Origin of the sequence: Faecalibacillus intestinalis, from assembly GCF_015097455.1 — a bacterium.
GTDB lineage: Bacteria > Bacillota_I > Bacilli_A > Erysipelotrichales > Coprobacillaceae > Faecalibacillus > Faecalibacillus intestinalis.
This window is the reverse complement of record NZ_AP024085.1, coordinates 1,095,759-2,018,504: the sequence shown is the minus strand read 5'-3', so window position 1 is coordinate 2,018,504 and position 922,746 is coordinate 1,095,759. Positions and strand designations below refer to the sequence as shown.

Annotated in this window: 987 protein-coding genes, 17 tRNA genes, 3 rRNA genes, 2 other RNA genes, 12 pseudogenes, 6 riboswitches and 6 other annotated features (2 of these 1033 running past the window's edge); of the genes and pseudogenes, 555 read left to right on the top strand and 466 right to left on the bottom strand. The window is 29.7% G+C overall.

The features are described 5' to 3' along the window. The 10 genes from Fi14EGH31_RS10850 to trpA all read left to right on the top strand — a co-directional run. Positions 1-1,636 carry the final stretch of a discoidin domain-containing protein gene (locus Fi14EGH31_RS10850; protein WP_158560064.1) on the top strand. Its footprint begins 3,233 nt before the window's first position, so the window shows 1,636 of its 4,869 coding nt (coding positions 3,234-4,869); its start codon lies beyond the left edge, outside the window; the stop codon is at positions 1,634-1,636. A 253-nt stretch (positions 1,637-1,889) separates the two neighbouring features. Continuing rightward, a complete protein-coding gene (locus Fi14EGH31_RS10845) occupies positions 1,890-7,517 on the top strand; it encodes a beta-N-acetylglucosaminidase domain-containing protein (protein WP_200764801.1) in 5,628 nt (1,875 codons plus the stop codon). A gap of 125 nt (positions 7,518-7,642) precedes the next feature. Beyond that, on the top strand, positions 7,643-9,109 hold the full coding sequence (gene malQ / locus Fi14EGH31_RS10840; protein WP_022001869.1) for a 4-alpha-glucanotransferase: 1,467 nt from the start codon (positions 7,643-7,645) through the stop codon (positions 9,107-9,109). 879 nt (positions 9,110-9,988) lie between these two features. Then, positions 9,989-11,461, top strand: a complete 1,473-nt coding sequence (locus tag Fi14EGH31_RS10835) for an anthranilate synthase component I family protein (RefSeq protein WP_200764800.1) — start codon at positions 9,989-9,991, stop codon at positions 11,459-11,461. Beyond that, positions 11,445-12,023, top strand: coding sequence for an anthranilate synthase component II (locus Fi14EGH31_RS10830; protein WP_118573242.1), 579 nt, complete (start codon positions 11,445-11,447; stop codon positions 12,021-12,023). Before Fi14EGH31_RS10835 ends, Fi14EGH31_RS10830 begins: the two co-directional genes overlap by 17 nt. Next, positions 12,016-13,023, top strand: coding sequence for an anthranilate phosphoribosyltransferase (trpD, locus tag Fi14EGH31_RS10825; protein ID WP_117346552.1), 1,008 nt, complete (start codon positions 12,016-12,018; stop codon positions 13,021-13,023). Before Fi14EGH31_RS10830 ends, trpD begins: the two co-directional genes overlap by 8 nt. An 11-nt stretch (positions 13,024-13,034) precedes the next feature. Continuing rightward, positions 13,035-13,826, top strand: coding sequence for an indole-3-glycerol phosphate synthase TrpC (gene trpC, locus Fi14EGH31_RS10820; protein ID WP_117864806.1), 792 nt, complete (start codon positions 13,035-13,037; stop codon positions 13,824-13,826). Beyond that, positions 13,813-14,454: a phosphoribosylanthranilate isomerase gene (locus Fi14EGH31_RS10815; RefSeq protein ID WP_117787479.1), complete on the top strand. Its 642-nt coding sequence runs from the start codon at positions 13,813-13,815 to the stop codon at positions 14,452-14,454. Before trpC ends, Fi14EGH31_RS10815 begins: the two co-directional genes overlap by 14 nt. Next, positions 14,396-15,577, top strand: coding sequence for a tryptophan synthase subunit beta (trpB, locus tag Fi14EGH31_RS10810; RefSeq protein ID WP_117787481.1), 1,182 nt, complete (start codon positions 14,396-14,398; stop codon positions 15,575-15,577). Before Fi14EGH31_RS10815 ends, trpB begins: the two co-directional genes overlap by 59 nt. Beyond that, positions 15,570-16,343 carry a tryptophan synthase subunit alpha gene (gene trpA / locus Fi14EGH31_RS10805; RefSeq protein WP_117828426.1) on the top strand — a complete coding sequence of 258 codons (774 nt, stop codon included), beginning with the start codon at positions 15,570-15,572 and terminating at the stop codon, positions 16,341-16,343. Before trpB ends, trpA begins: the two co-directional genes overlap by 8 nt. Positions 16,344-16,548: 205 nt before the next feature. On the opposite strand, the gene Fi14EGH31_RS10800 is transcribed toward trpA, so the two are convergent. Continuing rightward, positions 16,549-17,094, bottom strand: coding sequence for a TetR/AcrR family transcriptional regulator (locus Fi14EGH31_RS10800; protein ID WP_117346557.1), 546 nt, complete (start codon positions 17,092-17,094; stop codon positions 16,549-16,551). A 147-nt stretch (positions 17,095-17,241) separates the two neighbouring features. On the opposite strand from Fi14EGH31_RS10800, the gene Fi14EGH31_RS10795 reads away from it, so the two are divergent. The 5 genes from Fi14EGH31_RS10795 (at position 17,242) to Fi14EGH31_RS10775 (ending at position 22,507) form a co-directional block, all read left to right on the top strand. Continuing rightward, positions 17,242-19,173 carry an NAD(P)/FAD-dependent oxidoreductase gene (locus Fi14EGH31_RS10795; protein ID WP_117828427.1) on the top strand — a complete coding sequence of 644 codons (1,932 nt, stop codon included), beginning with the start codon at positions 17,242-17,244 and terminating at the stop codon, positions 19,171-19,173. A 290-nt stretch (positions 19,174-19,463) separates the two neighbouring features. Then, positions 19,464-19,910, top strand: coding sequence for a stage V sporulation protein AC (gene spoVAC, locus Fi14EGH31_RS10790; RefSeq protein WP_227408274.1), 447 nt, complete (start codon positions 19,464-19,466; stop codon positions 19,908-19,910). Beyond that, on the top strand, positions 19,888-20,892 hold the full coding sequence (locus Fi14EGH31_RS10785) for a stage V sporulation protein AD (protein WP_117346560.1): 1,005 nt from the start codon (positions 19,888-19,890) through the stop codon (positions 20,890-20,892). The genes spoVAC and Fi14EGH31_RS10785 overlap by 23 nt, the downstream gene beginning before the upstream one ends. Beyond that, positions 20,889-21,239: a stage V sporulation protein AE gene (gene spoVAE, locus Fi14EGH31_RS10780; protein WP_022001853.1), complete on the top strand. Its 351-nt coding sequence runs from the start codon at positions 20,889-20,891 to the stop codon at positions 21,237-21,239. Before Fi14EGH31_RS10785 ends, spoVAE begins: the two co-directional genes overlap by 4 nt. Beyond that, positions 21,236-22,507, top strand: a complete 1,272-nt coding sequence (locus tag Fi14EGH31_RS10775) for a spore germination protein (protein ID WP_022001852.1) — start codon at positions 21,236-21,238, stop codon at positions 22,505-22,507. Before spoVAE ends, Fi14EGH31_RS10775 begins: the two co-directional genes overlap by 4 nt. 86 nt (positions 22,508-22,593) lie before the next feature. Here the strand turns inward: Fi14EGH31_RS10775 and Fi14EGH31_RS10770 are convergent, their stop codons facing one another. Beyond that, positions 22,594-23,415, bottom strand: a complete 822-nt coding sequence (locus Fi14EGH31_RS10770) for a hypothetical protein (protein WP_117346562.1) — start codon at positions 23,413-23,415, stop codon at positions 22,594-22,596. Positions 23,416-23,508: 93 nt separating this feature from the next. On the opposite strand from Fi14EGH31_RS10770, the gene Fi14EGH31_RS10765 reads away from it, so the two are divergent. The 24 genes from Fi14EGH31_RS10765 to Fi14EGH31_RS10650 all read left to right on the top strand — a co-directional run bounded on the left by Fi14EGH31_RS10765 (position 23,509) and on the right by Fi14EGH31_RS10650 (position 41,513). Continuing rightward, positions 23,509-24,237, top strand: coding sequence for a segregation and condensation protein A (locus Fi14EGH31_RS10765; RefSeq protein ID WP_107029521.1), 729 nt, complete (start codon positions 23,509-23,511; stop codon positions 24,235-24,237). Further along, positions 24,237-24,815, top strand: coding sequence for an SMC-Scp complex subunit ScpB (scpB, locus tag Fi14EGH31_RS10760; RefSeq protein ID WP_117782368.1), 579 nt, complete (start codon positions 24,237-24,239; stop codon positions 24,813-24,815). Before Fi14EGH31_RS10765 ends, scpB begins: the two co-directional genes overlap by 1 nt. Then, a complete protein-coding gene (locus tag Fi14EGH31_RS10755) occupies positions 24,802-25,317 on the top strand; it encodes a DUF5662 family protein (protein ID WP_022001848.1) in 516 nt (171 codons plus the stop codon). The genes scpB and Fi14EGH31_RS10755 overlap by 14 nt, the downstream gene beginning before the upstream one ends. A gap of 71 nt (positions 25,318-25,388) precedes the next feature. Next, entirely contained in the window at positions 25,389-26,276 is an 888-nt protein-coding gene (locus Fi14EGH31_RS10750; RefSeq protein WP_022001847.1) for a LysR family transcriptional regulator, read from the top strand. A 131-nt stretch (positions 26,277-26,407) separates the two neighbouring features. Beyond that, positions 26,408-27,625 (top strand): iron-containing alcohol dehydrogenase, encoded by a 1,218-nt coding sequence (locus tag Fi14EGH31_RS10745; RefSeq protein WP_022001846.1) that lies wholly within the window; start codon positions 26,408-26,410, stop codon positions 27,623-27,625. 145 nt (positions 27,626-27,770) lie between these two features. Then, positions 27,771-27,944 (top strand): hypothetical protein, encoded by a 174-nt coding sequence (locus Fi14EGH31_RS10740; RefSeq protein WP_167389338.1) that lies wholly within the window; start codon positions 27,771-27,773, stop codon positions 27,942-27,944. 58 nt (positions 27,945-28,002) lie between these two features. Then, positions 28,003-29,355: an MATE family efflux transporter gene (locus tag Fi14EGH31_RS10735; RefSeq protein WP_200764799.1), complete on the top strand. Its 1,353-nt coding sequence runs from the start codon at positions 28,003-28,005 to the stop codon at positions 29,353-29,355. 11 nt (positions 29,356-29,366) lie between these two features. Beyond that, positions 29,367-29,786 carry a PPC domain-containing DNA-binding protein gene (locus Fi14EGH31_RS10730; RefSeq protein WP_022001844.1) on the top strand — a complete coding sequence of 140 codons (420 nt, stop codon included), beginning with the start codon at positions 29,367-29,369 and terminating at the stop codon, positions 29,784-29,786. A gap of 11 nt (positions 29,787-29,797) precedes the next feature. Beyond that, a complete protein-coding gene (locus Fi14EGH31_RS10725) occupies positions 29,798-30,718 on the top strand; it encodes an aldo/keto reductase (protein WP_032090605.1) in 921 nt (306 codons plus the stop codon). A gap of 95 nt (positions 30,719-30,813) precedes the next feature. After that, positions 30,814-31,959, top strand: coding sequence for a DUF2812 domain-containing protein (locus tag Fi14EGH31_RS10720; RefSeq protein ID WP_200764798.1), 1,146 nt, complete (start codon positions 30,814-30,816; stop codon positions 31,957-31,959). A gap of 155 nt (positions 31,960-32,114) precedes the next feature. Then, a complete protein-coding gene (locus Fi14EGH31_RS10715) occupies positions 32,115-32,507 on the top strand; it encodes a hypothetical protein (RefSeq protein WP_022001841.1) in 393 nt (130 codons plus the stop codon). A 79-nt stretch (positions 32,508-32,586) separates the two neighbouring features. Next, positions 32,587-32,868 (top strand): hypothetical protein, encoded by a 282-nt coding sequence (locus Fi14EGH31_RS10710; protein ID WP_022001839.1) that lies wholly within the window; start codon positions 32,587-32,589, stop codon positions 32,866-32,868. 78 nt (positions 32,869-32,946) lie between these two features. Then, a complete protein-coding gene (locus Fi14EGH31_RS10705; RefSeq protein ID WP_117782371.1) occupies positions 32,947-33,864 on the top strand; it encodes a calcium/sodium antiporter in 918 nt (305 codons plus the stop codon). Between the two features lie 37 nt (positions 33,865-33,901). Further along, a complete protein-coding gene (locus tag Fi14EGH31_RS10700; protein ID WP_022001837.1) occupies positions 33,902-34,900 on the top strand; it encodes a D-alanyl-D-alanine carboxypeptidase family protein in 999 nt (332 codons plus the stop codon). Beyond that, on the top strand, positions 34,893-35,447 hold the full coding sequence (locus tag Fi14EGH31_RS10695; RefSeq protein WP_200764797.1) for a hypothetical protein: 555 nt from the start codon (positions 34,893-34,895) through the stop codon (positions 35,445-35,447). Before Fi14EGH31_RS10700 ends, Fi14EGH31_RS10695 begins: the two co-directional genes overlap by 8 nt. Further along, the gene (locus Fi14EGH31_RS10690) at positions 35,440-35,943 is read left to right on the top strand and encodes a hypothetical protein (RefSeq protein ID WP_022001835.1); all 504 of its coding nucleotides are present in this window, start codon (positions 35,440-35,442) and stop codon (positions 35,941-35,943) included. The genes Fi14EGH31_RS10695 and Fi14EGH31_RS10690 overlap by 8 nt, the downstream gene beginning before the upstream one ends. Before the next feature lie 35 nt (positions 35,944-35,978). Further along, positions 35,979-37,451 carry a stage IV sporulation protein A gene (gene spoIVA / locus Fi14EGH31_RS10685; protein ID WP_022001834.1) on the top strand — a complete coding sequence of 491 codons (1,473 nt, stop codon included), beginning with the start codon at positions 35,979-35,981 and terminating at the stop codon, positions 37,449-37,451. Between the two features lie 90 nt (positions 37,452-37,541). Then, complete coding sequence (locus Fi14EGH31_RS10680; RefSeq protein ID WP_022001833.1) at positions 37,542-37,814, top strand: HU family DNA-binding protein; 273 nt, start codon at positions 37,542-37,544, stop codon at positions 37,812-37,814. 59 nt (positions 37,815-37,873) lie between these two features. Continuing rightward, positions 37,874-38,587, top strand: a complete 714-nt coding sequence (locus tag Fi14EGH31_RS10675; protein WP_022001832.1) for a zinc metallopeptidase — start codon at positions 37,874-37,876, stop codon at positions 38,585-38,587. A gap of 62 nt (positions 38,588-38,649) precedes the next feature. Then, positions 38,650-39,132, top strand: a complete 483-nt coding sequence (locus tag Fi14EGH31_RS10670; RefSeq protein WP_022001831.1) for a hypothetical protein — start codon at positions 38,650-38,652, stop codon at positions 39,130-39,132. A 6-nt stretch (positions 39,133-39,138) separates the two neighbouring features. Next, entirely contained in the window at positions 39,139-39,726 is a 588-nt protein-coding gene (locus tag Fi14EGH31_RS10665) for a DnaD domain-containing protein (protein WP_022001830.1), read from the top strand. Beyond that, the gene (gene nth, locus Fi14EGH31_RS10660) at positions 39,719-40,360 is read left to right on the top strand and encodes an endonuclease III (RefSeq protein ID WP_022001829.1); all 642 of its coding nucleotides are present in this window, start codon (positions 39,719-39,721) and stop codon (positions 40,358-40,360) included. The genes Fi14EGH31_RS10665 and nth overlap by 8 nt, the downstream gene beginning before the upstream one ends. 2 nt (positions 40,361-40,362) lie before the next feature. Next, on the top strand, positions 40,363-41,001 hold the full coding sequence (locus tag Fi14EGH31_RS10655; protein WP_107030628.1) for a lactate utilization protein: 639 nt from the start codon (positions 40,363-40,365) through the stop codon (positions 40,999-41,001). An 11-nt stretch (positions 41,002-41,012) separates the two neighbouring features. Next, the gene (locus Fi14EGH31_RS10650; protein WP_022001827.1) at positions 41,013-41,513 is read left to right on the top strand and encodes a hypothetical protein; all 501 of its coding nucleotides are present in this window, start codon (positions 41,013-41,015) and stop codon (positions 41,511-41,513) included. Positions 41,514-41,542: 29 nt separating this feature from the next. On the opposite strand, the gene Fi14EGH31_RS10645 is transcribed toward Fi14EGH31_RS10650, so the two are convergent. The 5 genes from Fi14EGH31_RS10645 to recU form a co-directional block, all read right to left on the bottom strand. Beyond that, complete coding sequence (locus tag Fi14EGH31_RS10645; RefSeq protein WP_200764796.1) at positions 41,543-42,994, bottom strand: C69 family dipeptidase; 1,452 nt, start codon at positions 42,992-42,994, stop codon at positions 41,543-41,545. A 55-nt stretch (positions 42,995-43,049) separates the two neighbouring features. Next, positions 43,050-44,651: a GGDEF domain-containing protein gene (locus Fi14EGH31_RS10640; protein WP_117867576.1), complete on the bottom strand. Its 1,602-nt coding sequence runs from the start codon at positions 44,649-44,651 to the stop codon at positions 43,050-43,052. Between the two features lie 77 nt (positions 44,652-44,728). Beyond that, the gene (locus Fi14EGH31_RS10635; RefSeq protein ID WP_117867577.1) at positions 44,729-47,386 is read right to left on the bottom strand and encodes a transglycosylase domain-containing protein; all 2,658 of its coding nucleotides are present in this window, start codon (positions 47,384-47,386) and stop codon (positions 44,729-44,731) included. Between the two features lie 93 nt (positions 47,387-47,479). Next, entirely contained in the window at positions 47,480-49,747 is a 2,268-nt protein-coding gene (locus Fi14EGH31_RS10630) for a transglycosylase domain-containing protein (protein WP_022001823.1), read from the bottom strand. Next, positions 49,744-50,331, bottom strand: a complete 588-nt coding sequence (recU, locus tag Fi14EGH31_RS10625) for a Holliday junction resolvase RecU (protein WP_022001822.1) — start codon at positions 50,329-50,331, stop codon at positions 49,744-49,746. The genes Fi14EGH31_RS10630 and recU overlap by 4 nt, the downstream gene beginning before the upstream one ends. 139 nt (positions 50,332-50,470) lie before the next feature. On the opposite strand from recU, the gene Fi14EGH31_RS10620 reads away from it, so the two are divergent. The 11 genes from Fi14EGH31_RS10620 to Fi14EGH31_RS10570 all read left to right on the top strand — a co-directional run bounded on the left by Fi14EGH31_RS10620 (position 50,471) and on the right by Fi14EGH31_RS10570 (position 60,920). After that, positions 50,471-50,803: a DivIVA domain-containing protein gene (locus tag Fi14EGH31_RS10620; protein ID WP_022001821.1), complete on the top strand. Its 333-nt coding sequence runs from the start codon at positions 50,471-50,473 to the stop codon at positions 50,801-50,803. Between the two features lie 2 nt (positions 50,804-50,805). Beyond that, positions 50,806-51,130: RNase P RNA component class B (gene rnpB, locus Fi14EGH31_RS10615), an RNA gene on the top strand. A 57-nt stretch (positions 51,131-51,187) separates the two neighbouring features. After that, a complete protein-coding gene (locus Fi14EGH31_RS10610) occupies positions 51,188-52,591 on the top strand; it encodes a TrkH family potassium uptake protein (RefSeq protein WP_022001820.1) in 1,404 nt (467 codons plus the stop codon). Positions 52,592-52,595: 4 nt separating this feature from the next. After that, positions 52,596-53,255, top strand: coding sequence for a potassium channel family protein (locus tag Fi14EGH31_RS10605; protein ID WP_022001819.1), 660 nt, complete (start codon positions 52,596-52,598; stop codon positions 53,253-53,255). Positions 53,256-53,264: 9 nt separating this feature from the next. Continuing rightward, the gene (locus Fi14EGH31_RS10600) at positions 53,265-53,804 is read left to right on the top strand and encodes a TetR/AcrR family transcriptional regulator C-terminal domain-containing protein (protein ID WP_022001818.1); all 540 of its coding nucleotides are present in this window, start codon (positions 53,265-53,267) and stop codon (positions 53,802-53,804) included. A gap of 40 nt (positions 53,805-53,844) precedes the next feature. Then, positions 53,845-54,912 (top strand): GGDEF domain-containing protein, encoded by a 1,068-nt coding sequence (locus tag Fi14EGH31_RS10595; RefSeq protein WP_022001817.1) that lies wholly within the window; start codon positions 53,845-53,847, stop codon positions 54,910-54,912. A gap of 125 nt (positions 54,913-55,037) precedes the next feature. Further along, a complete protein-coding gene (locus Fi14EGH31_RS10590; RefSeq protein WP_200764795.1) occupies positions 55,038-55,484 on the top strand; it encodes a hypothetical protein in 447 nt (148 codons plus the stop codon). Positions 55,485-55,588: 104 nt separating this feature from the next. Beyond that, positions 55,589-56,929 carry a dicarboxylate/amino acid:cation symporter gene (locus Fi14EGH31_RS10585; protein ID WP_022001815.1) on the top strand — a complete coding sequence of 447 codons (1,341 nt, stop codon included), beginning with the start codon at positions 55,589-55,591 and terminating at the stop codon, positions 56,927-56,929. A gap of 95 nt (positions 56,930-57,024) precedes the next feature. Further along, the gene (locus Fi14EGH31_RS10580) at positions 57,025-57,318 is read left to right on the top strand and encodes a hypothetical protein (RefSeq protein ID WP_117787508.1); all 294 of its coding nucleotides are present in this window, start codon (positions 57,025-57,027) and stop codon (positions 57,316-57,318) included. A 497-nt stretch (positions 57,319-57,815) separates the two neighbouring features. Further along, positions 57,816-59,453, top strand: a complete 1,638-nt coding sequence (locus Fi14EGH31_RS10575) for a SulP family inorganic anion transporter (protein WP_200764794.1) — start codon at positions 57,816-57,818, stop codon at positions 59,451-59,453. Between the two features lie 132 nt (positions 59,454-59,585). Further along, a complete protein-coding gene (locus tag Fi14EGH31_RS10570) occupies positions 59,586-60,920 on the top strand; it encodes an MATE family efflux transporter (protein ID WP_117787512.1) in 1,335 nt (444 codons plus the stop codon). Between the two features lie 225 nt (positions 60,921-61,145). Here the strand turns inward: Fi14EGH31_RS10570 and Fi14EGH31_RS10565 are convergent, their stop codons facing one another. Next, complete coding sequence (locus Fi14EGH31_RS10565; RefSeq protein ID WP_200764793.1) at positions 61,146-61,817, bottom strand: type II secretion system protein; 672 nt, start codon at positions 61,815-61,817, stop codon at positions 61,146-61,148. A gap of 225 nt (positions 61,818-62,042) precedes the next feature. On the opposite strand from Fi14EGH31_RS10565, the gene Fi14EGH31_RS10560 reads away from it, so the two are divergent. Further along, on the top strand, positions 62,043-63,227 hold the full coding sequence (locus tag Fi14EGH31_RS10560) for a DNA/RNA non-specific endonuclease (RefSeq protein ID WP_200764792.1): 1,185 nt from the start codon (positions 62,043-62,045) through the stop codon (positions 63,225-63,227). 27 nt (positions 63,228-63,254) lie between these two features. On the opposite strand, the gene Fi14EGH31_RS10555 is transcribed toward Fi14EGH31_RS10560, so the two are convergent. Further along, positions 63,255-63,698: a dUTP diphosphatase gene (locus Fi14EGH31_RS10555; RefSeq protein WP_022002981.1), complete on the bottom strand. Its 444-nt coding sequence runs from the start codon at positions 63,696-63,698 to the stop codon at positions 63,255-63,257. Between the two features lie 106 nt (positions 63,699-63,804). Between Fi14EGH31_RS10555 and rfbD the strand changes: the two genes are divergently transcribed. From rfbD to Fi14EGH31_RS10535, 4 genes are all read left to right on the top strand, one after another. Beyond that, positions 63,805-64,662, top strand: a complete 858-nt coding sequence (rfbD, locus tag Fi14EGH31_RS10550) for a dTDP-4-dehydrorhamnose reductase (RefSeq protein WP_117346610.1) — start codon at positions 63,805-63,807, stop codon at positions 64,660-64,662. After that, on the top strand, positions 64,652-65,923 hold the full coding sequence (locus tag Fi14EGH31_RS10545; RefSeq protein WP_022002979.1) for a dicarboxylate/amino acid:cation symporter: 1,272 nt from the start codon (positions 64,652-64,654) through the stop codon (positions 65,921-65,923). The genes rfbD and Fi14EGH31_RS10545 overlap by 11 nt, the downstream gene beginning before the upstream one ends. A gap of 84 nt (positions 65,924-66,007) precedes the next feature. Beyond that, on the top strand, positions 66,008-66,982 hold the full coding sequence (locus Fi14EGH31_RS10540; RefSeq protein ID WP_117346611.1) for an ROK family protein: 975 nt from the start codon (positions 66,008-66,010) through the stop codon (positions 66,980-66,982). Continuing rightward, a complete protein-coding gene (locus Fi14EGH31_RS10535; protein ID WP_117828449.1) occupies positions 66,975-67,871 on the top strand; it encodes a PHP domain-containing protein in 897 nt (298 codons plus the stop codon). The genes Fi14EGH31_RS10540 and Fi14EGH31_RS10535 overlap by 8 nt, the downstream gene beginning before the upstream one ends. Position 67,872: 1 nt before the next feature. Here Fi14EGH31_RS10535 and Fi14EGH31_RS10530 read toward each other — a convergent pair whose 3' ends face one another. Next, positions 67,873-68,721 (bottom strand): patatin-like phospholipase family protein, encoded by an 849-nt coding sequence (locus tag Fi14EGH31_RS10530; protein WP_117828450.1) that lies wholly within the window; start codon positions 68,719-68,721, stop codon positions 67,873-67,875. A 107-nt stretch (positions 68,722-68,828) separates the two neighbouring features. Between Fi14EGH31_RS10530 and pulA the strand changes: the two genes are divergently transcribed. The 3 genes from pulA to mfd are packed head-to-tail and all read left to right on the top strand — an operon-like array spanning position 68,829 to position 74,905. After that, a complete protein-coding gene (gene pulA, locus Fi14EGH31_RS10525) occupies positions 68,829-70,910 on the top strand; it encodes a type I pullulanase (RefSeq protein ID WP_200764791.1) in 2,082 nt (693 codons plus the stop codon). 3 nt (positions 70,911-70,913) lie between these two features. Continuing rightward, positions 70,914-71,468 carry an aminoacyl-tRNA hydrolase gene (pth, locus tag Fi14EGH31_RS10520; RefSeq protein ID WP_022002974.1) on the top strand — a complete coding sequence of 185 codons (555 nt, stop codon included), beginning with the start codon at positions 70,914-70,916 and terminating at the stop codon, positions 71,466-71,468. A gap of 8 nt (positions 71,469-71,476) precedes the next feature. Then, on the top strand, positions 71,477-74,905 hold the full coding sequence (gene mfd, locus Fi14EGH31_RS10515) for a transcription-repair coupling factor (protein ID WP_200764790.1): 3,429 nt from the start codon (positions 71,477-71,479) through the stop codon (positions 74,903-74,905). A 96-nt stretch (positions 74,906-75,001) separates the two neighbouring features. Here the strand turns inward: mfd and Fi14EGH31_RS10510 are convergent, their stop codons facing one another. Both Fi14EGH31_RS10510 and Fi14EGH31_RS10505 read right to left on the bottom strand, forming a co-directional pair. Beyond that, positions 75,002-75,754, bottom strand: coding sequence for an Rpn family recombination-promoting nuclease/putative transposase (locus Fi14EGH31_RS10510; protein WP_107028870.1), 753 nt, complete (start codon positions 75,752-75,754; stop codon positions 75,002-75,004). A gap of 125 nt (positions 75,755-75,879) precedes the next feature. Beyond that, positions 75,880-76,479, bottom strand: a complete 600-nt coding sequence (locus Fi14EGH31_RS10505; RefSeq protein WP_022002969.1) for a YigZ family protein — start codon at positions 76,477-76,479, stop codon at positions 75,880-75,882. 86 nt (positions 76,480-76,565) lie between these two features. Here Fi14EGH31_RS10505 and Fi14EGH31_RS10500 point away from each other — a divergent pair, with 86 nt between their 5' ends. The 40 genes and pseudogenes from Fi14EGH31_RS10500 (at position 76,566) to pyk (ending at position 114,657) form a co-directional block, all read left to right on the top strand. Then, positions 76,566-77,432, top strand: coding sequence for a DegV family protein (locus tag Fi14EGH31_RS10500; protein ID WP_200764789.1), 867 nt, complete (start codon positions 76,566-76,568; stop codon positions 77,430-77,432). Between the two features lie 13 nt (positions 77,433-77,445). Then, a complete protein-coding gene (locus tag Fi14EGH31_RS10495; RefSeq protein WP_022002967.1) occupies positions 77,446-77,916 on the top strand; it encodes a MarR family winged helix-turn-helix transcriptional regulator in 471 nt (156 codons plus the stop codon). 103 nt (positions 77,917-78,019) lie between these two features. Further along, the gene (locus Fi14EGH31_RS10490; RefSeq protein WP_022002966.1) at positions 78,020-78,211 is read left to right on the top strand and encodes a YabP/YqfC family sporulation protein; all 192 of its coding nucleotides are present in this window, start codon (positions 78,020-78,022) and stop codon (positions 78,209-78,211) included. After that, a complete protein-coding gene (locus tag Fi14EGH31_RS10485) occupies positions 78,208-79,116 on the top strand; it encodes a sporulation protein YqfD (protein ID WP_117574989.1) in 909 nt (302 codons plus the stop codon). Before Fi14EGH31_RS10490 ends, Fi14EGH31_RS10485 begins: the two co-directional genes overlap by 4 nt. Further along, positions 79,113-80,066, top strand: a complete 954-nt coding sequence (locus Fi14EGH31_RS10480) for a PhoH family protein (protein WP_022002964.1) — start codon at positions 79,113-79,115, stop codon at positions 80,064-80,066. Before Fi14EGH31_RS10485 ends, Fi14EGH31_RS10480 begins: the two co-directional genes overlap by 4 nt. Continuing rightward, the gene (locus Fi14EGH31_RS10475) at positions 80,059-80,733 is read left to right on the top strand and encodes a response regulator transcription factor (RefSeq protein WP_022002963.1); all 675 of its coding nucleotides are present in this window, start codon (positions 80,059-80,061) and stop codon (positions 80,731-80,733) included. Before Fi14EGH31_RS10480 ends, Fi14EGH31_RS10475 begins: the two co-directional genes overlap by 8 nt. Continuing rightward, on the top strand, positions 80,726-81,979 hold the full coding sequence (locus tag Fi14EGH31_RS10470; RefSeq protein WP_022002962.1) for a sensor histidine kinase: 1,254 nt from the start codon (positions 80,726-80,728) through the stop codon (positions 81,977-81,979). Before Fi14EGH31_RS10475 ends, Fi14EGH31_RS10470 begins: the two co-directional genes overlap by 8 nt. Before the next feature lie 45 nt (positions 81,980-82,024). After that, on the top strand, positions 82,025-83,233 hold the full coding sequence (locus tag Fi14EGH31_RS10465; RefSeq protein ID WP_234697777.1) for a S1C family serine protease: 1,209 nt from the start codon (positions 82,025-82,027) through the stop codon (positions 83,231-83,233). A 61-nt stretch (positions 83,234-83,294) separates the two neighbouring features. Beyond that, complete coding sequence (gene murI, locus Fi14EGH31_RS10460) at positions 83,295-84,062, top strand: glutamate racemase (RefSeq protein ID WP_200764787.1); 768 nt, start codon at positions 83,295-83,297, stop codon at positions 84,060-84,062. Position 84,063: 1 nt separating this feature from the next. Further along, on the top strand, positions 84,064-84,840 hold the full coding sequence (locus tag Fi14EGH31_RS10455; protein WP_117782394.1) for a Cof-type HAD-IIB family hydrolase: 777 nt from the start codon (positions 84,064-84,066) through the stop codon (positions 84,838-84,840). A gap of 38 nt (positions 84,841-84,878) precedes the next feature. Beyond that, positions 84,879-84,995: riboswitch (FMN riboswitch) on the top strand. Between the two features lie 79 nt (positions 84,996-85,074). Beyond that, entirely contained in the window at positions 85,075-85,716 is a 642-nt protein-coding gene (locus Fi14EGH31_RS10450) for an ECF transporter S component (protein ID WP_118346488.1), read from the top strand. A gap of 12 nt (positions 85,717-85,728) precedes the next feature. Continuing rightward, positions 85,729-86,184, top strand: coding sequence for a pyridoxamine 5'-phosphate oxidase family protein (locus Fi14EGH31_RS10445; protein ID WP_022002957.1), 456 nt, complete (start codon positions 85,729-85,731; stop codon positions 86,182-86,184). A 54-nt stretch (positions 86,185-86,238) separates the two neighbouring features. After that, a riboswitch (FMN riboswitch) is annotated at positions 86,239-86,353 on the top strand. Positions 86,354-86,423: 70 nt separating this feature from the next. Continuing rightward, positions 86,424-87,083 carry an ECF transporter S component gene (locus Fi14EGH31_RS10440; protein ID WP_117787134.1) on the top strand — a complete coding sequence of 220 codons (660 nt, stop codon included), beginning with the start codon at positions 86,424-86,426 and terminating at the stop codon, positions 87,081-87,083. Between the two features lie 58 nt (positions 87,084-87,141). Beyond that, positions 87,142-87,882, top strand: coding sequence for a hypothetical protein (locus Fi14EGH31_RS10435; protein ID WP_117787136.1), 741 nt, complete (start codon positions 87,142-87,144; stop codon positions 87,880-87,882). 39 nt (positions 87,883-87,921) lie between these two features. After that, positions 87,922-88,590, top strand: a complete 669-nt coding sequence (gene cmk / locus Fi14EGH31_RS10430) for a (d)CMP kinase (protein ID WP_022002954.1) — start codon at positions 87,922-87,924, stop codon at positions 88,588-88,590. 1 nt (position 88,591) lies between these two features. Further along, a complete protein-coding gene (gene der / locus Fi14EGH31_RS10425; RefSeq protein ID WP_022002953.1) occupies positions 88,592-89,896 on the top strand; it encodes a ribosome biogenesis GTPase Der in 1,305 nt (434 codons plus the stop codon). Between the two features lie 53 nt (positions 89,897-89,949). Beyond that, a complete protein-coding gene (locus tag Fi14EGH31_RS10420; protein ID WP_200764786.1) occupies positions 89,950-90,192 on the top strand; it encodes a stage VI sporulation protein F in 243 nt (80 codons plus the stop codon). 146 nt (positions 90,193-90,338) lie between these two features. Beyond that, positions 90,339-90,839 (top strand): YceD family protein, encoded by a 501-nt coding sequence (locus Fi14EGH31_RS10415; RefSeq protein WP_022002951.1) that lies wholly within the window; start codon positions 90,339-90,341, stop codon positions 90,837-90,839. A gap of 12 nt (positions 90,840-90,851) precedes the next feature. Next, positions 90,852-91,019 (top strand): 50S ribosomal protein L32, encoded by a 168-nt coding sequence (gene rpmF / locus Fi14EGH31_RS10410; RefSeq protein ID WP_022002950.1) that lies wholly within the window; start codon positions 90,852-90,854, stop codon positions 91,017-91,019. A gap of 175 nt (positions 91,020-91,194) precedes the next feature. Further along, complete coding sequence (gene mraZ, locus Fi14EGH31_RS10405; RefSeq protein ID WP_318025947.1) at positions 91,195-91,620, top strand: division/cell wall cluster transcriptional repressor MraZ; 426 nt, start codon at positions 91,195-91,197, stop codon at positions 91,618-91,620. Between the two features lie 11 nt (positions 91,621-91,631). Beyond that, positions 91,632-92,567, top strand: coding sequence for a 16S rRNA (cytosine(1402)-N(4))-methyltransferase RsmH (rsmH, locus tag Fi14EGH31_RS10400; RefSeq protein WP_107028886.1), 936 nt, complete (start codon positions 91,632-91,634; stop codon positions 92,565-92,567). Then, positions 92,564-92,851 (top strand): hypothetical protein, encoded by a 288-nt coding sequence (locus Fi14EGH31_RS10395; protein ID WP_022002947.1) that lies wholly within the window; start codon positions 92,564-92,566, stop codon positions 92,849-92,851. Before rsmH ends, Fi14EGH31_RS10395 begins: the two co-directional genes overlap by 4 nt. Further along, positions 92,851-95,001 carry a peptidoglycan D,D-transpeptidase FtsI family protein gene (locus Fi14EGH31_RS10390; RefSeq protein ID WP_200764785.1) on the top strand — a complete coding sequence of 717 codons (2,151 nt, stop codon included), beginning with the start codon at positions 92,851-92,853 and terminating at the stop codon, positions 94,999-95,001. The genes Fi14EGH31_RS10395 and Fi14EGH31_RS10390 overlap by 1 nt, the downstream gene beginning before the upstream one ends. 48 nt (positions 95,002-95,049) lie before the next feature. Next, positions 95,050-96,954, top strand: coding sequence for a penicillin-binding transpeptidase domain-containing protein (locus tag Fi14EGH31_RS10385; protein ID WP_200764784.1), 1,905 nt, complete (start codon positions 95,050-95,052; stop codon positions 96,952-96,954). Between the two features lie 141 nt (positions 96,955-97,095). Then, on the top strand, positions 97,096-97,620 hold the full coding sequence (locus Fi14EGH31_RS10380) for a hypothetical protein (protein WP_200764783.1): 525 nt from the start codon (positions 97,096-97,098) through the stop codon (positions 97,618-97,620). 15 nt (positions 97,621-97,635) lie between these two features. Next, positions 97,636-97,766, top strand: a pseudogene (locus Fi14EGH31_RS10375) (transposase); the annotation flags it as partial. Positions 97,767-97,947: 181 nt separating this feature from the next. Beyond that, positions 97,948-98,268, top strand: a complete 321-nt coding sequence (locus tag Fi14EGH31_RS10370) for a PadR family transcriptional regulator (RefSeq protein WP_022002942.1) — start codon at positions 97,948-97,950, stop codon at positions 98,266-98,268. Further along, positions 98,258-99,538 (top strand): DUF2812 domain-containing protein, encoded by a 1,281-nt coding sequence (locus tag Fi14EGH31_RS10365; RefSeq protein ID WP_200764782.1) that lies wholly within the window; start codon positions 98,258-98,260, stop codon positions 99,536-99,538. The genes Fi14EGH31_RS10370 and Fi14EGH31_RS10365 overlap by 11 nt, the downstream gene beginning before the upstream one ends. A gap of 96 nt (positions 99,539-99,634) precedes the next feature. Then, positions 99,635-100,906, top strand: coding sequence for a hemolysin family protein (locus Fi14EGH31_RS10360; RefSeq protein ID WP_230311039.1), 1,272 nt, complete (start codon positions 99,635-99,637; stop codon positions 100,904-100,906). 28 nt (positions 100,907-100,934) lie between these two features. After that, complete coding sequence (locus Fi14EGH31_RS10355) at positions 100,935-102,242, top strand: TRAM domain-containing protein (protein WP_107028890.1); 1,308 nt, start codon at positions 100,935-100,937, stop codon at positions 102,240-102,242. Positions 102,243-102,257: 15 nt separating this feature from the next. Next, on the top strand, positions 102,258-102,503 hold the full coding sequence (locus Fi14EGH31_RS10350; protein ID WP_022002938.1) for a TIGR03905 family TSCPD domain-containing protein: 246 nt from the start codon (positions 102,258-102,260) through the stop codon (positions 102,501-102,503). Positions 102,504-102,546: 43 nt separating this feature from the next. Next, positions 102,547-102,852, top strand: a complete 306-nt coding sequence (locus Fi14EGH31_RS10345) for a hypothetical protein (protein ID WP_022002937.1) — start codon at positions 102,547-102,549, stop codon at positions 102,850-102,852. Positions 102,853-102,905: 53 nt separating this feature from the next. After that, positions 102,906-105,971, top strand: a complete 3,066-nt coding sequence (gene dnaE, locus Fi14EGH31_RS10340; RefSeq protein WP_200764781.1) for a DNA polymerase III subunit alpha — start codon at positions 102,906-102,908, stop codon at positions 105,969-105,971. 1 nt (position 105,972) lies between these two features. Further along, positions 105,973-108,585: a DNA polymerase I gene (gene polA, locus Fi14EGH31_RS10335; protein WP_117825215.1), complete on the top strand. Its 2,613-nt coding sequence runs from the start codon at positions 105,973-105,975 to the stop codon at positions 108,583-108,585. 8 nt (positions 108,586-108,593) lie between these two features. Continuing rightward, a complete protein-coding gene (gene mutM / locus Fi14EGH31_RS10330; RefSeq protein WP_117346633.1) occupies positions 108,594-109,403 on the top strand; it encodes a DNA-formamidopyrimidine glycosylase in 810 nt (269 codons plus the stop codon). Next, the gene (gene coaE, locus Fi14EGH31_RS10325) at positions 109,400-109,996 is read left to right on the top strand and encodes a dephospho-CoA kinase (RefSeq protein WP_117347849.1); all 597 of its coding nucleotides are present in this window, start codon (positions 109,400-109,402) and stop codon (positions 109,994-109,996) included. Before mutM ends, coaE begins: the two co-directional genes overlap by 4 nt. After that, a complete protein-coding gene (locus Fi14EGH31_RS10320) occupies positions 109,974-111,227 on the top strand; it encodes a DnaD domain protein (RefSeq protein ID WP_117787153.1) in 1,254 nt (417 codons plus the stop codon). Before coaE ends, Fi14EGH31_RS10320 begins: the two co-directional genes overlap by 23 nt. Positions 111,228-111,238: 11 nt before the next feature. Then, positions 111,239-112,126 carry an ATP-binding protein gene (locus tag Fi14EGH31_RS10315; protein WP_117480214.1) on the top strand — a complete coding sequence of 296 codons (888 nt, stop codon included), beginning with the start codon at positions 111,239-111,241 and terminating at the stop codon, positions 112,124-112,126. Between the two features lie 98 nt (positions 112,127-112,224). After that, on the top strand, positions 112,225-113,184 hold the full coding sequence (pfkA, locus tag Fi14EGH31_RS10310) for a 6-phosphofructokinase (RefSeq protein WP_022002930.1): 960 nt from the start codon (positions 112,225-112,227) through the stop codon (positions 113,182-113,184). A 39-nt stretch (positions 113,185-113,223) separates the two neighbouring features. Then, entirely contained in the window at positions 113,224-114,657 is a 1,434-nt protein-coding gene (pyk, locus tag Fi14EGH31_RS10305; RefSeq protein WP_022002929.1) for a pyruvate kinase, read from the top strand. Positions 114,658-114,706: 49 nt separating this feature from the next. Here pyk and Fi14EGH31_RS10300 read toward each other — a convergent pair whose 3' ends face one another. Beyond that, positions 114,707-115,330 carry a LexA family protein gene (locus tag Fi14EGH31_RS10300; protein WP_022002928.1) on the bottom strand — a complete coding sequence of 208 codons (624 nt, stop codon included), beginning with the start codon at positions 115,328-115,330 and terminating at the stop codon, positions 114,707-114,709. A gap of 378 nt (positions 115,331-115,708) precedes the next feature. Here Fi14EGH31_RS10300 and Fi14EGH31_RS10295 point away from each other — a divergent pair, with 378 nt between their 5' ends. After that, positions 115,709-116,572 carry a DegV family protein gene (locus Fi14EGH31_RS10295; RefSeq protein WP_022002926.1) on the top strand — a complete coding sequence of 288 codons (864 nt, stop codon included), beginning with the start codon at positions 115,709-115,711 and terminating at the stop codon, positions 116,570-116,572. Positions 116,573-116,605: 33 nt separating this feature from the next. Here the strand turns inward: Fi14EGH31_RS10295 and Fi14EGH31_RS10290 are convergent, their stop codons facing one another. Continuing rightward, positions 116,606-117,199, bottom strand: a complete 594-nt coding sequence (locus tag Fi14EGH31_RS10290; RefSeq protein WP_022002925.1) for a cytidylate kinase-like family protein — start codon at positions 117,197-117,199, stop codon at positions 116,606-116,608. A 102-nt stretch (positions 117,200-117,301) separates the two neighbouring features. On the opposite strand from Fi14EGH31_RS10290, the gene Fi14EGH31_RS10285 reads away from it, so the two are divergent. After that, on the top strand, positions 117,302-118,591 hold the full coding sequence (locus tag Fi14EGH31_RS10285) for an alpha-amylase family glycosyl hydrolase (RefSeq protein WP_200764780.1): 1,290 nt from the start codon (positions 117,302-117,304) through the stop codon (positions 118,589-118,591). 22 nt (positions 118,592-118,613) lie between these two features. Here Fi14EGH31_RS10285 and def read toward each other — a convergent pair whose 3' ends face one another. Both def and Fi14EGH31_RS10275 read right to left on the bottom strand, forming a co-directional pair. After that, positions 118,614-119,183, bottom strand: coding sequence for a peptide deformylase (gene def, locus Fi14EGH31_RS10280; RefSeq protein ID WP_200764779.1), 570 nt, complete (start codon positions 119,181-119,183; stop codon positions 118,614-118,616). 53 nt (positions 119,184-119,236) lie between these two features. Then, positions 119,237-119,425, bottom strand: a complete 189-nt coding sequence (locus tag Fi14EGH31_RS10275) for a hypothetical protein (protein WP_022002922.1) — start codon at positions 119,423-119,425, stop codon at positions 119,237-119,239. Between the two features lie 124 nt (positions 119,426-119,549). Between Fi14EGH31_RS10275 and Fi14EGH31_RS10270 the strand changes: the two genes are divergently transcribed. The 14 genes from Fi14EGH31_RS10270 (at position 119,550) to Fi14EGH31_RS10205 (ending at position 130,621) form a co-directional block, all read left to right on the top strand. After that, on the top strand, positions 119,550-119,810 hold the full coding sequence (locus Fi14EGH31_RS10270; RefSeq protein WP_107028896.1) for a UPF0223 family protein: 261 nt from the start codon (positions 119,550-119,552) through the stop codon (positions 119,808-119,810). Next, positions 119,810-121,036: an FtsW/RodA/SpoVE family cell cycle protein gene (locus Fi14EGH31_RS10265; protein ID WP_022002920.1), complete on the top strand. Its 1,227-nt coding sequence runs from the start codon at positions 119,810-119,812 to the stop codon at positions 121,034-121,036. Before Fi14EGH31_RS10270 ends, Fi14EGH31_RS10265 begins: the two co-directional genes overlap by 1 nt. 29 nt (positions 121,037-121,065) lie before the next feature. Next, positions 121,066-121,353, top strand: a complete 288-nt coding sequence (ylbD, locus tag Fi14EGH31_RS10260; RefSeq protein ID WP_022002919.1) for a spore coat protein YlbD — start codon at positions 121,066-121,068, stop codon at positions 121,351-121,353. Further along, the gene (locus Fi14EGH31_RS10255; protein WP_022002918.1) at positions 121,353-121,532 is read left to right on the top strand and encodes a YlbE-like family protein; all 180 of its coding nucleotides are present in this window, start codon (positions 121,353-121,355) and stop codon (positions 121,530-121,532) included. The genes ylbD and Fi14EGH31_RS10255 overlap by 1 nt, the downstream gene beginning before the upstream one ends. Then, positions 121,529-121,876: a YlbF family regulator gene (locus Fi14EGH31_RS10250; protein WP_022002917.1), complete on the top strand. Its 348-nt coding sequence runs from the start codon at positions 121,529-121,531 to the stop codon at positions 121,874-121,876. The genes Fi14EGH31_RS10255 and Fi14EGH31_RS10250 overlap by 4 nt, the downstream gene beginning before the upstream one ends. Continuing rightward, the gene (rsmD, locus tag Fi14EGH31_RS10245; protein WP_200764778.1) at positions 121,873-122,421 is read left to right on the top strand and encodes a 16S rRNA (guanine(966)-N(2))-methyltransferase RsmD; all 549 of its coding nucleotides are present in this window, start codon (positions 121,873-121,875) and stop codon (positions 122,419-122,421) included. The genes Fi14EGH31_RS10250 and rsmD overlap by 4 nt, the downstream gene beginning before the upstream one ends. Before the next feature lie 3 nt (positions 122,422-122,424). Next, complete coding sequence (coaD, locus tag Fi14EGH31_RS10240; protein ID WP_022002915.1) at positions 122,425-122,910, top strand: pantetheine-phosphate adenylyltransferase; 486 nt, start codon at positions 122,425-122,427, stop codon at positions 122,908-122,910. An 86-nt stretch (positions 122,911-122,996) separates the two neighbouring features. Then, the gene (locus Fi14EGH31_RS10235; protein WP_022002914.1) at positions 122,997-123,680 is read left to right on the top strand and encodes a LytR/AlgR family response regulator transcription factor; all 684 of its coding nucleotides are present in this window, start codon (positions 122,997-122,999) and stop codon (positions 123,678-123,680) included. Between the two features lie 91 nt (positions 123,681-123,771). After that, on the top strand, positions 123,772-124,887 hold the full coding sequence (locus tag Fi14EGH31_RS10230) for a DEAD/DEAH box helicase (RefSeq protein WP_117346638.1): 1,116 nt from the start codon (positions 123,772-123,774) through the stop codon (positions 124,885-124,887). Further along, positions 124,836-125,465, top strand: coding sequence for a ComF family protein (locus tag Fi14EGH31_RS10225; protein WP_022002912.1), 630 nt, complete (start codon positions 124,836-124,838; stop codon positions 125,463-125,465). The genes Fi14EGH31_RS10230 and Fi14EGH31_RS10225 overlap by 52 nt, the downstream gene beginning before the upstream one ends. A gap of 241 nt (positions 125,466-125,706) precedes the next feature. Continuing rightward, complete coding sequence (locus Fi14EGH31_RS10220) at positions 125,707-125,904, top strand: cold-shock protein (protein ID WP_032090560.1); 198 nt, start codon at positions 125,707-125,709, stop codon at positions 125,902-125,904. 112 nt (positions 125,905-126,016) lie between these two features. Next, the gene (gene secA, locus Fi14EGH31_RS10215; protein WP_117480219.1) at positions 126,017-128,650 is read left to right on the top strand and encodes a preprotein translocase subunit SecA; all 2,634 of its coding nucleotides are present in this window, start codon (positions 126,017-126,019) and stop codon (positions 128,648-128,650) included. Next, entirely contained in the window at positions 128,650-129,768 is a 1,119-nt protein-coding gene (prfB, locus tag Fi14EGH31_RS10210) for a peptide chain release factor 2 (RefSeq protein ID WP_022002909.1), read from the top strand. The genes secA and prfB overlap by 1 nt, the downstream gene beginning before the upstream one ends. After that, positions 129,758-130,621, top strand: a complete 864-nt coding sequence (locus tag Fi14EGH31_RS10205; RefSeq protein WP_022002908.1) for a YitT family protein — start codon at positions 129,758-129,760, stop codon at positions 130,619-130,621. Before prfB ends, Fi14EGH31_RS10205 begins: the two co-directional genes overlap by 11 nt. A gap of 9 nt (positions 130,622-130,630) precedes the next feature. Here the strand turns inward: Fi14EGH31_RS10205 and Fi14EGH31_RS10200 are convergent, their stop codons facing one another. Beyond that, complete coding sequence (locus Fi14EGH31_RS10200; protein WP_022002907.1) at positions 130,631-131,068, bottom strand: hypothetical protein; 438 nt, start codon at positions 131,066-131,068, stop codon at positions 130,631-130,633. 112 nt (positions 131,069-131,180) lie between these two features. Here Fi14EGH31_RS10200 and ftsE point away from each other — a divergent pair, with 112 nt between their 5' ends. The 5 genes from ftsE to Fi14EGH31_RS10175 all read left to right on the top strand — a co-directional run bounded on the left by ftsE (position 131,181) and on the right by Fi14EGH31_RS10175 (position 135,186). Further along, the gene (ftsE, locus tag Fi14EGH31_RS10195) at positions 131,181-131,864 is read left to right on the top strand and encodes a cell division ATP-binding protein FtsE (protein ID WP_022002906.1); all 684 of its coding nucleotides are present in this window, start codon (positions 131,181-131,183) and stop codon (positions 131,862-131,864) included. Further along, entirely contained in the window at positions 131,864-132,775 is a 912-nt protein-coding gene (gene ftsX / locus Fi14EGH31_RS10190) for a permease-like cell division protein FtsX (RefSeq protein ID WP_107028899.1), read from the top strand. Before ftsE ends, ftsX begins: the two co-directional genes overlap by 1 nt. A gap of 75 nt (positions 132,776-132,850) precedes the next feature. Beyond that, positions 132,851-134,095: a deoxyguanosinetriphosphate triphosphohydrolase family protein gene (locus tag Fi14EGH31_RS10185; RefSeq protein WP_107028900.1), complete on the top strand. Its 1,245-nt coding sequence runs from the start codon at positions 132,851-132,853 to the stop codon at positions 134,093-134,095. A gap of 14 nt (positions 134,096-134,109) precedes the next feature. Then, positions 134,110-135,054, top strand: a complete 945-nt coding sequence (metA, locus tag Fi14EGH31_RS10180; RefSeq protein ID WP_200764777.1) for a homoserine O-acetyltransferase MetA — start codon at positions 134,110-134,112, stop codon at positions 135,052-135,054. Between the two features lie 47 nt (positions 135,055-135,101). Next, positions 135,102-135,186: transfer RNA gene (locus tag Fi14EGH31_RS10175), tRNA-Leu, on the top strand. Between the two features lie 61 nt (positions 135,187-135,247). Here the strand turns inward: Fi14EGH31_RS10175 and pepV are convergent. Next, a complete protein-coding gene (gene pepV, locus Fi14EGH31_RS10170; protein ID WP_200764776.1) occupies positions 135,248-136,615 on the bottom strand; it encodes a dipeptidase PepV in 1,368 nt (455 codons plus the stop codon). Positions 136,616-136,716: 101 nt separating this feature from the next. Here pepV and Fi14EGH31_RS10165 point away from each other — a divergent pair, with 101 nt between their 5' ends. From Fi14EGH31_RS10165 to Fi14EGH31_RS10145, 5 genes are all read left to right on the top strand, one after another. Next, positions 136,717-137,127, top strand: coding sequence for an NUDIX hydrolase (locus tag Fi14EGH31_RS10165; protein ID WP_022002901.1), 411 nt, complete (start codon positions 136,717-136,719; stop codon positions 137,125-137,127). Positions 137,128-137,137: 10 nt separating this feature from the next. Next, complete coding sequence (locus Fi14EGH31_RS10160) at positions 137,138-139,276, top strand: Tex family protein (RefSeq protein WP_200764775.1); 2,139 nt, start codon at positions 137,138-137,140, stop codon at positions 139,274-139,276. 8 nt (positions 139,277-139,284) lie between these two features. Continuing rightward, positions 139,285-139,956 carry a YiiX/YebB-like N1pC/P60 family cysteine hydrolase gene (locus Fi14EGH31_RS10155; protein ID WP_117346644.1) on the top strand — a complete coding sequence of 224 codons (672 nt, stop codon included), beginning with the start codon at positions 139,285-139,287 and terminating at the stop codon, positions 139,954-139,956. 69 nt (positions 139,957-140,025) lie between these two features. Beyond that, on the top strand, positions 140,026-140,235 hold the full coding sequence (locus Fi14EGH31_RS10150) for a cold-shock protein (RefSeq protein ID WP_200764774.1): 210 nt from the start codon (positions 140,026-140,028) through the stop codon (positions 140,233-140,235). A gap of 39 nt (positions 140,236-140,274) precedes the next feature. Next, entirely contained in the window at positions 140,275-141,132 is an 858-nt protein-coding gene (locus tag Fi14EGH31_RS10145) for a DMT family transporter (RefSeq protein ID WP_117480224.1), read from the top strand. Here Fi14EGH31_RS10145 and Fi14EGH31_RS10140 read toward each other — a convergent pair. From Fi14EGH31_RS10140 to Fi14EGH31_RS10125, 4 genes are all read right to left on the bottom strand, one after another. After that, the gene (locus Fi14EGH31_RS10140) at positions 141,129-142,259 is read right to left on the bottom strand and encodes a glycerate kinase family protein (RefSeq protein WP_200764773.1); all 1,131 of its coding nucleotides are present in this window, start codon (positions 142,257-142,259) and stop codon (positions 141,129-141,131) included. The two genes, Fi14EGH31_RS10145 and Fi14EGH31_RS10140, sit on opposite strands and share 4 nt — an antisense overlap. Before the next feature lie 9 nt (positions 142,260-142,268). Next, the gene (locus Fi14EGH31_RS10135; RefSeq protein ID WP_200764772.1) at positions 142,269-145,865 is read right to left on the bottom strand and encodes a UvrD-helicase domain-containing protein; all 3,597 of its coding nucleotides are present in this window, start codon (positions 145,863-145,865) and stop codon (positions 142,269-142,271) included. Next, positions 145,852-148,635 carry a PD-(D/E)XK nuclease family protein gene (locus Fi14EGH31_RS10130; RefSeq protein ID WP_200764771.1) on the bottom strand — a complete coding sequence of 928 codons (2,784 nt, stop codon included), beginning with the start codon at positions 148,633-148,635 and terminating at the stop codon, positions 145,852-145,854. The genes Fi14EGH31_RS10135 and Fi14EGH31_RS10130 overlap by 14 nt, the downstream gene beginning before the upstream one ends. Before the next feature lie 108 nt (positions 148,636-148,743). Next, positions 148,744-150,648 (bottom strand): NAD(+) synthase, encoded by a 1,905-nt coding sequence (locus tag Fi14EGH31_RS10125; RefSeq protein ID WP_117849611.1) that lies wholly within the window; start codon positions 150,646-150,648, stop codon positions 148,744-148,746. 103 nt (positions 150,649-150,751) lie between these two features. Between Fi14EGH31_RS10125 and Fi14EGH31_RS10120 the strand changes: the two genes are divergently transcribed. From Fi14EGH31_RS10120 to Fi14EGH31_RS10105, 4 genes are all read left to right on the top strand, one after another. Beyond that, positions 150,752-151,537, top strand: a complete 786-nt coding sequence (locus Fi14EGH31_RS10120) for a ZIP family metal transporter (RefSeq protein WP_022002892.1) — start codon at positions 150,752-150,754, stop codon at positions 151,535-151,537. A 12-nt stretch (positions 151,538-151,549) separates the two neighbouring features. Further along, positions 151,550-151,765, top strand: a complete 216-nt coding sequence (locus tag Fi14EGH31_RS10115; protein ID WP_022002891.1) for a hypothetical protein — start codon at positions 151,550-151,552, stop codon at positions 151,763-151,765. 86 nt (positions 151,766-151,851) lie between these two features. Beyond that, positions 151,852-152,814 carry a helix-turn-helix domain-containing protein gene (locus Fi14EGH31_RS10110; protein WP_117782425.1) on the top strand — a complete coding sequence of 321 codons (963 nt, stop codon included), beginning with the start codon at positions 151,852-151,854 and terminating at the stop codon, positions 152,812-152,814. A 1-nt stretch (position 152,815) separates the two neighbouring features. After that, the gene (locus tag Fi14EGH31_RS10105) at positions 152,816-153,400 is read left to right on the top strand and encodes a methyltransferase family protein (protein ID WP_022002889.1); all 585 of its coding nucleotides are present in this window, start codon (positions 152,816-152,818) and stop codon (positions 153,398-153,400) included. Here the strand turns inward: Fi14EGH31_RS10105 and Fi14EGH31_RS15390 are convergent. The 3 genes from Fi14EGH31_RS15390 to Fi14EGH31_RS10090 form a co-directional block, all read right to left on the bottom strand. After that, positions 153,393-153,755: a GNAT family N-acetyltransferase gene (locus Fi14EGH31_RS15390; RefSeq protein ID WP_234697861.1), complete on the bottom strand. Its 363-nt coding sequence runs from the start codon at positions 153,753-153,755 to the stop codon at positions 153,393-153,395. The two genes, Fi14EGH31_RS10105 and Fi14EGH31_RS15390, sit on opposite strands and share 8 nt — an antisense overlap. 232 nt (positions 153,756-153,987) lie before the next feature. Next, the gene (locus Fi14EGH31_RS10095; RefSeq protein WP_022002888.1) at positions 153,988-155,349 is read right to left on the bottom strand and encodes an MATE family efflux transporter; all 1,362 of its coding nucleotides are present in this window, start codon (positions 155,347-155,349) and stop codon (positions 153,988-153,990) included. Continuing rightward, positions 155,333-155,776 carry a MarR family winged helix-turn-helix transcriptional regulator gene (locus Fi14EGH31_RS10090; RefSeq protein ID WP_022002887.1) on the bottom strand — a complete coding sequence of 148 codons (444 nt, stop codon included), beginning with the start codon at positions 155,774-155,776 and terminating at the stop codon, positions 155,333-155,335. The genes Fi14EGH31_RS10095 and Fi14EGH31_RS10090 overlap by 17 nt, the downstream gene beginning before the upstream one ends. A 95-nt stretch (positions 155,777-155,871) precedes the next feature. Between Fi14EGH31_RS10090 and Fi14EGH31_RS10085 the strand changes: the two genes are divergently transcribed. Further along, positions 155,872-156,606 carry a Tim44 domain-containing protein gene (locus tag Fi14EGH31_RS10085; RefSeq protein ID WP_022002886.1) on the top strand — a complete coding sequence of 245 codons (735 nt, stop codon included), beginning with the start codon at positions 155,872-155,874 and terminating at the stop codon, positions 156,604-156,606. A gap of 1 nt (position 156,607) precedes the next feature. Here Fi14EGH31_RS10085 and Fi14EGH31_RS10080 read toward each other — a convergent pair whose 3' ends face one another. Next, positions 156,608-157,123, bottom strand: a complete 516-nt coding sequence (locus tag Fi14EGH31_RS10080; RefSeq protein ID WP_022002885.1) for a hypothetical protein — start codon at positions 157,121-157,123, stop codon at positions 156,608-156,610. 103 nt (positions 157,124-157,226) lie between these two features. Here Fi14EGH31_RS10080 and Fi14EGH31_RS10075 point away from each other — a divergent pair, with 103 nt between their 5' ends. Then, entirely contained in the window at positions 157,227-157,988 is a 762-nt protein-coding gene (locus tag Fi14EGH31_RS10075) for a formate/nitrite transporter family protein (protein WP_022002884.1), read from the top strand. 7 nt (positions 157,989-157,995) lie between these two features. Here Fi14EGH31_RS10075 and chbG read toward each other — a convergent pair whose 3' ends face one another. After that, the gene (gene chbG, locus Fi14EGH31_RS10070; protein WP_200764770.1) at positions 157,996-158,724 is read right to left on the bottom strand and encodes a chitin disaccharide deacetylase; all 729 of its coding nucleotides are present in this window, start codon (positions 158,722-158,724) and stop codon (positions 157,996-157,998) included. Positions 158,725-158,813: 89 nt separating this feature from the next. On the opposite strand from chbG, the gene rdgB reads away from it, so the two are divergent. Genes rdgB through Fi14EGH31_RS10055 form a run of 3 tightly spaced genes read left to right on the top strand, consistent with a single transcriptional unit; the run spans position 158,814 to position 160,575 of the window. Then, entirely contained in the window at positions 158,814-159,398 is a 585-nt protein-coding gene (gene rdgB, locus Fi14EGH31_RS10065; protein WP_022002882.1) for an RdgB/HAM1 family non-canonical purine NTP pyrophosphatase, read from the top strand. A gap of 12 nt (positions 159,399-159,410) precedes the next feature. Beyond that, positions 159,411-159,920 (top strand): tRNA (cytidine(34)-2'-O)-methyltransferase, encoded by a 510-nt coding sequence (locus Fi14EGH31_RS10060; protein ID WP_117346654.1) that lies wholly within the window; start codon positions 159,411-159,413, stop codon positions 159,918-159,920. Further along, the gene (locus Fi14EGH31_RS10055; RefSeq protein WP_022002880.1) at positions 159,910-160,575 is read left to right on the top strand and encodes a TIGR01906 family membrane protein; all 666 of its coding nucleotides are present in this window, start codon (positions 159,910-159,912) and stop codon (positions 160,573-160,575) included. The genes Fi14EGH31_RS10060 and Fi14EGH31_RS10055 overlap by 11 nt, the downstream gene beginning before the upstream one ends. Here the strand turns inward: Fi14EGH31_RS10055 and Fi14EGH31_RS10050 are convergent. Beyond that, entirely contained in the window at positions 160,544-161,215 is a 672-nt protein-coding gene (locus tag Fi14EGH31_RS10050; RefSeq protein ID WP_022002879.1) for a restriction endonuclease, read from the bottom strand. The two genes, Fi14EGH31_RS10055 and Fi14EGH31_RS10050, sit on opposite strands and share 32 nt — an antisense overlap. A gap of 39 nt (positions 161,216-161,254) precedes the next feature. On the opposite strand from Fi14EGH31_RS10050, the gene Fi14EGH31_RS10045 reads away from it, so the two are divergent. Beyond that, positions 161,255-161,857 (top strand): biosynthetic peptidoglycan transglycosylase, encoded by a 603-nt coding sequence (locus Fi14EGH31_RS10045; RefSeq protein WP_022002878.1) that lies wholly within the window; start codon positions 161,255-161,257, stop codon positions 161,855-161,857. 10 nt (positions 161,858-161,867) lie between these two features. Here Fi14EGH31_RS10045 and Fi14EGH31_RS10040 read toward each other — a convergent pair whose 3' ends face one another. Together Fi14EGH31_RS10040 and Fi14EGH31_RS10035 are read right to left on the bottom strand one after the other, a co-directional pair. After that, a complete protein-coding gene (locus Fi14EGH31_RS10040) occupies positions 161,868-162,266 on the bottom strand; it encodes a Fur family transcriptional regulator (protein WP_022002877.1) in 399 nt (132 codons plus the stop codon). A 55-nt stretch (positions 162,267-162,321) separates the two neighbouring features. Beyond that, positions 162,322-163,230: a hypothetical protein gene (locus Fi14EGH31_RS10035; RefSeq protein ID WP_022002876.1), complete on the bottom strand. Its 909-nt coding sequence runs from the start codon at positions 163,228-163,230 to the stop codon at positions 162,322-162,324. 40 nt (positions 163,231-163,270) lie between these two features. Between Fi14EGH31_RS10035 and hflX the strand changes: the two genes are divergently transcribed. Then, the gene (gene hflX / locus Fi14EGH31_RS10030) at positions 163,271-164,476 is read left to right on the top strand and encodes a GTPase HflX (RefSeq protein WP_117346655.1); all 1,206 of its coding nucleotides are present in this window, start codon (positions 163,271-163,273) and stop codon (positions 164,474-164,476) included. Positions 164,477-164,496: 20 nt separating this feature from the next. Here hflX and Fi14EGH31_RS10025 read toward each other — a convergent pair whose 3' ends face one another. Then, positions 164,497-165,981, bottom strand: coding sequence for a DUF1846 domain-containing protein (locus Fi14EGH31_RS10025; protein ID WP_117575046.1), 1,485 nt, complete (start codon positions 165,979-165,981; stop codon positions 164,497-164,499). Between the two features lie 129 nt (positions 165,982-166,110). On the opposite strand from Fi14EGH31_RS10025, the gene argF reads away from it, so the two are divergent. The 3 genes from argF to Fi14EGH31_RS10010 all read left to right on the top strand — a co-directional run bounded on the left by argF (position 166,111) and on the right by Fi14EGH31_RS10010 (position 168,740). Then, positions 166,111-167,103, top strand: a complete 993-nt coding sequence (gene argF, locus Fi14EGH31_RS10020; RefSeq protein ID WP_200764769.1) for an ornithine carbamoyltransferase — start codon at positions 166,111-166,113, stop codon at positions 167,101-167,103. Between the two features lie 73 nt (positions 167,104-167,176). After that, positions 167,177-167,935, top strand: coding sequence for a metallophosphoesterase (locus tag Fi14EGH31_RS10015; RefSeq protein ID WP_117864021.1), 759 nt, complete (start codon positions 167,177-167,179; stop codon positions 167,933-167,935). Next, positions 167,928-168,740, top strand: a complete 813-nt coding sequence (locus Fi14EGH31_RS10010) for a MurR/RpiR family transcriptional regulator (RefSeq protein WP_117864019.1) — start codon at positions 167,928-167,930, stop codon at positions 168,738-168,740. The genes Fi14EGH31_RS10015 and Fi14EGH31_RS10010 overlap by 8 nt, the downstream gene beginning before the upstream one ends. Before the next feature lie 21 nt (positions 168,741-168,761). Here the strand turns inward: Fi14EGH31_RS10010 and argH are convergent, their stop codons facing one another. Both argH and Fi14EGH31_RS10000 read right to left on the bottom strand, forming a co-directional pair. Beyond that, positions 168,762-170,138, bottom strand: a complete 1,377-nt coding sequence (gene argH / locus Fi14EGH31_RS10005; RefSeq protein WP_118743800.1) for an argininosuccinate lyase — start codon at positions 170,136-170,138, stop codon at positions 168,762-168,764. A 39-nt stretch (positions 170,139-170,177) separates the two neighbouring features. Next, positions 170,178-171,389 carry an argininosuccinate synthase gene (locus Fi14EGH31_RS10000; protein ID WP_200764768.1) on the bottom strand — a complete coding sequence of 404 codons (1,212 nt, stop codon included), beginning with the start codon at positions 171,387-171,389 and terminating at the stop codon, positions 170,178-170,180. A gap of 184 nt (positions 171,390-171,573) precedes the next feature. Further along, positions 171,574-171,783: a binding site (T-box leader), on the top strand. 44 nt (positions 171,784-171,827) lie between these two features. Here Fi14EGH31_RS10000 and argC point away from each other — a divergent pair. The 3 genes from argC to argB are packed head-to-tail and all read left to right on the top strand — an operon-like array spanning position 171,828 to position 174,985. Beyond that, positions 171,828-172,865 (top strand): N-acetyl-gamma-glutamyl-phosphate reductase, encoded by a 1,038-nt coding sequence (gene argC, locus Fi14EGH31_RS09995; protein WP_117575055.1) that lies wholly within the window; start codon positions 171,828-171,830, stop codon positions 172,863-172,865. 12 nt (positions 172,866-172,877) lie between these two features. Next, on the top strand, positions 172,878-174,101 hold the full coding sequence (gene argJ / locus Fi14EGH31_RS09990) for a bifunctional ornithine acetyltransferase/N-acetylglutamate synthase (RefSeq protein WP_200764767.1): 1,224 nt from the start codon (positions 172,878-172,880) through the stop codon (positions 174,099-174,101). A gap of 11 nt (positions 174,102-174,112) precedes the next feature. Then, complete coding sequence (gene argB / locus Fi14EGH31_RS09985; protein ID WP_107028925.1) at positions 174,113-174,985, top strand: acetylglutamate kinase; 873 nt, start codon at positions 174,113-174,115, stop codon at positions 174,983-174,985. A 16-nt stretch (positions 174,986-175,001) separates the two neighbouring features. Here argB and Fi14EGH31_RS09980 read toward each other — a convergent pair whose 3' ends face one another. The 3 genes from Fi14EGH31_RS09980 to Fi14EGH31_RS09970 all read right to left on the bottom strand — a co-directional run bounded on the left by Fi14EGH31_RS09980 (position 175,002) and on the right by Fi14EGH31_RS09970 (position 178,560). Then, the gene (locus Fi14EGH31_RS09980) at positions 175,002-175,808 is read right to left on the bottom strand and encodes a metallophosphoesterase (protein ID WP_117575059.1); all 807 of its coding nucleotides are present in this window, start codon (positions 175,806-175,808) and stop codon (positions 175,002-175,004) included. Further along, complete coding sequence (gene rnjA, locus Fi14EGH31_RS09975) at positions 175,808-177,580, bottom strand: ribonuclease J1 (protein WP_200764766.1); 1,773 nt, start codon at positions 177,578-177,580, stop codon at positions 175,808-175,810. Before rnjA ends, Fi14EGH31_RS09980 begins: the two co-directional genes overlap by 1 nt. A gap of 122 nt (positions 177,581-177,702) precedes the next feature. Next, entirely contained in the window at positions 177,703-178,560 is an 858-nt protein-coding gene (locus tag Fi14EGH31_RS09970; protein WP_032090472.1) for a DegV family protein, read from the bottom strand. A gap of 126 nt (positions 178,561-178,686) precedes the next feature. Here Fi14EGH31_RS09970 and trxA point away from each other — a divergent pair, with 126 nt between their 5' ends. The 3 genes from trxA (at position 178,687) to Fi14EGH31_RS09955 (ending at position 181,160) form a co-directional block, all read left to right on the top strand. After that, positions 178,687-178,992, top strand: a complete 306-nt coding sequence (trxA, locus tag Fi14EGH31_RS09965; protein ID WP_107028928.1) for a thioredoxin — start codon at positions 178,687-178,689, stop codon at positions 178,990-178,992. Positions 178,993-179,017: 25 nt separating this feature from the next. Further along, positions 179,018-179,617, top strand: coding sequence for an HAD family hydrolase (locus Fi14EGH31_RS09960; RefSeq protein ID WP_022002861.1), 600 nt, complete (start codon positions 179,018-179,020; stop codon positions 179,615-179,617). 103 nt (positions 179,618-179,720) lie between these two features. Then, positions 179,721-181,160 (top strand): L,D-transpeptidase family protein, encoded by a 1,440-nt coding sequence (locus tag Fi14EGH31_RS09955; RefSeq protein WP_117828900.1) that lies wholly within the window; start codon positions 179,721-179,723, stop codon positions 181,158-181,160. Positions 181,161-181,203: 43 nt separating this feature from the next. On the opposite strand, the gene Fi14EGH31_RS09950 is transcribed toward Fi14EGH31_RS09955, so the two are convergent. Beyond that, positions 181,204-181,404 (bottom strand): cold-shock protein, encoded by a 201-nt coding sequence (locus Fi14EGH31_RS09950; RefSeq protein ID WP_117346669.1) that lies wholly within the window; start codon positions 181,402-181,404, stop codon positions 181,204-181,206. 222 nt (positions 181,405-181,626) lie between these two features. Between Fi14EGH31_RS09950 and Fi14EGH31_RS09945 the strand changes: the two genes are divergently transcribed. Beyond that, on the top strand, positions 181,627-181,968 hold the full coding sequence (locus Fi14EGH31_RS09945; protein WP_107028930.1) for a phenylpyruvate tautomerase MIF-related protein: 342 nt from the start codon (positions 181,627-181,629) through the stop codon (positions 181,966-181,968). 23 nt (positions 181,969-181,991) lie between these two features. Here the strand turns inward: Fi14EGH31_RS09945 and Fi14EGH31_RS09940 are convergent, their stop codons facing one another. Together Fi14EGH31_RS09940 and Fi14EGH31_RS09935 are read right to left on the bottom strand one after the other, a co-directional pair. Beyond that, the gene (locus tag Fi14EGH31_RS09940; RefSeq protein WP_117787209.1) at positions 181,992-182,819 is read right to left on the bottom strand and encodes an alpha/beta hydrolase; all 828 of its coding nucleotides are present in this window, start codon (positions 182,817-182,819) and stop codon (positions 181,992-181,994) included. A 2-nt stretch (positions 182,820-182,821) separates the two neighbouring features. Further along, positions 182,822-183,589, bottom strand: coding sequence for a class I SAM-dependent methyltransferase (locus Fi14EGH31_RS09935; protein WP_107028932.1), 768 nt, complete (start codon positions 183,587-183,589; stop codon positions 182,822-182,824). A gap of 128 nt (positions 183,590-183,717) precedes the next feature. Here Fi14EGH31_RS09935 and Fi14EGH31_RS09930 point away from each other — a divergent pair. The 15 genes from Fi14EGH31_RS09930 (at position 183,718) to Fi14EGH31_RS09860 (ending at position 197,242) form a co-directional block, all read left to right on the top strand. Beyond that, positions 183,718-183,793, top strand: a tRNA-His gene (locus Fi14EGH31_RS09930). Between the two features lie 28 nt (positions 183,794-183,821). Further along, a tRNA-His gene (locus Fi14EGH31_RS09925) sits at positions 183,822-183,897 on the top strand. 52 nt (positions 183,898-183,949) lie between these two features. Then, positions 183,950-184,411, top strand: a complete 462-nt coding sequence (locus Fi14EGH31_RS09920; protein WP_158548268.1) for a GNAT family N-acetyltransferase — start codon at positions 183,950-183,952, stop codon at positions 184,409-184,411. 77 nt (positions 184,412-184,488) lie between these two features. Continuing rightward, positions 184,489-184,881 carry a hypothetical protein gene (locus tag Fi14EGH31_RS09915; RefSeq protein ID WP_048923348.1) on the top strand — a complete coding sequence of 131 codons (393 nt, stop codon included), beginning with the start codon at positions 184,489-184,491 and terminating at the stop codon, positions 184,879-184,881. Between the two features lie 70 nt (positions 184,882-184,951). Next, positions 184,952-185,617, top strand: coding sequence for a response regulator transcription factor (locus tag Fi14EGH31_RS09910; RefSeq protein WP_200764765.1), 666 nt, complete (start codon positions 184,952-184,954; stop codon positions 185,615-185,617). Further along, entirely contained in the window at positions 185,605-186,558 is a 954-nt protein-coding gene (locus tag Fi14EGH31_RS09905; protein WP_200764764.1) for a sensor histidine kinase, read from the top strand. The genes Fi14EGH31_RS09910 and Fi14EGH31_RS09905 overlap by 13 nt, the downstream gene beginning before the upstream one ends. Positions 186,559-186,612: 54 nt before the next feature. After that, positions 186,613-188,916, top strand: coding sequence for an ABC transporter permease (locus Fi14EGH31_RS09900; RefSeq protein WP_200764763.1), 2,304 nt, complete (start codon positions 186,613-186,615; stop codon positions 188,914-188,916). A gap of 1 nt (position 188,917) precedes the next feature. After that, complete coding sequence (locus Fi14EGH31_RS09895) at positions 188,918-189,601, top strand: ABC transporter ATP-binding protein (RefSeq protein ID WP_195932558.1); 684 nt, start codon at positions 188,918-188,920, stop codon at positions 189,599-189,601. Between the two features lie 179 nt (positions 189,602-189,780). Further along, a complete protein-coding gene (locus tag Fi14EGH31_RS09890) occupies positions 189,781-189,951 on the top strand; it encodes a hypothetical protein (RefSeq protein WP_022002849.1) in 171 nt (56 codons plus the stop codon). Between the two features lie 4 nt (positions 189,952-189,955). Beyond that, positions 189,956-190,336 (top strand): cupin domain-containing protein, encoded by a 381-nt coding sequence (locus tag Fi14EGH31_RS09885; protein WP_107028937.1) that lies wholly within the window; start codon positions 189,956-189,958, stop codon positions 190,334-190,336. Positions 190,337-190,646: 310 nt separating this feature from the next. After that, the gene (locus Fi14EGH31_RS09880; protein WP_200764762.1) at positions 190,647-193,232 is read left to right on the top strand and encodes a PRD domain-containing protein; all 2,586 of its coding nucleotides are present in this window, start codon (positions 190,647-190,649) and stop codon (positions 193,230-193,232) included. Continuing rightward, entirely contained in the window at positions 193,229-193,537 is a 309-nt protein-coding gene (locus Fi14EGH31_RS09875; RefSeq protein ID WP_048923341.1) for a PTS lactose/cellobiose transporter subunit IIA, read from the top strand. Before Fi14EGH31_RS09880 ends, Fi14EGH31_RS09875 begins: the two co-directional genes overlap by 4 nt. 11 nt (positions 193,538-193,548) lie before the next feature. Then, positions 193,549-195,186 carry a PTS lactose transporter subunit IIBC gene (locus Fi14EGH31_RS09870; RefSeq protein ID WP_107028939.1) on the top strand — a complete coding sequence of 546 codons (1,638 nt, stop codon included), beginning with the start codon at positions 193,549-193,551 and terminating at the stop codon, positions 195,184-195,186. After that, positions 195,186-196,592: a 6-phospho-beta-galactosidase gene (lacG, locus tag Fi14EGH31_RS09865; RefSeq protein WP_195932560.1), complete on the top strand. Its 1,407-nt coding sequence runs from the start codon at positions 195,186-195,188 to the stop codon at positions 196,590-196,592. Before Fi14EGH31_RS09870 ends, lacG begins: the two co-directional genes overlap by 1 nt. Then, positions 196,592-197,242 (top strand): HAD family hydrolase, encoded by a 651-nt coding sequence (locus Fi14EGH31_RS09860; RefSeq protein WP_139939692.1) that lies wholly within the window; start codon positions 196,592-196,594, stop codon positions 197,240-197,242. Before lacG ends, Fi14EGH31_RS09860 begins: the two co-directional genes overlap by 1 nt. A gap of 215 nt (positions 197,243-197,457) precedes the next feature. Here the strand turns inward: Fi14EGH31_RS09860 and galE are convergent, their stop codons facing one another. After that, a complete protein-coding gene (gene galE / locus Fi14EGH31_RS09855) occupies positions 197,458-198,435 on the bottom strand; it encodes a UDP-glucose 4-epimerase GalE (protein ID WP_200764761.1) in 978 nt (325 codons plus the stop codon). 150 nt (positions 198,436-198,585) lie between these two features. Here galE and Fi14EGH31_RS09850 point away from each other — a divergent pair, with 150 nt between their 5' ends. From Fi14EGH31_RS09850 to Fi14EGH31_RS09840, 3 genes are read left to right on the top strand one after another with little or no spacing between them, the layout of a single operon-like run. Next, entirely contained in the window at positions 198,586-200,076 is a 1,491-nt protein-coding gene (locus Fi14EGH31_RS09850) for a UDP-glucose--hexose-1-phosphate uridylyltransferase (protein WP_200764760.1), read from the top strand. Further along, positions 200,076-201,350, top strand: coding sequence for a galactokinase (locus tag Fi14EGH31_RS09845; protein ID WP_022002846.1), 1,275 nt, complete (start codon positions 200,076-200,078; stop codon positions 201,348-201,350). The genes Fi14EGH31_RS09850 and Fi14EGH31_RS09845 overlap by 1 nt, the downstream gene beginning before the upstream one ends. Before the next feature lies 1 nt (position 201,351). Continuing rightward, positions 201,352-202,368: an aldose epimerase family protein gene (locus Fi14EGH31_RS09840; protein ID WP_022002845.1), complete on the top strand. Its 1,017-nt coding sequence runs from the start codon at positions 201,352-201,354 to the stop codon at positions 202,366-202,368. 18 nt (positions 202,369-202,386) lie between these two features. On the opposite strand, the gene Fi14EGH31_RS09835 is transcribed toward Fi14EGH31_RS09840, so the two are convergent. Beyond that, positions 202,387-203,367 carry a LacI family DNA-binding transcriptional regulator gene (locus Fi14EGH31_RS09835; RefSeq protein ID WP_200764759.1) on the bottom strand — a complete coding sequence of 327 codons (981 nt, stop codon included), beginning with the start codon at positions 203,365-203,367 and terminating at the stop codon, positions 202,387-202,389. Between the two features lie 128 nt (positions 203,368-203,495). On the opposite strand from Fi14EGH31_RS09835, the gene Fi14EGH31_RS09830 reads away from it, so the two are divergent. From Fi14EGH31_RS09830 to yqeK, 3 genes are read left to right on the top strand one after another with little or no spacing between them, the layout of a single operon-like run. Then, on the top strand, positions 203,496-206,363 hold the full coding sequence (locus tag Fi14EGH31_RS09830; protein ID WP_200764758.1) for an insulinase family protein: 2,868 nt from the start codon (positions 203,496-203,498) through the stop codon (positions 206,361-206,363). Between the two features lie 14 nt (positions 206,364-206,377). Next, positions 206,378-207,121: an alpha/beta hydrolase gene (locus tag Fi14EGH31_RS09825; protein WP_117825158.1), complete on the top strand. Its 744-nt coding sequence runs from the start codon at positions 206,378-206,380 to the stop codon at positions 207,119-207,121. 1 nt (position 207,122) lies between these two features. Further along, positions 207,123-207,527: a bis(5'-nucleosyl)-tetraphosphatase (symmetrical) YqeK gene (gene yqeK / locus Fi14EGH31_RS09820; protein ID WP_234697776.1), complete on the top strand. Its 405-nt coding sequence runs from the start codon at positions 207,123-207,125 to the stop codon at positions 207,525-207,527. A gap of 204 nt (positions 207,528-207,731) precedes the next feature. Here yqeK and Fi14EGH31_RS09815 read toward each other — a convergent pair whose 3' ends face one another. Continuing rightward, positions 207,732-208,163 (bottom strand): NUDIX hydrolase, encoded by a 432-nt coding sequence (locus Fi14EGH31_RS09815; RefSeq protein WP_117825156.1) that lies wholly within the window; start codon positions 208,161-208,163, stop codon positions 207,732-207,734. Between the two features lie 107 nt (positions 208,164-208,270). Between Fi14EGH31_RS09815 and Fi14EGH31_RS09810 the strand changes: the two genes are divergently transcribed. From Fi14EGH31_RS09810 to Fi14EGH31_RS09780, 8 genes are all read left to right on the top strand, one after another. Continuing rightward, a complete protein-coding gene (locus tag Fi14EGH31_RS09810) occupies positions 208,271-208,891 on the top strand; it encodes an NUDIX hydrolase N-terminal domain-containing protein (RefSeq protein ID WP_200764757.1) in 621 nt (206 codons plus the stop codon). 12 nt (positions 208,892-208,903) lie between these two features. Beyond that, entirely contained in the window at positions 208,904-209,206 is a 303-nt protein-coding gene (locus Fi14EGH31_RS09805; protein WP_106986921.1) for a hypothetical protein, read from the top strand. 20 nt (positions 209,207-209,226) lie between these two features. After that, entirely contained in the window at positions 209,227-209,826 is a 600-nt protein-coding gene (locus tag Fi14EGH31_RS09800; protein ID WP_158546464.1) for a metalloprotease family protein, read from the top strand. Next, entirely contained in the window at positions 209,823-210,224 is a 402-nt protein-coding gene (locus Fi14EGH31_RS09795) for a PH domain-containing protein (RefSeq protein WP_117480266.1), read from the top strand. Before Fi14EGH31_RS09800 ends, Fi14EGH31_RS09795 begins: the two co-directional genes overlap by 4 nt. Before the next feature lie 21 nt (positions 210,225-210,245). Next, positions 210,246-210,587 (top strand): M24 family metallopeptidase, encoded by a 342-nt coding sequence (locus Fi14EGH31_RS15385; RefSeq protein ID WP_234697775.1) that lies wholly within the window; start codon positions 210,246-210,248, stop codon positions 210,585-210,587. Between the two features lie 36 nt (positions 210,588-210,623). Continuing rightward, entirely contained in the window at positions 210,624-210,776 is a 153-nt protein-coding gene (locus Fi14EGH31_RS15380; protein ID WP_234697774.1) for a hypothetical protein, read from the top strand. A gap of 378 nt (positions 210,777-211,154) precedes the next feature. After that, complete coding sequence (locus Fi14EGH31_RS09785) at positions 211,155-213,281, top strand: ABC transporter ATP-binding protein/permease (RefSeq protein ID WP_117825152.1); 2,127 nt, start codon at positions 211,155-211,157, stop codon at positions 213,279-213,281. 94 nt (positions 213,282-213,375) lie between these two features. Continuing rightward, entirely contained in the window at positions 213,376-214,605 is a 1,230-nt protein-coding gene (locus tag Fi14EGH31_RS09780) for an acyltransferase family protein (RefSeq protein ID WP_117825150.1), read from the top strand. Between the two features lie 14 nt (positions 214,606-214,619). Here the strand turns inward: Fi14EGH31_RS09780 and Fi14EGH31_RS09775 are convergent, their stop codons facing one another. Both Fi14EGH31_RS09775 and Fi14EGH31_RS09770 read right to left on the bottom strand, forming a co-directional pair. Then, complete coding sequence (locus tag Fi14EGH31_RS09775) at positions 214,620-215,609, bottom strand: hypothetical protein (protein WP_200764756.1); 990 nt, start codon at positions 215,607-215,609, stop codon at positions 214,620-214,622. Between the two features lie 164 nt (positions 215,610-215,773). After that, the gene (locus tag Fi14EGH31_RS09770; protein ID WP_200764755.1) at positions 215,774-216,475 is read right to left on the bottom strand and encodes a LytR/AlgR family response regulator transcription factor; all 702 of its coding nucleotides are present in this window, start codon (positions 216,473-216,475) and stop codon (positions 215,774-215,776) included. Between the two features lie 138 nt (positions 216,476-216,613). On the opposite strand from Fi14EGH31_RS09770, the gene Fi14EGH31_RS09765 reads away from it, so the two are divergent. The 18 genes from Fi14EGH31_RS09765 (at position 216,614) to Fi14EGH31_RS09680 (ending at position 233,113) form a co-directional block, all read left to right on the top strand. Beyond that, complete coding sequence (locus Fi14EGH31_RS09765) at positions 216,614-217,171, top strand: Sir2 family NAD-dependent protein deacetylase (RefSeq protein WP_139939661.1); 558 nt, start codon at positions 216,614-216,616, stop codon at positions 217,169-217,171. Positions 217,172-217,211: 40 nt separating this feature from the next. Continuing rightward, positions 217,212-217,505, top strand: a complete 294-nt coding sequence (locus Fi14EGH31_RS09760; protein ID WP_200764754.1) for a DUF3784 domain-containing protein — start codon at positions 217,212-217,214, stop codon at positions 217,503-217,505. Positions 217,506-217,556: 51 nt separating this feature from the next. Next, on the top strand, positions 217,557-218,012 hold the full coding sequence (locus Fi14EGH31_RS09755) for a hypothetical protein (protein ID WP_107028958.1): 456 nt from the start codon (positions 217,557-217,559) through the stop codon (positions 218,010-218,012). 16 nt (positions 218,013-218,028) lie between these two features. Next, the gene (locus tag Fi14EGH31_RS09750) at positions 218,029-218,928 is read left to right on the top strand and encodes a hypothetical protein (protein ID WP_199589563.1); all 900 of its coding nucleotides are present in this window, start codon (positions 218,029-218,031) and stop codon (positions 218,926-218,928) included. A gap of 64 nt (positions 218,929-218,992) precedes the next feature. Further along, positions 218,993-219,265 carry a GNAT family N-acetyltransferase gene (locus Fi14EGH31_RS09745; RefSeq protein WP_200764753.1) on the top strand — a complete coding sequence of 91 codons (273 nt, stop codon included), beginning with the start codon at positions 218,993-218,995 and terminating at the stop codon, positions 219,263-219,265. A 126-nt stretch (positions 219,266-219,391) separates the two neighbouring features. Continuing rightward, positions 219,392-219,571 carry a 30S ribosomal protein S21 gene (rpsU, locus tag Fi14EGH31_RS09740; RefSeq protein ID WP_022002829.1) on the top strand — a complete coding sequence of 60 codons (180 nt, stop codon included), beginning with the start codon at positions 219,392-219,394 and terminating at the stop codon, positions 219,569-219,571. 120 nt (positions 219,572-219,691) lie between these two features. Beyond that, a complete protein-coding gene (locus tag Fi14EGH31_RS09735; RefSeq protein ID WP_032090439.1) occupies positions 219,692-220,954 on the top strand; it encodes a dihydroorotase in 1,263 nt (420 codons plus the stop codon). Positions 220,955-220,963: 9 nt separating this feature from the next. Next, a complete protein-coding gene (locus Fi14EGH31_RS09730) occupies positions 220,964-221,716 on the top strand; it encodes a dihydroorotate dehydrogenase electron transfer subunit (RefSeq protein WP_032090438.1) in 753 nt (250 codons plus the stop codon). After that, entirely contained in the window at positions 221,709-222,623 is a 915-nt protein-coding gene (locus Fi14EGH31_RS09725; RefSeq protein ID WP_107028960.1) for a dihydroorotate dehydrogenase, read from the top strand. Before Fi14EGH31_RS09730 ends, Fi14EGH31_RS09725 begins: the two co-directional genes overlap by 8 nt. Before the next feature lie 73 nt (positions 222,624-222,696). After that, positions 222,697-224,847 carry an ATP-dependent helicase gene (locus Fi14EGH31_RS09720; protein WP_118346584.1) on the top strand — a complete coding sequence of 717 codons (2,151 nt, stop codon included), beginning with the start codon at positions 222,697-222,699 and terminating at the stop codon, positions 224,845-224,847. A gap of 70 nt (positions 224,848-224,917) precedes the next feature. Then, positions 224,918-226,912 (top strand): NAD-dependent DNA ligase LigA, encoded by a 1,995-nt coding sequence (gene ligA / locus Fi14EGH31_RS09715; RefSeq protein ID WP_200764752.1) that lies wholly within the window; start codon positions 224,918-224,920, stop codon positions 226,910-226,912. Between the two features lie 36 nt (positions 226,913-226,948). Further along, the gene (locus tag Fi14EGH31_RS09710) at positions 226,949-227,995 is read left to right on the top strand and encodes a CamS family sex pheromone protein (protein WP_107028963.1); all 1,047 of its coding nucleotides are present in this window, start codon (positions 226,949-226,951) and stop codon (positions 227,993-227,995) included. Positions 227,996-228,036: 41 nt separating this feature from the next. Further along, positions 228,037-228,765, top strand: coding sequence for a hypothetical protein (locus Fi14EGH31_RS09705; protein ID WP_052010904.1), 729 nt, complete (start codon positions 228,037-228,039; stop codon positions 228,763-228,765). Between the two features lie 31 nt (positions 228,766-228,796). Then, positions 228,797-230,158, top strand: a complete 1,362-nt coding sequence (gene rlmD, locus Fi14EGH31_RS09700; RefSeq protein WP_200764751.1) for a 23S rRNA (uracil(1939)-C(5))-methyltransferase RlmD — start codon at positions 228,797-228,799, stop codon at positions 230,156-230,158. Positions 230,159-230,282: 124 nt separating this feature from the next. After that, a complete protein-coding gene (locus Fi14EGH31_RS09695; RefSeq protein ID WP_200764750.1) occupies positions 230,283-230,756 on the top strand; it encodes a nucleotidyltransferase family protein in 474 nt (157 codons plus the stop codon). Positions 230,757-230,987: 231 nt separating this feature from the next. Then, on the top strand, positions 230,988-231,605 hold the full coding sequence (locus tag Fi14EGH31_RS09690; protein ID WP_118306459.1) for a flavodoxin family protein: 618 nt from the start codon (positions 230,988-230,990) through the stop codon (positions 231,603-231,605). Between the two features lies 1 nt (position 231,606). Continuing rightward, on the top strand, positions 231,607-232,413 hold the full coding sequence (locus tag Fi14EGH31_RS09685) for an HAD family hydrolase (protein WP_118473247.1): 807 nt from the start codon (positions 231,607-231,609) through the stop codon (positions 232,411-232,413). 1 nt (position 232,414) lies between these two features. Further along, positions 232,415-233,113 carry a pseudouridine synthase gene (locus Fi14EGH31_RS09680; protein WP_227408293.1) on the top strand — a complete coding sequence of 233 codons (699 nt, stop codon included), beginning with the start codon at positions 232,415-232,417 and terminating at the stop codon, positions 233,111-233,113. Positions 233,114-233,118: 5 nt separating this feature from the next. On the opposite strand, the gene Fi14EGH31_RS09675 is transcribed toward Fi14EGH31_RS09680, so the two are convergent. Then, positions 233,119-234,303 (bottom strand): MFS transporter, encoded by a 1,185-nt coding sequence (locus Fi14EGH31_RS09675; RefSeq protein ID WP_200764749.1) that lies wholly within the window; start codon positions 234,301-234,303, stop codon positions 233,119-233,121. A gap of 135 nt (positions 234,304-234,438) precedes the next feature. Here Fi14EGH31_RS09675 and Fi14EGH31_RS09670 point away from each other — a divergent pair, with 135 nt between their 5' ends. From Fi14EGH31_RS09670 to Fi14EGH31_RS09635, 8 genes are all read left to right on the top strand, one after another. Beyond that, positions 234,439-235,230 carry an SDR family NAD(P)-dependent oxidoreductase gene (locus Fi14EGH31_RS09670; protein ID WP_200764748.1) on the top strand — a complete coding sequence of 264 codons (792 nt, stop codon included), beginning with the start codon at positions 234,439-234,441 and terminating at the stop codon, positions 235,228-235,230. Between the two features lie 87 nt (positions 235,231-235,317). Then, a complete protein-coding gene (locus Fi14EGH31_RS09665) occupies positions 235,318-236,559 on the top strand; it encodes an aminotransferase class I/II-fold pyridoxal phosphate-dependent enzyme (protein WP_234697773.1) in 1,242 nt (413 codons plus the stop codon). A 22-nt stretch (positions 236,560-236,581) separates the two neighbouring features. Continuing rightward, a complete protein-coding gene (locus tag Fi14EGH31_RS09660; RefSeq protein ID WP_118469614.1) occupies positions 236,582-236,851 on the top strand; it encodes an acylphosphatase in 270 nt (89 codons plus the stop codon). 9 nt (positions 236,852-236,860) lie between these two features. Next, the gene (locus tag Fi14EGH31_RS09655) at positions 236,861-237,838 is read left to right on the top strand and encodes an asparaginase (RefSeq protein WP_200764747.1); all 978 of its coding nucleotides are present in this window, start codon (positions 236,861-236,863) and stop codon (positions 237,836-237,838) included. Positions 237,839-238,133: 295 nt separating this feature from the next. Continuing rightward, entirely contained in the window at positions 238,134-238,484 is a 351-nt protein-coding gene (locus Fi14EGH31_RS09650; RefSeq protein ID WP_022002811.1) for a MazG nucleotide pyrophosphohydrolase domain-containing protein, read from the top strand. After that, positions 238,472-238,960, top strand: coding sequence for a hypothetical protein (locus tag Fi14EGH31_RS09645; RefSeq protein ID WP_117574801.1), 489 nt, complete (start codon positions 238,472-238,474; stop codon positions 238,958-238,960). Before Fi14EGH31_RS09650 ends, Fi14EGH31_RS09645 begins: the two co-directional genes overlap by 13 nt. Positions 238,961-239,021: 61 nt before the next feature. After that, positions 239,022-239,912, top strand: coding sequence for an NAD-dependent epimerase/dehydratase family protein (locus tag Fi14EGH31_RS09640; RefSeq protein WP_200764746.1), 891 nt, complete (start codon positions 239,022-239,024; stop codon positions 239,910-239,912). Positions 239,913-240,076: 164 nt separating this feature from the next. Next, positions 240,077-240,790: a hypothetical protein gene (locus Fi14EGH31_RS09635; protein WP_200764745.1), complete on the top strand. Its 714-nt coding sequence runs from the start codon at positions 240,077-240,079 to the stop codon at positions 240,788-240,790. Positions 240,791-240,874: 84 nt separating this feature from the next. Here Fi14EGH31_RS09635 and Fi14EGH31_RS09630 read toward each other — a convergent pair whose 3' ends face one another. Next, positions 240,875-242,305: an alpha-amylase gene (locus tag Fi14EGH31_RS09630; protein ID WP_200764744.1), complete on the bottom strand. Its 1,431-nt coding sequence runs from the start codon at positions 242,303-242,305 to the stop codon at positions 240,875-240,877. Between the two features lie 91 nt (positions 242,306-242,396). Here Fi14EGH31_RS09630 and Fi14EGH31_RS09625 point away from each other — a divergent pair, with 91 nt between their 5' ends. The 4 genes from Fi14EGH31_RS09625 to Fi14EGH31_RS09610 all read left to right on the top strand — a co-directional run bounded on the left by Fi14EGH31_RS09625 (position 242,397) and on the right by Fi14EGH31_RS09610 (position 246,330). Then, positions 242,397-243,695: an ATP-binding protein gene (locus tag Fi14EGH31_RS09625; protein WP_200764743.1), complete on the top strand. Its 1,299-nt coding sequence runs from the start codon at positions 242,397-242,399 to the stop codon at positions 243,693-243,695. Between the two features lie 2 nt (positions 243,696-243,697). Next, positions 243,698-244,207: a nitroreductase family protein gene (locus tag Fi14EGH31_RS09620; RefSeq protein ID WP_200764742.1), complete on the top strand. Its 510-nt coding sequence runs from the start codon at positions 243,698-243,700 to the stop codon at positions 244,205-244,207. 9 nt (positions 244,208-244,216) lie between these two features. Continuing rightward, a complete protein-coding gene (locus tag Fi14EGH31_RS09615) occupies positions 244,217-244,903 on the top strand; it encodes a Bax inhibitor-1/YccA family protein (protein ID WP_118306465.1) in 687 nt (228 codons plus the stop codon). Between the two features lie 62 nt (positions 244,904-244,965). Further along, positions 244,966-246,330 carry an MATE family efflux transporter gene (locus Fi14EGH31_RS09610; RefSeq protein ID WP_200764741.1) on the top strand — a complete coding sequence of 455 codons (1,365 nt, stop codon included), beginning with the start codon at positions 244,966-244,968 and terminating at the stop codon, positions 246,328-246,330. 177 nt (positions 246,331-246,507) lie between these two features. On the opposite strand, the gene Fi14EGH31_RS09605 is transcribed toward Fi14EGH31_RS09610, so the two are convergent. The 4 genes from Fi14EGH31_RS09605 to Fi14EGH31_RS09590 all read right to left on the bottom strand — a co-directional run bounded on the left by Fi14EGH31_RS09605 (position 246,508) and on the right by Fi14EGH31_RS09590 (position 250,920). Then, positions 246,508-248,421 (bottom strand): ABC transporter permease, encoded by a 1,914-nt coding sequence (locus Fi14EGH31_RS09605; RefSeq protein WP_200764740.1) that lies wholly within the window; start codon positions 248,419-248,421, stop codon positions 246,508-246,510. A 1-nt stretch (position 248,422) separates the two neighbouring features. Continuing rightward, entirely contained in the window at positions 248,423-249,181 is a 759-nt protein-coding gene (locus Fi14EGH31_RS09600) for an ABC transporter ATP-binding protein (RefSeq protein ID WP_117849712.1), read from the bottom strand. Positions 249,182-249,283: 102 nt separating this feature from the next. After that, positions 249,284-250,255 carry a sensor histidine kinase gene (locus Fi14EGH31_RS09595; RefSeq protein ID WP_022002799.1) on the bottom strand — a complete coding sequence of 324 codons (972 nt, stop codon included), beginning with the start codon at positions 250,253-250,255 and terminating at the stop codon, positions 249,284-249,286. Next, the gene (locus Fi14EGH31_RS09590; protein ID WP_022002798.1) at positions 250,237-250,920 is read right to left on the bottom strand and encodes a response regulator transcription factor; all 684 of its coding nucleotides are present in this window, start codon (positions 250,918-250,920) and stop codon (positions 250,237-250,239) included. Before Fi14EGH31_RS09590 ends, Fi14EGH31_RS09595 begins: the two co-directional genes overlap by 19 nt. A 100-nt stretch (positions 250,921-251,020) precedes the next feature. On the opposite strand from Fi14EGH31_RS09590, the gene Fi14EGH31_RS09585 reads away from it, so the two are divergent. The 5 genes from Fi14EGH31_RS09585 to Fi14EGH31_RS09565 all read left to right on the top strand — a co-directional run bounded on the left by Fi14EGH31_RS09585 (position 251,021) and on the right by Fi14EGH31_RS09565 (position 256,431). Further along, positions 251,021-251,350 (top strand): cupin domain-containing protein, encoded by a 330-nt coding sequence (locus tag Fi14EGH31_RS09585; protein WP_200764739.1) that lies wholly within the window; start codon positions 251,021-251,023, stop codon positions 251,348-251,350. A gap of 69 nt (positions 251,351-251,419) precedes the next feature. Further along, positions 251,420-252,814 (top strand): ROK family protein, encoded by a 1,395-nt coding sequence (locus Fi14EGH31_RS09580; protein WP_158561394.1) that lies wholly within the window; start codon positions 251,420-251,422, stop codon positions 252,812-252,814. Between the two features lie 106 nt (positions 252,815-252,920). Then, positions 252,921-253,826: a quinolinate synthase NadA gene (gene nadA / locus Fi14EGH31_RS09575; RefSeq protein ID WP_117849713.1), complete on the top strand. Its 906-nt coding sequence runs from the start codon at positions 252,921-252,923 to the stop codon at positions 253,824-253,826. Positions 253,827-253,835: 9 nt separating this feature from the next. Further along, positions 253,836-255,863, top strand: coding sequence for an L-aspartate oxidase (locus Fi14EGH31_RS09570; protein WP_200764738.1), 2,028 nt, complete (start codon positions 253,836-253,838; stop codon positions 255,861-255,863). A gap of 22 nt (positions 255,864-255,885) precedes the next feature. Next, positions 255,886-256,431: a transcription repressor NadR gene (locus Fi14EGH31_RS09565; RefSeq protein WP_032090410.1), complete on the top strand. Its 546-nt coding sequence runs from the start codon at positions 255,886-255,888 to the stop codon at positions 256,429-256,431. Between the two features lie 53 nt (positions 256,432-256,484). On the opposite strand, the gene Fi14EGH31_RS15715 is transcribed toward Fi14EGH31_RS09565, so the two are convergent. Beyond that, complete coding sequence (locus Fi14EGH31_RS15715; protein ID WP_022002792.1) at positions 256,485-256,727, bottom strand: IS3 family transposase; 243 nt, start codon at positions 256,725-256,727, stop codon at positions 256,485-256,487. A gap of 102 nt (positions 256,728-256,829) precedes the next feature. Between Fi14EGH31_RS15715 and Fi14EGH31_RS09555 the strand changes: the two genes are divergently transcribed. Continuing rightward, positions 256,830-257,378, top strand: a complete 549-nt coding sequence (locus Fi14EGH31_RS09555; protein ID WP_199596390.1) for a D-glycero-alpha-D-manno-heptose-1,7-bisphosphate 7-phosphatase — start codon at positions 256,830-256,832, stop codon at positions 257,376-257,378. Between the two features lie 5 nt (positions 257,379-257,383). Here the strand turns inward: Fi14EGH31_RS09555 and Fi14EGH31_RS09550 are convergent, their stop codons facing one another. The 3 genes from Fi14EGH31_RS09550 to Fi14EGH31_RS09540 all read right to left on the bottom strand — a co-directional run bounded on the left by Fi14EGH31_RS09550 (position 257,384) and on the right by Fi14EGH31_RS09540 (position 259,651). Beyond that, entirely contained in the window at positions 257,384-258,244 is an 861-nt protein-coding gene (locus Fi14EGH31_RS09550) for a Cof-type HAD-IIB family hydrolase (protein ID WP_200764737.1), read from the bottom strand. A 75-nt stretch (positions 258,245-258,319) separates the two neighbouring features. Beyond that, the gene (locus tag Fi14EGH31_RS09545; RefSeq protein ID WP_117787279.1) at positions 258,320-258,952 is read right to left on the bottom strand and encodes a ribonuclease HIII; all 633 of its coding nucleotides are present in this window, start codon (positions 258,950-258,952) and stop codon (positions 258,320-258,322) included. A gap of 48 nt (positions 258,953-259,000) precedes the next feature. Further along, positions 259,001-259,651: a Crp/Fnr family transcriptional regulator gene (locus Fi14EGH31_RS09540; RefSeq protein ID WP_107029065.1), complete on the bottom strand. Its 651-nt coding sequence runs from the start codon at positions 259,649-259,651 to the stop codon at positions 259,001-259,003. A gap of 84 nt (positions 259,652-259,735) precedes the next feature. Between Fi14EGH31_RS09540 and Fi14EGH31_RS09535 the strand changes: the two genes are divergently transcribed. From Fi14EGH31_RS09535 to Fi14EGH31_RS09515, 5 genes are all read left to right on the top strand, one after another. After that, positions 259,736-260,581, top strand: a complete 846-nt coding sequence (locus Fi14EGH31_RS09535) for a YitT family protein (RefSeq protein WP_022002787.1) — start codon at positions 259,736-259,738, stop codon at positions 260,579-260,581. 70 nt (positions 260,582-260,651) lie between these two features. Further along, positions 260,652-261,233: a GNAT family N-acetyltransferase gene (locus tag Fi14EGH31_RS09530; RefSeq protein ID WP_117480311.1), complete on the top strand. Its 582-nt coding sequence runs from the start codon at positions 260,652-260,654 to the stop codon at positions 261,231-261,233. A gap of 3 nt (positions 261,234-261,236) precedes the next feature. Then, on the top strand, positions 261,237-261,773 hold the full coding sequence (locus Fi14EGH31_RS09525; RefSeq protein WP_200764736.1) for a prolyl-tRNA synthetase associated domain-containing protein: 537 nt from the start codon (positions 261,237-261,239) through the stop codon (positions 261,771-261,773). Next, on the top strand, positions 261,766-262,323 hold the full coding sequence (locus Fi14EGH31_RS09520; protein WP_200764735.1) for a hypothetical protein: 558 nt from the start codon (positions 261,766-261,768) through the stop codon (positions 262,321-262,323). The genes Fi14EGH31_RS09525 and Fi14EGH31_RS09520 overlap by 8 nt, the downstream gene beginning before the upstream one ends. Next, a complete protein-coding gene (locus Fi14EGH31_RS09515) occupies positions 262,313-263,038 on the top strand; it encodes a hypothetical protein (protein ID WP_107029000.1) in 726 nt (241 codons plus the stop codon). Before Fi14EGH31_RS09520 ends, Fi14EGH31_RS09515 begins: the two co-directional genes overlap by 11 nt. A 1-nt stretch (position 263,039) precedes the next feature. Here Fi14EGH31_RS09515 and dnaK read toward each other — a convergent pair whose 3' ends face one another. The 4 genes from dnaK to Fi14EGH31_RS09495 are packed head-to-tail and all read right to left on the bottom strand — an operon-like array spanning position 263,040 to position 266,661. Beyond that, the gene (dnaK, locus tag Fi14EGH31_RS09510; RefSeq protein WP_118346623.1) at positions 263,040-264,800 is read right to left on the bottom strand and encodes a molecular chaperone DnaK; all 1,761 of its coding nucleotides are present in this window, start codon (positions 264,798-264,800) and stop codon (positions 263,040-263,042) included. Positions 264,801-264,812: 12 nt separating this feature from the next. Then, entirely contained in the window at positions 264,813-265,436 is a 624-nt protein-coding gene (locus Fi14EGH31_RS09505; protein ID WP_022002781.1) for a J domain-containing protein, read from the bottom strand. Further along, complete coding sequence (locus Fi14EGH31_RS09500; RefSeq protein WP_022002780.1) at positions 265,433-266,266, bottom strand: DUF5685 family protein; 834 nt, start codon at positions 266,264-266,266, stop codon at positions 265,433-265,435. The genes Fi14EGH31_RS09505 and Fi14EGH31_RS09500 overlap by 4 nt, the downstream gene beginning before the upstream one ends. Positions 266,267-266,268: 2 nt before the next feature. Further along, positions 266,269-266,661 carry a hypothetical protein gene (locus Fi14EGH31_RS09495; protein WP_022002779.1) on the bottom strand — a complete coding sequence of 131 codons (393 nt, stop codon included), beginning with the start codon at positions 266,659-266,661 and terminating at the stop codon, positions 266,269-266,271. A gap of 215 nt (positions 266,662-266,876) precedes the next feature. On the opposite strand from Fi14EGH31_RS09495, the gene Fi14EGH31_RS09490 reads away from it, so the two are divergent. From Fi14EGH31_RS09490 to Fi14EGH31_RS09405, 18 genes are all read left to right on the top strand, one after another. Next, positions 266,877-268,436 carry a vWA domain-containing protein gene (locus Fi14EGH31_RS09490; protein WP_117813128.1) on the top strand — a complete coding sequence of 520 codons (1,560 nt, stop codon included), beginning with the start codon at positions 266,877-266,879 and terminating at the stop codon, positions 268,434-268,436. A gap of 157 nt (positions 268,437-268,593) precedes the next feature. Continuing rightward, the gene (locus Fi14EGH31_RS09485) at positions 268,594-270,213 is read left to right on the top strand and encodes a hypothetical protein (protein ID WP_117813126.1); all 1,620 of its coding nucleotides are present in this window, start codon (positions 268,594-268,596) and stop codon (positions 270,211-270,213) included. 45 nt (positions 270,214-270,258) lie between these two features. Further along, positions 270,259-272,010, top strand: a complete 1,752-nt coding sequence (locus Fi14EGH31_RS09480; RefSeq protein WP_117787291.1) for an ABC-F family ATP-binding cassette domain-containing protein — start codon at positions 270,259-270,261, stop codon at positions 272,008-272,010. 56 nt (positions 272,011-272,066) lie between these two features. Continuing rightward, complete coding sequence (locus Fi14EGH31_RS09475) at positions 272,067-272,960, top strand: DUF7916 family protein (protein WP_022002775.1); 894 nt, start codon at positions 272,067-272,069, stop codon at positions 272,958-272,960. A gap of 285 nt (positions 272,961-273,245) precedes the next feature. Then, complete coding sequence (locus Fi14EGH31_RS09470) at positions 273,246-273,812, top strand: DUF6037 family protein (RefSeq protein ID WP_022002774.1); 567 nt, start codon at positions 273,246-273,248, stop codon at positions 273,810-273,812. A 241-nt stretch (positions 273,813-274,053) separates the two neighbouring features. Then, positions 274,054-274,812 (top strand): GGDEF domain-containing protein, encoded by a 759-nt coding sequence (locus Fi14EGH31_RS09465; RefSeq protein ID WP_158562020.1) that lies wholly within the window; start codon positions 274,054-274,056, stop codon positions 274,810-274,812. A 323-nt stretch (positions 274,813-275,135) separates the two neighbouring features. Then, positions 275,136-275,453: a hypothetical protein gene (locus Fi14EGH31_RS09460; protein ID WP_200764734.1), complete on the top strand. Its 318-nt coding sequence runs from the start codon at positions 275,136-275,138 to the stop codon at positions 275,451-275,453. Positions 275,454-275,557: 104 nt separating this feature from the next. Further along, positions 275,558-276,472, top strand: coding sequence for an N-acetyltransferase (locus tag Fi14EGH31_RS09455; RefSeq protein ID WP_022002770.1), 915 nt, complete (start codon positions 275,558-275,560; stop codon positions 276,470-276,472). A gap of 146 nt (positions 276,473-276,618) precedes the next feature. Further along, the gene (locus Fi14EGH31_RS09450; RefSeq protein WP_117787297.1) at positions 276,619-277,326 is read left to right on the top strand and encodes a hypothetical protein; all 708 of its coding nucleotides are present in this window, start codon (positions 276,619-276,621) and stop codon (positions 277,324-277,326) included. Between the two features lie 294 nt (positions 277,327-277,620). Next, positions 277,621-278,157 carry a hypothetical protein gene (locus Fi14EGH31_RS09445; RefSeq protein ID WP_117825051.1) on the top strand — a complete coding sequence of 179 codons (537 nt, stop codon included), beginning with the start codon at positions 277,621-277,623 and terminating at the stop codon, positions 278,155-278,157. Between the two features lie 62 nt (positions 278,158-278,219). Next, entirely contained in the window at positions 278,220-278,399 is a 180-nt protein-coding gene (locus tag Fi14EGH31_RS09440; RefSeq protein WP_117787299.1) for a hypothetical protein, read from the top strand. Positions 278,400-278,454: 55 nt separating this feature from the next. After that, the gene (locus tag Fi14EGH31_RS09435; protein WP_022002765.1) at positions 278,455-279,315 is read left to right on the top strand and encodes a diacylglycerol/lipid kinase family protein; all 861 of its coding nucleotides are present in this window, start codon (positions 278,455-278,457) and stop codon (positions 279,313-279,315) included. Positions 279,316-279,325: 10 nt separating this feature from the next. After that, complete coding sequence (locus tag Fi14EGH31_RS09430; RefSeq protein WP_200764733.1) at positions 279,326-280,699, top strand: UDP-N-acetylmuramoyl-L-alanyl-D-glutamate--2,6-diaminopimelate ligase; 1,374 nt, start codon at positions 279,326-279,328, stop codon at positions 280,697-280,699. Continuing rightward, positions 280,692-281,492: a Cof-type HAD-IIB family hydrolase gene (locus Fi14EGH31_RS09425; RefSeq protein ID WP_117346739.1), complete on the top strand. Its 801-nt coding sequence runs from the start codon at positions 280,692-280,694 to the stop codon at positions 281,490-281,492. The genes Fi14EGH31_RS09430 and Fi14EGH31_RS09425 overlap by 8 nt, the downstream gene beginning before the upstream one ends. Next, positions 281,489-281,773: a ParB N-terminal domain-containing protein gene (locus tag Fi14EGH31_RS09420; protein WP_117346740.1), complete on the top strand. Its 285-nt coding sequence runs from the start codon at positions 281,489-281,491 to the stop codon at positions 281,771-281,773. The genes Fi14EGH31_RS09425 and Fi14EGH31_RS09420 overlap by 4 nt, the downstream gene beginning before the upstream one ends. 74 nt (positions 281,774-281,847) lie before the next feature. Further along, complete coding sequence (locus Fi14EGH31_RS09415) at positions 281,848-283,176, top strand: MATE family efflux transporter (protein WP_117346741.1); 1,329 nt, start codon at positions 281,848-281,850, stop codon at positions 283,174-283,176. Between the two features lie 9 nt (positions 283,177-283,185). Further along, a complete protein-coding gene (gene pepD / locus Fi14EGH31_RS09410; RefSeq protein ID WP_117346742.1) occupies positions 283,186-284,598 on the top strand; it encodes a beta-Ala-His dipeptidase in 1,413 nt (470 codons plus the stop codon). Between the two features lies 1 nt (position 284,599). Further along, the gene (locus Fi14EGH31_RS09405; protein WP_200764732.1) at positions 284,600-285,169 is read left to right on the top strand and encodes a 3'-5' exonuclease; all 570 of its coding nucleotides are present in this window, start codon (positions 284,600-284,602) and stop codon (positions 285,167-285,169) included. A gap of 11 nt (positions 285,170-285,180) precedes the next feature. On the opposite strand, the gene Fi14EGH31_RS09400 is transcribed toward Fi14EGH31_RS09405, so the two are convergent. The 4 genes from Fi14EGH31_RS09400 to Fi14EGH31_RS09385 form a co-directional block, all read right to left on the bottom strand. After that, positions 285,181-287,529: a homocysteine S-methyltransferase family protein gene (locus Fi14EGH31_RS09400; RefSeq protein ID WP_200764731.1), complete on the bottom strand. Its 2,349-nt coding sequence runs from the start codon at positions 287,527-287,529 to the stop codon at positions 285,181-285,183. Then, the gene (locus Fi14EGH31_RS09395; protein WP_117787308.1) at positions 287,511-288,158 is read right to left on the bottom strand and encodes a vitamin B12 dependent methionine synthase; all 648 of its coding nucleotides are present in this window, start codon (positions 288,156-288,158) and stop codon (positions 287,511-287,513) included. The genes Fi14EGH31_RS09400 and Fi14EGH31_RS09395 overlap by 19 nt, the downstream gene beginning before the upstream one ends. Beyond that, positions 288,139-289,026 carry a methylenetetrahydrofolate reductase [NAD(P)H] gene (gene metF / locus Fi14EGH31_RS09390; RefSeq protein ID WP_200764730.1) on the bottom strand — a complete coding sequence of 296 codons (888 nt, stop codon included), beginning with the start codon at positions 289,024-289,026 and terminating at the stop codon, positions 288,139-288,141. The genes Fi14EGH31_RS09395 and metF overlap by 20 nt, the downstream gene beginning before the upstream one ends. An 86-nt stretch (positions 289,027-289,112) precedes the next feature. Then, positions 289,113-289,655 carry a DUF1836 domain-containing protein gene (locus tag Fi14EGH31_RS09385; protein ID WP_117346744.1) on the bottom strand — a complete coding sequence of 181 codons (543 nt, stop codon included), beginning with the start codon at positions 289,653-289,655 and terminating at the stop codon, positions 289,113-289,115. 141 nt (positions 289,656-289,796) lie between these two features. On the opposite strand from Fi14EGH31_RS09385, the gene lspA reads away from it, so the two are divergent. Genes lspA through Fi14EGH31_RS09370 form a run of 3 tightly spaced genes read left to right on the top strand, consistent with a single transcriptional unit; the run spans position 289,797 to position 291,646 of the window. After that, positions 289,797-290,297, top strand: a complete 501-nt coding sequence (lspA, locus tag Fi14EGH31_RS09380) for a signal peptidase II (RefSeq protein WP_107029019.1) — start codon at positions 289,797-289,799, stop codon at positions 290,295-290,297. Beyond that, the gene (locus Fi14EGH31_RS09375; RefSeq protein ID WP_117346745.1) at positions 290,272-291,177 is read left to right on the top strand and encodes an RluA family pseudouridine synthase; all 906 of its coding nucleotides are present in this window, start codon (positions 290,272-290,274) and stop codon (positions 291,175-291,177) included. Before lspA ends, Fi14EGH31_RS09375 begins: the two co-directional genes overlap by 26 nt. 1 nt (position 291,178) lies before the next feature. Next, the gene (locus Fi14EGH31_RS09370; protein WP_022002752.1) at positions 291,179-291,646 is read left to right on the top strand and encodes a deoxycytidylate deaminase; all 468 of its coding nucleotides are present in this window, start codon (positions 291,179-291,181) and stop codon (positions 291,644-291,646) included. A gap of 26 nt (positions 291,647-291,672) precedes the next feature. Here Fi14EGH31_RS09370 and rnhC read toward each other — a convergent pair whose 3' ends face one another. Then, on the bottom strand, positions 291,673-292,431 hold the full coding sequence (rnhC, locus tag Fi14EGH31_RS09365) for a ribonuclease HIII (protein WP_022002751.1): 759 nt from the start codon (positions 292,429-292,431) through the stop codon (positions 291,673-291,675). Positions 292,432-292,530: 99 nt separating this feature from the next. On the opposite strand from rnhC, the gene Fi14EGH31_RS09360 reads away from it, so the two are divergent. The 9 genes from Fi14EGH31_RS09360 to mgtE (Fi14EGH31_RS09320) all read left to right on the top strand — a co-directional run bounded on the left by Fi14EGH31_RS09360 (position 292,531) and on the right by mgtE (Fi14EGH31_RS09320) (position 303,189). Then, positions 292,531-293,301 (top strand): CvpA family protein, encoded by a 771-nt coding sequence (locus Fi14EGH31_RS09360; protein WP_022002750.1) that lies wholly within the window; start codon positions 292,531-292,533, stop codon positions 293,299-293,301. Positions 293,302-293,303: 2 nt separating this feature from the next. After that, complete coding sequence (locus Fi14EGH31_RS09355; RefSeq protein ID WP_118346631.1) at positions 293,304-295,607, top strand: endonuclease MutS2; 2,304 nt, start codon at positions 293,304-293,306, stop codon at positions 295,605-295,607. After that, the gene (gene uvrC, locus Fi14EGH31_RS09350) at positions 295,607-297,370 is read left to right on the top strand and encodes an excinuclease ABC subunit UvrC (protein WP_032090380.1); all 1,764 of its coding nucleotides are present in this window, start codon (positions 295,607-295,609) and stop codon (positions 297,368-297,370) included. Before Fi14EGH31_RS09355 ends, uvrC begins: the two co-directional genes overlap by 1 nt. A gap of 36 nt (positions 297,371-297,406) precedes the next feature. Beyond that, complete coding sequence (locus Fi14EGH31_RS09345) at positions 297,407-297,610, top strand: helix-turn-helix domain-containing protein (RefSeq protein WP_022002747.1); 204 nt, start codon at positions 297,407-297,409, stop codon at positions 297,608-297,610. A 53-nt stretch (positions 297,611-297,663) separates the two neighbouring features. Further along, on the top strand, positions 297,664-298,800 hold the full coding sequence (locus tag Fi14EGH31_RS09340; protein ID WP_158569574.1) for a D-alanyl-D-alanine carboxypeptidase family protein: 1,137 nt from the start codon (positions 297,664-297,666) through the stop codon (positions 298,798-298,800). A 34-nt stretch (positions 298,801-298,834) separates the two neighbouring features. Beyond that, complete coding sequence (locus Fi14EGH31_RS09335) at positions 298,835-298,993, top strand: hypothetical protein (protein ID WP_200764729.1); 159 nt, start codon at positions 298,835-298,837, stop codon at positions 298,991-298,993. A 47-nt stretch (positions 298,994-299,040) separates the two neighbouring features. Further along, positions 299,041-299,204: riboswitch (M-box (ykoK) riboswitch) on the top strand. A 101-nt stretch (positions 299,205-299,305) separates the two neighbouring features. Then, positions 299,306-300,637 carry a magnesium transporter gene (gene mgtE, locus Fi14EGH31_RS09330; RefSeq protein WP_118346635.1) on the top strand — a complete coding sequence of 444 codons (1,332 nt, stop codon included), beginning with the start codon at positions 299,306-299,308 and terminating at the stop codon, positions 300,635-300,637. Between the two features lie 42 nt (positions 300,638-300,679). Next, positions 300,680-301,627, top strand: a complete 948-nt coding sequence (locus Fi14EGH31_RS09325; protein WP_117480332.1) for a ketopantoate reductase family protein — start codon at positions 300,680-300,682, stop codon at positions 301,625-301,627. A gap of 218 nt (positions 301,628-301,845) precedes the next feature. Then, positions 301,846-303,189: a magnesium transporter gene (mgtE, locus tag Fi14EGH31_RS09320; protein WP_117480333.1), complete on the top strand. Its 1,344-nt coding sequence runs from the start codon at positions 301,846-301,848 to the stop codon at positions 303,187-303,189. Positions 303,190-303,222: 33 nt separating this feature from the next. On the opposite strand, the gene Fi14EGH31_RS09315 is transcribed toward mgtE (Fi14EGH31_RS09320), so the two are convergent. After that, positions 303,223-304,074, bottom strand: coding sequence for a Cof-type HAD-IIB family hydrolase (locus Fi14EGH31_RS09315; protein WP_022002741.1), 852 nt, complete (start codon positions 304,072-304,074; stop codon positions 303,223-303,225). Positions 304,075-304,198: 124 nt separating this feature from the next. Between Fi14EGH31_RS09315 and Fi14EGH31_RS09310 the strand changes: the two genes are divergently transcribed. Further along, positions 304,199-305,545, top strand: coding sequence for an MATE family efflux transporter (locus Fi14EGH31_RS09310; RefSeq protein ID WP_117480335.1), 1,347 nt, complete (start codon positions 304,199-304,201; stop codon positions 305,543-305,545). Here the strand turns inward: Fi14EGH31_RS09310 and Fi14EGH31_RS09305 are convergent. Together Fi14EGH31_RS09305 and Fi14EGH31_RS09300 are read right to left on the bottom strand one after the other, a co-directional pair. Beyond that, positions 305,542-306,471 carry a 4-hydroxy-3-methylbut-2-enyl diphosphate reductase gene (locus tag Fi14EGH31_RS09305; RefSeq protein ID WP_022002739.1) on the bottom strand — a complete coding sequence of 310 codons (930 nt, stop codon included), beginning with the start codon at positions 306,469-306,471 and terminating at the stop codon, positions 305,542-305,544. The genes Fi14EGH31_RS09310 and Fi14EGH31_RS09305 overlap by 4 nt on opposite strands. Before the next feature lie 21 nt (positions 306,472-306,492). After that, complete coding sequence (locus Fi14EGH31_RS09300; protein ID WP_118346639.1) at positions 306,493-306,795, bottom strand: hypothetical protein; 303 nt, start codon at positions 306,793-306,795, stop codon at positions 306,493-306,495. A gap of 138 nt (positions 306,796-306,933) precedes the next feature. On the opposite strand from Fi14EGH31_RS09300, the gene Fi14EGH31_RS09295 reads away from it, so the two are divergent. Beyond that, positions 306,934-307,344: a PTS sugar transporter subunit IIB gene (locus tag Fi14EGH31_RS09295; protein WP_107029032.1), complete on the top strand. Its 411-nt coding sequence runs from the start codon at positions 306,934-306,936 to the stop codon at positions 307,342-307,344. Here the strand turns inward: Fi14EGH31_RS09295 and Fi14EGH31_RS09290 are convergent. Continuing rightward, positions 307,336-308,262, bottom strand: coding sequence for a DUF1848 domain-containing protein (locus Fi14EGH31_RS09290; protein ID WP_200764728.1), 927 nt, complete (start codon positions 308,260-308,262; stop codon positions 307,336-307,338). The two genes, Fi14EGH31_RS09295 and Fi14EGH31_RS09290, sit on opposite strands and share 9 nt — an antisense overlap. A 119-nt stretch (positions 308,263-308,381) precedes the next feature. Here Fi14EGH31_RS09290 and Fi14EGH31_RS09285 point away from each other — a divergent pair, with 119 nt between their 5' ends. Next, a complete protein-coding gene (locus Fi14EGH31_RS09285) occupies positions 308,382-309,761 on the top strand; it encodes a DEAD/DEAH box helicase (RefSeq protein WP_117574840.1) in 1,380 nt (459 codons plus the stop codon). Next, on the top strand, positions 309,748-310,611 hold the full coding sequence (locus tag Fi14EGH31_RS09280; RefSeq protein WP_107029034.1) for a deoxyribonuclease IV: 864 nt from the start codon (positions 309,748-309,750) through the stop codon (positions 310,609-310,611). The genes Fi14EGH31_RS09285 and Fi14EGH31_RS09280 overlap by 14 nt, the downstream gene beginning before the upstream one ends. 271 nt (positions 310,612-310,882) lie before the next feature. Here the strand turns inward: Fi14EGH31_RS09280 and ispG are convergent, their stop codons facing one another. The 3 genes from ispG to rpsT form a co-directional block, all read right to left on the bottom strand. Beyond that, positions 310,883-311,941 (bottom strand): flavodoxin-dependent (E)-4-hydroxy-3-methylbut-2-enyl-diphosphate synthase, encoded by a 1,059-nt coding sequence (ispG, locus tag Fi14EGH31_RS09275; protein WP_107029036.1) that lies wholly within the window; start codon positions 311,939-311,941, stop codon positions 310,883-310,885. Positions 311,942-311,966: 25 nt separating this feature from the next. Then, positions 311,967-313,736 (bottom strand): oligoendopeptidase F, encoded by a 1,770-nt coding sequence (pepF, locus tag Fi14EGH31_RS09270; protein ID WP_200764727.1) that lies wholly within the window; start codon positions 313,734-313,736, stop codon positions 311,967-311,969. Positions 313,737-313,857: 121 nt separating this feature from the next. After that, complete coding sequence (gene rpsT, locus Fi14EGH31_RS09265) at positions 313,858-314,118, bottom strand: 30S ribosomal protein S20 (protein ID WP_022002730.1); 261 nt, start codon at positions 314,116-314,118, stop codon at positions 313,858-313,860. 113 nt (positions 314,119-314,231) lie between these two features. On the opposite strand from rpsT, the gene gpr reads away from it, so the two are divergent. The 4 genes from gpr to fmt are packed head-to-tail and all read left to right on the top strand — an operon-like array spanning position 314,232 to position 317,191. Continuing rightward, positions 314,232-315,185, top strand: coding sequence for a GPR endopeptidase (gene gpr, locus Fi14EGH31_RS09260; protein WP_117787322.1), 954 nt, complete (start codon positions 314,232-314,234; stop codon positions 315,183-315,185). Between the two features lie 39 nt (positions 315,186-315,224). Beyond that, positions 315,225-315,941, top strand: coding sequence for a stage II sporulation protein P (gene spoIIP / locus Fi14EGH31_RS09255; protein ID WP_022002728.1), 717 nt, complete (start codon positions 315,225-315,227; stop codon positions 315,939-315,941). Then, on the top strand, positions 315,938-316,222 hold the full coding sequence (locus Fi14EGH31_RS09250) for a hypothetical protein (protein WP_022002727.1): 285 nt from the start codon (positions 315,938-315,940) through the stop codon (positions 316,220-316,222). The genes spoIIP and Fi14EGH31_RS09250 overlap by 4 nt, the downstream gene beginning before the upstream one ends. Positions 316,223-316,237: 15 nt before the next feature. Next, positions 316,238-317,191, top strand: coding sequence for a methionyl-tRNA formyltransferase (gene fmt, locus Fi14EGH31_RS09245; protein ID WP_022002726.1), 954 nt, complete (start codon positions 316,238-316,240; stop codon positions 317,189-317,191). 10 nt (positions 317,192-317,201) lie between these two features. On the opposite strand, the gene Fi14EGH31_RS09240 is transcribed toward fmt, so the two are convergent. Then, the gene (locus Fi14EGH31_RS09240; protein ID WP_117346759.1) at positions 317,202-318,167 is read right to left on the bottom strand and encodes a D-2-hydroxyacid dehydrogenase; all 966 of its coding nucleotides are present in this window, start codon (positions 318,165-318,167) and stop codon (positions 317,202-317,204) included. A gap of 166 nt (positions 318,168-318,333) precedes the next feature. Here Fi14EGH31_RS09240 and Fi14EGH31_RS09235 point away from each other — a divergent pair, with 166 nt between their 5' ends. From Fi14EGH31_RS09235 to Fi14EGH31_RS09215, 5 genes are read left to right on the top strand one after another with little or no spacing between them, the layout of a single operon-like run. After that, positions 318,334-319,635, top strand: a complete 1,302-nt coding sequence (locus Fi14EGH31_RS09235) for a pyrimidine-nucleoside phosphorylase (RefSeq protein ID WP_118346644.1) — start codon at positions 318,334-318,336, stop codon at positions 319,633-319,635. An 11-nt stretch (positions 319,636-319,646) separates the two neighbouring features. Further along, a complete protein-coding gene (locus Fi14EGH31_RS09230) occupies positions 319,647-320,486 on the top strand; it encodes a Cof-type HAD-IIB family hydrolase (RefSeq protein WP_195932606.1) in 840 nt (279 codons plus the stop codon). A gap of 6 nt (positions 320,487-320,492) precedes the next feature. Next, the gene (locus Fi14EGH31_RS09225) at positions 320,493-321,248 is read left to right on the top strand and encodes a MurR/RpiR family transcriptional regulator (RefSeq protein ID WP_118346648.1); all 756 of its coding nucleotides are present in this window, start codon (positions 320,493-320,495) and stop codon (positions 321,246-321,248) included. Between the two features lie 11 nt (positions 321,249-321,259). Beyond that, positions 321,260-322,024, top strand: coding sequence for a MurR/RpiR family transcriptional regulator (locus Fi14EGH31_RS09220; RefSeq protein ID WP_022002721.1), 765 nt, complete (start codon positions 321,260-321,262; stop codon positions 322,022-322,024). After that, positions 322,005-322,565, top strand: coding sequence for an NUDIX hydrolase (locus Fi14EGH31_RS09215; RefSeq protein WP_107029045.1), 561 nt, complete (start codon positions 322,005-322,007; stop codon positions 322,563-322,565). The genes Fi14EGH31_RS09220 and Fi14EGH31_RS09215 overlap by 20 nt, the downstream gene beginning before the upstream one ends. Here Fi14EGH31_RS09215 and bilS read toward each other — a convergent pair. Genes bilS through Fi14EGH31_RS09195 form a run of 4 tightly spaced genes read right to left on the bottom strand, consistent with a single transcriptional unit; the run spans position 322,555 to position 325,669 of the window. Continuing rightward, positions 322,555-322,992: a flavodoxin family protein BilS gene (gene bilS, locus Fi14EGH31_RS09210; RefSeq protein WP_022002719.1), complete on the bottom strand. Its 438-nt coding sequence runs from the start codon at positions 322,990-322,992 to the stop codon at positions 322,555-322,557. The two genes, Fi14EGH31_RS09215 and bilS, sit on opposite strands and share 11 nt — an antisense overlap. A gap of 3 nt (positions 322,993-322,995) precedes the next feature. Beyond that, on the bottom strand, positions 322,996-323,331 hold the full coding sequence (locus Fi14EGH31_RS09205; protein ID WP_107029047.1) for a P-II family nitrogen regulator: 336 nt from the start codon (positions 323,329-323,331) through the stop codon (positions 322,996-322,998). Positions 323,332-323,383: 52 nt separating this feature from the next. Continuing rightward, entirely contained in the window at positions 323,384-324,277 is an 894-nt protein-coding gene (locus tag Fi14EGH31_RS09200; RefSeq protein ID WP_022002717.1) for an ROK family protein, read from the bottom strand. A gap of 48 nt (positions 324,278-324,325) precedes the next feature. Continuing rightward, positions 324,326-325,669, bottom strand: coding sequence for an FAD-dependent oxidoreductase (locus tag Fi14EGH31_RS09195; RefSeq protein WP_022002716.1), 1,344 nt, complete (start codon positions 325,667-325,669; stop codon positions 324,326-324,328). Positions 325,670-325,771: 102 nt separating this feature from the next. On the opposite strand from Fi14EGH31_RS09195, the gene Fi14EGH31_RS09190 reads away from it, so the two are divergent. From Fi14EGH31_RS09190 to Fi14EGH31_RS09115, 16 genes are all read left to right on the top strand, one after another. Further along, positions 325,772-326,302 (top strand): LOG family protein, encoded by a 531-nt coding sequence (locus Fi14EGH31_RS09190; RefSeq protein WP_022002715.1) that lies wholly within the window; start codon positions 325,772-325,774, stop codon positions 326,300-326,302. Between the two features lie 85 nt (positions 326,303-326,387). Beyond that, on the top strand, positions 326,388-327,122 hold the full coding sequence (locus Fi14EGH31_RS09185) for an HAD-IIB family hydrolase (RefSeq protein ID WP_117863916.1): 735 nt from the start codon (positions 326,388-326,390) through the stop codon (positions 327,120-327,122). Then, entirely contained in the window at positions 327,122-327,916 is a 795-nt protein-coding gene (locus Fi14EGH31_RS09180; protein ID WP_200764726.1) for a MurR/RpiR family transcriptional regulator, read from the top strand. Before Fi14EGH31_RS09185 ends, Fi14EGH31_RS09180 begins: the two co-directional genes overlap by 1 nt. A 118-nt stretch (positions 327,917-328,034) precedes the next feature. Next, a complete protein-coding gene (locus Fi14EGH31_RS09175) occupies positions 328,035-328,487 on the top strand; it encodes a heme-binding protein (protein ID WP_118346650.1) in 453 nt (150 codons plus the stop codon). Continuing rightward, a complete protein-coding gene (locus Fi14EGH31_RS09170; RefSeq protein WP_107029052.1) occupies positions 328,468-329,202 on the top strand; it encodes an HAD-IIB family hydrolase in 735 nt (244 codons plus the stop codon). The genes Fi14EGH31_RS09175 and Fi14EGH31_RS09170 overlap by 20 nt, the downstream gene beginning before the upstream one ends. Continuing rightward, on the top strand, positions 329,199-330,119 hold the full coding sequence (locus tag Fi14EGH31_RS09165; RefSeq protein ID WP_118346654.1) for a Gfo/Idh/MocA family protein: 921 nt from the start codon (positions 329,199-329,201) through the stop codon (positions 330,117-330,119). The genes Fi14EGH31_RS09170 and Fi14EGH31_RS09165 overlap by 4 nt, the downstream gene beginning before the upstream one ends. Next, positions 330,119-331,096: a Gfo/Idh/MocA family protein gene (locus Fi14EGH31_RS09160; protein WP_117574853.1), complete on the top strand. Its 978-nt coding sequence runs from the start codon at positions 330,119-330,121 to the stop codon at positions 331,094-331,096. Before Fi14EGH31_RS09165 ends, Fi14EGH31_RS09160 begins: the two co-directional genes overlap by 1 nt. After that, positions 331,086-332,117: a Gfo/Idh/MocA family oxidoreductase gene (locus Fi14EGH31_RS09155; protein WP_200765387.1), complete on the top strand. Its 1,032-nt coding sequence runs from the start codon at positions 331,086-331,088 to the stop codon at positions 332,115-332,117. Before Fi14EGH31_RS09160 ends, Fi14EGH31_RS09155 begins: the two co-directional genes overlap by 11 nt. Before the next feature lies 1 nt (position 332,118). Next, the gene (locus Fi14EGH31_RS09150; RefSeq protein WP_118346656.1) at positions 332,119-332,892 is read left to right on the top strand and encodes an HAD-IIB family hydrolase; all 774 of its coding nucleotides are present in this window, start codon (positions 332,119-332,121) and stop codon (positions 332,890-332,892) included. Between the two features lie 133 nt (positions 332,893-333,025). Next, on the top strand, positions 333,026-334,177 hold the full coding sequence (locus tag Fi14EGH31_RS09145) for a hypothetical protein (protein WP_118346657.1): 1,152 nt from the start codon (positions 333,026-333,028) through the stop codon (positions 334,175-334,177). Positions 334,178-334,364: 187 nt separating this feature from the next. Beyond that, positions 334,365-334,811 (top strand): DUF6568 family protein, encoded by a 447-nt coding sequence (locus Fi14EGH31_RS09140; RefSeq protein WP_118346659.1) that lies wholly within the window; start codon positions 334,365-334,367, stop codon positions 334,809-334,811. A gap of 12 nt (positions 334,812-334,823) precedes the next feature. After that, entirely contained in the window at positions 334,824-336,104 is a 1,281-nt protein-coding gene (locus Fi14EGH31_RS09135; RefSeq protein ID WP_118346661.1) for an FtsX-like permease family protein, read from the top strand. Further along, positions 336,085-336,834 (top strand): ABC transporter ATP-binding protein, encoded by a 750-nt coding sequence (locus tag Fi14EGH31_RS09130; RefSeq protein WP_118346663.1) that lies wholly within the window; start codon positions 336,085-336,087, stop codon positions 336,832-336,834. The genes Fi14EGH31_RS09135 and Fi14EGH31_RS09130 overlap by 20 nt, the downstream gene beginning before the upstream one ends. A gap of 198 nt (positions 336,835-337,032) precedes the next feature. After that, positions 337,033-337,836 (top strand): Rpn family recombination-promoting nuclease/putative transposase, encoded by an 804-nt coding sequence (locus Fi14EGH31_RS09125; protein WP_158569576.1) that lies wholly within the window; start codon positions 337,033-337,035, stop codon positions 337,834-337,836. Between the two features lie 354 nt (positions 337,837-338,190). Beyond that, complete coding sequence (locus Fi14EGH31_RS09120; RefSeq protein WP_117346774.1) at positions 338,191-339,597, top strand: ROK family protein; 1,407 nt, start codon at positions 338,191-338,193, stop codon at positions 339,595-339,597. Between the two features lie 4 nt (positions 339,598-339,601). After that, entirely contained in the window at positions 339,602-340,201 is a 600-nt protein-coding gene (locus Fi14EGH31_RS09115) for an MBL fold metallo-hydrolase (RefSeq protein WP_117826472.1), read from the top strand. Here the strand turns inward: Fi14EGH31_RS09115 and Fi14EGH31_RS09110 are convergent. After that, positions 340,198-341,391, bottom strand: a complete 1,194-nt coding sequence (locus Fi14EGH31_RS09110; protein ID WP_234697772.1) for an MFS transporter — start codon at positions 341,389-341,391, stop codon at positions 340,198-340,200. The two genes, Fi14EGH31_RS09115 and Fi14EGH31_RS09110, sit on opposite strands and share 4 nt — an antisense overlap. Positions 341,392-341,560: 169 nt before the next feature. Here Fi14EGH31_RS09110 and Fi14EGH31_RS09105 point away from each other — a divergent pair, with 169 nt between their 5' ends. From Fi14EGH31_RS09105 to Fi14EGH31_RS09075, 7 genes and pseudogenes are all read left to right on the top strand, one after another. Beyond that, positions 341,561-342,637 (top strand): M24 family metallopeptidase, encoded by a 1,077-nt coding sequence (locus Fi14EGH31_RS09105; RefSeq protein ID WP_200764724.1) that lies wholly within the window; start codon positions 341,561-341,563, stop codon positions 342,635-342,637. Between the two features lie 493 nt (positions 342,638-343,130). After that, positions 343,131-344,300: an MFS transporter gene (locus tag Fi14EGH31_RS09100; protein WP_022000883.1), complete on the top strand. Its 1,170-nt coding sequence runs from the start codon at positions 343,131-343,133 to the stop codon at positions 344,298-344,300. A gap of 176 nt (positions 344,301-344,476) precedes the next feature. Beyond that, positions 344,477-345,046 (top strand): manganese efflux pump MntP, encoded by a 570-nt coding sequence (locus tag Fi14EGH31_RS09095; RefSeq protein WP_118346673.1) that lies wholly within the window; start codon positions 344,477-344,479, stop codon positions 345,044-345,046. Between the two features lie 13 nt (positions 345,047-345,059). After that, positions 345,060-346,004: a calcium/sodium antiporter gene (locus Fi14EGH31_RS09090; RefSeq protein ID WP_022000881.1), complete on the top strand. Its 945-nt coding sequence runs from the start codon at positions 345,060-345,062 to the stop codon at positions 346,002-346,004. Positions 346,005-346,078: 74 nt separating this feature from the next. Next, positions 346,079-346,918: a Cof-type HAD-IIB family hydrolase gene (locus Fi14EGH31_RS09085; protein ID WP_022000880.1), complete on the top strand. Its 840-nt coding sequence runs from the start codon at positions 346,079-346,081 to the stop codon at positions 346,916-346,918. Continuing rightward, a pseudogene (locus Fi14EGH31_RS09080) lies at positions 346,906-347,619 on the top strand (DUF554 domain-containing protein). Before Fi14EGH31_RS09085 ends, Fi14EGH31_RS09080 begins: the two are co-directional and overlap by 13 nt. A 73-nt stretch (positions 347,620-347,692) precedes the next feature. Next, the gene (locus Fi14EGH31_RS09075) at positions 347,693-349,015 is read left to right on the top strand and encodes an NCS2 family permease (RefSeq protein WP_022000877.1); all 1,323 of its coding nucleotides are present in this window, start codon (positions 347,693-347,695) and stop codon (positions 349,013-349,015) included. 102 nt (positions 349,016-349,117) lie between these two features. On the opposite strand, the gene Fi14EGH31_RS09070 is transcribed toward Fi14EGH31_RS09075, so the two are convergent. Next, positions 349,118-349,336 carry a hypothetical protein gene (locus Fi14EGH31_RS09070; protein WP_022000876.1) on the bottom strand — a complete coding sequence of 73 codons (219 nt, stop codon included), beginning with the start codon at positions 349,334-349,336 and terminating at the stop codon, positions 349,118-349,120. 194 nt (positions 349,337-349,530) lie between these two features. Here Fi14EGH31_RS09070 and tnpA (Fi14EGH31_RS09065) point away from each other — a divergent pair, with 194 nt between their 5' ends. From tnpA (Fi14EGH31_RS09065) to Fi14EGH31_RS09055, 3 genes are all read left to right on the top strand, one after another. Then, positions 349,531-349,923: an IS200/IS605 family transposase gene (gene tnpA / locus Fi14EGH31_RS09065; protein WP_396132905.1), complete on the top strand. Its 393-nt coding sequence runs from the start codon at positions 349,531-349,533 to the stop codon at positions 349,921-349,923. 9 nt (positions 349,924-349,932) lie between these two features. Further along, on the top strand, positions 349,933-351,015 hold the full coding sequence (locus Fi14EGH31_RS09060) for an RNA-guided endonuclease InsQ/TnpB family protein (protein WP_200764723.1): 1,083 nt from the start codon (positions 349,933-349,935) through the stop codon (positions 351,013-351,015). 177 nt (positions 351,016-351,192) lie between these two features. Beyond that, entirely contained in the window at positions 351,193-351,456 is a 264-nt protein-coding gene (locus Fi14EGH31_RS09055; RefSeq protein WP_022000924.1) for a hypothetical protein, read from the top strand. Between the two features lie 45 nt (positions 351,457-351,501). On the opposite strand, the gene Fi14EGH31_RS09050 is transcribed toward Fi14EGH31_RS09055, so the two are convergent. Continuing rightward, on the bottom strand, positions 351,502-352,803 hold the full coding sequence (locus tag Fi14EGH31_RS09050) for a fused HPr family phosphocarrier protein/2-hydroxyacid dehydrogenase (protein WP_022000923.1): 1,302 nt from the start codon (positions 352,801-352,803) through the stop codon (positions 351,502-351,504). 137 nt (positions 352,804-352,940) lie between these two features. Here Fi14EGH31_RS09050 and Fi14EGH31_RS09045 point away from each other — a divergent pair, with 137 nt between their 5' ends. From Fi14EGH31_RS09045 to rpsO, 12 genes are all read left to right on the top strand, one after another. After that, positions 352,941-354,506, top strand: a complete 1,566-nt coding sequence (locus Fi14EGH31_RS09045) for an L-lactate permease (protein WP_107030332.1) — start codon at positions 352,941-352,943, stop codon at positions 354,504-354,506. 207 nt (positions 354,507-354,713) lie between these two features. Beyond that, positions 354,714-356,138 carry an extracellular solute-binding protein gene (locus Fi14EGH31_RS09040; protein WP_200764722.1) on the top strand — a complete coding sequence of 475 codons (1,425 nt, stop codon included), beginning with the start codon at positions 354,714-354,716 and terminating at the stop codon, positions 356,136-356,138. Between the two features lie 15 nt (positions 356,139-356,153). Then, on the top strand, positions 356,154-359,114 hold the full coding sequence (locus Fi14EGH31_RS09035) for a bifunctional diguanylate cyclase/phosphodiesterase (protein WP_200764721.1): 2,961 nt from the start codon (positions 356,154-356,156) through the stop codon (positions 359,112-359,114). 131 nt (positions 359,115-359,245) lie between these two features. Further along, the gene (locus Fi14EGH31_RS09030; protein ID WP_200764720.1) at positions 359,246-359,617 is read left to right on the top strand and encodes an HD-GYP domain-containing protein; all 372 of its coding nucleotides are present in this window, start codon (positions 359,246-359,248) and stop codon (positions 359,615-359,617) included. Between the two features lie 138 nt (positions 359,618-359,755). Further along, positions 359,756-360,898 carry a D-alanyl-D-alanine carboxypeptidase family protein gene (locus tag Fi14EGH31_RS09025; protein WP_022000918.1) on the top strand — a complete coding sequence of 381 codons (1,143 nt, stop codon included), beginning with the start codon at positions 359,756-359,758 and terminating at the stop codon, positions 360,896-360,898. Positions 360,899-360,986: 88 nt separating this feature from the next. After that, a complete protein-coding gene (locus tag Fi14EGH31_RS09020) occupies positions 360,987-361,310 on the top strand; it encodes an STAS domain-containing protein (RefSeq protein WP_022000917.1) in 324 nt (107 codons plus the stop codon). Then, positions 361,307-361,732, top strand: a complete 426-nt coding sequence (gene spoIIAB, locus Fi14EGH31_RS09015) for an anti-sigma F factor (protein ID WP_022000916.1) — start codon at positions 361,307-361,309, stop codon at positions 361,730-361,732. Before Fi14EGH31_RS09020 ends, spoIIAB begins: the two co-directional genes overlap by 4 nt. Further along, positions 361,725-362,450, top strand: a complete 726-nt coding sequence (locus tag Fi14EGH31_RS09010; protein WP_022000915.1) for a SigB/SigF/SigG family RNA polymerase sigma factor — start codon at positions 361,725-361,727, stop codon at positions 362,448-362,450. Before spoIIAB ends, Fi14EGH31_RS09010 begins: the two co-directional genes overlap by 8 nt. A 26-nt stretch (positions 362,451-362,476) precedes the next feature. Then, entirely contained in the window at positions 362,477-362,983 is a 507-nt protein-coding gene (lepB, locus tag Fi14EGH31_RS09005; RefSeq protein WP_022000914.1) for a signal peptidase I, read from the top strand. A 200-nt stretch (positions 362,984-363,183) separates the two neighbouring features. Continuing rightward, entirely contained in the window at positions 363,184-364,941 is a 1,758-nt protein-coding gene (locus tag Fi14EGH31_RS09000; RefSeq protein WP_200764719.1) for a phosphoenolpyruvate carboxykinase, read from the top strand. A gap of 27 nt (positions 364,942-364,968) precedes the next feature. Next, entirely contained in the window at positions 364,969-365,982 is a 1,014-nt protein-coding gene (locus tag Fi14EGH31_RS08995) for an AI-2E family transporter (RefSeq protein ID WP_117788786.1), read from the top strand. Between the two features lie 110 nt (positions 365,983-366,092). Continuing rightward, positions 366,093-366,359, top strand: coding sequence for a 30S ribosomal protein S15 (gene rpsO, locus Fi14EGH31_RS08990; protein ID WP_022000911.1), 267 nt, complete (start codon positions 366,093-366,095; stop codon positions 366,357-366,359). A gap of 85 nt (positions 366,360-366,444) precedes the next feature. Here the strand turns inward: rpsO and glmS are convergent, their stop codons facing one another. After that, positions 366,445-368,268, bottom strand: a complete 1,824-nt coding sequence (gene glmS / locus Fi14EGH31_RS08985; RefSeq protein WP_022000910.1) for a glutamine--fructose-6-phosphate transaminase (isomerizing) — start codon at positions 368,266-368,268, stop codon at positions 366,445-366,447. A 306-nt stretch (positions 368,269-368,574) separates the two neighbouring features. On the opposite strand from glmS, the gene Fi14EGH31_RS08980 reads away from it, so the two are divergent. Then, on the top strand, positions 368,575-369,132 hold the full coding sequence (locus Fi14EGH31_RS08980; RefSeq protein ID WP_227351855.1) for a hypothetical protein: 558 nt from the start codon (positions 368,575-368,577) through the stop codon (positions 369,130-369,132). A gap of 30 nt (positions 369,133-369,162) precedes the next feature. Here Fi14EGH31_RS08980 and Fi14EGH31_RS08975 read toward each other — a convergent pair whose 3' ends face one another. Beyond that, positions 369,163-370,353 (bottom strand): acetate/propionate family kinase, encoded by a 1,191-nt coding sequence (locus Fi14EGH31_RS08975; protein ID WP_022000908.1) that lies wholly within the window; start codon positions 370,351-370,353, stop codon positions 369,163-369,165. Positions 370,354-370,452: 99 nt separating this feature from the next. Further along, a riboswitch (TPP riboswitch) is annotated at positions 370,453-370,553 on the top strand. A 56-nt stretch (positions 370,554-370,609) separates the two neighbouring features. Here Fi14EGH31_RS08975 and Fi14EGH31_RS08970 point away from each other — a divergent pair. The 51 genes from Fi14EGH31_RS08970 (at position 370,610) to Fi14EGH31_RS08720 (ending at position 416,542) form a co-directional block, all read left to right on the top strand. After that, complete coding sequence (locus tag Fi14EGH31_RS08970) at positions 370,610-371,125, top strand: energy-coupled thiamine transporter ThiT (RefSeq protein ID WP_022000907.1); 516 nt, start codon at positions 370,610-370,612, stop codon at positions 371,123-371,125. A 79-nt stretch (positions 371,126-371,204) separates the two neighbouring features. Further along, positions 371,205-371,762, top strand: coding sequence for a DUF402 domain-containing protein (locus Fi14EGH31_RS08965; protein WP_022000906.1), 558 nt, complete (start codon positions 371,205-371,207; stop codon positions 371,760-371,762). Next, a complete protein-coding gene (gene tsaE / locus Fi14EGH31_RS08960) occupies positions 371,737-372,207 on the top strand; it encodes a tRNA (adenosine(37)-N6)-threonylcarbamoyltransferase complex ATPase subunit type 1 TsaE (protein ID WP_022000905.1) in 471 nt (156 codons plus the stop codon). Before Fi14EGH31_RS08965 ends, tsaE begins: the two co-directional genes overlap by 26 nt. Further along, positions 372,185-372,790, top strand: a complete 606-nt coding sequence (tsaB, locus tag Fi14EGH31_RS08955; RefSeq protein WP_200764718.1) for a tRNA (adenosine(37)-N6)-threonylcarbamoyltransferase complex dimerization subunit type 1 TsaB — start codon at positions 372,185-372,187, stop codon at positions 372,788-372,790. The genes tsaE and tsaB overlap by 23 nt, the downstream gene beginning before the upstream one ends. Then, entirely contained in the window at positions 372,781-373,221 is a 441-nt protein-coding gene (gene rimI, locus Fi14EGH31_RS08950; RefSeq protein WP_022000903.1) for a ribosomal protein S18-alanine N-acetyltransferase, read from the top strand. Before tsaB ends, rimI begins: the two co-directional genes overlap by 10 nt. 2 nt (positions 373,222-373,223) lie before the next feature. Beyond that, positions 373,224-374,246 carry a tRNA (adenosine(37)-N6)-threonylcarbamoyltransferase complex transferase subunit TsaD gene (gene tsaD / locus Fi14EGH31_RS08945; RefSeq protein ID WP_117346804.1) on the top strand — a complete coding sequence of 341 codons (1,023 nt, stop codon included), beginning with the start codon at positions 373,224-373,226 and terminating at the stop codon, positions 374,244-374,246. A 1-nt stretch (position 374,247) separates the two neighbouring features. Then, positions 374,248-374,880: a redox-sensing transcriptional repressor Rex gene (locus Fi14EGH31_RS08940; RefSeq protein WP_117575618.1), complete on the top strand. Its 633-nt coding sequence runs from the start codon at positions 374,248-374,250 to the stop codon at positions 374,878-374,880. 10 nt (positions 374,881-374,890) lie between these two features. Continuing rightward, positions 374,891-376,273, top strand: coding sequence for an asparagine--tRNA ligase (gene asnS / locus Fi14EGH31_RS08935; protein ID WP_117575620.1), 1,383 nt, complete (start codon positions 374,891-374,893; stop codon positions 376,271-376,273). 52 nt (positions 376,274-376,325) lie between these two features. Further along, entirely contained in the window at positions 376,326-377,792 is a 1,467-nt protein-coding gene (locus Fi14EGH31_RS08930; protein WP_022000899.1) for a metallophosphoesterase family protein, read from the top strand. Further along, on the top strand, positions 377,776-379,158 hold the full coding sequence (locus tag Fi14EGH31_RS08925) for a D-2-hydroxyacid dehydrogenase (protein WP_118473805.1): 1,383 nt from the start codon (positions 377,776-377,778) through the stop codon (positions 379,156-379,158). Before Fi14EGH31_RS08930 ends, Fi14EGH31_RS08925 begins: the two co-directional genes overlap by 17 nt. A 65-nt stretch (positions 379,159-379,223) precedes the next feature. Beyond that, the gene (locus Fi14EGH31_RS08920; protein WP_022000897.1) at positions 379,224-380,807 is read left to right on the top strand and encodes a DEAD/DEAH box helicase; all 1,584 of its coding nucleotides are present in this window, start codon (positions 379,224-379,226) and stop codon (positions 380,805-380,807) included. Between the two features lie 152 nt (positions 380,808-380,959). Then, positions 380,960-383,593, top strand: coding sequence for a pyruvate, phosphate dikinase (gene ppdK / locus Fi14EGH31_RS08915; protein WP_022000896.1), 2,634 nt, complete (start codon positions 380,960-380,962; stop codon positions 383,591-383,593). 104 nt (positions 383,594-383,697) lie between these two features. Next, complete coding sequence (locus Fi14EGH31_RS08910; RefSeq protein ID WP_200764717.1) at positions 383,698-384,597, top strand: alpha/beta hydrolase; 900 nt, start codon at positions 383,698-383,700, stop codon at positions 384,595-384,597. A 215-nt stretch (positions 384,598-384,812) separates the two neighbouring features. Then, positions 384,813-384,932 (top strand): cupin domain-containing protein, encoded by a 120-nt coding sequence (locus Fi14EGH31_RS15370; RefSeq protein ID WP_022000894.1) that lies wholly within the window; start codon positions 384,813-384,815, stop codon positions 384,930-384,932. A gap of 107 nt (positions 384,933-385,039) precedes the next feature. Next, entirely contained in the window at positions 385,040-386,047 is a 1,008-nt protein-coding gene (locus tag Fi14EGH31_RS08900) for a DNA-processing protein DprA (RefSeq protein WP_022000893.1), read from the top strand. Then, the gene (locus Fi14EGH31_RS08895; RefSeq protein ID WP_107030322.1) at positions 386,031-386,645 is read left to right on the top strand and encodes a rhomboid family intramembrane serine protease; all 615 of its coding nucleotides are present in this window, start codon (positions 386,031-386,033) and stop codon (positions 386,643-386,645) included. Before Fi14EGH31_RS08900 ends, Fi14EGH31_RS08895 begins: the two co-directional genes overlap by 17 nt. A gap of 10 nt (positions 386,646-386,655) precedes the next feature. Next, positions 386,656-387,111 (top strand): MFS transporter, encoded by a 456-nt coding sequence (locus Fi14EGH31_RS08890; protein ID WP_022000891.1) that lies wholly within the window; start codon positions 386,656-386,658, stop codon positions 387,109-387,111. Positions 387,112-387,233: 122 nt separating this feature from the next. After that, positions 387,234-390,743, top strand: a complete 3,510-nt coding sequence (gene nifJ / locus Fi14EGH31_RS08885) for a pyruvate:ferredoxin (flavodoxin) oxidoreductase (RefSeq protein WP_200764716.1) — start codon at positions 387,234-387,236, stop codon at positions 390,741-390,743. Positions 390,744-391,128: 385 nt separating this feature from the next. After that, a 16S ribosomal RNA gene (locus tag Fi14EGH31_RS08880) occupies positions 391,129-392,653 on the top strand. A 215-nt stretch (positions 392,654-392,868) separates the two neighbouring features. Beyond that, positions 392,869-395,771 (top strand): 23S ribosomal RNA (locus tag Fi14EGH31_RS08875). A 74-nt stretch (positions 395,772-395,845) separates the two neighbouring features. Then, a 5S ribosomal RNA gene (rrf, locus tag Fi14EGH31_RS08870) occupies positions 395,846-395,953 on the top strand. Together the 16S, 23S and 5S rRNA genes form the textbook arrangement of a ribosomal RNA operon. A gap of 157 nt (positions 395,954-396,110) precedes the next feature. Beyond that, entirely contained in the window at positions 396,111-397,115 is a 1,005-nt protein-coding gene (locus tag Fi14EGH31_RS08865) for a glycosyltransferase family 4 protein (RefSeq protein ID WP_117576082.1), read from the top strand. Between the two features lie 11 nt (positions 397,116-397,126). Continuing rightward, on the top strand, positions 397,127-398,239 hold the full coding sequence (locus Fi14EGH31_RS08860; RefSeq protein ID WP_107030292.1) for a lysylphosphatidylglycerol synthase transmembrane domain-containing protein: 1,113 nt from the start codon (positions 397,127-397,129) through the stop codon (positions 398,237-398,239). A gap of 9 nt (positions 398,240-398,248) precedes the next feature. Then, positions 398,249-400,243 (top strand): glycosyltransferase, encoded by a 1,995-nt coding sequence (locus Fi14EGH31_RS08855; protein ID WP_118348040.1) that lies wholly within the window; start codon positions 398,249-398,251, stop codon positions 400,241-400,243. Beyond that, positions 400,236-401,186, top strand: a complete 951-nt coding sequence (locus tag Fi14EGH31_RS08850; protein ID WP_117346812.1) for a 3'-5' exoribonuclease YhaM family protein — start codon at positions 400,236-400,238, stop codon at positions 401,184-401,186. The genes Fi14EGH31_RS08855 and Fi14EGH31_RS08850 overlap by 8 nt, the downstream gene beginning before the upstream one ends. Before the next feature lie 123 nt (positions 401,187-401,309). After that, entirely contained in the window at positions 401,310-401,615 is a 306-nt protein-coding gene (locus tag Fi14EGH31_RS08845) for a PTS sugar transporter subunit IIB (RefSeq protein WP_022002012.1), read from the top strand. A gap of 52 nt (positions 401,616-401,667) precedes the next feature. After that, complete coding sequence (locus Fi14EGH31_RS08840; protein WP_117481954.1) at positions 401,668-402,579, top strand: AEC family transporter; 912 nt, start codon at positions 401,668-401,670, stop codon at positions 402,577-402,579. An 8-nt stretch (positions 402,580-402,587) separates the two neighbouring features. Further along, positions 402,588-404,600, top strand: coding sequence for an ATP-dependent DNA helicase RecG (gene recG / locus Fi14EGH31_RS08835; protein ID WP_117576080.1), 2,013 nt, complete (start codon positions 402,588-402,590; stop codon positions 404,598-404,600). A 29-nt stretch (positions 404,601-404,629) separates the two neighbouring features. Next, on the top strand, positions 404,630-405,619 hold the full coding sequence (plsX, locus tag Fi14EGH31_RS08830; protein WP_032090209.1) for a phosphate acyltransferase PlsX: 990 nt from the start codon (positions 404,630-404,632) through the stop codon (positions 405,617-405,619). Next, complete coding sequence (gene rnc / locus Fi14EGH31_RS08825) at positions 405,606-406,280, top strand: ribonuclease III (protein ID WP_032090281.1); 675 nt, start codon at positions 405,606-405,608, stop codon at positions 406,278-406,280. Before plsX ends, rnc begins: the two co-directional genes overlap by 14 nt. Positions 406,281-406,355: 75 nt before the next feature. Then, the gene (locus Fi14EGH31_RS08820) at positions 406,356-406,610 is read left to right on the top strand and encodes a LysM peptidoglycan-binding domain-containing protein (RefSeq protein WP_022002017.1); all 255 of its coding nucleotides are present in this window, start codon (positions 406,356-406,358) and stop codon (positions 406,608-406,610) included. A 65-nt stretch (positions 406,611-406,675) separates the two neighbouring features. After that, on the top strand, positions 406,676-408,136 hold the full coding sequence (locus tag Fi14EGH31_RS08815; protein WP_107030287.1) for a nicotinate phosphoribosyltransferase: 1,461 nt from the start codon (positions 406,676-406,678) through the stop codon (positions 408,134-408,136). A gap of 2 nt (positions 408,137-408,138) precedes the next feature. Then, positions 408,139-408,531, top strand: a complete 393-nt coding sequence (locus tag Fi14EGH31_RS08810) for a hypothetical protein (protein WP_022002019.1) — start codon at positions 408,139-408,141, stop codon at positions 408,529-408,531. Beyond that, the gene (locus Fi14EGH31_RS08805) at positions 408,519-409,082 is read left to right on the top strand and encodes a hypothetical protein (protein WP_117576079.1); all 564 of its coding nucleotides are present in this window, start codon (positions 408,519-408,521) and stop codon (positions 409,080-409,082) included. The genes Fi14EGH31_RS08810 and Fi14EGH31_RS08805 overlap by 13 nt, the downstream gene beginning before the upstream one ends. A 2-nt stretch (positions 409,083-409,084) precedes the next feature. Continuing rightward, entirely contained in the window at positions 409,085-409,918 is an 834-nt protein-coding gene (locus Fi14EGH31_RS08800; RefSeq protein WP_117346816.1) for a prephenate dehydrogenase, read from the top strand. A 143-nt stretch (positions 409,919-410,061) separates the two neighbouring features. Continuing rightward, positions 410,062-410,595, top strand: a complete 534-nt coding sequence (locus tag Fi14EGH31_RS08795) for a helix-turn-helix domain-containing protein (RefSeq protein WP_022002022.1) — start codon at positions 410,062-410,064, stop codon at positions 410,593-410,595. Positions 410,596-410,610: 15 nt separating this feature from the next. Continuing rightward, complete coding sequence (locus tag Fi14EGH31_RS08790) at positions 410,611-412,188, top strand: ABC transporter ATP-binding protein (protein WP_200764715.1); 1,578 nt, start codon at positions 410,611-410,613, stop codon at positions 412,186-412,188. Next, positions 412,189-413,034, top strand: coding sequence for an ABC transporter permease (locus Fi14EGH31_RS08785; RefSeq protein ID WP_117576078.1), 846 nt, complete (start codon positions 412,189-412,191; stop codon positions 413,032-413,034). It abuts the gene before it with no gap. After that, positions 413,031-414,929, top strand: coding sequence for an extracellular solute-binding protein (locus Fi14EGH31_RS08780; protein ID WP_117346819.1), 1,899 nt, complete (start codon positions 413,031-413,033; stop codon positions 414,927-414,929). Before Fi14EGH31_RS08785 ends, Fi14EGH31_RS08780 begins: the two co-directional genes overlap by 4 nt. A 195-nt stretch (positions 414,930-415,124) precedes the next feature. Beyond that, positions 415,125-415,199 (top strand) — tRNA-Cys (locus Fi14EGH31_RS08775). A 9-nt stretch (positions 415,200-415,208) separates the two neighbouring features. Beyond that, a tRNA-Leu gene (locus Fi14EGH31_RS08770) sits at positions 415,209-415,297 on the top strand. Positions 415,298-415,304: 7 nt separating this feature from the next. Beyond that, positions 415,305-415,381, top strand: a tRNA-Arg gene (locus tag Fi14EGH31_RS08765). Between the two features lie 6 nt (positions 415,382-415,387). Further along, a tRNA-Pro gene (locus Fi14EGH31_RS08760) sits at positions 415,388-415,464 on the top strand. 12 nt (positions 415,465-415,476) lie between these two features. Next, a tRNA-Ala gene (locus Fi14EGH31_RS08755) sits at positions 415,477-415,552 on the top strand. A gap of 23 nt (positions 415,553-415,575) precedes the next feature. Further along, positions 415,576-415,652, top strand: a tRNA-Met gene (locus Fi14EGH31_RS08750). A gap of 34 nt (positions 415,653-415,686) precedes the next feature. Then, positions 415,687-415,763, top strand: a tRNA-Ile gene (locus tag Fi14EGH31_RS08745). A gap of 10 nt (positions 415,764-415,773) precedes the next feature. Further along, a tRNA-Ser gene (locus Fi14EGH31_RS08740) sits at positions 415,774-415,866 on the top strand. A 21-nt stretch (positions 415,867-415,887) separates the two neighbouring features. After that, positions 415,888-415,964: transfer RNA gene (locus Fi14EGH31_RS08735), tRNA-Met, on the top strand. Between the two features lie 4 nt (positions 415,965-415,968). Continuing rightward, positions 415,969-416,045 (top strand) — tRNA-Asp (locus Fi14EGH31_RS08730). Between the two features lie 6 nt (positions 416,046-416,051). Beyond that, positions 416,052-416,127: transfer RNA gene (locus tag Fi14EGH31_RS08725), tRNA-Phe, on the top strand. Between the two features lie 28 nt (positions 416,128-416,155). After that, entirely contained in the window at positions 416,156-416,542 is a 387-nt protein-coding gene (locus Fi14EGH31_RS08720) for a hypothetical protein (protein WP_107030281.1), read from the top strand. Between the two features lie 24 nt (positions 416,543-416,566). On the opposite strand, the gene gdhA is transcribed toward Fi14EGH31_RS08720, so the two are convergent. Further along, positions 416,567-417,910: an NADP-specific glutamate dehydrogenase gene (gene gdhA, locus Fi14EGH31_RS08715; protein ID WP_032090200.1), complete on the bottom strand. Its 1,344-nt coding sequence runs from the start codon at positions 417,908-417,910 to the stop codon at positions 416,567-416,569. A 445-nt stretch (positions 417,911-418,355) separates the two neighbouring features. On the opposite strand from gdhA, the gene Fi14EGH31_RS08710 reads away from it, so the two are divergent. The 19 genes and pseudogenes from Fi14EGH31_RS08710 (at position 418,356) to Fi14EGH31_RS08615 (ending at position 434,340) form a co-directional block, all read left to right on the top strand. Further along, positions 418,356-419,321 (top strand): ATP phosphoribosyltransferase regulatory subunit, encoded by a 966-nt coding sequence (locus Fi14EGH31_RS08710; protein ID WP_117480995.1) that lies wholly within the window; start codon positions 418,356-418,358, stop codon positions 419,319-419,321. A 1-nt stretch (position 419,322) separates the two neighbouring features. Then, positions 419,323-419,952: an ATP phosphoribosyltransferase gene (gene hisG / locus Fi14EGH31_RS08705; RefSeq protein ID WP_022001730.1), complete on the top strand. Its 630-nt coding sequence runs from the start codon at positions 419,323-419,325 to the stop codon at positions 419,950-419,952. A gap of 1 nt (position 419,953) precedes the next feature. Beyond that, positions 419,954-421,252, top strand: coding sequence for a histidinol dehydrogenase (hisD, locus tag Fi14EGH31_RS08700; protein WP_200764714.1), 1,299 nt, complete (start codon positions 419,954-419,956; stop codon positions 421,250-421,252). Between the two features lie 2 nt (positions 421,253-421,254). Further along, positions 421,255-421,842, top strand: a complete 588-nt coding sequence (gene hisB / locus Fi14EGH31_RS08695) for an imidazoleglycerol-phosphate dehydratase HisB (protein ID WP_022001728.1) — start codon at positions 421,255-421,257, stop codon at positions 421,840-421,842. Beyond that, on the top strand, positions 421,843-422,451 hold the full coding sequence (hisH, locus tag Fi14EGH31_RS08690) for an imidazole glycerol phosphate synthase subunit HisH (protein ID WP_118347848.1): 609 nt from the start codon (positions 421,843-421,845) through the stop codon (positions 422,449-422,451). Next, positions 422,445-423,170: a 1-(5-phosphoribosyl)-5-[(5-phosphoribosylamino)methylideneamino]imidazole-4-carboxamide isomerase gene (hisA, locus tag Fi14EGH31_RS08685; RefSeq protein ID WP_117480990.1), complete on the top strand. Its 726-nt coding sequence runs from the start codon at positions 422,445-422,447 to the stop codon at positions 423,168-423,170. Before hisH ends, hisA begins: the two co-directional genes overlap by 7 nt. Continuing rightward, the gene (gene hisF, locus Fi14EGH31_RS08680) at positions 423,152-423,919 is read left to right on the top strand and encodes an imidazole glycerol phosphate synthase subunit HisF (RefSeq protein ID WP_139939523.1); all 768 of its coding nucleotides are present in this window, start codon (positions 423,152-423,154) and stop codon (positions 423,917-423,919) included. Before hisA ends, hisF begins: the two co-directional genes overlap by 19 nt. Further along, on the top strand, positions 423,919-424,557 hold the full coding sequence (hisIE, locus tag Fi14EGH31_RS08675) for a bifunctional phosphoribosyl-AMP cyclohydrolase/phosphoribosyl-ATP diphosphatase HisIE (RefSeq protein ID WP_032090192.1): 639 nt from the start codon (positions 423,919-423,921) through the stop codon (positions 424,555-424,557). The genes hisF and hisIE overlap by 1 nt, the downstream gene beginning before the upstream one ends. Positions 424,558-424,649: 92 nt before the next feature. Further along, positions 424,650-426,134: a family 1 glycosylhydrolase gene (locus Fi14EGH31_RS08670; protein ID WP_200764713.1), complete on the top strand. Its 1,485-nt coding sequence runs from the start codon at positions 424,650-424,652 to the stop codon at positions 426,132-426,134. Between the two features lie 81 nt (positions 426,135-426,215). Further along, positions 426,216-427,001: a histidinol-phosphatase HisJ family protein gene (locus Fi14EGH31_RS08665; protein ID WP_139939521.1), complete on the top strand. Its 786-nt coding sequence runs from the start codon at positions 426,216-426,218 to the stop codon at positions 426,999-427,001. 58 nt (positions 427,002-427,059) lie between these two features. Then, positions 427,060-427,401 carry a hypothetical protein gene (locus Fi14EGH31_RS08660; RefSeq protein WP_022001721.1) on the top strand — a complete coding sequence of 114 codons (342 nt, stop codon included), beginning with the start codon at positions 427,060-427,062 and terminating at the stop codon, positions 427,399-427,401. Then, the gene (locus Fi14EGH31_RS08655) at positions 427,398-428,564 is read left to right on the top strand and encodes a cation diffusion facilitator family transporter (protein WP_117870774.1); all 1,167 of its coding nucleotides are present in this window, start codon (positions 427,398-427,400) and stop codon (positions 428,562-428,564) included. The genes Fi14EGH31_RS08660 and Fi14EGH31_RS08655 overlap by 4 nt, the downstream gene beginning before the upstream one ends. A gap of 76 nt (positions 428,565-428,640) precedes the next feature. After that, positions 428,641-428,835: a hypothetical protein gene (locus tag Fi14EGH31_RS08650; protein ID WP_022001719.1), complete on the top strand. Its 195-nt coding sequence runs from the start codon at positions 428,641-428,643 to the stop codon at positions 428,833-428,835. Continuing rightward, positions 428,754-429,646: pseudogene (locus Fi14EGH31_RS08640) on the top strand (MupG family TIM beta-alpha barrel fold protein). The gene Fi14EGH31_RS08650 and the pseudogene Fi14EGH31_RS08640 overlap by 82 nt, the downstream one beginning before the upstream one ends. Continuing rightward, positions 429,646-429,807, top strand: a complete 162-nt coding sequence (locus tag Fi14EGH31_RS15710) for a phospho-sugar glycosidase domain-containing protein (RefSeq protein WP_117480936.1) — start codon at positions 429,646-429,648, stop codon at positions 429,805-429,807. Before Fi14EGH31_RS08640 ends, Fi14EGH31_RS15710 begins: the two are co-directional and overlap by 1 nt. A 78-nt stretch (positions 429,808-429,885) precedes the next feature. Then, a complete protein-coding gene (gene rho / locus Fi14EGH31_RS08630) occupies positions 429,886-431,058 on the top strand; it encodes a transcription termination factor Rho (protein WP_107030269.1) in 1,173 nt (390 codons plus the stop codon). Positions 431,059-431,087: 29 nt separating this feature from the next. Then, entirely contained in the window at positions 431,088-432,197 is a 1,110-nt protein-coding gene (locus Fi14EGH31_RS08625; RefSeq protein WP_107030268.1) for a metallophosphoesterase, read from the top strand. Between the two features lie 75 nt (positions 432,198-432,272). After that, the gene (locus Fi14EGH31_RS08620; protein ID WP_200764712.1) at positions 432,273-433,175 is read left to right on the top strand and encodes a LysR family transcriptional regulator; all 903 of its coding nucleotides are present in this window, start codon (positions 432,273-432,275) and stop codon (positions 433,173-433,175) included. Beyond that, the gene (locus Fi14EGH31_RS08615) at positions 433,165-434,340 is read left to right on the top strand and encodes a polysaccharide deacetylase family protein (RefSeq protein WP_117788777.1); all 1,176 of its coding nucleotides are present in this window, start codon (positions 433,165-433,167) and stop codon (positions 434,338-434,340) included. The genes Fi14EGH31_RS08620 and Fi14EGH31_RS08615 overlap by 11 nt, the downstream gene beginning before the upstream one ends. A 12-nt stretch (positions 434,341-434,352) precedes the next feature. On the opposite strand, the gene Fi14EGH31_RS08610 is transcribed toward Fi14EGH31_RS08615, so the two are convergent. Continuing rightward, positions 434,353-434,631, bottom strand: a complete 279-nt coding sequence (locus Fi14EGH31_RS08610) for a hypothetical protein (RefSeq protein ID WP_107030265.1) — start codon at positions 434,629-434,631, stop codon at positions 434,353-434,355. Between the two features lie 137 nt (positions 434,632-434,768). Continuing rightward, positions 434,769-435,001, top strand: a binding site (T-box leader). A 60-nt stretch (positions 435,002-435,061) separates the two neighbouring features. On the opposite strand from Fi14EGH31_RS08610, the gene Fi14EGH31_RS08605 reads away from it, so the two are divergent. Next, positions 435,062-436,762, top strand: a complete 1,701-nt coding sequence (locus tag Fi14EGH31_RS08605) for a carbon starvation CstA family protein (protein WP_117575893.1) — start codon at positions 435,062-435,064, stop codon at positions 436,760-436,762. 114 nt (positions 436,763-436,876) lie between these two features. Here Fi14EGH31_RS08605 and Fi14EGH31_RS08600 read toward each other — a convergent pair whose 3' ends face one another. Continuing rightward, positions 436,877-437,428 (bottom strand): TetR/AcrR family transcriptional regulator, encoded by a 552-nt coding sequence (locus Fi14EGH31_RS08600; protein ID WP_117346828.1) that lies wholly within the window; start codon positions 437,426-437,428, stop codon positions 436,877-436,879. Between the two features lie 130 nt (positions 437,429-437,558). Here Fi14EGH31_RS08600 and Fi14EGH31_RS08595 point away from each other — a divergent pair, with 130 nt between their 5' ends. The 5 genes from Fi14EGH31_RS08595 to Fi14EGH31_RS08575 all read left to right on the top strand — a co-directional run bounded on the left by Fi14EGH31_RS08595 (position 437,559) and on the right by Fi14EGH31_RS08575 (position 445,020). Further along, a complete protein-coding gene (locus Fi14EGH31_RS08595) occupies positions 437,559-439,499 on the top strand; it encodes an NAD(P)/FAD-dependent oxidoreductase (protein ID WP_200764711.1) in 1,941 nt (646 codons plus the stop codon). A gap of 73 nt (positions 439,500-439,572) precedes the next feature. Continuing rightward, positions 439,573-440,763, top strand: coding sequence for a pyridoxal phosphate-dependent aminotransferase (locus Fi14EGH31_RS08590; RefSeq protein ID WP_022001709.1), 1,191 nt, complete (start codon positions 439,573-439,575; stop codon positions 440,761-440,763). A gap of 67 nt (positions 440,764-440,830) precedes the next feature. Then, on the top strand, positions 440,831-441,436 hold the full coding sequence (locus Fi14EGH31_RS08585) for a TetR/AcrR family transcriptional regulator (RefSeq protein ID WP_022001708.1): 606 nt from the start codon (positions 440,831-440,833) through the stop codon (positions 441,434-441,436). A gap of 63 nt (positions 441,437-441,499) precedes the next feature. Further along, the gene (locus tag Fi14EGH31_RS08580) at positions 441,500-443,287 is read left to right on the top strand and encodes an ABC transporter ATP-binding protein (protein ID WP_200764710.1); all 1,788 of its coding nucleotides are present in this window, start codon (positions 441,500-441,502) and stop codon (positions 443,285-443,287) included. Continuing rightward, positions 443,287-445,020 (top strand): ABC transporter ATP-binding protein, encoded by a 1,734-nt coding sequence (locus tag Fi14EGH31_RS08575; protein WP_200764709.1) that lies wholly within the window; start codon positions 443,287-443,289, stop codon positions 445,018-445,020. Before Fi14EGH31_RS08580 ends, Fi14EGH31_RS08575 begins: the two co-directional genes overlap by 1 nt. Before the next feature lie 4 nt (positions 445,021-445,024). On the opposite strand, the gene Fi14EGH31_RS08570 is transcribed toward Fi14EGH31_RS08575, so the two are convergent. Next, on the bottom strand, positions 445,025-445,204 hold the full coding sequence (locus tag Fi14EGH31_RS08570; RefSeq protein ID WP_147322944.1) for a hypothetical protein: 180 nt from the start codon (positions 445,202-445,204) through the stop codon (positions 445,025-445,027). A 56-nt stretch (positions 445,205-445,260) separates the two neighbouring features. On the opposite strand from Fi14EGH31_RS08570, the gene Fi14EGH31_RS08565 reads away from it, so the two are divergent. From Fi14EGH31_RS08565 to Fi14EGH31_RS08545, 5 genes are all read left to right on the top strand, one after another. Then, positions 445,261-445,731: a nucleotidyltransferase family protein gene (locus Fi14EGH31_RS08565; RefSeq protein WP_117346832.1), complete on the top strand. Its 471-nt coding sequence runs from the start codon at positions 445,261-445,263 to the stop codon at positions 445,729-445,731. Further along, complete coding sequence (locus Fi14EGH31_RS08560) at positions 445,703-445,924, top strand: DUF6718 family protein (protein WP_022001704.1); 222 nt, start codon at positions 445,703-445,705, stop codon at positions 445,922-445,924. The genes Fi14EGH31_RS08565 and Fi14EGH31_RS08560 overlap by 29 nt, the downstream gene beginning before the upstream one ends. Before the next feature lie 96 nt (positions 445,925-446,020). Continuing rightward, positions 446,021-446,158: a TetR/AcrR family transcriptional regulator gene (locus tag Fi14EGH31_RS08555; protein ID WP_200764708.1), complete on the top strand. Its 138-nt coding sequence runs from the start codon at positions 446,021-446,023 to the stop codon at positions 446,156-446,158. 24 nt (positions 446,159-446,182) lie between these two features. Next, a complete protein-coding gene (locus Fi14EGH31_RS08550) occupies positions 446,183-446,584 on the top strand; it encodes a TetR-like C-terminal domain-containing protein (protein WP_199676975.1) in 402 nt (133 codons plus the stop codon). 88 nt (positions 446,585-446,672) lie between these two features. Beyond that, positions 446,673-448,607: an oleate hydratase gene (locus Fi14EGH31_RS08545; protein ID WP_234697771.1), complete on the top strand. Its 1,935-nt coding sequence runs from the start codon at positions 446,673-446,675 to the stop codon at positions 448,605-448,607. Positions 448,608-448,749: 142 nt separating this feature from the next. On the opposite strand, the gene Fi14EGH31_RS08540 is transcribed toward Fi14EGH31_RS08545, so the two are convergent. Both Fi14EGH31_RS08540 and Fi14EGH31_RS08535 read right to left on the bottom strand, forming a co-directional pair. Further along, positions 448,750-449,748: a GGGtGRT protein gene (locus Fi14EGH31_RS08540; RefSeq protein WP_022001700.1), complete on the bottom strand. Its 999-nt coding sequence runs from the start codon at positions 449,746-449,748 to the stop codon at positions 448,750-448,752. Positions 449,749-449,765: 17 nt separating this feature from the next. After that, positions 449,766-450,458 carry an iron-sulfur cluster assembly scaffold protein gene (locus tag Fi14EGH31_RS08535; protein WP_022001699.1) on the bottom strand — a complete coding sequence of 231 codons (693 nt, stop codon included), beginning with the start codon at positions 450,456-450,458 and terminating at the stop codon, positions 449,766-449,768. 396 nt (positions 450,459-450,854) lie between these two features. Here Fi14EGH31_RS08535 and eno point away from each other — a divergent pair, with 396 nt between their 5' ends. From eno to Fi14EGH31_RS08490, 9 genes are all read left to right on the top strand, one after another. Then, complete coding sequence (gene eno / locus Fi14EGH31_RS08530; protein ID WP_022001698.1) at positions 450,855-452,144, top strand: phosphopyruvate hydratase; 1,290 nt, start codon at positions 450,855-450,857, stop codon at positions 452,142-452,144. Positions 452,145-452,402: 258 nt separating this feature from the next. Then, positions 452,403-453,140, top strand: coding sequence for an IS1 family transposase (locus Fi14EGH31_RS08525; protein ID WP_118347874.1), 738 nt, complete (start codon positions 452,403-452,405; stop codon positions 453,138-453,140). Between the two features lie 667 nt (positions 453,141-453,807). Beyond that, complete coding sequence (locus tag Fi14EGH31_RS08520; protein WP_200764707.1) at positions 453,808-455,112, top strand: PTS sugar transporter subunit IIC; 1,305 nt, start codon at positions 453,808-453,810, stop codon at positions 455,110-455,112. Positions 455,113-455,188: 76 nt separating this feature from the next. Next, positions 455,189-456,067: a MurR/RpiR family transcriptional regulator gene (locus tag Fi14EGH31_RS08515; RefSeq protein ID WP_200764706.1), complete on the top strand. Its 879-nt coding sequence runs from the start codon at positions 455,189-455,191 to the stop codon at positions 456,065-456,067. A gap of 149 nt (positions 456,068-456,216) precedes the next feature. Then, complete coding sequence (gene manA, locus Fi14EGH31_RS08510) at positions 456,217-457,005, top strand: mannose-6-phosphate isomerase, class I (protein WP_234697857.1); 789 nt, start codon at positions 456,217-456,219, stop codon at positions 457,003-457,005. Positions 457,006-457,096: 91 nt separating this feature from the next. After that, a complete protein-coding gene (locus Fi14EGH31_RS08505) occupies positions 457,097-457,816 on the top strand; it encodes a putative ABC transporter permease (protein WP_022001442.1) in 720 nt (239 codons plus the stop codon). Between the two features lie 9 nt (positions 457,817-457,825). Next, positions 457,826-458,374: a GNAT family N-acetyltransferase gene (locus Fi14EGH31_RS08500; protein ID WP_117782044.1), complete on the top strand. Its 549-nt coding sequence runs from the start codon at positions 457,826-457,828 to the stop codon at positions 458,372-458,374. Between the two features lie 60 nt (positions 458,375-458,434). Beyond that, on the top strand, positions 458,435-459,847 hold the full coding sequence (locus Fi14EGH31_RS08495; RefSeq protein ID WP_117782045.1) for a glycoside hydrolase family 1 protein: 1,413 nt from the start codon (positions 458,435-458,437) through the stop codon (positions 459,845-459,847). Between the two features lie 71 nt (positions 459,848-459,918). Further along, a complete protein-coding gene (locus tag Fi14EGH31_RS08490; protein ID WP_117782046.1) occupies positions 459,919-460,590 on the top strand; it encodes a GTP pyrophosphokinase in 672 nt (223 codons plus the stop codon). A gap of 33 nt (positions 460,591-460,623) precedes the next feature. Here the strand turns inward: Fi14EGH31_RS08490 and Fi14EGH31_RS08485 are convergent, their stop codons facing one another. Further along, complete coding sequence (locus Fi14EGH31_RS08485; RefSeq protein ID WP_117782047.1) at positions 460,624-461,961, bottom strand: MATE family efflux transporter; 1,338 nt, start codon at positions 461,959-461,961, stop codon at positions 460,624-460,626. Positions 461,962-462,075: 114 nt separating this feature from the next. On the opposite strand from Fi14EGH31_RS08485, the gene Fi14EGH31_RS08480 reads away from it, so the two are divergent. Further along, positions 462,076-462,984: a LysR family transcriptional regulator gene (locus Fi14EGH31_RS08480; protein ID WP_200764705.1), complete on the top strand. Its 909-nt coding sequence runs from the start codon at positions 462,076-462,078 to the stop codon at positions 462,982-462,984. Between the two features lie 9 nt (positions 462,985-462,993). Here Fi14EGH31_RS08480 and Fi14EGH31_RS08475 read toward each other — a convergent pair whose 3' ends face one another. Next, positions 462,994-463,443 (bottom strand): GNAT family N-acetyltransferase, encoded by a 450-nt coding sequence (locus tag Fi14EGH31_RS08475; RefSeq protein WP_107029500.1) that lies wholly within the window; start codon positions 463,441-463,443, stop codon positions 462,994-462,996. 68 nt (positions 463,444-463,511) lie between these two features. Between Fi14EGH31_RS08475 and Fi14EGH31_RS08470 the strand changes: the two genes are divergently transcribed. The 51 genes from Fi14EGH31_RS08470 (at position 463,512) to Fi14EGH31_RS08220 (ending at position 515,630) form a co-directional block, all read left to right on the top strand. After that, a complete protein-coding gene (locus Fi14EGH31_RS08470; protein WP_230308058.1) occupies positions 463,512-464,600 on the top strand; it encodes a CapA family protein in 1,089 nt (362 codons plus the stop codon). A 10-nt stretch (positions 464,601-464,610) separates the two neighbouring features. Then, positions 464,611-465,150 carry a nitroreductase family protein gene (locus Fi14EGH31_RS08465; protein WP_117346842.1) on the top strand — a complete coding sequence of 180 codons (540 nt, stop codon included), beginning with the start codon at positions 464,611-464,613 and terminating at the stop codon, positions 465,148-465,150. 125 nt (positions 465,151-465,275) lie between these two features. Next, complete coding sequence (locus Fi14EGH31_RS08460; RefSeq protein WP_200764704.1) at positions 465,276-466,148, top strand: class I SAM-dependent methyltransferase; 873 nt, start codon at positions 465,276-465,278, stop codon at positions 466,146-466,148. Positions 466,149-466,185: 37 nt separating this feature from the next. Beyond that, positions 466,186-466,800 (top strand): HAD family hydrolase, encoded by a 615-nt coding sequence (locus tag Fi14EGH31_RS08455; RefSeq protein ID WP_200764703.1) that lies wholly within the window; start codon positions 466,186-466,188, stop codon positions 466,798-466,800. A 99-nt stretch (positions 466,801-466,899) separates the two neighbouring features. Continuing rightward, positions 466,900-466,981: riboswitch (ZMP/ZTP riboswitch) on the top strand. A gap of 126 nt (positions 466,982-467,107) precedes the next feature. Next, a complete protein-coding gene (locus Fi14EGH31_RS08450; RefSeq protein WP_200764702.1) occupies positions 467,108-468,778 on the top strand; it encodes a formate--tetrahydrofolate ligase in 1,671 nt (556 codons plus the stop codon). A 13-nt stretch (positions 468,779-468,791) separates the two neighbouring features. Then, positions 468,792-469,280, top strand: coding sequence for a 5-(carboxyamino)imidazole ribonucleotide mutase (gene purE / locus Fi14EGH31_RS08445; RefSeq protein WP_022001457.1), 489 nt, complete (start codon positions 468,792-468,794; stop codon positions 469,278-469,280). Positions 469,281-469,293: 13 nt separating this feature from the next. Further along, the gene (gene purC / locus Fi14EGH31_RS08440; protein ID WP_022001458.1) at positions 469,294-469,998 is read left to right on the top strand and encodes a phosphoribosylaminoimidazolesuccinocarboxamide synthase; all 705 of its coding nucleotides are present in this window, start codon (positions 469,294-469,296) and stop codon (positions 469,996-469,998) included. A gap of 15 nt (positions 469,999-470,013) precedes the next feature. After that, positions 470,014-471,039, top strand: coding sequence for a phosphoribosylformylglycinamidine cyclo-ligase (gene purM / locus Fi14EGH31_RS08435; RefSeq protein WP_117828561.1), 1,026 nt, complete (start codon positions 470,014-470,016; stop codon positions 471,037-471,039). Further along, positions 471,033-471,626, top strand: coding sequence for a phosphoribosylglycinamide formyltransferase (gene purN, locus Fi14EGH31_RS08430; protein ID WP_117810805.1), 594 nt, complete (start codon positions 471,033-471,035; stop codon positions 471,624-471,626). Before purM ends, purN begins: the two co-directional genes overlap by 7 nt. After that, positions 471,627-473,150, top strand: a complete 1,524-nt coding sequence (gene purH / locus Fi14EGH31_RS08425; protein ID WP_200764701.1) for a bifunctional phosphoribosylaminoimidazolecarboxamide formyltransferase/IMP cyclohydrolase — start codon at positions 471,627-471,629, stop codon at positions 473,148-473,150. It abuts the gene before it with no gap. 9 nt (positions 473,151-473,159) lie between these two features. Beyond that, positions 473,160-474,413 carry a phosphoribosylamine--glycine ligase gene (gene purD, locus Fi14EGH31_RS08420; RefSeq protein ID WP_107029483.1) on the top strand — a complete coding sequence of 418 codons (1,254 nt, stop codon included), beginning with the start codon at positions 473,160-473,162 and terminating at the stop codon, positions 474,411-474,413. Positions 474,414-474,424: 11 nt separating this feature from the next. Next, positions 474,425-478,180 carry a phosphoribosylformylglycinamidine synthase gene (locus Fi14EGH31_RS08415; RefSeq protein ID WP_117792133.1) on the top strand — a complete coding sequence of 1,252 codons (3,756 nt, stop codon included), beginning with the start codon at positions 474,425-474,427 and terminating at the stop codon, positions 478,178-478,180. 1 nt (position 478,181) lies between these two features. Next, the gene (gene purB, locus Fi14EGH31_RS08410) at positions 478,182-479,561 is read left to right on the top strand and encodes an adenylosuccinate lyase (RefSeq protein WP_200764700.1); all 1,380 of its coding nucleotides are present in this window, start codon (positions 478,182-478,184) and stop codon (positions 479,559-479,561) included. Next, positions 479,561-479,818, top strand: coding sequence for a hypothetical protein (locus Fi14EGH31_RS08405; RefSeq protein ID WP_117346856.1), 258 nt, complete (start codon positions 479,561-479,563; stop codon positions 479,816-479,818). The genes purB and Fi14EGH31_RS08405 overlap by 1 nt, the downstream gene beginning before the upstream one ends. A 93-nt stretch (positions 479,819-479,911) precedes the next feature. After that, positions 479,912-480,098, top strand: a binding site (T-box leader). Between the two features lie 33 nt (positions 480,099-480,131). Continuing rightward, positions 480,132-481,415 carry a histidine--tRNA ligase gene (gene hisS, locus Fi14EGH31_RS08400; protein ID WP_022001466.1) on the top strand — a complete coding sequence of 428 codons (1,284 nt, stop codon included), beginning with the start codon at positions 480,132-480,134 and terminating at the stop codon, positions 481,413-481,415. Next, a complete protein-coding gene (gene aspS, locus Fi14EGH31_RS08395) occupies positions 481,408-483,159 on the top strand; it encodes an aspartate--tRNA ligase (protein WP_200764699.1) in 1,752 nt (583 codons plus the stop codon). Before hisS ends, aspS begins: the two co-directional genes overlap by 8 nt. Continuing rightward, a complete protein-coding gene (locus Fi14EGH31_RS08390; RefSeq protein WP_022001468.1) occupies positions 483,152-484,219 on the top strand; it encodes a M24 family metallopeptidase in 1,068 nt (355 codons plus the stop codon). The genes aspS and Fi14EGH31_RS08390 overlap by 8 nt, the downstream gene beginning before the upstream one ends. A 146-nt stretch (positions 484,220-484,365) precedes the next feature. After that, the gene (locus tag Fi14EGH31_RS08385; protein WP_022001469.1) at positions 484,366-484,701 is read left to right on the top strand and encodes a type II toxin-antitoxin system PemK/MazF family toxin; all 336 of its coding nucleotides are present in this window, start codon (positions 484,366-484,368) and stop codon (positions 484,699-484,701) included. A gap of 110 nt (positions 484,702-484,811) precedes the next feature. Then, complete coding sequence (locus tag Fi14EGH31_RS08380) at positions 484,812-486,122, top strand: UDP-N-acetylmuramate--L-alanine ligase (protein ID WP_032090134.1); 1,311 nt, start codon at positions 484,812-484,814, stop codon at positions 486,120-486,122. 47 nt (positions 486,123-486,169) lie between these two features. Continuing rightward, positions 486,170-486,457 carry a DUF948 domain-containing protein gene (locus Fi14EGH31_RS08375; RefSeq protein ID WP_022001471.1) on the top strand — a complete coding sequence of 96 codons (288 nt, stop codon included), beginning with the start codon at positions 486,170-486,172 and terminating at the stop codon, positions 486,455-486,457. A 14-nt stretch (positions 486,458-486,471) separates the two neighbouring features. Further along, positions 486,472-486,948 (top strand): YtxH domain-containing protein, encoded by a 477-nt coding sequence (locus tag Fi14EGH31_RS08370; protein WP_022001472.1) that lies wholly within the window; start codon positions 486,472-486,474, stop codon positions 486,946-486,948. After that, positions 486,948-487,952: a LacI family DNA-binding transcriptional regulator gene (locus Fi14EGH31_RS08365; protein ID WP_022001473.1), complete on the top strand. Its 1,005-nt coding sequence runs from the start codon at positions 486,948-486,950 to the stop codon at positions 487,950-487,952. The genes Fi14EGH31_RS08370 and Fi14EGH31_RS08365 overlap by 1 nt, the downstream gene beginning before the upstream one ends. Before the next feature lie 62 nt (positions 487,953-488,014). Further along, positions 488,015-488,212: a binding site (T-box leader), on the top strand. Between the two features lie 31 nt (positions 488,213-488,243). After that, on the top strand, positions 488,244-489,476 hold the full coding sequence (gene tyrS, locus Fi14EGH31_RS08360) for a tyrosine--tRNA ligase (protein ID WP_022001474.1): 1,233 nt from the start codon (positions 488,244-488,246) through the stop codon (positions 489,474-489,476). Positions 489,477-489,538: 62 nt separating this feature from the next. Continuing rightward, positions 489,539-490,336 carry a YihY/virulence factor BrkB family protein gene (locus tag Fi14EGH31_RS08355; RefSeq protein WP_107029477.1) on the top strand — a complete coding sequence of 266 codons (798 nt, stop codon included), beginning with the start codon at positions 489,539-489,541 and terminating at the stop codon, positions 490,334-490,336. A gap of 12 nt (positions 490,337-490,348) precedes the next feature. Further along, positions 490,349-490,624 carry a helix-turn-helix domain-containing protein gene (locus tag Fi14EGH31_RS08350; RefSeq protein ID WP_022001476.1) on the top strand — a complete coding sequence of 92 codons (276 nt, stop codon included), beginning with the start codon at positions 490,349-490,351 and terminating at the stop codon, positions 490,622-490,624. After that, entirely contained in the window at positions 490,624-490,881 is a 258-nt protein-coding gene (locus Fi14EGH31_RS08345; RefSeq protein WP_022001477.1) for a DUF1294 domain-containing protein, read from the top strand. Before Fi14EGH31_RS08350 ends, Fi14EGH31_RS08345 begins: the two co-directional genes overlap by 1 nt. A gap of 100 nt (positions 490,882-490,981) precedes the next feature. Beyond that, complete coding sequence (locus tag Fi14EGH31_RS08340; RefSeq protein WP_022001478.1) at positions 490,982-491,839, top strand: YitT family protein; 858 nt, start codon at positions 490,982-490,984, stop codon at positions 491,837-491,839. Then, a complete protein-coding gene (locus Fi14EGH31_RS08335; RefSeq protein ID WP_158577613.1) occupies positions 491,829-492,362 on the top strand; it encodes a 2'-5' RNA ligase family protein in 534 nt (177 codons plus the stop codon). Before Fi14EGH31_RS08340 ends, Fi14EGH31_RS08335 begins: the two co-directional genes overlap by 11 nt. Before the next feature lie 88 nt (positions 492,363-492,450). After that, the gene (locus Fi14EGH31_RS08330) at positions 492,451-493,776 is read left to right on the top strand and encodes an MATE family efflux transporter (protein ID WP_022001480.1); all 1,326 of its coding nucleotides are present in this window, start codon (positions 492,451-492,453) and stop codon (positions 493,774-493,776) included. Positions 493,777-493,826: 50 nt separating this feature from the next. Further along, on the top strand, positions 493,827-494,405 hold the full coding sequence (locus Fi14EGH31_RS08325; protein ID WP_022001481.1) for a TetR/AcrR family transcriptional regulator C-terminal domain-containing protein: 579 nt from the start codon (positions 493,827-493,829) through the stop codon (positions 494,403-494,405). 91 nt (positions 494,406-494,496) lie between these two features. Continuing rightward, positions 494,497-495,072, top strand: a complete 576-nt coding sequence (locus tag Fi14EGH31_RS08320) for a histidine phosphatase family protein (RefSeq protein ID WP_022001482.1) — start codon at positions 494,497-494,499, stop codon at positions 495,070-495,072. A gap of 8 nt (positions 495,073-495,080) precedes the next feature. After that, positions 495,081-496,070 carry an aldo/keto reductase gene (locus tag Fi14EGH31_RS08315; RefSeq protein WP_022001483.1) on the top strand — a complete coding sequence of 330 codons (990 nt, stop codon included), beginning with the start codon at positions 495,081-495,083 and terminating at the stop codon, positions 496,068-496,070. A gap of 76 nt (positions 496,071-496,146) precedes the next feature. After that, entirely contained in the window at positions 496,147-497,082 is a 936-nt protein-coding gene (locus Fi14EGH31_RS08310) for a carbohydrate kinase family protein (RefSeq protein WP_200764698.1), read from the top strand. Between the two features lie 79 nt (positions 497,083-497,161). Continuing rightward, the gene (locus tag Fi14EGH31_RS08305; RefSeq protein ID WP_117480376.1) at positions 497,162-498,649 is read left to right on the top strand and encodes a L,D-transpeptidase family protein; all 1,488 of its coding nucleotides are present in this window, start codon (positions 497,162-497,164) and stop codon (positions 498,647-498,649) included. 117 nt (positions 498,650-498,766) lie between these two features. Next, positions 498,767-499,180 (top strand): Fur family transcriptional regulator, encoded by a 414-nt coding sequence (locus Fi14EGH31_RS08300; protein WP_022001486.1) that lies wholly within the window; start codon positions 498,767-498,769, stop codon positions 499,178-499,180. Then, positions 499,177-500,133: a metal ABC transporter substrate-binding protein gene (locus Fi14EGH31_RS08295; RefSeq protein ID WP_227351762.1), complete on the top strand. Its 957-nt coding sequence runs from the start codon at positions 499,177-499,179 to the stop codon at positions 500,131-500,133. The genes Fi14EGH31_RS08300 and Fi14EGH31_RS08295 overlap by 4 nt, the downstream gene beginning before the upstream one ends. Before the next feature lie 14 nt (positions 500,134-500,147). Continuing rightward, the gene (locus Fi14EGH31_RS08290) at positions 500,148-500,837 is read left to right on the top strand and encodes a metal ABC transporter ATP-binding protein (protein WP_022001488.1); all 690 of its coding nucleotides are present in this window, start codon (positions 500,148-500,150) and stop codon (positions 500,835-500,837) included. Beyond that, complete coding sequence (locus Fi14EGH31_RS08285; RefSeq protein WP_022001489.1) at positions 500,830-501,669, top strand: metal ABC transporter permease; 840 nt, start codon at positions 500,830-500,832, stop codon at positions 501,667-501,669. The genes Fi14EGH31_RS08290 and Fi14EGH31_RS08285 overlap by 8 nt, the downstream gene beginning before the upstream one ends. Before the next feature lie 64 nt (positions 501,670-501,733). Next, positions 501,734-502,576 carry a tRNA pseudouridine(55) synthase TruB gene (gene truB, locus Fi14EGH31_RS08280; RefSeq protein ID WP_022001490.1) on the top strand — a complete coding sequence of 281 codons (843 nt, stop codon included), beginning with the start codon at positions 501,734-501,736 and terminating at the stop codon, positions 502,574-502,576. Next, positions 502,576-503,484: a riboflavin biosynthesis protein RibF gene (ribF, locus tag Fi14EGH31_RS08275; protein ID WP_227351761.1), complete on the top strand. Its 909-nt coding sequence runs from the start codon at positions 502,576-502,578 to the stop codon at positions 503,482-503,484. The genes truB and ribF overlap by 1 nt, the downstream gene beginning before the upstream one ends. 40 nt (positions 503,485-503,524) lie before the next feature. Next, positions 503,525-504,358 (top strand): DMT family transporter, encoded by an 834-nt coding sequence (locus Fi14EGH31_RS08270; protein ID WP_200764697.1) that lies wholly within the window; start codon positions 503,525-503,527, stop codon positions 504,356-504,358. Positions 504,359-504,425: 67 nt separating this feature from the next. Continuing rightward, positions 504,426-506,168: a septation ring formation regulator EzrA gene (locus tag Fi14EGH31_RS08265; protein WP_022001493.1), complete on the top strand. Its 1,743-nt coding sequence runs from the start codon at positions 504,426-504,428 to the stop codon at positions 506,166-506,168. A 63-nt stretch (positions 506,169-506,231) separates the two neighbouring features. Then, complete coding sequence (locus tag Fi14EGH31_RS08260) at positions 506,232-507,365, top strand: cysteine desulfurase family protein (RefSeq protein ID WP_117787875.1); 1,134 nt, start codon at positions 506,232-506,234, stop codon at positions 507,363-507,365. Positions 507,366-507,368: 3 nt separating this feature from the next. After that, entirely contained in the window at positions 507,369-508,565 is a 1,197-nt protein-coding gene (gene thiI / locus Fi14EGH31_RS08255; RefSeq protein ID WP_107029464.1) for a tRNA uracil 4-sulfurtransferase ThiI, read from the top strand. A 59-nt stretch (positions 508,566-508,624) separates the two neighbouring features. Beyond that, on the top strand, positions 508,625-508,837 hold the full coding sequence (locus Fi14EGH31_RS08250; protein ID WP_022001496.1) for an alpha/beta-type small acid-soluble spore protein: 213 nt from the start codon (positions 508,625-508,627) through the stop codon (positions 508,835-508,837). 150 nt (positions 508,838-508,987) lie between these two features. Further along, positions 508,988-510,187: an acetate/propionate family kinase gene (locus Fi14EGH31_RS08245; RefSeq protein WP_107029463.1), complete on the top strand. Its 1,200-nt coding sequence runs from the start codon at positions 508,988-508,990 to the stop codon at positions 510,185-510,187. A 61-nt stretch (positions 510,188-510,248) separates the two neighbouring features. Next, positions 510,249-511,181, top strand: coding sequence for a DHH family phosphoesterase (locus Fi14EGH31_RS08240; protein WP_022001498.1), 933 nt, complete (start codon positions 510,249-510,251; stop codon positions 511,179-511,181). Next, on the top strand, positions 511,174-512,823 hold the full coding sequence (locus Fi14EGH31_RS08235; RefSeq protein WP_022001499.1) for a CPBP family intramembrane glutamic endopeptidase: 1,650 nt from the start codon (positions 511,174-511,176) through the stop codon (positions 512,821-512,823). The genes Fi14EGH31_RS08240 and Fi14EGH31_RS08235 overlap by 8 nt, the downstream gene beginning before the upstream one ends. A 139-nt stretch (positions 512,824-512,962) precedes the next feature. Further along, entirely contained in the window at positions 512,963-514,189 is a 1,227-nt protein-coding gene (gene pnuC / locus Fi14EGH31_RS08230) for a nicotinamide riboside transporter PnuC (RefSeq protein ID WP_022001500.1), read from the top strand. Between the two features lie 119 nt (positions 514,190-514,308). Then, positions 514,309-514,866 carry an elongation factor P gene (gene efp, locus Fi14EGH31_RS08225; RefSeq protein WP_022001501.1) on the top strand — a complete coding sequence of 186 codons (558 nt, stop codon included), beginning with the start codon at positions 514,309-514,311 and terminating at the stop codon, positions 514,864-514,866. A 17-nt stretch (positions 514,867-514,883) separates the two neighbouring features. Then, entirely contained in the window at positions 514,884-515,630 is a 747-nt protein-coding gene (locus Fi14EGH31_RS08220) for an SDR family NAD(P)-dependent oxidoreductase (protein WP_022001502.1), read from the top strand. A 39-nt stretch (positions 515,631-515,669) separates the two neighbouring features. Here Fi14EGH31_RS08220 and Fi14EGH31_RS08215 read toward each other — a convergent pair whose 3' ends face one another. Next, a complete protein-coding gene (locus Fi14EGH31_RS08215) occupies positions 515,670-516,923 on the bottom strand; it encodes a methionine gamma-lyase family protein (RefSeq protein WP_200764696.1) in 1,254 nt (417 codons plus the stop codon). A gap of 149 nt (positions 516,924-517,072) precedes the next feature. Here Fi14EGH31_RS08215 and Fi14EGH31_RS08210 point away from each other — a divergent pair, with 149 nt between their 5' ends. The 48 genes from Fi14EGH31_RS08210 to Fi14EGH31_RS07975 all read left to right on the top strand — a co-directional run bounded on the left by Fi14EGH31_RS08210 (position 517,073) and on the right by Fi14EGH31_RS07975 (position 561,323). Continuing rightward, positions 517,073-517,744 (top strand): response regulator transcription factor, encoded by a 672-nt coding sequence (locus Fi14EGH31_RS08210; RefSeq protein WP_022001504.1) that lies wholly within the window; start codon positions 517,073-517,075, stop codon positions 517,742-517,744. Beyond that, the gene (locus tag Fi14EGH31_RS08205; RefSeq protein WP_117813387.1) at positions 517,745-519,118 is read left to right on the top strand and encodes a HAMP domain-containing sensor histidine kinase; all 1,374 of its coding nucleotides are present in this window, start codon (positions 517,745-517,747) and stop codon (positions 519,116-519,118) included. It abuts the gene before it with no gap. 10 nt (positions 519,119-519,128) lie between these two features. Next, positions 519,129-519,701: a xanthine phosphoribosyltransferase gene (locus tag Fi14EGH31_RS08200; RefSeq protein WP_032090105.1), complete on the top strand. Its 573-nt coding sequence runs from the start codon at positions 519,129-519,131 to the stop codon at positions 519,699-519,701. 17 nt (positions 519,702-519,718) lie between these two features. Then, positions 519,719-522,679 (top strand): chromosome segregation protein SMC, encoded by a 2,961-nt coding sequence (locus Fi14EGH31_RS08195; protein ID WP_200764695.1) that lies wholly within the window; start codon positions 519,719-519,721, stop codon positions 522,677-522,679. Continuing rightward, complete coding sequence (ftsY, locus tag Fi14EGH31_RS08190) at positions 522,680-523,666, top strand: signal recognition particle-docking protein FtsY (RefSeq protein ID WP_032090103.1); 987 nt, start codon at positions 522,680-522,682, stop codon at positions 523,664-523,666. Further along, positions 523,666-523,995, top strand: a complete 330-nt coding sequence (gene ylxM, locus Fi14EGH31_RS08185) for a YlxM family DNA-binding protein (protein ID WP_022001509.1) — start codon at positions 523,666-523,668, stop codon at positions 523,993-523,995. The genes ftsY and ylxM overlap by 1 nt, the downstream gene beginning before the upstream one ends. 9 nt (positions 523,996-524,004) lie before the next feature. Beyond that, positions 524,005-525,393: a signal recognition particle protein gene (gene ffh / locus Fi14EGH31_RS08180; protein ID WP_022001510.1), complete on the top strand. Its 1,389-nt coding sequence runs from the start codon at positions 524,005-524,007 to the stop codon at positions 525,391-525,393. An 86-nt stretch (positions 525,394-525,479) separates the two neighbouring features. Next, the gene (gene rpsP, locus Fi14EGH31_RS08175; RefSeq protein WP_022001511.1) at positions 525,480-525,752 is read left to right on the top strand and encodes a 30S ribosomal protein S16; all 273 of its coding nucleotides are present in this window, start codon (positions 525,480-525,482) and stop codon (positions 525,750-525,752) included. 2 nt (positions 525,753-525,754) lie between these two features. After that, a complete protein-coding gene (locus Fi14EGH31_RS08170; protein ID WP_022001512.1) occupies positions 525,755-526,003 on the top strand; it encodes a KH domain-containing protein in 249 nt (82 codons plus the stop codon). A 35-nt stretch (positions 526,004-526,038) separates the two neighbouring features. Then, positions 526,039-526,539 (top strand): ribosome maturation factor RimM, encoded by a 501-nt coding sequence (gene rimM, locus Fi14EGH31_RS08165; RefSeq protein ID WP_022001513.1) that lies wholly within the window; start codon positions 526,039-526,041, stop codon positions 526,537-526,539. Next, positions 526,529-527,248 (top strand): tRNA (guanosine(37)-N1)-methyltransferase TrmD, encoded by a 720-nt coding sequence (gene trmD, locus Fi14EGH31_RS08160; protein ID WP_022001514.1) that lies wholly within the window; start codon positions 526,529-526,531, stop codon positions 527,246-527,248. Before rimM ends, trmD begins: the two co-directional genes overlap by 11 nt. A gap of 105 nt (positions 527,249-527,353) precedes the next feature. Next, the gene (rplS, locus tag Fi14EGH31_RS08155; protein WP_022001515.1) at positions 527,354-527,704 is read left to right on the top strand and encodes a 50S ribosomal protein L19; all 351 of its coding nucleotides are present in this window, start codon (positions 527,354-527,356) and stop codon (positions 527,702-527,704) included. Between the two features lie 82 nt (positions 527,705-527,786). Continuing rightward, entirely contained in the window at positions 527,787-528,332 is a 546-nt protein-coding gene (gene lepB / locus Fi14EGH31_RS08150; protein ID WP_022001516.1) for a signal peptidase I, read from the top strand. Between the two features lies 1 nt (position 528,333). Further along, a complete protein-coding gene (ylqF, locus tag Fi14EGH31_RS08145) occupies positions 528,334-529,191 on the top strand; it encodes a ribosome biogenesis GTPase YlqF (RefSeq protein ID WP_032090100.1) in 858 nt (285 codons plus the stop codon). Next, positions 529,184-529,813: a ribonuclease HII gene (locus Fi14EGH31_RS08140; RefSeq protein ID WP_107029457.1), complete on the top strand. Its 630-nt coding sequence runs from the start codon at positions 529,184-529,186 to the stop codon at positions 529,811-529,813. Before ylqF ends, Fi14EGH31_RS08140 begins: the two co-directional genes overlap by 8 nt. Before the next feature lie 68 nt (positions 529,814-529,881). Next, positions 529,882-530,634 (top strand): DNA-processing protein DprA, encoded by a 753-nt coding sequence (gene dprA / locus Fi14EGH31_RS08135; RefSeq protein ID WP_107029456.1) that lies wholly within the window; start codon positions 529,882-529,884, stop codon positions 530,632-530,634. A 65-nt stretch (positions 530,635-530,699) separates the two neighbouring features. Further along, the gene (topA, locus tag Fi14EGH31_RS08130) at positions 530,700-532,775 is read left to right on the top strand and encodes a type I DNA topoisomerase (protein WP_022001520.1); all 2,076 of its coding nucleotides are present in this window, start codon (positions 530,700-530,702) and stop codon (positions 532,773-532,775) included. 34 nt (positions 532,776-532,809) lie between these two features. Continuing rightward, positions 532,810-534,111, top strand: coding sequence for a methylenetetrahydrofolate--tRNA-(uracil(54)-C(5))-methyltransferase (FADH(2)-oxidizing) TrmFO (gene trmFO / locus Fi14EGH31_RS08125; RefSeq protein WP_022001521.1), 1,302 nt, complete (start codon positions 532,810-532,812; stop codon positions 534,109-534,111). Beyond that, positions 534,101-535,000: a tyrosine recombinase XerC gene (xerC, locus tag Fi14EGH31_RS08120; RefSeq protein WP_117864330.1), complete on the top strand. Its 900-nt coding sequence runs from the start codon at positions 534,101-534,103 to the stop codon at positions 534,998-535,000. Before trmFO ends, xerC begins: the two co-directional genes overlap by 11 nt. Before the next feature lie 144 nt (positions 535,001-535,144). Next, the gene (rpsB, locus tag Fi14EGH31_RS08115; RefSeq protein WP_022001523.1) at positions 535,145-535,978 is read left to right on the top strand and encodes a 30S ribosomal protein S2; all 834 of its coding nucleotides are present in this window, start codon (positions 535,145-535,147) and stop codon (positions 535,976-535,978) included. Positions 535,979-536,065: 87 nt separating this feature from the next. Continuing rightward, positions 536,066-536,947: a translation elongation factor Ts gene (tsf, locus tag Fi14EGH31_RS08110; RefSeq protein WP_022001524.1), complete on the top strand. Its 882-nt coding sequence runs from the start codon at positions 536,066-536,068 to the stop codon at positions 536,945-536,947. Between the two features lie 51 nt (positions 536,948-536,998). Beyond that, on the top strand, positions 536,999-537,715 hold the full coding sequence (gene pyrH / locus Fi14EGH31_RS08105; protein ID WP_022001525.1) for a UMP kinase: 717 nt from the start codon (positions 536,999-537,001) through the stop codon (positions 537,713-537,715). Between the two features lies 1 nt (position 537,716). Beyond that, a complete protein-coding gene (frr, locus tag Fi14EGH31_RS08100; protein WP_022001526.1) occupies positions 537,717-538,262 on the top strand; it encodes a ribosome recycling factor in 546 nt (181 codons plus the stop codon). Positions 538,263-538,343: 81 nt separating this feature from the next. Then, a complete protein-coding gene (locus tag Fi14EGH31_RS08095) occupies positions 538,344-539,081 on the top strand; it encodes an isoprenyl transferase (protein WP_118473451.1) in 738 nt (245 codons plus the stop codon). Continuing rightward, positions 539,081-539,863 (top strand): phosphatidate cytidylyltransferase, encoded by a 783-nt coding sequence (locus Fi14EGH31_RS08090; RefSeq protein WP_022001528.1) that lies wholly within the window; start codon positions 539,081-539,083, stop codon positions 539,861-539,863. Before Fi14EGH31_RS08095 ends, Fi14EGH31_RS08090 begins: the two co-directional genes overlap by 1 nt. Positions 539,864-539,866: 3 nt before the next feature. Continuing rightward, positions 539,867-541,030 carry a 1-deoxy-D-xylulose-5-phosphate reductoisomerase gene (locus tag Fi14EGH31_RS08085; protein ID WP_117825560.1) on the top strand — a complete coding sequence of 388 codons (1,164 nt, stop codon included), beginning with the start codon at positions 539,867-539,869 and terminating at the stop codon, positions 541,028-541,030. Further along, positions 541,015-542,094, top strand: a complete 1,080-nt coding sequence (locus Fi14EGH31_RS08080; RefSeq protein WP_117864326.1) for a M50 family metallopeptidase — start codon at positions 541,015-541,017, stop codon at positions 542,092-542,094. Before Fi14EGH31_RS08085 ends, Fi14EGH31_RS08080 begins: the two co-directional genes overlap by 16 nt. A gap of 56 nt (positions 542,095-542,150) precedes the next feature. Then, positions 542,151-546,467 carry a PolC-type DNA polymerase III gene (locus tag Fi14EGH31_RS08075; RefSeq protein ID WP_200764694.1) on the top strand — a complete coding sequence of 1,439 codons (4,317 nt, stop codon included), beginning with the start codon at positions 542,151-542,153 and terminating at the stop codon, positions 546,465-546,467. Positions 546,468-546,566: 99 nt separating this feature from the next. Next, a complete protein-coding gene (locus tag Fi14EGH31_RS08070; RefSeq protein WP_117346887.1) occupies positions 546,567-547,034 on the top strand; it encodes a ribosome maturation factor RimP in 468 nt (155 codons plus the stop codon). Between the two features lie 33 nt (positions 547,035-547,067). Next, positions 547,068-548,363, top strand: a complete 1,296-nt coding sequence (gene nusA / locus Fi14EGH31_RS08065) for a transcription termination factor NusA (RefSeq protein WP_117347859.1) — start codon at positions 547,068-547,070, stop codon at positions 548,361-548,363. Between the two features lie 11 nt (positions 548,364-548,374). Next, on the top strand, positions 548,375-548,632 hold the full coding sequence (gene rnpM / locus Fi14EGH31_RS08060) for an RNase P modulator RnpM (RefSeq protein WP_022001534.1): 258 nt from the start codon (positions 548,375-548,377) through the stop codon (positions 548,630-548,632). After that, on the top strand, positions 548,625-548,927 hold the full coding sequence (locus Fi14EGH31_RS08055; RefSeq protein ID WP_022001535.1) for a L7Ae/L30e/S12e/Gadd45 family ribosomal protein: 303 nt from the start codon (positions 548,625-548,627) through the stop codon (positions 548,925-548,927). The genes rnpM and Fi14EGH31_RS08055 overlap by 8 nt, the downstream gene beginning before the upstream one ends. A gap of 4 nt (positions 548,928-548,931) precedes the next feature. Further along, entirely contained in the window at positions 548,932-550,776 is a 1,845-nt protein-coding gene (gene infB / locus Fi14EGH31_RS08050) for a translation initiation factor IF-2 (protein WP_117782085.1), read from the top strand. A gap of 12 nt (positions 550,777-550,788) precedes the next feature. After that, positions 550,789-551,133 carry a 30S ribosome-binding factor RbfA gene (gene rbfA, locus Fi14EGH31_RS08045; RefSeq protein WP_022001537.1) on the top strand — a complete coding sequence of 115 codons (345 nt, stop codon included), beginning with the start codon at positions 550,789-550,791 and terminating at the stop codon, positions 551,131-551,133. Positions 551,134-551,201: 68 nt separating this feature from the next. Next, the gene (locus Fi14EGH31_RS08040) at positions 551,202-552,080 is read left to right on the top strand and encodes an aldose 1-epimerase family protein (RefSeq protein WP_022001538.1); all 879 of its coding nucleotides are present in this window, start codon (positions 551,202-551,204) and stop codon (positions 552,078-552,080) included. Next, a complete protein-coding gene (locus tag Fi14EGH31_RS08035; protein ID WP_022001539.1) occupies positions 552,080-552,298 on the top strand; it encodes a sporulation protein Cse60 in 219 nt (72 codons plus the stop codon). Before Fi14EGH31_RS08040 ends, Fi14EGH31_RS08035 begins: the two co-directional genes overlap by 1 nt. Positions 552,299-552,362: 64 nt before the next feature. Continuing rightward, positions 552,363-552,515, top strand: coding sequence for a DUF1540 domain-containing protein (locus Fi14EGH31_RS08030; RefSeq protein WP_022001540.1), 153 nt, complete (start codon positions 552,363-552,365; stop codon positions 552,513-552,515). Between the two features lie 61 nt (positions 552,516-552,576). Next, positions 552,577-553,065, top strand: a complete 489-nt coding sequence (locus Fi14EGH31_RS08025) for a hypothetical protein (protein ID WP_107029449.1) — start codon at positions 552,577-552,579, stop codon at positions 553,063-553,065. Further along, the gene (locus tag Fi14EGH31_RS08020; protein WP_081918920.1) at positions 553,049-553,765 is read left to right on the top strand and encodes a pseudouridine synthase; all 717 of its coding nucleotides are present in this window, start codon (positions 553,049-553,051) and stop codon (positions 553,763-553,765) included. Before Fi14EGH31_RS08025 ends, Fi14EGH31_RS08020 begins: the two co-directional genes overlap by 17 nt. Positions 553,766-553,798: 33 nt before the next feature. Further along, positions 553,799-554,446: a tRNA (guanosine(46)-N7)-methyltransferase TrmB gene (gene trmB, locus Fi14EGH31_RS08015; protein WP_022001543.1), complete on the top strand. Its 648-nt coding sequence runs from the start codon at positions 553,799-553,801 to the stop codon at positions 554,444-554,446. A 4-nt stretch (positions 554,447-554,450) separates the two neighbouring features. Next, positions 554,451-554,771: a thioredoxin family protein gene (locus Fi14EGH31_RS08010; RefSeq protein ID WP_022001544.1), complete on the top strand. Its 321-nt coding sequence runs from the start codon at positions 554,451-554,453 to the stop codon at positions 554,769-554,771. A gap of 24 nt (positions 554,772-554,795) precedes the next feature. Continuing rightward, positions 554,796-555,527 (top strand): hypothetical protein, encoded by a 732-nt coding sequence (locus tag Fi14EGH31_RS08005; protein ID WP_022001545.1) that lies wholly within the window; start codon positions 554,796-554,798, stop codon positions 555,525-555,527. A 2-nt stretch (positions 555,528-555,529) separates the two neighbouring features. Continuing rightward, the gene (gene acpS / locus Fi14EGH31_RS08000; RefSeq protein WP_022001546.1) at positions 555,530-555,862 is read left to right on the top strand and encodes a holo-ACP synthase; all 333 of its coding nucleotides are present in this window, start codon (positions 555,530-555,532) and stop codon (positions 555,860-555,862) included. 151 nt (positions 555,863-556,013) lie between these two features. After that, the gene (locus Fi14EGH31_RS07995) at positions 556,014-556,319 is read left to right on the top strand and encodes a single stranded DNA-binding domain-containing protein (RefSeq protein WP_022001547.1); all 306 of its coding nucleotides are present in this window, start codon (positions 556,014-556,016) and stop codon (positions 556,317-556,319) included. A gap of 64 nt (positions 556,320-556,383) precedes the next feature. Beyond that, positions 556,384-558,192, top strand: a complete 1,809-nt coding sequence (gene lepA / locus Fi14EGH31_RS07990) for a translation elongation factor 4 (protein WP_032090078.1) — start codon at positions 556,384-556,386, stop codon at positions 558,190-558,192. Between the two features lie 122 nt (positions 558,193-558,314). Next, entirely contained in the window at positions 558,315-560,450 is a 2,136-nt protein-coding gene (locus Fi14EGH31_RS07985; protein WP_107029447.1) for a penicillin-binding transpeptidase domain-containing protein, read from the top strand. Between the two features lie 72 nt (positions 560,451-560,522). Further along, on the top strand, positions 560,523-560,672 hold the full coding sequence (gene rpmG / locus Fi14EGH31_RS07980; protein WP_022001550.1) for a 50S ribosomal protein L33: 150 nt from the start codon (positions 560,523-560,525) through the stop codon (positions 560,670-560,672). A 33-nt stretch (positions 560,673-560,705) separates the two neighbouring features. Further along, on the top strand, positions 560,706-561,323 hold the full coding sequence (locus tag Fi14EGH31_RS07975) for an MBL fold metallo-hydrolase (protein WP_022001551.1): 618 nt from the start codon (positions 560,706-560,708) through the stop codon (positions 561,321-561,323). Between the two features lie 9 nt (positions 561,324-561,332). Here Fi14EGH31_RS07975 and Fi14EGH31_RS07970 read toward each other — a convergent pair whose 3' ends face one another. The 7 genes from Fi14EGH31_RS07970 to Fi14EGH31_RS07940 are packed head-to-tail and all read right to left on the bottom strand — an operon-like array spanning position 561,333 to position 564,958. After that, positions 561,333-561,704, bottom strand: coding sequence for a hypothetical protein (locus Fi14EGH31_RS07970; protein WP_200764693.1), 372 nt, complete (start codon positions 561,702-561,704; stop codon positions 561,333-561,335). After that, positions 561,685-562,095 (bottom strand): prepilin-type N-terminal cleavage/methylation domain-containing protein, encoded by a 411-nt coding sequence (locus Fi14EGH31_RS07965; RefSeq protein ID WP_022001553.1) that lies wholly within the window; start codon positions 562,093-562,095, stop codon positions 561,685-561,687. Before Fi14EGH31_RS07965 ends, Fi14EGH31_RS07970 begins: the two co-directional genes overlap by 20 nt. Then, a complete protein-coding gene (locus Fi14EGH31_RS07960; RefSeq protein ID WP_022001554.1) occupies positions 562,071-562,295 on the bottom strand; it encodes a type II secretion system protein in 225 nt (74 codons plus the stop codon). Before Fi14EGH31_RS07960 ends, Fi14EGH31_RS07965 begins: the two co-directional genes overlap by 25 nt. Further along, entirely contained in the window at positions 562,282-562,689 is a 408-nt protein-coding gene (gene comGD, locus Fi14EGH31_RS07955) for a competence type IV pilus minor pilin ComGD (RefSeq protein WP_032090072.1), read from the bottom strand. The genes Fi14EGH31_RS07960 and comGD overlap by 14 nt, the downstream gene beginning before the upstream one ends. Continuing rightward, positions 562,676-562,987, bottom strand: coding sequence for a competence type IV pilus major pilin ComGC (gene comGC / locus Fi14EGH31_RS07950; protein ID WP_022001556.1), 312 nt, complete (start codon positions 562,985-562,987; stop codon positions 562,676-562,678). The genes comGD and comGC overlap by 14 nt, the downstream gene beginning before the upstream one ends. A gap of 20 nt (positions 562,988-563,007) precedes the next feature. Next, complete coding sequence (locus Fi14EGH31_RS07945; RefSeq protein WP_117574664.1) at positions 563,008-564,009, bottom strand: type II secretion system F family protein; 1,002 nt, start codon at positions 564,007-564,009, stop codon at positions 563,008-563,010. Then, on the bottom strand, positions 563,999-564,958 hold the full coding sequence (locus Fi14EGH31_RS07940) for an ATPase, T2SS/T4P/T4SS family (protein WP_107029445.1): 960 nt from the start codon (positions 564,956-564,958) through the stop codon (positions 563,999-564,001). The genes Fi14EGH31_RS07945 and Fi14EGH31_RS07940 overlap by 11 nt, the downstream gene beginning before the upstream one ends. 174 nt (positions 564,959-565,132) lie before the next feature. Here Fi14EGH31_RS07940 and efp (Fi14EGH31_RS07935) point away from each other — a divergent pair, with 174 nt between their 5' ends. The 15 genes and pseudogenes from efp (Fi14EGH31_RS07935) (at position 565,133) to Fi14EGH31_RS07865 (ending at position 579,848) form a co-directional block, all read left to right on the top strand. Beyond that, positions 565,133-565,690, top strand: coding sequence for an elongation factor P (gene efp / locus Fi14EGH31_RS07935; RefSeq protein ID WP_022001559.1), 558 nt, complete (start codon positions 565,133-565,135; stop codon positions 565,688-565,690). 73 nt (positions 565,691-565,763) lie between these two features. Further along, the gene (locus Fi14EGH31_RS07930; RefSeq protein ID WP_158546477.1) at positions 565,764-566,222 is read left to right on the top strand and encodes a SpoIIIAH-like family protein; all 459 of its coding nucleotides are present in this window, start codon (positions 565,764-565,766) and stop codon (positions 566,220-566,222) included. A 71-nt stretch (positions 566,223-566,293) separates the two neighbouring features. Beyond that, entirely contained in the window at positions 566,294-566,608 is a 315-nt protein-coding gene (locus tag Fi14EGH31_RS07925; RefSeq protein ID WP_022001561.1) for an Asp23/Gls24 family envelope stress response protein, read from the top strand. Positions 566,609-566,702: 94 nt separating this feature from the next. Continuing rightward, complete coding sequence (gene nusB / locus Fi14EGH31_RS07920; protein WP_107029442.1) at positions 566,703-567,101, top strand: transcription antitermination factor NusB; 399 nt, start codon at positions 566,703-566,705, stop codon at positions 567,099-567,101. Beyond that, positions 567,094-568,419, top strand: a complete 1,326-nt coding sequence (gene xseA / locus Fi14EGH31_RS07915; RefSeq protein ID WP_117480452.1) for an exodeoxyribonuclease VII large subunit — start codon at positions 567,094-567,096, stop codon at positions 568,417-568,419. The genes nusB and xseA overlap by 8 nt, the downstream gene beginning before the upstream one ends. Positions 568,420-568,424: 5 nt before the next feature. After that, complete coding sequence (gene xseB, locus Fi14EGH31_RS07910; protein WP_117574665.1) at positions 568,425-568,652, top strand: exodeoxyribonuclease VII small subunit; 228 nt, start codon at positions 568,425-568,427, stop codon at positions 568,650-568,652. After that, a complete protein-coding gene (locus Fi14EGH31_RS07905) occupies positions 568,645-569,493 on the top strand; it encodes a polyprenyl synthetase family protein (protein WP_200764692.1) in 849 nt (282 codons plus the stop codon). Before xseB ends, Fi14EGH31_RS07905 begins: the two co-directional genes overlap by 8 nt. Beyond that, positions 569,494-571,377, top strand: a complete 1,884-nt coding sequence (dxs, locus tag Fi14EGH31_RS07900; RefSeq protein ID WP_117574666.1) for a 1-deoxy-D-xylulose-5-phosphate synthase — start codon at positions 569,494-569,496, stop codon at positions 571,375-571,377. After that, the gene (locus Fi14EGH31_RS07895; protein WP_022001567.1) at positions 571,358-572,158 is read left to right on the top strand and encodes a TlyA family RNA methyltransferase; all 801 of its coding nucleotides are present in this window, start codon (positions 571,358-571,360) and stop codon (positions 572,156-572,158) included. Before dxs ends, Fi14EGH31_RS07895 begins: the two co-directional genes overlap by 20 nt. Positions 572,159-572,173: 15 nt before the next feature. Further along, complete coding sequence (gene recN, locus Fi14EGH31_RS07890) at positions 572,174-573,820, top strand: DNA repair protein RecN (RefSeq protein ID WP_118346798.1); 1,647 nt, start codon at positions 572,174-572,176, stop codon at positions 573,818-573,820. Between the two features lie 57 nt (positions 573,821-573,877). Next, entirely contained in the window at positions 573,878-574,846 is a 969-nt protein-coding gene (locus Fi14EGH31_RS07885; protein WP_107029437.1) for a SpoIVB peptidase S55 domain-containing protein, read from the top strand. Positions 574,847-575,110: 264 nt separating this feature from the next. After that, positions 575,111-575,880: pseudogene (gene spo0A, locus Fi14EGH31_RS15630) on the top strand (sporulation transcription factor Spo0A). 41 nt (positions 575,881-575,921) lie between these two features. Then, complete coding sequence (locus tag Fi14EGH31_RS07875) at positions 575,922-577,118, top strand: DNA polymerase IV (RefSeq protein ID WP_118346730.1); 1,197 nt, start codon at positions 575,922-575,924, stop codon at positions 577,116-577,118. A 635-nt stretch (positions 577,119-577,753) separates the two neighbouring features. Further along, positions 577,754-578,677 (top strand): site-specific tyrosine recombinase/integron integrase, encoded by a 924-nt coding sequence (gene xerA / locus Fi14EGH31_RS07870; protein ID WP_022001573.1) that lies wholly within the window; start codon positions 577,754-577,756, stop codon positions 578,675-578,677. After that, positions 578,667-579,848, top strand: coding sequence for a phosphopentomutase (locus Fi14EGH31_RS07865; protein ID WP_117864312.1), 1,182 nt, complete (start codon positions 578,667-578,669; stop codon positions 579,846-579,848). The genes xerA and Fi14EGH31_RS07865 overlap by 11 nt, the downstream gene beginning before the upstream one ends. Positions 579,849-580,439: 591 nt before the next feature. Here the strand turns inward: Fi14EGH31_RS07865 and Fi14EGH31_RS07860 are convergent. From Fi14EGH31_RS07860 to Fi14EGH31_RS07835, 6 genes are all read right to left on the bottom strand, one after another. Continuing rightward, positions 580,440-580,754 carry a PTS sugar transporter subunit IIB gene (locus tag Fi14EGH31_RS07860; RefSeq protein ID WP_117864310.1) on the bottom strand — a complete coding sequence of 105 codons (315 nt, stop codon included), beginning with the start codon at positions 580,752-580,754 and terminating at the stop codon, positions 580,440-580,442. Positions 580,755-581,247: 493 nt separating this feature from the next. Beyond that, positions 581,248-582,663 (bottom strand): amidophosphoribosyltransferase, encoded by a 1,416-nt coding sequence (gene purF, locus Fi14EGH31_RS07855; protein WP_200764691.1) that lies wholly within the window; start codon positions 582,661-582,663, stop codon positions 581,248-581,250. A gap of 84 nt (positions 582,664-582,747) precedes the next feature. Further along, a complete protein-coding gene (locus Fi14EGH31_RS07850) occupies positions 582,748-584,112 on the bottom strand; it encodes a PFL family protein (RefSeq protein ID WP_022000843.1) in 1,365 nt (454 codons plus the stop codon). Between the two features lie 11 nt (positions 584,113-584,123). Next, on the bottom strand, positions 584,124-584,396 hold the full coding sequence (locus Fi14EGH31_RS07845) for an ACT domain-containing protein (RefSeq protein WP_200765351.1): 273 nt from the start codon (positions 584,394-584,396) through the stop codon (positions 584,124-584,126). 98 nt (positions 584,397-584,494) lie between these two features. Next, positions 584,495-584,809, bottom strand: a complete 315-nt coding sequence (locus Fi14EGH31_RS07840) for a PTS sugar transporter subunit IIB (protein WP_234697840.1) — start codon at positions 584,807-584,809, stop codon at positions 584,495-584,497. Between the two features lie 66 nt (positions 584,810-584,875). Then, the gene (locus Fi14EGH31_RS07835; protein WP_200765350.1) at positions 584,876-585,193 is read right to left on the bottom strand and encodes a PTS sugar transporter subunit IIB; all 318 of its coding nucleotides are present in this window, start codon (positions 585,191-585,193) and stop codon (positions 584,876-584,878) included. Between the two features lie 154 nt (positions 585,194-585,347). On the opposite strand from Fi14EGH31_RS07835, the gene Fi14EGH31_RS07830 reads away from it, so the two are divergent. Continuing rightward, entirely contained in the window at positions 585,348-585,893 is a 546-nt protein-coding gene (locus Fi14EGH31_RS07830; RefSeq protein ID WP_117788736.1) for a metallophosphoesterase family protein, read from the top strand. A gap of 2 nt (positions 585,894-585,895) precedes the next feature. Here the strand turns inward: Fi14EGH31_RS07830 and Fi14EGH31_RS07825 are convergent, their stop codons facing one another. The 8 genes from Fi14EGH31_RS07825 to yqeH form a co-directional block, all read right to left on the bottom strand. Then, entirely contained in the window at positions 585,896-586,231 is a 336-nt protein-coding gene (locus tag Fi14EGH31_RS07825) for a helix-turn-helix domain-containing protein (protein WP_022001265.1), read from the bottom strand. A gap of 104 nt (positions 586,232-586,335) precedes the next feature. Beyond that, positions 586,336-588,639 carry a peptidase U32 family protein gene (locus Fi14EGH31_RS07820; protein ID WP_117346906.1) on the bottom strand — a complete coding sequence of 768 codons (2,304 nt, stop codon included), beginning with the start codon at positions 588,637-588,639 and terminating at the stop codon, positions 586,336-586,338. An 11-nt stretch (positions 588,640-588,650) separates the two neighbouring features. Then, positions 588,651-589,337 (bottom strand): 5'-methylthioadenosine/adenosylhomocysteine nucleosidase, encoded by a 687-nt coding sequence (locus tag Fi14EGH31_RS07815; RefSeq protein ID WP_022001267.1) that lies wholly within the window; start codon positions 589,335-589,337, stop codon positions 588,651-588,653. 4 nt (positions 589,338-589,341) lie between these two features. Next, on the bottom strand, positions 589,342-590,055 hold the full coding sequence (locus Fi14EGH31_RS07810; RefSeq protein WP_200765349.1) for a class I SAM-dependent DNA methyltransferase: 714 nt from the start codon (positions 590,053-590,055) through the stop codon (positions 589,342-589,344). Next, positions 590,055-590,396, bottom strand: a complete 342-nt coding sequence (gene rsfS / locus Fi14EGH31_RS07805) for a ribosome silencing factor (protein ID WP_022001269.1) — start codon at positions 590,394-590,396, stop codon at positions 590,055-590,057. The genes Fi14EGH31_RS07810 and rsfS overlap by 1 nt, the downstream gene beginning before the upstream one ends. Further along, the gene (locus tag Fi14EGH31_RS07800) at positions 590,389-591,486 is read right to left on the bottom strand and encodes a nicotinate-nucleotide adenylyltransferase (RefSeq protein WP_118721758.1); all 1,098 of its coding nucleotides are present in this window, start codon (positions 591,484-591,486) and stop codon (positions 590,389-590,391) included. The genes rsfS and Fi14EGH31_RS07800 overlap by 8 nt, the downstream gene beginning before the upstream one ends. Further along, complete coding sequence (gene yhbY / locus Fi14EGH31_RS07795; protein ID WP_022001271.1) at positions 591,483-591,770, bottom strand: ribosome assembly RNA-binding protein YhbY; 288 nt, start codon at positions 591,768-591,770, stop codon at positions 591,483-591,485. Before yhbY ends, Fi14EGH31_RS07800 begins: the two co-directional genes overlap by 4 nt. Positions 591,771-591,783: 13 nt before the next feature. Further along, the gene (gene yqeH / locus Fi14EGH31_RS07790) at positions 591,784-592,878 is read right to left on the bottom strand and encodes a ribosome biogenesis GTPase YqeH (RefSeq protein ID WP_200765348.1); all 1,095 of its coding nucleotides are present in this window, start codon (positions 592,876-592,878) and stop codon (positions 591,784-591,786) included. 135 nt (positions 592,879-593,013) lie between these two features. Here yqeH and sigK point away from each other — a divergent pair, with 135 nt between their 5' ends. After that, positions 593,014-593,703 carry an RNA polymerase sporulation sigma factor SigK gene (gene sigK, locus Fi14EGH31_RS07785; RefSeq protein WP_200765382.1) on the top strand — a complete coding sequence of 230 codons (690 nt, stop codon included), beginning with the start codon at positions 593,014-593,016 and terminating at the stop codon, positions 593,701-593,703. A gap of 15 nt (positions 593,704-593,718) precedes the next feature. On the opposite strand, the gene parC is transcribed toward sigK, so the two are convergent. Next, positions 593,719-596,337, bottom strand: coding sequence for a DNA topoisomerase IV subunit A (gene parC / locus Fi14EGH31_RS07780; RefSeq protein WP_200765347.1), 2,619 nt, complete (start codon positions 596,335-596,337; stop codon positions 593,719-593,721). A gap of 9 nt (positions 596,338-596,346) precedes the next feature. Then, the gene (gene parE, locus Fi14EGH31_RS07775; protein ID WP_022001275.1) at positions 596,347-598,272 is read right to left on the bottom strand and encodes a DNA topoisomerase IV subunit B; all 1,926 of its coding nucleotides are present in this window, start codon (positions 598,270-598,272) and stop codon (positions 596,347-596,349) included. A 110-nt stretch (positions 598,273-598,382) separates the two neighbouring features. Between parE and plsY the strand changes: the two genes are divergently transcribed. Then, complete coding sequence (plsY, locus tag Fi14EGH31_RS07770) at positions 598,383-598,982, top strand: glycerol-3-phosphate 1-O-acyltransferase PlsY (protein ID WP_107029430.1); 600 nt, start codon at positions 598,383-598,385, stop codon at positions 598,980-598,982. Between the two features lie 35 nt (positions 598,983-599,017). Here plsY and Fi14EGH31_RS07765 read toward each other — a convergent pair whose 3' ends face one another. From Fi14EGH31_RS07765 to Fi14EGH31_RS07680, 18 genes are all read right to left on the bottom strand, one after another. Then, positions 599,018-599,647 (bottom strand): histidine phosphatase family protein, encoded by a 630-nt coding sequence (locus tag Fi14EGH31_RS07765; RefSeq protein WP_117480409.1) that lies wholly within the window; start codon positions 599,645-599,647, stop codon positions 599,018-599,020. A 24-nt stretch (positions 599,648-599,671) separates the two neighbouring features. Then, positions 599,672-599,872, bottom strand: a complete 201-nt coding sequence (locus Fi14EGH31_RS07760) for a YneF family protein (protein WP_022001278.1) — start codon at positions 599,870-599,872, stop codon at positions 599,672-599,674. Between the two features lie 14 nt (positions 599,873-599,886). Next, positions 599,887-600,249 (bottom strand): sporulation inhibitor of replication protein SirA, encoded by a 363-nt coding sequence (locus Fi14EGH31_RS07755; RefSeq protein ID WP_022001279.1) that lies wholly within the window; start codon positions 600,247-600,249, stop codon positions 599,887-599,889. A gap of 67 nt (positions 600,250-600,316) precedes the next feature. Continuing rightward, on the bottom strand, positions 600,317-602,296 hold the full coding sequence (tkt, locus tag Fi14EGH31_RS07750) for a transketolase (RefSeq protein ID WP_200765346.1): 1,980 nt from the start codon (positions 602,294-602,296) through the stop codon (positions 600,317-600,319). Between the two features lie 83 nt (positions 602,297-602,379). After that, on the bottom strand, positions 602,380-602,610 hold the full coding sequence (locus Fi14EGH31_RS07745) for a DUF896 domain-containing protein (protein WP_022001281.1): 231 nt from the start codon (positions 602,608-602,610) through the stop codon (positions 602,380-602,382). A gap of 19 nt (positions 602,611-602,629) precedes the next feature. Next, a non-coding RNA gene (ssrS, locus tag Fi14EGH31_RS07740) (6S RNA) lies at positions 602,630-602,789 on the bottom strand. Between the two features lie 36 nt (positions 602,790-602,825). After that, positions 602,826-604,109 (bottom strand): EF-P 5-aminopentanol modification-associated protein YfmH, encoded by a 1,284-nt coding sequence (yfmH, locus tag Fi14EGH31_RS07735; protein WP_117864301.1) that lies wholly within the window; start codon positions 604,107-604,109, stop codon positions 602,826-602,828. Next, on the bottom strand, positions 604,109-605,371 hold the full coding sequence (yfmF, locus tag Fi14EGH31_RS07730; RefSeq protein ID WP_195932903.1) for an EF-P 5-aminopentanol modification-associated protein YfmF: 1,263 nt from the start codon (positions 605,369-605,371) through the stop codon (positions 604,109-604,111). The genes yfmH and yfmF overlap by 1 nt, the downstream gene beginning before the upstream one ends. A gap of 90 nt (positions 605,372-605,461) precedes the next feature. Then, positions 605,462-606,427 carry an ABC transporter permease gene (locus Fi14EGH31_RS07725; RefSeq protein WP_200765345.1) on the bottom strand — a complete coding sequence of 322 codons (966 nt, stop codon included), beginning with the start codon at positions 606,425-606,427 and terminating at the stop codon, positions 605,462-605,464. Beyond that, the gene (locus Fi14EGH31_RS07720; RefSeq protein WP_117864297.1) at positions 606,427-607,518 is read right to left on the bottom strand and encodes an ABC transporter permease; all 1,092 of its coding nucleotides are present in this window, start codon (positions 607,516-607,518) and stop codon (positions 606,427-606,429) included. Before Fi14EGH31_RS07720 ends, Fi14EGH31_RS07725 begins: the two co-directional genes overlap by 1 nt. Then, positions 607,508-609,040 (bottom strand): ABC transporter ATP-binding protein, encoded by a 1,533-nt coding sequence (locus Fi14EGH31_RS07715; RefSeq protein ID WP_022001286.1) that lies wholly within the window; start codon positions 609,038-609,040, stop codon positions 607,508-607,510. Before Fi14EGH31_RS07715 ends, Fi14EGH31_RS07720 begins: the two co-directional genes overlap by 11 nt. A 121-nt stretch (positions 609,041-609,161) precedes the next feature. Continuing rightward, positions 609,162-610,223 carry a BMP family lipoprotein gene (locus tag Fi14EGH31_RS07710; RefSeq protein WP_022001287.1) on the bottom strand — a complete coding sequence of 354 codons (1,062 nt, stop codon included), beginning with the start codon at positions 610,221-610,223 and terminating at the stop codon, positions 609,162-609,164. Between the two features lie 96 nt (positions 610,224-610,319). Next, positions 610,320-612,596: an FtsK/SpoIIIE family DNA translocase gene (locus tag Fi14EGH31_RS07705; RefSeq protein ID WP_200765344.1), complete on the bottom strand. Its 2,277-nt coding sequence runs from the start codon at positions 612,594-612,596 to the stop codon at positions 610,320-610,322. Positions 612,597-612,657: 61 nt separating this feature from the next. Continuing rightward, entirely contained in the window at positions 612,658-614,352 is a 1,695-nt protein-coding gene (locus Fi14EGH31_RS07700) for a ribonuclease J (RefSeq protein WP_117346913.1), read from the bottom strand. A gap of 79 nt (positions 614,353-614,431) precedes the next feature. Next, positions 614,432-615,019 (bottom strand): dipicolinate synthase subunit B, encoded by a 588-nt coding sequence (locus Fi14EGH31_RS07695; protein ID WP_200765343.1) that lies wholly within the window; start codon positions 615,017-615,019, stop codon positions 614,432-614,434. After that, positions 615,012-615,638, bottom strand: coding sequence for a hypothetical protein (locus Fi14EGH31_RS07690; protein WP_117346914.1), 627 nt, complete (start codon positions 615,636-615,638; stop codon positions 615,012-615,014). The genes Fi14EGH31_RS07695 and Fi14EGH31_RS07690 overlap by 8 nt, the downstream gene beginning before the upstream one ends. A gap of 45 nt (positions 615,639-615,683) precedes the next feature. Then, positions 615,684-616,010 carry a hypothetical protein gene (locus tag Fi14EGH31_RS07685; protein WP_117782175.1) on the bottom strand — a complete coding sequence of 109 codons (327 nt, stop codon included), beginning with the start codon at positions 616,008-616,010 and terminating at the stop codon, positions 615,684-615,686. A 540-nt stretch (positions 616,011-616,550) separates the two neighbouring features. After that, on the bottom strand, positions 616,551-617,117 hold the full coding sequence (locus tag Fi14EGH31_RS07680) for a DJ-1 family glyoxalase III (RefSeq protein ID WP_032090029.1): 567 nt from the start codon (positions 617,115-617,117) through the stop codon (positions 616,551-616,553). Positions 617,118-617,247: 130 nt separating this feature from the next. On the opposite strand from Fi14EGH31_RS07680, the gene coaBC reads away from it, so the two are divergent. Then, positions 617,248-618,426, top strand: coding sequence for a bifunctional phosphopantothenoylcysteine decarboxylase/phosphopantothenate--cysteine ligase CoaBC (coaBC, locus tag Fi14EGH31_RS07675; RefSeq protein WP_200765342.1), 1,179 nt, complete (start codon positions 617,248-617,250; stop codon positions 618,424-618,426). A 2-nt stretch (positions 618,427-618,428) separates the two neighbouring features. Beyond that, positions 618,429-619,199 (top strand): type III pantothenate kinase, encoded by a 771-nt coding sequence (locus Fi14EGH31_RS07670; protein ID WP_200765341.1) that lies wholly within the window; start codon positions 618,429-618,431, stop codon positions 619,197-619,199. On the opposite strand, the gene Fi14EGH31_RS07665 is transcribed toward Fi14EGH31_RS07670, so the two are convergent. Genes Fi14EGH31_RS07665 through Fi14EGH31_RS07655 form a run of 3 tightly spaced genes read right to left on the bottom strand, consistent with a single transcriptional unit; the run spans position 619,196 to position 622,673 of the window. Beyond that, positions 619,196-619,891, bottom strand: a complete 696-nt coding sequence (locus Fi14EGH31_RS07665) for a DUF421 domain-containing protein (protein ID WP_195946364.1) — start codon at positions 619,889-619,891, stop codon at positions 619,196-619,198. The genes Fi14EGH31_RS07670 and Fi14EGH31_RS07665 overlap by 4 nt on opposite strands. A gap of 48 nt (positions 619,892-619,939) precedes the next feature. Then, positions 619,940-622,333 (bottom strand): heavy metal translocating P-type ATPase, encoded by a 2,394-nt coding sequence (locus Fi14EGH31_RS07660; RefSeq protein ID WP_200765340.1) that lies wholly within the window; start codon positions 622,331-622,333, stop codon positions 619,940-619,942. 1 nt (position 622,334) lies between these two features. Then, positions 622,335-622,673 carry an ArsR/SmtB family transcription factor gene (locus Fi14EGH31_RS07655; protein WP_022001299.1) on the bottom strand — a complete coding sequence of 113 codons (339 nt, stop codon included), beginning with the start codon at positions 622,671-622,673 and terminating at the stop codon, positions 622,335-622,337. A gap of 106 nt (positions 622,674-622,779) precedes the next feature. On the opposite strand from Fi14EGH31_RS07655, the gene Fi14EGH31_RS07650 reads away from it, so the two are divergent. Then, a complete protein-coding gene (locus tag Fi14EGH31_RS07650; protein WP_117792897.1) occupies positions 622,780-623,307 on the top strand; it encodes a cysteine hydrolase family protein in 528 nt (175 codons plus the stop codon). Positions 623,308-623,418: 111 nt separating this feature from the next. Further along, positions 623,419-624,447: a branched-chain amino acid aminotransferase gene (locus Fi14EGH31_RS07645; RefSeq protein ID WP_107029420.1), complete on the top strand. Its 1,029-nt coding sequence runs from the start codon at positions 623,419-623,421 to the stop codon at positions 624,445-624,447. 76 nt (positions 624,448-624,523) lie between these two features. On the opposite strand, the gene Fi14EGH31_RS07640 is transcribed toward Fi14EGH31_RS07645, so the two are convergent. Continuing rightward, positions 624,524-625,858, bottom strand: coding sequence for a citrate synthase (locus tag Fi14EGH31_RS07640; protein WP_107029419.1), 1,335 nt, complete (start codon positions 625,856-625,858; stop codon positions 624,524-624,526). 139 nt (positions 625,859-625,997) lie between these two features. Here Fi14EGH31_RS07640 and Fi14EGH31_RS07635 point away from each other — a divergent pair, with 139 nt between their 5' ends. After that, positions 625,998-628,343, top strand: coding sequence for an HAD-IC family P-type ATPase (locus Fi14EGH31_RS07635; protein WP_118346714.1), 2,346 nt, complete (start codon positions 625,998-626,000; stop codon positions 628,341-628,343). Positions 628,344-628,365: 22 nt separating this feature from the next. Here Fi14EGH31_RS07635 and Fi14EGH31_RS07630 read toward each other — a convergent pair whose 3' ends face one another. Beyond that, positions 628,366-629,133 (bottom strand): HD domain-containing protein, encoded by a 768-nt coding sequence (locus tag Fi14EGH31_RS07630; RefSeq protein ID WP_117480419.1) that lies wholly within the window; start codon positions 629,131-629,133, stop codon positions 628,366-628,368. A gap of 54 nt (positions 629,134-629,187) precedes the next feature. Between Fi14EGH31_RS07630 and Fi14EGH31_RS07625 the strand changes: the two genes are divergently transcribed. Both Fi14EGH31_RS07625 and Fi14EGH31_RS07620 read left to right on the top strand, forming a co-directional pair. After that, positions 629,188-629,628 carry a GAF domain-containing protein gene (locus tag Fi14EGH31_RS07625; RefSeq protein ID WP_200765339.1) on the top strand — a complete coding sequence of 147 codons (441 nt, stop codon included), beginning with the start codon at positions 629,188-629,190 and terminating at the stop codon, positions 629,626-629,628. A gap of 32 nt (positions 629,629-629,660) precedes the next feature. After that, positions 629,661-630,821 carry a polysaccharide deacetylase gene (locus tag Fi14EGH31_RS07620; protein ID WP_117782182.1) on the top strand — a complete coding sequence of 387 codons (1,161 nt, stop codon included), beginning with the start codon at positions 629,661-629,663 and terminating at the stop codon, positions 630,819-630,821. Positions 630,822-630,835: 14 nt separating this feature from the next. Here Fi14EGH31_RS07620 and Fi14EGH31_RS07615 read toward each other — a convergent pair whose 3' ends face one another. From Fi14EGH31_RS07615 to Fi14EGH31_RS15350, 40 genes and pseudogenes are all read right to left on the bottom strand, one after another. Beyond that, on the bottom strand, positions 630,836-633,358 hold the full coding sequence (locus Fi14EGH31_RS07615; protein ID WP_117782183.1) for a translation factor GTPase family protein: 2,523 nt from the start codon (positions 633,356-633,358) through the stop codon (positions 630,836-630,838). A 16-nt stretch (positions 633,359-633,374) separates the two neighbouring features. After that, entirely contained in the window at positions 633,375-634,082 is a 708-nt protein-coding gene (locus Fi14EGH31_RS07610; protein ID WP_200765338.1) for a tRNA threonylcarbamoyladenosine dehydratase, read from the bottom strand. Between the two features lie 51 nt (positions 634,083-634,133). After that, positions 634,134-635,534: a 6-phospho-beta-glucosidase gene (locus Fi14EGH31_RS07605; protein WP_022002501.1), complete on the bottom strand. Its 1,401-nt coding sequence runs from the start codon at positions 635,532-635,534 to the stop codon at positions 634,134-634,136. A gap of 98 nt (positions 635,535-635,632) precedes the next feature. Continuing rightward, on the bottom strand, positions 635,633-636,295 hold the full coding sequence (locus Fi14EGH31_RS07600) for an adenylate kinase (RefSeq protein ID WP_107029409.1): 663 nt from the start codon (positions 636,293-636,295) through the stop codon (positions 635,633-635,635). A 123-nt stretch (positions 636,296-636,418) separates the two neighbouring features. Continuing rightward, a complete protein-coding gene (locus Fi14EGH31_RS07595) occupies positions 636,419-638,386 on the bottom strand; it encodes a HAMP domain-containing sensor histidine kinase (protein ID WP_200765337.1) in 1,968 nt (655 codons plus the stop codon). Then, positions 638,383-639,051, bottom strand: a complete 669-nt coding sequence (locus tag Fi14EGH31_RS07590; protein ID WP_117828968.1) for a response regulator transcription factor — start codon at positions 639,049-639,051, stop codon at positions 638,383-638,385. The genes Fi14EGH31_RS07595 and Fi14EGH31_RS07590 overlap by 4 nt, the downstream gene beginning before the upstream one ends. Positions 639,052-639,117: 66 nt before the next feature. Further along, entirely contained in the window at positions 639,118-639,543 is a 426-nt protein-coding gene (locus tag Fi14EGH31_RS07585) for a GNAT family N-acetyltransferase (RefSeq protein WP_117787540.1), read from the bottom strand. Then, positions 639,536-640,129: a nucleotidyltransferase family protein gene (locus Fi14EGH31_RS07580; protein ID WP_200765336.1), complete on the bottom strand. Its 594-nt coding sequence runs from the start codon at positions 640,127-640,129 to the stop codon at positions 639,536-639,538. Before Fi14EGH31_RS07580 ends, Fi14EGH31_RS07585 begins: the two co-directional genes overlap by 8 nt. After that, on the bottom strand, positions 640,129-642,411 hold the full coding sequence (locus Fi14EGH31_RS07575) for a xanthine dehydrogenase family protein molybdopterin-binding subunit (protein WP_200765335.1): 2,283 nt from the start codon (positions 642,409-642,411) through the stop codon (positions 640,129-640,131). The genes Fi14EGH31_RS07580 and Fi14EGH31_RS07575 overlap by 1 nt, the downstream gene beginning before the upstream one ends. Continuing rightward, entirely contained in the window at positions 642,411-642,878 is a 468-nt protein-coding gene (locus tag Fi14EGH31_RS07570; protein WP_107029404.1) for a (2Fe-2S)-binding protein, read from the bottom strand. The genes Fi14EGH31_RS07575 and Fi14EGH31_RS07570 overlap by 1 nt, the downstream gene beginning before the upstream one ends. Then, on the bottom strand, positions 642,868-643,665 hold the full coding sequence (locus Fi14EGH31_RS07565; protein WP_200765334.1) for an FAD binding domain-containing protein: 798 nt from the start codon (positions 643,663-643,665) through the stop codon (positions 642,868-642,870). The genes Fi14EGH31_RS07570 and Fi14EGH31_RS07565 overlap by 11 nt, the downstream gene beginning before the upstream one ends. A 13-nt stretch (positions 643,666-643,678) precedes the next feature. Further along, positions 643,679-645,073: a uracil-xanthine permease family protein gene (locus tag Fi14EGH31_RS07560; protein ID WP_117792768.1), complete on the bottom strand. Its 1,395-nt coding sequence runs from the start codon at positions 645,071-645,073 to the stop codon at positions 643,679-643,681. Positions 645,074-645,186: 113 nt separating this feature from the next. Next, positions 645,187-646,572 carry a selenium cofactor biosynthesis protein YqeC gene (gene yqeC, locus Fi14EGH31_RS07555; protein ID WP_200765333.1) on the bottom strand — a complete coding sequence of 462 codons (1,386 nt, stop codon included), beginning with the start codon at positions 646,570-646,572 and terminating at the stop codon, positions 645,187-645,189. After that, positions 646,562-647,686: an aminotransferase class V-fold PLP-dependent enzyme gene (locus Fi14EGH31_RS07550; RefSeq protein WP_200765332.1), complete on the bottom strand. Its 1,125-nt coding sequence runs from the start codon at positions 647,684-647,686 to the stop codon at positions 646,562-646,564. The genes yqeC and Fi14EGH31_RS07550 overlap by 11 nt, the downstream gene beginning before the upstream one ends. Beyond that, entirely contained in the window at positions 647,673-648,482 is an 810-nt protein-coding gene (gene yqeB / locus Fi14EGH31_RS07545) for a selenium-dependent molybdenum cofactor biosynthesis protein YqeB (protein ID WP_117864543.1), read from the bottom strand. The genes Fi14EGH31_RS07550 and yqeB overlap by 14 nt, the downstream gene beginning before the upstream one ends. Positions 648,483-648,489: 7 nt before the next feature. Then, positions 648,490-649,059, bottom strand: a complete 570-nt coding sequence (gene yedF, locus Fi14EGH31_RS07540) for a sulfurtransferase-like selenium metabolism protein YedF (RefSeq protein ID WP_200765331.1) — start codon at positions 649,057-649,059, stop codon at positions 648,490-648,492. 9 nt (positions 649,060-649,068) lie between these two features. Beyond that, entirely contained in the window at positions 649,069-650,088 is a 1,020-nt protein-coding gene (selD, locus tag Fi14EGH31_RS07535) for a selenide, water dikinase SelD (RefSeq protein WP_200765330.1), read from the bottom strand. Next, positions 650,089-650,319, bottom strand: a complete 231-nt coding sequence (locus tag Fi14EGH31_RS07530; protein WP_200765329.1) for a DUF3343 domain-containing protein — start codon at positions 650,317-650,319, stop codon at positions 650,089-650,091. It abuts the gene before it with no gap. Next, entirely contained in the window at positions 650,312-650,662 is a 351-nt protein-coding gene (locus tag Fi14EGH31_RS07525) for a winged helix-turn-helix domain-containing protein (protein WP_200765328.1), read from the bottom strand. Before Fi14EGH31_RS07525 ends, Fi14EGH31_RS07530 begins: the two co-directional genes overlap by 8 nt. A gap of 2 nt (positions 650,663-650,664) precedes the next feature. After that, complete coding sequence (locus tag Fi14EGH31_RS07520) at positions 650,665-651,681, bottom strand: molybdopterin-binding protein (protein ID WP_117832179.1); 1,017 nt, start codon at positions 651,679-651,681, stop codon at positions 650,665-650,667. 1 nt (position 651,682) lies between these two features. Next, positions 651,683-652,462, bottom strand: a complete 780-nt coding sequence (modA, locus tag Fi14EGH31_RS07515; RefSeq protein ID WP_117832177.1) for a molybdate ABC transporter substrate-binding protein — start codon at positions 652,460-652,462, stop codon at positions 651,683-651,685. Then, complete coding sequence (locus tag Fi14EGH31_RS07510; RefSeq protein ID WP_117832175.1) at positions 652,459-653,106, bottom strand: ATP-binding cassette domain-containing protein; 648 nt, start codon at positions 653,104-653,106, stop codon at positions 652,459-652,461. The genes modA and Fi14EGH31_RS07510 overlap by 4 nt, the downstream gene beginning before the upstream one ends. Then, positions 653,107-653,802, bottom strand: coding sequence for a molybdate ABC transporter permease subunit (modB, locus tag Fi14EGH31_RS07505; protein ID WP_233541235.1), 696 nt, complete (start codon positions 653,800-653,802; stop codon positions 653,107-653,109). Then, positions 653,777-654,718, bottom strand: a complete 942-nt coding sequence (locus Fi14EGH31_RS07500; protein WP_022002522.1) for an MOSC domain-containing protein — start codon at positions 654,716-654,718, stop codon at positions 653,777-653,779. Before Fi14EGH31_RS07500 ends, modB begins: the two co-directional genes overlap by 26 nt. After that, positions 654,703-655,182, bottom strand: coding sequence for a cyclic pyranopterin monophosphate synthase MoaC (gene moaC / locus Fi14EGH31_RS07495; protein ID WP_107029392.1), 480 nt, complete (start codon positions 655,180-655,182; stop codon positions 654,703-654,705). The genes Fi14EGH31_RS07500 and moaC overlap by 16 nt, the downstream gene beginning before the upstream one ends. Before the next feature lies 1 nt (position 655,183). Continuing rightward, on the bottom strand, positions 655,184-656,119 hold the full coding sequence (locus Fi14EGH31_RS07490; RefSeq protein WP_022002524.1) for a GTP 3',8-cyclase MoaA: 936 nt from the start codon (positions 656,117-656,119) through the stop codon (positions 655,184-655,186). Positions 656,120-656,249: 130 nt separating this feature from the next. Further along, positions 656,250-656,894 carry a pyroglutamyl-peptidase I gene (pcp, locus tag Fi14EGH31_RS07485; RefSeq protein ID WP_022002525.1) on the bottom strand — a complete coding sequence of 215 codons (645 nt, stop codon included), beginning with the start codon at positions 656,892-656,894 and terminating at the stop codon, positions 656,250-656,252. An 11-nt stretch (positions 656,895-656,905) separates the two neighbouring features. After that, the gene (locus Fi14EGH31_RS07480; protein ID WP_107029391.1) at positions 656,906-657,844 is read right to left on the bottom strand and encodes a DUF979 domain-containing protein; all 939 of its coding nucleotides are present in this window, start codon (positions 657,842-657,844) and stop codon (positions 656,906-656,908) included. 1 nt (position 657,845) lies between these two features. Next, positions 657,846-658,556, bottom strand: coding sequence for a DUF969 domain-containing protein (locus tag Fi14EGH31_RS07475; RefSeq protein ID WP_107029390.1), 711 nt, complete (start codon positions 658,554-658,556; stop codon positions 657,846-657,848). A gap of 368 nt (positions 658,557-658,924) precedes the next feature. Beyond that, positions 658,925-660,118 carry a Wadjet anti-phage system protein JetD domain-containing protein gene (locus Fi14EGH31_RS07470; RefSeq protein WP_162297487.1) on the bottom strand — a complete coding sequence of 398 codons (1,194 nt, stop codon included), beginning with the start codon at positions 660,116-660,118 and terminating at the stop codon, positions 658,925-658,927. Next, complete coding sequence (locus tag Fi14EGH31_RS07465; RefSeq protein ID WP_200765327.1) at positions 660,111-663,347, bottom strand: ATP-binding protein; 3,237 nt, start codon at positions 663,345-663,347, stop codon at positions 660,111-660,113. The genes Fi14EGH31_RS07470 and Fi14EGH31_RS07465 overlap by 8 nt, the downstream gene beginning before the upstream one ends. After that, the gene (locus tag Fi14EGH31_RS07460; protein ID WP_022002533.1) at positions 663,316-663,954 is read right to left on the bottom strand and encodes a DUF4194 domain-containing protein; all 639 of its coding nucleotides are present in this window, start codon (positions 663,952-663,954) and stop codon (positions 663,316-663,318) included. The genes Fi14EGH31_RS07465 and Fi14EGH31_RS07460 overlap by 32 nt, the downstream gene beginning before the upstream one ends. Further along, positions 663,947-665,299 carry a Wadjet anti-phage system protein JetA family protein gene (locus Fi14EGH31_RS07455; protein ID WP_200765326.1) on the bottom strand — a complete coding sequence of 451 codons (1,353 nt, stop codon included), beginning with the start codon at positions 665,297-665,299 and terminating at the stop codon, positions 663,947-663,949. Before Fi14EGH31_RS07455 ends, Fi14EGH31_RS07460 begins: the two co-directional genes overlap by 8 nt. A 118-nt stretch (positions 665,300-665,417) precedes the next feature. Beyond that, positions 665,418-665,645 (bottom strand): annotated as a pseudogene (locus Fi14EGH31_RS15355) (kinase to dihydroxyacetone kinase). Between the two features lie 11 nt (positions 665,646-665,656). Beyond that, complete coding sequence (locus Fi14EGH31_RS07450; RefSeq protein WP_022002535.1) at positions 665,657-666,958, bottom strand: amidohydrolase; 1,302 nt, start codon at positions 666,956-666,958, stop codon at positions 665,657-665,659. Positions 666,959-667,027: 69 nt separating this feature from the next. Next, the gene (locus Fi14EGH31_RS07445) at positions 667,028-668,002 is read right to left on the bottom strand and encodes a sensor domain-containing diguanylate cyclase (protein ID WP_107029385.1); all 975 of its coding nucleotides are present in this window, start codon (positions 668,000-668,002) and stop codon (positions 667,028-667,030) included. A 68-nt stretch (positions 668,003-668,070) separates the two neighbouring features. Beyond that, positions 668,071-669,258: a chloride channel protein gene (locus Fi14EGH31_RS07440; RefSeq protein ID WP_200765325.1), complete on the bottom strand. Its 1,188-nt coding sequence runs from the start codon at positions 669,256-669,258 to the stop codon at positions 668,071-668,073. Between the two features lie 34 nt (positions 669,259-669,292). After that, positions 669,293-669,365: riboswitch (Fluoride riboswitch) on the bottom strand. A gap of 31 nt (positions 669,366-669,396) precedes the next feature. After that, entirely contained in the window at positions 669,397-670,239 is an 843-nt protein-coding gene (locus tag Fi14EGH31_RS07435; protein ID WP_107029384.1) for a spermidine synthase, read from the bottom strand. Positions 670,240-670,256: 17 nt separating this feature from the next. Further along, entirely contained in the window at positions 670,257-670,688 is a 432-nt protein-coding gene (locus Fi14EGH31_RS07430) for a hypothetical protein (RefSeq protein WP_048923777.1), read from the bottom strand. Between the two features lie 402 nt (positions 670,689-671,090). Continuing rightward, positions 671,091-672,194 (bottom strand): annotated as a pseudogene (locus Fi14EGH31_RS15350) (NADH:flavin oxidoreductase). A gap of 152 nt (positions 672,195-672,346) precedes the next feature. Here Fi14EGH31_RS15350 and Fi14EGH31_RS07410 point away from each other — a divergent pair. Continuing rightward, complete coding sequence (locus Fi14EGH31_RS07410) at positions 672,347-673,306, top strand: HNH endonuclease domain-containing protein (RefSeq protein ID WP_200765322.1); 960 nt, start codon at positions 672,347-672,349, stop codon at positions 673,304-673,306. Positions 673,307-673,366: 60 nt separating this feature from the next. Here the strand turns inward: Fi14EGH31_RS07410 and Fi14EGH31_RS07405 are convergent, their stop codons facing one another. The 3 genes from Fi14EGH31_RS07405 to Fi14EGH31_RS07395 form a co-directional block, all read right to left on the bottom strand. Next, complete coding sequence (locus Fi14EGH31_RS07405) at positions 673,367-676,108, bottom strand: AAA domain-containing protein (protein WP_200765321.1); 2,742 nt, start codon at positions 676,106-676,108, stop codon at positions 673,367-673,369. Positions 676,109-676,335: 227 nt separating this feature from the next. After that, positions 676,336-676,995, bottom strand: coding sequence for an SIMPL domain-containing protein (locus tag Fi14EGH31_RS07400; protein ID WP_200765320.1), 660 nt, complete (start codon positions 676,993-676,995; stop codon positions 676,336-676,338). Between the two features lie 12 nt (positions 676,996-677,007). Beyond that, the gene (locus tag Fi14EGH31_RS07395) at positions 677,008-677,880 is read right to left on the bottom strand and encodes a hypothetical protein (protein WP_200765319.1); all 873 of its coding nucleotides are present in this window, start codon (positions 677,878-677,880) and stop codon (positions 677,008-677,010) included. Between the two features lie 115 nt (positions 677,881-677,995). Between Fi14EGH31_RS07395 and Fi14EGH31_RS07390 the strand changes: the two genes are divergently transcribed. The 3 genes from Fi14EGH31_RS07390 (at position 677,996) to Fi14EGH31_RS07385 (ending at position 679,929) form a co-directional block, all read left to right on the top strand. Continuing rightward, complete coding sequence (locus Fi14EGH31_RS07390) at positions 677,996-678,901, top strand: WYL domain-containing protein (RefSeq protein WP_200765318.1); 906 nt, start codon at positions 677,996-677,998, stop codon at positions 678,899-678,901. Positions 678,902-679,179: 278 nt separating this feature from the next. Continuing rightward, on the top strand, positions 679,180-679,314 hold the full coding sequence (locus tag Fi14EGH31_RS15590; protein WP_256185001.1) for a hypothetical protein: 135 nt from the start codon (positions 679,180-679,182) through the stop codon (positions 679,312-679,314). Positions 679,315-679,479: 165 nt separating this feature from the next. After that, positions 679,480-679,929, top strand: coding sequence for a hypothetical protein (locus tag Fi14EGH31_RS07385; RefSeq protein ID WP_199676924.1), 450 nt, complete (start codon positions 679,480-679,482; stop codon positions 679,927-679,929). 139 nt (positions 679,930-680,068) lie between these two features. On the opposite strand, the gene Fi14EGH31_RS07380 is transcribed toward Fi14EGH31_RS07385, so the two are convergent. The 36 genes from Fi14EGH31_RS07380 to Fi14EGH31_RS07205 form a co-directional block, all read right to left on the bottom strand. Then, positions 680,069-680,257 carry a hypothetical protein gene (locus Fi14EGH31_RS07380; RefSeq protein WP_117574547.1) on the bottom strand — a complete coding sequence of 63 codons (189 nt, stop codon included), beginning with the start codon at positions 680,255-680,257 and terminating at the stop codon, positions 680,069-680,071. A 1-nt stretch (position 680,258) separates the two neighbouring features. Continuing rightward, positions 680,259-681,239, bottom strand: coding sequence for a peptidoglycan recognition protein family protein (locus Fi14EGH31_RS07375; protein WP_199676925.1), 981 nt, complete (start codon positions 681,237-681,239; stop codon positions 680,259-680,261). A gap of 37 nt (positions 681,240-681,276) precedes the next feature. Next, positions 681,277-681,522, bottom strand: coding sequence for a hypothetical protein (locus Fi14EGH31_RS07370; protein WP_118721768.1), 246 nt, complete (start codon positions 681,520-681,522; stop codon positions 681,277-681,279). Between the two features lie 12 nt (positions 681,523-681,534). After that, complete coding sequence (locus Fi14EGH31_RS07365; RefSeq protein ID WP_118721769.1) at positions 681,535-681,759, bottom strand: holin; 225 nt, start codon at positions 681,757-681,759, stop codon at positions 681,535-681,537. A 24-nt stretch (positions 681,760-681,783) separates the two neighbouring features. After that, positions 681,784-682,158: a hypothetical protein gene (locus Fi14EGH31_RS07360; RefSeq protein WP_200765317.1), complete on the bottom strand. Its 375-nt coding sequence runs from the start codon at positions 682,156-682,158 to the stop codon at positions 681,784-681,786. Between the two features lie 62 nt (positions 682,159-682,220). Further along, the gene (locus tag Fi14EGH31_RS07355; protein ID WP_117870760.1) at positions 682,221-682,466 is read right to left on the bottom strand and encodes a hypothetical protein; all 246 of its coding nucleotides are present in this window, start codon (positions 682,464-682,466) and stop codon (positions 682,221-682,223) included. A 20-nt stretch (positions 682,467-682,486) separates the two neighbouring features. After that, entirely contained in the window at positions 682,487-683,110 is a 624-nt protein-coding gene (locus Fi14EGH31_RS07350) for a hypothetical protein (RefSeq protein ID WP_118721771.1), read from the bottom strand. Between the two features lie 29 nt (positions 683,111-683,139). Continuing rightward, positions 683,140-683,718 carry a hypothetical protein gene (locus Fi14EGH31_RS07345; protein WP_117574538.1) on the bottom strand — a complete coding sequence of 193 codons (579 nt, stop codon included), beginning with the start codon at positions 683,716-683,718 and terminating at the stop codon, positions 683,140-683,142. A gap of 3 nt (positions 683,719-683,721) precedes the next feature. Further along, the gene (locus Fi14EGH31_RS07340) at positions 683,722-684,234 is read right to left on the bottom strand and encodes a hypothetical protein (RefSeq protein WP_117574537.1); all 513 of its coding nucleotides are present in this window, start codon (positions 684,232-684,234) and stop codon (positions 683,722-683,724) included. Then, complete coding sequence (locus Fi14EGH31_RS07335; protein WP_158548234.1) at positions 684,235-685,149, bottom strand: Gp37-like protein; 915 nt, start codon at positions 685,147-685,149, stop codon at positions 684,235-684,237. It abuts the gene before it with no gap. A 143-nt stretch (positions 685,150-685,292) separates the two neighbouring features. After that, the gene (locus tag Fi14EGH31_RS07330; RefSeq protein WP_200765316.1) at positions 685,293-686,120 is read right to left on the bottom strand and encodes a phage tail family protein; all 828 of its coding nucleotides are present in this window, start codon (positions 686,118-686,120) and stop codon (positions 685,293-685,295) included. A gap of 12 nt (positions 686,121-686,132) precedes the next feature. Continuing rightward, a complete protein-coding gene (locus Fi14EGH31_RS07325) occupies positions 686,133-688,952 on the bottom strand; it encodes a phage tail tape measure protein (protein ID WP_200765315.1) in 2,820 nt (939 codons plus the stop codon). Between the two features lie 19 nt (positions 688,953-688,971). Next, positions 688,972-689,571 carry a Gp15 family bacteriophage protein gene (locus Fi14EGH31_RS07320; protein ID WP_118721775.1) on the bottom strand — a complete coding sequence of 200 codons (600 nt, stop codon included), beginning with the start codon at positions 689,569-689,571 and terminating at the stop codon, positions 688,972-688,974. Then, positions 689,498-689,995: a hypothetical protein gene (locus Fi14EGH31_RS07315; protein WP_118721776.1), complete on the bottom strand. Its 498-nt coding sequence runs from the start codon at positions 689,993-689,995 to the stop codon at positions 689,498-689,500. Before Fi14EGH31_RS07315 ends, Fi14EGH31_RS07320 begins: the two co-directional genes overlap by 74 nt. Before the next feature lie 27 nt (positions 689,996-690,022). After that, positions 690,023-690,592: a hypothetical protein gene (locus tag Fi14EGH31_RS07310; protein ID WP_118721777.1), complete on the bottom strand. Its 570-nt coding sequence runs from the start codon at positions 690,590-690,592 to the stop codon at positions 690,023-690,025. After that, positions 690,592-691,074, bottom strand: coding sequence for a hypothetical protein (locus Fi14EGH31_RS07305; protein WP_200765314.1), 483 nt, complete (start codon positions 691,072-691,074; stop codon positions 690,592-690,594). Before Fi14EGH31_RS07305 ends, Fi14EGH31_RS07310 begins: the two co-directional genes overlap by 1 nt. Next, a complete protein-coding gene (locus Fi14EGH31_RS07300) occupies positions 691,064-691,426 on the bottom strand; it encodes a minor capsid protein (protein ID WP_117782137.1) in 363 nt (120 codons plus the stop codon). Before Fi14EGH31_RS07300 ends, Fi14EGH31_RS07305 begins: the two co-directional genes overlap by 11 nt. Continuing rightward, positions 691,423-691,821, bottom strand: coding sequence for a hypothetical protein (locus Fi14EGH31_RS07295; protein WP_117782136.1), 399 nt, complete (start codon positions 691,819-691,821; stop codon positions 691,423-691,425). Before Fi14EGH31_RS07295 ends, Fi14EGH31_RS07300 begins: the two co-directional genes overlap by 4 nt. Beyond that, a complete protein-coding gene (locus Fi14EGH31_RS07290; RefSeq protein WP_117574527.1) occupies positions 691,814-692,218 on the bottom strand; it encodes a hypothetical protein in 405 nt (134 codons plus the stop codon). Before Fi14EGH31_RS07290 ends, Fi14EGH31_RS07295 begins: the two co-directional genes overlap by 8 nt. Position 692,219: 1 nt before the next feature. After that, positions 692,220-692,531, bottom strand: coding sequence for a hypothetical protein (locus tag Fi14EGH31_RS07285; RefSeq protein ID WP_117574526.1), 312 nt, complete (start codon positions 692,529-692,531; stop codon positions 692,220-692,222). 18 nt (positions 692,532-692,549) lie between these two features. Further along, positions 692,550-693,440, bottom strand: coding sequence for a capsid protein (locus tag Fi14EGH31_RS07280; RefSeq protein ID WP_118721779.1), 891 nt, complete (start codon positions 693,438-693,440; stop codon positions 692,550-692,552). Between the two features lie 21 nt (positions 693,441-693,461). Next, the gene (locus Fi14EGH31_RS07275; protein ID WP_117782134.1) at positions 693,462-694,070 is read right to left on the bottom strand and encodes a phage scaffolding protein; all 609 of its coding nucleotides are present in this window, start codon (positions 694,068-694,070) and stop codon (positions 693,462-693,464) included. A gap of 145 nt (positions 694,071-694,215) precedes the next feature. Further along, on the bottom strand, positions 694,216-694,434 hold the full coding sequence (locus tag Fi14EGH31_RS07270) for a hypothetical protein (protein ID WP_200765313.1): 219 nt from the start codon (positions 694,432-694,434) through the stop codon (positions 694,216-694,218). A gap of 79 nt (positions 694,435-694,513) precedes the next feature. Further along, positions 694,514-695,239, bottom strand: a complete 726-nt coding sequence (locus tag Fi14EGH31_RS07265) for a Rha family transcriptional regulator (RefSeq protein ID WP_200765312.1) — start codon at positions 695,237-695,239, stop codon at positions 694,514-694,516. Continuing rightward, positions 695,227-695,715, bottom strand: coding sequence for a BRO-N domain-containing protein (locus tag Fi14EGH31_RS07260; RefSeq protein ID WP_200765311.1), 489 nt, complete (start codon positions 695,713-695,715; stop codon positions 695,227-695,229). The genes Fi14EGH31_RS07265 and Fi14EGH31_RS07260 overlap by 13 nt, the downstream gene beginning before the upstream one ends. Beyond that, positions 695,693-695,980, bottom strand: coding sequence for a hypothetical protein (locus tag Fi14EGH31_RS07255; RefSeq protein WP_118744031.1), 288 nt, complete (start codon positions 695,978-695,980; stop codon positions 695,693-695,695). The genes Fi14EGH31_RS07260 and Fi14EGH31_RS07255 overlap by 23 nt, the downstream gene beginning before the upstream one ends. A gap of 107 nt (positions 695,981-696,087) precedes the next feature. Further along, positions 696,088-696,261: a hypothetical protein gene (locus Fi14EGH31_RS07250; protein ID WP_199691152.1), complete on the bottom strand. Its 174-nt coding sequence runs from the start codon at positions 696,259-696,261 to the stop codon at positions 696,088-696,090. 224 nt (positions 696,262-696,485) lie between these two features. Next, the gene (locus tag Fi14EGH31_RS07245; protein ID WP_118744030.1) at positions 696,486-696,671 is read right to left on the bottom strand and encodes a hypothetical protein; all 186 of its coding nucleotides are present in this window, start codon (positions 696,669-696,671) and stop codon (positions 696,486-696,488) included. A 1-nt stretch (position 696,672) separates the two neighbouring features. Next, positions 696,673-696,978: a hypothetical protein gene (locus Fi14EGH31_RS07240; protein WP_117574519.1), complete on the bottom strand. Its 306-nt coding sequence runs from the start codon at positions 696,976-696,978 to the stop codon at positions 696,673-696,675. A 12-nt stretch (positions 696,979-696,990) separates the two neighbouring features. Then, positions 696,991-697,467: a DUF2829 domain-containing protein gene (locus Fi14EGH31_RS07235; protein ID WP_200765307.1), complete on the bottom strand. Its 477-nt coding sequence runs from the start codon at positions 697,465-697,467 to the stop codon at positions 696,991-696,993. A 13-nt stretch (positions 697,468-697,480) separates the two neighbouring features. Then, on the bottom strand, positions 697,481-697,666 hold the full coding sequence (locus Fi14EGH31_RS07230; RefSeq protein ID WP_200765310.1) for a DUF6275 family protein: 186 nt from the start codon (positions 697,664-697,666) through the stop codon (positions 697,481-697,483). Next, complete coding sequence (locus Fi14EGH31_RS07225; RefSeq protein WP_200765309.1) at positions 697,659-697,931, bottom strand: hypothetical protein; 273 nt, start codon at positions 697,929-697,931, stop codon at positions 697,659-697,661. The genes Fi14EGH31_RS07230 and Fi14EGH31_RS07225 overlap by 8 nt, the downstream gene beginning before the upstream one ends. 79 nt (positions 697,932-698,010) lie before the next feature. Then, positions 698,011-698,745: an ORF6C domain-containing protein gene (locus tag Fi14EGH31_RS07220; protein WP_200765308.1), complete on the bottom strand. Its 735-nt coding sequence runs from the start codon at positions 698,743-698,745 to the stop codon at positions 698,011-698,013. Then, entirely contained in the window at positions 698,723-699,010 is a 288-nt protein-coding gene (locus Fi14EGH31_RS07215) for a hypothetical protein (RefSeq protein ID WP_117574521.1), read from the bottom strand. The genes Fi14EGH31_RS07220 and Fi14EGH31_RS07215 overlap by 23 nt, the downstream gene beginning before the upstream one ends. A gap of 116 nt (positions 699,011-699,126) precedes the next feature. Continuing rightward, positions 699,127-699,303: a hypothetical protein gene (locus Fi14EGH31_RS07210; RefSeq protein ID WP_195947280.1), complete on the bottom strand. Its 177-nt coding sequence runs from the start codon at positions 699,301-699,303 to the stop codon at positions 699,127-699,129. A 171-nt stretch (positions 699,304-699,474) separates the two neighbouring features. Continuing rightward, a complete protein-coding gene (locus Fi14EGH31_RS07205) occupies positions 699,475-699,618 on the bottom strand; it encodes a hypothetical protein (protein ID WP_195947278.1) in 144 nt (47 codons plus the stop codon). Positions 699,619-699,753: 135 nt separating this feature from the next. On the opposite strand from Fi14EGH31_RS07205, the gene Fi14EGH31_RS07200 reads away from it, so the two are divergent. Then, entirely contained in the window at positions 699,754-700,284 is a 531-nt protein-coding gene (locus Fi14EGH31_RS07200; RefSeq protein ID WP_117574520.1) for a helix-turn-helix domain-containing protein, read from the top strand. 164 nt (positions 700,285-700,448) lie between these two features. Here the strand turns inward: Fi14EGH31_RS07200 and Fi14EGH31_RS07195 are convergent, their stop codons facing one another. The 36 genes from Fi14EGH31_RS07195 to Fi14EGH31_RS07020 all read right to left on the bottom strand — a co-directional run bounded on the left by Fi14EGH31_RS07195 (position 700,449) and on the right by Fi14EGH31_RS07020 (position 719,564). Next, complete coding sequence (locus Fi14EGH31_RS07195; RefSeq protein ID WP_118744030.1) at positions 700,449-700,634, bottom strand: hypothetical protein; 186 nt, start codon at positions 700,632-700,634, stop codon at positions 700,449-700,451. 1 nt (position 700,635) lies between these two features. Next, positions 700,636-700,941 carry a hypothetical protein gene (locus tag Fi14EGH31_RS07190; RefSeq protein ID WP_117574519.1) on the bottom strand — a complete coding sequence of 102 codons (306 nt, stop codon included), beginning with the start codon at positions 700,939-700,941 and terminating at the stop codon, positions 700,636-700,638. Between the two features lie 12 nt (positions 700,942-700,953). Continuing rightward, complete coding sequence (locus Fi14EGH31_RS07185) at positions 700,954-701,430, bottom strand: DUF2829 domain-containing protein (RefSeq protein ID WP_200765307.1); 477 nt, start codon at positions 701,428-701,430, stop codon at positions 700,954-700,956. Positions 701,431-701,443: 13 nt separating this feature from the next. Next, positions 701,444-701,692, bottom strand: a complete 249-nt coding sequence (locus Fi14EGH31_RS07180; protein WP_117574517.1) for a DUF6275 family protein — start codon at positions 701,690-701,692, stop codon at positions 701,444-701,446. A gap of 17 nt (positions 701,693-701,709) precedes the next feature. Continuing rightward, positions 701,710-701,856: a hypothetical protein gene (locus tag Fi14EGH31_RS07175; RefSeq protein ID WP_158548231.1), complete on the bottom strand. Its 147-nt coding sequence runs from the start codon at positions 701,854-701,856 to the stop codon at positions 701,710-701,712. Positions 701,857-701,911: 55 nt separating this feature from the next. Continuing rightward, positions 701,912-702,073, bottom strand: coding sequence for a hypothetical protein (locus Fi14EGH31_RS07170; protein WP_158548230.1), 162 nt, complete (start codon positions 702,071-702,073; stop codon positions 701,912-701,914). Position 702,074: 1 nt separating this feature from the next. Next, on the bottom strand, positions 702,075-703,793 hold the full coding sequence (locus tag Fi14EGH31_RS07165; RefSeq protein ID WP_200765306.1) for a phage minor capsid protein: 1,719 nt from the start codon (positions 703,791-703,793) through the stop codon (positions 702,075-702,077). Further along, positions 703,783-705,207 (bottom strand): phage portal protein, encoded by a 1,425-nt coding sequence (locus Fi14EGH31_RS07160; protein WP_200765305.1) that lies wholly within the window; start codon positions 705,205-705,207, stop codon positions 703,783-703,785. Before Fi14EGH31_RS07160 ends, Fi14EGH31_RS07165 begins: the two co-directional genes overlap by 11 nt. Positions 705,208-705,251: 44 nt before the next feature. Further along, the gene (locus tag Fi14EGH31_RS07155) at positions 705,252-706,631 is read right to left on the bottom strand and encodes a PBSX family phage terminase large subunit (RefSeq protein WP_234697839.1); all 1,380 of its coding nucleotides are present in this window, start codon (positions 706,629-706,631) and stop codon (positions 705,252-705,254) included. Beyond that, positions 706,615-707,256 (bottom strand): terminase small subunit, encoded by a 642-nt coding sequence (locus tag Fi14EGH31_RS07150; protein WP_200765304.1) that lies wholly within the window; start codon positions 707,254-707,256, stop codon positions 706,615-706,617. The genes Fi14EGH31_RS07155 and Fi14EGH31_RS07150 overlap by 17 nt, the downstream gene beginning before the upstream one ends. Before the next feature lie 882 nt (positions 707,257-708,138). Then, on the bottom strand, positions 708,139-708,636 hold the full coding sequence (locus tag Fi14EGH31_RS07145) for a hypothetical protein (protein ID WP_117828506.1): 498 nt from the start codon (positions 708,634-708,636) through the stop codon (positions 708,139-708,141). Positions 708,637-708,760: 124 nt separating this feature from the next. Next, on the bottom strand, positions 708,761-708,952 hold the full coding sequence (locus Fi14EGH31_RS07140) for a hypothetical protein (RefSeq protein WP_117574510.1): 192 nt from the start codon (positions 708,950-708,952) through the stop codon (positions 708,761-708,763). A 5-nt stretch (positions 708,953-708,957) separates the two neighbouring features. After that, complete coding sequence (locus tag Fi14EGH31_RS07135) at positions 708,958-709,290, bottom strand: hypothetical protein (RefSeq protein ID WP_117782118.1); 333 nt, start codon at positions 709,288-709,290, stop codon at positions 708,958-708,960. A 10-nt stretch (positions 709,291-709,300) separates the two neighbouring features. Continuing rightward, positions 709,301-709,690 (bottom strand): beta-sandwich lipoprotein, encoded by a 390-nt coding sequence (locus Fi14EGH31_RS07130; protein ID WP_200765303.1) that lies wholly within the window; start codon positions 709,688-709,690, stop codon positions 709,301-709,303. Further along, entirely contained in the window at positions 709,691-709,870 is a 180-nt protein-coding gene (locus Fi14EGH31_RS07125) for a hypothetical protein (protein WP_117574507.1), read from the bottom strand. Further along, positions 709,863-710,264, bottom strand: coding sequence for a hypothetical protein (locus tag Fi14EGH31_RS07120; protein ID WP_117828508.1), 402 nt, complete (start codon positions 710,262-710,264; stop codon positions 709,863-709,865). The genes Fi14EGH31_RS07125 and Fi14EGH31_RS07120 overlap by 8 nt, the downstream gene beginning before the upstream one ends. After that, a complete protein-coding gene (locus Fi14EGH31_RS07115; protein WP_117828509.1) occupies positions 710,246-710,428 on the bottom strand; it encodes a hypothetical protein in 183 nt (60 codons plus the stop codon). The genes Fi14EGH31_RS07120 and Fi14EGH31_RS07115 overlap by 19 nt, the downstream gene beginning before the upstream one ends. Continuing rightward, positions 710,421-710,672 (bottom strand): hypothetical protein, encoded by a 252-nt coding sequence (locus Fi14EGH31_RS07110; protein WP_117828510.1) that lies wholly within the window; start codon positions 710,670-710,672, stop codon positions 710,421-710,423. The genes Fi14EGH31_RS07115 and Fi14EGH31_RS07110 overlap by 8 nt, the downstream gene beginning before the upstream one ends. Positions 710,673-710,675: 3 nt before the next feature. After that, complete coding sequence (locus Fi14EGH31_RS07105; protein WP_117828511.1) at positions 710,676-711,035, bottom strand: hypothetical protein; 360 nt, start codon at positions 711,033-711,035, stop codon at positions 710,676-710,678. Next, positions 711,025-711,309, bottom strand: a complete 285-nt coding sequence (locus Fi14EGH31_RS07100; RefSeq protein WP_118536163.1) for a hypothetical protein — start codon at positions 711,307-711,309, stop codon at positions 711,025-711,027. Before Fi14EGH31_RS07100 ends, Fi14EGH31_RS07105 begins: the two co-directional genes overlap by 11 nt. Positions 711,310-711,365: 56 nt before the next feature. Then, positions 711,366-711,572 (bottom strand): hypothetical protein, encoded by a 207-nt coding sequence (locus tag Fi14EGH31_RS07095; RefSeq protein ID WP_117828513.1) that lies wholly within the window; start codon positions 711,570-711,572, stop codon positions 711,366-711,368. Between the two features lie 85 nt (positions 711,573-711,657). Beyond that, entirely contained in the window at positions 711,658-711,933 is a 276-nt protein-coding gene (locus Fi14EGH31_RS07090; protein ID WP_117828514.1) for a hypothetical protein, read from the bottom strand. Beyond that, entirely contained in the window at positions 711,933-712,193 is a 261-nt protein-coding gene (locus tag Fi14EGH31_RS07085) for a DUF3850 domain-containing protein (RefSeq protein WP_200765302.1), read from the bottom strand. The genes Fi14EGH31_RS07090 and Fi14EGH31_RS07085 overlap by 1 nt, the downstream gene beginning before the upstream one ends. Before the next feature lie 6 nt (positions 712,194-712,199). Further along, positions 712,200-712,445, bottom strand: coding sequence for a hypothetical protein (locus Fi14EGH31_RS07080; RefSeq protein ID WP_117828516.1), 246 nt, complete (start codon positions 712,443-712,445; stop codon positions 712,200-712,202). A 4-nt stretch (positions 712,446-712,449) separates the two neighbouring features. Next, positions 712,450-712,818 carry a hypothetical protein gene (locus tag Fi14EGH31_RS07075; protein ID WP_117828517.1) on the bottom strand — a complete coding sequence of 123 codons (369 nt, stop codon included), beginning with the start codon at positions 712,816-712,818 and terminating at the stop codon, positions 712,450-712,452. Further along, positions 712,805-713,419, bottom strand: coding sequence for a hypothetical protein (locus Fi14EGH31_RS07070; RefSeq protein WP_117828518.1), 615 nt, complete (start codon positions 713,417-713,419; stop codon positions 712,805-712,807). Before Fi14EGH31_RS07070 ends, Fi14EGH31_RS07075 begins: the two co-directional genes overlap by 14 nt. After that, positions 713,419-714,255 carry a hypothetical protein gene (locus Fi14EGH31_RS07065; protein WP_200765301.1) on the bottom strand — a complete coding sequence of 279 codons (837 nt, stop codon included), beginning with the start codon at positions 714,253-714,255 and terminating at the stop codon, positions 713,419-713,421. The genes Fi14EGH31_RS07070 and Fi14EGH31_RS07065 overlap by 1 nt, the downstream gene beginning before the upstream one ends. After that, positions 714,221-714,895, bottom strand: a complete 675-nt coding sequence (locus Fi14EGH31_RS07060; protein WP_117828520.1) for a ThiF family adenylyltransferase — start codon at positions 714,893-714,895, stop codon at positions 714,221-714,223. Before Fi14EGH31_RS07060 ends, Fi14EGH31_RS07065 begins: the two co-directional genes overlap by 35 nt. Positions 714,896-714,904: 9 nt before the next feature. Then, positions 714,905-715,333 carry a hypothetical protein gene (locus Fi14EGH31_RS07055; RefSeq protein ID WP_117828521.1) on the bottom strand — a complete coding sequence of 143 codons (429 nt, stop codon included), beginning with the start codon at positions 715,331-715,333 and terminating at the stop codon, positions 714,905-714,907. A gap of 16 nt (positions 715,334-715,349) precedes the next feature. Then, positions 715,350-715,856: a RusA family crossover junction endodeoxyribonuclease gene (locus Fi14EGH31_RS07050; protein WP_200765300.1), complete on the bottom strand. Its 507-nt coding sequence runs from the start codon at positions 715,854-715,856 to the stop codon at positions 715,350-715,352. Continuing rightward, positions 715,831-716,619, bottom strand: a complete 789-nt coding sequence (locus tag Fi14EGH31_RS07045; protein WP_200765299.1) for a hypothetical protein — start codon at positions 716,617-716,619, stop codon at positions 715,831-715,833. Before Fi14EGH31_RS07045 ends, Fi14EGH31_RS07050 begins: the two co-directional genes overlap by 26 nt. A gap of 142 nt (positions 716,620-716,761) precedes the next feature. Next, complete coding sequence (locus Fi14EGH31_RS07040; RefSeq protein ID WP_200765298.1) at positions 716,762-717,226, bottom strand: single-stranded DNA-binding protein; 465 nt, start codon at positions 717,224-717,226, stop codon at positions 716,762-716,764. Continuing rightward, positions 717,198-717,713 (bottom strand): replicative helicase loader/inhibitor, encoded by a 516-nt coding sequence (locus Fi14EGH31_RS07035; protein WP_200765297.1) that lies wholly within the window; start codon positions 717,711-717,713, stop codon positions 717,198-717,200. The genes Fi14EGH31_RS07040 and Fi14EGH31_RS07035 overlap by 29 nt, the downstream gene beginning before the upstream one ends. A gap of 247 nt (positions 717,714-717,960) precedes the next feature. After that, a complete protein-coding gene (locus Fi14EGH31_RS07030; protein ID WP_200765296.1) occupies positions 717,961-718,275 on the bottom strand; it encodes a hypothetical protein in 315 nt (104 codons plus the stop codon). Between the two features lie 12 nt (positions 718,276-718,287). Next, complete coding sequence (locus Fi14EGH31_RS07025) at positions 718,288-718,563, bottom strand: hypothetical protein (protein ID WP_200765295.1); 276 nt, start codon at positions 718,561-718,563, stop codon at positions 718,288-718,290. 11 nt (positions 718,564-718,574) lie between these two features. Then, positions 718,575-719,564 (bottom strand): recombinase RecT, encoded by a 990-nt coding sequence (locus tag Fi14EGH31_RS07020; protein WP_200765294.1) that lies wholly within the window; start codon positions 719,562-719,564, stop codon positions 718,575-718,577. A gap of 57 nt (positions 719,565-719,621) precedes the next feature. Here Fi14EGH31_RS07020 and Fi14EGH31_RS07015 point away from each other — a divergent pair, with 57 nt between their 5' ends. Then, positions 719,622-719,942 (top strand): hypothetical protein, encoded by a 321-nt coding sequence (locus Fi14EGH31_RS07015; RefSeq protein ID WP_117782108.1) that lies wholly within the window; start codon positions 719,622-719,624, stop codon positions 719,940-719,942. Here Fi14EGH31_RS07015 and Fi14EGH31_RS07010 read toward each other — a convergent pair. The 13 genes from Fi14EGH31_RS07010 to Fi14EGH31_RS06955 form a co-directional block, all read right to left on the bottom strand. After that, positions 719,932-720,123, bottom strand: coding sequence for a hypothetical protein (locus Fi14EGH31_RS07010; RefSeq protein WP_195932835.1), 192 nt, complete (start codon positions 720,121-720,123; stop codon positions 719,932-719,934). The two genes, Fi14EGH31_RS07015 and Fi14EGH31_RS07010, sit on opposite strands and share 11 nt — an antisense overlap. Positions 720,124-720,144: 21 nt before the next feature. Further along, positions 720,145-721,656, bottom strand: a complete 1,512-nt coding sequence (locus tag Fi14EGH31_RS07005; RefSeq protein ID WP_200765293.1) for a DUF1351 domain-containing protein — start codon at positions 721,654-721,656, stop codon at positions 720,145-720,147. A 17-nt stretch (positions 721,657-721,673) separates the two neighbouring features. Continuing rightward, positions 721,674-722,387: a phage antirepressor KilAC domain-containing protein gene (locus Fi14EGH31_RS07000; RefSeq protein WP_200765292.1), complete on the bottom strand. Its 714-nt coding sequence runs from the start codon at positions 722,385-722,387 to the stop codon at positions 721,674-721,676. Between the two features lie 14 nt (positions 722,388-722,401). Beyond that, complete coding sequence (locus tag Fi14EGH31_RS06995; RefSeq protein WP_200765291.1) at positions 722,402-723,118, bottom strand: lambda-exonuclease family protein; 717 nt, start codon at positions 723,116-723,118, stop codon at positions 722,402-722,404. After that, positions 723,099-723,266: a hypothetical protein gene (locus Fi14EGH31_RS15345; RefSeq protein WP_234697838.1), complete on the bottom strand. Its 168-nt coding sequence runs from the start codon at positions 723,264-723,266 to the stop codon at positions 723,099-723,101. Before Fi14EGH31_RS15345 ends, Fi14EGH31_RS06995 begins: the two co-directional genes overlap by 20 nt. Then, entirely contained in the window at positions 723,232-723,606 is a 375-nt protein-coding gene (locus tag Fi14EGH31_RS06990; RefSeq protein ID WP_200765290.1) for a hypothetical protein, read from the bottom strand. Before Fi14EGH31_RS06990 ends, Fi14EGH31_RS15345 begins: the two co-directional genes overlap by 35 nt. A 3-nt stretch (positions 723,607-723,609) precedes the next feature. Then, a complete protein-coding gene (locus tag Fi14EGH31_RS15340; protein WP_267905661.1) occupies positions 723,610-723,783 on the bottom strand; it encodes a 3D domain-containing protein in 174 nt (57 codons plus the stop codon). A 99-nt stretch (positions 723,784-723,882) separates the two neighbouring features. Further along, complete coding sequence (locus Fi14EGH31_RS06980; RefSeq protein WP_200765289.1) at positions 723,883-724,137, bottom strand: hypothetical protein; 255 nt, start codon at positions 724,135-724,137, stop codon at positions 723,883-723,885. A gap of 162 nt (positions 724,138-724,299) precedes the next feature. Continuing rightward, entirely contained in the window at positions 724,300-724,692 is a 393-nt protein-coding gene (locus tag Fi14EGH31_RS06975; RefSeq protein ID WP_200765288.1) for a hypothetical protein, read from the bottom strand. Between the two features lie 173 nt (positions 724,693-724,865). Next, positions 724,866-725,105, bottom strand: coding sequence for a MerR family transcriptional regulator (locus tag Fi14EGH31_RS06970; RefSeq protein WP_117574476.1), 240 nt, complete (start codon positions 725,103-725,105; stop codon positions 724,866-724,868). A 390-nt stretch (positions 725,106-725,495) separates the two neighbouring features. Next, on the bottom strand, positions 725,496-725,687 hold the full coding sequence (locus tag Fi14EGH31_RS06965) for a helix-turn-helix transcriptional regulator (protein WP_117828535.1): 192 nt from the start codon (positions 725,685-725,687) through the stop codon (positions 725,496-725,498). Between the two features lie 15 nt (positions 725,688-725,702). Then, on the bottom strand, positions 725,703-725,858 hold the full coding sequence (locus Fi14EGH31_RS06960) for a hypothetical protein (RefSeq protein WP_158548226.1): 156 nt from the start codon (positions 725,856-725,858) through the stop codon (positions 725,703-725,705). A 125-nt stretch (positions 725,859-725,983) separates the two neighbouring features. Continuing rightward, positions 725,984-726,181 (bottom strand): helix-turn-helix transcriptional regulator, encoded by a 198-nt coding sequence (locus Fi14EGH31_RS06955; protein ID WP_158576636.1) that lies wholly within the window; start codon positions 726,179-726,181, stop codon positions 725,984-725,986. Between the two features lie 145 nt (positions 726,182-726,326). On the opposite strand from Fi14EGH31_RS06955, the gene Fi14EGH31_RS06950 reads away from it, so the two are divergent. The 6 genes from Fi14EGH31_RS06950 to Fi14EGH31_RS06925 all read left to right on the top strand — a co-directional run bounded on the left by Fi14EGH31_RS06950 (position 726,327) and on the right by Fi14EGH31_RS06925 (position 730,715). Next, the gene (locus Fi14EGH31_RS06950; RefSeq protein WP_118744083.1) at positions 726,327-726,752 is read left to right on the top strand and encodes a helix-turn-helix domain-containing protein; all 426 of its coding nucleotides are present in this window, start codon (positions 726,327-726,329) and stop codon (positions 726,750-726,752) included. Continuing rightward, positions 726,752-727,693: a helix-turn-helix transcriptional regulator gene (locus Fi14EGH31_RS06945; protein ID WP_234697855.1), complete on the top strand. Its 942-nt coding sequence runs from the start codon at positions 726,752-726,754 to the stop codon at positions 727,691-727,693. Before Fi14EGH31_RS06950 ends, Fi14EGH31_RS06945 begins: the two co-directional genes overlap by 1 nt. 22 nt (positions 727,694-727,715) lie before the next feature. Continuing rightward, a complete protein-coding gene (locus Fi14EGH31_RS06940; protein WP_200765286.1) occupies positions 727,716-728,156 on the top strand; it encodes an ImmA/IrrE family metallo-endopeptidase in 441 nt (146 codons plus the stop codon). A 2-nt stretch (positions 728,157-728,158) separates the two neighbouring features. Continuing rightward, positions 728,159-729,196: a DUF4236 domain-containing protein gene (locus Fi14EGH31_RS06935; RefSeq protein WP_195932824.1), complete on the top strand. Its 1,038-nt coding sequence runs from the start codon at positions 728,159-728,161 to the stop codon at positions 729,194-729,196. Between the two features lie 131 nt (positions 729,197-729,327). Further along, on the top strand, positions 729,328-729,891 hold the full coding sequence (locus Fi14EGH31_RS06930) for a hypothetical protein (protein ID WP_118721823.1): 564 nt from the start codon (positions 729,328-729,330) through the stop codon (positions 729,889-729,891). 29 nt (positions 729,892-729,920) lie between these two features. After that, entirely contained in the window at positions 729,921-730,715 is a 795-nt protein-coding gene (locus Fi14EGH31_RS06925; protein ID WP_200765285.1) for a DUF4393 domain-containing protein, read from the top strand. A 134-nt stretch (positions 730,716-730,849) separates the two neighbouring features. On the opposite strand, the gene Fi14EGH31_RS06920 is transcribed toward Fi14EGH31_RS06925, so the two are convergent. Then, complete coding sequence (locus Fi14EGH31_RS06920; RefSeq protein ID WP_200765284.1) at positions 730,850-731,002, bottom strand: hypothetical protein; 153 nt, start codon at positions 731,000-731,002, stop codon at positions 730,850-730,852. An 85-nt stretch (positions 731,003-731,087) separates the two neighbouring features. Here Fi14EGH31_RS06920 and Fi14EGH31_RS06915 point away from each other — a divergent pair, with 85 nt between their 5' ends. From Fi14EGH31_RS06915 to Fi14EGH31_RS06905, 3 genes are all read left to right on the top strand, one after another. Beyond that, the gene (locus tag Fi14EGH31_RS06915) at positions 731,088-731,543 is read left to right on the top strand and encodes a hypothetical protein (RefSeq protein ID WP_200765283.1); all 456 of its coding nucleotides are present in this window, start codon (positions 731,088-731,090) and stop codon (positions 731,541-731,543) included. A gap of 1 nt (position 731,544) precedes the next feature. Next, entirely contained in the window at positions 731,545-731,736 is a 192-nt protein-coding gene (locus tag Fi14EGH31_RS06910; protein ID WP_200765282.1) for a hypothetical protein, read from the top strand. 65 nt (positions 731,737-731,801) lie between these two features. After that, positions 731,802-732,908 carry a site-specific integrase gene (locus tag Fi14EGH31_RS06905; protein ID WP_200765281.1) on the top strand — a complete coding sequence of 369 codons (1,107 nt, stop codon included), beginning with the start codon at positions 731,802-731,804 and terminating at the stop codon, positions 732,906-732,908. A gap of 288 nt (positions 732,909-733,196) precedes the next feature. On the opposite strand, the gene Fi14EGH31_RS15585 is transcribed toward Fi14EGH31_RS06905, so the two are convergent. The 24 genes from Fi14EGH31_RS15585 to Fi14EGH31_RS06795 form a co-directional block, all read right to left on the bottom strand. Continuing rightward, on the bottom strand, positions 733,197-733,325 hold the full coding sequence (locus Fi14EGH31_RS15585; RefSeq protein ID WP_267905649.1) for a hypothetical protein: 129 nt from the start codon (positions 733,323-733,325) through the stop codon (positions 733,197-733,199). A 5-nt stretch (positions 733,326-733,330) separates the two neighbouring features. Then, the gene (locus Fi14EGH31_RS06900; protein WP_117871542.1) at positions 733,331-734,677 is read right to left on the bottom strand and encodes an MATE family efflux transporter; all 1,347 of its coding nucleotides are present in this window, start codon (positions 734,675-734,677) and stop codon (positions 733,331-733,333) included. After that, positions 734,677-735,120, bottom strand: coding sequence for a MarR family winged helix-turn-helix transcriptional regulator (locus tag Fi14EGH31_RS06895; RefSeq protein ID WP_200765280.1), 444 nt, complete (start codon positions 735,118-735,120; stop codon positions 734,677-734,679). The genes Fi14EGH31_RS06900 and Fi14EGH31_RS06895 overlap by 1 nt, the downstream gene beginning before the upstream one ends. Positions 735,121-735,678: 558 nt before the next feature. Continuing rightward, the gene (locus Fi14EGH31_RS06890) at positions 735,679-735,921 is read right to left on the bottom strand and encodes a DUF3781 domain-containing protein (protein ID WP_107029367.1); all 243 of its coding nucleotides are present in this window, start codon (positions 735,919-735,921) and stop codon (positions 735,679-735,681) included. Between the two features lie 142 nt (positions 735,922-736,063). Next, positions 736,064-737,209 carry an ABC transporter permease gene (locus Fi14EGH31_RS06885; protein WP_118347171.1) on the bottom strand — a complete coding sequence of 382 codons (1,146 nt, stop codon included), beginning with the start codon at positions 737,207-737,209 and terminating at the stop codon, positions 736,064-736,066. Then, on the bottom strand, positions 737,196-738,074 hold the full coding sequence (locus Fi14EGH31_RS06880; protein WP_234697854.1) for an ABC transporter permease: 879 nt from the start codon (positions 738,072-738,074) through the stop codon (positions 737,196-737,198). Before Fi14EGH31_RS06880 ends, Fi14EGH31_RS06885 begins: the two co-directional genes overlap by 14 nt. A gap of 38 nt (positions 738,075-738,112) precedes the next feature. Continuing rightward, positions 738,113-738,376: a hypothetical protein gene (locus Fi14EGH31_RS06875; protein ID WP_200765279.1), complete on the bottom strand. Its 264-nt coding sequence runs from the start codon at positions 738,374-738,376 to the stop codon at positions 738,113-738,115. Then, a complete protein-coding gene (locus Fi14EGH31_RS06870; RefSeq protein WP_022001592.1) occupies positions 738,376-739,140 on the bottom strand; it encodes an ABC transporter ATP-binding protein in 765 nt (254 codons plus the stop codon). The genes Fi14EGH31_RS06875 and Fi14EGH31_RS06870 overlap by 1 nt, the downstream gene beginning before the upstream one ends. Beyond that, positions 739,137-739,757 carry a TetR/AcrR family transcriptional regulator gene (locus tag Fi14EGH31_RS06865; RefSeq protein ID WP_107029364.1) on the bottom strand — a complete coding sequence of 207 codons (621 nt, stop codon included), beginning with the start codon at positions 739,755-739,757 and terminating at the stop codon, positions 739,137-739,139. Before Fi14EGH31_RS06865 ends, Fi14EGH31_RS06870 begins: the two co-directional genes overlap by 4 nt. A 99-nt stretch (positions 739,758-739,856) precedes the next feature. Further along, positions 739,857-740,585 (bottom strand): ABC transporter ATP-binding protein, encoded by a 729-nt coding sequence (locus Fi14EGH31_RS06860; protein WP_158560045.1) that lies wholly within the window; start codon positions 740,583-740,585, stop codon positions 739,857-739,859. Between the two features lie 13 nt (positions 740,586-740,598). Then, positions 740,599-741,330 carry an ABC transporter ATP-binding protein gene (locus Fi14EGH31_RS06855; protein ID WP_022001589.1) on the bottom strand — a complete coding sequence of 244 codons (732 nt, stop codon included), beginning with the start codon at positions 741,328-741,330 and terminating at the stop codon, positions 740,599-740,601. Continuing rightward, positions 741,327-742,844: an ABC transporter substrate-binding protein gene (locus tag Fi14EGH31_RS06850; protein WP_107029362.1), complete on the bottom strand. Its 1,518-nt coding sequence runs from the start codon at positions 742,842-742,844 to the stop codon at positions 741,327-741,329. Before Fi14EGH31_RS06850 ends, Fi14EGH31_RS06855 begins: the two co-directional genes overlap by 4 nt. After that, positions 742,841-743,653 (bottom strand): ABC transporter permease, encoded by an 813-nt coding sequence (locus tag Fi14EGH31_RS06845; RefSeq protein WP_022001587.1) that lies wholly within the window; start codon positions 743,651-743,653, stop codon positions 742,841-742,843. The genes Fi14EGH31_RS06850 and Fi14EGH31_RS06845 overlap by 4 nt, the downstream gene beginning before the upstream one ends. Beyond that, positions 743,631-744,569 (bottom strand): ABC transporter permease, encoded by a 939-nt coding sequence (locus Fi14EGH31_RS06840; protein WP_117787610.1) that lies wholly within the window; start codon positions 744,567-744,569, stop codon positions 743,631-743,633. Before Fi14EGH31_RS06840 ends, Fi14EGH31_RS06845 begins: the two co-directional genes overlap by 23 nt. Then, positions 744,569-745,276: a class I SAM-dependent methyltransferase gene (locus tag Fi14EGH31_RS06835; protein ID WP_147339015.1), complete on the bottom strand. Its 708-nt coding sequence runs from the start codon at positions 745,274-745,276 to the stop codon at positions 744,569-744,571. Before Fi14EGH31_RS06835 ends, Fi14EGH31_RS06840 begins: the two co-directional genes overlap by 1 nt. Positions 745,277-745,286: 10 nt before the next feature. After that, positions 745,287-745,685, bottom strand: coding sequence for a nickel pincer cofactor biosynthesis protein LarC2 (gene larC2, locus Fi14EGH31_RS15705; RefSeq protein WP_022001584.1), 399 nt, complete (start codon positions 745,683-745,685; stop codon positions 745,287-745,289). Between the two features lie 2 nt (positions 745,686-745,687). Next, complete coding sequence (gene larC / locus Fi14EGH31_RS15700) at positions 745,688-746,482, bottom strand: nickel pincer cofactor biosynthesis protein LarC (protein WP_267905648.1); 795 nt, start codon at positions 746,480-746,482, stop codon at positions 745,688-745,690. Further along, positions 746,482-747,228, bottom strand: coding sequence for a nickel pincer cofactor biosynthesis protein LarB (gene larB, locus Fi14EGH31_RS06825; RefSeq protein WP_227359135.1), 747 nt, complete (start codon positions 747,226-747,228; stop codon positions 746,482-746,484). The genes larC and larB overlap by 1 nt, the downstream gene beginning before the upstream one ends. After that, positions 747,191-747,994, bottom strand: a complete 804-nt coding sequence (gene larE / locus Fi14EGH31_RS06820; RefSeq protein WP_200765278.1) for an ATP-dependent sacrificial sulfur transferase LarE — start codon at positions 747,992-747,994, stop codon at positions 747,191-747,193. Before larE ends, larB begins: the two co-directional genes overlap by 38 nt. Before the next feature lie 152 nt (positions 747,995-748,146). Next, positions 748,147-748,554 (bottom strand): DUF3842 family protein, encoded by a 408-nt coding sequence (locus tag Fi14EGH31_RS06815; protein WP_022001580.1) that lies wholly within the window; start codon positions 748,552-748,554, stop codon positions 748,147-748,149. 288 nt (positions 748,555-748,842) lie between these two features. Beyond that, positions 748,843-748,998, bottom strand: coding sequence for a hypothetical protein (locus Fi14EGH31_RS06810; protein WP_155522446.1), 156 nt, complete (start codon positions 748,996-748,998; stop codon positions 748,843-748,845). Positions 748,999-749,046: 48 nt separating this feature from the next. After that, complete coding sequence (locus Fi14EGH31_RS06805; RefSeq protein ID WP_155522445.1) at positions 749,047-749,184, bottom strand: hypothetical protein; 138 nt, start codon at positions 749,182-749,184, stop codon at positions 749,047-749,049. Positions 749,185-749,456: 272 nt separating this feature from the next. Beyond that, positions 749,457-750,581, bottom strand: a complete 1,125-nt coding sequence (locus Fi14EGH31_RS06800) for an aldo/keto reductase (RefSeq protein ID WP_200765277.1) — start codon at positions 750,579-750,581, stop codon at positions 749,457-749,459. A gap of 139 nt (positions 750,582-750,720) precedes the next feature. Continuing rightward, complete coding sequence (locus Fi14EGH31_RS06795) at positions 750,721-751,590, bottom strand: DUF362 domain-containing protein (protein WP_200765276.1); 870 nt, start codon at positions 751,588-751,590, stop codon at positions 750,721-750,723. A 172-nt stretch (positions 751,591-751,762) separates the two neighbouring features. Here Fi14EGH31_RS06795 and Fi14EGH31_RS06790 point away from each other — a divergent pair, with 172 nt between their 5' ends. Beyond that, entirely contained in the window at positions 751,763-752,659 is an 897-nt protein-coding gene (locus Fi14EGH31_RS06790; protein ID WP_234697837.1) for an aldo/keto reductase, read from the top strand. On the opposite strand, the gene Fi14EGH31_RS06785 is transcribed toward Fi14EGH31_RS06790, so the two are convergent. The 6 genes and pseudogenes from Fi14EGH31_RS06785 to Fi14EGH31_RS15695 all read right to left on the bottom strand — a co-directional run. After that, positions 752,639-752,836, bottom strand: coding sequence for a DUF6019 family protein (locus tag Fi14EGH31_RS06785; protein ID WP_004613229.1), 198 nt, complete (start codon positions 752,834-752,836; stop codon positions 752,639-752,641). The two genes, Fi14EGH31_RS06790 and Fi14EGH31_RS06785, sit on opposite strands and share 21 nt — an antisense overlap. A 48-nt stretch (positions 752,837-752,884) precedes the next feature. Next, positions 752,885-753,106: pseudogene (locus tag Fi14EGH31_RS06780) on the bottom strand (GNAT family N-acetyltransferase); the annotation flags it as partial. An 83-nt stretch (positions 753,107-753,189) separates the two neighbouring features. Next, entirely contained in the window at positions 753,190-753,684 is a 495-nt protein-coding gene (locus Fi14EGH31_RS06775; RefSeq protein ID WP_008981870.1) for an HD domain-containing protein, read from the bottom strand. Positions 753,685-754,064: 380 nt separating this feature from the next. Then, positions 754,065-754,574: a GNAT family N-acetyltransferase gene (locus Fi14EGH31_RS06765; protein WP_117346988.1), complete on the bottom strand. Its 510-nt coding sequence runs from the start codon at positions 754,572-754,574 to the stop codon at positions 754,065-754,067. 59 nt (positions 754,575-754,633) lie between these two features. Beyond that, positions 754,634-755,314 (bottom strand): annotated as a pseudogene (locus tag Fi14EGH31_RS06760) (class I SAM-dependent methyltransferase); the annotation flags it as partial. Between the two features lie 324 nt (positions 755,315-755,638). Further along, a pseudogene (locus Fi14EGH31_RS15695) lies at positions 755,639-755,983 on the bottom strand (GNAT family N-acetyltransferase); the annotation flags it as partial. Positions 755,984-756,365: 382 nt separating this feature from the next. On the opposite strand from Fi14EGH31_RS15695, the gene Fi14EGH31_RS06745 reads away from it, so the two are divergent. Then, positions 756,366-756,830 carry an ImmA/IrrE family metallo-endopeptidase gene (locus tag Fi14EGH31_RS06745; protein WP_107029356.1) on the top strand — a complete coding sequence of 155 codons (465 nt, stop codon included), beginning with the start codon at positions 756,366-756,368 and terminating at the stop codon, positions 756,828-756,830. A gap of 177 nt (positions 756,831-757,007) precedes the next feature. Here Fi14EGH31_RS06745 and Fi14EGH31_RS06740 read toward each other — a convergent pair whose 3' ends face one another. From Fi14EGH31_RS06740 to Fi14EGH31_RS06705, 8 genes and pseudogenes are all read right to left on the bottom strand, one after another. After that, positions 757,008-757,580 (bottom strand): CDP-alcohol phosphatidyltransferase family protein, encoded by a 573-nt coding sequence (locus Fi14EGH31_RS06740; protein ID WP_200765275.1) that lies wholly within the window; start codon positions 757,578-757,580, stop codon positions 757,008-757,010. Positions 757,581-757,586: 6 nt separating this feature from the next. Further along, positions 757,587-758,633: an FUSC family protein gene (locus tag Fi14EGH31_RS06735; protein ID WP_117480908.1), complete on the bottom strand. Its 1,047-nt coding sequence runs from the start codon at positions 758,631-758,633 to the stop codon at positions 757,587-757,589. Between the two features lie 33 nt (positions 758,634-758,666). Beyond that, positions 758,667-759,710 (bottom strand): HAMP domain-containing sensor histidine kinase, encoded by a 1,044-nt coding sequence (locus Fi14EGH31_RS06730; protein ID WP_200765274.1) that lies wholly within the window; start codon positions 759,708-759,710, stop codon positions 758,667-758,669. After that, complete coding sequence (locus Fi14EGH31_RS06725) at positions 759,710-760,381, bottom strand: response regulator transcription factor (RefSeq protein WP_455550744.1); 672 nt, start codon at positions 760,379-760,381, stop codon at positions 759,710-759,712. Before Fi14EGH31_RS06725 ends, Fi14EGH31_RS06730 begins: the two co-directional genes overlap by 1 nt. A gap of 17 nt (positions 760,382-760,398) precedes the next feature. After that, positions 760,399-761,832 (bottom strand): annotated as a pseudogene (locus Fi14EGH31_RS06720) (phospholipase D-like domain-containing protein). 83 nt (positions 761,833-761,915) lie between these two features. Beyond that, positions 761,916-762,209: pseudogene (locus tag Fi14EGH31_RS06715) on the bottom strand (phospholipase D-like domain-containing protein); the annotation flags it as partial. A gap of 17 nt (positions 762,210-762,226) precedes the next feature. Further along, positions 762,227-762,508, bottom strand: a complete 282-nt coding sequence (locus tag Fi14EGH31_RS06710) for a ParB N-terminal domain-containing protein (RefSeq protein ID WP_230308158.1) — start codon at positions 762,506-762,508, stop codon at positions 762,227-762,229. A gap of 311 nt (positions 762,509-762,819) precedes the next feature. Next, positions 762,820-763,014, bottom strand: a pseudogene (locus Fi14EGH31_RS06705) (transposase domain-containing protein); the annotation flags it as partial. On the opposite strand from Fi14EGH31_RS06705, the gene Fi14EGH31_RS06700 reads away from it, so the two are divergent. After that, complete coding sequence (locus Fi14EGH31_RS06700) at positions 762,992-763,174, top strand: transposase domain-containing protein (RefSeq protein ID WP_321194286.1); 183 nt, start codon at positions 762,992-762,994, stop codon at positions 763,172-763,174. The pseudogene Fi14EGH31_RS06705 and the gene Fi14EGH31_RS06700 sit on opposite strands and share 23 nt — an antisense overlap. A 137-nt stretch (positions 763,175-763,311) precedes the next feature. Here Fi14EGH31_RS06700 and Fi14EGH31_RS06695 read toward each other — a convergent pair whose 3' ends face one another. The 19 genes from Fi14EGH31_RS06695 to Fi14EGH31_RS06605 form a co-directional block, all read right to left on the bottom strand. Then, positions 763,312-764,040: an isopeptide-forming domain-containing protein gene (locus tag Fi14EGH31_RS06695; RefSeq protein WP_117480906.1), complete on the bottom strand. Its 729-nt coding sequence runs from the start codon at positions 764,038-764,040 to the stop codon at positions 763,312-763,314. 1 nt (position 764,041) lies between these two features. Continuing rightward, complete coding sequence (locus Fi14EGH31_RS06690) at positions 764,042-764,869, bottom strand: class C sortase (protein WP_117480905.1); 828 nt, start codon at positions 764,867-764,869, stop codon at positions 764,042-764,044. 39 nt (positions 764,870-764,908) lie between these two features. Next, positions 764,909-766,327 carry a SpaH/EbpB family LPXTG-anchored major pilin gene (locus tag Fi14EGH31_RS06685; RefSeq protein WP_117574454.1) on the bottom strand — a complete coding sequence of 473 codons (1,419 nt, stop codon included), beginning with the start codon at positions 766,325-766,327 and terminating at the stop codon, positions 764,909-764,911. 12 nt (positions 766,328-766,339) lie between these two features. Further along, on the bottom strand, positions 766,340-772,264 hold the full coding sequence (locus Fi14EGH31_RS06680; protein WP_200765273.1) for a Cna B-type domain-containing protein: 5,925 nt from the start codon (positions 772,262-772,264) through the stop codon (positions 766,340-766,342). A 17-nt stretch (positions 772,265-772,281) separates the two neighbouring features. Further along, on the bottom strand, positions 772,282-774,081 hold the full coding sequence (locus Fi14EGH31_RS06675) for a hypothetical protein (RefSeq protein ID WP_200765272.1): 1,800 nt from the start codon (positions 774,079-774,081) through the stop codon (positions 772,282-772,284). A gap of 303 nt (positions 774,082-774,384) precedes the next feature. After that, complete coding sequence (locus Fi14EGH31_RS06670) at positions 774,385-775,794, bottom strand: Rrf2 family transcriptional regulator (RefSeq protein WP_200765271.1); 1,410 nt, start codon at positions 775,792-775,794, stop codon at positions 774,385-774,387. A gap of 372 nt (positions 775,795-776,166) precedes the next feature. Then, a complete protein-coding gene (locus tag Fi14EGH31_RS06665; protein ID WP_200765270.1) occupies positions 776,167-777,813 on the bottom strand; it encodes a helix-turn-helix domain-containing protein in 1,647 nt (548 codons plus the stop codon). Between the two features lie 442 nt (positions 777,814-778,255). After that, positions 778,256-778,828, bottom strand: coding sequence for a sugar ABC transporter substrate-binding protein (locus tag Fi14EGH31_RS06660; RefSeq protein ID WP_117480896.1), 573 nt, complete (start codon positions 778,826-778,828; stop codon positions 778,256-778,258). Beyond that, positions 778,825-779,268: a LacI family DNA-binding transcriptional regulator gene (locus Fi14EGH31_RS06655; RefSeq protein WP_022001896.1), complete on the bottom strand. Its 444-nt coding sequence runs from the start codon at positions 779,266-779,268 to the stop codon at positions 778,825-778,827. Before Fi14EGH31_RS06655 ends, Fi14EGH31_RS06660 begins: the two co-directional genes overlap by 4 nt. A gap of 267 nt (positions 779,269-779,535) precedes the next feature. Beyond that, the gene (locus Fi14EGH31_RS06650) at positions 779,536-780,249 is read right to left on the bottom strand and encodes a metalloprotease family protein (RefSeq protein ID WP_129923499.1); all 714 of its coding nucleotides are present in this window, start codon (positions 780,247-780,249) and stop codon (positions 779,536-779,538) included. Beyond that, a complete protein-coding gene (locus Fi14EGH31_RS06645) occupies positions 780,230-781,168 on the bottom strand; it encodes a radical SAM protein (protein ID WP_129923498.1) in 939 nt (312 codons plus the stop codon). The genes Fi14EGH31_RS06650 and Fi14EGH31_RS06645 overlap by 20 nt, the downstream gene beginning before the upstream one ends. Then, entirely contained in the window at positions 781,158-781,880 is a 723-nt protein-coding gene (locus tag Fi14EGH31_RS06640) for a hypothetical protein (RefSeq protein ID WP_131222952.1), read from the bottom strand. The genes Fi14EGH31_RS06645 and Fi14EGH31_RS06640 overlap by 11 nt, the downstream gene beginning before the upstream one ends. Positions 781,881-781,888: 8 nt before the next feature. Beyond that, positions 781,889-782,518, bottom strand: a complete 630-nt coding sequence (locus tag Fi14EGH31_RS06635; protein ID WP_129923496.1) for an ATP-binding cassette domain-containing protein — start codon at positions 782,516-782,518, stop codon at positions 781,889-781,891. Between the two features lie 93 nt (positions 782,519-782,611). Then, positions 782,612-782,761 carry a YydF family exported signaling peptide gene (locus tag Fi14EGH31_RS06630; protein ID WP_129923495.1) on the bottom strand — a complete coding sequence of 50 codons (150 nt, stop codon included), beginning with the start codon at positions 782,759-782,761 and terminating at the stop codon, positions 782,612-782,614. 116 nt (positions 782,762-782,877) lie between these two features. After that, positions 782,878-784,308, bottom strand: a complete 1,431-nt coding sequence (locus Fi14EGH31_RS06625) for a MobA/MobL family protein (protein WP_129923494.1) — start codon at positions 784,306-784,308, stop codon at positions 782,878-782,880. Positions 784,309-784,493: 185 nt separating this feature from the next. Continuing rightward, positions 784,494-784,754 carry a hypothetical protein gene (locus Fi14EGH31_RS06620; protein ID WP_144136857.1) on the bottom strand — a complete coding sequence of 87 codons (261 nt, stop codon included), beginning with the start codon at positions 784,752-784,754 and terminating at the stop codon, positions 784,494-784,496. 169 nt (positions 784,755-784,923) lie between these two features. Beyond that, positions 784,924-786,300 (bottom strand): DNA primase family protein, encoded by a 1,377-nt coding sequence (locus Fi14EGH31_RS06615; RefSeq protein WP_197739423.1) that lies wholly within the window; start codon positions 786,298-786,300, stop codon positions 784,924-784,926. After that, positions 786,257-786,871, bottom strand: a complete 615-nt coding sequence (locus Fi14EGH31_RS06610; protein ID WP_144136858.1) for a CHC2 zinc finger domain-containing protein — start codon at positions 786,869-786,871, stop codon at positions 786,257-786,259. The genes Fi14EGH31_RS06615 and Fi14EGH31_RS06610 overlap by 44 nt, the downstream gene beginning before the upstream one ends. Continuing rightward, positions 786,868-787,062 carry a helix-turn-helix domain-containing protein gene (locus tag Fi14EGH31_RS06605; RefSeq protein WP_016225774.1) on the bottom strand — a complete coding sequence of 65 codons (195 nt, stop codon included), beginning with the start codon at positions 787,060-787,062 and terminating at the stop codon, positions 786,868-786,870. The genes Fi14EGH31_RS06610 and Fi14EGH31_RS06605 overlap by 4 nt, the downstream gene beginning before the upstream one ends. A 213-nt stretch (positions 787,063-787,275) precedes the next feature. Between Fi14EGH31_RS06605 and Fi14EGH31_RS06600 the strand changes: the two genes are divergently transcribed. Together Fi14EGH31_RS06600 and Fi14EGH31_RS06595 are read left to right on the top strand one after the other, a co-directional pair. Further along, positions 787,276-787,860: a helix-turn-helix domain-containing protein gene (locus Fi14EGH31_RS06600; protein WP_144136859.1), complete on the top strand. Its 585-nt coding sequence runs from the start codon at positions 787,276-787,278 to the stop codon at positions 787,858-787,860. A 46-nt stretch (positions 787,861-787,906) separates the two neighbouring features. After that, positions 787,907-789,025 carry a site-specific integrase gene (locus tag Fi14EGH31_RS06595; protein ID WP_287486239.1) on the top strand — a complete coding sequence of 373 codons (1,119 nt, stop codon included), beginning with the start codon at positions 787,907-787,909 and terminating at the stop codon, positions 789,023-789,025. Positions 789,026-789,086: 61 nt separating this feature from the next. On the opposite strand, the gene guaA is transcribed toward Fi14EGH31_RS06595, so the two are convergent. Together guaA and Fi14EGH31_RS06585 are read right to left on the bottom strand one after the other, a co-directional pair. Further along, complete coding sequence (gene guaA, locus Fi14EGH31_RS06590) at positions 789,087-790,634, bottom strand: glutamine-hydrolyzing GMP synthase (RefSeq protein ID WP_200765269.1); 1,548 nt, start codon at positions 790,632-790,634, stop codon at positions 789,087-789,089. Between the two features lie 15 nt (positions 790,635-790,649). Continuing rightward, positions 790,650-791,927 carry an adenylosuccinate synthase gene (locus Fi14EGH31_RS06585; RefSeq protein WP_117347006.1) on the bottom strand — a complete coding sequence of 426 codons (1,278 nt, stop codon included), beginning with the start codon at positions 791,925-791,927 and terminating at the stop codon, positions 790,650-790,652. A gap of 110 nt (positions 791,928-792,037) precedes the next feature. Between Fi14EGH31_RS06585 and Fi14EGH31_RS06580 the strand changes: the two genes are divergently transcribed. Continuing rightward, entirely contained in the window at positions 792,038-792,919 is an 882-nt protein-coding gene (locus Fi14EGH31_RS06580) for a LysR family transcriptional regulator (RefSeq protein WP_107029338.1), read from the top strand. Here the strand turns inward: Fi14EGH31_RS06580 and Fi14EGH31_RS06575 are convergent. From Fi14EGH31_RS06575 to proB, 8 genes are all read right to left on the bottom strand, one after another. Continuing rightward, positions 792,882-793,922 (bottom strand): molybdopterin-binding protein, encoded by a 1,041-nt coding sequence (locus Fi14EGH31_RS06575; RefSeq protein ID WP_200765268.1) that lies wholly within the window; start codon positions 793,920-793,922, stop codon positions 792,882-792,884. The genes Fi14EGH31_RS06580 and Fi14EGH31_RS06575 overlap by 38 nt on opposite strands. Positions 793,923-793,961: 39 nt before the next feature. After that, positions 793,962-794,420 (bottom strand): COG2426 family protein, encoded by a 459-nt coding sequence (locus Fi14EGH31_RS06570; RefSeq protein WP_022001761.1) that lies wholly within the window; start codon positions 794,418-794,420, stop codon positions 793,962-793,964. Positions 794,421-794,480: 60 nt separating this feature from the next. Further along, positions 794,481-795,197, bottom strand: coding sequence for a GntR family transcriptional regulator (locus tag Fi14EGH31_RS06565; RefSeq protein ID WP_200765267.1), 717 nt, complete (start codon positions 795,195-795,197; stop codon positions 794,481-794,483). Between the two features lie 76 nt (positions 795,198-795,273). Continuing rightward, positions 795,274-797,124 (bottom strand): ABC transporter ATP-binding protein, encoded by a 1,851-nt coding sequence (locus Fi14EGH31_RS06560; protein WP_200765266.1) that lies wholly within the window; start codon positions 797,122-797,124, stop codon positions 795,274-795,276. Continuing rightward, positions 797,117-799,339, bottom strand: a complete 2,223-nt coding sequence (locus Fi14EGH31_RS06555) for an ABC transporter ATP-binding protein (RefSeq protein WP_200765265.1) — start codon at positions 799,337-799,339, stop codon at positions 797,117-797,119. Before Fi14EGH31_RS06555 ends, Fi14EGH31_RS06560 begins: the two co-directional genes overlap by 8 nt. Continuing rightward, a complete protein-coding gene (locus Fi14EGH31_RS06550; protein ID WP_158546503.1) occupies positions 799,326-799,790 on the bottom strand; it encodes a MarR family winged helix-turn-helix transcriptional regulator in 465 nt (154 codons plus the stop codon). Before Fi14EGH31_RS06550 ends, Fi14EGH31_RS06555 begins: the two co-directional genes overlap by 14 nt. 103 nt (positions 799,791-799,893) lie before the next feature. Continuing rightward, a complete protein-coding gene (locus tag Fi14EGH31_RS06545; protein ID WP_234697836.1) occupies positions 799,894-801,123 on the bottom strand; it encodes a glutamate-5-semialdehyde dehydrogenase in 1,230 nt (409 codons plus the stop codon). 4 nt (positions 801,124-801,127) lie between these two features. Next, positions 801,128-802,249 (bottom strand): glutamate 5-kinase, encoded by a 1,122-nt coding sequence (gene proB, locus Fi14EGH31_RS06540; RefSeq protein WP_117480888.1) that lies wholly within the window; start codon positions 802,247-802,249, stop codon positions 801,128-801,130. Between the two features lie 169 nt (positions 802,250-802,418). Between proB and asnA the strand changes: the two genes are divergently transcribed. Further along, a complete protein-coding gene (gene asnA / locus Fi14EGH31_RS06535; protein ID WP_107029331.1) occupies positions 802,419-803,426 on the top strand; it encodes an aspartate--ammonia ligase in 1,008 nt (335 codons plus the stop codon). A 346-nt stretch (positions 803,427-803,772) separates the two neighbouring features. Here the strand turns inward: asnA and Fi14EGH31_RS06530 are convergent, their stop codons facing one another. From Fi14EGH31_RS06530 to Fi14EGH31_RS06515, 4 genes are read right to left on the bottom strand one after another with little or no spacing between them, the layout of a single operon-like run. Beyond that, positions 803,773-806,001: a RelA/SpoT family protein gene (locus Fi14EGH31_RS06530; RefSeq protein ID WP_022001753.1), complete on the bottom strand. Its 2,229-nt coding sequence runs from the start codon at positions 805,999-806,001 to the stop codon at positions 803,773-803,775. A 45-nt stretch (positions 806,002-806,046) separates the two neighbouring features. Next, positions 806,047-806,565 (bottom strand): adenine phosphoribosyltransferase, encoded by a 519-nt coding sequence (locus Fi14EGH31_RS06525; RefSeq protein ID WP_022001752.1) that lies wholly within the window; start codon positions 806,563-806,565, stop codon positions 806,047-806,049. A gap of 51 nt (positions 806,566-806,616) precedes the next feature. Then, complete coding sequence (recJ, locus tag Fi14EGH31_RS06520; RefSeq protein WP_022001751.1) at positions 806,617-808,245, bottom strand: single-stranded-DNA-specific exonuclease RecJ; 1,629 nt, start codon at positions 808,243-808,245, stop codon at positions 806,617-806,619. Positions 808,246-808,279: 34 nt separating this feature from the next. Continuing rightward, positions 808,280-808,570 (bottom strand): post-transcriptional regulator, encoded by a 291-nt coding sequence (locus Fi14EGH31_RS06515; protein WP_022001750.1) that lies wholly within the window; start codon positions 808,568-808,570, stop codon positions 808,280-808,282. Between the two features lie 60 nt (positions 808,571-808,630). On the opposite strand from Fi14EGH31_RS06515, the gene Fi14EGH31_RS06510 reads away from it, so the two are divergent. Beyond that, positions 808,631-809,932, top strand: a complete 1,302-nt coding sequence (locus Fi14EGH31_RS06510; RefSeq protein ID WP_022001749.1) for an oligosaccharide flippase family protein — start codon at positions 808,631-808,633, stop codon at positions 809,930-809,932. On the opposite strand, the gene Fi14EGH31_RS06505 is transcribed toward Fi14EGH31_RS06510, so the two are convergent. The 7 genes from Fi14EGH31_RS06505 to Fi14EGH31_RS06475 form a co-directional block, all read right to left on the bottom strand. Next, positions 809,924-811,036 carry an aminotransferase class I/II-fold pyridoxal phosphate-dependent enzyme gene (locus Fi14EGH31_RS06505; RefSeq protein ID WP_022001748.1) on the bottom strand — a complete coding sequence of 371 codons (1,113 nt, stop codon included), beginning with the start codon at positions 811,034-811,036 and terminating at the stop codon, positions 809,924-809,926. The genes Fi14EGH31_RS06510 and Fi14EGH31_RS06505 overlap by 9 nt on opposite strands. Continuing rightward, positions 811,036-811,761, bottom strand: coding sequence for an amino acid ABC transporter ATP-binding protein (locus Fi14EGH31_RS06500; protein ID WP_022001747.1), 726 nt, complete (start codon positions 811,759-811,761; stop codon positions 811,036-811,038). Before Fi14EGH31_RS06500 ends, Fi14EGH31_RS06505 begins: the two co-directional genes overlap by 1 nt. Further along, a complete protein-coding gene (locus Fi14EGH31_RS06495) occupies positions 811,754-812,437 on the bottom strand; it encodes an amino acid ABC transporter permease (RefSeq protein WP_022001746.1) in 684 nt (227 codons plus the stop codon). Before Fi14EGH31_RS06495 ends, Fi14EGH31_RS06500 begins: the two co-directional genes overlap by 8 nt. Positions 812,438-812,462: 25 nt before the next feature. Next, complete coding sequence (locus Fi14EGH31_RS06490; protein WP_117825716.1) at positions 812,463-813,227, bottom strand: transporter substrate-binding domain-containing protein; 765 nt, start codon at positions 813,225-813,227, stop codon at positions 812,463-812,465. A gap of 47 nt (positions 813,228-813,274) precedes the next feature. Next, positions 813,275-813,479 (bottom strand) — a binding site (T-box leader). Between the two features lie 50 nt (positions 813,480-813,529). Next, positions 813,530-813,784 carry a hypothetical protein gene (locus tag Fi14EGH31_RS06485; RefSeq protein WP_107029327.1) on the bottom strand — a complete coding sequence of 85 codons (255 nt, stop codon included), beginning with the start codon at positions 813,782-813,784 and terminating at the stop codon, positions 813,530-813,532. Between the two features lie 33 nt (positions 813,785-813,817). Further along, complete coding sequence (locus Fi14EGH31_RS06480; protein WP_117574436.1) at positions 813,818-814,582, bottom strand: HAD-IIB family hydrolase; 765 nt, start codon at positions 814,580-814,582, stop codon at positions 813,818-813,820. A 1-nt stretch (position 814,583) separates the two neighbouring features. Beyond that, entirely contained in the window at positions 814,584-816,323 is a 1,740-nt protein-coding gene (locus tag Fi14EGH31_RS06475; RefSeq protein ID WP_117787676.1) for an ABC transporter ATP-binding protein, read from the bottom strand. A 94-nt stretch (positions 816,324-816,417) separates the two neighbouring features. Here Fi14EGH31_RS06475 and Fi14EGH31_RS06470 point away from each other — a divergent pair, with 94 nt between their 5' ends. The 3 genes from Fi14EGH31_RS06470 to Fi14EGH31_RS06460 all read left to right on the top strand — a co-directional run bounded on the left by Fi14EGH31_RS06470 (position 816,418) and on the right by Fi14EGH31_RS06460 (position 820,177). Further along, positions 816,418-817,365: a Na/Pi cotransporter family protein gene (locus Fi14EGH31_RS06470; protein ID WP_200765264.1), complete on the top strand. Its 948-nt coding sequence runs from the start codon at positions 816,418-816,420 to the stop codon at positions 817,363-817,365. Positions 817,366-817,444: 79 nt separating this feature from the next. Then, positions 817,445-819,118 carry a Na/Pi cotransporter family protein gene (locus Fi14EGH31_RS06465; protein ID WP_107029323.1) on the top strand — a complete coding sequence of 558 codons (1,674 nt, stop codon included), beginning with the start codon at positions 817,445-817,447 and terminating at the stop codon, positions 819,116-819,118. A gap of 54 nt (positions 819,119-819,172) precedes the next feature. Next, positions 819,173-820,177 carry a DUF2812 domain-containing protein gene (locus tag Fi14EGH31_RS06460; protein ID WP_139939217.1) on the top strand — a complete coding sequence of 335 codons (1,005 nt, stop codon included), beginning with the start codon at positions 819,173-819,175 and terminating at the stop codon, positions 820,175-820,177. Positions 820,178-820,205: 28 nt separating this feature from the next. Here Fi14EGH31_RS06460 and Fi14EGH31_RS06455 read toward each other — a convergent pair whose 3' ends face one another. From Fi14EGH31_RS06455 to Fi14EGH31_RS06425, 7 genes are all read right to left on the bottom strand, one after another. Beyond that, positions 820,206-820,472, bottom strand: a complete 267-nt coding sequence (locus Fi14EGH31_RS06455) for a hypothetical protein (protein WP_022001738.1) — start codon at positions 820,470-820,472, stop codon at positions 820,206-820,208. Continuing rightward, positions 820,472-821,008: a nitroreductase family protein gene (locus Fi14EGH31_RS06450; RefSeq protein WP_107029321.1), complete on the bottom strand. Its 537-nt coding sequence runs from the start codon at positions 821,006-821,008 to the stop codon at positions 820,472-820,474. The genes Fi14EGH31_RS06455 and Fi14EGH31_RS06450 overlap by 1 nt, the downstream gene beginning before the upstream one ends. Before the next feature lie 53 nt (positions 821,009-821,061). Then, positions 821,062-822,951: a molecular chaperone HtpG gene (gene htpG, locus Fi14EGH31_RS06445; protein ID WP_118306247.1), complete on the bottom strand. Its 1,890-nt coding sequence runs from the start codon at positions 822,949-822,951 to the stop codon at positions 821,062-821,064. A 119-nt stretch (positions 822,952-823,070) separates the two neighbouring features. Next, positions 823,071-823,544, bottom strand: a complete 474-nt coding sequence (locus Fi14EGH31_RS06440; RefSeq protein ID WP_022001735.1) for an LURP-one-related/scramblase family protein — start codon at positions 823,542-823,544, stop codon at positions 823,071-823,073. A gap of 556 nt (positions 823,545-824,100) precedes the next feature. Next, on the bottom strand, positions 824,101-824,610 hold the full coding sequence (locus Fi14EGH31_RS06435; protein WP_117347027.1) for a nitroreductase family protein: 510 nt from the start codon (positions 824,608-824,610) through the stop codon (positions 824,101-824,103). A gap of 358 nt (positions 824,611-824,968) precedes the next feature. After that, a complete protein-coding gene (locus Fi14EGH31_RS06430) occupies positions 824,969-825,886 on the bottom strand; it encodes an Rpn family recombination-promoting nuclease/putative transposase (protein WP_200765263.1) in 918 nt (305 codons plus the stop codon). A gap of 260 nt (positions 825,887-826,146) precedes the next feature. Continuing rightward, positions 826,147-827,559 carry a glycoside hydrolase family 1 protein gene (locus Fi14EGH31_RS06425; RefSeq protein ID WP_032091338.1) on the bottom strand — a complete coding sequence of 471 codons (1,413 nt, stop codon included), beginning with the start codon at positions 827,557-827,559 and terminating at the stop codon, positions 826,147-826,149. Between the two features lie 158 nt (positions 827,560-827,717). On the opposite strand from Fi14EGH31_RS06425, the gene Fi14EGH31_RS06420 reads away from it, so the two are divergent. Together Fi14EGH31_RS06420 and Fi14EGH31_RS06415 are read left to right on the top strand one after the other, a co-directional pair. Next, the gene (locus Fi14EGH31_RS06420) at positions 827,718-828,602 is read left to right on the top strand and encodes a MurR/RpiR family transcriptional regulator (RefSeq protein ID WP_200765262.1); all 885 of its coding nucleotides are present in this window, start codon (positions 827,718-827,720) and stop codon (positions 828,600-828,602) included. An 85-nt stretch (positions 828,603-828,687) separates the two neighbouring features. Then, complete coding sequence (locus Fi14EGH31_RS06415) at positions 828,688-829,074, top strand: transposase zinc-binding domain-containing protein (protein WP_158576618.1); 387 nt, start codon at positions 828,688-828,690, stop codon at positions 829,072-829,074. Here Fi14EGH31_RS06415 and Fi14EGH31_RS06410 read toward each other — a convergent pair. From Fi14EGH31_RS06410 to Fi14EGH31_RS06400, 3 genes are all read right to left on the bottom strand, one after another. Beyond that, the gene (locus Fi14EGH31_RS06410; RefSeq protein WP_117864968.1) at positions 829,065-829,556 is read right to left on the bottom strand and encodes an AAA family ATPase; all 492 of its coding nucleotides are present in this window, start codon (positions 829,554-829,556) and stop codon (positions 829,065-829,067) included. The genes Fi14EGH31_RS06415 and Fi14EGH31_RS06410 overlap by 10 nt on opposite strands. Positions 829,557-829,669: 113 nt before the next feature. Then, entirely contained in the window at positions 829,670-830,788 is a 1,119-nt protein-coding gene (locus tag Fi14EGH31_RS06405) for a 6-phosphofructokinase (RefSeq protein ID WP_117782276.1), read from the bottom strand. 93 nt (positions 830,789-830,881) lie between these two features. Then, complete coding sequence (locus Fi14EGH31_RS06400; RefSeq protein ID WP_117829411.1) at positions 830,882-831,748, bottom strand: SDR family oxidoreductase; 867 nt, start codon at positions 831,746-831,748, stop codon at positions 830,882-830,884. A 112-nt stretch (positions 831,749-831,860) separates the two neighbouring features. Here Fi14EGH31_RS06400 and Fi14EGH31_RS06395 point away from each other — a divergent pair, with 112 nt between their 5' ends. Further along, positions 831,861-832,403 (top strand): TetR/AcrR family transcriptional regulator, encoded by a 543-nt coding sequence (locus Fi14EGH31_RS06395; protein WP_022001107.1) that lies wholly within the window; start codon positions 831,861-831,863, stop codon positions 832,401-832,403. Between the two features lie 32 nt (positions 832,404-832,435). Here Fi14EGH31_RS06395 and Fi14EGH31_RS06390 read toward each other — a convergent pair whose 3' ends face one another. The 9 genes from Fi14EGH31_RS06390 to pnp all read right to left on the bottom strand — a co-directional run bounded on the left by Fi14EGH31_RS06390 (position 832,436) and on the right by pnp (position 838,997). Continuing rightward, on the bottom strand, positions 832,436-832,951 hold the full coding sequence (locus Fi14EGH31_RS06390) for an LptM family lipoprotein (protein ID WP_022001108.1): 516 nt from the start codon (positions 832,949-832,951) through the stop codon (positions 832,436-832,438). Beyond that, on the bottom strand, positions 832,948-833,310 hold the full coding sequence (locus Fi14EGH31_RS06385; protein WP_022001109.1) for a hypothetical protein: 363 nt from the start codon (positions 833,308-833,310) through the stop codon (positions 832,948-832,950). The genes Fi14EGH31_RS06390 and Fi14EGH31_RS06385 overlap by 4 nt, the downstream gene beginning before the upstream one ends. A gap of 24 nt (positions 833,311-833,334) precedes the next feature. Then, positions 833,335-833,544 carry a hypothetical protein gene (locus Fi14EGH31_RS06380; RefSeq protein ID WP_022001110.1) on the bottom strand — a complete coding sequence of 70 codons (210 nt, stop codon included), beginning with the start codon at positions 833,542-833,544 and terminating at the stop codon, positions 833,335-833,337. A gap of 81 nt (positions 833,545-833,625) precedes the next feature. After that, the gene (locus Fi14EGH31_RS06375; RefSeq protein ID WP_200765261.1) at positions 833,626-834,672 is read right to left on the bottom strand and encodes a serine/threonine protein kinase; all 1,047 of its coding nucleotides are present in this window, start codon (positions 834,670-834,672) and stop codon (positions 833,626-833,628) included. A gap of 86 nt (positions 834,673-834,758) precedes the next feature. Continuing rightward, on the bottom strand, positions 834,759-835,631 hold the full coding sequence (locus Fi14EGH31_RS06370; protein WP_234697853.1) for an RNA-guided endonuclease InsQ/TnpB family protein: 873 nt from the start codon (positions 835,629-835,631) through the stop codon (positions 834,759-834,761). Beyond that, a complete protein-coding gene (locus Fi14EGH31_RS06365; protein ID WP_158562946.1) occupies positions 835,628-835,771 on the bottom strand; it encodes a hypothetical protein in 144 nt (47 codons plus the stop codon). Before Fi14EGH31_RS06365 ends, Fi14EGH31_RS06370 begins: the two co-directional genes overlap by 4 nt. A 9-nt stretch (positions 835,772-835,780) precedes the next feature. Further along, positions 835,781-836,173: an IS200/IS605 family transposase gene (gene tnpA / locus Fi14EGH31_RS06360; protein WP_396132905.1), complete on the bottom strand. Its 393-nt coding sequence runs from the start codon at positions 836,171-836,173 to the stop codon at positions 835,781-835,783. A gap of 138 nt (positions 836,174-836,311) precedes the next feature. Continuing rightward, a complete protein-coding gene (locus Fi14EGH31_RS06355; RefSeq protein ID WP_117575681.1) occupies positions 836,312-836,866 on the bottom strand; it encodes a Maf family protein in 555 nt (184 codons plus the stop codon). Continuing rightward, positions 836,856-838,997 (bottom strand): polyribonucleotide nucleotidyltransferase, encoded by a 2,142-nt coding sequence (gene pnp, locus Fi14EGH31_RS06350; protein WP_118473287.1) that lies wholly within the window; start codon positions 838,995-838,997, stop codon positions 836,856-836,858. Before pnp ends, Fi14EGH31_RS06355 begins: the two co-directional genes overlap by 11 nt. Before the next feature lie 111 nt (positions 838,998-839,108). On the opposite strand from pnp, the gene Fi14EGH31_RS06345 reads away from it, so the two are divergent. Beyond that, a complete protein-coding gene (locus Fi14EGH31_RS06345) occupies positions 839,109-840,362 on the top strand; it encodes a hypothetical protein (RefSeq protein ID WP_117832448.1) in 1,254 nt (417 codons plus the stop codon). 48 nt (positions 840,363-840,410) lie between these two features. Next, entirely contained in the window at positions 840,411-841,190 is a 780-nt protein-coding gene (locus Fi14EGH31_RS06340) for a ZIP family metal transporter (protein ID WP_107029303.1), read from the top strand. On the opposite strand, the gene Fi14EGH31_RS06335 is transcribed toward Fi14EGH31_RS06340, so the two are convergent. Continuing rightward, entirely contained in the window at positions 841,191-841,817 is a 627-nt protein-coding gene (locus tag Fi14EGH31_RS06335; RefSeq protein ID WP_022001122.1) for a DUF421 domain-containing protein, read from the bottom strand. 54 nt (positions 841,818-841,871) lie between these two features. Here Fi14EGH31_RS06335 and Fi14EGH31_RS06330 point away from each other — a divergent pair, with 54 nt between their 5' ends. Continuing rightward, positions 841,872-842,222 carry a hypothetical protein gene (locus tag Fi14EGH31_RS06330; protein ID WP_032091361.1) on the top strand — a complete coding sequence of 117 codons (351 nt, stop codon included), beginning with the start codon at positions 841,872-841,874 and terminating at the stop codon, positions 842,220-842,222. Between the two features lie 9 nt (positions 842,223-842,231). Here the strand turns inward: Fi14EGH31_RS06330 and greA are convergent, their stop codons facing one another. From greA to Fi14EGH31_RS06250, 16 genes are all read right to left on the bottom strand, one after another. After that, positions 842,232-842,717, bottom strand: a complete 486-nt coding sequence (gene greA, locus Fi14EGH31_RS06325; protein WP_022001124.1) for a transcription elongation factor GreA — start codon at positions 842,715-842,717, stop codon at positions 842,232-842,234. Between the two features lie 59 nt (positions 842,718-842,776). After that, a complete protein-coding gene (locus tag Fi14EGH31_RS06320; protein ID WP_117575675.1) occupies positions 842,777-843,238 on the bottom strand; it encodes a DUF4234 domain-containing protein in 462 nt (153 codons plus the stop codon). A gap of 3 nt (positions 843,239-843,241) precedes the next feature. Then, positions 843,242-843,871 carry a uridine kinase gene (gene udk / locus Fi14EGH31_RS06315; RefSeq protein WP_022001126.1) on the bottom strand — a complete coding sequence of 210 codons (630 nt, stop codon included), beginning with the start codon at positions 843,869-843,871 and terminating at the stop codon, positions 843,242-843,244. Next, entirely contained in the window at positions 843,861-845,114 is a 1,254-nt protein-coding gene (locus Fi14EGH31_RS06310; protein ID WP_200765259.1) for a peptidase U32 family protein, read from the bottom strand. Before Fi14EGH31_RS06310 ends, udk begins: the two co-directional genes overlap by 11 nt. Further along, a complete protein-coding gene (locus tag Fi14EGH31_RS06305) occupies positions 845,101-846,033 on the bottom strand; it encodes a peptidase U32 family protein (RefSeq protein ID WP_022001128.1) in 933 nt (310 codons plus the stop codon). Before Fi14EGH31_RS06305 ends, Fi14EGH31_RS06310 begins: the two co-directional genes overlap by 14 nt. A gap of 5 nt (positions 846,034-846,038) precedes the next feature. Next, complete coding sequence (locus Fi14EGH31_RS06300; RefSeq protein ID WP_117481448.1) at positions 846,039-846,629, bottom strand: O-methyltransferase; 591 nt, start codon at positions 846,627-846,629, stop codon at positions 846,039-846,041. A gap of 1 nt (position 846,630) precedes the next feature. Further along, on the bottom strand, positions 846,631-847,701 hold the full coding sequence (mltG, locus tag Fi14EGH31_RS06295) for an endolytic transglycosylase MltG (RefSeq protein ID WP_117481450.1): 1,071 nt from the start codon (positions 847,699-847,701) through the stop codon (positions 846,631-846,633). Positions 847,702-847,778: 77 nt separating this feature from the next. After that, a complete protein-coding gene (locus Fi14EGH31_RS06290) occupies positions 847,779-848,882 on the bottom strand; it encodes a lactonase family protein (RefSeq protein ID WP_200765258.1) in 1,104 nt (367 codons plus the stop codon). 83 nt (positions 848,883-848,965) lie between these two features. Then, positions 848,966-849,259 (bottom strand): DUF1292 domain-containing protein, encoded by a 294-nt coding sequence (locus tag Fi14EGH31_RS06285; RefSeq protein WP_052011100.1) that lies wholly within the window; start codon positions 849,257-849,259, stop codon positions 848,966-848,968. Between the two features lie 3 nt (positions 849,260-849,262). Next, complete coding sequence (gene ruvX / locus Fi14EGH31_RS06280) at positions 849,263-849,682, bottom strand: Holliday junction resolvase RuvX (protein ID WP_022001133.1); 420 nt, start codon at positions 849,680-849,682, stop codon at positions 849,263-849,265. Further along, positions 849,682-849,936, bottom strand: a complete 255-nt coding sequence (locus Fi14EGH31_RS06275) for an IreB family regulatory phosphoprotein (RefSeq protein WP_022001134.1) — start codon at positions 849,934-849,936, stop codon at positions 849,682-849,684. Before Fi14EGH31_RS06275 ends, ruvX begins: the two co-directional genes overlap by 1 nt. A gap of 51 nt (positions 849,937-849,987) precedes the next feature. Next, entirely contained in the window at positions 849,988-852,594 is a 2,607-nt protein-coding gene (alaS, locus tag Fi14EGH31_RS06270; protein ID WP_200765257.1) for an alanine--tRNA ligase, read from the bottom strand. A 40-nt stretch (positions 852,595-852,634) separates the two neighbouring features. After that, positions 852,635-852,829: a binding site (T-box leader), on the bottom strand. 186 nt (positions 852,830-853,015) lie between these two features. Next, a complete protein-coding gene (gene recD2, locus Fi14EGH31_RS06265; protein WP_107029295.1) occupies positions 853,016-855,265 on the bottom strand; it encodes an SF1B family DNA helicase RecD2 in 2,250 nt (749 codons plus the stop codon). Next, positions 855,265-856,398 carry a tRNA 2-thiouridine(34) synthase MnmA gene (gene mnmA / locus Fi14EGH31_RS06260; RefSeq protein WP_118473284.1) on the bottom strand — a complete coding sequence of 378 codons (1,134 nt, stop codon included), beginning with the start codon at positions 856,396-856,398 and terminating at the stop codon, positions 855,265-855,267. The genes recD2 and mnmA overlap by 1 nt, the downstream gene beginning before the upstream one ends. A 91-nt stretch (positions 856,399-856,489) precedes the next feature. Further along, positions 856,490-857,407: an ROK family protein gene (locus Fi14EGH31_RS06255; RefSeq protein WP_022001139.1), complete on the bottom strand. Its 918-nt coding sequence runs from the start codon at positions 857,405-857,407 to the stop codon at positions 856,490-856,492. Positions 857,408-857,455: 48 nt separating this feature from the next. After that, positions 857,456-858,436: an RluA family pseudouridine synthase gene (locus Fi14EGH31_RS06250; protein WP_117347115.1), complete on the bottom strand. Its 981-nt coding sequence runs from the start codon at positions 858,434-858,436 to the stop codon at positions 857,456-857,458. A 253-nt stretch (positions 858,437-858,689) separates the two neighbouring features. On the opposite strand from Fi14EGH31_RS06250, the gene Fi14EGH31_RS06245 reads away from it, so the two are divergent. Further along, positions 858,690-859,223 carry an NUDIX hydrolase gene (locus tag Fi14EGH31_RS06245; RefSeq protein WP_117347116.1) on the top strand — a complete coding sequence of 178 codons (534 nt, stop codon included), beginning with the start codon at positions 858,690-858,692 and terminating at the stop codon, positions 859,221-859,223. Between the two features lie 31 nt (positions 859,224-859,254). Here Fi14EGH31_RS06245 and Fi14EGH31_RS06240 read toward each other — a convergent pair. The 3 genes from Fi14EGH31_RS06240 to Fi14EGH31_RS06230 all read right to left on the bottom strand — a co-directional run bounded on the left by Fi14EGH31_RS06240 (position 859,255) and on the right by Fi14EGH31_RS06230 (position 860,986). Continuing rightward, positions 859,255-859,331: transfer RNA gene (locus tag Fi14EGH31_RS06240), tRNA-Asp, on the bottom strand. Between the two features lie 8 nt (positions 859,332-859,339). Continuing rightward, positions 859,340-859,430, bottom strand: a tRNA-Ser gene (locus Fi14EGH31_RS06235). A gap of 74 nt (positions 859,431-859,504) precedes the next feature. Next, complete coding sequence (locus Fi14EGH31_RS06230) at positions 859,505-860,986, bottom strand: HAD hydrolase-like protein (protein ID WP_117832433.1); 1,482 nt, start codon at positions 860,984-860,986, stop codon at positions 859,505-859,507. Between the two features lie 744 nt (positions 860,987-861,730). On the opposite strand from Fi14EGH31_RS06230, the gene Fi14EGH31_RS06225 reads away from it, so the two are divergent. Genes Fi14EGH31_RS06225 through Fi14EGH31_RS06215 form a run of 3 tightly spaced genes read left to right on the top strand, consistent with a single transcriptional unit; the run spans position 861,731 to position 862,954 of the window. Next, entirely contained in the window at positions 861,731-862,162 is a 432-nt protein-coding gene (locus tag Fi14EGH31_RS06225; RefSeq protein WP_118470855.1) for a hypothetical protein, read from the top strand. Between the two features lie 17 nt (positions 862,163-862,179). Next, positions 862,180-862,488 carry a hypothetical protein gene (locus tag Fi14EGH31_RS06220; protein WP_118470853.1) on the top strand — a complete coding sequence of 103 codons (309 nt, stop codon included), beginning with the start codon at positions 862,180-862,182 and terminating at the stop codon, positions 862,486-862,488. A gap of 10 nt (positions 862,489-862,498) precedes the next feature. Next, on the top strand, positions 862,499-862,954 hold the full coding sequence (locus tag Fi14EGH31_RS06215; RefSeq protein ID WP_118470851.1) for a hypothetical protein: 456 nt from the start codon (positions 862,499-862,501) through the stop codon (positions 862,952-862,954). A 140-nt stretch (positions 862,955-863,094) separates the two neighbouring features. Here the strand turns inward: Fi14EGH31_RS06215 and Fi14EGH31_RS06210 are convergent, their stop codons facing one another. From Fi14EGH31_RS06210 to Fi14EGH31_RS05915, 60 genes are all read right to left on the bottom strand, one after another. Beyond that, positions 863,095-863,283 carry a hypothetical protein gene (locus Fi14EGH31_RS06210; protein WP_200765256.1) on the bottom strand — a complete coding sequence of 63 codons (189 nt, stop codon included), beginning with the start codon at positions 863,281-863,283 and terminating at the stop codon, positions 863,095-863,097. Position 863,284: 1 nt separating this feature from the next. Beyond that, positions 863,285-864,265 (bottom strand): peptidoglycan recognition protein family protein, encoded by a 981-nt coding sequence (locus Fi14EGH31_RS06205; protein ID WP_200765255.1) that lies wholly within the window; start codon positions 864,263-864,265, stop codon positions 863,285-863,287. Between the two features lie 40 nt (positions 864,266-864,305). Further along, on the bottom strand, positions 864,306-864,665 hold the full coding sequence (locus tag Fi14EGH31_RS06200; protein ID WP_118470848.1) for a hypothetical protein: 360 nt from the start codon (positions 864,663-864,665) through the stop codon (positions 864,306-864,308). A 2-nt stretch (positions 864,666-864,667) separates the two neighbouring features. Next, positions 864,668-864,889 carry a holin gene (locus tag Fi14EGH31_RS06195; RefSeq protein ID WP_233545819.1) on the bottom strand — a complete coding sequence of 74 codons (222 nt, stop codon included), beginning with the start codon at positions 864,887-864,889 and terminating at the stop codon, positions 864,668-864,670. A 69-nt stretch (positions 864,890-864,958) separates the two neighbouring features. Next, positions 864,959-865,333 carry a hypothetical protein gene (locus tag Fi14EGH31_RS06190; RefSeq protein WP_118632657.1) on the bottom strand — a complete coding sequence of 125 codons (375 nt, stop codon included), beginning with the start codon at positions 865,331-865,333 and terminating at the stop codon, positions 864,959-864,961. 20 nt (positions 865,334-865,353) lie between these two features. Next, a complete protein-coding gene (locus tag Fi14EGH31_RS06185) occupies positions 865,354-865,707 on the bottom strand; it encodes a hypothetical protein (protein WP_118470844.1) in 354 nt (117 codons plus the stop codon). Positions 865,708-865,733: 26 nt separating this feature from the next. Further along, positions 865,734-866,066: a hypothetical protein gene (locus Fi14EGH31_RS06180; RefSeq protein ID WP_118632656.1), complete on the bottom strand. Its 333-nt coding sequence runs from the start codon at positions 866,064-866,066 to the stop codon at positions 865,734-865,736. A 201-nt stretch (positions 866,067-866,267) separates the two neighbouring features. Beyond that, entirely contained in the window at positions 866,268-866,642 is a 375-nt protein-coding gene (locus Fi14EGH31_RS06175) for a hypothetical protein (RefSeq protein ID WP_200765254.1), read from the bottom strand. A 189-nt stretch (positions 866,643-866,831) separates the two neighbouring features. Continuing rightward, complete coding sequence (locus Fi14EGH31_RS06170) at positions 866,832-867,008, bottom strand: hypothetical protein (protein ID WP_195947079.1); 177 nt, start codon at positions 867,006-867,008, stop codon at positions 866,832-866,834. Then, the gene (locus tag Fi14EGH31_RS06165) at positions 867,001-867,162 is read right to left on the bottom strand and encodes a C2 domain-containing protein (RefSeq protein ID WP_158562954.1); all 162 of its coding nucleotides are present in this window, start codon (positions 867,160-867,162) and stop codon (positions 867,001-867,003) included. The genes Fi14EGH31_RS06170 and Fi14EGH31_RS06165 overlap by 8 nt, the downstream gene beginning before the upstream one ends. Further along, positions 867,162-867,437 carry a hypothetical protein gene (locus tag Fi14EGH31_RS06160; RefSeq protein ID WP_117347039.1) on the bottom strand — a complete coding sequence of 92 codons (276 nt, stop codon included), beginning with the start codon at positions 867,435-867,437 and terminating at the stop codon, positions 867,162-867,164. Before Fi14EGH31_RS06160 ends, Fi14EGH31_RS06165 begins: the two co-directional genes overlap by 1 nt. Further along, a complete protein-coding gene (locus Fi14EGH31_RS06155) occupies positions 867,425-867,712 on the bottom strand; it encodes a PF13754 domain-containing protein (RefSeq protein WP_117347040.1) in 288 nt (95 codons plus the stop codon). The genes Fi14EGH31_RS06160 and Fi14EGH31_RS06155 overlap by 13 nt, the downstream gene beginning before the upstream one ends. A 2-nt stretch (positions 867,713-867,714) precedes the next feature. Next, positions 867,715-868,608 (bottom strand): Ig-like domain-containing protein, encoded by an 894-nt coding sequence (locus Fi14EGH31_RS06150; protein WP_200765253.1) that lies wholly within the window; start codon positions 868,606-868,608, stop codon positions 867,715-867,717. A gap of 27 nt (positions 868,609-868,635) precedes the next feature. Continuing rightward, positions 868,636-869,136 carry a hypothetical protein gene (locus tag Fi14EGH31_RS06145; RefSeq protein ID WP_195947083.1) on the bottom strand — a complete coding sequence of 167 codons (501 nt, stop codon included), beginning with the start codon at positions 869,134-869,136 and terminating at the stop codon, positions 868,636-868,638. Position 869,137: 1 nt separating this feature from the next. Then, on the bottom strand, positions 869,138-870,214 hold the full coding sequence (locus Fi14EGH31_RS06140; RefSeq protein WP_195947085.1) for a Gp37-like protein: 1,077 nt from the start codon (positions 870,212-870,214) through the stop codon (positions 869,138-869,140). Further along, positions 870,205-871,038: a hypothetical protein gene (locus Fi14EGH31_RS06135; RefSeq protein WP_200765252.1), complete on the bottom strand. Its 834-nt coding sequence runs from the start codon at positions 871,036-871,038 to the stop codon at positions 870,205-870,207. The genes Fi14EGH31_RS06140 and Fi14EGH31_RS06135 overlap by 10 nt, the downstream gene beginning before the upstream one ends. Continuing rightward, a complete protein-coding gene (locus Fi14EGH31_RS06130; RefSeq protein ID WP_200765251.1) occupies positions 871,038-873,638 on the bottom strand; it encodes a phage tail tape measure protein in 2,601 nt (866 codons plus the stop codon). The genes Fi14EGH31_RS06135 and Fi14EGH31_RS06130 overlap by 1 nt, the downstream gene beginning before the upstream one ends. Before the next feature lie 132 nt (positions 873,639-873,770). Further along, positions 873,771-874,163, bottom strand: a complete 393-nt coding sequence (locus tag Fi14EGH31_RS06125; protein ID WP_118632650.1) for a hypothetical protein — start codon at positions 874,161-874,163, stop codon at positions 873,771-873,773. A gap of 2 nt (positions 874,164-874,165) precedes the next feature. After that, entirely contained in the window at positions 874,166-874,795 is a 630-nt protein-coding gene (locus tag Fi14EGH31_RS06120; protein ID WP_200765250.1) for a major tail protein, read from the bottom strand. 18 nt (positions 874,796-874,813) lie between these two features. Continuing rightward, on the bottom strand, positions 874,814-875,176 hold the full coding sequence (locus tag Fi14EGH31_RS06115) for an HK97-gp10 family putative phage morphogenesis protein (RefSeq protein ID WP_200765249.1): 363 nt from the start codon (positions 875,174-875,176) through the stop codon (positions 874,814-874,816). After that, complete coding sequence (locus tag Fi14EGH31_RS06110) at positions 875,169-875,516, bottom strand: hypothetical protein (protein ID WP_200765248.1); 348 nt, start codon at positions 875,514-875,516, stop codon at positions 875,169-875,171. Before Fi14EGH31_RS06110 ends, Fi14EGH31_RS06115 begins: the two co-directional genes overlap by 8 nt. After that, positions 875,482-875,844 (bottom strand): hypothetical protein, encoded by a 363-nt coding sequence (locus Fi14EGH31_RS06105; protein WP_200765247.1) that lies wholly within the window; start codon positions 875,842-875,844, stop codon positions 875,482-875,484. Before Fi14EGH31_RS06105 ends, Fi14EGH31_RS06110 begins: the two co-directional genes overlap by 35 nt. A 10-nt stretch (positions 875,845-875,854) precedes the next feature. Further along, positions 875,855-876,151, bottom strand: a complete 297-nt coding sequence (locus Fi14EGH31_RS06100; protein WP_117347051.1) for a hypothetical protein — start codon at positions 876,149-876,151, stop codon at positions 875,855-875,857. An 8-nt stretch (positions 876,152-876,159) separates the two neighbouring features. Next, entirely contained in the window at positions 876,160-877,338 is a 1,179-nt protein-coding gene (locus Fi14EGH31_RS06095; protein ID WP_267905660.1) for a phage major capsid protein, read from the bottom strand. After that, on the bottom strand, positions 877,335-878,054 hold the full coding sequence (locus Fi14EGH31_RS06090; protein ID WP_117347053.1) for a head maturation protease, ClpP-related: 720 nt from the start codon (positions 878,052-878,054) through the stop codon (positions 877,335-877,337). Before Fi14EGH31_RS06090 ends, Fi14EGH31_RS06095 begins: the two co-directional genes overlap by 4 nt. After that, on the bottom strand, positions 878,054-879,202 hold the full coding sequence (locus Fi14EGH31_RS06085) for a phage portal protein (protein WP_200765245.1): 1,149 nt from the start codon (positions 879,200-879,202) through the stop codon (positions 878,054-878,056). The genes Fi14EGH31_RS06090 and Fi14EGH31_RS06085 overlap by 1 nt, the downstream gene beginning before the upstream one ends. 21 nt (positions 879,203-879,223) lie before the next feature. Continuing rightward, positions 879,224-880,888 (bottom strand): terminase large subunit domain-containing protein, encoded by a 1,665-nt coding sequence (locus tag Fi14EGH31_RS06080; protein WP_234697835.1) that lies wholly within the window; start codon positions 880,886-880,888, stop codon positions 879,224-879,226. Next, on the bottom strand, positions 880,885-881,229 hold the full coding sequence (locus tag Fi14EGH31_RS06075; protein WP_234697834.1) for a P27 family phage terminase small subunit: 345 nt from the start codon (positions 881,227-881,229) through the stop codon (positions 880,885-880,887). The genes Fi14EGH31_RS06080 and Fi14EGH31_RS06075 overlap by 4 nt, the downstream gene beginning before the upstream one ends. A 105-nt stretch (positions 881,230-881,334) precedes the next feature. Next, a complete protein-coding gene (locus Fi14EGH31_RS06070; RefSeq protein ID WP_117347056.1) occupies positions 881,335-881,694 on the bottom strand; it encodes an HNH endonuclease in 360 nt (119 codons plus the stop codon). Then, positions 881,648-881,899, bottom strand: a complete 252-nt coding sequence (locus Fi14EGH31_RS06065; RefSeq protein WP_117347057.1) for a hypothetical protein — start codon at positions 881,897-881,899, stop codon at positions 881,648-881,650. The genes Fi14EGH31_RS06070 and Fi14EGH31_RS06065 overlap by 47 nt, the downstream gene beginning before the upstream one ends. A gap of 144 nt (positions 881,900-882,043) precedes the next feature. Beyond that, entirely contained in the window at positions 882,044-882,502 is a 459-nt protein-coding gene (locus Fi14EGH31_RS06060; protein ID WP_117347058.1) for a hypothetical protein, read from the bottom strand. An 18-nt stretch (positions 882,503-882,520) separates the two neighbouring features. Continuing rightward, a complete protein-coding gene (locus Fi14EGH31_RS06055) occupies positions 882,521-882,949 on the bottom strand; it encodes a hypothetical protein (protein WP_117813434.1) in 429 nt (142 codons plus the stop codon). A gap of 11 nt (positions 882,950-882,960) precedes the next feature. Then, positions 882,961-883,323 (bottom strand): type II toxin-antitoxin system PemK/MazF family toxin, encoded by a 363-nt coding sequence (locus Fi14EGH31_RS06050; protein ID WP_117813436.1) that lies wholly within the window; start codon positions 883,321-883,323, stop codon positions 882,961-882,963. Between the two features lie 2 nt (positions 883,324-883,325). Next, positions 883,326-883,661: a hypothetical protein gene (locus Fi14EGH31_RS06045; protein ID WP_117813438.1), complete on the bottom strand. Its 336-nt coding sequence runs from the start codon at positions 883,659-883,661 to the stop codon at positions 883,326-883,328. After that, on the bottom strand, positions 883,645-883,944 hold the full coding sequence (locus Fi14EGH31_RS06040; RefSeq protein ID WP_117813440.1) for an SH2 domain-containing protein: 300 nt from the start codon (positions 883,942-883,944) through the stop codon (positions 883,645-883,647). Before Fi14EGH31_RS06040 ends, Fi14EGH31_RS06045 begins: the two co-directional genes overlap by 17 nt. Then, positions 883,941-884,135 (bottom strand): hypothetical protein, encoded by a 195-nt coding sequence (locus Fi14EGH31_RS06035; protein ID WP_117813442.1) that lies wholly within the window; start codon positions 884,133-884,135, stop codon positions 883,941-883,943. Before Fi14EGH31_RS06035 ends, Fi14EGH31_RS06040 begins: the two co-directional genes overlap by 4 nt. After that, on the bottom strand, positions 884,128-884,340 hold the full coding sequence (locus Fi14EGH31_RS06030; RefSeq protein WP_117813444.1) for a hypothetical protein: 213 nt from the start codon (positions 884,338-884,340) through the stop codon (positions 884,128-884,130). Before Fi14EGH31_RS06030 ends, Fi14EGH31_RS06035 begins: the two co-directional genes overlap by 8 nt. Further along, positions 884,324-884,563, bottom strand: a complete 240-nt coding sequence (locus tag Fi14EGH31_RS06025) for a hypothetical protein (RefSeq protein WP_117813446.1) — start codon at positions 884,561-884,563, stop codon at positions 884,324-884,326. The genes Fi14EGH31_RS06030 and Fi14EGH31_RS06025 overlap by 17 nt, the downstream gene beginning before the upstream one ends. 2 nt (positions 884,564-884,565) lie before the next feature. After that, positions 884,566-885,069 carry a dUTP diphosphatase gene (locus tag Fi14EGH31_RS06020; protein ID WP_117813448.1) on the bottom strand — a complete coding sequence of 168 codons (504 nt, stop codon included), beginning with the start codon at positions 885,067-885,069 and terminating at the stop codon, positions 884,566-884,568. Position 885,070: 1 nt separating this feature from the next. Then, positions 885,071-885,298: a hypothetical protein gene (locus Fi14EGH31_RS06015; protein ID WP_200765244.1), complete on the bottom strand. Its 228-nt coding sequence runs from the start codon at positions 885,296-885,298 to the stop codon at positions 885,071-885,073. A 15-nt stretch (positions 885,299-885,313) separates the two neighbouring features. Further along, positions 885,314-885,496: a hypothetical protein gene (locus tag Fi14EGH31_RS06010; RefSeq protein ID WP_117813452.1), complete on the bottom strand. Its 183-nt coding sequence runs from the start codon at positions 885,494-885,496 to the stop codon at positions 885,314-885,316. Between the two features lie 124 nt (positions 885,497-885,620). Then, positions 885,621-885,932, bottom strand: coding sequence for a hypothetical protein (locus Fi14EGH31_RS06005; protein WP_117814262.1), 312 nt, complete (start codon positions 885,930-885,932; stop codon positions 885,621-885,623). Positions 885,933-885,997: 65 nt separating this feature from the next. Then, entirely contained in the window at positions 885,998-886,228 is a 231-nt protein-coding gene (locus tag Fi14EGH31_RS06000) for a nucleoside triphosphate pyrophosphohydrolase family protein (protein ID WP_117814260.1), read from the bottom strand. Further along, positions 886,200-886,445 carry a hypothetical protein gene (locus Fi14EGH31_RS05995; protein ID WP_117814258.1) on the bottom strand — a complete coding sequence of 82 codons (246 nt, stop codon included), beginning with the start codon at positions 886,443-886,445 and terminating at the stop codon, positions 886,200-886,202. The genes Fi14EGH31_RS06000 and Fi14EGH31_RS05995 overlap by 29 nt, the downstream gene beginning before the upstream one ends. After that, positions 886,442-886,627: a hypothetical protein gene (locus Fi14EGH31_RS05990; RefSeq protein ID WP_117814256.1), complete on the bottom strand. Its 186-nt coding sequence runs from the start codon at positions 886,625-886,627 to the stop codon at positions 886,442-886,444. Before Fi14EGH31_RS05990 ends, Fi14EGH31_RS05995 begins: the two co-directional genes overlap by 4 nt. Continuing rightward, positions 886,617-886,934, bottom strand: coding sequence for an immunoglobulin domain-containing family protein (locus tag Fi14EGH31_RS05985; RefSeq protein WP_195947095.1), 318 nt, complete (start codon positions 886,932-886,934; stop codon positions 886,617-886,619). The genes Fi14EGH31_RS05990 and Fi14EGH31_RS05985 overlap by 11 nt, the downstream gene beginning before the upstream one ends. A gap of 267 nt (positions 886,935-887,201) precedes the next feature. After that, entirely contained in the window at positions 887,202-887,969 is a 768-nt protein-coding gene (locus tag Fi14EGH31_RS05980; protein WP_200765243.1) for a DNA methyltransferase, read from the bottom strand. Continuing rightward, on the bottom strand, positions 887,966-889,342 hold the full coding sequence (locus Fi14EGH31_RS05975) for a helicase-related protein (RefSeq protein WP_117814252.1): 1,377 nt from the start codon (positions 889,340-889,342) through the stop codon (positions 887,966-887,968). Before Fi14EGH31_RS05975 ends, Fi14EGH31_RS05980 begins: the two co-directional genes overlap by 4 nt. A gap of 10 nt (positions 889,343-889,352) precedes the next feature. Then, entirely contained in the window at positions 889,353-890,804 is a 1,452-nt protein-coding gene (locus tag Fi14EGH31_RS05970; protein ID WP_200765242.1) for a PcfJ domain-containing protein, read from the bottom strand. Next, the gene (locus Fi14EGH31_RS05965; protein ID WP_200765241.1) at positions 890,801-891,280 is read right to left on the bottom strand and encodes a Cas9 inhibitor AcrIIA9 family protein; all 480 of its coding nucleotides are present in this window, start codon (positions 891,278-891,280) and stop codon (positions 890,801-890,803) included. The genes Fi14EGH31_RS05970 and Fi14EGH31_RS05965 overlap by 4 nt, the downstream gene beginning before the upstream one ends. Then, the gene (locus Fi14EGH31_RS05960) at positions 891,252-891,623 is read right to left on the bottom strand and encodes a DUF7666 domain-containing protein (RefSeq protein WP_117814246.1); all 372 of its coding nucleotides are present in this window, start codon (positions 891,621-891,623) and stop codon (positions 891,252-891,254) included. Before Fi14EGH31_RS05960 ends, Fi14EGH31_RS05965 begins: the two co-directional genes overlap by 29 nt. 284 nt (positions 891,624-891,907) lie before the next feature. After that, complete coding sequence (locus tag Fi14EGH31_RS05955; protein ID WP_117347082.1) at positions 891,908-892,219, bottom strand: hypothetical protein; 312 nt, start codon at positions 892,217-892,219, stop codon at positions 891,908-891,910. A gap of 15 nt (positions 892,220-892,234) precedes the next feature. Further along, positions 892,235-892,489, bottom strand: coding sequence for a hypothetical protein (locus Fi14EGH31_RS05950; RefSeq protein WP_117347083.1), 255 nt, complete (start codon positions 892,487-892,489; stop codon positions 892,235-892,237). After that, a complete protein-coding gene (locus Fi14EGH31_RS05945; protein ID WP_200765240.1) occupies positions 892,467-893,375 on the bottom strand; it encodes a tyrosine-type recombinase/integrase in 909 nt (302 codons plus the stop codon). Before Fi14EGH31_RS05945 ends, Fi14EGH31_RS05950 begins: the two co-directional genes overlap by 23 nt. A gap of 1 nt (position 893,376) precedes the next feature. Then, on the bottom strand, positions 893,377-894,282 hold the full coding sequence (locus tag Fi14EGH31_RS05940; protein WP_118470297.1) for a rolling circle replication-associated protein: 906 nt from the start codon (positions 894,280-894,282) through the stop codon (positions 893,377-893,379). Between the two features lie 139 nt (positions 894,283-894,421). Beyond that, complete coding sequence (locus Fi14EGH31_RS05935) at positions 894,422-894,757, bottom strand: hypothetical protein (protein ID WP_118470298.1); 336 nt, start codon at positions 894,755-894,757, stop codon at positions 894,422-894,424. Between the two features lie 379 nt (positions 894,758-895,136). Further along, entirely contained in the window at positions 895,137-895,307 is a 171-nt protein-coding gene (locus tag Fi14EGH31_RS05930) for a cell division protein FtsL (protein ID WP_200765239.1), read from the bottom strand. 225 nt (positions 895,308-895,532) lie between these two features. Continuing rightward, positions 895,533-895,775, bottom strand: a complete 243-nt coding sequence (locus tag Fi14EGH31_RS05925; RefSeq protein ID WP_118470300.1) for a hypothetical protein — start codon at positions 895,773-895,775, stop codon at positions 895,533-895,535. 1 nt (position 895,776) lies between these two features. Next, positions 895,777-895,995: a hypothetical protein gene (locus Fi14EGH31_RS05920; protein ID WP_118470301.1), complete on the bottom strand. Its 219-nt coding sequence runs from the start codon at positions 895,993-895,995 to the stop codon at positions 895,777-895,779. Positions 895,996-896,044: 49 nt separating this feature from the next. Beyond that, entirely contained in the window at positions 896,045-896,263 is a 219-nt protein-coding gene (locus Fi14EGH31_RS05915) for a DUF739 family protein (RefSeq protein ID WP_118470302.1), read from the bottom strand. Between the two features lie 154 nt (positions 896,264-896,417). Here Fi14EGH31_RS05915 and Fi14EGH31_RS05910 point away from each other — a divergent pair, with 154 nt between their 5' ends. The 3 genes from Fi14EGH31_RS05910 to Fi14EGH31_RS05900 all read left to right on the top strand — a co-directional run bounded on the left by Fi14EGH31_RS05910 (position 896,418) and on the right by Fi14EGH31_RS05900 (position 899,252). Beyond that, the gene (locus Fi14EGH31_RS05910; RefSeq protein WP_158570195.1) at positions 896,418-897,011 is read left to right on the top strand and encodes a helix-turn-helix domain-containing protein; all 594 of its coding nucleotides are present in this window, start codon (positions 896,418-896,420) and stop codon (positions 897,009-897,011) included. Positions 897,012-897,047: 36 nt separating this feature from the next. Further along, a complete protein-coding gene (locus Fi14EGH31_RS05905; RefSeq protein ID WP_230308162.1) occupies positions 897,048-897,938 on the top strand; it encodes an exonuclease domain-containing protein in 891 nt (296 codons plus the stop codon). Positions 897,939-898,109: 171 nt separating this feature from the next. Beyond that, positions 898,110-899,252, top strand: coding sequence for a tyrosine-type recombinase/integrase (locus Fi14EGH31_RS05900; protein WP_118470304.1), 1,143 nt, complete (start codon positions 898,110-898,112; stop codon positions 899,250-899,252). Positions 899,253-899,396: 144 nt separating this feature from the next. Here Fi14EGH31_RS05900 and Fi14EGH31_RS05895 read toward each other — a convergent pair. Then, positions 899,397-899,472, bottom strand: a tRNA-Lys gene (locus tag Fi14EGH31_RS05895). Between the two features lie 58 nt (positions 899,473-899,530). Continuing rightward, on the bottom strand, positions 899,531-899,788 hold the full coding sequence (locus tag Fi14EGH31_RS05890) for a hypothetical protein (protein WP_022001143.1): 258 nt from the start codon (positions 899,786-899,788) through the stop codon (positions 899,531-899,533). Positions 899,789-899,888: 100 nt separating this feature from the next. Between Fi14EGH31_RS05890 and Fi14EGH31_RS05885 the strand changes: the two genes are divergently transcribed. Together Fi14EGH31_RS05885 and Fi14EGH31_RS15330 are read left to right on the top strand one after the other, a co-directional pair. After that, positions 899,889-900,086 carry a helix-turn-helix domain-containing protein gene (locus tag Fi14EGH31_RS05885; protein ID WP_022001144.1) on the top strand — a complete coding sequence of 66 codons (198 nt, stop codon included), beginning with the start codon at positions 899,889-899,891 and terminating at the stop codon, positions 900,084-900,086. A gap of 75 nt (positions 900,087-900,161) precedes the next feature. Next, positions 900,162-900,878 carry a peptidoglycan recognition protein family protein gene (locus Fi14EGH31_RS15330; protein ID WP_117575664.1) on the top strand — a complete coding sequence of 239 codons (717 nt, stop codon included), beginning with the start codon at positions 900,162-900,164 and terminating at the stop codon, positions 900,876-900,878. A 20-nt stretch (positions 900,879-900,898) separates the two neighbouring features. Here Fi14EGH31_RS15330 and Fi14EGH31_RS05875 read toward each other — a convergent pair whose 3' ends face one another. Genes Fi14EGH31_RS05875 through Fi14EGH31_RS05865 form a run of 3 tightly spaced genes read right to left on the bottom strand, consistent with a single transcriptional unit; the run spans position 900,899 to position 902,911 of the window. Further along, positions 900,899-901,633 carry a CPBP family intramembrane glutamic endopeptidase gene (locus tag Fi14EGH31_RS05875; protein ID WP_200765238.1) on the bottom strand — a complete coding sequence of 245 codons (735 nt, stop codon included), beginning with the start codon at positions 901,631-901,633 and terminating at the stop codon, positions 900,899-900,901. Positions 901,634-901,647: 14 nt separating this feature from the next. Further along, the gene (locus Fi14EGH31_RS05870) at positions 901,648-902,523 is read right to left on the bottom strand and encodes a DUF975 family protein (RefSeq protein WP_200765237.1); all 876 of its coding nucleotides are present in this window, start codon (positions 902,521-902,523) and stop codon (positions 901,648-901,650) included. A 52-nt stretch (positions 902,524-902,575) separates the two neighbouring features. Beyond that, positions 902,576-902,911 carry a type II toxin-antitoxin system PemK/MazF family toxin gene (locus tag Fi14EGH31_RS05865; protein WP_022001148.1) on the bottom strand — a complete coding sequence of 112 codons (336 nt, stop codon included), beginning with the start codon at positions 902,909-902,911 and terminating at the stop codon, positions 902,576-902,578. A gap of 115 nt (positions 902,912-903,026) precedes the next feature. Here Fi14EGH31_RS05865 and Fi14EGH31_RS05860 point away from each other — a divergent pair, with 115 nt between their 5' ends. Further along, on the top strand, positions 903,027-903,677 hold the full coding sequence (locus Fi14EGH31_RS05860) for an HAD family hydrolase (protein WP_022001149.1): 651 nt from the start codon (positions 903,027-903,029) through the stop codon (positions 903,675-903,677). On the opposite strand, the gene Fi14EGH31_RS05855 is transcribed toward Fi14EGH31_RS05860, so the two are convergent. The 20 genes from Fi14EGH31_RS05855 to Fi14EGH31_RS05760 form a co-directional block, all read right to left on the bottom strand. Then, entirely contained in the window at positions 903,678-904,778 is a 1,101-nt protein-coding gene (locus Fi14EGH31_RS05855; protein ID WP_117864850.1) for a CDP-glycerol glycerophosphotransferase family protein, read from the bottom strand. It lies immediately after the preceding gene. Between the two features lie 8 nt (positions 904,779-904,786). After that, complete coding sequence (locus Fi14EGH31_RS05850; RefSeq protein WP_200765236.1) at positions 904,787-905,965, bottom strand: CDP-glycerol glycerophosphotransferase family protein; 1,179 nt, start codon at positions 905,963-905,965, stop codon at positions 904,787-904,789. A 37-nt stretch (positions 905,966-906,002) separates the two neighbouring features. Continuing rightward, entirely contained in the window at positions 906,003-908,234 is a 2,232-nt protein-coding gene (locus tag Fi14EGH31_RS05845) for a bifunctional glycosyltransferase family 2 protein/CDP-glycerol:glycerophosphate glycerophosphotransferase (protein WP_117872261.1), read from the bottom strand. Positions 908,235-908,248: 14 nt separating this feature from the next. Further along, a complete protein-coding gene (gene tagD / locus Fi14EGH31_RS05840; RefSeq protein ID WP_022001153.1) occupies positions 908,249-908,641 on the bottom strand; it encodes a glycerol-3-phosphate cytidylyltransferase in 393 nt (130 codons plus the stop codon). A 10-nt stretch (positions 908,642-908,651) separates the two neighbouring features. Beyond that, positions 908,652-909,479, bottom strand: a complete 828-nt coding sequence (locus tag Fi14EGH31_RS05835) for an ABC transporter ATP-binding protein (RefSeq protein ID WP_117782295.1) — start codon at positions 909,477-909,479, stop codon at positions 908,652-908,654. Positions 909,480-909,488: 9 nt separating this feature from the next. Beyond that, complete coding sequence (locus Fi14EGH31_RS05830) at positions 909,489-910,307, bottom strand: ABC transporter permease (protein WP_117782296.1); 819 nt, start codon at positions 910,305-910,307, stop codon at positions 909,489-909,491. Positions 910,308-910,422: 115 nt separating this feature from the next. Beyond that, positions 910,423-911,055, bottom strand: coding sequence for an orotate phosphoribosyltransferase (gene pyrE, locus Fi14EGH31_RS05825; RefSeq protein WP_107029281.1), 633 nt, complete (start codon positions 911,053-911,055; stop codon positions 910,423-910,425). 2 nt (positions 911,056-911,057) lie between these two features. Beyond that, positions 911,058-911,768 (bottom strand): orotidine-5'-phosphate decarboxylase, encoded by a 711-nt coding sequence (gene pyrF, locus Fi14EGH31_RS05820; RefSeq protein ID WP_022001157.1) that lies wholly within the window; start codon positions 911,766-911,768, stop codon positions 911,058-911,060. A gap of 61 nt (positions 911,769-911,829) precedes the next feature. Further along, a complete protein-coding gene (locus tag Fi14EGH31_RS05815) occupies positions 911,830-912,180 on the bottom strand; it encodes a DUF3783 domain-containing protein (protein WP_022001158.1) in 351 nt (116 codons plus the stop codon). A 49-nt stretch (positions 912,181-912,229) separates the two neighbouring features. After that, on the bottom strand, positions 912,230-912,835 hold the full coding sequence (gene rpsD / locus Fi14EGH31_RS05810; RefSeq protein WP_022001159.1) for a 30S ribosomal protein S4: 606 nt from the start codon (positions 912,833-912,835) through the stop codon (positions 912,230-912,232). Between the two features lie 222 nt (positions 912,836-913,057). Next, the gene (locus tag Fi14EGH31_RS05805) at positions 913,058-913,699 is read right to left on the bottom strand and encodes a GyrI-like domain-containing protein (protein ID WP_117867762.1); all 642 of its coding nucleotides are present in this window, start codon (positions 913,697-913,699) and stop codon (positions 913,058-913,060) included. A gap of 12 nt (positions 913,700-913,711) precedes the next feature. Next, the gene (locus Fi14EGH31_RS05800; protein ID WP_200765235.1) at positions 913,712-914,503 is read right to left on the bottom strand and encodes a MerR family transcriptional regulator; all 792 of its coding nucleotides are present in this window, start codon (positions 914,501-914,503) and stop codon (positions 913,712-913,714) included. A gap of 113 nt (positions 914,504-914,616) precedes the next feature. Further along, positions 914,617-915,402: an HAD-IIB family hydrolase gene (locus Fi14EGH31_RS05795; RefSeq protein WP_200765234.1), complete on the bottom strand. Its 786-nt coding sequence runs from the start codon at positions 915,400-915,402 to the stop codon at positions 914,617-914,619. Positions 915,403-915,412: 10 nt separating this feature from the next. Continuing rightward, the gene (locus Fi14EGH31_RS05790; protein ID WP_117782317.1) at positions 915,413-916,693 is read right to left on the bottom strand and encodes an amidohydrolase family protein; all 1,281 of its coding nucleotides are present in this window, start codon (positions 916,691-916,693) and stop codon (positions 915,413-915,415) included. A 74-nt stretch (positions 916,694-916,767) separates the two neighbouring features. Next, positions 916,768-917,568, bottom strand: coding sequence for an SDR family NAD(P)-dependent oxidoreductase (locus Fi14EGH31_RS05785; RefSeq protein WP_032091392.1), 801 nt, complete (start codon positions 917,566-917,568; stop codon positions 916,768-916,770). A 93-nt stretch (positions 917,569-917,661) separates the two neighbouring features. Next, entirely contained in the window at positions 917,662-917,976 is a 315-nt protein-coding gene (locus Fi14EGH31_RS05780) for a branched-chain amino acid transporter permease (protein ID WP_117782300.1), read from the bottom strand. Further along, on the bottom strand, positions 917,969-918,643 hold the full coding sequence (locus Fi14EGH31_RS05775; protein WP_200765233.1) for an AzlC family ABC transporter permease: 675 nt from the start codon (positions 918,641-918,643) through the stop codon (positions 917,969-917,971). Before Fi14EGH31_RS05775 ends, Fi14EGH31_RS05780 begins: the two co-directional genes overlap by 8 nt. After that, positions 918,633-919,457: a tRNA lysidine(34) synthetase gene (locus Fi14EGH31_RS05770; protein WP_117782302.1), complete on the bottom strand. Its 825-nt coding sequence runs from the start codon at positions 919,455-919,457 to the stop codon at positions 918,633-918,635. Before Fi14EGH31_RS05770 ends, Fi14EGH31_RS05775 begins: the two co-directional genes overlap by 11 nt. After that, positions 919,444-920,577 carry a cysteine desulfurase family protein gene (locus Fi14EGH31_RS05765; protein WP_195946641.1) on the bottom strand — a complete coding sequence of 378 codons (1,134 nt, stop codon included), beginning with the start codon at positions 920,575-920,577 and terminating at the stop codon, positions 919,444-919,446. Before Fi14EGH31_RS05765 ends, Fi14EGH31_RS05770 begins: the two co-directional genes overlap by 14 nt. 77 nt (positions 920,578-920,654) lie before the next feature. Beyond that, on the bottom strand, positions 920,655-922,127 hold the full coding sequence (locus Fi14EGH31_RS05760; protein ID WP_195946639.1) for a glycoside hydrolase family 1 protein: 1,473 nt from the start codon (positions 922,125-922,127) through the stop codon (positions 920,655-920,657). A gap of 142 nt (positions 922,128-922,269) precedes the next feature. Here Fi14EGH31_RS05760 and Fi14EGH31_RS05755 point away from each other — a divergent pair, with 142 nt between their 5' ends. After that, positions 922,270-922,746, top strand: the 5' portion of a protein-coding gene (locus Fi14EGH31_RS05755) for a MurR/RpiR family transcriptional regulator (protein WP_117782304.1). Its footprint extends 273 nt past the window's final position; the window shows 477 of its 750 coding nt (coding positions 1-477); the start codon lies at positions 922,270-922,272; its stop codon lies off the right edge, out of view.

Sequence of the window (922,746 nt, the reverse complement as noted above, 5' to 3'; positions counted from 1 at the left end):
AGGTACACAAAAAACATATGCTTCAACAATGGAATTGGATTATTTAGTAACAAGTGCAAGTTATATAGCAGATGAATCACAAAATAAACAATTACAAGAAAAAATAAAAGAAGCAAAAGTAATTTTAAAAGAATATGATCCAAATGAACAAACAATTTCAACTCTTACAGATGAAATTAAAGAATTAGTAAATGGAATTGATTACAAAAAAGCAAATTATACAAGAGTAGATCACTATTTAAATTCAATTCCAAAAGATTTATCGATTTATACAGAAGATTCTGTTAAAAACTTACAATTTGTTATTGATATGATTCAAAGAGAATTACCTAAATCAATGCAAGATACAGTCGATCAATATGAAGTAGAACTTACAAAAGCACTTACTAAACTACAATTAAAATCACAAGTTAATGTAAATTACATTGATAACAGCAAACTTACAGCAACTGCTTCATCTTATCAACATGATGGATCAGATCCTAAAAATGTATTAGATGATAATCCATCAACAATGTGGCATACAGATTGGAATTTATCAACACCTCATTGGATTGCTTTTGAAAATAAAGAAGAAATGAGTGTCAATGGTTTAACATATGTTCCTCGTCAAACTGGTAAAAATGGAAATGTTACAAAATATCGTATTGAAACAAGTGATGATGGTATTAATTGGAAAACAGTTAAAGAAGGTAATTTATCAAGTGATTCATCTACAAAAGTCATTGAATTTGATACAGTAAAAACAAAACATCTTCGTTTATACTACGTAGAAGCTGTTAATAATAACGGAAGTGCTGCAGAAATTAAATTACATCGTGCAGATATACCGGCAGATGTTGATGGTTTAAAAGATGTTATCAATAAAGCTAAAGCTATGGAAGATATTGGATATTTATCTACTTCATGGAATCATTTACAGGATACAATTAAAGCTGCTGAAGGTTTAGTCAATGCAGAAAATCCTGACGCTAATGAAATTGAAATTATGAAACGTCAATTAACAGATGCAATGGTAAAACTTGTATTATCTGTTGATAATGAACAATTAAAATCATTCGTTGATGATTTATCAAATCTTGAACAAAAAGATTATACAAAGGATTCATGGAAACAATTCCAAACTGTTCTTAAAGAAGCACAGGATGTTATAAGTAATCATGATGCAACAAAAGATGAAATCAATGATATGTATCAAAAATTATTAGATGCTTATAATGGACTTGTTACACTTAATGATAAATCTGGATTAACTGATTTGATTAGTAAAGCTGATCAACTTCAAGAAAAAGATTATACAAAAGATTCATGGAAACAACTGGTAGAAGCATTAACTCAAGCAAAAGAAGTATCTGCTAAAGAAGATGCTACAAAAGAAGAAATCAACGAAGCTATTTTTAATCTAGAAAAAACTATGAATGCTCTTAAAAAAGTAGATTCATCTACTAAAGATGATAATACTTCAAAAGGAAATACTTCATCTAAAGATAATCAAGTAATTACTTCTACTACTAAAAATGACAAAAAACAATCTTCAACTGCTAAAACAGGTGATGAAACAAATATTATTTTATTTGTATTAATGGCTTTCATGTCATGGTTAGGTATTAAAAAAGTAAAAAAAGAAGAATTATAAAAATAGATACCACTATTAAGTAGTGGTATTTATTTTGTCTAGACAAATTTATTGTAAGCCCTTGCATAGACAAAGAGTGTATGTTACAATACAGGATGTAAATACGGATTGTTACTTTAAGTAGGCAAGACCAAATAACTTACATTTTTTTAGTGTATCTTATTTGGTCTTTATTTTTTGGTTTGTATTTGCAAATTAAGATTACATTATTCATTTAAGGGAGCAGTAATGTAAATAAGAAAGGAAGAAGAATATGAAAGAAAAGGTAAAGAGAATTGTTTCTCTAGCACTTGCATTTTTAATGTCAATTGGATGTATTCACTCTTATCCAATCGTCAGTGCTTTGGAAAATGATTATGAAGTCTATCCAAATCCTCATATGATGGATTATCAAGATGGTTCATTTGATATGACATCTACTGTCAATGTTGTCTATGAAGATGGTATTGATGAATATACAAAGGATAGAATGAATGAAGTATTAGCTATTAAAAATATAAAAGCAAGTACTTCTGAAGAAGTAAAAGAAGGCCAAACAAACATTTTAGTAGGTATTAAAGATTCAAATCAATATGTTGATCAATATGTTGGTGAACATTATTCAGTAAAAACAACCCAATTATTTGATCAATTAGATTCATACTTATTAAAAGTTGATAATGGAACAATTACAGTATTAGGTAAAGATACAGATGCGGCTTTTTATGGTCTTACAAGTTTGTATCATATCTTTAAACAATTAGACGGAACAAATATCCGTAATTTTACAATAGAAGATTATGCTAATGTTGCTAGTCGTGGATTTATTGAAGGTTATTATGGAAATCCATGGTCAACTGAGGATCGTAAGAAATTAATGGAATGGGGAGGATACTACAAGTTGAATTCTTATTTCTATGCTCCTAAAGATGATCCTAAACATAACTCTAAATGGCGTGAACTTTATACAGATGAAGAAATTGAAACAAAAATCAAACCTCTTGCTGAAGCAGGAAATAAATCAAAATGTCGTTTTGTATTTGCATTACATCCATATATGTATAATGCCATCAGGTATAATAGTGAAGAAAACTATCAAGCAGACTTAAAAGTATTACAAGCTAAATTTGAACAAGTTATTAAAGCAGGTGTTCGTCAAATTGCTATTTTAGCAGATGATGCTGGAAATGTTGGTGGTGCTAACTATACAAAAACATTAACTGATATGACAGCATGGTTAAAAGAAATGCAAAAAACATATCCTGATTTAAAATTAACATTACCATTCTGTACACAAGAATATATGTATAATGGTGAAAGTTATTATCAAAATTTCCCAGCAAATATTCAAATCGTTATGACTGGTGGTAGAGTATGGGGAGAAGTAACTGATAACTTTACCACAACTTTTACAAATAAAGTTGGACGTGGACCATATATGTGGATTAACTGGCCTTGTACAGATAACTCTAAAAAACACTTAATTATGGGTGGCTATACAACATTTTTACACCCTGGTGTAGATCCAAATAAGATTCAAGGAATCGTTTTAAATCCAATGCAACAATCTGAGCCAAGTAAAGTTGCAATTTTTGGGAATGCATGTTACTCATGGAATATTTGGCAAAGTGAAGAAGAAGCTCAAAAATGCTGGAATGCTTCATTTAAATATGTCGATCATAATAGCGCTATTGAAACGCAAGCATCTACTGCTTTAAGAGAACTTTCAAAACATATGATCAATCAAAATATGGATGGTCGTGTAACAGCATTACAAGAATCAGTAGATTTAAAAGATCGTTTAACAAGCTTCAAAGAAGCTCTTACAAATGGAACAACAATCAGTGATGAACAATTTGAAGATTTGATCAATGAATTTACAATCTTAAAAAATGCTAGTGCTACATATAGAGCACAAGCAGGTGATACAAGAATAAAAGATCAAATTGTATATTGGTTAAACTGTTGGGATGATACAGCAGATGCAGCAATAAATTATCTTAAAGCTGTTAAAGCTGTACAAGATGAAGAAGCTAATGATAAGATTTGGGATCTATATACTACTGGACAGGCTGCTTTTGAAAAATCAAAAACATATGGATTCAATTATGTTGATCATTTAGAATATGCAGAAGTAGGAGTACAACATATCGTACCATTTATTAAAGCAATGGATTCTTATTTAGGAGATATTGCTTCTACAATTGTAAATCCAAATAAACAAGTTACTAAATTTATTACAAATCGTAATGATAGTCCAACAGGTAATATTGATAATGTATTCGATAATAAAGCCAATACTGAAATTGTTTATAAAACACCAAATACAATTAGTAAAGGAACTTATGTAGGCGTTAGTTATTCAAAAGCAATTGATATTGATAGAGTGACTTTTAGATTAGGAACAAATTCAAATTCAAAAGATACTTTTTCTAAAGCTAAAGTGCAATATACAACAGATGGTAAAAAATGGATTGATTTAGATAATCAAGAATATACTTTACCAAATGATGTAGCTTTAACTGACTTAAATTTAAAAGGGGTTAAAGGTATTCGCATGGTTGCTACTGAAGATAAAGCGAATACTTGGTTAGGTATTAGAGATATTGCTGTTAATGCAGATGAAACAGTAACTGAAGAAGATCCAGGTACATTATCTGTTGATAAATTGACACTTAAAGGTGGTTCTTTAAATAATTTATTAGATGACAGTAATGCTACTTATGCTCATTTTGCTGAAAGTCCTTATAAAGGTGGAGAAATTAAAGATTATTTACCAGTTGATGCAAGTATTACATTAACTTTCAAAAAAGCAAAAACATTAGGTACAATTTATTTTGGACAAGATGCAGGAACAGATAAATCAACAAAATATGCCATTGAATATACGACGGATGGTCAAACATGGAAAGTATTAAAAGAATATAATGGTGATGCTTCTGTTGAATTAGATGTATCAAGTCAAAATATTAAAGCAAAAGCAGTTCGTATTAGAAACTTAAAATTAAATTTAAAAAGTAATACAGCAGGATATTGGTGGAAAGTCAATACATTTAAAATGGCTGATCCAGGACAAATCAATGCAACATTTATGTATACAGATACATGGGGAATTTATCGAGGAACAGTAGCTAATTTAACAGATGGTGATAGTTCAACAGCATTAGATTTTAGTACCTCAGGTGATAGAACAAGAAAAGGTGATTATATTGGTTGGGATTTAGGTAAAGAAACAGCTATTGGTAAAATTCATGCAGTTATCGGTGGAGACCGCAGTGCAGGAGATAAATGGGAAAAATATAGTTTACAATACTCTAATGACAACCAAGACTGGACTACTTATAAAACATATCAAGGTTTAGCTAGTGGAAAAGATACAATTGATGAAAATTTCTATGGTTTAAAAGCACGTTATGTTCGTTTAGTGAATGAAGAAGAAAGAGCTGTATGGGTTATTTTCTCTGAATTTACAGTAAATGCATATAATCCAGATGAGGATTTCAATAATGCTAATGTTTATACAAATACAGATTATAGATTAGCTTCACAAAGTGAAGAAGCACTTACAGAATTGATCTATAATCAAGAAATTACTTTAGAAAAAGGTCAATACGTTGGTGTTGATTTATCAAGAATCAAAGATTTAAGTACATTCAATATTGATTATGAAAATGGTCAAGGAACAACTTTACAAGTTTCAAAAAATGGTGTTGAATGGACAACTGTAACAGGTCAAGAAAAAGAACTTCCAGATGGAAGATATGTAAGATTAATTAATAAAACAGACAAAGCTATTAAATTGACAATTAATCATTTTGAAGTACATTCAAATGAAATTACAGCACCATATTTATATAAGGCAACTATGAATATTAATCCTTCATGGGGTGTTGGTGAAGATACTAGAAATAATGGTGCTGCTTTTGATGGTAATATCGATTCAACAACAGAATTTGGTGATTTTCCACAAAAAGGACAATATATTATTTATGATTTAGGACAAGAAAGAACAATTTCTAAAATTCAAATGTATTGCCAAGATAGTGCAGTTAACTATATTAGAGATGCTGATATTTTAGTATCAGATGATTTAGAAAACTGGACAAAAGTTGTAACTATTGGAGATGGTAATGAAAATACAAATGATGCTGGGGTTAAATGTATTGATTCAGATGCGGGTTATAAAGCATCAAGCACATATCCAAATAAAGTCTATGTAGAAGGAACTGCTAATAATATTAAAGCACGTTACTTAAAGATCTTAATGACAGCAACAAATAATAATAGAGCTGTTGTTTTCAATGAAATTGTTATCAATGATGGAGAATATGTACCAGTTTCAAATGATCCAACATATACTTCTTCAACTGTAGAAGCAAATGGATTTATTCCTCAATATATGTTTGATGGAGATTTATCTACAGCTTATAGACCAGGTTCTAAAGAAGCTGGAAGCATTACTTATACATTATCAAGTGATTTAGATGTTAAGAAAATGCATATTATTCAAAAAGGTGAAATTTCAAATGCAAGAGTATCTGTTCTTGTAGATGGTGAAAATGGAAAGAAATGGGTTCAAGTTGGAACTCTTAAAAAATCATTAAATGAATTCTATATGCCTGAAGGAAACGTTTATGAATTAAAGATTGAATGGGATGAAAATAAAATTCCAACAATTTCAGAAGTTATTATGTTAAATGATGATGAATATGCTTCAACAGCAGCTAATGATTTACAAAGTTATATTGATTCTTTAGATGTTAAAGAAAATAAATATACAGCAGATTCTTATAAAGAATTTGAAAAGGCATTAAAACAAGCTCAAAAAGTTTTAGATAAACAAGCTGGTGAATTAGATGCTATTACAAATGCAAAAGCTGAATTAGAAGATGCTTATGCAAATCTTGTTAAACGTGGAGATATTCAAAGTGTTAAAGATGAACTTGATACAATTAACAAGTTAAAAGAAAAAGATTATACAAGTGAAACATGGGCTATTTTACAAGCTCAAGTGAAACTTGCTCAAGAATTCATTAAAAAGGATGAAGCAACAATTACTGAAAAAGAAGTTATTAATATGGTAGATGCTTTACAAAAAGCAAAAGCTCAATTAGTAACAAAAGTATCAGTAAGTAAAAAAGAGTTAAAAGATTATATTACATCAAATGAATTAGATAAGTTAGATACAAATAAATATTTAACATCTACTGCTGATTCATTTAAAGAAGCATTAAAGAATGCACAAACATTAATCGAAAAAGAAGATGCAACAAAAGAACAATTAGATGAAGCTTTAAAACAATTACAAGATGCAAGAACACAATTAGTTTTAAAAGCAACAGATGATGAAGTAAATGCATTAAAAGCATTAATGGATCAATATCAAGAAAAAGATTATACAGCATCATCATGGAAGAAATTTGAAAAAGTTTACAATGATGTTAAAGCTGCTTTAGAAAATGAAAACACAAGTGATGATGTTCAAGCATTAACTAATACTTTAAAAGAAGCTGCTCAAAAACTTGTTAAACGTGGTAATTTAGATGGTATCCATGGTTTATTAGATCAAATTAAACAATTAGATAGTAAAAAATATACAGAAGCATCTTATTCTAAACTAATAGATGTTGTTACTGAAATTTCTAAGAAGTTAGAAAATTCATCAGAAATGACACAAGAAGAAGTCGATGCCCTTGTAAGTGAATTACAAAACGCTATTAATGCATTAGAAAAAGCACCAACAGTCACTACAGATACAAATGAACCTGCTCATAAACCTCAAGTTGTAACAAATAACAAAGTGAAAACAGGTGATTCAACATCTGTATGGACATTTGCAACATTTGCATTAATGGCAGCAATCGTTTATGTATCTTTAAGAAAAAGAACAAAAGAAGACTAAAATAAAAGGTTTCTATTTTCAAGATTAAGAAAATAGAACCTTTTCATTTTAAAATCAAAAAAAGATAGCGTTTTCATAAGCGGAGACGCTTTTTTTATGGTATATTTAAAGAAGAGGTGAAAATCATGAAATTAAAAGCACTTGATCAAAGACAAGCTGGTATTTTGTTACCGTTATTTAGTTTACCAGGAAAACATGGAATAGGGGATTTAGGAAAAGAAGCTTATGAATTTGTTGACTTATCTGCTCAAGCAGGTTTTTCTATTTGGCAAATTTTACCATTAAATCCATCAAGCTCTGGGAATTCACCCTATACTCCTTATTCATCTTTTGCTGGTGATGAAATATATATTTCTTTAGAACTTTTAAAAGATTGGCATTTGTTAGATGAAGTTCCTAACTATTTACAAGATTTAAAAAGAGTTGATTATAAACGCGTACGTTTATTTAAAAATCGTTATTTAAGAAAAGCTTATCAAGTTTTCTTAAAAGATAAAGAATTAGAGAAAGAATATCGTACTTTTGTTAAAGGAACATTTTGGCTAAAAAAATATGCGCGTTTTATGGCTTTAAATAAAGCAAACGAAGGTTTACCTTGGGTAGATTGGAATGATGAAGATCAAAATATTAAAGGAAGTAATGAAGGATTAGAAGCAGAAATTGATTATATTCAATTTCTTCAATATATTTTTGTTAAACAATTTAATTTATTAAAAATACATGCACATCAAAAAGGAATATCTATCATGGGAGATTTACCTTTATATGTAGGTGATGATTCTGCGGATGTTTATGAGTATCGTAAATGTTTTCAATTAGATGATAAATTTTATCCTAAATTCGTATCTGGAGCATCACCTGATTATTTTTCAAAAGATGGCCAACTATGGGGACATCCTCTATATGATTGGGATTATTTAAAGAAAACAAGATATAATTTTTGGATTAAAAGATTAAAATGGAATAATGAAATTTTTGATATTTTAAGAGTTGATCATTTTAGGGCTTTTGATACATATTGGTCAGTTCCTTATGGAAGTGCTACAGCAAGAGAAGGAAAATGGATAGAAGGACCAAGTTATCATTTTTTAGATTCAGTTTATAAACAATTGCCTAAACTTAATATGATTGTTGAAGACTTAGGAGAATTACGTCCACAAATACATGAACTGAGAGATCATTATGATTTATTGGGAATGAAAGTTATGCAATTCTCCTTTGGAGAAGATGAAAGAAAAGTTAAATATAAAATTCCTCAACATTGTGTTGTTTATACAGGAACACATGATAATGCTACTCTTAAACAATGGTATGAAGAATTAGATGATAAAGAAAGAATGAAAGAAATTATGAAGGGTCTAGGATATACAGGAGAAAATCTTGTGGAAGATATGCTTGCATATACACTTGAATGTGATGCGGTGATTTCTATTGTTCCTTTACAAGATCTACTTGGCTATGGCAAAGAAGCTCGTATTAATTTACCAGGGACAGTAGGTCCACATAACTGGTCTTATAAACTTACTTCATTTGATGATTATCAAAATCAAATACAAATAATTCAAAAAATGTTAAAGAAAGCTAAAAGATAAATACCATACTTATTATTTATATATCCTAAAAAACCGTGATAAAAGCGGTTTTTTTTTAATGTTAGGAGATGTAATCGCTTTTATTTATTAAATTATGACAATAAAATTGATTTTTAAAAAGAAAAAAATATAATAAGTTTCGTAGACAAGTCATGAACAGGTTTTTCTTCCTTAAATATTTTTTGACAACAACATTCTAAATTTGTACATAGACTTGAAGTTAAGACCGAATGGTCTTTTTTTATTTCTATATGAAATAATTGTAGAAATAAATACCATACTTATTATTTATATATCCTAAAAAATAGCGATAAAAGCTACTTTTTTTAATTTTTCAACAATGTAATCGCTTTTATTCGATGAATTTAATTTAATAAATTGATTTTTGTTTATAAAAAAATATAATTGTTTTCGTAAACAAGTCATGGACAGGTTTTTCTTCCTTAAATATTTTTTTGACAACAACATTCTAAATTTGTACATCGACTTGAAGTGTAAGACCAATCGGTCTTTTTCTTTTTATATAAATGTATAAAAAATAAAACATTACCTATTCGTGTTGACTTTATTTTTAAAACCGATTTATAATACACACAACAAGTGAAACCGATGAAGTGGATATAAAAATAGAACGTGCACTTATAGAGAGTTTGGATGGTGGAAGCAAACAGAACGCAGTCTATTAAATGGACCACTGAGGGCAAAAGGAAAGGCATTAGCTGAGTATTCTTTGACGTAAGGCTTACGTAAGTAGCCATAGATGTGATAGCATCTAGTAAAGTGCATGAGTGTATCATGAATCAAGGTGGCACCGCGGATATAACCGTCCTTGAAAGTTTAACTTTCAAGACGGTTTTTTTAATTATTAGGGGGAATTATATGTATTATCCAAGTTTAGAAATGTTAGAAAAATTAGATCTAAAATCTTATGATTTAGTTCCAATAAAAAAAGAAATCTATAGTGATATGATTACACCTATAGAATTAATGAGAAAATTAAAACAATATTCTAAACATGTTTATATGTTAGAAAGTCATGAAGATAAGACAAAATGGGGAAGATATACCTTTATAGGTTTTGATCCTAAAAGCGAAATTACTTGTTATAACAAGATGATGAAAGTGGATGATAAGATTTTTAAAGTGACACATCCCAAAGAATATATTAGAAAAGTTTTAAATGAACATCGTAGTTTAAAATTAGAGGGTTTTCCTACTTTTACAGGAGGCTTAGTTGGTTATTTTAGTTTTGATTATTTTAAATATAGCGAACCTTCAATTATTAAAAACCAAAAAGATAATGGTTTCAATGATGTTGATTTAATGTTATTTGATAAAGTTATTTGTTTTGATCATTTTAAGCAAAAGTTGATTTTAATTGTTAATATTGGAACAAATGATTTACAAAAGAATTATAAAGAAGGAATCAAAGAATTAGATGAATTAGATTATATTATTAGAAAACATGTTAAAACACTTGTTCAACCATTAAAATTATTAGAAGATTTTAAACCAGTTCTCTCTAAAAAAGAATATTGTCAAATGGTTGAAAAAGGTATTGATTATATTAAAGAAGGTGATATCTTCCAAGTTGTTTTATCAAATAGACTTTATGCAAAAGCAACAGGTTCATTATTTGATAGCTATCGTGTTTTAAGAACAACGAATCCATCACCTTATATGTTCTATTTTGCAAGTGATAATATTGAAGTAGCTGGAGCTTCTCCAGAAACTTTAATTAAATTGGAGGGAACAAAGTTAACAACTTTTCCAATTGCTGGAACGAGAAAAAGAGGAAAAGATGAGCAAGAAGATCAACAATTAATAGATGATTTATTAAAAGATGAAAAAGAATTAGCTGAACATAATATGCTCGTTGATTTAGGAAGAAATGATTTAGGAAAAATTTCTAAATTCAATAGTGTACATGTGGTATCTTATATGGATATCTTAAAGTTTTTAAAAGTTATCCATATAGCAAGTATTGTTAACAGTGAAATTAAAGAAGAATATGATGCTTTAGATGCAGTTGATGCTTTACTTCCTGCAGGTACTTTATCAGGAGCACCAAAGATCAGGGCATGTCAAATTATTAATCAATTAGAACAAAATAAAAGAGGTATTTATGGAGGAGCGATTGGTTATTTAGATTTTACAGGAAATATGGATCTATGTATTGGTATTCGTTTAGCTTATAAAAGAAATAATGAAATTTCTATTTGTAGTGGTGCAGGAATTGTTTATGACAGTGTTCCTGAAAATGAATATCAAGAATGTTTAAATAAAGCAGGTGCGGTTGTTGAAGCAATCAAGATTGCAGATGGAGGTATTGATTATGATTCTACTCATTGATAATTATGATAGTTTTGCTTATAACCTTTATCAATTGATAGGTTCAATCGATGAAGATATCAAGGTTATAAGAAATGATGAAATGACAGTTGAAGAAATAGAAGAACTTCAGCCATCATGTATTATTATTTCACCAGGTCCAGGGAAACCAAGTGAAGCGGGTATTATTGAAGAAGTTGTTCAAAAATGTTATACGAAATATCCTATTTTGGGAGTTTGTTTAGGGCATCAAGCAATTGTTGAAGCTTTTGGAGGAACAGTAAGTTATGCTCAAAGCGTCATGCATGGAAAGTCTTCGATAATTAAAGTAGATACTACAAATCCAATTTTTAAGGGAATCGAGGAAAAGACAGCAGTGGCTAGATATCATAGCTTAGCTGCTAAAAAAGAAAATTTACCAGAATGTTTGAAGATTATAGGGGAAAGCGATGATGGTGAAATCATGGCAATCAGTCATAAAAACTATCCTGTTTATGGGTTACAGTTTCATCCAGAGTCGATTTTAACAAAAGAAGGTAAAAAAATAGTTGAAAATTTTTTAAAGGAGATACAAAATGATTAGGGGAGCAATTATTAAATTATCAAAAAAAGAAGATTTAACATATCAAGAAGCTTATGAATGTATGAATGAGATCATGGATGATCAAGCTTCTGATATTCAAAAGGCTGCTTATTTAACAGCACTTTCATTAAAAGGTGAAACAATTGATGAAATAACTGCAAGTGCTAAAGGAATGAGAGAACATTGTGTGAAGTTATTGAATGATCAAGATGTTCTTGAAATTGTAGGAACTGGAGGAGATGGATCAAATTCTTTCAATATTTCTACAACTTCATCTATTGTGATTGCTAGTGGTGGTGTTAAAGTTGCTAAGCATGGAAATCGTGCAGCAAGTTCAAAAAGTGGCGCAGCAGATTGTTTAGAAGCTCTTGGAGTGGATATTACAATCAATGAAAAAAGAAGTAAAGAATTATTAAACGATATTAATATTTGTTTCTTATTTGCTCAAAACTATCATTTAGCGATGAAATATGTTGCACCAGTAAGAAAAGAATTAGGTATTCGTACAGTCTTTAATATTTTAGGACCACTTACTAATCCAGCAGGAGCGACTTATCAAGTCATGGGAGTTTATGACGAATCATTAGTTGAACCACTTGCTCAAGTTTTAAGTAATTTAGGGGTTAAAAGAGCTATGGTGGTTTATGGAAGAGATGGTTTAGATGAAATCTCAGCATCTAATGAAACTTTTGTTTGTGAAATTAATGAGAATCAATTTAAAACATATACAATTTCACCTGAACAATTTGGTTTACAAAGATGTTTAAAAGATGAACTTGTTGGAGGAACTCCAAAAGAAAACGCTCAAATTACACGAGATGTTTTAAATGGTAAACAAGGTGGATCTAGAACAGCTGTCTTAATGAATGCGGGGGCAGGTTTATATATTGGTGGTAAAGTTGATTCTTTACAAGCAGGAATTGATTTAGCAGCAGAGTTGATTGATAGTGGAAAGGCAAATGAAAAACTAGAAGAGTTTATAAAAGAATCAAACAAATAGGAGCGTATATTATGATTTTAGAAGATATTGTTGAAAGTACAAAAGAACGTGTTGAAACAAATAAAAAACGTCATTCAATTTATGAATTAAAAGAAAAAGCCTTTGCAATGCCTATTGACCAAAGTTTTCCTTTTAAAAAAGCTTTAGAAAAAGAAGGTATGTCTTATATTTTAGAAGTTAAAAGACATTCTCCATCAAAAGGACAAATTGTTTCTACTTTTGATTTTAAAGCAATTGCGAAAGAATATGAAATGATTGGAGCAGATGCTATTTCAGTAGTAACTGAACCTGATTATTTTAAAGGGGATGATGATTTTTTAAGAGAAATCAAACGTATTGTGAAAATTCCTGTTTTAAGAAAAGATTTTGTTGTAGATGAATATATGGTTTATGAATCTAAAATCTTAGGAGCAGATGCAATTTTATTAATTGCAGGTGTTTTAGATGAAATTACATTAATGCGTTGTGTTAATTTAGCGCATAATTTAGGTATGTCAGCAATTGTTGAAACACACAGTTCAATGCAAGTAAAAAAAGCATTGCGTGTAGGCGCTAAAATTATTGGTGTAAATAACAGAGATTTAAGAGATTTCAGTGTTGATTTAAATACAACATTAAAATTAAGAGATATGGTCGATGATGATGTTATCTTTGTCTCTGAAAGTGGTATTAAAACAAGAGAAGATATTGAATTATTAGAAAAACATCATGTAAATGCTGTCTTAATTGGTGAAGCTATGATGAAAAGCCATGATAAAAGACATACATTAGAAGTTTTAAAAGGTATTGATGAAGAAGATTAAAATTTGTGGTTTAAAAAGAAGCGAAGATGTTGATTATGTAAATACATATCAACCTGATTATGTTGGCTTTGTTTTTGCGGGGAAAAAAAGAAAGATTACTTATGATCAGGCAAAAGAATTAAAAAAAGATCTTTTATCTTCGATTCAAGTTGTAGGTGTTTTTGTAAATGAGGATATTTCTTTTGTTGAAAAATTAGTTAAAAATGATGTTATTGATCTTGTACAATTGCATGGTCAAGAAACAAATGAATATATAAAGATTTTAAAACAAAAAATAGATGTTCCAATTATTAAAGCAATTCAAATTAAAAATGATGATTCTTTCAATGTAGACTATGACGTTGATTATTATCTTTTCGATCATGGTTCTGGAGGAACTGGGGAAAGTTTTGATTGGTCTATGTTGAAAGAAGTCAATAAACCTGTATTTTTGGCAGGGGGAATCAATCTTTCTAATATTGATGAAGCATTAAAAATGAATGTTTATGGATTAGATGTTTCAAGTGGTGTTGAAACAGATGGTTTTAAAGATAGGGAAAAAATTAAGGAAATCGTAAGGAGAGTTAGAAATGAAGGGGAGATATGGAATACATGGGGGACAGTATATCCCAGAGACTTTAATGAGTGAAATTCATAAAATTGAAGAGGCTTATGAATTTTATAAAAATGATCAAGCATTTAATGATGAACTTAATACATTATTAAAAGAATATGCTGGTAGACCATCTTTATTATATTATGCGAAAAAGATGACAGAAGATTTAGGTGGCGCTAAAATCTATTTAAAAAGAGAAGATTTAAACCATACAGGTTCTCATAAAATCAACAATGTATTAGGACAAGCTTTAGTGGCTAAAAAAATGGGAAAAACAAGAATTATTGCTGAAACTGGTGCTGGGCAACATGGTGTAGCTACAGCCACAGCAGCAGCCTTGCTTGGACTTGAATGTGAAATTTTTATGGGAAAAGAAGATACAGATCGTCAAGCTTTAAATGTTTATCGTATGGAACTTTTAGGAGCTAAAGTACATCCTGTAACTACAGGGACAATGACTTTAAAAGATGCGGTCAATGAAGCAATGAGAGAATGGACAAAACGTGTGGATGATACGATGTATGTTTTAGGTTCTGTGATGGGACCTCATCCATTTCCAATGATGGTGAGAGATTTCCAAAGTGTGATTTCTAAAGAAGCAAGAGAACAAATTCTTGAATATGAAGGTAAACTTCCTACAGCTGTGATGGCTTGTGTTGGTGGTGGAAGTAATGCGATGGGAATGTTCTATAATTTTATCAATGATAAAGATATAAAACTTATTGGTTGTGAAGCCGCTGGTAAAGGTGTCGATACAGCTTTAACAGCAGCAACAATTGCGACAGGATCATTAGGTGTCTTCCATGGAATGAAATCTTACTTCTGTCAAGATAAATACGGTCAAATTGCACCTGTTTATTCTATTTCAGCCGGTTTAGATTACCCAGGTATTGGACCTGAACATGCTTATTTACATGATACAAAACGTGCACAATATGTACCAGTTACAGATGATGAAGCAGTGGATGCTTTTGAATACATTGCAAAAACTGAAGGTATTATTTGTGCCATTGAAAGTGCACATGCGATTGCACATGCAATCAAAATAGCACCAACTATGAAAAAAGATGATATTTTAATTGTCTGTCTTTCAGGTAGAGGAGATAAGGATGTTGCAGCGATTGCAAGATATAGGGGGAAAGAAATCTATGAATAGAATATATAAAGCTTTTGAAAATAAAAAAGCCTTCATTGGTTTTTTAACAGCAGGAGATCCTGTAATAGATAAAACAGTAGACTATATTTTAGATATGGAAGAAGCAGGGGCTAGTTTGATTGAAATTGGTATTCCCTTTTCTGATCCAATTGCTGAAGGACCAACCATTCAAGAAGCTAATGTACGTGCTTTAAAAAATAAAGTAACAACAGATGATGTTTTTGAAATGGTTAAAAAAGTAAGAGAAAAAAGTGATATTCCTTTATGTTTTATGACTTATTTAAATGTTGTTTTCCATTACGGTTATGATGAATTCTTTAAAAAATGTCAAGAAGTTGGCATTGATGGTATTATTCTTCCAGATTTACCTTATGAAGAAAGCCAAGAAGTCAAAGATGTTTGTTATAATTATGATGTTACTTTAATTTCAATGATTGCCCCAACAAGTAAAGATCGTGTTGAAATGATTGCAAAAGAAGCAAAAGGGTTTATCTATCTTGTATCGTCAATGGGTGTTACCGGTACAAGAGATAATACTTCATTTGCTAATAATCTTGAAGAAATTATTGGACATATTCGTCAAGTAACAAATACACCAGTAGCTATTGGTTTTGGAATTAATAAACCAGAACAAGTAAAAGAGTTTAAACAATATGCTGATGGTGTTATTGTAGGTAGCGCAATTGTTAATATTATTAAAGAACATGGAAATCATGCAGATCTACCTTTAAAAGAATATATCCAATCACTTACTGAACAATTATAAATACAGGTTAACCAAACCTGTATTTTTTTGTATCTTATTATCGAATATCGATATAAATAGTGGATTTATTTATCGATTATCAATAATCTTGTTTTGACCTTTTGTATTTAATTTAAATATAACTAGGTAAAAAAGAAAGTGCAGGTTTGACTTGCACTTTTGAGTTAGTAATTAATTTGAGTAACAAAATAATGTTCTTATAAATTTAGATTATCCAATTTCTTAAACAATCTGTTGATTTTTTAGCTATTTGCTCAACAGACCATGGTCTATTTTCTTTAATCCACCATTCTAATAATCCAATGCTGATTGAAACATAATAATGTGTTTCAAAACTTAACTCTATATTAGAAAAATTATTTATAGATTTTAGTTTTTCTTGAAATGATTGTTTTGAAATGGTTTCTAAATCTTGATGGAATGGAGTTGTTCTATCAATTAATAAAAGATAAATGTTATCAAAATGTTCATCAAGTTGGGCATAAGCATTGTAGAATAATCGATAAATTTCTTCGTCTGAACTATTAAAATCAAGTTTTTTTTCTAATAATATAAAAGCTTCTAATTGTTTATATAAATACTTTTGAAACCAATCATATTTATCAATAAAATAATTATAAAAGGTAACGCGATTAATATCTGCTGTTTTACTTACTTCATTGATTGTAATTTTATCAAAGCTTTTCTTTTTTAAAAGTTGAATAAAAGCATTATCTATAGATTTAATTGTTTTTTTTGTTCTTCGATCCATTTTTTTACACTTTCTAAAATATGTAGTATAAGCTACATATTCATTTTTTTGATGATTGAATGATAATAAATTCACATGTAAATTAATTATAGGATGTTGAAATTAAAAAAGCAATAAATGTTTTTAGGAAAAAGGAGGAGCTTATAAATGAAACATAATAAATATCCAAAATTATTTGAAAAAGGTTATATAGGAAATCTTAAAGTAAAAAATAGAATTATTCGTAATTCTATGGGAACTTATTTAGCAGATGGGAATATGTATGTAGGAGATCGCACTATTAAAGCAGGTGCAGAAGCCGCTAGTGGTGGTGCAGGTGTTGTTTTTATGGACAACTGTACAATTAAAGAAATGTATCATATGGGACTTTGTGCAGCAAATGATACTTACATTCCTGGATTAAGCATGTTAGCAGAAGCGATTAAAGATCATGGGGCACTTGCTGGAATGCAACTATCACATCCAGGACGTGATACAGGATTTGTCGGTGGGACAGAAGTCGTAGCTGCTTCAAGTGTGACATTTGAACCATGGTATGAAGCTGGAGCTGCACTTCCTAAACCATTAACTATTGATGAAATTCATGATTTGGTTGATAAATATGGACAAGCCGCATTAAGATGTAAGAAAGCTGGTTTTGATTTAGTTGAAGTGCATGGTGCAGGAGGATGTTTACCAACAAATTTCTTATCACCAAATGATAATCAAAGGAATGATATGTATGGGGGATCTTTACATAATCGTATGAGATTCTTAGTTGAAATTGTTAGAAGTATTAAGAAATACTGTGGAAATAATTATCCTATTTCTATTAAACTTTCAATTGATGATTGCGAACCTAATGGTATTAGAGTAGAAGAAACTGTTGAAGTTGCTAAAGTTTTAGAAAAAGAAGGCGTTAGTATGTTAAATCTTATGATGGGAACACATGCTGTTGTTTACCCTTCAACTGGTTTTTATGATATTAATATTTATTTAAGTCAAGCAAAACAAATAAAAGATGCTGTTCAAATTCCTTGTATGGTTGGTTTAGGTGTACAAACTGCATCATTAGCTGAAAGCATATTAGAAAGTGGACAAGGTGATTTTATTGCTTTAGCTAAACAAGAAATTGCGGATTGTAATTGGCCAAATAAAGTTAAAAATAATCAAGAAGATGATATTAGACCATGTATCAAATGTCTTGTTGGATGTACAGATAATGGTATTATTGGACATCATCCGATTCGTTGTGCAGTAAATCCTACAGTTTATAAATACTATGAAGATAAATATCCACAAGCTAAAGTAGTTAAAAATGTTGCTGTTATTGGCGCTGGACCAGCTGGTATGGAAGCAGCTTTAACATTAGTAAAAAGAGGACATAAAGTTACTGTTTATGAAAAACGTAAAATAGGTGGAACACTTCATGAAGCAAGTAGTGCAGATTATAAAAAAGATATAAAACTATTTATTAATTATTATGAAAAACAAGCACAAAAATATCATTTGAATATTATTCAAGAAGAAGCTACTTATGATACTATTGTAAATGGTGGTTATGATGCTTGTATTATAGCTACCGGAGGAAAACCTAGAACATTAGATGTAAATGGATTAGAAACTGGAAAAGTGACTTATGCTTTAAATTATTTAAATGGTGAAGTAAAATTTGATGGTGAAAATGCCCTTGTTATTGGTGGAGGAATTACAGGAGCAGAAGTTGCAGTAGAACTTGCTAAAGAAGGTAAAAAAGTAACTATTATAGAAGTAATGGATCAATTCTTAGCGTTACCATCAGCTGTTATTCCAGCTTATCAAATGGCTGTAGAACAAGCTGGAGTTAAAGTGATTACAGGACATCGTTTAGATTATGTTGATCATGATCAAGCAATTATTGTAGATCGTTTTGGAAATAAAAAAGAATTGAAAGCTGATGGTGGTATTGTGATTAGCGCTGGATTTATGCCACAATTAGAACTTCAAGAAAAACTTGAAGAAGAAACAGATATTGAAGTTTATACTGTTGGTGATGCTAAAAAAGTAAGACAAATCATTGATGCTACTCATGAAGGATATGCTGTAGCAAGAATGATTTAAAATAAATTTTATATTTTGAAAAAGTCCTAATCAAGGACTTTTTTTGTATATTTATTTATTTTTTAAATAAGTTATATATATTTATATAGTTTTAAATTCTCTTTTTCTAATAAAGTATTGTGTTTTCTAACATTTTTAAATATTCTGATGATAAAAAATATTTAAACTCATATTATTTTGAAAATAAATATTTAATTCGAAATATAATAGATAGAAAAATTGTATGTTTTTTTAAAGTGTTTTTTGTTTATATTCATTATTTTTGTCTATCCTTAAAATATGGAGGTAAAATGATGAATATTAAAAGATATAATGAAATTGCGGATAAGAATAAACCTCAAAAACAAGTATTAAAGCATATATTAAGTGCTTTTTTAGTTGGAGGAATAATTGGAATGATTGGAGAATTCTTTTTAAATCTTTACCAAAAATTATTCTCTTTTAGTGAAAAAGAAGCAACCCCTATTATGCTTATTACCCTTATACTCATTGCAGCTATTTTAACAGGATTAGGTCTTTATGATCGTTTAGGAAACTTTGCTGGTGCTGGGTCTTTTATTCCTATTACAGGGTTTTCTAATGCAATGACTTCTAGTGCTTTAGAAGCAAGAACTGAAGGTTTAGTAACAGGTATAGGTGCTAATATTTTTAAATTAGGTGGTGCAGTAATTACTTTTGGAATAGTTGCATCATTTATTGTAGGAGGACTTAGATATGTCATCAGCTATTTTTGGTAATAGTTTTGTTTTTGAAAATGTCTATATTCAAAGTGTTGGTACAACAGCAGGAATTGTTGAACATCAAGGACCTTTAGGACATTATTTTGATAAGCATTATCCTGATCATTATCATCATCAAAAAAGTTATGAACAGGCAGAGATAGAGATGTTGAAAGATGCTATTTTGCTTTGTTTAAAAAAAGGAAAAGTCAAAAAAGAAGACATTGATTTGTATTTTGGTGGAGATTTAAATAATCAAATTACAGCCTGTTATTATTATGCAAGTCATTTATATAAACCATTTATAGGCTTATATAGTGCTTGTAGTACGATTGGACTAGCCATCGCTAATGCAAGTATAATGATAGAAAATCATAATATTCAAAATGCGATTGCTTGCACTGTTTCTCATAATGCAACTGCGGAAAGACAGTTTAGATATCCTATTGAATATGGTATTCAAAGAAAAGAAACCATGACTTTTACTGCTACAGGAAGTTGTGCGGTTTATTTATCTTGTAAGGTTAGTAAAGTAAAAATAGAATCTATTACTTTAGGAAAAGTGATTGATTATGATCAATATGATGCCAATGACATGGGACGAGCAATGGCTCCAGCAGCCTTAGATACGTATTTACAACATATGAAAGATTTAAAAAGAGATGGTACTTATTATGATTTGATTTTAACAGGAGATCTTTCCAATTATGGAAAAAAGATTATGAAAGATTTATTAAAAGAAGAAAATCAAAAATATAATGAATATGATGATTGTGGATGTCTTTTATATGATGTTACCCAAAATGTTTATCAAGGTGGAAGTGGACCGGTTTGTAATGCTTTAGTAAGTTTTGGATATATTTATCAAATGATTTTAAAAGGTAAATATAAAAGAGTATTGGTTCTAGCAACAGGAGCATTGTTAAATCCAGTAATGACAAATCAAAAATTATCTATTCCTTGTGTTTGTCATGGTTATGTATTGGAGGGTGTTTCATGAATTATTTATTATCATTTTTATTTTGTGGTTTTGTTTGTGTTATAGCACAATTAATCTACGAATATACAAAATTAACACCGGGGCATATTACTTGTAGTTTTGTTGTCCTTGGAGCACTATTAGATTTATTTCATATTTATGATCGTTTAATTAAAATATTTCATGCAGGAGCAATGCTTCCTATTACAAGCTTTGGACATTCACTAATGCATGGCGCTATGGCAATGACAAAAGAATATGGTGTTTTTGGATTGGCTATGGGGATGTTTGATTTAACAGCAGCCGGAATTGCTTCAGCTATTTTATTTGCTTTTTTAGTCGCAATCTTTTTTAAACCAAAATCGTGAATAATAATTCATTTGATATCAATGTTAGAACACTTGATTTTCATAATCGAAAAATAGAAATCAATTATGTTTCAAGTCTCTGTTCTGATGAATTAATTGCTTATTTAGTTGAAGGAATTACGAATGCTAAAGGAAAAACATTAAAAGATTGCTTAAATAATGGTGATGTCCAAGAAGAAATAGATGCTACCAAATATAAATATGCCATGCTTACAGGATGTGCTATTGTAAAAGATTTAGAAAAACAAAAAGTCTATGTTTTAGATACTCGTCATTTTCCTTCTCGTTCTATTGATGAACCTGATACAGAAAAAACAGTAAGAGGAAGTAAAGATGGTTTTAATGAAAATTTATTAAATTGTGCTGGATTAATTAGAAGACGTATTCGTACATTAGATTTAGTAATGGAAAAAGTAACGGTAGGAAAAACAAATAAATTGGATATTTGTTTATGTTATCTGCAAAGTAAAATAGACAAAACAATGTTAAAAAGTATTAAAGAAAGATTACAAGAAATTAAAAATGAAGATTTAATTATGACAGATCGAGCTTTAGAAGAACTGATCTTTGATCAAGGTTATAATCCTTTTCCACTTGTAAGATATAGCGAACGGCCAGATGTTGTGTCAACACATATTTATCATGGCTATCTTGCCATCATTTGTGATACTTCAAGTTCGGTTATGATGTTGCCCACAACTCTATTTGAAATTTTAGAACACGTAGAAGAACATCGCCAAACACCTATTATTGGAACTTTTATTCGTTTAATTCGTTTTAGTGCCGTTTTTCTTTCTATCTATTTAGTTCCTTTATGGATGCTGATTAAAAATCAAGGAAGTATCAGTTTTAAAACACTCTTTTCTATTATTTTGGTAGAACTGGCTGTAGAACTTTTAAGAATTGCGACTATTCATACGCCTGATTCTATTTCAAATACGATGGGGATGATTGCTGCAGTTTTATTAGGTGAATTTGCGATTGAACTGGGTTTCTTTTCAGGTGAGATATTGTTATTTGTATCTATAGGAAATGTTTGTGGTTTTGCAACTCCTAATTATGAACTCTCACTAACGAATAAATATGTAAAAATCTTTATGATTCTATTTTCAGGGTTATTTGGCTGGTTAGGTTTTATTGCGTATCAGGTTATTTTATATATGTATTTAATATCATTAAAACCTTTTGGTTTTTCTTATCTTTATCCGTTGATTCCTTTTAATGGAAAAGATTTACTTCAATTCATTATTAGAAAACCTAAGAAGTAGTGTATAAATTGTACATAAATCTTTTAAAATATATGTACGATTTATACATTTTTTATAAAACAAAAAAACAGAAGTTATCTCCCGTTTTAAAATAATGTAAATAAAATAAAACTACATGTAGCAATAGCAACAGCTGGTGGATCAATATGTGTTCCACAATCTGTGTTAAGCACCATGCCAAAAATCAACCCAATAAAATGAGCAATGACTCCAAAAATAACAGCAATCAAAATATTACCTGTTTGTGCCATGGCATAACCTACAACAAGAGTTGTATGGTGTGTAGCAGGAAAAGCAGGATCACTTAAAGCAAAGATAAGTGTTAAAGCACTAATTGAAAAACCAATTGTATAAAGACCTGTTTCTTTAGCAAAATAAGCCATGACAGTTGAAACTGCAATTCCTATAAGTAATTGGAATAACCAAAAAGAATTAGGTGCTGTTTCTAAAAAATCTAAATTCTTTTGATTATATGTATTTTCTCTATTAAATAAACTTCTACCTAAAACACCTACTAAAATAACAGAGACTGCTCCAGTATCTACCGGAAATGAAAAATAATTTTCAAAGGCAAAAATCAAATAACCTAAAACACCACCGATAGCGCCTACGAGTAAAACCTTTGGATCATTGGTAAAAGCAAGTGATCTAGAAGTTTCAACACCTCTTATGTTATGTTTTGTTCCTGCATAGGCAGTTGCAAGTCCTGCAGCGTTAAAGATAATACATGGTAAAAATAAATTATTTGATAAAGCTTCATTTAAAAATGTGGTATCAACACCAACATGTTCTAATAAAAATATAAGGAGACCGATAAAACCTGTACAAATAAAGGTTTGTGTTCCACCAATTAGTGCTCCTAAAATTCCTGCAAAAAAAGCTAAAATAATAGATAATAATGAAAACATTTTATAACCCCTTTCAGGCGTATTATATAGGAAATAATCAACATAATAAATACAAAATATAAATTTATGTTATAATACCTAAGAGGTGAAACAATGGAATATCAAGTTATATTAGATGATTTTCAAGGTCCTTTAGATTTATTGTTACATTTAATTAAAGAAAAAGAGATGGATCTACAAACACTTGAACTATCAGTTATTACAGATCAATATTTACAATATATACATATGATGGAATCATCACAACTTGAAGTGATGTCTGAATATTTAGTCATGGCTGCACAGCTTATTGAAATGAAAAGTAAAATGCTTTTACCTAAAGAAAAAGTACAAATTGAAGATGAGTATCAAGAAGATCCAAGAGAAGCACTCATTAGAAGACTTATTGAATATAAAAGATATAAAGATGTTTTAGACGAGATTCAAGAAAAATATGAAAAAAGACAATCTATGTTGATTAAACCCTCTCATAATATGGAAGAATATGTCATTGATACTTCAACAATGATTCCAGAGGGGTTAGAAGTATATGATTTAATGAAGGCTATGCAAAAAATGTATCAAAGAAAAATGTTATCACGACCATTAGATACACATATTTCTAAAAAAGATATTTCCATTGAACAAAGAAGTGATCAAATTAGAAATTATTTCAAAGTAAGAGTTAATAAAAGGGTAAAATTAGATGAATTATTTGATAGAGGGGATCGCTATTATTTTATCGTGACATTTTTATCGATTTTAGTTTTAGCTAATGATAAAGAAGTTGAAATTATCCAAGAAGGATTGTTTGATGATATTTATGTAGAGGGGAAAGAGTAATGGAAGATTATAATAATATTATAGAAGGTATCCTTTATCTAAAAGGTGATGAAGGTATTGATATAAAAGAATTATCACTGATTTTAGAAATTTCTAAAAAAGAAGCTGTGGAAGCTATGGATCATTTTATAGAAGCTTATTCAAAAAGAGGCTTTGATGGCCTACAAGTTGTTGATTTTGGTGGTAAATATAAACTTGCAACGAATCCTCAATATTTTCCTTATTATCAAAAAATGGTAGAACAATCAAAAACAACACTTTCTCAAGCAGCTTTAGAAACACTCGCTATTATTGCTTATAATCAACCAATTACTCGTGCTAAAGTTGAAGATATTAGAGGAGTTGGTTGTGATGGCATGATTAGAAAACTCATTGCTAAAGCACTTATTAAAGAAGTAGGCAGAGAAGAAAGTCCAGGACTTCCTATTTTATATGGGGTAACGAATGAATTCATGGATGCTTTTTCACTGGCTTCTTTAGATGAACTTCCTGAATTAGGGGATATTGTAGAAACTGAAAGTGATGAAGATATATTTACGACAAGATATCAAGAAGGTGATTTAAGTGAAACTGATTAATCATTTGAAAACAATTAATAAACATAAATACTATGTGACAATGCTTTGTTTTAAATGTGGTTTATATAAACAAGGATTACTACATGATTTATCAAAATATTCGCCAACTGAACTAAAAACAGGCGCTAAATATTGGGTAGGGACGCGTTCACCTAATTCAATTGAAAGAGAAACGATTGGTTATTCTACTGCCTGGTTACACCATAAAGGAAGAAATAAACATCATTGGGAATATTGGGTTGATTTTTCAAGAGAAGGGGTTGTTCCTGCCAAAATGCCTACAAGGTATGTTGTGGAAATGTTTTGTGATCGAGTAGCAGCAACAATGGTTTACCGTGGAGAAAATTTTGATGTATCGGCTCCTTTAGATTATTATAATAAGACACATGGTTATTATGTCATTCATCAAGAAACAGATGCAATGATTAAAGATATGTTAGTTCATTTATCTAAAAGTAATTTAGAAGAAACAATTGATTATATTAAAGAAACTTATTTATAAATTCTATGTTTTGCATAGAATTTTTTTATAGAAATGATATAATAGCTATATTATATTTAAGGAGCTTGAAGATGAATTTTTTACATTTAAAATATTTAATAGAAGTTGAAAAATATGAATCTATTTCTAAAGCAGCACAGCATCTCTATATTAATCAACCACGTTTATCTAAAATTATTAAAGAAATAGAAGAAGAAGCTAATATAAAAATCTTTGAAAGACATAATAAAGGGGTTGTTCCAACAACTAAAGGAAGAGAATTTTTATCACAGGCTAAAAAAATTGTTCAAGAAGTAGATTATTTAAAAAATATGTATCAGGATGATCCTCATAAATTGAATTTAGATATTTGTGTCCCTCGTTCAAGTTACATCTCAGAAGCTTTTATTGAATATTTAAAAATGGATAATAATATGAAAAAGAAATTGAATCTAAATTATCGAGAAACGAATTCATTTGATACGATTCAAAATGTTTATGATGGAGAAAATAATTTAGGAATTGTACGTTTTCCTTTAAGAGATCAAGATTATTATTTCAATATTTTAAATTTAAAAGAATTGACTTATGAAAAACTATTTACTTTTGATTATCAAATACTTATTTCAAAAGATAATCCTCTTAAAGACAAAGATATCTATATGAAAGATTTAAAGAAACAAATTGAATTAAAACATGGAGATATTCATATTCAAGAAGATCATCATAATCATAAGCATATGAACATTTATGAAAGAGGAATACAATTTGAACTTTTAAATGAGATTCCAGAAACTTATATGTGGGTTGCCCCAATGCCTAAAAAGCTTTTAAAACAAAATGATTTTGTTTTAAAAGCATGTAAAGATAAGAAAATACCATATGTTGATTATTTAATTTATCGAAAAGGATATGTTTTATCAAAAGAAGATCAAAATTTTATAGAATGTTTGAAAAATGTAATCGAACAAGTGAAGTGAAAAAATGCACATGTAATGTGAAAAAAATAACTTGATATATAAAAAAAGGCATATCACTATGCCTTTTTAGTATCTAACCAAAAATAAATGTAAGTGCTATCATTAGAGATAGGAAAAGAGGAGAATAAGTTATGCAAAGATTTACATTACCTAGAGATTTATATCATGGAAAAGGTGCTTTAGAAGCCCTTAAAACATTAGAAGGAAAAAAAGCTATTGTATGTGTTGGTGGAGGATCAATGAAACGTAATGGTTTTTTAGATCGTGCTGTTAACTATTTACAAGAAGCTGGAATGGAAGTTAAATTATTTGAAGGTATTGAACCAGATCCATCAGTTGAAACTGTTATGAAAGGTGCAGCTGTTATGGAAGAATTTAATCCAGATTGGATTGTTGCCATGGGTGGAGGTTCACCAATTGATGCAGCAAAAGCTATGTGGATTAAATATGAATATCCAGATATCACATTTGAAGATATGTGCAAAGTATTTGGTATTCCAAAATTACGTAAAAAAGCCCATTTCTGTGCTATCCCATCTACTAGTGGTACAGCAACAGAAGTTACTGCTTTCTCAATTATTACAGACTATAATAAAGGAATTAAATATCCTATCGCTGACTTTGAAATTACACCAGATGTTGCTATCGTTGATCCTGATTTAGCTGAAACAATGCCAGTTAAATTAGTTGCTCATACTGGTATGGATGCAATGACTCATGCTATTGAAGCATATGTTTCTACAGCAAACTGTAATTATACAGATCCACTTGCTATTCATGCAATTGAATTAATTCAAGCTAACTTAGTAAAATCATATAATGGAGATATGGCAGCAAGAGATACAATGCATGATGCTCAATGTTTAGCTGGTCAATCATTCTCTAACGCTTTATTAGGTATCGTTCACTCAATGGCACATAAAACAGGTGCTGCTTTCGTTGATCAAGGTGGACATATTATTCATGGTGCAGCTAATGCAATGTATTTACCAAAAGTTATTGCTTTCAACGCAAAAGATCCAACAGCTAAAAAACGTTATGGTGTCATCGCTGATTACATGCATTTAGGTGGAGCAGATGATGATGAAAAAGTTGCTTTATTAATTAAATATTTAAGAGGTATGAATGATGAATTAAATATTCCTCATGGAATCAATAAATATGGTGCAGACGGTATGCCAGCTGAAACTGGATTTGTTCCAGAAGATATTTTCTTAGCACGTGTTGATGAAATTGCTGATAATGCAATTGCTGATGCATGTACAGGATCAAACCCACGTATTCCAAACCATGATGAAATGGTTGCTTTATTAAAAGCTTGCTACTATGATACAGAAGTAGATTTCTAATAGAATAAATGAGGTCCTAAATAAAGGACCTCTTTTTTTATGTGTATATACTATAAATACGTTTTTTAGGTGTTTAATACATACTTATGAAAACAATATTTCTTTTATTTATCTATAATAAAGATAGATAAAGGGGGTAGCTATTATGAAGTATGCAATATTAGATGGAAAATTAACTCATATTTCTAAAGTGAAAAAAGGAACAATTGCCAGAGTTTTTGGATACAGTGATGATTTAGTAATAGCTGTAGGTGGTAGGGAAAGAAAATATTGGAAATATTTAGATGTGAAACGTACAAGAATGTATCAAGGATTATAGGAATAACATTGTTTATTCCTTTTTTTGTATGTATAATAGAATTATTGGAGGTTATAGGATGAAATATGGAAATGAGATAAAAAATATATGTCATCTTGCATGGCCTGCTATTATTCAAGAAGCAATGAATACGGTAGTAACTTATGTAGATACAGGGATGGTTGGTTCTATGGGAGCAACAGCTTCTGCAGCAGTTGGTTTAACATCTACTGTTACTTGGCTGTTAGGAAGTATTTCGGTTGCCTTTGGAGTAGGTGTCTTAGCCGTATGTGCTCAGTCAGATGGCGCTAAAGATTATAAAAAAGTACAGATTGTGGGTCAACAAGCCTTATTTATTTCTTTTATTATAGGATTGATAACAACTATTATTAGTATCATAATTGCTCCATTTTTACCTGGTTGGCTCAATGGTGCCAAAGAAATAAGGCATGATGCTTTTTTATATTTTTTAATTGTATCAGCACCATTTATATTTAGAACATTTATTATTATTCTCTCTTCAACTTTAAGAGCTGTTAAAGATATGAAAACACCAATGATGATCAATGTTTATATGAATATAATCAATATCGTTTTAAATTTCTTTTTAATTTATCCGACAAGAAAGATATTTGGGATAACTGTTTATGGAGCTGGTTTATCCGTAGCCGGAGCAGCGATAGCTTCAGCTATTTCTTATATTGTTGGAGGAATTTTGATTTTTAGACATTATTATCAAAATAAAATCTTTGATTTTAAACATACAGGATTTCATTTTCATAAACCAGTATGTTTAGAATGTTTAAAAATTTCTATTCCTGTTGTTATGGAAAGAAGTGTTATTTGTTTAGGACATGTTACTTTTGCTTCGTTGATTGCTAAATTAGGAGTTGTTTCTTTGGCAACACATTCGATAGCAATTCAAGCAGAACAAGCGTTTTATGCACCGGGGTATGGTTTCCAATCAGCAGCAAGTACACTTGTAGGAAATGCTGTTGGTGAAAAAGATGAATCTAAAGTTAAAAGAATGACGTATCTTACATGTGCAATTACTTTAAGTATCATGGTTATTGCTGGTGTTTTATTATTCATAAATGCTCAAAATATTATGTCGATTTTTACTCCTGATCAAAAAGTTATCGCTTTAGGAACTAGGGTATTAAGGATTGTTTCTATTAGTGAACCAATCTATGGTATCTTGATTATTTTAGAAGGAACTTTTAATGGAATGGGGGATACCAAAGCACCATTTGTATTTTCTTTGATTACGATGTGGGGAATAAGGATTTTTGGTTCAATGCTCATGATCAATGTCTTTTCATTTGGACTTGAAAGTGTTTGGATTATGATGGTTTTAGATAATGTTTCTAGATGTTTATTATTATCAACACGTTTTTTGAAAGGAGAATGGAAATATCGGGTTTATCAATAGGAGGAAAGAAAATGAAATATAAAAAATTTGAAAATACAATTATCGCAAGAATTGATAAGGGTGAAGATATTGTTGAACAAGTTAAAAATATTGCTTTAAAAGAAAATATCAAACTTGCAAGTATTCAAGCTTTAGGTGCAATTAATGATTTTACAGTTGGTGTTTTTAAAACAAAGGAAAAGAAATATTATGCTAATGAATTTAAAGGTGATTATGAAATTGTATCTCTTACGGGAACTATTAATACAATGAATGGTGAATATTATAGTCATATGCATCTATCTGCTGGAAATGATCAAGGAGAAGTTTTTGGTGGTCATTTAAATAAAGCAATTGTTTCAGCAACATGTGAAATGGTTATTCAAGTCATCAATGGACAAGTAGATCGTTACTTTGATGAAGAAATTGGTTTAAATTTATTAAAATTATAAAGGAGCTAACTATGGAATATTTAACATTACCACAAACGGATTTAAAGGTATCAAAGATTGCTTTAGGATGTATGAGAATTGCTGATAAAAGCATTGAAGAAGTGGAAGAACTTGTCAAAACTGCTCTAGAATCAGGAATTAATTTTTTTGATCATGCAGATATTTATGGTGGAGGAAAATCAGAAGAATTATTTGGTGAAGTATTAAAAAGACATCCTGAATATAGAAAACAGATGATTATTCAAACAAAGTGTGGTATTGTTCCTGGAAAAAGATATGATTTTTCTAAGGAACATATCTTAAAATGTGTCAATGAATCATTAGAAAGATTACATACAGATTATGTAGATATTCTTTTGCTTCATAGACCAGATGCTTTATGTGATCCTCAAGAAGTTGCTGAAACTTTTAATGAGTTATATGAAGCTGGAAAAGTTCATTATTTTGGTGTTTCTAACCACACACCTTTACAAATAGAATTATTAAAGAAATATTTAAAATATCCAATTATTATTAATCAATTACAATTATCAATCGTTCATTCAGTAATGATTGATTCAGGATTAAATATGAATATGAAAGAAGCATTTGCACAAGATAAAGATGGTGGTGTTTTAGATTATTGTCGTTTAAATGATATTACGATCCAACCATGGAGTTCAATCCAAGCTTCTTGGGCGGAAGGAACTTTTATTGATCATCCAAATTATCAAAAATTAAATGATGTTATGCAACAATTAGCTCATAAATATCAAGTAACTAAACCAGCAATAGCGATTGCTTGGTTACTTCGTCATCCTGCACATATGCAACCAATCGTAGGGACAACATCCTCTCAACATTTAAAAGAAACAATTAAAGCATGTGATTTTACGCTTACAAGACAAGAATGGTATGATCTCTATCTTGCAAGTGAAAAACCACTACCATAGAAAGTTGCTTAGGCAACTTTTTATATACTTTATAATAAAAATAATATTTATTGAATAAATATAATATATTGATATAATAAAGATGGGTGATGTTTATGAAATATAAAAGAATATCTACAAAAGATTATTTAGTAAATGAAGATCAATTTATTGAATTATTAGAAAATAAAGCTTTAGAAGGTTGGTTTTTAAGAAATATAAGTCTAAATTTTTTAACATTTGAAAAAAGAACACCACAAAGAAAGCATTATAAAATATATTATAAACAAATAAATAAAGATATAAAAGAAGCAGGATGCTGTATTATTGTTAATTATTTTGGGTTACAAGTAGTAGAAGTTGAAGATCTTTTTGCTCAACCTTTAAAACAAGATGTAGGTGATAAAAAAGAAATCTTATCAACGATCTATAATTTTACAACTCATTATTTTTTAATGATCATGGCCATTGTTTTATTAATTGCTTATCAACCTTTTAAAATACATGGGTTGCCAAGTTTACCTTATTTGACTTTTTATTTTGGTACTTATTTATTTTATACTGCTGTAAGTCTTATAAGCCTCTCTTTGTTCTTTTTTGGCTTATGTAATCTATCACATTTAAAAAAAGTAATGAAAAATAAGCCCTTTTATTTAGAAAATATTTTTAATACTTTATCTAAAATAAATCTTTATGTTGGGATTATTTTGATTTTATTAGATTTATTAAAACAAAATGGTTTCAAATCATTTCTGATTTTACTTGTTTCTTGGCTAATTGGTTATCTTGGACATCTTTATAAAGAAAAACATCAAAAATCTAATGCGATTGTTTATCTTTGTGTTATTGCTACAATTGCTTTAAGTTTGTATGACCATCCAGCAGATGACGATCCTTATAGCGCTATTGAACCTGTCCAAAGCTTACAACAACCTTATAGCTATGAAGATGGTGGAATGTTATATCAAGGATATTCTATTGAAGGGGATCATGGAATAATGGAAGGCTATTATAAAGGATTTACGGCAGCTATTTCAAAAGGTATTTTTGAATATCAAGTAGAAAATATTTTTAAAAATAAAATAGCTTATAAAAAAATTATTCAGCAATATCCTCTGATAACTCAAAAAGATAGTGACTTATGTTTTAAATATAAACAAAAATATGTTGTATTAAAGGGTCAAGAAGTTTTTTACATCAATAACAAAGAAGGATTACCGCTTTCTAAATATATTAAATATTATCAACGATTAAAGGTCTAAGAATTACTTAGATCTTTTTTTATATTAAAATAATAAAAATAATATTGATATACAAATAATATAATAATATAATAAAAGTAAGGAAAAGATAAATTACATCTCTAGGCAAATAAAGTATTTATTAGAATATATGTAGAAAGGAATGTGAGATTTATATGAAGATAATAGATAAAGTATGGGTCTTTGATTATTTAATGGAAATTTTCATGATCATGACCATGGTTTGTGGTCAAAGCTTACTTACAAATTCTTTAAATCCTTTAGGATATATTAGTATTCATATTAGTTTTATTATTTATTGTTTATTTTATTTTTTACCTATTTTATATTTTATTGCCTTATGGAATAGTGATGTCATAGATTATCGAAAAAATATAATTCTACTTATTATCTTATTTATCTTTAATAAATTATTTCATGGAAATCAAGTTCAACTTTCTTTTCCATTACCTGCTATAGATTTTTATGTAGTTATTTGTTTAATTATAACGATAGTATTTTATATAAGGAGAAAAAATGGTGAAAGTAAAACTTATTTTAAGTCTTGATCAATTAGAAAAAGCATATAAGGAATATAAAAAAGCCTTTTGTTTTTCTGGGTTATTCTTTGGTATTCATTAAGAAATAATGGAAGATAAAGATTTTGAAAAATATTTATATTTTTCAAGTGATAAAGTTGAATGTTGTGATATAGAAAAACATAAGCTTTTTGAAATAGACAATGAAGATTTTTATGAAGTTGATCTATCTTTAAAACAAAAGGTAGTTTGTATGTTAGTAACAACAAGAAATCAACAATATTTTTTTGAATGTAAACAAGATGCACGTTTTTTACAAATAATTGATCTTTTTGAACAAAAGAAAATAAGATATATAGATAGAAATCATTTTATTTCAATCAAGCGATAATCATTGAAAGAAGGGAAATTTACCCTTCTTTTTCATTTAATGAATAAATCTTAATAGAATGAAAACAGGAGGGATAAAATGATTTATTCGCTTATTGTACTAACAGCAGGCTTTTTTGTTTTAGTGAAAGGAGCAGATTGGTTTGTAGACGGAGCATCTTCACTAGCAAGTATTTTTCATGTTTCTCAATTAGTTATTGGATTGACGATTTGTGCGATGGGAACCAGTTTGCCAGAGGCAGCTGTTTCATTAGTAGCAGGGTTAAATGGAAATTCAGGAATTACCATTGGGAATGTTGTTGGAAGTAATATTTTAAATATTTTGATTGTTTTAGGAATGAGCGCTTTGATTACAAAAATAAAGATTGAAAAATCAACATTGTTCATTGAAATTCCTTATATGTTGCTTTCAAGTCTTGTTTTACTTGTTATGGGAAAAAGTCAACAAGTTGTATCGTTTCAAGAAGGACTTATTTTAATAGGTATGTTTATCATTTATTTACTTTATTTGTTTTGGTTGTCACAAAAAGAAAGTGAGGAGGAAGTCTCTTCACAATACTCTTTTATAGGATGTGTGTTGTTGATTGGTTTAGGCATCTTTTTTGTCATGATTGGTAGTCAACTGGTTGTTAAAGCAGCCACTCAAATAGCTTATTGGTTACATTTTTCTCAAAGATTCATCGGTTTAACGATTGTTGCTTTTGGAACATCATTGCCTGAATTAGTAACCTCTTTACAGGCAGCTAGAAAAGATCATGCGGGTATTGCGATTGGAAATATTGTCGGAAGTAATATTTTTAATATTTTATTTATTGCTGGAGGTGTTTCTTTAATTTGTCCAGTACCTTTTGAAAGTAAATTTATTATAGATATGTTTGTAGCTATAGGAAGTGGTTGTTTATTATGGCTTTTAACGATTTATCGACATGAATTAAATAGAATAGGTGGTCTTTTGATGTTACTTTCCTATGTAGTGTATTTAATCTATTTGTGTTAAATGGAAAGAAGAAACATAGAATGATATAGGTGATATAATGAAATTATTGATTAGTTTTTTGATGATTTTTCAAATGATTTGTACCAATGTCGAGTTTTATGGAAAGAGTTATATTGTATATGATAGTTTAAATCAATATGTTGTAGAAGGCAGAAATATAGATTATTTACAAAGTGTTGCTTCAATTTCTAAAATTATGACTGCCATCGTTGTTATTGAAAATAGTCGCTTAGATAAAAAGATTACGGTTGATGAAACGATTAATAAAGCTTATGGGAGTTGTGTCTATATACATATAAAAGATCGAATTACGATTCAAGATCTTTTATATGGTTTAATGCTTCGAAGTGGGAATGACTGTGCTTTAATGCTGGCTAAAAGTGTTGGTGGAAGTGTTGAACGTTTTGTGGAAATGATGAATGAAAAAGCTAGAGATATAGGAATGAAACAGACACATTTTTCTAATCCTTCAGGTTTAGATGAAGAAGATGAAGGAAATTTATCAACAGTTAAAGAAATGGCGATACTTTATCGTTATTGTTGCCAAAATCCTCTTTTTAATCAAATTGTTAAAACAAAAGAGTATAAAAGACTAGATGGAAAAGGTTATTGGCATAATAAAAATCGTCTTTTAAAAGAATATCCTTATTGTGTTGGTGGTAAAACAGGTTATACCAAAAAAGCCAAAAGAACATTGATTACACGAGCTATAAAAAAACAAGTTGATTTAATTATTGTTACTTTTAATTGTGGAAATGATTTTGAGTTTCATCAAAAAAAGTATGAGGAATGTTTTAAAAATTATGAAAAACTTGTGTTGTTTGATAAAGGGGTTAGAAATATTAAAGGAAACTGGTACTTGTTTGAAAATGATTTGTTGATGTCAAAAGAAAAGGATGAAAGTGTAAGTTATTTGATTCATAATGAAGAAATGTTTATTTATAGAAATCAAACGTATATTAAAAAAATTAAATTAAAGAGATATCGGTTTAGAGATTTTTATTTAATGATCTTAAAGGATCTAGTTTATGAATAAGATTTTTCATTATGGGATTATTCTTTTTATTATTGTTGGTTTGATTTTTAATAAACAAGAAGCCATGTTAAAAGCTCTTTTACAAACACCTTTTGATGTCTTTGAACTTTGTAAAACACTTATTTTAAGTATTTGTTTATGGAATGGTTTATTAAAAATAATTCAGGCTTCAAATATGATGAATCATTTAAATTTTCTATTTAAACCACTATTACGTTGGATCTATGGACGATGTATTCAAGATGAACAAATCTATCAATCACTATCTTCAAATTTGATTGCTAATCTATTAGGACTTGGAACACTTGCTACAATGAGTGGTTTACAAGCAATTTCTAAATTAAAAGAAAAGAATTATCCTCTTCAAATAAAAATACTAGTAGTAATCAATACGGCAGGCTTTTCTATTTTACCAACTACCATGATGACAATTAGACAAAATTATCATAGTCAAAATATTTTAGCTTTTTATCCTTATAGTTTATTTATTGGTTTTTCAATTACAATTATAGGAATTGTTATTATTAAGGTGATTGAACATGTCTAATTTAATTCTACTTATTATTTTATGGAGTTTTTTAGAATGTGCTTATAAAAAAATACCTATTTATGAAGAATTTATTACAGGAGTCAAAGAAGGAATGCGTTATTTAATGATTCTTTTTCCTTCTATAATGCTTCTTACTTTATGGGTCAATCTTTTTTTAAGTAGTGGTTTTATCTCTTTAATAGGTACTTTCTTTATTCGATTTTTTTCAATTCCCCTTGATTTATTATTAATGGCTTTTACAAGACCAATAAGTAGTCAAACTTCTCTTATTATTTTAAAAAGAATTTATGATCATTATGGAATAGATCATCTTTATAGTTTAATGGGATCTATTTTACAAACAGGAAGTGATACAACTTTATATGTTGTTTCTTTATATTATGGAAGTATTCATTTAAAGAAGTATAGCTATACATTATGGTTAGGCTTTTTCTTAGATTTTCTTTCATTTGTTTTTATGCTTTGTTTTTATTATTTAGGAATGATTTCGTAAGTTTTTAATATATTGGAATAAAAGGAGTTATGATAATGGAAACGAAACAAATTCTTAAAGATATTGGTAAAAGATGTCAAGGTGATATTTATTTAGGAATCGTTGGACCTGTAAGAAGTGGGAAATCGACTTTTATTAAAAGATTTATGGAAATGGCGGTTATTCCTTATATTGAAGATCCTGATGTAAAGATAAGAACGATCGATGAACTTCCACAATCAGGAAAAGGCAAAATGATTATGACTGTAGAACCTAAGTTTATACCGAATCAAGCCGTTAAGATAGATTTACAAGATGATTTTAAAATCAATGTACGTTTAGTTGATTGTGTAGGATATGTGATTGAAGGGGCAAGTGGTTATCAAGATGACAGTGGGATACGTCTTGTTAAAACACCATGGTATAATGAAAGTATACCTTTTGATCAAGCAGCTAAAATTGGAACAAAAAAGGTTATTCAAGATCATTCAACGATTGGAATCGTTGTTACTAGTGATGGTAGTTTTCTAGATATTGATGAACAAAGTTATCACAGTGCAACAAAAGAAATCATTCAAGAGTTGCAAGATATAGGGAAACCATTTATTGTGATTGTCAATAGTAAAGATCCTTCAAGTTCAAAGTGTCAAAATGTTGTTGAAAGTTATCAAAAAGAATACGATGTACCAATCATTGCTATTGATACAACCAACATGTTAGAAACTCAAATCGTGCATCTTTTACAAGAAGCACTTAATGAATTTGGAATTCATGAAGTGAAAATTGAAGTTCCACGTTATATTGCAATGTTAAATCAAAAACATTGGTTAAAACAAACATTAGATGAAGCACTAAAAAATTCATTAGTAGAAATCAAAAAAATAAAAGATGTCAAACATCTTACAGAAGGTATTGAATCGTATGACTTTGTTAAAAGAGCTTATTTAAAAAGTGTCGATACATCTCATTCTTCAGCGACGATTCGCATTGAAGAAAGAAATGGTTTATATGATGAATTACTAACAAATATTGTTGGTTATGAAGTAGATCGTTCTTCTATTCTTGCCTTGTTACAAGAATTGATGACTATCAAGGATGAATATGATGGTATTTCGAATGCCCTTAGTATGGTAAGACAAACAGGTTATGGTTATGCGATTCCTCGTTTAGAAGAAATAGAATTATCAAAACCAGAAATTATTAAACAAGGTTCTAGATATGGAATGAAGTTAAAAAGTAAAGCAGCAACCACTTATATGATTAAAATTGATATTGAAAGTACATTTGAACCAATTATTGGTTCAAAGCAACAAGCGGAAAGCTTTATTGATTATTTAAATCATAATGGAAATGATAAGGAAGCTATTTTTTCATGTGATGTTTTTGGTAGAAAATTAGGTGATTTAATAGAAGAGGGGATGTATTATAAATTGAATATGATCCCAGAAAACGCAAGTTTAAAAATACATGATATATTGTCAAAAATTGTAAATAAAGGTAAATCAAATGTGATCGCAATTGTTTTATAATTTTTTAAAAAAGTTCTTTAAAAATCTCTTGAAACAACGTTTTTTAGATGCTATACTAACCTAGTATTTTTATTATTGCGGGGTGTGAAAATGAATAAGAAAGAATTAGTTGAATCAGTTTCAATAGAACGTAATTTAACAAAAAAAGAAGCAGAACTACTTGTAGATACTGTGTTTAATACGATTACTAGAAGCGTTGTTGAAGGAGATAAGGTACTTATTTCTGGATTTGGTACTTTTAAAGTCAATGATCGCAAAGCTAGAAAAGGAATTTCTCCTAAAACTCAAGAAGAAATGATTATTCCTGCTAGTAAAACAGTGACATTTAAACCTAGTAACAGATTAAAAGATGCTATGAATTAAGCATCTTTTTCATTTTCTGTTCATAATAGAAGTGTAAACTATAAATTGAGGTGAATAAAATGTTTAATTATTACTATTATACAAATTCTTATTATATGTTAGGGAATATACTTGTTCTAGTTGGTGTTGCTTTGATGGCACTTGCACAAATGAAAGTTTCAAGTGCTTATAATAAATATTCAAAGGTTCAAAATAGCAGACATTTAACGGGCTATGATGTAGCGCGAGAAATTCTTGATCAACATGGTTTGTCTTCTGTTCAAATCTTTGAAGTTCAAGGACGTTTAAGTGATCACTATAATCCAAGTAATCAAACATTACATCTATCTCGTGATATTTATCATGGGACAAGTATTGCTTCACTTGCGGTAGCTGCTCACGAATGTGGACATGCACTTCAACATCAAGAAGGTTATAGACCATTGACATTTAGAAATGCTATCGTTCCTGTATGTAACTTTTCTTATAATTTAGGATGGGTTGCCATTATGATTGGTCTTTTTATGGGAAGAACATCTATTGCTTGGATTGGTGTTTTACTTACAAGCTTAATGTTATTATTTCAAATTGTTACCCTTCCAGTTGAATTTGATGCATCTTCTAGAGCTTTGAGTATTTTAAATGATCGTTATTTAGTTCAAGATGAATATTTTGGAGCTAAAAAAATGTTAACAGCTGCAGCGCTAACCTATGTTGCAGGAATGTTATCGACCCTTCTTTCATTACTTAGAATTGTCTTAGTTGTTTTAGGAAATGATCGAGGAAGAGACTAAGCCAAAAGGCTTTTTCTTTTTGTTTAAAAAGGTTATAATAAGGTGGCATGGAGGAATAATGTATGAAAGCTTTTTTTAGAAAACATCGTTTTAAAATCGTGTTAACATTTTTAGTTATTGTTTTTGTATATATATGTTTTTACATGCTTTGGGTACATGTTCCTTACACAAAGCATAAAAATGATTTAGTAAGTATACAAGAAGAAATATGTAGTCAATATCATTATGACTATGATGACTATTTTAATGCTTATCAAAATAAGAAAATAAATTATATTGTTAAAGTAAAAAATAAAAAGAAAACAATGTATGTTGTATGTAATAAAAAATTAAAAAAGGTGGATACTTTTGAAGGTGAAACTATTTCTAAAAAAGAAGTGAAGAATGCTTTTGTTCAAAAATATCAAGTAAATCCAACAAAAGTAGAGATAGGATATGAAAATGATCAATTTGTTTATTGTTTAACTTATAAAGGAAAGGATACTTTATTATATGCGTTTTATTCTTTAGATAATGGAGAATTTTTGAAAGCATATAAATTATAAAAAGATATGATTAAATATTTAAAAGATTTAGAATGTATAAATTTAGAAAGATTATTACTTTTAAGAGGGAAAGAACTCTCTTTGACAGATGAAGAATGTCATATATTACTATTGATTGATACTTTTGTTACGTTGCATAAAAAAATGATTACACCTTCATTATTATTAAAATATTCATCACTTACTCCTCATGAAATGGATCATATTTTAGATTCTCTTTTAAAGAAAAAATGGATTTTTAATAAAAATGGAGCGATATGTTTAAATCATTTTGAAGAAAAACTTTTAGAAAACAAAGAAGCTCCAGTAGAAGAAAAAATGAATATGATTGATGTTTTTGAAGAACAATTTGGTAGACCATTAACACCGATGGAATTTGATAGTATTAAAGAGTGGGTTCAAAGCGGTTATAGTGAAGAAATGATTTTAAAAGCTTTAAAAGAAGCTGTTAAAAGTCAAGTTTTAACTTTAAGATATATTGAAGGTATTTTAATTAATTGGGCTCAAAATGGAGTTAAAGAAAGATATATTGATGAAAAACCACAAGAAAGAAAAGTAAAAGAAAGTCATTATCATTGGTGGGAAGATGAATAAAGAAAAAACAAACAAAGTATTAGATTACTTTGAAGAACTCTTTCCTGATGCTCATTGTGAACTCAATCATCAAAATGTCTTTGAACTTTTAGTAGCTGTCATGCTTTCAGCACAAACAACTGATAAAAAAGTCAATCAAGTGACGGCTTCACTTTTTAAAAAGTATCCTACTGTTGAATCTTTTGCTTTAGCATCTCTAGAAGATTTACAAGATGATATTAAAATAATTGGACTTTATAGAAATAAAGCTAAAAATTTAAAGAAAATGGCACAGGTTTTGCTTGAAGAATACAATGGTGAAGTGCCAAAAACAAGAAAAGAATTAGAAAGTTTACCAGGAGTAGGTAGAAAAACAACGAATGTTGTTTTATCTGTTGGTTTTGATGAACCTGCATTTGCTGTAGATACGCATGTTGAACGGATTTCTAAAAGATTAGGTTTTGCTAAAAAAGATGATACAGTAAATGATGTTGAAAGAAAGGTTTGTCGTTCTATTCCTAGAGATAGATGGAATAAAGCACATCATCAGTTCATATTTTTTGGTAGATATTTTTGTAAAGCACAAAATCCAAATTGTAAAGAATGTCATTTATATGATATGTGTAAAGATAAAATAAAAGAATCGAAAAGATAACTATGGATCAAAATATTCAAAAAATATTAGAAATAAAAAATAAAAAAATGCAAAAAGCATTTAATCAAAATCATATTGAATTACTTTTTTTAGATAACAAACAAGAATTATTAAATTATTTAGATTCTTTACTTAAAGATGATCAAACAGTAGGTGTTGGTGGTTCAATGACTTTATTTGAAACAGGAGTTATTAATTATTTAAGAAATAAACCTGTTCGTTTTTTAGATCGTTATCAAGAAGGTCTTTCTAGAGATGAAATTGAAGATGTTTTTCATCAATCATTACTCGCTGATGTTTATTTAACAAGTTCAAATGCAATCGATAGAAATGGAAATCTTTATAATATTGATGGAAATGGAAATCGAGTAGCAGCAATGATTTATGGTCCTAAAAAAGTGATTGTGATTGTTGGCATGAATAAGATTTTTGATGATGAAGATTCAGCTATTCAACATATTAAAAACATATCATGTCCAGCTAATGCATTACGTTTACATAAGAACACACCATGTGTTCAAGTTGGAAAATGCGTAGATTGTCAAAGTGACGATCGTATATGTAGTGCTTATGTGAAGATTGCAAGGCAACCGTTAAGTAGAATGACGGTGCTTGTTATAAATGAAGAATTAGGATATTAGGAGGTAATACTATGTTTGAAAAAGTAAATATTCAAGATTTAAAGTTTAATCCTTTTGATGAAATTAGTAATCATTGGGTACTTATTTCAGCTAAAAAAGATGGAGTTGTTAATACAATGACAGCAAGTTGGGGACAACTTGGACATTTATGGGGTAAAAATGTAATGACTGTTTATATTCGACCTCAAAGATATACGAAAGAATTTGTAGATGCCGGAGATTATTTTACTGTTACTTTATTTGATGGTTATAAAAAGGAATTAGGTGTTTTAGGTTCTAAATCTGGTAGAGATGGCGATAAAATTGCTGAAGTTTCTTTTGATATAGAGGAAGTAGAAAATCAACCAACTTTTAAACAAGGTAAAATGGTTTTTGTATGTAAGAAAATTTATAGTGATATGATTGATCCTAAACAATTTATTGATTCATCTTTAGATGAAAGATGGTATCCACAAAAAGATTATCATCAAAGATATATTGGTGAAATTATTGCTGTTTATGAAAATAAATAAGAGTTAAAAGAGGTTCGAATGAACCTCTTTTATGCGTCTGAACGTTCAAATTTATTTTTCATTGAAAGACTTAATTCGTTTAAAACAAGTGAAATTGTTTTATTTGTTTCTTCTTTTAACATATCAGCTATTTCTTGATTGGCTTGATGTTTAAGTTGAAGTTGTTTGTTTAAATCGTTTTCTTTTTGTAAAAGTTCATCATAGGTGTTTATTAAGTGATGCCCTTTAGCCATAACATTTTTTTGATAACGTTCAATATGAATAGATGATTTTTTATAAGAAGCATCTGCCATAGCAGCAATTAAACGACTTGACCAATAGAAATTATCTGTAGAAACAGTATCTGTTGTATTAGATAAATAATCTGGTGTTTCACTGATACTTCCATAGAAAGGAACCAATGCGTTAAAGACATTTGATGCATAGGCAATCCATTCAATTGCTTGGAAAGACTTAGGTACATCATTCCTTAATTGAATAACTGATAAAAAGTCATTACGATTAATTCCTATAGGACGGTACATTCCTTTTTTTGATAAATCTCCATATGTTTTATAAGGGTCAAAATCAGTTCCTTGGAAATGTAAAGATAAAACATATTTAACATCTTCTACTGTAATTTTCTTTTCTGGTACTTGTGACCATGGAATATCATCATCAAATGGTTGATGATTAAATGTATGTGGATTAAAATATCTTTCAATATCATAAGCACGTGGTGTATTGTAAATATGATCAGAATCATCATGACTTCCAAATGTGTCACGAGCATTAAATTTAGAATTTAAAGAAAGATCTAGATAATATTTTTCTATGAATTCTTTCATATCTGAAGAACACATATGATTTTTCTTGGAAGTAAGTGCATCTTCTAAATCAAAATTATCAATACCAAATTGATTAGGCATTGCTACATAATGATCATCAGGAACTCTTTTAGCCATCCAATGATGCCCACCAATTGTTTCTAACCACCATATTTCATTTTGATCTTGAAAAGCAATTCCATTCATTTCATAGGTACCATATTTCTCTAATAGTTGACCTAATCTTTCAACACCTTCACGGGCACTATGAATATAAGGTAAAACAATATAAACAATATCTTCTTCTCCAATTCCACCAGGAATATTGTTTTCTTGATCATATTCTACTAATGGATCAGCCCCTAATACTCTTGGATTTGAGGTAATTGTTTCTGTTGCTGTCATCGCAATATTTTCTTCATTAATACCGCTGGCAGCCCAAATTCCTTTTCCTTTAACCGCATTAGGCATTGCTGTATAAGACATAGGATGATCTGGTAAATCAATTTCTAAATGTGAAATAACTGTTTTATATTTTCTTTTTTGTTCTTTTGAAGAAATGACAATAAATTTTTTAGGTGTAAAACCATTAGCTCCAGAATCATCATTTCTAGCAATCATTGTAGAACCATCATAGGATGCATTTTTTCCTACTAATAATGTTGTACAAGACATAAAATTCCCCCTTTATGTTTTTATATTATAATACAAAAAAAGGGAAATGCATCCCTTATAATTGATATTTAATGGTAAATTGACTTCTACCATTTCTTTTAGAATGATAAAGAGCCTCATCAGCTTCTTTAAAAGCTTCATCAAAAGTTAATGATGTATTAAATGCATAAATACCCATACTCATAGAAAAACGAAGACGATTATGAGATAAAGTAATTTCATCTAAATGATTCATTAATTCTTTACATAAATAATTTAAATCATTTTGAATATTTTTCACAAAGATAACAAATTCATCTCCACCCATTCTAATTACAATATCATCTTGATTTGTATAAAACAATAAATACTTAGCTAGTGAAATTAATAATTCATTTCCTGATAAATGACCATAAGTATCATTAACTTCTTTAAAATGATCAATATCTAAAACAATTAAAGCATTTTTTTGACCAGGATGATGCTTAATATATTCATTAACAATATATTTTCCAGCTTCTAAATTATATAAATGAGTAAGAGAATCTCTTTGAGCTCTTTGTTTTAAAGTATTTTGTTCATGCCAACGATGAGTAATATCTGAAGCTGTTGCTAGTATGATTTCAGGTTCATCATTTGAATTATAAATAGTAGTAGCATCTAATGATTTAACATAATAATCTTTTGAATTTCTTTGATGTTCTCTAAAAATAATTGGTCCTTTACTTTTTTGAGTAAATAAATCAACTATTTTTTGTTTATCTTCTTCAAAGACAGTAGACTTTGAAGAAGTAACATAATCTAAATAATGATCATAAATTCTTTTTTTAGATTGATCTAAAATATCAATAATCATGCGATCTTCATGAATATGATATTCTAATATAGAAATAGAATTATCTTTTAATGCCATTTGATATTTTTCTTTTTCAATTAATGAATTTAATTCTCTATTTTTAATAGACGTAATATCACTTATACAACTTTGAACACGCACATCTTTTTGTAAATTAAAAATAAATTGTCCTTGATCATAAACCCATAAATAACTATGATCTTTTCTTCTAATACGATACTCTAATTGATGTCTTTCAAGAGAAGAAATATCTTTTGAAAGTGTTTCAATGACATGATAAACATCATTTTTATGAATACAATTAATCCACTGATTTTGTACATCGTTTAAAAATTCTTCTTTACTATGATATAAAAGTAGATTTAATAAATGGTCATTTACATCGATAATTGTTAGATTTTTATCTAATTTAAAAGAACATATAGGTAATGAAAAAGATTCTTCTTTTTCATGAGATATGTTATTTCCTATAGAAGTATGAAGAAGTTCTATTTGATTATTTTTAAGTACAATACTATAAAAATATTGAGTTGTTGCTTGATATTCTTCCATATGAAGAATAAAACTACCTTCAATTACACATACTGAATCATTTTGATAAATAATATTTGTATTAAATTCATTAATAAAGAATGTAAATTGATTAGATTTGTATTGCTTTAAATGATTAATAATATCATCATATGTTAATATACCTTCTGTATTTAAACCCATGGCTTTGATATTTTTAGATAAATAGGGTAGTAATTGTTCAATATCTTGATTATTAAAAATCATTTCTAGAATATTTTTTGTATATGTTTCATAATTTTCAATAGCCATTTTCTTTTTCCTCACTACCTTATTATAACATTATCTAAAATAAAAACCATTCATTTGTTTAAATGAATGGTTTTTCGTTAAGATACTGTAAAATGAATGGTTTTTTCAACAGATGCTGAACCATTAGATTCTAAGAATTTAATAGAATATGAACGTCCATGACTTAAATTAGAAAATGTAGCGCTATGATGATTAACAGATGAAAGTACATTTCCATTTTGATCATATAAAGCAATTGTCACACTATGACCTTGACCTTGAACTGAAATGGTTGCTTGAATAGAGGTTGATGAAATGGTTGCCCCATCATTTATTTGACCACTATCACAAGAAAGTGATGCATTTACTGTTGATAAATTAATAGATAAATCTTTTTCTATTTGATTAGATGTACGTTCTGGTGCTCTTTCATAACTATAGAAACCAATTACTTTTACATTTTGATTGACTGTATAGTTTAGGGTTCCACTTGAAGTAGAGAAGTTTTCTCGATGAAGCTCTTGACCATTTTGATCTTGAACGACAACTGTATAAACAACTTTACCAAATGTTTTCGTTGCATCATTAGCATTTTCATCAGTAACGGCGTTTTCAGGATTATATGGAGCAAAGTTAAAGGTAATACTTTGACCACTTAAACTTACATCAAATGAAGAAAGTTCAGCTAAATTAAAGACATCACTATCAACGCTTTGAGTAGGGGCAGTTCCTTTTTTAAACCAAGCTTGAATAATCATATCTTCGCTCATTCCTTCACTTGGTGAAACATATGGATAAATACCTTTGACCATTGCTGCTTGTTCAACATCATCTGGTTGATCAGGATAAGATTTTTGACTTCCTTTACTTTGCAAATGATTTAAAAGTGTTTGAACAACTTTACCAGGATAAGCTTTATATTGACTCGTTGTTTTACCTTTATCAATACCTTCTTTACCAAATCCCATCCATACAGAACAGATATAGTCAGATGTATAAGCTGACATCCATAAATCACGGCTTTTACCTGCCATTCCATTTTTAGCCGTACTAGCCCAGTTAGAAGTACCTGTTTTAGCACCTACATTTTCAATACCACTGACATACGCATAATTACCACTACCATTTTTAGTATAATCTAGCATGACTTGTCTTACCATAAAAGCACTGGCTTTTGAATAAGCACTTTGTTTAGCATTGTTTTGAATTTCTTCATCTATATTAAATGTTTCACCTGTTTGGACAACTTCAACATAATTGATTGTATGACTTTCAGTATATAAGCCATTATTAGAAATAGTAGCGTAAGCTCCTGCCATTTCAAGTGGGGAAATACCATAAGACCAACCACCAATGGCACTTGCTAGACCAATATTTTCTTTATTCATTGAAATACCAATAGATTCCATCGCTTCTTGGATTTTATCACTACCAATTTTTTGTTGAACTTCATCAAATGTTTTAATAGCTGGTATATTCCATGAATTTTCAAGAGCGTTTTCAACTGTTACTAAGCCATGGAACTGACGATCCCAGTTTTTAAATTTACCATTATAGTAATCATCATCATTAATTGAATGTCCTGTAGACCAATCAAGATTTTCAAAAGCAAGTCCATAATCCAAAAATGGTTTTACAGATGAACCAGGTTGTTGTTTTTGTGTAGCATAATTATAATTACCAAAGTTATAATTACGTCCACCAATGACAGCGACAATACGACCATCTTGGCTTGATTGAACAGCACCACCCATGCGCATATCTTCATCACTATAATCATATTTTTCACCATTACCAATAGCAGCAGCAAGTGCTTGGGTTTCACTATTACAATATGTATAGATATTCATTTGTGTTTTTAAAGGATCTAATCCTGTTCTTTTCTTTACTTCATCTGTTACGATATCTACATAAGCTGCATTAACGGAACTGTTTGTAATTTTAGATGAGCATAACATGTTTTCAACCTTCACATTTTTGGCGTCATCACATTCTTTTTGAGTGATATAACCATGCTTCACCATAAGATTTAAAATTGTATTACGTCTTTCCGTAGCGTTATTTAAACAATAATAAGGATCATAGTTGTATGGTGAATTTAAACTTCCTGCAAGCATAGCTGCTTCTGGTAGGGTCAATTCACTAACATCTTTATCAAAATAATAACGAGAAGCAGAAGAAATACCAATTGAACGTGTACTTCTACCAAAATAGATCTTATTTAAATAAAGTGTTAAAATTTCCTCTTTACTTAAAGCTTTATCCGCTTGGATAGCAAGAATAATTTCACTAAACTTTCTCGTATATGTTTTTTCAGCATTAGGGAAGTAAGCTTTTTTAATCAATTGTTGGGTGATTGTAGAACCTCCACCTCTAATACCTCCGGCTACTAAATTAGACATAGCTGCTTTAGCAATACGTGGTAAGTCAAAACCATTATGTTCAAAGAAACGAGAATCTTCAGCAGCAACAACAGCATCAACAAGAACTTGTGGAAGATCTTCATAGGTGATATTTTCTCTTGTTCCATTTTCTTCACTACCATAAGTATAAAGAACTTGTCCTTGATCATCGTACATCACACTTGCACCGGATGATAAAAGTTTCTTTGCATCAAAGGTTTCTGTATCTTTATAGACACCATAGGCTAGAACACTCACACCACCAATTAAAGCAACTAAGATACATATAGTAAGAGCGATAAATACTTTCTTTTTATTTATTTTCTTTTGAGTTTTATTTTTTTTCGAAGACATAAGATACCTCCATATTTTTCTTATACAAGTATACCTTATTTTGTATATTAAAAGCAAATTTTAGCCAAAAATAAAAGCCAACATTGTTGACTTTTATTGATTCGTATTTGGATTTGGTTGACTACTTTCACCACTTGAGCTACTACTATTACCACCAGAAGAACCACCGCTTGTATTACCTCCAGTAGTACCACTAGAAGTACCACTATTATCTGTTGAGGTTCCATTATTAGAAGAACCATTATTTTCAGTATTTGTATTTGAATTGTTGTTTTGATTATTTGAATTGTTATTAGTTTCAGAAGATTGATTTTCATTTGTATTGGTTTGATTTTCTTCTGTTTGTGTTTCTTCAGTTGTTTCTTCGCTTATTGCAGCATGTCCTTCATGCTTAGTTCCTTTTTTATAATAATCATCTCCATCTTTTACAACAGTAGAAGGTTGTGAAGGATATGATTTATCTCCTTTTTTACTTTGTAGATGCTTTAATAAAGTTTGTACTACTTTACCAGGATAAGCTTTATAACGACTGGTTGTTTTTCCTTTTTCAATACCTTCTTGACCAAATCCCATCCATACAGAACAAATATAATTAGAATTATAAGCAGTCATCCATAAATCACGACTCTTACCAGCCATGCCTTTTTTAGCACTGCTGCCCCAGTTAGAAGTACCTGTTTTAGCACCGACATTAGAAAGACCAGATAAGTATGCATAGTTACCACTACCATTTTTAGTATAATCTAACATCACTTGTCTTACCATATAAGCACTAGCTTTGGAATAGTCACTTTGTTTAGCATTGTTTTGAATTTCTTTATCAATCTCATATCTTTCACCAGTTTGAACAACTTCAATATAATTGATTGTATGACTTTCAGTATATAAGCCATTATTAGAAATCGTTGCATAGGCACTTGCCATTTCAACTGGAGAAATTCCTTTATTCCATCCACCAATAGCATAAGATAAATTGGTTACATTACTTTCACTGGACATATCAATACCAATTGATTCCATTGCGGAAGTAACGCCTGATTTACCGATTTCTTTAGTCACTTCTTCATAAGTTTTAATGGCTGGGATATTCCAAGAATTTTCTAGAGCACTTGTAAGTGTAACAGTTCCATGGAATTTTCTATCCCAGTTTTTAGGAGTAAATTTACCTTTAGAATAAGGTGTATCCTCTAATGTTTTACCAGTACACCAATCTAAGTTTTCAAAAGCTAAACCATAATCTAAAAACGGTTTTACAGAAGAACCGGGTTGTTGCTTACTTGTTGCATAGCTGTAATTTCCAAAGTTATAATTACGACCACCAATAACAGCGACGATACGACCATCTTGACTTGATTGAACAGATCCACCCATACGCATATCTTCATCACTATAACTATATTTTTCACCATTACCTAAAGCACTCGCAAGTGTTTGAGTATCAACATCACAATAAGTATAGATATTCATTTGGGTTTTTAAAGGATCAAGTTTTGTTCTTTTTTTAACTTCAGCTGTTACCATATCAACATAAGCAGCAAGTGTGTTATTATTGGTTGTAGGTGAAGCACAAAGTGTATTTTCAATCTTTGTATTAACTGCTTCGTCATATTCACTTTGAGTAATATAACCATGTTTAACCATGAGTTTTAAAATAGTATTACGTCTTTTTGTAGCGTTATTTAAACAATAATAAGGATCATAGTTATAAGGTGAATTTAAGCTACCTGCAAGCATGGCTGCTTCTGGAAGTGTTAATTCACTTACATCCTTATTAAAATAATATTTTGTAGCAGCAGCAATCCCAATTGAGCTTGTACTTCTACCAAAATAAATCTTATTTAAATAAAGAGTTAAGATTTCTTCTTTACTTAAAGCTTTATCTGCTTGAATAGCAAGAATAATTTCACTAAATTTACGTGAGTAAGTTCTTTGAGCATCAGGGAAATATGTTTTCTTGATTAACTGTTGAGTAATGGTAGAACCACCACCTGTAATATCTCCCGCTTTTAAGTTAGATAATGCCGCTTTAACAATACGTGGTAAATCAAAACCATTATGTTCAAAGAAACGAGAATCTTCAGCAGCTACAATGGCATCTACTAAAACTTGTGGTAAGTCATCATAGGTCACATTTTTTCGTGTACCGTTTTCTTGACTACCATAAGTGTACATAATATCACCATTACTGTCATACATGACACTTGCTCCAGAGGATAACAGTTTTTTAGAATCAAAAGTAGCTGTATCCTTATATACACTATAACCAAATATACATGCAAAAACTAAGATTAAACAAAGAATAAGCATTGTTACTACTTGAATGATTTTTTTTGAATTTAATTTTTTTGTTTGTCTTTTCATTTAAATACCTCACAATAATATTGATCAATAATTTCTAAATAATGAAGACGAGGAAGAAATCCTTGCCTTATCAAATGACCTTTTTCTTTTATTGTTTCATAACGAAGGGATTTACGATCGTTTTTTCTATATGCTTCTACCATAAAAGAAGCATCTAAGAGATAAACTTCATTCACTTTTGTAAAGGCGATAATTAAAAAAGCAATTCCTCCATGATGAATGACTTTATCGAGATGATTAATTTGATGTAAAGAAATGTTCGTAAAGGGAAAAGATAATGTTTTTGTTTCTTTTGCTTCAAAATCAATATATTTTCCTTTATAAATACCATTATAATCTGTTGTTGAAGGGGTTCTAAAATAAGCTTCTACTATTTTTGCTGAACTTCTTTCTGGATAAGAAACCTTGACAATTTGAATAGGGGTAGGTTTTTTATGAATAACTGCAATATCATGTGATAAATAATATTCATTTGTTAAGTTAATATCTTCTTCTAAGTTCATTCCACGGTGAGCAGTATTATGTTTACCTTCAATCATAGATGTATAATGATTATTTTTTTTCTTATTTGGATAATTAACCATAGAAACTCCTTTTTATTTGCATATATATGGGTATTATAACACATATTTTTTTTGTGATAACAACTCTTTGATAAGAAATCATATTTTATCTTGAAAAAAGGAAATAAATTGGTACAATGAGGTAAAGGAGTTGAAAAGCATGGAATATAAAGTCGTATTAAGTCCAAAAAAAATTGTCAGTAAAGAATTTAAAGTTGATTTTAAAGGGTACAATGCGGATGAGGTTGATCACTTCTTGGATCAAGTTGTAAAAGATTATGAAGCTTTTGCTGGACTATTGAATAATTCTTATGATAGAATAGAACAGCTTGAAAGACGTCTTGCTGATCAAAAAGCTATGATAGCTCGATTAGAAAGAGAAAAAGCTTTACAAGATGATAACTTAAGAGCATTAGAAGATAATGTTTCTTCCAATGTAGATATCTTAAAAAGATTATCATTATTAGAAAAAGCAGTATTTCAAAATAAATAACAAATGACAGATAATCGCTGCTTCATTGAAGTAGAGGAAAGTCCAGGCTGCCACAATCTGCGATGATTGTAGTGTTTGTGCCTCACGAATCAATAAGTGAGGGTAGTGTAAACTAACGACAGAAGGAAAACCTAAGGGCAACTATGGTAGAACTTCATAAATGGCTCCACAGAGACAATTCCATAGGAAACTATGGCTGAAAAGAGGAAAGCTCCGCAAGGCAGAAACCCAAATTTGGTAGGGGAACCTTTAAAACGGAATTGAACGGGATAGAGGACGTGTAAACGTAGATAAATGATTATCTAATACAGAACTTGGCTTATTATCATTTGTTTTAAATTGGCATGGAAACATGTCTTTTTTTAATAGAACTGAGGGGAAAATATGCAAAGAAAAACACTTCATAAACAATATAAAAAACTAGGTATATCAGCAGTTAGAAGAATTGGCTTTAGCTTTTTTGCGGTTATTTTAATAGGATCGATTTTATTAAGTTTACCAATGAGTCATACCATTCATTCAACAAGTAGTTATTTAGATCATCTATTTGTTGCAACTTCAGCAACCTGTGTAACAGGCTTAGTGACTCATGTAACAGCTAGTGAATATACGCTTTTTGGACAAATAGTCATTATTTTATTGATTCAAATAGGTGGGTTAGGATTTTTAACACTGATGTCGATGTTCTTTGTTCTTTTAAAAAGAAAACTAACCTACGCTAATAAGATTGTCATGCAGGAAGCTTTAAATAGAAATTCATTAAATGAAACAGGTATTTATATTAAAAGAGTTATTAAATATACAGTTTGTTTTGAACTTATTGGAGCAATTTGTCTTGCTTTTGTTTTTATTCCACAATTTGGAATCCTTAAAGGAATTTATTATAGTTTATTTCATGCAATTTCAGCATTTTGTAATGCTGGATTTGATATTTTAGGAAATAATTCAATGGTTCCTTATGTAGGCAATGTTTGGATCAATTTAGTTATTTGTGGTTTGATTATTGCTGGTGGTTTAGGTTTTGTTGTGTGGATCGATTTACGTTTATCTTTGATTCATTATAGAGAACATTTTAAGTATTTTAAAATGAAAAGGTATTTAGAATCTTTATCTTTACATACAAAGATTGCATTGATTTCTACATTTGTTTTAATTTTTGGAGGAATGACCGTTATTTTCATATTAGAATTTCAAAATCCGCTAACATTAAAATCTTTACCATTTTCACAAAAGATACTCGCAAGTTTTTTTCAATCAGTAACACTTAGAACAGCTGGATTTGCGACAGTAGATATGGCTTCTTTACATCAAGCAACGAAGTTTTTTATGTCTATTATTATGTTTATCGGTGGTTCTCCTGCAGGAACTGCTGGTGGTGTTAAAACGGTAACTTTTGTTATTGGATTGTTATACGTCCGTGCATTAATGCGTGGTGATGAAAATATTCATGTTTTTAAAAGAACAATTGATGATCAAATTGTTAAAAGAGCATTAACAATTATGTTGATTAGTTTTGCGATTGCTTTAACAGGTTTATTTATTTTATCAATAAGTGAGCAGGCAGATTTTATTGATCTACTTTTTGAAGTTTTTTCTGCTTTTGCGACAGTAGGATTAACAGCGGGTCTTACACCAACACTGACATTTGTTGGAAAAATTGTTATAATTATTTTGATGTATATAGGACGTATTGGTCCTATTACGATGGTTTTGATTTTTGTAAGAAAATATAACGCTAAGAAAGGAAAAGATGTGAACTATATAAAAGAACATATCTTAATAGGATAATGAGATGGAAAAACAATTTGTTGTATTAGGGCTTGGAATTTTTGGCTCTACACTTGTAAAGACACTTTCTCAATATGGTAGAGAAGTCATTGCAATTGATAAAAATCCTGAAAATGTACAAAGAGTGGCTGATTTTGCGACAAAAGCAGTTATTGGTGATGTCACAGATTTTCAATTTTTATCAGATTTAGGATTAGATGATATGGATGTAGGAATTGTTGCTATTGGAGATCGATTAGAAGATAGTATTTTAGCTACAATGAATCTAAAAGAACTGGGAGTACCTTATGTTATTGTTAAAGCTAAAAACAAACGTTTTAAAGTTGTTTTAGAAAAAATAGGTGCTGATTATGTTGTCCGTCCTGAAAAAGAAATGGGAGAAAAAGTAGCAAGAACATTACTTCGAAAAAATATTAAAGATTTAATTGAATTAGATGAAGAAAATTGTATTGTTGAAATGAAAGTACCTCAAGCATGGGTAGGAAAAACATTATCACAACTAGATTTAAGAAAACTTTATAGTATCAATGTTTTAGGTAAACGAAATCCTCATACACATAAGTTAGAAGTTCCTGTAGATCCTAATTTAGAAATAGAATTAAATGATACTTTCCTTGTTTTAGCACAAACTGATGAAATAGAAAAATATGATTATTTATTATAGAGGTCTATTATGAAAAACGAAGAAACTTTATTTTTGTTTGCTAAAGCAATCAAAAGCTTAATAAAAAAACAGCCTTTAGATAAAATTACTGTAACAGATATTGTTTCAACAGCAGGAAAAACCAGACAAACATTTTATCGACATTTTCAAGATAAATATGATTTAGTTAATTGGTATTTTGAAAAATTAGTTTTAAAATCATTTGAAGAAATGAATCAAGGTGGTACTTTACAAGAAGCCTTAAATTTAAAGTTTGCTTTTATTGAACAAGAACATGCCTTCTTTAAAGAAGCTTTTAAATCTAATGATTATAATAATCTTATTCATTATGATTTTTGTTGTATTTATGATTTTTATAAAGAATATATACATAAAAATACAGGAAAAACATTATCTTCTGATATAGATTTTTTACTTAAAATGTATTGTAGAGGTTCTGTAGATATGACTGTAGAATGGGTTTTAAATGATATGCCTATTTCTAAAGAAGATATTGTTACTTATCTAATAGAAGCTATACCTGATAAACTAAAAGAATGTATGATGTAAATAGATAAGATAAAATTGTTTAAGAGAAGAGATAAACCGGATGAAGTTAAAACGAAGTAAAAATAAAATGATTGAAAGATTTTTACAAGGTTTTTTAATTATAATTTTAGTAATTTTGACTATTTTTATGATGAATGATGTTAATAAGATACAAGGAAATGCAAGAGTTATTAACTATGCAGGCATTATTCGAGGAGCGACACAAAGAGAAATTAAGTTAGAAATATCAGGTAATAAGAATAATAGTTTAATAAGGTATTTAGATAATATTTTTGATGGTTTGATGGATGGCGGAGGAAAATATCAACTCACAAAGTTAAATGATCAAAAATATCAAAAGAAATTAGTTGAATTGAATAAATCATGGATTTCTTTAAAAGAAGAAATTCAAAAAGTAAGAGAAGACGGTTATGAAAATACAAATATTATTGAAATGAGTGAGAATTATTTTTATCTTGCTGATGAAACAGTAAGTGCTGCTGAAGAGTATTCTCAATATTGTGCTTCTCAACTTGATATGATTGAAAAAGGACTTATTGTTACTTGTACATTAATAATTTGTATCATTATCAGAGAGTCTATTTCTGCGGTTGTTCTCATGAAAAAGAATAAAGAACTTAATAAGTTAGCTTATATTGATTTACATACAGGACTTCCAAATAGAAGTCGTGTGGAAGAACTTTTAATAGAATATCATCAATTTGAAAAGCCAACAGCAATGATTATTTTTGATTTAAATGATTTAAAAGAAGTAAATGATACATTAGGTCATATTGCTGGAGATACACTTATTATGAATTTTGCTCATATTATAAGAACATCTATTCCAGAAAAGTATTTTGTAGGAAGATATGGTGGAGATGAGTTTATTGCTTTATTAAATGATGTAAGTGAAGATGAAGTGAAATCTATTATTAAAAAGGTTCAAGATGAAGCAAATCGTTATAATGAATTAAGTAAACAAATATATATTGAATTTGCTTATGGATATGCACTTTCTATTAATTATCAAGAAGCTAATTTAAAAGTATTATTGAATCAAGCAGATAAAAATATGTATGAATGTAAAACACGTATGAAACAAGCTAAACAAAACTTGAAAAAGTAGGTTCAAAATGAACCTATTTTTTTGTAAATAACTTTTGAAACAAAAAGATAGGTGAAGTATGTTATAAATCAAGTGTAGTAAAAATAAATAAAAAAAGAAAGAGGAATAGTATTATTCATAGTGGAATGACAAGTGATACAGCAGCTAGAACACTGCTTAGAGATAATGAAGTATTTGCTTCTTTATTCAATACAGTGTTCTTTGATGGAGAAGAAGTCATAGATTATAAAACGTTAGTCTCTTATGAAAATGATCAATTGGTATTAATAGATCATCAAGATATTAAAAGAAGAAGAGATATTGTAAAAAAAGCAAGATGGGATGAGTTAGCTCGCTATGATGATATGAAAAAAGAGTTAGATGCTCAACTTGCTGAAGCAAAGATGAAAGCAGCAGTAGAAGCTGAAATAAAAGCTAAAGCTGAATTTGTATTAAAGCTTTTCAAAAGCAAATATTTAAATGAAGAAACAAAATGGCTTGAAGATCTTACCGAATATCAATATGCTCAAATATTTAAGAAGTTAATAGAAGATGCTAGTCTAGAAGAAATAAAGAAAATAATAGGTGATTAAAGTACGAGAAATCGTATTTTTTTTATATATTTAATAAAAGGGATTGTTTTTTATGAAAAATCATGTATAATATTGGCAATTTGGGGATTTTTAGGAGGATAATTATGAAACAAAGTAATGGAAAGCAATTAGCAAAAAAAATGCTGATTGCATTAGTGTGTGGTTTAATTGCTGGATTTGGATGCATTATATTTAGAGAGCATTTAAATTCAAGTGGTCAAGGAGAATTATGGAAAACAATTAATAATATCTTATTTCAAGATATTACAGCAGAAGGTGCAACAAGTGCGATTGGTATTTTCTATATAATCGGTCAGTTATTTGTAAATGCATTACAATTAATTATTGTACCAATGGTATTTGTTTCTATTACACTTGCGATTTGTACAATTACCGATACAAAGAAATTAGGAAGAATATCTTCTAAGACAATTTTAACTTTCTTTACAACAACAGTTTGCGCTTTAATTTTTGCAGGGGTTGTAAGTACTGTTGTTTATCATTTAGGTTTATTTAATGCTGTTGATGCAGGAAAGATTACTGTTCAACAAGGAACAGCAGGTTCTAATCCATTAAATATTATTGTATCAATTATACCTAATAATTTTATTAGTGCTTTTACAACAAATGGTAATGTACTTGCTATTGTCTTTTTAGCAGTTGTAACAGGTTTATCAATGAATGCTTTAGAAGAACAAACTAAAACATTGAAAAAAGTATTTGAAGAAGTATCTAAAATTATTAGTTTATTTTTAACATTTGTTATTAATAAGTTTGCTCCATTTGCAATCTTTTGTTTACTAACAAGAACTTTTGCTATTTATGGAATTGATTCATTAAAACCAGCATTAGCTTATGTTGTTACCGTTATTATTGCTTTATTTGTTTATTTATTTGTTGCTTATCCAATTTATTTAATGACAATGGCTAGAGTAAATCCTAAACCATTTATGAAAAAAGCTGCAAAAGTTGCCTTATTTGGATTTTCAACATCATCATCTGCAGCTTCACTTCCATTAAATAGAAAAACAACAGTAGAAGAATTAGGAGTTCATGATCAAATAGCATCCTTTGTTTTACCATTAGGTATGACAGTAAATATGGATGGTACAGCCATTATGCAAGTTATTGCTGCAATGTTTGTAGCAGTAAGTTCAGGATATAAAGTAACATTTATGTCTATGGCGATTATCGCTATTTTAGCTTTAATTGCTTCTATTGGAACACCAGCTGCACCAGGAGCAGGTGCTATTATTCTCTTTACAATTCTAACAGGAATGGGTTATACAAATGATGCAGCATTACTTGCTTATTCATTAATTCTAGCAATCAATAGACCAATTGAAATGTTAGTCACTTCACTCAATGTTACAGGAGATGCCGCTACTTCAGTGATTGTTGCTAAAAAAGAAAATATGTTAGATGAAGAAATTTATCATAGCTAATAAAGAATGATTACGAAACACTGTTTCGTAATTTTTTTTTACTTTTTTAAAGAAAAAAGGTAAAAAAATAACGATATATAATAGGAGACAAAATCATGGATGCTCTAATAAAAGATACACTTAGTCAGCATAAAATTATGTTGGATCAAAATTGTAAATTGATGATCAGTCATGAAGAAATGTTATCAAAAATCATCAAAGAGTTTGTTGAAGAAACAAAACATTTAAGTATTGAAGAGATTATCGAAATTGTACAAGATGAGCATCGTTTTCAAAGATTAAATAATGAAAATACGATACCAGGATATGGAACAGGCAGGTTTGATTTCTTTGGATGTATTGATTTACCACAATTAGATCATACTATCAAAAGAATTTATTTAAAGTAGAAATACAAAATGATGCCTATCCAAAATATTCTCTCATAACAAGAGGAGATGCATATTTATCAAGAATACAGACAACACATTGGGGAAAGGAACATGATGATCAAAACTATGATGGAATGGAAAAGGTCTATTTAATATGGATACTACCATAAGCAGCAAAAAAAAGAGATGGATAAGTGAGTATTTGTAAAATAGATGAAAAAAAGCATCTAGAAAAAGAATATTTAAATAAAGGAATTTGAATTGGCGTTGAAAAAGGAACACAAAATGAAAGAATTAAAAATATAAGAAAACTAATGATAAAGCTAAAAATGACATTTAAAGAAGCAATTCAGTTTTTAGATATACTTAAAGATGAAGTAAAAGAGATAGAAAAATATTTTAAATCATAATGTTTATAAGGATAATGGTTCAACATCGTCCTTTTTATATCGATAAATTCTTAACAAATGTTCTTTAAATGTGTATAATGACACGGGGTAAAAAAGGGGGATTTTATGTTTAAAGATTATATAAGAGACTTGAAAAATGAGTTTAAAAGTTATAACATGCAAACTCTTTTACAAGATATCTTAGCAGGTTTAACAGTAGCTGCTGTTGCTTTACCACTTGCCTTAGCGTTTGGTGTAAGTAGTGGTGCTGATGCAGGTGCTGGGTTAATTACAGCAATTATTGCTGGTCTAGTGATTGGTGTTTTATCGGGGGCAAGTTACCAAATCTCTGGACCAACAGGTGCAATGTCAGCTATTTTAATTGGGCTTTCAACAACATATGGTTTACAAGGTGTCTTCATCGCAAGCTTTTTATCTGGATGTATGTTGATTATTGCTTCATTATTTAAATTTGGAAAAATTGTTTCTTTTATTCCAACAAGTGTTATTACAGGATTTACAAGTGGGATTGCGATTATTATCGCATTAGGACAAATCGATAATTTCTTTGGAACAACTTCTGTTGGTTCAAGTGCTTTAGAAAAACTATTTTCATATTTAAAATTAGGTTTTCCTGTATCACTTCCAACTGTTTTCTTTGGAATTTTAGTGGTTGTGATCATGCTTGTTTGGCCTAAAAAATGGGGAGAATATTGTCCTTCCTCACTAGCTGGAATTATCATTGCTTTAATTTGTCAATTATGTATGAATTTACCAGTTCATGAAGTTGGTACAATTCCAAGTACTTTATTTCCAGAAGCAAGATTATCTTTTTCTTCACTTCAACTTGGAACAATTACACAATTAATGTTACCTGCTTTAAGTATTGCTGCACTTGGAATGATTGAATCACTTTTATGTGGAGCAAGTGCTGGTAAAATGAAAAATGAAAAATTAAATGCTGATCGTGAATTAATGGCACAGGGTATTGGAAATATGTTGATTCCATTATTTGGTGGCGTTCCTGCTACAGCTGCAATTGCTAGAACATCTGTAGCTATTAAAGCAGGTGGAAAAACAAGATTAGTCAGTGTTTTTCATTCAGTTGTTATTTTAATTTCAATGTTTTTACTTGGATCTTTAATGTCGCGTATTCCATTATCTGCACTAGCGGGTGTTTTAATGGTTACTGCTTGGCGTATGAATGATTGGCAAGAAATAAAAACATTATTTCATAATAAAGTTAAAACAAATATTTCACAATATTTAATTACAATGTGTGCGACTGTTGTTTTTGATTTAACTGTTGCGATTGGTATTGGAGTCATGGTTTCAATTATTTTATTTGTTTTAAATAATTCTCATTTACATATAGAAGTACGTGATATTGATAAAGATCGTGTAGGAAAAGATTTAAAACATCATCATCAAAAAACAAGAATTATGTATTTAAGTGGTCCTATTTTCTTTGGAACACAAGAACAAATGATACATGTTTTAGATGAATTAGATGATTCATTAGAAGCTATTGTTTTTTCAATGAGAGGTGTTCCTTCTATTGATGATTCAGGGATTCATGAATTCTTTGATATCGTTGATCGTTTAAAAGTACAAAACTGTATCATTAAATTCAGTGGTGTTCAAGAAGAAGTGATGATTCAATTTAAACGTAATCATTTTGATGAATATGTTGGTAAAGAAAGTTTCTGTTGGGATGCTATTATGGCTTTAGAGGCTTTGGATCAAGAATTAATTTCTGCTTAAAACAATTGACAAAGATAAAGATATTTATTAATATAGACATGCAAATTGAATATTGCTTAGGTAAGCTATAGATTTCTCTATTTCTGATCATAAATAGACATCTATAGCTTTTTTTATGGAAAGGAGACTTATATGGAAAATAGAAACCCAATGGAATACAAGCCTGTATTTCCTTTATTAATGTCAATGGCGATTCCGCCAATGATTTCAATGTTGATTCAATCATTATACAATATTATAGATAGTATCTTTGTTTCTCAACTTGGAGAAGAAGCTTTAACAGCAGTATCATTGATTTTCCCTTTACAAAATTTATCATTAGCTATTTCTTGTGGAATAGGGATTGCGATGAATGCCTTTATTGCAAGACATTTAGGAGCTAAAGATGATAATAAGGCATCTTATTATGCAACTCAAGGAATTGTGATGTCACTTGCACATTCTTTATTATTTTTAATTATTGGTTTATTTTTTATTCGACCATTTTTAAATATGTTTACAACAAATCAAAATGTAATTAACTATGGAATGCAATATGGAATGATTGTTGTCTCATTAGTTATTGGCCAATTTATTCATCTAGCTATTGAAAAGATGTTTCAAGCAACTGGAAACATGATGATGCCCATGATCATGCAAATCTTTGGAGCTGTTATTAATATTATTTTAGATCCAATCTTGATTTTTGGCTATTTTGGATTACCTGCTTTTGGTGTTGCTGGAGCAGCTATTGCGACAGTAATTGGTCAATTTTCAGCAGCTTCTTTAGCATTTGTCTTATTTAAAAAATACAATACACATCTTCATATTTCATTTAAGAAATTCAGAGTAGATTTTCATGTTATTTCTCAACTTTATAGTATAGCTATTCCTTCAAGTGTGATGATGTGCTTACCATCTGTTCTTGTTTCTTTATTAAATGGTATACTTTCATCTATTTCACAAAGTGCAGTTGCTTTCTTCGGGGTTTATTATAAGTTACAAACATTTATTTATATGCCAACATCAGGAATTGTACAAGGAATGAGACCTTTAATGAGTTATAATTATGGAGCTAAGTTAAAAGAAAGAATGCATCAAATTTTAAAAGTATCTGGTTTGGTCATTGCTGCTATTTTAGGAGCAGGAACATTATTATTCTTTATAGTTCCAAATGTTTTACTTTCTTTATTTAATGCAAGTAGTGGCATGTTAGAAATAGGAGAAACAGGGCTTAGAATTTTATCTTTAAGTTTTATTGTTTCATCTTTTGGAGTTTTAATGTCAGGTGTTTTTGAAGCTCTAGGTTTAGGAAAATATTCTTTAATAGTTTCTTTACTTAGACAATTATTGATTACAGTACCATTAGCATACATTTTATTAAATATCATGGGGATTGAAGGTATTTGGTTATCATTTGTTATTGCTGAAGCAATTGCAAGTATTGTAGCTTATATCTTATATCGTAAAAAATTTAAAACCATATAAAAAAGAGGCTGTTACGAAATTAAATAATTAATTTCATACAGCCTTTTCTTTTGTAAAATAAAAATATATTAAAATTATTTTACTATAAGAAGCAATTGTTTCTAATTACAATAATTCCTCAAACGTTATCGTTGAAAAATTAATTAGTAGGAAATAAATATCATTGGTAAGATATCAATATCCTATTTTTAGTTAGAAATTATAACAAAAAAATTATTTTTTATATTATTTCTTTTCTATTGATTTTATTGATTTACCACCTTTAACACAATTTAATTTTCCATTATAAATAGTAACCATATAATTATCTCTCGCAAAATTTATAGCTTCTACCTTACCTTGTTGGTTATAGAATATATTAATAGCAAATCCATTGAATTTACTAGGCTTATAATCGTTAAGGGATTGACCGTTGAGGCAGTCAGTTTGTACTTTGTATTTATAAATAGCTGAATTTTTATTTTCACTTTGTAAAAAATGTAATACATTTTTTACAATTTCTTTATCGATATATGATGCGCCAGAATAGCTATCACTAAGATACTTGTCAGGCTCTTTTTGTCCATAACTCATTAAAGAATCAGACACTCTTCCAACTGGATTTGTTGTTGTTTTTTTATAAGGAAAATCTGCAGGTAATGTGTAGTTATATTTAAAAATTGATTGTTTTTTAAATTCATCTTCATCTGTTGCATAGCATTTTGTAGCAGCAATTTGCGCTGCTTCATAAATACCATGTGCTTCTTGTATAATACCTGCTTTTTTTGCTTCATCTACAACATATCCTAAAACGGATGGAATAGCCACAGCAGCTAAAATTGCAAGAATGACAAGAACAACTATTATTTCAACAAGTGTAAAACCATGTTTGTTTTTAATTTTTTTAGTATCTATCATTTTTTCTCCCAATTTTCTATTTAAATGAGGTAATATCTCTATTAATATTTTAATACGTTAATCCTTATTTAGCAATGATTAAAGTAGATTGCCATAATACTTTTTGTATATGATTCTATTTTTATATTATTATCCTATAAAACCTTGAAATAGGTTTCTATTTAAAAAAATAGAAAAGAAAAAATATAAATTTATGATATACTTGTACTCCAAGGAGGAACTATGATGAAAAAACTCTATTTATTATTACTTTCATTATTGATGACATTTACTTTAACAGGATGTAATCAACAAGTAGAAAAAGCATCTTCTAAGCAAAGTGTAATACTTTCTTTAGAACAAACAAGTAGCCAGGATGTAGATGTTTATGTTGATCAAGATCAAATTGATACTTTAAAAAGTCAAGGTGCAGGAACTTATGAGTTAAAGTTAACTAAAGGAAATCATGAGTTAAAAGTTGTACAAGATGGTGAAGAAACTCAAAAATCGTTTTATGTAGACTCTAAAGAAACCTTACATTATCAAATTACAAATATAGAAAACCAATTACAAATAGAAACAGATCAGGTTTCTTTTGATGAAAATAATGTTCAAGATATTTTAAATCAAATAGAAGAATATAGTGGACAACCATATATTGAAATCAATAACAATACTCCTACTTTTAAAGAAAATGAATATACTACAAAAACATATATTCAATTAAATGATTTAGATGAATATGGACGTACTCAAAAAGATCAAGCTTGTTTAGGTCCCGAAACACTTCCAACAAATAAAAGGGAATCTATTGGAATGGTTAAACCGTCCGGATGGAAAACACAAAGATATGATGATTTGATTTCTACAAAATATTTATATAATCGTTGTCATCAAATTGGTTTTGCTTTAAGTGGTTTAAATGCTGAAGAAAGAAATTTAATGACGGGAACACGTTATTTTAATGTTACAGGTATGTTGCCTTTTGAAGAAGAGGTTAGAGATTATATTAAAAATACGAATCATCATGTTTTATATGAAGCTATTCCTGTATATAAAGAAGATGAATTAGTAGCAAGAGGTTTGATCTTACAAGCAGCTTCTATTGAAGATGAAACGATTCGTTTCTGTGTTTATATTTATAATGTACAACCGGGTGTTACTATTGATTATCAAAATGGAACTTCAAGAAAAGCCAAAGAAGGAGAACCAACTTATGGCATCAAAGAAGCAAAAGATCCATTTGGTTATCATAATAAGTCAAGTAATAAAAGTAAAAAGTATGTTATTAATATAAAAAATAAAAAATATCATGATCCAAATTGTTCAAGTGTTTCAAAAATGAGCGAACAAAATAAAGAAGTAGTTACTTCAACTTCAAAAAAATTACAACAACAAGGATATACTCCTTGTGGTATCTGTCAAAAATAAAAAAGTGAGATGTTTCCATCTCACAAATTAAATATGATCAATAATTTCATCTAAATCAATACCTAATTGAAATCCTAAAGAGAAATAGTCATCAATTGTATTTTGGTAATCTTGACTAGAATAAGTTGATGAAACATTCATCATTGATTGATAAATTTTTAAAAATAAGTCTTCTAAAGATAAACGATTAGGAATTTCAGTATGATTTTTAATAGTATCAATTCTTAATTCATAACCAATAGACATTAACATTTTTAAACCATCTAAATAATGTTCTAATAGTTCATCGTGATGAATAGCTTCTTCTTTTTCCCAAAAGATAAAACATCTTGAATCCTGACAAACTTCTCCTAAATCATGTAAGAAAGATAATGTTTTTTGCTTAAGTCGAGCGACATTTAAAATTTCATTTTTGTTTACTTGTAATTCTTTATTTACGTAAACTTGATACATTTTAGATAAATCATTCATAAAAATCACCTCAATACTATTATATCACGAAATATGAACTAGGTTTGAATTTGACATCAAATAATCCTCTAGATATAATATTCAAGATTTAAAGGAGGATGAAATTATGCGAAAAATTTGGATATGCGGTGCTAAAGGACAAATTGGACAAGCAATCAATGAAATTATTGATAAACTTGAATTCAAAGTTCTTGATACTGACATAGACGATTTGGATATTACAGACACAGATGAGGTCTTACGTTTTGGGGAAATGAATAGACCAGATATTATTATTAACTGTGCAGGACTTACAAATATAGAGGAATGTGAAAATGATATTTCTAAAGCTTATAAAGTTAATGCTTTAGGTGCTAGAAATTTATCTATTATTGCTAGAAAATTAGAAGCTAAATTGGTTCATATTTCTACAGATGATGTTTTTGATGGGAAAAGTGATCAACCTTATAATGAGTTTGATCAAACAAGACCACAAACAGCTTATGGTAAATCTAAATTAGCTGGAGAACAATATGTTAAAGAATTTACTTATAAGCATTTTATTATTAGAAGTACATGGGTCTATGGTTTGGGAAATAATTTTATTAATGATTTATTAGAAAAAGTAAATAAAGGTGAAACTCTAGCAATTGCCTCTGATCAATTTGGATCACCTACAAGTGCTAAAGAACTTGCACGTTTTATTTTACATTTAATTGATACAAATGAATATGGAACATATCATGCGACAAATACAGGGGTATGTAGTCGATATGAATTCGCTCATGAGATTTTAAAACTTACAGGAAAAGAAGCTCAAATGAAGGCAGTACCTACTCATTTATCTGATTTTTCTAAAGTTAGACCAGCTTATTGTGTCTTAGATAATTTTATTATGTCAATGACTCCAGTTTATACTTTTCCTTCATGGAAAGAATCTTTAAAAGAATATTTTAAAGAAAGGGGTTTATATAATGAAAAATAAAAAGAAGTTAGGTTTAACAACTTTGATTTTTATAGCACTTATTGCAGGTGCAATTACCGGAATTATTATTAATTATTGTATTCCTAGTAATAAAATCGTTGATGATTTTATTGTTAGTGGTTTATTTTATGTTGTAGGACAAGGATTTATACGTTTAATGCGTATGTTAGTTGTACCACTTGTCTTTTGTTCAATTGTTTGTGGAAGTATGGCAGTAGGAGATACTAAAAAATTAGGAGCTGTAGGACTTAAAACAATGCTTTTTTATCTATGTACGACAGCACTTGCCGTTGTTGTTGCTTTATGTATCGCTAATGTTATTAATCCAGGTATTGGTTTAGATATGTCAGCAATTAAAATCACCTCAAAAGTAACAGAGTCAACACAAGCAACAAGTGTGACAGAAACATTGTTAAATATTATTCCAACAAATATTTTTGAATCACTTGCAAATGGAACAATGTTACAAATTATCTTGTTTGCGCTTATTTTAGGTGTTATTCTTGCAAATATGTCAGATCGTGTAGATATTGTTAAAAACTTCTTTAGTCAATTTAATGATATTATGATGGAAATGACAATGGTTGTTATGAAGTTAGCACCAATAGGTGTTTTCTGTTTGATTTCTAAAACATTTGCAGAAATAGGCTTTGATGTTTTCATCCCATTATTAAAATATATGTTCTGTGTATTGCTTGCATTAGGAGTTCAATGTTTTGGGGTTTATATGTCAATGTTAAAGATTTTTTCAGGATTAAATCCTATTATCTTTATTAAAAACTTTTTCCCAGTAATGGCTTTTGCTTTTTCAACATCAACATCCAATGCAACAATTCCAATGAATATTGATACTTTAGCTGAAAAAATGGGTGTCTCTAAAAAGATCTCATCCTTTACAATTCCATTAGGAGCAACAATCAATATGGATGGAACATCCATTATGCAAGGTGTTGCGGTTGTCTTTACAGCTCAAGCCTTTGGAATTCATCTATCTATGATGGATTATGCAACAGTTATTGGAACAGCAACGCTTGCTTCAATAGGAACAGCAGGGGTACCAAGTGTTGGATTAATTACACTTACCATGGTCTTTAATTCCGTTGGCTTACCAGTAGAAGGAATTGCTTTAATTATGGGAATTGACCGTATCTTAGATATGACAAGAACAGCTGTTAATATTACTGGAGATGCAGTATGTACAACAGTTGTTGCTTCAATGAATAAAGCAGTTGATCGAGATATTTATTATGGTAGAAAATAAGGAATGATCGAAAGGTCATTCTTTTTTTATACTTTTTGTGCTATAATAACTTTCGACAAAAGTTGATGAAAGTTAGGTGATAGAGTGTCAAAAGTAAATGATTTAAAACAAGAAAACGAAATAAAAATAAGAGAATGCCTTTATGATGGACAAATTTGGACAAAAAATGACTTAGCGTATAAAACAAGTCTTTCATTGGCGACAACTACTAATATTTTACAAGAAATGTTGAAAAATCATGAAATTGAATATGTAAGTGATTCTAAGTCAACGGGTGGTAGAAAGTCTAAAGAATATCAGTTATATAAGGATTATAAGCATCTGTTAAAGATAGTTTTAAAGAAGAATAAGAAGAATTATGAATTTATTTTTGAAATCATAGATTTATATGATCAAATTGTTTATCAAAAAAATTATTCTTCTTTAAAAGGAACAGTTGAAGAGTTTTTAAAGATGTTAAAAGAGGTATTAAAGAAAGATCAAGAAATCGTTGTCATTTGTTTATCACTGCCAGGGGTTTGTGATCAGGGAATGATTGATTTGTGTGATTTTGAAGATTTTCAAAATAAAAATATATTAGAAATTTTAAAAAAAGAAATTAAACAAAGAATAATCATTGAAAATGATGTCAATTGTGCCAGCATTGGTTTTTATCATCAATATCCACACTATCAAAATAGTGCGTTTATTTATCAACCTGCGATTGATTATGTAGGCTGTGGTATGATCATTCAAGGGAAACTCTACAATGGTTTTAGTCATTTTGCGGGAGAACTTCGATGTTTACCTTTTTATGATCATTTACAACAAGAGCGTTTATTAAAAGATGATCCCCAAGAATTATTAGAAAAACAGATTGCTACTTTATGTTGTGTCTTAAATCCAGCAGCTATTGGTATTTGTAGTGATGTTTTAAAAGACATACAAATATCTTTACCAACGATTCCTTTAAAACATCAACCTCAAATAATTAAAATTAATCAACTATATAAATTAATTAAAGAAGGACTTTTTCAAATAGGAAAGAATCAAATGATAGGAGGGATGAATAATGAATAAAAGTTATATTGATTTACATATGCATAGTTTATACAGCGATGATGGAGAATTTACACCTGGTCAACTCGTAGAAATGTGTCATGAAGCAGGGGTGAAAATTATGGCAATTGCTGATCATAATTGGGTCAAAGCCATTGATGAAGCTAAAAAGAAAGCAGAAGAATTAAAGATAAAATATATTCCTGCTATTGAAATTGATTGTACTTATAAAGAAATCAATTTACATGTTTTAGGCTATGGGATCGATTATACAAACCCAGCATTTAATCAATTGGGAGAAGATATTTTAAAACAAGAACTCAACTGTAGTTTAAAAAAATTAGAACTTACCAATCAATTAGGTTTTGATTTAAAAAAAGAACAATTAGATGCCTTAAGTAGTAATGGGGTTTATACTGGAGAAATGTTTGGTGAAGCTTTGTTAAAGGATGAAAGATATGTAGATCATGAACTTTTAAAACCTTATCGAAGTGGCGGAAGTCGTAGTGATAATCCCTATGTTAATTTCTATTGGGATTATTATGTTCAAGGAAAACCTTGTTATACAGAAGTTATTTTTCCTTCATTAGAAAAAATAATTCAATTAATTAATGATCATGGGGGAGTGGCTGTATTAGCACATCCGGGAAATAATTTAAAAGGAAAGTTTGACATTTTCGATGAAATGGTAGAAAAAGGACTTCAAGGAGTTGAATGCTTTTCAAGCTATCATAACCTTGAAACCAATGATTATTTTTATCAAAAAGCTAAAGAGCTAGATTTATTATTTACTTGTGGAAGTGATTTTCATGGTAAAACGAAACCAGCAATTCATCTAGGTGAAAATGGATGTGTTTCACCAGATGAAATTAAAGAACTTTTAATTAAATATCAATTAATAAGAGGCTAATTTAGCCTCTTAAGTATTTTTTTAAGTTTTCTAATTGGTTATTACAATCACATACACCTAAGTCATACATTTGTTGAATGACTTCTTTGTCTTTTTCAAGTCGTCCAATAGGGATGAGTTGACTAGGTCTTAAAACAAAAATCTTCTTTTCTTTTTCTAATTTTGTAATCAAATCTAAAGACGCATTATAATTTAAATAACGATTATTTAAAGTTTCTACAAAATGAGGATATTGATGATAAAAGAGTTTATTAAGATGTTTATTGGATGGCTTTTTACGATAATCTAAGGGTCTTGTTAAAACGACAATGATTTTATCAACACACATCTCTAACATTTTTTTAATAGGAATACTATCACTACAGCCACCATCTAAATATTCATGACCATTGACTTGAATGATATGAGATACAAAAGGCATTGAACCTGATGCTCTTAAATATTCAACTTGATCATAATTATCTAAAGTATCCAACAACTTATATTCTGCTTTTCCTGTTTGCAAATTTGTCACAACAGCATAAAAATCAACAGGAGATTCTTGATAACTTTGATAATCAATTGGATCTAAATCATCAATCAGTTTTTCAAAACAAAATTCTTCATTCATGACATTTCCTGTTTTTAAAAAAGAATAAACACCCATATAATCTTTATTTCCAGCGTAAGCTTTATTATATCTCAAAACACGTCCTATTTGTTTTGATTTATAATTCATTCCAAATAAAGCTCCTGCTGAAACACCAATAATTGTATCAACATCAATCTTTTCTTTTAAAAATGTATCGATGACACCCGCTGTGTATAAACCACGCATAGCGCCACCTTCTAATACTAAACCAACTTTCATTTATATCACCGAGGGTATTATATCATAAAATTTGAACATCAAAGCAAAAAAGAAGATGTTTGAATAAAATATATATTTTGCGTATAATACGATTAGGTGATTAGAAAATGGAAAAAGGCAAAATACGTATGCTCGCCAATTTAATAGAGCTAAATAAAATAGAAGTAAAACTTTCAAAAAAATATTATAGGGGAATTTCTCCAAAATTTTATTTGAGAGATTTAAATAAAGAAACACTTGTAGAAATTCCTGTTGCTGAAACATGTGAAGATGATATTTGTGTTAAATATTATTTTAAAAATGTTCATATTGATTTAACGCATCATTATGAGATGGTAGATAATTATGGTTTAAGTGCTATTTTACAATATGTAAGACTTTCTGAATTGGATGATTTTGATGAATTATTTTATTATGATGGGAAATTAGGACCTCTTTATCAAAAAGAAAAGACAACTTTCAAAGTATGGGCTCCTACGGCTTTAGAAGTCATGGTTAAAGTAGGAAATGAAGCTTATCAAATGGAAAGAAAAGAAAAAGGGGTTTTTGAAGTAACGATTCAAGGAGATTTGGATAATCAAGAATATAATTATTTGATTCGTCATCATAAAAGTTTTCATGAAACATTAGATCTTTATGCTTATGCTTCTAATGCTAATAGTAATAGTAATATTGTCATTGATGTTGATAAAATCAATGAACCACTTTATTTAGAAAACTTACCACATATGAAAAGAAAAACAGAAGCGATCATTTATGAATTAAGTGTTCGTGATTTTACTATGTCTAAAACAATTAACGCAACACATCCAGGAACTTTTATGTCTTTAGTAGAAAGTGGTTTAGTTACACCACAAGGTAATAAAGCAGGGTTTGATTATCTTGTAGATTTAGGTGTCACTCATGTTCAAATCATGCCAATGTATGATTTTGCGACAGTAGATGAACTTCATCCTACAGTGATGTATAACTGGGGTTATGATCCAATTCAATACAATGTTCCTGAAGGAAGTTATGCTTTAGATCCTCAAGATGGTTATTCGCGAGTTAAAGAATGTCGTCATATGGTTTCAACATTTCATCAAAAAGGTTTAAGAGTGGTGATGGATGTTGTTTATAATCATATGTATGATTATTATACAAGTGCATTTGAAAGAACAGTACCGGGGTATTATTTTAGAAAGAATCAATATGGAGAAATGTCTAATGGTTCTTGGTGTGGGAATGATTTAGAATCAAGACATCAAATGGTAAGACGATATATTAAAGATATGTGTTTGCGTTGGCAAAAACTTTATGGAGTAGATGGTTTTAGATTTGATTTAATGGGTATTATTGATATTGAAACCTTAAATCAAGTTTATGATCAAGCTTCAAAAATAGATGATAGTTTTATTATGTATGGCGAAGGATGGAATATGCCTACAGCTATGGATGATCATGAAAAAGGAATGCAAGATAATCATCGTAAGATGTTAAATATTGGCTTCTTTAATGATTATTATCGTGAAACTTTAAAGGGTGGTAGTGGAGATTCTGCTTTAAAGGATAAAGGTTATTTTGCGGGGAATATGTATAATTGTGAAATTGGTGGTGAATGTATGAAAAATACAAATCGCTACAGCTATGTTGATCAAAGTATTAATTATGTTGAATGCCATGATAATGCGACAACATTTGATAAATTTGCAATTAGTAATGGAGATGAACCACTTGAAACCCGTAAGAAAAGACAATTGATGTTGAATGTTGCGCTTATTTTATCACAAGGAATTCCTTTTATTCATTGTGGTCAAGAGTTCTATCGTAGTAAAGATGGACTTGGAAATACGTATAATACATTAGATCATATTAATGCAGTCAATTGGTCTTTAGTTGATGAAAATCAAGAGGATATTGAAACTCTTAAACAAATGATTCAACTTAGAAAAGAAAATGGTGGATTTAAGTATGAAACAATTCAAGAAGTAAATGAATATGTAGGTACAAATCATTTTGATTATCGTATTTTAAGATATTGTGTGAAACAAAATAAAGGAAAATATCAAGAGATTGTTGCATATTTTAATCCTTCGTATTATGATTTTGAAATAAATGATATGGATGAATATGAAGTGATTTATAATGATCATGAATCACACACATATTTAGCTCCTATTTCGATGAAAATATTTGGATTAAAGAGGTAAAAAATGAAATTAATTATTGGTTTAGGTAATCCTGGGAAAGAATATGAAAATACAAGACATAATACAGGATTTATGGTATTAGATCGTTTAAGTGAAAAATTAAATATTGAAATGACACAAAACAAATTTAAAGGACTTTATGGAAAAAGTAAATATAAAGGTGAAGATGTGATTTTATTAAAACCACAAACTTATATGAATTTATCTGGAGAATCTGTTAGACAAGTCATGGATTTCTTTAAAATCAATCAAGAAGATATCTTAGTTATTTATGATGATTTAGATATGCCAGTAGGGAAGCTTCGTTTAAGACAAAGTGGTAGTGCTGGTGGTCATAATGGTATTAAAAATATTATCTTGCATACTGGAAGTCAAAATTTTAATCGTATTCGTGTAGGTATTGATCGTAGTAAATATATAAAAGTTGTTGATTATGTTTTATCACGTTTTACAAAAGATGAACAAGATGCTATCAATCAAGGAATTGAAAATGCCAGTGATGCAGTCGTTGATTATTTGGATCATGGATTTAACCATGCAATGAATCGTTTTAATTAGAGGCACATATGAAAAAGATACTACATTTATTAAAAGATAATAAAGCATTTAATGCTTTATTGAATAAACAAAATATCGTTGTCAATTCTTCTAACAGCGAAGCGCTACTGATTGCTAGCGCATTTTTGACTTCAAAAAAAGATATGCTGATTGTTAAATCAAATCAATATGAAGCTAATCTTCTTTATAAACAAGTTTCACAAATGATTGATGAAGCTCTTTATTTTCCTGTAGATGAATCTTATCGTATTGAAAGTTTAGCTGCTTCAGGAGAATTATTAGGACAAAGATTAGGAACGATGTATCAACTTACACGACCTGGTCCACATCTTTTGATTAGTCATGGTCATAGTGTGATGCGATATGTTCCAACTGTTGATGTTTTTAAGAAAAACTGTATGACTTTAAAAGTAGGAGATCATATTGATGTTTATGATTTACAAAGATTTTTAGTGCAAGCAGGTTATATGCATACAACACGTGTTGATCAACCTTTCTATTTTTCTAAACGTGGGGGAGTCGTTGATATTTTTTCAATGCAATATGACCATCCTATTCGTATCGATTTCTTTGATGATGAAATTGATTATATTAAATTTTTTGATGAAAAAACACAAAGAACGATTGAAAAAGTGGATGAAATTGAAATTATTCCAGCTACCGATCTTCTTTATTTAGATCAAGAAGTAGGTTCAGTTGTTACACAAATCAAAGATTCTTTTGAAGAACAATATCAAAAGATGGATGATTTATTTAAAGATGATTTTGAAGAAAAAATCATGATCGATATTGAAAACTTAAAAGCACATGCTACAGATAGTAGTCAATATGCGTATTATCATCTCTTTAAAAATGTGACGAGTATTAAAGATTATTTAGATGATCCAATTACTATTTTATGTCAAGAAGAAGATATTCATTTTCAAATCAAAAACTATATTTCAGAAAACTTCTATTATTATCAAGAATTAAGCCAAAGTGGACGCTTTTTAAAAGATAATCAACTTTATCAAGACTTTGATAGCATTATTAAAGATAACTATCAAGCCATTAATACCTTTACAACAAATAAAGATGATGTTGTCTTTTTAAGTCACGATGTGATGTTTAATCGAGATGATGAAAAACGTGTCATCCAACAAATCAATGATTATTTAAAGAATAGTCAAATTTTAATTTCTCTAGAAAATAAACATCAACTTCAATTGATGGTGGAACTTTTTGATCGTCATGAAATGAAATATACACTTGTAGGAATTGATGAAGTAATTTATCCAGGTATTAATCTTTATGTAGGAAAACTTGCATCAGGATTGGAACTTATTGAAGAAAAAGTAGTTATTTTAACAGCCCATGAATTATTTGGAGAAGTCAATGTTTCTAAAACAAAATATTTTAGATTTAAAGATGCTAAAACATTACGTAACTTCCAAGAATTAAATGTTGGTGATTATGTTGTTCATGATAGCTATGGAATAGGGCAATATTTAGGAATTAAAACACTTGATGTTAAAGGATATCATAAAGATTATTTATATGTGGCTTATGCTGGAGATGATACGCTTTATATTCCAGTTGAACAATTTAAAATGATTCGTAAGTATGCAAGTGCTGATGGTAAAGTACCAATGATCCATGCTCTTGGAAGTAGCAAATGGACAAAAGCTAAACAAAAGGCTAAAAATAAAATTGATGATATTGCTGATCGATTAATAGAATTATATGCTAAAAGAATGTCTTCACCAGGGTTTGCTTTTTCTAAGGATAATGAATTACAAATCGATTTTGAAAATCAATTTGGTTATGCTTTAACTGCTGATCAACAAAGAAGTGTTGATGAGATTAAATTGGATATGGAAAAACCTCAACCAATGGATCGCCTTTTATGTGGAGATGTTGGTTTTGGTAAAACCGAAGTGGCCTTACGTGGTGCTTTTAAAGCAATTTTAGATCATAAACAAGTAGCTTTTCTTTGTCCAACAACTATTTTATCAATGCAACATTTTAAAACAGCCACCGAACGTTTTAAAAATTTCCCTGTAGAAATTGCTTTACTCAATCGTTTTACTTCATCTAAAGAAAAGAAACGTATTTTAAAAGAAGTTAAAGAAGGTAAAATTGATTTATTAATAGGAACACATCGTATTTTATCAAAAGATGTCGCGTTTAATGATTTAGGGTTACTTGTTATCGATGAAGAACAACGTTTTGGTGTTAAACAAAAAGAAAAAATCAAAGAATACCGTGAAACCATTGATGTTCTTTCTCTTTCAGCTACACCAATTCCTCGTACATTACAAATGTCTTTAATGGGAATTAGAGGATTATCGAAAATCGATACACCACCTAAAAATAGATTACCTGTACAAACTTATGTTGTTGAAAAAAATAATACGTTAATTAAACAAGTTATTGAAAGAGAACTCGCTAGGGATGGACAAGTTTTCTATCTTTATAATCGAACAGATCAAATCGCTAATGTCGCTTATAAAATCTCTTCTACTGTTCCTAATGCAAAAGTAGCTATAGGACATGGTCAAATGGATAAAAATGAACTAGAAGATGTTATGCTTCGTTTTATGAATAAAGAATTTAATGTTCTTATTTGTACAACAATTATTGAAACAGGAATTGATATTCCTAATGCTAATACGATGATTGTTGAAGATGCTGATAAATTTGGTTTAGCCCAACTTTATCAAATTAGAGGACGTGTAGGTCGTAGTGAAAGAGGCGCTTATGCTTATCTTCTTTATAAAAAGGATAAGTCTATTCAAGATGATGCATTAAAACGTTTAAAAGCGATTAAAGAATTTACTGAACTTGGTAGTGGTTATAAAATTGCCATGCGTGATTTATCAATTCGTGGTTCAGGAGATATTCTTGGGGGTAAACAAGCTGGGTTTATTGATGATATTGGTTTTGAAATGTATATGAAAATCTTACAAGATGCCATCAATGTAAGAATGCATAAAGATGAAAAGCCTGAAGAAGAGGTTAAAAACTTAAATGTGAGTGTAGATGGTTATATTCCTGATGACTATGTAGAAAGTGATTATGAAAAACTTGAATTGTATCAAAGTTTAGATAAAGCAAAAACAATGAGTGAACTTAATAGTTTAAAAGCGGAATTTGATGATTATTATGGAAATTTACCGGAAGCTATTTTAACATTGATTGAAAAGAGAAAACTTGAAATTCTTTCACATTATTCTATTATTGAAGATATTAAAGATTCTGGTAAACAACTAGAAATTATCTTTTCACCAAACGCTTTTGAAACAATTTCAGGTGATAAATTATTCTTGCTTGCTAATCAACTTTTTACAAAGCCAGCCTTTAAATCTTTAGATAATAAAATAACAATTAAAATCAATAAACATGATCAATGGCTTAATCGTTTAAATGAGTTTATTGAAACGTTATCAAAAAAATAAACGAAAGAAAAGTACGACAAAACCGTACTTTTCTTTTTTATAAAAAAAGCAAGCCAAATAAAATGCCTTGCTTTTTCTTGTTTATATATTAACTTATTAATTAATGATTTTTAAAACGTCATCTTCGTTTGTGATATCAAAAATTGAAAGTGTTAATGTATTGAGTTTTTCTATTGAGCTATTTTGTATCGCTTGTTCGAGTTGATTTGATACATTTCCTAATTTTACTTTCAATAATGATAATACAGTTTTCTTTTCTCGTTTTTCACCTTCTTTTCTTCCTTCATTTCTAAATCCTTCTGCCATTCTTTCCATTCCTTCACACATATCGATTTCATCTCCTTCTGGTAAATCTCTAATTAAATCTAAACTTCCTGTAATGATGGCTGCATAAATAAAGTTATCTCTATTCATCTTTATTCTTCGGTGTAATCCTTCAAAGTTTCCTTTATACATCTCTTGGATAGCTTCTATAAAATATCTTGTTTGTTCATCTTTGATCTTACTGGTATCTATTTCTTTGACATCAACAAATATAAATTTCCATTCATTTATATACGCTTTTAATTCTTCTGGTATATCAAAGTAATCATTTAATTCTAAAGGGGTATTCCATTTCTTATCTCCTGTATAGAACACAAAACTTCCTACTGGATGGACTTCTTTTTTACTTTCAACTTGATTGATATAAGTTGTCGCATCATAGTTGAGTATGCGAAAGATCATATTTTTATCAAAAGTGCTTTGGTGTTCAATTCCGATAATCACATAATCTCCATGGATACCTGCTTTTCTTACGACATCCCGATATCTTTTGATCTCTGTTGGATCATCTACATTTCCTATCAAGGTCGACAGATCATTTTAGCTTTCCTTTTTCCTTCTTTCAATGGACGGATAGTCCAATGAATAATTGTTTCTTATACAATAAAGGCCTGTCAACAAATTATTTTGTCAACAGGCTAAATACATATTTATTTTACAGGAACATATTCTTTTTTTATAAATTCTTTACTGTAACGATTACTTGTTAAATCTTGAATTGTATCAAAGAAAGATAAATCATCAATATAAAGACGATAAGTGACTTGTTCATCGTATTCTTTATTTATACAATCAATGTCATTTACTTTTAATAGATGCTCAAATTTTTTAGTAAAACTATAATCAAGAGAAACATCATAGACATCGATTAAATGTTTTTCAACAATATTAGCTTCTTTTAAAGCATCAGCCACAGCTTGACTATAGGCGCGTGTTAAACCTCCAGCCCCTAATTTAATGCCTCCAAAATATCTTGTAACAATTGCAATAATATTACTGAGTTCTTGTTTTTTTAAAACATTGAGCATTGGAAGACCTGCAGTACCTGATGGTTCTCCATCATCATTGGCTCTTTCTTTTGTACCTACAAGATAGGCAACACAATTATGTGTAGCATCTTCATATTTTTCTTTATAATAATCAATAGTTTCATTGATTTTTTCTTCATCATTTAAAGGAATGAGCGTACAAATAAACTCTGATTTTTTAATGACTAATGTGTGTTCAGTTATTTCCTCAATAGATTTCATTTTTTCACCTTCCGACTTTTATGATAACATAAAACTTTAAAAATAATCCATAATTTGTTATATTATATGAGGAAGAGGTGGAGAGTATGGAAAAAATTGCTATATTAGCGGATAGTGGATGTCAAATTCCTGTAGGCTCAAGAGAAAATGAAGGAATATTTATTGCACCACTAACAATCACTATGGAAGGTAAAAGTTATTTAGATGATATTGAAATTCATAGTATAGATGTTTTTGAACGTATGGAAAAAGACGATATTATGGTGATGACTTCTCAACCATCAACAGGTTCACTGCAAGAAGCAGTTCAAAAAATCAAAGATCAAGGATATAGTCATGTTATTGGTTTACCTATCGCTACAGGACTTTCTTCAACCATGAATGGAATGAAGCTTGCGTGTGATATGTTAGAAATGCCAGTAACATTAGTGGATACAAAAGGAACAGCAAGTAATCAAAAATATCTTGTAGAAGTAGCAGCAAAACTTGCTCATGAGGGAAAATCACCAGAAGAAATAAAAGATATTCTAGAAAAACTTGTAGAAGATTCAGCAACGATTATTATGGTTCCTAATTTAGAGCATTTAAAAAGGGGAGGACGTATTACTCCTGCTGTTGCAGCGTTAGCTGGACTTTTAAAAATTGTACCAATTATGAAATTAAACTATAGTTTAGGTGGTAAAATTGATAGTTTTGGTAAAGTAAGAACAGCTAAAAAAGCAAATTTAAAAATTATTGATCACATGGTCAATGAATGTAAGGTTAACAATAAGAATTATGTTTTTGCAATCGAACATGTTTTAAGTGAAGATCTAGCATTAGAAATGAAACAAAAATTGATTGAACAAATTGGAGAATGTGAAATACTTGTAAGAGAATTACCAGCTGTGGTTGGAGCTCATATGGGTATTGGTGGTATTGGTTATCAATATATTAGAAAATACGAAGAGTAATAAGGAGAAAAAGATGATACAAAGAGTAGATACGATAGAAACAGTTGTTGATGTTTTTAATATTGCGATGGATATACAGGAATTATATTTAAAACAAGGACCTTTTAAACAACTTTCGATGTCTGAAATGCATGTTTTAGAAGCTGTTGATAAAGAATCAAGTCCCTCAATGTCAGCTGTTGCAAATCATTTGAATGTAACACTTGGAACTCTTACGACAGCTGTTAAAAAAATTGTAGAAAAAGGTTTTCTTATTAAAGAAAAATCTACTCAAGATCAACGTATTTATTACTTAAGATTAACAAATCAAGGAAAAGAAGCTTTGAAAGTTCATGAACAATTTCATCATGAATTAGACTCTATTTATAGAAATCGTATTCCTGATGAAAGAGTAGAATGGGTTTTTTCAACATTAAGTGATATTTATAAAGATCTCGTTGTTTATCGAAATGAATTATTAAGAAGAAAAGATCAAAATAAGTAAAGTCAACATTACAAGTTGACTTTTTTGATGTTATAAAAAGATTGGATCATAAAATTCTATACATAATGAAAAGGAAATATCATAGCTTATAATAGGTGATAGAATGCTTTGTATACAAAAAAATAGAATTTTAATTAAACATTATCAGTTGATTATTACATTAGAATCAACGATTTTTGAATGTAAAATGAATCAACAAATTATTTCAATAAAAGGAAAAAATATTGAAATACGTTACTATAGTCAAGATGAAATTATGTTAATGGGTGAGTTTACATCAATTATATTTTCATGAATTTAGGCTATGATTATATTGTTATTGAAACAAATGATATTGTTTCATTTTTAAAAGAAACCAAAAAACATCAGCTCACACTTTTTCATTTACATCAACTTGATGCATTACGTTATTCATTTTACGTTCCTATTTATCAAAGATATATCACATCTTCTATGCATTTACCCATTCAAAAAAGTATAGGCCTACTTCATTATTTATTTCTTATCTTTAAATTTCCACAAATCATTTTTACACTCGCTTTTATAAGCACACTTTTTATTTTACCACATTATATTTATGACTATAAAATAACAGGCTCTCTTTCTATCGTGAACAATCAACTTCAAAAAGACTTCAATAAACAAATACAAATGATGCATCCTAAATTGACTTATCCTCAAATCAATAAACTTTATGATCATTTAAAAAGAAAATATCAAAGCGAAATTGATTATTTAAATGTTTATCAAAAGGGAAGTGTTTTACATGTTGAATATACACCCGCTAGTCATAATCAAAAGACGGTCTTAAAATATCAAGATTATATCGCTAAAAAAGATGGGATTATTCGTCAATTGGATGTCAAACAAGGAAATGTTTTAGTTAAAGTGAATCAGTATGTAAAAAAAGGAGATGTTTTGATTTCACATCAAATTGAAGATACGAAACAACAAATAAAAATGATTCCCACTTTAGGAAGTGTAGAAGCTTATACTTATCAATATATAGAGGCTTCATCATCAAATGTTAAAGATAAAGATATATTTGCGTATTTGCTTTTTAAAATAAGAAGTCAATTACCAAAGGATGTAAAAATTGACAGGGAAAAAGTACTATCATATGATATAATAGAGAAGAAATATGTATTAAAGATGCAATATGTTTTTATAGAGAATATTGCAATTAGGGAGGATTCATGAAAGAAATTGTTAAGTTAGAAGCTTATAACATTGAACAACTTGTTAATTTATCTGGAGTAAAAGATGAAAATTTAGAAGTTTTAGAAGATCATTTTCAAGTTGAAATTTCTTTAAGAGGAGATGAAATGTCAATTGTTGGAAGTCAACAACAAATTGAAAAAACTAAAAAAGTCATTTATTCTTTGTTAAAACTGATTGTTTCAGGGGTTTCTATTTCAAGAAGAGATGTTATCTATGCTCAAAAGCTTGTAGAAAAAGATAAGTTGGATCAATTATCTGAACTTTATCATATAAAAATAGCTAGAACATATAATGGAAAACTTATTTATCCTAAAACATTAGGACAAAAGAGTTATTATTATGCTTTAAAAAATAACGATGTGGTTTTTGGGATAGGACCTGCGGGAACAGGAAAAACTTATTTAGCTGTTGTTTTTGCAGTAGCAGCTTTAAAAAATAATGAAGTAAAAAAAATAATTTTAACAAGACCAGCTGTTGAGGCAGGAGAAAATTTGGGATTTTTACCAGGAGATTTAAAAGAAAAAGTAGATCCTTATTTACGCCCTTTATATGATGCTTTATACGATATGTTAGGTGTTGAACAAACTGAAAAGCTTATGGAAAAAGGTGTTATTGAAATTGCACCTCTTGCTTATATGAGAGGTCGTACTTTAGAAGATGCTTATGTTATTTTAGATGAAGCGCAAAATACAACAGATAATCAAATGAAAATGTTTTTAACACGTTTAGGATTCAGATCAAAAATGATTGTAACAGGAGATATTTCACAAATCGATTTACCAAGAAATACAACTTCTGGACTTATTCGTGCATTAGATATTTTAGAAGGGGTTAAAGGGATTTCATTTATTCATTTATCAGCGATGGATGTCGTAAGACACCCTGTTGTTCAAAGAATAATAGAAAGATACGATGGGAATAATGAATAATATATTATTAATTGAAGATGATATGTCCATCAATAAGATACTTGCCTATGAACTTAGAAAAAAAGGTTATTTAGTAGATAGTTTATATGATGGAAAAGAGGCTGTTTCGAAGATTTTAGAAAATGATTATGATCTTGTTTTGATTGATTGGATGCTTCCATATAAAGATGGTGTCTCTATTATTAAAGAAGTAAGACAAAATGATTATGTTAAACCACTTATTTTATTAACGGCACGCAGTGAACAAGAAGATATTATTAAAGGATTAGAAGCAGGGGCAGATGATTATTTAACAAAACCATTTCAATCAGCAGTTTTAATAGCGCGAATTGAAGCTCATTTAAGAAGACATCATAAACATTTTTTAGATGAAATTAAATTTGAAGATGTTATGATGAATACTAAAAATCGAGAAGTGACAATTGATGATCATGTTATTGTTCTAACAAAAGTAGAATATGATTTATTAAAAATGTTTATGGAACATCCTAAAGAAGCTGTTTCTCGAGAAACTTTATTACAGTCTATATGGGGATTTCAATATGATGGAGATACACGTATTGTTGATGTTCATGTTTTTAAATTAAAAGGAAAGTTAAAAGAAAGTCGAGTTTCTTTTAAATCTGTAAGGGGAGTTGGATATAAGTTGGTGAAAAAAGATGACTAAAAGTTATTTGAAAGTTGTATTGATGGGAGTTGTTACTTTATTACTTTGTTATTTTAATAAGGCTTACAGTCTTTATATTATGCTTCTTTTTATCTTTGTATGTGCAATCAATGCTTATCAATTAGAAAGTCATTATCAACGAATGGGACGTTTTTTTCAAAGAGAAAAGGATAATGAAATAAAGGAAGTAGAAATTGAAAATAAATATCATGAAAAGATATTAAGTCAATTGATTCGATCAATGAATTTACCGATGTTATTTATTGATAAAGAAGGGAAAATAGCTTTTACCAATCAAAGTTTTAGAAAAGGCTTTGAAATACCACATTTAAAAGGAAGATATTATAAAGATATATTTGTAGGTGAGATGCTTGATTTAGTAGATCAATGCTATGTTTTTGAAAGACCATTATCGTCGGTTGTAAAAATACAGTCAAGATATTATCAAGTAGAATCTTCACCTGTTTTTTCTGATAAAGAACATCTTATTTTTGATGGAACGATTGTTTTATTTACAGACGTTTCTAAAATGAAAGAAATTGAAGATATGCAAAAACAATTTTTATCAGATGTTTCTCATGAACTTAAAACACCGATGTCAGCTATTATTGGAAGTGTAGAAATATTAAAAAGGGATGGTTTAGATTCACCAGAAATATTTCAAGAGTTTATGGATATCTTGTTGAAAGAAAGTTATCGTATGCAAAATATCATTAATGATATTTTAGAATTATCACGATTAGATCAAACAAGAGTTAAATTGGATTTTAAAGAATTAGATGTCAAAGCTGTTGTCAAAGAAAGTATTGATTTATTTGAGCCAATGGCTAAAGAAAAACATATTTCTCTTATTTATCATAATAAAATAGAAAAACCTGTTATTTTAGATTATTCAACGGTTAAAACAATTTTAAGTAATTTTATTTCTAATGCAATTAAATACTCTAATGATGGTGTTATTACAATTAAAACTAAAAAAGAAAATAATATGTTTGTTTTAAGTGTACAAGATGAAGGAATGGGTATACCTAAAAATAAGCTGAATTATATTTATGATCGTTTTTATCAAGTAGATAAATCAAGAAGTTCAAAGATATCAACGGGACTTGGTTTAAGTATTGTTAAAAAAATCGTCGAATTGAATCAAGGAACGATCGATGTTGAAAGTACTTTAGGGCTAGGTTCGACTTTTACTGTCAAGTTGCCTATAAATCCCAAAGTTTCCCACAATGAGGATATAATTTAGACATATTTATTATTTATGATAATAGCATCAAAAGGAGGAAATATTATGAACGAAGATAATAAAAATAATTTTATATTAGTTGATGAAGATAAACCTAAAGAAAAGAAATGGAAAAAAATAGTAAAAATTTTATTAGTAGTTGCTATTGTCTGTTCCTTTGCAATGAATGGCTATGTTTTTTATAATATGATGTCATCATCGAGTGATAGTACAACGACCGTTACAAATAAAGGAACTGTAAAACAAGTCAATTATGATGTTAAAACAGATACAACAAGTGTTGTAGAAAAAGCGAGTGATAGTGTTGTAGGAGTTGTTGTTTATAAAAATACAACAAATAATGCTTTTGGATTTGGTGATAATTCAAGTTCTTCGAGTGAAACACAATCTGGAAGTGGTAGTGGGGTCGTTTATGATCAAACTGGTAAATATACCTATATTATTACGAACCACCATGTTATTGATGGTGCAAACAAAGTACAAGTTGTATTTTCAAATAATGAATATGTAGATGCAGAAGTTGTAGGTAGTGATGAATATAGTGATGTCGCTATTTTAAGATGTCAACCAAGCTTTGATGTAAGTGTTATTGATTTAGGAGATTCTAATTTACTAGATAAAGGAGAAACAGTTTTAGCGATTGGTTCACCATTAGGAATTCAATATTCAGGAACTGTTACTCAAGGTATTGTTTCAGCAACAGATCGTACAGTTTCTGTTGATTTAAATGATGATAAAGTTGATGATTGGGATATGAATGTTATCCAAACAGATGCAGCTATCAATCCAGGTAATAGTGGTGGAGCGCTTGTTAATATGAAAGGTGAACTTGTAGGTATTACGAACATGAAGTTCTCTGATGAAAGCGTTGAAGGTATGGGATTTGCGATTCCTATTAATGATGTTATGACAGTTGCAGAACAAATTCGTACAAATGGTAAAGTATCTCATCCAGTTATCGGTATTTCAGGTGTTTCTTTAAATGATTATTCTTCATATGAACTTCAAAGATATGGTGTTAAAGTATCTGTTGATGAAGGTATCTATGTTGTTAAACTAACAAGTGATGGTGCTGCAAGTAAAGCTGGAATCCAACAAGGTGATGTTATTGTTAAATTAGATGGTAAAGATATTACTACTTATAAATCGTTCTTAACAGCACTTTACTCGCATAAAGCAGGAGATAAAGTAAAAGTTGTTGTTAATCGTAGTGGCACAGAAAAAACAATTGAAGTTACGCTTCAAGAAAAATAGATATTGCTTAACGCAATATCTTTTTTTATAATTAATGTAGAATGATTGAAAGAGGAATTATATGAAAATAGGTATTTTTGATTCAGGAATAGGTGGCTTATCAGTATTATATGAAGCAATGCAACTTTTATCTCATGAACAATTTATATATTATGCTGATGAAAAACATGTTCCTTATGGGGAAAAAACAAGAGAAGAGATCATTGGCTATGTAGATGAAATTATTCAATTTATGATTGATCATGATTGTAAGGCCATTGTCATTGCTTGTAATACAGCAACCAGTGCAGCAGTTGCTTTAATGAGAAAAAAATATGATATTCCTATCATTGGAATGGAACCTGCAGTAAAAAAAGCAGTTGATTTATATGGAAATCAAAAGGTATTGGTGTGTGCGACACCAATTACAGTTAAAGGTAAAAAGATGTTGGACTTGGTAGAAAGAGTTGATAAAGATCATTTAGTTGATTTGGTTGCTTTACCAAAACTTGTCCGCTTTGCTGAAAAACAAGAGTTTAATAGTGATGAAGTACTTGCTTATTTAAAAGAGGCACTTTCGAAATTTGATTTTAAAGAGTATGGTTCTCTTGTTTTAGGATGTACACATTTTAATTATTTTAAAGATAGTTTTCATCAATTATTACCGCATGTCCATTTATTAGATGGTAATAGAGGAACAATTAATTATTTAATGAAAAATATTGAATTAGAAAATTTGGAAAGTTCTGTTGAATATTATTATTCTGCTAAAAGAGTAAGCGGTGAAGAATTAAAACGTATTGAACGCTATTTAGAACGCTTAAAAAATATGAAAGATATAGGTATATAATATGGTAAAAGCAATTTTTTTTGATATCGATGGAACACTTGTTAGTTTTAAAAATCATCAGATTCCTAAATCTACATTTGATGCTTTATATAAGTTAAAAGAAAAGGGAATCAAGCTTTTTATAGCAACAGGAAGAGGAAAAGATGGATTAGATGTTTTAAATGATTTTCCTTTTGATGGTTATATTACGTTAAATGGACAATATTGTTATACAAATAATCAAATTATTTATTCAAATACAATCAAAAAAGAAGATCTACAAGCTTTATTAGATTATTTAAAAGATCATCAAGTTCCTTGTGGCTTTACAGAAGAAAATACAAAATACTTCAACTATCGTGATGAGCGTGTTGATGCAATTCACGCTATTACTCATAATGATGATCATCCTGCAGGAGATTGTAGTCATGTCATTGATAAACATATTTATCAAATTATGTGTTTTGTAGATGAAAATGAAGAAAAAGAAATCTTAAGTCATATGCCCCATTGTATTTCAGCAAGATGGCATCCAACTTTTTGTGATATTTCACCAATAGGTGGAACAAAACAATTAGGAATTGATAAATTTTTAGAATATTATGGTCTTGATTTAAAAGATACGATGGCTTTTGGTGATGGGGGAAATGACATGCAAATGTTAAAGCATGTAAATACTGCTATAGCAATGGGAAATGCGGGAGATGAGTTAAAAAGCATTGCTGATTTTGTGACAAAAGATGTGGATGATGAAGGTATTGCCTATGCATTAAAACATTATGGTTTGATAGACCTTTAAAAATAAGAAAAATTATTATATAATAAAGAAGCAATAAAATAATACTTCAGGGCAGAGCGAAATTCTCTACTGGCGGTAAACTCCGCGAGCCAAAGATGGCCGAACTGGTGAAATTCCAGTAGCAACAGTTATAGTCTGGATGAAAGAAGTGTTTTTTGTAATACTTTTTATATACAAAAACGTACCTAGAAGATTATTTTAGGTGCGTTTTCTTTGTTAAAGGAGGTATATAAAATGAGTACAAAGAAAATAACAACAGTAGGGATGCTTTGTGCCATGGCAATGATCGTTAATGTATTTATTTCATTTCCAATTGTTCCAGCGGTATCTTTTTTAAGGTATGATCCCAAGGATATTTTAATTGTTATTGGGGGATTTATTTATGGACCAATGACATCATTATTAATGAGTTTTATTTGTTCGATTTTTGAAATCATGTTAAAGGGAGGCAATATTTTAGATGTCTTGATGAATATGGTTTCAACGTGTTCTTTTGCTTGTATGGCTGCTTTTGTATATAAAAAAGTACATAATCAAAAAGGAGCTGTTTTAGGACTTGTTCTAGGTGTTACGTGTACAACAATATCTATGCTTATTTGGAATTATATCATTACACCTATTTATTATGGAATGCCAAGAAGTGCTATTGTACCAATGTTGCTTCCAGGAATATTACCTTTTAATTTAATTAAAGCAACGATGAATGCTGCCATTGTCTTTTTCTTATATAAACCAGTGGTTCAAATATTAAGAAGAAGTCATTTAGTGGAGAAATCTGATCGACAAGGAAGTGTTTATAAAGGTTATGTCTTTGTCGTAGGTGTTGTTTTAGTGACAATGATTTTGTTTGTTTTAGGATATCAAGGAATTATATAGGGAGGAAATAAGATGGAATTTTTAGAAGCTAAAGAAATCATGAAACAAAAAATGGGAGATTGGAAAATTATGGCACTTGCCAGTTGCGAGGATAATTATCCGATGGTGAGAAATGTCAGTTGTCTTTTTTATAATGATAAAATCTATTTTAAGACAGATAAGAACTTTAGAAAGACACAGCAGTTGTTTAAAAATAATCGTGTCGCAATGTGTTTTAATGGAACACAAGTTGAAGGGATTGCTGTTAATAAAGGATTGGTCGTTGATGAACCAGGAAGAGTTTTTGAAAAGAAATATAAAGAGTATTTATGGCAAAGTTATAATGCTTATTCTCACGTTGATAGTGAAATTTTAATAGAAGTGACTCCTGAGTTTGTGGAAATTTGGGATGAAGATGAAGATCGAAAGGCTTTTCAATTGTTTATTGATTTTAAAAAGAAAACAGTTGAATATAAACCTTACGATTAAAGAAATCATATGATTTGATTTCTTTTTTTTGAAGTGCTAATATATATAAGAAAAGAAAGTCTTCAGGGCAGGGTGAAATTCCCGACCGGTGGTGATAGTCCACGAGCAGATGCAGAAAAGGTGCAATTCCTTTACCGATAGTGAGAGTCTAGATGGAAGAAAGACATTTTTTTAGATAATGTTTTTAGTCATGGAGATTAGTATTTTCATGATATTTTTTATTTTAAAGGAGAATTATTATGGAAAGTACTAAGACACAAAAAATGGTTTTAGCAGCAATGCTGGCTGCACTTGGGATGATTTTAAATCTCATTGAGATTCCTTATCCCTTTGCTCCTTGGTTAAATCTTGATTTATCAGAAATTGTTGTTCTTGTAGCAATTTCTACTTTAGGATTTATACCAGCGTTGTTTGTCTGTATTTGTAAATTTGTTGTTTCTATTTTGTTTAAAGGACCTGTAGGACCAATAGCTATTGGGCAAATTGCAGCATTGATTGCATCGTTATCAATTTGTGTAACATATTCATTGCTTGCTCAAAAAATTGATCCAGAAAAGAATTTAAAGAATTATTTTTTAGATATGGTTTTAACGATGCTTGTTTTTGCTTTTATTATGTTTGTTATCAATTATTTCTTTGTGACACCTACTTATTTAATGCAAAAACCGACATGGTATACACAAATGCCTTTTACTGTAGATATTCAGGCATTTAATCAACAATATGGTTCAAATATTTCAATTCCGAAATTTTTATCTTTTTTATCACCTTATGGACAAGCTATTTTTATTATTTATTTTCCTTTTAATTTTATTAAAGGAATTATTACAGGAATTGTTTATTATCTTGTAAGACCGGTTGAAAAAAGATTTAAAAGTAAATATATTAAAGAAGCTTAGGCTTCTTTTATTTTTTTATAGTGATTATTATGTTATAATGGCGAGGGATGGTGGGAAAATGACGTATTCAAGAGTAAAAAAATACCAAGAATTAAGAGATGGACTTAAGGAAGAAGTTGGCATTTCTAAAGAAAAGTATGTAGAACCAGTTCAAAATGATGATGACGATGATGATTTTTTGTCATTTATGAAAAAGGATAAAGAAGAAAAAGAAGTAAATTTAGAAGATACTTTAACAGAAACTAAAACATTTGAACAAATGAGAGAAGAAGGCTCAGCTGAACTTGATAAAGCTCTTAAAAGTGCGAAAGAAAGTGTTGGTAAACAAGATCAATATAATACAAGAATGGATATTTTAAGTAAAATTAGAGAACCTGAAAAAAATACAATTAAGATAGATTCAGTTGAAAGCTATGCTACACAAGAATTTGCTAAAGGAATGTTTGTAAATAATGAAGTTGAAGAAGAGTCAAAAGAAAAAATGACTTTTATGGAAAAATTAGCTGCGATGTCACCAGAAGAAGATGTGAAAAAAGCAGAAGAATTTTTACAACAAGAATCTGAAGAAGCAGAAGAAAAACAAGCTGAAGAAATCACAGAGACGAAAGAAATCGTTGAAACGATAGAAGAAAATCCAGTAGAAGATATTGAAGAAAATGATACTTTTATTGAAGATGAAGAGATTATTGAAAATAAAGGTGAAAGTAAAGCTGTTAAGATCATGAATGTCATTATTGTTATTTTAGTCATTATTTTCATTGCTTTACTTGGAGTTATCTTATATCAAAGTTTTTTTTAACTAAGGAAGACCTTAGTTTTTTAGGAGGGTGTTTATTTTATGAAGAAAAAAATTTCAATTGCAATAGATGGGCCTAGTGCTGCAGGAAAAAGTACAATTGCAAAAATGGTTGCTAAAAAGGAAAATTTCATTTATATTGATACGGGTGCAATGTATCGATCTGTTGCATTTTATTGTATAAAAAATCACATTGACTTAAATGATGAACAAGCTGTTGAACAAGCAATTTCAAATATTCAAATACGTCTTACAGCTGATAATAAAGTTTATTTAAACGATGAAGATGTTAGCCTTCAAATTAGAACAGATGAAGTTTCACTTGGAGCTAGCTGTGTTTCTAAATATCAAGCGGTAAGAACATTTTTAGTTGATGAGCAAAGAAAAATGGCTGAAACTGGGAATGTTATTTTAGACGGAAGAGATATTGGAACAGTTGTTTTACCACATGCAGATTTAAAAATTTATCAAATAGCAAGTGTAGAAACACGTGCGAAGAGACGTTATTTAGAAAATAAAGAAAGAGGCTTAGAGGCTGATTTAGAAACAATCAAAAAAGAAATTGAACAAAGAGATTATCAAGATATGCATCGTGCTATTTCGCCACTTAAAAAAGCGGATGATGCAATTGAACTTGACACGTCGAATATGACGTTAGAAGAAGTTGTTGATCAAGTGTTAACTTTAATTAATAAAACAAGGGAGGAATAATATGGCAGGTGTAGTTGCAATTGTTGGTCGTGCTAATGTTGGAAAATCAACAATCTTTAACCGTATGGTTGGAGAAAGAATTTCAATTGTTGAAGATGTTGCAGGTGTAACAAGAGACCGTATCTATGCTAAAGCTTCATGGCTTACAAAAGAGTTTAGTGTAATTGATACAGGAGGTATTGAATTAGAAAATGCTTCTTTTACAACACAAATTAAAATGCAAGCAGAAATTGCAATTGAAGAAGCAGATGTTATTGTATTTGTTGTTAATGGTCGAGAAGGTATTACTAAAGAAGATGAGTATGTAGCGCGTCTTTTACAAAAATCAAGAAAACCAATTATTTTAGTTGTTAATAAAATTGATGATAATCAATTTAGAGATTATATATATGAATTTTATGCATTAGGTGTTGGTGATCCTATTCCTGTTTCTGGTTCACATGGGATTGGAATTGGAGATTTATTAGATCAAATTATTAATCAATTAGATTTACAAGATGAAGAAACTAATGAAGATGAAATCAGTTTTTCAATTATTGGAAGACCAAATGTTGGCAAATCATCTCTTACAAATGCTATTTTAGGGGAAGAACGTGTTATTGTTTCTAATATTGAAGGAACAACACGTGATGCCATTGATACACCTTTTGTGAAAGATGGACAAAAATATCGTGTTGTAGATACAGCGGGAATGAGAAAAAAAGGTAAAGTTTATGAAAATATTGAAAAATATTCAATTTTAAGAGCTTTGACATCAATTGAAAAAAGTGATGTTATTCTTGTTGTCATTGATGGTGAAACAGGAATTAGAGAACAAGATAAGCATGTTGCTGGATATGCCCATGAAGCAGGTAAAGGCGTTGTCATTGTTTATAATAAATGGGACCTAGTTGATAAAGATGAAAAAACAATGCAAAAGAAACAAAAAGAAATCTATGAACAATTTAAATATTTAGATTATGCACGTATTGTTTTTACTTCAGCTAAAACAGGTCAAAGAGTGGATCAAATTTTCCCATTAATTCAAGAATCTTATGAAAATTCAAGAAAACGAGTGCAAACGAGCGTTTTAAATGATGTTTTAGTGGATGCACAATTAATGAATCCAACAACGACATTTAATGGTGGAAGATTAAAAATCTTCTATGCTAATCAAGTGGCGGTTTGCCCACCGACATTTGTTTTATTTTCAAATGATCCACAATATTTACACTTTAGTTATAAACGTTACTTAGAAAATAGATTAAGAGAAGCATTTGGGTTTGAAGGAACACCAATTCATATCATTTGTAGAAAAAGAGACTAAGTCTCTTTTTTTAACATTTATTTATTTTTTTCATAGTATATAGTGGTGATATTATGAAAGATAAAGATTTACTTGTAGATCGCGTATCTAAAAAAACAAATGTGAAAAAAGAAGATATTTTTAAATTAGCAAACGATTTACAAAAGAAAGATTTGAATAATGAAAAAGATATGAGAGATTTTATTCAAACGGTTGCAAAAGTAACAAATCAATCTTTAGATCAAAGAAAGATTGATAAATTGATTAAAATTATGCAAAATAAAGATGTTTTAAATGATGTTGATAAAATGATTTAAAATAGTGTTGATTTAGTTAAAGTTTTTGTTATAATGGAGAAGAACTTCATTAAAAAGTGAAAAATGTTGTTTTAGGCCATTTTTAGATTGACTTATGATGTGAGTTTCTATATAATAGATTTTGCGGTTATGGAAAGGTGATTAATATGAAGTATAGTTTGCAGTGGATTATTAAACACAAAGGAACATTTGATTTTGAAGAAGAAATAACTTTTCCATGTGAAATGTTTGAAAAGTATGCCCATATTAACGGCCTTAAAGACGTCATCGTCTCAGGTACCGGGAATCTTGATACAAGAGATAAACGATTATATGTTGATTTAAATATTAAGGGAACAATGATTCTTCCGTGTGCGTTAACGTTGGAAGATGTTGATTATCCATTTGATATCGATTCGACGGAAGTATTTTCATTTGAAAAGCCTGATCCGCTTGAAGACGTTCATGAAGCAAAGAAAGATGTTGTTGATTTTACGCCTGTCGTATTTTCAAATATCATGTTAGAAGTGCCTATGAGGGTCGTAAAAGATGATGCTAACATCAAGGAATCAGGTAAGGGTTGGAAGATACTCGATGGTCAAGAGGATAATGATGAAGAATACATTGATCCAAGGTTAGCAAAATTGAAAGATTATTTTAAACAATAGGAGGATATAAAGATGGCAGTACCATTTAGAAGAGTTTCTAGTACAAGAAGAAATAAAAGAAGAACACATGATAAATTATCTGCACCAACTTTAGTTGTATGTCCAGAATGTGGAGAATACAAAATGTCTCATAGAGTTTGTAAACATTGTGGAACTTACAAAGGTGTAAAAGTAAAATAAGAAGATCACCCCAAAGGGTGATTTTTTTTTACCTTTTTTAGTTCACAAGAAATGTGAACTTCCATATTTTATTCACATCTATTTATTGAACAAGTGATTTAAAAAGTATATAATGGTGGTATAAAGTGGTAAAAGTGAATATAAAAGTGGTAAAAAGTGGGTGATAGTGATGTTCATGGGTGAATTTAAGCATTCGATTGATGCAAAAGGACGTTTGACGATTCCATCTAAAATTAGGAATCAATGTCAAGGTTCTGTTTATGTTGCCCGTGGATTTGATGGATGCCTTGCTTTTTATACAAAAGAAGAATGGGATCCGTTTTGTGCGAAACTCCTTTCTTTACCTTCTAATAAAAAAGAAGTTCGAAAAGCAATTCGTTTTACCATTTCAAGTGCATGTGAGTGCGAATTTGATAAATTAGGAAGAATTAACATTCCTACAAATTTACGCACTTTAGCACGCTTAGAAAAAGAATGTGTCATTATTGGGGCAGGAAACCATGGTGAAATATGGTCACAAGAAAAATGGAATCAATACTATAATGACAATCAGGATAGTTATGACGATATTTTAGAATCTTTAGATGATTTTAGTTTATAGGAGGATTTTGAATGTTCAACCATGTTACAGTTTTATTAAATGAAGCAGTTGAAGGATTGAATGTCAAACCAGATGGTATCTATGTAGACTGTACACTTGGAGGAGCTGGTCATTCAAGTTTGATTTTAAAACAGTTAACAACCGGCCATTTATATTGTTTTGATCAAGATATTCATGCGATTGAAGCTGCAAGAGAAAGGTTGGAGAAAATTGGTAATCAATTTACAATTATCCAATCCAATTTTAAGAATTTAAAAAGTGAACTCCATCTTCGTGGTGTAGAACATGTAGATGGAATTTTATTTGATTTGGGTGTTTCATCACCTCAATTTGATGATGGGGATCGAGGTTTTAGTTATAACTATGATGCTCGATTAGATATGAGAATGAACCAAGAGGCATCTTTGGATGCACATTATATTGTTAATCATTATAGTTATGAACAACTTGTAGAAATTTTATATAAATATGCGGATGAAAAATTTGCAAAACAGATTGCTCGAAAAATTGAAAAGGAAAGAGAAATACATCCTATTGATACAACTTTTCAACTTGTAGATATTATTAAAGAAGCAATTCCTGCTTATGCTAGAAGAAAAGGTGGACATCCAGCAAAACGTACTTTTCAAGCACTTCGAATTGCGGTTAATGATGAATTAAATGTTTTTGATATTGCTTTAAAAGATGCATTGGATCTTTTAAATTTAAATGGAAGAATCTCGGTTATTACTTTCCATAGTTTAGAAGATAAAATATGTAAATATACATTTAATGAAGTTTCAAAATTAAAAGATGTTCCTAAAGGATTACCAGTTATTCCTTTAGAAATGCAACCTAAATTTAAATTGGTTAATAGAAAACCGATTATAGCATCGGATGATGAATTAACTCATAATCATCGTGCACATTCAGCTAAATTAAGAGTTATAGAGAGGGTTATTTTATGAAAAAGAGAAAGACAGGATTTGAATCTTTTGCACAAGTGTTTTTAATTGTAACAATTGTTGTTTTTGTTTTTGGAATTATTATGGTTAAATCAGTTGAATCTTCATATAATAGAACCATTCAAAAATTACAAAATGAAATAGACACACTTGAATCAGATATAGATAGTTTACAAATGCAAAAACAAGAATTAGTTTCATTCAATCGTGTTGCTGAAGTTGCAACTTCTAAAGGATATACTTATCAAAATGATGCAACAGCATCAACAACAGGAGCTCAGCAATAATGAAGAAATACAAAAGTGCAAAGGTAACGGGTATTATTTTTGCAGTTCTTATTTTTTCATTGGTAGTTAATATTTTATACTTGGGGGCAACGGGAAAACACTTGATCAGTGGAGAGAACATTGCCTCTTTTGCGAAAAATAGAAGTAAGAAAGAAGTTGTTGAATATGCTCAAAGAGGGCAAATTTATACATGTGACCATGAAAAAGTAGCTATTAATGTTAAAAAGTATAAAATTATTTTGGTGCTTTCATCTCAAAGAACAGGCTATGGTAAAAAGCTTGCTTATGTTAAAGATGTTAATAAAACAGCTAGTCAACTAGGTCCTATTTTAGGAATAGATGTCAATGAATTAACATCTAAATTACAAACAGCAAAGGATGAAGGACGTTATCAAATTGAACTTGGGACAAAAGGAAATAATTTATCAGCGTCAGTAAAAAAACAAATAGAAGATTGTAATCTTACGGGAATAGAGTTTGTAGAGTCTAATTCGAGATATTATCCATTGGGTGATTTTTGTAGCTATGTTGTAGGGTATGCAAAAAGTTATAATGATCAAAGTGTTAAGAAAATGGTTGGAGAAATGGGACTTGAACTTTCTTATGATAAACAATTAAAAGGTAAAAATGGCTACAAGGTTTATCAAACAGATGCTAATGGATATGCTTTAGTAGATGGAACTTTAAGAGAGAAAGATCCAACCAATGGAAATGATCTTTATTTAACGATTGATAGTGGTCTTCAAAGAAATTTAGATTATTTGATGTCTAATGCTTATAGTGAAAGTGGTGCTGAAGTTGTGACTGCTGGAGTGATGGAAATTAAAACAGGAAAGATTCTAGCAATGTCAACCTATCCATCTTTTAATCCTAATGAAAGAAATATATCAACATTCAACAATTATTTTTTAGAAGGAACAATTGAATGTGGATCTGTTTTTAAACCATTTATTTATGCTGATTCTATTGAAGAAGGTAAATATGATCATAATGCTTATTATAATTCAGGAAGTTATAATGTTTATTATGGAAATAAATTAGTTGCTACAATTAAAGATCATAATGGTGGTCAAGGTTGGGGTACAATTACTTATGATCAAGGATTGTATCATTCAAGTAACGTAGCTATTTGTAATTTATTGGATCAAGGTTATGTTACAAAAGATGTTTTAACAGAGAAATTAAATGATTTAGGCTTTTTCCAAGGTGATACAATGGATGGACTTACATGTTCATCATCAATCAATGCTTATACAAGAAAAAATGCTGGAAGACTTGAATATTTAACGACAGGATTTGGTCAAGGTTCTACGGTCACTCCTTATCAACTTTTAAAAGCATATAGTGTTTTTGGAAATGATGGGAAAACGGTTCAACCACATATTGTAGATAAAGTTGTCAATCCTGAAACAAATAAAGTTGTCTATCAAGCAACACCGAAATATTCAAAACAAATCTTTTCAACAAATACAATCAGTCAAGTAAAAGATTTAATGTTAGGTGTTATTGAAGATGAACAAGGGACAGGGAAGACTTATCGTTTAGATAATGATGTTCGTATGATTGGTAAAACAGGGACAGGACAAGTTGTTGAAAATGGTGGTTATAGTACAACTTTATATATGCATTCATTTGTAGGGATTGCTCCTTATGATGATCCTCAAGTCGTGATGTTTTTAACTTTTAAATCAGGAGATTCATATGCTCAATATATGCCAAATATTGTTAAACAAACAATGAATGAAGCACTTCAAGTAGTAAATCGCTATAATGCTAAAAATACGACAGCAGTTGATCAAAGCTATACTTTAGATTCCTATACAAATCAATCTGTTAATTATGTAAAATCTAAATTAGAATCAAAATCATTAAGTGTTCAAATTATCGGTAATGGAAGTTCTGTTATTGAACAATATCCACTTGCTAAAAGCAAAGTGACAAGTGGTGATAAAGTATTTATCAAAACAGAAGGAAAAGATATAACACTTCCTAATTTAATAGGATGGTCTAAAAAAGAAGTACAAACTTATGCTTCACTTGCTGGTATTCAATTAACGATTGATGGCACAAGTGGACATGTAACTGCTCAAAGTGTTGGCGAGAATACAGTTGTTCATAGCGGTGATAGTTTAACTGTAGTAATATCTTAAAAGAGGAATGATTCCTCTTTTTTTTCATAGTTTATAATGGTGAGATTTATGTTGTTTCAACAATCTGTTAATAAGATCAAAATCATTAAAATATGTATTTATCTCATTGTTTTAGCGCTTATTTTTAAAGTGGGGTATATTCAAATCATTGATCGTAAAAATATTTATGATAAAGCATTAGAGTCTTGGCAAAGGTCTTTTCCTGTACAAGCTAATAGAGGGAAAATATATGATCGAAGTGGAAATGTACTGGCAACAGATCTTACAACGGCTTCTTTGGTTGTTGTACCGAGTCAAATAAAGGATCAAGCAACAACAGCTTTAGAATTAAGTAAAATTTTAAATGTAGATGTCAATGTTTTGAAAGAAAAATTAAATAAAAATGTGTCGATTCAAAGAATTTCTCCAGAAGGAAGACAACTTGATAATCAAGTTGCAAGTAAAATACAAAGATTGCATTTATCAGGTGTTTATTTGATTAAAGATACAAAAAGATATTATCCGGGAAATAATTATTTAAGTCATTGTTTAGGCTTTGTTGGAATTGATAATCAAGGATTATTAGGATTGGAGTTAGAATATGATTCGTTTTTAAAAGGAAAAAACGGTTCGATTGATTATTATATGGATGCTAAAAGTCATAATTTAAAAATGTATCCAAGTCATTATACGTATAGTCAAAGTGGAATGAATATCACTTTGACCATAGATAAAAGAATTCAAGATGTCCTTGAAAGAGAATTATCAAATGCTTATGATACGTATCATCCAGATGGTATTTGGGCACTAGCGATGAATCCTAAAAATGGAGAGATTTTAGGAATCGCCAGTTATCCTAACTTTAATCCTAATGATTATCAAAATGAGGATAAAGATATTTATAATCAAAATATTCCAATTTGGAAAACTTATGAACCAGGATCAACTTTTAAAATCATAACTTTTTCAAGTGCTTTAAATGAAAATTTATTTGATATGGATAAAGATACTTATTATGATAAAGGATATGAATATGTTTCAGGTGCAAGAATCAAATCATGGAAAAAAGGGGGGCATGGACTACAGACTTTTAGAGAAGTTTTACAAAATTCATCCAATCCAGGATTTGTAGAAATTGGTAGGAGATTAGGAAAAAAGAGATTGTATCAATATGTTCAAAATTTTGGCTTAACTGAAAAAACGGGAATTGATTTACCTGGAGAATCATGTGGGATTATGTTTGATTATAAAAACTTTCATGAACTTGAACAAGCGACCGTTGCTTTTGGACAAGGCATATCTGTAACGCCCTTACAATTGGTAACTGCTATTTGTGCTTGTGTCAATGGTGGCTATTTGTTGCAACCGCATATTTTAAAAGAAATCAGTAACAGTTCAAATAATGAAATTGTTGAACAAGTTAAAAAGAAAGTAAAAAGACAGGTTATTAAAGAAGAAGCATCTAAAAAAGTAAGAGATGCGCTAGAAAGTGTCGTGACTGATGGTGGAGGTAGAAATGCTTATATAAACGGTTATCGTATTGGTGGTAAAACAGGAACGGCGCAAAAGGCGGTTAATGGAAGCTATGTTGGAAGTGGTTATATTCTCTCTTTTGTTGGCGTTGTTCCTATTGATGATCCACAAATTGTTTTGTATGTGGCAATGGATAATCCAAAAAACTGTATTCAATATGGTGGAACAACAGTTGCTCCTATCGCTAGAAAGATGTTTGTTGATATTTTACCAGCTTTAAATGTTAAAAAGGTAAAATCTCAAAGACAAAAATCATATTCTATAATGGATAAAAGAACAATCAAAGTAGAAAATTATATCGGTAAAAAAAGAAGTGAAGTTCAAAATATTTCTTTACGTATTACTTTTGTTGGTAAAGGAAATAAGGTCATTGATCAATTACCAAGAAAAGGTGAGTATGTTGAAGAAGGAGATACGATTGTTATTATGTTAGGGGAATAATATGTTTTGAGATTTGTAGATTCATATGATGATATGGGATATAATTTAAATATAAAATAACAAGTGTAAAGGAATTTAGGTGATAGTAATGAATTATGATAAATTTCCAGAAATAAATATAAGTGGATATAAAAATGAAGCTTGTACAGGCAAAACAGAAATAAAAAATATTTAGAAAATCTAGGACAAGAAGAAAATTATTGTTTAACTGTAGATTGTTATCCTGGCGTCGATGACGAAATCTTTGATTTAATTAAAGAAATTTATAAACCTGATTTCGTGATTAAAAGTGAAGATGTATTTTATGAAAAAGATGAGCTTAATAAAATGATGAAGCCTTTTTTAACAGAAAATCGTGTAAGAGGAGTCATATATTATGGAAAGATGGATGATTTTATTGATGATATAAAATTGGCTCAATATCAATCACTTGCTAGTCATAAAGGTAGGGTTTTGATTTATGGTGTTGGAGCGAGTTACATTCATAAAGGTGATACTTTGATTTATTGTGATCTTGCTCGTTGGAAAATTCAATTGAGATATCGAAAATGGATGCCTAATTTTAAACAAGATAATGATGATGAAGATGTTTTAAAGAAGATAAAGAGAGGTTTCTTTATTGAACAAAAACAGGAGCGCAATCCCCTTCCTCTAAGCGAAGCGTAGGGAGGGGTCTAGCTCCACGATAAAGACCATGTTCATGTACTGTTCAGAGGACAGCCTAATAGTGAGATTTCTAAATTTATCAATGCTTATAAATCAGCAAGCAGTAGACTTATAAAAAAGAATATCCAGAAATCAAGAAACATTTATTGTTCCTGCAAATGTTAAAGAATATACAATTAGACCTTTAAATGATGAAACAATAAAAGTTATTAAAGCATATGTTAGAAATTAAGCGGGCAAAAGTCCGCTTTTATATTGCTTTTATTATCGAATATCGATATAATGGGATTGAAATATTTATCGATATTCGATAAAAGAGGTGAGAAAATGGCGAGAAAAGAATTTGAAACATTAACTCCACAAATGTTTTATATTTTACTTTCATTATATGAGCCCATATGTGGTTTAGAAATTATGGAAAAAGTAAATGAAATGACGGAAGGTGATGTTAGAGTTGGTGCTGGAACACTTTATGCGTTGTTGCCACGTTTTGAAAATATAGGATATATTCAATTATTAAAAGAAGAAAATAAAAGAAAAATATACATAATTACTCAAAAAGGAAAAGAAAGACTTGAATTAGAAAAGGAAAGGATGCAAAAACAAATTATTTTGTTTATGAAAAAGGATTATGAAGATGAAATATAAGTATACATTTTTAAAAAATAGATTGTTTTATGATGAAATATTAATTCCTTATCTAGATAGAATGTCTAAAAAAGGATGGAATCTTGTATCAGTTAATTCATTTTTTAAGTTTGAAAAATCCTCACAAGTTTATAAATATCAAGTCGATTATAATCCATTAACGGATGACTATTTAGAAACTTTAGACCATTTAGGATATGAACATGTTTGTTGTATGCAAGATATGCATATTTATCGAAATGTTAATTTAGATGCGGAAGATTTATCAAGTGATGAAGATGTTTTATGTGAGGTAAAATTAAAAATGTTTAAACCATGGGCAATTGCTATGTGCATTCTTGCGGCTATGATCTTTTATGGTTTTACAAGTTTCTTTTCTTGGTTGTATCGTTTTTCTTGGGGTTCGATATTTTTAAATTTAAATGTTTGTTTCATTTTTTTTCTTATTTATGTAGGCTGTTTTTTATGGCTATTTGCAGCATTGTTTATTTATTTAAAGAGACGTGCTTTAAAGAAAAGAACGTATTCTTATCAAAAGTTTAAATATTTAGATGGTTTTGTTCGCATTGTTATAGATATTTTAGCTATTTTGATGATTGGAATGTTATTTGTTTTAAAAATGAATAACTTAAGTTCACTTTTAAGCTTTTTGGGTTATTTTATATTAATTACATTATTTGCGACAATTATTAATACAAAAATTCCTTTAATTAAAAATCCAATCAAAAAGAAAATAGCAGTGATTGTTTCTGTTGCTGTTTTTGTAGGTGTTTACTTTTTGTATAATGAAATTGATTTTTCAAAATTAGATAAACAAGAAACGACGATCACTTTGCCAAAAAATAAAAGGATAGATGAAAATAATTCAAATCTACTTGTTGATACGACAACTTTTATTCAAAAAATAGGTAAAGATAAAGATGATGGAGAAGCAATTTATTCTTTTGAAGGTTATTATCAATGTTTAAATACTTTTGTTTCAAAAAATATTTTTAAAGAATTGGTTCTTGAACGTGAAAGACAAACAAGAATGCCAAGTGATAAAGAGATTGACCAAATCGTTGAAGAAAAAGGTTCATGGCGTAGTGATGAAATTGGATATAATACATATCAAAATGTTTTAAAGAAATTTAAAAAAAGAAAATCAATGTATTTTGACCAAGTTGTTGAAATTGACCATTATCAATTAGGAATCAAAGGTAAAAAAGTGTTAGTTGTATATGATGAAGATATTGATGATTTTTATCATCATTACATAAACTTTATATAAAAATAATGGAATATTGACAAATTTTTGTAATTATACTATTATAATTTTCAATAATAGAATCAAAGGAGAAATGTAAAAGTGGATTCTGCCCAGATAATGAATATCATATCATTAATCATTTTATTAATTTTATCATCGTTGTTTTCTTGTAGTGAAACAGCTTTTTTATCGGTAAGTAAAATTAAAATACGTACACTTGCTGAAGAAGGAAATAAAAAAGCAAAATTAGTAGAGTCTTTATTAGATAATCAAGATCGTTTATTAAGTGCTATTTTAGTAGGAAACAACCTAGTAAATATCGGTGCTTCGTCACTTACAACAGCAACGATTATGGCTATTTTTGGAGATGGTGCACAAACAGTTGCAATCGCAACAGGTGTTGTAACATTGTGTATTTTGATTTTTGGTGAAATCACACCTAAATCTCTTGCTACTCAAAACGCTGATAAATTAGTTTTTGCTTTAGCACCATTTATTCGTTTTGTTTGTATAATTACTAAACCAGTTGTTTTTGTGTTGAATATTATTACAGGATTTATTATTAAACTTTTAGGTGGTAATCAAGAACATGGCCCTAGTTTAACTGAAGAAGAATTGAAAACAATTGTAACAGTTGGACATGAAGAAGGTGTTCTAGAAAAAGAAGAAAAAGAAATGATACATAATGTTTTTGAATTTGGTGAAACTGAAATCAAAGAGATTATGACACCACGTATTCATGTTGAAAGTTTACCGGATGATTGTACATATGATGAATTAATGAATGTTTATCATGATGCACAGTATTCTAGATATCCTATTCATGATGAGTCTTTTGATGAAATTATAGGTGTTTTAAATATGAAAGATTTGTTGTTTATCGATATTGATAAAGAACATTTTGATGTTAAAAAGTATATGAGAGAGACTTTTGTGGTCTATGAATTCAATCAAGTCAATGATGTTTTTGCTTCAATGAGAAAGGAACATGCAACACTTGCTATTGTATTAGATGAATATGGTGTTATGAGTGGAATTGTTACTTTTGAGGATATTGTTGAAGAAATCGTTGGTGAAATTGATGATGAATATGATGATACAAGTGATGATATTGTTAAAATCAATGATCATGAGTATTTAGTAGATGGTAGTTTAAATTTAAATGAGGTCAATGATGAAATTGATACTCATTTTGAATCGGAAGATTTTGAATCAATCGGTGGTCTTGTTTTAGGAGAGTTTAGTGGTGTTCCTAAAATAAAAGATAAAATTGAATTTCCAGGAGTTACAATTATTATCGAAAAGATGCATAAGAATCGAATTGAACTTCTTAGATTAATAATACATGAAATGAAAGAAGAGGAAGAAGGAGAGGAAAAACATCAATAAGATGCTTTTCCTTTTTTAAGGAGGCTATATGAAAACAACAGTTGAAATTAAAAAAATGGGAATCAATGGAGAAGGTATTGGTTACATTAATCGTAAAATTGTCTTTATTAAAGGGGCATTATTAAATGAAGAAGTAGAAATTGATGCCAAACAATACAATAATAAAAATTATTATTTTGGTGATTTAATTAGAGTCATTAAACCTTCACCAATGCGTGTTAAAAATCCATGTCGTGCGAATAAAGAATGTATGGGGTGTAATTTATTACATTATGCTTACCCAGCACAATTAAAACATAAAAAAGATTTAATTAAAGAATCTTTAAAGAAGTATACAGAATTAGATCGTTCACAAATTAAGATTGATCAAATTATTGGGATGAATCAAAAAAATGGTTTCCTTACACAAGCTAATTTACCAATTGTAGATTTTAAAGGAAAAGTTACTTTTGGGATTTATCAAAGAGAAACAAAATATTTAACAGTGATGACAGGGTGTATGAAACAACATCCATTAATTAATCAAACATTATTACAATTGGAAGAAGTTTTTAATAATCATCAATGCAAAACATATAATGATAAATTTAGAACAGGTTTAAGATTTATTAAATTACGTGTTTTCCAAGATAAAGTACAAGTCATCATTATTACAGGGAAAGACGGTTTAAAAGATGAAGTGGTAAGTGATATTAAAAAATTAAAACAAGTCAATGGTTTATTTATGTCAATTAATACTTCTAAATATCAAGATTTTGAAAGTCAAGGTTATAAGAAGATTTTTGGAAATACGAAAGAAGAATTTATTTGTGATGGTAAAAAATATATTATGTCTGTTAAAACAACTTTACCAGATCATTTAGAATCTTTTGAAATTAGAAATAAGATTGTTAAAACAATGGTCAAAGGAAGTAAAAAGATTATTTCTATTAATTGTGAAAATGGTATTTTAGAAATGAATTTAGATCAAGAAGTTGTTGCTATTGATGAAAAGAAAGATAATATTGAAAGTGCTACTTATAATGCTAAATTATTAGGAAAAGAAAATATTAAATTTGTTTATGGTCAACCAATTAAAAAAATGGTTACTTTTGCAAAAAAGAAAGTGTATGATACAGTGATTATTCAAGGAGTCAATGGGATTTCTAATGAATTAAAGGATACTTTAAGACTTGGAAAAGTACAAACAGTCATTTATATGAATTCTTCAACATCTATGCTTGCAAAAGATTTGCAAGAATTATCAAAATATTATAAAGTAGAAGAGATCAAAGCAGTAGATAGTCATATGTATCAATCATATGTGACATCAATTGCTAAACTTACAAAAAAATAGGAAGAAGGAATAAAAATGGAATACGATTATACACCAAGAGGTGTCTGTTCAAGAAATATCCATGTAGAAGTTGAAGATGGGATTGTTAAAAATGTTATCTTTACAGGTGGATGTTCAGGAAATACTCAAGGAGTTGCTGCACTAGCAAAGGGTATGAAAGTTGATGAAGTTATTGAACGTTTAAAAGACATCAAATGTGGAGCAAAACCAACAAGTTGTCCAGCACAGCTTGCAAAAAGTTTACAAGAGCATGCTAAATAAGTGCTCTTTTTTTGTTTCTTTCATAAAATAAAATGGTGGTGTTATGTTAATTAGAATCAAAAAAATGCAGTTTCTAGTAGGGATTTGTTTGATTTTGCAAATTATTTTGTCTTCGTTATTTTTACCTTTTCATTTTATAGCGATGTTTTTATCTATTGTCATTATCATTTGGCAAAGAAGATTTTGTGTTTTACAGATTCGTTATCATTACTATACAGTTATTTTATATATCTATAGGTTGTTTGTTATGCTTGTTTTAACGTATTCTTTTTTTGAAATGCTGTATTTATTTTTAACTTTATATGTTGGTTTGATTTTAATTTTATTATCTTTGAAAACATTTTTGTAATTCTTTTAATCAAGGATGATTTAGCGTATAATATGGAAAAAGGTGGTGGCAACATGATTGGTGAATTGAATATCTATAGTTGTTATAGTTTTCAAAATAGTACGATTTTGATTCAAGATTTATGTAAAAGAGCGAAAGAATTGCATATGGAAGCATTGGCTTTAACAGATATCAATAATATGTATGGTGCGATTGAATTTTCTAATGCTTGTCATCATTATGACATCAAGCCTATTTTTGGAATGCAAGGGGATGTACTTATTGATCAAGAAGTTTATCCTTTTTTATTCTATGCAAAAGATCAAATTGGTTATCATGATTTAATGAAAATATGTAGTGATATTAATTTAAGTGAACATAAAGCGATTGAATTAGAAAGATTATTTTTATATCGTGAACATCTTTTTATTCTTTCTGGATGTAAAGAAGGAATTGTTGAAAGGCTTGTTTTAAAAGAGTTAGAATCTGAGGCTTTAAAATATATTGCATTGTTTAAAAAGATGTTTAAAGATAATTATTATATTTGTATTCAAGATCATCATTTAAAAATGCAATCATTTTTAAATGAACGTTTAAAAGCACTTGCCACTTTACAAGAAGTGAAGGTTTGTGCTTCGAATGAAGTACGTTATTTATATCCACAAGATGCTATAGCGGTTGATTTAATGCAAGCAAGTATCCATGGCGAAAAAATTGATCGAAATTATAAAGTACAAACAAATCAGATGTATTTAAAAGATGCTTATGAGATGTCTTTATTGTTTGATCGCGAAATTATAGAAAATACAAATGATTTGTTAAGAAGATGCAATGTCACTATCGAAACCAATCAAATGCATTTACCACACTATCCTTTACCTGAAAATGTGACGAGCCAAAATTATTTACAGCAACTTTGTATTGTTGGTTTAAAGAAAAGATTTAAAGGAAAAGAAGTTCCTAGAACTTATATAGAACGTTTAAAAAAAGAATTAAAAGTCATTGCTAAAATGGGCTTCAATGATTATTTTTTGATTGTTTTTGATTATGTAAGATTTGCGAAAACACATGATATTCAAGTCGGTCCAGGAAGAGGAAGTGCTGCTGGAAGTTTAGTGAGTTATGTTTTAGGAATCACGAATATTGATCCTTTAAAATATGATTTATTATTTGAACGTTTTTTAAATGAAGAGCGTGTTTCAATGCCTGATATTGATATTGATTTTCAAGATGATAAAAGAGATGAAGTTGTTAAATATGTTACAGAAAAGTATGGACAAGAACATGTTGGACAAATTGTTACTTTTGCTACCTATGGGCCTAAGGTTGCTTTAAGAGATTTAGGAAAAGTCGTTTCAGTTCCTTTACCTAAATTAGAAATGATGTCAAAGTATATTCCAACACAAGGAAAAAATCGAAAAACAGTAAAAGAAGTTTATGAATCTTCCTATGCTTTTGCAAGTATGGTCAATCAAGAAGAAATGTTACGAAAGATTTTACCAGCAATCTATCTTATAGAACGTTTACCACGTAATATTTCAATGCATGCTGCAGGGGTCGTTTTATCAGGAGATTGTTTAAATGAAGTGGTTCCTCTAACAAAAGGTCCTAATCAAAATGTATTGACACAGTATTCTAAAAATTATATTGAAAGTGTTGGTTTATTAAAAATGGATTTTTTAGGATTGAAGAATTTAACTGTAATTTCTGATATTTTAAAAAATATTGAAAAGTATGAAGGTGTTCATTTAAATTTAAATACGATTCCTTTAAATGATGAAAAAACATTTAAGATGTTATCAAATGGAGATACGTTAGGTGTTTTTCAATTAGAATCACCAGGGATGAAGAATTTATTTAGAAAATTAAAGCCAAGCAGTATTGAAGATATTGGAGCTGCCAATGCTTTATATAGACCAGGACCTATGTCACAAATTCCTCATTATATTGCTCGAAAATTTCATCAAGAAAAAGTGGAATACCCACATGATGATTTAAAAGATATTTTAAAATCAACGTATGGTATTATTATTTATCAAGAACAATTAATGCAAGTAGCACAAAAAATTGCTGGTTTTTCACTTGCTAAAGCAGATATATTAAGACAAGCAACTTCTAAAAAGACACTTGGGTTGATGGAATCAATGAAAGAGGAATTTATAAGTGGTGCTTTAAAAAATGGTTATGAAAAAAATCAGGCAGAATATATCTTTGGATTAATTGAAAAGTTTGCAGATTATGGCTTTAATAAAGCTCATGCAATTGCCTATGGTTTAATTGGTTATCAACTTGCGTATTTAAAAGCTAATTATCCCTTATCTTTTTATGGAGCAATTCTTTCTAATGAACAAAATAGTGATGTTCATAAAATGGAATATATTGCAGAAGCTAAAAAATATCAAATTAGAATTTTACCGCCATCCATTAATTATTCTGAACATTATTTTAAACAAGTAGAAGGTGATTTACGTTTTTCTTTATTAGCTATTAAAAATGTAGGACAGGCAGGTTATCTAGCAATTGTTGAAGAAAGACAAAAGAATGGCTTGTTTAAAAATATTTTTGATTTTGTTTCGCGAATGGAAGGAAAGAAAATCACGAGTTTAATGTTAGAAAGTTTAATTGATGCGGGTACTTTTGATGAATTTGGACTTAATCGTGCGACTTTAAAAGCTAATTTAGAAAAGATTACAGAGTATGCACATTTAAAAAATATGATTGGTATTGATGAACCACCTATTTTAGAAATTATTAAAGAAAATAAAATGGTGCGTTTAGAATTAGAAAAGAAAGCGTTAGGTGTGTATTTAACACAACATCCTTTGGCTTATATGAAACAAAAAATCAATCAACCAATTCTTGCAGTCGCAAATTTAAATGAGTATGTCTCAAAAAATGTGAGAGTATTATTATCTTTATTTAGGGTCAAAGTGATCGTTGATAAAAAAGGAAATGAAATGTGTTTTATTGAAGGATTTGATGAAACAGGAAATGTTGAGGGAGTCGTTTTTTCTTCAACGTATCAAAGATATAAGACATTATTAGAAAAAAATAAGATTGTATGTATTGAAGGAAAGATGAATTATCGAGATAAGCTTTCTTTAGTGGTACAAAATGTTAAAGAAGTAAATGAGGTATAAAATGGAAAAATTAGTTGTAATAGATGGGAATTTTTGGTTATTTAGTTGTTATTATGCAACAGCTGCTATGGGAAATTTAATGGTCAATAAAGATGGTGTACCAACCAATGCAGTTTATGGTTTTGCTAATAGATTAGAAAGTTTATTGAAACAAAATCCTGAGTATATTGTGGTTGCTTTTGATGCAAAAGGGAAGACTTTTAGAAGTGAGCTATTGGAAGAATATAAAGGGACAAGAAAGCCAACACCGGATGAACTTGTTTGTCAGTTTTCAATGGTTAGAGAATATTTAGAAGCTCATCATATTCCTTATATTGAAAAAGAAGGATATGAAGGTGATGATATTATTGGAACGATTTCTAAAAAAGCGTCAAATCAAGGCATGGAAGTAGCTGTTTATACAAATGATAAAGATATGATGCAGTTGATTGATTCAAATGTTAAACAATACAAAAAGCCTCAAAAGACCAATGATTATGAAGTTATTACAGTTGAAAGTTTTAAAGAAAAATATAATTTAGAACCTGATCAAATGAGAGATCTTTTAGGTCTTATGGGAGACAGTGCTGATAATATTCCAGGAATTCCAGGAATTGGTGAAAAAACGGCTTTGAAGTTATTAAATCAATATGGGACAATAGAAAATCTAAAGGAACATATGGATGAATTAAAAGGTAAAATGGGTGAGAAAGTTAGAACGAATATTGAATTGGGCCTTTTATCTAAAAAGATTGCCACAATTATAACAGATGCACCTGTTGAATTAGATTTAGATGCTTGGAAATATGAAGGACAAGAATATAATGATGATCTTGCGGAGTTTTACAGACGTTATGATATGAACTCTTTACTTAAAAGAATGTCTCTTTCTACAGAAACAAAGCAAAGTAAACCTTTAGAATATAAAATTGTTGAAACTTTACCAAATATTAAAAAGAATACAGCTTTAATTGCAGGAGTCTATGATACGAATTATCATAAATCGGCTATTTTGGGATTTGGTCTTTATAATAAAGATGAAGCCTATTATATTTCTTTAGAAAATGCTATGCATGATGAAAACTTTAAGGCTTTCTTAAAAGATGAAAAGATTGAAAAATATGGTTATGATATAAAAAAATGTATCAATGCTTGTCGTTGGCATGGATTAGAAGTTAAAGGGTATACTTTTGATTTACAGCTTGCTTCTTATATTTTAAATCCTTCTTTAAAAGATGAAATTAAAATCGTTTGTGATTATTATCAATATTTTGATTTACAATTTGATGAGGAAGTTTTTGGAAAAGGTGCTAAAAAACATGTTCCTGAAGAAGATGTCTTATCGAAACATTATGTTTTACAAGCTAAAGCAATTTATGAATTAAAAAATGAAGCAGAACAAAGATTGAAAAAAGATCAACAATTTGATTTATACAAAAATGTTGAAATGCCTGTAGCGTATATTTTAGCGGATATGGAATTTCAAGGAGCTAAAATGGATAAAGATGTTTTAAAACAATTAGGAGATACTTTTAAAGGACAAATTGATCAATTAGAAAAAGAAATTTATTTATTGGCACATAAAGAATTTAATATTTCATCTCCTAAACAATTAGGAGAAGTTCTTTTTGAGGATTTAGGATTACCTAATGGTAAGAAAACAAAAACAGGTTATTCCACATCAGTAGATGTTTTAAATAAATTAAAAAATGTTCATCCAATTATTGATAAAGTTCTAAATTATCGTACATTAAGTAAACTTTATTCAACTTATATTATTGGGTTACAAGAACAAATCTTTATTGATGGAAAGACACATACTATTTATAATCAAGCTTTAACTCAAACAGGACGTTTATCATCAACAGATCCTAACTTACAAAATATACCAGTCAAAACAGAAGAAGGAAAACTTATTAGAAAAGCGTTTGTTCCTGAATATGATTATTTAATATCTTTTGATTATTCGCAAATTGAATTACGTGTACTTGCTCATCTAGCCAATGTCACAAGTTTAATAGATGCCTTTAATCATGATAAAGATATTCATCGTCATACCGCAAGTGTTGTTTTTGGTGTAAGTGAAGAAGAGGTTACATCAACAATGAGACGAAATGCAAAAGCTGTTAACTTTGGAATTATTTATGGAATGTCTGATTATGGTTTGGCTGAACAATTAGGTGTCACTGTTAAAGAAGCTAAATCATTTATTGAAAAATATTTTGAAAAATATGCTGAGATTAAAGACTATATGAATAAAAGCATTGCTTTTGGAAAAGAAAATGGTTATGTTTCAACCGTCTTAAATAGAAAAAGATATATTCCAGAAATCAATGAAAAGAATTATATGAGACAAGAATTTGGAAAAAGATTAGCGATGAATTCTCCAATTCAAGGATCAGCCGCTGATATTATCAAGCTTGCAATGATCAAAGTGGATCAATTATTAAAAGAAAATCATATGAAATCAAAAATGATTTTACAAGTACACGATGAGTTGATTTTTGATGTTTATCAAGATGAATTGGATAAAATGATGAAACTTGTAAAAGAAGGAATGGAAAGTGCTTATCAAATGAAAGTGGAATTAAAAGCGGAAGGAACTTACGCTAAAAATTGGTATGAGTTAAAGTAGGTGAAAAAATGCCAGAATTACCAGAAGTTGAAACGGTTCGACGAACATTAGAAAATTTTATTTTAAATAAAAAAATTGAAGATATAAAAATTTTATATCCTAAAATCATTGATGATGATCAAGAAGAATTTGTACAAACTTTAAAAAATAAGACTTTTACAGAGATTGATCGTGTAGGGAAATATTTGATTTTTAAATTGGAGGATGTTGCCTTTATTTCTCATCTTAGAATGGAAGGAAAGTATCAAATATGTAAAAAAGGGGATATACTTTCTAAACATGACCATGTTATCTTTGTATTAGATGAGGGTATGGAGTTAAGATATAATGATGTTAGAAAGTTTGGAAGAATGAAGTTGGTGGATCATGATGATTATAAAAATCAACTGCCTTTAAGCAAATTAGGCCCTGAACCTTTTGAAATAGATTACTTAGAGCTTTATCAAAAGCTTAAAAAGAAAAATAAAGCGATTAAAACAGTTCTTCTAGATCAAAGTATTATGACAGGGATAGGAAATATTTATGCAAATGAAATTTGTTATCAAATGCATTTAAATCCTTATACTAAAGCCAATGTTTTAAGTAAAAAGAGAGTTAAAGAATTAGTGGATGTTGCTTGTGAGATTTTAAATAAGGCTATTTTACAAGGTGGAACGACAATTCATTCTTTTAGTGCTAATGGAATTGATGGTTTGTTTCAAGTGCAATTAAAAGTGCATATGCAAAAGCATTGTCCATTAGGACATGAGATAAAAAAAGTAATGATTAATGAAAGAGGAACATATTATTGTCCAATATGTCAAAAGGCAAAACGATGAAAGTATACGGAATAACAGGAAGTATTGCATGTGGGAAATCGACAGTCACACATTATTTAATAGAAAGAGGTTATCTTGTTGTTGACGCGGATTTGATTTCAAGAAATGCTCTAACAATTGATCAAGAATGTATTTTGAAGGTTCAAGAGTTATTTGGATGTGTTAAAGATGGAATTGTTGATCGAAAGGCATTAGGAAGAATTGTTTTTCATGATAAAAATGCTAAAAAACAGTTAGAGGCTATTATACATCCTTATGTGATTTTAAAAATGAAGGAAGAAATTGAAAAAAATAAAGAGAGAGATTGTATCTTTTTAGATATTCCTTTATTATATGAGTCTCATTTAGAATATTTGTGTGATGAAATTATTGTTGTTTATTTAGATGAACAAAGACAAGTTCAAAGATTGATGGCAAGAGATCATATTGATGAAAGTTATGCTTATACAATTATCAATAACCAAATTTCTTCTTTAAAGAAAAGAGAAATGGCCGATATTGTTTTTGATAACAATCAAGGGATAGAAGAGTTATATAAACAAATTGATGAATTTATAGAAAGGATCAGTCATGAAGAAATTATTAACGAGTGATGTTTATCAAGTAAGAAGTAGTTATATGCTTGATTTAACTGGTTATAAAACAGTTTTACAACTTTATCAACCATTGATTGGGATGGAAGCTACTGCTCTTTATCTAACACTCAATAGTGAATTGGATCAAATGACGCTTACAAAAAGTCCTTCTTTGATTTCTAGATTATGTAAATTATCAGGATTTTCATTAAATTCTTTACAGGAATCTTTTGATAAGTTAGAAGCTGTAGGACTTGTATGTTCATATGTTAAACAAACGAATGATAATCGTTATCTTTTTGATTTGAAAATGCCGTTATCACCTCAAGAATTTATTAATCATCAAATTCTTGATCGTTTATTGAAAGATAGATTGAAAGATGAATATGAAAAAACAATAGCGATTTTTCAAACGTATAATGTTAATTTAAATGATTATCAAGAAATGACAGCATCGTTTACAGATGTTTTTGAAATTCATCATCATGAAAAAAATATATTAAAAGAAAAAAAATATAAACAAAAAATACAAAATTCTATTGAAAATAGTTACGATCTAACGTTGTTTTATCAAGGCATTGAAAATTTACAATTATCTAAGAAAATGTTTGATCAAGAAGATGAAAAAATAATTCAACAATTAGGAATTTTATATCATATCAATGCTTTAGATATGCAAAATCTTGTCAAACAATCAATGATTGAAAATCATTTAAATAGTCGGTTATTGGCTCAAAACTGCCGAAACTATTATGATTTAAAAATGCCGGAAAAATTTACAGAGGTATTTCATAAGCAATCCCCTTTGCTTCAAAGTGAAAAACAGGGAGAATCTTCTTTACAAAAACATATTTATTATTTAGAAAATATTTCACCTTATGATTTATTAAAAGATAAAACGGGTGGTAAAGAACCATTAAAAAGAGATCTTCAAGTTGTCGAATCTGTTTTAACAACGTTACAATTAGAGCCAGGAGTTGTCAATGTTTTAATAGAAACAACACTTCAAAAGTGTAATCAATCATTACCTAAAAATTTTATAGAAGCTTTAGGAAGTCAATGGAAAAGAAAAAAAATAAAAACGGTTCAAGAAGCGATAGAAGAAGGAAAAGCTTATTTGAAATATCAAAATCAACAACATCATGACTGGGATGATTTTACAAAAGATATTCAAATTGTTTCTCAAGAAAAATCAACAGCAGATAATATTGATGAAGATGCTCTTGCAATGTTAGAAAAATATGACTAGGAGGAGAAAAAATGCAAAGTTTACAAGATTTACATTTATTTGATGATGATCAAAATTTTCAAAAACAAAAAGAAGAAAGTATCAATGAACTTATAAAGGATCCGTACATAATGAAAGTTTTATCTGATGGACAAGTAGGACGAGATTTTATAGAAGAAAATTGGGTTGAATTTTTAGATTTTCAAGAAGATATGCAAAAATGTAAAGATTGTAGGGGGCTTTATCAATGTCATAAAGTTTCTAAAGGAATGAAGCAAGCGGTTCATGTTGAAAATCATCATTTAAAAACAATACTTGTCCCTTGTAAGTATGGAAAAGAAATATTAGAAAAGCAAAATATTTTAAGTCATATTACTGTTTCGAATGTGAGTGATGATTTATTATTATCTGATTTAAAATCAATTAAAGATATTATGAACAAAGAACTTGCAAGTACAATTGATCATTTTTTATCGAATACGTCAAAAAAAGGTTTATTTATTTGTGGGCCATCTGGTTGTGGAAAATCAACATTAGCTGGTTTTTTAACAAGATCACTTGCTAAACAAGGGTATCATTTAGGATATGTGCATTTTCCTACATATTTAATCGATTTAAAGAATTCTTTTAGTGAATTTGGAAATGATAATAATATAGAGGAACTTCGTAATGTAGATTATTTAGTGATTGATGATCTAGGTGGAGAAAATGTAACAGGCTGGTCAAGAGATGAAGTTTTAGCAGCTGTATTGACATATCGTAATCAAAATAAAAAGATAACGCTATTTACCAGTCAATACACCCAAGATGATTTAATTAAAATCTATACTTTGAAAAAAGATGCGCGTGAAAAAATAAAAGTAGAGCGCTTACTTAACACAATATTTACAATGAGTATGCCAATTATGATAAAACAATAAGATTTAGCATAATAAATGTGTAAAAATTCTTGTAGAAAAGTCATGATTTGTGCTAAAATCACTATGTATGAAATGTTATGAAATAGGGAGTGAACATTATGGTTAAATGTATAGGAGTTTTAACTTCTGGAGGAGATGCTCCAGGAATGAACGCTGCTGTAAGAGCAGTAGCGCGTACATGCTTAAATAAAGGAATTGAAGTATATGGTGTAAAACTTGGTTATAAAGGATTACACGATGGAGAATTTATTAAGTTTGATCGTCATAGTACTCGTAACATCATTAATATTGGTGGTACTATGTTAAAATCAGCAAGATTCCCTGAATTCAAAGATCCTGAAGTAAGAAAAGAAGCAATTGAAAAAATGAAAGAAGTAGGAATGGAAGCTTTAGTTGTTATCGGTGGTGACGGAAGTTACAATGGTGCATTAAAGTTAACTGAAATGGGTATCAACTGTATCGGTATTCCAGGAACAATTGATAATGATATTCCTGATACTGATCATACAATTGGATTTGATACTGCATTAAATACAATTGTTGATGCATTAGACAAATTAAGAGATACATCAAGTTCTCATCAAAGATGTACTATTCTTGAAGTTATGGGACGTAGATGTGGAGATTTAGCTATCAATGCTGGTATCGCTGATGGTGCTGAAATGGTAATCACTAGTGAAATTGGTTTTGATGAAAATAAAGTGATTGAAGTATTAAAAGCTTCAAAAGCATCTGATAAAAAACATGCAATCGTGGTTATTACAGAACATATTACAGATGTACATGAATTAGCTAAAAAAGTTGAAGCTGCAACTGGTTTTGAAACTCGTGCAAACGTTTTAGGACATATGCAACGTGGTGGTAGACCATCAGCAAGAGATAGAGTTCTTGCTTCAAGAATGGGTGTTTATGCCGTTGAATTACTTGAAGCTGGAAAAGGTGGTTTATGTGTAAGTGAAGTAAATGGTCAAATCAAAGGATTACCAATTACTGAAGTATTAGGACATAAACGTGAAACTGATTTTAGTATTTACGAAGATGCTATTAAACTTCGTTAATATAAACTTAAATGAAAATATGATTGTGAGGATATTAGGATGGTATTAGAAAAAGAAAGAAAAAAGAAAACACGTATTGTGTGTACAATTGGGCCAGCTTCTGAAGACAAAAAAGTCTTAACTAAATTAGTTCAAGCTGGTATGAACGTAATGAGATTAAACTTCTCTCATGGTGATTTCGAAGAACATGGGGGAAGAATTAAAACTTTAAGAGAAATCAACAAAGAATTAAACAAAAACGTAGCTATCTTATTAGATACTAAAGGACCTGAAATTAGAACTGGTGATTTCGTTGGTGGAAAAACTGAATTCAAAAAAGGTCAAGTTTCTACTATCTGTGTAGAAGATATTGAAGGAACAAGTGAAAGATTTACAATCACTTATAAAGATTTATATAAAGATGTTAAACCAGGTGGTTTCATCTTAGTAAACGATGGTCAAGTAGAATTATTAGTTGATCATGTTGATGGTACTGATATCGTATGTATCTGTGCTAACGATGGTGTTGTTAAAAACAAACGTGGAATCAACGTTCCAGGAATCAAATTAGGATTCGATTACTTATCAGAAAAAGATATCGGAGATTTAACTTTTGGTTGTCAACAAGGTGTTGATTTCATCGCTGCATCTTTCGTAAGACGTCCACAAGATGTTTTAGATGTTAAAAAATTATTAATTGAAAACGGTCGTCCTGAAATTCAAATCATCGCTAAAATTGAAAACAGCGAAGGTGTTGAAAACATGGATGATATCTTAAAAGTTGCTGATGGTATCATGGTTGCTCGTGGTGACTTAGGTGTAGAAATTCCTGCTGAAGATGTACCATTAATTCAAAAAGAATTAATCAATAAATGTCGTGCTGCAGGTAAAATCGTTATCACTGCTACTCAAATGTTAGATAGTATGCAAGAAAACCCAAGACCAACACGTGCTGAAGTATCTGACGTTGCTAACGCAATCTATGATGGTACTGATGCAATCATGTTATCTGGTGAATCTGCTCAAGGTAAATATCCAGTAGAAGCTGTTGAAACTATGACTAAAATTGCTTTAAAAACTGAAGGAACTTTAGATTATGCTTCATTACAAAGAAAAGCAATCAGAACTGCTCCATTAGATCAAAGTGAAGCTATCTGTATGTCAGTTGCTGAAATCGCATCTAAATTCAACGTTGCTGCAATCGTTGCATTCACTGATTCAGGATTTACAGCTAGAAAAATGTCTAGATATCGTACTAAATCTATGATTATTGCTGCTACTCCAAATGAACAAACTACAAGAGCATTAGCTATCAACTGGGGTGTTAAATCAGTATTATGTAAACAAATGGATACAAGAGCTGCTATGATTGAATATGCTCAAGTTATCGCTAAAGAAAACTTAGTTGAACCAGGTGAACAAATCATTGTTACTGCTGGTACACCAGGTGTTGCTGGAACTACTTCTTATTTAGAATTAATTACAGTAAAATAATTAAAATTAATAAAAAAAGCTCCGTTTCATTTGAAACGGAGTTTTAATTTTAGTTTCTTTTAGAAATAACAAGGGCAAGTTTTCCAATGATTTTAAATTCATGATAATTATATTCATTAATAATAATTGGAGAATATTTATCATTTGCAGGTTGTAAAATAATACAGTTTTGTTTAGAATCATTAAAATATTTTTTACATGTTGCAATATTATCTTCAATGCCAAAACATCCCACATCACCATTATTAAGTTGCTGTGTCTTTTCAAAAATAATAAGATCCCCAGATTGAATATTTTCATCAATCATACTATCTCCATCAGCATATTGACAAAAGTAATCCTTTCGAGAACTTAATAGAGATTCAGGTAAAGAAATATATTCTTCAATATTGTCTTCAACAAAAATACCATCTCCACAACAAACATCACTATATAAGGGAATATCTATATTATGACTATGTCCATGATAGGCTGGCTCATCAATACCTAATAAATAATTAGGAGTAACATTAAATATTTCTGCAAGTCGGGAAAGTGTTTCCTTTTTTAAATTAGGAACACGTCCGTTTTCATATTTAGCAATTGCTGATTTTTGAACACCGAGCATTTCTCCTAGTTGTTGTTGTGTCAAACCCTTTTCTTTTCTTAATTTTTTAATACGTTCACCTGTCATCTTATCACTCCTTGTGTCTTAATATTACCATATTATAGACTATGTAGTAAACAAAATATCTAAAAAAGACACAAAAGTATTGACGAAACTTAGTGACGGAGTTATATTATAAGTGTCTTAAAAAGATACAATAACAAAAATAAATTTTAAAAGTTGAAATTAAAGAAACAAAAGGAGGAACTATTATGGAAAAATTATCAAATAAGGGATTAGTTACAATCATTTTAGGTGCATTAATGATGGGATCGGTAGTAGTTCAATGTGTTTCGCGTATCATTGATGCGATACTTATTTTTTAAAAAATCTTGCTTTTTATATGCAAATAGTTATAATAAGTTCCATTAGTATGAAGTTCAAAGTAACTTTAAGGAGATACAAATGGAAAAAATTGCAATTATAACAGACTCATGTAGTGATATAAAAAAAGAATATAGAGAGTTATATGATATACATGTTTTACCAATACAAATTCAATATGATGGAAAGAGTTATAGAGATGGTGTAGATATTACTTCTAATGATATTTATGCGATTCAAGATGAAAAAGTAATTAAAACTTCTTCACCAGTTGGAGAAGATTTGTTTAATTTGTTAGATCAACTAAAAGATAAAGGATATACTCATGTTATAGGTTTATTTTTATCTAGTGGTATATCTGGGACAGGTAATCAAATGAGGTTATTTTGTCAAACTTATGAGAAATTAAAATGTTATATTGTTGATAGTCAAAGTGCATCAGTGGGATTAGGAGTTATTGCTGTTAGTCTTGCTAAATATAGAGAAGAAGGAAAATCTTTTGATGAATTAATTGAAATTGCAGATTTTTTGTGCTATCAAAATTATGCTTATTTTTCAATAGATGATTTAAATTATTTACAAAAAGGTGGACGCATTGGCAAGGCTTCGGCATTTTTAGGAACAACACTAAAGATTAAACCAATTCTTTCTTTTGAAAAAGAAAATGGAGAAATTTATGTTCCAGCTAAAGTGAGAGGTTCAAAGAAAGTGAAATCAAAATTGATAGATTTAATAGAAAGTCATCTTGAAGAAAATCCACATCAAAAATTTGCATTGGCTATTGCAGATGCTAATAATTTGGAAGAAAGAAATATTTTGGAAGGAATGTTAAAAGAAAGGTTTCCTCAATTTACATATATAATCGATGGTCATGTTGGTGCTGCTTTATCTTGTTATCTTGGTTCAGGACTTTTAGGAGTAGCAATTCAATTTTTACCAGAATAAAAAATATTCAGGGTGTCCTGAATATTTTTTATATTATTTCCATAATTTTCCGTTTTGATAAACTTTAACAATTAATTGAGCGATTTCATCAATTCCCATATCACTATTAATACATAAATCATAGTCTTTCATATTTGCCCAAGTATTTGTTGTGTAATAATTATAATAACTCTTTCTTTGTTTATCTCTTTTTTGAACATATTTTTTAGTATTTTCATGTTCTTCTTTATAATCTTTTTCAACACGTTCAATTCTAGATTCTAAAGGAGCATACACAAATATTCTTAAAACATGAGGATAGTCTTCTAAAATATAGTTTGCACATCCATTAACAATAATACAATCTTCTTTTTCAGCAAGATGTTTAATGATTTTGGCTTGTGTAGCATAAACTTGGTCATTAATTGGTAAAATAAGAGGACCATTATTAAGTGAATAAGCAAAACTTGATGATTTTTCTTGAGATGCTTTACGAATTGTATCAATATCAATACCTAATTGGCGCGCTGTTTCATCAATAAGTTCATTATCATAGAAAGCAATATTTAAGGCTTCAGCTACTTTTTTAGCAATCAATCTTCCTCCAGAACCATATTCTCTTGTAATAGTAATAATTTTTTGAGTCATAATAAGAACCTCCTTATATATAGTATATTATATCATATTTTTTAAATAACTCTAACTAAATAGTGTATAATAATAGATAGATGTATAAGGAGGTTTTTTATAATGTGGTTTAATGAAAGTGTATTTTATCAAATTTATACTCTTAATTTTTGTGGGGCTCCTCGTGATAATGATGGAATTGTGGAACACCGTATTTTAAGATTGAATGATTTTATGGATTATTTTGAAGATTTAGGGATAAATGCTATTTATTTTAATCCTGTATTTTCAAGTGATCATCATGGTTATGATACAAGAGATTATTGTAAAATTGATGAACGTTTAGGAACAAATGAAGATTTTATTGAAATTTGTAAAAATTTACATGATAGAGGGATGCGTGTTGTTTTAGATGGTGTTTTTAATCATGTAGGAAGAGGCTTCTTTGCTTTTCAAGATGTTTTAAATAATAGAGAAAATAGTCAATATAAAGATTGGTTTAGAATTGATTTTAACGGCAATTCACCTTATGATGATGGTTTTTATTATGAGGGATGGGAAGGACATTATGAATTAGTTAAATTAAATTTAGATTATCCAGATGTTCAAAATTATTTATTAAGTGCTGTTGATTATTGGATTGATGCCTTTGATATTGATGGTATTCGTTTAGATGTTGCCTATAGTTTACCAAGATGGTTTATGGCAATGTTAAAAGATCATTGTAGACAAAAAAAGGCGGATTTTTTCTTGTTAGGTGAAGTTTTAGGTGATAATGCAGGATATATGTTTAGTGAAGCACATTTAGATAGTATTACTGATTATTCTGGTTTTAAAGGACTTTGGTCTTCATTTAATTCATTAAATATGTTTGAAATGGCTCATACAATAAAACGTAATTATGGAGAAATGTATAGAGGACAAACATTATTTAGTTTTGTTGATAATCATGATGTAGAAAGAATAGCATCTAAATTAACAGATTTAGAAAAATTACCACTTATTTATGGTATGTTATTTTCTTTACCAGGAATACCATGTATCTATTATGGAAGTGAATGGGGACAAACCGGAAAGAAAGAACAGGAAAGTGATGATTCTTTAAGACCAGAGTTTACCAAACCAATGCCTAATGGTTTAACAAAATATATAAAAAAATTGATTTCTATTAGAAATCAATCATCTGCTTTACAAAAAGGTGAGTTTAAAGAATTGGTTTTAACAAATAAACAATTTGTTTTTGAAAGAAATGATCAACAAGAAAGAATTATTGTAGCATTAAATTTAGATGATCAAGAATTTACCATTTCTTTAAATGAAAATCTTATTTCTTTAATTGATCAACAAGAAATTGAAAATCAAGGACAAATAGTATTAAAACCCAAAACAATTCATTATTTTAAAGTAAAATAAAAGGTTCGAAAGAACCTTTTATTTATTCAATAACCATAGCATTTTCAATTGGTACTAATGGATATTCTTTATTAATATGATCATAATATAAAACACCATCAAAATGATCAAGTTCATGTTGTAAACAAATAGCTAAAAATCCTCGAGCAACAATTTTTACATCTTTGTTTGTAAGTACGTCAAATCCTTCAACAGTGATTTTAGCATGACGTGGAACATAACCTTTTACATCTTCAGGAACTGATAAACATGCTTCTCCAGTTTTTAAATAAGATTGTTTAGGTGTATAAGAAACAATCTTAGGATTCGCTAAAGCATAATCAGTAGATTTTGTTACATTTCCTTCTTCATCATAATCTAAAACATGGATGGCACACATTCTTTTTGGAATACCAAATTGAATAGCTGCAATACCTACTGCAGGTCTTAAATCATATTTTTCAGAAAGTTCTTCATCTTGGCTTGCAACTAAAAATTCATGCATTTTCATGAGTAAATCATGATTTTCTTTGGATAGAGGAAGTTCAACCTCTTTTGACACTGTTCTAATTAATTCGTTTGAATCATCTATAATATCTTTCATTAATAACATTTTTTTCACCTCATTCGTGGTTATTATAACATATTTTGAGGTGATTGAAATATCTAAGGTCTAATTCTTGAATTACCACAAATGATTAATAATAAGAAAACAACTAAAACAATTGCAAACCAACTACATCCTGTATTGTTGCAACCAAAGCCACCCATAATAGGTGTATAGCCGCATGTGTTACATCCACCACAGCCAAATGGATTATTGACATATCCATTGCAGTTATAATCACAGTTCATTGTTTATCCCTCCTTTACTATTACCATATTATGATTCCAAATAATTGTATGGGGGATTTATCATAAGTCATTTATTTTTATACTTTTTTAAGTTATAATATTTTACTGAAATGAGGTGTAAATGATGGACTATAATTATCCACTAGACTATACATGGTCAACAAAAGATATTATTGATGTTATGTCTTTATATAATGCAGTAGAAAAAGCATATGAAGAAGGAATAAGTAAAACAGATTTTTTAAATGCTTATAGAAAATTTAAAAATGTTGTTGGGACAAAGAGTGAAGAAAAGCAAATTGATAAAGAATTCCAAGATGTTTCTGGATATTCTATTTATAAAGTTTTTAAAGCAAGTCAAGAAAATGATTGGATCAAATTATAATGACAAAAAGAATAAAAGCTTTTTTTAGAAAAAAAGGGGCAGATAAGCCTATCTTTTTTGCAGTTTTTGTATTGATTTGTTTAGGAATTGTAATGATTGGTTCAGCATCAATTGGAGCGGTCTCTTCAAAAGGAACGGCATTTGCAATAAAAAATATGATTACACAATCTATTTATGTAGCAATAGGTGTTTTTATTATGATGGTTCTTACAAAGGGTTTTAAATTGAAAATGATTAATTACAGAAGTTCAATGGCTGTATATATTATGGGAATCATCTCAATGTGTGGTTGTGTTTTTTGGACGACCAAAGGCTCACATGCTTGGATTCATTTAGGTTCTTTTACAGTACAGCCAGCAGAATTTATGAAAATTGGTATGGTTCTTATTTTATCTTATATGCTTACAGAAACTGATTCAGCATTTGTAGTAAAAGGAAAATTTAGAACTGCTGAATTAAAAAGTAAATTTTATAAAGATAAATTTAACAAATGTGTTTTGTTCCCTTTAGCTCTTATGGTTTTTGCATTTGGAATAGGAGTTATTGTACAAAAGGATTTAGGAAGTTCTCTTATTCTAGCAGCAATTTGTTTTATTTGTTTTATGTCAACACCAAGAGATTATTATAAAAAATATAAAAAACTCGTTTGGATTGCTTTAGCTGTAGCGGTTATTATTTTAGGATTCTTAATCACAGCTGTTTTACAGGGATATCAATTACAACGTATTGATTCTTGGTTAAAACCATTAAAAATAGAAAATATTTATGATAGTTCATGGCAACTTGTCAATTCTTTGATTGCTTTTACAGATGGTGGTATTTTTGGACTTGGATTAGGAAATTCTATTCAAAAATATGATTATATTCCAGAGGCACATAATGATTTTATAGGGGCCATTATTTATGAAGAACTTGGTATTTTTGGGTTGGCTTTAATGATTATTCCAACAGCTATTATTATTTTTAGATTATTAAAATATGCAGATCAAATTCAAAATAATAAATCAAGAGTTATTTTGATAGGAATAGCTTCATATTTTATGTTACATTTATTTGTTAATTTAGGTGGCGTTTCAGGATTGATTCCAATGACAGGTGTTCCATTATTATTAGTATCATCTGGGGGATCTTCAACGATTGCTGCTTTAATAGCAATAGGTATTGCCCAAGCAATTATTTCCAAGTTCAACAAAGAACAACTAGAAAAAACAGACACACAATTATAAATGTTTCATATGATATATTAGGTGATTTGATGGATAATTTAAAAGAGTTTAAAGCTTTTTTAAAGACAATACCAAGTATTAAAGAAGATGTATTAAATCATCGCTATACTTGGCAAGAAATATATGAAATCTATACAATGTATGGAGAAGATGATCATTTTTTCAAACCGTATAAGGAACATCCAATAGAAAATATGAATGTTTTAGAAATTATCAAAAATGTCGATTTGGAAGCATTATCTTCTTCTTTGCAATCAATCGAAAAAGTTTTAGGAATTGTTTCTAATCTTTTAGATAAAAATAAAGAAGGTAAATAATGAAAGAAGATGTTTTAGATTATATACGTAAGCATCCTGTTTGGTATGTTACATTATGTCATTATCCAGAAAAATATGATGATTTATTAGATGAAATACATCAAAAAAAACAAAGTACAGTTTTAGAAAAGCTAGAAAGAATATCAATACTAATGAGTATGTTGGAGATGTTACAATGAATGAAACAATATATGATTTAATAGATGCTATCAAAGAAGATAAGCGCTATCTACAATTTAAAGAGCAATCTTTAAAATTATTAAATCAAGAAACAAAAGAATTATTAGATAATTATCAAAATCTTTTACAAGAATTAGATGATTTGAAAAAGTTTGAAAAATATATTGATTTGACACAGAAAAGACAAGAATTAAATGAAGTAAGAAAAAGAATGTCACAAAATGAAAACATTCAAAAATATTATCAAAGTTATTATAAAATCAATGAATTACTCGATGAAGTTACAAAAATTGTTTTTAAAGATATTAGTGATTCATTAGATACATCAGGGTATAAATTATGAGAGTGATTGCAGGAAAGTATAAAAAAAGACAATTAAAAGTTCCTAAGAGTCAATTAACAAGACCGACAACAGATAAAAATAAGGAAAACCTTTTTAATATGATTGGGCCATATTTTCAAGGAGGAACGGTATTAGATTTATTTGGAGGTAGTGGTGGACTTGGAATAGAAGCTATTTCTAGAGGATGTGATACACTTTATAGTGTGGATCATCAATACGAAGCTTTTAAAACAATTAAAGAAAATTTTTCTCTTTTAAAATTGGAAAATTGTTTTCCTTTGAAAATGGATTATAAAAAAGCTTTAAAATATTTGTATGAAAAAGGTATAAAGTTTGATTATGTTTTTTTAGATCCACCTTATGGAAAAGGTCTTGTTGATGATATTCTTCAATATTTAGTTGATCATCAAATGTTGAATCCACAAGCGTGTATTGTAGTAGAAGAATTAAAAGAAGTTGAGTTTAAAGAAATAGAAGGAATTGAGTTAAATAAAAGAAAAAAGTATGGAATTACAACTCTTAATATTTTTTATTATGAGGATTAAATCATGAAGAAAATTGCTGTATATAATGGATCGTTTGATCCAGTTACAAATGGACATTTAGATATTATTGAACGTGCTGCAAAGATATTTGACATATTATATGTAACGGTAGCTATTCATCCAACAAAAGTAGGTTTGTTTACGATTGAACAAAGAAAAGAACTTTTAAAAAAAGCAACAGCTCATTTAAAAAATGTAATTGTTGATTCAACAGATGAACTTTTTATGGATTATGTAAAAAAAGTCAATGGACAAGTGCTTATCCGTGGCTTACGTTCAACAACAGATTTCGATTATGAATTACAATATGCACAATCTAATCAATATTTAAATAGTCAAATAGAAATAATGTATTTAATGACAAAGCCATCACATTCTTTTATCTCATCATCTGTCGTTAAAGAAATAGCTAGTTATCATAAGCCACTTACAGGCTTAGTGCCAGAGTGTGTTGAAGATGCATTAAAAAAAGTATATCAAGATCAATAAATCGCTTCGGCGATTTTTTTAGTCCAATTTGTTCTAAAATCATAGAGTAGATTGTAAATAATATACACTGATAAAGAGGTGATTAAATGAATATTTTTATTGGAGAAAATAATTTAAAAGATTATGTTTTTTTAAAATCGATTATTGAAAAATGGGGTATAGAAAAACAACAAGAAATCTATTTTCATTGGTATAAACAGCTTTATTATCAATTACCAAAATGTTTAAAAAACTGTGATCTTGTATTTTTAGAATTAGATATGAAACATATCAATGGTTTTGAATTTGCAAAGATCTTAAGAAAAAAGGATTTATCAATACCGATTGTTTTTCAAACAAAAAATACACATTATGGGATAGCAAGTTATCAAGTACAAGCGATGCACTACTTATTAAAGCCGCTTGATCAACAAGAAATATATAAAATACTTGATTGCGTTTTATTACATCAACATTCTAAGACATTTATTTATCAGTTTAAAAAAGAAGTTCACAAAATACCTTATGAAGACATTATTTATATAGAAGCTTATCAACACCATGTTATGATTCATCAAAATGATATGACAAAAAGAAATTATCTCAGTTTAAAAGAAATAGCTTTACAATTAGATGATTCTTTTTGTCGTTGTCATCGAAGCTATATTGTTAATTTAAAATATGTTGAGAGAATAGAAGGAATGAATTGTATCACTAAAAATAAACAAGTTATTCCTATTTCTAAGAAATACAAAAATGATTTTATTGAAAAAATCGTGAGACAAATGTGAAACAAATTTGAGACAAAAATGAGACAAATTTGAAACAAATTCGAGACGAATTATTTTGTAAAATGTATTAAAATAGATGTAGGTGAAGAAGATGAAATGTTCGAGATGTCAAAATGAAGATGTTCAATATTTTTTTGAAAACAATGGGCGTATTTATTGTAGAAAATGTATTGCTTTTTCTACAAAGACAGTTAACTTAAAATCTGTTAAAAATGAAAAGAAAATATACTATCATTTAAATTATTCATTAAACTTAGAACAAGAAAGAACTTCAAGATTATTGATAGAAAGATATCAAAATCATCAAAATTCAGTATTAAAAGCAGTAACAGGAGCAGGTAAGACGGAAATGATTTATGGTGTCATTGAATATGCATTGAATTTAGGACATCATGTTTGTTTGACGATGCCAAGAAAAGAATTGGTTATAGAATTAGCAAAGAGAATTCAAAAACAATTTTTTAATATTCAGCCCATTCTTGTTTATGGAGGACATACAGAGTGTTTAGAAGGACAATTTATTATTTGTACAACACATCAGCTGTATCGGTATCCACGAATGTTTGATTTATTGATTTTAGATGAGTATGATGCTTTTCCATATCGTGATAATGAAGTTTTGGAAAATATATTAATGAATAGTATAAAGGGAAATTATGTGTTTATGTCTGCAACGATTGAAAGTGGAGATGTACAAGTCTTACAAAGGTTTCATCATCAACCATTACCAATTCCTACTTGTAAGGTAATGGGAAACTTTATGATGTTGTGTCATCTTGTTTATCAATTAAAAAAGTATCAAAAAGATAAAAAACCGGTATTTCTTTTTGTACCACGTATTGAAATGACAAGACAAGTACAAAAATTTCTTAAATTCTTTTCTATTAAAAGTCACTGTGCTACATCAAAAGAAAAAAATATTCATCAATCATTAGAAATGATTAAATCCCATGAAATAGATGTTATTGCATGTACAACAGTTTTAGAAAGAGGAATGACTGTTGAAAATGTACAAGTTATTATTTTACATGGTGAACATCCCCTTTTTGATAAAGAAACACTTATTCAAATAGCAGGGCGAACAGGGCGAAAAGTACCCTATACAAATGGAGATATTATCATTTATACAAATAGACAAACGAAGGCTATTAAAGAATGTATCAAGGATCTTCAACAAAGCAATGCCTTATCTGCCATAAAGAGTTAAATCAACAACAAGATCTTTTTCACTTGGTGAATAATTCTTCTCTTTGTTTAAGCTGTATAAGAAAATTTAAAATAATAAATAGTGATATAAGGATTCAAGGATATCATGTCAAGGTTTTATATGAATACAATGATTTTTTTAGACAACTCCTTTTTCAATATAAAGCATTAGATGATTATGCTTTAAAAGATTGTTTTATAGAATCATTTCAAGAATTAAAAAGGACCTACAAAAATTATATCATTGTTGTTATTCCTAGTAGTCAAAAAGATAATAAACGACGTGGCTTTTGTCCTAATGTTGAAATTGTTAAGACATTTTCTCAACATATTTTTACAGGTTTGTATAAAAAAGAAGACTACAAACAGACAAAACAAAAAGATCGAAGCCAAGTAAAGAAAATATTATCTATTAAAGAGGGAAATCTTCTTTATAAGAAGAATGTTTTAATATTTGATGATGTGATGACTTCATCAAATACTTTACAAGCAGCATTTCAGCAAGTAGAAAAATATCACCCTAAACAAATAAAAGCATTAGTATTGGCTTGCCCTCATATTGATTATTTTAAAAAATAATCAATTCTATTGTAGACACTAAGAAAACCACTAACCAATAGTAAGGGTAAGCTTTATGCTTTTGCTAGAAATGTTTTTTATTACTTTTTCAACAAATATGTAAAATAGTGTGAACTATTTGACAATAGAGATGACATTTTTTTGTTATAAATGACACGTAAAATTTATTTGTCGAATGAAAATGATAACTTTTTTATAAAATATTAAATATACTGAAATAGACAAGGAAAGGATGATGAAAGTGCAAGGAAGAGTCAAATGGTTTAATGCCGAAAAGGGATTTGGATTTATTGATCGAGGAGAAGGAAAAGATGTCTTTGTTCATTATAGCCAAATTGTTCAAAATGGATATAAAACACTTAATGAAGGCGAATTAGTTGAGTTTGAATTATATCAAAGCGAACGCGGTATGCAGGCAAAACATGTCGTAAAAATCTAGAGATAATCTCTAGATTTTTATTTTAAGTAGGGATATTTAAATTTTGCTTTTAATAATCACAATTATTTGATATAATTAAACTTGATTACAAGCGTAAAAGGAGCGTGTATGTATGGCTAGTAGAAAGCAAGAAATAAGAAAAGAAATTAAAAAGAAAAACGCTAAATTAGGAATCGATGTTGAAGCAGCTAAAAATATTGTTGATTTACAAGATCAACAAGGTGAAGATATACATGTAGAAGATTTTAAAAATGAAGAATATAATGGAGAAGTTATTCCATTTTCTACAACACCTCAAAAAACAAAAAAAGGCTTTGTTTCAAAAATTAAAGGTGTTTTCGATGATGAAAGAAAACAACTTAAAAAATTAGATAAGATTGCTCAAGAAATTATTTCTTTAGAAGATAAGTATAGTGCTTTGTCTGATGAAGAATTAGCAAATCAAACAAATGTATTAAAAGAAAAATTAAATAGCGGTAGTGAATTAGATGATATTTTAGTTGATGCTTTTGCAGTTGCAAGAGAAGCTGCATGGCGTCAAATTCATTTAAAAGCTTTTAAAGTTCAATTAATGGGTGGTATTGCATTACATAATGGTGATATTGCTGAAATGAAAACAGGTGAAGGTAAAACATTAACTTCTATTTTCCCAGTTTATTTAAATGCATTAACTGGAAAAGGAGTTCATGTTATTACTGTTAATGACTATTTGGCTGAACGTGATGCTAGAAATAATGGTAAAGTATTAGAATTTTTAGGATTAACAGTTGGATTAAATAAAAGAGAATTAACACCTCAACAAAAACAAGAAGCACATGGTTGTGATGTTACTTATACAACAAATGCTGAATTAGGTTTTGACTATTTAAGAGACAATATGGTTACTTCAATGGAAGATAAAGTATTAGTTAAAGGACTTAACTATGCTTTGATCGACGAAGTTGACTCTATTTTAATTGATGAATCAAGAACACCATTGATTATTTCAGGTGGTAAGAAAAATACAGCTGCTTTATATTTACAAGCAGATCGTTTTGTTAAATCATTAATTGCTGAAAAAGATTATGAAGTTGATATCGAAACAAAAACTGTTTCATTAACTCCAAAAGGAATCGAAAAAGCAGAAAAAGGATTTAAGATTGATAACTTATATGATATTCAACATACTTCATTAGTTCATCATATCAATCAAGCATTAAAAGCAAACTATGCGATGACTCGTGATGTTGAATATATGATTGCGACAGAAGATGGTACAAGAGATATTCGTAATGCAAAAATTATGATCATTGATCAATTTACTGGACGTGTTATGCCAGGTCGTGCTTATTCTGATGGGTTACATCAAGCAATTGAAGCTAAAGAAGGTGTTCCAATTAAAGAAGAAACAGAAACAAGAGCAACAATCACATATCAAAATTTCTTCAGACTATTTAATAAATTAGCAGGGATGACTGGTACTGCAAAAACAGAAGAAGAAGAATTTATGATGATCTATAACATGCGTGTTATTGAAATTCCAACAAATAAACCGGTTATTCGTGATGACCGTAATGATAAGATCTATTCTACAAAAACAAATAAATTTAAAGCATTATGTGATGAAGTTGTTGCAAGACATGCTTATGGTCAACCAATTCTAATTGGGACTGTATCGGTTGAAACTTCAGAAATTTTATCAAAAATGTTAGATAAAAGAGGAATTAAACATAATACATTAAATGCGAAAAACCATGCTAAAGAAGCTGAAATCATTGCAAGAGCAGGTCAAAAAGGTGCGGTGACAATCGCTACAAACATGGCTGGTCGTGGTACTGACATTAAACTTGGTAAAGGTGTACCTGAAATTGGTGGTTTAGCAGTTATTGGTTCTGAAAGACATGAATCTAGACGTATTGATAATCAGTTACGTGGACGTTCTGGACGTCAAGGTGACCCAGGATATTCTGTATTCTATGTTTCGTTTGATGATGAATTAATGCAAAGATTTGCTGGTGAAAAATTACAATCATTTAGTAATTATTTAGATGATGATATGGCTATTGAAAATAAAATGGTTTCAAAAGCTATCGAAAATGCACAAAAACGTGTTGAAGGTCAAAACTTTGATTCACGTAAACATATTCTTGAATATGATGATGTTATGAGACAACAACGTGAAATTATGTATAAAGAACGTGATGAAATCATGTCATTAGATAATTTAGATGATATTGTCAAAGGTATGTTCAATCAAGCAATTGAAATGACAATCAATAGATGTACAACTCATGGTAAACATGATGAAGTTGATGTGGATGCTGTTTTAGATTTTGTAGCTAAAAATTATATGTTACTTGCTGAAATTGATGCTAAGAATAAAGATGTTGTTAAAAATGATCCTAAGAAATTATTAGAAACTTTAACAGAAATTTGCTTCTCTCAATATCAAATGAGATTAAATAAAGATATTGATCATGCAAAAATCGTTAATTATGAAAGAAGTGTTTTATTAGGAGTTATTGATTATACTTGGATCAATCATATTGATGCAATGACTAAACTTAGAAATGGTATTTATTTACGTGCGTATGCACAAAAGAATCCACTTTCTGAATATACAGAAGAAGCGTTCTATATGTTTGAACAAATGAAACTTTCTATTGTTGATATGATTTCTAAAAATATTGTGCATATGGGTATTCGTCCTGGTAGTTCAGCAGAAGAAAATATTCCTCATTTAAAATTAGAAGTAGAATTTAAATAATGGAATTATATGAAATAAAAAATGGGCTTGATAAAGCCCATTTATTAATAGACGAATATAGAAAATCTGCACAAATTGATGAAAAATTAAGAGAAATAGAAGGTCTTTCATATCAAACAATGCAAGATGGCTTTTGGGATGATCCAACAAAAGCTAAAAAGATCTATGACGAATTAAATGATATGAAAAAAATTACTGATGAATATGAAAATCTTTGTCAATCATTAAATTCATTAGATGAAACATATACATTAGTTAAAGAAACGGATGATCAAGAATTTCAAACTATTTTAGAAAGTGATTATCAAGATTTTGAACAAAGAATGAGTGAATTTGAAAAAATTTTACTTTTATCTGGAAAGTATGATAGTGCTAATGCCATCGTAGAAATTCATCCAGGTGCAGGAGGTACAGAAAGCCAAGATTGGGCAGAAATGTTGTATCGTATGTACCAAAGATATTGTTCATCGAAAGATTTTAAAATAGAAGTTTTAGATTATTTAGATGGAGATGTTGCAGGTATTAAATCAGTTACTTTCTTGGTTAAAGGAAAATATGCTTATGGACATTTAAAGGCTGAAAAAGGTGTTCATCGACTTGTTAGAATATCTCCATTTGATTCTTCCAAAAGACGTCATACTTCATTTGCATCCATTGATGTTATTCCTGAATTAGATGATACAATTGAAATTGACATTAAACCAGAAGATTTAAGAATTGATACTTATCGTGCAAGTGGAGCAGGTGGACAACATATTAATAAAACAGATTCAGCAGTTAGGATTACCCATATTCCTACAGGAACAGTCGTTACTTGTCAAAGTCAAAGAAGCCAAATTCAAAATAGAGAACAAGCGATGATGATGTTAAAAAGTAAGTTATTTGCTTTAATGGAAGAAAAACAAGCAAAAGAATTAAAAGAAATACAAGGTGAGCAGAAGGAAATTGCTTGGGGTTCACAAATTCGTTCTTATGTTTTACATCCATATTCTTTAGTAAAAGATAATCGTTCATTATATGAGTCTAATAATCCTAAAGATGTTTTAGATGGAAACTTAGATGATTTTATTTATGCATATTTGAAATCTCGTATACAGGAGGGTGGTCATGAAGAATAAATTTTTAAAAAAATGTTTAGAAATTGCTGTGATTGTTATTGGTAATGCTATTCTAGCATTTGGAATTTGTGCTTTCATTACCCCTCACGGGATTATTGTTGGTGGCGCTTCTGGGTTAGGATTAATTGTCAAACAAATAACAGGAATTCCTTTATCGCTTGTTGTTTATGTAATCAATATTATTATGTTTATTGCAGGCTATTTTTTTCTAGGAAAATCTTTTGCAGCTAAAACATTATTAAGTACAATTATTTTCCCAACATTTTTAACAATATTTGAAAATACTCCGGGGGTTACACATCTTACAAATGATTTACTCTTATCCTCTGTTTATGCAGGAATTTTTGTAGGTGGAGGATTAGGACTTGTTTTAAGAATAGGAGCAAGTACCGGAGGAATGGATATACCACCATTAGTTCTAAATAAAAAAACAGGTATTTCTACGACTGTACTTATTAATGGCTTTGATTGTATTATCCTAGCTTTACAAGTTCCTTTTTCAAATGTTGAACAAATTCTTTATGGTATTTTAGTTGTTTTGATTACTGCTTTGGTCATGGATAAAATGATTTTATTAGGTGAATCTAAAATTCAAGTATTGGTCATTTCACCAAAATGGAATGAGGTTCAAAGTATGCTTTATGATCAAATAGATCGAGGATGCACGCTTATGAATATTACCACAGGTTATAAAAAACAAGATATGTATGCGGTGATGTCTGTTGTCAGCCGCCGAGAATTAGTGACACTTACCAATGAAATTTTAAAAATTGATGAGGCAGCATTTATTATTACAAATGAGACACATAATGTAAGAGGAAGAGGATTTACATTACCTAATATAGATTTATAAAAAAAAGTGCTATTTTCTTAGCACTTTTTTTAGTAAATGTGTTTTACGTAAAGTTTTTTTACGTTTTCTTTTTTTATCGTTTTGTATATGTGATTGATAAATAAGAGATTCAAGTTTTCTTTTTTTATCTAGAATTTCTTTTTCTTCAGTCTTTTTTCTTTCTAATTCTATGTGTTGATGATAATCAATCGCATATTGCCTTACAGTTTGTCTTAAAGAATTTAAATCATCATCCTTTTTTAAATGTTGATTTTGATGATCGACATCAACATAAAGTTCTACATAACCACATTTAGGACAGTAACATGATTTAATTTCTTTATGTTCTTTATTGAATTGATCTTTTTTTATAATTAATTCTAGATAGCTTAAAGTATTGATTCCTTTGTCTTTTACATAACAATTGGTAGATAGTTCATTATTGCATCTAGGGCATATTCTTTTCATTTAGCCACTCCTTCAATAAACATATTATAACATGAAAAAACATAATTAATAGACTCAATATTCAAACAAAACTTACAAATTGTGCTATAATACTCCTGGGAGCTGAATAGAAATGATAAAACTAACAAATGTTACAAAAATTTATAAAACAGGAGTAAGAGCACTTAATGATGTAAATCTTACAATTGAACCTGGAGAATTTGTATATGTTATCGGTACAACTGGTGCAGGAAAATCTACTTTTATTAAGTTATTATATCGTGAAGAAAAACCAACTTCAGGAAAAGTTGAAGTTGTAGGACAAGATGTTTCTAAAATTAAAAATAGTAAAGTACCTTATTTTAGAAGAAATATAGGTGTTGTTTTTCAAAATTTTAGATTATTACCTAAAAAAACAGTTTTTGAAAATGTTGCCTATGCCTTAGAAGTTATTGATACACCACGTGTAGAAATTAGAAGACGTGTAAGAGCAACATTAGAGCTTGTTGGTTTGGAAGATAAGGTCAATGCTTTCCCTCATGAATTATCAGGTGGTCAACAACAAAGAGTTGCAATTGCTAGAGCAATTGTAAATCGTCCAAAAGTTTTAATTGCTGATGAACCAACAGGAAACTTGGATCCAGAAACTTCAAAAGAAATTATTAATGTATTAATGCGTATTAATGAAGAACAAGGGACAACTGTGTTAGTTGTAACTCACGATCAAAAGATTGTACAAGAACATAAAAAGCGTACAATTTTAATGGAAGATGGTTGCATTAATGCTGATACATCTTTAGGAGGATATGATTTATAATGAAAGAATTAATAAGTTGTATAAAAAATTTACCAAAACATTTTAAAGAATCATTGGTTAATTTATGGAGAAATGGTGCAATGTCTTTTTCTTCAATTTTTGCTGTAACAATTACTTTATTACTTATTGGTGTTATTAGTGTTTTAGCACTTAATGTTCAAGATATTTCAGCAAATATTGAAGATGGTGTGCGTATTTATGTTAAATTAGAAAGATCGATTGATGAAAATGCTGAAAAAGAAGTAGGAAATCAAATCAAAAAACTTAAAGGTGTTGAATCTGTTACATATTCATCAAAAGATGAAGAGTTGAATAAACTTATCGATAAACAAGGTAAAGATGGTAAGGAGTTATTTGAGTCTTATCGTGAAGATAATCCTTTAGGTTCTGCTTATGAAGTAGAAGCAAAAGATCCAACAAAACTTGCAAGTTTAGCTAAAAAAATTCAAGATATTCCTAATGTGAATTCTGTTAATTATGGTGGTGATTCTACACAAAGTATGGTCACAACATTGAATACAATACAAAAAGCTGGATCAGTTTTTATTGTTGGTTTAGTTATTGTCGCCTTATTCATGATATCTAATACAATTAAAATTACAATTACAGCAAGATCTACTGAAATTTCAATTATGAGAATGGTTGGAGCAAGTAACTGGTACATTCGTATTCCATTTATGTTAGAAGGTATGCTCATTGGATTGTTTGGAGCAATTATTCCAATTCTTGTTCTTGTTTATGGTTATGGAGCGTTATATAACTATACAGGTGGTTCATTAATGTCATCAATGCTTGTATTAAAAGCCCCAATGCCATTTATTAGAGATTTCTCATTTATTTTAGCTGGCTTAGGTGCTGGAGTAGGTTTAATTGGAAGTTTTGTTTCAATGAGAAGATTCTTAAAATTCTAAAAGATTATCGAAAGATAATCTTTTTCTTTATCTTTTTTTTTAATTTTTATATAATAAAAAAGCGAGGTATAAAAAATGTCAAAAAATAGTTTTTTAAAAGAAGCAATGTATGAAAATCATCCTCAATATCAACAAGCAATTTCAAGAAATGAAGCACTTTATCAAAGAAAAAATGATTTAAGAAGTCCTTTTTCTAGAGATTATAATCGTATTATTTTTTCTCTTGCTTATCGTAGATTGAAACATAAGACACAAGTTTTTTTTGCAGTTGAAGATGATCATGTTTGTACAAGAAGTGAGCATGTAAATCTTGTAGATTCAGTAAGTTATACCATTGCTCATTATTTAGGATTAAATACAGAACTTACAAGAGCAATTGCTGTTGGACATGATTTAGGACATGCACCTTTTGGACATGGTGGAGAAAAGATCATTAATCAGATTTCTAAAGAACATGGTCTACAAGATTTTTGGCATGAAAAAAATAGTTTATATTTTGTAGATCAAATTGAAACTTTGGAAGATGATCATCATGTTCGTAGAAATTTAAATTTAACGTATGCTGTAAGAGATGGAATTATTTCTCATTGTGGAGAAATGAATCAAAAAGCAATTATTAAAAGGAATGAATCTATTGATTTAAAAGATTATTTATATCCTGGGCAATACAATCCTTATACTTGGGAAGGCTGTGTTGTTAAAATGTCAGATAAAATTGCTTATCTTGCTAGGGATATTGAAGATGCTTTACGATTAAATATTATTGATGAACAGCTTGTAGAAGATTTAAGAAATCATCTAAATCAATTAACAAACTCTCATTTTGATGCTATTAATAATGGAACAATTGTTAATTATTTTATATTAGATGTTTGTCAAAATTCTTCTATAGAGAAAGGAATATGCTTATCAGATGAAGCTTTTGAAGTCATGAAGTATATTATGAAATTCAATTATCAAAATATTTATCTAATTGATCGTATAGAAGTCCACACAAATTATGTACAACTTATTTTAAATTCTATTTTTCAATTTTTATATAAATATGATAAGATAGCAAATGATAAACAAATAAATGTTTTAGAAGCTTTAAAGAAAGATCAAAAAAAATATCCTGTAACTATTCAAGGATATATGCATTGGTTAGAAAAGTATAGTCAAATGAAGTATTTTAATAGAAATCCATTATATCAAAATCATATTATTTATGATTTTGAACACGATAAAAATGCAATGGCTAAAAGTATTATAGATTATTTATCAGGAATGTCAGATGCTTATATATTAAAAATATTCAATGAATTTATTTCATTTTCATAGAGAGGAAGTTACATATGCCAATAAAAATACCAAATTATTTACCAGCAAGTAAAATATTAAAAGAAGAAAATATCTTTGTTATGGATGAAACAAGAGCTTTATCACAAAGAATTCGTCCATTAAAATTAATTATTGTTAATATTATGCCAACTAAAATCGTGACAGAAACACAGCTATTAAGATTGCTTTCTAATACACCTTTACAAATTGAAGTAGATTGGTTATGTATGGAAAGTCATAATTCTAAAAATACACCACAAGAACATTTAATGGAATTTTATAAAACCTTTAATGAAATTAAAGATAATAAGTATGATGGTTTAATTGTAACAGGTGCTCCTGTTGAAAAATTAAAATTTGAGGATGTAGATTATTGGGATGAACTTACAAAGATTTTTGATTGGGCCAATACAAATGTCTTTTCTTCATTCTTTATTTGTTGGGCTTCTCAAGCATCTTTATATTATTATTATGGTGTTGAAAAATATCAATTGAAAGAAAAATTAACAGGTGTTTATCATCATCATACAAATCCAGAAAAGATGAGAAGAAGAATTCTAAGAGGTTTTGATTATCAATTTTATGCACCCCATTCAAGATATACTTCTGTTAAAAAAGAAGATATTGAAAAAATTTATTCATTAGATATTTTAGCTTCTTCAAACGATGCGGGTGTTTATTTGGTAGCAGAAAAGGACGGGTCAAGATTTTTTGTTACAGGACATCCAGAATATGATCCAGATACATTAGATAAGGAATATCATCGTGATTTAGCTAAAGGTGGGGATTGTGTAATGCCTAAAAACTATTATAAAAATGATGATGTCAATGATGAAATCTTAGTTAAGTGGCGTAGTCATGCCTATTTATTATTTTCAAATTGGCTTAACTATTATGTATATCAAAATACACCATATAACTTAGATGATTTATTAAAAATGAAGACGACTAACAAATAGTCGTCTTGTTTTTATCTTCAAAATGTGGTAAATTAAATATGTTAGATGCGGCCGTGGTGAAATTGGTATACACGTAGGTTTGAGGGACCTATGGCTTATGTCGTGCCGGTTCAAGTCCGGTCGGCCGCACCATAGAGTTGATAAGCTTATCTTTAAAGATAAGTTTTTTTGTATAAAAAAAGAATAGAAATTTCTATTCTTTAATTAAATCATAAATTGCTTTAGCAAAGATTTCTGTTGATTTTAATAATGAGTCAATCTTTATGTTTTCATTGTTACCATGAATTGCGTTATCTTCATCTTTGAATTCACATCCAAAAGCTACACAATTTGGCATTGATTTAGCATAAGTTCCTCCCCCAATTGCTTGTGGTTGACTTTCTGTATCATCTGAAACTTCAACATAAGCTTTATGAAGTTTTTGAACAAGTTCACTGTTTGGATCTATATAAAGTGGTTCATGAATATCACTTTCTAAATTTAATCCAAGAGACTGACATAATTCTTTTACACTATCACACATTTTCTTTAAATCAATTTCATGAGGACAACGTAAGTCTAATTCAATATCAGCATCTTCTTTAACATATTTGACAACACCTAAATTCATTGTTAATTTACCCATTAATCCTTCATGATTAATTTGTAAACCTTTTCCATAATAATCATTTAAATACGTTGCAATAAAATGTACAAGTTTATTATTAATAACAGTATCTAAATAAGTTGCAAGTAAACTTACAGCATTAATTCCTTCTTCTGGTAAAGAAGCATGTGCGCTTTTTCCTTTTAAGACAAGCTTTGTACAATTTCCTTCTTCTTCAATGATACCAGTTACATGATGATCACTTAAAAATTGTTTAAATGATTCTTCATATTGTTTATGATTCCCTTCGATAATTGCTTCACATTCACCAGGAACAATATTTACACGATCACCAGCTACCATTGCAATCAATCCATCTTTTTTTACATTTCCTGTTATATGGAAATGAACAATTCCTTTTTCACCATAAACAACAGGGAATTCAGCATCAGGAGTAAATCCCATAGATGGATATGGATTCTTAGTAAAGTAATGTTCAACGCAAGAAGATCCACGTTCTTCATCACAACCAAAAATAACACGAATTTTCTTTTTAACAGGTAAATCTAAATCATGAATGATTTTAGCAGCATAATATCCAGCAAGTAAAGGTCCTTTATCATCAGCAACACCTCTACCATAAAGTTTACCATTAGCTTGAACCACTTTAAATGGATCGCTGTTCCATCCTCTTGAATCAACAGGAACAACATCCAAATGACCTAAAATACCAAAACTTTCTTCTTGATCACCAATATCTATATGTCCAGCATAACCATTTTCATCATGTACAACAAAACCATCTCTTTTTCCAATTGCTAACATAGCATCAAGAGCTTGTCTACATTCACTTCCATAAGGTTGGTTTTCACTAATTGTTTTTTCATTATAAACGGAAGGGATTGCGCATAATGTTTCAATGTCTTGAATAAGCTGTTCCTTTCTTTTTTCGACTTCTTCTTTAAAGTTAATCATATTAAAATCACCTCAGCATATATTATACATTTTTCATAATAATTTTTAAACACATTTGATAAAATAATGTTATGATAAAGACAGTATAGGGGGAAATATCAATGGAAAATATAAGATTTCATATTACAGTAAAAGGAATTGTTGTTTTTAAACAAAAAGTATTATTAATGAAAAGAGTTAGACCATCTAGTGATGGACTAGGATATTGGGAGCTTCCTGGGGGCGGTTTAGAATATGGGGAAACACCGAATGAAGCTTTAAAAAGAGAATTGAAAGAAGAAACGGGTTTAACGATCGATGTTGTTAAACCAGCATATACTTTTACCAAAATAAGAAAGGATTATCAAACAGTAGGTATTGGTTATTTAGCATCTACAGATGATGATCATGTTTCTATTTCTTTTGAACATACGGATTATAAATGGTGTTCAATTGATGAATTAAAAGATTATTTATGTGATGAAATTTACCAAGATATTATCTATACGTTAAAAGAATATACAAGTATTTAAAGAGGTTTATATGAATCAAGAAATTATTAAAACAATTAGTGAAGAATTAAATGTAAGAGTACATCAAATTGAAGCAGTGTTATCTTTATTAGAAGAAGGTAATACAGTTCCTTTTATAGCACGTTATCGAAAAGAAAAGACGGGTGCTTTAGATGAAGATCAAATACGTATAATTGATAAATATTATCAATATCAAGTGAATTTATTAAAAAGAAAAGAAGATGTTATTCGTTTAATTGATGAAAAAGGAATGTTAAATGAAAAATTAAAAACAGATATTTTAAAAGCTACACAATTAAGCGAAGTTGAAGATCTTTATCGTCCTTATAAAGAAAAAAGAAAAACAAAAGCAACAGCCGCTAAAGCAAAAGGATTAGAACCTTTAGCTAAATGGATCTTAGCTTTAAATAAAGGAGATATTTTAGTAGAAGCTAAAAAATATTTAAATGATGATGTTTTAAATGTAGAAGATGCCATTCAAGGAGCTTTAGATATTATTGCTGAAGATATTGCTGATGATATTAAATATCGTAAGTTTTTAAAAGATATGCTATATAAAGGTGGTATTTTAAAAACAAGTGAAAAGAAAAAACATGATGATGAAAATAAAGTTTATGAAATGTATTATAACTATCAAGAAAAAGTAAAAACTTTAGTATCACATCGTATTTTAGCAATCAATCGAGCTGAAAAAGAAAAAGTAATCAATGTAAATATAGAAGGAGATAAAGATTATTATTTACAATACATTACAAGAGGTGTTACAAAAAACAGAGAAACAAATCTTTTACCATATATTCAAAAAGCAGTAGAAGACAGTTATCAAAGATTATTATTCCCTTCTATTGAAAGAGAAATAAGAAAAGAATTAACAGAAAAAGCTAATGAACAAGCATTAAAAGTCTTTTCAGTCAATTTAGAAAATCTTTTATTACAAGCACCATTAAAAAATAAAATGGTCTTAGGTGTTGATCCTGCTTATCGAACAGGATGTAAATTAGCAGTTGTTGATCAAACGGGTAAAGTCTTACACATTGATAAAGTCTTTATTACTTTACCTAAAGATAATTATGATAAAGATATTAAAACTTTATTAGATATTATTTCAAAATATAAAATTGAAATTATTGCTATTGGAAATGGAACTGCTTCAAGAGAATCAGAAGCCTTTATTGCCAAACTTATTCAAGAACATCATTTGAATGTAGAATTTGCTATTATTTCTGAAGCAGGTGCTTCTGTTTATTCAGCGAGTCAAATTGCTAAAGAAGAATTTCCAGATTATCATGTAGAAGAAAGATCTGCAGTATCAATTGCAAGACGTTTACAAGATCCACTTGCTGAACTTGTTAAAATTGAACCCAAAGCAATTTCAGTTGGACAATATCAACATGATATTCCTGAAAAAGATTTAGAAGAACAATTGGCTTTCGTTGTTGAAAAAACAGTAAACAATGTAGGTGTTGATATCAATACAGCTTCTAAGTCATTACTTAAATATGTTGCAGGATTAAATGCTGGTGTAGCACAACAAATTGTTTTATATCGAAATGAACATGGTAAATTTCATAATCGAAATGAAATAAAAAATGTAAAAAAATTAGGAGCCAAAACATATACACAAGCAATAGGTTTTTTACGTATCTTAGATGGTGATCATTCATTAGATGCTACTGCTATTCATCCTGAAAATTATCAACAAACTTTAGATTTATTAAATTTATGTCAATTATCATTAGCTGATTTAGGAACAGTGAAACTTAAAGATAAATTATTAAAAATTAATAAAAAAGAAGTTATAGAAACTTTAAAAATTGACCAATATACATTAGATGATATTATTGATTGTTTAATTAAACCAAATCGTTCAATTAGAGATCAATATCAAACACCACTTTTAAAAAAAGATATTCTTCATATAGAAGACCTAAAACCAGGAATGGTTTTAGAAGGAACTGTTAGAAATGTTGTTGATTTTGGAGCTTTTGTGGATATTGGCTTAAAAAATGATGGTTTAGTGCATATATCAAAAATGTCAAAACAAAGAATTAAACATCCATTAGATGTTTTAAGTATAGGGGATATTGTAGAAGTCAATGTCATAGATGTTGATTTAAATAAAAAAAGAGTAAGTTTAAGTATGATCTAGGTGATGATGTGTATAGAATATATGCTTTGATATTATGTTTATGTCTTGTGGGATGTACACAAAAAAAAGATATCGAGGTATCAACTCAAAAGGAAAATTTTAGTTATGAAGAGGTTTCAGAAAATTTTTCAAAGTTGCAATGTGGGGATATTATTAATATTGAAAATAGTCATTATATTTCAAATATTGCGATTCCTGGTAGGTGGAAACATACACTTATCTATTTAGGAAGTTTAAAACAAGTTCAAGAACTTTTGGATACTTCTTTTCCATATTATGAAAAAATCGTGAAGATGTATAAAACGCAAAAGGAAATACTTGTTTTAGATGCAAATGTTGGAGGTGTACAGATACGTACCTTTGATCAAATGGCTAATTTAAAAAATGAGTCTTATTTAAAAGCCATGACATGTTTTCGTTTTTTAAAAGAGAATACTTTTATTAAAGATTTTTTGAAAAATGCTTTAGATTATTTAAATTATCCTTATGATTATCAAATGGATTTATCAAGTGATCAAGAATTATATTGTAGTGAGCTGGTGGTTTGTTCATTAAAAAAAATGAATATCACTTTTTCTAAACAAACACAAGTTTTTAAATATCGTATTATTTCACCAACAGATTTAATAGAAGAACTTGTAGAAAAAAAATTGGTGAAAAATGTTTTAATTTTAGAATAATGTAGTTGTCTAGATAAGCAATATGATGTAGAATATTAAGTAGATAAAAAAGAAGGAGAAGAAGTGTTCATGGCTATTGGTATTGTAAAGAATTTTAACAAAGATAAAGGTTTTGGATTTATCAACATGGAAGGTGAAGAAAGAGATATTTTCTTCCACTATTCACAACTTGTTCAAGAAGGATTTAAAACAATTGATCCTGGACAAAAGGTTGAGTTTGAATTAGTTGAAGGAAATCGTGGTCTTCAAGCACATCAAGTTGTTAAAATTACTGAATAAGGACAGTGTCCTTATTCTTTTGTTTTAAGGGGGTATTTTATGAACGATACAAAAAAGGGAATGTTATTTATTATAATGGCAGCATTCTTTTTTGCAAGTATGAATGTTTTTGTTAAGTTATCAGGTGATTTATCATCTATTCAAAAAAGTTTTTTTCGTAATTTAATTGCAGCACTTTTTGCATTTATTATTCTAATTAAAAGTAAAGAAGGTTTTACCTATCAAAAGAAGGATATACCGATGTTGCTTTTACGTTCTACTTTTGGAACGTTAGGTATCTTATGTAATTTTTATGCAGTAGATCATTTATTAGTAAGTGATGCATCTATGCTTAATAAGTTATCACCATTTTTCGTTATTATCTTTTCTTCATTATTTTTAAAAGAAAAAGCAAATACGATTCAAAAAGTAACAGTTATGATTGCTTTTATAGGAAGTTTATTTGTAATTAAACCTTCTATTCATTTTGTAAGTAATATCAATTCGTTTATTGGAGTTTTAGGAGCGATGGGAGCAGGGATTGCTTATACCTGTGTTAGAAAATTAGGACAACAAGGTGTTGCTGGAGCAAAAATTGTTTTCTTTTTCTCATTATTTTCATGTTTATCTGTTGTACCTTATTTAATTTTTCATTTTCAACCTATGACACTTCAACAAATTGGTTGTTTACTCATGGCAGGATTAATGGCAACAGGAGGACAATTTTCAATTACGAATGCTTATACATATGCACCTGCTAAAGAAATATCGATTTATGATTATACACAAGTTATTTTTGCAGCTCTACTTGGATTTTTCTTATTAAATCAAGTACCTGATGTTTATAGTGTAATCGGTTATATAATTATCATTGGAGTTGCTTTTTGGAATTTTATGAAACAAAAAAGATGCGTTTAGTGACGCATCTTTTGTCCTAATTGGATACTTCTTGCAAGCCTAAAAGCAGCTTTATAAACATTTTCACCTGCATTTTCTAAAGCTTCTTCTAAAGGACAACAATGATCGATACAACTTTCAATCGTTGTAATACAATTATAAATATCACCAACATTTTCTCCAATAGAGCCAACAATACAAACTGTGTCAACACCATATTTTTTTGCTCTTTGACTCACTCCAGTAGGTACTTTTCCATACATTGATTGATGATCAATACGTCCTTCACCGCTAATAACAAGATCACAATCTTTGACGTATTCATCAAAATGAACAACATCTAAAACAGTTTCAATTCCACTTTGTAGTTTAGCATTTAAAAACGTCATTAAACCAAATCCCAAACCACCAGCAGCTCCAGAACCAGTTTCTTCACTATAATCTTGATAGCCTTTTTTAATACATATTTCTACAAGATGTTTTAATCCTTGATCTAAAAATTGAATATCCTTTTCATTAGCTCCTTTTTGAGGGCCATAGATAGTACTGGCACCTGTTTTACCACAAAGTGGATTTGTTACATCACACATGACGATGATTTGTGTATCTTTTATTCGAGAATCAAGTTGATGAGTATCAATATCTTCAATGAAAGGTAAGTTTTCAGGAATAGGTTCTAAAACTTGGTGATTTTTATCTAAAAAACGAATTCCTAAATGATGAGCCATTCCAATCCCACCATCATTGGTAGCTGAACCACCAATTCCAAGATAGATTTTTTGACAATGACGATCTAGTGCATCTTTAATAAGTTCACCAGTTCCTTTTGTATTTGCTTCTCTAATTTTCTTTTCTTTAACAAGAGGCAGTCCAGAAGCACTTGCCATTTCAATAATAGCTCCTTGACTAGTGATACCATAGCTTGCTTGAATAAGCTCTTGCAAGGCATTATGACAGTCAATTGTTATATATTGACCATTTAAGGATTCAACAATAGCTTGTGTTGTTCCTTCTCCTCCATCAGCCATTGATAGCGTTTTAAAAGAAACATCTTCAAAAACTTCTTTAAATCCTTTTTGAATACTTTTAGATATTTCTAAAGAAGATAAACTTCCTTTATAAGAATCACTTGCAATTAATATTTTCATAGAAACCTCCTAAAGTGTAACATAACGATGAATGTGTAAATAATAAACAATAGCTTCCACTTCTTTATTTGGAAACATTTGCTTCATAATCTTTTTATAATAATACATTTGACCTTGATGAAGTTCTTTTAAGAGTTCATCAGAACTATTTTTAGCTAATGTATCTGTCTTATAATCAATGATTGTTATTTTATCTTCGTTAATACATAAAACGTCAAAAATACCATGAATAATTTGTTTATTTTCATTTAAAAATGAAAATTCTTTTTCTTTATAACAATATGAACTTTTTAACATCAATTGATAAATATCACTTTCAATAAAGCTTTCTAAATGAACCTTATATTGATTTAAAAGAGTTCGCGCTTCTTCATTAAATAAAGATCTTTGTATAATATTTTGAAAACATTCTTCAAAATTTAATTCTTTATCTAAAGGATACAATTCTAAAAATAAATGAACAAGAGTTCCTCGATCAGTTGCTTTCATTGATGATTCATTTTCTTCATCATCTCTTTCAAAAAAACGATTTCCATCATCAATAATAGAAGTAACTGCTACTGTTTTATCAAAAGGTGCTTTGTTTTGATAATTAAATTGACTATTTTTTAAATAAAGTTCTCGATCATTATTTTCTATTTGACTTGTTGGATAGATATATTCATCAATTGTATGAACATCAATAATTGATGTATGAAATTTAGAATGACATGTATTAAGTTGCATCTTGTTTTCTTGATAAAGTTTTAATTGTAAAGCGTTATTTTTTACTTGATCCAAATCATAATAATTTTTAATTTTTTCATCAAATAATGATAAATCAATACATTGTTGAATAAAATCAGGATGACGTATTAAAGCAAGCATGATCCAATTCAACATTTGATTTGATTTACGAATCGTTGCAGGTAAAAGATGACATGAAGCATCCAGCGCGTAATCAATGACTTGCTTTTGCCATTTTTCAATCATATTAATCTCTTTTAAACCACCCGTTAAAACCAACTTTTGAGATGCTCTTGTAAGAGCTACATAAAGAATACGCATTTCTTCATTAATGGTTTCATTATCAAGAACTGTTGAAAAGATACCACGTAAAGGATGTGGATATTCAATAAGGACATTTTGAAAATCACCTAAATCTTGTTTTTGATGAGGATTTAAAATGATTCCTAAATTTTTATCTTGAATTAAAGGTGCTTTTCCATCAGAAAAATTAAATTGATGGTTCATTTGATTAACGATTACGATAGGAAATTCAAGTCCCTTTGATTGATGGATCGTCATAAAAGTAACAGCATCACCATCACTTGAAAGAGTAGCAGGTTTATAATCAATTCCTAAAGTCATTGTTTGTTCAAATTTATGAACGATTTGATATAAAGAAAGACCTTCATCTGCTTTCAACATTTCAATTAAAAGTTGAACATTGGCATAGCGTTGTTTACCATTATATAGAGAACTGATAAATAGATCATATTCGTTTTCTTTAATAAATTTTTCTAAAACTTCATATACTGGATGATTTCTAGCAAATTCTTGCATTTCATGATAATAGTTTAAAAAATCAATCGCTTCTTGATCGGCTGCTTGTTTTAAAGATTCATATATAGATGTATTTTCTATTTTATGAAGGTAAAGCCAGTTTTCATCAAAGCGTGTTTTTTTATAATTTCCTTTAAGCAATGAAATAAGTGCCAAATCATCTAAACAATTATCTAATGCTTTTAAAAAGTAAACACAATCTAAAATTTCATTACTTTCAAAAAATCCTTTAGTAAGAACAATTAAATTAGGAATAGAAATAGCATCAAAGACCTTTTTATAAGTTATAAAATTAGCAACATTTCTCATCAAAACAACAACATCTTGATACTTTGCTAAACGATTTCCAGTATAAAAATCAAGTTCAAGATGACCAACCATCTCATGAATTTTTTTACCAATCATTTTTGCTTCATATTCAATCATATCCACTGTTTCATCTTCGGGTTTTAAAACCAGCATGATTTCACTATCGAAACGTTTTTCTTGATCGTAACGTAACATGGCTTTTTGTAATTTTTCATCAGTATCACATTTTTCTTTTCGTAAAAAGTCGTAATTTAGTTGGGCATGAGGATCATTGTCGTATTCCAAACCACCATAACGACGATCCATAATCGCATTAAAGATATAGTTAATACTATCTAAAACAATTTTATTTGAACGATAATTGAATTTTAAATCGATTCTTTGATTATTATCTTCAAGACCATAAGTGAGATATTTTTCATTAAAAATATCTAAATCTGCTTTTCTAAAACGATAAATCGATTGTTTCATATCCCCAACCATAAAACGATTAATTTCAGGTTCTTGAAAACGAGAAATTAATAAAATCAAATTTTCTTGAATTTCATTTGTATCTTGGTATTCGTCAATCATAATTTCATGAAATTGTTGATAAAGAGTTTGAGCAACTCCTTGATTTTCACTTAATAATTGAAGGGTATATTGTTCAAGGTCATTAAAATCTAAATAAGAAAGAGATTTTTTATAAGCTTGGTATTTTTTTTGAAATTCTTTAAGATATTTTAAATAGATTTCTAAATGGCGATAAGAAACTTTTAAAACCTCACTTAATTCTTCAATCGAAGAAGGCATACATTTTTGATAAGCTTTACTAAAAGTGTTTTTAGTTTGATCTAATAAGGATTTATATGTTTCTTTGATTGAATCATCAACATCTTTATAACTAGCCGCACGATGTTTTTCAATTTCTATACCCATTGAAAAATATTTTCCTTGATTAATACATTCTTTTAAATTTTGAAAATAATTTTCTAAAACAGTATGTGGTGCAGGTAATTTCTTTGTTTCTTCAAAGTAAAAACCTAAACCATATGTTTGACAATAATCTTCAAGCTTTAAATAACTATCATAGGCTTCTTGAAAAGCTTCGTGTAATAATTTTTTTAATGGTTTTTCAAAAGGCGTATCTTCAATTGTTTGATCGTTGATGACACGATCATAAAGTTTTATTTTCACTTGATCTAAATAATCATCAAAATGATATACAGTATGTGATAAATTATCTAATTGAAAAAGAATTTCTTTAAAAGAATTAAATTGATAACCAGTATAATTTTCTTGATAAAAATCATAAAATTCTTTTTCTTGAACCCATTTTTCAAGACATTGATTTAAAATATTTTCTTTAATTAAAGTAGGATTTTCAAGAATTTCAAATTTAGAATCCAAATGAATTGTATAGCCATATTGACTTAATAAATCACTACAAAAAGAATGGAAATTTGTAATATAAGCATCATTTAATAATATCTTTTGTTTTTCTAAATGTACTTTTAAAGAATCATCAACAACATGAATTCTTTTATTTAAACTTTCTACGAGTCTTTGTTTCATTTCTAAAGCAGCTGCTTTTGTAAAAGTTAAAACAAGTAAAGAATCTACACTTACATGATCATCTTCAATTAAAGACATCATACGATTAACAAGAATTTTTGTTTTTCCAGAACCAGCAGGTGCTGAAACTAGAATAGAACTTCCACGACTATAAACAGCGAGATTTTGTTCATCATTTAAACTTTTATCTTTCTTCATTTTGACCTCCTAATTCAATTTGATGATCTTCATTATAAAAAATATCATAATTACAAATGGCTTTATAATGACAAAAACGACAAGGATTAATATGCATATCAATGTTTGGATTATCACTACGTGTTGGATAAATACGAATATCTCCAGTAATCATTTGTTGGTAAAGACTTTGAATGTGTAAAGTGATTTCTTGTAAAAGGGTATCTAATTCATCATGAGAAATAATTTTAGCGTTACTATAAGGACTACCATCTTTTTTAAGTTTGATCTTGATAATATCACTTTCTTGTTCTATTTCATGATCAATTTCTAAATAAGTGTCATCTACACTATAGCCGTCCATTTTATAAAGTTTAAAAAAATTTTCAGGATCTTGTTTTTCTAAAATAGAAATCTCACTTTTTAATATCCTTTTCTTTGTATTAAAATACAAAACAGCGCCTTTATCATAGTTTTTATTCTTTGATAACATTTCTAAATAAATCAACATTTGCATATTAAATCCTAAACGTGCTAGTTCTAAATTCAATTCTTTATTCGAAGATTTATAATCAATGACTTTTAAATAATTTTGATATAAATCTACACGATCAATAAAACCTTTAAGTTCAATATCTTGGATCTTATCATAAACTCTTTCTTCACAAGCAGAGAGTTCAAATAAACCATGTTGCATCTGTTTTGCTAGAACAATAATTGTATTATATAAATCATCTTCAATCAGTCTTAAAAAGAATTGATTTTTTTTCAAAGTATATTTCTTTAACATATGAGTCTTTAAATAGTTTTGAATACTTAAATGAATATCTTCTTTTAAGGAATCAAAGTTTTTAGCTTGATAGTTATTGAAATAATGATGATTTTTTTCTAAAACATAATGAACTAAAGTACCGATTTCATTACTTTGTATTAAAGAATTATTTATAGAATCTACTTTTAATATATATTGTAGATAGTATTTATAAGGGCATTGGTTATAGACCTCTAATTTACTTGCGGAAAGAGGATTATGTTGATGATTGATATGCATTGGTAATACTTGATGATGGGATTGTTTGTAAACCAATAGATGATGATTTAAAACAGATAATGAATCATCTTGATGTCCTTTTAAATAATAATCTTCTTTTAATGAAGGATGAATAAGTATATGTTTTTTAAAAGTTGGTATCGTAAATAATTTCGTTAATTTTTGAATAATCGATGAAACAACCAAATCTCCACCATTTAAATCTCTTAATGCATAACTTAAAATGATTTTTTGATGATGACAAGAAAAAAGATGTCTTAAAGTATTTTGATGTTTATTTAGTGTATCATAGGTTGTAGGATACTTTAATGCAAGTGCTTCTTGATTTAAAAGTAAATTGGTATTTTTAAATTCTTGAGGAATAATTGTTTCATTTAAACCTAAACAATAAACATATTTTGTTTGTAAGAGTTCACTGTAAGGTTGATTGTAATTAAGTAAATAAAGACTGTCATAGCTTTCTTTAAGAGAATGTGTTTTTTTAGAAAACATTTCTTGAAGTAAACTTAAATATTCTTTTAAAGAAAGAGGTTCAGTTCCTTCAAGTTTTAAACTTGAAAGTAAAGCATAAACAAGTTCATTTTTACAAAAAGAGTGTTCAATAAAATCAATCAAAGATAAAGAATAGGATGATAAATCATGACCTTGAATCTTTAAAACTGCTTTTTTTAATGCTAGATAACTTTCATCATCAATAAAACCTTGTAAAGTATATAAATTTTTTAAATAAGATACATATTGATGATCTTGAAAATTTAATAAATATAAAGAACTGATTGCATCTAAAAGATAGGTTTCATCTTTACTTAGGCAATATTGTAAAAGCATATTAACGACTTGAAAAGCTTGATTAGTGATTGTTTCTTTTCGATTATATGCAAGGTTAAATTGATCTAAAATACGACAAAGATGACGATAATAATCATCATTTGGGTAATAAATCACAAAATCACGTAAAGCATTTTCTTTAAGTAATGTATTAATATCAAAAATAATTTGTTTGACTTCTTCTTGAATCGTTGATGCTTTTAAGATTTGATAAGGATGTTCAAAGTCACTTTTTGTATGTGATGAATCAAATAAATGATTTGTGACGTAACCTGTATAATCAAGAATTTCATTTTCTTTTGTATCTTGATAAATAAAAACATGACCATATTGATCAAGCTTTTGAATAAGTGCTTGATTTTTAGGAATTGTTATTTGATTTGTTAGAAAATAATAATAATTGTGGCACTTTTCATCAATAAGTGAATAAATAAGATCATGTTCTAAAAAATGAGTTTGATCAAATTGATGATATAAATTGAAAAGTGTTTTAATTTTTTCTTTTGATAAATTTGGTAACTCTTTTGTTGTTTCTTGAATATTATAAAGATAGAAATTTTTAAAAATATCTAATATTTGATTAGCTGTTAAAACATGATTAGCGCTTAAATGAAATAAAGAAGAGGTATCTTCTTTATTCATTTTAATAATTTCTAAAAGATTTTGAATATCTGTCTTTTTTCTAAAATCTTGATGATATATTTGTAGAAGCTTTTGATAAAACGACGATAATGTCATGAGTTCAATATTAAAAATGGTATCTGTATGTTTTAAGAAAATTTCTTCGTAATATTTAGGATCATCAACAATGACGTAATGAATAGCAAAAGGATTTTCTTTTGCAGAGTGTAAACAATCATTTATGATTTGTTTTATTGTTGAACTGTAGTGATTTGAGTTATAAATATGCATAATGTCACCTCTTGCTTTATTTTATCATAGATGGATTTAAATATTTAGTGAAAACTATTATTAAAAGGATAAAATAAGGAGTTAATAAAAAAAGAACTGCAAGCAGTTCTAAATTTTTTCTACTTCATCAAGCCATATTTGAACATTGGCATCACTTGGCATACGCCAATCACCACGTGGGGATAAAGCGACAGATCCAACTTTTGGACCATCGGGGATACAACTACGTTTAAATTGTTGACTAAAGAAACGCCAGTAGAATAAACGTAACCATTTTTTAATTGTATCTTTATCATATTTATCTTTGAAGGCAAGTTTTGTCTTTTTATAAAGTTTACGAGGTTCATCACCAAAACGTACCATATGATAAATAAAGAAATCATGAAGTTCATAAGGACCAACAATATCTTCTGTCTTTTGAACAATTTTGTCATCTTCTTGAGGAAGAAGTTCAGGAGATACAGGTGTATCTAAAACATCTTGTAAAATTGTTTCAAGAACTTGACCTTTATAAAGAGAAGAAACATAGTCTACAAGGTAGCGTACAAGTGTTTTAGGAACTGAAACATTGACAGCGTACATGGACATATGATCACCATTATAAGTTGACCAACCTAAAGCAACTTCGCTTAAATCACCTGTTCCAATGACAAGTCCACCAATTTGATTTGCTTTATTCATTAAGATTTCAGTACGTTCACGGGCTTGAACATTTTCATAAGTAACATCATGTACATTTTCATCTTGATCAATATTTTTAAATTGCATTCTTACAACTTCAGCAATATTGACAGTTTGACTTGTCACTCCAAGTTCTTCCATGAGACCTAAAGCGTTATTTTTTGTACGTGATGTTGTTCCAAAACAAGGCATGGTAATTGCATAAATATTCTTTTTATCATAACCTAATTTTTCAAATGCCATGACACAAACAAGGAGTGCAAGTGTTGAATCTAAGCCACCTGAAATACCAATTACGACTTTATTTATATGAGTAGCTTTTAATCTTTGCATTAAACCTCTTGTTTGAATTTCAAAGACTTCTTTACAACGTAATTCACGAAGTGCAGGATTACTTGGAACAAAAGGATGAGGATCATAATAATGATTTGTTTCAATATCAATCAAATCCATATCAAAGTAAACATAGTCATATTCATGATGAGATTGATAAGTTGTCATCTTTCTTCTTTCACTAATAAGTTTTTCAACATCTAAATCACCATAAATCACTTCAGCATCAAAACCAGTACTTTCATTAATAATCGTTCCATTTTCACAAATTAAATGATGCCCAGAGAAAACTACATCGGTTGTACTTTCTCCACTTCCTGCATTACTATAGATATAACCAGAAACAAGTTTTGCTGATTGCATTGAAACAAGGTTTCTTCGATAATCTTTTTTAGCAGTTAATTCATTGCTGGCAGATGTATTGCAAATGACCGTTGCTCCATTTAAAGCAAGTTCATTACTTGGCGCATTTGGAAGCCATAAATCTTCACAAATTTCTACACCTAATGTAAAACTTGGTAAATTTTGACAAGCAAAAACTACTTTACGACCAAATAAAACAATTTGTCCAAAAAGCTCAATTTCAATATTATCTTCAAAACAAGGTGTAAAACGTCTGCCTTCGTAATATTCATTATAATTTGGAATATGATATTTAGGAACAATTCCTAAAATATTTCCATCATATAAAACAGCAGATACATTATATAAATTATTTTGATAATGAAAAGGTAAACCAATAACGACAATTTGTTGGTGTCCTTTTGTATCATGCATAATTTCTTCTAATTGAACAAGACATTCATTTAAAAGACGATTTTGTAAAAATAAATCTTCTAAAGTATAACCACTTAAAACAAGTTCAGGAAAAACAACCACTTGTGCTTTCTTTTCTCTTGTTTCTTTTAAGACCTTTTTAATTTCATTAGCATTATGTTTAACATTGCCAATAAGTGTATCAATTGATGCACTGGCAACTCTTATATATCCATCTTTCATAAAATTCCTCCATTTGTCCTTATTATAACAAAAACATAATTATTTTAGCATATCATTATGCAAAATATTCAAAATCTTTATAATAAAAGAAGAAGGAGGATTTATGAATACAATACTTTATCCATTACTTGGAACCTTATTTACATTTTTAATGACTACTTTAGGAAGTGCGTTGGTTTTTTTCTTTAAAGATGAAATCAAAGATTTTTATCAACAACTTTTTTTAGGATTTGCGGCAGGAATTATGATTGCGGCCTCTGTTTGGTCTTTATTGATTCCTTCCATGGAAATGGCGGAAGCCAATGGTCAAAATAGTGCCCTTATTTTAGGTGGAGGATTTATCATTGGAGCCTTATTCTTGCTTTTTTTAGATCATGTGATTCCTCATCAACACTTAAATGAAGACAAGCCGGAAGGACCTAAAAGTATGTTGGGGAAAAATACGATGCTTGTTTTAGCAGTCACTTTACATAATATTCCTGAAGGATTTGCGGTAGGTTTGACTTTTGCGATTGCTGCAAGTAATTCAAGTATTACATTTGCTTCTGCACTTGCTTTAGCTCTTGGAATTGGACTTCAAAACTTACCTGAAGGAGCAGCTATTTCTCTTCCTTTAAAACAGGAAGGAATGTCACGTACAAAGGCTTTTGTTTATGGAAGTCTTTCAGGAATTGTTGAACCCATTGCAGGAGTTATTGCTGGTTTTACAATTCATATTATGCAAACAATATTACCTATTTGTTTATCTTTTGCTGCAGGAGCGATGATGTATGTTGTAGTAGAAGAATTAATTCCAGAAGCACAACTTGGTAAACATAGTCATGTCGGAACTTTTGGTGTTTTGAGTGGTTTTGTGATCATGATGTTAATGGATGTTTTTTTAGGATAAGAGGAGATTAAAATGTTCTATTTTTTATTTATGATTTTGATGTTTTACATTTTTGGAAAATTATTTTTCTTTGGCTTAAAGGCAGCTTGGGGACTTTCAAAATTTGTTTTAACGATTATTTTATTGCCGATTACTTTAATGGTGATGGTCTCATGTGGTTTGCTTTATTTTGCCTTTGTTTTATTAATTGTTGTAGGAATTATAAGCTTTTTTAAAACAAATATCTAAATGTCAACTGATAGTTGACAAAACGAAAAGTAGAGTTGGTAGTACTTTTTGAATAATTGTTCTAAGATAGAAACAGGAGGGAAGTTATGAATTTATCAGAAAAAATAATGATGTTAAGAAAAAAAGAAGGGTGGTCACAAGAAGAATTGGCTAACCATCTTCAAATCTCAAGACAAGCTGTTTCAAAATGGGAGTCAGGTCAATCGATGCCTGATACCGATAAAATTATTCAACTTAGCCAACTCTTTCATGTAACGACAGATTATCTATTATTAGATCAGGAAAATGAAGGGAACATTCAAACAGGAATTTATTTATCTTTGACACAAGTACAAGAATATTTAAAGATTAGAAAACAATCATCTTTAAAAATTGCCTTTGCAACCTTTTTATGTGTGATTTCACCTATTCCATTAATTGGTTTTACAACGCTATGTCAGTACCAACGATTTCATATGGCAGAAAATTTAGCAATAAGTATAGGTCTTAGTTTTTTAATTATTTGTATAACGATAGCAGTTATCTTATTTTGTTTATGTGCTTTTAAAGTTAAAAAATATGATTTTTTAGAAAAAGAAGATTTTTCTCTTGAAAATAGTGTAAAAGAATACGCAGTTAAAGAAAAAGAAGCTTATCAAGATCACTATCACCGTTATCAAATTCTAGGCATTGCTCTATGTATTTTATCAGTTTTACCTATTTTTATCTTTTTAAATTATGAATTTTTAGAAAGTATTGCTGTTTGTTTTCTTTTATTGTTTGTAAGTATTGGTTGTTTTTTTCTTGTTTTAGCAGGAACTTATCAAAATGCTTTAGATAAGATTCTACAAACAGGGGATTATACCCCTAAACAAAAAAAGAATAACATTTTAAAATCTAAAATCAGTACCATCTATTGGCTTGTTGTTACTGCTATTTTTCTTTATTATACTTTTGGTGAAAATGGTAATGGACAAATACAATATAGTTGGATTATTTGGGCAATAGCTGGTGTTTTATATGGTGTCGTGATGATCATTATAGATTTAATAAGTAGAAGAAGGAATTAAGATGCAAATAGTAGGATATATGATTTTGCTTGTCTTTTATCTTTGTTATTTTATAAAGATGTTTCAACAAAGAAAACAAGGAATTCAAACAGATCATATGGGAAAAGGAAAACAAGGAATTCAAAAGAAGATAGAAATAATGATGAAAGGAGCAACGATAGCTACTTTTATCATAGAAATACTAAGTATTTATTTAAATACAACGACTTTTCCATTGATAATTCGCATCATGGGAATATTTTTAGGAATCATAGGAGATATTGTTTTTATTGCTTCTGTTTTAACAATGAAAGATAGTTGGCGTGCAGGAGTGAGCTATGAAGAAAAAACAGATTTGATTACAAATGGTATTTACCAAATTAGTCGTAATCCAGCCTTTTTAGGTTTTGATCTTGTTTATCTAGGAATGTGTTTAATGTTTTTTAATACAATTTTATTGATTATTTCATTGCTTGCAATGATGATGTTTCATCTTCAAATTAAATATGTTGAAGAGCCTTTTTTAAAACAAGAATTCAAAGAACAATACCTTCAATATTATCAACAAGTTAATTGTTATATAGGGAAAAGGACAGGTTTTAAATAACTTGTCCTTTATATGTTTTCTTCAATAAAATGTTCATATTGATTCCAATATTTTTGATAAATCCGTTCTTTCCATCAAGGTTTATTTGATACATTCTAAAAATAACAGGTCTGTTTTTAGGCATCCATTGTTCCTTATAAGAATAACAATAATGCATACCAACCTTTTTCATGACATTTCCACTATGAATATTTTTAATATCATGGGTTGCAGTCAAATAACAAAGATTATCCTTTTTTGCTTGTTGAATAACAGCTTCAACGGCTTCACTAACAATTCCTTGATGCCAATATTCTTTTTTTAAACCATAACCTAAATCATGACTATCATCCAAATCAATATTGACATAATCAATAGGAAGATTATTTTCTTTTAAACAAATAGCGTAAGCATATCTTTGTTCCTTTTTGATAAATAGAAGCGTATCTTTCTTGATAAAAGTCTTTTGCTTCTTTTAAATTCTTTACAGGAAACCAAGGAAGATAAAGATTAACTTCCTTGTCAGAAAAGATGTCATAAAATGCTTTTTAAATCATGTTCATTAAATTTTCTTAAAATAAGTCTATTTGTTTCTAATTTTGGAGTATTCATACAGTCTCCTTACATTTTTGTTGAAGTTTTCTACCAATAGTCAACCACATTGTAATATAACAGGCGCCACCACCAATGAAATTACTGATTGCTTCAGCGATAAAGACACCATTGATGCCAATAAATTTTGGTAAGATAACAGTTAAAGGTGCAACAATGATTACTTTTCTAAAGATAGAAAAGAAGATGGCTTGTTTTGATTTTCCTAAACCAACGGCAGTTGATTGTCCGACCATTTGAAAAGTCATCATAAAGAATCCAAAGAAATAAAGATGTAAAGAAGTAATACCATGAGTTATTATTTTTTGATTATGCGTAAAGATTTGAATGAAAAATTCAGGGAATAGGGTAATTGCTAGCCAAATAACAAACATCATTATAAAAGAAACAATAGTTACAAATTTAATTCCTGATAAAACACGTTTATATTCTTTGGCTCCATAATTGTATCCTAAAACAGGTTGACAAGCATTAGCCATTCCTTGTCCAGGAAGTTGAGCAATTTCACGAATGGAGTTAATAATAGTCATGATGGCGATATAAAGATCTCCACCATAAGCTTGTAGCGTAGAATTACAAACAATAGTTACAATCGAATTGGTAATACCCATCATAAAACCAGCAGTTCCTAGTGAAAAAATACGTTTGACATAATAGAAATTAAGTTTAAAATATTTTTTTCTAAGTTTTAAAATAGTTTGTTTTCCTGTTAAAAACTGTAAGGTCCATAAAGCAGAAATTCCTTGAGAAATCACAGTTGCTATAGCAGCTCCTTTAACATTCATATGTAAAACAAAAATAAACAAAGGGTCTAATACAATATTTAAAACAGCGCCAATAAGAACAGTCATCATTCCTACTTTCGCAAATCCTTGACTATTAATAAAACTATTCATTCCTAGACTGACTAAAACAAAAATCGTTCCAATTAAATAAATTGATAGATAGTCTAAAGCATAACTAATGGTATGTTTACTGGCACCAAAAGCCCATAAAATATCTTCTTTAAAGATAAAACCAATAATGGTCAAAATAATTCCAAAAATGACAAGCAACGCAAAAGAATTCCCCATGATTTCTTCAGCGTCATCATTTTTACCTTGACCTCTAGCAATCGAACATAAAGGAGAACCACCCATACCAAAGAGATTAGCAAAAGCCATGACAATGGAAATAATTGGTAAACAAATTCCTAGACCACCCATAGCAAGGGTCGCTACATGAGGAATACGTCCAATATAAATACGATCAATAACATTATATAAAACATTTATTAGTTGAGCGACAATCATTGGTCCAGCTATAGACATAATATGTTTAGGAATACTTCCTATCGCAAAGTTATTTTGTGTTTCCATTATTAAGTTCTCCTTCCATAAATAAATTGATTTGTTTAAGTAGTTGTATAATTTTTACTTGATCTTCTTTAGAAAGTGTTGATAGAAATAATTGTTCACTTTCATTAGATATTTTTTCAACTTGTAATGCTTTTTCATAACCTCGTTTGGTTAAATGAATTTGAATAGAACGTTTATCCTGGTTTTGAGTTTTCTTTTCAATATAATTCATTTTTTCCATTTTATTTAATAAAGTAGTGGTTGTCGATTTATCAATACAACAATGATTACCTAATTCTTTAGGAGATAAAGGACCATATTCTTTTAAACAAAGTAAAAACTTACTTTGCCCAGGTAAGACATCAATTTGATTTGTTTGTTGATTAATCCATCTTTTTTGTTGATTAAAACATTTAAGTAATTGATGATAAAATTTATCTTCTAACATAGTTGCCTCCTATATAGTTTGAATTCAAACTATATTTTATACTTCTTTTTCTAGATGTCAATGATATGTTATAATAAATCAAACGGAGGTTACGTATGAAAAAAAGAATCATCATTTCAACATTTCTAATTATGATATGTTTACTTACAGGAAATTGTTATGCTAGAGCTGGTGGTGGCAGTGGCTCGGGAAGTAGTGGAGGTGGAGGAAGTTCTTCAAGTAGTAGTTCACCTTCATATTATCATGATCATGATCATTATTATTATGGACGTCGTTCATATAATCCAGTAAGTTCGATTGTTTCAGTAGGTTTATTTATAGGAACGATTTATGGGGTATATGCTTTTCAAAGAAGATATAAAGCTAATAAGCTTCATCAAAGAGCCAAAAAGCAATTAGCTATTTTAGATGATCAAGATGATTTTTGGAATGAAAAAAGAATCAAAGAAGAGGTAAAAAAGAGTTATTATTTAATACAAGAAGCTTGGGGGCGTCAAGATTTAAAGACACTAAAAAAATATTTGACAGAGAATTTATATGATGCTTGGGAGGCTAAGATAAATTGGAATGAATTTCAGGGGAAGAGAAATGAATTAAGTCATATTCATCTTCTTAAACAAAATGTAGTTAATTTATATGATAGTGAGAATGATAATGAAGATTATTTTTGGGTATATATTGAAGGAAAAATGAATGATGTAACAGTAGACCAACAAAATCAAGTCATTGAAAGCTATGATGGTGTTTTTGTAGAATATTGGAAATTTAAAAGATGTGGAAAACAAATTTTATTAGATGAAGTTAGACAACAAGATGAATATGAAAATTGATTTAAAGAAGTTGGAAATACGTAAGCATTTCTTCAACTTCTTTTAAATTATCATGTTTGTTTATTTGAATAACCCAAGTTTCTTGATGATAAGGGATAATGAGTTTATTGGGTTTTATGATAGCTTGTTTTAAGTAATAAGCGGGTATTTGAATAAGTTGAGTGCCCTTAGCGTTATAAATAATAAGAATATCTTGCCAATAAGCAATCATTAATTTTTTATGATTTTGTTTATAGGTAACAGTGATAAGTAAAAGAATTAAAAGAACACAAATAATGACCATATCTAAGTGATTATTTTTAAATTGAATAATCATACAAAGAGTTAAAATTATTAATAAAAAAGGAAGAGTTAATAAAAAAGCATAGGCTTGATAGTAATTAGAGATAAAAAGATGAGGTTTTTGGAAATAAACTTCTTCTTTTTTTATTTGTTTCTTAGTTTTCTTTTCAATGATTTTTTCTGTTTGTTGAGTAATTGCTTTTGTTATTAATTCTTGAATGATATGTTGAAACATATAATCACCTCATATATAAAATAACATGAAAGTAAAAAAGAAACAATGAAAGGGGTTTCTAATATTTTGAAATTATGTTATTGTAAGAAACGGAGGAAATTTTATGGACTTTGAATTATTGGAAAAAGCAGGAATGACAAAATATGAGATGGCAAAAAATGATCCATTTTGTTTTTTTATGAGAAGTATCGTTGCAGGGCTTTATTTAGGGCTTGCAACGATTTTATCTTATACTTTAGCAGTTTTATTAATTGGACATCATGTGATTGCATCTAAAATTGCATTTGCAGGAGCATTTGGAATAGGACTCGTTATTATTGTATTACTTGGTTCAGAATTATTTACAGGAAATTGTTTTACCACAATGTTTCCAGTTTATCATAAAAAACTAAGATTTTTTGATATTTTACCGATGTGGGGGATTTGTTATGTAGGTAACTTTGTTGGTATTGTCTTGATTTGTTTTTTGTTTATTAAAAGTGGTGTTAATCATGAGGCAATGAATCAATATCTTGCAAGTGTTGTTTCTAATAAGTTAAATTTTGATTATTTAGAACTTTTTATTAAAGGAATCTTATGTAATTTCATTGTTTGTGCAGCAGCATTTGTAGGAATGAAGCTAAAGGAAGAAACAGCTAAAACATTTATTATGATGATTATTGTTATGACTTTTGTTTTACCAGGATTTGAACATAGTATTGCCAATATGGGAACATTTTCGATGACTTTTACAGCTCTTGGTACAGAAATTTCTTGGAGTGGTGTGTGGTTACATATGTTACTTTCAACTTTAGGAAATATTATAGGTGGAAGTATTTTACTTGGATTACCAATTTATTTAATGATTAGACCTAAAAAAATCTAGCTAATTGCTAGATTTTTTTTATGTCTTGATAATTAATGAGTTCAATCTTTTTTGTCATTTCTTTTGCTTTTTGGCTACATATAATATCTAATTCATGAGCGCGTCTTAAATTATAAGAAGATATTTGATAAAGTTTCCAATCAATCATTGCAGGATGACACATTAATTCATAATTTTTAACATCTTTATGTAAAATAGTATCAATCATTTCAAATGTAGCATCTTGGTTATAGAATAGTTCTTCAAAATAAACAGGTTCAAAATCTTTTTGTAAGTATGTTTCTTGACGAATAGGTAAATCATATTCATGAGCTAGCTTTAATGCAACATCAATATTACTATTAAGTAAATGAACATGATGATGAGAATCTAGATGGGTTGGTTTATGGCCCATGATTATAATAAATTTTTCAATTTGAGCTTTCCATTCTTGATAAAGCTCTTCTTGAGATACGATAGCTTCTCTATTTGTATAAGTATCTCTTGATTTAAAATTTCCTTTTTCATCAACAAAACTTACATTTGTTAAAGGTTTTCCTACTGTAATATTCAAATGAACACCTAAGCCTAAATTTGGATAGTCTTTTGTCATTTCTAAATATTTTTCAATGTTTTCCATATTCATCATACAAGTAGTTGAAGTTAAAATACCATCTCTATGCGCTTTTAAAATACCCAAACAAACACCTTCAGATAAACCATAATCATCTGCATTTACAATTAATCTTTTAATCATAGTAAACCTCCTAGTTATATTATAAAGAAAATAAGTGAACTATGATACAAAAAATGCTAAAATACATACAAAGAAAGTGAGATGAAAATATGAAAGAACTCATAGTGGCGACAACCAATCAAGGAAAAGTCAAAGAAATTCAAGCAATGTTAAAGGATTTAAATATTGAAGTCAAATCTTTAAAAGATGTTTATGATGATGTTCCAGATATTGTTGAAGATGGAAAAACATTTAAAGAAAATGCTTTGATTAAAGCGAAATATGTTGCTGATGATTTACATAAAATTGTTTTAGCGGATGATAGTGGCATCGAAATCGATGCTTTTGGAAAGCTTCCAGGAATCTATTCTGCTCGCTTTTTAGGAAAAGATACCCCTTATCCAATTATCAATCAAGCAATCATTGATGCAATTGAAGGTAAAGAAAGAACATGCCGCTTTGTGTGTGCTCTAGCTTTATGTATTCCAGATCAAGAACCTATCTTGATTCAAGAAACATTTGAAGGTGAAATTCATGATCATATTGCCGGGGTCAATGGTTTTGGCTATGATCCAATTTTCTATTTCCCACCTTGTCAAAAAACAAGTGCAGAGATGACTTTAGAAGAAAAAAATAAGTACTCACATCGAGCTAAAGCGCTCAAAAAATTATATACGATTTTAAAAGAATTATAGAAGGAGAAAAAAATGAACCATATTGTATTAGTACATCCAGCAATTCCTCAAAATACTGGAAATATCATGAGAACATGTGTTGCAACCAACACATCACTTCATATTATTAAACCAATGTCATTTGAATTAGATGATAAAAAAGTGAAAAGAGCAGGACTTGATTATATTAAAGATCTAGATTTACATGTTTATGAATCTTATGAAGAATTCAAAGCTAAAAACCCAGGAGAATATCATTTCTTTACACGTTATTCAAAACTTTGTTATACGGATCAAGATTATAGTGATAGTTCTAAGGAACATTATTTATTCTTTGGACATGAACATGATGGAATTCCTAAAGAAATTTTAAAAGAAAATTTAGATCGTTGTGTACGTATTCCAATGTCAGATAAAGTAAGAAGTCTTAATTTATCTAACTGTGCAGCGCTTACGATTTATGAAGTTTTAAGACAACAAGATTATCCAAACCTTTCTAAAGTAGAAGTTCAAAAAGGTGAAGAATTTTTATATGACTTATAGTAAAAAAGATATACTGACAAGTATATCTTTCATGCTATTTATCATTTCTTTTTCTGTTGTTTTTGTTGTCTTTTTTAAACCACTTTATTATTTTGATATTCATCATTTAAAACTTGTTGAAAATACACATTATACATATCAACAAATTAAAGAAAATTATCAAATCTTAATACATTATCAATCTATCTTTTATCAAGGAAAACTTGTTTTTAAAGATTTTATCATGTCAAAAGGTGGACGTATTCATTTTGAAGAAGTGAAACGCATTTTTGAAATGATTCAAATAGTATGTTTGCTTACTTTTTGTACAACTTCTTATTTGGTTTATAGACAAATTAAACAAAAAGAATATCGCTTTTTTAAATTGACAGCCATTTTAACGATTGTCATTCCTTTGATTTTAGGCTTCTTTGCTTTTATTGATTTTGATTGTTTATTTGTGATGTTTCATCAATTGGTGTTTAATAATGATTATTGGCTTTTTAATCCTCGTTTAGATCCAATTATTAATATTTTGCCTGAAAACTTTTTTATGCATTGTTTTATATTGATTGTTTTTATTGTTTTATTCAGTGCATTTATTTGTTATAAAATCTATCAACATTATCAAAAAACGATTCTAGCTATTGATAATCATGAATCGTATACTCTTTAATTTGATTATATTTTTTATAACGTAATGTTTTAAAAAACATATAAATAAGTAAAAGAAGATGAAAAAGACAGATACTCAAATAAATAAGATCACGCAATTGTAAGTATATATAGTAAAAAAAGCCAATAATGAAGATATCAACAATATAACAATAAAAAGGTATTTGACTAGAAAAGAGTTTGGATTTTTTAAGCATTTTTAAAAGCTTTTGACGATCAATTAATAAAATATCATTGACAGCAGCTAATTGATAAGCGGCTTCTGTAAAATAAGAATTGGTAATAACGATTGCTCGATCTAAATGATAGTAAGAAATACCACCATATGCTTGTTGAATAGCGCTGACACCAATATTTTTTTGATATCTTTTACATTGAAATCCATAAAAAACATGCTTCTTTTTTGCAAGAATATCAATTCCATAATCACCACTTGCTTGAGTGATTTTTACATCATGATAACCGCTTTTAATCAAAAGTTTTTGAACGAGTAATTCAAATTCAAAACCAGAAAGTTGATCAATTTTATTTTCATTGATATGTAAACAAAAAATATTTTTATAAAATTGTAAAATCCAATGGATGATTGTTTTTATAAACCAATAGGGATATAAAAGAAAAAAATTATAAATAAAAGACATAAATTCACCTCTTTGAGATTATAACATAAGGAGCATTCTATGAAAAAATTACTTTTTAAAATGATTATAATATTATTAGTTATTATTACTGGTTTTTGTGGGTACTATGGTTATTTAGGCTATCAAATTTACCAAGATAAAATCCAAGAACAATCTTTATCTGAAAGAGTCAATCAACTAAAGAGTAAAGAAGATTATGTCACGCTTGATCAAATTTCACCGATATATAAAGAAGCAGTGTTAGAAAGCGAAGATCGACGTTTTTATCAACATGGTCCTGTAGATTATTATGGTTTAGCACGTGCGATGTTGACAAACCTTACAACCTTTTCTTTTAAAGAGGGTGGATCGACCATTACTCAACAGCTCTCAAAAAATCTATGTCTTTCTTTTGAAAAAGATCTTTCCCGTAAATTTGCGGAGGTCTTTATCGCTAGGGATTTAGAAAAAATGTATAATAAAGATGAAATATTAGAGATGTATTTAAATATTACTTATTTAGGTGAAGGAAATTATGGGATTCAAGCAGCAAGTCAATATTATTATCATATTGACGCAATAGATTTAAATAAGCAACAAAGTGATATACTAGTTAAAACTTTAAAAAGACCAAGTGTTTATAATCCATCTAAAGTGAATTAAAAGACAGCAATTAAGCTGCCTTTTTTTCTAAGCATTTTTCACAGATACCTGACATATTGATATCAATAACATCAATATGATGCTTGTACGTTTTTTCAAATTGTTTAATAATTTTTTCATCATTATTATCAAGATCATAGATTGTTTGGCAACAGTTACACATAAAGTGCATATGTGGTTGAATATTGCCATCATAGTGAACCATGGTATCTCCTAAATCGAGTTTCTTGATTTGTTTTGTTTCAACAAGTTGATTTAAATTACGATATACTGTTCCTAAGCTTAAATGGGGATAATCTACTTTTAAGTCCTGATAAATCATTTCTGCAGTAGGGTGATCATATCTATGTTTTAAATTGTTGAAAATGAGTACTCTTTGTTTAGAGTATCGAATCTTAATTTCTTTCATAAGTGTCTCCTAATAGTAATGGTTACTATTATTATAAATAAATACCATATATCTGTCAAATCAATCCAAATTGAAGAAATAGTAAACAAAGAATAAAAGAAAGAATTCCATGATAGAGACGAGAAAGAAAATATTTTTTAAAAGAATAGGGAATAGCTTCTAAGAGATTATCAGCTTGCATCATAACGGAAAAACCACTAAAAGAGAGAAAGAAACATACAAAAGGAAGCATTTTTTTGGACTGATGAATGATCTTTAAAGAGCCACTACTAAATTCTAAAATTCCTTTAAGATAATCAAAAGAAAATTGAGGAAAAACATCTTGTAAAAAAGAAACAAAAAATTGGAAAATCAACATATATCCTAAAATAAAGAGGAAAGCATAGACACTGGAAAGAACACTTTTTTTAAAGGCTTTTACAAAAGAAAGATGTGGTTGTTTTAGAGTTTGTCGTACTTGTTTAAAGGTAAGTTTTTTTTGAGGATGGTGATAAAATAAGGCAAGTATGAGACTTGGTAGAAGGTGACAAATAAAAATCAAAAGAGAATAGGGTGTGTTTAAGGAAACAAAAATAAAAGAGATGGAACTAAAAGAAGCAATGGAGAGAAGATGTTGAAGTTCATCAAGGTCAATATAATTTAATTCATAAGCTTCTTTAATGATTTTTACATTGGTTGGATAGCCACAAAAAAAGGAAACAAAATAAAGAGAGGACATCATTGGTGTCAATGAAAATAAATTATAAAAAGGAATTTGTAAAAAATAAGCAAGGATATCTAAAATACCTAGATTTAAACAAAGTGAAACAAGAATCATGAACGGAAGTAAAGAGGGTAGAAGATTTTTAAAGACAATGGTAATGACATCATGGCTGACATCAACAATTGTTGACATATGAAAAAAAGAAAAAAGTGTTAAAAATGTGACAAAGAGTAAAGTAAAATAGTCATTATATCTTTTCATAGCGTCTCCTAATTGGTAGAATACTTAAAGAGGTGAAAGAATGAAAGCAATCTTAGTATTAACATCAACAAATCCTTTTTATGAAGAAGAATTAAAATCTTTATGTGAGGCGTGTCATATTGAAGTGGTAGATGTGGTGATTCAAAAATTAGAAAAAATAAATCCAGCAACGTATATTGGTAAAGGTAAAATTGAAGAAATTAAATTAAAACTTCAAGATGAAATGGTTATCTTTGATGATGAATTGACACCATTACAGGTTAAAAACTTAACGGATTTACTTGAAACAGAAGTTACAGATCGAACAGATTTGATTTTACGTATTTTTGATGAGCGTGCTAAAACAAAAGAAGCTAAATTGCAAGTAGAAATTGCTCGTGATCAGTATTTATTACCACGTCTTGTGGGAATGCAAGAACATATGTCTCATCAACAAGGAGGTTCAGGTTTTAGGGGTTCAGGTGAAAAACAAATTGAACTTGATCGAAGAATCATTGCAAGAAAGCTTGCCCGTTCTCGAAAAGAACTTGCTGAAATCGTCAAACAAAGACAAGTACAAAGACAAAGAAGAAAGAATAATCAAATTCCTGTTATTGCTTTAGTAGGCTATACAAATAGTGGTAAATCGACCTTATTGAATACTTTATGCCAGGATAAACAAAAGAAAGTCTTTGAAAAAGATATGTTATTTGCGACTCTAGAAACATCCACAAGACATATTAAAATGAAAAATCATGATTGTTTGCTTACGGATACGGTTGGTTTTATTGAAAGATTGCCACATCATTTAATTCAAGCTTTTCGCTCTACTTTAGAAGAAGTCAAAGAAGCAGATCTTTTATTACATGTTGTAGATACAAGTTTTGAAGACTATCAAATGCAAGTAGAAACAACCAATGAGGTTTTAAAATCATTAGGGGTTGAAAATACACCAATGATTTATGTTTATAATAAAATTGATTTAAATAAATATGCTTATATTCAACCACAATCACCGTATGTTTTTATTTCTGCAAAATATAAAAGAGGTTTTGATTTATTAGAAGATGAAATCTCACATCTGCTCTTTAAAGATTATGAAGTATTTGAACTCTCTATTCCTTATAGTCAAGGAGAAGATTTTAAATATTTACATCAACATTGTTATGTAAAAGAAATAGAATACTTAGAAAAGAGTATTTATTTAAAAATAGAAGCAAGAAGACAAGAAATAAAGAACTATTTACATTATTGTTTAAAACATTAAAAAAATAAGCCAAAATTGGCTTATTTTTGATATATACGATTAAATTGGAATTTATCTTCTGAAGTTAAACGGATACCTAAACGTTTTAAAGTATCAATATCAGTTTCAGATAAGATAACAGATGAATGAGCTTCGCAGTATTGTAATTGTTCAATACAAGATAAAGCTTTTTTAGCATTTTCATTATTATTTGCAGAAATAGATAATGAAAGTAAAACTTCATCTGTATGTAAACGAGGATTCTTATTCTTTAAGATTCCTTTTTTTAGTTTAGATACGGGTTCAATAACTTCAGGTTCAATAAGTAAAATATCATCATCAATATTGGCAAGATATTTTAAGGCATTTAATAAACATGCTGAAGCACTTCCAAGTAAAGATGTTGTTTTACCAGTAATAATATGTCCATCATTAAGTTCAATCGCAAATCCTGGTTCATTGGTTTGTTCTTCGATTTCTAATGCAGGATTGACACATTTACGATCTGTAGCTTTTAAATCTAAAGAAAGCATGATGGCTTCGATTTTAGAAATAGCTGATTTATCAACAAGACCACGTTTAAAATCAAGTTTTGTTTGATAATAACGACGAATAATTTCTTGTTTACTTGCTTCTTTACATGCTTCATCATCAATAATTGCATTTCCAGCCATATTTACACCCATATCAGTAGGTGATTTATAAGGACAAGTTGACATGATTTTTTTGAATGTTGATTCTAAAACCGGAAAGATTTCAACATCTCTATTATAGTTGACAGTTGTTTCGTTATAAGCTTCTAAATGGAATGGGTCAATCATATTGACGTCATTTAAATCTGCAGTTGCTGCTTCATAAGCTAAATTGACTGGATGTTTTAAAGGAATATTCCAAATAGGGAATGTTTCAAACTTCGCATATCCTGCTTTAATACCATGAGTATATTCATGATAAAGTTGTGATAAACAAGTCGCCATTTTTCCACTTCCTGGACCAGGTGCTGTTACGACAACAAGTGGTTTTGTTGTTTCAATGTAATCATTGATTCCAAATCCTTCTTCTGAAACGATTTTTTCAATATCATTTGGATAACCTGCAATAGGATAATGCCTAAAGACTTTAATTCCTAAGTTTTCTAGTTTCTTTTGAAAAGCAATAGCATGTACTTGGTTTTCAAAACGTGTAATTGTAACACTTCCAACATAAAGTCCAATGTTTTGGAAAGCATCAATCAATCTTAAAACTTCTAAATCATAAGTGATTCCTAAATCACCACGCATTTTATTGTTTTCAATGTCATTGGCGTTAATGACAATAATAATTTCTGCATCTTGTTTCAATTCTAATAACATTTTTAATTTACTATCAGGTTCAAATCCTGGTAAAACACGAGATGCATGGTGGTCATCAAATAATTTACCACCAAATTCTAAATAAAGCTTATTATCAAATTGTTTGATACGTTCTTTGATATGTTTTGATTGTAATTCAATGTATTTTTCGTTACTAAATCCAATTTTTCTCATCTTTCATTTTCTCCCTGTTCCTTATTATATATAATTTGTCTTATTTTTAAACAAAATAATAATTATTTATCAATATTGAAGAAATATCAATGTTTTGATAAAATAATGGTTATTAAAAGGGGGATTATTATGAATCTTAAAAATAGACATTTTTTAACATTAAAAGATTATTCTAAAGAAGAAATTAGATATTTATTAGATTTAGCACATCAATTAAAAGCAGATAAAAAAGCAGGGAAAATTGGACAATATTTATTAGGGAAAAATGTATGTTTGATTTTTGAAAAAACATCAACAAGAACACGTTGTTCATTTGAAGTGGCTGTTTTAGATGAAGGTGGACATGCTACTTTTTTAAGTAACTCACAAATGGGGAAAAAAGAATCCATTGAAGATACAGCTAAAGTATTAGGTAGAATGTATGATGGTATTGAATTTAGAGGATTTAAACAAGAAACAGTAGAAGCTCTTGCTAAATATTCAGGAGTTCCAGTTTGGAATGGCTTAACTGATGTTGATCATCCAACACAAACACTTGCTGATTTTCTTACAATTGAAGAACATTTAGATAAACCATTAGAAGATATTAAATTTGTCTTTACTGGAGATATTCGTAACAATGTATGTTATGGTTTAATGTATGGAGCTGTTAAAATGGGAATGCATTTTGTTTGCCTTGGTCCAAAATCATTACATATCGATCCAGAAGTACTTGCTTATTGTAAGGAAGAAGCTAAAAAATCAGGTGGAACAATTGAAGTGACAGATAATGTTGATGAAGCAGTAAAAGATGCAGATGTAATTTATACAGATATTTGGGTAAGTATGGGTGAAGATGAAAGTTTATATAAACCAAGAGTGGAAATGTTATCACCATATAAAGTAACTCAAGAAATGATGAGTAAAACAGGTAAAGATTCAACATTATTTATGCATTGTTTACCATCATTCCATGATTTTGAAACAACTGTTGCTAAAACAAAACATGAAGAAGGTATTGATATTCGTGAAGTTGAAGATGAAGTCTTTAGATCAAAGAATTCTGTTGTTTTTGATGAATCTGAAAACAGAATGCATACAATTAAAGCAGTTATGGTAGCGACAATTGGAAGAGATGCGTAAGCATCTTTTTAAAATTAACTCTTTTTTAAGCAAATTGTTTAATTTTGTGCTATGATAATTTTAGGTGATCATCATGAAAGGTAAGACATATGTACTTTCTGACATTCATGGTAATTTTGAAATATTCAAAAGAATGTTAGATAAAATACAATTTAATAGTCATGATCAACTTTATATACTTGGAGACATTTGTGATCGTGGACCTTGCAGTTTAGATATCTATTTTTATATTCAAAAGTTTGATAATATTACTTTACTTAAAGGCAATCATGAATATATGATGCAAGAAGCTTTAAAAGAAGCAATTGATCATAATGATTTTGATTTTCCTAGTTGTGAATTTAAATTATGGGCACAAAATGGTGGAGAAAAAACAATAGAAAATATTCGAAATTATTTATGTAAAAAGAATTTGTATCATTGTGATTATACAATTGTAAGAAATGTCTTTTTGAGAAATCTTTATAATTATCTTAAAAACTTACCTTTATATATTGAACTTACTGTTAATCATAAAGATTATGTATTAGTACATGCAGGAATAGATCCCGAAAACTCATTAGAAGATCAAGAAGAAGATACGCTTTTATGGATTCGAGATTATTTCTTTTTAAGTGAATGTGACTTAAAAAAGACATATATTTTTGGACATACACCACTTTGTTTTATTAATCGAGATAAAAGTTTTGATGTTTGGTATGATGATGAGTTTCATAATAAGATAGGTATAGATGGTGGTCTTGCTTTAGGAGAAAGAGGACAACTGAATTGTATATGTTTAGATGATGATAAAGTTTTTGTAATCAAAATGAGTGAGGTTAATCATGCGTAGTGCTTTTTATAATTTAATTAATTTTATTAATACGGCTAAAGTAGATGATGTTTATGCAAATGCAGCTAAAAAGATATTAGAAAATATTAATAAAATACCAGAGTTAAATATTACAGATGTTGCAGAAATGTGTTTTGTTTCTACAGCAACAATTTCAAGACTATGTCGAAAACTTAATTATGAAAGCTTCAGTGATTTTAAAATGGATGTGACCATGAATTTACGTTATTTTAATCATGATTCAATGCGTATGCAATTTGACCATCAACTTCCTGTTTTACCAGTTGCAGGAAAAACAACTAAAGATTTATTTAATGATCATTTTGAAAATATTGTACAAAACTTAAGATCAACTTATGAAATGATCGAATTTGAAGAATTAGAAAAACTGGTAGATCTTATTTATCAAAGTAATGAAATTTGTTTTGCGGGTAACTTTTTTACCCAATCTGTTTCCATGCAACTACAAATTGAATTATCCTATTTAGGAAAGAAATGTACAGGAATGTATCCTTTACAAAGTCAAAAAGAAGTGGTTCGTGATTTAACAGTAAATGATTTGATTATTGTTTCTTCGATTGCAGGAGGTTATTGGCAAGATCATCCAGATATGTTAAGAGAGATTGCAAAAAGTAGAGCACATAAAATATGTATTACTCAAGTAGAAAATATACCATATCAAGAGCAATTTGATATGCTTATTCAAGTAGGAACAGATCATTTATCTTTGATTGGTAAGTTTTCGATTACGTACATTTTTGAATTATTAGAAGCGCTTTATCATATAAAATATGGAAGAGCATAAGAAAAAGGGCAAACGCCCTTTTTAAAATTGTTTTAAATATTCTTCATTTAAAGCGATGACTTTTTTCATCATCTCTTGACCACAGGCACCAATTGTATTTCTTTTGTTGACACAAGTGTTGACATCAATTGCTTGATAAACATCTTCTTCAAAAACATCAGAAATATTTTTAAATTCTTCTAGAGAAAGTTCATCAAGATCTTTGTTTTGGCTAATTGCATATAAAACAAGTTGACCAATAATACCATGAGCATCTCTAAATGGTACACCTTTATTTACTAGATAGTCAGCAGCATCAGTTGCATTTGTAAAACCACCAGTAGCTGATTTTTTCATTTTATCTTTATTAAATGTTGTTGATTTTAACATATCACTTAATAATTGAAGGCATCCTTTAGTTATATTTAAAGCATCAAAATACATTTCTTTATCTTCTTGCATATCTTTATTATAAGCAAGAGGAAGACCTTTCATAGTTGTTAAAAATCCCATAAGGGCACCATAAACACGTCCTGTTTTCCCTCTGATCAATTCGCAAATATCAGGGTTTTTCTTTTGCGGCATGATTGAAGAACCGGTTGAGAAAGTATCATCTAAATCAATAAATTGATATTCATTTGTATTCCAAATAATCATTTCTTCAGATAAACGTGACATATGCATCATCATCGTAGACATTGCACTTAAAAGTTCGATTAAATAATCACGATCAGAAACGCCATCAATACTATTTAAACAAGGTCCTTTAAAACCTAAAATTTCAGCACTGTATTCTCTATCTAAGGGATAAGTTGTTCCAGCAAGAGCCCCAGAACCTAATGGACAATAATCCATTCTTTCATAAATATCATGTAAACGTGATTGATCACGCTTAAACATTTCAAAATAGGCTCCCATATGATGAGCTAAAGTGATTGGTTGAGCTTTTTGTAAGTGGGTAAAACCTGGCATGATGGTATCTACATGTTCTTTCATAATATCATGAATTATTTTTAATAAATCAACAAGTAAAGTATTCAACATTTCAATTTGGTCTTTAGTATAAAGTCTCATATCTAAAGCAACTTGGTCATTTCTACTTCTACCAGTATGTAATTTTTTACCAGTATCACCAATACGATCAATTAATGTAGATTCTACAAAGCTATGAATGTCTTCAAAGCTTTCATCAATTTCTAATGTTCCATTTTCAACTTCATTTAAAATTTCTTTTAAAGTTTTTTCAATGAGTTGACCTTCTTCTTGTGTTAAGATTTCTTGTTTTGTTAGCATTTTTACATGACCGATACTTCCTTTGATATCTTGACTGGCAAAAGTTTTATCAAATTTAATAGAAGCATTAAAATCATAAACAAGTTGGTTTGTAGGTTTAGTGAATCTTCCACCCCATAAATTCATAAATTTCCTCCTTTAAATAAAAAGAGCAGTGGGCTCTTTTTATTTTTTGTTATTTAATTTCATTGCACGTACTTTAGTTGAAAGACCATATAAAGTAATAAATCCTTCAGCGTCATGATGATCATATAAATCACCAGTTTTAAATGATGCGATATCTTCATCATATAATGAATAAGGAGAAGTTGTACCTTCTTTAATAATATTTCCTTTATATAATCTAAAGTTTGTTGTACCTGTTACATATTCTTGAGTTTTTTCAACAAAAGCAGTTAGTGCTTCTCTAAGTGGTGAGAACCATTTAGCAGCATAAACAAGTTCAGCAAATTCAACAGAAACAAGACGTTTATATTTAAGTGTTTCTCTATCTAAGATAAGTTCTTCTAATTGTTGATGTGCTTCCATTAAGATAGTACCACCTGGTGTTTCATAAACACCTCTTGATTTCATACCAACAACACGGTTTTCTACGATGTCAATAATACCAATACCATGTTGACCACCGATTTCATTTAATTTTTCTAAGATTTCTCTTTGTGATAATTTTTCACCATTTAAAGCAACAGGAACACCTTTTTCCCAATCAATTGATAAGTGAACATCTTCTTCTGGAGCTTTTTCTGGAGAATTTGATAATACTAATAAGTGATCATAATTTGGAGCACATGATGGATCTTCTAATTCTAATCCTTCATGAGAAATATGCCAAATATTTCTATCACGAGAATAGCTATTATCAGCAGAGAAAGGTAAATTAATACCATGAGCTCTACAGTATTCAATTTCAGATTCACGAGAATCCATTGTCCATTTAGGATCACGCCAAGCAGCGATAATCTTTAAATCTGGAGCTAAAGCTTTAATTCCTAATTCAAAACGAATTTGGTCGTTCCCTTTACCAGTAGCACCATGACAAATAGCAACAGCACCTTCTTTACGAGCAACATCAACTAATACTTTCGCGATTAATGGACGAGCAGTTGCAGTCCCTAATAAGTATTTGTATTCAAATACAGCATCTGCTTGAACAGTAGGCATAATGTAATTTTCTACGTATTCATCAACCACATTTTCAATATAAAGTTTACTTGCTCCACAAGCTTTTGCACGTTCTTCTAGGCCATCTAATTCTTCTTTTTGACCAACGTCAATACAGCAACAAATAACTTCATAATCATAGTTTTCTTTTAGCCATGGAATGATTGCAGTTGTATCTAATCCGCCAGAATAAGCTAAAACAACTTTTTCTTTCATTTATAGTTTCCCCCTTGTTTTTATATTATAAATTATTATTATCATAAACTACTTTTTTTAAATATGCAATATCCTTGTCGAAATGTTGGATGTTAAAAAATGTAAACGTATCTTTATTATATATAAAAAATTTTTTTCTTAATAAATCATTATTGACAAAATGGAAATTTGTCATATAATGATTTTAAACTCGAGGACTAAAAGAGTAGTCTTTATGGAAATCAAAGCGATCCTATGTTGATGGAAGATAGGAATGGAAGTAAAGATGAAACGCATTTACGAGAGGAAAGATGGAAATTAAGTATATCTTTTGGTAGATCTGCCTTAAAGATGAAAGAGGTTGTAAGGTCAACTTACAACAATTAGAGTGGTAACGCGATTAGTCGTCTCTATTTATAGAGACGACTTTTTATTTTTTTTATAGGGGGAAAGTAAGAAATGATTAATGTAGGTATTGTTGGTTCAACTGGTTATGGAGGATGTGAACTTGTTAGATTTTTATTAACACATCCAAATGTTCATATTGAATGGGTTTCTTCTAGAACTTATAGTGATCAAGAATATAGTGATGTTTATAAGGGGTATTTCACTTTATTAGATCAAAAATGTGTAGATGAAAATCTTGAAAAATATTTAGATAATGTAGATGTGGTTTTCTTTGCTACACCTCAAGGGGTTTGTGCTAAGATGGTAAGTGAAGAAGTTTTAAAGAAAGTGAAAGTAATTGATCTATCTGCAGATTATCGTATTAAAGATGTAGAAACATATGAGTCATGGTATGGAATTAAGCATGCTTCACCTGAATTTATTCAAGAAGCTGTTTATGGATTATGTGAAATCAATAGAGAAGATGTTAAAAATGCAAGACTGATTGCTAATCCTGGATGTTATCCAACATGTTCAATTTTATCTATTTATCCACTTGCTAAAGCGGGGCTTATTGATATGAATACATTGATTATTGATGCTAAAAGTGGAACAAGTGGTGCAGGTAGAGGTGCTAAAGTACAAAACTTATATTGTGAAGTGAATGAAAGTATTAAAGCTTATGGAGTAGCGAGTCATCGTCATACTCCTGAAATTGAAGAACAATTAGGGTATGCTTCTTCATCAAAGGTTTTACTTAACTTTACACCACATTTAATTCCAATGAATAGAGGTATTCTAATTACTGCTTATGCTTCATTAAAAGATGGTGTAAGTGAAGAAGATGTTAAAAATGCTTATGATATATATAAGGATGAATATTTTGTACGTGTTTTAAAAGAAGGAAATGTTCCTGAAGTCAGAAATGTTAAATGTTCAAATTTTGTTGATGTAGCTTATAAAGTAGATCCTCGTACACATAGAGTGATTATGATGGGAGCCATGGACAATCTTGTTAAAGGAGCTGCTGGTCAAGCTATTCAAAATATGAATATTATGTTTGGTTTAGATGAAAAAACAGGGCTTATGTTAGCACCTGCTATGTTATAAGGGGAAAAGAGTATGAAAGTAATAGAAAATGGTACAGTAACAAATCCAAAAGGATATCAAGGGGCTGGATTACATATTGGTATTAAAAAGAGAAATAAAGATTTTGCTTTAATTGTTTCTGATGTTGAAGCAAAAGCGGTAGGAACTTTTACAACAAATATGGTAAAAGCGGCTCCTGTTTTATGGGATAAACAAGTTGTAGAAAACAGTGATACAGTAAAGGCTATTGCGATTAACAGTGGGATTGCCAATGCTTGTACTGGAAAACTTGGAAATCAAGCAAATGAAAAATTCGCAAATATTGTAGGAAATGCTTTAAATGTAGAAAAAGAAAAAGTTTTGATTTGTTCAACAGGAGTCATTGGTAAACAATTATCTACTGATCCAATTGAAAAAGGAATTGATGAAGCTTTAAAACAATTAAAAGATGATCATCAAGCAGGAATTGATGTAGCTACTTCAATTATGACAACAGATACAAAACCAAAACATTTAGCTGTTGAAATTGAAGTAAAAGGAAAAATGGTAACTATTGGAGCATGTTGTAAAGGTTCAGGGATGATTCATCCAAATATGGCAACAATGCTTGGATTTATTACAACTGATTTAAATATTTCTAAAGAATTATTAAATAAAGCATTAAAATCAGTTATTCCAGATACTTTTAATATGATTTCTGTAGATAGAGATACTTCAACAAATGATACTGTTTTATTACTCGCTAATGGTTTAGCTGGTAATGATGAAATTGTAAAAGAAGATGAAGATTATCAAACATTTAAAGAAGCTTTATATTATGTTAATGAATACTTAGCTAAATGTATTGCAAGTGATGGAGAAGGGGCTACTAAATTATTAGAAGTAAATGTAAATGGTGCAAAAGATGTTAAACAAGCAAAAGTAGTTGCTAAAAGTGTTTGCACATCACCACTTGTAAAAACAGCTATTTTTGGAAATGATGCAAATTGGGGAAGACTTTTATGTGCAATGGGATATTCTGGAGAAGAATTTGATCCTTATCAAGTTGATTTGTATATTGAAAGTGAGTTTGGTAATTTAAAACTTGTAGAAAATGGGATGGCTACTGATTATAGTGAAGAAAAAGCAACACAAATTTTATCAAGTGATTATGTTAAGACAAATATTGATATGAAAATGGGAAATGAAAAAGCAACTGCCTGGGGTTGTGATTTGACTTATGATTATGTCAAAATCAATGCTGATTATCGTTCGTAGGGGGAAATATAATGCAACAAGAGTTTACAAAAGAAATTAATAAAGCGGAAATATTAGTTGAAGCTTTAGGGTATATGCAAAAATATGAAGGTGATATTGTTGTCATCAAATATGGTGGAAGTGCCATGACAAATGAAATCATCAAAAAAAGCGTTTTAAAAGATATTGCTGTTTTGAAATCTGTAGGGTTAAAACCAATTATTGTACATGGTGGTGGTAAAGACATTAATAGAATGTTAGATCGTGTACAAATTAAAAGTGAATTTAAAAATGGTTTAAGAGTTACAGATTGTGATACCTTAGAAATAGCTGAGATGGTTTTATCTGGAAAGGTTAATAAAGGATTAGTGACACATCTTGAACAAATTGGAACACATGCTGTTGGTTTATCTGGTAAAGATGGAAATATGATTACGGTAGAAAAAGTAATGCCTCAAGGTGAAGATATTGGTTACGTTGGTAAAATTACTAAAGTAGATACAACACTTATTAATGCTTTATTAGAACAAGGATATACACCAATTATTTCAACTATTGGATTAGATGAAAAATATCATGCTTATAATATTAATGCAGATGATGTAGCTACAGCGATTGCTCGTGCTGTTAAAGCAAGTAAACTTGTTTTCTTAACAGATATTGAAGGTGTTTTACAAGATCCAAATAATCCAAATACATTGATTTCAAAGATTGATACAGCATCTGCTAAAGAATTATTTGAAAATGGTGTTATTACTGGAGGAATGATTCCAAAATTGAAGAATTGTTTAGAGGCAGTACAAAATGATGTTAAACGTGTTCATATTTTAGATGGAAGATTAGAACATAGTTTACTTATTGAAATCTTTACTAAAAAAGGTGTTGGAACAATGATTAAAAAATAGAACTCAAATATGAGTTCTATTTTTTTAGCTTTATAATATTGATTTCATCATATGTCATAAAACGATGTTGATCATTTGATTCTTTATGAAAACCATTAGAAATGAGAAGGGTAGTTCCATTATTAGTATGTTTACCACTTACATATTTTTTACCCATTTCTTTTGTTTCTAATCCGCCAATAAAAGGAATCTTATAGTATCCACCTAAAGTATGACCAGATAATTGAAGTTGGACAGAACTTTCTTTAATTTGTGTAAAATAATCAGGTTGATGAACTAAAGCAATTTTATAATGATCCTTATTGTCTTCGCTGATTAAACCTGAACAATCACCGGAATTTTCTAATCCTAATAAATCAATAATAGAACCTTTATAATAAATATAACGTAATTCATTATGCAAAACTTCAAATCCAGCTTCAGTTAATAAATTTGTGTTATTAGTAGAATCACCTTGATCTTTTTCTCCTAAAACAGCAAATTTACCATAACGAGAGTGGATATTTTTTAATATTTGACTTACTTGATCAGTTTCAAATGAATCATTACTATAAATATCTCCACCAAATAAAATTAAATCAACATCTTTTTTATTTAAATCTTTAACAGCTTCTTTTAAATGATTTAAATCTTCTTTTGTAGAAAGATTTAAATCAGAAAGATAACCAATCGTAAAACCATTAAATTCCTTAGGTAATGTCTTTTGAGTATAAGTAACACTTTTAAAACGATAAGTATCTTTACTTTGAATATACCATTGATAAAGACATAGAACTAAGAAAAGAGATAGGATACATAAAATGATTTTTTTTATTTTTTTCATTATTTTTTATTCATAATAACAGGAATTATCATTGGATTTCTTTTTGTTTTACGATAAAAATATTGAGAAAGAACATCTCTTGTTGTATTTTTGATTTCACCAAAAGTTGTTTTTCCTGCAAGTAATTGACCTAAAGCTTGGCCAACTAAATTTTCAGCTTCACGAATCATTGGAAAACTATCTTTCATATAGACAAATCCACGAGAAATAATCACAGGTTTTGTAAGTAACTTTCCTTCATGTGAATCCATAGCAATTAAAACAGAAACCATACCATCTTCAGATAAGATTTGACGATCCCTTAAAACAGCAGTTGATAAACCTGAAAGATCATTACCATCAACATAAATATCATCTACATGAATTCTTGGTCCTAAACGAGCAATCCCTTTATTTAATAAAATAGTATCTCCATTACTTAAAACAAAAGAATTTTCTTTTGGAACACCTACTTCTTGAGATAATTCAGCATGAATTTTCAACATACGATATTCACCATGTACTGGGAAAAAGTATTTAGGTTTTGTAAGTAATAACATCAACTTTTGTTCTTCTTGACTAGCATGTCCCGAAGTATGCAAGTTATTGAATGCTGTATTGACTAAAACTTTGGCACCTGCTCTAAATAAGCGGTTAACAACAACATTGATACTTGATGCATTTCCTGGAATTGGACTTGATGAAAAGACAACAGTATCTCCAGGTTTGATTTTAACGAATTTATGTGTTCCATTAGCAATACGACTTAACGCAGCCAAAGCTTCTCCTTGACTTCCTGTACATAGAATTAAGATTTCATTATCAGGTAATTTTTTTGCTTCATTATTACTGATAAAGAAAGAATCAGGTGCTTTAATATAACCCATTTGTCTTGATACTTGGATGTTATTTTCCATTGAACGACCAAAAACAAGAATTTTACGATTAAATTTAACTGCTGCTTCTACGATTTGTTGGACACGGTGAACATTGGAAGCAAAGGTTGCTACAATTAAACGTCCTTCAGTTTTTCTAAATTCTTCTTGAACAGCATATGCTACTTGCTTTTCACTTTTAGAAAAAGTAGGAACTTCAGCATTGGTAGAATCGCTTAATAATAAAGTAACACCAGTTTCACCTAAAAACGACATTTTTTGGAAATCAGCAGGATCTCCTACAGGTGTTAAATCAAACTTAAAGTCACCTGTTGAAACAATTCGTCCGTTAGGAGAATTAATAATAATTCCTAAACTTTCAGGAATAGAATGATTGGTTTTAAAAAAACCAATATTAAAATATTTTGTTTTTATTTGATATTCATCATCGATACGAATCAAGTGCGTTGCATTTGTTAAACGCTTTTCCTCTAACTTTCTTGTAATCATCGCACAAGCAAGGGGAGAAGCATAAATGAATGGTATTTTTACAACTTGTAGTAAAAAAGGAATTCCTCCAATATGATCTTCATGACCATGAGTAATCAATAATCCTCTAATTTTGTTTTCATTACGTTTTAAATAACTATAATCTGGAATGACATAATCAATACCAGGTAAACCTTCTTCAGCAAATTTTACCCCAGCATCAATAATGATAATTTCATTATCGTGTTCAACACAATACATATTTTTTCCAATTTCATTTAAACCACCTAAAGCATAAACTTTAGTATCGATTGTTTTATTATGTTTTGTATTTTTATAGTTTTTATGTGTTAATCTATGACGATTAAAATTTTTATTTTTTGTATTTTTATTGCCATTATATTTATTATGGATTGGCTTTTCTTGCATAAATGACCTCCTTATATTTTTTGTTTTATTATAGCATAAACTTAAAATGTATTATAGACTATCAAAATGAAAAAAGTCAAATTATTATACCCAAAAATAAAAAAGATTCTCAAACGAGAATCTTAAATTTTTTTACATATAGCAATTGCTAGAGAATGAGGTCCAATATGACAAGAAACACTTAATGATAAAGGATCGCAAATAATATTTTCACCTGGATAAAGTTCTTCAAGTTCTTTTTTTAATTCTAAAGCGGGTGCTTCATCATAAGTGTAAGCGACACAAATATGCACGTTATGATAGTCATCATCAAAGCGTTCTTTAATATCTTTAGCGATTGCTTCTTTCATGATTTTAGTTCCTCTAGCCATTGTTCTAGTTTTAGCGAAAGAATCTAATTTTTCACCTTGTATTTGTAAAATAGGTTTAATTTTTAACATCCCACCCAATAAAGCAGCAGCAGGGGTAATACGACCACCTTTTTTTAAATAATCAAGTGTATTAACAGTAATATAAATAGAAGCATTTAATTTATTTTCAGTTAAAATATCACAAATTTCTTGTCCTGATTTTCCTTGATCAGCTAATCTTTTAGCATCAATGACATCGTATTTTTGAGTAACAGAAATACGTTGACTGTCTACGACAAAAACACGATTATCGTATTCTTGTGCTAGCATCATAGCTGTTTGGCACGAACCACTTAATCCACTAGACATTGGAATATGAACGATTTCATCATAATCTTTTAAAATTTGATCCCATAATTCTTTAACGTTTCCTACAACAGGTTGAGAAGTAAAGATTTCTGCACCATTTAATTGTTTTTCAAAGAATTCTTCATGAGTTAAATTTATATCTTCATAGTATGTTTGATCATCAATAGTAAAAGGCATTGGCAAAACAAAAATACCAAGTTCTTTTGCTTCTTTTTGACGAATACCTGCATTACTATCAGTCACAACTGCGACCTTTTTCATAATACCACTCCATTTCTAGTATAATCACAAGCACATAATAACAGTTATAGCGATAAAATTCAAATAATATAAGCATATCACTTGTAAAAAAAAAGAGTTTTGGCATAATATAATGGAGGTGAAATTATGGAAATTATTACAAATGTACAATTTGATGAAGTTGTTTCTAAAGGTGTTGTTGTGATTGATTTCTTTGCTAATTGGTGTGGACCATGCAAAATGTTAGCTCCTGTTTTAGAAGAAGTTGCTCAAGAGTTACCAACAGTTACATTTGCAAAAGTAGATGTTGATCAAGATCCTTCATTAGCAGGAAGATATGGAATTCAATCTATTCCGCATTTAATTCTTTTTAAAGATGGTCAAGCCGTTGATCAAATTAGTGGTTTTGTTGGAAAAGATGTTATCTTAGAAAAACTTAATCCTTTATTATAATAGGCAGTTTGCCTATTTTTTACATATGATAAAAAATATTGTTTTAGATATGGGAAATGTCTGTTGTAAATGGGATGTTTCCTATATTGCAAGTCAGCTTGCATCTTCTTTAGAAGAAAAAGATTATATTATTAAACATTTATTCCAAACAAAACAATGGGCACAACTTGATCAAGGGGTTCTTTCTTTACAAGATGCCAAAAAACAATTAATTGAACAAATTCCTGATGAAAAAAGAGATTTAATTGTGTATGCTTTTGAACATTGGTTTGATTATTTTGATCAGTTTGATGAAATGGAAGAATTTATTAAAAGATATAAGGGTAAAGGATATCAATTTTATTTGTTGTCTAATTGCTCAATGCAATTTTATCAATATTATCAATCAAAATCTATTTTTCAACACTTTAAAGAGCTTTATACATCTGCAAAATATCAAAAAATAAAACCAAATTTAGATATTTATCAAGATTTTTTAAGTCGTTATCATCTAAAAGCTAATGAATGCCTTTTTGTTGATGATTTAAAAGAAAATATAGACGCAGCTATAAAAGTTGGTATGAAAGGCTTTGTTTATCATCAAAATATACAAGAGTTAGAGAAATATATAGAAAATATCTTATAAAAGTATGGATTATCATTTTTTATGATAAATACCATACTTTTTCTTTACCTATAAATATTTTGTGATAAAATAGGTGCGGAAATGTAAGAGAGGGAGAATATTTATGACAAAAAAGAAGAATAATTGGTATTCGAATCATAAAAAGCCTGTTTTAATTTGCGGAATCGTTGTTTTGGTTCTTCTTATTGTTTATTTAGCAGGAATGCTATATTACAATGATAAGTTTTTAAATGGAACAATGGTCAATGGGAGTGATGTTGGAGGAATGACATTACAAAAAGCAAATGATCAATTATCTAAGAAAGTAAATGGACAATCATTAAAATTGATTTTTAATGATGGACAAAGTGAAGTATTACAATCAGCTCAATTAGGTGTATCTTATAATAAAGATAATTCATTGAATCAATTAATGAAAAATCAAAATAAATGGGCTTGGTTTATAGGATTCTTTAAAAATGAAAAAAATACTTTAACTGATTTAATACAAATCAGTGATGAAAACTTAACAAATGGTATAGCATCAATGGAACATGCTAAAGAAGAAAATCAAATTGCACCAACAGATGCCTATATTCAATATAAAGATGGAAGTTTTTCAATTATTGAAGAAACGTTAGGATCAAAATTTAATACTGAAGAATTAGTTAAAAATATCAAGGTAGCTTTAAGTGAAGGAAAACAACAATTAGATGTTACAAAAGCAAATGGTTATGTTAAACCTCAAGTTTACAAAGATGATCAAGATTTGAATAATCAATTAAAGGCAGCAAATGAATATTGTTTATCAACAATTACATATACAACACCTAAAGGAAAAGAAATTGCTTTAGATGGAAGTACACTTATTACTTGGTTAAGTAAACAAGATGATGGAAGTTATACAAAAGATGAAAGTGTTTTTAAAGAAAAATTAACTGCCTTTGTTAAAGAACTTGCAAGTCAATATAATTCCATTGGCGCAACAAGAACGTTTACTGGAAAAGATGGACAAAGTCACACAGTCAGTGGAGGAACTTATGGATTTAGAGTTTCTACTGATAGTGAAGTAAGTGCATTATTAAAAATGATCAATGAAAATAAAAGTGAAAATAATAGAACACCTGAACATACAGGACAACTTCCATCAGGAGAAAATGGTGGACTAGGAACGACATATTTAGAAATCAATATTACAAAACAACATTTATGGCTTGTTAAAGATGGAGCGGTTGCTCTAGAAAGTGATTTTGTAAGTGGTAAAGAAAGTGATCCTTCAAGACTTACACCAAATGGTACATATTATATTTATAATAAGGAAAGAAATAGAGTTTTAAGAGGAACAAAACAACCAAATGGGAAATATGAATACGAATCACCAGTTTCATATTGGATGCCATTTAATAAAGGTATTGGATTACATGATGCTTCATGGAGAAGTACATTTGGTGGAAATATTTATATTAATAGCGGTTCACATGGATGTATTAACTTACCAACAGGATTTGCTGGAAGCTTATATTCACAAATTTATGTTAATTTACCAGTTGTTGTTTATCGATAAAATAAAAAAGCTGAACGATTATTCGTATCAGCTTTCTTTTTTGTTATTTTACAACAACGTTTTGAGCTTGTGGACCACGATCAGTTTCAACTACATCATAGTCAACAGTTTGTCCTTCTTCTAATGTTTTGTATCCATCAGCTTGAATTGCTGAGAAATGAACGAAAATATCTTTTCCTTCTTCACTAGTGATGAATCCAAAACCTTTTTCTGAATTAAACCATTTTACTTTTCCGACAGCCATGTCTGGTACCTCCTATAAATATTACAAATGGAAATACTCTATGTATAAAATCGCAAATATGAGATTGTGTACATAAAGTGAAATACAACTTCCTTCATATTTGAGATATTTTAGAAAATTATATAAAACCTTTGCATGTCTATTATATCATTACAAAAAATATTTTGTAAACAGTTTCAATTTATTTTTTTAATGATAAAATAATAGAAAGGAGGAATTATTATGCCATATATATCATTGAAAACAAATCACAAATTAACATTACGACAAGAAAATATTATAAAATCTAAGACAGGTGAACTTATTTCATTAATTCCTGGAAAATTTGAAAAATCATTAATGATTCATATGGAAGATGATCAAATTATGTACTTTAAAGGGGAAGAATTAACTTGTATGATGATTGAAATTAATCTTTATAAAAGTGCAGAGTTTGAGGATAAAAAAAGGCTTACAGAAGCAATGATTCAAATGATTCATGAAACAACGAAAATCGAAGCTGATAATATTTATGTTATTTTCCATGAATTTGATCATTGGGGACTTAATCAAACATTGATTTAAAATAAGAGCAGGTTATCCTGCTCTTATTTGCTTACGTGACCACTATTTAAACCTTCATCTTTTTTATTTAAAGGAAGCCAGTCTAAAATTTTTAAAATATAACGATCCCAAAAATCCCATTCATGATTTCCAGGTCCTTCTTCATAAGTTAAATCAACATTTTCTTGAAGTAAATAATCACGATATTTTCTATTTGTTTCAAGTAAAAAATCATCAGTTCCAATACACATATACATGTGAGGTAATTGATCGTGTGGAATTTGTTTAATTAATGCATAGTAATCCTTATCACTACCTTTAAGTTTTGTTATATCACCAAATAAACTTTCATAATATTTTTTAGCATCAACACCTTGTATGATAGGTGGTTTACAATCAAGCCAGTCTTCTAACATTAATGCACTTGAAAGTCCTGCGATATAGCCAAATGTTTGATAATACTTTAATCCATTAACAATTGCTCCATAGCCACCCATCGAAAGTCCAGCAATAAAAGTATCTTCTTTTTTATTAGAAAGAGGAAACATGGCTCTTGTCATTTCTACAAGTTCTTCACCTATGAATTGACTATAGTGGTTATGGGTGTTTGCTTGATCAACGTAGAACATATTTTCACCACTAGGCATAACAACACATAATCCTCTTTCATTTGCGAATCTTTGAATACGAGTACCATAAAGCCAATCATTTTGATCACCAAAGATGCCATGGAGTAAATATAGTGTTTTATACTCTTTTCTTTTAGTATATGTCATATTTTCCATGTCAAGTGTATCGGTTGGTAAGATAACAGTGACATCAACTGTTCTAAGTAATGCTTTTGATAAATAATTTAATTGAATAATTGCCATAATTACACCTTCCTTAATATATCTAATGTATGTGAGCTTGCACCTATCATATCTTGTCTTTCGCAAGTAGATAAATGATATTGCATAAAAAGTTCAAAAGTTTCATCATCCATTTTATTTAAAATAGGACGCATATAGTCTGCTGGACCATCAGCCGCGATAATTTTTATTCTTTCTAAGTTCAAATCTTGATTTAATTGATCAATTAAATCAATTCTTACATAACTATATAAATCATCAATATTTGTTTGTGTTTGAAAGTTTTGATCAATTTTTCCGTTTTTTAGAGCTTCTTTAATGTGTCCATCTCTAAAGCCGTGCACTAAAACACTATAATCATTCATGACATAGGCAACTAAAATAGTCCCACCTGTTTTAGTAACACGTTTTGCTTCAGATAATGCTTTTAATTTATCTTCATAACTAAACAAATGGTACATAGGTCCAAATAATAAAGTTATATCAAAAGTTTCATCCTTGTATCTAGATAAATCTAAAGCAGTACCTTGATAAGCTTTAACAGTACTTTTTTTAGCTTTTAACATGCCTAAATTATATTTAACAAGTTCAATAGCATCGACTTCATAACCTTCTTGATTTAAAGCAACAGAATATCTACCAGTACCAGCACCAATATCTAAAATATGATCACCTGGTTTTAAATAATCATGAATATATTTCATAGAGGTACGATATTCTACTTGACCATGCTTCCTTAAAAGACGTTTATCTTCACAAAATTTTCCATAGTAATTTTCTAATTCGTTCATATACTTATCCTTTTCATTTATTTGTTTTTTTTATTGTATAATAATTATTGAAAATAATGTAGATATTTTTATAAAAAAGCTTTACAAAGTATACGAAATAGTGTAAATTAATACATGCAGTTGATACGGCGGACGTGGCGAAGTGGTTAACGCACCGGATTGTGGCTCCGGCATTCGTGAGTTCGATTCTCATCGTCCGCCCCATATTTTAACTGTTTGATATAGATACTTGGCGGACGTGGCGAAGTGGTTAACGCACCGGATTGTGGCTCCGGCATTCGTGAGTTCGATTCTCATCGTCCGCCCCATTAGTGAAGATAAAGTCCTTAATAAAGGATTTTTTTGTTTATGGAGAAGAATATGATTAAATTAGTACAACCACAAATAACAGATTTAAAATATAGAAAAAAATTATTAAAAGATAAAAAGACAATGGCTTTTAATAAAATCAATGGGGGAACTGTTGATTTTAATGAAAAAATATGGAAGTCTTGGTATCAATTATGGATGAATGATACTAAACATTATTATGCTTATGTTTATGATGATGAAATAAAAAAATATATTGGTGAAGTATCTTATTATTTTGAAGAAGAATATCGAGAATATGTTTTAAATATTATCATTGAATATCCTTATAGACATTTAGGAAAAGGAAAAGTTGCTTTAGAACTTTTATGTAAACAAGCTAAAGAAAGTGGTCTACGCTTTTTATGTGATGATATTGAAACAAATAATCCAGCTAAAAATCTTTTTCTTGATATAGGCTTTAAAGAAGTTTGGGCAAGAGAAAATATTACAATGTTGAAAAAACGTCTTTAGAACCATTTTGGTTCTTTTCTTTTCACAAGATTTACACATCTCTTTTATATACTTAAATAAAGGAAGGGTGAAGTCTTATGAAAAAGAAGTTAGACATGTATTTGATTTATCTTATTTATATTTTTGAATTAATTTATACAATGAGTGCCATGTATTTTAATAATTCGATAGTAACACATAAAATAGAAATCTTTGAAAATATCTATCAAATCGCTTATTGTATGATTTTTATTGTAGGAATTCTTTATATTTTGTTGCTTATTTATAAAGTAGGGCATCATGAAAGTATTGATTTAAAGAAAAATACAGGTTTATTATTTGGAATCGTTTTTATGGATCTTGTATTATATGGCTTTTTTATTATTCCTATGTTAGTAAGTTCACCTGCTATGAAAATGGTTTGTATTTGTTTTTTAATACATTTACTTATTTGTATTAAAGAGAAACAATTATTTGTTTTAGAAAAATAATTTTAAGATGAAAGTGACTGCTTTCATCTTTTTTTCATTTAAGCATGGTATGATAGAGATGGTGATAATTATGAAAAAAATATTAATTGTAGAAGATGATGAAAGTATCGCAGATTCTTTAAAGGAAATGTTGGAGCATAAGGATTATATTGTGGAAGTTTCTTATTCTAAAAAAGAAACTTTAGAGAAATTAAATGAATATATTGATCTCATTCTTTTAGATATTCAATTACCTGATGGTAATGGAATTTCTTTATGTAAAGAAATTAAAGAAAAGTATGAGGTGCCTATTATTTTTTTAAGTTGTTTAAGTGATGAAGAAACTATTGTAAGGGGATTAAACGAAGGTGGCGATGATTATGTATGTAAGCCTTTTGGTATTAAAGAACTTTGTGCCAGAATTGAATGTAACCTTAGAAAAGTAACAAAGCAACAAGGGGTTTACTATATAGATGATTTAATTATTGATACGTTAAAACATAAAGTTTTTAAAGATAATAAGGAATTAGAATTGAGTACGATTACTTTTGCTTTATTAGTGGCTTTGGTAGAAGGTCATGGAAGGGTGCTTACCAGAAATTATTTATTAATGTTGATTGAAGATATAACGGGGCATGTAGTGGAAGATAATACGTTAACAGCTCATTTAAAAAGATTAAGACAAACATTAGGAGAATATCAAAATCGAAAATATATTGAAACATTAAGGGGTGTAGGGTATCGATGGAAAATATAAAAAAAGAAAAGAATAATCATGTTTGTCTGATTATTTCATTTGTATTAATGATTGTTGTAGAAATCTATTCTTTTTTGGTAAGTAATATTTTTAATGTCTTTATTTTTACAAGTATTCTTTTTTATTTTTTGGAACAAAAAAATAAAAAGAAACAAATGAATTATTTAATACAGTGTTGTGATGCCATTATTGAACAAAAAGATTTTTCTATCATTGATGGTGAATCCAAAGAAAGTTTATTATCTAATAAATTATTTCTACTTAATAAAAGATATCATCAATCCTTAAAAGCTATCAAAAAAGAACAGCTAAAACTAAAGGATTATATCGAAGATATCTCTCATCAATTAAAAACACCAATTACTTCTATCCGTATACAAACAGAACTTTTACTTGAAGAAAATCAAAATAAAAAACTCTATGCAATAGAACATCAAATAAAGCGAATACAACTTTTAGTCAATGACTTACAAACCATCGCCCTATTAGACTCTCATAATATCCAATATTGTTTTAAAGAATATGATTTAGAAATGCTTATTGATGAAATAGAAGAAGATCTAGACTACCTAAATCCGCAAATTCATTTAAATAAAAATATAAAAGTATTATGTGATGAAAAATGGTTTATAGAAGCATTAGAAAATATTATTAAGAATTGTTTAGAAAAAAATTCTACACCACTTTCTATTTTTGTTTATGAAAATGAAACAACTTTGAAAATGATGATTCAAGATCAAGGAAATGGTTTTAAGAAAAAAGATCTTCCTTTTTTATTTCAAAGATTTTATCGAGGGGAAAATTCAAAAGGCACAGGATTAGGACTTTATATAGCTAAAGAAATAATAGAGGCCCATCATGGTTTTATAAAAGCCTATAATCAACAAGGTGCTTGCTTTGAAATTGTACTTCCTCAAATGAAAATGAAGAAAAAAATCTAATTTCACTTAGTTTTCACGATTGAACTATAAGATAAAGTTAGAGGAGGAAAGAATATGTCACATACGATCAATATGCTCGCAAAAAGAAATATTCAAAAGTATAAAAAGCATTATCTTATTGTTTTAATCGTTCTTTTAATTGTTTCTACTTTTATTTTTTCAAGTTTTTTTATTGTTGATAATCTGTATCAAATGAAAAAGAACTATTATATTTCAACCTATGGTTCTTGGTATACACGAATAGAAAATATTGATGAACAAACTCAAAAAGGAATTGAAATCTACAGCAAAGACTATTTTAAAGATATTATTAAATATGGTTATGTAGATTTTCAAGGAAAATATGATAATTACCAAGTAGGTCATATTGAAAAGAATATTTATTCATTGTGTCGAGTAAAAATTATTAAAGGAAGAAAAATACAAAATGATCAAGAAATTTTAATCAATCAAAAAGTTTCTAAAAAGTATAAACTTTATGATCAAATAGAAATAGAAGGAAAAAATTATACGATTGTTGGTATTTTACAAACCGCCAATAAAAACTTACCTGATATTTATACAAACTTAGAGACGTATCAAACAAAAGATTATTATTCGAATATGTCTGTTTTATCAGATAATCATTATATTCAATTTAATGATGGAAATAACTATCAAGAAATAGAAATTCATTATGATTATAATCCTTATGGTTATGATCAAAATGAAATTCATAATCAAGTAGAAAAAGCAACCAATCAGCTCCAACAAACGTTTGAATTTATTATAATTACACTTTTTGTTTTATTCGCTTTAACTTCTACTTCCCTAAAGAAGAGAATGAAAGAAATGGCTCTTTATCGAGGAATAGGAATGACAACGAATCAATTAATGATGATGGTCATGCAAGAAAACATGCTGATTTCTTTTCTTTCTATTTTAATAGGATTGTTAATAGGTGTATGTGTATCTTTAGGTTATCTCTATCTTCAAAGTAAAACCTATCATACATTTATTTATCAAATTTCATTTAAAGAAATATTATTTTTAGTATTGGTATTGATGAGTTGTATTTTTATAACGGTTCTCATTCCCATTTATTCAAGCTCTAAGAATGCTTTGGCAGGTACTTTTGATAGCAAAAAGTTTAATTATATTCAAGTAAGATATAAAAAATTAAAAAAACAAACACTTGCTTCCTTAAGTGCGAGAGAGTTATGGGCAAATAAAAGAATGAATATCTGTTTTTATGTATTTGTTTTAATACTTTCTTTATATGGACTTGTTTATTTCTATCAAGGACATCCCATTCAAACAAAAGATCAAAATGAACAAAGTCAGGTAGAACTTATGATGGCAACTCAAAAAGAAGCAAATTTATTTTTAAAAGAATTTTCTCAAAATGACATTATTATTAATCATCATTATATTGATGAAGGAATAACTATGACTTATCGAGAAATTCCTCAATCTGTTTATAAACTTTGCCAACTTTATTATTATCAAAGTAATAAAGATGATTTAAAAGGAAGATTTCCTCAAAAAAGTCATGAAATTGTCGTAGGCAATCATTTTAATCATGTTATTCTTTCAAAAGAACGGTATCCAAATCTTAAAGTTGAAGCGAATCAAGTAACTTTTAAAGGGAAAAAATATCAAGTAGAAAATTCAACATCTTCTCATGGTGATCAAGGAAATTATTTAGGAGATGACAATTATGAGATTGCTCTTGATGAAGTAAAACTCAATGAAAAAGTGATAATTGCAGGTGAAGAATATACCATTGTTGGAATCAATGAAAATGAATATTATAATGATTCAATGATTTATATGTTTGAAGATGATTTAAAACGATTCAATACAAATGATGAATATTATTCAGGATATCATTGGTATCCAATAAAAGATGTTATAAAAGTAGAAAAGTTCATGAAAAAACATTATAAAGCAAGAGTTTATGAAATGGTAACAAGTGATGAACTTTCAGAAAGTTTGTTTTCTACATTAAATATTCCTAAACATCTTTTAATACTTGCATTAGCTGTAGGTTTTATTTTAATGATGTTTTTAAATTACAATCATATTGAAAATAATTATCAAGATTATTTTATGTATCATATTATAGGTTTAAGTTATCGGGAAATTAAAATAAAACAAGTATGGAAATCAATAAAAATGTTTTTATATACACTTATTCCTTGTGGTTTTTATGAGTTGATTTTATTAAGAGGAAGTATCGATCATTATTTCCCAATAGCGCAATTAATACTTTTAGTAGGGATTATTTTTCTAGTTTATTTATGTGTTTATAATATTCCTTTATTAATTGTTTTAAAAGCACATCAAAATGAAGAAATAAGAAAGGAAGATGACTAATATGAATGTTATTTTAGAAGCAAAAGATATTGTTAAAACATATGGTTATGAAGATAATAAAATTTATGCAACTAATCATATTGATTTACAAATAGAAGAAGGCTCTTTTGTAGCTATTGTTGGAAGAAGTGGAAGTGGAAAAAGTACACTTCTTCATATCTTGGCAGGTTTAGTAAAACCAACAAAAGGAGAAGTTTATTTAGAAGGAAAGTCTCTTTACGAAATGAATGATCATACTTTAACGCGTTTTAGACGAAGAAGAATGGGTTTTGTCTTTCAATTCTTCAATCTTATTTCCACACAAAATGTTTTAGAGAATATAGTTTTACCAATTCATTTAGATGATGGCGAGATTGATAATGATTATTTAAATGAAATTATTAATCTATTAGGTCTAGAAGAAAAGAAGAATTCTTTTATTTATGAACTTTCAGGAGGACAACAACAAAGAGTTGCCCTTGCAAGAGCCCTTGCAAGTAAACCAGCGATTATTTTCGCGGATGAACCTACGGGAAACCTCGATGCTAAAAGTTCTAAAGAAGTTGTTGATTTATTAAAAATCGCCCAAAGAAAATATCATGAAACAGTTATTTTAGTAACTCATGATCAAGAAATTGCCTCTATTGCTGATCGCGTTATTACGATTGAAGACGGAAAAATTATTCAAGATACAAATCATATTTAAATACGTTTATTTGTGGTTTAACTAAAGATAAAAACATCTTTAATATTTTCTTTTTGTTAGAGTAGGGCTATGGAGGAAAGTTATGGATGATTTAACGATTTATGAAACAGAAATAATTGTCGTAAAAATGGACGAAGAGTCCATTTTTTTGATAGAATAGAGAAAAGGAGAGAATGATTATGGAAGTAACAATTAATGGTGTAAAAAAAGAAGTTAGCAAAGAAGAAATGAAAGATCGTGTGATTGGATATTATGATGCAGTAGGGATCAAACATTTTTATTTAGAAGTTGATGAAATGGATGATGAAGAATTAAAGGCTTTATATGTAAATTCATTTGCGAGAGAATAATTGTATGAAATTAATTAGGAAAGATCAGGCGATTCATGTAGATAAAACAAACGGCACAGAAGTGGACTATTATTTATTAGATGATGCCGAAATTCATTATAATAAAATCAATCCTCATACTTCACAAGAGTGGCATAGACATCGTCATATTTCAGAAAACATTTTTGTTTTAAAAGGAGAACTTGTTTATCGTTATTTGGATAAAACAAATAAGGAACAATATTTAAAACTAAAACAGGGAAATTTACTTTTGGTTGAAAAAGATATACATACTTTTGAAAATCAAACAGATGAAGTTGTAGAATTTATTGTGTTTCGGTATCTTCCTTCTTATAAAAATCAAAGAGAATTGATTCAAAACGATAAAGAAATGATTAAAAAATAAGATAAGTGATAGTTTTTGTAGATTGAAAATAAAAAAATAGCGTATAAAGGAACTGTTATTATAAAAATAGCAGTTTTTTTATTAATTTTAATAGTGTATAAATTATATTATATGATTTATACAGTGTATGAAATACTGTGATTTTATCATCAATAGTGTATAATAAATGTATAAAACAATAAAACGAATCTATACAGTATATGAAAAACTGTTCTATAGTGTATAAAAATAAAGAATATTAGGGATTTGTAAGCCCTAACAAAATACTTTATAGTTGTAAACGGTTAGAACGGTTGTAACGGAGGACAACATGAAAACAAAAAAAGAAATACTTTTAGAATTTATTAAAGAATATTCAAACCAATATCAAATGGAAGAATATCCCCAATTAACAACTTTGTTTCTATCCGAAAAATTGAATATGCAGCGAACAAATATTTCAACTCTTTTGAATCAATTAGTAAAAGAAGGAAAAGTAAAGAAGATTGATGGAAGACCTGTTTTATATCAACTGGTTTTTAATGAAAATGAAAAACGTGATTTTGAAAGTTTAATTGGTCATGATCAATCTTTAAAAGAAGCTATTATGCTAGCAAAAGCTGCCATTTTATATCCTTCTGTTTTACCTAAGATTCTCTTAACTGCAGAAAGAGGAAGTGGTATTGATTGTTTTGTAAAGAGTATTTATGAATTTGCTGTAAAGTCAAAAGTATTAAAAAATAATGCACCTTATATTATTTTTGATTGTCAATCTTATAGTGAAAATCAAAATAAAATAAAAGACATCTTTTTAGAAAATCAAGGTTTAATTCAAAAAGCAAATACAGGATTACTTTTTTTGAAAAATGCGCATTTATTAGATGATTACTTATTATCTGATTTCTTACAATCAATGCAACATCTTGCAACAAATGATAAGTATAAATGTATTTTCATTTGTCATATTGATTCACTTCAAAAAATAACATCCTATACGCTTATGAATGAATTGGATTACACGATTTCTATTCCACCCTTAAAATCAAGAAGTTTAAAAGAAAGATTTGATTTAATAGAGATGTTTTTAAACCAAGAAGCAAAACAAATTCAATGTTCTATTCAACTCGCAAATACTGTTTTACATTCTTTAATGCTTTATGAATGTTCGGGACAAATTAAAGAATTAAAAAATGATATTCATAATGCTTGTGCTAACAGCTATGTACGTATTAAAAAAAATGAAAGACATATTGAATTGCTTCTTTCTGATTTTCCAAATCATGTAAGAAAAGGCATGATTTATTACAAACACTATAAAGATGAAATTGATGAACTTGTTTCATCAAACAGTCAATATACATTTACAGGTGATCAAGTATTAAAAAGTACAGCTCTACAAAAAGAACATATTTATTCAACGATAGACGAAAAGAAAAAAGAATTAAAGAAACAACAATTAACACAAGAAGAAACGGATTCTTTAATTCTTGTAGAATTAAAAAAAGATTTTCAAGAATATTTTTATCGTATTACTGAAAATATTTATTCAAAAGAACAATTAGAAAAAATAGTATCATTAAAATTAATACATGATGTAGAAGATTTTTTAAATCAAATGTCTAATCAATATAATATACTTTTTGAAACAAAAACTTTATATGGATTAGCCTTACATATTGATACAGCGATTATTCAGACTTCTAAAAAACAAAGACTATCACCTAAAGAAAAAAATGACTTTATTCAACAATTTCCAGAATATTATAAACAAACACAGCAATTTATTAAAAAAATTAATGATGATTTTGGAATACACCTTCCTAATGATGAAGTTATTATGGTGATGTTGTTTCTTATTTGTGGGCAAGAAGAAATACATCATCAAGAAGTTGTCACACTTATTGCGATGCATGGAGAACATACGGCAACCTCTATTGTCGATGTTGTTAAAAAATTAAGTGGAAAGCAATCAATATATGGCTATGATTTAAAATTAGATCAAACAATTAATGAATCTTATGAAGAATTGAAAGAATATATTTTACATATTCATCAAGGAAAAGGAATGATTCTTATTTATGATATGGGTTCTATTCGTACAATGGCAGAATCAATAAAGATTGAGCTTAATATCGATATTGAATTTTTAGAAATACCATTAACACTTATTGCGATGACGAGTGCCAATAAAGCACATGAATTATTATCGCTTAATGAAACATATCAATATTTACAAGAACATTTTAAAGATCTTCAATATGTAAGAAACAATAGTCAAAAAGAAGCGCTTGTATTGATTTCTTCGCTAGAAAGTGAATTAGTACAGGCAAAGAATTATCTTTTAGAACATTTTGATTTGAAAGATATTGAAATTTTCTTGATTCAAGAAAGTCAAATTGAATCTATTTATAATCGTATTGATCAAATTGCTAGTCAATATAAAATTAAAGGACTTATTTCTAGACAAGAAATACACTTATCACAATATACAATGATTCCACTTTCAAATGTTTATAAATTAAATGCCAAGAGTTTAGATGATTTATTTACTGATGAAGATGATTTAGAAAATTTATTTGATTATCTACAAGAACAATTTGAAGATATTCAAATAGAAGATTTAAAACAACCATTGATCCATTTTGCAAATAAACTTGAAATCATTTTAAATCAAAAAATAGATTATGATACACTTATTGGATTGTTAATTCATATTATATGTTTAATTGATCGTTTGAAAAAACATCTTTCACCAGCTGTTCATTTTCAAGCAGCAAGTGATATTCTAACAAAAGATAGAAGTACTGTTGAAAAAGTGAAAGAAATTCTTTTACCAATAGAACAAATATGTCGTATTACTATTAGTGATGTAGAAGCTGCAACCATTATTTCAATTATAAAGGGGAAAGAACAATGACAAAAGAAGAAGCAAGTATGATTGGTTTTGAAATTGTAGCTTATTCAGGAGATGCAAGATCTAAATTATTATTAGCAGTTGAAAATGCAAAAACAGGAAATTTTGATAAATGTGATCAATTAATTGAAGAAGCCAATGCGTGTTTAGTTGATGCACATAAATCACAAACAGAATTATTACAACAAGAAGCACGTGGTAACCACGTAGAAGTTGGCTTTATTACGGTTCATGCACAAGACCATTTAATGACAACTTTATTATTAAAAGATATTATTTCAACACTCATTGATGTTTATAAAAAATAAGGAGAATGTGTATGGATGCAATTATTAAGCCAATTGAAAAAATGAAACCATTTTTTGATAAAGTGGCAAGAAATAAGTATTTAAAAGCAATTAAAGATGGTTTTATTTCAAGTATGCCAATTATTTTATTTTCAAGTATCTTTCTTTTAATTGCTTATGTTCCAAATGTTTTTGGTTTTTATTGGTCAAAAGAAATAGAAACAATCATTATGAAACCTTACAACTATTCTATGGGAATCTTAGCGATTGCTGTAGCAGCAACAACGACAAAGCATTTTACAGATACTTTAAACCGTGAAATGCCAGCGAATAACCAAATTAATAGTATTTCAACAATGATTTGTGCCATTTGTGGTTTTCTAATTTTAAGTAGTGATGCTTTAGAAGGTGGCTTTGCAAGTGAATTTATGGGCTCAAAAGGGTTACTTACAGCCTTTATGACAGCTTTTGTTGTAGGGGGTATTTATAAATTCTGTATTAAACGTAATATTACGATTAAAATGCCTGAACAAGTCCCACCGAACTTGTCACAAACATTTAAAGATGTTATTCCATTTGCTTTTTCAATGATTATTATTTGGCTATTTGATTATCTTTTTAGAATGGCTACAGGTATTTGTTTTGCTAAAGGGGTTATTCAAGTATTCCAACCACTATTTTCAGCCGCAGATGGTTATGTCGGTTTAGCACTTATTTATGGAGCAATGTCTTTATTCTGGTTTATTGGCGTTCATGGACCATCAATTGTAGAGCCAGCAATTTCAGCAGCATTAGTTTTAAATATGTCTACCAATTTAGCTGCTGTTCAAGCAGGACAACATGCTGATAAAGTTTTAACTTTAGGAGCACAATATTTTGTTGTTTGTTTAGGGGGTACAGGAGCAACTCTTGTTATCTGTTTGATGTTTGCTTTCCTTGCTAAATCAAAAGAATTAAAAGCAATTGGAAAAGCAAGTTCGATTCCAGTACTATTTAATGTTAATGAACCTTTCTTGTTTGGGGCACCAATTGTTTTAAATCCAGTATTCTTTGTACCATTTATTTTTGCTCCAATCGCTAATGTTTGGTTATTTAAAATCTTTGTAGATGTTTTTAATATGGATGGTTTCATCTATACGCTTCCTTGGACAACACCAGGACCTCTTGGAATTATACTTGGATGTGGTATTAAATTATTACCTGTTATTTTCTTGGTGATCGTTTTAGTAATGGATTTTGTTATTTATTATCCATTCTTTAAAGTTTATGATAATCAAAAATTAGAAGAAGAAAAAAACAATCACTTTGAAGTAAAAGAAGATGACAGTGTTGAAGTTGATGGAAAAGTATTAGATTCTAAAAAAATTCTTGTATTATGTGCTGGTGGTGGAACAAGCGGTTTACTTGCCAATGCCCTTGCTAAAGGTGCTAAAGAAGAAGGAATTCCATTAGTTACAGCTGCAGGTTCTTATGGAGCACATTTAGATATTATGGGTGATTATGACCTTGTTATTTTAGCTCCACAAGTAGCTTCTTATTACGAAGATTTAAAGAAAGATGCAGATCGTATGGGTGTTAAATGTATTGCTTGTGAAGGAAAACAATATATTGATTTAACACGTAATCCAAAAGGTGCTTTAGAATTTGTGTTTAAGATTATGGGGGAATAATGATGAGATTTGCAGATGATTTTATTTTTGGTGGGGCTACAGCAGCCTATCAATGTGAAGGAAGTACAAGAGAGTATGGGAAAGGAAAAGTTGCTTGGGATGACTTTTTGGCAGAAAAAGGTCGTTTTCAAGCAAATCCAGCAAGTGATTTTTATCACCAATATCCTGTTGATTTAAAATTATGTAAGATGTTTGGAATTAATGGTATACGTATTTCTATTGCCTGGAGTCGTATTTTTCCTGATGGTACAGGAAAAATCAATCAACAAGGTGTTGATTTCTATCATCAATTATTTAAAGAATGTCATAAAAAAGGGGTAGAACCATTTGTTACATTACATCATTTTGATACACCAAATACTTTATTTCAAAAAGGTGATTTTTTAAATAAAGAAACAGTTGATGCTTTTGAAAAATATGCAAGTTATTGTTTTGAAGAATATAAAGATGAAGTAACCTATTGGTTTACTTTTAATGAAATTTGGGCAGTTTGCACAAATCAATATATTGAAGGAACTTTTCCAAATGGAGAAAAGTATAATATGACAAAAGCATTTCAATCAATGCACTATATGATGCTTGCTCACAGTAAAGCAGTATTAGCTTATAAAAAAGGTGACTATAAAGGAAAGATAGGAATTGTTCAATCGTTAGAATATAAATATCCTTATAATGAAAATAAATTAGAAGATATTATTGCAGCAAAAAATGAAGATGTTTTACAAAATCAATTCTTATTAGATGCCACTTTTTTAGGATATTACAGTGATGAAACTTTAAAAATTGCACAAAAATTATGTGCCCTTAATCAGGGAATGTTAGACATTGAAGAATCTGATTTAGAAATTATGAAAAAAGCAGCTAAAGAAAATGACTATTTAGGAATGAATTATTATCAAAGCCGTTTTATCCAAGCTTATGATGGTGAAAATGATATCCATCATAATGGTACAGGAGAAAAAGGAACATCTCGTTTTCGCTTAAAAGGTGTAGGAGAAAGAATGAATAAAGAAGGTATTGATCGTACAGATTGGGACTGGTTGATTCATCCCGAAAGTATGTTTGATATGCTTGTGCGTATTAAACAACAATATCCTCAATATAAAGCAATTTATATTACTGAAAATGGAATGGGTTATAAAGATGATTTTGAAGATGGTATTATTGATGATACACCACGTATTGATTATGTAAGAAGACATCTTTATTACTTGTTAAAAGCGATTGAAGCGGGTGTTAATGTTAAAGGATATTTTATATGGTCATTGATGGATATGTTTTCTTGGACAAATGGTTATAATAAAAGATATGGATTATTTTATATTGATTATAAAACGCAAAAAAGATATCCAAAAGCTTCAGCTTATTGGTATAAATACATTTCACAAACAAAGGAATTGTTTTAATGATAAAAGGTGTTATCTTTGATTTTAACGGAACGTTGTTTTTTGATAACGATAAACATGTCAAAGCCTGGGGTGCGATATCAAGGCTATTAAGAAATAAAGATATTACAGATGAGGAACTTCATAAACATTTTAATGGAGTTCCTAATCAAAAAATAATCCAATATATGAAAAATAACCAAGCAACAAAAGAAGATATTGACTATTATTCAAAATTAAAAGAGAAATACTATCGACAATTTTGTAAAGAAGATCAAGCTACATTCCATCTAGTTGAAGGAAGCTATGATTATTTTAAACAACTTAAAGAACAAAAAATTCCTTTTACAATAGCTAGTGCATCTATTAAAGAAAATATTGATTTTTTTGTTGAATCATTTCATTTAGATAAGTGGATGAAAGTAGATGATATTATTTATGATAATGGAACATATCAAAATAAAATAGCGATGTTTAAAGATGCCGCTTTAAAATTGAATGTTAATATTAAAGATTGTTTAATTGTTGAAGATTCTAAAAGTGGTATAGAAAATGCTTATCAAGCAGGATGTAGACGAATTATTGTTGTAAATTCTGCAAATAATAAAAAAGAATATGAAAAAATGCCTGGAGTTATAAAAGTAATCGATGATTTTAAAGAACTTTTATAATACCTCCGGGTATTTTAATTAAAAGGAAAATGAGGATGTTATACAGTCTTGGTTTTCCTTATTTTGTTTGTGTCACTTGTGTTGGTCTTGCTTATTTTGATACTTGATTCATGCACGTTATAAATGGATTGAAAAGTACCTATTCTATTTTAAATTCTTTAGTATATTTCAAAATAAAAACCTCCAAAGTTACTAACTTGGAGGTATAGTTCATTTTATTTACTGTTTTTTAAATGGAAATTCCATGCTGTTTGAATAATTTGTTTAATATCAGTGTATTGAGGATGCCAACCTAAAATTTCTTTAGCCTTAGAATTATCAGCAACTAATTTAGCGGGATCACCAGCTCGACGAGGTGCCATTGTGACATGGATTGGAAGTTGAGTCACTTCTTTGGCAGTGTTGATAATTTCTAAAACAGAATAGCCTTCACCATTTCCTAAATTAAATGTTTGACTTGGATTTCCTTGATATAAATAATTTAAAGCTCTAATATGTGCATCTGCTAGGTCATTTACATGAATATAATCACGAATACATGTTCCATCTTTTGTATCATAATCATTTCCAAAAACATAAATTGTTTCACGTTTTTTTAATGGCACTTGTAAAATTAATGGGATTAAATGGGTTTCAGGGTTATGTAATTCACCAATTAAACAATTTTCATGAGCACCACAAGCGTTAAAATAACGTAAAGCAACATATTTCATGCCATAAGCTTGATCGCACCACTTCATCATCTTTTCCATTGCTAATTTTGTTTCCCCGTAGGTATTTGTAGGATTTGTTTTATCACTTTCTGTGATTGGAATCTGTTTAGGTTCACCATAAGTGGCCGCAGTAGATGAAAAAACAATATATTTAACACCATGTTCTTTCATAACTTCTAATAAACAAATCATGCCATAAACATTGTTGTTGTAATATTCAAGTGGTTCTTTCATGCTTACTCCAACTAAAGAATTTGCTGCAAAATGAATAACACCTTTAATGTCTTCTTTTTCAAAGACATTATTTAAAAATTCCTTATCACGTAGATCTCCTTGATAAAATTTTGCTTTAGGATGAATCAATTGTTTAAAACCTGTTTGCAGATTATCAACGATAACAACATCTTCTCCTTTTTCGATTAATGCATAAACTGTATGAGAGCCTATATAACCAGCTCCTCCTAATACTAAAACACTCATTTTTAGTCCTCCTTGATGACTTTATTCTATACTTTTAGTAAAACATAGTCAATAAATTAGTAAAACATTTACTAAAATTAGTAAAATTATTTGACATTATTTACTAAAATGATACAATAAGTATAGAAAGAAAGCGGAGGAAAGAATAAAATGAATCATCAAATTAATCGACTTATTCATTTTGGTTTACAACATCATTTAATTAGTGAAGATGATGAAATTTATGCAGTGAACTTATTATTAGATTTATTTCATTTAGATCATTTTACTAAAGAAGAAATTAATGAAAAATTAGAAGTGGCGACAGATATTTTAGAAGAAATGTTAGATTATGCTTGTCAAGAAGGCCTCATTGAAAATAATATTACAGAACGAGATCTTTTTGATACACGCATTATGAATTGTTTAATGCCTCATCCAAGTGAAGTGATTCAAACATTTAAAGAGTATTATAAAGAAGATTCTAAAAAAGCAACAAAGTATTTCTATGATTTATCTATTGCATCGAATTATATTCGAAAAACAAGAACAGATAAAAATATTCGTTTCAAACAATTTTATAAATATGGTGATATTGAAATTACCATTAATTTATCTAAACCAGAAAAAGATCCAAAAGAAATTATGAAGGCAAAGACAATCAAAGCTAGTGGTTATCCAAAATGTCTTTTATGTAAAGAAAATGTGGGCTTTGCAGGAAATTTTAATCATCCCGCAAGACAAAATCATCGTATTATTCCGTTAACGTTAAATGGACATCGCTATTACATGCAATATTCACCTTATGTTTATTATAATGAACATTGCATTATTTTTAATGAAAACCATCAACCAATGGTCATTAATGAAAATACGTTTAGATCATTATTTTCATTTGTTAAACAATTTCCACATTATATGTTAGGTTCAAATGCAGATTTACCAATTGTAGGAGGATCTATTTTAACACATGACCACTATCAAGGAGGACATTATAACTTCCCAATAGAAGAAGCAACAGTTGTTAAAGATATTTCTTTAGATAAATATCCTGATTTACAAATCAGTGTTTTAAATTGGCCTTTATCAACCATTCGTGTACGTTCAACAAATGATGAACAAATGATTCGATTTGCCTTAGATACTTTAAATAAATGGATCAATTATTCTCATGAAAAATTGGATATTATCGCTTATAGCCATGAAACAAGACATAATACCATTACTCCAATTGTAAGAAAGAAAAATGGATTGTATGAAATGGATCTTGTTTTAAGAAACAATCGAACAAGTGAAAAATATCCTGATGGTATTTTCCATCCTCATCAAAATTTACATCATATTAAAAAAGAAAATATTGGTTTAATTGAAGTCATGGGACTTGCGGTTTTACCAGCAAGATTAAAAGATGAATTAGAAATTTTAAAAGAATGTTTATTAGGAAATAAGAATATTTTAGAAATTTCAAATATGCAAAAACATGTAGCGTGGTATAATGAATTAAAGAGTCATGATTTTAATGAAGATACAGTGGATCAATTACTTAAAGAAGAATTAACACATAAATTCGTTAATGTATTAGAAGATGCAGGTGTCTTTAAAATGAATGAAGAAGGAAAAGAAGCTTTTATTAAATTTGTAGAAATGGTAGGAGAAAAATAATGAAAAAAGCAAGTTTAGTGATTAAAGAAATTCAAGAAGGAAGTTATAATGATATTTTAAAAGTAGTCTATATTGATGAAAATCGTATTGAAAAACAACCTCAAAGATATGTAGAAGCTATTGAAAAATTTATTTCACTTTATGGAGATCAAGAAATTGAAATCTATAGTACACCAGGAAGAAGTGAAGTGAGCGGAAATCATACGGATCATCAAAATGGTGAAGTTTTAGCGGCAGCTATCAATTTAGACATTATTGCGGTTGTTTCTAAAAATGATGTGGTGAAAGTTTTATCAGATGATTATGATTTAAAACCTATTTCTTTAGATGATTTATCGAAAAATGAAAACGAAGTAGGAACATCTGAAGGACTAATGAGAGGCGTTCTTGCTCGTTTTAAAGAATTAGGTTACAAAATTGGTGGATTTAACGGCTATATGACAAGTGATGTTTTACAAGGTTCAGGGTTATCTTCATCAGCAGCCTTTGAAGTCATGATTGGAACTATTCTTTCAGGTCTTTATAATGAAATGAAAGTCGATCCTGTCGTGATTGGACAAGTGGGACAATATAGTGAAAATGTATATTTTGGAAAACCATGTGGTTTAATGGATCAAAGTGCTTGTTCAGTAGGAAGTTTGATTCATATTGATTTTAAGGATAATAGTAAACCTGTTGTCGAAAAAGTAGATGTTGAGTTTTCTTCATTTAAACATAGTTTATGTATCGTAGATGTCCATGCATCTCATGCAGATTTAACAGATGATTATGCAGCTGTTCCTTATGAAATGAAAAAAGTAGCTCAATTCTTTGGCAAAGAAGTTTTAAGAGAAGTAGATGAAAAAGATTTTTATAATCAATTAGTAGAAGTAAGAAAAGAAGTGGGAGATCGTGCGATTTTAAGAGCAATTCATTTATTTAATGAAAATAAACGTGTGGAAAAAGCAGTATCTTCTTTAAAAAATAATGATTTTGATACGTTTAGACAAGTTATTAAAAATTCAGGAGATTCTTCATATAAATACTTACAAAACGTTTATTCAAATAAATATCCAGATAATCAAGCTGTTTCTTTAGCCCTTGCTTTATCAGAAGGTATTTTAGAAAACCATGGTGTATGTCGTGTTCATGGGGGAGGATTTGCGGGAACAATCCAAGCCTTTGTAGAAGATGAATACGTTGATCATTATAAAGAAGAAATTGAAAAGTATTTTGGTGAAGGTTCTTGTCATGTTTTAAAAGTAAGAAAATTTGGTGGAATGAAGGTACTTTAAGATGATTAAAATTGAGAAAGTAGAAAATAATATTGATTTAATTACAATAAAAAATGATGAATTAGAAGTTGTTGTTTCTAATTATGGATGTACGCTTGTTAAAGTGTTGATGAAAGATCAAGCAGGAAATGTTGATGATGTGGTTTTAGGATATGATGATTTTAAATCTTATCAAACATTAGATGCCTATATTGGGGCGCTTGTTGGAAGAGTAGCTAATCGTATTAAAAAAGGAACTTTTGAATTAAACGGTCAAACTTATCATTTACCAATTAATAATGGACCTAACTCCTTACATGGAGGAATCAAAGGCTTTTCTTATCAAGTATTTGATTATCAAGTGCTTGATGAAACAAGTGTTGAATTCCATTATGTTTCTAAAGATGGGGAAGAAGGATATCCTGGTGAGTTAGATTTTAAAGCAATCTACTCACTTGAAGGCGATACACTTACCATGCATTATCATGCAACTACTTCGAAAGATACGCTTATTAATATTACGAATCATTCGTATTTTAACTTATCTGGCAAAAAAGAAAATGTATATCAACATTTATTAAAAGTTCATGCTGATCGTTTTGCTTGCATTGATCCTGATGGACTTCCTACAGGTGAAATAAAAGATGTCAAAGGAACATCTTTTGATTTCAATGAATTTGCCTATATTGGAGATCGTGTCGATAATGATGATGAACAATTACAACTTGGTAAAGGATTTGATCATCCAATGATCTTTAATACAAAAGAAAACCAAGTTGAATTGGTTCATGAAAAAACAGGAAGAAAATTAACCGTTTCAACGACTTTACCACAAGCACAAATCTATACAGCGAATTATTTAGATGGTCGTCTTGGTAAATATGGACAACATTACAATGCCCGTGATGCCATTTGTATTGAAACACAAAATATGCCGGATGCGATTCATCTAGAAGAAAACCCAAGTACGATTTTAAAAGCAGGCGACACTTATGATGAAAAAACATCTTATAAATTTGAAGTTATAAAAAATCTCTAGAGAAAAATCTAGAGATTTTTAAATACACGAATTTCTTTCGATTAAAAAACAAGGTAAAAGAATTTTGATTGGTGAAATATTTTCATTATGTTTAAAAGCATCAAAAAGTTGTCTAGCAGCCATAAAGCCCATATCAAATGTTGGCGCAAAGACTGTTGTAAGCGGTGGATCGGTATAATTGGTTGTTTCAATATTATCAAAACCAATGATTGATATATCTTCAGGTATTTTGATGTCATATTGTTTTAAAGCACGCATGGCGCCAATAGCGATAGGATCGCTTGCTGCAAAAATAGCGGAAGGAAGTTTCTTGTTTTTAATAAGTTCATAAGTCATATTAAAACCAGATTCAATTGAAAACGCTTCTTCGCTTATGAAATAATCAATGTTGTATTCTTTACAATAGTGTTCAAAATATTCTTTTCTTTGATCATGATAGAGCTTATCATGAATTATTTCTTTACCACCTAAATAGGCAATTGAAGTATGTTTTTGACTTAAATAAGAAACCACATCTTTAACTGCATTTTTAAAATCAAGTAAAATGCAACATTCATGAATAGGATCAATATTCATATCTAAAAAAATAACATTTGAACATATCTTTTTATATGTTTCAATATCTTCTTGACTATATTTTCCAATACAAACTAAACCTTGAATATCTTCTAATTGATTTAAATAATCAATATCTGTCTTAAAAACACGTTTGATAGCAATCTTGTTTTTAAAACAATATTCTTCTACTCCTTGACGAATACTTAAATAATAAGGGTCATTGGATTCTTCAATAGGAGATATCCATTGAATGATTCCTAATGTCATCACTGTATCATAGACTTTTTTATTTTTCTTTTTATAACCAAGCTGATTAGCTGCATCAAGAACACGTTGTCTTGTTTCTTTAGGAACAGACAAAGTAGGATCATTATTTAAAATACGTGAAACACTGGCGCTTGATACTTTCGCTAATTCAGCAATATCTTTTATTGTTGCCATAAAAACCTCCAATCTATAGTTATTTTATCATTTAGTAAATTTGAAATCAATGTTTACTAAAATATTGTCTTCGTTTACAAAATGTCTATTCAAAGGTAAAATAAGATGTAAAGAAATGAGGTAGTACAATGAAAATAAATGAATCAAAATATGGCTTTGTCGTTAAAAAAAGGGCAGAAGTCAGTGAACTTAATGCAACAATGTATGAAATGGAACATATAAAAACCCATTTAAAACTTGCTTGGTTAAAACGTGATGAAGAAAATAAAACATTTGGTATTGCGTTTAAAACCTTACCAAGTGATGATAGTGGGGTTTTTCATATTTTAGAACATACGGTCTTATGTGGTTCTAAAAAATACCCTGTTAAAGAACCTTTTGTAGAATTAATGAAAAGTTCAATGAGCACTTTTTTAAATGCCTTGACCTTTGAAGATAAAACCTTTTATCCTATTTCATCTAGAAATAATCAAGATTTTATGAATCTAACAAAAGTTTATTTAGATGCAGTTTTTAATCCTTTGATTTTAAATAAAAAAGAAATCTTTTTACAAGAAGGCTGGCATATTGAAGCTACAGAAAAACCAACTTATAAAGGGGTTGTTTTAAATGAAATGAAAGGGGCTTTTTCAAGTCCTCGTGAAATTATGATGAATGCGTTGAATCGAGCTTTATTTAAAGACAACTGTTATCAATATGTTTCAGGAGGTGATCCTGAAGCTATTCCCGATTTAACCTATGAACAATTTATCCAAACTTATCAAAAATATTATCATCCTTCGAATGCCTTTGTCTTTTTAGATGGAGATGTCCCACTTGATGACGTTTTAGAACTTTTAAATCAAGAATATCTTTCATCAATGGAAGCTAATTTACCAATAGAAGGACCAATTTATCAACAACCTGTTCAAGTTTCTAGACAAGTGGTAGATTATGAAATAGGGGAAGAAGAAAACGCTGAAAATAAATATCGCATGGCATGGGGAAATGTGATTGGAAGTTATCAAGACTATGAAAAAGTTATTGCGATGCAAGTATTAAGTGATGTTTTATGTGGTGATAACCAGGCAGTTTTAAATAAAGTGCTTTTAGAAAAAGGACTTGCTGAAAATGTTTATCTAGCAATTAATGATGGTGAATTACAAAATTGGTGTCAATTAGAAGTTGAGCATATAAAAGAAGAAAACTTAGATCAAGTTAAAGAAATTGTTTTTGATACGCTTCAAACATTGATTAAGAAAGGTATTGATCGTCAACAACTTGATGCAACACTTGCTTATTTAGAATTAAATTTAAAAGAAAGAAATTTTGGTGGTTATCCTCAAGGAATTATTTTCGGATTTCAAGTGTTAGAAAGCTGGCTTTATGGAGGAAAACCAGAAGCCCATTTAGAATATGGAAAGATCTTTGATGATTTGAAAAAGAAAGTAAATGAAGGGTATTTTGAAAATCTTATCAAAGAAGTTCTTTTAGAAAATAATCATAGTTGTGAAATTGTTTTAAAACCTTCGAAAGAGTTAGGAAAGATTCGTCGTGAAAAAGAAGAAAAGACATTAACAAATGTTTTAAATTCTATGACAGATGTTCAAAAACAACAATTACAAATAGAACAAAAACAATTAGATGCTTTCCAACAAGCACCAGACACTTTAGAAAACTTAAATACTTTACCAAAATTAAATCTTGAAGATATTGAAGCAAAAGTACAAAAGATTCCTTCAAAGTTGATAGATTTAGAAGGATGCAAAGTTTTAAAACATCCAACAGAAACCAATGGTATTTATTATTATGCTCTTTATTTTAATATAGATCATTTAGATTTAAATCAAATCAGTACCTTATCTTTTATTTGTTCCTTATTAGGAAATGTCTCTACAATAAAACATAGTGCTAAAGATCTTTCTACAAAGATTCGTCTTCTTTGTGGAACAATGAATTATTCTATTAATACATATGAAAAAACTAATAAAGAAAATCAAGTTTACTTCAAAGCAACATTTTCTACTTTAGAAGAAAATGAACAAGAAGCTTTACAACTTCTTGTTGAAATCTTACAAGAATCTGTTTTTGATCAAGAAAAAATGATTCGTGATATTTTAAAACAACGTATTATTTCATTAAAACAAGCGATTACTATGTCGGGACATAGTTTATCTATGAAAAGAGTTTTAGCGATGGTAAGTTCTTCGGGTGTTATTGATGAATATAGTAGTGGAATTGCTTATTATAAATGGTTAAAAGAATTAGATGATCATTTTGATTTTGTTGCTTTAAAACAAAAATTAGAAAGTGTTTATCAAAATGTTTGTTTCTATAATCGTTTAACTTTATCTTTTACTGGAAATGATGATACAAACTTAGAAAAACAAGTTCTTTATTTAAAAGAAACATTAAAAGTCTCTGATGCTTTAGAAAAAGCAATCATCAAACCTTTTTCTATTAAAAAAGAAGGAATTATTATTCCTTCAGATATTGCTTATGCCTCTAAAGGAGGTTATCTATTAGAGACTTCTAAAATAACACCACTTGCTTCAAACATTATTTCTTTAGCGTATTTATGGAATGTAGTAAGAGTACAAGGTGGGGCTTATGGGACAGGTTTAGTATCGCGTGCTTCAGGATTTACATGTTGTTATTCTTATCGTGATCCAAATGGAAAAGAATCTTTAAAGAAATATGAAAAATGTGGAACATTTTTAAAAGATTATTTAAAGGAAAATCATGATTTAACAGGATTTATTATTGGCGCGCTATCAGGATTAATGCCACTTATGATGCCTTATAATATTGGTAAGTATGGTGATTTGTATTATTTTAATCAAAAGGATGAAAAAGCAAGACAAGAACAATTAGAAGCTATTTTAAATGTAGATAAGGATGAATTGTTAGAAATTGCGAAAGAAATCGATGAAACTTTAGAAAAAGGTGGAATATGTATTATTGGTGGTAAAAATCAAATAGATCAATGTGATCTTGATGAAGTTATTTCATTATAAAAGAGGTATTTTCAATGTTAGAGAAATATGATGTTTATTTAAGACCATTTAACTGTCAAAGAACATTGCATATTTATTTACCTAATGATTATTATCAAAGTGATGAAAGATATCCAGTTGTTTATATGTTTGATGGACATAATTTGTTTTTGAATAGTGACGCTACTTATGGTAAATCATGGGGTTTAGCTGATTTTTTAGATCATTATGATAAGAAATTGATTATTGTAGGGATTGAATGTAATCATGAAGGAAATGAAAGATTAAGTGAGTATTGTCCTTATAACTTAAATAGTCGTTATTTTGGACGTGTTCAAGGAAAAGGTATTCAAACATTAGATTGGCTTGTTTATGAATTAAAGCCAATGATTGATCAAAAATATAGAACATATCCTTTTAGAGAATGTACAGCCATTGCAGGAAGTTCTATGGGTGGATTAATGGCATTTTATGGAGTTATCAAATACAACCAATATATTTCTAAAGCCGCTTGTTTGTCACCAGCCTTTGGCTTATGTAAAAAACGTTTAGAAAGAGATCTTCCTCAAAATTTAAATCCTGATACACGTATTTATATGTCTTTAGGAACGGAAGAATTTAAAAGACCACAACGCTTTATTAAAAACATTCAAGAATTTAATGATTATATTGTATCTCAAGGTGCAACAAGCTATATCAATATTATTCCTGGAGGTCATCATAATGAAGCTGAGTGGGAAAAACAAAATGAGTTGTATATGAATGTGATGTGGAAATAAAATGAATATTGAATTATACGATAAAATCAAAAATCTTTATTTAAAATATCATAAAGAAAAAACATGGAATCATGTAGAAAATGTAGCCAAAGAAGCAAAAAAGCTTGCAATTCAATATCATCTAGATATTGAAAAATGTATGATAGCTGCTTTGTTGCATGATATCAGTGCAATCCTTTCACCAGATGATATGTATAAATACGCTAAAGAATTAGGGTATCAAATAGATCCAAGTGAAGAAAAATATCATTTCTTATTGCATCAAAGAATTTCTAAAGAAATTGCATATGGCTATTTTCATATTGAAGATGAAGATATTTTATCAGCAATTGAATGTCATACAACTTTGAAAAAAGAAATGAATGATTATGATAAAATTATTTTCTTGGCGGATAAACTCGCTTAGGATCAAGGGGGAATACCTCCTTATTATCATCAATTAAAAAATGCAATCAATATTTCTTTAGATAAAGGATATTATTGGTTTATAAGTTATCAATTTGAAACATATCAACTTCTTATGCCTCATACTTGGTTATTAGAAGCTTATGAAAAATTAAAACAAATCAATGAAGAATAATAAAAAAGTCTCTAATAGAGTTATTTTCTATTAGAGATTTTTATTAGATAAGATATCAATTAAAAATGGGACAACTTTTTCATCAAACATTTCATCTAGAGAAGAAATAAGACGGTATTCACTATGTTCTTCAGGATCTAATTGAATTACATAATCATTTGTATTTTTTAAAGTACAAATATAAACAAGACGGGTAAACATCGTATTTTTACCTTTGTCAAAATTACTATCTTCATGAATGATTTGTTTTACTTCAACATCTAAATTAACTTCTTCTTTAGCTTCTCTAATTAAAGCTTCTACAGGTGTTTCAAAGTCTTCTACGGAGCCTCCAGGAATATCCCAATATTCAGGATATACATTTGGTTTACCTCTTTTGATAATACTTCTTTTAATGACAAGGTATTTATCATTGATTTTCATTAAACCATGGACAATAAGTTTGTTTCGAAATTCTTTCATATGATTTTCCTCCTTATGGGTAAGTTTTATTATAAATCTGTTTTCAATAAAAATGCAATGAGAAAAATATGATATAATAAAATCAATAAAGATTAGAGGAAATGTGTATGGATAAAAATAAAAAATCGATTGATTATATTATTGAATTACAAAGTTTAGCACAAGCCGGACTTACTTATGGAAAAGATGTTTATGATCAAGAACGCTATGAACGTATTCGCCAACTTTCCGCTATGATGGCAGATATTTCAAATAAACCAGTAGAACAAGTAGAAGGGCTTTTTTGTAATGAAGTAGGGTATCAAACACCCAAAATTGATACACGTGCTGCTATTTTTAAAGAAGATAAAATCTTACTTGTACAAGAGAAAAATGGAACATGGTCATTACCTGGTGGTTGGTGTGATGTCAATGTCTCAGTTATGGAAAATACGATAAAGGAAGTAAAAGAAGAAGCCGAACTTGATGTTGTTGTTAAAAATGTCATTGCAATTCAAGATAGAGAAAAACATAATCAACCAATCTATGCTTATAAAGTATGTAAAATATTTATGCTTTGTGAAGTAGAAGGTGGTGTTTTTAAAGAAAATAGTGAAACAATAGGTTTTGATTATTTTACAAAAGACAAACTTTCATTACTTGCTACAAAAAAGAATAATGAAGAACAAATTCAAATGTGTTTTGATGCTTATAAGGCAGGAGAAAAATGGAAAACATATTTTGATTAAGGAGGCATATTTATGGGATTTTTTACGAAGAAAAAACAAACACTATCATTTCCTTTTGATGATCAACAAAATACAGCATGCATTGTATGTTGTCATATTTTAGAAGGACATCCTATTTTATATGTAAGTCATGATGAAGATGACGGTATGTGGCAATTTTTATGTGGAAGCAATCATAATATAGAAGATGCAAGTATTGTTTCTTTATTTGAAGTTTATAACATTGATTATTCTATTTGCTTATTAAAAGACATGCCACGAGGTTATTATGCAATAAGAGAAAATGTAGAAAGTGATTGGATTGTTAAGAAATAATAATGCTGGAGGTGTTATCTATGACAATAAAGTTTAGAGGTTATTTAAAAAATAATAATCAGTTAAAAAGCGTTGATGAATCACGATTGGAGAAAATGGCTATTGGATGGATTGACTATCTATTTGTTTTTTTGATTATTTTATATCCTTTAACAAAAAGCTTAAAATTATTAATTTCTAAATATAATGGAAAAATTTTAAATGTATTTTTAATAGATATATTGGGTTTTATTATTGTAATTTTATTAATGATTGTCCATGAATACTTTCATGCAATAACTTTTTCTAAAAAAGAAGATATTTATATTTGGTTTCAGGGGTTTGGAATGATAACACATTGCACAGAAATAAAGAATGTAAAAGAGTATCTTTATACTTTATTGTTACCTAATTTACTTATTACATTGCCATTATCGATTTTTGTAATATTTGTAAAACTATCAAATCCATTGATTTTAAAAATGATAGGATTAGTTTCAAGTATTATAATTTTAGGAGCAATTAATGATCTTGCTACTATAGTTTATATAATTAGAAATAGGAAGCAGATAGAGTATTTACAATTAAGTGGTAAATACATGTATTATAAGAAAGCATATAGAGGAAAGGTAGAAAAATGAAAAAAAGATATTATTTTATTATTATTTTAGTTATTTTGATTCCTATTTTGATCGTTACGTCTTTAATAAAAGATTCTAATCAAAAACCAGCTATTAAAATTAAAGATAATGAAATCATTACATCTGTACCTAATTGTAGTGAACCAACAATTAAAATAGATAAAATACGAAATATTAAATTATTGGATAATGTTGAAATTGGAAATAAACAAGTAGGTTATAAAGAAGATAAGTGCTATGCAGGTTATTTTGATACACAATTTGGAACATGTTTTATTTATATAAATCCAAATATTCATTCATATATTTATTTTGAAACTAAAGATGACAATTGTTTGATTAATTATGAAAATGAAGAAAAAACGAAGGAATTGTATGAAACTATAAAAAATATTTAACACGAAGGGAATTTGAGATATATGAAAAATAAAGATGTACAAGAAATAGCAAAAATGACAATACAATATGCAAAAGAAATTATTAAACCTGGTATGTCCCTTATTGATTTGAGAAATGATTTAGAGAAGAAAATGCTTGAGTTGGGCGCAGATTCTTTTTTGTATTGGGATGTAGGAGCATTTATTTTTTTAGGAGATGAAACAAATGTTTCAATATCAGGTAAACATTATGTAACTGCAAATAAAACTATACAAAATAATGATATTATTACGATTGATTTATCACCTCAAAATAATAATGTTTGGGGAGACTATGCAAGAACAATTATTATTGAAAATGGGATAGTTGTTGATTGTGTATGAAATATTGAAAATGAAGAATGGAAAAAAGGATTACAAATGGAAGATAGACTTCATCAAGAATTATTGAAATATGTTACTGTTGAAACAACCTTTGAAGATCTTTATTTTCATATGAATCACTTGATAAAGGAATATGGGTTTATAAATTTAGATTTTTTAGGAAATTTAGGACATTCTATTGTAAATTGAAGTGAAGATAGAGTTTATATTGAAAAGGGAAATAAAACAAAATTAATAGATGTAAATTATTTTACGTTTGAACCACATATAAGTGTTTTAAATTCTAAATATGGTTATAAAAAAGAAAATATTTATTATTTTGTTGAAGAAAAATTAATTGAATTGTAAATTTACGTTTACTAAAAAGGATAGATATTATTTATATTTTTCCTTGTGGGACTAATAAGAATTCATGATTATTTAAAATCAAAAAATATACTTTTTTTTATGAAGTCATTCAATGAAGTAACCTCTTGATCATTAAATCATACCTGTTGAACAAGTTGAATTTACTCTAAAAAACCTCTTTTATATAATGAAATTACATTATTAAAGGAGGTTTTATTTATGTTGAACTTGAATAATATTACAAAAAGATATGGTGAAAAAGTTATCTTTGAAAATATGAATATTCAATTTAATAATACTAATGAAATTAATGGAATTATAGGAAAAAGTGGAAGTGGTAAATCTACATTGTTTAATATTCTTTTTGGTTTAGATACAGATTATGAAGGAACATATAAAATTGAAAATAAAGATGTTAAATCTTTTAATAATAATCAATGGGATAAAATAAGAAAAGAGGATATTCATATTGTTTTTCAAGATTTTAAATTAATTGATAATTTTACAGTATTAGAAAATTTATTACTTACTCTTAATTGTAAAGAGGATGTAGCAAGAAGTGCATTAAAAAAACTAGATATTTTAAAATTAGAAAATACAAAAGTAAAAAATATAAGTGGTGGTGAAAAACAACGACTTGCACTTGCAAGAGCAATTATAGGCAATCCTAAAGTATTATTATTAGATGAACCAACTGGAAATTTGGATGATGTACATGCAAATATGATTATGGAGTGTATACAGTCATTAAAAAATGAACGTATGATGATTTTTATTGTAACGCATGATCATCGTATTATTGATTATTGTGATAATATTTATATTTTAGAAAATCATAATATTCATTTGAAAAAGAAAATAACTCAATCTAATGATAGTTTATTAGAAGATAAAATGGATATTTATTCTAAAAAGAAAAGCAATTGGCGATATGTATTTAAATCTATTCAAAGAAACATAAAGGATCTAGTTGTTAATTATATTCCAGTTTCTATTATTTTTATGTTATTTATTACCATTTTTTTATTTCTTTACAGTATTTCTATTAATGATCTTTATGAATTTTATTCAGGGATTGATAATAAAACAATTTATGTATCAACAACGCATTACACAAAAAAATACTTAAATGAATGTTCAAAAAATAATTATGTTATTATTTCAAATGATGGTAAAAGAATTAGTTTTTCAAACAAAGATTTAGAAGATGTAAAAAATATTTCAGGAGTTAAAGAGGCTAAATTATATAACGGTAATGTCGAAACAAGTAACGATAGTAAAGGAAACGGACTTAATCTTATTTTAGATAAGAATTCATTTTCAAATAAAATTAAAAAAACCAAAAGCTATATGCATTTTCCAGATAAAATTCAAATGGAATTTAAAACATTGACGGTTCCTTATCCTTATATCAAACATTATAATCCAAAGCGTGTAGAACTTCTTTATGGGAATTATCCAATAAAAAATGAAATTCTAGTTCCTGATTTTCTTGCTTATAATTATCTGAAAAATGAAAAGATAAATACACTTGTTGGTCAATTAATTGAATTACCAATTATTAACGAAAAAAGAAATCAAGAAAATCAAAAGTACAAAGTGTCAGGTATTTATAAAACGAATTATGAAAATAATCTTGGATTAACAGAATATATTTATACAAGTTATCAAAATTATGATTTCCTAGAACTTTTTCAAACACAAGAAAGCTACAATAACCAAGTAAATGATTTTAACCAAGAAAATAGAACACATGATATTAATAAAACAGTTTTTAAAGATTATAATTCTTATTTAGAAGCAGTAGGAACAGGACTTGATGACATGGTGATTGTTTGTAAAGAAACAAAGGATATAAAGAATGTAACAAAGCAATTAAATAAATTGTTTCCGCATCTTCGTTTAATGTCACAATATGAATTCAAAAACGGTGAGTTTAGAGATTCATATATCCAAACTGTCTTAATTAATGTTGGAATTATGATTCTAGTTGTAGGTATATTAGGTATTATTATTTTGTTTTTAAATAAGGGATATATTAGAAAGCGTAATAAAGAACTTGCTATTTTATATGCTTTAGGTAGAAGCAAAAAAGATGTGATAGTTATTATTCTATTAGAACATTTATTGATTTCAACAATTTCTTTTATTATTGGATATCTTTGTTTATGGATGATAAGAATGGCTTATTTGAAATATATTTCAACATTCAATTTTTTATCATTGATGTTTAATGGAAATGTTATTTTCTATATTTATTTATATGTTATTTTAATGACTTTTATCTCTGTTATTTTTTCTATTCATGGTATTAATAGAAAAAAACTCAATGAGTATTTAAAATAGTCTACAAACATCTAGAGTTATAAAACAACGCTAGATGCTTTTGTATTGTACACATAAAAGATCCCTTATATAATGAGGGTTAAGAGGATAAATTATGAAATTGAAAAACAAATTATTTATTATATTCATTATGACTCTATTGATTTTCTTTTTAAGAATCATTAATGTATTACAGTATGAAAATGAACTAGCCAATCCATTTGTAATGGCAAGCACGATTGCTTTTTTTAGTTTTATTACTATTTCCATTCAAGAAAACATAGATCATAATTATCAACAACAAAAAGTCTATTATCAAAATTTGAATATTTTAAAATACATATTATCTATTTTGGTCATTATTTTACATTTAAGACCATTTCTTCATTATTCCAATGAATTAGACTTGACTTTTAATAATATTGTATCAAGGATCTGTGTTCCTATGTTTTTTATTATCACAGGTTATTTTGTGGCAAAAAAGGAAAAAGAGAAAAGTCATTATATTGATACTTACATCAAACGTACAATACCGCTTTATTTAACATGGAGCTTGATCTATTTACCTGTTATTTTAATGACAGCTATTCAATATTTACCAACAATTAATGAATATCTAGTAAAAATAAATGTTCCTATACTATTACTTATTTTGTTAGTGATTGTATTATTGCCGATTCTATTGATTATTACGTTATGTTATAGTGGTATATATTATCATTTATGGTATTTTCCAGCCGTGATGTTATCTTTATTTGTACTAAAAAAATGGAAAGAAAAATATAAATTAAATTATTTATTCATCATTTCTTTCTTTTTATTGTTGTTTGGAGCGACGGAGACGTATTATGGTGTGTTGCCACTATCGATTAAAGAACTCGTTACATATTATTATAATATCTTTTTTACAACACGTAACTTTTTATTTTTTGGATTGTTTTATGTTGTACTAGGATACAAAATGGGTTCAAAAGAGAAAACGTATACAAAGAATTGTTTTGTTAAATTAGTTATATCTTGTTTTTTCTTGGCCTTTGAAGCTATTATCTTACATGATTTTCATAGATTAGATAGTAATATATTGCTTTCGTGTATACCAGTTACTTATTATTTGTTTATTTCTACAATTTATATAACAAATCATATAAATTTAAAAATAAAATGGAATCAGTATTCTAAATATTATTATTTGTTTCATCCTATGATTATTTTTATTGTTTCATTGATTTTTAAGGGAGTTAACCAATTTCCAATACTAAATATAGGTATTGTTTTAATGCTGACACATATTTTATCATTAGTAATGATAAAATATAATCAGAAAAAGTATGTAAGTAAAAAGTAGTCAAATTTGATTGACTACTTTTTCAATGCAAGAAAGATACTAGTATATTTTGAATTTATACTTTTTATTTTTAATGAAAAGGAAGTTCTTTTTAAAATATGATTTAAAACATTTTGAATGCTTTCTTCATCAAGTTTTGAACAAGGAAATACAACCTTCAATAAAGAATATTCTTGATTTTGTTTAGCGTTAACAAGAATGTATTTATTTTGTGTTTGGTTGTTTATACAATTTTTAATTGATAAATCTAATAAGTATTCAAAGAGTTCAAATTGTACTTGTAAGTCTAATATATCAAAATTTGTTTCAACATTTGTTTTAATATCTATATTATTTTCGATAAGTGTATGAAGATGATTGTTGATGACATAATTTAAAACGATAGAATTACTATAAATAGCATTGAATTCTTTGAAAGTTTTATGAGTTAGATGCTCTAAAGTTTCTTTTGCTTCTAAATAGTTGTCATTGTTAAGTTGAGTATTAAGTGCATTACAGGTATGAAGCAAGTCATGTAAAAAATTAAAATTATATTTATAATGTTGTTCTAGTAATTGGTAATTTGAATTCATTATTTTTTCTTTTTGTAATGCATAGAGATAGTTAATAAGAAGTAAAGACATTACAAAAAATAATAAGTTTAATAATGTTAAGGAAATAAAATAAATGATTTCATCAAATGTTATAGAGCCTATAAATTTATAATTAATATCAGTAGATAAATAAATCGTAATTAAAGGAAAAATAAAAATGAAATAGGTATATTTTGACAAATAGATTTGTTTTATGTGTTTTATAATAAAAATATAAGAATGAATGAACAAAGCAATAAATAAAACAAATAAGATAATTTCAATAATATCAAGTGTTGTAACTGTTGAATGATACAAAGTAAAACAATAGGTTATAAGAATTTCTAATAATATTTGAATGATATAATAGGGAATAATTATAATTAATTTTTGAATACATTGGCCTTTATATAAAATAAAAATAGAGAGCACATATAGTATCAAAATAAAAAAATAATTAAGATTATAAGTAATAAAAATTAGTAAAATGACTACTAAGATTGAAAATGTCAAAGTTTTATTTTTGCTATACCTCGCATTAAAAAAAGAATTTGTTAAAGTTATTAGTATTAAAAAAGAAAGAATATTAAAAATTATCATAATGTATCTTGTAAAAAATCTAGATATTTTGTTTCAAATTCTTTTTTATAATGTCTCGATAGTGGAACTATATCATCATTGATCATTTTTAAATCGTTTTTGTATAACGCTACAACATATTCTAAATTAACTAAAAATGCCTTATAGGAATAAGCAAAAGCAAGAGAATTAAGTTTTTCATACCAATATTTTAATGTACAATTAGTATCTATTTTTTTACCATTTATTTGATGAATTACTGATTTTCTATTAATGAATTCAATATAAATAATATCTTTAACATAGATTTTGTAATTACATATATTTTTATCAAAAAAGTAAATATTATCTTTATTGTATTTGTTTATGACAAAATCTATTTCAATATTAAATTCTTGTTGATTGATAGGTTTGATAAAATATCGATCAGCATTAATTTTATAACCATCAATAGCGTATTTAGCGTAGTTTGTTGTAATCATGATGAGACAATCATGATTGCTTTTCTTTAATTCCATTCCTAAATCAATACCATTATCTTCATCTAATTCTATATCTAAAAAGAGTAGATTATATTGTTGAATTGTTTTTAATAACTCTTCTTTGTTATTACATCTATGAATATGATAATCAATATTCTCTTTTGTAAAATAGTTTTTTATACAAGAAGTTAGATGATTGAAATCATCATCATTATTTTCAAAAATAAGAATATTCATAAAGAAAACCTCCTTTTAATTATTTTAACAAATAAAAAAATGAATAGATAGATGTAGAAAAGTATAACTTTAAATATTTTCAAACATTACAACTATAAATATATGATATAATTTTGTTAAGTTAGGGAGATGATTCAAATGAAAATAATTGCATTTACAGGAGCTGGAATATCAAAACAAAGTAATATACCAACATTTATGGAAAGACCAGATGTAAGAGAGAAACTATTTAGAAGTTATGCCAACAGTCATCATGAAGAATATAATGAGGTAATCAAACAACTTAAAGCTAATATGAATGGAGCCAAACCAAATGATGGACATTATGCATTAGCTCAATATCATATACCAATTATTACCATGAATATTGATGGACTGCATAAATTAGCTGGAAGTGATGCTTTAGAATTACATGGTGGTTTACCAGAAGATGATGAAATGGATATTGCGTATTCTTTATATAATAAACCGGTACTTTATGGTGATCCAGCACCAAATTATCAAAAGGCTTATGAAATGGTTTATAAATTACAACCAGGAGATATCTTTTTGGTAGTAGGATGTTCATTTCATACAGGAATATCTGTTGATTTAAGAGAAGTTGCGAAAGCTAGAGGGGCAAGAATTATCGAAATACAAGAAGATGCTGCTCATAATGTAAGAAAAGTATTAGAAGAATTATTAAATAATAATTAACTTTTAATGTAGAATAAAAGGAATGGAGGAAATTATTGATATGCAAATACCGTTATTATTATGTGCGATTTTATTAATAGTTATTTCTATTCCTCTATATTTTGGAAAAGGTTCAAATATGATTGCTGGATATAATGATTTGAGCCAAGTTGATAAAGAAAAAATAAATAAGTTGAGATTATGCAGGGTGTTGGCAATGACACTTGATATAACTGCTATCATTTTAATGTTAGGAGCTTATTCTATTATTAGTATGAATGATACAATAATTTTAGGTGTTATCACACTAATTGTAGGAACTATTTTGAGTAATGTTGTTTCCAAAAACAAGTGAATTAATTGCTATAAAAAATATTAGAAGAATTAATGAAAGGAAGATTAACTAATGAACTCAATTTTAATTAAACCACATCATTTTATTGATATTATTAAATTATACGGATCTGGGATAGATAGATTTGTTCCTGATGAAAAAATGGGACATGATTTTTATAAGGTTGCTAATGAAATTATTGATAATCCATCTGTTGATTTAAAATTAACAATTGATGGAGATGACATTTGTAAACCTTGTAAAAAATATCATGAACAATGTATAGATCCATTAACACATATACAAGGATATACAAGTAAAGATGTTTATAATAAAACTTTAGATAAAAGAATTATAAAATTATATAACTTAAATGATGAATATTATACGGCAAAACAATTATGCTCTATAATTCAAAATAATAAAGAATATATCTTTGAAGTCTGGGATGAAGAAGATAATGAGGTAACACAAAAAAGATATGAATTATTTTTGCAAGGGGCTCATAAATTTTTAGATAACATTTAAAGAAGAGGTGATAGAATTGTCAAAAAAGGAAAAAGCGTATTTTCATTTACCAGGATTATTTGAATTTTATGAATTATATAAAGTCTTTTTACCATTATTCTATCATCATCGTGAATATTTTTATGATTGGTGTGAAATAGGTTCTATTTATGGAAGTCCTGAAGATTGTTTATGGGGTGGAGGACGTCTTGGTGAAGGAAATCAAAATCCTTATGAAGTTCTTTCACTTATGAATCAATATCATATTTCTTCGCGACTTACTTTCAGTAATTCATTACTTCAAGAAAAACATCTTCAAGATAAAAGATGTAATGATCTTTGTGCTTTATTTGAAAAAAGTGAGGTTCAAAGTGGGATTATCATTCATTCTGATTTGTTACTAGAATATTTAAAAAAACAATTTCCACGTTTTTATTTTGTTTCTTCAACAACGAAAGTTCTTACAAAATTTGAACAATTAGTAGATGAATTAAAGAGAGATGACTTTTTATATGTTGTTCCTGATTTTCGTTTAAATAAAGCTCAACAATTAGAAAGTCTTTTACAAAAAGATAAGGATAAAGTTGAATTTTTATGTAATGAGTGTTGTTTTATAGGCTGCCTTGAACGAAAGAAATGTTATGAAACGGTTAGCCGTCAAAATCTAGGAGAAGATTGTTTAGATCATGTATGCAAAGCTATGAATTCTCATGAAGGGTATCGTTTTTCTAAAGCTATGCAAAATTCGAGTTTTATCAGTGTTGAAGATATTCAAAATAATTATCTACCAAAAGGCTTTTCTCAATTTAAAATAGAAGGTAGAAGTTTAGGGAGTGCTTTAGTGCTAGAATTTTTACTTTATTATATGGTAAAACCTGAATATCAAATACATGTAAGAGAAGCTATTTATTTAGATAATATGTTAGATTTGTTTTAAAAAATAAGAAGGATAAAACATGTAAAGTGTATAAATTATTAAAGAAATAAAAAGGAGAACATATATGAAAATAGAATATAAAGAAGGTCTTATTGTTTTAAAAGATCAGGATGAAGAAGTCGGTTATATTAAATATGTTAGAAAAGAAGAAAATGTGATTGATGTTATTTCAACAGTTGTTCATGAAAAATATCAAGGTCAAGGAATGGCAGGAAAGCTTTTTGATGCTTTGATGGGCTATGTAAAAGACAATTCTTTGAAAATAATTCCATCTTGTAGTTATATTAAAAAGAAGTTGATAAAACTACCGAATTCTAGTGATTTTTTGCATAAATAGGGCAAAAAAGGATATTATACGCAAAAAATTAATATTTATGCTTAAAAATAACAATATTTTCTTGCAATTAGGAAAGATTCTCTATATAATACTTTTGTAAATTAAGAGTCAAAGGGGGGAATCATCATGGCAAAAACTGTAGTAAGAGAAAACGAATCTTTAGATGACGCTTTACGTCGTTTTAAAAGACAAGTATCTAGAACAGGTACCCTTGCTGAAGCTCGTAAAAGAGAATTCTATGTTAAACCAGGATTAAAAAGAAAATTAAAATCTGAAGCAGCAAGAAAAAATAATAAAAAAAGATAATAAAAATACAGCCTTCTTGGCTGTTTTTTTATGCCGTTTTTTCATTGAAAAAATAAGTATCATTTAGTATACTTTATATGATAAAAATAAAGATGTTTTTAATCGAAAAAGGGAGAAACTATGAAAACTGTATTAAAAAATGGAAATGTTTTTTACCAAAATAAAATTCAAAAATTAGATGTAGAAATTGATGGTGAAACAATTAGTCAAATAGGTCATGATTTAGATGGTGAAAATATAATTGATTGTACAGATCTTTTAGTAACACCAGGTTTTGTTGATCTTCATGTTCATTTACGTGAACCAGGATTTGAACATAAAGGAACTATTAAAACAGAAACTTTATCTGCTAAATATGGAGGATATACGCATATTGTAGCGATGGCTAATACAAATCCATGTATGGATGATAAAGAAACTATTGAAGATTTTATTCAAAGAGTTCAAAAAGATAGCTCTATTCATACATATACTTATAGTGCTATTACGAAAGATTTAAAAGGACAAGAGCTTGTTGATTTTAAAGAAAATAATGCTTTTGATATTGTACAGGGATTTTCTGATGATGGAAAAGGTGTTCAAAGTAAAGAAATGATGGCAAAAGCCATGAAAGAAGCAAAAGCAATCAATAGTATTATTGTTGCTCATTGTGAAGATGAAGGAGAACTTGAAAAAGGAGCATGTATTAACTTAGGACGTGTTTCTAAAGAAAATGGTCTTGTAGGAATCAATAATGCTTCAGAATATAATCATGCTTTACGTGATTTACAATTATCTAAAGAAATTGGTAATCGTTATCATATTTGTCATATTTCTACTAAAGAAACTGTGGCAGGATTAAGAGAATATCGAAAACAAGGACTTCCTGTTTCAGGAGAAGCTTGTCCACATCATTTGATTTTAACAGATGAAAATATTAAAAACTTAAATCCAAATTATAAAATGAATCCACCACTTCGAAGTAAAGAAGATTTAGATGCTTTAATTGAAGGACTTAAAGATGGAACAGTGACATGTATCTCAACAGATCATGCACCTCATAGTGATGAAGAAAAATTAAAACCAATTGATCAAGCACCATTTGGTATTATAGGCAATCAACATGCTTTTAGTCTTGTTTATACATATTTAGTTAAGAAGAATTTGTTAGATTTAGAAACTGTTTTAAAATGTATGACAGTCAATCCAAGTCAAGTAATTGGATTGGATCATGATATGGCTGTTGGTAAAAAAGCTAATATTGCTATCATTGATTTAAATGAAGAATATACGATTACGAGAGATAATATTTATTCAAAAGCAAAAAACACACCATTTTTAGATACAAAATGTTTTGGTTTAGTGAAGTATCATATTTTAGATGGAAAAATAGAAAAATTATAGGAGGAATTTATGAACTATCAAGGGTTAATGGAAATTACAAAAATTGAAAACATTGCAGATGATGTTTATGAAATGACTTTAAAGGGAGAAGGGGCTAAATATATTAGTCAACCTGGTCAATTTATAAACATTAAGATCAATGAAAGTTTACAACCTTATCTTAGAAGACCAATGTCTATTTCTGATTATGATGAAAATACAATTGTGATTGTTTTTAAAGTTGTTGGTCAAGGAACAGAAATTTTAAAGAATAAACAAATTGGAGATCAATTGGATTGTTTAATTGGTTTAGGGAATGGTTTTACTGTTCAAGAAGGAAAAGCTTTACTTATTGGTGGAGGACTTGGAACACCACCTCTTTATAACTTAGGTAAAAAATTAAAAGAAAAAGGTGTAGAAGTGACAACTGTTTTAGGATTTTCTTCTAAAAAAGATGTTTTCTATATTGATAAATTCCAAGAATTTGGAGATGTATTAATTGCGACAATGGATGGTTCTTTAGGTGTTAAAGGAACAGTTATTGATGTTATAAAAAAAGCTAATTTAACATTTGATCATTATTATACATGTGGACCTGAACCAATGTTAGATGCGCTTGCTTTAAATTATCCAGAAAACGGACAACTTTCTTTTGAAGCAAGAATGGGATGTGGTTTTGGAGCTTGTATGGGATGTTCATGTAAAGTGAAAACAAAACCTTATAAACGTATTTGTGTAGAAGGACCAATTTTATTAAGTGAGGAGGTTATTGTAAATGGTTAATTTAAAAGTTAAACTTCCAGGTTTGGAAATGAAAAATCCAGTGATTCCAGCATCAGGAACTTTTGGATTTGGATATGAATTTACAAGATTCTATGATATTAATGTTTTAGGAAGTATCATGATTAAAGGAACAACGCTTGAACCACGTTATGGAAATCCTTTACCACGTATTGCGGAAGGGCCAAGTGGAATGCTTAATGCAATTGGACTCCAAAATCCCGGTGTTGATGCCGTCATGTCACATGAACTAGAAGAACTACGTAAGTGTTATAATGATAAAGTCATTGCGAATATCGGTGGAAGCTGTGTTGATGATTATGTTGAAACTGCAAAACGTATTTCAACACATGATATGGTAGGAGCGTTAGAACTTAATATTTCTTGTCCAAATGTTCATAGTGGAGGTATTCAATTTGGAACAAATCCACAAATGGCTGCGGATGTTACACGTAAAGTAAAAGCCGTTTCTCAAAAACCGGTTTATGTTAAACTTTCTCCTAATGTAACAGATATCGTTGAAATGGCAAAGGCTGTAGAAGAAGCTGGAGCTGATGGAATTACAATGATCAATACTTTAGTAGGTATGCGTTTTAATATCAAAACTGGAAAACCGATTATCGCTAATGGAACAGGTGGTTATTCAGGACCAGCTATTTTCCCAGTAGCTTTACGTATGGTTCATCAAGTAAGTAAAGCTGTTAAGATTCCAGTAATTGGTATGGGTGGTATTTCAAGTGCCCATGATGTTATTGAAATGATGGTTGCAGGCGCAAGCGCTGTGGCGATTGGTTGTCAAAACCTTGTTGATCCATATGCTTGTTATAAAATTATTCAAGATTTACCAAAGGAACTTGAAAAGCTTGGTGTTGAAGATATTAATGATATTGTTGGATTATCACATCAATAAAAAGAGAAATGAAAGATTTCTCTTTTTCTATCATTATCCATGTAATATAATAAGATAAATAGGGGTGAAATAAATGGATTTAGATACATTGTTAAATAAAAATCAAAAAGAAGCAGCAACGTATTTAGATAGTCACTTAAGAATTATTGCGGGGGCAGGTTCTGGAAAAACAAGAGTTGTGACTTATCGTATTGCACATTTAATACAGGATGTAGGAATTGATCCTCGTTCTATTTTGGCAATTACTTTTACCAATAAAGCTGCTAACGAGATGAAAGAAAGAGTGAATGAAGTTGTAGGTATTCATGGAAGTGGAACACTTATTTGTACGATTCATTCTTTATGTGTGAGATTTTTAAGACAACATATTAATATTTTAAATTATCCAAGTAATTTTACAATTATGGATGAAGAAGATCAAAAAGCACTTATTAAAAAGCTTTATACACAATTAGAAATAGATGCAAAAGTTATTTCTATTAAAAGTATGATCAATACAATTTCTTCATATAAAACAGCAAGAGTTTCTCCACAAAGAGCTATTGAATTAGCTGGACAATTTTCAGGAGAACTCAAAAAAGCAAAAGTCTATGAAGCCTATGAAAACTATAAAGAAGATCATTTCTTATTAGATTTTGATGATTTATTATTAAAAGCAGTTTATATTTTGGATAATTATCCAGATATATTAGAAAAATGGCAGAGAAAATTCCAATATATTCATGTAGATGAATTCCAAGATGTAGGTGAAATTGAATATCATTTAGTTCAATTATTATCAAAATATGCCATTGTTTGTGTCGTTGGAGATCCTGATCAAACAATTTATAGCTTTAGAGGGGCTGATGTTCACTTTATTTTAGATTTTGATAAAGATTTCAAACCTAATAAAACAATTATTCTTGATCAAAACTATCGTTCAACTGGAAATATATTAAAAGTATCAAATAATTTAATTCGTAAAAATAGTCAACGTTTAGAAAAGAATCTTTTTACTAAACAAACAGGTGGGGAAGATGTAATTCACCATGTCGCTAAAAGTGAAGAGGAAGAAGCTAATTGGATTGCTAATAAAATCGAAGATATTGTAAATAATCAAGATGGGGTTAATTATCGTGATATTGCAATTTTATATCGTGCAAACTATTTATCACGTACGATTGAACAAGTATTGATTCGTAAAGGAATTGATTATCGTATTTTTGGGGGGTTAAAATTCTTTAATCGTAAAGAAGTTAAAGATGCTTTAAGCTATTTAAGACTTGTTTGTAATCAAGAAGATTTAGCGTTTGAAAGAATTATTAATACACCAGCTAGAGGTATTGGTAAAAAAACATTAGAAAATATTCAATTAGTAGCACTTAATCATCAAATTTCACTTTATGATGCTTTAACGCTTCATAGTGATGAAATTAGACTATCTAATAAATCTAAAAAAGAAGTGCGAATTTTAGTTGAAGCAATTGAAAAAGCAAGACGTTCAACTTTACCATTACATGAAATGTTTGAACAATTAATGATTGATGTAGGCTACATCGATATGTTAAAAAATGATTTAGAAGATAATCGTATTGATAATATTCATGAATTACAACGTTCAATTTATGATTTTCAAGTTTCTCATGAAGATGCACCAACATTAGAAAATTATTTACAAGATATTTCTTTATATGCAGATAATGATTCTATTGATCAAGGGCAATATGTTTCTTTAATGTCTATTCATATGGCTAAAGGTCTAGAATTTGATTATGTCTTTGTTTTAGGCTTATCTGAAGGAATTTTCCCAAGCTTTAGAAGTTTAGCTGAAGATGGAGATGATGGTCTTGAAGAAGAAAGAAGACTCGCATATGTAGCCTTTACAAGAGCGAGAAAACAGCTTTTCTTAACAGATAGTGAAGGATTTAGTTTTGTAACAGATTCACCTAAAATTTCTAGTCGTTTCATTGATGAAGTAGGAAATGAAGGAATTATTCATAGCGGAAGTAAGCCTCGTTTTAAAACAACAGATTATGTACCTAAACAAACAGTGTCTAAAGCAGAATTAATTGGAGATAATAAAGTTGATGATTGGAAAGTAGGAGACCTTGTAAATCATGATATTTTTGGTAAGGGTGTTGTTGTTAAGGTCAATAAGAATATTTTAGATATTGCTTTTGAGCTTCCAGCAGGACTGAAGTCTTTAATGGCCAATCATAAAGCATTAAAAAAACTTACAAATTAGAGAATTCTTAGAATTCTCTTTTTAGTATTATTTTGTTATAATGAAAAAGATTTGAAAAAGGAGTAAGAATATGGATGATTTAAAAAGATATGAAGAATTAGTAAAAACAATTGAATATCATAATGATCGTTATTATAACCAAGACGATCCAGAAATAAGTGATTATGAATATGATATGATGATGAAAGAACTTAAAAAACTAGAAAAGGATCATCCTGAATATGTCACACCAAGTTCGCCAACTCAACATGTTGGGGGAAGTGCTAAAAGAGAAGCCGGTGTTTTAGTTAGACATCGTGTCCCAATGCTTTCTTTACAAGATGTTTTTTCTAAAGAAGAAGTTCAAGAATTTGTGGAATCAATGCAAGAAACGTTGGTTGATCCAGTATTTGTGGTTGAATATAAAATTGATGGTTTATCAATGGCTTTAAGATATGAAAATGGTCTTTTAACAACGGCTATTACTCGTGGAGATGGAATCATTCAAGGAGAAGATGTAACCGTTAATGCTAAAGTAATCAAAGATGTTAAAAATAAATTAAAGGAACCTATTGAATATCTTGAAGTACGTGGTGAAGTTTATATGACAAATGAGGCCTTTGATAAAGTTAATGAAATTCAAGAGCTTAATAATAAAAAAACTTTCGCAAATCCTAGAAACTGTGCGGCAGGAACATTACGTCAATTAGATAGTCGTATTACAAAACAAAGAAATCTTTCTATGTTTATTTTTAATATTCAAGATATTCGAGGAAAAGAAATTACGAGTCATAGTCAAGGTTATGAATATTTAAAAATTCAAGGAATGAAAGTCATTGATAATTATCAAATTTGTCATAGCTTTGAAGAAGTATGGAAATCTATTGAGATGATTGGTGAAAGTAGAGATCAATTAGGCTATGATATAGATGGTGCCGTTGTTAAAATTGATAGCTATGCACAAAGACAACAATTAGGGCAAACAGCCAAAGTGCCTCGTTGGGCCGTGGCTTATAAATATCCGCCAGAAGAAAAAGAAACAAAGCTTTTAGATATAGAACTTTCAGTTGGAAGAACAGGTAGAATTACACCAACAGCTATCTTTGAACCAGTCCGTTTATGTGGAACAACGGTTTCAAGAGCAACGCTTCATAATCAAGATTTTATTGATAGTTTAGATGTACGTCTTGGCGATACAATCATTGTTTATAAATCAGGAGAAATCATTCCTAAAGTAAAAGGTGTCAACAAAGATAAAAGACCTGCAGGAAGTGTTCCTTATCAAATAGGAAATACGTGTCCTGTATGTGGGGCACCAACGTATCAAGAAGAGGGGACAGTTGATATTAAATGTTCTAATCCTACATGTCCAAGTAAACTAGTTAGAAATGTTGTTAATTTTGTAGGAAGAGATGCCATGGATATTAAAGGTTTTGGTTTATCGTATGTTGAAACTTTAATAGATCAAGGGTATATTCATGATGTCAGTGATATTTATATTTTAAAAGATAAAAGACAAGAACTTTTAGATAAAAAGGTAATTGGTCTTGTTAAAAGTACAGATAATTTATTAAATGCCATTGAAAAAAGTAAAGAAAATGATGCAACGAAGGTTTTAACTGCTTTAGGTATTTCAAATATTGGTAAATCGGCTGCAAAATCTTTAATGAAGAAATTTAAAACGATGGATCAATTGATGAATGCTTCTTATGAACAACTTATTGAAGTCAATGATATTGGTGATACCAGTGCACAAATTTTAATTGATTATTTTAAAGATGAAAAGAATAAAGAAATCATTCATAAATTAGAGCACTATGGATTAAAGATGGAAATTGAAGATACTCAAAGTTCATCTATATTAGAAAATATGACTTTTGTTGTTACAGGAACACTTCCTACATTATCTAGAAAAGAAGCAGCTACTTTAATAGAAAATAATGGTGGTAAAGTTTCTGGATCCGTTTCTAAAAAGACAACCTATTTATTAGCAGGGGAAAATGCAGGTAGTAAGCTTACAAAAGCACAATCTTTAAATATTCCAGTTTTAACGGAAGAAATGTTTATGGAAATGATAAAATCATAATTTTATGCTATAATGTGCCAAAAAAGGAGGGTGCTCATGAAAAAACTATTTACAGTTATATTATGTTTACTTCTTTGTACAGGATGTACGTCAAAAACAAGTAAAAAAGAAACAAAAAGTAGCCAAGATACATCATCTACTGATTCTTTAGATGATTCATTTTATCCTATTGTTAATTTAGGAACGAATCTTGTAAGAGAAACTTTTTATCAAGATTTTTCTTCCTCTGAAGATTTTCAAACAATAGGAAGAGAATTACAAGCTTTATCGACAGATTATTTCTCTACTTCAGATTATTATATGTCTGAGGGTCTACAACTTGTTCAAAATGATAAAAATCAACTTTTAAAGAAAGAAAAATATTCTTTACAACCATTAAATGGAGAATTAGTTGATGGTCAAGAAATTAATAAGATGGTAGAAAATATTAGTGAACAAGATTATTATGAAAAAAGTGGAGATAAGTATACTTTAAAAGGAATGTCTATAGCGATTATTCTAGATCCAAAAGGTGGAACGAATGCAACTTTATCTGAAGGAAGTATAGACAGTTACGCAAAAGAAACGATTTCTAGATTATATAAGTACTTACAAACAAAAAAATCTGTGAAAGATATTCCTACTTTTATTGCTGTTTATCGTCAAAATGACAGTGAAGAAAATAGTTATAATGGACGCTTTATTTATAGTAGTTATTGTCAAAATGGAAAAGTTGGAAATATTAAATCTTTAGATTATGCTACTTATATTTTTACAAGTGATGAAGCAAATAAAGCAGATGAAGCTCTATATTCACAATTTTCGGTTTTTAAAAACAATGTAAAAAATGCTTCAACTGAAGCTGTTGGTGTTGTAGGTTATGGGAAATATAAAGATGGTTCAATTCAAAGTTTAAAAATTCAAATTACTGCGAGTGTAAAAAGTTATACAGAACTTATTTATGTAGTAGAAACAGTTGCAGACCAAATGGATAATCATTTTTCTGGATTTGATAGTTATGCAGTGATTAATGATCAAGATGGATTGAAAGCTGTTGTGATTAAAAATGCTGGAAAGGATGCACAAAGTACATTGTTGTATTAATGATAGACATTTGATACAATGATAGAAGAGAAGGTGAAAGAATGGCAAGAGAAAGATTTTCTTTTGATGATACAATCGAATTTGATAAAGATGAATTAAAACCAAATAATGATATTCATGCAAATCATACAGGGAAATTTACATTTGATGATGAAGTAAAGGAGAAAAAGGTGGCTAAACCAAAAAAGAAAAAGAGAAAGCTTAAAATATGGCATGTTGTTTTAACTTTATTTGTTGTTGCAGTAGTTGCTTTTTTCCTTTATATTTTTGTTTTTTCAGGAAATAATAATGGACCTGTTTATGGAGAAAGATGTGTGAAATTATTATCTGTTGATAAAAATGCAATTACTCAAGTTGAATCACAAATAGAACAAGATGAAAATATTCAAGATGTTGCAATTAAAGTTAGTTGTCGTACAATTAAGCTTACTTATCAATTATCAGATAATATTCAAGTTGATACTGCTAAATCTTTAGTTGAAAATTCTTTGCATACTTTTGATGATGCAATGGGACAAAGTAAAGAAGATGGTGCTGCATGGTCACAACTTTTAAATAAAGCAAATGGACGTTTACAATATGATTTAGAAATTATTGTAAAATCTAATGGTGAAAGTGATTTCCCATTATTTGGAACAAAACATGCAGGTGTTGATGCAATTACCTATACAGGTCAAAATGTTAAAGATCAAGCATCAGCAGATAAAGCAATTCAAAGACAAGCAGAAGTCGATGCAGCAAATAAAGCTGCCGCAAATAATAATCAATAAACGAGCTCAGCTCGTTTTTTTGGAGGAAAAAATGAAGAAAAATGATTATTTTATAGGAGAATGTGTTGATCAATCTCATGATGGAAAAGGAATCATTAAATATGAAGGATTTACTTATTTTGTAAATGGCATGATTACAGGGGAAGTTGGACAAATTAAATGTATTAAAATGTTAAAAAATTATGGAGTAGGAAGATTAATTGAATTACAAAAGCCTTCACCTGAAAGAGTGAATCCTAAATGTCATATTTATCAAGGCTGTGGTGGTTGTCATTTAATGCATTTATCAAGTAAAGGACAACAAGAATTTAAAACAAAAAGAGTAAAGGATTGTATGGAAAGAATTGGACATTTAGAAGTTGATGTTCAACCTTGTTTAATGCAAGAAAATCCATGGTATTATCGTAATAAAGTACAAATGCCTTTAGGCTATGATAAAAATGGACAACTTGTTACAGGTTTTTATAAACAAAAAACCAATGATATTATTGCTTGTAATGAATGTTTGATTCAAAATGAAGAATCTAATGCAGTGATTCAAAGAGTGAAAGAACTCTTTGTAGAGTACAATATTAAACCTTATGATAAAGTAACACATCGAGGAAATATTAAACATATTCTTACAAAAAAAGGCTATCATAGTGAAGAATTTATGCTTTGTTTTATTACCTATCAAAAAACAATCAAGCATATTGATCAAATTGTAGAAATACTTATTCAAGAATTTCCACATATTAAAACCATTATCCAAAATATCAATGACAGACATGATAATGTCATTTTAGGTGATGAAGAAAAGATACTGTATGGAAAAGGTTATATTTATGATACATTATTAGACAATCAATATAAAATTTCCTTAAAATCATTCTATCAAATCAATCCTATTCAAGTAGAAAAACTTTATCAAACAGCGATTGATTTAGCTCATATAAATCAAGATTCTGTTGTTTTAGATGCGTATTGTGGAATTGGAACCATTACCCTTTCACTTGCAAAGCATGTAAAGAAAGTCTATGGGGTTGAAGTCGTTCCACAAGCTATTGAAGATGCTAAAAATAATGCTTTATTAAATAAAATAGATAATGCTGATTTTGTCTGTGATGATGCTGGAAAATACATGGTTGATCTAGTAAAGAAAAATACTCATTTAGATGTTGTTTTTGTTGATCCACCACGAAAAGGATGTTCAGAAGAATTCTTAGAACATTTATTACAGGCAAATCCTAAAGAAATTATTTATATTTCATGTGATGTAGCCACTCAAGCAAGAGATGCTAAATATTTAAATGAACATGGTTATACAATTACTCATTGTCAACCTGTCGATATGTTTCCACATACTTTCCACATAGAAAATATTTTAAGATTTGAAAAAACAACGGATAGATAAGATCATGGTAGGAGTAATGCTCTTACCATGTTTTTATATAAAAATTGATTAAGTTTATAGCTTAACCTATAATAATATTAGATTACTTATTAAGAAAATAATACTAGATTTACTGGAGGATGTTATGAATACATTGAATAAGAAGATAGAACTGTTGAAAAAAATAGCACTACGATTTAACGATGCTAATATAACATGGGCTTTAGGTGCATCTATGCTACTTTATTTTAAGAAAATAACAATTGAATTTCATGATATAGATTTGATGATTGCGAATGAGGATGTTGAGTCTGTACAAAAAATTTTGTCTAAAATGGGAGAAATTCAACCACCAAATCCTAATTCAAAATATAAAACGAAGTCATTTATGGAATTTATCATAGATTCTATAGATGTAGATGTGATGGCTGGTTTTTCTATTGTAAGTGATGGAAAAGTTCATGATTGTTCTTTACATAAAGAACAAATAGTGGAATGGATGACTTTGGAAAATACGAAGATTCCACTTCAATCTCCAATATTGTGGTGTGAGTATTACAGATTAATGGGACGAAAAGAAAAGGTTGATGTGATTGAAAGTGCGCTAGCAAACAACTGATTTTAGAATTGTTTTAATTATTAAAGAAATATTCAAAATCTAAATGCATTAATGATAAACAATATGAATCATATTGACATGAAGGTTAAGTCTTTTGAAAATAGACAAATGGTAGAATGATGTTTTAATCTAAGAAATCCTCGGGCTTTCTTTTCTTATATTCACTTCTAATAAATAAGTATTTGTCATAAAGTATAGAGTGTTTTACAATAAATACAGGAGGAAAAAGGAATGAAAGTATTATTAGTTAATGGAGGAGCCCATCCTAAGGGGTGTACAAATAGAGCTTTAGAAGAGGTAAAAAAAGCATTAAAGGAAGAGGAAATAGAAACACTCATTTATCATATTCCTAATGTTCCATTACAAGATTGTATTGCTTGTGGAACTTGTGCTAAAATAGGTAAATGTGTTTTTGATGATTGTGTTAATGAATTTGTAGAAATGGCAAAGGAGGCAGATGGTTTTATTTTTGGAACACCTGTTTATTACGCTCATCCAACTGGAAAAATTCAAAGTTTTATGGATCGTATTTTTTATAGTGGAAAAGCAGCTTTTGTTCATAAACCAGCTGCTACGATTTCTTCTTCAAGAAGAGCAGGGAGTGTTACAAGTATGGATGTTTTAAATAAATATTTTAGTATTTCACAGATGCCAATTGTTTCTTCTATGTATTGGAATGAAGTTCATGGAAATACCGTAGAAGAAGTAGAACAAGACAAAGAAGGATTAGATACAATGTATGCTTTAGGTAAAAATATGGCATGGATGTTAAAGTGTATTGAAGCTGGTAAAAAAGCAGGAATTGATATTCCTCAAAATACGAAAAGAAATACAAATTTTATAAGATAAGATGAAAATATTATATGTTTCTGATTTAGATGGAACACTTTTAAATAGTAAACAACATACTTCATCTTATACTAATCAAGTGATTAATCAATTAGTAGATGAAGGTATGTTGTTTTCTTATGCTACAGCGCGATCTTATTATTCAGCCAAACCAGCAACAAAAGGATTAACTGCTAAAATTCCTTTAATTCTTTATAATGGGGCTTTTGTTATTGATAATCAAAGCCAAGAAATTCTTGTTTCTAATTTCTTCTTAAAAGAAGAAGTGGATGATTTATCTTTCTATTTTAAACAAAAAGACTTCTATCCTATTGTCTATGCTTTTAGAAATAACTATGAAAAATTTAGTTATATACCTGATAAAATAACAAAACAACAACTTGATTTTATAAGTACACGTAATGATAAAAGAAAAAATCCTATAAAAGACCATCTTTTTAAAGGAAATGTCTTTTATATAACATGCATTGCTTCAAAAGAGCTTTTAGAAGGTTTTTATCATGATTTAAAAGATTATTATCAATGCTTATTTTCTAAAGATATTTATAGCCAAGATTGGTGGTTAGAAATCTTACCAAAAAAGGCAACAAAAGCGCACGCTATTTTACAATTAAAAGAATATTTAAACTGTGATAAAGTAGTTGTGTTTGGTGATGGTTTAAATGATCTTTCTATGTTTGAAATAGCTGATGAAAGTTATGCTGTTGAAAATGCTTGTCGAGAACTTAAAGAAAAGGCAACAGGTGTTATAGGACATCATGATCAAGAGAGTGTAGCTCAATATTTGAAGGAAAATTATAAGGGATAATATGAAAGATTTATATTATGTTTTAATGTATAATCATTTAGGTAATGTAAAACAATGCAAAACTCTCATTAAGCATGGCTTAATTAAAGTAAATGGCCTTGTTGAAACAGATGCTAAAAGAAAAATAACAGAAGATGATTGCATAGAATATCAAAATAGAATACTAAATAGTCAACCTTTTACTTATATCATGCTTAATAAGCCCCAAGGTTATATATGTGCAAATAAAGATGAAAAAGAAAAATGTGTTATTGATTTGATAGAAGAAAAAGATTGTTTTTGTTTAGGAAGATTAGATAGAGATACGACAGGTTTACTTCTACTCACAAATGATAAAAGTTTAAAGAAACTCTTATTACCTCAAAATCATGTAGATAAGGTTTATTTGGTCGAAGCTAAAAGGAAACTAAGTAAAAAGGATAAAGAGATTTTTGCTAGGGGGATTGTTATTGATGAAAATATTCAATGTCTACCAGCAAAGATGGATATCATTGATGATTATTGGTGTTATGTAACGATTCAAGAGGGGAAATATCATCAAATAAAGAAGATGTTTTTATCGTTAAATAATGAAGTGGTTTCTTTAAAAAGAATCTCTTTTGATCAAATACAATTAGATTCTTCATTAAAAGAGGGAGATTATCGTTTTCTAACAAAAGAAGAAAGAAATAAGCTTATAAAAAAAGCGGCTCAATGTTGAGTCGCTTAAACTTTTTCTGTCGTTAAAATAACAATAACAGCTCCTACAATAGATAAAATGATACCAGCAAGTAAAACATGACCAACACCTAAAGCATCAAGCATAATTCCTCCGGCGAAGTTTGCAAAAACACCAGATAAAGTCATTGAAGTAGTAACTAAAGATTGTCCTTTAACGCGATCTGCTAAGGCAATTTTTTCATTGACATAATAAACAGAAGCAGGAATAAAGAGGGCATAAGCAAACATTTGACACACCTGAGCAAGATAAATCATAATCATATTTGTCGCAAAATATGTAAGGGCATGTTTGACACAGAACATTAAAATTGAAAACTTGATAAGGGTTCCACAATTGATTTTTTCAGACATTTTAGAAAAGAATGCCATTGTTGGAAGTTCTAACATAGCTGCTACGAAAACAGCATTTCCCATATCTGCACTTGTACCACCAATATTTGTAATAATTTGAATAAAGAAGTTATTAATGATGGTATGAGCAAAATAAACAAGGACGAATCCTACTAAAAATAAGATGAATTTTTTATATTTCATACAGAATTTACCAAAAGAAAGTTGTTCAGTTTCTTCTTGTGGTGTTTCTACTTGTTCAACATCATTTTTAAATTCTTTTGGTAATACAAACATTTTAACAACAATAAATAATAAAACAGTAAATAAAATATAGAAAAGAGGTAAAATACCTGGAGAAAAACTTTCAACAATATGTCCTAAAGCTAAAGAAGCAATCGCATAAGCTACCGAACCTAAACCTCTAGCAAGACCATAGTTAATTTCAATACCATGTTGTTCAAAAGCAAAAGCAAGAGAATTCATCAGTGGCATAATTGATGACATAATTGAAAAGATAGTAACAACTAAAAATAAAACAAATAAAGCACTTTCTGGAATTAGATAAAGGATGGCTGATAATGCGATAACCACTAAAATGATAGGAGCCATAATATTTCTAATTTCAATATTTTTATGATTGTCAGCAAAAGAGGCAAGCATAGGTTGTAATAAAACAGCGATAATACTTGAAAGTGCTAAAGCAATCCCAATTTGTGAGTTAGAACAACCTTTATCTAATAAAAAGACAGAGGCATAACCCATCATTGCTGCAAAAGCAGCAAAATAAAAGATTTGACTTCCCGCATATTTCAAGTTAAGACTACGATTTTTTTTCATAAACATTTCCTTCCTTGATACATATTCGTTATTTTTATTTTATCATATAAACAGAAAATGTAAGCGCTTTTTTATTTTATGAAAAAATTCATTCTCTTTTACCTGTTTGTAAACTATAATAAATGTGGTGATACAATGAAAGAAATAATGATAATTACAGGAGCAAGTTCTGGTATGGGAAAAGAATTTGCTAGACAAATTGAAAAGAAATATCAAGTTGATGAATTATGGGTGATTGCTCGAAGAAAAGAAAGATTGGAAAGTCTAAAAGAAATATTAGAAACAAAAGTAAAAGTACTTGCTTTAGATTTAACACAAAAAGAATCATTTGAAATACTTCAGGAAGCTTTATTTAAAGAAAAACCAAGAGTGAAAGTTCTTGTTAATTGTTCAGGCTATGGAAAATTAGATCATTATGAAAATATGTCGTCAGAAACAATTGAAAATATGATGAATTTAAATATGCTGGCAGTTGTCAAAATGGTCAATACTGTTTTACCTTATATGCATAAAGAAAGTCACATTGTTAATTTTGCTTCATGTAGTGGATATATGCCAATTCCTTATTTAAATATTTATGCTGCTTCTAAAGCTTTTGTTCTTAATTATTCAAGGGCATTAAATGAAGAATTGAAGTATCGAGGGATTCATGTATTAGCTATTTGTCCTTATTGGGTTGAAACAGAATTCTTTGATCGTGCTGTTGAAAAAAATAAAAAGCCCGTGGTTATCCGTTATGGAAAAGTATATCAAGCAAAAGATATTATAAAAAAAGCAATTAAAGATATGGAAAGTTCTAAAGATGTTTCCCTTTATGGAACGATAAATAAAATACAAATATTAGGGATGAAGGTTTTACCACATCGACTTGTTAAAAAGATTTGGATGGCTTATCAAAATTTAGATGGAACAAGGAAGATTAGATAGATTGTATTTAATTAAAAAAATCCTTAAAATTAGAGAATTTTTTATTAAAGTGTGATAAGATAAAATCAGTGAAATAGAGAGGTATGTATGATGAAAAAATTTATTAGACAAAATATAGATCATCAACCAATTGTTGATAATGTTTTTAAAATCGTAAGTTTAGCAAATGAAGCAATTGCTGAAAAAGGAAAAGAAAATATTGTCAATGCGACAATTGGTTCATTATATGATGAAGATGGTAATTTAGTAGCATTAGATACCGTATTTAATACGTATAATAGTTTAGATAATAGAACAAAAGCAAAATATGCTTCAAGTTTTAGTGGAAATCCTAACTTTAGACAACAAGTTTATAATTGGGTCGTACAAGATACAAAACTTGATTTATGTCATAGTGTTATCGGAACACCTGGAGGATCAGGAGCCGTTAGTTCTACTATTTTAAATGTTTTAGATGAAGGTCAAACTTTAATTATTCCTCATATTGCTTGGGGTAATTATAAATCAATGGCAACGATTGCTAATTGTAAAGTACAAGCCTATCAAATGTTTGATGGGGATGCTTTCAATATTACAAGCTTTAAAGAAACTTGTCGTGAAGTAATGGCAAGACAAGGTAAAGTTTTAGCGATTATCAATGATCCATGTCATAACCCAACAGGATATTCTATGACAGTTGAAGAATGGAATCAAGTGATTGATTTTTGTAATGAATTATCCAATGAAGGACCTGTTATTATCTTAGATGATATTGCTTATATTGATTATTCTTATAACTTAGAAAGATCAAGAGATTATATGAATGCCTTTAATCGTATGAATGATCAAGTCATGGTTATTGTTGCATTCTCTTGTTCTAAAACATTAACTTCTTATGGTTTAAGATGTGGTGGTGCTGTTATTTTAGCGAAAAATCAAGAAGATGTAAGATCACTTGAAATCTTGATGGAAAAACATGCCAGAGCTTCTTGGTCAAATATTCCTAATGCAGCAATGGAAAACTTTGTTAAAGTAACAACAGAACATAAAGATGAATTTAATGCAGAAAAAGCAAAATATGTAGATTTATTAAGACAAAGATGTGAAGTCTTTAAAAAAGAAGCAGATGAATGTGGTTTAACGTATTATCCATATAAAGAAGGTTTCTTTGTGACTTTAAAAGTAGAAGATAATGATTTATTAACACGTTTCCATGAAGCAATGCTTGCTCAAGATATTTATACAATTAAAGTAAATAAAGGTATTCGAGTTGCTTTATGTTCTCTTTCAATTGAAAAATGCCAAGGACTTGCCTTTAAAATGAAAGAAATTTTAGATAGTTTAAAATAATCGGGAGGACCGGTTATTTTTTATGGAAAGAAGAAAGTATTTATTTAAAGGCAGAGTTCAAGGTGTTGGGTTTCGTTTTCGGTGCTTTTCTATCGCAAATGAATTAAAATTAACGGGGTTTGTAAAAAATGAATATGATGGTTCGGTTTCTATGGAAGTTCAAGGAGAAGGTATGATTATTGAAAGAATGATAGAAAAATTGTATCAACAACCTTTTATTGAAATTGAACAAATTCATTATCATTTGTTAAATATTAAAGAAAATGAAAAATCATTTGAAATACGCTATTAAGGAGGATATATGAAAACAATTGCTATTGTTGCAACAGGTGGTACGATTGCTGGTACTGGTAAAAAAGGAAAAACAGCAGCTTATCATGCAGGAGAAATTGATATTGATTCAATTATTGAATCAATTCCAGAAATTAATGAAGTTGCCCATATTAAAGAATATCAATTAATGAATATTGATAGTAATGAAATGACACATGAAAAATGGTTGATTTTAAAAAATAACATTGAAGAAATTTTGTCGGATGATACGATTGATAGTGCAGTCGTTACCCATGGGACAGATACTTTAGATGAAACAGCTTATTTTTTAACTTTAACATTAAATACACCAAAGCCTGTTGTTTTAACAGGAGCAATGCGTCCAGCAACAGCAACGAGTGCAGATGGTCCATTTAATCTTTATCAAGCTATTTGTTTAGCTTGTCATGGAGAATCCTATAATCGAGGTGTTCTAGCATTATTTTCTAATACGATTTATTCAGGAAGAGATATTGAAAAAGTCAATAACTTTAAAATCGATGCATTTGATCAAAGATCACTAGGATGTTTAGGATATATGCAAGATCAAGAAGTCTATTTCTATACACAAACAAGTAAGATTCATACTGTAAAATCACGTTTTAATAAACGTATTGATTCGATTAAAAGTGTAGCGATTGCTTTTTATTACAGTGGTGCGGATGCTAAAATCTTATATGATCTTGCAAGTAGTCATGAAGGGATTGTTATTGCGGGATCAGGAAGTGGAAATTATAGCCAAGCATGGTTAAAAGCTATTGAAGAACTTTCAGAAAAAGGAACTATTTTTGTACGTTCTTCGCGTATTTCACAAGGGATTGTTTTTGATGATGAAATTTTTGATCCACATCATTTATGTATTTCTTCAAATACATTATCACCACAAAAAGCAAGAGTTTTACTCATGCTTGCTTTAACACAAACACATGATCGTGATGAAATCAGAGAAATCTTTTTACAATATTAGAAGGAGAAATCCTTCTTTTTTTATATGTTTCTAATTGTTAGTCAGTATTAATATAAAATTAAACATGTTTATATTAAGAATAATTGATAGCTATGATACAATTTATGTTTAGAGAAAATCAATTAATTTTGGTGAATATTAGATCAAAATTTATCAATTAACAGTAAGACAATTTTTTAGATAAAAAACTATTTTATGTTATTTATTCAACTTTATGCATTGTCTGGAGTATAATGAACTTATAAAGCAAAGTATTATTTTAATTTTATGTGAAAAAGAGGGGGGGGAGAGTAATATGAAAACTCAAGAAGAATATTTCAATGATTTAAAGAAAGGTACATCATTAGTGGAACTACAAAATTATATTAATAATGTTTTAGAAATTAGAGGATTCAACAATCAGTCAATAGAATTAAAATTAATGTTATTAATGGAAGAAGTGGGTGAGTTAGCAAAGTCTATTAGAAAGGATTCAACAAGTTTACCAATTGATAGATGCAAAATAAATAATTATTCTCCTATTGAAGAAGAAATTGCGGATGTATTAATAGTTTTATTTTCAATAGCTAATAAATTACAAATTGATTTGTATGATGCATTTTTAAAAAAGGAAAGGGAAAATATAAAAAGAAAATGGAAGAAATAAATAAAAAACAAATATATTATCTTTTAATATCAACGATATTTCATCAATCACAAAATACAAATACTACATTACAAAATAGTCTTAAATTAGTTGAAGAATTGGAAAAAAAGAACTATGTATGTACCGAAAGAGAATTAACGGATTTATTTTATAAACAAGTCATTAAACACAGATTTCCTAATAAAATGATAGATTATCTAGATAGTATGTTTGACACTTTAAAATATGATTTTAAAGATATAAATAATGTTTTTCAAGTAACTAATTTTATTGAATTAAAAAATAATTTATTGAAATTTAAAGGAATTGGAGAACATAAAGCACAAATTTGCATACTAAAGTATATGATTTTGCAAGGAAAAAGTATTGATATTGATGATTATGATCAAATGTTAAATAATTGTTGTTCCTTGGATGAAACTTTATTTCGTGAAATAGAAATAATTAAGAAATTAAGTACTAGAAATACAATTTAAAAATTATATACGTATATTCAAAAACATTAACTCTATATTTTTATATAAAGGAGAAAGTAAGATGAAAGTTTTAGTTTTAGGTGGTACGAGATTCTTTGGTATTCATTTGGTTGATGAATTATTAAAAAGTAATTGTGATGTAACAATAGCAACTAGAGGATTAACTAGTGATACTTTTGAAAATAAAATTAAAAGAATTATATTGGATAGACATGATGAATTAAGTATAATTAATAATCTTAGTGACAAATATTTTGATGTAATATATGATAACTTGGCATATTGTTCTAATGATATAGAAATATTATTACCACATATTCATTGTGGAAAATATATTGTTACATCTTCTACATCTGTTTACAATCCTTTAAAAGGAGATGTAAAAGAAACTGATTTTGATTCAATAACTTATCCATATATTAATTGTAAACGAAATGAAGTTGAATATGCAGAAGGGAAACGTCTTGTTGAGGCTGCAATATTACAAAAATTTAATGATATAAACTATATTTGTGTTAGATTCCCATTTGTTATAGGAAAAGATGATTATACAGGAAGATTGATTAAGTATATAAAATGTTATAGAGAAAAGAAAAATTTATATGTAAATAATATAAAAAATAAGATGAGTTTCGTAGATTCTAAAGAAGCTGGGAAATTTCTAGCATTTTTAAAAGATGTAAATAATTTTAAGGGATGTATTAATGCTGCTAGCGATGGGGTTTTATCAATGTATGAGATTTTATCAATACTAGAGCCGAATAAAAATGTTCTTGATAAAAATATTTCTGAGTTATTTTTAAAAAAGACTACAGAAATTGCTCCGTACAATGATGTAGAAAGTTACCAAATAAATACAGCTCTTGCTAAAGAATTAGGTTTTAGATTTTCAAATATTAATTCATGGATTAATTCATTAATTAAAGAATATACAAAAGAAATTATTAGTTAGGTAAATTGGATAAAAGATAGTAATAATAACAAGAACGATACATCTAGCACAACGATATTTTTGATTTTAAATATAGAGCTTTATAATATTAGAAGGAGAAATCCTTCTTTTTTTAGCATAAAGTATGTTAGCATTATGTTAGCTAAAGCTAACGGAGGGATTCTATGAAAGTTTCTACATTTGGAGATCAATCAAAGCCAGTAATGATGTTGTTTCCAGGAACGTGTTGTTATTGGAAAAATAATTTTGGTCATGTTATAGAAGGGTTAAAAGAATATTTTTATGTAGCAATTGTCAGTTATAGTGGTTTTGATGAAACAGAACACTTAACTTTTATTTCTGAATTAGATGAAACAAAAAAGATTGAACAATATATTCAAGAATATTTTAATGGTCATATTTTTGCTGCCTATGGTTGTTCACTTGGCGGATCTTTTGTATCTTTACTGGTAAGTAGAGAAAATATTCATATCGATCATGCGATTATTGGTTCAAGTGATATGGATCAAACATCTAAGTTTCTAGCAAAACTACAAACTGCACTTGTAATGTCCATTATTTATCCCTTAATTACAGGCAAAGGAAGTAGACTAGCTAAAAAATTTATTTCTAAAAGAATGAATACTCAAGATGAAAATGCAGATTACCGAAAGAAGTTCATGGAACTTAAGGGTATAGGAAGTGGTATTAATTTTTCTTTTATTTCTAAAGAATCAATGAAAAATCAATTTTGTAGTGACTTATATACAAAAGTTGGTAAACAAATACAAGTGCCTAATACAAAATTCATGTATTCTATGCAAAAAAGATGGGTGAAAAGTATCGAAAACGTTATGAAAAATATTTCAAACAACCTGATATTATTGAATTTGATTTAAGACATGAAGAATTGTTGTTGGATGCCTCTCGTTGGGTCAAAGAAGTATGTATGGCTTGTCATGTCTGCTAAAAAAGAGCAATATTTACGATTGCTCTTTTACATAAACCGCAAAATTTTTATCTTCACAATAGAAATCGCCATAGCCTTCTTCATTAATACAAACACGTTGACTTGAATTAAATGCATTAACAAAATAACAGTTACTAAAATTTTTACCTACATACATTGATTTGATGCCACCTGTTGAATTGGTTAAAACAACAGCCATAGACTTAAATTCATCATGCCTTGTCCAACCAATTAAATGAGGATGATCAAAATAATCATCTTGATAACCATTATTATATTCTTTTCTAAGTGACATGATTTTTTGAAGTATTGCTTTTTTAGAAGAAATATTTTCATATTCAATACCTTCTAAATCACCATAGAAAACACAAGGATAACCCTCTTTTCGTAAGAGTATTAAACAATAAGCTTGTCCTTTAAATTCATCGGGTATAAAAGAAGCAAGAGATTGACTTGGTTCTGTATCATGGTTATCCACAAAGGTGACTGCATTTGATGGGTACATAGAAACCAGAGTTTGATCAAAAATATGAGACATATCATAGTTTTCACTATGACTAGCATCATAAAAATGATAATGAAGAGGCACATCAAATAATGACATTTCAAAATTGACTTCTTTTAAATAGTTTTCTAAATGATACACATCCCCGTGCCAATACTCTCCAACAGTGAAAAGTTCTTCTTGATAATCTTGGCGTAATTTTGGTAAAAGTTCTTGATAAAAATAAGCAGGGATATGTTTAACAGCATCTAAACGTAAACCTTTTATATGGGTGATATCTAAATACCAATGAAGCCAAGAAGTGACTTCTTGAACAGTTTCTTCATTACTGAAATCTAAGTCAGTCCCCATTAAATAATCATAATTGCCATTTTCATCATCGACTTCTTGATCCCAACTTTTATGATCAAAAAGGAAAATTGTATTACGATGTGTTTTTTCATCGTAATCAATACCATCAAAATGATACCAATGCCAAATAAAATCAGAATACTTTTTATTTCTACCTGGGAAAGTAAAAAGCGTATATACTTCAATTTGTTCATCATTAGAAATGATTTCATTGGTATTATGGCGATTGACTTCTCTTGCATTGACGATTTCTGTACCATCAGCACCCATCTTATGATTTAAAACGATATCTCCATAAATATCGATTCCCTTATTTTGAAAAGCTTCAATACAAGCTAAATAATCATCTTTCGTCCCATATTTTGTTTCAATACTTCCTTTTTGATTGAATTCACCTAAATCATAAAGATCATAAACACCATAACCATTATCATTTTTACCACCAACCCCTTTATAAGCAGGAGGCAACCATAAAGCACTAAATCCCAATTGCTTATATTCATCAACATTTTCTTTAAGTTTTTTCCAAAGATTTTCTTCAGGTTTGATATACCAATGAAAACCTTGCAATAAAATACCATTCTTCATTTTTTTCACCTCATTGAAACTATTATACATCATTTTATTTCATTTTCTTAAAAGATGCGCTAAAATAAAGGAAATTAGGGGGATTATATATATGTATGAATTAATATCAAATTTAATTCTTTATGGGAATTTACCAGAGGATGAAATTTTAGTACAACTTGCTAAGTTGTTATCAGATGATGAAAAATCAAATCATGAACTTCGTCAAGAAATTTATGGTCAGATAAAAAGATTATTAGAACTTGCAACTCAATATGGATTTAATGATAATTTATGGCATAATTATTTGACTTATTTATTAATGACAAATGAAAATCCATTTAGTATGACTTGTGAAAAACAAGGGGCAAGAGAAGGTACGGTCAATCATTTTGCTTTAAATGATTTTAAAGTATTTTATGATCTTTTCCATTATGATTTTAGGAGTATTGAAAAAGAATTAAATATTGATTGTTTTTCAACTCTTGCTAATTATAAAGCTTTATCAAAACCAGAATTGATGTACAATAAGAATGTTTCTTTAAAAGTCCAAGAACTTTCTAAAAAATTAGAAGAAACAAAAAATGAACAAGAATTCTTTGATGTTGTAACGCAATTCTATAAAGATTATGGAGTAGGTATGTTTGGTTTAAATAAAGCCTTTAGAATTGCGACAAGTCATGAAAACTATGTAGAATTAAAACCAATTAATAATATGGATGAAGTTGTTTTAGATGATTTAGTTGGTTATGAAATTCAAAAGAAAAAGTTATTAGATAATACTGTAGCTTTTGTTGAAGGAAGAAAAGCAAATAATGTTTTACTTTATGGGGATAGTGGAACAGGTAAATCAACAAGTATTAAAGCAATTGTAAATGAATTTTATGAACAAGGTCTAAGAATGATTGAAATCTATAAACATCAGTTTAAAGATTTATCAAATATTATTGCGATGATTAAAAATAGAAATTATCGTTTTATTATCTATATGGATGATTTATCATTTGAAGAATTTGAAATTGAATATAAATTTTTAAAAGCAGTAATTGAAGGTGGAGTTGAAACAAAACCTGAAAATATTCTTATTTATGCAACAAGTAATAGAAGACATCTTATTAAAGAAAACTGGTCTGATCGTAATGATGTTGTTCAAGAAAATGGAATGCATCAATCAGATACGATGGAAGAAAAACTTTCTTTAGTTAATCGTTTTGGAGTTAAAATCAATTATTCTAAACCAATGAAAAAAGAATTCAATCATATTGTTTTAGAATTAGCTCATAAAAATAATATCCAAATGGATGAAAAAGAATTATTATTAGAAGCGAATAAATGGGAACTTTCTCATGGTGGAACATCAGGAAGAACTGCTCAACAATTTATCAATTATATTTTAGGATTGGAGGAATAAATATGGAAGCTATTCAAGCACTTACAACTCGAAGAAGCTGTCGTAGTTTTAAACAAGAACAAATCAAAGATGAAGAATTAAAAACTATCCTTGATTGTGGTTTAAATGCCCCAAGTGGTAAAAATAAACAATCAAGTAAAATTGTGGTTGTTCAAAAACAAGAAGAAATCAAAGAACTTTCAAAACTCAATGCGATTATTTTTGGAAAAGATGTTGATCCTTTTTATGGTGCACCAACAGTATGTTTTATCTTTGTACCAAAAGATGAAAGTAATGGTGTAAAAGATGGTTCTCTTGTTATTGGTGCTATGCAAACAGGAGCATATGCATTAAACATAGGTTCTTGTTGGATCAATCGTTGCAAAGAAATGTTTGAATTACCTGAAGGAAAGAAATATTTAGAAAAATGGCATTTAGAAGACTATGAAGGAGTAGGTTGTTGTATTTTAGGGTATATAGAAAAAGCATTACCTGAAAAAGTGATTTTAGAAAATCGTGTAATTAAAGGATAGGTGATAAATATGGATGATAAAGTTTATGAATTTGTTGAAGATCAAACAATGACCATGCAACAATATATTAATAACATTTTTAAATGGATGGTGATTGGTGTTTTAACAACTTTTTTAACAGCATTTGCTTTAGAAAGAACCTCTTTTATGGCACATGCTGGTGTATTACCTTTACTTCTTGTAGTTTTTCAATTTGCGGTGGTCATTCGTTTAAGTAGACATTTAATGACTATGAAACCAGCAACAGCTAAAGCTCTTTATATAACATATTCTGTTATTACGGGCATTACTTTTTCTTATGTGATTTCTAGTTATACAGGATTTACAGTTTCTCTTGCTTTTTTAGTGGCGGCTATTTATTTTGGAGTTTTAGTTATTTTAGGAACGGTTGTTAAAATGGATCTTACAAGGATTGGAACATTATGTTTAACAGGATTATTTGTATATCTTATTTTTGCAATCATTGTAATGATTTTTAATCTTCCTGTAGGTTCATTAATTATGCCACTTATTTCACTTGCTTTATTTGCTGGTATTACAGCTTATGATATGCAAAAATCATTACAATTATATCACAGAGCTTCTTCTAATAAAGAAATGTTAGAAAAGATCAGTATTTATGGAGCTTTTAATCTTTATTTAGATTTTATGAATATTTTCTTAGATATTCTACAATTATTAGGTGATAATAACTAAAGAGCGAAAGCTCTTTTTTTTGATTTCTAAATCCCTTATAATAGTTTTCATATGGAGGAAATATGAAAAAACTTATTGGAAATAAAAACTTTTATAAAATGGTATTAGCGATTTGTATTCCTATTGTGATACAAAATGGTTTTACCAATCTGGCAAGTTTATTAGATAATATTATGATTGGTCAACTTGGAACACTTTCTATGTCAGGTGTTTCTATTACTAATCAATTGTTACAAGTGTTTAACGTAACAATTTTTGGAGCAATGTCAGGACCAGGTATTTTTATGGCACAATTTTATGGAAAGAAAAATAAAGAAGGGGTCGAAAATTGTTTTAGAATTAAGTTAATTATTGGTTTAATTATTACAATACTCGCTATTTTCTTATTTTATACTTTTGGTAGTCAGCTCATTTCTTTATATCTCAATGATAGTCCTAGTGATAGTTTAAAAACGTTAAACTATGGGATGAATTATCTAAAAGTCATGCTCATAGGACTTATACCTTTTGTCATAACACAAGTTTACTCTTCATCCCTTAGAGAAACAGGAAATACGGTTTTACCTATGATTGCCAGTGTAGTTGCAGTCATTGTTAATTTTTGTATTAACTACATATTAATCTTTGGACATTTTGGATTTCCACAATTAGGGGTTTCAGGAGCGGCGATTGGTACTGTTGTTTCTCGTGTGGTTGAAATGTGTATTAATATTGTAGGTGGATATCGTAATGTCTATTTAAAAGAAGCGATGGTGTTAAAGAAAGTACCACTTTCTTCAACAAAAGAAATGTTGAAAAGAGGATTACCTCTTTTATGTAATGAAATTCTTTGGTCAATATCAATAGCTTTAATTTCCCAAAGTTATTCGACAAGAGGAATTATAGCGGTAGCTGCCATTAACATAACAACAACAGTAACAAACTTCTTTATGATCGTATGTTATGCTATGGGTAACTCTATTTCTATTGTAGTTGGTCAACAACTTGGAGCAGGAGAAATTGAAAAAGCCAAAGATTACGATTTAAAAATGTTATTTATGAATTTTGTGATGTGTTTGGCTATAGGTATTGTATTATTCAATGTTTCATCACTCATACCACAAATCTATAATACTTCATTAGAAGTAAAAGCTTTAGCCTCTCAACTTTTAAAAATTGCGGCATGTATGTTACCAATTATTTCTATTTATTATAGTAGTTATTTTACAATGCGAGCAGGAGGTAAAACTTTTCTAACCTTCTTATTTGATAGTGGTTATACTTTTGTTTTTACTTTCATGAGCGCTTTATTACTTACCCGTTTAACATCATTACCAATATTGACTATCTATCTACTAGTTCAATGTGTTGATATTCCTAAAGCAACACTTGGTCTTGTTCTTGTAAGAAAGGGTATATGGGTACATAATATTGTAAGTGATCTCTAAAATATTTTTTTTAAAATGAAAATATGATATATTTTCTTTAGAGAATCCATGCTTTAGTTGGATTAAATCGGAGAACCAGAGCCATAGTTGGATAAGCAGAGAGATTTCTCTGCTTTTTTATATAATAAAAGAGGACTGTTGAAGCTATAATTTAGCTTTTCAGTCCATTAAAATATGTTATTTTTTCACAATACGATAATAAGCTTTAGAAGTGATTAAATAAACAATCGTATAAATAATAATTAAACTTATAATACAACTGATTGTAGAAATAAAATAGACATTTTCATTACATAACAATAAACCGTTTAATACCTTTAAAATAAGCGGATAAGCAAATAATAAATGAATAATTGCAACAATTAATGGGACAAAGAAGAAAATAAGTACTTGAAACTGGATTGTTTGTTTAACTTCTTTTTGTGACATACCAACATTTTGTAAGATTTCAAATTTATTTTGATCTTCAAATCCTTCAGAAATTTGTTTATTGTAAATAATGATAATGGCTGCTACTAAAAACATAATTGATAAGAAAATACCGATAAAGAGAATGCTTCCATACATTTCATAGATAAATTCTTGATCTTCAATCCCATTTTGAGTAGTAAAATAATAATTCTTTTCACCAAGTTGACTATAATCTATTTTTATAAGTTGATTTGTAACATTCTTAACAACTTCTTTTGATGCATTGAAACCAATAAAGAATATTTGTGGTTTTAATTGATATTGATCAAGATTATTTTGATTCATAATAATAGTTATAGCATTAAAAGCATAACTATTACCAGTTTGAACTTGACGATTTTTGATTTGATCTTTAATGACATAAGAATTGCCATTTAAAGAAAGAGAACGGTAATTATATTTTCCATAACTATAGAGATAGATTTCATTTTTATCTAAAGAAAGGTTTTTATCAAAATAATGATTATAATCTTCTAAAGAAACAAGGTTGATGCAAGAAAGATATTTATAATCATAATCATCAAGTTTAGCATGATTCTTTTTTAAACTTCCAGAATACTCATAAACAGGTAAAGCATAAAGAGAATCATATTTTTCATTCTTCAATAATTCTTTTGTTTTATCAAAAACATAACTTGGATTTTTAAAGCCATTCAACTTAATATTACCAGCCATATAACATTGACGGTCTATACTATCTTGAATTCCATTATATAAACAGATTGTTGAAGAAAGAGTAACCAAAACACAAGTACATAAAATACAAATATTTGCTAGTCCGACCGCATTTTGTTTCATACGGTATAAAAGACCAGAAATAGAAGTAAAGTGTGTTGGTTGATAGTAAAAGTTTCTTCTTGATTTTAAGAATTTTAATAAAGCAATACTTCCTGCTGTAAATAAACTATAAGTTCCTAGCATGACTAAAATAACTGCAACAAAGAACAAAGTCATTGCTTTCATTGGATCAGTGATAGATAAGGCAAGGTAGTAACCAGCTCCTAAAGTAATCATTCCAAAAAGCGTTAAGATTATTTTTGTTTTAGGTTCTTTTTCACCAATGTTTTGTCCTTTTAAAAGTTCAATAGGATTACTTCTTACAACAATAGTAATATTGTATATTAAAGAAATTAAGAAAATGATACTAAAAATAATAATGGTTTGTATAAAAGCGTTCAATGAAAAGTTTAAAGAAAATTGAACACTTTTATGAATCAATCTTAAGATAATAACCGATGTTATTTGCGAAAGAAGAACACCTATTAAAATACCTGATGAAAGAGAAATAAGGGCAATAATGAGTGTTTCTAGAAACATCATCGAACGTATATTTCTTTTTTCCATCCCTAAGATATGATAAAGACTAATTTCTTTTTTTCTATTTTTTATAACAAAACTATTGGTATAAAGTAAAAATATAAAAGAGAAAATACTTATTACACCACTGCCTAATCCTAAAAACATCGTCATTTCTTGATGATTTTTTAAAGTAGGACTTTGTCCAATATTTCTAACAATAAAATATAAGGCAATAGAAAAGATTGTTGAAACAAAATATGATGTATAAAGCTTCTTATTCTTTTTGATATTTCCTAAAGCCAATTTCAAATAAAATTTCATATTATTGACCTCCTGAAAGAAGCATTGTTAGAGTATCGCTAATAGCTTGATACATTTCTTGATTAGACATATCTCCTTTATAAAGTTGATGGAAGATTTGTCCGTCTTTAATAAATAAGACACGACTGGCATAACTAGCTGCTTTACTACTATGAGTAACCATTAAAATTGTTTGTCCACTTTGATGAATTTGATCAAAAATAGATAAAAGTTGATCGGTTGATTTTGAATCAAGAGCACCTGTGGGTTCATCGGCTAAAATAATTTTAGGATGGGTAATTAAGGCTCTTGCAACCGCAACTCTTTGTTTTTGACCACCAGATATTTCGTAAGGATATTTTTCTAATAAATGATTAATTCCTAATGGTCTTGCAAGTTTTTCTAGTTTTGGTTTCATTAAAGCATAGGGTTCTTTGGATAAAACAAGGGGTAAATAGATATTGTCAGCGACATTAAAAGTATCTAATAAGTTAAAATCTTGAAAAACAAAGCCAAGATTATCTCGTCTAAAAGCTGAAATATGTTTATCAGAGATTTTTGTAAGATCTTTTCCATCTAATAAAACCTCTCCACTTGTTGGTTTATCTAATGAAGCAAGAATATTTAAGAGTGTTGTTTTTCCACTTCCAGATTCACCCATAATGGCGATATATTCTCCTTCTTCAACATCAAAAGAAACATCTTTTAAAGCTTCTACCTTTTGGCTTGAAAAACGCGTTGAATAAATTTTTTGTAAATGTTTAACGTTTAATAATGACATTTTTGTGTCCTCCTTTTTACACACTTATTGTATTCTACTTCTAAAATATGACCTATCGATTTATCTTACAAGTAAGTAAAATAATCTTACATTTTTGTAAGATTATTCAATAAATATTTCTTTTTTACTAAAATCAAGACAAACAGTTGTTCCTTGATTTACTTTTGATTCAATAGAAATCCAATGACCCAATTGATTAAAAATATTTTTACATAAATAAAGACCTAAACCACTGGCTTTTTTATCATTTCTTCCTTGAAAACCTGTAAATCCTTTTTCAAAAACACGTGGCAGATCACTTTCTTTAATACCAATACCACTGTCTTGAATATAAAGCTTTTCACCTTCATTATAAAAAGTAATACTTCCTTCTTTCGTATATTTTAAAGCATTAGAAAGAACTTGTTCAATGACAAAACCACTCCATTTTTCATCTGTTAAGATTTGTAGGTCTTTAATTTGATAATCTACTTTTAAATTTTTTTGAAAGAAAAAGAGTGATTGTTTTTTGATTTCTTGACTAACAAGATGATCTAAAGAAACTTTTTGAAAAGAAAGATCATGGTGAATAGAATCTAAACGTACATATTGTAAAGCCATATTGACATATTGTTCTATTTTTAAAAGTTCTACAAGCATTTTTTTATCTGGGTAATCATTTTGAATGATGAGTTTTAATCCAGCAATAGGAGTTTTGATTTGATGGACCCATTTTGTATAATAATCTATCGTGTTATTGTATTTTTGTTGATTTTCTTGTTTAAGTTGAAATATCTTTTTTTGTAATATTTGAAGCATTTCTTGATACATTTTTTCTTCAAGATAGCTTTCTTGAGGTAAATTATCAAACAATTCAGGATTGTCTTTTAAATAAATCAAATATTGATGATGTTGTTTGTATTTTCTATAATCAAGTAAAAAATAAAGAAGGATGATAGAAAAATAGAGACTTAACATATAAATAATTAAATCTGAAATCATTTGACATATCATTAAAACAACAAAAGTACATAAGACAAACAACAAATAAAGAAGATAGACGGGATATGTTTTCTTTAAATAGTCTTTAAACATAATAAATAACCTAAGCCTTTCTTAGTATGAATAAAATCATGTAAACCAATATCCTCTAATTTCTTTCTTAAACGATTCATATTAACACTTAAAGTATTATCATCAATAAATTGGTGATCATCCCATAAATGATTCATTAAATCAATACGAGAAACAATCACTTCCGCATGTTCAAATAAATATTCTAAGATTTTTAATTCATTTTTAGTTAGAATAAGTTCCTTTTGTTGATAAGTGATTTTCCCAGCTAAGATATCTAAATGAACATCTTGATAAGTTAACAAATGAAAATCTTTAGAAAAACTATAAGTTCTTCTAAGAATCGCTTGTAATTTAGCTTGTACAACCTGTAAATCAAAAGGTTTATTAATAAAATCATCACCACCCATATTCATTGCTAAAACAATATTCATATTTTCATTAGCGGAAGAAATAAAAACAATAGGGACTTGTGAGATTTTCCGAATTTCTTGACACCAATAATAACCATCAAAAAAAGGAAGATGGATATCTAATAAAACAAGATCAGGTTGAAACTCTAAAAATTCATCTAAAACATGTTCAAAATCTTCTATATATTGAACATCATAATGATATTTTTCAAAATGTTTTTGTAAGCCTTTTGCGATAATAAAATCATCTTCAACAATTAATAATTTATACATAAGATCACCTTCTTTTAATATTATATAGAAAATCATGCAATTCGTCATCTTACATTTCTGTAAGATATGTTATAATGAAAAGCGATTGGGGGATATAAAAATGATTTTTGAATATGATGAAAATAATTTGGAAAAATTTGAAAACTTTAAAGGTGGCGAAAAATACATTGAAGCAAAGATGTATTTCGATGGTCTAAATCGTTTTATGATTGGACATATTCCAACTGGTGGAAGTGTTGGAGAACATGTTCATGAAACAAACAGTGAGGTGATTTATGTCATCTCTGGTAATGGTTATGTTATTTATGATGGACAAAGAGAAGAACTTCATAAAGGAAGTGTTCATTATTGTCCTAAAGGTCATAAACATACAATGGTCAATGATCATGAAGAAGACCTTGTTTATTTCGCAGTTGTACCTGAACAATAATTCTTGATTATTATCAAGAATTTTAATTTTTGGATGAAAAAATGTATAATGAAAAAAGAGGTGAGGACGATGGATTCTTTTTTAAAAGAGATTGATACAGAACTTTTAAAGAGATGGTTGTTGAATCAAAATGAAGATGATTGGGATGTCAAAGAAGTAAATGATAATATTGTGATTGAAACAAAATATGGTTTAGGATTCATTAATTTTTATCCTGATTGTATTATTGAACTCGATGTTGAAAATAAGGTGACTAAAGAAAAAGTCTTCTTTATTCATTTTCAAATGAATAATTTTCATCACGCTTTAGGTTTACTTTATGACATGCGTCTTTGTTTACAAAGGTTGACAACTTCTAAAAAAACAAAAGTACTTCTTTCGTGTACAAGTGGACTTACTACAGGTTTCTTTGCGGAAAAATTAAATGAGGGTGTACAGCTTCTAAATAAAGATTTTGAATTTAATGCTGTTTCTTATGGAAATCTTTATGACATGGCGAAAGATTATGATGTTATTCTACTAGCACCACAGGTATCATTTCGTTTATCTGAAGTAGAAGGAGTCTTAAAAAATAAGCGTGTTTATGCTTTATCACCTGCATTATTTGGAAAATATGATGTGGGAAATACGATTACTTTTTTAGAAGATGAACTTTATAAAGAAAAAGAAGTTCAAAGTCAACAAGAAAATCCTTTACCTATTAAACAAATGTTGAAAGCTCATCAACAAGTTTTAGCACTTGCTTTTATTCAATTAGATCAAAAAGTAAGACTTGTAAGTCGTCTTTATGATGAAAATAATATGATTTTAGAAGATTTTGAAGTCTATAAAAACACTATTTCAGTCGATGATATTGTTGATTTAATTAATACGATTTTATATGGATATCCTGATATAGAACTCATTAGTCTTTCACTACCTGGGGTTGTTTATAATGGGGTAGTAACTTTAAAAAAATATGGCTTGAATGAATGTCATTTACAAGCTTTTCTTGAAGAAAAATATAGTCAAAAGATTGTCATTAATAATGATGTTAATACAATTGTGATGGGATATTTTGCTTCACAAGATGACTATGAATCTGTTTCATTCCTTTATCAAGCACGTATTGGTGGAACGGGAGGAGTAGGACATATTCATCGAGGACATTTAATTAAAGGAAGGCATAATGTTGCGGGTGAAATTCAGTATTTACCGATTTCTTTTAGTGAGAATTATCAAGAAATCAAAAAAACTCCAGAAGGAGCTCTTGAATGGACAATGAAGTATTGTTTAGGGATTACTTCGATGGTGGCACCGGATGCAATCATTATTTATAATCGGTTGATTTCTAAAAGTGATGATGTAAAAAAAGAAATGGAAAAATATATGCCAAAGAGTTATATCCCTGATTTGATTAAGATTGAAAGCTTAAAGGAATATATGTTGATTGGATGTATTTTATTAGGGTTAAAAGAAATGTAAGAGGTATCTTTGAAAAAAGATATCTTTTTTATATTTATTTTTGACAACTGTCTTGTCAGGTGTAAACAAAAGGAGTATACTCTCCTCGAGAAAAGGGAGAAGTTATATGGATAATATAGAAAAAATTAAAAAGTTAAAAGAAGAAAAAAAGGCGATTATTTTAGCACATTATTATGTAGATGAAGAAGTGCAAAAGATTGCTGATTATATTGGGGATTCATTTTATCTAGCCAAAGTAGCCAGCCAAACAGATGCTGATCGTATTGTTTTTGCAGGAGTTGAGTTTATGGGGGAAAGTGCAAAAATATTAAATCCTGAAAAAAAGGTATTTATGCCAGATGCTTTTGCAGATTGTCCAATGGCTCATATGATTACAATTAAAGAAATTAAAGAAATGAAAGAAAAATATGAAGATTTAGCGGTGGTATGTTATATCAATTCAACAGCTGAAATTAAACAATATGCAGATGTTTGTGTAACCTCATCAAATGCAGTTAAGATTGTTAAAGCATTACCACAAAAAAATATTTTCTTTATACCAGATCAAAACTTAGGAGATTTTGTAAGAAGACAAGTTCCTGAAAAAAATGTGATAACAAATTATGGACATTGTCCTCGTCATACAAATATTACTTTAGAAAAATTAAATGAAGCAAAAGAAAAATATCCAGAAGCAAAAGTGGCTGTTCATCCTGAATGTAAAAGAGAAATCGTTGAAGCTGCTGATTTTGTAGGAAGCACTTCTGCCATTATTGATTATGTTGTCCAAAGTGATGCAAAAGATTTTATCATTGGGACAGTAGATGGTGTTTTCGCAAAAATCAAAGAATTAGTACCAAATAAAGAGTTACATACAATTATGGATGTTCAAGTATGTCCAAATATGAAAAAAGTAACATTAGAAAAAATTCTAGACGTTTTAGAAAATGAAACAAATGAAGTTATTTTAAATGATGAATTTATGCAAAAGGCATTAAGTCCTTTAGAAAAAATGTTAGAACTTGCAAAGTAGGTAGAAAAAATGAAAACAGATGTATTAATAGTAGGTAGTGGATGTTCAGCTCTTTATATGGCTTTACATCTACCAGAAAATTTAAATATTTTAATGGTAACAAAAAAAGAAGCTGAATTAAGTGATTCCTTTCTAGCACAAGGTGGTATTTGTATGCTTAGAAATGAAGAAGATTATGATAGTTATTTTGAAGATACCATGAAAGCAGGTCATTATGAAAATGATGTGTATTCTGTAGAATTGATGATTAAATCTTCACCTGATGTTATTCAAGATTTAATAAGTTATGGTGTTGATTTTGAAAGAAATGAAGACGGAAGCCTTGCTTTTACAAGAGAAGGGGCTCATAGCCAAAAACGTATTTTGTATCATGAAGATATTACAGGTAAAGAAATTACGAGACATTTATTAGAAAAAGTAAGACAAAAAAAGAACGTGACACTTTTAGAAAATACACCTCTTGTTGATTTGATTGTTAGAGGAAATGTTGCGCTTGGTGGTATCATTAAAAGAAATAATCAAGAAGAAAAAGTATACGCTAAAAAAGTCGTTTTAGCGACAGGTGGTATTGGCGGACTTTATAAACATTCTACAAATTATCCTCATTTAACAGGAGATGCCATTGAACTTTCTAAAAAATATCAAATTGAACTTAAGAATTTAGATTATGTACAAATTCATCCAACAACTTTATATACAACAGATCATGAAAGAAGCTTTTTGATTTCTGAATCTGTACGTGGGGAAGGGGCTATTCTTTTAGATAAAAATGGAAATCGTTTTGTCAATGAACTTCTTCCAAGAGATGTTGTGGCAGAAGCTATTTTTAAACAAATGGAAAAAGATCAAACAGATTATGTTTATGAAGATTTAAGACCAATTGGTAAAGAAGAAATCGAAAGTCATTTTCCTCACATTGTTGAACATTGTAAAGAAAAAGGATATGATGTTTTTAAAGAACCTATTCCTGTTGTACCTGCACAACATTATTTCATGGGTGGTATTAAAGTAGACTATGATAGTCATACCAGTATGAAACATTTATATGCTATTGGAGAAACAGCTTGTAATGGCGTTCATGGTAAAAATAGACTTGCAAGTAATTCATTATTAGAAAGTCTTGTTTTTGCTAAAAGAGCGGCTAAACGTATTGAAAAAAGTTTAAAGGAGAGAAATCATTATATGTTTGATCAAACAACATTAAAACTTAATGTAGATCCACTTATTATCAGTGCTTTAAAAGAAGATATTACCAGTGAAGATGTTTCTACTAATAGTGTGATGCCTTTTTCTAAAACAGGAGTTGTTGATTTGATTTGTAAAGAAGATGGTATCATTTGTGGTTTACAAATTTTTGAACGTACTTTTGAATTGTTAGATGAAGCTTGTGATGTTGAATTCTTTGCTAGTGATGGAGATCACGTAGAAAAAGGACAACTTTTAGGACGTGTTAAAGGCGATGTCCGTGTTTTACTAAGTGGGGAACGTGTTGCTTTAAATTATTTACAAAGAATGAGTGGAATTGCCACTTATACAGCGAATGTTCAAGAATATTTAAAAGATTCTTCTATTCGTTTATTAGATACTCGTAAGACAACACCAAATAATCGTATTTTTGAAAAATATGCAGTAAGAGTTGGTGGTGGACATAATCATCGATATAATTTAAGTGATGGTGTATTATTAAAAGATAATCATATTGGTGCTGCTGGTGGAGTCAAAGAAGCCATTATGCTTGCTAAAGAATATGCACCATTTGTTAGAAAAATTGAAATTGAAGTAGAAAATATGGAAATGGTCAAAGAAGCAGTAGAAGCAGGTGCAGACATTATCATGCTAGATAATATGGATGATGATATGTTAAAAGAAGCTATTGCTTATATTGATCATCGTGCTGAAATTGAAGTTTCAGGAAATGTCACAAAAGAAAACATTGCAAGACTTACAAATTTAGGAGTAGATTATGTTTCCAGTGGTGCTCTAACACATTCTGCACCAATATTAGACCTTTCATTGAAGAATTTACATGTGCTATAATATCAATTAAGGAGGGCGAGGTATGGATGGAAATAAAAGAAGACAAGCCATTATTGATATTTTAAAAAACAGTTTACAACCTGTATCAGGAACATATTTAGCGAAAACCCTCCAAGTAAGTCGACAAGTCATTGTTCAAGACATTGCTTTACTTCGTGCTGGTGATTATGATATTTATTCAACACATAAAGGATATGTTTTAAATACACAAAAAGTTTGTAAACGTATTTTTAAGGTACATCATGATGATAATGAAGTAGAAAAAGAACTTTCTTTAATTGTTGACTTAGGTGGTTATGTTGAAGATGTCTTTGTTTATCATAAAGTTTATAATATTGTAAAAGCAACATTAAATATTGCCTCAAGAAGAGATATTAAAAATTATATGACAAATCTACAAACAGGACATTCAAGCTTACTAAAAAATGTCACATCAGGATATCATTATCATACAGTTCATGCAGACAATGAAGAAATTCTCGATGAAATTCAAGAAGAACTTCAAAAAGCTGGATTTCTTGCACAGTTACAAGAATATGAACCTGTTGATTTTTGGAAAGATAAATAAAATAAAAAGCGTCAATAGTTGTGTAGTGCACTGAAATAGTTGGACTATAAAATTTAAGATAGGGATTGTTGTCTATAAGCTAATGGACTCAATCCTTTTCTTTTTACATTGATTCTTTTCTCATTGTAATATTTAATATATTCTTCAATTGCTTTCTTTAATTTAATAGAAATAATTTTCCTGTCTGAAACGAGTTCTTGACAAATAAGGGTTCTAATTCTTTCATTTTCTACAAGCAAATGATGAAAATATAAATCATTTGAATATTTTATAAAATTTTCTCTATTTTTGTTCATATAGATTCCTTCCTATATATATTGTCTTTTTTTGAGGAGTTTTCTTCTTTTTAGTAAAAATAAATGATAAAATTTTAGAAATAGAAGCTTTGGAGGTAAAGTATGAATCAAAAGGTTAAAATGAAGCCATCTTATTTAAAAATTGCTTTTTTGGATAGAGATGGAACTATTATTAAGGATTATCCAGATGAAAAATGGAGAGAAATTAAAGAACCTGAATTTTTAGAAGGTTCAATAGAAGGACTCAAGAGATTAAAAGAGATGGGATATGATTTTATCATTATAACAAATCAATATCTTATTAATGATGGAATTATTTCATTGAATGATTATCAACAGTTTACAGGAAAATTTCTAAAAAAATTAAAAGAAGAAAATATAGATATTCTAAAAATCTACTTTTGTCCGCATAATGAAAAAGATCATTGTCACTGTAAAAAGCCAAAACCTGGGATGATAGAACAAGCTAAAAAAGATTTTTTAATTGATATGAATAACTCTATCTATATAGGGGATAGTCAAGTTGATTATTTACTAGCAAAACATTTTAATTTAACTTTTTATGGGATAAATTATAATGGTGATAATGTTAAAAGTTATCGTGGTATTTTAGAAATTTCCAAACAAATAAAAAAGATTCAAAATAAATGAATCTTTTATAAGTTTTCTAAAGCATATTCAATAGCTTCACTAACAGCTCCATCTTTACAACTTGAAACAACTTTATAAGCTTTTTCTTGAATAACTTTTTCAGCGTTGTTTGGCGCAAAAGAATAAGGGAAACGTTCAAAGAGAGTAATATCATTCATACCATCTCCTAAAACAATAACTTCTTCTTTTTTGATGTTTAATAGGTCAATTACTTTTTCTAAAATAAGTCCTTTTTGCGCATTTTCATTTGTAATTTCAACATTATCAGGATATGAAGATAAATACGCAATCTTTTTCATATCTCTAAAATAAGGAAGGACCTTTTGTATTTCAGATTCATCATGTGAAAAAGCTTCTACTTTGATGATGTCTAAATCTTTTTTTATGAATTCATCAATCGAATCAAACTGTTGAATTTGACAGGCAGGAGAATCACTCATTGGACCTCCTGGTAAAAAATCTTCCATTTTATTTCCAAAACGGACACTACCGCGATAAGCAAAACGATCTCTTACGTAATCGGGTTTTAAAGTACTATAAAAACCATTTGTGGTAAAAATCATATACGGTGTATTATTTTCAATAAAGACAGGAAGAATTTCTTTAAGCATTTCTTTATCTAAATAACAATCCATGATGGCTTTTCCTTCTTTATTACAATATTGAGCACCATTTCCTAAAATGGCCGAACATTTTATACCTAAAGGGTCTAAAACACTTGTCACGCCATAATAATCTCTTCCTGAAGCCACAACAAATTCAATTCCTTTTTCTTGTGCTTTTTTTATACTTTCAATACATTTAGGATTGATGTAACCATGAGATAATAAGGTTCCATCAACATCACTGACAATCATTTTAATCATATTCATTTCCTCCATGGTTCTATTATAAAAAAAATAGATGATAAGAAATGGTTTTTTCTTAAAAAGAAAAAGAGTCTAAACTTTTTCTAAAATTTGTTTATAATTTGGAAAATTAGTCTTTGATACTTTTTCTAAAATATCTTGTCCATATTTTTTTACTAAAAGACAACCAGCGTCATTTGCAAGAATATTAAAGCCTCTTGGTAAAGTGATTTCTAAGGAATCACACATGTTTTGATAATATTGAAGATAAGCATATTGTGATAAGATTTTTGCGCACATCATGGCTGGTGATATATCCTCTTTTTTAAATTCAAGGTGACGTACTACAATGGTTTTGTGTTTTAAATAACGATAGTATTTTTTAGGTGCTAAAAAAGCATCGATTGTTTTTATTGAAATAGGATGACTGATTCTTTGAATGACATTGATCATTGCTTGATTATAGAGATTTGCTTTCATACAAGAAAGTTTTTGTCCTTCACTAACATATTGATTATAATGACTATTATCTAATAAAAGTAAACTATAAGTAAGCTTTTCTTTTAATACTTTTCCAAGCTGTATTATTTCTTCATTGCTTGTAACTTCTAAATTTAGCTTATTTAACCAAAATTCATCTTTTTGATCAACATAACAAGCCACAACGCATAATGGTCCAAAAAAATCGAGTGATCCTGTTTCATAACATCCAACGTGATTTTCCATATTATCCCTCCCATAATTTATTATAACATATCTTTTTTTAATTATTCACTAATCGAGTTTTGCTAGATAATGATTATAGAGTTTTTGACGTTCAAGTACTTGAATATGACCGTATTGAATATCAATGAGTCCTTCTTCTTTAAACTGATTAAGTACTTTAGTAACGGTCACTCGAGATATAGCTAAAGAATCAGCAATTTCTTGATGCGTATAAGGAATACGGCCAAAAAGTAAATTTTTTTCTTTATTATTATCTTTTGATAAATCATAAAGAAAAGCGGCTACTTTTTCATAACGATTATAGGTTTGTGCCCATTTGAGTAATTGCGTTAAATGATTACAATTATCATTTAACATTTTTAATAAAGAAATCGTTAAATCTAGTGAAGATGATAAATAAGGATAAAGATCTTGTAAATGACAAGTAATAATTTCAACATCATTAATTGCGGAAACTGTAGTAGGACGATAAGCATTTTCATAAAGGGAAGACTCCCCAAAAATACGTCCTTTATCAAGAACATCGTAATTGATTTCATCACCATTTTTTTTAATATGATAAACTCGTACTCTGCCTTTTAAAACAAGACATAACTCATCGGCACAATCATCTTGCATATAAATAATCTCATTTTTTTGATAATGTTTAATAGTTCCTACTTGTTTAAAGTAGTCAAATAGTTCTTCATTAATTTTCATTTTTTCACCTTCTTTGTTAAATTGTAACATAGGTTACATTCTGATAAAAGAAAAACTGTTATTATTTCTTGCGAGGTGAGAGATATGAAAAAAGTGATTCAAATTATTATTGGAAATGTTTTAATGGCGTTTGCGGTTAGTGCATTAATTTTAGATCATTCTATTGTGGTAGGAGGGGTTTCTGGTATTAGTACAGTTTTTCATTTTTATACAGGAATTTCTGTTTCTTTATGTGTCGCAATTATTAATATTGCTTTATTTTTAATAGGTCTTTGTTTTTTAGGAAAGACATTTGCAATGAAAACATTGATTTCAACATTTTTATTTCCTGTTTTATTAGAGTTTTTTAATCAACAAACTTATTTACATGGTTTATTAGATGATCAACTTCTTGTTTGTATTTTAGGTGGTTTTTTATTAGGACTTGGAATTGGTCTTGTTTTAAAAGCTGGAGGATCAACAGGGGGATTTGATATTTTAGCGCTTATTGTTGAAAAACATTTTAAAGTTCCCGTAACTTTACTTGTTAATGGTATTGATGCGACAATTCTTATTTTACAAATTTCTTTCCATAGTGTTCCTGAAATTGTTTATGGGATTATGACAATTTTGATTACAGCTTATATGATGAATTATTTATTATCATCAGGTAAAGGTTGTGTTCAAGTTCTTGTCATGACAAAAGAAATTGAAAAGATGAAAACAATGATTTTAAATGATATGGATGCGGGAGTGACTTTATTAGATGGTAAAACAGGGTTTTTAAAAGAAAATACAGAAGTTGTTTTAACAATTTTACCATATCGTAAACTTCCTGATTTAAAAGATAAGATTAAAGAGATTGATGATAAAGCATTTATTATTGTTTCTCATGTAGAAGAAGTTAGTGGAAATGGTTTTACATATACAAAAGAAATGCGAGAAGCTTAATCTTAGATGTTCATTTAGGTGGACATCTTTTTTATTTTGATAGATAATAAGGAAAACGGGGGAATGAGTTATGAAAATTGAAATTGCATCTTTAGAAGATGCACAAGAATTAGTAGAGATTTATCGCTATTATGTTGAAAAAACAGCGATTACTTTTGAATATGAGGTACCATCTGTTGAAGAATTTAAACAAAGAATGGTTCATGTTATGGAAAAATATCCCTATTTGATTGCTAAAGAGAATGATCAAATTGTCGGTTATGCTTATGCAAGTTGTTTTAAAAATAGGGTCGCTTATGATTGGTGTGTTGAGACATCAATTTATGTTAATTATGATTTAAAAAGATGTGGGATTGGTAAAAAACTTTATTTAGCCTTAGAAAAAGCATTAAAAGCACAACATATTACAAATTTAAATGCGTGTATTTCTTCACCTATTGAAAATGATGAATATTTGGATACTAATAGTATTGATTATCATCATCATTTGGGATATCAAATGATAGGTAAGTTTCATCAATGTGGCTATAAATTTAATCGTTGGTATGATATGGTATGGATGGAAAAATTTATAGGGGAACATTTAGAAAATCAATTGCCAATTATTGAATTTAATAAAATCAAAGATCAAATAGATTTAAATGAGGAATAACAAATGGAATTAAAACAAGGCAGACCACAAGAAAAAAGGATAGCTAAAGAAGAAAGAGTTTATGATTTGTTAGAAAAACTACATATTGATTATCAACGCATAGACCATGAAAAAGCAGATACGATGGGAATATGTTTAGAAATAGAAAAATCTTTACAAGCAACAATATGCAAAAATTTATTTTTAGTAAATTCCAATAAAAGCCAGTATTATTTATTAATGTTAAAAGGACATAAAAAATTCAAAACAAAAAATATATCGAAACAAATCAACAGTTCCCGCCTTTCTTTTGGAAGTGATGAAAAAATGCATGAATATTTAGATATTACACCTGGTTCTGTTAGTGTTTTAGGACTAATGAACGACGTTAAAAACAATGTTCAATTATTAATGGATCAAGATTTATTAGAAGATGAATACCTAGGTTGTCATCCATGCATTAATACAAGTAGTCTAAAAATTAAAATGCAAGATGTTTTTGATAAAATTTTACCAGCCATTAATCATCAAGCAATCTTTGTGGAGGTTCAAGATGGATAAAGAAGGAATCATGATTTATTTGTGCATGAAAGGACAAAATGAATGGCTAGAAGAAGTTAAAGCCTATTTTCAAAAGAGTTCTTATGTCTTAAAAGTAATTGAAATTGATGATTGGCAAAATGAACTTTCTTTAACAAATCAAAGAGGGAAAATTCTTTTAGAAAAAATTAAGCAAATACAATTAAAAAACAAATATTTAAAATGTTATATTAGCGGTTATTCTTTAGCAGGTTTATTTAGTCTTTATTCACTTCATGAACTTGATTTAGATGGGGCTATCAGTGTATCTGGGTCTTTATGGCAAGAAGGGTGGTTAGAGTATTTAAAGAATCATCCTATAAAAAACAAAAGAATCTATTTAAGTTTAGGAAGTAAGGAACATAAAACAAGAAATGCATTGATGAAAAATGTGTTGAAAAACACCTTAGAAGCTTATAAAATCTATCAAAAAGAAAATGATTGTTTCTTTCAAAAAAATAATGGAAATCATTTTTTTGAAAGTGAACTAAGAATGAAGAAAGGATGGGATTGGTTTTTTTATGAAAAATAAGAAATTAACAGAAAAAAGACTTTTGCTTATTAAAAAAATACTATTTATATTAACGATTTTATTATTGATTTATCATGTAGGCTGGACAATTTTTATTATTGCTTTCCGCCATCATATTGGTGATGTTTACATAAAATATGTGACAACTATGATTTTTCGTATTCTTCAATTTAGTGCGATGTTACTTGTATTATCAGCACCTAGAATTTTACAAAAATGGTTTAAGATGCAAGTACCTTTAACACTTTATATAGTTATTGCATTTTTTGCCTTTAATGCTTTAGTTTTAGGAGATGGACTTGATTTTTATGGAAGATATCCATGGTGGGATTCTTTTTTACATTTCCATTCGGGTATAATTTTATCTTTTGTAGCCTTATGGTTTATTCATGTGATGATGGCTGAAAAAAGCAAATATATTTATATGAATAAATATTTTACATGTTTATTTTTAGTTGTGTTTTCGCTAGGAATAGGGGCTTTTTGGGAATTATTAGAATATAGTTGTGATGGGCTCTTTCATACCAATGCTCAACAATATATGGCTTCTACAAAAGGAACACTTGTTTCTAAAAAAGATATTCCTTTAAAAGGACATGAAGCTTTAAAGGATACAATGAAAGATTTAGCTCTTGATTTAGGAGGCTCTTTAATTGTAGCAACTTATGGTTTTATTAAACATGATGAAATATTAGAAAAAAGAAACGAGAGATAAATTATCTCTCGATGATATTTTGAGCTAGAGATTCTAAATGATTTTTAGAATCTTTTATTTTTTGAATTTCATCTGGCGAAGCTGTTTCATAATTGAATTTTCTAGTTATTTTCATTAAAGAAGCAAGTTCACCTTTAATTTGTTTTCTTAAAGCTTTATCCATTTCTTTTTTATGCGTTGCAAGACCATTTTGAACATTGATTATCAATGTTTCAACTTCATTTTTTAAAAGCATATTTTCTTTAGTAACTTGGTCTTGGCTTTCATACATTTTCGCTTGTTTAATAGCTTCTTCAATATCTGTATCAGACATTTTAGAAGAACCTTCAATTATCATACTTTGACTATTTCCAGAAGCTAAGTCTTTAGCAGAAACGTGAACAATACCATTACTATCAATATCAAAAGTAACTTCAATTTGTGGAACTCCACGCATCGCACGTTTGATTTTTTTAAGCTTAAATTTACCTAAAGATTGATTATCTTTTGCGAGTGGTCTTTCTCCTTGTAAAACATTGATTTCAACTTGTGTTTGAAAGTTTGCTGATGTCGTAAAGACTTGACTGTGACTGGTTGGAATCGTTGTGTTTCTTGGAATTAATGGTGTAGCAACACCACCAACAGTTTCAATAGAAAGTGTCAAAGGTGTAACATCTAATAATAAAACATCATTATCTTCACCATATAAAACCATTTCACCGCTTAGTTTTCCTGCTTGGATTGCAGCTCCTAAAGCTACACATTCATCAGGATTTAAGGATTTACTTGGGTCCATTTGAGTAATTTCTTTTACTTTTTCTTGAACTGCTAAAATACGTGATGAACCTCCCACTAAAATGACTTTATTTAAGTCTTGTGGTGTTAATCTTGCATCATTTAAGGCTGTTTGCATTGGTAAAACAAGACGATCAATTAAAGATTTTGTCAGTTCATTCATTTTTTGTCTTGTTAAAGTGATTTCTAAATTTTTTGGACCATTTACATCTTGATAAATAAAAGGTAAATTAATGATGGTACTTGATTGACTTGAAAGTTCTATTTTAGCTTGTTCACTAGCTTCTAAAATACGAGATAAAGCAATTTGATCTTTTCTTAAATCAATTCCTTCTTGTCTTGAAAAAGTATCAAGGACGTAGTCACTAATGGCTGTATTAAAATCATCTCCACCTAAATGATTATCCCCAGCTGTTGATAAAACTTCAATAACACCACTACCAATTTCAATAATCGAAACATCAAAAGTTCCACCACCTAAGTCAAAAACCATTACCTTTTGACCATAAGCATTTTCTAAACCATAGGCAAGAGCAGCAGCTGTTGGTTCATTAATAATTCTTAATACTTCTAAACCAGCAATTCTTCCAGCATCTTTAGTTGCTTGCCTTTGTGCATCGTTAAAATAAGCAGGAACTGTGATAACGGCTTGTGTTACTTCTTCTTGTAAGTAAGCTTCTGCATCCGTTTTTAATTTTTGTAGAATCATAGAAGAAATGAGTTGAGGAGATAGTTGTTTACCATCGATTTCCACATGATAGTTATCTCCCATTTCTCTTTTAATAGAAGAAATTGTACGTTTTGGATTCATCGATTGTTGACGTTTTGCAAGTTCTCCTACAAGTTTCTTTCCATCTTTATCAAAAGCAACAATACTTGGTGTTGTTTTTTGATTTTCTTTATTTTCAATAATTTTAGCTTTTCCGTTTTCATAAAAAGCCATACAACTATTTGTTGTACCTAAATCAATTCCAATAACCTTTGCCATAATTTTCTCCTTCTAACAACATAAAATAGGATAATGATATCCGCTACCACAACAACAAGACATCATACAATTTAATAACATAATTGAATAGCAACAATTCATCATACTTGCAGGATTTCCATATTGTTGGCTTGTTTGACGATATTGATTCGTATTTCCTTGTAATTGGTTCACTAAAAGAATATATTGCATATTCATAGGTTCCATTTGTAAGGCTGTTTGAGCATATTCTTGAGCACGTATATTATTTCCTAAACCATTTTCAGCAATGGCAGATAAATAAAACCACATACTTGATTTATTACGTATTTGATTTAAAACATTAAGTGCTTCTTGATAACGTCCGCCTTGAATAAATCCTTGAGCTTCTTGATAAGCGTCTTGATCATTACCTGTATATTGATAACCACCAGTTGTTTGACCACCATAACTTTGTTGTCTAAAACCTTTTTTTCTTTCATCCATAATAGTTTTATATGCATTTTGGACTTCTTTAAATTTTTCAGTGTATTCTGCTTGATGAGGGTTTCCAATATTAGCGTCAGGATGATATTTTTTAGAAAGCGTACGATACGCTTTTTTTACTTCATCATCACTAGCACTAGGGGATATACCTAATATTTGATAGGGATTCATGATTGTTCCTCCATTCTTTTCTTTTTGATTAGTTCAAATTTTGTCCAAATACCACTATAAATAATATTTCTTAAAAGTTCAATATTTTTAATTAAAGGAAGTTTTTCAAAATAATAACTACTTCTAGAAATCATCATTTCTAATATTTTAAAACAATAATCCTGAAAATTATCTTCTTTAAATTGATCTTTAAAAGGATTGTATGTTTGTTTTTTTAAATCTTCTTCAACATCTTCAAAAGCATCTATTAAATAAATAAACTTACCTAAATAAAATCCCATTTGATATAAATCATCCTTGAAAATATCCTCTTGATAAACACATATTTCAGCCATAATATGGCCAAAATGACCAGCTATTTTATCTAAGTCCATACAATTCGTTTGTTCTAAATAATGGATTTGATCTAAGTGTTCTTTAATAGTTTCTACTTTTTGAGGATATTTATTTTTAACAATTTTAAATTTCTTTTTTATAAATTGAATAAGGGATTTACTTTTTAAAGAATTTTCATCTAGAATATCATCTTCTAATTTATAATAAGTTAATATAATGGTCATATCACTTACATAATCCATACATTCATTTGTACAAACTCTTTTTTTATGAAAAGGATGTATAGGACAATGGATAAAATAATGATTTTCATGAGGTTCATAAAGACTTGAAAGTAAAATACCTACAAAGTTTAAATCATAATTAAGAGTAAATTGACTTAATCTTCCATGATTCTTTTTTAAAGATTGACATAAACCACAATAATATTCTTGATATTGATCAAAATCTTTTATTTTTAATTCGGGTTTATTAATAACAACATAACCAAACATTTTTAAGTTCTCTTTTCAAATTTTTGATGGCAGCTTGGACAAGTCACAATAATTTTTCCTTTTCCTTTAGGAAGTCTTACCATTTGTTTACAAGACGGGCAACGATAATATTTATGACTTCTATCTGACAATCTTTTCTTTTGTAAATTAAACCATTGTTGAATAGGTTTAATGCTTTTTAGATACTTTTCATTTTCTTGATAACGTTTGTATGTTTGTCTAGAAAACATACGATAGATTACTAATAACCAAATTAAATAACCTAACCACATTATAATTCTATTGTTGAAAAATATATTGACGATAAATAAAGCAATCACTAGAAATAATGCGTGATTGTTTAATGTATCTATACCATATCTTCCTTGCATAAAGCGGATTAACTTTTCTTTCATAAAAACATCTCCTTCACTTTGATGAGGAGATTATATTATTGAATTGTGTATTAAACATGAACTCTAAAAAACATTATATTTTGATTTTCTATGACAGAATATGATGATAAAAAATAAATATTTTAAATGAAAATAGATTAGAAATTTTAAAAAGACATTAACTGACATATTTTATAACTTTTTCTTTCTATGGTAGTAGTGGAAAGGAGAAAGAAATGAAAAAATTAATATGTCTTTTAACAACATTTCTAAGCTTGTTTTTTATGATGAAACCTGTTGAAGCAACTGGTTTAAAATGGGAAATTTCTAAATCAAAAACAGCTACTCAACTAGATTCAAATTATCAAAGTCAAGTGGCGCTTTCACTACCTTCGAAAAGCGAAAACTTAGTTTCTGATGTTGTTTTTGTTTTAGATAAGTCAACTAGTGCACAAATTGAAAATCAAGCATTAGAAATGTTAGAACAACTTAAAGCACAGATTGAAAAAACAGATGCAAAGGTAAAAGTAGGAATTGTTATTTTTAATAAAACAGCACATGTATCTTCATGGTTTAATCTTACAAGTCAAATGTCTCAAATCAAAGAAGCAATTCAACAAGAAATTACTTCTGGAACAAATAGTCATGCAGGATTATTAGCTGGTAAGGAATTGTTGGATAATGACAAGGAAGTAGAAGCTCAAAGGAAATATATGGTTTTTGTAAGTGATGGTATTACTTATATGTATAATCAAGAACCAACAGTTACCGCTTGGTCTTTTGAAAATGATGGAAGTGTTTTAAATTGGGCAGGTCCTGATAATTTTAAATCTAAATATAGTGATTCCATTCCTGAATGGAACACATATTTTAAAAATGTAAAGAATCAATTAGAAAGTCAAGGTAATAAATATGATTATATTTATGGACAAACACCAACAGTTTCAACACCTGTATTAGAATCGAATCAGTATTTAAATTCAGTTGATAAAGCACTTTATTATACGAATGATACGTATCAAAATATGAAAGAAGAAGGGTATCATTGTTATGTGATGAAGGCTAATGGTCAAAGTCATTATCCTTGGGCAACTTCTTTTATGGAATACTTATCAAATAATGAAGAAGTTTCTTTTGATGCTATTCAAAATGATATTTATTATTTATTAGATAAAGGAAGTTATGTTGAAGATTATATTGGTCAAGGAAAAGATCAATTTGGAAATGAATATAATTTTGATTTTGTTAATGAAGTTAATCAATTTTATATGATGGTTGGTCAAAAGAAATATACACCAGAAATGATAGAAGATGATACATGTTATCATTATGGATTTAATAAGCAAAATGATGGTTATGATTATGAACTTTACTATTATTCTGGAGTAGAGGAACATTTTATTTGGAAAATGAATGTTCCTGTTACACAATTTGATCCAGTTCAACTTATTTATACTGTTATACTAACAAATCCTCAAGAACAAGCAGGAGAATATGGTTACTATGATGAAGATGGTCATTTAAATAAAGATAATTTAAAGACGAATATTCGAGCTACTTTACATCCTGTAGATAGTAATGGAAATGCTTTAGAAATTGAAGATTTTTTAAATCCGACAGTAAGCTATAGTGTTCAAAATACAAAAATTCAAGAGAATCCTAAACAAGAAACAAAGATACAAACAGCTAAAAAAAGTGTAAAAACAGGGGATGAACAAATGATTTATCCTTATATAGTACTTTCTCTACTAACAATTTCAATTGTATCTGTGCTTAAAAGAAGATTAGAAGAATAATCTTCTTTTTTCTTTGATTTTATATCTTTATTGACAGTTGTTTTTAAGTTTTTCCATCGATTTTATAAATGAAAATGTATTTATTTTTAATAAGAAAAAATCCGACAAACTTTATAATATCTCCTTTTTATTATTTAAACAAAGAAGGAGGAAGATTATGAAAAAATTAATACAAATAAGTATTTGTTTGATGATTTTAATTTTAAATATGCATACAGTTAAAGCTATGAATTATCAAGCACAAATACAAGATCATTATTATGAATCATTTCAAGAAGCTATCAAGGATATTTTAGATGAAAAACAAAAAGGACCGATTTATTTATTAGATGATGTTATTTTAGATATAGGAACTATTAATAAAGATATTGAAATTATAGGAAATCATCATCAAATATCAGTTCCCTGTCAAAGTCAAACAAATGATAGTGAAAGTCAAGGACGTTTAAATATACAGGCACATTTAACATTTAATCAATGTGATGTACAATTTAATAATATGTATTCATCTGGAAATAATACATGGTCGGTTGTTATGTCTTCAACTGGTGTTTTAGATTTAATCAATCAATCGCATGTTTCTTTTGTAAATTATGGTATCTATGCGAGTAATGGTGCGATTATTAATGTAGATCATTCAGTAGTTTCATTAAAACAAATGAAGTATACTTCAATGATGGGTGAATCATATGGTATTTTAAATCTTAATAATAATGCTAAGTATAACATAGAGGATGCGATTGAACCAAATGGAATAACAGGTTTTCATATAAATGTAGATCATTCTAGTCTTGTTATTCAAAATTGTACAAATCAAGCTATTGTTAAAGGAAATTTAAATATTACAAATCAAGGAAGTGTATCACTTTTAAATAATGAAGTTGGTTATAATATGTATAGTGGTAATCAACTTTATGTAGATGAAACATCTTCATTAAAAATGAATGAAAATAAAAATTGTGCCCTTTTAAGTCAAGGTAAACAAAAACGTACAATGATTGTTAAAAAAGGAGGAAAGCTAGAAGCTCAATATAATGGAAGTCAGTATCAAGCAAGTGATGATGAATCTAAATATTATGCTCAAACATCTGCTTTAAATTTTGGAGTTTATGGATGGTATGAAAGAGCACAAAAAATATATTTTTATCCTAATTCAGATGATGTTATTTTTGAAGATGGTGCCAAAGTAAATATTTCTCATAATTATGTAAGAGGTATTTCTAATTATGGAAATCTTTATCTTGGTAATCAAACTATTATTACTTCAAATGGAGGTTATCAAAAAGGTAATCCACTTGATACATGTCGTGTAGGTAAAGGTGGAGGAATTTATAATGCTGGAAAGTTAACATTATCTAGTACAGTTTTATATAACAATCATGCACGTTTAGCTGGTGATGATCTTTATGGAGAAGAAACAGGCTCAGTTTATTTGAGTACGGTAGGTAATAATTGGATTTTAGATGATTGTAATCATAAAATAGATGGTTGGTATCAAGATACGTTACAACACAGATGGGATGGAGAACATTTAGATCGATTATATCTTGTAAATATAGAAAAGAATCAAACATATCATGCCTTAGAAGCTAAAGCCGCACATGGAATCATTAAAGAAGACATTAAAACAGAAATAACACCTACAGAATCTGTCAAGGTACAAGCTGTTAAAACAGGAGATACAACACCAATGGATTATTGGTATACACTTATAGGTCTTTCATTAACTGTTATGCTTTTATTCTTTATTAAATATGTGATGAAAAAACGCGATTAGTCGCGTTTTGTTTTTGTTTGTGGTATGATAGCGTGGGTGATGAAAATGTTAGTGTCGATGACAGACATAACAAAGTATAATGGAGAAAGATGTATTTTAGATCAAATAGAATTACATATTGAAGATAAAGATAAAATAGGAATCTTAGGAGTTAATGGGACTGGCAAATCAACGCTTTTGAAGATTATTTCAGGTATTGAAGATTATCAAGGGAAAATGACTTATCAAAAGGATTTACGTATTAATTATTTACCACAAACACCTTTGTATAATGAAATGGATACAATTATGGAAACAGTTTATAAACAAATTGATTCAAAAGATATTCATGATTTTGAAATAAAGGCTCAATTAGGTAAGTTTGGAATTTATGATGAAAATCAAAAAATCAAAGAACTTTCAGGAGGACAACTTAAAAGAGTAGCTTTAGCGATTGCTTTAATGAAGCCTTGTGATTTATTAATTTTAGATGAACCAACCAATCATTTAGATAATAGTATGATTGAATATTTAGAAAAGTTTTTAATAAAATGGTCAAAAGGATTATTAATGGTAACTCATGATCGTTATTTTTTAGAAAGAGTAGTAAATCGTATTGTTGAAATAGATCATGGACAAGTTTATAACTATGAAGCCAATTATTCAAAATATTTAGAACTGAAACAATTAAGATTAGAAACACAACTTTCTAGTCAAAGAAAAAGAAAACTCTTTTTAAAGAAAGAACTTGAATGGGTACGTGCTGGCGTACAAGCACGTACAACTAAAAGTAAAGATCGTCTGCAAAGATTTGAAGAATTATCAAAAGTAAAAGATATAGAAGTGAATGGGAAAATTGAAATGATTCATACTTTTTCTCGTTTAGGAAAGAAAACAATTGAACTGAATCAGATTTCTAAAAGTTTTGGTCAAAGAAAACTATTTGATGAATTTTCTTATATGTTTAAACAACATGACCGTATTGGAATATTAGGAGATAATGGAACAGGTAAATCAACATTATTAAATATTCTTACAGGAAGTTTAAAAAGTGATACAGGGTATGTTGAAATTGGAGAAACTGTACGTTTTGGTTATTTTAAACAAGGATATGATGATTTACCAATGAATAAAAAAGTCATTGATTATATTCAAGAAATTTCTAATGATTTTAAGGTGGATGGACAAGGATTATCAGCTAAAGATATGTTAGAAAGATTTTTGTTTGACGCTAGATTACAACATACACCAATTTCTCGTTTATCTGGTGGAGAAAGAAGAAGACTTTATTTATTACGTGTATTAATGATGATGCCAAATGTTCTTGTTTTAGATGAACCAACGAATGATTTGGATATTGATACACTTAATATATTAGAAGATTATTTAGATCATTTTGAAGGAATTATTATTACAGTTAGTCATGATCGTTACTTCTTAGATCGTATTTGTGATGGTTTATTTATTTTACAAAATCAACATATTCGTTATGTTAATGGAGGTTATAGTCAAAATCTAGATACTTCTACTAAAGAAGAAAAAGAAAAAGGACAAGGGGCTTTGGCTTATAAACAAAGTAAGCAAAATAAAATCAAAATGACATATATGGAAAAGAAAGAATTTGAAGGAATTGAAGATGTCATTATGGATTTAGAAACAAAATTAAATGAAGTTGAAGAAAAGATGAATGGTGTTACTGATTTTAAAGAAATTGATGAGCTTTCTAAACAAAGAGATGAAATTCAAAATCAAATTGATGAAAAGAATGAACGTTATCTTTATTTGTTAGAATTACAAGAACAAATTGAAAATCAATAATTGACCTTTGTATATACATGTAGGATAATAGAGATATGAAAAGGAAGGTTTGAGGAATGAAAAGATTATTAAGTTGTACAAGTAGTGAAATGTTGAAAATGGATGGTCAAGAATTAAAACAAGCAATTCTTGCTAGTGAAGGAAGAACTGTGATGACAGAAACAGTTGTTGCGATTGAACCTTTATTAGGAGATCTTACAAATGCTGAACTTGCAGTTTCATTTGGAAGTGATATGGTTTTATTAAACTGTTTTGATTGTAATCATCCAGAAATTAAAGGATTACCAGCATGTGATAATCCAGTAGATAAATTAAAAGAAATTGTTGGTAGACCAATTGGATGTAACTTGGAACCTGTGGATTTAGATGCTGATTTAATGGAAGAAAGACGTGTTATTTCTACAGGAAGACAAGCTACAAAAGAAACATATATTAAAGCTCAAGAATTAGGATTTAATTTTATTTGTTTAACAGGAAATCCAGGAGTTGGTGTTTCAAATCATTCAATTTGTGAAGCAATTAAAGAAGCTAAAAAATATTTTAAAGGATTAATTATTGCTGGAAAAATGCATGCTGCAGGAATTGATGAACCAATCGTTGATATGGAAAGTATTAAAGAATTTATTGAAGCGGGTGCAGATGTTATTTTAATGCCTGCTGTTAATACTGTTCCTGGTTTATCTGAACAAGAAGTAACAGAAGCTTGTCGTTATATTAAGGCACATGGTGCTTTATCTTTAAGTGCTATTGGAACAAGTCAAGAAGGGGCAGATGAAGGTACTATTCGTGAAATTGCTTTATTAAATAAACGTTGTGGTATTGATATTCAACATATCGGAGATGCGGGATTCTGTGGTATTGCTTTACCTGAAAATATTATGGCTTTATCAATTGCTATTCGTGGTAAAAGACATACATATCATAAGATTGCTTCATCAATTAATAGATAGAATGTCATTTATATAAAAGTGATAGGAGTGTTATATAAAAATGACTGCAACAAATAATTCTAATTATTTGTTGCAGTTTTTTCTTTTTTTAATGTATTATTATTTATAAGTTTAGTATTTGTATTTTATAAAACAAATTAAAGTTCACTTTTTTGTTTTATATAACACTTATTTTGAAATATGAACAACGAGACACGAGGTCTAAGTATATAATATACACTGTATTATCAAATAAGTACTTTTACTAAAGAATTTTTTAATAAAATTATAAAGGAGGAAATGGTTATGAGATGTCCTGCATTTGAGAGTTTAATTAAAGATATGAAAAAAAATGAGATTGATAAAGAACATTATTCCTTTGTGTATAATGGTTTTCAATTTGATACTATTTTATCTATTGTTACAGGCGGTTATGAAATCCTTGTCGCAATTCATACACATAATTGGGGATGTGTTTTAAAAATGGATGATGATTTTATTGTTGATATGCCAGATAATAAATATTTTGAACTTTGTAGAATACTGAAATTAAACTATGCTGAAGATGGTTTTAATTCTTCAAAGTTTCTTAAAATGCTCTCTGAAAAAGCACCTAAACATTCTAATAGACAAGGCGTTGAATATACTGATTTACGTGCATATCTTCCATATCGCAATGTAGATGAAGCGGAGAGAATATATTTCTGTGGTTGGAATGATCATACAAGAGATCATCGAAGAGCACGTAATTTTGACAAAACGGAATTTTATTTTGGTAAAAAGGTGGCAGACTATTGTCGTGAGCATAATATTAGTTCATTGTGGACTGATAATCCTCGTAATGAAATAAATCCAAATAATCCTGAAGAATAGTTTTATTAAGATACTTCATATTTTTGTTGAATTTTCTATAGAAGAAAATGATGAAAAGAAATGGTACAGGGCGCATGCTAGTTCTTTATGGCAAGAAGGTCAATATGTTGGAGCGATTGGACAAATAGAAAAGGCAAGTCGTATTCCTAAATTTACTCAAAAAAATACCCTGCTTCAATATGATGATCAACAAATCGATGATGCCATTAAATACCTCAGTGAGATCTTTGACAGTGCACGATTGACCGATGTAAGAAATTATTCAGTTATTTATGCTACAAAACATGGATTAGAAAAGACCACAGAAAAATGTTTCAGGTTTTGGGAAAGAAGAGAATCATGTATAAACTGTATTGCGCGAAAAGCTTACGAGAAAAAAGGACAAGTTGTTAAATTAAAATTTGTAGATCGTAATGTTTATGGAATCATTGCAGAATACATCGAGATCAACCGTCAACCTTATGTTTTAGAAATCGTTTGTCATACAGAAGAAAATATTCTTCTATCATCTTATGGAAAATCACAGTTCATAGATAAAATAAGCAATTACAACAAACAATATTATCAAGATGTTTTGACTAAAACCTATGATCGAAGATATTACGAAGAATACGTTAGAAATATGAATAACATTATCACTTTAGCGATAATCGATGCCAATGGCTTTAAAGAAATCAATGATCATTTTGGACATGCAGCAGGTGATGAGGCTTTAAAAAAACTTTCTAAGGCCATTAAAGATTGCATTAGAAAAGATGATTATCTTATCCGTTATGGTGGAGACGAATTTATACTTGTTTTCCAAGATATCGAATATGGTGATTTTAAAATGTTACTTAATAGAATTTCTGATCATGTACAAAACATCTTTGTTGATGATGATGTTCAGCTCTCTGTTTCTATTGGTGGTATGTATAACATAAACAACATCGATGAAGCTCTCGCGTATGCAGACAAGCTTATGTATCAAGGAAAGAAAAAGCATAAAAAGTTGTTATAGAAAAGAAATAACAGTTTTTAAATAGATAAAGCGGAGGATACTTTTATGGATAAAGTGATTAGATCATTCATTGTTTTATTTGTGCTGCTTATAGCAATAACAGGCTATCATAAATCATATGACCAATCATATAATGCATCAACTATTAACAATTTAAAAGAAAATATCTTTTTTGCAGTTAGAATATGATGATGGACAAGTAGTTTATGAAGAAATAGCCATTTATGATAACATTGAATATGAATTTATAATCAATACTGTGCTAGAAATATATTAGAATGGGTCATTAATAAATAAAACAGTAATATCTAAAAAGGTATTTTTTGAAAGAAGTACATTTATGCATGTTTTTTAAAAAATTACACGGAGGAAAGAATGTTATAACAAAAAATAATGTTTTAATAGTCTACATGGCGGAATCAGAATTTAATCTATTAGATAGAAAAGCAAAACAATTAAAAACGACTAAAAGTGAAGTTGCAAGAACGGCTACTCAAAACTATATTCATAATGTAAATTTGTCTAATGAGAAGTTATTACAAATACTTAAGGAACTTCGTAATTTAGCATATGAAGTAGAAGGCGATTTAAGAGATCCACTTATTTATAAATTGATAGAAGTAGATTTACATTTATATTAAAAAAACTTATGCCCATAAAATGGGGATATATCAGTAGTATGAAGGTACTATTGGAAATCTCCATTTTGTATATCATCTTAAAATATATGTAGGATTAACCAAGTATGATTGATTTTTTAAAAAAACACATATCAAAAGAAAATGAAGAACAACAAACAACTAAAAAAGAAGATAAATATATACTCTTACAAGATTTTGATTTATTAAATGCATTGTTGGAACAAGAATATAGATGTGTACAAATGATTATTACAAATTATGACACTAAGAAATATCAATATGAAATCATTGATTATAAATTAGATTATAGAAACAAGACGCTGTGTTTGAATCTAAAACTAGATGAAAATTATCAGTTTGAATATATTATAGAAGCTATTGATGATATTCAAACTGTAGTTTCCAAAGATGGAATACATGTACTTATAAGTTATCACCATGTTTATCTCTTTGAAGATGAAAAGAAAATGATTCAAAAAACTATTCCTATCATATTTATAGATGCTGAAATACCACCAATTACTACAAGATGTAATACAAGGTGTTATGAAAGAAAAGAAAAAGAATATGAACAGTATAAATTTACGGATCGCTTGAAATATTATGTTGGAGAAGCGATTTATGATTGTACTGTACGACAAGGAATAAAGGTCTTAGATGAAAAGTATTATCGATTAAAACATAAAGAAGATAAGTACTGTTTACTTTTATTAGAAAGAGATTCTAATTATGATGTATTATATGTAGATGATAATGGTTGGAAATCAGTAGTATATTTTGAATTAGTTGAAGATGATAAGTTATATATTGTTGATGTTGCACCTCTTTATATTAATGAAGGTATAGGTAAAAATGCTTTTAATCTTCTTTTCAATTATATAAGACAAACAAATTTAATTAAGAAAATCTATGGAAGAACCTCTCCTATAGATGATCAACATGCTGATCGTAAAGAACATTTTTTCAATAAATTAGGGTTTACTATTGATGGAAGAAGAATTTCTCGAGTGTTTAAGTAATTATGGATAATATAAATTAAATACTATGATAAAAGCTAAAATATGATAAAATAGTAAGAAATGAAAGCTCAATAGGATTAGAAGCTATATTTAAATAATAAATATCAGCAAATAATTCTAAAAAGATAATATAGAAAGGGATTAAAATGAGAGAAGAAGTATTTAAGATACATAAATATCCGTTAGGACATAAAGTAGATAAGCAATTATTGGTCAGTATAAAAGATATATTTTTACAATATGATGAGCATATGTTTTTTGAAATTAAAACAGAATGTACTAATGATACGGCATGTTTTTTTGAGGATATTGATGAATGTTTTGAATATTTTGAAAAAAAGACTTATCGAATTGTAAAAATGTCAATAACTGGTAAATTTAAAGATAATCAAGTAACATTGATTTTTGACAATGGAACACATCCAAATACTGAAATTAAATTTCAATTTGATAATGGGGATGATTATTTATTATTAAAAAATAAAATAGAATTATGCTTAAGCAATTTTAAATTAAATTATCGGATATTATCTCGTTTGCCAATTATGACTTTTCTATTAGGTTTTGGCATGTTATTTATTGTTGTATATACTAATGTAAAAAATATTATATTTCCTGAGTTAGTACAAATTTCAATAATGAGTATATGGACTTGTGGAATATGGATTACTATATCATTATCAAGTATTAGAAATATTAAAAGAAATTTATTTCCATGCACAGAGTTTCGCATAGGACAAAATATACGTATTGAAGAAAAAAATGAAAAAATAAGAAACTTTATATTTGTTACAATTATTTTAACTATAATTTTAGGTATTATAGTAAATTTAATAAGTGGTTTTCTTTTTTAATTCATATAAGTAAAAATTGATGATCATATATGGTTATTTAAATAAAATAAGAGAATAAGGATAGAAGGATATATTATGAAGGGATATAAGGCACTTCAATATGAAAATGGTATTTTACGCTCTAAAATTCTTTTAAAAAATGGAAGGGATATTTTTGAAGTTGGTATTCCTAAACAATAAGTAGAGACCAAAGAAGACATTGCTTTTAGTGAAAATGGGTATAGTTTTTGTGGCACGATAGAAGAAGTTGCTGATTGTATGAATATTCTTGCTCCCCTAAAGGGAAGAAGTCCTGTGGGAGTTGATGAAAGATTATTCTTAATCGATACACTTGATAGTTGTGTGATTGGAAGTTCAAAACATTTTAAAGCAGAACAAATAGTTATAGAAAAAGAAATCACACAAGATGAAATTATTCAATATTATTTGGATCATCCTGAATTAAAACCTAATATTAGGGAAGATTTATGGAATGAATTTTGTAATGATAAGATACAGCCATATGTATACGTAAAAGAAGAAAAAGAAATTGAAGATTTAATAATAAAAAATTGTTTGCGATATGGTCAAGATGATTTATGTGCTCAAATATCAAATGATTCATATATGGAAATATGTGAAAAATGTATAGGTTGGCAATGGCGAGGTGACACGCGAAGCAATATGAAAGACTATCTATATTTGATCATTAGAAGTAAACTTTACAACGGTATTGAACTTAATTGTATTGAAGAATACCATAAGTTAGAAGGTTATGAAAATGAACGAAAAAGCTTGCGTTTAATCAGTGAGTACTTAAAAAAACAAGCAATAAAGCTATATGATTTTTAATGAAAGAACGATTGAATTATGATAAAATAATCATAGGTCAATCGTTTTTTATGGAGGTCATTATGAAAAAAGGAATTATTATCGCTATTATCTTATGTTTACTAGGAATGATTTTTTTATCAGGAAGTGTTGGTGTTTTTTATAAACCAGTAGAAGTATCTAATAAAGTTGTTATTTTGGCTATTTTAATTATTGTTTTTATTATTTGTTATTTTTATAGAAAGAATAAGAAAAGAAGATAGTTGGGAGAGTGTCAAAGACATTCTCTTTTATGTTATAATGAATAAGGTGATAAACATGAAACATATCTTTATATTAAAACCAGATACTTCTAAAAGTTTGATTAATTGTATAGTAACAATGATGCAAGGAAAACGTTATGAATTACGCTATACCAAAGATTTAGATGATGCAAGAAAGATAGCCTTGTCTTATCAAGATGAAAAGGAAGTTTGTCGTTTATATGCGATAGGTGGAGATGGCTTTGTTCATAAGGTGGTCAATGGCATGGTAGGGTCTTTTCATGAACTTGTTGTCATTCCGCAAGGAACAGGTAATGATTTTGCTAGAAGCATCTACAAAAATTTAGATGCGATAAAGATTTTTAAAGAGTCATTAAATAAGCAAGCCAAAGCAATTGATGTGATTCAATGCAAAGAAGATTTATATTGTATCAATGTCTTTTGTTGTGGTTTAGATGCTGATGTTGGAAATCTAGTGAATACAAATCGTAAGACAACCTTATTTCCAAGAATTATGCAATATAGTTTAACGATTTTAAATAAGATCTTTCATTTAAAATTTTATCCAACCGATATTTATACATATAATAAAGATATTTATCAAGGTAATGTTTTGATTTGTACCTTTTGTAATGGTCATTATTTTGGTGGAGGCTATCAGGCAGGGTATTATTCATCTTTAGATGATGGGATGATTGATATGTCTGTAGTGGGTGAGATTTCTAAAAAAGAATTACCGTATTATTTAAAAGGACTCATTACCAATAAGTTACATAAAACAAAAAAATTTCAACATTTTAAAGAAGATGATGTTTGGGTCAAAACCAATCAATATGTTAATATTGATGGTGAAAAATATGAACCAGGAACATATCACTTAAAATGTTTACATAAAAAAATTCAATTAGTTTATTAAGGAGATTACTATGGAAATAGATTTAAAAACAGATTCACGTAAAGTAAAACCAGGAGATACTTTTATTGCGATTAGAAATGTTAATCGCGATGGACATGATTATATTCCTCAAGCTATTAAAAATGGGGCAACAAAAGTAATTGTTGAAGAAGGAAATTATGATGTTGAAACTGTTGTTGTTGAAGATACAAGAGCATATTTAAAAGATTATTTGTATGAACATTATTATCCTTATTTCAAAGATATGAAATTAATAGGGGTTACAGGTACAAATGGGAAAACAACAATTGGTTATATGATGTATCAAATGATGACGATGCTTGATATTCCTTGTGCTTATATGGGAACAATTGGTTTTTATTATTGTGGGAACTTTATTAAAATGGTTAATACCACACCTGATGTAGATGTACTTTATGATTATTTTATTAAAGCAAAAGATGCGGGGTGTAAAGTACTTGTGATGGAGGTTTCTTCACATGCGCTTGCGAAAGATCGTATTCATGGCTTAGAATTTGATGAAGTGGCTTTTACAAACTTAACACAAGACCATTTAGATTTTCATAAAACATTAGAAAACTATGCGAATGCTAAACAACTCTTATTTAAAAAGACAAGAGGAAAGAAAATTGCTGTCATAAATGGTGATGATCCACATGCTTCACATTTTGAATTAGAAGGTAATCATAATCTTTTGATTTCTGATCAAAAAGGTGATATTCTCATTCAAAATATTGAATTTTCTCACTTAGGGACAACCTTTACCTTTAAATATCAAGAAAAAGAATATCAAACACATATTCAAATGGTAGGAAGATACAATGTTTATAACTATCTTACAGCGATGCTTTTAATTCATGAATTAGGATATGAAATTGATGCTATTTTAGCCTTAAATACAAAACTTAAAGCACCTAAAGGAAGAATGGAGTTAATCGTTTATGATACAAATGGTATCTTTGTAGATTATGCCCATACCCCTGATGCCACTTTGAATGTTTTAGAAAGTGCTCAAGAATTTAAAAAAGGAAAAATTATTACGATTATTGGTTGTGGGGGAGATCGTGATACGACCAAACGACCAATCATGGGGGAAATTGCCTGCAAACATAGCGATCATGTCATTATTACGGATGATAATCCACGAACAGAAGATCCTCAAAAAATCATTAATGATATTTTAAAAGGGGTTAGTGGTGATTATGAAGTCATCAATGATCGTCATCTCGCCATTGCTAAAGGAATGAGTTTATTAAAAGAAAATGATATCTTAATGATTTTAGGAAAAGGTCATGAAGATTATCAAATTATTGGAACAGAAAAGATTCATTTTTCTGATCAAGAAGAAGTAGAAAAATATATAAGGGAGCATATACATGACTAAAATTGCATTTTTTGATGTGGATGGAACCATGATTAATGTACCTCATCAATTATTAAAACCGACAGATAAGACGATACGTGCTTTAAAAGAATTTCAAAAACAAGGAAATTATATTGTTGTAGCAAGTGCTCGTGGCGTTAAACCAGAATGTTTAGACGAAATTCCTTTTGATGGCTTTATTGGTTGTGATGGAGGCTATATTGAATTCCATCAAGAAGTTTTATTAAATAATGTTTTTAGTGTGAAAGATTTAAACTTACAAAATAGTATTTATGAAGCAACAAATGGACAATATATAATCAGTGAAAGGAATCAAAGTTATTTCAGTGACATGAATGGGGAACTTATCAAAAAACATTTAAGACTTTATACAGGAACAGATAAGCTTCCTGATGATTATGATGATAACTGGCGCTTTCAAAATGTTAAAGCTAATACAGTAACCGCTCTTTTCTATAATGCAAAAGACTTACATGAAGCCTTAGATATGTTACCAAAAGAATGGTCTATCAATGCTTATGATACAGGACATATTCGTATGGATGTCCATCCTCAAGGTTACACAAAAGGAATAGCGTGTGAATATTTATATCAAAAATTAAATATTCCTAAAGAAAATACGTATGCTTTTGGTGATGGAGAAAATGATATTGAAATGTTGCATCTTGTAGGAACTTCTATTGCGATGGGTAATGCGGATGTTGAAGTTAAAAAACATGCATCTACTGTGACTTTAACAGTAGATGAAGATGGTATTGCTGATTTTTTTGAAAAGGAATTTAAAATCAAATGAGAATTAGAAAAATAAATTTTCAAGAAATAAATTTTGAGTATTGTCCTTATCCTCAATCAATGTATGATTCCATAAAAAGAATAGGACTTTCTTTTCCTATTAAAGTGAATATTATTAATGGTAAATATTATTGTAAAGATGGACATAAACGTCTTTCTATTATTCAAGATTTATTAAAAAATGAAGAAGGTTATGAAAAAAGAAGGGATGTTCCCTATATTATTTATAATGATGGGAGTTCTAGATCTAATGATTGTTGGCGTGATCGCAACATGCATTAGATCTTTTTCATTTTTTGAAAGCATAAAACGAGAATAAATAAGAGGTATATAATAGATGCGAGGAAGTGATTATTTTGTTATTTAGTAATAGAGATTTAAAAAAATTGATAATACCTTTAATTATTGAACAGGTATTAGCATTGACAATTGGGATTTTTGATACGATGATGGTTTCCCAATGCGGGCAAAGTGCGGTTTCAGGAGTGAGTATTGTCGATGGGTTAAATGTGTTGATTATCAATATCTTTTCGGCACTAGCTACAGGAGGAGCTGTTGTTTGTTCGCAATATATTGGTAAAAAAGATGAAGAGATGGCTTGCCATAGTGCTAAACAGCTCTTATTTACCATCTTAGGTTTATCACTTGTTATTATGGTTTTATGTATGATTTTCAATGGGAATTTATTGAATTTGATTTTTGGACATATTGAAAGTGATGTGATGGCTTATGCAAGAACTTATTTTTTCTTTTCAGCCTTATCTTATCCTTTTATTGGTTTATTTAACGGTGGGGCTGCTTTATTTAGATCAATGGGAAATAGTAAAGTGGCTATGACAAATTCATTTTATATGAATATTGGAAATATCGTTTTGAACTACCTCTTTATTTTTATTTTAAATATGTCAGTCAAAGGAGCAGCAATTGCTACTTTACTTTCAAGAATGTTCTGTTCTTTTATTATTTTATATATGTTATTAAATAAAGAACATATTGTACATATAGATACGTATTTAAAATATAAGTTTGATTTTTCAACTGTCAAAAGAATCTTAAAAATTGGTATTCCAAATGGTTTAGAAAATGGAATGTTTCAAATGGGGAAAATCCTTGTGCAAAGACTTGTTTCAACTTTTGGAACAGCTGCCATTGCAGCCCATGCTGTTGCCTTTAGTTTAACATCCATTGCCGTTGTTCCAGGAATGGCTTTAGGACTTGCTATTTTAACAGTTGTAGGCCAATGTATTGGAGCTAATGATTATCAGCAAGCTAAATATTATACAAAGAAACTGATGATTATTGCTTATTTATCAACAATTGTAGCAGCTGGTATTTTACTTGTTGGGGTTAGATATATTTTAAGATTTTATGCTTTACCACAAGATACTGCTAATTTGGCGGTTTCAATGGTTTCACTTCATTGTGTTTTTGATTTCTTTGTTTGGCCAATGGCATTTTCTTTTCCAAATGCCTTACGTGCAGCCAATGATGCAACTTTTACAATGATCGTTTCTACATTTTCAATGTGGACTTTCCGTTTTGCTTTAAGCTATGTTTTTGCTTTGTATTTACGCATGGGTGTCATTGGTGTTTGGTGGGCTATGATTGTTGACTGGATTTTTAGGTCAATTTGTTTTATGATTAGATATAAATCCAATAAATGGATGAATAGAACGTTAGTATAGGAGAATTATATGGAAAAAGTAGAATATTATTTTAGAGAAATTTCAAAGATTCCAAGAGGATCTTACAATGAAAAAGCAATTTGTGATTATGTGGAAAACTTTGCTAAAGAAAGAAATATAAAATATGTAAGAGATAAAATGCATAATATCATGCTTTTTAAAGAAGCAACAAAAGGCTATGAAGATCATGAAACAGTCATGTTAGAAGGACATATGGATATGGTCTGCGAAAAAAATAATGATAGTGATCATGATTTTTCAAAAGATCCTATTGAACTTATTGAAGAAGATGGTTTTTTACATGCCAATAAAACAACATTAGGAGCGGATGATGGTGTTGGTGTTTGTTATATGCTTGCTTTATTAGATGATGAAAGCTTAAAACATCCAGCTTTAGAATGTGTTTTTACTGTTCAAGAAGAAGTAGGACTTAATGGAGCAATGGGTCTTGATAAAAGTATTTTAAAAGCGAAAAAGATGATTGGACTTGATAGAGGGAAAGAAAAAATTATTACTGTAAGCTGTTCTGGAGGAAGAAGAGCTGTTGTTGAAAAAGAACTTTCTTATCTAAAAAATGAATCACCTTGTTATCAACTTTATGTGGGTGGCTTACAAGGTGGACATTCAGGAGGCGTTATTCATTTAGAAAGAGGAAACGCTAATGTGATTATGACACGTGTCTATTATCATCTTTCTTTAAATAACATTGAATTTTTATTAGGAAGTTTTAAAGGTGGTTTAAAAGATAATGCGATTCCTAGAGAATGTGTCAGTGTCTTTGCTTCAAATGATGATTTTAAAAAAATCAAAGAAGTTGTTTTAAAAGTAGAAAATGATTTAAAAGAAGAATTAAAAGAAAGTGATGAACATGTATTTGTTCGTTTAGAAAAAGTAGATTCTTTAAATGAAGTGATTTCAGTTAAAGAAAGCCAAGATATTATTTCAATGATGTATTTAATGCCTAATGGCTTTATGCATAAATCTTTAAAAATGGATCTTACCAATATTTCTTTAAATATGGGTGTAGTGGAAATGAATGAAAAATTCAATATTTATTTTTCAATTCGTTCTCCAATGGAATCGGCTAAAGATGAATTATCAAACAAATTGAGTTTAATTGCATCAATGTTTAAGGCAAAATATGTTTTAGATAATAACTATCCAGGATGGAATTACGATGAAGGTTCAAAACTTAGAAAACAATATGTTGATTTTGTAAAAGAAACAGAAGGAATCACTTTAAAAGAAGAAGGGACACATAGTGGTCTTGAAACAGGTATTTTCAAAGGGGCACTTCAAGATTTAGATATTATTACTTTAGGGCCAGATATGTTTGATATTCATACTCCTGATGAAAGATTAAATATGAATTCATTTTATAAATGTTATCAAAGATTAATTCATTTTTTAGAGAGATTATAAGATGTTAGAACTTATTAAAGTAAAATATGATCAAGACATCAAAAATCAATTAGAAAAAAGATTTATTGCTTTTGACGTAGAAACAACAGGTTTGAATCCAAAAGAGGAAAGAATTATTGAATTAGGAGCTGTTCTTTTTGAAAATGGACAAGCTGTTCAAAAATTTAATACACTTGTCAATGCTGAAGTAGAAGTCTCTGAGTTTATTTCTAATTTGACACATATTACCAATGAGATGTTAGAAAATCAACCACGAGAAGAAAAAGCATACGAGATGTTCCAAGAGTTTATGAAAGTGGCTCTTGAAGGCAAAGTGATTGTTTGTGCGCATAATGCGAAATTTGATATGTCGTTTTTAAAGGAAACATTTGATCGACTTCAATTAACAGGAAAAATCTGTTACGTAGATACCTTACAATTGTCAAGAAAGTATATTCATGGACCTTATAATTATAAACAAGGAACGATTGCTCATTATTTACATATCAAAAATGAAAATGCGCATCGTGCTTATGATGATGCTTATGTTTGTGGACAAATATTAAGTCATATAGTAAAAGGAAGTTTTTAATAAACTTCCTTTTAATGTACAATTTCATTGAGTAAATTGACGGCAGCCATGGCATCTTTTGTATAGTAATCTGCTTGGATATCTTGAGCGATATCTTCTGTTAATACAGCACCGCCGACAAAAATTGGACACATATTTTCTTCTTGTTTTAATAAAGCAATTGTTTCTTCCATTGAAACAACCGTTGTTGTCATTAAGGCTGAAAGACCAATAGCTTTAGGATGATGCTTACGATAGGATTCTAAAATGACTTCTGCAGGCACATCTTTTCCTAAATCAATAACTTGATAGCCATAACTTTCTAAAACAACTTTTACAATATTTTTTCCAATATCATGAATATCTCCATGGACAGTTGCAATTAAAACAGGGCCTTTAGAAGATTTCGTTGTTTTAAATGTTTGTTTGATAACATCAAAAGCAATTTTACTAGCTTCTGCTGATTGGATCAATTGAGGTAAAAAGATTTTACCAGTTTCATAATCCTTCCCAATTTGGTCAAGAGCAGGAATTAAAATGTCATTGACGATTGTTAGTCCATCTTGACTTTCTAAGGCTGTTTCTGTTGCTTTTTTGACTTCATCTTTTAAACCGTGTAAGACAACATCATTTAAAGAAAAGGATGTTGTTTGTTTTGGTAAAACGACTTGGCTTTGTGCTTGTTTTTGAATGTAATTTGTAGCATCTTGGTCATAATTATAAAGTACATTGAAGGCATCGATTGTATTCATCAGTTCTTGATCTAATGGGTTGATAATTGGTAAATCAAGTCCTGCCGACATTGCCATTGCTAAGAATGTTTTATTAAGTAAAGGACGATTTGGTAACCCAAAAGAAACGTTACTTACTCCTAAAACAGTATGGACACCCAATGTTTTAACCATAGAAACAGCTTTGATTGTTTCCATGACTTCTTTTTGTTGAGCAGAAGCGGTTAAAACAAGACAGTCAATAATGATATCTTTTTTGTCAATGCCATATTCTTTTGCTTTGTTAATGATCTTTTTAGCGATTTCAAATCTTTGCTTAGCCTTTGGAGGAATGCCATTTTCATCTAAGGCTAAGCCAATGACAACACCACCATATTTTTTTACAACAGGGAAGACGGCTTCCATGGTTTCATCTTTCCCGTTGACAGAGTTAATAAGTGGTTTTCCATTATAATAACGACATGCTTCTTCAATTGCTTGGAAATTAGAACTATCAATTTGTAAAGGAAGTTGAATAACTTCTTGTAATAATTTAATAACATGCTTCATCACTTTTGGTTCATCAATACCAGGTAAACCGACATTGACATCTAAAACATGAGCTCCTGCTTGTTCTTGTTTGATGGCTTCTACAACAAGTTCATCGTAACGTTCTTCTTTTAAAGCAGCTTTTAATTTTTTCTTTCCTGTTGGGTTTAATCTTTCTCCACAAACAACAACATGTTTTCCAAATTCAACAGTTGTTGTTCCTGAAGAGACACGTGTCAACGAAGAAACTTCTCTTGGAGTCACTGTTGTTGGGCAGTTTTCTTTTAATTTTTGAATAAATTCAGGGGTTGTTCCACAACATCCACCAACGATAGCGATTCCTTTTTTGACAAGAGGAACGATTGCCTCAATAAATTCATCTACTTTCATTGGATAAACGGTTTGTCCGTCTTCTAAAAGAGGGAGACCCGCATTTGGTTGAATCATCACAGGGAAAGAGGTACTTTCTAAAATATTTTCAATAATAGGAGCCATTTCATTTGGTCCTAAAGAACAGTTAATTCCTAAAGCGTCCACTTTTAATCCTTCTAAGACATTGACCATTGTAAGAGGATCACAGCCTGATAAACTACGACCATTTGTTTCAAAGGTCATTGTTGCAAAAACAGGAAGATCACTACACTCTTTGACAGCTAAAATACTCGCTTTTAATTCATAAATATCTGTCATTGTTTCAAATAAAACAACATCAATATCCTCTTTTACAAGTTCTACCATTTGCTTAACGCTTTGATAAACTTCGTCAAAAGTTAAAGTTCCCATCGGTTCCATAAGTTTACCAATAGGTCCAATATCTAAAGCAATATAAGCATCAGGTTTGATTTTTTTAGCTTCTTTTGCATTTTGGATAGCTGCTAAAATCACTTCTTGATAGCTATATTTATGTTGTTCTAATTTAAGAGGATTTGCGCCAAATGTATTGGTTGTAATAAAATCAGCTCCTGCTTTTAAATAACGATGATGGATATCAATAATTATTTTAGGATGTTCAATATTATAATATTCTGGAATTTCTCCAGCCTTCATTCCTAGTTCTTGAAGTTGAGAACCAAAACCACCATCAAAAATAAGAAGATCTTTATTTAATCTTTCGCGTAACATGTTTGACCTCTCTTTCTAAAATTACAATCTTTTATATGTAAACAATTCTGACATGTTTTTTCTTTTCTGTTATCACCTAAACCAATCAAACCAATCATTGATTTTTGTGGTAATAAAATATTACTTTCTTGAACAGTCAAACCAATTTTTTTAGAACTTTCGATAATGAAAGCAAGCTCTTTATTGAGTTCAATAGGGACATGACCATAACCAGGACAAAAACGAAACGTTCTTTTACCAATCAGTTGTTCATTTTCATATTCATCACATTTCACTTCTAAAAAACTACTTGCGACAGCATCAAAAATCGTCGCTTTGGTCATGTCAATATGACTGTAATAATGAGATCTTTTTTCTACCTGTAATCCTAAAGTACAGCCAATAATAACAACATCATGACAATTTTGAAATAAATCATTCAAGTCTGGATAATCGAGATTTAAAGAAATTTCATCAATTCTTAAAGGATGAAAAGAAAGAGGAAATTTACGATAAGTTACTCTAAAAGAACTCATTTTTTCAATTTCCTCTATGCATTCATCAATCAAAACATTCATTTTTTCATCAAGTATTTGATGATGATATCCTAAATACTTTAAAGCGTTTTCTTTAATCTTTGAAAAATTCATCACGAATATATTCTGTTCTTTTTAAAATTTCTTTTGCAATCTCTGGTTTATTCATTGTATAAATATGTATTCCATCTACACCATGAGTCATTAAATCGATGATTTGATAAGTTGCATAGTGTAAACCAACTTCCCTTCCTGCTTTAGGATTTCCAGCAAAACGATCAATCATCGCTGCTAAATCAAACGGAACAGAACAATTTGACATTTTTGCGATATTTTTTAACTGTTTTGGATTATGAGCAGGCATAATTCCTGCAAGAATAGGGACATGAATTCCAATTTTTCTTGCTTCTCTGACTAGACGATAATAATATTGATTGTCATAAAAAATTTGAGTAACAAGATATTTAGCTCCAGCATCGACTTTTTTCTTTAGGTTTAAAAGATCTTCTTCAAAGTTTTTAGCTTCATAATGTGTTTCTGGATAACATCCACCAGATAAACAAAAATCATTAGGAAAGTTTTCTTCAATGAATTCATTTAATTCACTAGCATATTTAAAATCACCATGATTAATACCATCACTATCTTTAGGATAGTCGCCACGTAAAGAAAGGACATTTTCGATACCATTTTTTTTAAGTTCTTCTAGAATTTCTTTGATTTCATCTTTTGTATTATTCATACACGTTAAATGAGCTACAGATTCAATACCATATTTATTTTTAATGGTTGAGGCAATCTTACATGTATTTTTAGATGTAGAACCATTAGCTCCATAAGTGACAGAAATGAAATCAGGATTCATTTTTGCTAGTTCATCAATGGTTGCATAAATAGATGTGATATCATTTTCATTATTTTTTGGTGGAAAAATCTCAAAAGATAATGTTGGTCTTTTCTTTAATAATTCGTTAATTTTCATATATTTCCCTCACTTTGTTTACTATTATATAGAGAAAAGAATAGAGAGTAAATGAATAAATGAAAGAAGTTGGCTATAGTTTTAAACTATTGCGACTTCTTTTCATTAATAAGCGCTTCTGCAATATTGGTAAGCGAATGGCTCAAAGAAGAAAGGCTGGCAACAAGTAAAAAGAAATCTTCTTGATTTTCGATTTGTAAGCTAAAATCTTCAAGAATTTGTTGAATGAGTTTTTGAAGTTGTTGGTTCATTACTTGCTTGATATCTATGAAATGATCATAAAGTAAAGATAAATATGTATCACTTTCATAAATAGGAGTAAGGAGTTCTTTGATTTCTTGAATCGAAAGATTATTTTTTAATTGATAGATGATCAACATTTGAATGATTTGTTCCTTAGTGTATTTTTTCCCTTTTACAGGCGTAATGACTTTGGCTTTGGAATAATTATTGATCATGGTTTTAGTAAGTAATTTATCATCTTCATTTTTTTTATGATTTGCTAGATGGATTTCAAAAAGAGTCATAATTTGATCCATATAGAGATCTAAATCAGGAATATCTTTAGACATAATAGAACTTTTTTGACTTTCTTTTTCAACAAGATTTTCTAGTGTTTCTTTATTCATAATTTCACCTCATATTTATTTTATAGATTATCATATTTTTTTGCAATATAAACTATTTGAAATGGTTTTAAATACTACATATTTAAAAAAGTCATACTAGGATTTTAAAAAGCTTTATTGTATAATGTCCTTGGTGATTAGATGAAAAATATAAGTAAGAAAAATTGGGTTTTATATATTGTTACTTTTTTGGTGATTGTTATTGGAGATCAACTTACAAAAATATTAGTGTCTTCTTCGATGATGCTAGGGCAATCGCAAGCGATTATTGATAATTTCTTTTATTATACATATTCGCATAATCAAGGAGCAGCTTGGGGAATGTTATCAGGACATATTAGTTTGTTTGTAGTTGTTTCGCTTGCTGCAGCAATTTTTATGTTTTATTACTTTAGTAAGACAACCAAAGCTCAAAGATTAACACGTTATGGAATTGTTTTAACTTTTGCAGGTCTTGTTGGAAATCTAACAGATCGTCTTTATTTTGGATATGTGAGAGATTTTATTGATTTTATTATTTTTGGTTATGATTTTCCTATTTTTAATATTGCTGATATGGCAGTAGTAATAGGAGTAGGATTGATTATTTTAGAGATTATATTTGAGGATTATATTAATGGAAAAAAGAAAATTAGAGATTAATGAAGAAAATGTACGTTTAGATAAGTTTATTATGAATTCAATTTCTGATTTATCAAGAACACTTATTCAAGAATATATTAAAGAAGGGCATGTTCTTGTAAATGGAAAAATTGAAAAAGCAAGTTATAAAATTAAAATGAATGATGCTATTGAAATCACGATTCCAGATAATAAGGAGATGGATGTTTTACCAGAAGATATTCCTTTAGATATCGTTTATGAAGATCAAGATGTCATCGTTGTCAATAAACCTTCAGGGATGATCGTTCATCCAAGTGCGGGAATTTATAGTGGTACTTTAGTAAATGCTTTACTTTATCATTGTAAAGATTTATCAGGAATCAATGGTGTGAATCGTCCTGGTATTGTTCATCGTATAGATAAAGAAACAAGTGGTTTATTAATGGTAGCAAAAAACGATAAAGCTCATAAATCATTGAGTGAACAGTTAAAAGAACATAGTGTTACACGTCGTTATGTGGCTTTAGTTCATGGTGTTATTCCACATGTTCATGGTAAAGTCAATGCGCCAATTGGTAGAGATGTCAATGATCGTCAAAAAATGGCTGTCACAAAAAACAACAGTAAAGAAGCAATTACTAATTTTACAGTATTAGAAAGATATGATGATATGTCTTTAATTGAATGTCGACTTGAAACAGGAAGAACGCATCAAATTAGGGTGCATATGTCTTATATTGGTTATCCAGTTTATGGAGATCCTAAGTATGGAAAGAAAAAAGATAATCAGAGTCATGGACAATTCTTACATGCTAAAAAATTAGGATTTATTCATCCTACTACAGGTGAATATTTAGAGTTTGAATGTCCTTTACCTGATTATTTTCAAGCAAAACTTGATGAATTGAAAGGAGAATAAAATGTCTAAAAAGATTATTAGTTGGCAACAATATTTTATGGGAGTTGCTAAGCTTTCAGCTTATCGTTCAAAAGATCCTAATACACAAGTAGGAGCGTGTATTGTTTCTCCAGAAAATAAGATCGTAGGAGTAGGATATAATGGACTTCCATGGGGATGCGAAGATGATCAGTTTCCATGGGCGGCAAGAGAAGGAGATTTGTATGATACAAAATATCCTTACGTTGTTCATGCGGAATTGAATGCCATCTTAAATAGTATTTCTCATTTACAAGGATGTACGATCTATGTTTCTTTATTTCCATGTCATGAATGTGTGAAAGCCATTATTCAAAGTGGTATTAAAGAAATTATTTATGAAGATGATAAATATAATGGAACAGACAGTGATCGCGCTGCAAAACGTATGTTAGATGCCGCAGGTGTCAAATACACAAAAATTCCAGCATTTGAATTAAATAGTTTATAAAATAAAAAGGTCTTCTTTGGAAGACCTTAAATTACATCTTTAATACGCTTATAATTAGTCATATTAGTTTTTGTTACTTTAAGTAACATTTTTTTACCATACTTTTTAGCAATACTTACAGCAACATGATCGACAACTGAGCTTGTATTACCACGAGGCAATTTTACTTTCAAGCTTCTAGACATGTTATTAAAATATTGGTAAAAGGCATATTTTGAAAGAATAGACGAACACATAATTGCAAAGTATTGTTCTTCTCCTTTTTGTTCAAAAGATAAATCCTTAACAACGATTACTTCACTCTTTAAATAATTATAATACGTTTTAGGTGAAACAAATTGATTTACGACTTTTTTATCAACTTTCATTGCAACTTTTTGCATTACATTTGTAACGGCCTGATTATAAAGTTTTGCTTTAATGTTTGCTAGATTATTACCAGCAACTGCCATTTGATTGTAGTGAGAATTATCAAGAATCAACAAACTATAAACAAGTCGATCTTTGATCTCTCTAGCAATTTCAATAACTTCTTGAGGTGTCATGAGTTTAGGATCACGAACATTTAAGCTCGCTAACCAATCATAATCGCGTTCATCGATATAGCATGCAACAACACATAATGGTCCAAAAAAATCACCCGATCCTGTTTCATCACAACCAATGTGAGAATAAGGATAATATTGTTTTTCTTGGTTTGATGGACCACCATCACTTAAAGGGGCGTAGTTTTCAACATGCATATCTATAATATTCATTGGTTTGTTATTATTTGCTACATTCATGTCATTTCTTTCCTCCTACCATATATACTAATTATAGCATATTTTTCAAATTTTGACACTATATTTTTGTTTTGATACAATAATTGCAAGGAGGTGTTTATGGCTTTATTAAATAATCCCTACATAATCGATATAATTATAGGTCTATTCCTTATTATATATACATTTATTGGTTATCTAAAAGGATTCATTATTCGACTTTATGACTTTTTTAGTCTTTTTATAGCTTATTTTCTAACAATTAATTTTTCTTTTCCTTTATCTAAATTGATTATACTTTATCAATTAGAAGGTTTATTAGAACCAATTGGTATAAAGGTAAATCAATTGTTAGTTGCTGTTATTTTATTTATTGTTATCTATTTCCTTTTAAAAGGAATTGGTGTTTTATTAAAACCGTTTTTAAAGAAAATTGTTTCTTTCTTAAAAATGACAAAATTATTAGATCGTTTATTAGGTTTGATTTTATCAATTATTGAAGGAATCATTATTGTATATTTTGTTATTTCAATGATTTTTATTCCTTTTATCAATCAAGGAAAAGAAACAATTGAACAAACGTATATAGGCTCTTTTATAATTGATACCATGCCTCATTATTTTTCATCTATTGCTGATTTTAAAGATTTAAATCAATTAACACATCTAGATGTTTCTTTATCTGATGAAAAACAAGTATCTATGGTGACAAATTTTATAGAAGAAGCAAGTCAAAATAAATGGTTAGATGATGAAACAATAAAAGATTTTATTTATAACTATTATAGTGAAATAGATTTACAAACAGTAGATCAAGAAGATTATCAAAGAATATCTTCTTTATGTCAAAATTATGATATTGATATCAATCTTTTAACGAAAGGACATTAGAAATGAAAAAGAGTTATCGAACATTGGAGTTTTCATTTATTCAAGATTATATTAAAAACTATTGTTTTAGTGAAATGGCTAAAAAGCGAATTGATCAAATACAGCCTTTTCAAGATATAGATGATTTAAAACTCTATCAAGATGATATATCAAGTGCTATGAAAATCATCTATGCTTATGGACGTATTCCTTTAGCCCCTTATGAAGATATTAAAGAAATACTTCAAAAAGCACAAAAAGGTGGTGTTTGTTATCCTCAAGATTTATTAAAAATCGTACAAATATTAAAAAATGTACAAGAGGTACAAGCTTATTTGGATCAAGAAATTGAACAAAGTCATTTACTTGAAATACTTTCATTACTTTATTTACCTAAAGATTTATATAATGAAATTTTAAAATGCGTCGATCCAAGTGGAAATATTTATGATCATGCAAGTCATGAGCTTTATCGTTTAAGAAGACAAATTTCAGCGATTGAAGCCAATATGAGAAAGAAAATTGAAGCATTAAGAGCACAAAATAAAGATTATTTATCTCATGATGTCATTTCAACAAGAAATGATCATTTTGTTTTACCCGTCAATGTTTCTTATAAAAATCAAATCAAGGGAATTCATCATGGACATTCTTCTTCAGGAAGAACAACATATGTAGAACCAGAAGAAATTGTTTCTTACAACAATCAACTTTCACAAATTAAACAAGATGAACAACTAGAAATTCATCGTATTTTATTAGAACTAACAAAAAAGGTAAGAAGTTATGATCGTGTTTTAAATGAAGATTTAGAAATCATGATAGAAATGGATGCTGTTTTTGCTATTAGTGAATATGGCAAAAAGTTAGATATGGTGATGCCAGTTATTGATGAAAATTGTCAGGAAATTGAGTTACTTAAAGCAAGACATCCTTTGATTGATCAAAAAGAAGTTGTTGCTAATGATATTGTATTAAAGAAACCACAAGATATTTTACTCATTAGTGGAAGTAACACAGGAGGTAAGACAGTTGCTTTAAAAACAGCGGGATTACTTTCTTTAATGGCTATTTGTGGACTTCCAATTCCAGTCACTCAAGCAAAACTTCCATTATTTGATGATGTTTTTGTAGATGTGGGGGATGAACAATCTATTGAACAATCGCTTTCTACTTTTTCATCGCATATGAAAAGATTGGTTTTTATTACGCAACATGCGACAAAAAATAGTTTAGTTATAATTGATGAAATTTGTTCAGGAACTGATCCTAAAGAAGGTGAAAGTTTAGCAGAAGCTATTTTAACTTATTTACATAAAAAAGGTGCTTATATTTTAGCTTCTACTCACTACAGTGCATTAAAAGAATTTGCGAAAGAATCAGATTATATTAAGATTGCTTCGGTTGAATTTGATCAAGAAAAAATGCAACCTACTTATCGTTTATTAGATGGTAGCGTAGGAAATTCTTATGCTATTGAAATTTCAAAACATTTAGGTTTAAATCAAGACATTATTCAACATGCTTTCATCATCAAAGATGAAAGTATGACAACATCACAAAAGTTATTAGAAAAATTACAATCAGAATTATCAGCTGTTTTACAAGAAAAAGAAGCTCTTGAAAAATTACAAAAAGAAACAGCAGATAAAGAAAAGCATTATCAACAATTGATTGATAATTATCAATCTAAAAAAGAAAAAATGATTGAAGAGGCTCAAAGTGATGCGAATGAGATTCTTGAAGAAGCACAAAATAAAGCAGATGCAATTTTAAAAGAATTACAAGGACAAATTAAGCCGCATCAAGTTATTCAAGCTAAAAAACAATTAGGTGATTTAAAACATCAAAAGAAACAAGTAGAAAATCATGAAAATCATGATTATAAAATAGGAGATATTGTTAAAGTATTATCTGTCAATCGACAAGGAGAAGTTGTTGACATCAATAAAAAAGGAATGTTGACGATCTCAATGGGTGGTTTAAAATTGAATGCTAAAAAAACAGAAGTTCAATTCATGCATGAAAAAGTACCAGAAAAGAAAGAAACATCTAATATCCGTTCATTACGAAGAGCTAATAAACAAAGTTATGAACTTAATATTATTGGTATGCGTTATGAAGAAGCAATGAATGCAGTAGATAAATTTATTGATGGAGCACTTGTATCAAATTATTCAACAGTACGAATTATCCATGGAATGGGAACAGGTGTTTTAAGAAAAGGTGTTCGAAAGTTATTGGATAAAAATAAATATGTAAAATCTTATCAAGATGGTGGACCAAATGAAGGTGGATTAGGTGCAACAGTGGTATATTTTGAATAATGGATCTTCAATATATTAAAGATAAGTTATCACTTTTACCAATGCAACCAGGCTGTTATTTAATGAAAGATAAAGATGGTACGGTGATTTATGTTGGGAAAGCAAAAAAATTAAAAAATAGGGTTTCTTCTTATTTTGCAGGAAGTCATAATTATAAAACAACAAAGCTTGTTCAAGAAATTGTTGATTTTGAATATATTGTAACAGATAGTGAAAAGGAAGCCCTTTTATTAGAAATCAATCTAATTAAAGATTATGCACCTAAATACAATATTAGTTTTATGGATAATAAATATTATCCATATATCCAATTAACAAAAGAAAGACACCCACGTTTAAAAATCGTTCGAAACGCTAAAGATAAAAAACATAAACACTTTGGTCCTTTTCCAGATGGTACAGCAGCTAGAGAAACATTTAAATTATTAAATCGTCTGTATCCTCTAAGAAAATGTAATCACATTCCTAAAAAAACATGCCTTTACTATCAATTGAATCAATGTTTAGGGCCATGTGTCAATGAAGTAGATGAAGAAGAATATAAAAAAATAACCAAACAAATTACACAGTTTATTCAAGGAGATACCAAAGAAATCATCGATGATTTACAAAATAAAATGATGCAAGCTTCAGAAAGTTTAAATTTTGAACTTGCGAAAGAATACCGTGATTTGATCCAGCATATCAATCATGTTACAAGTAAACAACATGTTCAATTTGCAGATCAAATTGATCGAGATATTTTTGGCTATTATCAAGATAAAGGGTATCTTTCTTTACAACTTTTCTTTATGAGAAATGGAAAATTACTCGCAAGAGATTTAAATCTAGTACCTTTACAAGATGTCCATGAACAAATTACACAATTTATTGTTGGGTTTTATCAAGAAAATACATATCCTAAAGAGATTCTATTACCAGAGGATATTGATACAACTTTGTTAGAAGAAATAGTTGAATGCAAGATCATTAAACCTCAAAAAGGTCAAAAAGCAAAACTTGTAGAAATGGCAACAAATAATGCAAAAGAAGCTTTAGAAAAGAAATTTTTATTGATTGAAAAGAATCAAAAGGCAACGGTAGGTGCTATTAAACAATTGGGAGAAAAATTAAATATGATTACTCCTAGAAGAATTGAATTGTTTGATAACTCTAATATCCAAGGAGCTTATGCGGTTGCAGGAATGGTTTGCTTTGTTGATGGGGTACCTTCTAAAAAAGATTATCGGAAATTTAAAATCAAAACAGTTGAAGGACCGGATGATTACGGTAGTATGAAAGAAGTTATTTATCGTCGATATTATCGAGTACTTGTAGAAGGATTAAAAAAACCAGACTTGATTATTGTTGATGGTGGTAAAGGACAGATTAAAGTTGCAAAAGAAGTCATTGATAGCTTAAATATTGGTATTAAAGTATGTGGGCTAGCCAAAGATGATCATCATTCAACTGCTGTTTTAATTGATAGTGACTTTAATGAAATTAGTATTGATAAAAAAAGTGAACTCTTCTTTTTACTAACACGTATGCAAGATGAAGTCCATCGTTATGCGATTTCATTTCATAAAAATGTTCGTTCTAAATCTTTATTTCAGTCTATTTTAGATGATGTTGAAGGTATTGGACCAAAACGTAAAAAAGAATTATTAAAACATTTTGGTTCTGTTAAAAAATTAAAAGAAGCGACGCTTGAACAATTAGAAGAAGTCTTACCTAAAGAAGTGGCAAAAAATTTATTTACTGTTTTACAAAACACCAAATAATATAATTTTCATATACTACTATTAAGGAAGTGGACTATGAATATTATATTAACCCCAAGAGAAAAAGAAATATTTCATTTATTAGTCAAGAATTATTCTACAAAAGATATTGCTAGAAAGTTAAATATTAGTGAAAAAACGGTGAGAAATCATATATCAAATGTAATTCAAAAATTAGGTGTAAAATCGCGTATACAAGCAGTATTTGAATTGATTAGGTTAAAGGAATTACAGCTTTAGCTAATTCCTTTATTTTTTTTCTATAATTCTATATAATAGGGATGGTGATGAAGATGAAATTAAAAAGCTGGCATCTTTATGTTCTAGCAACCTTATGTTTTCTATTTGCTTTTACATCATTAAATATGAAATATGATCGTTTTTATCGAGTAAATGGTATAGATAATGATAATCGATCTTTAATAGAAAAGTATTTAGATAAAGAAGAACAGGATTATTTAATTGATCATGGAATATCAGTAGATGAGTTTATTGATTATATTACATATGATCAATTTCATTTACAATATTATCAATATTATAATGAGTTAAAAGAAGCTAAAAAATATGATTCATTAGAAAATTTAATTAATGATGTCAATAGTGTTGTTGATCGTCTTACAGTAGAATTTGGAACGCAAACAGATACATATTTTAAAACACTAATTAAAAATGATTTATTTTATGCTTATCAAAAAAGTACGTATTTTGATTTTGATAATGTGCATTATTATCAATTGTTAAGGACACTTTATAGTGATGATGATTATAGTTATATTATACTTACAAATAATTATGTAAATACTTTGGAAAATGAAAAAGATGATACATATAAGCTCTTTAAAGAAATGGTAAGTACGTATGATGCACAAGGTCTTTATATTTTGATGAATACAGAATTAAAAGCGAATGCTTCTCGACTATATAAAATAGATACAATGTCTCAAGTAATTGATGATACAACTTTTATTGGTGGTTATGAATCTAAACATATGACAATGATTGAAAATATTTCAAGATTATCTTATTCCATGTATTTAAATGAAGAAGCTTATAATGCTTTAAAACAAATGTATGATGATTTATATAAAAATACTAAAAAAAGATTTTTAGTGACAAGTGCTTATAAAAGCTATGATGTTTTAAATTTAGAAGAAAATACATCACAAGCTGGATATAGTGAATTTCAATTAGGAACATCTGTTTCTTTAAAAGTAAATGGCATAAAAGATGTTGAATTTGTTTCAACAGATGTTTATCAATGGCTTTTAGAACATAGTTATGAATATGGATATGTTTTAAGGTATCCAAGTGATAAAGTAACAATTACACAAAAAGAAAGTTGTAATATTTTTAGATATGTTGGCAAAGAAAATGCACAAAAGATGCATAATCAAAATTTATGCTTAGAAGAATTAAATAATCAATAATTATTAGATCGTTATTCTAATTAAGGTGATACTTGTGAATAAAAAGGGTTGGTATTTGGTACTAATATTAGGTTTTTTATTAGTAACAATATGGCTAGGTAAATGGATAGGTTTACAAAGGCAAATGGATTTTATTGTTCTAGCATTAGGACTTATTGTTGCTGCAAGTATTAAAATCAAAAGAGAAAGATAAATTTTTATTGACAAGTGTATTTTAATAAATATAATAAACATGAATTGAATAAACAACGGTAGGTGAGGTTACCGCAGGGATTTGGATATCCTAAGATTACTGCCGCAAAATTGTGGAGACACAATGCGCTGGTTAGCAGATGAAGTCGCAAAGGCTTTGTTTAATGTAATTGATATGCCCTGTGATACTAAAGCTTGAACGGATGAAATGAAGAATAGAACATCGCTCAAGCAGCGATGTTTTTTTGTGAGGAGGTGAGTTATATGGACGAGGGTTGTCAAAGGCAAATTCAAAGAAGGAGGAAATATAAAAATGAAAAAAGAATTAATGCTAGAATTATTAAATACAAAACAATACAAACAATTACATACTTTATTAATGGAAAACAATGCTGTCGATATAGCTTATCTTTTACAACAAATAGAAATTGATGATTGTGCTATTGCTTTTCGTTTACTTTCTAAAAAGAAAGCAGCACAAGTATTTTCAAATATGGATATTAAAACGCAAAGTCAACTTGTAGAATTGTTTAGTGAAAAAGAGTTAGAATCATTGATTGAAAATCAATATATGGATGATCTTGTAGATTTAATCGAAGAATTACCTGCAAATTTAGTAACAAGACTTTTAAAACATGTTGATGAAAATCAAAGACAAGTCATCAATCAACTTTTGAGTTATCCTAAAGATAGTGCTGGAACAATTATGACTACTGAATTTCTTTCTTTAAAGAAAGAAACTCAACTTGAAGATGCTTTAAATTATATTAAACAAAATGGAAATCATTGTAAAATCATTTATACAAGTTATGTTTGTCAAGATAAAAAATTAATAGGAATTGTTTCGACGAAAGATATTTTATTAAATGATGAAAATAAAAGTATTGAGGAAATTATGAAAGAAGATTTTCAATATGTTTATACTCATACAGATCAAGAAGAAGTTGTTAATATTTTTAGAAAATATGATTTAGTTGTTTTACCTGTTTTAGATGATGAAAAAATGCTTGTAGGAATTGTGACAGTTGATGATGTCATGGATGTTATGGTCGATGAAACAAGTGAAGATATTTCTAAAATGGCTGCTGTAGAACCACATGATAAAAGTTATTTTGAAACATCTGTTTTTGAACATGCTAAACATCGTATTATTTGGTTACTTGTATTGATGTTTTCTGCAACGCTTACAGGAAGTATTATTACAAGATATGAAAATGCTTTTCAAGCAGTACCTTTATTAGTCTCATTTATTCCTATGTTAATGGATACGGGAGGAAATTGTGGCTCTCAAAGTTCTACTTTAATTATTAGAGGGATTGCTTTAAATGAAATTCGTTTTAAAGAAATATTTAAAGTGATGTTTAAAGAATTTAGAATTGCATTAGTAGTAGGAGTGATTTTAGCAATTGCGAATGGACTTAGAATTTATGTGATGTATCAAGACATTAATATTGCTTTTGTGATTGCTTTATCTTTAATTGTAACAGTTATTTTATCTAAATTAATTGGTTGTATTCTTCCTTTAGTTGCCAATCAAATTGGTTTAGATCCAGCAATTATGGCTTCACCACTTATTACAACAATTGTAGATACATGTTCTATTCTTGTTTATTTCAACATTGCAGTACACATTTTTAACTTATAAATTTTGTGCTACAATATAGAAAAATAAATGGGGGATGAAAAAATGGAAATAAAAACAGTTGCTGTTTTAGGTGCTGGAGCAGTAGGTTCATATATTATTTGGGGACTAGATAAAAAAGTAAAATTAGGTGTTATTGGCGAAGGGGAACGTGCTAAACGTTTACAAAAGGGATGTTTGATCAATGATCAAATGTATTATCCTGAAGTATGGTCACCGACAGAAGCACATGGAGTGGATTTACTGATTGTTTCTTTAAAATATTGTGCTTTAAAAGATGTCTTAAAATCTATTCAAACGATCGTTGATGATCATACAATTGTCATGTCTTTAATGAATGGCGTAGATAGTGAAGAAATCATTGGAGAAGCCATTGGAAAAGAACATCTTATGCCATCTTTAATTAAGATTGCTTCACGTAAAGAAAATGGTTATCGTTTTGATCCTGAAACAACTATTGGAATTGTTTTTGGAGAACTCCAAGCACCTTATCAAAGCAAACGTGTACAAGCAATAGAATCATTATTTGAAAATACAGGAATCCACTTTCGTGCAAGTGAATATATTCAAGAAGAAATTTGGAGTAAATTTCGTTTAAATGTTTGTAATAATTTACCTCAAGCTATTTTAGGTGCAGGAGTAGGTTGTTATCGAGATAGTGAACATATGAAATTTATTCAAGATGGTTTGCGTCATGAACTTGAAACTATTGCACACGCTAAAGGAATTGATTTAAGTAAAGCTGATTCTTCTTCATCGCGAGGAAGTGCTGTACCAGCAAGTGCTCGTTATTCAACATTGCAAGATTTAGATGCTAAACGTCATAGTGAAATTGATATGTTTTCTGGAGCGTTGGTTAAAATGGGGAAGGAGCTTCATATTCCTACACCTTATAATGAATATACTTATCATATGATTAAAGCACTTGAAGAAAAGAATGATGGTTTGTTTGATTATGATCAAGAAAATCAAAGAAATATGTGTTCTAAATAAGAAGATACCAAATGTTATCTTCTTTTTTTATAAAATCAATCTTTTTATTATGTAAAAAATGATTTTTTTCTTTAAAAGTTTGAACATTATGATAAAATGAACAAGGTGGAGGTGGTAATAATGATAGTAGACCCGTTATCCGGTGGACATAATGGTAATAGTGAGGATCATTTACCACCGTCGGTAAAGTTCCTCTTTAAATAAGAGGGGGAAAATAAATGATAAAACAAATGACTTCTGAAGAATTAAAAAATTTAATTCTTCATGGGAATAAAGAAATAATTAAAGAAGTTTTAGAAAATATTCACCCGGCAGATATCCTTGATATTTTGCATGAAGATGAAGATTCATCAAAAGAAATCTTAGAACATTTACCAAATGAAGTTATTGGTGATATTTTAGATGAAGAAGATGATGAAGAACTTATCTTAGAATGGTTGAATTTATTTTCAAAATACAAACAAAAACAAATCTTAGATGAAGTAAGTCATGACGTTATTACGGATGTTATCGGATCAATCGAAGATGAAGATGAAAAAAATGCTTTTTTAGAGTTATTGGAAGATGACGATAAAGAAGATGTCAAACAGTTATTACAATATAACCCAGAAACTGCTGGGGGAATTATGACAACTGAATATTTAGATATTCATGTAAATAATACAGTCAAAGAAACATTGTTATTTTTGCAAACAACGGAAGAAGAACCTAGACATTATCTTTATGTTGTAGATAAAGAAAATGTATTAAAAGGGGTTGTTTCTTTAGGGGATATCGTTACAAGTACCTTTGATACACCAATGCTTGAGATTACAAATCAAAATGTTAAAGCTGTTTATTATTATGAAGACCAAGAAGAAGTTGCGAAGACTTTTAGTAAATATGGATATATTTTGATGCCTGTTATAGATGAACAGCATCATTTATTAGGTGTTATTGATATCGATGATGTTATGGATGTCATCGAAGAAGAAACAACAGAAGACATGAACTTATTAGGAGGGGTTGGTTCTGAAGAACGTTTAGATTCAACACTTGTAGAATCTTTTAAAAACCGTATTCCTTGGTTGATTGTCAATCTTTTTACAGCAATTATGGCTTCAAGTGTTGTTAGTGTTTTTGAAGGAACAATTGCGAAAGTTGTTGCTCTTGCAACGATTAGCCCGATTATTACAGGAATGGGTGGTAATGCCGGAACACAAACTTTAACTATTGTTGTTCGTGGTTTATCACTAGGAGAATTAGATAAAGAAAATGCTCGCAAAGTTTTATTAAAAGAAATTGGACTTGGTATTTTAAATGGTGTTGTCATTGGGGCATTAGTTTCAGTAGGGGCTTGGTTCTTTGCTGGTAATCCATGGTTTGGTGTTGTAGCTGGACTCGCCATGATTTGTAACATGATCGTTGCCACACTTGCAGGTTATTTTGTACCAGTTATTTTAGATAGATTTCATGTTGATCCAGCCCTTGCTAGTGGGGTTTTTGTAACAACATGTACAGATATGTTTGGCTTCTTTGCGTTTTTAGGACTTGCGACCATTTTAATGACACATTTACTCTAATAAAAAAACATTGGAAAAAAAGCCAATGTTTTTTTATATAAGTTGATATTTTTTCATGGTTTTATAAATACCATCTTCAGCAATATCATCACATACTTCATCAGCAATTGCTTTTAAACCTTCTTTAGCGTTACCAACAGCGATACCGATATGGCAATACTCTAACATATCCGCGTCATTCATGCCATCGCCAAAGGCAAAAGTATTTTCTTGAGGAATGTTTAAATGATTGATAAGTGCTTCAATGGCGCTTGCCTTGTTAACACCAACAACGGATAATTCCCCTGAGTCATCTCCAAAAGAAGGAACGGTACAATGAATAACATTGAATGCATCAGAAAAGTTATCTATAATTGTTTGAAAAGGAATATCTTTATTTTCTAAAAAACAAATTTTATTGACATCACTACGATACATACTTTCTCCCTCTATTAAAGATGTAATAAAGTGACTTGGTTGTTCAGCTTTTTTCTTTCTAGCCTTTTCGTCATTTTCTAAATCGCCATAAGTAATCATTTCTAAGCGAGATACTAAATTTTCACTAGCAAATAATCCACCATTACTTTCAAGATAGTAGTCATAATCATTTTCTTCAAAGAAATCAACGACACGATTTACATCTTTGTCAGATACTTTTTTATGATAAAGCATTTCATCACCAATGGTTACAAAGCCACCACCAGCACCAATGATGCCATCAAAACCGACATCTAAAATATGTGGGTAGATTTCAGCAAGTGATCTTCCTGTACATAAAAAACATAAATTCCCTTTTTTTCTTGTTTCTCTTACTGCTTTGATTGTTGATTCTGGTACATATTCTCTTGCAGGTCTAACATCAACGAGAGTACCATCAACATCAAAAAAGATAATTTTTTTATTCATAACTAACCTCCAACTTAATTTTATTATAGCGAAAAGAATGTATTGAAATTATTTTTTTTCATTTCGTGCAAATATTTTTGTTTTCAATAAAATAAGAGTAAAATTATAAATGGAAGGTGAATGTATGAAAAGAAATACACAGGATTTAACAAAAGGAAGTATTGTCAAAGCAATTATTTTGTTTTCAATTCCTTTATTAATAGGTAACTTATTTCAACAACTTTATAATGCAGTCGATTCTTATGTTGTAGGAAATTATGTTGGAAAAGTTGCTTTAGCGGCAGTTGGTGCAAGTACACCAATCATTAATATGTTGATTGGTTTTTTTATGGGAATTTCAACAGGGGCAGGAGTTGTTATTGCTCAATTCTTTGGAGCTGGTAATACTTGTAAAATGAAAAGAGCAATTCATAATAGTATCGCTTTAACTCTTGTTATGGGAGTTGTTTTAACGATTGTTGGTTTATTATTTAATGATCCAATTTTAAAAGCAATTGGTGTTCCTAGTGAAGTGTTTTCTGAAGCTTCAACGTATTTATCTATTTATTTTTGGAGTCTTATTTTTGTAATGGTCTATAATATGGGATCAGGTATCTTACGTTCGGTGGGAGATTCTAAAAGACCGCTTTATTTTTTGATTTTTTCAAGTGTTGTTAATATTATCCTAGACTTTTTATTTGTTAAATATTTTCATTTTGGTGTAGCTGGTGCAGGATATGCGACTTTAATTGCTCAAGCTATTTCAGCAATTATGGTCATGTATGTTTTAATGAAAACAGAGGATGATTATAAAGTTGTTTTAAAGGAAATTGGTTTTGACAAAGAAATTTTATTAAAAATTATAAAAATTGGTTTACCTACAGGTTTTCAACAAAGTATTGTTTCTTTATCAAATGTCATTGTTCAATCTTATATTAATGTTTATGGAGCCTCTGTTATAGCAGGTTATTCTGTAACGATTAAAATAGATGGTTTTGTTAACTTACCTTTACAAGCTTTTAATATGGCTATTACAACTTTTGTTGGTCAAAACATAGGAGCTAAACAGTATGACCGTGTAAAAAAAGGAGCTTATATTACAACAGCATTAGCAACACTTACCATTGCTTGTTTTGTAGTAATTATGTATTTCTTTGGTCGTGATTTTATTGCTTTATTTAATCAAGAAAAAGATGTGATTGATGCTGGAAGATTGATGCAGTTAACATTCTTACCATTCTATATTGTTTTACCAATTAATCAAGTTATCAATGGAGTTTTACGTGGAGCTGGACGTTCAGCTGTTCCAATGTATGTGATGATATTCTCTTTTGTTTTCTTAAGACAAATTTATCTTTTCTTAATTACAAAAGTAACAAGTGATATTGTTTATGTCTTTTTAGGATGGCCTACAACATGGGTCGTATGTAGTTTGATTTTTATTATTTATTTTTTCAAAGTACAATGGTTACCACAAGAAAAAGATGCCTAGGCATCTTTTTGGTTTAATATTTTATTTTTATCAATGATAGGTTTTTGATATGTTTTAGAATCATTGATATCAAATTGTTTTAAATAATCAATTACTTGATTTGTAAGATATGTTGGTGTAGAAGCTCCTGAGCTTACAGCAGCATATCTTTTATTTTTTAACCATTCAATTTCTAAATCTTCAATACTTTCAATCATATAAACATCACATGTATGATAATCATGAGCAATACTTGCAAGTTTTCTTGTGTTGTTTGAATGAGGATCACCAACAATAAAGATAATATCAACATCATCTTCAATGTTTTTAATAGCTTCTTGACGTATTTTAGTAGCTGTGCATGTTTCTTTTTCAATTTCTACAAAAGGTAAAATTTCTTTTGCTTTTTCGCATAAATCATAAACATCATAAAGAGACATTGTTGTTTGATTAGTCATAACATATTTTTTAGTAGGATCTATTGTTTTTAAATCGTCTATATTTGTTATTAAATGAATTCTTTTTTCATCAATTGAAATTGCACCTTCTGCTTCAGGATGTCCCTTTTTACCAATATACAAAATTTCATAACCTTCATTTAATTTATCTTGAATAAGATCATGAGTTTTAATTACATCTAAACAAGAGGCATCAATTACTTCTAAACCTTTTTCTTTCGCTTTATCAAATACTTTTTGACTTGCTCCATGAGCAGTAATAATGACTTTTCCTTCATTGATTTCATCTAATAGTTCTAATCGTGTTTTTCCTTTGAAATCAATTGTTTGAATTCCTAAATCTTCTAAAGCATTTACAATATATTGATTATGTACAATCATTCCTAGAATATAAACAGGTGCTGTTTGGTGTGCTTGTTTTTTCGCTATTTCAATTGCACGAACAACGCCTTTACAATAACCTCTAGGAACAATACCTTTTACTAACATCTTTTATCACCTCAAAGATGATTATAACATATTTTCAAATATTTCATTGTTTTCTTTAGAAATTGGTTTTAATTCCTTTTCTATTTCATCAAAATCTATGTCATTTAAATGATTCATTGCTTTTAATAAAGTCAAACCTTGTTTGGTATTATCAATTAATGGTTTTACTTGATGGATAATAGGAATAACTTGATTTGCGATTTGAATACCTCGTATCGTTGTATGAAGAGTATGTTGTAAATTAAATTTTTTAGGTATTCTTTGAAAATAAGGATACATCTGAGGTTGATAGTAATAATAATTGGGGTTTTGATAAGGATACATAAAATCACCTACTATAAAATATGATGAAAAGGTAAAAAAGTGAAACTTAAAAAGATAAGATAAAAATTACAAAGAAAAATAAAAGCCCTTACATTGAAATGGAGGGTATGTTATACTAACAAATAGTGAGGTGTTAAAATGATTAGAATATTATTATGTTGTGGTGGGGGCTTTTCTTCAAGTGCTATTGCAACAAGGATGGAAAAAGAAATTAAAGAAAAAAATTTAGAAGATAAATACAGTATTGAATTTTTACCATTTGGTTTAGGATTAAAAGAATTAGACCGTTTTGATGTTGTTATTTTATGTCCACATTTGAAGGTAGAATTAGATAGAGCTTTAAAAAATCAAACAATTGATAAACCACTTTATTTACTTCCACCTAAAATGTATGGACTCATGAAATTTGATGAAATCATTGTCGATATTGAAGATGTAATGAAAATGTATCAAGAAAATCCAGTTGTACCTGTGAAATTTCCTGGAGAAGATAATTTATTACGTATTACTAGAGGTGTTGCTTATCGCCACGCACATCCCTTAAAATAGGGAAAGTTGTCGATCAATATAAGGAACCTGTTTTGCTTCTTTAATAATATCGTCTTTTTGAAAGTCTCCAATTAAAAAAGGGGACTTTTTATTATGCATTTTAACATTTTTTAAAACAGTTACACGATCGTAATTGGCATAACAATAAAGGCAACCATGTAAACACGTATTATAAACGCCAATATCATTATTTAATAAACAACGGCATCCTTGTCTAGCTTCATTTATTTTAGGTAGTTTTAATGAATGACCTAGAGCTCTTTCAATAATTTGTTGATTCATACATCCACTTGTATGAACACCTGTTGTTTTTAAAAATTCATTTTCGTGACATGTATAGATTTCAATGTTATATTTTTTTCCAATTTCTACAAATTTTTGACAAAGATAGATTTGATCTTTTTGATTTACTTCTTGAACTTCTTTAAAATTCTTTTTTGTTTTTTGATATAAATCGATAAAACTAATGACACATTGATGAGTATATCCAGTTAGTTTTTGACACATTTTTTCAAAGATTCGAAGATGATATTCAATGGTATAATAATCATTTAAAAAGATAGGGTCATAACGCCAACCAATACAACGACTTCCTATTTTTTTAGATAGTTCAATGAAGCTACGAATAATTTCATTTTTATTGGGAACATAGGGTTCAATCGTTTGATTGTAAGGGGTGATTGTTACAAACCAGAATTGTTTATAGTCTTTGATTAAATCTAGACGTGAAAGCATTGGTTTAGGATTTTTAGTACAAAAACAAATAATATCAATGATTTGAGGATTTAAAATATATTTTGTGACTTGATGAGGGAAATAGGGATTACGAACACAGACAAAACCTTCTTGAATACGATTAAAAAACCAGTCACTAAAAAAGGCAGGAATATCTGTACGATTACCAGTATTTAAGATCATCTAATCACCTCCAACAAGAATATTATAGAATAATTATAAAAATCCATCCATAATATTTGTTGAAATGTATCAAAAATATGGTATAATAACGTGACTAAAAAAGAAAAAAGGAGGATTTTATGGCAACTTTTCAAGATTTTAAATTACAAGAATATTGTAATCAAGTAATTAAAGAGTTAGGTTTTAAAAAGCCAACCCCAATACAAGAAAAAGTCATTCCCCTTGTATTAAAAAATAGAGATATTATCGGGATTTCACAAACAGGGACAGGTAAATCACATGCATTTTTATTACCAATCATGTCTCGTATTGATGTCAATAAAGATTGTGTGCAAGCTGTTATTACAGCACCAACAAGAGAACTTGCTTCTCAATTGTTTAATAACGCTAAAACATTTACAAAATATTTACCAGAATTACGTGTTTCATTAATTGTTGGAGGAAGTGACCGTCAAAGAGCTGTTAATAAACTTTCAATACAACCACACGTGGTTATTGGAACACCAGGACGTATCAAAGATTTATCTTTAGATGCGCAAGCTTTACAAATTACAACAGCAAAAACTTTTGTAGTCGATGAAGCAGATATGACATTAGAATTTGGTTATTTAGAAGATATTGATGCTGTGGCAGGAAAAATGGCTGATGATCTACAAATGATGGTTTTCTCAGCAACGATTCCACAAAATCTAAGACCATTTTTAAAGAAATATATGCAAAGTCCAATTACTATTGAAATCGATAGTAAACTTGCTACAACAGCCAATGTTGAACATATTTTACTCGCAACAAAGCATCAAGATCGTTATGATGTTTTAAAGAAGATCATGGCAACAATTGATCCTTATATTTGTATTATTTTCGCGAATAAAAGAACAGAAGTATCAAAGATTACGCGACAATTAAGAGAAGATGGTTATAAAGTTGGAGAAATCCACGGAGATTTAGAACCTCGTGAAAGAAAGAAAATGATGCGACAAATCAATAACAATGAATATCAATACATTGTTGCGACAGATATTGCTGCACGTGGAATTGATATTGATGGTGTTTCTCATGTCATTAATATGCAATTTCCAACAGAACCTGATTTTTATATTCATCGAAGTGGACGTTCAGGGCGTGGAAACTATACAGGTATTTGTTATAGTATGTATGATACAACAGATGAAAAAAATATTGCAATTCTTGAAAGAAAAGGAATTGAATTTAAGAATATGCAACTTAAAAACGGACAATTTGTGGATTTAGGACAAAGAGAAAAACGTAAAAAACGTATTCGTCAACAAACTGAACTTGAAAAACAAGTTCAAATGATTATCCGTAAACCTAAAAAAGTAAAACCAGGATATAAAAAGAAACGTAAATATCAAGTTGAACAAGTTGTACGTAAACAAAAACGTGCGATGATTCGTGATGATATCCGTCGTCAAAAGAAAGAACGTGCCCGTCAAGCACAAATCGCTAAACGTATGGAGGAAGGCAATGATAATTGGTAGTCATGTCTCAATGTCTGGAAAAGACATGCTTTTAGGTTCAGTAAAAGAAGCTTTATCTTATGGTGCTAATACGTTTATGTTTTATACAGGCGCACCACAAAATACGAGAAGAAAAGCCATTAGTGAATTAAAGGTGGAAGAGGCAAAAGCTTTAATGAAGGAAAATAACATTGATTTAAAAAATGTTGTTGTTCATGCACCTTATATCATTAATCTTGCTAATACGGTTAAAGAAGAAACTTTTGAATTAGCTGTTAACTTCTTAAAACAAGAACTCCAAAGATGTCAAGATATTGGGACATCGATTCTTGTTTTACATCCTGGAAGTCATGTAAAAGCTGGAGAAGAAGTAGGTCTTCAACAAATCATTAAAGGTTTAAATGAAGTATTAAAAGATACACCTTATCAAGGAAAGATTGCTTTAGAAACAATGGCAGGAAAAGGCAGTGAGTTAGGAAAGACATTTGAAGAAATCAATTATTTGATTTCTCATTGTGATTATCCTGAAAAATTAGGTGTTTGTTTAGATACGTGTCATATTCATGACGCAGGATACGATTTATCAAATTTTGATGCAATTTTAGATGAATTTGATCGTATTATTGATTTAGATCGTTTACTTGTTGTTCATTTGAATGATTCTAAAAATGTTCAAGGAGCTCATAAAGATCGTCATGCAAATCTTGGCTTAGGTGAGATTGGTTTTGATATTTTAAATGGGATTGCTCATAATGAAAGAATAAAAGATGTTCCTAAGATTTTAGAAACACCTTATATTGATGGTAAAGCTCCTTATAAAGAAGAAATAGATATGTTGAAAAATCAAGAATTTAGAAATATTGAAGTATGATTTTGAAACAAAGATTTCAATTTTAAACTAGTGGAAACACTAGTTTTTTTCATAATTGATTGAAATAGAATAGGTAAATAATGTTCACTACAGAGTAAAAAACGGTTTTGATCTATCACTTGATAGATCACCTTCAAATCTTCTTCATTTAGCTCTAATGCTTGTATTTCCTTATTGCTTCTAAAATCTTCATACGATAAAAAATGTTCAATGAATAAATTTTCCATAGTTTTACGCCTCCATAGTTATATATATGAAAAAAAGATGGTTATTATGAATTAACCATCTTTAAAATTTCATCTTTGAGCGTTTGTACCATATCTTCTTGTTTAACTTTTTTAATAATTTTTCCTTTTTTGATCAATAATCCTTCTTTAACACCACCGGCAATACCAATATCAGCATTTTTAGCCTCACCTGGACCGTTAACTGCACAACCCATAATGGCTACGGTAATATCTTGATGGATATTATTTAAGAAATCTTCAATTTCTTTAGCGACTGGAATCAAATCATATTGAATTCTTCCACAAGTTGGACAAGATACAAGGGTAGGAACATTTTTAATTAACCCCAATTCTTTAAGCAATGTTTTTGCTACTTTAATTTCTTCTACAGGATAATCACTTAAAGAAACACGAATCGTATTTCCAATTCCTTGATATAATAAAGTACCAATACCTAAAGAAGATTTAATTGTTCCTCCAAGTTTTGTTCCTGCTTCTGTAACCCCTAAATGAAGGGGACAATCAAAGGTTTCACTAGCAAGTGTATAGGCCTCAATTGTAAGCATTGTATCGGAAGATTTTAAAGAAATACAATAATCATGGAAATCTAGACTTTCCAAAATATCAATATGTTTCTTTGCACTTTCAATCATTCCTTTAGCAGTAGGACGACCATATTTTTCTAAGATATCCTTTTCTAAAGAACCACTATTGACACCAATACGAATAGGAATATGATGTTCTTTACAAGATTCAACAACGGCTTTTACCTTTTCAATACTTCCAATATTTCCAGGATTGATACGAATTTTATCAATTCCTGATTCAATCGCAATCAAAGCTAAACGATAGTCAAAATGAATATCGGCAACTAAAGGAATATGCACTTGTTTTTTAATATCTGCTATCGCATATGCATCTTCTTTGTCAAAAACAGCCATTCTGACCATTTCACAACCGGCATCTTCCAATTCTTGAATTTGTTTAACGGTTGCTTCCACATTTTTAGTTTTGGTATTTGTCATGGATTGAATAATGACATGATTATTACCACCTAATGTTAAATTTCCTACTTGAAACGCTCTTGTTTCTTCTCTTTTCATTTCTATCACCTAATACTATTATAAATTATTTTACCAGCTTTTCAAATTCATTTAACAAATCTTCAAAATAATGGAAAGCATCATCATAAATAGCGTCATCTAAAGGATCAACACCCGCATGACTTAATAAGTCAACAGGAGATTCTTTTCCACCTGATTTTAAGAAGTTTAAATAACGTTCAACTTGTTGCGTGTCACCATTTAATATACGTTTAACGATAGCTAAAGCAACAGTCATTCCTAAAGTGTATTTATAAACATAATAATCATAATAGAAATGAGGAACATAATAACAAGACCAACCTACAAGTTCATCCATTTTTACATCTTCACCAAAGTATTCTTGATTCAATTTTGCATAAAGATCAGTCATGATTTTAGAAGACATGGGTTCATTGTTTTTAGCCATTTCATGAAGACGATGTTCAAAGTCCGCAAACATCGGTTGTCTAAAAATAAGACCAACACAGTTTTCTAATTGTTCATACATATAATAGGCTTTTTCTTCTTTTGATGAAGTATGATCCATCATATAGTTGATAAGTAAGGTTTCATTAACGGTTGAAGCGACTTCCGCTACAAAAATACGATAGTTACTATTAATATAGTCTTGATTATGGCTTGATAAATACGTATGCACACTATGACCTAATTCATGGATCATTGTTGATAATGAATTATAGTCACCAATAAAGTTCATTAAGATATAAGGTTGTGTTAAATAGCTTCCACTACTATAAGCACCACCACGTTTACCAGTAGTAGGGTAGTAATCGATCCATCTTTCATCTTTAGTACGGTTAATAATAGCTAAATAATCTTTACCAAAAGGAGCTAAAGCTTGATTGATGATGTCAAAGCATTCTTCAATTGTAAATTTTTTAGAAACACTTTTTACAAGAGGAACTGATAAATCATAATTATAAAGTTCATCTAGCCCAAGAATTTCTTTTTTTAAATGATTATAGCGATGGAATAAATAACGATATTCATTATTTGCTTTATCTAAAATCTTAAAAAATAAATCGGTAGGAACATCATCATTAAAAACACTTGCCGCAAGGGGTGAATCAAAATGACGAATATCACTATAAAAAGCATCTTTTTTCATAACCCCTGAAAGAGTTGAGGCAAAGGTATTTTCAAAACGCTGATATTCTTTAAAGAAATGATGGTAGGCCTGTTTTCTAACGTCTCTATTTTTATTCTTTAAAAATTCATTAAGTGTCGCTTGATTTAATATTTTCTTTTGACCATTGACTTCAACATCTTCAAATTCTAGGCGTAAAGAATCAAAAACTTGTTCTGCTAATTCAGAGATATTGTCTACTTTTGCAACCAATTCTTCTTGTTCTTTATCTAATAAATGAGGTTTAAAAGCTAAAGCATTTTTTAAAGAATACCGATAAGATTTTAAACGTTCATCTTTTAAATATTTTCTTACTGTTTCATCGTTTTCAACGATTTCATTATCAACAAATACAAGTTTAACACTTGATTGTTGAATCAGTGACATCACTGTAGCAAGCATTTTTTGATATTCTTGTTCTTTAGGTTCTACATCACAGTTTAAATGCGCAAAACAGTAAGCTTTACTTACAAGCATTGACATTTCATCACGCTTTGATAAAAAACGTAAAAGGATATCAACGCTTTCAGTCATTTTCCCTTTAAATGAAGTCAATTCATCAAGTAATTGTTGACTGACTTCTATATCATGATAAAACTCTTGAGGATCTTGATAAATTTTAGAAAGATCCCAAGTATATTTTTCTTCTATATCTTTTCTTTCCATAAATACATCTCCTTGTAATGTAAAAATATTTTACTCTTATTTTATTTCAAAGTCTATTAACATTATAATCAAGAAAAGAAAGAATAAACAAAAAAACCAGACATTTGTCTGGTTTCAATGATTAGATTGAGTTAACTAATTTAGCTAATTTAGATTTTTGTCTAATAGCGTAATTTTTATGATGGATTCCTTTGTTTACATAAGAATCTAATTTGCTAGAAGCGATTACTAATGCTTTTTCAGCAGCTTCTTTATTTCCAGCTTCAACTTCAGCTCTTACGTTTTTGATTGCAGTTTTTAAAGCTGATTTATAAGAAGCGTTTTTAGCTCTTTTTTTGTTATCGTTTTTATAACGTTTAATTTGTTGTTTCATATTTGCCATGATTTTTCACCTCGCTTTGCAATTTGCCACTTCATTATATATAAAAAGTCAAGGAATTGCAACAATTTTGTGTAATTTGTTGGAAATAAGGGAATAATTATGCAGGTGAGAATATGAATAAGTATAATACACATAGTGATTTAGCGAAAGAATCATTGGATTTATTAAAAGAAGGAAAACATTATCAAAGAAAGATTGAAAAAAAGGAGGACTTTTCAATTGAAACGTATGAATTTTTAGAAGATACGGAGTATTTAAAAAAAGGAAAGTATATTGAAATTTTTTTTAAAGATCATATTTCTAATATCAGTGAACAAATAACAAAAATATTAAAAGAAATGATAGATCAAAATGAATATCCTCGTATTTTAGTTACAGGACTTGGTAATCCTTATTTAACCAGTGATGCGATTGGACCACGTACTTTAAGAGATATTCGTGTCACGCATTATTTAGATGATAGTCTCAAATTAGAAAATCATTATTATGATATTTTATCACTTACACCAGGTGTGATGTATCAAACAGGAGTAGAAACAGTTGAAGTGATCCAGGCAATGGTCGATCAGTTTCAAATAGATTTAGTGATAGTTATTGATGCTTTATGTGCAAAAGATTATCAAAAATTAGGGCATGTTATCCAAATTAATAATGTCGGCATTCATCCTGGTAGTGGAATTGGTAATCACCGTCAAGCTATTCAAGAAGAAACCTTAGGCTGTCCAGTCATTGCGATAGGGGTTCCGACTGTTATTTATGCCAGTTCAATTGTTAAAGATGTTTTTCAATTAATGAAAGATTATTTTGGAGATGCTATTGATATAAAAAATAGATTAAAAATTGGGAAAAGAGAAAAATATGAAGGGACTCTTTCATCAAGTCAACAACGTTATTTATTAGGTCATATTGGGAGTCTTGATCAAGAGGAATTAGAATCTTTATTACAAGAAATATTGACACCGGTTGATCGTAATTTTGTGATGTCTGATAAACAAATTGATGAAACAGTTGAAAGGATGAGTGCTCTTCTAGCAAAGGCTCTGAATGACTTAAGGTATAATTCTTGATTTATTTCATATATTTGAATAAATACAAGGAGAGCGCCTATGAAAATAAAAGTATCTATTCAAATTATTTTCAAAATAATGATCATTGTTTTAATGATTATCTATTTACCTTCTTATAGTCATCAAAATGTGAAAGTTTTTAAAGCAATTTTAACAACGGAAGCCTTGCAGACAAGCGTGCCAGTTACCTCAAGTAAGAAAATTCATCTATATAATACACATCAAGGAGAAGAATATGTTGGATATAATGTAAAAGAGGGAGCAAGTTATTTAAAGGATTGTTTAACAAAAGAAGGTTATTTTTGTGATGTTGAACAAAATGATTTTGAAAACTATAAAAATATACATCGAATTGCATATAATCAATCTTATGTTGTTTCAAAGATGTATTTAGAAAATTCTTTAAGAGAAAATGGGAAATATGATTTAGTCATTGATTTTCATCGAGATAGCCTTGATAAAAAATATTCTACACTGGTTTATAATCAAAAAAGTTATGCTAAGATTTTGTTTGTCGTAGGAAAAAGTAGTGGAAAATTTGATATGGTCAATCAATTATCTACAGAACTTTCTAACAGGGCAAATGAGAAAGTGCCAGGATTATCTAAAGGAATTATGGTAAAGAAAAATCATTATAATCAAGGGATTTGTGATCATACGATTTTAATTGAATTTGGAGGACAAAATAATACGAAAGAAGAAGTCCAAAATACAATCGAAGTGATGTCTCAAGTAATTAAGGAGTATTTACAATGAAAGAACTTTTAATTGATTTTACAATGGTCGGTTTATTATTATTTTGTATGAATGGTTTGTTGAATAATCATTATATTCAAAATGAAATGGTTTCTAAAAATATTGTTGCTTTTGAACAAAATGTACAAAAACAAAAAGAAGTTAATTCAGATGAAGGTCTCTATGATAATCAAAAAGATAATACACTTTCTTTAATTGTTAAAAAGATAAGTCAAATTTGTATCCAAATAATTCAAACAATTGTCTTGCTTATCTCTCAATTTATTAGTAATATCTTATAGAAGGAAGTGAAAAGAATGAATCAATTAAAAATCGTATTTATGGGAACAGCAACTTTCTCTGAAGCTGTTTTAAAAAACTTAATTCAACATGATTACAACATCGTCCAAGTTGTTTCACAACCAGATCGTCGTGTTGGAAGAAAAAAAGAACTTAAAATGCCTGAAGTTAAAGTTGTGGCCTTAGAACATGATATACCTGTATTTCAACCACAACGTATCAAAGATGATTATCAAGCCATTATAGATATGCAACCTGATTTAATTATTACAGCTGCTTATGGACAAATGATTCCACAAGAAGTTTTAGATTGCCCACGTCTAGGATGTATTAACGTTCATGCGTCATTACTTCCAAAATATCGTGGAGGAGCACCTGTTCATTATGCCATTTTAAATGGAGATGAAAAAACAGGAGTAACAATTATGTATATGGTAAAAAAGATGGATGCAGGAAATATCATTTATCAAAAAGAAACACCTATTTCTAATGATGAAACAGTAGGAGAACTTTATGATCGTTTATCTATTTTAGGAGCTGAAGCGATTATTGAAGCAATGCCTGCTATTATTGAGGGGACAAATGAATCCATTCCTCAAGATGAATCAAAAGTAACATATTCTCCTGTTATTTCTAGAGAACAAGAAAAAATTGATTTCAATAAGCCAGCAGTAGAAGTTTATAACCATGTCAGAGGATTAAATCCTTGGCCTGGAGCTTATACAACGTATCAAGGAAAAACAGTAAAAATCTATCAAGGGCTTGTACATAATTGTCCAAATGCTATGACACATCATGCACATCAAGAACCAGGAACAATCGTGAAGATTTTTAAAGATGCTATTGGTGTAAAGGTACAAGATGGGGTTTATATTATTACTGAATTCCAATTAGAAGGTAAAAAACGTATGCTGGTAAAAGATTATCTTAACGGGCATAATATCTTTGAAGTTGATCAAAAGTTTGAATAGCGCTGAGGCGCTATTTTTTATATGTGACAACTTTTCGATAACCCGTCTGAAAATCAACTTCATTTTCTAAAGTTTCATGATTCTTTAAATGTTCAATATTTCTAATAACGAGTTCTGTATAATAATTTCTGACACTTTGCCAAACAAAACCACCTGAACTATGTGGCGTGATTAAAACACGCTCGTAAGTCCATAAAGGAGAAGTAGATGGTAAAGGTTCTTCTTCCACAACATCTAAACCAACACCATAAAGATGCCCTTGATTTAATACTTCTATTAAATCTTTATTACTGATGGCACTTCCACGACCAACATTGATTAAGATAGCATCTTTTTTCATTTTTAATAATTTATCTTTGTTAAAAATATGAATTGTTTCTTTGCTTTGTGGAAGTGATAAAATCACAAAATCGCTTTGTGGTAAAATTGTATCTAAATCATTGATTGTTGCGACTTCATCAACATAAGGAAGCTCCTTTTGGACTCTTCTTTTAATAGCGGTAATATGGCAATCAAAGGCTTTTAGTCTTTTCGCAATTTCATAGCCAATATCACCATAGCCAACAATACAAACACGACTATGATAAATTTCTTTTCCTTGTTTTGAAGGAAGCCAATTTCCTTCTTTCATTTGTAAAGCATACGTTTTTAAGTTTTTACAGAAAGTAATCATCATACCAATAACATGTTCACTAATGGCAATCCCATAACTTCCACTGGCATTAGTAAGTTTAGTGGTTTTATTTAAAATACCTTCTTTAATATATTGATTGCTTCCTGCACTATTAAGTAAGAGAGCTTGTAAATGTTCTTGATTTAAATTTAAATCAAGATGTGGATTTCCCACGATGACATCAACTTGATCAATATCTTCTTGAGTTGGTCTTCTTTTAATAAGAACAGTATCATTTATAAAATATTCTTGAATTTTTTTGATTTCAGCATCTTGTAATGGGGCACATATTAAGATTTTCATAAATCCACCTCCATAAACATTCTAACAAAAAAAGGATTAATTTTTCAAAAAAAGAAGATTTTTTTAATTATTATTGAAAAGATTTTATTGAACTAATGAAAGTGTTTTCAAATTAAAACAAAATATAGTAAAATAGAACTAGATTGAAATAAAGGGGAAAACAACAATGAGAATGGTTGATTTAATAGAATATAAAAAAAATAATGGTGAATTTAATCACCAACAAATTCGATTTATTATAGATGGTTATGTTGAAGGAAGTATTCCTGATTATCAAATGTCTGCTTTATTAATGGCTATTTGTTTTCAAGGTTTAACATTAAAGGAAACAGCCTTACTAACAAAAGTTATGGAAGAAAGCGGGGATATTATAGATTTATCCAAAATAGAAGGGGTTAAAGTTGATAAACATTCAACAGGTGGTGTTGGTGATAAAACTTCACTTGTTTTAGGGCCTATTGTGGCTGCCTGTGGTGGTAAAATGGCTAAGATGTCAGGAAGAGGTTTAGGGCATACAGGTGGTACGCTTGATAAGCTTGAATCAATTCCAGGTTATCAAATTAATATTTCAGAAGAAGATTTTATTAATCAAGTCAATGAAATAGGACTAGCTATTATTGGTCAAAGTGCTTCACTTGTACCTGCTGATAAAAAGTTATATGCTTTGCGAGATGTTACAGGAACAGTTTCTTGTATACCTTTAATTGCTTCTTCTATTATGTCTAAAAAATTAGCGAGTGGGGCTGATACGATTTTATTAGATGTTAAATATGGAAATGGTGCATTTATGCAAACCATTGAAGAAGCTAAAGAACTTGCTCAAACAATGATTTCTATTGGAAAGCATTGTCATAAAAATACGAGAGCGACAATTTCAAGTATGTCACAACCTTTAGGAAATGCAATTGGGAATAGTTTAGAAGTTATTGAAGCTATTGAAACCTTGAAAGGAAATGGCCCTGGAGATTTAAGAGAACTTTGTTTAAATGAAGGTAGTGAAATGCTTGTTCAAGCAAATCTTTATCCAAATAAAAAAGAAGCGTATCAAGCTTTACAAGAAGTGATGGATAATGGAAAAGCTTTAGAAAAATTTAAAGAAATGGTCAAAGCTCAAGGTGGAGATGTTTCATATATAGAAAATACTGAACTATTTGAAAAACCAAGTGCTATAATAGAATTAACTTCAAAGAAAACAGGTTATATTCAAGCATTAGAAGCAAAAAAATTAGGAATTGTTTCGATGAAACTTGGTGGTGGTCGTATGACAAAAGAAGAAGATATTGATCATGCAGTGGGACTTGTTTTAAATAAAAAAATAGGGGATCATGTAGATATTGGTGAAAAATTATTAACTATTTATGCAAGAGATGATTTATCTCCAGAATTGTTAGATGAAATTTATCAAAGTTATACAATTGTTGATGAATTTGTTGAAAAACCTATTTTGATTGAAGAATTCATGAAGTAGAGGTAAGCACAATGAAATATGTATTTTTTGATATTGATGGAACAATTCGTGGTAAAAGTAGAGAGATTACTAAAAGAAATAGAGAAGCCATTTGTAAGCTAAGAGAAAATGGACATAAAGCTTTCTTATGTACAGGAAGAGCGCCTGTTTCAATTACTCAAGACATTTTAGATGTTGGCTTTGATGGAGTGATTTCAGCGGCTGGAAGCTTTATTCAAATTGATGGAAAATATATTTATGAAAACTTTTTAGATAGTAAACGTCTTCAACAAGCCATTGTTTTATTTTCTAATGCGCAGGTAGGTTTTACACTTGAAACCAAAGATGAACTTTTTCAATCAGGTTATGCTAGAGAATATATGGAAAGAAGACAAATCAAAGATACACAAGCCAATCCAGAACTTGCACGTTTCTTTGAAAAAAGAAATCAAGCTTTTAAACCAATTACAGAATATAATCCTGGTAAAGATAAAGTGACTAAAATTGTTTTTATTGCATATGATAAATATGCATTGCTTGATACAGTTCCTCATTTAAGTAAAGATTTTAATGTGGTTTTATTTTCAAATCCAGAAGATGATTTTATTAATGGGGAAATTATTTCAAAGAATTGTACAAAAGCAGATGCTATTGAAAGAGTGATCGATTATTATCATGCAAGTATGGAAGATACGATTGCATTTGGAGATAGTATGAATGACTATCAAATGATAGAAAAAGTAAATAAAGGAATTGTTTTTGAAGGTGCTAAAGAAAAATTATTAGATATTTCTTATGATACTTTTATTGATCCAGATCAAGATGGGATAGCTTTAAGTCTTGAAAAACTAGGTTTAATAAAGAAAGGATAGGTACGTATGGGAAATGTACTTCTAGCAAGAATACTTGAATACTTTAATGGAACATTGTTTTTAGATGATAATTATCGTTTTTGTGTATTCTTTATTGAAAACTATATAGATTTTTATAAAATGACTTTAGAAGAAGTGGTTGAAAAATCAAAAATTTCTCAAGAAGCAATTTTAAACTTCTTAAAACATTTAGGATTTGATGACTATGCTTCTTTTCAAGATCAACTTTATGCGGATGTTATTTTAAGACAAGATCAAATTCGTTCAAGAATGTTAGGATTAAAGATGGATGATTTATTTAAACAAATTCATTTATGTGATGATCAAGATAAATTTATTTGTGATTTGGATCATATTTGTCATGATATTTCTGCTTCTAAAAGAGTGGTTATTATTGGGGCACTTTATCCAATATCGATTGCTGTTGAATTTCAAACAGATTTGATTACTTTTGGAAAACCAGTTTTCCAATATCATTCTTTTGATAATCAACTTATCTTAAATAAAGATGATTATGTCATTTTTGTTTCAGCAACAGGAAGAGCTTATGATGCGTTTATGGAGCAACATCAAGGTTTTGATATTAATCGTTCACAATTCTTACTTATTACCCAAAATAAAAAGTATAAAAGTCAAATTGGCGAAGAACGTGTGATATATGTAGCAAGTTCAAGATATGATAGTATTGATTTTAACTATCGCTTGATGTCAATCTTTGATATTATGCGTGTTACTTATTATAAAAAATATCATTTTATTTAAAGGAGGGGCTTATGAATATACTACTTTCTAGAATATTAAAATATTTAAATGGAACATTATTTTTAGATGACGCTTATCGTTTTTGTGTATTCTTTATCCTTCATTATCAAGATTTTGACAGTTATACGATTGAAGATATTGCTGGTGAATTACAAACAACACCTGAAAGTATTTTAAACTTTTTAAAATACTTAGGTTTTGATAATTATCTTTCTTTTATAGAAATTTATCAACGACATAAACAAGTACGTTTTGAACAAATTCAAGAACGTATGAAAAATATACATGTTTCTTCATATGTTGAACGTATTAAAGTTTCTAATGATAATGAAGCTTTCTTAAAGAAAATTGAAGAAGTATGTACAAAAATTCATGATTCAAAACGTGTAATTTTAGTAGGTGCTCTTTACCCGATGTCTATTGCCGTTGAATTTCAAACAGATATGATTTCTTTTGGTAAAACAGTACTCCAATATCATACGTATGATAAAGATATGATTTTTAATGAAAATGACTATGTTATCTTTATTTCTTCATCAGGAAGATCATTAGAAGGTTTTATGTATACGCGAACAAATCTCTCTTTACAAAATACAACTTCTTTACTTGTTACTCAAAATCCAACCTATGCAAGAAAGAAACTCACAACTGATACAATTCAAGTACCAGGAAGATTTGATGGCATTAATTTCAATTATCAAATAATGACAATTTTTGATTTAATACGCGTGATGTATTATCAAAAATATATTGAAAATGTACCAACAAATCACTAATTATCAACCTTATAATGAACAAGAAGCAAAAGACAAGGAACTTTTATTAAAAGTTCTTAAACAAAAAGATGTTTTGACAAGAGAAAATGAAGTAGGGCATTTTACAGTTTCTTGTTGGGTTTTAAATCAAAATCATAATAAGGTTTTAATGTGCTATCATAAAGTTTATAATTCTTGGTCTTGGTTAGGTGGACACGTAGATGGTGAGAAGAATTTTAAAAAAGTTGCTTTAAAGGAAGTACAAGAGGAAAGTGGATTAGAAAATGTATCATTTATGAGTGATGATTTATTTTCTTTAGAAGTATTAACAGTAGATGGACATGTTAAAAGAGGAAAATATGTTTCAAGTCATCTTCATTATAATGTGACTTATTTAATGGAAGCAAATGATCAAGATGAGTTAAAGATTAAAGAAGATGAAAATAAGGGACTTCGATGGTTTAGTTTTGAAGATGCTTTAAAAGCATCTACCGAACCATGGTTTGTTGAAAATATTTATTCTAAACTTAATAGTAAAGTAAAAGACTATCTTAAGCGATAGCCTTTTTTAGATTCTCAATATCATCATTATTTGGATGCTTGAGTGCTTCATAATAATTATCAATTAATAAATTTATATTATCTGGAGCATGATTTCCTTCTTTTAACTTTAAATATCTTTGTAAGACAGTTTCAGGCATCTTTCCTTGGCACATAAAGCTTCCTATAACTTCATTACTTTCATCAATACTTTCTTTAACTTTATCAATGATTTTTTTAAAATAATTATCGCTTTTACCAAAACCAGCGGTACCAAATAAGAAAATCTTTTGATGATGTAATGTTTTTAAATAATCTAAAGCTTCTTTACTAGCGTTACCTTTATCAGTCCAAAATCCTACATAGATAATATCTGAATTTTCAACATTCTTTTTAATAGCTTGAGCTAAAAGTTGGGTATTACCTGTTTGACTAAAATAAATCAACATATTTTATTTAACAACTCCTTCTACTCTTGTAATTGGCATAGCAAAAGCAATACCTGTGTTATGATTTTCTAAACCACCTAAAGCTTTATCAATGGTTTCAAAAACAAGATCAACTTGTTCGTCTTTAATAATGAAAAACATTGTTTTACTATCAGGACGAGCTTGTTCAAGAAAAAGTCTCAATGAACCTAAAATATAACTTTCATCACTTTCTTGAATATAAGAAATCATTCCTTGAGAATCAATGATTGTTCCACCACTTACTCCTGCTTTTTTTAGTTTAGTTAATAAATCTTGTAATAGTTCTGTTTTATGTAAAACAACAAATACAACTTGCATCATGGTCACCTCTTAATCTTATTTTACACTTATTTTTCTTTTTGAAAAAGAATTATTTAAAAGTTTGAATATGCTGATAAAGAGCACCAATTAAATTTGCATCGTTTCTAAATTTACAAGCAACAATTTCAGGATGATAAACATCAAAACCTAAATGTTCATAGATTTCATCTAAATTTTTATTAATCAATTCAATTAATAAAGGTTGAGCAGAAATACCGCCACCAATAGCCACCTTTTCACAATCAAAAATAATGTGTACATTAAAGATTTGAGTTGCGACTTCCTTAGCAAAAGCATCGATTCCTTTAATGACTTTTTCATTACCCTTATTAGCCATTTCAAAGATTTCAATTCCAGTATATTCTTTGTCTGTTTCAAGGGCTTCTTGAACACGTTGTAATAACCCAGAAATACCATTTCTCGTACTCCAAGCATGATTCCAACTAATAGGGTCTAGATTATTGGTCTTAATAAAAGAAAATTCACCCGCTGAAAAATGTTTTCCTGTATGAACTTTATGATCTTTAATCAAACATCCACCAATCCCAGTTCCTAAAATAACCACAGCGCCATCTTGAATATCTTGGAGATTTCCAAAACCAATTTCCGCATTAGCAGCACATTTAGCGTCATTACCAATTGTAATATTTGTTGGACAACGCTTCTTTAAAACTTCTACAGTTTCTAATTTATCAATATAACGTAAAGCACCACCAGTATATTGATAGCCTCTTTCAGGATCAATGATACCAGGCATAGAAAGGGCCATACCATTGATTTGATCTTGAAATTGATCATAGATTTTTCCAATTGTTTCAATAAAGTTTTCAAGGGTATCCATAGGAGTTGGTACACTTGATTTTTCTAAAATAGTTAAATCTTCTTGCATTAACGCATACTTGATGGCACTGCCACCAACATCTAATGTTAAATATGTTTTCATAAACTTCCTCCCATATATTATTATATAATAGAAGGAATGAAATGGGTATCATTTTTGTTTATTCATATCTTTTAAACAAGGTCCTTCAATAAGTTTTCCATAACAATCAAAAATAGATTGATGACAGGGACAATGCCATATTTGATGTTTTTCATCAAAAGAAAGTAGACCTTTTAAATGAGGACAGTAGGGAGAAAAATAATGATAAATACCTTGCTTATCTAAATAAACAGCATAGAGTTTATGATTGATTTTCATTAATCCTCCTTGACCTCTTTGTAAATTTTTCTTGGTATGAAAATGAAATTTGACATAACCAAGATAAAGATGATGAAGCATTTGTTTCAAATATATTTTAGAATAACTTAAAGAATAATAATGACATGAAAATAAGGAGAGATAGGCATTATCGTTATTTAAATAAAGATCTTTAATGATTTTAGATGCTAAAAAAGAATTTGTCATACCCCATTTTTGAAAACCATAAATAAAATATTCATGTTCTTTATAACGCCCCATGTAAGGAATACCTCTTAAGGGAATCGTATCTTGTGCAAACCAATCTTTACTCTTAGAATTAATAACTAAAGCATGATTCTTTAAAGGACGATAACTTTCTGTAAGATCGATAGAGAGGGTACATTGATTTCCTGTTCTTTGTTTTAAATCAATACTTTCTAAAGATTGAAACATTTTTAAAAAGTAGAAACCTTTTTTTATAAAAGGATAACGCGAGGCATGAATGAGATCTTGGCAGATAATACGATGTCCTTGTACATAGACAAGAAAATCGTTTTTTCTTTTTATAATTTTATCAACACGACTATGTTCATAAAATTGAACATTTTTCTTTTGACAACATTTCACAAGATGATAGAGATATTTTAAAGGATGAAAGATATATTGATGATGCAAACTGATTGTTTTTAAATGTTTTTGATTGTCAAAAACAGTTTCACCAAAGAATTGTAAATAATGTTGTTCTTTTTCAAGTTTTTCAACATTTTTTAAATTATCAGTATATAAAGACATCGTACATTCTTTTAAACAACAATCAATTTTTTCTTTTTCAATTAAATCTTTAATACCTTTTATTGCTTCTTTTTGACTTTGATAGTATAGATAAGCTGTTTCAATATTATAATGTTTAACAAGTTTTTGATAAATAAGATCTTGTAAAAGAGTAATTTTAGCCGTTGTACATCCACTGGTATGACAACCTAAAAGATCCTTTTCAACAACAGTTATTTGTTTATCTGTTTCTTTTAATTGATAAGCGCATGAAATGCCGGATAGACCACCACCAATAATAAGAATATCGGTTTTTATATCTTTATTTAATTGTTTAAAACAAGGATGTTGACTTGTCTTTTGCCAATAAGATTCATTCATAAAATCACCTGCTTTATTATGAAACAAAAACGCATTTTTTATACAGAAAATGATATAATAAGCCAAAAGGATAAAAAAGATTTATAAATTTTGGAGGTATACATGAATATAACAGTTTATTTAGGGGCAAGTAATGGAAATGATCAAAACCTTATTTTAGCATCAAGAGAACTTGGTAAGTGGATTGGTGAAAATGGACATACACTTGTTTATGGAGGTTCTAAATGTGGCTTAATGGGAGAATTGGCTGAAAGTGTATTAAAGGCAAAAGGAAAAGTCATAGGAGTTGAACCACAGTTTTTCATTGATGCTGGTTTTGATTATCCTGAAATAACTCAATTAATTGTGACGCAAGATATGAGTGAAAGAAAGGCAAAGATGATTGAATTAGGAGATGCGTTTATTGCTTTTCCAGGAGGAACAGGAACGTTAGAAGAGATTACAGAAGTTATGTCTAAAGTCTCATTGAAACATTTAAAAACACCTTGTATGCTTTATAATTTAAATGAATATTATGATGATTTAAAGAAACTTTTAAATAAGATGATTGCTTTTGATTTATCATCTAAGGAAAAACAAGAAGGTATTTATTTTGTGGAAAATTTAGAGGGAATAAAAGAAATATTAAAATAAGAAGATGTTTCTAAAAAAGAAAATCGATGAAAATGATTTTCTTTTTTTACAAAATCAACTACAATAAAGGCATTGGAGGATTATTATGAAAGTACTAGCAAGTGATTATGATGGAACATTATTATTTAATGAAAAGTTTAAAGAAGGGGATTTAAAGAAAATCAAGGAATTTCAAAAAGTAGGCAACTTATTTGGTTTATGTAGTGGAAGACCTTTTAAAGGTATTTACGAATTTTGTAAGCCTTATATTGATTTTGATTTCTATATTTTATGTACAGGAGCACTTGTACTCAATAAAGAAAGAGAAGTTATTTATAAAAGTACGATTTCTAAACATTTATTACATAAATTTTATGATCGTTATCAAAAAAATTATGATATTTTTATTCAAGCTAATATGCAAATTTATACATTTTTAAAAGAAGACTTAGGTTCAATGGTTAGACAAGTTATTACTTCTTTAGATGAAGTAGAAGGAGATATTTATGGTTTATCCATGAATGCGAAAACGGATGGAAACGCGAGAAAAGTATGTCTTGATATTGAAGAACATTTTCCTGAATTAACAGCACATCAAAATAAAGAATATATTGATATTACTGAAAAAGGATGTTCTAAAGGTTTAGGAATTTTAAAATTAAAAGAATTACTGCATTTAGAGGAAGTTGCCGGAATTGGGGACTCGTATAATGACATTCCTATGTTAGAAACCGTGGATCATTCTTTTACTTTTCCAACATCACCAGAAAGTTTAACATCGATTGTTGATGATGTAGTTGATAGTGTGGAAGAAGCGCTTGATATTTTAATGAAAGAATAATGAAAATATTACAACAACTTAAAGAAAATCATTATACTGAATCAGAACAACAAGTCATTGATTATTTATTAGATCATTTAGAAGATTTAACTTTACTTTCAATCAATGATCTAGCAAAAAAGAGCTATACTTCAAATGCCACGATTATTCGTTTATGTCATAAAGTAGGCTATCAAGGGTATCGACAATTTAAATTGGCTTTATTACAGGAACTTGAAGCTAATAAATATATGGTCAGTCAAGTAGACTATACAATCCCATTTCAAGTTAATGAAACAAGTGAACAAATCATTCAAAACATGTTTTCTCTTTATCAAGAAAGTATTCAACAAGTCTATCATCATTTATCTATTGAGACCTTAAATAAAATAGCAACATTGATGGTACAAAAGAAAAGAGTTTTTATTTATGGTTATGGCGATAGCCAAATAACAGCAGCAAACTTTATTAATAAACTAGCAAAGCTTAATTTATTTCCTGTCTTAGCAACTCAATATGGGGAAGAAATCTATATTTCCAAACAATTACAGCCAGGAGATTTTGCTTTGTTTATCTCTTATAGTGGAGAAAATACATCCCTTTTAGAATGTATGAAAATCTTAAATCAAAAAGGAATTCAAACAGCTTTGGTTACTGCTAATCCTCAAAGTCCACTTGTTGTTTATAGTCAATATCAGATTATGATTCCTGACTATGAAAAACAAAATAAAATTGCAACTTTCTATTCTCAACTTGCCTTTATGTACATCTTAAATAATTTACATGCGCTTATTTATCATCTTAAAAATAAGTGAACCAAAAGTTCAGTTTAACTGAGCTTTTTTTCATTTACCTTGAACCTTATTTCCATAATGAGATGCATCTCTTAAAAAGAGAAAGAAGATATGTTATAACAAAATTGAGGTGAAAGAGATGACAAAAGAAGAAGTCTTACAATTAGAAAAAGAACTTTCTTTTCAAGAATTCAATAATCATGATGCCTATCAATTAGGACAAATCATTGTAGATCATATTGAAAAGAATCATTTAAAAAATGTTAGAATCCGTATTGTTTTAGATAAAGATATTGTTTTTCAATATTTAATGGATGGTAAAAAAGGAGTCATTTGGCTTGATCGTAAACAAAAAACAGTTGAAAAATATGTACATAGTAGTTATTACATCTATTTAGAAAATGAAGAAAATGGAACGTATCAAGAAGATGAAAAAGATGAAAGTCTTGTTATTTGTGGGGGAGGTTTTCCTTTAATTATTCGTGGTGAATTAAGAGGAAGCATTCTTGTTTCAGGGCTCGTCCATGATGAAGATCATCAAGTCATTGTTGATTGCTTAAGGAAAATAAAAGATGAAGGCACTTGCAAGTGATATAGATGGCACACTTGTTTTTAATCAACAAATAAAAAAACAAGATAGAAAGGCTATTGAAAAGTATCAAAAAGAACATCTTTTTGGAGTATGTAGTGGAAGACCTCGATGTGCCCTGTTTGATTTAGAAAAGCTAAAATTAGATTTTTATATTCTTTCTTCAGGAGCAGAAATCTTAGATAAAGATTTAAATATCATTCAAGATTTTCCAATGAAAAAAGAAATCGTTCAACAAATCTTTAATGAATATCATCAACATGCACAAATCATCTTACAAACAGGAAATGCAGATGTTTTTTATACAACCCTTAAAGAAGATTATAATCCTAAATTAAAAGTCATTTCTTCTTTTAAAGAAGTAGAGCATGAAATCATCTATGGTATATCGCTTATTTTTAAAGATGACAAAACGACTAAGAAAGCATGTTTTGAAATTAATCAAAAATATCATGAAATCGAAGGTTTTCAAAATAGAAACTCTGTTGATATTGTAAGAAAAGGATGTTCTAAAGGAACGGGAATTAAAATCATTAAAGATCATTACCGATTAGAAAAGATAGCAGGAATAGGGGATTCCTATAATGATTTACCGATGTTGAACGTCGTAGATACAGCCTTTACTTTTAAAACATCCCCTCAAGAAATAAAAAAACAAGTACATTATTGTGTTAATGATATTGCAGAAGCAATAGCGTTATTGGAGGTAGAAAAATGAATTTTGGAATTATAGGTTATGGAAACATAGCGCGTAAGTTTGTTAAAAGTATTACTTATACAAGTGGGGGAAGAGTGCATGCCATTGCCTCACATTCTTTAGATGAAAACGATAGTTACTTACAAAGTCATCCTTTAGTTAAACTTTATCGTGATTATGAAGAAATATTAAAAGATGATGATATTGAAGCCGTTTATATTGCAGTACCTCACTATGAACATAAAAAATGGATTATAGAAGCCATTAAACATCATAAAGCGGTTTTATGTGAAAAACCACTTGTTTTAAAAAGTGAAGATATTGATGAAATTAATCAATATGTTAAAGAATATCAAGGCTATTGTTTAGAAGCTTTTAAAACAAAGTTTAATAATGGTTTTAATCATTTAAAAGAAGATTTAAAACTGATTGGAAAATTAAAATCAATTGAAGCAAACTTTTGTTTTGATGGGACAGATAAAAAAGATTCTTACTTGTTTGATCCAAAACAAGGTGGGGCTTTAAATGATGTAGGAAGTTATGTCGTTGGTTTTGTCCTTGCTTTAGTGGATGCACCAGTTGAAAGTGTTGAATCTCATATTGAAAAAGAAAATGAGATTGAAATGAATTTTAAAGCAACTTTAAATTTTAAAAATGAAGTTCAAGGAAAAGTAGAAGGTTCAATTAATTATAATAAAGAACGTTATGCTTTAATTAAAGGAGAAAAGGGAGAAATCTATGTTCCAATGTTTAATCGTGTGGTTGAATATACAATTCATTTAGAAAATGAAGTTATGCAAAAAACATATCCAATTGAAGGAGACGATATGACTTTAGAAATACAAGCTTTGATTAATCATAATCAATCAACACATACATTACAAGATTCAAAAAAATTACAAGAAACAATTGAAAGAATAAGAGAGGAAGCAAAATAATGAAACTAGGAATTTTAGGAACAGGAATGATTGTTAAAGATGTTCTTACCATGTATCACGAGCTAGGTGTTGAAAAGACTTATCTTTTTTCAACAAAAAAATCAAAATCACAAGCATTAGAACTTATGAAAAAATATCATTTAGATAAAGTTTATACAGATTATGATGAATTACTTCAAAGTGATGTTGATACAATTTATTGTGCTTTACCTAATCATCTACACTATGAGTTTTCAAAAAAAGCTTTAGAAAATGATAAAAATGTCATTATTGAAAAACCAATTACAGCGAATAGTAAAGAATTAGAAGATTTAATTGAAACAGCCAATAAAAAGAATTTAATGATTTTTGAAGCTATGAATTTACATTACATACCTGCTTTTCTTTCATTAAAAGAAGATTTAAAAAAATTAGGAGATATTAAAATTGTTTCATTTAACTATTCGCAATATTCATCAAGATATAATGCTTTTAAAGAAGGAACAATTTTACCAGCCTTTGACTTTCATAAAGCTGGTGGTGCTTTAATGGATTTAAATGTTTATAATATTCATGCTTTAATCGATTTATTTGGTAAACCTGTTTATCATAAATATATGGCAAATATTGAAAGAAATATTGATACAAGTGGGATGATGTTGTTTGATTTTGAACATTTTAAAGCTTTATGTATTGGGGCTAAAGATTGTAAAGCGCCTTTAATGAATACGATTCAAGGAAACTTAGGAGCAATCGTTGTTAAATGTCCATTAAGTCAAATGACAGAATATGAAATCTGTTATAACGATGGGACAAGTGAAGTAAAATCTTTTGAAAAGAAACATCGTTTAATTTATGAATTTAAAGCATTTATGAAAATGATGGAAGAAAAAGATTATAAAAAACAACAAGAAATGTTAGAACTTTCTTTATTGATTTCTAAATTAATGGAAGAAGGTAGAATGCAAGAAGGGATTGTGTTTGATAATGATAAATAATAAAATTGTTTTAGGATATATAGGAAATGGTAAAAGTACCAACCGTTATCATTTACCATTTGTCTTACAAAGAAAAGATAAGTTTATAGTTAAAACGATTTATAATCCTCATATTCATCATGATGTATGGGATAAAATAGAAGGTATTAACTATACAGAAAATCAAGATGATATTTTCTTAGATGATGAAATTGATATGGTGGTTGTTTGTACAGCTCATCATTATCATTATGAATATACTAAAAAAGCACTTGAACATAATAAACATTGTTTATGTGAAAAGCCTTTTATGGAAAATAGTCAGCAAGCTAAAGAAGTCTTTGCTTTAGCTAAAGAAAAAGGACTTTATTGTTCTGCTTATCAAAATAGAAGATATGATAGTGATTTTTTAACAGTACAAAAAGTGATTGAATCAGGGAAATTAGGGGATTTATTAGAACTTGAAATGCATTTTGATTACTATCGTCCTGAAATTCCTGAAAGTGTAGATCATTTTGATCCAGCAATGTCTTATCTTTATGGACATGGATGTCACACTTTAGATCAAGTCATTTCATATTTTGGTAAACCAAATGATATTCACTATGATGTAAGACAACTTTTAGGAACAGGGCGTATGAATGATTATTTTGATCTTGATCTTTATTATGGAACATTAAAAGTATCCGTTAAATCAAGTTACTTTAGAGTAAAATCAAGACCTTCTTTTATCGTTTATGGTAAAAAAGGAATGTTTGAAAAATATAGTAAAGATCGACAAGAAGAACATTTAAAACTTTTCCATATGCCTACTAATAGTGATTTTGGAAAAGATCTTCCTGAACATTATGGAACTCTTACTTATTATGATGATGAAGGCATTTATCATGAAGAAAAAGTTCCAACAGTTGACGGCGACTATGCACGTGTGTATGATGGTATCTATGATAGTATTGTTTATGGTAAGGAACAAGTCATCCAACCATGGCAAACAATTCTACAAATGGAAATGTTAGAAACAGGAGTAAAGGATTTAAAATAGTATGAAAAAATATTTTTTCTTTGATATTGATGGTACACTTACAGATTTAAAAACACATCAAATTGTACCAAGTGCCAAGATTGCATTAGAAAAGCTAAAACAAGCAGGACATTTTGTTTGTTTAAATACGGGAAGAGCGCATTATAAAGCGGAAAAAGCTAGATTAGAGTTTAATTTTGAACATATGGTTTGTAATGGGGGTAATGGGATTGTTCTTGATGGAAAACTGGTTGAAAATATTCCTTTAGATAAACAAGGAGCTTTAAAAATCATAGAAGAAGCTAAAGAAAAAGGAATTGGGTATTTAGTTGCTATTAATGATAGTCAAGAAGTTTATGGGGAAAATGATTTATTTATTCAACAAGTAGGTTATCGTAAAGAACCGACAACGTATATTCTTGATAAGGAATTTGATTATAAACAAGTTGATAACTTTTATAAAATCTATCTTGCTTTAGATGAAAAAGAAGAAGCTTCTTTTAAAAACAAAGATCAACTTGGTTCCTTAAGATTTGAAAAAGAATATCTAATGTTCCAACCTGATAATAAAAAAGGCGGTATCTTAAAGATGATGGAAATTCTCCATGCTCCTTTACAAGATGTTGTCGTCTTTGGTGATGATTATAATGATCTAGATATGTTTGATAAAGACTTATGGACATGTGTTGCTATGGGGAATGCTTGTGATGCTTTAAAGGAAAAAGCAACCTATATCACTGATAACAATGTTGATGATGGTATTTATCATATCTGTGAAAAGATGAAATGGTTTTAACTAAAAGACAAGTCGCTATGTGCAGTGACTTGTCTTTTATAATGCATTTAAATTGAATGAAAAAGAGATTTGTCTTCCTGTTTTATTTCTAATTATATAGTTATTTTTTTCTAAAATACCAATACGATGAGAAATGGTAGATGTTGATAAATGTGTAAGTTCAACAAGTTCTTTTATAGAAAAATTATGGTTGTTTATTTTAATTGATTTTACCTCAATAACATTGTGTAATTCTTTTATTAATGAGAGTAGTGCACTTTTAATTATTGTAACAAGTGTTTTGATTGTTTGTTTAAAAATGTTTGGTGAAAAAATAAGAATTGAAAGTATTATCATATGTTTTTTATCATTAGTTATAGATATTGTTTGTAATGTTGTTTCTTTGATTATTGGTCGAATTGCGAATTATTTTATAGGCACTCAATTTATTCAAATGCCTGCTATGACTGTCTTATCTAAGATATTGTATTTAATAGCTGTACTTGCTTTTTTAAAGAAAAAAACATCTTATAAAAGTCAATTAAATTCTAAAAGATGGCTAACATTAATAATAGTTATTTCAATATTATTTATTGTTGCATATATTTTGGTTACAAGTTATGTTTTTGATAATGTTGATACGCTTGTAAACTTATTTTGTACAGCTTTGATTTTTATAGCTATAATATTAATTCTTAATATCTATGAAAAAATTTTGGAAGAAAACGAAGAATCGACGTGTATTCGTTTAAAAAATGAAGAAATAAGATATAAGAAAGAAAATGAAAAAGTACTTTCTAAAATGGCTGAGGATATTTATCGATTAGAACATAATTTAAGATATATTTTGATGCAAGTTAAAATAAATGAAGAGAATAAAAAGTATGATGAAAATATTGAATTGATAGATCAGTATATTCGTAACTTTGGAAAATTTAAAGCCATTATTAATACTGATAATCCTTATTTTGATTATTTTATGAATCAAAAAATCAATGATTTAAGTAGTAATGGTATAGATGTTCATACATCAATTAATATATCTCATTCAGATTATTATTTAGATAGAGAATATGTAGAATACTTAATTAAAATGATTAACATGTTTAAGCCGAAGGTTACACAGATTACAATCAATGTTTATGAAAAACAGGAATTTAATATTATAGAAATATTAACATCAAAAAATATAGAACTAAAAATAGATAATTCAATTAAACAACTAGCACAACATTTAGATGCTCAATATAAAAATACTCAAGATGATAATATTTGCATTTTTAAAAGCATTCAATCAATGAAGTAGGTTCAAATGACCTGCTTTTTTATTTTCGTGCCATAAAAGTCACTTCCATTCCAGAAAGATATTAAATGTAGGAAAAATAAATAAAATAATAAGTGTAGAGAGGAAATATAGAAAATATTTCAAAAAATGCTTGAGTATAAAGTGGCTCTATAGTCTATGGTAAAGGTGTCAAGGGAGGAAAAGACTTATGGAAAAGAGTAAAAAGACTTTAAAAATGTTAGGAATTTGTATTATTGGACTTGTAATTGTGGTAGCTGTAAATATGTTGAGGAAACCAGAAGATCCGTTTGGAAATCCTAAAGATGTAGGGTTTAGATATCAACATATAGAAGAAAAGAATCTATTAAATAATTCTGAAAATGATACGTATTTTGTATACTTCTATGAAACAGGAAATGAACAATGTGAAGAAGTAAATGATGATATCAAGAAAACTTTAAGCGGACATTCAAATCTTTATTTTTTCAATATTGAAGATACTACATTAAAAGCAGGAAAGAATTTTGATTATAAAAATGTTACAGATTATAAAGATATCACAGTAAAACAAGTACCAATGCTCATTCATGTAGAAAACAAAAAGATTGATCATGTTTATTACAAAGCAAGTGATATTAAAAAAGCATTAGAATAGTAGGTGAAAGTTATGTTGAAGTTTGCATTAGAAATGTTGTGGACGGAAAGAAAAAAGACTTATGGTTTAATTATTTCTATTGTTACAACACTGGGTATTTGTTTATTGTTTTTACATTTTATTGTAAATCCTTATCTTGCTAGAAAGGTAACCTATGATGATATGCTTGATTTTAGTGAATCTTTCTGCATTATGCTGATGGGATTATTCATTTTAATGGTCTGTGTTTCGTTAATTTGTTATTCATGTAATTATTATATGAAACTTCATGCTAGAGAAATAGGAATGCTTAAAATGGCAGGATTTAATCAAGGTAAAGTAGTGCTTTATCAATTGATTCAAATGATGATGGTTATGGTTATTTCAATTGTGATAACGTGTTGTTTATCATTCGTGACAACACCCATCTTTTTAACGATTGTTTATCGTTATTGTCACATTTATCAAAGTGTTTTCTATTTTAACTTTAAGTTGTTTAAGATGTTAGGAATTTTAGTTGTTTGTATTTTAGTTGTTTTAATTGCTATGCAAATCAATTACATCAACAATAATTCATTATCATCACTTATTAAAGATAAATATATTACAACACAAAAAGAAGATCATCGTGTCTTTATCATTCCTGATTATATTTATATCTTAGGTTATTTCTTAGGACTTTATGCGATGTATGTAGGAGAAGAATTAGATGCAGGATTTGCGATTGCTTCTTGTATTGGGGCTATTAGTGCTTATGGTTTGTTCTATTACTTTATTCCTCATACTTTAAATGAAATGGTTGATTCATTGAATCTAAAAGGCGAAGATACGATTGTTTTAGGTGATTTGGCTCTATTTATGCAACAAAGCAAACTATTAATTGTCTTTATTATGTTAGCTGTAATTTTAATACCAACATTTATTTTCTCATCAATTCATATGAAGATGTTGCATATTGCCTTACACATAGGAGCTGTTTTAATTAATTTTGTTTTATGTTTAAGTGTTGTTAGTCGTTTTGATATTGATGCTTTAGAAAAGAAAGAACATTTTAAAAACTTATGTAAGATGGGACTTACAAATAAAGAAGTTAAGAAGATTTCTTATAAAGAAGGAAATGGCTTTTACTTTGTTTTATGGATCTTTGCTGGTATTTATATTTTAAGTATTGCTTGTACGTTTTTAATTCGTGCATCGATTGATTTAGGACTTGTTGGTATTGTTCTACTTGAATTTATTGTTCCTTATGGAATGGCTGAGTTCATTGTTTATTTAAAGAAAAGAGGTCAAAATTATGAGTTACATGGAAATTAGAAATTTAAAGAAAGTTTATAATCCTTATGGTGTTCATCCTAAGGTGGCTTTAAATGGGTTAGACTTTAAAGTAGAAAAAGGTGATTTTATTTGTATTATGGGAGCATCAGGCTCTGGAAAAACAACACTTGTTAACATTTTATCGACAATTGATGAAGCAACAAAAGGACAAATTCTCTTTAATCAAAAAGATTTACTTTTATTATCGGAAAAAGAGAAAGCAAAATTAAGAAAAGAAGAAATTGGTTTTATCTTTCAAAATTATAATCTTATTGAATCACTAACAATCAAAAATAATATTTTATTTTCACCTAGACTCAATAAAGTCAATCAACAAACACAACTAGAAAGGCTTCATGAACTTACAAAAATGTTAAATATTGAAGAAATCATTGATAAATACCCATCTCAATGTTCAGGAGGACAACAACAAAGAGCAGCAATTGCGAGGGCACTGATCAATGAACCAAAGATCATCTTTGCGGATGAACCAACAGGAAATCTTGATAGTTTAAATGCTAGAGAACTGATGGAATATCTTGTTAAAATTAATAAAGAAAAACATACAACGATTATTATGGTTACTCATGATAGTTTTGTGGCTTCTTATTCAAAGAAAGTTTATTATATGAAAGATGGTCACTTAGATTTATCAATTGATTGTCTTAATAAAACACAAGATGATTATTATAAAGATATTGTTAAAGTAACAACACAAATGCATTTATAGAAAACAGGAGCAATCCTGTTTTTTTGGACTAAACGTCCATTGAAATAGTAAAAAGAGAAAGATAAAATAAGTATAAGAAATGAGACATTTGTGAGACAAATTTGAGACAAACTTGGGACAAATATTGAGTTCATACATGTTATAATCTACTTGTAATAAATCTAGATATGTTACTTTAAAAGAAAGTAGGTAATGTGTATGGAACCTCTAAATAAGTTAACAGCTGATGGTGCTTGTCGAACAGTATTCAGTAATGATGTCAGTTTTGCATCTTTTTATAATGCAGCTATATTTGAAGGGAAACAAATCATTCATCCTGATAGATTGGTACGTTATGAAAATGATATTTCTTTTATTATCAATGATTCGAAAAGAGCAGAAGATAAAAAAAGAAGAAGGGACATTGTCGTTAAAAGTGATATTAATGGAATCTACTGTATACTAGGAATAGAGCATCAAAGTAGTATTGATGAAACGATGGTTATTCGTTGTGGAATCTATGAAATGTTGGAATATTTAAAACAGGCAGAAAATAAAGAGTATAAAAGATTAGTTCCTCAAATAATAGTAGTACTTTATACAGGACCAAAGAAATGGAATAGTCCTGTAAAACTCAGTGATTATTTTGAAATACCAGAAGAATTAAAGAAATACTTTGATGATTGGAAAATCATTCTTGTAGATGTTAAAGAAATGGATACAAGTAAGATCAAAGATGAACAAACTCGTTACTTTATAGAAGCTATCCAAGCAATGTATAAAGGAAGCTATGAAGATTTAAAAAGATTAAAGAGAATGAAAAAAGAAAACTTTCTCTATGCAGCCATCATTACAGGAAGTATAGATCAAGTTGAAAACGTTCTAGAAGGAGATGAAATGGATATGTGTGAAGGAATGGAAAGAATGGCAGAAGGGTTTAGAAAAGAAGGTAGGTCTGAAGGAGTTATTGAAGGAAAATTGGAAGAAAAACAAAATACGTTAAAAGAACAATTAGAAATTTAGTTTGGAAATCTATCAAATAATCTAACAAATCAATTATCAAAAGCACCTATTGAAAAACTTAATATATTAACACGTCATATTTTTAATGTAACAAATGAAGAAGATGTTTTAAAAATTATTAACTAATAATTCAATGCATAACATGCAATAGAATTTAGATAGGTTCTTATTGCTTGTTATGCTTTTTATATTTTATTTTCGAAGATGATTGTTTATAAGGAAAGATATATTAGGAATAATTTTCTAACTTTTTGAGTAAAGGTTGGATTTTTTTTGAGAAATATTTTCTATTTTTGTAAGAGCTTTCTTTAGTGGGCAGGATTATGGTAAAATAATAATAAAGGTGGGATTGAAATGGATGATTATTTAAGAGAGATACAAACTGCCATATTTAGAAAGTGGATCAGTAATCAAAAAAGAGATTATTATTATCTTTATCCAAGTGAAACGGATCCGGATGCGATTATTATTGAAAATGAATACTGTTATAGTTATGTGACTTTTAATCCACAATGTATCATAGAATTATGTGTAATGAATAAAAGAACAGATGAAATGGCTTTTTATCTTCATTTTCAATTCAAAACATTGAAACATGCTATTTCTTTATTTGAAGAAATGGATCAATGTATTCAAAAAATGGTTAATCAACCAATATGTCGTCTTTTACTTTGTTGTAGTGGCGGGATGACAACAGCATTTTTTGCAGATAAAATCAAAAATGGAATAAAAGTTTTAAATTTAAATATGGAAGTAGCTGCTACTTCATATCAAAAAATATATAATGTTGCTCAAAATTATGATGTCATCTTACTAGCTCCTCAAGTTTCTTATGTTAAATTACAAGTGGAAAAAGTATTTAAAAATAAATTGGTTTTAAAGATACCTACACAAATTTTTGCTTCTTATAATGTAGGAGCTTTGATTACTTTTGTTGAAGAGTCTATAAAAAATAAGGAAAAGAAATATGATAGTACAGTAGAACCTCTTGCATCAATGATGGAAATTAAAACAAAGAAAAATATTTTAGCGGTTTCTATTAACGCTAATGGGGAAAATAGTCATATTTCTTATCGTTTATATAATAATCTACAAGAAATTGTATTAGATAGTAATATTATTAAAAGTAATATCAAATTACATGATGTTCTGGATGCTTTAGATACAGTTGTTTTACAAAATGAAATGATTGATGTGATTTCTATTGCTTTACCAGGAGTGATGGTTGAAGGAAACGTTTATTCGGGGATTATTGAGGGTGGAAATCATCAACTTAAGGAATTGTTGGAGAAGAGATATGAAAAGGAAATTTATTTGATTAATGATGTTAATGCTGCTGTTGTAGGCTATTATGCTTCACAAAACCAATATAAATCTATTGCTTTTTTATTCCAACCTATTGGACGTATGGCTGGAAGTGGCATAATTGTTAATGGTCAACTAGTAAGAGGAATGGATCATCTTGCTGGAGAAGTAGCACTTTTACCATTAAAACTTTCTAATGATTATTTTACACTTGCGAATACACCAGAAGGCACATTGGAACTTGTTAGTAAAAATATTATGAGTATTATAGCAATTGTATCACCAGAGGCGATAGTTGTTTATAGTGATTTGATTTTAGATAGTCAAGATGTGAGTGATGAAATAAAAAAATCATTGAGTCAATATTCTTTAAAAGTATATCCAAAGATTATTAAAGTGGAAAATATTTTAGAATATATATTATTAGGTGCAATGATTTTAAGTGCAAAGGAGTGATTTGATGAAAATTATTTGGTATGGACATTCTTGTTTTGAAATAACAGGCAGTGATGGAACAGTTATTTTTGATTCTTATCAAGAAGGTTCAATTCCAGGATTAAACAAACTTCATTTAAAAGGAAATCTAGTTTTATGTTCTCATGAGCATGATGATCATAATGCTAGAGATTGTGTAGATGTATTGCCTAAAGAATTTAAAGTAGAAAAAATTGAAACGTATCATGACCATCATTTAGGTAGTCGTCGTGGTAAAAATACGATTCATATTTTAACTTATGAAAATATGAAAGTCGTGCATATGGGAGATATTGGCTGTATGATTGATGATCTTTCAAAAATCAAGAATTGTGATGTTTTAATGATTCCTATTGGTGGTTATTATACAATAGATACTAAAGAAGCATTAGAATATATCAATCAAATTCAACCACGTATTGTTATACCAATGCATTATCGAAGTGGTTCTATGGGTTATGATGTATTATCAACCAATGAAGAGTTTATAAAAAATAGAAAAGATATCTGTTATGTAAAAGATGTTATTGAAGTCAATCAAGAAACGCAAAAACAAACGGTTATATTTGAAAAACCAAGGAACTAATTTTCCTTGGTTTTTGTTACGATAAACAATAAAGCAAGACTGATCATAATCATTGTTAAAGCGATTATAAATGCATAAAGATAAGAACCAAAGAAATCATAGATATAACCAACCAAGGATAAAGAAATAGCAGCTCCCACATTAGAAGCAAAAGAAATTGTTGGGAAAGCTTTTGCATAATTTTCTGTTTTAAAGAAATATTTTGTAAGTAAAGGAACAGCGACAGCACCTAAAGAATAACAAGAACCAAACATAAAAGCTCCGATAATAAGTAGAACCATTGATTTACCAATCATGAGTAAAATAATTCCTAAAATATTAACTCCAATCATCATAAGTGTTGCTTTCATTTCTCCAAAATAATCACTTAAACTACCGATAATCAATTTAGAAACAATATTTCCCATCATTCCCGCAGATAACAACATGGCACATGTTGTAAGTGGGTACCCCAAAGATTCTCCATATCCTGGCAAATGTTGAGTTACACTTGTAATACAACTAATCAACATTCCAAAGATAAAAAAAGCAATAAATGAAACAGAAATAAAATGGAAAGAAGAAGTTGTTTGTTTTTGTATAGTTTCTTTTCTTTCTTGATAGCCATAGGGAACAAGTCCTTCATCAAAGGCTGTCATTTTAAAAGGATAAATGCAAGCTGGTAGGCATAATAATAAAATAATGATGGCTTTTAATAAATAGCCCATTTGCCAATTAAATGAACTAATGATACTTGATAAAATAGGTGAACAAATTGTTCCGCCTAAATCACTAAAACCAAAAGCAATACTTGTTGCAAGTCCATGTTTCTTTTCAAACCAACCATTAATAATGATTGTAATAGGTACGATGGAAAATAAACTTGTCGACATCCCACGAACAGCTCCTAAAATATAAAATGTTAAAGCATTTTTTCCTAGTGCCATAGCTGCTGTAGAGGCAACGGCAACAATAACGCTGATAGTAAGTACTTCTTTAAAAGCAAATTTTTCATAGATTTTTGGGACAAATAATGACATCATAGCAGTTGCAAGGGAAAATAATGTCATATGCATTGAAAATGTTCCTCTTAACATATGTAAATTCTTTGAAACAGGTGTATAGAAAACACCTGATGAATTAATAGAAATTCCAATCGATGCAGCAGCTAAGCCACAGCAACAAACTAATACCAACCAATGTTTTTTCATAAACATCTTCCTCCTTTTACTGTCTTTATTTTATAAATGTTTATTAATAATGTCTAATGCTTATAATTAATCCAATATAATGCTTTATAAGCATTGTAAATAAAGTAATTATATTTCTTTTAATTTAAAATAAAACGTATTAAAATAAATGCAGTAGGGGGATTTAAAGATGAGATTAGAAAAAGTACTCAAAGAAATGAAAAAAAGACAATTAACGCATTTAATTATTAGTGATCCATCATCCATTGATTATTTAATTAATTATAAAAATAATCCAGGGGAAAGAATGTATTTACTTCTTTTATCAAGTGATGGACATCATAAATTATTTATGAATAATTTATTTTATTTAGATCGTGAAATTGATATTGAACAAGTATGGTATAGTGATACAGATAATTATCTTCAATTACTTGCTGATGAATTTGATGGCGCTTGTTCAATTGGTATCGATAAAAACTTTCCAGCTAGATTTTTAATGCCATTGATGGATTTAGTAGATGAATGTCATTTTGAACTTGGTTCTGAATGTGTTGATCGTGTAAGAATGGTTAAAGATGAAAAAGAACAACAATTAATGATAGAAGCTTCTAAAATTAATGATTTAGTAGTAGATGAAGTTATTAATATTTGTGCCAAGGGAAACTTAACTGAAAAAGAAGTTTCTGATCAACTTGCTGGTATTTACCAAAAACATGGTTGTACAGGAAATTCTTTTGAACCAATAGTTGCTTATGGTAAAAATGGAGCTGATAATCATCATAGTGGTGATGATTCTACTTTAAAACCAGGAGATAGCATTGTTATTGATATTGGTGGTTTATATAAAGGATATTGTTCAGATATGACAAGAACTGTTTTTTATAAAGAAGTTTCACCAAAACAAAAAGCGGTTTATGAACTTGTTTTAAAAGCTCAAAAGGCAGCAGAAGCCATGATTAAACCAGGTGTTCGATTATGTGATATTGATAAATGTGCAAGAGATATTATTGCTGAAGGTGGTTATACTGTTGAATTTAATCATCGTTTAGGTCATTTTATTGGACGTGATGTTCATGAATGGGGCGATGTTTCGCAAAACTATGATATTGAAGTTCAAGAAGGTATGACTTTCTCTATTGAACCAGGTGTTTATTTACAAGGTGAATTTGGAGTAAGAATCGAAGATCTTGTACTTGTAACAGAAGATGGATGTAAGGTCTTAAATAGTTATCCAAAAGATTTGAAAGTTATTGGTAATGATTAATAAAAAGCATAGGTTAGATAATCTAATCTATGTTTTTTTAATACTCTAAAAATAAATCAAGTGTTTTAGAATGATTTTGATGATACAAAGCACCACTTGCCTCTAAAAGACTAAGATTTAATTTATTAGATCATTTAAAACAACTTCATGTAGAATTTACTTTAGAAAGTAAAGTTATCAAAATTGATCAAGATGGTATTGTTTATGAAAAACATAATCAATTAGAAATACTTTCTCATTTTGATACGATTGTTTTAACTTTTGGTTCAAAAGCAAATTAAAACCTTTATTAAGAAATAAAAATTGAACATGTTTATTTAATTGTCGATGCAAGTAAAGTTGGTGACGCTAAAAAAGCTATTTTTAAAACTACTCAACTTGCTTTAAAACTTTAGAAAGGGATAACCCTTTCTTTTCTTTTTCAAATTATGAAAATAGCATCATCTTTAAAAAATTATGTTAAAATATATTTTACGACTAGGGAGGAAGAAATATGTCACTAAAAGCAAAATATAATTTTTTACATTTATTTTATTGGTTTACTGGATGTTGTATTAATGGTTTTATTGCTGTCTTTTTACAATCAAAAGGGCTTACAAATACTGAGATAGGGATTGTTACAGGAGGTTCTTGTATAGCAACAATCTTTTTATCACCATTTATGTCATCACTTATTTCTAAAATAAAAGGGATGACTATTAAAAAATTAATGACAATTTTAATGTTAACAACAGTTTTGTTATATATTGCGATGGCATTTTTACCAATACCAGCATTTTTAGTGATGGTTTTCTATGTTGTTATGTATGCTTTAAATATGTCCACAGTACCCATGCTTACAATGATTGCTATGAATTATATTAATGAAGGGACATATGTCAACTTTGGTTTAGCACGAGGAATTGGCTCAGCTTCATGGGCGACAAGTGCGCTTATTTTTGGACAAGTGGTTTCTTTTTTAGGAGCAAATGTTTTATCAATTGCATATTGTATCTTTGCTTTAGTGACATTATTTATTTTATATCATTTACCAGAATCAAAAATTACAGAAACAAAAGAAGAAGTTCAAGAAGAAGGATCTGTTATTACTGTTATTAAAAAATATAAAATTTTCTTTTTCTTACTTTTAGGGTTTTGTTTTATGTTTTCGGGAGCAACAGCAATCGGTACTTATTTAATTAATATTGTTAAAAACCTAGGAGGAAATACTTCTTTATACGGAGTAGCTATGTTTGCAATGGCTTTTAGTGAATTACCAGTCATGATGACAGTTCCTAAGTTAATGAAGAAATTTAATAGTGTAACACTTATTTTAGTAGCTTCTATTTTCTATCTTTGTCGAAATTATACAATTGGTTTAGCTCCTAATTTAATTGTTTTAATTATTGGTATGATGTTCCAAGGTCTTTCTTATGGATTGTTTACAGGAGTTATTACATATTATGTAACTTATAATCTAGAAACCCAAGATCAAATGTCAGGACAAACAATGATTGGGATTATGACATCAGGAATAGGTTCAACCTTAGGAAATGTTCTTGGTGGAGTTTTACAAGATACGATTGGATTGAATGCTTTATTTGTTTTTGTTTATTTAATGACAGCCATTGGTGCGATTATTATCTTTATTTGTAAATTTATGAGTATGAAAGTTAAAAAATAGCTTGATTTATGTCGAGGACTTTGATACTATCAAGCTGTTGAATGAGGGAGTAGTACACGTCTTAGGACGCGGTTTGTCAACATCATGGCGTATAGCCTGGCAAATCTTAAAGAACGAGACTCATGCATATTTTTTATGCATGGGTCTCTTTTATTTTAAGGAGAAAGGAATTTGGTATGAGTTTATTTATTGAAATCTTTTTGATTGGAGTAGGTCTTTCCATGGATGCTTTTGCAGTATCAATTTGTAAAGGCTTATCAATGCAAAAAGTAAAGAAGAGAGATGTTTTTATCATCGCTTTATTTTTTGGTGGCTTTCAAGCATTAATGCCTTTTATTGGCTGGTTTTTAGGTAGAGGTTTTGAAAGTTATATTACAAGTATTGATCATTGGATTGCTTTTATTTTACTTAGTATTATTGGTGGTAAGATGTTGATTGATGGTATTAAAGCAGAAGACGATGAAGATGAAGGAGAATTTAAATTAGATTTAAAGGAATTGTTTTTATTGGCGATTGCGACATCTATTGATGCATTAGCGGTAGGAATTACTTTTACTTTTTTAAATTATCCAATAGTTGAATGTATGAGCATTATTGGTTGTACGACTTTTATTATTTCTTTTATTGGTGTTTATATTGGTAAAGTTTTTGGGTCAAAATATGAACATAAGGCAGAGATTGCTGGTGGTATTATTTTAATTGTGATTGGTTTAAAAATTTTATTAGAACATTTAGGTCTATTTTAAAGGAGAGAAAGTTATGACAAATGTATTTGTATCATTATTAGTTCTTATTGTTGGTTTTATTTTATTAATGAAAGGAGCAGATTTTTTTGTAGAAGGAAGTTCTTCTATTGCTACAAGATTTCATATTCCTTCATTAATCATCGGTTTAACAATTGTGGCCATGGGAACAAGTTTACCTGAATGTGCTGTCAGTATTACAGCTTCGATGGAAGGAAATAATGCTTTAGCGGTAGCAAATGCCGTAGGTTCTAATATTTTTAATTTAATGGTTGTTTGTGGTATTTCTGCTTTATTTGTACCGATTGCAGTACAAGTAAATACGCTTAAAAGAGAATTTCCATTTTCTGTTTTATGTGCTATTTTATTAATGATCTTAGGTTATTTTGGGATGATATTAGGACATATTGATGGAATTGTTCTTTTGATTTTATTTGTAGGATATATTGTTTACATGATTGTTTCGGCTAAAAAAGCCATGAATACATATCAAGAGGAAGAAGAAATTAAAGTTATTTCAATGGGATTAAGCTTGGTTTATATTGTTGGTGGAGCAATCGCTATTAAATTTGGTGGAGATTTTGTAGTAGATAGTGCTTCCAATATTGCTTTATCTTTAGGAATGTCACAAAACTTAGTCGGTCTTACCATTGTTGCTCTTGGAACTTCTTTACCAGAACTTGTTACTTCAATGGTAGCTGCTAAAAAAGGTGAAGTAGATATGGCTCTTGGAAATGTTATTGGTTCAAATGTTTTTAATATTTTATTTGTTTTAGGTATTGCAGCAACAATTAGTCCAATTACTTTTATCTTTGAAAATATTATTGATATTCTTATTTTAACTATTTTTTCTTTAATAGTTTTATATTTTGGATTTACGAAACATAAAATTGATCGTAAAGAAGGAATTATTATGCTTCTTCTTTATGTTGCTTACTTAGCCTATATCATTATACGTTAGAGAGCATTGCTCTCTTTTTTTATTGCTAAAAAGATAAAATATGATTAAAATAGAAACGCTATAAGGAGATATATATGAAAAAAATAGTATTTTTAGATATAGATGGAACATTAGTCACACCAAATTATCCTTTATCAGATTTTGTAAAAAAAGGAATTAAAAAAGCAAGAGAAAATGGGCATTTGATTTTTTTATGTACAGGAAGAAATCGTGTCGGTATTGAAAGTATTATGTCAGATGATTTTGATGGTTGTATTTGTTCAGCGGGTGGTTATCTTGAAATTAAAGGGGAAATGATTGAAACAACTTATTTAGATAAAGAAGAAGTTGAACAAGCAAGAAAAGTTTTTGAGCAAAATCATATTCTTTATAACTTAGAATCAACTTATATGACTTTTGCGAGTGAAGAATTACGGCATTACTTTGCACATGCTCTGTTAGGTGATGAAGGAACAAATTCAGAATTTGAAAGATTAAAAGAACAACAAAAGAAAGAATATCATATGGTTGATATAAGCAAATATCAAGATCAAGGAATTCATAAACTTTGTTTTATTGCTTTTAATAGAGAAGATATTGAAAAAACAAAAATACTCTTACCAAATTATCATTTTATTGTTCATGAAATGTTTAGCCAACATTCTATCAATGGTGAAATCATCAAAAAAGGAATGGATAAGGGACTTGCTATTAAAAAGGTCGTTGAAACACTTCATATGAAAATGGAAGATACGATTGCTTTTGGTGACAGTATGAATGATTATGAAATGTTACAAGTTTGCAATTATGGTGTAGCAATGAAAAATGCCTGCCAAGAATTAAAAGCAAGTGCTGATAACATTTGTGAAAGTGTTGAAAATGATGGTGTGTATTATGAAATGGAAAGGTTAGGATTGTTTGAATGTTTGGATTAGGAACAATTGTTAATACCATAGCTGTTGTTGCAGGTGGTATTATTGGTCTATTGTTTAAAAATGGTTTAAAAAATAGGTATCAAGAAACGATTATGCAAGGAATTGGTTTAGCAGTTTTGTTTGTTGGTATTTCAGGGGCGATGACAGGGATGTTAAAGATATCTAAAGAAGGATTGGAATCCACCGGTTCTTTAATTCTTGTTTTATCGTTATGCTTTGGAGCGTTATTAGGAGAGTTTATTAATATTGAAAAAAGAATTGAACAATTTGGGATCTATTTAAAAAATAAAGTTAAAAGTAATGATTCTAAATTCATTGATGGTTTTGTTTCTACTTCACTTGTTATATGTGTATGAGGCATGGCTATTGTGGGTTCTTTTCAAGATGGTTTGTTACATGATTCAAGTGTTTTGATTTCAAAAGCCGTAATGGACTTTGTAATCGTTATGGTTTTTTCTTCAACACTTGAGGTGGGAATGATTTTTTCCGCAATTCCTATTTTTGTTTATCAAGGATTGCTGACAGTCTGTGCTTCTTTTCTAGCACCTTATTTTACGACAATAATGATTTCTAATATTTCTTTTGTGGGTTCGGTTTTAATATTTGCGGTAGGGACAAATTTATGTTTTCATACAAAAATTAAAGTAGGCAATCTTTTACCAGCGGTATTTATGCCCTTGTTATTAGCACTTTTTATGTAAGTACTTTTTTTGTTTGCTTGTCAATTGTCTAAAAATAATGTACGATAATAACGTTTGAAGAAGGGAGAAATTTATGTTAGACAAGTTTTTTAAATTAAGTGAAAAAGGCACTACAGTAAAAACTGAAATTTTAGCTGGTGTGACAACATTCTTAGCAATGGCTTATATTTTAGCAGTCAATCCAGCAATGCTTGGTGAAACGGGAATGTCTGTTCAAGGGGTATTCCTTGCAACTGCCATTGCTTCTGCTGTAGCTACCATTATTATGGGACTTGTTGCAAACTATCCAGTGGCTTTATCAGCTGGTATGGGTGTGAATGCATTATTTACTTATACAATTTGTTTTGGTATGGGCTTATCTTATAAAGGAGCCTTAGCCTGTGTTTTTGTCTCAGGTATTATTTTCTTAGTTATTTCTATTACAGGAATTAGAACAATGATTATTAATGCTATTCCTGCACAACTTAAATTAGCAATTGGGGCAGGTATTGGTTTCTTTATTGCCTTCATTGGTCTAAAAAATGCAGGTATTATTGTCGCAAATGAATCAACATTTGTCGGTCTTGGTAACTTCCAAGAACCAACAGTTATTTTAGCAGTAGTTGGTATTTTAATTACTTTATTACTTTTAACTAAAAATGTTCCTGGAGCTGTTTTCTATGGTTTAGTTGTTACAGCTGTTGTGGGAATTATTGCTGGAGTTTGTGGTGTTAAAGGAATGCCAGAAATTCCTACTGGAGTTATTTCATTTGACTTTGATTTTTCATTAGTAGGAGCATTTGCTTCAGGACTTGGAGAATTAACTTCACATCCACAATGTTATGTCGCAATCTTCTCATTATTATTCGTTGATTTTTTTGATACTGCAGGGACTTTAGTTGCTGTATGTAACAGAGCAAACTTAGTTGATGAAACTGGAAATCCAGAAAACGTAGATCGTGCTTTATTAGCTGATTCAATCGGTACAGTTATTGGTTCTATTGCTGGAACTTCAACTGTTACATCATTCGTTGAATCAACTTCAGGTGTTGAAGTAGGGGGAAGAACTGGTTTAACTGCGGTTACTACTGGGGTATGCTTCTTATTATCTGTTTTCTTTTCACCATTACTTTCATGCGTTACAAGTGCAGTGACAGCGCCTGCATTAATTATTGTTGGTATTTTAATGGCACAACAATTAAAAGGAATTGAATGGGATAATATTGTTTATGCAGCAAGTGGATTCATGACAGTTATTTTTATGATCTTAGCTTATTCTATTTCAAATGGTATTGCTATTGGATTTATTACATATACCGTTTCTATGATTGGTGTTGGTAAAATTAAAGAAATTAAGCCAATCGTATGGATCTTAGATATCTGTTTTGTAATCTTCTTAGTGTTCTTACCTAAATAGTGAAGAAGTGAGTTTTACGCTTAGGCGTAAGACTCTTTTTTTATTTAAATGAAAAGGATGTTTTGTACATCCTTTTCAATATGATAGAGTTAGAGTGTAAGCTTACATGCCTCCGGGACTGCGGAAAGTCATATGTGCTTGTGCTCTTGAAATTTCATAGTTGTCACTATGAACATCTCTGGATAAATCATGAAGTTCTTTTGTTTTTAAGTAAGTTTCTTTGTTTTCTTTACCTTTATTTTTTCTATCTTGGATGAATAAATAAAGATAAATTCCAATAATAATGATAATAATAAAAACTACTGAATAAATAAGCTTCATATAGATCACCTCTTATCTTTGTTATATTATAACATTATTATGTGTAAATATTATGTACTTACAATTGAAAACACAAGATTTACCAAATGTTGCCGTAAAGCTCCCAGCTTTAGCTGTGGAGATATAAGGCAACTTTTTTAAGTTTTTATCAATAACATATATAATTAGATATCTTTTAGTAGTATAATGTGTTCATGAAGTACAAATCAAATAATAATGTGATCTATTCCTGTAAATATCATGTTGTATTCTGTCCAAAATATCGACGTCCCGTTCTTGTAGATGGTGTTGATGATTGCTTAAAGGAGTTGATTAAAGAAACTTGTGATCAATTGAATGTCGAAATCATTGAAATGGAAATCATGACAGATCATGTACATTTGCTTATGGAAGTAGCTCCACAATATGGAATTCACAAAGCAGTTAAAAGAATCAAGGGCTATTCTTCTAGAGTGTTGAGACAGGAATTTCCTTGGTTGAAATCAAGGATCCCAACGCTATGGACCAATAGCTATTTTGTATCTACAGTAGGTGGTGCACCACTTTCTGTAATCAAGCAATATATTGAAGATCAAAAAAATGTTTAGGTGATATCTATGCAATTAACAGAAACAGTCAAGCTTTATCCAAATAAATATCAGACAGAATTGATCAAGGCAACGATGACAGAGTATATTTCTACAGTCAATCATCTTGTTCTTGATGCAATCAATGGAAGAGCTATTACAAAAATAACAACAGCAGATGTAAATGCTGCTCTTCCAAGTGCCTTATGTAATCAATGTATTCGAGATGCTAAGTCCATCATAAGAAAATATAATAAGGCTTTAAGAAATTCAAATACTAAAGTAAAACTTCCTGTTTTGAAAAAAATGTGTTGTTATATCAACAATCAAAATTTTAGAATCAGTGATGACAGTATAAGCTTTCCAGTAATGATCAATGGAAAGTCAAAACGTATATCAGTCAAGACAAAAATATCCAAAAGACAGAAATCAATTTTTTCATCCAGTAAATTAGGAACGATGCGTATTGTTGTAAAAGGGCATGATCTCGTAGCACAAATCGTCTATGATGCCAAAGAAGATGCTGCTTCTTCAAATGACAATGTCATGGGTGTTGATCTTGGAATCAAATGTCCTGCGGTAAGTTACTGTCCAGATGGAAGTATCAAGTTTTATGGAAATGGGAGAAAAAACAAATATATAAGAAGACACTACAATAATCTTAGAAAAAGATTTCAAAAAGCTAAGAAGCCAAAAGCAGTTGTTAAGATCAACAACAAAGAACAACGTATCATGAAAGATATAGATCATAAGCTAAGTCGTGAAATCGTAAATACAGCAAAAGCACATGATGTCTCAGTAATCAAGTTAGAGCGACTACAAAACATCCGCTCTACGACAAGAACAAGTCGAAAAAACAATCATAACCTGCATACATGGTCGTTCTATAGACTAGCTACATTTATAGAATACAAAGCAAAACTGGCAGGCATAGAAGTTGAGTATGTAGATCCAGCGTATACAAGTCAAATTTGTCCGATATGTGGAAGAATCCAACATGCAAAAGACAGGAATTATATATGCAGATGTGGATATCATACACACAGGGATCTGCTAGGAGCTATAAATATATGCAACTCAACTGAGTATATTGGTAACAGATATACTGCCTAGAGAACTATAGGTTCTGCTCTAGGAAGGGTAATGGCATACCCCTAACTTGCACTGCGACCTATCAGAAATGAACTGGTCAGCCAACAATGTTAACAGGTAGCAAGAATCTCCTGTCTTTAGACATGGGGAGTGTCAAACAAGTAAGTATTATAATTTATAAAAAAGGAGGGATTATGTATGTTTGATGTTCATCTTACGACAATTAAAGTGATTGATATTGAAAACAATAAAGTGGTGATTGATAGTACTTTTGGAGAAAAAGAATATGTTTTAGATAAGATTAAAAATGGAGTTAGATTTGAACTTCCTAAATACAAAAGTGCCTTACAATATCAAGAAAAAAACGATGTATGCTATGTATTCACAAACAACCAAGGTAAAAAGCTATTTACTGCTTTAGATTCAAAATTAACCCAAGAATTATTAAAAATAATATCATAATTTTAAGTAATAAAAAAGGAGCCACACTTGGCTCCATTATTATTATTATGCTTTACATTCAGCGTTTCCTAATTCATTACCTTCATTGAAGTTACGTGCATTTTCCATTGTAACAACAGCGATTGCTTGTAAAGCTTCACGAGTAAAGAATGCTTGGTGACTTGTTAAAACAAGTTGAGGGAACATTTGTAAACGAGCTGTGATATCGTTTGTGATAGCAACATCACTTTTATCTGTATAAACGTTATTATCTTCACCTTCATATACGTCTAAAGCAACAGCATGGAATTTACCTTGTTTTAATGCTCTAATTAATGCTTCAGGATCAATGATAGGTCCTCTACTTGTATTAACTAACATAACTGTATCTTTCATTAAAGCGATTGTTTCATCGTTAATTAAATGATAAGTTCCATTATCTCCCATAATTAATGGACAGTGTAAAGAAATTAAATCAGCTCTCTTTAATAATTCTTCTTTACTTACATAAGTTAATAAACCTTCATCAACTAATGCTTGGTTAGGATAAGCATCCCATCCTAAAACTGTCATACCATAACCTTTACAAATTCTAGCCATACATTGACCGATTTTACCAGTACCCATGATACCAGCAACTTTATTATGTAGGTCTAAACCTAATAAACCACTTAAAGCAAAGTTATTATCTTTAACTTTTGTATAAGCTTTGTGTAAACGACGGTTTGCTTCTTGTAGAATTGCCATTGCATGTTCAGCAACTGCATATGGTGAATAAGCAGGAACACGTAAAACTGTAATTCCATATTCTTTTGCAGCTTGTAAATCAACATTGTTGAATCCAGCACAACGTAATAAGATTAATTTAACACCACATTCATGTAATTTTTCAACAACTGGTCTTGAAGCGTTATCGTTAACGAAGATACATACAGCATCATAACCTTGAGCTAAACCAGCAGTTTCAGGTCCTAATTGAGAATCAAAATATTTGATATCTGAATTGTAAGTTCCTTGACCTTTATCTTTTACTAATTCACTAAAGAAAGTTCTATCATAATCTTTAGTTCCAAAGAATGCAATTTTTAAAACATCTACAGGTTTCTTTTCTTCAAAAGCACCATGTAATAATTCTTCGATTGCTTTTGCTGCAACTTCTTCGTCATCACCATCGATATCAACTCTTAAAGTATCGCCTTTTTTAGCACCTAATGCTAAGATTTGAAGAACGTTGTCTCCATCAGCCACTTTATCACCTAAGTGAATTCTTACTTGGCTTTTGAAATTCACGCAACATTGAGCAAGCAATGCAGCAGGTCTTGCATGAATACCTAATGTGTTATTAACTACATAACTAATTTCTTTCATTTTAAATCTCCTCCATTTTGCAAGACCATTTTAGCACAAAAAATATGAGAATAAAGAAGAAATTGAGAAAAATTACAAAAGTAATGGAAATTTTATAAAATATCACTATAATAGGTTTGTCAAGAGGGGGAAAAATAATGCTAATTATTAATTTTATCTTAGGTTTATTACCTATTATCTGGTTAGTAATCGCTTTATGTGGTTTAAAATGGCCAGGATATAAGGCTGCTTTAGGTGCCTTAATTATTGCTGCGGTTGAAGCATTAACATATTTTGGATTCTCAATGTCAGATACATTAACTTCTGTTTTAGAAGGTTTTGCGTTTGCAATGTGGCCAATTGTTATCGTTATTATTGCAGCAGTTTTTACGTATAACTTATCTTTACGTACAGGATCAATCGATATGATTAAAAAATTACTTACAAGTGTATCCGCTGATAAACGTGTTTTAGTTTTATTAATTGGATGGTCATTTGGTGGTTTCATGGAAGCAATGGCTGGATTTGGTACAGCAGTTGCAATTCCAGCAAGTATGTTATGGGTTTTAGATTTTGATCCAATTCTAGCCTGTCTTGTTTGTTTAGTTGCCAATTCAACACCAACACCATTTGGGTCAATTGCTATTCCTACAGTAACACTTGCAACAAACTTAGGTTTAGAAAATAACTTAATTGCTTTTGCAACTTCTTGTGCTTTAAGTGTTTTAATTATTTTAACACCATTTGTGATGGTTTATATTTTAGGAAAAAGTACAAAAGGAAAAGGTTCTGCCTTTAAAGGAATTGTACCAGTTGTTTTAGTTTCAGGATTATCTTTCTTAATTCCAGAAATGGTTGTTTCATATTTTGTTGGTGCTGAACTTGCGGGGGTTGCAGCTTCAGTTATCTCATTAGTATGTACAATTTTAGCTAGTATGAAATTTACAAATCCAGACGCTATTCCTGATGAATATCGTTTAGAAGTAAAAAAAGGAAGTCCTTTAAAAGTAGGAAAAACTTTACAAGCATTATCACCGTTTATTTTAATCTTTGTTGTTTTATTACTTACAAGTAATTTAGTACCACCAATCCATGATGCGTTATCATCATTTGCGACAAGTGTAAAAATTTCTACATACAAAAACGCAAGTATGACAACATTTACATGGATCAATACACCAGGTGTCTTAATTATTTTATGTGCAATCGTTGGTGGATTTATCCAAAAAGCAAAAGTATCAGAAATGGTTGCTGTCTTTATTGCAACATTAAAACAAATGATGTTTACAATTTTAACAATGTTATTTATTTTAGCAACAGCTCGTGTTATGCAATATTCAGGAATGATTGCTGCTGTTGCCGCTTTATTTTCAGTATTTGGACCTGTTTATCCATTCTTTGCCCCAATGTTAGGAGCATTAGGTACATTCGTTACAGGATCAGGTACAAGTTCAAGTGCTTTATTTGGATCAGTTCAAATGTCTACTGCTGCAAGTATTGGTGCTAATAAATATTGGCTTGCTGCCGCAAACAGCTTAGGTGTTGCTACTGGTAAAATGATGGCACCACAAAGTATTGCTATTGGATTAGTCGCTGTTGATGAAGCGGGTAGAGATGGAGAATTACTTAAAAAAGTATTACCATACGCTGCTTTATTCATTATTATTAGTGCACTCGTATGTTTCTTTGGACAATACGTATGGGCAATCTTTGGAATTGCTTAAATTAAAAATAAATGATTTAGGAAGTATCTGTAAAAAGATACTTCTTTTTCTTTAGGTAGATTTTAAATTATTATATGAAAAGAGAAATCACAGTAAATGATTTCTTTTTTAATTCATTATAAAAAGTAAATATGTATTAATTTCATAGAAAATCCTCGATAGAAAGGAGATTTTATGAGATAATAGGTGCCAAGAAGGTGGAAAAATATGAAAAAGGGAATTATGAGTAGTTTTATTATTTTAGGGGTTTTATTATCAGGATGTGGGAGTCAAAAAGAAGAACTTTATTCTTCCTCAAATCCTGTTGATATTACAGTATGGACCTATTATAACGGAGATCAATTAAGTTCGTTTAATACGTTAGTTAAGAAATTTAATCGTACACAAGGGAAAGAAAATGGGATATATGTTGAAAGTGTTTCTTGTGGAACGGTAAATGATTTGGAAAAAAATCTTAAAGATTCTATTGAAAAGAAAGTAGGAGCAAGTGAGATTCCAGATATGTTTTCAGCCTATAATGACATTGCTTATACAATTGATCAAATGCATGGTATTGTTGATTTAAATAAATATTTTAGTGATGATGAACTTGATGAATATATTGAGGGATATGTTCAAGATGGGAATATTTTAAATAATGGAAAATTGAAAGTTTTTCCTGTTGCAAAATCAACAGAAATTTTAACAATCAATAAAACAGATTTTGATATTTTTGCAAAAGCAACCAATGTAAGTTCTAAAGATTTATCAACAATTGAAGGACTTGTAGAAGTTTCACAAAAATATTATGAATGGACGGATAGTTTAACACCAAAACCAAATGATGGAAAAGCGTTCTTTGGTCGTGATGCGATGGCAAACTATATTTTGGCGGGTTCTATGCAATTAGGAGATGAAATCTTTAAAGTTAAAAATGGAAAAATGAAACTTGATTACAATGAAAAAGTTGCACGTAAATTATGGGATAATTATTATATTCCTTATATTAAAGGTTATTTTACTGCTTCTGGTGTCTTTAGAACAGATGACATTAAAACAGGAAATATTATTGGTTATGTTGGATCGAGTTCTTCAGCAACTTATTTTCCTAAAACCGTAACAAATAGTAATGATGAAACATATTCAATTAAAATGGAAACCTTATCATGTCCTCAATTTAAAGATAGTAAAAATTATGCGATTCAACAAGGTGCAGGAATGGCTGTAATGAAAACAACAAAAACAAAACAACAAGCTGCTGTTGAATTTTTAAAATGGTTAACAGATACTAAACAAAACGTACAATTTTCTAAAGAAACAGGATATCTTCCTGTTAAAAAAGAAGCTAATAAAGTAGAACCACTTGTTGATAATAACAACAATATGGATACTCAAAAAGTTGTAGAAGTTTCAATTGACACAGTAAAAGAAAATGCAATGTATTCTCCAAAAGCTTTTAAACAAGGAACAACAGCAAGAGCCTACTTACAATCAATGATGGCAGATAAAGCGACTGAAGATCGACAAGTTGTTGAAACCAATTTAAAAAATGGGCAAGATCTTGATCAAGCAACAGCTTCATTTACTAGTGATGAATACTTTGAACAATGGTATCAAGAAACAAAAACGCAATTACAAACATATGAAGATTAATAGGAGATTATCGTTATGAATAAGATGGGAAATTCTAAAACGGTATATCGGACGATTTTAAGGCCACTTTTAATAGTGGTTCTTGTTGAAATTGTCTTAATGACAGGAAGTTATTGGATTTTGGGGATTAATGATCAGCTTGATAAAAATGCTAGAGATATTTTGATACAACAAACAGAAAATAGAAGAAGCTATCTACAAAATGAAATGATTCAAAAGTGGTCTAATTTATCAACGATTTCACAAACAATTAATGAACGTACTCAACAACTTATTGACCAAGATGTCATTTCTTTACAAACATTGGATTCTTCAAGTAAAGCAAGTGCTCCACTTTTAAATGAGATTTCTAAGGAATTGATTTCAACGCTTTATAGTAAAGAAGCAACAGGAATTTTTGTTATTTTAAATACACATGATTTAAGAGAAAATAAAGATAATAAACCAGGAATCTATATTCGAAACAATGATCCTAGTACGTTTTCTGTAAAAGAGTATGGAGATTTACTTTTAGAAAAAGCACCCGTGGAAGTTGTTCGTTCTCTTAATATTTCAACGGATACGCATTGGGAATCGACCTTTGATCTTTCAACAGAAGAAAACACTTTACTCTATAAACCTTTTGAAAAAGCATATCATGATAAAATAAAGATGGAAGCAAAGGAATATGGCTATTGGAATGAAAAAAGCTATCATTTAAAAAATGATGATAATTCTGCAATTTCTTATTCGATGCCACTTATTTTATCAGATGGAACCGTTTATGGAGTGGTGGGTGTTGAACTTCTTACTTCTTATTTAGAAAATTTAATGCCGATCGATGAACTTAAAAATGATAATCAAGGAAGCTATGTCCTTTCTGTAGAAATGAATGATCAACACAATTCTTTAGTTGTTTCCTCGGCATCAGTAAAGCGTAAGCAATTAAAAAAATTCTATTTAACAGAAGATAATGATAAAAATAATTTTGTCTTTTTAAATGGGAAAGAATATTATGCAGCAGTTCAAAATTTGAATATTTATAATAGTAATGGTCCTTTCTCTAAGCACCAATGGCAATTGGTATCACTTGTTGAACGAAATCAGCTTTATACATTCTCTAATCATATTTTTTACCTACAAATTTCAATGATTGTATTAGTAGGAATTGTTTCATTAATTGGAATCTTTTATGTGTCTAGAAAAATATCTGGACCAATCAGTCGTCTTTCTAAAGAAGTGGATAATTCTAGACTAGTAAAAGAAATACCAGAATTACACGCGACAGGTATTCAAGAAATTGATCAGTTTTCATCCGCAATTATTGATTTAAGTCAGGAAGTTTTGGAAACGTCGACAAAATTCTTAAACATTATGAATATGGCAAGTATTGATATTGGTGGTTATGAAATTAAAAAGGGAAGTGAAAATGTTTATGTCACAGACAATTTCTTCTTGTTGCTTGGTATTGATAAGGTCACTCTTCCTTTAGCTTATGAGCAATTTGAAGAATTATTTAAAGAAGTAGAAAGAGATTATCAAGTTGAAATTGAAAATGAAAACGAACGTATTTACTGTATAAAAAAATATGTAGGCCTACGTTATGTACGTTTGAAAATGAGAAAAGAAGCAGATCGTGAAATTGGTATTGCCGAAGATATTACGACAAATTATTTAGAAAGACAACGTATTGAACATGAACGTGATTTTGATGTTTTAACAGGATTATATAATCGTTTTTCTTTCCAAAGACACATGGATTATCTATTTGAACACTCTGAACAACTAAAAATTGCTGCCTTGGTGATGATTGATTTAGACAACTTGAAAAAAATCAATGATGCTTTTGGACATGATTGGGGTGATAACTATATTCACCAATGTGGAAAATGTTTCCAAGAAAATGTTCCTGAAAAAACAATTTGTGCGCGCGTTTCAGGAGATGAGTTCTATTTATTCTTATATGGTTATGACAGTCAAGAAGAAATACGACAAAGACTTATTTCAATGACATCAATTATGCAACATAGAACAGTTTTATTACCTAATGGTAATAAAATGAATTTAAGTGCCTCTATTGGAATCTCTTGGTATCCTCAAAATAGTGTTTATTTTGACTTTTTGAAAAAATATGCGGATTTTGCAATGTATCAAGTTAAGAAATCTACAAAAGGAAATCTTGCAGAATTTGATAAGGCTCTTTATGAAGATGAAAAACTTAATCGACAAATGCGTTTAGAATTCCATCAATTAATTGAAAAGGAACAATTAACATATCATTTCCAACCGATTCTTTCTGCAAAAAATGGAGAAATTATCGCTTATGAAGCTTTAATGCATAGTCAACTTGCTACTTTGAAAAATCCTGAAATGATTTTAAAAATTGCACGTGAGGAAAATAAACTGGAAGATGTAGAAAGAATTTGTATTTTTAAATCAACAGAAACTTTTGATCAATTAAGAAAAAATAAATTAGTTAAAGAAGATGCTTTATTATTTATTAATTCTATTGCATCGGTGTCTTTAAATGATGAAGACCGTACACGCTTCCATCACTGTTTTAGTCATATTCAATCACAAATCGTCGTAGAAGTAACAGAAGAAGAAAATATGTCAGAAGAAGCTTTGGTTCGTAAAAGAGAAACCGAAGGTTTTTCAGGAATGTTTGCGTTGGATGATTATGGTAGTGGTTATAATACAGAAATTAATTTATTAAATTTAAATCCAAAATACATAAAAATTGATCTTACTATTGTAAGAGATATTGATAAAGATTTTGATAAGCAACAACTTGTTTCAAATATTGTTGAGTATGCACATCAAAGAGAGGCTTATATTATTGCAGAGGGTATTGAAACGAAAGAAGAACTTCTTAAAGTCTTAGAGTTAGGGGTGGATTATTTACAAGGTTATTACTTATCTTATCCTCAATCAAACCCTCAAGAAGTTTTTGATGAATCTATACAAACAATTAAAAATTATTGGAAGAAAAGATGATGAAAAATCATCTTTTCTTTGTTATAATTGTTAGCGTTTGATAACAGGAGGCTAGAAATGAGCAGACATACAAGAAAATGTCAATGTAAAAAAGTACATTGTTAGAGTATCATGAAATTATTGGATGTATCATGGCGGCATTAGATGCTAAAAGTCCTTATACGGCAGGACATTCAAAAAGCGTAAGTGATATGGTAGAAATTCTTTGTAGATTACTTGGTTTAAATCGGATGATGCATATTGCTGCCCATTTGCATGATATTGTTAAAATAGGAATTGATGATGCGATTTTAAATAAAGAAGGAAAATTAGATGAACAAGAATGGGAAATGATGAAAACACACCCTCAAATAGGTGCGAATATTCTTGATAAATCACATTTGTTAGCACCTTTTAGTAAAATTGTTTTACATCATCATGAACGATATGGCCTCAACAGTAAAGAAATTCCTTTAGGATTACGTATTATTGCTTTATGCGATTCAATTGATACGATGACATAAAAAATTATCGAGATATATAGACAATTGATTTTTGTTATCATGAAATAGAAAAAATTTAGGGAAAAGTAGTTTTCTCTTTTTTTTCGTTTTTATCAAGAAAATGACAAAAAAACATACAATGTCATGAGGTGGTTTTACATGTTAAAAAAAGGATTATGTTTATTAATAGGGATCATGATGCTTTTTTGTCAAATCAATGTTGTTCATGCAACAAATCTTGCAAGTGGGGCAGAAAGTGCAATTTTGATTGATGCAAATAGTCAACAAGTTTTATATCATAAAAATGAAACGAAAAGATTATATCCTGCATCTACGACAAAAATTATGACAATGATTTTATTATTTGAAGCTATTAAAGAAAAAAGGATTAATTGGAATGATACACTTAGTTGTTCAGCCTATGCTGCAAGTATGGGAGGAAGTCAAGTTTATTTAGAAGAAAATGAAAAAATGAGTGTTAATGAACTTTTTAAATGTGTGGCAATTGCTTCTGCAAATGATGCATCTGTTTTAATTGGAGAAGGAATTGCTGGCAGTCATCAAGAGTTCGTTAAAATGATGAATGAAAAGGCTAAACAATTGAAACTGGTGAATACACATTTTAAAAATTGCACAGGACTTCATGACGTTGAACATTACACATGTGCTAAAGATTTAGCAACCATGGGAGCGTATTTAATTAAAATAGGTGGGAAAAAACTGTTTTCAGTAACATCGTTATATGATAGTTACATTCGTGAAAAAAATCATCAAAAATTTTGGCTTGTTAATACAAATAAACTTTTAAAACAATATCAAGGGGTCGATGGCTTAAAAACAGGTTATACCAAAGAAGCAGGGTATTGTATTGTAACAACGTGTAAAAAAGATAATTTACGTTTAATAGGTGTTTTAATGAATGAAGATAAGCCCCAAACACGGAATGAAGATATGAAAGGTTTATTGAATTATGGTTATTCTAAGTATCAACAAATAAAACTCTATTCTAAAGGAGAAGTGTTAGATACGTTAAAGATCAAAGATTTGGTTGATCAAGAAGTTAAAGTTATTACACCTAAAGATATTTATTATTTAAATGATAGAGCAAGTAAGGGAGAAGTGAAAACGAAAATCAAATATAATCAAATAGAACTTCCTGTTTTTAAAAATCAGGAAATAGGAGAATTAGTAGTGAAAAAACAAAATAAGACAATTGCAAGTTATTCTTTATATTTAGAAAAAGATGTCAAAAAAATGAATTTTTTAGATAAATTATTGAGAGTCTATAAATCGTTGATTTAGACTCTTTTTTTGTCATTATTTCTAGTTTTGTCGAATCTATTTTTTTTCTTTTTAAGATGAGCTAAGATGCATTTAAGGAGATGAAAAAATGGAAAATAAAATGGAACATGAAATTGAAAATGGACAACTGATTATTTCATTTTACGGAGAAATAGATGGTTATAATGTTGCGTATTATCGAAATAAATTAAATGTACTTCTAGCGATTAATGATGATGATGTCATTTTTGATTTTAAACATACGACTTTTATCGATAGTGCAGGGGTAGGGTTGGTTTTAGGCAGGTATCAACAATTATCTAAAGAAGGAAGAAAATTATCACTTAGAAGATTGTCTAATACAGCTTATAAGGTTTTTGAGTTAAGTGGATTATTTGAAATTATGGAATATTTAAAGGAGGCGCAAATATGACAAATGAAATGTCATTATCTTTTAGTGCAACTTTAGAAAATGAACCTTTTGTAAGAACATGTATTGCCTCTTTTGTGGTTTGTTTAAATCCTACGGTAGATGAAATTGTAGAAATTAAAACGGTTGTAGGAGAGGCTGTTTCTAATGCCATCATTCATGGTTATAACGGTGATAAAGGCTGTCTTGTAAAGGTTAAAGCTTATATCGAAGATGATTTGCTTACAATCTATGTCATTGATAAAGGACAAGGTATTCAAGATATTGAAAAAGCAAGACAACCGATGTTTACTTCTAAAAAAGAATTAGAACATGCTGGAATGGGACTGAGTATTATTGAAGCATTATGTGATGAAATGACAATCGAATCTTCTTTAGAATTAGGAACTCAACTCATAATGAAAAAAAGAATTGTCCATGAATAAAGAAGCTGTTTTAAACAATATTCAATTAGCACAACAAGGGGATGAAACAGCTAAGGAATTAATTGTAAAAAATAATTTAGGTTTAGTTTGGTCGATTGTTCATCGTTTTAAGAATAATTATTATGATAAAGAAGATCTTTTTCAAATAGGGTGTATTGGTCTCATGAAAGCTATTAATAATTTTGATGTTCATTATGGTGTTCAATTTTCAACGTATGCGGTGCCTATTATTATGGGAGAAATCAAACGCTATTTTAGGGATGATGGGACGATCAAGGTTTCTCGTTCACTTAAGGAATTGAATATCAAAATTAACAAAGCAAAAGAAAAATTAATTACACTTTATGGTTATGAACCGACGGTTCAAGAAATAGCAAAGGAACTGGAAGTAGATGTCATGGATGTTGTAGAAGCTATAGATGCTTCTTATTATCCAACTTCACTTTCTGAACCGATATATGAAAAAGATGGATCTACAATTTCAATGGAGGAAAGAATAGAAGATAAACATCATACAATGTGGTTTGAAAAAATTGCATTGAAATTAGAAATAGAAAAACTTGATGAAAAAGAAAGACTTATTTTATATATGAGATATCAGTTGGATTTCAATCAAGAAAAAGTGGCGCAAAGATTAAATATTTCTCAAGTACAAGTATCTAGATTAGAAAAGAAAATCATTACAAAATTAAGAAAACATTTGAATGAATCTCATTAAGTGATATAATTCATTCAGGTGATTTTATGAATGAAAGAAAAGAAAGTACGACATCAATTATATTGGAATATGTAAGAGTCATTGTTTTAACAGTTATTGCAACTTTTATATTTTTACAGTTTGTGCAAATATCAAGAGTTAATGGTTCAAGTATGGAAAATACTTATTTTCAAAATAATATTGTTTTGATTGATAAAGTTTTTTATAAACATAGTCAACCTAAAAGAAATGATATTATTATTGTAGATTATGATGATGGTTTAGATGATACGCTTATTATTAAACGAGTTATTGCTGTTGGTGGGGATCATCTAGATATTAAAAATAATGAAGTGTATATTAATGGTAAAAAGATAAAAGAAAATTACATTAAAGAGAATATGAATACAGAAGATCTTTCTATTGATATTCCTAAAGGAAAAGTGTTTGTCATGGGGGATAATCGTAATCATTCTTTAGATTCTAGAAAATTAGGCTATTTTGATTTTGATAATGATGTCATTGGTAAAGTCTTTTTTAAGATTCCTTTATAGGAGTCTTTTTTTGTATAGATATGTAATAAAAAAACATCTGTATGATAAACAAATCTTAATTGTATAACTTTAAGCAAAAAAATCGAAAAATAAATCATATTTTTACTGTTTTTATTTTGCTTGTGAAAAAAATTATGGTAAGATAATGTCAATCAATAAGGCAATTTATGGGGAATCTTATTGGTGGAAAGGATGATAAAATGTCATATAAATTTAAAATTACTAGAGGAAATGCAATTCTTAACTTTTCAGAAGAATACTGTCAATCACGTTGTGAGTTGATTGAAAGCGAATCTTTTGCGCGTGTACTTAAAGGGTATGTACACGATATCAAAAGAAAGAAAACAACAGCTTATGAATACTTGAGAGAAGTTCAAAAAGAAAGTATTGATATTGTTGATGATTTAAGAACGGTTTTTAGATTATTACTCGTTATGGATCCTAAGGAATTAGCTTCAATTTATCCTAAATTTGCTCCATATTTTAGAGATATGGATGAATTTACACAAGTAATTGAAGATGTCTATTTATTCTGGCGTCGTTTACAACGTTATAGTGTGGTTTATAATGAAGAATCAAGAGGGGGATATCAAAACGTTCAATTCGCTGATGCACAAGTTAACTTTGAAGCGCTTGTTTTATCAGTATATCGATCAATTAAAAATAAATGTATTGGACAAAGTGAAAATGTTTTACGTCAAATCACTGCAGGTGTCAATGCAGGGTTACGTGTTTCAAATATGCGTTCATTTTTACCATATGAATATCGTTGTTTAGACAATATTCCATTTATTGAATCAGTTATTATTCATCCACCTTTTATTACATATTCAAAACGTAATAAAAGAGATGGGGTTTTCCCTGAAACAAAGAAAAACCCAATTGAAGATTTAAAATTTGATCAAGATCAATGGTTCTGTTATCCTGCAAAAGTAGGAGATCTATTATGTTTTGTTTATTTCAATGTCGCTTATATGGCACAAGGTGTTACTTTATGTAACTTATTCCAATTAGCAACTGAAGAAGAATATCGTAATAGAAAACCAGATATGATTTATGTTTATGGATATGAAGATGGTAAAAAACATCAATATTTCTATCAAGATGATGAAAATGATATGATGGTTGCTTTACTTTCAGCAAACGATGAATTTGATTATTTCGGTTACATGAAGAAAATGATGCTTACATTACACAATGTAAGAAAAATCAATAAAAAACAACTTCCAGTCCATGGGGCAATGGTTCAAATCACTTTACAAAGTGGAGAAACAAAAAATATCGTTGTTATGGGTGATAGTGGAGCTGGTAAGTCTGAAACAATCGAACAAATTAAAGTTTATGGAGCAGCTTATATCAGAGATTTAATCACTGTTTATGATGACATGGGGTTATTATCATTAGACGAAAAAGGAACTGTTAAAACATCAGGTACAGAAATTGGGGCTTTCGTAAGACTTGATGATTTAGATGCAGGTTATAGTTTTAAAGAATTAGATAGGTCTGTTTTCATGAATCCTGATAAAGTCAATGCTCGTATCGTTATTCCAATTACAGAATATAAAGATGTAGTTGCTAAGCATGATGTTGATATGTTCTTATATGCAAACAATTATGAAGAAAATGGAGATTCATTAAGTTTCTTTGATAATGTTGATGATGCTCTTAAAGTCTTTAGAGCTGGTAATCGTATGGCTAAAGGAACAACAACTGAATATGGTTTAGTAGGAAGCTACTTTGCAAATCCATTTGGACCTGTACAAAGACAAGATCAATGTGAACCATTATTACAAGATTATTTCCAACGTATGTTTGATCAAGGAGTTAAGGTTGGACAATTACGTACTCGTTTAGGAATTAAAGGTAATGAACATAATGGTCCTAAAGAAGCAGCTACTGAAATCTTAAAATATATTACAGGTGAAAAAGAATTAAAAATGTTAGAAGATGATGAATAATCATCTTCTTTTTTTATATTTTATACTATGGAAAAGAAAAAACGTTGGTTAATTAATTTTTTATATTATGGAATTATTTTTAGTATAGGATGTTTGATAGTTTATATTTTATTTAAAAAATGTCTGATTGTCGTTTTAAGTTATTTATCCGCTATTTTATTAAAACCTTTTATTGACTTGATATTAGAAAAATTGCATATAAAAAATAAAGTTTTTTCAATAATTATGACAATCATCATTTTTATTCTTTTGTATACTTGTTTCTTTCTCTTTGTTTTCTTTTCATGTCTTTTTTTTATTAAAACACTTTCTTTTCTACCAGGCTTTATAGAAACGGTTTATCAAGAACTTCTTAGCCATCAATATCTCATTTCTTTTTTTACGCAATTTTATCAACAAATTCAAACTCTCATTCAAAATATTCTTTCAACAAGTATTCATTATGTATTATCGCTTGCGATGAATATGGTTCATTTTATTGCTTGTCTGTTTATTCATTTCTTTCTAACAATACTTTTTTTATTTCATCAATCACTTATTCAAAGAAAAAAAGAAAATCTTTATACGACCCTTATATCTTCTTTTACAGAGACGTTTATTATCATTATAAAAACATATAGTATTTTATTTGTTATCACATTTATAGGGCTTTTTTTAGGTTTTCAAGTGATAGGAATCAAACAAGCATTGAATCTTTCTTTTTTTATTGCCTTCTTTGACTTTTTTCCAGTATTAGGAATTGAGATGATTATGTTTCCTTGGATCATTACTCTTGCTTTATTAAATCAAATATCTCTATCATTAAAACTATTAATTCTTTATGGGATCATTGCTCTGATAAGGAATATTTTAGAACCACATCTTTTATCTAAAAAAATCAAAATACCAGCTCTCTATATGTTTGTTGCTATGTATCTGTTTATGAAATTGATGGGTATTTGGGGGGTTATGGTTGCACCTTTTGTTTTGTTAGTTTTAAATAATTTTAGACAAAAAAATAATTTTCAAGAGATTTACAAAATAATTAAAAAAAGTCTTTGAAATTTATATATGTTTTGTTATAATAGTCGTGCAACAATGTCTAGGATATGCGAATACTCAACGTATAGCTTGGATATTGCCAAGAAATTAACATATGGAGGATAAAAGAAATGTTAACAAAACAAGAAAAACAAGCTATCATGAAAGAATATGCTACTAAAGAAGGAGATACTGGTTCTCCAGAAGTACAAATCGCTGTATTAACTGCAGATATCAACAAATTAAATGGTCATTTCAAACAACATCCAAAAGATAAACACTCAAATAGAGGTTTATTAAAGAAAATTGGTAGAAGAAGAGATTTATTAAAATACTTAAAAAATAAAGATATCGAGAGATATGCTTCTTTAGTACAAAGATTAGGATTAAGAAGATAGTTAAAAAAGCGCTTAGGCGCTTTTTTTGTTAAAAGAATAAAAGGATAAAAAAACTCTATGAAATAGGAATCATAGAGTTTTCTTTTTATTCAACTGTAACTGATTTAGCTAGGTTACGTGGTTTATCAACATCACAACCTTTAAGACCAGCTGCATAGTAAGCAATCAGTTGTAAAGGTACAGCAACTAAAACAGATTGTAAGATTGGATCAACGTCAGGTAAGATATATGTTTCTTTAACATTTCCTACTTCTTGTCCATCAATTGTAAATAAGATAACATTAGCACCACGAGCAATTGTTTCTTGAATGTTAGAAATTGTTTTAGCAGCAATATTTGGTTGTGTTGCTACAGCAATCACTAAACTTCCTTGTTCAATTAATGCAATTGGACCATGTTTTAACTCACCTGCAATATAGGCATCAGCATGGACATATGAAACTTCTTTTAATTTTAAAGCTCCTTCTAAAACAGTAGCATAATCTAAACTTCTACCAATATAATAAGTATCTTTTAAATCTTTTAAATAAGATGCATAATGTTCAAATGTTTTTTCATCTTTTAAGATGTTTTCAATATGTTGAGGTAATGAAGCAATACCTTCAATAATACGTTTATAATCTTCGTTTTCATTTCCTAAAGCTTGAGAAATATACATACCAAGTAATAATAAGACAATTAATTGTGTTGTATAAGCTTTTGTTGAAGCAACAGCAATTTCAGGACCAGCACATGTATAAATTGTATGATCAGCTTCACGAGAAATAGATGATCCTAAAACGTTTGCAACTGCAATTGTTGTACAGCCTTTTTCTTTAGCTAAACGTAAAGCAGCCATTGTATCAGCTGTTTCTCCTGATTGAGAAACAAAGACACACATTGTTTTTTCATCAACGATAGGATCACAATATCTAAATTCACTGGCAACTTGAGTAAAAGTAGGGATTCCTGTTAATCTTTCTAAAATATTTGCTCCTGAAAGACAAGCGTGATAAGCAGTTCCACAAGCAACAAAGTAAGCTTTGTTGAAAGTTTTGAATTTATCATGAATGGCATCAAGTTCAGGTAAAATGATACGATCTGTTCCTTCAACACGTCCTCTTAAAGTTTCAGCAATAGCATATGGTTGTTCATGAATTTCTTTTAACATGAATGTATCATATCCACCTTTTTGAGCAGCTTCATTATCATAAGGAATAGTAGTGATTTCTTTTTCGATAGGATTTCCGTATTGATCAAAGAAAGAAACATTTCCTTTATTTAAAATAGCGATTTCATAATCTTCTAAGAAATAAACATCTTTTGTATAATCTAAAATAGCTGGAATATCACTGGCAGCGACAGAAGCATCAGCTGTTTTTCCAATAACTAATGGACTGTCTTTTTTAGCGATAAAGACTTTATCAGGCTCAATTGTTGAAACAATACATAAAGCATAGCTTCCTTCAATTCTTGTAATAACTCTTTCTAATGCTTTTTGTAAATTTTTTTCTTTTTTATAGTAATAATCCATCATATGAACAACAACTTCACTATCTGTTTCAGAATGAAATTGATATCCTTGTAAAATTAAGATTTCTTTAAGTTCTCTATAATTTTCAATAATTCCATTATGAACTAAAGAAATAGTCTCATCATTATTAGTATGAGGATGAGAGTTTAAATTTGATGGGATTCCATGAGTAGCCCATCTAGTATGACCAATCCCAACATGACCTAAAACATTTTCATCTTTTAATAAATCTTTTAAATTTTGAAGACGGCCTTTAGCTTTTTTTGTAAATAAATGGTTTCCTTCAATTGTTGTAATACCCGCTGAATCATATCCACGGTATTCTAGTTTTTCTAGCCCTTGAAGTAAGAATGGTAGGGCTTCTTTGTTTGCACTAATGGCAGTAATTCCACACATAAAAAATCCTCCTTTATATATTTATATGTGTGGTTATAAAAAAGAGGATACCAGATGAATTTGTTTTACAATCACTTGTAGTTTTTGTTCATCGTTTAGGTAGTATCATACCTCTAGACCATCCGCCGAATTTTTCGATAAGTCTAGTCCTCGTCAACTGCAATGCAGTCCTGGCGCTCTATTTTCAAATCTCATTTTATAACCGCATCTATTATATAGAGTACTTATTTATAAATCAACTACAAATTTTTTAAAAAAAGAAGAAAAAATGATTTTTTTTGGCGATATAATAATGGAGGTATTTTTATGGAAAATAAAAAAAGTGAGATGTCTGTAGAATATAATATGGACGAAATGAAAAAATCATTAAAAAATTTGAAAGAAACAGAATGCTATGATGTAGAAAAGTATACCTATTCTTTATTGCATCAAACAAGACAATTAGAGTATTTTTATTGTCAATTAGTTGAAGAAGAGAATCCAGAACCTGATCAAACTTATTATCATGTTTCTCGTCGACCTATGGTTCACCAAATGGCCTATTTTAACATTGGTAGAGGATTCCCTAAAGAATTGATGGATGGGCATTGGTGCTACGTTTTAAAAGATTTTGGGTCGAAAATGCTCGTTATTCCCTGTACATCTATTAAAGAAGATTCGCCAGAAGCAACTGAATATGAATTAGATATTCGTGCAAAAATAAGAAAATATCCAATAAGGAGTCGTATGCAGTTGAGTGATATGCGTGTTGTTGATCTTCAAAGATTAGATATTAGAAAAAGATTTTGCAATGTAATTACGGATAAAAAAGAAATAGAAAATCACATAAAACATATTATTTTTGATGAAGATGATGAATATTAAAAGGTCTCACGAGGAGACCTTTCTTTTATCTTATAAATTTAACAATCTCTTAGTATCTCTAGCGATAACTAATTCTTCGTTTGTTGGAATAACGTAAACTTTAACTTTACTATTTGGCGTAGAAATTAAACGATCACCTTTACCATTAACGTTTGCATCATCATCAATTTCAATACCTAAAGCTTCAGCTAATAAATTACAAATTTCTTTTCTTGCAAAGAATGAGTTTTCTCCAATACCTGCTGTAAAGCAAATAGCATCAACTCCACCTAAAGCAATGAAGTAACGACCGATATAAGCAATAACTCTTCTAAAGAAAATATCTAAGGCAAGTTGCGCTCTTTCATTACCGTTGGCAGCAGCTTCTTGTACATCTCTAAAGTCACTTGATACACCAGAAACACCAAGTAATCCAGATTCTTTATTAAGCATCTTGATGACTTCTTTCATATCTAAACCAACTTCTTCGATTAAATAATCGATAACTGAAGGATCAACATCTCCAGAACGTGTTCCCATCATAATACCAGCAAGAGGTGTAAATCCCATAGATGTATTGATTGATTTACCATCTTTAACAGCAGTTAAAGAACCACCAGCTCCAAGGTGAGCAACGATAATACGTGAGTGTTTAGGGTTTCCCATCATTTCACGACAACGAGATGAAACATAGAAATGGCTTGTTCCATGAGCACCGTATTTACGTACTTTGTTTTCTACATAATATTTGTAAGGAATTGGATAAATATAACTTTTTGGTTCTAATGTTTGATGGAAAGCTGTATCAAATACAGCAACAGCTCCAGCATTAGGAATTGCTTCTTTAAAAGCATAATATCCAGTTAAGTGAGCAGGGTTGTGTAAAGGTGCTAATGATTTTAATTCATCAATTTTAGCAACTACATCATCATCAATGATTACTGATTGATCAAAATAAGCTCCACCTTGAACTACACGATGACCTACACCTTTGATTTCGTCTAAATCTTTAACAATTTCTTTTTTGATTAAAGTGTCTAATAAAAGTTGAACAGCAACTTTATGGTTTTCGATTGGTAAAGTTGTGACATCTTTTTCTCCATTATACTTAATAGTAAAAATAGAATCTTCTAAACCAATTCTTTCAATAACACCAGAAGTAATAACAGTTTCATCATCCATTTCAAATAATTGGAATTTTAAAGATGAACTTCCAGCGTTTACGGAAATAATTTTTGACATAACATTCAAGTCCTCCTTATTAATACTTTTCCATTATAACACCGACAAGGAAGAAAAAACTATAAAAAGATTGAAAAAAAGAAGAGATTGATTTATAGTAAGACTTGCCAGGGGCGCAAAATGCTGAGAAAGGTTAAAACCTTGTCCCTTATAATCTGAACTAGGTAATGCTAGCGTAGAGAGTGCAAAATAGTTTATTTGCCTTTTTGCGTATGTAAAAAGGTTTTTATTTTGCCTCATTTAAAGGAGGATGACTATGGAAGTTAAATTAACTACGAAGAATATGGCTTATATGGCAATGTTTGCGGCAATGCAAGTTGTTTTAGAATATTGCACAAAATTTTATGAGATGCCAAAAGGTGGTAACTGTGCTTTTTCGCTTGTTGCAATTATTTTATGTGGCTATTTGATGAATTGGGGTTACAGTTTGATTGTTTCACTTGTTTGTTTAGGTCTACATTTTGCTTTAGGACTTGCAACATTTTATGGTCCTTTATCGGTAATCTTTGATTATTTATTACCAATGGTTTTAATTGGACTTACACCACTTATTCCTTTATTAAAGGTGGGTAAGTATGAACTACCTGTTGGAATTATCGTAATGGGTGTTTTAAAAACGATTTGTCATTTGATTTCAGGATGGTATGCTTTCCAAACACCATTACAAGCAAACTTAACTTATAACTTACCTTATAATATTGCAACAATCATTGCTTGCTTTATTTTGTTTGTGATTTTATATCCAAGGCTTAAAAAAGCAGTTCATTTATAAGACTCGTTTCGAGTCTTTTTTTCTTTGAAAGAAAGATGAATTTGTGTATAATGTAAATGTTAATAAGGAGTCGTTTGGTGTGGAAGATATTGTAGGAAAGAAAATCTTAATACATGGATATAAACATAATGGTAAAATACATAGATGTTGGTCAAAGGGACTTGTTTTGCAAGAAACGGATGATCATTACATTGTTATTAATAATCGGACATTGGTGACAGAATCAGATGGCAGAATGTGGCATACACGTGAACCTGCTATTTGGTATATGCCCAAACATAAATGGTACAATGTCATTTGTATGATTAGAAAAACTGGAGTGTATTATTATAGTAATATTGCTTCACCAACTTTATATGATGGAGAGGCTTTAAAATATATTGATTATGATTTAGATTTAAAAGTATTTCCAGATGGAAACTATCGTATTTTAGATCAAGAAGAATATCGTCAACATGCTCGTGAAATGGGCTATAGTGATGAATTAGACAAAATTTTAAAGAAACAACTAGATGTTTTGATTGATTTAGCAGTAAAAAAGGGAGGACCATTTGATCAGAATTTTACTAAGAAATGGTATAGTTTTTATCAAGATTTAAAAGAGGGTTATTATGGAAAAAGTGATTACTATAAATAATAGAGATGAAACATTAGCTTTTGGTGAATATTTAGGAAAATTACTAAAACCGCATATGTTATTGACACTTAATGGTGATTTGGGTGCAGGCAAAACAACCTTTACTAAAGGAATAGGAAAGGGTTTAGGAATTAAAAGAATTATTAATTCACCAACTTTTACAATTTTAAAACAATATCAAGGAAATTATCAATTATCTCATTTTGATGCTTATCGTTTAGAAGGACAAAGTGAAGATTTAGGCTTTGAAGAAATTTTTGATAGTGATGATATTTGTGTGGTTGAGTGGCCAGAATTTTTAGAAGATATTTTACCTCAAGAACGTTTAGCAATGACGATAAAAAGAATCGATGATGATCATAGAGAATTTATTTTAAAACCAATTGGTAAAAAATACGAAGAACTTGTAAAGGAGATTGAATATGAAAACAATTGTCATGGATAGTGCTAATAAGTATTTAGTAGTAGCTTTATATGAAAATCAAAAATGTTTAGCTTCTTTACAAGAAGAAGGAAATCGAAAGCAATCTGAGTATGCAATCGTTTATTTACAAAAGTTATTACAAGAAAATTATTTAAAAATGAGCGATTTTGATGAAATGGTCATTACTATTGGACCGGGTTCTTATACCGGTGTACGTGTTGCTTTAACGATTGCGAAAACATTAAATGCAACGATGAATATTAAGGTAAAAACTGTTTCTTCTTTAAAGGCGATGGCAGGAATGAAAAAAGCTATTTCTATTTTAGATGCAAGAAGCCATAAATTATTTCTAGGAATTTACAATGAAGGAAAGGTTATTGTTGATGATTGTTTAATAAATATTGATGAATTTGAAAATTATCAAAAACAATATAGTGATTATGAAATTGTTGGTGATACACATTTAGTAGGAATACCTGAAAAAGAAGTGGATCTTGCCGATCATATTTATGCACTTTCTACTTTAGAAAAAGAAATAGAAAATGTTGATGGTCTTGTTCCAAGATATATTAAGGAAGTTGAGGCTAAAAAAATATGTCAATAAGAGAAATGAAAGTTGATGATTTAAAAAGAATTGTAGAATTAGAAAAAGATCTTTTTTTATCACCATGGAATGAAGAAGATTTTATACATGAATTAAAAGAGAATCCTATGGCGGGTTATTATATTCTTGAAAAAGAAAATCAAATTATTGGATACATAGGATTATGGTTTTTAGGTGATCAATGTCAAATTACAACAATTGCGACAGATCGACATTTTCAAGGACAAGGGTGTGCAAGCCAACTGATGGAATACGCTCTTGAAAAAAGTGAAGAATTACATTATCAAAATGTTAATTTAGAAGTACGTGTTTCAAATGTAAAAGCAATTGCTTTGTATCAAAAATTTGGGTTTAAAAATGTTGCTGTTAGAAAAAGATACTATAGCAATGGTGAAGATGCGTATTTAATGATCAAGGAATTGGAGGGATAGAGATGTCATTATTACTAGCAATTGAATCAAGTTGTGATGAAATGGCGATGGCTGTCTTAAAAGATCAAAGAGAATTTTTGAGTAGTGTCGTGGCAAGTCAAATCGACATACATGCAATGTATGGTGGTGTTGTCCCTGAAATTGCCAGCCGTAAGCATGTTGAATGTGTATCTGTTGTTTTAAAAGAAACGTTAAAACAAGCAAATATAAAAATGGAAGACCTTGATGCTATTTGTGTAACAAAAGGTCCAGGACTTGTTGGCTCTTTACATATTGGTTTACAAGTTGCTAAAACACTTTCTTTGGCTTATGATAAACCATTAATTGGGGTTCACCATATTGCAGGGCATATCTATGCAAATAATTATGAAAAAGATATTGTTTATCCAGCACTATGTCTTGTAGTCAGTGGTGGGCATACAGAGCTTGTCTTGATGAAACATCCTTATTCTTTTGAAGTGATTGGTGAAACTTTAGATGATGCTGTTGGAGAAGCATATGATAAAGTGGGAAGAGTTTTAAATTTACCTTATCCTGGAGGGCCTGTTTTAGATAAGATGGCACATTTAGGAAAGGCAAGTTATGCTTTACCTAAACCGTTGGATGATGATAGTTATAATTTTAGTTTTAGTGGGTTAAAATCAGCGGTTATTAATTTAGCACATAATCATAAACAAAAAGGATTAGAAATCAATCAAAATGATTTAGCAACATCTTTTCAAAATGTTGTTGTTGATGTTTTGGTCGATAAAACGATTCGAGCGGCTAAAGAATATGGTGTTAAAGAAATTATGTTAGCTGGTGGGGTTTCTGCTAATAGGGGTTTAAGAGAAAAGATGAAAGAGCAAGTTGCCATGTTAGAAGACGTACAATTGTCTCTTCCACCAATGAAATGTTGTACAGATAATGCAATGATGATTGCTTTAGCAGGAAAAGTTATGTATGATAATAATAAGTTTAGTGATTTATCGCTTGGCATTAAACCACATCTTGATTTAGAATTAGAATCAATAGGAGGGGATTAGTGTGGAGAAAAAAATATCAAAAGCGACAATGTCCCGTTTTCCTGTTTATTTAAAAGCGCTTAGAAAAATACAACATGAAGGAAAAGAAACATGTTTATCGAGTGAATTGTTTGAAATTACAGGAATACAAGATACAACAATTAGGCGTGATTTTACATATTTATCAAAAACGGATAATTTTGGTAGACGTGGAAGAGGCTATGATGTTAAACATCTTATAGATGGTTTAAGTGAAGTTTTAGGTTTAGGATTAGATGAACCTATTATTTTAATTGGGGTTGGTAATTTAGGAAGTGCCATTTTAAAATATAATCGTTGGCAATATACAGTAGGTAAGATTGTTTGTGGTTATGATATGGATAAAAATAAAGAAGGGGAAAGATTTGGTGTGAAAATTTGTCATATTGACAAGTTGGAAGAAACTTTTCCAAGTGATTGTAAAATTGCTATTTTGGCGATTTCAGAAAATGTTCAAGAAACAGTGGATCGTTTAATGAAATTAGGCATTAAAGGAATTGTAGATTTTACGCATAGTCATTTTATGGTTCAAGAAGGCGTTGAAGTCCAAACAGTAGATGTTGTGGTAGCTATTCAAGAATTAGTAATTAAAATGAAATCAAATGATCAAGAATAGGGAGAGAAAAATGTTTGAATTTATTACAGTAAGAGAATTATATGAATTATATATCAATGATAGAAATCAATTAGATGGTATTGAATATGTTGAATTACAAGGATGGATCCGTACAAATAGAAATAGTGGGAAAGTCGGATTTTTAGCTTTAAATGATGGAACATATTTTAAAAATGTACAAGTTGTTTATTTAGATGAAATTATTGATAATTATGAAGAAGCTTCTCATATTTCTACAGGAAGTGCTGTTAAAGTAACTGGTAAATTAAAATTAACACCAGATGGAAAACAACCTTTTGAAATTGAAGCAACACATTTAGTGGTTGAAGGAACTTGTGATGAAGATTTCCCATTACAAAAGAAAAGACATTCTTTTGAATACATGAGAGAAATTCCTCACTTAAGACCAAGAGCAAATACTTTTTATGCAATCTTTAGATTAAGATCTGTTTTATCGATGGCTATTCATGAATTCTTCCAAAACCAAGGATTCGTTTATGTCCATACACCAATCATTACTTCAAATGATGGTGAAGGTGCTGGAGAAATGTTTAGAGCAACAACAATCGATGATACTGAATTTGATAAAGATTTCTTTGGAAAAGAAGCTTATCTTACAGTTACAGGACAATTACATGTTGAAGCTTTTGCTTTAACATATCGTGATGTTTATACATTTGGACCTGCCTTTAGAGCGGAAAATTCAAATACTTCAAGACATGCTAGTGAATTCTGGATGATTGAACCTGAAATTGCTTTTGCTGACTTAGAAGATGATATGGATTTAATTGAAGATATGGTTAAATACTGTATTGATTATGTCTTAGATAATGCACCAGAAGAAATGAAATTCTTTGAAAGCATGATTGATAAAGAATGTATCAAACGTATCAAAGCAGTTAGAGATAGTGATTTTAAACGTATGACTTATACAGAAGCAATCGATTATTTATTAAAAGCAGATGTTAAATTTGAAAATAAAGTAGAATGGGGTATGGATTTAAATTCAGAACACGAACGTTATATCTGTGAAAAAATTGTTGGTGGACCAGTATTTTTAACAGATTACCCTAAAGAAATCAAAGCATTTTATATGCGTTTAAATGATGATGGTAAAACAGTAGCTGCTTGTGATTTACTTGTTCCAGGAATTGGTGAACTTGTTGGTGGATCACAACGTGAAGAAAGATATGATGTCTTAGAAAAAATTATGGATGAAAAAGGAATGGCCAAAGAAGGATTACAATGGTACATGGATCTACGTCGTTTTGGTGGATGTAAACATGCTGGATTTGGTTTAGGATTCGATCGTTTCTTAATGTATTTAACAGGTATGCAAAATATTAGAGATGTTGAACCATTCCCAAGAACTCCAAGAAATTTAAAATTCTAAAAGCCTATTCGTTAGGCTTTTTTTTGTGTATAATATGTGGGAGGTGACACACATGAATGAATATGATTTGATGAATCTCTATTTTAATTTTATTTTTAAAGACGGTAATAAGTCATTTAGGTATGTGTATGCAAGTTATGAACAACTTGTAGAATTTAAAAATTGGTTAACAAAACAAAATATAAAATTTCCATTTGTACATCAAATTCAAAAAAATGAATGTGAGTTACTTTTTAGAAGTAAAAACTTTGAAACCTATGATACGGCTTTTAAAACAAGTTATGCACATGATTTTCATAAATATATAGCAAAGGAAAAAGAAAAATATCAAGTCATTTTATTATTGGGAATCGATCAGCAATTCTTTGAAAATTTTGATAATAGTTATAATCATGACTTGATGCGCGTTTTTCGTATAAAAAAGGCATTGAAAGAAGATATCTCTTTATATGGACCTTTTCATCTGTTTTTAAATGCTCTTTATCAAATAGATCGTTGGCCGGGTGTTTTTATATTTAAAGGAGAGCAAAGTGTTTTTTATCCTGTAAAAAACATAGAGGAAGTAAAAGAATGTTTTAGACTAATAGAAACAAATAAGATTTTTGAAAAGAAATGTCAAACAAATGAAGATCAATATTTTATACAACTAAGCGATCTTCATTTAGGAACAAAGAAAACAGACAATGGACTTATTGTATTACAGGATAGTCTAGATGAACTTTATCATATGCTTCCTCATGATCATCAACTTAAATTTTTGATTACGGGTGATCTAATGAATTCGCCTAATCGTAAAAATATGTATGCAGCCTCTCATTTTATGAATCGTTTAAAAAGGAAATATCATAGTGATGTAACGTTTGTTTTAGGAAATCATGACGTCATTGTTTATGGCTTGAATCTTTTAAAAAAACAAAAGACAAAAGTGGTAGCTTATTTGCTAGGAGAAAATATTAAAGTTTATCCGGATGTTAAAATGATTGTGATCAAAATAGATTCTACTTCTCAAGGAAATCTAGCAAGGGGAATGGTTGGGCAAAGACTTTTACAAGAAATTGAAGATGAGTTATTATCTATTAATCATTTAGAGGATTATACTTTGATTGCTATGATGCACCATCATTTGATGCCACTTAGAAAAGATGATTTTTTGAAAATAAAATGGAATGAAAAACTATTCATGGGAAAAATTGCTGACTCGACAAAAGCCCTTGTGGATGCTCAAGATGTAATGTATTGGTTAGAAAAACATCATGTACGTTATATTTTCCATGGACACAAGCATATTCCTTGTGTTGTAAAAAAAGGAAATACGTATATTATGGCAGGAGGTTCTTCTTGTGGAGGAGGTACCAGAGAAAGAAAAAGCAGTTATTTAAGTTATAATTTATTGAAATATAATCGTAAAGATCAAGTGTTTAAGTATTGTTTTGTATTCTATGATGATCTTACAAAACAAGAAAGACATCGTGTAAAAATAAAATTATTTATGGAGGATCAAAATGAAGTTAGTAGATAAGATGAAAGATGAAAATTTAGGACTTGCAATCCTATATAACTTTACAAAAGGGTATGGGCATGTTCCAATGAGTGTTTATGATGTGGTTTTACCATTTCTTTATCATGATGGTTTTAGAAATCATTTATTTGAAGGGGTTGAAGTAGAAGAAGCCCTTACTAAATGTGTTCAAGAGGATGCTTCTTTTATTCAAAATATATTAGATACAATTGAAAAAGATAAAGAAATGACATCAAGAGCATTAGGAATTTGTCTTTTAAATAAATATTTAAGTTTTGAATTTGAAGATAATGAAATGAAAGGGATTTATCATGAAAGCTCTATTTTAGATATTAATGAAGCAATCAATTTAGGAAAATTCTTTTCAGGAAAATCTTATGAAGATATTTTAAATATTTTAAAAAAAAAGAGTTCTAGCGTTGTCTTTTTAGATAGTGTTTGTTTAGGAGATGATGTTGATCTTTCTAAGTTGAATCAATTTGGACAAGTAACGATTTATAAACAAAGTAATCCAGAAGAAGTCATTGAACGTATTAAAGAAGCAGATATCATTATTACGAATAAATGTTTACTTACCGAAGAAGTCTTACAATATGCTTCGAAAGTAAAACTTATTTGTATTACAGCAACAGGTGTCAATAATGTTGATTTAGGTTATTGTCATCGTCGTGGTATTACGGTATGCAATGTGGCAGGGTATTCTTCTTTAAGTGTTGCGCAACATACTTTTGCTTTAGCTTTAGAACTTTTACATAAAAATAGTTATTATCATCATTATGTTCAAAGTGGTCAATATAGTGAAAGTGGTATGTTTAGTTATATTGGACCTCGTTTTTATGAATTACATGAAAAAACATGGGGTATTATTGGTATGGGAAATATTGGACGTACGGTTGCAAAAATTGCTGAAGCTTTTGGCTGCCAAGTTCAGTATTATTCAACAAGTGGAAATAATACGAAGCAAGATTATCTCTCAGTTGATTTAGAAACATTATTAAAAACAAGTGATATTGTTTCTATTCATTGTCCTTTAAATGAACAAACTAAAGGATTAATTGGTGAAGAATCATTTAAGTTAATGAAAAAAGAAGCTATTTTAATTAATGTAGGACGTGGTGGTATTGTTGATGAAGAAGCACTGGTTGAAGCTTTACAAAATAATGAAATTGCCGGGGCAGGACTCGATGTTTTTGAAAGAGAACCACTTGCAAAAGAGAGTCCTTTACTACAAATTAATGATGCTTCAAAACTTTTAATGACACCTCATATTGCATGGGCAACAGTAGAAGCAAGAAATCGTTTGTTTGATTTAGTCGTTGATAATATTCAAGGTTTTTTAAAGGGTGATTTAAAGAATGTATGTTAATGCATTCTTTTTTTTGCAATTTAAAATGAATTATGTTATACTCGAAAAACTTGAGGAGAAAATGAATGAACAAATTTGAAAAATTAGGATTAAGTGAAGAATTATTAAAATCAATCAATGAATTAGGTTTTGAAAAACCAACACCTATTCAAGAAAATATTATCCCTGTTATTTTGGAAGGCTATGATGTCATTGGACAAGCACAAACAGGAACAGGAAAAACTTTGGCGTTTTCAAGTATTTTACTTACAAATTTAAAAGAAAGAAAAAAGAAACCACAGGCGTATATTTTATCACCAACAAGAGAACTTACCATGCAAATTCATGAAGAATTAAAAAAACTTGGAAAATACAGTTCTTTACGTTTTGCTTGTGTATATGGTGGTAGTGGTATTGAAAAACAAATTAAATCGATTAAAAAAGGTGTTGATATTGTCGTAGGAACACCGGGAAGAATGATGGATTTAATGAGACGTAAAGTCCTTCAACTAGATGAAGTTTCTTACGTGGTTTTAGATGAAGCTGATGAAATGTTGAATATGGGATTTGTAGAAGATATTGAAACGATTATTTCTAAGACAAATCCAGAACATACAACGATGTTGTTTTCTGCAACAATGCCAGAAGGTATTAAAAAAATTGCGAAAAATTATATGAAACCAGATTATAAGCATATTCAAGTTAAACAAAAAACAGTGACAGCTAACACAGTTAAACAATATTACTTTGAAGTTAAACAAAAAGACCGTTTTGAAACATTATGCCGTATTATTGATAGTGAAACGGTACAATCAGGAATTATTTTCTGTCGTACTAAAAGAAGCGTTGATGAAGTAACGGAACAAATGCAAAAGGCTAACTATAATGTAGAAGCAATGCATGGTGATTTAAATCAAGATCATCGTATGCGAACTTTAAAGAAATTCAAAGAGGGAACAATTCATTATTTAATTGCCACAGATGTTGCCGCTAGAGGGATTGATGTAGAAAATATTAGCCATGTTATTAATTATGAATTACCTCAAGAAGTAGATCTTTATGTACATCGTATTGGTCGTACAGGTCGTGCGAATCGTGAAGGAAAAGCCTATACAATTGTTGTAGGAAAAGAAGAACGCTATTTAAAAGAGATTGAAAGAAAAACAAAATCTCATATTGAAAAATTAGAAGTACCAACATTAACACAAATTCACCAACATAAAGTAACAGAATTAATGTATAAATTAGAAGATATGATTTTACATGGAGAACATAAACCAATGAAAGATTTGGTAAATCAAATTGAAAATCATATGTTAAAAGATGTAACGGCAGCTTTAATAGAATTATCTTTAAATCAACAGATTGGTTTTCCTTATACGAAAGAAAAACTTGAATCTTCATCAAAACGTAAAAAAGGTGCAAGTGAAGGTTATACACGTTTATTTTTAACGGTAGGATCTATGGATAAAGCAAAGAAAAAAGATATTATTCATTTCTTGGTCTCAAAGGCAAATATTAGAGAAAGTGATATTCAAGGAATTGATATTAAAAGAAAGTTTACGTTTGTAAATATTAATGATAAAGCTGTAAAAAAAGTGATGAGACATTGTCAAAAAGAAAAATTAAATGGACGAAAAGTAGAAATAGAGCAAGCAAATAGCCGTTAGGCTGTTTCTTGTTCAATTTTTTTTAAAAAATTAAAGGCGATAGAATCAACATAATTAATAAAAATTATGAAAGCGGTATCAATTTACACTTGAATGTAAGGGCTATCATGTGTATAATTATATTAGTTGATTAATTAGGAGGATTGATTGAAATGAAACAATATGTTTACTCATTCAAAGAAGGAAATAAAGATATGAGAGTCATCCTTGGAGGTAAAGGTGCAAACTTAGCTGAAATGACAAGCATTGGTTTACCTGTTCCACAAGGATTTACTGTATCAACAGAAGCTTGTACTGCTTATTATGAAGATGGAAAACAAATTTCGCCTGAAATTTGTGCGCAAATTGATAATAAATTAGCTGAATTAGAAGCTGAAACTGGAAAAAAATTAGGAGATCCAACAAATCCATTGTTAGTATCTGTTCGTTCTGGAGCAAGAGAATCAATGCCAGGTATGATGGATACTGTTTTAAACTTAGGTTTAAATGATGAAGTAGCTACTGGGTTTACTAAAATTACAAATAATGAAAGATTCGTATATGATAGTTATAGAAGATTCATTCAAATGTTCGCAGATGTTGTTATGGGATTCCCAAAAAGCTCATTTGAAAGAAAATTTGATGATATCAAAGAAGAAAAAGGAGTTGAATTTGATACAGATTTAACTGCTGAAGATTTAAAAGAAGTTGTTGCTATTTATAAAGAAGAATACAAAAAACATGCGGGAGTTGAATTCCCACAAGATCCAAAAGTTCAATTAATGGAAGCTATCAAAGCTGTATTCCGTTCATGGAACAATGATCGTGCAATCACTTATAGACGTTTAAATGATATTCCTGGTTCATGGGGAACTGCTGTAAACGTTCAACAAATGGTTTATGGTAATACAGGAGATACTTCTGGTACAGGTGTTGCCTTCACTCGTAACCCTGCAACTGGTGAAAAGAAATTATTCGGTGAATACTTAATGAATGCACAAGGTGAAGACGTTGTTGCTGGTATTCGTACACCTCAACCAATTGCAACATTAAATGATGTTATGCCAGAATGCTATGAACAATTCTGTAAAGTATGTGACATTCTTGAAGAACATTATAGAGATATGCAAGATATGGAATTTACTATTGAAAATGGTAAATTGTTCATGTTACAAACTCGTAATGGTAAAAGAACTGCACAAGCTGCTTTAAAAATTGCAGTTGATTTAGTAAATGAAGGAATGATTACTAAAGAACAAGCCTTATTAAAAGTAGAACCAAGACAATTAGATCAATTATTACATCCAAACTTTGAAGAAACTTCATTGAAATGTGCTCAAGTTGTAGCTACAGGATTAGCTGCTTCTCCAGGTGCTGCAACAGGACGTATTTATTTCACTGCAGAAGATGTTATTGAAGCTCATAAAAATGGTGTTCAAGATATCTTATTAGTTCGTCTTGAAACTTCACCAGAAGATATCGAAGGTATGAATATTGCTCATGGTATCTTAACTATCCGTGGTGGTATGACATCACATGCAGCTGTAGTTGCTCGTGGTATGGGTACTTGCTGTGTGTGTGGATGTGGAAGCTTAAGAGTTGATGAAGAAGCTAAAGTATTAATGACACCAGATGGTAAAAAATATCATGAAGGTGACTATATGTCATTAGATGGAAGTACAGGTAATGTTTATGGTGAAAGAATCAAAACTGTAGAACCTGAAATCAGTGGTGACTTTGAAACATTCATGTCATGGGCTGATGATGTACGTACATTAAAAGTTAGAACAAATGCTGATACTCCAAGAGATGCTTTACAAGCTCGTAAATTTGGGGCAGAAGGTATTGGTTTGTGTAGAACAGAACATATGTTCTTCGAAGAAGAAAGAATTTTCAACTTCAGACGTATGATTACTGCTGAAACAGTAGAAGCAAGAAAAGAAGCATTAGAAAAAATCTTACCATATCAAAGATCTGACTTTAAAGAATTATTTAAAGCAATGGAAATCTATCCAGTAACAATTCGTTTCTTGGATCCACCTTTACATGAATTCTTACCTCATACAGATGAAGAAATCAGACCTTTAGCTGAAAGTTTAGGTATGACATTTGATGCGTTAAAAGCACGTGTTGAATCATTAAAAGAATTCAACCCAATGATGGGTCATCGTGGATGCCGTTTAGCAGTAACTTATCCAGAAATTGCTGAAATGCAAACAAGAGCTGTTATTGAAGCTGCAATTGCTGTTAATAAAGAAGGACAAAACGTTGTTCCTGAAATTATGATTCCATTAGTTGGAGATATTAAAGAATTAAAATATGTTAAAGATGTCGTATGTAAAACGGCTGATGCAATTATCGAAGAAGCAGGTGTTGAATTACCATATAAAGTTGGTACAATGATTGAAATTCCTCGTGCTGCATTAACTGCAGATGAAATCGCAAAAGAAGCTGAATTCTTCTCATTTGGTACAAATGACTTAACTCAAATGACTTATGGATTCTCTCGTGATGATGCTGCTAAATTCTTAAATGAATATTATACTAAGAACATCTTTGAATCTGATCCATTTGCTCACATTGATGAAAATGGTGTTGGACAATTAATGCAAATTGCTATTAATAAAGCTAAACCAGTTCGTCCAGATATTAAACTAGGTATCTGTGGTGAACATGGTGGAGATCCTAGAACTGTTGAATTCTGTCATAGAATTGGTTTAACTTATGTTTCATGTTCTCCATACCGTGTACCATTAGCACGTTTAGCTGCTGCTCAAGCTGCTGTTAAAGAAAAAATGGGTAAATAGTTTATAAGGAGGGTAGTGAAAACTACTCTCTTTTTATTTGTGTGAAATTCAATTATTGAAGTTTTCTTTTTTTAGTGAAATAATAAAAATTAGGAGATGATAAAATGACGTATGAAGAAATGATAGAAGATGAAACTTTTATTGAGGGAATGCAAACACGTATCATATCTGATCAAGAAATGGATACTATGTATATTCCGGATGTTGAATATATGAATATTGATGGAATCAGGCGTGTTTTACAAATATTAGTACCTCGTAAAAGGGTGATGGAAAATGAAAAATATCCACTAATTGTCTATGTTCAAGGGTCTGCTTGGCATAAACAAAATGTTTATCAACATGTAGGACAACTTAATTATTTATGTAAACAAGGTTTTGTTGTAGCTATTGTACAATATCGTGAAAGTGATTTAGTGCCTTTTCCAGCACAAATAGAAGATACTAAAACAGCAATTCGTTTTTTAAGAAAACATCACGAAGAATATTTTATTGATGAACAAAATGTTTTTTTATTTGGTGATTCATCGGGTGGACATGTAGCTTTAGTAAGTGGACTTACAAGTAAATTACCATTATTTAACAGTAATTTATATTCTGAATATTCTAATGAAGTACGTGCTATTATTGATTTTTATGGTGTGGTTGATATTACGATGGAAGATGGCTTCCCAACAACAGAAAATCATCAACAACCCGATAGTCCAGAGGGATATTTAATTGGAAGAAAAAATGTTTTAGAATATTTAGATATCGCTCGCCAAACAAGTCCAATGACATATTTAGATGGTGATATTCCACCTATTTTAATTGCTCATGGAACAAAGGATCGTTTAGTAGCGTTTAAACAAAGTGTTAAACTTTATAAGGCTTTAAAAGATAAAAATAAAGAAGTTATTTTTTATCGTATGAAAGGGGCAGATCATGGTGGACCTATGTTCTTTTGTGAAGAAATGCTTGATGAAGTAATTAAATTTATAAAAAAGAGCGTAGCTCATGATTAATAAATAGGAATATGGTAAAATATTATTATTAGAGGAAAGAATATTTTAAAAAATATTGATAAACAAAAAGTATTAAAATTAAAATAAGAAGTTGCTTATCAAAAAGGACAAGTTGTTTCTAAAACATTAGCACAAAATGAAGCGTTAAGTGTAACTTTTTTTCTTTTGATAAAGGAGAAGAAATTAGTTCTCATAAAAGTGGTGGAGATGCTTTTGTGACTTGTTTGGATGGTGAAGGAGAAATTACAATCGATAGTGTAAAATATATTTTACATGAAGGAGAATCAATTGTAATGCCTGCTGGGTTACCACATGCAGTCTATGGAAAAGAATAATTTGAAATGTTATTAGTTGTTGTCTTTTAATGATTGCTATGATGAAATATCATCATAGCTTTTTTTTATGTTAAGATTGGTCTATAATAATCATAAAGGTGAGTATTATGGAAAAAATAATGTTGAATTTAAATAGTTTGGCAACGATGTTATGTACATGTGATTTATATGCATATGATGAAGCTGCTTTAACAAGTGACGAGTGGTTGGAAGTCGAAAAAAATTTAAAAGTTCATGGGTTAAATGGTCCCGGCAGTCTTTTTGGGTTAAATAGTGATGAATTAATGGACATATTAGATATTTCTGAATATAGTGCATATAAAATTGTGCGACGAATGAAATCGATACAGTTTTTTTTAAAAAAATTGCATGAATATGAACAACAAGGAATTCGTATTATTACTAAATATGATGAAGAGTATCCTCAAAATCTAATCAAGAAAATGAAAAAGAGTGCACCCCTTTGCTTATTTATTGCAGGAACATTACCGGTGAAATTTGAAGGTATTTCTATTACGGGATTGCAAACAGTTTCTAAAAAAGAAAAAGGATATGTTAAACGACTTGTTGATAAGCTCAATAATGAAGATAAATGGTTAATTTCTAATGATTGTAAAGGAATTGATCAAGAGGCCTTTCATTATGGATTGCATCATCATAGTCAAATAATTTGCTTTGTTTGTGAAAATATGCTAAATAAAATACAAGAATATAAAAAGAGTATTAGAATGGGGAAGGTTGTTTTTTTAAGTGCTGTTGATCCTGCTAAAAGATTTACTGTTACTCATGCCATTGATAGAAATAGTTATGTATGTGCTTTGTCAATGTTTCAAATTGTTGTTTCAAGTAAAATAAATAGTGGTGCTACTTGGTTTACAATCATGCATAATATGCATCATAATTGGACTGTTTCATTGGTTCTTGATAATGATTGTTTTGGAAATCAAAGACTACTAGAAATGAAAACAGTACCGATTTATATAAAAAATATTGTTTCAGATACAAGTTTTGAGATGATTTATGAACTTAATAAAAAAGAAAATATAGAAGAAGTTAATATTGATCAAATGTCAATATTTGAATTTATAGGAGATACGAATGAATCGAGAATATAAAATATATAAAATTACTTACTTTTTGATGGCTGTGAATGTTATTACATATCTGTATACTTCGTTAAAATATGGTTTATCAATGTCCGCTATGCAAGGGATACAAGTTGGAGGTTTTAATCCTTTGTATGTTTATTACTATCATGAATATTACCGATTGATTACAGCTAATTTTATTCATTTTGGTTTAATGCATATTTTTTGTAATGTTTATTCTTTATATAATTTAGGAATGTTAATGGAAAAAATATTAAAAGAGAAAAAATATATTATCGTTATTGTAGTTTCGATGATTTCGACAACATTATTTTCTTATTTGTTATTTTTATTATTTAATATTGGTACAAATAGTGTGATGGGTGGTATTTCCGGTGTTGTTTTTGGACTTATTGGTTCGCTTTTAGCACTATCAGTTTTATATGGTGATGTGTATAGCTATTTGTTTAAACAAATTGTTTCTAGTGTTGTATTGATGCTTTTTATTTCGGTGGCTGTTCCTTCGATTTCTTTAGTGGGTCATTTGGGCGGAATGATTGGTGGATTTATTGCAACGTTTGTTTTAGAAAAGATAGATTCAAAAAAAGAAAGAATAATAAATTAGGGGGGATATAATGAATTTACAAGAAAAATACAATGAATATAAACAAAGGCAAGAGGCCAAAAAGTTTTTTAATCAAAATAATGATTATCATTTATCAATAAGTGATTATATAAAAATGTTTGTTGTTGGCACAGTAATTGCTATTTTTTCAACAATTGCTTTTGATTTTATTAGTTTACAAATAGGGTGGAGCTTTTCATATTTTGATATTTTAACAGGTTATTTTACAGGTTTTATTGTTTTAAAAATAGCGCGTTATGGAAGCGAAAAAGTTGGGATCATTTCAGTGATATGCTATCTACTTGGAACGCTGTTTACACCGATATTGACATATTATGCTTTTTGGGGTCAATCTCTTACTTTGGTGATGGCTATTCAATTAGCGATAGGACAGTTTAGCAATCTTTTTTCTTTAGTTTTTATAGCTATTGGAGCAATGACAGCGTATATAACAAGTAAAAATTAGTAGGACTATAAGGTCCTATTTTTTATTTTTGATAGAAATAGTAAGCGAATTCATGAATTCGTGTAGTCAAAATGTTTGGAAAGTAGTATAATAATAGAAGCAAAAGGAGGAATTTTTTAATTATGGCTAAGAAATATTTGTCAATGGATGGGAACCAAGCTGCTGCTCATGTTGCATATGCATTTTCTGAAGTAGCAAGTATCTATCCAATCACACCTTCATCTCCAATGGCTGAACATGCTGAAGCATGGGCTGCAAATGGAATGAAGAATATCTTTGGGTCTCCTGTGAATGTTATTGAAATGCAATCAGAAGCAGGTGCTGCAGGTGCAGTTCATGGGGCTTTACAAGGTGGTGCCCTAGCAACTACATTTACTGCATCTCAAGGATTGTTATTAATGATCCCAAACCTTTATAAAATTGTTGGTGAAAATTTACCAGGTGTATTCCATGTTGCTGCACGTGCTTTAGCAACTCGTTCACTTAATATCTTTGGGGATCATCAAGACGTGTATGCTTGTCGTCAAACAGGTATTCCAATGATTTGTTCACACTCAGTACAAGAAGTAATGGATTTAGGGGGAGTTGCTCACTTAACAGCAATTAAAGGGTCTGTTCCAGTAATGCACTTCTTTGATGGATTTAGAACATCTCATGAAATTCAAAAAGTAGAAGTTATGGATTATGATGTATTAGAAAGCTTATTAGATAAAGAAGCTTTAGCTAAATTTAAAGCAAATGCTTTAAATCCTCATACAAATCCAATTGAACGTGGGGGAGCTGAAAACGATGATATCTACTTCCAAGGTAGAGAAGCTCAAAATAAACATATCGATGCAGTTGTAGAAATCGCTGCTGATTACATGAAAAAAATTTCAGAAGTAACAGGTAGAGAATATGCACCATTTACTTATTATGGTGATCCAAATGCTGATAGAGTTATTATCGCTATGGGTTCTGTTACTGAAACAATTAAAGATACAATTGATGAAATGGCTAAATCTGGAGAAAAAGTTGGTTTAGTTAAAGTTCATTTATATCGTCCATTCTCAGCAAAATACTTGTTAAAAGTATTACCTGCTTCAGCTAAGAAAATTGCGGTATTAGATCGTACAAAAGAACCAGGATCTGCTGGTGAACCATTATACTTAGATGTATGCAGTGTTGTAAAAGATGCGGATGTTTTAATTGGTGGACGTTATGGTATGGGTTCTAAAGATACAAATCCTGCTCAAATTAAAGCTGTTTATGATCATTTGAATTCTGATAATCCATTCAATAGTTTTACTATTGGTATTGTTGATGATGTTACTCATTTATCATTACCAACTGAAGAATTTAATGTAACAGGTGACTATACAGAATGTCTATTCTATGGTTTAGGATCAGATGGTACTGTATCAGCTAATAAATCATCTATTAAAATTATTGGTGATCATACAGATTTATATTCTCAAGCTTACTTTGCTTATGATAGTAAAAAAGCAGGTGGAACAACTCGTTCTAACTTAAGATTTGGGGCTTCACCAATTCGTGCTACATATTATGTAAATAATGCAGACTTTATCTCATGCTCATTAGATAATTATGTATTAAAATATGATATGTTGAAAAACTTAAAGAAAAATGGTTCATTCTTATTAAATACAGAATTTTCTAAAGAAGAAGTTGCTGACTATTTACCAAATAGAGTGAAAAAACAATTAGCTACAAAGAATGCTAAATTCTATATTATTAATGCTAATAAGATTGCTATGGAAATTGGAATGGGACGTCGTACAAATACTATTTTACAATCTGCATTCTTTGCATTAAACCCACAAATTTTACCAATTGATAAAGCTGTTGAATATATGAAAGAAATGGCTAAAAAATCTTATAGTAAAAAAGGTGATGCCATTGTTCAATTAAACTACAAAGCAATTGATGCTGGTAAAGATGCAATTGAAGAAGTAACAGTTGATCCAAAATGGGCTGATTTAGAAATCCAAGAAACTAAGAAATTAACAGGTGATGATCATTTTGATAATTTCGTTTCTGTAATCAACGCATTAGATGGTAATGACTTACCAGTTTCAGCATTCATGGATAAATTAGATGGTTCTATGAAATCTGGAATGGCTTATATTGAAAAACGTGGAATTGCGACTATGGTTCCTCAATGGAATAAAGATGACTGTATCCAATGTAATAACTGTGTTATGGTTTGTCCTCATGCTACAATTCGTGCGTTCTTAATGACTGATGAAGAAATTGCTAATGCACCAGAAGATATCTCTAATGATGTTTTAAAACCTATGGGTAAAGGGGTTGACGGATTATCTTATAGAATTCAAGTTTCACCAGATAACTGTGTTGGATGCGGTTTATGTGTTGAACAATGTTTAGGAAATAAAAAAGGTGAAGCTTTAAAAATGGTTAATGTTCATGAAGAATTAGAACATGCTCCATTAGCTGATTATATCTATAAAGAAGTAGAATATCGTGATGATAAATATCCTACAACTACTGTAAAAGGTGTTGGATTCAAGAGACCATACTTTGAAGTATCTGGTGCTTGTCCAGGATGTGGAGAAACTCCATATTATAGATTAGCAACTCAATTATTTGGATCAGATATGATGATTGCAAATGCTACAGGATGTAGTTCGATTTATTCTGGTTCTACACCATCTACACCATTTACAACTGATAAAAATGGTCAAGGTCCAGCATGGTGTAACTCATTATTTGAAGATAATGCTGAATTTGGTTATGGTATGAAATTAGCTCAAAACTATAATGAAGCTCATATGATTCAAGTAATGGAAAATGCTAAAGATGCTTGTGAACCTGAATTAAAAGAAACTATTGAAAAATACTTATCTGTAAAAGGACAAAGAAGCGAAGAAAAAGCAATTGTTCCAGAATTATTAAAATTAGTTGAAGCATCTTCAAATGATGCGATTAAAGAAGTTTTAGATAATAAAGGTAACTTAGTTTCTAAATCTCAATGGATTGTTGGTGGAGATGGATGGGCTTATGACATCGGTTATGGTGGATTAGATCATGTTATCGCTAATAATGAAAATGTTAATATTTTAGTATTGGATACTGAAGTATATTCAAATACAGGTGGACAATCTTCTAAATCATCTCAAGCTGGTTCAATCGCTAAATTTACTGCTGGTGGTAAAACAGGAGCTAAGAAAGATTTAGCGCAAATTGCTATGGCTTATGGTCATGTTTATGTTGCACAAATTGCTATGGGTGCAAATCCTGCACAAACAATTAAAGCAATGAAAGAAGCTGAAAGCTATGATGGACCATCATTAATTATTGCTTATGCTCCATGTCAAGCACATGGTATTAAAGGTGGTTTAGCAAATCATCAAGCTGAACAAAAACGTGCAATTGATTGTGGATATTTCAACTTATTAAGATATGATCCAAGATTAGAAGAACAAGGAAAGAATCCATTACAATTAGATTCTAAGACTCCAAACTTTGATGGATTTAAAGATTACTTATTAGGTGAAAACAGATTCTCACAATTATTAAAAGTAAATCCAGAACATGCAGAACAATTAATGGCTAAATGTCAAGCTGATGCACAAAAACGCCGTGCTCGTCTAGAAAAAATGGCTCAATAGTTAAAATGAAATCCATTTGGTTAATTCCAAATGGATTTTTTTGTAGTTATTAAATATAAAATAATCGATTTTTAAAAGTAATAAATTTATTCTTTAGTATCTAAAATGCTCTATAAACACCAAATCATAAAAAAGCATCAAAAAAGATCAATGGAAAAAACGTTGATATAAAGGCAGAAAAAGAGGGGAATAGAGAAAAAGATAAAAAAATACAGAAAAAAAGCTTTACAAAAGGGAGAGGGGATGGTAATATAAATGGGCACTCGACGAGAGAGTCAAGTGAGAGGACATTGAAAACTGAACAGGAAAGAATAAAACACAACGTCAATTAAGTTAAAGAAATAAAAAAGAGCTAAACAGACCAAAGTTGTCTGAAAGAAATAAGACAATGGAGAGTTTGATCCTGGCTCAGGATGAACGCTGGCGGCGTGCCTAATACATGCAAGTCGAACGCTTCACTTCGGTGAAGAGTGGCGAACGGGTGAGTAATACATAAGTAACCTGGCATCTACAGGGGGATAACTGATGGAAACGTCAGCTAAGACCGCATAGGTGTAGAGATCGCATGAACTCTATATGAAAAGTGCTACGGGACTGGTAGATGATGGACTTATGGCGCATTAGCTGGTTGGTAGGGTAACGGCCTACCAAGGCGACGATGCGTAGCCGACCTGAGAGGGTGACCGGCCACACTGGGACTGAGACACGGCCCAGACTCCTACGGGAGGCAGCAGTAGGGAATTTTCGGCAATGGGGGAAACCCTGACCGAGCAACGCCGCGTGAAGGAAGAAGTAATTCGTTATGTAAACTTCTGTCATAGAGGAAGAACGGTGGATATAGGGAATGATATCCAAGTGACGGTACTCTATAAGAAAGCCACGGCTAACTACGTGCCAGCAGCCGCGGTAATACGTAGGTGGCGAGCGTTATCCGGAATTATTGGGCGTAAAGAGGGAGCAGGCGGCACTAAGGGTCTGTGGTGAAAGATCGAAGCTTAACTTCGGTAAGCCATGGAAACCGTAGAGCTAGAGTGTGTGAGAGGATCGTGGAATTCCATGTGTAGCGGTGAAATGCGTAGATATATGGAGGAACACCAGTGGCGAAGGCGACGATCTGGCGCATAACTGACGCTCAGTCCCGAAAGCGTGGGGAGCAAATAGGATTAGATACCCTAGTAGTCCACGCCGTAAACGATGAGTACTAAGTGTTGGGAGTCAAATCTCAGTGCTGCAGTTAACGCAATAAGTACTCCGCCTGAGTAGTACGTTCGCAAGAATGAAACTCAAAGGAATTGACGGGGGCCCGCACAAGCGGTGGAGCATGTGGTTTAATTCGAAGCAACGCGAAGAACCTTACCAGGTCTTGACATCGATCTAAAGGCTCCAGAGATGGAGAGATAGCTATAGAGAAGACAGGTGGTGCATGGTTGTCGTCAGCTCGTGTCGTGAGATGTTGGGTTAAGTCCCGCAACGAGCGCAACCCCTGTTGCCAGTTGCCAGCATTAAGTTGGGGACTCTGGCGAGACTGCCGGTGACAAGCCGGAGGAAGGCGGGGATGACGTCAAATCATCATGCCCCTTATGACCTGGGCTACACACGTGCTACAATGGACAGAGCAGAGGGAAGCGAAGCCGCGAGGTGGAGCGAAACCCATAAAACTGTTCTCAGTTCGGACTGCAGTCTGCAACTCGACTGCACGAAGATGGAATCGCTAGTAATCGCGAATCAGCATGTCGCGGTGAATACGTTCTCGGGCCTTGTACACACCGCCCGTCACACCATGAGAGTCGGTAACACCCGAAGCCGGTGGCCTAACCGCAAGGAAGGAGCTGTCTAAGGTGGGACTGATGATTGGGGTGAAGTCGTAACAAGGTATCCCTACGGGAACGTGGGGATGGATCACCTCCTTTCTAGGGAGAGAAAGTTGTGCTTTCTTGTTTGGTTTTGAATGTCCATGACATTCAAGAGGACATTGAAAACTGGATAGTAGTAAAAAAAATTGCGAAAACGATAAAGAAGAGATTAGACATTAAAGAAAAAATAAGGTCTAGTACGAAAAGTCGAAAGTAACTAAGATTTTACAGCAAGTGTAAACGAAAAAAAGTTCAAGCAAGCAAACCTAGAAGGTAAAGCAAGAAAGGGCGTATGGGGAATGCCTAGGCACACTCCGGCGAAGAAGGACGCAGCAAACAGCGAAATGCGACGGTGAGCGGTAAGCACGTGAAGAGCCGTCGATATCCGAATGGGGGAACCCACACGGAGTCATATCCGTGTATCACATGTCGAATACATAGACATGATGAGGCGAGACGCAGGGAACTGAAACATCTAAGTACCTGCAGGAAGAGAAAATAAGAATGATTTTCTGAGTAGCGGCGAGCGAAAGGGAAAGAGCCCAAACCGATCTGAGGATCGGGGTAGTAGGATCATTGAGAAATCAAACAGAGGATCATAGAGGAATCACATGGGAAGGTGAGCGAGAGAGGGTGAGAGCCCCGTACTCGAAATGAGAGACTGGAGAGAGATGACACCTGAGTAGGGCGGGACACGAGAAATCCTGTCTGAATCAGCCGGGACCATCCGGCAAGGCTAAATACGAGAGAGTGACCGATAGTGAACCAGTACCGTGAGGGAAAGGTGAAAAGAACCCCGGGAGGGGAGTGAAAGAGAACCTGAAACCATATGCCTACAAGAAGTCAGAGCCCGTTAAAGGGTGATGGCGTGCCTTTTGTAGAATGAACCGGCGAGTTACTGTATGGAGCGAGGTTAAGCAGGATATGCGGAGCCGAAGCGAAAGCGAGTCTTAAGAGGGCGCGAGTTGCATGCAGTAGACCCGAAACCGGGTGATCTAGCCATGACCAGGTTGAAGTTGGGGTAAAACCCGATGGAGGACCGAACCGACCCCCGTTGAAACGTTGGCGGATGAGTTGTGGCTAGGGGTGAAATTCCAATCGAACCCGGAGATAGCTGGTTCTCCCCGAAATAGCTTTAGGGCTAGCGTCGAGAGAAGAGTTGCGTGAAGGTAGAGCACTGAATATGTGATGGCCCCATCTCGGGGTACTGAGCATAATCAAACTGCGAATGTCACGCCAACATGCTCGGCAGTCAGACAGCGGGTGATAAGGTCCGTTGTCAAGAGGGAAACAGCCCAGACCATCAGCTAAGGTCCCAAAATGTATGCTAAGTGGAAAAGGATGTGGAGATGTACAGACAACTAGGAGGTTGGCTCAGAAGCAGCCATCCTTTAAAGAGTGCGTAACAGCTCACTAGTCGAATGACTCTGCGCCGATAATTTACCGGGGCTAAGCATACTACCGAAGCTATGGATCCCAAGGGATGGTAGGGGAGCGTTCCATGAACGGAGAAGTACGACCGAAAGGACGTGTGGAGATCATGGAAGAGAGAATGCCGGTGTGAGTAGCGGAACGTGGGTGAGAATCCCACGCACCGAAAACCCAAGGTTTCCAGAGGAAGGTTCGTCCGCTCTGGGTAAGTCGGGACCTAAGGCGAGGCCGAAAGGCGTAGTCGATGGACAACAGGTAGAGATTCCTGTACCCGTATATATGTGAAGGAATGACGGAGAGAGGAAGCTGCAGCCAGCGGCTGGAAGAGCTGGTGCAAGCGAGATATCGGGATGGCAGGCAAATCCACCATCCGAAACGAGAAGGCGTGAAGCGTACGGAAAGCTACGGCGAGTACGGAAGGCAGTGGAGGAACTTCCAAGAAAAGTTTCTAACGTTAAGTATATATGGCCCGTACCGAAAATGGACACACATGGGTGAGGAGAGAATCCTAAGGTGAGCGAGAGAACTATAGCTAAGGAACTCTGCAAAATGACTCCGTAACTTAGGGAGAAGGAGTGCTCATAGAGATATGAGCCGCAGTGAAACGGCCCAAGCGACTGTTTACCAAAAACACAGCTCTCTGCTAAGCCGCAAGGCGAAGTATAGGGGGTGACGCCTGCCCGGTGCTGGAAGGTTAAGGGGAGGGGTTAACGCAAGTGAAGCCCTGAACTGAAGCCCCAGTAAACGGCGGCCGTAACTATAACGGTCCTAAGGTAGCGAAATTCCTTGTCAGGTAAGTTCTGACCCGCACGAAAGGCGTAACGATTTGGGCGCTGTCTCAGCTGTAGACTCGGTGAAGTCTTAGTACCTGTGAAGATGCAGGTTACCCGCGACTAGACGGAAAGACCCCATGGAGCTTCACTGCAGGTTGATATTGGGATTTGATGCAGCATGTACAGGATAGGTAGGAGGCAAAGAGATGGATACGCCAGTATTCAAGGAGCCGCTGTTGGGATACTACCCCTGTTGTATTGGATTTCTAACCGGACGACGTAGAGCCGTTGACGGGACAGTGTCAGTCGGGCAGTTTGACTGGGGCGGTCGCCTCCCAAAGAGTAACGGAGGCGCCCAAAGATACCCTCAGCTTGGATGGAAACCAAGCGCAGAGTGCAAAGGCAAAAGGGTGTTTGACTGCGAGACCTACAAGTCGAGCAGGGACGAAAGTCGGGCTTAGTGATCCGGCGGTGCTGAATGGAAAGGCCGTCGCTCAACGGATAAAAGCTACCCTGGGGATAACAGGCTGATCTCCCCCAAGAGTTCACATCGACGGGGAGGTTTGGCACCTCGATGTCGGCTCATCGCATCCTGGAGCTGAAGTCGGTTCCAAGGGTTGGGCTGTTCGCCCATTAAAGCGGTACGCGAGCTGGGTTCAGAACGTCGTGAGACAGTTCGGTCCCTATCTGTCGTGGGCGCAGGAAATTTGAGAAGAGCTGTCCTCAGTACGAGAGGACCGGGATGGACGCATCAATGGTGGACCAGTTGTCACGCCAGTGGCATAGCTGGGTAGCTAAATGCGGAAGGGATAAACGCTGAAGGCATCTAAGTGTGAAACCCACTTCAAGATGAGATTTCCCATTGCGCAAGCAAGTAAGACCCCTTAAAGACGATAAGGTAGATAGGTCAGGAGTGTAAGCATGGTGACATGTTAAGCGGACTGATACTAATAGGTCGAGGGCTTGACCGAAAAGGCAAGCGAGCTTGAAAGAAGAAAAACTACTGTCTGGTTTTGAGTGTCCTGAAGACACTTGACAAGAAGAATCTGGTAATGATAGCATGATGGACACACCTGTACCCATTCCGAACACAGAAGTTAAGCATCATCGCGGCGAAGATAGTACATTGTGCGAAAATAGCTCGTTGCCAGTTCCTTCTTTTTTTTATGTTTTTACATGCTGTTAATCATAAGTTCAAATTTGAATGCTATTATTTTATTGTTTTTTTGTAGCTAGCTAATAGGGTAAAATTCTTGATTATATAGTTTCAAAAATAAAAATATGTTATAATAGATTGGGTGATGTTTTATATGAAAATTAAATTATATTTTGGAATGGAAAATGCTATTAAGAAGTCTGGAATAGGTCGTGCGTTTTACCACCAAAAGAAAGCTTTAACATTAAATAATATTGAATTTACGACTGATAAAAACGATTTGGATTATGATATTTTACACATTAATACAATCTATCCTGATAGTATTTCAATGATTAAACAGGCAAGAGAAAATAATAAGAAGATTATTTATCATGCACATAGTACAGAAGAAGATTTTAAAAATTCTTTTATGTTTTCTAATTCCTTTGCTGGTCTTTATAAAAAATGGCTTGTGTATCTTTATAATTCAGCTGATGTTATTATTACACCAACACCATATTCTAAAAGCTTATTAGAGTCATATGATTTAAATAAGGAAATATATCCGATTTCTAATGGTGTAGATGTTGCACAGTTTAATCCAACATCTAAACAAATTAATGAGTTTACGCAACAGTTTCATATTTCTGAAGAGGATAAACTTGTTATATCTGTAGGATGGCTTTTTGAAAGAAAAGGATTTGATACTTTTGTAGAAGTTGCAAGAGAAATGCCTCGTGTAAAATTTATGTGGTTTGGAGATGTTAGATTATCCAACCCAACATCTAAGATAAAAAAATTACTCAAAGAATTACCAGAAAATTTAATATTACCAGGATATGTTAGTGGAGATATTATTAAAGGTGCTTATGGTAGAGCAGATGTTTTTTTCTTTCCATCACGTGAAGAAACAGAAGGAATTGTTGTTTTAGAAGCTTTAGCTTGCAAAACACAAATATTATTAAGGGATATTCCTGCTTTTGATCCATGGATGCAAGATCGAGTTAATTGTTATAAGGGGAAAACAAATCAAGACTTTATTGATTATATTAATAAAATTATTAATCACGAATTACCTTCGACAATAGAAGAAGGTTATAAAGTTGCTAAAGAAAGAGATTTATTGCTAATAGGAAAACAATTAAAAGAGGTATATGAAAAAGTTGAATCTCTTTAGAGGATAATATTATGGATAAAAAAAATATAAAAAAATACATACTAAATGTAGCTATTATTCTAATAGTTGGTGGATTATCAATTTATTTTTCAATTGGTAATCAATTAGAAGGAACGATTAAATCGTTAAAACATTGTCATTTAGGGTGGCTATTGGTTGTTGCCATTTTAATGTGTATTTTTTATTTAATCAATGCAATGAATTTGACACTTTTTGCTAAAGTATATAAAAAAGATTATACCTTAAAACAAGGAATCGTAAATGCAATGGCCGGTATTTTCTTTAATGGAATCACGCCAATGGCCTCTGGTGGACAATTTTATCAAGTATATGCTTTTAATAAACAAGGAATCAAAGCAACTTATTCGTCTAGTATTTTATTAATGATTTTTATTGTCTATCAAAGTGTATTGGTTGTGTATACATCTATCATTATGCTTTTAAAATTTGTTTATTTTAGTAAATTGTATTCTGGCTTTTTTTCACTAGCATTTGTTGGATTTATTATTAATTTAGTGGTTATTTCTACTTTGTTTTTAGGAGCTAAGTCTGAAAAACTTCAAAATTTTTTAAGTAATAATGTTGTTAAAGTATTAGCAAAATTACATATAGTGAAAAGCTATGAAGAGGTAAGTTCTCAAATTGAAAGAAAATTAGAAAACTTTAGAATCGAACTTAATTTATTACAAAAAAACAAACCAATATTACTTAAATCAATAGGATTAAATGTATTAAAATTGACAATTCTTTATAGTATTCCATTTTTTTGTTCTCTTGCAATGAATGTTCCTCTTTCTTGGAGACATTTCTTTGATTTAATTGGAATTACTGCTTTTGTTTATTTGATTTCAGATTTTGTACCATTACCAGGAGCAAGTGGGGGTAGTGAAGGTTCGTTTTATATTTTACTTCGTTACTTTTTAAAAGGAGCTACATCAGCAACTTTACTTGTTTGGAGATTTGCTACTTATTATGCTGGTCTTATTCTTGGAGGTCTTACAATGTCATTTAGTAGAGAACTTAATTTTGCAACAAAAAATGATAAAAAAGAAATTACAGAAAATAATCAAACAATTGTTATAGAAGATATAGAAGAAATTGAATTTGATGATTTTAAAAAATAGGAGGTCTTTATGAAAATAGCACTTTTTTCAGATACATACATACCTGATATTAATGGTGTTGCTACATCAACGAATATTTTACGAAATAAACTTGTAAATTTAGGACATGATGTTTTAGTTGTAACAAGTGAACTTCCAAGTGATACAACTTATGATGAAAGCCTAGATGATCAAGTTTTAAGAGTGCCAGGATTAGAAATACAAGCTCTTTATGGCTACAGGGCATGTAATATTTTTTCTTTTAAGGGTATGAAAGAAATTAAAAGATTTAATCCAGAGGTCATTCATGTTCAAACAGAATTTGGTATTGGTATTTTTGGAAGAATTGCTGCAGAATATTTAGATATTCCTGTTGTTTATACGTATCATACTATGTGGACAGATTATTCACATTATATTAATCCAATCAATTCTGAAACAGTAGATACTGTCGTCAAAAAAGTAATTACAAAAATTAGTAAATTTTATGGAAATAGTTGTCAAGGATTAATTGTTCCTTCAAATAAAACAAAAGATGCTTTAATCCATTATGGTTTAAAACAAAAAAATATTTATACGATTCCTACGGGATTAGAACTTGAACGTTTTTCAGTTAATAATAAAAACAAAGAATTATGTCAAAGTTTAATAGAAAAATATCATTTACAAAATCATTTTGTTCTTACATTTTTGGGAAGAATTGCTCCTGAAAAAAGCATTACGGTTATCATAGATGCTTTAAAAAAAGTTGTCGCTATTAATGATAATATTCGTTTTTTAATTGTTGGGGGTGGACCACAATTAGAAGAGTTAAAAGAATATGTAAAAAATGATCATATTGAATCATATGTTATTTTTACAGGGCCTCAAAGTGGTGAAATGGTTCCAGCACATTACCATATTTCTAATATGTTTATTTCAGCATCTTTATCTGAAACACAGGGATTGACTTATATTGAAGCAATGGCGTCTTCTATTCCTGTTATTGCTCGTTATGATGATCAACTTGAAGATGTTATTGATGATGGAAAAAATGGCTTTTTCTTTAAAAATGAAGATGAATTACCAAAACTTATATTAGATGCTATGGAAATGGATTTAGATGTTTTAAAAGAAAATGCATTAAAAAAAGCAAATGAGTATAGTGGAGAAACATTTGCTAAGAAAGTATTAGAAGTTTATAAGCAAGCCATTCTTATTAAAGAATATACTTATACGGTTGTTTCGATATTTCCCATAAAGAATAATAAAAATGAGGTTTCATTTACTTATGATGAAAATGAAAGTGCTGTAACATTAGAATTATCAGATAAAGTAATAGATCAATATGAACTGTATCGAGGGAAAACAATTGATAGAAATCAGTTTAATACACTTAAAGATCACGAACAAATCAGTAGGGCATATAACAAAGCCTTGAAGTATTTATCTATTAAAGATTATACTGAACAACAAATGAGAAAGAAATTAATGGATTCTGGAGATTATGATGATGCTCAACTTGATACTACTATTCAACTTTTATCAGAAAAAAATTTAATTAATGATAAAATGTACGCAATGAATTATTTTAAAAGATGTATACGTTTGGGAATAGGACATAACAAAGCAATTTATAATTTAAGAAATTATGGTGTTGATACTGAGATAATAGATACATGTTTAGAAGAACTTGATGATGATGAAGAATATCAAGCAGCGATGCTTTTAATCAATAATTATTACCAAAGAAACAGCACGATTTCTTATCGTAACATTCAAAGAAAAATTAAAGAAAAATTATTTTTAAAGGGATTTACGAATGATGTTATTGATAAAGCAATGGCAGAGTATGATTTTGAATATGATTTAGAGAAAGAAAAATTAGCTTTGGAAAAAGACTATTTAAAAGCATCTCATCGCTATGAAAAAAAATTAGAAGGAAAAGATTTAAGAAACAAAATAATTGATACATTGTTAAAAAAAGGATATAATTACGAAGATATTAAGAATATTCTAGAAGTTAAGGAGAATAATGATGAATAAAATAGCAAGTTTAAAACCTGGTGATGATGGTGTTTTAATTGAAGCATTAATTAATCATGTTGTATCAGGAAAAACCAATGGAGCACATCGCTCAACGTATTTATCTATGACATTACAAGATGATACAGGATCTATTGATGCTAAGTTATGGAATGCTAGTGAAGAACAAGTACAAACTTTAGTAAAAGGTTCAGTTGTTCAAATAAAAGGTGATGTTATAAAATATAATGAAGATAGACAGATGAAGATTGTAAAGATTCATTTAGCGTCACAAGATGATAAAGAACGTATTAAATTTTTAAAACAAGCACCATTGGATAGTCAATTTATGATCAATGAAATTAAAAAGTTTATTGATCAAATAGATAATTTAAAATTACATCAATTAGTAAAAACATTATTTGAAGAAAATATTGAAAAATTATCTTATTATCCAGCAGCTAGCAAAAATCATCATGAATATGTTTCAGGATTGGCTTATCATACGTATGGAATGTTAAAAGTTGCAGAATCATTTTGCACTTTATATCCAACGCTTAATAAAGATCTATTATATTCTGGAATCACATTACATGATTTAGGAAAAACAATTGAATTAAGTGGTCCTGTTGTTCCAGAATATACGTTAGAAGGAAAACTATTAGGTCATATTTCTATTTCAAATGCAATGATTAAAGAAACTGCTGATAAACTTCATATTGAAGGAGAAGAAGTAACTTTATTACAACATATGATTTTAGCACATCATGGAAAAAATGAATATGGTTCACCTGTTCTTCCGCAAATCAAAGAAGCAGAGATTTTATATTTAATTGATAATATAGATGCTCGTATGGCGATGATGGATAAAGCTTTAGAAACCGTTGAATATGGAAAATTTACAAAACGTGTATTCTCATTAGAAAATAGAGCGTTATATAAACCAAAGATGTATGAAAAGTAGCAAATGCTACTTTTTACATTTTTTCAAAATTTGAAAAAAGAAATTTGTATTTTTATAGAAAAAAAATTAAAAAAGAATATAATTATGTCAGTAATTTATTATTAAAAAGTGAGGTAGTATAATATGTATAAGATTTTATTATGTTGTGTATCAGGGGTTACAACAAACAAATTAGTAAATGCAGTGAAAGAATCTGCTAAACAAAAAGATATTAAAGTAATGTGTTGGGCAGTTGGATCTAAATCTGTAGGTTTATCATGGGCAGATGCTGATTGTGTTTTATTAGCGCCACAATCTGCTTCAGAATTATCTAAAATTGAAGAAATGGTTCACGGGGTTATTCCATGCGCTTTAATTAATGATGGTGATTTTGCAAGTATGAACGGAGATGCTGTTTTAAATCAAGCATTAGATTTAATTAAAAAATAAACATCCTAAGCGATGTTTTTTTTTGCTATAATAAAATTTAGGAGGAATCGAAATGGCTGAAATTATGATCAAGGCAGCAGGTTTTGTTTTTGTAATTATAATAGCGTTTATTTTAAAACAAGTGCATGTTTTAGAAAAAAGAGATGGTTTAACAATTGCAACAATTATTATGAATGTGACATTACCTTGTGCTTTACTTACAAATGCAAGTGGCATAACAATTGATCAATCAATGATCATTTTATTATTAATAGGATTAGCATCAAATATTATCATGCTTTTCATTTCTTTTATGCTTTCAAGAAAAGAGGAAAACATTTTAAAAGGATATTATATGATCAATTGTTCTGGATATAATATAGGAAACTTTGTTATGCCGTTTGTACAAAGCTTTTTCCCAGGCATGGGAGTTGCTTATTTATGCATGTTTGATGTAGGAAATTCAATTATGTGTTTAGGAGGAAGTTATGCGTTAGCAGGAAGCGTAGCAAGCAGTAATCAAAAATTGACTCCTAAAACAGTAATCAAAAAATTATTTTCATCAATTCCATTTGATGTATATCTTTTAATTTTTGTTTTAGCACTTTTTAAAATTTCAATACCTCAACCAATTTTATCAATGGCTTCTTTTATAGGAGCAGGAAATGGATTTTTAGCGATGTTTATGATTGGACTTTTATTAGAAGTTAAAATAAATCCTTTGGAAATGAAAATAGTTTTAAAAACACTTTTGATTCGTGTGCTTTTTGGTGCTATCTTAATGAGTATTGTTTATTTTATTGTTCCAATTCCAATGCTTGCTAAAAAAATTGTTGTTTTAGCAATGGCTGCGCCTATTACAACTGTTTCAGCTGTTTTTTCAAAAAATATTGGTTATCATCGTGATGCACCAGCTATTTCGAGCTCACTTTCAATTATTATCAGTATTGCTGTTTTAGTCGTTTTAATTATCATGTTTGCGTAGGTGAGTGTATGGAGTATGATTTAAAAGTTTTAAAAATAAATAAAAATAAAATAGAACAGTTAAATGAATTATCTATTTATACTGTAAAAGATTTAGTACAACATTATCCGTATCGCTTTGAAGAAATGTTAGAAACACCATTACATGATGAATCGAAGGTCATTATTGAAGCACAGCTTATTGATGAACCTAAAATTTTTTATAAAGGAAGATTTTCAAGATTGACTTTTCATGTTAATTATCATGAAGAACCATTAACAATTACGATTTTTAATCGTCATTTTTTGAAAAAGAATATGCAAGTAGGAATGATGCTTACTATTATTGGTAAATACAGTGCTTCTAAAAAAGCAATTACAGCTAGTGACTTAAAACTAAAGAACTTAAAAGAAATTTCTGGAATAACACCAGTATATTCTTTAAAAGAAGGACTCACTCAAAAAAGTTTTCAGGGTTATGTCAATAAAGCACTTAATTTTTATAAAGGACATATTGCTAATACTATTCCTTTATATTTATGTCAAAAATATCATTTGATAGATAAAGAAGATGCTTTGTTTAAAATACATCAACCGCAAACACGCAGTGATGTTATTAGTGCACTTAGATACTTAAAATATGAAGAGTTTTTTAAATTTCAAATGACAATGCAATATATAAAACAAAATCGCACACAAAATATAGGTATCTCAAAATTAATAGACAAAGAAAAAGTGACTCACTTTATTGAAAAGCTCCCTTTTCAATTAACAGATGACCAAAAAAAAGTCATTGATGATATATTAATAGATTTAACAAGTCAAAAATTAATGTATCGCTTTGTTCAAGGTGATGTTGGTAGTGGAAAGACAGTTGTTGCAGCAATTAGTTTATATGCTAATTATTTAGCAGGTTATCAAGGAGCTATGATGGCACCAACAGAAATACTAGCGCTTCAGCATTATCAGTCTTTAAAAAAAATGTTTAAAAAATATAAAATAAATATCGCATTACTTACAGGTCATCTTTCACAAAAAGAAAAAAATGATATCTATCAGCAATTAGAAAATGGACAAATTGATATTATTATTGGAACACATGCTTTATTTCAAGAAAAAGTACAATATAATCAATTAGGTCTGGTTATTACTGATGAACAGCATCGCTTTGGTGTTGAACAAAGAAAAGCGTTAAAAGACAAAGGAAATAAAGTTGACTTTTTAGTAATGACAGCAACACCGATTCCTAGAACACTTGCTATTTCTTTATATGGAGATATGGATGTTTCAACGATTAAAACACTTCCTAACGGGAGAAAAAAAGTTATTACAAAGTTTATTAAAGGAACATCGATGAAGCCTATATTAAAAGATTTGAAAGATTATCTTTTAAAGGGAGGACAATGCTATGTTGTCTGCCCTCTTGTAAATGAAAGTGAAGCAATCACTGGAAGAAATGCAAGTGATATTTCAAAAGCAATGGCACAATATTTCAAAGGACAATACGAAGTTGGATTAGTTCATGGACAAATGAGTGATGAAGAAAAAAATAAAATCATGAATGCATTTAAAGAAAATAAAATACAGATTCTTGTTTCAACAACAGTAATCGAAGTGGGAGTTGATGTAAGTAATGCAAATATGATGGTTATTTATAATGCAGAAAGATTCGGTTTATCTCAACTTCATCAATTGAGAGGAAGAGTAGGAAGATCAAAGGAACAAGGATATTGTTATCTTTTATCAGAGGCAACACATTCTGAACAAAAGGAAAGATTAGAATTTCTAGAAAATCATCATGATGGATTTGAGGTCTCTGAATATGATTTAAAAATAAGAGGACCTGGAGATTTGTTGGGTCAAAAGCAAAGTGGTTTACCAACTTTTATGATAGGAGATATTTTTAAAGATTATCATATTTTAGAAATTACAAGAAAAGATGCTTTTGAAGCGATGAATCAACATCAAGATGATGAAAAAATTATAAAATTGTTATCAGAAATAAAAAACAATTTAATAAAGAATAATGAATATATTGATTAATGTGTTATAATGCTAAAAGAGGTGAGAACATGAAATTAGCGATAGACGCCATGAGTGGTGATTTAGGTAGCTCTATTGTTGTAGAAGCCTGCCAATCATTTTTAAATAAAAATAAAACAGATGAGCTTTATGTTGTAGGAAAAATTGAAGAATTAGAAGCATTGAAAGATCATCCTCAAGTAACTTTAATAGATGCTAGAGAAATCTTTGAAATGACAGAAAATATTTTAGCAATCCGTAGAAAAAAAGAATCGAGCTTAGTAAAAGCTATGATGTTAGCAAGAAATAACGAAGTTGATGCTGTATTATCTTGTGGAAATACAGGAGCCTATTATGCATGTGCAATGTTGTTTTTAAAACGTATTAAAGGAATTGAAAAATCATGTTTAATGGCAACAATTCCCACTTTAAATGATAAAGGTGTTTGCATGTTAGATGTAGGGGCAAATGCTGAAAATACAGTAGATCAACTCGTTCAGTTTGCAATTATGGGAAATGTTTATGCTAAAAATGTTAGACATATTCAAAAACCTAAAGTTGCCCTGTTAAATATTGGAAGTGAAGAACATAAAGGTGATGAGATCCATAAAGAAACATATCAATCTTTGAGTACACTTGAACAAATTGATTTTGTTGGAAACATTGAAGGAAAAGAAATCTTAAGAGGTGATGTGGATGTCATTGTAACGGATGGATTTACAGGAAATGTCACATTAAAAACAATTGAAGGTGTTGCATTATCTATGATGTCTGCATTAAAAGATGGTTTTATGGCATCAACACGTAATAAATTAGGGGCAGTTATTTCTAAACCAGTTTTAAAAGGATTAAAAACAAAATTTGATCCTGCAGGTGTAGGTGGTGCCCTGATGATGGGATTTGTAAAACCAGTTGTTAAAGCACATGGTGCAAGTGACGCGAAAGCTTTTGAAAGTGCAATGAATTTAGCTTTTGAAATGGTTGAAGTAAATGTAGTAGAAAAAATGAAAGTAGGTCTAGATGAAAGTGGAATTAGGTAAGTTTTTAGAAGTAATGGGCATTCCTTATAAAGATATTCATTTATTTAAAGAAGCTTTTACACATCCTTCTTATACAAATGAAAACAAAGGAAAAAATTACGAACGATTAGAATTTTTAGGTGATTCAGTTTTACAATATTATGTATCAAAGTTTATTTATGAAAAATATCCTGAAAAGCCAGAAGGAGAATTGACACTTTTACGTTCTAAACTAGTAAGAGAAGAATCACTTGCTCGTTTTTCTCGTGAATTAGGATTAGGTGCGCAAATTTTCTTAGGTGCAGGTGAAGAACATAATGGTGGTAGAGATCGTAATAGTGTTTTAGCTGATATTTTTGAAGCCTTTATTGGGGCAATAAGCGAAGATTGTGGTATCGAATATGTTTTAAAAATATTAGATATGACAATCTATAAACATGTTGAAGATGTCAACTATGATGATATCACAGATTTTAAAACAAAATTACAAGAATTGATTCAAGCGGATCAAAGAAAGACAGTCACATATTCATTACTTTCAACAACAGGTCCAGCGAATGCACCTGAATTTGAAGTGGCAGTCATGATGGATGATATGACCCTAGGAACTGGAAAGGGTTCTAGTAAAAAAAGAGCAGAACAAAAGGCTGCAAAGGATGCGTTGAAAAAATTAGCCAGATAGATAGCAAATGCTATCTATTTTTTTGCCTAAACATTTTTTATTTTAAAACATATTTTAAAATGAAGGAGGCAAAATATGTTTGATGAAGAATATGAAAGAGTCATTCATCCCCGTAGAGTAGGTGATATCTATCTCTATACAGTAAGACCGGGAGATAATGTTTATCGGATAGCAAGAAATTTTAATACTAAAATAGAATGGATCGCTTGTATGAATAAACTTGATCAACAAATGATGATTTACCCAGATCAACAATTATATATTCCTTTTATTCCTCAAGGACCAATGCCAATGGTACAATCAAGAGATTCTTATGAATTATATTTTTAATGGACTAGATTTTTCTTAAAAAAAAGCTTATTATATTCGTAAAAATAACAATGAAGGAGAATTTTATGAATAGACATGCAGGAAGTGAAAGAAATCTAACTCTTGTAATGGATTTATATGAGTTGACAATGGCATATAATTATTTTAAACAAGGAAATAAAGATCAACTTGTTTATTTTGATATGTTTTATAGAAAAAACCCAGATAATGGAGGGTTCGCGGTTTTTGCAGGATTACAACAATTAATTGAATGTATAAAGAATTTACATTTTAGTGAAGGAGATATTGAATATCTCCGTTCACTTCAAAAATTTGATGAAGATTTTTTAGATTATTTATCAGATTTTAAATTTACAGGTTCTATTTATGCAATGAAAGAAGGTACACCAGTCTTTCCTAATGAACCATTGATTACTGTAAAAGCTAAATTTATCGAAGCACAAATTATCGAAACGATGTTATTAGTAACAGTTAATCATCAATCTTTAATTGCTACTAAAGCACATCGTGTTGTTCAAGAAGCCAAAGGAAGACCTGTTATGGAATTTGGAGCAAGACGTGCTCAAGGATATGATAGTGCAACTTATGGAGCTCGTGCAGCTTATATTGGAGGAGTAGCAGGAACGGCTACAGTTTCAGCAGGTGAGATGTTTGATATTCCTGTAGTAGGAACAATGGCACATTCTTTTGTGCAATCATTTGATAGTGAATATGAAGCTTTTAAAGCTTATGCACTTACATATCCAGATGATTGTGTTTTATTGGTTGATACGTATGATACTTTAAAAAGTGGAGTACCTCATGCCATTGAAATAGCCAAAGAAGTTTTAGAACCAATGGGTAAAAAATTAAAAGGAATTCGTTTGGATAGTGGAGATATTTCATATTTATCAAAACGTGCAAGAGCAATGCTTGATGTTGCGGGTCTTACATATGTAAGTATTTCGGCTTCAAACTCCTTAGATGAATATTTGATTCGCTCTTTATTAAATCAAGGAGCGCAACTTGATTCATTTGGAGTTGGAGAAAATTTAATTGTATCAAAATCATCTCCAGTATTTGGAGGAGTTTATAAATTAGTAGCTATTGAAAAAAATGGACAAATTATTCCTAAAATTAAAATTTCAGAAAATACTGAAAAGATTACCAATCCAGGTTATAAACGTGTATATCGTTTGTTTGAAAATGAAACTGGAAAAGCAATGGCGGATTTAATTGCTTTTTATGATGAAGAAATTGATTGTACAAAAGATTTAACGATTTATCATCAATCTGATATTTGGAAATTTAAAACAATTGAAGCTAATACGTATACAGTAGAAGAATTACAAGTTCCTATATTTGAAGATGGAAAATTTGTTTATCAAGAATTGTCTGTAAAAGAAATTAGAGATTATTCAATGAAAGAAAAAGCACGCTTATGGGATGAAATATTTAGATTAGAGTTCCCACATAACTATTATGTAGATCTTACTAAGAGTTTATTAGATTTTAAAATTAAAATGTTAGAAGAAAAGAGAAAATAAAAGTGGCAAGATTTGATAGAAAAGTAGAAAGAACAAAGAAAAGTTTTGAATTTACACAAAAAGAGAAAATTGTTGAAACAAACAAAGATGTCTTTAAAAAGAATTTTACATTTAAATGGGTCCAATTAAATATTAAAACAGTATGTGTTTTTCTTGTTGATTTTTTACTTGTAACATTATTGATTATTCCATTTATGATGCAATATTTAAATGCAACTTTAGCGTTTGTTTTAGGGCATGGAATTATTACAAGTTTAGTGATTGTTTTTACAGGATTTTTAATTAATAAAGAAAAAATAAAAGCAGTTCCATTTATTTCTAGATTCTTATTTATGTTTATTCTATTAGGTGCATCTTCTGCACTTTCGATGGCAATTACATCATGGCTGAATTAGTTTGTTTAACTGCTTTAGGGGTTGTTTCATTATTTACAGGAATTGTATCATTAGGAAACAGTGATGCTTTTATGGGAATGTTTACCTTTATGATCTTACTTGTAAGTTATGCATTGATTATCCTTACTTTTAGAAAAAGAAGAATGCTTTTTAAAGCAAAAGAAGTTATTTATACAGGATATGAAATTTATTTGTATATATTATCATATGTTGTTTTAATGACTTCTTGTTTATTGATATATCTTCATGTTGTTCAAGTTGTTTCAATGACATCACCATTAATTATGGTGACATGGCTTGTACCACTTGTTGCTTATTTAACGTATGAATCGGTATTGATTTTTGAAAAAGATGAATTAAATATAAATGGGAAGAAAGTATTATATAGAAGTATCAAAAAAGTTCAAATTATAGAAAATAAAAATAAGTATCATTTAATAATTAGAGCGAAAGGAAATGAATATCTATACAAGACAAATCAAAAAAATAGTCAACATGTTTTAGAATGTTTAAAAAAATATTGTCCGCGTATAGATAAAAATAGGGATTAAATATGATTATAACAGTTGTTGGTCTTGGTGTTGTTGGGGGAAGCTTTGTAAAAGCTTTAAAAGGTCAAGGACACGAAGTTTATGGTGTTGATGTAGATGAAGAAACACTTGCAAGAGCGAAAGCAGATGGATGTATAAAAGAAGGGTTTGTAGATGGTCGAGAAATTATCAAAAAATCGGATATGACGATTATCTGTTTATATCCATCATTAGTTTTAGATTATATAAAAAAACATGAATTTAAAAAGGGGAGTATCATTACGGATGCTGTAGGTGTTAAAACTCATTTTTTAAATGAAGCAATGGATCTTTTGAAAGGTAAAGATGTTGAATTTGTTTCAGGGCATCCTATGGCAGGAAGAGAAAATAAAGGCTATCTTTATGCAAGTAAAGAAGTTTTTCAAGGCGCTAATTATATTTTAATTCAACATGAAGAAAATAGTAAAAGTGCCATTGCTATGATGGAACAATTTGTTTCTAATTTAGGATTTCATTCCGTAAAAATCATGTCACCACAGGCTCATGATGAGATTATTTCATTTACCTCTCAATTGCCACATGTCATTGCTGTTTCATTGATTGATAGTGATAATCAAAAATATGATACAGGTAAATATATTGGAGATTCTTATCGTGATTTAACACGTATTGCTAATATTAATGAGGATTTATGGACTGAATTATTCTTTACTAATAAAAATAATCTTTTGAAAAGTATCCAAGGTTTTGAAGATCAATTGGATATTTTGAAAAAAGCTATTAAAGAAGAAGATGCAGATACTTTGAAAGCAATGTTTATTGAATCTTCTAAAAGAAGAAAAAATCTTGAGAAATAGCGTTAGGCTATTTCTTTTTTTGTATCGTGTTTAAAATATTAAACTTTTTGTTTAAAAAGGTATTGAACTTAACATAATTATTAGTATAATAGTCTTGTTTAATAAATAAAACAAAAAGTTTTTTTAAATAAACAGGAGGTTTTATGGATATTGGTGCAAAAATTAAAAGAATACGTTTATCAAATCAATTGACGTTAGAAGAACTTGCTAATCGTAGTGAATTGACAAAGGGTTTTTTATCACAGTTAGAAAGAGATTTAACGTCACCAAGTGTTGCCACATTAGAAAATATTTTAGAAGCATTAGGGACAAATTTAAAAGATTTTTTTTCAGAAGATGAAGATGAACAAATTGTTTTTAGTAAAGATGATTTTTTTGAAAATATACAAGATGATTATAAAATTTCTTATATTATTCCAAATGCTCAAAAAAATGAAATGGAACCTATTTTAATTGAACTTAAAAAAGGAAAGAAGTCAATGGAAATTGATCCACATGATGGTGAAGAATTTGGATATGTTATTCATGGAAAAATTACATTAATGAATGGTGATGAAGAATATGAGGTAAAAAAGGGAGAAACATTTTATTTAAAAGGAAATTTACCACATTACATAGTCAATAAACATGATACTCTAGCGAAAGTGATTTGGGTATCAACACCACCAATATTTTAAAAGGGGAGAAAAACGATGGAAGAAAAGATACTCATTAAATTTAGAAACATTGTTAAAGAATTTGATGGAACAATTGTTTTAAAAGGAATTAACTTAGATATTTATGAAAATGAATTTGTTACACTGCTTGGACCAAGTGGCTGTGGAAAAACAACGTTACTTCGTATTTTAGGTGGCTTTTTAGAAGCAGATGAAGGGGTTGTTATCTTTGATGATGAAGATATAAAGGAATTACCACCCTATAAAAGAGAATTAAATACAGTCTTTCAAAAGTATGCGTTATTTCCACATATGAATGTTTACGATAACATTGCTTTTGGCTTAAAAATAAAAAAGATGTCAAAAGATGTTATTGATCAAAAAGTCATGAGAATGTTAAAACTTATTGGTTTAGAAGGTTTTGAAAATAAAAATGTAACAACATTGTCAGGTGGGCAACAACAACGTATTGCCATTGCTAGAGCTTTAGTAAATGAACCAAAAGTTTTATTATTAGATGAACCATTAGGTGCTTTAGATTTAAAACTTAGAAAAGAAATGCAATATGAATTAAAAAGAATTCAACAAGAAGTAGGAATTACTTTTATTTATGTAACACACGATCAAGAAGAAGCGTTAACAATGTCAGATAAGATTGTTATTATGAAAGGTGGAGAAATTCAACAAGTAGGGACTCCTCAAGAAATATACAATGAACCTGTTAATAAATATGTTGCAAATTTCATTGGTGAAAGTAATGTTATTTCAGGTGTAATGATTGAAGATTATAAAGTTAAATTTGATGATCAAATCTTTGATTGTGTTGATTTTGGTTTTAAACCAAATGAAAAAGTTGATGTTGTTTTAAGACCAGAAGATATTGATATAGTGCCTTTAGAACAAGGAAAAATTACAGGAGAAGTTTTAAGTGTTTTATTTAAAGGCGTTTGGAATGAAGCAATGGTAGAAACTGTTCCTGGGACAACTGTTAAAGTTAATATGAATGTCATTAAAAATCATGATGTAGAAAGTGAATATAGTGATGAGAGAATTTCAGCAAATGATTTTTATGTAGATATTGAAGAAGTTGCTTCTTTAGATGATAATGATTTGATTGCTAGAGCAGATGCACAAGCATGGAAAGAAAGTGATGATTCTTATATTTCAATTAGTAAAATTGAACATAATTTAAAAGAAGAATTAGGTGAGTACACTGTTACTTTCCAAACATCATCAGGATTATCTGTTTCTAGAAAAATTATTGTTGTTGATCAAAAATATGTAAAAAATGAAAAAGCAAATGAAGCAGTAAGTGCCTTTAACTTCTTTAAAACAGTTGATGAAATTAAAGAATCAGTGGCTTTAGATACAGATTTAAAAACATGGGCTAATGCTATTGGATGGAAATTATCAAATGAAGATGAAGCAGTGGATATTTATGTAGATTATGATTTTGATCCTGAAAACATAAAAGAAGGAATTTATCAAGTAACATTTTCAACAGAAGGTAGAGAACTAAAAGTACATACAACAGATTATGTAGAAGAAGGTCAAGAGGTCGGATTGACTTTTGAAGTAGAAGATATTCATGTTATGGAAAAGATGGGATTCTAGATGAAAAAATTTTCTCAACTAGCTTTACCTTATATTATTTGGAGTATTATTATTCTACTTTTGCCAGTATTACTTATTGCTTTTTATGCAGTAACTGATAGTGGAAATACTGTTGTTAATTTTAGTTTTACTTTACAAAATTTTGCTAAGTTTTTTACCGATCATGATTTCTTACTTATTTTATGGAGATCTCTTTCAATTGCATTTAAAACAACAATTATTTGTATTTTGTTAGGATATCCAATTGCTTATTTTATTTCTCAATGTAAAGATCGTACAAGAAATATTCTTGTATTATTAATTACACTTCCAATGTGGATCAATATGCTTGTAAGAACATACGCTTGGATTGGTATTTTATCTGATGGAGGTATTTTACAATCTTTATTAAATTTATTAGGATTTAAATCAACACAACTTCTTTATACAGAAGGAGCTGTATTATTAGGGATGGTTTATAACTTTATTCCATTTATGATTTTACAAATTAATACATCACTTTCTAAAATGGATAAATCTTTATTAGAAGCAAGCTCTGATTTAGGAGCAAACCGTTTTCAAACTTTTTGGAAAGTTACATTTCCACTTTCTATTCCAGGAGTCATTAGTGGTATCGCACTTGTCTTTTTACCTGCGGTAAGTTCATTCTTTATTCCTAAATTATTAGGTGGGGGACAATATTTCTTAATAGGTAATGTAATAGAAAATCAATTTATTACTGTAGGAGAATGGAATTTTGGTTCTGCTATTTCAGTCATTATGGCATTTGTAATGATGGCTATTATGTATTTAGTAAGATATGTTGAAAAACGTAATTCAGGTAATAGAAAGGAGAAAAAAGCATGAAAAAAGAAAAACGTTCATTTTTAAAGATATTAATGGGATTAATGCTTTTATTTTTCTATTTACCAATTGGCTTTATGATTGTGTTTTCATTTAATTCTAGTAAATCATTAACGCATTTTACAGGATTTTCAATGCAATGGTATACAAAAATGTTATCTGATGCATCAATGATGGAATCATTGTATATAACGATTTTAGTAGCTGTTATTGCAACAGTTATATCAACTGTGGTAGGAACGATTAGTGCGATAGGTTTATCAAAATCTAAAAAAGTCGTTCATGATTTGATTATGCAAATCAACGATTTTCCTTTGATGAATCCAGAAATCGTTACAGCGATTGGCTTAATGTTATTCTTTATTACCTTTAATATTGAAAAAGGTTTTGCAACATTATTATTGGCACATATCGCATTTTGCATTCCTTATGTTATATTATCTGTTATGCCTAAAATTCGCTCTCTAGATCCAAATTTAGCGGATGCTGCAATGGATTTAGGGTGTACACCTTGGATGGCTTTAATTAAAGTTATCGTACCACAAATCATGCCTGGTATTGTTTCAGGGGCTTTGATTGCTTTTACAATGTCTTTTGATGATTTTATTATTTCTTATTTTGTTACAGGAAAAGGAATTAAAAACTTGAGTATTATGGTTTATACAATGTCAAAACGTGTAAATCCTAGTATTAATGCTATTTCAACTTTAATTGTAATTTTTATTACGATTGTTTTAATTCTTGTCAATGTTGTTCCGGTGATTAGAGAAAAAAGAAAAGTTCAAACGACAGAACTTAAAGAAAAAAATAAAGCACCAAGAATTATTGCTGGAATTGTTGCAGCATGTGTATGTATGGGACTAGTTTTTGTTCAAAAAACAACTTCTTCGACTAAAAAATATGCAGGACAAACTTTACATGTCTATAATGCCGGGGAGTATACGGGTGAAAATTTGCTTTCTAATTTTGAAAAACAAACGGGATGCAAAGTAGTTATGGATTTATTCGATTCGAATGAACAAATGTATATTAAAGTAGCTAATGGTGAAGCTTATGATGTTTTAATTCCAAGTGATTATATGATTGAAAGATTAAAACAAGAAAAGCTTATTCAACCATTAGATCAAGATAAAATCACTTGCTTAGAAGATATTAATGATTCTGTTAAAAATTTATCTTATGATCCGAATAATGAATATTCTGTTCCTTATTTTTGGGGAAGTGTAGGAATCGTTTATGATAAAACAAAAGTAAGTGAAAAAGATTTAAAAGAACAAGGTTTTAATATTTTCTTGAATCAAAAATATAAAGGAGACATTTATTTATACGATTCGGAACGAGATTCATTTATGATGGCTTTAAAAGCACTTGGCTATTCTATGAATACTGATAATGAAAAAGAGCTTGCAGAAGCTTATAATTGGCTTTTAGAGTGTGTTAATACGATGTCACCAGAAATTGTAACGGATGAAATTATTGATAATATGGCTCAAGCTAGAAAAGCTTTAGGATTAATATATTCAGGGGATGCGACATATGTCATGTCAGAAAATGAAAATATTGGTTATTACATGCCAAATAAAGGGACAAATATATGGTGTGATGCTATGGTTATTCCACAAAGTTCAAAACATGTAGATTTAGCACATGAATTCATTAATTATGTTTCAAGTTATGAAGCAGCTTATGGTAATTCATCTTATGTAGGGTATACTTCACCAAACACGGAAGTTATGAACGATTTAGCGCAAAATGACTTTAAAGGAATTAATGCTTATAATCCAATTAGAACAAATAAATATGATGAAGTCTTTAACTATAATGCTGAAACAAGAAAGATAATGGCTAATTATTGGGCTAAAGTAAAAATCGCAGCCTCTAATGCTAAAAGTGAATAATAAAAGTTCTATGAGAGTTTTCTCATAGAATTTTTTTTAAAAAATAAAATCAAAAAAACGATGAATATACGTATAGAATTTTAAATCCATAAAAAATAGATTGTAAAAAATTATAAAAAACTATTGCAAAAAAATTTTTTATAGCATATAATAATGGGGCAGCGTGATAAGAGACGCGAAGCAAAATAAAGAAGTGGTTCCTTGGCCAAGTTGGTAAGGCAACAGACTGCAACTCTGTCATCATCGGTTCGAGTCCGGTAGGAACCTCCATTAATGAATGCCCAGGTGGCGAAATTGGTAGACGCACAGGACTTAAAATCCTGCGGACCTTAAAATCCGTGCCGGTTCGACTCCGGCCCTGGGCACCATTGATATGCGCTAGTAGCTCAACTGGATAGAGTGCTTGACTACGGATCAAGAGGTTGTGGGTTCGATTCCTGCCTAGCGCGCCATTTTTTCGGGAAGTAGCACAGCTTGGTAGTGCACCTGGTTTGGGACCAGGGGGTCGCAGGTTCAAATCCTGTCTTCCCGACCATTTATAAAAATTGGGGCCATAGCTCAGCTGGGAGAGCACCTGCCTTGCACGCAGGGGGTCAGCGGTTCGATCCCGCTTGGCTCCACCAATTAATTTAATAAAAAATATTATGGCGGGATAGCTCAGCTGGCTAGAGCATTCGGTTCATACCCGGAGGGTCGAGGGTTCGAATCCCCCTCCCGCTACCATTTTTATTTAAGGTGCCTATAGGGCATATACTGCGGACCCTTAGCTCAGTTGGTTAGAGCTATCGGCTCATAACCGATCGGTCGTAGGTTCGAGTCCTACAGGGTCCACCATTACTATTGCGGAGATTTACCCAAGTCTGGCTGAAGGGACTGGTCTTGAAAACCAGCAGAGGATTAACGTCCTGCGGGGGTTCGAATCCCTCAATCTCCGCCATTTATTAAAAAAACTTAATATCGCGGGATGGAGCAGTCTGGTAGCTCGTCGGGCTCATAACCCGAAGGTCGTTGGTTCAAATCCTTCTCCCGCAACCAAAATGGTCTGGTAGTTCAGCTGGTTAGAATGCCGCCCTGTCACGGCGGAGGTCGCGGGTTCGAGTCCCGTCCAGACCGCCAAATGATGGTTCCGTAGCTCAGTCGGTAGAGCAGAGGACTGAAAATCCTCGTGTCGGTGGTTCGATTCCGCCCGGAACCACCATTTTTTTTATCTTTAAAGGAGAAAAGTTATGTTTAAATATAAAGATTTAAGAATGGTCGCTATTTCAATTATTTTGGTTATTTTATGTGTGTTTAGTGGAATTCATTTTCGTTATGATCGAATGAAATTAGTGGTTGTTTTATTACTAGCGTTAGGGGTACTTCCTACTTTATTAATACGTTTTAACGCTTCTGTTTTTGAAGATGGTTTATTAGTATATTTCTTTAAGGGGATCGGTTTTATGCCTCAAATGATTGAATTTAAGGATTTAACAGCATATTCACTTAATTCAAAACATCGAATTGAATTACAATTTAATAATCATACAAAAAATATTTATTTAGTAAACGCTACATCATTTTATGAAGAATTAGATAAAAAATTTAATCAATATAAAAATGGACAAGAGATTTAATCTCCTGTCCATTCTTTTTGTTTATTAATAGATTCCTTGAGAAATCATAGCTTCTACTACTTTTTCAAAACCAGCAATATTAGCACCTTTGATTAAGTCAAATCCTAATCCATATTTTTCAGCAGCAGCAACAGAGTTGTTGAAAATTGATTTCATGATATTATGCAATTTTTCATCAACTTCTTCACTTGTCCAGTTATATCTCATAGAGTTTTGAGACATTTCTAATGCTGAAACAGCAACACCGCCAGCGTTAGCGGCTTTTGCAGGTCCTAAAGTACCACCATTTGCTGTAAAGTAAGCAATTGCTTCAGGTGTACTTGGCATGTTAGCACCTTCGATGATGTATTTACATCCATTAGCGATCAATTGTTTAGCTTCTTCTTCACCAATTTCATTTTGAGTAGCACAAGGGAAAGCCATATCCACTTTTAATCCCCATGGTTTTTCACCAGGATGGAATTCACATCCGAATTTTTCAGCATAGTCTTTTAATTTAACATCATTTGATGAACGAATTTTTAATAAGAAATCAATTTTTTCATCAGTATTGATTCCATCAGGATCATAAACGTATCCATCTCTACCAGAAATAGAAACAACTTTTGCTCCATATTCTTTAGCTTTGATACATACACCCCAAGCAACGTTACCATATCCAGAAACAGCAATTGTTTTTCCTTCATAAGTATCGTTGAAATGAGCTAATACTTCTTTGCCATAGTATACAGCACCAAACCCAGTAGCTTCTGGTCTAATTAATGAACCACCATAAGTCATTCCTTTACCAGTTAAAACACCGTTTTCATAAGCATCTTTAATACGTTTGTATTGTCCAAATAAATATCCGATTTCTCTACCACCAACACCGATATCTCCAGCAGGTACGTCAACGCTAGGTCCAATGTGACGATATAATTCAGTCATGAATGATTGACAGAATCTCATAACTTCAGCATCTGATTTACCTTGTGGGTCGAAATCAGAGCCACCTTTACCACCACCAATAGGAAGTGTTGTTAATGAGTTTTTGAAAATTTGTTCGAATCCTAAGAATTTAATAATTCCAAGGTTAACAGAAGGGTGGAATCTTAAACCACCTTTATAAGGTCCAATAGCACTAGAGAATTGAATACGATATCCTCTGTTTACTTGAACTTTACCTTGATCATCCATCCAAGGTACTTTAAACATTAAAGTTCTTTCTGGTTCAGTTAATCTTTCTAAAATAGCCATATCTTCATACTCAGGATGAGCTTTGATTACTGGTTCTAAGCTTTCTAATACTTCTTCAACAGCTTGGATAAATTCAGGTTGATCAGTATTTTTAGCTTTTAAGTTTGTTAATACTCTTTCAATATATTCCATTGTTATATCCTCCTAGGGCTATCATACATCTTTAATAATAATAAATGAATAAATTAAGAAAAAGTTATCATATAAATAAGTTATCGTGATAATAAAAATACTACACAACGTGTTTTATCACGATAAAAATTGTATACAATCAATTATCAAAAAATTAAAAATTACAATTTATGATTTGCATACAATAAAGTATTTAAAGTATAAAATATTTCATAAAAATACATAATCATCTTTTCTTTGTATACAATCTATGCTAGAATAAAGCACAACAAGAGGTGATTACTATGAAAATACTAAATAACACACAATTACATCACCATCATTGGAAAAAGTAGGGTTATATCATTTATGATACAGCCCATTTTGTCTATCACAATTAAGCTGTATCTAATGATGTTGAAACGAGTCATTAGATGACTCGTTTTTTTTATAAAGGGGGATTTTTATGGAAGAGTTTAAATATTTAATACCTGAAGAGAGTATAGATGCAATTATTACCAATGTTGAAAAATTAAGGGAAATTGAAAATCATTTACGACATGTTTTTTCAAATTATGGATACAATGAAGTATTAATGCCGTCATTTGAATATGTTGATTTATATACAAAACTAGATTGTGGTTTTACTGTTGATAAGATGTTTCAATATATCAATCACGAAGGTAAAAACGTTGCCATGCGTTTAGATTTCACAATACCACTAGCTAGATTATATGCCAATAGTGCCAATACAGGTGAAGCACGCTATAGTTATTTTGGAAAAGTTTATCGTAAAGAAACAATGCATAAAGGAAGAAGTAGTGAGTTTTTCCAAGGTGGTGTAGAGTTAATGAATAAACCTGGGCTTCAAGGAGATAAGGAAGTCATGACAATGATTCAAGAATCATTACCAGGGATTTCTTTAAAAAATATTCTTTTGGAATTAGGTTCTGCTAAATTCTATAATCGTTTATTAGAATTAGTTGGAAACCAAAGAAATGAACTTGAAGATATTTTAAGATTAAGAGATATTAGTGAAATGAAACGTTTTATTTCAAAAAATGATTTTGAAGAAAGCTTAAATCAATTGCTGTTATCTTTACCAACATGCTTTGGAAATATTGATTTACTTCATCAAATGATGGATAAATGTCAAGATTCTGTTTTGTTAGGGGCATTACAAGAATTAAAAGATCTTTATGAATCATTAGATAGTAAAGAAGGAATTATTTTTGATTTAGGAATGGTTCCAACCATGAAATATTATACAGGCTTTATGATTAAAGGATATAGTGATCAAAGTGCAAATCCAATTTTATCAGGAGGACGTTATGATGATTTGCTTCCTAGATTTAATGTTGATAAAACAGCTGTTGGGTTCTGCTTTCATATGAATCATATTTTAAAAGCCATTGAAAAAGAGGGAGAGTAACATGATTAAAATAGCTATTACTAAAGGAAGAATCGAAAAACAAGTATGTAAACTGCTTGCAGAAGCAGGTTTTGATATGGATCCTATTTTTAATAAAGATCGAGAATTATTAATTGAAACAAAAGATGGAATTTCAATGATTTTTGGTAAACCCAATGACGTTGTTACATTTTTGGAACATGGGATTGTTGATATTGGTTTTGTAGGAAAGGATACGTTGGATGATGTGGATTTTGAAGATTACTATGAACTTCTAGATTTGGAAATAGGAAAATGTTATTTCGCAGTAGCTGCTTATCCAGAATATCGAAATAAAGTATTTAATCGTCGTAAAAAGATTGCCAGCAAATATACAAATGTTGCGAAGAAATATTTTGCTTCTAAACAAGAAGATGTGGAAATTATTAAATTAGAAGGGTCAGTTGAACTTGGACCAGTGACAGGTATTTCTGATGCCATTGTTGATCTTGTGGAAACAGGTTCAACTCTTAAAGCAAATGGTCTAGAAGTAATTGAAAAAGTAAGCGATATTTCAACAAGAATGATTGTTAATAAGGTAGCTTTTAAATTTAAGAAGGATGAAATTATGAATATTGTAAATCAATTAGAAAAAGTAATAGGGGGAAATTAAGATGCTTAAAGTAATTGAGTATGATGGGAATTTAAAAGGAATTGCACAAAAATTAAATAATCGAAAAGAAGAAATTTCGATAGAAGTTAATAATGCTGTAAATGATATTATTAATGATATTAGAAAAAATGGAAATCAAGCCTTGATCAGCTATTGTCGAAAATTTGATGGTTATCAAATTAAAGATGAAAATGATTTCGTTGTTTCAAATCAAGAAAAAGAAGAAGCTTTAAAACAAGTGGATCAAGATTACATAAGAATCCTTGAAAGAACAAAACAACAAATTACAGAATTCCATAAAAATCAAATTGATAAATCATGGTCATTATATAAAGATAACGGAGTGATCATGGGACAAATGGTAAGACCAATTAAAAGAGTTGCTTTATATGTTCCAGGTGGAACAGCTGCCTATCCTTCAACGGTTTTAATGAATGCCATTCCTGCAAAACTTTCTGGAGTTAAAGATTTAGTCATTATTACACCGGTTAAAGCAGATGGCAAAGTTAATCCTGTAATTATCGCAGCTGCTAAAGTATCAGGAGTAGATACTATTTATAAATTTGGGGGAGCACAAGGGGTTGCTGCTATCGCTAATGGAACAGAAACAATTGAAAAAGTAGATAAAATCGTAGGACCAGGAAATATCTTTGTTGCGACAGCTAAAAAATTAAGCTATGGGGTTGTCGATATTGATATGGTGGCAGGTCCAAGCGAAGTTTTAGTTATTGCTGATGAAAATGCAAATCCTAAATATATTGCTGCTGATTTAATGTCACAAGCAGAACATGATAAACTTGCTAGTGCAATGCTTGTAACAACAAGTAAAGAACTTGTTGAAAAAGTCAATGTTGAACTCAAAAGACAAATGGCTTATTTATCACGTAAAGAAATTATTGAAGAATCTCTTCAAAATTATGGAGGAGCAATTCTTGTAAAAGACTTAAAAGAAGCTTTTGAAGTATCTAATTATTTAGCGCCAGAACATTTAGAAGTTTTAGTTGAAAACCCAGTCAATACACTTCCTTATATTAAAAATGCAGGTTCTATTTTCCTTGGAGAATATTCACCAGAACCTCTAGGTGATTATATGTCAGGAACAAACCATGTTTTACCAACAGGAGGAACAGCTAAATTCTATTCAGCGCTAGGTGTTTATGATTTCGTTAAATATTCATCTTATAGTTATTATCCAAAAGGTGTTTTAGAAACATTTAAAGATGATGTTCAAACTTTCGCAAAAAGTGAAGGTTTAGATGCTCATGCAAATAGTATTGCTGTACGTTTTGAGGAGGAATAATCATGAGAGAAGCTAAACTAGAAAGAAATACAAATGAAACACAAATTAGTTTAGAAATTAATTTAGATGGTACAGGGAAAGCAGAGATTCAAACAGGGATTGGTTTTTTTGATCATATGTTGACTTTGCTAGCTTTCCATAGTGAAATGGATATCAAAATGATTTGTCATGGTGATTTAGAAGTAGATAGTCATCATAGCGTTGAAGATATGGGAATTGCTTTAGGTAAAACTATTTTAGAAGCTTTAGGTGATAAAAAGGGTATTACACGTTATGGACATTTTACAATTCCTATGGATGAAGCACTAGTAACATGCAATTTAGATATTTCAGGAAGAAGTTTCCTTGTTTTTAATGTAGATATTCCTAAAGTTAATTTAGGAAATTATGAAAGTGAAATGACAGAAGAATTTTTTAGAGCGGTTGCTTACAATATGAATGCAACATTACATTTAAATGAGGCTTATGGAAATAATGTTCATCATGTAATCGAAGCATGTTTTAAAGCTTTTGGAAGAGCTTTAAAAGAGGCGGTACGCATTGATGAAAAAAATATAGATAAGATTGTTTCTTCAAAAGGAGTTTTATAAATGATTGTTATTATTGATTACAATGTAGGAAATTTAAAAAGTGTTGTCGGTGCTTTTAAAAGAATTGGACTTGAAGCTGTTGTTTCTAGAGATGAAAAAGTTATTAAAGAAGCAAAGGGAATTGTTTTACCTGGAGTAGGAACTTTTCCTACTGCGATGAAGAATTTAGAAAAGTATCATTTAGTTGATATTTTGACAGAGCGAAAAGAGTCAGGAATTCCTATTCTTGGGATTTGTTTAGGAATGCAAATTTTATTTGAAAAAGGGTATGAAGTAAAAGAAACAAAAGGACTAGGATTTATTCCAGGTTCAGTACGTTATATGGATATTGATGAAAAGATTCCTCATATGGGATGGAATCAATTACATATAACAAATCATCAACCAATTTTGAAATATGTACATGAAAATGATGATGTTTATTTTGTACATTCATATATGGCACATTGTAAAGATGAAAATCTTGTAGCGTATACAGATTATGGAACTACTAAAATTACAGCTTTAGTGCAAAATAAAAATGTCATTGGGTGCCAATTTCATCCTGAAAAATCAGGAATGGTTGGGCATAAAATATTACTTGCGTTTAAGGAGATGGTCGAATGTTAGTTATTCCAGCAATAGATTTAAAAGATGGACAAGCAGTACGTTTATTTAAAGGAGATTATAATCAAAAAACGGTTTATAGTGATCATCCAGAAGAACTTGCTCAAACTTTTGAAAAAGCAGGAGCTATTTATTTACATGTTGTAGATTTAGATGGCGCTAAAGATGGTTTTGCTAAAAATTTAGAAACGATTAAAAAAATTAGAAATAGCACAAAAATGAAAATAGAACTTGGTGGAGGAATCCGTGATTTGAAAACAGTTCAACTCTATTTAGATAAAGTAGGAATTGATCGTGTTATTTTAGGAACTGCAGCTTTAAAAGACCCCGAATTTTTAAAAGAAGCATTAAGACAATATGGCAGTGAGAAAATAGTTGTCGGTGTAGATGTTAAAAATGGTTTTGTTTCTACAGCAGGATGGTTAGAAACAAGTCAAATGCCTTATATTGAATTTATTCAATATTTGGAATCTATTGGTGTTGGTTATATTGTAGCAACAGATATTTCTAAAGATGGAACTTTGATAGGACCTAATTTTGAAATGTATGATGAAATCGCTAAAAACAGTCAAATTCAATTTGTTGTTTCTGGAGGAATTAAAGATTTTGATAATATTCAAAAAGTTGCTCAAAAAGATTATTATGCATGTATCGTTGGAAAAGCTTATTATGAAAAGAAAATTGATTTAAAGGAGACAATCAAATGCTTACAAAACGTATAATTCCTTGTTTGGATATCAAAGATGGGAAAGTGGTTAAAGGAGTTAATTTTGTTGGGTTAAAAGATGTTGGAGACCCTATTGAACTTGCTAAAAAATATGACGTACAATGTGCAGATGAAGTTGTCTTTTTGGATATTACAGCTTCTTATGAAGATAGAGGCATTATGAAAGATATTATTGAACGCGGGGCTTCAGAACTGACAATTCCTCTAGCAGTAGGAGGTGGAATTAGAACATTAGATGATTTTAGAATGATTCTTGCCTCAGGTGCTGATAAAGTTTCTGTTAATTCTGCAGCAATTGTTAATCCTCAACTAATTAAAGAAGCAGCTGATGAATTTGGTGTTCAATGTGTAGTAATTGCTATTGATGTCAAAAAAAGAGAAGATCAAAGTGGATGGGATGTCTACGTTAAAGGTGGAAGAGAAAATACAGGTTTAGATTTAATTGAATGGGTAAAAAAATGCGAAAGTTTAGGTGCTGGAGAAGTATTGCTTACTTCGATGGATGCTGACGGAACTAAAGCGGGTTATGATATTGAAATGCTTAATGCTGTTTGTAAGGCTGTTGATATTCCAGTTATTGCTTCAGGAGGTTGTGGAAGCATTCAAGATATTATTGATGTTTTTGAAAAGACAAATGTAGATGCAGCTTTAGTAGCTTCACTTTTCCATTTTAATGAAGCAACTGTTGAAGATGTAAGAAATGAATGTAAAAAACATGGTATAAATGTAAGGAGAACAAGATAATGAGACCAGATTTTAATAAAATGGAATTAATTCCAGCAATTGTCCAAGATTATCAAACAAAAGAAGTATTAATGTTAGCTTATGTCAATGAAGAAGCTTATGATAAAATGTTAGAACTTAAACAAACTGTTTTTTATTCAAGAAGCAGACAAAAGTTATGGCATAAAGGAGAAGAATCAGGACATTTTCAAGATATTAAAGGAATGTATTTAGATTGTGATTTAGATACTTTATTGATTTATGTCAAACAAACAGGAGCGGCTTGTCATACTGGGGCTTATTCATGCTTCTTTAATGAAGTACAAGCTTATGATGCAAGAGATATTTTTAGAGAATTGGAAAAAACAATTGCTGATCGTAAAATTCATCCAGTTGAAAAATCTTATACAAATTACTTATTGAATGAAGGGGTTGATAAGATTTGTAAAAAAGTGGGTGAAGAGGCAAGCGAAACAATTATTGCAGCAAAAAATGATAATAAAGAAGAATTGGTTGGAGAAATATCTGATTTATTATTCCACACTTTTGTTTTAATGAATGATCGAGGTGTCAGTTTAGAAGATATTCAAAATAAACTTAAAGAAAGACATCAAGTAACTGGAAACAAAAAAGAATTTCATACAAGAGGAGATTATTAAATCTTCTCTTTTTATGTTTCATATTATGAAAAAATGTAAACGAATACATGAAAATGAATATAATAATAATCAATGATAAAGGAGGAATTCAAATGGGATTTAAAGAAGGATTTTTCTGGGGAGGAGCAACAGCTGCAAACCAATATGAAGGTGGATGGAATGAAGGCGGACGAGGTCCAGCTTTAACAGATTTTACAACAGGTGGAAGTGTTAAAGAACCAAGAAAAGTAACTTGGATTGATAAAGATGGAAACGCTCATGCAACACCACAAGTTCATTTTGATGATGCTTTACCAGAAGGCGGAGATCATTATGCATGTTTAGATGATTATCTATATCCAAATCATGAAGGTACAGATTTCTATCATCATTATAAAGAAGATATTAAATTATTTGCAGACATGGGATTCAAGATGTTTAGAATGTCTATTTCTTGGTCAAGAATTTATCCAAAAGGAATTGAAGAAACACCTAATCAAGAAGGTATTGAATTCTATAGAGATGTATTTAAAGAATTAAGAAAATATAACATTGAACCATTAGTCACAATTCATCACTTTGATACACCAATTTATTTAGTGGAAAAATATGGCGATTGGCAAGATCGTCAATACATTGAATTCTTTGTAAAATACTGTAAAACAGTCTTTACAGAATACAAAGGACTTGTTAAATATTGGTTAACATTTAACGAAATTAATAACACATTAAATGTTATTAATATGTTTGGTAATGGTACAACTAATGAAGATTATAAAAAACGTTTAACACATTTACATTATCAATTTGTTGCCAGCGCAAAAGCTGTTAAATTAGGACATGAAATTGATCCTGAAAATAAAATTGGTTGTATGTTAGGTGGAGCAATTACTTATCCTCATACATGTGATCCCAAAGATGTTTTATTAAATCAACAAACAATGGAAGAAAATTTCTGGTATTGTGGAGATGTTCAATGCTTTGGTGCTTATCCTCCATTTGCAAAGAGAATTTGGAAAGAACATAACATTATAGATTTAGATATCACTGAAGAAGATTTAAAAGTCTTAAAAGAAGGTGTTGTTGATATGTTTACATATAGTTACTATATGACAAACAATGTGACAACTCATGAAACAGAAGATACAGTACAAGGTAACTTTGCGTCAGGTATTCGTAACCCGTATTTAACTTATTCAGATTGGGGATGGGCTTTAGATCCATTAGGACTTCAATATTCGTTAGAAAAAATCTATGACCGTTATAGAATTCCACTAATGGTCGTAGAAAATGGACTAGGTGCTTATGATACAGTAGAAGAAGATGGATCAATCCATGATGATTATCGTATTGATTACTACAGACCACATATTGAAGCGATGTCAGCTGCTTGTGATAATGGGGTTGATTTAATCGCTTATACAACATGGGGATGTATTGATTTAGTTTCTGCTGGAACTGGAGAAATGAGAAAACGTTATGGTTTCATTTATGTAGATAAGCATGATGATGGAACTGGAGATTTATCAAGAAGACCAAAAGATTCATTCTATTGGTATAAAAAAGTAATAGAATCAAACGGAACTGATTTAGATTAATTTAACAGATAATTTATGAATAAGAGAAAATAGAAATATTTTCTCTTATTTGTTATAATAAGGAAAAATGGAGGATAAAATATGAGAGTTATAGATTATCATATGCATACACATTTTTCAGGGGATAGTGAGGCAAATCCTAGAGAACATGTTTTAAAAGCAATAGAAATGAATTTAGATGAAATCTGTTTTACAGAGCATCGTGATTTTGATTATCCAATAGATTCTTTTGAATTAGATGTTGAAAACTATTATCAAGAGATTCAAAGTTTAAAAGAGGAATTCAAAGATCAAATAAAAATTAAATGGGGTATTGAAATGGGATTGGATTTAGATCATCAAGAAGAAATTGAAAATTTAATTCAACAATATCCTTTTGATTTTGTTATTGGATCTATTCATGTGATTCATCATACAGAATTTTATTATGGTGAATTTTTTAAAGGAAAAACCAAGGAACAAGCACATCGTGAATTTTTTGAAGAAACATTAAAATGTGTAAAAGCTTTCGATTGTTTTAATGTTTTAGGCCATTTAGATTATATTGTAAGATATGGACCTTATGAGGATAAAACTGTTGATCATCAAAAATATCAAGATATTATAGATGAAATCTTTAAAACGCTTATTCAAAAAGGAAAAGGTATTGAAGTCAATACATCGGGATATCGAGATTTAAAAACATGTGGATTTCCTAATTTCGAACAGGTACAACGTTACTATGATTTAGGAGGACGTATTATTACCATTGGTACTGATAGTCATACAAGTGATCGTGTTGGTGAAAATTGTTTAAATGTAGCAAAAAAATATCAGGAAATTGGTTTTGACGATGTCAGTACATTTACGCAAAGAAAAAGAGATTAACACAATGTTCTTTTTTTCTAGATATGGTATAATATAGAAACAAAAGGAGTGAAGAAGTATGGAATTATATACTAAAGAAAGTTTAAAAGAAGTTATTGAAAAATCAAAGGATGAATTTTATATGCCAAAGGCATTATTTGATCATTATAAAAGTTTAAGATTAGAAACAAAACTTGCTTATGTTTCAATTCTAGAAACAATGAAAAATAAAGCGGGTTATACAACTGAAAATACGGCTTATATTAAAGTGGATAATCCCCAAATTCAAGTAAATCTTGCAAAACTTGCTAATAAAGAAGTTAATCAAGAAAAAGTAAATAAATATTTAAAAGAATTAGAAGAAGTTGAATTAATAAAGGTAGATAAACAAAATATTTTTGTTTATGATGTTTTATCATGATTCATTTTTTAACACAAAGATTTATTGAAAATTATGGTGATTATAAAAATCAAAAAGTAAGACAAGCTTATGGAACGTTATGTTCCATTTTGTCCATTATATGCAATATTGTTTTAGTTATTTTTAAAATAACAATTGGTTTAATTGTTCATTCGGTTGCTATCCAAGCAGATGGTTTAAATAACTTATCGGATGTAGGAAGTAATTTAGCTTCTTTATTTGGCTTTAAACTTGCTAATAAACATCCTGATAAAGATCATCCCTATGGTCATGGACGTTATGAATATATTGCAGGAATGGTGATTGCTTTTTTAATTTTAGTAGTAGGTATTCAATCTTTAAAAGAATCAGTTATTAAGATTTTTAATCCTGAAAAAGTTATGTTTTCATTTGTTGCAGTAGTGATTTTAATATTTTCTATTTTAGTGAAGCTATGGATGTATTATTTTAATAATCAAATTGGCAAAAAAATTGATTCATCATCTTTAAAAGCAGCAGGACAAGATAGTTTAAATGATGTTGTGACAACATTTGCAACACTTGTTTCTTTAATACTTACATTGATAACTGATTTACCAGTTGATGGAATTATTGGGACAATTGTTTCTTTAATTGTTATTTTTGCAGGAATTAATGTATTTAAAGATACAATCAATCCTTTATTAGGATTGGCACCTGATAAAGCCTTGATAGATGACATTGAAAATTTTATTATGTCATATGATAAACCTTTAGGTATTCATGATTTAATGATGCATGATTATGGACCAGGAAGAATGTTTATGACACTTCATGTGGAAGTAGATTGTCAAGAAGATGTTATGAAAATTCATGAAGAAATCGATGATATTGAAAGAGCAATTCAAGAAAAATATCATATTCATACGACCATTCATTATGATCCAGTGGATGTGCATAATCCAAGGTTATTAGCTTTAAAACAACAAGTTTTAGAAATTGTAAAAGGAATAGATGAACATTATTCGATTCATGATTTTAGAATGGTTCCAGGAAAGAATCATACAAATTTAATATTTGATGTTTTAATACCAGCTAATGATCAAATTAGTCATCAAATTTTAAAGAATAAAATAAGTGCTGAAGTCAAACAAATCAGTGACGAATATCATTGCGTCATTGAAATTGATCATGCTTTTGTTTAAAGAGGAGAAATCCTCTTTTTATTTATTGTGATACTTGTATATACATAATAAAATAATGTTTATGAGGAGGATGTTTATGAAAAAAGTAATGTTAGGTGTTTCTTTATATCCAGAACAAGAAACATTAGAAGAAATTGATGCCTATTTAAAAAAGCATCGACTTATGGTTTTAAAAAAATATTTACAAGCATGTTTTCAGTACCAGGGACAAAAGAAGAAATTATTGCTTATTTTAAAGATTTTACAAAAATCGTTCATAAATATGGCATGATTGTTTCTGGTGACTGTAATAGTGAATTATTTCATAGATTAGAAGCAACAGAAACAGACTTTCGGTTTTTAAAGATATTGGGGTAGATATTTTAAGAATGGATTTTAGTTTTAACGATGAAAGGGATGCCACTCTTATTAATAATAAAGAAGGTATTAAAATTGAAATGTCTACAAGTTTTATTGATGTCATTGAAATAGCTTTTAAAAATGGAGTTAAACCAGAAAATATTTCTACATGTCATAATTTCTATCCAGAAAGATATACGGCTCCAAGTTTAGAAGCTATTAATGATATTAATAATTATTGGAAAGCTAAAAATATTCCAGTAGCTATCTTTATTTCAAGTTTAGTTAAAGGAAGTCATGGACCATGGCCAGTGAGTGATGGTCTTCCAACCATTGAAGAACATCGAGATATGCCGATAGAAATTCAATTAAAACACTGTTTAGCTTTAGACAATATAGATGAAATAATCATTGGAAATGCCTATGCTAGTGATGAAGAATTTAAAGCAATCGATCAAGTAATGAAACAAGTGTATGTTGACATTCCTAAAAATGAATCTTTAGGGTTTTTAGCAGATTTTGTGCCCCATGGTTTAACTAAAAGAATACCTTTTAAGATTCATTTAGATAAGGTTATTACTGCTTTGGAAAAAGAAATTTTATTTAATTATCCAAGTCATAGTGATTTAGGTGATTGTATGAATTATATGTTACGTTCACGTTGGACAAGAATGATTTATAAAGGAAAAGAAATTCCGTGTCGTCCTTGTGATAAAGCGTACTATACAAGGGTGATGTTGTAATTGTCAATGACAATCTTGTACATTATCGAGGAGAAATTCAAATCGTTTTAAAAGAAATGAAGGTAGATGGTCAAAGAAATTTACTAGGACATATTGATGAAAATGAAATCTTTATTTTAGAACATATTAAAGCAAAAGATGTTTTTATCTTTGTTGAATAAAGTAGATAGAAATCTACTTTTTCTTTTGTTTTTATAGCTAAAAAGAAGAAAATATGACATAATGGTTGAGGTGATATTATGGAAAATACAAAAAAAGAAAAGAAAGAATATACAAAAGATTCATTAGATGATGGAGTCATTACAACAGGTTTTTTAGAAGTATTACCTGATGGATTTGGTTTTATTAGAAATGCAAATTATTTATCAGATCCTCATGATGTCTATGTCTCTCAATCACAAATTTATAAATTTAAATTAAAAACAGGTGATTTTATTACAGGTGTTGTTAGGGAACCAAAAGCATCTGAAAAGTTTAGATCTCTTTTACATATTCAAAAAATCAATCATTATGATTTAGAAACAGCAATGAAAAGAAAATCCTTTGAAAGCTTAACACCAATTTTTCCAAATGAAAAAATTAGTGTTGGCAAAAGTGGAAAAATAGCGATGAGAATGATAGATTTACTTGCTCCTATTGGTAAAGGTCAAAGAGGAATTATTGTTTCTCCTCCAAAAGCAGGGAAAACAACCCTTTTAAAAGATATAGCTTTAGCTGTTAAAGAAAATAATAAAGATATACATATTTTAATTTTATTAATTGATGAAAGACCAGAAGAAGTAACGGATATTAAAGAAGCTGTTGAAGGAGATAATGTGGAAGTTCTTTATTCAACATTTGATGAAACACCAGATCGACATAAAAAAGTATCAGAAATGGTCATTGAAAGAGCAAAACGTCTTGTTGAACATGGTCAAGATGTAATGATTTTATTAGATAGTATAACACGTTTAACACGTTCTTATAATTTGATTTGTTCGCCATCAGGAAGAACACTTTCAGGAGGATTAGATCCAAACTGTCTTTATATGCCAAAGAGATTTTTTGGTGCGGCTAGAAATATGAGAGAAGGGGGAAGTTTGACGATTCTTGCAACTGCTCTTGTAGATACAGGAAGTCGTATGGATGATGTTATTTATGAAGAGTTTAAAGGAACAGGAAACATGGAACTTGTATTATCTCGTACAATGCAAGAAAAACGCATTTTTCCAGCAATCGACATAGCTAAATCTGGAACAAGAAGAGAAGATTTATTATTAAGTGAAAAAGAACTACAAGTGAACCATATGATTCATTATTCATTAAATGGGACACGTGCGAGTCAAAATTTAGATGATGCGCTTTTATTATTTAGAAATACTAAAAATAATGATGAACTTATTGAAACAATGTTAAAAAGAAAAGTAGGATAGAATTTCTATCCTTTTTAAATAGGTGTTATATGATAGAAATAAGACATGAAAAACTTAATATAGAAAAACCTTATAGATGTATTGTTGTTTCTGATATTCATAGTCATTTAGATCGTTTCAAACAGCTTTTAAAAGAAGCACGATATACTACACAAGACTATTTGATTATTGATGGAGATTTTGTAGAAAAGGGAACACAAGCCATAGAAACAGTACACTATCTTCAATATTTACAACAAAAAAGCCAAAGGGTATATGTTTTACTAGGTAATTGTGAATATGCTTTAGATGCATTGATTAATGATGATGATCTTTGTCAAGAAATGTTACATTACTTACGTAAAATTGGTAAAAGTGGAATGATTGATCAAATTGTTTCTCGAAAACATTTAGATTTGAAGAAAGAAAAACCACAAATTTTACAAAAAATTGTAAGAGAATCTTTACAAGAAGAACTTAATTATATAGCGAGTTTGCCTACTTCAATAGAAACCGATGATTTTTTATGTATTCATGCTGGGATTGAAAACAAAAATGATTGGCAAAATGCACCGCTGTCTTCATTTATCGAAAAAAGAGATTTTCAAAAAATAGGTCATTGTTTAAAAAAATATGTCATAGTAGGTCATTTGCCAACGTCAAATTTTTATCAAAGTCAAATTAAAAATGATGTTTTGATGGATTTTGATAAAAAAATAATTAGTATTGATGGCGGAACAGGGGTTAAATTTATCAGTCAATTGAATGCACTTATTATTGAAAATGATGGTAAGAATTTAACTTTTAAGAATCATTTTGTACAACCTTTACCAATCTATAGAATAAAACAAGATAAATTTGTAGAAAATAAGGAAAATCATAAGGTTTCCTGGCCAAATTTTGAAATAGAAATTTTAGAAAAAAGAGAAGAATTTTCATTTTGTAAAGTTATTCATACAAACCAAATGTTATGGATCAAAAATGAATTTATTTATTTGAAAAATAAACACTTTTATTGTTTAGATGATTATATTGATCATTTTATAACGGTTCATGAAAATGAAGATGTTAAAGTAATAGGATTATATGGAAAATTTGCCTATATTATCAAAAATAAAGAAATAGGCTGGATAGAAAGCGGATATTTAGAAAAAATATAATTATTTAGAAATCTTTAGAATAATTTAGATTTTTTTTAAGAAATATGGGTTAAAATAAAAAGGAAGGTAAAAATCATGGAACTTAGAATACTTCAGTATTTTTTAATGGTTGCGCGTGAGAAAAATATTACGCGTGCAGCTAAGCAACTACATATGACACAACCTACATTATCAAGACAATTAACGCAGTTGGAAGATGAATTAGGAAAGCCTTTATTTATTCGAGGAAAAAGAAAAATAGAACTCACAGATGAGGGTGTTTTACTTAGAAGAAGAGCAGAAGAAATTTTATCACTTGTTAATAAAACAGAACAAGAGATTACTCAATGTGAAGAAGAAATGGTTGGTCAAATTATGATAGGAACGGGTATTTTTTCATCTTCACAAACGGTTCTTTCGCAAGTGATTGAAGAGTTTCATGATGAATACCCTCTTGTAAAATTTGATATCTATGTAGGAAATGCGGATTTGATTAAAGAAAGAGTTGATCAAGGATTAGTAGATATTGGGATTTTGTTAGAACCAGTAGATATTTCAAAATATAATCATTTACGTATACCGCTTCAAGAAAAATGGGGAATCATTGTTTCAAAAACTAATTCTTTGGCTCATAAGCCCTATGTTAAAAAAGAGGATTTAAAAGAATTACCATTGTTTTTAACAAATAGAGAAATTGTTCAAAGTGAAATTTCTAATTGGTTAAAAGGGGATGTTTCGTTGCACAGCATGTTTTCTTATAATTTTGCTTCAGCAATTCTTCCTTTTATTCAAGATGATCAAGGAGCAGCGATTACAGTAGAAGGAGCCTATCAGGTGTTAAATCAAAAGAATATTTGTTTCATTCCTTTTTATCCAGAACTATCAACAAATACCGTTTTTATATGGAAGAAATATACACGTCTTTCACCAGTTATTGATAGGTTTATTAAAAAAGTACAAGAATATTTAGAAAAGAGTAGGAGTCTATATGAAAAATAGAAAAAAATTAGTGATTATTTTGATTGGAGTAATCGTCTTAGGAATAGTTTTATTTGTTTATCAAACATTTATAAAAAAACAACTGCATTTTAAAGAAAATATGACAGTAGAAATTAATGGAAAATTTAATCCCAATAGCTATATTAGTGAAGTTGAACATGGAAGTGTTAAAGATGTAGCATGTCAAAGCAAAAATTTAAATATTAAAAAGCTAGGAAAATATGAAGTGACATATACATATAAAAATAGAGAATATACAACAACGATTCAAGTTGTAGATACACAAAAACCTGTATTTAAGGGATTGGATGATTTGACGGTTTCTTTAAATACAACACCGGATTTAAAAGCTGGTGTGGAAGTAAGCGATAATAGTTTAGAAGAAATTAAATACAAAATAGATGATAAAAAAATAGATACCTCAAAAGAAGGCACATATGAAGTTACTTATAGTGCAAAAGATAGTTCAGGTAACAAAACAATAGCCAAAAGAAAAATAGAAGTTATTAAAAAAATCGGAAGTGATAAACAATCAAATGAAAAAGTGGTTTATTTAACATTTGATGATGGACCATCAGAAAATACCAAAAAGATTATGGATATTCTTGCAAAATATGATGCTAAAGCAACATTTTTTGTAACAGGAAGAAATCAAGATTATAATTATTTGATTAAAGATGCTTATAATGCAGGACATACGATTGCTCTTCATACGTATAGTCATGAATATTCAACTGTCTATGCTTCAGTTGATGCTTATTTTGATGATTTAAATAAAGTAGGTCAAATGGTAAAAAAAGAAATCGGTTTTGTACCACATTATATTCGTTTCCCAGGTGGAAGTTCAAATACAGTATCAAGAAGATATTGTCAAGGAATTATGTCAACTCTTACAAAAGAAGTTGTTGAAAAAGGATATCAATATTATGATTGGAATGGAGATTCAACAGATGCTTCAGGAAATCATGTAGCTGTAGATAAGTTGATTAGAAACGGGACATCATGTCATGATAATAATGTCATGATTTTATGCCACGATACACAAGCTAAGGATACCACTGTTCAAGCCTTACCTGCTATTATTGAACACTATAAAAATTTAGGCTATACTTTTAAAGGAATTGATGATGCGACATATGCCCCACATCAAAGTGTTAATAATTAATAAAAGTAATGTTCATTTTTGGACATTACTTTTCATTTTATTAATTTCTTCTTTTATTTTTTCAATACTTTTTTCTAATAAATCATAATCATTTTGATTTTGTTTAGAAAGGGAATTTTGATCTTGTAAATAAGAGATATAAGCACTGTTTAAAGAGAGCATATCTCCTAGAGTTGTTAAAAAAGCGCCAATAATGGCCTGTTCATCATTTGAAAAACATTCATTAAATGATTGTGAAATGATGACAATCATCTGATTAAGTAAAACAGTATTCATGTAAGGTAGAGACATATAATCACCAATATATTATATGTATCAAAAGATGAGTTGACTGAACGAAATAAATATTTATTGATAAAAAATATAGTTATTAAAATAAAAAACTATTGACAAACAAAAAAAGAGGTATAATATATAGGCATACATATAAATGAGCGATGAACAAGATACGATTTTACATCCGCTTCCTATAGAGAACATTCGGTTGGTGGAAAGAATGTAGGTAATGATATAAGACCATCACTTGTGAGCTATTTTCTTGAAATAAAAGTAGGGGAATCGTAATTTCTGCGTTAAAGGAATAGCATTATAAAAAGATGTGAAGGGGCGATTAAATATCGCAATCTAAGTGGTACCGCGGAACAAGGTTTTCGTCTTAGCGTAAAGTTAAGCGAAAACCTTTTTATATGTGATGATTGATTTAAAAGAGGGGGATTCATTTATGAATGGTTTACTATTACTTGGATTAAGTGCTTTAATTTTAGTAGTGGCTTATTTATTCTATGGTCGTTACTTAGTTAAAACATGGGGAATTGATCCAAAAGCAACAACACCTGCTGTTGCAAAAGAAGATGGGACAGACTTTGTACCTACAAACAAATGGTCAGTCTTTGCTCATCAATTCTCATCAATTGCAGGAGCTGGACCTGTTACTGGACCAGTTATGGCAATGATGTTTGGTTGGCTACCAGCTTTTTTATGGGTTATCGTTGGTGGTGTATTCTTTGGTGCTGTACAAGATTTTGGCGCACTTTATGCTTCTGTTAAAACAGAAGGGAAATCAATGGGACAAATCATTGAAAAATATATTGGACGTAAAGGTAAAAAATTATTTTTCTTATTTTGTTGGATTTTCACATTAATTGTTATTGCAGCTTTCGCTGATATGGTTGCAGGAACATTTAATGGAATTAGTGCTGATGGGGCTAAACTTGCTCCAAATGCAAGTGCTGCTTCAATTTCAATTTTATATGTCTTTGTAGCAATGGCCTTTGGTTTATTCTTGAAAAAAGTTAAACTAGAAGGTTTACCAAAAGTGATTCTTGGTATTGCTTTAATTATTGCTATGTTAGCACTTGGAATTATGTTTCCAGTATATGCTACTAAAACAACTTGGATTTATGTTGTCTTTGTATATATTTTCTTTGCTTCAGTTACACCTATGTGGTTACTTAAAACACCACGTGATTATTTAACAACATTCTTATTTATCGGAATGATCGTTGCTGCTGTAATTGGTGTATTTGTAAGCAATCCAACAATTACAACACCTGCTTTTGCAGGATTTAAATCTGCTTCAGGAAGTTATATCTTCCCAACATTATTTGTTACAATTGCTTGTGGTGCTGTTTCTGGTTTCCATTCACTTGTCTCATCTGAAACAAGTTCAAAATTAGTAGAAAACGAAAAAGATATGTTACAAGTTGGTTATGGTTCTATGTTACTTGAATCATTACTTGCTATCTTAGTTATCGTTATTGTTGGTGCTTTACCAAACTTAAAAGCATCGGGTGTCTTAGATAGTACACTTGCTAATATGGCTTTAGCTGATACAGCAACACCATTTACTAAATTCTCAGCTGGTGTTACTGGTTTAGTTGCTCAACTTGGTTTACCTCAATCTTGGGGATTATGTATTATGACAATGTTTGTTTCAGCTCTTGCTTTAACTTCATTAGATGCTGTTGCAAGAATTTCAAGAATGTCTTTCCAAGAATTCTTTGAAGTAGAAGAAGGACAAGAACCAAGTGGTTTAGTTAAAGTTTTAACTAATAAATACGTTTCAACAATTATTTCTTTAGTTTGTGGATATTTATTAAGTTTAGGTGGATATGTTAATATTTGGCCATTATTTGGATCAGCTAACCAATTATTAGCTGCAATGGTTTTAATTTCATTAGCTGTTTTCTTAAAAGTTACTGGAAGAAAAGGATTTATGTTATATATCCCAATGGTATTAATGTTCATTGTTACAATGACAGCATTAGTACAAGCTATCTATGGAATCGTTATGAAATTATTTGTAACTGGTGGATTTGTCTTAATGGTCGATGGTTTACAATTAGTAGTCGCAATCTTACTTGTTGCATTAGGATTAATGATTGGTTTCAACTCTGGAAGTAAACTTGTTAAAGAAAAATAGACATATAAAAAGCTTCGATAATTGAAGCTTTTTTTGTGCTTTAATTCATATAAAAACCACTATTAACATTAATGCCTTAATCAAGAAAATACTACCAGCATTTCTTATAGTTTTTTATGCAATAAGAATAGCTTTTAATGATTGAATAAATTCTAAACGGACATCTTCTATTTGATGTAAGCACCATTGGATTCCACAACCAAAACATATATGCTCTAAAACATTATAAATGATTTGGGGAGAACTAGGATTCTTTATTTCTTTTGTTGTTTGTGCTTTTTCAATAAGTTCAACAACGATTTCTTTTAAATCATTGATTTGTGAAAAGGTTCCTTTATTTTCTTTTAAGTTTGAAATATAAAGTTGACAATAAAGTTCTTGTTTAAACTGAAGCATATGTTCAATGATTAAATCAAAAGCATCAATGATTTGTTGAACATAATTTTGATGAATTTTTGCATTTGTTCTTAACTCATCAATACGTTCATTAATATCATCAAAAAAATAAGAAAGTAATTCTTCTTTAGAATCAATATATCGATAAAAGGTTGTTTTTGTAATTGAACAAGCTTTACATATATCATTAACGGTTGTTTGATCATACCCATTTTCCATAAATAATTGATAAGAGGTATTAATAATATTATTTTTTAAATCTTTATACATTTATATCACCATCTATTACTATACCATAAAAGGAAATAAAAAAGATTGTGAAAAAATAAACATTGACAATAAAACGGTTACATACTAAAATGTTACCGAGGTAACAAAAAAAGGAAAGAGGTAAAGAAATATGAGTTACGAAAAACTATTTACGCCATTTAAAATTGGTAAAATGGAAGTAAAAAACAGATTAGTAATGTCACCAATGGGAACAAACAGTGCTTTGGCTAATGGACGAAAAACAGACAACGAAATTGATTATTTCATTGAAAGAGCTAAAGGTGGAGTGGGAATGATTATTATGGGATGTCAACCACTTAATGAAAAGATTGCTCAAGGTTCAATGGAAGGATATATGGATAGCTTTACTGTTTTACCTTCACTTACAAGTGTTTGTGATGGAGTACATAAATATGGTGCTAAAATTGTATGTCAATTAACACCAGGTACAGGAAGAAATGCATTTCCTGATACATTAGGGAATCCACCAATGTCAGCATCAGAAATTCCTTCAGCATTTGATCCTAATTTAATGTGTCATGCATTAACTAAAGAAGAAATTTCTAAAATGATGGATGATTTCAAATTTGCGGCAGGTGTTGCTATGGATGCAGGATATGATGCAATTGAAATACATGCACATGCAGGTTATTTAATTGATCAATTCTTATCACCTGTATGGAATAAAAGAACAGACGAATATGGAGGATCACCTGAAAATAATACATGTTTTGCAAAAGATATCTATCATGCAATTCGTGAAGTAGTAGGTAAAGATGTACCTATTTTATTCCGTATTTCACTTGATCATCGTTTTAATGGTGGTAGAGATTTAGAATATAGTATGAAAATCCTAAAAGAATTAGAAAAAGAAGGTATTGATGCTTTTGATATTGATGCAGGATGTTATGAAACATTAGATTATATTTTCCCACCAGCATATTTAGGTGAATCTTGTATGTCATATGTATGTGAAGATGCAAGAAAAGTTGTTAATGTTCCATTGATTAATGCTGGTACACATAATCCTGAAAGTGCATTAGAATTAATTGAAAGTGGTAATGTTGATTTTGTTTCATTTGGTAGAGCATTGATTGCTGATCCAATGATGCCTAAAAAATTAATGAAAAATCATCGTGAAGATGTAAGACCTTGTTTAAGATGTAATGAATACTGTATTGGACGTATTTGGAATCATCATACAAAATTAGGATGTGCTGTTAATCCTCAAGCAATGGAAGAAGTAAGATTTAAATTAGAAAAAACAGAAGATCCACAAAATGTTGTTGTTATTGGAGCTGGTCCTGGGGGAATGGAAGCAGCAAGAGTTGCAGCTTTAGAAGGACATCATGTTACTTTATTTGAAAAAGAAGATCATCTAGGTGGTACAATGGGAGATATTTGTACAGCTAAGTTTAAAACAAATATCAAACAACTTACAAAATGGTATCAAGTTCAATTAGAAAAATTACCTATTGATATTCATTTAAATACAACAATTACTGGTGATGAGGAAATATTAAAAACATGTGATTATATTATTGTTTCTACAGGTGCTTTACCTTTTACACCAGCTATTCCTGGCATTGATGGAGATAATGTAGTTAATATTGTAGAAGCACATAGAAATGAATCACTTATTAAAGGAAATAAAATTGTTGTTTGTGGTGGTGGTGCCTCTGGATTAGATGGGGCTATTGAAATGGCAGAAGAAATGCATAAAGATGTGACTGTTGTTGAAATGCTTCCAGAAATGGGTAAAGATGTTTTCTTTATTAATAAGATTTCTTTATTTAATAAATTAGCTCAAAATCATGTACAATTAATGACAAATACAAAAGTAGTAGTTATTGATGAAACAGGATTAACTGTTGAAGAAAGCGGTGTAGAAAAACACTTAGAAGCTGATACAATTATTTCTGCTTTTGGAATGAGACCTAATACAAAACTTGCAGATCAATTAAAAGAAAAATATCCAATGAAAACAAGAGTGATTGGTGATTGTTATAAATTAGGTAAAATTGGAGAAGCAGTAAGAGAAGGTTTCTTTGCGGCAAGTTCTTTAGATTAATATTTAAACAATGTTTAGACTTTCTAAACATTGTTTTTTATTATATAATACTTTACAAAAAGGAAGTGTCAAAATGGAAAATAGATATGCTAGTAGAATAGAAAAAGTACAAATGTCATCTATTCGTGTGGTCATGGAAAAAGTTGAAAAATTAAGAAGCCAAGGAAAAAGTGTAGTTTCTTTATGTGCTGGAGAACCTGATTTTAATACGCCAGAAGGAATAAAAAAAGCAACGATAGAAGCGTTAAATGATAATCAAACACATTATAGTTCTAATCGAGGATATTTAGGTTTAAGAAAAAAAGTAGCTCATCTTTTAAAGGAACAAACAACGATTGATTATGATAGCGATACAGAAATTATTATGACTTGTGGTTGTAGTGAAGCAATTAATAATGTTTGCCAAGCATTTATTAATAAAGATGATGAAGTTATCATTTTTACCCCAGCTTTTGTATCTTATCAAAATACAGTTTTATTATGTCAAGGAATTCCTGTAGAAATTCCACTAAAACTAAGTCTAGGATTTCAAATTGATATTGAAGAAGTAAAAAATAAAATAACAAAGAAAACAAAAATGATTATTTTAAATAATCCAAATAATCCTACAGGAGCTGTTTATCAAAAAGAAACTTTAGAACAGTTATGTAAACTTGCTAGAGAAAACAATATATTAATTTTAGCAGATGAAATTTATAATCAATTAGATTATGAAAATCAATATGTATCCATTGCATCATTTGAAAATATGAAAGATTATACAATTATTGTTAATGGGTTTTCAAAAGCGTATGCAATGACTGGATGGCGAATGGGTTATATTGCTTCAAGCCAAAAACATATTGATCAAATATTAAAAGTACATCAATATACAACAACATCACAAATGACCTTTGCTCAAATAGGGATGGCAAATGCAATAGATCAAGAAGATGTAAAAAAAGAAGTTCAACATATGGTTGATACCTTTGCATTAAGAAGAACTTTTATTATGGAACAATTAGATCAATGTAAAAATCTTTTCTATATTAAACCTCATGGAGCATTTTATATTATGGTTGATGTCTCTAAAACAGGACTTAATGGACAAGAATTTGCAGATAAGTTACTAGAGTATGGAGTTGCTGTTGTTCCTGCAAATGGCTTTGGCAAAGATTTTAGTGATTTTATTCGTATTTCTTTTGCTTCATCAAAAGAAAATATTGCAGAAGCATTTGTTAGAATAAGAAAGTTATTAAATGACTTAAATAAAGAAGCCTGTTAAGCTTTTTTATTGAAAATAAAAAATAACACTGTTATAATAACAGTGTTATTTAATGATGGAGGTATCAATGAGACAAGAAACGCAAGGAGTAACAGAAACTCTTATAAAAAATGCAACTGAAGAATTTTTAGAATATGGTTTTACTAAAGCAAGTCTTCGTCGTATTGCCGGTTCAAGTGGTGTCAGTACAAATTCAATTTATACGCGTTTTAAAGATAAAGAAGGTCTTTTTAAAGCCATTGTGGATGACGCTGCTGATGGTTTGATGAATATTTATTTAGAAAGTATTCAAAAAGCAAAAGAAAGTACGAATCTTGATCAAGCGTGTCTTGAAGGTGGTCAAGGGACAAATTTTGTATTAGATTATGTTTATCAACATCTTCAAGAGTTTAAACTTATATTCTGTTGTTCTGCAGGAACAGAATATGAGGATTATTTAGATCGTTTAGGTGAAATTGAAGAATCGTATTATTTAGAATTTGTTAGAAAGTATGGTCAAGATAAAATGACAGTTGATCCATTTTTTATTCATGTGTTTTGTCGTGCGGGTTGGCAAACAATTTATGAAGTTGTCATGCACAATCGTACTTACAAAGAGGCTCAATCATTTATGGATAGCACGGTTTTGTTTAATAGAGCTGGTTGGAAAGCTGTTATGGGTATTGAAAAATAGACAGGGAAACCTGTCTTAAATCAAAATCCGCAGTTAGCTAAAACTAACCAAAAGGAGGAAATTATGAAAGAGAAGAAAAAGAGTACTTTATCTAAATTGATGGTATTTGCAGGAAATCATAAATATTATGTATATGCTTCCTGTATTTTAGCGACTATAAGTGCATTCATGGCTTTAGTTCCTTTTTATGATATATGGCGTATCATTAAAGAAGTGCTAGAAGTAAGACCACATTTTAATGAAGCAGTTCATATTAAAAATTATGGAGGACATGCTGTTTTATTTGCACTCCTTTCTATGATATTCTATATTGTTGCTTTAATGTGTTCACATAAAGCTGCTTTTAGAGTACAAGCAACAATGAGAACAAAAATGATGGAACATATTATGAAACTTCCTTTAGGGTATGTTGAAAGTCAAGGGAGTGGAAAGATTAGAAAAATCGTTATGGAATCAAGTAGTGCTACAGAAACTTTCTTGGCACATAATGTTCCAGATAAAGTTATTTCTAAAGCAACACCTATTGGGTTACTTTTGATGATGGTATTTTTTGATTGGCGTTTAGGTTTAATCAGTTTAATTCCAGCAATCATTGCTTTTATTTTAATGTTTACAGCAATGATGGGTCCTAAAATGGCAGAAGATATGAAACAATATCAAAATGCTTTAGAAACGATGTCATCAGAAGCAGTTGAATATGTAAGAGGTGTTCCTGTTGTTAAAACCTTTGGACAAACAATATTTTCTTTTAAAAGATTTAAAGAAGCTATTGATGAATATGAAAAATGGACTTTAGATTATACAAAAAGTATGATGAAACCAATGGTTTGTTTTACAACTTTTGCGAATGCTATTTTTGCTGCACTTATTATTGCTGCTTATCTATTTGTAGGGAATCAAATTACTGATCAATTTATTTTAAACTTATTTTTCTATATTTTAATTACATCTATTTTAACAACTACTTTAATGAAAATCGCTTATGCAGGTGAATCACAAATGATGGTAGAAGATGCTTTAAATCGAATGGATCTCATTATGAATGTACAACCCTTACCAGAAAGTAAAGAAGTAAAAGTACCAAGTGATGCCTCAATTGATATAGAAAATATTAGTTTTTCATATCAAAATACTTCAACTAAAGCAATTGACCATTTAAATATGCATATTCAAGCAGGTCAACATATTGCTTTAGTTGGACCAAGTGGAGGAGGTAAAACAACTGTAGCTTCTTTAATTTGTCGTTTCTTCGATGTAAATGAAGGGAGCATTAAAATTGGTCATGTAAATGTTAAAGACATTGAACAAAAAGAATTAATGAATCAAGTGTCTTATGTTTTTCAAGATAGCCGATTACTAAAGATGAGTATTTTAGAAAATATTCGTATGTCTAGGCCTGAAGCTAGTGATGAAGAGGTAATACAAGCTTTAAAAGATGCACAGTGTCAAGATATTATTGATAAGTTTCCTGAGGGTATTCATACGATTATTGGTTCAAAGGGTGTTTATGTTTCAGGTGGAGAGAGTCAAAGATTATCTATTGCTAGAGCTTTTTTAAAGAATGCTCCAATTCTTATTTTAGATGAAGCAACCGCTTTTGCTGATCCAGATAATGAAGTATTAGTTCAAAAGGCTTTTGAGAAACTTTCAAAGAATAAAACAGTCATTATGATTGCCCATCGTTTATCAACGATTACTCATGCAGATTGTATTTATGTATTAGAAAATGGGCAGGTTGTTGAAAGTGGAAATCATGAAGAATTATTAGAAACAAAAGGTGTTTATGAACATATGTGGCATCAATATAATCAATCTGTTAAATGGAAAGTACAAAAGGAGGATGAAGAATAATGATTGAAAAATTAAAACATAAATATGCTTTATCTTCTAAAGGAGCCAAAGATATGGTAAGAGCTTTTATAGCAGTGACACTTTCTAACCTTGTTTTAATGCTTCCTGTGGGATTACTTTATTTACTAGCATCTTATTTATTAGATAATCAATTACCACAAGAAAAATTTGTTTTCTTTTTGATAGCTATTGTAGTTATTTTAATATGTATTGCTTTAACAAACGTTTTTCAATATCGTGCTACTTTTTTTTCAACATATGTTGAAAGTGGTGTTAGACGTCGTACACTTGCGGAAAAGTTAAGAAAACTTCCTTTATCTTATTTTGGTAAAAAAGATTTAGCGGATCTTACAAATACGATTATGTCTGACTGTGCTCTTTTAGAAACAGCAAGTTCACATTGGATTCCTGAATTAATAGGAGCTATGATTTCAACAACTATTATTGTTATCAGTTTATTGTTTTTTGATTTTCGTATGGCACTTGCAGCAATTTGGGTGATGCCAATTGCTTTTGCAATTGTTCTTTATTCAAGAAAAACGATGCGTCATACACATAAAAAAACAAATGAATATCGTATTGATTGTTTAGATGGCATTCAAGAAGGATTAGAAACATTAAGAGATCTAAGAGCAAATAATATGTGTGATCAATATATGGAATCACTTAATAAAAAAATCAAAGCTGTTGAAAAACATGCTATTTTTGCGGAATTTACAAATGCAGCATTTGTTTGTAGTGCACAAATGATTTTAAAACTTGGTATAGGCACTGTTGCTGTTGTAGGAAGTTATTTACTTGTAAAAGGTGAGATTACAGTTTTAACATTCTTTATGTTTTTGCTTGTTGTGACACGTATGTATGAGCCATTACAAATATCTTTACAAAATTTATCAGCAATGATTAGTTTAGATACAAATTGTAAACGTATGGATGAAATTTTATCTCATGATGAACAAACAGGAAATAATACTCTTACAAATGAGGGCTATGATATTGTTTTTGATCATGTGGCTTTTGCTTATAATCAAAAAGAACAAGTATTATCTGATGTCTCATTTACTGCTAAACAAGGTGAAGTAACAGCTTTAATTGGACCAAGTGGTGGTGGTAAAACAACGATTTCTCGTTTAGCTGCACGTTTTTATGATATTGATAGTGGAAAGATTACAGTTGGTGGTATGGATATTTCAAAGATTGATCCGGAAAAATTATTAGAGCTTTATTCAATTGTTTTTCAAGATGTAACACTTTTTAATAATACAATTATGGAAAATATTCGTATTGGTAAAAAAGATGCAACAGACCAAGAAGTGATGGCAGCAGCAAAACTTGCTCATTGTGATGAGTTTGTTGAAAATATGCCAGATCAATGGAATACAATGATTGGTGAAAATGGTTCTGAATTATCAGGAGGACAAAGACAAAGAATTTCAATTGCGAGAGCATTTTTAAAAGATGCTCCAATTATCTTAATGGATGAAGCGACTGCTTCTTTAGATGTAGATAATGAATCAATGATTCAAGAGTCTATTTCTAAGTTAATAGAAAATAAAACAGTATTAATTATTGCACATCGTATGAGAACAGTTGATGGCGTTGACCAAATTGTTGTTTTAAAAGATGGAGTAGTCTTTGAACAAGGTAAACCACAAGATTTAAAACAACAAAATGGTATTTATAAACATATGGTAGAGATGCAAATGCAATCTCATAATTGGAAATATGAATAATTGATTACCAAGATATTTTAAAGTTTTCAGGAAACATTTGATATAAAAGATGACCTGCTTGTTTAGGTGATAAATCATATTTACCTAGAATATAGTGTTGATACATGATTGAAGCACCACCACAAAAGACATCCAATAAAAGAAGATCTTTATCTTCAAAGTGGATGTTTTTTGTTTTACACATCTCAATAACGGTATTATAAGAATATTGATAAATAAAATCACCTAAAGAATTAATTCCTGTATAATCAAAGTATTTTATACAAATTTCCGATAGATTTAAGAATCAAAAGTATTGGGTCTGCATCTATTAAATTTGACAGGTATCCAAATGCAACTTTTTCACGTGTCTTTAATGATATTTTAGGTTTCAGAACAATTTGTTCAAATTATGAAGAAGTTCTTTGTCTTGAAACGGAAGAAAAAATAAGAGTTGTCGATATGTCAAAAGGAAAATCTAATGATGATGGGTATCGAGGCGTACATGTCTATTATCAAAAAGATAATAAACATTATCCAATTGAGATACAGTTTAATACTTACTATGATAGGCAATTAAATGATTGGTTACATGATAAATTTTATAAACGAGGATATGATAGCTTTTATGGTCAAATATTGCGTAAATATTATGAAAATGGTAGAATAAAATTAGCTGAAGAATTAGAGGAGGTACTAGAAAATGTGTTACATCATTGCGAAAAGATTTAAAAAATCAGGATGCATTGCACTAAAAGCAAAGCGTGGAAAAGAGTTGGCTGATTTTGCAACAAATTTACAAAAGAAGCTAGGATACGATATTCAAATTGTAGCAATCACTAGACCTACTGCTTATGGAGAATATGAACCTTATCATTTTGTTAATAGTTTTGAAGAATTTAGTAAAGAAGCAAGTCTATTATAGTATTACAAGCAATCTACGGATTGCTTTTTTAATGTAAGTCATAAAAAAATATAGTATGATTAATATAGAATATCTTGAAAAGGGATAGGTGAAAATATGACAAATAGAACTAAATTACAATTAGAAGATGCTTTTAAAAAGCTTTTATTAGAAAAGCCATTTCATAAAATAACCATTAAAAATTTAACAGATGTTTGTTATTTAAGCAGGATGTCTTTTTATTATCATTTTTAAGATTTATATGATTTAACAGAATGGATTTTAATTGAAGATGCTAAAAAAGCACTTAATGAAAAGAAAGATTATGCTCATTGGAAAGAAGGATTAGAAAATATCTTTGAAGCTGTTTATAAAAATAAACCTTTTATTTTAAATGTTTATCATGATATTTCTAAAGATCAGATAGAAAAAGTATTATTTAAACTTGTTCATGGATTGATTGAATCAATTGTTGAAGAAAGAAGTATTGAAACAAATTTAAATGAACAACAAAAGAATTTTATTGCTTATTTTTATAAATATGGTTTTGTAGGGATTATGCTTGATTGGATAGAAAAAGGAATGGATGAAAATTATAATGAAATTGTTGATGATTTAGAAAAGACAGTTCATGGAACAATAGATTTATCAATTAAAAACTTTACAGATAATAAGAAATGATAAAAATTAAATCATTTCTTTTTTATTGTAAATTTTAATTCAAGAGGGGAATGATAAAATTAAGGTATCAAAGAAAGGTGGAACCTATATGAAAAGAAGTATCAAAATAGCAGCAACAACAGCTGCAGCTGTTTCATCAGCTATGCTTGTTAAAAAAGCAAAAGAAAATAAAGTAGAAGAAAAAGAAAATACGTATCGTAATACTGAACTTGGTAAACATGATAAAAATTCTAAAGGAATTTATTATACAAATGGTAACTATGAAGCATTTGCTAGACCTAAAAAACCTGAAGGTGTAGAAAATAAAAGTGCTTATTTAATTGGTAGTGGACTAGCTTCATTAGCTGCTGCATGTTTTTTAGTAAGAGATGGACAAATGCCAGGAAAGAATATTCATATTTTAGAAGCAATGGATATTGCTGGTGGGGCTTGTGATGGTATCTTTGATCCAACAGCAGGTTATATTATGCGTGGTGGAAGAGAAATGGAAAACCACTTTGAATGTTTATGGGATTTATTTAGAAGTATTCCTTCTTTAGAAATTAAAGATGCCAGTGTTTTAGATGAATTTTATTGGTTAAATAAAGAAGATCCTAACTACTCATTATGTAGAGCAACAGTTAATCGTGGACAAGATGCTAAGACCAATAATCAATTTGGTTTAAGTCAAAAAGGGTGTATGGAAATTATGAAACTCTTTATGACTAAAGATGAAGATCTCTATGATAAAACAATTGAAGATGTCTTTGATGAAGAAGTTTTTGATTCAACATTTTGGATGTATTGGCGTACTATGTTTGCCTTTGAAAACTGGCACAGTGCTTTAGAAATGAAACTCTATTTCCAAAGATTTATTCATCATATATCAGGATTACCTGATTTTAGTGCTTTAAAATTTACAAGATATAATCAATATGAATCCCTTATTTTACCAATGAAAAAATACTTAGAAAAACATGATGTAGATTTTCAATTTAACAGCGAAGTAACAAATATTATATTTGATACAACACCTGATAAAAAAGTAGCTAAAGTTATTGAATGTAAAGTAAATGGTAAAGATAAAAATATTCAATTAACTGAAAATGATTTAGTCTTTATTACAAATGGTAGTTGTGTAGAAGGAACAATCTATGGAGATCAAAATCATGCTCCTCAAGGAGATGCTAAAGTAGCAAAAAGTGGTTGTTGGGATTTATGGAAAAATATTGCTAAACAAGATGCTTCATTTGGATATCCTGAAAAATTCTGTAGTGATATTGAAAAAACAAATTGGGAATCAGCTACAATTACAACATTAGATGATAAAATTATTCCTTATATTACAAATATCTGTAAAAGAGATCCTCGTACTGGACATGTTGTAACAGGAGGAATTGTTAGTTGTAAAGATTCATCATGGCTTTTAAGTTGGACAATTAATCGCCAAGGACAATTTAAACAGCAAGATAAAGAAAAAGTATGTGTTTGGGTCTATGGCTTATTTACAGATGTTCTTGGAGATTATGTAAAAAAACCAATGAAAGAATGTACAGGAAAAGAAATTACAATGGAATGGCTCTATCATCTTGGTGTACCAGAAAAATACATTGAAGACTATGCGACAAACAGTGCTATCTGTATACCAACAATGATGCCATATATCACTGCTTTCTTTATGCCAAGAAGAAAAGAAGATCGACCAGATGTTATTGTTGATGGCGCAGTTAACTTTGCTTTCTTAGGACAATTTGCTCATACACCTAGAGATACTGTCTTTACTACAGAATATTCTGTAAGAACAGCTATGGAAGCTGTTTATGGTTTATTAGGTGTAGATCGTGGTGTTCCTGAAGTATGGGGAAGTGTTTATGATATTAGAGAATTATTGGATAGTTCTGTTAAATTGATGGATGGAAAATCTCCTCTTGAAATAAACTTAGGTCCTTTAAATATGTTTAAAAAACCTCTTATTAAAGCAGTTAAAGGAACAGTTATAGAGAAATTATTAAGAGACCATGAAGTATTAAAAGATAATATGTAATAATAAAGAGGCTGTAACCTTTCGAAAGTAGTTAAAAATCTACTTACTCGTTACAGCCCCTTATTTTTTAAATTATTGTTGATAGAAAGGGATAAAAGGGAAAATAAAAAAAGCCTTGAAAAATCAAGACTTTTTTAATGAATTATTTACAAGCTTCTTCGATAGCAACAGCAACTGCAACAGTAGCTCCAACCATTGGGTTGTTACCCATACCGATTAATCCCATCATTTCTACGTGAGCAGGAACTGATGAAGAACCAGCGAATTGAGCATCACTATGCATACGTCCCATAGTATCAGTCATACCATATGAAGCAGGACCAGCAGCCATGTTATCAGGATGTAAAGTACGTCCAGTTCCACCACCAGATGCAACTGAGAAGTATTTTTTACCTTGTTCGATACATTCTTTTTTATATGTTCCAGCAACTGGATGTTGGAAACGAGTAGGGTTAGTAGAGTTACCAGTGATTGATACATCTACACCTTCTTTATGCATGATAGCAACACCTTCACGTACGTCATCTGCACCATAGCAGTTAACTTTAGCACGTGGACCATCACTATAAGCAGTTCTAGATACTTCTTTAACTTCTCCAGTGAAATAATCGAATTGAGTTTCTACATAAGTGAAACCATTGATTCTTGAGATGATTTTAGCAGCATCTTTTCCTAAACCATTTAAGATAACTCTTAATGGATTTTTTCTAACTTTGTTAGCTTTTTCAGCAATTTTGATTGCACCTTCAGCAGCAGCGAAAGATTCATGTCCAGCTAAGAATGCGAAACATTGAGTATTTTCGTTTAATAACATTGCTCCTAAGTTACCATGACCTAAACCTACTTTACGATCATCAGCAACAGATCCTGGAATACAGAATGATTGTAATCCAACACCGATTGTTTTAGCAGCATCTTCTGCTTTAGTATCACCATTTTTAATTGCCATAGCAGCACCAACTGTATATGCCCAACAAGCATTTTCGAAACAAATTGGTTGTGTAGATTTTACGATATCATAAACGTTGATACCTTTTTCATCACAAATAGCTTTTGCTTCTTCGATTGATTTGATATCATATTTAGCTAATGCAGCGTTAATTTGATCAATTCTTCTTTCATAACTTTCAAATAATGCCATTTTTTCGTATCCTCCTATTATTCTTTTCTTGGATCGATGTATTTAGCAGCATCGTTGAATCTACCGTAGTTACCTTTAGCAGCTTCTAAAGCTTCATTAGCATCTTTTCCATCTTTAATCATTTCCATCATTCTACCTAAGTTAACGAATTCGTAACCGATAATTTCATCATTTGTATCTAAAGCGATACGAGTAATGTAACCTTCAGTTAATTCTAAGTAACGAGGTCCTTTTAATTTAGTAGAGTATGATGTACCTACCATTGATCTTAAACCTTTACCTAAGTCTTCAAGACCAGCACCTACAGGTAATCCACCTTCAGAGAATGCTGATTGAGTACGTCCATAAACGATTTGTAAGAATAATTCTCTCATAGCTGTGTTAATAGCGTCACAAACTAAGTCAGTATTTAAACCTTCTAATAAAGTTTTACCAACTAATGCTTCACTAGCCATAGCAGCAGAGTGAGTCATACCTGAGCATCCAACAGTTTCAATTAAGGCTTCTTCAATGATACCTTCTTTAACATTTAAAGTAAGTTTACATGCACCTTGTTGTGGAGCACACCAACCAATACCATGTGTTAAACCAGAAATATCTTTGATTTCTCTTGAATATACCCATTTTCCTTCTTCAGGAATAGGAGCACATCCGTGTGATGCACCACGATTTACAGTGCACATTTCTTCAACTTCATGTGAATAAATCATTTTTTATTTTCTCCTTTCATCACATTAATGATCACAAACATTAAAAAAGAAATAACGTAAAACTACATAAATTTCTTCCTTCAGGTGAAGGAATTCACCTGAACAAATTATAAAGTGTCGATTAAAGAAAGTCAATGAAACAAGAAAGATAAATAAATGAAAAAAGGAATTTTTTTGTATCTATCAAAGAATATTTTATAAAAAAAGGAACAAAATAGTATTTGAAGTTGAAAAAAAGTAGTCAAAAAGGGTTGACACACAAGGTTAGTATATGCTAACTTATAGACAGTTAGTTACAGCTAACCTCGTGTTAATAAATCATTTTTTATTGATACCAGATCACAAACAAAAATCACAAACACAAACAAAACAAAAATGAAAGAAGGAAGTATTAAAATGGATTTAATTCAAAGTATTAAAGCACGCGAAGTATTAGACTCTCGTGGAAATCCAACTGTTGAAGTTGAAGTTAGAAGTGAATGTGGAGCTTTTGGTAGAGCAATCGTACCAAGTGGAGCTTCTACAGGAATTTATGAAGCAGTAGAATTAAGAGATGGAGACAAATCACGTTATTTAGGTAAAGGTGTTTTACAAGCTGTTAAAAATGTAAACGAAGTGATTGCTCCTGAATTATTAGGGTATGATGTTTTTGCTCAAAGAGAAATCGATCAAGCAATGATTGATTTAGATGGTACTGATAATAAAGGTAAACTTGGAGCAAATGCTATCTTAGGTGTTTCTCTTGCGGTTGCTAAATGTGCCGCTGATTCATTAGGTATGCCATTATATCGTTATATTGGTGGAGCAAATGCTCATATTATTCCTACACCCATGATGAATATTATCAATGGTGGGGCACATGCTGATAACAACATTGATTTCCAAGAATTTATGATTATGCCAGTTTCAGCTCCTACATTCAAAGAAGCAATTCGTATGGGTGCTGAAGTATTCCATAATTTAAAAGCTGTATTACATGATAAAGGATTAAATACGGCTGTAGGTGACGAAGGTGGATTTGCGCCTAACTTAAAATCAAATGAAGAAGCTATTCAAACAGTTATTGAAGCTATTGAAAAAGCAGGTTATAAACCAGGTGTAGATGTTAAACTTGCAATGGACGTTGCCAGTTCAGAATTCTATAAAGATGGTAAATATGTTTTACCAGGTGAAGGAAATAGAACATTTACTTCAAAAGAGTTAGTTGACTTCTACGGTGAACTTGTTGAAAAATATCCAATTATTTCTATCGAAGATGGTCTTGATCAAGATGACTGGGAAGGATGGAAATATTTAACTGAAAAATTAGGTAAAAAAGTACAATTAGTAGGGGATGACTTCTTTGTAACAAATACAAAACGTTTACAAGAAGGTATTGCTAAGAAAACAGCAAACTCTATCTTAATTAAAGTTAACCAAATTGGTACTTTAACTGAAACATTAGAAGCTATTCAAATGGCTCAAAAAGCAAACTATACTGCTGTTGTTTCTCATAGATCTGGTGAAACAGAAGATACAACAATTGCTGATATTGCTGTAGCTACAAATGCTGGACAAATTAAAACTGGTTCTGCATCAAGAACAGACCGTATTGCTAAATACAATCAATTATTAAGAATTGAAGATGAATTAGGAAAACAAAGCTTATATGGTGGCGTTGATTCATTCTATCAATTAGATAAATAATTTTGCTATTAAAAGATAATATTGTTATATCCCTTTAACGATTAAATCGTAACTTCCCAATTTTAGACTAAATCATATAATGAAATATTATCTTTTAATAATATAGATAAAAAAAGGTGATGCAAGTCATCTTTTTTTGTAAATAACCTAACTAAAGATAAATATTGGTGATAACACCTAATAATGTCAGTCTAACTTTTGTAATAGAAAGCTTACCATTTTGATTTGTTCTATCATATAGTCAAGAGGTTGAAAGCTATGGAAAATAAAATGTTTAATGATATTATTGATTCAATTATTAATAATGCAAGTGATGATGAAATTGAAATTATTAGAGAAAAACTTAATAATCACTTGATCAATCACATCTACGATTCAAATATTCATGAAGAACTATCAAACAACTATGATAGTTCTTTTTGTCCTCATTGCCAAAGTAAACATATCATTAAATATGGCAAGGATAATAAAGGCAATCAAAGATATTTGTGTAAAGAATGTTCAAAAACATTTTCTTCTATTACTGGTTCATTGCTTTCATACACTAAAAAGCAACCTTATCAATGGTTTGAATATATTCAATCTTTATTTAATGGTGATACTCTTGCTCGTTCTGCTGATATCGCTGGAATAAGTGAACCAACCTCTCTTTTATGGAGACATAAAATACTAAGTGTTCTTGCTGATTTGACTCATGATAACCCTGTTTTAAGTGATACGGTTTATTTGGATGAAAAACTAAATGTCGTTACACATTCAGGCAAACATATGGAAAACAAAGAAAAACAAAAAAGAGGGATGAGCAGTCAAAAAAGAAATATCGTATGTGCCATAGATCAACATAACAATAAAGTAATCCAAGTATCTGAAACAGGAAGGATTCATTCCAAAGAGCTCTATAAAATATATAAAGATAAGATTCCAAGTACATGTCAAGTTGTAAGTGACAGCTTGAGGTCATATCATAAATTGATGAAAGATTTAAGAGTTAAATGAATCAAGATACCATCAGGTAAAAAAGAGAAAGATGGTTATACCCTTAAAAAGATAAATGATTTACATTCATCGATAGATTTATTTCTATATAAGTATCGAGGAATATCAGATAAATATTTAAGAAATTATATAGGGCTTTATAAATATAAAGATCAACATAATAAATATTATCAAAAGAAGATATTTCTTCATATATTCAAAGAGATAGGCAACAGCTTATGTGCATTGAAATTCAGTAATTTTAAATATGATTCTAAATTTTTCACTATTTGATTAGTTTTTCAAGAGATACTTACCAACATTTATCTTTAGTTAAGTTTTTGTAAATAAATTACATCGTTTATTGTACCGAAAAGGAATTAATGAAAATTACTCTCTAAATCTTTTAAAAAGGTGTACAATTTCTATCCTATATATAAAATAAAGATTGTCATTTATTTAATAAATTAAATACCTTCCGTATTTTTTGACTACTTATAAAATGACACGAAAATCATTTGTTTTAACAAATGATTTTTTTCTTTATGTTTTTGTAAATAAATTACACGATTTTTTTAAAGAAAAAAGAATGCTGTAAATAAAAAACAAAAACCATTGTAAGCCTTTAACAAAGAAAAATGTCACGTTATGATAATCATGTCAAAATTAATTAAGGGAGGAAAAAATTATGGACAAAATGGCAGATGTCTTAGGTCGTGCTGGTGCATGGTGCGGTCAAAACAAATATTTATCTGCAATCAAAAATGCGTTCCAAAACTTCATGCCTTTAACAATCGCTGGGGCAATTGGGGTTTTATGGTGTAACGTATTGGTTAACGAAAGCACTGGGTTAGGTTTATTCTTCAAACCAATTATGGCTTTAGATTTCTTAAACCCAGCATTCCAAGCTGTTAACTTCTGTACGATCAGCTGTATCACAGTTGGTATCACTCTTGGTATCGCCCAAGAAATCGGTGTTTGGAACATGGGAGCTGAAAGAGCTGGTTATATTCCAGGTTTAGTAGGTTTAGCTGCATGGTTATCAGTTACAAACACTTCACACATGGTAGACGGAGCTAAAGAAGCTTTCACTGGTGTTGCTGGTAACGAATTAGGAGCTACTGGTTTATTCACTGGTATGATTATTGGTGTATTATCTGTAGAATTATTCTGCTTCTTTGAAAAACAAGATGCATTAAAAATTAAAATGCCAGAACAAGTTCCACCAGGAGTTGCTCGTGCATTCGAAGTTTTAGTACCAGCTACTATTACTTTAATCATCACTGCTTGTATTGGATCAGCATGTTATAACTTAACTGGTTTATACTTAAATGATGTTATCAAAAATGGTGTTCAAGGTCCTTTAGGGGCTGTAGGTGCTACAGTTCCAGGTGTTATGATTATCTATTTAGTAATCATGTTATTCTGGTTAGTAGGTATTCATGGTAACAACATGTTATCTGCAGTAAAAGAAGCATTATTTACACCATTAGCACTTGAAAACGTTGAAGCATTCAACAAAGGTGAAACTCCAAAAAATATCATCAATATGTATTTCTTACAAATGTGTGGTGAATTTGGTGGTTCAGGTGTTACTATCGGTTTAGTAATCGCAATCATTATCTTTGGTAAACGTGAAGATAATAAAGCAATCGCTTCATTATCATTAGTTCCAGGTTTATTCAACATCAATGAAACAGTTACATTCGGTATTCCAATGGTATTAAACCCAATCTTAGGTATTCCATTTGTATTTGCATGTTTAGTAACTATCTTAGTTGGTTATGTGTTAACAGTTATCGGATTCTGTCCAGTTGCATGTTTAACAGTACCTTGGACAACTCCACCAATCGTATTCGGATTCTTAGCTACAGGTGCTAACGTAATGGGTGCAGTAACTCAAGCAATCTTAATTGTTGTTTCAACAGTTATCTACACACCATTCTTAATTGCATACGAAAAATACCAAAACAAACAAGCTGCAGAAGCTTAATAATGAATTTGACAAGGATACAATGTATTCTTGTCTTTCATTGTATATAAAGGTACAATGAATTTGAGGTGAAAATATGAGTCTATTATCAACGATTGAATACCAAAAAGGTTTTAGTGAATTAGAAAAGAAAATAGCAGATTATTTAATTGAACATAAAGAAGATGTGATTCATATGAATCTTAAAGAGCTTGCAGAAGCAACTTATACTTCAACAGCAACAATTAGTCGTTTTTGTAAGAAATTGGGAGAAAAAAATTTTAATGACTTTCGTGTTCATTTTGCCGAAATAACTCAATCTCAAACATTTTCTACGATAAATTTTAATAAGCCATTTATGCAAGATAGTTCGATGAATGAAATTTGTCATAATGTTGGAGGAGTCTATAAACAAACCATTGAAGGAACTAATCAAGTTCTTGATATGAACGAATTAGAAAAAGCAGTGGATTATATTGATAAAGCAAACATCATTGACTTGTTTGCGGTAGGAGATTCTTTTTTATCAGCATTGATGTTTGAACATAAAATGACTTATGTCAATAAGTTTGTTAACTTGAAAATTATTCCTACAGAGCAGACTCAACAAGCTTTGCATACGACTAAAAATTCAGTAGCGCTAATTATTTCCTATTCAGGACAAACAAATGAAATTAAACCTATTGTTGAACGTATTAAAATAAATGGGGGATCTATTATTGCAATCACTTCTTTAAATGATAGTTATTTAAGAAAAAAAGCAGATATTTGTTTAACAATGTGTTCAAAAGAAAATATTATTAATAAAATTGGATCATTTTCTTCTAAAATAAGTAGTGATTATATTATAGATTTAATCTATTCCTTACTCTTTAAAAAGAATTATCAAGAATTACTTATTAAAAAAGTCTCTATGAATTTAGATTGGGATGAAAGAAGAAATGAATCAACACATGAAAAAGGAAAAGGAGAATAGTAATGGGACATATTTTATGGGTAGAACCTGTATTTAAAGAAATGATTTGGGGAGGAAACCAACTTAAAGAAAAGTATGGTTATGCTATTCCAAGTGATTAAACAGGAGAATGCTGGGCACCTTCAGCACATCCAAATGGTGATAATACAATCAAAGAAGGTGAATTTAAAGGTCAAACACTTTCAAAAGTCTTTGATGAACATCGTGAACTTTTTGGAAATATCAAAGATAAACAATTTCCATTGCTTGTAAAGATCATCGATGCTTGTAATGATTTATCTGTACAAGTTCATCCAAATGATGAATATGCAGCTCTTCATGAAAATTCATTAGGAAAGACAGAATGCTGGTATGTATTAGATTGTAAAGAAGATACAAAGATGGTCATGGGACATCATGCTAAAACAAAAGAAGAACTTGTAAAAGCTATCGAAAACGATGATTACGACAATTTATTAAATAAGTTTGATATCAAAAAAGGAGATTTCTTCTATATTCCAAGTGGAACAATTCATGCTATCTGTAAAGGTTCATTGATCTATGAAGCACAACAATCATCAGATATCACATACCGTGTTTATGATTATCATCGAAAAGATAAAGATGGAAATGAAAGACAACTTCATGTAAAACAATCCATCGATGTGACAACAGTACCTTATAAACCATATGATCTATCAAAACAAGTAGAAGAAACAATTGAAAATGGAACAAGAAAAGAACTTGTATCATCTAACTATTTAACATTAAATAAATATGATATGACAGGATATAATAAAGTAAAGAATGATAAACCATTCCAACTTGTATCAATCATTGAAGGGCAAGGAACAGTAGAAGGAAAAGAAGTTAAAAAAGGAGATCATTTTGTTGTATGTTCAGATCAAAAAGAAGTTGATTTTGATGGAACAATGACAGTCATGATTTGTACATTATAAGGCGGAAGCCTTATTTTTTTAACTTGATTTTTTAGGTTGTTTCAAGTATTCTAATTACTATATTATTTAATAAAATGAAATAGGTGATTTTATGAAAGAATGGTTGATTTTAGCGTTTATATTTTTTATAGGAAGTTTAGCTGGATGGCTTTTAGAACTTATTTTCCGTCGCTTTTTTTCCAAAGCAAATCCTACACGTAAATGGATCAATCCGGGCTTTTTAGTGGGTCCTTATTTACCGTTGTATGGTTTTAGTTTATGTGTGGTTTATTTATTAGCACATATAAATGTTTCTTTTATTCATGAAGTTTATTTAAGAAAAACAGTCTTATTTTTGTTAATGGCTTTATCAGTTACTTTAATAGAATATTTTGCAGGACTTATTTTTATAAAGGGAATGCATGTCAAACTTTGGGATTATAGCGATGAAAAATGGAATATACAAGGAATTATTTGTCCTAAGTTTACTTTCTTTTGGTATCTTTTAAGTGCCATCTATTATTTTTTAATTCATCCTAATATTATTCATTCTATTGAATGGTTAGCAGGAAATCTTTGGTTTTCTTTCTTTGTGGGATTATTTTATGGTGTATTCCTTATAGATGTATGTTATTCATTAAATATTTTAAATAATATTCAAAAATTTGCGAAAGAAAACGACATTATTGTCCAATATGAAGCATTTAGAAAACATATTGGTGAATTAAGAAATGATTTTAAAGAAAAAGAAAGATTTATTTTTTCTATGAAATTAGATCATATATCTATTAAAAAATCATTAAAAGCTTATTTTGATAAATATTACAAATAGGAGAGTTTTATGAAATTACAATTTAAAAACATCAGTGAAACTGATATGCAACAAGTAAGTGAACTTTATTACAGTGCTTTTCCGGAAGATGAAAGAGCTCCATGGAAAGCCCTTATAGATAAACATCATGAAGGTAAAGGAGAATTTTTATCAATCTATGATCATCATCAATGGGTAGGTCTAACTTATGTTATTACGTATCAAAATTTATCTTATATTCTCTATCTTGCAATTGATGAAAAACAAAGAGGACATGGATATGGAAGTGTCGTATTACAACTTTTAAAGAAAAGATATCCCCATACGATTATGTTATGTATTGAAGAGGTTGATGAAAAATATGAAAATTATCAACAACGTATTCATCGTAAAAGTTTTTATTTAAGAAATGGACTTTTAGAAATGGGTTTTAAATACGTAGAAAAAGGTGTAAAGTATGAAATGCTTTATGTAGGTGAAAAATTATCAAGTAAAGTTTATGATGAATTAATGTTTTATTATTGTGGAAATATTTATCATAAATATCGTGATAATAAAGATGATGAATTTTTTGATTAAACATCCTGTTGGATGTTTTTTTATTTGGTTGTATAATAAAGAAAATAGGAGGAAGAAAGAATGTTACACAAAAAATTAAAACCTTTTCCAAAGGATTTTCTTTGGGGAGCAAGTACATCAGCTTATCAAGTAGAAGGAGCTAACTTATCTCATGGTAAAGGGCCTTCTGTTCAAGATGTTAAAGTAGTACCAGAAGGAACATCTGATTTAACAGTTTGTGCAGATTTTTATCATCGATATAAAGAAGATATTGCTTTAATGGCAGAAATGGGCTTTAAAGTTTATCGTTTTTCTATTTCATGGTCTAGAATTTTACCTCAAGGAACAGGTGAAGTAAATCAAGAAGGAATTGATTTCTACAATAATGTTATTAATGAATGTTTAAAATATAATATTATTCCATTAGTGACAATGTTCCATTTCGATATGCCACAAGCCTTAGAAGAAAGAGGTGGATGGGAAAAACGAGAATCTATTGATTGGTTTGTTAATTTTGCTAAAGTGATGTTTGAAAACTTTGGTGATCGTGTTAAATACTGGCTTACAATCAATGAACAAAACGTTTTAATTTTATCAGGAGATATTATTGGCACAACAACCCTTACAGGACCAGAAAAATATAAATCTCTTTACCAACAAAATCATCATATGTTAGTAGCACAAGCAAAAGCCATGGCTTTATGTCATGAAATGGTTGAAGGTGGAAAAATTGGACCAGCACCAAATATTTCTCTTGCTTATCCAGCAAGTTGTAAACCAGAAGATCAATTAGCTGCTCAAAACTTAAATGCGATTAGAAACTGGCTTTATTTAGATATGGCAGTTTATGGTGAATACAACCATTTAGCATGGGCTTTTATGGAAAAAAGAGATGCTACACCACATATTGAAGAGGGAGACATGGAAATCTTAAAGAATGGACATCCTGATTTTATTGGTTTCAATTATTATTCAACAGCAACTGTTGCTTGGTGTGATGAAAGTCAAGAAGAAACATTTGGACATGATCAACAAAAAACACGTATGGAAGAGGGTGTTTATTTAGGAGCAGCCAATCCAAATTTACCTCATACTGATTTTGGTTGGGAAATTGATCCATTTGGATTTAGAGCTACAATTCGAGAAATGTATTCAAGATATCGTTTGCCAATGATCGTTACTGAAAACGGACTTGGAGCTTATGATAAATTAACAGAAGATGGTAAAGTTCATGATCCATATCGTATTGAATATTTAAGAAAACATATTGAACAAATTCAATTAGCAATTACTGATGGAGCTGAAATGATGGGGTATTGTCCATGGTCAGCAATTGATTTAATTTCTACTCATGAAGGTATGGTTAAACGTTATGGATTTATTTATGTTGATCGTGATGAATTTGATTTAAAAACATTAGATCGTTATAGAAAAGATTCATTCTATTGGTATAAAAAAGTTATTGCTTCTAATGGAGAAGACCTTAGTGATTAAATCTTTAAAGATTTTTCTTTTGTTAATGACAAGTTCATCTTTTTAAGGTTTAATAAAGATGAGGTGTTATAATGAAAACAAGTCAAAAAATTAAACAAAATGTTGTTAATAATCTTGCAAAAACAACACTTTATGAAAATGTTACAGAACTATTGAGAATGCAACAAATCTATGAAGCAGGGATTAAAGAAGTACGTACAAAACTTGAAATTCTTGATGCTGAATTTAAAGTAAAACATGATCATAATCCAATTCATCATATAGAATCTAGGCTTAAATCACCAGAAAGTATTTTAAAAAAAGCAATCAGTAAAGATATTCCGGTTACAGAACGTTCATTAGAAGAAAATATTCATGATATTGCGGGAATCAGAGTAATCTGTAATTATGTAGATGATGTTTATAAAGTAGCACAGCTACTTACAAATCAAGATGATATTCAACTTATTGAAATGAAAGATTATATTCAAAATCCTAAAGAAAGTGGTTATATGTCATTACATCTTGTTTTAGAAGTTCCTATCTTTTTATCTGAAGGACCTAAACCAATTCATGTAGAAGTTCAATTACGTACAATAGCCATGGATTTTTGGGCATCGCTTGAACATAAGCTAAAATATAAAACAGATAATAATGTTTCTGACGATGTTAAAAAAGAACTTCAAGAATGTGCTAAATCAATTGCTGAAATTGATTTGAAAATGCAAAACATTCATAATCGTTTAAATTCAAAGAACATATAAAAAAGCTGATACGAGTAAATTCGTACCAGTTTTTTAACTATGTTCTTTCTTTAATTTTTTCATTAAAATAACAAGTGTTGGAATTAAAATAATGATTGCTGCAAACCAAGCAATTGGATTAGCAAAACAAATGGCATTATAACCAAACTTACCAACGAGGGCAAAGGCAACAAAAGCTCTTGCCACTAATTCAGCACCCCCGGCAAGCATCGTAAGTGCGGATTTTCCTAAACCTTGAATGGTGTTTCTTGAAACAAATAGAATACCTAAAACAAAATAGAAAATACTATTGCAAATCAAGAATTGTTGAGCATCATTAATAACGCCTGTTTCATTACCAGCAACAAATAATAATGAAAGGTATTTTCCAAAGAAAATCATAAAGATACAAGCAACGATACCATAACCAATGACAAGGAGCATAGATTCTTTAATTCCTTTAAAAATACGCTCTATCTTTCCGGCACCTAAATTTTGTCCAGAGAAGGTAGCCATTGTAGAACCCATCATATCCATTGGTTGCGTAAAGAACATCGATAATTTTTGGGCAGCAGCAATAGCAGCAACTTTTGCTGAACCTAAAGTATTAACAGCACTTTGCAAGATAACAGCACCAACAGCCGTAATTGAATATTGTAAAGCCATTGGGACGGCAATATTAATAAGTTTTTTGATAATTGGAAAACTTATAGAACGTGCATGATGATCAAATCTTAAATTAGGATATTTTTTAGCCATATAAATAAAACATAAAACAGCTGAAATTCCTTGAGCAATCACTGTGGCAAGGGCAGCACCTCGAACACCCATATGAAAATTAATAATCATTGATAAATCTAAAACAACATTAAGTACCGATGATATAATTAAGAAAATAAGAGGTGTTTTACTATCCCCTAAAGCACGTGAAACACTTGCTAAAAAATTATATGCAATTGTACAAGTTAAACCATAAAAAATAATTGATATATAGTCATAAGATTGTTTAAAAATATTGGTTGGTGTTTGCATCCAAGTAAGCAATGTTTCTGTTGTAAAATGAGTTAAAACAGTTAAAACAATCGAAAAGAAAATGCATAAATAGAAAGCATTCATAATAGTTTGTAACATTCTTTTTTCTTCTCTAGCACCAAAAGCTTGAGCAATAGGAATACCAAATCCAGCAGCAAGTCCTAAAACAAAACCAATAATTAGAAAGTTTAAAGAACCTGTTGATCCTACTGCTGCCAAAGCATCTACCCCTACAAAACGTCCAACAATCATCGTATCGACAACGTTATAAAGTTGTTGGAAAATAGCACCACCAATTAATGGAATACAAAATGAAATAATCAGTTTTAATGTATTTCCATGTGTTAAATCTTTTTCCATTCAATCCCCTCCTTAAATACTTTCCTTATTATAACATAGAATATTCCTAAATTATTTTTAAAATATGAAAAAGAAAATAACTATGGTATAATGCTACAAAAAGGAGTGAAAAAAATGACATTAGCTCAATTAAGATACGTAATTACCGTTGCTCAACTAGGAACACTTTCTAGTGCTGCAAAACGTTTATATATCTCTCAACCCTCTTTGACAAGTGCTATTAAGGAATTAGAAAAGGAACTTGGGATTACAATTTTTATTCGTACTAATAAAGGGGTTATTTTATCAAGGCAAGGAGAAGAATTTTTAGGCTATGCCAGACAAGTAATTGAACAAACAAATTTGATTGAAGAAAAATACTTACAAGATCATAATGTTAAACATGAATTTTGTATTTCAACGCAACATTATTCTTTTGCCGTAGAAGCTTTTGTTTCTTTGATTAAAGAATATGGTGGGAAGGAATATGATTTCAGGATTCGAGAAACACAAACTTATGAAATTATTGAAGATGTTGCGAAACTTAAAAGTGAAATTGGGGTTCTTTATCTTAATTCATTTAATGAAGTTGTTTTAAAGAAAACATTGAAAGAAAATGACTTAACATTTCATCGTTTATTTATTGCAAAGCCCCATGTTTTTATTGGAAAAGACAATCCTCTTGCAAACAAAAATAAAGTATCTTTAGAGGATTTAAAAGAATATTCACGTTTATCTTATGAACAAGGAGAACATAATTCTTTTTACTTTTCTGAAGAAATCTTAAGTACTTTAGAAAGTCAAAAAGAAATTAAAGTATGTGACCGAGCAACACTTTTTAATTTATTAATAGGTCTTAATGGTTATACAATTTGTAGTGGAGTCATTAATGAACAGCTTAATGGGAAAGATATCATTGCGGTTCCTTTAGATGTGGATGATTTTATGGAAATAGGATATATTACGCATAATAAAGCTATATTGAGCCGTTTTGGACAACTTTATATTGATATCTTAAAAGAGTATACAAAAAAGGATTCGTAAGGAATCCTTTTAGTTTGCACGTGTTTTGCTAAAGTAAAGAAGATCGGTTGCCTGCATGTTGTTTTCATAGATTTCTTGAGGATAATAATCAATGAAAAAGTTTTCAATTTTATGACTATAATGATAACCAAGCTTTGTATAAATAAGCATATTTGTCATAGAACTATTGGCAGTTCCAATTAAAAAAGTTAGTTTGTTTTGATAAAGCTTTTCAATATGTTGAATAAGTGCTTTTCCATAACCATGTCCTCGATACTTTTCTAATGTAAGTAAATTCTTTATTTCAACAGTAGTGTCATTGATTTCTTTTGCTGCAATAAAAGCAAGAGGTGTTTGTTTTTCAAAGTAAGCAAATAATCTTCCATCTCTTAAATAATTTTCAACAAGATTAATATTCGGATCACTTTCGCATAATAAAGTGGCATAATCTAATTTATTTTCAATAATTTCTTGAATCATAGTTATTCCTCCAATAGAAGCATTTTAACATATTTTAGAATATGTTAAAATAAGTTGAGGTGAATTTTATGAATCATAAATTAAATAAGAAAAAAGTAGCATTCGTTATGATAATAGCTGTACTTGTTATTTCTTTAGGTGTTTTTCTTTTTAATAATGTAAATCAACCTACAAAAAAAGAAACACCTAAAAAGGTACAAGAAAAAACAGTACAAAAAGAAGAGAAAAAGAAAGAAGAAGCTGAAGTGAATTTTACTATTTCTTTTGCTGGAGATTGTACACTTGGAAACTATGCCGGACAAGCTTATGATGGATCGTTTAATCAAGAATATAAAAGACAAGGGAATGATCCAACATATTTTTTAAAAAAAGTAAAAGATGTTTTTGAAAAAGATGATTTGACAGTTGTTAATCTAGAAGGACCACTTACTACAGCCAGTAATCATCTTGAAAAAGAATTTCCTTTTAGTGGAGCTCCTGAATATACAAAAATATTGACTTCTTCATCAGTAGAAGCAGTTACCCTCGCAAATAATCATAGTGAAGATTATTATGAAGCAGGTCTTCAAGATACAAAAAAATATTTAGATGAAGCTTCTATTGGTCATTTTGGTTATGATGATTACTACATAAAAGAAGTCAAAGGCATCAAGTGTGGATTCCTTGGTTATCGTTCACTTTCGGTATCTATGAATAATGAAAGTGGTCATCAAAAAATACAAGAAGCAATCAATCATTTAAAAAATGAGGAACAATGTCAACTTGTTTTTGTTTATTATCATTGGGGTATTGAAAGACAATATCAAGCCAATGAAGATCAAAGATCACTGGCTAAGTTTACCATTGATGCTGGAGCGGATGCTGTCATTGGTTCACATCCTCATGTTGTTCAAGGAACAGAAACCTACAATGGAAAACCTATTGTTTATTCGTTAGGTAATTTCTGTTTTGGTGGTAATCGTAATCCAAGTGATACAGACACAATGATTTATCAACTCTCTTATTCTTTTAAAGGAACAACACAAACAGGATATCAAGTACAAATCATTCCATGTTCTTTAACTTCATCAAGAGGAAGAAATGATTATCAACCATATATTTTACAAGATGAACAAGCAAGTAGAGTCAAGGAAAAGATTAAGAAATATAGTTATTAAGAGGGTAAAAATGAATACTTTTCTAGAATTAATTCATAGTAGACATAGTTTTCGAGGAGAATATCAAGCAGTTCCAGTAAAAAGAGAGGACCTTATCAAAATAATGCAAGCAGGAATCGACGCTCCTTCTGGATGTAATAAACAAACAACAAGTTTTATTGCGATTGATGATCCACATATTTTAAAACAATTACTCAATGTTATAGATCCGCCAATAGGACAAAGTGCACCCGCTGCCATTTGTGTGCTCACTCAACGTATCTATGCATATCGTGATAAATGTTTTGCCATACAGGATTATTCAGCAGCAATTGAAAATATGTTACTAGCAATCATTGCTTTAGGATATGAAAGCTGTTGGTATGAAGGGCACATTACCGATGAGGATCAAATCGGTAAAAAAATGGCACACATACTAAATGTACCAGATGATTATGAATTGGTATGCTTTTTACCAATTGGTATTCCAAAAGAAAAAAATGTTATAAAAATAAAAAAGAAGTCATTTGATGAGCGAGCTTGGTTTAATGGTTTTAAAAAGTTCAAATAAAAAGAAATGGGAAATTTTTTCTCATTTCTTTCTTTTTTCTACCTTTATATTACCATAAAATGGGCATTTTTTCAAGATTAGTCATTTCTGTAAAAGTCTTGTATTAAATATATGGAGGTAATTTTATGGAACAAAATATGACAGCATTAGTAAGTTTGTTTGCAAGAGCGTATCATCAAAAAAGTAAGGATATTAAAATTTTTGATGATCCTCTTTCAACAAAATTAATTACAAAAAAAGAATATGAAATGATTAGGTTAAGTATGTCACAAGGCATTTCATTTTTTAATCCTAATTTTAAAGGAAGTAAGGAAGAAGCATTAAAGTGGATTGTAGATCATCAACTATCACCTTCTGTTTTACTAAGAAGTGCTTTTTGTAAAGAAGCGATTGAAGAGATGAAAGAAAAGGGATGTAAGCAATATCTAGATTTTGCCTCAGGTTATGATAGTTTTGCTTACATGTATCAAAATAAAATGAATGTATTTGAAATTGATAAGCAAGAGGTTATTGATGATAAAAGACAAAGATGTCAAAATGTAGATATTAAAAATGTTCAATTTCTATCAATTGATTTAGGTAAGGATAATTGGATCGATAGGTTATTAGAAAGTTCTTATCAAGAAAACCAACTTTCTGTATGTAGTCTCCTCGGTTTAAGTTATTATCTAACGCATGACCAATTTAAAAGACTGCTTAAAGAAATCTCAAAAGATATGATAAAAGGAAGTCGACTTGTCTTTGATTATCCTAGTTATCAAGAAAGTGATGAAACACGAAAATCAGAAGCATTAGCTAAAGAAGCAAATGAAACAATGAGAGCTAAATATAGTTTTGAACAATTAAAAGAAATATTTGATTTGTGTCATTTAAAAGTAATAAAACATGATGATTATAGAATTACTTTAGATTCTTTTATTCACTATAATGAATATTATAAGGATAATCCAATTATTGCTCCTAAAGGTGTATGTTATTGTGTTGCGGAAAAAGAATAATTAATTATGGTAAAATAGAAAAAAGGTTGGTGGAAATATGAAAAAAGCAATGATTTTTGATTTAGATGGGACTTTATGGGATTCTACACAAAGTGCACCTTTTATTTGGAAAAGAGTTTTAGATAAACACCATTTAGATATTTCTATTACTCAAGAAAAGGTTGCTTCGCTGATGGGAAAAACCATGGAAGAAATTGGCAATATCTTATTTCCAAGCGTTAATGAAGAAAAAAGAAATCAAATTATTGATGATTTTAGTGAAGAAGAGGTCAATTATTTAAATGAACATGGAGCTATTTTGTATGAAGGTATTGAAGAAACGTTAGAAATTTTATCTAAAAAATATGATCTATATATTGTGAGTAATTGTCAAAAGGAATATGTCGAAGCTTTTTTACATGCTCATCATTTAGAAAAGTATTTTAAAGATATTGAAATGTCAGGAAGAACAGGAAAAGATAAAGGACATAATATTTTATTGTTGATGGAAAGAAATCATATACAAGAGGCAATTTATATAGGAGATACACAAGGAGACCAAGAGGCTTCAAGATTTGCAGGTATTCCTTTTATCTTTGCTAGCTATGGATTTGGTAATGCATGGCATCCAGATAAAGTTATTAAATCGTTTAAAGAATTAACAAATTTTTAAGAAATGAAAAAGAAATGATAGAATGATAAAAAAATCAATTTTTATATAAAAACAAAGAAATTTGGTGTTGATTAAAGAGACATTTTTTGATATTATGCAGTTAAGTTATACGACTGACGGAAGTGGAATAAACCACAGGGAGTATAATCGTGTAAAAGAGTCGACCGTCTGGGCTAAGAATAGTCTGGATGAGTGGGCTCTTTTTTTGGTTGATAGGTAAAATAACTAGTTTCATATATTGTCTTGTAATATAATGAAAGTGGTTAAAAGAATCAATCAAAAAGAAAAAAAGAAAGGATGAACGACAATGTTAACTGATGTAGAAATTGCACAAAGTGCAGAGATGAAACCGATTGTTGAAATTGCTCAAAAAGTTGGTTTGGATGAGGATGATTTAGAATTATATGGAAAATATAAAGCAAAGATTTCCCTTGAAGCCATTAAAAAATTAGATCAAAACGAAGATGGAAAATTGATCTTAGTAACAGCAATTAATCCAACTCCTGCAGGTGAAGGGAAAACCACAACAATGATTGGATTATCACAAGCACTTAACAAATTAGGAAAGAAATCTGTAGTTGCAATGCGTGAGCCATCGCTTGGTCCATGTTTTGGAATCAAAGGTGGAGCTGCTGGTGGAGGATATGCGCAAGTTGTTCCAATGGAAGATATCAACCTTCATTTTACAGGAGATATTCATGCAATCACTGCTGCAAACAACTTAATTGCAGCGATGCTTGATAATTCCATTCATCAAGGGAATCCACTTAATATCGATGTAAGACAAATCGTTTGGAAACGTGTGGTCGATTTAAACGATCGTGCGCTACGTCATACTGTTTGTGGACTTGGTGGTAAAGTAAACGGGGTTCCTCGTGAAGATGGATTTGATATTACCGTTGCTAGTGAAGTTATGGCAATTCTTTGTTTAGCGACTTCTTTAGAAGATTTAAAACAAAGAGCTGCAAAAATGATTGTCGCTTATACTTATGATGGAAAACCAGTTACTGTTGATGATATTGAAGCAACAGGAGCGGTAACACTTTTATTAAAAGATGCGATTAAACCAAATTTAGTTCAAACTTTAGATCACACACCAGTATTTGTTCATGGGGGGCCATTTGCAAATATTGCCCATGGATGTAACTCTGTCATGGCTACTCAACTTGCTATCAAGTTAGGAGATTATGCGATTACTGAAGCTGGATTTGGTGCTGATTTAGGAGCTGAAAAATTCTTAGATATTAAATGTCGTCAAGCAAATTTAAATCCTGAAGCAGTTGTTATTGTTGCAACTGTTCGAGCTTTAAAAATGCATGGTGGTGTTGCTAAAAAAGATTTAGGAAATGAAAATTTGGGAGCTTTAAAAGCTGGTTTAGGAAACTTAGAAAAGCATATTGAAAACATTGCAAAGTTCGATTTACCTTGTATCGTTGCTATTAATGCTTTTCCAACAGACACAGAAGCGGAACTTCAATTATTAAATGAATGTTGCAAGAAACTTGGTGTTGAAGTAGCTATTAGTAAAGTTTGGGAAAAAGGTGCTGATGGTGGAATCGAACTTGCTGAAAAGTTATTAAATATTTTAGAAACAAAAGAAGCTAATTATCATCCACTTTATGATTTAGATTTATCAATTGAAGAAAAGATTGAAACAATCGTTAAAGAAATCTATGGTGGAGATGGTGTTGAATTTACAAAGAAAGCAAAAAATAAAATTAAAAAATATACAGAACAAGGATTAAGTCAATTACCAATTTGTGTTGCTAAAACACAATACTCATTATCTGACCAAGCTTTCTTGCTTGGTCGACCAACAGGGTTTACTGTTAAAATCAATGATATTATTCCATCTGCTGGAGCAGGATTCTTGGTGGCTATTTCTGGTGATATTATGCGTATGCCAGGACTTCCAAAACGTCCAGCCGCTGTCAATATGGATATTGATGAAGATGGAAAAATTATAGGATTATTCTAAAAAGGAGAGAAAGATGAAAGTTGCTATTATTATGGGTTCAACTTCTGATTTACCTAAAGTTGAACCAGCTATTTCAATTTTAAAAAATTATGGTGTTGAAGTGAATGTTCGTTGTTTATCTGCTCATAGAGCGCATTTAGGACTTTCTAGTTTCATTAAAGAAACAGAAACAGATGGAACAGAAGTTATTATTACAGCTGCAGGAATGGCAGCAGCCCTTCCAGGTGTGGTGGCTAGTCAAACAGTTTTACCAGTTATTGGTGTTCCAATTGCAGGAAGTAATTTAGACGGAATGGATGCTTTATTATCCATTGTTCAAATGCCTTCGGGTATTCCAGTAGCAACCGTTGCTATTAATGGAAGTAAAAATGCAGCTTATTTAGCACTTCAAATTATGGCTATTAAACATAGTGAAATCAAAGAAGGGCTACTTAAAGAAAGAAAACAAATGGAAGCTGACGCAATGAAAGCTAACGATGAAGTCATAGAAAAATACAAATAGGAGGAAAAGAAAAATGGCAGAATTATTGTATGAAGGAAAAGCAAAACAAGTTTACAAAACTGAAAAGGAAGATGAATATTTAATTCATTATAAAGATGATGCAACAGCAGGAAATGGTGTTAAACATGATAAGTTTGAAGGTAAAGGTGTTTTAAATAATACAATCTCTTGTATTATCTTTGATATGTTAGAAGAAGCTGGAATCAAAACACACATGATTAAAAAATTAAATGAAAGAGATATCTTAGTTAAAAAAGTAGATATCTTCCCATTAGAAGTTATTATTAGAAATATTACAACTGGATCTTTCTGTAAAAGATTAGGGGCGCCTGAAGGTGTTGTTTTAGATGAACCAATCTTTGAAATGAGTTATAAAAATGATGAATATGGTGATCCATTAATTAATGATGATCACGCTGTTGCTTTAAAACTTGCAACTAGAGAAGAATTAGCATACATCAAAGAAACAACATTAAAAATCAATGAATTATTAAAAGAATTCTTCTTATCAATGAATTTAAAACTTGTTGATTTTAAAATTGAATTTGGTAAAACAGCTGACGGTACTATTTTATTAGCTGATGAAATTTCACCAGATTCATGTCGTTTATGGGATGTTGATACAAACCAAAAATATGATAAAGATGTATTTAGACAAGATATTGGAGATTTAATTGAAACTTATAAAGCAGTTCTAGCAAGGATGCAAAATAAATAATTAAGGAGAATAAAAATGGATTACAAAAAAGCTGGAGTCGATATTGAAGCAGGTTATAAATCAGTAGAATTAATGAAAGAACATGTTAAAAAAACAATGCGTCCTGAAGTTTTAGGAGGACTTGGTGGTTTTGCTGGTGCTTTTGATTTAAGTGGTATTAAAAATATGGAAGAACCGGTTTTATTATCAGGAACAGATGGTTGTGGAACAAAAGTAAAACTTGCTTTTGTGATGGATAAACACGATACAATTGGTATTGATGCCGTTGCGATGTGTGTCAATGATATTGCTTGTTCTGGAGGAGAACCACTTTTCTTCTTAGATTATATTGCTTGTGGTAAAAACTATCCTGAAAAAATTGCTTCCATTGTAAGTGGTGTTGCAGAAGGGTGTTTACAATCTGAATGTGCTTTAGTTGGTGGTGAAACTGCTGAACATCCTGGTTTAATGCCTGAAGATGATTATGATTTAGCAGGATTTGCTGTGGGTGTTGTTGATAAAAAAGATATTATTGATGGTTCAACAATTAAAGCAGGAGATACACTTATTGGTATTGCTTCAAGTGGTGTTCATTCAAATGGTTTTTCACTTGTTAGAAAAGTGTTTGAAATGACAAAAGAATCATTAGATACATACTATGATGAATTAGGAAAAACTTTAGGAGAAGCTTTAATTGAACCAACACGTATTTATGTAAAAGCTTTAAAAAATGTAAAAAATGCGGGTGTTAGAATTAAAGGATGCTCTCATATTACAGGAGGAGGTTTCTTTGAAAATGTACCTAGAATGCTTCCTGAAAATGTAAGAGCAATCATTAAAAAAGAAAGTTATCCAGTACCAGCTTTATTTGATTTAATTCAAAAAAATGGAAATATTGAAGAACATATGATGTATAATACATTCAATATGGGTCTTGGTATGGTAATTGCAGTTAATCCAAAAGATGTTGATGCAACAATGAAAGCTATTGAAGATGCAGGAGACAAATGCTATGTTGTTGGAAATATCGTTGAAGGAGATAAGGGCGTGGATCTATGCTAAAATTTGCAGTCTTTGTCTCTGGCGGGGGAACAGATTTACAATCTATTATTGATGCTAAAAACGAAGGAAAGATCAATGGCGAAATCGCTCTTGTTCTTTCGAATCGTCAAAAGGCTTATGGTTTACAAAGAGCGAAAGATGCTGGTATTGAAACAGCAGTAGTAAAAAAAGATGATGCTTTGATTGTAAAGATGTTAAAAGAAAGAAATATTGATTTTATTGTATTGGCTGGTTATCTAGCAATTTTAACGGATGAGTTAATCGATGCATATCCAAATAAAATTATGAACATTCATCCTTCTCTTATTCCTTCTTTTTGTGGGCCGGGAATGTATGGAATGCATGTTCATGAAGCTGTATTACAACGTGGTGCAAAGGTTTCGGGGGCAACCGTGCACTTTGTTTCAAATATTGTCGATGGGGGACCGATTATTAAACAAGTTGCTTGTGATATATCGGATTTAGACACAGCTGAGGATATTCAAAAAAGGGTGTTAGAGATTGAACATAAATTACTACCAGAAGTTGTAGGGCTATATTGTGATAATAAGATAAAAATAATTGATGGAAAGGCAAAGGTAATTTAAATGAAAAGAGCTTTAATTTCAGTTACAAATAAAGATGGGGTTGTTGATTTTGCTAAAGGATTAGTAGAATTAGGTTTTGAAATTGTATCAACAGGAGGTACAATGAAAGTTTTACAAGAAAATGGGGTTTCTTGTATTGCAATTGATGATGTGACAGGATTTCCTGAAATGTTAGATGGACGTGTTAAAACACTTCATCCAATGGTTCATGGAGGACTTTTATATCGTCGTGATTTACCTAGTCATGTTGAAACAATTAAAAAACATGGTATTCATCCAATTGATTTAGTATGTGTCAACTTATATGAATTTGAAAAAGCTTTAAAAGCTGGTAAAGATTTACCAGATATGATTGAAAATATTGATATTGGTGGACCATCAATGATTCGTTCAGCTGCTAAAAACTTTAAAGATGTTTTAATTGTAACTGATCCAAAAGATTATAATAATGTACTTGAAGCTATTAAAAATGATACAACTGATTTTGATTTCAGAATGAATCTTGCTTATAAAGCATTCTCTATGACAGGTGCTTATGATTCAATGATTTCAAGATACTTTGCAGATCAAGTTGGAGATCAATTCCCAGATACATTAAATCTTTCATTAAAGAAAGTAGAACATTTACGTTATGGCGAAAACTCTCAACAAGCAGCAAATAAATATGAAGATAGTTATGTTCAAAAATCTTTATTAGATTATGAACAACTTCATGGTAAAGAAATTTCATTTAACAATGTAAACGATTTATATGGAGCAGTTGCACTTGTTAGAGAATTTGGTAATCAAATCGTTACAGCAGCCATCAAACATTCAACTCCTTGTGGTGTTGCTATTGGAAATACAGGTTATGATTCTTATATGAAGGCCTATGAAGCAGATCCTCAATCGATTTTTGGTGGAATCGTTGCTGTTAACTATAAAATTGATAAAGCAACAGCTGAACAAATGCATAAGATTTTCTTAGAAATCGTAGCTGCACCAGATTTTGATGATGATGCTTTAGAAATCTTAAAGAAAAAGAAAAACTTACGTATTTTAAAACTTAAAAATTTAGATGCACGTGGTGCTAAATATGATATTAAATATCTTGAAGGAAAAGTATTAGTTCAAGAATTAAATACAAAAATGATTGATGAAATGAAAGTTGTAACAAATGTTCAACCTACAAAAGAACAACTTACAGATATGGAATTTGGTATGAAAGTTGTTAAATATGTAAAATCAAATGCGATTTGTATTGTTAAAAATGGTGTAACACTTGCTATTGGTGGAGGACAAACATCAAGAGTATGGGCTTTAGAAAATGCTATTCATAATAATCCAGATAAAGATTTCAATGGTTCAGTACTTGCTTCAGATGCTTTCTTCCCATTCAATGACTGTGTTCAAGTGGCTGCAGATGCAGGTGTTCAAGCAATTATTCAACCAGGTGGTTCAATTAGAGATCAAGATTCAATTGATTTATGTAATGAAAAAAATATCCCTATGGTATTTAGCGGATATAGACACTTTAGACACTAGGAGGCTTATATGAAAGTTCTTGTAATCGGTAGTGGTGGTCGTGAACATGCGATTGCTTATAAATTAAAACAAAGTCCAAAAGTATCTGAACTTTATGCAATTCCAGGAAACCCTGGGATTGCAAGTTTAGGTACGTGTGTACCAGGTTCAGTAGAAGATAATGAATTTATTGTTGATTTTATTCAAAAGAATCAAATCGATTTAACAGTTATTGGTCCAGAAGTTCCTTTATGTAATGGTCTTGCTGATGATATTGAAAAAGCAGGTTATAAAGCTTTTGGCCCTCAAAAAAAAGCAGCAACTTTAGAAGGAAGCAAAGCTTTCTCTAAAGATTTTATGATTAGACATCATATTCCTACAGCAAAATATGTTGAGGTCACAGACTTTGAAAAAGCTTGTAAAGAAGTTGATCACTTTGATTTTCCGTTAGTAATCAAAGCAGATGGTTTAGCTGCTGGAAAAGGTGTTGTTATTGTTGAAAATAAAGAAGATGCCATTTCTACTTTAAAAGAAATGATGGTTGATGGTGCTTTAGATGGTGCCGGAAGTAAAGTTGTATTAGAAGAATTCTTAACAGGATTTGAATGTTCTTTACTTTGTTTTACAGACGGTAAAACAATTGTACCAATGGTTTCAGCAAAAGATCATAAACAAATCTTTGATGGAAATAAAGGACCTAATACAGGTGGTATGGGAACTGTTTCTCCAAATCCATTTTTACCAGAAGGTATGGATGAAGTCTTAAAAAAAGATATTCTTGACCCATTTATGCAAGGACTTAAAGAAGATCAAATGGACTATCGTGGAGTTGTTTTCATTGGTTTAATGATTGAAAATAATCAAGCAAAAGTTCTTGAATTTAATGTCCGTTTTGGTGATCCTGAAACACAATCAATCCTTCTTCGTTTAGAAAGTGATCTTTATGAAATCATGGATGCTTGTGCGACTTATACTTTAGATCAAGTAGATGTCAAATGGTCAGATGACCACGTGGCTTGTCTTGTACTTGCAAGTGGAGGTTATCCAGGTAAATATGAAAAAGGAATTGAAATTAAAAATATTGACAAAGTAAGTGATGATATTGTTGTTTTCCATGCGGGAACAGCTTTAAAAGATGGTAAACTTGTCACAAATGGTGGACGTGTTTTAAATGTGTGTGCAAGAGGAGCAAATTTACAAGAAGCACTTGCGAAAGTCTATGAAACTGCTACAATTATTACATTCGATGGTATGTACTATCGTCATGATATTGGACTTAGATAGGAGAGAACTCTATGACAAATGTAAGAAGAATTTATGTAGAAAAAAGAAAAGAATACGCAACAGAAGCGCATGAAATTCAAACCAACCTCGTTGAACAATTAGGTTTAACGATTCATTCACTTCGTATTGTTCATCGTTATGATGTACAAGGGATTAGTGAAGAAATCTTACAACAAGGAATTAATACAATTCTTGCTGAACCAATGGTGGATCATGTTTATGATGAAACATTTCCAATGAGTGAAAAAGAATCTGTTTTCGCAATTGAATTTTTACCAGGTCAATATGATCAACGTGCTGATTCATGCGAACAATGTTTCCAAATTCTAACAGGATCATCTTCAACAAAAGTAAGATGTGCCAAACTTATTGTAGTAGACATTGATAAAAATGAAGATGTTTTAAATCAAATCAAACATTATTTAATTAACCCAGTTGATCAAAGAATTGCTTCTTTAGAAAAACCAGAACATTTAAATGATGAAACACCTGATATTAAACCTGTGCCAACTTTAACTGGATTTAATGATTTAGATGAAGCAGGATTAAATCAATTCTTAAAAGATAATGGAATGGCTATGAATCTTGATGATTTAAAAGTAACTCAAGATTACTTTAAAAATGAAGAACATAGAGATCCTACTGAAACAGAAATCAAAGTGTTAGATACATATTGGTCTGATCATTGTCGTCATACAACATTTGCGACAGTTATTACAGATATCGATATTCAAAATGGTGCTTTTAAAGAAATCTTAGAAAAAGATATTGAAAGCTATAAAACAAGCAGACATGCCGTTTATGGAGTAAATACAACAAGACCTCTTACTTTAATGGATCTTGCAACTATTTCAATGAAAGAACTTCGTAAAAAAGGATATCTTGATGATATGGAAGTTTCTGAAGAAATTAATGCATGTTCTATTGAAATTACTGTTCATACAAATCAAGGAGATGAACAATGGTTATTAATGTTCAAAAATGAAACACATAACCACCCTACAGAAATTGAACCATTTGGGGGAGCTGCAACATGTTTGGGTGGAGCTATTCGTGACCCACTTTCAGGACGTGCTTATGTTTACCAATCAATGCGTATTACTGGAGCAGGTGATCCAAGAAAAACATTGGCAGAAACAACGCCAGGTAAATTACCACAAAGAAAAATTTGTCAAGAAGCTGCTCATGGTTTTTCAAGTTATGGTAATCAAATCGGGTTAACAACAGGTTATGTTCATGAAATTTACGATGAAGGTTATATCGCTAAACGTATGGAAGTAGGAGCTGTTGTGGCTGCTGCACCAAAAGAACAAGTAAAACGTTTAGAACCACAAAATGGACAAATCGTCTTATTAATTGGGGGACGCACAGGACGTGATGGGATTGGTGGTGCTACCGGTTCTTCAAAATCACATGACGTAAAATCTATTGAAACAGCAGGTGCTGAAGTTCAAAAAGGAAATCCTGTAGAAGAAAGAAAAATTCAAAGATTATTTAGAAATAAAGCAGTCTCAGAAAAAGTTGTTAGATGTAATGACTTTGGAGCTGGTGGGGTTTGTGTTGCCGTTGGTGAACTTGCTCCAGGGCTTGATATTGATTTAGATGCTGTTTTGAAAAAATATGATGGTTTAACAGGTACAGAACTTGCTATTAGTGAATCACAAGAACGTATGGCTATTGTTGTCAATGACTATGATGTTGATTTCATTAAAGAAGAATGTGCAAAAGAAAACTTAGAAGTTGTTCAAGTGGCAACTGTTACAGATACAAATCGTTTAGTAATGAAGCACATGGGTAAAGATATTGTTAATATTTCTCGTGATTTCTTAGATGCTGCAGGGGCAAAACGTTATCAAAATATTGAAGTTGAGTTACCAAACTTTGAAAGTACACCTTTTGATGAAGAAGAAAGAAATGATTTTGTTGGTACAACAAAAGAAGTATTATCAAGATTATCTGTTGCTTCACAAAAAGGTCTTGTTGAAAGATTTGACTCATCTATTGGAAATGGTACAGTTTTATCTCCTTATGGTGGACGTACATATCACACAGAAACAGAAGGTATGGCTGCTTTAATTCCTGTTTTAGGAAAAGAAACAACAACTGCTTCTTTAATGGCTTATGGGTATAATCCTAAGATTTCTAAATGGTCACCATATCATGGAGCGATGTATGCCGTTGTTGAAAGTGTTGCTAAGATCGTTGCCATGGGTGGAAACTATCATACAATTCGTTTTTCATTCCAAGAATATTTTGAAAAATTATTAGATGATCCAAAACGTTGGGGTAAACCATTAGCTGCTTTACTTGGAGCTAATCGTGTTCAACAAGAATTAAAACTTCCATCAATTGGTGGTAAAGATTCAATGTCAGGAACATTTGAAAATATTTCGGTTCCACCAACACTTGTTTCTTTTGCCATTACAGCAAGTGATGTTCATGATGTTATGACACCAGAAGCAAAAGAAGCGGGACATATTTTAGCAGAAGTTCAAATTAAAAAAGATCAATTTAAAGTCTTTGATTTTGATCATTTACAAAAACAATATAATGCTATTCAAGATTTAATGAAACAAAAGAAAATTTATTCTGCATATACAGTTAAAGATGGTGGTGTGATTGAAGCTGTTTGTAAAATGTCCTTTGGTAATGGTTTAGGAGCTGCTTTCAATACAGATTATTCACTTGCTTCTTATGTTGAAAAGAATTATGGAAATATTATTGTTGAAGTGAAATCAGAAAAAGATCTAGTAGGTTTAGATTATAGAGTAGTGGCTACTTTAAATGATAGTGAAAAATTCTCTTATGGAATGGATACAATTTCTATTCAAGAAGCTTATGCAATCAATAAAGTACCATTAGAAAGTGTTTATCCAACAAGAGAAAAAGCACCTACACAAGATATTAAAGTTGCGGAATGTAAAACAAGATCAACTTTAAAAGCAAAACAATATATTGAAACACCATTAGTTGTTATTCCAGTGTTCCCAGGAACAAACTGCGAATATGATTCAAAACGTGCTTTTGAAAAAGCAGGGGCTAAGGTTGAACTTGTCTTAATTAGAAATAAAACAGAAGAAATGTTAAAAACATCGATTGATGAATTGGAAAATGCCATCAAACGTGCTAATATTGTGATGCTACCAGGAGGATTCTCTGCTGGTGATGAACCTGAAGGTTCAGGTAAATTTATTGCAACAGTTTTAAGAAATCCAAGATTAAAAGCAGCAATTAGTGATTTATTAGATAATAGAGATGGTTTAATGATTGGTATTTGTAATGGATTCCAAGCACTTATTAAATTAGGATTACTTCCATATGGTGAAATTAGAGATATGTCTGAAAATGACGCTACTCTTACATTCAATACGATTGGTCGTCACTTATCTCAATTTGTAGATACACGTATTGGTTCTGTTAAATCACCATGGCTTGCTAATGTTAATGTGGGAGATGTTCATGTTATTCCTATTTCTCATGGAGAAGGACGTTTTGTTGCTCCTAAAGAAGTTATTGATGAACTATTCGCTAATGGACAAGTATTCTCTCAATATGTTGATCCTAATCGTAAAGTTACAATGCAAACACCATACAATCCAAATGGTTCAATGTATGCTATTGAAGGTATTGTTTCTCGTGATGGTCGTGTTCTTGGTAAGATGGGACATAGTGAACGTCAAGGCGAAAACCGTTTTAAAAATGTTTATGGTGAAATGGATCAAAAATTATTTGAAGCTGGTGTAAATTATTTTAGAGGTGGTAAATAGAATGGATAAACAACAATTTGAATGTTTTACATTAAGTCCTTTAGATGGACGTTATGCAGGTATTAAAGATGCTTTAGGTGAATATTTTTCTGAATATGCTTTAGTGAAATATCGTGTTTTTGTTGAAATTCAATGGTTAAAATTCTTAATTGAAAATGTAGAAAGTGATGTTCTTTCTACATTTGACAAAGATAACTTAGGACAAATCGAAGCTATTTCAAAAGATTTCAATTATGATTCTTTTAAAGCAATCAAAGATATTGAAGCTGTTACAAGGCATGATGTTAAAGCAGTAGAATATTTCATTGGAAATCAATTAAAAGATATGGGTTATGATTATTTAATCAGTTTTGTTCATATTGGATGTACTTCAGAAGATATTAATAATACATCTTATGCTTGTATGATCAAACATGGTTTAAATGATGTTTGGTTAAAGAAAGCAAAAGAATTTACTGCTGTTATTAATAAATGGGCAGTTGAACATAAAAATGATGCGATGTTAGCTCATACTCATGGTCAACCTGCTACACCAACTACAATTGGTAAGGAATTTAAAGTTTATGCTTATCGTTTTACTTCAAGCATTGAAAATATTGAAAATATTAAAATTAAAGCTAAATTTAATGGAGCAACAGGTAACTATAGTGCTATTTTAACAGCATTTCCTCAATTAGATTGGCAAACTCTTAATAAAAAATTTGTAGAAGAATATTTAGGGTTAACTTACAATCCTTTAACAACACAAATTGAAAGCCATGATTATACATGTCATATTTTAGATGGTATTCGTCATTTCAATAATGTGTTAGTGGATTTTGATGTTGATATGTGGTTATACATTTCAATGGAATATTTCAAACAAATTCCTGTAAAAGGAGAAGTAGGAAGTAGTACAATGCCTCATAAAGTCAATCCAATTCGTTTTGAAAACTCAGAAGCAAATGTAGATATGTCTAATAATATTTGTGTTGGTTTATCAAACAAATTACCTAGATCACGTATGCAAAGAGATTTATCAGATAGTTCAAGTCAAAGAAATATCGGTTTAGCTTTTGGTTATTCTTTACAAGCAATTAGTGAAACAACAAATGGTTTAGCTAAATGTGTTGTTAATAAAGATAAACTTGCAGCTGACTTAAATGAAAAATGGGAAGTTCTTGCTGAGCCAATTCAAACAATGCTTAGAAAATATGGTATTTCTGATGCCTATGATCAATTAAAAGAACTTACAAGAGGTAAAAATATTTCACAAGAAGCAATTATGGAATTTGCGAAAGGATTAGATGTTTTATCAGATGAAGATCGTCAAACTTTATTAGATATGACACCTGCAAGTTATATTGGATATGCTTCTAACTTATGTGATATTGATTTATAATGATTGATCGTCGTGCAATAAATATTTTATATAATGATCAAGTTGGCAAAAAGCTGGTAGAAGATTTCTATCAGCTTCTTGTTGTTTATAGTCAAAATAAAAAAACAAAACCTGTTGAAAGTTGTCTTTTAAAATTGAATGATATTGCTAGAAAGAAGAAAACACGTCTTGTTTATTATGATAACCATAGTTTAAAAGAAGATCTGTCACAATTTATTGTAGAAGAGTATCGTCTTTCAAAAATGGAACAAAAATGAGACAAATTTGAGACATAAATGATTAAAAAACGTGGTATACTATAGATGCTAGAAATAGGAATTGATTTTTTAGTCATTATTTTATATAATCTTTGTAATCCATTGAGCAAGATTAAATAGTGGAAATAGTTAGAGAGAAGATGGCTGGTGAAAATCTTTGTATGGAAGCTATGGGACACTTGTGAGGAATTACTTGAAAAGAGTAATCGTTAATCGCGTTAAGATGAAAGTGCGTATGAAAATACGAATTAAGGTGGTACCGCGTTGAAACGTCCTTAGAGGGGCGTTTTTATATTTTTAAGGAGGAAAAATAATGGGATATAGTGCACCAAGAGGTACGGTAGATATTTTACCTGGACAAAGTGAAAAATGGATTAAATTAGAACAATTGTTAAGAACAATTGCTGCTAATTATAATGTTAAAGAAATGAGAACACCAATTTTTGAACATGCTGAATTATTTAACAGAGCTGTGGGGGATACAAGTGATGTCGTTTCTAAAGAAATGTATACTTTCCAAGATAAAAAAGGAAGATATATTTCCCTTAGACCAGAAGGAACTTCTGGTATTGCAAGAGCTTATGTAGAAAATAAAATGTATGGTTTACCAGAAAAACTACAAAAAGTTTATTATATGGGACCAATGTTTAGATATGAAAGACCTCAAAATGGTCGACAAAGACAATTCCACCAATTTGGGGTAGAAATGTTAGGTGTTGAATCACCTTATGTAGATGTTGAATGTATGCTTATGGCAGTGACTGTTGTTGAAGCATTAGGACTTCAAAATGTCACACTTCATATCAACTCTTTAGGTGATAATGAATCAAGAGATGCTTATCGTGAAGCTTTAAAAGATCATTTTAGGGATCATTTAGATGAATTATGTGGAGATTGTAAAGCACGTTTTGAAAAGAATCCTTTACGTATTTTAGATTGCAAAGTGGATGCGAAACATCCAGCTATGAAAACAGCACCGAAAACAATTGATTATTTAAGCGAAAGTGCTAAAAATCATTTTGATAAAGTATGTACTTTATTAGATGATTTAGAAATTGATTATGTCATCGATACAAACTTAGTAAGAGGATTAGATTATTATTCTCATACTGTTTTTGAAATTATTTCTGATGATCCAAAATTAGGTGCGGGAGCTACTGTTGGTGGTGGCGGACGCTACAATGGTTTAATTGAAGAAATTGGTGGACCAGCAACACCAGGTGTTGGTTTTGCCTTTGGTATGGAAAGACTTCTTCTTGCTTTAGATGATGAAGAAGATGAAGACGAAGATGGTTTAGATTGTTATATTATGCCTTTAGGCGAAGAAGCAAAAGATCTTGCTATGCAAATTATTGCGATGTTAAGAGCAAATGGCTTTACATGTGAAATGGATCATGTATCTCGTGGTTTAAAAGGACAATTTAAATCAGCAGATCGTTTTAATGCACATTTTTCTATTATTTTAGGGGAAGAAGAAGTAAAAAATGAAGTGGTTAATATTAAATGTAATCATGATAAAGAACAAGAAGTTGTGCCATTAGAAAATATTTTGGCACATATTGAAAATCATTTAAGTGGGGGACATGAACATGAATAGAACACATAATAACGGTGAACTTCGTTTAGAAAATGTTGGACAAACAGTTGAACTAAAAGGATGGGTTTCTAAAAAGAGAAATTTAGGAGCTCTTGTATTTATTGATTTAAGAGACCGTTATGGAATTACACAAATTATTATCAATGAAGAAATGGAAAACATTTCAAAAGATATTAAAAATGAATATATTTTATATGTTAAAGGAACTGTTGTAGAACGTTCTAGCAAAAATCCAAATATGCCTACAGGGGATATTGAAGTCGATGCATCAGAAATCAAAATCATCAATACAGCCAATACGACACCAATTATTGTTGCAGATGATACAGATGCTTTAGAAGAAACAAGAATGCAATATCGTTATCTTGATTTAAGAAGACCTGTTATGCAAAATAAAATTCTAACAAGACATAAAATTACAAGAAGTATTAGAGAATACTTAGATAGTCATGATTTTGTGGATATTGAAACACCTTATTTAAACAGATCAACTCCTGAAGGAGCAAGAGATTTCTTAGTACCTTCACGTGTACATCATGGTGATTTCTATGCTTTACCACAATCGCCTCAATTATTTAAACAATTATTAATGGTTGCTGGTTTTGAAAAATATTACCAAATTGCTCGTTGTTTCAGAGATGAAGATTTAAGAGCGGATCGTCAACCAGAATTTACTCAAGTCGATGTTGAAATGTCATTTATGACAACAGATGAAATCATCGAAGTTGGTGAAAATATGGTAGCTAAAGTCATTAAAGATGTAAAAGGTGTTGATGTTAAGTTACCACTTCCACGTATGACTTGGCATGAAGCGATGGAAACTTATGGTATTGATAAACCAGATATCCGTTTTGATATGAAACTTGTTAATTTAAATGAAGTTGTTAAAGATGTTGATTTTATGGTATTTAAATCAGCTTTAGAAAATAATGGATATGTTAAAGGTATCAATGTTAAAAATCATGCAAGTGATTATTCAAGAAAGAAAATTGATCAATTAACTGAACTTGCAAAAACTTATAAAGCAAAAGGTCTTGCTTGGTTAAAAGTAAATAATGGTGTAGGTGAAGGACCAATTGCTAAATTCTTTAGCGAAGAACAAATGCAAAGATTAATTGAAGCAATGAATGGTGAAGATAACGACTTATTATTATTTGTATCGGATACAAAATATATGGTTGTTTGTGATGCTTTAGCTGCTTTACGTAATCATTTAGGAAAAGAATTGAATTTATATGATTCAAAAGAATTAGGATTATTATGGGTTGTTGATTTTCCAATGTTTGAATATGATGATGAAACTCAAAGATATTATGCAATGCATCACCCATTTACAAGACCTAAAGAATCAGATTTAGATAAAATAGATACAGATCCAGCAAATTGTCTTGCTGATGCCTATGATATTGTCTTAAATGGTTTTGAGCTTGGTGGAGGTTCTCAACGTATTTACGAACAAGACTTACAACAAAGAGCTTTCAAAGCTTTAAGTTTAACAGATGAACAAGTAAGAAATAAATTTGGTTGGTTTGTTGATGCATTAAAATATGGGACACCACCACATGGAGGATTTGCTTTAGGATTAGATCGTCTTGCCATGTTACTTACTGAAAGTGATTCTATTAGAGACGTTATTGCTTTCCCTAAAAATGCCAGTGCAACATGTCCAATGTCTAAAGCACCAAACAGTGTAGAAGAAGATCAATTAAAAGAATTAGGTATTGGAGTTTTAAAAGATGAATAACGATCGTATACAAGAAATACTTGATTTAATGGAAGAAGCAAGATTGGATTACTTTTTAATAAGTGATCCTCAATCAATTGCTTATTGTACAGGATACTATAATGATCCGCATGAAAGAATGTTTGTTTTTATGATTTCAAAACATGGGAATCATACCTTGTTCATGAATGATTTATTCTATTTAGAGCATGATTTAGATGTTAACATTGTTTGGCATAAAGATGGACAAGATGCTATTCAAACAATTGTTGATGAAATGCATTTTCCAGGAAGAATTGGAATTGATAAAAATTGGGCCTCACATTTCTTGTTAGATCTTATGAAAAAACTCCCAGATGCAAAATATATCAATGCTTCACCATGTGTTGATCTCGTTCGCATGAAAAAAGATTTACAAGAACAAGTTTTAATGATTGAATCAAGTAAAATCAATGATGCTGTTATGGAAGAAATCATTCCATTCATTCAAGAAGGTGTGACAGAAAAACAACTTGCTAAAAAATTAGATGAATTATTTTTCAATCATCATTCTACTTGTTATGGTGCGATTGTTGCATTTGGTAAAAACGCTGCTGATCCACATCATGAAAATGATGATACACCACTTAGAAAAGGTGATTGTGTACTGATTGACATGGGATGTGTTTATAAAGGGTATTGTTCTGATATGACACGTACATTCTTTTATGAAGGTATTTTGGAAGAAGAAATTAAAGTTTATGAAATTGTAAAAAAAGCAAATGAAGCTGCAGAAGCAATGATCAAACCAGGAGTTAAATTATCAGATATTGATAAGTGTGCAAGAAAAGTCATCAGTGATGAAGGCTATGGAAAATATTTTACACATCGTTTAGGACATTTTATTGGTCGAGATGTTCATGAATATGGAGATGTCTCTTCGGTAAATGAAATGGAAGTTGAGGAAGGAATGATTTTTTCAATTGAACCAGGTATTTATTTAGAAGGAAATTTCGGAGTACGTGTAGAAGATCTAGTTATGGTGACAAAAGATAGATGTCAGGTTTTAAATTCATTTACAAAAGATATTTATATTATTTAAAAACGAGCTTGTGCTCGTTTTTTTGTATAAAAAAGAAAAAAATGAGTAAACTTTTAAAGTGAAAAAATATTTTTAAAACCTCTTTAAATAGACAAATTTTGTCAACAAGAAATTATATAATAATATCAAAAGAAAGGATGAATTATATGGAAGTAAAAAGAGGAGATTTGTTTTATGCTGATTTGAGTGTAGGTGTAGGAAGTGAACAATCTGGAATTCGACCTGTTGTTGTTATTCAAAATGATAGTGGGAATCGATTTAGTACAACTATTATTATTTCACCTTTGACATCATCTAAAAAGAAAAATATTCCTACCCATACATTTATTAAATCAAGAGATGATTTAAAAGAAAATTCAATTGCTTTGCTTGAACAAATGAGGACCATTGATAAATCACGGTTGATTAGAAAAATAGGGGAATTAACGCCATTAGAAATGGAACGTATTAATAAATGTATTCGTATTAGTTTAGGGGTTTAAACTTACATAGAATGTTTCAAAACGGGCTTTGCTCGTTTTTTTTAAAAAATATACTCTTAACAAAGAAAAAGAAATCAATTTGTGATAGAATAGTTAACGAGGTGACAAGTATGTATTATTTTATAGGAATTAAAGGGTCAGGAATGGCTCCACTAGCAACAATTTTATATGAATTAGGGAACGAAGTTGCTGGAAGTGATATTGATAAATATATATTTATTGAAGATGAATTGAGAAAAAGAAATATTCCAATTTATTCATTCAATAAAGATAATATAAAGGATGGTTATCACGTAATTATTGGTAATGCTTTTGATGAATCCAATGAAGAAGTCAAAGCAGCTTTAGAAAACCCAAATGTAAAGTGTACAAGATATTATGATTTCTTAGCTGATTTTATGGAACATTATGTTTCTATTGCTGTTGCAGGAACACATGGAAAAACAACAACAACAGGTATGGCTTACCATTTATTTGAAGATTTTGATAAAACATCTGTTTTAATTGGTGATGGAACTGGACATGGACAAGTAGGAAGTAAATATTTTATTTCAGAAACATGTGAATTCCAAGATCATTTCTTACATTATCATCCAGATTATGCCATTATTAATAACATTGAATTAGACCATGTTGATTATTTTGGAAATCTTGAAAGATATATTCAATCTTTTGAACAATTTGCTAAACAAGTTAAGAAAACAGTTATTGTTTGGGGAGATGACCCTAACATTAAGAAAATTCATTTTGAAAAACATGTTTTAAGATTTGGTTTAGGTGAAAATAATGATGTTCGCGCTGTTAATGTTTTAGAAACGCCACAAGGATTATCATTTGATGTTTATATTCATCAAGAATTATTTGGACATTTTAACATACCATTATTTGGAATGCATATGTTATATAATTCATTAGCTATTATTACTCTTGGTTATTTAGAAGATATGTCTTATGACTATATTTTAAGTAAACTTCAAACATTCAAAGGAACAAAACGTCGTTATACTGTAAAAACTCAAGGAAACAATGTTTTTGTTGACGATTATGCACATCATCCAACTGCAATCAGATATGTTATTGAAGCAACAAGAGTGAGATACCCTGGTAAGAAAATCGTTGCCATTTTCCAACCAGATCGTTTTTCAAGGGGAGCGCGTTTTGCTAAAGAATTTGCTCAAGAAATGGATAAAGCGGATTACCCATATTTCTGTCCATTCCCAGAAAATGCAAAACATGAAGACGGTATTGATATTGATATCTATGATATTTCAAAAAATAGTGCACGTGCTAAAGTCATTACTGAAGATGAAGCAGGTGTTAAAGAATTAATGCAATATGATAACTGTGTATTCTTATTTATGAGTAGTAAAGATATTTATAAATTTGAAGAAATGTTGATTGAAGCCAAAAAATCTATATAAAAAGAGTAAATTATGGTACAATTATTAATGAAAGTAGAGGGATGTTTATGACAACAATGGACATTTGTTACTGTGTTTTAATTTTAGCAGGTGCATTTTGTTTAGTTGCTTTGGGGGTGTTGTTTATTCGTACATCAACAGCGATTAAACAAACAGGGGATACTGTTGAAATGGCACAAGATACATTGAAAAGAGTTGATAAAGTCTTAGATGATGTCAATTACAAATTAGACTTATTAAATGCGCCTGTAGAAACAGTTGCAAAGTTCTTTGATCCTCAAAGACCAAAGTTTAATCCATTGAAAATGATGATGAGCTTTATTAAGAAAAAATAGAAAGGTGAGATAATATGAAATTAGGAAGATTTTTAACAACTTTAGGAATTGGTGCTCTTGTTGGGATGTTATTGGCACCAAAAAAAGGAAGCGAGTTAAGAGAAGAATTAAAAGGTAAAGGAAAAGAAACTCTTGATAGTGCTAAAGAAATGACAGTTGAAGACTATCAAAAATTAATTAGTGAAACAATTGATAGTATTAAAAAAACAGTTGATGAATTTGATGTTGATGACTTTAAAGATAGTTCTTTAGCGAAATTAAATGAATTAAAAGATAAATTTGATGATGTTGTAACAAAATTACAAGATAGCGACCAATATTCTAAGTTAAAAGATCAAGTTGATAATGTTATTGTCCAAGTGAATGATAAAATTAATGAAGTTAAAGAAAAAATGAGCGAACAAGAATTTGATGATTTTTCTGATTTAGAAGATGAAATTAATGACATTGAAGATGATTTAAATGTCATTATCGATGATTTAAAAGACTAATGAAAAAAGCAACGATTTATGATGTTGCAAGAGAAGCAGGTGTTTCTCTTGCAACTGTATCTCGTGTTATTAATGGATCATCAGTTGTTCGTGAAAAAACTAAAGAAAAGGTAATGAAGGTTATTGATGAACTAAACTTCAAACCTAATCAAATTGCTCGAGGTCTTGCGACAAACAAAACTACAACTATTGCAATTATCTTCCCACAATCATTATTTGCTCATGTAAAAGATATGATTGGTGGTATTGGTGATGCTGGTAGAACATTGGATTACAATATTACGATTTATACAACAGATGATATTGGAAATGGTCCAATGGACGACGTTATGGAAAAAGTCATTCGCACAAGAGCCGATGGAGTTATATTATTTAATAACGATAATATTGATCAACAAATTGAACTTGTTAAAAAACATAGTATTCCAGCAGTTGTTATTGGAATGCAAGTAAGTGATGAATCGATAGGTTCTGTTTATGTTGATGCACAAAAGATTACATATGATATTGTTAATAATTATTTAGAAAAAGGTAAAAATAATATTATTTTTGTAAGTCCTCAACAAAATCTTATTCGTACAGTTGATTTGATTGAAGGAATGAAAAAAGCTTATCAAGATCATCAATTACCATTTGATGAGTCAACACAGGTTATTAATACTTCTACTCACTATGAAGAAAGCTATACACAATTTGTTGAACATTTTAGAAATCATAAACATGATTTAGTTTTTGCAAGTTATGATAAAGAAGGGGTTGCAGTTGTTAATGCAGCAATCGATAATAACATAAACATTCCAGATGATATGGAAGTTATGGCTATGATGGATACAAGCTACTCACTTATTTGTAGACCATCACTATCAACGATTCATCTTCCAATTTATGATATGGGTGCGTTGGCTGTACGTTTACTTACTAAAATTTTAAATCAAGAAGAATTAGAAACAAAAGAAGTGTGCGTAGGCTATACAAATATTTATCGTAAATCAACTATTCAATAAACCACGAAAGTGGTTTATTTTTATATTCACTTGACTTTGAATATGAAATTTAATATGATGTATTTACAGCAATGAAGGAGATAAGTAATATTATTTAATTGTTATAGAGAGCTTGTGGTTGGTGGAAACAAGCCAAGAGATAATATGAATACACTCTGGAGCTTCTAAGTGCAAAGCTTAGACGGTGCAAGCCGTTATCTACTTGAGTGTATGTCTTTGACATGAATTTAGGATGGTACCGCGATCAACTCGTTCCTATGGGAATGAGTTTTTTATTTTAAGGAGGAAATTATGAAGATTTATGATGAATTAGTTTGGAGAGGATTAATTAAAGATGTCAGTTCTCCAGAAATTGAAGAAAAATTAAATAATGGAGGATTAACTTTCTATATTGGAACTGATCCAACAGGAGATAGTTTGCACATTGGGCATTTTTCATCATTTTTAATTAGTAAAAGATTAAAAGATGCCGGGCATAATCCAATTTTATTAGTTGGAGGAGCAACAGGATTAATTGGTGATCCTAAACCTGATACAGAAAGACCAATGATTACAAAGGAACAAGTTCAACATAACTTTGACTGTTTAAAAGCACAAGCTCAAAAGATTTTTGGTTTTGAAGTGGTTAATAACTATGATTGGTCAAAAGATTTAAACTTTATTGACTTTTTAAGAGATTATGGTAAATATTTCAATGTCAATTATATGTTGAATAAAGACATTGTAAAAAGAAGATTAGATTTAGGTATTACTTATACTGAATTTTCTTATATGATCATGCAAGCAATGGATTTCTACTGGTTACATGAAAATAAAAATTGTCAATTACAAGTTGCTGGGCAAGACCAATGGGGAAATATTACTGCTGGTATTGAATTAATTAGAAAGAAAACTGGAAAAGAAGCCTATGGTTTTACAATGCCACTTTTAACTAAAAGTGATGGAACAAAATTTGGTAAAACAAATGGTAAAGCGATTTGGTTAGATCGAGAAAAAACTTCTCCTTATGAAATGTATCAATTCTTTATTAATTCAGAAGATGATAAAGTTATTGATTACTTAAAATTCTTAACTTTCTTAACACCAGAAGAAATTATGGAATTAGAAGAAAAAAATAAAACACAACCTCATTTAAGAGAAGCACATAAAGCTTTAGCTAGAGAAGTTATTACATTCTTACATGGTAAAGAAGCTTATGAAGAAGCAGTTCAAGTTTCACAAACATTATTCTCTGGTCAAATTCAAAATTTAACTTTAGAACAAGTTGATGTTGCTTTTGAAGGTGTACCAACAGTTGAAACTGAAGAAAATGAAATGAATATTTTAGACGTTTTAATTTTAGTTGGAGCTGCTAAAAGTAAAAGAGAAGCGAGAGAATTTGTTAATGGGGGATCTGTTTTAATCAATGGTGAACGTATTAAAGATTTAGAATTTACTGTTAAAAAAGAAGATGCTTTTGGACAAAGCAAAACAGTTATTCGTCGAGGAAAGAAAAATTATTTTGTATTAAAATATAATGGATAAAAGCTCTTAGGAGCTTTTTTTCATAAAGAATATGGTATACTATCTAATAAGGAGGGACGGTTATGGAAAAATTAAGAAGTATTTTTAATTTTATATATGGATATTATTTAGATTACCGCTATAAAGTACCACCTGCATCTGCTTTGTCTTTTGCTTATTATATGATACTTTCAATTATCCCAATATGTACATTATTAGCTTTTTTTACACCGTTTTTTCCTTTAGATATTAAAACAGCACAAGAAATTTTATCATATTATTTAAGACCGGATGTGACAAAAATGGTTATTCAACTGATAAAACCACGTTCTTTATCAATAACAACTATAACAACTTTAATAGCGTCTATCTTTGTTGTAAGTAGAGGTTTTTATCAGTTACATCGTATTTCTAAAAATATGTTTCCTAATGATAAAGAATATCCATTTTTCATTGATCAAGGAATTACTTTTTTAAAAACCATTCTTATCTTTATTTTAATACTTGCAGTGATTTCTTTATTGATTATTTTTCCGATTTTTAAGATTATCTTTATTGATCAACATAATTTTATAACAAGAGTTTTATTCTTATTTATCATTATTTTTGTTATTTTATTTTTATTATATAAAATCATTCCTGATCAAAATGTAGAATTTTTAGATACAATTAAAGGAACAGTCGTTGCAACATTATTGATTGAATTGATTATAGGTATTTTATCTATTTATTTTTCTATTGTTGATTATAGCAACGTTTATGGTCCGTTAGCGGCGTTGGTTATGTTGATGTTTTCGATTGCTGTATGTTCAGAAGCTATTTATTTTGGTATGTATGTTATTTTTGAATGTCATATTCGAAGATTAATAAAAAAATTATAAAGGAGAAAAGTAATGTATCCTTATATCAATTTTGAAAAAACAGGCAAACAAATACAAAAGTATATGAATCAAGGTGGCTATTGTGTTCAAGATATTCAGACTTATCTAGGACTTTCTTGTAAACAAAGTGTTTATAAATGGCTAAAAGGAAAGTCATTACCTAATTTAGAACATTTATGTGCTTTAAGTTATTTGTTTCATTGTACGCTAGATGATTTAGTTGTTACACAAATGAATTATTATGTAATCAAAGAAACAATATGTCAGTATTCATTAGGAGATTGTTAATGATTTATTTAGTAATAATAAATGTATTAGGCTTTTTGATAATGGGTCTTGATAAAGCAAAAGCAAAAAAACAAAAATATCGTATTTCTGAAAATACTTTGCTTTTTGTGGCTTTGATGGGTGGAAGTTTAGGAAGCTATTTAGGTATGTATTGTTTTCATCATAAAACGAAACATGTGAAATTTTATATAGGTATGCCGTTGATTTTATTTATACAAATCTTGATTTATTGCTTTTATTTTTATACAAAATTCTAGACAAGAATTTTGTATATGCTATAATACAAATGTATTAAGCGAATGCTTTGATCCACATTGTTAGGGAAAAAAACAGTGTGGTTTTTTTATGGAGGAATTTATGAAAACAAATAAAAAAGATATTATCAGTATATTACTTGGAAATACGTTACTTGCACTTGCGGTTATTTTATTTATTGTTCCAGGGCATTTATTAAGTGGAGGGACAACAGGTATTTCTTTATTTTTAAATCATTATTTTCATTTACCTATTTCAATATTTACTTTTATTTTTAATTTTATTGTTTTTATTATTGGTGCACTTATTTTAGGAAAGAAATTTGCTTTACAAACACTTATTTCAACTTTCTATTATCCATTTATTTTAGGTGTGTTTGAATTTTCTTTTCAAGGTTTTTATTTAACCGATGATATTTTAATTAATACACTTTTTGCGGGTGTTTTAGTTGGGGTTGCTATTGCTATTGTTATTAAAGCAGGGGCTTCAACAGGAGGTATGGATATTCCACCCCTTATTTTAAATAAATTATTTAAAATTCCTGTTTCTATTTCAATGTATGTTTTTGATTCATTAATTGTGTTAGCGCAATTTGGTTTTTCTGATGTTAGACAATGTCTTTATGGAATCGTGTTAATTTTTATTTATACAATGGTTATTGATAAGATTTTAGTAATGGGTGCTCAAAAAATCGAAGTTAAAATCATTTCTTCAAAATATGAAGAAATTAGAAAGGCTATTTTAACGAATGTCGATCGTGGAGTAACAATGCTTCATGGACAAACAGGCTATTTATTAGAAAATACAGAAGTTTTAATTAATGTTATTTCGACAAGAGAACTTGTTCAAGTTGAAAGAATTGTAAAATCTATTGATGAAGATGCGTTTATGATTATTTCAAATGTTCATGAAGTTCAAGGTAGAGGCTTTAACTTGGAAAAGGAATATATTGAAAAATAAGATGTTTCATTTAGCTTTGTATTTTGATGAAAAAACAAATCAAAAGTTTTCTTTTTTAAATAAAAAAGTCGAAAAAGAACTACATCAAAATTATTTAGAAAATCATCATATCCCTTTTCATCTAACAATTGTGACTTATAAAGAAATAGAGGAAAAGAAATTTATTGAACAGGCAAATCAGCTTTTTGAAAAAGAAAGTAGTCAAGAGCTCTATTTTGTTTCGTTAGGTTGTTTTCAAAAATCGACGCTTTATTTATTACCTGTATATAATGAATTTTTAAATCAACTAATTTTAAAAATCTATCAAACTTTTGATGAATATGTATCTATTTCACAAAAAAATCGTTATTTACCGTACCACTTTGTACCTCATGTTTCTATAAGTAGAAAGTTAAATGAACAACAAACCAATCAAGCGTTCAAGATATTGAATCATTATTTTGAACCTTTTTATGGAAAAGTCATACAGGTTGCATTAGTAAAGACAAATCCGTATCAGGAAATAAAGATATGGAATCTATAATGCTTACAAGGCATGATAGAAGCTAAAAAAGAAGCATTTTACACAAAATGTTTCTTTTTTTATAATAAAGACAAGGGGAGAAATGAAAATGTTTTCAAATAAAGAATTAAGAAGTATGATCATTACTTTGTTTTTTGAACAATTACTGGTTATGCTTGTTGGAATTGTTGATACTTTTGTTGTAAGTAGCTGCGGGGAAGCGGCTGTTTCGGGAGTATCACTAGTTAACCAATTTAATACAATTTTTATTTATTTATTTACAGCACTTGCTTCAGGAGGAGCAATCGTTGTCAGTCAATATATTGGTAATAAAGATGAAAAAAGAACGATTTTATCATCAAGTCAGTTATTGATGTTTTCCATTGTTTTTTCAATTATTTTATCAATTCTTGTATTGATTTTTAATAAACAACTTTTAGGATTACTATTTGGTAAAGTTGAATCAGATGTTATGAAGGCGTGTGTAACTTATTTACGTATTTCAGCATATTCTTATCCAGCACTTGCTATTTATAATGCAGGTGCGGCTTTATATCGTTCAATGGCTAAAACCAAAGTAACAATGTATATTTCATTTGCTGCAAATATTATCAACGTTGTAGGAAATATCATTGGTGTTTATGTTTTAAAAGCAGGAGTTGCAGGGGTTGCGTATCCTTCACTTATTTCACGTGTTTTTTCAGCAATCATTATCACAGTTTTATGTTTTAATAAAAAATTGGAAGCTTACTATGATTCAAAAGATATCTTTAAATTTGATGGAAAGATGCTCAAACGTATTTTAAATATTACGATTCCTAATGGGGTCGAAAATGGAATTTTCCAACTTGTTAAAGTGGCTTTAAGTTCAATTGTGGCGATGTTTGGAACCTATCAAATTGCAGCTAATGGGGTTGCACAAAGTATTTGGTCATTAGCGGCACTTGTGGGTTCAGCAATGGGACCAGTCTTTATTATCGTTATTGGACAATGCATGGGTGCAAAAGATGTGGATCAAGCAAAATTCTATTTTTCAAAACTTATTAAATGGTCGCTTGTTTTTTCGATTGTATGGAATGTGCTTGTTTTAGCAATTACACCATTTGTCCTACAATTTTATAATCTTGCAGATGAAACAAAACATTTGATTATTACTCTTGTTATTATTCATAATACTGCCAATACGGTAGTTTTCCCGCTTTCTGGACCTTTATCTCAAGGATTAAGAGCAACTGGAGATGTCAAATTTACGATGATTGTTTCTATTGCTTCAACTGTTGGTGGAAGACTTGTCTTATCTATTATTCTTGCTTTAGGACTTCATTTAGGTGTTATTGGTATTGCCCTTGCGATGTGTGGAGATTGGACAATTCGAGCAATTATTTTCTATTATCGTTATAAATCAAATGCTTGGACAGAATTTGAAGTTATTTAAAAACAGGATTTTATGGTATAATGCTTTCAAACTAAGAAAGGAGTATTTTTATGGCAATTGATATTAAAGAAATACTTGCAAATGGTTTGTTAGACTTATGCCACAAAAAAGACTTATCTCAAATAACAGTTAAAGATCTCCTAGAAACAACAGGAGTTAGTAGACAAACATTTTATAATCATTTCTTAGATAAAAATGATTTAATTCAATATATTTACAATTATAAAATTATCAATCGTTTTAATGGGCAAAATACAAATCTTGATTTCTATGAATCACTTATCGAATCTTTTGAACATATGAAACAATATCAAACCTTTTTAAAACAGGCTTGCTTAATGGATGGACAAAATTGTTTAAAAGAATACATTTCTAAACATTGTGAGGAATTTGATTTAAAATGGCATCAACAACTTTATGGTGAAGAACCAATGCCAGACGCCTTAAAATTTGCAACGATATATCATGCGAATGCTTCAAGTGCAATGACTTTGTCATGGATTTTGTCGGATATGAAAGTCCCTGTGGAAGAAATGGTAAAAATGATTACCCAAATGCGAGGGATTGGAATGGATGATTTATTTCAAGGAAGTGATTGTACAACAAATCCTTATAAAATTGACAAATAGTCTTTTTTGTCAATTTGTTGACAGAGTAATTTAATTATAAATTACTCTTTTTTTTTAGCGTGTTACAATAAGAGTGAAAGAAGGGAAATGTATGAAAAAGACACTTTATTTAATGAGACATGGACAAACCTTGTTTAATTTACAACATAAGATTCAAGGATGGTGTGATTCTCCACTTACAGAATTAGGAATCAAACAAGCAAAAGTTGCGGGAAAATGGTTTAAAGATCACGATATTACTTTTGATCATGCTTATTCAAGTACGAGTGAAAGATGTTGTGATACATTAGAACTTGTGACAGATATACCTTATGTACGTACTAAAGGTTTAAAAGAAAACTATTATGGAGAGTTAGAAGGAGAAAGTGAAAGATTAAATTCTCATTTAACACCTAAAGATTGTGAAACATTCTATTTACAATATAAAGGAGAATCTTCTAATACGACAAGAGACCGTATGGTAAAAACTTTAACAGAAATTATGAATAAAGAAGACCATCATAGTGTTTTAGCCGTGAGTCACAGTGGGGCTTGTTTTAACTTTTTAAGAGCTTTCCAAGATCCTATGGAAGAATTAAAAAAAGGATTTGGAAACTGTTGTATTTTTATTTATGAATTCGATAATGGAACATTTACATTAAAAGATGTAATTAGACATCAAATCTAGGAGGAAATATGGAATACGTTAATTTAGGTAATACAGATATTAAAGTTTCAAAAGTATGTTTAGGATGTATGGGCTTTGGTGAGCCACAAGCAGGAATGCATTCTTGGACACTTCCTTATGAAGAATCCCAAAAAATCATTAAACATGCCCTTGATCAAGGAATCAACTTTTTTGATACAGCAATGGGTTATCAAGGTGGAACATCAGAAGAATATTTAGGACGTGCAATTAAAGAATTTTCAAAAAGAGAAGATGTTGTTATTGCGACTAAATTTATGCCACGTAGCCAAGTACAAATTGACCAAGGAGTCAGTGCTCGAGAACATATTGAAACATGTTTAAATAATAGTCTAAAAAGATTACAAATGGATTATGTAGATCTTTATATTCTTCATCGATGGGACAATGTAACACCCATTAAAGAAACAATGGAAATCTTAAATGATCTTGTTAAATCAAAAAAAGTAAGAGCCATTGGTGTTTCTAACTGTTTTGCTTGGCAAATTGCTAGAGCTAATGAAATTGCCAAAAACAATGGATGGGCAACTTTCCAATCAATTCAAGGACATTACAATCTTATTTTTAGAGAAGAAGAAAGAGAAATGAAACCTTATTGTGATTTAATGGGAGTTTCGATGACACCATACAGTTCACTTGCTTCTGGAAGACTTTCAAGACATCCAGGAGAAACATCTAAAAGATTAAAAGAAGATGTCTATGCTAAAGGAAAATATGATGAAAGAGAAAAAGAAGATCTTGTTATCATTCAAAGAGTTGAAGAACTTGCCAAAAAAAGAAATTGTTCAATGTCAGAAATTTCTTTAGCTTGGTTGATGTCTAAAGTAACTTCACCCGTTGTTGGTGCAACTAAATTAAGTCATATTGATACAGCTTGTAAGGCTTGTGATTTAAAATTAACAGTTGAGGAAATGAAATATTTAGAAGAATGTTATAAACCACATCCATTAGTGGGTGTCATGAAAGAAAATAATCAATAAAAACAAGAAAGATTCTTTTCTTGTTTTTTATTTTTTGTTATATTATAAAAGATGAACAAGAAAGAGAGTAGATAATATGGGTATTGTAGTAATTGGAGCAGTTTTTGTAGATATTAAAGGATTTCCACTAGATGCATATATTCCAACTGGAAGAAATGCAGGACATATTAAATATATTCATGGTGGTGTAAGCAGAAATGTGGTAGAAGATATAGCAAACATTGAATTACGTCCAACATTTTTATCAATTGTTGATGATAGTGCTTTGGGAGAAGATGTTATTCGTAAATTACAAAGACATAAAGTTAATACAGAATATATTCAAAAAATTCCTGAGGGAATGGGAACATGGCTAGCTGTATTTGATAATGATGGTGATTTGGCAGGTTCTATTTCTCAACGTCCAAATTTAATGCCAATTTTGGATTTAATCAATGAAAAGGGCGATGAAATATTCAAAGATTGTGATTCAATTGTTTTAGAAGCTGATATTGATCCTGAAATTATAAAAGCTGTTTTAGATTATTCAAAAAAATATAACAAAAAAGTATTTGGTGTTATTTCGAATATGACACTTGCAGTTGAAAGAAGAGACTTATTACAACAATTTGATTGTTTGGTATGCAATGAATTAGAGGCAGGTATTTTCTTTGCTGAAAATTATAGTAAAAAAAGTCCAAAAGATTTATGTGAAATCATTTATCAAAAAGTTTCTGCAGGAGCTATTAAATCAATGGTTGTTACAATGGGAAGCAAAGGAAGTATTTATGCCGATCATTTAGGAAATAAAGGAATCTGTCCTGCTAAAAAAGTAACTGTTAGAGATACAACAGGTGCTGGTGATGCTTTTTGTGCAGGGTTAACAATAGGACTTACTTATAGAAAAGATCTTTCTGATGCAGTTGAAATTGGAACAAAATTAGCAGCTTCTGTTATTACATCATCAGAAAATGTATGTCCACGTTTTTTACCACGTGAATTGGGATTGGATATGGATGTATCTGATTGTTAAAAATATCCTAGAGGATTAGGATATTTTTTTTGACAGTCTATAAATAAAGTTATAGAATATGTGCAAGTAGGTGAATTTTATGGATTTAAAGAAAATAAAAATAACAAAACAAGCTAAAATATGTTTGAGTCTCCTTATAGCCATTATCATGCTTCTTTTTATCATTATTATTTTGTATAATGATAAATTCTATCCAAATACCTCAATAGGTGGAATAGATGTTTCAAATATGACTTTGTCAGAAGCTAAAAATGCTGTTCAAACGGATTTGAAAAATCATGTTCTTGTTATCAAAGGCAGAAATAATGCAAAATATGAATTAAGAGGCGCGGATATTGATTTGAATGCTAATTATGAAAAACAAGTAGAAGATTGCTTTAAAAAGACACATGGATTATTTTCGTTTTATAAAATAATTTCAGGTGAAGATTTTGATGTAAATTTTGATATTTCTTATAATAAAGAGGCCTTTAAAAATAATCTTTCTCAATCATTTTTAATAACAGGAGATAATTATAAAATTACAGCACCAGTAGATGCACATGTGGAATATGATAAGACTGCTAAAAGTGGTAAAGTTATTAAAGAAAAACAAGGAAATCAATTAGATCAAGATAAGTTTTATAGTTATGTTGAAAAGTCTATTCAACAATTAAAGACAAAAGTCAATTTAGATAAGGCAAATGTTTATTTAAAACCAAAATATGTGCAAACTGATAAAGAGGTACTAAATGAGCTAAGCCAGTATAATAATTACTTATGTCGTTGGGTTCGTTTTGATATGGGTGAAAAACACTATGAAACAATTTCCCCTAAAGAAATTAAAGATTGGATAGTTATTGGTGATGATGCTTCTGTTTCAATTGATCAAGAAAAAATGGCACAATGGGTTGAAAAATTCTGTTTGAAATACAAAACAGTAGGAAAAACAAGAAAATTCAAGTCACATACTGGTGAAGTATTAGAAGTATCTGGTGGAGATTATGGATGGCAAATTGATTATAGTCAAACTGTTGATCAAGTTTATAAAGCGTTGACAGAAAATAATACGCAAAGTGATGTAGATGCATATGTAAAAAATAAAAGTAATACAAACAAGAAAAAATTACTTAAGAAGTTAGAACCTATTTATAAAAATAAAGCTTACAAAATGAACTTTGAAAACCCAACAGAAGATTATAATACTCAAACATATAGCGAAGTGGATATTTCAGAGCAAATGGTTTATGTCTTCCAAAATGGACAAGTTGTTTATAGTGCAAAATGTGTAACAGGACTTCCAAGTGATGCAACACGTTCTACTAAAACAGGATGCTGGTATATAAAAGATAAAAAACTCGAATATACTTTAACAGGTGCGGATTATACAACACCAACTAAATATTGGGTTCGTATTACATGGACTGGAACAGGATATCATTATATGAATCGAAGTGATTGGGATAAATGGTCGCCTGAATTATATAAAACAAGAGGTTCTCATGGATGTGTTAATTTACAATTAGAAGATGTTAAAAATATTTACAATCTTGTTTCTATGAGAGACATGGTATTTATACATGATTAGAAACCATCGAAAGATGGTTTTTTAATTTGCAAATGAATTGCATATTTATTGACATAATAAAAGAGGAATGCTAGAATCTAGTAAAATGCAAATGAATTGCAAATTAGAGGTGGTAATATGCGTTATAAAACGAAAACTTTTCAATTGATTGAAAATTACTTGAAAACGTGTTGTGATAAATGCTTTCGAGCACATGATGTTTACGATTATATCGTAGCAAATGAAATGAAAGTAAATATCTCAACTGTTTATAGGAATTTAGAACAGTTTGTTGATGCAGGACAATTAATTAAATATAAACCGGGGAATAATGATGTTTGGATGTATCGTCTCAATCAACAGTTTAGACAATGTCATGAACATCTTCATTTACAATGTAAAGAATGTGGAAAAATTATTCATATAAAAAAAGAATCGATGGATTCTATCATCACAATGCTAGAAAAAGATTATAAATTCTTTTTAGACTGTGATATTTCTACTATTGGTGGTTTATGCAAAACATGTATGATGAAAAAGGAGTTAAAATGAACAAATTATTAAAATACACATTTATGTTATTATGCTGTTTTTTGCTGATGGGATGTTTACCTTTAGATAAAGAAACAGATAAAAAAAGTATTGTTTGTACAACGTATGCCCAATATAATTGGTTACAAGAAATTATTGGGGAGAATAATTCAACATTTGAACTTACTTTACTTATTAAAGATGGAGCTGATTTACATAGTTATCAGCCAACAATTCAAGATTTAGCAAAGGTATCATCTGCTGACTTATTTGTATATGTTGGTGGAGAATCCGAACAATGGGTAAGTGATGCGTTAAAAGAAGCAAAAAATAAAAATATGTTAGTTGTTGATATGATGGATGTTTTAAAAGAGAGAATCAAGGAAGAAGAACATGTGGAAGGAATGAAAGAAGATCACGACGAAAATGAAGATGAAAGTGAATATGATGAACATGTTTGGCTTTCACTTATTAATGCACATGAGGTGGTTCGCTATCTATCAAATGAAGTACAAAAATTAGATGATGTCCACAAAAAAACATATGAAGAAAATACGATACGCTATTTAAATGATATTGATGATTTAAATCATCAATATGAACAAGTGGTAGAAAATGCCACTACTAAAACATTACTTTTTGCAGATCGTTTTCCATTTAGATATTTACTGGATGATTATGATCTTAATTATTATGCGGCTTTTCCTGGATGTTCTGCAGATATCGAAGCAAGTTTTTATACGATTACTTTTCTAGCAAATAAAATAGATCAATTGGATTTAAAAAGTATTTTTGTTATTGATCAAACAAATTTAAAAATTGCACAAACAGTTAAAGATAATACAAAAAAGAAAAATCAAAAAATTATGTATTTAGATTCTTTACAGTCAGTTGATGATCAGAAAATCAAGGATGGTTATAGTTATTTAAAGGCAATGAAATATAATTTAAAAGTGCTTAAAAAGGCATTATAAAATAAGGAGATATTATGTCATATATAAAGGTAGAAGATTTATCATTGGGATATGATAGTGAAATTGTTTGTTCAAATATAAATTTTGAAATTAATAAAAATGACTATTTATGTATTATAGGAGAAAATGGGGCAGGGAAAAGTACCTTGATCAAGACAATTTTAGATTTAAAAGAAAAAAAAGCAGGTAAGATTTTATTTTCTGAAAATTTAAAAAAATCAGAAATAGGGTATCTTCCTCAACAAACAGTTGTTCAAAAAGATTTTCCAGCAACTGTCTATGAAGTTGTTTTATCAGGTATGTTGTCACAATTAAAATATCGCCCTTTTTATACAAAAAAAGAAAAAAAACATGCAAAACAAGAAATGGAAAAATTGGGAATTACACATTTACAAAATAAAAGTTATCGCCAGTTATCTGGTGGACAACAACAACGTGTTTTATTAGCAAGAGCTCTATGTGCTTCAGATAAAATTATATTATTAGATGAACCAGTAACTGGTTTGGATCCTCAGGTTACACAAGAATTTTATGGCTTATTAAAATCATTAAATGAACAAGGAATGACTATTGTCATGGTTTCTCATGACTTATCTGTATTAAAATATGCAACGCATGTTTTATATTTAAAGAAAAAAGTCCCCATTTTTATGGAAAAAGAAATGTTTATTGAAAGGTATGGAAAGGAGATTTATAATGACTAATTTTATTGCAACATTACAATATTATTTTTCTTATCCTTTTGTACAGTATGCTTTAATTGTTGGAGTTTTAATTGCTTTATGTTCTTCATTATTAGGAGTAACACTTGTTTTAAAACGTTTTTCATTTATTGGGGATGGTCTTTCACATGTTGCCTTTGGGGCAATGGCTGTGGCGACGGTTTTACAGTTTACATCACAAACTTTATTTATCATGATTGTTACAGTTATTGCAGCTATTTTTCTTTTAAGGACGGGGCAAAATACTAAAATAAAAGGAGATTCGGCTATTGCTATGCTATCTGTAGGGGCTTTAGCTATCGGTTATTTAGTAATGAACATTTTTTCAACTTCAGCTAATGTTTCTGGAGATGTTTGTTCAACGCTTTTTGGGTCAACAACAATTTTAACTTTGACACATTTTGAAGTAATCGTTTGTATTGTTATGTCATTGCTTGTTGTGTTGTTTTATGTTTTATTTTATAATCGAATCTTTGCAGTTACTTTTGATGAAGAATTTATGAAAGCAACGGGTAAAAAAGTAGAATTATATAATTTGATTATTGCTGTTTTAACAGCCGTTATTGTTGTTCTTGCGATGAATTTAGTAGGTTCATTATTAATTACAGCTTTACTTATTTTTCCAGCTTTGTCAGCAATGAAAATAATGAATAGTTTTAAAGGAGTCGTTATTTATTCTGCAATTTTATCAGTTATTGGAGCATTTGTAGGAATTATATTATCAATATTGTTTTCAACTCCTGTTGGAGCAACTGTTGTTTTTATTAATATTATGATCTTTATTATTAATTGGATAATTTCAATATTTAAATAAGTGATTGAAAATCCTTTCTTTTCAAAAAGAAAGGATTTTGTTAAAATATATGAGGTGATTATAAATGGATGGAATATTATTAATAAATAAACCTGCAGGCTATACAAGCCATGATATTGTAGGAATAGTAAGAAAAAAATTACATACAAAAAAAGTAGGACATTGTGGAACATTAGATCCTGATGCAACGGGTGTACTTGTTGTATGTGTCAATAAAGCAACAAAAGCAATTCAATTTTTAATGAGTGATACAAAAGTATACAGGGCAACTTTATCGCTAGGGAAAAGTACAGATACATATGATGCCAGTGGAAAAATATTAGAAGAAAAAGAAGTTGGACAAATATCAAAAGCACAAGTTATTGATGTTTTAAATTCATTTTTAGGAAAATCTAAGCAAAAACCGCCAATTTATTCAGCAATTAAAGTAAATGGTAAAAAGCTTTATGAGTATGCAAGAAATGGTGAAGAAGTAGAAATTAAAGAACGTGATATAGAGATTATGATGATTGAATTAATTGATTTTTCAAATAATGAGATTGTTTTCGATGTTAAATGTTCTAAAGGAACCTATATTCGTTCTTTATGTGTTGATATTGCTAAAAAACTAGGGTATCCAGGACATATGTCTCATCTAGAAAGAAGGCAGGCAGGGCGCTTTTTAATTACTGATTGTATTACTTTAGAACAGTTAGAAAATGATGATTATTCTTTACATTCAATAGATGACGCTTTGTGTGGCTTTCCTCAATTAAAATTAGATGATCCAACGCCAGTTTATCATGGTAAACAAATTAAAAGTGATTTGACTGGCCAAGTAGCGATTTATGATAATCAAAATCATTTATTAGCTATTTACGAAAGTACGGGACAAGGCTATTTGAAAAATGTTAGAGGTCTATGGTGATGGAAATCATTCATTTGTCAGTTGATACTCCCATGCAAGTTCATGATTCTGTTTGTGCACTAGGCTTTTTTGATGGTGTTCATTTAGGACATCAACAACTTTTAAAAGAGGTTGAACATATTGCTAAAGAAAAGGGACTAAAAAAAGCGATAATGACATTTTCTGTACATCCTAAACAAATTTTAGAAAATAATGATTATCATTATTTGATGTCATTATCTGAAAAAATAAATATTTTAAAACAATGGCAATTTGACTATTTTTATATTATTGATTTTGATCAAACTGTTGCAAATTTAAAACCCAATACTTTTTTACAAAATTATATTATAAATCATCAAATAAAACATGTTGTATGTGGTTTTGATTTTCATTTTGGAAAAAAAGGAATGGGTGATGTACATGTTTTACAAGAAAATAAATCATTTGATGTCACTGTCATAGAAGAGTACAGTGAGGATGCATTAAAAGTATCTTCATCGTACATAAAAAAGTTGTTAAATGAAGGAAATATTGAAAAAGCAAATCATTTATTGACACGATTTTATCGTGTCTCTGGACAGGTTATTTATGGTTTGCAAAATGGGAGAAAGATTGGTTTTCCTACGGCCAATATTGATTATGGACACTATGTTGTTTTAAAAAAAGGTGTTTATGGGGTCTATATAACTATTAAAGGAAAGCAATATAAAGGAATGGCTAATATTGGTTATAATCCTACAGTAGGGCTTATTGATAACTTATCTTTAGAAGTCAATATTTTTGATTTTGATCAAGATATTTATGGTAAAGATGTGGATGTGGATTTTGTGTTTAGGGTAAGAGATGAAAAGAAATTTAAATCTTTAAATCATTTAAAAGAACAATTACAAAAAGATAAAAAACATATTGATCAATTTTTGGATTAATATGTTTTTCTTTTGTCTAAAATATAAGAGGTGAAGAAAATTGCTTTATATTCATTTATTTCTAGCAAATTTAATATGGGGATTAAATGTGATTGTTACAAAATTAAATTATGATTCTTTTCATCCTCTTTTTTTAGCAATGCTAAAGATAATTTTTTCTGTATTAGCGCTTCTGTTTTATATTTATTATAAAAAAATTTCTTTTGAAAAAGTATCTATAAAAAAATTAATAGTGCAAACAAATTTAATTAATGTTATTAATTTTTTGTTGACATATTATGGTATGCAATATGTAGAAGGGACGATGACAGCAACGATTAATTGTTTAGCACCAGTTATGATGTTTATTGTATCTGTTTCTTTGTGCAAATGGAATTGGAAAATTCTGATCTCATTCATGATGAGTTTTTTAGGGTTTTTAATAGCCATTCATTTTCGACTTTTTAATATAGGAAAGGGAATCTTTTTTTTAATAACGGCATTGTTTATTTGCAATTTTGGTAATTATCGATTAAAAGATATTACACATAATCCATTCATTTATAACTTATATATGTTATTAATAGCTTTTTTTGAATTTATTGTTATTTTGTTGTTTCAAAAGAATGATTTATTTAAAACAGTAAACACTTTTTCTTTATGGTTATTTATTTTAACTTCTGGAATTGGATATGCCTATATTCAATGTGTTTATTTTTTATCAATTCATTCAATAGGTCCTTTAAAAACAAGTTTTTTTATGGCATTTAGTCCTGCTTTTACCTATTTTTTCTCTTTGATTTTATTAAAAGAAAAATTTGATTTTTTTGTTTTAATTGGATTTATAGTGATTTTTACAGCTTCGTTTTATTTTATCTCAAAGAAAGAAAATTAGATTTAGACAAGTATATGACTTCATGATATACTTATATGTAGAAATGTGATTAAAAGAGGTTGTTAACATGAAATATTTGAATGAAATTATAAATGTATTAGGAATGAAAACAATTATTATTATTTCGGTAAGTATTTTAGTTTTGATATTGGTTATTTTGACATATCGCTTGTTAAAATTAAAACATTATCGTAATGAAATCGTTGATTTAGAAAATAAAATGAATGCAATTAAATCCTTACCTATTCAATATCGACTAGGAAGGGTAAAAGGAATTGCTAAAAATATGCCAGAATTGCAAGAAAAATATGAAACTTATGATGCAAAATTTGCTGAACTAACAGATCTTCAAAATGATGAAATCATTCCGCTTGTTAATGATATTGATGAAGCACTTTATTATCGAAAATTACGAGGTGTTCAAAAAAAGATGAACTCTTTAGAGGAAAAAGTGATTCATTATGCAAAGGAATCAAAACAACTTTTAAAAGATATAGAAGTTATTACAGAAATTGAAAATATTCAAAGATTAGAAATTATCAAAGTTAAAGAAAAATATCGTGCTACAAATGATAACTATGCACAGATTCGTTTTAAAGTTGAAGACTACGTTCCTAAAGTACAAGATGTATTTCATGATATTGATGAACGCTTTGTTGAATTAGAAAATTATATGAATAATCAACAATTTGAAGAAGCTAAGACATATACAGAAGATATTTCAAAATATATCGATGCTTTGGATCAACAGTTAAGTGATTTACCTACATATATTTCTGTTGTTCGTCAATATTTACCAAAACGCTTAAACGAACTAAAGTCAATTATGCAAGATATGCAAGAAAAAGATTTTGCTGTTGAAAGAATGAATGCTACGATCCGTATTTCTAAAATTGATAATGATTTACACGAGACAGAAAAAAATATAAAGAATTTAAAATTGGAAAACGTTGGACAAAATATAGAAGTCATGACGGATGAGTTAAATCTATTGTATTCTGATTTTGAAAAAGAAAAGAATGCATATGCACTCTACGAAGAAAAACGAAATGAATGTTATAAATTTGTTAATAAGATAGAAAGCGGACTTTTAGAGGCTAAAGAAAGTATTCATGAGTTAGAAAAAAACTATATTTTAGGTGATTATACGATTACAATAGAAGATGATTATAATCAATTTCAATCAATTGTTGATGATTTAGCGGAAATTACAAAGATTATTGAAACTAAAGATTTTTCTTATATAGAAATGATTGATGATTTTTCAAGAATTGTTGAACAAAGTAAACCATATAATGATTCTTTGATTAAACATATTGAATTAGCAGAAACATTACGTATTCAAGAAAAGAGAGCTTTGGATGAGTTAGACAATATTAATATTGTTTTATTAGAAATTAAATCTGAAATTAGAAATAAACATTTACCAATGATTAGTGAATCTTATCAAGATTATATTGATGACTCTTATCAAAAAGCAGATTCCATCTTAAATTTTATTAGAAAAAGACCAATTGATTTAAAGAGTTTGTCACTTCAAGTAGATGCTGCAAGAGATGTTATTTATAAATTGTATGATAATGTGCATAATTTGATTGTTACTGCTGAAATGGTAGAGGATGCAATTGTTTTTGGAAATAGATATCGTTCTTCATTTTTAGAAGTTAATACAGAGCTTACAAAAGCGGAATTACTTTATAGAAATGGGGAATATACAAAAGCATTATCCACAGCTGTTGATATTATTGAAAAAATAAAACCAGATTCTTATGAAATGTTGGTTAATAAAAAAAGTCCTAAGGCTGAATAGGACTTTTTTCATGAGGGTCATATGTTATCGAAAATTGAATAAAAATAAAATATGGAGGGAAATATGGTATATCTAGATTATGCTGCGACCACACCTTATAATAAGGATGTTTTAAAAACATATACACAATTGTTAGAAAAATATTTTTATAATGCTGATAGTATTTATAGTCAAGGAATTGAAGTGAATCGCTTATTAGAAAAATCGAGAGGTTTACTTGCTAAAATGTTAGATGTTGATGAAGAAGAAATGATTTTTACAAGTTGTGGAAGTGAAGCAAACAATATGGCTATTAAAGGAATTGCTTTTCAATATCAAAATAGAGGGAAACATATTATCACAACTTCGATAGAACATTCTTCAGTGTATGAAACATGTAAAGAATTAGAAGAAGTATTTGGATTTGAAGTAACTTATTTACCTGTTGATCATACGGGACATATTCATATTGATGATTTAAAGAAAAGTATTCGAAATGATACGATTTTAGTGAGTGTCATGTGTATTAATAATGAAGTTGGATCTATTCAACCCATTGAGGAAATAAAAAATGTACTCAAAGATCATCCGCTTGTTAAGTTCCATGTTGATATGGTGCAAGCTTTAGGTAAGATAAAGATAGATTTAAAAGGTATCGACTGTGCATCGTTTTCTGCACATAAAATAAATGGTTTAAAGGGGAGCGGATTGCTTTTTAAAAGAAAATCTACTACTTTAGTACCACTTATTAATGGAGGACAGCAAGAGTTTGGTTTACGTGGAGGAACTAGTAATGCTTGCACGTATATTGTTCTTGCTAAAACTTTAAGATTAGCATTAGAAAATTTTGATCAAAAAGAAAAATATGTTTCGAAATTAAATAAATATTTAATAAAAGAATTACAGACAATTCCAGATGTTATTATTAACACTAGAGGTAAAGTGTCAAGTCATATTGTTAATTTTTCATGTATTGGTTATAAACCAGAAGTTATTTTGCATGCTTTGGAGGAAAAAGATATTCTTATTTCTACAAGAAGTGCGTGTAGTTCTAAAACAAGTGATGTTTCTAGGGTGATGCAACAATTGCATTTGCCTGATGAAGTTGCAAAAAGTGCTTTGAGAGTAAGTATAAGTGATTTGACAAAAGAAGAAGAAATTGATAAATTTATTTATTGTTTGAAAGAAGTATTAGATTCAATAAAAAAACAGAGGTAAGATATGGAAGCAAATTATATTGTCGTTCGTTTTGGAGAACTTACAACAAAAGGTAAAAATAGAAAATTATTTACACAAAAATTATTAAAAAACGCAAAAGAAATTCTTTTTGAATTTCCACAATTACAATATCAATTACAATATGATCGTTTATACATTTATCTAAATGGTGCAAATCATTTGTTAGTCAATGAAAAATTAAAAACAGTTTTTGGTATTCATTCTTTTTCAAATGCCTATAAATTTGAAAAAGATCTAGATGTTGTTAAAGATGCAATTGCTAAAATGATCAACGAAGATACAAAAACAACATTTAAAATCAACACAAAACGTAGTGATAAAACATTTCCTAAAAAGTCACAAGACATTAATAGAGAAATTGCAGGACATGTTTTTCATCATGTAGATAGACAGTTAAAAGTAGATGTTCATCATCCAGAAATGTTGGTTACAGTTGAGATTAGACATGACGCTATTTACGTTATGACAAATGTTATTAAAGGGGCAGGTGGATATCCTGTTGGTATTGGTGGAAAGGCATTGTTAATGTTATCGGGTGGAATTGATTCTCCTGTAGCAGGATATTTAACTTTAAAACGTGGTGTCGATATTGAATGTGTTCACTTTGCAGCGCCACCATACACAAATGAATTTGCTAGAGAAAAAGTTTTTGATTTAGTAGATAAATTAAGACATTATACACATGGTCAGATTACAGTACATGTTGTTAATTTTACAAAATTACAACTTGCAGTTTATGATCATTGTGATGAAAGTTATGCCATGACAGTTATGCGTAGAATGATGTATCGTATTGGAGAAAAACTTGCTATAAAAAATCATTGTTTAGCACTTGTTAACGGTGAAAGTATTGGACAAGTGGCTTCACAAACATTAGATAGTATGAATGTAATCAATCAAGTTATTTCAATTCCGGTATTAAGACCTGTGTTATGTCTTGATAAATTAGAAATTATTGATATTGCTCAAAAAATAGATACTTATGATATTTCTATTAGACCACATGAGGATTGTTGTACAATTTTCACACCTAAAGCACCTGCTACAAAACCAAAAAGTTATAAGGCTGAAGCTTTTGAAGCAACTTTTGATTATGAAACATATGTTAATGAATGTGTAGAAAATGTTGAAACAATTGTTGTTGATGCAAACTATAAAAATGATGAAGAGATTTTTTAAAAAAGGCGTATAGTTTTTTATTCCTGATGCAAAATAAAAGTGTCAGGAGGTGACACAACATGGCACAAAGTAATAATAGCAATAGATTAGTTGTACCAGGAGCTCAAAATGCGATCGACCAAATGAAATATGAAATTGCAAACGAATTTGGTGTTAATTTAGGTCCTGATACAACTGCTAGAGCGAATGGCTCTGTTGGTGGAGAAATTACTAAAAGATTAGTTAAAATGGGACAAGAACAAATGTCTCGTTCTTCATATAATAACAAATAGTAATATGAGAATAGTTTTCTTAATAAAAGAGGACTATTCTTTTTTTATAAGTGTTGAAAGAGCTTACATTTTTTTGATAATTTCACTTAGAAATATTGTTTTTGTGTACTAAATTATGTACAATATAATTATATTGCTAGGAGGTAAATTATGGTAAAAGTAATGGCGGTAAACGCAGGAAGTTCCTCTTTAAAATTCCAATTGATCAATATGCCTAGTGAAGAAGTTATCACTTCGGGATTAGTTGAAAGAATTGGACAAGAAGTTGGGAATTTTGTAATTAAAGTAAATGGAGAAAAAATACAAACACAAACACCAATTCCTGATCATCAAGTGGCAGTTGACTTATTATTAAATGCTCTTGTTGATCATCATATTGTTGAAAGTTTAGAAGAAATAGATGCAGTGGGACATCGTGTTGTACATGGAGGAGAAGATTTTGATGATTCTGTAGTCGTTGACGAAGAAGCAGTAAAAAAAGTTGCAGATTTATCAGAGTTAGCTCCTTTACATAATCCAGCAAATATCATTGGTTATAAAGCATTTAAAGAAGCTTTACCTGATCATGTAGGACATGTTTTTGTTTTTGATACGGCATTCCATCAAACATTAGATAAAGAAAGATATTTATATCCTTTACCACTTGAATATTATACAGATTTAAAAGTAAGAAAATATGGAGCACATGGGACAAGTCATAAATATGTTTCTCAACAAGCTATTGAAATGTTAGGAAATCCTAAAGAATCAAGAATTATCGTTTGTCATTTAGGAAATGGAGCAAGTATTTCAGCTGTTCAAGATGGTAAATGTATTGATACATCTATGGGATTTACACCACTTGCAGGTGTAATGATGGGAACACGTTCTGGAGATGTTGATCCTTCAGTTATGCCTTATTTATGTAAAAAATTAAATAAAACAGCAGATGAAGTTTTAGAAATCTATAATAAAAAATCTGGAATGTTAGGAATTTCAGGCATTTCTTCTGATTCTAGAGATATTGAAAATGCCTTATTTAACGAAGGAAATGAACGTGCTTTATTAACTGGTTTATTATATGCACGTATTGTTTCAAAATATATTGGACAATATTACGCTGAATTAGGTGGTTGTGACGCTATTTGCTTTACAGCGGGAGTTGGTGAAAACGCTGCTTATTTAAGACGTTTAATTATTGACAATGTTTCAAGAGCATTTGGTGTTTTCTTAGATGAAGAGCTCAACAGCATTAGAAGTGATGAAAATCGTGTGATTTCACACCAGTATTCTCAAATTAAAGTGATGGTCATTCCAACAAATGAAGAAGTCATGATTGCAAGAGATACAGTTCGTTTGTTAGATTTATAAACCTGTGCAAACAGGTTTTTTCTTTGTCTAAGGTATGTTATTATAAAATAGGGTGAAAATTATGATAGAAAAGATTTTAAATAAAATAGAAGAATATGAATGTATTTGTTTATATCGTCATGTTAATCCGGATTATGATGCTTTTGGGAGTCAATTCGGAATGTATGATTTAATTCAAAATACTTTTGAAAATAAAGAAGTCTATTTTGCAGGTGATTTTTCTTCTGATTTAGTGGCTAAATATCAATTTAATGGAGAAATCAATGAACCGAATTTTGAAAAACCAACTTTAGGAATTGTTTTAGATACAGCTAATCAAGAAAGAATTGATGGTGATATTAGTTTATGTAAAGAAATTATAAAAATTGATCACCATATTGTTGTTGATTCTTATGGAAATTTAAATTTAGAAGATAGTACAGCTTCTTCATGTAGTCAAATAGTGGCTTTGTTTTTAAAAAATAAACGTGTAAAACTTTCAAGCTTTGGAGCTGCAGCTCTTTATATGGGAATTATAGGGGATACAAATAGATTTATGTATTCAGCTACTGATGAACGTACTTTTGAAGCGGCAATGTATTTATATAATTATGATTTTGATATGCAAGCACTTTATGAAAGAATGTATATGAAACATGCGAAAGATTTAAAAGTGAATGCTTTTATCCTAAATCATTATATTGAAGATGAGGGTGTTGCTTACTATGTTTTAAAAGATGAAGATTTAAAACATTTAAATATTTCAAGAGAAAGAGGCTCTGATTTTGTTAATTTATTAAGTTCAGTTGATGAATATAAAGTATGGTTAGCTATAACAGAAAATACAAAAGATCATAATTGGCGTGTTTCAATGAGATCGAGACATATTCCTGTTAATGAAATTGCGAATAAATATCGAGGTGGCGGACATGCGTTTGCTTCGGGGGCAACACTTTTATCTTTAGATGAATTATCTTTATTATTAAATGATATCAAGGAGAGAATAAATGAATAATTTTATACAAAGTATCATTGACGAAATAAAAAGACATTTTTCTTCATCTAAAATACAAACAACTAAAAAATGGAGCTATTTAATTCCATTGATTGTCGTTTGTCTTTTAGGTATTATAGGAGAGTATGTTTTATTACTACCAATTCATTATCAATCTCAAACATTTATTTTCCATTTGATTTTTTTAATTGTTATCTTTGTTATTTTACATGCGATATTATTAGGTACATTTGATAAAATATCTAAATATTTAATGTTTGTAGTCGTTGCCTTATTTGTTTATATAGGTGTTGGTTCGGTATATAGTTTACCTATTTTTCATGCAAAAACATATCAAAATCAATTACAATTAAATAAAAAAGCTGATTTTTATAAAGATAATGAGACGATTTCTTATCAATCAATTCCTGTTGTAGATCGTGAAAGTGCTATTAAACTAGGTGATCGAAAAATGGGACAAATGATAGATTATGTTTCACAGTTTGAAGTAGATGAATCTTATGAACAAATTAATTATCAAGATACTCCTTATCGAGTTACACCATTAGAATATAGTGATTTAATTAAATGGATAACAAATCGAAAAGAAGGCTTACCAGCTTATGTTAAAGTGAATATGGTAAGTCAAGAATCTGAAGTTGTTGAATTGAAAGAAGGCATGAAATATTCAAAATCTGAACATTTTGGTAGAAATATTAATCGTCATTTAAGGATGAATTATCCTACGAAAATGTTTGAAGAATTAGCTTTTGAAATTAACGATGAAGGTATTCCTTATTGGATTGCTCCTGTATTTGAATATAAAATAGGTCCCTTTGGTGGAAAAGATATTGTAGGAGCAGTTTTAGTAAATGCTGTTGATGGTAAGCATAAATATTATGATATTAAAGATGTTCCTAATTGGGTAGATCGTGTTTATCCAGCAGATTTAGTTATTCAACAGTTAGAAAATTATGGAAAATATACACATGGTTATATTAATTCTGTTTTCTCACAAAAAGGTGTGTTACAATCAACAGATGGATATAATTATATTGTTATTGATGATGATGTTTATTTGTACACAGGTCTTACAAGTGTTTCTAAAGATGCAAGTAATGTTGGATTTGCATTAATTAATTTACGTACAAAAGAAGGCAAATATTATCATATTTCTGGAGCAGAAGAATATTCGGCAATGTCTTCGGCAGAAGGAAAGGTACAAAACTTAAAATATAAAGCAACATTTCCAATTTTAGTCAATGCAGGAGGAGAGCCTACTTATTTCCTTTCTTTAAAAGATAGTAGTAATCTTGTTAAGATGTATGCTTTTGTCAGTGTTAAAAATTATCAAATTGTAGCAACAGGAAGTAGTGTATCTGAGGCTGAAAAAGCTTATTATGAGGTTTTATCTCAAAATGGTAAAAGTCATGAAGAATTTGAAGAAAATACTTTAACTGGCAAAATTTCTTCAATTAATAGTGCTGTTAAAGAAGGTAACAGTGTCTATTATTTTAAACTAGAGGGTGATGATCATATTTATATTGCGGATCTGTCCCTTTCTAATTCGTTACCGCTTGTACAAGCTGGCAATGAAGTTGAAATTCATTTTATTTCGAATGAACATCAAAGTGTGGTTATTAGTCAATTTAAAGCTAAATAATTTAAAATAGGAATACGAGTTATTCCTATTTTTTGCAATTTTATGAAATAATTATAATAAATAGAAAAAAAAGAGTGTATTTTTTATAAATATTTATTATAATGATAAAGCATTTTAAGATAAGGGAGAGGTTTAAATAATGATTCAATTTTTCAAAAAAAATATCGAATCTAATAAAAAACTAAGAACATTTGAAATAATTGTTTTATGTTTACTTGTTTTTACTTCAATTGGTTCAGTTTTTTATGGTTTGATGCAAATTCATAAAGACGTAGGAGATCTGCAATATGTTCAATCTGTCACGATGGATAGAGATAAAGATGAAGAAGATTATGATTCGGATAACAAAGTTTGTGATGTCATTTATCGAAAAGGTGATCAAAAACTTGTGGTATCTTATGATTATGAAGATTATGTTAAATTAAATAAAAATTCAATCAAAGCATATGAATTCAAAACAGAAAATGGACAAAATCTTTATTTTGATCATAAAGATGTAAGTCACCAAGAAGCAAGTCATACTTATAAAGAAATGATGGCAGAAGAAACATTATCTGTTTTCAATTTAGCGAGTGCAACATTTATTTTAATGTTATCTGTTGCGCTTATGATGTTATTCTCTAAACAATTTACAACATATGAAAAATCATGGTTTATCTCAATTATGGTGTTAGCTACGATTTTATCTGTGTTATTCCCAGAAGATAGTGCCAATGGTGTAAACGGTATTATCATTATGATTCTTTATTTATTAGATACATTCTTAAATATTTTATGTGAACTACTGATATCTAAACAATCAAGGTATAATTTCTTGGTTTCTGTCTTGGTAGAAATTGTAGAAATTGTTTCTTCTGTTGTTTTAATGTATCGTTTTGCAACAATGGCAACAACTTTATTTTTCTGGTTACCTATTGATATTATTAGTTATATTAACTGGTCTAAACATCGCGATGATGAAGAAGATGAACTTACAATGGTAAGAAAATTAAAAGGATATCAAGAAGTTTTAGTTATTATTGGTATTATTGTTTGGACAGTTGTTGTAGGTTATTTTATTAGTGGTTTAGATATCGCTACTGATTTTTATAACAATAAAACATTAGAAACAGCTATTATTTATATTGACGCTTGTGCATCAGCAGTTGGAATCGCCAACGGTCTCTTTATTTTCTTTAGATTAAGAGAACAATGGATTGCTTGGTATATATGTGCATTTTTAGAAGCAGTTATTAACATAATGTCAGGACAATATGTTTTACTTGCTTTAAAACTAGGTTATTTTACAAATACAACTTATGGATATATTAAATGGAGTAGATATATCAAAGAACACCAAAATAAAGAAAAAGTATCTTTATTTTAAAAAATAATTTAAAATCAAATGTTTTCAAAGCACGAGGAGTTTTTCAGGAGTACTTGAGAATATTGATTGAAACTGCTACAATAGGACGTGTAAAAAATTATTAATAGGAGAGATAGTATATGGCAATTAGTGCAGGAGACTTTAGAACAGGATTAACTTTAATTATTGATGGTGATCCTTGCCAAGTGTTGGATTTCCAACATGTTAAACCTGGTAAAGGAGCAGCTATTTTAAAAACTAAAATGAGAAACTTGAAAACAGGAGCTATTCAAGAAAAGAACTTCAATGCTTCAACTAAATTTGATCAAGCTAATATTTCTAAAAAAGCAGCTCAATTTTCTTATGAAGCAGACAATACCTTCTACTTCATGGATATGGAAACATATGATACATATGAATTATCTGAAGAACAAGTTGGTTATAATAAATACTTTATTGTCGAAGGAACTGAAGTTTATTTAGTATTCTTTGAAGGATTATTATTAAACGTTTCTGTTTCTGAAAAAGTAGAATTAACTATTGTAGAAACAGATCCAGCTATCAAAGGGGCACCATCTAACCAAACAAAAGACGCTAAAACTGAAACAGGTTTAACTCTTAGAGTTCCTCAATTTATTGAACAAGGTGAAAAAATCGTTGTTTTTTCAGCTGATGGAAAATACGCAGGAAGAGCTTAATAAAGCTCTTTTTTATCATGGGTAAAGTTGTATTAATTACAGGTGGGGCCAAAGGTATTGGTAGAGCCATTGCTTTAGAGTTAGCGAAGAATCAATATGATATTGTTATTAATTATTTAACGTCAAATCAAGAAGCAGAATGTTTAAAAGAACATATTATTCAACAATATCATGTACGTTGTTTGGCTTTAAAAGCAGATGTTTCTAAAGAAGATCAAGTTGAAAAAATGATTCAAGAAATTGATAAACGATTAGGTGGTGTTGATATTTTAATCAATAATGCAGGAATTGATTTATCTAATTTGTTTCATTTAAAAACGGCGGATGAATTTAGAAAGACTTTAGATGTTAATGTTGTGGGGGCTTATAATTGTAGTAAAAGTGTTTCAGCACATATGCTTAAACAAGACTATGGACGTATTATCAATATTTCCTCGACAAATGGCATGAATACATATTATCCTATGTGTATTGATTATGATGCTTCTAAAGCGGCGCTTATTTCTTTAACACACAATTTGGCGTTTGAGTTTGGACCCTATATTCATGTAAATTGTATTGCTCCAGGATTTATTGGTACAGAAAATGAACTTGATGGCTATGATGAAGAATTTTTAAAAGAAGAACAAGAAAAAATTATGGTTAAACGCTATGGCAAACCTGAAGAAGTGGCTTATTTAGTGAAGTTTTTGATTAGTGATGAAGCTAATTTTATCAATAACTCGATTATTCGAATTGATGGTGGACAAATAGGAAGTATGTAAAAAAGACTCAATTGTTGATTCAACAGTTGAGTCTTTTTTTTATTTGTTTTTCATTTGCGTTAAGGCAAGTAAAATAGAAAGCTTACCATATTCGATTGATAAACCACCTTGCATATATAAAGTATAAGGTTCTTTTACAGGGGCATCCGCGCTTAATTCAATAGTACTTCCTTGGGTAAAACTTCCACTAGCCATAACTTCATCAAAAGGATAACCAGGCATTGGGGCAGGAAGAACACGTACAAAGGAATCAATTGGACTTGATGATTGAATTCCTTGAGTGAAATTCACTAATTTTTCCTTACTATGTAAATCTAATGTTTGGATAAGGTCTGTTCTTTTTTCGTTATAACATGGTGATACATGTTCATATCCTAATTTTTCTAACATGTATGAAGTAAAAATAGCTGTTTTTAAAGCATTTTTTACAGCATTAGGAGCCATGAACACACCTTTAAAGAAAGCATTGTTAAGATTAAAGTTCGCGCCTAAGTCTTTACCAATACCAGGGGCAGTAAGTCTTTGTGCGACTTCGTAAATTAAATCTTTTTTACCGGCAACATAACCACCTGTTGGAGCAATTCCACCGCCTAAGTTTTTCATTAATGATCCTACAACAATGTCAGCGCCAATATCTCCAGGTTCTTTTGTTTCTACAAGTTCACCATAACAGTTATCAACCATAATGATGACTTCTTGATTAACTTCTCTAATTTTATGAATAATTGATTCTATTTTATCGATTGTAAGTGATAAACGTTGACTATATCCACGAGAACGTTGAATTTCAACAAGTTTTACATTTTTTTGTTGGAGTCTTTCAACAATACTTTCTTCATCAAATTCATTATCAATTAAATCGATTTGTTCGTAATTTACACCATAGGCTTTTAATGATTGATTTGAATCACCACTTATACCAATCATTTCTTGTAAAGAATCATAAGGTGCACCACTTATAGAAATCATGGTATCACCATGTTTTAATAAAGCAGAAAGAGTTAAATATAATGCATTTGTTCCTGACATGATTTGAGGTCTTACTAAAGCATCTTCACATCCTAAAATAGAGGCGAAAATTCTTTCTAGTTTATCTCTTCCTTCATCATAGTTACCATAACCATTAATATCGGTAAAATCACTATAAGAAACTTGATTTTCTATAAAAGCAGATAAAACTTTATTTGAATTAACAAGGCAAAGTTCATCTACTTGGGCATAAATGTCTTTTAAATCATTATCTGATTGTTTAGCTAAAGCTAATAAATCTTGGTCTATTTTTTCTAATATCATTTTTACATCTCCTTTAATCTTGATATATTATACAATAAATAATTTTTTTGTGTATCTTTATCGACAAACTTCTTAGAAAGTAAATCCTAGTAGATTGTATTATTTTATTGTTTTATGATATAATTTTGAATTGAATTGAGGTGTATAAGATGAAACCAAGGGTTTTAGTTGTTGATGATGAACAAGATATTAGAGAATTGCTTAAATTTTATTTAAATAAAGAAGGCTATGAAGTGATTGAAGCGGCCAATGGTGAAGAAGCATTGACCATTTTTGAAAATGAATATATTGATTTAGGAATTATCGATGTCATGATGCCTAAAATGGATGGCTTTGAACTTGTTGAAAGTATGAAAGAATTTAAAGATGTTCCTTGTATTATGCTTACTGCCAAGGGGGAAAGCAAGGATAAGTTACGTGGCTTTTCTTCAGGGGTTGATGACTATGTTGTTAAACCTTTTGATCCTAATGAGTTAATGGCTAGAGTTAAAGCAATTATGAAAAGATATGATATTAATACATCGCATATTGTACGTTTAAATGAAGTTGAATTGGATGGGGATAAATATGAAATCAGATATAAAGATGAATGTATTCATTTGCCACTAAAACAATTTGAATTATTATTTGAACTTGCTAAACATCCTAACCAAATTTTTTCAAGGGAACAGTTGATTGAAAAGATTTGGGGTATGGATTACGATGGGTTTGATCGTACAGTAGATGTCCATATTAAAAGAATTAGAGAAAATATCGGGCATTTACCAGGTTTTAATGTTGTAACAGTCAGAGGATTAGGATACAAAGTTGAGGTAGAGTAGATGAAATCTATTTATTCAAAATTGATTTTTGGCTTTTTTATTACAATCGTAGCTTCCTTTTCAGTAGCAGGTTTTGTATCTTTAAGATTAAATGACCAACAAATTGAATCCACAGTAGAAGAAGATTTGATTACAACAAATGATTATGTTTCTAAAGTGATTTCAAATATTAATATTGAAAATAGGGATGATATTATTGACTTATATGCAAAAAGTAGTGAAATGGCCATAACATGTTATTCAAACAGTGAAGGCTATGTTGCTTATGGAAACAAAAAATATAATCCAACACCTGAACAGATGACGGCAATGTTTAAAAGTACAAACAATGAGCTTTCCTTTAAGCATCATAATGAGGTGTTAGCGTATGGTACAAAGAATATGATCAATGGGCAAGAGTATTATATCTATGTTCAAAAAGATACCAGTGGTCAAAAAAGTGCAATTGCTAATTCAGCAATTTTGATTTTGGGGTGTGTTTTTTTAACAGGAAGTATTGTCTTTTTAGTAATTGCCGATATTATTGTTAAACCTTTAACACGTTTAACAAATGCAATCAAAGAACTGAGCAATGGGAATTATAATGTTCGTGTTGATAATGTTGGACAAGATGAAATTTCTAAATTAAATCAAGGATTTAATCAAATGGCGAGGCAACTTGCAAAACAAGATGAAACAAGGCAAAAGTTTATTTCAGATATTTCTCATGAATTTCAAACACCATTGACATCTATTCAAGGATTTGCCAATATTTTAAAAGAAGAAGACTTGCCAAAAGAACAAAGAGTAAAATATGCGAATATTATTTTATATAATAGTAAAAGATTATCTTCTCTAGCAAAAAATATGTTACAATTGACCTTGCTTGATAGAGAAGAGATTGAATTAGAGTTAACAAATTATTCATTAGTTGAACAAATGAATCGAGTTATTTCTACTCAAGAAAATCAAGCAATGGAAAAAAATATAGAAATTGTCTTTGAGATGCCTAAAAAAGAAATATTTATAGAAGGAGACGAACAACGTTTAGAACAAGTTTGGACCAATATTATTTCAAATGCTATAAAGTATACAAATGAAGGTGGACTCATTACAATTACGATGAAAAAAAATTCTAAAGATATAGAAGTGTCTATAGAAGACACGGGTATTGGAATGTCTAAAGAAGTCGTTTCTCATATTTTTGAAAGATTTTATAGAGAAGATAAAGCAAGAAACGTTGAAGGAAATGGACTCGGCTTGGCAATTGTAAAATCTATTGTTGATTTACATCATGGGAAGATAGATATTTTATCTCAAGTAGATGTGGGTACAAATTTTATTGTAAGACTGCCAATTGAAAAACAAAAATTAATTGAAAGATTGAAAAGGTAAGGGGATTAGTATGTTAGAATTAAAAGAAAAGATTTTAAGTGATGGAGAAATTATTGAACCAGATATTTTAAAAGTAGATAGTTTTATTAATCATCAAATTGATCCAAAAACTTATAGATCAATTGCTAAAGAAATTAAAAGAAGATTTGCGGGGGAAAAAATCGATAAGATTTTAACAATTGAAGCATCAGGAATTGCACTGGGATTAGCACTTAGCTATGAATTAAATGATATTCCTGTTGTTTTTGCTAAAAAAGGAACATCTAAAACAGTTAATGATGATTTATATACAAGTGAAGTATATTCATATACTAAAGGAACAAGATATATTGCTTGCGTTAAAAAGAAATATTTAAATGAAAATGAAAATGTGATACTTGTAGATGATTTCTTGGCTGATGGAAATGCAATGCTTGGATTAGTCGATATGTGTAATCAAGCAAAGGCACATATTGTTGGATGCGGTATTATTATTGAAAAAGGATTTCAAAAAGGACATCAAAAATTAGTTGATTTAGGTTATAGAGTAGAATCGCTTGCGATTATTGAATCGTTTGAAAATGGTAAAATAGTTTTCAAATAGGCTAGAAAGGAGCATCTATGTATTTAAAAAAAATAGAATTACATGGATTTAAATCATTTGCAGATAAAGTTAATATAGAATTTCAGCCGGGAATAACAGGAATTGTAGGGCCTAATGGATGTGGAAAATCTAATATTTCGGATGCAGTTAGATGGGTATTAGGTGAACAATCTGTAAAATCTTTACGTGGAAGTAATATGGCAGATGTTATTTTTGCTGGTTCTCAAGATCGCCGGGCACAAAATTTAGCTGAAGTTACTTTAATATTTGATAATAGTGATCGTATGCTCAATTATGACTATAATGAAGTTGAAATTACTAGACGTCTTTATCGACAAGGAAATGAGGCTGAATATCTTTTAAATCGGCAACAATGTCGTTTAAAAGATATTACAGATCTGCTTTTAGATACGGGACTTGGAAGAGATTCGCTTTCTATTATTTCTCAAGGAAATATTTCTAATTTTGCTGATAGTCGTCCTGAAGAAAGACGAGCTATTTTTGAAGAAGCAGCAGGAGTTTCTAAATATAAAAAAAGAAAAATTGAGGCTATTAGAAAATTAGAGAGAACAACGGATAATTTAAATCGTATAAAAGATATTGTTTATGAATTAGAAAAACAAATAGCACCATTAAAAAAACAAAAAGAAAAAGCAGAAGTATTTTTAACGTTGAAGGAAAAACTTACTTCAATCGAAGTAAATGTACTTGTTCATGAAGTTTCGGAATTAAAAAATCAACTAGATACGCTATCTTTACAATTAAAAGACCTTAATGAACGACATAGTTCATTAGATGCAGAAATTTTATTGAAAGAAAGTGCTGATGATGAGATAAAAAAGAAAATGTTTGTTTTAGATAATGAAATAAACTCTCTACAAAGTCAATTATTAGAATCGATGTCTGAAGTTTCAAGACTAGAAACAAGTAAAATAGAGGTTGATCAAAAAAGAAAACATGCTTTACAGTCTCAAAACAGTGATGATATAAAGAAGAAATTGGATAACTTAAAAGCTATTTTGACGGATTTGATTGAAGAATATAATGACCGTGTTGAACGATTAAAAACAACAGAAAAATCCCTTGAAGATTTATCCCAAGAACAAACGGTTTTAACATCCAAAATCAATCATAAACATCAATCTATTAATGATCTTAATCAAGAAATTACTAAAAATAAAAATAGACAAGAAATATTAGTGGATTTAGTAGAAAATAAATCCAATTATCATCATGGTGTCAAGGCTATTATGGAACTTGCTCGTGATAATCCGGATATTATTGGTGTTTTTGGAGATTTACTAGAAAATGATTCGAAGTATGATTTAGCGGTTTCTGTTGCTTTAGGAAGTGCTTTGCAATTTATTGTTACGAAAGATAATTTACAAGCTAGATTAGCAATTAAGTTTTTAAAAGATAATAAGGCAGGACGTGCTACTTTTTTACCTTTAGCGGATATGGAACCACGTTCTTTAAGAGAAGAACATGCTATTTTATGTCCAGCTTTAGAAGGTTATTTAGGTGTATTAAGTGATTTTGTTTCAAGTTCTAAAAATATAGATAATGTTATTTTGAATCAATTGGGAAATGTTATTTTAGCTGATGATATTGATCATGCTTATGAAATATCAAAGGCAACATATGCTCGATATAAAGTTGTTACTTTGGATGGAAATATTGTCAATGTTGGAGGTTCACTTACAGGTGGAACAGTTAATCGTCAACAATCATCCATTCTTCAAAAAAGAGAACTAGAAAAAGTTAAAGAAAAATTAGATGAATTAGAACAAAAACTTGTACGTGAAAAGAATGAATTACTTAAACTTGAAAACGATGCTAAAGAATTGGCACATACACTTCTACAAAAACAAATGTCGTATGCCAAGTTAGAAGTTGTTGTTCAAGGAAAAAAGGAAGAACTTGTAATTGCTAAAGGTGAATATGAAAGTTTATCGCATCAAAGCGTTGAATTGGATGAGTTTAAAAGTGGTAAAATTGATAATCAACTTGTTTTACAATTAAATGAAGCCATCAAGCATCGAGATGAATTAACAGAAAAAATAAAATCAAAAAGAGAATTAAGAATGTCCTATGTTAATGAAAATGAGCAATTAGAATCAAAATTGAAAGATTTAAGAAGGATTCTTAAAGATATTCAAGGACAAATTAATGAAAAAGCTATTTTATCTACTAAATATGAAGGATCATTAAATAATTATTTAAGTCGATTATCTAATGAATATTCCATGACTTATGAGTATGCAAGTGAAAATTATCATGATGAAGTAGATATTGAATTTGCTAGAGGAGAGGTTGCTACACTTAGAAATGAAATAGTAACACTTGGTCATGTTAATATTGATGCTATCGAAGAATATAAAGAAGTTTCATCGCGTTACGAAAATATGAATAGTCAACGACTTGACTTAACACAAGCTCAGGATAAAATAGTACAGGCAATTGATGAAATGGATCAAATTATGATTGAGAAATTTTCAACAACATTTGAAAAGATCAATAAAGCATTTAATAATGTTTTTAGAGAATTATTTGGTGGGGGAAGAGCACAAATCAAATATACTGATCCAGATAATATTTTAGAAACGGGAATTGATATAGATGTACAACCACCAGGAAAAGCTGTGTCGAATATTACATTATTTTCTGGTGGAGAAAAAGCGTTGATTGCAATTTCATGTTTATTTGCTATTTTAAAAGTAAGACCTGTGCCAATGTGTATCTTAGATGAAGTTGAAGCAGCATTGGATATGGCTAATGTTGAAAGATTTGCAAAATTCTTAAGAGAATTTTCTAAACAAACACAATTTATTGTAGTAACACATCGTGAGGGAACGATGGAAGAATGTGATTTGTTATATGGTGCGACGATGCAACAAAAAGGTGTTACAAAACTTGTAAGTGTCAAACTTGAAGAGGCAATAGATTTTTCTAATGAAAATCGTAAGGGAGGTATTTAGATGGGATTTTTTACTCAAATAAAAGAAAAATTAGTTGGAAAGTCAACTAAGCAAAATGAAAAATATGTTGTTGGTTTAGATAAATCTTCTGAAACATTTTCAGATCGTATTAATGAATTAGCTGCCCGATTTAGAGAAATCAATGATGAGTATTTTGAAGAATTAGAAAATATTTTAATTATGGCTGATGTTGGTGTTTCGATGGTCATGAAGATTGTATCTGAAATTAAAACAGAAGTAAGAATCAGAAATATAACTGATCCAAGAGAAATTAATGATATTATTGTTGATAAAATGTTCGTTATTTATGCTAATGAAAGTGTTATGTCAACTAAAATCAATTACGCAGCAGAAGGGTTAACTGTTATTTTAATGGTTGGTGTCAATGGTGCTGGAAAAACAACAACGATTGGGAAACTTGCTCATCGTATTGTTCATGATGAAGGTAAAAAAGTCGTTGTTGCTGCGGGTGATACATTTAGAGCAGGAGCAATTGATCAATTGGCAGTTTGGGCAGAAAGAGTTGGTGTGGATATCGTTAAAGGAAAAGAAGGAGGAGATCCTTCGGCCGTTGTTTTTGATGCTTTAAATAAAGCTAAAGAAACAGGAGCGGATGTTTTAATTTGTGATACAGCAGGTCGTTTACAAAATAAAGTGAATTTAATGAACGAATTGGAAAAAATGAATCGTATCATTAAGCGTGTTGTTCCTGAAGGACCACATGAAACACTTCTTGTTGTAGATGCAACGACAGGACAAAATGGTGTTTCACAAGCTATTGAATTTTCTAAGATTACTGATATTACAGGGATTGTTCTTACAAAAATGGATGGTACTGCTAAAGGTGGAATTGTTTTATCTATTAAAGATCAACTAAATATTCCTGTAAAATTTATTGGGTTAGGTGAACAAGTTGATGATTTACAAGAATTTGACTTAGAACAATATATTTATGGATTATGTAAGGGGTTAGTTGAGGAAGCATAATGGAAAATAGTTTAGAAAAAAAGCAAAGAGTAAATCTTTTGATGGATTTATATGAAGATTTATTAACTGAAAAACAAAGAGAGTATTTAGATTTGTATTATCATGAGGATTTGTCTTTGTCAGAGATATCTTTGATTAAAAATGTTTCTAAAAATGCAGTTTTTGACAATTTAAAAAAAGCTTGTTTACATTTAGAAAATTATGAAGAAAAATTAAATTTATTAGAAAAACATCAAAAAAGACTTGAAATTATAGATGATTTAGAAAAAGATATAAAAGAAGAACATAAAAATATTGATGAACATTTACAAATGTTAAGAGATTTATAGGAGGTATATATGGCGTTTGATTCGTTATCTGAAAGATTGCAGTCAACTTTAAAAAAGGTATCTGGACAAGGTCAGTTGACTGAAAGTAATATGGAAGAGATGTTGACAGAAATTCGACTTGCTTTACTTGAAGCTGATGTCAACTATCAAGTTGTAAAAGAGTTCATTGCATCAACAAAAGAAAAAGCAATTGGTGCAGATGTCGTAGGTTCATTAAAACCTGGACAAGTTTTAGTTAAAATTGTACATGATGAATTAGTACATTTATTAGGTGATGAGGTTTCAGAAGTTGATTTTAGTAAAAAGCCAACAGTTATTATGATGGTAGGGTTACAAGGTTCTGGAAAAACAACAACTTCTGGGAAAATTGCTAAATTAATTAAGACAAAATATGCTAAAAAACCATTATTGGTTGCAGGAGATATTTATCGTCCAGCAGCCGTTGATCAATTGGTAACATTAGGAAAGCAATTAGATGTGCCTGTTTATGAAAAAGGAACATCTGAAAGTGCGGAAAATATTGTTAAAGGTGCTATGAATTATGCAGCTTTAAATAATAATGATGTTATTATTATTGATACGGCAGGACGTTTGCACATTGACGAACCTTTAATGCAAGAACTAGCAAATGTTAAAGAAATTGCAAAACCTGATGAAATTTTACTTGTTGTAGATTCATTGACAGGTCAAGATATTGTCAATGTAGCTGCTTCATTTAATGAAAAATTAAGTATTACAGGAGCTGTGCTTACTAAATTAGATGGTGATTCTCGTGGTGGGGGAGCACTTTCTATTAGACATATTACGAATGTTCCAATTAAATTTATTGGTACAGGTGAAAAATTAGATGCTATTGATTTATTCTACCCAGATCGTATGGCAGATCGTATCTTAGGAATGGGTGATGTAGTCTCTTTAGTTGAAAAAGTTCAAGATGTCTATGATGAAAAAGAAACAATGAAAGCTATGAAAAAAATGCAATCTGGACGTTTTGGATTGGATGATATGCTTGATCAAATGCATCAATTAAAGAAGTTAGGTCCACTTTCAGGAATTTTGAAAATGATTCCTGGTATGCCATCTATGCCTAATTTAAACGATGAAACAACAGATAAGAGAATGAAAGAAACAGAGTCTATTATTTATTCTATGACTTTAGAAGAACGTCGTGATCCAAGTATTATTACATTATCTAGAAAACAACGTATAGCTAAAGGATGTGGTAAAGATTTAGCAGCTATTAATAGATTATTAAAACAATTTGAACAATCTAAACAAATGATGAAACAAATGTCAAATATGGATATGGCAACAGGACTTCCAAAAATGGGAGGAGGTCACTTTGTAGGTGGTCCAAATCGTAAAAAAGTACGTCATAAAAAGAAAAAGAAAAAATAATGAAAGGTGTCAAGTAAAAATGCTTGACACCTGTTTCTATCTATGTTAAATTATACAAGCAATAAGAAAACAAGGAGGAAATATAAATGGCAGTAAAATTAAGAATGACAAGAATGGGTGCTAAAAAAAGACCTTTCTATAGAATCGTAGCAGCTGATTCAAGATCACCAAGAGATGGTAGATTTATTGAATTATTAGGTACATATAATCCATGTACTAATCCAGCTCAAGTTAACTTAAAAGAAGAAGAAATCTTAAAATGGTTAAACAATGGTGCTCAACCATCTGATACAGTTAGAAACTTATTATCTAAACAAGGTATCATGAAAAAATTTGCTGATTCAAAACAAGGTAAATAATTATGGATTATGTAAAAACACTAAAAGATATAGCGATTGAATTAGTTGAGGATAAAGAACATTTAGAAGTAAGACAAATGCCTTCTTTAGATGAGAATGTTGTTGTTTTACATGTTTATTCAGCAAAAAATGACATTGCAAAATTAATCGGTCGTAAAGGTGTTATGGCTAATTCTATTCGTCAATTAATGTCTGTTGCAGGACGTCTTTCTGATAAAAAATTAGATATTAAATTCGAATCATATGAATAGATGTGTAAAACACATCTATTTTTTTTGGAGGTTGTATGGAAAAATTAAAAATTGGAAAAATTGTTGGAACGCATGCACTTAAAGGAGAACTTAAAATACGTTCTTTTAGTGATTTCAATGATCAAAGATTTGTTGTGGGACATAAGCTTTACTTAAATGAAATTGTAGACCCTTTTATTATTAAAACTGTAAGAGTTCATAAAGGAAATTATTTAATCAGTTTTGAGGGATTACAAGATATTAATCTAGTAGAAAAATATATTGGTTATAATGTTTATGGTTTAAAAGAAGATGTTGAATTAGATGATGATGAATATTTTTACGATGATTTAATTGGTTGTCAGATCATTAATAATGATCAAGAAATTGGAAAAGTAGAATCTGTTTATTTTAATGGTGCACATGATGTTTTAACTGTACAAACAGCAAATAAAAAGATTGCTATTCCATATGTTGATGCATTTATTGAAAATGAAGATATTGAAAATAAAAAAATATTTGTTCATTTGATTAAGGGAATGTATGATGAAGATTGATATTTTATCACTATTTCCAGAAATGTTTGAAGGTTTTTTAAATACCTCAATTATCAAAAGAGCTATAGATAAAGAAGTTGTTGATATTAAGATTCATAATTTTAGAGAATTCACTCAAGATAAGCATAAACATGTAGATGATTATCCTTATGGAGGAGGACAGGGAATGGTGTTGATGTGTCAACCAATCATTGATTGCTTAAAAACATTAACAACGGATGATTCACTTGTTATTTTAATGTCTCCTCAAGGGATTACTTTAAAGCATCAAGTAGCACAAAAGCTTTCATTAGAAAAGCATCTTATTATTATTTGTGGGCATTATGAAGGATTTGATGAAAGGATTCGTGATTATGTTGATTTAGAATTGTCTATTGGTGATTATGTACTAACTGGTGGTGAACTAGGAAGTATGGTTACTTGTGATGCGGTAATAAGATTACTTGAAGGAGCTATTCGTCAAGAAAGCCATGAAGATGATTCATTTGCAGATGGATTATTAGAATACCCACAATATACAAGACCAATAGAATATGATGGGAATAGAGTGCCTGACGTATTGGTCTCTGGTCATCATGAAAATATTCGTAAATGGAGAAAATACCAATCTCTAAAGAAAACCTATTTAAAGAGACCAGATTTATTAGAAAATTATGAATTTGATGAAGAATCGGCAAATATGTTGACAAAAATTAAAAAAAAGAGTTGATATTTTTTTGAACGATGTTATAATAGCATAGGTCAATGTGACTGCATATGTTCCGCTGGTTAATCGAATGAACATACAAGACTATAAATGAAAAGGAGAAGAAAGATGAATTTAACATTAGTAGAACAAATTACTAAAAAACAATTAAAATCTGATATCCCTGTTTTCAAAGCTGGAGACACTTTAAAAGTTTATGTAAAAATTAAAGAAGGTAATAAATACCGTATCCAATTATTTGAAGGGGTTTGTATCGCAAGACAAGGTAAAGGAATTGCTGAAACTTTCACAGTTAGAAAAATTTCTTACCAAGTTGGTGTAGAAAGAACTTTCCCAGTTCATTCACCAATCATCGATAGAATCGAAGTTGCTAAAGTTGGTAAAGTACGTAGAGCTAAATTAAATTACTTACGTGGTTTATCTGGTAAAGCTGCTAGAATCAAAGAAATTAGAAAATAAGAAATGGGTAACCATTTCTTTTTTTCTACCATTAATTGTTGTATAATAGAACAGGTCTATAAGATAAAGATAGGTGATGTCTATGAAATATAGTAAAAAAACAATGATGGCAATATTAGAATTTATTGTTGTTTGTTTAGCAATTGTTTTTGTTTTTAAAGGCATAATTATGCCGATCAAAGTTGATGGTTCTTCAATGTATCCAACATTACATGACGGAGATCTTGCCTTTATGTCTCGGCTTGATTTGAATTCAAAACAAATTAAAAGATTTGATATTGTCACATTAGACTGTAAACAATTAGACAATGTAATTATTAAAAGGGTTATAGGGTTACCTGGAGAAAAAATTGTTTACAAAAATGATTGTTTGTATGTTAATGGAAAGTATATTAAAGAAAATTATCTTAATAAATCACATATAAAAGATGTAAAGAGTCGATATAATATTTCTTATTTTACTGATGATTTTGAAATTTCAGTTGGTGAAAATGAAATTTTCGTTTTAGGTGATAATAGAGTAAATTCACTTGATTCAAGAGAATTAGGATGTTTTAAAATTGAAAATGTTTTATCAAAAAAAGGAATTATACTATTTCCTTTTAATCATATGAAAGGAATGAACTAATATGGCACAAATACAATGGTTTCCTGGCCATATGGCTAAGGCAAAAAGAGAAATCGCTGATAAAATAAAATTAATAGATATTGTTGTTGAATTGGTGGATGCTAGAGCTCCATATTCAAGTAAAAATCCATTATTTAATAGTGTTGTTAATAATAAGCCAAGATTAATTGTAATGACAAAAGAAGATTTAGCAGATGATAAACTAACACAAAAATGGATAGATTTTTACAAAAGTAAAGGTTATTATGCTATAAGTGTTAATCTTAAGCAATTTAATGAATATAAAAAGATCATACAAGTTTGCAAAGAAATTTTGAAAGATAAAATGGCACGAGAAGCAAAGAAGGGATTGAAACCTCGTGCAATGCGAGCAATGGTTTTAGGTATTCCTAATGTTGGAAAATCTACTTTCATCAATCGCTTAGCAAAAAGAAAAGCAACTGTTACGGGGAATAAACCAGGTGTAACGAAAGCTCAACAAATTATTAAGGTAGATAAAGATTTTGAATTATTTGATACACCGGGTGTTTTATGGCCTAAATTCGAAAGTGAGGATATTGCTAGAAATATTGCTCTTATTGGCTCTATTAAACAGCAAATATTACCAAGGGAAGATTTATTTATTTATGCAGTTGAATATTTAGTTAAAAATTACCCTGGAACTTTGGAAAATCGTTATCAAATAGCTGTTGATTTACAAAGTGATTGGGTTGAAAAATGTTATGATGATATCGCATTTAATAAAAAAATAAAACCAGTAAGAGGGATTACTGATTATGAGCGTGTCATGGATATGTTTTTTACTGATTTATTTGATGGTGTTATTACAAAAATAACATGGGAGCTTCCAAATGAGTAATTTATTAGAATATGAAAATAGATATTATGATTTAGGTTATGATTATATTATTGGTCTTGATGAAGCTGGAAGAGGACCAATGGCTGGCGAATTAGTTGTTGCAGGAGTCATTTTTCCTAAAGGATTTTATGATGAACGTATTTTTGATTCAAAACAATTAACAGCAAAAAAAAGAGAAGCGATGTATCAAATAATTATAGAAAATGCATTAGCCTATCACATTGAAGTTATTTCTGTTGAAGATGTTGATCAATTAAATGTATATAGCGCAAGTCAAAAAGGAATGGAAAAATGTTGTCAAATTTTAAAGAGAGAAAAAATGTTTGCTTTAACAGATGCGATGCCTTTACACGATATTGAACATTTATCTATTATTAAAGGAGATACCCTTTCTATATCTATTGCAGCAGCAAGTATATTAGCTAAGGTAACAAGAGATCATTTGATGATAGATTATGCAAAAAAATATCCACAATATGGTTTTGAAAAACATAAGGGCTATGTAACCAAGGCACATAAAGAGGCACTTAGAAAATATGGTCCATGCCCTATTCATAGGAAATCTTTTAAACCAGTACAAGAAGTAATGAAAGAACAAATATCTTTAAATTTAGATATTTAGTTCTTTTTTTATAAAAAAAAGAAGAAAAAACAAATTTAAATGTCTATATAAATAGTGAGGTGATAAATATGGAAGAAATCTTACTATTTTTTGCTTTGAAGTATCAAGGTGATTTTCAAAGTATTTTAAAAGCATTGCAAGCAAAAGAGAAAGTTTCCCAAGAAGAAAGGAGGGAAGCAGTTGCTAAAGTAAATTCAAAATATACAACGATTATTTCAAGTGATTATCCAGATGCTTTAAAAGAAATATCTTGTCCACCATTTGTATTGTTTTATCATGGAAATTTGAATATTTTAAATGGTAAATGCATAGGTGTTATTGGTAAACGTGTTCCTAGTGAATATGGATCAAATATTACGGATAAAATTGTATGTGATTTAGTAAAAAATGAATATACGATTGTAAGTGGTATGGCATTAGGAATTGATACTCTCGCTCATAGAAGTGCATTAAAAAACAAAGGGAAAACAGTTGCAGTATTGGGAAGTGGAATTAATTATTGTTATCCAAAAAGAAATCAAGATTTATATGCTCAATTAAAAAGTAATCATCTTATTATTAGTGAAAAACCAGGTGATTATGTACCACAGGCTAAGGATTTTCCAAGTAGGAATCGGTTAATTGCTGGCTTAAGTGAATCTGTAGTTGTTACAGAAGCTGAAAAACGTTCAGGAACAATGATTACTGTAGGATATGCATTAGATCAAGGAAAAGATATCTATTGTATTCCATCAAGAATTGGGGATCCAATGGGGTGTAATTTATTGATTCAACAAGGGGCCAAGTTAGTATTGACTGTAAATGATATTATTGAAGATTAATGAAATGGAGTTGACAAAGTGAAAAAAAACAATAATAATAGTTTTTGCGATAAGGGGGTTATATTATGTATGATAAATTAGTCATTGTGGAATCTCCTTCTAAATCAAAAACAATAGAAAATTATTTAGGGAAGGAATATCATGTGACTTCTTCTAAAGGGCATATTAGAGATTTATCAACATCTGGTAAAGAAGGGCTAGGGATTGATCAAGAAGATCATTATAAGCCAAAATATGTTATTTCTAAGGATAAAAAAGATGTCGTTAAGGAATTGAAAGCAGCTGTTAAAGAGGCGAAAACAGTTTACCTTGCTACCGACCCTGACCGTGAAGGGGAAGCAATTTCATGGCATTTAGCAGATGTTTTAGGTTTAGATATGGATGATGATAATCGTATTGTTTTTAATGAGGTAACAAAAGATGCAGTTGTTGATGCATTGAATCATCCTCGTAAAATTGATCAAAATCTTGTAAAATCTCAAGAAACAAGAAGAGTATTGGATAGAATTATTGGATTTAAATTATCTAAATTATTACAAAGAAAAATTAAATCTAAATCAGCTGGTCGAGTTCAATCGGTTGCTTTAAGATTAATTGTTGAAAAAGAACGTGAAATCGAAGCCTTTGTTCCAGAAGAATACTGGAAAATCAAAGCACAATTTGAAAAAGATGAAATTGAATTTACAGGTGAACTTAATAAAAAAGGAACAAAGAAGTTAAAAATTTCAAATGAACAAGAAGCTTTAGAAATCTTTAATGCACTTTCTAAAGAATTTGTTATTGATAGTGTAAAAAAATCAAGTAAGAAAAGAGAATCAAAACCACCATTTATTACTTCAACATTACAACAAGAAGCGTCTTCTAAATTAGGCTTTAAAGCAAGAAAGACAATGATGATTGCTCAAAAGCTATATGAAGGAATTGCTTTAGAAGATGAAACAGTAGGACTTATTACTTATATGCGTACAGATTCGACTAGATTGTCAGATTTATTTGTAGAAAGTGCTACAGAATATATTAAAGAAAAATATGGTCAAAATTATGTTGGAAAAGTAAAAGTAAGTAAAAAGAAAGAAAATGTACAAGATGCTCACGAAGGAATTCGTCCAACAAGTGCAATGCGTACACCTGAGTCTGTTAAAGAGTATTTAAGTGCGGATGAATTTAAATTGTATTCTTTAATTTATGCTAGAGCATTGGCGTCATTAATGGCACCATCTCGTTTTGATGCAACAAGTGTAGTATTAGAAAATAATAACTATTATTTTAACGCAAGTGGTTCAGTATTAAAATTTGATGGTTATTTACGTTTATATAGCCCATATGAAAAACAAAAAGATGAAATTTTACCTGAATTAATTGAACAAGAAATTTTAGAAAGTCAAAATATTGAAAAAACACAACATTTTACAAAACCACCTGCTCGTTATAGTGAAGCAAAACTAATTAAAGAAATGGAAGAACTTGGAATTGGTAGACCAAGTACTTATGCGATGATTATTGATACGATTCAAACTAGAGGGTATGTGGAACTTGTTGATAAAACATTTAAACCTACTGAAAGTGGAATTTTAACAAGTGATCGACTAACACAATTTTTTAATGATATTATTAATGTCGAATATACTGCACAAATGGAAAAAGAACTAGATGATATTGCAGAAGGACAAGATGATTATTTTGATGCTATAGATACATTTATTAAAAAATTCCAACCTTTATTGGATGAAGCAAATGAAAAAATGGAAGTCATTTCACCTAAAAAAACAGGAGAGAAATGTCCTGAATGTGGACATGATCTTGTTGAAAGACATGGGCGTTATGGTAAATTTATAGCTTGTGAAAATTATCCTGAATGTAAATACATCAAAAAGGAAAAAGTTGAACCTGAATTTACAGGAGAAAACTGTCCTAAGTGTGGAAGCCCAATGGTTTTTAAAACCGGAAGATATGGTAAATTTGAAGCATGTTCAAATTATCCACAATGTAAATATATTAAGAATTCTAAAAAGAAAGCAGAACCTGTTATGACAGATGAAGTTTGTCCTAACTGTGGTTCTCCAGTGGTTATTAAAAAGGGACGTTGGGGAGAATTTAAAGCTTGTTCAAATTATCCAAAATGTAAAACAATTATTAAGTAGAACATTTGTTCTACTTTTTTAAAAAGGAGAAAATATGGAAAGTGAAAAAATAGTCAATGTAATTGGAGCTGGTCTTGCTGGAGTTGAGGCGGCTTATCAATTAGCAAAAAATAATATTAAAGTAAAGTTATATGAAATGAGACCTATTAAAATGACACCGGCACATCATACATCATCATTTGCTGAACTTGTTTGTTCTAATTCGTTAAGAGGAGATAATTTCAATAATGCCGTAGGTGTATTAAAAAATGAAATGGAAAAACTAGATAGTGTTATTATTCGATTTGCTAGAAAAAATAGTGTTCCTGCTGGTGGAGCACTTGCAGTGGATCGTGAAAAGTTTTCTGCGGATGTTACTGAGTTTATAACAAATCATCCAAATATCGAAGTGATTCATGAAGAAGTTACAGAAATTTCCCAAGCACCAACAATTATTGCAAGTGGACCTTTAACAAGTGATGCTTTGTCTACGAAAATCAAAGAATTATTAGGAGAAGAGTATTTTTATTTTTTTGATGCTGCGGCTCCAATTGTTGAAAAAGATAGTATTGATTTTAATATTGCTTATTATAAATCAAGATATGACAAAGGAGAAAATGAATATATAAATTGTCCAATGAATGAGGAGCAATTTACTGTATTTTATGATGAATTAATGAAAGCAGAGGTTGTTAAACCAAAAGATTTTGAAGAAAAATTTTTTGAGGGATGTATGCCTTTTGAGGAAATGGCAAGAAGAGGAAAACAAACTTTATTGTTTGGACCTATGAAACCGGTTGGGTTAACAAAACCTGATGGCACAAAACCATATGCAGTCGTACAGTTAAGACAAGATAACGTACAAGCTAGTTTATATAATATTGTTGGTTTTCAAACACATCTTACATGGCCTGAACAAAGAAGAATTATTCATTTAATTCCGGGATTAGAAAATGCAACATTTGTAAGATACGGTGTCATGCATCGAAATTCGTTTATTTGTTCTCCAAAATTTTTAAATCAAGATTACAGTTTAAAAAATCATTCTGGAATTTATTTTGCTGGACAAATGACAGGAGTTGAAGGATATGTTGAATCAGCTCAAAGTGGAATCGTTGCCGGAATGAACATGGTTCGTTATTTAAATAAACAAAAACCTGTTATTTTTCCACAGGAAACAATCATGGGGGCACTTGCATATTATATTACGCATTGTGATGAAAGTAATTTCCAACCAATGAAAGCTAATTTTGGAATTCTACCAGATTTACCTGTACGCGTTAAAAAGAAACTAAGAAAAGAAGCTTATGCTAACAGAGCAATAGAAGTAATGGATCAATTTATCAATGAGTTATAATCAAGATAAAAAAGAATTTATAAAATATCTTCAATTTCAAAAACATTACTCAATCAATACAGTTGAATCTTATCAACGAAGTTTAAATGAATTTATTGATTTTTTAAAAAGTGAAAGTATTTCTCACTTTAACGATGTCAAGTATACAAATATAAGAGGATATTTAACTTATTTAAATGAAAAAAAATTGTCAAAGAATTCAATTAATAATCGAATCAGTTGTTTAAGATCATTTTATAAATATCTAGTAAAAGAAGAATTGGCTGAAAATAATCCAATGATTCTTGTTGAAAATATTAAAACCACAAAGCGTAATCCTGATTTTTTGTTTCCTGAAGAAATGGTGGATTTATTGGATGGTATTGATACACAAGATGATTTAGGAATTCGTAATAAAGCGATGCTAGAAATCATGTATGCTTCTGGGTTAAGGTGTTCTGAAGTAGTAAATTTAACCTTGGATTGTATAGATTTTCACAATCGAGTTTTATTGATTCATGGTAAAGGGAACAAAGACCGTTATGTTCCTTTCCATGAATTTGCTAGTGAATGGTTATTAAAATATATAGAAGAAGTAAGGGGAAAACTTGTAAATTCAGAAGATCATCCATATGTTTTTGTTAATAAAAGAGGAGAACAACTGACCAATAGAGGAATACAGGATATTGTAAAGCGTATTGGTAGAGAATATGATGCAACCAAGAAAATACATCCACATACTTTCAGACACTCCTTTGCCACGCATTTATTGAATGCGGGAGCAGATATAAGAACTGTACAAGAATTATTGGGCCATGAAAACCTTTCGACAACACAAATTTATACTCATGTTACAAAAGAACATTTGAAAAATGTTTATTTAAAGGCACATCCTCGAAATAAAGCATAAAAAAGGGTTGTTTTGTTTTAAATCTTATGCTATTATGTTTCAGGTATTAAAAAATACACACATTATGAATTCATTTATCTAGTGCCTAATGGTGGTAAATGTTTGAAATAATGGAGGAAAAAAACGAAAAGGAGGAAATTACACATGTCAGTAATTTCAATGAAAAAATTATTAGAAGTAGGTGTTCATTTCGGACATCAAACAAAAAGATGGAATCCTAAAATGGCTCCATACATTTTTACATCAAGAAACGGAATTTACATTATTGATTTACAAAAATCATCTAAAAAAATCGATGAAGCTTATAAAGCAATGAATGAAATTGCCGAAAAAGGTGGAAAAGTTTTATTTGTAGGAACTAAAAAACAAGCTCAAGAAGCTGTTAAAGAAGAAGCAATCCGTTCTGGAAGTTTCTATGTTAACTCACGTTGGTTAGGTGGAACTTTAACTAACTTCAAAACAATCCAAAAAAGAATTAGAAGATTAGTTGAATTAGAAAAAATGGAAAAAGATGGTACTTTCGATTTATTGCCTAAAAAAGAAGTTATCTTACTAAAAAAAGAAGCTGCTAAGTTAGAAAAGAACTTAGGTGGTATTAAAGAAATGAGAAGATTACCAAGTGCTTTATTCGTTGTAGATCCTAAAGCTGAACACAACGCTGTTGCTGAAGCAAGAATCTTAGGAATCCCTGTATTTGGTATTGTTGATACTAACTGTGATCCTGATGAAGTTGATTATGTAATCCCAGCAAATGATGATGCTATTAGAGCTGTTAAATTAATTGTTGCTGCTATGGCAGATGCAATTTGTGAAGCTAAAAGTGAACCATTAACTGTTGCTTATGTTAAAGATGAAGATGAAAAAGAAGTTACTATGAATGATGCTGTATCTTCTGTAGAAAACAACAACAGAAGAGGGCCAAGAAATAAAGCTGGTAGACCAGCTCAAAGAAGAGAATCTAGACCAACTCAAGAATAATCTCAAGGCTGGAAATCATAAATATGTTGTGATGGGAAAGCAAAGCTTTCCCTTTTTAATAAAATAAAATTCATGGAGGAAAAGAAAATGGCAATTAGTGCAAAATTAGTAAAAGAATTACGTGAAAAAACTGGTGCTGGAATGATGGATTGTAAAAAAGCATTAGAAGCATGTGATGGTGACATCGAAGCATCATTCGACTGGTTAAGAGAAAAAGGAATCGCAAAATCTGCTAAAAAAGCTGATAGAATCGCTGCTGAAGGGTTATCTGCTTTCGCTATTAACGGAAATGTAGCTGCTATGGTTGAAGTTAACTCTGAAACTGACTTCGTAGCAAAAAATGCTGAATTCGTTGCATTAGTAAATAATGTATGTGAAGCAGTTGCTGCAAATAACCCTGCTGATTTAGAAGCTGCAAAAGCAATTGAAGTTGATGGAAAAACTATTGAAACTACAATTGCAGAAGCATCTGGAAAAATTGGTGAAAAATTATCTTTAAGAAGAATTAAAACTTTCACTAAAAATGATGATGAAGTATTTGGTGCTTATTCACATATGGGTGGAAAAATGGTATCAATCGTTAAATTAGCTGACGGTGATGAAGAAAAAGCAAGAGACATTGCTATGCATGTTGCTGCTATTAATCCAAAATATATCTCACAAGATGAAATTCCACAAGTTGAAAAAGATAGAGAAGATGCAGTTCAAACAGAAATTATGGCTAATGATCCTAAATTAGCTAACAAACCTGAAAAAGTATTAGAAGGTATCAAACGTGGAAAATTAAATAAAGTATTCTCTGAATGGTGTTTATTAGATCAAGAATTCATTAAAACACCAAAAGAATCAGTTGCTAAATACTTAGGAAAAGCTAAAGTGTTAGAAATGGCTCGTTTCCAAGTTGGTGAAGGTATCGAAAAGAAAGAAGAAAACTTTGCTGAAGAAGTAGCTGCACAAATGAAACAATAATTTTTAAGGACACTACAAGTGTGTCCTTTTTTTAAAAAAGGAGAACATTTTATGAAATATAAAAGAGTTTTATTAAAATTAAGTGGTGAAGCATTAGCCGGTGATGATCATTTTGGTATAAACGCTAATACTGTAGCCGATATTGCAAGACAAATCAAAGAAGCTAAAGATTTGGGTGTTGAAATTGCCATCGTTTGTGGTGGTGGTAATATTTGGCGTGGTGTTACTGGTGCACAAATGGGTATGGAACGTTCTTCTGCTGATTATATGGGAATGTTAGCAACAGTAATGAATGGTTTAGCTGTTCAAAATGCTTTAGAGCAACTAGGAATTCAAACACGTTTACTTTCAGCAATTGAAATGAGACAAATTGCAGAACCATACATTAGAAGACGTGCTGTTAGACATTTAGAAAAAGGTAGAATCGTTATTTTTGGAGCTGGAACTGGAAGCCCATATTTTACAACTGATACAACAGCTGCATTAAGAGCTGCTGAAATCAATGCTGATGTTATTTTAATGGCTAAAAATGGGGTCGATGGTGTTTATTCTGCTGATCCTAAATTAGATGAATCTGCAGTAAAATTTGATGAGATTTCATATAGTGATGTTTTAGCAAAAGATTTAAAAGTAATGGATCAAACAGCTATTACATTATGTAAAGATAACGATATTGATTTATGTGTATTTAATATGCAAGAAGATGGTAATATTGCCAAAGCTTGTGATGGACAAAAAATAGGAACAACTATCTCTGGAGGAAAATAATATGATAAATATGATTTTAGATGATGCAAGTGATAGAATGCAAAAAGCAATCGAAGCTTACCAAAGAGATTTAGCGACAGTTAGAACTGGAAGAGCTACTCCTGCAATGTTAGACCGTGTAATGGTCAACTATTACGGATCACCAACACCAATTAATCAAATGGCTGGTGTTTCTGTTGTAGAAGGTAGACAATTAGTAATTAAACCCTATGATAAATCTGCTTTAAAAGATATCGAACATGGAATTTATGAAGCTGATTTAGGTTTAACTCCTCAAAATGATGGAGAAATTATTCGTATTACTGTGCCAGCATTAACAGAAGAAAGACGTAAGGAATATGCAAAAAATGTTTGGAAATTCGCTGAACATGCTAAAGTTGCTATAAGAAATATTCGTCGTGATGCTAATGATGAAATTAAAAAATGCGATGGTAGTGAAGATGAAATTAAAGACGGTCAAAATCGTGTTCAAAAATTAACTGATAAATTTGTCAAAGAAGTTGATGAAATTGGTAAAGTAAAAGAAAAAGATATTATGACTGTATAATTATTGAAGCGTCTTATTAGGCGCTTTTTTATTTTATGGTTTTATGTTATAATCAATCATGACTTTAAGGAGGATTATTCTATGAATGATCAAATTGAAAACTATGAATTAGACATGAATAATATACCAGCACATATTGCTTTTATTATGGATGGCAATGGACGCTGGGCTAAAAAGAGAATGATGCCAAGAACTTATGGCCATAACGAAGGGACAAAGACAATTCGTAAGATTGCTTTAGAGGCTAATAGACTTGGTGTTAAAGCAATGACAGTTTATGCTTTTTCTACAGAAAATTTTTCTCGTCCTGAAGAAGAAGTACAATTTATATTTAAATTACCCAAAAAATTTTTTGAACTTTATTTAAAAGAATTAATTGAAAATAATGTTCAAATTTGTATGATTGGGCATTTAGAAAAAGCTCCAAAGGCAACAAGAGATATTATCAATACTGCTATAGAAAGAACAAAGGGTAATACTGGACTAAAACTTTGCTTTGCTTTTATTTATGGTAGTAGAGATGAAATCGTTTGTTCAACTAAAAAAATAGCACAAGATGTAAAAGATGGGAAACTTGATATTGAGGATATTGATGAAAATTATTTTGGTTCAACATTAATGTCTGCGAATTTACCTGATGTTGATTTAATGGTAAGAACAAGTGGAGAACAAAGATTATCTAATTTTATGTTATGGCAACTTGCTTATGCAGAGTTTATTTTTACTCCTGTTTGTTGGCCGGATTTTGATAAAAAAGAATTACATAAAGCAATTTGGCTTTATCAAAATAGGGATCGTAGATATGGAGGTTTAAAATAGTGAAAGAAAGAATTATTACCGCACTGTGCTTGATTGCAATTGTAGTTCCAGCAGTCATTTTTGGGGGTATTTTTTATAAAATTGTTATAGGGGTTGCAATGGGTCTTAGTGTATATGAAATGTTACATATTTGTTCTAGACCACGTATTGGAATGTATATGTATATCATTGTTGGTTTATTTTTTGTTACAGGATTTTTATTAAACAGAAATCATTTACTTATTTCTAGCTATTCTATTTTGGTTTATTTAGCGGTTATTTTAGCATGTATGATTTTTGATGATAAATGTAATATTGAAAGAAGTGCTTATGTTTTTACGATGGGTGTTCTTGTTTGTTCTGGATTACATGCGTTACTTGTTTTGAGAGTTGACTATGGTTGGGAATATTTATTGTTATTAGCAATTGCAACTTTTGGTAGTGATACAGGAGCTTATTTTGCTGGTATGGCTTTTGGTAAACATAAGTTGATTCCAAGATTATCTCCTAAAAAGACAATTGAAGGGTCAATTGGTGGAATTGTTCTAGGAAGTGTTTTAGGATTGGTTTTTGCATATTTTGCAGGAATATTGGCACATCATTGGATTATTGTACCAGCAATTATTGTAATGACAATGACAAGTCAAATAGGAGATTTGATTTTTAGTGCCATTAAAAGATATTTTGAAGTTAAAGATTATTCAAAATTATTACCAGGACATGGCGGAATTTTAGATCGTATTGATAGTTTAACTTTTAATGTATTGATTTTTAGTTTCTTTTTAATGATTGTGGGGTTATAGATAATGAAAAATATTACGATTTTAGGTGTTACAGGTTCTATTGGTCAACAAACTGTTGATGTTTGCTTGCATCATCAAGATGAATTTAATGTTGTTGCAATGTCTGCGGGCAAAAATATTGTATTACTTGAAACAACAATTCAAAAAATCAATCCACAAGTTGTTTGTGTTATCGATGAAAAGGATTGTAACTATCTTCAAGAAAAATATCCACATATTCGTTTTGTTTTTGGTAGTGCTGGTTTAGATGAAATTGCAACAATTGATCAAGTTGATATTGTATTAAATGCAATTGTAGGGTTTGCAGGTTTGTTACCAACAATTCATGCTATTGAATCTAAAAAAGATATTGCTTTAGCTAATAAAGAAACACTTGTGGTTGCAGGACATATTATTACAAAATTAGTTAAAGAACATGGTGTAAAATTATTACCAGTAGATAGTGAACATTCAGCGATTTTCCAATCGCTTCAAGGAAATGAAATGAATAAAATTAAACGTATTTTATTAACAGCAAGTGGTGGAAGTTTTAGAGATAAAACAAGAGAAGAACTTGTAGGTGTTTCTGTTAAAGAAGCGTTGAATCATCCTAACTGGTCAATGGGGGCTAAAATTACGATTGATAGTGCTACTTTATTTAATAAGGGATTAGAGGTCATGGAAGCAAAATGGTTGTTTGATGTAGATTATGATCAAATTGAAGTCTTGATTCATCCAGAAAGTATTTTACATTCTGCTGTAGAATTTGAAGATACTTCTGTCATTGGGCAAATGGGAACACCTGATATGCGTTTAGCTATTCAGTATGCGTTAACTTATCCACAAAGAAAAAAATTAATTAATGGTAAATCATTAGATTTAACACAACTTGGTTCGCTTACTTTTAAAAAGCCAGATTTCAATAGATTTCATGCGCTTTCTTTAGCATATCGCGCTGGAAAAACAGGTGGAAGCTTACCATGTGTTTTAAATGGTGCAAATGAAATGGCTAATCTTTTGTTTAGAGAAGGAAAAATTGAATTTTTACAAATAGAGGAATTAGTTGAAAAAGCTATGAATGCTCATGAGTTGGTTAAAGATCCAACTATTGATCAATTATTAGATATTGATCAATGGGCGAGAGATTTTGTTTTAAAGGAGATAAATGAAACATGCAGACGATTATAAATATTCTTGTCTTTTTTGTAATACTAGGAGCTATTGTATTAATCCATGAATTAGGACATTTTCTAACTGCTAAATTATTTGGTGTTTATTGTGCTGAATTTTCTATTGGAATGGGTCCTAAACTTTTTTCTAAGAAAAAAGGAGAAACAGATTATCAAATTCGTGCACTTCCTATTGGTGGTTATGTTGCAATGGCAGGTGAAGCTGATCAAGAAGACAGCGAATTAATGAAAGATGTTCCTTATGAAAGAACTCTAAAAGGAATTAAAACATGGAAAAAATGCATTATTATGTTAGCTGGTGTTTTTATGAATTTTGTACTTGCCCTTGTTTTATTAATTGGTATTTATTCGTTTGTTGAAGTACAAACAAATACTTCTGAAATTGGAAGTGTTGTTAAAAACAATGGTGCTTATAATGCTGGAGTTCAAGCTGGAGACACCATTAATAAAATCACAATTAATGGTGAAGAACATATCATTGCGTCATTTTCAGATATTCAATCTGTCTTATCTAATGAAAATTTACAATTAGATACAGATACAGTTACAATGCAAATTTTCCTTAAAAGAGGGAATCAAAATATTGAAAAAACAGTTGAAGGAAAGTACAATAGTGAATCCAAGTCTTATGTCATTGGAATAACAGCGGCTACTAAAAAATTGACTTTTATTGAGGCTATAAGACAAGGAATTAATCAATTTATAGAATATGCATTATTGATTTTTACAACATTAGGAAAACTTATTACAGATTTAACACATACTGTTTCACAACTTTCTGGTCCAGTAGGAATTTATACAGTGACTGCACAAGTTACACAATCTGGTTCAATTAGTACATTGTTGTCATTGACTGCTTTACTATCAACAAATATTGGAATGTTTAATTTACTTCCTATTCCAGGACTAGATGGTAGTCAAGTATTATTTGCATTAGTTGAAAAAATTATTCGTCGAGAAATTCCAACAAAAATGAAATATGCTTTACAAATGGCAGGACTAATTCTTGTTTTTGGCCTAATGATTTTTGTAACTATAAATGATATTGGAAAATTTTTCTAAAAAAAGGGCGTAAGCCTTTTTTTGTGTTATAATAGGTAAGATTTTTGAGGTGTAATATGAATAAATTAATAATACTATTAAAACAATTGAATATAATCGAAGATGTTAATGTTTTATTACATGCTTCATTGAAAAAAGTTATTGTACATCATGATAACCATTATACATTTTATATATTGAGTAAGGATTTGATTCCATTTACAGAGTATCAACTCTTACTTGATCATGGCCTTGATTTTCCTTACCTGGCTGAATTTGTAATTTGTTATGATGATTTTAATTTTGAGTCAAAAGATGTTTCACTTTATTTAGGGTATATTATTGAAAAACTAAAACAAATTTCACCATTATTTTCTTCGTTGAAAATCGAAGATATTGAAATTAAACAAACTATATCGATTGGTTTGTTAAATGAAATACAATTGGAACAATTCCAACAATTAAAATCAACAATTAAAAAGTATTTTGTGGAAATTGGAATAGAGAAAGATTTTAGTTTTTATGTTAAACAAGATAATGATGAATTAAATCATTTATTACAAGAAATGGACAGCTATGAACCAATGAAAATAGATATGTCCGAAATAAAAAAATCGGAACCAGTAAAACCAACTGTAGATTATAAAAATAATTATCGAAAACCAAAGGGTGATGCAACTTTTTTAAAGTTATCTGAAATTAACAGTCAAACGATGGAAAATAATTGTACGATTCAAGGGTATGTCTTTAAAACTGAATTAATCAAAACACGAGCAGGAAAACATATTCAAACATTATGGATCACTGACTATACGGATTCAATTATGGTAAAACGCTTTGAAAACAATACAACTAATACTTTAGAGGATATTAAAGTACTAGATAAAGGTAAAGTGTGGATCAAAGTAACAGGAGAAATTCGTTTAGATAATTATGCGAGAGAAACAGTTATGATGGCTCGTCAAATAGAAGTTATTAAAGAACCAGCAAGAAGGCAAGACACTGTGGAAGTTAAAAGAGTTGAACTTCATACACATTCTAAGATGTCAGCAATGGATGGAATAGGCAATGTTTCGGATTATATTAATCAAGTGGCCAAATGGGGACACAAAGCAATTGCAGTTACTGATCATGGAAACGTTCAATCATTTCCTGAAGCTCAAGCAGCTAGTTTAAAAGCGGGCATTAAGATGATCTATGGTGTTGAATTAAATATGATAGAACCTTATTTTAATATTGTTTTTAATGAAAAAGATATGTCTATTGAAGATGCCACATATGTATCATTTGACTTGGAAACAACTGGTTTTTCTGTTATCCATGATGGGATTACAGAATTTGGTGCAGTTAAAATTAAAAATGGTGAAGTGATTGATCGCTTACAAAGTTTTGTAAATCCTGGTAAAAAGATTGGAACACGTGTTTCTCAACTTACAAATATTACAAATGAAATGGTTGCTGATGCACCAACAATTAAAGAGTTTTTACCACAAATATTAGAATTCTTTGGTGATGCTATTTTAGTGGCTCACAATGCTAAATTTGACATTGGTTTTTTAAATGAAAGTTTAAAGAGGTTAAATCAAAAACCTATAACTAATCCGGTTATTGATTCTTTGGCATTAGCAAGAGCTATTATGAAACCAATGAAATCTTATCGTTTAGGAAATGTATGTCGTGTTTATCGTGTAAATTATGACGATGATGTAGCACATAGAGCTGATTATGATGCTGAAGTTTTAGGTGCTGTATTTACAACGATGTTACATTCTATTATGCAAAGTGGAAATTATAATTTACTTGATTTAAATAAATTACAAAAAGACGATGCTTATAAAATCGTTTTCCCATATCATATGACAGCACTTGCTTTAAACAAAGAAGGTTTAAAAAATATGTTTAAAATTGTTTCTGAAGCAAATACAACTTATTTCCATGATGGTTCTCGTATTCCAAAAGAAAGATTGGAATATTATCGTAAAGGATTGCTATATGGGACTAGCTGTTATCGTTCAGATGTTTTTGAAGCAGCTTTGAATTCTTCGGATGAAAAGTTGGAACAATTGTTAGAATTTTATGATTATGTGGAAATACAACCTTTTCAAGATTACTATCATTTAATTGATCGTGGACAAATTGAATCTGAAGAAAATTTAATTATTTCAATAAAACGTCTTATTACAGCAGCAAAAAAATTAAATAAACTTATTGTAGCTACTGGAGATGTCCATTTTTTAGATGAAAAGGATAAAATTTATCGAGATGTTTTTATATCACAACCCAAAATTGGGATTGGACATCGTGCTCATCCTTTATGTGACCGAAAAAATCCACGTGCATTTACACCATCTCAATATTTAAGAACAACAGATGAAATGTTAAAATGTTATGATTATCTACCAGCGGATGAAGTATATGAATATGTTGTAACAAATACAAACAAAATCGCAGATATGGTTGAAGAAATTCGACCAATTCATGATAAATTATTTACACCAACAATTGATAATGCAGATGAAAATTTAACAAAGATTTGTTATGATACAGCACATCGACTTTATGGTGAAAAACTACCTGAAATTGTGGAAAAAAGATTAGAAAAAGAATTAAGTAATATCATTAAACATGGGTTTGGGGTTATTTATTATATTTCCCACTTACTAGTAAAAAAATCAAATGATGATGGTTATCTAGTAGGTTCCAGAGGTTCGGTAGGATCTTCATTCGTTGCAACAATGTCAGGAATTACAGAAGTAAATCCGTTACCACCACATTATCTATGTCTTCATTGTAGTCATAGTGAATTTTTAGAAGAAGGTGTTGCTGCTGATGGTTATGATTTACCTGATAAGATTTGCCCTGTATGTGGTAAACCAATGAAAGGTGAAGGACATAATATCCCGTTCGAAACTTTCTTAGGTTTCAATGCGGATAAAGTACCCGATATCGACTTAAATTTCTCGGGAGCGTATCAAGCAAATGCTCATGCATTTACTAAAACTATTTTTGGAGAAGATCATGTCTTTAGAGCGGGAACAATTTCTACAGTTGCTGAAAAAACAGCTTATGGTTATGCAAAAGGATATGCTGAAACATTAGGAATTGATAATGAAGTACGTAGTGCTGAACTTGAAAGAATTGCTCGAGGGTGTGGTGGCGTTAAACGTACGACTGGCCAACATCCAGGGGGAATTATTGTTATTCCTAGAGATTATGATGTTTTTGATTTCACGCCTTACCAATATCCAGCAGATGATTTATCTGCTGAATGGCGTACGACTCACTTTGATTTCCATGCTATTCATGATAACGTTTTGAAATTCGATATTTTAGGACACGTTGATCCAACCGTTATTCGTATGTTACAAGATTTAACAGGTGTTGATCCTAAAACAATTCCAACAAACGATACAAAAGTTATGTCACTTTTTACAACGAGTGATGCTTTAGGTGTTGATTTATCCTATATCAATTGCAAGAGTGGTGCTTTAGGATTACCTGAATTTGGTACAACCTTTGTACGTAGTATGTTAGATCAGACAAAACCACAAACTTTTAATGATTTAGTAATCATTTCGGGGCTTTCACATGGAACAGATGTTTATTTAGGTAATGCAGAGACGTTGATTAAAAATGGAACATGTACCTTAAAAGAAGTTATTGGATGTCGTGATGATATTATGGTTTATTTGATTGAAAAAGGCCTTCCTAATAAAGATGCTTTTGACATCATGGAATGTGTTCGTAAAGGAAAATCACCTGCAGTTTTCCCAGAAAAGAAATACGAGGAATTAATGAAAGAATACAATGTTCCTCAATGGTATATTGATTCATGTAAGAAAATTAAATACATGTTCCCTAAAGCCCATGCGGTAGCCTATGTTTTATCAGCTATTCGTGTAGCTTGGTGGAAATTATATTATCCAAGAGAATATTATGCAGTATATTTTTCCACAAGATGTGATTTTTTTGATATTGAAACATTAGTTGCTGGTAAAGATGCTATTCTTTCAAGAAGAAAAGAAATTGAAATGTTAAGGGAAAACAGACAATCTTCAAATAAGGATGAAGGATTGTGGGATGTGTTTGAAATTGCGTTAGAAATGATTGATCGAGGATTCCATTTTAGTCCTTTAAACTTAGAAAAGTCTGATGCCAATAAATTCATTTTAGATCCAGATGATCCAAGTGGCTTACTTCCACCGTTTAGTTCAGTTGATTCATTAGGTGAATCGGTAGCTAATACTGTTATTGAGGCACGTAAACATGGTTCTTTCTTATCTAAAGAAGACGTGATTAAAAGGACTAAATTGAACAATTCGCATATTAAACAACTAACAAAAATGGGTGTTTTTGATGGTATGCAAGAAGAAAATCAATTATCACTTTTCTAGTGACTTGATTATAAATGAAAAATGTGCTATATTACTTATAGTTTCATAAAGAGAAACGAGTGGGGGAACCCACTCTTTATTATTGAATGGGGTGAAAAAATGGAGTTATTGGAAAGTATTAAAGAAATGGTCTTACCTTTGATCGAACAAAATGATTGTTATTTAGATGATATTGAATATGTAAAAGATAATAATGAAATGTATTTACGTATTTATATCGAAAAAAATGAAGGGTATCTAGATATGGATACATGTGTTGCGGTAAGTGAGTTAATTAGTGATAAACTTGACGAAACTGATCCAATTAAAGATGAATACATTTTAGAAGTCTCTTCACCTGGAATTGAAAAACCATTAAAAACTTTTGAACAAGTTCAAAAATCTGTTGGTGAATATGTTTATGCAAAATTTAAAAATCCTAAAGCCGGATTATATGAAGTTGAAGGATATTTAAAATCTGTTGATAATCAAGAATTAGAATTTGAATATCTTGTAAAAAATATAAAGAAAAAAATTATTGTCAATTATGATAACATTCAATTTATACGATTAGCTGTAAAATTTTAGGAGGAAATAAAAGTGGCTAGTAACAGAAAATTTATGAGCGCCTTAAATGCTTTATGTGAAGAAAAAGGTATTGAAAAAGACGTGTTTTTAGAAATGTTAAAGGAATCAATTGCAAAAGCTTATAAAAAAAATTATATGGTTCCAGAAGCAAATGTACGTGTAGAAATTAATGAAAAAACTGGAAAAATTAGATTATTTGAAATTAGAACAGTTGTTGATGATTTAGAAGATGAAGATTTAGAAGTATCTTTAGATGAAGCACATGATATCAACCCAAATTATCAAGTGGGTGATATTGTAGAAACTGAAGCAGATGTAGATCATATTGGTCGTTTAGCAGCAATTCAAACAAAACAACTTTTCAGACAAAAAATACGCGAAACTGAAAAAGAAACATTATATAATGAATTTGCTGATAAAAAAGATGATATCATTACAGGTATTGTTGATCGTGTTGAACCTAAATTTGCTATTATCAATATTGGAAAAACTGGAGCATTTTTAGGACTAAATCAACAAATCCCTGGAGAAACATTACATGAAGGACAACATGTCAAAGTATATGTAAGTGACGTTGATCGTGGAACTAAAGGAACACATATCGTTGTAAGCAGAACAGAACCACAATTTGTAAGAAGATTATTTGAATTAGAAGTTCCTGAAGTTTATGATGGTACAGTTGAAATTAAATCTGTTTCTCGTGAACCTGGTGAAAGAAGTAAAATTGCTGTATACACTGCAGTTGAAGGATTAGATCCTATTGGTTCTTGCGTTGGACCTAAGGGTTCAAGAGTTAAAAACGTTGTTGATGAATTACATGGTGAAATGATTGATATCGTTGAATGGTCAAGTGACCCAGTTGTTTATATTTCACATGCATTATCACCTTCAGATGTGTTAACTGTTTCTGTTGATGAAGAAAAACACAGTGCGTTAGTTATTGTACCTGATGATCAATTATCATTAGCTATTGGTAAACGTGGTCAAAATGCTCGTTTAGCAGTAAGACTTACTGGATGGAAAATTGATATTAAATCATTATCTGAAGCAACTGAATTAGGGTTAATGGAACAAATTCAACAAAAAGAAGAATTACCTGTTGATGAAACATTCCAAGATGAATTTGCTCAAGAAATGCTAGATAACCAAGAAGAAAAAGAAACTATTGTTGAAGAAAAAGAAAATATCGAAAATGAAGTTGAAGAAGTCACTTCAGAATCTGATGTAGAAGATTATGAAGATTTTGATGATTATGAAGATGATGAATACAGTAAATATGATGAAGATATCGACTATGACGAATATGACAAATATTATGATGAAGATTAGGATGAGATAGAATGAGAAAAATTCCACTTAGAAAATGTCTTGCAACAAATGAACAATTACCTAAAAAAGAGTTAATTCGTGTTGTAAGAAATAAAGAAGGTCAAGTATTTGTAGATGCTACTGGTAAAATGAATGGACGAGGTGCTTATTTAAAAAGAAGCTTAGAAGCAATCGAAATTGCTAAAAAGAAAAAAGTTTTATCTCGTTCTTTACAAGTAGAAATTCCTGATGAAATTTTTGAGGAGTTAAAAAAATATTGTGATGAATAAAAAATATTTAAATTTATTAGGGCTTGCTAATGTTGCAAAGGGAATTGTTTCAGGAGAAACTTTGATAAAAAGTATCGCTGCAAATGAAACAAAACTTGTTGTTATTGCAAATGATGCTAGTGCTAATACTAAGAAAAAAATTACTGATAAATGTCATTTTTATCATGTTGATTATTTCATTGTTGATGAAAATATTGAAACCATTTCAAAAGCAGTTGGAAAAAATAATCGCGTTGCATTAGGTATTATAAATCAAGGGTTTGCGAAAAAAATAAAAGAATTGATAGGAGGTTGATTTTATGGCAAAACAATTTAAAAAGAAAAAAGGTTCTCAAAAGAAGAAACAATTACAATCAAACTTTCCTGCAAAGAAAGAAACATCAGTAATAAAAGATGGTGTGATTTCCTATGAAGAAGGAATTACAGTTGGTGAACTAGCTGAAAAGCTAGGACAAACACCTGCTAATGTTATAAAAGTATTATTTTTATTAGGAACTATGGTAACAATCAATTCAGCATTAAATGATGAACAAGTTGAATTAATTTGTTTAGAATATGGTTGTGAATGTGAAAAACATGTTCCAGTAGATGAAGTTAATTTTGAAAATATTGAAGTTGTGGATGATGAAGCTGATTTACAACCAAGATGTCCAGTTGTAACAATTATGGGACATGTTGATCATGGAAAAACAACATTACTAGATACTATTAGAAAATCTGCAGTTGTTGATGGTGAATTTGGTGGTATTACTCAACATATTGGTGCTTATCAAGTAGAAGTAAACGGTAAAAAAGTTACATTTTTAGATACACCAGGGCATGAAGCTTTTACAGCAATGAGAGCACGTGGAGCACAAGTGACTGATATTGTTATTATCGTTGTTGCTGCTGATGACGGTGTGATGCCTCAAACAAAAGAAGCCATTGACCATGCAAAAGCTGCAGGAGTTCCTATCGTTGTTGCAATTAATAAGATTGATAAAGAAGGTGCTGATCCTGAAAGAATTAAAGCTGAAATGGCTGAAGAAGGATTATTACCTGAAGAATGGGGTGGAGATACTGTTTATTGTGAAATCTCTGCTAAAAAGAAAATTGGTATTGAAGAATTATTGGAAACATTAACTGTTGTTGCAGAATTAGCTGATTTAAAAGCTAACCCAAATAGATATGCATATGGTAGTGTTGTTGAGGGTAAACTTGATAAAGGTAGAGGAGCTGTTGCTACATTATTAGTAGAAAATGGTACTTTACGTGCAAGTGATCCAATCGTTGTTGGTGCTGCTTATGGTAGAGTAAGACAAATGTTAGACGATAAAGGACGTGTTATTAAAGAAGCATTACCAGGTACACCAGTAGAAATTACAGGTTTAAATGAAGTTCCTGTTGCCGGTGATAAATTTATGGTTTTCGAAACTGAAAAACAAGCACGTAGTGTTGGTGAAACACGTATGAAAGCTAAAATTGAAAAAGATCGTAATTCTGGAGCTGCTTTATCTCTTGATGATTTGTATTCTCAAATTAAAGAAGGTCAAATTATTGATTTAAATATTATTGTTAAAGCGGATGTACAAGGAACTGCAGAAGCTGTAAAAGCTTCATTAGAAAAAATCGATGTAGATGGTGTGCGTGTTAACGTTATTCGTTCAACTGTTGGTGCAATTTCTGAATCTGATGTTATTTTAGCAAGTGCCTCTCAAGCAATTATTTATGGTTTTAATGTAAGACCAGATGCAAAAGTTAGAAATAAGGCAGAAGAAGAAAATGTTGAAATTCGTCTTCATAATGTTATTTATAAAATGGTTGAAGAAATTGAAACTGCAATGAAAGGTATGTTAGCACCAGAATACCATGAAGTAATTACTGGTCAAGCAGAAATTAGACAAGTTATTAAAGCAAGTAAAATAGGAAATATCGCAGGATGTTATGTTACCGATGGTTCAATTAAAAGAAACTGTGGTATTCGTTTGATTCGTGATGGTATTGTTGTATACGAAGGAAAACTTGCTTCACTTAGACGTTTTAAAGATGATGTTAAAGAAGTCAATGCTGGTTTTGAATGTGGTTTAAACATTGAAAACTATAATGATATTAAAGAAGGCGATATCATTGAAGGTTATGTTATGGAAGAAGTAGAAAAGAAATAGGAGTTGAGTCTTATGTCATTAAAAACAGATAGAATAAATACTCAAATTTTAAGAGAAGTTTCTTTGATTTTACAAAATGAAGTACGTGATAGAGATTTACGTATGTGTACAATTACCGCTGTTGAAACAACAAATGATTTATCTATTTCTAAAGTGTATGTTACTTTTTTAGGAAAAAATTATAATCAAGAAAAAGGAATGGAAGCATTAGAAAGATCTAAAGGATTCATTCGTAATTTACTTGCTAAAAAATTAAAAGTAAGAAAGTGCCCTGAATTACATTTTGTTTTAGATACTTCTTTAGAATATGGAAATAAAATTGAAAGTATTATTAATTCATTACATGAAAAAGATTAGAAATAATCTTTTTCTTTTTTTTAGAATTTATTTTATGATATAATGAAAATACTGATAGGAGGATTATTATGGTAGAATTATCTAATGATTTATTAACTGTTTCTTTACATCCAAAAGGAGCAGAAATTATTTCAATTAAAGGAAAAAAAGATCAATTGAATTATATGTGGAGAAGAGATGCATCTCAATGGGCAAACAGTGCACCTATTTTATTTCCAATTGTTGGAGCATTAAAAAATGATACATGTGTGATTAATGGTAAAGAGTATCATATGACACAACATGGTTTTGCAAGACACAATGAATTTGAAACAAACCAAGTTAGTGATACTGAAGTAATATTCTCATTAAAATCTAATGATGAAATTATAAAACAATATCCTTTCTTATTTGAATTAAATGTCACATATAGACTTGTTGAAAATAAATTAACATGTCATATTAAAGTAAAAAATACGGATCATCAACCTATTTATTTCCAAGTTGGAGGACATCCTGCTTTTGCTTGTCCATTTATGGAAAACGAATCAAGCAATGATTATTATTTGGAATTTTCAGAAAACGAAACATGCAATCGAAAAATAATTGATGTTGAAAAAAGAGGTATGTCAAGAGTTGAAAAACCTTTCTTTGATAATGAAAAAAGATTTTTTGTTAGACAAGAGCTTTTTAATACAGATGCAATTGTTATTAAAAAGTTTAAATCAGAAAATATTGCGCTTAAATCATTAAATCATGATAAATCAATTGTTTTTCATATGAATGGTTTTGATCATGTTGGACTTTGGGCCGCAAAACATGTTGGTGGATTAATTGCTATTGAACCATGGGTTGGACATGCTGACTATACTGATTTTAATGGTGAATTTAAAGAAAAAGAAAGTTGTGTTGAATTACCTGTTGGTAAAAATTTTGAAGTTGAATTTGCTGTAGAAATTAACCAATAATGACAATTTTTTTAACTTTTGTAGATTATACTTTGTTTATGAAAGTTAAACTTATAGAATGTACTCATGAATTAGACTTACAAGATGAAATTAATGATTTTCTTAAACTGGGATATCATATAATACGGATGCATTATTGTGTTGCAATGTGTTTTTCATCTGAATTAGAATACTCTTTTAGTTGTTTAATTGAATATGATGATAAAGGTCCTAAATAAAAGGACTTTTATTTTTGCATAGATTTTATATTATTGGTCAAAATAATTAACGGAGGTGAAACATATGGCAAAAGATGTAAGATGTTCAGTTACGACATGTGCATATCATGATTCTAATAATAAATGTTTAGCCAATGAGATTAAAGTTTCAAAATGTAATTGTAGTTCACCATGTGATGAGCAAGAAACAGAGTGCGGAACTTTTAAATTAAAATAGGATTATTTCCTATTTTAATTTTTTTTTATTGTCTCTATGTTATAATATAAAAGGTGATTATATGAAAAATAGATTAATTATTTTTTTATCTTTATTTATTTTATTAGGTTGTTCAAGTCAAAAAAATACAACATCTTATTCAAAAAAACAATATAATGAATATGTTAGTTATTATAATCGTTTAAAGATGTCTACTTCATTTGATGAAAGCTGTGATGATTGTTCAATTCAATTAATTACTAATAAAATATCAAATAAAAAAATACGGTATGATATTATCATTAATAATCCTGTTATTGAAATGAAAAATATTAAAGCAATCGCATTTATTGATAAAAAGGATAAAAATATTCCGAGTATTGGTTTATTAGAAAAGGATACTTTTTCATTAAAGCCTAATTATATTGATAAGAAGAATGGTTATTATAAAGGCATCAATTTATCAGGAACAACATCAAAAAATAAATTTGATGTTAAGCTCTATTTAACATATAACACAGAGGATAAACAAATAGAAAGGTATATTATTTTACATGGTAATGCGACTTGATAAATTATTAGCTCATTATGGTATTGGAACTAGAAAAGAAGTAAAAAATTATATTAGAAAAGGTTTTGTTACTGTTAATGGAAGTATTATAAAAAAGGATGATTTTAAAGTAGATTATGAAACAGATAAAATTATCTTTGATGGTGAGCTTATTACATATAAACCATATGTCTATATTATGCTTAATAAACCTGCTGGTTATGTTTCTGCTACAAAAGATAATGTTCATCCTACAGTTGTTGATTTGATTTATGGGTATGAACAGTATGATTTATTTCCAGTAGGAAGGTTAGATTTGGATACGGAGGGTTTATTATTACTAACAAATGATGGAGATTTTGCACATAAGTTATTAGCACCTAGTCGACATCATTCTAAATTGTACTATGCATGTGTCGAAGGAATAATGGATGAAAATGATATTTTAAAGTTTAAAGAAGGAATTACTATTGATCATTATAGATGTCAAAGTTCAAATTTATCCATTATAAAAACTGAAGATAATACATCTGAAGTATTAATTGAAATTTTTGAAGGAAAGTTTCATCAAGTGAAAAAAATGGTAGAAAGTGTCGGTAAAAAAGTAACTTATTTAAAAAGGTTACAGATGAAGAATTTAAAATTAGATACTTCTTTACAAATTGGAAAATTTAGAGAATTATCCGAAGATGAATTAGTCGACTTAATGAATGATTTGTGATACTATTTGTATAAAAAATAAGGAGGATTTTTTGTGAGATTAAGAAACAACCCAAAAGCTTATGAAATTATGGAAGAGAATGCTGATTTAGTTATCTTAAAACCTGAAGAACATAAAGGTCATTATCATGATATATTTGAAATAAATCAGCCGTTATATATAGAAATTGGAATGGGGAAAGGCGATTTTATTTATCAAAATGCTTTAAAACATCCAGAAAACAATTACATAGGGATTGAAAAATTTCCAAGTGTCTTAGCAGCAGCAATTAATAAAATTAATAAAAATCAATCATTGCCTAATTTAAAATTGATGCATTTTGATGCAATTGAATTAGAAAATGTTTTTGAAAATGGTGAAATTGATCATTTATTTTTAAACTTTAGTGATCCTTGGCCAAAAAAAAGACATGCAAAAAGACGTTTAACGTCTTCAGCGTTTTTAGATGTTTATCGTCGATTATTGAAAAAAGATGGTGTTATTGAATTTAAAACAGATAATCGAGGTTTATTTGAATATTCATTACAGTCAGTAACAGAAAACAATTATCATTTAGATTATGTTTCTTTAGATTTACATAATTCTCCAGAAGCAAATGATAATATTATGACAGAATATGAAAGAAAATTTTCAGTAAATGGACCTATTTATAAAATGATAATTAGTGATTGTAAGGAGTAAAAAAATGGATCAATTAATTGAAATAAACTCATTAGAAGAATATGAAAAGGCTATTCAAACAAAATCAATCATCTTATTTACAGCTTCTTGGTGTCCTGATTGTATGTTTATCAAACCTTTTATAGGTAATGTTGTAAAAAAATATCCAAATTTTACATTTTATAGTATTAATAGAGATCATTTTATTGATTTATGTCAAGATTTAGATATTTTAGGAATACCTTCTTTTGTCAGCTATGAAAATGGACAAGAGACAGGTCGCTTTGTAAGTAAATTAAGAAAAACGCAAGAAGAAATAGAAACATTTATACAATCAATAAAATAAAATGTATTGAAGGAAGGAGTTATTATGTTTAAACATTTTTTTAAAAAATCAAACGATGATGATATTTTTGAAACTGTAGACCCAATTGTTGAACAAAGAAGAAATGAAAAGTTTTCTAAACCACTTATTTATGACGAAGAATTTAAAAAAGAAGAAGTTACTAAAAAAAGTGAAGGTCAACAAATACCAAAAGAAACTACTTCCAAAAATGTTAAAAAGGTTGAAAAAAAAGTAGCAAAGAAAGAAGAACCCGAAGTTAAGAAAAATTATGAAATGATGGATATCATTTCTCCAATGTTTGGAATGCATGAAGAAAAAAAAGAAACAGTTAGAATAGTTAAGAAAAATTCAGTAAAAAAACCAAAGAAAAAAGATAATTCACTTGTTCAAGTAATATCTCCGTATTATGGTAATTTTGAAGAAAAAGAAGAAACAGATAGTGAAGCTGTTCTTACTGCTGTTGAAGATTCAAAAGATTTTCAAGATGAAACAAATACTGATGCTGAAAAAACAATAGAACCCGAAATCGTTGAAGAAGAAAAGCTTCCAACAGTTGAAGATAATTTAAGAAATATTGCTAAAATTGTTGAAGAAGAACAAGATCAACTTAAAATTATTGAGGAACGAACAGGGGAGTTTAAACTTGATTTTGGTCAAAAAAAATCAGAGGAACAAAATTCTTTAATTGATGAAATTGATGACAATATGTCTTTAGATGAATTGATGAGTCTGTATGAAAAGAAATTTAAGGATTAGTGATGATTAAAGGAATTGGTGTAGATATTTGTGATTTAAGAAGATTAAATCATTTGGATCAACTTGCAAAGAAAATTTTACATGTAGATGAATTTTCTTTGTATTTATCAAAAGGTAACGATAAAGCAAAAAGAGAATTTGTGGGTGGTAGATTTGCAGTCAAAGAGGCATTTGTAAAAGCAGCAGGTTATAAATCATTTAAGGAGATATGCTGTTTAAATGATAAAAATGGTAAACCCTATATTAAAGATGAGCCTTGTCATGTTTCTATTTCTCATGAAAATCATTATGCAGTTGCCTTTGTTGTTATTGAAAATAATGATCCTAATCAATAAAGTATAGAGTAATAAAACATTAATAAATATATCTTAGGATATAAATATTAATGTTTTTTATTTGTTTTTTAGTCGTTTAAATAGACCTTTTAGTCGATTTAGCATGATTATTTTTTTATAAGAACTATGATAATACTAAGGAGGACTGTTTATGTTAAATTCAATTTCTTTAGTAGGAAAAATAGTAAAAAATGTATATCATGTTGAAAATATGGCTTTTATTGACATTGAGGTTAAAAGACCATTTCCTGAGGAGATAGGAAAAGAAAAATTTGATGTTTTTTCTATTGCTTTGTGGAAGGGACTAGAAGACATGATGTCTGATGTTGCTCAAATTGGAATGATCATTGCTGTTAGAGGGCGTTTAATAGCTAATAAATTTACAATGGCTAATTATGATTTTAAAGAAGTGATTATATATGGAGAACTCATTGAAATTTTAAACAAATATTTTTAAATAAATAAATTGTCATTTATATTGTTTTTTGATAAAATCTATTATTGAAAGTCGGTGAAAATAAATGACAATTAATCAAGATAAAATAAGAAATTTTTCAATCATAGCGCATATTGATCATGGGAAAAGTACTTTGGCGGATCGTATTTTAGAAATGACCGGTGCGGTTTCAAATAGAGAGATGAAGGCTCAACTATTAGACAGCATGGAGTTAGAACGTGAAAGAGGCATTACAATCAAATTAAATGCTGTTCAACTTCAATACAAAGCAAAAGATGGAAATACCTATCTTTTACACCTTATTGATACTCCTGGCCATGTCGATTTTACTTATGAAGTATCTCGTTCATTAGCTGCATGTGAAGGAGCAGTGTTAGTTGTAGATGCAGCACAAGGTGTGGAAGCACAAACATTGGCAAATGTCTATTTGGCTTTAGATAATGATTTGGAAATTTTACCAGTTATAAATAAGGTAGATTTACCTAGTGCAAACCCTGAACATGTTATTCAAGAAATCGAAGATGTTATTGGATTACCTGCAGACCATGCACCTCGTATCTCGGCTAAAAGTGGCTTAAACGTTGAAGATGTGTTAGAGATGATTGTTAAAGAGGTTCCTGCACCAAGTGGGAATATTAATCATCCTACTCAAGCACTTATTTTTGATTCATTTTATGATAGCTATAGAGGTGTTGTTGTATTCGTTAGAATTAAAGAAGGATCTATAAAGGTTGGAGATACAATTAAATTTATGGCTACAGGAGCTACTTACGAAGTAACTGAATTAGGTGTAAGAACTCCTGCGGAAGTTAAAAAAGATAAATTAGTTTGTGGGGAAGTTGGATGGATATCAGCTTCTATTAAATCTATTCAAAATGTTCATGTAGGGGATACAATAACAACTTTAGAAAATGAAAGTCATGAGCAATTGCCAGGGTATAGAAAGTTAAATCCTATGGTTTATTGTGGATTATATCCAGTTGATAATTCTAAGTATAAAAATTTACGAGAAGCATTGGAAAAAATACAACTTAGTGATTCGTCTCTTGTCTTTGAACCAGAAACATCGCAAGCATTAGGATTTGGTTTTAGATGCGGTTTTTTAGGATTATTACACATGGATGTTATTCAAGAGAGATTAGAAAGAGAGTTTGATTTAGAACTTATTGCTACTGCACCATCTGTTATTTATAAAGTATTTTTAACAGATAAAACAATGGTTGAAATTGACAATCCTGCAATGATGCCATCTCCACAAGTAATAAATTATATTGAAGAACCTTATGTAAAAGCTTCAATTATGACTCCAAATGAGTATATTGGATCTATCATGGAACTATGTCAATCAAAACGAGGAGAATATGTTGATATAGATTATATTGATGAAACACGTCGTAATATTATTTATAATATTCCTTTATCAGAAATTGTTTATGATTTCTTTGATAAATTGAAATCTAGTACAAAGGGATACGCCTCATTTGATTATGAATTAATAGGATATCGAGAAAGTAAATTACAAAAAATGGATATTTTATTAAATGGTGATGTTGTAGATGCTTTATCATCTATTGTTCATAAAGATTTTGCTTATTCAAGAGGAAAAGTAATTTGTGAAAAATTAAAAGAAATCATTCCAAAACAAATGTTTGAAGTTCCTGTACAAGCAGCATTACAAGGTAAGATCATTGCAAGAACTACAATTAAGGCAATGCGTAAAAACGTCCTTGCTAAATGTTATGGTGGAGATATTTCGCGTAAAAAGAAACTTCTAGAAAAACAAAAGGAAGGTAAAAAGAGAATGAAGGCAGTTGGAAGTGTTGAAATTCCACAAGAAGCTTTCATGGCAATATTATCAGTTGATGATGAGTAAATAGCAGCAATTGCTGCTATTTTAAATATGTTAAATATGTTAAATAAATTTATATTATCGATTAATTCAAATTTACTAATAATCTAAAGTATAATATAATTGTTCAAGGAAGGAGGAAAAATATGCCAAAGTTTTTTAACAAAAAAACTGCTACTGTAAGATTTCATGGATTTAATGAAGAAAAGAAATATCAAAATAGTAAATCTGATATAATTGTATCTAAAAGATTAATTGAATTAATTGCTGTGACACTTGTTTTAATTTTTATTTTAATTGTTAGATTGGCTTATGTACAATTAACTCAAGCTGATACATTAGAAGTTAAACTGGAAACTTATGGAAGTACAACATATACAAATGATGCACCGCGTGGAGAAATCTATGATCGTAATTATACAAAAATCATGGGTAATCAAAATGTTATTTGTGTTGATTATTATGCACCTAAGAAAATTACAGATAAAGAAATTACGTATATTGCAAAATTTTTAAGTGAAAAAATTACAATTGACTTTTCTAAAAATAACGTTAATAACATTACTGAAAGAAATATAAAAGATTATTTTATTATTGCTCATGAAAAATTAGCAGAATCTTTGTTAAGTGACAAAGAGTTAAAAAAATTAAAAATAGAAAATCCTGATGATGCTGATTATTCTAAGGCAAAAACCAATTTGATTGTTTCTAAATTATCTATGGAATATATATATCAAAATATGACACAGGATGAAATAGAACAAACACGTTTTGAATATTTAATGAAACGATGTAAAACAGGTTCTGTAACTTTAGTAGAAGGGATTACAGTCGAAGAAGCTAGTGTTATAGGAGAAAATACAAATATTTTAAAAGGTATTCAAATAAGTAGTGGGTGGTCTCGTCAATCAATGGTGGATGGTCAACTTGGCGCGTTGGTTGGAAAATTAACAACTAAAAGACAAGGATTGCCTACGGAATTAAAAACAGAATTACTTGCAAAAGGGTATACTGGTAATTCACGAGTCGGTACAAGTGGTTTAGAAAAACAATATGAAGATATTTTAAAAGCATCAAATTCATCATATTCTGTTAAATATAATAGTAATGGTGATCCTATTATCACAAATAATGTGAATGGTGAAAAAGGAGATAACATTCGCTTATCTATTGATTTAGAGTTGCAATCTTTTGCTGATGAACTTATTACTAATGAATTAACGACATGTAATAGCTTTAATACTTATTTCAATAAAATGTATTTTGTAATGATGAATCCTAATAATGGAGAAATTTTAGTTATGTCAGCTAAAGAAATTAACAAAGAAACTGGTGAGGTCAAAGATATTTCTACAGGTAACTTTTTAGAAGCGGTAGAAATTGGTTCTACTTCAAAAGCGGGTACATTATATACAGGATTTAAAGAAAATATCATTGTTCCTAATACTTATTTTGTAGATGAGCCGCTTTGGTTTAAAGGTTCTACAAAAGCAAAAAAATCATGGAAAACAATGGGAAATATTAATGAAATAGATGCGCTTGCTTGGTCATCAAATGTTTATATGTTTAGAATTGCTATGAAGTTAGCTGGTGTTGAATATGTACCTCATGGCGCTTTAAATGTTGATCTCAATCGTTTTGTCAAAACGCTCTCTACTATCAGAAGGGATTTTGGTGAATTAGGTTTAGGTGTTAAAACTGGATTGGATGTTCCAAATGAAAGTGACGGATATAAAGGAAGAGATACTGCCCCTGGGCATTTATTAGATGCATGTATCGGACAATATGACACATATACTCCAATTCAATTGGCACAATATACATGTACCCTTGCTAATATGGGTAAAAAAGTTCAACCTCATTTCCTTATTGAATCATTTAAAAGTGATGGAGAAGGAAATAGATATACAACATATAAATTTAAAACAAATATTCAAGATGATGTTTCTTCACAGGCAGATGCATTTAAACAAATAAAAGCTGGAATGCGCGCATGTGTTACAAGAACAGATGGAACATCACATACGTATTGGTCAGAAAAGCCATATGCTGTTTATTGTAAGACAGGAACAGCTGAAAAATATGATGGTAATTCAAATGTTGACCACCCAAACCATTTACAAATTGGTTATATTTCAGCAACAGAAGATAGTAAACCATTAGTTGCATTTGCTAGTATTGCATTTAGAGAAGATCGTTCTTCATCGGGTGCTGATTCATCTGCACCAATTATTGCACATCAAGTTGTTGATAAATATGTAGAAAAATATGGTTTAAATTAAAAAAATGCTAGTATTTCATTAATTAATATGTTATTATATTTAAGAAAGTTTTAGTGATGCGGAGGTGTAATCATGAGAGATAATATCATTTTAAAATGTACAGAATGTGGAGAAGAAAATTATATCAACACTAAAAATAAAAGAAATCATCCAGATAGAATGGAAGTAAATAAATATTGCCCTAGATGCAATAAAAAAACTGTACACAAAGAAAAAAAATAAGCTTAGGCTTATTTTTTTATTGGAGAATATTTTATGGAAAGATTAATTATTAAAAAATTTGTACTTGGAATAATGTCAACAAATTGTTATTTGATAGAAAATAATAATCATTCGATTCTAATTGATCCAGGGGATAAGGCTGAGCTACTTATAAATTATTTAACACAAAATAATTTACAATTAACTGCTATCTTATTAACACATGGTCACTTTGATCATATTGGAGCTATAGATGAATTAGTAGAAAAATATAATTGCCCTGTTTATATTCATCAAGATGATTATGAAATGATTTACAATGATCAATTAAATTTATCTAACTATTACGGTGAATTAAAAATTAAATCTAAAGTAACAGCTGTTGATAAGAATATAGATATTGGTGACTTTCATTTTGAATTTTTACATTTGCCAGGACATACAATTGGTTCATGCTTTATCATCTTAAAAAATTACCATGTTATTTTTTCAGGAGATGTTTTGTTTAAAAATGGAATTGGTAGATTTGATTTTCCAACATCATCTTCAACAGACACAAGAAATAGTATAAAAAAAATCAAAGAAATAAAAGATGATTATGAAATATATCCTGGACACGGTGAATTGACAACTTTAATACAAGAAAAATTAAATAATCCATATCTTCAGTAGAATAACAATTTATTCTACTTTTTTTATAACATTTTTTTCTTTATCCAATTCAAGATAAAATGTGATATTGAGTTTATATCGATCATTTTTTAATCTTGTTTCTATTAAAAAATAATATCCCATATCATCAACAGTATACGAAATTGTGTAATTTTCAAGTTCTAAATAATTACTTAATAAAATACTATTTTGATTTTCGTATTTATAATTTGCAATAAGTATATTTTTAAGTAGTCTTATATCATTCGTTTGTTTCATAGATTGAAAACCTTGACTATTTAGAATTGTCAAATGACATAATGAAAATATATTAAGAGAAAGCATGAGCAATAAAATAAGGGTGATTTGTAGAACATTTCCGTTATTCTTCTTTTTTTTCATAATCACTACCTACAATAAATTGATATTCTTTATTATTACTCATTAAATTTATTTTGATAAATCCATTCGTATTTTCAAAATATACAGAATCAATGTCATGATATAAAATATGATGTCCAGGTGTAATAACGAGTCGTTTATTTTGTAGTATTATTTTATGAGAATCGTCATTTTCATCGAGAAAACTTAAACTATCACCATATTCTATATTTTTAGCCGTTATAAGTTCATTACTAAGTGAAAATATTGCATTTTCTAGCGATGTATCGATATATTTTGATTGATTAGAAATTTTTAAAACTTTCACTAGTAATGAACAGTTTAAAACAATAAGTAATGTGATAGATAAACTCAATAATACTTCTACTAATGTAAAGCCTTTTTTAGACATGTCTCTATTCCTTCATCTAAATTAAGTGTATATTCTATTTGTTGTTTCTTTGACTGATAAGTTTCGTATTCTTGATTGACTTTGATGTTTGTTTTTGAATTTGTTACATATAAAGACACTAATAGAATAATAACAGTAGTAAAGATACTAAAAGCAAAAAGACTTTCAATCAAAGTAAAACCTTTTTTATTTAAACTCATAATCACCAGCTCCAAGATGAAAAATAAGGGTATATTTCTTTTTGGGTGCAATGAGATCAATATGATTTGCTTGATTTATATTGCCATCTTTATTGAAATATATTTCTTTAATATTATTGAAAAAATAATTATTAGGTAAAACTACTCTGTATTTTTTTTGATGATCAATAAAAGATATTTCTTGTTTTGATACAATTAAACTAACTTTTTCATGACTAATTATTGCCTTACTTTTAGCCTGATTAATAATCATTCCTATTTGTTTTTTTACACATTCATCCGTTATATAAATTGTTTTTGTATTCATAAAAGGGAATGAAAGTACTGACAATGTTAATATAATAGATATTACTAACAACATTTCAATCAAAGTAAATCCTTTATTTTGAAACATAGGCTTCACCATCACTTATTCTTATGGCAAGTCCTGAAGGACAAACAGCTTGTTTTTCCTTTAAATAAGGATGGCTGCCAGAAGTTAATTGAGACATACTAGTTGGTAATTCTCCATGCTCGATTTCGTACAAAATGATTTGTGAGTTAACAACTTCAATTTGCGCATCACAACTTTTTTCTTTTACTAAACGATTTTTACTTGTAACATTTGGAATAACAAGCAGTAAAATAACTAGTATTACAGAAATACAAAAAATCATTTCAATGAGTGTAAAACCTTTTTTATTAGAATTCATAATCCTTATAATCCTCCTTTTTATAAATTTGAGACAACATTCATCATAGGAATTATTATTGAAACATACACAACAATTACAAATGTAGCAACAAAACCATAAATCAATGGAACTATGATTTTTATAAATTTAGAAACAAATTGATTTAATTGCATAAATGTAAGTTGGATATAATTTTCTAAACTTTGGTTTTCATGACTATTTTGAATAATAGATATAAATTTTTTAAAATCATCTGAAAAGTAAGGAAAATCATTAACTGCTAAATTAAAATCATGACCATTTACAATTAAACGATAAAGTTCATAAACAATCATTTTAATATCACTATCAGTTATTTTATCATATAAAGTTTCAATAATGGATGTTGTATCATAGTGCTGTATGAGTAATTCATTATAATAAATTGCAAACTTTAACGAATAATACTTACAAATCAATTTTTTAATAAAATGTGTGTGATTAATCAAAAAATCTATCTGATTGAATTTTTGTTTTGCAATGCTTTGATAGATAAATATCATTAAAATAATATTTATTATAGTAATTAGTGTTAAAAAAATAGGAATTGCATGTAATAATACAAATAGACATTGAATAATAAATGATTTTTGAATATCAAAATCGTTAAATAAAATTTCAACCTGTGGTAATAAGTAAAAAACAGTAAAAATAGAAAAAACAAATAAGAAAATAAGCAATATAATTGGATATGCCAATTTTTTTAAAAAAATATTTTTATACTCATCTCTTTTTTTGCAAATTTCAATTGACTTTTTTAATGCAGTTTCTAATGTGAATTCATTTTTAAAAAATGAATAATATTCTTTAAATAGAGTAGGAAAGGGAAGCGTTATAAAAATTTCGTCAAGAGAAAGACCTTGATTTAAATAGTTCTTTATTTCCTTTACTTCTTTTTCATAGTTAAGCAAACTGCAAAAATCAAGCGTTTCTTGTAATGAATATCCTTGATTAAAGAAAAAAATAAGTAGATCAATAAAACTAAGTAATTTATTTTTCATTTAAAACACCTACATTTTTTAGTGTGCATGCAGCTTTTGAAAAATCATAGTAATCTATTTTCTTTCGATCAAAATATTTTAATAAATTTTTTTGATCAATGTATTCACTTAAAATAAATACTTCTTTTTTATCGTTAAAACGCATTTTTTGTGTCATGATACCAAGAAGAACGTCTTCTAAATCAAGAGATGAAATGTTTAAGTTTTCTAATCTTTTAATCGTATTTATACAATTACTTGCATGAATAGTTGTTAGTACAAGATGTCCAGTTAAAGCACATGTAAGTGCTAATTGAGCTGTCTTTTCATCACGTACTTCACCGACCATTATGACATCAGGGTCATGTCTTAATATTTGTTTTAACGATTCATGATAGCTGATACCTTTTCTGTCATCAATTTCAATTTGCAAACAATAATCTTTATTGATTTCAATAGGATCCTCTAGTGTAATAATATTTTTTTTATACATCTTATTAATTGTATCTAAAATAGCATATAATGTTGTAGATTTCCCAGAGCCAGTTGCACCACTTATTACAAATAATCCGCTATCCTTTTGGACAATCTGTTTTAAAAATTGATAAACATGAATATCTTTACTAATATTTTCTAATGATAATTTTTGATGATTATTTAGGATACGAATAACAATGGAATCCATATCTTTTCCAATAAGTGAGGAAATTCTTAAGTTATATTTTTTATTATTTAAAACATACACATAATGTCCTGTTTGAGGTTTACGGTAATAATTTAAATCAATTTTAGAAATGAAACGAATATAATTCATTAATTGAATAATATTTGTTTTTTCATAGGTTTCATAAGTAAGTAGTTCCCCACAAATCCTAAATTTAATCACTCCTTTCTCTGTACATTGTAAATGAATATCACTTACATTTTTTTTAATAGCTTGATAAATAATCTGTTCAAATAGTTCCTCCATAAAAATCCTCCTATTATTATATAGACAATTTATTCTTAAATTTCTTTTTTTTAAGTTGATTTTTTTCAAAAAATATAAATAGTAAGAATATCGATTGTAAAAACAAAAAAACTATTCCATTCATAATAATTTTTTGTTACAATCAACAAGGATATTATTAAAAAGGAGATTATTATGATTAACGTTAGTGATTTAAAACCAGGTGTTACTTTTCAAATGGATGGAAATTTATTTGTAGTATTAGATTATTCTCATAATAAAACTGCCAGAGCAGCAGCAAATATTAAAGTTAAAATGAAAAACTTACGTACTGGATCTACTACTGAAATGACATTCGGTGGAAATGATAAAGTAAAAAGAGCACAAATCGATAAAAAAGAAATGCAATACTTGTATAATACAGGGGATGCATTTGTATTTATGGATGGAGAAACATATGAACAAATTGAAATTCCAGCTGAAAATTTAGAATGGGAAAAGAATTTCTTAAAAGAAAGTGATACAGCAACGATTAGAAGTTTTGAAGGTGAAGTATTAGGTGTACAATTACCTGATAAAGTTACTTTACAAATTACCGAAGCAGAACAAGCGGTTAAAGGAGATACAGCAACTGGAGCAACAAAAAATGCTGTTTTAGAAACTGGATTCCAAATCAAAGTCCCTTTATTTATTAATGAAGGAGAAATGGTCGTTATTTCAACTGCTGAAGGAAAATATTCAGGCAGAGCTTAGCACTAGGACAAAACCTAGTGTTTTTTCATATTCTAAAACGGGATTGCATATAGTAGGTAATGAGGGGATGTTCATGAATAAACAAGCTATAACATTTTTATCATTATTTACATTGATTCTTGTTTTATCAATTTATTATTTATTAGTACCACCAATTGATCAAGATGACACAGTCTCAAAAAAATCATTAAGCAGAATAGAAATTTTACAAAGTGAACTTAATAAAAATCATGAAAATAAAATTAATGACAATAATACGGTAATTGCCTCTTCAAAAGCATCTGAAAAAGAAATTTCAACAGCACTTACTTCTAATGAAAAAACAAAAGCAATTATAAAAAATGAAAAAGATATCTGTCAGTTATTAACTGATAAAGGGTATAAAGAATGTTTTTGTGAGATTGATGGTGGACACATGAAAGTAGTTGTAAAATTAAAAGATGCAACTTCGAAAGATGCTAATAAAATCATCAAGCTTATTCATAATAAATATAATGGATATATCATTGAAGTTAAATTTGTAGAAGACTAATGATACTTCTAACTTGAATAATCAATGATTTTTAGATAAAATAAGGTATAGAGATATAAAGGAGTAATTTTATGGAATACTATACAGTAGAAAAGAAAAATAATTTAGGTGAACAATATATTGAATTATCTGTTTTTCAAGCAATTACTAATCATGAAGTGAGTAAAATAAACGGGATTGATTTTGATGGTGGGAAAAATTCTGTAAATATTGAAATCAATGATCATAATCAAGTAATCATCGGTATTGACATTGTCATTGATTATGGGCTTAATGTTGGAAAAGTTGTTAGTGAAATTCAAAACGAAGTTGTAAATGCTATTGATAGATATATTGGCTTTAGAAATGTTAAAGTGAATGTTAATGTCAATAAAATTAAATTCTAGGGATTGTCTAGCAATTCCTTTTTTATTGTGTTTATTTATTTAATTTCGTAAGAAACTATGATAGAATATGAATATATTTTGGAAGGAAATGTGTATGGAAAAAGTAAGAAAAAAATTAATTAGAGAAAAAGCTGTTATTGCAGTTTACCAATATCTTTTAACAAATTCAACAGAAGAAGAAATTATGAATTATTTAAACGAATGTTATAAACCAAGAATGGATGAAAGAGAAATTGAACTTTGTAAAGAAATTGTTTTCAATACGATTGAACGTATTGATGAATATGTGCCTCTTATTGAAAAAAATTTGAAAAAATCATGGTCAATTGATCGTCTTTCTATGATGGAAAAAGCAATTCTTTATGTAGCTATTTATGAACGAAATGAAGTTTCTAAAGAAATTTCAATTAATCAAGCAGTTGAATTAGCAAAAAAATACTGTGATGAAGATGCTTATAAATTTATTAATGGAGTTTTAGGTGCCATTGGATAAAAAATATATAACAGTTTCTGCTTTAAATAACTATTTAAAGCGAAAAATAGATGTTGATATGCAATTACAGCATGTCTTCATCAAGGGTGAAATATCTAATTTTAAAAGAAATATGAGTTCTGGTCATTTGTATTTTACACTAAAAGATGGTAAATCACATATTAGTGCGATTATGTATAAAGGATTTGCTGAACAATTAAATTTTGATGTAAAAAATGGTGATTCAGTTTTAATAGAAGCAACTGTTTCTGTTTATGCAGTTACAGGATATAATCAATTAATAGTTAAAAATATTGAACCTGATGGACTAGGTTCATTATTTTTAAAATTTGAGAATTTGAAAAAATCATTACTACAAGAAGGTTTGTTTGATGAAAAATATAAAAAAAATATTCCTTCTTACCCTAGCAAAATTGCTGTTTTATCAGCATATCCTAGTGCTGCATTAATGGATGTAATGCGTACTTTAAAAAAACGTTTTCCTGTGTGTAGAGTTATCATTTTTCCTATACCTGTACAGGGGAAAGACGCATATTTTAAAATTATTTCAACTTTGAAATTCGTAGATGAACTTCACTTTAATACCATTATTTTGGCACGAGGTGGTGGCTCGTTAGAGAATTTATGGAATTTTAATGAAGAAGCATTAGCAAGAACAATTTTTGAATTAAAAACACCTATTATTTGTGGAATAGGGCATGAAACAGATTTTACAATATGTGATTATGTATGTGATTTAAGAGCGTTAACACCTACTTATGCAGCTATTGAAGCCACACCTAATATAGAAGATATGTATAAGCATTTATCAATGTTAGATGGTCTTTTAAAATCAAATATGAAGTATAAAATTGAAACATTGAATACAAGAATAAATCGCTTAACACACTTTTATTTATTTAAAAATCCCGAAAAACTATATGGTGATCACTTACAATATGTTTCTTATTTACAAGATAAAATTTCTAATTTCATGGAAAAACGTTTAAATAATAATATGGTTATTTATACAAAACTTAATTTACAATTACAATCTCAAAATAAAGTATTTGTAAGTCATTATCAACAAAAGATTCAAACATGTGAAAATTTATTAAAAATAAATTTTCATAACAAACTTAAAGCTAATCGAAATAACTTAAGTATGTTGATTTCTAAATTAAATGCATTAAGTCCTTTACAAACGTTAGAAAGGGGCTATGCTTTAGTAAAAAAAGAAAATCAATATGTTTCAAGTATAGATGATTTAAATAATGAAGATAATGTTTCTATCTATTTAAAAGACGGTTACGTTAAAGCAACGATTTATAAGGAGTAATGTATATGAAAAAAATGACATTCGAACAGGCAATAAAACGATTAGAAGAAATTGTCGATTTATTAGAAAATAACGAAACATCTTTAGATGATAGTGTTGAACTTTTTCAAGAAGGCGTACAGCTTTCTCAATATTGTTCAAAAAAATTAGGAAATGTAGAAAATAAAGTTTCTAAAATACTTATTGATGGTCAATTAGAAGATTTTGATGTAGAGGTAGAAAATAATGAATAATGTTATAAATGAAATTAATCAAAGACTTGAAAATATTTTATCTCAATATCCTGATAGTAAGGTTAAGGAAGCTATGTATTATTCTTTAAAAGCAGGGGGAAAGCGAATTAGACCATTAATTGTTTTACAAGTGATTAGAGCATATGGTCTTGATTATAGAAAGTATATTGATATTGCTTGTGCATTAGAAATGATACACACTTATTCATTGATCCATGATGATTTACCTGGAATGGACAATGATGATTTAAGACGTGGAAAACCAACATGTCATAAACAATTTGGTGAAGCAACAGCAATTTTAGCAGGAGATGGTCTTCTTAATGAAGCAGTAAACATCATTTTACAAACCAATCTAAATGATTCATTAAAACTTTCACTTGTTTCTTGTTTATATACATCAAGTGGCATAAACGGGATGATTTTAGGACAAGAATATGATATTGAAAATGAAGAAAAAAAGCTTTCAAAAGAAACATTAGATAAAATTCACCATTATAAAACAGGAAAATTATTATCTTGTGCCTTTCAAATGGGGGCTTTAATTGCCTCACCAAACGATTTAGAAATTTTAAAACAAATAGGTTATAAAATTGGCTTAGCATTTCAAATTCAAGACGATATTTTAGATGTGACATCTGATGCCAAAACATTGGGTAAAAATACAGGAAGTGACGAAGCAAATCATAAAGAAACTTATGTTACACTTTTAGGAATTGAAAATTCTCAAAAAGAAGTTGATTTGCTATTTAATGAAGCTCAGCAACTTGTGTATTCTTTAACACTAAATCATGGATTGATTTTGGAAATTATTGAAAAATTATGGAAAAGAGTGAGATAAATGGATTTAACAAAAATTAAAGGTCCTTCTTTTTTAAAAGAATTAACAGAAAAGGAATTGAATGACTTAGCAAAGGATATTCGCCAATTTATTATTGAATCTGTTTCTCAAACAGGTGGACATTTATCAAGTAATTTAGGAATTGTTGAATTAACTATTGCTTTGCATTATGTGTTTAACTCACCTGAAGATAAAATATTTTTTGATGTAGGACATCAATGTTATGTTCATAAAATTTTAACAGGACGTGCAAAAGATTTTACACATTTAAGAAAATTCAATGGTTTATCAGGCTTTCAAAAACGTTGTGAAAGTAAACATGATGTTTGGGAGGCTGGTCATTCTTCTACAGCTCTTTCGGCAGCTGTAGCAATGGCAATTGCAAGAGACTTAAATAAAGAAAGTTTTAGCGTTGTTCCTGTAGTAGGCGATGGAGCTATTGTAGGCGGCGAATCTTTAGAAGCTTTAAATCATCTTGGTTCAATTAATAATAAAGTAATTTTAATTTTAAATGATAATCAAATGTCAATCTCTAAAAGCATTGGTGGTATGAACAACTTTCTAAATAATGTGCGTATGTCTAATACATATAATAAAATGAAAGATGACTATCGTTCGATTTTACAACATGGGAAATTAGGAGAAGGTGTTTATAAAGCTACAAAATATATTAAAGACTTTGTAAAAAGAGGTTTTATAAATGATACTATTTTTGAAGACTTTGGTATTGATTATTTAGGTCCGGTGGATGGACATAATATTGTTGAATTGATAAGAGTATTGCAACTTGCACAAAAGAATAAAAAGAGTGTCGTTGTACATGTTGTTACTGAAAAAGGAAAAGGTTATTCATTTGCTGAAAATGATCAAGAAGGTAAATGGCATGGAACTCCACCATTTAATGTAAAAAGTGGCCGTGTGCTTTCTTCTGGAAATCCTTCAAAAAAATCATGGTCGGAAATTATATCTGATCAGGTTTTACAATGGATGAAAATTGATAAGGATATTGTTTCAATTACTCCTGCAATGATTAAAGGATCTGCAATGAATAATTTATTTAAAGTATTCCCAGAAAGATGTTTTGATGTAGGAATTGCTGAAGAGCATGCTCTTACTTTTACAGCAGGTTTATCTATTTCTCAAAAAAAACCTTTTATTTCTGTCTACTCTTCTTTTTTACAAAGAGCTTATGATCAAATTAATCATGATATTGCTAGAATGGATTTACCATGTCTTTGCAGTATTGATCGTGCAGGTATTGTAGGAGAAGATGGCCCAACGCATCATGGGGTATTTGATGTAAGTATTTTATCACCTATTCCTAACATCGTTCTTTTTGCTCCTAAAGATGCTAGAGAACTTCGTCAATTTGTAAATACAGCATTTCATAATTTTAATAAACCTTATTTTATTAGAATACCTAGAGGAAGTATTGATGATATAAAAGTTGATTATAATAATCAATTAGAATTAGGTACCTGGACTATTGAATCTTGTAAAGATGACTATAAAATGACTTTAATTTGTTATGGTGATAATGTTGAAAAGATAAAAACAATAATCAAAAGTAAACATTTAAATATTAGAATTATAAATGCGAGATTTATTAAGCCTATAGATGAAGATATGGTACATAAAATATTTACTGAAAATAATAAACCGATTCTTGTATATGAAACTATTTTAAAAACAGGATCATTAGGTTCGATATTATTGACTTATTGTAATGAAAAACATATTTTAAGAACTTTTGAACATATTGCACTTGCAGATCATTATTCAAAGCAAGGATCTGTACAAGAAATATATGATGATGAAAAAATTGATTTAGATACTGTTATAAATAAATGTGAGGAATTAATGAATGGAAAAAAAGAGAATTGATGTATTACTAGTAGAACAAGGATTCTTTGACTCGCGTGAAAAAGCAAAACGTGCTATTATGGCTGGAATAGTTCATAATGATCATGAAATTATTGATAAACCTGGTACAAAAGTCCCTGTAGATATGGAGCTTTTTGTAAAGGGAACGGTTATGCCCTATGTTTCTAGAGGCGGTTTAAAATTAGAAAAAGCACTAAAAATATTTGATATTTCAATGCAAAATCGTGTTATGGTTGATATTGGTTCTTCAACAGGAGGATTTACAGATTGTGCTCTTCAAAATGGTGCACAATGTGTTTATGCTGTAGATGTAGGTACGAATCAACTTGTTTGGAAATTAAGAAATGATCCACGAGTTATTGTTAAAGAAAAAACGAATTTTAGATATGCTACCCGTGATTTGTTTGAAAATGGGATACCTAATATTGCAACGATTGATGTTTCTTTTATTTCTTTGAAACATATTTTTATCCCTCTTAAAGATATATTAAATGAAAATGATGATATTGTAGCGTTGATCAAGCCTCAATTTGAAGCAGGAAAAGATGAAGTTGGGAAAAAGGGAATTGTAAAAGACCCTAAAACACATTTAAAGGTTATCGAAAATGTCATTACGTATGCAAATGAATGTCATTTGAGCTTACAAGCATTGTCTTTTTCCCCAATTACCGGTGGAGAAGGTAATATTGAGTTTTTAGCTCATTTTAAAGTTGGTGGAGTAAATAATCCTATTGATATTGAAAATGTTGTAAATGAAGCACATATTTGTTTTAAAGGGTAAAGGATGGGTGATACTATGATAGAAAGTTTATATATAGAAAATTTTGCAATCATTGATCAAGTTCAAATAGACTTTCAATCAGGAATGACAGTGTTAACTGGAGAAACAGGTGCAGGGAAATCAATTATCATTGATGCTATTGGTCAATTGATAGGTCAACGTAGTCAACCATCATTTGTAAAAAATGGGGCTGATTATGCATTTATTGAAGGTGTTTTTTCTTCTAATAAAGAAATAGATAAAATTTTATTGGATAATAATTTTCCCATTGATGAGCATCTTGTTATTTCAAAAAAAATTAATCACGATGGTAAATCAGCAATCAAAATTAATTATCGTAATTCTAGTCAATTATTATTAAAAAAAATAATGTCACAAATTGTAGACATACATTCTCAATTTGAAACACATCAATTATTTAATGAATCCTATCATTTAAAGCTATTAGATAATTTTATTGGAAATGAATTAATTGATTTAAAAAAAGAATATCTTACTCTTTATCAAACGTATAAAAATCTAAATCAAAAATTCCTTTCTTTAACAAAAGAAGAATTAACTGATGAACAATTAGATTTTTATTTAGCTCAATTAGAAGAAATAGAAGAATTAGATTTAGAAAATTTTGATGAAGAAGAGTTTTTAAAAGAGAGAAATAATCTATTAAATTATGAAAAAAATTCTCAACATATTAAAAACTATAAAGCATTAATGGATTCTTCAAAAGGAATAATGGATCTCTTCAAACAAAGTTTAAACGAACTTTCATATCTCGAAATTGATGATATTAAGCACAATTATGATCAACTATATGATCTTTATTATACAGTAGATGGTATAAATCAAGATATTTATGATCAATTTTCTCAATCATACTTTAGTGAAGAACGTTATAATGAAGTACAAGATACCTTTTTCAAATTAAACAAGCTTAAACGTAAATATGGCCAAACAATTGATGCTATTATTGATTTTAAAAATAGTTTAATAGAAAAAATAGAATTATTCAAAAATAGAGATCAAATGATTGAAAATATCAATTTAAAACTTAAAGAAACAGAGAATCAATTAATTTACTATGCTAAAAAAATTTCTATTTTAAGAAAAAATAAAGCATTAGAATTAGAAAAAGAAGTAAAATATATTTTAAATCAAATGTATCTTCAACAAGTTCAATTTAAATTTGATTTTCAAATTAATGATTTTAATGATAACGGAATAGATAATGTTAAAATTGTTGTTTCAACAAATAGTGGTCAACCACTTCAACCACTTCAAAAAATTGCTTCGGGTGGAGAATTATCACGTATTATGCTAGCAATTAAAGCTGTTTCACAAAATTCAAAAGATGGCGGTACAATCATCTTTGATGAAGCAGATACAGGAGTCAGCGGTAAAGTTGCTGAAAGCATTGGGTACGTTATGAAAAAAATCTCAAAAAAACAACAAGTTATTTGTATTACACATTTAGCTCAAGTCGCATGTTTTGCTAATAACCATTTGTTTATTGAAAAAGAGCAAATGGATAACACAAGTAAAGTACATGTAAGATTGCTTAATGAAAAAGAAAGTGTTTATGAATTAGCCAAAATGATTTCTGGTAAAGAAATTACACAACAATCTATAGACCATGCAAAAAAATTGAAAGAAATAAGTGTATAAAATTAGAGCATAGATACCAAAATATGTTGTAGCAAAAAAAAGCTACAGGAGGTATCTATGCTTTTTAAAAAGCTTAAAATATCCTTCTATACCTGTTGTCTATCTATTATATTAATGATAGTACCTATTAATGCAATTGATGTTTTAATTGGAGGAGAATCTGTTGGAATAATATTAAATTATGATGGTGTTTGCATTACTGGTTTCTATAAAATAAAAGTTGACAATGAAATTATTGATCCATCTAATTATTTTGAAATTAATGACATTATTACCAGTGTTGATAAGAAAAATGTTAAAACAATTGATGATTTAACAAATATTATAAAAAATTGCAATACAAGTAATTTAGAATTCACAATAAAAAGGGCATCGAATATTTATCATAAAACTATGAAAATTTATAAAAATAATGCTGAATTTAGTACAGGGTTATATGTAAAAGATTGTGCTAAAGGAATAGGAACTGTTACCTATTATCAATTAAATACAGGAAAATTTGCTTGTTTAGGGCACAATATGGTTGATGATGATCTTGATATAAGTGATGGTTCACTGTATTCTGCTTCCATAAAAGGTATAAAGAAAACCGAGTCATACAATATAGGTCAAAAAATTGGTAATATTGATAATCAATCTATAGGTGAGATAGAAAAAAATAATAATTTTGGCGTTTATGGGAAAATTAATAATCTTCCAAATAAAAATGTTTATAAAACTGCTACCATAGATGAAGTTAAATTAGGAGATGCCTATTTTCTTACGGTTTTAAATGAAAATAATGTAGAAAAATGTAAGATAAAAATTACTGATCTATTAAAACAAGATAAACCTATGGAAAAAGGAATAAAATTTATTGTTACAGATCAAAAAATCATAGAACAATGTCATGGTATTATTCAAGGTATGAGTGGTTCTCCGATCATTCAAAATAACAAATTAATAGGTTGTGTTACACATGCAAGTAAATCAGAAATATTGGAAGGGTATGGCATGTATATACAATGGATGATAGATAATGAATAAAAGCCATGTTTTTGACATGGCTTTTATAAAAAAATAATACTAATTTTATCTTATTTTTAACAAAACATGTAATAATTTTTATTTCTTATTTTTCTAAAATTCGACAAATAATAAAAAATACTCAAGAAAAATGTAGATATATTTTTAAAAATGCTAAATATTAGTTATTAAATTTATAAATTTATGTTATTTTTTATCTAAAATCTAAACATAAATTAGAATACTTTATATAATATGGTTGTTGGTAGTGGATGGGAGGTAATTATGGAAAAAAAGAAAATCTTTATTATTGTGGAAAATCATGAACTGTTAGAAGGTATAGCACAACAATTTGAAAAATTTTCCAATTATCAAATTGTAGGTACTGCTAATAGTGCAGGCGATGCAATTACTTTTTTTAAAACAAACAATTGTGATTTATTAGTTATTGATCTGATGCTCACTGATATTGATGGTGTCGGAGTATTAGAGAAAGTGAATGAAGTCAACAAAAATGCTTATCAAAAAGTTGTATGTATTACAAGTTTTACTAGTCCATTGATAAGTAATGCACTAGAAAAATTAAATGTAAGCTATTGTTTTAAAATTCCTTTTGATTTTAATTATTTTATGGATGTTATTAAACGTGTTTTTTCAGATGAGATAAAAATCAAAAAGTTAAAATCGAAAATGAAATCACAGAAATTTTACATGAAGTGGGTATTCCTGCTCATATAAAAGGATATATGTATTTAAGAACAGCAATTATGAAAACATATGATAATATTGATATTTTAGGTCAAGTAACGAAAGTACTATATCCAGAAATTGCAAGAAATTATAATACCACTTCTTCAAGAGTAGAAAGAGCTATCCGACATGCAATCGAAGTTGCATGGAATAGAGGAAATACTGAGGCCATTGATGATATCTTTGGATACACAGTATCTGCTTCCAAATCTAAACCAACAAATTCTGAATTTATTGCAATGATTGCCGATAAATTGAGATTAGCACATAAAACAGCATTAGCAAATAAAGGGCACTATTTATAATTAAAATATGTTACAATGTTGCTAAGGGAGTGAGCTGCTATATGCAAATTATATTTCATATAGATTTAAATGCATTTTATGCAAGTGCTGAAATGGCAAATGATTCTTCTTTGGAAGGAAAACCTTTAGTAATATCTGGAAATAATAGGCGTGCGATTGTTTCTACTGCTTCATATGAAGCAAGAAAATATGGAATCCATTCTGCAATGCCATTATTTCAAGCTAAACAATTATGTAAAAATTTAATCATAAAACCCGTAAATTTTGATTTATATAGACGTTTATCAAGTCAATTTTTTGAATTGATTTCAACATATAGTCCTTTGTTAGAAATAGCAAGTATTGATGAATGTTATGTTGATTTTTCTAATTACATTATCGAACATAATATTCATCCTTACAAACTTGCAAAAATCATTCAAAATGATGTTTTAAATACATTAAAATTAAAATGTTCTATTGGAATTGCTCCTAATAAATTTATGGCTAAAATGGCTAGTGATATGAAAAAACCAATGGGTATTACCATTTTAAATAAATCTAATTATAAACAATTACTTTGGCCCCTTGATGTTTCTGAAATGTTTGGAATCGGTAAAAAAACTGCACCTAAACTCAAAGAAATGGGTATTTTAACTATTGGAGATGTAGCTAATTATGATAACTATAATAAATTACGTCAGATTATTGGGAAAAATGCACTTCTATTATATAGAAAAGCCAATGGAATAGATATTTCTAAAGTTAATACTGAAAAAAACGAATTAAAATCTGTAGGTAATTCAACAACCTTACAATACGATACAAATGATATAGAGACTATTTATGAAACTTTACGTATATTATGTTCTAAAGTTTCATTTAGAGCAAAAAAAAGAAATTTGATTGGCAATTCGATCAGTATTACGATTAAGTATTCTCGATTTGAGTCAGTTACTCGACAAACTCCTTTAATTGATTATTTCAATGAATATGAGATAATACTTTCTACTGCAAAATACTTATTTGATAAAAATTATAGTGGAAAACCTCTTAGACTTATTGGAGTTTCGTTAAATAATGTTATCAATCGAAGCAGTTATAAAAAACAAGTAAGTCTATTTGACAAAAATATTGAGAAAAATAAAATAAAAACAACAGAGGCTGTAATCAATAAAATTAATAGTGAGAATAAATATCATTTGACAATGGCTTCTGCTTTATTAAATAAATCAAAAAATAAGTACAGAAAAGAATAATCATAAAAAAAAGAAGACATCATATCCTATGCTATAGGAGGAGATACGATGTCTTTTTTTATTCAAAAGAAAAATATGTATTTGCATCAATATTTATTCTTAAATTTTCTTTATTCAACAATTATTTCAATTATATTTTTTTCATTAAATAAATATTCTCTTTATAAAATTTCGGTTGATCTCATATTCTTTAAAACACATCAACTAAATTCGTATCTATTATGTACGTTTTTGTACATAATAATCATCATGGTTTCAGCAACAAGTTTTATTGGTGCTCCCGTTATATCAATTGGAATCATTTATAGAATTTTATGTATTATTTCTTTTATTTTTAAATATTATCAATCACTTCTTTCGTTTCATAATATTTTTATTATTGTATTACCTCAAATGATTATTGAAATTTTAATTACGTATGTGATGTCTTTTATGTCAACTTATCTTTCTATACAAAGTTTCAAATTAACTTTCATACAAAAAGATAACTTCAGTTTAAAATATTTATTTAATTATATTTTAAATTACTTAATTATTATATGTTTTTTAATATTCATATCTGCACTATTAAAAATTTACCTTATATAAAATTGTTCTTCAATAATCATTCGTGATATAATAAATATGGTGGTAATATGAACATATATGATGCACTTAACGAATATAAACAATATTTATTAATAGAAAAAAAGGTATCAGATAATACATTAAAAAATTATATGCGAGATCTTGAACATTTTATAAACTATATTCAAAAACAAAATCAAGTTGTTTTAATCAATCAAATTGATAAAGATATGATCAGAAAATATTTACAACAATTTACATCTTTAGCAGCATCTTCTTTATCACGAAAAATGGTTTCACTACGCTCATTTTATAAATTTTTGATGAAAGAAGAAATTGTTGAAAAAAATCTTATGGAGACTTTTGATTTACCAAAAAATACGAAAAGACTTCCACAGGTTTTAAATGTGGAAGAAATAAAAACATTACTTGATAGTATTGAAATGGATAATTTTAAAAATGCTAGAACGAGAGCTATGCTAGAGCTATTATATGCGACAGGTATAAGAGTTTCTGAATTGTGTAATTTAAAATTATCACAACTTAATTTAAAAATGAAATATTTAAATGTAATTGGAAAAGGGGATAAAGAAAGGCTTTTGCCTTTAAATGACTATGTATGTAAAATTTTATCATGTTATATTTATGATTTTAGATATCCTAAATTAGATTTTAAAGATAATGATTACTTGTTTTTTAATAATCATTTAAATAAAATATCTAGTGAGTATTTTTATAAAATCCTAAAAAAAGCATGTATAAATGCAAATATCAAAAAGAAAGTGTCGCCTCATACTATTCGACATACATTTGCAACTCACTTGTATGAAAATGGTGCTGATTTACGTTCTATTCAAGAATTACTAGGGCATAGTGATATTTCAACAACCACTATTTATACTCATGTTTCAAATAATAAAATTATTGATGATTATAATAAATATCATTTAAGAGCAAAAATAAAAAAAGGAGATAGTATTCATGAAATTTAATAGAATTTTTCTCATTGTTTGTGATTCAATGGGAATTGGAAATGCAAAAGACGCAAAAAAATATAATGATTTTGGAGCAAATACCGTTGGTCATATTTGTTCAATATGTGATGGTTTAAATATACCAACATTGCAAAATTTAGGATTTGGTAATTTAGGTGATTTTAAAGGTGTTACCAAAACACAAAATCCACAAGCTTATATTTTAAAATTAAATGAAGCATCGAATGGTAAGGATACAATGACTGGACATTGGGAAATGATGGGGCTTAAAACAGAAAAACCTTTTATTACATTTACAGATACCGGTTTTCCTAAAGAATTTATTGACCTATTTGAGAAAAAAACTGGTAGAAAATGTGTAGGAAATATTGCATGTAGTGGTACAAAAATTCTAGATATGTATGGAGAACATCAAATCAAAACGGGGGATTGGATAGTCTATACTTCTGCCGATTCTGTTTTTCAAATTGCTGCAAATGAAGATATTATCCCATTAGAAGAATTATATCATGCATGTCAAATTGCTAGAGAAATAGCTATGGATGATAAATGGAAGGTTGGTAGAGTTATCGCTAGACCATATATAGGAACAAAAAAAGGACATTTTACTCGTACATCTAATAGACATGATTATGCATTAGCCCCATTTTCTAAAACTGCGCTTGATTCTTTAAAAGATGCGGGATTAGATGTTATAGGTGTAGGGAAAATACCAGATATATTTGTTGATCAAGGGATTACAAGAAAAATTAAAACAGTAAGTAATGAAGATGGTATGAATAAAACTATTGAATTAGCAAGTGACAATTTTAATGGTTTAGCGTTTATTAACTTAGTTGATTTCGATGCGGTCTATGGGCATAGAAGAAACGCTGCTGGTTATGGAAAAGCAATTGAAGAATTCGATGTACAATTAGGAGAATTAATAAACGAATTAAAAAATGATGATTTATTAATGGTTACTGCTGATCATGGAAATGATCCAACATATAGAGGAACAGATCATACACGTGAACAAGTACCACTTATAATTTATTCAAAACAATTTAATGAAATGAAAGTATTAAATGATAGTAATTCTTTTGGAATTATTGGTTCTACAATTTGCGATAACTTCAATGTTAAATATAACGGTATAGGTTCATCTATATTAGAATTATTAAAATAGGGATAGAAAAATGGAAAATAGAAAAATCCTTCTTTATTCATTATTTGCGGATTTATTAGGAGTTTTATTATTTATATTTGCAATTCAAATGCACAGTAATATTATTTTATATTCATTTTATCTTATATCTATATTATTATTTATCGTTTCATTTCTAGCTTTATATAAAAATCTTAAAAGTAATAATAAACCTATATTCATATTTGTTATGTTTATTTCTGTAATACTTATCATGTTATGCACATATTTTATTATTATATAATACAAGTATATAAATAGTTAAAATAATAAAAAACTATTTATACATTATAAAAGTTATATAATATACATTATGCGAAGTACTAAGTATATAAAAATAAATCTTTAGGTGGCTAAATGCCACCTTATTTTATAGCTTATTTTTACATTAATTATAGCCTTAATTCTTCCCATACCAAATTACCTAATATTTTTTTGGCTATTCATAACTTCTGTTTCGACGCCTCCTGGGAAAATAGTTAAAATTTAAAAGGAAAATAAATGCAAGATGCAAATTATTTTCCTTCTATAAATAATAGATCTTAAAAATTATAATAGTCTTTTTATTAAAATTTATTCATCCATTAGTTTTTTAGCATAATTGTATACCTTTTCACCATTCATCGTTCCATAATCTTTCATATCAATAACATCTACTGGAAGTCCTGGATTGACTTTGGCAGCTTCTTCTTTAATTTTTCCTAAATTGAATCTAACTTGTGGGCCAAGCAAAACACAATCCACAGTTGAAAGTCTGTTAATTCCATCAGACATTGGAAGAGCAAAGATTTCTACTTCATCTCCTGCTTTTTCTGCTGCTTGTTCCATTTTTGTTACTAATAAACTTGTCGACATTCCAGCCGAACAAACTAACATGATTTTTTTCATTTGAAATTCTCCTTTATCTTTTATCTACTATAATAAGTTTATATTTTTTAAGCAATTTAATCTACTTGAATTCAAATTTTGTAATTTGATTTCAAATATTATCATTTATAACAAAAATTATTAAATTTATTTTCATAAATAACTTACCCTGTTCGATTTCATACAAAATAATTTGTAAATTAACAACTTCAATTCGTGCATTTTAATCTTATACTAAATGATTTCTATTTTTAACATCTAGAATGCTAAGCAGTAAAACAACAAGTATTATAGTAATATAAAAAATCATTTCAACGAGTGCAAATATATTTTATTTATTTGTATATAATGTTGTTAAAATAAAAAGCAATATTAAAAATAAATATTGCTCTTTTAGGATATCTCTAATTTTAAGATGATCCTACTACCAACATCTAAAGAATATAGTAAAAATTGAAATATTTCAATAAATATGATCAATAATTGTTGAATTGTTGAATAATATCAAAATAAATTATTTTTCAAATTTATTTGCTTTATCAAATGAATCATATAGATTAGTTACATAATTTCCATTAAAGCACGACATACATAACCCACATGTATGTTCTTTTGAAAAATGAATAGATTTTTTTAATCCTTCTTCACTAATAAACGCAAGGCTATCAGCTTCAATATATTTACATAATTCTTCAACATTCATTTTATTAGAAATTAATTCTTCTATTGTAGATGTATCTACACCATAAAAACATGGATATTTAATAGCTGGAGAAGCAATTCTAACATGTACTTCTGTTGCACCAGCATCTTTTAAATGTCTTACGATTCTTTTCGAAGTTGTTCCTCGTACAATTGAATCATCAATCATAACTACTTTTTTTCCACTGACAATTGCCGATACTGCAGACAGCTTCATTCGTACACCTTGTTCTCTCATTTCTTGAGTTGGTTGTATAAATGTTCTACCCACATATTTATTTTTTACCAATCCCATTTCATAAGGAATTCCTGATGCTTCTGAATATCCAATTGCTGCTGAAATCGATGAATCTGGAACACCAATAACAACGTCTGCATCGATAGGATTTTCATAATATAATTGCTTACCTGCTAATTTTCTTGTTGTATGAACGTTTATACCATCTAAATTACTATCAGGTCTTGAAAAATAAATATACTCCATAGCACATATTTTATCTTGTAATGGATCTTTTGTATAAATCTTACTTAATAATTTTCCATCTTTTACCCTAACAATTTCACCTGGTTCAACATCTCTTACAAATTTTGCTCCAACGACATCTAATGCGCATGTTTCTGATGCAAACACATAAGCACCATTTGGTAAAATTCCAATTGATAAAGGTCGTAATCCATATTTGTCCCTTGCAGCATAAATTCTATTATCAACCATGATTAAAAATGCAAATGCACCATCTAATTTATCTAAAGAAGTACATATTCTATCAATCATATGTCCACTTTGTCTTTTAATAAGATGCCCTAATACTTCAGTATCAGAAGTTGAGGAGAAAATGCTTCCTTGTTCTTCTAATTCTTGTTTTAGAATATTTGCATTAACTAAGTTTCCATTGTGACATATACTCATAGATCCTTGCATAGTTCTAAATACAAATGGTTGAACATTAGCAATTCCACCTCCACCAGCAGTAGAATATCTAACATGTCCAATAGCTGAATTACCTTGTAACTCTTTTAATTTATCTTGGTTAAATACTTCTGTAACAAGTCCTTCGCCTTTATGAAAAATCATTTTACCATTGTTTTCACAACAGATACCAGCAGCTTCTTGACCTCTATGTTGTAAGCTATGTAATCCATAATAACATATTTGTGATGCATCTTGATGACCAATTATCCCAAAAATACCACATTCTTCGTGTAATTCTCTATCCATATAATCCATATAATACCCCCGTGACGTAAATATTGTATAATGCAAATTTATTATCGTCAATATTTTTTATATATTAAAAAATTAGAGTTTCCTCTAATTTTTAAAACTATGAATTGGTGCTGGTATTCTTCCACCACGATTTATAAATTCTGAACAATCAAATTCATTAACAGGCATAATAGGAGCATAACCTAATAATCCTCCAAATTCAACCGTTTCACCTACATCTTTTCCACTTACTGGAATGATTCTTACAGCTGTTGTTTTTTGATTGATCATACCAATAGCCATTTCATCAGCAATAATACCAGAAATAGTAGCTGATGATGTTTTACCAGGAATAGCAATCATATCTAATCCGACACTACATACACATGTCATTGCTTCTAATTTTTCAAGTGTTAATGCTCCATTTTCTACCGCATTAATCATTCCTTGATCTTCACTTACAGGAATAAATGCACCACTTAGTCCCCCAACATAAGATGATGCCATTACGCCTCCTTTTTTTACTTGATCATTAAGTATTGCTAATGCTGCAGTAGTTCCAGGTGCCCCTACACTCTTTAATCCCATACCTTCTAAGCAATCAGCAATACTATCACCAACAGCTGGTGTAGGTGCAAGAGATAAGTCAATAATTCCAAATGGGATATTTAACATTTTTGAAGCTTCTTGAGCAACAAGTTGACCCACACGAGTAATTTTAAAAGCAGTTTTTTTGATTGTTTCGCATAATTTGCCAAAATCTTCACCTTTACATTTTTCTATTGCGTTTTTCACAACTCCTGGACCACTTACACCAACATTAATAATACAATCAGCTTCACTTACACCATGAAATGCTCCAGCCATAAATGGGTTATCATCAGGTGCATTACATAAAACAACAAGTTTAGCACATCCAATTGAGTCATTTTCTTTTGTTAAATCAGCAGTTTCTTTAATAATTTCACCCATTAATTTAACAGCATCCATATTAATTCCAGTTTTAGTAGAACCAACATTTACTGAACTACAAACATTGTTTGTTACTTTCATTGCTTCTGGAATAGATTCTATTAAAAGTCTTTCAGCAGGTGTCATTCCTTTAGAAACAACAGCGCTATATCCCCCAATAAAATTAACTTTAAGTTCGGCAGCACATCGATCTAAAGTCTTAGCAATTTTAACAAAATCCTTTGTTGATTTACATGCATTAGAACCTACAAAACCAATAGGTGTAACAGAAATACGTTTATTAACAATTGGAATACCATATTTCTTTTCAATTTCTTCACCCGTTTTAACTAAATCTTTTGCTACAGTTGTTATTTTGTTATATATATTTTTGCATAAAACATCAATATCATGATCCATACAATCTAATAAACTGATCCCTATAGTAATTGTACGTACATCTAAATTTTCTTGTTCAATCATTTTATTTGTTTCTGCAACTTCAAATAAGTTAATCATTCTAATCTCCTTTAAATTCGATGCATTTTATTAAAAATATTTTCATGTTGTAACTTGATATTAACACCTATTTCATTTCCTAATTCATTAAGTTCATCACAAATAGCACCAAAATCTTTTGTTGCATTTTGTAATTCAATAATCGTCATCATATTGAAATATCCTTGAATAATAGTTTGAGAAATATCTAAAATATTAAGTTTGTTATCAGCTAAATAAGTACAAACTTTAGCAATAATTCCAACTTGATCCTTCCCAACAACAGTAATAATACCCTTTTCCATAATTATCCTCCTTATACTTTTGGAATATTATAGCATATGAAAAAAAATTAAAAAAGACTAAAATAAAAAACGACTGTTAAACAGTCGTCTCTAGTGAATTATTCACCCATCATAGCTTTAGCTTTTTTATAAACAGCTTCACCATTCATCATTCCATAATCTTTCATATCGATTACGTCACATGGTTTGCTTACACCAGCAGCTTCCATAGCTTTTTCAATAGTATTTTTTTGGAATCTAACTTGTGGGCCAAGTAAAATACAATCTACATCACCAACACGTTTTTCTCCTTCAGAAATTGGTAAAGCGAAGATTTCAACTTCATCACTCATTGCTGCAGCAGCTTTTTCCATTTTAGTTACTAATAAACTAGTAGACATACCAGCAGCACAAACTAACATAATTTTTTTCATAATAATAAATACCTTCCTTAACTAATTTTTTAAAGGGTTAACCCCAATTTTTACTATTTTATGTGATTAATCACCAATTAATTTTTTAGCCATTTCAAAAACAGCTTTACCATTCATTGTTCCATAATCTCTCATATCGATTACTTCAACAGGAATTGGTCCTTTTTTACGTCCAGCAACTAATTTTTCAATAGCAGATTTTTGGAATCTAACTTGTGGGCCAAGTAAGATAACATCAACGTCTTCTAAAACTCTTGGTGCATCAGAAAATGGTAATGCGAAAATTTTTGCATCATATCCAGCATCTTTAGCAGCACCTTCCATTTTAGTTACTAATAAGCTAGTAGACATACCAGCTGAACAAACTAATAAAATTTGTTTCATTTTTAACACTCCTTCTCATTTATAACCTGTATATATTTTATCAATTATCCTTTTAAATGTAAACCCTTTCCGCTCTTTTTTTTCTATTTCAGAAAATAGATTTTTTATTAAAATTAGACTATAATAATTTATATTGATATAATGGAGGTTTTTTATGAAGATACTTTTGGTAAGCGATAGCCATGGCTATGATGATGAATTAAAAAAAGTTTTAGAAAATGTAAAATGTGATCTAAAAATACATTGTGGAGATAGTTGTTTTGATGAAAATTCTCCATTTATAAAAGAATTTGCTGCTATTGTAGATGGAAATCATGATCAAGGTTTTTTCCCTTTAACTACAACATTGCCAACAGCATTAGGCAATATATTAATTACACATGGCCATAAATTTAATGTTTATGCAGGATATGATTATTTAGTTGACTACATGAACAAAGCGGATATTCATATTTGTTTTCATGGACACACACATGTCCCACATTATGAAATATATAAGAATAAAATATTTATTAATCCTGGTAGTATTATGTTTAATAGAGGGCAATCTCAATGTGGAAGCTATGCTATTGTATCTGTTGATGATAAACTTCATGTTGATTTTTTTGACTCAAGAACACAAAAAAAAATACCCCAATCTTTAATTGATAAAGATCAAGATATTTTGAATGAATTTAAACGTTTTGCTTGTCAAAAATAATATTATTTCAAATGACGTTCTTCATTTCTTTTTCTTTTGTATTCAATAATAAACATGATTTCTTTTAAATCATCATCAGGAAGTTCAGTAAGTAAACGAGCAATATTGGCAATATTATAATAATCATATTTTTTCCCGCTCATAATTTCTTCTACACTTCTACCATATAAATTTGAAAACACTTTTAACTCGCTAACAGTAATGTCTCTTTTACCATTTTCTATATCGGAAATTGCAGAATGAGGAACATTTAAATGCGCAGCAACATCTTTTTGTGTTAAATGTTTAAAATTACGATATGAACGTAATCTTTTTGCTAATTCAGTATCAATCGCCATACAATAATCCTCCCATATAAAAATTTTAGCATTTTCATTAAAGACATTCAATTATATTTTTTTAATTATTATTTTTTAAAAAAACATTTAATAAAAATTATTTTTTATTTTGTAAAATACCCTTGAAAAATATCATAATTATTCTTATTTTTAGATAATAAATGTTTTGTAATATTAAGATAATCATTAACAATTGTTTGAATTTCTTGAGATGTTTCATCTAAAAAATTCAATAAAATATAATCCACATTTAGATCATTGATTTTATCAAAGTAAAAACGATGTGTATGTAAAACATAATTATTACAGTATTGATCTGTTACTATTTTAAAATTCATTTCTTTTCTATCTTTTAAACAATATTGATGTTGTTTGCACAAATAACATCCTTTTTGTTTTCTAGAAAAATAATGATTTGAAATAATACAATGTTTTAAATTCATATTAATAATTTGTGAGTAAGCTGTAAAATAAATGTCCTGATTTGTTTTAAAAGATTGTATATCATTTTTCGATGCTTCATAAGAAACAACAAATGGTAAATTAAATTTTTGAATTGCTTTATTATTTGTAATATTCATATGATATCCTAAGACTATATTTTTATCACTAACAAGATTCAATGCACCAAAATCATTCACTTGAATTGATTGACACTTTTGATAATAAACACTATTTAAAAATTCAATAAAATCTTGTTCATCATATAAAAATGGCACATAAGGTATATATTTATCGCATTGCGCTTGATATTGGTAAAAAGGAACAAATACTTGCTCAACACCATGCAAATCAAGCTGTTCAAGTTGAGAAATATCAGATACTTGAATTGCTATTTTCTTATGATCTTCTCTTTTTTTAGAAAGGCAATTAAATTGTTCTAAATCATTCATCTTTCTAAAAGACTTATCTAACATTTCTTTTTCAAGTTCATCAATAGCCACTCTTCTTAAATTATTTAATTCTTTAATGGAAATAATTCCATCATTTGGAAAACGTATTGAACATTTTTCTAAATAAAAAGTTGTATTTCCTAATTTAGATAATTGTTCTTTTATTCTTTCATTTGTTAAAGGTACGTTTTGTGCTTTTTCAATGCATTGATCGCTTTTAACACTAATTTTTTTATTTTTATAAATCACTGTTAATTGTAATGGTAAACCAATTAACCCAAAAACTTTCATTTGAATTGGTAATTTAATATGTTCATTTTTTATATATTTACTATTTTCTTCAACAATTTTTGCATCAACAACCTTATAAATATCTTGAAAATCCAATAACTGATCCATTTCAATAGAAACAAGATCACCTTGATATGCAGTATTAACTAATCGATTATTTTTATATAATTTAGTAATTGTACGTGTAAAATCATTTTTAGGAAAATAAATACGATCATTTTGATAAAGGGTATCTGATAACTTAATATCCAGCATTTTTCTTTTTTTAGAATAATTAATCATTTTACCAATTTTGATGCCTTGGTTTCCAGGTATATCTTGTGCTAGATTAAGATAATCTTGAAATAGAAATCCCTGTGTAAATCCTCTATTAAATACTTTTTTCATCTGTAAAATATTAGGCGTGTAATTTTTTTGGTCAAAATAATAATCTATAGCTTGACGATATGCTTTTACGACTTCACCAACATATTCAGGTCTTTTCATACGTCCTTCTATTTTAAATGATTTAATACCCGCATCAATAAGTTTAGGCACTTTTTCAATTGTACATAGATCCATTGGTGATAATAAGTATTTTTGTTTTTTGATTATTTTATTATCTTCTAATAAAGAATACGGCAATCTACATGGTTGACCACATTCGCCTTTATTTCCACTTCTTTTTGCAATCATTGATGACATTAAACATTGACCAGAATATGACATGCATAATGCACCATGAACAAACACTTCAATATCAATTGAACAATTATGACATATTTCTTCAATTTCACGAATGTTCATTTCTCTTGCAAGTACAACACGATCTATATTTTGTTTAGCAAAATATTTGACTCCTTCAATATTTCTAACACTTGCTTGTGTTGACATATGTATCTCTATATCAGGAAAATGATTTTTAATAAGAGAAAAAAGCCCCATATCTTGAATAATAAGAGCATCTACACCAATATGGTAAAGATATTTTAAATAATCAAAAATTTCATCGATTTCTGCATTATTATAAAGAGTATTTACAGTAACATATAATTTAACATTTCTTAAATGACAATAATCTACAGCCTCTTTTAATGCAGCATAATCAAAATTATGAGCAAACGCCCGTGCCCCAAATTTTTGGCCACCTAAATAAATAGCATTAGCGCCATTTTGAACAGCAGCGACTAATGCTTCAAAGCTCCCTGCAGGAGCTAATAATTCTATATCTTCTCTTTTTTTCATGAAAACCCTCCTTAGGCTTTTACTAATTCAACACATAATTTAGCCGAATTTTCACTAGCAATTTTTAAATATTCATCAAATTGCATAGAAGATTCACCATGACCATAAACATCCGATAAAGATCTTGTTATAATAAAAGGAACTCCAAATTTATAACAAGTATGTCCTACTGCAGAAGCTTCCATTTCTGAACATAATGCATTTGGAAAATCTTTTTTTATTTTAGAAACTTGTCCTTCTTGAGCAATAAATTGATCTCCAGAAACAATTAATCCAACATTTTCATGAATATTCATTTTATGAAGAATATCTTTTGCTTTATTAACCAAATTTTCATCTGCAGGAATGAATACAGGAAGTTCTGGTAATTCACCCATAGGACGCCCAAAAGCTGTTAAATCAACATCATGATATGATACATGACTAGAAATTACAACATCACCAACATTTTGATAATCCTTTAAACCACCAGCTGAACCAATATTAATAACATATTCAATATCATAATTTGTGAGTAATAATGTTACACAAATAGCAGAATTTACTTTTCCTATTCCACCTTGTAAGATAACGACTTGTTTATTATCTATTTTTCCTTCGTAAAAAACACAATCTAAAATTTTATTTTCATGAATATCTTCTGTTTTATCTAACAAAGCCTTTACTTCTTCTTCCATTGCTCCAATAATACCTATCATAAAATCACCTCTTTTGACATACAAATATAACTCTTTCACATTCAGTACCATATTTAGAAAAATCACTATATAACTTAATGTTTTTAAAACCAATTTTTTCTAATAATTCAATATAGGTCTCAACATCATACGTTTTTTGATAATGTTCTTCATAAACTCGATCATTTTCTACTTTATCAATAATTTCTACACTATGTTTTACATATCCTTTACTGATACGATCAATATGCCAATGAAAATAAAAATCATCTTCATCATTTTCTTCATCATAATCTTTTAAAATTGTTTCCATTTTATACATAGAATCAATATCAAAAATAAATGATCCACCTTTTTTTAAAGCATTATACGTATTTTCAAATGCTTGTTTTACATTTTTTAAATCAATAACATAATTTAAAGAATCACATAAACAAAGAATAAGATCTAATTGACTATCAACTGCAAAATCACACATATCAATACGTGATAACATAACATCCGCTTTAAAATCAATACATTTGTATTTAGCAACCTCTAACATATCTTTTGAAATATCTGTAGCACAAACTTGTTTTCCTAAATGAGCCAAACGTATTGCAATTTCTCCTGTACCACATCCAAGCTCTAATACAGTTTGATAATCTTTTACATGCTCATTAATAAATTGAATATAATCATTATAAAAATCTTGATCCATTAAACTATCATAATAATAGGCAAATGCTTCGTACGACATTATAAAATATCCTCTACTTGAACAAATGGCTTATCAGACCATAGTTTTTCAATTCCATAATTTTTTCTTTCTTCTGGATCAAATAAATGAACAACAATATCACCGTAATCCATTAAAATCCATTTACAATTTTTTCTACCTTCAATATTTTTTACATAGTATCTTTCTTTATCACAAGCATCTTCAATATGATCTTTTAATGCAAGAAGTAATCTTTCGTTACTTGCACTTGCAATTACAAAATAATCACAAATAGGACTGTCAATTGACATATCAATAACAACAATATCCTCTGCTAATTTTTCATCTAATACTTTTACAATTGTTTTTAATTTATCCATTTAAATCTCCTTTACAATATACTTGATAAACATCAAAAAAACATTCATCAATAGGTCTGTTTTTCTTCTTCGAAAATTTATAAAAATTCTTTAGTTCTCCTTTAAAACCTTCTATGATATCTTCCTTACATAATGCAATTTGTTTTGAAGAATCATATCCTCTTAAAGGATCAAGTTTATCTGCACAATATACACACATATCTAACAAGGACATGTTTATTGAAGCTGTTGTGTGATGACGAATTGCTTGTAATATTTCAGCATCTTCAATCATAAAATCTTTTTGTGCTAAATATGTTGATAACCATTGATGATAAATTGCTCTTGGTTTATCAACATATTTACTAAAATACTTTTCCATCAAATCATCTTCTTGTTTTTTATCCATTTCTTTGGCAATATCATGCAACATTCCTGCAATATATGCTTTTTTACCATCAATTCCATTTGCAACAGCAAATTCTCTAGCAAGTTTTGCAACAGAACATGTATGCTTAAATCTTTTTTCACTCATATATCCTGAAACAAAATTTTCTAAATATAAGCCATTTTGAAATGCATATGTATAAACATTTCGATCAACGATTTCTTTATTTCCCGCTTTAAATTGAGTGCTTGATTCAGCCGTTGAATCAGCTTGAATAAATTCAAAATGATAATCATTTAAAACATCATTTTTTTGATATCCTTTTCGATTAAAAGCTACTAATTGAACAAGTTCACTAATTTCTTTAGCGGATTTCCATTTATCAAATTGGCTTGCCTGATCCATTCCCATCATAAAATAGAGCTGATCATTTTTATATATTTTTTTTAATTCTTTAATTGTATCTATCGTATAATTTTTTTCATTATCTTGTCGATCAATTTCTAATGTACAAACTTCACATTTTGAATTATCTTTAAGTGCAATTTGAATCATTTCTATACGTTGTTGATTATTTGCAACACTGTCTTCTTTCCAAGGATTGTGTTTGGTAGGTACAATTAACATCTTATCAAGTTGAAGAGATATAATTGCTTCATTAATGATTCTTGTATGACCTAAATGAATAGGATCAAAAGAGCCTCCAAAAATTCCTATTTTCATGGTAAACGATAAATTTCCTTTTCGCTTTCACGGTATAAAATGATTGTACGCCCTAATATTTGAACAACTTCAGCATCAGTTTTTAAAGATAATTCTTGTGCGATTTCATTTTTATCTTGTTGACAACTTTCTAAAATTTTTACTTTAATAAGTTCTCTTGATTCTAAAGCTTCATCAATTCCAATAATTTGATTTTCATGTAAACCATCTTTTCCAATTTGAAAAATAGCGTTTAAATGATGCGCTTCATGTCTTAAAAATCTTTTTTGTTTTCCAGTTAACATAATATATCCTCCTTTAAATTAACACTTCTCTTATAAAGACTCCAACTTGTTCGGGAGCTTTCACTTCTATTAATGCATTTGGACAATGAATTGTCACAAATCCTAATCCTGAAATAACAACATCGACTTTATTTTCAGGTAATCTAAATTGATATGTTTTAAATGATTGAATATCTTTTAATTCTTCAACTTCAGGTTTTAATGTTTTATGTCGATTATAAAGAGCATCCGCATTTTCTAATTTTGTACGGTGAATTTGCAATCTTCTATGAAAATAACATGTCATCGATGTTTTTGAGCCATTTAAAAAATCTAAACGTGCTAATCCACCAAAATATAAAGTTTGTTTACAATTCAACTGATAATTAACAGGTCGTAATTCACTTTGTGGTAAAATATCTTTTAATGTATTTTCATCAACAAGATGTGCTATTTGATGTCTATTGACAATACCTGGACTATCATAAATGGATGAATTTTCATCTAATGGAATTTCAATAAGATCCAATGTTGTACCAGGAAATTCACTAGTTGTAATTAAATTATCTTGAACATCACTATAGGCTTTTAATAAAGAATTGATTAAAGATGATTTACCAACATTAGTAACTCCTACAACATAAACATCTCTACCTTTTCTATATTGATCGATCATTTGCATTAATTCATCTAAATGATAATTCTTTTTTCCACTTGTAAGTAACACATCTAATGGTTTAATTCCCTCTAATTTAAGTTGTCTTCTCAACCAATGAATAATTTTCGTATCTTTGATTGAACGAGGTAAAATATCCCTCTTATTACCAATAACAATGACATCATTATAATTAATATGACGAACCAATCCTTGAATTAAACTTCCATTGAAATCAAATAAATCAACAAGATAAACAACTAAACAATCCTTTTCTCCAATTTTATTCAAAATTTCAAGAAAATCATCATCTGATAAATTTGTTGCTTGTAATTGATGATAGTTTTTTAAACGAAAACATCTTTTACATAATACTTGACTTCGATCTAGTGCATTTTTAGGAACAAAACCAATCTTTTTTTCATCTTCACTTTGAATAATAGCTCCACAGCCATAACATCTTAACTCTTCCATAAATTACCTCTCTTTATCACATAACAATTGTACCCTATTATACTTGATTTTTAAAGAAATGTTAAGCAAAAGAAATATTAATTTTATTTATCATTTTTTGTCAAAAATAGCATTAATTATAATGAGGTGATCAACATATTTTCTTTATTACTTTCATTATTGAATAATGCTTACTTTATATCTTATATCAAGTCTAAAACTTTTGATTTACCACTCACTTTCAAAGAAGAACAATTTTACTTACAAAAAAAATGTAATGGCGATAAAGCCGCCAGAGATCTACTTATTGAAAAGAATCTTAGGCTTGTTGCCCATATTGCAAAAAAATATAATAACAATAGAGATTTGCAAGAAGATCTCATTTCAATTGGCACTATTGGACTTATTAAAGCCATCGATAGTTACAGTATTGATAAAAAAACCAAATTAGCAACTTATGCTTCAAAATGTATAGAAAATGAAATTCTAATGCATTTAAGATCAACAAAAAAAATAAATCAAGAAGTTTCTTTAAATGAAGTAATTGGAGTTGATAAAGATGGCAGTGAAGTTGTTTTAGAAGATTTAATTGATAATAAGGAAAAAACTATTTTAGATCAAATATATGATGCTGATAATCTTCAAAAGCTTATTCAATGTTTTGATGTATTAACTTCAAAAGAAAAAGATATTTTAATAAAACGCTATGGTCTAAATTCATCTAAAAAAATGACCCAAAAAGAAATTGCTAAAGAGTATCACATTTCACGTTCTTATATTTCTCGAATAGAAAAAAGAGCATTAATTAAATTATTAAAATGTTATTTACAAGAAAAAGAAGGATAATCAATCATCCTTCTTTTAAAATTCGTCATCATTTAAAATATCTTCTAACGTAATCTTTTCATATTTAATTGTATTTTTCTTTTTTGAATTAGATGTTTCTTTTTTAATAGGAACTTCTTGAATATCAAAATCATCTAATAAAGTTTTTTCTTTACTTTCTTTTAATTCAATAACATCACTTTGTAAATTTTGATTTTCTTGTTTTACATCGTAATCATTTGTTGTGATTACTCGATTTATTTGACTCCATAAAATAGTTTCGTCTTTTTCTAACTTAATAAACGATGAAAATCTTGATTCTAATGAAGCGTTATTGAAATCTGTTGGCTTAAATGAATACTCTTTAGATTTTGAAGTATAGACAGAAGCACTTTCTTTAGATGAAAGTACAAATGCATTCTTTACATAAATTGTTTTCGTTTTTAAATTTTTATACAATGTTATTCCTTTAGTTGTACGTTTACATGCTGGTATATCATTCAATTTTAAACGTTTCATTTGACCGTCTTCACTAAGAATCAATACTGAATAATTTTCTAAAGGATCAAACACATCAACCGCTGCTATTGAATCATTTTTTAAATTAAGAGCTTTTATACCTGCAGCTTTTAAACCAACAATCGATACTTCTTGTTCACTATATAATCCACCATAGCCAGCTTTAGAAACAATAAATATTCCTTGTTGGTTATCAGTAAGTAAAGCACAAATCATAGTATCTTGTTCTTTTACTTTCATGCATGTGATTGCTTTTGAATATCTAGAAACTTCAAAATCTTTTATAAGCGTTCTTTTGATTTGACCATTTTTTGTTGCCATTAAAACATAAAGAGGTAAATTAAAATCTTGAACAAGAATTGAAGAAATAATTTTTTCATCTGCACCTACTTTTACAAGATAACTTACATGTTTACCTAAATCTTTCCATTTAAATTCTTCTATTTTATGAACTGGTACAAATAAATAATTTCCTTTATTAGTAAATAATAATACATGATTTAAAGTATTTGCATGATGTAAAGAAATAAGAATATCATCTTCTTTTTTACCAAATGGAATATTCGTACTTGCTTTCATTGATCTTTGTGAAATACGTTTAATATAACCATCTCTAGTAACAGATACATAAATATCTTCAGAAATAATCATAGCTTTTTCATCAATTTTAATTTCACTAACTTCTTCTTTAATTTGTGTTAAACGAGGCATAGGATATTTTTGTTTGATTTCTTTAAGACGTTTAATGATGACTTGTCGTAAAACATCATCACTTTCTAATATTTCATTCAATCTTTGAACACGTTTTTCAAGTTCTGCTTTTTCTTCTTGTAAAGAAACAATATCAGTATTAGTCAATCGATAAAGTTGTAGCATCACAATTGCTTCTGCTTGCTTTTCAGAAAATACATATTGTTTTATTAAATTGTTTTTTGCATCGCTTTTATCTTTTGATGCACGAATTGTTTTAACAACATCATCTAAAATAGAAATTGCTTTAATTAACCCATCAACAATATGCAAACGTTCATTTGCTTTATTTAAATCATATAAACTTGCTCGTGTTACAACATCAATTTGGTGATCAATATAACCATCTAGAATTTCTTCAATTCCCATTAAAACAGGTCTTTTATCCTTAATGGCTACCATATTATAGTTATAGTTTTTTTGTAAATCGGTATTTTTATAAAAATAATTGAGAGTATTTTGAACATTTACAGTCTTTTTCAAATCAATAACAATTCTCAAACCTTCTCTGTCTGATTCATCTCTTACTTCTAAAATACCATCAATATTCTTATTAAAACGAATCTCATCAATTTTTCTTACTAATTCAGCTTTATTGACTTCATAAGGAATTTCAGTAACCACAATTTGATTCATGTTTTTTTCTTCAATAATTTCAGTTTTTGCTCGAACAATAACTTTTCCTTTTCCTTTTTCAAAGGCCTTTTTAATACCATCTAATCCTTCAACAATAGCGCCTGTAGGAAAATCAGGTCCTTTGATAAATTCCATTAATTTATCTAAATGACAATGAGGATATTTAATTCGATGAATTGTTGCATCAATAACTTCTTGTAAATTATGTGGTGGAATATCTGTTGCATATCCAGCTGATATTCCAGTAGATCCATTGACTAAAAGATTAGGATATGCAGCTGGTAAAACCGTTGGTTCATACTCTGTATCATCAAAGTTTAAAGACATTAATACAGTATCTTTATCTAAGTCTCTTAATAATTCACTTGCAATTGGTGAAAGTCTAGCCTCTGTATAACGCATAGCTGCAGCAGGATCATTATCAATTGATCCATTATTTCCTTGCATATCAATTAATGGTGCTCTGATTTTCCATTCTTGCGAAAGACGAACCATTGCATCATAAACTGACGTATCACCATGAGGATGATAATTACCAATAACATTCCCTACCGTTTTTGCCGACTTACGATAAGGTTTACTAGCCGTATTTCCTTCTTTATTCATTGAATAAAGAATTCTACGTTGAACAGGTTTTAATCCATCACGTACATCAGGAAGTGCACGTTCTTGAATAATATATTTTGAATATTTTCCAAAGCGATCACCCATGATTGCTTCTAAATTCATTACAATTTTTTTATCAGACATAAAAACCTCCTAAATTTGATAATTATCTTCTAATGTAAATTGTACATTTTGTTCAATCCATTCACGTCTTGGCTCAACTTTATCACCCATTAAAACAGTCACATTACGTTCAACCACAGCAGCATCATCAATTGAAACTTGAATCAAGGTTCTTGTTTCGGGATCCATGGTCGTTTCCCATAATTGAGAAGCATTCATTTCCCCTAGACCTTTATAACGTTGAACATTGTATCCTCTGCCAATTTTCTTTTTAGCATCTTCAAGTTCATAATCTTCCCAACAATAAATAACCTCTTCTTTTTTTCCACTTTTTTTAGATACTTTATAAAGAGGTGGAAGAGCAATATAAACTTTCCCTGCTGTGATCAAATCTTTCATATAGCGATAGAAGAAAGTTAATAATAATATTTGGATATGGGCCCCATCCGTATCTGCATCGGTCATAATAATAACTTTATCATAATGACTATCTTCAACTTTAAAATCTGCACCAAATCCAGCACCAATAGTATTGATTAATGTCGCAAGTTCTTCATTTTTCAAAATATCTTGTAAGGATACTTTTTCACTATTTAAAACTTTTCCTCTTAAAGGTAAAATTGCTTGATATTTTCTATCTCGTCCTTGTTTAGCACTACCTCCGGCAGAATCTCCTTCGACTAAATAAAGTTCATTTTTCTTTTTATTTTTAGTTTGAGCAGGAGCTAATTTCCCACTTAATATTCTTTCTTGTCTTGCACCTTTTCCTTTTCTTGCTGCTTCTCTTGCTTTTCTTGCTGCATCCCTTACTTGAGCAGCTTTAATCATTTTTTTAACAAGATTATCTGCAATTTCTTTATTTTCTTCTAAGAAATAAGATAATTTTTCATATACGATACTATCTACAATATTTCTAGCTTCTGGTGTTCCTAATTTTGATTTTGTTTGCCCTTCAAATTGTAAATAATGTTCAGGAACTTTAATGGAAATAATCGCTGAAAGCCCTTCTCGTACATCATTTCCTTCTAAATTTTTATCTTTTTCTTTTAATAGACCATATTTTCTCGCATAATCATTGAATGTTTTTGTAAGTCCAGATTTAAAACCTGTTTCATGTGTTCCACCATCACCCGTTCTTACAAGGTTAACAAATGATAATGTCGTTTCTTGATATCCAGAAGTAAATTGTAAAGCAATATCTACTTCCATCCCATTTTGTTCACCTTCAATAGAAATTGTTGGATGAAGTACATCTTTATTAGTATTTAAATAATCAATAAATGCTTCTAATCCATTTTCAAAATGGAATTCATCCATTTTTCCAGTTCTTTCATCTTTTAAAACAATTTTGATGCCTTTTAATAAAAAAGCACTTTCCATTAGTCTTTCACTAATTGTTTTATAATTAAATTCTATTGTTGAAAAAATTTGATCATTTGGTAAAAAATGAATCAATGTTCCCGTTTCTTTTGTTTTTCCAATAACTGTTAATTTTCCTATTGTTTCTCCGCCATCTTCAAAACGTTGCTTAAAAATCTTTCCATCTCTACAAACAGTCACTTCTAACCAATGAGAAAGTGCATTAACAACAGAAGCACCTACTCCATGAAGTCCTCCCGAAGTCTTATAACCACCATCTTCAGAGAATTTACCCCCTGCATGAAGAATTGTCAAAATAACTTCTGTTGTTGGCCTTCCTGAAGCATGCATACCTGTTGGCATTCCACGTCCATGATCTTGTACCATAATACTATTATCTTTACAAATAGTAACTTCTATTAAATTACCATATCCAGAAAGAGCTTCATCTATTGCATTATCAACAATTTCCCAAACTAAATGATGTAATCCTCTACTGTCTGTAGATCCAATATACATACCAGGTCTTTTTCTAACTGCTTCTAATCCTTCTAGAATCTGTATATTTGACTCATCATATGTATTCTTTTTTGCCATATAATCACTCCTTTTGTTATACTTGAACTATTATATCAATACTCTTGTTTTTTTTCAAAGTTTAATTGCATTTTTATAGGATAACTGTATAATTTAGCTTGGTGATAAAAATGTATGAAATATTATTGATTCTATTAGGTTATTTATACGGTTCTATCCCCTTTGCCCTTGTTATTGGAAAAGTATTTTATAATACGGATGTTAGAGAAAGTGGCTCGGGCAATTTAGGAGGAACAAATGCTGGCAGAGTCTTAGGAAAAAAAGCAGGTATTTCTGTAATTGTACTAGATGCTCTTAAAGCAGTTATTATATTTTATTTAAGTAGTTATTTATCTTTAAAATTCAATTTAAATCCTGATATTAAATATCTCGCTGGATTAGCATGTATTTTTGGACATTGTTATCCTATCTTTGCTGAATTTCGAGGAGGGAAAGCTGTTTCAACAAGTCTAGGTTATTTTTTATGTATTGAACCATTATATGCAGTTGTTGCTATTGTTGTATTTTTACTTGTTTTAAAAATTTCAAAATATGTATCTTTATCTTCAATCTCTACTGCTTTAATTGTTTTATGTATTACACCGTTTCTAGCGGTGTCCATAACAGCAAAATTATGCATGCTTGTAGCTGTTATCTTATTAGTTTATAGACATAAAGATAATATCAAACGTATTAAAAATCAGACTGAATCAAAAATTCAATGGATGTAAAAAAGATTAGTTTATGATAGTTAAACTAATCTTTTTTATTTATAACTAATTTTTTCTTTTAAAGGTGTTAAAAAACAATCTTTCCCAATAAAATCTATTTTATGTTTTTTTCCATCAAATTCAAACAACGAAAGCGAACATCCTCTTACAATTTCTTGATTAACTTCATTTAATCGTTCAACAGGTAAATCTAAAAAAATTCCATGTAATATTGTAAATAACATACCATGAATTGTTATAAAAATTGTTTGTTGAGGATTTTCGTTATATTTTTCTAAAATAAAATCATTTAAACGAAAAACAACTTCTTCATATGTTTCTCCATTTGGCAAAGAAAATGACAATTGCGGTTGATGCCACAAACAAAAATAATCATGTTTCTTTTTTAAATCTTGAATATATTCTCCTTCATAATCACCAAAGTTCATTTCCTTTAAACGACTATCTTCAATAATATTTTCATTTTTAAAAATAAGTCTCGCTGTAGATTTTGCTCTTAATAAAGGCGAAGAATATACTTGATCAATATGTATTGTTTTCATATATTCACCTAATTTTAAAGCATCTTCTTTCCCTTGCTTAGTAAGCGGTGAGTCTTTCCATCCTTGTAGTCTTTTTTCTTCGTTCCATGCAGTTAAGGAATGTCTAGTAATATATATTTTCATATAAACAAAAATAAGGGTATCCCCTTATTTATATTGTGATTTAACTGAAGCCATGATTCTTTTAATTTGAGCCTCACTTGGTTTTCTTCCCATTTCCATATACATAGCACGAATCATTTTTTCATTGATAGGTGGATTTTTTTGTAATTGTTTTTTAAAGAAATAACGAGACGCAAAGAACCCAGCAATTAATCCAACGATTAATCCAAGAATTGCATATAACATTGATAATACCTCCCTTACAAATTCTCATCTATTATAACATAACTTTTTAAATTATGATAGAGAATATCAAAGAATATGTTTGTTTTATCTTTCGATTCAATAATAATTTTATAATTTTCAACATATAAACGACTTATTTCATGTGTAAGTTCATTTTCAAATATATGCATTTTCCCAACTCGATGATATTCTTTTCTATTGTGCAATTCTTTATAAATAAGTTCATTCATATAATCAACACTGTTATAGACGCAATTTATAAATTTATTCATAAAATCATTATCTAACGTAAGATTATCAAAATATTGTTTTAAATTTGGATACTTTTCAAATAATTGTTTTATACCTTCTTCGTATTCATATATAACATATTTCATCTCAATCACCTATTACTAAGGTATCATAACAATCAAGGGAAGAATGTAAAAAAAGGGAGTACTCCCTTTATTTTAATAATTTTTCAATATTTTCTACGACTCCATCAACAGTAAATCCATAAGATTGGATAACATCTTGTGCTGGTGCACTTTTACCAAATTCATCAATAGACATTGTTATACCATCTAAACCAACATATTTATGCCATCCAAATGAACTAGCCATTTCTACTGATAAACGTTTACGCATTGCATTTGGTAAAACAGCTTCTTTGTATTGTTCATCTTGTTGATCAAAGATTTCTTGGCATGGCATAGATACAACACGTACATCAATACCTTTTTCAAGAAGTACTTTTTTAGCTTTCATAGCTAAGTTAACTTCTGATCCGGATGCAATAATGATAGCATCTAAATGATTTTCTTCTTTACCAATAACGTAAGCACCCTTGCTTACACCTTCAACAGAACTATTTTCCATTGTTTCTACATTTTGTCTTGTAAGAATAAGTGCTGTAGGGTTTTCAGTTGATTCAATCGCTAATTTCCATGCTGCTGCCATTTCTACGGCATCTCCTGGACGAATAACATGCATATTTGGAATTGATCTTAACATAGCAAACTGTTCAATTGGTTGATGAGTTGGTCCATCTTCACCAACTGCAATAGAATCATGAGATAATGGTAAAATAATTGGTAATTTCATTAAACAAGCCATTCTTACTGCTGCTTTGAAATAATCAGAGAATACTAAGAAACCACCAGCTGAAACTTTTACACCTTTATGCAATGTCATACCATTCATAATAGCAACCATTGCAAACTCACGAATTCCAAATACTAAATTACGTCCATTATAATTTTCAACACTAAAGTCATCTTCATCTTTAATTTTTGTTTTTGTTGAACTAGCTAAGTCTGCAGTTCCCGATAAGAAAGTTGGATTTTGTTTAGCAACTTCTTGAATAACTTCTAATGAAGTATTTCTTGTAGCGTCATTATGTCCTACAGGATAATTCTTTAAAAGTTCATCAATGTTTAAAGAATATTTACCAGCAATAGCATCTTCTAATTGTTTTGCTTCTGTTGGATATTGTTCTTTATACTCATTGAATAATTTATTCCATTTATTAAATTTAGATTTTCCTCTTTTAATTGTTTTCTTTTTAAAATCTTCATATACTTCTTCAGGTACATAGAATTCATCATGATCAAAACCATAAGATAATTTAGCGTTTTTACCATCTTCTTTACCTAATGGTGCACCATGAACTTTATTTGTTCCTTGATTTGCTGAACCAAATCCAATAACTGTATTTACAATAATTAAAGTTGGCTTGAATTGTTCTTTTTTACCTTTTTTAATAGCTTTATGAATTTCATTAATGTCATTTCCATCTTTAACTTCTAAAACTTGCCAATTACAAGCTTCATAACGTTTTTTTACATTTTCGCTAAATGACATTGATAAAGGTCCATCCAAAGTAACCTTATTTGCATCATATAAAACAATTAATTTACCTAATGATAAATGACCTGCAAGAGATGCCGCTTCATAAGTAACCCCTTCTTGCATATCGCCATCACCACATAAAACATATGTATAATGATCAATAATATCAAAGTTTTCTTTGTTATATTGACTTGCTAAAAATTTTTCAGCCATTGCCATTCCAGCTGCCATTGGAATACCTTGTCCTAATGGACCACTTGAAGCATCAACACCATGTGTCATTTCAATTTCTGGATGCCCAGGTGTATGAGAATTCAATTGTCTAAAATTCTTTAGATCATCGATTGTAACATCAAACCCTGTCAAATGTAACATGCTATATAAAAGTGCAGAAGCATGTCCACTTGCTAAAACGAAACGATCTCTATTAATCCATTCAGTTTCTTTGTTATAAATGTTTAGTTCTTTATTAAACAATGTATATAAAGCAGGTGCTGATCCAAGAACCATTCCTGGATGTCCAGAATTTGCTTTATTGATTGTATCGATTCCTAAACTTCTAATTGTTGCGATTGATAAATTTGAAATATCCATTTACATTTTCTCCTATTTTTAAATAAGTCAAGACATATTATACACATTTTCTATAAAAATTAAATATCTTCTACTAGAATTCCTTAATTTTTTAATTTTTCTTGTTTTAATTTAAGCGGTGTTATATCATTTCCTTTTTCATCTACAACTTTAATTGCTTTTAATTGAGATTTAAATCCTTCTCTAAAAAGCTTAATATATTCTTTTCTCAATTTATCCTGTTCTTTTAATTCTTCAGGAGTAATTGTACCTTCTTTTTTCTTTTTAGCTAAAACATTTATTCTATCTATAAGTTTTTGATCTATTGCTGCCATTTTGATTTCTCCTTTTAAATAAAAAACTAGAGAGCTTTTAGATTATCCCTGTTACGTACAGGTGGGCACCTTTAAATAATTTTAGGATTCCTATTCAAAGATAGGCTTTCAACACCATTATTTAGATCAGGTTCCCGTATCTAATGTGTAGGAAATTTATTTACACTCTCTAGTCGCATTACATTATACCATAAATTATTTTTAAATATACCCCTTTATTTATCTTTTTTAACAATATAGCTTGAAGCATATTCCTTACTAAAGTATCTTTTTACTTCATTTATATCTGCCAATGTCATTTTACTTACATAATCTACTAAATCAAATGAACAAATTCCTTCAAAATAATAACGGCTAAAAGTATTCGCAATACTTTCTGGACTATTGTAACTATTGATGAAGTTTCCAATTGTTTTCCTTTTAATTCTTTCAAAGTCATCTTCTGCTATTTCTAAATCTTGAACATGATCTATAAAATTAAAAATTGTCTTTTGCAATAATTCATAATCATCTTGATCTCCACCCATTAAAATAAAAGCATAATCTCTTTCTTGCGTAAAACTTGCACTAAATGTTTCATTAATATACCCTTTTTCTAACCATTCGTTATATAATGAAGAACTTTTAGAAAAACATAAATCAAATAATAAATTTAAAGCTAATTCTCTTTTAATTTTATCTTGAGGATCATCCAGAATTTCATTAATTTTAATAGAAACAATCAATTTATTCATTTCAACTTGCATTGTATCAATTTGTTCTTTAACAGCTACTGATGTTGGTTCTTCTATTTTTAATCTTTGAATTACATTTTCAGATAAGAAATGCTTTTTATTTTGATTTTCTTTAATGACACCTATTAATTCTTCAGGATTAATATTACCTACAACAAAAAGCATCATATTATGTGGATGATAAAAAGTTTGATAACAAAGTTCCAACATATCTTTATACGTATTATTAACAGTTTCACAAGTTCCAGCAATATCAATCTTAACAGGATGTTTATGATACAAGTTGGCAATAGCTCCAAAATAAACACGCCAATCTGGGTCATCATCATACATTTTTATTTCTTGACAAATAATTCCTTTTTCTTTTTCTACGCTTTCGTCTGTAATATTTAGACTTTGTACAAAATCTAGTAAAAGTTCAATACAATCATTTTCATTTGTTGTCGTTGAAAATAAATAGGCCGTACGACTTGATGATGTAAATGCATTTGAACTTGCCCCAAGTTTAGCAAACTCATCAGCAGCATCCCCATTTTCCATATCAAACATTTTATGTTCTAAAAAATGAGCAATTCCGTCTTCGACTTTTATCATTTCTTTTTGTCCTAAGGGTACAAAAGTTGTATCAATCGATCCAAATCTTGTTGAAAATAAACCATATGTTTTTTCAAAACCAATTTTAGGTAACAAATATACTTCTAAACCATTTTCCAATTTTTCATGGAATAACGTTTCTTTTAAAGTTTGATAATATATTTTTTCCATTACTCATTTCTCCCCTTCAACAAAAATATTGTATCAAGTTCAATATTTTGACAAACATCTACAATATCTTGATAAGTAACATTTTCAATTTTTTCTAAATATTGTTCATTTGTTTCTTTTTTTTCCGTAATATCTCTATTGTATTGAACGGCAACTTGACTTAATGGCTCATCGTTTGTTTTTTTCATAGAATTTTTAATCATTAATTTTGCAGTATCAATATCATCTTGATCAAAGCAACCATCTTGCATTTCTTTTAATTGTTCTTTAATTAATTGAACGGTTTGATGATAATCTTTTCCTTCTATGCCAGCTGTAATGACCATCACTCCATTAAAAGCATCATAACTTGAAGAAATATAATAACATAATGAATTTTTCTCTCTAACAACTTTAAATAATTTAGATTGACTCATTCCACCAAAAATCGCATTAAATACTACAAAAGCATAATGATTTTGGTGATTGTAATTTACTGATATACGATATCCCATATTAAGCTTAGCTTGTGTAACATCTTGCTTTTCTATGATTTCTAATAAATCTTTTCTATTTTTTTCAAATGAATATACACTTTCAAAAATTGAATTATTCTTTTCAAAAGATAAACAATTTTCAAAGACATGAACAATAGATTCATCTACATTTCCAACTACATAAATATGTTTTTGGTCATTTTTTATACATTCCTTAAAATACGAAAATAATTCTTCATTTTCAATTTTTTTTATATTTTCAATATTTCCATGAGAAGAAATTCCTAAACATGTCCCCTTTCCCATATATTCAAACATTTTTTCTAAACTATAATAAAATTTATCATCTTGATTATTAATAAGACGTTCAACCAATTCTTTTTTCTTTCTTTCAAACATTGTTTGATCAAAAGCCATTTTTGAGGCATTAGGTTTAAAGAAAATATCATTTAACAGTTGGATTTGCTGTTGAATAAGATCTTCTTTGTAAGGTAAATATTCTTGATTAATACAGATTGAATTAATATTAATAATATGACTCTTACCTTTAGTAACAACATTAGCTCCTAATTTCATGCCATACATGCTTTCTAAATATTTAGAAAGTTCTTGTGTTGAGGGATATTTTTCTGTACCCGTAGTCAACATAAAAGATAGTAATGTTCTTTTAGCAACCGTTTTTTCATCTAGTGTATTTTGTAATTTTAATGAAATTGTAATATTTTTAAATTTATTTGTAGGGAGCAAATGTAAATCATACCCTGGCATTTTATAAACTTTTTCCATAATCATTTCCTTTCATTCTCATCTATTATACACAAATAATCAAAAAAATAAAAAAGTATTATTTCTTAAGAAACAATACTTTCAAATATTTTAACGTTTTGATTTATCATAAGGAATCCCCGAAGCCTTAGGAGCAGCAGAATTTTTAGAAGTAAACGCTAATAAAATCAATGTTGCTACATAAGGAATAAGTTTATAAACAACACTTGGGAAACCTAATGCTGATAAAAATGGAATTGCTGTATAAGTATATGCTAATGTCTTCATAATTCCAAAGAATAATGATGCAGCAGCAATACGATATGATTGCCAGTTACCAAAAATCAAGATTGCAAGAGCTAAGAATCCATAACCACCAACATCACTATTAAATACAGTTGAAATTGGGATGATATAAATAAGTCCACCTATACCACCTAGAAAACCAGATAATAGAACACCCATATAACGATATTTATAAACACTTACACCTGCAGCATCAGCAGCTTGAGGATTTTCACCACAAGCACGTAATCTTAATCCTGCTTTTGTTTTATTTAAGAAAATAACCGATAAAATCAAAATAACAATTCCAAGATAAGTTGTAATATAAGCACCTTTAAATAAGATAGGTCCTAAAATTGGAATTTGTGATAAGACAGGAATTTCATGAATTCTAAATGTATTTGAAAAAGGTACACTTGAATTTCCATTGAAAATCAATTTAGCTAAGAATAAACCCAATCCAGGAGCTAACATATTAATTGCAGTTCCGGAAATTGTTTGATCGGCTTTTAAGTTAATTGCTGCAAAAGCATGAAGTAAACTTAATAGAGCCCCAAAAATACCAGCTACAATTAATGCTAAAATCAATAATAATTGCGGATTCATTGTTGGGTTTGCTGATTGCATTAAATAAATGAAATAAACCCCCACGAATGCTCCACCAATCATGATTCCTTCTAACGCGATATTAACAACACCACTTCGTTCACTAAACATCCCACCTAAAGCAACTACTAAAAGAGGCACTGTAAAGACTAATGTTTGATTTAAGACATTTAAAATAATATCCATTATTCTTGACCCCCTTCAACAGCAACTTCTTTTTTATGTTTTTTCTTTTCATGATTTTGTAAATATAAACGGATCATTAAAGCAAATGAACTAAAGTAAATAATAACCGCTGAAATGACATCAATAATTTCAACTGGAATATTACATGCTTGCATATAGTTTCCACCAACATTAATATATGAAACAAATAATGCCGCTAAAATACATCCAAGTGGACTGTTCATTCCTAACAATGCAACTGGAATTCCATTAAATCCTTCTGGAAGTGTGACTTCAGCAGTTGTAAAGGCTCTACCTGTTCCTCCGATATAAACAAGTCCACCACCAATACCTGAGAAAAATCCTGCAATAACCATTGATAAAATAACAATTTTCTTTTCAGACATTCCAGCATAACGACTTGCTTCTGGATTATAACCACATGCTTTTAATTCATAACCAAATGTTGTTTTATTTAAAATAATATAAGCAACGATGCATAATGCAATAGCAATAATAATACCACCATTAACATCTGAGCCTGGGAAAATATGATTTAATCCCATTTTAGGAACAGCAATCTTAGATGTTTGGGAACGAGCACCAGCTGAATCATAAATAAAAGCTTTAACACCCTCAATAACAAGATACATACCAATATAGTTAAACATGATACCCGAAATAACAATATTAACATTTCTATACGCTTTTAAAATTCCGGGAATCAATGCCCAAATTGCTCCAGCAAGTCCTGCAGCAATTAAACAAATGATCCATAATAATGAATCAGGTACAGTTTGATAAAGCGTATTGGCTAAAAATAATGCCACAAAGCCACCAACTGTATATTGACCAGTTGTCCCGATATTAAAGTTACCGCATTTAAATGCAAATGCAACAGATAACCCAGTCATCATAATTGGAATTGCAGAATAAAGAACTTGCCCTGTACTTCTTAATCCTTTATAAAATCCCCCAGACATCATAATACCCATTGCTCTAAAAGCTTGAGATGGATTTGCTATTAAAATAACGATAAATCCTATAAGCAATCCAATTAATATAGCAAGTAAAGAAGCTATCAGATTTTGTTTTGACTCATTATTTTTCATATCCTTCACCTCGTTTACTTCCTGACATATAAAGTCCTAATTCTTTTTCATCAATTTGTTTTGGATCTAAATTAGCAACGATTTCACCTTCATACATTACTAAAATACGATCTGAAACATTCATAACTTCATCTAATTCTAATGAAACAAGTAAGACAGCTTTATTTTCATCTCTTTGTTTAACAAGTTGTTTATGAATAAATTCAATAGCACCAACGTCTAATCCACGTGTTGGTTGTACAGCAATTAATAAGTCCGAATTAGATTCAACCTCTCTAGCAATGATTGCTTTTTGTTGATTTCCTCCTGACATTCCTCTCGTAATAGATTTTGCACCTTCACCAGAACGAACATCATATTGTTCAATTAACTTATTAGCTGTTTCATACATCTTATCAAATTTAATAAAACCTTTATTTTGATATTTTGGATCAAAATAACTTTTTAAGATAAAGTTTTCGGCTAGATTATAATCTAATACTAAACCATGTTTATGACGATCTTCTGGAATATGAGCCATCCCTTTTAAAGAACGTGAACGAATACTTTCATGAGATAAATCTTCTCCATTTAATAGAATTTGCCCACTGTTATGTTTAATAAGACCTGATAATGCATAAACAAGTTCTGTTTGTCCATTTCCATCAATTCCCGCAATACAAACGATTTCTCCTCGACGTACATTGAATGAAACGTTATTTAAAACATTCTTGGACGAATGAGCTGGTTTATAACATAGATCTTTTACCTCAAGAACTGTATCACCAATTTGAGGTTTATCTTTTTCTACAATAAAGTTAACTTTTCGGCCAACCATTAATTCTGATAATTTTTCAGCAGATGTTGAAGCTACATCAACTGTACCAATATATTTACCTTTTCTTAATATTGTACAACGATTAGCTACCGCTTTAATTTCATTTAATTTATGAGTAATAAAAATGATAGATTTACCTTCTTTTGCTAAATCTTTCATAATCATCATTAGTTCATCGATTTCTTGAGGTGTTAATACCGCAGTAGGTTCATCAAAAATCAAAACATTATTATCTCTAAATAACATTTTCAAAATTTCAACCCTTTGTTGCATTCCTACAGTAATATCCGAAATTAAAGCATCTGGATCAACATTTAATTTATACTTTTGAGATAATTCAATAACTTTTTTTCTTGCCGCACCTTTTTGAATAAAAGTATGCTTTGTTTCTTCAATACCTAAAATAATATTTTCAAGTACTGTAAAGTTATGTACAAGTTTGAAATGTTGATGAACCATACCAATGTTATATTTATTGGCATCGTTGGGATCATTAATTTCAACAGGTTCTCCATTAATTTTTATTTGTCCTTCATCTGGTTGATATAAACCAAACAAAATAGACATCAGCGTCGATTTTCCGGCACCATTTTCTCCTAACAATGCATGTATTTCACCTTGTTCAACTTGCAAGGTAACATTATCATTTGCTTTGATACCAGGAAACTCTTTCATTATGTTAAGCATTTCTATTGCATATGACATTAAGCTTCCCCCTTTTCGATACAATTATACATGAATTTATAAATATAGAAAAGAATTTTTGTTTTTTCATAACAAAAAAGGATGTTATGATTTTAAATTATTTCATAACACCCCATTTATCTTATTCAAAATTAACTGTTAAATTATCAAATGAAATTCCTGAAGGATCTCCAGTTTTTTCATCAACATCAGCAGATGATTTTAATTCTAAAGAACCATCTTTGATTTTTTTATCAACAGTATCATGATCTTCTTTAGAGAAGTTCTTTAATAATCCTGGATAAACAATACCACCTGTATTTTTCAAAGTAACTGTTTTTCCACCTTGGAATTTATCTTTTTTATATGCATTTAAAGCTTCAATAGTAGCACCTTTTACATCTTTTAATGCAGAAGTAATAACAGTATCAGAGTCACCACTTTGATCAGTATCTACACCAATAGTGTATTTACCTGCTTCTTGTCCAGCAGCGAAAATCGAGTTACAAATTTGTCCACCACATGAGAAGATGACTTCAGTTCCACCTGCATACCATGATGAAGCTTTAGATTTGATATCTGGTGATTCAGAGAATGTACCAGTATATGTATAGTTAACATCAACATTAACATTCATTTCTTTAGCAGCATCACTAGCACCTTGTAGGTAACCAACACCATAGTTTTCTACAGCTGGTAAAGCCATACCACCCATGAAACCTAATTTAGTATATCCTTCTTTAACAGCAGCATATCCAGCAACATATCCAGATTCTTGTTCAGAGAATAAATAACTTACTGTATTATCTCCAACTTTTGTTTCTCCACTACCATCTTTTTGTGGTTCAAAGTCGATAGTAACGAATTTAACATCAGGATATTTTTCTTGAGCTTGGTATAAAGCCCCAGAGAAGTTGAATCCTGGAGTTACAACAACTTTTGCTCCATTATCTACAGCATCATCAATTGTAGATAATAATCCAGCTTGATCAGTATCTTTTGGCGCATAATATTTATATGAAATATCATTTTTTTCACCAAATTCTTTTACACCTTCATAAGCAGATTGATTGAATGATTTATCAGTAACTGATCCAGAGTCAGTGATCATTGCGATTTCATAAGTATCATCGCCACCACTTGTACATCCAGTAGCACCAAAAATCATTCCTAAGCATAAAATACTTGCGAATAATTTTTTCATGTTCTTCTTCCTCCATTTAATTTTCCTCTACCATTGTAGCATTAAAAAAAATATTTGAAAACAGTTAACATAATAAAAAAACGGTAAATACCGTTTTTAAATTTCTTCTTCATTATATCCACGTACATATACTTCACGTGGTTTAGATCCAATTTGTGGACCTATAATACCATCCGCTTCTAATTGATCAATAATTCTGGCTGCTTTGTTATAGCCTATTCTAAATTGTCTTTGTAAAAGTGATGTGCTCGCTTTTTGTGCTTGAATAACAAATGCTCTGCACATTTCATACTCTTCATCTTCTTGTTCTTCTTTAGAAGCAGCTACTGCAGAAATTGGTTTTACATTTGTGTATCTTTCATCATATGATGCTTCTTGTTGTTTCGTTGTATAATAAGTGATTGCTTCCACTTCACTATCATCAACATAAGCTCCTTGCACACGAATCGGCGAATTCGATCCCATTGGTAAAAAAAGCATATCTCCTTTTCCTAAAAGTTTCTCTGCGCCTGTACAATCAAGAATCGTTCTAGAATCAATACTTGAAGAAACAGCAAAAGCAATTCTTGATGGAATATTAGCCTTAATAACACCTGTAATAATATCCGTTGATGGTCTTTGTGTAGCTACAATTAAATGAATCCCAGCCGCACGTGCTAATTGAGCTATACGCATAATACAATCTTCAACATCTTTACTAGCTACCATCATTAAATCTGCAACTTCATCAAGGATTACTACAATATATGGAAGTTTTTCTAATTGATGTTCCGCATCATTTTCTTGATTTTTCTTTTCAACATATTGATTATACGTTTCAATTTTTCTAACATTTGCCCCTGCAAATAAATCATAGCGTCTTTCCATTTCCGAAACAGTTTCTCTTAAAGTGGCCGCTGCTTTTTTAGGATCAGTAACGACCGGTGCTAATAAATGAGGAACCCCATTATAATTGGATAACTCAACCTTTTTAGGATCAACTAAAATAAGTTTGACCTCATCCGGTTTCGCACGCATTAATATGCTGCTAATAATCGTATTAACACATACAGATTTACCTGAACCTGTTGCCCCAGCAATAAGTAAATGAGGCATTTTATTAAGCTCTGCATAAATGACTTGACCATTAACATCCTTTCCTAAAGGAACAACAAGTTTATTGTCTTTATATTTATCAGGAATGTTTTTAAATACCTCTTTAAAAGAAACCATTGATGATACTAAATTAGGTATTTCAACTCCAACCGCTGGTTTTCCAGGGATAGGCGCTTCAATACGAATATCTTTAGCTGCTAAAGCTAATTTAATATCATCTTGTAAAGACATTATTTTATTAACTCTTGTCCCCGTTTCTAATTTTAATTCATATTTTGTAATTGAAGGGCCAATAGAAATATTATTAATAGAAGCATGGACTCCAAATTCATTTAAAACAGCTGTTAATCTTTCAGCACTTTCTACAGCATGATTTTTATTTTCACCTTGTTTTTTATTAACCACATTATGTAAAAGAGATAACGGTGGTAAATGATAATTTTTATTTATATGCTCTATGACTGGTTCTTCAATTTGTGATTGATCATTTTGAACTAATTCTTCATCCACCGATGGAATAGGAGGCTCTTTATCAACAATTTCTATTTCTTGATGTTCATCATTAAAAGTAAAAGCTTGTGGCAAAGTCACATCTTCTTTCGCTATTTCTTCAAATATAGTCGTTGGGGTTTCATCATCTTCGAAAATAGCATCATCAAAAAAAGTTGTCTTATTTTGTTCTTTCTTAAAGAAATTTCCAAAATAATTTGAATGCTGTTTTAAAGAATCTTTTGTTTTATTAAAATTATTTTTTGCTCTTTTTTGAATTTCTTTTTTGTGTTCAAAATAAAACTTACTTCCTAATAAAATAATTCCTGTTACAACAATAAAAACCGCTGCAATGATTGCTCCCATATAATCAAACAATGCACTTAAAAAGCCATATAAAACTGCCCCCAATAATCCTCCTCTATTTAAAGGAACTTGATTAAAATAAGACTGTATGACTTTTATCCCTGTAAGTGATGGCGTAGCAGAAATAAATAAAGTTAAACCTATAAAGAGCAAATAAAGACCTACCGCCTTAGGACCATTAAATTTAGGAAAATCCGCCTTAACAACAATATATCCTAATAAAAGAATACAAGTAAGATAAATAATCCCATTTAAATTCCCAAATACATACATAAAAACATAATTCAAGTGGTCTCCAATCACTCCTAATTGCATAGCAGCAATAATTACTAAAAAAATGAAAAATAAACAAATAATCCTTAATTTTAATTCTTCACTCACTTGTTCTTGCTTACTTTTTCTTTTTCTTGCGGTCTTAGCCATCATATCACCTCTTTACATATCATATTTAAAAAACAAAACAAAAGCAAGATATTCCTTGCTTTTATAATTCTATAATTACTGGTAAAATGACAGGCCTTTTACCAGTCTCTTTGATAATATATTTGTTCACTTTATCTTTAATATTTTGACGTACATCTCTAATATCTTCTTCCGTCTTATTTTTATAAGACTCTAACTCAGTTTCAGCGATATTCATAATTCCTTTTACAACATTTTCTGAATCCTTTAAGTAAATAAAACCTCTTGTTTGTACATCTGTATTGGCAACAATTTCTCTTGTTTTACCATCAATTGTCATACCAATAATAACAACACCATCATTTTGTAATTGATTTCGGTCATCAATAACTTTAACACCAACATCACCAATTCCAAGACCATCAATCATCACATCTTCAATTGTAATAGAATCTCGATAACTTTGTAATTTTCCATCTTTAAAAGTAATCATTTCTCCATTATCAACAATAGCAATATGATCATCATTTATATTCATTTTTTTAGCAACATCACTTGCAGCTATAAAATGTTGATATTCTCCTTTGATTGGTACGAAATATTTTGGATTTAAAATTTGAATCAATACTTTAATATCCTCTTCACTTGCATGCATGGATTGCAATTCTTTGTTTTTCAAAACATGAATATGTGTATCAGTTTTATAAAGTTCATTGATTGCTCTATTAGCTATTTTTTCAGTCCCTGGTAAAACAGGTGAAGCTACAATAAATGTATCACTATCTTGTAATTTAAGCTTATCATCTCCTCCATCGATAATATCTAAAATATCATGATAGATACGACGAGGACTACCACTTAATAAAACAACCAATTTATCATTATCTTTATTTTTTTGAATATCATTATTATCACCAATACAAGCTGGATGAATATCCAAGATTGGTTTTTTCTTATTTTTAGCAATTCTCATTAAAGAATTGGTATTATCATATTTATCTCTTCCATAGAAACAAATCTTACGATTATATTTTTTAGCTAGTTGAGCAATTTCTTGAGTTCTAAAAGCATTTTGTGCATAACTTGAAATAATAATACGTCCTGAAGCATCTTCAAAAATACTTTCTATTTTAGCAGTTAACTTATGATTAGGAGAAGTATAGCCATCGTTTTTTGAATATGATGATTCACAAAGTAAAGCTAAAACTCCTTTTTTACCAATTTCCATCATCTTTTGAATATTACATCTAAATCTTTCAGGCGCTCCAAAATCAATAATAAATTCACTACTATAGACAATATAACCATAATCTGTTAAAAATGCTAACCCTACACTTCCAGGAATAGAATGCGTAATTGGGAAAAAGTCCACTTCAACTCCAGCAACTTTAATCGTTGCATTCATATTTACTCTTTTGATTTTATATTTATATGAAACATGAGAATGTCTCATATATCTTTGTAATAATTGATCAATTAAATCAGCTGTAAGATCTGTTGTATAAATAGGAACATTCACTTCTTGTAATAAATAAGGAAGTGCTCCCATTACATCATCATGACCATGCGTAATAAATATAGCTTTAATTTTATCTTTATTATCTTTTAAATAATCAAAATTAGGAATAATAACGTCCACTCCTAATTTATCTACTTCTGGAAAACGATAACCTGCATCAATAATAAACCAATTATCATCTATTTCTAAGCAGTACATGCTTTTACCGTTTTCAGCTTGACCACCAATTGGCATCAATTTTATAATACTTTTTTTCATTATTTCCTCCTTAATTATATCTTCTTACACTCACTTTGCTATTATTCTAACAAATTATTAACAAAAGAAAAAGTATCATTTACTCTTTCTTCATTAAAAATAAAGGCTGAATTTGTTTATCAACCAATGCATTGATCATCGTTTGAATAATTAAATCTCGCCGTGCAATCAAACTATTTGGTTTCTTGATTACATCATCTTGATACATTGGCACCAAATAAAAATGCTTTGTATTAAAAATCTTCATCATATTCATTCCGCTTGTTGAAAGTAAGTCATTACTACATAAACCAAGAACGATATTGTGTTGATTTCTAAGTGTTGATTTAACAGCCATTGTCACCGCATTATCATTGATTCCATGTGCCATTTTAGCTAATGTATTGGCACTGCATGGATAAACCACCATTAAATCCAAGGGTATTTGTGGCCCAAAAATTTCTGCTTCAACAACTGAACAAATAACCTTCTTTTCAATAATTTTTTCAACTTCTATAATTAACTGATTCGCCTTAAAAAACCGTGTATCACAAGAATTCACTTGATCACTTATAAAAACATAAATATCTACAGGATATTTTTTTAGTTCCTTTAAAAATTTCAAACAATTACTTAACGAACAAAAAGAGCCTGTAATCCCAACCCCTATTTTCATTCCATTAAACATGTCTCATCACTCCGTGAATATATTGAAACATCAATAATGCCGATTCATATGGAAAATACATATTAGGTATATTTCTTAGTGATTGATAATCTTTTCCCTCAACTGTTTGTGCCAAATCATAAATTTGTTTATATTTTAATTTTTTATAATTGATTTTACAAACAGGAATCGTATTAATAATTAAATCATACTTTCCTGATAAAGCATTTAAATCCAAATGATGATAGATTTGTTTTATTTCATCTAAATCCTTGTTATTTCGATTACAAATTGTAATATCATAATTACTTTTTAAAATATTTGCAAGCTGTTTTGCTAAATCTCCATAGCCTAAAATAAGTATATTATTATAATGTGCTTTATCTTGTATTATTTTTAAATAGAGTCCCATTGCTGTTAAAGTATTATTTAAATGTTTAAAAACTTTATCTTTATTAATAATATATTTTGTATTTATATTATTAAGAGAAAACGTATTGTCATGATCTATCTTTTGATTTTTAACAACATAAAAATCAAGGTTTTGTGATTGTTTATCATTTATTTGATAACCATGACTTAAAAAAATATCTTTTAAAAATTGTGTTCTTTGATCATATACTTCAATAAACCCTTTCATATGCCACCTCATTATACTATATGAAAGGGTTTGATAAATGTGAAATTAGCTCGCTTTATTTTTAATTTGTGATGTCATCAAAGCTATAATTTCTTCTACTTTTGGACTAATAACACTTACAGCTGACATGATCATCTCTTTTTCATTTTGATAATCATGACATAAAAACGCATACTCACATTTTAGATGAAATAAACATTGTTCCTTTTCATTAACAGTCGTTAGAAACATTAAATTGATTGCATTACTATCGCAAATTTTGTAAGAAACAGACATGACTGCCCGAATATCTTCTAAATTACGAATAACACTGTCTTTTTCAGCATTTAAGTGTACACTTAATAAATGAATTTGTGATATACTGTTTTCCATATTTATTTTACCTCCTTCACTATATATATTGTTATTTTTTTAGGTTTTTTCTTTTTATTTTTTTAGAAATGAGGAATTTTATGCAAATTATTACACTTATTTATTCAATCATCTTATTATTTTTTTATCATCCACTTTATCAAAACTACACAAGTTTAATGAATACATCATTTTCTTTTTTTTATTACATTTGGTGTGTTTTATTAACTCTTTCTTTATGCTTAACCTTTTTTAAAGTAACTTCTTTAAAAAAATTCATTATTTTTCTTTCTCTGTTCTTTTTTATTGGATTAATTTTACCCTATCATAAAAATTATCCAATCTTTTCAACTTTACATGTTTTTATTCCTTTATCTTGCATTATCATTGCACTTTTATTCTTAGCATATCTTATTAAAAATAAACAAAAAAGTGAGCCAATTTTAGCTCACAAAATTTATTTATGGTTTTCCTACGGTCTTTCAATCATTGCCATGTTCATTATTTTCTTTTCTCAAATCAATGGTCTTATCGAAATTAGCGTCTTACTATTTATCAATTTTATTCTTTATGTGCTTCAACGTTCATAAGATATTCATATTGCATACCTTGTCTTAAGTTTGATGAATCGTACCCTAAACTTTCTAAAATAGTATATCCAAATTCTAAGGCAGCCGCTGGTCCTTTACCTGTAATAATATGATCATCTTTTTGAACAATAGCTTCTTGATAATTAGCTCCGGTAAGTTGTGTTTCAAAACCTGGAGAACAAGTACAGATTTTATCTTTTAAAATACCTGCTTTAGCTAAAACAATTGGTCCTGCACAAATAGCAGCAATCAATTTATGTTCCTGATTGAATTGTTGAACAATTTCAATAACACGTGCATCATCTCTTAAATTTGTTGCTCCAGGTAAACCACCAGGAATAACAATTCCATCATATTCTTTGATTTGATCATTAAAGACGCAATCCATTTGAATTGTAATTTGATGAGAACTTGTCACCTTTAAATCATCCATCCCTACTAAATCAACATGAACATTTGCTCTTCTTAAAACATCAACTGGTGTCAATGCTTCGATTTCTTCAAATCCATCTTTACATAATACAGCTATTTTTTTCATAAACACTCCTCTTTTCTTTTAAAGATATTTTATCATGAAAACCAAAAAATAAAAGAATGAAATACATTGTATGGGATTTCAAAATATATTATAATGTTGCATAGATGTAAAAATCACCCTTGGAGGTTTTATGAAAAAAATTGTTATTGGTATAACAGGAAGTATTGCAGCATATAAAACATGTGAACTTATTTCCCGTTTAAAAAAGAAAAATTATAATATTGAAGTTATTATGACAAAAAATGCAGCTCAATTTGTAACACCACTTACCTTTGGAGCACTTATTCATAAACCTGTTTTAATTGATGATTTTGATGAAACAGGTTATCAAATTAAACACATTAACATTGTTAAGGATGCTGATTGTTTTATTATTGTTCCAGCAACTGCAAATATTATTGCCAAAGTTGCTCATGGTTTAGCAGACGATGTTTTATCTTCCGCCTTTTTAGCAGCAACATGTCCAAAAATCATTGCTCCTGCAATGAATGTACACATGTATGAAAATACTGCAACTCAAAAAAATCTTGATATTTGTAAATCTTATCATATTAAGATTGTGGAACCTGAAATTGGTGAACTCGCATGTGGTTATCAAGGAAGAGGACATTTAAGTGATATTGAAGATTTACTTGATGCTATTGAATATGCGACATATCCTCATCCATTAGCTGGAAAGCATGTTCTTATTACCGCTGGTCCTACTCAAGAGCCACTTGATCCAGTGAGATTTATTTCTAATCATTCAAGTGGAAAGATGGGCTATGCACTAGCAAAAGTTGCTCGTCAATTAGGAGCTCATGTCACGTTGATTAGTGGTCCATCATCTCAAAGAGCTCCTTACGAAGTAGATGTAATCAAAATTCAAAGTGCACAAGGTATGTTTAAACAAGTATTAAGTTATTTTGATTTTCAAGATTATGTTATCATGTCTGCTGCTGTTGGTGACTATCGGCCTTTAGAATATAGCAATCAAAAAATAAAGAAAAAAGCTGACGAATTTTATTTAAAATTAGGAAAAAACAAAGATATTTTATCTTATATTGGAAAACATAAAACAAAACAAACTATTTGTGGGTTTGCTATGGAAACAGAAAACGTTATTGAAAATGCTCAAAATAAGTTTTTTAAGAAGAATTGTGATTTATTAGTTGTTAATGATTTATTTGAAGATGGTGCTGGGTTTAAAACTGATACAAATAAAGTTGCTTTAATTACAAAAAACTTTGTTGATTATTTAGATTTAATGAGCAAAGAAGATCTAGCGCATATTATTTTAGAAAAATTAATGAAAGTTAAAGGAGAATAACAATGCTAGTAGTTGTAGATATGGGAAACACAAATATTACAATGGGACTTTTTAAAGATGATCAGCTTATTGGCAATTATCGTTTAACGACTAAATTGCAAAGGACATCAGACGAATATGGTTTTATGATTCTTGCTTTTTTAAGTGCCTATAATGTAACCGTTGAAGATATAAAAGATGTTATTATTTCTAGTGTCGTTCCTAAAATCATGTATTCTTTTACAAATTCTATTCGTAAATATTTCCACAAAGAACCTATTATTGTTGGTCCAGGAATTAAAACAGGCATTTCTGTAAAATATGATAATCCTAAATCTTTAGGAAGTGATCGTATTGTTGATGCTGTTGGTGCCTACTATAGTCACTATTGTGCTTGTTTAGTAATTGATTTTGGCACTGCTACGACATTTGATGTTATTTCTTCAAAAGGTGAATTTATGGGTGGTGCAATTGCTCCTGGTATTGGTATTTCTGCAGAAATGTTATCTAATCGTGCTGCTCAACTACCTGAAGTAGCAATAAAAAAACCACAACATATTATTGGTAAAAATACTGTTGAAGGTATGCAATCAGGGGTTGTTTATGGTTATATTGGTTTAACAGAGAAACTGATTGAAGAAATTAAAAGCCAATATCCTGAACCATTAAAAGTCGTTTCTACAGGTGGTCTAGGTAGAATGATCTATCAAGAAACAAATTTGATTGATGCCTATGATAAAGATCTTACATTCAAAGGTTTAAAAATTATATATGATATGCAAAAAAGGGATTAAATAAAATCCCTTTTTAATTCGTTTTTTAAATAAAAATGTATTGTTTGTTGTCCATCTACATACAAAATAACAATTTCTTGAAGATTAATTCCATGAACTTTCATAATTTGTTCTAACCACTTTTGGTTATGATGAATCAATTCTAAATTTTCATAAATAATCGTTCCTTGTAAAATAAGAATTGTTGGTATAAATTCTTTTTGAACTTCTTGATGTAGATCACCTAATTTTAAAGGCCTTGACGATGTCTTGGGATAAAAAGTAAATTTCCCATTTGTTTCTAAAATAATTTTATCTAACTCATTAAGCTCAAAATAACCATTCATTCTGCAATTCATCAACAATTCATTCAAATCAATTTTTGCTTTATCCAAACTTTTTAAATATATCTTATCATTTTCAAATAAAACAACAGGTTTTCCTTCAACAAAAAAACGAAAATTTAAATACCTTTTTGTTAAAACAGAAACACCCCAAGTAAAAACACCATAAACAATCATTCCAATCAACGGCTTTAAAATATCATTAAAACTTCCCATAACCATTTCAGCAGCAATAGAACCAATTGTAATTCCAATTATATAATCATATAAAGATAACTCTGTTACTTGCCTATAGCCCATTAATTTCGTTAGTAAAAACAAAACAATCAAAGAAATTAAGGGCAAAACAAAATATTCAAGAAAATTCATTTTAATCACCCTTTTAAGTATGGACAAAATAAAAAAAAGAAGTCAAAATTATGACTTCTTATACAAAATTCTCATTGAGTTACAAATAGCAATTAAAGTAACACCTACATCAGCAAAAACACCCATCCACATATTTGTAAGTCCAAACAAAGTAAGAACTAAAACTCCAATTTTAATTAATAACGTAAAAGTAACATTTTCTTTTAAAATAAAATTTGTATAATGAGAAACTTGAATGGCTTTAGCAATTGATGTAATATCGTCACTCATTAAAACAACATCCGCAGCTTCAATAGCTACATCACTACCAACGCCACCCATCGCAATACCAATATCACTTCTAGCAAGAACAGGCGCATCATTAATACCATCACCAACAAAAGCTACGACATGATCATTACCCATTAATTTTTCTAATTGTGTAACTTTATTTTGTGGTAATAAATCACTATATACTTGATCAATTCCTATTTTAGAAGCAATATCATGAGCAACAGTTGCATGATCTCCTGTAAGCATAACCGTATTTAAAACATGTGCCTTCTTTAAGTCTTGAATACCTGGCATTGTAGATTCTTTAATAACATCTGCAACAACGATATGTCCTAAATATTGTTTTTGACATGCTATATGAACAATTGTTCCAACAGATTGAGGTTGACTCACTTCAATACCTAATTCTTGAAAATATTTTTCATTTCCTAATTCATATTGTTTTTGATCAATAACAACAAAAAGACCTTTTCCAGCGATTTCTTTAAAATCTTCTATTCTTGTACTATCGATTTCTTTATTATAAGCTTTAACAATACTTCTAGCAATTGGATGATTTGACATATATTCACCATATGCACCAATTTCTAATAAATGATCATCTGAAATTTCAACAACTTCAAATTCACCTTTAGTAAGTGTTCCTGTTTTATCAAAAACAACAGTATCAATATCTTTTAATAATTCTAAATAGTTTCCACCCTTAACTAAAACACCTAAAGCACTCGCTTTACCAATACCAGCATATAAACCTAAAGGTACTGAAATAACAAGTGCACATGGACAAGAAACAACTAAGAATGTACATGCACGATAAAGCCAATCATAGAAATTTTGATTTGGTAAAATAATCATCGGAACAATTAATAATAAAACAGCAAGTCCCACAACAGTTGGTGTATAAACTTTTGCAAAACGGGTAATAAATTTTTCAATTTTAGCTTTTTTACTTGCAGAATTTTCGACAAGATCAATAATACGACTTACAGTACTATCCGCATAAGGTTTTGTTACTTCAATATAAATAACATCATTTAAATTGACAACTCCTGATAAAACCTCATCTCCTACTTCAACACTTCTAGGGACTGATTCACCTGTTAAACTTGCAGTATCTAACATACTGTTTCCTTTAATAACTTTACCATCCAACGGTACTTTTTCTCCAACTTTAACAACAATTGTATCTCCTACTTGTACTTCTTCAGGAGTTACTTGAATCATTTGATCATCTTTTACAATTGTAGCATATTCACTTTTAATATCCATTAAAGAAGAAATAGATGATCTTGTCTTATTAACAGCATATCCTTGGAAAATTTCACCAATAGCATAAAATAGCATAACCGCAATTGCTTCACTGTAATCACCTAAAGCAATCGCTCCAAAAGTTGCTAAACACATTAAGAAATTTTCATCCAAAAAGTCTTTTCTACCAATATTTTTAATTGCTTTTAAAATGACTTTATAACCAATTAATAAATAAGCAAACAAATATAAGAAAGTAGCAAAACCACCTGCAAAAAAATGTGCCCCTATAAAAATAATAACACCTTCAACCAATTCCATATTTTCTTTTAAATCAAATAATTTTGGTTTACTATATTTTTTTTGATTATCTTCCTTTGATAAAACAACTCCTTCTTCAACAGAGTCAACAACAGCTTGTAACTTTTCCATTAAAGAATCATCGTTTTTTACTTTAACCATTAACTTTTGAGTAGAAAAATTAACAACTGCATCTTCAATGTAAGATTGTTTTTTTATCTCAGCTTCTACTTTACTTGCACAGTTTGCACAATCCAAACCAACTATATTAAATTTGATTGAATTAGCCAATTCACGATGATCTTCCACATGTTCATGATGTTGCCCACATCCACATTCATCGTGATGATGTTCATGTTCATGATGGTATCCGCATCCACATTCATCGTGATGATGTGTTTTGTTTGTAGAGAGGTTATCAATTGTTACTTCATCTTCAATGGATTGCATAAAATAAAGCAGCTCATTATCATTAATTTCTTGATTACTTTCAAAAGTCATCATGCCTGTTGCAAAAGAAATTACACAATCATTAATCTCTTCTTTTTTATTTAAAGCATCTTCTAATTTTTGTGTGCAATTAGCACAATCAAGGCCATTAACCTTATATTTATATTTCATATTATTTATCCTCCATGATATGACTATAACCAGCCTCAAAAATTAGTTTTACATGCTCATCATCTAACGAATAATACATCATTTTACCATCTCTTCTATTTTTAACTAATTTATTGGCTTTTAAAATTCTAAGTTGATGAGAAATAGCTGACTGCGTCATATCTAAACAAGCAGCTAAATCATAAACACACATCTCATGATCAAATAATGCACAAATAATGCGTATTCTTGTTGAATCACCAAACACTTTGAATAATTCAGCAACATCATATAAAGATTCTTCTTCGGGCATTGCTTTCTTTACTTGTTCAACAATCTCATTATTAACGATTTTATCCATTTTTTCTCCTTTCATATGAATATATGTTCATATGAATATTATATGATATTTATTTATAAAGTCAATATATATGATAAGATTAAATAAAAATGATTGGAGAAATTTTATGAAAAAATTACTGATTGTAGTAGACTATCAAAAAGATTTTGTAAATGGCAGTTTGGGATTTAAAGAAGCTGAATATTTGGATGAGTATCTTGCTTCTTTAATTGATCAATATCATCAAAATAAAGATGATGTTATTTTTACTTTCGATACACATCAAAATAATTATTTAGAAACTCAAGAAGGGAAGAATTTGCCAATTGAACATTGCATTAAAAATAGTGATGGTTGGAAACTATATGGCAAGGTAAATACTGCTAAAAAAGACCATGATATTTGTATTGAAAAAACAACTTTTGGTTCTCTTGAATTAGGAAATTACTTAAAAGATAAAAACTACCAAAACGTTACTCTAGTAGGTGTTGTTTCTAATATTTGTGTTTTATCTAATGCTGTAATTGTTAAAAGCGCTCTACCTGAAACACCTATCTTTATTGATGTAAAAGGTATTTCTAGCAATGATTTAACAATGCAGGCAAAAGCAATTTCAATTTTAGAAAATTTGCAATTCAATATTATTAATAAATAAAATACAATTAATAATTTCTTATTAAAATAAGTTATAAATTATTATTGACACTTCATCTGATGAGGCGTAGAATTTGCCTAAAGATATATATAGGAAAGGAAGTATTAAAAAATGTCAAAAAAAGATATTGATTGGTCAAATATCGGTTTTGGATATATGCCAACAGAAGCAAGATTCGTATCAAATTATAAAGATGGAGCTTGGGATGAAGGCGTGCTTACTGCTGATGACAAAGTTGTTATTAGCGAATGTGCAGGTGTTTTACAATATGCACAAACGTGTTTTGAAGGGTTAAAAGCTTATAGAACAAAAGATGGGAAAGTTGTTTGCTTTAGACCTGATTTAAATGCAAGTCGTATGGCTGACTCTTGCAAACGATTAGAAATGCCAGTTTACCCTGAAGATAAATGGGTAGAAGCCATTGAAAAAGTTGTTAAAGCTAATATTGATTATGTACCACCTTATGGGTCAGGAGCTACTTTATATATTCGTCCATATATGTTCGGTAGTAACCCAGTTATTGGTGTTAAACCAGCTAACGAATATCAATTTAGAGTATTCGTAACTCCTGTAGGGCCTTACTTCAAAGGAGGAGTTAAACCTATTACAATTCGTGTATCAGACTTCGATCGTGCTGCACCTCATGGTACAGGACATATCAAAGCTGGTTTAAACTACGCAATGAGTTTACATGCAATCGTTGATGCACATAATCAAGGATTCGATGAAAACATGTACTTAGATGCAGCTACTAGAACTAAAGTAGAAGAAACTGGTGGAGCAAACTTCATTTTCGTAACAAAAGATAATAAAATCGTTACTCCAAAATCAAACAGTATCTTACCTTCTATCACTCGCCGTTCTTTAATGTATGTTGCTAAAGAATACTTAGGATTAGAAGTTGAAGAAAGAGAAGTTTATTTTGATGAAGTAAAAGATTTCACTGAATGTGGTCTTTGCGGTACTGCTGCTGTTATCTCACCAGTAGGTAAAATCAATGATCATGGTAAAGAAATTTGTTTCCCAAGTGGAATGGATGAAATCGGACCTGTTCTTAAAAAACTTTATGAAACTTTAACAGGTATTCAAATGGGTACAATTGAAGCACCTGAAGGTTGGATCAAAGTTATTGAAGAATAACAATTTTAAAGCTTGTCATTAACTGACAAGCTTTTTCTTTGCTTAAAAGCAAAAAAGCATTGTATTATCAATGCTTTTAACGATTTTCCATTTTAATATATTCTTTTTTTTCACCAACGTATTTTCCTGCTGGACGAATAATTTTTCCTGAATAAAGTTTGTTTTCAATATTATGTGCAACCCATCCAACAGAACGTCCAATAACAAACATCAAAGTATAAAGATCTTTAGAAAGCCCTAGCATGTCATAAACGAGACCACTATAAAAATCAATATTGGCACATACGTTTATTCCCTTTCTTGCTTTAATTTCAGCAACCGCAAGTTCTTCAAAACGATGGTATAGTTCATATTCTTTCAAACGATTTTTTTCGATAGCTAATTGTTTACATTGTTTAGAAAGAATTTGACAACGTGGATCGCTCAATGTATAGACTGCATGTCCAATTCCATAAATAAGACCTGATTGATCATTAAACTTCTTATCTAAAATATCCTTAATGACCTGTTTTAATTGTTCATCCGTTGCATTAAGTCCTACTTTATCAATAACAAGTTCCATTTGTTTAGCAACCGCTAAGTTAGCACCTCCATGCTTAGGACCTTTTAATGAACCAATAGCTCCTGCAAAACAAGAATATATGTCTGTTCCTGTTGAAGACATAACAACATTTGTAAAAGTCGAGTTGTTCCCTCCACCATGATCAGCATGTAAAACTAAACACATATCTAGAACACTCGCTTCTATTTTTGTAAAAGAACGATCTATTCTTAACATTTGGAGGATATTTTCAGCAATTGAATATTCAGTATTTACTGGATGAATAAACAAACTATCACTATCAAAATAATGTACTTTAGTACGATAAGCATAACAAACAATTTCTGGAATCTTAGCAATTAAATCCAAGCCTTTATTTAGCGTTGCTTCTGGTGAAATATCATCAGGGTTTTCATCATATGTGTAAAGCATTAAAACTTCTTGTTGAAGTTTATTCATCATATTTTGCATTGGAAATCCTAGTATACGTGCTTGTAAATAATTCAAAGGTAAATCATATCTTGAAGCTAATTCTTTTTTAAATGCATCTAATTCATCTTTATTAGGTAAATATCCAAAAAGAATTAAAAAACAAACTTCTTCAAAAAGAAAACGATTTTTTGGATCATGTCCCTTTATAAAATCAGAAACTTTAACACCCCTATAATAAAGTTCCCCTTCTGTATCAATTTTTTTACCATTTTCTTTTTTATATCCCACGACATCTGATATTCTTGTAAGTCCAACAAGAACACCTGTTCCATCTTCATTTCTTAAACCATTTTTTACGTTGTATTTAGAATATAAAGAATTGTCAATTTTATTTAATGATGTACTTCTTTGAAATACATAATCAATAAATTCACTCATATTTAAGCCCCCTTATCATAGTGTTAGGAATATCATACCACAAATTTGTATAATTGTATACAATTATTTACTTGTCTTATTTTGTTAAAGATTGTCAAATGACAAAAAGTATTCTAAAATAGAATACAAGGTGATAGTTATGAAAATATTTGATAGAGAATTCTCAGGTCTATCTCAAGAAGACGTTTTAAAAAGGCAACAATTTGGGAAAACTCATTTTGTGGAAAGTAAAACAACAAAAACATATAAAGAAATTATTTTTAATAATATTTTTACATTTTTCAATTTAATTAATATTCTACTATTTGCATGTCTTGTTTTTGTTGGATCTTATCGTAATACCCTTTTTATCTCTGTTATCTTTTTTAATACTTTAACAGGAAGTTATCAAGAAATAAAAGCAAAAAGGACATTAGATCAGTTAAGTATTTTAACAAAACAACAAATTGATGTTTTAAGAGATAATCAATTATCTAAAATCAATGTTGATGAAATTGTTCAAGATGATCTCATCATTTTAAATACAGGAATGCAAATACCTGTTGATTGTGAACTTTTAGAAGGTCATATAGAAGCAAATGAATCACTTCTTACAGGTGAAAGCGATGCTATTTTAAAAGTCAATGGTGATTCACTCCTTTCAGGAAGTTTTGTTACATCAGGACGTGCAATTTGTAAAGTAATTCATGTAGGAAAAGAAAGTTATATTCATAAGCTTACCGCTCAAGCAAAAGAATTTGAAGGCAAAAAATCAGAGCTATCAAAATCGATTGACCAAATTTTAAAAATTATCTCAGTTATTATCATTCCTTTATCAATTTTACTCTTTTTTAAAGAATATTTTATTGGTCATTATCCATTTAGTGATGCAGTTGTTTCAGTTGTAGCTGCTGTTTTAGGAATGATTCCATCTGGACTTGTATTACTTACAACAATCGCTCTATCTTTAAGTGTTCTAAGACTTGCTAAAAAAAATACTCTTGTCCAAAATCTATTTTGCATTGAAACTCTTGCTCGTGTGGATACTATTTGTTTAGATAAAACAGGAACGCTTACTGAAGGTAAGCTTAAAGTTGATGATGTTATTTGTTTTGATGATCATTTTAATATTGATCAAATTATCAAAAATATGAATTATTGTTTAGAAGATGGCAATATGACATCTATAGCACTTCATCAATACTTCTCTAAAGAAAAAAATTATCAGCCTTTCTTTGTTATTCCTTTTTCATCGCAAAGAAAATACAGTGCTGTTTCTTTTAATGAATTTGGAACCGTTTATTTAGGAGCAAGTCAATTTATTTTTGAAAATCTAGATTCTAAGATTGAAAAGAAAATTAAAACTTATACCTCTCAAGGTTTTCGTGTTTTGTGTATTGGATATACTCCAATAATTATTAATGATAATACTTTAATAAAAAATTTAAAATGTATTGGAATTTTAATTTTATCTGATGTTATTCGTCAAGACGCTAAAACAACATTAGATTATTTTAAAAGACAAGATGTTGATATTAAAATTATTTCTGGAGATGATCCTGTTACTGTTTCAGCAATTGCTAGACGTTGTCATCTTTTAAATTATGAACATTACATAGATGTTTCTTCTTTATCGGATGAACAAATAAAAGAGGCCATTGAAAAATATACTATTTTTGGACGTGTTTCTCCAAAACAAAAACAATTGATGGTCAATGCTCTTCAAGAAAATAGCCATACGGTTGCAATGACAGGTGATGGTGTTAATGATGTATTAGCTTTAAAAGCAGCAGATTGTTCAATTGCTATGGCTTCAGGAAGTGATGCAGCTAAAAGCGCTTCACATATTGTTTTATTAAAAAATAACTTTAATGCCATGCCACATATCGTTAATGAAGGAAGACGTGTCATTAATAATATTACTGCTTCTGCATCAATGTATTTAATTAAAACAATCTTTTCAGTTGTTTTATCAATTGGAATGATCTTATTTGGACATGGTTATCCATTTAAACCTATCCAACTAACTGTTATTTCTGCTTGTTGTGTAGGCATCCCGACTTTCTTTTTGACCTATGAACCAAATTTCAAAAGAGTGTCTGGTGATTTTTTAAAAACAGTCTTTAAAAACGCCTTCCCTTTTGCCTTTATGATTGCTATTTGCTCAACAATTATCGTTAATGGTGGTCGTGTCTTAGGTTTAGAAAAAGAAATGCTTTCAACAATTTGTGTTTTACTTACAAGTTGGTGTTATTATAGTGGTTTAAGACATATTTATTCACCCTTAAGTCATTATCGTAGCTTTGTAATCCATATAATGCAAATTGTTTTATATATTTCTTTAATTGTTGGTCATCAATTTTTAGGATTAGGAAATATTGATTATATTGGTGCCATTACTTTAATGTTTTTAGTTACTTTTTCAAAAGTCATTTATTTATTAAATTTTGAATTATTTGATTATACTTATTTATTCTTACAAAGAAAACGAAATAAACACAAATAAAAAGGACAAATGTCCTTTTTATTTACATACATTTTTCTTCAACATAACTTTGACATGTTTTTTCAACAAATAACATATCTTCTTTTAAATCTCCTGTAAAATGTAAACGTTCCATATTTCTATGTATATAATCATTCTCTCTGATAAACAAATAACTTGATTTAAAATTTAAGTCAAATACGAAAGCCATATAAGAAACCCACATATCTACTTCATTGTGCCTATTTTCTTTTAAAATCAAAGTATGATTTTCAATATCTTTCAAAATATTTTGAGAAACTCTTTGACTATAAAAGTCAGCATCTGAAATACTAAACAAAGTTTGTATTGATTCTATATTTTTTACTCGAAAATTATCTAATTTATCACTATCTCTAATAAGAAGAACTTGTTTTAATAAAGAGGGTTCTAAATTATTTGGTATTTTGTATAAAGAATGATAAGCAATCGCCTTTTCGATAATTTCATCATATTGATCATCATCAATAAAATTTCTAATCATCCCCTCTTTAAATAAAACCTGCACCCCTAATTTAGCATGATCAATATTTCGATCATCAAAGCTATTAAAACGTTTTATTTGTTCAAAACGTCCTATATCATGCAATAAAGCAATTAAATAGGCTAAGTCTCTTTCAACACCTGTAATATTTTCATAGAGGCATAGATATTCAGTTGTACGTACGACTTCCAATGTATGAACAAGTTTTAAATGAATTTTATCATTCGTTAAATCAAATTGACGCACATAATTCATAAAACTCTCTTTTGCTTTTAAAATATCAAACACCTTGACCTTACTCCTTTCTTTATTTTATACTATACCATAAAGTGAGGTAAAAATATGAATGATTTATTATTAAAACAATACATTGGTTTAATTGAATGCAACAATGAAAAAATTTCAATTCTAGCCAATACATCTGCTTTTATTATGCAAAATTTTCAAGATATCTCTTGGGTAGGATTTTATTTATTTAAAAACACTGAACTTATTTTAGGACCATTCCAAGGTAAAATTGCTTGTACTAACATTCCTCTAGATAAAGGAGTTTGTGGTAAAGTAGCATCTACTCGAAAAACTGTTATTGTAGAAAATGTTCATCAATTTGCAGGACATATTGCCTGCGATAGCGAAAGCAACAGTGAAATTGTAATTCCACTTATAAAAGGAAATCAATTATATGGTGTATTAGATTTAGATTCTACATCATTTAGTAGATTTTCTAAAGAAGATCAAATTATTTTTGAAGAAATTTCAAAAATTTTAGTTCAACATTTATAATTATTTACATATCTTTGATATGAGGGGAAGCCATGAAAAGACATCTTTTATTATGTTGTTTAATAGGAATAATGAGTATACTGGGTTACTTTTATTTTCAAAGAAAGATTATATTTATTGATCATCCAACAATTGAAATCAATAGTCCATTTTATTATAAAAAATATATTAAAAAAGTTAAAAATGGTTCTATTAATGACGTCACTTATAGTGCAAAGGATTTAAACAATCAAACTTTAGGACATTATACAGTGACTTATTTTTTTAAAGGAAAAACATATCATTTGAAAATAGAAGTTATTGATACAAAAAAACCAACTATTAAAGAATCTGAATCTTTAAAAATTGAAAAAGGGAAATCTTATGATTTAAAAAAAGGAATTATTATTAAGGATAATTCTAATCAATACAATTTAACAATTGATACCAATGATTTTAATCCCAATCAAATTGGAAACTACACAATTTATTATAAAGCAAATGATCTTTCCAATAACCAAACAACTTTCAAAAGAAAAGTAACTGTCGTTAAAAAAATAGAAATTGGCACACATATAGAATCTAATAAAAAAATAGTGTATCTTACGTTTGATGATGGTCCCAGTCAAAATACTGATCGCATTTTAAAAATATTAAAAAAATACAATGCTAAAGCAACTTTTTTTGTTACAGGATGTCATCAAGAATATAATCAATATATTATTGAAGCTTATAAACAAGGACATACTATTGGTTTGCATAGTTATTTGCATGAATATCAAGATATTTATTCCTCTAAGGATGCTTATTTCAAGGACCTTAAAAAAATAAAACAAATGGTTAAGCAACTTATTGGTATTCAAGTCCACTATATTCGTTTTCCAGGAGGAAGTTCTAATCGTATTTCTAAAAACTATTGTCATGGTATCATGTCTCAATTAACACGTGAAGTCATTAAACAAGGTTATCAATATTATGACTGGAATGGTGATACAACAGATGCAAGTGGCGATCATATCCCAACTGCAACAATCATTAAACAAGCTACAAGTGAAACACATCAAAATATTGTCCTTTTAGCTCATGATACAGATGCTAAAGATACAACTGTAGCTGCTCTTCCTTCTATCATCCAATATTATAAAGAAAAAGGTTATCAATTTTTAGGCATTGATGATGAAAGTTACTATGTACATCATGATATACAAAATTAGCAGTCATTTGACTGCTAATTCTTTTTTAAATCCTCTAATAAATAATTTTTCATTTGTTTATTTTTTCTTTGAAATTCTTCAATTTCATGAAGATGTGTTTCTTTAACCAATAATTCGAATTCTCTTGCAGAAATACGCATAGCCCCTCTAGAAGAAACAATAATTTGTTCTAAAGCATCTGAAGTAGCTACATAAACACGATATTTTTGTGATAAATCATGTGTTACTTTCTCTATGTAGTTATCTGCAGTTTGCGCTTCTTTTGTATAAACAACATAAATATTATCATTTTTTTCAATTGAGCCAATATTCTTTTTAATTTTATAAGCATCAAAAACAACAATCAGCAAACATTTTCGATAACCTTGATAATTATTCAAAATATCTATTAAACGATGTCTAGCATGGTCTAAATTTGTTTTAGCAAGTTCATTTAATTCATCCCATGAAAAAATAATATTATATCCATCTACTAATAAACATTCTGGTAAAATTGTCTTTTTTTCTTCAACCTGTTTTTCTATTTTACGATTCATTTCTTTAGAAAGTCGTCTTTTAATTGGTCCATATGTTCTAATAAATATTTCCTCTAACTCTTTATCATCGACTTTATAATTTTTTGTAACTGGACGTGGTTTATTTTTTTGATATACATAAGGTAAATGCATATAATTTTCTACTTCATCATAAGGGACATAAAATCCTGCACCCTGTTTACAAAAGATAGAGCCTGTAGGAAATAAAGCATCTTCTTCACTATTATAGTCAATTTCTTGAATAATTTTTTCTTGATCATGACATTCAAAGTAACCAACCATTTGATAGAACAGCTTCCCATTACCTTTTGTAAGCGAAAGAAAATCCTTTTGATACGTCATTAAATAACGAACAGGTGCTTTTCCTTTAATGATTGTTAAATCCTGTTCATAACTTATTTGATAATCGCTATGAAATGTATCTAAATCATAAATAATCTTACTTGAAATATGATTTTCTACAATCATCTCAAATTCATAATAAGGTTCTAATAAAAGAGATTTTGTCTTTTTTAAGCCTTGTCGAATTGCTCGATAGGTTGCTTCTCTAAAATCTCCGCCTTCAGTATGTTTTAAATGGGATTTTCCTGTAACAAGAGTCAATTTCATATCTGTAATAGGCGATCCTGTAAGAACACCAAGATGTTGAATTTCTTGCATATGTGTTAAAACAAGATTTTGAAAATTAAGCGGTAAAGTATTTCTTTGACATTGATTTTCAAACACAAGTCCTTTGCCCCTTTCTAAAGGTTCTAATAAGATATGCACTTCAGCATAGTGACGTAAGGGTTCAAAATGACCTACTCCTTCAACTTTATCCAAAATCGTTTCTAAATAAGTAATTCTTCCTTCATCATAATGAATTAAAAATCCATAGCGTTCCAAAATAAGATTTTGTAAAGTATCTAATTGAATTTCTCCCATAATTTTAACTGAAAGAATTCCTAATTGTTGATTATATTCAAATTGTAAACTTGGATCTTCTTTACCAATACTTAGTATTTGTTCAATAGCTTTACTTTTTTCAATATCATCAGGAAGTAAAATTTGATAAGACATAAAAGGCTTTAAAATATTTTGTTGTGTCTGTTTTTGATTTCCAAATGTAAAACCAATAGGTAACTCATCTAACCCCAAACAAGCTACTATATCACCTGTTGAAGCACTCTGAACACTTTGATAGCCTTGTCCTGTATAAATTCTTAATTCATCTACTTTACTTTCACTAATAACATCTTTAACATGCAAAGTCCCACCTGTTACTTTTAAATGCGTTAAATGTTTTTGTTTATGAAATGTCTTTTTAAAAACAATTCCACTTAAAATATCTAAAGCTTCTTTTTGACAAGTATATAAATCTAAAGCTTCCATAAATTCTTCTACACCTTCATCTTTTAACGCTGAGCCAAAGAATACAGGAAACATTTGTCTTAAAGAAATAACTTTTTGAATATCTTCTTGTTTCATTTGTTGATTAAGATACTTTTCTAATAATTCATCATTTAATAAAGAAATGTTTTCATAAAAGTTTTCATCAATTGCAAAACAATTTTCATTTAATTCTTTTTGAATATTTTGTAATAATTGCTCTTTGGTTGAGTACGTACTATCTATCTTATTAACAAAAATAAAAGTAGGAATTTGATAAGTTTGCAATAATTTCCAAATTGTTTTTGTGTGCGCTTGTATACCATCCTTAGCCGAAATAACAAGAATAGCATAATCTAACACTTGTAACGTTCTTTCCATTTCACAACTAAAATCATTATGCCCAGGTGTATCTAAAAAAGTCATTTGACTTTCTCGATACATAAATGAGATCTCTTTTGAAAAAATAGTAATACCTCTTTTTCTTTCTTGTATATCATAATCTAAAAAAGAATCTTCTTTATCAACTCTTCCCATTTTTTTAATAACACCTGCATGAAAAAGCATTGCTTCAGATAATGTTGTTTTTCCAGCATCAACATGTGCTAAAATCGCAAAAGTTACTTTTTTCATAAATTTCACCTTCTTTCTACTTTATATGTAGTAAGTCTCTTACAACAACACTTGCAATGATCAAGCCTGCACAACTTGGTACAAAAGAAATACTACCAGGTGTTTTTTTATGTGTCTCAGGATCTACAGGTGCATCTGTTTCAATGGGCTTTTCTGTAGAATAAACAACTTTTAAAGCAGGTATTTTTCTTTTCTTAAGTTCCCTTCTCATAACTCTAGCAAGTGGACAAATAGAAGTTTTATAAATATCTGTTACTTCTAATTTTGTAGGATCTAATTTATTTCCTGTTCCCATTGAAGAAATAATAGGAATCTTTTTTTCTTGAGATATTTCTACAAGTTTGATTTTAGCAGTAACAGTATCTACAGCATCTACAATATAATCAAATTCATCAAATGGAAAATGGTTTGCTGTTTCTGGTAAAAAGAAATCATCATAGATTTTAACATTGCAATAAGGGTTAATAGATAAAATACGTTCTTTCATAACATCTACTTTTTTTCGATCAATCGTTTGATGTGTTGCTATGATTTGTCTATTTAAGTTGGAAATAGAAACCGTATCATGATCAATGATATGAAGTGTCCCTACACCAGCACGTGCGAGTGCTTCAACGACAAAACCACCCACACCACCAACACCAAAAATAGCAACCGTACTGTTTTGTAAGGACTCTATTCCTTCTTTTTTTATTAATAATTCTGTTCTTGAAAATTCTTCCATAATAATCACCTGTAACATCATACCATAAAATAAAAAAGGCTTCCGCCTTTTTTATAAACCTTTTTCAGTTAATTCACGTGCAACATCATCTTTGATGGTAACACCTGATGCTTTTAACTCGGCAATCTTATCTGCAAATTGTGGTAAATATTTTTCATGAGCAATCAATAATTCATTTAAAACATTAACCATTTTTTGTCCTGATACTGTTTGTGGATTTAAAATGAATGCTTGCATTAATAATCCATAATCTCCTGTTACAGCTGCCTCTTCAACACATAATTCCATGTTTTTCATGCATTGTAACCATCCTCTTTGAGCTGGTTGTAATGACCCAAAGGCAATAGCTCTTGCTCCTGTTGAACCAATATAAGATGAAACTTCTACTGCACAGTCAGCTGGTAAGTCTGGGACAGATCCATTATTTTTAGTTGTTACTACGATATGTGATAATTTATTTCCATAGATTGAAGCAATTGTTTCACAAGCCGCATCTGAATAATGTGCTCCTCCACGTTTTGCTAATTGTTCTGGTTTATGATCTAAATCTGGATTTTTATATAATTCAAATAACTCATGTTCTGTTTGTTGTACTTGTTGTCCACGAGTTCCTACCTTAGGATCATTATATTCTTCTAAACCATGAGCCAACATTTCTTCTTCACGATAATAATATCTATGATATCCGCATGGGATCATATTCATTTGAAGTAATTGTTCTTTAAAGAATGGAATATCATGAATGTTTGCAGGAATTCCCATATCTTTTCCTTCATACATTGCTTCAATGATATCTTTAGTCACTTCTTTACCATTTTCATCATATACTTTATGCCAATGGAAATGGTTTAATCCAGCAAATTTATAAGTTAATTGATCTAAAGTTTTACCAATTGTTTTTGGTTCATCTAACATTGCTCCAACAGGAACATTACATAAACCAATGACTTTATCCCATTTACCAAATCTCATAACTGCTTCTGTAACCATTCCTGATGGATTTGTAAAGTTAACAAGCCAAGCATCTGGGCATAATTCTTTCATATCTTCAACGATTGATAAAATAACTGGAATCGTTCTTAAAGCTTTAAACATACCTCCAGCACCATTTGTTTCTTGACCTAACATACCATAGCTAAATGGAATTCTTTCGTCTTTAATACGAGCATTTAATAAACCAACTCTAAATTGAGTTGTAACGAAATCAGCATCTTTTAATGCTTCTCTACGATCTAATGTTAAATGAACTTTAACATCATAAGGAGAAGCATCCCACATACGTTGTGCCATTTTACCAACGATTTCTAGTTTTTCTTTCCCATCTTCAATATCGACAAGCCAAATTTCTTTGATTGGAAGTTCATCATATCTTTTGATAAATCCTTCCATTAATTCTGGTGTATAACTACTTCCTCCACCAATTGTTACAATTTTTACGGGTTTTTTACTCATTTTTATATCCTCCATTTTTTGATATATTCATTATAACATAGAGGTCTATACAAGAAAGCTTATTTCATTTTATGAAAAAAAAATAGAAGCGTGAGCTTCTATTTTAAATTATCTAATACTTTATAGATTTCTTCAGCAACTTCATCCATTGATTGATTTCCGTCAACATTAGTAAGTTCACCTAACATTGTGTAGTAATCAATTAAAGGTTTTGTTTGTTTATTGTAAGTATCAATACGTACTTGAACTGCTTCTTCACTTTCGTCAGAACGTTGTGTTAATTCTCCACCGCATGCGTCACAAACACCTTCTTTTTTAGGTGGATTGTAAACGATATGATATGATTTACCACAATCAGCACAAGTTCTTCTTCCTGATAAACGTTTAACTAATACATCTTCAGGAATATCTAAGTTGATTACAGCATCAATTTTAAAATTGAACATTGAACAAATATCAGCTAATTTTCTAGCTTGAATGATTGTTCTTGGGAAACCATCTAAGATGAAACCATTTTTAAATTCTTCAGTGTTAATATTTTCTTCTAAATATTCTTGAATCATTTGAATTGTAAAATCATCTGGCACTAAATAACCAAAAGAAATAAAATATTTAGCAATAACACCAAATTTTGTTTCTTCTTTAATTGCTTTTCTAAATAAGTCACCTGTAGAAATTTGTTTTAAACCATATTTTTCCACCAATTTAGCAGCTTGAGTTCCTTTACCAGCACCTGGTGGACCCATTAAAATTATATTCATTACTATCTCTCCTTTAAGCAATGACTATTATATGCTTTTTTTTCATTAAATGGAACTAATTTATGAAAAAAAGAAGACTTTTTTAACGATTCTATAACTCTTTTTAAAAGAAAGGGTTTTCATTTATTTTTTCCATCTAAAATAAAACTCTACACCGCCTTGTAAATTATAAACTCCATAACTCATTTCATGAAGTTCTAAAATATTTCTAACGATTGCAAGACCTAAACCTGTCCCTTTTTGATCATCACTGACAAAAGATTCCCAAATAGTGTCCATTCTATTTTCATCAATTTGTTTTCCCTTATTTTCAATCGAAAATTCATTTTCTTTGATTTTAATTTTGATCGTACTATTAATAAATGCATGTTTGATTGCATTTGATAAATAATTTTGAATAACCATTTCTATTCGTTTTCTATCACCTACAATTAAAACATCTTCTCCTTGTATTTCTATCTTTAATTTTTTATCCATTAATAATTGTTCATAATCATCAATAATATCTTCAGTTAGCTCTCTTAAATCAATTTCTTTTTTATCTAAAGTAATCGCCTTTGCTTCAAGTTTTGATAAATCTAACATTTGTAATACTAAATCATTAATAACAGCAATTTCTTTATTGATAACCTCTATATACTTATCTTTTTTTTCTAAATCCTCTACATTTTCTAATAAATCAATATTTCCATTAATAATAGCAAGAGGTGTTTTAATCTCATGAGTAAATTGAGCAATAAATTCTTTCCTTAATTGTTCCATCTTCTTCACTTGATCTATTTCTAAATTCAATGCATCTATATTTCTTTTTAAGTTTGATGACATTGTATTAATATGACTTGATAAAGATGATAATTCATCATGCCCTTTTGTATCTAAGATACCCTCAAAATTATTATTTGCAATTTCCATTGCAACACGATCAATTTCTTTAATACGTCTTGTTGTCATATAAGAAATGAAATATGAAAATAAAACAATAAATAAGAACCCTCCTAAAAATGAAAGTAAATTTTCACTCAATAACTCATCTCTCAACTGATGAAATCCTCTATTTTGAAAATTATAAAAAATGGCAATAAATGCTTTAGGTGCTGGCTCTTGACCTTCAGAATAACCACCTTCTTTATCCAAAGGAAGAAGACGTCCAAAATAAGAATAATCTTCTAATACTTGTGTAAAAGTGGCATAAGTTAATGTTCCTTCTTTAATAGATGTAGCAATTTCATCTGATTTTTTATTAGCTATCTCTGCAGTAACTGAATCTTTATCTAAAAAAGTAGCCAAACGTATATAGACATTTGAAAAATGTTCATTTACAGCCTTTTTAGATAATTCATTTATTTTTGATGTAGAAACTCTTGTATCCCCATAAACTTCCTCTTCACTTTTCTTTAAATGTACTTCGCCATTTTCTACATAGGCTTCATAAAATGCTTCAACAGTATTTCCTTTTTTTTGACCAAAGATATCTGTATTATAATGTATAAAAGTCGGTTTAACCTTATAATACCGATTTTTTGTATTATATGTTGATTGTGCTGTATCTTTAAAGTTCTTTAATTCTTCAATTTGTCCTTCAAAGTATAAATGAATATCATCATATTTATTTTTTTCAACATCTTTAATTGTTTCTATTAATAACTGATATTGTTCACTTGATAAAGATGACAAATCAATATAATAACGTGCATCATAGAAATCATCAGAATAATCTGTATCTACATCACTCTCATTAATTTCTACAAAAGGATCATGTACAATAAGTAAATGATCATCTTTTTCATATCCGTATTGTTCGATTGGATTTCCATAAGTATCTAAAAGATATATTTTAGTTGAATCATCTTTAGGTAATTCACTTAACCCTTGTTTTATCTTATCTAAATCAAACTCTCTATACTCTCCATTTTTATTAGAAATAGCTGTACAATAATTTATATAGTCATCTGAAGTACTACTTTGACTGTAATAAAGGAGTTCATTAAAACTTTGATCATATTTAGTTTTTACAATATATCCAAAAACAACCATAAAAGAAATAAACAAACAAATAAACACCTTAAACTGAATGCTTCTTATTCTTTTCATAATTCTTCTCCTTTCCACACATATCCAGTTTTAACAATAGTTTGAATATAATAAGAATATTTTCCCAATCGTTTCCTTAAACGTTTTATATACGTATCTACTGCTCGTCCATCACCATAATAATCATAGCCCCATAAAGCATCTAAAATTTTTTCTCTTGATAAAACAATTCCCTGATTTTCCATTAAGTATCGAAGAAGTTTAAATTCTTTATCGGTTAAAACAATATTATTTTCTTCAATCACTAAAATATGTTTGTCTAAATCCAAAATCACTTTTCCTGATTGAAGTTGATTCGTTTCAATCTTTTTATTTCTTTTTAAAAGTGCTAAACATTTTGCATACAATAAAGAAGGTTTAAATGGTTTAGTAATATAATCATCTGCCCCATATTCATAAGCTTTTAATTGGTTTTCATCTTCTGATAAAGCACTTATAAAAACGATGAGTGTATTATATTGACTTCTAATTTGTTTACAAACTTCATAGCCATCGATTCCAGGCATCATGATGTCAAGTAAAATGATATCGATTGTATCATCTAATATTGCTAATCCTTCATAACCATTTTGAGCTTCTATAACTTCTATTTCTTTATGATCAAAATACTCTTTAACAAAGTCTCTTACTTCTTTATGATCTTCAATCATCAACGCTTTATACATTACTACCACCTCTTTAACTTTATTGTAGCATGACTATGTGTAAAAGATGTGAAAAAAAGATGACGGTTAGTCATCTAGTGCTTTCGTATAATTATAATGTAATTTTTCATAGCCTTGTCTTTCATAAAAGCGATGCGCATCTTTACGATAAGTAGAAGTAGAAAGTTCAATTTGTTCAAGTTGTTTTTCTTTAGCAATCTCTTCAATTTTTTCAATCAATTGTTTACCAATTTTCAAATTTCTTTTTTCTGGCAAAACAACCAACTCTACAATTTCACCTGTATCACGATCATGATGTAGATAATGATGTATTTTAAAACTTAGAAATCCTTCAATTTTTTTATCTCGATAAACTAAATAAATAATATCTTCATCTTTTAATGAACTTTCAAAAACACAATCAAAGTGTTCTTTATTAATTTCTTTATTTTCTAAAATACAAATCAAATTATAGATTTCTTCTTTATCTTCTAATTTAGCATATTCAATCATATTCTTCTTCCTTTATAAATTTTTGTAGATCACTTTGATAATCAATATCATATAGTTCTTTTTCATTTTCAATTATAAAATAAAAACATTTTTGAGGATATTTATTAACAATCGTTCGTCCTCCTTGATCTTCTTTTAAAGAATATAACTCATTGAAATAGTCTTTAGAAAAAATTACCGGATTTCCAACTCTATCTTTAAACATTAAAGAACATATAGAATAAGATGATTGATTAAATATATCAATCATCTTATTAAGTGTTTGATAAGAAAGATAGGGTTGATCGGCAACCATAAACATCATTTGATAGTCATCTTTTTGATTGATATGATCTAAAGCAGCTTTAATAGAATAGGAAATTCCTTTTTCACTTAAAGGGCTTTTATAACTATGAATACCTTTTTCTTGTGTATCAATTGTATTAGAAACAACGATAATTTCTATATCATTACGATATTTTAATAATTGTTTCAAAGTATCAATTCCATAAAGATAAAGCTCTTTTCCTTTAAAAAGCGCATGTAACTTATCTTCCTTAAAACGACGACTATTTCCAGCCGCTAAATAAATAATATATGTTTTCATTACTCATCAATTGCCATTAAGATTTTTTCAGGAGTCATTGGAAGATCCTTTAGATATTTACCTGTTGCTCGATAGATAGCATTGGCAATTGCAGGAGATGGTGTATTAATAACAATTTCACCTATCGATTTTGCACCAAATGGACCAGTTGGTTCATAGCTACTTTCAAATTCAACTCTAATTTTCCCCATATCCAAACGTGTAGGAATTTTATATTGCATAAAAGAGTTTTCAGGAATAGCTCCACGTTTTGTATATTGAACATCTTCATAAAGAGCCATACCAATTCCTTGAACTAAGCCACCTTCTGTTTGAACACGTGCTAAATTTGTATTAATAACAGTACCGCAATCGACAACAGCAACATAATCAAGAATATCAACTTGTCCTGTTTCTTTATCAAGTTCAATTTCAACCATCCCTACCATATAAGGTGGTGGTGAAACTGGAGATGAATGTGTAACTGTAACTTGTGTTTCAATATTATTTCCACACATTGCTTTTAAAGCAAGCTCCTTTAAAGTTAAAAGTTCGTTTGTCTTTAAATTTTTAACACCTTGTGAGGTGAATTCAACATCTTCTTTTTCACAATGGAATGTTTGTAAAGCAAGATCACATAAATTATTTTTTAATTTTTCACAAGCTTGCTCTACTGCCTTTCCTGTTACATAAGTTGTTGAAGAAGCATAAGAACCTGAATCATAAGGTGAAATATCTGTATCTGCCCCAAAGACAACAATATGGTCAACATCACAGTCTAAACACTCAGCTGCCATTTGTGCAAGAATGGTGTCACAACCTGTTCCCATATCGGCTGCGCCTATATGAAGTGTATAATAACCATCGTCTTCAAGTTTTAATGTAGCAGAACCCACATCAACCCCTGAAATACCAGATCCTTGCATGGCCATGGCTACTCCAGCACTTCTAATTTTACCGTTTTCTAAGACGCGTACCTTTGATTTGTTTTCCCAATCAAAAAGTTTTTTAGCATGATCCATACATTTGTCTAGTGTACATGCTTGAGCAACCTCATTATAATAAGCCCCCATTGTTTGACCTTGTCTAACCATATTCTTTTCTCGAATAGCCACAGGATCAATACCTAAAATGCCTGCCATTTCGCTAACAATCGATTCTACCGCAAAAAGTCCTTGCGTAGCGCCATAGCCACGATAGGCACCAGCCGCTTGACAATTGGTATAAACAACATCATAAGAAAATTTAAAGGCTTCTAGATTATTTGTATAAAGTGGAATCGATTTATGTCCCGATAACCCTACTGTTGTTGGTCCATGTTCACCAAAAGCACCACTATTTGAAAGAGTATAAACGTCCATTGCTCGAATTGTTCCATCATTCATTGCTCCTAATTTAACAGTCACTTGCATTTCATGACGTGGTGTAGAGGCAATTTGTGATTCTTTTCGACTATAAATCATTTTAGAAGGTTTCTTGGTCATCCATGTTACAAAAGCAGGATAAACTTCAGCTACAACAGTTTGTTTAGCCCCAAATCCTCCTCCAATTCTTGGTTTTTCAACACGAATTTTCGATTGAGGAATATCTAATGCGTTAGCAAGAATTCTTCGACAATGGAAAACAATTTGAGTGGAAGAAATAACATGAAGTCTTCCATAAGGATCGATTTCACAATACGTTCTAAAAGTTTCCATCATTGCTTGTTGGTTTGCTCTTGTATGATAGGTTCTTTCAATGACTTGATCACAAGAAGCAAACACTTTTTCTAAATCACCTTGACTTGAAGAATCTGTTGCCACAAGATTTCTTTGATTATCAGCGCCTACTGGACATAAAGCTTTCCAATTTTCTTCAGGATGAACTAAGATGCTATTATCTTTTGCTTTCGTAAAATCAAGAACAGGTGTTAAAACTTGATATTTTACTTTAATAATTTTTAAAGCACGATCAACAACCTTTTCATTAATACCAGCAACAATAGCAACAGCATCTCCTACAAAACGAACTCTTTGATCTAAAATTAAACGATCATAAGGACTTGGTTCCGGAGATGTTTGACCTGCCATGGTAAAACGTTTTTGAGGAACATCTTTATACGTATAAACAGCTTCAATACCTGGGATTTTTTGAGCTTTAGAAACATCAATTTCTTCAATCAAAGCATGAGCATGTGGTGATCTTAACACTTTAACAACTAAACAGTCTTGACTTGTTATGTCATCTACATAAACAGGTTTACCAAGCAAAAGATTCATCGCATCTTTTTTCATGACCGGTTTTTCAATATGTTTATAAGCCATTATTCATTCCCCTTTTCTTCAAGATAGTTTAGGTAGTTTTTTATTCCTCTAAGTTGTCCTTCATAACCTGAACAACGACATAAATTTCCAGCTAAAAATTCTTTAATATCATCATCACTTGGATGAGGATTTTCTTTTAATAAAGCAAGTGTATTCATCATAAATCCAGGATTACAAAAACCACATTGTTCAGCTCCTTGACTAGCAATAAATGTTGCAAGTGGCTTTGCTTCTTCCTGCAATCCTTCTAAAGTAACTACTTTTGCACCATTTGCACGCATTGCAAGAACACTGCATGAAAGCACTGGTTTATCATTTAATAAAACCGTACATAATCCACAATTACTTGTATCACAACCACGTTTAACACTATAGCAACCATTTTTTCTCACAAAATCAATAAGTAATAAATCAGGTTCTATATCTTGTACAATTCTTTCTCCATTTAAAGTTAATTTAATTTCCATATACATCCTCCTTTAATTGAAGAAAAGCTCTTTTTATTAAAACTTTTGCAATCTTTTGACGATATTCTTTAGATGCTCTTGAATTGCTTCCTAATTTTAATTCTGATAAAACACATTTTGTAAAATTTTGAATATTTTCTTCAGTAATACCTGTTTCAAAATAACTATTTCCATTAAATGCTACAGCATGTAAAGGTCTAGCTCCAATGATACATGTATAATGTTGATCAACACAGCTTACAGCACAAGTTAAAACTGGAAAATCCGTTGAAATATTTCTTTGTGATAAATAAACCACTTTTGTTGGTACTTTTTTAATAATAACTTTTGTAAGAATATCTTTTGTAAATTTCATATTTGCAAATTCTTTGATAGAAACCCGCCCAGTTGGATAAAGTTCTACCTCACAATCAAGCGCCATAAAAAGTGTTAAAACATCAGAAAAACCAAACCTTCCATAAATAGATCCGCCAATTGTCGCTAAGTTTCTAAATTGGACACCGACAATATGACGCACACTTTCTTTAATAGCTCCTTGTGTAAAATGGTTTAATTGTTCATTTGTTTCAAGTTCTCTTAAAGTAACCATAGCACCAATATGTATTTCATCATCTATTTCTTCAATTTGATCTAAATGCAAATCAGATAAATCAATAGCAAAATTAACATTTCTATTTTGCATTTTAAGCCATAACGTACCACCTAAAACAACACTCAGCGGTTTTTTTGCATATTCATAAGCTTCCTCAATTGTTTGAGGTCGCACATAATTTCTAATCGATAACAAAGAAAGCCCTCCTTTATTGTTTTTCTTTTGGTAATAAAATATTTAAAATAATTGCTACAAAAGCAGCAGGTACAATTCCTGATTCTCCACAAATCATTTGAATTGCTTGTGGAAGTTGTGCTAAAATTGCACTATTTGCACCTATACCATAACCTAATCCTAAAGCAACTGAGACAATTGTCATTGAACGAGCAGTAAGAGGTTCTTTGGTAATCAATTGAACACCAGACATAACAATCGATGAAAACATGATGACTGCTGCTCCACCTAATACTGATTGAGGCATAATTGAAACAAGTGCCGCTAATTTAGGAAATAAACCACAAATAATTAGGAAAATCGCACCACACGCTAAAGCAAAACGATTGACAATTTTAGTCATTGTTACTAACCCAACATTTTGTGAAAAAGATGTATTTGGTAAAACACCAAATAAAGCAGCAATAGATGAACCAATACCATCACAGATAACACCACCTGATAATTCTTGGTCTGTAGCTTCTCTTGACATTCCACCTTCCATAACACCAGAAATATCACCAACAGTTTCAACAGCTGTAACAACAAACATAATTAAAACTGGTAGGATTGCTCTTAAATCAAAAACCGGTTTTACTGGCATGAGTTTTGGTAAAGCAAACCATTTTGCTTGAGCCACCTTATCCCAATTTAAAACCCATGATTTAACAAACTCTGTTCCATCACTGGCAACACCTGTTGTTGAAATAAACAATGGTAAAACCATACATAAAACATAACCACAAACAATTCCAATTAAAACAGCCGAATTACTTAGCATTCCTTTTGTACCATGCTTAAAAGCTAAAATAACTACTAAAACAAATAAACCAATCAAAAGATTTTCTACTGATCCATAATCTTTAGCGCTACTTCCTCCCCCGAAAGAAGCAACACCAACACCAATTAAAGATAAACCAATCGATAAAACAACTGTTCCTGTAACAACAGATGGAAAGAAACGACGCAATGGTTTTAAAAGAAAACCTAAAACCGTTTCAAATAAACCACCAATAATACTTGCTCCCATAATGGCACCATAACCTAAAACACCACCACCCATAACATGAGCTACACTTTGGAAAACGCCAATAAATCCTGAACTTGTTCCCATGATAATTGGGACTTTCCCACCAATAGGACCTATTGAAAATAATTGCACTAAAGTAACGACACCGGCAATAAGCATTGCATTTTGTAAAAGCGAAACTTGGATTGCAGCAAATACATCTGCATCATGCGTTGCAGCACAAGCTCCCGTAATAATAAGTACGGGTGTTAAGTTACCAACGAACATTGCTAGAACGTGTTGTAAACCTAAAATAATTGCCTGTTTTAAAGGAATTTTCCCTTCAAAATCATAAGGACTTGTATACTCTTTTTTCTCCATATTCTCTCCCTCATATTTAAATTAACCTTCTAAAAACAAGAAAATTGTAGCATAACTCTATTTTTTCATCAAGATAATACAAAAAAATAGATTTATAGACATAAAAAAAGCAGCTAATGCTGCTTTATAGGAAGAAATAAAACATCATTACTTCCTCCACAAATCATTCCTAAATTGGCACTTTCGCTATTATTTAATTCATAATGTTTCATCATTACCTGATGACAATTCTTAGCATCTAAAATAGCTTGATATTCTTCTCTTCCCCCACCAATAGAACCAATAATTCCTTTTTCATTGACAAACATCATACTACCAACTGTACGTGGTGTTGATCCTTTTTTATCAATAATAATACATAAAACACCATCACCTTGTACTTCTAATAAGTCACTTGTTATACTTGAATATTGATGTTCATTTTTAATAGCTATAATTTCAGACATGATACTGACGGCAATCTCTGCAGGGGTTACCGCTTTTATTGGAAGTCCAATAGGGGCATGTACTTTATCAAGTTCAACTTGTTGATACCCTTCTTCTAATAAAGCATCATAGGTTTGTCTAACTTTCTTCTTGCTTCCAATCATTCCTACATAAAGACTTTGTCGAAAAAGTGTCTTTTTTAAACACAAACGATCATCTTTATGTCCTCTTGTCACAATGACATAACATGTATTTGCTTCCTTAGGAAAATAGGAATCAGCTTTATCAAAAGAAACACAATGAATTTCATTTGCTTCTGGAAATAATTCTTTACATGCAAATTCTTTTCTTTCATCAATAACAATCGTATAGAAATCCAACATAGAAGCAAGTTTACTTACATATTGGCTCACATGTCCTGCACCCAAAATAACAAGTTTCGGTTGTGGTAAGAACCATTCTTCATTAATAAGTGTTACTTCCTTTTGATTTTCTAATAACGAAGCTAGTGCTTTTTCATAAAGCGAACTTGCTTCATTCACTTGAATTTCTATGGGAACATTATATTTTTTAATTTTTTCTAAATAGATGTTGATAAGTTGTTGAATAAAAAGACTATCTACTTTTTGATTTCCATCAATTTTCATTTCTTGATAACCATGAACAACATCTTGAACAGGTTTTCCAAGTCCCTTTAAAGAAGTAATTAAAATAATTTCATTACTATCTTTGTCTACAACAGGTTCATTATTTCTTGGATATTTTAAAGGTAATCCATGAGAACCATCAGCTTCAATTAAAATTACATCTATTTCTTTTTTTAATCTTTCTAACACTTCATCATCTAAAGCTTTAATTTTTTGATTTTTGGCTTTGCTACCTGCATGTACGTAGCCACGCTTTTTAATTTCATTTATAATTTCTTCATAACTCGGATCGACTAGTGTATTTTCTTCAATTTTCATATGAGTAGAAGTTGTCATTAAAACAGTCTTACCTTCTTTTAAGTATTGATCTTTTAACTGTTTTATTTTTGTTGTCTTTCCACCTGAACCAATAACACTAATTATCATAATTACCCTCACTAATTTCTTTAATTGCTTTGATGAAAAATTGTATTTCTTCTTTTGTATTCATAAATGAAAGTGATACTCTTACGATTCCACTTTTCACTGTATTGAGATGTTGATGCATCAAAGGTGCACAATGAGTACCGCAACGAATCGCAATATCATACTTATTATTTAAAAGATCGGCCACTTGAAAACTATCCATTCCTTGTATATTAAATGCAAGAATTGGTGTTCTTTCTTTGAAATCACCATATAAAACAACTTGTGGAATATTTTTTAAACCATCATATAAAAATTCAACTAATTCATTTGTGTATTTTGATTTTTCATCTTGATATTTCATTAAATAACAAACCCCTGCCTTTAAAGAAACAATTCCTGTCATATTACGTGTTCCTGCTTCAACATGTTCAGGGTAGTAATCACTTTGAAAATGATTAAAAGAATCCATTCCTGTTCCACCACTTATTAAAGGTTCCATTTCTATAGATTGAGCTAAACAAAAACCACCAACTCCACTATTTCCAAGCAACCCTTTATGACCACTAAAACATAAAATATCTAAATTCATCTTTTCCATATCAATGAGAAGATGTCCCGCACTTTGAGCAATATCACTCATCATCAAAATACCATTTTCGTGCGCTAGTTTTCCAATTTCAGCAATTGGATAAATTTCACCCGTCACATTGGAACTATGTGTTACAATAATCATTTTTGTCTTTTTTTGAAGATGTTTTTTAATACCCTCTACTGTAGGTGAGGTAATAGATAAGGTAATAATATTCGCTTTTTCTAATTGATAAAGCGGTCTTAAAACACTGTTATGTTCTGCGTAGGTCGTAATCACGTGATCACCTTTTTTGAGAATACCTTTAATACATGTATTGAGACTTTCTGTATTTCCACTATTTAAGACCACGCATCCATCTTGAGGTACATGAAAATATTCTTTAATAAGTTTGCGTGTTTGATAAATCAAACGACTCGCATTTAAACTTGTCGTACTGGTAGAACGATTCGCATTGGTACAATGATTCATACAATCAATTACTGCATCTTGAACTTCTTTAATTTTAGGAAAACTGGTTGCTGCTTGATCAAGATAAATCATTTCTATGTCCTTTTAAATAAAAGATTGCCTCAATGACTCCACCAGCAATGCAGCGTGCTTTATCGGAAATAGTAAAACAATTTTCATATTCATCTTCACGTGGATCAATATCTGCCATTTTAAAACCTTGAGTGACTACAAAACCTTCTTTAATTAAGCCACGAAGTAATCCATCCATTGTCGCATAAATCGGTGTTTGATCAACGTAAGCAATCACTTCACCTTTTTTAACAATATCTGTTAAATGCCTTACATGTTTTACAGTTCCTGCATTAGGAGAATGGATAACACGTTCTTTTCCATAACCTTTAATGACTCCTGGTACACCTGTATTTTTTAAAGCAGTTCCTTGATAAATCGGTCTTCCAAGTTTATGCCCTCGCATCGTTTCAATAACAACATCAACATCTTTACCTGCCATAAATCCCGGACCTAAAGCAATGGTAATTGGAGCCATCTTTTTTGTTGTTCCTAAATTCTTTTTGGCAAGAATGGCATCAACAACAACCTCTGGCTTGAAATAATCAATGGCTTTAGCCTCTGGATCAATCAATAACGTCACTTTATTTTCCGTTAAAAATTGTTTTGCTTCATTATAGTCATGTGCTAGATAACAAGTGACGTCTTCTACTTGTTTTTGCGTATCGTAAATAGCTTCACAAAAAGCAACATTTCTTCGAATGGCACTAGGTTTTTCAATTTCTAAAATCAAGACTTTAAATCCACATTTAAAAAGTTTATAAATGGTCCCTGTAGCAATATCGCCACCACCTCTTACAATAACTAAATCTTTCATTTATCTTTTATGGCTTAATAATTTTTTCAGCCTTCTCCATTCTTTCAACAATATCATACATATTTGTAACAGTTCCTACTTGTAACAACTCTTTACGTTTAAAGAAATCGAGACATGTTCCACAACTTACAATATCAACACCTTGACTTTCAAGATATTTTAAATCATTTAAAATATCTCCCTCATTTGTAGTAAGGAAAATACCTTCATTATAAAAAATCATTCCTTTAGGTAACTGATCTTGTTTTGTAAGTGCAAAAATAAATGATTTCATTAAAATAGCACCAAGTTCTTCATTATTTCCCATTGTTTCACTTGAAATAACAACAACATCTCCACTTTTTTCATTAAAATCTAATTCTTCATCAATATCTTCTTTAGCAATAATTGCATAAAAATCATCTCCGTCATCACCTGTAACAATTTGATAATGTCTTACTCCTGCAAATTTTGTTAAATTTTCAATCGCAATCTCATTATCAACAAGTACTTTTACTTTATCAATTTCTTTTAATAATTCCTTTGTTTTAACAACTGGTAATGGACATTCAAGTCCTCGAGCATCTAAAATTTCCATAATAATCTCCTAACGTACATAAATATTAAATTGATCTTTTTCAACGATTTTACCAATCACATAACAAGCAAGTCCTGCTTGGTTAAAATCATTTAAAATATTTTCTATATCATCACTTGCAACACTGGCAAGAAGTCCTCCACTTGTTTGTGGATCATAAAGAATTTCTTCTAAAATAAAGTTTTCCTCGTCAAAACAAACTTTATTTTTCATTGCATTACGATTATGCTGAGCGCCTCCACTTAAATAAAATTCATCAACATAATAAGGACAATCCTTAAAATAAGGAATACTTTTTTTATCTAAAAAGGCACTTGCCTTTTCATTGAGCATTTCATCTAAATGAACAAGGAGCCCAAAACCGGTCACGTCCGTTAAAGCATGAAGTGTATATTTATTTAAAACATCGAATGCATATTTATTAAGTGTTGTCATACTCTTAAAAACCTCATCAAGTATTTCTTGACGTGCATCATTTAAACGATAAGCATTTAATGTCAATCCTACTCCTAATTTTTTAGTAAGAATTAATGTATCTCCCACTTGTACACCATTATTTTGAATCATTTTATTTGGATCTACTATTCCGGTAACACTTAAGCCATATTTTGTTGATTCATCTTTGATGGAATGTCCTCCTGATAAAACAACTTTTGCTTCTTTTAGTTTATCATTTCCACCTTCAATGATTTTTCCTAAAATATTTAAATCATCTTGATCGTTAAAACAAACAATATTTAACGCTGTCAAAGGAGTTCCACCCATAGCATAAACATCACTTAAAGCATTCGTTGCTGCAATTTGTCCAAATAAATAAGGATCTTCTACCATTGGTGGAAAGAAATCAAGTGTTGAAACAATGGCTTGATGTTCATTGATTTGATAAACAGAGGCATCATCATGACTATCAAAGCCAACAAGTAAATTAGAATTGGGATATTTATCGATTTTTTCTAAAATATGAGTTAATTTTTTAGCGCCTAATTTAGCACTACAGCCACCACTTTTACAATAAAGTTTTTCTTTCATTTAAAACACAACCTTTACTATTTTTTCATAATGAATTTGATTTTCTTCAAGAAAAATCTTCCACTTTTCCATTTCTTTATTTTGACAAGAAAAACACATGCCACATCCTGCATCAATAACAGATGGTTTAGGAATAAGACGTCCTTGCATTGAAATAGTTTGTTTAGCATCTAAATCCATTGCATCATCTAATGAATGAAAAGTAATAATTAAATATTCCTGTTTATTCATCTTCAAAAATCTCCTTAAACCGAGCACCTGCATATTCATTCATTTCTTGAATAAATTTTTCATACTTTTCTAACAATTCTTCGCCTTCTTGAGTAAGTTTACTGCCACCGCCATCTTTACCACCACTAATACGTTCAACAAGAGGCATGTCTAAATCCTCTTCCGCTCTTTTTAAAATTTTCCATGCCTTTGAATTTGACATTTTCATATCTTTGTAAGCTCCTGATAAGGAACCAAAACTTTGTGTTTTTTTCATCAGTTCATAAACACCTTTACCAAAGCTTTTTTCTTGGTTATAAAGACGAATCTTTAAATCAAATTTCTGTGGATTTTTATAGGTCATTTTTATCCTTTCGAAAGTCCACAATTTGGAAAAGTGCAAATAGGACAATTTAAACAAAGTCCTCCTTCACCAAGCAAGGCAAGTTCATCACTGGTAATTAAATCTTTAGCAAGAAGTCTTGGTAAAACAACATCAAAAATTGTTCGACGTGAATACATGACACATCCTGGTAATCCAACAATCGGAACATCGCCTTTATAACTTAATAAAAACATTGCTCCAGGAAGAACAGGTGCTCCATAGCTTATAATTTTTGCACCTGTATTTTTTATCGCCAGTGGCGTTTTATCATCAGGATCAACAGACATTCCTCCTGTACATAAAACAAGATCCACTCCTTGTTTTAAGGCTTCATTGATTTTACTAGTTGTCATTTCATGATCATCTAGTGATAAACTATGGTAAATAACTTCCACCCCGTATTCTTTTAATTTTTCTACGATGACTGGCGTAAATGTGTCTTTAATTCTCCCTTTATAAACCTCTGAACCTGTGGTAATAATTCCTGCTGTTTTTATTTGATAAGGCATGATTTTTAAAATAGGTTTTTGAACTATTTCTTGGATTTGTTGCATCTTTTCTTTTTCAATAACAAGTGGAATAATACGCATGCCTGCAAGTTTATCCCCTTTTTTTACAGGTACATTACCTTGTCTTGTCGCAATCATCATTTGTCCAAAAGAATTGACCTTAAAAAGTTCTTCTCGATTTACTTTAAACAATCCATCAATTGTACTTGTAAGTTTAATCTTTCCTTCACTAATAGCGCTTTTTTTCATATATTCATTGAAACAAAGATTACATAATATTTCTGCTGCATCATTTTCATGCATCATTGTTTCATCTTTTTCAAAAACATAAAGATGTTCTTTTCCTAAATTCAATAATACTTCAATATCTTCTTCTTTAATAATATGGCCCTTCTTAAAACGAGGACCTTTTCTTTGGTCTTTTACAATTTCTGTGATGTCATGGCAGAGAACACTGCCAATAGCATCTTCTGTTTTAATTTCTTTCATATTATTTATTAACAGTAAACCCGTAATTTTCAAATTGTTTTAAAGAAGATTTCTTTTGAATGAATTTTATGAATTTTTCAGTTTCATCACTATGTTTTGTTTGAGCAAGTTTTGCAACTGGGTAAATAACAGGTTCAGCTAATAAACTATTTTCACATGTTGCAAGAACTTTTACATCTTTACTGCTTTTAGCATCCGTTGAATAAACAATACCTACTTCACTTGAAGAAGAAGCAACCCAGTTTAACACTTCAGTAACGTTTCCACCTAAACTATATTTTGAAGTTAAAGCATCATATAATCCTAAATGAGTTAATGCCATTTTTGCATATTGACCAGCAGGTACAACTTCAGGATCACCAATAGCAATTGTTTCTGCTTTTGCAATATCCGCAAAATCTTTAACTTCTGTTGTAGTTTGTTTTCCTGTAATTAAAACAAGTTTATTTTCTAATAAATTAACAACATCTTTATCATTGATGTATTTTTCATCAACTAGAGCATCCATTTGTTTTGTTGCTGCAGAAAAGAAAACATCTGCCTTTAATCCTTGTTCAATTTGAATTTGTAATTTACCACTTGAATCATAAACTCCTTGCACTTTGATACTTGGATTTTCTTTTTCAAATTCAGGAATAAGTTTATCTTCAAACACATTTTCCAAACTTGCAGCAGCAGCAAGTGTCAATGTTACTTCTTCTTGTTGATCTTGAGTTGAGGAACAGCCACATAAAGTAACAATTATTAATAAACTACACATTAAACTTAATAACTTTTTCATTTTTCCAATCTCCCCCTTTTTATTTTTAATTTATTACCACACATCATTTCTATTTCCTTTGGACTATGTGTTACAAACAGACATTTTTTTTGATACTCAACAAGTTTTTTCTTTGTTTCATTAAGTAACTGTTCTTTCAGTGTTTCGTCTAAAGCACTAAAAGGTTCATCTAACAAAACAATCTTTGTATCATAAACAAGTAAACGTGCTAAAGCAACACGTTGTTTCTGTCCTCCTGAAAGCTGACGAGGATATCTTTTTTGTAAATCATCTATTTGAAAGTCTTCCATGATTTGTTGAACTTTTTCTTTAATCACTTGTTTATCTTCGTGACGTGCTTTTAAAGGAGCAGCAATGTTTTGATAAACATTCATATGGTCAAATAATGCGTAATTTTGAAACATATATCCTATTTTTCTTTTTTGTGGGGAAATATTAATTTTTAAATTGCTGTCAAATAAAACTTCATCATCTAAAACAATACGTCCTGCATCCGGTGTTATAATTCCAGCAATACATTTTAAAACCATACTCTTACCGCTTCCACTTGGTCCCATTAAGACAAGTCGGTCTTCATGACTTTCAAAACAGACATCTAAATCGTATTCTGCCAATTTTTTAAAAATTACAACTTCTAATTTCATCTAAAAACTCCTTTTTTTCTTAAGAGAGTATTGATAAATATTGACACCAATAACAGCTATTAAGCAAATAACAGCGATAATAAAAACATAAACACCTGCATTATCGTAATTTCCTGACATAACTTCACTATAGACCGCTAAAGGTAAAGTTCTTGTTTTTCCAACTATATTTCCTGCAAGCATAGCCGTTGCTCCAAATTCCCCTAAACCTCTTGCAAAAGATAGAACACCCCCACTAATAATACCTGGCATAGCTTCAGGTAAAATGACTGTAAAGAAAATGCGCTTTTCTGACATTCCTAGTGTTCTTCCTGCATCAATCAAATCATGATTTACTTGTTCCATGGCCGCTTTGGCACTACGATACATTAGAGGAAAAGAAATCACGACAGCAGCAATAACTGTTGCTGAAAAACTAAAAGCAATTTTATAATGAAAAACATGGAAGAAAAGTTTTCCAATCGGTTGATTAACCCCAAAGATCATTAGTAAGAAAAATCCCATAACAGTTGGTGGTAAAACAAGAGGCATGGTAAAAATACCATCTAAAATAATTTTCGTTAAATCATGTTTTCGATTCAATGTCCATTTTGCAAGAAATAAACCGAAAAAGAAAGTAATGATAATTGTAATAATTGCTGTTTTTAAAGAAATATAAAGAGGTGATAAATCAACCATCATTTCGAGCACAATCATGTGCCTCTCCTTTTAAAATTTCTAAGCCATGTTTTAAAGGATCAATAATAATATCTAAACTTTCTTTAACAGCTTTTAAACTTCCTGGCAAATTAATAATCAATGTTTGATTTCTTAAAATAGATACGCCTCTTGAAAGCATGGCACGATTAGTATATTTCATTGATTCATAGCGAATTGCTTCACTAATACCCGGTACATTTCGTGTTGCTACTTTTAGTGTGGCTTCTGGAGTAACATCTCGCATACTTAATCCTGTTCCACCAGTGGTAATAATCAAATCATTATGACAACGATCTGATAAATTAATCAATGCTTGTTCAATTAAAGCTTGTTCGTCAGGAAGAATTTCATAAGAAGTGACATAATAGCCTCTTTCTTTAAAATAATCTTGGATGTAAGGACCACTTAAATCTTCTCTTAAGCCCTGACTACCTTTATCAGAAAGTGTTAAAATTGCCACACGTAAACGTTTATCTTTTTCTTTTAAAACTTCAACTGAATCATTCAATTGAATCGTTCCTCCTTTTAAAACACGTGAAAATAAGCCATTTGTGGGCATAATACATTTTCCTACTTGATGATAAATGGCACAGTGATTATGACAGCTTTTTCCAAGTTGAGTAATTTCAAGGATAACATCACCAATTTTAAGACAGGTTCCTACTTCAATTGCATTAAAATCAATTCCTGAAATAAGTAAATTTTCACCAAAAGAACCATCTTCAACAGTAGAACCCATTTGTTTAAACGCTTCTCTTGTTTCATAAGATAACAAGGAAACCTGACGATGCCAAGAACCCGCATGTGCATCATTTTTAAAACCATAATTTTCAATAACTTCAATTTTTTCAACAGGTATTTTTGCTGTACCTTTTTTTTTACTTAAACAGATTGCTTTTACTTTTCCTGCCACTTAAAATCACCACTCTTTCCACCACTTTTACTAACTAAATGAATATTTTTAATTTCCATTTCTTTACTAACAGCCTTCGACATATCATAAACCGTAAGTAAGGTTGCACTCACGCCATGAAGTGCTTCCATTTCAACCCCAGTCTTTCCTAGACATGTAACTTTACAATAAGTCTCAATCACTTCTTTTTCATGATTAATATTAAAGTCCACTGTAATCTTGCTTAAAAGTAAAGGATGACATAAAGGAATAATCTCACTCGTTTTCTTTACTGCCATAATTCCAGCAATTCTTGCCACTGAAAGAACATCACCTTTTTTCATTTGATGATTTTCAATTTTCTCAAGTATTTTTTTACCAACATATATTTCACCATAAGCAATAGCACTTCTTTGAGTGGTGTCTTTGGAAGACACATCCACCATAATAGCATTTCCATTTTCATCAAAGTGTGTAAAATCCATATTATCCTCCTATTTCATTCATTCTTGTATAAGAAATATTTTCTTCGAAATGATGTTCTTTTGGTTTTAATTTAATTGCTTTTTCAAGATGTAAACGCAATTGTTTTTCATTATTAAGATATGGCTTCAAATCATACATTTCTTCATAGAACAAACATGGCTTGATCTTTCCTGTACTTGTTAAACGAAGACGATTACATTGGTGGCAAAACTTATAATGTAATGCTTCAATAAAACCAATATAACCAGCATAACCTTCTATCGTATAATAATGTGCTGGGCCATTTCCTAATTTATCTAGATATTCTTGAATTGGATATTCCTTTAAATACTTTATAACATCTTTTATTTTTTGATTTCGTTGTTCTCTATTTAAAGGCATGAGTTCAATAAAACGCACTGCAATTTTTTTATCCTTAATCAAATCCATTAGATCATTCAAACGCTTTAAATGAAAAGTATCATCCATCACACAATTAATTTTTACAGGAATTTTAAGTTGATAAGCATAAAACAAATTATCTAAAACTGTTTCCAAACAATCTTGTTGCGTCAATAAAAAATATTCTCTTAAATCTAGTGTATCTATTGAAAAATTAATACCATCTATTCCTATTTCTTTCAAACAATCTAAATCTTTTTTAGTAAATAAAGAACCATTCGTCGTTAAAGTTACTTCTACCTCTCTTTTCTTTAATTCTTTAATAAAGAAAAGATAATCTTTTCTAATTGTTGGTTCCCCACCTGTAATTTTAAATTTATTAATTCCTAATTGGATAGCTTGGTCAACAATGAGTAATAATTGTTCATAAGATAAAATATCTTGATGTTTTAATTTTTGTGGATGATCACTTTTACAATAAGCACATTGAAAATGACAACGATCTGTAATGGAAATACGCATATAATCTATTTTTCTTTGATATGAATCTAACATAAGCCCTCCGTTATTTTCAAATGAGAATAACCCTATAAATAATTTAATAGATTATCTTACAAATTTCAACAAAATATTTTAGACAAAATAAAAAAACTAGAATTATTTCTAACCCTGGTTTTTTTGAAAACTAATGTGTATGCCCTTCAATAGCAACAATATCTTCTGTATTTTCAGCAATTGCTTTACAAGCAGCTTCAATTCCTTTAACAATTGTATCAAGTGATAAACTTGGTGTATTCGTTGGACGATTAACAACTTGGCTTGTAATAAATGGTACATGCATAAATCCACCACACATTGATGGATATTTTTTAGCAATTGTATAAAGAACACCATACATTAGATGATTACATACAAAAGTTCCTGCCGAATTGGAAACACTTGCAGGAATATCTGCTTTTCTAATTTCAGCAACCATCGCTTTGATTGGTAAAGATGAAAAATAAGCATTTTCTCCATCTTCAAAGATTGGTCCACTTAATGGTTGATTGCCTTCATTATCAGGAATTCGTGCATCATTAATATTGATAGCAACTCTTTCTGGTGTTATGTCAAATCTTCCACCTGCTTGTCCAATACATAAAACGACATCAGGATGTTCTTTTTCAATAGCATTTGTAACTGTATCAATTGATTTATAGAAAACAGTTGGTACTTCTAATTTAACGATTTCAAGATCACCAATTTTGTCTTGAACACGTTTAACAGCTTCTAAAGCTGGATTGATTTTTTCTCCTCCAAAAGGATCAAATGCAGTTAATAATAATTTCATTTCATTTCCTCCTAGAAAGCTAATACATACATTAAAACAATGTGTATTGCTAACATAATTAATGCAACTGGTAATTGTGAAATTATTATAGCATATTTACTTTTTGTTTCCAATAAAGCCGCTGGCATAATATTGAAATTTGCTGCCATTGGTGTCATTAATGTACCACAATATCCTGCAGTTAAACCTAAAGCACCAACAACAACCGGATTAGCACCTTGAGCGATTAAGAATGGATAACCAATACCCACTGTAATAACCGCAAAGGCAGCAAAACCATTACCCATAATCATTGTAAATAAAGCCATTCCAATACAATAAACAGCAACGGCAATAAAATGATTTCCTTCAGGAATAATAGCACCTACTCCTGCAGCAATAACAGCACCTACTCCTGCAGCTGTAAATAATGAACCTAATGCAGCTAAAACTTGAGGTAAAATACCTGTAGTTCCTACATTATCAGTTAAACGAATACCATCTTTAAATGGTAAAGAAAATTTAGGTTTGAAAATAAAGTAAGCAACAATTAAACCAATAGCAGCACTAATACCAATGGCATTGTTTGCTCCTAAATCTGTAAAGAATGTAGCCACAACTACTGCTGATAAAGCTAAAACAACAGGTGGAATAAATGATTTATATCCATATTTATCTGCATTTTCTCTTGTTTCTTTAGCAGTAGGAATATGCATTGCTGCTGGTTGTACTAAACCAACAGCAGTTAAGATAGCTAAAACAATAATACATGCTCCTGTAATCCATGTAGGAATATAAGGCCCAGCAATGAAAGTAATAGCTAAAATAAACCAAAAGATTGCTGTTGTTGTTCGTTTTTCAACTTCTTTATTTTTTAAAGCATTGACTCCAGTAAAAGCAAAAATAAGTCCAATAATACAATAGAAAACTTCTGCTAAAATTGTACTTGTATTCCAATCTATTTCTAACATACTATTTTTCTCCTCCTTGCTTTTTACCAAAACGTTTTTTTAATTTACGATCATACCATAAAGCATAACCAATACCCACAATAACTGAAATAACAGCAATTGGAATTGAATTTAAAGCAATTTGATTAGCAGTTACTTCTTGAGCAATATTGTTTGATTTGAAGATTTCATTTAAAGTCGAAACAATTAATAAAGTTCCTGATGAGCCCATAAAACAGTTTTGAGCAAAGAAATTTCCATAGTTTTCTGTTCCTGCAGCCATCCCTTTAATTTCATCTTCAGTTTTTTCATCAATTTCCCCATATTTAGCAATTGCACATGCTTGTGCCATTGGATTAATTAAAGGACGAATGAATTGTGGATGTCCTCCAATACGTAATGAAAATGCAGAAGCAATAGTACGAATAACTTGCCAAATAGATAATAATCTACCTGTAGTCGCACTTTTAATGCCACTGATAAAATCAACGGCCTTATCACGTAGACCCATACGTTCACATAATCCAATAACTGGCAATGTTAAAATAAATAATGTTGCTGTTCTATTTGTTAAAAAGGCAGAGCCAAGTGTTGATAAAATATCCATAATAGACATTCCACCAACTAAACCTGTAACAATACCAGCAACAACTACGGTAGCTAATGTATCAAATTTTAAAGCAAAACCAATGATAACAATAACTATCCCGATTAATTTGATAGCGTCTCCCATTATATTTTTCCTCCTTAGTGACTTGCAAATTATATACTGAATTACATTTTTTTGCAAATAATCACAAAATAAGAAAAAAATGACATATTCTGCCATTTTTCAACTCTTATTTAATTGGATATTTCTTTTCATTCATTACCATTTTCATTTGAACAATTTCATCTACATCTAGATTTAATCAATCCAATAAATCTTGACAATAAATAATCACATCTGCTAATTCTTTTTTTATCTGCTGTAAATCGTAATTATTATCATCCCATTGGTAGCATTCTTAAAGTTTGCTTGTCTCTATAGATATAGATTTAGCCAAATTAGCTAGTGAATGAAAGACAATCTTCTGTAAACTTTCTAAACGTATTAGTGTTTCACCTTTCATTAAAGCTATCTCCTACTATTTCTTGTTCTAACTTGACATTATTTTTTAACATGTAAGTAATAACTTCATTATTTTTCATAGATTTTAATCTTTTTCTATCATTTTTAGTTAATTTCTTTGTATATATATAATATTTTTTTAACGTATCTACATCCATATGGTACGTTTGAAAAGGAATATGTGTCTTTTTACACAAATCGTTATATATATGAAAACCACCAGCATCAATATCACCAAAATGAAGATAATTCACTTCATCACCTAAAAAATCATAAAGTTTTATTAAAAATTGTTGAATCGCATGATTATGAAAACCATTTGTATAAATATAAAAATTATCATTTAAAGAAAGATCATGAAAAGATGTTAAATTCTCAATTGTCATTACTTGTTTTGCATCAATATTTTGAATTGTTAAATCTTTAATACATAAACTTGGTAAAACAAAATATTGCTTCATTTGTTTTAAATCAATCAGTTGATTATTAATTTTAAAAATAGCATTTCCTCTAATGTAAACATAAGCTGGATTCTTTCTAATGTAAAAAGTTTCAAAGACCTCATCTTCATTTTCTAAAGAATCATCATAAAAATCATGTACAATATGTAATATTCTTTTTTTATACTTTATTAATTTCTTAGTATCATTTAATATTTTCTCAGAAAATTTTCTAAATGAAATTTCTTCATCTTGATAATACATTCCATTAAGTATTTTTATAACAGAATCTAAATCTTCTAAATCATAACTTTTTAAATAAGGAGAAAGACTTTGATCATGCATGATTTTCTTTTTCATTTCATCTATAAAGTCTTTCACAAATCCTTCGACATGATATTCATCAAGCTGATGTAGATAATTCATTATTTTTTCTTTAATTGAGACTCTTTTAAGTTCCTGATATATTTTTTTAATACTGCTTTCTTCTTGATTTAAAATTATTTCTCTATTTCCTGGAATACTTTTCTTAGAAAAAGTAACTATTCCTTCTTCTTTTAATTGAAAAGATATATTTTCTAGTTCTTCAGTAATTTCATAAAAGAAGCTTTGTCCATATTCTGGAAATCTTTTATGCAATACAATAGATATTTTCCTTGGACCATCGCTTTTACCTTTATAGTAACTACTATTTTCATAACGATTAATAAACTCTATTAAGATCAATTGACGATAATCATTCATCTCTAAATCCTTCGACAAAGGATTGTTGTCCCTGTTTAATGACAAGCAATCTTGTATTAACATAAGGAATAATTGTACCTGCTCTTGAAGGTGGTACAGCAATAAATGTTTGTATTTCACGTTCATTATAGAACTTAATCATTTCTTGTATTCTTTGTTCATCCATATTATTGAATGCTTCATCAAAAATAACGACACAACCAAAATCTTCATTTTGATTTCTATTACGAATAACTTGTTCAAAACTTGCTGCCATAATGACATAGAATGGTGTTTGTGTTTCTCCACCAGATTTTTCTTTATTAACTTTAGAAAAATATGCATAATCTCCACTTGCATATTTGATTTTAATATCATAATCTAAATAATTTCGATAATCTGTATATTCCATGAGCATTTGTTCAGTTTCTTGATCATTTTCTACAGATGATAATTTTACAAATAAATCATCCATAATTCTTCTTTGACTTTCACTTAATGTTTCAGATAAAAGATTATTCACCATATATTCTTTTCCTGATTGGATGATCTTATAGTATTCTTTAAAATCATCTCTTGAAGTTGGTGAAACACAGAATTCATAGGTTTCACCATTAAAATCTCTTTGTGCTAATCCTTTATTTAATTCAGCAATATCTTTTTTAGCATTTTCAATTTTTTCATTTAATCCAGAAATAAAAGATGTTTTAAAAGATTCCTCGCATTTAAGTTTTGCTTGTCTTGTTTTTTCTTCTTTAGAAACAATATCCATCTCCTTTAATTGATGGTATCTTTGTTTATAACTTTCAATATCTGTTAAAGCATTTTCAAAACCAATATTATAATCATCATTATAATCTTTCATTTTCATGACTATTTGATTTTCAATTTGGTTTGCCTTTCGTTGATAACCATTTCCTTGTTGTTCAATATCATTTTTCATACCATTAAAATCTTTAGAAAAACGTTTTAAATAAATAACGACTTGTTGATCAGCTACTTGAGTAACATCAACATGCTCCATTTCAAATTGAACTATTTTTTCATGTAATAATTGATATTCTTCTTGCGTTTGTTCAAGTTGTTCTTTAAATGTTTCTAGATTATTTTCAAGACTTCCTTTTTTCATAAGTGAGTCTTCTTTTTCTCTTTTTGTTTTTTCAAGTTGTTTTTTTACTGCATCACATTCTTCTTGTAAAGAAATAAGTGAATCATCTAAAATTAATTTTTCATAGCGATCATTAATTTCTTGATATTCTTTTAGTAAATTATGATATTCATCAATTAAATCTAAGCGATAGAAGATATGATCTGCTTTGGATTGATTTAATAATGCTTGACCATTTTTTAAATCTTCATAATTTGCTTTTTGTAATTTGATTTCTTGTTTTAGGTTTTCCAATTCTTGTTCAATTGTCGCTAATTGAATTTTAATAGCACCTAATCCAATGTATGGTTTATTGTAAATACGTGGATTGATTGCACGTGCTGTGTAATTTTTATAAAGCATACATGTTGGCGTAATCGCTGTAGCATAATTTCTAAGTTGTGTAACATCATCGACACATTGTACTTTAGAAAGCAACATGTTGACATACCATCTAGCATATGTATTTTTACAATCTAATTGACTTGCAAGTGTGTCTTTAACATCCACATCTTCATATCTTGACATTTTCGCAACATCAACAATTCCTACACCATATATACCTCTTTTATTTTTATATTCTTCATAAACAAGCAATGCATATTCAAAATATTCTGGTTCAATAATTAAATCAAATCTTTGACTATTAAGATATCCTTCTAATGCATTTCGCCATTTTTCATCTTTAACTTCAATATATTCACATAATGGTTTAACTTCAATGGTTTTTCCATAATGACTTGTAAGTTTTTCATTTAGTAATTGAATTAATTCTTGAATTTCTTTTCTATAATAAAGTTGATTTTCTTTAAGAGAATCATATTCTTTACAATATTCATTAAAACGATCAACTGTTTGTGTCATTTCAATTTTTAAATGTGATATTTTTTCAGTAACATCCTTTGTTCTTTTAGAAACTTCTTCTACAATATTTCTAAATGCATGTGTCAATGTTTCTGTTTGATAATCTTGATTTTGAAGAATTTGGATATAACTATTTGGTATTTTTACTTTCTTTAATAATTGTATTTCTTGTTTAATTTCTGTTATAAGAGTTTGATAACTGTTTTCTTTTTTTTCTTTTTCTTTTTTGAGTTGTTCACTTTCTTTTTGTAATTCATTTTTTAAGTTATAGGTTTCGTTTTCTCTTAATGATTCATCTAAACGATGATATCTTTCTTGATAAGTTTCTTCATCTTGATTTAATTGTGTAAGTTTTTGTTGTACAAAATTTAGCTGATCATTTATTTTTTGATATTTCTTTTGACTATTATCAATAATAGCTTGTAATTGCTTTTCTTGTAATTTTTCTTTTAAACATTCTAAAACATCCATTTGAAAGTGCGTATCTAAATAAGTGTCATATTGACTTACAACACCTTCTAATGATTCACATTCTTTTTTAGATATTTTTAATTTTTCTTCAAGAACTTTATAGTGTTTGATACTGTCTCTTAAATTTTGAATATCAACAAAGTCTTCTTTTAATAAAAAGTCAACAATGAATTGATAAACATTATCAATTGCTTTAAAAGCAAGTGCTCTCGTTACTAAATCAAAATATTTACTTTTAACACCTAAAGCATTTCCAAATAAACTTTCTCCTTCTTTAATTGTATCTTTAAAAATACCTGTTTGTTGATGATCAATTAAAGCTTTTTTAAATTCTTTTCTCGTCAAAACTCTTCTTTCTTCAATAAATGCTACATCGCTGATTTTACAATCAATAATTTGAAAAAAATCTCTATTTAATCTTCCACCAGCTGGTAAATCAATAACAGTTCCAATAATTTGATATTTTTCTGTTTTTTCATCATAAAACTCTAATGCAATATAGGTTGTCACATCACCATTTCTAGCATATTCATGCCCTTCAATTCCTGTTTTACAACGAATATAAGACTCTAATGTACGATTTCCAATATCACTTGCTGCTTTATTAAATTTACATTTACCAGCAGTTAAAACATATTGAATCGCATCTAAAATTGTAGATTTCCCTGTTCCATTTTCTCCAGTAATTAAGGCATTTTTATAGATTTCAAATTCTTCATTAGAAAAAGTATGCCAATTAATCAGTTTCACTTTCGTTAATGTTTTCATCGTGATCTCCTTTTTTATATTGTTGAATACGTTGATTGATTTCATCAATTTTTTGAATTGGTAAAATATAATTAATTGTTGGATAAATAATTAAACGTGTATCATCTTCGTTTAAATCACCAATACGTTCACATATATTATACCTTGACAAGAAATGATAGATATTTTTTAAATCTGTCTTTTTTAGACGTTCGTTATAAATACCAGTTGCTTCTATTTCACTATGAAGTTCCCCAAGGGAAATATGAATAAATTCAGTATCTTGTAACTCTTGTGATTTTTGAAAATAAAGTTTTCTAAGTAACAATAAAACAATTGTTTGCATTTGATTAAGATTTAAATGATTGTAATTATTTAAATTATGGATATAGATTACACGGTCTGCTTTATATAAATGAAAATCATAATCAAGCATCATTAAAAAATCTTTAAATAGTTGTTCATTTTCACTAATAAAATAATAATCTTCGCGATCTCTTTTTCTTCCACCACAAATAAAATTAACCGCTAATAACCGATTTAAAATACGTGAAAATTCTTCTTTTCTTTTTTCAGATAATAACAAATATGCCTGTGACATATTTTTCATCAGTTCATTTTTATTCATCTTCAACTCTCCTTATTATAAATTCTCTAAATTGATAATGATCTTTCTTTATAATATTTTCTTGTGGTTCTATTTTATATAGAGCATTTTGACTATAACCATAAAGCCATGTCAAAATAAATAAAGATAAATCTTTATTTTGATCATAATAATTTGAACCCAATATTGTTTCTTGTTGATCCAAACATTGTAAAACATTTTTTTCAATGGCTGTTTTTGTATATTTTTCATTTTGTTTTAGTTTTTCAATCGCCATTAAACGTGTTTGTTCATCTAATTGTGTATCTAAAATCAAATCCGTATTTTTAACTTTTTTTATTTGTCGTGGTAAATATAAAGAATTTTGATCTAAGTATTTATTAATTGAAATCTTTGCTACTTGATCAAACACTTCTGGACATTCTTGCCCTTCTTTAATGATGTCATTGATTTTTCCACCAATATCTTCTTTTACATTCATTAAAAACATAATACGATTTGTTGCTGAAGCAACAAACTTTTCATTTTTACGATTGATTTCATTAATTAAATCTAAAATACTTTCAAAGGCATCAATAATATAAGATGTTTGTTTATAAAACAAATCCATTGCCTCTTGATAAGTTAAATCTTTAGAAAGCATGATATTTCCTATAATTGTTTCAGATGTTGCTTGATCATCTTGTATTCTTTGAATTTGAGAAATGATACTATTACGATATTTTAAAGGATGATCTTTAGTTGTTAGATTATAAAAAGCACGATCTACTATCTTTAATTGATAATCACTTAATAAAGAATCTAAAATTTGATTTAAATCATTTTTCATATTATCTTGAACAAGACGTTTGATATAACGCTTAATATTTGTATTCAAATTTTTTAATTTTGTCATTAAGCTTTTTGTCATACTATATTGTGCATCAAGAATCTTATATCCATTTTCAATATCAAAATTTTTAAACTGCGAATAAATACTATAAACCATACTTGAATACTCAATATCACGATCTTCTTCTAAATTTATTAATGTTTCAATGATACTAATAGCATAATCTTCAAAACTAGCATAAACATGGTAATTTTCACCAACTTCTTCACTTAACCATCCACATTCTTTTAATCTTCGATAGACATAAAGTGCGCGCTCTCTTGGTGATTGACTTTGAAGTTCTTCAAGTTCAATTAAGTGACTACTAAAATATTTTGTTAACTCATAAATCAAGTTTTCTTTTAAAGATGCAAAGGATGCATCATCCTTAATATACTCATAAAGAACACAAATACATTCACTGATAACAACACGATCAGCTGTATTAAATATATTAAAAAAGTTTCTTGGTAATGTATCAAATATATTAACCATGGTTACCTCCAATCATTAAAAACTCTTTTTTATTTATAAATAGCTTCGCAATTATAACATTTTTTAAGTTATTAAAAAAGATGCTTTCGCATCTTTATCCTTTTAATCCTCTTGATTGTCAATCCATATCTTCAATAACAATATCATAGATTTCACCAAGTGTTGAACAATATTCTAAAACCTTCTATAGTTCATTTGTATGAAAATGAATTTTAATCAATTAATCATCTTCAACAGCTAACAAGCAATCTCCCTTAAAATGTGTTGTAAAGTATTCACTAATTTCATCTTCATTTAAATTTTTTCCTTCAATTAATAATTGTGTATCAGATTTAAATTCTAAAATAGTTAGCTTCTTTATTTTAATAATGTATAAGCAATAGACGCCATGATTCGTGGGCCTTTATTAAGTACTTCTTCATTGAAATTAAATGATGTGTTATGAGGTGAAGCTGTAATATCTGTCAATAATTTCATATAAGTAGCTTTACCCCCATGAACTTGGACATATTCCATCATATAAGAAAAATCATCACTTCCTCCTAATGGATTTAAATTTTCTGGAGGTAATTTTAAATCGGGCATTTCTTTAACACAAATATTTCGTATTTGATTCATAAAATCTTCATCACAATTTAAAGCAAATGCTTTCCCCATTTGTTTAATTTCAACAACAGTATCATGCATCAAAGCACAGGCGTTAATAATATCTCTTGCATAAATTTCCATATAACGATTTAATTCTGTCGTTACACCACGTACTTCTATTTCAAGTTTTGCTGTATCAGGAACAACATTTCTACCTGTTCCTGCATGAACCGTTCCTACATTGACACGTGTTTGTCCATCACTGTTTCGAGGAATCGAATGCAAATTAATAATACAGTTAGCTGCTGAAAGCAATGCATTCTTACCGAATTGTGGAGATTCTGCCGCATGTGTTGAAACTCCATGATAAATGACATCTAATTTCGTTGTTGCAAATGATTCATTCATTCCAAAATAAAGATCGTAATCTTTAACACGAGGCATAATATGCGCTGCAAAAATATAATCGACATCATCTAAAAAACCACTTTCACAAATGGATTTTGCTCCTCTTACACCTTCTTCAGCCGGTTGAAAAATAATTTTCAAAGTCCCATGTAAGTGTTCTTTAAGCTCCATCAATATTTTAGCAGTTGTTAAACCAATAGATGCATGACCATCATGTCCACAAGCATGCATTGCTCCTAAATGACAAGAAGAAAAACCTTCTTGTTTTGGATAATGCCCATCTGTTGAATCTTCAACAAGCCCTAAAGCATCAATATCAAAACGAATAGCCACAACAGGCCCTACACCGTTTTTTAAGATACCTGCAACAGCTGTCATTCCATTTTTAACTTGTTCTAAATATTTAGGATTTGCCCCTTCTTTTTTAGCACGTAAATAATTAATATTAAAAATTGCTTCTGGCGGTAATCCCATACGCGCATCTTTATCCATAATTTCTTTTCCTACTAAAACCTCATAACCTAAGTTTTCTAAAGTAGTTGCAATTTGACATGCTGTACGTATTTCTAACCAACCTCTTTCAGCAAAGTGGTGAAAATCTCGGCGCTGATTAATTGTTTCTTGATGGTATTTTTGTGCAAGTTGTTTGATTGCCTCATACATTTTTATCACTTCCTTGTTGATTTTATTATATCTCAAAATAAAAAATGATGATAGCTTTTTACACTATCATCAATAAGTAATACGATGTTTTCCATCTCTTTTTGAAATATACATTCTTTGATCACATTTATTTAATAAATCTTGTATTGTTTCTTCATCACGAATACCAGCAACGCCAATACTTAATCTTACGATATCATGATAAGCACCAGCATGTAAAATAACATGATCAAAGGCATCTTTAATATCTCTGGCAATTGAAACTGCCCCATCTTTTTGATAAGCTGGTAGAATAACTAAAAATTCGTCTCCGCCATAACGACATGGCTCCATAGTTGGATATTTTTGATGTTTAATATTATTTAAAACAGTTCCAACATGTTTAATAACTTCATCTCCAATATGATGTCCATAATTATCATTAACACTTTTAAAGTTATCTAAATCTAATAACAAAATAGAAAATGGTGTATTATTTTCTAAATATTCTTTATGCAATGTATCTAATTCTGCATGAATAAAACGTCGATTATAAAGTTGTGTTAAAGCATCTGTAGCGTTTTCTTGTGAAAGTTCAACATTAAGCTTTGTTAAAATTTTGGCTTTTTCTTGATTTTCTCTAAGTGCCTTTACATCACTTGTCATATCTTCTGTAATAACAAAAACACCGATTGTTTCTCCTTGACTATCATATAACGGATATTTTCTTGTATGTGCAATAAGCGTATAGCCATCATGATTTTTTCCTTCAGTTTCTACAACATTAATTGCTTGTCCTGTTTCCATGACACGTTGTTCATCTTCAAAAGCTTGTTTAGCGTGTTCTTGTGAGTCCGGAAACAAATCAAAATCAGTTTTACCAATAACTGCTTCCTTATTATTTTTAAACTGTGGATGTTTTTGATAAAACTGATCATTAACATATAAGATTTCACTTTTTCTATTTTTAAACAAAATAACTGATGATCCACCAGCATGAACAATTGACTCAATGAGTTTTAATGGATTCACCTTTAATTTTATAAATAATTCATCAAATTCCATTTTCCATCACCATTACTATTTTATCTTTGAAATAGCGAAATGTAAAGCCTTTCATCGTGTAATGTTTGTTAGAAATTTTTGATTTGGGCAGTATATATAGATTTATTTCCATTAACTAAATAAGAAAAAATACATATAATAAGAAATGCTATCATTTGATGCCCACCAAAGACTTCTAATCCAATCATCATTGGTGCAATTAAAGTATTTGTTGCTGAAGCAAAAACTCCCGTATATCCTAAAGCTACACATAATTCAATAGGCAAATGAAAAATTGGGGCAAGTATAAATCCTAGAGTTGCTCCTATTGAAAATAAGGGTGTTACTTCTCCACCTTGAAATCCAATTGCAAGAGTTACAACAGTAAAAATAAGTTTTAAAAACCAATCATAATAAGTCACATTTCCATAAAATGATAAATCAATTAAATTTGTGCCTAAGCCACTGTATCTTCCTTTAAAAATCATTAGCCCTATCACCAATAAAATAGAAATATAACCTATTCTTTTATAGGGATTTTCTATTTTATTTTTAAAAAATGTTTTTAAAGCACTCAACGACGTTGAAAATATTCTTCCAACAATTCCCAAAATAATTCCTACTAGAATCATTAACATCATATTTTTTAAATCATTCATATTAATACTTTGTTGAATATTTACACTAAACTTTTCCAATCCTAAAAAATGTGACGTATAAGAAGCAGTAAAAGATGCTATAACCCCTGGAAGTAAAGCTTCATACTCTATTTTACCTATAACCATAACTTCCATAGCAAAAAACAAAGCAGTAAGTGGTGTTTGAAATAATCCAGCAAATCCAGCTGCCATTCCGGTAATCAACAAAACTTTTCCATTCTTAGGAAAATGAAAATATTTTGTAAAATAATGAGAGAGCGTCGCTCCAATTTGTACAGCCACCCCTTCTCTACCTGCACTTCCTCCAAATAAATGAGTTAACCATGTTCCAATCATAACTAAAGGAATAAGTGCTAAAGGAATCCCTTTTCTTTTTTGTTGACCTGTTTCAAAGACAAGTGTCATTCCTTTTAAACTCAGTTCATTAAAGTGATAGTAAAGCCAAGTAATCACTATTCCTGCAATTGGTAAAAAAGGAATTAAATACCAAAAATATTTATTTCGTATCTCACCTATTAAAATAAGTCCTTTACCAAAAACAGTATCAATACCTCCTACAACGATTCCCATAACACCTGCAAATATCATATACTTTAATAATTCTTTTTTATTTTCCATGTTTCCTCCTACAAAAAAAGCTAATCACCCTGTGTATTACACAGAAGTCATTAGCCAAATAGCGGTTTCGATATAAATCGAGGGAGAACCTCATTCCCATGGATTAAACTTATCATATTTTTTAAGATAAAACAATAATTATAATAAATTTTTATCTCTTAAAATACGTCCATTTGTATAATCAATATCATCAACATGATCGATCATTCCTTGATGATATCTCTTTTGATTAATATTATGATAACTTACAATATTAAAATGAACTTCTTGATCTACTGCAACAACGATTAAGTTTTGTCTTTTTTGATGCTCATTCTTTTCTTGTGCTTTAAAGACATAAATATATTTAAAACATTGTTTGAGTGTTTTTATAACATTCTTTATATTTTGACTATATTTACCACTTAATGAACCAATGATATTTGTTATATAAATTCCTTGTGGGTTTAAAGATTCTTTTATTCTTTTGATTGCTTCCAATGAATGAAGTTCTAATACTAAATTTTCACCAATAAAGACATCATTTAAAATAGCATCATATTTCTTTTTGTTCCTTTTTATATAATCTCTTCCATTTTCAAAATAACAATGAAATCTATTTTTATTCTTATCAAATTTATTAATAGTTTCTTCTAAATAGAAGTATTTATTAGAAATATCATAAAGAACTTTGTTAATTTCAACAACATCAATATTTCCTTGATGATGTGCTAAAAAATATTTGGGATAATGAAAAACACCACCACCAATTAATAAAACATCATTAATTTGTCTATCTTCTAAATAATTTTCATCAAACATTAAATCAAATAAATACATATATTCAAAAAGTAATTCATTTTGTAATTCTTCTTCTATATAAGTTGCTGATTCCATACCACCATCTATATCAAGAACTCTTACTCGATGCTTATCATGTCGACCATAGCTAATGGTAATATGTCCATAAGGGCTTTCTATTTCAATCTTATCGTTATACAATTCTTATTACCCTACCTTTAAAATTTAAATGGATCCCAATTTGGTTTTCCACTATCATAGTAATCACATGATTCTTGCCAAGATTTCATTTCATCTTTAATGGTATCGCATAAACATTTATAGTCATCTTTTTTAAATTTATCATGATTCATCATTGATTTATAAAACTTTTTAAAACTAGCTGCTGTTTCTTTTATAGAATTTGGTGAAGACCACATACATTTTCTAATAAAGAAATCTCTAAAGAACAAATCAACTTCATTATTAACTTCTTCATAATTTGCATTATTACGATTTAATAAATATTCATTGATAAAAAAATCAACATTTTGTACATGTTTCTTAATTGTTTTATCAGATAGATTTGAGAGATCTTCTTTAAAAATATTTAATAATTCTTCATGTTGTTTTTCAATTTTTTCTTTGTCAAACGGTTCTTTAAAATACATAGACATATCTCCTTTGGTTTTAAACTATTATAATCAACTTTCTTTTATCTAATTTTATCATATTTAATAATTGTTCTATACTAATTCTAAAAATAATTTAAAAACAGGAATATTACAATAGAATTGTTGTTCATCCTGTTTTATTATTATTTATTAATATCTAATACTGCATAACATGCATCTCTAAACGCATCAAAGCAAAATTTGCTTTTTTACAATCACCAATAATATGAGTTGATATGTCAAGTTTTTCATAATCACTTGTGTCATTTGATTTAAAACAACTACCATAATAACACCATCTTATAAATATTCTTTTCCACTTGCAATAACAACTTTTTTAGGATGTAAAGTCATAGAGAGACTATCTGTTGCTTCTTCTAATAATCCTGGATTTCTTATTCACGTAATATGTTTGATACTTGGATTATACAAAGAATTACAAAAGTAATCATAACAGCCTTGATTACATCCAATACAATAACGAATTTGATTCACTTGACCATTTTTAGCTTTATTACAAAAATTTGCATCGACAAGTTGCGCACGCGCCATTACAATTAAATCTGCTTTATCATCTTCTAATATCTTTTCAGCAACTTCAGGAGTATTGATACGTCCACAAGGCATTGTAAACTTTCCTGTTTCTTTACGAATACGTTCACCATCTTCTACATTGAATCCATTTTTAATATCTACAGGAGCTACTTCATAAAGAGTTACAGCTGTTATAATATTTCCACGTGATATATTTAAAACATTGACACCATATTCTTTGGCATCTTTACAAAAGTCAATCACTTCTTTAAGAATTAATCCACTTTCAAGCATATCATCATGACAATCTATTTTCAAAAATAGAGGCATGTCTTCTGGTATATTTTGACGAATAGCTTTAATACATTAAAGTGGAAATTTCTATTGATTTTCAAAACTCCCACCCCATTCATTACTTCGATGATTGATTCCACTAGAAAGCATTGAGTGTGGTAAATAATTATGAGCACAATGAAATTCTAAAAAATCAAATCCAGCTTCAACTGAACATTTAGCTACCTCACCAAACTTATTAATGACATCTAATAATCTCTCAAAAGTAATTTCTTGCATAGTATATTCTGCATTTACTGGTATATCATTTGGAACTAGAATTTTTGCTTTTTAATCTAAAGCAACAGCTAAACCTCCTTGCCAAAGTTGAATACATGTTTTATCACCAGCATCATGTACTACATCATTTAATTTTTTTAAGCCATTAGTATACTTATCTTCAGCTATAAATAAAAATCCAAAATGTGCACTTGCTTTGTCAACAGCAGTAACCTCAACCGTATTTAAACCATTGCCACCCTTAGCACGTGCTACATGATAAGCAATCAACTTATCTATAACACTTTTTCTGCCTTCACTTTCCACACTTTCATGCGTGCCTATCGCAGACATCATAACACGATTTTTTAATTCCATGCCACGAATCTGTATCGGTTCAAATAATTTATCAAATATTTCTTTTTCCTCCTAAGCGTTTGCTTTTTTTCTCTTAATCATAGCATTATGCAAAAGTGGTATCAAACAAAATATAGAGAAATTAATTTTTAAATCCATTTTTTTATGTTAAAATTTATAAAGAAATAATATTAAATATTTGGAGAAATAAAATGAACAGCTATATCAAACAATGGTTAGAAATTATAGAAAATATGAATAATGATAATACATATAAACTTGCATGGGGAAGAGCTATTATTGAACTATGTTTTGAAACAAATCAATTAGATAAACAAGTAACTTTTACATTTCAACATATTGCAAAAAAGATGATTAAATATTATTGGAATCAAACCTATTTCTTTCATCTTGATCAAAGTCCAAACAAAAAGAAAATTCCCATTTTAGTTCAAAATGTCAATCTTCTAATTGATCTATATGAATCTGTTCAACGTACTCATGTTCCTGTTTGGTTTGATAAAGCTGAGACTATTTTAAAACATGAAAAACAATATTGTAAAATTATCAACGACAGTGCTAAAACATTAAAAAATGATGTTTCCTGGAGATTTAAATTAGCAAATAAAAAAGAATATGATCTTTATTATTTAGATAAAAATTGCATGTTTATTTCTTTTACTAAACAACAAGTACTATCGCTTAAAGAATATAGTTTTGTTTTATCTCAACTTATTAATTTTAAATGGGCTCAACTTCTTGAAAAATTTAATCATTCTCCAAGAATTGCTTCTAAAGTAAAAGGCATTTCTGATAATACTATTAAAAGAAGCAGTTTAACAAAATATAAAAATATTCTTTTAAAAAGCAATAACTATCAGGCAATTGATTTTTATACTGGAAAAGTATTACAAGAAAATGATATTTCTGTTGATCATGTCATTCCGTGGTCTTTCATGTACAGTGATGATATTTGGAACTTAGTTTTAACAAGCAAATCAAACACTTCATCAAAATCAAATATCATTCCTTCTCAAGATGTAATAGAGAGTTTAAAAGAAAGGAATGCTCGACTAGTTAAATTAATTAATGATAGCAAGTATAAAGATGAATTACTTTTAGCTATAGAAAATGATTACGTTGATAAGTTTTATTTAGCTATGAAAATCTAGTAACATCAATTTGTCTTCTTTTTTGAATATCACTTTTTTTAAAATAAAAAGTACACCTTGTTATTTTAAATCACCTATATTTAAGATTTTATTTAGCATATTAATAATTTTTTCTCTTTCCCCACTACCTGTTGTAGTAAATCTTAATAAAGGAATATAATAAAGTTCAAAAATATGATTTTTTAGCAAATCTCTCTTTGCTTGTGCTGTTTCCTTCTGATGAAAAGCATAGCCATCTACTTCAATGGCGAGAATTGCTCTTTTGCTTACCCTATTATAAACAAGAAAATCAACATGCGTTGCTGGATTCATAGCATATAAGCACTCATCATCATTTAATAAATAAGGATTTTTTATAAGCATATTGACAGGAAAATGGCACACAAAATCTAACATTTTATAATCATCATTTTTTAATATTTCTTCTAACAAAGTATACATTAGGTTTTCTGAATCATATTCTAATTTTCTATTATTTTTGTTCAAAAATAACTTTCTTTCTTTTGTGTATTGTTTATATAAATAATCAAAAATAGAATAAACATTACTCTCTACAACTTCAAAATTATTATATTGAATGTAATCTATTAAATCCATTATATTTCTTTCTTTATTTTGTTCATTTCCAGTAACAACCAATATCAATTTTTTCTTTGCTCTTGAAACAGCAACATTGAGCAAATACGGATCATCAACAAAATCAGTTATTTCATCTTCGACAGTAGAAATAATAATAGTATCCTTTTCTTTTCCTTGAAATTTATGTACTGTTGCTTGTTCAATGCCATCTATTTGTTCTTTCAAAGACTGAACTTGGTTATTATAAGGTGAAATGATACCCGTTTCTTTCTTATTTGTAATATCATTTGGTATGATTTCATTTTTTATAATATCAATTTGTCTTTGACTAAAATGATTTCGAGAATGATTTCCTTTTACTGTTTTAATTACTTTTAAAACATCTTTTTCGCCATGATCTTCTGTCATAATAATCAAATTGCCTCGATAAAACTTTTGATTACAGAACTCAATTATTTTAGGATGGCAACGATAGTGTTCTCTTAACATCGTTTGTGTCACATTTGGCATAACTTCTAAAACAGATTGTAAAAAACTGTTTGTAAATCGATATCCTTTGCTTAAATTGTATTGATTAAATATCACATCTGCTCGTATTTCAGTATGTTTATCTACAACATTTGGTAATTGATTTGTATCCCCAACAATGACCATATTTTTAGCACAGGACATAGCAAGTGCTCCAGTAGCAATATCAACTTGTGAAGATTCATCCATAATTACATAATCATAAACGACATTATCATTCAAACTATCTCTTGAGGAAAATGTTGTACTTAATATTACCGGATATTCATTTAATATATCATAAGGATTTTTCAAGAAATCTTCTGATGTAAATAACTGCCTGTAAGTATTTTTTTCGTACTTGTTTGCCAGATAATTTTTTAAGAATTTCATCGAATCATTTGTTAAATTATCTAATAAATGATTACTTGTATTATTTAAATATGCTGTAATGTCATCCAATTCTTTTAAGATTTCATTTTCTCTTGTTTCATAATAAAAAGCTTGGAAAGTTGTTATAATTTGAGATATTTCTAATGAATAAATACTAAAATTGTATAAACCATATTTAAAAAAGAATTTAAGTTTTAAAAAGAAATTAATATCCTTTTTTACTTCTGAAATACTTTGACATTCTTGCCATAACTTCATCCATTTATTCGACTTCATACTTCTTTTATATTTTGTATAATCCACAGTTACATTTGTTTCATTTAAATATTCATTAAAATACTTTCGTTCTATTTTAAGACGATTCAGTTCTTGATTTAATTGTGCCAATCTTTCTTGTTTATCAAATACTGTTTTTAATTTCTTTGATTTTTCTTGAACCTGTTGCATAAAACCATCTTGAATATCATCACTTTTCCATGACGTAAAATCTGGGTAATTTGTTTTTTGATTACTAATAAAATTTGTTTTATTATCACTTTTCCCTAACGTTGCGACAATAAATCCCAAATTATATTTTGACGATGAGAGTTTTTCAAAAACATTTTCAGTTGCGGAATTATTGTTAGAAACAACTTGAACAGTTTTTCCTTGAATTAATATATTAGCAATAATATTTAAAATTGTTTGCGTTTTTCCAGTGCCAGGTGGACCTTGTATCACGCTTATTTGATTTTCCATAGCCCGCTTAACTGCAACATATTGACTATTATTACAGCCAAATGGGAAAATAGGCATGTATTCTCCATCAATACTTTTTTTTAATGATTTTGGATTAAGATATTTGGTAAGTGCAACATCACTTCTAAGAAATGAAATTTTTTTAAACTTTTTAGGTAACAATTGTTCCCCATTACTTTCATTTTTTAAATTACTTAATTTTGATATTTCTTTAATATAATCAAATACATTTGCTGCATCTTTTTTATTTAAGTAGGATTCTTGAATATCTAATTGACTTTTATAATAATCTCTTTCCACATTATTTTTGAAACAAACATGAATATAAGTTGCATCTTTTCCTACAAATTCATAAATTGCTTCTACACTAAAAAAATTTTTTCCATCCTTACTTAAATGATATTTCCTTGGATCAAGAAACTTAGGATTCTCTAGAAATTCAACACTATCCAAAGTATAAGAATATGTTTTTCTATTATTAAACGTAACATTCATTTTGTGACTTGCATCATCTTGTTCCAAAAATTTGACATCTCTTGTTTTTATTTCACCTTTTATAATGATCATGTATTTTGTTGTATTCATCTTTATCACCGCTTTAACTATTATTAAATACATCATACCTTATTAAAAGAAATTTTTAAATGCATTTTCTTTATTAAGTAATTGTCTCATATTGCTAGATTAAATCTTTGCATTTTATTTCTTATACATTCCACACAATGACATCAACAAACACCAAATTGCTCTTAATGGCAAAACAATGATGTAAAAAAATAATTTAAATATTGTCCATATAACCTATCACCTCTTTATTCTATATTCCAAATAACTGTTACTGTGTCTGTAACATCTATATCATCTATTTCTACATCTATTACATAATCAGATTCATCATTATCTTCTTCAAAGAACCATTTCTTGTTTTCAAATGGTGATGACGATATTCTAAGTTCACTCCATGAATAATCTATTGATAGAATATTTCCTAATTTAACACCTGAAGCATTTGCTAGAACAATTGCTTTTTCCTTAGAATTATTAATGGCGTTTTCTAATAATTTATTTTTATATTTTTCTGGATTTGATACTGTATATGATATAGAAAATGATGGATAAGACGTACTTTTAGATAATGTATATAAAACACGGCCTAGCATTTTATTATTTGCTTCAAATTCTATTTTCATCTTATGAATAAAACTATACCCTTTAAATTCTTCAACCCATTTATCATTTTTATCTCTATAACTATCATATTCTATATTGATATCAAAACTTTTTGTTTTGATATTTTTTCGTTCAAAGCCAATTTTTTCAAGTAATTCTTTTACTTCATTTGTCGCACTTGACGATCTTTTTAGTAGCTCATCGTATTCTTTTTTTATATCTTTTATTGATAAAATTAACTCTATTAAATCTGGTTTGACCGCTAGTTTTCCTTTACCTGTTACTCTTATTGTTCTTTCCATAATATTCTTTACCTAACTGACATATTCTTTATAAACAGAATGTCCTTGTTCCTTTCCTAAATGATTAATTAAACATTCTTCTAATGGTAGATTTTGTATTGATGCTTCTTCAATATAATGTCTAATATGAAGATGTCTTGATTTTAGAAATCTTTCATGAGATTCATATTTATCATAAATATGATGAATTTTTGCAATACATTGGTGATATTCATAGAAAACATCCTCTTTATTTTCAAAAGAGCCAACATGTGTTCCAGAATAATAAAGTTCATAACTCATTTGATAAATATCAAATTCAATAAATGTTTTAACCATACCAATTGTATTAATATATTCTTCTACAACAAATAATTTCTTTTCATTTTTACTTAAAGCATTTTTCAAAGAATCCATACATGTATAACTTGATATTTTCTTTCTTAAAGAATCATTTGTCTTTGACATAATAGAAAGGTAATCCTCATTTCCTTCATTATAATAATAACAAAATGATCCTGGATGTCTTGAAACTAATCGTTTTGGATATTTTTCTTTTAAATATAAGATACTTGCATCATAACCTCTATCTTTTGAACAAATGACAATTCTTGTTTTCTTTGAAACATAAGAAAGTAAATTTGTAAGTTCTGCAACAATACAAAAATCCATAATATTTTTTGTTACACATTCTTTTCTGATATTTGAAATATTGATAAGTTTTATATGTTTATTATTTTTATAGTTCTTTATCTTCTCATCAATAAATGGATCACTGATAAAAAGATAAACTAATGTATGCTTTGGTATTTCTTCTGGTATTTGATAACCAATATTTTCACTATCTACTAAAACAATTTCTTTAATCAAATGATATTTAATTTTATTTATGATTCTTTTTAACATGCAAACCCCCCTTTTCTTTGAATCTATTATATAATGATAAAAAGACTAATACCGTCTTATATAAGCAGGTATTAGCGAATGTTTTCGTTTATGATATTGATACGAGGTGATTTAAATGAATAGAAATAAAGATCATGATTCATATATTAAATATATATCTGTGATTGATTTAATTATTAAAAATAGTGATGAAAAAAATCCAATCACGATTAATCAAATTCAAGATTTGATTTATGATAAAGGCTATGATTTTAAAATAGACTTTAGAATCGTTAAAAAATTTGTAGAAAACTATAATAATTATTATGAAGATACAATCATTAAAACTTATAAAGAAGGAAGAAATAATTACTTTTATTATGAAAATCCAAATCTAGACTTAATGGAAGCCAAAGCGATTATTGATCTTGTTTATAGTTCTCATTTCTTTACTTTAAAAACAAAAGAAAACTATAAAAAAAGAATGCAAGATCTATTTAGTATTCATAACCAAGCTTATTTTCAAAAAAGACTAAATCTGCATGTTGTTAAAAATGAAAATGAACAAGTTTTCTACCAAGAATTAGAAGTCATTACCAAAGCTATCAAAGAAAAGAAAAAAATTCGCTTTGAATATCAAAAACCTTCTTTAACATTTAATGAAAAACATAAATTAACCGAATTAGCTCCTATCGATACTGTCTTTTCTAACAATGAATATTATCTTTTATGTCAAGGTGCAAAAGATCCAAATACATGCATTCAATATCGTTTAGACTATGTAAAAAATGTTGAGATCGTTAAAGATAGTGATGTAAAGTTTGATGATTATCAATTAAACTCATTTGAAAAGAAGCTCAATAATATGACTTATATGTATGGCGAAGGGAAAATCGAAGTTATTGAACTTGAATTTACGCCAAGTGTCTATTCCAATATGATTGATAAATTTGGTAAAGATATTCATCCAAAAAAAATAAATGAAAATCTTTATTGTGTCCAAGTAAGACTTTCCATGCCTTTTCTTTTGAAATGTCGATAGCTATACAGTAGCTATCCAGTAGAGTATCAGTCACAGTTTTAGCCAATTTTTAATAAAAAAATCCAAAACGCCAGTAGACATACAGTAGCTATCCAGTAGATAGCAAGTTAGAAATGTGTCAAAAATATGCCAAAAATAAATTTGATCGCTTTTTTGTAATTATTATCCCTATACACAATAAGGATAGAGAAATTAAAAAATGCATAAAAATGCCTCCTACCCTTTACATAATGGTACTATTATGCTATGATAATCTTGTAAAGAGAGGAGGTAAGGATATGAATTTAGATGATTTAAAAAAATTGAGCGAAATCTTTAATAACTTCGCCCAACCCATAGCAACTCTAATTGTTGGTTACATCGGTTCAAAATATGTCAGCAAAAAGAGTTCAAAGAAGAGAAAGAAGAAATAATCTTCTTCTCTCTTTCTTCATCTAAATTATATCAAATAATATGAAAAAAGAAATAAAAATAATAATTCTGTTTTTAGGTATTATCCTTACACTGTTTAAAACTTATTGGTTTTTAGGAATGATATTAATGATTTTAGGCTTTTATTTATTAGGAAAGGAATAATTATGAAAAATAAAAAATTTGATCAAGCAAAATACATGAGAGAATGGCAAAAAGAAAACATGAAGCAAGTAAAAGCATCGTACAAAACTGAATTTGTAGATGAATTCAAAGAAGCTTGCAAAAAACTTGGGATTAAACAATCAGATGTTTTTAGAAATGCAATGTATAGTACAATTAAGAAAGCAGAGGAAATAAAAATGACAAAAGAAGAAATTAAACAAGAAATTATTTTAGATTTAGAAAAAGCGTATGAAGAAAAAAATGAATGTAGATATTATTTGGAACAACTTCCTATGGAAGGCGACTATGATAATGAAGTTCATGAATATATTAATAATTTAGAAAATGAAGTTAGACATCAAAATAAAGAAGATTTTGATTATTATGTAGATCAATTAGTTGATTACTATTATCAAAATCAAGAAATTTACTTTGATAATAATGCTGAATAAATAAAAGAACCTACCCAAATTAATGAGTAGGTCTTTTTAATGTAAATATTCAATTGTTTCTTGACGTCGAATAATTTAACTAAAGTATGGATCAGTTATAATACAATTAAATTTTTACAACTTTAATTATACTACTTAATTATTTACTGTACACTCCCCATTGTTCATTCATTTTTTCAATTTGATATTGATATTTCAAATTTTCTTGTTTTAATTTCTCAATTTGATTATCTTTTTCTATGATTTGAGAACGATATTGAGTATTTTTGGCAAGTAAACAAATATTCAATAAAAGTAATATAATGATGATAATCTTTAATCTTTTCATTCTAAACACCCATTAATTTCAAAATAGTGTTTCTTCCTGCAATTCCATCAACTTTCAATCCTCTATCTGATTGGAATTGTTTTACTGCAGCTTCTAATCCACTACCAAATTTACCTGGACATTCAACACCAGATGGATCATATCCTCTACACATTAACGCAATTTCTACTGCTGTAACCATGTATTGAGTTTCTTTACGTTTGACATAGTGTTTACCTAAAGCCGATTTACTGTTTTTACCAAAAGCACCATCAACCTTTAATTTAGCTCCATAATCTTTGTTGATTGCAACTTGGAAGCATCTAGCAATATTTGCTTGAGTCTTAGGACCATATGCACCATCAGTTGCAATTGAATGACCTGTAAAGTTGATTGAATGTTGTTGACCTCTTGCAATCAAACTGTCTAAGTTATCATTTTTAGCAGCAGATGGAACTACAGTGCCTGTGCCTAGTGCTCCAGTTGTAGAGTTAACAATGTTATTCTTGAATGTTTGCCATACGTTATCATTTAGTAAACCATTACAGTTTGGGCATAATTTACCATTGACATCGTAATGACGTACAACGTGATCAATATCAATATTGTATTTTTTCATCAATGCACGTGCTAACGCATAAGTATTAGCAAGAGTTTCATCGCAAATATGAACAGTACCATCTTTATGGTTATCACACATTTCGATAGAGATTGAGTTAGCATTTTTAATTGTGCCATAATATGGATGGTGAGCTGATTGACATTTACCACCAACTGCATAAGCAGCATAATTGTCCGGTACAGATTGAGTAACACTATTGTCATCTACGAAATAATGAGCAGATGCTTTAACAACTTCCCTAGCAAAGTATTTTCCATTTGATTCATCGCTATCACCATCATTTGAAGTATAGTGAATGACTAAATATTTAATATCAGCTGTGCTACGTTCACTACCATAATTTTCTTTACGCGCTAAATTTTGTTTCATAACATATCCCATATATGTTAATACCTCCTTTTTTAAAATAAAAAGAGAGCTATTCACTCTCTTTCTCTAATTCCCCTTTGATTTCATCAATTCTTTTCCATATTGCTTTAGTTTCACGCTCTTGAAGCGCCATACGTTCAACTACGTTATTGTGCTTTTCAACTTTTTTTGTCAGCTCATCAATGCGATAATTCATTAATGTATTAGCTTTATTGTTTGAAAACATTGTAGTGATTACACTAGGCACAGCTACACATAGACCAGAAATCAAAGCAACTGTAACTGCTTCTGTCATATGATTTCACTCCTAACTTTCATCTACAATTTCTTCCAACTCTGGAAGTCCTGCAACGCTTGTTAGAATAGAAACAACACCAGATAGACAACTTGCACTAACGATCATCGCCCAATTGACTTCATTCATGACAGTAGATGTTCCAATTAATGCTACAGCAGTTTGAGCTACCGTTTTGACCGCTCTAACCCCTGCGGCTTTTACCCATTGATTAAAATCATATTTTTTAACTTTCAATTCAATCACCCTTTCCAGATAGTTTTATTTTTTTGTGTAACGAATAGTTGCTTTAAATTTATAATTTGCCCAACTATAATTGTTCGCAAAACGAATATTGTTTACATTCAAAATGAAATACGTCACATAAAATGTTCCTGTATTACCACCAGAATAATAAACAACAGGAAATCTATAGAAATCTTCTCCATTGGAACATGTGACTTCATAATCAATAAACTCGTTTAAATTACTGATTGAGTGATCTATAGTGCTCACACCAATTCTAAGTCCGGCCCATGTAATAATTTTTTCATAGATTTTCTTGCCATCAATCCAGTACTTTCCAGTCCAATGTTCGTCAGCGGACATTTGTAAATTAAGCAATTCATTTTCATCTTTATCAATAAGTTTTGGCATAGTTATTGTCACCACCAATCTTTATTTATATTTTTAATAACTAAAAAAGAGCAGAAATAAATCTACTCTTTGTAATATACTGCATCCTTTAAATCAGTTTCTAATTCACTGACTGTCTTTTCAAGCTGTCCAACTCGCTTTTGCAATGATGTTAATTGTGACTTCAAAACAAACGTATCTTTTAACTTTGTCATAAAAGTTTTTAAAATATCACTTGTTAGAAACTTAGTGCTATTAGCTGAAACAGTTGTTGAAGATGCGTGCTCACTTACATTTGAAAACAAAACTCTTTTAAAGAAATCTTTCATATATAAGACCTCCTAGTTGATTATGCTCCAAATACTTCAGTCCACATTGTATTTAATTCAGTATCAGTCATTACTACTAATTTAGCATTGATAGCTGAAGTTACTTGTGTTGCAGTTTGATATCCTGAATCATTTGTTAATGATGATACTTTTGTTGGAATATCAGTCTTTTTAGCATAAGAGCTTAGATCCATTTCTCTTGAACCTAATTTTTCAAATTTAGAATTGATATAGATGTATTCATCATAGATATTATTACCAGAATCACTATTAGCAACTAAATAGATAATACCTTTTTTACCAGTTGAAGGTAATGATTCGACAACTGAGTAATCGATTTGAGTTACTCCTGATACTGCAGATGCGATTTCTTTTGTTACATCAGCTGATTTAGCATAAGCTGTTAGATCAACATTTACAGCTTTCGATGAATCAGGAGTTAAAGCTGTACCATTTACTTTTACAGTTTCAATTTTGTTTGCTTGAGCACCAGTAGCAACACCGTTTAATTTTGTTTTATCAGCATTTGTATAATCATTTGTAGATAAACCTTTTCCAGATTCTTGCGCTACAAATTTTCCTTCGCCCCATGCTTTAATTTTTCCTAGGGCTGTTTTTAGAATTGAATCAGTTACAAAACTCATAATATATATCTCTCTTTCTATTTATTTTTTTATTCAAATACTTCTTCCCACATATTGTCTAATTCATCATCAGACATTTCAGTGGCTGTTCCCTGCATATCTTTCCATGCAAAGTCATAATCGATATTGCTTGCTTTTTGCAATACTTGGTCTTTATTACCACCTGCAGGAAGAGTCGCAAGTTCTTTTTGTTGTAATTCTTGTTTTAAATTAATTAATTGTTCATACAGCAACTTCATGTTTGGATCCATTGGTTGTTGTTCCTTATCATCCTGATCATATTCGACATCTTCGATTTTCAATCTAAACGGTTCAAATGTCTTAGTAGAATTATCATCACTGTTTCTGCCAATCAATGTACAGGTTAATACCCCTGCTGTTTGAGTAAGATTTTCTCCAATGATAAATAGATTTTGAAGTAATGGTATTTCAGTTACTTCATCGTCCATATCTACTTTCAAGTAGAAGTTCCAGCCATCAATGAATAGATTTTTGTTGGTGAATTTGACAGCTGTATTGTTGCTATCATACTTTCTTCCAGCATAGAAGATATTTCTAGTACATGAATGTGATTGATTTTCATTCAGATAGATTTCAATAATTCTCATATGTTAACCCTTGTAAAAGATTGCATCACTAAATGAATTGACTGTCCTAGCAATCCTGTCGACACCTGAAATATTGATTCCATTCAAATGAACTCTGAACAATTCAATTTGACGTAAAGCACCACCGTTTTCAAGATCATCTTTTGTTAATGACGGAACTGTTTCTTGTTCTCCAGGTGTACCTTGGATGACAACAATATCGTGTGATTCTCCGCTTTCATCAATTTTAAATTGAGCAACGATACAATCGCAACGTTTCATGTTTTGAGTACCATTTTCAATTGGCACATCGCAATACATTCCTGGTTTGATTCTAAGAAAATGTCCTTGGTTTATAAGCAATCCATCAGCAATCCTTACTTTATTATTGCTGACAATAGAAGCTTCCATTTGATTGCCTTTTGTAAAAATACCATCAACTGAATATAGAGCATCAAACAAATATGCATCGATACTTGCAGATACTTCTTTTCCTGTCAATGTAATTGCCTCAACTGCATCACTTGAACTTGCCATCTAATCACCTACCTTGTAATCAATGTCACAGTCTGTGTAGTCTTTTTCAAACGTACATTTAACGATTTTTTGTACAATAGGCTTTTGCATAGAAATACCTGTTATGTATTCTTTTGCTCCTACGATATCACCAATTTCAGGAGATAAATTATCAAATGTAATTTCTAAAGAGTTATCAGTCTGTGCTTCTTTTAATTTTGTTTTGGTTCCATCTATTAATTCTTGAATGCTTTCAACATTTGAATAGTCATATGTCATTGTATTCAGTTCACTTGGAATCATAGAGTCATCATCAATTTCACTCAGTTCTAAGTATTGATCATTGATTTTAAAGACATGAACAACCTGCCTTTCTTGCAAATCGCCTTTGCCTAATCCAATGCAATGATTACATTGATTTATATCTTTTTTAGCGATAATCTGCAGATTGTAATCATTGTCGAATTGGAGTTTTTCGGAATAATTAATAATAGGCTCAACTGAAAGTTCAATATGTCCATCTTTATTCCAAATAAGTTTAAGTTTGGCATTTGCATCATTTAGCATTGTTTCAAATGCCTGCAACGTGTTGTAATAACGTGCCTGATAATTAATGGTTATTCCACTATCTTCTTGTGAAACAACAAAAAAATCAGCCAGTTTCTTTTTTAAACTTACTGATTTAGATTTATTTTCAATATAATTGAAAAAATCAGTTGATGAATTGATATATTCTCGAATGCATTCATTTGCTTCACCTATGAATTCATAGTATTCATCAGTTCTTTTTTTAGGTTGAATAATATCATTTGCTAGCAATTTTCTTGGGCATATGCCACCTATTTTTACTTCTTCAGCTTCAGTATCTATTTCGATACTTTTTACTATCCCACCAAATTCGGTACCGACACAATAAAACTTGCTGTCATATGTCAATTTGCGGTCCCAGCTGTCCGTTGAAACGGTTATTTCAAAGTCGTTCTTGGCTTTGTCATATGTTCCAATTTCCAAGTCTAGGCTACAGTTTAACAATGGTCCTTGTTCGATTCCGTTAGGATCCGTGTAGATGAACTCCATCATCATTCATCACTCTCCCATTTTGGCTCGCTTCTTGCATCATAAATCACAATATCAAATGAAAAGGAGTTGTTCCAAACAACGATATTTGTACCAGGTGGGATGGGAATATACAATCTGTTGTCTTTGTTCCTGTCATTGAAAACATTGATTTCATCACCGTGTACTGTGATTTTTACAGCTTTCTTTTTCATTGTATCGATTTCAAGTCTTTCATTTGCTTCAAGAGTCGTATTGATTTGATAAAGGTTGTCTCCTATTTTAATGGCTGGGTCTTGTGCTGGACCATATATTCTTAATAAAATATCATTTTCAACGACTCCAATGTTTCTGACTGTCATTTGTCCTTCGCTCGCACCATAGACATAAGGATATTTATAGGAATACTTCTTTGTTCCAGTTTTTCTTCCTTTACCACTGCTGTAAAAATGGTAGGTATCTTCCTTGATCCATTTAGTTGAATCAGTTACCAGAGTTAAATCTACCTTTGCGTATGGAAGAATATATGACTTCATGTCTTTTTGGTTTTTAAAGATATTGCACTCTAAATAGTAGTCATTATAGAAGAGTTTCCCTTTGACATTGCTTACGTTATCTACATCAAATATCTCAACGAGTCTATTTAGAGCACTGTAGAAGTCTTTTTGATTTTGGCTAAAGATATCTACACTAACCTTTTTCGTTTCGACATCACGATAAAAGCGTGTGACCCTTCTATTTTCAGTTTCATATGACCACTCAAAGTTAAAAAAGTCAGTTTCTACAATATGATAAGGAGCACTTAACAAATCTATTTGCTCATTGTTTGAATTGACATAATATACTTTCATAAATGCTCCTTTCTAAATAATTCTGGCAAATTCACGCTTGTCTACTTTGAAAGACATTCCACTGTTTTTAATTGCTTTAGCAGTTGAATTTCCCATCTTATCATAATCAATTTTTAATTCATTTGTGACATTGCTTTCAAATGCTGTTTGTCTTGCGATATCAAGATTTGTTTTCAGTTCGATATCATCCAAATTGAAGTTCATGATACCATTCAAGTCACTTGTCATTTTTTCAAGTTCTTTGTTCATGGATTTTTGAGCTTTTGGCATGGCCACTTCAAACCCCACAGCAATACCTGGTGGTAAGAATTTACCAATGGCATCTCTCATGACTCTTGATGGCGAATTAATTCCAAGTGCACCTTTGAAGCCGTCTATAACACCTTTTGCAAAATCTCCAATTTTTCCAAGCAACCAGTCTTTTGCATTTTTGATACCGTTCCAGATACCTTCCACGATATTTTTACCAATATTTGCCATTTTACCAGGCAATCCAACAAGAGTATCAACAATACCATTCCATAGTGATTTGGCTGCTTCAATCCCTTTTGAACCCATCTTGACAGCGAATTCAGCAACCTTTCCAATAGCATTTGACAATACGCTCCAAATTTGCCCAGGTAATCCTGTAACAAAACTGATGATGCTTGATACAAAGTTTGAGCCTGCTTCATATCCTTTGGAAATCAAATTCAAAGCAAACTCAGCTACTTTTCCTATGATATCAGTTATATACGTCCATATTTGGCCAGGTAATTGAGAAATCCAAGAAATAAAACCTGTTACGAAATTTGGAACATCAACCGTTAAAAATTCAACGAATTTAATTCCTAAGCTAACGATAAAACCAATTATCGAACCAATCGCATAGCCAATGTTGTATGGCAACTGATTGAAAAATTCGATTGCTGAGCTAATAAATCCTGTTAATATTTCAATGAAACTGTCAAATGCTTGCGGTATCGTTTCAGTAAAAAATGATGCAATTGATTCTCCAAGCCCAGAAAAAAATTCAACAATCGTTTGACCGATATTGCTGAAAGTCTCTACAAGCGTGTCAATTGCACCTGGTATCGATTCAGTAAAGAATGAGACGATTGTATCTATCACAGGCCCGCATGTTGATGTTATAGAATTCCATAGATTTATCCAGAACGACCTGAAATCATCGCTTGTATTCCATAAATAAATGAATCCAGCTACCAAGGCAGCAATAGCTGCTACAATTAGGCCGATTGGATTCAACATCATTTCGCCATTTAATAGTTTCTGCGCTAATGCTAATCCCTTGGTTACTCCTTCGGTGAGAAGAACTATTCCTTTGTAAGTAGCAAGTGCTGTTGCTACAGTAAGAATAACAGCTGATAATGGTGTAAAGTTATCAAGTGCAACTCCTGCTACATCATAGAACAAATCACCTAAAGGCTGTAACTGATCTTTGACCTTTCTAACTTTTGATTCCAATTCTTGCATTGGAGTCGTTGTTTCATCAGCAAACTGTTGTCCTTTTCCTGAAACATCATCAAAAGTAGTTCCAACACTATTCAACGCTTTAGCAAATGTAAGATTAGCATCTTCTCCCATTGTACCGAAAGCAGTAGCTGACATTGTCAATGCTTTTTGTTGATCATCACATTTAGTAATGTCACTTACGATACTGTCGATAACATCCTTTTGAGTGGCTTTTCCATCCTGCCATGCTTTGAATGTCTTTTGTGTTTCGCTTGAAAATGAACCTAGAGCACCCTCAATAGTTCCATCAGCTAAACGAGTAGTTACTTCATTGATGGCATCATTTACCTTATCGAGATTATACGCTCCACTATCGGAGCCATTTTTCAATAATTGGAAATATTCACTTGCTGAATATCCCGCTTGAGAGAACTTTCCTGAATACTCTGAAATGTTATCTCCTAGTTCATCAGTCCAGTCCAACCCTTCTTGAGTTCCTGCGACAATATAGTCCATTGCTTCTTGTGCAGTTAACCCAAAGTTTTTCATCAATCCTTTGACACCACGCAATGTTTCATTCATATCTACATCAAATGTATCTTCAAGAATGATTGCTTGTTGTGTAATAGCGTTTAGAGTTCCGTCATCCATTTCACCAAGATTTCGCTTGATTCTTACAACGGCTTCGGCCACTCGGTCCATACTTTCACCAAGTCCAGCCTCATAAACATCCTTGATGACCTGTGCAGTCTGTCTCGCTTGGTCATCTGTTTCTCCTAGAGCGCCTTTGACACGTGCAACTGAATCTTCAAAATCTTCATAGACTTCTTTTCCAATTTCAGTTCCTTGTTTAATTGCTTCTCCTATTGCTAGATATCCTGCAATCTTTGCACCGAATGATTTGATTTTATCTTCCATTTCTTGAAGCTTTTTCTCAAAATCATCAGAGTCAGGAGGCTCAATAGGTTTTGGCTTGTTTTTTTTGTTTAAGAAATCATCTATCTTTTTCTTTACATTGTCTATTTTAGATGATGCTTTATCTTCGACATCAACTTTACCATCAACATCTATAGCTTTTTCAACCGCAGATGCTTCTGATTTTACTGTCTGGGCACTCTTTTCAAAATTGGAAGTGTCCATTTTTGCACTACCTTCAACTTTTGCATTGTCAGTAGCTTCTTTTGAAAAACTTTCAACCTCGTTTGATGCTTCATCAAGCTTCTTTTCTAGTTTCTTAGTATCAGCATCAACGTTAGGTTTAGCTTCTTTTTGTGATACATCTTTAGCAAATTTATCTACTTTTTTATCAGCTGTATTGAGTTTCTTATCAACGTTTTTATCATTGATTTCTAAATCAATTACAACTTTACCATCTGCCATCATACCACCCGCCTTTAATTTATTCTTTTGGAATTCCTAACGATTCAAACAATTCCGCTTCGATTTCTTCCTGAGTTCTTTGGAATGGGTCTCCCTGTTCTTGAATAGCATAATAATCTTGAAGTTCTTTCATTCTCGCGCGTTCCTTCTTGTCTTTGATTTTTGATAGATCCGCAGTTCTATATCCAACGACCTGAACGAACTTGGTGTCGTCATTCAATCCATTAAGTAATGCTTTGAATTCCCACCAGTGCATATTGGTTCTCAATAGATTTATGCCATACTGCTGCATGAACGCAGCAAAGATGAGGTCCATATCATAATCAAAAAGAAACCCAACTTTTTTATTAGGTTTCTTCTCAGGTTTATCCGGTTTATTACACTTGTAAAAATCAAGAATTCTTTTCAACAATTCCAATGAATCAACATTTTCCATGTACAATTCATAGTTTGGAATCACCAAATCAAACAGCATAGGGATTTTATAATTTTTATCAATATACTTGTCAGAAACGATACAAGAGAATTGAATCCATGTTCTAAAATCAGTTCTTATTTCTATTTCTTGATTTTCTATTCTTATTGTTTTTTGAAGATCTCTTTTGTCTAGAATTAACATAATCTTTTAACCCGTATTTGTTTTTTGTGTAATCCATTTGCTTTTGAAGGTTTCCAAATTCCCTTGTAAGTGAGTTTAAACTGTCAAGCTCATTTTTGATTCTGTCTTGCTTTTCTTTTTGACGTTCAGTCGTAGCGTGTTCATCAAACTTGGCTTGAATTTCTTCTGCAAGAGCTAGGATTACGTAGTAAGGTTTTAAATCATCCTTATCAAAAAGATAATCATATGAGCCTTTTCCTAATAATTCATCAATGACGAATTGACAGTCTTCAATAAAGGTATCGTCAATTGTACGATTGCCTCTGTATTTTTTGATGAACTTGTCAATCAGCAAATGATTATCGATATTGTCAGCATCGATACTGAAAATACGATCTTTAATTTTTACATCGAATAAATTCTCTTGAATCTTGATTTCTAACATAGTAATAATCCCTTTCCTATTTGATTTCTATTTGCCTGCTGGTGTAGATGACGCACCTGATTGAGGTGAAGCAGCTGTAAATTTACCAGTTGTGTAGTCATATTCACCTGCAGTAAATTCACCAGTAGCCACATTGTATTGGCCATGTTCGGAAGCACCTTTTTGAGCAAAAGTTCCTTCCAATGCAATTTTCCCTCCACCTTCTCCAGAACCAGGATTAGATGGTTGAATTTCATATTGTCTGTGATGTGCTGCAAAACATCCAGTTGAACCTTCAACAGATGCCCATGTTTCAATTTCATATTCATCAAACATGGAACCAATGACTTCTTTTTTACCGACTTCATAGATATGTCTTACAAATTCATTATTAGGAATCAATTCTCCTGAATAAGAAACCGATGGTGTGTATGCCATCATATTTGAATGAGAAGTCTTTTCATTGATATATTGTCCGTCATCAGTTGAAGGATCCACAGCTTGAGTCCAATCAGTTAAACCAGTACCAGCCAATACAGGTTTTGATACACCATCGAATTTGACGTAGTGTAGGTTTTCATGACGGTTTACTACAGTATTTCTTAATGTTTGTGCCATTATTCAAAAGCTCCTTTCTTGTAGTAAGTTAATTGATACAGTGCTGAAAAATTAGCAATGCCATTGTCATAGGTTTCAACACCAGGATTGGCAATCATTTCTAATTTCTGTGGAACTATATCATCAGGAAAAACAATGTTTTCAAATTTATTCATTGTTTCCATTTCAAATCGGTTTGCTAAATCATCTAGAACATCCGTAATTTTCTTGACACTCTTTTCAGTTTTAGCACCTGATTGAAAGTTAATATAAAAAGGCAATACAGCAGTATAGCCTCCTATAATGTTTTCATTTATTTTTTCAGCACGATTAGATATTCTTTGAACCATGATTTGGTCATCTTTGTTTGAAGTAAAGAAATCTAATTTCCACATATTTTTTTGTACATTTTGAATATCCAACTTCTTGCAAAAGTCATAGATACAATCCAATACCCTGTTGTATTCTTCATATGTCAGTTTTTTATATGATTTATTTTCCATTTCTAAACACGTCCTCTACACTTTTAATCCATTTCTTGATGTTTGCTTTCTTTGATTTTTCAAACCATTTGGCCGTTGCTTTTGGATGCCGTGACTTGTCAAAGTTCATCCCTGTACCTTTATACACACGTTGCGCATAATCAGTATCGTAAATGACTTGTTTTTTCTCTTTGGCATTATCTCCAATATCAGGCGTTTCTCTCAAGTGGGTGTGATTCTCCAGATTAGAAAAAGGAACGTAAGGATCAGTATCTCTTATTACAGCATTCTTAAGAGTATGATAGGCTTTCTCCTTAGTCACTTCTAAATCCTTCCTTACTCGAGAAAAGTCAACATCAATAGAAATCTTCAAGAAGCATACACCTCAATAAACTGGATTTCTTTCGTTCCTGGCGGGCGATAACAGGCATATTTATTGATTGAATAGACATTTGTTGTCTTTTTCAATTCATCGTAGTCTGTTTCTTTTACTACATCCAAGACAAAATAATCTTCATTTCCAATCGTAAAAGTATTCTTTTTTGACTTGTAATCATGCTGATCAACAAATGTAAGCTCACCACAATCACTCAAATCAATCGTTAAAAGAACACTGTCCGCATCAGAAATCCCCTTGTTTGATTGTGTAATGCCATAGTTTTCATCAAATCCAACGTTTTCAAGAACGTATGGAATAAAAGTATCTTCGTCAACTTTATGAATCAAAGTAACAGTAAAAGGTCTTAAAATACGAGGAGAGCTAATCATATCGTTTGGCCACTCTGCACATAAGACCTTTTCTTCTCAATTCACTTTTAATCATATAAGCTGAAACGGATGAAAAAGGAACACCATTGAATTTGTTGCCCCTATCGCCATAGCTATAATTAAATCCGTCTTTCGATACACTTTGTAAATCTAAATCGCTTGTACCATTTAAGGCATTCAAACCACCATTTGCTTGAAGATAATCGATTTGATAGCATACAGCTCGTTTAAGCTCCAAACAGTAATAATCGATATTTTTCTCTAATGCCCATGGTGCAATGAATTGTTCAGCGTAACCCTTGACTAAATCAATTACAGGTTCAACAAGGTCCTCAAATTCAGGTTGACATATTTTTCCTTTGAATGTATCTACGTAATATTCATACGAAACCTTCATACTATTCTTCTGCTGTATCTTTCTTAGCTTTAGATGCTTTTGCTGGAGTTTTAGCATTTGCTTCTAATTCTTCAACTTTTGTTGTTAAATCAGCGTTTTGTGCTTCTAATTCAACGATTCTTGCATCTTTTTCTTTAATTTGTGCTTTTAAAGATGAATATTCTCTTTTAAAATCCGCTAAAGAAACTGGGTCACCTTTTTTAATGACTTCACCAGATTCTTCATCAATATGATCATAACCACGAGCAACATAGTCATCAACTCTATGTGGCTCGATTGTAAGGATTCTATTTCCTTTTCTTACTTGTGACATAGATCATCCTCCTCTTTATTATTTTTCAACTGCAAATTGAATTGAATTTACTTTTTTCTTTAAAACAAATACATCTTCATGTGATTCTTCATAGTAGACCCATTTTCCTTCAGACATTGCAGATGGTTCATCCAATTTAGCAAATTCATAGTTGATTGGTGTAATGACTGCTAATGGATGCACCATGAACATTTTGATTTGTTTTGCAGAAACTGCAGGTTTATACCCTTGTGTGAAGTCATATACAGTTTTCATTAATTCTGATGGAACTTCAACGATTTTAACCAAGTCTAAGTTAGCGATAGTTCTGTTTAATTTATTTTCAGCATCACCAATGATTACAGTTCTAGCTAATTTTTCAGCTTGTTTTAACATTGCATTGTAAACTGGTGTGATATATAAGATTCTTCCTGTAGATGGAACACGTGCTTCAGCCATGTTGATCATCATTTTATCAAAATATTCTAAGATATTTGCTGCTGTGATTTCATCAGTAATAGGTGTTTGACCTAATTCTTGATATTCAGCATAGATTTTAGAAACACAATATACGTCCATTTCAGGGAATTTTTGTTCTTGGTTGAATGTTTCAGTAATATTACCGATTGAAGCAACCATATTTGTTTGATCAATATCTTTTGGGTGTACCAAAGTAGACCATTTTCTTTCATTAGTTAAAGTTAATGGTGTCCATGCGTTATTGTAGTTTCTAGTTGCATTGGCAATTGTATCTCTTGTTGAATCTACACGTCCTGTAGTTTCTAATGTTGGGATTTCAATTGTTCTTGCATTGACCCATCTATATTTTTGGTTATTTGGAGTATTGAATAAATCTCCGAAATAAAGCGCATAAGGCCAAGCTTGTTCTAACGCTTGTTGATATGCATGTGCATAGTTTACTGCTGCCATATTTAATTTCCTCCTGATCTGTTATTCTTTTGGCATTGCTCTAACACCTGCAAAATGGAAACCGAATGCATTTGCATTGTTTTCTCCACCTGGTGCTCCTTTAGAAGCAGTACCTTTTGTAAATGTTGGTAATGAAGGTTCATCTTTAGTTTTTTCAACAACGAATGCTCCTGCATCCGATTCTTTTAAACCATTGATATATTCATCCGCTCCAATGAATTTGCCGTCTTTCAATTCAAAGTTTTGTTCCTTGAATTGAGAAATGATTCCACGTTTGGCACTTTCAGAAGTAAAGTTCATTCCTGCAAAGTATGAGTTAGTAGCAAAGTCTCTTTCTTGTTGAGTCAATTTGTTGTTCAATTCTGCAGTTTCATCTTTATATTTCTTTTCCCATTCAGCAGCGGAATTTTTGATACCTTCAATATCCATGTCCTTGTACGATTTGATTTGCTTATTCGCATCATTCAAAGAGTTTTGAGCTGATTCATATTTTGTGTTCAATGTTTCTAGCTCTTTTGTTTTTGATTCGACTTCCTTGCGGTATTTTTCAATGTCATTACCGTTTTCAGTCATGATTTGATTAACTTGTTCATCTGTTAATCCTAAATTCTTTAAAAATTCTCTTTTCATAAGATCCTTTCATTCACTACGCTTTAGTACGCTGGTTGCATCAGCCTGTGTGGTTGCAGTTTTACGAGTTGCCCACCTCAAAAATTTTGTTTTATTCATGTCTTGCTATGTTGTTTTCAGTTTTTGGGTACAAAAAAAGGAAATATCAGCTTCTATTGCCGTATTTCCTTTTATTTCTCTCTAGTGCTTTTGTTTTGCTTTTAGGTGGCGGTACGTAGCAATCGTATTTTTCATGACGAACACGACCGCAAATCATACACATATACTGTATCTTCTTAACAATAACGTGTCTTTTCTTATCAAAATATTGAATAGTATGATATTCAAATTCTTGATGATGATGTGGTCTTAATCCTTCAGCCATTGAAAAACACCTCCTTTCTCTAAAATTGCGTATAGAAAAAGCGAGTCTTTTGAACTCGCTTCATATTCATATTTAATTTTTAATCTAATACCATTGATAATTGACTATTGTATTCTTTGATTTTCAAGCTTGTATTGACTTCAGGAGACCATGATTCCAAATAATTTTTAGCATTTTCATAATCAGTCTTTAGGGTATCTCGATATGAGCCTAATTTGAAATACTTTTTATAGTCTCTCCAGATATTGCTAAAAATCTTTCTGCTCATTAATTGGTAAGCTCTTGAATCAATACCGCCTAGTGCACTTATTACAGTTGTTTTAGCAATTCTTTCAAGCGTATATTGTTGTGAACTGTCAATCGTTGTTGATTTTTCTAAATCAGATACCTTTTCTTCAAGAACATCAACTCTTTGAGCTGTTTGTTCTTGAACTTTAACACTCAAGAACAAGATTTCTCTATCAGTTTTTGGAAGTTTGATTTTTTGTTCCATTTCAGCAAAACGATTAACATATTTAGCAGTGAAGATTACACCCTTTTCACCAGTCAATTTGTTTGCTACCATTTCACAACCTTTCTTGGTTAATAAATAACAAGGTTGTTCTTTATTTTGATTATTAACATATGTGCTTGGTACAAAGAATTGAGGACTGCTTAATTTTGAGCCGTCCAATATTTCAACGTATTTTCTAATTTTTGATAATAAGTTTTTATGCTCCATATCTACCATTTCAGCAACTTCTCTACTGTCGATTGTTTCAATTGCTGACGTGTTAATCAATTCATTATCCATTAGTTCTTCCATATTGCTGCTCCCCTTTCATTAATTAACCAACTTCCATGTTGTCCTAACTCAGGAGCGTTTTGTCCTTGAGTTTTTACCACGTTCCCATTTTGGGAATACGATAGCGTTTGCATGATTTTACTTTCATTTATTAGAAATCTTTTGGTTCCATTAACGGTGAACAAATCGTTAATCGTGGGTAAATGATTACCAATGGTCGCCAAATCCGACCTTTGAATTAATTGCTTATCATCGCAATCAATAACACATGGGGTAACGTTTTGGACCCCCATCTTTTGCTTTCCACCCATGGAGTCGTGAATCACGACCCCATCTCTTTTATCATCAGAATCAATATGTCGGTTAATATCTCGACTACCGTTTTGGTACCCGAGGTCAGTAGCAACATCTTTACCAACAAGCCAAGGTTCATTGTCAATCATCAAGCTTCTTACATTTCCAAATTCTTCATTGTTAAATATTTGTAGTTCGTTCATATTGACAATCTCCTTTTTTAATTGTTTCTTGAATGTTTCTTGTTAAAGCATTGCACTTTGAAACATTTGATCTAATATCATCATCTAAGGAATCAATTTGTTCTTGAATAAATACCATGACATTTGCAACATCATATTTAATATCATTTCCATTTTCACATGCATCACATGTAACGATAACCATAGAATTAATTCTTTGTAATTCATTTAGCTTATCATCAATATCCATGAGAGCATCTAATAAACTATCTAATTCTTCTAACATAACTTTTACCTCTTTCTTCAATTGTGTTCAAAGGCAAAATGTAGTACAATAATCTTGCCTTTTGGTAAAGAGTAACAAGTGCTTGGTCGTGCTGATGTTACTCTTTTTTATTTTGATATTTCCTCATCAATTTTACTTTCTAGCCATTCCTTTTTTGATTGATTTCTTTGCTGTAAAATAGATTCTAACTTTTCTACTTTATCTTTATCAATCAAGGCTCCAAAAGTTTTTTTATTTTCTCTTCTTTTACGGAAATATTCAGCTCTACTTTTATTTGTCATAAACCCTCCTTCCTTGTAGTGTACAACATTATAATAGAATGTATCACGCTACAAAGTCAAGGCTTTTTTATTTTTTTATATCATTTCATATCTTTTCATATTGTTTCAATAGCGCTAACCATAATTGAAATCAAACATAAAAACTTATTGAAAAAGATTCGTAATTATCAACAAATATTGGACTCCTCAAAATTAAGGAGTCAAGATTTCTTTATTCCAAGCACTTATAAGCAAATCTTTTTGCTTTTAATTTGTGCTTTGATTTCTTCAAGAATAAAATCATTGACTTCAAAATTAAGTGCTTCTTCTGGAAGCTCTTTTTTTACTATTTCAAAATAAGCTTTTGTAATTTTTTTAATTGTCGAAGAATTAATATGTACACCGCTCTTAAATGCATATACCGTATTCATTCTATTCTTCCCCCTGCTCCTCTACATGTTTAATTGAGTATCTAACACAACATTCATGTTCGATACAGCATCCTCTGTATTTCTCCCAATCATTACAAAAATAAACAAAATCAGCTTGTCCTAATAGCTTGATGGATTCTCCTATATACCAAAGAGGCGTTTTTGGTTCACCATCAAAGAACGAATCAATCACTTCAATTTCTTTATCAGGAAATAATTCTTTTACATTGTGTAAAATCCTTTCTCTTTCATCTAGGATTTCTTTATCTGTTTTTCCTGCCATTGGTTGGCTAATGAATAATTTCATTTATGCACCCTCCTATTCAAAAAATACCCAGTCATCCGCTAACATATCTGTTTGTGATGGTGCCCAAGGTACAATATTTTTCTTTGCATCTAGATTATCAGTTTGTAAATTAGATGAATCTATACAAACAAAAGGATTTGTTGTTGCATCTGTTTCACATAAATGAATAAAGATTCCTTTACCGTTCCAACCTTTTCTAGCAAGTTTCATTCCACGCTTTAGATATTTGATAGCTTCATCAAAACCAAAAGTAGCTTCTCCACCTAATTCTGGGCAGTTTTCTTCATCAGCAAGAATCCATCCATCATCAAGAATATTAGATAACGTATAAATAACTCTTTCGGTTTCTCTTAATTCTTTTTCCATTCCTTCTTTGGTATGCATAATGATTGTTTCTTTTTCGTTGTCCCAATACCAATAACCACCCCATGAAGGTAATTTCATTTTCATTCCTTGTTTCATTAAATCAAATGCTTTTTTAAATTCCATAATTATTCTCCTTCTAACATTTAATACATTTATTTTCAATTTTCTTATAAGCATTAATATAGAGCTCTTTCTTGTCTCCGTTGTACGTACATTCATACAACATAGCTCCTTTATTTGATGCACTTAAAATAGCCTTATGGTTTTGTAATGTCTTACATTGCCATACAACAAAAACTACAAAATCTTCTTTTTTATCCATGTGTTGCTATGTTGTTTTCAGTTTTTGGGTACAAAAAAAGGAAATACGGCAATAGAGACTGATATTTCCTTTTATTACTCTCTAGTGCTTTTGTTTTGCTTTTAGGTGGCGGTACGTAGCAATCGTATTTTTCATGACGAACACGACCGCAAATCATACACATATACTGTATCTTCTTAACAATAACGTGTCTTTTCTTATCAAAATATTGAATAGTATGATATTCAAATTCTTGATGATGATGTGGTCTTAATCCTTCAGCCATTGAAAAACACCTCCTTTCTCTAAAATTGCGTATAGAAAAAGCGAGTCTTTTGAACTCGCTTTATATTCATATTTAATTTTTAATCTAATACCATTGATAATTGACTATTGTATTCTTTGATTTTCAAGCTTGTATTGACTTCAGGAGACCATGATTCCAAATAATTTTTAGCATTTTCATAATCAGTCTTTAGGGTATCTCGATATGAGCCTAATTTGAAATACTTTTTATAGTCTCTCCAAATGTTGCTGAAAAGCTTTCTGCTCATTAATTGGTAAGCTCTTGAATCAATACCGCCTAGTGCACTAATTACAGTTGTTTTAGCAATTCTTTCAAGCGTATATTGTTGTGAACTGTCAATCGTTGTTGATTTTTCTAAATCAGATACCTTTTCTTCAAGAACATCAACTCTTTGAGCTGTTTGTTCATGGGCTTTAATTGTCAACATAAGCAATTCTCTTGGGTCAGTTGGTACTTTAGCATATGAACCAGTCTTTCTCAACGTTGGAAGTACTTCACTTGTTACCCAATGTTTGAATTTCTTTGCTGATGGTAACTTGCTACCAAAGACTAAAGCATATAAGCCTGATTCATTAATGATGGTCACATTTTGCTTTCCACCAGGGGTCATCATTTCAGTGACCCCCTTATCTTCATCATCGACATGCTTAGCAACTGCGTTATTTAATGACTTTCCTTCACCATACCCTAATGCTCTTGCAACATCTTTACCAACAAGCCAAGGTTCATTGCCAATCACCAAGCTTCTAATATTTCCAAACTCTTCATTGTTAAATATTTGTAGTTCTTCCATATTGACAACCTCCTTTTTTAATTGTTTCTTGAATGTTTCTTGTTAAAGCATTGCACTTTGAAACATTTGATCTAATATCATCATCTAAGGAATCAATTTGTTCTTGAATAAATACCATGACATTTGCAACATCATATTTAATATCATTCCCGTTTTCACATGCATCACATGTAACGATAACCATTGAATTAATTCTTTGTAATTCATTTAGCTTATCATCAATATTCATGAGAGCGTCTAACAAACTGTCTAATTCTTCTAACATAACTTTTACCTCTTTCTTTTGAAATTTGAGTTTAGAGGTATTTAGTGCTATAATCTAAATGCCTCTTTTGTAGGTGGTATTCGTGTTTAGTTTTGACGGACTAACGAATACCTTTTTTATTTGTCTTTCAATCCTGCTAACTGAATTTCTATCCCTTTTCTAACAACATCAGTTTTTGTCATGCCTGTTTTTTCGGCAACATAACTTAATTTGTCTAAATCCTCTTGAGACATTCTCATTTTCAAAAACTTATTTTTAGGTTCAGTAGTAGGACGTCCTGTTTTTGGACTCATACTGCCCTCCTTTCTTTGTACCCTACAATAATCATAATATGTTTGTAGGGCACAAAAGTCAAGAGATATTTAAAAATTCATAGCACAATACCTCTGTTCATTTGAAATTAGAGGCACTAAATGTTATACTATTAGTGCCTTGATTAGGTGACATTCGTTAGTCGGTCAAAACTATTTGCGAATGTCTTTTTTTATACCTAAATCTCTTTTTATCAATGTGGTTATATAACCTTTTATGGTTTGACCATTTTCGGTTGCACGAATTTTTATTTGCTTATGTAACTCTTCATCGATTTTAAGTATTAAGTTTTTCATATCTATCCCTCCTTTCATTTACATTTATTATCTTACAATTATAAATATAATTAATCAATAATATTTAATACTTTTTATTAACTTGTATTTATTTTTATTAAAAACTATTTATAATATAATAAAAAGGTGGTAAATATGAACGAACAAATACTAGCAAAAAGATTAAAAGAACTTAGAGAGTCTATGAATTTAACACAAAGCCAATTTGGAGATTTAATAAACGTAGCTCAAACTACACTTTCTTCATATGAAAATGGATCAAAAACACCCAATATTGATACTTTGTACAATATCGCAATAAAATGCAATATTTCTATAGATTGGCTTTGCGGGCTTTCTGATATTCATAAAACAAAAAATTTCTCATCATATTCTGATATTTTCAATTTAATAGTAAATATCTGTAAATCTATTCATATTGACATAGAAGAGTATCATTACTCTCAAGATGAATACGATATGTCTTTAATAGTCAAAAATCCTATATTAAATGAATTTTTAACAAAATGGTCAAAAGTAAAAGCTATTTATGACGATAAAACAATTGATGCAGATACTTACGAAATTGTTGTTAAATCATTAATTGATAAATATACTACTGATACTTTAAAATATGATAATTTTGTAATAGATGATATGCACTTTAGCTTCCTCTCAAATGAGTAGGAGCTTTTTTATTTTTTATATCATTTCATATCTTTTTATATTATTTCAATAGCGCTAACCATAATTGAAATCAAACATAAAAACTTATTGAAAAAGATTCGTAATTATCAACAAATATTGGACTCCTCAAAATTAAGGAGTCAAGATTTCTTTATTCCAAGCACTTATAAGCAAATCTTTTTGCTTTTAATTTGTGCTTTGATTTCTTCAAGAATAAAATCATTGACTTCAAAATTAAGTGCTTCTTCTGGAAGCTCTTTTTTTACTATTTCAAAATAAGCTTTTGTAATTTTTTTAATTGTCGAAGAATTAATATGTACACCGCTCTTAAATGCATATACCGTATTCATTCTATTCTTCCCCCTGCTCCTCTACATGTTTAATTGAGTATCTAACACAACATTCATGTTCGATACAGCATCCTCTGTATTTCTCCCAATCATTACAAAAATAAACAAAATCAGCTTGTCCTAATAGCTTGATGGATTCTCCTATATACCAAAGAGGCGTTTTTGGTTCACCATCAAAGAACGAATCAATCACTTCAATTTCTTTATCAGGAAATAATTCTTTTACATTGTGTAAAATCCTTTCTCTTTCATCTAGGATTTCTTTATCTGTTTTTCCTGCCATTGGTTGGCTAATGAATAATTTCATTTATGCACCCTCCTATTCAAAAAATACCCAGTCATCCGCTAACATATCTGTTTGTGATGGTGCCCAAGGTACAATATTTTTCTTTGCATCTAGATTATCAGTTTGTAAATTAGATGAATCTATACAAACAAAAGGATTTGTTGTTGCATCTGTTTCACATAAATGAATAAAGATTCCTTTACCGTTCCAACCTTTTCTAGCAAGTTTCATTCCACGCTTTAGATATTTGATAGCTTCATCAAAACCAAAAGTAGCTTCTCCACCTAATTCTGGGCAGTTTTCTTCATCAGCAAGAATCCATCCATCATCAAGAATATTAGATAACGTATAAATAACTCTTTCGGTTTCTCTTAATTCTTTTTCCATTCCTTCTTTGGTATGCATAATGATTGTTTCTTTTTCGTTGTCCCAATACCAATAACCACCCCATGAAGGTAATTTCATTTTCATTCCTTGTTTCATTAAATCAAATGCTTTTTTAAATTCCATAATTATTCTCCTTCTAACATTTAATACATTTATTTTCAATTTTCTTATAAGCATTAATATAGAGCTCTTTCTTGTCTCCGTTGTACGTACATTCATACAACATAGCTCCTTTATTTGATGCACTTAAAATAGCCTTATGGTTTTGTAATGTCTTACATTGCCATACAACAAAAACTACAAAATCTTCTTTTTTATCCATGTGTTGCTCATTGTGCTTTCTAACTTCTTCTTTACAAATTTCAATAAATTCACCTGAACTCATTTTTTTCTCCTTTTTTACTAAAAAATTTCTAAAATAAAAGCAATTATCATAATTAAACCGAAAATAAAAAGTGGGATAAGAATTTTCCATAACCCACAAATGAATAGATCAATAAGCTTTAAAGCGATTAAAAAAACGAATAATACTTTGATTACAGTTTTCATATCATATCTCCTGATTTTGAGCAAAAGAAAAAGCCAACTTTCGTTGACTTATTATTTACTGTTTTTGTTCCCAAAACCATTTTTTTGCTTTGTTATATGCATCAATCACTTCTTGTGGAAGCTTATCTAGCTCACCATTGGCAATTTGAGAACCATAAGGATCATAAATATCTATGCATTTTTGAATTTCTTCTGGGTACTTTATATACGCTGACATTCTATTTCATCCCTTTCTTGTTTTTTACAAGTGCCATGTACTCTGCTTCTACTTCGTCAAATCGACCAGATAAATAGTTAGCTCTTGCATATTCACTAATCTCAATTACATTATATTCTTTTATACCTTTTTTATCAATGAATTTCTTTGCCTGTGCACACACAAAATCAATATAGTCAGTATAGTTTTCAGCAGTAATTTCACCAAACTTTTCTATATAATTTTGTGCCTGTTTCATATGACACATTTCATGTAAGAAAACTTCAGTTTCTTCAATGACAGATTTTTTATATGCATGTGAACTATAATAAACTACATTGTGAACTGCATCGTATTTACCGTAGGCTCTATCATATTCCAACGGGTCAAATATAATAATTTTTGGTTTCCTTGTAATTCCATATAATTCTCTAGCTTTATTATTGTTGTTGACTATCTTATGTAATGCTCTTGGTTTAACAGTTGCCCTGTTTGAAATATAAACCTCGTCACCATAGCTTGTTACTCTTTTTGCCTTCAAATCTATATCTCTTGAATAGCGGAATTGAGTTTCATCTTTGCTATGAATAATAGGTCGATACATTTGACTGGTATTTTTATTGATAGCTTTCTCTCTTGGATAAGCCTTTTTAAGAACATTATCAATACCATGTTCTTTCTTGAATTGAATGTTGCTTTCTTTAATGAATTGAGAACGCTTATCTTGCCATTCTCTAATCTTTTTAGCTTCTTTGGTGGAATCTACACCGCATTCATCAAGAATATTCTTCCTTTTCTTCCAAGAACGAATCTGACGCTCATAATATCTTTGCTTTTGTTCCAGCTCGTATTGATCATCATTCCTGTTCTTGTCAAATTCTTCGGTATCGACTAGATTGTTCTTATACTCATAATCAGTAACCTCATAAAAAGAATGCCTACAGTTTGCTCCACCTAGGCCATCAACACGGCCGTATCCCGTTGCTTTTTTAAAATTTTGTAGACCTTTTACAGGAGTATGAAGATAAAATAATTTACCTTGCCACTCCTGATGGGATGGTCGAGCACCTCCATGACTTGAAGTCTTTACAATGTTGATGCCCAATTCTTTGCAGTTATCCATTTTAAACTTCAAAGACGTTTGATTGACACCACTTGTAACTGCTCTTTTAACTGCAGTATCCATTGAAGTTGTATGATCAGTATAACCAACTACTTCAATACCTCTTTGAGAAAGCTTTCTGATTGAGGATTCAATGGCCTTGTCAGCATTGTTTCCTGCAACGATTTTTGAATATGCTTCATCACATGCCTTTATAAACTGCCTGTTGGTGCACTTTCTTGAAATGTTGCAAAGGTTTTTGATTTCACCTTGAGTATCCTTGATACCTTTGTTCAAATTCTTGTTTGACCTGTTCAACATGTCTTTTTTAGAAGTTTGAGCATCAGTATCTTTCAATCTCGAAAAAATATTGCTGACCGTCATTGCTATTCCGTTTTTGATAGCCGATTTTACTTTGTTTTGAGACGATTTCTTGACCTTTTGAAATTCAGTACCCGAATATTCAAAAAACTCTCTACAGGCTTTATTTTTCCATTTTGGATACTCTTCTTCGATATCTTCTAAAGATGCAAGGTTTCTTAAACGTAAACCCATCCAAATTAAAAGAAGAGTTTCTAATGTGCTGAAGTCATTTGAGACATCATCACCCGACTCTTCTAAAAATTTATCAGTTAACATTTACATCCTCTTCTGCATCGTCATATTCATCATCATATTCAATGCCTTCATCAGAATTTTCAGCAACTTCTCTTTTTGCTTCTTCTTCACTCATACCTTGCCATTTGACCTTGTACTTCCATTCAGGCATCAAACCAGCGTTGACTTCTTGAAGGTCGATATTTCTTTGTTTTTCAGTATCAGTCAAAATACTGTCTCCCCAGTCAGTTTCAACAACACATTCCATGGAATTGGATTTACCCATTCCAATAGCATAAACATTCATTGCATACGCTACATCTTCAAGTACAGTATTCAAATTGTCTTGAATTGCTGAAACAGTATCATATTTTCTTTGTTTAGATGACTTGATTTCTTCTGCGGTTTTATCGACTTGCTGTGGGTCGCTTAAATCCCCGTACGATAAACCACATTCGAACTCAATTCTCTTTAGAATATCATTGAATCCTGCAGCATAATTGGCATCTCTTAATTGTGGTGCGTGTACTTTGATTAAATCATTGATGTTAGTTGTTTGTCCTGAAGAATTATCAATATCATATGTTCTGTACAATCTCTTCTTTCCTTCAGGAAGTTTTGGCTCATGGGTGTGTGAATCAATTTCAAATGCGTCACCAGAAGCCTCAACAGCCATTTCACCAGCGATAAATTCCCAAATATATCTGCTGTATTGTTCCTCTGCATCTTTAATCAGATTGATTGCCTTGACATAACATGGAACCCCAAGAGGAGACATCTTATCAATCGTATTGATGACCGGTGTTTTGAGGTAAGAAAAAAATGGCCTGTCAACATTGCCAATTTCAAAATGTTCTTCCAAGTCTTTCCACTCGGGAACGGTTTCCAATGGAATTTGATTGCCAAAATCCGTATAGAAATTGTAATTTCCTTGAGAATAATCTTTTTTCATAAATGCATAGTTTTCAAACATATTTACTCCATTTTCATATTTTTGATATTCTAATCGAGTATACACGTTTTTGCCTTTAAAAATCTGTTCTACAAAGATACCTGCGGTGATTTTCTTTCTTCCATTAAACGTAACAGGAAAAAACTTATCAGCATGTACAACATCAACAAATATTTGATTGTCACTTACATATGGCTTAAAAACAACACCGCCTTCGCCTAAAGCCCATTGAAGATTTTCATTCATATCTTTGATGAATTCTTGATATTCCTGATTGACAAAATCATTTGATATGACTTTTGATATCAATTCTCTTGTTGAAGTTTTAGAAAGTTCCTCACAGATTCCTTGTGCCAATGCTAATGATTTGACACCTTTTTCTTCACTTAGCCAAGGCTGCTTGTTTTCTAAAATCTTATTCCATAAATCAATTGAATTGACCATGTCATTCGACATTGCAATATCGATATCGAAAAATTTATTTATATCTTTTGTTGCAAACATTCTGTTCTTAATCCTTTCTAGAAATTTCTTTATTGCTGTAAACACTAATCATCCTCACCACCTTCATTCTTCTCGACATCAGGAAGATATCTTTTAATGTATTTCCAAATGCCCATGATGTAATATCTCAATGCATCCATACAGTGATCATCTTCCTTAACAGGTTTTTCAACACCATTTTCTATGCTCTTTTTGTCATAGCTGTATATTACGATTTCATTCAAAAGCATTTCCTGACGTGCACCAAACAGCACTTTTTGAAATGCTATTGCTTTTTGGACTCTTGAAATCCCTAATTTGACATCATTTTGAGCACCTCTTATTTTGATGAATGGACAAGCCCTTTTGATTTCTTCAGCAAGCCCTCGTGCGCTTGGGTCAATATAGAGGTTTCGAGGATATTGTCCAAATTCTTCCTTGATTTTTTCACACATCTTCTTGAATTTAAAAGCATATTCACTTGGTGTCAGCTGTTTACCACTTTCACGTCCTGAATGATAGAATTCATCAAGCCCAAAAATGATTTTCTGTGTAGGGTTGAGTCCCCAAAACTCAAATACTGTTGCATTCATTTGGCCATAATCACAAGATGCATCAATTCTTGTAATTCCGTTGATTTCATCATTCGTAAGTTCTCTATTAAGAACATGCTGATTTTCATTGAACATGTAATAGATGATTTCATCTAAACCGATTGAAATTCCAAGCCAAATCCAGTTGTACATTCTTTCATCGACTTTTTTCATTTCCATTGCTGATTGAATAAGCTTTTTACCAAGCCACTTTTCTGGAACATCTCTATAATCAACATGGATATGAATGCAGTCACTACGTTTTTCCATCTTTTTGACCCATTTAAAAATAGAAGCATTAGGATTTTTGGGAGGGTTGAAATAATACTCCATGCAGAATTCATCATCATTCCCACGAACGAATGTTGCTTCAATATTGGATATTTCGTCTTCTCCTTGGCCACGTTCGAAAAACTCGGTCAGCTCATCTAAAATAACAAGTTTGATAGGTTTTTCTTCATCAATGATCCCTTTTGTATCATCAATAGAGTCGTTCCCTGTAAAATAAACCGAATTACCATTTTTAAGATATGTAATCTTCATTGGATTCTTTGTTATCTTGAACTGTTTTTTCTTCAATCCTAGACGTTTGATTGCTCGTTTGAATTCATTGTAGACAGTCTTAGAAAGCTTATTGTGAAACTTTCTCATGACGATTACTGAACATTCATCTTCACTTACAATCTTGTAAATACCATGAATAGCAGCGTAACTTGATTTGGTACCAGCACGTCCGCTGTCCATAATCTTATGAACATGTGAAATGTCATTGAAACAGGTCAAAAACTTTGGAATGACAATATCTGAAATGCGAACCTGTTTTTTCTTAGTTTTCTTAAATTGGTGCATCATTTATGATTTCAACTCCATCATCTTCTTGATCGTTCGTATTCAATCGCTTTTTCAATAGTTCAATCTTGAGTTTTTGCTCTTCGTTGGCCATGTTCAAATGACTTGATAACCATTCGAGAGCTCTAAGAGAATCTGACATTTTAATTGCCTTCCCATCCAATTCATCGGAATCTAAAAAAGCAATATCAATGTATCTTTGAACAATATCGTTAGGATCCAAAAGAATATCAGTATATAACTCTTGCTTTAGTCTTTTAATTTCTTCTTGGATTTCAGGTTTTTTAAACCATCTTGATGCCATGACACAAGCACTGTTATATTTAGCTTTAGGTTTTATTTTTAAATAAGCTTTGACCTTGTTATGATATTTTAAATAATAAATACAAAAGAGCTGATGTTCTTCATCCAGCTCACTTGTTTCTACTATTTCTTCAGCTATTTTTTTGCATTCTTTTTTGGTGTGCACACTTTTATTTTGGTGTGCACCCTTTTTCTTCTTTTTTGACCATTCATAGCGACGGCTCCATGACTTGACAGTATTGATTGTCGTACCATATTTTTTAGCAATTTCTTTTTGCTTCATGCCGTTTTTATAGTCTTCGAATGCTAACTCGTGTTTTTCCAAATCATGTCACCACCTCCATTTTTTTATTTATAGAAATAGCAGTTAAAACTGCATCGTTGTTTTTGCAAAAGAAAAAAGCTCCCATAAGGAACTTTTTAGCAAGGGGTTTAACCTATATGTCTGAACTGTGATTTTAAATTAAATGGGATTGTTTCATTTCTTTAAAAACCACAATAGCATAATAACATGGAAATAAGGGTTCATTCTAGGTCCACTTTGGGTCCATTTAGGGCTCACTTTGGGTTCAGTTTGGGTCCAAAATGGGTCCACTTTTAATAAAAAATTATCACTTGTGATAAAAATGTTCTTATTTATGGCTTTTGATACTATTTCTAGAGATTCGAAACACTGCTTTTATTCGCTTTTCTGCACCACTCCCAAATAGACATTTTAAAACAAAATGTGATAAAATAAAAAAGCACATCCAAAGATGTGCAAAATATACTACGGAGGTACTAGCAACATGCTATTTACATCAAGCAAGAATATTAGCTTTGGTGTAAGGAAAGGAGCAAGTATTCATGGAATACCTAGTAATGCTCTTTTTAATCTTAGTAGCAACTAAAATGTTGTTGAACTAATCCCACACTTACTTAAAGCTAGTATTCGAAGTAGAAAAAGAGGAAGAATTGCCGTTCTTCCTTTTTTCTTTTAGCATGCTATTTTATTCCCATACTTACAAAAAGCATTGTAGCTATGTTGTTTTTACAATGATTTTGATACTTCCAAGCTACATAAATAATATAACACAAATAAGAAAAAAATGAAGATTTTTTAGATGAATTAAGGTAAAGTTAGTTAAACTTAAGCGTATTTAGGTGTATTTATAGACATATATAGACTTTTAGAGATTATTTTGACGAATAAAAAAGAATGAAATTCCTATTCATTCTTGATACTTTCATAAAAGATATTATTCAATTTTTCAAGTGATGGGCGGTGTTCCATGTCAAGATATTTGGATAATTCTAAACACGCTTTTGGAAACTCTCTTTTGTAAGTTGATTTGCTGATACAAAACGACTCTTCTAATGTATCAATCATTTCATTGTACCCTCTTGAACATACATACGTTCTAATGATGTTTCTATGTCCTGCATTGAGCAAATACACCAATGGCATAAATTTATCAAGTTCTTTGTTAAAGAGCTCTAGGCGCTTTGTTAGAAGCTCCCTGCGCAACATATTAGAAGTGATTTGTTCTCCTTTTGGTTTTGAAAAACCTCCAGGAGCTTCATTTGAATATTTAATTGATTGAGGGCTTGGAATGTCCTCAATTTCAAATGTTAAAGAGAATTTTTCAATATTTATTAGGCGTAATTCTCTAAGATATTTTTTAACTTCATCAATGATCTTCTTTTCTTCATCTGTATATTTCATTCCTTGCCCTCCAAAATAATTAATTATTAATTTTTGTGCTCTTGATAAATTGCATAAGCAATTATTCCTACCAATTCAGCAAAGATAGTTGCTGCAACTCCACACCAAAATGGGTTAATGTACATTATTTATCACCATCTTCTTTTATTTCTACATTGCCTTCTTCAAGGTACTTTCTTTGTATTTCGAGCTTTTTAATTGCTTTCAGATGCAATTCCTTATCAAAATTAGTTGCACACGTTAAACGACCAATAACGTATTTGATTTCTTGATTAGTCAACTGACAATCATTAAGCTTTTTAATTAATATATTCATTTCAATCACCTTTTTTTGAATTTTTGACTACATAAATCAATACCATACACAATACTTACGACCGAGAGAAAATAAAACATGAGTGAATTTCGATATGATTGATTAATGATTGCAGTGATTATATGAGCTATGATGATTACAGTATAAATCGCTAACAGTTTTGTATTTTGTTTTAAAAGCTTTTCTTTTTGTTGACGGTATTCTCGAAGCAAACCGTATAGATTGCTTATTGTTTCATTTGCAAGATCCAATCCACTAATCAATGCTTCATTTTGTTCTTTTAAATTTTTGCAACGTTTTTCTAAATCATTTTCAGCTTCTAATTTAATCTTCTGCATTATTTACCACCTACTCACTTGATTTGATATCAATAACACCATTTTCAATAACTTCTTTTGCCGGAAAGAATTGAATGTCATAGGCATAAGGATTTTCTTTCTTAGCTTTTGTTTGAATACAAGTGTATGTAACATCATTTGACAAATGCGCATAGAACAGCTTGTACTTTCCTTTTCCAGTTTTGATTGTTACGTTTAAATCTCCATCTTCATCACTATCAAGGGAAATTTTCCCCTCAACAGTGAATAATGGATCATTTGTTCTAGTATTAAGAGCAACGACTTTTCTTGTAATTTTAAAGTTGTTTGCATCTTCTCTAATATTCCAATTAACTCTAGATGCTTTTGAACATCCAGTTAAAACAAATACACTTGCTAATATGATTAATACTTTTTTCATTTATTTTCTCTCCTCTTTCTTTTTGATGTGGTGTCTTTCTTCATACCATTCAATATCTTCTTCAACACGTTTTAATAAATTCTTTTCTCTTACTAGATCCTTTTCACTTGCTCCTGGTCTAGTGATATAGTATTGCAAAGCATGTTTTACTGTTTGCATTCTTCTATACTGATTACCCATTTTTATCTCCTATATTTGGAATAGTAATTGGATAAAATCTTCCTTCTTGAAAAAATGTATTAGATAAATCATTGGATTTTATACATTCAAGAAATATCCATTCATTAGATTCTATTTCTTTAATTCTTACAATTTCTTCATAAGGAGCATCATATATCCACATTCCTTCTTTTAAATCTTCAAATTTAAGGGGTTGAGGATGCTTGATTTCATTCATTGCATCCTCATAGCCTTCATCATATTGTCCTCTATCATAAATTAGAGCTTTTAGGAGTTCTTCTTTATCAACATTTATGCCGACTTTTTGTACAGCTTTAAGTACTGAATTTTCAAAATCCTCATTCATCTTTTGAAACACTTCTTTCATTACTGTTTCTATTGGTGACTTATACATTCTTCATACCTCTCTATCAATTCATCAATGGTTTCATCATCTTCGGCATCTTGAAAGTAGCCTCTCATCCTCATGCCAACTAATGTACTGATTTCATCAAAGTAATCTCCACCACATCCATCATCAGAGAATTCTTTTAATAGATCCAATTCAAATTTAGTCATCTTTCATTACCTTCTTTTTCCAATATTCTTTATCTTTTTTAGATTCTTTATCCGTTAAAACATCAATGCAAAGATATAAACCTTCTAGTTTGTTGCAAGCGTTATCTAAACCTTTTTTTACATCTTCGTAAGCTTTTTCTAATTGCTCACAATATCCTTCTAGAGCTTCTACGTACTTATATGTTTCGTCGACACCGAGTGCAGCGCCTCGCTCTGTATATTCTTCTCTACTAGGCTTTTTCAATTTTCAACCCTCCCAATCGATAGCTTGTCCACATTTTGTACAATAGTTTTGCTTTCCTGCTAAAGCCGAACCACAAGTTGGACACTTTCCAAAAGTTACATCTATATTTAACATTGAAAGAGTAACGGTTTCTTTCTTGATTGGCTTCTTAGGCAATTTTGTTTCTAAAATGTTTCTAAGAGCTTTAAAATCAATGCTACCTAACACATGTGCAAATGTTTTATTAAAATCAACTAATTCTTGTAGTACTTCTACTTCTTCAACACAATGACAAAACGTACTTTTAGGAATTGTTTCATATTCGTCAATTTCCGTTGTTTTTTCTTTGATACTGTTTAATGCTTCTTGATATTTATTCTTCATCTCTCATACACCATTCTTTCCATTTTTGAGTATTTCCGCAATCAAAATCACAACTATCATATTCACAATTAAATGGACATTGAACTAAGTCACATTCAACTGTATGTGATGATAATTCTTTGCACGCTTTATCTAGTGCTTTTTCTAATTGATCTATGTAACTATTTAGCGCTTGTTCATATAATCCACTATCAAATGTTATATTGTATCCAAATTTATTAGCAAACTTAAACTTTTCATTTGTAAAATAATCTTCTATTTTTGGTCTATCCATTTTCTTCAATCCAATCTAAACGTCGTCCACATGAATAACGATACCTCATGCTTTGATTAACTAATGTATGACATTTTCGACAAACTCCTATGAATTTGTTCTCTTTTTTTTGAATAAACAATGTCTCTAGGTTTTTCCATAGTTTCTTTCTCAACCAATTCTTGTAATTCTTTAAATGTTTGGGGCAGAAAATCTTCTGCCACTTTACCATTTTCTAACTTCAACCTTGCTATTCTGCCTAAATCTTCTTGATATATATTCATTTTCCATCGCCTCCAATATTGATTAAAACAAGTGCTATTAAGAAAAAGTAGAGTAATATAATAATTAGAATTGTTTCCATTATTTCTACATCCACCCCAATTCCTTACATTGTTGGTTGATTGCTTTTAAAAGTTCCATATCAACTGCAGGCGGTTCATCATAGCAAAGATCATAATTTTCAGAATACTCATCATGGTATACTGTTGTTATTTTTTGCTCTTTATCAAACAAAACTACAAATGTATATAAGTATTCTTCTTCATATACGATTGGTTTTTTATAAATAAATCGATCTAATCCAAAATAATCAAATTTATCTTTTTTAAATCCCATTGATTCAAACATTTCTTGTGCTGTCATTACAAAGCACCTCCTAAATCCAAGCGAAGTTTAAAACCTAAAACAACATAACCCTCTTTGCAATATTCTTCATCATTTAAAATATAAACAATTTCTACATTTATAGATTTTCCTGTAAACTTACCATTCTCAAATTCTCTTAAAGTTATGATATCTCCAACCTCAAAATTGCGATCGTTTTTACGAGCTTCAAATGTCTTAATATCACAAATTACATCCCAAAAATATTGAGGTTTGATTTTTAATTCATGTGTTTTCATAATTCCTTAACCTTTCTTAACGATATCCTTCATGTCATTCTTGTAATAACATTCTTCACATACTACATAGCCAAATCCACCGCTATTAAAGATGATTCTTGATGTATAAGACATCCCATATTTGATTTTCTTACCGCATTCAGCACAAGCAATGTCTTTGTTCATATCATCTTCATAAAGACTAGCTCCTTCAGGCAATATGTAATTTTCATAAGTGTTATTTACTGGATCATATTTTCTAGCAGTTGTCATAATTTCAAGTCCTTCCTACTTTAACAATTTTAATTTCTTCGCTTTTACGGCCATTTGGAGACGCATAATTCTGCATTACACTTACTGATTTTCCTACAAATTCAGCACATTCTTGAATCGTTCCTACCACAATTAATTTTTCTTTTTTCTTTCTATCAAATACAGCGTAGATTGTTTTTCCCTCGTCAGGAGCAATAACGTTTCTTCCTTCGAGAATATCTTCAAGTCTGTTATTCTTGTGCCTTAATCTTGAATTTTGCTCACGAAGTCGATAATTTACTTGTTTTAATTGCTTTGCTTCTTCAAGAAGAGGCAAGTATTTGCTCTCGCCCCATTCAAGAAGTAGAGTTCTTAGTTCATCAAATTGTGACATCTTTCAATTTCCTGTTCAGTTTCTTCAATAATTTGTATGGGAATGGATTATCTTCTAGATACTCAAAATATTTAATTGTGCTAGAGAAACCATTGATTCCATTGAATGTATTGTGTGAGTAAGGAGTTGCAATGATCTTATTCAAAGCCCCCTCTACATCACCATCTTTTATTGTTCTATCAGCAGTTCCAATACACATTCTGTTTTCAACAAGGACATTTGGCATAGCATAGTCATAAAGTTCCGTTTCTTCACCTTTGTACTCTTTATAACAATAGTTTTTAATGCTTTTGATTTGCTTAGAAGAGTGCAAAACGATATAGATTGAATTAGGAAAATTGATTTTATAGCTTGTTTGGTTGAAAGTAACATACTGTACATGTTCTGGTTGTCTAATGACTGTGTAACCTCCACCTTTCGCAATAACATTTTCAGGCAACAGTTTAATTTTCTTTATCATTAATGAATTAGTTGCACATTCTTCTATAGCATTTAAAGCATCTTCTATCGCTAACTTTTTGAAGGTGATTATGTCACCTTTTTTGATACATAACTCAGCATCAGACTTGACATTTGAAAATTTTATAATTACCTCTTTCATTACATGATTACCTCCTCGTTCGTGCTCAAAGTGTCAATAAATGTATTTATGAGAGCTGATACTCTCAATCTTTTTAATGTTTTTCCGTTTGCATCACACAACAAAGTTTCTAATTCATCAGAATCTCCTCTTTGCTTTTTTGAATGTTCCGACATGATATTTATAGCTTCATTCATCAACGAAAAAGCAGTTTCAAACTCCTGGATATCTTCACATTCGATATCAGTAACATTGCCTTTTGCAAGTTGTCCGTTTCTAAATAAAAAGCCAAATTCATTAAAGAGTGCCCTTATTTCATAATGTTTTTTATAAAGCTTCCTGAATTTTCTTGCTTTGGATTTATCTTTAAAACGTACATGACAAATGTTTAATCTTACAGTTCCCAAAAGATATTCATCAACATTACCTTTCTCATCCGTACAACAATCAATAGCAGCAAAATACAGTTCCTTTTCAAATTCTTTTTTGATCTGTGGAATATAATCCGTACCCAAATCAACAAATTGCTCATTATGCTTGTCATACCAGCTTTCCATTTGAGCATCATCAGATGTAATGGCTAAGTCTTGTTCATCAAAAAAAGGTGAAAGCAGAGCAAATATCATACCTCTATCAATGATGATGTCCTCAAAAACATGATCAGCGAGATAATTCTTATCTTCAATGAAAGAAATGTCCTGAAACTCAAGTTCATTTTCAAAATATTCAGTTGCATCATCAATGGTTGTCTGTGGAAGATAACTGATAAGATTAGCTATGAAACTTTCTATTGTGTTGTCATGTATTATTCTTGGCACATAATCAGTTGTAAAAAACTGTCTCAAATCGATTGACAATTTGAACACCCTCTTTCAACTCTCTAATAAGCAACGCATTGCAATGTTCCAGAATAGAAACCGCCATTTTTGCATTGGTTACAAGAAATTGAACATTCCCGTCTGCAGCCTGTTCCTGACATGATTTTTCTAGCGGGTGTCTGTCCATATCAAGCTTATAGCATTGACTTCTCAATTTTCCTTTTTGAATACCGTCTTTTTTAGATGCTACATAGATGTTTCCTTCGTATTCGCTATTTGCTGAATCAATGTAAATAACGTTTTCAAGCTTATTAAATACTTGTTCTAGTATCTTTCTAGTTGCATCATTATCAACGCAACCAATTATTACTGGAATATATCTTTCATCTTTGGTTGCCATTTTGTAAAGATCATCAAAAGTGCAGTAATCATCATCAAACTCACATTCCATTGAATAAAGCGAATTGATTTTTCTCGATAACGATATTGCTTTATTCGTTCCAATATCCTGTTCCTGATAGCCTTGACGTTTGATGTTTTTTCTCTCAACAACATCCCCATCGACTAATTTCATCTTATGATTGGTGTTTAAAAGGAGTTTTGGAAGGTCTCTTGCAAGAAGAGAACCTGTTCCACCTACCCCAATCACATAGAATCTATACTTGGTTATTTTGGTCATTTTGAATCACTATCCTTTTCTGTGTTGAGCAATACTTACAACAAGAACGTTATCTTCTTTGATGAAACTATATTCCATTTTTCCTGCGAATTCATAATGTTGATGTTGCAACATGATCTTTGTAATTTCATCTTCTTTGTAAGTTTTTCCTGGAACAAATCCATAAGAAGAAATATCAATAATTCTTCCTTCAGAATAGATTGAGAAAGGGTAAAGGTGTTCACCTTTCTTACCTGCAGGTTTCTTTTTCTTAGGTGTTGCTTGTTTTTCTTCTGATGCATCTTTAGCATCAACACCTGCTTCTTGCTGCGTTTGTGCAGCAGTTGCTTGTTCTACCGCTTGTTCTTGTGGTTCAGTTGGTTGTTCTTCTACAACCTCCGCTTCCTTGACCTCTTCAACTGATTTTTCATCTTCAGTTATTAAATCCCATAATCCCATTTTAATTTTCCTCCTGTTATTTTGGCTTTCTTTCGCCAATTTCTTCTAGACATATTTTTAAACATTCATTTTCAGCGAATTCACGAATGATAACAAGTTCACATACCTGGATATCGTCGTAATATGCTACGTCATTGAGTGCATCTAAAACCACTTTTATAATGTTGTCGATATCCGGCTTGACTGTACAAAGAAACGTTTTATCTAATAGCCAAGCTCTTAATTTTTTAGTGGTCGACTTAGGAATTTCTCTGTATGCAAATATCTTCACTCTCAACGCTTTATCACTTTGATAACTTGTAGTTTTTCGATAGCACATTGCTATTTTTTGTTCGTAATCTACTGTGGTTTGTGGTGTATATACCTTTACTCTTGTTACGTATTTGTTTTTCACTTTATCGAACACTTTAAATGTAGTAAATCTTGGTCTTCCCTTGCCAACTATCTTTCCAGGTACGGTAAACCAAAACTTCTTGTAATCATCTTGTATTCCTACATCAAGCGAGCATTGGGTCAAAGTCATCTTCTAGCTCCTCTGGAACAACAGTGTCTTCAAGAAGTGCATCCAATTGTTTCTCTTCTTGATAATCATCTTCAGGTTCTTCTACATCCATATCTTCGAATTCGTCATAGTTCGTAGGTTGTTGTACAAGTTCTATTTTTTGTTGATCACAAGCGCTTTTCTTAGGATCCTCTTTGATATTGAAGTAAACTGTCATTGTGATAGTGGTTTGTCCACCATTTAGCTCAGTTTGATCACACGCTGCCAAATAATATGGATTCCAATCACCAGCAAGCGTAATGAATTCATCAACACGTTTTGCATCCAACATATAGATATCAGGAAATCCTATCTTGTCCAAAATCTTATTATCTTCTTCAGAGATCCATCTTTGTGTCACTTCAACAATTTTAGGAATCTTGTAAGGATCACCTTTATCTACAGAAAAAACTTTTTTCGACATGTAACCCGCATGCTTGAAGAAATTTCTAACTGCAATCAAATATGATTCTTGACAGCTGAAATGTTCAGCTTTCGCCAATTTCATATCTCCGTTAGGTAATTGTGATAGTTCATAAGGGATTTTTCCAAACTCTCTTAATTCATCATCTAAAAGCAAATTACTTTGAAAGTCATAAACTGCAGCATAGTTGTTACATACTAAATAGAGCTTTTCATCATCACCATAAAATACTGGTGTGTAAGTCTTGTTTTTTCCGATGATTTCTTTCGCGATTGAAAGAAATTTGTAGAAAAACGGTTCTTCATCCTTTTTTATCAGCATTTTCATCTCTCCTTTTTGTTTGATTTATTGTTTTTGCGGTCAAATCTTCATCCTAACGAATGTTTTTAGATAATTGGTAAAGTTAATCATCTTTAAAACAAACACTCGCTAGAAACGAAAATTTTAAGTTTTTTATTTTAGACTAGAATTGAATGTCATCTTCCATGATGTTGAAAGGTGGATTTTCATTCATAAAACTGTCTTGTTGCTGATTTTGTGTTGGTTGTTGGTACTGATTTGGATTGTAAGTTGATTGTGAATGATTTTGTTGTTCAGTATATTTATCGCTGTTTCTTGTATCCAGGAACTGAATTGAATCGCATACAACTTCAGTAACATAAACACGTTGTCCTTGAGCGTTGTCATAGCTTCTTGAACGAAGTCTTCCTTCAACTCCAACTAACGAACCTTTGGAACAGTACTTTTCAACATTTTCAGCAGTCTTATTCCAAACAACACATGAAATGTAATCCGCTTGTTGCCCATCTGCAGAGTTATAGTTACGATTTAACGCTAACGTAAAACTTGTAACTGCAGCCCCGTTTCCAGTTCTTCTAAGTTCTGGATCACGAGTCATCCTACCAACTAAAACTACTCTGTTTATCATATCTTCTGTTTCCTTTGTTTTGATTTTGAAGTTTCATTTCTAATCTTACCTTTGCTTCTCCCCTGTATGTAAGAACTCCAGCATTTCGTTTTCTAACATGTTCTTCATGTAAGATCTTGATTGACTCCTTGTCGTAACTGCATTCTTTAAATTTTTCGATATTTTTCTTAGCTTCCTGAGAATTGAAAAATCTAAATGGAAAGTTTCCATATTCTTCATCTTCAAAACTAACAATTACGGTGTAGGGTTCAATTAATTCAATTGTGTATTCAGGAACTTCAATGTTAGAAATGATTTCAGCAAGATTAGGAATGTATTTATTAGATTTTGAAAATTTGATAATAGCTCTTTGAACTTGTTCATACGAGTAATCTTCAAACATCAAATACCATGAATTAACTGTTTCAATATTCAATTCACTTAATTTGGAATTTGGATAAATACTTTTGTAAAATTTCAAAATTTTTTTAATTTCAGTTTTTTTCAAAATTTCTAAACTCCTTTCAAAATGTTGTGTGCTTACTATATATAGCAATCTGCAAAGTCGTATGCGAAGGATTGTTATTTGTGAGTGTGCACACACCACTCTTGTTTTATCTTGTTTTTTTCTTGTTTTATTTTGTTTATATTGTTTATATATAGAAAGGGGTGTAGGAATTTTTCCTATACAGTATGGGAATTTCTCCTATACCATGTAGGAATTTCTCCTATACCATGTAGGAATTTTTCCTATACTAATACCCTCGCCACTTCTTATAATTCAGCATCTTTATAAACGTATTTTGAGGAGTTGTTTTATAATCTATATAACCTTTGTTTTTTAGGAATTCCATAAATTTTTTTAAGGTTTTATTGTCCCAATTCAAATTCTTTCTCATTTCTATTTGTGTGGTTGTAAAGGTTCCTGCCTCTCCATACTTATCATCAAAATAAGCTTTAAAGAGGCAATAGGAAAACAGAGTCCATGCTTTTGAATTTTTAATAATAGGATCATTCACCAGCTCGTTTGAAAATCCTGTATACCCTTTCTTTACCTCTTTTTCAGCCATTGATTAAACCTCTTATTCTACATACTTTTCTTGATAATCACTTATATAGATTTCTCTATGATTTCCTTGTGTATCACCATAAATCAATCCTTCATCATATAACTTCTTCAATGATGCTTTGAATTTATTTTCACTGATTGGCAAGCCTAGATTTCTAATGTTCAATTCTAGATGCCCATCATTATCACAATTGAACAATAGATAAGTGAAAGTCCATAGAGAATAAGTATCTCTATAGGCTTTCGTGTTTGTAAATGATCGAGGAAGTATAACGTATTCTTCTTGCATCTTGTTACCTCCTACATCGACATTGGATCAAAGTCATCAACTGGAACTGGTTCAGCTTGTTTTTCTTCATTGATGATGTCTTGCATTGTTGGTGCAGTAGTTGCTTCAATTGCTTGAGGCGTTTCTTTTTCAGTAGCAACTCCATCAATGATGTTTTCATCTTCAAAATGAGGATTTAAGTTTTCATCTATTACTGCATTATCTGAAGTGATAGCTTTTTCAATTGCTTCAGTTGATAATAAAGCATGTTTTGATAATAATTGACGAAGCATTGTTTTCTTGGCCATTTCATCAAAGTTCTTATACCAAAAACTTGAATATTGCCATTCAGTTTTAGGATCATATTTTCCAGCTTCATAATCAGCAAATGAAACTTTAGGATATTGTCCTGTTGTTGCTTCTTTAGAAAATGCTTGTGAATACTTATCAGCGTGATTAAGCATTTTTTCTTTCGACCAATATAAACGTTTGATATATCCATTTTTCATTTCAAAATAAGCCATGTAACCAACTACTGGCAGATTTTCTCTTACATCATCATCTTGAACAAATTCAAACTCTGGCTTACCAGTTAACTTATTGCGCCCTTTATATTCTCCTTCTCTAATTTCCATAGCATCAATATCAACATATTCGTTGGATCTGATTGCTAATTGAAGATATCCTTTATAACCAATTTGGAATTGTGCTTCTGTACATTTCTTTTTTTTGTTTTTATAAGGGACCATGTAGAAATAGCCTAATTGAGGGCTAGGTTTAAGATGTAAACTTTGCCCTAGTAATGCTGCACTGATGATTGTTTGTGGATCGCATTCAGCTAATGCAGGATTTGTATTAACCGCACTTGTAATTGATGTGATAAATTCTTGTGAATCAGTTGCACCAACCATTTGATGGATTTTAGTTCTCATGATGCTTGAATTGATTAAATTGTTGAATTTTTTGATACCAGTTGTTACTGGATTTTTAGTTGCTTGTTGCATTACACTTTGTACTGCCATATTAATTATTCTCCTTTTGTTTAGTGTTATAATTTACCTCGAAAGTGAGGTGAAATAGTGTCAGTAGTGCTAACAAAATTAGCTGATAAATTCTTATGTTCTACATATAAAACATTTCTAGAAAGGCGTGCTCAAGGTTATTCGTTAGACAGATCAAAACAATTTAAAAATAACTTTGAGCAACGAGAACCATATATTTTAGATTTTAATATCGAAGATGTTGGCGACATTCTAGATGAATTAAAATCCATTGGTTTTGTTAAGGAGTGGGTAAGTGGCGACTTCCTTCTCACAAATAATGCTATTATTTATATGGAAAAAAGATTTAAAAATGGTTTGATAGAACTTACAGATTTTATCGCTAAGTTTATTCCTTAGGACGTTCAGATAACGAATGTCCTTTTCTTGATGAAATAAAATCGCATTTGTAATCACCTTCAAACTTTAAAACTATTTGTGTACCTAGATAATCTGTTTCTGATGAAACAGACATAACTCCCTTAATTTCATGACCATTAACGAATAATTTTCCATCCTTATCTAAATAAACCTTATTCATAATTTCACCTCATAACTTTCTTTAATTGATTTCTTTAACGTTATATTTATTGACCACTCCTGTTCGAGGATCACTGAGCTCTTTTTCAGTTAGCTTCACTTCACCGAAATTGAATGTTGGATTGATGTTCTTAATTACATCCATGTAACGATTAAGCATTTGAAGTGCTGCTAAATCACCTTCAAACTCAAACGTTTTTTTCCATGTTCTACCTTGGAACTTTTCAGGCGTTTGCTTGATCTCAGTAACGATATACTTATCATTTACGTTAGCAATCGTTTCATCACCACGCTTGATTGGTGTGTATTTAGGTTGGTTTTCAACTGTTTGAGAAACTTGTTTTTTGACTGCTTCCAACTCTTTTTGGTGTTGAAGTTCTGCTTCTTTTTGTTTCTTTTCAAACTCTTCCTTTTGATGTTGAAGTTCTGCTTCTTTTTGTTTCTTTTCAAACTCTTCCTTTTGATGTTGAAGTTCTGCTTCTTTTTGTTGAGCAACCGCTTGTGATTGCTTTTTGATGTTGTCTACTTCATCAGTAATCATTTCAGTTACTTTAGGAAGACCTTCAGTATTTAAAAGAGCTTGATATTTTTCTCTTGAAATGAGTTGTTCATCAACATTTGCGATAAGACATGCATTGGTGATTGTTTTTTCAATCATTTCAAGATTCAATTTGTCATTCTTTTCTTTTTCCATTAAAGAATTGATTTGAGCTTCAACTTGCTCTTCAAATTTCTTTTTGGATGTTGAAGCGTTAAGCCATTTTTCATCAAAAACGAACTGATCAGCATATTCCTTTGAAATCATCTTTCTAGAAATCAATACTTCTTTTAGTTGATCAATAGCTGCTTGACGTTCTTTTCTAAGAGCTTCTTTTTGCTTTTGAACAAATACATCCACATTTTCAGCCACAACACTTGCAGTATCATTTAAAGCTTTAACAACTTTATTTACCTTTGCTTCAAATTCTTGATAAGGCTCAATGTATGCTTTTTTGACTGCTTTTCTTTCAGTTTCTAATTTTTTAGCATACGAACGATATAATGGAACCATTCCAGTTTTAGCTTTAACAAAATCTTTGTAGTTCTTTTCATCTACAACCACACCTTTCTTAGCTTCAATTGCTGGAATCAATTTGACCATTTCATCAATATTTGAAACAATCGCTTCATTTGCTGGTCTTTTTTGAACTTCTAATGAAAGGTGTTTTTCATCAATGTCAACGTGTTCTTCAATAACTTCAGCTTTTGCTTCAACAACCTTTTCTTCTTCAGTTGGTCTAAAGAATTCGATAACGCTGACAACTTTATAACGTTCATCTAACACTTGATTAGCTGGTTGCCAGAAGATTGCATTGTCTTGTTTTAAAATGACAAATGCTTTATCTCCTGGATATGTTAGTTTGACAACTGGTTCACCATTCACAAGAAAGCAGTTATTGATTGATAAGAAGTTGATAACTTTATCAAATTCTTCTTTGGTTGTGATTTTTACAGCTACTAGCTCATTAAGTAGCCCTGATTGAAACTCATTCATTTTCTTTTTTCTCCCTTCTACGATAAAAACTTATTTATGAAATACACTTGACCTTTACCTGTTACTTTAGTAGTCAATGTAATCCTTGTACTTCCATCTGGATTAGTATTTGTTCTTTCTTTGACTTCAAACAATCCAAGATCCATTGATTTTTGAGTAGGCTGATTGTAACGTTCACCCTTTTTAATTAGATATTCGTTTTCTCTCATCCACTCAAACAAACGATTTTGACCAATCTCATAGCCATTTTGTCTGATTAATTTAGCTAACTGACCAATCAAAATTGATTCATTGCTGGCACTTACTGCATCAGCAAATAGAGCTTTAGGCTTCAATTGATTATTTTCTTCAATCAAACCTTGTTTTTCTTCCATCAAGGCTTTTACTTGCTTTCTTGAATACTCAAGCGCTCTATTCATTACAGCTTCAGGACTGTTCCATCTTCTTTCCAATTCCAAGAAGTATTGTCTTACTTCTTTTCCTTTATCACTGCGTTGGATCATTGCAATTTCTTTTGCCATGTCTAAAGTGATTTCATAATCTGTTAATGGTCGACCACCAGAACTTTCTTCCAAAATTGGAAGAAAGTCGTTGCTTTCTTGAAATCCATATTCGCACATACGATTAAACCATGTTGTGAATACTGATTTGATACCTAAAAATTCATGTAATTCTCTTGCTGACAATGTAATGCGGTCATTGTCATAATTTACTTTTAATAGTTCATTCATATAGGTTCTCCTTTCTAATTGACTTCTTTTAATTCCTTATTCCTGTTTTCTAAAAATGGAGGTGGAGTTTTAGTTTTTATTAAATTCCAATACCACAATTCCGTTTTGAATAGATATTTAGCATCTAGCACCAAATCATCATAGTGAAGATAAACAACTCTTGTTTCTTGCTTCCCTGCACCATTGTTAGCCCAAGGAATATCAAGAATTGCGTATAAGACAAAATGCCTTAATCCAGTGGTTATCATGTAATGCAATACTTGGAAATAGTAAGTAATTGGAATGTGATCATTGGCCCATTCTTTTAACATTGCACCATTTTGAATAGTTGTTGATTTGATTTCCAATCCCCATTTTTCTTTTGTTGCAATTTCAATCATTGCACCATCTAAATTAGCTCTTAAAAATGGATATTTCTTGTTTGATAGGCTGATATCTTTCGTATCAATCAATTCAAACTTGTTTTTATAAAGGACACCAAACAATTCAATGAGGATGGGTTCCAATGCATTCCCTTTTTCAATTGCCTCACTAATTTGAAATACAGGCTTTTTAGCACCTGTCTTTTCCTCCCACAATTCATAAGGTGTTTTGTAATTGTTTACGTTCATTACAATTCCTGCATCAGAACCACCAATTCCTTTTCCTCTTAGGCTATGCCAATGTTTTTCATCTTCTACATAATCGACATGGCAATTAGGAAAAAACTCCTCATAGTTCGTAGTTTCCATTTTCTAGATCCTTTTTGCATTTAGTAAGTTCTTGCTCCATCGTAAACAACTCTCTGTGTTCATCGTCCCTTAATAAATCCTTGCAACTTAAACACATGATGTTTGTTTCTAAATCAGCAACTCTTTCTTCTAATTCTTTCTTTTTCATCTTCTAACGCCCCTTTATATTGTTCTTGGATGTAGTTATTCAGTTCATTACAGCAATGATTGAAAGCATTTTTTGCTGGTGTAAACATTTCTTTGACCTTTTCAATGTCAATATCAATTGGTGCCATTTCTAGAAAAATACTTCCTAAGAAACACCAATCATCAGTTGGCATAACTTTAAGTTCATCACCTTCTTTTTTGATTCCAACTTCTAATTTAAATAATGGAATTTTTGGTCTTTCTACAGGTTCATTTTCTGCTGAACCAACTTGAACAACTTTGACATTTGCACCTGCAGCTTTAGCTGTTTGGATAATGTCTTCTAAATCTTTTTTTGTCATATTCTATTCCTCTCTTTTTATATAGATTTCTACTGTGTACTTTTGCATTTTTGGACTGTCAACAAAGATATCTATCTTGTTTCCTTTGATAGCCCCTCCGCAGTCTTGAGCCACGTATTCCTTGCCATTGATTAAAACTATGGAACCATACGGAATGATTGAAGGGTCTACCGCAATAGTTCTTTCCTCTTCAGCAATAGCACCTGTAGAAGTTAAACGACCGTAAATATCTTCTCCGGGCCAATAGTAAGTAACAGTAAATTGGCCAAGAGCTCTTCATTTTTGAAGTTCTTCTAATTGAGCTATAAGATACTTGTTATCCTCTTGAACACTATCATATAAATCTTCAAAGCGGTTCTTATCAGATAAAGCATCACTGTAATAATCTTCCAAAAGAGAAATCTTTCCCTTTTGTTGCTGAATCTTTGTTTTATATGCATCCAACTTGTTTTGGTAATAACAGATTGGAGCAAGGATACAAAACATCACTAATATTGAAATAAGAAAATATGTTCTTTTTTTGATTTTCATATTGCATTTTCTCCTTGGATAACTTAAAATTTATTTGCTATGTTGTGTGCCTAGATATAGGCACCTTTTTTATATACTCCTGACCAAGATTGCTAAACAATTAGCGATAAAACAACCGATAACAATAATCGTGGCCAAACCTCTTGCTGATAGTTTCATAAATCACACCTCCTTTTCGTTCACTTCAAACATTGCAATGTACTCACATTTTTTAAGAAACTTTTCCTCATGTGTTGTAAGACCACCTGATAGAAATAAGTTTTTAACTTCTACTTCAAATCTTCCTGATTCATAGCCCAATTCAAAACGATTTCTTGGATAATCTTCTCTTTGAGAAATTCTAAGAATTGCTAGAAATTTTTTATCTATTTCACTCTTGATCATTTCTCTATCCGCACGAACCAGCATTTTTCTATCTCTTCTATCTTTGACAATTTTATTTGCCAATTCATAGTAGGATTTTTGATACCATTTGAATTCCTTTAACATGTGTACTAAAACCGCAATGACAACAGCCAAAATACAGCAGATGATAATTAATGAATTTTTACTCATAAATTTTCTTTTCCTTTCCATTACTAGCCATCAAGGAACCAACCTCTTAAATAAAAACTTGTATGGTATTAGTTCTTTTTTTATGTCTGTAGTTAGTAAATCATCAATGCTATTTTGTTATCGGAGGCCTTTGAGATTGGCTCCTTGATGACCAGTAATCTATTTAATTTTTTTTAAGCTAAACTATCTACATATTCTTTAGCTTTTTTTGCCTTGTGATAATTGCTTACGTCAAGACCTGCATACTTTCTTTGAAATTCCAAGATTTCTTGTTGACTGAATTTTCTACCACGCCCTAATCTGATAGGACGAAATATTTCAAGGTCAATAAAGTTAAGCAACTGGTCTCTTGAAATTCCTAAATCTTCACGTAGTTCTTTTTCGGTGAGCATCTTTGTTGGTCTGACTTCCATGTGTGTTTCCTCCTTTCAAAAATTTCCAAATTGTGATAAAATATTGTTATACTACGATATCGAAAGTTAATATCTAGTTAGGAGGTGGTCGCATGTTAAAAGCGGCTTTAAACTCCCCTATTCTTCTAAAATAAAATTTACACATTCATGTGCTAGCAGGTGATGCTTGTTTGTACTAGTGACAGCCAATTTATTTATATAAACGACTAGTACGTTTTCAAGAAAAACGGCTATTTTATAAACTGTAGCTTTAAGGTAAATTCTATTTGTCTCATTGTAGGGTAACAAAGCAGATGCATACTGCTTTAAGTTTGAGACTTGATAAGTGTTGGATATCAAAGAAGTAAACAAATCGTGCAGCCGTTAGTACCAACACTACTAATGGCTTTTTTATTTACTGAAAAATATTTGATCAACACTCGCATTTGGAAAACTTCTCTTAAATTTTGCTAGAAATTCATAACTGGGATTTTGATAACCACTTTCCACTTTGTAGTAGTACGATGGAGAAACGCCTATTCTCTTAGCCATGTTCTTTTGAGACATATGCAAGCTCTCCCTGAATTCCCTTAATTTGTCCATTTAGATTTGTCCTTTCTATAACGTGTTTGATAAAGCAATAACAACACGTGCAATTTCACATTGCTTTCTTAATTTTGCTTGTGGGGTTACGTTTTTCCAATTAGTAATTCTATCTGCAGCATTTCTTAAAACAGCCATGGTAATTGGATATCTTTGTTCAACATTTTCCATTTTTCTTTGCTCCTTTCTTAAACTCCAAATTCTTGCGTTTAATAAAGTGTCTTTTTAAGAAACTTTATTGAATATCAGTTAAAATATGTTTGTGCTTGATAGAAATAAGCGTTGTAAATCATGGTTTACTTATCGTTAAAAAAAATATAACTTACAGATTTCCCAAGAGCGTTTGCTATTGAGTTCATTGTTGTATTTTTTATAACCGACTCCTCATTATTTTCTAATTTTGAAATATATGGTCTTGTTAAGCCAGATTTACTTGCAAGTTCCCCTTGTGTCATTTTCTTTGCAACACGAGTCTCTTTAATTCTATTTCTCATATTCCACCTCCTGTAACTCATGTTTTACAATTAAAGTATAACGTGGTTTACATATATTGTCAACTATGAAATACATTTTAATAGTACTTTTTTGTTTGTATTAATGTTAACTGTGGTTTACACTTATATTAAGGAGATGTTATTTATGGAAAACACACTAGGAAAGTATTTACATAGCGAAAGAACAAAAAGAAATATGAGCCTAAGAGAATTCTCTGAATTATTAGGAATAAGCCATACATATCTTAATAAACTCGAAAATGGAAAAGATCCAAGAAATGGAAAGCCTGTTTCACCTACCATAGAAACTTTAAAAGAAATAAGTAAAGCTCTTCATGTTTCGTTAGAATATTTATTGGAAGTGTCTGGATATGTAAAAGGAGAAAATATTGATACCGAACATCAATCGTTTGCAACACCTCAAGAAGCACTATCGTTCATTTTAAAACAAGAAATGATTGCTGATTTTGGTGGGTACGACTTAGAATCTATGTCTGACGATGAGATTAACGAAATGGCTGAGGATGTTGCTAATATGTTAAAAATCGTTTCTAAAAGGCATAAAAAGTGATGGATAATATATTTTATTCTAAATTAAAATCATTAAGACAAGCAAATCATTTGACACAAGAACAACTAGCAAACGAATTAAATTTACGTTATCACCTCAACGAATCCAAAGCAACAATTTCTCAATTTGAGAACAATAAGCGTATTCCTGATTTAGACAGATTGATTAATATTGCTGATTACTTTCATATATCTTTAGACTTTCTTTGTTGTAGTGCTAATAAAGCTAAAGATTTAGAGGAAGTTACCAATAAATCATTTTTTTCTCACAACCTACGAAAACTGCGTGAAAAAAACAATTTATCGCAATGTGAATTATCTAAAATGCTAGATGTTTCTAATGGCGCTATTAGTAAATGGGAAAATGGGCAGAGGGAACCTGATTTAACTACATTACAAAAGATAGCAACATATTTTGATGTTTCTTATGATTATTTATTAAGAGATAGAACGGTTTTGCTTAACTCAAATAATATCATAGATGAAAATGTTATTATGACTTACGACAAACCAGGAGATCGAATAAAAAAATTAATTAAGAAAAATGGATTATCACAAAAAGAATTTGTAGAAAAATTCAATGAAAAATATGGTTATTCTGATTCCGAAGCAACAATATCACAATATGTAAACAATAAAAGAACACCTGAAATTGATAAAATGGTAAAAATTGCAAATTTTTTCAATGTAACGCTTGATTACATAATGTGTAGAACTGATATTGATAGTGATATGTCTATCTACAATAAATCGAGGCAAGACGAAAACAAAACGAGCTTATCCTTCTCTACCCCACAAGAAGCATTGAGTTTCATTTTAAAACAAGACATGGTAGCTGATTTTGGTGGCTATGATTTAGATAATATGTCCGACGATGAAATAATGGAGATGGCAGATGATATTGCTGATATGTTGAAAATTATATCTAGAAAGCACAAATAATATCTAAGGAGTGTGCTTATGAATGAATATAGAATATAAAGTCAAAGATTTAATTAAAAAATATAATACTTCAAACATTAAAGAGCTTGTAGATCATCTTGATATTTCAATTGAATGCCAAGATTTCAAAGCAAAAACTTTAGATTCAAGACTGATGATTGTTGATTCTAAAGGCTACATATTTGTAAGAAGTGATTTAGATTGTGCGTATGAAAATTTTCTTATAGCACACGAGTTAGGACACTACGTCCTGCATTATGATGAAAACATCAGTTTTAATTTTCTAAGGCGAGTCTATAAAACTCGTTTAGAAAGAGAAGCAAATGAATTTGCTATTAGATTACTGATGTATGAAGAACTACATAATATAAAAGAACTAGAAAATATTGAATTTATTGTAAAAGAAAAAGGAATACCGCTTAAAGTATGGTATTCACTGAATGAGAAAATTTCGGAGGTTTAATTATGGGAACGAGATATAGAAAAAGTATAAATCTTGGTGGAGGATTTAGAATAAATATTTCAAAATCTGGAATTGGATATAGTTGGGGTACAAAAGGATATAGAGTTACAAAAACCGTAAATGGAAAAACAAGAAAAACCTACTCTATACCTGGAACAGGGTTAAGTTATGTTGAAGAACAAAAAAACCATCAATCTCAAAATAGCCATCAATATAGTAAAAATCAAAATAAATCTTTTAATTCTTATGACGAGCAAAAACTTTCTAAAATTTCGATAGAAAAATATAATGATGAGAATTATGAAATATTTTTAGAAAAACTAAATCTTACATTGAAATTAAATAAAATATATAACTGCTCATTGATTATATGTCTATCATTAACTATCATTTTACCTTTTTTTATTGTATTTGCATTAATGGCACTCATTGGTAAATTGCATCTTATATTATTTAGAAAAATCGATATTACTTATGAAATAACAGATGATATTAAAGATGTCCTTCAAGAAAAAACAAATGCATGGAATTCATTGCTTGATTGTGATGGCTTATGGATTGAAACAAAAACATCAAAAGTAAAAAATAAAAAAATTGCATCTGGAGCGAAAAATTATATTTCAAGAGAAAAAGTAAAGCTTGTCAAAAAAATACCATTCTATTTACAAACAAATATCAATACTATACGTTTTGATGCAAATAAAGTATCTTATTACATTTTCCCTGATAGATTAATAATAATATCAAATAATAAGGCCGGTGCTATACCATATGATGATATTGAATTTGATGGAAAATCAACAACATTTGTTGAATCTCAAAAAGTTCCTAATGATACAAAAATAGTTAATTATACATGGAAGTATGTAAATAAAAATGGCAGTCCTGATAAAAGATATAAAAATAACGTACGCTATCCTATTTGTGAATATGTAAATATCTACATGAAATCAAAAACAGGATTAAATACAGTATTTTTATTATCCTCACTTGAAAAAGCAAATAAATTTTATGGTGTTATGGCAAACATAAATAATTAAAATGAATTGTGAAAAAAATAAATTTAGTCTTAATAAAAACAACTTATTTTGACGATTTAATAAAAAAAGAATACCTTTAAAAATTTGGTATTCATTGAGTGAAAAAATATATAAGAAAAGAGGAAAAATACATGAACATAATATATTGGATAAACAAAATCATTAGCTCAATTGTGATTGTCATTTTAATAATTGCTTTTATAAAATTTATAACAGCCTATTCAAAAGAATCATCATCTTCACTAAAAGAATATATCAATAAAAAACTAGATACAATATTTTACTTCTTTTATATCTTGTTTTCTGTTTATGGAATATTAAATATGATTACCAGTTTAATAGAACAGTATATGAATGTATCAGATAACGCCGATATTTTCAACGGTTTTGCACTTTTAGCATTTGGTATTACGTTATTTAGCATAGGTGGATCTATACAACAAACAAGAAAAAGTAATGAGGAGACCATTCAGTTTAAAAATGGCATTAATAGTAAACTTGATGAAATATCCAATAAATTGGAATCGTTAAATCCATCAAATGAAGATTTACATAACGAAATTGAAAAACTGAAAGAACAAAATCAAGAAATAATAGGTTTATTAAAAGAGAAAAATCAAACAAATGTTCATATTTATGTAAATGAAGAAGATAAAAACAAAAAAACAAGAAAAAATGGTGAATACAAAAAATAATCAAAATTAAGAGGAAGGAGGGATTGTAAATGGATGAAAAAGACAAACAATTATATGAAACAACATTAGTCGTAGAAAGTGCAAAACAAACAGCAAAGTTAGGAAAAGAAGTAGCTAGTGATATTATTAGACCAACTTCAAAAAGCATTGGAGAAAATATTGGATATTTAGTTGATGGCACATTGGGTTGGCTAGGTGTGTGGGGACAAAAACAAAAAATAAAACAAAAAAAATATATAGAAGACTATAAAAATGAAATAAATAAGAATATTGAAGCAATCCCACAAGAAAACTTAAAAGAACCAACAATGTCAGTTGTTGGCCCAGCAATTGCGTCCTCTATATTCTATTATGAAAATGACTACTATAAAAAAATGTTTTCAAAATTAATTGCTGCTTCTTGTGACAAAACTAAAAGTGTCCATCCAGCATATACAACAATCATCAAAGAAATTGATCCTTTAGATGCTCAATTACTTATGAAAATCAGTAACAAAGCATTACCTTACGTAAAAATATTTAGTGAAAGCACACTAAATGGAAAAATTCAACCGTTATATCCAAATATCATTATATATGATACTAACTTAAGAATTGATGAATATTTTAATCTATCAAAATCAATTGATAATCTTGATAGATTAAAATTGATATCTATAAGAAATGATATTATTTGTTTTGAAAATGAATATCAAACATTGAATGATTGTTCTATATACCAGTTACATCTAAAAAATCTTGAGCCCAATGAAAGAATTTCCATAAGAAAATATAGAGTAGAACTAACAGAGCTAGGTCGTAGCTTTGTTCAACTAGTTCTTTAATTTACTTATTTCGTCTATTGCAATTTTAATTAGTTTTTTTTCATGGTTCAGTACAATTGTTTCTAATTGATAGCTAATAATGTTGCAACATATGAAAATAGTACCTATACATAGCAATGTGCATATTATCAATTTCATTTTTTCACTGCCTTTCTAACTGTTTCAATTATCTCATTTTCAAGCCTATGTTGATTTGAAATGACTTTTGAGACATAAAAGATACCATACAAACTACATATACCGACTGTGATTAAAATTACTAAAATATAAATAGAAATATCACTCATACTTATACCACCCTTCATTGATATAAGTATAACTAATATATGATATCAATTCAAACTATAACAAACAAGAAAAGAGGAAAAACAAATGAAAAAATTATTAAGTCTAGCATTAATTGGAGCTTTAGCTCTATCTCTAACTGCATGTGGAAATAGCGATCCAAAAGACAAAACAACATCTAAAGAAACAACTACAACGAAAAAAGAAGAAAAGAAAGAACCTTTAAATTTAACAGGGACTTGGAAATCAGATGAAAATGAGGGCACATGGATGGAAGCTACAATTTCTGATAACGTTATTTCTATCGATTGGGTGACGGATGAAGGAAAAACAAAAGCAACTTATTGGGTTGGTTCATATGATGCTCCTACTACTGACACTAGTGAATATTCATGGGTATCTAATAATGACCATGAAAAAACTAAAAATGCACTATTAGCTTCAAATGATGATACAAAAGAATTTACATATAAAAATGATATTCTTTCATTTACCGCTTCTATGCAAGGTGTCAGCAAAGTAGTTGAACTAAAGAAACAATAATATGAAAAATACCAACCACAATAAAAACCTGGATTATATTTATGATAATCATCCTGATTTGCTGGATTCTTATATAGATGTCTATGAAAATTCAATATTTGCTGTTGATCATGAGATATCTCCTGAAGATATGGCTGACATCATGCAAATGATAGAAGCTTTCAAGATAGACAAGTTTAGAAGTTTAAATTAGATATTACGCCTGTTTTTTCCGTTATGGGCGTTTTATTATACAAAATATGAGAGGAGTCGTGATATATGATTAGAAAAAGACCTGCAAAAAAAGCAAAAAACGGATATACTTATCAAGTTTATTTTTATTACAGAGACATGTTTGACAAAAGAAAGTATTATTCTAAAAGTGGGTTTTTAACAAAAAAAGAGGCACAGATACATGAGACTGAAATGAAGGCTAGATTAAAAGAAAAAGGCACTTTGAATCAAGGAACAAATAAAACATTTAATGATGTGTTTGAAGAATTTATGGAATCTGAAGGAAAAAACTTATCATTAAACACAATTAGAAGAAAGAAAGTTACATTTGACAAGTATATAAAAAACTCGTTTGGAAATTCTAAAATAAACTTGTTCAGCAATTATGCTTTTTTACAAAGTATTTTCAACAGCTTAGAAGAAATGACATTTTCAACAGTTAAAACTGTCAGATACATCGTTAAAAATGTAACTTCATTTGCAATTAAAATGGAATATATAGACAGTTCACCCATGAACCTTGTAACATTTAAATGGGCTGAAAAAGAAGAAAAAGAAAAAAAGATAGTTCCTTTTGAAACTTTTATTCAAGCATATAATGAGTTGGATGATAGCTATGCAATTACCATTGCTATTGGATATTATACAGGCATGAGAATCGCTGAAATTCTAGCATTGAAAGAAAGTGATATTGATTTTGAAAATAATGAAATAAACATTCATAATCAATTGATCTATTCAGGAAGGAATATAAAGGAATATAAAGTTGTTTCAAAATTGAAAACAAAAAAATCAAAAGACACTATACCTTTGAATAACCAATTAAAAGAAATATTATTGGAATATTTGAAAACGCATCATAATGAATATATTTGTCAAAAAAATAATCAATTCTATTATGTTAGCTATTTTAATAGGATTTTAAAAAATAAATATGGGTTTACTTGTCATGACCTAAGACATACATTTGCTTCCACTTTATATGAAAATAATGTAGATATAAAAACTACCCAGGAATTATTAAGACATAGTAATATTAAGACTACTTTAGATATCTATACTCATCTAAAAGAAAACAAGAAATTAGATACTGTAAACGATGTTTTCAAAGCAAAAGATGTCAAAAGTATGCCAAAAAGCAAAATTAACTAATATGTAATCAGCTGAAAGTATTGATATATCAACGTTTTTTATCATAATAAAAAGAAAATAGATAGTCCAAGTAAGACACATTATAAATAGTACATTTTATTCATGGATCATCGGTTTTGGTGGACGTATTCAAATTGCGGATAATGATGTACATAAAAAACAATTTAAAGATTTTTTAATGGAAAATTTTATAAATAAAAATAATGCTGATTAAAACGTATTCAGCATTTTTTCATCTAATATACTTATAACAGGTGTTTTACAATTACACTGAAAATCCATTATTTTTCAGTGTAATTGTAAAGATAGAGCAATAAAATATTCATCAATATTTACAGCTTCTTCAATTGCAACAGCAATGGCAACAGTAGCTCCAACACAAAAAATTCTTCTTATTAAAAAAGAAGTGTTTTTCACACTTCCTAAGCATTTTCTTTTTTCATTTTTTTACTTAAATAAATATAGAAACATACATTTAGTATAATACCAACAATTGTCGCAATTGGTGCAGCTAAACCAATATTTGTTAAATTTGCATGAGGTTGAATTGACATATAGTAAGAAAGTGGTAAACGTACAAGAAGTGTTTGAATAAGTCCTTGTACCATGACCCATACCGTTTGATAATGACCGTTAAAATAACCAACCATACTAAATAATATTGCTGTTACAATTGTTTCTAAAGCAAATCCTTTTAAATAAGCATACCCTTGTAAAATAACGGCTTTTTCTGTTGTAAAAATACTTGTAAGTAAATCTCCTTTAAATAAAACTGAGATAAAGACAACAACACCAATTATTAAGCCAATACCCATTCCTGTAAACATTGCATGTTTTGCTCTTTTTTCATCACCAGCACCCACATTTTGGGCAACAAAAGAAGCCATTGATTGCATTAATGAACTTGGTACTAACATGGCAAAGTTAACGATTTTACAAGCAACACCATAACCGGATGATGCTTCTAATCCTAAACGGTTAATAAAAGCACATAAAGCTAAAAATGAAATTTGTGTTAAACATTCTTGAAGCGCTAATGGTAATCCAATTTTTAAAGCTTGAACACAATGTGGATTGATTTTAAAATCATGCTTTGTAATTTTAAATGGTAATTTTCTTTTAAATAATAACATTAAAGCAAACACAACACTGATTGCTTGGGCAAAGACAGTGGCCATGGCGGCTCCTGCTGCATCTAAGTGTAATCCTGCAACAAGAACTAAATCACCAATAATATTAATAACACAGGCAACTGCCACAAATAAAAGAGGTGATTTACTATCGCCTAAACCTCTAAAGATTGCTGATAATAGATTATAAGCAACAATAAAGAAAATACCTGCCCCACAAATTCTTACATAAGTAGCAGTTAAACCAAGTGCTTCTTTAGGTGCTTGCATCAAAGTTGAAATTGGTGATGCTAACGTAATCATAATTACAAATATAATTGCAGAAATAATTGCAAAAACTACCGTTGCTCCTCCTATTAAAGCACCAATCGAATTCATTTTCTTTTCACCAATATATCTTGCAATTAAAACTGTAATTCCCATCGCAAATTGTGTTACCACAAATGTTATCAAGTTTAAAACTTGACTTCCTGTAGAAACTGCTGAAAGTCCTGCTGTTGTTCCAAACCTTCCAACAACAAGTAAATCAACCGCTCCATAAGCCGCTTGTAAAATAAGCGCACCTAAAACAGGAATCATAAACAACGTTAATTTCTTTAAAATACTTCCCTGTGTAAAATCCGATTTAGAGTGATCCATTATTTTTCTCTCCCTTCACACATAACTTCATAAAACTTTTTAATAGTTTGAATCATACAATCTGCTTCATCATTAGAAACATGATTCAAACACAAGGCTAATTTTTGAAAATAATCTTTATTGTATTTTTCAAAAATCATTTTTCCTTCTTTTGTAACGGTCACATAAGTGACACGTCCATCATGTTTAGCTGTTTCTTTTTTTAAATATCCTTTTTCTTCCATTGCATTAATTGTACGTGTAACTCCCGGACGAGGAAGATTTAAAACTTCACTCACATCTGAAACCTTCACTTTTTGATTTTTTTCTTCAAGTTCGATAATCGTTTCTAAATAACGTACATAGGATGGTAAAACTCCTTCAGGAAGTTTAGGCAACATATCTAAAATCCTTTTAGCCATGTAACAGCTATCTAACATTTCTTTTACTTTTTCGCTTTTCATTAATTTCTCCTATTAATTACCAATGTTAATTATCATTGGTAATTATATAATTATAAAAAAGATTGTCAAGAAAAAAGATACTAACAAATTGTCAATATCTTTTAATCGTTATGCTCTATAGCAAACCCAAATAACATCACTTTTAAATCTTCATCTAAAATAGAAGTATTAGTAGCTGGACCATCAATAAAATCCATGTGTTCTGCACGAAATTCTTCATATAAAATTTCACAAATTACTTTTAACTTTCCTTCCTTATAAACATCTTCTAAAACTTTACAAGCAATTTTATTCCCTTCTAGATAACGATCATCACTTTGATTGACTTTCTCCTAAGGTTAAGCTCTATGAATAATCATCCTATCTAAATAACCTAGTCCCGTTGTTTCAATGGTTTGGACAATACTTTCTTTGGTTACTTGACATGTTTACGGATATCTTTGCCTATACCTTTTTCATTACCATATGATTGTCCTATATCAAAATGATGATAACCTAACTTTATATTTTAATTTCAATGTGAATAAAATGTGCATAATGTGCACAACTTGTAAAAATCTATTTTATTATATGTGCCGTAATAATGGTATAGCTTGTTGCATTAATTGTTATTTTTATAGCACCATTTTCAATATACCAGTTTTTCCCTTTACGATATATCAAACTCTTTTTATCTAAAACTTTATTCTTACAAAATTCTACAACATCTTCTTCAATTCCTAAATTTCTTTTAATTCTTGATATACCTAAATATGTTGTGTGAATTTTGTAAATATTTATTAACAATTCATTCTTTTCCATTTTTATTACTTGTCCTTTTTAAAATAGTATCCTATTGCTTCCCATTAACATTCCTAAACTTAAATAACGATCTTTTGATATTTGTTTCTTTGTATTCATTAAAATAACAATGACAACAATTAATAGAAATTCTTTCATATACTCACCCGATCTTTTGTTTTCTTTTACTAATCATTAAGGTAATCAAAACAAAGCTTAAGGTAAATCCTAAAACAATAATACCATTAATAATTATTGGTTGTAATGTTTCTAATTTAAAATATTCTAATGTTTTAATAAGTTCATTATTTTGTACAAAATAATACGTTGGTAAAATATGAGCAATCTTTAAAACATAACTTGGCATAAATGACATTGGCACAAAGCATCCACAAAGAAACGATGTTCCTAAAGCAACAACATTGACAATACCTCCAATAGCTTGCTTATTATGGGTAATCGTTCCAATTAAGAATCCTACGGCCAAACTACATATTGAAAAAACAAATGAATTTAAAATATAAGCAATCCCATTCCCACTTAACATAATTTCTTTAAATAAGATAAAACTAATAATCATATAGGCTAACCATACGATAAAAAAAGCAAGACCTAAAGAAGCAAAAACGATCCAATTATATTTACGATATGAAAAACTGCTCATAATTGTTCTTTTACGTACACCCTCTTGATTTAAACTTGCAAGAATCATTGTCATACAATAAACTCCCCCAGCAAGTAAGGCATAGTTTAAGAAATTAAAATAAACATTTACTTGATTCAATTTAGAACTATCTAAGCATGTGTTGAGTTTTACTTTTGTTTTTTGGTTAATCACTTGTTTGACTTTTTGATTTAAAGCTTTACCTTGATAATGTTCTTTATAAAGATTTACTGTCTTTATATATTTTTCAATTAACATTTGGGTAAAAGATGCATTTTCATTACCATTTGATTTATATTCAATCGTTGGATTTTTATCATTTACAAGATCATCACCAAAGTTTTCAGGAATATACACAACATAACTTATATCACGATAAAACAATGCATCGTCTACTTTTTCTTGATCATTGATGTCAATATCTTTTAATGTCGCTTGTTCTTTTAAATACGAAACAAATCCTTTGGTTATTTCATTGTTTTGATCCTTATTTACAATCAAAATATCTGGTTTTGTTGCCTCATAATGATTCATATTACCAGAAGTTGTATTAAATAATGTAATTGCAAGTAAGATCACTGTATAAAGAATTAAGTTTCCTTTTAATTTATTTAAGATTTTAAAAACGGTACTAAATATAATCATATTGTTCCCTCCTTAAAGCCATAAAAGAAATAAATAAACATACAATAATAAATACTCCTAAACAACAAATATCTCTGATATATCGATTAAATGTATTGTAATAATATAAAGCATAAAAACCATCGGTAATCAAATTATTAGGATTGATAAGATTAACAATAGGTATATTTTTATCAATAACATATTTTAAAGTAACACCCATCATCCCAGATAGAACCGAGAAAAACATAGAAATCGCAATATTAATTCCTGTTTTTGCTTGTTCAGAAACTCTAAAAACAGAAGCAATAAATATTCCCATCGAAATACCTGCTAAATCACCAACTAAAGAAAGAATGATTATATAAAGCCATTGACTACCAAATTCAACATTTAAACCAAATTTTAAAAAGATTAAAAGAATTGCTAAACCAACAAGGCTTACTAAATAAGAACCAAGTGCTGAAGATAAGACAAGTATTCCTTTTTTATTTGGTGAAACAGAAACTCTTTTCCCTTTAGCGGACATATTCGCCAATTGATTATTAATAGCTGTTAAACCTAACATCCCACCATACATACAAGCCATGGCAATTAAGGTATAATATTCAATTTGCATATAACTTAAATGACTACTTGATGTGTCTTTTAAAGATACTTCTTGGTTATTGAGCTTTTGAAGAATATCATGTACAATTTGTTGAACATTAAAATTATAGTTTCCTTGTTGTATTTCATCTTCAATTTGTTTCTTTGTTAAATCTTCTATCATCCTCTTATTTTGTTTAATTTCATCCATAACAAATTGCAAGATTGTTTGTTCCATACCATTTTCTTTAATCACAATTTGTGGTTCTTGTTTATTAAAGAGAACATATCCTTCTATTTCATTATCTTCTAAAAGCTGTTCCGCCTCTTTTTTATTTACAAAATGAATATGAAATAACTGATCCTTATTTTTTTATCAGAAAGCTCTTTAAAGGTTTCTTGATAAATTGTTTGGTTTTGATATTCCTTATTGTCAATAACTGCAATATCAAAAACTTGTAAAGCTTCGTCTTTTTCAATATTTTCAAAAGCCATGTGAAAGAAAATACCTAAAATAATAGGAAAAGCAAACATCCAAAAAATAAGAACTTTATTTTTAAAAAGTATTTTAACTGTATACTTTAGATTATGAATAAACATCAATCCCTCAATTCCTTTCCTGTTAATTTTAGAAAAACGTCATTAAGAGTTGGACCTACACGTTCAATCTTTTCCTCAATATTTGCTTCTTTCTTTAATTCATCACTTGTTCCTTGAGCAATGATCTTTCCTTTATCTAAAATAATAATACGATCACAAAGTATTTCTACTTCTTCCATATAATGTGTTGTATAAACAATTGTAGCCCCTTGATCTCTTAATTTTTTTATACCATCTAAAATATGATTACGACTTTGTGGATCAACTGCAACAGTTGGTTCATCTAAAAAGATCAGTTTAGGCTTATGGGCAATCCCACAGGCAATGTTTAATCTTCGAAGTAAACCTCCGGAAAGTTGTTTAGGTAAGAACTTTTTAAAATCATTTAATCCTACTAAGTTAATTGCATCGTCAACATATTGTTTTCTTTGTTTTTTATCTCGAATATATAAACCACAAAAATAATTGATATTATCATAAACATTCAATTCATCAAAAACAGCTACTTCTTGAAAAATAACTCCTATCTTTGCTTTTAAATCATAAGAATCAGGTTTCATCTCTTTACCAAAAACCTTAATAAATCCTTCTTGATATTTAAGTAATGATAAAATAGAGTTAATAGTTGTACTTTTTCCACAACCATTAGGTCCTAATAATCCTAAAATTTCTCCTTGATAAACATTAAAGGATAAATCATCAATTGCTTTTAAATTTTTATACTCTTTTGTAAGATGTGAAACCTCTATTACTTTTTCCATCATTCTTTTCCTTCCTTATTCTTTTTTGCAAGTTGTACCAAAATTTCTTCTTTTACATTTCCTTTTTTTACTTCATAAAGAAGCATTGAAACATATTGATCCTTCAACAAATCTATAATTTCTTCATCATTAAATTCAACGGTCTGATTGGCTGCTAAACTAGCAATCCCATTGACATATAACCACATTCTTAAATGGAATTGTTTGGCATCTTCATTTGACATACCCGTTTGTTTAGAGATTGTTTCAAGGATTGTCTTTGCTGATCCTGTTAAATCAATAAAATCAAATGCTCCTTCATTTATTTTTCGGTTAAACATAATTTTAAATAATTCATGCTCTTCCTTAGCAAAACGAATATAATTGATTCCAATATCCTTGTATTCTAATTGACCTGTTTCACTTTTTAAAACTTCTCGATCAAAAATCTTTACAATTTCATCTATCACATCTTTTTTTAAAACATCCATATTCTCATAAATATAAAAAAGTGGTTGTGTTGAACAGCCCAATTTCTTTGCAATCTTTCTGGCATTTAAAGCATTGAGTCCTTCATGGCTAATAATCGAAATACTTGCTTTTAAAATATCTTCTTTTTGTATTTTTCTTTTTGCTGGCATAAAAGCCTCCTTTCTATAACCAATGTTATATATAACTCTTGTTATAATTATAACAATATCTTCTTATCATTGTAAAGAAAAAGGATATTGCAAAATATCCTAACCATTTAAATAAGCTGCTTTTAATAAGTTTTGTACAACTTCATTTTCACTTTTATATAATTGTTGTATTGTTCCTTTTTCTATGATTTTTCCATCATTTAAAACAAGAACCTGATGGCAAAACTCATGAACCAATGAGAGATCATGACTAACGAAAAGAATAGCCATATGATATTTATAAACACATTGTTTTAATAATTCGATAATATCTCTTTGAATCACTTGATCGAGACTGCTGGTAATTTCATCACAAATAAGTAATTGGGGTTGTATAATCAATGCTCTAGCAATTGATATTCTTTGTAACTGTCCTCCACTTAATTCATGAGGATATTTTCCCAAACAAGTCTCATCCATACCTACTTGTTCTAATATCTTTTTAATAGCAGTCATCGCTTCTTTTTTATTTAAATGATAAAAATAATGATAAGGTTCATAAAGAAACTGTTTGATTTTCATTCGTGGCGAAAAGCTTTCAATTGGATTTTGAAGAATAAGTTGTATATCTTTACGACTCTTTTTAAAATCAACTGTTTTTCCTTGATATAATAAAGAACCTGAAGAAGGTTTTTCAATACCTGAAACAAGTCTTGCAAGGGTACTTTTTCCACATCCACTAACACCAATAATACCAACAACTTCACCTTCATCAATGCTAAAATCAAGATGATTTAAAACAGTCTTATCGTATTTTTTTGTAAGATCTTTAGCTTCAAATAAACGCATTATTCTTTTCCTTTCATAATAGTGACTTTGTATAGGGATGCTTAGGAGCATTAAAAAGAGTCTCTACATTTCCTTTTTCTACAATCATTCCATCTTTAATAACAACTATTTGATCTGCAATATAACGTGCTACTTGAATATTATGTGTTACAAACACAAAAGTTGTTTGTTTTTTTAAATTTAAAAGATAATCTAAAATTTGTTTTTGAATAACGACATCTAAACTGCTTGTCGGTTCATCAGCCAAAACAAGTGAAGGTTGTAAACATAATACTAAAGCAATCATCACTCTTTGAGCCATTCCTCCTGATAATTCAAAAGGATACTTGTTTAAAATAGTTTTTTCTAGCCCCATTTGTTTTAAATAATGAATAGCTATTTCTCTTGACTGTTTTTTAGAATATTTAAAATGAGTATGTAAACTTTCATAGAAATGTTCTTCAATATTTTGATAATCATCAAAATAAGTTAAAGGATTTTGAAAAATCATGCCTATTTTTTTCCCTCTATAACAATCTAAATCCTTTTCTAATAAATTATCTTCTTCAAATAAAATTTTACCCTCTATAATTTTTGCATCATCACTTAACAATCCCATTGTTGCTTTAAGTAATGTTGATTTCCCACTACCACTTTGACCGACAATAACTGTAATTTGATTTTTAGGAATCATTAAATCTATATGATGTAAAATTTCTTGTTCATTATAAGTCAATGTTAAATTTTGATAATTTAATATACTCATTTAAGATCAATATCCTTTGTAATCATATAATAATCAACCGGATGGCAAATAGCTCCTTTGACCTTAGAAGAAGTTACCGTATTTAAAGGAACATAAGAAACATAAATATTGGCAGCATCATCTAAAATCATTTCACTTGCTTGAATAGCAAGTTGTTGTCTTTGTTTTAAATCATAAGTTGTGGAAAATTGTTGAATCAAATTATCAAGATTTGAGTTTTTATAACGTCCTGTATTACTTGAACCCGTTGATAAATAACGTTGTTGAATAAAGATTTCTGGATCACCTGTAGGTGCACTTGAATCATTAGCCGAACATAAATCAAAAGTTCCTGCTGCTTTAATATCATTCACATTTTCAACTTGATTAAGTTTAATTTTAATACCAATCTTTTTTGCTTCACTTTGCATAGATTGCGCAATAATATTTGCATCTGCTGAACCATGATCCGCGCTTTCATAATAATTTAAAATGATTTCTTGTCCATCTTTTTCTCTGATACCATCATTATTCGTATCAACATAGCCCGCTTCATCTAAAAGACGATTGGCTTCTTTTAAATTAAGACTATAGCCATTAGAAACATCTCCATAAGGTAATGCACTTGAATAAAGACCAGTTGCTTCTTTTCCCCCAATCAATTTAACAATACTTTTACGATTTACACTATAAGATAAAGCTTTTCTAATCGTTAAATCACTTAAAAATGTTGTTTCATTATTCATATAAATAACATTTGTACGTGGCCCTAAAACTTCTAAAACCTGATAATCTTTATTATTTCTAAATAATTTTAAACTTGAATAATCAATCGTATTAGCAAGATCAACTTCACCCGATTGTAACGCTAAAACACGTGCATCAGAATCTGCCACTTGACTAAAATGAACATGATCAAGTTTTGCTTTACCATCGTAATATTTTTTATTTTTGCTTGTATCGATTGTTTTTTCTGAAACAAAATCATCCACCACAAAAGGGCCGGTACAAATTGGATGACTCGCAATATCTTCTTCACTTTGACTTGCATCATAAATAGTAAAGAGTGGTTCACAAAGATTATTTAAGATTGCCCCACTTGATTTATTTAAATAAAGATAAATATCTTGCCCCTTTGCTTCAACATGATTTAAATCAAAATAATCAATCGCTCTTGTATTTTTTTCAAAAGCTCTTTCTAAACATGATTTGACATTTTCTCCTGTTACTTTTTTACCATTTGAAAAAGTAATAGAATCTTTTAAAGTCAATTTCCAAGTTGTATCATCAATTTGTTCATAGGATTTTGCAAGATATGGTTCCACTTCATATTTTTCATTAAGTTTTAACAATGTTTCTCCTACCCCAATACGACTTAAAACCCAACCATCATAATTATTTGTAGGATCTAAAGATGTTGAAATCCAAAACATAGCAGCATTAAGTGTTTTACTTGATTCATTTTTGTTTGAATTAGAACATCCACATAAAGTTGTTAACATAAATAAACAAAGTAATAATTTTATTTTCTTCATAACTTCTCCTCATAATGTTTAGGATCTAAATAATCCCTTATATCTTCTGATAATAAATTAAAAATAAGCACACAAATAAATAAAACAAGTCCTGGAAAAAACATCATCCAAGGAGCCACTTGCATAAATTGTTTACTTTCATAAAGCATCGCTCCCCATTCAGGTTGTGGTGGCTGACTAGCAAGTCCTAAAAAGCTTAAACCTGCAAGTGAAATCATCATATTTCCAATATCTAAAAAAGCTGTTACAAGTATTTGTGATAAAATATTAGGTAACAGATAACGAATGATTCTTTGAAGTGGTGGGACACCCGACATTTTAGATATCACTAAATAATTCTTTTTCTTTTCTTGTTTGACAAGAGCAAGAGTCAATCTTGCATATTTTGTCCACCAAATAAGTGCTAAAGCAAATACTGTATTAAAGAGACCTGCCCCGACGATTCCTACTATTGCAATGGCAAAAATCGTATCAGGAAAAGCAAGTAATCCATTAATTATATTATTAAAAAAAGATTCAACTTTATCATTAGACAAGCCTGCAATTAAGCCAACAATCATTCCAATAAAAACAATTAAAAACAACATCAAAAAAGTCAAACCAAAAGAAGTTTTTGCACCACAAAGAATACGACTAAAAACATCTCTTCCTAATTTATCTGTACCAAAAATGTGTAAGAAACTTGGTGGTTGTAAAGAGAAATCATAATTAACTTTTAAAGGATCATAAGGCGCTAAAAAAGAACCAAATAAAGCAATAAGTAATAATAAAACAGCAAGACCAATCTCAATTTTTAACTTTCTTTTCATTGAAACGCCTCCTTAATCGTGGATTTAATACTTGTTGAAAAATATCAACAAATAGATTAACAAAAACATAGATCAATGCCATATAAATTGCATAAGCTTGAATAATTGGATAATCACGATAACGAATAGCTTCTACAACCATGTTACCTAAACCTTGATATGAAAAAATCGTTTCAATAATTGCCGTTCCACCAAGTAAATGTCCAATAGAAAGACCTAATAAAGAAGAAAGTGTCGTAAAAACATGAGATAAAACATGCTTTAATAAAATTTCTGATTGTTTCATTCCTCTTGCTTTGAGTCCAATAATATAATCTTGATTTAATTGTTCTAAAATAGCATTTTGAATCATTCTTGTATAAGAACAAATCAGCGGAAAACTTAAACAACAAACAGGTAAAACAAGACCTTTTAAACTACTTCCACTAATAACAGGAAACAATTGAATCTTTACTGAAAAAAGCAGAATTAAAAGAAGTGCTAACCAAAAATTAGGTAAAGATAAACCTAAAAAAGAGATATTTTTTAAAATAGAATTAATCAAACTATGACGATGAGTAGCACTATAAATTCCTAAAGGAATCGAAAAAGCTAAAACAACAACAAATGAAAACATCGCTAATTTTAAAGTATTTGGTAACTTTGATAACATTTGTTGATTCACATCTTGTCCATAATGATAAGAATAACCTAAATCACCATGAACAAAATCATTCAACCAGTCAACATAGCGAACAACAATATTTTTATCGAGACCCATTTCATGTCGTGTTTCATTTAAAACTTCCTCGCTAGGTGTAATTCCTTTAGATAAATAATACATTTCAGCACTATCACTTGGTGCCAAATTTGTCATAATAAAGGTAACAAGTGTCACCAAGAAAAGAACTGAAAATAATGATAAAATTCTTTTCATTATTTAATCGCATGTATTAAGAATTGTCGAATCAATTCTTTTCCTTCCTTTGTTTTTTCTTTTGAAAGTATTTCACTTTCAATTTGTTGAAAACCGATTTCTTTTAGAATTTCTATATCATATTGAGGTCGTAAAACATAAGATAACTTTAATTCTTTAGCAATATTATCAATAATAGAAACATCAATACCTTCCATATGTTGATGATCACTATGACCAGCTCTACTATAATCTTGATCTTGATAATGATAATAATGATTGCCATCAATATTTAAAAGATGTCCTTGTTTTTTTAAAACTCTAACCATCTCTTGATAGGCTTGTACAGGCTTTTCTAAATTCCATGTTACATTACGTGTGATAATCAAATCAAAAATTTCATCTTGAAAAGCTAAATCTTGAACATCCATCTTCTGAAACTCAACATTTGCCTTAAACTTGCGTGCATTGTTTCTAGCCTCTTCTAACATCTTATCACTATAATCAATGCCAATAACTTGGCATCCTAAATTTGTAAGCATAACAGAAAAAAATCCTGGGCCACACCCTAAATCTAACACTTTCATTCCTTTATTTATTTTTAGATAACGATTTATTAATTCTATCCATTTTCCTTGATCATGTAAAAGTTCTTCTTGGTTATCCAAAGAATAACCAAAAGAACGTTGATTCCAATAATCTGCAATTTTATTTAACTGACTTGTCATAAATTCTCCTTTATTTAACAAGATGATATATTTCCTGTAAAGAACATTGATGTTTTAACGCTAATTTTTTAGCACTTTCATATTCTGGATAACATCTTTTTTCACCATCAATTTCTACTTCTTTTACTTGAAGTTTTCCAAGAGGTGTTTCGATTTCTTTAATTTGTCTTTTTAAAACAGTTCTTTGTTCCTTACGATACCGAATACCAATAGTTGTTGTTTGCGTAAAAATCACTTTTTGTAAGAGACCCATCTTTTCTTCATTACAAACGACCGTCAAGCGATAAGCTGGTCTATTTTTTTTCATAAAGATAGAAGTAAAGAAAACATCTAAAGCTCCCTGATCTAAAAGCTGTTCCATTACAAAACCTAGCATTTCTCCACTACAATCATCAATGTTGGTTTCCATGACTATAATTTCGTTTTTTTTTTAATTTCTCCAAGGGATACTTTTAAAACATTTGGAATTACCAAATCTTTTGTACCCGTTCCCCAACCTACTTTTTGAACATTCATAGCAGGCATTGTAGTAAATTCACTCGCAATTTCTGCGATGATTGCAGCACCTGTTGGTGTAACAAGTTCTGTATCTACATCAATTTGTCGAGTGATAGCATTACTTGCTGCAAAGATTTCAGATGTTGCAGGTACAGGGACAGAAATCATTCCATGAGCACATTCAATAAATCCATAACCATCATTAACGACACTACTATAAATAACATCCGGATTAATTTTACATAATAAAATCGCTGTTCCAATAATATCAACAATAGAGTCAATGGCTCCTACTTCATGAAAATGAACATTTTCTAATGTTTCATTATGAACTTTGCTTTCAGCTTTGGCAACTCTTAAAAAGATACGTTTAGCCAAATCTTTTGCTTTTTCGTCAATTTCACTTTCATCAATAATTTTATTAACATCGAATAAATTACAATGTTCATGATGATGGTGATGAGCGTGTTCATGATGTAAGTGTTCATGCTCATGTTCATGATGATGTTCGTGTTCTAAATGAACATCAACATAAGTTCCTGTAATCCCATTTTTCTTTTCTTTAGAAATATGGATATGATACCCATCTACATTTAATTTTTTTAATTCATTAACTAAATAATGAGGGTCATCAATCAATTCAGATAACGCTCCTAAAGTCATATTTCCACTAATTCCACTACTACAATCAAAATATAATACTTTCACTATTTCTTTCCTCCTAAACAATTAATGGTATGAGCCATAAATCCTGCCCCAAATCCATTATCAATATTAACAACACTAACCCCACTCGCACAGCTATTAAGCATCGCAAGAAGAGCTGATAATCCTTCAAAATTAGCACCATAACCAATGGATGTCGGTACAGCAATAACTGGTTTATCCACAAGTCCTCCAACAACGGAAGCAAGGGCCCCTTCCATTCCTGCACATACAACTAAAACATTTGCACTTTGAATGATATCTAAACGATGAAACAAACGATGAATACCGGCAACACCCACATCACTGACAAGTTCAACTTCGTTACCTAAAAATTGAGCTGTAAGCATAGCTTCACGAGCAACTGGCAAGTCTGATGTTCCCGCACAAACAACAACAATTTTTCCTTTATTGATTTCTTTTTGATCTTCATCGATATAACAAATGTGCGATAAAGAATCATAAATCATTTGTGGAAATTCTTTTAAGATAGCTTCACTTTTTTCTTGGTCGACACGTGTAATTAAAATAGAATGGATATCATGGTCTAACATATTTTTTACAATCCCAATAATTTGTTCTTTGGTTTTACCAGCACCATAGATTACTTCATTATTTCCTGTTCTTTTTTTTCGATTATAATCAATCGTTGCATAATCTAAGGGTTGTTCAATCAGTTTTTGAGCTTGTTCAATTGTTAGTTCATTATTTTTAACCTTTTGTAGAATTTCTAGTGTTTTCAATATCATAACCTCCACTTCTAATTCCTTCTAAATCAAGTGTTACAAATCTAAATCCAAGATTTTTAATATTTTGAATCAATTCTTTATTTTCAATGATTTTCATAAAATCTTGTGGTTCAACTTCAAGACGTGCCACATCTCCATGTACTCTTAAACGTACATGAAGCATTCCTAAATCATGTAAATATTTTTCACCTGTTTCAACAAGTTTTAATTTTTCTAAAGTAAGCTCTGTATTGTAGTCAAAACGAGAAGCCAGACAGGCATTGGATGGTTTATTATAAGTAACAATACCAAGCTGTTTAGAATAATCTCTAATTTCTTGTTTTGCTAAATCATTGTTCACTAAAGGTGAAATAATACCTAATTCTTCACAAGCTTTTAATCCTGGTCGATACACTTTTTCATCATCTTTATTTTTCCCATCTAAAACATAAGCAAAGTCATGTTCTTTAGCAACGGCAATAACTTTTGACATAATGCTTCTTTTACAATGATAACAACGATCTTTATGATTAAAATGAAAAGCTTCTACGTCTAATGGATTGACTGATAAAACCACATGATTTGAATCTTTTAATTGTTCAAGAGCACCTTCAATGTCTTCTTTTGACATCATTGCTCCTCGACATAAAACAGGTAAAACATTTTCTTTTCCTAATGTTTCAAGAGCTACATGGAATAAAAAGTTGGAATCAACACCCCCACTATAAGCAATCGCAACTTTTCCATAATTTCTTAATTCTTCTTGTAATAATTCTAATTTATTCATATAAATCTCCCTAAACTCCTCTATGACTTCTACTTAAAGGCTTCATTTAACATTGAAAAAAGTTATATTTATTATTTTACTCAAAAAAATATCGTATACATAAGTAGTTTATAGTTTCAACTATAATCGATACTTCATGTATACGATATCCTCTATTTTTCTAATTTTTCAATCATAACAACAAGGTCATCAATATATTCAGATATTGATTTTGATGCAACACCTACGACTTGAGCACTGCATTTAGAAACAGGAATAAAATATTTACGCGCTTCACTTTCTCCAATAGCTTTTGCCATAGCTGGTGTAATTTCACCATACATTGAATTTGCAAAAGCAACTCCAATCGGACCAACAACAATAGAGGCATGTTTAACATTATAAACAACAGCATTTTCCCCCGTTGCAATAATATCAGCACCACCCTTTTTTAGCTGTGTTGTTGCCATACTATTGGTTCCAACACCAATGATGGTATATTCTGGATGCTTTTCTTTTAAAACTTGTATAATATTTTTTCCAATTCCGCCACCTTGTCCATCAATAACAACAATTTCCATTTTCCCTCCTGATATATAATAAACTTCTTGTTTATTTTCGATTTCGTATCTCTATATCTTATTTATGAGAATAATCAGTAATTTCTTGCATATGTTTACTCTGTTGAACATGAAATGGACATCGTTTATCACAATGGTGACAAACAATACAATCACTTGCTTTTAAAGCTAAATGATGATAATGATCTGTAGCAAGTTCATCTTTTAAACGAGCAAGATCATAATATTATTAATCAAGGTAGTGTCTACCCCTTTTGAACAAGGATGACAATGTTTATAATAAACAAATTAATTACAATTTTCTAATATTGGAAATATTTTTAAAATTGAATAATCTTTTTCTACATCAGATACTTCTAAATAATGAAGAATACGTGTTAAATCATCATTTCTAATTCCTGGCAAAACTGTTAAAATAGACAGTTTATCTAAAGCATACTGCATATATTGAGTTTCTGTCAAGGCTTAATGAAATGGTGACTCATCTTCTTCTCAAAGTTTTCCTCCACAAAAGGCTTTCATTACAGTAATACCTACGCCTTCTTTTTTAAGACAACGATATAAATCCATACGTTCATCAATGGCGAAGTCTTCAAACTTCAAATCATAAGTTGAATCAATACTAAACATGTCAATATCTAAAACTTGATGAACAAGTTTTAGCGAATGTGATGATAAATCAATATGATAAATAATTGCTTTTTTTAATCTAATATATAATCTAAAGCACCATAATAGGTTTTAAATTCGTTGTCCAACCGTACTCTTCTGATGAATATTCAACACTAAAATGAATTTGTAAGTAAATTTGATTACTTCTTGACTTACTTATTCTAAAGAACCTACCCCTAAACTAATAATATTTATTTCTTCATTTCTATGTAGCAATTTTCTATATTCCGTTATTTTTCAAAATGACCTGCAACATCTTTTAAATATTGAATAATTGATAAATGTTGTGGACATACGCCTTCGCATTGACCACATTCAACACAGTCACTGGCTTTACCAAATGTTTTTGTTAAGTTGTTGTAGTATTCTCCTTGTGGTGTCCATCCTTTTTCTTCTACTTCTTGTAAATCTGCATTATATAATGAGAAGTATTTTGGAATGGCAATATTCATAGGACAACCATCAACACAATAAGCACATCCTGTACATGGGACAGTAATTGTTGAATTAATGGCAGTAACCGCTTTTTTAATTAAAGCATATTCTTCTTCATTTAATGGTTTAAAATTTTCCATATAACCTAAGTTATCTTCTAATTGTTCCATATTAGACATACCACTTAAAACCATCATAACGTTTTCTTGACTTGCTGCAAAACGAATAGCCCAAGAAGGAATTGACATATCCGGATGATATTCTTTAAACATCTTTTCAACTTCTTCTGGTACTTTCGCAAGTGTTCCACCTTTTACAGGTTCCATAACGATAACAGGTTTATGATGTTTTGTAGCTACTTCATAACATTTTCTTGATTGAACGCCAACACTGTCCCAATCAAGATAGTTGATTTGTAGTTGTACAAATTCAAATTCTGGGTGTTCTGTTAAAACTTGATCAAGCAATTCAGGACCATCATGATAAGAAAAACCAATAGTTTTAACTAAACCTTTTGCTTTTTTATCTTGTATCCAGTTAAAGCAATCTAATTCATTATAAACTTCAATACTATGGGTATTGATATCATGTAATAAATAGTAATCAAAATAATCAACACCTGTTTTTGCACATTGTTCATTAAAAATACGATCACGATCTTCTTTTGTTTTAATAAACCCTGAATGTAATTTTGTAGCAAGTGTATAAGCATCTCTTGGATAACGTGAAACTAATGCTTCTTTAGTCGCATTTTCGCTATTAAATCCACAATACATCCATGCTGCATCAAAATATGTAAAACCTCTTTCAATAAATGTATCAACCATCTTTTTGGTTTGTTCAATATCAATTTTTGAAGCATCATTTGGATCTAACGATGGTAAACGCATTAAACCAAAACCTAATTTCTTTTGACTCATTTCCTTTTTCCTCCTATTTATTTTCCTTAAATTAGCCTTCAAGTAAGTATTCTTACCTTTTATTATTTTATCATTCTTGCATAGTTGAGGCAAATACCTCTTTTAAATAGCGCACTATGTCTTTTAAGCATGGAACAGATTAATCATCAATTTCAATAAGTTCATATTCTCTTGAACCATAACCAAGTTTTGCTGCTGCTTCAATGGTATGAACACCATTACGTGATTCAATTCTTTCAATCAAATGATCTCTTCCTTTATCATTTGAAGCATAAACAAGATCAATACATGCTTGATCGATTGCTATTGGATCAGTAGAAATTAAAATACCAATATCATCCATACATGGATCTTCTGCCACTGCACAACAATCACAGTCAACAGACATATTTTTCATCACATTGATATAAACAATATTATCTTTAAAATATTTATGGACTGATTTAGCCGCATCGGCCATCGATTCTAAAAATAAATCATGCTCTGCTGTCCAAATTTTTTCAGGTTCCCCTGCTCCATGGATATACGCTTTTCCATAAGATGATGCACAACCAATTGAAAGTTGTTTTAAAGCACCACCATAACCACCCATAGGATGTCCTTTAAAATGAGATAAAACAATCATTCCATCATATTTAACCATATCTTTTCCCACATAGTTTTTTTGAATCACTTTTCCTTCAGGAATATCTAAAACCATATCAGGGCCTTCAGCATCCATTAAATCAACATTAAAATATTTAGACCATCCATGTTTTTCAATAGTCTTTAAATGTTTTTCTGTTGTATTTCTAGACCCTTCATAAGCTGTATTACATTCAACAACTGTTCCATTTAATTTTTCAATGATTGGCTTGAAAAAATCAGGTTTCAAAAAGTTTTGATTTCCTTCTTCCCCTGAATGAAGTTTTACTGCAATATTACCTTTTAATTCTTTACCTAAAACTTCATACATTTCTAAAACTTTTTCCGGTGTTATTGTTTTTGTAAAATATACTTTTGATTTCATAAAAATCCTCCTATCTCTATTTCACTATAAACCTAAAGTCCACTTTAGGAGCAAGAAATATTTTCATATTTTTAAATATTCCTTTAATAAGTTTTACTTATTACATCTATTAAGAAAAGATTGTTTCTTCAGTTATCTTTCTTTTTAATAGTCGTTAAAGGAGAAAGGAAAAATGAATACATATTTTAATGAAATAAAGAAAAATTTGGGTTTTGGCTGTATGAGATTTCCAATGAAAGATGATGAAATCGATTATGAATTAACTTCAAAAATGGTTGATTACTTTATCCAACAAGGATTTAATTATTTTGATACAGCCCATGGTTATTTAGGAGGAAAAAGTGAAATTGCCTTAAAAGAATGTTTAACTTCACGTTATCCTAGAAATCAGTATATTCTTACAAACAAACTTTCAACACATCATTTCAATAAACAAGAAGAAATTTTTCCTTTATTTGAAAGTCAATTAGAAGCTTGTGGTGTTGATTATTTTGATTTTTATTTAATGTATGCTCAAAGCGATGAAATCTATGCAAAATATAAAAAATTACACGCTTATGATGAAGCAAGTAAATTAAAAGAAGAAGGAAAAATTAAACACTTTGAAATTTCCTTTCATGATAACGCTGATGTTTTAGACATGATTCTAACTGAAAATCCTGATATTGAAGTAGTTCAAATTCAATTTAATTATGTTGATTATGAAGATCCTGCCATACAAAGCAAGGCATGTTATGAAGTATGTCGTAAACACAATAAATCTGTTATTGTAATGGAACCTGTTAAAGGTAGTAACCTTGTAAATCTTCCAAAAGAAGCAAAAGCTGTTTATGATAAATTAGGAACAATGTCTTATGCAAGTTATGCTTTACGCTTTGCGGTTGGATTTGATGGTATGATGATGGTTTTATCGGGAATGAGTGATATGAATCAAATGAAAGATAACTTAAGTTTTATGAAAGATTTTCAACCATTATCTTTAAAAGAACAAGAAGCTGTTAAACAAGTAACAGAAATTTCTCTATACGCTCTACGTTCAGATTTCATATTAAATTTTTGCGTCTTGTGAATCATTTACCAGTCCTTCTAGCTCTTTTTCATTTTTTTCATCTTCAACAGGTTTCTTTCCGGTAATATCCTTATATGCTTCTTTCACACCATTCTTCACAGCCCACTTAATGACAAAATATAGTGCTATCAAAATAACAATTGCGGTTCCTCCGCTTATGCCTAATTCATTCCACATAATTCAATCCTCCAAATTCAAATTCCTCAGTTTCAAAAACTGGAATTTCTATTTGTGTTGCCATGTCATTACATAATCTTTTTCTCCGGTAGCCTCATCTAAGCCACTATGCTGAATCTCAAATTCTTCTCTCTTATAAAAAGATATTGCACGTGCGTTCTTTTGGTATACGTTCAAGTACAACTTATTCCTTTTATCCTTTGCATAATTCAGCAGAATTTTACCTAGACCCTGCGATTGCATTTCACCAGAAACAAAAATGCCCTCAACATATTCATCATTTAACCCTAGGGTTAAACTTAACTACTATTTTTTCTTTGCGATATAAAATACATAACTGTAATAATCTACTACTAATCTAAAATAAAGCGATTATAAGCTATCCTTTTTCCTGTGTTTGTTTTAAAGTTTTCATCTATACACTTTTTTATCTTTTCCTGTTCTTTTTCTTTATCCATAACCGTTAAATTTTCAAGCAAATCAGCTTCCCATTGTATTTGAAAATCAAGTCCATCAATTTTAGATGGAGTATGATGGTTGCCTATTATAAAGCATATTCTATCAATATTTTTGTTATAGCCTACCTTTTTTAATATTTCTTTCGCTACTTCTGGTCCTTCCTTTTCTTGATAGACACCATCAATAGAACCGTATTTTTTTTGTGCTTCAACCGCACCAATATCATGTAGTATAGCAATAATACTGATGAATTCTTTTTCTTCCTCTCCGATATTTTCTCCTTTCATTATATCTTCTGCATTTTTCAAAACTTTGAGAGTATGCTCTATGCCAAAAGGAATTTCTTTGAATACTTCTTTCATCTCTATAATAATTTTTTCTTTAAACATAAATTACCTCCATTTATACCTTATAGGTGTTTTAGTTCTATCTATCCACTTTTTTGTTCGCCGATACAATCAGCATCATGGGACGGCGCATTTCATCCTGCATCCCCGGAATATCCATCATGTATTCCGGCGGCTGCGGCTCCACAATATGATTTATTATAAAACCATTTGAAAGCAGTGTATTTAGATATGTGGTCAGTGTTCTATGATATTTTGTAACCTTTTCTCCCAAAAACACAGCTGTCCGTTTGCCCTCATAATAATAATTATCCACCGGAAAATGCAGTATTTCTCCTTTTTAGTTATAATGCCAGTCTTGTGTTCCATAGGCAGTAAAAACAGGATCTATGTTTTACCTTCCCAACTTCTAATTTTTTACATCATATCCCAAAAGCCTTGTCGTACTCAATAACTCCATTTAATTTGTTTTGACTTCCGTTAAGATTAAGTGCCATAAAACTTTCATCGTCAACTTCAAATGGCGCTTTTATTCCACACTCACTTGCCGGAATATATCCTGCCTTTGGATAGTATTTGGAATGTCCCAAAACAACTGAATATTCATATCCCAATTTATGTGCTATACTGTGTCCTTCTTTCATCAAAGATAATCCGATTCCCCTGTTCTGATAATCGGGTAATACAGAAAGAGGGGCAAGCGCAAGAACCTCAACCCCTTGAACAACTGCTTTTGTAAAAAGAATATGTCCTACAATTTTTTCGCCCTCGACAGCAACAAGAGAAAGTTCCGGAATAAACGATTTGCTTTTTCTTAACGCAGCAACTAAGTTCTGTTCATTTCCATCTGTATATTCAGCATTTTCAAATGCTTCTTTTACAACATGATATACCGTATCATAATCTTCTGGTCTTTCTTGTCTTATAATCAAAATAGATACCTACATAGTTTTAAGCTTTTTACAATTACAGGAAATGGCAAATCTACTATCTACCTCTCAATTTTTATGGCTCTGACAATGATAATATCCGGGATTTCTTTATTAAAATAGCATTCTTCGTAAAATCCGTCTATGACAAATCCGGTATCAAAACACAGATTAAAAATATCCTGTAAAGAACGATGATAATAACATTGTTTTTGCGGCTGTCCTTCAATCGCAATATCGTAATAGCTGTGCGGCGTCATATATTTTTCTGTAAGCGTTACAAAACAGGGGTGCTGTGTCGCAAATACAAATACTCCGTTATCCTCAAGCAATTTATAAACAGAGGTAAAAAGCGGCTTAATATTGGTAATATCCATGATCGCCATATTGGAGACTGCTTTTGTAAACGGCTTATTTCTTTTTAATGCCATCAGACTTGTTTCATTCGTGGCGTCTGCTACACAAAACTCAATGTGATCAGCATACCGTTTTTGGCGCTTTTTTGCCAGTTCCACCATTTTCTCACTATAATCAAAAGCCAAAACAGAGACAGCTTTTTCTGCAAGATATGCAGAATAATTTCCATTTCCACAGGCAATATCTAAAATATAGTCTGTTGAATCAGGATTTAGAAGCTCTGTTACTTTGGGGCGGACAACTTCTCTGTGAAAATCATTTGATTCATCCCCCATTGCACAATCCCAAAATTCAGCGTTTTGATTCCAGATTGCTTTACTTTCTTCCTTTGAATACTGCATAATATCCCCTTTCTGCAAAATTACTTTTTCTCCTTCGCCCCATGGCTCCTGAAATGCGTGATAATGATGTTCCAATATTTCATCTGTTATCACAAACGGCGAATTGGCATTTAAGACCTGATTTCTTTTATATAGTCTTTTTTTCAAAAGCTCCTTACTGGCTTTCATGTAGACAAGTTCCGTTTCAGCGCCTGCTTTTTGGATCAGCTCTTTATAAAAATTCCGATTTCTATTTTGTTTCCATAGCATGGTGTATTCTTTTTCACCAGTGGCTTCATCCAAACCTTCACCTTCAATAATGAACCCTTCTCTTTGGTAAAAAGAAATTGCTCTGGCATTCTTCTGGTATACATTTAATTGTAATCTTTCTTTTTTATCCTTAATATAATCCAATAAAAGCTTCCCTATGCCACATGACTGCATTTCATCAGAGATAAAAATACCTTCGATATATTCATCATTTAGTCCTACAACTCCTTGTATCATTTTATCCACTTCAAACACATAGACTTCGGATTGTAACATCATTTCTTTCACTAATTCATAATTACTTTTCCAGTATTGATTGGAAATAAAATAATGTGCTTTCAGATTTGTCTTTAACCATATGTCAGCGACTCTATCGATATCTCCGTTCGGCAACTTTCTAATCATAACAAAAATTCTCCACAACTACATCCTTTATGCTTTTCTCTTTTTTCTATTCTATCACAAGCTCACCATTAATCATCATTTTTTTGATATTTTTTCTTTTCCCCCACTGTAAAACAGCCTCTGAGCGTTTCGTTATATAGAGGGGTACACATACAGAGCAAGATCCACCCATGTTTAACGGTATTGCCATTTAGCTTCCCGTCAACCTATGGGTTTTATCTTGATGGGGATCTCCCCATACTCTCTTCATAACAGACGTTTCACTTGTCTGTTGGTTCCACCTAAAGGTGTTCACAGCACTATTTCTAATATCGGAAGGGACAGCCGATACTAAAATACGTGGACTCCCGGTGGGAGGAATAGTCACAGCGAAAGGAGGAATATGAGAACAGAAAACAAAGATAAAGAACTAAATCACAGACATTTTATAGGATTACGTCTTACAGATAAGACACTGAAAGGATACTGTTTTATGAGCTGTAAGACGGTCTATGTCATGATCAGCAGTTTCCCTTCAGAAGAAGAGAAGATGATCGTTGCCGCCCATGAATTAGGGCGCATCATCCTGCATCGTTCCCAGCTGAAAATGGCTCCGATGCAAGATGATACACTCTACAATATGACGGATAATACAGAATACCAGGCCAATCTGTTTGCTGCCGATCTGCTGATTGAAGATGAGGAAATCGAAGATATGGTTCAGAACGAGGACCTGGATTATTTCGGACTCTGCAGTTCATTGAATGCGACTCCGGAACTAATGAGCTTTAAATTATACAGCCTGACAAAACGAGGCCAGGCTTATCATATGCCGATGGAGATTCAGAGCAATTTCCTGGCGAAATAAAGTAAATAAAGATCCTATTCTATATATCATAGTATGAACAGGATCTTTTTATAATGATTTATTTTCTATCTAAAATTTTATTAAACCGACTAAATACTCCATAGTTTGTGTGTTTGACTTACTGTTTATATCTATCTTCTCCTAAATATTTTTCTAGTCATTGCAATATAAAATTGCTTATACAGTCTCTCCCTTAAGAGTCCTGGTATTCTGGATAATATACAGAGCGACCGATATGACCATCATTATAGCGCACAAACCAATCAACAGATCTGATACCATCGGTGTAATGTGGAACCATATAATGTGCACCGCTGCAGTTCCATATAATAAAAAGGTTACTATCTTTCCATGCCAGTCTGCACCATGTACTTTTCCTGTCTTTCGTATCACAAGACATCCACTGACTACCATATACAGCTCCTTACCTGCCATTATTACGATTAAAAGAAGCACATGCGGAAAACGAGTAAACAGACAGATTAACACCGCTGCCTGTGTCAGCTTATCAGCCACCGGATCAAGTATTTTTCCTAAATTACTAATCCTATGGAATCTTCTTGCGATATATCCATCAGCAAGATCCGTAAGACCAGACAGCAATAAGATTTCACCAGCTAACAGAGGATTTTTCTTTACACAATAACTCCATATAATTACCGGAATCAGACAAAGCCGAAAAAAAGAAAGAAGATTAGGAAGCGTAATAATTCTATTCAAATTTTCTTCCTGATTCACTTCACTCTGCATGTACGGTCACCTCACTTTCCTTTTTTTAGACATAAACCAATAAAATATAACACAAAATGCTAAAGCAAACACAACACCAAAAACATTTTGAATCACTCTAAGACTAACCGCTCCTTGTAGTCCATAACTCTCTGTAGCAATGGCCAAAGCACCAAATGTGTTAAATACTGCCTGCCAGCCATATTTTGCAGAAAGTCCTACACCAATTCCGCCAAGGATTCCTATATATGCATAGATTGACGAAGGAAGCAGAAAATATAATACTGTAAAACATATAACACCTGCAATATTTCCGACAATCCTTTTACGGACTCTGTAGTGCATATCTTCCATAAACGGCAAAATTACGGACATGGCCGCAATACCAGCCCACATTGCACGTGGCATATTACAAAGTTCTGCAATGCAAAGGACAATCGGTACGCATAAAATCTGACATATCTGCCATTTTGTTCTGGAAGAAGTGATATCAAATTCTTGTATCAGATCTTTCAGATTTCTTTTATAAGTTCTGTTTTTATGATTTCGATAAAATACAAAGCAGGTAAGTGCTGCACCTAAAGCCATTCCGGTTAATCGCATCTGATAGCTTTTTCCCGTAACATCATAACCATATAGCAGCAGATACCCAAGAACCAATGTAGATTGATTAAACATGAATGGATTATGGCATCCGAACAGAATCAACACAGCCAGTGCCGCAATATTTAACAGCATTCCCAATACCGGTGAAAACTGATTTGCTAAATGCGGACATACAGTCATAATTACAAAGAACAAAGCCAAAAGCATCGTAGATTGTCCGGTGTGGATCCCCAGATCCGCATTTCTAAACACCATGAGACATAATAAGACTACTACACCTACAATGCTGTTCTCATTTCCAAATAGGATGCTGAAAATACTAACAAAGAAAAAACAAAATGCCATTGTAACAGCTATCTTCACCAGATATACCCACATATGATATAATTTTTCTTTTAGTGTTTCACTTTTTTTCAACAGGTTTTTAGAACCTGCCTGATTTAACTGCAACTCCTGATAAAATGTCATATAAATCCTCCCATCTTCTAATTTATCTTAAAACTATATAATCTCATCTTTCTGCTTTGGCAGCTCTATAACAAATCTGCATCCACCATATTCACGGTTTTCTGCTTTGATTGTTCCTCCGGCACTATCTACAATCCGTTTTACAAGTGCAAGACCTAGGCCATTTCCTTCTGCTTTATGAGATCCATCTACCTGATAGAACTTGTCAAATATTCTGGATTTTACATCATCCTCTATTCCTGGTCCTTCATCTTCCAGAATGAACTTAACAGAATCCTGTTCTTGTTTCAGAAACATCGTAATTGTCCCCTTTGAAGGGCTGAACTTAATCGCATTATCCAAAAGATTTATCCAGATATGCATAAAAAGTCCTTCATTCCCAGTATATTTAACTTCCTCCAATTCTACCTGAAAACCAATTTCTTTTTCTGTCCATTTTGTTTCCAATGAAAGAAATGCCTGGCGGATCTGTTCATCCAGACGATATTCTGTTTTTTTCATTGGTATATTCTGATTCTCTAACTTGGATAACAGCAAAATATTACCAACCAATCCGGAAAGTCTTTGGGTGTTAAATAAGATTTTTTCTACATATTCCTCTTGATCCGGAGACAGTTCTTCTCCCTGAAGCAGCATTGTATATCCTTCAATGGCATTAATCGGGGTCTTAAACTCATGAGAAACATTAGATACAAAATCCATCTGCAGCACCTCTGTTGCACGAAGTTCTTTTGTCATAACGTTAAAACTTTGATAAGATTCTCCAACTTCTGCTATACGGCTGTTCGTTTCCAAATGCTGTTCAAAATCTCCCTGAGAAACTTTCTTCATTGCTTTACTAAGTCTGGCAATTGGTTCCAGTAACTTTGCGTTGATAAAGGAAGTGATCAGCCCTGCAATCAATGTATTGAAAATCAAAAGCCAGCCAAGCACAGGTATGCTGCCCGGCAGATTAAGAAAATGATTCAAAAAAACAAATAATAAAGCAGATATGACTGTTGAAAATACAAGTGCCAGCCAGATTGCACCAGTCAGACAGGATCGGATCCGCAATCCTTTTTTTTTCTTTTGTTCCATTATTTTTTCACCACCTTGTATCCAATTCCACGCATTGTTACGATTTCAAAATCCGGGTTATCTTTAAAACGCTCTCTGAGTCTTCCTATATGCACCTCTATTGTATGTGGGTCTGCCTCCGTCTCGTATCCCCATACTTCATCCATCAACTGTTGTTTTGTAAATGTTCTGCCTGGCGAAGCTGCAAGCTTATATAAAAGCAGGAATTGTTTTTTAGGTAAAACAAGACTTTCCTTATCAGTTGTAACCGTCATTGCATCATAATCAAACTCTGTTGAACCGATCACAATTTTGTGTTCACTCAATATCTGTGCACGGCGAAGCAGTGCTCCGACTCTTAAAACCATTTCATTCACATTTACCGGTTTTACCATATAATCATCACTTCCCGAAAAAAATCCCTGACGCATATCATCAAAGGAACCTTTCGCAGTGATCATAAGCACTGGTATCTGATATCCTGTTGAACGAAGTTCTGACACCAGTTCATAGCCATCCATAACCGGCATCATAATATCAGAAATGATCAGATCAATATATTCCTTATCCAATACTTCTAATGCCTGTACTCCATCCGATGCACTTTTGACTTGATATCCATTCTTCTCAAGCACTTTTTGGAATAGCTGGCTTAATTCTTTATCATCTTCTACAATCAATATTTGAAACACGTTTTCCTTCCTCCTTATTAAAACAGACACCTTGCCCATCCAAGCAGATGCTGTACCAAAAATATTTTTCTCTGACGTTTCTTTGTTAATTCGATCGGCTCTACATGATATGGATCATTATAAGTTCCGCCTTCTAATATCTGGCGGGATACTTTTTCATATTCCATCATGCCCTCTTCCAACTGTTTATTAATATCTTTACTGCGTATTACAAGCATCAGTTCCGTATCCAGATATGCACTTCTCATGTCCATATTAAGGGAACCGATTACAGACAGATCATCGTCAATCAGAATACTTTTTCCGTGGTATGAATAACCGCCTTCATATTCTCAGATATTAATTCCTGTACTTAAGATTCTATTTTTGTTTTTCGCATAATCGGCAGACCCAAATGGATTCCCATTATTCGCAACTGAATTTGTCATGATAGAAAAATCTGAAACGTTCTCTGCAATCTCCTCCCATGTATTATACATCATATCATTACAGATAATATATGGCGTGTGGATCTTCACACGATTTTGTGCATTTTTCATCAATTCTCCCAACTGATACCACACTACTGGTTCTTTGGAACCTGTGTGAATAGGATTTGACACTAATGTAATCTTTTCTGTCTCAAAAGTTTCGTCCGTATAATCGGTCTCGCAGATTCTTTCCTTATTCTCTTCAAAATATTTCTGATAGCTGTTCTGCAGCTCTAAAACTGCGTTCTTTACAGATTTTCTTTTTGCCAGTTTTTTATTGTTATGAAAATAACCACTGTCTTCCTGATTCCATATGATTTCAAAATGCTCTGACAACTGGTTAACTGAATTTTCTTTCTCAGGTTCATCGCAAACCACTAACACGTCTCTGTCATAGTTCTTATGTCCCGGAAAATCACCCAAGAAATAATTGTATGTATTTCTTCCCCCAAGAATATATCTCTTTCCATCTGCAATCAAATATTTATCATGCATTCTACCCATCATTTTCCACGATTTCAACGGATTGGCCTTATTATACAGTTTAATTTCAACATTCTCATGGGAAGATAATCCATAGAAATACGGATTTCCTTCCATATCAATCCAGCTCTCCATTCCATCTACTAACAGACGAATATGTACACCTCTGTCTGCCGCATCATGTAGTGCTCCTAAAATCAATTTTCCACTTTCATCGGATTGAAATGCAAAAGTAGAAAGAATAATTTCCTTTTTTGCATTCTTGATCAAACGCACTCTTTGTAAAAGCGCTTCTGGATTCTTTTCTATGATTACTGCCCGTTCTGTATTTTCACTGCATTCGTTCCATGACCCATTTTTTGTTTCTTTTTTGGTTGTATTGGACACTTCCGGCTGCTTTTTATATGCAACGCAGATTCCGAGCAATTCATAAAAAGCCACACATAAAAAAATTGCCAGTATAACAAGAAGGTTTTTACATATTTTATGCTTTTTCATTGTACATTACCTGATTCCTTTTTATTTCATACTTATACAATACAAAGTCAATCTCAATTTAACCTCAACAAGGTTTGTTTTTTTCATCCATGCAAAATCTTCTTTGTACAACAGATTGTTAGATATAGCAATCCAGCAAATAATCTCATAAATAATTGTCCCAGTCGCAAATATGCACTTCGTCCGGTTTGATATTGGTCTGTCACACTCATTTTCGCATGACAGAAACCAGGAGTCCACTCATAAACACGAACACCATGTTTAACTAATCCATGATAAAAAGAACGAGTTATATTATAAATGAATTTTTTATCAGGGATACCAGGTGTGATAATTCTTACGTCTACCCCTCGCTTAGCAGCCAGACATAACGCATGCTTAAAATGGAATCATCTTAACCTAATACCCGGATAATCACCGGTACTTTTCGGTATCCCAGTTTCTCCGCAGCATATTTTCTTCTGTGGCCGGATATGATCTCATAGTATCCATCCAGTACCGGTCTGACAATCAGCAAATTTAAAATACCATACTTCTCAATGCTTTCCTGCAGAAGAAACATTTCCTTATCATCTTTTATCTGAAACGGGGGCTCTTTGAACGGCCGAAGACGCTCAATCTCAATTTCTATGATTCTTTCTTCGTTTTCTCCTGATTGTCTGTTTGGCTCAGTCATCTTAACTCCTTTCCTCCAGGATTCAGGATACTAAAAAATGCCTGCCTGGAACTTTTATAAATAGTAAAGTTCCAAACAGACATTGCTGTTTGACCATTAGCTGTAGCTAATAGAATTGAATACTGTTTCAGCTAATTTATGTTTGCAGGTTTGGGAGAGATTGTTTCTTTTCCCGCCTTTTCTCTGATTTACATCCCCGAATAAGGGGTGACAACGGAGCGGAACCCAAATGTTGTAAGTGCAAAATATTGCTACGTTACTCATGAATTACGCTTGCACCAAAATGATAGATACAAGCGTTTTACTTTATTTTAGTTTTGACAGTTCGCTTTTGCAGTCTCGCTCCATGGAGCAAGTTGTTCCAGCTGTTCATCTGACATTTTATCGTTTGGCCGTTGTGATAAGAGATATGTCAGATATTTATAGATATTCAGATCATTCGCTTTTGCCATCTCAACCATTGTATACACAATAGCACTAGCAGTGGCTCCTTTGGACTGGCTGTTTTCAACTTCTACTAAAGGAGCTGAAGCAAGTGCTGCAGTCTTCAGCTTGATTGAAACAGCTAAATCCAATAAACTTAATCCATATGATTATATTGAATTCATTCTGGATTATTTACCTCAACAAGATCTGGTTGAAGATCCAAAGAAATTGGATTGGTGAATACCATGGAGTGAAGAAATAAAAGAAGAATTTGAAATAAAAGCCGACTAAATTGATTATTATATCAATTCAATCGACTTCTTTAAATACACTATTTTATTTGGCGCTTACTTTTCCTCTACATAATCTTAAAAATTTTAATGTCTAATATTTTCCCTATTAAACATGATAAATATTATAATAGACATAATCATAAGTAATAACCAATATTCAGGATTATAATAATCTCCTGTTTTTAATTTTTGATTATCCTTGTAATTAGATGTTTGACTGAAATTTTTTTCTTTCTTAAAATTCTCATCATTTCTAGGAATTTTATCATCTGGTTCTTCATCAATTCCAGGTCTCATTCTTGAATACTTCGGTTCAACATCTACATCATAATCCTTTTCATATGATCCGTCATCTTCTTTTTCAAGAAGTGGGATTGAAATAATAAAAGGTTCCATCTTATATGCAAATTCACTTTCATTATGTTCATAGATTATATATATTCCATAGTCTAAATCTCTAAAAGTAGCTTCTCCTCTTTGATTGGTTATTAATTCTTCATCATAATCAATATTATTTTTTTTAATATAATCCATCAATTTAGTAGTAACTCCATTTTGCTCAGACGCTGTCATATCTTTTTTAATTGTAACAAGTTTAGAGTATTTATCTAAAACTTGATAGTCATTACCATCATAATCAGCTATTTTTATCAACGCAATATGATCTTGACTAATATTAAAAATATGGTTGTGTACATCTAAATAATGACAGTGAATCGTTAAAGAACCATGATTTTGAGCATAAACATTATTAATTGAAAGAGACAATAAGCATGTAAATACAATAATAAATATTCTTTTTGCATTTATCATGTTATCGCCTCCTCCAAATAAATATAATAATTCCTATAATAATAAAACTTAAAAATGCTAATTTTACCTCATAAGGAATATGTATACCATTATTGACCTCATTCGGTGTTTTCTTTATCGCTTCTTTATAATCTGTTCTTTTTCCTCTTACAAGCAATCTATGAGTATTAACAGAATAAGGTGTACAAGTAACAAGCGTAACATAATCTTCATCATCTACAATTTCAATATCATCCGTTTGAGAGGGCAATACTGTTTTAATTTGATCTACTTCATAAGCTAACGTATCACCTAGAACAGAAATATAGAAAATATCTCCAACTTTCATCTTGTCAAGATCTGTAAACAGCTTTGAATTTGGTAATCCTCTATGCCCAGATAAAACAGCATGCGTACTTGTTCCACCTATAGGCAAAGAAGAACCTTCCATATGCCCCACACCTTTTTGTAAAACACCATTATTTGTTGAATGATAAATAGGTAACTTCACATCAATCTTAGGTATTTGTAGATAAGCCATCATGCCATCACTAGAAACATTAAGCAAATTCATGTATTCTTCACTTGGTTTACCTGTTGTAGAAAATGGATCATATAATTTAGTATTTACTAATGATTGATTATATTCCTGTGCTTCTTTTAACATTTTATTTTTTGTAGCTTTATCTATTCCTTTAACTTCATCATTGTAAGAAGTTATAGCTTTCGAGCTATGTATTCTTCCTAGGTAATCACTTACTGTTGGATAAAGCAATACACCTAGGAAAAACACTAATAAAATAGCTCTAATAACATCAAATAATTTGATTTTTCTTAATATATCTTTCATACATTTAATATCTATGAGATACTTTAATTAATAATTCAATTAAGCTTCTTCTTTTTTACCTTTTTTAAAGTAAGTTGAAAGAATAACTAACACACCAACTACCCCTACTACTGTAAAGATAACTGTACCCATACCACCAGTTTCTGGTAACCATGATTCTGTGCTGTTTTCTACAGTAATATCATTACCGCTTACTGTTACGTTTTCACCATTATCAGAAGATTCTGCTTTAATATTAATTTCTTTTGGTGATTTTAATTTGTTATAACCTTCTGGTGCTTCAGTTTCAACTAATCTATAATCTCCATCATCTAACCCTTTAACATTAATAATACCAGTACTTGGTGTAACTAATTCAGTAATTCCATTTTCAGCTGTTGTTACTGTATAAGTGCCATTAGCACCTTGAACAAAATGAATTGGCTCACCTGTTGTACTAGTTCCTTTATAAAGATTAAATTTTGCACCAGCCAATGGAGTATCTGTACCTGTTTCTACTTTAGTAATTCTTAAATTATGTGTTTTAATAGTAGTTGTATCTGTTTTTGGATCACTTAATGAATCAACATCATGACCATATTGAATTGTAGCCGTATTGGTAGTTTTATCATCTGTTACAGCATTAGAATTTAATGTTGCTTGATATTCGAATTTTAAAGTTTCATTTGCATGTTCTTTATATTTAATAAAATCACCAAAATCAACTATAATTTTTTGATTTTCAACAGTTACAGTATAATCATTACCTGCTGTTAATTCTGTATCACCCATGGTAATTTTCATATTTAAATCAGCTTCTGATACAGTTAATCCTGATGACATTGCATCAGTAAATTTATATACATAATGATCAAACCCTGTCATATTTGGAACCATTGAATCAACAGTAAAGCGAACAGTTTCACCAATTTGTGCTGAAGTCCAATTTTTACCATCTGCTTTTTTATCAACATCTGGTTCTAAACCTTTTAAATATACTGTTTGGTTACTATTTGATAAAGTTGTATACATTGGTTTATATGTATCAATTGATGGAATAATAGCATAATATCCATATTCTAAATTATTAGCTTTCAAATTACTTTGTAACAAAGTAACTTTAGAAATATTCTTACTAGCTACATATGTTTTTAATTTAGTTGTAAAATCATCGTTTTTAACATGATTCTTTATATAATTGTATACCACTTCATCATCTTCTGAATTTGCTACATCAGTTTGTTTAAAAAATTCTTTGAAATCGCTATTTACCGTATAAGCAATTTTATCATTAGCTGAAGTTGCATCCATTAGTTTATATACACTAAATGTTGTAGCACCTATATCGTGTTGAGCCACATTTAATGTGATACTGCCTGTACTTGCTGCAGATACTGAACCAATATTCATTGCTGACATTGTAAATAGCATCATAAATGAAAGTACATATGCTACTACTTTCTTTAATTTGTTTTTCATTTTCATATTCCTCTATTCTTTAATATTGTTCGCTTTTTTACTTTTTTTGTACGATAACAAAACTGCTAATACACCTACTATACCTACTAAAACAAATAACATTGTTCCTTTTCCACCTAAATCTGGTAAAAGAGGCATATCTTTATTTGTTATCGTAAACGTATATCCATCATCAGATTCTTCAATAGATGTTATATAATTTTCTACTTCAGACTCTGTAACTGAATAAGTATAATAAGCTTTACTTCCATCTTCTAATGTTGTATAGGCATCTAATCCTTTAATAATTGTTTGCCAAGTATTTTTAGAATCAGTTACATCATTAGTTGATAAAGTATAATCCCCTACTTTCTCTGATATTTCATCACTTCCTTTCATATATGTTCTTGTTAACGTCACTGTAATCGTATCTGGACGTTCTTTTTGTTTATCACTTAAATCTTTCCATAGCTTATTGATAGTAATGTTTACTTTTTCATTGCAAGGATCTTGTGTATCTGAAGGGACAGGTGTCGTACCATCTTCGTTATCAGATACTTCTGTATCATCCATCAATACAGCTTTTGCTGGAGAGACATAGGCATTTAAATCAACGGTTTCACTTTCTGTTTCATTTGCTAATTTGGCATCTTTTAAGTCATCATATTTTTGTACCTTATCATAATGGCTTATTTTGAAGACATTCCAATTATCAAAATCTGAATCCTTTTTACTATACAAAGATGAATTTTTTATAATATCAATCAAGGAATCACTCCTTGTTCTATAAATCCTGTACGTATTATCTTTACCTTCAATATTCTTCTTTGTATTAAAGTCATAACTAGAATTTAAAGACGTTGTTCCAGAAAAAGGTCCTATTTGATTACTTGTTCCTCTAATCGTATCAGCTAAATACATTTCATTGTTTTCAATCAATCCTTCATTGTTATAACCAATAAATCCACCTGCTTGACCATTTTCTTCACTTCCATCATGTGAATCATTTGCTTTTCCACCAAAAACATCATATCCATCATGAATACCTGTTATCGAGCATCCATCTACTTTTGTTCTGTTTGATTTGATAAGTCCTACTTTAATATTTTCTTTCTCACTGTCAGCAATATGATTTCCATCAATATTTGAACATGGGATTTCTATATAAGAATCACCAATTGTTATTTTTGCCAGGTCACTTGTTCCATCTCCTCTATCTTTATCAAGTGCTACTGAAATAGTTAATCCTAACAAAGTAACTGATAAAGCATTTCCTTTAGCTAAAACTTGTAATTTTAATAGTGAACCTAAATTGATATCTATAAGGCCAACATTTTCTAAATCTCCCACATATAGAATATCTAGAAGTTTATTGACGATTGAAAGTATCGGATCCAATAAATAGCTAGAACCTAAGTCAATATCAGCTAAATATTCAAAACTTGTTTTACCAACAAAGCCTCCTGCTATTTGATCACTAGCCACTTTCTTTATGTTTTCTACATTGCAATTGCTCATTCTTCCTAAATCAGCATAACCAACAAAACCACCAGAAATAGGTTCCTTACCACTTTCACTTGAAATAGTAAATCCAACTGGAATACCAATAACTGAACAGTTGTCACTATGAGAACCAAAAATATCTAAGACACCAGCTGTGGCATTTAATAATTTTCCTGTACCAACACCAGCTTCATCTAGATCAACCACACCACTCTTTCCCATGTGACCAACAAAACCACCGGCATAGTTTTTAGCTTTGACTTTATTTAATCCAGTAACACTCGAATTTTTTATTGAACCATCTAGCAAGCTTCCACCAAATCCACCTGCATTTCCTGTCTGTACTTTACTGTCCAATGTTCCTTCCTGACTTTCATCATTTGCACATACTGAAAGTCCATTATCATTTGATCCAGTTACTTTTGCTTGATAAACATAAGTTCTAAAGGCATCTAATACATCAATATTTCCTAATTTAATCAAATTTAGAATTTGATCAGAATCATCATTTCCAACTTGAGCAACAGAAGAAACATCCGCCAATCCAAAGAACCCACCAGCATGTCTTCCACCAACAACATTTCTAATATTATTTGCCTCAACTCTTACTGAATTTGCATCTTTATCACCAAAAATTGCTCCTCCTGCAGTACCTACAAAACCACCTGCTTGATTTGCATATTTTGTATTTTCATCATTTTCTAATGTATATGAACCGTTAACACTTAATCCATAATCATTCCATGCATCCACCTTGGCATAATCAACTATTGAAAGAGTCGCATTCAATACTTTGGCAAGATTTCCTGCATTGCCTAATAAATACTTAAGTAGTTTTGATAATAATCCTGTATTGGATGAAGTATTCAAAGTCACAGCACTTCCTGGTTGAATATTACCAGCAAAGCCACCGACATTTTGACTTCCATTGATTACTTTTAATTGATCAGCCAAACAATACTGATCTTGTGTTCCCTGTATTGTTCCACCAACAACTTTTCCAACAAATCCACCACTGTTTCCTTCATCATTATCAAAATCAGTTCCAGTAGTAGATATTGTTGCTCCTGATTGATAACCTATAACAGACGAAGTTTTTACCACAGGAATGAAACTTTGCAATATTGGAAGTGAGCCTACCACATTTAATTTATTACCTAAGTTTATATCTCCAACATTAGCAACTCCTGATGAAATCATTTCACCAGCAAAACCACCACTGCTTTTTAAAGCTGTAACATCTTTTAAATCTCTAGCATTAGCAAAAGTTACTTCTCCTCCATTCATTTGACCAACATAACCACCAGCAATGCCGCCTTGATAATCGTTTGAACCAGCATTTGTCCTTCCAGCTTTTACTTCATAGCCATAGGCATATTGATCAATAATTTTATCTAACTCGTCTTGATTATCAACTTCTCCAAGTTCTTGGAATTTTTTACCATAAGCACCATTGACTCCTACTGCTTTTACCCAAGAATTCCATACTTCAGTTGTTAAACCTCGAAGTGGTCCATAAGTTGCTGTATTCGTTTCAGTTGGATAAACAGCACTCAAAGCTGATAATGGATTATCTAAATTAATGAGTCCATAAAGAACACTGATATTTCCCGTATCAACTGTATTGGCACAATCCGTTCTGCCACTAAATCCTCCAGCATATTCATATCCATAAACAGCTCTTAATCTATAGACTGCACATTCTTTTTGAACTGTAGGTATTTCACCATTCCATTTTCTTGTAGAATTACCTTCAATACGCCCACCAAGGTTATATCCTACATAACCACCTGCACATCCTTTTAATGATTCATTACTTATGGCATCTGCACGAACTGCTCCACCACAAGGAATACAAGTAGTTTGAGAGTTATAAATCATAGGAATAAATGATTGCAACACACTTGTTAAACTATCTACTGAAATTAATCCTTTTAAGATTTCCGTTTTACCTAATACATCTGCAACACTTCCTGGTTGAATATTTCCTGCATAACCACCAGCAGTTTCTTGACCTATGATGTAAGAGAAATTATTGACATTACTATTTTGAATTTGTGAACCATAATCAGTTCCAACAAAGCCACCTGCATTACCAATTGTTTTATTTTCAGCCAAACCATTTGCTTTAACAGAAAAACCACCAACCGCACCAGTTACATCTGAATTTTCAATTTTAGAAGCTGTTACATCTAACGCAGATAAAATATTTGCCAAATTTATATTTGTTCCCAATGCCTTCAATCCACCACCAACAGATGCCGTAGAACCTATATCTAATTTTCCTACATAGCCTCCAGCATTTTTAGGTGCTGAAATGGCATAACTTGAAGACTCTCCAAAATAAGAAGAACTGTCTGTATCATTAATATTTGCATTAGGTGTTTTTACTGTTGTATGTTTTAACTTAGTTACACTACTATTAGAAACTCTTACAGCACTACCATAACCTATATATCCGCCAGCACTACCTGAATTTAAATCCGTTGACTTATATGTATCACAGCTAACGACCAATCCATTAGATTGAACACCAGCATTTTTAATAATAGGAATATAAACCTGTATTAAACTCAATAAATCAGAGATTTGAATATTCAAATCTGCTAAACCGCCTAAAATACTTATTCCTTTTGTTGAATCTGCTAAAGCTCCAGAATAAACCTTTCCACCAAAGCCCCCTGCATAAGTTTTTCCTTTAACATACGAAATATTTTGTATTGCATAAGCATTATTTTCATCATTTTCTACAATACCACTTTGGAAATCTCCAACAAATCCTCCTGCAATATCTCCTCGTACACCACCATTATCTACATAACTTACATAACATTGTTGATATGACGGAATTAAATATCCTACAGCATTTAATAATCCATTAGCCGAAATCAATTTTTTTATTTCTGTTTCATCTCCAACTTCAGCTAAACCACCTGTTTTTGAAATACCAATAAATCCGCCAGAGTAACCTCCATCATCTGTAGAAGTTACTGTTTTCAAATTATTAACTTTTGCATCATTTATTTTTGTACTATTACTTTTAGCAACAAATCCAGCTGCTACATAATCAGTTGTTGAATTATCTTCTCTTGATCCCGTAGCTTCTACAGTAAATCCAGAATTAATCCCACTTACAGACGAAGAATCTATATTGACTTCAACTGCTTGTCCTAAAGAAAGAAGATTGCTTAATTTTAAAATATAATTTAATCCTAAAAGATTTACTGTCAAACCATTATCAGTTCCTGCAAGATCACCTGGACCAGATACGCCTATAAATCCACCTACAATATTTTCTCCTGAAATATTATTTAAATTTGTTACTGTAACCGAACTAATAGAACCACCGATTGCTTCACCAAAAGCACCACCAACTCTTTTTCCTTTACCACCAATAGTTATACCTTCTGTAGAACCAGTAAGTGAAATAGAATTAGCATTAAATCCTAAATATTCTGCAACACCTAAAGTTGTATTTAAAAGTCCTGCTACACTTGCTGTTCCCACTGAGCCAGAAATACCACCAACACAATTTTCACCATCCACGGATTTCAAACCATTAATAATGATATTTTTTTCTTCGATTCCATCCATTGAAAAGATATTATTTTTAAAATATGAAACCTTACTTAAATTATCGGTATTAGATTTTGTAAGATAAACACCATCACCTCTGCCTATCAATCCACCTGTGTAATTTTTTCCTTCAACACTGCATGGAGCATTTATTTGACATCCTAATATATGAGAAGGACTCACACCAGCAAGAGAAAGTAATGATGATGTTGCATTTTGATTACTGCTTAAAAGTTTCACAACTAAGTCAACAACCCCACCTAATAAGTTATCTTTCGTATCACCTTTTCCTAAATCAGCAGCCCATCCAATTGTTGCGATTCCAGCAAAGCCACCAGAATTATCTCCACCGGAAGATACCGTTAATTTATCACTAACATTAACATTACAATTTATAGCCGACGTGTTGGCCATTGCTCCAGCAAAACCACCTTGATATCCATTGCCCGAAATTGTCAAATCACTCGCAGATACTGAACAATTTAAAAACAAACTTTCAGAATTCATTTTAGGCAATATTTTAGGCAATTGAGTTTCTATATCTAAAGCACCCGATAAAGTACCTTCTATGACATCATCTCTAGCTAATCCTACAAATCCGCCACTATAATTATTAGCTTTGACATTGAAGTTGCTGTTTGTAATTTGGCAATCTTTTACGACAGTTCCTTTTTGTTGACCGATAAATCCACCAGAATTTTCAATCTTATCATTATTTGTTCCTATATTTCCTGTTAAATTATTGATTGAACAATTTTCAACATAAGCATTGATATACTTTGTAGGAATCAATTTATCTACTGGAATAGCGTTTCCTAAAAGAATGGTAATCAAATCACCTAAGCCAAGACCAGGAATCACATTTAAAATTTTTGCCAATAGAGTAGCCGTTCCACCTAATCCTTTTGATAACCATCATATTCCGTCTTTCCAGATATGTATCCAATAAATCCACCTGTATTACTATTGACATTTGTTACTTTCACATCATCCAGTTCACAGTCAGATATTGCTACATCCCCCACTACACGACCTGCAAAACATCCCGTAGCTAAAGCTGTTGGGTCATCCTTACGAGCATTTAATATACTGCTGAGTGTGTCTCTTAATCCAGCATCAACAGTTCCAAAAGTAAGTAACCATGTTAATCCATCTAATAGTGCTCCTAATGTTAATCCTAAAGTTGAAGTTAATCCACTTATTAACGTTTGATCAAATTTTGTTTTTGTTGTTTCATTATCAACATTTATTTTATTGAATTTAAGGTTTTTTACTGTTACAGTTCCTTTGCTCAATCCTAAATCACTGTCACTTGCTTCATTTGATAATGTGGCAAAGAAACCAACTCCCATTTGTTCTCCAACATCCAATTCAGATGTTTGACTAACATTCACATTAGAAATAACTGGTTTGTCTCCTATATTTAAATCAGTTGCTTTGCTATAATCGATAACGCTAGTATCATTATTCCATAACGTTGATTTACCATCGGCTTTTGCACCAATCATTGTTCCTTGGAACATCAACGGTGTCCAATTTTCATTGGATAAATCAATATTTCTAAAGATAATATAATTAGCATTTGTTGAATATTTTTGATTGGTAGCTTTATCTATATCCAATGTTGGATCAATTTCACCAGTAGATTGATTGACTCCGCATCTTCCCCATATATATGGATACAAACTATATTTACTTTGTTTTTTATCCTTATCATGTATATTCTTTTCTCCAAATCCAAAATCTTCATTACCATTTTGAGATTTTTTTAAATCAGCATCTCCACCGTATAGCATTATCGGATTACCATTTTCATCTTCATCTACATACCATTTGGCAGCATGTAAATAAACTTGATAAACAGCACCATAAACAGTTACACCAGATCCTATTTTTCTTAACTGTTCTTCATTACCAATAAGAATATAAGTTTTGTCACCAATCGTTTTAACAACTTGACCATTAAAATCTCGTCCTTCACAATTTTCAGTACTTATGTTTGATATTTGATTTGCTTTAGTTTCTGGCATCTCACCTGTAAAGTTTTTCGATAACACATAGTTATGTGATTTGCTATAAGTTAGATAATTAGAACTATTATCTGAATAAACAGGTTGTCCCATCCCAACACACTCTGGTAACATATCTTGAGACATGACAGGTTCATTTTCAGAATTATCCGATTGAATAATTTTTAATTGATAATCATTATAAATATAGATTGTATCTGTTGATGAATCATACAATGTTGAATTTTCATCTACAGTTCCATGATTAAATGTGCCTGTAAAGTCGCTTGGTAAAGTCCATATGTCATTTCCATTTAATGAAATATCTTTCATAAGTTGATACTTGGAAGAAAGAGAATATGTTATATATTCATCATTTACTGAAATTTGTTGACCAGTACCGTAATTACTTTCATCATTATCTGTAGATGTAACAATTGAATTTGAGCCAATTGCTTGAAGCTGTTTTGTATTATAAATTTTTATTACATTATTTTCATAAATATCACTGATATCTATTGAATCATCTGATTGTGAGCTTGTGTTATTTTCAACAATAGTTTCCTTTGAAATTGAATCATCAGATGAATTTAACGCATAGACAACAACAGTTTGTAAAAACAAAGAGATAACACATACCCAAACCATTATGTCTATACAAATTATTTTTTTAATTTTGTTTAACAAACAAATCACCTTACTTCCATGAAACTAGGAAACTTTTAAAATTTTAGATATCTTCGTTTTTCTACAATAAAGTGATTGATGATTTAGTTATACGCTACCTCTTATATCGACTTTTTATAAAATTGCAAAATTTATCTTAAATAATAATTATTTCTGAATATTATTCTAATATATTCACAATCTTTCTATAATGCACAGAATAGGAAAAGAATTCATACATTTTTTGTAAACTATGTGTAAAAAGCAATGTAATAAAAAAAGCAATCATAATTTACAAAATTAGATTACTCTTTAATATTTAAATTATTTACTTACTTTTTCAATCCACGTTTTATTCATAGAAGCAATAATAAACGAAAGAATAACTTTTGGTGAAAAACTTCCACACTCACCATTAACAATCATTCTCACAGCCTCACCATGATTAATTTTTCTTTTATATGGTCTTTCACTGATTAATGCATCATAGGCATCCGCAAGTCCAACAACTTGAGCTTCAAGAGGAATGTCATCACTTTTAAGACCTTTAGGATAGCCATGACCATCATATCTCTCATGATGATACAAACATATATTATAAGCATAATGAACTAGTTTTTTTGTTGAATTACATTTCGGTAGTTTTAATGCCATATTAGCTCCATCTTCAGGATGTTTTTTTACTATATCCATTTCTTCTTTTGTCAGTTTTCCTTTTTTATTAAGTACCTCATAAGGCGTAGATATTTTCCCTATATCATGAATAGTTGCTAGTTTAGAAATATTTTCAATTTCATTATCCAATATGCCATATTCTGGAAAATTTAATTGTAATTCCTTATATATTTGTTCTGTAAAGAAAGAAATATTATGAAGGCTTTCATGATCTTCTAATTTATTATGAGCTAACACAGTTTCTAATAAAGATACCATATCCCAAAATTCATTGACAATCATCATGTCTTGTTGTAAATAAGAAATATTCGTCTTGTCTTGATTTCCATAAATGTACTCATATGATTTAAACATCAATACCATTTGCGTATCATCTATACGCTTGTCTAAATCCATCCATGTTTTTCCATCCTCTGAGCGATATTTTACTTTTGAATCTTGATAATATTTTTCACTATTCTTAAAATCAATTAGAAAAGATTTTACTCTATCTCTGTCTTCTTTAGAAACACAATGATTGATAAATTTATATAAAAACTCATCATATGTCATATAGTTATTAAACAAATCACTAAATTTAGATTTGATACTAATAATATTCATATCTAAACTGTTTAGGTCAACTTTTAATAATAAATATCTTTTTTCAATGATTTCAGATTGATTAAATGAATTTTCAAAAGTAATGTTTTTAAGATTTTGATTAATATCTTCTTGAACTTTTAATAATACTTTCCTTACATTGCACGTCTCTATACAATTTCTTGAACAAACGCCATTTCTTTCTAAACATTTATTCAAGTTCATAGAAGACTCAGTTGCAGAGATAACATCAAAATAACTTATCCTTTCAGGATTCTTAGCAAGAGAATAGCCACCATTAAATCCCATTTCAGAATTAATTAGATTGTTATTTTTTAAAATATTCATTATTTTTGAAATATTTCTAATTGGCATCTTTAAATTATCAGCTAATTCTGCTTCTGTAGCTAAATTTCCTTTTTCAGATAAATAATCAATGATACGAAGCGCATAATCTGTTGTATTAGTAATTTGCATAGTTTTTACCTAGAATTAAGTTAATTTTTAATTCTTCCATCTTTCTTTTAATTTTTCAATAAGTTAAATATAGTCTTAATGAGCTGTCCAACATATTATCTAGGAAAATTATACGTAATATATCATAGCATTATTATTTGATTACATCCTATTACGCAAACTAAGCAAAACTATTTTAAATGTGTTTTATATGATCAATAAGAATAGTATTAATTTATCTATAATTTTATTTTAAATTTTAATAATGATTTTTATAATGCAACAAATAGGAAAATCAATAATACTTTTTTTGTAAAAAAAGTGTATATTAAAATAGCATTTCAATAAAAAAAGACAGTTTTTAATAGTAATAACCGTCTTTTACGTAATAATCTAATAAACCTTAATAATATCAAAAATTATTAATCCATTTCTTATTGAAAGTAATTCTATGTTGTCATCAAAATTAATATTTGTAATCTCTTTTATCTTTTTAATGCGATAAGAAGCTGATCGATATTGAATCATTAAATCTAGAGACGTCTTTTTGACACTTAAATTATTTCTTATGTATGAATTTAAAGTATGTAATAACTCTGTATTATGTTTTCTATCATAATTATCGAGTTTAGTAATTGTGTATGGTACATATTTTTTTAATTTATTTATGTCATCCAATTCAATAAAGGATTGGAATATTCCTAATTTTGAATAATAAACAATTGATTTATTTATATCTCCAGTAATCCTTCTAGCTATTTTCATAAATTTCATTGCTATTCTTGATTGTTTATATGAGTTTTTTAAATTTCTATATCCTTTAACGATTTCTCCTACACCAACATTAAAATTTGTGTTTTGATCTCTTTTGCTGATACTTTTTTTTACAATATCTATCAGTTCATTTAAACATCTTATACTAGCATCATCCTCTTTATCAGAATCCATTTTTTGTAACATAACAATTTGAGATACATTTTTATAGATGTGCTCTTTAGGATAAAACATTGATATTTCATTAGCAATAATGTCAACTTCATCTAATTGTTCCAAAGAATACTTTTCCTTTTGATCTTCTGGAATAGAATGAAATGATACAATTCGATAATAAGCATCCTCTTTAAGATTTAACATATTGGCTGCTTCAGTAGTATCATCATAATTTAACTGACTATTTACTAAATTAAAGAAAATATCTCGATGATACTTTTTATGGATTTCGTTTTTTGCAAAGTCAAATGTGAATGAATACCTTAATGCATCAATCGCATTTTCAATCGCAACAAAATCAAAATTTGTTAACTTTCTATTTTTTTCATCAATCACAATTTTAATAGGTATATTTCCTATAAAAGTAATAGGTATAATATATTGATTATATTTTCCAGCATCTTGTTTTAAATAATTATACCTCAATCTTATCTCTGGACTATATTCTTTAATGTTATCTAATAAATCAAAACTACTTTTTTCTTCATATGTTGTAGCAAGACAACTCAAATTTTCATAATACATTGAAATTGGATTATCAATTATTGTATAAAGAAGCTCTATAATATTTTTAGGTGTTGCCTCCTTGTGGAAAATATATTCTTTAAGGTTATCATTTGTAACTTTGTGATACTTTAATAATGCCATTTCTTGATCAAAAACATTATCTAATATATATCTAATAATATCCCAATAATAATTTTGTCGAAGTAATTCAAACAGGGCAACCTCATTTTCAATACATAATCTTTTAAGTATATCTAGTTTGATATTAAAATTTTTTATGTTTCCACTATTTTTTATAATAAATCCAGATACACCTTTATCTATCAAATTTTGTATATGTGTTTCATACTGAGAAATTGTACAACTTTCATATATGAAAAAACTTGTAAGAAGTATTTCTCCTCCTTCTATGTACTTTTCCATATTTTCAACTTCTATGATTTTAATACCTTTTATTTCATTATCCAATCCTTTTTGTTCACTTAACAGTTTTAAATGGAATTTTCTTTGTAAATCTTTCATTTCTTGTACCAATAATACCATCTATTCTCTCCCCCCCCCCCACGAATTTTATGATATTCTTTTCATCATTAATATTGCGTTATTTAATAATTGTATTTATAGACCATGCATAATGTAAATAATTTTTTATGATTTATATAAAAAATTCATTTTTTCATTAATAACATGATACTCTATAACAGACAGATTAAATTCACAATATAGTAATATATATAACATATTATTAAAAATAACTATAATTATTTTCAATAACTGCAAAAAAATTTCTCATAAACAACTACTGTGTTCAAAAAATAGATTTTTGTTGATATTAAAAAAATAAGCAATCTTTTTCAGATTACTTACTTAATATGATGTTTCTCATTATAAACTTTTAAAATAAAATTACTAATTAATAAAGTCAAAAGTCCAAATAATTCTTAAAAATAAAAATCCAATTTCATCTTTTGTAAAACCTAAAGAATCAGTCTAGATTATATTTATTATAAATATGAATAGGAAGATAGTTTTTTCCTTTTGGAAGTTCTGTTCCATAAATCAAATGTTCGCATACTTTATGTACACATTCATAACTTTGCATATAAGCACTTTGATCAATGATATAAGTAACTTTCCCCTGTTTTAATGCTTCCTTATTTTGTGGCATTAAGTCAAATCCAAAAATATTGATATCATCATAACCTGTTTGTGCTATAACTTCTCCCGCATTTGCAAGCCATGAATCTACCATGACAATTGTCTTATAGTATTTCTTTGAAAGCATTTCTTTTAAAAGTTTATTTGATATTTCAAGTTTATCTTCTGTATAAATTACATTAATTAATAGAATTTCTGGATATTGTTTCATTGTATCAAGAAATCCATTGACTCTTTGTGATTGTGAATGAATTGTTTTTGAACCAGAAAGAATTAAAATATTTTCTCCTGACCTTGTTAGATTATGCGCAAGTCCTGCAAGACAAGTTCCTGCTTTATAATCATCAATTCCAATAAAACCTATTCTATAAGAATCTTCTAAATCAATATTTAAAGTCATAACAGAAATTTTTTTGCAATTTGATTTACTTTTTCTACAATACGTTTTGTTTGTAACCCCGCTATAATTAAAGCATTTACGTTATTTTCTAATTCATCAAGTACATTTAAATATTCTTCTTCGCCTACACCATTAATATGTCTAAAATAAACTAAAATTGGATAATCTCTAAATTGAGAGATTGCTTCTTTCATTCCTGAATGAATCAATTGAAAAAATGGATTTCCTTTTTCAATCATAATCATTCCTATTGTAAGTGGTGTTTTAGAAACAGCTAAAGCTCTTCCTAACATATTTGGATGATAATCATTTTCATCCATAATATCACGTATTCTCTTTTCTACTTCGGGAGCAACGCGTCCTCGTTGATGAATAACACGATCAACGGTTCCTCTAGAAACACCTGCAAGTTTTGCGATTTGTGTAATTGTAATACTCATAGAATTTTTTCTTTTTAGTGAATATAAAATAGTGGGATTGTTTCAATAACAACCCCAACTATCTCACTTCAATTATTCAAACTCGTCTTTTACATTCGTACAAACGCTTATAAAGTGTATTATTAGTTCGTTTTATATGTGTTTTGTGATTGATTATCCGCACAATCCGATTCGTTCGTAATGTTTTTGTAGCCAAAATGTAGCCACTGTTTTTATTCACCTCATTTTTATTTAATGTTTAATAACAGTACTCCTTATCTTAGATTTTTATAAAGAAACATTTAATTTTGATAGTAAAAACAAAAATAAAAACATCAAAATTCCTCTAACAGTATCTTCTATAAAATCCTTCTTCTTTGATTTTGCAACATTATATCTATTAAATAAACTAGTAATAGCATAATATCCATCACTTTTTATTATAGGCAAAAAATTAATCAGTATTGTAGAAATAATGGCATAATTATACTTATTTAAAGAAGGGAAAAAAATAAAACAAATCAATACATAAATACAATTCATAAAATTCCCTGCTAGATATACTGCTATCCTTTTATATTTAGGCAGTAAATAACTATCTGATGTATCCACATAAAATGCTGGATAAATAAAATAGATTTTAAAACCTATTTTTATTTTTCCACTTTTATAAAATAATTTAAGAAACAAAACATGCCCTAGTTCATGTATAAATATATTCGCAAATAAAATTATGTTTGCAATTATAAAATTAGAATCAATAATAACATACTTTTCATGGAAGAAATACATTACTATTGTCAAAGAAATGATACCCACCATAATTATTGCGTATATTGGATTTTCTTTAATTTCTTCTCGAAAAATCAATTTTTCTTCATCACATATCTGAATAAAATCCTTTTTTTTCATTTTATAAAAGTCATTTTGATATTTTAGAATATAATCATCAGCAGATTTTCCAACTATAATACTATTATCTTCATTTTCTAATATTTTCATAATAATTAACAGAGGCTAATAACTGTAAAAACCAATCGTCCTTAAACAAAAATTCACAAAACTCACAAGGACTAGCTAATTTATGCGGATAATCAATTTTGTTATCTTCAAGCAATTTTATAAATGGTGTAAATCCTTCTGTAAATACCGTATTTAAAACATAATTACTTTTGATGTCTGTAATTATTTCTTTTAAACTGTTTTCATTCAAGTTACCCATTTGTAAAATAGTATTTTCAATAACCTGCGAACAACATGGATAAACTTCCAATCTAGGATTGATTAATATATTAGGTTCAATACATCCTACACATCTTAAAACATCATTATCTGAGTCAAGTAATTTTATATAACTATTTTCTTCAAACAACTTTCCTGATCCAGTTGCAATTACTGGCTGATAACAAAACTTTGTATAATATGCACTTTCTCCCAATTGATTTAATATATCTCCCGGTGTCATCGAATCTTTTAAAAAACATCCAACTACATCCGTTGAAATATTATACGATTTTGCTACCATAATAATATTTTTCAAGCACTGTATATCAATAAAGGGCATATGAAATTCATCATAACTCAACGATATATACGAAAGTTTTGTCTTATATTTTTCTATGAATTTTTCAACATCTTCTATATTTTTTCCCCAAAAACCATTAGTTTTAATCGAAATTTTTACATTTCTGTCGAAAGGAAATTCCATAATTCTATCTATTAACGCAGGATATAACATAGGTTCACCACCAGTTATACCAATATCAGTTATCTGTTTACATTCTTTAACATCATTAAGAATTTTATCCAATTCTCTTTCTGTTAAAGTCTTTCCTCTCACTATTCCACGACTATCACAGCACATTTTACAATGTGCATTACAATTCTCTGTTAACAATATAGCTAAATGACTAAATTCCATTCTTTGCCCACCTCCTACGTAAACATAAAACAGCCATAACACAAATTAAAAATACTATCAAATCATATACATAATTTCCAGCAATGTAGTGTAACAAACTTGTTATTTCAATTTTCCCATCCAAATAAGATATTAGATGATGATAGTCCGTTGTTGATGCATCATAATATGCAAAATACTCCATAAAAGGAGAACCAGCTGAAACTACTATTCCTGCGATCCACAAAAAGAAACTTGAAAAAAATGCAACCAAAAAATTGCTAAATATAAATCCTATTGTCGATATGATAAGGGTATAATAAATCATTACCCCTTCTATTTTTAGGAATACCACTGGCAACATTCCTAATTTTGCATATGGTACACAAACCAAAATTGAAGAAAAAGCACTGCCAATTATTGTTGCTAATAAAATCATGCCAACCTTTGTCAAATAGTATCTTAACTCTGAAAAACCTAAAGTTTTATAAAAAAATATATTTTTTTCTTTATAATCCACATAAAACTGCATTATTATAAAAGCCGAAAATAACAATGTTCCAAATTGCGTATAAACAGTATATACACTTTCAAACATATCTTGGAAAGTCACATTTTGAACTTTGTCTATAGTAACCAATAAAATGTATCCTAGCAAAACATTTAATAAGTTAATCAATGTAAAAATTACATAAAATTTGTTTCTTACAGCCCTTTTCATTTCTAGCTTCATTCTAACCATCACCCCTTAATATAAGCATTTACAACTTTCTCTTTAGTCATATTTGACAAAATATTTTTATTTTCTATCAAATAATATGCACCTTCAAGATATTCTATATCTGTCAAATTATGAGTAATGTTGATAATAGTTGTATTACTCGTTTTGATGTATTCATTCAAAAAGCTATATATATCAAAGCAACTTTTTTTATCCAAAGCATTTGTAAATTCGTCTAATACTACAATTTCTGGCTGTGTCGCTAAGAAAAATAGTAATTTAATTTTCTGTTTTTGCCCATCACTTAAATTTTTCATCTTATTATCAAATGAAATTTCTTGTATATTCAACTGTTCAATCAATTTTTGGGCAACTGTAACATTAAATTTACGTTTAGTCACATCTATAATGTCTTTAACTTTTAAATCTGATGGCAAATTAGTATAACTTCCTATAACACAAACCTTCTTATTAACACCTTCTATATCTCCATCAAACTTCATTGCTCCAACAAGTGCTTTTGCTAAACATGTTTTTCCAGTCCCATTTTTTCCTAAAATATGATTGATTGTTTTTGATTTAAAATCTACATTTACATTTTCTAACAGGCACTTTCCTTTTATTGAAAGAGAAAAATTTGTAAGCTTCATATTTTTCGCCAAACAGTATCAAAATACTTATTAAAGTGGAAATACCTCTAAACTCCTTTTTAGAGAATTTAGAGGCATTTCTTCTACGGTTATTTATGATTTACTTCCAACAATCGTAGCCTTACCTGATGAACGGACAAAATACCAAAGGCTCAGAACTTTTTCAAGTTTAAAAGAATTCAGCTTTTTTTCCAGTTCTTTTTTGTCTTTGTCATCTGTTGCTTTAAAGTCATTAATACGCATTTGGCTTTCCTCCTTTCTTCATATCAAGCAGTATAGCACTCTTGTTTAAAAATTCAATATCTTTTTCGTATTTTTTATTGTTTTTTCATATTTTTTCCAAAACAATTTATTATACTTTATCTTCCTCTATCCATAGATTTTTTCTTAACTGACCGTTTTGGTTGCTGTCTGCCTTCATGCTGATAGCGGTGCAGTTTTTCCAGTACGCTTGCTTTTTTCGGCTGTTCTAACGGATTTTCTTTCTTCTGGTCCGTCTGATTTTTCCATGCCCGCAGTTCTTCATTGTATTCTATAATCAGTTCTTCTGCCTTGTTATAAACCTTCTGAAAGGATTGCACATTTGGATACCCTTCACGTTTTACGATCTGCTCCATACTCCTGTGCAGACGCTTTTCCAAATCCTCTAACAATTCAATTTTCCCTTCCAGAGATTTTCTCTCTTTGCCTTTAAATAGTCCTCGTAACTCTGACAGTTGCTTTTTCAAAGAAGAAATATCCTGCTGTGTGCGTTTTATCTCTATTGACTGTCTCTGCAATTCATACATGAGCTTCTGCATATCTTTCCACTCCTGCAAGTCAATCTTGGGTACAGGTTTAGGCGGTAGCTTAAATTTGAAAATTACTTCCTGTAAAAAGTCTTTCGCACCTCGGATAATCTGACGGAACATATCCGGCAACCAACCGTATGCCCTTATAGATTGCAGCGTTTTATCTGTGATTTTTTCCTGCTTGATCTTCAAAATATCTTCTTCAGGAACACCTTCAACTAATGCCACATCAACTGTCCGATTCCATTCCTGCCTTGCCGCATTGTCTGCCTTTATCTCCTCTGCTTTCGGATTGTTCTTTCCAATTTTCTTCGTTGCTAAATATACGCCGCCCTGTTGAAATACGGATAGTTTTTCAGATTCTTCTTTTACATATCGGTTGATCGTATCAGTAAACAGTTCCTTGACTTCTTTGGTAAATGCTTTGTTCTTAAACCATTCATCCTTTTTCGTGAAAATATGGCTTTCATAGACTTCCCCTTTGGGGATAATACTGCATCCCACCCGAAGATTACCCTGCTCGTCTAAAACCTCTTTCTTTGTGCGTCTATGCTTTCCCTGCTCATCATAAAACATATTTCGGGTAGCAATCTTTACTTCAGGCTGTTCCAACATTTTCCGTTCACTGAATACCAGATGGATATGATAATTCGTCTTTGCCTTGTTGTGATGAAGGGCTGCACTACACTCCACACCATACCTTTTATGAAAACTCTCCGTAAAAAGCCTTACCACATCATCTGCCCTGTACTGAACAAAACTTTCAGGAAGTGCAATGATAAACTCACGCCCTTCAATACATTTCCCTGCCGATCCACTCGCCTTAAAATCCAACTGATTTTCTCTTGCAAGATTTTTCCAAAACTCCGGTGTTACTCCTTCTGTCTGATAGGTCGCATAGAGATATTCCTGCCGTTTCGGATTGGAGATATAATCAATCCTTCCTTCCACATCGGACAGCTTGCTTTGTCTGATAAATGAATGTCTGCCTATAAGCATCCTCCTTCCTCGGCTCCCGCCGACTTTGTTGTGAGTAGGTGCATAGGCACCTGTTTACGAACTGATTGCCGTATCCGGCATAAGCCTCGCAGAGCGAAATACACAGAGTACAAACCATAGGTTTGTGCGATGAGTGTATTTCGCTCTCAATCGCCGAGGGCTTGTCTTTGTTTAACATAATCCGATTACTTCTCGGACTCACGCTTAGATTTATGGGCGTATCCGCCCTTTTTTTCTGCCCGTATCCGGGCTGTTTTTTCTATGACTGATAGCAAATGATCCACAGTACTTTCTTCCCATCCAGCAAGCCATATCATGGTTCTTTCCTCTGCTTTAGTCAGTTCCACGCCTTCCAGTACCTTGTTCATTTTCTGTATCTGTCTGCCCTCCATCTCATAAAACAAATCATTCACATTTCTGCTTTCTCTTTCCGGCTGCTTTAACATCTGCAACACTCCCTTCTGCTAAAAAATAAAATAAATTTAAAAATTACACGTATAAGCGTATAAACGTATCTTCCACACTTTTCAGAAACCTGTAACCCCTTGATTTTCCTGAAGATATACGCATATACGCTTCTTTGGAAAATTCTTTTTTATCGGTTTTTCATCCGTATCAACGGTAACTGTCTATGCGTATCTGCGTATGGATTCCCTGAAATCCTCTGGCATTTTTCCCATTGTCTGAGGGAATATTGGTAGAATAATGAATGTGATACTTCTTTTCATTTTCTTTTAAGTACCCCGAAAAACTTTTTGCACTCATAGGTTTTTCCGTATTGTCTTCACACCAGCGGCCGTATGCCTGATATAAATTTTTAGAAGTTGCCGTTGTATTTTCTTCCAAACGGATATACCCAGATGACTGCATAAAAGCGATAATATTATTTCCAGATTCCATAGCTTCGTGCAGATTTTTCTTTGCACGTTCACTGATGGTAAATCGGTATTTATTTTTCAGTAATCGTTTCAATCCCTCCAGACACCAGAGAAAAATATCGTCTGCTTCTCTTTGCAATTTCTCGATCAGATAGGGATCATCTACTCTGTCCGGTGGCACATCTTTGACCGTAAGGATAATCTGTCTGCGGTAAAATCCATAGGAACGATCATGCAAAGCACTCAGACTCCCGTTTCCAAAGCAGAGAAATCTGACATATAAATTCCCCTGTACGCTCTGCTTTGACTTCCTTTCCAAATCCATCTTATCCTCCAGCGTGACTATGGTTTTAATGTAGTTGGTGTCTTTCAATGCTTCCAGTTTCATATCATCATCCACCATCAAAAGTCGGTATTCCAAATCCGCCCTTGCGAAACGATTATGTTCTACTTTCTGAATATTACTTACATTCATATTCGTTCCGAGAATTTTTCTCATAACCAAACCTATACGGGATTTCCCCTCCCCTCCTTTTCCTAAGATAATCAATAACTTCTGTGCCTTGTTGGATGGAATTAAACAATATCCCATATATTCCTGCAAGGTAGGAATATCATCTTCCTCCAACAGTTCTGAAAGAAATTGTAACCACCGTTCCGGCTTTGCTTCTTTCATTTCATAATTTACAGGCAAGCGGTTCAGACAGAACTCCTTCTTTTCTGTAAAATCTCCATTTAGAAAATAAGTTCCGTTATTCACATGGATACGATCCATTTGCACCGGAAGTTCCTCTGAATAGGCTTCCAGTTTCAGAACCTCCAAAAGCTGTTTTACTTTCTTGGAAATTCCTTTCGTAAGAACTGGTTTTACCATTCTGTAAATTTCTTTTTCTACCTCGCTGTCCGGCAGCATTCCGTCATAGCTGAAAAAGATACCGTTGATACATTTCAATGGCATTCTTTGCAGGAAATTTTCACAAAATGCCACCTCATCAATCTGCCCATCCTCAAACCATTCCTGAGAGTACCCTTTAAAGTTCATTTCTCTCTGATCCAATGCTTCTTCCAGTCTATTCCTTGTTGTTTCGTCTATATTCTTCCATTCGTTTCTCAATTCTTTTCACATCCTTCCCACTATCCAGTAAAAATTCAATTCTGTCCTGTAACTCTCCAAACACCAGTAAATCCAGATAGTAATTTATCTTTTCTGTCTGCTGGCAGGCTTCTATAAATTCTGCTTTCCATTCTTCCTCTGGTGTTTTTGGTGCGTATCTTATTTTCCATTCTTCCAGCAGATGAAGATAATCCGATAAAATACGGATACTTTCCCGTTCCCATTCTTCAAATTTCTTTTCCGTCTGGTAGAATGTTCTTTTCGGTTTTTCTTTTTTCTTACTGGCATTCCTTTTTCTTGCGTTATCTGTAAAAACAGGTATCTGAAAATCTTCTGCCAGTTTCTTTGCTGCTTCCAATGGTGCTAGATGAAAGAAATCTGCCACAAATGTGATCACATCCCCTTTCGCACCACAAGCAAAACAGCAAAAACCTCTATCCACTTTCATACTGGGATGCCTGTCATCATGAAAGGGGCAACAGACCATCCCGTTTTTATTGACTTTCAACCCGTACTGTTCGGCTGCCTGCCTTGCAGTTACGTTTTCTTTTACTGTCTGAAAGATATTCATTCCATTTTCATCTCACAGCCATAATATTTTTTCTGGAAATACCTGACCGGAACTTTCCCCTTGATGATGTTATATCCGGCATTTTCCAGTTCTTCATTCATTACCCGCACAATTTCATAGGCTTTGCTTCTCCCAACCCCGAGAATCTCCATAATGTCATTTGCGGTAATATAAGATACATTAATCTGCATACAATCTCCTCCTTTTCTTTTTTCTATTTATCGAAAGTGCTATTGCAATACGCCTCTATTTCATATTTATTATTCAATACGTTTTTTATATGCACTTTTAATTCGTATTTACATCATACGTTTATTCTTCACATTTGTCAATATATATTTTTAATATTACGCACTTGCAATTCGTTTTATTTCATGTTATATTATCCATGAGGTGAATAAAAAATGAACAAAATGGAAGTTTCAACAATAGGAGAACGGATTAAAACACTCCGAAAAAAAAGAGGATATAACCAGAAAGATTTAGCAAACCTTCTTGGAAAATCTCTCCGTACCATCCAGAAATATGAAAGCGGGGAAATTGAAGTATCAATCGCAATGGTCAATGAATTGGCTAAAGTGCTTGATACGACTTCTACCTATCTTCTCGGACATCAGACAGGGGATTTCAAATTTGACTGTCTCTCTGATGTTATGGAATGTTTGTTTCAACTGGAAAAAATCAGTGGACTGCACTTTTCCATAGAAACAAAAAGACCGCCACATCATGACGGCTGGCAATGTTCCATTACTTTTGATGGGAAAGACAAATCCGCTGATCAGAATGCAGATATGTGCCTGTTCCTTGAGGAATGGGAAAACAACAGGGAATCTTTTCAGCAGTATTGCATGGCTAAAGATGCCTATGAAGAGTGGAAAGATAAAACTCTTGCCTACTACGCTTCACAGGGTGTAGAGATGGAAGAACCGGAAAATCTCGATACTGAGGAACGGTTAAAAAGAAAGAATGCTCTTTTTTCTGGCAAGTAGACCTACATAAGACGAGTTGAAAACTCTTATGAAAGGAATGATGTAATTGTCAGTAACAAAAGATACAACAGGAAAATGGATGTCACAGGTGCGTGTCAAAGACTACACAGGAAAGACTATCCACAAGAAAAAACGTGGTTTTACCACAAAAAAAGAAGCTCTGGAATGGGAAAGGGACTTTCTCAATAAAGCCAATGCAGATATGGGTATGCTGTTTCGGGATTTTGTAGATTTGTATTTTGAGGATATGGGACACCGTCTGAAAGAATCCACCATCATCAGCAAGCGTTATATGGTAGATAAAAAAATCCTTCCGGTGTTTGGGAAAATCCCGATCAATGAGATTACACCAAAGGATATCCGTAAATGGCAGAACGGATTGACTGCATATCGTGATAAGAACGGAAAGCCTTATGCTCAGACCTACCTTAGAGCAATCAATAATCAGATTACCGCTATGTTCAATTATGCAGTGAAATATTATGATTTGCGGGAAAATCCATGCACAAAGGCTGGGAGCATGGGAAAAAGCAATGCAGAAGAAATGCAGTTCTGGACAAAAGCGGAATTTGAACAGTTTATTACAGCCGTACAGGATAAGCCAGCTTCTTATACAGCCTTCATGACCATGTACTATACTGGAATGCGTGTAGGCGAACTGTGTGCTTTAACGCCGGAAGATGTGAACTTAGAAAATAATACCATCACCATCAACAAAACCTTCCAAAGAATCAATGGCAGGGATGTTGTCTGGCCTCCTAAAACGCCAAAAAGTAACCGGGTTATCACGATACCTCAGACACTTGCTGATTGTTTAAAAACCTATATGGATAAGTGTTATGAGATTCAGCCTAACGACAGACTTTTCCCTTACACCAAACATTTCCTGAACCATGAAATGCTCAGAGGATGTAAAAAATCCGGTGTAAAGAAGATTCGTGTGCATGATCTCCGTCACTCCCACGCCAGCCTTTTGATTGAGATGGGATGCCAGCCACTTCTGATTGCTGACCGTTTAGGGCATGAAAAAATACAGACAACCTTAAATACTTACAGTCATCTGTATCCAAACAAACAAGCCGAAGTCGCACAACAGCTTGAAAACCTTATCAACGGAACAGCAGTCCCAGATAGTAGCCAAATGGCAGATGTAGCCAATTTGTAGCCAACAAAAAGAAAAATCTCTGGAAATCCTTATAATTCAAGGCTTTCCAGAGATGTAGCAACTATTCAAACTCAATTGTTCCTGGTGGCTTACTTGTAATATCATACATTACTCTGTTTACCCCACGAACTTCGTTTATAATACGTGACATAACTTTATTTAATACTTCATAAGGAATTTCTGCAGCTTCTGCTGTCATGAAATCGATAGTATTAACCGCACGTAAGGCGATTGCATAATCATAAGTTCTCTCATCACCCATAACTCCTACAGAACGCATGTTTGTAAGAGCAGCAAAGTATTGACCGATTGAACGGTCTAATCCTGCATTAGCGATTTCTTCTCTATAGATTGCATCTGCATCTTGCACGATTTTTACTTTTTCAGCATTAACTTCACCAATGATACGAATACCAAGACCTGGTCCTGGGAATGGTTGTCTAAATACTAAGTATTCAGGAATTCCTAATTCTAAACCAACTTTACGTACTTCATCTTTGAATAAATCACGTAATGGTTCAATAATTTCTTTAAAATCAACATGATCTGGCAATCCACCAACATTATGATGTGATTTGATAACCGCAGATTCTCCACCAAGACCACTTTCAACAACATCTGGATAAATTGTTCCTTGTACTAAGAAATCAACTGCTCCAATTTTCTTTGCTTCTTCTTCAAAAACACGAATAAATTCTTCACCAATGATTTTACGTTTAGCTTCTGGTTCAGTAACACCTTTTAACTTTTCATAATATCTTTCTTGTGCATTTACTCTAATGAAATTTAATTCATAATTACCATTTGGACCAAATACAGCTTCTACTTCATCCCCTTCGTTTTTACGAAGTAAACCATGATCTACAAAGACACAAGTTAATTGATTACCAATGGCTTTAGAAAGTAAAACGGCTGCAACAGATGAGTCAACACCACCTGATAAAGCACATAAGACTTTACCATTACCAACTTTTTCTTTGATCGCTTTGATTTGTTCTTCAACGAAAGAATCCATGCGCCAATCACCAGCACAGTTACATACATCTAAAACAAAGTTAGAAAGCATTGTTTTACCATATTCACTATGTAAAACTTCTGGATGGAATTGAATCGCATATAAATCTTTTTCTTTATTTTCACAAGATGCTACTGGACAATCTTTTGTATGTGTTGTAATTTCAAAACCAGGTGCAATTTTTGAAATATAATCAAAATGTGACATCCAAACTGTAGATGTTTCAGGAATACCTTTTAAAATTTTAGATTGTGGTTGATCAACTAATAAAATTGATTTACCATATTCTCTTACATCTGCTCTTTCAACTTTTCCACCTAAAACATGTTGCATTAATTGAGCACCATAACATAAACCTAATACAGGAATACCTAATTCAAATAATTCTTTAGAATAAGTTGGTGAATCTTCTAAATAACAACTATTTGGTCCACCTGTTAAAATGATTCCTTTAGGATTCATTTCTTTAATTTTTTCTAAAGGTGTTTTATAAGAATAGATTTCACAATAAACATTACATTCACGAACACGACGAGCAACTAATTGATTATATTGCCCTCCGAAATCCATGACAATGACTAATTCTCTTTTCATGAAAGACCTCCTTTATTAAAATTTAATATCTTTTAAAACAACTGTTTGTTCTCTATCTGGTCCAACACTAAACATTCTTACTGGACAATGAACAAGTTCTTCGATTTTACGAATATAATTTTGACAATTTACAGGTAATTCTTCAAAAGATTTTACATGTGTAATATCTTCTTTCCATCCTGGTAATTCTTCATAAACAGGTTCACATCTTTCAATATCTTTAACAGTTGCAGGTAAACCATAAATTTCTTTACCATCTAATTTATAAGCTTTACAGATTTTAATTGTATCAAATCCACTCATAACATCTAATAACATTAATGAAATACCTGTTAAAGAAGACATTCTTCTTGATTGATTAACAACTACAGCATCAAACCATCCAGTTCTTCTTGGACGTTCAGTTACAGTACCATATTCATGTCCTCTTTCTCTAATTAAATCACCTGTAGCATCATTTAATTCAGTTGGGAATGGTCCTGATCCAACACGAGTTGTATAAGCTTTAATAATTCCAATTGCTTCTTTGATATATAAAGGTCCAATACCAGCCCCTTCAGATACCCCATTAGCTCCTGGATGTGATGATGTAACAAATGGATAAGTACCATAATCAATATCTAACATTGCTCCTTGAGCCCCTTCAAATAAAACCTTTTTATCTTCTTGTAAATATTGATCTAATAACATTCCTGTATCACAAACTAAAGGCTTAATAATTTTAGCGTATTCTTTGTATTCTTCAAAAATTTCTTCTACAGTAAACATGTCTTTTAATTCAGGATATTCTGCAACTTTCATTGGGAAAGTTTCTTTTAATCTTTCTAAGAATAATTCTTCATCAACGAATTCTCCCATACGAATACCAATACGACTATATTTATCTACATAAGCAGGTCCAATACCTCTTTTTGTAGTTCCAATACTTTTATCACCTTTTCTCTTTTCTTGTAATTCATCAATTTCAAGATGATAAGGTAAAATCACATGACAACGATCAGAAATTCTGATTTTGCTTGTATCAATACCACCATCATTTAAATATTTCACTTCTTCTAAAAATGCTTTAGGATTAACAACCATCCCATTTCCCATAATTACTTCATGCCCAGAGAAAATACCTGATGGTATTAATTTCAAAGCAAATTTCTTACCACCATAAACAATGGTATGACCTGCATTATTACCTCCAGCATAACGACATACAACATCTGCTTTTTGTGCAAGATAATCGGTAACTTTTCCTTTACCTTCATCTCCCCACATACTTCCTACAACAACTACACCAGCCATAATTCATTTCCACCTTTCTATCATTGGCTTTTTCATACATTTTTATTATATGCTATATTTTAATATAAGTAAAATTAATATATAATATATTTGATATAAGGAGTACTAATATGATAAAACTAGAACAATATAAGATATTTAACGAAGCGGCTTCTACCCTATCTTTTTCAAAAGCAGCCAAAAATTTATTCATTTCCCAATCCGCTGTTTCTCAAACAATTCATGCTTTAGAAAAAGAACTCAACACTCAACTCTTCATTCGTTTAAACAAAGGTGTTACTCTTACTAAAGAAGGTATGCTCCTTCATAAAAACATTACTGAAGCCCTTGCTTTAATTACCAGTGTTGAAAATGAACTTTCTCATTATAATGAATTACTTTCAGGACAGTTAAATATTGGTGCTGGTGATTCAATTTGTGAAAATTACTTAATTGACCTATTAAAACAATTTCATCATCTTTATCCAACAATCAAAATCAATGTTGTCAATGGAACTTCTATTGAAACAGTTGAACATTTAAAAAATGGAACGATTGATCTTGCCTTTATCAATCTTCCCTATGATGATGAAAGTTTAGTTTTAAAAGAATGTTTGACCATACATGATATCTTTATTTCCAAAAAAAAAGATGAACATTTGTATACCTATCAAGAAATCTCAAAAAAGAATCTTATTCTTTTAGAAAAATCAAGTAATTCTAGAAATTATATTGATAAATATTTTGCGAAACATGGTATTTTATTAAAACCCGAAATGGAACTCGGAGCACATCATCTTTTATTAGAATTTACCCATGCTAATTTAGGAAATGCTTGTGTTGTCAAAGAGTTTTCTCATGATTTTTTAGATAAAAATAAAGTTTATGAGTTAAAACTCAAAAAGCCTCTTCCTTCAAGAAGCATCGGTTATGGCTATCTTAAAAGAAGAAGCTTATCACAAGCTACTTTAAAATTTATCGAATTAATTGATCAATTTGATAAATCAATTTAGATTCAAGTTTAGATAAAGAAAGACTTGCTTTAACAAGTAAAGGAATATCGAAAGATATTTCTTTTTCTTTGTATTTTAATAACACATGAACAATTTCTCCAAGAGCATGTTCTTTTAACGTTAAATGAATAAAAACAGGTCCTCCATTATTAATAAAATAATCACTTAAAGAAAAATCACATTCATTTAAAATCGTAAAACCATTAATCTTTTTCATCACTTCTTCAAATAAATTAGGATTTTCAACAAGATAATCCTTTAATCTTTCTTCAATCAATTCTTTTGTTTCTTTCACTAAAACATCTGCTTCATCTTGATGTTTTGCTTTAACTCCTAAACGAATTCTTACATACTCTTCAGAAGCATACAAAGCAATAGAAATATCTTTTTGACTTTGAACAATATCATCAATCAAAGTAGCTGCTGCCGATTCACCAACACCTTGAGTTAAAATATCATACGTATAGATTTTAGCTTGACGATATTTTTCTAAATAAGGTTGAAGTTGATGATCAACAACATATGTCATTTCTTTTGGTGGTCCAGGAAGATTAACAATCATTTTTTTATCTTTAGACATCACACAACCATTGGCTGTTCCAATAGGATTATCTAAAACATAACAATCTTTTGGAAAATAAGCTTGTTTAAAGTTATTATCCGTAACTTGATCTAGTTGTGATACAAAGCAACATTTATCATTCACTTTTTTGGCTTCTGCTTCATTAAAAATCATTTCTAATCCTAAATATTTTGCAGATAATTCTTTTGTAAGATCATCTTCAGTTGGTCCTAGCCCACCTGTAGTAATAACACAATCACATCCTCTATTAAAAGCAATATTTAAACAATCTAAAAATCTTTGTGAATTATCTCCTACTACCGTTTGAAAGAAAACATTAAACCCTAATTCTTTACACATTTTTTGTAAATAAGTTGCATTTGTATTGACAATTTCTCCAAGTAATAACTCTGTTCCAACGTTAATAATTTCTACATTCATAACCGTCCTCCTTTACAAAAAAAGAAGCGTAAAACACTTCTAAATTAATGAAAATCCTAAAAAACTAACCACCATCATAATTACACCAGCAAGTAAAACTCCTAGCATAACAGCAATCGTTGTTGATTTAAAATCCATATCTAAAATACTAGCTGCAAGTGTTCCTGTCCATGCACCTGTCCCTGGAAGTGGAATTCCTACAAATAATAATAAAGCAACAAAAGTACTTCTTCCTACTTTTTCTTGAAGTTTTTTTCCACCTCTTTCACCTTTGTCTAAACACCAAGTGAAAAATTTACCAATAACTGGTTTATCGCAACCCCATACTAAAACCTTTCTAGCAAATAAGTAAATAAAAGGTACAGGTACCATATTAGCAAGAATACAAACAATATAAGATGGAATAATTGGTAATCCTAATCCTTGAGAAACAGGAATTGCTCCTCTAAGTTCAATTAAAGGTACCATTGATATTAATGCAATATATAAATAATTCATCTAAAATCTCCTTTTTAACATTCTCATTATAACAAACCAAACGGATTTGACAACATCCTTTTATTTTCTACGATATGCAACTTGGTTAAAAGTATACTTGTCTACACGATAATAAGTATACCCATATTCAATACATTTACCATTATGTAAGCATGTAATCGATAAAACTCTAAGCAAAGGTGTCACCGGATCAACTTGTAAATATTTTCCTAGTTCTTCACCCGCTAAAACCGCATCAATTTGTTGATCGGAAAAAGCAATATGTAAATTGAGATCATTTTCAAAATGATTAAATAAAGATGTACTGGATACTTCTAAAGGAATATCTCCTGTTAAATCATAATTACAGTAATCATCTTCAAAACATAAAGGCTCTCCGTTTACAAGTCTTACACGTTTAACGTGCCATACTTTATTATCTTCTAAAGCCATTTCTTTTCTCATTAAATCTGTAGCTTCTTCAAGTTCATTTAAAACGACATGACTTGTACAATCTTCTTTTTTCTTAGCACAGTCTTCTGTAACACTGTTTAGTCCATCAAAACTTTTAAATCTCGATTTCTTACAAACAAAGGAACCTACTTTAGGTACAGAATAAATCACATTTTCATTAATCAATTCCGTTAAAGCTTGGCGCACTGTCATTCGGGTAACACCAAAAAGTTCACATAAAGCATGTTCACTTTCAATTTGTTCATTTTCATTATATTTTTCATCTTCAATATTTTGAATAATATATTCTTTAATTTTGACATATTGTGGTTTTCTTTTCACCATAACATCATCCCCTCGGCTTGTACTATACCATATATAAACATGTTTTGAAAAGAAAAAGAAGCAAATTTCTTTGCTTCTAAATTTCGCTACCTTCAAATTGTGATTGATAAAGTGAGGCATAGAATCCACCTTTTTCTAACAATTCATCATGATTACCAATTTCTACAATATCGCCATCTTTCATGACAATGATTGTATTAGCATCACGAATCGTTGATAGACGGTGTGCAATAACAAAGCTTGTACGTCCTTCCATTAATTTTTCCATACCTTTTTGAATAAGCACTTCTGTACGTGTATCAACTGAAGAAGTTGCTTCATCTAAAATAAGAATTTTAGGATCTTTTAGAAACGCTCTAGCAATCGTCAATAATTGTTTTTGTCCTTGTGAAATATTTGATGTTTCTTCATCAAGAACCGTATCATAACCATCTTCTAAGGTATTGACAAAATGATCTACATACGCCATTTCACAGGCATTTTTTACTTCTTCATCACTGGCATCTAATTTACCATACATCAAGTTTTCCTTAATTGTTCCATTAAAAAGCCATGTATCTTGTAAAACCATTCCAAACAAACTTCTTAAATCATGTCTTGAAAAATCTTTAATATCATGACCATCGATCATAATTGAACCTTTATTTAATTCATAAAAGCGCATCAACAATTTAACAATCGTTGTTTTTCCTGCTCCTGTTGGACCAACAATAGCGACTGTTTGTCCAGCATGAACATGCATATTGAAATCATGAATAATTGTTTTTTCTGGTAAATAACCAAAATTAACTTGATTGAAAGTAACTGAACCATGTAATTTTTCAACTTCATCTGTTTCAATTTTAACGGTTTCAACTTCTAATTCTTCTTCCTCTAAGAATTCAAAAACACGTTCCGCAGCGGCAGCTGTACTTTGTAACATATTCATTGTTTGAGCAAGTTGGGCAATTGGTTGATTGAATTGGCGTACATATTGGATAAAGGCTTGAATATCACCAATCGTAATCGTATTACCCCCTGCTAAAAAACCACCTAATAAACAAACACTTACATATCCTAAGTTTCCTACAAAGTTACTTAAAGGTTGCATTAAACCTGATAAAAATTGAGATTTCCATGCTGAATCATAAAGCGCATCATTATATTCATTAAAAGTTTTAACAGAATCTTCTTCCCCATTAAATGCTTTGACAACATCATGAGCACCATACATTTCTTCAATATGACCATTGACATCCCCTAAACTTTTTTGTTGTCTACTAAAATACTTTTGTGAATGTTTCATAACAAACATAATAAGTAACATCGAAAGTGGTAAAACAAGTACCGCAATCAAAGTCATCTTTACTGAAATCGTAAGCATCATAATAAAGATTCCAACAACTGTAACAGAAGATGTAATCACTTGCGATAAACTTTGATTGAGTGATTGTGCAATTGTATCAATATCATTGGTTACTCTACTTAAAGTATCTCCACTAGAATGTCTATCAAAATAACTTAAAGGCATTCTTGACATCTTCTTAGATAAAGAGCTTCTTAAATCATAAGCAACTTTTTGTGAAATCGAAGATGTAATAAATCCTTGAATAAAACTAAAGAGTGCACTGACAAGATAGAAACCAACAAGAATCAAACAGATCATACCAATATAATCAAAATCAATTCCTCCTGTATTACTTACCTTGGCCATAATTCCTTCAGATAATTTATCTGTTGCTTTTGCTAGGATCTTTGGTCCTACAATCGTAAATACTGTTGAACCAGCTGCAAAAATAATAACAACCGCTAATTTAAAATAATAAGGTTTTAAATAAACAAATAATTTCTTTAATGTTCCTTTAAAATTCTTGGCTTTTTCACCATTACCTCTCATTCCATGACCCATTGGTCCACGAGGCCCTTGTCTTCTTCTTTCATTACTCATGACTTAGTTCCTCCTTAGATAATTGAGAATAGGCAATTTCTTGATAAACCTGACATGATTTCATTAATTCCTCATGTGTCCCTTTACCAACAATTCTTCCTTCATCAAGGACAATGATTTGGTCTGCATCCATAATAGAAGCAATACGTTGTCCTACTAATAAAACTGTACTTTTTGTCTTTTTAACAAGTTGATTTAATTCTTGACGAAGTTTAGCATCTGTTTTGAAATCAAGTGCTGAAAAACTATCATCAAAAATATAAATATCTGGATTTTTCGCAATAGCACGAGCAATCGCAAGTCTTTGTTTTTGACCACCAGAAACGTTTGTTCCACCTTGTGAAATTTCCATATCAAAACGTTCTTCTTTTTGATCAATAAATTCTTTTGCTTGAGCAATTCGAATCACTTCTTCTAATTCTTCATCTGTTGCCTCTGGTGCACCATATTTTAAATTAGAACGAATTGTTCCAGAAAATAAGTTTCCTTTTTGAGGAACAAGTCCAATACGATCACGTAATTCATGTTGTGTCATATCACGAACATCAACCCCTGCAACCTTAATATTTCCTTCACTGACTTCATAAAAACGAGGTACTAAATTAATAAGTGTTGATTTTCCTGAACCAGTAGAGCCAATAAAAGCTGTTGTTTGTCCTGGTTTAGCAACAAAATCAATATCTTTTAAAACCGGTTCACTCGCCCCTGGATAAGCAAATGAAACATGATTAAATTCAACAAGTCCTTTTTTACTTTCATCTAAAGCAACTGGATTTGTTGGATCTTGAATTGTTGGCTTAGTTTCAATAATTTCATAAACACGATTAGCAGCAACACTAGCTCGAGGTAACATAATAGCAATCATTGCAATCATTAAAAAGGCCATAATAATTTGCATTGCATATTGCATAAAGGCCATCATTTGTCCAATTGCTAAATTACCTAAATCGATTTGTTTAGAACCATAATAGACAATGACTAAAGTAACGACATTAAAGATAAACATCATAATTGGCATAATAGAAGCCATTGATCTATTAACAAATAAGTTTAAATTTGTAACATCTTTGTTGGCTTTATCAAAACGATCTTCACTATGTTTTTCGTTACCAAAAGCACGAATAACAAGCATTCCTGATAAATTTTCACGCATTGTGAGATTTAAACGGTCAATTAAATTTTGAATAATTTTGAATTTTGGCATAACTACAGCAAACGCAACCGCCATCACACCAAAAATAACAAGAATAACAACTGCAATTATCCATGTCATTGATGGTGATTCTTTTAAAACTTTAATTAAAGCCCCAATACCAATAATTGGTGCAAAACATACAATACGTAAAAGCATCATTGTCACCATTTGTACTTGAGTAATATCATTTGTTGTACGTGTAATAAGTGACGCTGTTGAAAAATGATTAAATTCTTCATTAGAAAAGCTTTCTACTTTTTCAAAAACATCTTTTCTTAAAGCTCGCGCTACACCAGCACCAACTTTTGTCGCAAAGAAAGCTACAGAAATGGCAGCCACTGTTCCAAGTAAAGCAATTCCTAACATCTTTAAACCTGTTTTAAAAATATAATCGGTTTGTACTTTGTCAATGTCAGCACCTAATTTTTTATATTCAGCTTTAACACCATTACCGGCTGCAATTTTTAAAGTACTTTCTCCCATGGTATCCATCTTTTTATCAATGTCTTCAAACATCTTTGCTTTTTGACTTTCATCCATAAAAGAAATAGCGTCATAAATCGTCATATTTTGAGGTAATTGTCCAAATTTTTCTTGATACTCTTTACTAGAAGTATCCATACTATCAAGCGAAGTAATAATTAACATCGGTTTCATTAAAATACTTTCTAACTTACTTTCTTCATCACTTGATAAATCTTTCAATTGATATACTGTTTTGCCTTTAGCCTTAGGAAATGTATCAATGATATCTTGATTGACTTTACTAATTTTTTTATAATCTTTTTTTACTGTTTTTTGATCTTTTTGATCAACAAACAATAATAAATGTTGATAAGTTTCTTCCGTTAAAACATCTGAAACAGGTGAAGCAAATCCTCCCGCTTGAATTCCTACTGAAATAATATCACTCATATAATCTGGTAAAGTTAATTCTGTTTGCGCTTGTACAAACAACAAACAAATACAAGCTAAAATCAAGTACCAGAATTTCTTTAAATATCCTTTAATCTTGAACATCTAACTCCTCCTTCATTAAACGAATATTCTTTTCAAAGATTTGACAATACGTTTTCATTCTATCTAAATCTTCTTTATTTATTCCTCCAAATAAGCGTGTTGTAAACATTTTCATATCATCTTTACAACTTTTAATTTCTTCTTTTCCCTTTTCCGTAATATGTAATGAGACATTTCTTTTATCATGTCTACTTACAACTTTTTCAATAAAACCTGCTTTTTCTAAACGTTGTAATCTTACTGATAAAGTAGCTGGTGTAATTTTTAAACGTTCTGCAAGAATTTTTTGATTAGGATGACCAAAATGATCAATAAGACCTAACAAATAACACTGATCAGCAGATAATCCTTCCCTATTGCTTTTTTTACTAGTAAGTTCTTGAATATTTTTATGGAGAGATTTAAATTGTAAAAAGATTTCTTTAATATCCTCAAATTCCAATAGATCCATAAGACACCTCCTATTAGTTAGTATACTAAACATTATAGTTAGCGCACTAATCAATGTCAATATATTTAGTACGCTAATTATTTTTTTATAAAAAAAAGGAGTCTTAACTCCTTACTTGTCCATTTCCATAAATCATATATTTTGTAGAAGTAATTTCCTGTAAACCAAGTGGGCCTCTAGCATGAAGCTTTTGCGTTGAAATACCAACTTCTGCCCCAAAACCAAACTCTCCCCCATCACTAAAACGTGTAGAAGCATTATGATAAACACAAGCTGAATCTAAAGAATCCATAAAATATTTTGCTGTTTCTTTATTTCCGGTAATAATCGATTCTGAATGTTTTGTTGAATAGTTATAAATATGTTCAATCGCTTCTTCAATATCATCTACAACTTTTATATTACAAATATAATCATCATATTCTGTAGCATAACTTTTTTCAGTAGCTTCTAAACAATCAATGATTTTTCTTGTTTTTTCATCACCATAGATTTGTACATTTTTAAATATTTCTTGAAGTTTTGGTAAAAATTCTTGAGCTACTTTTTGATGAACAAGAATCGTTTCAATTGCATTACATACAGATGGTCTTTGGATCTTTGCATTTTTTGCAATTTCTAAAGCCATATCAAGACTAGCATCTTGATCAACATAAAGATGACAAATTCCTGCTCCTGTTTCAATTACTGGAACAGTTGCATTTTTAACAACATATTGAATAAGCCCTGCACTTCCACGAGGAATAATGACATCTACATAATCATGGGCTTGAATTAAATCTAAAGTTTCTTCACGCTTTTTTGTTTCAATAAGAGTAACCGTATGTGTTGGTAAAACATCTTGAATAGCCTCATTTATAATTTGAACTAAGATGCGATTTGAATGAATGGCTTCTTTACCACCTTTTAAAACACAAACATTGTTTGTTTTAATACATAAACTGGCAATATCTACTGTTACATTAGGTCTTGATTCATAAATTACCCCAATCACTCCTAAAGGAATTCTGATTTGTTGAATCACTAAACCATTGGGTCTTTTAATTTCTCTTACAAGAGTTCCAATAGGATCTTGTAAATCAATTACTTTTAAAATATCTTTTGCCATCGCTTCAATACGTTCTTTATTTAATAATAAACGATCAACCATCGATTCTTTAATACCATTATTTTTAGCTTCTGCAATATCTTTTTGATTTTCTTGAATGATCAATTCACTTTTTTGAATTAATGCCTCAGAAATATTTTTTAAAGCTTTATTTTTTACTTTCGGTTTAACATTTTGCATAAAACGACATGCTTTTTTAGCTTCTTTAAGTTGTTCCTTAATCATAATTTCACCCCTTATTAATGACTAGATTATCTGCATGAATCACTTCATCATAATCTTTATAATGTAAAATACTTTCTATTTCATTACTATGATGATCTTTAATCAATTTTAACTCATCACTTGAATAATTCGTAATACCTCTAGCAATGAGTTGTCCTTTAAAAGAAAGAACATCAATGACACTACCTTGCATAAATGAACCTTCAACTTCTTTGATTCCTTTAGGTAGTAAACTTGTATGTGTTTTTAAAGCCTCACATGCACCATCATCAACAATGACTTTTCCCTTAGGAGAACTACGATACATGATCCAATGATCTCTAGCACTTAAAGTACGCCCCGCTTTTCCACTAAAATATGTTCCAATTTGTTTTCCTTCTAATAAATCAATAAGAGCTGTTTCATTATTGCCATTAACGATGGCCATATCTCCTCCATAATCATTAACGATTTTTGCAGCACGTAATTTTGTCACCATCCCACCTGTACCAAATTGACTACTTGAATCTTTCGCATAGTTCATAATTTTATCATCCACAAGTTCAATATCACTTAATAATTTTGCATTGGAATTGGTATGAGGATTATCATTATAAAGTCCATCAATATCTGAAACTAAAACAAGTAATTGTGCATCCACAATAGGTAATAGTAAGGCAGATAATGTATCATTATCTCCTACTTTGATTTCATCTACCGCTAATGTATCATTTTCATTAATAATAGGAATCACATCATAATCTAAAATAGAAGATAAAGCATAGCTTAAATTCATCAAACGTTTACGATGATCAAAATCATCATGATTTAATAAAATCTGTGCACATTTTAAATGAAACAATGAAAATAAATCTTCATAAATTTGCATCAAATGAGCTTGTCCAATAGCCGCAAGTGCTTGTTTTTTAGAAATTTCTTTAGGTTTTTCACTTAAATTTAAAACACCCATTCCTGAAGAAATCGCTCCTGATGAAACAAGTGTTACTTTTAACCCCTTACGTTTTAAAATAGCTATTTGTTGGATGAGTTTTAAAATTCTTTCTTTATCTAGTTGTCCATCTTCATTACACAAAGAAGTCGAACCAATCTTTATAATAACATGTTTGACATGTTCTAAATTTCTCATGTTTACACCTACTTTTCATTTTTTCTTATTATACAGAAAAGAAAGGCAATTGACAACAAGTGAATACATTTGAAACACTTTTATAGCTATTATAATTTTTTATTATTATCTTTCATATATCTAGATAAATGATAAAATAGAACATATTATTAAGGGGGAAAAAATTAAAATGAATCTCATTATTCCAGAAAAATATGATCCTGTGTTATCTTTAAGGCAAACACAAGAAGCAATTAAATACATAAGGGATACATTTCAAAAAGAATTTGGAAGAGCTTTAATGTTAGAAAGAATTTCAGCACCTCTTTTTGTCCAAAAAAGCAGTGGTTTAAATGATAACTTAAATGGTGTTGAAAAACCTGTTTCTTTCCAAATCAGTTGTTTTGAAAACGATGATATTGAAGTCGTTCATTCTCTTGCTAAATGGAAAAGAATGGCACTTAAAAAATATGGTTTTGGTGTTCGTGAAGGACTTTATACAAATATGAACGCTATTAGAAAAGATGAAGAAGTTGATAACCTACATTCTTACTATGTTGATCAATGGGATTGGGAACGTGTCATCGAAAAAGAAGATCGCAATATTACAACATTAAAAAATCATGTTAAAAAGATTTTTAAAGTCATTAAACATATGGAACATGAAGTTTGGTATAAATACCCTCATGTTGTTAATCGTTTACCAGATCGTGTCCATTTCATTACTGCACAAGAATTAGAAAATCAATATCCTGATTTAGCAGCTAAAGAAAGAGAAAATAAAATTTGCAAAGAATTCGGGTGTGTCTTTGTTATGCAAATCGGTAATGTTTTACAAAGTGGACAAAAGCATGATGGACGTGCACCAGACTATGATGATTGGAAACTCAATGGTGACTTGTTATTCTGGTACGAACCATTACAATGTGCCTTAGAAATCTCATCAATGGGTATCCGTGTGGATGAAAATTCTTTAGTTGAACAATTAAAGAAAGAAAACTGTGAAGATCGTTTAAATCTTCCATATCATCAAGCCATCGTGAATAAAGAATTACCTTACACTATCGGTGGTGGTATTGGCCAATCAAGACTTTGTATGTTACTTTTAAATCGTGCTCATATTGGTGAAGTACAAGCAAGTATTTGGCCTCAAGAAATGATTGATGAATGTGAAAAAAATAATATTCATTTATTATAAAAAAAATCTATCCATGCGATAGATTTTTTATGTCTAAATAAATAATAAAGGATTCCTACAAAAATAAGGAATCCTAAAATAAAGAAAGCAAATAACCCACTTATAACTCCACAAAGTAAGACTGTCATCAATAATATGATTATAATATAAACTAAAAGAAATATTTTTTAAATTTCCTACCATTTCCTTTAGGAAATGTACTCTTTGTTTCTTTTTTTATCTCTTGTTTAAAATCATCAACAACTTGTTTGTTTTGTTTTTGTTGTTTCATCTTCAAAATGAATAATTACTTTTTCTTCTTTCATAGTTTTTCTCAAAAAAAGAATTATAGCTTAAAGCTATAATTCTAATGTATCACTCTTTTTATATCATAAATTCCTTGAATACGTTCAAGATTAGCAATTGCACGATTTAAATGTTCAGCATCATCAACACCAATCTTTAATTTAATTAAAGCTCTACCATCATCTGATGCATCCGCATGAATATTTAAAATATTGATTTTCATTTGTCCTAAAACCGTAATAATATCATTTAATAAATTTGTACGATCTAAGCCATCAATTTGTAAATCAGCATCAAATTTCAAATTAGAAAGTGATGCAAAATCCCAATAAACATCAATTAAACGGCTTTGAATTTCTTTTTGTTTAATATTTGGACAATCCACACGATGAACTTTGATTCCTTGTCCTTGTGAAACATAACCAGTAATTTGATCTCCTGGAATTGGATTACAACATTTAGATAATTGTATTTTTAATCCTGAAACACCTTTAACAACAACTCCATTATTAGATGTCGTTTTTTCTAATTTTTCTTTTTGTTCATTATTTCTTTGTAAGATTTTAGATAAGTTATCAAAGAAACCTGTTTTCTTTGGATTTACTTTTTCTAAAAGTGTCGCTACTGAAAGATTTTTCTTTCCAATAAAATAGAAAATATCATCTAAACTTCTTGCTCCAAAAGCACCTAAATATGTTTTGTAAGTTTCTGGATCCAAGAATTTCTTTTCATCAAGTCCACGTTTTTTGATTTCATCTTTTAAGATTTTCTTACCATCTTCAATCGTATCTTTCTTAGTTTCAGCTTCTTTTTTAGCGAGGAAAGTACGAATTTTATTACGAGCTCCTGCGGTTCTTACAAATTTCAACCAATCTTCACTTGGTCCAGCGGATTGTTTGTTGGTTTTGATTTCACAAACATCCCCTGTATTTAATTTTGTATCGATAGGCACCATGACATTATTGACAATCGCACCAACTGTATGATGTCCTACTTCTGTATGAATACGATAAGCAAAATCAACTGGTGTTGAACCGTTAGGAAGTTCAACAATTTTTCCTTGTGGCGTTAAAACATAAACATTGGCTTCAAAAATATCACGAGAAATGGAGTCATAATATTCTTTGGCATCGCCATCTTTGATATCATCTGACAAAGAAATAAATTCTCGTAACCATTGAAGTTTTTCTCCAATTTCTTTTTGTTCCGCTTTGGCAGAATAACCTTTGCCTTCTTTATAACGCCAATGAGCAGCAACCCCAAGTTCAGCAAGCTCATCCATTTCTTCAGTACGAATTTGGATTTCAAAAGTATTACCATCTTCACCAATAACAGAAGTATGAAGTGATTGATACATATTTGGTTTAGGCATAGCAATATAATCTTTAAAACGTCCTGGAATTGGACGATAATGATCATGAATCAATCCTAAAACACTATAACAATCAAGTTTATTTTGTAAAATAATACGGAGTGCATAAAGATCATAAAGTTCATCAAAACGTTTATGTTTTTTAAACATCTTCTTATAAATACTATAGATAGATTTCGCACGACCTAAAATACGATATTGATAATGATTTTCCTTTAATAAGTTTTCAACTTCTTCCATCATCTTCGCCACAGATTCTTTTCGCTCATCTTGTTTTGTTTGAAGAAGTCTCGCAATATCATGATAAGCAATTGGATCTAAATAAGATAAAGAAAGATCTTCCAATTCTGTTTTAATATCGCTCAACCCTAAACGATGAGCAATCGGTGTATAGACTTCTAAAGTTTCTCGAGAAATACGTTTTTGTTTTTCTGGGGGCATGAATTGTAATGTACGCATATTGTGTAAACGATCGGCAAATTTGATCAAGATAACACGTATATCTTTAGCCATCGCAATATAGATTTTACGATGATTTTCAGCATATACATCTGCTTCATCTTTAAATGGCATTTTAGAAATCTTCGTAACACCTTCAACAAGGGTCGTTACTTCTTCTCCAAATTCTTTCACCATTTCTTCACGTGATACATCACAATCTTCCATGACATCGTGTAAAAGACCCGCTGTAATGGTAAGTGGTCCTGTTTGTAATGTTGATAAAATATAAGCAACCCAAATCAAATGAATTGTATAAGGTTCTCCACTTTTACGTTTTTGTCCTTCGTGTTTAACCATGATATAATCATAAGCTTTTTTAATAAGCTTCATATCATCTTCATTGGTAATATAGCGTCTACATGATTCATAGACATCTTCTATAGTGACTTTATCTCCAGCTTTTTTAAACTCTTTCATATTATAACCCCCTCATATGATAAAAGAGAGTTTCCTCTCTTTTATTTAATAAGTTAATACTGAATAGACATTATAGTCTTTTAATTTTTCTCTACCTTTTAGAGCTTCAAGTTCAATTAAAAAGGCAATTCCTACAACTTTACCACCAAGTTGTTCAACAAGTTGAATAGTTGCTTCAACTGTTCCACCTGTAGCAAGTAAATCATCAATAATAACAACATTTTCACCAGGTTTGATACTATCGGCATGAATATGAACTTCATTTTTTCCATATTCTAAATCATAACTTGCTGAAACTGTTTCTCTTGGTAATTTTCCTGGTTTTCTAACAGGTACAAACCCTGCATTTACTTTGTAAGCAACAGGACATCCAAATAAAAAACCTCTTGCTTCAGGACCAGCAACAACATCTACTTGAACTCCAAGTCCATCGATCCATTTAGCGAATGTGTCAATTGATTCTTTATAAGCTTCTTTATCTTTTAATAAAGGTGTTACATCTCTAAAGATAATTCCTTCTTCAGGGAAATCTTTAATATCTTCAATATATTTTTTAAAGTCCATTTTATGTACTCCTCCTATTTCTATTATAACAAACTTTTATTATCAAGGAAACTATTTCATATCCTCTATAATCATATTTATTGATTCTGTATTTAAATATTTATTAATTTTTAAAGTTCCTATTAAAGAAATTGTCTTTTTTTGTTGTAATTGCTCAATTTCATTCGAACAATTAAAATAAAGTGCTTGTAAATTACCTTTATTTAAAGGAATATCGAAACGTAAATGTTTCCCATCAGATAATACACGACTGGTAAAATTCGTAATATCTTTTAAAACAAATTTCATTTCTTCATTACATTGACCATACGGCTCTAACAACTCTAATTCTTTAACAGCTGGTAAAGTAAGCTCATTTAATTCAATTTGAATCCCTTCAAGAACTTTTTCATTAGAAAAAGTATGTGTTGTTAAGTAGGTATGCAATGTTTCTTTTAAAGTTAACACTTCATCTTTAGCTACTTGAAAGCCACCCGCTAAAGCATGTCCACCATATTGTACAAAATAATCTTTTAAATCATCAAAGATTTGATTTAAAGGAATACTTTCAATACTTCTGGCACTTCCTCGATAGACTTCATTTTTTTCATCATATTTCATCACAAAACTCGGCTTTTGAAATTCATGAGTATACTTTCCCGCAATTAAACCTACGATTCCTTCATGAACTTCTTGATCATAGCTATATAAAAATTCATCTTTTTGGCTATTTTCTAAAATGTTTTTGTATTGTTCATTTGTAAGAGATTGTCTTTTACTATTGATTTTTTTAGCGTATTGAGAAATTTGGATTGCAAATTTTTGATCGACATCCTTTAAAAAATAACGTACTAAATGATTTGGATTAACAAGTTCTGGTAGTCTTCCAAAGGAATTGATTTTAGGTGCAATATTAAAACCTAAAGTTGTTGTATTATATTTTTGATTTTCACCAATTAAAAGTTCTAATTGAAGATATTTTTCTTCATTCATAAATTGCAGACCTCGCGAAACAAGCGATTTATTTTCATCAACTAAAGGCATCATATCTGAAATCGTCGTAATAGCTGCTAAAGAAAATAAATATTTATCATGTTTTCCAAGCAAACTACTGGCAAGTTTATACGCTAAAAAACCTCCACATATTTCTTTAAATGGATAATCCGGTGACATTTTTGTATGAATGATTGCACATGCATCCGGCAATTCGTCATAATCATGATGATCAATAACAATAACATCAATACCAAGTTCATTCGCTAAATCAATAGCTTCATACGCTTTAATACCATTATCTACTGTAATTAACAAAGAATACCCTTTTTCATACATTTGTTGAACTCTTTCTTTATTTAGTCCATAACCATCTTCAAAACGATTAGGAATATGATACCCTACTTTTTTCCCTAATTCTAAAAAAGCTTGAACAAGAATGGCTGTTGACAAGATTCCATCACAATCATAATCTCCATAAATACATATTTTTTCATCATTTTCCAAAGCTTCTTGTATACGATCTAAAACTAAATCCGCATCTAAAAACAATGAAAAATCATGATAAATCAATCTTTTTGAAGTATGTCCTTGAACATCTTGTTCATTATATTTTCTTTGTGCAAAAATCTTTGCAAGTAAAGAATGTATTGAATACTTTTGCATATATTCATTATAGTTATGTATTTCTTTTATATCCCAGTTCATAAAATCTCCTTAAATAAAAAATAGTTGTTACCAACTATTTTGAAATGAATTCTTGAAATGCTGCTAAATCGAGTGTACTTGCTTCTTTAACTGCTTGTATACTTAAATAATCAAAAATTTCCGAAAATTGTAAATTCATTACATTATCAATAATATCACACATTGGTAGACTCTTTTGAGATTTCCATTTAATATTGAATAAATAATCTCTTATTTCTTTTTCGGATATATTATCTATTTTTTGCTTACGAAACTCATGAGCTTTTAATTTGATTAGAAAATCTAAATCATATTTACCAAATTTATAATCCAGTTTTTCATTCATGATAAACCAACTCCCACTTCGTCTATTATAGATGAAAATTCGACATAAAGGAAGTCTTTTATGAAAAGAAAACTTATCAATTCATTCATTATTCTTTCCGCTAGTTCAGCTATCTCTAAAATATTTAGTATTTTAAATAGAATGTTGCTTTCCAGGCTTCTTCCTTTAGAAGCTATGTCATTATATCTTGTCATTATGCCAACACTTTCTTTGTGTTTAACACTTGGACAGGTTGGGATTCCTTCTGCTGTTTTTCGTCTTATATTACATCCAAAATATAAAAACTACAAAGTCATTATTACCGCAATTATTCTATCCTTTTTTTCTGTCATTGTTATTTGTGGAACCCTCTTTATTTTAAGTCCTTTCATTGCTCATTCTTTATTAAAAAACGATTATACTCTTTATCCCATTTTATCCTTTTTAATTTTTATTCCATTGATTGCTATCAGTGGTATTATTAAAAACTATTATTTAGCCAAAGGGCATGTCTATGTCATTGCTAAAAGCCAAATTGTCGAAGAAACTTCACGTTTATTATTTACCTATTTATTTTTAGAAACTCCTTTAAGTTCATCCTTACCTTTTTTAGTAACAATCGCTTATTTATCAATGAGTTTTGGTGAATTGATGTCAATTATCTATCTACTCCTTTTAAGTCGTAAAAGATATTCTTTTACTCCTTTAAAAAACATAAACAAGCAAAACTTGATTATGAAAGATCTTTTAAACATTTCTTTACCTTTGACAGGTTCACGTCTTTACCATTGTTTTATGAATTTTTTAGAGCCCATTCTTTTAATTCATGTTTTAACTCGACTTGGTTTAACTCAAAACTTTATCCAAGACCAATATGCCATCCTTTCTGGCTATGTCGTCTCGATGCTTGTCACGCCTACTTTTTTTTGTACGATCATCTATCGCCTCTATTTGCCTATTGCTACAGATGATCTTTATTATCATAAAAGTAATACTTTTTTACATCTTCTTTATGCTTTACTTATTTGTTTTCTTATCGGTCTTCCTTTTACTTTAATTTTCTATTTTTTTCCAAAACGATCCCTTATGATTCTTTACAATACAACAAGTGGCTATCAACAATTAAAATACATGTCTTTTCCTTTTTTACTCTTTTATTTACAAACGCCCCTTTCAACTATCCTACAAGCTAAAAATAAAAATAAAGTGATGTTTATCATCTCTATGATTGAATGTACTTTAGAAATTATCTTAACTTATACTTTATCTCATTATCTTTATGTTAACGCTATTTTGATTAGTTTATTTACAGGATTGATTACAACCTTAACTTTAAGTGCAATTTATTGTTTTAAAATAATAAAAGACACTTCTTTATCTTGAAGTGTCTAATTTTTTTAACCAATTTGAAAATACTTCTAAACCTTCTTTAACAATTTGTGGATCATTTGCAAGTCCAAAACGCAAATGATTTTCCACATCAAAACAACATCCCGGTACAAAGAAGACCCCTGTTTCTTCTTGTAACTTTTCACAGAAAGTATTTGAATCTATTTGATAATCGTATTTTAGGAAACAAACTGTTCCATATTTTGGAATAACACAAGAAAGATGAGGATGAGCTTTTAACCATTCTTTCAAGTAACACTTATTTTCTTCTAAAATCTCACGATTTCTTTTTAAAATCTCTTTACTATATTTTAAAGTAAGTGCCCCTAAATAATCATTGATTGGTCCACTACTAATAATTGAATAATCACGTCTTTCATTGATTAAACGAATAAGTTCTTTATCTTTTGTTTTGATCCAACCAATACGAAGTCCAGGAGTTGATAAAACTTTAGAAAGTCCTGAGGTTGCTATTCCTTTTTCATAAAGATCACTAATGGATTCTTCTTGATAAAGTCCTCGATAGATTTCATCCACAAGAACATAGAGATCATGCTTTTTACATATTTGAATCAGTTGTTGCATTTCTTCATGATTTAAAGTTGTTCCAGTAGGATTGTTTGGTAAATTCAAACAAATCATTTTTGTATTTTCTCTAATATTTTTTTCTAATTCTTCAAAATCGATTTTCCATTCATTTTCTTCTTTTAAATGAATAAAATCAACTTCTACCCCTAAAGATTCAGGAAAACTATAAAGTTGTTGATACGTTGGTAAAAATGATAAAATATGATCATTTGTTGAAAGTAATGTCATTAAAACAAGTTCATTGGCATTGACACCACCATGGCAAATAGCAATTTCTTCATCATCACCACTTTGATATAAACTTAAAATACCTTTTTTTAATTCATGAGAACCTTCAATAGCACCATAATCTAAAGAAAGATTCATTAAATCTTCTAATGAATCTTTTTTATCATACGCTAATAATTCCTTTAAAGTTAAAGATTTAGCAACTGTATCTGCCAAGTTATAGCGACAGTTATTTTCATGCAAAGTCATATAAGACTCTACTTCAAAACGTTGTAGTTTCATTAGTGCATAACCTTCTTTAAGAAATCTTGAGCACGTTCAGTTTTAGGATTTTCATAGAAAGCTTTTGCATCATTTTCTTCAACGATTTTACCATTTTCTAAGAAAATAACACGATCTGCAACTGTTTTAGCAAAGCCCATTTCATGAGTAACAACAATCATTGTCATTCCTTCTTTAGCAAGTTGTTGCATAACTTCTAATACTTCAATAACCATTTCTGGATCCAAGGCACTTGTTGGTTCATCAAAAAGCATGATTTCAGGGCTTGTACATAAGCTTCTCGCAATCGCTACCCTTTGTTTTTGTCCACCTGAAAGTTTATTTGGATACTCATCTTTTTTATCTAATAAACCAACTCTTGTAAGATAGTTACAAGCTATTTCATTGGCTTTTTCTTCCTCCATGTGACGTACTTTTGTAAGTGAAAGTGTTAAGTTTTCTAAGACTGTCATATGTGGAAATAAATTGAAATGTTGGAAAACAAATCCCATTTTATTTCTTAATTCTTGATAATTAGATTTCTTTGGATCTAATACTTCCCCATTAAGGTATACATGTCCTGTTTCTGGTACTTCTAAACCATGAATACATCTTAAAACTGTACTCTTACCTGAACCAGAAGGTCCAATTAAACACACAATTTCTCCTTTTTTTACTTCAAGAGAAACATCATCAACTGCTTTTACTTTTTTAAATTGTTTTGATATATGTTCAACTTTAATCACTTTCAGCTAACCTCTTTTCTACATATCTACCTAAATAAGAAATACTAATTGTCATAATTAAATAATAAACTGCAACAATACAATAAGGTGACATAACATCATAATATTGTGCCCCCACTACTTGAGCTGATTTTAATAATTCAACGGCACCAATACAACTGATCAATGAAGAATCTTTAATCAATGTAATAAATTCACTGATCATTGGTGGAATAATTCTTTTAAACGCTTGTGGTAAGATAACAAGTCTCATTGTTTGTTTATGAGAAAGTCCTAAAGTTTCACAAGCTTCCCATTGTCCTTTATCAACTCCATTAATTCCACTACGAATTAATTCAGTTGAATAAGCCCCACTGTTAATAGACATAGCAACAGCACCAATTAAAAAGACATTAATTCTTAAAACATTTCCTGTAAACGCTGTATAAATAGATGGAATAACTGAGAATAAAATCAAGATTTGAAGTAACATTGGTGTCCCACGAATGACTTCAACATACACATTTCCAATAATTCTAAAAATTTTATATTTAGATCTTTTTGCTGAAGATCCTAAAATCCCAAAAACAATACCAAATAAAAGGGATACAGCAGCGAGTAAAAGTGATACTACTGCACCCTTAGCAAAGTAAAGTAAGTTTTCAGGAGTAAACACTTTTGAGAAAGCTACAAACATTTCTATACCCCTTTTCTATAATTTTTTATTTTTCTAATGGTGATAAATCATATTTTTTACATAATTTATCGTAATCTTTTGAAGCTACGAATTTTTTAATACATTTATTCATTAATTTGATCATTTTTGTATTACCTTTTTTAGCGATAACATAGTTCTTTTCATCCATTAATGAACCATTTAATTGTGTAAAGTTTCCACTAGATACATATTGTTGAGCAACACCTAAATCAACGATTGCTGCATCATATTGATTACTTGCTAAACCATTGAAAATATCTTGTACGTTTTTCATTGAAACAACATCAGCATTTTCAACTTCTTTAGCAGCTTGTTCACCAGTAGCTCCAGTTTGAGCAGCTAATTTTTTACCAACCAATTGATCATTTGAAGTAATTGAAGAACCATTTGGTACAACAGCAACTTGTTGAGTTCCTAAATATGGATCAGACCATTCAACAACTCTATCTTCACTATAAGTAAAACCAGAAATACCCAAATCAATTTGATCCCCTTGAATTTGAGTAACAATGTTATCAAAATCCATTTGTTTGAATTCTAAAGAATAAGTTTTACCTTCCATATCAGATAAATAACCTTCAAATAATTTGGCCATATCCACGTCAAAACCAACGATTTCACCTTTTTTGTTTAATGATTCATAAGGTGCATAATCAGGTGATGTCCCAATTGTAATTGTCACATCGGCATCATTTTTACTGCTTGATGAACATCCAGCAACAGCACAAGTCATCACAAGTGCTAACATTAATTTTAATACTTTTTTCATATTCTTTTCCCCTTTTCTACCCAATAAAAAACGTCTCCTAGCGATTGCTAAGAGACGAAAGATTCCGCGGTACCACTCTTGTTGATATGATAAACATATCCACCTCACCGTTAAAGCTGGTTAGCTTGTTATCCTATGTATTCAGATAACCCCCTCCAAAGTGCGCTTCATTTTATTTTCAATATCTAATTTCCACCAACATAGACTCTCTAACATATCCAATAAAACTACTCTCTTTTTCATTGAGTTTATTTATATACCTGTATTATAGATAATATTTAAGCTTTGTCAACATTCCTCGATTATTTTTTTGATAAAACTTTTTCATTAAAAGAACGTACTGCCTTCATTGCTTTTTCTAAAGGAGCATTCATTTCTTGTAATTGTTCTAAAACATCATCGAGTTGTTGATTGGTTTCTTGAATACTGTCTCTTGTATCTTGAACTGTTTGCTTGGTTTTCTTTTTGGCATCACCACTATGAAGTAAAAAGAAAATACCTAAAGACATACATACAAAAATACCAATAATGATTAAAAAATCTTTAATTAGTTCCATAATCTCACCCATCTTTAGTATAGCCTATTTTGTTTAATCAATCCAGCCAAAATGACGACAAGCATATTCAATACCGTCATCATCATTTCTTTTGGTTATAAAATTTGCGACTGCTTTGACTTCATCGATTGCATTACCCATAGCAATACCTAAAGGAGCTTGGTCAATCATAGAAATATCATTTAAGCCATCCCCAAAGACCACAATATCCTTTTCGTTTCCCTTTAATAAATGAACCATTTCTAAAATACCTTTATATTTATCTGCTGGTTCGATGATGATTTGTCCTTTAAAATAACGCATATATTCCAAAGTTCCTAAATCCAATAATTTTTCTTCTTGTTCACTACATTCAATAAAAACCTTATAAATTTCCTTTACTTGATGAAAATCTATACTTTCATCAACAACTAATTTTACCGGAAGTTTTTGATCTTTTTGATCACTTTGATTCGTATACAAAACAGCTTCATTTCCTAAAGCAACTGCAAATGGGAAATGATGTTCAATACATTGATCAATGACACGATTGGCTTGAACAAAATCTATCGGTTTAATATATTGAAGTTCATTTTGTAAAGTAATACCATTTCCCCCATCTGTTACTAAACAATCAATATGGGCTTCTTTAGCAGCATCCATCGCCATATATTGTGCTCTTCCTGTCGCAATAGCAACAAAATGCCCATTTTCTTTTAACTTATCTAACGTACGATATGTGCTTTCTAAAATCTTTCCTCCTGGATTATCATCTAAAAGTGTTCCATCAATATCAAAAAAAATATATTTTCTTTCCATGTTACTTTTCTCCTTTAAATTGCATATTATATAATCTTGCATAATTTCCATTTAATTTCATCAATTCTTCATGGTTTCCTTGTTCTTCGATGCCATTTTCCGTTAAAACACAAATATGTTTGGCATTTTTAATCGTTGATAAACGATGCGCAATAACAAAAGTTGTACGATCTTGAGATAATTTTTCTAAAGATTCTTGTACAATACTTTCACTTTCATTATCTAATGCACTTGTTGCTTCATCAAAAATAAGAATTGGTGGATTCTTTAAGAAAACACGTGCAATCGAGATACGTTGTTTTTGTCCACCTGAAAGTTTGACTCCACGTTGTCCACAATCCGTATCGTAACCTTCTTCTAATTCCATAATAAAATCATGAGCATTCGCTTTTTTAGCGGCTTCAATGACTTCTTCATCACTCGCTTCTAAATTTCCATAACGAATATTATCCATGATGGTTCCTGTAAATAAGTAAACATCTTGTTGAACAATCCCAATATTTTCTCTTAAAGATTGTTGTTTGATTTCTTTGACATTGATTCCATCAATCAAGACATTTCCTTTCGTTGCTTCGTAAAAACGAGGAATCAAAGAACAAATCGTTGTTTTACCAACTCCTGATGAACCAACAAAAGCAATATACTCTCCTGGTTTTACATCCAAGTTAATATTATTTAACACATAAGGTGTTTGTTCATTATAGCGAAATGAAACATGATCAAACATGACATTCCCTTCAACATGTTGTAATACAACTGCATTTTTTGTATCTTGAATATCTGGTTCAATTTCTAATATTTCCATAAAACGTTCAAAACCAGTAACACCTTCTTGAAATTGTTCAGTAAAGTTTAAAAGTTTTTTTACAGGATCTATTAAGTTCGTGACATAAAGTAAAAAGGCAATTAAATCTGCAACATTAATACTTCCATAAGAAATAAATAAGGTTCCAAAAAAGATAACCGATACTGTAATTAAACTTGTAAAAGAAGTAAGTCCTGCATTGTATCTTCCCATATAATAATAACTATTTTTCTTAGCACTTACATAATGTCCATTTTGTTTATCAAAACGTTCTAACTCTTGATCTTCATTCGCAAAACTTTTAACAACACGAATTCCTGATAAATTGTCTTCAATGCGTTCATTGATATCACCAATTCTCTCTTTATTTCTTTTAAAAGCTGTTTTCATCTTTTTATTATAATACCAAGCAAATAAAAACATAAATGGTAAGATTGCAAATAAAATTAAAGTCAGCTTAACATTAATATAGGAAAGTAAAATAAAGGCCCCTATAAACTTAATAATTGAAATGACAATATCTTCTGGTCCATGATGATAAAGTTCAGTTAAAGAAAATAAATCATTCGTTAGACGTGACATCAATTGTCCTGTGTTTTGTTCATCATAAAAGCGAAAAGATAATTTTTGATAATGACTAAATAACTCATTACGTAAATCTCGTTCCATATAGACACCCATGACATGTCCTAGATAACCTATAAAATAATTACAAAAATATTCAACAACGATCAAACAAAGCATAAAAAGTCCTAATAAATAAATTTTAGAATAATCAATTTTTGGTTGATTTAAAATCGTTCCTGTAATATAGCGTGTTAGCATGGGATAAACAAGTGTGATAGCTGCTGAAACCATCGCACAAAACATATCTTTAAAAAACAAAACCTTATAGTTTGTATAATAAGATAAAAATTTCTTCCATCTTCCTTTCATATTAAAACACCTCCTTCATATATTTTTACAAAGAATGATTATTTTTTCTAGTTAAAAATGATTATTTTTAAAATATGAAAAAGGAGGCTTTTTCATGAACCAAGTTTCTTGGACTTCTATTCTAATCGGTCTGGCACTTTTTTTATTTGGTATCGACTATCTTTCTCTTTCTTTACAAGAACTTTCACCAACCCGTTTAAAAAATCTTCTTGCTAAATGTACTTCTTCTACTTTTAAGGCTATTCTAATTGGTTGTTTTATAACTTGTATCATTCAATCAAGTTCTGCCACAACTGCTTTAACAGTGAGTTTAATCAATGCAAACCTCTTGACCTTTTCGCAAAGTATTGGCATTATTATGGGAGCCAATATTGGCACAACCATAACAGCGATTATTGTAGGTTTTGATCTTTTTCAATATGCTTCTTTCTTTTTGATTATTGGTGCTTTTTGTTTATTATTTTCTAATCATCCTAAAATAAAAGGCCTTGCACAAATTCTTTTTGGGCTTGGTTGTTTATTTTATGGATTAGAACTTATGTCAATGCATCTTGAAGCTATTACTAAACTTCCTGAATTTATGAAATTAGTAACACTTTTTACAAATCATCCAATTCTAGCCATGTTTGGTGGAACCATCACAACTGCTCTTATTCAATCATCAAGTGCCATGATTGCTATTGTCCAACAAATGTATCATTTAAAAGCCATTTCCCTTTATGTTTCTATTCCTTATATCTTTGGTTGTAATATCGGTACAACCATTACCGCTTTTCTTTCTGCCCTTAAAACCAATTCATCTGCCAAAAAAGCCGCCCTCTTTCATTTTCTCTTCAATGTAATTGGAACTACTTTTTTTATGTTTTTCCTGACTCCTTTTTATCATCTTTTTTTAACATTTCGCTTTTATATTCCTATTTCTCCTCGTCTGCAACTCGCTTTTATTCATGGCTTCTTCAATATTGTTACTACACTCCTTATTTTTCCTTTTTATAAGCCTATAATTACATTGATTGAAAGTTGTTTCAAAAAGAATTGTTAAGGTTTTGTAAAGAAACTTAACATAATCTTTACACAAATTTAACATTCCTTTAAAATGAGACGTATAGGAGTGTGATTTTATGACATTAGCAGATATCAACTGGCCTTTAATTCTGGCAGGGCTTGGCTTATTTTTATTTGGTATCGATTATATGGGTGATGGTTTAAAAAGTTATGCCGGAGATAAATTAAAGGACATTATTGATAAATACACCTCAAGTCCTGTAAAAGGAATTTTAATTGGGGCTTTAGTTACGTGTTTAATTCAATCAAGTTCAGGAACAACAGCCCTTACAATTGGATTGATTCGTTCTGGTTTAATGAATTTAAATCAAGCAGTAGGAATTATCATGGGGGCCAATATTGGAACAGTTATTACTTCTGTTTTAGTTGGTTTAAAGATTTCTAAATATGCGGTTTATTTCATTATTATTGGTGCGTTTGTTTCTATGTTTTCTAAAAATAAAAAGTCAAAATACTTATCACAAATTATTTTTGGATTTGGTTGTTTATTCTATGGATTAGATTTAATGGGTAACAATTTATCAATGATTTCTGAAGTTCCAGAATTTACACAAATTACAGAATTCTTAATGAAAAGTCCTTGGCTTGGTTTACTTGGTGGAACAATTCTTACATGTGCGATTCAATCATCAGCTGCAACGATTGCCATTGTTCAACAAATGTATGGTGCCGGCGCTATTGGTTTAAATATTGCTTTACCATTTTTATTTGGATCAAATATTGGAACAACGATTACAGCGGTTCTTGCCTCTATTGGTGGATCTATTCCCGCTAAAAGAGCAGCGTTCTTCCACGTTTTATTTAACGTCATTGGTTCTGTTTTATTTATGATTGTTTTATCACCATTTACAATGTTGATTCAATATATTAATTCAGTAAGTACCATGTCTCCTGAATTACAACTTGCAGTAGCTCATGGTATCTTTAACATAGTAACAACCATCTTGTTCTTTCCATTTATTAATAAGATTGTTGTTATTATTAAAAAAATCATTCCAAATCATTCAAAAGAATTACAAATGGATTTATCAGAATTAGATCCTCATGTGGTTCAATTGTTCCCTTCTCATGCTTTAGCTATCGCTAAAAACAAGATTTTAGAAATGGGTGCTATTACTGTTGAAGCTTGTGAAAATGTTAAAGAATACTTTATTTCTAAAAGTTCTACTGCAAAAGAAACAGTTGAAGAATTAGAAAATGCAATCAACTTATTAGATAAAAAGATTTCAGAATACTTATTACTTATTTCACACGAACAATTAAACGATCATGATTCAAAAGAATATTTTGCTGATATGAAATCAATTAAAGATCTAGAACGTGTCGGTGATTTATGTATTAACTTAACTCAATTCTTTGAAGCTGTTTATGATGAAAAAGATGATTTTTCATCAGAAGCTAAAGATGACATTATCGCCATGATCAATATGGATATTGAAATGTTGAATCATGCAATGGTTGCTTTTGATAAACATGATTTAGATGATATTATTTATGTTGATGATCATGAAAGTAATTTAGATTATTATAATAAAAAAGCAAAACAAAGACATATTCAACGTGTTACTAATAAAACTGAAAAATCAGTTATTGTCAATTCTACATACGTTGATATCTTATCTAACTTAGAGCGTATTGGTGATCATTGCCAAAACATTGCTGAATCTTATATGTTAGAAGAAGAAAACTTCAAACCAGATTATGAAGTTGATTCTGCATTTAATCAATAGTCATGGATTTCCATGACTATTTTTGTTATGATGTAACAGTCAAAGGAGTCACATATGTATAAATTATTAGATTATGATATAACTGAATATAAACAATTAGAAAATACTTTAAATGAGTTATCTAAACAAGGTTACAATCCTACTTCTTTAGGTAAAATCAGCCGTTTTGAAAAAAATGAGAAACACTACTACTTCCATGTAGATTTACTAATCAAAAAACCGGCAACTCCTAAAAGAAAAGCATTACATGATTTTATTAATGAATATGAAAAACAAATGTTTGATTATTATGGTAAAATAGGAAAATTTATTATTTTTACAACAGATAATAAACGTGCTTTACCTAAAGAAAGACAAAAAGCAATTGATGAATACTTAAGTACTCGTAAAATCTCTGTAACCACTTATTTTGTTTTATGGATTTTCTTTTCTTTTTTTGTCGCACAGCTTGTTTTACAAAAAAATCAAATTCAAGAATTTCTTACAAATGGAAGTATTTTAATTCATTACTTACCTCTTCTTCTCTTTGCGACAATTCTTATTCGTTGCCTTTATAAAATTGTTTTAGCCTGTCAAAAAAGCTTTGGAAAGATTATTAAACATATCTTCTACGCTATGACTATAGTTACTTGTGTAGTTGCTATACTTGGATGTATTTTAGATATTACTGATAGAAAAGATATTCCTTTAAATCAAAATATTTTAACATTGCAAACATTTGATAAAGAAACAAATTTAAAAAAATATCCAAACTACAAATATACTAAAAGTTTTATTGTTGAATCTACTTCTTATTTTGAAGAAAACAACCAAGGTGATCTCATGTATAGTAAAGATTATTGTTTTAAATCAACTGACAAAACAAACACTTTCTTTAAACGTTATTTAAAAACGTATGATGATGTTCCTGTTATTAAAATTGATAAAAACACTTATCTCTTTAAACTTGATACATCGTATGATACTTTACTGTATAAAAAAGAAAATCATTTCTATTTTGTTTCTGCAAATTTCAGTTTAAAAAATGATTATCAAAATATTATTGAGTTTTATAAATAAACAAAAAATCCACCCCAAAGTGGATTTTTTATTTACCTGTAATAATAAGATAGATAAGAAGTAAAGCAATAATAATCATTGTTGAAATAAGGACACGTCTTTCAAATTCGCTATAATCATCATGATAAAGATAGTGTGCCAAATAGTTAAGAACTAACGCTATAAGCAAAAAGATTCTTCCAACCATAAAATAAGACGTATTCATCACCACCGGTTCAATAAGCAATAAAACATCAACCAAATTGATTTTATATTTATGATGTGGTTTGCAAATTTTATACAGTAATTTCTTCATTAATAAAACGTACTCACTTCTTCTATTGTTTTTCTTTTTGGCATACTTGGTTCAATATCTGGATAACCCACACCTATGACAGAAACAATTGTTTCTTGTACAGGTATTTCTAAAAGATCACGGATCGCTCTTTCATCCCTGATTCCCATAACAAGTGTTCCTAAACCAAGTTCAGTTGCTTTAAGAATTAAGTTTTGATTAGCTAATCCACAATCATAAACACCCCAACCATTTTGTAATTCGTTGTCAGGACTTCCGTTTCTTTGAAAACCTGCACGATCTTTAACAAATGTTGTCACAATTAAAACAGGTGCATCAGCTATATTTTTTTGATTAAATTCAGGTAAACATTTTTTCTTAAATTGTTCCAACATTTCTTTTGATTGAATAACATGATATCGTGGTGTTTGACTATTTTTCCAACTTTCTGAATAGATAGCTGCTTGAATCATTTCTTCAATTTTTTCTTTTTCCACAGGTTGTTGTTTATATTTACGAATACTTCTTCTTTGTTGTAAAACATTTTGTAACTCCATAATTTTCACTCTCCTACTTTTATTATAAAAGAAAAGACTATCGAATGATAGCCTTACTTATTTAATTCAATCATAAGCTCACAAATCTTATTTGAAAAAGCCACTGGATCTTCAATAGATAATCCTTCAATCAATAATGCTTGATCGAATAACAATGAAGCATAATCATTGATCTTATCTGCATTATTTTGATAAACATTTTGAATTGCCTTGAAAATATCATGATTTGGATTGATTTCAAGAATTCTACCTGCTTTAACATCTTGACCATCAGGCATTGCATTTAATACTTTTTCCATTTCAAAAGATACACCTTGATCAGATACTAAACATACTGGATGAGATTTTAATCTATTTGATACTTTAACATCCACTACTTTATCTTTTAAAGCTTCTTTTAATGATTCTAATAATGATTTATTATCTTCATTGATCTTTTCTAATTCTTTCTTTTCTTCTTCACTATCTAAGTTTAAATCACCTTGAGCAACGTTTTTGAAAGCTTTAGAATCATAATCTCTCATCATTTGAATCATAAATTCATCAACATTATCCATCATGTATAAAACATCATAGTCACGATCTCTAACAGCTTCTACTTGAGGTAAATGAGAAATCTTTTCTTTTGTTTCACCACTTGCAAAGTAGATTTCTGTTTGTCCTTCTTTCATGTTTTCAACATATTCTTTTAAAGTAATCATTTTTTCTTCTTTACCAGAGTAGAATAAAAGTAAATCTTGTAATTTATCTTTTAACATTCCATAGCTTTGATAAATACCAAATTTTAATTGTAACCCAAAGTTTTTAAAGAATTTTTCATATGTTTCACGATCTTTTTTCAACATATTTGTAAGTTCACTTTGGATTTTCTTTTCAATACGATCAGCGATGACTTTTAATTGACGGTCATGTTGTAACATTTCTCTTGAAATATTTAATGATAAATCTTGTGAATCAACTAACCCTTTAACAAATCTAAAGTGTTCTGGAATTAAATCACTTGCTTTATCCATGATAAAGACACCTCGACTATAAAGTTGTAAACCTTTTTCATAATCATTTGAATAGAAATTCATCGGTGGTTGACTTGGAATAAATAACAATGCATCATAAGAAACATTTCCTTCTACTGATGTATGAATAACTTTCATTGGATCAGAGAAATCATTGAATTTATCTTTATAGAATTCATTATATTCTTCATCTTTAATATCTTTTTTATTTCTTTTCCATAAAGGAACCATTGAATTTAATGTTTTATTTTCAACGACATCTTCATATTCATCACTATCTTCTTTTTTCTTAGATGTTGTCACATCCATTTTAATTGGATAATGTACATAATCAGAATATTTTTTAACAAGAGATTCAATATGGTATTGATCTAAATAATCATCATAATTTTCTTCTTCTGTATTATCTTTTAAATAAAGTTTAATTGTTGTTCCTGTTGGTAAGTTATCTGTTTCAAAGATTTCATAACCATCACTTGCTTCAGATACCCAAGTATATCCTTGATCACTACCATAAGCTCTTGATGAAACTTCAACTTTTTTAGCTACCATAAATGCTGAATAGAAACCAACTCCAAATTGCCCAATGATATCAATATCATCACTTTCAGTTTCATTTTTAAATTTGAAAGAACCGCTATTAGCAATCGTACCTAAATGTTCTTCTAGTTCTTCTTTATTCATTCCAATACCATGATCAGTAACAGTCAATGTTCTATTTTCTTTATCAAAAGCTAAATCAATTGTAAGATCACTTTTATTGATTTCAGAAATATTTTCTGTTAACGCTTTATAATAAAGTTTATCTGTTGCATCACTTGCATTAGAAATCAATTCTCTTAAAAAGATTTCCTTATGTGTATATATAGAATTAATCATTAAGTCTAATAATCTTTTCGATTCTGCTTTAAATTGTTTTTTTTCTGCCATAATATATCCTCCTTTAGCACTCCTGTCGTTTAAATGCTAAAGATAGTATATTACTTTGTTTTAGCATAGTCAAGCACAGAGTGCTAATTTTTTAAGAAAATAAAATGATTGACTTACAATCATTTATTTCGACTACATTTTTGAGCATCTATCGCAAGAACAATCATTAAAACATAAAAAGCATCTTCGTCATGTTCTATTGTTAAAGAATATGTATCACTCATATGAAAGATTTCTTTATTAATTAAACCAATAATATTTCCTGAATAATCCACGATCTGATAATCCCATTCCCAAAAATTTCCTTCTATTTGCCAATCTTTATAATCTAAAATAAATTTAGGTTTAAAGAAAGTAAACTCTTTGGTAATTTTACCAATATATTCATCATTTTCATATAAAGCAAAACGTGGTAAAAACGTTAATATTTCTTCTTTGATCGTACCAAGATGTTCACCATACTTATTATAAATAAAAAGTTTATGTCCAAAACTGAGTTGTCCTTTCACTGTATAGACAGTTTCCCCCTTTTCATCATATATATCATAACTGTCTAGCCATGAAAAAATACGCTGTTTAAATAATAGTTTCATAAGATTCCCTCCAATTTTTAATAATGTCTATTTCTTCTTGCTTTTTCAATATCTATTACAGTTGTTAAAATGACGAAATTTAAAATATCTTCCTTTAAATCAACTGAAATATCATATGTATCTAAAATATTTCATAATCTTTTTTCAATTCTTCCAATAAGATAATCATTTTCATCTTTTACTTCATAATTATATTCAACATATTCTCCACCAACATTCCATTTTCGATAATCCACTAAAAAATAAGGAATAAAATAAGAAAACTCTTTTTCTACAGCACTAATATATTCCTCATTTTTATAAATAAAAAAACAGCTGATCTAGGATTTTCTTCAATCTTAGCAACAATATTTTCATGAGCATCATATATATAAAGTTGATACATAATTGCCATTTTTCTTTTTATAATATAGAACAATTCATTATTTTGATTTGTTACATAAAGTGGAAAATAAAAGATGGTTGTTGTCTAAATAACAACTTCATAGAACTCACCTCTTATCCATATTGTAGCAAAAAAACAACAAAACAAGCAAAGCTTATTTTGTTATAAAAATTATAAGTATTTAACTGTTTCAGCCAATTCTTTTTTTAAATGATGATTAGGAAGTGGTTCTTTTTGATTTCCATATCCTAAATTCAACATCATAACAACTTCTTCATTTTCAGGTAAATCTAAAGCTTTTTTCATTTCTTGAGGATCAAAGAAATTGATCCAACAACTATCAATTCCTGCATTATAAGCAGCCAACATTAAATGAGTGGCTACAATGGTAGCATCTTCAATTCCTGAATTTCTTTCATTACCTGGATAATCAAAAACATTGTTTTTATCATAAGCTACAACTAAAACAGTAGGTGCATGATAACGACAAGGTGTACATGCATCTATTTTATCTAAATATTCTTTTGATTGAACAACATAGATTTTTTGTTCTTGCAAGTTTTTAGCCGTTGGAGCAACTCTTCCTGCTTCCAATATTTCCATTAATTTTTCTTTTTCTATTTGTTGTGTAGAAAAATCTTTACATGAATATCTGTTTTGAATAACATCTTTAAATTCCATAATATATCTCCTTTTTTATTTTCTAATAAATATATTAAATATTTGAGTACATTTGGTAAAGAAAAATTATCAAATACTTGATGTTCTCTATAGAAAAAAGTTTACTAAATAACTTTAAAAATTTTTCTTACTTTCAAACTCTCCTCTTATCATGTTCTTACTTTTTATTGGTTTAATTTCTATATAAAAAGCCGTGGAGCTTCAAATTTTAAGTAATTGGAACGAAGTCATCCACGACATATATATAATAGTATATATTTCAACTTAACAAAAGAAAAAACTGTTGATTTTTTATTTTTTTCAACAGTCTAAACAAATCATTTTATTTGATTTGCTTTTTTACTTATATATTAACTTATTAATTAATGATTTTTAAAACATCTTCTTCATTTGTAATATTAAATATATTACGTGTTAATATATTTAGTTTTTCTAATGTTGCATTGGTTAGTTGTAATTCTAGATTATTTGAAATAGTTCCTAGTTTGATTTCTAATTGTTCTTTTAGTGTACTTCTCTTTTCTTCAAGTTTTCCTTCACTTCTACCTTCATTTCTAAATCCTTCTGCCATTCTTTCCATTCCTTCACACATATCGATTTCATCTCCTTCTGGTAAATCTCTAATTAAATCTAAACTTCCTGTAATGATGGCTGCATAAATAAAGTTATCTCTATTCATCTTTATTCTTCGATGTAATCCTTCATAGTTTCCTTTATACATTTCTTGGATAGCTTCTATAAAATATCTTGTTTGTTCATCTTTGATCTTACTGGCATCTATTTCTTTGACATCGACAACTTTGATTTTCCAATCATTAACATATTCTTTTAATTCTTCTGGTATATCAAAGTAATCATTTAATTCTAAAGGGGTATTCCATTTTTTATCTCCTGTATAAAAAACAATCATAACTTGAGGAACTAATCTTTTAAGCTTTTTGTTTTTTAACTGTTTTAAATACTCCAACATTTCATAGTTGCTACATCGTATCACCATATTTTTATCGATCGTACTTTGATGTTCAATACTCAAGAGACAACAGACACCATCAACATCTGTTTTTACGACAATGTCCCTTCTTCTTTTTTTATCTTCTGCACTCTTTGTATCATCGATAATAAGTGACATATCATTTTCATAACGTACAAGTCTTTCGGGACGAATGACTTGTTTGCCATCAAACAAGATAGCATTAGAAAAAGAAGCAAAATAGATATCATTACTGAAGAAGGTACGACAGGCACTATCAGGTGTTAAGTTATTTGTTAGGATCAATTATTATTACCTACTTTCTTTTTTATTTGAGGTAACTTATCTAGATTGGTTACAAATAAATTGTATCATATGTCCTTCTCTATTTCGTCTCGAATTTGTTTCGTATTTGTCTCAAATTTAATTCACAAATATTTCTTTTTTTATTATTTTATCTTTCCTTTTTCCTTCTTTCAATGGACGGATAGTCCAATGAATAATTGTTTCTTATACAATAAAAGCCTGTCAACAAATTATTTTGTCAACAGGCTAAATACATATTATTAATCTAAATCAGCACCGTTTGATTCGAATGCTTTTTTGATCCATTGATATGATTTTTTAGGAATACGTTTCATATCTCTTAAATCTTTATTTGTTCTATTTACATAAACAAATCCATAACGTTTATCCATATTACACATACTTGCTAGAATATCAATTGGTCCCCAAGTAATATATCCTAAACAATCAACACCATCTTCAAAGATTGCATTTTCCATTTCTTTGATATGATCTCTATGATAATTAATACGATAATCATCTTCAATTGTACGACCTTCAGCTAACATTTGATCTACTTCTTCTTGACTCATATCTTCACGCCAACCAATACCATTTTCAAGAACGAATACTGGAAGACCTGTTCTATGATGTAAATCATTTAATGTCCATCTAAATCCAACTGGATCGATTTCCCAATCCCATTCATTTGCTTCACAATGAGGATTTTTAATTTGTTTTTCATTTACACATTCATGAGCTGGTCTTTCATAATCAAATTCACCTGTTTTAACAGTGTTTGAACGATAATAAGAGAAAGCAATATAATCAACAGTGTATTTTAATAATTCTTCGTCACCTTCTTCAAAAGTAGGCATCCATCCTCTATTTTCAAGATAAGCATTCCAATAATCAGGATATTTACCTTGAGCAAAAGTATCTACTAAGAAACCATTTAATAAATTATATCCTTTAGTAGCAAAGAAATTATTTTCTGGACTATTTTCATAAGCATAAATATTAGTAATAGCACCCATACCACAGAATTTAGCATCTGGTTGCATTTGTCTTAAAGCACGTACTGCTTTACAGTGAGCCATCATAACATTGTGGTTTACTTGATATAAGTGTTTTGGATAGCTAACTCCTTCAGGAATAACTTCAGCATTAGAAACACGTAACATCATACTGTGTAAGTTTTGTTCATTGAATGACATCCAATGTTTAACACGATCTCCAAATCTTTCAATACAAACTTTAGCATATCTTTCAAAACAATCTACAACATAACGAGATGCAAATCCATTATATTCTTTTACTAAATGATAAGGCATATCAAAATGAACTAATGTAATCATTGGTTCAATACCAGCAGCTAATAATTTATCAATTAAATCACTATAAAATTTAACTCCTTCTTCATTTACTGGTTCATCTAATGTTCCATTAGGAATAATACGAGACCAACAAATAGAGAAACGATAAAAGTTGAATCCCATTCCTTTCATTAATGCAATATCTTCATCATAACGAGTATATTCATCAATAGCATCGTTCCAATCAGAAAATTCAGGATTCATAGGTCTTACATCATAAACACATAAACCTTTTCCTCCTTCATTTCTATGTCCTTCTGTTTGGAATGATGAAACTGATCCACCCCAATAAAAATCTTTTGGTAATTTTCTTTCCATAAAATGTTCTCCTTTTTTATATCCACCTAACATTTTAATCATCTCATCTTGAAAGTAAATATCTTCGATATTCCTTTTTATAATGTTTCATATTTAATTAAAATAAAACCCATTTCATGAAACTTTGTTCCATGTTATACTATAAATGGTGATATAAAATGAGTATAATGACACAATTAGAATTTGAGTTAGATTTCTCTCATTCAGAAAAAGAAATCGCCCATTATATATTAAACGAGGGAGAAAAAGTTTTAAATCTTTCTATCAAAGAACTCGCTAAAAAAACATATACCTCTCCAGCTACTATCGTAAGACTTTGTCATAAATTAGGTTTGGAAGGTTATGGTGATTTTAAAATCAAATATTCTGCTGAATTACAATTTGATTTAGCTCATACAGATCGTATAGATGTTAATTTTCCCTTTAATGAAGAAGATAATGATTCCATGGTTGCTTATAAACTAGCTAGTTTAAATCAAGAAGTCATCGCGGAAACCATCCAATTGATTGATTTTGAACAACTTAATCAAATAGTTGAACTACTTGATCAAAACAAAGATATCGATATCTATGGAACAGGAAATTCATTACTTGCAGCTATGTCTTTCCAACATAAAATGATGCGAATACAAAGAAACGTTAATCTCAAAACGCTCGCTGGAGAACAAGTCTTTATGTCTTATAATTCCAATGAAAACAAAATAGCAATGATTATTTCTTATTCAGGGGAAACCAATGAACTTATTAAAATAGCAAAAATATTAAAAGAAAAGAAAACACCTATCATTGTCTTAACTTCAATTGGTGATAATCGACTTTCCCATTATGCAAGCTATATTTTAAATATTGGATCACGGGAAAAGATTTTTACCAAGATAGCCCCTTTTGCTTCACAAACATCGATTGAATATATTTTAAATGTGATCTTTTCTTGTTTATTCAAAAAGAATTATCAAAAAAACATCCAAAATAAAATAAGCTATGATAAAGAAAATGACGTTCGTCATCCTTTACATAGCCCTGTTAATGATATCATAGAATAAAAAAGGGACAAAATAAATTTTGTCCACATGGTAATAATCTTTGAAGATTATTACCTTTTTCTTTAAAATGTTAGTTGGTGATTTTATGATTGATGATACTAACTATGCTGACTGCCTTGCTTTATACAATTTTAGTCATGTCGATAAGATCAAAGGCAAGGAATCTTTTTCCTATATCTTTAATGACAATATCAACTATATCCGTTCTCTTTATAATAGAGGTAAGATCAGAAATGTTACCTATGATACCATCCAGAAAACTATTCTTTATGGTTCTATCTATCTTGGCTATGATCTTTTTGTCTGCCCTCATTGCGGCAACGAATCTATCGTTCCTCACAAATGTCACTCCAAGCTCTGTACTTCTTGTGGCTCTAAAGAGGCTAAATTACGTGCTGTTCATATTTCCTCTATCGCTCTTGATGCCAGGCATCGTCATATCGTCTTTACTATCCCAAAACACTATTTATAAAGAAAATATGAAATATTAAATAATGCACTTTCTAGTTCATTATCTTGTATTTCATTATCGACATACTTTTGAAAAAGTTTCTTTTCAGAATCCAATAAAATATCACTGTTAAGTAATTCAAGAAATTTTTTAGCACATAAACAAATAACTTCTTTAAAGCGGTTCATTTGTTTTTCATAAGAACTTTTTGTCATATCTTTCAAAGAAATAAATATTGTTGGATACTTATTTTGATCTTTTAAAGCATTTTTATTTTTTGAAATATTTAAATAATCAAATAAATAAGCATTTTCTTTTTCTTTAATAGAAAAGAAATAATACAGCATCAACATATTAAGTGTCTTACTAAATCTTCGCGGTCTTGTACAAAAGACAACTTGTTCATTTAATACATCTATAATTAGATTTGTTTTATCTACATAATATGCATTTTTATCAATCATTTCTTTAAAGTTTTCTATTCCTGTAGATATTAGCTTCATATAATCAACTCATTTCTTTATTTACATATTATATGTGATATAAACCCTGATTTATATTGGATTATTTGTCCAATAAAAAAGAAGTCTCATCAAGAAACTTCTTTTTACTATTATTATTCATCACCAAATGAAATACCAATTGCTTTAGCTGCTTTAACAAGTTCACCATTTGGATCAACATGTTTTTGTTGACCAATCTTAGCTGCTCCAATAACTTCTTCTAAAGAAGTATAACCCATCTTATCACCATTAATTGTAACTACATTACCAAACTTACCTTCATTAATAAGTTCTACAGCAGCTACACCATAACGAATAGATAAAATACGATCATAAGCTGTAATATCACCACCACGAATAATATGTCCTGGATTAACTGAACGTACTTCATGATTAGGTATTACTTTTTCTAGATCATCTGCTACTTTAGCAGCAAGTCCTGAATATCGTACTGGATCTGGACTATCTTCTACGATTTTACCAATGACTTTTGTTCCGTCTGCATATTTAGCTCCTTCAGCAACAGCAACAACAGTATAAGGTAATCCCATTTCATCACGTTTTTTAATTGCTTTAGCAATATTTTCAATGGTAAATGGAATTTCTGGAATTAAACATACTCCAGCATTTCCTGCTAGACCTGCGTATAAAGTAATCCATCCAGCATCTCTACCCATTAATTCACAACAAATAACACGATGATGTGATTTTGCTGTTGTTTGTAAACGATCAATAAATTCTGTACCTACTGACATGGCTGATATAAAGCCATATGTAACATCTGTACTTGCTAAATCATTATCCATTGTTTTAGGTACACCAATAACATTGACACCTTTTCTTGAAAAATCACGTGCACTTGTAAGCGTTCCATCTCCACCTAAAATAACTAAAACATCAACACCATCTTTTTTCAAATTTTCAACAGCCACATCAGAAACATCTTTCTTTACTTTTCCACCATGACCATCATCTACTAAATAATCAAATAAATTATCTTTATTAGAACTATATAAAATAGTTCCTCCTTCTTTATAAATATCTTCTACCGATTCTTCAGTAAGTTCTACATAATTATTATGGTATAAACCTCTATAACCATAAACAAATCCAATCACTTCATAACCATATTTAGAGATTGCAGTTTTAGTAATTGTACGAATAACAGCGTTTAACCCTGGACAATCACCTCCACCAGATAATAATGCAATTTTTTTGACAGTACTTCCCATAATTTTCTTCCTCCATACTATATAATTATAAATTCACCTAGAGGAAAAAACAATACTTTTTTGTAAGCGTTTACAGTTATTTTATTATTTGCTTTATTTTTGCATCATTTGGTAGATACCTTCTAAAGAAATAACTTGTTGAACAGGTTTAATATTTGCTCTTTCTTCTACTGTATTTCCATAATCAACTTCCATCAAAACACCTGAAGCATAAGTTGCCATTTCACTATTCAAAAACACTATAGGACCAGCCATTTCTTTTGAATATGCTAAACGATTAGCATATCCACAATGTGATAATAATCCTTCTTCACCATGCGCCATTTCTGTAAATTCACTTTTCATACCTGTATCTGTCGATCCAGGTAATACAGCATTCACTCTGATTTTCTTACTGGCAAAAGATTTTTGTAAATATGCTGTATAATAGTTCATTACTAATTTAGAATAAGGATAGCCTAACGTACCTGGTAAATATTGGAATCCGGTTTTCATAATCGCCTCTACTGTTGCATTCCAACCTGATGCTAAAATAGCATCTATATAATATTTTTTATTTTCTTCCTTTTCCCAACCATTTCCACCAGTTGAAGTCATAAATGCAATTGTACCATTTTCACTCATAGCATGAATAAGATATTCTTCACAAATATATTTATTAGCAATAAAATCTATACTGACCGTTGTCATAAAATCATTTTTCATACCTGATACTCCTGCAATTCCAAAATATGAATCTATATGGCTAGGCAACTCTTTCATCGCTTGATCGATAGATTCTTTCTTTGATAAATCTACATGTACATATTGTCTTATTCCTTTTACATCACATTCATTCCAATCAAGTGCATATACTTTCGCACCTAAATCTACTAACATTTCTGCTGTTGCCTTTCCCATTCCTGAACTTGCTCCTGTTACAACAACATTTTTGTTTTGATAACCAAAATAATCTTTCATTTAATCATTCCTCCTTAACTTCATTATATTTTTTTGTAGATTTTCTACAAATAAATATGAACATATTTAGACATTATGTAAGGATTATGTTATAAAAAAGATAGGTGATATCATGAATAAATCAATTAAGACAAAAAAACAAGTATCAAAAACACTTATTAAACTATTAAATTATAAACCGCTTGATTTAATTACAATAAAAGAACTTACAGAAAAAGCAAATATTAGTCGAACAGCTTTTTATAACAACTTTCATACATTAGAGGATGTTCTTAAATATATTTACCAAAACGCTCATAAACAAGTCTTCAAAGACAAATATTCTCATCTTAGTTATGTCTATAGTGATGAACATATTAAAGATATGATTCACTTTTTTGATAAAAACAGTAAATTACTCCTTGTTCTTATAAAATGGAATCTTATAGAATTTATTGCAAAATATAATACCGAAATCGTGCTTAGTTATACTCAACACTATAAAAATAAATTCGTACGTGAACATGCTTTTTATTTTATAAGTTATTATCATGGTTCATTGTTCAATATTTGTACCTATTGGATTGCAAGTGGTAAGCAAGAATCTTCAGATACACTCTTTAAAATGATTAAAGAATTCGAAAAAATAAAATTTGTATATAATCAAAAAGGATAATCCATATACAATTACATATATGGATTTCTTTCTTATTGAATAGGTAATTCATAAGTAGCTTTTGTTCCTGAATAATCCAATTCTACAATCAACTTAATCTTAGAACTTTGTTGCTTTAAACCATAAGCCTCTTCCCCTTCACTTTTTGTCCCTATAGGTGCTGTTTGGGGATAAGTATTTATAGAAGCTGGATAAGTTTCACAAACATTTCCACCTTCATCAATAACTTTAAAGTTAATACTTGAAAAATAAATATCATCTTCATTTGCTATATTTTCATAAGAATAATGTATGATAATGACTTGTTCTGGTTGACTATCTGCAAATTCATTACGATCATCTGTATTTCTTACTGAATCAACTGTAAAATGAATCAAATCTTTACTATTTTTAGTATATGTTACAGTTTCACCTATCGTATATATTTTTTCTTCTTTCTTTTCTTCTGTTTTTGTAGGTTTATTTGTATCTTTTTCTTCACTACTTCCACATGCTCCTAATGTAAGTGTTACAAACAAAACTAAAACTATCTTGATTATTTTCTTCATTGTTGTACTCCTTTATTTTGTTTAAAAATTGAAATAATTGCTAGAACAGCATTTATTAAACACCATCCTGCCCAAATATTTAAATCACTAAAACTTCCAGCAAGTCCTATACCTAAAAAACTTGCTAGTAAAAATAAAATAACAACTGCAATATTTCCTCCATTTTTTTGACTATTTCTTACAGCAATTGAAACAATTCCTCCTGCTAACATAAAAATAGAGACAAAAACACCAGCACTTCCTCCTACTTCTCCATTAGCTGACATTGTATTAGCAGTCCCTACTAATACAGATTGAAAAAAAACAAATACACTTAAAATAATTGATAAAATACCTGCTACTAATTTCCAAGTTTTCATATTCCCTCTTCCTTTCTTTTTTGTCTATTCCTTTTCTAATATCTCATATAAAATACATAATTCATGAATACCTAATTCTAAATCATTTAAAATCGTAAATATTTGTGATTCAACTTGATTAAACTCTTCTCTTTCATTTAATACATCCAAATGATCTTTTATCCCTTTAAACAATGATGCTAAATAAAGAATCTTCCCAGCTATATCTTTACTTTGGTATTCTTCTATATCCATACATAACCTCCTTATCTTAGAAATAGACTACATCTATAATGTATCTTATAAGACAAAAAAAGGTGCCCCCTCGGGGCACAATTAAAGATACATTAAAAGAGTTCCAATAATAAGAGAGATAAATAATAAAATAAGCCAAGAAATAATCGTTGTTAAAACTTTAACAACAATCCCATGATTTTTATAATAAGGTAAATAGTCCCTAACAGATAAATAGTTTGTAGAAAATAAAAGTGTTATAATAAACCAAGAAATTAAAATCAAGCGATAAACAAAATACTGATACTGGCTTATTGGTTGATTTTCAATCTTAAAACTTATTAAAATCCATATAAATAAAAGATAACCCATAATCGCTACAATCATCTTCCAAAGCTTACCACTTCTAAATCCCGGTAAAGCTTTAGGATGTTTGATTTTCTTTTCTTTCTTTTTTTCAATATGAAATAATTGATCTAAATCTTTAATAATTTCTTTTACATCTTGATATCTTCCTTGAGGATCAATAGCAATCATCTTATCAATTATTCTCTTTTCTATTCCTTGTAAGTCATAATCTCTAGGCAACTTATTAGTAAGTAAAACATGATATAAAACTCCCAAAGAATAAATATCATTTCTTATGTCTGTTTGATAAAAACCAAATTGTTCAGGAACTGCATAACCTTGACTTCCTAACACCGTAGTATCTCTTTTTTGATTTTCAATATAATTTCTAGCTATATCAAAATCAAAAAGATAGACTTGTTTTCCATCATAAAAGATATTTTCGGGTTTAATATCACGATGAATAATTTGTGGATCTTGTTGATGCAATACATCTAAAATAATACATAATTGTCTTATAATTTGATAAGCTTCTAAATTTGAAAAAGTATGTTCATCTAAAATATCAGATAATGTTTGACAAGCTAAATATTCTTCGATGATTTCTAAACCGTCTTCATTTTCTTCTATTGAATAAATATGTGGTATTCCTTCCATATCTAATTGCTTTAACTTTTCCCAAATTGTTTTATTATATGTTTTCAATTCTTTTTTTATATAAATATTTCTTTTATCTAATTCTCTTACTAATTTGACACTCCCCATGTCTAAAGACAGTAGATTCTTGCTACCTGCCAACATTGTTGGCTGACCAGTTCATTTCTGATAGGTCGCAGTGCAAGATAGGGGTATGCCATTACCCTTCCTAGAGCAGAACCTATAGTTCTCTAGGCAGTATATCTGTTACCAATATACTCAGTTGAGTTGTATATATTTATAGCTCCTAGCAAATCCCTGTGTGTTTGATATCCACATCTGCATATATAATTTCTATCTTTTGCATGTTGGATTCTTCCACTTATCGGACAGATCTGACTTGTATATACTGGATCTACATACTCAACTTTTATGCCTGCCAGTTTTGCTTTGTATTCTATAAATGTAGCTAGTCTATAGAACGACCATGTATGCAGGCTATGATTGTTTTTTCGACTTGTTCTTGTCGTTGAGCGGATGTTTTGTAGTCGCTCTAATTTGATTACTGAGATATCATGTGCTTTTGCTGTATTTACAATTTCACGACTTAGCTTATGATCTATATCTTTCATGATACGTTGTTCTTTGTTGTTGATCTTAACAACTGCTTTTGGCTTCTTAGCTTTTTGAAATCTTTTTCTAAGATTATTGTAGTGTCTTCTTATATATTTGTTTTTTCTCCCATTTCCATAAAACTTGATACTTCCATCTGGACAGTAACTTACCGCAGGACATTTGATTCCAAGATCAACACCCATGACATTGTCGTTTGAAGAAACAGCATCTTCTTTTGCATCATAGACGATTTGTGCTACGAGATCATGCCCTTTTACAACAATACGCATCGTTCCTAATTTACTGGATGAAAAAATTGATTTCTGTCTTTTGGATATTTTTGTCTTGACTGATATACGTTTTGACTTTCCATTGATCATTACTGGAAAGCTTATACTGTCATCACTGATTCTAAAATTTTGATTGTTGATATAACAGCGCATTTTTTTCAAAACAGGAAGTTTTACTTGAGTATCTGAATTTCTTAATGCCTTATTATATTTTCTTATGATGGATTTGGCATCTCGAATACATTGATTGCATCAAGAACAAGATGATTGACTGTAGAAATATACTCTGTCATCGTTGCCTTGATCAATTCTGTCTGATATTTATTTGGATAAAGCTTGACTGTTTCTGTTAATTGCATAGATATCACCTAAACATTTTTTTGATCTTCAATATATTGCTTGATTACAGAAAGTGGTGCACCACCTACTGTAGATACAAAATAGCTATTGGTCCATAGCGTTGGGATCCTTGATTTCAACCAAGGAAATTCCTGTCTCAACACTCTAGAAGAATAGCCCTTGATTCTTTTAACTGCTTTGTGAATTCCATATTGTGGAGCTACTTCCATAAGCAAATGTACATGATCTGTCATGATTTCCATTTCAATGATTTCGACATTCAATTGATCACAAGTTTCTTTAATCAACTCCTTTAAGCAATCATCAACACCATCTACAAGAACGGGACGTCGATATTTTGGACAGAATACAACATGATATTTACAGGAATAGATCACATTATTATTTGATTTGTACTTCATGAACACATTATACTACTAAAAGATATCTAATTATATATGTTATTGATAAAAACTTAAAAAAGTTGCCTTATATATCCACAGCTAAAGCTGGGAGCTTTACGGCAACATTTGGTAAAGAAAAAGCTTAACGATTTCTCGTTAAGCTTCTAAATATTTAATGACTTTATACATTGGCATCCCAATGACATTTTCTAAATCTCCATCAATCTTTTCTACAAACTTTGAAGCAACCCCTTGGATTGCATAAGCACCCGCCTTGCCTTGCCATTCATTTGTATCAAGATAATCTTCAATTTCGTGATCAGATAATTTTTTAAATGTAACAGTTGTTGCATCTGTAAATGTTGTGCTTTGTTGATCTTTAATGATACATACTGCTGTAATAACAACTTGTTTATTATTTGATAACATATTAAGCATTCTTTTAGCGTCTTCTCGATCTTTTGGTTTTCCTAACATTTCATCTTGGAAGGTTACCATGGTATCTGCTGAGACAATGATATTGTTTGGATATTTTATTTGAAGTGGTTTGGCTTTTTGTAAAGCAATGTTTTCTAGTCTTTTAAAAAGTGTTAAACTTTCGTCTAACACTTCTTCTGTTTCTACAAAATCTACTGTGTAGTCTATTCCATATTTATCGAAAAGTTCTTTTCTTCTTGGAGAACTACTTGCAAGTATGATTTTATTTTTCATTTTTTTCAGTTTTTTCTTCTTTTTTAACTGGTTTTGGAAGTAAAGCTTTTCTAGAAACATTTACTTTACCTTTATCATCAACTTTAGTTACCTTAACTTTGATGACATCTCCTACCTTACATACATCTTGCATTTTGCTTGTTCTTTCATAAGACCAATCAGAAATATGTAAGAATCCATCTGTACCTTCAAATAAAGTAACGAATGCATAGTTATCATTTACACGTGCGATTGTTCCATCATAGATTTCACCAACTTCAGCTTTTTTAACAATTCTTTCAATTAAAGAAACAGCTGTGTCGATTGCTTCTTGATCACTATGGTAGATAACCACTGTACCGTCTTGATCGATATCAATTTTAACATCATTTGATTTTTCAATGATTTCATTAATTGTTTCTCCACCACGTCCAATAACATCTCTAATTTGTTCTGGATCAATATGCATAACATGCATTTTTGGTGCGTATTTAGATAAATGATCACGTGGTGCAGGAATAGCTCCTAACATACAATCCATGATTTGAGCACGTCCTACTTTTGCTTGTGCTAAAGCTTCTTGTAAGATTTCTTTTGTAATACCATCAATTTTGATATCCATTTGTAAAGCACAAATACCGTTTTTAGTACCAGCTACTTTGAAATCCATATCTCCTAAGTGGTCTTCCATACCTTGGATATCTGTTAAGATTGTATAATCGTCACCTTTTTTAACAAGTCCCATCGCAACCCCAGAAACTGGATTTGAAATTGGTACACCAGCAGCCATTAATGCCATTGATGATGCACAGATTGAAGCTTGTGAACTTGAACCATTTGATTCTAAGACTTCAGAAACAACACGGATTGTATATGGGAAGTCTTTTTCACTTGGAATAACTTGTGCTAAAGCTCTTTCTCCTAAAGCACCATGTCCAATTTCACGACGTCCAGGAGCACCCATTCTTCCTGTTTCACCAACTGAATATGGTGGGAAGTTATAATGATGCATGAAACGTTTTTGATCTTCTAATCCTAAACCATCGATTTTTTGAACTTCTCCCATAGCTCCTAATGTACATACAGATAAAACTTGTGTTTCACCTCTTGTAAATAAAGCAGAACCATGAACTCTTGGTAATAAATCAACTTGTGCATTTAATGGACGCACTTCATCAATTTTACGACCATCTGGTCTAATTTTTTCTTCCGTAATTAAACGTCTTACTTCATTTTTTTCTAAATCATGTAAGATAATTCCAACTTGTTTCATCACAGATTCTTTTGTTTCTTCATCTGCATATTCTTTTTCATCATATTGTGCAGTTACACGATCCATGATTTCATCAATGGCTGCATATCTTTCAAGTTTTCCTGGAATAGATACAGCAGCAACCATTTCATCATTACATAAATCTGTAATTTCTTGAACTAAAGCTTCATCTAATTCAAATAATGGAATTTCAATTTTTTCTTTACCACATGCTTCAACAACTTTTTCTTCAAAAGCAATTAATTCTTTAATAGCTTCATGTCCAAACATTAAAGCATTTAGCATTGTATCTTCATCAACTTCTTTAGCATCTGCTTCAACCATGTTGATAGCATCTTTTGTACCAGCTACTTCTAAGTTAATTAAACTTCTTTCCATTTCTTCAGGACCAGCATTGATGGTAAATTCACCATCAATTAAACCAACATTAGCACCAGCAATTGGTCCATTGAAAGGAATATCAGAAACACATAATGCAAGAGAAGCCCCTAACATTGCTGCCATTTCTGGAGAAGCTTGTTGATCTACTGATAAAACAGTATTAACAACTTGTACTTCATTTCTAAATCCGTCTGCAAATAATGGACGAATTGGTCTATCAATCATTCTTGCAGTTAAAGTTCCATGTTCACTTGGACGTCCTTCTCTTTTTAGAAATCCTCCAGGAATTTTACCTACAGAATATAATTTTTCTTCATATGTAACTGTTAGTGGAAAGAAATCTACACTTTTTGGTTCTTTTCCTGCAACAGCTGTTGATAAGATGACTGTATCATCATATCTTACTAAAACACTACCATTAGCTTGTTTTGCTAACTCTCCTACTTCTACTGTCAGATTTTTCCCGTAAAAATCTGTACTAAACACTTGTTTACTCATTTTTTCACCTCTTAATTTTCTGCATCATTATAGCATATAAAAAATGTTTTTAAAAACATTTTATGTTATTCATGATAAATAAATGATATAATAATGCACGAGGTGAATTTTATGAACGAAAACGAATTAAAAAGTATTGAAAGATATTTCAATAAATTCAATGAAGATGCTGCTTCTTTCAATGAATTTGAAGCAAATGATTTTATTAAATTATTAAAAAACAATGGTAGAAATGATGATGCAATTGAAGTAGGAAATACATTTTTACAAATGGCTCCTTCTTTAAAAGGATATATTAATCAATATGGGTATGCTTTATATAATAAGTTTATTAATATTGATGATGAAAAAATCAAAGAAAAAGAAAGTTTATTCTTTGATATCCTTGAAGATATTTTAGGTATTTGTAAACAAGAAAAATATTCTCCTGTTGAACCAGCAATTAATAGAGCAATTAAATATGCATTAAATCAAACTCCAATCAATTATGATTTAATGATTAAAATGCTTAACAAATTAGATGTTAAATTATTATCTGATAAACCTTTTGTTAATAACGAAGGTAGAGAATTTGAATCTTTCAAAGAAAGATACTTTAGATTAAAAGTACGTGCTTTATTTGAAACAAAACAATATAAAGCATGTGTAGAATGTGCAAATCAAGCATTAGCTACACCACTTAAATGGCATTATAACGCTTTACAATGGATCAAATATTATAGAGGATGTGCTTTATTAGAATTAAAAGAATATGATGAAGCTAATAGAGAATTTATTTCTTTACATAATCGTATTAAAGGAGTTAACTTCTACGAAGTTTTATATAAAACAAATGCTACTGTTGGTAAAGTAAAAGAAGCAAATGCTTATTTACTTTATGAATTCTTTGAAAATGGTTATGCCCTTGAACAACTTCCTTTATATCAAAGATTAAATGAAGCTGTTGAAAATAGTGGTAATGAATTATTGGTCAAAGTTGTTCATTCATTTATTAAAGCATTATGTAATGAAAATCAAAAAGATTGTGATTTTGTCATTGATGAAAAATATCAAGATAAAGATTCAAGTACTCTTTATGATGAAATGTATGATTTGATCATGTCACATCTTGATAGTTTAGTTACTCGTAAATCAGGTAAAGTTGTTTATTACAATGAACAAAATCAATTTGGTAATATTTCTGTTTATGATCATGATCCTATCTTCTTTAGACAAGCAGATTTTGCTTACGATGAAGAAGTAGAAAGAAATATTCGTGTTAATTATACTGTTTTACCTACTTATGATAGTAAAAAACAAAGATTAACTGAAAAAGCAATTTTAGTAACTATTGATGATAGTGACTATGACTTTATTAATAGATAAGCCTAGATAAAATGATAAGACCTTCATAGGATACTATGGAGGTCTTTTATGTTATCAAATTTACAACTTTTTTTACTTGCTTTAGTACTTTCTATTTTTAATTGGTTGATGACTTTTTTAGGTTCAAGCCTTGTTTATTTTGTTAAAAGTAAAAGTCAAAAACTTGTCAGTATTGCTTTAGGTTTAGCTGCTGGTATTATGATTGCTGCCACTTTCTTTTCTTTGCTTCTTCCAGCAATCCAACAAGTTGAAGATCATCTACTTTTACTTTTTTTGATTCCACTTGTCTTTTTTAGCGGTGGCTTATTTTTAAGACTATGTGATAAATTTCTTCCCCATGAACATATTATTTCTCATCAAAAAGAAGGTCCTACAAATACTCTTTCTAAAAATAAACTTTTATTACTAGCAATGACCTTACACAATATTCCCGAAGGTTTAGCGGTTGGAATTGCCATTGCAAGCGTTAAAACTAATCTTGTTCCTGCCCTTATTTTATCTATTGGTATTGGTATCCAAAACTTTCCTGAAGGTACAGCCATTTCTTTGCCTTTACATGAAAGTGGTATCTCACGTTTTAAAGCAATGATGTATGGTCAATATTCTGCCCTTGTAGAAATTCCAAGTGCACTTTTAGGGTTTTTATTTGCTCAACTTTTTAGTAGCATTCTCCCTTTTGCTTTAAGTTTTGCAGCAGGAGCGATGATGTTTGTTTGTATCGAAGAACTGATTCCTGAAGCAAATGCCTTAAAAGAAGTAGATGTCGGTACAATGAGTTTTATGGTAGGTTTTATGATTATGATGATGTTGGATGTTATGTTTGGATAGTTATTTTTTTATCACATAAAGATCCTTTTTTTCTAAAACACAATAAAGCACATCTTCTATATGAGAAATGTGTTTTTTCTTTAATTCATTTTTCAACCACGCTTCATCTTTATTTAAAATTTGAAGTGCTTCTTGATTAATACAGCCATCACTGATCAATGCATCAGGTAAAAGTGTTTGACTTTCTTGTTTTGGAATAACCGATAAAGAACCATTTGTTTCTAGAATAGCAAAATCCACTTTAGAAACACTATCGATATCACTTACTCTTAAATGATGACATAAATCATCTATACTATAGCGTAATTTTTTCATATTTTGATATTGTATCTTTCCTCTATAAATGATATAACACGGTCTTCCTTCAAAAAAATCTCTCAATTTTTTTGAACGCATCGTAATAAAAGATTCTATTCTATCTAAAATAATGAGTGTCAGTGTGGCTATCACACTATCTAAAACAGACAAATCTTGTGTTTCTAAAGACATTGTCGTGATTTCAGAAATCACTAAAAAAACAACAAAATCAAAAACATTGAGTTGACTAAATTCTTTTTTTCCAAAAAGCCTAAGTAAAACTGTTAGATAGATATACATAAAAACACTAATGATAAATATTTTAAACATATGTTCTCCGTTCTACTTACTCTTTTTTTTCATATTCTCTATTAGGAGGTTTCTATGAAAAGAAAGTTAATGCCTTATTTATTATCTTATGCATTTTTATTTGTAAGTTATTTAATCATTAGTTTTATTATGGCTATTCTTTTTTCTTTTATGCATGTTTCATCTTTTATTTATCAATTACTGATTACTTTTTTTAGTTATCTTATCTTAGTTGTTTTCACTTTTATTTTTTATAAAATGGTAAAAGAAAAGCCATTGATCCACGGAATGACCCTTTCAATGACTTATTTAATTATTCAATTTATATTTCATTTAAAAGATATAAATATTCAAATTTTAATAAAACCTTTATTTGTTTTTATTATTTATTATTTACTTTATTATATAAAGAAAAAACAACAATAACTTGTTGTTTTATGCAGTAAATTCAATATCTACAATTTTTACATCATATGCTTCAGCAACCCCAACAGTCACGATTTCATTAACTCCATGACCAATAAGTGCTTTAGCAAGTGGTGATTCATTTGAAATCTTACCATTAACAGGATCAGTTTCGAAAGAACCTACAATTGTATATTTTTCTTCTTCAGGATCATCTAAAGATAAATCTAAAATTGTAACTGTTGTCCCAGGTTTAACAACATTTAAATCCATTTGTTCTTCAGAAATGATTTCTGCATTTTGAAGCATATATTCAATTTCTTTAATTCTTTGTTCGATTTGAGCTTGTTTATCTCTAGCTGCATCATAATCAGCGTTTTCTGATAAGTCACCTTGAGAACGAGCTAATTGTAATTCTTCAATGACTCTAGGTCTTTCAACATTAATTAAATTATCTCTTTCTTCTTCAAGTTTTTCTACACCAGATTTCGTAAGTAATACTTTATCTTTATCCATTTTAAGTCACCTCGTAATCAATAATATAGCATATTTATATCTAAATATCTAGTCTATTTTTATGAATCATAAGCATATTTATTCAAATCATTTTGAATAAGTGCTCTTGCTACAATATTTAATCCAAATATTCCTAAAATCAAATAAACAAGAGCACGATAACTATCTACCATTTCTCCTTGATAAGTTTGAAAATCACTTAATCTCTCTCCAACTTTATACAACCAATAAAGTTCATATAAACCTAAAGTAATAATACTTAAAATCAAGACTTTAAAACCTGAAGAATCTTCTTCTCCAGTAAGTGTATTGACATCACTAGCAAGACAATAAAGCCAATAAAGTCCATAAATTCCAAACGTAACAATTGATAAAATAATACACATTGGAATACTACGTCTAGAAATTGCATAATCTACTCTTTGTTGATTAAATTCATATTCATTAAATGTTTTCGCTCCACAATAAGGGCAATAACGTTCTCCATCTTTAATTTTTCGACCACAATTTGTACAATACATCTTTTACTCCTTAGCATCAATAACACTTGAAATCTTAGTAATTAAAAGATCGATGGCTACTGTATTATTTCCCCCTTCAGGGATAATGATATGTGCATATTTTTTTGAAGGTTCAACGAATTGTTCATGCATTGGTCTTACTGTTTCTAAATATTGATTACATACTGAATCAATAGAACGTCCTCTTTCTTCAATATCACGTTTTAAACGACGGATAAAACGTATATCAGCATCTGTATCTACAAAGACAAGAATGTCGCATAAATCTCTAATTTTTTCATCATAGAGAACAAATAATCCTTCTAAAATATAAACATCTCTTGGTGTAATTGTTTCAACAACATCACTTCTTGTATGTTGAGTATAATCATATGTAGGTTTAGAAATTGATTTTCCTTCTTTTAATTGTTTTAATTGTTCTACAAGTAAATCATTATCAAAAGCAAAAGGATGATCATAGTTTGTTTTCACTCTTTCTTCAAAAGAAAGATGACTTTGATCTTTATAATAGTCATCTTGTTTAATGATACATGTTGTATGACTTCCTTTAAAAAATTCATAAACTTGTCTAGAAATAGAAGTTTTACCCGAAGCACTTCCTCCAGCAATTCCAATAATAATACTATTTTTCATCTAAAATAACCTTCCTTCCCATATCGAACTCAAACAATGGTTGATCACATTTTAAATAAAGAATTTCCATTGGATGATTTGCTACTTCAACTGATTCTCTATCTTCATTATATATTTCTTTAACTTGAATTAAAATATTTTCATGGTGTGGTGAGAAAAATTCAATTTGATCCCCCACTTTAAAATAATTTCTTTGTTCAATCATAACTTCATGTTTATCTACATCATAACTTAATACACGCGCACAGAAATCTTGTGTTGGATGTTCATCTCTTTGATTATAAAGTTGATATTGGCTGTCTGGAAAATCTTTAAAGAATCCTGTACATAAAGCACGATTCGCTGCTTTTTCAATTTCCTTACGATAACCTTCTTTATTAAAGTGATCTGGATCAGCACAATAAGTATCAATCAATTTACGGTAAGTTGAAACAACAGTAGCAATATAATGAAGAGATTTCATTCTTCCTTCGATTTTAAAAGAATCAACTCCTAATTCAATAAGCTTAGGCAATTCATCAACGAGTGACATATCTTTACTTGACATACTAAACGGTACAATTTCATCATGATTCAATTGTTGATCCTTTTCAAAAATATCATAATACCAACGGCATGATTGCGAACATCCTCCACGATTGGCATCTCTTCTTGAAAAATAATTAGATAACATACATCTTCCTGAATAATGGATACACATAGCTCCATGAATAAAATATTCTAAATCAATATCCACTTTTTCCCTAACTTCTTTTAAATCTTGATAATCCACTTCTCTAGCAAAAACAACACGATCAACTCCTAAATTTTCATAGAAATGAATCGCACTGGTATTCATGGTTGAAAGTTGTGTAGAAACATGAACTTCTAATTTTAAGTTTAATTTTTTTGCCAGTGACATGATATAAGGATCCGCTACAATAATGGCATCAACCCCAATTTCATCTAGCTTTAAAAGATAATCTTCTAACCCTTCTAAATTATCTTCATGTAAAATAATATTACATGTTACATGAATTGTCGCATGATGTGCATGCGCAAATTCAACAGCTTCTTTAATATCATCTAAAGAAAAATTAGAAGCACTTGAACGCAAAGAAAACTCTTTACCCCCAATAAACACTGCATCTGCACCATAGAGGATAGCCACTTTTAGTTTTTCTAAGTTTCCTGCTGGCGCTAATAATTCAGGCTTTTTAACAATGACTCTTTTTCCATTAATAACTTGACTAACTTCTCTCATTTTCTTCTCTCTTTCTTACATCAGAAATTTTATAAACAGTTGAATCAAATAAAAAACTATGATAATAATGAACATTTGGTGTTAAACGATAAAGTAATTGCATCAACTCTATTGATTCTTTATTGTATGTTTGATTTTTAATTGCTTCTATAGCTTGTATATAAAGATGTGTAATTTCTAATAAATCTGTTTCATTTATATATTGACCATCAATATATAAATAATCAAAATCATTGAATTGATTAAGAACATCTAGTGCACACATTTGATTAGTTGAAGTAATGTGGGTTCCATATTGATCTTCATAAATATGACAATGGTCCTCTACACCATTGGCTTTGATTTCAATTTGTGCCTCTTTATCTACATTAAAATCAAGATGTGTATACTCTTTATAATTAGACAATAACTTTCTTTTTGAATAAGCCATATATTCAACCCCATGTACTTGAACCATTGTTTTTAATTTACAATTTTGTCCAATCATTTGTTTTTCTTTTAGCGGGATTTCTCTTGCTAGAAAAGCGCCATCTATTCCTTGTTCTTTTAAAACAGATAATGTGAGATGATTTGTATTTAATGTTTCTGGATCATAGATTTTTTCAAATGAATATCCTTTTTCATTACAAATTTGTAAAACTCCAAAATCTTGAAAAATAATCCCATCTATTTGACATTCATTTAATTTATCTAAATGATTCTTTAAATCATCTAAATATTTTTGTTCAACTAACGCATTAACTAAAACAAATAAACGAATCATTGGATATTTTTCCTTTATTTCTTTTAATTCTATATAATCAACTGTTAAAGCTTGTCGGCATGAAAATTGATTTGTTCCTACAATAAAATCATGGACACCTAAATCCAAATAATCATAAAGGTATGATAAACTATTTATATTAATTATTAATGACACTTATTTCACTTCCTTTTTATTACACAAATTCCATCACCTATGCCATAATAAGTGACTTGATATTCTTCATGATTGAAAATCCAATCTTTAAATCTTTTAATTTTTTTAACAAGTTGTTTTGTATTTCTATTTTTAATATGATCAATATCAAAAATCATCCCATGAAAATCTAGATTATCAACAATGCAAATTCCATTTTTTTGAACTAAAGGCATGTATTTTTCAAAGAATTTTTGATATTGTGCTTTCGCTGCATCAATAAATAAACAATCAAATTCTTGATATTTTAAATCATTGATATCAAATGTTAATGCATCATCATGGTGGATTTCTATTTGATCTTCTAATTGTTGTTCTTTAATGTTTTGAATAGCTTCAAGATAACGTGCATCATCTAACTCAATTGTTTCAACAACAAAATCATCTATATTTGAAACCATCATCATTGCTGAATAACCAATAGCACTGCCAATTTCAAGACAGCGATGACATTGATGTTCATTGAATGTTTGTATTAAAAATTCCAAACCCTCTTTTTCCATGACTGGAATATTTCTTTTTCTTGCACTTTTTTCTATTTCATCAAAATACTTCATTTTAATACCACTTATTACTATTTACATTTACTTGATGTTCTTGATATGTTTTCGCATATAAAACTTTTCCATCTTGTGTCGCAAAGAAATAATAATACTCACTTTCCTTATAATTTAAAACATTTTTTATAATTCCTGTTGAAATAGAACTAATAGGACCAACAGGTAAACCATTATATTTATATGTATTATATTTTGTATCTTTATTTAAATCAGTATGTTTAACATCAATTTTAACTTCTTGATTTCCATAATTAACAGTGACATCACATTGTAATGGCATTTGTTTATTTAAACGATTAATTAAAACACCACAAACAAGTTGCCTATCTTCGTCATTGACTGGTGATTCTCTTTGAACAATAGATGATAATGTCATAAATTGGTGAACTGTTAATGGTTGTGAGTTCACTTTAAAATCTAATATTTGTGTTTTATATTTTTCTAGATGTTTTTGTGTTTGATCTAACATCATTTTTGTAATACTTTCAATCGTATCTTCTTGTGTTAGAAAATAAGTTTCTGGTGCTAAATATCCTTCCAATGGATAATAAATACCATCACTTAAAATATCATCTGTTAAAAACCAATATTTTTTAATTAACTTTTGAAGATATGTTTGATCTGTCCATTTTTGAATGATCTCATTATATTCTATTCCTGTTTGTTTAGAAATAATAGAAGCGTATTCAGGAATTGTTTGTCCATCTAAAACTGTTATTTTAGTATTAGAAATATATTTTTTATCTTTTCCTTCAATTGCTTTAAAAATTGTTTTTAAATCCATTTTTTTATTTAAAATATAAACATTACTTTTAAAATCATGTTGATTCATTTTTAAATATATTTTGGCACATGTAGAACTTTTTATAAGTTTATTTTTATCTAATATTTTAATAATATCATTTCCACTACTACCTTTAGGAATAGTGACGATCACTTCCTTATTTTTAGAAGATGTAGCCTTGATTCCTTGCTTATAATATACAAAACTTCCAATAAACAAAGCAACAATAAAAATAATAATGCCTACTGCTATTTTAACTTTAATATTCAATTTCTTTTTTTCCATGTTGAGTCCTCACCTTGTATCATTATATGTTATTTTTTGTCGATATTCAACCAAAGAAAAAAGGCAAATAAATTGCCTTAGAAATTATTAATAAATGATGTTAAGCAAACAGGTTCATTTACCATACAGCTATATTCAGTTTCATAAACTTGTCCACCTTTTTCCTTACCAAAACGATAAGATTCAACAATTCCACCTTTTTGACAAGCCACAACGATCCATTCATTTCCTTCCTCATTATAAACAAGCATATCTACTGGATCATAAGAAGTATCTTCAAAGTCAATATATGTAAGAGTTCCATCTTCATTGACTTCGAACAACACAAGAGAATCATGTCCTTTATTAATTGCATATAAATGACTATCATCACTATTAAACTTAATATCACTTAAAGAACTTACAAGTTCAGGATCATCATCTTTTGGATAACTATCGATTGTTTGAATTAATTCAAAGTTTAAATGATCATATTTATAAATACAAATTGTGCTGTTTAATTCATTCATTACATAAGCACGATCACCTTTTTGATTAAAAATCATTTTTTTAGGACCACAACCTGGTTCTAATTGTAATGTATGTACATTATCTAATGTTAATGTTCCATCTTCACCAACATCAAAGAAACATACTTGATCTAATCCTAAACAAACAACATAAAGTTTATCTTCATCTGGTAAAAAGCCCACATATGTAGGATAGGGTTGTGCTTGTTTAACAGGATCTTTTCCACTTCCATTCAACTTAAAATGAGAAATACATTTTACAAGTTTTTTCTTAACAATAGAAATTACCGAAATTTCACTATTAAAATAATCGACACAAAATACTTTATCAGCAGTTTCTACATCACCATTTGCACAAGCATGCACATATGTCTTTCCTTTATCTGTCACACGTGAAGCAAGTGCTAATGTTTCAGCAGTTGCTGCATAAGAACAAATTCCTCCATCATCTACAGAACCCGTTCTATTTCTATAAGTAATACATGAAAAACGTCCATAATTGAATGCATAAACTGGATCCGTTGGTGTTACAAAATATTTTTTAAATATCAACTCTCCATTTTCCACATCGATTTGAAATGTATAGATTCCTCTTGTTTGTTTATTTCCTAAAGAATTAGCAAAAAAACCTTTCGTAATTCTTCTTTTTCCTCCAAATAAATTAAATGCCATTTCTTTCACCTCATTGATTATTCTAATTTCCTTCCATGAACTGTTCATGTCTAAAAAAGGAAAAAGCTAATTTTCATTAGCTTTTATGAATTACAATCTTCATCTTCTCCTTCACAATATTCAGTTTCATCTTCATCTTCTTCTGAAACAAATGATTGGAAAACTTCTTCAACTAATTCCCATTCTTCAGGAGTTTCAATTGGAAATAGTCCACCTTCATCATCAAAGATTGCTGCTTGTGCTTCTGGTTCATCTTTTTCAGGATCGAAGTAAACAACATATTGATGTCCATTTTCTTCATTTTCAAATGTAAATAAAATTTCATACTCTACTTCGTTTCCTAATTCATCAGTTACAACAATTGTATTTTCATCCATAACTTATCCTCTATCTAAGTAACCTTGTAAAATAGCAACTGCCGCCATTTTATCAATTACCTGTTTTCTTTTCTTTCTTGATACATCCGCAAAAAGAAGTTGATTTTCAGCAACTACCGTTGTTAATCTCTCGTCAACTAAGATCACATTGATTCCTTCAATCATTTCTTCTAATTGTTTTTTAAATTCAATTGAAATTTGTCCTCTTTCACCAATATCACCATTCATATGTTTTGGTAAACCTAAAACAATCGTTTCAATCTCATTTTCTTCAACAATTTCTTTAACATGTTTTGCACATGTTAAATAATCATCAGGTTTAAAACGAAACGTTTCAACACCATGAGCAATCATTCCTAGAATGTCTGACATGGCAATACCACAAGTTCTAGACCCTAAATCAAGACCTAATACTTTTTTCATTATTCTTTCTCCAAATAAGATTTTACTAATTCTTCAATAATTTCATCTCTTTCAACTTGTTGAATAATATTTCTTGCATTTTTATGAGAAGAGATGTATGCAGGATCATTAGATATGAGATAACCCGCGATTTGATGTACAGCATTGTATCCTCTTTCATTTAAAGCATTGATAACTGTTTTAAGATTACTGCGTATCATTTCTCTACGCATATCTTCTGAACTAAATACTCTTGTTTTTGTTAAATCTTCCATCTAACTCACCCTCTTTTCTATAATATATATTATACCTTATACTGTATTAAATTACAAAATATTTTTTAAAGCACCTTTGATTTTAGAAATATTATCATTGATAGCACATCCACCTTGAGCAAAGTCAGGTTTTCCACCACCACGACCGTCAACAACTTCATTGATTGCTTTAATGATATTTCCTGCTTTATATTGACCAACTAAATCTTTTGACACAGAAACAAAGTATGAACATTTTTCTTCATATTTTGAAACTAAAACAACGATTCCACTTTCTAATTGATCTCTAAAATCAAATGTTAATTGTTTTGCTTTGGCATTTTCTAATTGTTCTTCAACATAAAGAACTTTAACTCCATTGATCTCTTCAATATCATTTGCTTTTGATGCAGCTTGAATTGCATTTAATTTAGCTGATAATTGTTCAATTTCTGCTTTTGCTTCTTTTAAGTCTTCTTTTAATGCTTCTACTTTGTTTATAACATCTTTTCTATTTTTAAGATTTAATGTTGAAGCAATTGTATCTACTGTTTCTTTTTCATGAACCATTGCATTATAAGCAGCTAAACCGCTTTGTGCCACAATACGTCTAATTCCACTACCTACAGATTCTTCACTCACGATTTTAAATAAACCAATTTCAGAACTGTTTGAAACATGGCAACCACCACATAATTCAATAGAGTAATCTCCAATGTTGACAACACGAACAACATCTCCGTATTTTTCATCAAATAAAGCCATTGCCCCTGATGCTAAAGCTTCTTCTTTTGTCATATTTTTAATAACAACAGGACGTCCTTCAAAAACAATTTGATTAACTTTTTCTTCAATTTCTTTTAATAATTCAGCAGAAATTTTTTCAAAATGAGTAAAGTCAAATCTTAAAACTTTATCATCAACATAAGAACCTGCTTGGCTGATATGATCACCTAAAGTTTCTTGTAAAGCTTTTTGTAAAATATGTGTTGCACTATGGTTTGCTGTAATTTGACGACGTTTTTGTTGATCAATTGATAATGTAAAAGTATCACCTAAATGAATAGCTCCTTCTTTTACTTCAACAAAATGCATATGTTGTTTATTTGGCGCATTTAAAGTATTAACAACATTTGCATGTGTTGTCTCATTATTTAATGATCCAGTATCACCACATTGTCCACCCATTTCTGCGTAGAATGGAGTTGTATCAAAGATAACTTCTCCTTTATCAGTGATTTCATCTGTTTTAACACCATCTTTGAATAATCCAATAACTTTTCCTTGGACTGATGTAAGATCATAAACAAATGTAGAAGGTTCAACAAAAGCCATTAAATCAGGTTTTTGACTTGCCATTGATTCATTGTTATCACGTGATGCACGAGATCTTTCTTGTTGAATTTTTAATTCTTCTTTAAATTCTTCTTCATTAACTGTTAAATTTGATTCTTCAGCAATTTCTAATGTTAATTCAAATGGGAAACCATATGTATCATAAAGTTTGAAAGCATCTTTTCCACTGATTTCTCCATTTTCATTTTTATCAATTAATGATTTTAATAATTTTTCACCATTTAATAATGTTTTATGGAAAGCTTCTTCTTCCTTTTTAACCATTGTTGAAATAAAATCTTGTTTTTCTGGTAAATAATCATAGAAATCTTTCATCATATCACAAACTAATGGTACTAAATCATACATAAATGCTTTTTCAATACCAATTTGTTTACCATAACGAACAGCACGTCTTAAAATACGTCTTAAAACATACCCTCTACCAGCATTGTCAAACATTGCTCCATCAGCTAAAGCAAAAGTTACAGTACGAATATGGTCAGCAATAACACGATAAGCCATTTTATTTTCTTCATAAGAAACATTGGCTAATTTTTCAGTAGCATGAATGATTGGTAAGAATAAATCAGTATCAAAGTTTGTTTCTCCACCTTGAATAATACTTACTAATCTTTCAAGTCCCATACCAGTATCAATATTTTTTTGTGGAAGTTCTTTATATTCTTTACGATCAATCGCTGGATTACAATCATATTGAGAGAAAACAACGTTCCATACTTCAATATAACGATCATTTTCCATTTCTTCGAAGAATAATTTTTCTCCTAAACCTTCAGGATCATATTTTTCTCCACGGTCATAGAAAATTTCTGAGTCAGGACCACCTGGACCTTCTCCAATTTCCCAGAAGTTTTCATATGTTTTTAAAATATGACTTGGATCTACATGACATACTTCTGTCCAAATACGATAAGCATCTTCATCATCTGTATAAACAGTAACATATAATTTTTCTTTATCAAAACCAATCCATTCTGGACTTGTTAAAAATTCCCAAGCAAATGGAATCGCTTCTTCTTTGAAATAATCTCCAATTGAGAAGTTTCCTAACATTTCAAAGAAAGTATGATGTCTTGCTGTTTTACCAACATTTTCAATATCGTTTGTACGAATTGATTTTTGTGCATTTGCAATACGATTACATGCTGGTTTTTCACTACCATCAAAATATTTTTTTAGTGCAGCAACCCCTGCATTGATCCATAATAAAGTTGGATCGTTATGAGGAATAAGTGATGCACCTGGTTCGATCATATGTCCTTTAGATTTGAAATAATCCAAGAACATTTGTCTAACTTGATTTCCGGTTAATTGTTTCATTTCTTTTCTCCTTTTTTGACAATATAAAAAGTCGTCCTTATCTAGGAACGACTTTATCGCGGTACCATCCTAGTTCATGTAAAAATACATGCCCTTAATTAAACTTTAACGCAGTTCTACGGTAATCATTAATTACTCTCCAAAGTAGCTTTCCTATATATCCTATAAACATTTTCACCCACCATGTTCTCTCTAAAATATTCTATATAGTACTGATCTTTTTCAACGATTTATTTGCATTATACACGAAATACAAAAGTATTTCAATATCTTACATTTTTTCTTTAATTGTTTCCATAACATGGCAACCACATTCAGTTTCACTAAATAGAAGTGCTAATGATGTAAGAGTTAATGCCATAATAATATTATTGCGTTTCATTTTATCACCTCTATTTGAGTATGTCTTTATTTTACAAAATTATACAGTTTCATCATCATTTAAAAAATCTGTAATATTTTGTTTAAGTTCTTGATTATATGAAGATTCTTCATATGTTTCAACATTTTTATTTTGATTGATTTTATTTACTAATGTTGTTTTTCTTTTACTATCAGAAATATTTTTTATACCATAAAGAAAAGCTTGTGGATTACCTAAAATAAATAAAGCTTGTTTAGCTCTTGTTAGACCTGTATAAATCAAATTTCTTTTAAGCATAATATAATAATCATTTAAAACAGGCATAATAACAATTTTAAACTCATTTCCTTGAGCTTTATGAATTGACATACAATAAGCCAATGTAAAAGTCATAAAATCTTTTGATGTATATTCGACTAAATTACCATCATAATCAACAATAAGCGTATCTTCTAAATATTCAAAACCATCTTTACGATTAATTTCAACTAAAACACCAATATCTCCATTATAAATATCATCATCTGGTCTATTTTTTAATTGTAAGATTTTATCTCCTTCTCGATAAACTTTCTGTCCAATACGATATTCTTCTTGATGATTCTTAGGATTAAAAATTTCCTGTAAAGCCAAATTTAAAGCATTGATTCCTGCAACGCCTTGATAAATTGGTGCTAAAACTTGTATATCATTTTGATCATAGCCATTTTTTATTGCTTTTTTTACAATTGTTGTCACATTTTTAATAATTTCAAAATTGGTACTATTATAAAAATGAATATCTTTATATTGTTCAAACAACGATAAATCATTCACTTCTTGATGAATTAATTGATGTGCCAATTGCACAATTCCTGAATCTTTTGATTGACGATAAATCTCATCCAATTCAATAACTTTTAATTGACTTTCAATAAAATCTTTTAAAACATTTCCTGGTGCTACTGAAGGAAGTTGATGATAATCACCAATAAACAACACTTTATGAACACGTCTGCTTGCATCAAACAATTTAGATAAAAGTAAGCTATCAACCATCGAAAACTCATCAATAATTAAAACTTGACTACTTAAAGGATTATTTCGATTCATCGCAAATGAATTTTTATGTAAATCCCATTTAAGTTCTCGATGAATCGTACAAGCATCCAAACCTGTTAATTCACTTAATCTTTTCGCTGCTCTTCCTGTAGGTGCTACCAGAGAAATTACATCTTCTGGATAAAGTGTTCGATAGATTTGAATCAGTGCTTTAACAACCGTTGTTTTCCCCGTTCCTGGTCCTCCGGTTAAAATCATCATTGGATATTTTAAAAAGTATTCGATTGCTTCTTTTTGTTTTGTTGAATAGACAATACCAAATTTATCCTGATAGTTATCAAGCAGTCTTTCTAATTCATTTTCATCATAAAATTCTTCTGGATAATCATTTATTTTGTGTAAAAAATTTGCAATGATTTCTTCACTTTCATAAAGCTCTTCATCATAATAATATTCTCCTTCTTTGATGACTCTTCCTTCTTCTACTAAAGTATTGAGATATTCATCAAAAACCTCATCATCAATATGATAAATAATTTTATGAAAAGCTTTTTTTATTTCATCATAAAGTACATATGTACTTCCTGATGAAAAACAACTTTGTTTAATACTATAAATAACTCCTGCTTTTAAACGATCCGGATTATTTAAAGTTCCTCCTGTTTTTAAAGCAAGTTCATCTGCTGTTTTAAAACCAATACCATCAATGTCTTCTACTAATTGATATGGATGATTTTGTAAGATTTCTAATGTTTTTTCTTTATAAGTTTCTTGAATAATACCAATATGCCTTAAAGAAATACCATGTCCCATAAAGAATTGTGTGACTTCTTGATCATAATCATTAGAAGTCAATACTTCATAAATAAGTTCTCTTTTAGCCACTGTCATTCCTTTAACTAAATCTAAATGATGTTTATCTTCTTTGATTAAAGAAAGTGCATTTTCTCCTAATGCATCAACAATGTATTTTGCTTGTGTAGGACCAATTCCCTTAAATAAGGGACTTGATAAATATTTAATAATTTCTTCTTCATCTGTACTTAAAACTATTTCATAATGATCCAACTTAAATTGTTGACCATATTTAGGATGAATTTCAAAATCACCATAAAAAGCATATTTATCATAATCATTAAAATTTGACATATAACCATTCATTGTCAAAAGTTCCTGATCTTCCTCTACTTCTAATAATGCAACTATATAATGAGAAGATTCGCTATAATAGCGAATCTTTCTAATATATCCTGTATATTTTAACATTATAGATATTCAATCTCTTTTCCGTCTTTATAGACTTTTTCAATCGTTCCTCCACCTAAACAAACATCTCCATCATAGAAAACAGCTGCTTGTCCTGGAGTTACAGATTTAACAGGTTGATCAAATTCTAATTTTACAGTATTTTCATCAATAAAAGTAAGAGTTACCGGATTATCTTTTTGACGATATCTAAACTTTGTATTACATTTAATAGCTTCTTGAGGTTTAATACTTGGTATCCAGTTAACATCTGTAATTAAAGCACCTGTAGACATTAACCAATCATTTTGGTCACCTTGACAAATATATAAAATATTTTGATCATAGTTTTTCCCAACAACAAACCAAGCATCACCTGAACCACCAATACCTAAACCTTTTCTTTGACCAATCGTATAGTACATAATTCCAATATGATCACCAATCACTTTACCAGTTTGAATATCAACCATCTTTCCAGGTTTTGCTGGAATATAATTTTGTAAGAATTGTTTAAAGTCTCTTTCTCCAATAAAACAAATTCCTGTACTATCTTTTTTATGAGCTACCGGTAAATCTAATTCTTTAGCAATTTTTCTAACTTCTTGTTTTGTAATATTTCCTAAAGGAAATAAAGAAGCTTGTAATTGTTTTTGATTAAGTTGACATAAAAAGTATGTTTGATCTTTATTTTGATCAATTCCTTTTAACATCACTGAATCTTTACCTTCATGATGTTCAACACGCGCATAATGTCCTGTTGCGATAAAATCTGCATTAAGTTCTTCAGCGTATTCTAAAAACGCTTTGAATTTAATATGTTTGTTACATAAAATATCAGGATTTGGTGTTCTTCCTTTAGCATATTCATCAATAAAATACGTAAAAACTTTATCCCAATATTCTTTAATAAAATCGACTCTTCTAATTTCTATTCCAAGATGTTTAGCTACTGCTTTAGCATCATTATAATCTTGTTCTTGAGGACAAATATCGTTATCATTTGTGGGATTACCTAAAATATCATTATTTAATTGGCTATCCCAGTTTCGCATAAATACGCCAATAACTTCATATCCTTGTTGTTTAAGTAAATAAGCTGCTACAGCAGAGTCAACACCTCCACTTAATCCTAAAACGACTCTTTTTTTCATAATCGTCCTCCTTCTCGTGTATTATATCAAAAACAAAATTAAAGTAAAACAATAAGACACAATAATAGCCCCTTAAAGGGGCTATTTCTTATTAATCTAATTGAGACATTGGTAACATGGCAGCACCGATTGCACCACAATCATCAATTTCTTTAAATAATAGAGGAATATGATTTCTCATACCTACATGAATTTTACTATTAAATCTTTTTTCAAGTTCATCCCAGAAATAAGCTTTAGATTTGAAAACTCCTCCACCTAATACAAAACAATGTGGATCTACAGTATGAGCAACATTAGCAAGTAATGTAGAGAAACCATCAATAAATTCTTCAGCAATTTTTTGACAAGCTTCATCTCCTTCAGCGGCTAATTTGAAAACATCACCTGCATGTTTTACTAAATCGCCTTTAGCTTCTTTACCTTTTCTTGTAAGAGCAGTACCAGAAATTTCTCCTTCAACAGCTCCTGGATTTAAAGCACCTTGTTTATAACCACCTGGTACAAGAATCATGTTTCCAATTTCACCAGCGTGACCTCTACCACCAGATACTAATTTTTTATCAACAACAAATGCTCCACCAACACCAGTTGAACAAGTAATAAAATAATTTGTTTTATAATCTTTTCCTGCACCTAATACAGCTTCCGCTAAACCTGCAACATTGGCATCATTATCAATAAAAGTTGGTAATCCAAATTTTTCTTTTAATTTATGACAAATTGGATAGTTTTCAAATCCTGGTAAGTTACTTGCCATAATCATGATACCAAGTTCTGTATCTACTGGCCCTGGAGCACCAATTCCAATACCTTCAACACCTTGCAAACCACCACATACAGATGTATCTAATGCTTCGATTTGTTTTATTATCTTATCACATACATAATCCGGACCATTTTCACATTCAGTAGGTCCTTTAACTTCACTATAAGATTCACCATTTTCATCTACTAATAGTGTTCTTACATTTGTTCCACCTAAATCGATACCGATATAATATTTCATTCTATTTCCTCCTAAAACTATAACTAAATTATACAATAAAATATGTATTTAGAGAACGCTTTCAAATAAACTTTTTTCAATTTTTTTAAATTGTGTTGGCTTAGGACAAATAATTATTTTTCCTTTTAGATAACTAAGTGAACCAAACGGATCAACAAAATTAATTTTATAGGCATGTAAAAGTTGATTATTTAATCCAAATTGTTGTTTCATTTGTTTATTTAAAGCAAAATCACCATATTTACGATCACCTATAACCGGATGATCAATACTTGATAAATGTATTCTTATTTGATGCATTCTTCCTGTAATAATTTTAACTTCAACTAAAGAAAAATCATTTGTAGTTCTTATTGGCTTTACAATTGTTTTCATCATTAGAGCATCTTTATCATCTTTTTTAACAAAACGTACACGATCTTCATTATCTATCTTTTTAACATATCCTACGAGTTCTTGTTGTTTAGTAAGCTTTCCTTTACAAATCGTCATATATGATTTTTCAATATGATGTCGTTTTTTCATCATTTCATTTAAATCCTGTAAAGCAGCTAAAGTCTTTCCAAAAATAACGATCCCACTTGTATTACGATCTAAACGATGGACTGGTCCTGGAGTAAACGTACTCTCTCTGCCTACATCCAATTCACCTTTTTCTTTTAAATAACTTAAAACTTGATGAGAAAGCGTATTTACATTTTCTTTAGCATCCCCATGAACTAATAAACCTACTGGTTTATCAACAATTAAAATATTTTGATCTTCATATAATACTTTAAATTCTCTTTTTAAATCATAAATATCTTTTTCTTTTGTAAATTCATTAAATTTATCATCATAAAGGAACATTTCTAAAATATCATCTTTTTGTAGAATATATTTTTCATTTACTTTTTTACCATTAATTTTAATATCTTTTTTTCTAAACATCTTATATATAAAATTACTAGGTGCATTACATAATAATTTTTTTAAATATTTATCGATTCTTTGATTTGCATCGTTTTCTTTAATTACTATTTTTTTCATTTCTATCACCAACGTCATTATAACATAGACTAAGCTAAAGTTAGCTTTTATTTTTATGAAACCCTTTACATTTAAAATAAACATGTTATAATATATTTGTTAAGTGAAACGCATTCACTCTAACATACCCCCTATTATCATCCTTACGTAAATAATAGATGAAAAAAAGTATGCACCCCCGCATACTTTTTTTATTTTATTCATTTCAAAATAACGTATAATAGAATTATAAAATATAAACGAGGTAAAAAAGATGGAAAAAAAAGTTAAAAGTGAAATAATCTACGATGGAAAAATCATCAAAGTCTATAAAGATCAGGTAGAATGTCCTAACAAAAGGCTCGCAACAAGAGAAATAGTAAGACATCATGGCGGTGTAGGTATTTTAGCAGTCGTCGATGATTGTATCTTGCTCGTCAAACAATTTAGATATGCCTACAATAAAGATACTTTAGAAATTCCTGCTGGTAAATTAGAATTAGGTGAAGAAGCTGGACCTGCCGGTAAAAGAGAATTGGAAGAAGAAACTGGTTATAGTTGTAAATCCATGGAACTTATTAATGAAATATATCCAACAACAGGATATTGTGATGAAGTTATTCATTTATATGAAGCAAAAGGTCTATTTAAAGTTGAAAATCCCCTTGAAGGAGATGAAGATGAATTTATAGACGTTATCTCTATGCCAATAGATGAAGCCTATAAAAAAATCATGAATAATGAAATCCATGATTCTAAAACAATCATCGCTATTATGAAAGCATACAATGATAAATATATAAAATAAAAACTGCTGTATAAGCAGTTTATTTTTTATTTGGCGGTCTGGACGGGACTCGAACCCGCGACCTCCGCCGTGACAGGGCGGCATTCTAACCAACTGAACTACCAGACCAAATAAAATGGCGGAGACAGAGGGATTTGAACCCTCGCGCCAGTTTCCCGACCTACACCCTTAGCAGGGGCGCCTCTTCAGCCTCTTGAGTATGTCTCCATCACATCAGTGCCCATTTATAATATCATCTAATTTTACATTTGTAAATAGTTTTTTAAAAAAAAGACTATTTTTTAGTCTTTTTTCAACATTTGAACAATTTTCTTAATTAAAGTTATTAAAATAAAATTTGAAATAATAGCCAATAACGCAATTACTGCCATTGATGATAGCGATGAATTATGATAAACAAACATTTTATATGATGGTATTACACTTATAAAACTATGTAAAATATCAAACAACACACCAAAAATAAAATTTATAATTCCTACATAACCATCGATTATCATATTGATAATTTGTGAAAGTTTAGAAGAATCTCCTTGAAATAAAATTTGTACAATTAAAGCAAAAAATACAATAATAACCGAAATCAATAAATTATAAACAACATCAATTACTTTATTTAACCAATGTTCTTGTTCTATCGTATTATTTTTATTTTCTTCATTTGTTTTATTCTCTTCATGACTTTTTTCATCTACGGCATCTCCATTTATAATATCCATTAATTCACTCATTCTTTGGGGATCCAAAGAAGATGCCTTAGAAAATAGAAACGTATCATCCTGTTCATCAGGTAAAATTTCATCTTCTTGCTCTTGTTCTAAAACAACATCATTAAATTTATCATGAACCTCTTGAACGTTATCATTTTGTTCATCATCAAATGAAAATCTCTTTGTTTCTTGTTTTTCTAACTCATTAATTAAAAATTGTTTTGATAAGATTTCATTGAAATAATCATATGTTCTATTAACCAATGCAATTAATTGTTCATCATCTTTATATTTATCCAATAATTGATTTCGAGTATGTGTCAAAGTTTCCAAATCCATTTGTGCATTCATTCCAAGAAGCGGTGAAAACAATTCCACAGAATCATACTTAGAAAATAAAAACATATTCATAATTTCTAAATGATTTTTAGTTATTTTATAAACACTGGCCTTTATCTTATCACTGGCTGGCACTAAATCTGGCATGTAAATAACATTTACAAGTAATTGATTAGCCGCTTCAACCATTGATTCAAAATTAGCAACCACCATTGTATGAGAAGGATCAATGTTCATTCGTTGACACGTCACCTCTAAAATATCCACTTCAGGTAAAGGTTTAAGTCGTGAATCTCCACCAATTAAAAAATCAATTTTTTCATAGATCTTTGCAAGTTGTAAATATTGAATAGCTCTTTTTGTTTTATGAGTCGTATATACTGCAATCTTGATATCTTTTTGTTTACAATATTGAATCAACTCATCAACACCTTCTCTTTTAATATTAGGTTTTAATTTAATATATTCAAATAAATCCTTTTCAACCATTCTATTAAAATCTTTAGCAGAAATATAATCAGACAGTAAAGAATGATCATACATCGTATTCATATTTCCAAGCATTTTGGAAAAATCTTCACGAGTAGCAACTTTATGATAGGTTTCACATGTACTTCGATAATAATTATATCTTAGTCTATTGAGATCTAATAAGCCACCATCTAACGTAAAAATAATCAATTTTATATTTTCACATGTTTGACTATAAAACATAAAATCACCCTCTCTTTTGTAATTATAGCATACATTTTATTAAATATATGATAAAAAAATGTAGAACTTTCACTTAGAATTACATTTTTTCATTAAATATTTTGTTATAAGATTATATTTCATTTTTTTGCACACTTTTAGTTCAACCTAATATGCCCTAGTTTAACCAAGCAAAGCACCTAAAACAAGATATAAAAAAAGCTCAAACCTCTAGTAAAACCTAGTGTTTAAGCCATTTTATCAATTGGTCTCCCCGCACGGTCTCGAACCGTGGACCCTCTGATTAAGAGTCAAGAATCATGAACGTTCAAAACCCGCATTATAGCGTTGCTTTTTAGAAAATAACTGGCTTTTGACTACCAATTTGACCACCATTAATAAATAGCATACCAATTTATATAACAAGGCAAATAGTTAAAAAATATTTACTATTTGTTTACAACAAATTTGTATTATTTATATCAAATAAGTATTGCATATAATACAAATTTGTATTATAATATAAGTGTAGAAAGGAGGATAGAGATGTTTGGAATTTATAATTTAAAAGATTTCTTGGAAACCCTAGCATACGTTGTAGCGATCGTTCTAGGAATCAAAGAAATCTTAAAAGACAGGAAAGGGAATTAAAAAATCCCTCTTCCGTTTATATTATATTCCACATCAAAATATTATGCAAGGCGGATTAATAGCGGTATTGGTAATTTTATTTATATGTATAAAAAATAGAAAGGAAAGATAGAAATGGAAGATTTAAAACAATTCATTTTAGAAAAATCACAATATTTTAATATGAAAGTAATTTGTGAAAAAGCTGGTGTTAACTATTCAACCTTTAGAGGTTGGAAAAATAATGGAAATGCTCTATCAGAAGAAAAATTAAGATTATTAAAAAATACAATGATCAATGTTTGCAAAGGAGAAGAAAATATGAATGCTACAAGTCAAGAAATCAGACAATTTTTAATTGATAATGGAATTAAAGAATATTCTAGAAAGATTCAAGAATACCCTTATAAAGATGGGACATTTACTGTAATTGATTTTTTAGATAAAGACAATAATGGTGTTGCTATTATTGCTGAAAACTTAACACAAGACATTGAAACAGAGCTTTATGAAAGATTTAATAAATTATATGATAATACTTATAAAATGGAATTAATCGATGATTAATTGAGAGGGTGAAAAAAATGAAAGAAATAAATTTAAACCATGACATGTATATAAATATTGATAGTTTAAGCTGTGGAACAACTGATTTAAAAGTTAAAATAAGCAGAAACTATTATTTTGTAAGAGTAGAAAAAAATAAAATCAATTCTTATATTGATATCAAAGTACAAGATGGCGATTTCAAAAAACGCTTAGGTGGTTCTTCTATAAAAAACAATGCTTTTATATCAAAAGAATTTATTTTAAACATCAAAGAAATAGACGATGCACAAAGAATTGTGAAAAAATATAATCGTTTGTTGAATATGGATTATCTTTGCAAATAGGAGAAAAAATATGAATGGAATATTAGAATTTATCAAAGAAGTATGTGAGGATCTATGTATCTCTATACCTGATAGTATAGTTACAGATGATAAAAAATTCAATCAAGGTACTCAACTAGCTGCATTGGCTTATGAAAATGAAAAATCAATTCTGTATTTAAGAACCAAATATGAATACGGTGATGTTGATATGGCATTTGCTATCGCGCATGAATTAAGACATAAATATCAAATCGATACACATGTCTTTGATTTTGATAATTATAAAACTAGCGATAAGCTTTCTATAAGAGAGTATAATCTTCAAAGTGAAGAAGTAGATGCCAATGCTTACGCATACATCGTTTTGCTAGATTTTTTTAAATTAAAAGTTGATTTCAAATTGCTCTTAAAAGATGATGTCGTTGCTGATACAATTATGAAACGTGTAGATGTTATCGTTGAAAACGAATACGAATATGAATAAATAAAAAAACCTACTCTTGATTGAGTAGGCTTTTTTTTAATGTAAAATATTCAATTGTTTCTTGACGTCGAATAATTTAACTAAAGTATGGATCAGTTATAATACAATTAAATTTTTACAACTTTAATTATACTACTTAATTATTTACTGTACACTCCCCATTGTTCATTCATTTTTTCAATTTGATATTGATATTTCAAATTTTCTTGTTTTAATTTCTCAATTCGATTATCTTTTTCTATGATTTGAGAACGATATTGAGTATTTTTGGCAAGTAAACAAATATTCAATAAAAGTAATATAATGATGATAATCTTTAATCTTTTCATTCTAAACACCCATTAATTTCAAAATAGTGTTTCTTCCTGCAATTCCATCAACTTTCAATCCTCTATCTGATTGGAATTGTTTTACTGCAGCTTCTAATCCACTACCAAATTTACCTGGACATTCAACACCAGATGGATCATATCCTCTACACATTAACGCAATTTCTACTGCTGTAACCATGTATTGAGTTTCTTTACGTTTGACATAGTGTTTATCTAAAGCCGATTTACTGTTTTTACCAAAAGCACCATCAACTTTTAAGTTTTTGCCATAGTCCAAATTAATAGCGTGTTGGAAGCATCTAGCAATATTTGCTCGAGTCTTAGGACCATATGCACCATCAGTTGCAATTGAATGACCTGTAAAGTTGATTGAATGTTGTTGACCTCTTGCAATCAAACTGTCTAAGTTATCATTTTTAGCAGCAGCTGGAACTACAGTGCCTGTGCCTAGTGCACCAGTTGTAGAGTTAACAATGTTATTCTTGAATGTTTGCCATACGTTATCATTTAGTAAACCATTACAGTTTGGGCATAATTTACCATTGACATCGTAATGACGTACAACGTGATCAATATCAATATTGTATTTTTTCATCAATGCACGTGCTAACGCATAAGTATTAGCAAGTGTTTCATCGCAAATATGAACAGTACCATCTTTATGGTTATCACACATTTCGATAGAGATTGAGTTAGCATTTTTAATTGTGCCATAATATGGATGGTGAGCTGATTGACATTTACCACCAACTGCATAAGCAGCATAATTGTCCGGTACAGATTGAGTAACACTATTGTCATCTACGAAATAATGAGCAGATGCTTTAACAACTTCCCTAGCAAAGTATTTTCCATTTGATTCATCGCTATCACCATCATTTGAAGTATAGTGAATGACTAAATATTTAATATCAGCTGTGCTACGTTCACTACCATAATTTTCTTTACGCGCTAAATTTTGTTTCATAACATATCCCATATATGTTAATACCTCCTTTTTTAAAATAAAAAGAGAGTATTTAACTACCCTCTTTGCTTTGTAAATGCAGAAGCTCTATCTCATTTTTCATTTTGGTAACCATACCATTACCACCGAGCGCATGGTATGCATCATACATTTCATTGAAATTATCATATGCATATGTAGGGATTGAACCCCTCTTCATATACTTTTCATGATATTCAATCAATTTCACCCTTAATAAAAGCATTGTACCTTTTGAGTTAGCTTCTCGCATTTCTCTTTCTTTTTTAATTCTTTCATCTCTTACAATCGCATCTTGTTTTGCTTTTTTCTTTTGTTCTTGTAAAAGCCACACAATATACGAAAGAATAACTGGAAGAACAATCGTATAAGTTTTTATTAGAAATTCATACATAATTACTCACTTTCAATTTCTTCCAACTCTGGAAGTCCTGCAACACTTGTTAGAATTGAAACAACACCAGATAAACAACTTGCACTAATAATCATTGCCCAATTGACTTCATTCATGACTGTAGACGTTCCAATTAACGCAACTGCTGTTTGAGCTACTGTTTTGATTGCTCTAATACCTGCAGCTTTCAACCATTGATTAAAATCATATTTTTTAATTTTCAACTCAATCACCCTTTCTAGATAGTTTTAAGCCGTGTCCAGGGCATCAAAAAAAGGACTTTCGTCCTTTAATTATTTGCTTTTTATATATTTCAATATTGCATATCCTGTAGCATCAGCAAAACCATTTGATTGTCCAACTTGCAATATTAAATTTGTTTTAGTTATTTGAATAGAAATACCATCATGATCTTCATCTTGATGTGCTCGCGGTATCATGTGGTTTGTTCCATCACTCGTTTTCATAAATAAATCACAACTCAATACTCTGTATAAATCTGATATATTATGTTGTACATATTTATCCTTGCTATCAAACCCATTTACGAGTATTACTTTGCAATATATTTTTTTACCATCAATCCATTGCATCCCTGTTTCCTGTTCTTTTAAAGAAAACTTAAGATTTAATAATGTATTTCCATTTGCATTAACAAATTGAGACATAAGTTCCTATTTGCTAGCAATCAGTATCCTATTACTTGGTATATTGTTCCTTCAACCTCAGTTATATACACACCACCAACGACTTTAGTACATCCACTTAATGTAACGTTTTTGCCACTGAAAACAAGAGTCATCTCATATATTGTAATAGTATTTTCACTTGCATGTACATCTGATAAATGTACTCTTGCACCTGCTTTTAATGACATTCTTGTACTTTTAGGATTAACCCAGTTATGACTTCTATAGAAGATTTCTAGATAGTCATAATTAGAAATATCATCAGTTAATATAAAATCACTTTGAGTTGTACCATCAAAAAGGACAGTACCAACTGGAATTTTAGTCCCATCATTTTTAATAAATTTCCCCATATCATGAGAACAGCTTTTATTTATGACTAATATCTTCCAATGACTTTAGTAACAGTTGTACCTTGATTGTTAGATGAATTTGTCCATCTACAATTATCAATGTGTAACAGTTTTGATGCCTGATTATATTTAAAAGCCATATTAGTAACAGTCCAGTTGTTAACAACACCAGAATATATGATCTCTCCATCAATAATTGGTGCAATAACTGCGCTATTATCACTAATTATGATTAACTCTTTAAATTTCAAAGCATCATCATTTAATGTTAAATCGTGACCATAGCCGAAATGACTACCACTCCAAAGAACAACATCAGCATTGATTTCATCTCCGCTAGAATTAACAAATTTAGCCATAAATAACACCTCTCTTTAAAGAAGTACAGCTATTCAACTGCACCTCCTTTTTTAGAGATAATAGGTAAAAGGATACTGTTTTTACTATTGCTAGTAAACAGTACCCCCCCCACACGAATTTTTTAATTTTTGACATTTGTATGATCCTCTCTTTCTTTAATTCTTTTAATAAAAATCAAATAAGAAAAGATACTAGTGCCTTTATTTTTTTGTGTAACGAATAATTGCTTTAAATTTATAATTTGCCCAACTGTAATTGTTAGCAAAACGAATGTTAGCTACATTCAAAATGAAATACGTACAGTAGAATGTTCCTGTATTACCACCAGAATAATAAACAACAGGGAATCTGTAGAAATCTTCTCCATTTGAACATGTGACTTCATAATCAATAAATTCATTCAAATTACTGATAGAATGATTGATTGTACTTACTCCTACCCTCAATCCAGTCCATGTAATGATTTTTTTATAGATTTTTTTACCATCAATCCAATATTTACCCGTCCAATGTTCATCTGTAGACATTTGTAAATTAAGCAATTCATTTTCATCTTTATCAATAAGTTTTGGCATGTTAACATCTAGGTTAAAACTAACCTAAATGCTTGTCACCACCAATCTTTTTAAAGAATGAGAAAAGGCACTTTGATGTACCTTCTCTAATTTGTGTAAGTTGTGTGTGTGTGTGTGTGTACAACGCACTCACGTGTTTCAAAATCTTTCATATTTTTCTCCTTCCAAAGAAAAAGAGCAGATATCAATCTACTCTTTGTAATATACTGCATTGTCTAATTTTTTATTTTGTTCAGCATCAACATCAATCAATTGATTGACTGCTTTATACAATGCAATTATTTCATCTTGTAATTTTTTAATATCCGCAGGATCTGACATTGTAATATCACTTGGAACTGTTAATTTTGATGGGATATCAGCCAATCAAATCACTCCATTTGAATTTGTTTTTCAATGAATTCCATGTCATTTGTTTCTTTAACCAATCCCATGTAATGATATCAACTGAAATTGTCAGTCTTTCTCCTGCGCTTACATTTTGCTTTGATAATGCAACATTATATATTTTATATCCCATTATCTCACCTCAATTTCAAATTTATTTTTAATGACTTCATCTGCAATAACATAAGTAATAATCATTTTGTAATTTCCACTTTCTTCGATGCCTAATAAAAAAATAAGATCATGCTCATCGATTTCACATTCAATCGTTTGCATCAAATCACCATAGAGATAGATTTCAGCTTTTGCATTTCTAATGATAAAAGTATCTTCGGGCTTTTTTCTTGAATGAACAAAAAGACGTATCTTCCTTTTTTCTCCTGCATACATTTTTATTAAATTCTGCATGGTAGCACCTCCTTGATCTCACAAATATAATCATTACAAAGACTGATACAGCTTTGATAATTGATGATTTCAAGATGGAAGCATAGGTTAGATGTATCTACAGTAAACATTGCTGTTGCCATATATCCCACATTACCTGCATCGTCGTAAGCAAATAAATCCATGATATATTCACCTGCAACGTTTGCAGGAACTAATGCATTCCATCTTTTTTCATCGATTCTATCAAAGATTACAGTAAACGTATCAGTTTTTCCTATAACCTTTACAACCATAACTAGTCAGTTACAGATACAGCAATGACAAATGTCTTACCACCATCAACTGGGTTTGGTGTGATTGAAACATCAGTGATTGTTGGTGCTTTTGTATCTAATGTAACTTTTCTAGTAACTGTAGTAGCTTTACCAGCACCATCTGTTGCTACAACTGTGATTGTATTTGAACCTTCAGTTAATGTAACTGTAGTTGAGAAGTTACCAGAAGCATCTACTGTAACTGCAGTTCCATTTACTTTAACAGTAACTGGTGATGAAGTTGCATCGTTTGTAGTACCTTTAACAGTAACTGTTGCATTATTAGTAACTAAACCTTCAGCAGGACTAGTAACATTTAATGTTGGTGGTACAGTATCAACTTTGAATGTAACTGATTTTTGAGTAGCTGCATTGCCATCATTATCAGATGCATTGAATTTAACTGTATGTGATCCATCGCTTAAAGCTGTGGCTGGAGTGTATGAACATTCGTATCCACCAGTAGTAGCTGTTTTAGTGATTCCAGATGTAATTTTTGAACCACTATCAATTGTGATTCCAATAGTACTTGAATCAACTCCAGAATCATCATCAGTAACTTTCCATTTAAATGTCGGTTTATTATTTGTAGTTGTTGCTGATGCAGTTGGATAAGTAACTGTAATTGTTGGTGCAACTTTTTCTTTTACAACTAATTTTAATTTGCTTCCTAAAGTTGCATCAGTTGCATCTTTAGATGTATTGTTTCCTGCTGTATCAGTTGCTTTAACTGTTACATTGTAATATCCACCGCTTTGATTGTAACTGGATTTTGTCGGAGCAGTAATCGTAGCTTCATACTTTCCAGTTTGTGGATTTAAAGTAAGAGTAGTAGGTACTCCATTAATTGTTGCTTGTACTGTTTTAATTGCCATAATATTTTTCCTTTCAATTTACTTTTTTTAATCTTTATAAAATACGGCATTTGCTAGAACAGGCATGACTTTAGCTGAAACTGAATCAATAGTCATCGTTGTTTCATTGATCAATAATGTAGCTAATTTTTCTTGAATAGTTGTTCCATTGTTTACCAAAGTCGGTTCAACAGGATTAGCAGATGAATAAGTTCCATTTACAACTCTAATCTTAGCTACATCATCACCCGTTCCATTTCCATTTTTAATGTATTCTGCAATAATGATATCTTTTCTTTTTTGTCCTAAAGTACCACTTGTAATTGTAATGTCCTCATAGTTTTCGATTCTTATTAGGACACCATTAGACATCATATACATTCCATCCATGATTCTTATTTTATTGTCTGACTGTTTAGATATCACCATTTTTGAGCCGACATTTAAAATTCCATTCATTCCAAAAATAGCACTAAACAAAAGAGCATGATCACTTGCGTCAACATGCCCTGTATCAGTAGTATTGATTGTAATTCCCTTTTGTGACAAATTACTCACCTACCTTGTATTCAATTTTTTTCATTCCATTTTCAATTGTTAAAATCTTTCTAGTGATTTCTGTTTCAATAGAAAGTCCCGTGATATCGTCAACGCTTGTAATGATATCACCTAATTCTAATTCTTTTTTTAATGAAGTAACACCTAAATTGATTTCTTTTGTTTCCAAATGATTTTTAAATTCTTCAATCGCTTTTTCTACTAAATCATCATCACTTTCACATGACTTATAATCATAGACATACATTGATGAATCTATATTTCCTATTTCATCTTTTGACAAGTCCGTAATCTTTTCAAATGCATCATTTCCATCTTCATCGATAGAATGCTTAATCAAAACGATTTTTCTATCGTGCAAGTCTCCTTTGCCTAAAGCAATCATTGTATCTACTGAGTTGGTAGAATCAATACTTGAAGTGATTTCTATACTGTAATCTCTGTTATATACATCATCGATGACATTTTTTTCAACTGCTTCAACAACAATATTTCTATCATCGTAATCATAAGTATGATAGACCTTTAATCTCATATTTTTTTCATCAAGCACATTGATGATCTTATCATAGAGATAATCATATCTTGATGAAGTAGTCATATTGATTTGAGTATCCTTATCACTTACTCTATAGAGTTTTAAAAAAGCACTATAGAAAACATTATTGAATAATATTTCAAGAGCTTTATGGATTTCTTTATTATCAATAGTTAAATAATCATCCCTTGCTTTATAATTGCTGTTATATTTTGGAAATATAACAAAGCGATGTAAGAAGTATCTCCAATTTACTCCCGTGATTTTGACAGTTGAATCATCTGCGTTCTGTATCTTTTTAGCAAATCCACCAAATTCACTGTTAGGAATATAAATCAAGTCATTTTTTTGAATATCCATTTTTTTAAAATATTCTTTTGATAATTCAATATAGAAATCATTATCATCTAGTGATGCTTTCTTTCCTATAATGAATTCAGCTTTTTTAAATTTTGCAATAACTGGCATTTCCTTTAAATATAAATCATCACTGCGTGTTGATGAATCAATTCTAGCGTGCATTATTTCCATTCTGGAGTCCCTCTTTCGTAATAAAGAATCACTCTTACAGAGAATTGAGTCGTTTGTTCAAATAGATTCAATCCAATTGGAATCAATTTAAAAATACTTGATTTTTTATATCGAACATCCATTACATCGATTGCTACACCATCTGCGGTATACTTGAGAACTGTTTTTTCAAAGGGGTCAATTTCTATTCTCTCTTCTTTTAAAAGTTCTGTATTGACTGCATAAATGTTGTCAGCAATTGAAATCCTTGGATTTTTACAAGGTCCATAGAAAATAATCTTTGCTTTTGAAGAAGCAAAATGTATATTGTTAACAAATCTATCTTTTTTTACCGCTCTGTATGAAAAGGGATAAGAAAAAGGATATTTCATACCAGATGATGAAGTGATATCATCATTCATATTGAAATCAATCACAGTTTCCTTTATCCATTTTGAACAGAATCTAACAGTATAGGTTAGCATTTCTAAATTGCTGTACTTAGCAAAATAATTAGGTTTAGGCTTAATAAAATAACAATAGGCATAGTAATCATTTATATAAAGCTTACCTGCTTTAACAATCTCACAATCATATCCAAAAATATAATCAAGATCATTAATCAATTCTTCTTTGTTTTTTCTATATACTTGGATTTCAATTTCCTTTTCAGTTCCATTAAAATAAAAGCTGTCTATATCATTACGATTGTCAAGCTGATAAGAAGTAGAATTGAAACTAATTTCACTTTCAAATAGTGTTTCGATATTTTTGATAAGATAAGGAGCAGTATTTAAATCTACTGTCCCTTTGTTACCAACATATCTAATATCATATTTTTTCATCAGTACACCTCACTTCTTATCAACTTTCCTAGTTCACGTCTATCTAGTTTAATTGACAATCCTGCTCTAACAAGAGCATTTACAAAGACATCTGCAAGTCTTTGATAATCAATCAATTCTTGTTTATTAGAACCACCGGAATTTGTTAATGGAGTTACTCTTGTTTGAGTCCCCATTTGAGTTAACAACTCTGCACCCCGTTCTCCTACGATAGCACTTCCTTTTAATAAGTTACCACCAGTAGCGAGCGCCGGAATCTTTCCTAAATGACTTAAGCTCAATCCAAAGCTCTTACCACCGAGTGCAGGAACCCAATCGGGAATATCAAAATGAAGCGTATTCAATCCATCAATCATTTTATTGATTCCGCTGATTGCTCCATTCAAGCATCCTATAACTGCATTGATTGGTGCCCTACATACGTTTCTTATCGTATTGAAAATCGCACCAAAGATATCAATGACACCTTCCCATGCTTTTCTCCAGTCTCCTGTAAATATTCCAGTAATGAAATATATCAATCCTCGAATAGCTTGAATTACAGCATCGATTATTCCAGATACACTTGATAAAAATGAACCTAACAATCCCGCTGAACTTGTCACAAAACCAACTATGACTGTCAAAAGTCCTTGAATCAATGGAATAACAATTATTTCTATCAATGAAACAATTGCATTGATAATAGGACTAATTCCATCGAACAGCCATGAAATCAATGTAACGATGTTCGCTATGACAATTTGAAAATTTTCCCATAAGGGAACTAATGCCTCTTGCCAGATTGCAAGAAGTGCAATTTTCAATGTATCAAATATCGGTTGAACAACGACTGCTAGATTTTGTAGTATCGACATGACTTGAGTTACAATATCGACAACTGCATTTCTAAATCCCTCGTTTGTATTCCACAAGTTAACAAGTGCAGCTACTGTTGCTACAACAAGTGCAATGATTGCAAGTACTGGTCCGCTCAATGCACTGACTACTGTACCTATTGCTCCTGCTGATTCAGTTGTTCCAAACAATGCCAATTTGAATTTTCCAAACAAGGATATCGCGGTGGATATTGGTCCTGCAAGCGTTCCAATAACAACCAATAATGGTCCAATTGCAGCTACAACAGTTCCAATGATTACAATGATATTAGTTATTTCATCATCCAAGCCATTAAGCCAAGAAAACAAATCAGTAATTGCTTCTACAATATCACGTAATGCTGGTTCTAATACTTCTGATACTTTGATTCCTACACCTTCTAATGCAGAAGATAGCGTAGTCAAATCACCTTGCAAGTTATCTTGCATCGTATCAGCCATATCTTTAGCAGCACCATCTGCATTCTTGATATTTTCATATAAAGAATTGAAATCACTGTCACTTGCATTGATGATTGCAAGCATTCCAGACATCGATTCTTTTCCAAAGATTGTACTTGCAGCGGCTGACTGTTGTGCACTGCTTAATTTTCCAAATTTAGTTCTTAATTCTTCTAGGATTGTAATCAATGGTTTTACTGATCCATTCGTATCAGTAATTGAGATGCCTAATTTTTTCATCTGTTCTTTCATTGAATCGGTTGGACTTGCTAAATTGGCAATAGCTGTTTTCAAAGCAGTACCTGCTTGTGAACCCTTGATACCAGCGTTTGCCATCAAACCAACTGCAAGAGCAGTATCTTCAACGCTGAATCCTAATGTTCCTGCAAGAGGAGCAACATATTTAAATGTTTCTCCCATCAAGGAAACGTTCGTATTTGCGCTCGATGATGTTTTTGCGAGAACATCGGCAAAGTGCGATGAATCTTCCGCTTTCAATCCAAAGGCAGTTAATGCATCCGTTACGATATCACTTGTATTTGCAAGACTTTCACCAGAAGCAGCTGCAAGATTTAAGATACCTGGCAAGCCATCTATCATCTGTTGCGTGTTCCATCCTGCCATTGCCATGTAGTTCATAGCTTCGGCAGCTTCACTTGCACTAAATTTAGTGGATGTTCCCATTTCCTTTGCTTTATCTTTTAAAGCTTCCAAATCTTTTCCAGTTGCTCCAGAAACAGCAGATACTTCACTCATTCCTGCTGAAAAGTCACTACCTACTTTTACAGCTGCAACTTCTAATCCAGCAATAGGAGCAGTAACATTTTTAGTTAATCCATTTCCTATTTCTTTTGTCTTATTTTCAAAAGCTTCAACCTTTTTAGCATACTCTTCTATTTGAGCTTGACCACTTTCTAAAGCAGCGTTTACTTCGTAAAGTTGTTTCTTATATTTATTCAAACTTGACTCTGCGTTATTCAATTGTTGCTTTTTATTGGCAATAGCCTTTTCATCTTTGTTTTCTGCATTTTCAAGTTCTTCTAGTTGACTTTTTAATGCATAAACTCTTGATGAATAAGTTTCTGTTTGCTTTGTCAAATATGACTGTGTATCTTTTAGCTTTGTCAATGATGATGTTGATTTATCCCATTGACTTTTAGCCAAAGAAAAAGCACTGTAGTTTTCCCTAGTCAGTGCGTTGATTGTTTTTAATGATTTTGTAAAATCAGCTGTTCCATCAGCCTTGAACACAAGACCAACTCTTTTTAGATCATCAGCCATGTTCTATTTTACTCCTTTCGAATTCAACATGAGTTTCTAATAATTCATCAAAAGTAATTGGACTCATGTGCCAAAAATCATCTTCTGATAAATTAAGCTGTGTCAAAGCAAGATAAAGATTCTTCGTGAAATCTATTTCTTGCTCTTCACAAAATTCTTCATATTGTCTTTTTTTTTGAGAATTTCCATTTTATTTTCAAATTGCTTGATTATATTTACAATCGCATCTGGTTCAATTGGGCATAATGCCAATGCATCTTCAAATTCAACCTTTTCACGATTAGAACGTAAAATTACATAAATCATTTTTGCAGCCATATAGAATTGTTTATCTTCTATTTTTTCATGCAGTTTTTTAGCAGCAACAGATGATTTATCATCCATCTTTTCATATTTATCAGTCATTCTTCTTAAAGCTTTTGTTTCTTTATCAAGATTATTGTTTTTAATCAAATAAAGAGTTAAAAAGCTGACTTGAATTTCTATGACCCTGCCATCCGTTAACTTGATGTCTTGTTTATCCATCACTAATCACCTGCAATTACTTTTTTTAGATCTTCATCGGATGTGATAACTTGATTAAAGAATTTTTCTTCTGTTAATCCAGTTGCAGTTTTTACAGCAGTATCAAATTCAATAGCAATTTGTCCCTTATCATTAAATGGATAAGCTCTAATTGTAACTGTATCATTTTGCTCACTGAATGATTCTTCTTTAGTGTTCGTATCATCAGTATCAGCTGTTAATTTGCATTTTGGATACCATCTGAATTTTTTTCTGTTTTGACGATAGAAAACAGTTTGACCAAAAGCAAAGAATGGACGTTCGCTTGAACCGCCTTTTAAAATCAAACCGCTTTCTGTAATTTCATCTCCTCGCATTTTTGCAAGGTCAGTAGGATCAAATGCAACCACTTCTACTTCACTGTCAACGGATGAAGTATCAGAAACTGTATCATAATCTCTTCCAGATGCGTATACCGGTGTCGTATCTCCGTTTTCAGTACGTTTGATGCTTTTAACAACGTTTGAAACAGCGACCTCTTCTTCATATTTACCTGAAAAGATTTGAGGGTCTACTTCGTTTGTTGTAGCAAAACAATATCTCAATCCACCGACAGATTCTTTTATCGATGGTCTTTTTTCTTTTTGTGACATCTTTCTACCTCCTAGTTTTTATAAGTTGTTTCTTTTTTTAAAACTATCTATATATCTTTTTGAATTTCTATCCCATAAAGGAACTAAATGAGGATGACTACTTCTCATCTTGACAGTTCCCCTTTCAACCATAGGACCATAATATTTACCCCACCCTATCTCTATTTCCTTTGATTTTTTTCTATAAGAAAAAGTGGATATCAAATGTGTATATCCACTTTTAGAAATCTTTGATTTAGGACTGGGTAGTTTCAATAAGTCTTTGACAAAATCTTGTGCTATCTTTTCTTCCTCTTCCAATACATTATCAGATACTTTTGCATATTCTTCTAATGCTTTTGAAAAATCAAGAAGTCCATCAAATTCACTTGTATCACTCATCATTATCAACTTCTAACTCTACCGTAAAGTAAGAATGATAATAATTTCTATCTTTGTTTTTTTCTTCTACATATTCATGATAGATCGTAGGATGCAATCCTAATTTTCGCATAATGTCTCTTAATTCAAGCAATTTATCATGTCTAGGTTTTCTAGAAAAGAATGATACTTGAATCGTTTCAATAGTGATATAGACATCATCACTTGCTAGTTTGTCATCCCATGCAATTTCCCAAAAAACGATTCTAGGATATTTACTTGCATTATTGACAGAGCTTTGACCTTCGTTGATTGGAATATCTAACTCACTTAATGCATTGACAAAATCCGTTTTCTTCATCATATTCTCCTTCCCAATTCACAAGAGTTATATCAGATTGTTTAAATCCATTACTATCAACAAAGTGATAAATGTTATAAACCTTATAATAATGTTCATCGATTTTCAAAACACTCATTGAATCAATAAATCCTTTGACGTATGGAACTCTAATTTTTAGTTGAATATCAATATCATGAGAGTCTAAATCGCTTCTTAATCTGTCTGATATACCTAATTCTTGATATGTCATAGAAATATCTTTTGATTGCAATGAAGTATTTGCTTGAACGCTATCATCTTCTATGATTTCAAAAACTTCAAAAAGCCCATCATTATAAATGGGCATATGAATTCTACTAGTTTTCTTCATCATTTTTAATCAAAGGAACTTTGTCCATTTGCCAAGACAAAATCTCATCACTGTAATTTTCAAAGAATTCATCTGTTCTACTATTATATGCATAAAGCACATAGTTTTTTAATAGCGCTCTGGCAGTCAAATCTTCATCATAATCAATAGTTCCAACTAGTTTTGTTAAGCGATAATTTCCCTCACGGATATTATTTCTAATAGATGAATCTTCATAATAAAAAGGAATAAATTTCTCTTTTCTAATTTCATCTATCAAGTTATCAATAACTTTTTTATCCATTTTTTCAATTATTCAGTTGCTTGTGTTTGCGCATTTGTTTGGAAATATTTTGGAACATATTCAACTAATTTTGTTGGATCAAAGTAGAAACATACATCATCATCTACTGCTCTACCATTTCCATAAGCTTTTGCAATAATGACATCTGCATCATCCATTGCTTTTGTTTGATCATATTCTTTAACTTCAATTGCTGATAATCCCATTGTGTAATAATCAGGCTTATCAATAAATAATCCTGCTTGTCCTTGAGGACAATTTGCAGTTGGAATTGTTCTAATTTTATCTTTAGATACTTGCACATATCCTCCAGCTAGTGCTTGTACATATAATGCAGGATCTACATAAGCAGCTTCATCATTTGGATTACATACTAACGCTAATGATGGAATTGCTCTTTTCCCACCATGCGATAATTGTGTTTTTACGGGAGCTAAACCTTTAGGTGTAAATTCAGTTAATTTTGAATTTTTAGTTTTCATTTTATGTTCTCCATTTGTTTCGACTTCATTTATTTTTCGGAAAACACCGATAGGTTGTTCAACTCCAGTTCCTAATAAGAATGCATATTCTAAACCATCATTCATTGTTTCAGCTAAAATTGCTGTAAAGTATTTATCAACAAATGGATTTGATAAATCTCTAATTGCTTTAGGAAGAACTAAATATGCTGTGATTTTTCCTAATTCGATATTTAATGCTTCAAATGCAACGCTTAATTCACCTTTAACAGCATCAGTCAATTTTCCCCAAGCATAAGTTCCAGTTTTGGATGCTGATAACCATTTTTTTACGTCAGCCGGAGCAAAAGATACTAATGATAATAAATCACTTGCTTTTTTTACATCAGCTAAAGTGTTATCAATGATTGTTGTTGGGATCAAGTCGATTTGTTTTCCATCGATAGCTTGTCTGACATCTGTTTTTAAAGCATCATAGAATTTATTTTCTTCATCGCTTAATTGTCTTAATCCTAATTTATTGAAGTTTTGAGCTTTTGCATTTGCATTTGCTGATTCTTTTAAGATTTGTTCAATCAAATCCTTATTAGCAGCTTCATTGATTAATTCTACTGCTTCTAAAATTGCTTGAGATTTATCTTCTGCTTTTTCTAAAATCTCTTTTGCTTTTTCTAATGTAGCTTTATCTACTTTATTAAATTTCATTTTTTTCTCTTTCCTTTCTATTTTTTTGTATTAAAAAAAGCATTCCAACCTGTTAATGGCTCTTCATTTTTTGCCTTTTCAAGTTTCAATGCTTCTTTTACCTCATTCAATTCTTTTTCTAAATCCTTATTCAACATAACTTGATGATTCAAGTACATTTCATTGATTGATTGCTGTGCATCATCATCTTCTTTGATTGATGTAGCAAATCCCATTTCTAAAGCTTCCTCTGCAGTAATCCATGTTTCATTGTCCATCAATTCAACTATTTCATCTCTTGAAAGATTTGAATTTTTTTCATAAATAACAATCGATGGTTCTGTGATTTTATCTAGATCATCTGCTTGCTTTCTTAAATCTTTAGCATTACCGCTTGCCCAAGTCCACGCATGATGAATCATCAGCAATGAACCTTTATGCATGACTCTTTCCTTTCCTGCCATAAAGATGACACTTGCAATCGAACATGCAAAAGAATCACATACAGTAGTTACATTTCCTTTGAATTCTTTAATCATATTATGAATTGCAAGACCTTCACTTACAGACCCACCATATGAATTGATATGAACTGTTAAATTGTCTGTATCGACATCATTCAATTCTTTTAAAAAGTCATAGGCACCTACATCACTTTCATCCCACTTGTATGAGGTGATGTCTCCATAAATATAAAGATCTGTCATTTCTTCATTTGATTTTTTGAATTCATAGAACTTTTCATGTCCTTTCTTCATTATTCATCACCCCCTTTCGTATTTTCATCCATGCCTGTAGCATAGTTTTTAGTAAATCTTCTAGCATTTGCCCAATCTTCATCGATTGGTGGTTTACCACGTAATTTTAAAATATCGTTGTGAGACCAGCCATTAGAATATAATTTATCAAGATTAGATGCTTGCTCGATGACATCAATATGCTTGATTGCATCTGTATTGATTAAAATCCTATCTCCTCTTTCCCATTCGAGCTGAGAAAGCCAACATCCATTCATCCCATCATTTAACTCTTGAATAATTGGATCAGCAGCATACGTAATAAATTCATTGTTAGCATCACTTTTTTCAGTAACTTCTCCATAAAAGACACTTTTTGGAATTCCTAAAGCAATCGCTACATTTGTGAACACTTCATCTTTTAATGCTTTGACATCACTAGCAGTCATCGTTGACTTGCTGTCAATCGCACTTATGTCGAGTCCATTTCTAGAAAAGATAACTCTTATATCATCACTTGAAAGGTCCTTTCTAATTTTTTCTGTATACTCATTTTCAGTTATTGGTTGTCGGGTTTTTTCACTATACACTTGTATATTCCCCGGCATTTGAATTTTAAATTTTGAAAGTTTTGACTTTACTCCTTTTATAGCAGCACTCCAAGCAATCGCATTTTCTTGATTGATTTCATTTAGATAAGCTAACAACTTTTCATTTTTATACTTAAATAAGACTGCATCATTTGATGTAAATATCCTATCCAGTTTATAAGTTCTATTCCCGCTTCTAATAACCACATTTGAAAATGTTCTAGGATATAGAACATCATCCGACTGCACAAAGCTTTCAGCTCTATAAATATTTCCATCACTCATTTGTACAACTAAACATCCATCACTACTTGTACACATTTTCATAACAACTTGTTTCCAAAAATCAGTAGCAAACTCATTTGGGTTAGGTCTAACATTTAAACAATATTCAGTTTTGATTGCATCGCTATCCGTTGAGTAGACATCAATAGGACATTTCGATATCAAATCAGCAATCTTGTTAAACCCAATTTCTAATGCCAACTGCGAAAGTCTATTTTTTTCAGCCATCATATCGATATAGTAATCAACTAATTGACCATCTTTATTAAACAATTTCTTTACAAATTGAAACATTGATTCACCTCCTCATTTTTTCTATATATAAATAATCGTTTCATCTAACATATCTTCTGCAGAAATACTACATACAAAAGCCATAAAACCATCATTTTTTCTTAGTTTTGGTTCTATTTTTCCATATGATTTATTTCCATACTTGTCCATTTTCACAGCGGTATTATTGGTATACCATCGCATTATGGCACTGTTTCCAAAGTTAATATTTCCATCTACAAATGCTTTTTCGATTAGAGGAGCTACATATGTATTGATTGCACCTTGATTTCTAATCATTCTTACAAGTCCAGCTGGATTTTTCTTATCTTCTATAATAATCCCTTTTCGTTCAAATACTTCTCTAAACAACTTAAATCTATACGTATCCATGATGATTTTAACCACATTGTATTTTTGCATTTGTTCAATACACCATTCGACAATCGCATTTATACTTAAACTTTCTGAGTTGACTATTTCATAATCATCAAATCCTTCCAAACCGATATTTTGTTCCAATGGAAATTTTATCGATTCAAAGTAAGGACTGTTCCTGCAAATCCATGTCTTTTGTCTCCAAACGTAAACACCATCTATTTTAAAAAGCAAGCCAGCAGATGCAAAATCTCGGATATCTGCATAGTCAATTCCTATAATGCAAGGATGATAGTTTATATCATCTGGAATCGCTCTTTCTATCTTATTTTCTACATCACTATAACAAGCTCTTAAAATATCTTCCCATTTGGCTACTGTTATTTCTTCATTTCTCGCAGGTAGATTCATTCTCTTAGTTAAAAATTCTGTCATCATCGATGGTAATTTTTGTGCTTCTTTAAAATCTCTTAAAATTTGTATTTTTAAATCTGGAAGAAATTCCATCGATGGATTTGCTAAAACAAAATATTTAGGATCATTAGCTTGCTCTTTTGAATTAATTTTACAAAAAAAGGGAAAATAACCTAAATCATTTTCTCCTGTTTTTAATATATCATTGCATAGTTGAATTAAATCATCCAAAGGACCATCTCTAACATTCCCATTTGTAGTAATAATAAATTTTCTTGCATGCTTTATTTTTCCTAATTGAGAATTAAATACTTTTATCTGATCATAATTTTCATACCCATGATATTCATTAAAAAGAATAGCTCCCGATTTCTTACCATCCTTCGTCTTAGCGTTAGAAGTATTATAACGTAACTCAGCTCTTGTCTTTCTATTTTTAATAAGCTCTTTTGTTTTATAGAATTTACTTCTAAATTTATTCCATTGAGCATCTAACATTTCATAAACAACATTGAAACTGTCTTTTGCTTGCTGTTCATTATTTGCGATGATATCAATGTGATAATTTTTAATTCCGTATAATGGTGTCTGAAAAAAATTCATCAGTGGCATGATAAAACCATCTTTCCCATTTCCACGTCCCATCAATATAATGATTGTTGTGAAAAGTGGGACATCATCGACATACATAAATACAAAAGCATATATGAATTTTTGATATGGAAACAAAGGATAATAGTTATTTTCGCAATATTTTAAACAATTTTGATATGTTTTTTCATCAAAAAAAACATCATTTCTAGCCAATGTAGGCATAATGATGTTCTTTATTAGCAGTTTTCTTTCTTTGTTTATCTTATCTGGATTCTTTTTTACATAGTCGATATAATCATTGATTTCTTGACATTCAATCAATAGTAATCATCATCCGAATTATCAGAGGTGTTGATTGGATTTTGTAAACCTAATTCATCAAGGATTTTCAACATAGTTGTTGTTATTTTCATTAAATTTTGCACGGATTCATTAGGCTTTTCGCTTTTAAATCCATTTCCGGATGTAACTGTATATCGCAATCCTTTTTTTCTGATGTCCTGTTGGCATTTTCGTTTAAGATCATAATATTTCATATAATCTTCAATCAAATCAAGATAGTAATTTTGATACTTACCTTGAGCTTCCAACTGTTCAAGCAAGTCATCCTTGATTTCTTTTTTTGTCATAACAACACCCCTTTCAATATTTTTTCTAATCAACCACCCGTTATCACGCACGCGCGAATATTTCTGAAAAGTTAGGACCACATGCCCGTTCTCCGTGTTTCAAATTCGCATGAGAATTTGACGGGGGGGTATACTGAATTACCACATTTCTTTAGTCAATTTCTTTTTATACTTGAATTTTTTCCAAGTTCCATCTCTACCTTCAACTATCTCATGACATTCAAAGCAAAGACTTACTAGGTTATCATCATCCAATGCTAATTCAAAACAATCTTTCATCGGTATGATGTGATGTACATACTTTGCACGTTTGATTTTAATTCTCTTTATTGGTTTTGATTCAACAACATAATTACCTTTGCATCTTTGACATTCATAATGATCTCTATTAAGTATCTCTATGCGTTTATCTTTCCACTCACGTGATACATAGAATGCATGTACATCACCATCATTGACTAGCTGCTTTACTTCTTCTAGCGTTCTTCTTTTCTTCATCCACTTTATTGTAATAGATATTCTTATATCCTTTGTCTTTTAGTTCCTGTAATGATTGGTTTATGTTTTCTGGAAACATATCCAATTGATAAAAGACTCCATTATATTCATAACCATAAATATAATCTTTATTTTGTGCTTTGACTTTTGTTTCTTTGATCAGCCATTCATCAGTCACTATTTTCTTTTGAATTCCATGATACATAATATCTACCTCCTTTTTTTGTAAAGAAAAAGAGATAGACATAATCTATCTCTTTGCTTTCAAGACAAAGCATTGATGTTGTTTTCATTTAAACCACATTACCATAATAACACATTTTTCCTTAAAAAAATTATCAAATAATTATCAATTTTCTTTTTCAGCTTTTAAAATCTTTTCTACATCCCTATTTTTTAAAGCTAAAACCTCATCTAAAATATCAAATGCTTCATCAGCAATTCTATAAAAAGTTGCTTGTGAATATCCTTTTTTAACAGCTTCATTTATTCTTTCAATACTGTTATTAGGATAGTTAGAATATATTATAATTACTTCCCTTTGCTTTTCGTTTAGTAATTTAGTAATAGACTCTTCTAAAAAGTCGACAACAGTATCATACATTTTTATATGTTCGTCATATTTATCAAGATTTTCAATAAGCTTATTATATTTTTCATAAATTGTCTTGTGTGAACCTCCTGGTAATTCATTTGAATATGATATAGCTTGTGTAGTATTTTCCAACTCTTTTTTTGTTTCTTTTAATAGAATTGCAGTTGCTTTCCATCTTTTCCAATTCAACACTTGATATTTAGATTCTTTCATATGCTACTCCTTTCACTTCTAATTGATGTCATCATTTTCGATATACTCAATAGTCCTATTTCCTTTGTTATCAACAAAGAAAGCAAATTCACCAGAAAACTTATCATTCATTTCTAATACATGATTTTTTAATGCATTAGATTTCTTTTTTAGCTTTTTATTTAATTTATTAGCTTTGGTTGTATCAAACGTTCCAAAGTTATCTCTAACTTGTTTTCTTGCTTTATCAAGCTCTTCAACTAGAAGATAATACTTTCTATCTTGAATGGAAGCACGATATATTTTTTTGCATGAAGGACAATAGAAATAAATTAGATCAAACTTCAATCCTTTTACTTCCATCTTTTCTTTCATTATCGATTCTTCCTTTATTACAAATTCATGATTGCATTTATCACATGTAACAGATGCATCCATGATTTCTTTCATTTGTTCTTTAATATCCATAGACTTACCTCTTATAAATTATATTGTATCTTCATTGACATCTTTACTTCTTGAATATTTGCATCATTTAAATGACACATTTTCTCTTTCAGCCATTTTTTTGGAATGGTTGTTATCTGCTCTGGTAAGATATAATTTTTTCTACCTCGCAACATTATACTTCTATGTTGTGGTAAATTATCCTTTTTAGTAGTAACTGGAATGATTGTCACTAAATCACAAAAAGAATTATTAAAATCATTACTTACAATAATACATGGTCTCAACCCACTTTGCTTGTGCTGATAATATCCTGTGCATTTGTTATTTAAATCCACCCAGAAAACATCACAATAGTGATATTTATTTGCTACTGATCCACATATAGAATACATTTCTATTGCTCCTTTATGATTGGAATTTGGATTGGATAATATCTATTTTCTTCAAAATTACACCATTCACAGTTCGAATCTCTATTGCTCATTGGATATCTAATAATCATCATTTGATTATCAACAGTAAATTCTTCAATATAAATACAACATTTATTTTTTACATCATAAACCCACATATTTTCATGAAGTTCTTCAAACTTAAGAGATTGAGGACTGAAATGTTCTTCAATTAATCTATCAAAAGTATCAAATGCAGATAACGGAATATTAATTCCACCATACATTTTGATATTATTGAGAGATTGCAAACAATCATCTTTATTTATTATTTTCATCTTCAACTCTCCAATCAATCGCTTGTCCGCAATTTACACAGTAGTCATCTTTTGCCATTACAAGTTTTTTACATTTGGAGCAAAACCAAAACTCATGACCATAAAGTTCATTGATTTTGCTTTGTACTTCTTCATGGATTGGCTTTGCTGGTATTGCTTTTTCTACTAATTCTTTTAACGGAGCATATGAATTACAATTTTCATTAAATCCATTACATATACAATAACGAACTTGATTACAGTCGCTACACATTATCTTTAATGCTTCTTGATATTTATTCATCTTCCATTTCTCCTCTCAACTGGAATTGGATAACCATCAGGCAATGACTTGATTAATTTTTTAAATTTATTAATTGCATTTTTTTGTAAAACTACATAAGAGTTGTTTTCACAACTATTAAGTTCTTCTAATTGTTTATTAAGGCTTTCTAGAATATCACTTCTAAATTGAGGTGTTAGTGGCTTAATCATCTAACCACCCCAATTGTTCATAATTTTTCTTTTTTCTTGGCTTGTATGTCTTATCAAAATTAAAGACATCTATTTCATTAAATTCAAAATCTTTGCAATTATTTGTTGATCTAATTGTGCTATCTCTCATTACTTTCTTTTTCATGCCACAATAAGCACCATCACCATAAGTACAGTTAGCACAATATCTACAATACTGTTTCATCTAACCACCCCAATTCCTTACATTGCTGATTTATTGCTTTTAAAAGTTCCATATCAACTTCCATAACTATATCTGAACACATACAGTAAAAAGTTTTATTTTGCAAATCAAATTCAACTTCCCTAACTTTGACATCATTGATGTGCATGAAATAAATGATTTCACGATCATCATGACATATTTCTTCAAATCCTAATTTTTCAAACATTTCTTGTGCTGTCATGATCAATACCCATTCTTAAGTCGTTCGTAATTGATTTTGTTTTTGTTAAGATATTCTTGATATATTTCATCGAATGAAAATCCTAACATTTCAGTTAAATCTAAAAGATCATTTAGCTTTTCAAAATTACTTGCTACAGCACCGATAAAGTTGCCTAACACACCTGTTACACCCATTCCAAATCGAATGATATAATAGCCATACTCTTTAATAATAAAATCTATATCATTATCACTTTGGTAAAGTTCCCATGTCATTACGAAATGATAAACATCAACCAATTCTTCTAATACTCTTTGACGATTGACAGGTGGTTGTGTTTTTTTCCACCAGCACCAAGCTCCTTTACATTCATGAGTTAACTCCCCTAATTCGTCGATAATAGCTAACTCTAATTTTTCTTCTGTCATGCTATCTTCACCGAATTCTTTTAAAATGTTTTCATTCAAATCTTTTTGCATTGTAAACATTTCTCTTAATTTTCCTTTAATATTTAAATTTTCCATTTTAATAATCTCCTTTAATTTCTTTCCAATCTAGTACTTGTCCACATTTTGTACAATAGTTTTGTCTTTCTAGTAAAAATGAATTACAAGAAGGACACACTAACGCTGTTCTTCCAACAATTGAACCATCTAGAGTAATACTATCGGCAAAAACTGTTAATGGTTTTTTTGGTATAGCTTTTTCTATAGCTTTGCATATTATTTCATCATCACCCATATAATCAAACATCTAACCACCTCATAACTATTTAATATTTAATAATTTTCTATATACAGTAATTGCTTCTTTTAAAGTCATATCATCACTTACATTTTGAAAATAGCCTTTATTTTTCATAATTGATAGTTCCCATACATTTGAAAATATTTCATTTTCTTCTAATACGTTATAGGCTATTGTTTCCAGTAAATCTAATTCAAATTTCATATTTTTTCTCCTTACATCGCCTATATAACTATGACGTATAACCTATTATTATACGACATCATTTAAACCTCTCTAAACCCTTATGTAGTAAGGGTTTCAAGAGATTTTACTTTTAAAAAACTTTTTACTGTTTTTTTAATGAATTTTTCATAATTGATTGTGATATTTCATTACTAGTCATATGATCATACTTTTCATCAACTAGCTTATCTGATATCTTCTCTTGTATTTGTTTAGTAATATCTATATCTTGTGTTTTTTTAGAATCGTCTTTTTTTAATTCCAATTTGATTTCCCATTTTTCTGGTACAATATCTTTATTAAAAAAGCTGCACATAAAGTTGTATAAACACCCTTTACATTCATCATGATTTTTACAAAAGTTCTTGATAGTTGATAATGTTTCATATTCTGCAATGTTATCTACTATAATCATCTTCTTCCCCTCCTAGAGAAATAATTTATTGATTATCAAAGCCAATAGAACACATAATAATAATTTCATTTTTTTACTTCCTCTAATCTTTTCTTTTCTCTCTTAGCTTTTAAAATTTTACAGCTTTCAACTGCTTCATTTGTAATGCCGAACATTTCTTTCAACTGAAACAGCATGATTTCTACGTCACATATTTCTTCAATTAAATTATTTTTACATTCTTCCTTGTTTGGATAACGTAAACACTTATTGATTGCTTGAATGAGTTCAGCACACTCTTCCTTCGCGTGTTGCATAATATTTTCTGGCTTTTTTTCCAGTTACTTCTCCTATCAATATGCCATCCTTTTCATCATCTTCTACTAGGATGTATTTTTCTCTAAAAATACCTTGATTATTTAAAAAGCTAACTAACTGATATTCTTTAAAACCCAATTCTTTTAACAATTCTTTTTTTGAAATCTTTCCATATGACTTTGTAATATCATCTTTATCTAACATCAGATAATTCATTTCTTTTTACCTTTGCTAGAAAATTCATTATAGAGTTGATTCAATAAAAGAAATTCAATGCAGCCTAGACACAATAGAATAGCTAGAATATTAGCAACTCTACCCGTCAATAAAAGCAAACATCCAAAAAACATAACTGCTACAATCAATGCTTTCATCATGATCTTTTTCTTATTTGTCATTTTTTAGCTCCTTTCTTAATAAAAATAGTTCTTGTCTTAAACGTTTATTATCTTCTCTATATTCCACTGCCATCTCACGATATCGCAATCTTTCATTGTCACATTGCTTATATCTAGTTTCTTGATAATCAAGTTCGATTTTTTGATGATTGAACAATTCTTTTTGACGTTCTACTTCATTTTTGAGTTTTTTATTTTCATACACTAAAGGTAAGTGTTTTTCCTTTGTCCAATTGATTAAGAAATCTTCTAGCTTTTCTCTTTTTGTTGGCTCTTTTTCTATTTCCTTTTTAATATCATTTGTCAAAATAAACTCACCTGCTCATATCCACGTCTCTTTTTATCTTCTTTCCATGTATACCGCATCTGGAAAGACTTTTTTTACATATTCTTCTGCAGGTTCTAGATTATAATGATTCATTACTTTATCTTGATGTTTATAAAGAATGTTATTTATCCAGATAGCTTTCATAATTCAAATAATGTAGGTTGATTTAAAGAGCGCTCTAAGTTTTTAATAAAATTCAATCCCGTTTTAAAATAACTTTCTTTGATTTCACAACCTATTCCATTTCTATTTAACTGCTGAATAAGGAACTGACATAACTCCGCCAAATGGATCAAATACTGTTTCTTTTTCATTTGAATACCATTTAATAAGATGTTCAATCAAATCAAGTTGAAGTGGTGTCATGTGCTTTTCATCTTTTTCTTCCTTGGCAATTTTAGTGTTTAAGACATTTGTTTTTGATACTTTAGGTGATTCTTTACCAATTCCCCAGCAAGGACTAGCTAAACGTGTCCATTGATGAAACTCATCATCGATATTTTCGTGTATTACATGAACCCATTCATCTTCTCGCTCATGTTTTTGCATCAATATAACGTAATCCGGCATTCCCGTACGTGTGATTTCAGCAAACTTCTTATAAGAGTTCCACAAGATAGATGCTGATTTAGTTCTAGTAGCTTCAATTTGAGGATCCTTAAATACTGTGATTTCTCCGTGATAAGTCCATCCATGCTTTTGAAAAGCTTTGATGGTCATTCCTCTAAAATCTATCAAGCCCATTGCTCCATCTCTTCCTTTGAAAGTTGGAATCTGCATCACGTGTAAAGCAATAATGCGCCCCGGTCTCGTTATTCTATAAAGTTCTGGGATCAAGTAATCCATTTGTTGGAAGAATTCATTTAAATCTTTTACATTGCTAAAATCTCTAGGATCATCACTGTAAGTATAAAGGTTAGCAAATGGAATCGATGTGATTGTTAAATCGATACAATCATCTGGCAACTGTCTACATACATTTACGCAATCATCATTGTATAATTTGTAACTCATAGAAAGTTCGGTATTTCAATCTTCTGTAGTTGAAACACCTCATTCACCTCTTTTCCTTCAAAATTTAATAATTGTATTTCTTGAACTGACATATCCATTTGATTTTTGAGATTATGTTGCAGTTCTTTCTTTTTATTTACCGTTTCTAAAATATGCATTTCAGTTGTTCCTAATACGATATAAGAATAGACATCTTGTTTTTGTCCAAATCTATAAATTCTTCTCAATGCCTGATGATAATTTTCATAAGAATAAGTCAATCCACAAAAGATAACATTATGACATTTTTGGAAGTTCATTCCGTAACCAAAGATTTTAGGTTTTGAGATCAAAACTCTTATTTTTCCATTTTTGAAATTTAAAGCGCATCTTTCTTTTCTTTGTGGTTTATCACTACCTCTAACCTCAACTGCTTCTGGAATGTATTTTTTTAATAGATCCGCTTCTAAATTTGTATCACACCAGATTAAATACTGTTCATTATCTTTCATTGCTATTTCAGCACATTTTTTAGCTCTCACATCAGCTGTTCTATTCTTTTCTTTGTGAAAAGATGTAGCTGATGTTCCTATTTCTCTAAATAATCCATGTTCAAAATCATCATCGATGACATCAATATCAATCATGATGTTTTGTTCAATCAATTTAGGAAGCACATAATAATCCGCTTCATATCCCAAATCCTTAGGACTTTCTATATTGATCGACCAATTACAGCACCATTTATAAAAATCCTTTGTAGCGTGTCCTTTTAAACGATATGAACCAGTTTTCATATCATTGATAAAATAAGTTGCCAGTGCCTGTGCAGTTGTCATGATTCCTAGAAAATCCGCATGATTCAATAATTCCATTAAATCATTTGGTGCTGGAGTTGCTGTACAACAAAGACGATATTTTGTATTTTTAAAAGCATTTGTCAGTTGTACTCTTGTTTTGCCTGTGAAGTTTTTTAAAACACTTGATTCATCTAAGACGATACCAGCAAATAAATTTGTATCAATATTATCCAATTGCTCATAATTTGTAATATAAAGTCCGTTATCAATCGAAAAATCATCTCTCAATACTTTTACTTCATAACCTAGCAGTGGAGCTTCCTCATATGCGGTTTGAACTGTTACACCTAAAGGGGCGAGGATAAGAACAGGCATATTCGTTTCTTTGTTTACCTTATGTGCCCATTCTAATTGCTGCAATGTTTTTCCCATTCCACATGCTTCAAAAAGTGCAAATCTTTTCTTTTTGAGTGCTTTTTTAACAATAGCTTTTTGATAATCGAATAAAACAGGATTTAGATCATCCAATTCAATATCAATTCCATCTGTTTCTTTTATCTTCTTTTTTGATTCCAAAAATTCTTGATAGTTCATAATGCACCTCCTAAAGTGTATTTGTAAGCATAGAGTTATCTATTATTCTTTTATGACACCAATCATTGATAAAAGACATTTCAACTGTGGTTGGTTCTTTATTGTCATATCCTCTAGCCTGCAAAAGAATCTTATTAACTGGATCTATTTCAACAGTAACCAGTGATTTTTCTTTTTCTTCCTGTTTTCTAACAAAGAATACTGCAGATTGATGTGCCGCAATTTTAGGAATGTAATTTCTAACACAATGATTCATTTGGCTTGATTCATTCACTAATTCCTCAACAGTTCTTGCAGCTCTAATAACGTAATCATAATTTTCATAATTGTACGGTCTTATCATGTTTTCAAAATCAATGATTTCCTGCTCATACTCTTTGTTGTCAAGGACTTCAAGATTATTAAACATCTTGTCATGTTCTTTTTTTAAATCCTTTGGAAACAGTTTGCTTTTATCTATTTTCACATGGAGTTTTTCAAGAAAATCAATGTAATCCAGCCAAAAAGAAAAGTTTCTTTTTTGTTTTTTTAGATATTGAATTGTTTTTTTGTCATTTGCATAAAGATTTTTGCTTTTTCTATATCCAACTTTCAATGCATCTCTTGCATACTCTATATCAAAAGTATCTAAATCAACCATCATCTGCATTTCATACTTATCAGGGTTGATTTTTGACCATACTCTAAAAAATTTTTTATTTTCTTTTAAAAACTTTCTTACATCATTGACATCGTTTCTTTTCATATACCGCATGATATGTCTAAAGTATTTTGTCATTCCCATCTTGTAAATCATTTCTATTTCAGGAAATATGTCATAAATAAAAATGTAATTTTCTAAATACCATCTTTTTGATATTTCTAAAATATTTGCATACCTATATTTTGATTTTTCTATACATTTTTTTACATTGCTTCCAATAAAGTAACCTGCTTTTGGGACCTTTTCTTTCCATATATAGGCATCTGTTAATTCTTTCCATCGATCTTTTTCATTATATTTAAATGAAACAACATAGTTATTGCAGTTAGCGTATCTTTTAACCGATAAATTCTTGTCTAAATTCCATCGAAATACTTCTAAAACTTCATGATTGATTTTTAAAAGCTTTTTATTGTACATTTTTTTAAATGAAAACGTTCTTAAAATAAGCTCATTTCTTTTATTCAAGGTTGTAATTGTTAAAAAGCAGCAATAATCCATTAAATTTCTATTCTTTCTATAAACTTGAGACTTTGATTTACAAACAGGACATTTCTTATACTCATTTATTTTGATTTTTTTATCCTGGTGCGTTGAATTACAGTTCGTACAGAAATATGTATGATCATCTAATCTAATCAGCTTATTCCATTTATCTCTTTTTGCCTGTTTATTTCCTTCTTTGATCAGATAATCAATATTTCTATACTCAGGTATCTTAATCAGTTCATCAACGACTTCTTTTTTTGTTACTTTCATAGATCAAAACCTAGTTGCATGTCATTTACCTTTGATTTTTTCTTTTTAGCTGTTCTCTTTGGCTTTGTTTCCTGTTTCATCTTTTCAATTTCTTGTTTATACTCATCACATTGCATTTGTAAAAGCTGCATTTTACTGTTTTCTTTTTCATCATCATTTGCATTACTAGGATGCATTAGCATGATGTTTTCCATTTTCTTTTTAATTGCATCCATATCAATGTTATCTTCATCAAGATAATGAATTACTATTCCATATAATTCTTCATCTGGACCACCAACACATGTCATACGTTGATTGCTTTTTCCTTCCAAATACTTCACATAGAGCTCATGACTGATAAAAAGCATCATGTCATCAATGTTCTTATTTTCTTTTTCTAGCAAGCTACTTATATCATTTCTCGATAAAAGATAGTCTTTAATCATTACAATCATTGAATCATTGCTATTTTCTAGTTGTTGTTTGAAACTCATCTATGCCCCTCCTTATTTTTTTGTCCAATTCATCTCTATATTTTTTTTGAATGACGAACAATTCATCTTCAGTTATCTCCTTGACTATTCTTAATCTATTTGTTGAAGCTCTTGTATCTAATCGATCATCAGTAGAAAGCAATCCAAGTGCTTCTACAATGCAATAGCGGTTTCCTTGATTTTTAGGATAATATTGTAAGACTCCAAATGGCTCCATGCAAAAATGCATACCGTTTTTAGCAGTTTTAGGATCCCCTTCGGTTTCGTAGGTCTTACCAACCTCAAACTGCATATTTCTACATCTAAGATTTGTATCAAATCCTTTATATCCATATACTCCCATTATTTCACCTTCTTTTGATGCATTATTAAGATTGCCCTATGTGATACTTCGTTTATTCTTGTAAGTCTATAGCTTATCAATCTATATTTATCAGCATAATTCTTTCTAAATATTTCTTTCATGTCCTCATAATCGATGCATTCAAAGATGGCTCTTTTGTATGTTTTTTGCATATTTGACCTCCTCAAACACCTATATAGCCATGACGTATAACCTATAATTATACGACATCACTTAAACCTCTCTAAACCCTTATGTAGCAAGGGTTTCAAGAGATTTTGCTATCAAAAAACTTTTTCTATTTTTTCTTCTACTTTTTTCATTTCCTGTATGATTTCTTCTATTTTTTCATTAGAATGCATAAACAATGGATTGAGTATTACTTTTGCATACTCACGTAGGATAAGATTACTGTTTTCATCCACTCCTAAATGCAAAGCTACTTCTTTGATATAGCCATCATTTCTGGTCTCTTTTAAACTATTTTTAAAACCAGTCATAAACTTAATTAGTTTTTCTTCTTTTACTACAGTTGTTGCTTCAAACTGCATCTTTTGTTTAGCAAGTATCTCTACTGTTTTTACTTCAATAATCATTTTTTTACCTCATTTCTATATTTTGACTTCTATAACTAATCTTTCATCATAATCATTGATAGCAAAGCCACTTACAGTTGAATTTAAGATTTTGTCTTTTATACAGTCCTTATATTTCTTATCCGTAGTGATTAATACATAATCTTCATCACTAGAAACTCTATTACTGTTAACAATACTGATTTTGTAATTTTCATTTTGAAAAGCTTCCAAAAATTCTTTTAATGTTTTCATTTCCATCACCTCTTTAATATTTGATTCTTTCAACATTCTTTTTCTTTTCCTCTACAGAAGTATTCGCATATATTTCAGTCGTTTTAATATCTGAATGTCCTAAAATCCTAGCAAGCTCTGTTGAGTTGCCACCGGCTTTTAAAAATTGTATAGAAAACATATGTCTGAATGAATGCGGATGTGCCTTTGCTAAATCAATACCTCGGCACATTCCACATATCTTTAAAATTCTTCTTTCGACTGTTCTTTCTGTTATCATTGAACCATCATTCTTTTTTTCTGATGGAAATAACGTACCAGATTCAATCTTTTTATCTTTGGCATATGCAAGTAGCTCTCTTCTCAAATCTCCTCGCATAGGAACACTACGTTCCTTTCCTTTGTTGAATACAGTTACATATTTTTTTGATTTGCTCTCTTTGATATTTTCAACTGTGTAATATTTAAGTTCTGATACACGAATACCGGTGTATCCAAATATCTTCATGATCATGTAAGTTTCCATATTTCCAGTCTTTTTAGCCTTTGATAGCATACGTTTAAATTCTTCTGGTTTGATGACATTTTCAATCGATGTCTTTTCCTGCTCTTTGATAACTTTCAAACGATAGTCACTTACATATGTTTTTGCTTTTGTAGAGTTGTATTCTCCTTTTTTATTGAGTTCTACATATTTAACAAACTTATTGATAATGATGATGTAGTTATTGACTGTTTTAGTAGAAAAGTTTTCTACTATTTTTTTCTTGTAAGAAATCAAATCACTTTTTGCTACATCTTCCTTATCGAAAAAATCAACAAAATCACTTACGACTTTTCTATACTTGTTATAAGTAGATGATGCTTTTTCATCCATAACTTCATCTTCAATAAATTCATCTATGTATGATTTAAGCATCGATTTTGTCAATTTTATTTTCATCTCAGATGTTTCTCCTTACGTTCTTTTTTTCAGTAAAGTCTTTCTTTCTCATACGTACATAGATGTAGTACATATGATTGACTTTGTTATAGCGGATTTCATGATCAAGATAGGTTTTAGATTTATAATTGCTATTCATATAAACTGATACATTTGTATCATCAGCAATCATATTTCTAATCTTCTTCTTAGAAAAAGAAGTATAGCTTTTTCTTTCTTTTGGCTTTTTAAGACCTTTCGAGGATTTCCACCTCTTTTTTCCTTTTGGATCTTTTGACAAATAATTAGCAAGACCAGACAGTTCATATTCATCTGGTTCAAGTTCTTCGACTTTTGTTCTTATTCCATTTGTCCATAAGTCCTTCATCACTTTTCTATCGATACCTCCATCAATAATCAAATGATGATGAACCCTAATTTTCTTTTGAAGATCATACTCCGTCACATAGATATATTTGGCATTTTGAAGCTTCTTTTTCTTTCTTCTATAGTTGATTTTTCTAATCAACTTGTAAACTTCCTTTTCAGCATCTTCAATGCTTGGTGGAAGATTTTCATTTGAATAAGTCAAATGCATAATGTAATCATCTTTAGTGAAGTTGGAATTAATCAATCTAATGAATTGCTTTCTTGAATTTCTATCATTTAGATTTTTCTGCGCTTTCCTTGATTTTCTTTTTACCTTGAATTCTTGAAAATCCTTTTTATTGAAAATTGGATAAAGTTCAACCTCAAACATATTTCCAGCACTTATTGTTTTAGCAACATAATGATGATCAATGCTGTTTGTCCTTAGAAGATTTTCTATTTCCTTTTCTTCTAGCTGATTGATAGGTGTATCATACAAGGATTCATAGTCATATTCTTTATCTGTGTATTTCTTTTTCGTCGACTTGTTAGGACGCATTACAAGAGATACAAGGCATCATAGAAACTATATTTTTAATAGAATATATCTACTTTTTTTATAGAAATATGCTATAATAATTGTGTTAGGTTAATATAATTTCTAGATGCCATTGACCATTGGTTGATGGTTTCTTTTTTTATTGAAAATATTTATCTATGAAATCCTTGCTTTCTTGATACATCTCACCTTTTATGAGTTCATTCGCTTCCAAAAGCACTTTTCTTTTATTTTCTTGCTTATTCAAAATCGCACATAGCTTTCCAAAAATCATTACATCACTCAAATAATAATGCGCAGCCAATGTATCAAAATCATCACATACACCCGCATTTTCAAAATTTTTAATGTTTTTCAATACATAAATATTTAGAAAATCATTGTATGTATCTCTTTGCCCATCTTTTGATTCGATTGATGACAAATCAAGAAACAATTGAGTTGCTACTGGACTGCAGTATTTTTCAGTATCCATATATTTTCTCTCCTTTCAAAAAAATAAAAAGCTATTATCAAAACGTATTTATCACTTAAAAACATCGTATTTTTCTCTTTTTATGTTTGTAATCAAAATCATTTTGCAAATTTGGAGGTATGAGAATGATTGATAATAGCTTTTCAGAGGTTATTACCTCTTAGCAATCATAGAATTTTTGTAAAGGGACTTGTGTATCGATTGTAGTAAGAGTCTCTATGATTGCTAACAGATAAGAACTATCTGTTATATTTAGAAAATGATTGACAATAGCGCATCAGCTATCATTGTTAGCAATTTTGCAAAAATCAAAAGAACAACTATGATTGTGATCAATCCTCTAGAAGAAAGTGTTTCAATTTTCATTTCTTTAATTCTTCTATTTTTCAACCATGAAATTACTATTTTCATTTTTTAGTTCATCCATTTCTTTTAAAATGCGTTTCTTTTCAATATGCATTTCTCTAACTTGATACTTTAAAGCAATTACTTTATTCGTTAATTGAAACCACATTTCTTCTAATTTTTTGTAATTTTTTATTAAAAACATGATTATAATTACTTGAACTATATTAGCTATAAACTGAACTATATTAGCTATAAACGAAACCAACAGAACCATATGTATTCTCCTTTCAATGTTAATATTGAAGTTTCTCAACTGAGAGGAACCTGCCATCTGAGGGAAGTTCAACAAATGAAACACATACGTACAAACAAATACTAGTAAATGGCATTTAATGACAAGTTCCTTTCAGCTGAGAAAATATTTTTATTAAACTTTATTTAAGATTTCTTCCATTTTTAGTGACAAATCTAATGTTCTTGCTTCCTGAATAGCGTTAAATAAATATTGATATTCTTCTTTGCTGATAATGTTTTGAAGGTACATGATTTCAACGTATGCATCTAACTTTCCGCTAAAATAATCTTTCAAATTTTCAGTTCTTAGAAGATCTAAAAAGCATCTGTCAAACCTAATAATCCAAATAGTTCGTCTATTTTTTATAACTTTCATTTTATGAATCCCCCTTTGTTCCAAATCTTCTCATTAACCAACTGTCTAGCTTAGTTGTATCTATATGCCATTTAGAAGTCTTTCCCGGCGCTTTATATGCAGGAAACCCTTTTATTTTTAAAAACTGTTTCAATTGATGTTCAGTAAAACCATATGGAACAAGTTCCTTAATTGACATGTATCTTTTTGGATATAAATTATTTGTGGTAGTATTTTCCATTTTCACGTGTCTCCTTTTTTATTTTTAGTGGTAGTATTTTTTGAGTAGATTATTTATCTACCGCTTCCGCAAAAAAAATATGATCCCTTTGCTCATTGGAAAGTTCTAAAATCTTTTGAATATGTTTTATTTCTTGTGCATTGAATTCAACTATATTATTGATTTTATAACTTAATGAAGTGCGCGAAATCCCTATTTTTTTCGAGAGTGTGTCTAAAGTAAAACCTTTCATTCTAATAATCTTTTTAATTTCTAATGTATCTGTCATTTTATCACCTCCATTTTAGTAGCTAATTTATCTACCTCACAAACATAGTACATCTAAGTAGACTATATGTCAACTATATTTGAAACACTTTTCAATTAAAGTTGAATATTTAGCCACCACATGTTAGTATAATCTTATAAAGGAGGTGTTTGAAATGGGCATAGGAGATAGAATAAAGCAACGAAGAATTGAATTGGGAATGTCACAACAAGAACTTGCAACTGCAATGGGATATACTTCCAAATCAACAATAAATAAGATAGAACTTGGAAAAAATGATGTATCACAATCTAAAGTAGTCAAATTTTCAAAAGTTTTAAATACAACTCCATCATATTTAATGGACTGGGATTTAGATGATGAAAATAATGATGTTCCAGATTATTCTAAAGAAAATAATGAATATATTGAAATAGGTCAAAGAATCAAAAAATGTCGTTTAAATTTAAATAAATCCCAATTAGACTTAGCTTCCTCATTAGGAATTGAACGATCAACATTACAAAAATATGAAGCAGGAAAAAGAGCTATCCCTATCACTGTATTAAAAGAGCTTTCAATTATCTTTTCAGTTTCTATTGATTATTTAGTAACTGGTTTAAATTATAACGGAAACGTAAAAACAACATCATATCCTATAAATGAAGAATTATCATATATGATTAAGAACACTTTAAATACAGAAGCTACAATCAAACTAATAGAATTTGCTAGATTTTTATCACAAGACAAGAAAAATTTAAAATAGTTAAAATTATTTAGATGATTATGAATGGAGAAAAATATGAAATATGTTAGAAAAATAATAGACAATTACTGTGTATTAGATTTAGAAACTACTGGGCTTTCACCAAATTATGATAGTATTATCGAAATAGGAATTATTAAAGTAAAAGAAAACAAAATCGTTGACAAGTATAATAGTTTAATCAATCCAGGATTTCTTATTAATGAATACATTACTTCTATTACTGGAATTACAAACGAAATGTTAAAAGGTAAACCAAAAATTATAGATTTAAAGAAAGAAGTACTTAATTTCATAGGTAACGATGTACTAGTAGGTCATAATATCTCTTTTGATGTTTCTTTCTTACAAAAGGGATTTAACGAAGAGTTAAAAAATGAATATATTGATACATTACAATTTTGTAGAAAGCTATTTAAAGAATTAAGTCATCATAGATTAACTGATATGTCTAATTATTTAGAAATTTCTAGAAATGAACATCGCTCTATGAGTGATTGCTTATGTACTAAAGAACTTTATGACTGTATTAAAGAAAAAATGAAAAATAATGGTTTAGAAATCAATGATATATTTGCTAAAAAAAATTATTCTAGCAAAAATATAGATATACATGCCATTAAACCAGATAATATTGAAATTGATGAAGACAATTTCTTTTACAATAAACATTGTGTCTTTACTGGCAAACTTGAAAAAATGATTAGAAAAGATGCAATGCAACTTGTTGTTAATGTTGGAGGAATACTTGATAATTCAGTTACTAAAAAAACTAATTATTTAATATTAGGAAATAATGATTATTGTTCATCCATCAAAGATGGAAAATCAAGTAAACACAAAAAAGCTGAAAAATATAAATTAGAGGGTCAAGATATTGAAATCATAGATGAAGACACTTTCTATAATTTATTTAATTTAAATTAAAAAAGTCAGTGGCTGGCACCACTGATCTACACATGAAAATGGAAAATACTACCACATATTTTCAAAACATAAAGAAAGGATCTATTATGCTTTTTCTTCATGAGCAAATTTATTCTATCATATTTGCTCATAGATTTAAAGCAACAAATAAATGAACAAGGATGATAAATTATGGCTAAATATAAAAAAAGAAAAGATGGCAGATATGCTACTTCTATCTATTTGAATAAGAAAAGATTTTATGTCTATGGAAAAACAATCTCAGAATTAGAAAAAAATAAACGTCAATTATTAATAGATTACGAATTAGGACTTTCATTACATTCAAAGGACGTCCTTTTTAAAGATTATAAATATGTTTGGTTTGATAATAAAAAGCCATCTATAAGCGCTAAAAGTATTGCTAGTTACGATTCAATATTAAAAAATCATTTTACTTTAATCGATTATATGAAAGTGACCGATATAAAAAAATCACATATTCAAAAAGTAATTAACGAATTAATTGATAAACCAAATACTGCTAATAAAACTTATATGACTTTAAATCAAATAATGGAGAATGCTGTTGATGATGAAATTATAAATAGAAATCCATGTAGAAGAATTGTATTACCTAAAGTTGAAAAAAAAGAAAAAAGAATTCTAAGTGATGAAGAATTTTATTTAACAGAAGTTGCTGAATTTAATGATCGTGAAAAAATGTTTGTAATCATGAGCAAGTATTGCGGACTTCGTCCAGAAGAAACAAGAGCACTTACTAAGGATGATTTTTTTCTTACTCAAACAAGTGGATATGTAAGAATCAATAAAACTGTTGTCTACGTTTCAAATCAAGCAATTTTTCAAAAATTCACTAAAAACAATACTAGTGTTAGAGACATACCTCTATTTGCTAATATTTTGCCTTTTGTAAGATATTATTTATCAAGTATACAAACTAATAAGCTATTTACAAATCTTTCAAGTAAGAAAGATGAATACCTCTCTTGTCAATCTTACAAATGGTTGATAAAGAAAATCAAAGATAAAATTAGAATGAAGGCATTGGAACTAAACATTGAATTTAAAGAAGATGGATTTACCCCTTACACATTTAGACACACCTTTGCCACCCTACTTTATTATTCTGGTGTAAGATTAAAAGAAGCTGAATATTATATGGGGCATGCTGATAGTAAAATGCTCACTCAAGTATATATTCATTTAGATAAAACTTCATTAAGAGAGAATAATCCATTAGAGGATTTTATAAAAAATAAATTAGAATTAAATAAAAAAAACATTTATGAAAAACTACTCTCAAATGAGTAGTTTTTTTGACAACTTTTTGACAACGCAAAAACCAACCAAATCCATCTAAACTCATTCTAATTCATTTAAATAAAGTATCTAAAACAAGATATAAAAAAAGCTCAAACCTCTAGTAAAACCTAGTGTTTAAGCCATTTTATCAATTGGTCTCCCCGCACGGTCTCGAACCGTGGACCCTCTGATTAAGAGTCAGATGCTCTACCAACTGAGCTACGGAGAGATAACAATGATATTCTAATACAATCTATTTTTAAAATCAAGGAAAATCATTAAATTTCTTAAAAATCTATTGAAATATAAAAATGATTTTCTTTTTTATATATTGTAATAACTTCTTGATTATAAAACTTCTTTAAACTAATTAGATTATGAAACCAATCATCATTTGAATTATATTGAAAAAGAATATTTTGTTTTGTATCTACAATAATAAAATCATAAAAACTAAAATGTTGTAATAGATTTCTTAAAGTAATTTTTTCATCAAAAGCATCTGTTGATATTTCACCAATCCCTTTTAAAGTATACATTGCCATTTTTGATCACCTAAATCATATTATACGTTATTGTGTATATATTCACAATATTTTTGCAAGAATAATTCTATATAATTATACATATAAGGAGGACATAACAATGATTGATTATTCACCGTTATGGCATACAATGGAAGAAAAGCAGATTTCTCAATATGTTCTTCTAAAAAGTGGTATTGATCATAAAACTTTAGACAGATTAAAAAAGAATAGTAATATTACAGCTCTCACTCTTGAGAAATTATGTTTGATTCTTGATTGTCAACCTAATGATGTAATTACCTTTGTACAAAAATAGTTTTAATAAACTATTTTTTATTTTACCTATATCATCTTATATCTTAAGCATATAAGTACTATAGGGAGGTGAACTATGCAAATCATTCGTAAAAAATACAACTGGGCTTCTCCATTGTTCAAAAGAAATAAAACAAATAGAATTATTTTGCATCATGCACAAGCAAAAACATGTAGTGTAGAAGATATCCATCAGTGGCATTTAAAAAAAGATTGGAGTGGAATTGGATATCATTTCTTAGTAAGAAAAGATGGTACGATTTATCAAGGTAGACCTGAAGATACAATTGGGGCGCATGCTAAAGGTGCAAATCATGATTCAATCGGTATTTGTGCTGAAGGAGATTTCATGAAAGAAGAAATGAATCCTTTACAACTCAATGCCTTAATTGATTTAGTTTCTTATATAAAAAATAAATATCACCTTTCTAGCATTAAAAGACATAAAGATGTTGCTTCTACAGATTGCCCAGGAACCCATTTTCCATTTTCTACAATTATTTCTTCAAATCATATTGTTTTAGAAGATACTTGGTTGCAACGTTTAAATCAAGAAATTAAAAAACAAGGTTTTCGCACGTATCCTACTGTTAAAAGAGATGCCCAAGGAAAAATTACAAGACTCATTCAAGAACGCCTTAACTTTGTAGGATTCAACTTAAAAATTGATGGTATCTTTGGTGTCAATACCGAAAAAGCTGTTAAGAAATTTCAAAATAATAGAAATTTAAAAGTAGATGGCATCGTTGGTAAAAAAACATGGCCTTATCTAATAAAAGGTATAAAAGTATAAAAAAACTCCTATACGGAGTTTTACATAAAAACTAATAATATAATAGCAACCAAATTATTGATCATATGCATTAAAATAGGTACACAAATTGTTTTTCTTTTTTCATAAGCATAGGAAAAAGCAAACCCCATTCCACCATAGGAAAACAAATAAATTAGTTGCGATAGATCACCAGAAAATAAAGCAGAATAAATGTGTAAAAAACCAAATAAGAATGAACTTGCAAAAATAGCTAACCATTTACTTTTATCTCTAAGGCTTCTAAAAACAAGTCCTCTAAATAAAAGTTCTTCTAATATAGGTGCTAAAATAACCGATTGAAAAGCCATCAATAAGGCACCATTATTTAGATAATCTTCAAATAATAATTGATTGGCAGAATCATTTGACCCTCCACCCAATACAAAATTAATAATCATATTAGCAACAATTGAAATTCCATAAATCATTACAATACCAATTGTAATAGAATAAACAAAATTATCTGTAAAATGTTCTTTAAATCTTTTTATATTATCTATCAAAAAATCTCTTAAAAGCCATACAACCAAAACAAAACTCAATAATGAACAAATCAAATTTAAGTAGATTCCTAAAACTGTCGTATCTCTTGTAATATTTGTATACTTTAATAAAAGATAAATACCAAAATTAGCAAACCTTGGTATGACATATAAATATAACGGAAACAAAAGAATAAATCCAATTGCTTTTTGTTTTCCATTAATCTTTCCTGCAAAGCTTTCAGTCATCATAAACATCCCTTCAACTATAGCTCAACACTATTTTTATCTGCATAATCTAATTCTTCATAGAAAACAGCCAAACATGTATTAAGCTTTACATCATAAAAATAAGCACTAAAGAAAGTAGAAACAACCCCTGTTATAAATGTTACTAAAAAAGGAATAGGCATAATCGTTTCTACAAACATTGCCACAACGCCTGAAACCAAACCAGCTAAAATCATCCATCCAAAGAAAGAAAATTCTAATTTAAACAAAGTCCATTTATTTCCTTTCATTAAGCGACTGGATTCTTTTAAGGCTGTTAATCCAGTATAATTATATTTTTGTAAAATGTAGTTAAATAATCCAAATGTTAATGATAAATAAACAGATAAAATCGAAATAATAATTACGAGTATAAAAACAAATGAAAACACATTTGATAATGAAGCAACAATATTAACAATTTCATCTTGAGAAATCGTTGATTTATTAACATACATTAAAACAAGTTGAGATAAATTTGAAAATTGTGCATCTGTAATCATTGTATACATCAAAAGCATTCCAATAACCCCTACAACAATACCCGCTAAGGCAACAACAACTCTATACAAAAAATATGTTGGAAAAAGTTGACCAAATCGTTTAATTCCTACAAGTGAATCTTCTTTTTCATCAACTAAATTTCCATTATTATTAACAACCTTTAAAGACGCTACAATAATTCCATGTCCCAAAGTAACTGTTAAAATACTTAAAATTAAACTTATAATACTTCCTAAAATGCCATCAAATAATCCTGATAAAGCCGAAAACAAAGCTTGAATAATACCAACATATAAAATAACCTTAAATAACTGATTAGGTTGTCTTAATACTTCATTTGCTTTATTTTTGATATCATATATATTCATTTCTTTCACCATCCTATAAAGGCATTATAACAAATATTATATTTGATGAAAACTATTTTAAATCTAAACTTGTTTTAATAGCCTCATTGACTTTCTTCATAAAATAATCATCTAAAGTACCTAATTTTTCTTGAAATCGAACTTTGTCAATCGTCCTTATTTGTTCAAGTAAAATAACAGATTTCTTTTCTAAAGAATCACAACGAATAATGACATGCGTGGGAATAGGATTTTTGGTGAGTTTTGACGAAATCGGAGCAACAATAACAGTTGTTGAAAATTTATTTCCTTTATTATTTTGTAATACTAAAACAGGTCTTATTCCACCCTGTTCACTTCCTATAACCGGTGAAAGATCAGCATAATAAATATCTCCCCTACTAATCATAAAATAACCTCCTATTGAATTTTATGAGTCGTTTTTCAAATTATGATAATCGCTTCTTTAACACCTTGATTTATGCTATGATATATCACGAATAATAAAAAGAGGAGATACTAAAATGATTAAAGCAATAATATTTGATATGGATGGTTTAATGATTGATAGCGAACGTGTTACTTTTGAATGTTATCAAGAAAGATTAAAAGATATGAATTTAACAATGGATGAAGAATTTTATAAAACATTATTAGGGAAACCTATTAAAGGAATCTATCAAAGATTTTATGATGTTTATGGAAATGATTTTCCTATTCAAAACGTGATTCAAGATGTACATCAATTAATGGCTGAACGTTTTGAAACAGAAGGAGTTCCTGTAAAAAAAGGACTTGTTGAATTATTACATTATTTAAAAGATAATAATTATAAAACAATTGTTGCTACTTCAAGTAATCGTGATCGTGTAGATAAAATTTTAGCACAAGCTAAAATTACAGAATTCTTCGATGATTCTATTTGTGGTGACGAAGTTACTAAAGGAAAACCAAATCCTGAAGTTTTCTTAAAATCTTGTCAAAAACTTGGCGTTAATGTTGATGAAGCTATTGTTTTAGAAGATAGTGAAGCAGGAATTCAAGCAAGCTATGATGCAAACATCAAAGTAATTTGCATTCCTGATATGAAATATCCAGAAAAACAATATGAAGAAAAAACATTTAAAATTTTAAAAGATTTAACTGAAGTTACAGCGTATTTAAAAAGTCTCTAATTAAAGAGACTTTTTTAATATATCATAAATCAATTCAACAACACGTTTTGTATTTTTACCATCTTGATATTCAAAAAATATATTTTTAAAAGCTTCTAAATTTCCCACTTCATTCTTTTGTATTCCTTGAATCAACTCATCAATATTTTTACAAATCTTTCCTGGAAATAAATCTATATTTACATAACATCCAACATCTTTTAAATAATCATTTAAATCTGGAACATAAAAATACATTGTTTTATTTAAAATAGAATAATCAAAAACAATCGATGAAAAATCTGAAATCAAGAGATCACTTAAAGCAAACAATTCATGTGTATCTTCATTAAACATATCAATAATACGAGGGTGTTGCGGAAGACAAATATTTTTTAACAATGGATGTAATTTATAAATGAGATACGTATTTTCATCAAAAGAATTTATTAACTTTTCACCATCAAATGGAAGCATTGAAAAACCTTGGTAAATATTTCCCCTAAAAGTAGGAGCATATAAAATAATTTTTTTATCCTTCAGCATTGGATACTTAGCTAACAATTTATTTTTAGATACTTTTAAATAATTATCATCAAATAAACAATCTACCCTTGGCATACCAGTAACAACCACATTTTCTTCTTTAACAGAAAAAGCTTCACTATACGGTTTTTTCCAATAAGAGCTATTTGCTATCACATAATCATAATTTTTAATTGGATATTTTCTAGCAAGTGCATTCCCAAATTTTTTTATCGCACCACAAGCATGCCATACTTGTATCACATTGACTCCTTCTCTTTTAAACGTAGAAACAACATAATTATTATCTCTTATAATAACCACTTTTGATGTATTAATTATAAAAAGCTGTTGAATACAATTAAGCATATATAAAAAGTTTTGTTTTATTCCTTGTTGATCATACTCAATAACAACTTTTTTGAGATTTAATTGTTTATCTTGTTTTAAAACATCATAAATCAATTTCATATCAGAATCTAAATATTTAGATTCCAAAGAAACAAAGGCAACTTGATTTTCTTTTATTTTAAATCTCTTAACAAAAATATTTAAAAATCCCAAAATAATATTTAATATTAATTTTTGTAATCCCATCTTAGCACCTACTTAAAAACAATATCAACTACTCGTTTAGAAGCTTTACCATCTTCATGATTATTAAAACGTTGATTAAACTTATCTAAACGTTGATAATCGTAACCTTTTTTAATTTCTTCTAATAGTTGATTTTCATCTTCAATAATATCTCCAGGTAAATCATGATAAATATCTAAATAAAAACCTCTTAATTCGTCTCGATAATGAATCAAATCATACATATAAAAATAAATAGGTCTTTTTAAAATAGCATAATCAAAGAAAACACTTGAATAATCAGTAACTAAAGCATCTGCAATAATATATAAATTAGAAATATCTTCATTAGCTTCTACAAAATAAACAAATCCTTGATATTGATCAATATCAAAATCATTAACAATTAAATAATGAGGTTTAAATACAATAACATATTTATCCCCTAATATTTTTTGCCATTTATCAAAGTGAACTTCTAATTTAAAAGTATACCCTTTGGTTATATAAGAATTATCTCTCCACGTTGGTGCATAAAGAAGTACCTTTTTATCAAGAGGAATTCCTAATTTTTTCTTAATATTTAAAACATCTTCTTCTGTATAATTTGTTAAAAAATCATTTCGCGGATAGCCAGTTTCAATCAATCTTTCTCTATTAATTCTAAAAGCACTTTGGAAAACCTCAGTTGTAAAAGCACTTGGAGAAATCATATAGTTATACTTTTTAACATCTTGTGCGTATGTTTCATGCATCATTTCTTCATTCATGCCACTTCGATAAAAAGTAGTTCCTTCAGGAACTTCTATATCAAAAGCCAATTTTTTAAGCGGTGTTCCATGCCATGTTTGTAAATATATTTGATTTTTCTTTTTTAAAACATACATTGGTAATTTACAATTTGCAATCCAATATTGACTTCTTGCAAGATAAAAGAAATAAGGAATTGAAAAATATTCAATCACTTTAGCATTTTCAATAGAAATGTTTTTCTTTTTATGGTGCTTAATAGCCCATATAAAACGATAATCTTTAAATTGATCTTGTTGTCTCATATATTCATAAATAGCTCTAGGATTATCGCTATACCCCCTACCATGGAAGGCAATAAACAAGACTGTTTTTTTATGAGTTGGTATTAACTTATAAGTCATTCGATAGATAAACTTAATTGTTTTACCTAAGATATTTTTTATTAATCTAAGCATTTTAAACCTCCTTATAAAAATAAGGGGTAACCCCCCCTTATTTAAAAACTGCTTCAACTGCTCTTTGTGAGGCATTTCCATCATCAATAGAACAGAATTTATCATAGAATACTTCATAACGTTGAGCATATTTTTGATTCATTTCATCAAGATGTTTAATTTGATCAATCACTTCTTTAGTCGAATAAACTAGTGGACCAGGAAGTTCTTTTTCCATATCAATATAAAAACCTCTTAAAACATCACGATATTTATCTATATCATAAGTATAGAATAACATTGGTCTTTTTAAATTAGCATAATCAAAGAAAACACTTGAATAATCTGTAATACAAATATCAGAAATTAAGTAAATTTCAGTAATATCATCATATTTAGATAGATTATAGGCAAAATCTTCAACTCCTGTAACATCTAACGCATCCGCAATATAATGATGTGTTCTAAGTAGAATGACATATTCATCTCCTAACTCTTCTTTCATCATTTCTAAATCTAATTTTAACTTAAATTTATATTGCCCTTTTCCATAGTATTCATCATCTCTCCATGTTGGTGCATATAAAATTGTTTTCTTATCTAATGGAATATGAAGCTTCTTTTTCAAATCTAATGCAATTTGATCTTTATTTGGTGCATACAATAAATCATTACGAGGATATCCAATTTCTAACATTGTTCCATTGGTATACATAAAACAACTTTTGAAAATATCACTTGAAAATTTATTAGCTGCAATTAAATAATCCCATTCTTGTTTTTGACGATAAAATTGAGATTTATAAGTTGGAGAAGCTGCAGTCACCTCTTCTTGATCAAAAGCGAGACGTTTAAGTGGTGTTCCATGCCATGTTTCTAAGAAAACTTGACCTTCTCTTTTTCTAAACCATAAAGGTTGTCTGATATTAAAAACAAAATATTTAGATTTAGCTAAATAATAAGCATATTTCTTCGTAAATCTTTTAACAATGATTCCTTCATAAGGCAGTTTTTCTTTAGGATCATTTAAAACCCAAATAAATTTATATTTTCCTGGATAATTTTTAGCTAAATATTCATAAATATACTTTGGTGAATCCGCATAACTTTTACCCATAAAAGTTTCAAACATGATCCAATTTTCTTCAATTGGTTCATTGATATATTTATGACGATATAAATACTTATTAATTTCATTTTTATTTTTTAATATCTTTTTCATCTTATTTTTAGCAAGATGTTTAGCAATTACTTTTTGTGTTTGTTGTAGATCATGATTTCTAGCAAGTTTCACCATTTTTCTTTGATAATGAGACATATTTTTCAATAAATCATCTCTTACATCCTGCATTAAAATAGACATTTGATCAAATCTTTCATCTCTCCAAAAATCATCTTTAGATCGTCTAATTTTCTTAGCAAAGAAATTACTATAATATTTAATCATTTTAGAATCTAAATAATAACGAATTCTACTTTCTTTATCTACTAAAGAAATAGCATACTTATAGACATTAATAAATTCATCAAATTTAGTTTCATCTTTAATTTGCGACAAGGCAGGTGTATTGATTGGATCATTATGTTTTCTTTTTGCATAGAGTGTTTTGTCATTGAAATTTATCTTATGACCATACATAACAAGTCCTTCTACAAAAGGTAAATCACTATAATAAATGAAATCTTCATTAAAACGTAAATGATTTTCTTCAATTAAACTACGTTTAATTAAAATATTTAAAACTGAAATATTTCGAATCCCTTTTTTCGCTCTAATTAATAAATCAATTCTTCTTTGTTCATCACTATCATCTATGTCAGAATAATCTTTTTCTAAGAATTTATGATTACGATCATCATCTTTATCCTTCAAATTTAATTCTTCATTTTTTTCATCACCCATGGTTTCAAAAACTTGTTTTTTAAACCATGTGATCCATCTTCTACCAACAACTAAATCTAAATCTTTTTGCATAGCATCTTGAAGCAAACAAGATAATGTTTGAGGCATAATATAATCATCACTATCAATGAAATAAATATAATCTCCTGTTGCATTTTCTAAACCAAGATTTCTTTTTTTAGCAACACCTTCTTCTATTGAACAAGGAATAACATTCAAAGATATTTTATCTTTATATGTGTCTACTAATTGTTGAAATTTTTGGTCATCTTGACTTCCCACTAATAATGTTTCAATTTCAACATTTTCTTGTTCACTTAAACTTTCTAAACAATCTTTTAAATATTGATAATATCCTTCATAAGGGACAATCACACTAATTTTCATACAACTCTCCTTTATTATAATTTATCTTTTAAATCATCTTTGATTTTAGTTGTAGAAATACCTTCTGTACGAGGTAAATAAACTACTTCACAATAATCTTTTAAGAAATCAAATTGGCCTTTCCAATCATCACCCATAACAAAAACATCAACATCATGTTCTTGAACATCTTTTATTTTTTGATCCCATGATTCTTCTAAAATAACTTCATCTACATATTTAATAGCTTTTAAAATAGCCATACGATCTTGATCACTATGATAAGCTTTCTTACCTTTTTGGGCATTAAAAGCATCACTGCTGACTGCTACAATCAAATAATCTCCTAATTCTTTAGCACGTCTTAAAATATTTAAATGACCAACATGAAACAAATCAAAAGTTCCATATGTGATAACTTTCTTCATCCTATTTCTCCTATCTCTTCATTTTATCTAATAATTTTTCCCAAAAACCAATTTTAGGATTTTGAACAATTCGACTTTCAAATTTTTCATCATTTAATTTTTTCTTTTCTTTTTTCTTTAAACTATTATAAAAATCAACATATTCGGCATACTCATCGCATACTTCTTCAACGTCACCATATTCTTTTAAACGTCCACCTTCAATCCACATAGCCTTTTGACAGAATCCTCTTACTTGTGGCAAAGAGTGAGAAATAAAGATAATTGTTTTTCCTTGATCTTTAAGTTCATTCATTTTGTCTAAGCACTTTTGAGCAAATCCTTTATCCCCAACCGATAAAGCTTCATCGACAATGATGATATCAGGATTTAAATAAAGTGAAATTGAAAAACCTAATCTTGATTTCATCCCACTTGAATATTTCTTAACGGGTTGATATAAGAAATCACCAATTTCAGCAAATTCAATAACACCTTCCGTAATTTCTTGAATTCTTTTTCTAGAAAGTCCAAGCAATGCTCCTTTAACATTAATATTTTCAAGCCCTGTAAGTTGCATATCCAATCCTGTATTGATTGCAATTAAAGCTTGTTCTCCATTGATATCCATTGTACCCTCATCAATTTGTGAAATACCTGCTAAAATCAATGATAATGTTGATTTACCCGAACCATTTGTTCCTAAAATTCCTACAACTTCTCCTTTAGGAATTGTAAAAGTAATATCATTTAAAGCATAGAATCTTTGTGTAACTGAGCTTTTTGATTTACCATCATTTTTCTTTTTTAATTTATATATTTTTGAAACATGTTCAAATTTAATTGCATAATCTTCCATTATTACCACCTAAATCATATCAATAAATTTATGTTTAAATTTATACATCATCATACTACCAATTGTAAAAATCACAATGACAAACACCCAAAAGAAAAGCATTTGTTTCCAATAAAATAAGATTCCATGATGATATAAGAAACAATCTCTATAACCACATACAACATAATAAATTGGATTAGCTTTCATAATATATCTTACTGTCATTTGCCACCCATATTTGTGTAAACGTGAAATTGGCCATAAAATTGGTGTTAAATAAAGTAATAAACGCATACACGCTAAAATAAGCTTTCTTGTATCACGAGCTAACATATTTAAAACAGATGTAATCATCGCAAGTGAAATTGTTAAACAAATTGCTGCAAAAAGATAATAAATAAGTTCAAGCCAATAAAGTGAAGGCATGATCCCTTGTGTAAGCAAAAAGACAACTAAGATAGCCATCAAACAAAAATGATTAAACAATTCTTTTCCAACAACTGTAGCTGGTAAAACGGATACCGGAAATTTCATTTTTGTAATGACATTACGTTTAGCATAAATGGCATTGGCACCATTAGTAATACATGGACTAATAAAAAACCATACCACCATCCCACATAACATCCATTGAATAAAAGGAATCTTTCCTACAGCCTTTCTATTCATAATTAAACCAAACACAAAATAATACGTCATAATTTGAATTGCTGGATTAGCAAAATTCCAAAAAACACCTAATCTTGAATCTCGCATATCAGAAAGCAATTCATATTTTGAAATACAATATATACGATACAAATTTGTAAAGTTTTCTTTTAATACATATCGAATACTTTTAAACATACTTACCTCCAAAAAGTAAACCTACTATTACTTTTACATCATACCACTATTTTTTGCAAATAAAAACAAAAAAAAGGAACAATGGCTTTAAATAACCATCATTCCCTAAAAATACTTATTTATTCATCCATGATTCATCACTTGGATCAACTTTCCAAGCTTTTAATTTTTCCATATCTTCATGTTTAATATAGTCATGTTCTTTTGCTACTTCAATTAAAGTATCATAATTTGATAAAGTCACAAATGGACAATGTGCATTTTCAAAATTAACTGTTGCTTTATCTAAACCATAAGTAAAGATAGCAATTAATCCTAAAACTTCACATCCAGCCTCTCTTAAAGCTTCAACACATTCTAAAGAAGAACCACCAGTTGAAATTAAATCTTCAACAACAACAACTTTCATTCCTTCTTTAACAACACCTTCAATACGGTTATTACGTCCATGAGATTTAGCTCCTCCACGAACATACCCCATTGGTAAATCTAAAATATCAGCAGCTAAAGCAGCATGTGCAATCCCAGCAGTAGCTGTTCCCATTAAACATTCTGCTTCTGGGAAATTATCTTTTACAAGTTGAGCAAGTCCTTGTTCAACATCTTTTCTTACTTTTGGATAAGATAAAGTTAAACGATTATCACAATAAATTGGTGATTTAATACCACTTGCCCAAGTAAATGGTTCATTTGGTCTTAAAAAGACAGCTTTAATATCTAATAAATCTTTAGCAATAATTTTTTTCATTTCTATTCTCCTTGAAAATCTTGATAAACTTTTTTATATGTCGCCAAAGGATCTTGACTTCCTGTAATTGTTCTACCAACAACAATATAGCTTGAAGTAAGTTCTTTTGCCATAGCTGGTGTTGTTACACGTTTTTGATCATTGACATTATCACTTGCAAGACGGATTCCTGGTGTAACTGTCAAAAATTCTTTTCCTAAATGATCATGAATGATTTTTGATTCTAATGGTGAACATACAACCCCATCTAATCCTGCAGCTTTTGCATTTTCAGCCCATTTTAATACAACATTTTCTAATGGTTCATGAATAAGTAACTGATTATCTAAAACATCTTGATCTAAAGATGTTAAGCATGTTACAGCAATACATAATGGTCTTTTACCACTTGTTTTGCCTTCTTCTAATCCTTCAATAGCAGCTTTCATCATTTCAATACCACCTGAAGCATGAACATTGACCATATCGACATCTAACTTAGCAAGTTGTCTCATGGCACTTTTTACAGTATTTGGAATATCATGTAATTTTAAATCTAAAAAGATTTTATGTCCCATTTCTTTAATCATTTTAATGATTTCAATTCCTTCTCCATAAAACAATTCCATCCCTACTTTTACATAAAGACTTTCTCCCTCAAATTGTTTTAAGAAGTTTTCAACATCACTTTTTGTCTTAAAATCAAGAGCAATACAAATTCTACTTTCGTTCATAAAAACCTCCTTATTATTCTTTTACTATTATACCAAAATTACTACCTCTATTCTACACGATTTATTTATTTTTTTGATATTCTTCTAGTAAATGTAAAACTAACTTTTCAAATGTCCAATTATAATTTGTTGCTGTTACAACAGCTTTTAAACAAAGTGTTGAATTATTTTTTAATTTTGATAATATTTGATCCATTTGTAAAGATGCAACGTTTGAAAAAACAACAACCGCTGCTTCTAAATTATTCTTTTTTGTTTTTTTAATCTTTTTATTTAAAATATCTTTAACTTTATTTTGTGTCATCTGTTCATTCAATAAAATTATTTCAATGTTCATCAACAAACATAATTGTTTTAATGATTCATAATTTTGAATCTTTTCCTTACGATAAATAATGAGCTTTGCGTTCATAAATTCTCCTTTATATACAAAAAAACAGCTATAAAAGCTGTTTTTCTTATTAACCAAGTCTGTTGTAGTATTCAACGATTAATGATTCATTGATTTCTGAGTTTAATTCAGATCTTTCAGGTAAACGAGTTAATTTACCAGTTAATTTATTAGTATCAACTTCAACGAAAGCTGGAGTTGCAACTTTGTTTTCTAAAGCTTCTTTAATAACTGCTAAATTTAATGATCTTTCTCTTACTTCGATAACATCTCCAACATTTACTCTGTATGATGGGATATCAGTTTTAACACCATTTACTAAGAAATGACCATGGTTTACTAATTGTCTAGCTTGTCTTCTTGTAGAAGCAAAACCTAATCTATAAACAACATTGTCTAATCTTCTTTCTAATAAGCATAAGAAGTTGTAACCATGGATACCTTCCATTTTACCTGCTTGATTAAATGTGTTGTGGAATTGTTTTTCATTAACTCCATACATATGTCTTACTTTTTGTTTTTCTGCTAATTGTAATCCATATTCAGTTTGTTTTTTTCTTTTTTGTCCATGTTGACCTGGAGCATAAGCTCTTCTGTTTAATTCTTTCCCGTTTTCTAAGATTGAGAATCCTAAACGACGAGAGATTTTCCATTGTGGTCCTGTATAACGTGCCATAAATTTTCCTCCGTATATTGTTTTATTTGCATAAAGCAATAACATTGCATAGATCAATTAATAAGTGTTAATATTAAGCATTTCCCATTGCAGCCAGGTACTTTGCAATCATTTGATATTAACGCATTTTTTAATCCTCTATGTGCTGCTATTCATTTACTGCCTTGTCATCATACTATATATTTATAACAATGTCAAACATTATTTTCCTTCATTAATTCATTATTTTTTATTAATTTTACATATTGGATGACGAATCACTGTTTTCCATTTTTCCGGAGCAATTTTTCTTGCATCTGATAAATAAATTTCATGATGCAATCTTGATTTACTAAAATCATTTTGATAACCCTTTTCTTGAAGAAATTGATTCATTATTTCCACTGTATTTATTTCATCATCAAAAGATCCTTGATGCATCATTTGCACACATAATCCTTCTTCAAAGGTAAAAAATTCCGCTTTTGAACAATCTATCTTCTTTTTAATAGATGCTCTTTTTACTGCCCAATCAAAATCTTTTTTTGTAATAAAGTCAGGAAGTCTTATGACTGAAATCCAGTTAAAATTTTCTTTATGTAAATAATCAATATTTTCTACATTTTCTTGCCACCAAAAACCTTCAAGTGGCGGTACAACATATTGGTAAAAGCCTTTAATTTGATAATCTGTTTTATAACTCATTTTTAAAGTATACGCCACTGCATAAAGTACCTGAATGGCTTGTTGATAACTTCCATCTTCTTCATTAGGATTGCCTTTTCCTCTTACTGCGATATAATTGAATGAAGGTATATTAATAATTTCCGGTTTATTTTTAGGCCTATAATATTCTTTATATTCTTTTTTTAAATCAAAAATCATCTTTCTTTTCTCCTAAACAATAGGTATTTGAATTTCTGTAAGCCACTCATCAACTGATTCTTTATTCCAAATACCATCAATATAACATTCTCTTGATCGTCCCGATACTTGATAACCATTATCCTCTACATATTTCATAAGAAAACTATACGCCACACCAATTTCATCATAAGCTCCTTTATAAAAGATACTTAATACCTTTGTTTCTGGTATCTTTTTAAACATAATTCGTGTACTTTCTTCGCCCATACATTCCACTGCTTCATTATGTCGGATCCAAATATCACTTTCTTTATGTTCATTATCCAAATATTCACAAAATTCATATGGTGGCTTTGTACATTTTACATGTGGATTCAATTCCTTGCATTCTTTTTTTAAGCTTGGAATAATTTTCATCATATCCGAATAACTTTTTACTTTTACTTCACTATAATAGACAATTGTTTCAGATATCATTTTTTCTATTACTTGATATTGTATTTCATTATCATCCAAAAGATGATGAATCATCAAAAGACGGCTTTCAATTTCTTCCTTTTGACTTTCTAATACTTTTGATTTAGAAATAAGTACTTCCTTTAGATTAGTACCTTGATTAATTGCTTGTATTTCTTCAATTGTTAGCCCTAATTGACGATACGACTTAATTCGTGCTGCCTCTTTTAGTTGACTTGTTTCATAAAAACGATACCCTGTTTGTTCATCTACTTTTCGCGGAATCAAAAGACCTCTTTTTTCATAAAAACGAAGTGCTTTGATTGTTAAATGAGACAACTTTGAAAATTCTCCGATTTTTAACATGATTTGATTCTCCTTTTCTCTTTCAAATTATGAATTGTCCCCTAAGGGGAGAGTCAACAATTTTCTATGATTAAAAAATACGGAGTGGTGTTCACTCCGTCATTTTATTACTTTTAATCATTTTCTTTTATCCAACCAAAATGAACACACGCATTATAAATACCATCTTGATCACATGGTGTTGTTACATAAGTCGCTTTTTCTTTTAATTCATCGATAGCATTTCCCATCGCAATACTTGTCCATTCATCTCTAAACATGCTTAAATCATTTTTTTCATCACCAAAAACAACCACATCTTTATAGTCACCGTTAAAATGGTCAACCATCATTTTAATACCAACTGATTTATCTCCTGGTTCCACAAATAAATATTCTTTATGAAAACGACACCAAGGAAGTTCTTTTAAAGTTTCAAGCTTTTGTTCTTCAGAAGCAAAACACGCCACATAAACTTTATAAATTTGTTCATAATTTCTAGGATCAAGTCCTTCTACAACTTCAGTATCCATATAAACATCATGAGTAAAATCATAGAAGCGAGAATCAGGTGCTAATCTTCTTGTTTTATTATCAGGTGATATAGCCCAAATAAAGTTCTTTTCTTTACATTCATTTATAAGATTTAAACATTTTTGATAATCAAGGGGCTTAATCGTAATTAATTCATTATTAATGGTAATTCCATTGCCACCATCACTGACCATATTTTCAAAGCCAAGTTCTTTCATATGATCTACAGCCATAGCATAGCTTCTTCCTGTCGCAATAGCTACAAAGTGTCCTTGTTCTTTTAACATGCGAATTGCTTTTTTTGTTGATTCAGGAATGTATTGTCTTCCTGGTGTTCCTACTGCTAATGTTCCATCAATGTCAAAAAAGAAAAATTTTCTGTTCATAACTAACTCCTTATAAATACTTATCTAATTCTGTTTCTACTGTTTTATTGATTTTTACCTTTGGATAATCAATTAATTTACCACGTGTAAATACTTTTTCAACATATCTTAAAGCTTTTAAATCATCTAAAGGATTTTCACTTACAACGATCATATCTGCATCCTTACCAACATCAATACTTCCTGTTATTTCTTCTAAACCTGCGTATTTAGCAGCCAATGATGTTGCGCTATAAAGTGCAAACTGATTAGAAACTCCAATGTATTTATGAAAGTAGTAAAGTTCTCGCCAGAAGTCATATTGACTTACCCATGGACATCCTACATCATTTCCTAAAACAACAGGTATATCATTTTCTAATGCTTGCTTTGCACAATCAATAATACCATTGAAAACGAGTTCACCATTGTATTTTTCTATTTCTGAAACATTGGAAATACTTGGATCAAACAACGCAAACGGAAGTGCTGGTGAAATCGTCGTACATAAAAAAGCCTTCTTTTCTTTAAATAAAGCAATCATTTCATCATCTAATTTTGCTCCATGTTCAATCGAATCAACACCATTTTCTAAAGCTACTTTTACTCCTTCAGGTGATTCAACATGAGCTGCCACTTTATAACCTAAAGAATGCGCTTTGTCACATACTGCTTTAACCATTTCTGGAGCCATCTTAAGTTCCCCAGGAACACCTTTTTCTTTAGCATCTAAAACACCGCCTGTAATCATTAACTTAATTAAGTCTACTTTTTCATTTTTAGCCTTATCAACTAAAGCAAGTGCTTCATCAATCGTAGAAGCTGCAATTGCGACCGAACCTGCCATATGGCCATGAGGTACAGAAATTCCTTCATTACTAGCAACAATTCTTGGTCCTACAACTTTTCCACTTAAAATTTCATCTCTTAATTTTGAATCAAAATGAGAAATACCGCCTACAGTACGAATCGTTGTAACACCACTTAATAGTTCTGTTTTAGCAAAATTAGAAACAACCTTATAAGTTATTTTTCTAGATAAAGCTGTAGACATCAACATTTTAACTGTCTTTTCATTATCTTTTTGTTTCTTTTGTGGTTTCCCATTTCCGGCAAGATGGACATGCATATTGATCAGTCCTGGCAAAATATATTTTCCTTGTAAATCAATAATTTGATAAGATTTATCTAAATTACGATAAGGTTCAATAGCCACAATTTTTTCATTTTCAATAAAAATTGCTTTCCCTGTTTCTACTTCCATATCCTGATGACCATTTAAAATTTTTCCATTAATTAATGCATACTTCATAACCATTCCTTCTTTCCTATATATTCATTATAAAAGAATACATAAAAAAAATCACTCCTAAGAGTGATTAATGATTAAGGTCTTAAACCAAGTCCACCTTCTAATGTAAGTGTTTCTCCTGTCATATATTTAAAATCAGGATTAGCAAGTTGTACACAGACACGTCCAATTTCTAATTCATTATTTCCAAAATGTCCCATTGGTGGTGTTTTAACATTTGCTTTGAAGGCTTCTGGATATGCTTTTTCAAATTGTTCTAATTGTGCCGTCCAAGCTAAAGGACATACCACATTGACATTGATTCCATCTTTTGCCCATTCATTAGCAGCTACACGTGTTAATCCACGGATTCCTTCTTTGGCAGCAGCATATGAACATTGTCCATAGTTTCCAAATAATCCTGCTCCAGAAGCAAAGTTGACAACTGATCCTTTTGTTTCTTTTAAATATGGATAACATGCTTTCATATAATAGAAGGCTGCATAGAGTCCTGAATACATTGCTAGATCAAATTGTTCTGTTGTATGATCAGCTAATGTTACTCCTGATGCTGATGCTTGCGCATTATTGATCAAAACATCGATTCTTCCATAAGTATCCATTGCTTGTTTAACAACATTGTTAACAACGGCTTCATTATCAGCACCAGCATTGACATCTGCTTGAACTGTTAAAACTTTGATACCATATAATCTTTCTAATTCTTCTTTAGCAGCTTCTAATTTTTTAACATTACGTCCTGTAATGACAAGATTAGCTCCTTCTTTAGCATAAGCTGTCGCAATTCCATAACCAATAGAACCACAGCTTCCATCTTCTAAGACAGCACGTCCTGCTCCTGTAATAATTGCTGTTTTACCTGTTAAAAATCCCATTTATATTTCCTCCTTAAATACAATTTTTAAGTGTTAATATAATTATAGCACTACCAAAATAAAAAATCTATAGCTTGTGATATTTTTAACAAACTATAGACGGATAAAAATCATGTAAACAAGAGTTGATAAAATAATACTTAAAAAAGTATTATTCTTCCATTTATAAGTAAACACGACAGTTAAACACGCTAAAAGATAAGGAATAAAAAGAGTTGTTAATTGCATTTTTAAATCTTTTAGACAATAAACAATAAGAACTGCCATAATAGTCATTGGTAAATGCTTTTCTAGTTTTTCTAACCATTTAGGAAGTTCTTTTTCTTTAAATAAAAGAAAAGGAAAAGCTCTTAATAAAAAAGTAATTAAAGCAGAAAGAATAATTGCTGAAAGTACATAACTATTCATAAAATGTTCCTCCTTGTTTAACAAGTAAAATCATTGAAGAAATAATCAATGAAGGTAACATAAAGTTTTGACTGCCAAAAACAATCAAACAAATAATAGCGATAACAATTCCTACAACAGCAGGAAAATGATCTTTATTTTTCTCTAATTGATCCATAAAAATAATAATAAACAAGGCTGTCATACAAAAATCAATTCCTGTTAAATCAAACGGAATCAAATTACCAAGTACCGCTCCTAAAACAGTTCCAATAAGCCAATAACACCTTGAAAAAAGTGCGACATAAAACATAACTTGTTCTTTATCTTGATCTTCTAGATTACAATTAACCGCATAAGTTTCATCAGTCATGGTAAAAATCATATACCATTTTTGCTTCATTTTATTAAAAACATCTATAAAAGATAAACTATAAAAAAGTTGTCGGCTATTCATTAAAAGAGCTGTAACACCAATTGTAAGTAAAGAAGTTCCCCCACTTAATAAAGTAATCAAAAGAAATTGAAAAGCACCCGTATAAATCAAAAAACTCACAAGTAATGCTACATGCCAAGCAAAGCCCGCTTCGTTCATCATCACTCCATAAGCAATCGATACAAAAAGATAACTACACAGAATAGGTATCGATTTTTCAAAAGCTTTTTTTATAATTTCTTTATTTTTCATAATCCTCTAAAAAGCTATGATAAGCTTTATCCTTTTTCGTTCCTAAAATACAATCTAAATTAACATTATCTAAAGCTTTAAAAATATTTTGATCAACATTTGGGTTTACTTGTTTCATTGTTTTAATGAGTTCTTTGACTTCTTTTCTTTTACTTGTTCCATCATTAATTAAAGAACATCCTTCAGTAAAACGACATGCACAATTGATAAAAGTCAAATCATTATGTTTACGCCAAGAAATAATACTTTCTTCTTTTACTAAATATAAAGGGCGAATAAGCTCTAATCCCTCAAAGTTTTCACTATGTAATTTAGGCATCATCGTTTTGATTTCAGAACCATAAAACATCGAAAGAAGTGTTGTTTCAATCACATCATCAAAGTGATGTCCTAAAGCAATTTTATTACATCCTAACTCTTGTGCTTTACTATAAAGATAGCCCCTTCTCATCTTTGCACATAAATAACATGGACTTTTATCAACTGTTGAAACCACATCAAAAATATTACTTTCAAAGATTTCAATAGGTACATTCAATAAATCTGCATTATCTTCAATAAAATCACGATTATAACTGTTATATCCTGGATCCATCACAACATAATGAGCTTCAAAAGGAACACGCCCATATCTTTGTAATTCTTGAATACACTTAGCCATTAAAAAAGAATCTTTTCCACCACTAATACAAACCATAATTTTATCATTTTCTTGGATAAGTTGATAATTTTTAACAGCTTTTATAAATTTAGACCAAATTTCTTTACGATATGTTTTTATGATACTTCTTTCTATTTCTTTATATTTTTCCATTTTCAAAGCACTCCTTGTAACATTGATCAAAGATTTTTAGAAAATCTTGAACTTCTTTTTCTGTTGTTAAATGCGATAAACTAATTCTAAAAGAAGACATCGCTCTTTGACGATCTTGATAAAGCGCATAAACCATTTTAGAAGGTGTTTCTACAGGACAACATGAAGTTTTAGTAGAAATATAGATACCTTGTTGATCGAGCATTTGTGCAAATTTTGTAGCTTTCATTCCTTTTAAGGAAATATTAATAACATGAGGTAAAGAATATTTTGTACGATTTATTAATACTTGATCATATTGTTTTAATGGTTCAAGCATTTGATGATTGATCGATTTTACATAAGTTTCTCGTTCTTGTTGTTTTGAAAGAGCAATCTCTAAAGCTTTTTCAATCGATACAATATGTGCCAGTTCAGGCGTTCCACTTCTAAAAACAGTTGTTGACTTTCCCCCATCAATTTGTGTTTTTAAACCAACTTTTTTCTTTTTAATTAACATACCAGTTCCTAACATACCATAAAACTTATGAGGTGCAATAGTAACCAAATCAACATTTTGATAATCAATAGCTACTTTACCAATTGCTTGAGAAGCATCACTATGAAAAAAACAATATTTATAATCTTTTAAAACTTCTCCAATTTCTTCAATCAGTTGTCTAATTCCAAGTTCACTATCCACACTACAAACACTTACTAAAATCGTATCTTCTTGAATCATTGATTTCATTTTTTCAACATTGACTTGTCCATCTTCTTTTAAAGGAATCATTTCAACAATAAAACCATTTTCTTGCATTTTTGTAAGACTTGATAAAATTGAATTATGTTCTAAAGGTGAAATTAAAACATGTTTACCTCGATGTTTATATCTTTCTAAAATACCTTTGATTGCAAGGTTATTGGCTTCACTCGCTCCTGATGTATAAATGATTTCTTCAGGTAAGACATGTAATTGTTCAGCAATGTGCTTTGTTGTTTGATCAATAACTTCTTTTGCTTGTAATCCTAGTGTATGACTTGCATTAGGATTAGCAAAATATTTCATGGTTGCTTGATAATACGTATCAAGTACTTCTTTTTCTATTGGTATATTGGCTGCATAGTCTAAATAAATCATAAGGTACCTCTCTTTTCCTACTAATATTATAGGAATTATAAAGAAGTGTCAATAATGAAAAGAACTCTAGCTGATTGCTAGAGCTTTTCATCAAGGGCTTTCCCATTTGTTTCAATAATATGTTTCATCCAATTAAATGATTTTTTCTTTGTACGTTTTAAAGTTCCATTTCCTTTATCATCCATATCAACATAAATAAATCCATAACGTTTTTTCATTTCTCCAGTTGATAAAGAAACAAGATCAATTGGTGCCCACATCGTATATCCTAAACATTCAACACCATCTTCATTAATCGCATCAGCCATAGCTGATAAATGTTTTTGTAAGTAATCAATACGATAATCATCTTCAACATATCCATTTTCATCTGCTTGATCAATAGCTCCCATACCATTTTCTACGATAAAAATTGGTTTTTGAATACGATCATAAATTTCATTCATACAATGTCTAAGCCCAAGTGGATCAACAGGCCATCCCCAAGGTGTATTTTCTAAATAAGGATTTGAAGAACCTCCAACATTAAACCATGGATCATCTTTTTTTACTGTATTTGAACGATAATAAGAAAATGAAACAAAGTCTAATTGTCCTTCTTTTAAAATTTCTTTATCTTCTTCTGTGATTTCTAATGAATCAAAACCATGATGTTTCCACACACTTTTAGCATAAGGATGATAATAACCTCTTGCCATCGTATCAATAAAATACCAGTTTTCTCTTCTTGCTTGAAGACGTTTAAACATATCTTCTGGTTTACACGTTGCTGGATAAAGTTCACTCATTGCATACATTGTTCCAAACATGCTACCTGGCATCATTTGATGTCCTAAAATAACAGCTTTAGCACTAGCAACAAACATATGATGATCTGCTTGATATCTCACTTTTCCATCACTTTCTCTTGTTCCACATGGCCCAAATCCTCTTACAGCATTGATTTCATTAAAAGTAAGCCAATACTTACAACGTTTACCATATCTTTCAAATAAAGTCTTGCAGTATTTAACATAACAATCAATCACAAAACGATTAGACCATCCCCCATACTTTAAAGCTAAATGCATTGGCATTTCATCATGACAAATTGTAATCAATGGTTGAATATGATATTTTTCTAATTCTGAAATTACATCATCATAGAATTTCAATCCTTCTTCATTAGGTGTTTCTTCATCTCCTAAAGGATAAATACGACTCCAACAAATACTAAAACGAAAAACATTAAATCCCATTTCAGCCATAAGTGCAATATCTTCTTTATAACGATGATAAAAATCAACAGCTTGATGACTTGGATAATATTCATCATCTAAAAACACTGGTTTTGCTTCTTGTGGAACAGGATCTGCATAAAAAAATGAACTTCTTGGTTTAATAATACTACCATCATTCATTTCCATTGTATGATGTCTTGGGTTTTCCATTGACCCATCTGTTTCAAAGTCATGTGATAAAAGTCCTCTTCCTCCTTCATTGAATCCTCCTTCATATTGGAAATCAGCAGTTGCGCCACCCCATAAAAATCCTTCTGGTAATTGTTTCATAATAGTCTCCTTGTTACTTTTTACATTTTGTTTTGACAATTTTTACAAACAAATCATAATCTTATTATTCTCTTTTGTCAATAGTTACATATTATTTTGACAATTTTATCATTTTTATATAAAATAAACATGAGGTGAGACTATGAACTTAATGGAAACCATCCACTTACATAAAAATGATTTTTCTAAAACAGAACGTAAAGTTTACGATTATATTGTTCAAAACCCTACAGCTATTGAAACAGCGACGATTACTAAAATTGCTGAACTATGTCAGGTTTCAACTTCTGGAATTTTAAGATTTTGTCAAGTTTTAGGTTATAAAGGTTATAAAGATTTTCGTTTTGACATGCTTCATTATTTGCATCAAGAACATGTTGAAGTAAATTCTGAAAATCTATTTGATGAATTAACATCTAAATATTTATCAGTCATTCGTCAATTCAATAACATTGATCAAAATAAGCTCAACCAACTTATTAAACAAATAAAAAACACCAAAAACATCTATGTCATTGGTGTTCATTATTCATCTTTACCAGCAAAACATTTAGTTTTAGGATTACAAGATTTAGGTATTAATACTTATTTTGCTTATGATTATATGCAAGCAAGTCAT

What these genes read in the sequence shown, in the direction of transcription:
- Fi14EGH31_RS07085 (WP_200765302.1), bottom strand. Translation starts at nt 712,193, where the DNA reads ATGAAAACACATGAATTAAAAATCAAACCTCAATATTTTTGGGATGTA.
- Fi14EGH31_RS08930 (WP_022000899.1), top strand. Translation starts at nt 376,326, where the DNA reads ATGAATGAATATGATTTGATGAATCTCTATTTTAATTTTATTTTTAAA.
- trpD (WP_117346552.1), top strand. Translation starts at nt 12,016, where the DNA reads ATGATTAGGGGAGCAATTATTAAATTATCAAAAAAAGAAGATTTAACA.
- Fi14EGH31_RS08380 (WP_032090134.1), top strand. Translation starts at nt 484,812, where the DNA reads ATGTATTATTTTATAGGAATTAAAGGGTCAGGAATGGCTCCACTAGCA.
- uvrC (WP_032090380.1), top strand. Translation starts at nt 295,607, where the DNA reads ATGGATCTTCAATATATTAAAGATAAGTTATCACTTTTACCAATGCAA.
- Fi14EGH31_RS09835 (WP_200764759.1), bottom strand. Translation starts at nt 203,367, where the DNA reads ATGGCAACAATAAAAGATATTGCTGAATTAGCGAAAGTATCAAGCGCC.
- Fi14EGH31_RS09565 (WP_032090410.1), top strand. Translation starts at nt 255,886, where the DNA reads ATGGATGGAAATAAAAGAAGACAAGCCATTATTGATATTTTAAAAAAC.
- Fi14EGH31_RS08720 (WP_107030281.1), top strand. Translation starts at nt 416,156, where the DNA reads ATGTTTAAATATAAAGATTTAAGAATGGTCGCTATTTCAATTATTTTG.
- Fi14EGH31_RS10565 (WP_200764793.1), bottom strand. Translation starts at nt 61,817, where the DNA reads ATGATAGATACTAAAAAAATTAAAAACAAACATGGTTTTACACTTGTT.
- Fi14EGH31_RS07135 (WP_117782118.1), bottom strand. Translation starts at nt 709,290, where the DNA reads ATGCAGAAGATTAAATTAGAAGCTGAAAATGATTTAGAAAAACGTTGC.
- selD (WP_200765330.1), bottom strand. Translation starts at nt 650,088, where the DNA reads ATGAAAGAAAAACTTTATTGTAAAAGTGGTGGCTGTAGTGCTAAATTA.
- Fi14EGH31_RS06160 (WP_117347039.1), bottom strand. Translation starts at nt 867,437, where the DNA reads ATGCAGAATTTAATAAAAATGTATGCAGGAGAAAAAAGGAAGATACGT.
- Fi14EGH31_RS08365 (WP_022001473.1), top strand. Translation starts at nt 486,948, where the DNA reads ATGAAAAAAGCAACGATTTATGATGTTGCAAGAGAAGCAGGTGTTTCT.
- Fi14EGH31_RS08970 (WP_022000907.1), top strand. Translation starts at nt 370,610, where the DNA reads ATGGAAGTTAAATTAACTACGAAGAATATGGCTTATATGGCAATGTTT.
- pyrH (WP_022001525.1), top strand. Translation starts at nt 536,999, where the DNA reads ATGAAATATAAAAGAGTTTTATTAAAATTAAGTGGTGAAGCATTAGCC.
- Fi14EGH31_RS10080 (WP_022002885.1), bottom strand. Translation starts at nt 157,123, where the DNA reads ATGTTTCAACATATCATTCAAGAATTAATAACAAAAGCAATTACTCAA.
- Fi14EGH31_RS09030 (WP_200764720.1), top strand. Translation starts at nt 359,246, where the DNA reads ATGGCGGCATTAGATGCTAAAAGTCCTTATACGGCAGGACATTCAAAA.
- Fi14EGH31_RS09175 (WP_118346650.1), top strand. Translation starts at nt 328,035, where the DNA reads ATGACAAAAGAAGAAGTCTTACAATTAGAAAAAGAACTTTCTTTTCAA.
- ylbD (WP_022002919.1), top strand. Translation starts at nt 121,066, where the DNA reads ATGGATAATTTAAAAGAGTTTAAAGCTTTTTTAAAGACAATACCAAGT.
- coaBC (WP_200765342.1), top strand. Translation starts at nt 617,248, where the DNA reads ATGAAAAAAATTGTTATTGGTATAACAGGAAGTATTGCAGCATATAAA.
- Fi14EGH31_RS06435 (WP_117347027.1), bottom strand. Translation starts at nt 824,610, where the DNA reads ATGGAATTTAAAGATGTTATTCAAAACAGATATTCATGTAAAGATTTT.
- Fi14EGH31_RS07210 (WP_195947280.1), bottom strand. Translation starts at nt 699,303, where the DNA reads ATGAGTCCAAAAACAGGACGTCCTACTACTGAACCTAAAAATAAGTTT.
- Fi14EGH31_RS07350 (WP_118721771.1), bottom strand. Translation starts at nt 683,110, where the DNA reads ATGAGTTTTGTAACTGATTCAATTCTAAAAACAGCCCTAGGAAAAATT.
- Fi14EGH31_RS10475 (WP_022002963.1), top strand. Translation starts at nt 80,059, where the DNA reads ATGAATAATATATTATTAATTGAAGATGATATGTCCATCAATAAGATA.
- Fi14EGH31_RS07710 (WP_022001287.1), bottom strand. Translation starts at nt 610,223, where the DNA reads ATGAAAAAATTATTCGCAAGTATTTTATGCTTAGGAATGATTTTTGGT.
- Fi14EGH31_RS09825 (WP_117825158.1), top strand. Translation starts at nt 206,378, where the DNA reads ATGTTAGAGAAATATGATGTTTATTTAAGACCATTTAACTGTCAAAGA.
- greA (WP_022001124.1), bottom strand. Translation starts at nt 842,717, where the DNA reads ATGGATAAAGATAAAGTATTACTTACGAAATCTGGTGTAGAAAAACTT.
- Fi14EGH31_RS10700 (WP_022001837.1), top strand. Translation starts at nt 33,902, where the DNA reads ATGAAATTATTGATTAGTTTTTTGATGATTTTTCAAATGATTTGTACC.
- Fi14EGH31_RS08340 (WP_022001478.1), top strand. Translation starts at nt 490,982, where the DNA reads ATGAAAACAAATAAAAAAGATATTATCAGTATATTACTTGGAAATACG.
- Fi14EGH31_RS08785 (WP_117576078.1), top strand. Translation starts at nt 412,189, where the DNA reads ATGAAAAAATTTTCTCAACTAGCTTTACCTTATATTATTTGGAGTATT.
- Fi14EGH31_RS06205 (WP_200765255.1), bottom strand. Translation starts at nt 864,265, where the DNA reads ATGGGATATGTTATGAAACAAAATTTAGCGCGTAAAGAAAATTATGGT.
- Fi14EGH31_RS07295 (WP_117782136.1), bottom strand. Translation starts at nt 691,821, where the DNA reads ATGATTAGCTCTCCTCGTATTTTAAGACCTTTTACTGTTACTTTGATT.
- Fi14EGH31_RS06685 (WP_117574454.1), bottom strand. Translation starts at nt 766,327, where the DNA reads ATGAAAAACAAATTAAAGAAAGTAGTAGCATATGTACTTTCATTTATG.
- gdhA (WP_032090200.1), bottom strand. Translation starts at nt 417,910, where the DNA reads ATGGAATATATTGAAAGAGTATTAACAAACTTAAAAGCTAAAAATACT.
- Fi14EGH31_RS09625 (WP_200764743.1), top strand. Translation starts at nt 242,397, where the DNA reads ATGTATGAATTAATATCAAATTTAATTCTTTATGGGAATTTACCAGAG.
- Fi14EGH31_RS08020 (WP_081918920.1), top strand. Translation starts at nt 553,049, where the DNA reads ATGGTAATGCGACTTGATAAATTATTAGCTCATTATGGTATTGGAACT.
- Fi14EGH31_RS08355 (WP_107029477.1), top strand. Translation starts at nt 489,539, where the DNA reads ATGGAAAAATTAAGAAGTATTTTTAATTTTATATATGGATATTATTTA.
- Fi14EGH31_RS08620 (WP_200764712.1), top strand. Translation starts at nt 432,273, where the DNA reads ATGGAACTTAGAATACTTCAGTATTTTTTAATGGTTGCGCGTGAGAAA.
- Fi14EGH31_RS06480 (WP_117574436.1), bottom strand. Translation starts at nt 814,582, where the DNA reads ATGGAAAGAAAATATATTTTTTTTGATATTGATGGAACACTTTTAGAT.
- Fi14EGH31_RS07315 (WP_118721776.1), bottom strand. Translation starts at nt 689,995, where the DNA reads ATGTTAGAAATCAAGATTCAAGAGAATTTATTCGATGTAAAAATTAAA.
- Fi14EGH31_RS07590 (WP_117828968.1), bottom strand. Translation starts at nt 639,051, where the DNA reads ATGTATAAAGCGTTGATGATTGAAGATCATAAAGAAGTAAGAGACTTT.
- Fi14EGH31_RS07690 (WP_117346914.1), bottom strand. Translation starts at nt 615,638, where the DNA reads ATGAAAGGGTTTATTGAAGTATATGATCAAAGAACACAATTTTTAAAA.
- Fi14EGH31_RS06385 (WP_022001109.1), bottom strand. Translation starts at nt 833,310, where the DNA reads ATGAAAACTTGGAAATTAGTAGCAGGTATTTTATCAATTATTTTAAGT.
- Fi14EGH31_RS08240 (WP_022001498.1), top strand. Translation starts at nt 510,249, where the DNA reads ATGATAGAAAAGATTTTAAATAAAATAGAAGAATATGAATGTATTTGT.
- Fi14EGH31_RS07185 (WP_200765307.1), bottom strand. Translation starts at nt 701,430, where the DNA reads ATGGAATTTAAAAAAGCATTTGATTTAATGAAACAAGGAATGAAAATG.
- Fi14EGH31_RS10585 (WP_022001815.1), top strand. Translation starts at nt 55,589, where the DNA reads ATGAAACAAAGTAATGGAAAGCAATTAGCAAAAAAAATGCTGATTGCA.
- Fi14EGH31_RS10360 (WP_230311039.1), top strand. Translation starts at nt 99,635, where the DNA reads ATGAATATCATATCATTAATCATTTTATTAATTTTATCATCGTTGTTT.
- Fi14EGH31_RS10715 (WP_022001841.1), top strand. Translation starts at nt 32,115, where the DNA reads ATGAAGATAATAGATAAAGTATGGGTCTTTGATTATTTAATGGAAATT.
- Fi14EGH31_RS09160 (WP_117574853.1), top strand. Translation starts at nt 330,119, where the DNA reads ATGAAACTAGGAATTTTAGGAACAGGAATGATTGTTAAAGATGTTCTT.
- Fi14EGH31_RS10665 (WP_022001830.1), top strand. Translation starts at nt 39,139, where the DNA reads ATGATTAAATATTTAAAAGATTTAGAATGTATAAATTTAGAAAGATTA.
- Fi14EGH31_RS07255 (WP_118744031.1), bottom strand. Translation starts at nt 695,980, where the DNA reads ATGTTAGAAGAATTAGATAGTTTATTAGATGCTCTCATGGATATTGAT.
- ppdK (WP_022000896.1), top strand. Translation starts at nt 380,960, where the DNA reads ATGAAACAATATGTTTACTCATTCAAAGAAGGAAATAAAGATATGAGA.
- Fi14EGH31_RS08505 (WP_022001442.1), top strand. Translation starts at nt 457,097, where the DNA reads ATGAAAGAATGGTTGATTTTAGCGTTTATATTTTTTATAGGAAGTTTA.
- prfB (WP_022002909.1), top strand. Translation starts at nt 128,650, where the DNA reads ATGGAATTATATGAAATAAAAAATGGGCTTGATAAAGCCCATTTATTA.
- Fi14EGH31_RS07205 (WP_195947278.1), bottom strand. Translation starts at nt 699,618, where the DNA reads ATGAAAAACTTAATACTTAAAATCGATGAAGAGTTACATAAGCAAATA.
- rlmD (WP_200764751.1), top strand. Translation starts at nt 228,797, where the DNA reads ATGAAGAAAAATGATTATTTTATAGGAGAATGTGTTGATCAATCTCAT.
- eno (WP_022001698.1), top strand. Translation starts at nt 450,855, where the DNA reads ATGGATTTAATTCAAAGTATTAAAGCACGCGAAGTATTAGACTCTCGT.
- Fi14EGH31_RS09230 (WP_195932606.1), top strand. Translation starts at nt 319,647, where the DNA reads ATGAAATATGTATTTTTTGATATTGATGGAACAATTCGTGGTAAAAGT.
- Fi14EGH31_RS08995 (WP_117788786.1), top strand. Translation starts at nt 364,969, where the DNA reads ATGGAAAAGAAAAAACGTTGGTTAATTAATTTTTTATATTATGGAATT.
- Fi14EGH31_RS10575 (WP_200764794.1), top strand. Translation starts at nt 57,816, where the DNA reads ATGTTTAAAGATTATATAAGAGACTTGAAAAATGAGTTTAAAAGTTAT.
- Fi14EGH31_RS06580 (WP_107029338.1), top strand. Translation starts at nt 792,038, where the DNA reads ATGATAAAACTAGAACAATATAAGATATTTAACGAAGCGGCTTCTACC.
- Fi14EGH31_RS06475 (WP_117787676.1), bottom strand. Translation starts at nt 816,323, where the DNA reads ATGAAAGGAAGATGGAAGAAATTTTTATCTTATTATACAAACTATAAG.
- Fi14EGH31_RS10115 (WP_022002891.1), top strand. Translation starts at nt 151,550, where the DNA reads ATGTTCTATTTTTTATTTATGATTTTGATGTTTTACATTTTTGGAAAA.
- Fi14EGH31_RS07560 (WP_117792768.1), bottom strand. Translation starts at nt 645,073, where the DNA reads ATGGAGAAAAAAGAGTATACAAGTCCTTATGATTTTGAAGGGAAAATT.
- Fi14EGH31_RS09490 (WP_117813128.1), top strand. Translation starts at nt 266,877, where the DNA reads ATGAAAAAATTAATATGTCTTTTAACAACATTTCTAAGCTTGTTTTTT.
- Fi14EGH31_RS10110 (WP_117782425.1), top strand. Translation starts at nt 151,852, where the DNA reads ATGAATTTATCAGAAAAAATAATGATGTTAAGAAAAAAAGAAGGGTGG.
- proB (WP_117480888.1), bottom strand. Translation starts at nt 802,249, where the DNA reads ATGAGAAATTTAGAACATGTCAAACATGTTATTATAAAGATTGGTTCG.
- Fi14EGH31_RS07215 (WP_117574521.1), bottom strand. Translation starts at nt 699,010, where the DNA reads ATGTTAGAAGAATTAGACAGTTTGTTAGACGCTCTCATGAATATTGAT.
- Fi14EGH31_RS10010 (WP_117864019.1), top strand. Translation starts at nt 167,928, where the DNA reads ATGCGTAGTGCTTTTTATAATTTAATTAATTTTATTAATACGGCTAAA.
- Fi14EGH31_RS06330 (WP_032091361.1), top strand. Translation starts at nt 841,872, where the DNA reads ATGAAAAGAAAGTTAATGCCTTATTTATTATCTTATGCATTTTTATTT.
- Fi14EGH31_RS08250 (WP_022001496.1), top strand. Translation starts at nt 508,625, where the DNA reads ATGGCACAAAGTAATAATAGCAATAGATTAGTTGTACCAGGAGCTCAA.
- Fi14EGH31_RS08850 (WP_117346812.1), top strand. Translation starts at nt 400,236, where the DNA reads ATGAATAAAATAGCAAGTTTAAAACCTGGTGATGATGGTGTTTTAATT.
- Fi14EGH31_RS10830 (WP_118573242.1), top strand. Translation starts at nt 11,445, where the DNA reads ATGATTCTACTCATTGATAATTATGATAGTTTTGCTTATAACCTTTAT.
- htpG (WP_118306247.1), bottom strand. Translation starts at nt 822,951, where the DNA reads ATGGCAGAAAAAAAACAATTTAAAGCAGAATCGAAAAGATTATTAGAC.
- Fi14EGH31_RS09000 (WP_200764719.1), top strand. Translation starts at nt 363,184, where the DNA reads ATGTCATATAAATTTAAAATTACTAGAGGAAATGCAATTCTTAACTTT.
- Fi14EGH31_RS09045 (WP_107030332.1), top strand. Translation starts at nt 352,941, where the DNA reads ATGCTAATTATTAATTTTATCTTAGGTTTATTACCTATTATCTGGTTA.
- Fi14EGH31_RS07325 (WP_200765315.1), bottom strand. Translation starts at nt 688,952, where the DNA reads ATGGCAGATGGTAAAGTTGTAATTGATTTAGAAATCAATGATAAAAAC.
- Fi14EGH31_RS07810 (WP_200765349.1), bottom strand. Translation starts at nt 590,055, where the DNA reads ATGTCGTACGAAGCATTTGCCTATTATTATGATAGTTTAATGGATCAA.
- Fi14EGH31_RS09205 (WP_107029047.1), bottom strand. Translation starts at nt 323,331, where the DNA reads ATGCAAGTTGTATTTGTTGTTTTACATAAAACAGAACTATTACAAGAT.
- nusA (WP_117347859.1), top strand. Translation starts at nt 547,068, where the DNA reads ATGAGCGCCTTAAATGCTTTATGTGAAGAAAAAGGTATTGAAAAAGAC.
- Fi14EGH31_RS08140 (WP_107029457.1), top strand. Translation starts at nt 529,184, where the DNA reads ATGAGTAATTTATTAGAATATGAAAATAGATATTATGATTTAGGTTAT.
- Fi14EGH31_RS07645 (WP_107029420.1), top strand. Translation starts at nt 623,419, where the DNA reads ATGTCAAAAAAAGATATTGATTGGTCAAATATCGGTTTTGGATATATG.
- Fi14EGH31_RS08330 (WP_022001480.1), top strand. Translation starts at nt 492,451, where the DNA reads ATGTTTTCAAATAAAGAATTAAGAAGTATGATCATTACTTTGTTTTTT.
- Fi14EGH31_RS10535 (WP_117828449.1), top strand. Translation starts at nt 66,975, where the DNA reads ATGAATAAAAGTTATATTGATTTACATATGCATAGTTTATACAGCGAT.
- Fi14EGH31_RS10120 (WP_022002892.1), top strand. Translation starts at nt 150,752, where the DNA reads ATGAATACAATACTTTATCCATTACTTGGAACCTTATTTACATTTTTA.
- recG (WP_117576080.1), top strand. Translation starts at nt 402,588, where the DNA reads ATGGAGTATGATTTAAAAGTTTTAAAAATAAATAAAAATAAAATAGAA.
- Fi14EGH31_RS05995 (WP_117814258.1), bottom strand. Translation starts at nt 886,445, where the DNA reads ATGAATTATCTGATGTTAGATAAAGATGATATTACAAAGTCATATGGA.
- Fi14EGH31_RS07580 (WP_200765336.1), bottom strand. Translation starts at nt 640,129, where the DNA reads ATGAAAACATATATTATTTATTTAGCGGCTGGAAATAGTCGTCGTTTT.
- Fi14EGH31_RS10670 (WP_022001831.1), top strand. Translation starts at nt 38,650, where the DNA reads ATGAAAGCTTTTTTTAGAAAACATCGTTTTAAAATCGTGTTAACATTT.
- Fi14EGH31_RS09610 (WP_200764741.1), top strand. Translation starts at nt 244,966, where the DNA reads ATGAAAAAACTTATTGGAAATAAAAACTTTTATAAAATGGTATTAGCG.
- Fi14EGH31_RS10040 (WP_022002877.1), bottom strand. Translation starts at nt 162,266, where the DNA reads ATGAAAGAAATTAAGATTCGATACTCTAAACAAAGAGTACTCATTTTC.
- Fi14EGH31_RS07445 (WP_107029385.1), bottom strand. Translation starts at nt 668,002, where the DNA reads ATGGAATTTGATGAATTATTTATAAAATTAAAGGTGAATCCATTAAAA.
- Fi14EGH31_RS07620 (WP_117782182.1), top strand. Translation starts at nt 629,661, where the DNA reads ATGAAAAGACATCTTTTATTATGTTGTTTAATAGGAATAATGAGTATA.
- Fi14EGH31_RS10505 (WP_022002969.1), bottom strand. Translation starts at nt 76,479, where the DNA reads ATGAAATCTATTGAGGAAATAACTGAACACACATTAGTCATTAAAAAA.
- ylqF (WP_032090100.1), top strand. Translation starts at nt 528,334, where the DNA reads ATGGCACAAATACAATGGTTTCCTGGCCATATGGCTAAGGCAAAAAGA.
- Fi14EGH31_RS09165 (WP_118346654.1), top strand. Translation starts at nt 329,199, where the DNA reads ATGAATTTTGGAATTATAGGTTATGGAAACATAGCGCGTAAGTTTGTT.
- pulA (WP_200764791.1), top strand. Translation starts at nt 68,829, where the DNA reads ATGGAAAAAGGCAAAATACGTATGCTCGCCAATTTAATAGAGCTAAAT.
- Fi14EGH31_RS08710 (WP_117480995.1), top strand. Translation starts at nt 418,356, where the DNA reads ATGGAAGAGTTTAAATATTTAATACCTGAAGAGAGTATAGATGCAATT.
- Fi14EGH31_RS08925 (WP_118473805.1), top strand. Translation starts at nt 377,776, where the DNA reads ATGAAGTTAGTAGATAAGATGAAAGATGAAAATTTAGGACTTGCAATC.
- Fi14EGH31_RS09500 (WP_022002780.1), bottom strand. Translation starts at nt 266,266, where the DNA reads ATGTTTGGTTATGTTGTTATTAATAAACCCGAATTAAAAATAAAAGAT.
- Fi14EGH31_RS09225 (WP_118346648.1), top strand. Translation starts at nt 320,493, where the DNA reads ATGGGAAATGTACTTCTAGCAAGAATACTTGAATACTTTAATGGAACA.
- Fi14EGH31_RS07600 (WP_107029409.1), bottom strand. Translation starts at nt 636,295, where the DNA reads ATGAATATAATTTTAATGGGTCCACCAGGTGCTGGTAAAGGAACTCAA.
- Fi14EGH31_RS07230 (WP_200765310.1), bottom strand. Translation starts at nt 697,666, where the DNA reads ATGGATAAAAAAGAAGATTTTGTAGTTTTTGTTGTATGGCAATGTAAG.
- tsaE (WP_022000905.1), top strand. Translation starts at nt 371,737, where the DNA reads ATGGAAAAAGTGATTACTATAAATAATAGAGATGAAACATTAGCTTTT.
- Fi14EGH31_RS09340 (WP_158569574.1), top strand. Translation starts at nt 297,664, where the DNA reads ATGAAATTAAAAAGCTGGCATCTTTATGTTCTAGCAACCTTATGTTTT.
- Fi14EGH31_RS09945 (WP_107028930.1), top strand. Translation starts at nt 181,627, where the DNA reads ATGCCATATATATCATTGAAAACAAATCACAAATTAACATTACGACAA.
- Fi14EGH31_RS07140 (WP_117574510.1), bottom strand. Translation starts at nt 708,952, where the DNA reads ATGAATATATTAATTAAAAAGCTTAATGATTGTCAGTTGACTAATCAA.
- bilS (WP_022002719.1), bottom strand. Translation starts at nt 322,992, where the DNA reads ATGTTGATTTATTTTAGTCAAACAGGTAATACCCAACTTTTAGCTCAA.
- Fi14EGH31_RS06165 (WP_158562954.1), bottom strand. Translation starts at nt 867,162, where the DNA reads ATGGGATATAAAATATATAATGTTGCATTATCAAAGCAAAATGTAAGC.
- trpC (WP_117864806.1), top strand. Translation starts at nt 13,035, where the DNA reads ATGATTTTAGAAGATATTGTTGAAAGTACAAAAGAACGTGTTGAAACA.
- Fi14EGH31_RS07340 (WP_117574537.1), bottom strand. Translation starts at nt 684,234, where the DNA reads ATGGCAAGTTCAAGTGATGCAGTTGAGGCAATTACATTGACAGGAAAA.
- Fi14EGH31_RS08290 (WP_022001488.1), top strand. Translation starts at nt 500,148, where the DNA reads ATGTCATATATAAAGGTAGAAGATTTATCATTGGGATATGATAGTGAA.
- pepF (WP_200764727.1), bottom strand. Translation starts at nt 313,736, where the DNA reads ATGGAAAGAAAAGATATAGAAGAAAAATATACTTGGGATCTTTCTAAA.
- Fi14EGH31_RS06870 (WP_022001592.1), bottom strand. Translation starts at nt 739,140, where the DNA reads ATGATGGAAAAAGTAATAGAGGTTTCACATCTTACAAAAGAGTATAAA.
- Fi14EGH31_RS10000 (WP_200764768.1), bottom strand. Translation starts at nt 171,389, where the DNA reads ATGAAAGAAAAAGTTGTTTTAGCTTATTCTGGCGGATTAGATACAACT.
- Fi14EGH31_RS09595 (WP_022002799.1), bottom strand. Translation starts at nt 250,255, where the DNA reads ATGTTTAAAGACTATTTAAAGAAAACATATCCCGTCTATCTTCTTTAT.
- tkt (WP_200765346.1), bottom strand. Translation starts at nt 602,296, where the DNA reads ATGGATATTTCAAATTTATCAATCGCAACAATTAGAAGTTTAGGAATC.
- Fi14EGH31_RS08415 (WP_117792133.1), top strand. Translation starts at nt 474,425, where the DNA reads ATGACAAATGTAAGAAGAATTTATGTAGAAAAAAGAAAAGAATACGCA.
- mgtE (WP_118346635.1), top strand. Translation starts at nt 299,306, where the DNA reads ATGAAAAAAGAATTAATGCTAGAATTATTAAATACAAAACAATACAAA.
- Fi14EGH31_RS10570 (WP_117787512.1), top strand. Translation starts at nt 59,586, where the DNA reads ATGGAAAATAGAAACCCAATGGAATACAAGCCTGTATTTCCTTTATTA.
- Fi14EGH31_RS10495 (WP_022002967.1), top strand. Translation starts at nt 77,446, where the DNA reads ATGATACAAAGAGTAGATACGATAGAAACAGTTGTTGATGTTTTTAAT.
- Fi14EGH31_RS10035 (WP_022002876.1), bottom strand. Translation starts at nt 163,230, where the DNA reads ATGAAAAGATATAATGACTATTTTACTTTACTCTTTGTCACATTTTTA.
- Fi14EGH31_RS15715 (WP_022002792.1), bottom strand. Translation starts at nt 256,727, where the DNA reads ATGAACAAAAATAGAGAAAATTTTATAAAATATTCAAATGATTTATAT.
- Fi14EGH31_RS06960 (WP_158548226.1), bottom strand. Translation starts at nt 725,858, where the DNA reads ATGGAAAATGTTGAACAAAGATATCCAATTACCATGGCTGTTTTAAGA.
- Fi14EGH31_RS09050 (WP_022000923.1), bottom strand. Translation starts at nt 352,803, where the DNA reads ATGAAAGAAATTAGTTATGTAGTTAATAACACATTAGGTATTCATGCA.
- trmFO (WP_022001521.1), top strand. Translation starts at nt 532,810, where the DNA reads ATGGAAAGTGAAAAAATAGTCAATGTAATTGGAGCTGGTCTTGCTGGA.
- Fi14EGH31_RS06845 (WP_022001587.1), bottom strand. Translation starts at nt 743,653, where the DNA reads ATGAAAAGAAAGTTAAAAATTGAGATTGGTCTTGCTGTTTTATTATTA.
- larE (WP_200765278.1), bottom strand. Translation starts at nt 747,994, where the DNA reads ATGAATAAATTAGAATTATTACAAGAAGAATTAAGAAATTATGGAAAA.
- Fi14EGH31_RS05960 (WP_117814246.1), bottom strand. Translation starts at nt 891,623, where the DNA reads ATGGGAGTATATGGATATAAAGGATTTGATACAAATCTTAGATGTAGA.
- trxA (WP_107028928.1), top strand. Translation starts at nt 178,687, where the DNA reads ATGGAAATTATTACAAATGTACAATTTGATGAAGTTGTTTCTAAAGGT.
- Fi14EGH31_RS06560 (WP_200765266.1), bottom strand. Translation starts at nt 797,124, where the DNA reads ATGAGTAATGAAAGAAGAAGACAAGGGCCTCGTGGACCAATGGGTCAT.
- Fi14EGH31_RS06180 (WP_118632656.1), bottom strand. Translation starts at nt 866,066, where the DNA reads ATGGCTAAATTTGTTAATTCTAGCGGAGATGAAATCAATGCTGATGTT.
- Fi14EGH31_RS09600 (WP_117849712.1), bottom strand. Translation starts at nt 249,181, where the DNA reads ATGTCATTATTAAACGTTAAACATTTACAAAAAATTTATTCAACGCGT.
- frr (WP_022001526.1), top strand. Translation starts at nt 537,717, where the DNA reads ATGATAAATATGATTTTAGATGATGCAAGTGATAGAATGCAAAAAGCA.
- Fi14EGH31_RS06905 (WP_200765281.1), top strand. Translation starts at nt 731,802, where the DNA reads ATGATTAGAAAAAGACCTGCAAAAAAAGCAAAAAACGGATATACTTAT.
- Fi14EGH31_RS06805 (WP_155522445.1), bottom strand. Translation starts at nt 749,184, where the DNA reads ATGTTTAGTATTGATTCAACTTATGATTTGAAGTTTGAAGACTTCGCC.
- Fi14EGH31_RS07490 (WP_022002524.1), bottom strand. Translation starts at nt 656,119, where the DNA reads ATGTTAGATTCATATCAAAGAAAAATAGATTATATGCGTATTTCCATT.
- Fi14EGH31_RS09660 (WP_118469614.1), top strand. Translation starts at nt 236,582, where the DNA reads ATGGAAAGAAGAAAGTATTTATTTAAAGGCAGAGTTCAAGGTGTTGGG.
- Fi14EGH31_RS09135 (WP_118346661.1), top strand. Translation starts at nt 334,824, where the DNA reads ATGTTGAAGTTTGCATTAGAAATGTTGTGGACGGAAAGAAAAAAGACT.
- Fi14EGH31_RS08030 (WP_022001540.1), top strand. Translation starts at nt 552,363, where the DNA reads ATGGCAAAAGATGTAAGATGTTCAGTTACGACATGTGCATATCATGAT.
- Fi14EGH31_RS09685 (WP_118473247.1), top strand. Translation starts at nt 231,607, where the DNA reads ATGAAAATATTATATGTTTCTGATTTAGATGGAACACTTTTAAATAGT.
- Fi14EGH31_RS08295 (WP_227351762.1), top strand. Translation starts at nt 499,177, where the DNA reads ATGAACAAATTATTAAAATACACATTTATGTTATTATGCTGTTTTTTG.
- Fi14EGH31_RS07005 (WP_200765293.1), bottom strand. Translation starts at nt 721,656, where the DNA reads ATGAATGAGTTTCAATCAGGGCTACTTAATGAGCTAGTAGCTGTAAAA.
- Fi14EGH31_RS06355 (WP_117575681.1), bottom strand. Translation starts at nt 836,866, where the DNA reads ATGAAAAATAAAATCATACTTGCAAGTAGTTCTCCAAGAAGAAAAGAA.
- Fi14EGH31_RS09430 (WP_200764733.1), top strand. Translation starts at nt 279,326, where the DNA reads ATGGAAATAGATTTAAAAACAGATTCACGTAAAGTAAAACCAGGAGAT.
- Fi14EGH31_RS10145 (WP_117480224.1), top strand. Translation starts at nt 140,275, where the DNA reads ATGAACGATACAAAAAAGGGAATGTTATTTATTATAATGGCAGCATTC.
- Fi14EGH31_RS09535 (WP_022002787.1), top strand. Translation starts at nt 259,736, where the DNA reads ATGAAAAAAGTGATTCAAATTATTATTGGAAATGTTTTAATGGCGTTT.
- Fi14EGH31_RS08260 (WP_117787875.1), top strand. Translation starts at nt 506,232, where the DNA reads ATGGTATATCTAGATTATGCTGCGACCACACCTTATAATAAGGATGTT.
- Fi14EGH31_RS06245 (WP_117347116.1), top strand. Translation starts at nt 858,690, where the DNA reads ATGGAAAAAAAAGTTAAAAGTGAAATAATCTACGATGGAAAAATCATC.
- Fi14EGH31_RS06155 (WP_117347040.1), bottom strand. Translation starts at nt 867,712, where the DNA reads ATGGTTGTAAAGGTTATAGGAAAAACTGATACGTTTACTGTAATCTTT.
- Fi14EGH31_RS10730 (WP_022001844.1), top strand. Translation starts at nt 29,367, where the DNA reads ATGAAATATAAAAAATTTGAAAATACAATTATCGCAAGAATTGATAAG.
- Fi14EGH31_RS06335 (WP_022001122.1), bottom strand. Translation starts at nt 841,817, where the DNA reads ATGTTTAAAATATTTATCATTAGTGTTTTTATGTATATCTATCTAACA.
- Fi14EGH31_RS06190 (WP_118632657.1), bottom strand. Translation starts at nt 865,333, where the DNA reads ATGTCTCAATTTGTTAATGCAAATGGAAATACATTATTAAATCTTAAG.
- efp (WP_022001559.1), top strand. Translation starts at nt 565,133, where the DNA reads ATGATTAACGTTAGTGATTTAAAACCAGGTGTTACTTTTCAAATGGAT.
- der (WP_022002953.1), top strand. Translation starts at nt 88,592, where the DNA reads ATGGCAGGTGTAGTTGCAATTGTTGGTCGTGCTAATGTTGGAAAATCA.
- mfd (WP_200764790.1), top strand. Translation starts at nt 71,477, where the DNA reads ATGAAAAAGATACTACATTTATTAAAAGATAATAAAGCATTTAATGCT.
- hisD (WP_200764714.1), top strand. Translation starts at nt 419,954, where the DNA reads ATGCTTAAAGTAATTGAGTATGATGGGAATTTAAAAGGAATTGCACAA.
- Fi14EGH31_RS10055 (WP_022002880.1), top strand. Translation starts at nt 159,910, where the DNA reads ATGACTTATAGTAAAAAAGATATACTGACAAGTATATCTTTCATGCTA.
- Fi14EGH31_RS09815 (WP_117825156.1), bottom strand. Translation starts at nt 208,163, where the DNA reads ATGAAAGAATTTCGAAACAAACTTATTGTCCATGGTTTAATGAAAATC.
- Fi14EGH31_RS06310 (WP_200765259.1), bottom strand. Translation starts at nt 845,114, where the DNA reads ATGAGAGAAGTTAGTCAAGTTATTAATGGAAAAAGAGTCATTGTTAAA.
- Fi14EGH31_RS10130 (WP_200764771.1), bottom strand. Translation starts at nt 148,635, where the DNA reads ATGCATATTTATAACTCAAATCACTACAGTTCAACAATAAAACAAATC.
- Fi14EGH31_RS08385 (WP_022001469.1), top strand. Translation starts at nt 484,366, where the DNA reads ATGGAAGTAAAAAGAGGAGATTTGTTTTATGCTGATTTGAGTGTAGGT.
- Fi14EGH31_RS07525 (WP_200765328.1), bottom strand. Translation starts at nt 650,662, where the DNA reads ATGACCTATAAAAATCCACAGAAATTTGATTTAAAGATTCGTCTTTAT.
- xerC (WP_117864330.1), top strand. Translation starts at nt 534,101, where the DNA reads ATGAGTTATAATCAAGATAAAAAAGAATTTATAAAATATCTTCAATTT.
- spoIIAB (WP_022000916.1), top strand. Translation starts at nt 361,307, where the DNA reads ATGACAAATGAAATGTCATTATCTTTTAGTGCAACTTTAGAAAATGAA.
- rimI (WP_022000903.1), top strand. Translation starts at nt 372,781, where the DNA reads ATGTCAATAAGAGAAATGAAAGTTGATGATTTAAAAAGAATTGTAGAA.
- murI (WP_200764787.1), top strand. Translation starts at nt 83,295, where the DNA reads ATGAAAATAGGTATTTTTGATTCAGGAATAGGTGGCTTATCAGTATTA.
- Fi14EGH31_RS06930 (WP_118721823.1), top strand. Translation starts at nt 729,328, where the DNA reads ATGAACATAATATATTGGATAAACAAAATCATTAGCTCAATTGTGATT.
- Fi14EGH31_RS10480 (WP_022002964.1), top strand. Translation starts at nt 79,113, where the DNA reads ATGAAAGAAATTGTTAAGTTAGAAGCTTATAACATTGAACAACTTGTT.
- Fi14EGH31_RS08315 (WP_022001483.1), top strand. Translation starts at nt 495,081, where the DNA reads ATGGAATACGTTAATTTAGGTAATACAGATATTAAAGTTTCAAAAGTA.
- Fi14EGH31_RS06625 (WP_129923494.1), bottom strand. Translation starts at nt 784,308, where the DNA reads ATGCTTATAGGCAGACATTCATTTATCAGACAAAGCAAGCTGTCCGAT.
- parC (WP_200765347.1), bottom strand. Translation starts at nt 596,337, where the DNA reads ATGTCTGATAAAAAAATTGTAATGAATTTAGAAGCAATCATGGGTGAT.
- Fi14EGH31_RS05780 (WP_117782300.1), bottom strand. Translation starts at nt 917,976, where the DNA reads ATGAATAGTTATGTACTTTCAGCAATTATTCTTTCTGCTTTAATTACT.
- Fi14EGH31_RS06390 (WP_022001108.1), bottom strand. Translation starts at nt 832,951, where the DNA reads ATGAAGAAAATAATCAAGATAGTTTTAGTTTTGTTTGTAACACTTACA.
- Fi14EGH31_RS08865 (WP_117576082.1), top strand. Translation starts at nt 396,111, where the DNA reads ATGAAAATTAAATTATATTTTGGAATGGAAAATGCTATTAAGAAGTCT.
- asnA (WP_107029331.1), top strand. Translation starts at nt 802,419, where the DNA reads ATGAATCTCATTATTCCAGAAAAATATGATCCTGTGTTATCTTTAAGG.
- Fi14EGH31_RS08070 (WP_117346887.1), top strand. Translation starts at nt 546,567, where the DNA reads ATGGAGTTATTGGAAAGTATTAAAGAAATGGTCTTACCTTTGATCGAA.
- secA (WP_117480219.1), top strand. Translation starts at nt 126,017, where the DNA reads ATGGCTAGTAGAAAGCAAGAAATAAGAAAAGAAATTAAAAAGAAAAAC.
- Fi14EGH31_RS09845 (WP_022002846.1), top strand. Translation starts at nt 200,076, where the DNA reads ATGAAAAAAGCAAGTTTAGTGATTAAAGAAATTCAAGAAGGAAGTTAT.
- Fi14EGH31_RS09630 (WP_200764744.1), bottom strand. Translation starts at nt 242,305, where the DNA reads ATGAAGAATGGTATTTTATTGCAAGGTTTTCATTGGTATATCAAACCT.
- Fi14EGH31_RS07530 (WP_200765329.1), bottom strand. Translation starts at nt 650,319, where the DNA reads ATGAATAAACAGGAATATTTAATTATTACTTTTCATTCATTAGATGAT.
- ylxM (WP_022001509.1), top strand. Translation starts at nt 523,666, where the DNA reads ATGGAAAATAGTTTAGAAAAAAAGCAAAGAGTAAATCTTTTGATGGAT.
- Fi14EGH31_RS10630 (WP_022001823.1), bottom strand. Translation starts at nt 49,747, where the DNA reads ATGAAAAGACAAACAAAAAAATTAAATTCAAAAAAAATCATTCAAGTA.
- Fi14EGH31_RS07940 (WP_107029445.1), bottom strand. Translation starts at nt 564,958, where the DNA reads ATGGAGGAACTATTTGAACAGATTATTTATCAAGCTATTAAAAAAAAT.
- Fi14EGH31_RS10455 (WP_117782394.1), top strand. Translation starts at nt 84,064, where the DNA reads ATGGTAAAAGCAATTTTTTTTGATATCGATGGAACACTTGTTAGTTTT.
- Fi14EGH31_RS09525 (WP_200764736.1), top strand. Translation starts at nt 261,237, where the DNA reads ATGGAATTAAAACAAGGCAGACCACAAGAAAAAAGGATAGCTAAAGAA.
- comGD (WP_032090072.1), bottom strand. Translation starts at nt 562,689, where the DNA reads ATGTTTCAAAATAAAGGATTTACTTTGATTGAAATGTTGTTAGTAATA.
- Fi14EGH31_RS07030 (WP_200765296.1), bottom strand. Translation starts at nt 718,275, where the DNA reads ATGGCTGAAAAAGAGGTAAAGAAAGGGTATACAGGATTTTCAAACGAG.
- Fi14EGH31_RS09695 (WP_200764750.1), top strand. Translation starts at nt 230,283, where the DNA reads ATGAATACATTGAATAAGAAGATAGAACTGTTGAAAAAAATAGCACTA.
- Fi14EGH31_RS07465 (WP_200765327.1), bottom strand. Translation starts at nt 663,347, where the DNA reads ATGAAAACATTAACGAAAGTGAAACTGATTAATTGGCATACTTTTTCT.
- Fi14EGH31_RS10710 (WP_022001839.1), top strand. Translation starts at nt 32,587, where the DNA reads ATGGAAGATAAAGATTTTGAAAAATATTTATATTTTTCAAGTGATAAA.
- spoVAE (WP_022001853.1), top strand. Translation starts at nt 20,889, where the DNA reads ATGAATTATTTATTATCATTTTTATTTTGTGGTTTTGTTTGTGTTATA.
- Fi14EGH31_RS09530 (WP_117480311.1), top strand. Translation starts at nt 260,652, where the DNA reads ATGAAAATTGAAATTGCATCTTTAGAAGATGCACAAGAATTAGTAGAG.
- Fi14EGH31_RS05900 (WP_118470304.1), top strand. Translation starts at nt 898,110, where the DNA reads ATGGCTAAATATAAAAAAAGAAAAGATGGCAGATATGCTACTTCTATC.
- nifJ (WP_200764716.1), top strand. Translation starts at nt 387,234, where the DNA reads ATGGCTAAGAAATATTTGTCAATGGATGGGAACCAAGCTGCTGCTCAT.
- Fi14EGH31_RS08010 (WP_022001544.1), top strand. Translation starts at nt 554,451, where the DNA reads ATGGATCAATTAATTGAAATAAACTCATTAGAAGAATATGAAAAGGCT.
- Fi14EGH31_RS08585 (WP_022001708.1), top strand. Translation starts at nt 440,831, where the DNA reads ATGAGACAAGAAACGCAAGGAGTAACAGAAACTCTTATAAAAAATGCA.
- Fi14EGH31_RS07050 (WP_200765300.1), bottom strand. Translation starts at nt 715,856, where the DNA reads ATGACTTTGACCCAATGCTCGCTTGATGTAGGAATACAAGATGATTAC.
- rsmH (WP_107028886.1), top strand. Translation starts at nt 91,632, where the DNA reads ATGTTCAACCATGTTACAGTTTTATTAAATGAAGCAGTTGAAGGATTG.
- Fi14EGH31_RS05930 (WP_200765239.1), bottom strand. Translation starts at nt 895,307, where the DNA reads ATGTTTTTAATAAAAAATTACAAAAAATTAGAAGAAATGTGGTTTCAA.
- Fi14EGH31_RS08025 (WP_107029449.1), top strand. Translation starts at nt 552,577, where the DNA reads ATGAAAAATAGATTAATTATTTTTTTATCTTTATTTATTTTATTAGGT.
- Fi14EGH31_RS06375 (WP_200765261.1), bottom strand. Translation starts at nt 834,672, where the DNA reads ATGTTGGCAGGTAGCAAGAATCTACTGTCTTTAGACATGGGGAGTGTC.
- Fi14EGH31_RS07040 (WP_200765298.1), bottom strand. Translation starts at nt 717,226, where the DNA reads ATGATAAACAGAGTAGTTTTAGTTGGTAGGATGACTCGTGATCCAGAA.
- Fi14EGH31_RS10255 (WP_022002918.1), top strand. Translation starts at nt 121,353, where the DNA reads ATGAAAGAAGATGTTTTAGATTATATACGTAAGCATCCTGTTTGGTAT.
- Fi14EGH31_RS06980 (WP_200765289.1), bottom strand. Translation starts at nt 724,137, where the DNA reads ATGAAAATCAAAAAAAGAACATATTTTCTTATTTCAATATTAGTGATG.
- hisB (WP_022001728.1), top strand. Translation starts at nt 421,255, where the DNA reads ATGAGAGAAGCTAAACTAGAAAGAAATACAAATGAAACACAAATTAGT.
- Fi14EGH31_RS06100 (WP_117347051.1), bottom strand. Translation starts at nt 876,151, where the DNA reads ATGGATAAAAAAGTTATTGATAACTTGATAGATGAAATTAGAAAAGAG.
- Fi14EGH31_RS08820 (WP_022002017.1), top strand. Translation starts at nt 406,356, where the DNA reads ATGTTTGATGAAGAATATGAAAGAGTCATTCATCCCCGTAGAGTAGGT.
- Fi14EGH31_RS10740 (WP_167389338.1), top strand. Translation starts at nt 27,771, where the DNA reads ATGAAGTATGCAATATTAGATGGAAAATTAACTCATATTTCTAAAGTG.
- Fi14EGH31_RS06940 (WP_200765286.1), top strand. Translation starts at nt 727,716, where the DNA reads ATGAATATAGAATATAAAGTCAAAGATTTAATTAAAAAATATAATACT.
- Fi14EGH31_RS07145 (WP_117828506.1), bottom strand. Translation starts at nt 708,636, where the DNA reads ATGAAATATACAGATGAAGAAAAGAAGATCATTGATGAAGTTAAAAAA.
- Fi14EGH31_RS09895 (WP_195932558.1), top strand. Translation starts at nt 188,918, where the DNA reads ATGAATGTTATTTTAGAAGCAAAAGATATTGTTAAAACATATGGTTAT.
- Fi14EGH31_RS06125 (WP_118632650.1), bottom strand. Translation starts at nt 874,163, where the DNA reads ATGGATAAACAAGACATCAAGTTAACGGATGGCAGGGTCATAGAAATT.
- Fi14EGH31_RS08300 (WP_022001486.1), top strand. Translation starts at nt 498,767, where the DNA reads ATGCGTTATAAAACGAAAACTTTTCAATTGATTGAAAATTACTTGAAA.
- Fi14EGH31_RS08035 (WP_022001539.1), top strand. Translation starts at nt 552,080, where the DNA reads ATGACAATTTTTTTAACTTTTGTAGATTATACTTTGTTTATGAAAGTT.
- Fi14EGH31_RS08525 (WP_118347874.1), top strand. Translation starts at nt 452,403, where the DNA reads ATGGAAAATAAAATGTTTAATGATATTATTGATTCAATTATTAATAAT.
- Fi14EGH31_RS15590 (WP_256185001.1), top strand. Translation starts at nt 679,180, where the DNA reads ATGAATTTAGATGATTTAAAAAAATTGAGCGAAATCTTTAATAACTTC.
- Fi14EGH31_RS10605 (WP_022001819.1), top strand. Translation starts at nt 52,596, where the DNA reads ATGGAAAAACAATTTGTTGTATTAGGGCTTGGAATTTTTGGCTCTACA.
- Fi14EGH31_RS09955 (WP_117828900.1), top strand. Translation starts at nt 179,721, where the DNA reads ATGACAAAAAAGAAGAATAATTGGTATTCGAATCATAAAAAGCCTGTT.
- Fi14EGH31_RS09910 (WP_200764765.1), top strand. Translation starts at nt 184,952, where the DNA reads ATGAAAAAAATATTAATTGTAGAAGATGATGAAAGTATCGCAGATTCT.
- Fi14EGH31_RS06515 (WP_022001750.1), bottom strand. Translation starts at nt 808,570, where the DNA reads ATGAATGAAAAACTGGATTATAAATTTGGTAAATATGATTTAGATTTT.
- Fi14EGH31_RS08345 (WP_022001477.1), top strand. Translation starts at nt 490,624, where the DNA reads ATGATTTATTTAGTAATAATAAATGTATTAGGCTTTTTGATAATGGGT.
- Fi14EGH31_RS06465 (WP_107029323.1), top strand. Translation starts at nt 817,445, where the DNA reads ATGACATTAGCAGATATCAACTGGCCTTTAATTCTGGCAGGGCTTGGC.
- Fi14EGH31_RS10680 (WP_022001833.1), top strand. Translation starts at nt 37,542, where the DNA reads ATGAATAAGAAAGAATTAGTTGAATCAGTTTCAATAGAACGTAATTTA.
- tsaD (WP_117346804.1), top strand. Translation starts at nt 373,224, where the DNA reads ATGTCATTATTACTAGCAATTGAATCAAGTTGTGATGAAATGGCGATG.
- Fi14EGH31_RS08285 (WP_022001489.1), top strand. Translation starts at nt 500,830, where the DNA reads ATGACTAATTTTATTGCAACATTACAATATTATTTTTCTTATCCTTTT.
- Fi14EGH31_RS07575 (WP_200765335.1), bottom strand. Translation starts at nt 642,411, where the DNA reads ATGGCTTATAAACATATTGAAAAACCGGTCATGAAAAAAGATGCGATG.
- Fi14EGH31_RS07610 (WP_200765338.1), bottom strand. Translation starts at nt 634,082, where the DNA reads ATGGAAGAATTTTCAAGAACAGAATTATTAATAAAAAAAGAAGGAATA.
- Fi14EGH31_RS09635 (WP_200764745.1), top strand. Translation starts at nt 240,077, where the DNA reads ATGAAAGTTTCTACATTTGGAGATCAATCAAAGCCAGTAATGATGTTG.
- nusB (WP_107029442.1), top strand. Translation starts at nt 566,703, where the DNA reads ATGGAAAAAGTAAGAAAAAAATTAATTAGAGAAAAAGCTGTTATTGCA.
- Fi14EGH31_RS09515 (WP_107029000.1), top strand. Translation starts at nt 262,313, where the DNA reads ATGAAAAATAAGAAATTAACAGAAAAAAGACTTTTGCTTATTAAAAAA.
- Fi14EGH31_RS09170 (WP_107029052.1), top strand. Translation starts at nt 328,468, where the DNA reads ATGAAGGCACTTGCAAGTGATATAGATGGCACACTTGTTTTTAATCAA.
- Fi14EGH31_RS09125 (WP_158569576.1), top strand. Translation starts at nt 337,033, where the DNA reads ATGGAACCTCTAAATAAGTTAACAGCTGATGGTGCTTGTCGAACAGTA.
- Fi14EGH31_RS06790 (WP_234697837.1), top strand. Translation starts at nt 751,763, where the DNA reads ATGAATACATATTTTAATGAAATAAAGAAAAATTTGGGTTTTGGCTGT.
- Fi14EGH31_RS07670 (WP_200765341.1), top strand. Translation starts at nt 618,429, where the DNA reads ATGCTAGTAGTTGTAGATATGGGAAACACAAATATTACAATGGGACTT.
- Fi14EGH31_RS05980 (WP_200765243.1), bottom strand. Translation starts at nt 887,969, where the DNA reads ATGAGTTACAAATTATACAATGATGATTGCGTAAATGTATGTAGACAG.
- Fi14EGH31_RS10345 (WP_022002937.1), top strand. Translation starts at nt 102,547, where the DNA reads ATGTTAATTAGAATCAAAAAAATGCAGTTTCTAGTAGGGATTTGTTTG.
- Fi14EGH31_RS08095 (WP_118473451.1), top strand. Translation starts at nt 538,344, where the DNA reads ATGAATGATCAAATTGAAAACTATGAATTAGACATGAATAATATACCA.
- Fi14EGH31_RS06855 (WP_022001589.1), bottom strand. Translation starts at nt 741,330, where the DNA reads ATGAGTATATTAAATTATCAAAATTTAACATTGACTTATAATGAACAA.
- purB (WP_200764700.1), top strand. Translation starts at nt 478,182, where the DNA reads ATGGATAAACAACAATTTGAATGTTTTACATTAAGTCCTTTAGATGGA.
- Fi14EGH31_RS10370 (WP_022002942.1), top strand. Translation starts at nt 97,948, where the DNA reads ATGGCGAGAAAAGAATTTGAAACATTAACTCCACAAATGTTTTATATT.
- Fi14EGH31_RS05800 (WP_200765235.1), bottom strand. Translation starts at nt 914,503, where the DNA reads ATGTTAAAAATCGGAGAATTTTCAAAGTTGTCTCATTTAACAATCAAA.
- Fi14EGH31_RS10435 (WP_117787136.1), top strand. Translation starts at nt 87,142, where the DNA reads ATGACGTATTCAAGAGTAAAAAAATACCAAGAATTAAGAGATGGACTT.
- Fi14EGH31_RS08320 (WP_022001482.1), top strand. Translation starts at nt 494,497, where the DNA reads ATGAAAAAGACACTTTATTTAATGAGACATGGACAAACCTTGTTTAAT.
- Fi14EGH31_RS06635 (WP_129923496.1), bottom strand. Translation starts at nt 782,518, where the DNA reads ATGAAGCTTACAAATTTTTCTCTTTCAATAAAAGGAAAGTGCCTGTTA.
- Fi14EGH31_RS06610 (WP_144136858.1), bottom strand. Translation starts at nt 786,871, where the DNA reads ATGAATATCTTTCAGACAGTAAAAGAAAACGTAACTGCAAGGCAGGCA.
- Fi14EGH31_RS08625 (WP_107030268.1), top strand. Translation starts at nt 431,088, where the DNA reads ATGATAGAAATAAGACATGAAAAACTTAATATAGAAAAACCTTATAGA.
- Fi14EGH31_RS09970 (WP_032090472.1), bottom strand. Translation starts at nt 178,560, where the DNA reads ATGAAAAAGGTCGCAGTTGTGACTGATAGTAATGCAGGTATTCGTCAA.
- Fi14EGH31_RS09360 (WP_022002750.1), top strand. Translation starts at nt 292,531, where the DNA reads ATGGCTTTATTAAATAATCCCTACATAATCGATATAATTATAGGTCTA.
- Fi14EGH31_RS10395 (WP_022002947.1), top strand. Translation starts at nt 92,564, where the DNA reads ATGAAAAAGAGAAAGACAGGATTTGAATCTTTTGCACAAGTGTTTTTA.
- galE (WP_200764761.1), bottom strand. Translation starts at nt 198,435, where the DNA reads ATGAGTGTTTTAGTATTAGGAGGAGCTGGTTATATAGGCTCTCATACA.
- purN (WP_117810805.1), top strand. Translation starts at nt 471,033, where the DNA reads ATGCTAAAATTTGCAGTCTTTGTCTCTGGCGGGGGAACAGATTTACAA.
- Fi14EGH31_RS07960 (WP_022001554.1), bottom strand. Translation starts at nt 562,295, where the DNA reads ATGAGTTTAAATAAAAAAGGTTTTACTTTGATTGAAAGTCTTTTTGCT.
- Fi14EGH31_RS10545 (WP_022002979.1), top strand. Translation starts at nt 64,652, where the DNA reads ATGAAAAATAAAAAGAAGTTAGGTTTAACAACTTTGATTTTTATAGCA.
- rpsD (WP_022001159.1), bottom strand. Translation starts at nt 912,835, where the DNA reads ATGGCACGTTATACAGGACCACAATGGAAAATCTCTCGTCGTTTAGGA.
- Fi14EGH31_RS07275 (WP_117782134.1), bottom strand. Translation starts at nt 694,070, where the DNA reads ATGAAAAGAGAATTTTTAAAGAATTTAGGATTAACAGATGAACAAGTT.
- Fi14EGH31_RS07510 (WP_117832175.1), bottom strand. Translation starts at nt 653,106, where the DNA reads ATGAAATTAGAAGTTGTAATTTTTAAAAAATTGGCAGAATACGATTTA.
- glmS (WP_022000910.1), bottom strand. Translation starts at nt 368,268, where the DNA reads ATGTGTGGAATTACTGCCATTAGTGCAAACAAAGAAGCCCTACCATTC.
- Fi14EGH31_RS05795 (WP_200765234.1), bottom strand. Translation starts at nt 915,402, where the DNA reads ATGAACAGAAAATTTTTCTTTTTTGACATTGATGGAACATTAGCAGTA.
- malQ (WP_022001869.1), top strand. Translation starts at nt 7,643, where the DNA reads ATGAAATTAAAAGCACTTGATCAAAGACAAGCTGGTATTTTGTTACCG.
- lacG (WP_195932560.1), top strand. Translation starts at nt 195,186, where the DNA reads ATGATGAGATTTGCAGATGATTTTATTTTTGGTGGGGCTACAGCAGCC.
- Fi14EGH31_RS06110 (WP_200765248.1), bottom strand. Translation starts at nt 875,516, where the DNA reads ATGAAGAAAACGGATTTTGTCAATGCATTAAGTGAGTTAGATATTCCA.
- rnjA (WP_200764766.1), bottom strand. Translation starts at nt 177,580, where the DNA reads ATGCAAGAAAAGCCAATCCATAATAAATATAATGGCAATAAAAATACA.
- mraZ (WP_318025947.1), top strand. Translation starts at nt 91,195, where the DNA reads ATGGGTGAATTTAAGCATTCGATTGATGCAAAAGGACGTTTGACGATT.
- Fi14EGH31_RS15385 (WP_234697775.1), top strand. Translation starts at nt 210,246, where the DNA reads ATGAAAAATAAAGATGTACAAGAAATAGCAAAAATGACAATACAATAT.
- Fi14EGH31_RS06655 (WP_022001896.1), bottom strand. Translation starts at nt 779,268, where the DNA reads ATGAGTATTACAATTACACAAATCGCAAAACTTGCAGGTGTTTCTAGA.
- Fi14EGH31_RS09615 (WP_118306465.1), top strand. Translation starts at nt 244,217, where the DNA reads ATGGATGATAAAGTTTATGAATTTGTTGAAGATCAAACAATGACCATG.
- Fi14EGH31_RS09730 (WP_032090438.1), top strand. Translation starts at nt 220,964, where the DNA reads ATGAACTATCAAGGGTTAATGGAAATTACAAAAATTGAAAACATTGCA.
- Fi14EGH31_RS09705 (WP_052010904.1), top strand. Translation starts at nt 228,037, where the DNA reads ATGGCAAGAGAAAGATTTTCTTTTGATGATACAATCGAATTTGATAAA.
- Fi14EGH31_RS06490 (WP_117825716.1), bottom strand. Translation starts at nt 813,227, where the DNA reads ATGAAAAAAGTATTAAAATTAATGTTAGCACTTGTGATGACTTGTGCT.
- Fi14EGH31_RS07975 (WP_022001551.1), top strand. Translation starts at nt 560,706, where the DNA reads ATGGAAAGATTAATTATTAAAAAATTTGTACTTGGAATAATGTCAACA.
- yqeC (WP_200765333.1), bottom strand. Translation starts at nt 646,572, where the DNA reads ATGATAATTAGTGTTATTGGTTCAGGTGGAAAGACAACAAAAATAAAA.
- Fi14EGH31_RS08975 (WP_022000908.1), bottom strand. Translation starts at nt 370,353, where the DNA reads ATGTCAAAAATTATTTCCGTAAACGCTGGAAGTTCATCTTTAAAATTC.
- lspA (WP_107029019.1), top strand. Translation starts at nt 289,797, where the DNA reads ATGAAAAATATAAGTAAGAAAAATTGGGTTTTATATATTGTTACTTTT.
- Fi14EGH31_RS09100 (WP_022000883.1), top strand. Translation starts at nt 343,131, where the DNA reads ATGTCACTAAAAGCAAAATATAATTTTTTACATTTATTTTATTGGTTT.
- Fi14EGH31_RS09385 (WP_117346744.1), bottom strand. Translation starts at nt 289,655, where the DNA reads ATGAATAAAGAAACACTAGAAAATCTTGTTGAAAAAGAAAGTCAAAAA.
- pcp (WP_022002525.1), bottom strand. Translation starts at nt 656,894, where the DNA reads ATGAAATTATTATTAACTGCATTTGATCCTTTTGGAGGAGAAAAAATC.
- Fi14EGH31_RS09580 (WP_158561394.1), top strand. Translation starts at nt 251,420, where the DNA reads ATGGATTCTTTTTTAAAAGAGATTGATACAGAACTTTTAAAGAGATGG.
- Fi14EGH31_RS09425 (WP_117346739.1), top strand. Translation starts at nt 280,692, where the DNA reads ATGACTAAAATTGCATTTTTTGATGTGGATGGAACCATGATTAATGTA.
- Fi14EGH31_RS07480 (WP_107029391.1), bottom strand. Translation starts at nt 657,844, where the DNA reads ATGTTAGAAATAGATTGGAATACAAGTACAATTTTAGCAGAAGTTTTC.
- Fi14EGH31_RS05760 (WP_195946639.1), bottom strand. Translation starts at nt 922,127, where the DNA reads ATGAAACAATTACCAGAAGGATTTTTATGGGGTGGCGCAACTGCTGAT.
- Fi14EGH31_RS07160 (WP_200765305.1), bottom strand. Translation starts at nt 705,207, where the DNA reads ATGTTTGCAACAAAAGATATAAATAAATTTTTCGATATCGATATTGCA.
- Fi14EGH31_RS09725 (WP_107028960.1), top strand. Translation starts at nt 221,709, where the DNA reads ATGGTTAATTTAAAAGTTAAACTTCCAGGTTTGGAAATGAAAAATCCA.
- Fi14EGH31_RS09345 (WP_022002747.1), top strand. Translation starts at nt 297,407, where the DNA reads ATGAATATTATATTAACCCCAAGAGAAAAAGAAATATTTCATTTATTA.
- Fi14EGH31_RS09940 (WP_117787209.1), bottom strand. Translation starts at nt 182,819, where the DNA reads ATGGCAATTATTCAATTAAATTATTTATCAAAAGCATTACTTAGAACA.
- Fi14EGH31_RS08375 (WP_022001471.1), top strand. Translation starts at nt 486,170, where the DNA reads ATGACAACAATGGACATTTGTTACTGTGTTTTAATTTTAGCAGGTGCA.
- rpsP (WP_022001511.1), top strand. Translation starts at nt 525,480, where the DNA reads ATGGCAGTAAAATTAAGAATGACAAGAATGGGTGCTAAAAAAAGACCT.
- Fi14EGH31_RS09310 (WP_117480335.1), top strand. Translation starts at nt 304,199, where the DNA reads ATGAAAAGAAATACACAGGATTTAACAAAAGGAAGTATTGTCAAAGCA.
- Fi14EGH31_RS10285 (WP_200764780.1), top strand. Translation starts at nt 117,302, where the DNA reads ATGTGGTTTAATGAAAGTGTATTTTATCAAATTTATACTCTTAATTTT.
- recJ (WP_022001751.1), bottom strand. Translation starts at nt 808,245, where the DNA reads ATGAACTGGGATATAAAAGAAATACATAACTATAATGAATATATGCAA.
- Fi14EGH31_RS07640 (WP_107029419.1), bottom strand. Translation starts at nt 625,858, where the DNA reads ATGAGTGAATTTATTGATTATGTATTTCAAAGAAGTACATCATTAAAT.
- Fi14EGH31_RS07345 (WP_117574538.1), bottom strand. Translation starts at nt 683,718, where the DNA reads ATGAGAATTATTGAAATCTATCTGAATGAAAATCAATCACATTCATGT.
- Fi14EGH31_RS07075 (WP_117828517.1), bottom strand. Translation starts at nt 712,818, where the DNA reads ATGTCACAATTTGATGAACTAAGAACTCTACTTCTTGAATGGGGCGAG.
- aspS (WP_200764699.1), top strand. Translation starts at nt 481,408, where the DNA reads ATGAATAGAACACATAATAACGGTGAACTTCGTTTAGAAAATGTTGGA.
- Fi14EGH31_RS08540 (WP_022001700.1), bottom strand. Translation starts at nt 449,748, where the DNA reads ATGGCATTATTTGAAAGTTATGAAAGAAGAATTGATCAAATTAACGCT.
- Fi14EGH31_RS07455 (WP_200765326.1), bottom strand. Translation starts at nt 665,299, where the DNA reads ATGGTTAATATATTTGATACATTACCAAGAAACTTTTTTAATATATTT.
- Fi14EGH31_RS15380 (WP_234697774.1), top strand. Translation starts at nt 210,624, where the DNA reads ATGGAAGATAGACTTCATCAAGAATTATTGAAATATGTTACTGTTGAA.
- Fi14EGH31_RS08655 (WP_117870774.1), top strand. Translation starts at nt 427,398, where the DNA reads ATGATTCATTTTTTAACACAAAGATTTATTGAAAATTATGGTGATTAT.
- Fi14EGH31_RS08605 (WP_117575893.1), top strand. Translation starts at nt 435,062, where the DNA reads ATGAATGGTTTACTATTACTTGGATTAAGTGCTTTAATTTTAGTAGTG.
- Fi14EGH31_RS05890 (WP_022001143.1), bottom strand. Translation starts at nt 899,788, where the DNA reads ATGGCAATGTATACTTTAAAAGGGATTGGTGAAATATCAACAGATGCT.
- infB (WP_117782085.1), top strand. Translation starts at nt 548,932, where the DNA reads ATGGCAAAACAATTTAAAAAGAAAAAAGGTTCTCAAAAGAAGAAACAA.
- Fi14EGH31_RS05965 (WP_200765241.1), bottom strand. Translation starts at nt 891,280, where the DNA reads ATGAGTTTCAAACAACAACTAGAAAATAGCAATGATTCAATGATTGTA.
- Fi14EGH31_RS09585 (WP_200764739.1), top strand. Translation starts at nt 251,021, where the DNA reads ATGATTTTTGAATATGATGAAAATAATTTGGAAAAATTTGAAAACTTT.
- trpA (WP_117828426.1), top strand. Translation starts at nt 15,570, where the DNA reads ATGAATAGAATATATAAAGCTTTTGAAAATAAAAAAGCCTTCATTGGT.
- Fi14EGH31_RS10610 (WP_022001820.1), top strand. Translation starts at nt 51,188, where the DNA reads ATGCAAAGAAAAACACTTCATAAACAATATAAAAAACTAGGTATATCA.
- Fi14EGH31_RS09670 (WP_200764748.1), top strand. Translation starts at nt 234,439, where the DNA reads ATGAAAGAAATAATGATAATTACAGGAGCAAGTTCTGGTATGGGAAAA.
- Fi14EGH31_RS09760 (WP_200764754.1), top strand. Translation starts at nt 217,212, where the DNA reads ATGCAAATACCGTTATTATTATGTGCGATTTTATTAATAGTTATTTCT.
- Fi14EGH31_RS09060 (WP_200764723.1), top strand. Translation starts at nt 349,933, where the DNA reads ATGCAATTAACAGAAACAGTCAAGCTTTATCCAAATAAATATCAGACA.
- Fi14EGH31_RS10785 (WP_117346560.1), top strand. Translation starts at nt 19,888, where the DNA reads ATGTCATCAGCTATTTTTGGTAATAGTTTTGTTTTTGAAAATGTCTAT.
- tnpA (WP_396132905.1), top strand. Translation starts at nt 349,531, where the DNA reads ATGAAGTACAAATCAAATAATAATGTGATCTATTCCTGTAAATATCAT.
- Fi14EGH31_RS08235 (WP_022001499.1), top strand. Translation starts at nt 511,174, where the DNA reads ATGAATAATTTTATACAAAGTATCATTGACGAAATAAAAAGACATTTT.
- Fi14EGH31_RS07470 (WP_162297487.1), bottom strand. Translation starts at nt 660,118, where the DNA reads ATGAATGATTATCGTCAATTGATCTTAATAGAGTTTATTAATCGTTAT.
- Fi14EGH31_RS09470 (WP_022002774.1), top strand. Translation starts at nt 273,246, where the DNA reads ATGAGATGTCCTGCATTTGAGAGTTTAATTAAAGATATGAAAAAAAAT.
- Fi14EGH31_RS07685 (WP_117782175.1), bottom strand. Translation starts at nt 616,010, where the DNA reads ATGGAAAACAGTATATCACAAATTCATTTATTAAGTGTACACTTAAAT.
- Fi14EGH31_RS06320 (WP_117575675.1), bottom strand. Translation starts at nt 843,238, where the DNA reads ATGTATTGTACAAATTGTGGTCGAAAAATTAAAGATGGAGAACGTTAT.
- Fi14EGH31_RS10725 (WP_032090605.1), top strand. Translation starts at nt 29,798, where the DNA reads ATGGAATATTTAACATTACCACAAACGGATTTAAAGGTATCAAAGATT.
- Fi14EGH31_RS10590 (WP_200764795.1), top strand. Translation starts at nt 55,038, where the DNA reads ATGACAAGTGATACAGCAGCTAGAACACTGCTTAGAGATAATGAAGTA.
- Fi14EGH31_RS15330 (WP_117575664.1), top strand. Translation starts at nt 900,162, where the DNA reads ATGCAAATCATTCGTAAAAAATACAACTGGGCTTCTCCATTGTTCAAA.
- argJ (WP_200764767.1), top strand. Translation starts at nt 172,878, where the DNA reads ATGAAAGTAATAGAAAATGGTACAGTAACAAATCCAAAAGGATATCAA.
- Fi14EGH31_RS08650 (WP_022001719.1), top strand. Translation starts at nt 428,641, where the DNA reads ATGAAAAAAGTAATGTTAGGTGTTTCTTTATATCCAGAACAAGAAACA.
- ftsX (WP_107028899.1), top strand. Translation starts at nt 131,864, where the DNA reads ATGAAAGAATTAATAAGTTGTATAAAAAATTTACCAAAACATTTTAAA.
- pepV (WP_200764776.1), bottom strand. Translation starts at nt 136,615, where the DNA reads ATGATTAACTTTAAAGAAGAAGTCGAAAAAAGAAAGGAACAGCTTATT.
- efp (WP_022001501.1), top strand. Translation starts at nt 514,309, where the DNA reads ATGGCAATTAGTGCAGGAGACTTTAGAACAGGATTAACTTTAATTATT.
- rimM (WP_022001513.1), top strand. Translation starts at nt 526,039, where the DNA reads ATGGAAAAATTAAAAATTGGAAAAATTGTTGGAACGCATGCACTTAAA.
- Fi14EGH31_RS10765 (WP_107029521.1), top strand. Translation starts at nt 23,509, where the DNA reads ATGGAATATCAAGTTATATTAGATGATTTTCAAGGTCCTTTAGATTTA.
- Fi14EGH31_RS06395 (WP_022001107.1), top strand. Translation starts at nt 831,861, where the DNA reads ATGAATAAATCAATTAAGACAAAAAAACAAGTATCAAAAACACTTATT.
- Fi14EGH31_RS08555 (WP_200764708.1), top strand. Translation starts at nt 446,021, where the DNA reads ATGACAAATAGAACTAAATTACAATTAGAAGATGCTTTTAAAAAGCTT.
- hisS (WP_022001466.1), top strand. Translation starts at nt 480,132, where the DNA reads ATGGGATATAGTGCACCAAGAGGTACGGTAGATATTTTACCTGGACAA.
- Fi14EGH31_RS07130 (WP_200765303.1), bottom strand. Translation starts at nt 709,690, where the DNA reads ATGAAAAAAGTATTAATCATATTAGCAAGTGTATTTGTTTTAACTGGA.
- Fi14EGH31_RS06425 (WP_032091338.1), bottom strand. Translation starts at nt 827,559, where the DNA reads ATGGAAAGAAAATTACCAAAAGATTTTTATTGGGGTGGATCAGTTTCA.
- Fi14EGH31_RS10450 (WP_118346488.1), top strand. Translation starts at nt 85,075, where the DNA reads ATGAGTACAAAGAAAATAACAACAGTAGGGATGCTTTGTGCCATGGCA.
- Fi14EGH31_RS07595 (WP_200765337.1), bottom strand. Translation starts at nt 638,386, where the DNA reads ATGAAAAGAATAAGAAGCATTCAGTTTAAGGTGTTTATTTGTTTGTTT.
- Fi14EGH31_RS09785 (WP_117825152.1), top strand. Translation starts at nt 211,155, where the DNA reads ATGTTGAACTTGAATAATATTACAAAAAGATATGGTGAAAAAGTTATC.
- Fi14EGH31_RS07400 (WP_200765320.1), bottom strand. Translation starts at nt 676,995, where the DNA reads ATGGAAAGAACAATAAGAGTAACAGGTAAAGGAAAACTAGCGGTCAAA.
- Fi14EGH31_RS08815 (WP_107030287.1), top strand. Translation starts at nt 406,676, where the DNA reads ATGAATAGACATGCAGGAAGTGAAAGAAATCTAACTCTTGTAATGGAT.
- Fi14EGH31_RS08475 (WP_107029500.1), bottom strand. Translation starts at nt 463,443, where the DNA reads ATGATTCAAGAAATTATTGAAAATAAATTAGATTATGCCACTTTATTA.
- spoIIP (WP_022002728.1), top strand. Translation starts at nt 315,225, where the DNA reads ATGAAAATAAAAGTATCTATTCAAATTATTTTCAAAATAATGATCATT.
- Fi14EGH31_RS06650 (WP_129923499.1), bottom strand. Translation starts at nt 780,249, where the DNA reads ATGAAAATATTAGAAAATGAAGATAATAGTATTATAGTTGGAAAATCT.
- Fi14EGH31_RS09545 (WP_117787279.1), bottom strand. Translation starts at nt 258,952, where the DNA reads ATGGAAAATCACGTTGGATGTTATGAAACAGGATCACTCGATTTTTTT.
- ribF (WP_227351761.1), top strand. Translation starts at nt 502,576, where the DNA reads ATGGAAATCATTCATTTGTCAGTTGATACTCCCATGCAAGTTCATGAT.
- Fi14EGH31_RS15345 (WP_234697838.1), bottom strand. Translation starts at nt 723,266, where the DNA reads ATGAAAAAGAAAGAATTAGAAGAAAGAGTTGCTGATTTAGAAACAAAC.
- Fi14EGH31_RS10075 (WP_022002884.1), top strand. Translation starts at nt 157,227, where the DNA reads ATGGACTTTGAATTATTGGAAAAAGCAGGAATGACAAAATATGAGATG.
- Fi14EGH31_RS09745 (WP_200764753.1), top strand. Translation starts at nt 218,993, where the DNA reads ATGAAAATAGAATATAAAGAAGGTCTTATTGTTTTAAAAGATCAGGAT.
- Fi14EGH31_RS06950 (WP_118744083.1), top strand. Translation starts at nt 726,327, where the DNA reads ATGGAAAACACACTAGGAAAGTATTTACATAGCGAAAGAACAAAAAGA.
- Fi14EGH31_RS10640 (WP_117867576.1), bottom strand. Translation starts at nt 44,651, where the DNA reads ATGGCTATTGAAAATTATGAAACATATACAAAAAATATTCTAGAAATG.
- Fi14EGH31_RS08790 (WP_200764715.1), top strand. Translation starts at nt 410,611, where the DNA reads ATGGAAGAAAAGATACTCATTAAATTTAGAAACATTGTTAAAGAATTT.
- Fi14EGH31_RS09140 (WP_118346659.1), top strand. Translation starts at nt 334,365, where the DNA reads ATGGAAAAGAGTAAAAAGACTTTAAAAATGTTAGGAATTTGTATTATT.
- Fi14EGH31_RS06620 (WP_144136857.1), bottom strand. Translation starts at nt 784,754, where the DNA reads ATGTTAAAGCAGCCGGAAAGAGAAAGCAGAAATGTGAATGATTTGTTT.
- Fi14EGH31_RS09570 (WP_200764738.1), top strand. Translation starts at nt 253,836, where the DNA reads ATGAAAACAGATGTATTAATAGTAGGTAGTGGATGTTCAGCTCTTTAT.
- thiI (WP_107029464.1), top strand. Translation starts at nt 507,369, where the DNA reads ATGGAAGCAAATTATATTGTCGTTCGTTTTGGAGAACTTACAACAAAA.
- Fi14EGH31_RS09540 (WP_107029065.1), bottom strand. Translation starts at nt 259,651, where the DNA reads ATGAAAATTAATGAAGAACTATTTGACTACTTTAAACAAGTAGGAACT.
- Fi14EGH31_RS06550 (WP_158546503.1), bottom strand. Translation starts at nt 799,790, where the DNA reads ATGGATCTATTGGAATTTGAGGATATTAAAGAAATCTTTTTACAATTT.
- Fi14EGH31_RS05990 (WP_117814256.1), bottom strand. Translation starts at nt 886,627, where the DNA reads ATGACAAATAAGAAAAAGATCATGATGAAAGCATTGATTGTAGCAGTT.
- Fi14EGH31_RS07815 (WP_022001267.1), bottom strand. Translation starts at nt 589,337, where the DNA reads ATGATAGGTATTATTGGAGCAATGGAAGAAGAAGTAAAGGCTTTGTTA.
- Fi14EGH31_RS10795 (WP_117828427.1), top strand. Translation starts at nt 17,242, where the DNA reads ATGAAACATAATAAATATCCAAAATTATTTGAAAAAGGTTATATAGGA.
- Fi14EGH31_RS10200 (WP_022002907.1), bottom strand. Translation starts at nt 131,068, where the DNA reads ATGAAAAGAATATGCCCTAGATGCAATAATGAACTATCTACCAATTGT.
- asnS (WP_117575620.1), top strand. Translation starts at nt 374,891, where the DNA reads ATGTTTGAATTTATTACAGTAAGAGAATTATATGAATTATATATCAAT.
- pyrF (WP_022001157.1), bottom strand. Translation starts at nt 911,768, where the DNA reads ATGAACGAAAGTAGAATTTGTATTGCTCTTGATTTTAAGACAAAAAGT.
- Fi14EGH31_RS06565 (WP_200765267.1), bottom strand. Translation starts at nt 795,197, where the DNA reads ATGGTGAAAAGAAAACCACAATATGTCAAAATTAAAGAATATATTATT.
- Fi14EGH31_RS09305 (WP_022002739.1), bottom strand. Translation starts at nt 306,471, where the DNA reads ATGTTAGTAAAAGGTATTGTTCCTAGAGGTTATTGTAAAGGCGTTGTT.
- Fi14EGH31_RS09495 (WP_022002779.1), bottom strand. Translation starts at nt 266,661, where the DNA reads ATGAAAGAAAAGTTAATCCGCTTTATGCAAGGAAGATATGGTATAGAT.
- Fi14EGH31_RS09420 (WP_117346740.1), top strand. Translation starts at nt 281,489, where the DNA reads ATGAGAATTAGAAAAATAAATTTTCAAGAAATAAATTTTGAGTATTGT.
- Fi14EGH31_RS09085 (WP_022000880.1), top strand. Translation starts at nt 346,079, where the DNA reads ATGAAAAAAATAGTATTTTTAGATATAGATGGAACATTAGTCACACCA.
- Fi14EGH31_RS10465 (WP_234697777.1), top strand. Translation starts at nt 82,025, where the DNA reads ATGAACGAAGATAATAAAAATAATTTTATATTAGTTGATGAAGATAAA.
- Fi14EGH31_RS08575 (WP_200764709.1), top strand. Translation starts at nt 443,287, where the DNA reads ATGATTGAAAAATTAAAACATAAATATGCTTTATCTTCTAAAGGAGCC.
- Fi14EGH31_RS07125 (WP_117574507.1), bottom strand. Translation starts at nt 709,870, where the DNA reads ATGGGTAATCAGTATAGAAGAATGCAAACAGTAAAACATGCTTTGCAA.
- Fi14EGH31_RS07860 (WP_117864310.1), bottom strand. Translation starts at nt 580,754, where the DNA reads ATGAAAAAAATCATGTTAGTTTGTTCGGCTGGAATGTCGACAAGTTTA.
- Fi14EGH31_RS09180 (WP_200764726.1), top strand. Translation starts at nt 327,122, where the DNA reads ATGAAAATATTACAACAACTTAAAGAAAATCATTATACTGAATCAGAA.
- Fi14EGH31_RS08545 (WP_234697771.1), top strand. Translation starts at nt 446,673, where the DNA reads ATGAAAAGAAGTATCAAAATAGCAGCAACAACAGCTGCAGCTGTTTCA.
- Fi14EGH31_RS09640 (WP_200764746.1), top strand. Translation starts at nt 239,022, where the DNA reads ATGAAAGTTTTAGTTTTAGGTGGTACGAGATTCTTTGGTATTCATTTG.
- Fi14EGH31_RS09120 (WP_117346774.1), top strand. Translation starts at nt 338,191, where the DNA reads ATGGATGATTATTTAAGAGAGATACAAACTGCCATATTTAGAAAGTGG.
- Fi14EGH31_RS09915 (WP_048923348.1), top strand. Translation starts at nt 184,489, where the DNA reads ATGAAAAAGAAGTTAGACATGTATTTGATTTATCTTATTTATATTTTT.
- Fi14EGH31_RS05905 (WP_230308162.1), top strand. Translation starts at nt 897,048, where the DNA reads ATGAAATATGTTAGAAAAATAATAGACAATTACTGTGTATTAGATTTA.
- Fi14EGH31_RS09020 (WP_022000917.1), top strand. Translation starts at nt 360,987, where the DNA reads ATGGAAAATAAAATGGAACATGAAATTGAAAATGGACAACTGATTATT.
- Fi14EGH31_RS07115 (WP_117828509.1), bottom strand. Translation starts at nt 710,428, where the DNA reads ATGACTAAATTTGAATTGGATCTATTAAAAGAATTCTCTGATGATGGA.
- Fi14EGH31_RS06085 (WP_200765245.1), bottom strand. Translation starts at nt 879,202, where the DNA reads ATGTTTCAATTTGTAAAGAAATTGTTTAATAAAGATGGTCAATTAGTT.
- Fi14EGH31_RS10530 (WP_117828450.1), bottom strand. Translation starts at nt 68,721, where the DNA reads ATGAAAGTTGGTTTAGTATTAGAAGGTGGCGCTATGCGTGGTTTATAC.
- Fi14EGH31_RS09555 (WP_199596390.1), top strand. Translation starts at nt 256,830, where the DNA reads ATGAATCAAAAGGTTAAAATGAAGCCATCTTATTTAAAAATTGCTTTT.
- rpmF (WP_022002950.1), top strand. Translation starts at nt 90,852, where the DNA reads ATGGCAGTACCATTTAGAAGAGTTTCTAGTACAAGAAGAAATAAAAGA.
- Fi14EGH31_RS10090 (WP_022002887.1), bottom strand. Translation starts at nt 155,776, where the DNA reads ATGTTAGAAGATAAATTTTATCATCAATTACTTAAATGTTTTAATCAA.
- Fi14EGH31_RS07705 (WP_200765344.1), bottom strand. Translation starts at nt 612,596, where the DNA reads ATGGCTAAGACCGCAAGAAAAAGAAAAAGTAAGCAAGAACAAGTGAGT.
- Fi14EGH31_RS08265 (WP_022001493.1), top strand. Translation starts at nt 504,426, where the DNA reads ATGAAATATTTGAATGAAATTATAAATGTATTAGGAATGAAAACAATT.
- Fi14EGH31_RS09675 (WP_200764749.1), bottom strand. Translation starts at nt 234,303, where the DNA reads ATGAAAAAAAATCGTAGTCTTAACTTGAAATATGCGGGAAGTCAAATC.
- tagD (WP_022001153.1), bottom strand. Translation starts at nt 908,641, where the DNA reads ATGAAGAAAGTTATCACATATGGAACTTTTGATTTGTTTCATGTTGGT.
- Fi14EGH31_RS05770 (WP_117782302.1), bottom strand. Translation starts at nt 919,457, where the DNA reads ATGGAAAAATATAAAGAAATAGAAAGAAGTATCATAAAAACATATCGT.
- Fi14EGH31_RS06470 (WP_200765264.1), top strand. Translation starts at nt 816,418, where the DNA reads ATGAACCAAGTTTCTTGGACTTCTATTCTAATCGGTCTGGCACTTTTT.
- Fi14EGH31_RS10655 (WP_107030628.1), top strand. Translation starts at nt 40,363, where the DNA reads ATGGATCAAAATATTCAAAAAATATTAGAAATAAAAAATAAAAAAATG.
- Fi14EGH31_RS09480 (WP_117787291.1), top strand. Translation starts at nt 270,259, where the DNA reads ATGTTAGTGTCGATGACAGACATAACAAAGTATAATGGAGAAAGATGT.
- Fi14EGH31_RS06345 (WP_117832448.1), top strand. Translation starts at nt 839,109, where the DNA reads ATGAACGAAAACGAATTAAAAAGTATTGAAAGATATTTCAATAAATTC.
- trpB (WP_117787481.1), top strand. Translation starts at nt 14,396, where the DNA reads ATGAAGGGGAGATATGGAATACATGGGGGACAGTATATCCCAGAGACT.
- Fi14EGH31_RS07830 (WP_117788736.1), top strand. Translation starts at nt 585,348, where the DNA reads ATGAAGATACTTTTGGTAAGCGATAGCCATGGCTATGATGATGAATTA.
- Fi14EGH31_RS05940 (WP_118470297.1), bottom strand. Translation starts at nt 894,282, where the DNA reads ATGCGTCCTAACAAGTCGACGAAAAAGAAATACACAGATAAAGAATAT.
- Fi14EGH31_RS09590 (WP_022002798.1), bottom strand. Translation starts at nt 250,920, where the DNA reads ATGTATAAATTATTAATTGTTGAAGATGATTTTATTATCGCAAAAGGC.
- Fi14EGH31_RS10290 (WP_022002925.1), bottom strand. Translation starts at nt 117,199, where the DNA reads ATGACTCAAAAAATTATTACTATTACAAGAGAATATGGTTCTGGAGGA.
- Fi14EGH31_RS10275 (WP_022002922.1), bottom strand. Translation starts at nt 119,425, where the DNA reads ATGAACTGTGATTATAACTGCAATGGATATGTCAATAATCCATTTGGC.
- moaC (WP_107029392.1), bottom strand. Translation starts at nt 655,182, where the DNA reads ATGGATTTTACACACTTTGATGAAAATGGAAATGCTATTATGGTGGAT.
- Fi14EGH31_RS07825 (WP_022001265.1), bottom strand. Translation starts at nt 586,231, where the DNA reads ATGGCGATTGATACTGAATTAGCAAAAAGATTACGTTCATATCGTAAT.
- Fi14EGH31_RS06415 (WP_158576618.1), top strand. Translation starts at nt 828,688, where the DNA reads ATGATTGATGATACTAACTATGCTGACTGCCTTGCTTTATACAATTTT.
- Fi14EGH31_RS05975 (WP_117814252.1), bottom strand. Translation starts at nt 889,342, where the DNA reads ATGAACTATCAAGAATTTTTGGAATCAAAAAAGAAGATAAAAGAAACA.
- Fi14EGH31_RS07885 (WP_107029437.1), top strand. Translation starts at nt 573,878, where the DNA reads ATGCTTTTTAAAAAGCTTAAAATATCCTTCTATACCTGTTGTCTATCT.
- Fi14EGH31_RS06030 (WP_117813444.1), bottom strand. Translation starts at nt 884,340, where the DNA reads ATGAAACAGTATTGTAGATATTGTGCTAACTGTACTTATGGTGATGGT.
- Fi14EGH31_RS10705 (WP_117782371.1), top strand. Translation starts at nt 32,947, where the DNA reads ATGATTTATTCGCTTATTGTACTAACAGCAGGCTTTTTTGTTTTAGTG.
- Fi14EGH31_RS07970 (WP_200764693.1), bottom strand. Translation starts at nt 561,704, where the DNA reads ATGAAAAAAAAGAAGAATAACGGAAATGTTCTACAAATCACCCTTATT.
- Fi14EGH31_RS07405 (WP_200765321.1), bottom strand. Translation starts at nt 676,108, where the DNA reads ATGAATACAACAAAATACATGATCATTATAAAAGGTGAAATAAAAACA.
- Fi14EGH31_RS10265 (WP_022002920.1), top strand. Translation starts at nt 119,810, where the DNA reads ATGACAAAAAGAATAAAAGCTTTTTTTAGAAAAAAAGGGGCAGATAAG.
- argB (WP_107028925.1), top strand. Translation starts at nt 174,113, where the DNA reads ATGCAACAAGAGTTTACAAAAGAAATTAATAAAGCGGAAATATTAGTT.
- Fi14EGH31_RS08515 (WP_200764706.1), top strand. Translation starts at nt 455,189, where the DNA reads ATGAGTCTATTATCAACGATTGAATACCAAAAAGGTTTTAGTGAATTA.
- ruvX (WP_022001133.1), bottom strand. Translation starts at nt 849,682, where the DNA reads ATGAAAAAAGTATTAGGTCTTGATTTAGGGTCTAGAACTTGTGGTATT.
- nadA (WP_117849713.1), top strand. Translation starts at nt 252,921, where the DNA reads ATGGATAATATAGAAAAAATTAAAAAGTTAAAAGAAGAAAAAAAGGCG.
- Fi14EGH31_RS08490 (WP_117782046.1), top strand. Translation starts at nt 459,919, where the DNA reads ATGAAAACAAGTCAAAAAATTAAACAAAATGTTGTTAATAATCTTGCA.
- Fi14EGH31_RS06225 (WP_118470855.1), top strand. Translation starts at nt 861,731, where the DNA reads ATGGAAGATTTAAAACAATTCATTTTAGAAAAATCACAATATTTTAAT.
- Fi14EGH31_RS06970 (WP_117574476.1), bottom strand. Translation starts at nt 725,105, where the DNA reads ATGGAAGTCAGACCAACAAAGATGCTCACCGAAAAAGAACTACGTGAA.
- Fi14EGH31_RS09370 (WP_022002752.1), top strand. Translation starts at nt 291,179, where the DNA reads ATGTCTAAAAAGATTATTAGTTGGCAACAATATTTTATGGGAGTTGCT.
- Fi14EGH31_RS09755 (WP_107028958.1), top strand. Translation starts at nt 217,557, where the DNA reads ATGAACTCAATTTTAATTAAACCACATCATTTTATTGATATTATTAAA.
- Fi14EGH31_RS08055 (WP_022001535.1), top strand. Translation starts at nt 548,625, where the DNA reads ATGAATAAAAAATATTTAAATTTATTAGGGCTTGCTAATGTTGCAAAG.
- Fi14EGH31_RS05865 (WP_022001148.1), bottom strand. Translation starts at nt 902,911, where the DNA reads ATGATTAGTAGGGGAGATATTTATTATGCTGATCTTTCACCGGTTATA.
- Fi14EGH31_RS10270 (WP_107028896.1), top strand. Translation starts at nt 119,550, where the DNA reads ATGGACTATAATTATCCACTAGACTATACATGGTCAACAAAAGATATT.
- Fi14EGH31_RS05830 (WP_117782296.1), bottom strand. Translation starts at nt 910,307, where the DNA reads ATGTTTAAAAGTATTCGATATGTATTAAAAGAAAACTTTACAAATTTG.
- Fi14EGH31_RS10165 (WP_022002901.1), top strand. Translation starts at nt 136,717, where the DNA reads ATGGAAAATATAAGATTTCATATTACAGTAAAAGGAATTGTTGTTTTT.
- tnpA (WP_396132905.1), bottom strand. Translation starts at nt 836,173, where the DNA reads ATGAAGTACAAATCAAATAATAATGTGATCTATTCCTGTAAATATCAT.
- Fi14EGH31_RS09215 (WP_107029045.1), top strand. Translation starts at nt 322,005, where the DNA reads ATGTACCAACAAATCACTAATTATCAACCTTATAATGAACAAGAAGCA.
- Fi14EGH31_RS10135 (WP_200764772.1), bottom strand. Translation starts at nt 145,865, where the DNA reads ATGAAGAAAGATAAAAGTTTAAATGATGAACAAAATCTCGCTGTTTAT.
- lepA (WP_032090078.1), top strand. Translation starts at nt 556,384, where the DNA reads ATGACAATTAATCAAGATAAAATAAGAAATTTTTCAATCATAGCGCAT.
- purE (WP_022001457.1), top strand. Translation starts at nt 468,792, where the DNA reads ATGAAAGTTGCTATTATTATGGGTTCAACTTCTGATTTACCTAAAGTT.
- Fi14EGH31_RS09450 (WP_117787297.1), top strand. Translation starts at nt 276,619, where the DNA reads ATGAGAGAAGAAGTATTTAAGATACATAAATATCCGTTAGGACATAAA.
- rnpM (WP_022001534.1), top strand. Translation starts at nt 548,375, where the DNA reads ATGAGAAAAATTCCACTTAGAAAATGTCTTGCAACAAATGAACAATTA.
- Fi14EGH31_RS07100 (WP_118536163.1), bottom strand. Translation starts at nt 711,309, where the DNA reads ATGGATAGACCAAAAATAGAAGATTATTTTACAAATGAAAAGTTTAAG.
- Fi14EGH31_RS10365 (WP_200764782.1), top strand. Translation starts at nt 98,258, where the DNA reads ATGAAATATAAGTATACATTTTTAAAAAATAGATTGTTTTATGATGAA.
- Fi14EGH31_RS08860 (WP_107030292.1), top strand. Translation starts at nt 397,127, where the DNA reads ATGGATAAAAAAAATATAAAAAAATACATACTAAATGTAGCTATTATT.
- rfbD (WP_117346610.1), top strand. Translation starts at nt 63,805, where the DNA reads ATGCGAAAAATTTGGATATGCGGTGCTAAAGGACAAATTGGACAAGCA.
- Fi14EGH31_RS10560 (WP_200764792.1), top strand. Translation starts at nt 62,043, where the DNA reads ATGAAAAAACTCTATTTATTATTACTTTCATTATTGATGACATTTACT.
- lepB (WP_022000914.1), top strand. Translation starts at nt 362,477, where the DNA reads ATGAATGAAAGAAAAGAAAGTACGACATCAATTATATTGGAATATGTA.
- Fi14EGH31_RS06255 (WP_022001139.1), bottom strand. Translation starts at nt 857,407, where the DNA reads ATGAAATATTATATCGGTATCGATTTAGGTGGAACAAATGTAAGAACA.
- Fi14EGH31_RS07965 (WP_022001553.1), bottom strand. Translation starts at nt 562,095, where the DNA reads ATGTCTAAAAAAGGCTTTACATTAGTAGAAGTATTATTGAGTTTATCT.
- Fi14EGH31_RS06710 (WP_230308158.1), bottom strand. Translation starts at nt 762,508, where the DNA reads ATGACTGAGCCAAACAGACAATCAGGAGAAAACGAAGAAAGAATCATA.
- Fi14EGH31_RS08900 (WP_022000893.1), top strand. Translation starts at nt 385,040, where the DNA reads ATGGAAAAAATAATGTTGAATTTAAATAGTTTGGCAACGATGTTATGT.
- Fi14EGH31_RS08595 (WP_200764711.1), top strand. Translation starts at nt 437,559, where the DNA reads ATGAGTTACGAAAAACTATTTACGCCATTTAAAATTGGTAAAATGGAA.
- Fi14EGH31_RS06745 (WP_107029356.1), top strand. Translation starts at nt 756,366, where the DNA reads ATGAGAACAGAAAACAAAGATAAAGAACTAAATCACAGACATTTTATA.
- ligA (WP_200764752.1), top strand. Translation starts at nt 224,918, where the DNA reads ATGGATGATTTAAAAAGATATGAAGAATTAGTAAAAACAATTGAATAT.
- Fi14EGH31_RS09645 (WP_117574801.1), top strand. Translation starts at nt 238,472, where the DNA reads ATGGAAGAAATAAATAAAAAACAAATATATTATCTTTTAATATCAACG.
- Fi14EGH31_RS07475 (WP_107029390.1), bottom strand. Translation starts at nt 658,556, where the DNA reads ATGGGAGACGCTATCAAATTAATCGGGATAGTTATTGTTATCATTGGT.
- Fi14EGH31_RS07370 (WP_118721768.1), bottom strand. Translation starts at nt 681,522, where the DNA reads ATGACAGAAGCAGTTACAGTTGCTTTGATTTCTGGTCTATGTGTAGCT.
- Fi14EGH31_RS10050 (WP_022002879.1), bottom strand. Translation starts at nt 161,215, where the DNA reads ATGTCTTTTATTTATAATTTTTTTCTTTTATATCCCTATTGGTTTATA.
- Fi14EGH31_RS06055 (WP_117813434.1), bottom strand. Translation starts at nt 882,949, where the DNA reads ATGGATATTAAAGAACAAATGAAAGAAATCATGGATGCATCTGTTACA.
- cmk (WP_022002954.1), top strand. Translation starts at nt 87,922, where the DNA reads ATGAAGAAAAAAATTTCAATTGCAATAGATGGGCCTAGTGCTGCAGGA.
- yqeK (WP_234697776.1), top strand. Translation starts at nt 207,123, where the DNA reads ATGAATATTGAATTATACGATAAAATCAAAAATCTTTATTTAAAATAT.
- spoVAC (WP_227408274.1), top strand. Translation starts at nt 19,464, where the DNA reads ATGATGAATATTAAAAGATATAATGAAATTGCGGATAAGAATAAACCT.
- Fi14EGH31_RS09195 (WP_022002716.1), bottom strand. Translation starts at nt 325,669, where the DNA reads ATGAATGAATCTTATTGGCAAAAGACAAGTCAACATCCTTGTTTTAAA.
- Fi14EGH31_RS08600 (WP_117346828.1), bottom strand. Translation starts at nt 437,428, where the DNA reads ATGTATAAAGATTTAAAAAATAATATTATTAATACCTCTTATCAATTA.
- Fi14EGH31_RS06995 (WP_200765291.1), bottom strand. Translation starts at nt 723,118, where the DNA reads ATGGAAACTACGAACTATGAGGAGTTTTTTCCTAATTGCCATGTCGAT.
- Fi14EGH31_RS07945 (WP_117574664.1), bottom strand. Translation starts at nt 564,009, where the DNA reads ATGAAAAATAAATTACTTAGTTTTATTGATCTACTTATTTTTTTCTTT.
- Fi14EGH31_RS09960 (WP_022002861.1), top strand. Translation starts at nt 179,018, where the DNA reads ATGATAAAAAATATTGTTTTAGATATGGGAAATGTCTGTTGTAAATGG.
- Fi14EGH31_RS07090 (WP_117828514.1), bottom strand. Translation starts at nt 711,933, where the DNA reads ATGACAGCACAAGAAATGTTTGAATCAATGGGATTTAAAAAAGATAAA.
- Fi14EGH31_RS10750 (WP_022001847.1), top strand. Translation starts at nt 25,389, where the DNA reads ATGAATTTTTTACATTTAAAATATTTAATAGAAGTTGAAAAATATGAA.
- Fi14EGH31_RS10445 (WP_022002957.1), top strand. Translation starts at nt 85,729, where the DNA reads ATGGAATTTTTAGAAGCTAAAGAAATCATGAAACAAAAAATGGGAGAT.
- plsX (WP_032090209.1), top strand. Translation starts at nt 404,630, where the DNA reads ATGAAATTAGCGATAGACGCCATGAGTGGTGATTTAGGTAGCTCTATT.
- Fi14EGH31_RS07725 (WP_200765345.1), bottom strand. Translation starts at nt 606,427, where the DNA reads ATGGATATTATTTTAAATGTCTTAAATCAAACATTAGTCTTTACAGTG.
- rpsT (WP_022002730.1), bottom strand. Translation starts at nt 314,118, where the DNA reads ATGGCAAATATGAAACAACAAATTAAACGTTATAAAAACGATAACAAA.
- Fi14EGH31_RS06210 (WP_200765256.1), bottom strand. Translation starts at nt 863,283, where the DNA reads ATGAAAAGATTAAAGATTATCATCATTATATTACTTTTATTGAATATT.
- Fi14EGH31_RS07700 (WP_117346913.1), bottom strand. Translation starts at nt 614,352, where the DNA reads ATGAAAAAAAGTATTATAAAATTGATGCCAATTGGTGGTCAAGCTGAA.
- mnmA (WP_118473284.1), bottom strand. Translation starts at nt 856,398, where the DNA reads ATGAAAAAAAGAGTCGTTTTAGGATTAAGTGGAGGTGTTGACTCTGCT.
- Fi14EGH31_RS07850 (WP_022000843.1), bottom strand. Translation starts at nt 584,112, where the DNA reads ATGATTAACTTATTTGAAGTTGCAGAAACAAATAAAATGATTGAACAA.
- Fi14EGH31_RS10845 (WP_200764801.1), top strand. Translation starts at nt 1,890, where the DNA reads ATGAAAGAAAAGGTAAAGAGAATTGTTTCTCTAGCACTTGCATTTTTA.
- mutM (WP_117346633.1), top strand. Translation starts at nt 108,594, where the DNA reads ATGCCAGAATTACCAGAAGTTGAAACGGTTCGACGAACATTAGAAAAT.
- Fi14EGH31_RS05970 (WP_200765242.1), bottom strand. Translation starts at nt 890,804, where the DNA reads ATGAAAGTAACAAAAAAAGAAGTCGTTGATGAACTGATTAAGATACCT.
- Fi14EGH31_RS08370 (WP_022001472.1), top strand. Translation starts at nt 486,472, where the DNA reads ATGAAATTAGGAAGATTTTTAACAACTTTAGGAATTGGTGCTCTTGTT.
- hisIE (WP_032090192.1), top strand. Translation starts at nt 423,919, where the DNA reads ATGAGACCAGATTTTAATAAAATGGAATTAATTCCAGCAATTGTCCAA.
- Fi14EGH31_RS06885 (WP_118347171.1), bottom strand. Translation starts at nt 737,209, where the DNA reads ATGATTATATTTAGTACCGTTTTTAAAATCTTAAATAAATTAAAAGGA.
- Fi14EGH31_RS08195 (WP_200764695.1), top strand. Translation starts at nt 519,719, where the DNA reads ATGTATTTAAAAAAAATAGAATTACATGGATTTAAATCATTTGCAGAT.
- Fi14EGH31_RS07025 (WP_200765295.1), bottom strand. Translation starts at nt 718,563, where the DNA reads ATGCAAGAAGAATACGTTATACTTCCTCGATCATTTACAAACACGAAA.
- Fi14EGH31_RS05765 (WP_195946641.1), bottom strand. Translation starts at nt 920,577, where the DNA reads ATGATTTATTTAGACTATGCAGCCAATATACCAATAGAAAAAGAAGTA.
- Fi14EGH31_RS09485 (WP_117813126.1), top strand. Translation starts at nt 268,594, where the DNA reads ATGAAAAAATTAATACAAATAAGTATTTGTTTGATGATTTTAATTTTA.
- Fi14EGH31_RS06215 (WP_118470851.1), top strand. Translation starts at nt 862,499, where the DNA reads ATGAATGGAATATTAGAATTTATCAAAGAAGTATGTGAGGATCTATGT.
- Fi14EGH31_RS09800 (WP_158546464.1), top strand. Translation starts at nt 209,227, where the DNA reads ATGACAATAAAGTTTAGAGGTTATTTAAAAAATAATAATCAGTTAAAA.
- argF (WP_200764769.1), top strand. Translation starts at nt 166,111, where the DNA reads ATGAATCTTAAAAATAGACATTTTTTAACATTAAAAGATTATTCTAAA.
- Fi14EGH31_RS10105 (WP_022002889.1), top strand. Translation starts at nt 152,816, where the DNA reads ATGCAAATAGTAGGATATATGATTTTGCTTGTCTTTTATCTTTGTTAT.
- Fi14EGH31_RS10235 (WP_022002914.1), top strand. Translation starts at nt 122,997, where the DNA reads ATGAATATTTTTATTGGAGAAAATAATTTAAAAGATTATGTTTTTTTA.
- mgtE (WP_117480333.1), top strand. Translation starts at nt 301,846, where the DNA reads ATGATAAAACAAATGACTTCTGAAGAATTAAAAAATTTAATTCTTCAT.
- Fi14EGH31_RS08450 (WP_200764702.1), top strand. Translation starts at nt 467,108, where the DNA reads ATGTTAACTGATGTAGAAATTGCACAAAGTGCAGAGATGAAACCGATT.
- Fi14EGH31_RS06815 (WP_022001580.1), bottom strand. Translation starts at nt 748,554, where the DNA reads ATGGAAATTGTTGTTATTGATGGACAAGGTGGCGGAATTGGAAAAAAT.
- Fi14EGH31_RS10635 (WP_117867577.1), bottom strand. Translation starts at nt 47,386, where the DNA reads ATGTCTTCGAAAAAAAATAAAACTCAAAAGAAAATAAATAAAAAGAAA.
- Fi14EGH31_RS08350 (WP_022001476.1), top strand. Translation starts at nt 490,349, where the DNA reads ATGTATCCTTATATCAATTTTGAAAAAACAGGCAAACAAATACAAAAG.
- Fi14EGH31_RS07680 (WP_032090029.1), bottom strand. Translation starts at nt 617,117, where the DNA reads ATGAAAAAAATAGCTGTATTATGTAAAGATGGATTTGAAGAAATCGAA.
- Fi14EGH31_RS06990 (WP_200765290.1), bottom strand. Translation starts at nt 723,606, where the DNA reads ATGACAAAAAAAGATTTAGAAGACATTATCCAAACAGCTAAAGCTGCA.
- Fi14EGH31_RS06690 (WP_117480905.1), bottom strand. Translation starts at nt 764,869, where the DNA reads ATGAAAGATATATTAAGAAAAATCAAATTATTTGATGTTATTAGAGCT.
- larC2 (WP_022001584.1), bottom strand. Translation starts at nt 745,685, where the DNA reads ATGGAAACCAACATTGATGATTGTAGTGGAGAAATGCTAGGTTTTGTA.
- Fi14EGH31_RS05775 (WP_200765233.1), bottom strand. Translation starts at nt 918,643, where the DNA reads ATGAAAAATAAAGAAATTATAAAAAAAGCTTTTGAAAAATCGATACCT.
- Fi14EGH31_RS08840 (WP_117481954.1), top strand. Translation starts at nt 401,668, where the DNA reads ATGGCTGAAATTATGATCAAGGCAGCAGGTTTTGTTTTTGTAATTATA.
- Fi14EGH31_RS08495 (WP_117782045.1), top strand. Translation starts at nt 458,435, where the DNA reads ATGTTACACAAAAAATTAAAACCTTTTCCAAAGGATTTTCTTTGGGGA.
- Fi14EGH31_RS08660 (WP_022001721.1), top strand. Translation starts at nt 427,060, where the DNA reads ATGGAATTATATACTAAAGAAAGTTTAAAAGAAGTTATTGAAAAATCA.
- Fi14EGH31_RS10315 (WP_117480214.1), top strand. Translation starts at nt 111,239, where the DNA reads ATGCAAAGTTTACAAGATTTACATTTATTTGATGATGATCAAAATTTT.
- mltG (WP_117481450.1), bottom strand. Translation starts at nt 847,701, where the DNA reads ATGGAAAAAAAGAAATTGAATATTAAAGTTAAAATAGCAGTAGGCATT.
- Fi14EGH31_RS06850 (WP_107029362.1), bottom strand. Translation starts at nt 742,844, where the DNA reads ATGAAGAAAATAAAATTATTACTTTGTTTATTTATGTTAACAACTTTA.
- Fi14EGH31_RS09440 (WP_117787299.1), top strand. Translation starts at nt 278,220, where the DNA reads ATGAAAAAAGGAATTATTATCGCTATTATCTTATGTTTACTAGGAATG.
- Fi14EGH31_RS06450 (WP_107029321.1), bottom strand. Translation starts at nt 821,008, where the DNA reads ATGGAGTTACAAAATGTTTTACAACAAAGAAGAAGTATTCGTAAATAT.
- Fi14EGH31_RS06150 (WP_200765253.1), bottom strand. Translation starts at nt 868,608, where the DNA reads ATGGCAATTAAAACAGTACAAGCAACAATTAATGGAGTACCTACTACT.
- Fi14EGH31_RS07045 (WP_200765299.1), bottom strand. Translation starts at nt 716,619, where the DNA reads ATGCTGATAAAAAAGGATGAAGAACCGTTTTTCTACAAATTTCTTTCA.
- Fi14EGH31_RS09025 (WP_022000918.1), top strand. Translation starts at nt 359,756, where the DNA reads ATGTTAAAAAAAGGATTATGTTTATTAATAGGGATCATGATGCTTTTT.
- Fi14EGH31_RS08485 (WP_117782047.1), bottom strand. Translation starts at nt 461,961, where the DNA reads ATGGAAAAAGATTTAACACATGGAAATACATTAAAACTGATTATTTCA.
- Fi14EGH31_RS10555 (WP_022002981.1), bottom strand. Translation starts at nt 63,698, where the DNA reads ATGAATGATTTATCTAAAATGTATCAAGTTTACGTAAATAAAGAATTA.
- Fi14EGH31_RS07095 (WP_117828513.1), bottom strand. Translation starts at nt 711,572, where the DNA reads ATGAATATATATCAAGAAGATTTAGGCAGAATAGCAAGGTTGAAGTTA.
- Fi14EGH31_RS07760 (WP_022001278.1), bottom strand. Translation starts at nt 599,872, where the DNA reads ATGTTATATGCAATTCTTGGATTAATCGTTGGATTAATTGCTGGGTTC.
- Fi14EGH31_RS09830 (WP_200764758.1), top strand. Translation starts at nt 203,496, where the DNA reads ATGAAAATAAATGAATCAAAATATGGCTTTGTCGTTAAAAAAAGGGCA.
- Fi14EGH31_RS10620 (WP_022001821.1), top strand. Translation starts at nt 50,471, where the DNA reads ATGGAATATAAAGTCGTATTAAGTCCAAAAAAAATTGTCAGTAAAGAA.
- Fi14EGH31_RS07195 (WP_118744030.1), bottom strand. Translation starts at nt 700,634, where the DNA reads ATGAATACGGTATATGCATTTAAGAGCGGTGTACATATTAATTCTTCG.
- Fi14EGH31_RS05850 (WP_200765236.1), bottom strand. Translation starts at nt 905,965, where the DNA reads ATGCTTAGATTAATAAAAAATATCTTAGGTAAAACAATTAAGTTTATC.
- Fi14EGH31_RS07260 (WP_200765311.1), bottom strand. Translation starts at nt 695,715, where the DNA reads ATGAACGAACTACAAATATTTAACAATGAAGAATTTGGAAATGTAAGA.
- Fi14EGH31_RS08805 (WP_117576079.1), top strand. Translation starts at nt 408,519, where the DNA reads ATGGCTGAATTAGTTTGTTTAACTGCTTTAGGGGTTGTTTCATTATTT.
- Fi14EGH31_RS10355 (WP_107028890.1), top strand. Translation starts at nt 100,935, where the DNA reads ATGAAAACAACAGTTGAAATTAAAAAAATGGGAATCAATGGAGAAGGT.
- Fi14EGH31_RS09395 (WP_117787308.1), bottom strand. Translation starts at nt 288,158, where the DNA reads ATGAATTTTTCAAAGATTAAAGAAAACGCTTTAAAGTATTTAGGATAT.
- Fi14EGH31_RS06965 (WP_117828535.1), bottom strand. Translation starts at nt 725,687, where the DNA reads ATGGACAAATTAAGGGAATTCAGGGAGAGCTTGCATATGTCTCAAAAG.
- Fi14EGH31_RS10390 (WP_200764785.1), top strand. Translation starts at nt 92,851, where the DNA reads ATGAAGAAATACAAAAGTGCAAAGGTAACGGGTATTATTTTTGCAGTT.
- Fi14EGH31_RS06455 (WP_022001738.1), bottom strand. Translation starts at nt 820,472, where the DNA reads ATGAAGAAATTACTGTATAAAATTTGCAAACCACATCATAAATATAAA.
- parE (WP_022001275.1), bottom strand. Translation starts at nt 598,272, where the DNA reads ATGGCAAAAAAGAATACATATGATGAGTCAAATATACAGATTCTAGAA.
- Fi14EGH31_RS08005 (WP_022001545.1), top strand. Translation starts at nt 554,796, where the DNA reads ATGTTTAAACATTTTTTTAAAAAATCAAACGATGATGATATTTTTGAA.
- yqeH (WP_200765348.1), bottom strand. Translation starts at nt 592,878, where the DNA reads ATGGAAGAGTTAAGATGTTATGGCTGTGGAGCTATTATTCAAAGTGAA.
- Fi14EGH31_RS06410 (WP_117864968.1), bottom strand. Translation starts at nt 829,556, where the DNA reads ATGAAGCTAATATCTACAGGAATAGAAAACTTTAAAGAAATGATTGAT.
- Fi14EGH31_RS07180 (WP_117574517.1), bottom strand. Translation starts at nt 701,692, where the DNA reads ATGAGTTCAGGTGAATTTATTGAAATTTGTAAAGAAGAAGTTAGAAAG.
- Fi14EGH31_RS07895 (WP_022001567.1), top strand. Translation starts at nt 571,358, where the DNA reads ATGGAAAAAAAGAGAATTGATGTATTACTAGTAGAACAAGGATTCTTT.
- Fi14EGH31_RS10185 (WP_107028900.1), top strand. Translation starts at nt 132,851, where the DNA reads ATGTCAAAAAATAGTTTTTTAAAAGAAGCAATGTATGAAAATCATCCT.
- Fi14EGH31_RS09200 (WP_022002717.1), bottom strand. Translation starts at nt 324,277, where the DNA reads ATGAAAACATATTTAACATTAGATGTTGGTGGCAGTGCCATCAAGTAT.
- Fi14EGH31_RS10140 (WP_200764773.1), bottom strand. Translation starts at nt 142,259, where the DNA reads ATGAAAATATTAATTGCAAGTGATTCTTATAAAGGAAGTTTATCTTCT.
- Fi14EGH31_RS08405 (WP_117346856.1), top strand. Translation starts at nt 479,561, where the DNA reads ATGATTGATCGTCGTGCAATAAATATTTTATATAATGATCAAGTTGGC.
- lepB (WP_022001516.1), top strand. Translation starts at nt 527,787, where the DNA reads ATGAAATATAGTAAAAAAACAATGATGGCAATATTAGAATTTATTGTT.
- Fi14EGH31_RS06460 (WP_139939217.1), top strand. Translation starts at nt 819,173, where the DNA reads ATGTATAAATTATTAGATTATGATATAACTGAATATAAACAATTAGAA.
- Fi14EGH31_RS06915 (WP_200765283.1), top strand. Translation starts at nt 731,088, where the DNA reads ATGAAAAAATTATTAAGTCTAGCATTAATTGGAGCTTTAGCTCTATCT.
- Fi14EGH31_RS08780 (WP_117346819.1), top strand. Translation starts at nt 413,031, where the DNA reads ATGAAAAAAGAAAAACGTTCATTTTTAAAGATATTAATGGGATTAATG.
- Fi14EGH31_RS07385 (WP_199676924.1), top strand. Translation starts at nt 679,480, where the DNA reads ATGAAAAATAAAAAATTTGATCAAGCAAAATACATGAGAGAATGGCAA.
- Fi14EGH31_RS07165 (WP_200765306.1), bottom strand. Translation starts at nt 703,793, where the DNA reads ATGTTAACTGATAAATTTTTAGAAGAGTCGGGTGATGATGTCTCAAAT.
- Fi14EGH31_RS07155 (WP_234697839.1), bottom strand. Translation starts at nt 706,631, where the DNA reads ATGATGCACCAATTTAAGAAAACTAAGAAAAAACAGGTTCGCATTTCA.
- Fi14EGH31_RS06405 (WP_117782276.1), bottom strand. Translation starts at nt 830,788, where the DNA reads ATGGGAAGTACTGTCAAAAAAATTGCATTATTATCTGGTGGAGGTGAT.
- larB (WP_227359135.1), bottom strand. Translation starts at nt 747,228, where the DNA reads ATGATATTGAAAACACTAGAAATTCTACAAAAGGTTAAAAATAATGAA.
- Fi14EGH31_RS05920 (WP_118470301.1), bottom strand. Translation starts at nt 895,995, where the DNA reads ATGGAAAATACTACCACAAATAATTTATATCCAAAAAGATACATGTCA.
- rnhC (WP_022002751.1), bottom strand. Translation starts at nt 292,431, where the DNA reads ATGAATGTAGCAAATAATAACAAACCAATGAATATTATAGATATGCAT.
- Fi14EGH31_RS06605 (WP_016225774.1), bottom strand. Translation starts at nt 787,062, where the DNA reads ATGCAGATTAATGTATCTTATATTACCGCAAATGACATTATGGAGATT.
- Fi14EGH31_RS06175 (WP_200765254.1), bottom strand. Translation starts at nt 866,642, where the DNA reads ATGCCAAAACTTATTGATAAAGATGAAAATGAATTGCTTAATTTACAA.
- modB (WP_233541235.1), bottom strand. Translation starts at nt 653,802, where the DNA reads ATGATTGTGCTCGAAATGATGGTTGATTTATCACCTCTTTATATTTCT.
- Fi14EGH31_RS09550 (WP_200764737.1), bottom strand. Translation starts at nt 258,244, where the DNA reads ATGATTAAAATGATTGTCAGTGATGTTGATGGAACCTTATTATCTCAT.
- Fi14EGH31_RS07010 (WP_195932835.1), bottom strand. Translation starts at nt 720,123, where the DNA reads ATGAATAAGGTTTATTTAGATAAGGATGGAAAATTATTCGTTAATGGT.
- Fi14EGH31_RS06900 (WP_117871542.1), bottom strand. Translation starts at nt 734,677, where the DNA reads ATGGATCACTCTAAATCGGATTTTACACAGGGAAGTATTTTAAAGAAA.
- rplS (WP_022001515.1), top strand. Translation starts at nt 527,354, where the DNA reads ATGAATTTAACATTAGTAGAACAAATTACTAAAAAACAATTAAAATCT.
- Fi14EGH31_RS08075 (WP_200764694.1), top strand. Translation starts at nt 542,151, where the DNA reads ATGAATAAATTAATAATACTATTAAAACAATTGAATATAATCGAAGAT.
- Fi14EGH31_RS05785 (WP_032091392.1), bottom strand. Translation starts at nt 917,568, where the DNA reads ATGGGATTTTTAACAGGTAAAACAGCAATTATTACAGGAGCAGGACGT.
- metA (WP_200764777.1), top strand. Translation starts at nt 134,110, where the DNA reads ATGCCAATAAAAATACCAAATTATTTACCAGCAAGTAAAATATTAAAA.
- Fi14EGH31_RS06420 (WP_200765262.1), top strand. Translation starts at nt 827,718, where the DNA reads ATGAGTATAATGACACAATTAGAATTTGAGTTAGATTTCTCTCATTCA.
- Fi14EGH31_RS06000 (WP_117814260.1), bottom strand. Translation starts at nt 886,228, where the DNA reads ATGCAACACGCGAAGGAAGAGTGTGCTGAACTCATTCAAGCAATCAAT.
- Fi14EGH31_RS07660 (WP_200765340.1), bottom strand. Translation starts at nt 622,333, where the DNA reads ATGAAATATAAATATAAGGTTAATGGCCTTGATTGTGCTAATTGCACA.
- Fi14EGH31_RS09885 (WP_107028937.1), top strand. Translation starts at nt 189,956, where the DNA reads ATGAAATTAATTAGGAAAGATCAGGCGATTCATGTAGATAAAACAAAC.
- Fi14EGH31_RS06200 (WP_118470848.1), bottom strand. Translation starts at nt 864,665, where the DNA reads ATGTATGAATTTCTAATAAAAACTTATACGATTGTTCTTCCAGTTATT.
- purC (WP_022001458.1), top strand. Translation starts at nt 469,294, where the DNA reads ATGGCAGAATTATTGTATGAAGGAAAAGCAAAACAAGTTTACAAAACT.
- Fi14EGH31_RS06975 (WP_200765288.1), bottom strand. Translation starts at nt 724,692, where the DNA reads ATGAGTAAAAATTCATTAATTATCATCTGCTGTATTTTGGCTGTTGTC.
- tyrS (WP_022001474.1), top strand. Translation starts at nt 488,244, where the DNA reads ATGAAGATTTATGATGAATTAGTTTGGAGAGGATTAATTAAAGATGTC.
- Fi14EGH31_RS06020 (WP_117813448.1), bottom strand. Translation starts at nt 885,069, where the DNA reads ATGGAAAATTTAAATATTAAAGGAAAATTAAGAGAAATGTTTACAATG.
- Fi14EGH31_RS06505 (WP_022001748.1), bottom strand. Translation starts at nt 811,036, where the DNA reads ATGAAACTACAACGTTTTGAAGTAGAGTCTTATATGACTTTGCATGAA.
- Fi14EGH31_RS09355 (WP_118346631.1), top strand. Translation starts at nt 293,304, where the DNA reads ATGAAAAAGAGTTATCGAACATTGGAGTTTTCATTTATTCAAGATTAT.
- Fi14EGH31_RS10150 (WP_200764774.1), top strand. Translation starts at nt 140,026, where the DNA reads ATGGCTATTGGTATTGTAAAGAATTTTAACAAAGATAAAGGTTTTGGA.
- Fi14EGH31_RS08210 (WP_022001504.1), top strand. Translation starts at nt 517,073, where the DNA reads ATGAAACCAAGGGTTTTAGTTGTTGATGATGAACAAGATATTAGAGAA.
- Fi14EGH31_RS09765 (WP_139939661.1), top strand. Translation starts at nt 216,614, where the DNA reads ATGAAAATAATTGCATTTACAGGAGCTGGAATATCAAAACAAAGTAAT.
- Fi14EGH31_RS07190 (WP_117574519.1), bottom strand. Translation starts at nt 700,941, where the DNA reads ATGAAATTATTCATTAGCCAACCAATGGCAGGAAAAACAGATAAAGAA.
- Fi14EGH31_RS10230 (WP_117346638.1), top strand. Translation starts at nt 123,772, where the DNA reads ATGAAATGTTCGAGATGTCAAAATGAAGATGTTCAATATTTTTTTGAA.
- Fi14EGH31_RS06090 (WP_117347053.1), bottom strand. Translation starts at nt 878,054, where the DNA reads ATGAAGAAAGGACATGAAAAGTTCTATGAATTCAAAAAATCAAATGAA.
- Fi14EGH31_RS07020 (WP_200765294.1), bottom strand. Translation starts at nt 719,564, where the DNA reads ATGGCAGTACAAAGTGTAATGCAACAAGCAACTAAAAATCCAGTAACA.
- pfkA (WP_022002930.1), top strand. Translation starts at nt 112,225, where the DNA reads ATGGTTAAATGTATAGGAGTTTTAACTTCTGGAGGAGATGCTCCAGGA.
- Fi14EGH31_RS09710 (WP_107028963.1), top strand. Translation starts at nt 226,949, where the DNA reads ATGAAAAAACTATTTACAGTTATATTATGTTTACTTCTTTGTACAGGA.
- Fi14EGH31_RS06865 (WP_107029364.1), bottom strand. Translation starts at nt 739,757, where the DNA reads ATGCCAGCAAAAAGAAAAATACAAAAAGAAGATATTTTAAAAGCAAGT.
- rpsO (WP_022000911.1), top strand. Translation starts at nt 366,093, where the DNA reads ATGTTAACAAAACAAGAAAAACAAGCTATCATGAAAGAATATGCTACT.
- Fi14EGH31_RS06660 (WP_117480896.1), bottom strand. Translation starts at nt 778,828, where the DNA reads ATGACTTTAAATATTGATTTAGAAGATTCTTATAGAATAGGTTTTATT.
- Fi14EGH31_RS06640 (WP_131222952.1), bottom strand. Translation starts at nt 781,880, where the DNA reads ATGAAGCTAGAAATGAAAAGGGCTGTAAGAAACAAATTTTATGTAATT.
- Fi14EGH31_RS09150 (WP_118346656.1), top strand. Translation starts at nt 332,119, where the DNA reads ATGAAAAAATATTTTTTCTTTGATATTGATGGTACACTTACAGATTTA.
- Fi14EGH31_RS08455 (WP_200764703.1), top strand. Translation starts at nt 466,186, where the DNA reads ATGAAAAAAGCAATGATTTTTGATTTAGATGGGACTTTATGGGATTCT.
- pepD (WP_117346742.1), top strand. Translation starts at nt 283,186, where the DNA reads ATGGAAAAAGTAGAATATTATTTTAGAGAAATTTCAAAGATTCCAAGA.
- Fi14EGH31_RS06130 (WP_200765251.1), bottom strand. Translation starts at nt 873,638, where the DNA reads ATGGCTGATGATCTAAAAAGAGTTGGTCTTGTGTTCAAGGCTGATGGA.
- Fi14EGH31_RS08670 (WP_200764713.1), top strand. Translation starts at nt 424,650, where the DNA reads ATGGGATTTAAAGAAGGATTTTTCTGGGGAGGAGCAACAGCTGCAAAC.
- Fi14EGH31_RS06735 (WP_117480908.1), bottom strand. Translation starts at nt 758,633, where the DNA reads ATGACATTTTATCAGGAGTTGCAGTTAAATCAGGCAGGTTCTAAAAAC.
- Fi14EGH31_RS05955 (WP_117347082.1), bottom strand. Translation starts at nt 892,219, where the DNA reads ATGATTATTGAAGTAAAAACAGTAGAGATACTTGCTAAACAAAAGATG.
- Fi14EGH31_RS08665 (WP_139939521.1), top strand. Translation starts at nt 426,216, where the DNA reads ATGAGAGTTATAGATTATCATATGCATACACATTTTTCAGGGGATAGT.
- Fi14EGH31_RS08040 (WP_022001538.1), top strand. Translation starts at nt 551,202, where the DNA reads ATGGTAGAATTATCTAATGATTTATTAACTGTTTCTTTACATCCAAAA.
- Fi14EGH31_RS06005 (WP_117814262.1), bottom strand. Translation starts at nt 885,932, where the DNA reads ATGATTATAGTAGATAACATTGCAGAATATGAAACATTATCAACTATC.
- Fi14EGH31_RS06555 (WP_200765265.1), bottom strand. Translation starts at nt 799,339, where the DNA reads ATGTTCAAGATTAAAGGATATTTAAAGAAATTCTGGTACTTGATTTTA.
- Fi14EGH31_RS06015 (WP_200765244.1), bottom strand. Translation starts at nt 885,298, where the DNA reads ATGTTTGATTATATGGGTGATGATGAAATAATATGCAAAGCTATAGAA.
- Fi14EGH31_RS07695 (WP_200765343.1), bottom strand. Translation starts at nt 615,019, where the DNA reads ATGTTTAATGGAATGAAAATAGGGGTTGGGATTACAGGCTCTTTTTGT.
- Fi14EGH31_RS10690 (WP_022001835.1), top strand. Translation starts at nt 35,440, where the DNA reads ATGTCTAATTTAATTCTACTTATTATTTTATGGAGTTTTTTAGAATGT.
- ispG (WP_107029036.1), bottom strand. Translation starts at nt 311,941, where the DNA reads ATGAAAAGAGAAGAAACAAGAGCGTTTCAAGTAGGAAATTTAACATTA.
- pnp (WP_118473287.1), bottom strand. Translation starts at nt 838,997, where the DNA reads ATGAGTAAACAAGTGTTTAGTACAGATTTTTACGGGAAAAATCTGACA.
- Fi14EGH31_RS09795 (WP_117480266.1), top strand. Translation starts at nt 209,823, where the DNA reads ATGAAAAAAAGATATTATTTTATTATTATTTTAGTTATTTTGATTCCT.
- Fi14EGH31_RS06135 (WP_200765252.1), bottom strand. Translation starts at nt 871,038, where the DNA reads ATGAAAAAATATGATATTAGATATGTTGGTAACAAAGGGACAGTAGAT.
- Fi14EGH31_RS06835 (WP_147339015.1), bottom strand. Translation starts at nt 745,276, where the DNA reads ATGACAAGTCAGTTAAATAAAATTGCAGATTATTGGAATCAACGTTCT.
- Fi14EGH31_RS07840 (WP_234697840.1), bottom strand. Translation starts at nt 584,809, where the DNA reads ATGAAAAAAATTATGTTAGTTTGTGCTGCTGGTATGTCTACTAGTTTA.
- Fi14EGH31_RS09325 (WP_117480332.1), top strand. Translation starts at nt 300,680, where the DNA reads ATGGAAATAAAAACAGTTGCTGTTTTAGGTGCTGGAGCAGTAGGTTCA.
- Fi14EGH31_RS10415 (WP_022002951.1), top strand. Translation starts at nt 90,339, where the DNA reads ATGAAGTATAGTTTGCAGTGGATTATTAAACACAAAGGAACATTTGAT.
- acpS (WP_022001546.1), top strand. Translation starts at nt 555,530, where the DNA reads ATGATTAAAGGAATTGGTGTAGATATTTGTGATTTAAGAAGATTAAAT.
- Fi14EGH31_RS06105 (WP_200765247.1), bottom strand. Translation starts at nt 875,844, where the DNA reads ATGCCCATTTATAATGATGGGCTTTTTGAAGTTTTTGAAATCATAGAA.
- Fi14EGH31_RS07290 (WP_117574527.1), bottom strand. Translation starts at nt 692,218, where the DNA reads ATGAAGGTTTCGTATGAATATTACGTAGATACATTCAAAGGAAAAATA.
- Fi14EGH31_RS07175 (WP_158548231.1), bottom strand. Translation starts at nt 701,856, where the DNA reads ATGAAAACTGTAATCAAAGTATTATTCGTTTTTTTAATCGCTTTAAAG.
- Fi14EGH31_RS06070 (WP_117347056.1), bottom strand. Translation starts at nt 881,694, where the DNA reads ATGAAGAAAAGAAGAACGCTAGAAGAAGTAAAGCAGCTAGTCAATGAT.
- Fi14EGH31_RS07310 (WP_118721777.1), bottom strand. Translation starts at nt 690,592, where the DNA reads ATGGCACAAACATTAAGAAATACTGTAGTAAACCGTCATGAAAACCTA.
- Fi14EGH31_RS09295 (WP_107029032.1), top strand. Translation starts at nt 306,934, where the DNA reads ATGATTAGAATATTATTATGTTGTGGTGGGGGCTTTTCTTCAAGTGCT.
- Fi14EGH31_RS07570 (WP_107029404.1), bottom strand. Translation starts at nt 642,878, where the DNA reads ATGGAAATTAAATTAACTTTAAATGGAGAAAGAATTGTACAAGATATA.
- Fi14EGH31_RS07520 (WP_117832179.1), bottom strand. Translation starts at nt 651,681, where the DNA reads ATGAAAGAAATTAAAACAGAAGATGCTATTGGCAGTGTTCTCTGCCAT.
- pth (WP_022002974.1), top strand. Translation starts at nt 70,914, where the DNA reads ATGAAATTAATTATTGGTTTAGGTAATCCTGGGAAAGAATATGAAAAT.
- Fi14EGH31_RS10485 (WP_117574989.1), top strand. Translation starts at nt 78,208, where the DNA reads ATGAATTTAGGCTATGATTATATTGTTATTGAAACAAATGATATTGTT.
- Fi14EGH31_RS07060 (WP_117828520.1), bottom strand. Translation starts at nt 714,895, where the DNA reads ATGACCAAAATAACCAAGTATAGATTCTATGTGATTGGGGTAGGTGGA.
- Fi14EGH31_RS08325 (WP_022001481.1), top strand. Translation starts at nt 493,827, where the DNA reads ATGGCAATTGATATTAAAGAAATACTTGCAAATGGTTTGTTAGACTTA.
- Fi14EGH31_RS06230 (WP_117832433.1), bottom strand. Translation starts at nt 860,986, where the DNA reads ATGTTTTATAGTCAAACATGTGAAAATATAAAATTGATTATTTTTACG.
- Fi14EGH31_RS09520 (WP_200764735.1), top strand. Translation starts at nt 261,766, where the DNA reads ATGGATAAAGAAGGAATCATGATTTATTTGTGCATGAAAGGACAAAAT.
- Fi14EGH31_RS09315 (WP_022002741.1), bottom strand. Translation starts at nt 304,074, where the DNA reads ATGAATAAAAAAATTATCTTTTTTGATGTTGATGGTACTCTCGTTGAT.
- Fi14EGH31_RS07635 (WP_118346714.1), top strand. Translation starts at nt 625,998, where the DNA reads ATGAAAATATTTGATAGAGAATTCTCAGGTCTATCTCAAGAAGACGTT.
- Fi14EGH31_RS08310 (WP_200764698.1), top strand. Translation starts at nt 496,147, where the DNA reads ATGGGTATTGTAGTAATTGGAGCAGTTTTTGTAGATATTAAAGGATTT.
- Fi14EGH31_RS08895 (WP_107030322.1), top strand. Translation starts at nt 386,031, where the DNA reads ATGAATCGAGAATATAAAATATATAAAATTACTTACTTTTTGATGGCT.
- Fi14EGH31_RS09190 (WP_022002715.1), top strand. Translation starts at nt 325,772, where the DNA reads ATGAATATAACAGTTTATTTAGGGGCAAGTAATGGAAATGATCAAAAC.
- Fi14EGH31_RS08205 (WP_117813387.1), top strand. Translation starts at nt 517,745, where the DNA reads ATGAAATCTATTTATTCAAAATTGATTTTTGGCTTTTTTATTACAATC.
- Fi14EGH31_RS08855 (WP_118348040.1), top strand. Translation starts at nt 398,249, where the DNA reads ATGAAAATAGCACTTTTTTCAGATACATACATACCTGATATTAATGGT.
- Fi14EGH31_RS06935 (WP_195932824.1), top strand. Translation starts at nt 728,159, where the DNA reads ATGGGAACGAGATATAGAAAAAGTATAAATCTTGGTGGAGGATTTAGA.
- Fi14EGH31_RS05950 (WP_117347083.1), bottom strand. Translation starts at nt 892,489, where the DNA reads ATGTTGAAAGAATCAAATATTAAAGAGGTGATGGAAATGAAAACATTA.
- yhbY (WP_022001271.1), bottom strand. Translation starts at nt 591,770, where the DNA reads ATGTTAACTGGAAAACAAAAAAGATTTTTAAGACATGAAGCGCATCAT.
- Fi14EGH31_RS08535 (WP_022001699.1), bottom strand. Translation starts at nt 450,458, where the DNA reads ATGATTTATTCACATGAAGTTGAAGAAATGTGCACTGTAAATCGTGGT.
- Fi14EGH31_RS09435 (WP_022002765.1), top strand. Translation starts at nt 278,455, where the DNA reads ATGAAACATATCTTTATATTAAAACCAGATACTTCTAAAAGTTTGATT.
- recU (WP_022001822.1), bottom strand. Translation starts at nt 50,331, where the DNA reads ATGGTTAATTATCCAAATAAGAAAAAAAATAATCATTATACATCTATG.
- Fi14EGH31_RS08615 (WP_117788777.1), top strand. Translation starts at nt 433,165, where the DNA reads ATGAAAAATAGAAAAAAATTAGTGATTATTTTGATTGGAGTAATCGTC.
- Fi14EGH31_RS07105 (WP_117828511.1), bottom strand. Translation starts at nt 711,035, where the DNA reads ATGAAGAATAAATATCAAGAAGCATTAAACAGTATCAAAGAAAAAACA.
- Fi14EGH31_RS09920 (WP_158548268.1), top strand. Translation starts at nt 183,950, where the DNA reads ATGATTAAATTAGTACAACCACAAATAACAGATTTAAAATATAGAAAA.
- Fi14EGH31_RS07450 (WP_022002535.1), bottom strand. Translation starts at nt 666,958, where the DNA reads ATGTATGAGGCAATCAAACAACTTGCACAAAAATACCATCAAGAAACA.
- Fi14EGH31_RS08245 (WP_107029463.1), top strand. Translation starts at nt 508,988, where the DNA reads ATGGTAAAAGTAATGGCGGTAAACGCAGGAAGTTCCTCTTTAAAATTC.
- xerA (WP_022001573.1), top strand. Translation starts at nt 577,754, where the DNA reads ATGAACATATATGATGCACTTAACGAATATAAACAATATTTATTAATA.
- Fi14EGH31_RS07755 (WP_022001279.1), bottom strand. Translation starts at nt 600,249, where the DNA reads ATGAAATATGTTATATATGAATACGAAGAAGGTATAAAACAATTATTT.
- Fi14EGH31_RS09405 (WP_200764732.1), top strand. Translation starts at nt 284,600, where the DNA reads ATGTTAGAACTTATTAAAGTAAAATATGATCAAGACATCAAAAATCAA.
- Fi14EGH31_RS07430 (WP_048923777.1), bottom strand. Translation starts at nt 670,688, where the DNA reads ATGTATTTTAAAGAACCGTTTGACAAAGAAAAAATTGAAAAACAACAT.
- Fi14EGH31_RS06920 (WP_200765284.1), bottom strand. Translation starts at nt 731,002, where the DNA reads ATGAGTGATATTTCTATTTATATTTTAGTAATTTTAATCACAGTCGGT.
- Fi14EGH31_RS08085 (WP_117825560.1), top strand. Translation starts at nt 539,867, where the DNA reads ATGAAAAATATTACGATTTTAGGTGTTACAGGTTCTATTGGTCAACAA.
- Fi14EGH31_RS06740 (WP_200765275.1), bottom strand. Translation starts at nt 757,580, where the DNA reads ATGCAGAGTGAAGTGAATCAGGAAGAAAATTTGAATAGAATTATTACG.
- Fi14EGH31_RS10385 (WP_200764784.1), top strand. Translation starts at nt 95,050, where the DNA reads ATGTTGTTTCAACAATCTGTTAATAAGATCAAAATCATTAAAATATGT.
- Fi14EGH31_RS07410 (WP_200765322.1), top strand. Translation starts at nt 672,347, where the DNA reads ATGAACAGCTATATCAAACAATGGTTAGAAATTATAGAAAATATGAAT.
- Fi14EGH31_RS09240 (WP_117346759.1), bottom strand. Translation starts at nt 318,167, where the DNA reads ATGAAAATCTTAATATGTGCCCCATTACAAGATGCTGAAATCAAAAAA.
- Fi14EGH31_RS07000 (WP_200765292.1), bottom strand. Translation starts at nt 722,387, where the DNA reads ATGAATGAACTATTAAAAGTAAATTATGACAATGACCGCATTACATTG.
- hisG (WP_022001730.1), top strand. Translation starts at nt 419,323, where the DNA reads ATGATTAAAATAGCTATTACTAAAGGAAGAATCGAAAAACAAGTATGT.
- Fi14EGH31_RS09145 (WP_118346657.1), top strand. Translation starts at nt 333,026, where the DNA reads ATGGTAGATGTTGATAAATGTGTAAGTTCAACAAGTTCTTTTATAGAA.
- Fi14EGH31_RS07820 (WP_117346906.1), bottom strand. Translation starts at nt 588,639, where the DNA reads ATGAAAAAAAGAGAAGATATAGAATTATTAGCTCCTGCAGGGAGCTTT.
- hisA (WP_117480990.1), top strand. Translation starts at nt 422,445, where the DNA reads ATGTTAGTTATTCCAGCAATAGATTTAAAAGATGGACAAGCAGTACGT.
- Fi14EGH31_RS10350 (WP_022002938.1), top strand. Translation starts at nt 102,258, where the DNA reads ATGGAATACGATTATACACCAAGAGGTGTCTGTTCAAGAAATATCCAT.
- metF (WP_200764730.1), bottom strand. Translation starts at nt 289,026, where the DNA reads ATGAAAATTAACGAATTATTAAAGAAAAGACCAACATTATCTTTTGAG.
- Fi14EGH31_RS09810 (WP_200764757.1), top strand. Translation starts at nt 208,271, where the DNA reads ATGGATAAAAATAAAAAATCGATTGATTATATTATTGAATTACAAAGT.
- Fi14EGH31_RS09875 (WP_048923341.1), top strand. Translation starts at nt 193,229, where the DNA reads ATGACAAAAGAAGAAGCAAGTATGATTGGTTTTGAAATTGTAGCTTAT.
- Fi14EGH31_RS10160 (WP_200764775.1), top strand. Translation starts at nt 137,138, where the DNA reads ATGAATCAAGAAATTATTAAAACAATTAGTGAAGAATTAAATGTAAGA.
- Fi14EGH31_RS06495 (WP_022001746.1), bottom strand. Translation starts at nt 812,437, where the DNA reads ATGTTTGTAGCTTTCTCAAAAGTGTTTACTCCTGAAAACTTACTTTAC.
- Fi14EGH31_RS07305 (WP_200765314.1), bottom strand. Translation starts at nt 691,074, where the DNA reads ATGGAAAATAAATCATATAAAAAACTGACATATGAAGAATACAACAGG.
- Fi14EGH31_RS06925 (WP_200765285.1), top strand. Translation starts at nt 729,921, where the DNA reads ATGGATGAAAAAGACAAACAATTATATGAAACAACATTAGTCGTAGAA.
- Fi14EGH31_RS06120 (WP_200765250.1), bottom strand. Translation starts at nt 874,795, where the DNA reads ATGTCACAAAAAGAAAAAAGACCATCGATAAAAGAATCTGTCGGTGGA.
- Fi14EGH31_RS06795 (WP_200765276.1), bottom strand. Translation starts at nt 751,590, where the DNA reads ATGAAATCAAAAGTATATTTTACAAAAACAATAACACCGGAAAAAGTT.
- Fi14EGH31_RS05915 (WP_118470302.1), bottom strand. Translation starts at nt 896,263, where the DNA reads ATGACAGATACATTAGAAATTAAAAAGATTATTAGAATGAAAGGTTTT.
- Fi14EGH31_RS06045 (WP_117813438.1), bottom strand. Translation starts at nt 883,661, where the DNA reads ATGAAAATAATAAATAAAGATGATTGTTTGCAATCTCTCAATAATATC.
- Fi14EGH31_RS05805 (WP_117867762.1), bottom strand. Translation starts at nt 913,699, where the DNA reads ATGATTTTTGATTTAAAAAAAGAATATAAAGAATATTATAGGCCTAAA.
- Fi14EGH31_RS06290 (WP_200765258.1), bottom strand. Translation starts at nt 848,882, where the DNA reads ATGGCATTTAATTTATTTGGAGGAAAAAGAAGAATTACGAAAGGTTTT.
- Fi14EGH31_RS08590 (WP_022001709.1), top strand. Translation starts at nt 439,573, where the DNA reads ATGGAAAATAGATATGCTAGTAGAATAGAAAAAGTACAAATGTCATCT.
- Fi14EGH31_RS06185 (WP_118470844.1), bottom strand. Translation starts at nt 865,707, where the DNA reads ATGGGGAAATTTATTAAAAATGATGGGACTAAAATTCCAGTTGGTACT.
- hisF (WP_139939523.1), top strand. Translation starts at nt 423,152, where the DNA reads ATGCTTACAAAACGTATAATTCCTTGTTTGGATATCAAAGATGGGAAA.
- Fi14EGH31_RS07765 (WP_117480409.1), bottom strand. Translation starts at nt 599,647, where the DNA reads ATGAAAATATATATTACTAGACATTCCTTAACTGCATGGAACGAAGAA.
- Fi14EGH31_RS09890 (WP_022002849.1), top strand. Translation starts at nt 189,781, where the DNA reads ATGGAAGTAACAATTAATGGTGTAAAAAAAGAAGTTAGCAAAGAAGAA.
- tsf (WP_022001524.1), top strand. Translation starts at nt 536,066, where the DNA reads ATGGCAATTAGTGCAAAATTAGTAAAAGAATTACGTGAAAAAACTGGT.
- Fi14EGH31_RS06250 (WP_117347115.1), bottom strand. Translation starts at nt 858,436, where the DNA reads ATGAAAAAAATAGTAATTAAAGAAAACGATGCAAATCAAAGAATCGAT.
- chbG (WP_200764770.1), bottom strand. Translation starts at nt 158,724, where the DNA reads ATGATTAAAAGATTAATTGTAAATGCAGATGATTATGGTTTATCTGAA.
- Fi14EGH31_RS06645 (WP_129923498.1), bottom strand. Translation starts at nt 781,168, where the DNA reads ATGGAATTTAGTCATTTAGCTATATTGTTAACAGAGAATTGTAATGCA.
- Fi14EGH31_RS08570 (WP_147322944.1), bottom strand. Translation starts at nt 445,204, where the DNA reads ATGTGTAAAACAAAAAACATCCACTTTGAAGATAAAGATCTTCTTTTA.
- dnaE (WP_200764781.1), top strand. Translation starts at nt 102,906, where the DNA reads ATGATTGGTGAATTGAATATCTATAGTTGTTATAGTTTTCAAAATAGT.
- Fi14EGH31_RS06010 (WP_117813452.1), bottom strand. Translation starts at nt 885,496, where the DNA reads ATGAAATTTGAATTAGATTTACTGGAAACAATAGCCTATAACGTATTA.
- Fi14EGH31_RS06810 (WP_155522446.1), bottom strand. Translation starts at nt 748,998, where the DNA reads ATGCAGTATGCTTTAGATAAACTGTCTATTTTAACAGTTTTGCCAGGA.
- Fi14EGH31_RS09690 (WP_118306459.1), top strand. Translation starts at nt 230,988, where the DNA reads ATGAAAGTATTATTAGTTAATGGAGGAGCCCATCCTAAGGGGTGTACA.
- Fi14EGH31_RS10125 (WP_117849611.1), bottom strand. Translation starts at nt 150,648, where the DNA reads ATGAAAGATGGATATATAAGAGTTGCCAGTGCATCAATTGATACACTT.
- Fi14EGH31_RS07200 (WP_117574520.1), top strand. Translation starts at nt 699,754, where the DNA reads ATGAACGAACAAATACTAGCAAAAAGATTAAAAGAACTTAGAGAGTCT.
- Fi14EGH31_RS08200 (WP_032090105.1), top strand. Translation starts at nt 519,129, where the DNA reads ATGTTAGAATTAAAAGAAAAGATTTTAAGTGATGGAGAAATTATTGAA.
- Fi14EGH31_RS10060 (WP_117346654.1), top strand. Translation starts at nt 159,411, where the DNA reads ATGAACCATATTGTATTAGTACATCCAGCAATTCCTCAAAATACTGGA.
- Fi14EGH31_RS09095 (WP_118346673.1), top strand. Translation starts at nt 344,477, where the DNA reads ATGAGTTTATTTATTGAAATCTTTTTGATTGGAGTAGGTCTTTCCATG.
- Fi14EGH31_RS07715 (WP_022001286.1), bottom strand. Translation starts at nt 609,040, where the DNA reads ATGTCATATGCAATAGAAATGCTTAACATAATGAAAGAGTTTCCTGGT.
- Fi14EGH31_RS06025 (WP_117813446.1), bottom strand. Translation starts at nt 884,563, where the DNA reads ATGACAGCACAAGAAATGTTTGAAAAATTAGGATTTGAAGAAATATGT.
- Fi14EGH31_RS07845 (WP_200765351.1), bottom strand. Translation starts at nt 584,396, where the DNA reads ATGGAAAAGGGTATTATTACTGTTGTTGGGAAGGATCAAGTTGGAATT.
- Fi14EGH31_RS09840 (WP_022002845.1), top strand. Translation starts at nt 201,352, where the DNA reads ATGATTAAAATTGAGAAAGTAGAAAATAATATTGATTTAATTACAATA.
- Fi14EGH31_RS07080 (WP_117828516.1), bottom strand. Translation starts at nt 712,445, where the DNA reads ATGACAACTGCTAGAAAATATGATCCAGTAAATAACACTTATGAAAAT.
- Fi14EGH31_RS10095 (WP_022002888.1), bottom strand. Translation starts at nt 155,349, where the DNA reads ATGGAAACACAAAATAACTTTGCGATAGGAAGTATTCCTAAACATATT.
- Fi14EGH31_RS06380 (WP_022001110.1), bottom strand. Translation starts at nt 833,544, where the DNA reads ATGGATATAGAAGAATACCAAAGTAAAGATATAGCTGGGAAGATTCTT.
- Fi14EGH31_RS05935 (WP_118470298.1), bottom strand. Translation starts at nt 894,757, where the DNA reads ATGGATACTGAAAAATACTGCAGTCCAGTAGCAACTCAATTGTTTCTT.
- Fi14EGH31_RS07615 (WP_117782183.1), bottom strand. Translation starts at nt 633,358, where the DNA reads ATGAAAAAAGTAACTTTTGCGATTTTAGCACATGTTGATGCTGGAAAA.
- Fi14EGH31_RS06510 (WP_022001749.1), top strand. Translation starts at nt 808,631, where the DNA reads ATGAAAAGAAAACTTATCAATTCATTCATTATTCTTTCCGCTAGTTCA.
- fmt (WP_022002726.1), top strand. Translation starts at nt 316,238, where the DNA reads ATGAATCAATTAAAAATCGTATTTATGGGAACAGCAACTTTCTCTGAA.
- Fi14EGH31_RS07375 (WP_199676925.1), bottom strand. Translation starts at nt 681,239, where the DNA reads ATGGGATATGTTATGAAACAAAATTTAGCGCGTAAAGAAAATTATGGT.
- Fi14EGH31_RS05945 (WP_200765240.1), bottom strand. Translation starts at nt 893,375, where the DNA reads ATGAAAATAAAATTGACAAAATCGATGCTTAAATCATACATAGATGAA.
- Fi14EGH31_RS08470 (WP_230308058.1), top strand. Translation starts at nt 463,512, where the DNA reads ATGAATCATAAATTAAATAAGAAAAAAGTAGCATTCGTTATGATAATA.
- Fi14EGH31_RS06275 (WP_022001134.1), bottom strand. Translation starts at nt 849,936, where the DNA reads ATGGAAGATTTAACAAAAACAAGAGTATTTAGTTCAGAAGATATGCGT.
- Fi14EGH31_RS07270 (WP_200765313.1), bottom strand. Translation starts at nt 694,434, where the DNA reads ATGGCTGAAGGATTAAGACCACATCATCATCAAGAATTTGAATATCAT.
- Fi14EGH31_RS05885 (WP_022001144.1), top strand. Translation starts at nt 899,889, where the DNA reads ATGATTGATTATTCACCGTTATGGCATACAATGGAAGAAAAGCAGATT.
- Fi14EGH31_RS07625 (WP_200765339.1), top strand. Translation starts at nt 629,188, where the DNA reads ATGAATGATTTATTATTAAAACAATACATTGGTTTAATTGAATGCAAC.
- Fi14EGH31_RS06775 (WP_008981870.1), bottom strand. Translation starts at nt 753,684, where the DNA reads ATGTTTAAAGAAAAAATTATTATAGAGATGAAAGAAGTATTCAAAGAA.
- Fi14EGH31_RS06115 (WP_200765249.1), bottom strand. Translation starts at nt 875,176, where the DNA reads ATGAGTGATACAAGTGAATTTGATGGACTTCTTGATTTTTCAAAAGCA.
- Fi14EGH31_RS06485 (WP_107029327.1), bottom strand. Translation starts at nt 813,784, where the DNA reads ATGGAACTAATTAAAGATTTTTTAATCATTATTGGTATTTTTGTATGT.
- Fi14EGH31_RS07070 (WP_117828518.1), bottom strand. Translation starts at nt 713,419, where the DNA reads ATGAAAGAGGTAATTATAAAATTTTCAAATGTCAAGTCTGATGCTGAG.
- Fi14EGH31_RS07995 (WP_022001547.1), top strand. Translation starts at nt 556,014, where the DNA reads ATGTTAAATTCAATTTCTTTAGTAGGAAAAATAGTAAAAAATGTATAT.
- alaS (WP_200765257.1), bottom strand. Translation starts at nt 852,594, where the DNA reads ATGAAACAATTAACCGGAAATCAAGTTAGACAAATGTTCTTGGATTAT.
- Fi14EGH31_RS10800 (WP_117346557.1), bottom strand. Translation starts at nt 17,094, where the DNA reads ATGGATCGAAGAACAAAAAAAACAATTAAATCTATAGATAATGCTTTT.
- Fi14EGH31_RS05845 (WP_117872261.1), bottom strand. Translation starts at nt 908,234, where the DNA reads ATGAAAATTAGTGTGATTGTCCCTTATGAAGGATATTATCAATATTTA.
- purM (WP_117828561.1), top strand. Translation starts at nt 470,014, where the DNA reads ATGGATTACAAAAAAGCTGGAGTCGATATTGAAGCAGGTTATAAATCA.
- Fi14EGH31_RS07605 (WP_022002501.1), bottom strand. Translation starts at nt 635,534, where the DNA reads ATGAGTAAAAAACCCGTAAAAATTGTAACAATTGGTGGAGGAAGTAGT.
- Fi14EGH31_RS10600 (WP_022001818.1), top strand. Translation starts at nt 53,265, where the DNA reads ATGAAAAACGAAGAAACTTTATTTTTGTTTGCTAAAGCAATCAAAAGC.
- Fi14EGH31_RS06890 (WP_107029367.1), bottom strand. Translation starts at nt 735,921, where the DNA reads ATGGAAAAGAATGAATTGTTAATAAATATTTACAAAATTCACACAACA.
- Fi14EGH31_RS05790 (WP_117782317.1), bottom strand. Translation starts at nt 916,693, where the DNA reads ATGAAGTATGCATTAATTAATGGAAAAATTTTAAATGGTCATCAGGAT.
- Fi14EGH31_RS09905 (WP_200764764.1), top strand. Translation starts at nt 185,605, where the DNA reads ATGGAAAATATAAAAAAAGAAAAGAATAATCATGTTTGTCTGATTATT.
- Fi14EGH31_RS10835 (WP_200764800.1), top strand. Translation starts at nt 9,989, where the DNA reads ATGTATTATCCAAGTTTAGAAATGTTAGAAAAATTAGATCTAAAATCT.
- Fi14EGH31_RS05815 (WP_022001158.1), bottom strand. Translation starts at nt 912,180, where the DNA reads ATGAACGCAAAGCTCATTATTTATCGTAAGGAAAAGATTCAAAATTAT.
- Fi14EGH31_RS06040 (WP_117813440.1), bottom strand. Translation starts at nt 883,944, where the DNA reads ATGAATAAATATCAAGAAGCATTAAAGATAATGTGTAGCGACTGTAAT.
- Fi14EGH31_RS08890 (WP_022000891.1), top strand. Translation starts at nt 386,656, where the DNA reads ATGAATTTACAAGAAAAATACAATGAATATAAACAAAGGCAAGAGGCC.
- Fi14EGH31_RS07265 (WP_200765312.1), bottom strand. Translation starts at nt 695,239, where the DNA reads ATGGAAGAACTAATGGATAATGAATTGATTAACACGTCAGCAATTGAA.
- polA (WP_117825215.1), top strand. Translation starts at nt 105,973, where the DNA reads ATGGAAAAATTAGTTGTAATAGATGGGAATTTTTGGTTATTTAGTTGT.
- Fi14EGH31_RS09780 (WP_117825150.1), top strand. Translation starts at nt 213,376, where the DNA reads ATGAAATTGAAAAACAAATTATTTATTATATTCATTATGACTCTATTG.
- Fi14EGH31_RS07835 (WP_200765350.1), bottom strand. Translation starts at nt 585,193, where the DNA reads ATGAAACAAATTTTATTAGTTTGTTCAGCTGGTATGTCTACTAGCTTA.
- Fi14EGH31_RS07905 (WP_200764692.1), top strand. Translation starts at nt 568,645, where the DNA reads ATGAATAATGTTATAAATGAAATTAATCAAAGACTTGAAAATATTTTA.
- Fi14EGH31_RS10295 (WP_022002926.1), top strand. Translation starts at nt 115,709, where the DNA reads ATGGAAAAAATTGCAATTATAACAGACTCATGTAGTGATATAAAAAAA.
- Fi14EGH31_RS09400 (WP_200764731.1), bottom strand. Translation starts at nt 287,529, where the DNA reads ATGTTACGCGAAAGATTAAATAAAGATCTTCTTATTTTTGATGGTGGT.
- Fi14EGH31_RS07865 (WP_117864312.1), top strand. Translation starts at nt 578,667, where the DNA reads ATGAAATTTAATAGAATTTTTCTCATTGTTTGTGATTCAATGGGAATT.
- hflX (WP_117346655.1), top strand. Translation starts at nt 163,271, where the DNA reads ATGAAAGCAATCTTAGTATTAACATCAACAAATCCTTTTTATGAAGAA.
- Fi14EGH31_RS05855 (WP_117864850.1), bottom strand. Translation starts at nt 904,778, where the DNA reads ATGGGATTACAAAAATTAATATTAAATATTATTTTGGGATTTTTAAAT.
- Fi14EGH31_RS05875 (WP_200765238.1), bottom strand. Translation starts at nt 901,633, where the DNA reads ATGATGACTGAAAGCTTTGCAGGAAAGATTAATGGAAAACAAAAAGCA.
- Fi14EGH31_RS06800 (WP_200765277.1), bottom strand. Translation starts at nt 750,581, where the DNA reads ATGAGTCAAAAGAAATTAGGTTTTGGTTTAATGCGTTTACCATCGTTA.
- Fi14EGH31_RS07235 (WP_200765307.1), bottom strand. Translation starts at nt 697,467, where the DNA reads ATGGAATTTAAAAAAGCATTTGATTTAATGAAACAAGGAATGAAAATG.
- Fi14EGH31_RS08460 (WP_200764704.1), top strand. Translation starts at nt 465,276, where the DNA reads ATGGAACAAAATATGACAGCATTAGTAAGTTTGTTTGCAAGAGCGTAT.
- Fi14EGH31_RS10580 (WP_117787508.1), top strand. Translation starts at nt 57,025, where the DNA reads ATGGATGCTCTAATAAAAGATACACTTAGTCAGCATAAAATTATGTTG.
- Fi14EGH31_RS06585 (WP_117347006.1), bottom strand. Translation starts at nt 791,927, where the DNA reads ATGGCTGGTGTAGTTGTTGTAGGAAGTATGTGGGGAGATGAAGGTAAA.
- Fi14EGH31_RS06400 (WP_117829411.1), bottom strand. Translation starts at nt 831,748, where the DNA reads ATGAAAGATTATTTTGGTTATCAAAACAAAAATGTTGTTGTAACAGGA.
- Fi14EGH31_RS09980 (WP_117575059.1), bottom strand. Translation starts at nt 175,808, where the DNA reads ATGAAAAAAATAAAAAAAATCATTTTATGTATCCTATCTCTTTTCTTA.
- Fi14EGH31_RS08580 (WP_200764710.1), top strand. Translation starts at nt 441,500, where the DNA reads ATGAAAGAGAAGAAAAAGAGTACTTTATCTAAATTGATGGTATTTGCA.
- Fi14EGH31_RS08500 (WP_117782044.1), top strand. Translation starts at nt 457,826, where the DNA reads ATGAAATTACAATTTAAAAACATCAGTGAAACTGATATGCAACAAGTA.
- Fi14EGH31_RS08390 (WP_022001468.1), top strand. Translation starts at nt 483,152, where the DNA reads ATGAATAACGATCGTATACAAGAAATACTTGATTTAATGGAAGAAGCA.
- Fi14EGH31_RS08610 (WP_107030265.1), bottom strand. Translation starts at nt 434,631, where the DNA reads ATGTCTCTACCTTACATGAATACTGTTTTACTTAATCAGATGATTGTC.
- Fi14EGH31_RS09075 (WP_022000877.1), top strand. Translation starts at nt 347,693, where the DNA reads ATGTTAGACAAGTTTTTTAAATTAAGTGAAAAAGGCACTACAGTAAAA.
- yfmF (WP_195932903.1), bottom strand. Translation starts at nt 605,371, where the DNA reads ATGGAAAAAGTTTATAAAATGCCAGGGTATGATTTACATTTGCTCCCT.
- Fi14EGH31_RS09950 (WP_117346669.1), bottom strand. Translation starts at nt 181,404, where the DNA reads ATGGCTGTCGGAAAAGTAAAATGGTTTAATTCAGAAAAAGGTTTTGGA.
- ftsE (WP_022002906.1), top strand. Translation starts at nt 131,181, where the DNA reads ATGATAAAACTAACAAATGTTACAAAAATTTATAAAACAGGAGTAAGA.
- Fi14EGH31_RS09935 (WP_107028932.1), bottom strand. Translation starts at nt 183,589, where the DNA reads ATGAACGAATTAGAAAATTACTATGGAAAATTTTGTGAAGATAAACGT.
- Fi14EGH31_RS08560 (WP_022001704.1), top strand. Translation starts at nt 445,703, where the DNA reads ATGTGTTACATCATTGCGAAAAGATTTAAAAAATCAGGATGCATTGCA.
- Fi14EGH31_RS09055 (WP_022000924.1), top strand. Translation starts at nt 351,193, where the DNA reads ATGTTTGATGTTCATCTTACGACAATTAAAGTGATTGATATTGAAAAC.
- nth (WP_022001829.1), top strand. Translation starts at nt 39,719, where the DNA reads ATGAATAAAGAAAAAACAAACAAAGTATTAGATTACTTTGAAGAACTC.
- Fi14EGH31_RS10300 (WP_022002928.1), bottom strand. Translation starts at nt 115,330, where the DNA reads ATGACAGGTGAACGTATTAAAAAATTAAGAAAAGAAAAGGGTTTGACA.
- Fi14EGH31_RS09605 (WP_200764740.1), bottom strand. Translation starts at nt 248,421, where the DNA reads ATGAAATTTTATTTGAAATTGGCTTTAGGAAATATCAAAAAGAATAAG.
- Fi14EGH31_RS08465 (WP_117346842.1), top strand. Translation starts at nt 464,611, where the DNA reads ATGAATACTTTTCTAGAATTAATTCATAGTAGACATAGTTTTCGAGGA.
- Fi14EGH31_RS10745 (WP_022001846.1), top strand. Translation starts at nt 26,408, where the DNA reads ATGCAAAGATTTACATTACCTAGAGATTTATATCATGGAAAAGGTGCT.
- coaE (WP_117347849.1), top strand. Translation starts at nt 109,400, where the DNA reads ATGAAAGTATACGGAATAACAGGAAGTATTGCATGTGGGAAATCGACA.
- Fi14EGH31_RS08920 (WP_022000897.1), top strand. Translation starts at nt 379,224, where the DNA reads ATGAACAAATTTGAAAAATTAGGATTAAGTGAAGAATTATTAAAATCA.
- Fi14EGH31_RS09155 (WP_200765387.1), top strand. Translation starts at nt 331,086, where the DNA reads ATGATAAATAATAAAATTGTTTTAGGATATATAGGAAATGGTAAAAGT.
- Fi14EGH31_RS09130 (WP_118346663.1), top strand. Translation starts at nt 336,085, where the DNA reads ATGAGTTACATGGAAATTAGAAATTTAAAGAAAGTTTATAATCCTTAT.
- Fi14EGH31_RS06065 (WP_117347057.1), bottom strand. Translation starts at nt 881,899, where the DNA reads ATGTATCATGGAATTCAAAAGAAAATAGTGACTGATGAATGGCTGATC.
- Fi14EGH31_RS10420 (WP_200764786.1), top strand. Translation starts at nt 89,950, where the DNA reads ATGAAAGATAAAGATTTACTTGTAGATCGCGTATCTAAAAAAACAAAT.
- Fi14EGH31_RS07225 (WP_200765309.1), bottom strand. Translation starts at nt 697,931, where the DNA reads ATGGCTGAAGGATTAAGACCACATCATCATCAAGAATTTGAATATCAT.
- Fi14EGH31_RS07120 (WP_117828508.1), bottom strand. Translation starts at nt 710,264, where the DNA reads ATGTATAAGTCACCAATAGAAACAGTAATGAAAGAAGTGTTTCAAAAG.
- recD2 (WP_107029295.1), bottom strand. Translation starts at nt 855,265, where the DNA reads ATGTTAAAATATACAGGATATATTAGAAAGATTCGCTATTATAGCGAA.
- Fi14EGH31_RS10735 (WP_200764799.1), top strand. Translation starts at nt 28,003, where the DNA reads ATGAAATATGGAAATGAGATAAAAAATATATGTCATCTTGCATGGCCT.
- Fi14EGH31_RS07655 (WP_022001299.1), bottom strand. Translation starts at nt 622,673, where the DNA reads ATGGATAAAATCGTTAATAATGAGATTGTTGAACAAGTAAAGAAAGCA.
- Fi14EGH31_RS09900 (WP_200764763.1), top strand. Translation starts at nt 186,613, where the DNA reads ATGTCACATACGATCAATATGCTCGCAAAAAGAAATATTCAAAAGTAT.
- argC (WP_117575055.1), top strand. Translation starts at nt 171,828, where the DNA reads ATGATTAATGTAGGTATTGTTGGTTCAACTGGTTATGGAGGATGTGAA.
- Fi14EGH31_RS10225 (WP_022002912.1), top strand. Translation starts at nt 124,836, where the DNA reads ATGTATCAAGGATCTTCAACAAAGCAATGCCTTATCTGCCATAAAGAG.
- Fi14EGH31_RS07550 (WP_200765332.1), bottom strand. Translation starts at nt 647,686, where the DNA reads ATGATTTATCTTGATCAAGCAGCAACCAGTTTTCCTAAAATTAAAGAA.
- pnuC (WP_022001500.1), top strand. Translation starts at nt 512,963, where the DNA reads ATGATTCAATTTTTCAAAAAAAATATCGAATCTAATAAAAAACTAAGA.
- Fi14EGH31_RS09290 (WP_200764728.1), bottom strand. Translation starts at nt 308,262, where the DNA reads ATGATCTTAAATACTGGTAATCGTACAGATATTCCTGCCTTTTTTAGT.
- recN (WP_118346798.1), top strand. Translation starts at nt 572,174, where the DNA reads ATGATAGAAAGTTTATATATAGAAAATTTTGCAATCATTGATCAAGTT.
- Fi14EGH31_RS06340 (WP_107029303.1), top strand. Translation starts at nt 840,411, where the DNA reads ATGTTATCAAATTTACAACTTTTTTTACTTGCTTTAGTACTTTCTATT.
- Fi14EGH31_RS09105 (WP_200764724.1), top strand. Translation starts at nt 341,561, where the DNA reads ATGAGATTAGAAAAAGTACTCAAAGAAATGAAAAAAAGACAATTAACG.
- def (WP_200764779.1), bottom strand. Translation starts at nt 119,183, where the DNA reads ATGTTATTAATGAAAGATATTATAGATGATTCAAACGAATTAATTAGA.
- Fi14EGH31_RS08220 (WP_022001502.1), top strand. Translation starts at nt 514,884, where the DNA reads ATGGGTAAAGTTGTATTAATTACAGGTGGGGCCAAAGGTATTGGTAGA.
- rpmG (WP_022001550.1), top strand. Translation starts at nt 560,523, where the DNA reads ATGAGAGATAATATCATTTTAAAATGTACAGAATGTGGAGAAGAAAAT.
- Fi14EGH31_RS07665 (WP_195946364.1), bottom strand. Translation starts at nt 619,891, where the DNA reads ATGAATTTTCTTGAATATTTTGTTTTGCCCTTAATTTCTTTGATTGTT.
- Fi14EGH31_RS10490 (WP_022002966.1), top strand. Translation starts at nt 78,020, where the DNA reads ATGCTTTGTATACAAAAAAATAGAATTTTAATTAAACATTATCAGTTG.
- Fi14EGH31_RS08800 (WP_117346816.1), top strand. Translation starts at nt 409,085, where the DNA reads ATGATTATAACAGTTGTTGGTCTTGGTGTTGTTGGGGGAAGCTTTGTA.
- Fi14EGH31_RS09650 (WP_022002811.1), top strand. Translation starts at nt 238,134, where the DNA reads ATGAAAACTCAAGAAGAATATTTCAATGATTTAAAGAAAGGTACATCA.
- Fi14EGH31_RS10205 (WP_022002908.1), top strand. Translation starts at nt 129,758, where the DNA reads ATGAAGAATAAATTTTTAAAAAAATGTTTAGAAATTGCTGTGATTGTT.
- pyk (WP_022002929.1), top strand. Translation starts at nt 113,224, where the DNA reads ATGGTATTAGAAAAAGAAAGAAAAAAGAAAACACGTATTGTGTGTACA.
- truB (WP_022001490.1), top strand. Translation starts at nt 501,734, where the DNA reads ATGGATGGAATATTATTAATAAATAAACCTGCAGGCTATACAAGCCAT.
- Fi14EGH31_RS06875 (WP_200765279.1), bottom strand. Translation starts at nt 738,376, where the DNA reads ATGTTTATTCATAATCTAAAGTATACAGTTAAAATACTTTTTAAAAAT.
- Fi14EGH31_RS09040 (WP_200764722.1), top strand. Translation starts at nt 354,714, where the DNA reads ATGAAAAAGGGAATTATGAGTAGTTTTATTATTTTAGGGGTTTTATTA.
- Fi14EGH31_RS06955 (WP_158576636.1), bottom strand. Translation starts at nt 726,181, where the DNA reads ATGAGAAATAGAATTAAAGAGACTCGTGTTGCAAAGAAAATGACACAA.
- Fi14EGH31_RS08305 (WP_117480376.1), top strand. Translation starts at nt 497,162, where the DNA reads ATGGATTTAAAGAAAATAAAAATAACAAAACAAGCTAAAATATGTTTG.
- Fi14EGH31_RS07745 (WP_022001281.1), bottom strand. Translation starts at nt 602,610, where the DNA reads ATGGCAGCAATAGATCAAAAACTTATAGATAGAATAAATGTTTTAGCT.
- Fi14EGH31_RS08980 (WP_227351855.1), top strand. Translation starts at nt 368,575, where the DNA reads ATGGAAAATAAAAAAAGTGAGATGTCTGTAGAATATAATATGGACGAA.
- Fi14EGH31_RS10645 (WP_200764796.1), bottom strand. Translation starts at nt 42,994, where the DNA reads ATGTCTTGTACAACATTATTAGTAGGAAAAAATGCATCCTATGATGGT.
- Fi14EGH31_RS10470 (WP_022002962.1), top strand. Translation starts at nt 80,726, where the DNA reads ATGACTAAAAGTTATTTGAAAGTTGTATTGATGGGAGTTGTTACTTTA.
- Fi14EGH31_RS07800 (WP_118721758.1), bottom strand. Translation starts at nt 591,486, where the DNA reads ATGAAAATAGGAATTTTTGGAGGCTCTTTTGATCCTATTCATTTAGGT.
- Fi14EGH31_RS07925 (WP_022001561.1), top strand. Translation starts at nt 566,294, where the DNA reads ATGGAATACTATACAGTAGAAAAGAAAAATAATTTAGGTGAACAATAT.
- hisH (WP_118347848.1), top strand. Translation starts at nt 421,843, where the DNA reads ATGATTGTTATTATTGATTACAATGTAGGAAATTTAAAAAGTGTTGTC.
- Fi14EGH31_RS07250 (WP_199691152.1), bottom strand. Translation starts at nt 696,261, where the DNA reads ATGACAAATAAAAGTAGAGCTGAATATTTCCGTAAAAGAAGAGAAAAT.
- Fi14EGH31_RS09805 (WP_106986921.1), top strand. Translation starts at nt 208,904, where the DNA reads ATGGGATTTTTTACGAAGAAAAAACAAACACTATCATTTCCTTTTGAT.
- Fi14EGH31_RS09285 (WP_117574840.1), top strand. Translation starts at nt 308,382, where the DNA reads ATGGCAACTTTTCAAGATTTTAAATTACAAGAATATTGTAATCAAGTA.
- Fi14EGH31_RS07650 (WP_117792897.1), top strand. Translation starts at nt 622,780, where the DNA reads ATGAAAAAATTACTGATTGTAGTAGACTATCAAAAAGATTTTGTAAAT.
- Fi14EGH31_RS08080 (WP_117864326.1), top strand. Translation starts at nt 541,015, where the DNA reads ATGCAGACGATTATAAATATTCTTGTCTTTTTTGTAATACTAGGAGCT.
- udk (WP_022001126.1), bottom strand. Translation starts at nt 843,871, where the DNA reads ATGAAAAATAGTATTATTATTGGAATTGCTGGAGGAAGTGCTTCGGGT.
- Fi14EGH31_RS06860 (WP_158560045.1), bottom strand. Translation starts at nt 740,585, where the DNA reads ATGCGTTTATTTGAAGCTAAAGATCTTACAAAAAAATACGATAAGACT.
- yedF (WP_200765331.1), bottom strand. Translation starts at nt 649,059, where the DNA reads ATGGAAATTTTAGATGCTCGAGGACTTGAATGTCCATTACCAGTTGTT.
- Fi14EGH31_RS09110 (WP_234697772.1), bottom strand. Translation starts at nt 341,391, where the DNA reads ATGAAAAAACATTGGTTGGTATTAGTTTGTTGCTGTGGCTTAGCTGCT.
- Fi14EGH31_RS07245 (WP_118744030.1), bottom strand. Translation starts at nt 696,671, where the DNA reads ATGAATACGGTATATGCATTTAAGAGCGGTGTACATATTAATTCTTCG.
- Fi14EGH31_RS09860 (WP_139939692.1), top strand. Translation starts at nt 196,592, where the DNA reads ATGATAAAAGGTGTTATCTTTGATTTTAACGGAACGTTGTTTTTTGAT.
- Fi14EGH31_RS07330 (WP_200765316.1), bottom strand. Translation starts at nt 686,120, where the DNA reads ATGAAAGTATATTATGTCAATTCAAACAATGAGCAAATAGATTTGTTA.
- Fi14EGH31_RS08480 (WP_200764705.1), top strand. Translation starts at nt 462,076, where the DNA reads ATGACATTAGCTCAATTAAGATACGTAATTACCGTTGCTCAACTAGGA.
- dnaK (WP_118346623.1), bottom strand. Translation starts at nt 264,800, where the DNA reads ATGGCAAAGGTTATTGGAATTGATTTAGGTACAACAAATAGTTGTATG.
- Fi14EGH31_RS06630 (WP_129923495.1), bottom strand. Translation starts at nt 782,761, where the DNA reads ATGCGTATTAATGACTTTAAAGCAACAGATGACAAAGACAAAAAAGAA.
- Fi14EGH31_RS09665 (WP_234697773.1), top strand. Translation starts at nt 235,318, where the DNA reads ATGATGAAAAAATTTATTAGACAAAATATAGATCATCAACCAATTGTT.
- Fi14EGH31_RS06050 (WP_117813436.1), bottom strand. Translation starts at nt 883,323, where the DNA reads ATGTATTCTATATGTGGATCAGTAGCAAATAAATATCACTATTGTGAT.
- Fi14EGH31_RS07985 (WP_107029447.1), top strand. Translation starts at nt 558,315, where the DNA reads ATGCCAAAGTTTTTTAACAAAAAAACTGCTACTGTAAGATTTCATGGA.
- Fi14EGH31_RS10320 (WP_117787153.1), top strand. Translation starts at nt 109,974, where the DNA reads ATGAAGAAATTATTAACGAGTGATGTTTATCAAGTAAGAAGTAGTTAT.
- Fi14EGH31_RS06695 (WP_117480906.1), bottom strand. Translation starts at nt 764,040, where the DNA reads ATGATAAATGCAAAAAGAATATTTATTATTGTATTTACATGCTTATTG.
- Fi14EGH31_RS07395 (WP_200765319.1), bottom strand. Translation starts at nt 677,880, where the DNA reads ATGTTAAAAAGAATCATAAATAAAATTAAATATCATTTGATTAAAGAA.
- Fi14EGH31_RS09770 (WP_200764755.1), bottom strand. Translation starts at nt 216,475, where the DNA reads ATGAATATTCTTATTTTTGAAAATAATGATGATGATTTCAATCATCTA.
- Fi14EGH31_RS10440 (WP_117787134.1), top strand. Translation starts at nt 86,424, where the DNA reads ATGGAAAGTACTAAGACACAAAAAATGGTTTTAGCAGCAATGCTGGCT.
- pyrE (WP_107029281.1), bottom strand. Translation starts at nt 911,055, where the DNA reads ATGAAAAAAATTATTGCTAAAGATTTATTAGATATTAAAGCTGTCTTT.
- Fi14EGH31_RS09475 (WP_022002775.1), top strand. Translation starts at nt 272,067, where the DNA reads ATGAAAAGATTATTAAGTTGTACAAGTAGTGAAATGTTGAAAATGGAT.
- Fi14EGH31_RS10650 (WP_022001827.1), top strand. Translation starts at nt 41,013, where the DNA reads ATGTTTGAAAAAGTAAATATTCAAGATTTAAAGTTTAATCCTTTTGAT.
- Fi14EGH31_RS09070 (WP_022000876.1), bottom strand. Translation starts at nt 349,336, where the DNA reads ATGAAGCTTATTTATTCAGTAGTTTTTATTATTATCATTATTATTGGA.
- comGC (WP_022001556.1), bottom strand. Translation starts at nt 562,987, where the DNA reads ATGAATTCTAATAAAAAAGGTTTTACACTCATTGAAATGATTTTTTGT.
- Fi14EGH31_RS06285 (WP_052011100.1), bottom strand. Translation starts at nt 849,259, where the DNA reads ATGGATGAAAATACAATTGTTGTAACTGATGAATTAGGAAACGAAGTA.
- rho (WP_107030269.1), top strand. Translation starts at nt 429,886, where the DNA reads ATGGAAAATACAAAAAAAGAAAAGAAAGAATATACAAAAGATTCATTA.
- dprA (WP_107029456.1), top strand. Translation starts at nt 529,882, where the DNA reads ATGGAAGAAATCTTACTATTTTTTGCTTTGAAGTATCAAGGTGATTTT.
- Fi14EGH31_RS09035 (WP_200764721.1), top strand. Translation starts at nt 356,154, where the DNA reads ATGAATAAGATGGGAAATTCTAAAACGGTATATCGGACGATTTTAAGG.
- Fi14EGH31_RS08910 (WP_200764717.1), top strand. Translation starts at nt 383,698, where the DNA reads ATGACGTATGAAGAAATGATAGAAGATGAAACTTTTATTGAGGGAATG.
- Fi14EGH31_RS06600 (WP_144136859.1), top strand. Translation starts at nt 787,276, where the DNA reads ATGAACAAAATGGAAGTTTCAACAATAGGAGAACGGATTAAAACACTC.
- yfmH (WP_117864301.1), bottom strand. Translation starts at nt 604,109, where the DNA reads ATGGAAAAAATATATTATCAAACTTTAAAAGAAACGTTATTCCATGAA.
- Fi14EGH31_RS10085 (WP_022002886.1), top strand. Translation starts at nt 155,872, where the DNA reads ATGAAAAAAAGAATCATCATTTCAACATTTCTAATTATGATATGTTTA.
- ffh (WP_022001510.1), top strand. Translation starts at nt 524,005, where the DNA reads ATGGCGTTTGATTCGTTATCTGAAAGATTGCAGTCAACTTTAAAAAAG.
- Fi14EGH31_RS06785 (WP_004613229.1), bottom strand. Translation starts at nt 752,836, where the DNA reads ATGTGGAATGAATTAGGCATAAGCGGAGGAACCGCAATTGTTATTTTG.
- modA (WP_117832177.1), bottom strand. Translation starts at nt 652,462, where the DNA reads ATGAAAAAGTTATTAAGTTTAATGTGTAGTTTATTAATAATTGTTACT.
- plsY (WP_107029430.1), top strand. Translation starts at nt 598,383, where the DNA reads ATGTATGAAATATTATTGATTCTATTAGGTTATTTATACGGTTCTATC.
- scpB (WP_117782368.1), top strand. Translation starts at nt 24,237, where the DNA reads ATGGAAGATTATAATAATATTATAGAAGGTATCCTTTATCTAAAAGGT.
- Fi14EGH31_RS06220 (WP_118470853.1), top strand. Translation starts at nt 862,180, where the DNA reads ATGAAAGAAATAAATTTAAACCATGACATGTATATAAATATTGATAGT.
- Fi14EGH31_RS09620 (WP_200764742.1), top strand. Translation starts at nt 243,698, where the DNA reads ATGGAAGCTATTCAAGCACTTACAACTCGAAGAAGCTGTCGTAGTTTT.
- Fi14EGH31_RS09250 (WP_022002727.1), top strand. Translation starts at nt 315,938, where the DNA reads ATGAAAGAACTTTTAATTGATTTTACAATGGTCGGTTTATTATTATTT.
- Fi14EGH31_RS10015 (WP_117864021.1), top strand. Translation starts at nt 167,177, where the DNA reads ATGAAAGGTAAGACATATGTACTTTCTGACATTCATGGTAATTTTGAA.
- argH (WP_118743800.1), bottom strand. Translation starts at nt 170,138, where the DNA reads ATGAATTTATGGGGTGGAAGATTCACTAAACCTACAAACCAACTTGTT.
- Fi14EGH31_RS07280 (WP_118721779.1), bottom strand. Translation starts at nt 693,440, where the DNA reads ATGGCAGCAGTAAACTATGCACATGCATATCAACAAGCGTTAGAACAA.
- Fi14EGH31_RS08520 (WP_200764707.1), top strand. Translation starts at nt 453,808, where the DNA reads ATGGACAAAATGGCAGATGTCTTAGGTCGTGCTGGTGCATGGTGCGGT.
- Fi14EGH31_RS09680 (WP_227408293.1), top strand. Translation starts at nt 232,415, where the DNA reads ATGAAAGATTTATATTATGTTTTAATGTATAATCATTTAGGTAATGTA.
- Fi14EGH31_RS09220 (WP_022002721.1), top strand. Translation starts at nt 321,260, where the DNA reads ATGAATATACTACTTTCTAGAATATTAAAATATTTAAATGGAACATTA.
- Fi14EGH31_RS09880 (WP_200764762.1), top strand. Translation starts at nt 190,647, where the DNA reads ATGAAAACAAAAAAAGAAATACTTTTAGAATTTATTAAAGAATATTCA.
- Fi14EGH31_RS09090 (WP_022000881.1), top strand. Translation starts at nt 345,060, where the DNA reads ATGACAAATGTATTTGTATCATTATTAGTTCTTATTGTTGGTTTTATT.
- Fi14EGH31_RS06440 (WP_022001735.1), bottom strand. Translation starts at nt 823,544, where the DNA reads ATGAAACTATTATTTAAACAGCGTATTTTTTCATGGCTAGACAGTTAT.
- rbfA (WP_022001537.1), top strand. Translation starts at nt 550,789, where the DNA reads ATGTCATTAAAAACAGATAGAATAAATACTCAAATTTTAAGAGAAGTT.
- Fi14EGH31_RS07875 (WP_118346730.1), top strand. Translation starts at nt 575,922, where the DNA reads ATGCAAATTATATTTCATATAGATTTAAATGCATTTTATGCAAGTGCT.
- Fi14EGH31_RS07240 (WP_117574519.1), bottom strand. Translation starts at nt 696,978, where the DNA reads ATGAAATTATTCATTAGCCAACCAATGGCAGGAAAAACAGATAAAGAA.
- Fi14EGH31_RS09280 (WP_107029034.1), top strand. Translation starts at nt 309,748, where the DNA reads ATGATAATTGGTAGTCATGTCTCAATGTCTGGAAAAGACATGCTTTTA.
- Fi14EGH31_RS05910 (WP_158570195.1), top strand. Translation starts at nt 896,418, where the DNA reads ATGGGCATAGGAGATAGAATAAAGCAACGAAGAATTGAATTGGGAATG.
- Fi14EGH31_RS06060 (WP_117347058.1), bottom strand. Translation starts at nt 882,502, where the DNA reads ATGAAAGAATCTAAATATCAAGTGTTGAATTGGAAAAGATGGAAAGCA.
- rdgB (WP_022002882.1), top strand. Translation starts at nt 158,814, where the DNA reads ATGAAAGAACTCATAGTGGCGACAACCAATCAAGGAAAAGTCAAAGAA.
- yqeB (WP_117864543.1), bottom strand. Translation starts at nt 648,482, where the DNA reads ATGAAAGATTTAGTTATTGTAAGAGGTGGTGGCGATATTGCTACAGGG.
- Fi14EGH31_RS10500 (WP_200764789.1), top strand. Translation starts at nt 76,566, where the DNA reads ATGGAAAAAATTGCTATATTAGCGGATAGTGGATGTCAAATTCCTGTA.
- Fi14EGH31_RS06530 (WP_022001753.1), bottom strand. Translation starts at nt 806,001, where the DNA reads ATGAAAGAGTTTAAAAAAGCTGGAGATAAAGTCACTATAGAAGATGTC.
- Fi14EGH31_RS07055 (WP_117828521.1), bottom strand. Translation starts at nt 715,333, where the DNA reads ATGGGATTATGGGATTTAATAACTGAAGATGAAAAATCAGTTGAAGAG.
- Fi14EGH31_RS10595 (WP_022001817.1), top strand. Translation starts at nt 53,845, where the DNA reads ATGAAGTTAAAACGAAGTAAAAATAAAATGATTGAAAGATTTTTACAA.
- Fi14EGH31_RS06910 (WP_200765282.1), top strand. Translation starts at nt 731,545, where the DNA reads ATGAAAAATACCAACCACAATAAAAACCTGGATTATATTTATGATAAT.
- Fi14EGH31_RS09235 (WP_118346644.1), top strand. Translation starts at nt 318,334, where the DNA reads ATGAGAATGGTTGATTTAATAGAATATAAAAAAAATAATGGTGAATTT.
- ftsY (WP_032090103.1), top strand. Translation starts at nt 522,680, where the DNA reads ATGGGATTTTTTACTCAAATAAAAGAAAAATTAGTTGGAAAGTCAACT.
- Fi14EGH31_RS09375 (WP_117346745.1), top strand. Translation starts at nt 290,272, where the DNA reads ATGGAAAAAAGAAAATTAGAGATTAATGAAGAAAATGTACGTTTAGAT.
- Fi14EGH31_RS06365 (WP_158562946.1), bottom strand. Translation starts at nt 835,771, where the DNA reads ATGCAATTAACAGAAACAGTCAAGCTTTATCCAAATAAATATCAGACA.
- rpsB (WP_022001523.1), top strand. Translation starts at nt 535,145, where the DNA reads ATGTCAGTAATTTCAATGAAAAAATTATTAGAAGTAGGTGTTCATTTC.
- xseB (WP_117574665.1), top strand. Translation starts at nt 568,425, where the DNA reads ATGAAAAAAATGACATTCGAACAGGCAATAAAACGATTAGAAGAAATT.
- Fi14EGH31_RS08845 (WP_022002012.1), top strand. Translation starts at nt 401,310, where the DNA reads ATGTATAAGATTTTATTATGTTGTGTATCAGGGGTTACAACAAACAAA.
- topA (WP_022001520.1), top strand. Translation starts at nt 530,700, where the DNA reads ATGTATGATAAATTAGTCATTGTGGAATCTCCTTCTAAATCAAAAACA.
- Fi14EGH31_RS05925 (WP_118470300.1), bottom strand. Translation starts at nt 895,775, where the DNA reads ATGAAAGTTATAAAAAATAGACGAACTATTTGGATTATTAGGTTTGAC.
- Fi14EGH31_RS07460 (WP_022002533.1), bottom strand. Translation starts at nt 663,954, where the DNA reads ATGAATAAAAATGAACTGATGAAAAATATGTCACAGGCATATTTGTTA.
- Fi14EGH31_RS05870 (WP_200765237.1), bottom strand. Translation starts at nt 902,523, where the DNA reads ATGAATATATATGATATCAAAAATAAAGCAAATGAAGTATTAAGACAA.
- Fi14EGH31_RS07930 (WP_158546477.1), top strand. Translation starts at nt 565,764, where the DNA reads ATGAATAAACAAGCTATAACATTTTTATCATTATTTACATTGATTCTT.
- purH (WP_200764701.1), top strand. Translation starts at nt 471,627, where the DNA reads ATGAAAAGAGCTTTAATTTCAGTTACAAATAAAGATGGGGTTGTTGAT.
- Fi14EGH31_RS09010 (WP_022000915.1), top strand. Translation starts at nt 361,725, where the DNA reads ATGAATAAAGAAGCTGTTTTAAACAATATTCAATTAGCACAACAAGGG.
- Fi14EGH31_RS06140 (WP_195947085.1), bottom strand. Translation starts at nt 870,214, where the DNA reads ATGGAAATAATGCACGCTAGAATTGATTCATCAACACGCAGTGATGAT.
- Fi14EGH31_RS06730 (WP_200765274.1), bottom strand. Translation starts at nt 759,710, where the DNA reads ATGGAACAAAAGAAAAAAAAAGGATTGCGGATCCGATCCTGTCTGACT.
- Fi14EGH31_RS06545 (WP_234697836.1), bottom strand. Translation starts at nt 801,123, where the DNA reads ATGATTAAGGAACAACTTAAAGAAGCTAAAAAAGCATGTCGTTTTATG.
- Fi14EGH31_RS10025 (WP_117575046.1), bottom strand. Translation starts at nt 165,981, where the DNA reads ATGAGAAAAATTGGATTTAGTAACGAAAAATACATTGAATTACAATCA.
- Fi14EGH31_RS06570 (WP_022001761.1), bottom strand. Translation starts at nt 794,420, where the DNA reads ATGAATTATTTATATATTGCATTAATATCAATGGTACCTTTAATTGAA.
- Fi14EGH31_RS06895 (WP_200765280.1), bottom strand. Translation starts at nt 735,120, where the DNA reads ATGAAAAGCGAAAAAGTAAAAGAAATGTTAGATAGCTGTTACATGGCT.
- Fi14EGH31_RS07220 (WP_200765308.1), bottom strand. Translation starts at nt 698,745, where the DNA reads ATGGAAGAACTACAAATATTTAACAATGAAGAGTTTGGAAATATTAGA.
- tsaB (WP_200764718.1), top strand. Translation starts at nt 372,185, where the DNA reads ATGAAAACAATTGTCATGGATAGTGCTAATAAGTATTTAGTAGTAGCT.
- Fi14EGH31_RS09115 (WP_117826472.1), top strand. Translation starts at nt 339,602, where the DNA reads ATGAAAATTATTTGGTATGGACATTCTTGTTTTGAAATAACAGGCAGT.
- gpr (WP_117787322.1), top strand. Translation starts at nt 314,232, where the DNA reads ATGAATAAGTATAATACACATAGTGATTTAGCGAAAGAATCATTGGAT.
- Fi14EGH31_RS09185 (WP_117863916.1), top strand. Translation starts at nt 326,388, where the DNA reads ATGAAAGTACTAGCAAGTGATTATGATGGAACATTATTATTTAATGAA.
- Fi14EGH31_RS06035 (WP_117813442.1), bottom strand. Translation starts at nt 884,135, where the DNA reads ATGATTAAGCCACTAACACCTCAATTTAGAAGTGATATTCTAGAAAGC.
- rsfS (WP_022001269.1), bottom strand. Translation starts at nt 590,396, where the DNA reads ATGGATAAATTAAAAACAATTGTAAAAGTATTAGATGAAAAATTAGCA.
- Fi14EGH31_RS07720 (WP_117864297.1), bottom strand. Translation starts at nt 607,518, where the DNA reads ATGAAAAATAATGAGTCAAAACAAAATCTGATAGCTTCTTTACTTGCT.
- Fi14EGH31_RS10045 (WP_022002878.1), top strand. Translation starts at nt 161,255, where the DNA reads ATGAAAAAATTACTTTTTAAAATGATTATAATATTATTAGTTATTATT.
- Fi14EGH31_RS07360 (WP_200765317.1), bottom strand. Translation starts at nt 682,158, where the DNA reads ATGCCAAAACTTATTGATAAAGATGAAAATGAATTGCTTAATTTACAA.
- Fi14EGH31_RS09505 (WP_022002781.1), bottom strand. Translation starts at nt 265,436, where the DNA reads ATGAATCCCTATCAAATATTAGGTATATCCCCTAGTGCTAGTGATGAT.
- Fi14EGH31_RS06840 (WP_117787610.1), bottom strand. Translation starts at nt 744,569, where the DNA reads ATGAAAAGAATTTTATCATTATTTTCAGTTCTTTTCTTGGTGACACTT.
- Fi14EGH31_RS06575 (WP_200765268.1), bottom strand. Translation starts at nt 793,922, where the DNA reads ATGAATGTAGAAATTATTAACGTTGGAACAGAGTTATTACTTGGAGAA.
- Fi14EGH31_RS06525 (WP_022001752.1), bottom strand. Translation starts at nt 806,565, where the DNA reads ATGGACTTTAAAAAATATATTGAAGATATTAAAGATTTCCCTGAAGAA.
- Fi14EGH31_RS09720 (WP_118346584.1), top strand. Translation starts at nt 222,697, where the DNA reads ATGGATTTAGATACATTGTTAAATAAAAATCAAAAAGAAGCAGCAACG.
- Fi14EGH31_RS06670 (WP_200765271.1), bottom strand. Translation starts at nt 775,794, where the DNA reads ATGCAAATTACTAATACAACAGATTATGCGCTTCGTATCATTGATTAT.
- Fi14EGH31_RS06300 (WP_117481448.1), bottom strand. Translation starts at nt 846,629, where the DNA reads ATGAAGTATTTTGATGAAATAGAAAAAAGTGCAAGAAAAAGAAATATT.
- Fi14EGH31_RS07320 (WP_118721775.1), bottom strand. Translation starts at nt 689,571, where the DNA reads ATGTTAATTCTAGACAAAAGAGATCTTCAAAAAACAATAAGAATAGAA.
- purD (WP_107029483.1), top strand. Translation starts at nt 473,160, where the DNA reads ATGAAAGTTCTTGTAATCGGTAGTGGTGGTCGTGAACATGCGATTGCT.
- coaD (WP_022002915.1), top strand. Translation starts at nt 122,425, where the DNA reads ATGAAGAAAATTGCTGTATATAATGGATCGTTTGATCCAGTTACAAAT.
- Fi14EGH31_RS06945 (WP_234697855.1), top strand. Translation starts at nt 726,752, where the DNA reads ATGGATAATATATTTTATTCTAAATTAAAATCATTAAGACAAGCAAAT.
- Fi14EGH31_RS09850 (WP_200764760.1), top strand. Translation starts at nt 198,586, where the DNA reads ATGAATCATCAAATTAATCGACTTATTCATTTTGGTTTACAACATCAT.
- rpsU (WP_022002829.1), top strand. Translation starts at nt 219,392, where the DNA reads ATGGCAAAAACTGTAGTAAGAGAAAACGAATCTTTAGATGACGCTTTA.
- Fi14EGH31_RS09870 (WP_107028939.1), top strand. Translation starts at nt 193,549, where the DNA reads ATGGATGCAATTATTAAGCCAATTGAAAAAATGAAACCATTTTTTGAT.
- Fi14EGH31_RS10720 (WP_200764798.1), top strand. Translation starts at nt 30,814, where the DNA reads ATGAAATATAAAAGAATATCTACAAAAGATTATTTAGTAAATGAAGAT.
- Fi14EGH31_RS08215 (WP_200764696.1), bottom strand. Translation starts at nt 516,923, where the DNA reads ATGATATTAGAAAAAATAGACCAAGATTTATTAGCTTTAGCTAAACAA.
- Fi14EGH31_RS10695 (WP_200764797.1), top strand. Translation starts at nt 34,893, where the DNA reads ATGAATAAGATTTTTCATTATGGGATTATTCTTTTTATTATTGTTGGT.
- Fi14EGH31_RS05835 (WP_117782295.1), bottom strand. Translation starts at nt 909,479, where the DNA reads ATGGAAGATTATGCAATTAAATTTGAACATGTTTCAAAAATATATAAA.
- Fi14EGH31_RS07285 (WP_117574526.1), bottom strand. Translation starts at nt 692,531, where the DNA reads ATGTCACAAGTAAGAAAAGGAAATAGAATCCTTACAATCGAGCCACAT.
- spoIVA (WP_022001834.1), top strand. Translation starts at nt 35,979, where the DNA reads ATGGAAACGAAACAAATTCTTAAAGATATTGGTAAAAGATGTCAAGGT.
- Fi14EGH31_RS09735 (WP_032090439.1), top strand. Translation starts at nt 219,692, where the DNA reads ATGAAAACTGTATTAAAAAATGGAAATGTTTTTTACCAAAATAAAATT.
- Fi14EGH31_RS07355 (WP_117870760.1), bottom strand. Translation starts at nt 682,466, where the DNA reads ATGAAAGATTTCTTTAAAAGAGTTTTGTTTTCAAATGTAAGTGAGCAC.
- Fi14EGH31_RS07585 (WP_117787540.1), bottom strand. Translation starts at nt 639,543, where the DNA reads ATGATTGAATATGCTAAATTAGAAGATAAAGAAGAAATCTATAATTTG.
- Fi14EGH31_RS05860 (WP_022001149.1), top strand. Translation starts at nt 903,027, where the DNA reads ATGATTAAAGCAATAATATTTGATATGGATGGTTTAATGATTGATAGC.
- dxs (WP_117574666.1), top strand. Translation starts at nt 569,494, where the DNA reads ATGGATTTAACAAAAATTAAAGGTCCTTCTTTTTTAAAAGAATTAACA.
- guaA (WP_200765269.1), bottom strand. Translation starts at nt 790,634, where the DNA reads ATGAAAAGAGAATTAGTCATTGTCATGGATTTCGGAGGGCAATATAAT.
- Fi14EGH31_RS08170 (WP_022001512.1), top strand. Translation starts at nt 525,755, where the DNA reads ATGGATTATGTAAAAACACTAAAAGATATAGCGATTGAATTAGTTGAG.
- Fi14EGH31_RS09455 (WP_022002770.1), top strand. Translation starts at nt 275,558, where the DNA reads ATGATTGATTTTTTAAAAAAACACATATCAAAAGAAAATGAAGAACAA.
- Fi14EGH31_RS10250 (WP_022002917.1), top strand. Translation starts at nt 121,529, where the DNA reads ATGAATGAAACAATATATGATTTAATAGATGCTATCAAAGAAGATAAG.
- Fi14EGH31_RS07380 (WP_117574547.1), bottom strand. Translation starts at nt 680,257, where the DNA reads ATGAAAAGATTAAAGATTATCATCATTATATTACTTTTATTGAATATT.
- purF (WP_200764691.1), bottom strand. Translation starts at nt 582,663, where the DNA reads ATGGATTATATGGATAGAGAATTACACGAAGAATGTGGTATTTTTGGG.
- Fi14EGH31_RS07170 (WP_158548230.1), bottom strand. Translation starts at nt 702,073, where the DNA reads ATGTCAGCGTATATAAAGTACCCAGAAGAAATTCAAAAATGCATAGAT.
- Fi14EGH31_RS06665 (WP_200765270.1), bottom strand. Translation starts at nt 777,813, where the DNA reads ATGGTATTATTGGTACAAGAAATGAAAGATTTACAAAGAAAATTCCAT.
- Fi14EGH31_RS10675 (WP_022001832.1), top strand. Translation starts at nt 37,874, where the DNA reads ATGTTTAATTATTACTATTATACAAATTCTTATTATATGTTAGGGAAT.
- Fi14EGH31_RS10815 (WP_117787479.1), top strand. Translation starts at nt 13,813, where the DNA reads ATGAAGAAGATTAAAATTTGTGGTTTAAAAAGAAGCGAAGATGTTGAT.
- trmD (WP_022001514.1), top strand. Translation starts at nt 526,529, where the DNA reads ATGAAGATTGATATTTTATCACTATTTCCAGAAATGTTTGAAGGTTTT.
- Fi14EGH31_RS07390 (WP_200765318.1), top strand. Translation starts at nt 677,996, where the DNA reads ATGAATAGAAATAAAGATCATGATTCATATATTAAATATATATCTGTG.
- Fi14EGH31_RS10770 (WP_117346562.1), bottom strand. Translation starts at nt 23,415, where the DNA reads ATGTTTTCATTATTATCTATTATTTTAGCTTTTTTTGCAGGAATTTTA.
- Fi14EGH31_RS09655 (WP_200764747.1), top strand. Translation starts at nt 236,861, where the DNA reads ATGAAAACAATTGCTATTGTTGCAACAGGTGGTACGATTGCTGGTACT.
- Fi14EGH31_RS09300 (WP_118346639.1), bottom strand. Translation starts at nt 306,795, where the DNA reads ATGTATCCTTATCAAAACCCCAATTATTATTACTATCAACCTCAGATG.
- rsmD (WP_200764778.1), top strand. Translation starts at nt 121,873, where the DNA reads ATGAGAGTGATTGCAGGAAAGTATAAAAAAAGACAATTAAAAGTTCCT.
- Fi14EGH31_RS08795 (WP_022002022.1), top strand. Translation starts at nt 410,062, where the DNA reads ATGGATATTGGTGCAAAAATTAAAAGAATACGTTTATCAAATCAATTG.
- Fi14EGH31_RS07440 (WP_200765325.1), bottom strand. Translation starts at nt 669,258, where the DNA reads ATGGAAAATAAAAAAGAATTATTAAAGTATATGATATTTGCAGGTGTT.